The 922,746-nt window shown below is 73.3% G+C and carries 805 protein-coding genes, 7 tRNA genes, 11 pseudogenes and 2 riboswitches (2 of these 825 cut by a window edge); of the genes and pseudogenes, 494 read left to right on the top strand and 329 right to left on the bottom strand.

Features of this window, described 5'->3' with window-relative positions:
- Both ACVW07_RS11590 and ACVW07_RS11585 read left to right on the top strand, forming a co-directional pair.
- Nucleotides 1-135: the 3' portion of a helix-turn-helix transcriptional regulator gene (locus ACVW07_RS11590; RefSeq protein WP_456819394.1), read on the top strand. Its footprint begins 72 nt before the window's first position; only the last 135 of its 207 coding nucleotides appear in the window; its start codon lies beyond the left edge, outside the window; its stop codon occupies nt 133-135.
- A 10-nt stretch (nt 136-145) separates the two neighbouring features.
- On the top strand, nt 146-1,111 hold the full coding sequence (locus ACVW07_RS11585; protein WP_456819393.1) for an NAD(P)-dependent alcohol dehydrogenase: 966 nt from the start codon (nt 146-148) through the stop codon (nt 1,109-1,111).
- A 173-nt stretch (nt 1,112-1,284) separates the two neighbouring features.
- Here the strand turns inward: ACVW07_RS11585 and ACVW07_RS11580 are convergent, their stop codons facing one another.
- The 3 genes from ACVW07_RS11580 to ACVW07_RS11570 all read right to left on the bottom strand — a co-directional run bounded on the left by ACVW07_RS11580 (nt 1,285) and on the right by ACVW07_RS11570 (nt 3,408).
- Nucleotides 1,285-2,418, bottom strand: coding sequence for a lactonase family protein (locus ACVW07_RS11580; protein ID WP_456819392.1), 1,134 nt, complete (start codon nt 2,416-2,418; stop codon nt 1,285-1,287).
- Nucleotides 2,419-2,533: 115 nt separating this feature from the next.
- On the bottom strand, nt 2,534-2,773 hold the full coding sequence (locus ACVW07_RS11575) for a hypothetical protein (protein WP_456819391.1): 240 nt from the start codon (nt 2,771-2,773) through the stop codon (nt 2,534-2,536).
- Nucleotides 2,770-3,408: a sigma-70 family RNA polymerase sigma factor gene (locus ACVW07_RS11570; RefSeq protein ID WP_456819390.1), complete on the bottom strand. Its 639-nt coding sequence runs from the start codon at nt 3,406-3,408 to the stop codon at nt 2,770-2,772. Before ACVW07_RS11570 ends, ACVW07_RS11575 begins: the two co-directional genes overlap by 4 nt.
- Before the next feature lie 418 nt (nt 3,409-3,826).
- Between ACVW07_RS11570 and ACVW07_RS11565 the strand changes: the two genes are divergently transcribed.
- The gene (locus ACVW07_RS11565; RefSeq protein WP_456819389.1) at nt 3,827-4,297 is read left to right on the top strand and encodes a hypothetical protein; all 471 of its coding nucleotides are present in this window, start codon (nt 3,827-3,829) and stop codon (nt 4,295-4,297) included.
- Between the two features lie 42 nt (nt 4,298-4,339).
- Here ACVW07_RS11565 and ACVW07_RS11560 read toward each other — a convergent pair whose 3' ends face one another.
- Nucleotides 4,340-5,842 carry a hypothetical protein gene (locus ACVW07_RS11560; RefSeq protein WP_456819388.1) on the bottom strand — a complete coding sequence of 501 codons (1,503 nt, stop codon included), beginning with the start codon at nt 5,840-5,842 and terminating at the stop codon, nt 4,340-4,342.
- Nucleotides 5,843-5,935: 93 nt separating this feature from the next.
- On the bottom strand, nt 5,936-9,688 hold the full coding sequence (locus ACVW07_RS11555) for a hypothetical protein (protein WP_456819387.1): 3,753 nt from the start codon (nt 9,686-9,688) through the stop codon (nt 5,936-5,938).
- A gap of 470 nt (nt 9,689-10,158) precedes the next feature.
- Between ACVW07_RS11555 and ACVW07_RS11550 the strand changes: the two genes are divergently transcribed.
- The 3 genes from ACVW07_RS11550 to ACVW07_RS11540 all read left to right on the top strand — a co-directional run bounded on the left by ACVW07_RS11550 (nt 10,159) and on the right by ACVW07_RS11540 (nt 13,167).
- A complete protein-coding gene (locus ACVW07_RS11550; RefSeq protein ID WP_456819386.1) occupies nt 10,159-11,070 on the top strand; it encodes a Fic family protein in 912 nt (303 codons plus the stop codon).
- Between the two features lie 286 nt (nt 11,071-11,356).
- Nucleotides 11,357-11,554, top strand: a complete 198-nt coding sequence (locus tag ACVW07_RS11545) for a hypothetical protein (RefSeq protein ID WP_456819385.1) — start codon at nt 11,357-11,359, stop codon at nt 11,552-11,554.
- A gap of 515 nt (nt 11,555-12,069) precedes the next feature.
- A complete protein-coding gene (locus ACVW07_RS11540; RefSeq protein WP_456819384.1) occupies nt 12,070-13,167 on the top strand; it encodes a hypothetical protein in 1,098 nt (365 codons plus the stop codon).
- Nucleotides 13,168-13,186: 19 nt separating this feature from the next.
- Here ACVW07_RS11540 and ACVW07_RS11535 read toward each other — a convergent pair whose 3' ends face one another.
- The 3 genes from ACVW07_RS11535 to ACVW07_RS11525 all read right to left on the bottom strand — a co-directional run bounded on the left by ACVW07_RS11535 (nt 13,187) and on the right by ACVW07_RS11525 (nt 14,822).
- Nucleotides 13,187-14,008 (bottom strand): DUF7019 family protein, encoded by an 822-nt coding sequence (locus ACVW07_RS11535; RefSeq protein ID WP_456819383.1) that lies wholly within the window; start codon nt 14,006-14,008, stop codon nt 13,187-13,189.
- Nucleotides 14,009-14,103: 95 nt separating this feature from the next.
- Complete coding sequence (locus tag ACVW07_RS11530; protein WP_456819382.1) at nt 14,104-14,301, bottom strand: hypothetical protein; 198 nt, start codon at nt 14,299-14,301, stop codon at nt 14,104-14,106.
- A gap of 161 nt (nt 14,302-14,462) precedes the next feature.
- Nucleotides 14,463-14,822, bottom strand: a complete 360-nt coding sequence (locus ACVW07_RS11525) for a hypothetical protein (protein ID WP_456819381.1) — start codon at nt 14,820-14,822, stop codon at nt 14,463-14,465.
- Nucleotides 14,823-15,617: 795 nt separating this feature from the next.
- Here ACVW07_RS11525 and ACVW07_RS11520 point away from each other — a divergent pair.
- Nucleotides 15,618-15,989: a hypothetical protein gene (locus ACVW07_RS11520; RefSeq protein WP_456819380.1), complete on the top strand. Its 372-nt coding sequence runs from the start codon at nt 15,618-15,620 to the stop codon at nt 15,987-15,989.
- 268 nt (nt 15,990-16,257) lie between these two features.
- Here the strand turns inward: ACVW07_RS11520 and ACVW07_RS11515 are convergent, their stop codons facing one another.
- The 3 genes from ACVW07_RS11515 to ACVW07_RS11505 form a co-directional block, all read right to left on the bottom strand.
- The gene (locus ACVW07_RS11515; RefSeq protein ID WP_456819379.1) at nt 16,258-18,357 is read right to left on the bottom strand and encodes a GmrSD restriction endonuclease domain-containing protein; all 2,100 of its coding nucleotides are present in this window, start codon (nt 18,355-18,357) and stop codon (nt 16,258-16,260) included.
- Nucleotides 18,358-18,448: 91 nt separating this feature from the next.
- Nucleotides 18,449-21,970, bottom strand: coding sequence for an SNF2-related protein (locus ACVW07_RS11510; RefSeq protein WP_456819378.1), 3,522 nt, complete (start codon nt 21,968-21,970; stop codon nt 18,449-18,451).
- A complete protein-coding gene (locus tag ACVW07_RS11505) occupies nt 21,967-26,088 on the bottom strand; it encodes an Eco57I restriction-modification methylase domain-containing protein (RefSeq protein ID WP_456819377.1) in 4,122 nt (1,373 codons plus the stop codon). Before ACVW07_RS11505 ends, ACVW07_RS11510 begins: the two co-directional genes overlap by 4 nt.
- Before the next feature lie 1,301 nt (nt 26,089-27,389).
- Here ACVW07_RS11505 and istA (ACVW07_RS11500) point away from each other — a divergent pair.
- The 4 genes from istA (ACVW07_RS11500) to ACVW07_RS11485 all read left to right on the top strand — a co-directional run bounded on the left by istA (ACVW07_RS11500) (nt 27,390) and on the right by ACVW07_RS11485 (nt 32,231).
- A complete protein-coding gene (gene istA, locus ACVW07_RS11500) occupies nt 27,390-28,616 on the top strand; it encodes an IS21 family transposase (RefSeq protein WP_456819289.1) in 1,227 nt (408 codons plus the stop codon).
- Nucleotides 28,616-29,359, top strand: coding sequence for an IS21-like element helper ATPase IstB (gene istB, locus ACVW07_RS11495; protein ID WP_456819376.1), 744 nt, complete (start codon nt 28,616-28,618; stop codon nt 29,357-29,359). Before istA (ACVW07_RS11500) ends, istB (ACVW07_RS11495) begins: the two co-directional genes overlap by 1 nt.
- Before the next feature lie 464 nt (nt 29,360-29,823).
- Nucleotides 29,824-30,597 (top strand): site-specific integrase, encoded by a 774-nt coding sequence (locus ACVW07_RS11490; RefSeq protein ID WP_456819375.1) that lies wholly within the window; start codon nt 29,824-29,826, stop codon nt 30,595-30,597.
- The gene (locus ACVW07_RS11485) at nt 30,594-32,231 is read left to right on the top strand and encodes a hypothetical protein (protein ID WP_456819374.1); all 1,638 of its coding nucleotides are present in this window, start codon (nt 30,594-30,596) and stop codon (nt 32,229-32,231) included. Before ACVW07_RS11490 ends, ACVW07_RS11485 begins: the two co-directional genes overlap by 4 nt.
- Nucleotides 32,232-32,503: 272 nt before the next feature.
- On the opposite strand, the gene ACVW07_RS11480 is transcribed toward ACVW07_RS11485, so the two are convergent.
- Nucleotides 32,504-32,586: transfer RNA gene (locus ACVW07_RS11480), tRNA-Leu, on the bottom strand.
- A 226-nt stretch (nt 32,587-32,812) separates the two neighbouring features.
- Between ACVW07_RS11480 and ACVW07_RS11475 the strand changes: the two genes are divergently transcribed.
- The 7 genes from ACVW07_RS11475 to pknB are packed head-to-tail and all read left to right on the top strand — an operon-like array spanning nt 32,813 to nt 41,690.
- Nucleotides 32,813-33,520: an FhaA domain-containing protein gene (locus ACVW07_RS11475; protein ID WP_456819373.1), complete on the top strand. Its 708-nt coding sequence runs from the start codon at nt 32,813-32,815 to the stop codon at nt 33,518-33,520.
- 9 nt (nt 33,521-33,529) lie between these two features.
- Complete coding sequence (locus tag ACVW07_RS11470) at nt 33,530-34,063, top strand: FHA domain-containing protein FhaB/FipA (protein WP_456819372.1); 534 nt, start codon at nt 33,530-33,532, stop codon at nt 34,061-34,063.
- A gap of 3 nt (nt 34,064-34,066) precedes the next feature.
- Nucleotides 34,067-35,452 (top strand): Stp1/IreP family PP2C-type Ser/Thr phosphatase, encoded by a 1,386-nt coding sequence (locus ACVW07_RS11465; protein WP_456819371.1) that lies wholly within the window; start codon nt 34,067-34,069, stop codon nt 35,450-35,452.
- 10 nt (nt 35,453-35,462) lie between these two features.
- Complete coding sequence (locus tag ACVW07_RS11460; protein WP_456819370.1) at nt 35,463-36,908, top strand: FtsW/RodA/SpoVE family cell cycle protein; 1,446 nt, start codon at nt 35,463-35,465, stop codon at nt 36,906-36,908.
- On the top strand, nt 36,905-38,356 hold the full coding sequence (locus ACVW07_RS11455; protein WP_456819369.1) for a peptidoglycan D,D-transpeptidase FtsI family protein: 1,452 nt from the start codon (nt 36,905-36,907) through the stop codon (nt 38,354-38,356). The genes ACVW07_RS11460 and ACVW07_RS11455 overlap by 4 nt, the downstream gene beginning before the upstream one ends.
- Nucleotides 38,353-39,705, top strand: coding sequence for a serine/threonine-protein kinase (locus tag ACVW07_RS11450; RefSeq protein WP_456819368.1), 1,353 nt, complete (start codon nt 38,353-38,355; stop codon nt 39,703-39,705). Before ACVW07_RS11455 ends, ACVW07_RS11450 begins: the two co-directional genes overlap by 4 nt.
- Nucleotides 39,705-41,690, top strand: a complete 1,986-nt coding sequence (gene pknB / locus ACVW07_RS11445) for a Stk1 family PASTA domain-containing Ser/Thr kinase (RefSeq protein ID WP_456819367.1) — start codon at nt 39,705-39,707, stop codon at nt 41,688-41,690. Before ACVW07_RS11450 ends, pknB begins: the two co-directional genes overlap by 1 nt.
- Nucleotides 41,691-41,749: 59 nt before the next feature.
- Here pknB and ACVW07_RS11440 read toward each other — a convergent pair whose 3' ends face one another.
- Genes ACVW07_RS11440 through ACVW07_RS11425 form a run of 4 tightly spaced genes read right to left on the bottom strand, consistent with a single transcriptional unit; the run spans nt 41,750 to nt 44,198 of the window.
- Nucleotides 41,750-42,385 carry an aminodeoxychorismate/anthranilate synthase component II gene (locus ACVW07_RS11440; protein ID WP_456821068.1) on the bottom strand — a complete coding sequence of 212 codons (636 nt, stop codon included), beginning with the start codon at nt 42,383-42,385 and terminating at the stop codon, nt 41,750-41,752.
- 1 nt (nt 42,386) lies between these two features.
- Entirely contained in the window at nt 42,387-42,545 is a 159-nt protein-coding gene (locus tag ACVW07_RS11435; protein ID WP_456819366.1) for a hypothetical protein, read from the bottom strand.
- Nucleotides 42,546-42,594: 49 nt separating this feature from the next.
- Entirely contained in the window at nt 42,595-43,359 is a 765-nt protein-coding gene (locus tag ACVW07_RS11430; protein WP_456819365.1) for a class E sortase, read from the bottom strand.
- Entirely contained in the window at nt 43,356-44,198 is an 843-nt protein-coding gene (locus tag ACVW07_RS11425; protein ID WP_456819364.1) for a DUF881 domain-containing protein, read from the bottom strand. The genes ACVW07_RS11430 and ACVW07_RS11425 overlap by 4 nt, the downstream gene beginning before the upstream one ends.
- A 182-nt stretch (nt 44,199-44,380) precedes the next feature.
- On the opposite strand from ACVW07_RS11425, the gene ACVW07_RS11420 reads away from it, so the two are divergent.
- Nucleotides 44,381-44,629 carry a cell division protein CrgA gene (locus ACVW07_RS11420; RefSeq protein ID WP_456819363.1) on the top strand — a complete coding sequence of 83 codons (249 nt, stop codon included), beginning with the start codon at nt 44,381-44,383 and terminating at the stop codon, nt 44,627-44,629.
- 333 nt (nt 44,630-44,962) lie between these two features.
- On the opposite strand, the gene ACVW07_RS11415 is transcribed toward ACVW07_RS11420, so the two are convergent.
- Nucleotides 44,963-45,697, bottom strand: a complete 735-nt coding sequence (locus ACVW07_RS11415) for a rhomboid family intramembrane serine protease (RefSeq protein WP_456819362.1) — start codon at nt 45,695-45,697, stop codon at nt 44,963-44,965.
- A gap of 170 nt (nt 45,698-45,867) precedes the next feature.
- Nucleotides 45,868-46,407, bottom strand: a complete 540-nt coding sequence (locus ACVW07_RS11410; protein WP_456819361.1) for a peptidylprolyl isomerase — start codon at nt 46,405-46,407, stop codon at nt 45,868-45,870.
- A 245-nt stretch (nt 46,408-46,652) separates the two neighbouring features.
- Between ACVW07_RS11410 and ACVW07_RS11405 the strand changes: the two genes are divergently transcribed.
- Both ACVW07_RS11405 and ACVW07_RS11400 read left to right on the top strand, forming a co-directional pair.
- Nucleotides 46,653-47,525: a hypothetical protein gene (locus ACVW07_RS11405; RefSeq protein WP_456819360.1), complete on the top strand. Its 873-nt coding sequence runs from the start codon at nt 46,653-46,655 to the stop codon at nt 47,523-47,525.
- Between the two features lie 352 nt (nt 47,526-47,877).
- Nucleotides 47,878-51,069, top strand: a complete 3,192-nt coding sequence (locus ACVW07_RS11400) for a glycoside hydrolase family 9 protein (RefSeq protein ID WP_456819359.1) — start codon at nt 47,878-47,880, stop codon at nt 51,067-51,069.
- A gap of 91 nt (nt 51,070-51,160) precedes the next feature.
- Here ACVW07_RS11400 and ACVW07_RS11395 read toward each other — a convergent pair whose 3' ends face one another.
- From ACVW07_RS11395 to ACVW07_RS11385, 3 genes are read right to left on the bottom strand one after another with little or no spacing between them, the layout of a single operon-like run.
- A complete protein-coding gene (locus tag ACVW07_RS11395; protein WP_456819358.1) occupies nt 51,161-51,985 on the bottom strand; it encodes an ABC transporter permease in 825 nt (274 codons plus the stop codon).
- The gene (locus tag ACVW07_RS11390) at nt 51,982-52,845 is read right to left on the bottom strand and encodes an ABC transporter permease (protein WP_456819357.1); all 864 of its coding nucleotides are present in this window, start codon (nt 52,843-52,845) and stop codon (nt 51,982-51,984) included. The genes ACVW07_RS11395 and ACVW07_RS11390 overlap by 4 nt, the downstream gene beginning before the upstream one ends.
- Complete coding sequence (locus tag ACVW07_RS11385; RefSeq protein ID WP_456819356.1) at nt 52,842-53,765, bottom strand: ABC transporter ATP-binding protein; 924 nt, start codon at nt 53,763-53,765, stop codon at nt 52,842-52,844. The genes ACVW07_RS11390 and ACVW07_RS11385 overlap by 4 nt, the downstream gene beginning before the upstream one ends.
- A gap of 233 nt (nt 53,766-53,998) precedes the next feature.
- On the opposite strand from ACVW07_RS11385, the gene ACVW07_RS11380 reads away from it, so the two are divergent.
- The 3 genes from ACVW07_RS11380 (at nt 53,999) to ACVW07_RS11370 (ending at nt 60,329) form a co-directional block, all read left to right on the top strand.
- Complete coding sequence (locus ACVW07_RS11380; RefSeq protein ID WP_456819355.1) at nt 53,999-55,096, top strand: hypothetical protein; 1,098 nt, start codon at nt 53,999-54,001, stop codon at nt 55,094-55,096.
- A gap of 111 nt (nt 55,097-55,207) precedes the next feature.
- On the top strand, nt 55,208-59,605 hold the full coding sequence (locus tag ACVW07_RS11375; protein WP_456819354.1) for an FtsK/SpoIIIE domain-containing protein: 4,398 nt from the start codon (nt 55,208-55,210) through the stop codon (nt 59,603-59,605).
- A 61-nt stretch (nt 59,606-59,666) separates the two neighbouring features.
- Nucleotides 59,667-60,329: a GNAT family N-acetyltransferase gene (locus tag ACVW07_RS11370; protein WP_456819353.1), complete on the top strand. Its 663-nt coding sequence runs from the start codon at nt 59,667-59,669 to the stop codon at nt 60,327-60,329.
- A 20-nt stretch (nt 60,330-60,349) separates the two neighbouring features.
- Here the strand turns inward: ACVW07_RS11370 and ACVW07_RS11365 are convergent, their stop codons facing one another.
- The gene (locus ACVW07_RS11365; RefSeq protein ID WP_456819352.1) at nt 60,350-61,024 is read right to left on the bottom strand and encodes a TetR/AcrR family transcriptional regulator C-terminal domain-containing protein; all 675 of its coding nucleotides are present in this window, start codon (nt 61,022-61,024) and stop codon (nt 60,350-60,352) included.
- Nucleotides 61,025-61,102: 78 nt separating this feature from the next.
- Between ACVW07_RS11365 and ACVW07_RS11360 the strand changes: the two genes are divergently transcribed.
- Both ACVW07_RS11360 and ACVW07_RS11355 read left to right on the top strand, forming a co-directional pair.
- A complete protein-coding gene (locus ACVW07_RS11360; RefSeq protein ID WP_456819351.1) occupies nt 61,103-61,546 on the top strand; it encodes a DUF6326 family protein in 444 nt (147 codons plus the stop codon).
- Nucleotides 61,547-61,730: 184 nt separating this feature from the next.
- Nucleotides 61,731-63,365: a histidine kinase N-terminal 7TM domain-containing diguanylate cyclase gene (locus tag ACVW07_RS11355; RefSeq protein WP_456819350.1), complete on the top strand. Its 1,635-nt coding sequence runs from the start codon at nt 61,731-61,733 to the stop codon at nt 63,363-63,365.
- Between the two features lie 244 nt (nt 63,366-63,609).
- Here ACVW07_RS11355 and ACVW07_RS11350 read toward each other — a convergent pair whose 3' ends face one another.
- Nucleotides 63,610-65,130 (bottom strand): hypothetical protein, encoded by a 1,521-nt coding sequence (locus ACVW07_RS11350; protein ID WP_456819349.1) that lies wholly within the window; start codon nt 65,128-65,130, stop codon nt 63,610-63,612.
- A gap of 1,000 nt (nt 65,131-66,130) precedes the next feature.
- Between ACVW07_RS11350 and ACVW07_RS11345 the strand changes: the two are divergent.
- From ACVW07_RS11345 to ACVW07_RS11335, 3 genes and pseudogenes are all read left to right on the top strand, one after another.
- Nucleotides 66,131-67,903, top strand: a pseudogene (locus ACVW07_RS11345) (IS481 family transposase); the annotation flags it as partial.
- Nucleotides 67,904-67,965: 62 nt separating this feature from the next.
- Nucleotides 67,966-68,511, top strand: a complete 546-nt coding sequence (locus ACVW07_RS11340; protein ID WP_456819348.1) for a DUF2199 domain-containing protein — start codon at nt 67,966-67,968, stop codon at nt 68,509-68,511.
- 290 nt (nt 68,512-68,801) lie between these two features.
- A complete protein-coding gene (locus ACVW07_RS11335) occupies nt 68,802-69,467 on the top strand; it encodes a hypothetical protein (RefSeq protein WP_456819347.1) in 666 nt (221 codons plus the stop codon).
- A gap of 319 nt (nt 69,468-69,786) precedes the next feature.
- Here the strand turns inward: ACVW07_RS11335 and ACVW07_RS11330 are convergent, their stop codons facing one another.
- Nucleotides 69,787-70,485 (bottom strand): HAD family hydrolase, encoded by a 699-nt coding sequence (locus ACVW07_RS11330; RefSeq protein ID WP_456819346.1) that lies wholly within the window; start codon nt 70,483-70,485, stop codon nt 69,787-69,789.
- Between ACVW07_RS11330 and ACVW07_RS11325 the strand changes: the two genes are divergently transcribed.
- From ACVW07_RS11325 to ACVW07_RS11310, 4 genes are all read left to right on the top strand, one after another.
- Nucleotides 70,447-70,707 carry a hypothetical protein gene (locus tag ACVW07_RS11325; RefSeq protein ID WP_456819345.1) on the top strand — a complete coding sequence of 87 codons (261 nt, stop codon included), beginning with the start codon at nt 70,447-70,449 and terminating at the stop codon, nt 70,705-70,707. The two genes, ACVW07_RS11330 and ACVW07_RS11325, sit on opposite strands and share 39 nt — an antisense overlap.
- Nucleotides 70,707-72,242 (top strand): replication initiator, encoded by a 1,536-nt coding sequence (locus ACVW07_RS11320; protein WP_456819344.1) that lies wholly within the window; start codon nt 70,707-70,709, stop codon nt 72,240-72,242. The genes ACVW07_RS11325 and ACVW07_RS11320 overlap by 1 nt, the downstream gene beginning before the upstream one ends.
- A 31-nt stretch (nt 72,243-72,273) precedes the next feature.
- Nucleotides 72,274-72,486 carry a helix-turn-helix domain-containing protein gene (locus ACVW07_RS11315; protein WP_456819343.1) on the top strand — a complete coding sequence of 71 codons (213 nt, stop codon included), beginning with the start codon at nt 72,274-72,276 and terminating at the stop codon, nt 72,484-72,486.
- Nucleotides 72,487-72,691: 205 nt separating this feature from the next.
- Nucleotides 72,692-73,672: a site-specific integrase gene (locus ACVW07_RS11310; RefSeq protein ID WP_456819342.1), complete on the top strand. Its 981-nt coding sequence runs from the start codon at nt 72,692-72,694 to the stop codon at nt 73,670-73,672.
- Nucleotides 73,673-73,749: 77 nt separating this feature from the next.
- On the opposite strand, the gene ACVW07_RS11305 is transcribed toward ACVW07_RS11310, so the two are convergent.
- The 11 genes from ACVW07_RS11305 to dnaA form a co-directional block, all read right to left on the bottom strand.
- Nucleotides 73,750-73,825: transfer RNA gene (locus tag ACVW07_RS11305), tRNA-Ala, on the bottom strand.
- Between the two features lie 40 nt (nt 73,826-73,865).
- Nucleotides 73,866-73,985 carry a DLW-39 family protein gene (locus tag ACVW07_RS11300; protein WP_291890290.1) on the bottom strand — a complete coding sequence of 40 codons (120 nt, stop codon included), beginning with the start codon at nt 73,983-73,985 and terminating at the stop codon, nt 73,866-73,868.
- Nucleotides 73,986-74,008: 23 nt separating this feature from the next.
- Nucleotides 74,009-74,082: transfer RNA gene (locus ACVW07_RS11295), tRNA-Ile, on the bottom strand.
- Nucleotides 74,083-74,159: 77 nt separating this feature from the next.
- Nucleotides 74,160-75,191: a DUF3566 domain-containing protein gene (locus tag ACVW07_RS11290; protein ID WP_456819341.1), complete on the bottom strand. Its 1,032-nt coding sequence runs from the start codon at nt 75,189-75,191 to the stop codon at nt 74,160-74,162.
- The gene (gyrA, locus tag ACVW07_RS11285; RefSeq protein ID WP_456819340.1) at nt 75,188-77,809 is read right to left on the bottom strand and encodes a DNA gyrase subunit A; all 2,622 of its coding nucleotides are present in this window, start codon (nt 77,807-77,809) and stop codon (nt 75,188-75,190) included. Before gyrA ends, ACVW07_RS11290 begins: the two co-directional genes overlap by 4 nt.
- A 42-nt stretch (nt 77,810-77,851) precedes the next feature.
- The gene (gyrB, locus tag ACVW07_RS11280) at nt 77,852-79,909 is read right to left on the bottom strand and encodes a DNA topoisomerase (ATP-hydrolyzing) subunit B (protein WP_456819339.1); all 2,058 of its coding nucleotides are present in this window, start codon (nt 79,907-79,909) and stop codon (nt 77,852-77,854) included.
- A 196-nt stretch (nt 79,910-80,105) separates the two neighbouring features.
- Nucleotides 80,106-80,711, bottom strand: coding sequence for a DUF721 domain-containing protein (locus ACVW07_RS11275; RefSeq protein ID WP_456819338.1), 606 nt, complete (start codon nt 80,709-80,711; stop codon nt 80,106-80,108).
- Nucleotides 80,701-81,888, bottom strand: a complete 1,188-nt coding sequence (gene recF, locus ACVW07_RS11270; protein ID WP_456819337.1) for a DNA replication/repair protein RecF — start codon at nt 81,886-81,888, stop codon at nt 80,701-80,703. The genes ACVW07_RS11275 and recF overlap by 11 nt, the downstream gene beginning before the upstream one ends.
- Before the next feature lie 3 nt (nt 81,889-81,891).
- Nucleotides 81,892-82,839, bottom strand: coding sequence for a phosphogluconate dehydrogenase (NAD(+)-dependent, decarboxylating) (gene gnd, locus ACVW07_RS11265; RefSeq protein WP_456819336.1), 948 nt, complete (start codon nt 82,837-82,839; stop codon nt 81,892-81,894).
- A gap of 149 nt (nt 82,840-82,988) precedes the next feature.
- Complete coding sequence (gene dnaN / locus ACVW07_RS11260) at nt 82,989-84,119, bottom strand: DNA polymerase III subunit beta (RefSeq protein WP_456819335.1); 1,131 nt, start codon at nt 84,117-84,119, stop codon at nt 82,989-82,991.
- A gap of 804 nt (nt 84,120-84,923) precedes the next feature.
- Nucleotides 84,924-86,435, bottom strand: a complete 1,512-nt coding sequence (gene dnaA, locus ACVW07_RS11255; RefSeq protein WP_456819334.1) for a chromosomal replication initiator protein DnaA — start codon at nt 86,433-86,435, stop codon at nt 84,924-84,926.
- A gap of 408 nt (nt 86,436-86,843) precedes the next feature.
- Here dnaA and rpmH point away from each other — a divergent pair, with 408 nt between their 5' ends.
- The 9 genes and pseudogenes from rpmH to ACVW07_RS11210 all read left to right on the top strand — a co-directional run bounded on the left by rpmH (nt 86,844) and on the right by ACVW07_RS11210 (nt 98,701).
- On the top strand, nt 86,844-86,981 hold the full coding sequence (rpmH, locus tag ACVW07_RS11250; RefSeq protein ID WP_043601468.1) for a 50S ribosomal protein L34: 138 nt from the start codon (nt 86,844-86,846) through the stop codon (nt 86,979-86,981).
- A gap of 11 nt (nt 86,982-86,992) precedes the next feature.
- A complete protein-coding gene (gene rnpA / locus ACVW07_RS11245) occupies nt 86,993-87,358 on the top strand; it encodes a ribonuclease P protein component (RefSeq protein ID WP_456819333.1) in 366 nt (121 codons plus the stop codon).
- A gap of 7 nt (nt 87,359-87,365) precedes the next feature.
- Nucleotides 87,366-87,671, top strand: coding sequence for a membrane protein insertion efficiency factor YidD (yidD, locus tag ACVW07_RS11240; RefSeq protein WP_456819332.1), 306 nt, complete (start codon nt 87,366-87,368; stop codon nt 87,669-87,671).
- Nucleotides 87,672-87,707: 36 nt separating this feature from the next.
- Nucleotides 87,708-88,802: a membrane protein insertase YidC gene (gene yidC / locus ACVW07_RS11235; RefSeq protein ID WP_456819331.1), complete on the top strand. Its 1,095-nt coding sequence runs from the start codon at nt 87,708-87,710 to the stop codon at nt 88,800-88,802.
- 30 nt (nt 88,803-88,832) lie between these two features.
- Nucleotides 88,833-89,345: a Jag family protein gene (locus ACVW07_RS11230; protein WP_456819330.1), complete on the top strand. Its 513-nt coding sequence runs from the start codon at nt 88,833-88,835 to the stop codon at nt 89,343-89,345.
- Between the two features lie 2,091 nt (nt 89,346-91,436).
- Nucleotides 91,437-92,321, top strand: a pseudogene (locus tag ACVW07_RS11225) (IS5 family transposase).
- Nucleotides 92,322-94,159: 1,838 nt separating this feature from the next.
- A complete protein-coding gene (rsmG, locus tag ACVW07_RS11220) occupies nt 94,160-94,918 on the top strand; it encodes a 16S rRNA (guanine(527)-N(7))-methyltransferase RsmG (protein ID WP_456819329.1) in 759 nt (252 codons plus the stop codon).
- 1,273 nt (nt 94,919-96,191) lie between these two features.
- Nucleotides 96,192-97,412, top strand: coding sequence for a ParA family protein (locus ACVW07_RS11215; protein WP_456819328.1), 1,221 nt, complete (start codon nt 96,192-96,194; stop codon nt 97,410-97,412).
- On the top strand, nt 97,409-98,701 hold the full coding sequence (locus ACVW07_RS11210; RefSeq protein ID WP_456819327.1) for a ParB/RepB/Spo0J family partition protein: 1,293 nt from the start codon (nt 97,409-97,411) through the stop codon (nt 98,699-98,701). Before ACVW07_RS11215 ends, ACVW07_RS11210 begins: the two co-directional genes overlap by 4 nt.
- Nucleotides 98,702-99,018: 317 nt before the next feature.
- On the opposite strand, the gene ACVW07_RS11205 is transcribed toward ACVW07_RS11210, so the two are convergent.
- The 9 genes from ACVW07_RS11205 to ACVW07_RS11165 form a co-directional block, all read right to left on the bottom strand.
- A complete protein-coding gene (locus ACVW07_RS11205) occupies nt 99,019-99,969 on the bottom strand; it encodes a D-alanine--D-alanine ligase family protein (RefSeq protein WP_456819326.1) in 951 nt (316 codons plus the stop codon).
- Nucleotides 99,970-100,185: 216 nt separating this feature from the next.
- Nucleotides 100,186-101,535: an aminotransferase-like domain-containing protein gene (locus ACVW07_RS11200; RefSeq protein WP_456819325.1), complete on the bottom strand. Its 1,350-nt coding sequence runs from the start codon at nt 101,533-101,535 to the stop codon at nt 100,186-100,188.
- A gap of 72 nt (nt 101,536-101,607) precedes the next feature.
- On the bottom strand, nt 101,608-101,940 hold the full coding sequence (trxA, locus tag ACVW07_RS11195; protein WP_456819324.1) for a thioredoxin: 333 nt from the start codon (nt 101,938-101,940) through the stop codon (nt 101,608-101,610).
- A complete protein-coding gene (gene trxB / locus ACVW07_RS11190) occupies nt 101,937-102,941 on the bottom strand; it encodes a thioredoxin-disulfide reductase (RefSeq protein ID WP_456819323.1) in 1,005 nt (334 codons plus the stop codon). Before trxB ends, trxA begins: the two co-directional genes overlap by 4 nt.
- A gap of 116 nt (nt 102,942-103,057) precedes the next feature.
- Complete coding sequence (locus ACVW07_RS11185) at nt 103,058-105,136, bottom strand: hypothetical protein (protein WP_456819322.1); 2,079 nt, start codon at nt 105,134-105,136, stop codon at nt 103,058-103,060.
- A gap of 97 nt (nt 105,137-105,233) precedes the next feature.
- The gene (gene murJ, locus ACVW07_RS11180; RefSeq protein ID WP_456819321.1) at nt 105,234-106,874 is read right to left on the bottom strand and encodes a murein biosynthesis integral membrane protein MurJ; all 1,641 of its coding nucleotides are present in this window, start codon (nt 106,872-106,874) and stop codon (nt 105,234-105,236) included.
- Nucleotides 106,871-109,036, bottom strand: coding sequence for a DUF6049 family protein (locus tag ACVW07_RS11175; RefSeq protein WP_456819320.1), 2,166 nt, complete (start codon nt 109,034-109,036; stop codon nt 106,871-106,873). The genes murJ and ACVW07_RS11175 overlap by 4 nt, the downstream gene beginning before the upstream one ends.
- Nucleotides 109,033-109,587: an NUDIX hydrolase gene (locus tag ACVW07_RS11170; protein WP_456819319.1), complete on the bottom strand. Its 555-nt coding sequence runs from the start codon at nt 109,585-109,587 to the stop codon at nt 109,033-109,035. Before ACVW07_RS11170 ends, ACVW07_RS11175 begins: the two co-directional genes overlap by 4 nt.
- 55 nt (nt 109,588-109,642) lie before the next feature.
- Entirely contained in the window at nt 109,643-110,359 is a 717-nt protein-coding gene (locus ACVW07_RS11165) for a hypothetical protein (protein ID WP_456819318.1), read from the bottom strand.
- Nucleotides 110,360-110,714: 355 nt separating this feature from the next.
- On the opposite strand from ACVW07_RS11165, the gene ACVW07_RS11160 reads away from it, so the two are divergent.
- The 3 genes from ACVW07_RS11160 to ACVW07_RS11150 all read left to right on the top strand — a co-directional run bounded on the left by ACVW07_RS11160 (nt 110,715) and on the right by ACVW07_RS11150 (nt 114,398).
- Complete coding sequence (locus ACVW07_RS11160; RefSeq protein ID WP_456821067.1) at nt 110,715-112,139, top strand: CCA tRNA nucleotidyltransferase; 1,425 nt, start codon at nt 110,715-110,717, stop codon at nt 112,137-112,139.
- Between the two features lie 214 nt (nt 112,140-112,353).
- Nucleotides 112,354-112,902 (top strand): RNA polymerase sigma factor, encoded by a 549-nt coding sequence (locus tag ACVW07_RS11155; protein WP_456819317.1) that lies wholly within the window; start codon nt 112,354-112,356, stop codon nt 112,900-112,902.
- Nucleotides 112,899-114,398: a hypothetical protein gene (locus ACVW07_RS11150; RefSeq protein ID WP_456819316.1), complete on the top strand. Its 1,500-nt coding sequence runs from the start codon at nt 112,899-112,901 to the stop codon at nt 114,396-114,398. Before ACVW07_RS11155 ends, ACVW07_RS11150 begins: the two co-directional genes overlap by 4 nt.
- An 18-nt stretch (nt 114,399-114,416) precedes the next feature.
- Here ACVW07_RS11150 and ACVW07_RS11145 read toward each other — a convergent pair whose 3' ends face one another.
- Both ACVW07_RS11145 and ACVW07_RS11140 read right to left on the bottom strand, forming a co-directional pair.
- Nucleotides 114,417-116,069 carry a SpoIIE family protein phosphatase gene (locus tag ACVW07_RS11145; RefSeq protein ID WP_456819315.1) on the bottom strand — a complete coding sequence of 551 codons (1,653 nt, stop codon included), beginning with the start codon at nt 116,067-116,069 and terminating at the stop codon, nt 114,417-114,419.
- Nucleotides 116,066-117,379 (bottom strand): MFS transporter, encoded by a 1,314-nt coding sequence (locus tag ACVW07_RS11140; RefSeq protein ID WP_456819314.1) that lies wholly within the window; start codon nt 117,377-117,379, stop codon nt 116,066-116,068. The genes ACVW07_RS11145 and ACVW07_RS11140 overlap by 4 nt, the downstream gene beginning before the upstream one ends.
- Nucleotides 117,380-117,493: 114 nt before the next feature.
- Here ACVW07_RS11140 and ACVW07_RS11135 point away from each other — a divergent pair, with 114 nt between their 5' ends.
- From ACVW07_RS11135 to ACVW07_RS11120, 4 genes are all read left to right on the top strand, one after another.
- Complete coding sequence (locus ACVW07_RS11135) at nt 117,494-118,045, top strand: sigma-70 family RNA polymerase sigma factor (protein WP_456819313.1); 552 nt, start codon at nt 117,494-117,496, stop codon at nt 118,043-118,045.
- On the top strand, nt 118,035-119,477 hold the full coding sequence (locus tag ACVW07_RS11130) for a hypothetical protein (RefSeq protein WP_456819312.1): 1,443 nt from the start codon (nt 118,035-118,037) through the stop codon (nt 119,475-119,477). The genes ACVW07_RS11135 and ACVW07_RS11130 overlap by 11 nt, the downstream gene beginning before the upstream one ends.
- A 194-nt stretch (nt 119,478-119,671) precedes the next feature.
- Complete coding sequence (locus tag ACVW07_RS11125) at nt 119,672-120,217, top strand: RNA polymerase sigma factor (RefSeq protein ID WP_456819311.1); 546 nt, start codon at nt 119,672-119,674, stop codon at nt 120,215-120,217.
- Nucleotides 120,210-121,676: a hypothetical protein gene (locus tag ACVW07_RS11120; protein ID WP_456819310.1), complete on the top strand. Its 1,467-nt coding sequence runs from the start codon at nt 120,210-120,212 to the stop codon at nt 121,674-121,676. Before ACVW07_RS11125 ends, ACVW07_RS11120 begins: the two co-directional genes overlap by 8 nt.
- 115 nt (nt 121,677-121,791) lie before the next feature.
- Here ACVW07_RS11120 and ACVW07_RS11115 read toward each other — a convergent pair whose 3' ends face one another.
- Nucleotides 121,792-122,883 (bottom strand): inositol-3-phosphate synthase, encoded by a 1,092-nt coding sequence (locus ACVW07_RS11115; RefSeq protein ID WP_456819309.1) that lies wholly within the window; start codon nt 122,881-122,883, stop codon nt 121,792-121,794.
- Nucleotides 122,880-123,542, bottom strand: a complete 663-nt coding sequence (locus ACVW07_RS11110; RefSeq protein ID WP_456819308.1) for a PadR family transcriptional regulator — start codon at nt 123,540-123,542, stop codon at nt 122,880-122,882. The genes ACVW07_RS11115 and ACVW07_RS11110 overlap by 4 nt, the downstream gene beginning before the upstream one ends.
- Before the next feature lie 332 nt (nt 123,543-123,874).
- Between ACVW07_RS11110 and ACVW07_RS11105 the strand changes: the two genes are divergently transcribed.
- The 7 genes from ACVW07_RS11105 to ACVW07_RS11075 all read left to right on the top strand — a co-directional run bounded on the left by ACVW07_RS11105 (nt 123,875) and on the right by ACVW07_RS11075 (nt 129,768).
- Entirely contained in the window at nt 123,875-126,364 is a 2,490-nt protein-coding gene (locus tag ACVW07_RS11105) for a transglycosylase domain-containing protein (RefSeq protein WP_456819307.1), read from the top strand.
- A 209-nt stretch (nt 126,365-126,573) separates the two neighbouring features.
- On the top strand, nt 126,574-126,867 hold the full coding sequence (gene rpsF, locus ACVW07_RS11100) for a 30S ribosomal protein S6 (protein WP_456819306.1): 294 nt from the start codon (nt 126,574-126,576) through the stop codon (nt 126,865-126,867).
- 81 nt (nt 126,868-126,948) lie between these two features.
- Nucleotides 126,949-127,461 (top strand): single-stranded DNA-binding protein, encoded by a 513-nt coding sequence (locus ACVW07_RS11095; protein WP_456819305.1) that lies wholly within the window; start codon nt 126,949-126,951, stop codon nt 127,459-127,461.
- A gap of 77 nt (nt 127,462-127,538) precedes the next feature.
- On the top strand, nt 127,539-127,775 hold the full coding sequence (rpsR, locus tag ACVW07_RS11090; protein WP_028045854.1) for a 30S ribosomal protein S18: 237 nt from the start codon (nt 127,539-127,541) through the stop codon (nt 127,773-127,775).
- A 14-nt stretch (nt 127,776-127,789) separates the two neighbouring features.
- Nucleotides 127,790-128,239 carry a 50S ribosomal protein L9 gene (gene rplI, locus ACVW07_RS11085; RefSeq protein ID WP_456819304.1) on the top strand — a complete coding sequence of 150 codons (450 nt, stop codon included), beginning with the start codon at nt 127,790-127,792 and terminating at the stop codon, nt 128,237-128,239.
- A gap of 240 nt (nt 128,240-128,479) precedes the next feature.
- The gene (locus ACVW07_RS11080; RefSeq protein WP_456819303.1) at nt 128,480-129,097 is read left to right on the top strand and encodes a ClpP family protease; all 618 of its coding nucleotides are present in this window, start codon (nt 128,480-128,482) and stop codon (nt 129,095-129,097) included.
- Nucleotides 129,098-129,141: 44 nt separating this feature from the next.
- Nucleotides 129,142-129,768, top strand: a complete 627-nt coding sequence (locus ACVW07_RS11075; RefSeq protein ID WP_456819302.1) for a ClpP family protease — start codon at nt 129,142-129,144, stop codon at nt 129,766-129,768.
- A gap of 181 nt (nt 129,769-129,949) precedes the next feature.
- Here the strand turns inward: ACVW07_RS11075 and ACVW07_RS11070 are convergent, their stop codons facing one another.
- The 3 genes from ACVW07_RS11070 to ACVW07_RS11060 form a co-directional block, all read right to left on the bottom strand.
- On the bottom strand, nt 129,950-130,381 hold the full coding sequence (locus ACVW07_RS11070) for a helix-turn-helix domain-containing protein (RefSeq protein ID WP_456819301.1): 432 nt from the start codon (nt 130,379-130,381) through the stop codon (nt 129,950-129,952).
- Nucleotides 130,382-130,509: 128 nt separating this feature from the next.
- On the bottom strand, nt 130,510-130,995 hold the full coding sequence (locus ACVW07_RS11065; RefSeq protein WP_456819300.1) for a hypothetical protein: 486 nt from the start codon (nt 130,993-130,995) through the stop codon (nt 130,510-130,512).
- Between the two features lie 107 nt (nt 130,996-131,102).
- Nucleotides 131,103-131,489, bottom strand: coding sequence for a winged helix-turn-helix transcriptional regulator (locus ACVW07_RS11060; protein ID WP_456819299.1), 387 nt, complete (start codon nt 131,487-131,489; stop codon nt 131,103-131,105).
- Between the two features lie 116 nt (nt 131,490-131,605).
- Here ACVW07_RS11060 and ACVW07_RS11055 point away from each other — a divergent pair, with 116 nt between their 5' ends.
- Nucleotides 131,606-132,520, top strand: coding sequence for a zinc-binding dehydrogenase (locus ACVW07_RS11055; RefSeq protein ID WP_456819298.1), 915 nt, complete (start codon nt 131,606-131,608; stop codon nt 132,518-132,520).
- 64 nt (nt 132,521-132,584) lie between these two features.
- On the opposite strand, the gene ACVW07_RS11050 is transcribed toward ACVW07_RS11055, so the two are convergent.
- The 4 genes from ACVW07_RS11050 to ACVW07_RS11035 all read right to left on the bottom strand — a co-directional run bounded on the left by ACVW07_RS11050 (nt 132,585) and on the right by ACVW07_RS11035 (nt 139,857).
- Nucleotides 132,585-135,785, bottom strand: a complete 3,201-nt coding sequence (locus ACVW07_RS11050) for a beta-phosphoglucomutase family hydrolase (protein WP_456819297.1) — start codon at nt 135,783-135,785, stop codon at nt 132,585-132,587.
- A gap of 158 nt (nt 135,786-135,943) precedes the next feature.
- Nucleotides 135,944-136,174, bottom strand: a complete 231-nt coding sequence (locus tag ACVW07_RS11045; protein WP_456819296.1) for a hypothetical protein — start codon at nt 136,172-136,174, stop codon at nt 135,944-135,946.
- 519 nt (nt 136,175-136,693) lie between these two features.
- Entirely contained in the window at nt 136,694-139,165 is a 2,472-nt protein-coding gene (locus ACVW07_RS11040) for an FtsX-like permease family protein (RefSeq protein WP_456819295.1), read from the bottom strand.
- Nucleotides 139,162-139,857, bottom strand: a complete 696-nt coding sequence (locus tag ACVW07_RS11035) for an ABC transporter ATP-binding protein (RefSeq protein ID WP_456819294.1) — start codon at nt 139,855-139,857, stop codon at nt 139,162-139,164. The genes ACVW07_RS11040 and ACVW07_RS11035 overlap by 4 nt, the downstream gene beginning before the upstream one ends.
- A gap of 130 nt (nt 139,858-139,987) precedes the next feature.
- Here ACVW07_RS11035 and ACVW07_RS11030 point away from each other — a divergent pair, with 130 nt between their 5' ends.
- Nucleotides 139,988-140,602: a TetR/AcrR family transcriptional regulator gene (locus ACVW07_RS11030; protein WP_456819293.1), complete on the top strand. Its 615-nt coding sequence runs from the start codon at nt 139,988-139,990 to the stop codon at nt 140,600-140,602.
- A gap of 53 nt (nt 140,603-140,655) precedes the next feature.
- Here ACVW07_RS11030 and ACVW07_RS11025 read toward each other — a convergent pair whose 3' ends face one another.
- Nucleotides 140,656-141,999 carry an MATE family efflux transporter gene (locus ACVW07_RS11025; RefSeq protein ID WP_456819292.1) on the bottom strand — a complete coding sequence of 448 codons (1,344 nt, stop codon included), beginning with the start codon at nt 141,997-141,999 and terminating at the stop codon, nt 140,656-140,658.
- 329 nt (nt 142,000-142,328) lie between these two features.
- Here ACVW07_RS11025 and dnaB point away from each other — a divergent pair, with 329 nt between their 5' ends.
- Nucleotides 142,329-144,650 carry a replicative DNA helicase gene (dnaB, locus tag ACVW07_RS11020; protein WP_456821066.1) on the top strand — a complete coding sequence of 774 codons (2,322 nt, stop codon included), beginning with the start codon at nt 142,329-142,331 and terminating at the stop codon, nt 144,648-144,650.
- A gap of 100 nt (nt 144,651-144,750) precedes the next feature.
- Nucleotides 144,751-145,086: a hypothetical protein gene (locus ACVW07_RS11015; RefSeq protein WP_456819291.1), complete on the top strand. Its 336-nt coding sequence runs from the start codon at nt 144,751-144,753 to the stop codon at nt 145,084-145,086.
- Between the two features lie 235 nt (nt 145,087-145,321).
- Here the strand turns inward: ACVW07_RS11015 and ACVW07_RS11010 are convergent, their stop codons facing one another.
- The gene (locus tag ACVW07_RS11010; protein ID WP_456819290.1) at nt 145,322-146,233 is read right to left on the bottom strand and encodes an endonuclease domain-containing protein; all 912 of its coding nucleotides are present in this window, start codon (nt 146,231-146,233) and stop codon (nt 145,322-145,324) included.
- A 767-nt stretch (nt 146,234-147,000) separates the two neighbouring features.
- On the opposite strand from ACVW07_RS11010, the gene istA (ACVW07_RS11005) reads away from it, so the two are divergent.
- The 4 genes from istA (ACVW07_RS11005) (at nt 147,001) to ACVW07_RS10990 (ending at nt 149,781) form a co-directional block, all read left to right on the top strand.
- Nucleotides 147,001-148,227, top strand: coding sequence for an IS21 family transposase (gene istA, locus ACVW07_RS11005; protein WP_456819289.1), 1,227 nt, complete (start codon nt 147,001-147,003; stop codon nt 148,225-148,227).
- The gene (gene istB / locus ACVW07_RS11000) at nt 148,227-149,015 is read left to right on the top strand and encodes an IS21-like element helper ATPase IstB (RefSeq protein ID WP_456819288.1); all 789 of its coding nucleotides are present in this window, start codon (nt 148,227-148,229) and stop codon (nt 149,013-149,015) included. Before istA (ACVW07_RS11005) ends, istB (ACVW07_RS11000) begins: the two co-directional genes overlap by 1 nt.
- Nucleotides 149,016-149,083: 68 nt before the next feature.
- Nucleotides 149,084-149,263 (top strand): DUF7662 domain-containing protein, encoded by a 180-nt coding sequence (locus ACVW07_RS10995; protein ID WP_456819287.1) that lies wholly within the window; start codon nt 149,084-149,086, stop codon nt 149,261-149,263.
- Nucleotides 149,260-149,781, top strand: coding sequence for an AAA family ATPase (locus tag ACVW07_RS10990; protein ID WP_456819286.1), 522 nt, complete (start codon nt 149,260-149,262; stop codon nt 149,779-149,781). Before ACVW07_RS10995 ends, ACVW07_RS10990 begins: the two co-directional genes overlap by 4 nt.
- A 94-nt stretch (nt 149,782-149,875) precedes the next feature.
- Here ACVW07_RS10990 and ACVW07_RS10985 read toward each other — a convergent pair whose 3' ends face one another.
- Entirely contained in the window at nt 149,876-150,079 is a 204-nt protein-coding gene (locus tag ACVW07_RS10985; protein ID WP_456819285.1) for a hypothetical protein, read from the bottom strand.
- Between the two features lie 413 nt (nt 150,080-150,492).
- On the opposite strand from ACVW07_RS10985, the gene ACVW07_RS10980 reads away from it, so the two are divergent.
- Nucleotides 150,493-150,879 carry a hypothetical protein gene (locus ACVW07_RS10980; protein WP_456819284.1) on the top strand — a complete coding sequence of 129 codons (387 nt, stop codon included), beginning with the start codon at nt 150,493-150,495 and terminating at the stop codon, nt 150,877-150,879.
- A gap of 320 nt (nt 150,880-151,199) precedes the next feature.
- Here ACVW07_RS10980 and ACVW07_RS10975 read toward each other — a convergent pair whose 3' ends face one another.
- A complete protein-coding gene (locus tag ACVW07_RS10975; protein WP_456819283.1) occupies nt 151,200-151,799 on the bottom strand; it encodes a TetR/AcrR family transcriptional regulator in 600 nt (199 codons plus the stop codon).
- Between the two features lie 85 nt (nt 151,800-151,884).
- Here ACVW07_RS10975 and ACVW07_RS10970 point away from each other — a divergent pair, with 85 nt between their 5' ends.
- Nucleotides 151,885-152,337, top strand: a complete 453-nt coding sequence (locus ACVW07_RS10970) for an SRPBCC family protein (RefSeq protein ID WP_456819282.1) — start codon at nt 151,885-151,887, stop codon at nt 152,335-152,337.
- A 99-nt stretch (nt 152,338-152,436) separates the two neighbouring features.
- On the opposite strand, the gene ACVW07_RS10965 is transcribed toward ACVW07_RS10970, so the two are convergent.
- On the bottom strand, nt 152,437-153,402 hold the full coding sequence (locus ACVW07_RS10965) for a helix-turn-helix transcriptional regulator (protein WP_456819281.1): 966 nt from the start codon (nt 153,400-153,402) through the stop codon (nt 152,437-152,439).
- A gap of 103 nt (nt 153,403-153,505) precedes the next feature.
- Between ACVW07_RS10965 and ACVW07_RS10960 the strand changes: the two genes are divergently transcribed.
- Nucleotides 153,506-153,970 (top strand): VOC family protein, encoded by a 465-nt coding sequence (locus ACVW07_RS10960; RefSeq protein ID WP_456819280.1) that lies wholly within the window; start codon nt 153,506-153,508, stop codon nt 153,968-153,970.
- A complete protein-coding gene (locus ACVW07_RS10955; protein WP_456819279.1) occupies nt 153,967-154,116 on the top strand; it encodes a hypothetical protein in 150 nt (49 codons plus the stop codon). The genes ACVW07_RS10960 and ACVW07_RS10955 overlap by 4 nt, the downstream gene beginning before the upstream one ends.
- On the opposite strand, the gene ACVW07_RS10950 is transcribed toward ACVW07_RS10955, so the two are convergent.
- The 8 genes from ACVW07_RS10950 to ACVW07_RS10915 all read right to left on the bottom strand — a co-directional run bounded on the left by ACVW07_RS10950 (nt 154,108) and on the right by ACVW07_RS10915 (nt 160,481).
- Nucleotides 154,108-154,875 (bottom strand): DinB family protein, encoded by a 768-nt coding sequence (locus ACVW07_RS10950; RefSeq protein WP_456819278.1) that lies wholly within the window; start codon nt 154,873-154,875, stop codon nt 154,108-154,110. The two genes, ACVW07_RS10955 and ACVW07_RS10950, sit on opposite strands and share 9 nt — an antisense overlap.
- Nucleotides 154,876-155,161: 286 nt before the next feature.
- Nucleotides 155,162-155,644 carry an SRPBCC family protein gene (locus ACVW07_RS10945; protein ID WP_456819277.1) on the bottom strand — a complete coding sequence of 161 codons (483 nt, stop codon included), beginning with the start codon at nt 155,642-155,644 and terminating at the stop codon, nt 155,162-155,164.
- Nucleotides 155,641-155,964: an ArsR/SmtB family transcription factor gene (locus ACVW07_RS10940; RefSeq protein ID WP_456819276.1), complete on the bottom strand. Its 324-nt coding sequence runs from the start codon at nt 155,962-155,964 to the stop codon at nt 155,641-155,643. Before ACVW07_RS10940 ends, ACVW07_RS10945 begins: the two co-directional genes overlap by 4 nt.
- A 248-nt stretch (nt 155,965-156,212) precedes the next feature.
- Nucleotides 156,213-157,010: a hypothetical protein gene (locus ACVW07_RS10935; RefSeq protein WP_456819275.1), complete on the bottom strand. Its 798-nt coding sequence runs from the start codon at nt 157,008-157,010 to the stop codon at nt 156,213-156,215.
- Nucleotides 157,011-157,121: 111 nt separating this feature from the next.
- Nucleotides 157,122-157,571, bottom strand: coding sequence for a hypothetical protein (locus tag ACVW07_RS10930; protein ID WP_456819274.1), 450 nt, complete (start codon nt 157,569-157,571; stop codon nt 157,122-157,124).
- Nucleotides 157,572-158,228: 657 nt separating this feature from the next.
- Nucleotides 158,229-158,849, bottom strand: a complete 621-nt coding sequence (locus ACVW07_RS10925) for a hypothetical protein (protein ID WP_456819273.1) — start codon at nt 158,847-158,849, stop codon at nt 158,229-158,231.
- Nucleotides 158,846-159,430 carry a TetR/AcrR family transcriptional regulator gene (locus ACVW07_RS10920; RefSeq protein WP_456819272.1) on the bottom strand — a complete coding sequence of 195 codons (585 nt, stop codon included), beginning with the start codon at nt 159,428-159,430 and terminating at the stop codon, nt 158,846-158,848. The genes ACVW07_RS10925 and ACVW07_RS10920 overlap by 4 nt, the downstream gene beginning before the upstream one ends.
- 1 nt (nt 159,431) lies before the next feature.
- Entirely contained in the window at nt 159,432-160,481 is a 1,050-nt protein-coding gene (locus ACVW07_RS10915) for a saccharopine dehydrogenase NADP-binding domain-containing protein (RefSeq protein ID WP_456819271.1), read from the bottom strand.
- Between the two features lie 195 nt (nt 160,482-160,676).
- On the opposite strand from ACVW07_RS10915, the gene ACVW07_RS10910 reads away from it, so the two are divergent.
- Entirely contained in the window at nt 160,677-161,195 is a 519-nt protein-coding gene (locus ACVW07_RS10910; protein WP_456819270.1) for an AAA family ATPase, read from the top strand.
- 30 nt (nt 161,196-161,225) lie between these two features.
- Here the strand turns inward: ACVW07_RS10910 and ACVW07_RS10905 are convergent, their stop codons facing one another.
- The 3 genes from ACVW07_RS10905 to ACVW07_RS10895 form a co-directional block, all read right to left on the bottom strand.
- The gene (locus tag ACVW07_RS10905; RefSeq protein WP_456819269.1) at nt 161,226-161,531 is read right to left on the bottom strand and encodes a dihydrofolate reductase family protein; all 306 of its coding nucleotides are present in this window, start codon (nt 161,529-161,531) and stop codon (nt 161,226-161,228) included.
- An 88-nt stretch (nt 161,532-161,619) separates the two neighbouring features.
- Complete coding sequence (locus tag ACVW07_RS10900; RefSeq protein ID WP_456819268.1) at nt 161,620-161,952, bottom strand: hypothetical protein; 333 nt, start codon at nt 161,950-161,952, stop codon at nt 161,620-161,622.
- Between the two features lie 218 nt (nt 161,953-162,170).
- A complete protein-coding gene (locus tag ACVW07_RS10895; protein WP_456819267.1) occupies nt 162,171-162,614 on the bottom strand; it encodes a MarR family winged helix-turn-helix transcriptional regulator in 444 nt (147 codons plus the stop codon).
- A gap of 50 nt (nt 162,615-162,664) precedes the next feature.
- Between ACVW07_RS10895 and ACVW07_RS10890 the strand changes: the two genes are divergently transcribed.
- The gene (locus ACVW07_RS10890) at nt 162,665-163,435 is read left to right on the top strand and encodes an alpha/beta fold hydrolase (RefSeq protein ID WP_456819266.1); all 771 of its coding nucleotides are present in this window, start codon (nt 162,665-162,667) and stop codon (nt 163,433-163,435) included.
- Nucleotides 163,436-163,509: 74 nt separating this feature from the next.
- On the opposite strand, the gene ACVW07_RS10885 is transcribed toward ACVW07_RS10890, so the two are convergent.
- The gene (locus ACVW07_RS10885; RefSeq protein ID WP_456819265.1) at nt 163,510-164,778 is read right to left on the bottom strand and encodes an ATP-grasp domain-containing protein; all 1,269 of its coding nucleotides are present in this window, start codon (nt 164,776-164,778) and stop codon (nt 163,510-163,512) included.
- Nucleotides 164,779-165,144: 366 nt separating this feature from the next.
- Here ACVW07_RS10885 and ACVW07_RS10880 point away from each other — a divergent pair, with 366 nt between their 5' ends.
- The 13 genes and pseudogenes from ACVW07_RS10880 (at nt 165,145) to ACVW07_RS10820 (ending at nt 179,366) form a co-directional block, all read left to right on the top strand.
- On the top strand, nt 165,145-166,554 hold the full coding sequence (locus ACVW07_RS10880) for an LLM class flavin-dependent oxidoreductase (protein ID WP_456819264.1): 1,410 nt from the start codon (nt 165,145-165,147) through the stop codon (nt 166,552-166,554).
- A complete protein-coding gene (locus ACVW07_RS10875) occupies nt 166,551-167,993 on the top strand; it encodes an NtaA/DmoA family FMN-dependent monooxygenase (protein WP_456819263.1) in 1,443 nt (480 codons plus the stop codon). Before ACVW07_RS10880 ends, ACVW07_RS10875 begins: the two co-directional genes overlap by 4 nt.
- A gap of 20 nt (nt 167,994-168,013) precedes the next feature.
- Nucleotides 168,014-169,666 carry an ABC transporter substrate-binding protein gene (locus tag ACVW07_RS10870; protein ID WP_456819262.1) on the top strand — a complete coding sequence of 551 codons (1,653 nt, stop codon included), beginning with the start codon at nt 168,014-168,016 and terminating at the stop codon, nt 169,664-169,666.
- A gap of 7 nt (nt 169,667-169,673) precedes the next feature.
- Nucleotides 169,674-170,705: an ABC transporter permease gene (locus tag ACVW07_RS10865; RefSeq protein ID WP_456819261.1), complete on the top strand. Its 1,032-nt coding sequence runs from the start codon at nt 169,674-169,676 to the stop codon at nt 170,703-170,705.
- Nucleotides 170,702-171,574 (top strand): ABC transporter permease, encoded by an 873-nt coding sequence (locus ACVW07_RS10860; protein WP_456819260.1) that lies wholly within the window; start codon nt 170,702-170,704, stop codon nt 171,572-171,574. Before ACVW07_RS10865 ends, ACVW07_RS10860 begins: the two co-directional genes overlap by 4 nt.
- The gene (locus ACVW07_RS10855) at nt 171,571-173,328 is read left to right on the top strand and encodes a dipeptide ABC transporter ATP-binding protein (protein ID WP_456819259.1); all 1,758 of its coding nucleotides are present in this window, start codon (nt 171,571-171,573) and stop codon (nt 173,326-173,328) included. The genes ACVW07_RS10860 and ACVW07_RS10855 overlap by 4 nt, the downstream gene beginning before the upstream one ends.
- Nucleotides 173,325-173,603: pseudogene (locus ACVW07_RS10850) on the top strand (monooxygenase); the annotation flags it as partial. The gene ACVW07_RS10855 and the pseudogene ACVW07_RS10850, both read left to right, overlap by 4 nt.
- Nucleotides 173,604-173,727: 124 nt before the next feature.
- A complete protein-coding gene (locus ACVW07_RS10845) occupies nt 173,728-174,546 on the top strand; it encodes a hypothetical protein (RefSeq protein WP_456819258.1) in 819 nt (272 codons plus the stop codon).
- A 28-nt stretch (nt 174,547-174,574) separates the two neighbouring features.
- Nucleotides 174,575-176,014 carry an NtaA/DmoA family FMN-dependent monooxygenase gene (locus ACVW07_RS10840; RefSeq protein ID WP_456819257.1) on the top strand — a complete coding sequence of 480 codons (1,440 nt, stop codon included), beginning with the start codon at nt 174,575-174,577 and terminating at the stop codon, nt 176,012-176,014.
- Nucleotides 176,015-177,217, top strand: coding sequence for an SfnB family sulfur acquisition oxidoreductase (locus tag ACVW07_RS10835; protein WP_456819256.1), 1,203 nt, complete (start codon nt 176,015-176,017; stop codon nt 177,215-177,217).
- A gap of 16 nt (nt 177,218-177,233) precedes the next feature.
- A complete protein-coding gene (locus ACVW07_RS10830; protein WP_456819255.1) occupies nt 177,234-178,397 on the top strand; it encodes an LLM class flavin-dependent oxidoreductase in 1,164 nt (387 codons plus the stop codon).
- Nucleotides 178,394-178,900 carry a flavin reductase family protein gene (locus tag ACVW07_RS10825; RefSeq protein WP_456819254.1) on the top strand — a complete coding sequence of 169 codons (507 nt, stop codon included), beginning with the start codon at nt 178,394-178,396 and terminating at the stop codon, nt 178,898-178,900. Before ACVW07_RS10830 ends, ACVW07_RS10825 begins: the two co-directional genes overlap by 4 nt.
- Before the next feature lie 226 nt (nt 178,901-179,126).
- Nucleotides 179,127-179,366 carry a hypothetical protein gene (locus tag ACVW07_RS10820; protein ID WP_456819253.1) on the top strand — a complete coding sequence of 80 codons (240 nt, stop codon included), beginning with the start codon at nt 179,127-179,129 and terminating at the stop codon, nt 179,364-179,366.
- A gap of 69 nt (nt 179,367-179,435) precedes the next feature.
- Here the strand turns inward: ACVW07_RS10820 and ACVW07_RS10815 are convergent, their stop codons facing one another.
- Nucleotides 179,436-179,900 (bottom strand): hypothetical protein, encoded by a 465-nt coding sequence (locus ACVW07_RS10815; RefSeq protein ID WP_456819252.1) that lies wholly within the window; start codon nt 179,898-179,900, stop codon nt 179,436-179,438.
- A gap of 114 nt (nt 179,901-180,014) precedes the next feature.
- Here ACVW07_RS10815 and ACVW07_RS10810 point away from each other — a divergent pair, with 114 nt between their 5' ends.
- Nucleotides 180,015-180,512: a DUF427 domain-containing protein gene (locus tag ACVW07_RS10810; RefSeq protein WP_456819251.1), complete on the top strand. Its 498-nt coding sequence runs from the start codon at nt 180,015-180,017 to the stop codon at nt 180,510-180,512.
- Here ACVW07_RS10810 and ACVW07_RS10805 read toward each other — a convergent pair.
- Nucleotides 180,481-180,615 (bottom strand): hypothetical protein, encoded by a 135-nt coding sequence (locus ACVW07_RS10805; protein WP_456819250.1) that lies wholly within the window; start codon nt 180,613-180,615, stop codon nt 180,481-180,483. The genes ACVW07_RS10810 and ACVW07_RS10805 overlap by 32 nt on opposite strands.
- Nucleotides 180,616-180,715: 100 nt before the next feature.
- Here ACVW07_RS10805 and ACVW07_RS10800 point away from each other — a divergent pair, with 100 nt between their 5' ends.
- On the top strand, nt 180,716-181,114 hold the full coding sequence (locus ACVW07_RS10800) for a (R)-mandelonitrile lyase (protein ID WP_456819249.1): 399 nt from the start codon (nt 180,716-180,718) through the stop codon (nt 181,112-181,114).
- Nucleotides 181,115-181,140: 26 nt separating this feature from the next.
- On the opposite strand, the gene ACVW07_RS10795 is transcribed toward ACVW07_RS10800, so the two are convergent.
- A complete protein-coding gene (locus ACVW07_RS10795) occupies nt 181,141-182,361 on the bottom strand; it encodes a GAF domain-containing protein (RefSeq protein ID WP_456819248.1) in 1,221 nt (406 codons plus the stop codon).
- A 330-nt stretch (nt 182,362-182,691) separates the two neighbouring features.
- Nucleotides 182,692-183,159: a hypothetical protein gene (locus tag ACVW07_RS10790; RefSeq protein WP_456819247.1), complete on the bottom strand. Its 468-nt coding sequence runs from the start codon at nt 183,157-183,159 to the stop codon at nt 182,692-182,694.
- A gap of 89 nt (nt 183,160-183,248) precedes the next feature.
- Here ACVW07_RS10790 and ACVW07_RS10785 point away from each other — a divergent pair, with 89 nt between their 5' ends.
- The 4 genes from ACVW07_RS10785 to ACVW07_RS10770 all read left to right on the top strand — a co-directional run bounded on the left by ACVW07_RS10785 (nt 183,249) and on the right by ACVW07_RS10770 (nt 186,433).
- A complete protein-coding gene (locus tag ACVW07_RS10785) occupies nt 183,249-184,319 on the top strand; it encodes an RDD family protein (protein ID WP_456819246.1) in 1,071 nt (356 codons plus the stop codon).
- Nucleotides 184,320-184,423: 104 nt separating this feature from the next.
- A complete protein-coding gene (locus ACVW07_RS10780; RefSeq protein WP_456819245.1) occupies nt 184,424-185,308 on the top strand; it encodes a hypothetical protein in 885 nt (294 codons plus the stop codon).
- A gap of 212 nt (nt 185,309-185,520) precedes the next feature.
- Nucleotides 185,521-185,958: a hypothetical protein gene (locus ACVW07_RS10775; protein WP_456819244.1), complete on the top strand. Its 438-nt coding sequence runs from the start codon at nt 185,521-185,523 to the stop codon at nt 185,956-185,958.
- A gap of 157 nt (nt 185,959-186,115) precedes the next feature.
- Nucleotides 186,116-186,433 (top strand): hypothetical protein, encoded by a 318-nt coding sequence (locus tag ACVW07_RS10770; RefSeq protein ID WP_456819243.1) that lies wholly within the window; start codon nt 186,116-186,118, stop codon nt 186,431-186,433.
- 301 nt (nt 186,434-186,734) lie between these two features.
- Here the strand turns inward: ACVW07_RS10770 and ACVW07_RS10765 are convergent, their stop codons facing one another.
- From ACVW07_RS10765 to ACVW07_RS10750, 4 genes and pseudogenes are all read right to left on the bottom strand, one after another.
- Nucleotides 186,735-186,893: a hypothetical protein gene (locus tag ACVW07_RS10765; RefSeq protein ID WP_456821135.1), complete on the bottom strand. Its 159-nt coding sequence runs from the start codon at nt 186,891-186,893 to the stop codon at nt 186,735-186,737.
- Between the two features lie 553 nt (nt 186,894-187,446).
- A pseudogene (locus ACVW07_RS10760) lies at nt 187,447-187,902 on the bottom strand (FAD-dependent oxidoreductase); the annotation flags it as partial.
- A gap of 35 nt (nt 187,903-187,937) precedes the next feature.
- Nucleotides 187,938-188,627: a TetR/AcrR family transcriptional regulator gene (locus tag ACVW07_RS10755; RefSeq protein ID WP_456819242.1), complete on the bottom strand. Its 690-nt coding sequence runs from the start codon at nt 188,625-188,627 to the stop codon at nt 187,938-187,940.
- 199 nt (nt 188,628-188,826) lie between these two features.
- Nucleotides 188,827-190,248, bottom strand: a complete 1,422-nt coding sequence (locus tag ACVW07_RS10750) for an MDR family MFS transporter (protein WP_456819241.1) — start codon at nt 190,246-190,248, stop codon at nt 188,827-188,829.
- 68 nt (nt 190,249-190,316) lie between these two features.
- Here ACVW07_RS10750 and ACVW07_RS10745 point away from each other — a divergent pair, with 68 nt between their 5' ends.
- The 3 genes from ACVW07_RS10745 (at nt 190,317) to ACVW07_RS10735 (ending at nt 192,467) form a co-directional block, all read left to right on the top strand.
- On the top strand, nt 190,317-190,928 hold the full coding sequence (locus tag ACVW07_RS10745) for a TetR-like C-terminal domain-containing protein (protein ID WP_456819240.1): 612 nt from the start codon (nt 190,317-190,319) through the stop codon (nt 190,926-190,928).
- 65 nt (nt 190,929-190,993) lie between these two features.
- Nucleotides 190,994-191,671, top strand: coding sequence for a Type 1 glutamine amidotransferase-like domain-containing protein (locus ACVW07_RS10740; RefSeq protein ID WP_456819239.1), 678 nt, complete (start codon nt 190,994-190,996; stop codon nt 191,669-191,671).
- Between the two features lie 10 nt (nt 191,672-191,681).
- The gene (locus ACVW07_RS10735; RefSeq protein ID WP_456819238.1) at nt 191,682-192,467 is read left to right on the top strand and encodes a class I SAM-dependent methyltransferase; all 786 of its coding nucleotides are present in this window, start codon (nt 191,682-191,684) and stop codon (nt 192,465-192,467) included.
- Here the strand turns inward: ACVW07_RS10735 and ACVW07_RS10730 are convergent.
- The 5 genes from ACVW07_RS10730 to ACVW07_RS10710 are packed head-to-tail and all read right to left on the bottom strand — an operon-like array spanning nt 192,439 to nt 196,825.
- Nucleotides 192,439-193,389, bottom strand: a complete 951-nt coding sequence (locus ACVW07_RS10730; RefSeq protein ID WP_456819237.1) for a hypothetical protein — start codon at nt 193,387-193,389, stop codon at nt 192,439-192,441. The two genes, ACVW07_RS10735 and ACVW07_RS10730, sit on opposite strands and share 29 nt — an antisense overlap.
- Entirely contained in the window at nt 193,386-194,030 is a 645-nt protein-coding gene (locus ACVW07_RS10725) for an HAD family hydrolase (RefSeq protein ID WP_456819236.1), read from the bottom strand. The genes ACVW07_RS10730 and ACVW07_RS10725 overlap by 4 nt, the downstream gene beginning before the upstream one ends.
- A gap of 22 nt (nt 194,031-194,052) precedes the next feature.
- Nucleotides 194,053-194,604: a histidine phosphatase family protein gene (locus tag ACVW07_RS10720; RefSeq protein ID WP_456819235.1), complete on the bottom strand. Its 552-nt coding sequence runs from the start codon at nt 194,602-194,604 to the stop codon at nt 194,053-194,055.
- Between the two features lie 12 nt (nt 194,605-194,616).
- Nucleotides 194,617-195,144, bottom strand: a complete 528-nt coding sequence (locus ACVW07_RS10715; protein WP_456821065.1) for a PEP/pyruvate-binding domain-containing protein — start codon at nt 195,142-195,144, stop codon at nt 194,617-194,619.
- Between the two features lie 10 nt (nt 195,145-195,154).
- Nucleotides 195,155-196,825, bottom strand: coding sequence for a PEP-utilizing enzyme (locus ACVW07_RS10710; protein WP_456819234.1), 1,671 nt, complete (start codon nt 196,823-196,825; stop codon nt 195,155-195,157).
- A 435-nt stretch (nt 196,826-197,260) separates the two neighbouring features.
- On the opposite strand from ACVW07_RS10710, the gene ACVW07_RS10705 reads away from it, so the two are divergent.
- The 6 genes from ACVW07_RS10705 to cysC all read left to right on the top strand — a co-directional run bounded on the left by ACVW07_RS10705 (nt 197,261) and on the right by cysC (nt 202,189).
- Nucleotides 197,261-198,340 carry a hypothetical protein gene (locus ACVW07_RS10705; protein ID WP_456819233.1) on the top strand — a complete coding sequence of 360 codons (1,080 nt, stop codon included), beginning with the start codon at nt 197,261-197,263 and terminating at the stop codon, nt 198,338-198,340.
- Nucleotides 198,334-198,912, top strand: a complete 579-nt coding sequence (locus tag ACVW07_RS10700) for a hypothetical protein (protein WP_456819232.1) — start codon at nt 198,334-198,336, stop codon at nt 198,910-198,912. Before ACVW07_RS10705 ends, ACVW07_RS10700 begins: the two co-directional genes overlap by 7 nt.
- 95 nt (nt 198,913-199,007) lie before the next feature.
- Nucleotides 199,008-199,733: a dTMP kinase gene (gene tmk / locus ACVW07_RS10695; RefSeq protein ID WP_456819231.1), complete on the top strand. Its 726-nt coding sequence runs from the start codon at nt 199,008-199,010 to the stop codon at nt 199,731-199,733.
- Between the two features lie 23 nt (nt 199,734-199,756).
- Nucleotides 199,757-200,524: a hypothetical protein gene (locus ACVW07_RS10690; RefSeq protein WP_456819230.1), complete on the top strand. Its 768-nt coding sequence runs from the start codon at nt 199,757-199,759 to the stop codon at nt 200,522-200,524.
- Nucleotides 200,525-200,585: 61 nt separating this feature from the next.
- A complete protein-coding gene (locus ACVW07_RS10685) occupies nt 200,586-201,575 on the top strand; it encodes a phosphoribosylaminoimidazolesuccinocarboxamide synthase (protein ID WP_456819229.1) in 990 nt (329 codons plus the stop codon).
- The gene (gene cysC / locus ACVW07_RS10680; RefSeq protein ID WP_456821064.1) at nt 201,572-202,189 is read left to right on the top strand and encodes an adenylyl-sulfate kinase; all 618 of its coding nucleotides are present in this window, start codon (nt 201,572-201,574) and stop codon (nt 202,187-202,189) included. The genes ACVW07_RS10685 and cysC overlap by 4 nt, the downstream gene beginning before the upstream one ends.
- Before the next feature lie 54 nt (nt 202,190-202,243).
- Here the strand turns inward: cysC and ACVW07_RS10675 are convergent, their stop codons facing one another.
- Nucleotides 202,244-202,615, bottom strand: coding sequence for a cupin domain-containing protein (locus tag ACVW07_RS10675; RefSeq protein ID WP_456819228.1), 372 nt, complete (start codon nt 202,613-202,615; stop codon nt 202,244-202,246).
- Nucleotides 202,616-202,704: 89 nt separating this feature from the next.
- Here ACVW07_RS10675 and ACVW07_RS10670 point away from each other — a divergent pair, with 89 nt between their 5' ends.
- Nucleotides 202,705-203,196, top strand: coding sequence for a MarR family winged helix-turn-helix transcriptional regulator (locus tag ACVW07_RS10670; RefSeq protein ID WP_456819227.1), 492 nt, complete (start codon nt 202,705-202,707; stop codon nt 203,194-203,196).
- A 75-nt stretch (nt 203,197-203,271) separates the two neighbouring features.
- Here ACVW07_RS10670 and ACVW07_RS10665 read toward each other — a convergent pair whose 3' ends face one another.
- Complete coding sequence (locus ACVW07_RS10665; protein WP_456819226.1) at nt 203,272-203,892, bottom strand: hypothetical protein; 621 nt, start codon at nt 203,890-203,892, stop codon at nt 203,272-203,274.
- A gap of 352 nt (nt 203,893-204,244) precedes the next feature.
- Here ACVW07_RS10665 and ACVW07_RS10660 point away from each other — a divergent pair, with 352 nt between their 5' ends.
- Entirely contained in the window at nt 204,245-206,836 is a 2,592-nt protein-coding gene (locus ACVW07_RS10660; RefSeq protein ID WP_456819225.1) for an Ig-like domain repeat protein, read from the top strand.
- Between the two features lie 186 nt (nt 206,837-207,022).
- Here the strand turns inward: ACVW07_RS10660 and ACVW07_RS10655 are convergent, their stop codons facing one another.
- Entirely contained in the window at nt 207,023-208,084 is a 1,062-nt protein-coding gene (locus tag ACVW07_RS10655; RefSeq protein WP_456819224.1) for a hypothetical protein, read from the bottom strand.
- Between the two features lie 266 nt (nt 208,085-208,350).
- On the opposite strand from ACVW07_RS10655, the gene ACVW07_RS10650 reads away from it, so the two are divergent.
- Both ACVW07_RS10650 and ACVW07_RS10645 read left to right on the top strand, forming a co-directional pair.
- The gene (locus tag ACVW07_RS10650) at nt 208,351-211,116 is read left to right on the top strand and encodes a glycoside hydrolase family 3 N-terminal domain-containing protein (RefSeq protein WP_456819223.1); all 2,766 of its coding nucleotides are present in this window, start codon (nt 208,351-208,353) and stop codon (nt 211,114-211,116) included.
- Between the two features lie 97 nt (nt 211,117-211,213).
- Nucleotides 211,214-211,846 (top strand): VanZ family protein, encoded by a 633-nt coding sequence (locus tag ACVW07_RS10645; protein ID WP_456819222.1) that lies wholly within the window; start codon nt 211,214-211,216, stop codon nt 211,844-211,846.
- A gap of 22 nt (nt 211,847-211,868) precedes the next feature.
- Here the strand turns inward: ACVW07_RS10645 and ACVW07_RS10640 are convergent, their stop codons facing one another.
- Nucleotides 211,869-212,900: an aldo/keto reductase gene (locus ACVW07_RS10640; protein WP_456819221.1), complete on the bottom strand. Its 1,032-nt coding sequence runs from the start codon at nt 212,898-212,900 to the stop codon at nt 211,869-211,871.
- A 210-nt stretch (nt 212,901-213,110) separates the two neighbouring features.
- On the opposite strand from ACVW07_RS10640, the gene ACVW07_RS10635 reads away from it, so the two are divergent.
- Nucleotides 213,111-215,081, top strand: coding sequence for a right-handed parallel beta-helix repeat-containing protein (locus ACVW07_RS10635; RefSeq protein WP_456819220.1), 1,971 nt, complete (start codon nt 213,111-213,113; stop codon nt 215,079-215,081).
- A gap of 69 nt (nt 215,082-215,150) precedes the next feature.
- Here ACVW07_RS10635 and ACVW07_RS10630 read toward each other — a convergent pair whose 3' ends face one another.
- The 5 genes from ACVW07_RS10630 to ACVW07_RS10610 form a co-directional block, all read right to left on the bottom strand.
- On the bottom strand, nt 215,151-215,759 hold the full coding sequence (locus tag ACVW07_RS10630) for a response regulator transcription factor (protein WP_456819219.1): 609 nt from the start codon (nt 215,757-215,759) through the stop codon (nt 215,151-215,153).
- On the bottom strand, nt 215,756-216,916 hold the full coding sequence (locus ACVW07_RS10625) for a sensor histidine kinase (RefSeq protein ID WP_456819218.1): 1,161 nt from the start codon (nt 216,914-216,916) through the stop codon (nt 215,756-215,758). Before ACVW07_RS10625 ends, ACVW07_RS10630 begins: the two co-directional genes overlap by 4 nt.
- A 38-nt stretch (nt 216,917-216,954) precedes the next feature.
- Complete coding sequence (locus ACVW07_RS10620) at nt 216,955-217,704, bottom strand: ABC transporter permease (protein ID WP_456819217.1); 750 nt, start codon at nt 217,702-217,704, stop codon at nt 216,955-216,957.
- A complete protein-coding gene (locus tag ACVW07_RS10615; protein WP_456819216.1) occupies nt 217,701-218,591 on the bottom strand; it encodes an ABC transporter ATP-binding protein in 891 nt (296 codons plus the stop codon). The genes ACVW07_RS10620 and ACVW07_RS10615 overlap by 4 nt, the downstream gene beginning before the upstream one ends.
- Before the next feature lie 101 nt (nt 218,592-218,692).
- Nucleotides 218,693-219,466: an SDR family NAD(P)-dependent oxidoreductase gene (locus ACVW07_RS10610; protein ID WP_456819215.1), complete on the bottom strand. Its 774-nt coding sequence runs from the start codon at nt 219,464-219,466 to the stop codon at nt 218,693-218,695.
- A gap of 108 nt (nt 219,467-219,574) precedes the next feature.
- On the opposite strand from ACVW07_RS10610, the gene ACVW07_RS10605 reads away from it, so the two are divergent.
- Together ACVW07_RS10605 and ACVW07_RS10600 are read left to right on the top strand one after the other, a co-directional pair.
- Nucleotides 219,575-220,579 carry a PaaX family transcriptional regulator gene (locus ACVW07_RS10605; RefSeq protein ID WP_456819214.1) on the top strand — a complete coding sequence of 335 codons (1,005 nt, stop codon included), beginning with the start codon at nt 219,575-219,577 and terminating at the stop codon, nt 220,577-220,579.
- Nucleotides 220,580-220,750: 171 nt separating this feature from the next.
- Complete coding sequence (locus tag ACVW07_RS10600; RefSeq protein WP_456819213.1) at nt 220,751-222,025, top strand: cellulose binding domain-containing protein; 1,275 nt, start codon at nt 220,751-220,753, stop codon at nt 222,023-222,025.
- A 90-nt stretch (nt 222,026-222,115) separates the two neighbouring features.
- Here the strand turns inward: ACVW07_RS10600 and ACVW07_RS10595 are convergent, their stop codons facing one another.
- The 4 genes from ACVW07_RS10595 to ACVW07_RS10580 form a co-directional block, all read right to left on the bottom strand.
- The gene (locus ACVW07_RS10595) at nt 222,116-222,919 is read right to left on the bottom strand and encodes a class I SAM-dependent methyltransferase (protein WP_456819212.1); all 804 of its coding nucleotides are present in this window, start codon (nt 222,917-222,919) and stop codon (nt 222,116-222,118) included.
- 80 nt (nt 222,920-222,999) lie between these two features.
- Nucleotides 223,000-223,770 (bottom strand): signal peptidase I, encoded by a 771-nt coding sequence (gene lepB, locus ACVW07_RS10590; protein WP_456819211.1) that lies wholly within the window; start codon nt 223,768-223,770, stop codon nt 223,000-223,002.
- A 139-nt stretch (nt 223,771-223,909) separates the two neighbouring features.
- Nucleotides 223,910-224,338 (bottom strand): NAD(+)--rifampin ADP-ribosyltransferase, encoded by a 429-nt coding sequence (arr, locus tag ACVW07_RS10585; protein ID WP_456819210.1) that lies wholly within the window; start codon nt 224,336-224,338, stop codon nt 223,910-223,912.
- A 16-nt stretch (nt 224,339-224,354) separates the two neighbouring features.
- Nucleotides 224,355-224,687: a cupin domain-containing protein gene (locus tag ACVW07_RS10580; protein WP_456819209.1), complete on the bottom strand. Its 333-nt coding sequence runs from the start codon at nt 224,685-224,687 to the stop codon at nt 224,355-224,357.
- Nucleotides 224,688-225,027: 340 nt separating this feature from the next.
- On the opposite strand from ACVW07_RS10580, the gene ACVW07_RS10575 reads away from it, so the two are divergent.
- From ACVW07_RS10575 to ACVW07_RS10535, 9 genes and pseudogenes are all read left to right on the top strand, one after another.
- Nucleotides 225,028-225,120 carry a potassium-transporting ATPase subunit F gene (locus ACVW07_RS10575; protein WP_456819208.1) on the top strand — a complete coding sequence of 31 codons (93 nt, stop codon included), beginning with the start codon at nt 225,028-225,030 and terminating at the stop codon, nt 225,118-225,120.
- Nucleotides 225,117-226,781, top strand: a complete 1,665-nt coding sequence (gene kdpA / locus ACVW07_RS10570; protein WP_456819207.1) for a potassium-transporting ATPase subunit KdpA — start codon at nt 225,117-225,119, stop codon at nt 226,779-226,781. Before ACVW07_RS10575 ends, kdpA begins: the two co-directional genes overlap by 4 nt.
- Nucleotides 226,778-228,892, top strand: a complete 2,115-nt coding sequence (kdpB, locus tag ACVW07_RS10565; protein WP_456819206.1) for a potassium-transporting ATPase subunit KdpB — start codon at nt 226,778-226,780, stop codon at nt 228,890-228,892. Before kdpA ends, kdpB begins: the two co-directional genes overlap by 4 nt.
- Nucleotides 228,892-229,537 (top strand): annotated as a pseudogene (gene kdpC / locus ACVW07_RS10560) (potassium-transporting ATPase subunit KdpC). The gene kdpB and the pseudogene kdpC overlap by 1 nt, the downstream one beginning before the upstream one ends.
- Complete coding sequence (locus tag ACVW07_RS10555; protein ID WP_456819205.1) at nt 229,534-232,062, top strand: DUF4118 domain-containing protein; 2,529 nt, start codon at nt 229,534-229,536, stop codon at nt 232,060-232,062. The pseudogene kdpC and the gene ACVW07_RS10555 overlap by 4 nt, the downstream one beginning before the upstream one ends.
- Nucleotides 232,062-232,751 (top strand): response regulator, encoded by a 690-nt coding sequence (locus tag ACVW07_RS10550; RefSeq protein WP_456819204.1) that lies wholly within the window; start codon nt 232,062-232,064, stop codon nt 232,749-232,751. The genes ACVW07_RS10555 and ACVW07_RS10550 overlap by 1 nt, the downstream gene beginning before the upstream one ends.
- Before the next feature lie 133 nt (nt 232,752-232,884).
- Nucleotides 232,885-234,279 carry a TrkH family potassium uptake protein gene (locus ACVW07_RS10545; protein ID WP_456819203.1) on the top strand — a complete coding sequence of 465 codons (1,395 nt, stop codon included), beginning with the start codon at nt 232,885-232,887 and terminating at the stop codon, nt 234,277-234,279.
- Nucleotides 234,280-234,481: 202 nt separating this feature from the next.
- Nucleotides 234,482-235,033, top strand: a complete 552-nt coding sequence (locus ACVW07_RS10540; protein WP_456819202.1) for an RNA polymerase sigma factor — start codon at nt 234,482-234,484, stop codon at nt 235,031-235,033.
- Nucleotides 235,030-236,418, top strand: a complete 1,389-nt coding sequence (locus ACVW07_RS10535) for a hypothetical protein (protein ID WP_456819201.1) — start codon at nt 235,030-235,032, stop codon at nt 236,416-236,418. The genes ACVW07_RS10540 and ACVW07_RS10535 overlap by 4 nt, the downstream gene beginning before the upstream one ends.
- Here ACVW07_RS10535 and ACVW07_RS10530 read toward each other — a convergent pair.
- The 4 genes from ACVW07_RS10530 to ACVW07_RS10515 form a co-directional block, all read right to left on the bottom strand.
- The gene (locus tag ACVW07_RS10530; protein WP_456819200.1) at nt 236,415-237,197 is read right to left on the bottom strand and encodes a hypothetical protein; all 783 of its coding nucleotides are present in this window, start codon (nt 237,195-237,197) and stop codon (nt 236,415-236,417) included. The two genes, ACVW07_RS10535 and ACVW07_RS10530, sit on opposite strands and share 4 nt — an antisense overlap.
- A 191-nt stretch (nt 237,198-237,388) precedes the next feature.
- Nucleotides 237,389-239,950 carry a cutinase family protein gene (locus tag ACVW07_RS10525; protein WP_456819199.1) on the bottom strand — a complete coding sequence of 854 codons (2,562 nt, stop codon included), beginning with the start codon at nt 239,948-239,950 and terminating at the stop codon, nt 237,389-237,391.
- A 105-nt stretch (nt 239,951-240,055) separates the two neighbouring features.
- The gene (locus tag ACVW07_RS10520; RefSeq protein WP_456819198.1) at nt 240,056-240,541 is read right to left on the bottom strand and encodes a hypothetical protein; all 486 of its coding nucleotides are present in this window, start codon (nt 240,539-240,541) and stop codon (nt 240,056-240,058) included.
- 202 nt (nt 240,542-240,743) lie between these two features.
- Nucleotides 240,744-242,276, bottom strand: a complete 1,533-nt coding sequence (locus tag ACVW07_RS10515) for a M20/M25/M40 family metallo-hydrolase (protein ID WP_456819197.1) — start codon at nt 242,274-242,276, stop codon at nt 240,744-240,746.
- A 156-nt stretch (nt 242,277-242,432) separates the two neighbouring features.
- On the opposite strand from ACVW07_RS10515, the gene pdxH reads away from it, so the two are divergent.
- Nucleotides 242,433-243,101, top strand: a complete 669-nt coding sequence (gene pdxH / locus ACVW07_RS10510; RefSeq protein ID WP_456819196.1) for a pyridoxamine 5'-phosphate oxidase — start codon at nt 242,433-242,435, stop codon at nt 243,099-243,101.
- 15 nt (nt 243,102-243,116) lie between these two features.
- On the opposite strand, the gene ACVW07_RS10505 is transcribed toward pdxH, so the two are convergent.
- The gene (locus ACVW07_RS10505; protein WP_456819195.1) at nt 243,117-243,902 is read right to left on the bottom strand and encodes an alpha/beta hydrolase fold domain-containing protein; all 786 of its coding nucleotides are present in this window, start codon (nt 243,900-243,902) and stop codon (nt 243,117-243,119) included.
- 182 nt (nt 243,903-244,084) lie between these two features.
- Between ACVW07_RS10505 and ACVW07_RS10500 the strand changes: the two genes are divergently transcribed.
- Nucleotides 244,085-244,378 carry a hypothetical protein gene (locus ACVW07_RS10500; protein ID WP_456819194.1) on the top strand — a complete coding sequence of 98 codons (294 nt, stop codon included), beginning with the start codon at nt 244,085-244,087 and terminating at the stop codon, nt 244,376-244,378.
- Between the two features lie 128 nt (nt 244,379-244,506).
- Here ACVW07_RS10500 and ACVW07_RS10495 read toward each other — a convergent pair whose 3' ends face one another.
- Complete coding sequence (locus ACVW07_RS10495; protein ID WP_456819193.1) at nt 244,507-244,650, bottom strand: hypothetical protein; 144 nt, start codon at nt 244,648-244,650, stop codon at nt 244,507-244,509.
- 120 nt (nt 244,651-244,770) lie between these two features.
- Nucleotides 244,771-245,448 carry a hypothetical protein gene (locus ACVW07_RS10490; RefSeq protein ID WP_456819192.1) on the bottom strand — a complete coding sequence of 226 codons (678 nt, stop codon included), beginning with the start codon at nt 245,446-245,448 and terminating at the stop codon, nt 244,771-244,773.
- A gap of 258 nt (nt 245,449-245,706) precedes the next feature.
- Here ACVW07_RS10490 and ACVW07_RS10485 point away from each other — a divergent pair, with 258 nt between their 5' ends.
- Complete coding sequence (locus ACVW07_RS10485; RefSeq protein ID WP_456819191.1) at nt 245,707-246,294, top strand: DUF2867 domain-containing protein; 588 nt, start codon at nt 245,707-245,709, stop codon at nt 246,292-246,294.
- Between the two features lie 130 nt (nt 246,295-246,424).
- Nucleotides 246,425-247,270 (top strand): CPBP family intramembrane glutamic endopeptidase, encoded by an 846-nt coding sequence (locus tag ACVW07_RS10480; RefSeq protein WP_456821063.1) that lies wholly within the window; start codon nt 246,425-246,427, stop codon nt 247,268-247,270.
- An 8-nt stretch (nt 247,271-247,278) separates the two neighbouring features.
- Here ACVW07_RS10480 and ACVW07_RS10475 read toward each other — a convergent pair whose 3' ends face one another.
- The 3 genes from ACVW07_RS10475 to ACVW07_RS10465 all read right to left on the bottom strand — a co-directional run bounded on the left by ACVW07_RS10475 (nt 247,279) and on the right by ACVW07_RS10465 (nt 250,713).
- Nucleotides 247,279-247,641: a hypothetical protein gene (locus ACVW07_RS10475; protein WP_456819190.1), complete on the bottom strand. Its 363-nt coding sequence runs from the start codon at nt 247,639-247,641 to the stop codon at nt 247,279-247,281.
- Nucleotides 247,638-249,437, bottom strand: coding sequence for a peptidoglycan-binding protein (locus ACVW07_RS10470; protein ID WP_456819189.1), 1,800 nt, complete (start codon nt 249,435-249,437; stop codon nt 247,638-247,640). The genes ACVW07_RS10475 and ACVW07_RS10470 overlap by 4 nt, the downstream gene beginning before the upstream one ends.
- 241 nt (nt 249,438-249,678) lie before the next feature.
- Nucleotides 249,679-250,713, bottom strand: coding sequence for a hypothetical protein (locus ACVW07_RS10465; protein WP_456819188.1), 1,035 nt, complete (start codon nt 250,711-250,713; stop codon nt 249,679-249,681).
- A 133-nt stretch (nt 250,714-250,846) separates the two neighbouring features.
- Here ACVW07_RS10465 and ACVW07_RS10460 point away from each other — a divergent pair, with 133 nt between their 5' ends.
- From ACVW07_RS10460 to ACVW07_RS10430, 7 genes are all read left to right on the top strand, one after another.
- Complete coding sequence (locus tag ACVW07_RS10460) at nt 250,847-251,245, top strand: SRPBCC family protein (RefSeq protein WP_456819187.1); 399 nt, start codon at nt 250,847-250,849, stop codon at nt 251,243-251,245.
- A 121-nt stretch (nt 251,246-251,366) separates the two neighbouring features.
- The gene (locus tag ACVW07_RS10455) at nt 251,367-252,176 is read left to right on the top strand and encodes a hypothetical protein (protein ID WP_456819186.1); all 810 of its coding nucleotides are present in this window, start codon (nt 251,367-251,369) and stop codon (nt 252,174-252,176) included.
- A gap of 3 nt (nt 252,177-252,179) precedes the next feature.
- Nucleotides 252,180-253,487: a benzoate/H(+) symporter BenE family transporter gene (locus tag ACVW07_RS10450; RefSeq protein WP_456819185.1), complete on the top strand. Its 1,308-nt coding sequence runs from the start codon at nt 252,180-252,182 to the stop codon at nt 253,485-253,487.
- A gap of 129 nt (nt 253,488-253,616) precedes the next feature.
- Complete coding sequence (locus ACVW07_RS10445) at nt 253,617-253,796, top strand: hypothetical protein (protein ID WP_456819184.1); 180 nt, start codon at nt 253,617-253,619, stop codon at nt 253,794-253,796.
- 67 nt (nt 253,797-253,863) lie between these two features.
- Entirely contained in the window at nt 253,864-255,129 is a 1,266-nt protein-coding gene (locus ACVW07_RS10440; protein WP_456819183.1) for an MFS transporter, read from the top strand.
- A 36-nt stretch (nt 255,130-255,165) separates the two neighbouring features.
- Entirely contained in the window at nt 255,166-255,975 is an 810-nt protein-coding gene (locus tag ACVW07_RS10435; protein WP_456819182.1) for a methyltransferase domain-containing protein, read from the top strand.
- A 144-nt stretch (nt 255,976-256,119) separates the two neighbouring features.
- Entirely contained in the window at nt 256,120-258,384 is a 2,265-nt protein-coding gene (locus ACVW07_RS10430; RefSeq protein ID WP_456819181.1) for an MMPL family transporter, read from the top strand.
- A 38-nt stretch (nt 258,385-258,422) separates the two neighbouring features.
- Here ACVW07_RS10430 and ACVW07_RS10425 read toward each other — a convergent pair whose 3' ends face one another.
- On the bottom strand, nt 258,423-259,067 hold the full coding sequence (locus tag ACVW07_RS10425) for a response regulator (protein ID WP_456819180.1): 645 nt from the start codon (nt 259,065-259,067) through the stop codon (nt 258,423-258,425).
- A gap of 131 nt (nt 259,068-259,198) precedes the next feature.
- On the opposite strand from ACVW07_RS10425, the gene ACVW07_RS10420 reads away from it, so the two are divergent.
- Nucleotides 259,199-260,503 (top strand): sensor domain-containing protein, encoded by a 1,305-nt coding sequence (locus ACVW07_RS10420; protein ID WP_456819179.1) that lies wholly within the window; start codon nt 259,199-259,201, stop codon nt 260,501-260,503.
- A gap of 54 nt (nt 260,504-260,557) precedes the next feature.
- Here ACVW07_RS10420 and ACVW07_RS10415 read toward each other — a convergent pair whose 3' ends face one another.
- A complete protein-coding gene (locus ACVW07_RS10415) occupies nt 260,558-261,169 on the bottom strand; it encodes a class I SAM-dependent methyltransferase (RefSeq protein ID WP_456819178.1) in 612 nt (203 codons plus the stop codon).
- A gap of 130 nt (nt 261,170-261,299) precedes the next feature.
- Here ACVW07_RS10415 and ACVW07_RS10410 point away from each other — a divergent pair, with 130 nt between their 5' ends.
- The 5 genes from ACVW07_RS10410 (at nt 261,300) to ACVW07_RS10390 (ending at nt 264,032) form a co-directional block, all read left to right on the top strand.
- Nucleotides 261,300-261,662, top strand: a complete 363-nt coding sequence (locus ACVW07_RS10410) for a VOC family protein (protein WP_456819177.1) — start codon at nt 261,300-261,302, stop codon at nt 261,660-261,662.
- A gap of 132 nt (nt 261,663-261,794) precedes the next feature.
- Nucleotides 261,795-262,673, top strand: a complete 879-nt coding sequence (locus tag ACVW07_RS10405; RefSeq protein ID WP_456819176.1) for an alpha/beta fold hydrolase — start codon at nt 261,795-261,797, stop codon at nt 262,671-262,673.
- 158 nt (nt 262,674-262,831) lie between these two features.
- Entirely contained in the window at nt 262,832-263,146 is a 315-nt protein-coding gene (locus tag ACVW07_RS10400; RefSeq protein WP_456819175.1) for a DUF5808 domain-containing protein, read from the top strand.
- 108 nt (nt 263,147-263,254) lie between these two features.
- Nucleotides 263,255-263,632: a DoxX family protein gene (locus ACVW07_RS10395; protein ID WP_456819174.1), complete on the top strand. Its 378-nt coding sequence runs from the start codon at nt 263,255-263,257 to the stop codon at nt 263,630-263,632.
- A 124-nt stretch (nt 263,633-263,756) separates the two neighbouring features.
- Nucleotides 263,757-264,032, top strand: a complete 276-nt coding sequence (locus ACVW07_RS10390) for an isoamylase early set domain-containing protein (protein WP_456819173.1) — start codon at nt 263,757-263,759, stop codon at nt 264,030-264,032.
- Nucleotides 264,033-264,095: 63 nt separating this feature from the next.
- On the opposite strand, the gene ACVW07_RS10385 is transcribed toward ACVW07_RS10390, so the two are convergent.
- The 6 genes from ACVW07_RS10385 to ACVW07_RS10360 all read right to left on the bottom strand — a co-directional run bounded on the left by ACVW07_RS10385 (nt 264,096) and on the right by ACVW07_RS10360 (nt 268,135).
- Nucleotides 264,096-264,554, bottom strand: coding sequence for a hypothetical protein (locus tag ACVW07_RS10385; protein ID WP_456819172.1), 459 nt, complete (start codon nt 264,552-264,554; stop codon nt 264,096-264,098).
- Nucleotides 264,555-264,564: 10 nt separating this feature from the next.
- Nucleotides 264,565-264,693, bottom strand: a complete 129-nt coding sequence (locus tag ACVW07_RS10380; protein WP_456819171.1) for a hypothetical protein — start codon at nt 264,691-264,693, stop codon at nt 264,565-264,567.
- 70 nt (nt 264,694-264,763) lie between these two features.
- Nucleotides 264,764-265,642 (bottom strand): RNA polymerase sigma-70 factor, encoded by an 879-nt coding sequence (locus ACVW07_RS10375; RefSeq protein WP_456819170.1) that lies wholly within the window; start codon nt 265,640-265,642, stop codon nt 264,764-264,766.
- Entirely contained in the window at nt 265,639-266,259 is a 621-nt protein-coding gene (locus ACVW07_RS10370; RefSeq protein WP_456819169.1) for a carboxymuconolactone decarboxylase family protein, read from the bottom strand. The genes ACVW07_RS10375 and ACVW07_RS10370 overlap by 4 nt, the downstream gene beginning before the upstream one ends.
- Before the next feature lie 80 nt (nt 266,260-266,339).
- Nucleotides 266,340-267,488 (bottom strand): low temperature requirement protein A, encoded by a 1,149-nt coding sequence (locus ACVW07_RS10365; RefSeq protein ID WP_456819168.1) that lies wholly within the window; start codon nt 267,486-267,488, stop codon nt 266,340-266,342.
- 47 nt (nt 267,489-267,535) lie between these two features.
- On the bottom strand, nt 267,536-268,135 hold the full coding sequence (locus ACVW07_RS10360; protein WP_456819167.1) for an NADPH-dependent FMN reductase: 600 nt from the start codon (nt 268,133-268,135) through the stop codon (nt 267,536-267,538).
- Nucleotides 268,136-268,237: 102 nt separating this feature from the next.
- Between ACVW07_RS10360 and ACVW07_RS10355 the strand changes: the two genes are divergently transcribed.
- The 16 genes from ACVW07_RS10355 to ACVW07_RS10280 all read left to right on the top strand — a co-directional run bounded on the left by ACVW07_RS10355 (nt 268,238) and on the right by ACVW07_RS10280 (nt 290,674).
- Nucleotides 268,238-269,077: an MmyB family transcriptional regulator gene (locus ACVW07_RS10355; RefSeq protein WP_456819166.1), complete on the top strand. Its 840-nt coding sequence runs from the start codon at nt 268,238-268,240 to the stop codon at nt 269,075-269,077.
- A 114-nt stretch (nt 269,078-269,191) separates the two neighbouring features.
- Nucleotides 269,192-269,536, top strand: coding sequence for a DUF2200 domain-containing protein (locus ACVW07_RS10350; RefSeq protein WP_456819165.1), 345 nt, complete (start codon nt 269,192-269,194; stop codon nt 269,534-269,536).
- 813 nt (nt 269,537-270,349) lie between these two features.
- Entirely contained in the window at nt 270,350-270,835 is a 486-nt protein-coding gene (locus tag ACVW07_RS10345; RefSeq protein ID WP_456819164.1) for a hypothetical protein, read from the top strand.
- 444 nt (nt 270,836-271,279) lie between these two features.
- The gene (locus tag ACVW07_RS10340) at nt 271,280-277,981 is read left to right on the top strand and encodes a PA14 domain-containing protein (protein ID WP_456819163.1); all 6,702 of its coding nucleotides are present in this window, start codon (nt 271,280-271,282) and stop codon (nt 277,979-277,981) included.
- A gap of 4 nt (nt 277,982-277,985) precedes the next feature.
- Entirely contained in the window at nt 277,986-278,477 is a 492-nt protein-coding gene (locus ACVW07_RS10335) for a hypothetical protein (protein ID WP_456819162.1), read from the top strand.
- 772 nt (nt 278,478-279,249) lie between these two features.
- Nucleotides 279,250-279,507, top strand: a complete 258-nt coding sequence (locus ACVW07_RS10330; RefSeq protein WP_456819161.1) for a hypothetical protein — start codon at nt 279,250-279,252, stop codon at nt 279,505-279,507.
- A 243-nt stretch (nt 279,508-279,750) separates the two neighbouring features.
- Nucleotides 279,751-280,221 (top strand): hypothetical protein, encoded by a 471-nt coding sequence (locus ACVW07_RS10325; protein ID WP_456819160.1) that lies wholly within the window; start codon nt 279,751-279,753, stop codon nt 280,219-280,221.
- 236 nt (nt 280,222-280,457) lie between these two features.
- Nucleotides 280,458-280,823: a hypothetical protein gene (locus tag ACVW07_RS10320; protein WP_456819159.1), complete on the top strand. Its 366-nt coding sequence runs from the start codon at nt 280,458-280,460 to the stop codon at nt 280,821-280,823.
- A gap of 133 nt (nt 280,824-280,956) precedes the next feature.
- Nucleotides 280,957-281,187, top strand: coding sequence for a DUF2283 domain-containing protein (locus ACVW07_RS10315; RefSeq protein WP_456819158.1), 231 nt, complete (start codon nt 280,957-280,959; stop codon nt 281,185-281,187).
- A 239-nt stretch (nt 281,188-281,426) separates the two neighbouring features.
- Entirely contained in the window at nt 281,427-281,894 is a 468-nt protein-coding gene (locus ACVW07_RS10310; protein ID WP_456819157.1) for a hypothetical protein, read from the top strand.
- Between the two features lie 242 nt (nt 281,895-282,136).
- Nucleotides 282,137-282,691: a hypothetical protein gene (locus ACVW07_RS10305; protein ID WP_456819156.1), complete on the top strand. Its 555-nt coding sequence runs from the start codon at nt 282,137-282,139 to the stop codon at nt 282,689-282,691.
- Nucleotides 282,692-282,706: 15 nt separating this feature from the next.
- Nucleotides 282,707-283,777, top strand: coding sequence for a hypothetical protein (locus ACVW07_RS10300; RefSeq protein WP_456819155.1), 1,071 nt, complete (start codon nt 282,707-282,709; stop codon nt 283,775-283,777).
- 559 nt (nt 283,778-284,336) lie between these two features.
- Nucleotides 284,337-285,125 carry a hypothetical protein gene (locus ACVW07_RS10295; RefSeq protein WP_456819154.1) on the top strand — a complete coding sequence of 263 codons (789 nt, stop codon included), beginning with the start codon at nt 284,337-284,339 and terminating at the stop codon, nt 285,123-285,125.
- 134 nt (nt 285,126-285,259) lie between these two features.
- Nucleotides 285,260-286,027 (top strand): DinB family protein, encoded by a 768-nt coding sequence (locus ACVW07_RS10290; protein ID WP_456819153.1) that lies wholly within the window; start codon nt 285,260-285,262, stop codon nt 286,025-286,027.
- A 67-nt stretch (nt 286,028-286,094) separates the two neighbouring features.
- Nucleotides 286,095-286,442, top strand: a complete 348-nt coding sequence (locus ACVW07_RS10285; protein WP_456819152.1) for an HNH endonuclease — start codon at nt 286,095-286,097, stop codon at nt 286,440-286,442.
- A 548-nt stretch (nt 286,443-286,990) separates the two neighbouring features.
- Complete coding sequence (locus tag ACVW07_RS10280) at nt 286,991-290,674, top strand: glycosyl hydrolase (protein ID WP_456819151.1); 3,684 nt, start codon at nt 286,991-286,993, stop codon at nt 290,672-290,674.
- Nucleotides 290,675-290,905: 231 nt separating this feature from the next.
- Here ACVW07_RS10280 and ACVW07_RS10275 read toward each other — a convergent pair whose 3' ends face one another.
- On the bottom strand, nt 290,906-291,484 hold the full coding sequence (locus ACVW07_RS10275) for a TetR/AcrR family transcriptional regulator (protein WP_456819150.1): 579 nt from the start codon (nt 291,482-291,484) through the stop codon (nt 290,906-290,908).
- A gap of 134 nt (nt 291,485-291,618) precedes the next feature.
- On the opposite strand from ACVW07_RS10275, the gene ACVW07_RS10270 reads away from it, so the two are divergent.
- The 3 genes from ACVW07_RS10270 to ACVW07_RS10260 all read left to right on the top strand — a co-directional run bounded on the left by ACVW07_RS10270 (nt 291,619) and on the right by ACVW07_RS10260 (nt 293,856).
- A complete protein-coding gene (locus tag ACVW07_RS10270; protein ID WP_456819149.1) occupies nt 291,619-292,455 on the top strand; it encodes an alpha/beta fold hydrolase in 837 nt (278 codons plus the stop codon).
- A gap of 204 nt (nt 292,456-292,659) precedes the next feature.
- Entirely contained in the window at nt 292,660-293,136 is a 477-nt protein-coding gene (locus tag ACVW07_RS10265) for a hypothetical protein (protein WP_456819148.1), read from the top strand.
- Between the two features lie 597 nt (nt 293,137-293,733).
- Nucleotides 293,734-293,856 carry a hypothetical protein gene (locus ACVW07_RS10260; protein WP_456819147.1) on the top strand — a complete coding sequence of 41 codons (123 nt, stop codon included), beginning with the start codon at nt 293,734-293,736 and terminating at the stop codon, nt 293,854-293,856.
- 27 nt (nt 293,857-293,883) lie between these two features.
- On the opposite strand, the gene ACVW07_RS10255 is transcribed toward ACVW07_RS10260, so the two are convergent.
- Both ACVW07_RS10255 and ACVW07_RS10250 read right to left on the bottom strand, forming a co-directional pair.
- The gene (locus ACVW07_RS10255; protein WP_456819146.1) at nt 293,884-294,861 is read right to left on the bottom strand and encodes a LacI family DNA-binding transcriptional regulator; all 978 of its coding nucleotides are present in this window, start codon (nt 294,859-294,861) and stop codon (nt 293,884-293,886) included.
- Nucleotides 294,862-295,027: 166 nt separating this feature from the next.
- Nucleotides 295,028-299,122 (bottom strand): hypothetical protein, encoded by a 4,095-nt coding sequence (locus tag ACVW07_RS10250; RefSeq protein WP_456819145.1) that lies wholly within the window; start codon nt 299,120-299,122, stop codon nt 295,028-295,030.
- Nucleotides 299,123-299,443: 321 nt separating this feature from the next.
- Here ACVW07_RS10250 and ACVW07_RS10245 point away from each other — a divergent pair, with 321 nt between their 5' ends.
- Complete coding sequence (locus tag ACVW07_RS10245; protein WP_456819144.1) at nt 299,444-299,635, top strand: hypothetical protein; 192 nt, start codon at nt 299,444-299,446, stop codon at nt 299,633-299,635.
- Between the two features lie 64 nt (nt 299,636-299,699).
- Nucleotides 299,700-300,668: a squalene cyclase gene (locus ACVW07_RS10240; protein WP_456819143.1), complete on the top strand. Its 969-nt coding sequence runs from the start codon at nt 299,700-299,702 to the stop codon at nt 300,666-300,668.
- A gap of 84 nt (nt 300,669-300,752) precedes the next feature.
- Here ACVW07_RS10240 and ACVW07_RS10235 read toward each other — a convergent pair whose 3' ends face one another.
- Nucleotides 300,753-301,232: a nucleoside deaminase gene (locus ACVW07_RS10235; RefSeq protein WP_456819142.1), complete on the bottom strand. Its 480-nt coding sequence runs from the start codon at nt 301,230-301,232 to the stop codon at nt 300,753-300,755.
- A gap of 136 nt (nt 301,233-301,368) precedes the next feature.
- Between ACVW07_RS10235 and ACVW07_RS10230 the strand changes: the two genes are divergently transcribed.
- On the top strand, nt 301,369-301,905 hold the full coding sequence (locus tag ACVW07_RS10230; protein WP_456819141.1) for a dihydrofolate reductase family protein: 537 nt from the start codon (nt 301,369-301,371) through the stop codon (nt 301,903-301,905).
- A gap of 79 nt (nt 301,906-301,984) precedes the next feature.
- On the opposite strand, the gene ACVW07_RS10225 is transcribed toward ACVW07_RS10230, so the two are convergent.
- From ACVW07_RS10225 to ACVW07_RS10210, 4 genes are all read right to left on the bottom strand, one after another.
- Entirely contained in the window at nt 301,985-303,433 is a 1,449-nt protein-coding gene (locus ACVW07_RS10225; RefSeq protein ID WP_456819140.1) for a Tat pathway signal sequence domain protein, read from the bottom strand.
- Between the two features lie 318 nt (nt 303,434-303,751).
- Entirely contained in the window at nt 303,752-304,924 is a 1,173-nt protein-coding gene (locus ACVW07_RS10220) for a zinc-dependent alcohol dehydrogenase (RefSeq protein ID WP_456819139.1), read from the bottom strand.
- A 1-nt stretch (nt 304,925) separates the two neighbouring features.
- Nucleotides 304,926-305,468: an SRPBCC family protein gene (locus ACVW07_RS10215; protein ID WP_456819138.1), complete on the bottom strand. Its 543-nt coding sequence runs from the start codon at nt 305,466-305,468 to the stop codon at nt 304,926-304,928.
- A gap of 189 nt (nt 305,469-305,657) precedes the next feature.
- Entirely contained in the window at nt 305,658-306,290 is a 633-nt protein-coding gene (locus tag ACVW07_RS10210; RefSeq protein ID WP_456819137.1) for a TM2 domain-containing protein, read from the bottom strand.
- A 160-nt stretch (nt 306,291-306,450) separates the two neighbouring features.
- Between ACVW07_RS10210 and ACVW07_RS10205 the strand changes: the two genes are divergently transcribed.
- Nucleotides 306,451-307,227, top strand: coding sequence for a class I SAM-dependent methyltransferase (locus ACVW07_RS10205; RefSeq protein ID WP_456819136.1), 777 nt, complete (start codon nt 306,451-306,453; stop codon nt 307,225-307,227).
- Nucleotides 307,228-307,449: 222 nt separating this feature from the next.
- On the opposite strand, the gene ACVW07_RS10200 is transcribed toward ACVW07_RS10205, so the two are convergent.
- Entirely contained in the window at nt 307,450-309,102 is a 1,653-nt protein-coding gene (locus tag ACVW07_RS10200) for a glucuronyl esterase domain-containing protein (RefSeq protein WP_456819135.1), read from the bottom strand.
- A 212-nt stretch (nt 309,103-309,314) separates the two neighbouring features.
- On the opposite strand from ACVW07_RS10200, the gene ACVW07_RS10195 reads away from it, so the two are divergent.
- The 3 genes and pseudogenes from ACVW07_RS10195 (at nt 309,315) to ACVW07_RS10185 (ending at nt 311,742) form a co-directional block, all read left to right on the top strand.
- A complete protein-coding gene (locus tag ACVW07_RS10195) occupies nt 309,315-309,728 on the top strand; it encodes an NUDIX domain-containing protein (protein ID WP_456819134.1) in 414 nt (137 codons plus the stop codon).
- A gap of 234 nt (nt 309,729-309,962) precedes the next feature.
- Nucleotides 309,963-310,604: pseudogene (locus ACVW07_RS10190) on the top strand (alpha/beta hydrolase); the annotation flags it as partial.
- Nucleotides 310,605-310,680: 76 nt separating this feature from the next.
- Nucleotides 310,681-311,742 (top strand): alpha/beta hydrolase, encoded by a 1,062-nt coding sequence (locus tag ACVW07_RS10185; RefSeq protein WP_456819133.1) that lies wholly within the window; start codon nt 310,681-310,683, stop codon nt 311,740-311,742.
- An 82-nt stretch (nt 311,743-311,824) separates the two neighbouring features.
- Here the strand turns inward: ACVW07_RS10185 and ACVW07_RS10180 are convergent, their stop codons facing one another.
- The gene (locus tag ACVW07_RS10180) at nt 311,825-312,328 is read right to left on the bottom strand and encodes an FBP domain-containing protein (protein WP_456819132.1); all 504 of its coding nucleotides are present in this window, start codon (nt 312,326-312,328) and stop codon (nt 311,825-311,827) included.
- 288 nt (nt 312,329-312,616) lie between these two features.
- On the opposite strand from ACVW07_RS10180, the gene ACVW07_RS10175 reads away from it, so the two are divergent.
- Nucleotides 312,617-312,934: a hypothetical protein gene (locus tag ACVW07_RS10175; RefSeq protein ID WP_456819131.1), complete on the top strand. Its 318-nt coding sequence runs from the start codon at nt 312,617-312,619 to the stop codon at nt 312,932-312,934.
- Nucleotides 312,935-312,963: 29 nt separating this feature from the next.
- On the opposite strand, the gene ACVW07_RS10170 is transcribed toward ACVW07_RS10175, so the two are convergent.
- From ACVW07_RS10170 to ACVW07_RS10160, 3 genes are all read right to left on the bottom strand, one after another.
- Nucleotides 312,964-314,745: an ABC transporter ATP-binding protein gene (locus ACVW07_RS10170; protein ID WP_456819130.1), complete on the bottom strand. Its 1,782-nt coding sequence runs from the start codon at nt 314,743-314,745 to the stop codon at nt 312,964-312,966.
- Nucleotides 314,742-316,670 (bottom strand): ABC transporter ATP-binding protein, encoded by a 1,929-nt coding sequence (locus tag ACVW07_RS10165; protein WP_456819129.1) that lies wholly within the window; start codon nt 316,668-316,670, stop codon nt 314,742-314,744. Before ACVW07_RS10165 ends, ACVW07_RS10170 begins: the two co-directional genes overlap by 4 nt.
- A 132-nt stretch (nt 316,671-316,802) precedes the next feature.
- Nucleotides 316,803-317,669, bottom strand: a complete 867-nt coding sequence (locus tag ACVW07_RS10160) for an aminoglycoside phosphotransferase family protein (protein WP_456821062.1) — start codon at nt 317,667-317,669, stop codon at nt 316,803-316,805.
- 272 nt (nt 317,670-317,941) lie between these two features.
- On the opposite strand from ACVW07_RS10160, the pseudogene ACVW07_RS10155 reads away from it, so the two are divergent.
- A pseudogene (locus ACVW07_RS10155) lies at nt 317,942-319,412 on the top strand (lipase maturation factor family protein).
- 8 nt (nt 319,413-319,420) lie between these two features.
- Here the strand turns inward: ACVW07_RS10155 and ACVW07_RS10150 are convergent.
- Entirely contained in the window at nt 319,421-320,143 is a 723-nt protein-coding gene (locus tag ACVW07_RS10150) for a GNAT family N-acetyltransferase (protein ID WP_456819128.1), read from the bottom strand.
- Between the two features lie 241 nt (nt 320,144-320,384).
- Here ACVW07_RS10150 and ACVW07_RS10145 point away from each other — a divergent pair, with 241 nt between their 5' ends.
- The 4 genes from ACVW07_RS10145 to ACVW07_RS10130 all read left to right on the top strand — a co-directional run bounded on the left by ACVW07_RS10145 (nt 320,385) and on the right by ACVW07_RS10130 (nt 322,672).
- Nucleotides 320,385-321,056, top strand: a complete 672-nt coding sequence (locus ACVW07_RS10145) for an arsenate reductase/protein-tyrosine-phosphatase family protein (RefSeq protein WP_456819127.1) — start codon at nt 320,385-320,387, stop codon at nt 321,054-321,056.
- Nucleotides 321,057-321,249: 193 nt separating this feature from the next.
- Entirely contained in the window at nt 321,250-321,675 is a 426-nt protein-coding gene (locus tag ACVW07_RS10140; protein WP_456819126.1) for an arsenate reductase ArsC, read from the top strand.
- Between the two features lie 41 nt (nt 321,676-321,716).
- Nucleotides 321,717-322,163, top strand: a complete 447-nt coding sequence (locus ACVW07_RS10135) for an ArsR/SmtB family transcription factor (protein WP_456819125.1) — start codon at nt 321,717-321,719, stop codon at nt 322,161-322,163.
- Nucleotides 322,160-322,672 carry an N-acetyltransferase family protein gene (locus ACVW07_RS10130; protein ID WP_456819124.1) on the top strand — a complete coding sequence of 171 codons (513 nt, stop codon included), beginning with the start codon at nt 322,160-322,162 and terminating at the stop codon, nt 322,670-322,672. Before ACVW07_RS10135 ends, ACVW07_RS10130 begins: the two co-directional genes overlap by 4 nt.
- Here ACVW07_RS10130 and ACVW07_RS10125 read toward each other — a convergent pair.
- Nucleotides 322,662-323,942, bottom strand: a complete 1,281-nt coding sequence (locus ACVW07_RS10125; RefSeq protein ID WP_456819123.1) for a methyl-accepting chemotaxis protein — start codon at nt 323,940-323,942, stop codon at nt 322,662-322,664. The two genes, ACVW07_RS10130 and ACVW07_RS10125, sit on opposite strands and share 11 nt — an antisense overlap.
- 111 nt (nt 323,943-324,053) lie before the next feature.
- A complete protein-coding gene (gene ligD, locus ACVW07_RS10120) occupies nt 324,054-325,103 on the bottom strand; it encodes a non-homologous end-joining DNA ligase (protein WP_456819122.1) in 1,050 nt (349 codons plus the stop codon).
- Between the two features lie 53 nt (nt 325,104-325,156).
- On the opposite strand from ligD, the gene ACVW07_RS10115 reads away from it, so the two are divergent.
- The 3 genes from ACVW07_RS10115 (at nt 325,157) to ACVW07_RS10105 (ending at nt 327,132) form a co-directional block, all read left to right on the top strand.
- Nucleotides 325,157-325,450, top strand: coding sequence for a DUF1905 domain-containing protein (locus ACVW07_RS10115; RefSeq protein WP_456819121.1), 294 nt, complete (start codon nt 325,157-325,159; stop codon nt 325,448-325,450).
- Nucleotides 325,451-325,609: 159 nt separating this feature from the next.
- Nucleotides 325,610-326,668: a DMT family transporter gene (locus tag ACVW07_RS10110; RefSeq protein ID WP_456819120.1), complete on the top strand. Its 1,059-nt coding sequence runs from the start codon at nt 325,610-325,612 to the stop codon at nt 326,666-326,668.
- Between the two features lie 41 nt (nt 326,669-326,709).
- Nucleotides 326,710-327,132, top strand: a complete 423-nt coding sequence (locus ACVW07_RS10105; RefSeq protein ID WP_456819119.1) for an NUDIX domain-containing protein — start codon at nt 326,710-326,712, stop codon at nt 327,130-327,132.
- A gap of 115 nt (nt 327,133-327,247) precedes the next feature.
- Here the strand turns inward: ACVW07_RS10105 and ACVW07_RS10100 are convergent, their stop codons facing one another.
- The 4 genes from ACVW07_RS10100 to ACVW07_RS10085 all read right to left on the bottom strand — a co-directional run bounded on the left by ACVW07_RS10100 (nt 327,248) and on the right by ACVW07_RS10085 (nt 330,200).
- On the bottom strand, nt 327,248-327,529 hold the full coding sequence (locus ACVW07_RS10100) for an SHOCT domain-containing protein (RefSeq protein ID WP_456819118.1): 282 nt from the start codon (nt 327,527-327,529) through the stop codon (nt 327,248-327,250).
- 172 nt (nt 327,530-327,701) lie between these two features.
- Nucleotides 327,702-328,367, bottom strand: a complete 666-nt coding sequence (locus tag ACVW07_RS10095; RefSeq protein WP_456819117.1) for a response regulator — start codon at nt 328,365-328,367, stop codon at nt 327,702-327,704.
- Nucleotides 328,364-329,560 carry a sensor histidine kinase gene (locus tag ACVW07_RS10090; protein WP_456819116.1) on the bottom strand — a complete coding sequence of 399 codons (1,197 nt, stop codon included), beginning with the start codon at nt 329,558-329,560 and terminating at the stop codon, nt 328,364-328,366. Before ACVW07_RS10090 ends, ACVW07_RS10095 begins: the two co-directional genes overlap by 4 nt.
- Before the next feature lie 235 nt (nt 329,561-329,795).
- Nucleotides 329,796-330,200 (bottom strand): VOC family protein, encoded by a 405-nt coding sequence (locus tag ACVW07_RS10085; protein WP_456819115.1) that lies wholly within the window; start codon nt 330,198-330,200, stop codon nt 329,796-329,798.
- A gap of 61 nt (nt 330,201-330,261) precedes the next feature.
- Between ACVW07_RS10085 and ACVW07_RS10080 the strand changes: the two genes are divergently transcribed.
- Both ACVW07_RS10080 and ACVW07_RS10075 read left to right on the top strand, forming a co-directional pair.
- Entirely contained in the window at nt 330,262-331,236 is a 975-nt protein-coding gene (locus ACVW07_RS10080; RefSeq protein ID WP_456819114.1) for a helix-turn-helix transcriptional regulator, read from the top strand.
- Nucleotides 331,233-331,934, top strand: coding sequence for an alpha/beta fold hydrolase (locus ACVW07_RS10075; RefSeq protein ID WP_456819113.1), 702 nt, complete (start codon nt 331,233-331,235; stop codon nt 331,932-331,934). The genes ACVW07_RS10080 and ACVW07_RS10075 overlap by 4 nt, the downstream gene beginning before the upstream one ends.
- A gap of 161 nt (nt 331,935-332,095) precedes the next feature.
- Here the strand turns inward: ACVW07_RS10075 and ACVW07_RS10070 are convergent, their stop codons facing one another.
- The 6 genes from ACVW07_RS10070 to ACVW07_RS10045 form a co-directional block, all read right to left on the bottom strand.
- Nucleotides 332,096-332,257, bottom strand: a complete 162-nt coding sequence (locus ACVW07_RS10070; RefSeq protein WP_456819112.1) for a hypothetical protein — start codon at nt 332,255-332,257, stop codon at nt 332,096-332,098.
- A gap of 84 nt (nt 332,258-332,341) precedes the next feature.
- A complete protein-coding gene (locus tag ACVW07_RS10065) occupies nt 332,342-332,824 on the bottom strand; it encodes an N-acetyltransferase family protein (protein ID WP_456819111.1) in 483 nt (160 codons plus the stop codon).
- A 20-nt stretch (nt 332,825-332,844) separates the two neighbouring features.
- Entirely contained in the window at nt 332,845-333,630 is a 786-nt protein-coding gene (locus ACVW07_RS10060; protein ID WP_456819110.1) for a metallophosphoesterase family protein, read from the bottom strand.
- A 2-nt stretch (nt 333,631-333,632) separates the two neighbouring features.
- Nucleotides 333,633-334,280 (bottom strand): transmembrane-type terpene cyclase, encoded by a 648-nt coding sequence (locus tag ACVW07_RS10055; RefSeq protein WP_456819109.1) that lies wholly within the window; start codon nt 334,278-334,280, stop codon nt 333,633-333,635.
- A 92-nt stretch (nt 334,281-334,372) separates the two neighbouring features.
- A complete protein-coding gene (locus ACVW07_RS10050; protein ID WP_456819108.1) occupies nt 334,373-335,299 on the bottom strand; it encodes a DUF2510 domain-containing protein in 927 nt (308 codons plus the stop codon).
- Between the two features lie 141 nt (nt 335,300-335,440).
- Nucleotides 335,441-335,950 (bottom strand): hypothetical protein, encoded by a 510-nt coding sequence (locus tag ACVW07_RS10045; RefSeq protein ID WP_456819107.1) that lies wholly within the window; start codon nt 335,948-335,950, stop codon nt 335,441-335,443.
- Between the two features lie 178 nt (nt 335,951-336,128).
- On the opposite strand from ACVW07_RS10045, the gene ACVW07_RS10040 reads away from it, so the two are divergent.
- Complete coding sequence (locus ACVW07_RS10040; RefSeq protein WP_456819106.1) at nt 336,129-336,698, top strand: GNAT family N-acetyltransferase; 570 nt, start codon at nt 336,129-336,131, stop codon at nt 336,696-336,698.
- Nucleotides 336,699-336,792: 94 nt separating this feature from the next.
- Here the strand turns inward: ACVW07_RS10040 and ACVW07_RS10035 are convergent, their stop codons facing one another.
- Both ACVW07_RS10035 and ACVW07_RS10030 read right to left on the bottom strand, forming a co-directional pair.
- A complete protein-coding gene (locus tag ACVW07_RS10035) occupies nt 336,793-337,278 on the bottom strand; it encodes an N-acetyltransferase family protein (protein ID WP_456819105.1) in 486 nt (161 codons plus the stop codon).
- A 563-nt stretch (nt 337,279-337,841) separates the two neighbouring features.
- Nucleotides 337,842-338,360 (bottom strand): GNAT family N-acetyltransferase, encoded by a 519-nt coding sequence (locus ACVW07_RS10030; RefSeq protein WP_456819104.1) that lies wholly within the window; start codon nt 338,358-338,360, stop codon nt 337,842-337,844.
- A gap of 160 nt (nt 338,361-338,520) precedes the next feature.
- Here ACVW07_RS10030 and ACVW07_RS10025 point away from each other — a divergent pair, with 160 nt between their 5' ends.
- The 5 genes from ACVW07_RS10025 to ACVW07_RS10005 all read left to right on the top strand — a co-directional run bounded on the left by ACVW07_RS10025 (nt 338,521) and on the right by ACVW07_RS10005 (nt 341,511).
- The gene (locus ACVW07_RS10025) at nt 338,521-338,937 is read left to right on the top strand and encodes a DUF3224 domain-containing protein (protein WP_456819103.1); all 417 of its coding nucleotides are present in this window, start codon (nt 338,521-338,523) and stop codon (nt 338,935-338,937) included.
- Nucleotides 338,934-339,770, top strand: coding sequence for an LLM class flavin-dependent oxidoreductase (locus tag ACVW07_RS10020; protein ID WP_456819102.1), 837 nt, complete (start codon nt 338,934-338,936; stop codon nt 339,768-339,770). Before ACVW07_RS10025 ends, ACVW07_RS10020 begins: the two co-directional genes overlap by 4 nt.
- Nucleotides 339,771-339,851: 81 nt before the next feature.
- Nucleotides 339,852-340,223 carry an ArsR/SmtB family transcription factor gene (locus ACVW07_RS10015; protein ID WP_456819101.1) on the top strand — a complete coding sequence of 124 codons (372 nt, stop codon included), beginning with the start codon at nt 339,852-339,854 and terminating at the stop codon, nt 340,221-340,223.
- Nucleotides 340,220-340,690, top strand: coding sequence for an SRPBCC family protein (locus ACVW07_RS10010; protein ID WP_456819100.1), 471 nt, complete (start codon nt 340,220-340,222; stop codon nt 340,688-340,690). The genes ACVW07_RS10015 and ACVW07_RS10010 overlap by 4 nt, the downstream gene beginning before the upstream one ends.
- Nucleotides 340,691-340,737: 47 nt before the next feature.
- On the top strand, nt 340,738-341,511 hold the full coding sequence (locus tag ACVW07_RS10005; RefSeq protein ID WP_456819099.1) for a class I SAM-dependent methyltransferase: 774 nt from the start codon (nt 340,738-340,740) through the stop codon (nt 341,509-341,511).
- Between the two features lie 107 nt (nt 341,512-341,618).
- Here the strand turns inward: ACVW07_RS10005 and ACVW07_RS10000 are convergent, their stop codons facing one another.
- The 6 genes from ACVW07_RS10000 to ACVW07_RS09975 all read right to left on the bottom strand — a co-directional run bounded on the left by ACVW07_RS10000 (nt 341,619) and on the right by ACVW07_RS09975 (nt 348,934).
- A complete protein-coding gene (locus ACVW07_RS10000) occupies nt 341,619-342,053 on the bottom strand; it encodes an HIT family protein (RefSeq protein WP_456819098.1) in 435 nt (144 codons plus the stop codon).
- 170 nt (nt 342,054-342,223) lie between these two features.
- On the bottom strand, nt 342,224-342,601 hold the full coding sequence (locus ACVW07_RS09995) for a DUF5655 domain-containing protein (RefSeq protein ID WP_456819097.1): 378 nt from the start codon (nt 342,599-342,601) through the stop codon (nt 342,224-342,226).
- A gap of 134 nt (nt 342,602-342,735) precedes the next feature.
- Nucleotides 342,736-344,484, bottom strand: a complete 1,749-nt coding sequence (locus ACVW07_RS09990; protein ID WP_456819096.1) for a hypothetical protein — start codon at nt 344,482-344,484, stop codon at nt 342,736-342,738.
- 133 nt (nt 344,485-344,617) lie between these two features.
- Complete coding sequence (locus ACVW07_RS09985; protein WP_456819095.1) at nt 344,618-347,143, bottom strand: fibronectin type III domain-containing protein; 2,526 nt, start codon at nt 347,141-347,143, stop codon at nt 344,618-344,620.
- Nucleotides 347,144-347,336: 193 nt separating this feature from the next.
- Nucleotides 347,337-348,596 (bottom strand): RNA polymerase sigma factor, encoded by a 1,260-nt coding sequence (locus ACVW07_RS09980; RefSeq protein WP_456819094.1) that lies wholly within the window; start codon nt 348,594-348,596, stop codon nt 347,337-347,339.
- Nucleotides 348,593-348,934, bottom strand: coding sequence for a YciI family protein (locus ACVW07_RS09975; RefSeq protein ID WP_456819093.1), 342 nt, complete (start codon nt 348,932-348,934; stop codon nt 348,593-348,595). Before ACVW07_RS09975 ends, ACVW07_RS09980 begins: the two co-directional genes overlap by 4 nt.
- A gap of 262 nt (nt 348,935-349,196) precedes the next feature.
- On the opposite strand from ACVW07_RS09975, the gene ACVW07_RS09970 reads away from it, so the two are divergent.
- Nucleotides 349,197-352,349 (top strand): BTAD domain-containing putative transcriptional regulator, encoded by a 3,153-nt coding sequence (locus ACVW07_RS09970; protein WP_456819092.1) that lies wholly within the window; start codon nt 349,197-349,199, stop codon nt 352,347-352,349.
- Here ACVW07_RS09970 and ACVW07_RS09965 read toward each other — a convergent pair.
- The 8 genes from ACVW07_RS09965 to ACVW07_RS09930 form a co-directional block, all read right to left on the bottom strand.
- Entirely contained in the window at nt 352,276-354,327 is a 2,052-nt protein-coding gene (locus ACVW07_RS09965) for an NADase-type glycan-binding domain-containing protein (RefSeq protein ID WP_456819091.1), read from the bottom strand. The genes ACVW07_RS09970 and ACVW07_RS09965 overlap by 74 nt on opposite strands.
- Entirely contained in the window at nt 354,324-354,854 is a 531-nt protein-coding gene (locus ACVW07_RS09960; RefSeq protein WP_456821061.1) for a phage tail protein, read from the bottom strand. Before ACVW07_RS09960 ends, ACVW07_RS09965 begins: the two co-directional genes overlap by 4 nt.
- A gap of 10 nt (nt 354,855-354,864) precedes the next feature.
- On the bottom strand, nt 354,865-356,811 hold the full coding sequence (locus tag ACVW07_RS09955; protein ID WP_456819090.1) for a putative baseplate assembly protein: 1,947 nt from the start codon (nt 356,809-356,811) through the stop codon (nt 354,865-354,867).
- Between the two features lie 2 nt (nt 356,812-356,813).
- Entirely contained in the window at nt 356,814-357,227 is a 414-nt protein-coding gene (locus tag ACVW07_RS09950; protein ID WP_456819089.1) for a GPW/gp25 family protein, read from the bottom strand.
- A 12-nt stretch (nt 357,228-357,239) separates the two neighbouring features.
- Complete coding sequence (locus tag ACVW07_RS09945) at nt 357,240-359,078, bottom strand: VgrG-related protein (RefSeq protein ID WP_456819088.1); 1,839 nt, start codon at nt 359,076-359,078, stop codon at nt 357,240-357,242.
- Complete coding sequence (locus ACVW07_RS09940) at nt 359,065-359,928, bottom strand: CIS tube protein (RefSeq protein ID WP_456819087.1); 864 nt, start codon at nt 359,926-359,928, stop codon at nt 359,065-359,067. The genes ACVW07_RS09945 and ACVW07_RS09940 overlap by 14 nt, the downstream gene beginning before the upstream one ends.
- Nucleotides 359,925-360,365 (bottom strand): phage tail protein, encoded by a 441-nt coding sequence (locus tag ACVW07_RS09935; protein WP_456819086.1) that lies wholly within the window; start codon nt 360,363-360,365, stop codon nt 359,925-359,927. The genes ACVW07_RS09940 and ACVW07_RS09935 overlap by 4 nt, the downstream gene beginning before the upstream one ends.
- Before the next feature lie 70 nt (nt 360,366-360,435).
- The gene (locus tag ACVW07_RS09930) at nt 360,436-361,251 is read right to left on the bottom strand and encodes a hypothetical protein (protein ID WP_456819085.1); all 816 of its coding nucleotides are present in this window, start codon (nt 361,249-361,251) and stop codon (nt 360,436-360,438) included.
- A gap of 94 nt (nt 361,252-361,345) precedes the next feature.
- On the opposite strand from ACVW07_RS09930, the gene ACVW07_RS09925 reads away from it, so the two are divergent.
- Together ACVW07_RS09925 and ACVW07_RS09920 are read left to right on the top strand one after the other, a co-directional pair.
- Entirely contained in the window at nt 361,346-361,762 is a 417-nt protein-coding gene (locus ACVW07_RS09925; RefSeq protein WP_456819084.1) for a hypothetical protein, read from the top strand.
- A 21-nt stretch (nt 361,763-361,783) separates the two neighbouring features.
- Entirely contained in the window at nt 361,784-363,826 is a 2,043-nt protein-coding gene (locus ACVW07_RS09920; protein WP_456819083.1) for a hypothetical protein, read from the top strand.
- Nucleotides 363,827-364,420: 594 nt separating this feature from the next.
- On the opposite strand, the gene ACVW07_RS09915 is transcribed toward ACVW07_RS09920, so the two are convergent.
- The 11 genes from ACVW07_RS09915 to ACVW07_RS09865 all read right to left on the bottom strand — a co-directional run bounded on the left by ACVW07_RS09915 (nt 364,421) and on the right by ACVW07_RS09865 (nt 376,513).
- Nucleotides 364,421-364,579 (bottom strand): DUF6760 family protein, encoded by a 159-nt coding sequence (locus ACVW07_RS09915; RefSeq protein ID WP_456819082.1) that lies wholly within the window; start codon nt 364,577-364,579, stop codon nt 364,421-364,423.
- Entirely contained in the window at nt 364,576-365,034 is a 459-nt protein-coding gene (locus ACVW07_RS09910; RefSeq protein WP_456819081.1) for a hypothetical protein, read from the bottom strand. The genes ACVW07_RS09915 and ACVW07_RS09910 overlap by 4 nt, the downstream gene beginning before the upstream one ends.
- Complete coding sequence (locus ACVW07_RS09905) at nt 365,034-365,483, bottom strand: phage tail protein (protein ID WP_456819080.1); 450 nt, start codon at nt 365,481-365,483, stop codon at nt 365,034-365,036. The genes ACVW07_RS09910 and ACVW07_RS09905 overlap by 1 nt, the downstream gene beginning before the upstream one ends.
- 26 nt (nt 365,484-365,509) lie before the next feature.
- Nucleotides 365,510-367,066 (bottom strand): phage tail sheath family protein, encoded by a 1,557-nt coding sequence (locus tag ACVW07_RS09900; protein ID WP_456819079.1) that lies wholly within the window; start codon nt 367,064-367,066, stop codon nt 365,510-365,512.
- Nucleotides 367,067-367,404: 338 nt separating this feature from the next.
- Nucleotides 367,405-368,124, bottom strand: a complete 720-nt coding sequence (locus tag ACVW07_RS09895; protein WP_456819078.1) for an eCIS core domain-containing protein — start codon at nt 368,122-368,124, stop codon at nt 367,405-367,407.
- Between the two features lie 151 nt (nt 368,125-368,275).
- A complete protein-coding gene (locus ACVW07_RS09890) occupies nt 368,276-368,683 on the bottom strand; it encodes a hypothetical protein (RefSeq protein ID WP_456819077.1) in 408 nt (135 codons plus the stop codon).
- 253 nt (nt 368,684-368,936) lie between these two features.
- A complete protein-coding gene (locus tag ACVW07_RS09885; protein ID WP_456819076.1) occupies nt 368,937-369,467 on the bottom strand; it encodes an isochorismatase family protein in 531 nt (176 codons plus the stop codon).
- A 120-nt stretch (nt 369,468-369,587) separates the two neighbouring features.
- On the bottom strand, nt 369,588-370,181 hold the full coding sequence (locus ACVW07_RS09880) for a GNAT family N-acetyltransferase (RefSeq protein WP_456819075.1): 594 nt from the start codon (nt 370,179-370,181) through the stop codon (nt 369,588-369,590).
- A gap of 50 nt (nt 370,182-370,231) precedes the next feature.
- Complete coding sequence (locus ACVW07_RS09875; RefSeq protein ID WP_456819074.1) at nt 370,232-372,298, bottom strand: ATP-binding protein; 2,067 nt, start codon at nt 372,296-372,298, stop codon at nt 370,232-370,234.
- Nucleotides 372,295-372,978 carry a DUF4255 domain-containing protein gene (locus ACVW07_RS09870; RefSeq protein ID WP_456819073.1) on the bottom strand — a complete coding sequence of 228 codons (684 nt, stop codon included), beginning with the start codon at nt 372,976-372,978 and terminating at the stop codon, nt 372,295-372,297. Before ACVW07_RS09870 ends, ACVW07_RS09875 begins: the two co-directional genes overlap by 4 nt.
- Before the next feature lie 4 nt (nt 372,979-372,982).
- Nucleotides 372,983-376,513 carry a hypothetical protein gene (locus ACVW07_RS09865; protein ID WP_456819072.1) on the bottom strand — a complete coding sequence of 1,177 codons (3,531 nt, stop codon included), beginning with the start codon at nt 376,511-376,513 and terminating at the stop codon, nt 372,983-372,985.
- A gap of 323 nt (nt 376,514-376,836) precedes the next feature.
- Between ACVW07_RS09865 and ACVW07_RS09860 the strand changes: the two genes are divergently transcribed.
- Both ACVW07_RS09860 and ACVW07_RS09855 read left to right on the top strand, forming a co-directional pair.
- Nucleotides 376,837-381,933 (top strand): hypothetical protein, encoded by a 5,097-nt coding sequence (locus ACVW07_RS09860; protein ID WP_456819071.1) that lies wholly within the window; start codon nt 376,837-376,839, stop codon nt 381,931-381,933.
- A 34-nt stretch (nt 381,934-381,967) separates the two neighbouring features.
- Nucleotides 381,968-382,516 carry a HEAT repeat domain-containing protein gene (locus ACVW07_RS09855; RefSeq protein ID WP_456819070.1) on the top strand — a complete coding sequence of 183 codons (549 nt, stop codon included), beginning with the start codon at nt 381,968-381,970 and terminating at the stop codon, nt 382,514-382,516.
- A 128-nt stretch (nt 382,517-382,644) separates the two neighbouring features.
- On the opposite strand, the gene ACVW07_RS09850 is transcribed toward ACVW07_RS09855, so the two are convergent.
- Nucleotides 382,645-383,268, bottom strand: coding sequence for a response regulator transcription factor (locus ACVW07_RS09850; RefSeq protein WP_456819069.1), 624 nt, complete (start codon nt 383,266-383,268; stop codon nt 382,645-382,647).
- Between the two features lie 170 nt (nt 383,269-383,438).
- Between ACVW07_RS09850 and ACVW07_RS09845 the strand changes: the two genes are divergently transcribed.
- The 4 genes from ACVW07_RS09845 to ACVW07_RS09830 all read left to right on the top strand — a co-directional run bounded on the left by ACVW07_RS09845 (nt 383,439) and on the right by ACVW07_RS09830 (nt 387,750).
- Complete coding sequence (locus ACVW07_RS09845; protein WP_456819068.1) at nt 383,439-384,782, top strand: COG1470 family protein; 1,344 nt, start codon at nt 383,439-383,441, stop codon at nt 384,780-384,782.
- A 19-nt stretch (nt 384,783-384,801) separates the two neighbouring features.
- Nucleotides 384,802-385,113: a PAAR domain-containing protein gene (locus tag ACVW07_RS09840; protein ID WP_456821060.1), complete on the top strand. Its 312-nt coding sequence runs from the start codon at nt 384,802-384,804 to the stop codon at nt 385,111-385,113.
- Nucleotides 385,114-385,561: 448 nt separating this feature from the next.
- Nucleotides 385,562-387,583, top strand: coding sequence for a penicillin-binding transpeptidase domain-containing protein (locus ACVW07_RS09835; protein ID WP_456819067.1), 2,022 nt, complete (start codon nt 385,562-385,564; stop codon nt 387,581-387,583).
- Entirely contained in the window at nt 387,580-387,750 is a 171-nt protein-coding gene (locus tag ACVW07_RS09830; protein WP_456819066.1) for a hypothetical protein, read from the top strand. Before ACVW07_RS09835 ends, ACVW07_RS09830 begins: the two co-directional genes overlap by 4 nt.
- Nucleotides 387,751-387,755: 5 nt before the next feature.
- On the opposite strand, the gene ACVW07_RS09825 is transcribed toward ACVW07_RS09830, so the two are convergent.
- Entirely contained in the window at nt 387,756-389,738 is a 1,983-nt protein-coding gene (locus tag ACVW07_RS09825; RefSeq protein ID WP_456819065.1) for an amino acid transporter, read from the bottom strand.
- Nucleotides 389,739-390,045: 307 nt separating this feature from the next.
- Here ACVW07_RS09825 and ACVW07_RS09820 point away from each other — a divergent pair, with 307 nt between their 5' ends.
- The 6 genes from ACVW07_RS09820 (at nt 390,046) to ACVW07_RS09795 (ending at nt 396,426) form a co-directional block, all read left to right on the top strand.
- Complete coding sequence (locus ACVW07_RS09820) at nt 390,046-390,993, top strand: aldo/keto reductase (protein WP_456819064.1); 948 nt, start codon at nt 390,046-390,048, stop codon at nt 390,991-390,993.
- A 17-nt stretch (nt 390,994-391,010) separates the two neighbouring features.
- Nucleotides 391,011-391,877: an NAD-dependent epimerase/dehydratase family protein gene (locus ACVW07_RS09815; protein WP_456819063.1), complete on the top strand. Its 867-nt coding sequence runs from the start codon at nt 391,011-391,013 to the stop codon at nt 391,875-391,877.
- Between the two features lie 21 nt (nt 391,878-391,898).
- A complete protein-coding gene (locus ACVW07_RS09810) occupies nt 391,899-392,846 on the top strand; it encodes a GNAT family N-acetyltransferase (protein WP_456819062.1) in 948 nt (315 codons plus the stop codon).
- A 135-nt stretch (nt 392,847-392,981) separates the two neighbouring features.
- Nucleotides 392,982-393,596, top strand: coding sequence for a DUF6318 family protein (locus tag ACVW07_RS09805; protein ID WP_456819061.1), 615 nt, complete (start codon nt 392,982-392,984; stop codon nt 393,594-393,596).
- Between the two features lie 368 nt (nt 393,597-393,964).
- Nucleotides 393,965-395,164: a semialdehyde dehydrogenase gene (locus tag ACVW07_RS09800; RefSeq protein WP_456819060.1), complete on the top strand. Its 1,200-nt coding sequence runs from the start codon at nt 393,965-393,967 to the stop codon at nt 395,162-395,164.
- On the top strand, nt 395,161-396,426 hold the full coding sequence (locus ACVW07_RS09795) for an NAD(P)/FAD-dependent oxidoreductase (RefSeq protein WP_456819059.1): 1,266 nt from the start codon (nt 395,161-395,163) through the stop codon (nt 396,424-396,426). The genes ACVW07_RS09800 and ACVW07_RS09795 overlap by 4 nt, the downstream gene beginning before the upstream one ends.
- Before the next feature lie 71 nt (nt 396,427-396,497).
- Here the strand turns inward: ACVW07_RS09795 and ACVW07_RS09790 are convergent, their stop codons facing one another.
- A complete protein-coding gene (locus ACVW07_RS09790) occupies nt 396,498-397,484 on the bottom strand; it encodes a LacI family DNA-binding transcriptional regulator (RefSeq protein WP_456821059.1) in 987 nt (328 codons plus the stop codon).
- Between the two features lie 141 nt (nt 397,485-397,625).
- Between ACVW07_RS09790 and ACVW07_RS09785 the strand changes: the two genes are divergently transcribed.
- The 10 genes from ACVW07_RS09785 (at nt 397,626) to ACVW07_RS09740 (ending at nt 406,777) form a co-directional block, all read left to right on the top strand.
- Complete coding sequence (locus tag ACVW07_RS09785; RefSeq protein WP_456819058.1) at nt 397,626-398,939, top strand: ABC transporter substrate-binding protein; 1,314 nt, start codon at nt 397,626-397,628, stop codon at nt 398,937-398,939.
- A gap of 5 nt (nt 398,940-398,944) precedes the next feature.
- Nucleotides 398,945-399,976 (top strand): carbohydrate ABC transporter permease, encoded by a 1,032-nt coding sequence (locus ACVW07_RS09780; RefSeq protein WP_456819057.1) that lies wholly within the window; start codon nt 398,945-398,947, stop codon nt 399,974-399,976.
- Nucleotides 399,973-400,875: a carbohydrate ABC transporter permease gene (locus tag ACVW07_RS09775; protein ID WP_456819056.1), complete on the top strand. Its 903-nt coding sequence runs from the start codon at nt 399,973-399,975 to the stop codon at nt 400,873-400,875. Before ACVW07_RS09780 ends, ACVW07_RS09775 begins: the two co-directional genes overlap by 4 nt.
- Before the next feature lie 88 nt (nt 400,876-400,963).
- A complete protein-coding gene (locus tag ACVW07_RS09770; RefSeq protein ID WP_456819055.1) occupies nt 400,964-403,252 on the top strand; it encodes a beta-xylosidase/alpha-l-arabinosidase in 2,289 nt (762 codons plus the stop codon).
- Nucleotides 403,253-403,449: 197 nt separating this feature from the next.
- A complete protein-coding gene (locus ACVW07_RS09765) occupies nt 403,450-404,037 on the top strand; it encodes a 1-acyl-sn-glycerol-3-phosphate acyltransferase (protein ID WP_456819054.1) in 588 nt (195 codons plus the stop codon).
- Between the two features lie 85 nt (nt 404,038-404,122).
- Entirely contained in the window at nt 404,123-404,755 is a 633-nt protein-coding gene (locus tag ACVW07_RS09760; RefSeq protein WP_456819053.1) for a TetR/AcrR family transcriptional regulator, read from the top strand.
- Nucleotides 404,756-404,880: 125 nt separating this feature from the next.
- The gene (locus ACVW07_RS09755) at nt 404,881-405,051 is read left to right on the top strand and encodes a CsbD family protein (protein WP_456819052.1); all 171 of its coding nucleotides are present in this window, start codon (nt 404,881-404,883) and stop codon (nt 405,049-405,051) included.
- A 146-nt stretch (nt 405,052-405,197) separates the two neighbouring features.
- Nucleotides 405,198-405,716, top strand: a complete 519-nt coding sequence (locus ACVW07_RS09750) for a GyrI-like domain-containing protein (protein WP_456819051.1) — start codon at nt 405,198-405,200, stop codon at nt 405,714-405,716.
- Nucleotides 405,717-405,943: 227 nt separating this feature from the next.
- A riboswitch (cyclic di-GMP riboswitch) is annotated at nt 405,944-406,018 on the top strand.
- 16 nt (nt 406,019-406,034) lie between these two features.
- Nucleotides 406,035-406,181: a hypothetical protein gene (locus ACVW07_RS09745; RefSeq protein WP_456819050.1), complete on the top strand. Its 147-nt coding sequence runs from the start codon at nt 406,035-406,037 to the stop codon at nt 406,179-406,181.
- A gap of 218 nt (nt 406,182-406,399) precedes the next feature.
- The gene (locus ACVW07_RS09740) at nt 406,400-406,777 is read left to right on the top strand and encodes an SHOCT domain-containing protein (protein ID WP_456819049.1); all 378 of its coding nucleotides are present in this window, start codon (nt 406,400-406,402) and stop codon (nt 406,775-406,777) included.
- A gap of 74 nt (nt 406,778-406,851) precedes the next feature.
- Here the strand turns inward: ACVW07_RS09740 and ACVW07_RS09735 are convergent, their stop codons facing one another.
- Nucleotides 406,852-409,527 carry a flippase-like domain-containing protein gene (locus ACVW07_RS09735; RefSeq protein WP_456819048.1) on the bottom strand — a complete coding sequence of 892 codons (2,676 nt, stop codon included), beginning with the start codon at nt 409,525-409,527 and terminating at the stop codon, nt 406,852-406,854.
- A gap of 29 nt (nt 409,528-409,556) precedes the next feature.
- Between ACVW07_RS09735 and ACVW07_RS09730 the strand changes: the two genes are divergently transcribed.
- The 5 genes from ACVW07_RS09730 (at nt 409,557) to ACVW07_RS09710 (ending at nt 414,044) form a co-directional block, all read left to right on the top strand.
- A complete protein-coding gene (locus ACVW07_RS09730) occupies nt 409,557-409,688 on the top strand; it encodes a hypothetical protein (protein WP_456819047.1) in 132 nt (43 codons plus the stop codon).
- Between the two features lie 10 nt (nt 409,689-409,698).
- Nucleotides 409,699-410,355 carry a DUF6318 family protein gene (locus tag ACVW07_RS09725; RefSeq protein ID WP_456819046.1) on the top strand — a complete coding sequence of 219 codons (657 nt, stop codon included), beginning with the start codon at nt 409,699-409,701 and terminating at the stop codon, nt 410,353-410,355.
- A gap of 179 nt (nt 410,356-410,534) precedes the next feature.
- The gene (locus ACVW07_RS09720) at nt 410,535-411,275 is read left to right on the top strand and encodes a hypothetical protein (protein WP_456818552.1); all 741 of its coding nucleotides are present in this window, start codon (nt 410,535-410,537) and stop codon (nt 411,273-411,275) included.
- A gap of 203 nt (nt 411,276-411,478) precedes the next feature.
- A complete protein-coding gene (locus ACVW07_RS09715; RefSeq protein WP_456819045.1) occupies nt 411,479-412,066 on the top strand; it encodes an HdeD family acid-resistance protein in 588 nt (195 codons plus the stop codon).
- Between the two features lie 109 nt (nt 412,067-412,175).
- On the top strand, nt 412,176-414,044 hold the full coding sequence (locus ACVW07_RS09710) for a M48 family metallopeptidase (RefSeq protein ID WP_456819044.1): 1,869 nt from the start codon (nt 412,176-412,178) through the stop codon (nt 414,042-414,044).
- 319 nt (nt 414,045-414,363) lie between these two features.
- On the opposite strand, the gene ACVW07_RS09705 is transcribed toward ACVW07_RS09710, so the two are convergent.
- Nucleotides 414,364-415,281: a CPBP family intramembrane glutamic endopeptidase gene (locus tag ACVW07_RS09705; protein WP_456819043.1), complete on the bottom strand. Its 918-nt coding sequence runs from the start codon at nt 415,279-415,281 to the stop codon at nt 414,364-414,366.
- A gap of 302 nt (nt 415,282-415,583) precedes the next feature.
- On the opposite strand from ACVW07_RS09705, the gene ACVW07_RS09700 reads away from it, so the two are divergent.
- The 4 genes from ACVW07_RS09700 to ACVW07_RS09685 are packed head-to-tail and all read left to right on the top strand — an operon-like array spanning nt 415,584 to nt 418,247.
- Nucleotides 415,584-416,210 (top strand): hypothetical protein, encoded by a 627-nt coding sequence (locus tag ACVW07_RS09700; RefSeq protein ID WP_456819042.1) that lies wholly within the window; start codon nt 415,584-415,586, stop codon nt 416,208-416,210.
- Nucleotides 416,207-416,503, top strand: a complete 297-nt coding sequence (locus tag ACVW07_RS09695) for a transcriptional regulator (RefSeq protein WP_456819041.1) — start codon at nt 416,207-416,209, stop codon at nt 416,501-416,503. Before ACVW07_RS09700 ends, ACVW07_RS09695 begins: the two co-directional genes overlap by 4 nt.
- Nucleotides 416,500-417,459, top strand: a complete 960-nt coding sequence (locus ACVW07_RS09690) for an ABC transporter ATP-binding protein (protein ID WP_456819040.1) — start codon at nt 416,500-416,502, stop codon at nt 417,457-417,459. Before ACVW07_RS09695 ends, ACVW07_RS09690 begins: the two co-directional genes overlap by 4 nt.
- Nucleotides 417,456-418,247 (top strand): ABC transporter permease, encoded by a 792-nt coding sequence (locus ACVW07_RS09685; RefSeq protein WP_456819039.1) that lies wholly within the window; start codon nt 417,456-417,458, stop codon nt 418,245-418,247. The genes ACVW07_RS09690 and ACVW07_RS09685 overlap by 4 nt, the downstream gene beginning before the upstream one ends.
- 40 nt (nt 418,248-418,287) lie before the next feature.
- On the opposite strand, the gene ACVW07_RS09680 is transcribed toward ACVW07_RS09685, so the two are convergent.
- Genes ACVW07_RS09680 through ACVW07_RS09670 form a run of 3 tightly spaced genes read right to left on the bottom strand, consistent with a single transcriptional unit; the run spans nt 418,288 to nt 421,438 of the window.
- Nucleotides 418,288-420,825 (bottom strand): heavy metal translocating P-type ATPase, encoded by a 2,538-nt coding sequence (locus ACVW07_RS09680; RefSeq protein ID WP_456821058.1) that lies wholly within the window; start codon nt 420,823-420,825, stop codon nt 418,288-418,290.
- A 50-nt stretch (nt 420,826-420,875) separates the two neighbouring features.
- Nucleotides 420,876-421,109 (bottom strand): heavy-metal-associated domain-containing protein, encoded by a 234-nt coding sequence (locus ACVW07_RS09675; RefSeq protein WP_456819038.1) that lies wholly within the window; start codon nt 421,107-421,109, stop codon nt 420,876-420,878.
- Nucleotides 421,110-421,135: 26 nt separating this feature from the next.
- Nucleotides 421,136-421,438 carry a metal-sensitive transcriptional regulator gene (locus ACVW07_RS09670; protein ID WP_456821057.1) on the bottom strand — a complete coding sequence of 101 codons (303 nt, stop codon included), beginning with the start codon at nt 421,436-421,438 and terminating at the stop codon, nt 421,136-421,138.
- Nucleotides 421,439-421,501: 63 nt separating this feature from the next.
- Here ACVW07_RS09670 and ACVW07_RS09665 point away from each other — a divergent pair, with 63 nt between their 5' ends.
- The 3 genes from ACVW07_RS09665 (at nt 421,502) to ACVW07_RS09655 (ending at nt 423,523) form a co-directional block, all read left to right on the top strand.
- A complete protein-coding gene (locus ACVW07_RS09665; RefSeq protein ID WP_456819037.1) occupies nt 421,502-421,960 on the top strand; it encodes an RrF2 family transcriptional regulator in 459 nt (152 codons plus the stop codon).
- A 111-nt stretch (nt 421,961-422,071) separates the two neighbouring features.
- The gene (locus ACVW07_RS09660; RefSeq protein WP_456819036.1) at nt 422,072-423,055 is read left to right on the top strand and encodes a sulfite exporter TauE/SafE family protein; all 984 of its coding nucleotides are present in this window, start codon (nt 422,072-422,074) and stop codon (nt 423,053-423,055) included.
- A 234-nt stretch (nt 423,056-423,289) separates the two neighbouring features.
- A complete protein-coding gene (locus ACVW07_RS09655; RefSeq protein ID WP_456819035.1) occupies nt 423,290-423,523 on the top strand; it encodes a hypothetical protein in 234 nt (77 codons plus the stop codon).
- 136 nt (nt 423,524-423,659) lie between these two features.
- Here ACVW07_RS09655 and hemL read toward each other — a convergent pair whose 3' ends face one another.
- The 6 genes from hemL to hemE all read right to left on the bottom strand — a co-directional run bounded on the left by hemL (nt 423,660) and on the right by hemE (nt 431,497).
- Complete coding sequence (hemL, locus tag ACVW07_RS09650; protein ID WP_456819034.1) at nt 423,660-425,018, bottom strand: glutamate-1-semialdehyde 2,1-aminomutase; 1,359 nt, start codon at nt 425,016-425,018, stop codon at nt 423,660-423,662.
- A complete protein-coding gene (gene hemB, locus ACVW07_RS09645) occupies nt 425,015-426,052 on the bottom strand; it encodes a porphobilinogen synthase (protein ID WP_456821056.1) in 1,038 nt (345 codons plus the stop codon). Before hemB ends, hemL begins: the two co-directional genes overlap by 4 nt.
- Nucleotides 426,053-426,096: 44 nt before the next feature.
- On the bottom strand, nt 426,097-427,494 hold the full coding sequence (locus ACVW07_RS09640; protein WP_456819033.1) for a uroporphyrinogen-III synthase: 1,398 nt from the start codon (nt 427,492-427,494) through the stop codon (nt 426,097-426,099).
- On the bottom strand, nt 427,491-428,591 hold the full coding sequence (gene hemC / locus ACVW07_RS09635) for a hydroxymethylbilane synthase (RefSeq protein WP_456819032.1): 1,101 nt from the start codon (nt 428,589-428,591) through the stop codon (nt 427,491-427,493). The genes ACVW07_RS09640 and hemC overlap by 4 nt, the downstream gene beginning before the upstream one ends.
- A gap of 204 nt (nt 428,592-428,795) precedes the next feature.
- Nucleotides 428,796-430,427, bottom strand: coding sequence for a protoporphyrinogen/coproporphyrinogen oxidase (locus ACVW07_RS09630; RefSeq protein WP_456819031.1), 1,632 nt, complete (start codon nt 430,425-430,427; stop codon nt 428,796-428,798).
- 5 nt (nt 430,428-430,432) lie between these two features.
- A complete protein-coding gene (gene hemE / locus ACVW07_RS09625) occupies nt 430,433-431,497 on the bottom strand; it encodes a uroporphyrinogen decarboxylase (protein WP_456819030.1) in 1,065 nt (354 codons plus the stop codon).
- A 44-nt stretch (nt 431,498-431,541) separates the two neighbouring features.
- Between hemE and ACVW07_RS09620 the strand changes: the two genes are divergently transcribed.
- Entirely contained in the window at nt 431,542-432,792 is a 1,251-nt protein-coding gene (locus ACVW07_RS09620; RefSeq protein ID WP_456819029.1) for a glutamyl-tRNA reductase, read from the top strand.
- A gap of 171 nt (nt 432,793-432,963) precedes the next feature.
- On the opposite strand, the gene ACVW07_RS09615 is transcribed toward ACVW07_RS09620, so the two are convergent.
- Nucleotides 432,964-433,836: a hypothetical protein gene (locus tag ACVW07_RS09615; RefSeq protein ID WP_456819028.1), complete on the bottom strand. Its 873-nt coding sequence runs from the start codon at nt 433,834-433,836 to the stop codon at nt 432,964-432,966.
- Between the two features lie 381 nt (nt 433,837-434,217).
- Between ACVW07_RS09615 and ACVW07_RS09610 the strand changes: the two genes are divergently transcribed.
- Nucleotides 434,218-434,661: a peptidoglycan-binding domain-containing protein gene (locus ACVW07_RS09610; protein ID WP_456819027.1), complete on the top strand. Its 444-nt coding sequence runs from the start codon at nt 434,218-434,220 to the stop codon at nt 434,659-434,661.
- 15 nt (nt 434,662-434,676) lie between these two features.
- On the opposite strand, the gene purB is transcribed toward ACVW07_RS09610, so the two are convergent.
- Entirely contained in the window at nt 434,677-436,140 is a 1,464-nt protein-coding gene (gene purB, locus ACVW07_RS09605; RefSeq protein ID WP_456819026.1) for an adenylosuccinate lyase, read from the bottom strand.
- A 132-nt stretch (nt 436,141-436,272) separates the two neighbouring features.
- On the opposite strand from purB, the gene ACVW07_RS09600 reads away from it, so the two are divergent.
- From ACVW07_RS09600 to ACVW07_RS09570, 7 genes are all read left to right on the top strand, one after another.
- Nucleotides 436,273-436,980, top strand: coding sequence for a DUF4129 domain-containing protein (locus tag ACVW07_RS09600; RefSeq protein WP_456819025.1), 708 nt, complete (start codon nt 436,273-436,275; stop codon nt 436,978-436,980).
- Nucleotides 436,977-437,471 (top strand): hypothetical protein, encoded by a 495-nt coding sequence (locus ACVW07_RS09595; RefSeq protein ID WP_456819024.1) that lies wholly within the window; start codon nt 436,977-436,979, stop codon nt 437,469-437,471. The genes ACVW07_RS09600 and ACVW07_RS09595 overlap by 4 nt, the downstream gene beginning before the upstream one ends.
- Nucleotides 437,468-438,457, top strand: a complete 990-nt coding sequence (locus ACVW07_RS09590; RefSeq protein ID WP_456819023.1) for an AAA family ATPase — start codon at nt 437,468-437,470, stop codon at nt 438,455-438,457. Before ACVW07_RS09595 ends, ACVW07_RS09590 begins: the two co-directional genes overlap by 4 nt.
- Nucleotides 438,454-439,830 carry a DUF58 domain-containing protein gene (locus tag ACVW07_RS09585; RefSeq protein ID WP_456819022.1) on the top strand — a complete coding sequence of 459 codons (1,377 nt, stop codon included), beginning with the start codon at nt 438,454-438,456 and terminating at the stop codon, nt 439,828-439,830. Before ACVW07_RS09590 ends, ACVW07_RS09585 begins: the two co-directional genes overlap by 4 nt.
- Nucleotides 439,827-440,393: a hypothetical protein gene (locus ACVW07_RS09580; RefSeq protein ID WP_456819021.1), complete on the top strand. Its 567-nt coding sequence runs from the start codon at nt 439,827-439,829 to the stop codon at nt 440,391-440,393. Before ACVW07_RS09585 ends, ACVW07_RS09580 begins: the two co-directional genes overlap by 4 nt.
- A gap of 160 nt (nt 440,394-440,553) precedes the next feature.
- Nucleotides 440,554-440,814 (top strand): hypothetical protein, encoded by a 261-nt coding sequence (locus ACVW07_RS09575; protein ID WP_456819020.1) that lies wholly within the window; start codon nt 440,554-440,556, stop codon nt 440,812-440,814.
- Nucleotides 440,811-442,352, top strand: a complete 1,542-nt coding sequence (locus ACVW07_RS09570) for a hypothetical protein (RefSeq protein WP_456819019.1) — start codon at nt 440,811-440,813, stop codon at nt 442,350-442,352. Before ACVW07_RS09575 ends, ACVW07_RS09570 begins: the two co-directional genes overlap by 4 nt.
- A 41-nt stretch (nt 442,353-442,393) precedes the next feature.
- On the opposite strand, the gene ACVW07_RS09565 is transcribed toward ACVW07_RS09570, so the two are convergent.
- Nucleotides 442,394-442,774 carry a phage holin family protein gene (locus tag ACVW07_RS09565; RefSeq protein ID WP_456819018.1) on the bottom strand — a complete coding sequence of 127 codons (381 nt, stop codon included), beginning with the start codon at nt 442,772-442,774 and terminating at the stop codon, nt 442,394-442,396.
- 67 nt (nt 442,775-442,841) lie between these two features.
- Here ACVW07_RS09565 and hisC point away from each other — a divergent pair, with 67 nt between their 5' ends.
- From hisC to ACVW07_RS09545, 4 genes are all read left to right on the top strand, one after another.
- Entirely contained in the window at nt 442,842-443,909 is a 1,068-nt protein-coding gene (gene hisC, locus ACVW07_RS09560) for a histidinol-phosphate transaminase (protein ID WP_456819017.1), read from the top strand.
- Nucleotides 443,910-444,173: 264 nt separating this feature from the next.
- A complete protein-coding gene (gene pdhA / locus ACVW07_RS09555; RefSeq protein ID WP_456819016.1) occupies nt 444,174-445,334 on the top strand; it encodes a pyruvate dehydrogenase (acetyl-transferring) E1 component subunit alpha in 1,161 nt (386 codons plus the stop codon).
- Nucleotides 445,331-446,362: an alpha-ketoacid dehydrogenase subunit beta gene (locus tag ACVW07_RS09550; protein ID WP_456819015.1), complete on the top strand. Its 1,032-nt coding sequence runs from the start codon at nt 445,331-445,333 to the stop codon at nt 446,360-446,362. The genes pdhA and ACVW07_RS09550 overlap by 4 nt, the downstream gene beginning before the upstream one ends.
- Before the next feature lie 151 nt (nt 446,363-446,513).
- A complete protein-coding gene (locus ACVW07_RS09545) occupies nt 446,514-448,265 on the top strand; it encodes a dihydrolipoamide acetyltransferase family protein (RefSeq protein ID WP_456819014.1) in 1,752 nt (583 codons plus the stop codon).
- A 246-nt stretch (nt 448,266-448,511) separates the two neighbouring features.
- On the opposite strand, the gene ACVW07_RS09540 is transcribed toward ACVW07_RS09545, so the two are convergent.
- The 3 genes from ACVW07_RS09540 to ACVW07_RS09530 all read right to left on the bottom strand — a co-directional run bounded on the left by ACVW07_RS09540 (nt 448,512) and on the right by ACVW07_RS09530 (nt 451,743).
- The gene (locus ACVW07_RS09540; RefSeq protein WP_456819013.1) at nt 448,512-448,937 is read right to left on the bottom strand and encodes a hypothetical protein; all 426 of its coding nucleotides are present in this window, start codon (nt 448,935-448,937) and stop codon (nt 448,512-448,514) included.
- 3 nt (nt 448,938-448,940) lie between these two features.
- Nucleotides 448,941-449,474 carry a QcrA and Rieske domain-containing protein gene (locus ACVW07_RS09535; RefSeq protein WP_456819012.1) on the bottom strand — a complete coding sequence of 178 codons (534 nt, stop codon included), beginning with the start codon at nt 449,472-449,474 and terminating at the stop codon, nt 448,941-448,943.
- 325 nt (nt 449,475-449,799) lie between these two features.
- Nucleotides 449,800-451,743, bottom strand: coding sequence for an MDR family MFS transporter (locus ACVW07_RS09530; RefSeq protein WP_456819011.1), 1,944 nt, complete (start codon nt 451,741-451,743; stop codon nt 449,800-449,802).
- A 324-nt stretch (nt 451,744-452,067) separates the two neighbouring features.
- Here ACVW07_RS09530 and ACVW07_RS09525 point away from each other — a divergent pair, with 324 nt between their 5' ends.
- The 9 genes from ACVW07_RS09525 to ACVW07_RS09485 all read left to right on the top strand — a co-directional run bounded on the left by ACVW07_RS09525 (nt 452,068) and on the right by ACVW07_RS09485 (nt 461,930).
- The gene (locus ACVW07_RS09525; protein ID WP_456819010.1) at nt 452,068-452,745 is read left to right on the top strand and encodes a hypothetical protein; all 678 of its coding nucleotides are present in this window, start codon (nt 452,068-452,070) and stop codon (nt 452,743-452,745) included.
- A gap of 80 nt (nt 452,746-452,825) precedes the next feature.
- Nucleotides 452,826-453,029 carry a hypothetical protein gene (locus ACVW07_RS09520; protein ID WP_456819009.1) on the top strand — a complete coding sequence of 68 codons (204 nt, stop codon included), beginning with the start codon at nt 452,826-452,828 and terminating at the stop codon, nt 453,027-453,029.
- Complete coding sequence (locus tag ACVW07_RS09515; protein ID WP_456819008.1) at nt 453,026-453,727, top strand: copper resistance CopC family protein; 702 nt, start codon at nt 453,026-453,028, stop codon at nt 453,725-453,727. The genes ACVW07_RS09520 and ACVW07_RS09515 overlap by 4 nt, the downstream gene beginning before the upstream one ends.
- A 4-nt stretch (nt 453,728-453,731) precedes the next feature.
- Entirely contained in the window at nt 453,732-455,885 is a 2,154-nt protein-coding gene (locus tag ACVW07_RS09510) for a cytochrome c oxidase assembly protein (RefSeq protein ID WP_456819007.1), read from the top strand.
- Between the two features lie 557 nt (nt 455,886-456,442).
- A complete protein-coding gene (locus ACVW07_RS09505) occupies nt 456,443-457,372 on the top strand; it encodes a type IV toxin-antitoxin system AbiEi family antitoxin domain-containing protein (protein ID WP_456819006.1) in 930 nt (309 codons plus the stop codon).
- Nucleotides 457,373-457,667: 295 nt separating this feature from the next.
- The gene (locus ACVW07_RS09500) at nt 457,668-459,761 is read left to right on the top strand and encodes an alpha/beta fold hydrolase (protein ID WP_456819005.1); all 2,094 of its coding nucleotides are present in this window, start codon (nt 457,668-457,670) and stop codon (nt 459,759-459,761) included.
- A 92-nt stretch (nt 459,762-459,853) separates the two neighbouring features.
- Nucleotides 459,854-460,522, top strand: coding sequence for a DUF6458 family protein (locus tag ACVW07_RS09495; protein ID WP_456819004.1), 669 nt, complete (start codon nt 459,854-459,856; stop codon nt 460,520-460,522).
- Nucleotides 460,523-460,626: 104 nt separating this feature from the next.
- A complete protein-coding gene (locus ACVW07_RS09490; protein WP_456819003.1) occupies nt 460,627-461,664 on the top strand; it encodes a hypothetical protein in 1,038 nt (345 codons plus the stop codon).
- Between the two features lie 50 nt (nt 461,665-461,714).
- Nucleotides 461,715-461,930, top strand: a complete 216-nt coding sequence (locus ACVW07_RS09485; protein ID WP_456819002.1) for a hypothetical protein — start codon at nt 461,715-461,717, stop codon at nt 461,928-461,930.
- Between the two features lie 236 nt (nt 461,931-462,166).
- On the opposite strand, the gene ACVW07_RS09480 is transcribed toward ACVW07_RS09485, so the two are convergent.
- Nucleotides 462,167-463,573, bottom strand: coding sequence for a lytic polysaccharide monooxygenase (locus ACVW07_RS09480; protein ID WP_456819001.1), 1,407 nt, complete (start codon nt 463,571-463,573; stop codon nt 462,167-462,169).
- A gap of 269 nt (nt 463,574-463,842) precedes the next feature.
- Between ACVW07_RS09480 and ACVW07_RS09475 the strand changes: the two genes are divergently transcribed.
- Nucleotides 463,843-465,273 carry a diguanylate cyclase domain-containing protein gene (locus tag ACVW07_RS09475; RefSeq protein WP_456819000.1) on the top strand — a complete coding sequence of 477 codons (1,431 nt, stop codon included), beginning with the start codon at nt 463,843-463,845 and terminating at the stop codon, nt 465,271-465,273.
- Nucleotides 465,274-465,372: 99 nt separating this feature from the next.
- Nucleotides 465,373-466,047 (top strand): DUF2510 domain-containing protein, encoded by a 675-nt coding sequence (locus tag ACVW07_RS09470; RefSeq protein ID WP_456818999.1) that lies wholly within the window; start codon nt 465,373-465,375, stop codon nt 466,045-466,047.
- A gap of 40 nt (nt 466,048-466,087) precedes the next feature.
- Here ACVW07_RS09470 and ACVW07_RS09465 read toward each other — a convergent pair whose 3' ends face one another.
- Nucleotides 466,088-468,091, bottom strand: coding sequence for an NHL domain-containing thioredoxin family protein (locus tag ACVW07_RS09465; protein WP_456818998.1), 2,004 nt, complete (start codon nt 468,089-468,091; stop codon nt 466,088-466,090).
- Between the two features lie 112 nt (nt 468,092-468,203).
- On the opposite strand from ACVW07_RS09465, the gene ACVW07_RS09460 reads away from it, so the two are divergent.
- From ACVW07_RS09460 to ACVW07_RS09450, 3 genes are all read left to right on the top strand, one after another.
- Complete coding sequence (locus tag ACVW07_RS09460; RefSeq protein WP_456818997.1) at nt 468,204-468,635, top strand: DUF6584 family protein; 432 nt, start codon at nt 468,204-468,206, stop codon at nt 468,633-468,635.
- A gap of 82 nt (nt 468,636-468,717) precedes the next feature.
- Complete coding sequence (locus ACVW07_RS09455) at nt 468,718-469,542, top strand: patatin-like phospholipase family protein (RefSeq protein ID WP_456818996.1); 825 nt, start codon at nt 468,718-468,720, stop codon at nt 469,540-469,542.
- Nucleotides 469,539-470,609 carry a 1-acyl-sn-glycerol-3-phosphate acyltransferase gene (locus tag ACVW07_RS09450; protein ID WP_456818995.1) on the top strand — a complete coding sequence of 357 codons (1,071 nt, stop codon included), beginning with the start codon at nt 469,539-469,541 and terminating at the stop codon, nt 470,607-470,609. The genes ACVW07_RS09455 and ACVW07_RS09450 overlap by 4 nt, the downstream gene beginning before the upstream one ends.
- A gap of 139 nt (nt 470,610-470,748) precedes the next feature.
- Here the strand turns inward: ACVW07_RS09450 and ACVW07_RS09445 are convergent, their stop codons facing one another.
- From ACVW07_RS09445 to ACVW07_RS09435, 3 genes are all read right to left on the bottom strand, one after another.
- Nucleotides 470,749-471,843: a lytic polysaccharide monooxygenase gene (locus ACVW07_RS09445; RefSeq protein ID WP_456818994.1), complete on the bottom strand. Its 1,095-nt coding sequence runs from the start codon at nt 471,841-471,843 to the stop codon at nt 470,749-470,751.
- Nucleotides 471,844-472,045: 202 nt separating this feature from the next.
- Nucleotides 472,046-473,380, bottom strand: a complete 1,335-nt coding sequence (locus tag ACVW07_RS09440) for a methyltransferase (protein WP_456818993.1) — start codon at nt 473,378-473,380, stop codon at nt 472,046-472,048.
- A complete protein-coding gene (locus tag ACVW07_RS09435) occupies nt 473,377-473,982 on the bottom strand; it encodes a TetR/AcrR family transcriptional regulator (RefSeq protein WP_456818992.1) in 606 nt (201 codons plus the stop codon). The genes ACVW07_RS09440 and ACVW07_RS09435 overlap by 4 nt, the downstream gene beginning before the upstream one ends.
- A 124-nt stretch (nt 473,983-474,106) precedes the next feature.
- Between ACVW07_RS09435 and ACVW07_RS09430 the strand changes: the two genes are divergently transcribed.
- From ACVW07_RS09430 to ACVW07_RS09405, 6 genes are all read left to right on the top strand, one after another.
- The gene (locus tag ACVW07_RS09430; protein ID WP_456818991.1) at nt 474,107-475,417 is read left to right on the top strand and encodes a GAF domain-containing protein; all 1,311 of its coding nucleotides are present in this window, start codon (nt 474,107-474,109) and stop codon (nt 475,415-475,417) included.
- A 318-nt stretch (nt 475,418-475,735) separates the two neighbouring features.
- Nucleotides 475,736-477,259 carry an acetaldehyde dehydrogenase ExaC gene (gene exaC / locus ACVW07_RS09425; protein ID WP_456818990.1) on the top strand — a complete coding sequence of 508 codons (1,524 nt, stop codon included), beginning with the start codon at nt 475,736-475,738 and terminating at the stop codon, nt 477,257-477,259.
- A 124-nt stretch (nt 477,260-477,383) separates the two neighbouring features.
- A complete protein-coding gene (locus ACVW07_RS09420) occupies nt 477,384-477,773 on the top strand; it encodes a DUF779 domain-containing protein (RefSeq protein ID WP_456818989.1) in 390 nt (129 codons plus the stop codon).
- 148 nt (nt 477,774-477,921) lie between these two features.
- The gene (locus tag ACVW07_RS09415) at nt 477,922-478,461 is read left to right on the top strand and encodes a DinB family protein (RefSeq protein WP_456818988.1); all 540 of its coding nucleotides are present in this window, start codon (nt 477,922-477,924) and stop codon (nt 478,459-478,461) included.
- A gap of 76 nt (nt 478,462-478,537) precedes the next feature.
- On the top strand, nt 478,538-479,383 hold the full coding sequence (locus ACVW07_RS09410) for a phosphotransferase family protein (protein WP_456818987.1): 846 nt from the start codon (nt 478,538-478,540) through the stop codon (nt 479,381-479,383).
- 168 nt (nt 479,384-479,551) lie between these two features.
- Nucleotides 479,552-480,475, top strand: a complete 924-nt coding sequence (locus ACVW07_RS09405) for a hypothetical protein (protein ID WP_456818986.1) — start codon at nt 479,552-479,554, stop codon at nt 480,473-480,475.
- Nucleotides 480,476-480,499: 24 nt separating this feature from the next.
- Here the strand turns inward: ACVW07_RS09405 and ACVW07_RS09400 are convergent, their stop codons facing one another.
- Together ACVW07_RS09400 and ACVW07_RS09395 are read right to left on the bottom strand one after the other, a co-directional pair.
- Nucleotides 480,500-481,423, bottom strand: a complete 924-nt coding sequence (locus ACVW07_RS09400; RefSeq protein WP_456818985.1) for a transglutaminase family protein — start codon at nt 481,421-481,423, stop codon at nt 480,500-480,502.
- Nucleotides 481,420-484,041: a circularly permuted type 2 ATP-grasp protein gene (locus ACVW07_RS09395; protein WP_456818984.1), complete on the bottom strand. Its 2,622-nt coding sequence runs from the start codon at nt 484,039-484,041 to the stop codon at nt 481,420-481,422. The genes ACVW07_RS09400 and ACVW07_RS09395 overlap by 4 nt, the downstream gene beginning before the upstream one ends.
- A 213-nt stretch (nt 484,042-484,254) precedes the next feature.
- Here ACVW07_RS09395 and ACVW07_RS09390 point away from each other — a divergent pair, with 213 nt between their 5' ends.
- Nucleotides 484,255-484,629: a YybH family protein gene (locus ACVW07_RS09390; protein WP_456818983.1), complete on the top strand. Its 375-nt coding sequence runs from the start codon at nt 484,255-484,257 to the stop codon at nt 484,627-484,629.
- 155 nt (nt 484,630-484,784) lie between these two features.
- Nucleotides 484,785-484,943 carry a hypothetical protein gene (locus tag ACVW07_RS09385; RefSeq protein ID WP_456818982.1) on the top strand — a complete coding sequence of 53 codons (159 nt, stop codon included), beginning with the start codon at nt 484,785-484,787 and terminating at the stop codon, nt 484,941-484,943.
- Nucleotides 484,944-484,991: 48 nt separating this feature from the next.
- Here ACVW07_RS09385 and ACVW07_RS09380 read toward each other — a convergent pair whose 3' ends face one another.
- On the bottom strand, nt 484,992-486,371 hold the full coding sequence (locus tag ACVW07_RS09380; RefSeq protein ID WP_456818981.1) for a pyridoxal phosphate-dependent decarboxylase family protein: 1,380 nt from the start codon (nt 486,369-486,371) through the stop codon (nt 484,992-484,994).
- Between the two features lie 112 nt (nt 486,372-486,483).
- The gene (locus ACVW07_RS09375) at nt 486,484-487,170 is read right to left on the bottom strand and encodes a hypothetical protein (protein WP_456818980.1); all 687 of its coding nucleotides are present in this window, start codon (nt 487,168-487,170) and stop codon (nt 486,484-486,486) included.
- A 282-nt stretch (nt 487,171-487,452) separates the two neighbouring features.
- Between ACVW07_RS09375 and ACVW07_RS09370 the strand changes: the two genes are divergently transcribed.
- On the top strand, nt 487,453-488,637 hold the full coding sequence (locus ACVW07_RS09370; RefSeq protein ID WP_456818979.1) for an RCC1 domain-containing protein: 1,185 nt from the start codon (nt 487,453-487,455) through the stop codon (nt 488,635-488,637).
- Nucleotides 488,638-488,657: 20 nt separating this feature from the next.
- Here ACVW07_RS09370 and ACVW07_RS09365 read toward each other — a convergent pair whose 3' ends face one another.
- From ACVW07_RS09365 to ACVW07_RS09355, 3 genes are all read right to left on the bottom strand, one after another.
- Nucleotides 488,658-489,425 (bottom strand): DUF5984 family protein, encoded by a 768-nt coding sequence (locus ACVW07_RS09365; RefSeq protein ID WP_456818978.1) that lies wholly within the window; start codon nt 489,423-489,425, stop codon nt 488,658-488,660.
- Nucleotides 489,426-489,493: 68 nt separating this feature from the next.
- On the bottom strand, nt 489,494-490,006 hold the full coding sequence (locus tag ACVW07_RS09360) for a GNAT family N-acetyltransferase (protein ID WP_456818977.1): 513 nt from the start codon (nt 490,004-490,006) through the stop codon (nt 489,494-489,496).
- Nucleotides 490,003-490,269 (bottom strand): type II toxin-antitoxin system TacA family antitoxin, encoded by a 267-nt coding sequence (locus ACVW07_RS09355; RefSeq protein WP_456818976.1) that lies wholly within the window; start codon nt 490,267-490,269, stop codon nt 490,003-490,005. The genes ACVW07_RS09360 and ACVW07_RS09355 overlap by 4 nt, the downstream gene beginning before the upstream one ends.
- 292 nt (nt 490,270-490,561) lie before the next feature.
- Between ACVW07_RS09355 and ACVW07_RS09350 the strand changes: the two genes are divergently transcribed.
- Entirely contained in the window at nt 490,562-490,921 is a 360-nt protein-coding gene (locus ACVW07_RS09350; protein WP_456818975.1) for a hypothetical protein, read from the top strand.
- 18 nt (nt 490,922-490,939) lie between these two features.
- Here the strand turns inward: ACVW07_RS09350 and ACVW07_RS09345 are convergent.
- A tRNA-Gly gene (locus ACVW07_RS09345) sits at nt 490,940-491,010 on the bottom strand.
- A 124-nt stretch (nt 491,011-491,134) separates the two neighbouring features.
- On the opposite strand from ACVW07_RS09345, the gene ACVW07_RS09340 reads away from it, so the two are divergent.
- A complete protein-coding gene (locus ACVW07_RS09340) occupies nt 491,135-491,737 on the top strand; it encodes a GNAT family N-acetyltransferase (RefSeq protein ID WP_456818974.1) in 603 nt (200 codons plus the stop codon).
- Nucleotides 491,738-491,796: 59 nt separating this feature from the next.
- On the opposite strand, the gene ACVW07_RS09335 is transcribed toward ACVW07_RS09340, so the two are convergent.
- A complete protein-coding gene (locus ACVW07_RS09335) occupies nt 491,797-492,789 on the bottom strand; it encodes an aldose epimerase family protein (protein WP_456818973.1) in 993 nt (330 codons plus the stop codon).
- Nucleotides 492,790-492,818: 29 nt separating this feature from the next.
- A complete protein-coding gene (locus ACVW07_RS09330; protein ID WP_456818972.1) occupies nt 492,819-495,287 on the bottom strand; it encodes a GH36-type glycosyl hydrolase domain-containing protein in 2,469 nt (822 codons plus the stop codon).
- 304 nt (nt 495,288-495,591) lie between these two features.
- On the opposite strand from ACVW07_RS09330, the gene ACVW07_RS09325 reads away from it, so the two are divergent.
- The 4 genes from ACVW07_RS09325 (at nt 495,592) to ACVW07_RS09310 (ending at nt 499,207) form a co-directional block, all read left to right on the top strand.
- Nucleotides 495,592-496,770: a sensor histidine kinase gene (locus ACVW07_RS09325; protein ID WP_456818971.1), complete on the top strand. Its 1,179-nt coding sequence runs from the start codon at nt 495,592-495,594 to the stop codon at nt 496,768-496,770.
- On the top strand, nt 496,767-497,435 hold the full coding sequence (locus ACVW07_RS09320) for a response regulator (protein WP_456818970.1): 669 nt from the start codon (nt 496,767-496,769) through the stop codon (nt 497,433-497,435). Before ACVW07_RS09325 ends, ACVW07_RS09320 begins: the two co-directional genes overlap by 4 nt.
- A 63-nt stretch (nt 497,436-497,498) precedes the next feature.
- On the top strand, nt 497,499-498,074 hold the full coding sequence (gene dcd, locus ACVW07_RS09315) for a dCTP deaminase (protein WP_456818969.1): 576 nt from the start codon (nt 497,499-497,501) through the stop codon (nt 498,072-498,074).
- A 2-nt stretch (nt 498,075-498,076) separates the two neighbouring features.
- A complete protein-coding gene (locus tag ACVW07_RS09310; RefSeq protein WP_456818968.1) occupies nt 498,077-499,207 on the top strand; it encodes a hypothetical protein in 1,131 nt (376 codons plus the stop codon).
- A 20-nt stretch (nt 499,208-499,227) separates the two neighbouring features.
- Here ACVW07_RS09310 and ACVW07_RS09305 read toward each other — a convergent pair whose 3' ends face one another.
- The 3 genes from ACVW07_RS09305 to ACVW07_RS09295 are packed head-to-tail and all read right to left on the bottom strand — an operon-like array spanning nt 499,228 to nt 502,195.
- Nucleotides 499,228-499,833: a polysaccharide deacetylase family protein gene (locus ACVW07_RS09305; RefSeq protein WP_456818967.1), complete on the bottom strand. Its 606-nt coding sequence runs from the start codon at nt 499,831-499,833 to the stop codon at nt 499,228-499,230.
- Nucleotides 499,830-500,252: a VOC family protein gene (locus ACVW07_RS09300; RefSeq protein WP_456818966.1), complete on the bottom strand. Its 423-nt coding sequence runs from the start codon at nt 500,250-500,252 to the stop codon at nt 499,830-499,832. Before ACVW07_RS09300 ends, ACVW07_RS09305 begins: the two co-directional genes overlap by 4 nt.
- A gap of 20 nt (nt 500,253-500,272) precedes the next feature.
- A complete protein-coding gene (locus ACVW07_RS09295; RefSeq protein WP_456818965.1) occupies nt 500,273-502,195 on the bottom strand; it encodes an ABC transporter ATP-binding protein in 1,923 nt (640 codons plus the stop codon).
- Nucleotides 502,196-502,295: 100 nt separating this feature from the next.
- Between ACVW07_RS09295 and ACVW07_RS09290 the strand changes: the two genes are divergently transcribed.
- Both ACVW07_RS09290 and ACVW07_RS09285 read left to right on the top strand, forming a co-directional pair.
- Entirely contained in the window at nt 502,296-502,757 is a 462-nt protein-coding gene (locus ACVW07_RS09290; protein WP_456818964.1) for a MarR family winged helix-turn-helix transcriptional regulator, read from the top strand.
- Between the two features lie 334 nt (nt 502,758-503,091).
- Nucleotides 503,092-503,697, top strand: coding sequence for a hypothetical protein (locus ACVW07_RS09285; RefSeq protein ID WP_456818963.1), 606 nt, complete (start codon nt 503,092-503,094; stop codon nt 503,695-503,697).
- A 202-nt stretch (nt 503,698-503,899) separates the two neighbouring features.
- Here the strand turns inward: ACVW07_RS09285 and disA are convergent, their stop codons facing one another.
- Nucleotides 503,900-504,970, bottom strand: coding sequence for a DNA integrity scanning diadenylate cyclase DisA (gene disA, locus ACVW07_RS09280; RefSeq protein WP_456818962.1), 1,071 nt, complete (start codon nt 504,968-504,970; stop codon nt 503,900-503,902).
- 107 nt (nt 504,971-505,077) lie between these two features.
- On the bottom strand, nt 505,078-506,499 hold the full coding sequence (radA, locus tag ACVW07_RS09275; protein ID WP_456818961.1) for a DNA repair protein RadA: 1,422 nt from the start codon (nt 506,497-506,499) through the stop codon (nt 505,078-505,080).
- Between the two features lie 108 nt (nt 506,500-506,607).
- Here radA and ACVW07_RS09270 point away from each other — a divergent pair, with 108 nt between their 5' ends.
- Nucleotides 506,608-507,927, top strand: coding sequence for a hypothetical protein (locus ACVW07_RS09270; protein ID WP_456818960.1), 1,320 nt, complete (start codon nt 506,608-506,610; stop codon nt 507,925-507,927).
- Between the two features lie 84 nt (nt 507,928-508,011).
- Here ACVW07_RS09270 and ACVW07_RS09265 read toward each other — a convergent pair whose 3' ends face one another.
- The 6 genes from ACVW07_RS09265 to ACVW07_RS09240 all read right to left on the bottom strand — a co-directional run bounded on the left by ACVW07_RS09265 (nt 508,012) and on the right by ACVW07_RS09240 (nt 515,397).
- Nucleotides 508,012-510,189 carry a glycosyltransferase family 39 protein gene (locus ACVW07_RS09265; RefSeq protein ID WP_456818959.1) on the bottom strand — a complete coding sequence of 726 codons (2,178 nt, stop codon included), beginning with the start codon at nt 510,187-510,189 and terminating at the stop codon, nt 508,012-508,014.
- Complete coding sequence (locus ACVW07_RS09260) at nt 510,186-511,496, bottom strand: glycosyltransferase (protein WP_456818958.1); 1,311 nt, start codon at nt 511,494-511,496, stop codon at nt 510,186-510,188. Before ACVW07_RS09260 ends, ACVW07_RS09265 begins: the two co-directional genes overlap by 4 nt.
- A 69-nt stretch (nt 511,497-511,565) precedes the next feature.
- Nucleotides 511,566-511,943 carry a VOC family protein gene (locus tag ACVW07_RS09255; protein WP_456818957.1) on the bottom strand — a complete coding sequence of 126 codons (378 nt, stop codon included), beginning with the start codon at nt 511,941-511,943 and terminating at the stop codon, nt 511,566-511,568.
- Nucleotides 511,944-512,135: 192 nt separating this feature from the next.
- Complete coding sequence (locus tag ACVW07_RS09250; protein WP_456818956.1) at nt 512,136-513,935, bottom strand: ATP-binding protein; 1,800 nt, start codon at nt 513,933-513,935, stop codon at nt 512,136-512,138.
- The gene (locus ACVW07_RS09245) at nt 513,935-514,669 is read right to left on the bottom strand and encodes a response regulator transcription factor (protein ID WP_456818955.1); all 735 of its coding nucleotides are present in this window, start codon (nt 514,667-514,669) and stop codon (nt 513,935-513,937) included. Before ACVW07_RS09245 ends, ACVW07_RS09250 begins: the two co-directional genes overlap by 1 nt.
- A 62-nt stretch (nt 514,670-514,731) precedes the next feature.
- Nucleotides 514,732-515,397 (bottom strand): TetR/AcrR family transcriptional regulator, encoded by a 666-nt coding sequence (locus ACVW07_RS09240; RefSeq protein WP_456818954.1) that lies wholly within the window; start codon nt 515,395-515,397, stop codon nt 514,732-514,734.
- A 244-nt stretch (nt 515,398-515,641) separates the two neighbouring features.
- On the opposite strand from ACVW07_RS09240, the gene ACVW07_RS09235 reads away from it, so the two are divergent.
- Nucleotides 515,642-516,007, top strand: coding sequence for a PGPGW domain-containing protein (locus ACVW07_RS09235; RefSeq protein WP_456818953.1), 366 nt, complete (start codon nt 515,642-515,644; stop codon nt 516,005-516,007).
- A gap of 201 nt (nt 516,008-516,208) precedes the next feature.
- On the opposite strand, the gene ACVW07_RS09230 is transcribed toward ACVW07_RS09235, so the two are convergent.
- From ACVW07_RS09230 to ACVW07_RS09220, 3 genes are all read right to left on the bottom strand, one after another.
- On the bottom strand, nt 516,209-517,432 hold the full coding sequence (locus ACVW07_RS09230; protein WP_456821055.1) for an RNA polymerase sigma factor: 1,224 nt from the start codon (nt 517,430-517,432) through the stop codon (nt 516,209-516,211).
- Between the two features lie 46 nt (nt 517,433-517,478).
- On the bottom strand, nt 517,479-517,841 hold the full coding sequence (locus ACVW07_RS09225; protein WP_456818952.1) for a YciI family protein: 363 nt from the start codon (nt 517,839-517,841) through the stop codon (nt 517,479-517,481).
- A 91-nt stretch (nt 517,842-517,932) separates the two neighbouring features.
- The gene (locus ACVW07_RS09220) at nt 517,933-518,361 is read right to left on the bottom strand and encodes a VOC family protein (RefSeq protein WP_456818951.1); all 429 of its coding nucleotides are present in this window, start codon (nt 518,359-518,361) and stop codon (nt 517,933-517,935) included.
- A gap of 152 nt (nt 518,362-518,513) precedes the next feature.
- On the opposite strand from ACVW07_RS09220, the gene ACVW07_RS09215 reads away from it, so the two are divergent.
- Nucleotides 518,514-519,473 carry a phosphatase PAP2 family protein gene (locus tag ACVW07_RS09215; RefSeq protein WP_456818950.1) on the top strand — a complete coding sequence of 320 codons (960 nt, stop codon included), beginning with the start codon at nt 518,514-518,516 and terminating at the stop codon, nt 519,471-519,473.
- A gap of 64 nt (nt 519,474-519,537) precedes the next feature.
- The gene (gene topA / locus ACVW07_RS09210) at nt 519,538-522,252 is read left to right on the top strand and encodes a type I DNA topoisomerase (protein WP_456818949.1); all 2,715 of its coding nucleotides are present in this window, start codon (nt 519,538-519,540) and stop codon (nt 522,250-522,252) included.
- A gap of 74 nt (nt 522,253-522,326) precedes the next feature.
- Here topA and ACVW07_RS09205 read toward each other — a convergent pair whose 3' ends face one another.
- The gene (locus ACVW07_RS09205) at nt 522,327-523,640 is read right to left on the bottom strand and encodes an alpha-amylase family protein (RefSeq protein WP_456818948.1); all 1,314 of its coding nucleotides are present in this window, start codon (nt 523,638-523,640) and stop codon (nt 522,327-522,329) included.
- A 72-nt stretch (nt 523,641-523,712) separates the two neighbouring features.
- Here ACVW07_RS09205 and ACVW07_RS09200 point away from each other — a divergent pair, with 72 nt between their 5' ends.
- The 7 genes from ACVW07_RS09200 (at nt 523,713) to ACVW07_RS09170 (ending at nt 530,126) form a co-directional block, all read left to right on the top strand.
- Nucleotides 523,713-524,717, top strand: a complete 1,005-nt coding sequence (locus ACVW07_RS09200) for a Gfo/Idh/MocA family protein (protein ID WP_456818947.1) — start codon at nt 523,713-523,715, stop codon at nt 524,715-524,717.
- A 65-nt stretch (nt 524,718-524,782) separates the two neighbouring features.
- Nucleotides 524,783-525,439: a dTMP kinase gene (tmk, locus tag ACVW07_RS09195; protein WP_456818946.1), complete on the top strand. Its 657-nt coding sequence runs from the start codon at nt 524,783-524,785 to the stop codon at nt 525,437-525,439.
- The gene (locus tag ACVW07_RS09190) at nt 525,436-526,572 is read left to right on the top strand and encodes a DNA polymerase III subunit delta' (protein ID WP_456818945.1); all 1,137 of its coding nucleotides are present in this window, start codon (nt 525,436-525,438) and stop codon (nt 526,570-526,572) included. Before tmk (ACVW07_RS09195) ends, ACVW07_RS09190 begins: the two co-directional genes overlap by 4 nt.
- A 173-nt stretch (nt 526,573-526,745) precedes the next feature.
- Nucleotides 526,746-528,332, top strand: coding sequence for an alpha/beta hydrolase (locus tag ACVW07_RS09185; RefSeq protein ID WP_456818944.1), 1,587 nt, complete (start codon nt 526,746-526,748; stop codon nt 528,330-528,332).
- 70 nt (nt 528,333-528,402) lie between these two features.
- Nucleotides 528,403-528,882, top strand: a complete 480-nt coding sequence (locus ACVW07_RS09180) for a hypothetical protein (RefSeq protein WP_456818943.1) — start codon at nt 528,403-528,405, stop codon at nt 528,880-528,882.
- 87 nt (nt 528,883-528,969) lie between these two features.
- Nucleotides 528,970-529,045 (top strand) — tRNA-Thr (locus tag ACVW07_RS09175).
- A gap of 361 nt (nt 529,046-529,406) precedes the next feature.
- Nucleotides 529,407-530,126 (top strand): hypothetical protein, encoded by a 720-nt coding sequence (locus ACVW07_RS09170; RefSeq protein WP_456818942.1) that lies wholly within the window; start codon nt 529,407-529,409, stop codon nt 530,124-530,126.
- A gap of 591 nt (nt 530,127-530,717) precedes the next feature.
- Here the strand turns inward: ACVW07_RS09170 and ACVW07_RS09165 are convergent.
- The gene (locus ACVW07_RS09165) at nt 530,718-531,245 is read right to left on the bottom strand and encodes a GNAT family N-acetyltransferase (RefSeq protein WP_456818941.1); all 528 of its coding nucleotides are present in this window, start codon (nt 531,243-531,245) and stop codon (nt 530,718-530,720) included.
- Between the two features lie 279 nt (nt 531,246-531,524).
- Here ACVW07_RS09165 and ACVW07_RS09160 point away from each other — a divergent pair, with 279 nt between their 5' ends.
- Entirely contained in the window at nt 531,525-532,016 is a 492-nt protein-coding gene (locus tag ACVW07_RS09160; protein ID WP_456818940.1) for a hypothetical protein, read from the top strand.
- A gap of 116 nt (nt 532,017-532,132) precedes the next feature.
- Nucleotides 532,133-534,418, top strand: a complete 2,286-nt coding sequence (locus tag ACVW07_RS09155) for a hypothetical protein (RefSeq protein ID WP_456818939.1) — start codon at nt 532,133-532,135, stop codon at nt 534,416-534,418.
- A 34-nt stretch (nt 534,419-534,452) separates the two neighbouring features.
- Here ACVW07_RS09155 and ACVW07_RS09150 read toward each other — a convergent pair whose 3' ends face one another.
- A complete protein-coding gene (locus ACVW07_RS09150) occupies nt 534,453-534,935 on the bottom strand; it encodes a MarR family transcriptional regulator (protein ID WP_456818938.1) in 483 nt (160 codons plus the stop codon).
- A gap of 64 nt (nt 534,936-534,999) precedes the next feature.
- Between ACVW07_RS09150 and ACVW07_RS09145 the strand changes: the two genes are divergently transcribed.
- Entirely contained in the window at nt 535,000-535,665 is a 666-nt protein-coding gene (locus ACVW07_RS09145) for an NAD(P)-dependent oxidoreductase (protein WP_456818937.1), read from the top strand.
- Nucleotides 535,666-535,945: 280 nt separating this feature from the next.
- Here the strand turns inward: ACVW07_RS09145 and ACVW07_RS09140 are convergent, their stop codons facing one another.
- The 4 genes from ACVW07_RS09140 to ACVW07_RS09125 are packed head-to-tail and all read right to left on the bottom strand — an operon-like array spanning nt 535,946 to nt 541,521.
- A complete protein-coding gene (locus ACVW07_RS09140) occupies nt 535,946-536,548 on the bottom strand; it encodes an ATP-binding cassette domain-containing protein (RefSeq protein WP_456818936.1) in 603 nt (200 codons plus the stop codon).
- Nucleotides 536,545-537,342 (bottom strand): ABC transporter permease, encoded by a 798-nt coding sequence (locus ACVW07_RS09135; protein WP_456818935.1) that lies wholly within the window; start codon nt 537,340-537,342, stop codon nt 536,545-536,547. Before ACVW07_RS09135 ends, ACVW07_RS09140 begins: the two co-directional genes overlap by 4 nt.
- Nucleotides 537,311-538,366, bottom strand: coding sequence for an ABC transporter substrate-binding protein (locus ACVW07_RS09130; protein ID WP_456818934.1), 1,056 nt, complete (start codon nt 538,364-538,366; stop codon nt 537,311-537,313). Before ACVW07_RS09130 ends, ACVW07_RS09135 begins: the two co-directional genes overlap by 32 nt.
- The gene (locus ACVW07_RS09125) at nt 538,363-541,521 is read right to left on the bottom strand and encodes a [FeFe] hydrogenase, group A (RefSeq protein ID WP_456818933.1); all 3,159 of its coding nucleotides are present in this window, start codon (nt 541,519-541,521) and stop codon (nt 538,363-538,365) included. Before ACVW07_RS09125 ends, ACVW07_RS09130 begins: the two co-directional genes overlap by 4 nt.
- Before the next feature lie 355 nt (nt 541,522-541,876).
- On the opposite strand from ACVW07_RS09125, the gene ACVW07_RS09120 reads away from it, so the two are divergent.
- From ACVW07_RS09120 to ACVW07_RS09095, 6 genes are all read left to right on the top strand, one after another.
- Nucleotides 541,877-546,880, top strand: a complete 5,004-nt coding sequence (locus ACVW07_RS09120) for a 2-oxoacid:acceptor oxidoreductase family protein (RefSeq protein ID WP_456818932.1) — start codon at nt 541,877-541,879, stop codon at nt 546,878-546,880.
- The gene (locus ACVW07_RS09115) at nt 546,880-549,720 is read left to right on the top strand and encodes a sulfide/dihydroorotate dehydrogenase-like FAD/NAD-binding protein (protein ID WP_456818931.1); all 2,841 of its coding nucleotides are present in this window, start codon (nt 546,880-546,882) and stop codon (nt 549,718-549,720) included. The genes ACVW07_RS09120 and ACVW07_RS09115 overlap by 1 nt, the downstream gene beginning before the upstream one ends.
- A 90-nt stretch (nt 549,721-549,810) precedes the next feature.
- On the top strand, nt 549,811-550,173 hold the full coding sequence (locus ACVW07_RS09110) for a PadR family transcriptional regulator (protein ID WP_456818930.1): 363 nt from the start codon (nt 549,811-549,813) through the stop codon (nt 550,171-550,173).
- A complete protein-coding gene (locus ACVW07_RS09105) occupies nt 550,173-551,552 on the top strand; it encodes a permease prefix domain 1-containing protein (RefSeq protein ID WP_456818929.1) in 1,380 nt (459 codons plus the stop codon). The genes ACVW07_RS09110 and ACVW07_RS09105 overlap by 1 nt, the downstream gene beginning before the upstream one ends.
- Nucleotides 551,553-552,076: 524 nt before the next feature.
- Nucleotides 552,077-553,693, top strand: coding sequence for a vWA domain-containing protein (locus tag ACVW07_RS09100; protein WP_456818928.1), 1,617 nt, complete (start codon nt 552,077-552,079; stop codon nt 553,691-553,693).
- Between the two features lie 160 nt (nt 553,694-553,853).
- Nucleotides 553,854-554,435: a hypothetical protein gene (locus ACVW07_RS09095; RefSeq protein ID WP_456818927.1), complete on the top strand. Its 582-nt coding sequence runs from the start codon at nt 553,854-553,856 to the stop codon at nt 554,433-554,435.
- Nucleotides 554,436-554,454: 19 nt separating this feature from the next.
- Here ACVW07_RS09095 and ACVW07_RS09090 read toward each other — a convergent pair whose 3' ends face one another.
- A complete protein-coding gene (locus ACVW07_RS09090) occupies nt 554,455-554,808 on the bottom strand; it encodes a DivIVA domain-containing protein (RefSeq protein ID WP_456818926.1) in 354 nt (117 codons plus the stop codon).
- A gap of 78 nt (nt 554,809-554,886) precedes the next feature.
- Between ACVW07_RS09090 and ACVW07_RS09085 the strand changes: the two genes are divergently transcribed.
- A complete protein-coding gene (locus tag ACVW07_RS09085; protein WP_456818925.1) occupies nt 554,887-555,174 on the top strand; it encodes a hypothetical protein in 288 nt (95 codons plus the stop codon).
- Between the two features lie 29 nt (nt 555,175-555,203).
- On the opposite strand, the gene ACVW07_RS09080 is transcribed toward ACVW07_RS09085, so the two are convergent.
- The 3 genes from ACVW07_RS09080 to ACVW07_RS09070 all read right to left on the bottom strand — a co-directional run bounded on the left by ACVW07_RS09080 (nt 555,204) and on the right by ACVW07_RS09070 (nt 557,505).
- Complete coding sequence (locus ACVW07_RS09080; RefSeq protein ID WP_456818924.1) at nt 555,204-555,632, bottom strand: YdeI/OmpD-associated family protein; 429 nt, start codon at nt 555,630-555,632, stop codon at nt 555,204-555,206.
- Between the two features lie 9 nt (nt 555,633-555,641).
- Nucleotides 555,642-556,352: a DUF5701 family protein gene (locus ACVW07_RS09075; RefSeq protein ID WP_456818923.1), complete on the bottom strand. Its 711-nt coding sequence runs from the start codon at nt 556,350-556,352 to the stop codon at nt 555,642-555,644.
- A 70-nt stretch (nt 556,353-556,422) separates the two neighbouring features.
- The gene (locus tag ACVW07_RS09070; protein ID WP_456818922.1) at nt 556,423-557,505 is read right to left on the bottom strand and encodes a DUF3806 domain-containing protein; all 1,083 of its coding nucleotides are present in this window, start codon (nt 557,503-557,505) and stop codon (nt 556,423-556,425) included.
- A gap of 176 nt (nt 557,506-557,681) precedes the next feature.
- Here ACVW07_RS09070 and ACVW07_RS09065 point away from each other — a divergent pair, with 176 nt between their 5' ends.
- The 3 genes from ACVW07_RS09065 (at nt 557,682) to ACVW07_RS09055 (ending at nt 562,537) form a co-directional block, all read left to right on the top strand.
- Nucleotides 557,682-560,423, top strand: coding sequence for an AAA family ATPase (locus ACVW07_RS09065; protein ID WP_456818921.1), 2,742 nt, complete (start codon nt 557,682-557,684; stop codon nt 560,421-560,423).
- A 38-nt stretch (nt 560,424-560,461) separates the two neighbouring features.
- Entirely contained in the window at nt 560,462-561,304 is an 843-nt protein-coding gene (locus ACVW07_RS09060) for an alpha/beta hydrolase (protein WP_456818920.1), read from the top strand.
- 219 nt (nt 561,305-561,523) lie between these two features.
- The gene (locus ACVW07_RS09055; RefSeq protein ID WP_456818919.1) at nt 561,524-562,537 is read left to right on the top strand and encodes a M15 family metallopeptidase; all 1,014 of its coding nucleotides are present in this window, start codon (nt 561,524-561,526) and stop codon (nt 562,535-562,537) included.
- 73 nt (nt 562,538-562,610) lie between these two features.
- Here ACVW07_RS09055 and ACVW07_RS09050 read toward each other — a convergent pair whose 3' ends face one another.
- From ACVW07_RS09050 to ACVW07_RS09030, 5 genes and pseudogenes are all read right to left on the bottom strand, one after another.
- Nucleotides 562,611-563,036 (bottom strand): peptidoglycan-binding domain-containing protein, encoded by a 426-nt coding sequence (locus ACVW07_RS09050; RefSeq protein ID WP_456818918.1) that lies wholly within the window; start codon nt 563,034-563,036, stop codon nt 562,611-562,613.
- 147 nt (nt 563,037-563,183) lie between these two features.
- Complete coding sequence (locus tag ACVW07_RS09045) at nt 563,184-564,647, bottom strand: MFS transporter (RefSeq protein ID WP_456818917.1); 1,464 nt, start codon at nt 564,645-564,647, stop codon at nt 563,184-563,186.
- A pseudogene (locus tag ACVW07_RS09040) lies at nt 564,631-565,702 on the bottom strand (DNA polymerase domain-containing protein). The gene ACVW07_RS09045 and the pseudogene ACVW07_RS09040 overlap by 17 nt, the downstream one beginning before the upstream one ends.
- A 76-nt stretch (nt 565,703-565,778) precedes the next feature.
- Entirely contained in the window at nt 565,779-568,694 is a 2,916-nt protein-coding gene (locus tag ACVW07_RS09035; protein WP_456818916.1) for a helix-turn-helix transcriptional regulator, read from the bottom strand.
- Nucleotides 568,676-568,873: a hypothetical protein gene (locus tag ACVW07_RS09030; RefSeq protein WP_456818915.1), complete on the bottom strand. Its 198-nt coding sequence runs from the start codon at nt 568,871-568,873 to the stop codon at nt 568,676-568,678. Before ACVW07_RS09030 ends, ACVW07_RS09035 begins: the two co-directional genes overlap by 19 nt.
- A 182-nt stretch (nt 568,874-569,055) precedes the next feature.
- Between ACVW07_RS09030 and ACVW07_RS09025 the strand changes: the two genes are divergently transcribed.
- From ACVW07_RS09025 to ACVW07_RS09000, 6 genes are all read left to right on the top strand, one after another.
- The gene (locus ACVW07_RS09025) at nt 569,056-569,421 is read left to right on the top strand and encodes a VOC family protein (RefSeq protein WP_456818914.1); all 366 of its coding nucleotides are present in this window, start codon (nt 569,056-569,058) and stop codon (nt 569,419-569,421) included.
- Between the two features lie 83 nt (nt 569,422-569,504).
- Nucleotides 569,505-569,948, top strand: coding sequence for an ATP-binding protein (locus ACVW07_RS09020; protein ID WP_456818913.1), 444 nt, complete (start codon nt 569,505-569,507; stop codon nt 569,946-569,948).
- Between the two features lie 93 nt (nt 569,949-570,041).
- Nucleotides 570,042-571,532, top strand: coding sequence for a MinD/ParA family ATP-binding protein (locus tag ACVW07_RS09015; protein ID WP_456821054.1), 1,491 nt, complete (start codon nt 570,042-570,044; stop codon nt 571,530-571,532).
- 88 nt (nt 571,533-571,620) lie between these two features.
- Nucleotides 571,621-572,175: an RNA polymerase sigma factor gene (locus ACVW07_RS09010; RefSeq protein ID WP_456818912.1), complete on the top strand. Its 555-nt coding sequence runs from the start codon at nt 571,621-571,623 to the stop codon at nt 572,173-572,175.
- Nucleotides 572,176-572,365: 190 nt separating this feature from the next.
- Nucleotides 572,366-573,928, top strand: a complete 1,563-nt coding sequence (locus ACVW07_RS09005; protein WP_456818911.1) for a hypothetical protein — start codon at nt 572,366-572,368, stop codon at nt 573,926-573,928.
- A gap of 87 nt (nt 573,929-574,015) precedes the next feature.
- Entirely contained in the window at nt 574,016-574,606 is a 591-nt protein-coding gene (locus ACVW07_RS09000) for a DUF4203 domain-containing protein (protein WP_456818910.1), read from the top strand.
- A gap of 18 nt (nt 574,607-574,624) precedes the next feature.
- Here the strand turns inward: ACVW07_RS09000 and ACVW07_RS08995 are convergent, their stop codons facing one another.
- Nucleotides 574,625-576,679, bottom strand: coding sequence for a TPM domain-containing protein (locus tag ACVW07_RS08995; RefSeq protein ID WP_456818909.1), 2,055 nt, complete (start codon nt 576,677-576,679; stop codon nt 574,625-574,627).
- 358 nt (nt 576,680-577,037) lie between these two features.
- Here ACVW07_RS08995 and ACVW07_RS08990 point away from each other — a divergent pair, with 358 nt between their 5' ends.
- Together ACVW07_RS08990 and ACVW07_RS08985 are read left to right on the top strand one after the other, a co-directional pair.
- The gene (locus tag ACVW07_RS08990) at nt 577,038-577,409 is read left to right on the top strand and encodes a hypothetical protein (RefSeq protein ID WP_456818908.1); all 372 of its coding nucleotides are present in this window, start codon (nt 577,038-577,040) and stop codon (nt 577,407-577,409) included.
- Complete coding sequence (locus ACVW07_RS08985; protein ID WP_456818907.1) at nt 577,399-578,340, top strand: 5'-3' exonuclease; 942 nt, start codon at nt 577,399-577,401, stop codon at nt 578,338-578,340. Before ACVW07_RS08990 ends, ACVW07_RS08985 begins: the two co-directional genes overlap by 11 nt.
- Before the next feature lie 61 nt (nt 578,341-578,401).
- Here ACVW07_RS08985 and ACVW07_RS08980 read toward each other — a convergent pair whose 3' ends face one another.
- Nucleotides 578,402-578,923 carry a hypothetical protein gene (locus ACVW07_RS08980; protein WP_456818906.1) on the bottom strand — a complete coding sequence of 174 codons (522 nt, stop codon included), beginning with the start codon at nt 578,921-578,923 and terminating at the stop codon, nt 578,402-578,404.
- Nucleotides 578,924-578,982: 59 nt separating this feature from the next.
- Between ACVW07_RS08980 and ACVW07_RS08975 the strand changes: the two genes are divergently transcribed.
- The gene (locus ACVW07_RS08975) at nt 578,983-579,600 is read left to right on the top strand and encodes a ribonuclease H family protein (protein ID WP_456818905.1); all 618 of its coding nucleotides are present in this window, start codon (nt 578,983-578,985) and stop codon (nt 579,598-579,600) included.
- A gap of 164 nt (nt 579,601-579,764) precedes the next feature.
- Here the strand turns inward: ACVW07_RS08975 and ACVW07_RS08970 are convergent, their stop codons facing one another.
- The 3 genes from ACVW07_RS08970 to ACVW07_RS08960 form a co-directional block, all read right to left on the bottom strand.
- Nucleotides 579,765-583,919, bottom strand: a complete 4,155-nt coding sequence (locus tag ACVW07_RS08970; protein WP_456818904.1) for a S8 family serine peptidase — start codon at nt 583,917-583,919, stop codon at nt 579,765-579,767.
- Nucleotides 583,920-584,116: 197 nt separating this feature from the next.
- Nucleotides 584,117-584,809, bottom strand: coding sequence for a protein-L-isoaspartate O-methyltransferase family protein (locus ACVW07_RS08965; protein ID WP_456818903.1), 693 nt, complete (start codon nt 584,807-584,809; stop codon nt 584,117-584,119).
- An 18-nt stretch (nt 584,810-584,827) separates the two neighbouring features.
- The gene (locus ACVW07_RS08960) at nt 584,828-585,220 is read right to left on the bottom strand and encodes a hypothetical protein (RefSeq protein WP_456818902.1); all 393 of its coding nucleotides are present in this window, start codon (nt 585,218-585,220) and stop codon (nt 584,828-584,830) included.
- A 129-nt stretch (nt 585,221-585,349) separates the two neighbouring features.
- Between ACVW07_RS08960 and ACVW07_RS08955 the strand changes: the two genes are divergently transcribed.
- The 6 genes from ACVW07_RS08955 to ACVW07_RS08930 all read left to right on the top strand — a co-directional run bounded on the left by ACVW07_RS08955 (nt 585,350) and on the right by ACVW07_RS08930 (nt 594,138).
- Complete coding sequence (locus tag ACVW07_RS08955; protein ID WP_456818901.1) at nt 585,350-586,678, top strand: M15 family metallopeptidase; 1,329 nt, start codon at nt 585,350-585,352, stop codon at nt 586,676-586,678.
- A gap of 92 nt (nt 586,679-586,770) precedes the next feature.
- The gene (locus ACVW07_RS08950) at nt 586,771-587,958 is read left to right on the top strand and encodes an AAA family ATPase (protein WP_456818900.1); all 1,188 of its coding nucleotides are present in this window, start codon (nt 586,771-586,773) and stop codon (nt 587,956-587,958) included.
- A 100-nt stretch (nt 587,959-588,058) separates the two neighbouring features.
- Nucleotides 588,059-588,496 (top strand): OsmC family peroxiredoxin, encoded by a 438-nt coding sequence (locus ACVW07_RS08945; RefSeq protein ID WP_456818899.1) that lies wholly within the window; start codon nt 588,059-588,061, stop codon nt 588,494-588,496.
- A 290-nt stretch (nt 588,497-588,786) separates the two neighbouring features.
- Nucleotides 588,787-591,798: an FAD-binding and (Fe-S)-binding domain-containing protein gene (locus tag ACVW07_RS08940; protein ID WP_456818898.1), complete on the top strand. Its 3,012-nt coding sequence runs from the start codon at nt 588,787-588,789 to the stop codon at nt 591,796-591,798.
- 291 nt (nt 591,799-592,089) lie between these two features.
- Nucleotides 592,090-592,401, top strand: a complete 312-nt coding sequence (locus ACVW07_RS08935) for an MTH1187 family thiamine-binding protein (RefSeq protein ID WP_456818897.1) — start codon at nt 592,090-592,092, stop codon at nt 592,399-592,401.
- Between the two features lie 195 nt (nt 592,402-592,596).
- The gene (locus ACVW07_RS08930) at nt 592,597-594,138 is read left to right on the top strand and encodes a restriction system modified-DNA reader domain-containing protein (RefSeq protein WP_456818896.1); all 1,542 of its coding nucleotides are present in this window, start codon (nt 592,597-592,599) and stop codon (nt 594,136-594,138) included.
- A gap of 24 nt (nt 594,139-594,162) precedes the next feature.
- Here the strand turns inward: ACVW07_RS08930 and ACVW07_RS08925 are convergent, their stop codons facing one another.
- The gene (locus ACVW07_RS08925) at nt 594,163-595,122 is read right to left on the bottom strand and encodes a zinc-binding dehydrogenase (protein WP_456818895.1); all 960 of its coding nucleotides are present in this window, start codon (nt 595,120-595,122) and stop codon (nt 594,163-594,165) included.
- A 145-nt stretch (nt 595,123-595,267) separates the two neighbouring features.
- On the opposite strand from ACVW07_RS08925, the gene ACVW07_RS08920 reads away from it, so the two are divergent.
- Nucleotides 595,268-595,948: a DUF5995 family protein gene (locus tag ACVW07_RS08920; protein WP_456818894.1), complete on the top strand. Its 681-nt coding sequence runs from the start codon at nt 595,268-595,270 to the stop codon at nt 595,946-595,948.
- Nucleotides 595,949-595,960: 12 nt separating this feature from the next.
- On the opposite strand, the gene ACVW07_RS08915 is transcribed toward ACVW07_RS08920, so the two are convergent.
- The 3 genes from ACVW07_RS08915 to ACVW07_RS08905 form a co-directional block, all read right to left on the bottom strand.
- Entirely contained in the window at nt 595,961-596,842 is an 882-nt protein-coding gene (locus ACVW07_RS08915; protein ID WP_456818893.1) for a hypothetical protein, read from the bottom strand.
- 178 nt (nt 596,843-597,020) lie between these two features.
- Nucleotides 597,021-597,842 carry an endo alpha-1,4 polygalactosaminidase gene (locus ACVW07_RS08910; RefSeq protein ID WP_456818892.1) on the bottom strand — a complete coding sequence of 274 codons (822 nt, stop codon included), beginning with the start codon at nt 597,840-597,842 and terminating at the stop codon, nt 597,021-597,023.
- Between the two features lie 148 nt (nt 597,843-597,990).
- A complete protein-coding gene (locus ACVW07_RS08905; protein ID WP_456818891.1) occupies nt 597,991-598,911 on the bottom strand; it encodes a S1C family serine protease in 921 nt (306 codons plus the stop codon).
- A 187-nt stretch (nt 598,912-599,098) separates the two neighbouring features.
- Between ACVW07_RS08905 and ACVW07_RS08900 the strand changes: the two genes are divergently transcribed.
- On the top strand, nt 599,099-600,304 hold the full coding sequence (locus ACVW07_RS08900; RefSeq protein ID WP_456818890.1) for a Fic family protein: 1,206 nt from the start codon (nt 599,099-599,101) through the stop codon (nt 600,302-600,304).
- Nucleotides 600,305-600,349: 45 nt separating this feature from the next.
- Here ACVW07_RS08900 and ACVW07_RS08895 read toward each other — a convergent pair whose 3' ends face one another.
- Entirely contained in the window at nt 600,350-600,733 is a 384-nt protein-coding gene (locus ACVW07_RS08895; RefSeq protein ID WP_456818889.1) for an ATP-binding protein, read from the bottom strand.
- Between the two features lie 259 nt (nt 600,734-600,992).
- Between ACVW07_RS08895 and ACVW07_RS08890 the strand changes: the two genes are divergently transcribed.
- Complete coding sequence (locus ACVW07_RS08890; protein WP_456818888.1) at nt 600,993-603,098, top strand: SpoIIE family protein phosphatase; 2,106 nt, start codon at nt 600,993-600,995, stop codon at nt 603,096-603,098.
- A 91-nt stretch (nt 603,099-603,189) separates the two neighbouring features.
- Here the strand turns inward: ACVW07_RS08890 and ACVW07_RS08885 are convergent, their stop codons facing one another.
- The 6 genes from ACVW07_RS08885 to ACVW07_RS08860 form a co-directional block, all read right to left on the bottom strand.
- On the bottom strand, nt 603,190-604,860 hold the full coding sequence (locus tag ACVW07_RS08885) for a cation:proton antiporter domain-containing protein (protein ID WP_456818887.1): 1,671 nt from the start codon (nt 604,858-604,860) through the stop codon (nt 603,190-603,192).
- A gap of 60 nt (nt 604,861-604,920) precedes the next feature.
- Nucleotides 604,921-605,649, bottom strand: a complete 729-nt coding sequence (locus tag ACVW07_RS08880) for a maleylpyruvate isomerase N-terminal domain-containing protein (RefSeq protein ID WP_456818886.1) — start codon at nt 605,647-605,649, stop codon at nt 604,921-604,923.
- A 98-nt stretch (nt 605,650-605,747) separates the two neighbouring features.
- On the bottom strand, nt 605,748-606,041 hold the full coding sequence (locus tag ACVW07_RS08875; protein ID WP_456818885.1) for a hypothetical protein: 294 nt from the start codon (nt 606,039-606,041) through the stop codon (nt 605,748-605,750).
- Between the two features lie 83 nt (nt 606,042-606,124).
- On the bottom strand, nt 606,125-606,790 hold the full coding sequence (locus ACVW07_RS08870) for a hypothetical protein (protein WP_456818884.1): 666 nt from the start codon (nt 606,788-606,790) through the stop codon (nt 606,125-606,127).
- A gap of 344 nt (nt 606,791-607,134) precedes the next feature.
- Nucleotides 607,135-608,529, bottom strand: a complete 1,395-nt coding sequence (metX, locus tag ACVW07_RS08865) for a homoserine O-acetyltransferase MetX (RefSeq protein WP_456818883.1) — start codon at nt 608,527-608,529, stop codon at nt 607,135-607,137.
- Nucleotides 608,530-608,538: 9 nt separating this feature from the next.
- Nucleotides 608,539-609,858, bottom strand: a complete 1,320-nt coding sequence (locus ACVW07_RS08860) for a bifunctional o-acetylhomoserine/o-acetylserine sulfhydrylase (protein ID WP_456818882.1) — start codon at nt 609,856-609,858, stop codon at nt 608,539-608,541.
- 546 nt (nt 609,859-610,404) lie between these two features.
- Here ACVW07_RS08860 and ACVW07_RS08855 point away from each other — a divergent pair.
- The 3 genes from ACVW07_RS08855 (at nt 610,405) to ACVW07_RS08845 (ending at nt 613,533) form a co-directional block, all read left to right on the top strand.
- Nucleotides 610,405-611,874, top strand: a complete 1,470-nt coding sequence (locus ACVW07_RS08855) for an NlpC/P60 family protein (RefSeq protein WP_456818881.1) — start codon at nt 610,405-610,407, stop codon at nt 611,872-611,874.
- A gap of 153 nt (nt 611,875-612,027) precedes the next feature.
- The gene (locus ACVW07_RS08850; protein WP_456818880.1) at nt 612,028-612,777 is read left to right on the top strand and encodes a ZIP family metal transporter; all 750 of its coding nucleotides are present in this window, start codon (nt 612,028-612,030) and stop codon (nt 612,775-612,777) included.
- A 144-nt stretch (nt 612,778-612,921) separates the two neighbouring features.
- Entirely contained in the window at nt 612,922-613,533 is a 612-nt protein-coding gene (locus ACVW07_RS08845; RefSeq protein ID WP_456818879.1) for a DUF5709 domain-containing protein, read from the top strand.
- 214 nt (nt 613,534-613,747) lie between these two features.
- Here ACVW07_RS08845 and ACVW07_RS08840 read toward each other — a convergent pair whose 3' ends face one another.
- Entirely contained in the window at nt 613,748-614,245 is a 498-nt protein-coding gene (locus tag ACVW07_RS08840; RefSeq protein ID WP_456818878.1) for an inorganic diphosphatase, read from the bottom strand.
- 168 nt (nt 614,246-614,413) lie between these two features.
- On the opposite strand from ACVW07_RS08840, the gene dacB reads away from it, so the two are divergent.
- From dacB to ACVW07_RS08795, 9 genes and pseudogenes are all read left to right on the top strand, one after another.
- Nucleotides 614,414-615,826, top strand: a complete 1,413-nt coding sequence (gene dacB / locus ACVW07_RS08835; protein ID WP_456818877.1) for a D-alanyl-D-alanine carboxypeptidase/D-alanyl-D-alanine endopeptidase — start codon at nt 614,414-614,416, stop codon at nt 615,824-615,826.
- A 135-nt stretch (nt 615,827-615,961) separates the two neighbouring features.
- Complete coding sequence (locus tag ACVW07_RS08830) at nt 615,962-617,092, top strand: zinc-dependent metalloprotease (protein ID WP_456818876.1); 1,131 nt, start codon at nt 615,962-615,964, stop codon at nt 617,090-617,092.
- Between the two features lie 33 nt (nt 617,093-617,125).
- Entirely contained in the window at nt 617,126-618,295 is a 1,170-nt protein-coding gene (tilS, locus tag ACVW07_RS08825; protein WP_456818875.1) for a tRNA lysidine(34) synthetase TilS, read from the top strand.
- Nucleotides 618,296-618,312: 17 nt separating this feature from the next.
- Nucleotides 618,313-618,852: a hypoxanthine phosphoribosyltransferase gene (hpt, locus tag ACVW07_RS08820; protein ID WP_456818874.1), complete on the top strand. Its 540-nt coding sequence runs from the start codon at nt 618,313-618,315 to the stop codon at nt 618,850-618,852.
- 129 nt (nt 618,853-618,981) lie between these two features.
- A complete protein-coding gene (gene ftsH, locus ACVW07_RS08815; RefSeq protein WP_456818873.1) occupies nt 618,982-621,015 on the top strand; it encodes an ATP-dependent zinc metalloprotease FtsH in 2,034 nt (677 codons plus the stop codon).
- A gap of 34 nt (nt 621,016-621,049) precedes the next feature.
- On the top strand, nt 621,050-621,649 hold the full coding sequence (gene folE / locus ACVW07_RS08810; protein WP_456818872.1) for a GTP cyclohydrolase I FolE: 600 nt from the start codon (nt 621,050-621,052) through the stop codon (nt 621,647-621,649).
- 126 nt (nt 621,650-621,775) lie between these two features.
- A pseudogene (folP, locus tag ACVW07_RS08805) lies at nt 621,776-622,694 on the top strand (dihydropteroate synthase).
- Nucleotides 622,691-624,109 (top strand): 2-amino-4-hydroxy-6-hydroxymethyldihydropteridine diphosphokinase, encoded by a 1,419-nt coding sequence (folK, locus tag ACVW07_RS08800; RefSeq protein WP_456818871.1) that lies wholly within the window; start codon nt 622,691-622,693, stop codon nt 624,107-624,109. The pseudogene folP and the gene folK overlap by 4 nt, the downstream one beginning before the upstream one ends.
- Nucleotides 624,109-624,600 (top strand): DUF3180 domain-containing protein, encoded by a 492-nt coding sequence (locus ACVW07_RS08795; RefSeq protein ID WP_456818870.1) that lies wholly within the window; start codon nt 624,109-624,111, stop codon nt 624,598-624,600. Before folK ends, ACVW07_RS08795 begins: the two co-directional genes overlap by 1 nt.
- 42 nt (nt 624,601-624,642) lie before the next feature.
- Here the strand turns inward: ACVW07_RS08795 and ACVW07_RS08790 are convergent, their stop codons facing one another.
- Nucleotides 624,643-625,251 carry an HAD family hydrolase gene (locus ACVW07_RS08790; protein ID WP_456818869.1) on the bottom strand — a complete coding sequence of 203 codons (609 nt, stop codon included), beginning with the start codon at nt 625,249-625,251 and terminating at the stop codon, nt 624,643-624,645.
- 321 nt (nt 625,252-625,572) lie between these two features.
- Here ACVW07_RS08790 and ACVW07_RS08785 point away from each other — a divergent pair, with 321 nt between their 5' ends.
- The 13 genes from ACVW07_RS08785 (at nt 625,573) to ACVW07_RS08725 (ending at nt 650,662) form a co-directional block, all read left to right on the top strand.
- Nucleotides 625,573-626,094: a PH domain-containing protein gene (locus ACVW07_RS08785; protein ID WP_456818868.1), complete on the top strand. Its 522-nt coding sequence runs from the start codon at nt 625,573-625,575 to the stop codon at nt 626,092-626,094.
- Complete coding sequence (locus tag ACVW07_RS08780; protein ID WP_456818867.1) at nt 626,091-627,674, top strand: PH domain-containing protein; 1,584 nt, start codon at nt 626,091-626,093, stop codon at nt 627,672-627,674. The genes ACVW07_RS08785 and ACVW07_RS08780 overlap by 4 nt, the downstream gene beginning before the upstream one ends.
- Entirely contained in the window at nt 627,671-628,720 is a 1,050-nt protein-coding gene (locus ACVW07_RS08775; RefSeq protein WP_456818866.1) for a Rossmann-like and DUF2520 domain-containing protein, read from the top strand. Before ACVW07_RS08780 ends, ACVW07_RS08775 begins: the two co-directional genes overlap by 4 nt.
- Nucleotides 628,717-629,670, top strand: a complete 954-nt coding sequence (gene panC, locus ACVW07_RS08770; protein WP_456818865.1) for a pantoate--beta-alanine ligase — start codon at nt 628,717-628,719, stop codon at nt 629,668-629,670. Before ACVW07_RS08775 ends, panC begins: the two co-directional genes overlap by 4 nt.
- Nucleotides 629,667-630,155, top strand: coding sequence for an aspartate 1-decarboxylase (panD, locus tag ACVW07_RS08765; protein ID WP_456818864.1), 489 nt, complete (start codon nt 629,667-629,669; stop codon nt 630,153-630,155). Before panC ends, panD begins: the two co-directional genes overlap by 4 nt.
- 11 nt (nt 630,156-630,166) lie before the next feature.
- On the top strand, nt 630,167-631,987 hold the full coding sequence (locus tag ACVW07_RS08760; protein WP_456818863.1) for an L-aspartate oxidase: 1,821 nt from the start codon (nt 630,167-630,169) through the stop codon (nt 631,985-631,987).
- Between the two features lie 206 nt (nt 631,988-632,193).
- The gene (locus ACVW07_RS08755; RefSeq protein WP_456818862.1) at nt 632,194-636,792 is read left to right on the top strand and encodes an endo-1,4-beta-xylanase; all 4,599 of its coding nucleotides are present in this window, start codon (nt 632,194-632,196) and stop codon (nt 636,790-636,792) included.
- A 237-nt stretch (nt 636,793-637,029) separates the two neighbouring features.
- Nucleotides 637,030-641,607, top strand: a complete 4,578-nt coding sequence (locus ACVW07_RS08750; protein ID WP_456818861.1) for an endo-1,4-beta-xylanase — start codon at nt 637,030-637,032, stop codon at nt 641,605-641,607.
- A 302-nt stretch (nt 641,608-641,909) separates the two neighbouring features.
- A complete protein-coding gene (locus ACVW07_RS08745) occupies nt 641,910-647,201 on the top strand; it encodes an endo-1,4-beta-xylanase (protein ID WP_456818860.1) in 5,292 nt (1,763 codons plus the stop codon).
- A gap of 152 nt (nt 647,202-647,353) precedes the next feature.
- Nucleotides 647,354-648,307: a carboxylating nicotinate-nucleotide diphosphorylase gene (nadC, locus tag ACVW07_RS08740; RefSeq protein ID WP_456818859.1), complete on the top strand. Its 954-nt coding sequence runs from the start codon at nt 647,354-647,356 to the stop codon at nt 648,305-648,307.
- A gap of 311 nt (nt 648,308-648,618) precedes the next feature.
- On the top strand, nt 648,619-650,055 hold the full coding sequence (gene lysS / locus ACVW07_RS08735; protein ID WP_456821053.1) for a lysine--tRNA ligase: 1,437 nt from the start codon (nt 648,619-648,621) through the stop codon (nt 650,053-650,055).
- Nucleotides 650,056-650,065: 10 nt separating this feature from the next.
- The gene (locus ACVW07_RS08730; protein WP_456818858.1) at nt 650,066-650,254 is read left to right on the top strand and encodes a hypothetical protein; all 189 of its coding nucleotides are present in this window, start codon (nt 650,066-650,068) and stop codon (nt 650,252-650,254) included.
- 69 nt (nt 650,255-650,323) lie between these two features.
- Nucleotides 650,324-650,662, top strand: a complete 339-nt coding sequence (locus tag ACVW07_RS08725) for a histone-like nucleoid-structuring protein Lsr2 (RefSeq protein ID WP_456818857.1) — start codon at nt 650,324-650,326, stop codon at nt 650,660-650,662.
- A 261-nt stretch (nt 650,663-650,923) separates the two neighbouring features.
- On the opposite strand, the gene xylB is transcribed toward ACVW07_RS08725, so the two are convergent.
- Both xylB and xylA read right to left on the bottom strand, forming a co-directional pair.
- Nucleotides 650,924-652,354, bottom strand: coding sequence for a xylulokinase (gene xylB, locus ACVW07_RS08720; RefSeq protein ID WP_456818856.1), 1,431 nt, complete (start codon nt 652,352-652,354; stop codon nt 650,924-650,926).
- 82 nt (nt 652,355-652,436) lie between these two features.
- Complete coding sequence (gene xylA, locus ACVW07_RS08715) at nt 652,437-653,624, bottom strand: xylose isomerase (protein WP_456818855.1); 1,188 nt, start codon at nt 653,622-653,624, stop codon at nt 652,437-652,439.
- 70 nt (nt 653,625-653,694) lie between these two features.
- On the opposite strand from xylA, the gene ACVW07_RS08710 reads away from it, so the two are divergent.
- From ACVW07_RS08710 to ACVW07_RS08695, 4 genes are all read left to right on the top strand, one after another.
- Complete coding sequence (locus ACVW07_RS08710) at nt 653,695-655,056, top strand: ROK family protein (protein ID WP_456818854.1); 1,362 nt, start codon at nt 653,695-653,697, stop codon at nt 655,054-655,056.
- A gap of 162 nt (nt 655,057-655,218) precedes the next feature.
- Nucleotides 655,219-656,292, top strand: coding sequence for a lactonase family protein (locus tag ACVW07_RS08705; RefSeq protein ID WP_456818853.1), 1,074 nt, complete (start codon nt 655,219-655,221; stop codon nt 656,290-656,292).
- Nucleotides 656,293-656,438: 146 nt separating this feature from the next.
- Entirely contained in the window at nt 656,439-657,740 is a 1,302-nt protein-coding gene (locus ACVW07_RS08700; RefSeq protein WP_456821052.1) for a glycosyltransferase, read from the top strand.
- Between the two features lie 75 nt (nt 657,741-657,815).
- Complete coding sequence (locus ACVW07_RS08695) at nt 657,816-658,556, top strand: phosphoglyceromutase (protein ID WP_456818852.1); 741 nt, start codon at nt 657,816-657,818, stop codon at nt 658,554-658,556.
- Between the two features lie 38 nt (nt 658,557-658,594).
- Here the strand turns inward: ACVW07_RS08695 and ACVW07_RS08690 are convergent, their stop codons facing one another.
- Nucleotides 658,595-659,137 carry an MmcQ/YjbR family DNA-binding protein gene (locus tag ACVW07_RS08690; RefSeq protein WP_456818851.1) on the bottom strand — a complete coding sequence of 181 codons (543 nt, stop codon included), beginning with the start codon at nt 659,135-659,137 and terminating at the stop codon, nt 658,595-658,597.
- 53 nt (nt 659,138-659,190) lie between these two features.
- Complete coding sequence (phoU, locus tag ACVW07_RS08685; RefSeq protein ID WP_456818850.1) at nt 659,191-659,850, bottom strand: phosphate signaling complex protein PhoU; 660 nt, start codon at nt 659,848-659,850, stop codon at nt 659,191-659,193.
- A gap of 197 nt (nt 659,851-660,047) precedes the next feature.
- Between phoU and ACVW07_RS08680 the strand changes: the two genes are divergently transcribed.
- On the top strand, nt 660,048-662,675 hold the full coding sequence (locus tag ACVW07_RS08680; protein WP_456818849.1) for a LuxR C-terminal-related transcriptional regulator: 2,628 nt from the start codon (nt 660,048-660,050) through the stop codon (nt 662,673-662,675).
- A 73-nt stretch (nt 662,676-662,748) separates the two neighbouring features.
- Here ACVW07_RS08680 and ACVW07_RS08675 read toward each other — a convergent pair whose 3' ends face one another.
- The 3 genes from ACVW07_RS08675 to ACVW07_RS08665 form a co-directional block, all read right to left on the bottom strand.
- On the bottom strand, nt 662,749-663,618 hold the full coding sequence (locus ACVW07_RS08675) for a hypothetical protein (RefSeq protein ID WP_456818848.1): 870 nt from the start codon (nt 663,616-663,618) through the stop codon (nt 662,749-662,751).
- A complete protein-coding gene (locus ACVW07_RS08670) occupies nt 663,615-664,181 on the bottom strand; it encodes an RNA polymerase sigma factor (protein ID WP_456818847.1) in 567 nt (188 codons plus the stop codon). The genes ACVW07_RS08675 and ACVW07_RS08670 overlap by 4 nt, the downstream gene beginning before the upstream one ends.
- 175 nt (nt 664,182-664,356) lie before the next feature.
- The gene (locus tag ACVW07_RS08665; protein WP_456818846.1) at nt 664,357-664,587 is read right to left on the bottom strand and encodes a hypothetical protein; all 231 of its coding nucleotides are present in this window, start codon (nt 664,585-664,587) and stop codon (nt 664,357-664,359) included.
- A 166-nt stretch (nt 664,588-664,753) separates the two neighbouring features.
- On the opposite strand from ACVW07_RS08665, the gene ACVW07_RS08660 reads away from it, so the two are divergent.
- From ACVW07_RS08660 to pstB, 10 genes are all read left to right on the top strand, one after another.
- A complete protein-coding gene (locus ACVW07_RS08660; RefSeq protein ID WP_456818845.1) occupies nt 664,754-665,155 on the top strand; it encodes a DUF7144 family membrane protein in 402 nt (133 codons plus the stop codon).
- 21 nt (nt 665,156-665,176) lie between these two features.
- Complete coding sequence (locus ACVW07_RS08655) at nt 665,177-665,623, top strand: DUF6325 family protein (protein WP_456818844.1); 447 nt, start codon at nt 665,177-665,179, stop codon at nt 665,621-665,623.
- Nucleotides 665,624-665,633: 10 nt separating this feature from the next.
- Nucleotides 665,634-665,984, top strand: a complete 351-nt coding sequence (locus tag ACVW07_RS08650; protein WP_456818843.1) for an SHOCT domain-containing protein — start codon at nt 665,634-665,636, stop codon at nt 665,982-665,984.
- Between the two features lie 12 nt (nt 665,985-665,996).
- Entirely contained in the window at nt 665,997-666,479 is a 483-nt protein-coding gene (locus ACVW07_RS08645; protein WP_456818842.1) for a DUF1269 domain-containing protein, read from the top strand.
- A 117-nt stretch (nt 666,480-666,596) separates the two neighbouring features.
- Entirely contained in the window at nt 666,597-667,853 is a 1,257-nt protein-coding gene (locus tag ACVW07_RS08640) for a sensor histidine kinase (protein ID WP_456818841.1), read from the top strand.
- Entirely contained in the window at nt 667,850-668,575 is a 726-nt protein-coding gene (locus ACVW07_RS08635; RefSeq protein ID WP_456818840.1) for a response regulator, read from the top strand. Before ACVW07_RS08640 ends, ACVW07_RS08635 begins: the two co-directional genes overlap by 4 nt.
- Before the next feature lie 416 nt (nt 668,576-668,991).
- Nucleotides 668,992-670,101, top strand: a complete 1,110-nt coding sequence (locus ACVW07_RS08630) for an extracellular solute-binding protein (RefSeq protein ID WP_456818839.1) — start codon at nt 668,992-668,994, stop codon at nt 670,099-670,101.
- Between the two features lie 91 nt (nt 670,102-670,192).
- Entirely contained in the window at nt 670,193-671,197 is a 1,005-nt protein-coding gene (pstC, locus tag ACVW07_RS08625; protein ID WP_456818838.1) for a phosphate ABC transporter permease subunit PstC, read from the top strand.
- A gap of 1 nt (nt 671,198) precedes the next feature.
- A complete protein-coding gene (gene pstA / locus ACVW07_RS08620; protein WP_456818837.1) occupies nt 671,199-672,152 on the top strand; it encodes a phosphate ABC transporter permease PstA in 954 nt (317 codons plus the stop codon).
- Nucleotides 672,153-672,196: 44 nt separating this feature from the next.
- Nucleotides 672,197-672,976, top strand: coding sequence for a phosphate ABC transporter ATP-binding protein PstB (pstB, locus tag ACVW07_RS08615; protein ID WP_456818836.1), 780 nt, complete (start codon nt 672,197-672,199; stop codon nt 672,974-672,976).
- A gap of 124 nt (nt 672,977-673,100) precedes the next feature.
- Here pstB and ACVW07_RS08610 read toward each other — a convergent pair whose 3' ends face one another.
- Nucleotides 673,101-673,643, bottom strand: a complete 543-nt coding sequence (locus ACVW07_RS08610; protein ID WP_456818835.1) for a hypothetical protein — start codon at nt 673,641-673,643, stop codon at nt 673,101-673,103.
- Between the two features lie 316 nt (nt 673,644-673,959).
- Here ACVW07_RS08610 and ACVW07_RS08605 point away from each other — a divergent pair, with 316 nt between their 5' ends.
- The 3 genes and pseudogenes from ACVW07_RS08605 to ACVW07_RS08595 all read left to right on the top strand — a co-directional run.
- The gene (locus tag ACVW07_RS08605; protein WP_456818834.1) at nt 673,960-674,442 is read left to right on the top strand and encodes a CarD family transcriptional regulator; all 483 of its coding nucleotides are present in this window, start codon (nt 673,960-673,962) and stop codon (nt 674,440-674,442) included.
- Nucleotides 674,327-675,412: a 2-C-methyl-D-erythritol 4-phosphate cytidylyltransferase gene (gene ispD / locus ACVW07_RS08600; RefSeq protein WP_456818833.1), complete on the top strand. Its 1,086-nt coding sequence runs from the start codon at nt 674,327-674,329 to the stop codon at nt 675,410-675,412. Before ACVW07_RS08605 ends, ispD begins: the two co-directional genes overlap by 116 nt.
- Nucleotides 675,409-675,828: pseudogene (locus tag ACVW07_RS08595) on the top strand (2-C-methyl-D-erythritol 2,4-cyclodiphosphate synthase); the annotation flags it as partial. The gene ispD and the pseudogene ACVW07_RS08595, both read left to right, overlap by 4 nt.
- On the opposite strand, the gene ACVW07_RS08590 reads toward ACVW07_RS08595, so the two are convergent.
- Nucleotides 675,750-676,796 (bottom strand): EamA family transporter, encoded by a 1,047-nt coding sequence (locus ACVW07_RS08590; protein WP_456818832.1) that lies wholly within the window; start codon nt 676,794-676,796, stop codon nt 675,750-675,752. The pseudogene ACVW07_RS08595 and the gene ACVW07_RS08590 sit on opposite strands and share 79 nt — an antisense overlap.
- A 72-nt stretch (nt 676,797-676,868) precedes the next feature.
- On the opposite strand from ACVW07_RS08590, the gene ACVW07_RS08585 reads away from it, so the two are divergent.
- A complete protein-coding gene (locus ACVW07_RS08585; RefSeq protein ID WP_456818831.1) occupies nt 676,869-678,053 on the top strand; it encodes a LysR family transcriptional regulator in 1,185 nt (394 codons plus the stop codon).
- Nucleotides 678,054-678,216: 163 nt separating this feature from the next.
- On the top strand, nt 678,217-678,447 hold the full coding sequence (locus ACVW07_RS08580; RefSeq protein ID WP_456818830.1) for a hypothetical protein: 231 nt from the start codon (nt 678,217-678,219) through the stop codon (nt 678,445-678,447).
- Between the two features lie 256 nt (nt 678,448-678,703).
- On the opposite strand, the gene ACVW07_RS08575 is transcribed toward ACVW07_RS08580, so the two are convergent.
- On the bottom strand, nt 678,704-679,654 hold the full coding sequence (locus tag ACVW07_RS08575) for an NADP-dependent oxidoreductase (RefSeq protein WP_456818829.1): 951 nt from the start codon (nt 679,652-679,654) through the stop codon (nt 678,704-678,706).
- A 79-nt stretch (nt 679,655-679,733) separates the two neighbouring features.
- On the bottom strand, nt 679,734-681,095 hold the full coding sequence (locus ACVW07_RS08570; protein ID WP_456818828.1) for a D-arabinono-1,4-lactone oxidase: 1,362 nt from the start codon (nt 681,093-681,095) through the stop codon (nt 679,734-679,736).
- Nucleotides 681,096-681,245: 150 nt separating this feature from the next.
- On the opposite strand from ACVW07_RS08570, the gene ACVW07_RS08565 reads away from it, so the two are divergent.
- From ACVW07_RS08565 to rlmB, 5 genes are all read left to right on the top strand, one after another.
- Nucleotides 681,246-681,899 carry a TetR/AcrR family transcriptional regulator gene (locus ACVW07_RS08565; protein WP_456818827.1) on the top strand — a complete coding sequence of 218 codons (654 nt, stop codon included), beginning with the start codon at nt 681,246-681,248 and terminating at the stop codon, nt 681,897-681,899.
- Nucleotides 681,896-683,179, top strand: a complete 1,284-nt coding sequence (locus ACVW07_RS08560) for an MFS transporter (protein WP_456818826.1) — start codon at nt 681,896-681,898, stop codon at nt 683,177-683,179. The genes ACVW07_RS08565 and ACVW07_RS08560 overlap by 4 nt, the downstream gene beginning before the upstream one ends.
- Nucleotides 683,176-684,360, top strand: coding sequence for an alanine racemase (locus tag ACVW07_RS08555; RefSeq protein WP_456818825.1), 1,185 nt, complete (start codon nt 683,176-683,178; stop codon nt 684,358-684,360). The genes ACVW07_RS08560 and ACVW07_RS08555 overlap by 4 nt, the downstream gene beginning before the upstream one ends.
- Nucleotides 684,361-684,491: 131 nt before the next feature.
- Entirely contained in the window at nt 684,492-685,931 is a 1,440-nt protein-coding gene (gene cysS, locus ACVW07_RS08550) for a cysteine--tRNA ligase (protein WP_456818824.1), read from the top strand.
- Between the two features lie 100 nt (nt 685,932-686,031).
- Nucleotides 686,032-687,036 carry a 23S rRNA (guanosine(2251)-2'-O)-methyltransferase RlmB gene (gene rlmB / locus ACVW07_RS08545; protein ID WP_456818823.1) on the top strand — a complete coding sequence of 335 codons (1,005 nt, stop codon included), beginning with the start codon at nt 686,032-686,034 and terminating at the stop codon, nt 687,034-687,036.
- Nucleotides 687,037-687,165: 129 nt separating this feature from the next.
- Here the strand turns inward: rlmB and ACVW07_RS08540 are convergent, their stop codons facing one another.
- From ACVW07_RS08540 to ACVW07_RS08515, 6 genes are all read right to left on the bottom strand, one after another.
- Nucleotides 687,166-688,452, bottom strand: a complete 1,287-nt coding sequence (locus ACVW07_RS08540) for a DUF4032 domain-containing protein (protein ID WP_456818822.1) — start codon at nt 688,450-688,452, stop codon at nt 687,166-687,168.
- A gap of 161 nt (nt 688,453-688,613) precedes the next feature.
- The gene (locus ACVW07_RS08535; protein ID WP_456818821.1) at nt 688,614-689,741 is read right to left on the bottom strand and encodes an ABC transporter ATP-binding protein; all 1,128 of its coding nucleotides are present in this window, start codon (nt 689,739-689,741) and stop codon (nt 688,614-688,616) included.
- Nucleotides 689,742-689,892: 151 nt separating this feature from the next.
- Entirely contained in the window at nt 689,893-691,287 is a 1,395-nt protein-coding gene (locus ACVW07_RS08530) for an outer membrane protein assembly factor BamB family protein (RefSeq protein ID WP_456818820.1), read from the bottom strand.
- 72 nt (nt 691,288-691,359) lie between these two features.
- A complete protein-coding gene (locus ACVW07_RS08525) occupies nt 691,360-692,859 on the bottom strand; it encodes a hypothetical protein (RefSeq protein WP_456818819.1) in 1,500 nt (499 codons plus the stop codon).
- A gap of 39 nt (nt 692,860-692,898) precedes the next feature.
- Nucleotides 692,899-693,723, bottom strand: a complete 825-nt coding sequence (gene otsB / locus ACVW07_RS08520; RefSeq protein ID WP_456818818.1) for a trehalose-phosphatase — start codon at nt 693,721-693,723, stop codon at nt 692,899-692,901.
- Nucleotides 693,716-695,155, bottom strand: coding sequence for an alpha,alpha-trehalose-phosphate synthase (UDP-forming) (locus tag ACVW07_RS08515; protein ID WP_456818817.1), 1,440 nt, complete (start codon nt 695,153-695,155; stop codon nt 693,716-693,718). The genes otsB and ACVW07_RS08515 overlap by 8 nt, the downstream gene beginning before the upstream one ends.
- A gap of 224 nt (nt 695,156-695,379) precedes the next feature.
- On the opposite strand from ACVW07_RS08515, the gene ACVW07_RS08510 reads away from it, so the two are divergent.
- The 3 genes from ACVW07_RS08510 to ACVW07_RS08500 all read left to right on the top strand — a co-directional run bounded on the left by ACVW07_RS08510 (nt 695,380) and on the right by ACVW07_RS08500 (nt 698,802).
- Nucleotides 695,380-697,239 (top strand): serine/threonine-protein kinase, encoded by a 1,860-nt coding sequence (locus ACVW07_RS08510; protein WP_456818816.1) that lies wholly within the window; start codon nt 695,380-695,382, stop codon nt 697,237-697,239.
- A gap of 77 nt (nt 697,240-697,316) precedes the next feature.
- Nucleotides 697,317-697,838 (top strand): hypothetical protein, encoded by a 522-nt coding sequence (locus tag ACVW07_RS08505; RefSeq protein WP_456818815.1) that lies wholly within the window; start codon nt 697,317-697,319, stop codon nt 697,836-697,838.
- A gap of 49 nt (nt 697,839-697,887) precedes the next feature.
- Nucleotides 697,888-698,802, top strand: coding sequence for a DsbA family protein (locus ACVW07_RS08500; RefSeq protein ID WP_456818814.1), 915 nt, complete (start codon nt 697,888-697,890; stop codon nt 698,800-698,802).
- Between the two features lie 51 nt (nt 698,803-698,853).
- Here ACVW07_RS08500 and ACVW07_RS08495 read toward each other — a convergent pair whose 3' ends face one another.
- Nucleotides 698,854-699,903 carry a hypothetical protein gene (locus tag ACVW07_RS08495; protein WP_456818813.1) on the bottom strand — a complete coding sequence of 350 codons (1,050 nt, stop codon included), beginning with the start codon at nt 699,901-699,903 and terminating at the stop codon, nt 698,854-698,856.
- Between the two features lie 184 nt (nt 699,904-700,087).
- Between ACVW07_RS08495 and ACVW07_RS08490 the strand changes: the two genes are divergently transcribed.
- A tRNA-Thr gene (locus ACVW07_RS08490) sits at nt 700,088-700,164 on the top strand.
- Between the two features lie 238 nt (nt 700,165-700,402).
- Here ACVW07_RS08490 and ACVW07_RS08485 read toward each other — a convergent pair.
- From ACVW07_RS08485 to ACVW07_RS08465, 5 genes are read right to left on the bottom strand one after another with little or no spacing between them, the layout of a single operon-like run.
- Entirely contained in the window at nt 700,403-701,245 is an 843-nt protein-coding gene (locus ACVW07_RS08485; RefSeq protein ID WP_456818812.1) for an ABC transporter permease, read from the bottom strand.
- Nucleotides 701,246-701,247: 2 nt separating this feature from the next.
- A complete protein-coding gene (locus ACVW07_RS08480; protein ID WP_456818811.1) occupies nt 701,248-702,051 on the bottom strand; it encodes an ABC transporter ATP-binding protein in 804 nt (267 codons plus the stop codon).
- Between the two features lie 8 nt (nt 702,052-702,059).
- Entirely contained in the window at nt 702,060-703,238 is a 1,179-nt protein-coding gene (locus ACVW07_RS08475; protein ID WP_456818810.1) for an ABC transporter substrate-binding protein, read from the bottom strand.
- 55 nt (nt 703,239-703,293) lie between these two features.
- Nucleotides 703,294-703,977 (bottom strand): flavin reductase family protein, encoded by a 684-nt coding sequence (locus ACVW07_RS08470; RefSeq protein ID WP_456818809.1) that lies wholly within the window; start codon nt 703,975-703,977, stop codon nt 703,294-703,296.
- A complete protein-coding gene (locus ACVW07_RS08465; protein WP_456818808.1) occupies nt 703,970-705,052 on the bottom strand; it encodes a DUF1989 domain-containing protein in 1,083 nt (360 codons plus the stop codon). Before ACVW07_RS08465 ends, ACVW07_RS08470 begins: the two co-directional genes overlap by 8 nt.
- A gap of 86 nt (nt 705,053-705,138) precedes the next feature.
- On the opposite strand from ACVW07_RS08465, the gene ACVW07_RS08460 reads away from it, so the two are divergent.
- From ACVW07_RS08460 to ACVW07_RS08405, 12 genes are all read left to right on the top strand, one after another.
- Nucleotides 705,139-705,873, top strand: coding sequence for a GntR family transcriptional regulator (locus ACVW07_RS08460; RefSeq protein ID WP_456818807.1), 735 nt, complete (start codon nt 705,139-705,141; stop codon nt 705,871-705,873).
- Nucleotides 705,874-706,125: 252 nt separating this feature from the next.
- Entirely contained in the window at nt 706,126-707,166 is a 1,041-nt protein-coding gene (locus ACVW07_RS08455; RefSeq protein WP_456818806.1) for a glycoside hydrolase family 11 protein, read from the top strand.
- Nucleotides 707,167-707,468: 302 nt separating this feature from the next.
- Nucleotides 707,469-708,332 (top strand): hypothetical protein, encoded by an 864-nt coding sequence (locus ACVW07_RS08450; protein WP_456818805.1) that lies wholly within the window; start codon nt 707,469-707,471, stop codon nt 708,330-708,332.
- Between the two features lie 58 nt (nt 708,333-708,390).
- Nucleotides 708,391-708,666 carry a WXG100 family type VII secretion target gene (locus ACVW07_RS08445; protein WP_456818804.1) on the top strand — a complete coding sequence of 92 codons (276 nt, stop codon included), beginning with the start codon at nt 708,391-708,393 and terminating at the stop codon, nt 708,664-708,666.
- 131 nt (nt 708,667-708,797) lie between these two features.
- Complete coding sequence (locus ACVW07_RS08440; protein ID WP_456818803.1) at nt 708,798-710,033, top strand: hypothetical protein; 1,236 nt, start codon at nt 708,798-708,800, stop codon at nt 710,031-710,033.
- The gene (locus ACVW07_RS08435; protein ID WP_456818802.1) at nt 710,030-710,497 is read left to right on the top strand and encodes a hypothetical protein; all 468 of its coding nucleotides are present in this window, start codon (nt 710,030-710,032) and stop codon (nt 710,495-710,497) included. Before ACVW07_RS08440 ends, ACVW07_RS08435 begins: the two co-directional genes overlap by 4 nt.
- A 65-nt stretch (nt 710,498-710,562) precedes the next feature.
- Nucleotides 710,563-710,829 carry a hypothetical protein gene (locus ACVW07_RS08430; RefSeq protein WP_456818801.1) on the top strand — a complete coding sequence of 89 codons (267 nt, stop codon included), beginning with the start codon at nt 710,563-710,565 and terminating at the stop codon, nt 710,827-710,829.
- 105 nt (nt 710,830-710,934) lie between these two features.
- Nucleotides 710,935-715,305 carry an FtsK/SpoIIIE domain-containing protein gene (locus ACVW07_RS08425; protein ID WP_456818800.1) on the top strand — a complete coding sequence of 1,457 codons (4,371 nt, stop codon included), beginning with the start codon at nt 710,935-710,937 and terminating at the stop codon, nt 715,303-715,305.
- Complete coding sequence (locus tag ACVW07_RS08420) at nt 715,302-718,262, top strand: fibronectin type III domain-containing protein (RefSeq protein ID WP_456818799.1); 2,961 nt, start codon at nt 715,302-715,304, stop codon at nt 718,260-718,262. Before ACVW07_RS08425 ends, ACVW07_RS08420 begins: the two co-directional genes overlap by 4 nt.
- Nucleotides 718,259-719,227, top strand: coding sequence for an AAA family ATPase (locus tag ACVW07_RS08415; RefSeq protein WP_456818798.1), 969 nt, complete (start codon nt 718,259-718,261; stop codon nt 719,225-719,227). The genes ACVW07_RS08420 and ACVW07_RS08415 overlap by 4 nt, the downstream gene beginning before the upstream one ends.
- A 44-nt stretch (nt 719,228-719,271) precedes the next feature.
- Nucleotides 719,272-720,447: a DUF58 domain-containing protein gene (locus tag ACVW07_RS08410; protein ID WP_456818797.1), complete on the top strand. Its 1,176-nt coding sequence runs from the start codon at nt 719,272-719,274 to the stop codon at nt 720,445-720,447.
- 68 nt (nt 720,448-720,515) lie between these two features.
- Complete coding sequence (locus ACVW07_RS08405) at nt 720,516-722,741, top strand: transglutaminase domain-containing protein (RefSeq protein ID WP_456818796.1); 2,226 nt, start codon at nt 720,516-720,518, stop codon at nt 722,739-722,741.
- Nucleotides 722,742-722,757: 16 nt separating this feature from the next.
- Here the strand turns inward: ACVW07_RS08405 and ACVW07_RS08400 are convergent, their stop codons facing one another.
- From ACVW07_RS08400 to ACVW07_RS08380, 5 genes are all read right to left on the bottom strand, one after another.
- Nucleotides 722,758-724,443 carry a protein kinase domain-containing protein gene (locus ACVW07_RS08400; protein ID WP_456818795.1) on the bottom strand — a complete coding sequence of 562 codons (1,686 nt, stop codon included), beginning with the start codon at nt 724,441-724,443 and terminating at the stop codon, nt 722,758-722,760.
- A 49-nt stretch (nt 724,444-724,492) separates the two neighbouring features.
- On the bottom strand, nt 724,493-725,458 hold the full coding sequence (locus ACVW07_RS08395) for a hypothetical protein (RefSeq protein WP_456818794.1): 966 nt from the start codon (nt 725,456-725,458) through the stop codon (nt 724,493-724,495).
- Nucleotides 725,459-725,558: 100 nt separating this feature from the next.
- Nucleotides 725,559-726,326, bottom strand: a complete 768-nt coding sequence (locus tag ACVW07_RS08390; RefSeq protein WP_456818793.1) for a DUF4386 domain-containing protein — start codon at nt 726,324-726,326, stop codon at nt 725,559-725,561.
- A gap of 11 nt (nt 726,327-726,337) precedes the next feature.
- A complete protein-coding gene (locus ACVW07_RS08385) occupies nt 726,338-726,601 on the bottom strand; it encodes a hypothetical protein (RefSeq protein ID WP_456818792.1) in 264 nt (87 codons plus the stop codon).
- 71 nt (nt 726,602-726,672) lie between these two features.
- Complete coding sequence (locus ACVW07_RS08380; RefSeq protein ID WP_456818791.1) at nt 726,673-729,381, bottom strand: LuxR C-terminal-related transcriptional regulator; 2,709 nt, start codon at nt 729,379-729,381, stop codon at nt 726,673-726,675.
- Between the two features lie 156 nt (nt 729,382-729,537).
- Here ACVW07_RS08380 and ACVW07_RS08375 point away from each other — a divergent pair, with 156 nt between their 5' ends.
- The 3 genes from ACVW07_RS08375 (at nt 729,538) to ACVW07_RS08365 (ending at nt 731,828) form a co-directional block, all read left to right on the top strand.
- Complete coding sequence (locus ACVW07_RS08375; protein ID WP_456818790.1) at nt 729,538-729,768, top strand: hypothetical protein; 231 nt, start codon at nt 729,538-729,540, stop codon at nt 729,766-729,768.
- A 62-nt stretch (nt 729,769-729,830) separates the two neighbouring features.
- Nucleotides 729,831-730,901 carry a LacI family DNA-binding transcriptional regulator gene (locus tag ACVW07_RS08370; protein WP_456818789.1) on the top strand — a complete coding sequence of 357 codons (1,071 nt, stop codon included), beginning with the start codon at nt 729,831-729,833 and terminating at the stop codon, nt 730,899-730,901.
- A 297-nt stretch (nt 730,902-731,198) separates the two neighbouring features.
- A complete protein-coding gene (locus tag ACVW07_RS08365) occupies nt 731,199-731,828 on the top strand; it encodes a DUF5317 family protein (RefSeq protein WP_456818788.1) in 630 nt (209 codons plus the stop codon).
- A gap of 945 nt (nt 731,829-732,773) precedes the next feature.
- Here ACVW07_RS08365 and ACVW07_RS08360 read toward each other — a convergent pair.
- Nucleotides 732,774-733,223, bottom strand: coding sequence for a MarR family winged helix-turn-helix transcriptional regulator (locus tag ACVW07_RS08360; protein WP_456818787.1), 450 nt, complete (start codon nt 733,221-733,223; stop codon nt 732,774-732,776).
- Nucleotides 733,224-733,278: 55 nt separating this feature from the next.
- On the opposite strand from ACVW07_RS08360, the gene ACVW07_RS08355 reads away from it, so the two are divergent.
- Together ACVW07_RS08355 and ACVW07_RS08350 are read left to right on the top strand one after the other, a co-directional pair.
- A complete protein-coding gene (locus ACVW07_RS08355) occupies nt 733,279-733,494 on the top strand; it encodes a hypothetical protein (RefSeq protein WP_456818786.1) in 216 nt (71 codons plus the stop codon).
- Between the two features lie 234 nt (nt 733,495-733,728).
- Nucleotides 733,729-734,397, top strand: coding sequence for a hypothetical protein (locus tag ACVW07_RS08350; protein ID WP_456818785.1), 669 nt, complete (start codon nt 733,729-733,731; stop codon nt 734,395-734,397).
- Between the two features lie 69 nt (nt 734,398-734,466).
- Here the strand turns inward: ACVW07_RS08350 and ACVW07_RS08345 are convergent, their stop codons facing one another.
- The 3 genes from ACVW07_RS08345 to ACVW07_RS08335 all read right to left on the bottom strand — a co-directional run bounded on the left by ACVW07_RS08345 (nt 734,467) and on the right by ACVW07_RS08335 (nt 737,452).
- A complete protein-coding gene (locus ACVW07_RS08345; RefSeq protein ID WP_456818784.1) occupies nt 734,467-735,078 on the bottom strand; it encodes a pentapeptide repeat-containing protein in 612 nt (203 codons plus the stop codon).
- Nucleotides 735,079-735,191: 113 nt separating this feature from the next.
- A complete protein-coding gene (gene phoA, locus ACVW07_RS08340) occupies nt 735,192-736,652 on the bottom strand; it encodes an alkaline phosphatase (protein ID WP_456818783.1) in 1,461 nt (486 codons plus the stop codon).
- A gap of 128 nt (nt 736,653-736,780) precedes the next feature.
- Entirely contained in the window at nt 736,781-737,452 is a 672-nt protein-coding gene (locus ACVW07_RS08335) for a response regulator (protein WP_456818782.1), read from the bottom strand.
- Nucleotides 737,453-737,577: 125 nt separating this feature from the next.
- Here ACVW07_RS08335 and ACVW07_RS08330 point away from each other — a divergent pair, with 125 nt between their 5' ends.
- Nucleotides 737,578-738,771 (top strand): sensor histidine kinase, encoded by a 1,194-nt coding sequence (locus ACVW07_RS08330; protein WP_456818781.1) that lies wholly within the window; start codon nt 737,578-737,580, stop codon nt 738,769-738,771.
- 18 nt (nt 738,772-738,789) lie between these two features.
- Here ACVW07_RS08330 and ACVW07_RS08325 read toward each other — a convergent pair whose 3' ends face one another.
- Both ACVW07_RS08325 and ACVW07_RS08320 read right to left on the bottom strand, forming a co-directional pair.
- Nucleotides 738,790-739,605, bottom strand: a complete 816-nt coding sequence (locus tag ACVW07_RS08325; RefSeq protein WP_456818780.1) for an SGNH/GDSL hydrolase family protein — start codon at nt 739,603-739,605, stop codon at nt 738,790-738,792.
- Between the two features lie 63 nt (nt 739,606-739,668).
- Nucleotides 739,669-740,346, bottom strand: coding sequence for a uracil-DNA glycosylase (locus ACVW07_RS08320; protein ID WP_456818779.1), 678 nt, complete (start codon nt 740,344-740,346; stop codon nt 739,669-739,671).
- 141 nt (nt 740,347-740,487) lie between these two features.
- Here ACVW07_RS08320 and ACVW07_RS08315 point away from each other — a divergent pair, with 141 nt between their 5' ends.
- The 3 genes from ACVW07_RS08315 to ACVW07_RS08305 all read left to right on the top strand — a co-directional run bounded on the left by ACVW07_RS08315 (nt 740,488) and on the right by ACVW07_RS08305 (nt 741,850).
- Nucleotides 740,488-740,823, top strand: a complete 336-nt coding sequence (locus ACVW07_RS08315; protein ID WP_456818778.1) for a DUF3263 domain-containing protein — start codon at nt 740,488-740,490, stop codon at nt 740,821-740,823.
- 29 nt (nt 740,824-740,852) lie between these two features.
- The gene (locus ACVW07_RS08310) at nt 740,853-741,476 is read left to right on the top strand and encodes a LytR C-terminal domain-containing protein (RefSeq protein WP_456818777.1); all 624 of its coding nucleotides are present in this window, start codon (nt 740,853-740,855) and stop codon (nt 741,474-741,476) included.
- A 170-nt stretch (nt 741,477-741,646) separates the two neighbouring features.
- Complete coding sequence (locus tag ACVW07_RS08305; RefSeq protein ID WP_456818776.1) at nt 741,647-741,850, top strand: cold-shock protein; 204 nt, start codon at nt 741,647-741,649, stop codon at nt 741,848-741,850.
- 111 nt (nt 741,851-741,961) lie between these two features.
- Here ACVW07_RS08305 and ACVW07_RS08300 read toward each other — a convergent pair whose 3' ends face one another.
- Nucleotides 741,962-743,884, bottom strand: a complete 1,923-nt coding sequence (locus ACVW07_RS08300) for a glycoside hydrolase family 15 (RefSeq protein ID WP_456818775.1) — start codon at nt 743,882-743,884, stop codon at nt 741,962-741,964.
- 239 nt (nt 743,885-744,123) lie between these two features.
- Between ACVW07_RS08300 and groL the strand changes: the two genes are divergently transcribed.
- From groL to cpt, 11 genes are all read left to right on the top strand, one after another.
- Entirely contained in the window at nt 744,124-745,749 is a 1,626-nt protein-coding gene (groL, locus tag ACVW07_RS08295) for a chaperonin GroEL (protein WP_456818774.1), read from the top strand.
- 546 nt (nt 745,750-746,295) lie between these two features.
- Nucleotides 746,296-747,564, top strand: a complete 1,269-nt coding sequence (gene urtA / locus ACVW07_RS08290; protein ID WP_456818773.1) for an urea ABC transporter substrate-binding protein — start codon at nt 746,296-746,298, stop codon at nt 747,562-747,564.
- A gap of 134 nt (nt 747,565-747,698) precedes the next feature.
- A complete protein-coding gene (gene urtB / locus ACVW07_RS08285; protein WP_456818772.1) occupies nt 747,699-748,583 on the top strand; it encodes an urea ABC transporter permease subunit UrtB in 885 nt (294 codons plus the stop codon).
- Nucleotides 748,580-749,713, top strand: a complete 1,134-nt coding sequence (gene urtC / locus ACVW07_RS08280; RefSeq protein ID WP_456818771.1) for an urea ABC transporter permease subunit UrtC — start codon at nt 748,580-748,582, stop codon at nt 749,711-749,713. The genes urtB and urtC overlap by 4 nt, the downstream gene beginning before the upstream one ends.
- Nucleotides 749,710-750,678 (top strand): urea ABC transporter ATP-binding protein UrtD, encoded by a 969-nt coding sequence (gene urtD / locus ACVW07_RS08275; RefSeq protein ID WP_456818770.1) that lies wholly within the window; start codon nt 749,710-749,712, stop codon nt 750,676-750,678. The genes urtC and urtD overlap by 4 nt, the downstream gene beginning before the upstream one ends.
- Nucleotides 750,678-751,373 carry an urea ABC transporter ATP-binding subunit UrtE gene (gene urtE / locus ACVW07_RS08270; protein ID WP_456818769.1) on the top strand — a complete coding sequence of 232 codons (696 nt, stop codon included), beginning with the start codon at nt 750,678-750,680 and terminating at the stop codon, nt 751,371-751,373. The genes urtD and urtE overlap by 1 nt, the downstream gene beginning before the upstream one ends.
- A gap of 74 nt (nt 751,374-751,447) precedes the next feature.
- Entirely contained in the window at nt 751,448-752,194 is a 747-nt protein-coding gene (locus ACVW07_RS08265; RefSeq protein WP_456818768.1) for a GntR family transcriptional regulator, read from the top strand.
- Nucleotides 752,195-752,412: 218 nt separating this feature from the next.
- Nucleotides 752,413-756,018: an urea carboxylase gene (uca, locus tag ACVW07_RS08260; protein WP_456818767.1), complete on the top strand. Its 3,606-nt coding sequence runs from the start codon at nt 752,413-752,415 to the stop codon at nt 756,016-756,018.
- On the top strand, nt 756,015-757,715 hold the full coding sequence (atzF, locus tag ACVW07_RS08255; protein WP_456818766.1) for an allophanate hydrolase: 1,701 nt from the start codon (nt 756,015-756,017) through the stop codon (nt 757,713-757,715). Before uca ends, atzF begins: the two co-directional genes overlap by 4 nt.
- A 167-nt stretch (nt 757,716-757,882) precedes the next feature.
- Nucleotides 757,883-758,425 carry a GNAT family N-acetyltransferase gene (locus tag ACVW07_RS08250; protein WP_456818765.1) on the top strand — a complete coding sequence of 181 codons (543 nt, stop codon included), beginning with the start codon at nt 757,883-757,885 and terminating at the stop codon, nt 758,423-758,425.
- 57 nt (nt 758,426-758,482) lie between these two features.
- Entirely contained in the window at nt 758,483-759,016 is a 534-nt protein-coding gene (gene cpt / locus ACVW07_RS08245; protein WP_456818764.1) for a chloramphenicol phosphotransferase CPT, read from the top strand.
- 55 nt (nt 759,017-759,071) lie between these two features.
- Here the strand turns inward: cpt and ACVW07_RS08240 are convergent, their stop codons facing one another.
- The 5 genes from ACVW07_RS08240 to ACVW07_RS08220 all read right to left on the bottom strand — a co-directional run bounded on the left by ACVW07_RS08240 (nt 759,072) and on the right by ACVW07_RS08220 (nt 763,206).
- Nucleotides 759,072-759,347, bottom strand: a complete 276-nt coding sequence (locus tag ACVW07_RS08240; RefSeq protein ID WP_456818763.1) for a DUF4031 domain-containing protein — start codon at nt 759,345-759,347, stop codon at nt 759,072-759,074.
- Nucleotides 759,348-759,456: 109 nt separating this feature from the next.
- Entirely contained in the window at nt 759,457-759,747 is a 291-nt protein-coding gene (locus ACVW07_RS08235) for a WXG100 family type VII secretion target (protein WP_456818762.1), read from the bottom strand.
- A 250-nt stretch (nt 759,748-759,997) separates the two neighbouring features.
- A complete protein-coding gene (locus ACVW07_RS08230) occupies nt 759,998-760,798 on the bottom strand; it encodes an HD domain-containing protein (RefSeq protein ID WP_456818761.1) in 801 nt (266 codons plus the stop codon).
- Between the two features lie 45 nt (nt 760,799-760,843).
- A complete protein-coding gene (locus ACVW07_RS08225; protein ID WP_456818760.1) occupies nt 760,844-762,481 on the bottom strand; it encodes a sensor histidine kinase in 1,638 nt (545 codons plus the stop codon).
- Nucleotides 762,478-763,206, bottom strand: coding sequence for a response regulator transcription factor (locus tag ACVW07_RS08220; RefSeq protein WP_456818759.1), 729 nt, complete (start codon nt 763,204-763,206; stop codon nt 762,478-762,480). Before ACVW07_RS08220 ends, ACVW07_RS08225 begins: the two co-directional genes overlap by 4 nt.
- A 132-nt stretch (nt 763,207-763,338) precedes the next feature.
- On the opposite strand from ACVW07_RS08220, the gene ACVW07_RS08215 reads away from it, so the two are divergent.
- The 3 genes from ACVW07_RS08215 to ACVW07_RS08205 are packed head-to-tail and all read left to right on the top strand — an operon-like array spanning nt 763,339 to nt 765,640.
- Nucleotides 763,339-763,929, top strand: a complete 591-nt coding sequence (locus ACVW07_RS08215; RefSeq protein WP_456818758.1) for a TetR/AcrR family transcriptional regulator — start codon at nt 763,339-763,341, stop codon at nt 763,927-763,929.
- Nucleotides 763,930-763,949: 20 nt separating this feature from the next.
- Nucleotides 763,950-764,849 carry an alpha/beta fold hydrolase gene (locus tag ACVW07_RS08210; RefSeq protein WP_456818757.1) on the top strand — a complete coding sequence of 300 codons (900 nt, stop codon included), beginning with the start codon at nt 763,950-763,952 and terminating at the stop codon, nt 764,847-764,849.
- A gap of 50 nt (nt 764,850-764,899) precedes the next feature.
- Nucleotides 764,900-765,640 (top strand): type 1 glutamine amidotransferase, encoded by a 741-nt coding sequence (locus ACVW07_RS08205; protein WP_456818756.1) that lies wholly within the window; start codon nt 764,900-764,902, stop codon nt 765,638-765,640.
- Between the two features lie 73 nt (nt 765,641-765,713).
- On the opposite strand, the gene ACVW07_RS08200 is transcribed toward ACVW07_RS08205, so the two are convergent.
- From ACVW07_RS08200 to ACVW07_RS08175, 6 genes are all read right to left on the bottom strand, one after another.
- Nucleotides 765,714-766,502 carry a PspA/IM30 family protein gene (locus ACVW07_RS08200; RefSeq protein WP_456818755.1) on the bottom strand — a complete coding sequence of 263 codons (789 nt, stop codon included), beginning with the start codon at nt 766,500-766,502 and terminating at the stop codon, nt 765,714-765,716.
- Nucleotides 766,503-766,555: 53 nt separating this feature from the next.
- A complete protein-coding gene (locus ACVW07_RS08195; protein WP_456818754.1) occupies nt 766,556-768,568 on the bottom strand; it encodes a TPM domain-containing protein in 2,013 nt (670 codons plus the stop codon).
- 268 nt (nt 768,569-768,836) lie between these two features.
- Nucleotides 768,837-770,345 carry an Ig-like domain-containing protein gene (locus tag ACVW07_RS08190; protein WP_456818753.1) on the bottom strand — a complete coding sequence of 503 codons (1,509 nt, stop codon included), beginning with the start codon at nt 770,343-770,345 and terminating at the stop codon, nt 768,837-768,839.
- 120 nt (nt 770,346-770,465) lie between these two features.
- Nucleotides 770,466-772,130, bottom strand: coding sequence for a DNA repair helicase XPB (locus ACVW07_RS08185; RefSeq protein WP_456818752.1), 1,665 nt, complete (start codon nt 772,128-772,130; stop codon nt 770,466-770,468).
- Nucleotides 772,127-774,448 carry a helicase-associated domain-containing protein gene (locus ACVW07_RS08180; RefSeq protein ID WP_456818751.1) on the bottom strand — a complete coding sequence of 774 codons (2,322 nt, stop codon included), beginning with the start codon at nt 774,446-774,448 and terminating at the stop codon, nt 772,127-772,129. The genes ACVW07_RS08185 and ACVW07_RS08180 overlap by 4 nt, the downstream gene beginning before the upstream one ends.
- Nucleotides 774,449-774,522: 74 nt before the next feature.
- Nucleotides 774,523-774,858 carry a TraR/DksA family transcriptional regulator gene (locus ACVW07_RS08175; protein WP_456818750.1) on the bottom strand — a complete coding sequence of 112 codons (336 nt, stop codon included), beginning with the start codon at nt 774,856-774,858 and terminating at the stop codon, nt 774,523-774,525.
- A 134-nt stretch (nt 774,859-774,992) separates the two neighbouring features.
- Between ACVW07_RS08175 and ACVW07_RS08170 the strand changes: the two genes are divergently transcribed.
- From ACVW07_RS08170 to ACVW07_RS08160, 3 genes are read left to right on the top strand one after another with little or no spacing between them, the layout of a single operon-like run.
- The gene (locus ACVW07_RS08170; protein WP_456818749.1) at nt 774,993-775,373 is read left to right on the top strand and encodes a cold-shock protein; all 381 of its coding nucleotides are present in this window, start codon (nt 774,993-774,995) and stop codon (nt 775,371-775,373) included.
- A 2-nt stretch (nt 775,374-775,375) separates the two neighbouring features.
- Complete coding sequence (locus tag ACVW07_RS08165; protein ID WP_456818748.1) at nt 775,376-776,527, top strand: DUF3027 domain-containing protein; 1,152 nt, start codon at nt 775,376-775,378, stop codon at nt 776,525-776,527.
- Complete coding sequence (locus tag ACVW07_RS08160; RefSeq protein WP_456818747.1) at nt 776,524-779,574, top strand: sacsin N-terminal ATP-binding-like domain-containing protein; 3,051 nt, start codon at nt 776,524-776,526, stop codon at nt 779,572-779,574. The genes ACVW07_RS08165 and ACVW07_RS08160 overlap by 4 nt, the downstream gene beginning before the upstream one ends.
- Before the next feature lie 50 nt (nt 779,575-779,624).
- On the opposite strand, the gene ACVW07_RS08155 is transcribed toward ACVW07_RS08160, so the two are convergent.
- The 5 genes from ACVW07_RS08155 to flgN form a co-directional block, all read right to left on the bottom strand.
- On the bottom strand, nt 779,625-780,845 hold the full coding sequence (locus ACVW07_RS08155) for an EAL and HDOD domain-containing protein (protein WP_456818746.1): 1,221 nt from the start codon (nt 780,843-780,845) through the stop codon (nt 779,625-779,627).
- Nucleotides 780,846-780,931: 86 nt separating this feature from the next.
- Nucleotides 780,932-781,369 (bottom strand): flagellar assembly protein FliW, encoded by a 438-nt coding sequence (locus ACVW07_RS08150; RefSeq protein ID WP_456818745.1) that lies wholly within the window; start codon nt 781,367-781,369, stop codon nt 780,932-780,934.
- Complete coding sequence (gene flgL / locus ACVW07_RS08145) at nt 781,366-782,250, bottom strand: flagellar hook-associated protein FlgL (RefSeq protein WP_456818744.1); 885 nt, start codon at nt 782,248-782,250, stop codon at nt 781,366-781,368. The genes ACVW07_RS08150 and flgL overlap by 4 nt, the downstream gene beginning before the upstream one ends.
- Nucleotides 782,251-782,255: 5 nt before the next feature.
- A complete protein-coding gene (gene flgK, locus ACVW07_RS08140; RefSeq protein ID WP_456818743.1) occupies nt 782,256-783,698 on the bottom strand; it encodes a flagellar hook-associated protein FlgK in 1,443 nt (480 codons plus the stop codon).
- Between the two features lie 14 nt (nt 783,699-783,712).
- On the bottom strand, nt 783,713-784,192 hold the full coding sequence (gene flgN / locus ACVW07_RS08135) for a flagellar export chaperone FlgN (RefSeq protein WP_456818742.1): 480 nt from the start codon (nt 784,190-784,192) through the stop codon (nt 783,713-783,715).
- Between the two features lie 342 nt (nt 784,193-784,534).
- Here flgN and ACVW07_RS08130 point away from each other — a divergent pair, with 342 nt between their 5' ends.
- The 17 genes from ACVW07_RS08130 (at nt 784,535) to ACVW07_RS08050 (ending at nt 799,013) form a co-directional block, all read left to right on the top strand.
- Nucleotides 784,535-785,431, top strand: a complete 897-nt coding sequence (locus ACVW07_RS08130; RefSeq protein WP_456818741.1) for a sigma-70 family RNA polymerase sigma factor — start codon at nt 784,535-784,537, stop codon at nt 785,429-785,431.
- Between the two features lie 101 nt (nt 785,432-785,532).
- Nucleotides 785,533-786,366: a flagellin N-terminal helical domain-containing protein gene (locus ACVW07_RS08125; RefSeq protein WP_456818740.1), complete on the top strand. Its 834-nt coding sequence runs from the start codon at nt 785,533-785,535 to the stop codon at nt 786,364-786,366.
- Between the two features lie 180 nt (nt 786,367-786,546).
- A complete protein-coding gene (fliD, locus tag ACVW07_RS08120) occupies nt 786,547-787,890 on the top strand; it encodes a flagellar filament capping protein FliD (protein WP_456818739.1) in 1,344 nt (447 codons plus the stop codon).
- 17 nt (nt 787,891-787,907) lie between these two features.
- Nucleotides 787,908-788,351, top strand: coding sequence for a flagellar export chaperone FliS (locus tag ACVW07_RS08115; RefSeq protein WP_456818738.1), 444 nt, complete (start codon nt 787,908-787,910; stop codon nt 788,349-788,351).
- Between the two features lies 1 nt (nt 788,352).
- Nucleotides 788,353-788,706: a hypothetical protein gene (locus tag ACVW07_RS08110; protein WP_456818737.1), complete on the top strand. Its 354-nt coding sequence runs from the start codon at nt 788,353-788,355 to the stop codon at nt 788,704-788,706.
- 155 nt (nt 788,707-788,861) lie between these two features.
- Nucleotides 788,862-789,203 carry a flagellar basal body rod protein FlgB gene (locus ACVW07_RS08105; protein WP_456821051.1) on the top strand — a complete coding sequence of 114 codons (342 nt, stop codon included), beginning with the start codon at nt 788,862-788,864 and terminating at the stop codon, nt 789,201-789,203.
- A complete protein-coding gene (gene flgC / locus ACVW07_RS08100; protein WP_456818736.1) occupies nt 789,203-789,601 on the top strand; it encodes a flagellar basal body rod protein FlgC in 399 nt (132 codons plus the stop codon). The genes ACVW07_RS08105 and flgC overlap by 1 nt, the downstream gene beginning before the upstream one ends.
- On the top strand, nt 789,601-789,903 hold the full coding sequence (gene fliE, locus ACVW07_RS08095; RefSeq protein ID WP_456818735.1) for a flagellar hook-basal body complex protein FliE: 303 nt from the start codon (nt 789,601-789,603) through the stop codon (nt 789,901-789,903). Before flgC ends, fliE begins: the two co-directional genes overlap by 1 nt.
- Nucleotides 789,903-791,504: a flagellar basal-body MS-ring/collar protein FliF gene (gene fliF, locus ACVW07_RS08090; RefSeq protein ID WP_456818734.1), complete on the top strand. Its 1,602-nt coding sequence runs from the start codon at nt 789,903-789,905 to the stop codon at nt 791,502-791,504. The genes fliE and fliF overlap by 1 nt, the downstream gene beginning before the upstream one ends.
- Entirely contained in the window at nt 791,504-792,505 is a 1,002-nt protein-coding gene (gene fliG / locus ACVW07_RS08085) for a flagellar motor switch protein FliG (RefSeq protein ID WP_456818733.1), read from the top strand. Before fliF ends, fliG begins: the two co-directional genes overlap by 1 nt.
- The gene (locus ACVW07_RS08080) at nt 792,498-793,307 is read left to right on the top strand and encodes a FliH/SctL family protein (protein WP_456818732.1); all 810 of its coding nucleotides are present in this window, start codon (nt 792,498-792,500) and stop codon (nt 793,305-793,307) included. Before fliG ends, ACVW07_RS08080 begins: the two co-directional genes overlap by 8 nt.
- The gene (locus ACVW07_RS08075) at nt 793,304-794,614 is read left to right on the top strand and encodes a FliI/YscN family ATPase (RefSeq protein ID WP_456818731.1); all 1,311 of its coding nucleotides are present in this window, start codon (nt 793,304-793,306) and stop codon (nt 794,612-794,614) included. Before ACVW07_RS08080 ends, ACVW07_RS08075 begins: the two co-directional genes overlap by 4 nt.
- Nucleotides 794,611-795,045 carry a flagellar export protein FliJ gene (locus ACVW07_RS08070; protein ID WP_456818730.1) on the top strand — a complete coding sequence of 145 codons (435 nt, stop codon included), beginning with the start codon at nt 794,611-794,613 and terminating at the stop codon, nt 795,043-795,045. Before ACVW07_RS08075 ends, ACVW07_RS08070 begins: the two co-directional genes overlap by 4 nt.
- Nucleotides 795,042-795,749, top strand: a complete 708-nt coding sequence (locus ACVW07_RS08065; protein WP_456818729.1) for a C40 family peptidase — start codon at nt 795,042-795,044, stop codon at nt 795,747-795,749. Before ACVW07_RS08070 ends, ACVW07_RS08065 begins: the two co-directional genes overlap by 4 nt.
- The gene (locus ACVW07_RS08060; RefSeq protein WP_456818728.1) at nt 795,746-797,302 is read left to right on the top strand and encodes a flagellar hook-length control protein FliK; all 1,557 of its coding nucleotides are present in this window, start codon (nt 795,746-795,748) and stop codon (nt 797,300-797,302) included. Before ACVW07_RS08065 ends, ACVW07_RS08060 begins: the two co-directional genes overlap by 4 nt.
- 43 nt (nt 797,303-797,345) lie before the next feature.
- Nucleotides 797,346-797,801 carry a flagellar hook assembly protein FlgD gene (locus tag ACVW07_RS08055; protein WP_456818727.1) on the top strand — a complete coding sequence of 152 codons (456 nt, stop codon included), beginning with the start codon at nt 797,346-797,348 and terminating at the stop codon, nt 797,799-797,801.
- A gap of 33 nt (nt 797,802-797,834) precedes the next feature.
- Complete coding sequence (locus ACVW07_RS08050; RefSeq protein ID WP_456818726.1) at nt 797,835-799,013, top strand: flagellar hook protein FlgE; 1,179 nt, start codon at nt 797,835-797,837, stop codon at nt 799,011-799,013.
- 225 nt (nt 799,014-799,238) lie between these two features.
- Here ACVW07_RS08050 and ACVW07_RS08045 read toward each other — a convergent pair whose 3' ends face one another.
- Nucleotides 799,239-800,711, bottom strand: a complete 1,473-nt coding sequence (locus ACVW07_RS08045) for an outer membrane protein assembly factor BamB family protein (RefSeq protein ID WP_456818725.1) — start codon at nt 800,709-800,711, stop codon at nt 799,239-799,241.
- A gap of 194 nt (nt 800,712-800,905) precedes the next feature.
- On the bottom strand, nt 800,906-802,645 hold the full coding sequence (locus ACVW07_RS08040; RefSeq protein WP_456818724.1) for an AMP-binding protein: 1,740 nt from the start codon (nt 802,643-802,645) through the stop codon (nt 800,906-800,908).
- Nucleotides 802,646-803,271: 626 nt separating this feature from the next.
- On the opposite strand from ACVW07_RS08040, the gene ACVW07_RS08035 reads away from it, so the two are divergent.
- From ACVW07_RS08035 to ACVW07_RS07865, 35 genes and pseudogenes are all read left to right on the top strand, one after another.
- Complete coding sequence (locus tag ACVW07_RS08035) at nt 803,272-804,312, top strand: ABC transporter ATP-binding protein (protein WP_456818723.1); 1,041 nt, start codon at nt 803,272-803,274, stop codon at nt 804,310-804,312.
- Nucleotides 804,309-805,145, top strand: coding sequence for an ABC transporter permease (locus ACVW07_RS08030; protein WP_456818722.1), 837 nt, complete (start codon nt 804,309-804,311; stop codon nt 805,143-805,145). The genes ACVW07_RS08035 and ACVW07_RS08030 overlap by 4 nt, the downstream gene beginning before the upstream one ends.
- A gap of 13 nt (nt 805,146-805,158) precedes the next feature.
- Nucleotides 805,159-805,938: an ABC transporter permease gene (locus ACVW07_RS08025; RefSeq protein ID WP_456818721.1), complete on the top strand. Its 780-nt coding sequence runs from the start codon at nt 805,159-805,161 to the stop codon at nt 805,936-805,938.
- Nucleotides 805,939-806,025: 87 nt separating this feature from the next.
- A complete protein-coding gene (locus ACVW07_RS08020) occupies nt 806,026-806,919 on the top strand; it encodes a transglutaminase domain-containing protein (protein ID WP_456818720.1) in 894 nt (297 codons plus the stop codon).
- Nucleotides 806,916-808,199, top strand: coding sequence for an ANL family adenylate-forming protein (locus ACVW07_RS08015; RefSeq protein WP_456818719.1), 1,284 nt, complete (start codon nt 806,916-806,918; stop codon nt 808,197-808,199). Before ACVW07_RS08020 ends, ACVW07_RS08015 begins: the two co-directional genes overlap by 4 nt.
- Entirely contained in the window at nt 808,196-808,927 is a 732-nt protein-coding gene (locus ACVW07_RS08010; protein ID WP_456818718.1) for an SDR family NAD(P)-dependent oxidoreductase, read from the top strand. Before ACVW07_RS08015 ends, ACVW07_RS08010 begins: the two co-directional genes overlap by 4 nt.
- 57 nt (nt 808,928-808,984) lie before the next feature.
- A complete protein-coding gene (locus tag ACVW07_RS08005) occupies nt 808,985-809,242 on the top strand; it encodes an acyl carrier protein (RefSeq protein ID WP_456818717.1) in 258 nt (85 codons plus the stop codon).
- Between the two features lie 6 nt (nt 809,243-809,248).
- Complete coding sequence (locus tag ACVW07_RS08000; protein ID WP_456818716.1) at nt 809,249-810,946, top strand: condensation domain-containing protein; 1,698 nt, start codon at nt 809,249-809,251, stop codon at nt 810,944-810,946.
- Between the two features lie 63 nt (nt 810,947-811,009).
- On the top strand, nt 811,010-811,294 hold the full coding sequence (locus tag ACVW07_RS07995; RefSeq protein ID WP_456818715.1) for a phosphopantetheine-binding protein: 285 nt from the start codon (nt 811,010-811,012) through the stop codon (nt 811,292-811,294).
- Between the two features lie 353 nt (nt 811,295-811,647).
- Nucleotides 811,648-811,950 (top strand): flagellar FlbD family protein, encoded by a 303-nt coding sequence (locus ACVW07_RS07990; protein ID WP_456818714.1) that lies wholly within the window; start codon nt 811,648-811,650, stop codon nt 811,948-811,950.
- Nucleotides 811,950-812,717, top strand: a complete 768-nt coding sequence (locus tag ACVW07_RS07985; protein WP_456818713.1) for a motility protein A — start codon at nt 811,950-811,952, stop codon at nt 812,715-812,717. The genes ACVW07_RS07990 and ACVW07_RS07985 overlap by 1 nt, the downstream gene beginning before the upstream one ends.
- Nucleotides 812,714-813,628 carry an OmpA/MotB family protein gene (locus ACVW07_RS07980; protein WP_456818712.1) on the top strand — a complete coding sequence of 305 codons (915 nt, stop codon included), beginning with the start codon at nt 812,714-812,716 and terminating at the stop codon, nt 813,626-813,628. The genes ACVW07_RS07985 and ACVW07_RS07980 overlap by 4 nt, the downstream gene beginning before the upstream one ends.
- 2 nt (nt 813,629-813,630) lie before the next feature.
- Nucleotides 813,631-814,146 (top strand): flagellar basal body-associated FliL family protein, encoded by a 516-nt coding sequence (locus ACVW07_RS07975; RefSeq protein WP_456818711.1) that lies wholly within the window; start codon nt 813,631-813,633, stop codon nt 814,144-814,146.
- A 155-nt stretch (nt 814,147-814,301) separates the two neighbouring features.
- Nucleotides 814,302-815,228, top strand: coding sequence for a flagellar motor switch protein FliM (locus tag ACVW07_RS07970; protein ID WP_456818710.1), 927 nt, complete (start codon nt 814,302-814,304; stop codon nt 815,226-815,228).
- Entirely contained in the window at nt 815,225-815,926 is a 702-nt protein-coding gene (gene fliN, locus ACVW07_RS07965) for a flagellar motor switch protein FliN (RefSeq protein ID WP_456818709.1), read from the top strand. Before ACVW07_RS07970 ends, fliN begins: the two co-directional genes overlap by 4 nt.
- Nucleotides 815,926-816,399 (top strand): FliO/MopB family protein, encoded by a 474-nt coding sequence (locus tag ACVW07_RS07960; protein WP_456818708.1) that lies wholly within the window; start codon nt 815,926-815,928, stop codon nt 816,397-816,399. Before fliN ends, ACVW07_RS07960 begins: the two co-directional genes overlap by 1 nt.
- A 116-nt stretch (nt 816,400-816,515) precedes the next feature.
- Complete coding sequence (gene fliP, locus ACVW07_RS07955; protein ID WP_456821050.1) at nt 816,516-817,250, top strand: flagellar type III secretion system pore protein FliP; 735 nt, start codon at nt 816,516-816,518, stop codon at nt 817,248-817,250.
- Nucleotides 817,250-817,522, top strand: a complete 273-nt coding sequence (fliQ, locus tag ACVW07_RS07950; RefSeq protein WP_456818707.1) for a flagellar biosynthesis protein FliQ — start codon at nt 817,250-817,252, stop codon at nt 817,520-817,522. Before fliP ends, fliQ begins: the two co-directional genes overlap by 1 nt.
- A 1-nt stretch (nt 817,523) precedes the next feature.
- Nucleotides 817,524-818,294, top strand: a complete 771-nt coding sequence (locus ACVW07_RS07945; protein WP_456818706.1) for a flagellar biosynthetic protein FliR — start codon at nt 817,524-817,526, stop codon at nt 818,292-818,294.
- A complete protein-coding gene (locus ACVW07_RS07940; protein ID WP_456818705.1) occupies nt 818,291-819,595 on the top strand; it encodes an EscU/YscU/HrcU family type III secretion system export apparatus switch protein in 1,305 nt (434 codons plus the stop codon). The genes ACVW07_RS07945 and ACVW07_RS07940 overlap by 4 nt, the downstream gene beginning before the upstream one ends.
- Nucleotides 819,592-821,649, top strand: coding sequence for a flagellar biosynthesis protein FlhA (locus tag ACVW07_RS07935; RefSeq protein WP_456818704.1), 2,058 nt, complete (start codon nt 819,592-819,594; stop codon nt 821,647-821,649). The genes ACVW07_RS07940 and ACVW07_RS07935 overlap by 4 nt, the downstream gene beginning before the upstream one ends.
- Complete coding sequence (locus ACVW07_RS07930) at nt 821,627-822,853, top strand: hypothetical protein (RefSeq protein ID WP_456818703.1); 1,227 nt, start codon at nt 821,627-821,629, stop codon at nt 822,851-822,853. Before ACVW07_RS07935 ends, ACVW07_RS07930 begins: the two co-directional genes overlap by 23 nt.
- A 90-nt stretch (nt 822,854-822,943) precedes the next feature.
- Nucleotides 822,944-823,939, top strand: a complete 996-nt coding sequence (locus tag ACVW07_RS07925; RefSeq protein ID WP_456818702.1) for an SPFH domain-containing protein — start codon at nt 822,944-822,946, stop codon at nt 823,937-823,939.
- Between the two features lie 119 nt (nt 823,940-824,058).
- Complete coding sequence (gene csrA, locus ACVW07_RS07920) at nt 824,059-824,355, top strand: carbon storage regulator CsrA (protein ID WP_456818701.1); 297 nt, start codon at nt 824,059-824,061, stop codon at nt 824,353-824,355.
- Nucleotides 824,356-824,370: 15 nt separating this feature from the next.
- Nucleotides 824,371-824,640, top strand: a pseudogene (locus tag ACVW07_RS07915) (Hpt domain-containing protein); the annotation flags it as partial.
- A gap of 691 nt (nt 824,641-825,331) precedes the next feature.
- Complete coding sequence (locus ACVW07_RS07910; protein WP_456818700.1) at nt 825,332-827,035, top strand: chemotaxis protein CheA; 1,704 nt, start codon at nt 825,332-825,334, stop codon at nt 827,033-827,035.
- Nucleotides 827,035-827,454 (top strand): chemotaxis protein CheW, encoded by a 420-nt coding sequence (locus tag ACVW07_RS07905; protein ID WP_456818699.1) that lies wholly within the window; start codon nt 827,035-827,037, stop codon nt 827,452-827,454. Before ACVW07_RS07910 ends, ACVW07_RS07905 begins: the two co-directional genes overlap by 1 nt.
- Nucleotides 827,455-827,554: 100 nt before the next feature.
- On the top strand, nt 827,555-829,180 hold the full coding sequence (locus ACVW07_RS07900) for a methyl-accepting chemotaxis protein (RefSeq protein ID WP_456818698.1): 1,626 nt from the start codon (nt 827,555-827,557) through the stop codon (nt 829,178-829,180).
- Between the two features lie 89 nt (nt 829,181-829,269).
- Nucleotides 829,270-829,716, top strand: coding sequence for a hypothetical protein (locus tag ACVW07_RS07895; RefSeq protein ID WP_456818697.1), 447 nt, complete (start codon nt 829,270-829,272; stop codon nt 829,714-829,716).
- The gene (gene cheB, locus ACVW07_RS07890) at nt 829,713-830,819 is read left to right on the top strand and encodes a chemotaxis-specific protein-glutamate methyltransferase CheB (protein ID WP_456818696.1); all 1,107 of its coding nucleotides are present in this window, start codon (nt 829,713-829,715) and stop codon (nt 830,817-830,819) included. Before ACVW07_RS07895 ends, cheB begins: the two co-directional genes overlap by 4 nt.
- Complete coding sequence (locus ACVW07_RS07885) at nt 830,816-831,841, top strand: CheR family methyltransferase (RefSeq protein ID WP_456818695.1); 1,026 nt, start codon at nt 830,816-830,818, stop codon at nt 831,839-831,841. Before cheB ends, ACVW07_RS07885 begins: the two co-directional genes overlap by 4 nt.
- A complete protein-coding gene (locus ACVW07_RS07880) occupies nt 831,838-832,221 on the top strand; it encodes a response regulator (protein ID WP_456818694.1) in 384 nt (127 codons plus the stop codon). Before ACVW07_RS07885 ends, ACVW07_RS07880 begins: the two co-directional genes overlap by 4 nt.
- The gene (locus ACVW07_RS07875) at nt 832,218-832,685 is read left to right on the top strand and encodes a chemotaxis protein CheX (protein ID WP_456818693.1); all 468 of its coding nucleotides are present in this window, start codon (nt 832,218-832,220) and stop codon (nt 832,683-832,685) included. The genes ACVW07_RS07880 and ACVW07_RS07875 overlap by 4 nt, the downstream gene beginning before the upstream one ends.
- Nucleotides 832,686-832,740: 55 nt before the next feature.
- The gene (locus tag ACVW07_RS07870; RefSeq protein ID WP_456818692.1) at nt 832,741-833,103 is read left to right on the top strand and encodes a response regulator; all 363 of its coding nucleotides are present in this window, start codon (nt 832,741-832,743) and stop codon (nt 833,101-833,103) included.
- Complete coding sequence (locus ACVW07_RS07865; RefSeq protein WP_456818691.1) at nt 833,100-833,588, top strand: hypothetical protein; 489 nt, start codon at nt 833,100-833,102, stop codon at nt 833,586-833,588. Before ACVW07_RS07870 ends, ACVW07_RS07865 begins: the two co-directional genes overlap by 4 nt.
- 46 nt (nt 833,589-833,634) lie before the next feature.
- Here ACVW07_RS07865 and ACVW07_RS07860 read toward each other — a convergent pair whose 3' ends face one another.
- The 3 genes from ACVW07_RS07860 to ACVW07_RS07850 all read right to left on the bottom strand — a co-directional run bounded on the left by ACVW07_RS07860 (nt 833,635) and on the right by ACVW07_RS07850 (nt 836,142).
- Entirely contained in the window at nt 833,635-833,886 is a 252-nt protein-coding gene (locus tag ACVW07_RS07860; RefSeq protein WP_456818690.1) for a DUF2530 domain-containing protein, read from the bottom strand.
- A gap of 49 nt (nt 833,887-833,935) precedes the next feature.
- The gene (locus ACVW07_RS07855) at nt 833,936-835,411 is read right to left on the bottom strand and encodes a sugar transferase (protein WP_456818689.1); all 1,476 of its coding nucleotides are present in this window, start codon (nt 835,409-835,411) and stop codon (nt 833,936-833,938) included.
- A gap of 125 nt (nt 835,412-835,536) precedes the next feature.
- Nucleotides 835,537-836,142 (bottom strand): arsenate reductase/protein-tyrosine-phosphatase family protein, encoded by a 606-nt coding sequence (locus ACVW07_RS07850; protein ID WP_456818688.1) that lies wholly within the window; start codon nt 836,140-836,142, stop codon nt 835,537-835,539.
- A 244-nt stretch (nt 836,143-836,386) separates the two neighbouring features.
- On the opposite strand from ACVW07_RS07850, the gene ACVW07_RS07845 reads away from it, so the two are divergent.
- Complete coding sequence (locus ACVW07_RS07845; RefSeq protein WP_456818687.1) at nt 836,387-837,859, top strand: NCS2 family permease; 1,473 nt, start codon at nt 836,387-836,389, stop codon at nt 837,857-837,859.
- Here ACVW07_RS07845 and ACVW07_RS07840 read toward each other — a convergent pair.
- Entirely contained in the window at nt 837,849-838,316 is a 468-nt protein-coding gene (locus tag ACVW07_RS07840) for a VanZ family protein (RefSeq protein WP_456818686.1), read from the bottom strand. The two genes, ACVW07_RS07845 and ACVW07_RS07840, sit on opposite strands and share 11 nt — an antisense overlap.
- A gap of 64 nt (nt 838,317-838,380) precedes the next feature.
- On the opposite strand from ACVW07_RS07840, the gene ACVW07_RS07835 reads away from it, so the two are divergent.
- The 4 genes from ACVW07_RS07835 (at nt 838,381) to ACVW07_RS07820 (ending at nt 843,091) form a co-directional block, all read left to right on the top strand.
- On the top strand, nt 838,381-839,706 hold the full coding sequence (locus ACVW07_RS07835; RefSeq protein ID WP_456818685.1) for a UDP-glucose dehydrogenase family protein: 1,326 nt from the start codon (nt 838,381-838,383) through the stop codon (nt 839,704-839,706).
- Nucleotides 839,703-840,365: a CAP domain-containing protein gene (locus tag ACVW07_RS07830; protein ID WP_456818684.1), complete on the top strand. Its 663-nt coding sequence runs from the start codon at nt 839,703-839,705 to the stop codon at nt 840,363-840,365. The genes ACVW07_RS07835 and ACVW07_RS07830 overlap by 4 nt, the downstream gene beginning before the upstream one ends.
- Nucleotides 840,366-840,440: 75 nt before the next feature.
- A complete protein-coding gene (locus ACVW07_RS07825; RefSeq protein ID WP_456818683.1) occupies nt 840,441-842,324 on the top strand; it encodes a DUF4012 domain-containing protein in 1,884 nt (627 codons plus the stop codon).
- A 209-nt stretch (nt 842,325-842,533) separates the two neighbouring features.
- A complete protein-coding gene (locus ACVW07_RS07820; protein WP_456818682.1) occupies nt 842,534-843,091 on the top strand; it encodes a hypothetical protein in 558 nt (185 codons plus the stop codon).
- Between the two features lie 55 nt (nt 843,092-843,146).
- Here ACVW07_RS07820 and ACVW07_RS07815 read toward each other — a convergent pair whose 3' ends face one another.
- Complete coding sequence (locus ACVW07_RS07815) at nt 843,147-844,649, bottom strand: polysaccharide biosynthesis tyrosine autokinase (protein WP_456818681.1); 1,503 nt, start codon at nt 844,647-844,649, stop codon at nt 843,147-843,149.
- Between the two features lie 260 nt (nt 844,650-844,909).
- Here ACVW07_RS07815 and ACVW07_RS07810 point away from each other — a divergent pair, with 260 nt between their 5' ends.
- The 13 genes from ACVW07_RS07810 (at nt 844,910) to ACVW07_RS07750 (ending at nt 860,297) form a co-directional block, all read left to right on the top strand.
- Nucleotides 844,910-845,947 carry a glycosyltransferase gene (locus ACVW07_RS07810; RefSeq protein ID WP_456818680.1) on the top strand — a complete coding sequence of 346 codons (1,038 nt, stop codon included), beginning with the start codon at nt 844,910-844,912 and terminating at the stop codon, nt 845,945-845,947.
- Nucleotides 845,947-846,969 carry a glycosyltransferase family 4 protein gene (locus ACVW07_RS07805; protein WP_456818679.1) on the top strand — a complete coding sequence of 341 codons (1,023 nt, stop codon included), beginning with the start codon at nt 845,947-845,949 and terminating at the stop codon, nt 846,967-846,969. Before ACVW07_RS07810 ends, ACVW07_RS07805 begins: the two co-directional genes overlap by 1 nt.
- Complete coding sequence (locus ACVW07_RS07800; RefSeq protein WP_456818678.1) at nt 846,966-848,030, top strand: polysaccharide pyruvyl transferase family protein; 1,065 nt, start codon at nt 846,966-846,968, stop codon at nt 848,028-848,030. Before ACVW07_RS07805 ends, ACVW07_RS07800 begins: the two co-directional genes overlap by 4 nt.
- Before the next feature lie 43 nt (nt 848,031-848,073).
- A complete protein-coding gene (locus ACVW07_RS07795; RefSeq protein WP_456818677.1) occupies nt 848,074-849,150 on the top strand; it encodes a glycosyltransferase in 1,077 nt (358 codons plus the stop codon).
- Nucleotides 849,137-850,531 (top strand): hypothetical protein, encoded by a 1,395-nt coding sequence (locus ACVW07_RS07790; RefSeq protein ID WP_456818676.1) that lies wholly within the window; start codon nt 849,137-849,139, stop codon nt 850,529-850,531. The genes ACVW07_RS07795 and ACVW07_RS07790 overlap by 14 nt, the downstream gene beginning before the upstream one ends.
- On the top strand, nt 850,528-851,592 hold the full coding sequence (locus ACVW07_RS07785) for a glycosyltransferase family 4 protein (RefSeq protein ID WP_456818675.1): 1,065 nt from the start codon (nt 850,528-850,530) through the stop codon (nt 851,590-851,592). The genes ACVW07_RS07790 and ACVW07_RS07785 overlap by 4 nt, the downstream gene beginning before the upstream one ends.
- On the top strand, nt 851,589-852,689 hold the full coding sequence (locus ACVW07_RS07780; protein ID WP_456818674.1) for a glycosyltransferase family 4 protein: 1,101 nt from the start codon (nt 851,589-851,591) through the stop codon (nt 852,687-852,689). Before ACVW07_RS07785 ends, ACVW07_RS07780 begins: the two co-directional genes overlap by 4 nt.
- On the top strand, nt 852,682-854,025 hold the full coding sequence (locus tag ACVW07_RS07775; protein WP_456818673.1) for a polysaccharide pyruvyl transferase family protein: 1,344 nt from the start codon (nt 852,682-852,684) through the stop codon (nt 854,023-854,025). The genes ACVW07_RS07780 and ACVW07_RS07775 overlap by 8 nt, the downstream gene beginning before the upstream one ends.
- The gene (locus ACVW07_RS07770; protein ID WP_456818672.1) at nt 854,022-855,557 is read left to right on the top strand and encodes an oligosaccharide flippase family protein; all 1,536 of its coding nucleotides are present in this window, start codon (nt 854,022-854,024) and stop codon (nt 855,555-855,557) included. The genes ACVW07_RS07775 and ACVW07_RS07770 overlap by 4 nt, the downstream gene beginning before the upstream one ends.
- Nucleotides 855,558-855,593: 36 nt before the next feature.
- On the top strand, nt 855,594-856,016 hold the full coding sequence (locus ACVW07_RS07765; protein ID WP_456818671.1) for a MarR family winged helix-turn-helix transcriptional regulator: 423 nt from the start codon (nt 855,594-855,596) through the stop codon (nt 856,014-856,016).
- A complete protein-coding gene (locus ACVW07_RS07760) occupies nt 856,013-857,353 on the top strand; it encodes an MFS transporter (RefSeq protein WP_456818670.1) in 1,341 nt (446 codons plus the stop codon). Before ACVW07_RS07765 ends, ACVW07_RS07760 begins: the two co-directional genes overlap by 4 nt.
- A 207-nt stretch (nt 857,354-857,560) precedes the next feature.
- Nucleotides 857,561-859,432, top strand: coding sequence for a DUF4012 domain-containing protein (locus ACVW07_RS07755; RefSeq protein WP_456818669.1), 1,872 nt, complete (start codon nt 857,561-857,563; stop codon nt 859,430-859,432).
- A 121-nt stretch (nt 859,433-859,553) separates the two neighbouring features.
- Nucleotides 859,554-860,297 (top strand): hypothetical protein, encoded by a 744-nt coding sequence (locus tag ACVW07_RS07750; RefSeq protein WP_456818668.1) that lies wholly within the window; start codon nt 859,554-859,556, stop codon nt 860,295-860,297.
- A gap of 99 nt (nt 860,298-860,396) precedes the next feature.
- Here the strand turns inward: ACVW07_RS07750 and serC are convergent, their stop codons facing one another.
- Nucleotides 860,397-861,542, bottom strand: a complete 1,146-nt coding sequence (gene serC, locus ACVW07_RS07745) for a phosphoserine transaminase (protein WP_456818667.1) — start codon at nt 861,540-861,542, stop codon at nt 860,397-860,399.
- 112 nt (nt 861,543-861,654) lie between these two features.
- Between serC and ACVW07_RS07740 the strand changes: the two genes are divergently transcribed.
- The 4 genes from ACVW07_RS07740 (at nt 861,655) to ACVW07_RS07725 (ending at nt 865,703) form a co-directional block, all read left to right on the top strand.
- The gene (locus ACVW07_RS07740; protein WP_456818666.1) at nt 861,655-862,353 is read left to right on the top strand and encodes a metal-dependent transcriptional regulator; all 699 of its coding nucleotides are present in this window, start codon (nt 861,655-861,657) and stop codon (nt 862,351-862,353) included.
- A 481-nt stretch (nt 862,354-862,834) separates the two neighbouring features.
- Nucleotides 862,835-862,999: riboswitch (cyclic di-AMP (ydaO/yuaA leader) on the top strand.
- Between the two features lie 2 nt (nt 863,000-863,001).
- Nucleotides 863,002-863,781 (top strand): C40 family peptidase, encoded by a 780-nt coding sequence (locus ACVW07_RS07735; RefSeq protein WP_456818665.1) that lies wholly within the window; start codon nt 863,002-863,004, stop codon nt 863,779-863,781.
- Between the two features lie 244 nt (nt 863,782-864,025).
- Entirely contained in the window at nt 864,026-864,616 is a 591-nt protein-coding gene (locus tag ACVW07_RS07730; RefSeq protein ID WP_456818664.1) for an HNH endonuclease, read from the top strand.
- Between the two features lie 151 nt (nt 864,617-864,767).
- The gene (locus tag ACVW07_RS07725; protein WP_456818663.1) at nt 864,768-865,703 is read left to right on the top strand and encodes a universal stress protein; all 936 of its coding nucleotides are present in this window, start codon (nt 864,768-864,770) and stop codon (nt 865,701-865,703) included.
- 29 nt (nt 865,704-865,732) lie between these two features.
- Here the strand turns inward: ACVW07_RS07725 and ACVW07_RS07720 are convergent, their stop codons facing one another.
- The gene (locus tag ACVW07_RS07720; RefSeq protein ID WP_456818662.1) at nt 865,733-866,209 is read right to left on the bottom strand and encodes an Lrp/AsnC family transcriptional regulator; all 477 of its coding nucleotides are present in this window, start codon (nt 866,207-866,209) and stop codon (nt 865,733-865,735) included.
- A 375-nt stretch (nt 866,210-866,584) separates the two neighbouring features.
- Between ACVW07_RS07720 and ACVW07_RS07715 the strand changes: the two genes are divergently transcribed.
- Nucleotides 866,585-867,709, top strand: a complete 1,125-nt coding sequence (locus tag ACVW07_RS07715) for a hypothetical protein (protein WP_456818661.1) — start codon at nt 866,585-866,587, stop codon at nt 867,707-867,709.
- A 48-nt stretch (nt 867,710-867,757) separates the two neighbouring features.
- Here the strand turns inward: ACVW07_RS07715 and rocD are convergent, their stop codons facing one another.
- The 3 genes from rocD to ACVW07_RS07700 all read right to left on the bottom strand — a co-directional run bounded on the left by rocD (nt 867,758) and on the right by ACVW07_RS07700 (nt 870,513).
- Nucleotides 867,758-868,981, bottom strand: coding sequence for an ornithine--oxo-acid transaminase (gene rocD / locus ACVW07_RS07710; RefSeq protein ID WP_456818660.1), 1,224 nt, complete (start codon nt 868,979-868,981; stop codon nt 867,758-867,760).
- Nucleotides 868,982-868,992: 11 nt separating this feature from the next.
- Nucleotides 868,993-869,820, bottom strand: a complete 828-nt coding sequence (ddaH, locus tag ACVW07_RS07705; RefSeq protein WP_456818659.1) for a dimethylargininase — start codon at nt 869,818-869,820, stop codon at nt 868,993-868,995.
- Between the two features lie 222 nt (nt 869,821-870,042).
- Nucleotides 870,043-870,513, bottom strand: coding sequence for an SRPBCC family protein (locus ACVW07_RS07700; RefSeq protein ID WP_456818658.1), 471 nt, complete (start codon nt 870,511-870,513; stop codon nt 870,043-870,045).
- A gap of 83 nt (nt 870,514-870,596) precedes the next feature.
- Here ACVW07_RS07700 and ACVW07_RS07695 point away from each other — a divergent pair, with 83 nt between their 5' ends.
- Nucleotides 870,597-871,583, top strand: coding sequence for an aldo/keto reductase (locus ACVW07_RS07695; protein ID WP_456818657.1), 987 nt, complete (start codon nt 870,597-870,599; stop codon nt 871,581-871,583).
- Nucleotides 871,584-871,736: 153 nt separating this feature from the next.
- Here the strand turns inward: ACVW07_RS07695 and ACVW07_RS07690 are convergent, their stop codons facing one another.
- Together ACVW07_RS07690 and ACVW07_RS07685 are read right to left on the bottom strand one after the other, a co-directional pair.
- Nucleotides 871,737-872,507: a hypothetical protein gene (locus tag ACVW07_RS07690; RefSeq protein WP_456818656.1), complete on the bottom strand. Its 771-nt coding sequence runs from the start codon at nt 872,505-872,507 to the stop codon at nt 871,737-871,739.
- 5 nt (nt 872,508-872,512) lie between these two features.
- The gene (locus ACVW07_RS07685) at nt 872,513-872,992 is read right to left on the bottom strand and encodes an OsmC family protein (protein WP_456818655.1); all 480 of its coding nucleotides are present in this window, start codon (nt 872,990-872,992) and stop codon (nt 872,513-872,515) included.
- A 145-nt stretch (nt 872,993-873,137) separates the two neighbouring features.
- On the opposite strand from ACVW07_RS07685, the gene ACVW07_RS07680 reads away from it, so the two are divergent.
- From ACVW07_RS07680 to ACVW07_RS07660, 5 genes are all read left to right on the top strand, one after another.
- Nucleotides 873,138-873,836, top strand: a complete 699-nt coding sequence (locus tag ACVW07_RS07680) for a GNAT family N-acetyltransferase (protein WP_456818654.1) — start codon at nt 873,138-873,140, stop codon at nt 873,834-873,836.
- A gap of 154 nt (nt 873,837-873,990) precedes the next feature.
- A complete protein-coding gene (locus ACVW07_RS07675) occupies nt 873,991-874,503 on the top strand; it encodes a toxin-antitoxin system HicB family antitoxin (protein ID WP_456818653.1) in 513 nt (170 codons plus the stop codon).
- Between the two features lie 202 nt (nt 874,504-874,705).
- Nucleotides 874,706-875,545, top strand: coding sequence for a DUF4097 family beta strand repeat-containing protein (locus ACVW07_RS07670; RefSeq protein ID WP_456818652.1), 840 nt, complete (start codon nt 874,706-874,708; stop codon nt 875,543-875,545).
- Between the two features lie 38 nt (nt 875,546-875,583).
- Nucleotides 875,584-876,399: an ABC transporter ATP-binding protein gene (locus ACVW07_RS07665; RefSeq protein WP_456818651.1), complete on the top strand. Its 816-nt coding sequence runs from the start codon at nt 875,584-875,586 to the stop codon at nt 876,397-876,399.
- The gene (locus ACVW07_RS07660) at nt 876,396-877,229 is read left to right on the top strand and encodes an ABC transporter permease (RefSeq protein ID WP_456818650.1); all 834 of its coding nucleotides are present in this window, start codon (nt 876,396-876,398) and stop codon (nt 877,227-877,229) included. The genes ACVW07_RS07665 and ACVW07_RS07660 overlap by 4 nt, the downstream gene beginning before the upstream one ends.
- Nucleotides 877,230-877,232: 3 nt before the next feature.
- Here ACVW07_RS07660 and ACVW07_RS07655 read toward each other — a convergent pair whose 3' ends face one another.
- On the bottom strand, nt 877,233-877,838 hold the full coding sequence (locus ACVW07_RS07655) for a hypothetical protein (protein ID WP_456818649.1): 606 nt from the start codon (nt 877,836-877,838) through the stop codon (nt 877,233-877,235).
- A 179-nt stretch (nt 877,839-878,017) separates the two neighbouring features.
- Here ACVW07_RS07655 and ACVW07_RS07650 point away from each other — a divergent pair, with 179 nt between their 5' ends.
- On the top strand, nt 878,018-879,949 hold the full coding sequence (locus ACVW07_RS07650; protein ID WP_456818648.1) for a glycosyltransferase family 2 protein: 1,932 nt from the start codon (nt 878,018-878,020) through the stop codon (nt 879,947-879,949).
- Between the two features lie 82 nt (nt 879,950-880,031).
- Entirely contained in the window at nt 880,032-880,217 is a 186-nt protein-coding gene (locus tag ACVW07_RS07645) for a hypothetical protein (protein WP_456818647.1), read from the top strand.
- Nucleotides 880,218-880,283: 66 nt separating this feature from the next.
- On the opposite strand, the gene ACVW07_RS07640 is transcribed toward ACVW07_RS07645, so the two are convergent.
- Nucleotides 880,284-882,758, bottom strand: a complete 2,475-nt coding sequence (locus ACVW07_RS07640; protein ID WP_456818646.1) for a HelD family protein — start codon at nt 882,756-882,758, stop codon at nt 880,284-880,286.
- Nucleotides 882,759-883,070: 312 nt separating this feature from the next.
- On the opposite strand from ACVW07_RS07640, the gene ACVW07_RS07635 reads away from it, so the two are divergent.
- The 4 genes from ACVW07_RS07635 to ACVW07_RS07620 all read left to right on the top strand — a co-directional run bounded on the left by ACVW07_RS07635 (nt 883,071) and on the right by ACVW07_RS07620 (nt 886,853).
- A tRNA-Arg gene (locus ACVW07_RS07635) sits at nt 883,071-883,143 on the top strand.
- Nucleotides 883,144-883,433: 290 nt separating this feature from the next.
- Nucleotides 883,434-884,081 carry a hypothetical protein gene (locus tag ACVW07_RS07630; protein ID WP_456818645.1) on the top strand — a complete coding sequence of 216 codons (648 nt, stop codon included), beginning with the start codon at nt 883,434-883,436 and terminating at the stop codon, nt 884,079-884,081.
- Between the two features lie 346 nt (nt 884,082-884,427).
- Complete coding sequence (locus tag ACVW07_RS07625) at nt 884,428-885,333, top strand: hypothetical protein (RefSeq protein WP_456818644.1); 906 nt, start codon at nt 884,428-884,430, stop codon at nt 885,331-885,333.
- A 302-nt stretch (nt 885,334-885,635) separates the two neighbouring features.
- Nucleotides 885,636-886,853: a Fic family protein gene (locus tag ACVW07_RS07620; protein WP_456818643.1), complete on the top strand. Its 1,218-nt coding sequence runs from the start codon at nt 885,636-885,638 to the stop codon at nt 886,851-886,853.
- A gap of 160 nt (nt 886,854-887,013) precedes the next feature.
- Here ACVW07_RS07620 and ACVW07_RS07615 read toward each other — a convergent pair whose 3' ends face one another.
- Both ACVW07_RS07615 and ACVW07_RS07610 read right to left on the bottom strand, forming a co-directional pair.
- Entirely contained in the window at nt 887,014-888,177 is a 1,164-nt protein-coding gene (locus ACVW07_RS07615; protein ID WP_456818642.1) for a hypothetical protein, read from the bottom strand.
- Nucleotides 888,178-888,233: 56 nt separating this feature from the next.
- Nucleotides 888,234-888,689: a hypothetical protein gene (locus tag ACVW07_RS07610; RefSeq protein ID WP_456818641.1), complete on the bottom strand. Its 456-nt coding sequence runs from the start codon at nt 888,687-888,689 to the stop codon at nt 888,234-888,236.
- A 53-nt stretch (nt 888,690-888,742) separates the two neighbouring features.
- Here ACVW07_RS07610 and ACVW07_RS07605 point away from each other — a divergent pair, with 53 nt between their 5' ends.
- The 4 genes from ACVW07_RS07605 (at nt 888,743) to ACVW07_RS07590 (ending at nt 893,933) form a co-directional block, all read left to right on the top strand.
- Nucleotides 888,743-889,129, top strand: coding sequence for a VOC family protein (locus ACVW07_RS07605; RefSeq protein ID WP_456818640.1), 387 nt, complete (start codon nt 888,743-888,745; stop codon nt 889,127-889,129).
- Nucleotides 889,130-889,348: 219 nt separating this feature from the next.
- The gene (locus ACVW07_RS07600) at nt 889,349-890,176 is read left to right on the top strand and encodes a type IV toxin-antitoxin system AbiEi family antitoxin domain-containing protein (protein ID WP_456818639.1); all 828 of its coding nucleotides are present in this window, start codon (nt 889,349-889,351) and stop codon (nt 890,174-890,176) included.
- Nucleotides 890,177-890,584: 408 nt separating this feature from the next.
- Complete coding sequence (locus tag ACVW07_RS07595) at nt 890,585-891,538, top strand: SDR family NAD(P)-dependent oxidoreductase (protein WP_456818638.1); 954 nt, start codon at nt 890,585-890,587, stop codon at nt 891,536-891,538.
- A 256-nt stretch (nt 891,539-891,794) separates the two neighbouring features.
- Nucleotides 891,795-893,933, top strand: a complete 2,139-nt coding sequence (locus ACVW07_RS07590; RefSeq protein ID WP_456818637.1) for a DEAD/DEAH box helicase — start codon at nt 891,795-891,797, stop codon at nt 893,931-893,933.
- 172 nt (nt 893,934-894,105) lie between these two features.
- Here the strand turns inward: ACVW07_RS07590 and ACVW07_RS07585 are convergent, their stop codons facing one another.
- Both ACVW07_RS07585 and ACVW07_RS07580 read right to left on the bottom strand, forming a co-directional pair.
- A complete protein-coding gene (locus ACVW07_RS07585) occupies nt 894,106-895,005 on the bottom strand; it encodes a GNAT family N-acetyltransferase (protein ID WP_456818636.1) in 900 nt (299 codons plus the stop codon).
- A gap of 50 nt (nt 895,006-895,055) precedes the next feature.
- The gene (locus tag ACVW07_RS07580) at nt 895,056-895,652 is read right to left on the bottom strand and encodes a uridine kinase family protein (RefSeq protein WP_456818635.1); all 597 of its coding nucleotides are present in this window, start codon (nt 895,650-895,652) and stop codon (nt 895,056-895,058) included.
- Between the two features lie 149 nt (nt 895,653-895,801).
- Here ACVW07_RS07580 and ACVW07_RS07575 point away from each other — a divergent pair, with 149 nt between their 5' ends.
- From ACVW07_RS07575 to ACVW07_RS07565, 3 genes are all read left to right on the top strand, one after another.
- Entirely contained in the window at nt 895,802-897,898 is a 2,097-nt protein-coding gene (locus ACVW07_RS07575; RefSeq protein ID WP_456818634.1) for a RecQ family ATP-dependent DNA helicase, read from the top strand.
- Between the two features lie 340 nt (nt 897,899-898,238).
- Nucleotides 898,239-900,284: a D-alanyl-D-alanine carboxypeptidase family protein gene (locus ACVW07_RS07570; protein WP_456818633.1), complete on the top strand. Its 2,046-nt coding sequence runs from the start codon at nt 898,239-898,241 to the stop codon at nt 900,282-900,284.
- Nucleotides 900,285-900,619: 335 nt separating this feature from the next.
- Nucleotides 900,620-903,442: a glycoside hydrolase family 5 protein gene (locus ACVW07_RS07565; RefSeq protein ID WP_456818632.1), complete on the top strand. Its 2,823-nt coding sequence runs from the start codon at nt 900,620-900,622 to the stop codon at nt 903,440-903,442.
- Here ACVW07_RS07565 and ACVW07_RS07560 read toward each other — a convergent pair.
- Nucleotides 903,432-904,205, bottom strand: coding sequence for a class I SAM-dependent methyltransferase (locus ACVW07_RS07560; protein ID WP_456818631.1), 774 nt, complete (start codon nt 904,203-904,205; stop codon nt 903,432-903,434). The genes ACVW07_RS07565 and ACVW07_RS07560 overlap by 11 nt on opposite strands.
- Nucleotides 904,206-904,394: 189 nt before the next feature.
- Here ACVW07_RS07560 and ACVW07_RS07555 point away from each other — a divergent pair, with 189 nt between their 5' ends.
- From ACVW07_RS07555 to ACVW07_RS07540, 4 genes are all read left to right on the top strand, one after another.
- Nucleotides 904,395-905,885, top strand: coding sequence for an MATE family efflux transporter (locus ACVW07_RS07555; RefSeq protein WP_456818630.1), 1,491 nt, complete (start codon nt 904,395-904,397; stop codon nt 905,883-905,885).
- Between the two features lie 180 nt (nt 905,886-906,065).
- Nucleotides 906,066-906,470, top strand: coding sequence for a PLD nuclease N-terminal domain-containing protein (locus tag ACVW07_RS07550; RefSeq protein ID WP_456818629.1), 405 nt, complete (start codon nt 906,066-906,068; stop codon nt 906,468-906,470).
- 118 nt (nt 906,471-906,588) lie between these two features.
- Nucleotides 906,589-907,140, top strand: a complete 552-nt coding sequence (locus ACVW07_RS07545; RefSeq protein WP_456818628.1) for a sigma-70 family RNA polymerase sigma factor — start codon at nt 906,589-906,591, stop codon at nt 907,138-907,140.
- Nucleotides 907,130-908,476: a hypothetical protein gene (locus ACVW07_RS07540; protein ID WP_456818627.1), complete on the top strand. Its 1,347-nt coding sequence runs from the start codon at nt 907,130-907,132 to the stop codon at nt 908,474-908,476. The genes ACVW07_RS07545 and ACVW07_RS07540 overlap by 11 nt, the downstream gene beginning before the upstream one ends.
- Before the next feature lie 29 nt (nt 908,477-908,505).
- Here ACVW07_RS07540 and ACVW07_RS07535 read toward each other — a convergent pair whose 3' ends face one another.
- Nucleotides 908,506-909,489 (bottom strand): RNA polymerase subunit sigma-70, encoded by a 984-nt coding sequence (locus ACVW07_RS07535; RefSeq protein WP_456818626.1) that lies wholly within the window; start codon nt 909,487-909,489, stop codon nt 908,506-908,508.
- Nucleotides 909,490-909,569: 80 nt separating this feature from the next.
- Here ACVW07_RS07535 and ACVW07_RS07530 point away from each other — a divergent pair, with 80 nt between their 5' ends.
- From ACVW07_RS07530 to ACVW07_RS07505, 6 genes are all read left to right on the top strand, one after another.
- The gene (locus tag ACVW07_RS07530) at nt 909,570-909,740 is read left to right on the top strand and encodes a nuclear transport factor 2 family protein (RefSeq protein ID WP_456818625.1); all 171 of its coding nucleotides are present in this window, start codon (nt 909,570-909,572) and stop codon (nt 909,738-909,740) included.
- On the top strand, nt 909,737-909,928 hold the full coding sequence (locus tag ACVW07_RS07525) for a hypothetical protein (protein ID WP_456818624.1): 192 nt from the start codon (nt 909,737-909,739) through the stop codon (nt 909,926-909,928). Before ACVW07_RS07530 ends, ACVW07_RS07525 begins: the two co-directional genes overlap by 4 nt.
- Before the next feature lie 173 nt (nt 909,929-910,101).
- Nucleotides 910,102-910,650, top strand: a complete 549-nt coding sequence (locus tag ACVW07_RS07520; RefSeq protein ID WP_456818623.1) for an HdeD family acid-resistance protein — start codon at nt 910,102-910,104, stop codon at nt 910,648-910,650.
- 367 nt (nt 910,651-911,017) lie between these two features.
- Entirely contained in the window at nt 911,018-911,683 is a 666-nt protein-coding gene (locus ACVW07_RS07515; RefSeq protein ID WP_456818622.1) for a matrixin family metalloprotease, read from the top strand.
- An 859-nt stretch (nt 911,684-912,542) separates the two neighbouring features.
- Entirely contained in the window at nt 912,543-917,096 is a 4,554-nt protein-coding gene (locus ACVW07_RS07510) for a hypothetical protein (RefSeq protein ID WP_456821049.1), read from the top strand.
- A gap of 284 nt (nt 917,097-917,380) precedes the next feature.
- Nucleotides 917,381-917,665, top strand: a complete 285-nt coding sequence (locus tag ACVW07_RS07505) for a hypothetical protein (protein WP_456818621.1) — start codon at nt 917,381-917,383, stop codon at nt 917,663-917,665.
- Nucleotides 917,666-917,730: 65 nt separating this feature from the next.
- Here ACVW07_RS07505 and mscL read toward each other — a convergent pair whose 3' ends face one another.
- The 3 genes from mscL to ACVW07_RS07490 all read right to left on the bottom strand — a co-directional run bounded on the left by mscL (nt 917,731) and on the right by ACVW07_RS07490 (nt 919,714).
- Nucleotides 917,731-918,261 carry a large conductance mechanosensitive channel protein MscL gene (mscL, locus tag ACVW07_RS07500; RefSeq protein WP_456818620.1) on the bottom strand — a complete coding sequence of 177 codons (531 nt, stop codon included), beginning with the start codon at nt 918,259-918,261 and terminating at the stop codon, nt 917,731-917,733.
- A gap of 128 nt (nt 918,262-918,389) precedes the next feature.
- Nucleotides 918,390-919,076 (bottom strand): SAF domain-containing protein, encoded by a 687-nt coding sequence (locus tag ACVW07_RS07495; protein ID WP_456818619.1) that lies wholly within the window; start codon nt 919,074-919,076, stop codon nt 918,390-918,392.
- A gap of 287 nt (nt 919,077-919,363) precedes the next feature.
- On the bottom strand, nt 919,364-919,714 hold the full coding sequence (locus ACVW07_RS07490) for an FmdB family zinc ribbon protein (RefSeq protein ID WP_456818618.1): 351 nt from the start codon (nt 919,712-919,714) through the stop codon (nt 919,364-919,366).
- A 174-nt stretch (nt 919,715-919,888) separates the two neighbouring features.
- Between ACVW07_RS07490 and ACVW07_RS07485 the strand changes: the two genes are divergently transcribed.
- A complete protein-coding gene (locus ACVW07_RS07485) occupies nt 919,889-922,528 on the top strand; it encodes a penicillin acylase family protein (RefSeq protein WP_456818617.1) in 2,640 nt (879 codons plus the stop codon).
- A gap of 24 nt (nt 922,529-922,552) precedes the next feature.
- Here ACVW07_RS07485 and ACVW07_RS07480 read toward each other — a convergent pair whose 3' ends face one another.
- On the bottom strand, nt 922,553-922,746 hold the 3' portion of the coding sequence (locus tag ACVW07_RS07480; protein ID WP_456818616.1) for a 5-formyltetrahydrofolate cyclo-ligase. 442 nt of this gene lie beyond the right edge of the window; the window shows 194 of its 636 coding nt (coding positions 443-636); its start codon lies beyond the right edge, outside the window — the gene reads right to left on this strand; the stop codon is at nt 922,553-922,555.

Raw genomic sequence — 922,746 nt, 5'->3', positions numbered from 1 at the left:
GCTCAGGTCGGCCTGACGCGCCAGACGATCATCGCCATCGAACAGGGCCGGTACTCACCGTCGCTCGAGGTCGCCTTCCGCATCGCGCGGGTGCTCGGCGTCGGCCTCGAGGACGTCTTCCACTACCCAGGTTGAGGAGCGGGCCATGCCCGGAACTGCCACCCAGACGATGTCGGCCGTGGTCTACACCCGGTACGGCCCCCCGGACGTGCTCCACGTCGTCGACGCCCCGCGGCCGCAGCCCCTCGACGGCGAGGTGCTGGTCCGCGTGCGGGCGAGCACGGTGTCGGCAGCGATGAGCGCCGCCCGCCGCGCCGATCCGGCGTTCGCACGGCTCGCGTTCGGGCTGGTACGGCCCAAGCACACGGTGCTCGGAGGCGTGGCGGCAGGCACGCTCGCGTCCGGTGAACGGGTCGTGCTGACCACCGGCACGCGACTGGGCGCGCACGCCGAGTACGTCGTCGCCCCCCGCTCGTCGATCGTGCGGCTGCCCGACGGGGTCTCGTTCGAGCACGCGGCGGCGGTCGCCGAGGGAGGGCTCACGGCGTTGCCCTTCCTGCGCGACCACGGCCGGGTGCGGGCCGGGACCCGGCTGCTGGTGATCGGAGCGGCCGGTGGCGTGGGGTCCGCCGCCGTCCAGCTCGGCAGGCACCTGGGCGCCCGCGTCACCGGCGTGTGCGGGCCGGGGAACGTCGACCTGGTGCGCACGATCGGGGCCGACGACGTGATCGACCGGTCCACCACCGACGCGGCCGCAGCGCGCGGCGCCTACGACGTGGTGTTCGACGCCGCCGGTGTCGCCTCGTTCGGCGCCTACCGCGGCGCGCTCGTCGGCGGCGGCGTCTACATGACGACCGTGCCGTCCCTGTCCGTGCTCGCCCAGATGGCCTGGACCCGGGTCTTCGGGAGTCAGCGGGCGGTCGTCGCGTTCACCGGCCTGCGCCCGACCGCCGACCGCGTCGCGGACCTGGCGACGCTGGTCGGGCTCGTCGACGCGGGCGCCGTCCGGCCGGTCATCGACGCGACGTTCCCCCTGGCTCGCGCCCGCGAGGCGCACGCGCTGACGGACACCGGCCACAAGCGGGGCGAGGTCGTCCTCACAATGCCGTAACCCACCCGGGCGTCGGCCTGGTTCGTTGCGGACGGGCCCGCACCGCGAGCGCCCCGAAGCCGGCCCGCACACCCCGAGGACCTACGGGACCCGCCGAACGTGATCACAGCCGGGTCGGACAGGGCGCGACGGCGCGGCCGGCCCGCGAGGGGACGGCCGCGCCGCGCCGGACGTCACGACGACGCGATGCCCTCCCCACCGATCGTCCCGGGGACCACCACGGAACCCACGCTGGTCAGTGTGCCGTCGACCCCGATGGCGTAGGTGTCCACGGTCCCCTGGGCGCCGGTCTGCACGTCGAGGAACCGGCCGTCGGAGCTGACGGACGCGTCGACCGTGCCCGGGAGGGTCGGGGTGACGCCGGTGGCCGTCAGGGCGCCCGGACCGTCGATCCGGAAGCCCGAGACCGTGGCGCTGCCGGCGTTCGAGGCCCAGACGTCCGCGCCGCTAGCGGCGATCCAGCAGGTCGCGGCCTGGCCGGTCGCCTGCTCGGAGAGCACGGTCAGCGTGCCGTCGGAGCCGAGGGCGAACGTCGCGACCACGTTGGGGGCCTCAGCGACCACGACGTGGCCGAACCCGTCGAGCACCAGGCCGAACGGGACGCGGCCGGGCACCGTGGTCACGGTCGGGGTGGCCGACGGGCCGCCGAACCGGTCGAAGGTGAAGACGTCGATCGCGTTGGTCGCCGCCTTGGTCGTCACCAGCAGGGTGCGGCCGTCGGGGCCGAACGCGACCTGGCCGGGCGTGTGGGTGAACTCGGGAGTCGCCGTCGGGTCGAGGCCCAGGTCGCGGTGCCACGAGCCGACCGGGACCAGGCGGTCGCGGTGGCGGACGTAGCCCTGCACCGAGCCACCGCCGCGGGCGTTGAGCACGTAGACCCGGCCGTCGTGGACGGCAACGCTCACCGGGAAGTCGCCGCCGCTCGGCACGACCTCCCGCAGGCGCAGCTCGGTGCCGGCGACGCGGAACACGCTCAGGGTGTCGGAGCCGGCGTTGACGACGTAGAGGAGGCCGGCCGGGCGGTCGAGGACCACGGAGCCCTGCGAGGCGAGGCGGTCGACGACGGCGCCGGTCAGGGCACCGCCCGTGCCGTCCGTCGCGTAGGAGCCGGCGGCCTGCAGGGTGCCGTCGGGGGCGCGGGTCAGCACGCGGACCTCGTTCCCGGCGGCGTCGTTGGTCGGGACGTACACCACGGACTGGTGGCCTCGCCCGCCGCGCGACGATGTCGAGGCGAATGCCGGGGTGGCGGCGATGACGAGGGCGGTCGCGACAGCGACGACCGCACCGGAGCGGGTGAGACGGTGCATGAGAAGGCCTTTCACTCGTGGAGTGCTCGGACCTTCCATTCGCGTCGGGCGGGACGCGGTTCTTACCTCGCGACCTCGACGAGTTTCGCGGACGTGCCGCGCCGGGCGACGCTCCTCAGGAGTCCGTCGCGTCCGCCGCCTCAGCCACCAGGGCCCTGAGCACCCCCGCGAGGTCCTCCGCGCAGGGGCCACACTGCGACAGGTGCACCGCGACGCCGGGGTACCGCGCCCGGGCGGAGGCGGGGTCGGCGTGCGTGAGCTCGGCGTAGACCTCCAGCACGGCCATGGCCTCGTCGCACCCGACGTCGGCGGGGTCGGTGTGCAGGAAGTGCTCCACCCGCGACCAGTCCGTCATGCCGCACCTCCCTCGGTGAGCATCCCGTGCGCCACCAGTGCGGCCCGCACCTTCCGGCGCGCGTCGAACAGCGCCTTGTACACGGTGTTGCGGCTCACCCCCAGGCCCTGCGCGACGGCCTCGAGCGGCACCCCGTCCACGAGCAGGGCGACGAACACGTGCCGCTGGTGCTCGGTGAGGTCCCGCTCGACGGCCCGGGAGACCGCCCGGACCAGGTCACGCTGCACCGCGTGCTCCTCGGGTCCCAGGCCCATCCGGTCGGGCAGCCGGTCCCAGTCCACGTCCGACGACGTCGGTGCGACCCGCTGCCACTGGTGGCGCCCCACCTTGGCCGACACCTCGAACATCACGAACTTGTAGACCCACGTGGTGAACCGGCTCTCGCCGCGGAACTCCGCGAGCTTCGCCAGCACTGCGAGCATCGCGTCGCCCGCCGCCTGGACGGCCAGGTCGTCGAGCTCGGGACCGGCGACCGCCAGCTGCGCGGACCGCCGGGCCAGCTCCCGCCGGGCGACGCGCGTCATCAGCTCGTGCAGGCGCGCGAGGCAGCCGTCACGGTCGGGCGTCGCCGGCTCCAGGCAGCCGAGCCACCCCGCCGAGACAGGGTCGAGCGCCGTGCGGTCGGCAGGAGCCACCCGGGGATCGTACGTCGGAAGCGCAGGCGTGTGGCGTCGAGCCCGGAACCACGAAACTCCCGGTGAGAAGATCCTGACCGGGAGTCTCGGTACTGCTCAGGCGGTTCCTTCGGGAACCACCCCACTGTGGGTGGTTCCCGAAACTCACTGACGTCGTAGAACGCTCGCGCCCCTCGCGCTCCAGGCACACCTCGTTGCACGATCCAGGCACACCACCCACCTGGGGATGCGCAGCATGGGAGCGCAGGGTCCGAGGGTCACCGCGACCGTCCCCCGGTCGGGGCGGGCCGATGTACGACAGACTCCGCTGCGATGGCGCCGATGGACCGACCCGGTCACCTGGGAGCCGGGCGCGGGACCACCTGCGACTGCCAGGACCTCGAGCGACGAGCCATCGCTTCTCCATAAGGTTGAGCGCATGTCTTTCAACATGACCGTCGCGGTACTCCGTGACACCACCCTCGACGACGTCGGCGTCCACGATCCGGCACCCCTCTCGTTCGAGAGGGCCACGTCCGTGGAGGAGTCGCGGTTGACCGGCGCACAGCTCGGCCCCGACGCCATCCTCATCGATCCGATGTTCGGCATCCAGGTCGCGGAGCTCGCAGCCCGTCTGGGTCGACAGGCATACGCGGTGACCTTCAGTGGCGTCACCGACACGTACGTGGTCCAGGCGATCGGCCCCGTCGAGCGGCTGCTCGTGCACGCAGACCGCGAGGTGATGAACGACGAGGGTGAGCCACTGGCAGAGGAGTCGGCGCTCGTCGGCGTCGATGACCCGGAAGATGCGCACGTGGCCGTTCTCGAGGCCCTGCTGGCGATGCCCTTCGGTGACCTGTGGAAAGTGGAGTTCGTGACTCTGTCCCCGGAGCCGGTCCCCGCGCCGTAGCCGGGCACCCCCCACGACGCACCCGCGACGCGACGACCCCGCTCACCCGCCGCTCACGGAGGACACCTCGACGCGTGCACCGGAGAGGTCCGGGAACACGAACGACCGGAAGAGCTCGGTCTCGGCCGCCGCCGCGCCGCGCATCCGCAGGGCCAGGCTGACGAGGGCGTTGTCGATCATCGACAGACGGTCCCCCTCCTCGAGCCCGCCCTCGGACAGGTCGTCGACGACCCAGGCCATCGCCGAGCGGCCCTCGTACCGCTCCCGCGGCGCGAGGACGAGCTCGGCCGCGCCGATCTCTCCGAGGACGTTGAGCACGTAGCTGACCGGGAAGGCGCGGTTGACCCGGTCGGCCGGCGCGCTCAGGTCGGGGAACGAGTCGGCCATGCGGCACAGCGCCTCGTCCGGCACGAGGTCGAGATGCCCCGTCATCATGGCGAGCTCGATGATGTACGGGTACGCGTTGCCGCGCGGCGCGTAGTTCTCGCCGGGGTCCACGAGGTCCAGAGCCGCCACCACGTCGCGCATGAAGGCGTCGAGGTCGGGGATCTCCTCGTCGAGCCGCCCCAGGTTGTGCAGGGCGATCACGTAGTACTGCGCCATGTGCACGCGTGTGTTCCACGGGATCTCGCCCATCAGCTCCTTGGCCTCCGCGAGGATGTCGAACGGCCGCGTGAGGTACTCCGCCCTCCCGCAGATCGCGATGGCGTTGAGCGTCGTCAACAGCGGGTACGCCTTCAACCACGCGACCGGCATGGGCAGCGGGAGGGTCGGCCACGTGCCGATCTCGTCGGCCCGCGCCAGGTAGCGCAGGAGCTCGTCGAGGTAGTCGCGCTCCCCGTCGACGATGTGCTCCGTGTAGCCGAGCAGGCCGATGACGGACATGAGCATCCCGCCGACCCGCCCACGGAAGTACGGGCTGGGGATGCGCTCGAGCAGGTCCAGCGCCTCGACGACGTAGTTGCGCTCGGTGGTGACCAGGCGGTCGCGCAGACCGAGCTGGCCGACGGCCAGGAAGACCCCGCAGCACGCCGACGCCTTCTCGTAGTCGCCGTGGAGCCCTTGGTTCTCGTCCAGGATCCGGTCCGGCGAGATCTCGGCGAGCATGCCGAGCAGCTCGGCGGCGACGTCCGTGCTGTCGGTGCCCGACGGCATCGTCAGGCCGAGCTTCGCGACGGCGTCCACGAGGACGCACCCGGCCATGACCCGGTAGTACGGGTTCTGCACCGACCGCGCGGAGTCCATCAGCGCCACCAGGGCGCCGTCGACCCAGGAGCGGTCCCGCCCGGGCTGCTCCACGACCCTCAGCGCGACGTCCGCGAGGTCGCGGGAGAACCGCGTGTAGCCGTCCGACGGCGAGACCGTCGCGACGAGGTGGTCGAAGGTCTCGCGGACGTAACCCGCGAGGGTGGGGTCGTGGTCGATCGGGTACTGGCCGAGGCCGATCCCCCGCAGCATCCGGCTCCAGGGGGTCGCGATGATGCGGGACTCGACGGACAGGTCGCTCAGGGCCGAGACGGGCAGCGAGCGCGGGACAGGGTTCATGGGTGCGTGGTCCTTCGGGACGAGGGTTGTCGGTCGGGCGGCTGAGTGCGGTCGTCAGAAGTGCGGTCGTCAGAAGTCCGGTCGTCTGGCTGGTCAGGCCGCCTCCTCATCTGCGGAGGCTGCGTCCACGGCAGGGACCGGGAGCCCGAGGAACTCCGTCCGGGTGCCTTCGAGCATCTCGAGCGCCCAGTTCAGCCACGTGATGCCCTGGGCGTAGATCGCGACCGGTCGCCGCTGCGTCAGGGGCGTGTCCGTCAGCGACCCGTCGGTCTCGGCGAGGAAGTGGAACGGCGGCATCGCGGTGAAGTGGGTGCCCATCGTGAAGACGAAACGGGTGAGCCAGTGCGGGTCGTCACGGTGCTGTGCGGCGTCCGGGTCGTCGAGGCCGTAGACCGCACGCATCACCGGAGCGAAGTGCCCCTCCATGCCCGACGGGCCCAGCAGCGGCTCGCCCCGCTCGAGGACGTCGCGGACGCGGTACGCGCGTTGGTACGGGTTGCCGGGCCGGAACCGGACGTCGATCGTCGGCGTCCCGTCGACCGTGCCCGTCTGGAGGTCGAAGTGCTCGTGGTGCAGCTCGTCGTAGTGACCGACCGAGTTGTGCCACGGCTTGTTGTCGTACATCGGGTCGTCGCGGGTGCCGGCACCGTCGCTGCGGTAGCCGATGGCGCGCGGGTCGAGGAGCGCCAGCCCGATCGACTCGGCCGTGATGGCGCCGAGAGCCGCGTGGACGTCGGCGGGCCGCGCGCCCGACTCGATCGCCCGTTGGGCGGCGTACAACGACTCGACGTGGGCGATCTTGACGTTCTCCGTGTTGGAGTCGCCCATGACCAGCGAGTGGAACGCCGGCTCGAGCACCGCCTGGAACCGCGGGCTGCCGCGGAACGCCGCGAGGAGCGCCGTGATGTTGCGCAGCGGGCGCCCGTTCACCACGATGCGCTCCGAGTCCAGGAGCCAGGGCCCGAACGTCAGCGGTGCGGTCCGGCGGCACAGCTCGAGTCGTTGCTCGATCTTCGTGAAGTACTGCTCCTCGAGCGTCCCGCCTGGCGCCCGCTCGCGCCGGACCGTGTGCACGTCGCGGTGCAGCACCCCGAGGAGCACCTCGTACACGCGGGCGACGACCGCCGGCGGTGGGCTGGTCCGCTCGACCCACCGGCTGATCTCCTCACCCGGCACGTACGACATCTCGTAGATGAGCTCCCGGGCGGGCTCGCGGCGGTCCGCGGCCTGGTGCGCCGGGACCGGCAGCTCGCGGGAGACGATCTTCGACACCCGGGGAAACAGCCGCGTCAGCGACTCGGGCAGCGCCTGGAGGTACTCCGCCTGGCGCTGCGCCTTCGCGAACGGCGGAAGCATGACACCGGTCCCCGACGGGTCCCAGCCGGCCGTGGTGAGCGCCTCGCTGAGCACCTTGCGCACCCGCACCCCGGGGACGTCGTCCCGTTCGACGAACATCGTCATCGACTCGCTGCCGCCCGAGCCGAACCCGACGACGGTCTCACCGGGCTCGGTGTACGCGTTCACGGTGCTGGCGAGCAGCTTGCGCTGCTGGGCGTACCCCAGCACGAGTGCGCGCTCGTGCGACTGGGCCAGAGCCGCACGTTCGTCGGCGGCGTCCAGCGCGCGGTTGAGCCCCCTGCGCCACAGCTCCGCGGGGACCTGCACCGAGATCACCTGCGCCGGGTGCGCGCCCGAGTGCACCCGGAACGGCGGCATCACCGAGCCGAGCGAGATGACGAGGCACGCCGAGTTCAGCCGGACGAGCCGCTCGGGACGGTCGAGCGCGGCGTCGTCGAACACACGCGCAGTCGCCTCCGCCAGCTCGGGCCGGGTGCGCATCGGCACCCCCTCGGGCGACAGCACGGGGATCGCGGCGTCGCCGATCCGGGGCAGGAGCCTCTCCAGCTCGGCGGCCACCCGTTCCGGGTCGGGCTCGTGCTCGAGCGACAGCGCCACGAGCGGCAGGATGCTCGTCGGTGCCGCGGACCCCGCGACGGCGAGCGAGACGAGCCAGCCGGCGCGGTCACCCCCGGCGACGCTGTAGTCGGTCTGGACGACCAGGGCCGGGCGGTGGACCCGCAGCAGCTCGAACAGCGCGAGGCGGTGCGTCACGAACGCGACCGCGGCATAGGTGCTCACGCGCCCGTAGCCGGACGCCCGGAGCTGACGGCCCACGGCGGCGAGGTCGGCGTGCACGCGGTCGGCCCGCGGTTCGGCGCGGACGAGCCCGCACGCAGCCCGGACGATGTCGTCGGGTCGGGCGTCGTGCGGCTTCTCGACGTGGAACACGATCGACTCCGCGTGGCTCGGCCCGTCGAGCGAGACGAGCTCCACGCTGCCGTCGGGGTCCAGCACCTCGAGCTCGGTCACGGTGTGCCCGGGCGTCGTCGCCGCGGCGTCCAGTCGCTTCTTCACCCGGGCGCGCTGGACGAGCCGACCACCGTCGAGGTCGACGTGCTCCCGGTGGGCGAGCGTGTGCTGGAACATCTCGAGGAAGCGATGGAGCCCGGGCAGGTCGTCCCGGGGAGGACGGCTCACGACGTCGGCGGCCGCGTCGCCGAGCAGCCGCCGCGCCCAGGCCGACGTCACCGGTGACGCCGACCCGGCGAACACGCGGCGCAGCAGCTGCAGGTGGTGCGGCGCCATCGGCGTGTGCGGCGACCGGAGCTCCCCGAGCGCGCGGCGGAGTCCGTCCCCGACCTCGATCGCGCCGAGGACGGTGTCGTCGCCCGGTGTCCACGCCACGGCCGGGGAGTCCGACCCGTTCGCTGCGAGCAGCTCCACGGACCGGTTCCCGAACCCGAGCTCGAGGACGAGGTCGGGTTCGTAGTCCTTGATGGTCGCGGCGGTGCCCTCGGAGTCCATGGTCCTGTCGACCATCGCGAGCACGGCGTCACGGATCTCCTCCGCGGAGGTCAGCACCGCCCGCCGGTGGTTCGCGACGACCGGTGTGTGCGGTGCGCGGAACTCGATCCGCTGCGACGCCATCCAGCTCGACAGCGCGTCCCGGACCACGAGCATCCGCTCGGAGTGGGCCAGGAACGTCGTCGGGTCCTTGAGCTCCGTGGCCTCGACGAGGGGGTGCCGGTCGAGCCGCTGCAGGAAGCGCTCGAGGTAGCCGGCGCGGACGTACACGTTCACCTGACGCCACGAGTACCGCTTGTGGACCTCGACGTCCTTCGTGGAGACGGACAGCGCGAGGTCGGTGAGCAGCGCGGAAAGGGACTCCGGCTCGCCGACGAGCCCCACGACGTGCACGGGCTCCTCGACGGGGAACGTCCCCGCGCCGAACGCGGGCAGGTGCGCTCGCAGCTCCTGCAGGAACGGGTCCTCACCGTCGGCCACCTCGGCGTCCGGTGCGGAGGCGAGGAGCATCAACGGCGTGAACGCCTCGGCGACGCGGATGCCGTCGCCCACCGTCAGCGCTCCCGAGGCGACCGCCGCGCTCAGCACCCCGAAGCTCTCGCCCGTGAACGCCGCGAAGGAGTACCTCAGCCCTCGAGCGGCGACGTCGACCGCGAACCTGTCCGCCAGCGCGAGGTTGGCGGCGACCACGCGCGCCCCGATCAGGCCCTGCCTGCGCAGTCGGTCCGCCGGCAGCGGACCGTCGAGCAGCTCCGTCCGCGGCACCGGGTCCCGCAGGGCCGCAGCCGCCTCGTCCAGGAGCGCGAGGGTCTGCGGGTGCGCGCCGGCGACGAGCGCACCCGCCGCCCCTCGGTACGCCGCACGGCTCCCCAGGCCGGGGAAGAACCCGATGACCCGTGCCCCATCGGGGTCGACGTCCTGTGTCGCGAGCACTGGTGCTCCGACCACGGGTACCGACTCGACGACAACGCTGATGGACATGCTCACGCCCTTGATCCACAGAACAGGAGGGAACCGAGGAACCCGACGGGGGGACCCCCGCCGCGACCTCGCCGCCCAGGCTCCGATGTCCCGGGCAACCACGTGAAGAAGTAGCGGGCCGTGCCCGGCAGATACGCGCGTCGTCGGCCCGCCGTCGCCGACGACCGCGGCCGCGGTGCCCGCGCCTACCGGCTCAGGTCGACGACTCCGTGCCGCTGCACCCTCGTTCACCTGGGCCGACGCGATCGGCGCCGCGCCCTGGAGCCGCCCGGCCCGCGAGTCGTCCGATCCGTCCGATTCACCCGACGCCGCCCACACGACCCTCGAGGTCCGCGCGAGTGGGACCGCCCACGCCTGTCCACGCTGCTGCGGAACATCGAGCTACCGGCGGACTGCCCGGCGCTGCGCCTGAGCCGGCGGTGCCTAGGGCTTCGACGCGATCGAGGGGCACATACGCGCCACTTACCGAGGTGTTGACGGCAGACGAAGAGCAGCCCTCAAGCAGCGAACTCCGCGAGGTCCTGAACTACGTCTCCATGGCGGACGCCGCCTTCGCGTGGGTTGATCAAGGTCGGAGGCTTACTACCGGCATGCTGTGCGAACTTCAGTCGATCTTGGTTGCCAGGACCCGCTCGGAAGGCAGGTCATCCGGTCACGTCCGGGACATCCAAGTCGTGGTTGGGCGCCGGGATGGCGCGGCCCCTGACTTGCTTCCCGTCAAGGCGGCACGCTTCGTTCCAGCGCCACCGGGCCTGGATCTTGAGGCGAGGCTTGGAGACCTGCTCACGTGGATGGGCGCCGAAGGCCACGACGAGTTCGATCCGGTCGTGTCCGTAGCGCTTGCGCACTACCAGTTCGAAACGCTGCATCCGTTCAACGACGGCAACGGCCGCCTTGGTCGACTCCTGACCGTCCTTCACTTGCTGAAGCTCGGCGTCCTGTCTGAGCCGACACTCACAGTGTCGCCGTGGTTCGAAGCGCGGAGGTCGGAGTACTACGACCTGCTCCTCGCCGTCAGCACCGACGGTGACTGGGATGCGTTCGTGAGGTTCTTCGCGACGGGCCTGCACGCGTCCGCGACTCAGACTCACCGGAGGATGCTGGACCTGGTCGACGTGCAGCGGCAGCTCAAGGACCGCGTCCGCGACTCGCGGTTGCGCGCCGAGAGCGCTCAAACCCTTGTTGACTACGCCGTCGCCCGTCCGTCGTTCACTGTTCGGATGGTGGAGCGCGACCTTCACCTCTCCTACGCACGGGCGAACGGCCTGATCAACCAACTCATCGCCCTCGACGTCCTCGCACCCGTTGGTGGCAGCGACTACCGGCGTAGGTTCTTCTCTCCCGCGGTGTGGCGAGTGCTTGTGGGAACTGACGCGAACTGACGACCGCTGCGGCGCGGACACAGCTCCGGTACGAGGTCTCCCGATGAGAGTGCCAACGAACGACTCGTTGACGAGAACTTCAGCAAGACAGTGCTCATGATCGAGAAGTTCCCGACGAGAGTGCCGACGAACGACTCGTTGACGAGAACTTCAGCAAGACGACCTCGTCGCCGTTCGGGTCGAACCTGAGCTGACCGAACGTTCGCTCGTGCGCCGGCGGACAGGGCTGCCAATGCGATGAGCCTCCAAACGCCCGCGCTCGTCCTACGTCCGCTTCGAGGCCGACGTGCCCACACAGTTCCCTGCACGGACGCACACCCACACCGACTACGCCGCCAAGGCCAAGGCGCACCCCGTCGGCGGCGCCGGCACCCACGAACGCGTCCGCCACGACCGCATCGACGACAACGGCAAGCTCACCCTGCGGATCCACGGCCGCTGCACCCCATCGGCATCGGACGAACCCACGCCCGGGCCCCCGTGATCATGCTCATCGCCGACCTCCAGGTCCGCATCGTGCACGCCCTCACCGGCGAGCTCATCGGCGAACTCACCATCGACACCACCAGGACTACCAACCCCAACAACGCAAACAGGCCGGACCCTGAGGGTCCGGCCTGCTGCCGATGTCCTGCAACATCACACTGTAGGTGGTTCCCGAAACTCGCTGACCTCCGGGGACGCGGTACTTGGCGCGGGCTCCGGCACACCTTCATGAGGGACCCGGGCACACGGCAATTCCGAGTAGACGCCCGGTGCTTCACGATGGTGGGTGTGCCTCGCGAGCTCGTCACCGCGACAGCCTCGCCCACCCAGCCGACAGACTGGCAGCCGACCGTGCGCCTGCCTTGCACGTTCCGGATCACCTGGTACGACCGGTGATACTGCGACCCGTCCGGCGGTTACTTTGGTGAGATCGACAACGTCTGCGATGAGGGACGCGCTGCACATCACGGTTTCACAGGGGTTCGACAGCTTCGACGTACGGAGGAGAAAGGCGTGTGCAACTCGCCGTCCAAGCAGGTGACGTTGATCGAGGCCATCTCCTTGACGCGCAGCAGCGGGGATTTGCGATTGTCGGTCAACACGTTCAAACGCTTCCTCGCGGCCGGTGCTGCTCCGAAAGCGGTGGCACGAAGACATGGAGAGCCGTTGTGGGACCGCCAGGAGATCACCGAATGGTCCCGGGAGCGGCTGCAAGCTCTCCTCGAGGACGACACCCGCAGGCTCCTGCGCGCCCTTCATCGGGACGCAGCGCACCAGACGACTCCGAACCTGACGTGCATGGACCTCGACACCACGCTCCCCACTCATCACGCCATCGTGCTCGCGGAGGAACGGCTGATCCGGCTGCTGGCGGACATCCGGCGCGATCACAACGCGCAGTGCGCACGCTTGGCGCGTCTGACGACGCATAGTGACGGCAACGAGGCACCGCGTCGTTCGCGCAAGCGTTGGCCGGTTCGGCGCCGCATCTATGCTTCCGACCCGACCACTCTGGCACGCGCCGCGATCGTCCGCCTGGACAGCATGGAAGAACTCGCCCGAGCCGACCTCGGAACATGTCGTGCCTGGCTGCACAACATGCTCGGGTGGGCGGAGGCAGAGGGGGCAGCCCGCCGACGAACGGCGCTGGAAGAGCAGCAGCTCATGGACGAAGAGCGTGAGCGCGCACTAGCGCTGGACGACCTGCGGTATTACGCGTCTGGTCAGGCCTTCGCCGACGAGGACGAAGCACGACTGTCGTCCGCCCTGCGAGGGAGCGTTCGCAAAGCGTCTCTGGCTCTGGGGGGTATGGACTTCGGCTATCACTGGCGCCAGGACGATACCGACGACCTATTCAGCGGCCCTCAAAGGGCGCGGACAGGGACGTGGCGGGTGTCGTGGCTCGAGCACAGCGGGGAACTGTACGCATGGAGCCGCCTTACGGACCAGGTCGTACTCATTGGCGCCGTTCGGGCGCGCTCGTTCGAGATGATCGAGTGGCTAGGTCCACTCGAAGGGCGCCAGAGTGAACGGAATTCACTCGCGCTGGTGTTTGAGGCCTACGAGGCGCAGCGACGGGCAGGGTTCCCTGCGTTCGAGCCCGACCCCTGACCTACCTGCCCGCCCAAGCTCATCGAAATCCGAGCCACGCCCGGACGCGCGTCCACCGGCCGGCGGAGGTGTCCTTCGGAGTCTCGCCCGCCTGTGCGGGTTCCAGGACACGGTCTCGGTGCTGCTCAACGAACAGCGGCGAAGCGACGATGACCCGAACGACGGGCAGGCGTTCCTCGCCGTGTGTCGTGTAGCCGCCGTCGAGTGTTTCTTTGACGTGCTTGACCTCGGCGATCGTCCGGATGCGGTGAGCGGACGAGGTCATCCCCCACATGTGGGACACAGCCGAGAAGAAGTTCCTCGGGTCGGGATCGCTTGCCGTGACCACTTCTTCCGCGGTGGCCTTCAGGATGTCGAAGATCGTGTCCGTTCCTGAACCGGAGCGGTTCACCATGTCGGTGCCGTTCCACTGTTCCCGCAAGTGCTCGCGGGACCCAGTCAGCACGACCCAGCTAGCGACGCCCAGTTCAGTCATTGGCACTTCGAGGAACCAGGTGGCGACCAAGGTTCCGTCACTTCCCGAGTCCCGCCGCAACAGCCCATAGCGGGCCTCGCCCACCAATTCGAACCAGTCCGCATATCCCAATGTGGGGTCCGCGGGGTCGATCAGATGCGGTTCGACTGCCCGGACTGCTGCAGAGAGCTGCTGGAGAACACCGACCGCGCTCGTCAGATCCGGACCCGAGCGAACCACTTCGCGTGTGACCGTTCCCTCCAGCGACGGGCTTATGGAGGCCACGCCCCTCGATGACAGGGTTGTCTTCTCAACACTGCTGCGCTCCGCCTCGCCGGTCGCCACGAGAAAAGAGATCTTGCCCACGCTCGCGTAGTAGGGCTGCATACGGACATCGTGGCAGGCGTCACGTACGACTGGAACGGGCTCCCGTGAGACCGACTGTCACCTAACCGTGCAACAGACCCCCGCGCAAGAGCCGCTCAGTCGGGGGCTTGGAGCTCGAAGCAGCGAGCCGGCTTGCCGCGCATGAGGTTGCCGAAGCCTGCGTCGTCGATGACATGGACGTGCCGACCGGTGACTCGCGTGACCTTTTCGATGAAGACGGCCTTCTGGCTGTACCGGCGTCGCTCGTCGGCCAACGGCCCGCTCCAGAGCTGTCCGTGCACGAGGACCGTCACAGCGTTTGACTCCCCGCGCGCCGGCCGACCGCCCATCCGAACTGTGTGGGTCTGCAGGTCACGACGAACCATGTGCTCGCCGGCGACGTAGGACGTCCCCGTGTAGAGGACGACCTCTCCGCGCAGAGAGGCGATCCATCCGGTGCAGCTCCCGGCATTTGTCACGACCCAGTCACCTTTCGCGCGTCGGCATCGTTCCACGACTCATGGCTTCGGAGCAGGACCGTGATGATCTCGAGTCGAGCAGGGGCGGCTATCACCACGAGTTCCCCCCGCACGTAGCGCTTCCGCCCGGGTTCGTAGTTGTCGGCGGTCATGGCGATCTCGTGGTGTTCGCATGCGTCGACGACGTCATCGGGTGCGAATCCGCGGGCATCGATGTTGCGCTGCGCGTGCGTACTGAAGGTCCAGCCGCGCAGCGTCCTCGGGCACGCGGCGCGCATCCGGGGGGCCTCATTACGGCCGCGCACATTATTTGACGGACCACTATCGGAACCTGCTGAATATTCGTCGCGGATCATATTTGAACTCCTCTAATTACGAGTCGAGGCGCCAAGTGCGTGAGCACTTAGCGCCTCTGATATCTGATATTTTGTCTGGCCGGATCAGCCACTCGCCAATGCTTGCGGCCGACTCCGCCAGAGTGCCCCACGGCACGGCCCTCGTCAACAGGCACAGGGCCATTGGGCCCGCGCGCTCTGCTTTCAACATCGCAATTCGTCGCCTCACCGGGGTGAGGCGACGATTCCTCCACTCGATCGCTGCAGGTCAGACCGCTCCAGTCGCGCCGCCAGCCTGCTCAACTCACTTCACCCCCGCTCGGCCGGGCCCGGACGAGGCGTACCGCGCGATCCGGCTGGCCATCACCGTTCCCCAAGGTCTCGCGCCGGCTCCAGTGGGCGCTGGCGTGTCGGCGACCCGACCGAGGTCATGGACCCGTCCATCACCGAGAGCACCGAGTTCGACTGAGTGGGCCTGCGACAGCGGGAACACCTGGCCGGTCGCACACGGCAAAGCAACTTCCCGAGCCCCTGGACCGCCACATCTGGACACGAGAGCCGACGTCGCCCGAATCGACGGGCGCCCGAGCTCCCGCCACCCGACCGGACGCCGAAAGCACGACGACGGCGCCAGCCCCGCGCAGCGGCTGCGCCACGCCCATGAGCGAGCACCGCGCCGAGCGATCGGGCGCGTGACGCGAGTCGCTACTGTCGTCATGCAGCGAGAAGGGGGGCCTTGGGGTGACGAGCCCTGTGCGACCCAAGTTTCGATTGACGTGCGCCGCGTGTCGGCGCGTCATCGGTCAGCAAGCCGACGTGTACGTCATCGACGAGGAGTGGCGCCGGCGATACCCGCGGAAGATGCCGGGCGTGATCATCTGCTCGGCGTGTTCTCAGAAACATGAGGACGAGTGCAGGCTGCCCAATGGGGCCTACGTTCGCGGGCACATCCTCGTCACACCTGTTCTAGTCGCCCTCGGCTATCCAGCCAGTCGGCGCGACATAGACCTGTGGAGCCACGTGCTCTATAGCGCAACCCAACGGGCCGCGGTGCAGAACGAACCTGCGTCTGGCATCGCGCAGGGCGCGCGCGACTACCTTGCAGCGCTGATCGACGACGACCGCTTCAACGCTGCCGTTCGTGCGCGCATCGAGAATGCGTTCGCTGCAACTCCTCGTCAACACTGAGTCGCGGTCCGCCAGACCAGGTCGGGCTTGACAGAAATGTCCGCGCGGACATCAAGATGACATGGGTCCTGAGTCTGCAAGGAGTCACCGGCCGGCAGGACCACATTCGTTGACTCGGTGAAGCAATGACCGCTTCGCGTTGATCTTGTCGCGTCGGATCTCGTCACGCGCAGACTCGGCGCAGCGGGAACGCCCGGACGTGTCGGCGCACAAGATCGAGCAAGTCAGGATCGCAGTCCGCTGTCCTCAGCGGTCTAACTCGGGCCGGTCACTCTTCCCCCAACTGGAACTCGAGGGCCTGACGGACGAGGCCGATCACGTAGGCGAAGTCGGAGTCCTCGTTGAGCGCTACCTCGGTGGGTCCGTTGCCCCAGTGACCCTTGTTGCTGACGTCCCACGCCTCGCCACGCTCGTCGTGGAGCGCCTCGAGGGGGATGTTCAGGCTCAGTCGCATCCGCGCCTTCTGAGGGACGACGTCGACAAAGTTCGTCTCGGCCTTGAACGCGACGTACACCTTCATGAACTGCCTGATGATGCCAGGGTCGAGTGCCAGGACCTCGGCGGAGAACTTCTCGAAGAGGGCCCGTCGCTGCGCCGGCAGCAGGTTCGGGTGGTCCTCGATCGAGAAGTCGGAGACCTCCCGCCGCTGCTGGAGCTCCGCGACGACGTCGTTGGGCAGTTCGGGGCGTCGCCAGATCGCGACAGCCTCGTTGGCTAGACGCTCGGCACGCTTCTCGATCTCGGTCGCGTTCCACTCGGTGAGCTGCCCGAGCCCTTTGTTCAGACGAAGTGGGCTGTCTTTGAACCCGCCCTCCATATCGCGCTTGATGGCGAACGGGTGGTCCGAGTACTCCGAGTTGTAGCCGGTGAGCGTGAGATTGCCGAGAGTGTGCAGGTGTTTGGCCTGCACGTCCTGCCAGTGCTCGCCGAGAGCCCCTCGCCACTCATTCGACAGGTTCTCGTTCTGGGGAAGGATGTGCTCGATCGTGTAGTCCTCGACTGTGACAGGCTCCTTGCGGCCGGTGTTTTCGAGCAGTCGTAGCAGGTACGAGCGCCGGCGGAAGTTGTACAGATCCGCCGTGACTAGGGCGTGTCGGAACTCCGCGTCGGTGGGAAACGCGCGGTAGCTCTTCATACCGAGGAACTGTGCCTTGACACTGTCGACGTAGTGGTCCTTGCGGACCCCGGCGCTGAACCCGGCGAAAGTTTTGTTCAGAGAGTTCGTAGGGATTCGGCACACCGCACGACGGAACACATAGGACGTGACCATCTGGACGATCTCGTGGAGTTCGTCGCGGTCCAGCGTCCCGAGTTCGTAGTCGGAGTAGGCCTCGAGGAGGAACGGGAACACGACGTCGGCGCGGATCTGGTCAAGGTCCTTGAAGGCGCGGCGCAGCTTGGCGTCGGTCTCCTTGCCGAGCGCCATCGCGGCGTACCTGCGGGCGTACTGCCGGAGCTCGACGACGAGGGACTGAACGGTCTCTCCGCTCGCAGTGAAGACGGTGGCGTGGCTCTTGAAAGCCTCGTAGATGTCGTCCTGGCGGGGGATGGAACCGGTCTTCATCGTGAGGTAATGGCGGACGAACTCGTCGAACTGTGAATCGGCCGCGCCGATGAACTCCTGTTCCATCGGGCGCCAGTAGGCGGTGTACAGCTTCTCCTGCTCCTTCGGGGGCAGGTCCATGAGCACGTAGTTGCGGATCAGGTCCGCCTGCGAGAGCTTCTTGCCCGTCGAGTTCATCGCCTCGAACACGAGCTGCGGGTTGTCGACGCCACGCTCGAGCTTCACGTCGACCACGACCAACTTGTCGAGGCCCCGGCACACGACGGCCAGATCGATATTAGGGTTCGACAACTTCTGCCGGAAGAAAGCGAAGTTGTCGACGACTCGGGTCACCAGGTCAGCAGAGGGCGCGACGCCCTCGAGGATGGCGATGAGCGCGTCCTTGTCACTCTGCGACAAGATCAGCTTGAACGCCCGCTCGCCGTCCTCGTCATCGTTCAAAAGGTATCGGTTGCGGATCTTCTTAGGCGCGAACCCGTCGATCGGCTCACGTTCGTTCTCAGGCAGCCCGTCCAGTCGCTCGGCGAGCGCGGCGAGGATCAGCGTCACCGTCGTCACTCGCTGCTGGCCATCGATGATCAGGTCCGGCTCTGCCGACGTATTGGTCGACTGCCCTCGCGCGACGTAGACGATCGAACCGGTGAAGTGCGCGCCGAGCTCTGCGCTCGAGCCGGCCCGCACAATGTCAGACCAGAGCTGCTCGCACTCGGGTTCCTGCCATGAGTAGAGCCGCTGGTAGATCGGCACGATGTACTGGCTGCTCGCTTTGAGCAGCGTCAGCAGGTGCGAGTCGACTGCCTTCATCACTGCTCCTCAACGATCCGCTGGGGTGGCAGGGAGTGGACAAGCACCGGATGGCAAGTGCAATGGAGCCTTCTCAATCGTGCGTCGACCGTCATTCGGTTGCCGTCTCTCCCTTGACCGCCATCCATGCCACGAGCCGGACCTCGTGCTTCTCGACCGAGGGCAGCGGTTCGCGCGGCGGCGCCGCGATGACGCCAGCGGCGTCGAGCACCTCGGTGACCTTGGTGACCTGTTCCTCGGCGGTCCGACCCTCCGCGAGGGCACGCCGTACCGCCCTCGCGACCTTGACCGGAGGCACACTGCGAAGCCGCCGCAACAGAGCGGTTCTCGCCTCCCGGTCGAGGTACCGGCCATGTGTGCGGATCAGTTCGGTCGCGTCACGGAAGGCTGCGGGCACGTCCGGCTCGAACGCGTTGGGATCCGTCATCCCCGTCCAGGTGGCGTGGACGTCGTCACGTGCGACGGACCATGCGGCGAAGGCTCGGGCGTACACGTCCTCTGGAAGCCAACGCTCACGAACGGGCGTGACCGGATCAGCGACCCGGAGCGAGATGAGCGTGTCAGCGGAGACGAGAGGAACGCCATCGGTGCTCCGGCGGACGTTCCAGGCATCGTCAGCCGCGACGTAGCGGAACCACGGCTTCGCCTCGGTGCCAATCCGCACGCAGAACACGTACCCGTTGCCCCGAACGCCCTCACTGACGAAGCCCGCGCCGGATCCGTACGGGAGCGCGAGCACGTCGGATTTCATGGTCGCATCCACCTGCACAGCGTCGAAGAGTCGCCGCCGGTACTCCTCTCCGGAGAGCGACGCCGAGGAGCCGCCGTTGTCCAGAAGCTGCGCGAACTGGTCCATCGCGGCGGCGTCATTGAAGTTGATCTGGCGCCCTGTCACGCGGCCAGGGAGGACGTCGCCAACACCGACGGCCGCATCCGCGAGGGCGAGCTTGCGGTCGATCGTCTCTTCGAGCCGAAGCATCTCGTCGAGTCGCCGCGCCGGGAAGAAGAGCCCGAGGTGAACGTAGTCGTGCTTGGACCCGATGCGGTCGACTCGGCCGTGACGCTGCACGATCCGCATCGGATTCCACGGCAGGTCGTAGTTGATCATCTGACCGGCTTGCTGGAGGTTGACGCCTTCGGCGAGTACGTCGGTGGTCAAAAGGATGTCGAAGAGGTCCTCGTGGACGGGCTTGCCGTTGACGCGCTCGCTCGCGGTCTCTGGAGCGAAGCTACCGATCACGGTGGCGCGGCCGCCTTGGTCGACGCCCCCGGTGGCACCGCGGGCGAGCGTCCTGGCGTAGGCACCCATGATCGGCTCGGCGACTCGCCCCCGGTAGTCCGACAGGGCCGAACCTGGTGGTGCGGCGTTGATCGCGGCGACTACGGCGTCATGGACAGGGATCACCGTGTCAGCGAAGGCCGAGAAGACCACCACCTTGCGCCGGTCGCGCCCGGAGACGCCGCGAGCGTCGATCCTGCGCGCGGCCTCCGCGATGCGCGCAAGCTCGACCACGAGCGCGCCGACCTTCGACATCAGCCGGGGGTCAGCGAGGGCGACGGTATCGACGCCTGCCGCGATCGCCGCGGTGAGCTCCGTCGCCTTGCGCTCGCTCGAGGTGACAACGCCATGCGCCAGCGCGTGCAGGCGCCGCAGCAACTCGATGTCGGAGGTGACGTCGGCGGTGAGCGCGGTGAGGTGGTAGCCCGCGGCGGCTTCCGGGCGCTCGTCGACGTCGAGTGTTTCGACGAACGCGTCGAGGTCGTCGCTGTCGGACGAAGTCCAGTCCGCGAGAGCGTCGCCCTGAAGGACGTAGCCGCCGGCCAGGGCCGTGAGGAACGCCTCGTGCGAGGCGATCATGCGTTCCAGGGACGCCGTGAGCGCTTCGGGGCTCGACTCGAGACGCTTGAGCAGGCCGGAGCGGAGGAGACCGGCGTTGGTGATCTGGTACGTCGCGAGGTCGTGGTCGAGCGTGTACCAGCTCGATAGGTAGCGGGCGAGCATGAGGCGCTCTGGGTCGACGACGCGCTGCGCCCACGCGTTGGGCTGGTGCGGGTCCGTGGGGTCGTCGAGTGCCCGGACCATGGCGTCGATGAGGGCCGCGCCCTCGTCGTCGATCGGATAGTCGATCCGTCGCGGCTTCGCCTGGGGGAATCTCAGGGTGGTCAGTCTGCCGTCTGGGCCGGTGATCGTCTCGTTGGGGTAGTGCTCTTTCACGAACTTCCGAGTGCGGCGGACTGCGACCTGGTCCATCAGGTCGAACAGGTGCTCCGGGGTCAGGTTCGCCGGGTCGACGTCCTGAGCGGCGCGAATGTACTTCTTGATGGATGGGATGCCGATGCCAGCGAAGCGAGCGTCGTCCCGGATGAAGTACTTGACGAGGGTCTCTAGGTCCGCGAGGGAGTTGTTGACCGGCGTCGCGGTGAGGAGTACGACCTTCTTCGGGCTCGCCCCCGCGGCAATTACAGAATCGATCGCGGCGGAGCGCTGGGCTCCAGCGTTGCGGAGGTTGTGTGCCTCGTCGACGACAATGAGCGAGTAATCGTCCATCTTCGCCGCAAACACGGCGTCGTACGTTGACAGCGTCGGGTCGACCTGGTTGCGCACCTTCTCGTACGAGTAGATGTCGACCCACCGGGAGAACCGCGAATCGTCGAGGAACGGAGCCCACATCGAGGCGACGAGCGCCGCAGGGGCGACGATGAGTACCCGCTGCCGGTTCGCCGATGCCCGTGCTATGACCTCGCCGGCGAGGTATGTCTTGCCGAGGCCGACCTCGTCGGCGACGAGCACTCCCCCGTTTTCGTCGAGAAGTCGCTCCATCCGCGCGACGCCATCCGCCTGGAATTGCGTCAGCGCGAGAAGTGTGCGCGAGTTCGGCTCTTCCTCGGCGATCGCCGAGCCGTACAATTCCCAGAGCATGCGCAAGTAAATCGTCCACGGGGCGTGCGGGTCCCACAAGCGACCGTAGAGACCGGAAAGGTCGTAGGGCTCGGAGCGGGCCCAGTAGTGCTCAAACCACTCCGACACCTTGGCGGCAGCGTGGGTGCCGCCCATCGTGCCGAGGTTGAGCTCCGCGTTGTGGGCGAGGCCTCCGTACGTGAGGTTCGACGACCCGGCGAGCGCCGCCTGGGCTGGGCCGTCCTCGACCAGATATGTCTTCCCGTGGAGGAACCCGCGCGTGTACCGGCGCACCTCGACCCTCGCGGACCCGCTGGGGTCCATCGACTCAAGCCATCGCACCATCCGCCGCGCCTCCTGCGTCGGCGTGTAGTCGAAGCCCATCGTGTCGCGCTCGGCCTCGAGCCACGCCTGATGACGGCCGAGAGCGGCGTCACGGCGCTCGACGGCGTCGGAGTCGCCCGCATTGACCGAGCGGACCGACTCGGCGTCCGGCTCGGCACCAAGCAGGAGCCGAACTCGAGGAGCCCGCTCGAGCTCGTCGGCGATAAGAACGAACCCGGCCGGGTTGATGTACGCCGTCGCAATCGCGACCGGCGGCGCGACCACCTTGTTCTTGCGCGCCGACACGAGCAGCTCGTTGACCTTGTCAGCGACGGTCTCGTCGAAGACGCCATCCAGAGGATTGGTCGCGAAGTCAGGCAAGCCGGTCATGCCTGGGACCTCCAGGTCCGGAAGTGGGCGAGAACGGTCGTAAGGCGCGGCTGGTAGTCCCAGCCACGGTGGAACGTCGCGAAGATGTGGACGAGCTGCTCCTCCGTGAGCCCGTAGCAGAGCGCCACGAGGGCGTCTAGCTCGGCGACGAGATCGTCCTTCATTGCCGGGGACGTCACGGAGCCGACGGGGACACCGACCTCGGCGGCCCAAGGGGCGTAGCGGACGTCGACTGCGGCAAGGCGGCCTGCGATCTCGACGACGCGCGTTCGCACCGGGCTCGCATCGTCAAGGCGCGGAACGGGTGCGCCGAGGAGGATCTCAACGGTGGCATGGTTCTCGACGACGAGCCGCATGAACCAGTCAAAAACCACGGTCGAGAGCACGCCGAGTACATACGCCTCGTCGGCCGAGCTTCCGGCGCGAAAGAAGAGGTAGTAGGCCTGGTGGACTAGAGCCGTCTCCGGCGGAACGAGCGCGGCGATGCACGTTCTGGAGTCAGTTGCGCGCGCGGTGTCTCGCCACGCTATCCGAGGCCGATGGAGAGGCAGACTTTGGGGATCCTCCACAATCGCCGCGGCAAGCCCGTAGAAAGCCGACCGCTTCAACCTCGCCTGGTTGAGGCGCTTCGCGAAGAGGGCTTCTTCAACCGCCTCCGGTGACGCGCACGCGTAGGTCGATCCTGTCGCTGGGTTCCAGATGTTGAACGAGTCGCCTTTGTAGACCGGGATGGATCCAGGCGTCGCACCCGAGAACGAGAAGCGGTGTTTGTCGTCAGTAGCGTGGAACTCCCGGAGCCCTCGGACCGACAGTCGCTGATCATCGTGATCCAGACGCGGGAACCGCCTCATCTTGCGGAAGATGCCTGCCCCGGCCGCATCCGGGATCAGTGGGAACGCTGCAGAGGCCGACCAGGTGACAAACTCCGCTCCCGGCACCTCCGCCGCGGTGCCTGCCCCGGTGAGAAACTCACGCTCGCTCGCGAATGGGCCAGCGAACCGAACGATCGGCTCTCCTCCCTTCTCGATTACCGTGAGCCCGACCGTCCACTGCGGGTGGACATCCGGGAAAGCCCAGCGCTTGTTGTTGAGCAGGAAGCACACGTCAGCGAACGACCCGTGAGCCAGAACGTGGTGACGCCACTCCGCCATCGCGGTGCCCGAGTGCGCAGACCGCGGCAGAACGATCGCCGATCGGCCGCCGCTTGCGAGGAGCTGCCAGTTCCGCCAGCAGAACGCCTGGAACAGGTCCGTGTCGATCATCGATCGACCGACGTTGAGACCTGCGGAAAGGATCCTCTTCATCGCGTCCGCGCGGGCCGCCTCGGCCTCGTACTCCGCAACAAGATCGGGGCGCTCCGCACGGCGGGCCGCGATCATGGCCTCGGCGTCGGCCTGCCTCGCGCTCCGAATGCCCGGGAACCTGGCGCCCCACCACGCGTGCTCCTCGACCTTGACCTTCTCCCACGGCGGGTTGCCGAGGAGAACGTCGAAACCCGGGTTCTCGCGGACGAACACCTCGGGGAAGAGCACGGGCATGTGCGCCGGCAGAAGCGGTGCGACGATCTCAGTCGGCTCGGTCGTCTCGGTGAGACGTCGGAGCGTCGCCTCGTTGGTGATACTTGTTGTCCACTTGCCGAGCCGGACCGCGACCGCGGCGTCGAAGAGCCGTGCGATCGGCGCGGACGCCTCGCGCGCGGCCGCGAGGTGCGTGGCGGCAGCCTCCACCTCGGCCTTCGTCGCCTCAGAGGCGTTGGCGACGTCGAGCAACAGCGGGATCACCTGGTCGAGGTGCTCACGGAGCAAGGCACGGATAGCGGCCTGGTAGCCGACGTTCACCTTCGCCCTAGCCACCGGGCGCTTCGAGGTGAGAGCGAGCTTCGGCTGGGCGCCGCCGAAGAGAGCGTCCTGTGTGGGGGCGAGACCACCATCGTCGGGCGCGAAGGCTTCACGGGGCTCAACCACCAGTGTGGTCTCAGCGACCTTGGCGAGCGCGTCTACGGCCTCGTCGATGGTGCCTATGCCCGTGAGGGAGTTGGCGCAGACGAGTCCGTGGTCGAGGTTCGACATAGGCAGGCCGGGTACGAAAGTGTGGATCCACAGTGCGAGGCGAGCGAGCTCGACGGCCATGAGGTTAATGTCGATGCCGTAGATGCAGCGGCGCGCGATCTGGCGGCGAAGGAGCCTTACCTCGTCGACGTCGAGCTTGGCGACATCGTCGGTCCCGAGTGCCTCCTTGGCGACCTCGGCGAGGCGACGCAGCTCCTCGGTCACTCCGGGGACGGAGTGCTGGGTGAGGAACGTGCGCATGAGGGCCTCGATCTTGTCGATCGCGGCGACAAGGAAGTGGCCCGACCCCATGGCGAGGTCGGCGACGCGGAAGTCGAAGAAGTCGCGCGCTGCGGTCGCACCGTCGCCCGCACGGAGGTGCGCCGCGATGCCGTCCAGGTGCTTCGTTAGCGCGGGGACGATTGACCGCTCGATGAGGTGGTCGACGACGACCTTGGGCGTGAAGTACGAGCCGGTCGCCTTCCGCTCGCCCGAAGCCGAATGAAAATAGAAGCCGCCCGCTCCGACAAGCACGTCGTCGCCGTCCTTCGCGGCAACCCAGGCGCCCTTCGAGTCCTCGGTGAGGTCCTGATCCGCGTGGGACAGCGACGACTCAAGGAGGCCCTCGTAGATGGTGCCGAACTCGCGCACCGACAGAGACCGGAAGTCGACGAGGCCGTCCGTACCGTCCTCGGTGCGGTCGACGAGGAGCGAGCGCAGCGCTGGAGCGAGCACCCTGTCGGGCAGCTCGATGCTCGCGATGAGCGCACCGTCCGGCGAGCTGTCGGCACCGGACGCGAACAGCCCTCCGTTGTACGCAGGGACCTGCCATAGAGGTTGTCCTTTGTCGATCGCGAGCCAGACCTGCTCCAGGTCGCGCCAGAGGATGGCCGAGTCACCAAACTCGAGCTCACCGGCGTTGAGCAGGCGGCGCCCCTGACTCTTGAGCGAGTTGGCGTCGAAACCTTCGTTGCGGCCGGCGGGCAGCAGTCCGCGGTCCTCTGCGTACGCCTGGAAGAGGAGTCTGAAGAGGATACGGAGCGTTACTTGATACGCCGTCGACAGGCCGTCGGCGTCAAGCACGCGACCCTGCTTCGCGAGCTGGTGGGCGACCTCGACGGCGACCGGCGGGACCACCTCGCCGTAGACGCGCTCGCGGAGCCGCTTGCCGAGCGCTGTGGCATAGCGGGCGGAGTCGGCGAGGATCTGGTCTGTACTACCGGCAGTCGCGAGCGCTGCGGCGGAGAAGACGAGCGGGAGGAGGGCAGCGTGGTCGGCGTCGATCGTGGCGAGGTCGATCTCGAAGTACGTCTCTGTCTGGCCCTTGGCGCCCACTCCGACGCCGTCGCGGCCCGGGTAGAGCCGGATCTGGTCTTTGCGGATCACCACCAGCCAAGGGAGCTCCTGCTGCTGGGCGATCGCGAGACCGTAGGCGACCGGTGACCCACTCAGGCGAGCCGACTTCTGGTCGAACTGCTCGGTCGCATCAATGAGGACCGCCACGGCGCGCGGGGGGTGACCGTCGCTCCTGAGGAGAAGCGCGTTCGCGGTGTGGCGAATCGTTTGGAACCCAAGCGCCTTGATGAGGTTGGTGTCCCGCTGGGACAGAATCGCGCGGCCCGCCTCACCGAGGGTCGCCCAGTCCGACCGCGTCCTAAGACTCGTCATCACGTGGTGAGTCGCAAACAGCCCAGAATTAGTGAACCCGGGCGCAGTCGACTCGTACGCCCTGCGGAAGTTCGCGAGCCGTTCGGAAGCTAGCTCGACGTCCGGCTCGGCCAGCGCAGACTGAAGCAGCCGCCGGGCCGCCTCGACCGTCAGCTCGACGGTCGATGCCTGCGGGTCCGGGCCCAAGAGGTAAGCGGTGTCGCCGTGCGTGACCGCAACTACAAGGGTGATCTGACGACGACCCCTGCGTGCCATGTAGAGCTCTCGAAGTGCCGTCCGGGATGGGATCGCGACGGCCTCCGCTGTCGCAACCTGGAGACTGCCGAGCCCGTCAGGATCGGGCCCAAGGAACACGGCCCGTGGAGTGATCCCCGCGGCCGCCTCAGGTTGCGTCCACGACACGCACCGATCCGCATCCAACTGCACTGTCGTCGTCCCCCTCAAACGCACATGCCGGTTCGCCCCGAGAGGGCCCAACCAGGCCTATCAATCACTCAGCCTGCAGGTCCGATTCGAACCCATCCGCTCCGCCGGCGTGTGCACCCCGCCACTCCGCTCACCTGGACGTCCACGGTCGGCGTACCCGATGCCCGCAGACCCTCGTCGGCATTACGCCGTCCGCAGGCACGCCCAGATTCGCGGCGATGACATCAGCAAACGTCCATCACCGAGACATCACCGCCTTCTTTCCGCACCGCAGTCTCCGTCGGCGCCACCACGCTAGCTGGTTGCTACGGGTACAGCTGCGAAGGCTGGTTCTGAACGCTACCGCCAGGCATAATCCACCCGCTCAACCGAACCCGACCACCGTGACCCCCGGCATGGCGAAGGCCTCAACACGGACAGCTCGGGCACGAGCGCGTCAGCGACTGGGTCACGCGTTGCCAGGCCTGGGCGGCGCAGCGAGCAGCTCAGAGTCCGAGCAAGATGCCGCTTGGCACGACCCGCTGCCCAACCCGAACCTTCGGACGTGGGCACGGCAGATCGAGGACCTTAACGAGCAGCCCCCGTCTTAACGGATCTTGTTAAGTTCCGGCCGACGACGTCCGACGCGCGCTCGTCGATGCTGGCACTGCGGTCGTGTCCGGCGATCAGACAAAGACGGACGAGCTGGCGCGCGGCCTTGGAGTTGCGTGACGTCGGCGACGACGACGGCGCTCGTCCCGATGCTGTCGATCGAAGTCGGCCGAGTTTCCCTCGAGAGTGTTGGTGCGTTACGTCCAAACCTCCTGGGCCGGCCTATCGGATCGCCGCGTCGCGTCCATGGGACGCCTGCGCGATCGCGCTAGCGTGCACGTACGGCCCCGTATCGCGGTGCGGCGAGCCGAGTCGCTTCTGGGCGAGCTCGCCTGTGGCGCGGAGCAACAACTTCATAGCCCCGCCGATTTCCTGACGGTCTGACCAGCCGTGCGATGTCTCCACAGAAATTGAGAACCAATCGCACGCAGGCCAACTGAATGGAAGTAGGTGACATGAACGATCCAGGGAACTCGGTCCACGTGACCTCGGCTCGCTCCGGCCGCCCCTCTTCGCGCCCGCGCGACCTGAAGCCCCACGAGCTCGTCCGGGTGGAGATCCGCATGCCCGCCTCCGTGGCAGGGCCGCTGTTCGCGCGCGCCCGTGCCACCGGCCTGTCGGCGACGCGTGAAGACTAACCCCGTGGCGTCGGATGAACACGGACCCCCTCGGCGACGCTGAGGAGGGTGATGACCGTGGAGGACTGGGCGGAGATCCGTAGGCTGCAACGGGTCGAGGGCATGGCGATCAAGGCGATCGCCCGCAAGCTGCGAGTCTCGAGGAACGCGGTGCGGCGGGCGTTGGCTCGTGACGCGCCGCCGAAGTACGAGCGCCCGGCGAGAGGCTCGCTGGTCGACGAGGTTGAACCACTGATCCGTGGGCTGCTGGTCTCGTGCCCGACGATGCCGGCGACGGTGATCGCGCAGCGGATCGGTTGGCAGCACTCGTTGACCGTGCTCAAGGACCGGGTGCGGGTGCTGCGCCCGTACTACCTGCCGCCGGACCCGGCCACGCGCACCACCTACGAGGCTGGGGCGCGGGTGCAGTGCGACCTGTGGTTTCCACCGGTCGACGTGGCACTGGGCGCCGGGCAGGTCGGCTCACCGCCGGTGCTGGTGATGGTCGCGGGCTACTCGCGGATGACGTTCGCGATCATGCTGCCGTCACGGCTGTCACCGGACCTGATCGCCGGGCACTGGGTCCTGCTGCAGCGCATGGGCGCAGTCCCCAGGGAGTTGGTCTGGGACAACGAGGCCGCGGTCGGGTCCTGGCGGGCCGGCAAGCCGAAGCTGACTGACGACTTCGAGGCGTTCCGCGGGATGCTCGGGATCGGGGTGCATCAGTGCCGGCCGCGGGACCCGGAGGCCAAGGGCCTGGTCGAGCGGGCGAACGGCTATCTGGAGACCTCGTTCCTGCCCGGGCGCACGTTCACCGGCCCGGACGACTTCAACACCCAGCTGGTCGACTGGCTCGTCCTGGCGAACGCTCGTCAGCATCGAGCGTTGGGCTGCCGGCCGCAGGATCGCTGGCAGGTCGACCGGGCGGCGATGCTCACGCTGCCGCCGGTGGTCCCTGAGCTGGGTTGGCGCACCCGGGTCAGGTTGCCGCGCGATCACTACGTGCGCCTCGGCTCCAACGACTACTCGGTCGACCCGGTCGCGGTCGGCCGGTTCGTCGACGTCGTCGCCGACCTGCAGCAGGTCACCGTCCGGCTGGGCACCAAGGTCGTGGCGACCCATCCGCGCTGCTGGGCGCGGTGGCAGACGATCACCGACCCCGCCCACCGGCAAGCAGCGTTGGCGATGTCCGCCGCCGCTGCCGTTCGCCGCTCGGCACCCGCGCCGGTCGACGACGTCGAGCAGCGTGACCTGAGCGCCTACGACGCGGCGTTCGGCCTGACGGACGTGGCGTGATGAGCCCGGTGAAGTCCCCGGCCCGGGACGTGAGCAGCGAACTGGCCTACCTCACCCGCGCGCTGAAGGCACCGAGCTTGCGTGAGGCCGTCGACCGGCTCGCCGAACGGGCCCGGGCCGAGTCCTGGTCCCACGAAGAGTTCCTCGCCGCCTGCCTGCAACGCGAGGTCGCCGCCCGCGAGGCCCACGGCGGCGAGGGACGCATCCGGGCCGCGAGGTTCCCGTCCCGCAAGTCGTTGGAGGACTTCGACTTCGAGCACGCCCGCGGCCTGCCCCGCGACCAGATCGCCCACCTCGGAACCCTGGACTTCGTGACCGCCCGGGAGAACGTGGTGTTCCTCGGCCCACCTGGGACCGGCAAGACCCACCTCGCGACCGGGATCGCGGTCCGCGCCTGCCAAGCCGGTCACCGGGTCCTGTTCGCGACCGCCTCGCAGTGGGTCGACCGGCTCGCGACCGCGCACCACGACGGGCGCCTGCAAGACGAGCTACGCCGCCTGGGCCGCTACCCGCTGATCGTCATCGACGAGGTCGGCTACATCCCGTTCGAGCCCGAAGCTGCGAACCTGTTCTTCCAGCTCGTCTCGGCTCGCTACGAACGTGCCTCGCTGATCGTCACCTCGAACAAGCCGTTCGGACGCTGGGGCGAGGTCTTCGGCGACGACACCGTCGCCCTCAAAGGCGACTCCTACCGCCTCAAGAACCGCGACCTCGGCCGCCCACCCGCGGCCACCACCGACTGACCACACCAACGAGAGGGGTTCACTTTCGCCCGTCGACAGGGGGTTCGTTTTCAGCCGTCGTTGACACGGCCGTCCCGTGAGCGCCGTCGCCTCTGACCTCTTGGCCGCCGCCCTCGCCGACTCCGCTGGGGAATCCGTGGGCTGACCCTGCTCGGCGCAGGGCGCCGATCCCCTGACACGCGAAAGGCCGGGAGTGGCATCCCGGCCCGATCGCCTTCACAGCGGTTCCCGCCGCTGCCTCGAAGCACCACCCTGCGAGAAGAGGAGCTTTCGTGCGCCCATCTTCAGATTCCAGAACTGTCCCCGTCAACCGACACGCCCCAGAGCCCCTCTCCGTAGAGCAGGCTGTCGCGGGTTATGTCCCGAAGGCGCTGCGCCCCAGTGATTGGGCGCCCGTGGCCGACTTCGCACGGGCGGTCGCCGTGGATGTGCACCCTGCAGACGACCGCCGAGCTGTCGAAGCGATGCGGACGCTGTCTCAGTTCCTCGTGTGGGCCCACCGTGAAGGGCTGCCGCTGGACCGCGAGCAGGTGTTCACCCCGGACGTCGTCTCCCGGTACATCCAGGTCGGGTGCACGCACCTCGCCGAGGCGTCGCGGGCCACTCGCCGCTCGGACCTGCGCCGCTTCGCTGCAGCGGTCACGTCCAAGGCGCCATGGGAGCCGCCGGAGGAGCGGTTGCGGGCCAACCAGCGCATCGTTCCGTACACGCCTGCTGAGGTTGCTCGACTGCTGGAGGTCGCCGACCAGCAGCGCACCGCCGTCCAGCGCCGCCGGCTGCAGTCGTTCCTCGCGCTCGGTCTGGGTGCCGGGTTGTACCCGCGTGAAACCTGGCGGGTCTCGACCGACGACCTCGTCGAGCGGCACGGCTTCCTGTGCCTGTCCGTTCCAGGGCAGCATCCGCGAACCATCCCGATCAGCGCGCCGCACGACTACACGCTCGGGCGCATCAAGGTCGACGATCCGGGGTCGTTGATTCTGGGCTTCACCGCGGCTGACTGGGACCGTTCGCGGCTGTCCAAGCTCCTGCAGAACGTCGAGCTACCACCGGACTGCCCACCACTGCGGCTGAGCCGGCTGCGCGTGACGTGGGTAAAGGACCACCTCGAACATGGCGTGCACCTTGGCGAGCTCGCTCGGATCGCCGGCGTCGCGTCGTGGAAGATCTTCGGCCACGTGATGCCGTTCATGGCCCCGCAACCCGAGCCAGAGGTGTTCGCCTCGATGGTGCGGCGATGACGCGCCACGGCGCCGATCAGTCCCGGCCCTTGTCGTCGTCCACCGGCCTCAGCCGCATCATCTACACCCCGGTTCCCCTGACCTCCGCGCAGAAGGTCCGACGCGCTCGGGCCTGGGCCGAGAGCGACGTCGTCTCCCGGCTGGTCACGTTGCGGACGCGCACGGTCGGCCGCCCCCGCGCGTACCCTCTCGACGCCGTTGCGGCGGGGATGATGCTGCATGCTCTGGGAAGCCCGGCGGCCTTCACTCTCGCCGGCGTCACCCGCACACTGCTGTCAGCGTCGCCCAGCGAAAGGCTCGCGCTCGGCTTCCCGCCCAGGGCCGTGATCCTGTACCGGCCTGTCCTGTCTGGGTACCACGCCCTGAAAGACGCCTTGGGAGTCGGGTTCTTCGTCCCTCATAACCACGACCTGACCGCCGACCCCGAGACCGGCGAGGTCGACGAGTGCCCCGACAGATGCCACTTCGCCCCCGCGCGGGTCGACGAGGTCGCCACGGGCCTGGTCCAGGCCAGCATCCCGCCCACCTGGACGCCGCCGAGCGTCGTGGCGATCGACGGGACCGACATCGAGTCCGCCTACCGGGCGCGCACTCAAAACGCGGGGACCGACGCCGACGGTCGCCCGGCCGCCGACGGAGATGCGCGGTGGGCCAAACGCACCGGGACCGACCGGCGACCGACCGAGCTGTACTTCGGCTACGAAGCCCACATCGCGACCTACGCACCCGAACCGACAGGGGAACCGCTGCCTCAGCTGGCTGCTGGTCTGGCCCTGCGTCCGGGGGTCCGGGGCCGAGCAGGCGCTGCTCTCGGAATTCTCAACGCCTTGCCGAACGTCACCGAGGTCCTGCTCGACCGCGGCTACACCACCTCCCGCGCGGAGAACCTCGCCCGGCCACTGCGCGAGCGCGGGATCGCGGTGACCATGGACCTGCACACCAGCCAGCGCGGCGTACGCCCCGGCCCGATCACCGGGAGCCTGTGGATCGACGGCTCCCTCTACTGCGACGCGCTGCCCGAACCCCTGCGGCAGCTTGAGCCTCCCAGGATCGCGGACACCGCCACCCAGAAGGCCCGCGCCCGCGAGCTGTTCGACAAGCGCGAGGCCTACCGGTTCACCCCGCTGGCACGTCGTCGCGACGAGCGCGGCAGCCAGCGGTGGAAAGGGCCGGCCCTGGCCGGTCGCCTCCGCTGCCCGAACACCCCGGCATCGATGCGGCGGGGACGCCATCTGCCCACCGCCAGATGCGTCCGCGGTGGGACCTGCGCGTGCGGGAAGACCGTCACGGTCCGTGACACCGACCTCGAACGCGACCGCCAACCCTTGGCCTGGCAGTCCACCCGGTGGGCGTTGTCTTTCAACCGTCGCAGCCTCATCGAAGGGCTCAACGCCCAGCTCCGTTATCAGGTCCGCAACGTCAATCGTGGGTACTTCCGCGTTCCGGGGCTCGTCGCGACCACCCTGCTGATGGCCGTCACGCTGGCTGCTCACAACATCGAACGGCTCCGCGGCTGGCATTTGGCTCGGCACCGGCCGGACCCGTGGCAGGTCGAGCTCGGCGAGGAACCGTCGACCGAGCCGCTCGACCGTCACACCTGGACGCGGGGCCGGCGGCGCCCGTACCGCGGATAAGGGGCGTCTGAGCATCGCCGCCTGATCGCCTAGCCTGCGGCCGGGACGCACGACTGCTCCACTTCGCCAGCGTCAGCCTGCCTGCGAACAGGCCCAACGGCGCCGAATCGACCTCAGAAGCCCTGTCGAGCCCCCTCGGCAGGGCTTCTCCGCGTCTGCGAGCGCCTCCAGACCGGCTCATGCACCCCCAGAACCACGAAACTCCCGGCCAGAGAACCCTGACCGGGAGTTTCGGTACTGCTCAGGCGGTTCTTTCGGGAACCACCCCACTGTGCGCGAGGGGGGATTTGAACCCCCACGCCCTTTCGGACACTGGCACCTGAAGCCAGCGCGTCTGCCGTTCCGCCACTCGCGCGCGCCGCAGAACATTAGCACGACCACGGCCGCCGCCCCGACCACCGCCGGGTCGGCGGCGACCCGGCCCGACACCCGCCACGGCACCGCCGAGGTGAACACCCGCCGGTCGGGACCCGAACCCGGTCGCGACCGCCGCGTCGCAGATACCATCAAGGCGGATCGGCGCAGAACAGCTCGACCGGGCACCCCCGCCCGCCGGCGGCGCGACAGCAAGGGAGGTGGGCGTGGGCTTCCTCGACAAGTTCGAGAACGGTGTGGAACGTGCGGTCAACAACGCCTTCTCCCGGGTGTTCCGCAGCGAGCTCAAGCCGGTCGAGCTGACCAGTGCGCTCCGCCGCGAGCTCGACGACCGCGCGGCCGTGCTGGGCCGGGACCGCACCGTGGTGCCGAACGAGTTCACCATCGAGCTGTCGCCGGGGGACTACGACCAGATCGAGTCGTGGGGTGCGGAGACGCTCGCGGACGAGTTCGCGCGGGAGGTCACGGACCACGCGGCGAGCCAGCGGTACGCGTTCGTCGGCCCGGTGACGGTGTCGTTCAGCGAGGACGCCGAGCTCGAGTCGGCCCGGTTCCGGGTGCACAGCGCGACGGTGCGCGGTGCGGTGGCCCCCGCGGCGGGGACGAGCCCGACGCCCCGGCACCCGCTGCTGGTGGTGGACGACCAGCGCTACATCCTCACGGGCGAGGTCACGGTGATCGGTCGCGGCTCGGAAGCGGACATCATCGTCGACGACCCGGGCGTCTCGCGCCGGCACCTCGAGATCCGCGTGACGCCCGACGGCGTCATCGCGACGGACATGGGGTCGACGAACGGCTTGTACGTCGAGGGGCACCACGTGCCGGCGGCCACGCTGCTGGACGGGAACACCCTCATGATCGGTCGCACCCGGATCCTGTTCTGGACCGGTGGCGAGCCGGATCCGGACGAGTGACGCCGACGCATGAGTGAAGTCACCGTCACCCTGCTGCGGCTGGGGTACCTCGCGCTGCTGTGGGTGCTCGTCCTGTCGGCCATCAGCGTGCTGCGTCGCGACCTGTACGGGACGCGCATCGTGGACCGTCGTCGGGCGAACAAGCAGGTCCAGGCGCGCACGGCGGCCCCACCTGCGGCGGCCGCGGCTGCGGCGGCTGCGGCGACGTCGGACCCCCCGGTCCGGACGCCCCGGTCCGCCCGCAGCGGCTCCGGGCCGAGAAAGCTCGTCGTGACGGAGGGGCCGCTGACCGGCACGATCGTGCCGCTCGGCACGTCGGCGGTGCTGATCGGCCGGGCTCCGAGCAACACGCTCGTGCTCGACGACGACTACTCGTCGTCGAGGCATGCCCGGGTGTTCCCGCAGGACGGTCAGTGGTTCGTCGAGGACCTCGGCTCGACGAACGGGACGTACGTGGCGGACCAGCGCGTCGAGGCCGCCGTTCCGCTCCCGACCGGTACACCGGTCCGGGTGGGGCAGAGCGTGCTCGAGCTGCAGAGGTAGCCGGTGACCGTCGCCCTGAGGTACGCGGCACGGTCCGACGTGGGACTGGTGCGCTCCAACAACCAGGACTCCGCCTACGCGGGTCCGCACCTGCTGATGGTCGCCGACGGCATGGGCGGCCACGCGGGCGGTGACGTGGCGAGCTCGGTGGCGGTGGCGGCGTTCGCGCCGCTCGACGGCGAGTCGCACGGTCCCGACGACGCCCTGGACGAGCTCGAGCAGGCCCTGGAGTCGGCGCGCGACGAGATCATCGCCCGCAGCGACGCGGACCCGGACCTGTCCGGGATGGGCACCACGGTCATCGCGATCCTGCGGGCCGGCAACAAGCTCGCCATGGTGCACCTGGGCGACTCGCGCGGCTACCTGTTCCGCGACGGCGTCCTCACGCAGGTCACCACGGACCACACGTTCGTGCAGCACCTGGTGGACATCGGCCGGATCACGCCTGAGGAGGCGGAGCACCACCCGCAGCGGTCGGTGGTGATGCGCGTGCTCGGCGACTTCGACCCGGACGTCACGCCGGACCTCTCGGTGCGGGAGGCGCGTCCGGGCGACCGGTGGCTGCTGTGCTCGGACGGTCTGTCGGGCTTCGTCAGCGCGGACACCATCGAGGAGACGCTCGCGGGCATCGCGGACGTCGACGCGTGCGCGGACCGCCTGGTGCAGCTCGCGCTGCGTGCGGGCGGCGGCGACAACGTGACGGTGGTGCTCGCGGACGTCATCGAGCTCGACGACGTCGCGGACGGAGCCGGGCCGAGCACGGCCGCGACCGTCGTCGGCGCTGCGGCGACCACCCGGCACGACCCCACGAGCGCGGCGGACGGGCCGGCGGCACGGGCGGCGAGCCTCGCTGCGGCGGCCCGCGCCACGAAGCCGCCCGCGCCGGACCCGGAGGCCGACGAGCCCGAGCCCGCACCCGTCGTCGAGGTGGGTCCGGACGACGGCTACGAGGACGACGACACGCCGACCGCCCGCCGCCGGCTGCACCCCGCGATCGTGTGGGTCGGCGCCGTGGTGCTGGTGGTGGCGGTCGCCGGCCTCGGCGTCCTCTTCACGCGCACGCAGTACTACGTCGCGGCCGACGACGGTGAGGTGGTGATCCTGCGCGGCCTGCCTCAGACGCTCGGCCCCGTGGAGCTCTCGACGGTCGTCGAGCGCTCCGGTACCCAGATCGACGAGCTGCGGTCGGCCTACCTGCGGGAGCGCGTCGAGCAGACCATCCATGCCGACTCGCTGTCGGACGCCCGTGACCTCGTCACGATGCTCGAGGAGGACACGGTCGAGCCGGAGTCCACCCCCACCAGGAAGCCGACGCCCACCCCCACCCCGACACCCACCGCCGCACCGACCACGCAGGTCACCGACCAGACCGTGGTGGTCGGCCCGTGAGCCGGTCGTGATGGCGACCATCCAGCCGCACCGGGTGCGAGCCGGGCGGGGCACGGAGCTCGGCCTGCTCGTGCTCGCGCTGGCGATCAGCGTGACGGGCTACGTGCTCGTCGGGCTCGGCACCGAGGGCCGCGTCCCCGCGGACGTGGTGGGCTACAGCGTGGGCCTGACCGCGCTGAGCGTGGGCCTGCACGCCGTGCTGCGCTGGCGGGCGCCGTTCGCCGACCCGGTGATCATGCCGGTGGCCGTGGCGCTCAACGGCATCGGCCTGGCGATGATCTACCGCATCGACTTCGCGTACGCCGCGCGCGGCAAGGACCACGGGTTCGCCGAGCGCCAGCTCACGTGGACGGCCCTGTCGATCGTGCTGGCGGCGCTCGTGCTGATCCTGCTCCGCGACCACCGCACGCTGCGCCGGTACACCTACACGGCGATGGTCGTCGGTCTCGTGCTGGTGGTGATGCCGCTGGTCCCGGGCCTCGGGGTGCTGATCAACGGTGCCCGGATCTGGGTGCGGCTCGGCGGTGTCGGCCTGCAGCCGGCGGAGCTCGCCAAGATCGCGCTGGCCGTGTTCTTCGCCGGGTACCTCGTGACGCACCGCGACACGCTCGCGCTGGCGGGCCCGCGGGTGCTCGGCCTGCAGCTGCCGCGGGCCCGCGACCTGGGGCCGATCCTCATCGTGTGGGGCGCGTCGCTGGCCGTCCTCGTGCTGGAGCGTGACCTCGGCACGTCGCTGCTGTTCTTCGGGCTGTTCGTCGCGATGCTGTACCTCGCCACCGAGCGGCTGAGCTGGGTCGTCATCGGCCTGGGCCTGTTCGTCGTCGGCGCCGCCCTGGCCGCGACCGCCTTCGCGCACGTCGGCGCCCGGTTCGACGCGTGGCTGCACGCGATGGACGACGACGTGTTCGGGAAGGCCGTCGGCGGCAGCGGCCAGCTGGTCCGCGGGCTGTTCGGGCTGGCGAACGGCGGCCTGTTCGGCACGGGCCTCGGCCAGGGCCGGCCCGACCTGGTGCCGTACGCGGAGTCGGACTTCATCTACGCGTCGCTCGGCGAGGAGCTCGGCCTGACGGGCATGCTCGCGATCCTGCTCGGCTACCTCATCCTCGCGGAGCGGGGCTTCCGCACGGCGATCGGGGTGCGCGACGGCTTCGGCAAGCTGCTCGCGGGCGGCCTGTCGTTCGTCGTCGCGTTCCAGACGGTCGTCGTCGTGGGCGGGGTGACGAAGATGATCCCGCTCACCGGCCTGACCACGCCGTTCCTGGCGTACGGCGGCTCCTCCCTGGTCGCCAACTGGATCATCGTCGCGCTGCTGCTCCGGGTGTCCGACGAGGCCCGGCGCCCCGCACCCCAGGTCCGGGCCCTCACCCCTGAGATCGGCACCCCGGTCGTGGTCGGCGCCGCCGCGCCGCGTCCCGACGACGACCACCCGACCGAGCGGATCGAGGGCGTCCGGTGAACACACCGCTGCGCCGGCTCGCGTCGGTGGTGCTCGTCATGTTCGTGGCGCTGATGGTCGGCACGTCGTGGGTCCAGTACGTCCAGGCGGACTCGCTCAACGGCGACCCGCGCAACGTCCGCAACCTGTACCGCGAGTTCGGCAACGCGCGAGGGCCGATCGTGGTGGGCGGCCAGGCGATCGCGTCGAGCGCCCCCGTCGACGACGCGTTCGGGTACCAGCGCTCGTACACGGACGGCGACCTGTACTCCGCGATGACGGGCTTCTACTCCGTCGTCAACGGGCGCAGCGAGCTGGAGCTCGCCGCGAACGCCGAGCTCACCGGCCGGGGCGACCGGCTCTTCTTCTCGCGGGTGCGGGACATGCTCACGGGCCGGGCACCCGAGGGTGCCGCGGTGGAGACGACGATCGTTCCCGCGGCGCAGGCCGCCGCGCGCGAGGGCCTGGGCGACCAGGAGGGCGCCGTCGTCGCCATCGAGCCGTCCACAGGCAAGATCCTCGCGCTCGTCTCCACCCCCGGCTTCGACCCGAACGCCCTCGCGACGCACGACACCGCGGCCGCCGGCGCGGCCTACGCCCAGCTCGCCGCCGCACCGGGCAACCCCCTGCAGAGCAACGCGACGCGCGAGACGTACCCGCCGGGCTCGACGTTCAAGCTCGTGACCGCCGCCGCGGCCCTCGAGTCCGGCGCGTACACGCCCGACAGCCAGCTGCCGTCGCCGGTCGAGCTCGACCTGCCGCAGACCAGCGCGAACCTGCAGAACTTCGGCGGCGAGTCGTGCGGCGGCGAGACCGTCTCCCTCGCCGACGCGCTCCGCGTGTCGTGCAACACCGCCTTCGCCCAGCTCGGCATGAACCTCGGCGACGACGCCCTCCGCGAGCAGGCGCAGCTGTTCGGGTTCGACGACGACACGCTGCGCATCCCGATGAAGGTGGTCGAGAGCACGTTCCCGCCCGCGCTGAACGCCCCGCAGACCGCGCAGTCGGCGATCGGGCAGTTCTCCGTGCAGTCGACACCCATGCAAATCGCCATGATCTCGGCGGCGATCGCCAACAGCGGAAAGTTGATGACCCCGTACGTCGTGCAGACGGTCCGGTCTGCCGATCTGACCACTGTGCAACCGACCGAGCCGAAGCTGCTGTCGACCGCCGTGTCACCCGCCACGGCGGCGTCGTTGCGCGACATGATGGTCGGCGTGGTGCAGAGCGGCACCGGCAAGGCCGCCCAGATCCCCGGGGTGCAGGTGGCCGGCAAGACCGGCACGGCGCAGACCGGGACCGACGAGGCACCCCACGCCTGGTTCACCGCGTTCGCTCCGGCCGACGCCCCTCGCGTGGCCGTCGCCGTGCTCGTGGAGCACGGAGGCAGCCTCGGCAGCGACGCGACGGGCGGCAAGGTCGCGGCGCCGATCGCGAAGGCCGTCATCGAGGCGGTGCTGGGCCAGTGAGGACGGCACCCGGCGTGGCCCTGGAGGGCAGGTACCGGCTCGTGCGGCCCATCGCGGTCGGCGGCATGGGCGAGGTGTGGGAGGGGTTCGACGACACCCTCGCGCGGCCCGTGGCCGTCAAGGTGCTCAAGGAGGAGTTCGCCGGGGACCTCGGTTTCCTGGAGCGCTTCCGCACCGAGGCCCGCAACTCGGCGTCGCTGTCCCACGCGAACATCGCCCAGCTGTTCGACTACGGCGAGCAGGAAGGCTCCGGCTACCTCGTCATGGAGCTCGTGGTCGGCGAGCCGCTGTCCGACCTGCTCGAACGCGAGCCCGTGCTGTCGACGCGGCGGCTGCTGCCGATGCTCGCCCAGGCCTCCCGTGCGCTGCACGCTGCCCACGTCGCCGGCGTGGTCCACCGTGACGTCAAGCCGGGCAACATCCTGCTGGGCCGCGGCGGCCGCGTGAAGATCACCGACTTCGGGGTGTCGCTCGCCACCAACCAGCTCACCATGACCGCCACCGGCATGGTCATGGGCACCGCCCAGTACCTGTCGCCCGAGCAGGCGGTCGGCCGTCCTGCCACGCCGCTGTCCGACCTGTACTCGCTCGGGATCGTCGCGTACGAGGCGCTCGTCGGGCACCGGCCCTTCACCGGCCCGACGGCGGTCGACATCGCGGTGGCGCACGTGAACAGCCCGGTGCCGCCGTTGCCGCCCACGATCGACAAGCCGCTCGCCGCGCTCGTGATGCGGCTGCTGTCCAAGGAACCCTCCCGGCGCCCGTCGTCCGGCGAGGAGCTCGCGAACCTGCTCGACCAGCTCGTCCCGCGCACGCCGCCGAGCGGGGTGCCCATGCTCGTCTCGAAGGCCAGGCGTCCCCCGGACACCTTCGCGACGACGGTGACCACGCAGCGCGAGCAGCTCGCGCCTCCCCCGCCGTCGTTCCAGCCGACCCGCCGCACCCGGCGCGCCCTCGACGAGCCCCGCGCCCGGACAGGGCTCCCCCGCCCGCGCACCGACTCGGGCAGCGTCACCGCCGCCGCACGGCAGAGTGCGGCCGCGGCGGCCCGGCGGACCCATGCCGCGCTCGGCGCCGAGCCCAGTCTCGGCCGCTTCGGTCGGTTCCGGTGGCCTCTGGTCGGGCTGGTGCTGCTCATCGTGGCGCTGCTCGGCGCAGCGCTCGCTCACAGCCTCACCAAGGCGGACGGTCACGATCAGGCCGCAGTGCTGGTGGCCCTCGCAGCGCACGACCTCGGATCAAGGACCGACCAGTACCCTCTAGGCGGCACGGCCGATGGGATGATCTCGGTGAACGGTCCGGGTGCACACGCCTCCGGGACGGCAGCGACGGAAGTGAAGGACGCCTAGTGGTGGACGACGGATCACGGATCCTCGCCGGTCGGTACGAGGTCGGCGAGCTCATCGGCCGCGGTGGCATGGCCGAGGTGCACATCGGGCACGACACACGGCTCGGACGCACGGTCGCCATCAAGATCCTGCGCTCCGACCTGGCACGCGACCCCTCGTTCCAGAACCGGTTCCGCCGCGAGGCCCAGTCCGCGGCGTCGCTGAACCACCCGGCGATCGTCTCGGTCTACGACACCGGCGAGGACGTGTTCACGGAGCCGACCGGCGTCGTGGCGCACGTGCCGTTCATCGTCATGGAGTACGTCGAGGGGCACACCGTCCGCGACATCCTGCGGGACGGGCACGCGGTCCCCATCGAGGAAGCCGTCGAGATCTCGGCCGGGGTGCTGTCGGCCCTGGAGTACTCGCACCACGCGGGCATCGTGCACCGCGACATCAAGCCCGCGAACGTGATGCTCACGCCCACCGGCGCGGTCAAGGTCATGGACTTCGGCATCGCCCGCGCCGTCGCGGACTCCGCCGCGACGATGACGCAGACGCAGGCCGTCATCGGCACCGCCCAGTACCTGTCCCCCGAGCAGGCCCGCGGCGAGACCGTGGACGCCCGCTCCGACCTGTACTCCACGGGCTGCCTGCTGTTCGAGCTGCTCACGGGCCGTCCGCCGTTCACCGGCGACTCCCCCGTCGCCGTGGCCTACCAGCACGTCCGCGAGCCCGCCCCCGTGCCGAGCACGTTCGCGTCGGACGTGCCGGACTCGCTCGACCGCATCACGCTCAAGGCCCTCGCCAAGGAGCGCGACGACCGGTACTCCACGGCTGCGGAGTTCCGGTCCGACCTGGAGGCCGTCGTGCGCGGCGGCACCGTGGGTGCGCCCGCCGTCGGCGCGGCGGTCCTCGCCCCCTTGCCGAACGACGCGACGCAGGTCATGGGCCCGCCCACCACGGCCACGCAGACCCTGCCGCCGAGCACGCCGCCGTGGCAGACCACGGGCCTCGGCGCGGTCACCACCACCACGGCGATGGGCGTCGAGGACGAGGACGAGCGCAGCCGGCCGTGGCTGATGTGGGTGCTGATCGCCATCGCCGCGCTCGCCGTCGCCGGCATCGTCGCGCTGCTGATCGCCAACGGCAGGGACGACACGCCCACGACGATCGCGGTCCCGACCCTGGTCGGCCTCACGGAGGACCAGGCGAAGGCGGCGCTGACGGAGGCCGACCTCCTCTTCGTGCGCACCGAGGCGGCGGACGACAAGGTCCCCGCGGGCTCCGTCGTCTCGAGCGACCCGGCCGCCGGGACGCAGGTGGCCAAGGAGTCGAACGTCAAGGTCACCATCTCCACCGGCCCCAGCTCCACGACCGTGCCCAACGTCGCCGGCAAGTCCGTCGACGACGCCGTCGCAGCCCTCAAGGCGGCGAACCTCACGGTCGACCCCAACCAGACCCAGGACGACAACCCGGCGTACCCCGCCGGCGCGGTCACCCGGACCGAGCCGGCGGCGGACGCTCCCGCGGACGCCGGCGCGGCCGTCAAGCTGTTCGTCTCCAGCGGCAACGTCACCGTCCCGGACGTCACCGGCAAGACGCAGGCCGAGGCGACGACGATCCTCAACGACGCGACCCTGCAGGTCAACGCCACCGAGGTCGAGTCGGACGCGACCCCGGGGACCGTCGTCCAGCAGGACAAGACGCCGGGCGCCCTGGTGAAGCAGAAGTCCGCGGTGACGCTGCAGATCGCGAAGGCGAGGACGACGGCGATCGTGCCGTCCGTGGCCGGCATGAAGTACGACGAGGCCGTCCAGGCACTGGCGCAGGTCGGCCTGACGAAGGTCAACCGGATCGACGACGTGTCCGACAAGCCCGTCAACGAGGTGCTGCGCACCGACCCGTCAGCCGGCACCGAGGCGGAGTTCGACCAGCAGATCGACATCCACGTCTCGAAGGGCAACACCCCGCAGGGCAACAGCACGCAGACCGCCAAGCCGTAGGTCTCCGCCCGACGACGCGAGGCAGCACCCGTGCGGCGCACGGGTGCTGTGTCGCGCGGTCAGAGCCGCACGAGCGGGTGCAGTCCCTCCGAGCGCGCGACGGCCTTGTCGTCCCCGCAGATCTGCAGCCAGTTGGCGAGAAGCCGGTGGCCGCCCTCGGTCAGCACCGACTCGGGGTGGAACTGCACGCCGTGCAGCGGGAGGGTCCGGTGCTGCAGGCCCATGATGATGCGGCTGTGCTCGGAGGCGACGGTGGCGGTGACCACGAGCTCGTCGGACACGGTCCCGTCGACGACGGCGAGCGAGTGGTAGCGGGTGGCGGTGAACGGCACCGGGAGGTCCGCCAGCACACCCTCGCCGTGGTGCTCGATCTGGCTCGTCTTGCCGTGCATGAGCTCGGGTGCGTGCGTGACGGTGCCGCCGAACACCTCACCGAGCGCCTGGTGACCGAGGCACACCCCGAGCATCGGCGTGGCCGTCTCGGCGCAGTCGCGGATCACCTGGATGCTCTGCCCGGCCTCGGCGGGGGTGCCGGGACCCGGTGAGACGAGGACGCCGTCGAACCCGCCGCGCTCCTCCAGCGGCGGCACGGCGTCGTTGCGGACGACCACCGTCTCCGCACCGAGCTGGTCGAGGTAGCCGACGATCGTGTAGACGAACGAGTCGTAGTTGTCGATCACGAGGATCCGCGTCACGTCACTCACCCACTGTGGTCTCGTTGAACGGCATCAAGGGTGCCACGGCCGGGAACACCCAGAGGAAGCAGACGGCCAGCACGACGAATGCCGCGACGGCCAGCGTCAGCACCCGCACCGCGGCAGGGCCGGGCAGGTGGCGCCACAGCCATCCGTACATCAGCGCCACCTCCGCGATCGAACGACCCGTCGCACAACCCGTCGAGCGTTCATGATGCGCCACCGACGAGCTCGGCGGGGGTGCCGTCCGCGACGGGCGCCCAGTAGTCGAACGTGCCGTGCACGACGAACCGCTGCCGGGCGGAGAACATCGGGTGGCAGGTGGTGAGGGTGATGAGGCGCTCCGTCGGCGCCGCCCCCGGGTCGTCGGGGACGGGCGCGATCACCGAGACGTCCGACGGGGGCACGATCTCGGTCGAGGCCACGCGGTACACGTACCAGGTGTCGGCCGTCCGGACGATCAGCGGGTCGCCGACCTGCAGCTCCTGGATGCGGTTGAACGGCTTGGCGTACGTGGTCCGGTGCCCCGCCACCGCGAAGTTGCCGACGCCGCCGGGCATCGCGGTGCCCGGGTAGTGGCCCACGCCGAGCACGTCGAGCACCGTCGCCCGGTCCACACCCTCGCTCACGGGCCGTTCGGGCTCGCCGTCCCAGCGGGGCACCTGGATCGTGGCGAACGTCGTCGCGTGCGGCGGCGCCTCCATCACCGGCGGCTCGTCGCGGCGCGGCGGGGCGACGACCGGTCCCGACGCGGTGGTCGTGGGGGTCGGCACCGGCTCACGCTCGAGCTCGCGGACCACCTGCGCCTGGGCACGGTTGCCCTCCACGTCCGTCCACCACAGCTGCCACGCCAGGAACGCGAACAGCAGCACCCCGAGCGTGATGAGCAGCTCCCCGACCACGCCGAGCGTGCCGTAGACGACGTGCCCGGCCCGCGACCCGCCCTGCGGGCCGCGCGGTGTCGGATCGGTCACGGCTCGGCTCTCGGGCCGCGGGTCGTCGTGGAGGCGGGCCGCGACTCGTCGACGACGGGCGGGCGCGGGGCGGCGGTGGCCGGGATGCCCGGCAGGATCTCGACCCCTTCCGGGACGCTCGCCGCGGTGAGCTCCGTCGCCCCCGAGTAGGCGGGCAGCTCGAGCGGGTCGGAGGCGACCGTGACGGACCAGCCCAGGCCCACGTCGGCCGCGTCCCGCAGGTACGCCTGCACGGCGCCGGAGTCCGACAGCCCCTCCTTGAGCCGGGTGGGATCGCCGATCGCGCGGATCTCGTACGGCGGCGAGTAGCGCCGGCCCTGGAGGAACAGCACGTTGCCGATGCACTTGACGGCGCTCGTCGAGATCACCCGCTGGTCCATGAGCGTCATGGCCTCGGCGCCACCGGCCCACAGGGCGTTCATCACAGACTGGATGTCCTGCTGGTGGACCACGAGCACGTCCAGGCTGACGCCGGCCAGCCGCGGCGAGTCCTCGGGGGCGTCGTCGAGCTTGACGGTCAGGCCCGGGCCGGTCACCGGCGTGCTGCCCCCTTCGACCACGTAGCCGATGCCGGGCGAGCCCACGTCGTGCCCGGAGTTCTCGTCCTCCGTGAGGGTGTCGACGTCCGCGCGCAGCGCGTCCACCTGCGACGACAGGTCCTCGACCCGGTGCGCCTCCACCTGGGTCAGGTCGGCGAGGTCCTGCGGGTGGCGGTCCCCGGTGGCCCGCGCGAACTTCGCGTTCGCCGCGAAGATGGCCCCCGACAGGGCGAGGACGAGGGCGACCGACAGCGTGCCGCGGGCGACCAGACGTCGCTGGCGGTGCGGGTGCTCGGTCACGTACTGCTCCTGGTGGGCCCTCGCCGGGTGGTGGTGGCCACTACGCTAGGTCACGATGCGCCCGGCCGGTGACGCTCGTCGACACCTGGCGGGTCGTCTGTGCCGTTCCATCCGATCTGCCGATCGGCGACCGCCGCCGCTGTGCGACCGTTCGCCCACACCGCCGCTGACAGGAGCCTCACGTGCCTGAGTCGAGGTCACGCAAGAAGGCCACGTACGTCCCGCCGCCGCCGAAGTCGTCGGGCCCCAAGGTCAACCCGCCGTGGTTCGTCCCCGTGATGCTGGGGCTCATGATCCTGGGTCTGGTCTGGATCGTGGTGACGTACCTGTCGAAGTCGGCGTACCCCATCCCGGGGATCGAGCGGTGGAACCTCGCGATCGGCTTCGCGTTCATCATCGCCGGCTTCAGCATGACGACCCGCTGGCGCTGACCGCCTCTCCCCCGCGCGTCGTACGGGCCGGGCCGTCGCTGTGCGCCGGCCCGGCCTTCGGCGTGCCTGCTGCCGGCCGTGCGTCCTGTCACCCGAGGGCGAGCCGTCCCCATGGCTGTCCCCATGTGGACGAAACCGCTCTGGTCGACGCCTAGCGCCCTTGACCTGCGTGAACGCCGGCTCCGTCCCCAAGGGTGCACAAGTCTGTGGATAACTACAGCGGTGTAGTTCCACAACTGTGAGTATCGCTGGGGATCGACGGGTGGGCCGCGAATGCGTCGTCAGGAGCGATCCTCCGGCCGTGCAGTGCGCGCCGCAGTCCTGCGTGCCCGCTCAGAGCAGCCCATAGCTCGAGTACACGGAGACGGTCGCGACGAGCAGGATGCCGCCGATCACGGCGGGCGCCAGCCAGGCGGTCAGCGCCCGGCGGGCGGGCGGGGCGTACGCGTACGCGGCGCCGAGCAGCCCGCCGACCGCGAGCCCTCCGAGGTGGGCCTGCCAGGCGATGCCCGGCACCACGAAGCCGATGACCACGTTCAGCACGATCACGCCCAGGATCCCTCGGGCGTTCCCCTGCAGGCGCCGCAGGACCACGAGCACGGCGCCGAACAGCCCGAACACGGCACCGGAGGCACCGACGACGGCGGTGTACCAGGCGCCCATGGGCTCGGCCAGCAGCAGGCAGGCCACCGACCCGGCCACGGCGCTCAGCAGGTACAGCGTGAGGTAACGCGCCCGGCCCAGGGCGGTCTCCAGGAAGGGCCCGACCATCCACAGCGCGATCATGTTGGCGATGATGTGGAGATAGCCGCCGGGCGAGTGCAGGAACGCCGCCGTCAGGAACCGCCACGGCTCCTCGGCCCCGATCGCCGGGGCGAACAGCCACTGCCGGGTCCAGCCGGGCGTCACCAGCTGCAGCACGTAGCTGACCACGCAGGCGGCGATGATGCCGATCGTGACGACCGGCGGCCCCGACCTCCGCCGGCCACCGAGGGGCGTGCGACCGACCGGCGAGGACGCCGCCGCACGTGCCGCGTCGTTCACGCAGTCGACGCACTGCACGCCCACGGCGGCCTGCCGCTGGCAGTCCGGGCACACCGGCCGGCCGCACCGCTGGCAGCGCACGTACGACACCCGGTCGGGGTGTCGCGGGCAGACCGGCGGTGCGACCGGGGTCGCGGCGTTCTCGGTGATGAGGTGTTCCTCGCCAGGGTGCGGGGGGTGCCGGTGGTGAGGGCTCAGTCCTCGACGGTGACCGAGCTGATCACGACGTCGTCGACGGGCCGGTCGCCCGGGCGGGTGGGGAGCTCGGCGATGGCGTCGACGACCGCACGGCTCTCCGCGTCCGCCACCTTGCCGAAGATCGTGTGCTTGCCGGTGAGCCACGCGGTGGGGGCCACCGAGATGAAGAACTGCGAGCCGTTGGTGCCGCCGACCTTGCCCGTGGCGGGGTCGAGGCGCTTGCCGGCGTTCGCCATGGCGAGCAGGTAGGGCTCCGTGAAGCCGAGCTCGGGGTGTATCTCGTCGTCGAAGTTGTAGCCCGGGCCGCCGCGGCCGGTGCCCAGCGGGTCGCCGCCCTGGATCATGAAGTCGCGGATGACGCGGTGGAAGACGACGCCGGCGTACAGCGCGTCGGTGCGCTCCTGACCGGTGGCCGGGTCCGTCCACGGCTTGGTGCCGGTGGCGAGCCCCACGAAGTTCTCGACGGTGCGCGGCGCGTGGTTCGGGTACAGCTCGATCCGGATGTCACCGGCGGTCGTGTGCAGAGTCGCAAACATGCCGACAGTCTCGCACGCAGCCCTCCGCGGCCGGCGGGCGTCAGCCGCGGGCGAACATGCGGCACCGACCGGTTCCCGGGCGTGGCCCGCACGATCCGCCGTACCCGCCGGGCGCGCTGCAGGCTGCGAGGACCGGTGGCAGAGTGGGTGCCCAGTGCCCCGACCTGCAGCACCACCGACAGCCACCCATCTCACGACTGACCTCACCGCTGACGTGAACGACCACCGAACCGCCGGGAGTGGACATGCCCTTCACCAAAAGCCGCCCGAAGCTCGACGTGGACACCGACCAGCTCAAGGCGCAGGCCGCCGACCTCGCGGGCCACGCCAAGGAGACGGCGAGCTACGCGGCATCGAGCGCCAAGGACGCCGCCGCCAAGGCGAGCGACGCCGCCGTCCAGGCCAAGGACTGGACGACACCGAAGGTCGAGGCCTTCATCGACTGGCTCGCTCCGCGCGCGGAGCACCTGTACCGGGAGAGCCTCAAGGCAGCCGCACCGAAGGTCGAGAAGGCCGCCGAGGCGGCGACGCCCGCCATCGACTCGGCGCATGACAAGCTGGTCGACGACCTGATCCCGCGGCTGGTCTCCGTGCTGAACGACGCGGCGGTGAAGGCCGGCGCCTCGGCCGAGCACGTGGCTGACGTCGCCGCGACCAAGGCGTCCAAGAGGTCCGCCGCCATCGCGGCCGCCGTCGTCGAGGCGGCCGAGGAGAAGCGCAAGAAGCACACCGGCGCCAAGGTGTTCTGGCTGCTGACCGGCGTGGTCGCCGCCGGCGCCGCCCTCGCCGCGTGGTCGAGGTCACGCTCGCAGGTCGACCCGTGGGCCGAGCCGTGGGAGCCGTCCGAGTCGCTCGGGAGCTCCGGCCACCACACGGCCTCCGCCGTGGTGGGCGACGCGGCGGACGCCGTCGGGGAGGCGGCCGGTGCCGCCCTCGCCAAGAGCCGTGAGGCGAGCCGCAAGGCCGCCGAGAAGGTGACCGAGGTGACCGAGGACCTCACCGAGAAGGTCGCCGAGGCGAAGGACGCCGCCGCCGAGACGGCGAAGAAGGTCACGCGCCGGTCGGCGCCGAAGTCGACGACCACGCCGACCGAGGGCGAGGAGGGCCCGGCGATCTGACCGCGCGCCCGCCGACCAGCGCCGACGACCCCGGACCGCACGGTCCGGGGTCGTCGCACGTCCGGGGCGTCGCCGGGTCGCCGGGTCGCCGGGTCGCTGGGTCGCAGCGCCGCTGGGTCGCCGGGTCGCCGGGTCGCCGGGTCGCTGGGTCGCAGCGCCGCTGGGTCGCGGGGTCGCGGGATCGCCGGGCCGCGGGTCATTGGGCCGCGGGTCGCTCGAAACGATTAGGGCGTTGACCGTGTCTCGGTCCCCTGTGGACGATGCGCAGGCGCGTCGTACCGGGGCGACTGCGAGGCCGAGGTCCGGACCGGCGAGCCGTTCCTGACCGTCTCCAGCGCCGAAGAGGTCCGCCATGACCCGCCATCAACCCCCACCACGACCCGGGCGTCGGCGCACCGCCGCCCTCGCGTCGGCCACGACGCTCGCCGTCGCCGCCGGCCTGCTCGTCGCCCCGTTCGCCGGAGCCGCGCAGGCGGCCGACCCGACGTACAACTACGGCGAGGCCCTGCAGAAGTCGATGTTCTTCTACCAGGCGCAGCGCTCGGGTGACCTCCCCGACAACTTCCCCGTGAGCTGGCGCGGCGACTCCGGCCTGCAGGACGGCGCGGACGTCGGCAAGGACCTCACCGGCGGCTGGTACGACGCGGGCGACCACGTGAAGTTCGGCCTCCCGATGGCGTTCAGCACCACGATGCTCGCCTGGGGCGCGATCGCGTCGCCCACCGGCTACAGCAAGGCCGGCCAGCTCGACGAGCTCAAGGACAACCTGCGCTGGGTCGACGACTACTTCGTCAAGGCGCACACCGCGCCGAACGAGCTGTACGTGCAGGTCGGCGACGGCGAGGCCGACCACAAGTGGTGGGGCCCGGCCGAGGTCATGGCGATGGCACGGCCGTCGTACAAGATCAGCGCGTCCTGCCCCGGCTCCGACGTCGCGGCCGAGACGGCGGCCGCGCTCGCGTCGTCGGCCATCGTCCTCAAGGACGACGCGACGTACTCCGCCAAGCTCATCACCCACGCCAAGCAGCTCTACTCGTTCGCCGACACCTACCGCGGCAACTACTCGGACTGCGTCACCGCGGCCTCCGCGTACTACAAGTCGTGGTCCGGCTACCAGGACGAGCTCGTCTGGGGCGCCTACTGGCTCTACAAGGCGACCGGCGACGCGACGTACCTGGCCAAGGCCGAGGCCGAGTACGACAAGCTCGGCACCGAGAACCAGACCACGACCCACAAGTACAAGTGGACCGTCGCCTGGGACGACAAGACGTTCGGCGCGTACGCGCTGCTCGCCATGGAGACCGGCAAGCAGAAGTACATCGACGACACCAACCGGTGGCTCGACTACTGGACGGTCGGCGTGAACGGCCAGAAGGTGCCGTACTCGCCGGGCGGCCAGGCCGTCCTCGACTCGTGGGGATCGCTGCGGTACGCGGCCAACACCTCGTTCGTCGCGCTGGTCTACTCCGACTGGCAGAAGGACGCGACGCTCAAGGCCAGGTACCACGACTTCGGCGTGCGGCAGATCAACTACGCGCTCGGCGACAACCCGCGCAAGTCGTCGTACGTGGTCGGCTTCGGCGCCAACCCGCCCACCAAGCCGCACCACCGCACGGCCCACGGGTCGTGGCTCGACAGCATCGCGGACCCGGTGAACGACCGGCACGTGCTGTACGGCGCCCTGGTGGGCGGCCCGCCGTCGGCGAACGACGCGTACACGGACAGCCGGCAGGACTACACGGCCAACGAGGTCGCGACCGACTACAACGCCGGGTTCACGAGCGCGCTCGCACGGCTGAGCCAGGAGTACGGCGGCACGCCGCTGGCGACGTTCCCCGTCGCGGAGAAGCCGGACCAGGACGAGATCTTCGTCGAGGCCCAGCTGAACCAGCCCCCGAGCGGCACGTTCACCGAGGTCAAGGCGATGATCCGCAACGAGTCGGCGTTCCCCGCCCGCTCGCTGAAGAACGCCACCCTCCGGTACTGGTTCACGCTCGACTCCGGCGACTCGGCGGCCAACCTCGCCCTGTCGACGAACTACAGCGAGTGCGGCACCCAGACGGCCAAGCCCGTGCAGTCCAGCGGGAACCTCTACTACGCCGAGCTCAGCTGCGTCGGGCAGAACATCTACCCCGGCGGCCAGTCGCAGCACCGGCGTGAGCTGCAGTTCCGCGTCTCGGGCGGCACCGGGTGGAACACCGCGAACGACCCGTCGTTCGCCGGCCTCACCACCACGGGGCTCGCCAAGACGAAGGCGATCACGCTCTACGACGGCGGCAAGCTGATCTGGGGCACCGAGCCCACCGGCACGCCGACCGACACCACGGCACCGTCCGTCCCGGGCACACCGACCGCCTCGGGCATCACGTCGTCGGGGGCCGTACTCTCCTGGACCGCGTCCACCGACGCCGGCTCGGGCGTGTCCGGGTACGACGTCTACTCGGTCAACGGGACGACGCAGACCCTCGTCGGCTCCTCGACGACGCCGTCGTTCACGCTCACCGGGCTCTCGCACGCGACCGTGTACTCGTACGTGGTGAAGGCGAAGGACGGTGCCGGGAACGTCTCGGCCGCGTCCGCAGCGGGCACGTTCTCGACGCTCGAGCTCGACGCGCCGGACAGGACCGCACCGTCGGTGCCGGGCACGCCCGTGGCGTCGTCCGTCACGACGACAGGGGCGACCCTCACGTGGACCGCCTCGACCGACAACGCCGGGGGCAGCGGCCTCGCCGGGTACGACGTGTACCAGAACACCGGCGCCGAGGCGCTGGTGCTCGTCGGGTCCACGACGAGCGCGTCGTACGCGCTCACCGGTCTGACGCCGGGAACCGCGTACACGTACGCCGTGCGGGCCAAGGACGTGGCGAGCAACGTGTCGGCGTCGTCGGCGTTCGTGACGTTCACGACCGCGACGGTCCCGACGGACACCACCGCACCGTCCGTGCCGGGGACGCCCGTGGCCTCGTCGGTCAGCCAGACCGGCGCGACGCTCACGTGGACCGCGTCGACCGACAGCTCGGGCGGCAGCGGCCTCGCCGCGTACGACGTCTACCGGGTCAGCGGCACGACGCAGACCCTCGTCGGCTCACCGACCGCGGCGACGTTCGCGGTCACCGGGCTCACCGCCGGCACCTCGTACTCGTACGTGGTGCGGGCACGCGACGTGGCCGGCAACGCGTCGGCCGTCTCGTCGGCGGGGACCTTCACCACGCTGCCCGTCACCACCACGGCCGGCTGCAAGGTGACGTACTCGGCGAACAGCTGGAACTCCGGCTTCACCGGCTCCGTCAAGGTGACGAACACCGGCACCACGCCGCTCACCTGGACGCTCGGGTTCACGTTCCCGTCCGGCCAGCAGCTCACGCAGGGCTGGAGCGCCACGTGGACGCAGACGGGCACGGCCGTCAAGGCGGTCGGCCTCGCCTGGAACGCGACCCTCGCACCGGGGGCCAGCACCGACCTCGGGTTCAACGGCTCCCACTCGGGCACCAACACCAACCCGACGGCGTTCACGGTGAACGGTCAGGCCTGCACCGTCGGGTGACCTGACCTGTGAGGACGAGGGGCCCGGCGCAGCACGAGCGCCGGGCCCTTCGTCGTCCGGTCGTGCGGTCGTCCGGTCGTCCGTCGGAGCCTCAGTCGAGGAACAGGGTCCGCAGGCGGGTCGTCGTGAACGTCATCCCGAGCACCACCATGACGACGAAGTAGCCGATGTGCACGAGCATCGACGGGTCGAGCACGCCGAGCGTGAGGCCGCGCACGAGCTCGACGGCGTGCCACAGCGGCATCGCCTTGATCAGCCACTGGATCGCCTCGGGGTACACCGACAGCGGGTAGAACGTGGCGGAGAACAGGAACATCGGCAGCATCACGACGGTGATCCAGTCCATCTGCTGGAACGTCTTGAGGTAGCTCGTCACGGCCATCCCGACCGCCGCGAAGCCGAACGCCACCAGCAGCACCGCCGGCACGGCGGCCAGCGCGGACCACGCGAGGTTGAGGCCCATGACCTGCATGACGGTGAGGAAGCCCAGCGCGTACACGCCACCGCGCAGCAACGCGTAGGAGATCTCGCCGAGCGCCACGTCGAGCGGTCCGATCGAGGTGGTGAGCTGCGCCTGGTAGAGCTTGCCGTAGTGGAGCTTGAAGAACACGTTCCACGTGGAGTCGTAGACGGCGCCGTTCATCGCCGAGACGGCGAGCAGGCCCGGCGCGATGAACGCGGCGTACGACACCGTCCCGCCCGTCGGCAGCGTGAGGTCGCCGACGAAGGTGCCGAGCCCGTACCCCATCGCGACCAGGTAGAACACCGGCTCGAAGAACCCCGAGAGCACCACCATCCAGTTGCTGGACTTCGTCGCCGTGAGGCTGCGGAGCAGGATCGCGCGGGCGTTGCCGGCGTAGAGCGCGCGGACGCCACCGCTGCGGCGGCGCGTCGTCGGGGCGGTCGTCGTCGTCATCCGCGCAGCCTCCGCACGAACCCGCGCCGGGAGAGCACCCACCCGGCGGCCGCCATCACGACGAGCACCGCGAGGTGCGCCCACACGGGCCACGCGCCGGGCGGCGAGCCGTACGACAACGCCCGGCCCACCTCGCTCGCGTGCCACAGCGGGGACAGCCAGCCGATCCACTGCAGCGCCACCGGCATGGTCTCGAGCGGGTAGAAGGTGCCCGAGAACAGGAACATCGGCGTGAACACGAACCGCTGGACCATCGCGAACTGGCCCGTGTCCTCCGTGACGCTCGCGGCGTAGGCGAGCAGCGGCAGGCCGAACGCCATACCCCCCAGGGTCCCGACGAGCGGCATGAGGGCGCCGGTCCACGGGTTGCCGACCGCGTGGAACGCCACGAGGAGCAGGTAGTACGCCGCGGTGGTGAACAGCATCCGCACCAGCACCGCGAAGACGATGCCGCCCATGACCTGCTCGGGCGCCAGCGGCGACGAGTTCATGCCCCAGTACACCCGCCGCCACTTGAAGCCGGACATGATGACGTAGGTGAACTCGTTCGTCGCGATGCCGACCGCCGACGAGGCGAGCAGCGCGGGCGCGACGAACTCCAGGTAGCCCACAGGGCCGTCCGCCCCGTCGGCGACCGAGACGTCGATGAACGCCGCCAGGCCCAGGCCGATGCCGAGCAGGTAGATGAGCGGCGTGCCGAAGCCCTGCATGATGATCGACCACGCGTAGGCCCGCATGCCGCGCCACGTGTGCTCGGCGACGTACCACCAGCCCAGCCGGCGGGGGAGCACGGCCCCGGACATCGCGCGGGCGGTCGGGTCGGCCACCTCGACCTCGGGAACCGTCGGGTCCGCGCTCACTCGATCAGGCTCCGTCCCGTCAGCCGGAGGAACACGTCCTCCAGGCTGGACCGTCGCACCAGGCTCGTCGTGGGGTGCAGCCCGAGGTCCGCGACGCGCTCGAGCAGGGCCTCGCCGTCGTCCGTGTAGAGCAGCACGCGGTCCGGGAGCACCTCGATCCGGTCGGCCATGCCCTCGAGCCGCGCCGCCGCGTCCGCGTTGCGGTCCGACCCGAACCGCAGCTCGGCGACCTCCCGCGTGGCGTACTGCCGGATGAGCTGCGCCGGGGACCCCTCGGCCATGATCCGGCCGTGGTCGACGACCACCAGCCGGTCGCAGAGCTGCTCGGCCTCGTCCATGTAGTGCGTGGTCAGGACGAGGGTGGTGCCGCGCTCCTTGAGCCGGAACAGCCGGTCCCACAGGATGTGCCTGGCCTGCGGGTCGAGGCCGGTCGTCGGCTCGTCGAGCATGAGGATGCGCGGCTCGTTGATGAGCGCCCGGGCGATCGTCAGCCGCCGTTTCATACCGCCGGACAGGTCGTCGACCTTGCTGCCCGCCTTGTCCTCGAGCTGCGCGAACGCCAGCAGCTCGTCCGCCCGTGTCCCGCACAACGCCCTCGGGATGCCGAAGTAGCGGCCGTACACGATGAGGTTCTCGCGGACCTTGAGCTCCGTGTCGAGGTTGTCCTCCTGGGGGACCACACCGAGCTGCGAGCGGATCTCGGGTCCGTGGCTGTCAGGGTCGAGGCCGAGGACCGCGAGGTCTCCGCCGCTGCGGGTCGACACGGCACCGACCATCCGCATGGTCGTCGACTTGCCGGCGCCGTTGGGGCCGAGCAGCCCGAACGACTCCCCGGCGGGTACCTCGAAGTCGATGCCGTCGACCGCTGTCAGGTCGCCGAACGTCTTGGTCAGGCCGCGGGCCGCGATGACGGGGGTCACAGCCGACCAACGTAGACCGAGGCACCCACACCTGGCACCCGGATAGGCCGATCGGGTCCGAACGCCGGGGCGAACCGGGGCGATCCTCCCCGACCCCTCCCCGACCCCCTCGCGCGGCCGATCAGGAGGTCGACGTCGGTCGGCCCAGCGCCGAGGGCCGGCCCGTCCGCCGTGCGGCGGTCCCGCGGGCGAGCGGCCGGCGCTCACCAGCCGAGCCGTCCCAGGGGGCCACCATGCACCGTCCCGTCGTCACCGCGCCGCGGGTCCGCCTGCTGCGCGGAGCGGCCGCCGGTGCGTCGACGGTCGCCGCGCTGGCCGGTGTGCTGCTCACCGGCGGCCCCACGGCGGCCCAGCGGGACGTGATCCGCACCGAGCGGGTCGAGCACGTCGCGCTCGTGCACCGCGTCCGCGTGCTCGAGAAGGTCACGTCGGACGAGGCCGCCTGGAACGACCGGCAGCGCCACCGTGCCGCCGTCGCGACGGGTGCCGCCGTCCGGGCGCACCTGGCCGCCGAGCTCGCGGCCCTGCAGGTGCGGCTCGACGCCGTCCGGGTCGCGGTCGTCGGCGCGCCCGTCGAGGCCGGCCAGGAAGGACTCGTCGACGCGGCCAACGCCGCCGTGGCGTCGGCGGCCACGGTGCTCGACGCCGGCTCGCTGGTCGGTGCGCGGCCGCTCGTGGAGGTGGCCGAGGCCGCAGGCAGCAACGTGACCGCGTCCGTGCAGGCGCGAGCGGCGGCCGAGGCTGCCGCAGCCGCAGCCGCGCAGGCGGCCGCGGACCAGGCGGCAGCCGAGCAGGCCGCGGCCGCGCGAGCAGCGGCAGGCCGTGACACGGTCCACCGGCCGGCCGCCCCGCGCTCCGCGCCCCGAGACGCTGCCCCCGAGGCAGGACCGACGGGCGGCGGGTCGTCGGCCTGGGACGACGTGCAGGCGGCCGCCGCGGGCGTGGCCGGGAGCTACGGGCTCTCGGTCACCTGGGTCGGGACGACCGCGTGCGGCCAGTCCGGGTCCGTGTCCACCGGCAGCTTCTCGGTCCGTGGCTGCAGCACCACGGGCAGCTCCACGATCCAGCTCTCGTTCGGCGACGACGACCCGGGGACGTACCAGGGGTCGCGGAGCAAGCTCGTGGCCTACGTGCGGGCCGTGACGCTGCACGAGACGGCGCACCGCCTGATCGAGCGGCTCACGGGCACCATGTTCCCCGTGGCGCGCTTCGAGCCCCTGGCGGACGCCTACGCCGCGACCTACCTCGGGATGCCGGCCGGGCTGGCCTCGTACGGGTTCGGCGACGAGGACGTCGCCACGGCCGAGGCGATCCATGACGGCCGGTGGTGACGTCCGGCGCCTCGCACGTCGGCGCACGCGTGACGCTGCCGGCCGAGGCGCGGTCGACGTGACCGCACCGGCCGGCTCACGACTACCCTCACCCGGGACCTGGGAGGTCTGGTGCGCACGAGACTGACGCTGCGGCGGCCCGGTGGCGTGTCCACCGACGTCGTGGTCACCACGGATGCCGGTGCGACCATCGGCGACATCGCAGAGGCCGTCGCCCGGGTCGACGGCCTGCCGGCGACGGCGACGACGGGCGGTGTGACGCTGCTCGCGGCCCCTCCGGGCGGACGGCCGGCGCGCACCCTGCACCGCACCGAGGGAGTCGTGGAGGCCGGGCTGCAGGCCGGCTCGACGGTCGCGCTCGTGGGCGCCTCCGACCGGTTCACGGAGCCCGGCCTCGACCCCCGGCTCGCGCACGCGCGGCTGCGCGTCGAGTCGGGCCCGCAGGCGGGGCTCGAGGTGGACCTGCCGCGCGGCGTCGTTACCGTGGGCCGAGGCCCGGCGTGCGACCTGCGCCTCACGGACCAGCAGGTGTCGAAGCTGCACGCCCGCATCGTCGTCGACGACCGCATCCGGGTGGTCGACGCGGGGTCCGCGAACGGCGTGCTGATCGACAACGCCCGCGTCGACGAGGTGGTGCTCGGGCCGGACGACCGGGTGACCCTCGGCGAGACCGTGCTGTCCGTCGTGCGCCTCCGTCCCGCCGACGCCGGCGGTGACGCCGGGGCGTCCGTGCGGTTCAACCGGTCACCGCGCGTCGTCCCCACGTTCCCCGAGCGCACCGTCGAGGCCCCCGCGCCGCCGGAGCCGGCCACCCCCGGCCGGTTCCCGCTCGTGGCGCTGGCGGCACCGCTGCTCATGGGCGTCGCGCTGCTGCTGCTCGCGCCGAGCCCGCTGTCGGCGCTGTTCATCGCGCTGAGCCCGATCATCATGGTCGGCACGTGGCTCGACCGTCGGTTCAGCGAACGGCGCCGGATGCGGACCCAGACGGCGGAGTTCCGGACGGCGCTCGACGCGCTCACCGCCGAGCTCGACGCGACGCAGGCTGACGAGGTCCGAGTCCGGCTGAGCGAGACGCCGTCCACGGCCGAGGCGGTCCGGGCCGGGCTCGACCTGGCGCCGCTGCTCTGGTCGCGGCGGCCCGAGCACGACCAGTTCCTCGACGTGCGGCTCGGCATCGGGCGGGCGCCGTCGAGGACCACCCTGACGATGCCCGCGCGCGGCAGGGCGGTCACGGACCTGTGGACCGAGCTGCAGACCCTGCGCGACGCGCGCGCCTCGGTCGACGGCGTCCCGATCGTCGTGGACCTGCGCACCGCCGGTGCCCTCGGGGTGGCCGGCCACGACGGGCTCGTCGACGACCTCGCCCGTGGGGTCGTCGCGCAGCTCGTGTGCCTGCACTCGCCGTCCGAGCTCGTGGTCACGGCTGTCGTGTCCGCCCCGAGCGCCCGCCGCTGGGACTGGCTCAAGTGGATGCCGCACGTGCAGTCGCCCCACAGCCCGCTCCAGGGCCCCCACCTCGCGACCAGCCCGGCGGCCGCGAACGGCCTGGTGCAGCGCCTGGAGGAGCTCGTCGCCGCCCGCACCGCGCACGGCACCCCGCGCACCGCCCCGCTGCCCGCCGTCGTGGTGGTCGTCGAGGACGCGACGCAGGGCGACCGCGCCCGGCTCGTGCGCCTCGCGGAGGACGGGCCGGACGCCGGGGTGCACGTGCTGTGGTGCGCGGCCACCGTGGAGCAGCTGCCCGCGGTGTGCCGGGCGTTCCTCGCGGTCGACGCCGACGGGTCCACCCGGGTGGGGCTCGTCCGCGACGGCGACTGGCAGTCCGTGGCGTGCGAGGGCGTCGACGCCGTGACGGCGGACGACCTCGCCCGGCGGATGTCCGCCGTCGCCGACGCGGGCGCGCCGGTCATCGACGAGTCGGACCTGCCGCGCAGCATCGCGTTCCTCGCGCTCGCGGGCGAGGAGCTGGCCGACGACCCCGCCTCGGTCGTCGACCAGTGGCGCCAGACCGGGTCCGTGATCGACCGCACCGGGGCCACGCCCGTCCGCCGGCAGCGCGACGCCGGGCTGCGGGCGCTCGTCGGGCAGGGGTCCGCCGGGGAGTTCGTCCTCGACCTGCGTGGCCAGGGGCCGCACGCGCTGGTCGGCGGCACCACCGGTGCCGGGAAGAGCGAGTTCCTGCAGGCCTGGGTGCTGGGCCTCGCGACCGCCCACAGCCCGGACCGGATCTCGTTCCTGTTCGTCGACTACAAGGGCGGCTCGGCGTTCGCCGACTGCGTCGACCTGCCGCACTCCGTCGGCCTCGTCACCGACCTGTCCCCGCACCTCGTCCGCCGTGCGCTCACCTCCCTGCGGGCCGAGCTGCGGCACCGCGAGCACCTGCTCAACCGCAAGAAGGCCAAGGACCTGCTGACCCTGGAACGGGCGGGTGACCCCGACGCGCCGCCCGCGCTCGTGATCGTGGTCGACGAGTTCGCCGCGCTCGTCTCCGAGGTGCCGGAGTTCGTCGACGGCGTGGTGGACGTGGCACAGCGCGGCCGGTCGCTCGGCCTGCACCTCATCCTCGCGACGCAGCGCCCGGCAGGGGTCATCAAGGACAACCTGCGCGCCAACACCAACCTGCGCATCGCGTTGCGGATGGCGGACGAGCACGACTCCGAGGACGTGCTGGGCTCGGCGGTCGCCGCCAACTTCGACCCGGGCGTCCCCGGTCGCGCCGCCGTCCGCACCGGTCCCGGGCGGGTCGCGATGTTCCAGTCGGGCTACGCCGGCGGCCGCTCGACGGGTGCCCCGCCGCGTCCGTCTGTCGGCCTGGAGACGCTCGTCCTGGGCCCGGGCGACGTGTGGGACGTGCCGGTGCCCGTCGACCCGGCGACGGACGACGACGCAGGTCCCACGGACATCGCCCGCGTGGTCCGCACCGTCCGCACGGCCGCCCGCGCCCTGCGGCTGCCCGCCCCGCGCCGCCCGTGGCTGCCCGAGCTGCCCGCGGTGGTCGACCTCACGGACCTGGGCCCGCAGAGCGACGCCGCGCTCGCGTTCGGCCTGGTCGACGTGCCGGCCCGGCAGGCGCAGGACGTGCTCCGGTTCCGGCCCGACCAGGACGGCAGCCTCGCGGTCCTCGGCACCAGCGGGTCCGGCAAGTCGGCCGTCCTGCGCACGCTCGCCGTGGCGGCCGGCCTGGTCGAGGACGGGCCGGTGCACGTGTACGGCCTGGACTTCGGCTCGGGCGGCCTCAGCATGATCGCGCCGATGCCCCACGTCGGGTCCGTGGTCGACGGCTCCGACACCGAGCGCGTCTCGCGGCTGCTGCGTCGCCTGCGCGACGACGTCGACGAGCGCGCCACCCGGTTCGGCGCCGCCCGCGCCGGCAGCATCACCGAGTACCGCGCCCTCGCGGGCCGTCCCGACGAGGCGCGTGTCCTGCTGCTCCTCGACGGGCTCGCCGCGTTCCGGGAGGCCTACGAGTCGGAGCCCGGCCGTGCGCCGTCGTGGTCCGCGTTCCAGCGGATCGTCGCCGAGGGGCGCACGCTCGGCATCCACGTGGTGATGGCCGGTGAGCGGCCCGGTGCGCTGCCCACCGCGCTCGCGGGCAGCGTCTCCCGGCGGCTCGTGCTCCGGCAGGCCGACGAGTCCGCGTACGGGGTGCTCGACGTGCCGAAGGACGTGCTCGGCCCGCAGTCCCGACCGGGTCGCGCCGTCGTCGCCGGGGACACCGAGGAGGTCCAGGTGGCCGTCCCCGCGGGCAGCACCACGCCCGCCGAGCAGGCCGCGGCGATCGAGCGCCTCGCGGAGCGGATGGCCGCCCGTGGCTTCAGCCCCGCGCCCGCCGTGCGCCGGCTCGCGAGCTTCGTCGAGCTGTCCGACCTGCCCTCGTCCGTCGGCGGTCTGCCCGTCCTGGGCGTCGCCGACGACACGCTGGCACCCGTCGGCTTCGACCCGTCCGGTGTGTTCCTGCTCGCGGGGCTGCCGGGCAGCGGTCGGACCACGGTGCTGCGTGCGTTGTCCGCGTCGGTACGCAGGGCCCTGCCGGCCGTCCGGATGGTGTACGTCGGCAACCGGCGGTCGCCGGTGCACTCGATCGACGGCGTCTGGACCGACGTCGCGCTCGACCCGGAGTCCGCCGCGGTGCTCGCGAAGTCGCTGCTCCCGTCGTTGACCGAGACCGCGGTGCCGGGGTCTCAGGTGGTGGTGGTCGTCGAGACGATCACCGACTTCCTCGGCGGCCCGGCCGAGCAGCCGCTGGCCGAGGCGGTCCGCGCCGCCAAGCGCAACGGCCACCTGCTGCTCGCGGAGTCCGAGACCAGCACGTGGGGCTCCTCGTGGCCGCTGGTCGCCGACGTCCGCAACGGGCGGCGGGGCCTCGTCCTGCAGCCGGACCACCTCGACGGGGACTCGCTGTTCCGCACGCCGTTCCCGCGGATGGCCCGCGCCGAGTTCCCCGCGGGGCGCGGGGTGTACGTCGAGTCCGGGAAGCTGCGCCGGGTGCAGATCCCGGTCGCCGACTGAGGCCGTCCGCGACGCGGGATTCCGTGTGACCGGCCGGGCTCCGTCCTGACAGGCTGACCGGGTGGAACTCGCCGAGCTGTGGCCCCCCGCCGGACTGCGGGTGCAGTGGGACGACCTGGAGCTCCGGTTCCTCGACGACGAGCTGCTCCTGCGGCTCGCCGTCCTCGCAGGTGAGGGCGTCCACGCCCCGGACCTGATGCCGTTCGGGTTCCCGTGGACCAGGGGCACCCCGACCGAGGTGGCCCGCAGCGTGCTGCGCTACCAGTGGTCGGCCCGCGGGAAGGTGGAGCCCGACGACTGGCGGCTCGAGCTCGCGGTGCTCGTCGGCGGTGAGCCGGTCGGCATCCAGGGGGTGTTCGCCAGGGACTACCCGGTGACGCGGAGCGCGGAGACGGGCTCGTGGCTGGGCCGCCGCTTCCACGGCGCGGGCATCGGCACGCGCATGCGGCTCGCGATGCTGCACCTGCTGTTCGACGGTCTCGGCGCACACGAGGCGACGACGGCCGCCTTCGCGGACAACCTCGCGTCGCAGGCGGTCACCCGCAAGCTCGGCTACGTCACGGAGGGGCGCCGGGTCGTGGCGCGCGACGGTGTACCGGCCGAGTCGTTGGCGTTCTCGATGGCGCGTGAGCGGTGGCTCGCCCGGCCGTCGTCCCTGCGGCCGGACCTGACGGTGTCCGGGGCGGACGCCGTGGCCGAGCTGCTCGGCGTCGCCACGGACTGACGCCCCCTCCCCGGGCGTCCTTACCTGCGGGCGCTCCGTCGGACCCGTTCGCGCTCGAGCCCGTCGAGCACCAGGCCCAGCGTGAACTCGAACTCCGCGCGGGTGTCGCACACGCTGAGCGCCCCGTCGACCTCGTGCACCACGGACGCGGCCATGCGGGCGAGGTTCGGCATGTGCTGCGCCATCATCGCCAGGGTGGCGGGGTCGGGGGTCGAGTCGCCGCTGTCCGGCTCGAAGAGCTCCGTGCTGAAGCCGAACAGCATGGAGCCGAGCGAGTGGATCGCCCGGTGGGCGAGGTCGTCGTCGAACCCCGCCTGGGTCAGGGTGCCGACGAGCTGCTCGTAGAGCATCCATGCCGACGGCGGGGTCGTCGTCTGCGCGGCGATCAGGCCCGCGGCCCACGGGTGGCGCACCAGCACCTCGCGTGCGGCGAGGCACCGCTGGCGGACCGCGTCGACCCAGAAGTCGGCGGTGACTGCGGCGGCCGCTGCCACGACGAGGCGGGCGACCTCGTCGGCGAGGGCGGCAAGCAGGGCGTCCTTGCCGCGGACGTGGTGGTACAGCGACATGGCCTCGCAGTCGAGCTCGGCGGCGAGGCGACGCATCGTGAGGGCGCCGATCCCCTCGGTGTCGGCGACCGCGACGGCGGCGGCGACGACCCGTTCGCGGCTGAGCGCCTCGCGTACCGGTGACATGCGACCCCCTTGTGACCTGCGCATCTTACGCTGTACGTTCGCCTTACGCTGTAAGAACCCGAAGCCCCGGAGGCGCTCGTGTCCACCTTGACCACATCCTCGGCGCCGCGCGTGACACCCGCCGCGCGCGTCGGCCCTCGCACCGTCGTCTCGTCGCTGTGGCTCTTCGCCATCCTCTGTTACCTGTACTGCGACGTCCTCGGCTTCTTCGTCGCCGACGACCTCCGGGCGATCCTCGACGGCAGCGTCGGCGGCATCGCCCTCACCGAAGGGTTCCTGCTCGGCTCAGCGGTGCTCATGACCATCCCCATGGCGATGGTGCTCATCTCCCGCGTCGCACCCCACCGGGTCGCCCGCTGGGGCACCGTCGCCGCCGGCGGCGTCATGACCGTCGTCCAGGCCGGCTCGCTGTTCCTCGGCACCGACGCGACGCTGCACTACCTGTACTTCTCCGCGATCGAGATCGCGACGACCGGGTTCCTGGTCTGGTACGCCGTGCGCCGGTGGCGCGAGGACCGCTGAACGGCGCGTCGACGAGGAAGGAGCCGGCGCCGCAGCCCTCGTGAACACACCCTGCTGATCCCGACCCGAGGGTGGATACGGCGTGCGGAGCGCCGCGATCGCTTGACCCGACGGCCCGACCTGCCGATGAGAGAGGGGCGTGCCGTCGGCTCGGCGTCTCGCGAGCGACGGCGGAGGGAGAGGCGTGCCGGATCCGCACACCCTCCATGCGGTGATGGTCGGGGTCTACGCCCTGGCTCTCGTCGCCGCCCTCGCCCTGGTCGTCGGGGCATGGCTGCGCCGCCGGACCACGGTGGCCGCATGGGGACTCATGGTCGCCATGATCGGTGTCGCCGTCTGGACGGCGGCCGACCTGATCGTGCCGCTCACCGCAGCGGACCCCGGCCGCTGGGGCTCCCTGCCTGAGCTGTGCTTCTCGGTGGTGGTCGTCGGCGCGGCCATCGCCATGGCCGGTTTCTGGATGCTGGCCAGGTCGCTGTCCGACCGCGACTGGAAACCCACCCGCCGCACGTGGGCGCTCCTGGCCGTGCACCCGCTCGTCATGGTCGTCCTGATCCCGGTCAACCACGCCACGGGGATGGTGCTGAGCGTCGCGCCCCGGACCTCCGAGACGCTGTGGCCGGCGACGCACCTCGGGCCCGGCTTCTGGGCGCACACGCTGTTCAGCTATGTGGTCTTCGGCTGGGCGGGCGCCCTCGTGGTCCGCACCCTCCGCGAGGGCTCGCCGCTGCAGCGGCGACAGGCCGCCAGCCTGCTGCTGGCCGCGGCGATCCCCACGGTCCCGAACCTGATCAGCATCTTCGCGCCTCCGGGGTCGGTCCCTGAGCTGACCGCGATCGCCTTCACGATGACCGGCGCCATCGACAGCTACGCCCTCTTCCGACAGGGACTCCTGACCCTCCTCCCGGTCGCCCGCACCCTCGTCCTGGACAGGCTGAGCGACGCCGTCGTGGTTCTGGACCCGGACGGCCGGCTGCTCGACGTCAACGCCTCGGGAGAACGGCTGATCCGTGCGCTGGCACCGGACCTGCCCCAGCAGCTGGTCGGCGTGCGCGGCTCCGACGTCCTGGCCGGCCGTGGACGGCAAGGGCCGCTCGCTGACGGGACGTACGACGTGGTGCTGCCCTCCGGGAAGACCGTTCTCGACGTCCGGGTCGACCCGCTGCTGGACCGCCGTGGCAGCCTGGTGGCCCGGGTCGTGGTGGTGCGCGACGTGACCGAGGTCCACCGTCAGCGCGACGCGCTGGACCGGCTCCGTGCCGATCTCGCCGAGCAGGCCGTGCGGGACGAGCTGACCGGTCTGCACAACCGGCGGTTCCTGATCCAGGCGCTCGACCGCGCGGTCGAGCACGCCCACCTCGCCGGTGAGGACCTCTGGGCCCTGATCCTCGACATCGACCACTTCAAGTCCGTGAACGACCAGCACGGGCATCCGGTGGGCGACGACCTGCTCGCCCACATCGCCGGGGCGATCACCGCGACGTTCCGGAGCGAGGACGTCGTCGCCCGGTACGGCGGCGAGGAGTTCGTCGTCCTCCTGCCACGCGTGGACCGGACACAGGCACTCGCACGGGCCGACGCGGTCCGACGTCGATGCCAGGCGGTCTCCGTCCACTCGGAGCACGGACCTGTGTCACGCACGGTCAGCGTGGGCGCGGCGTCCCTGCACCAGGTCGCGCTCACCATGGGCGGCCTCGGAACGGCCGAAGGACTCCTCCGGGCGGCCGACTGGGCTCTCTACGCCGCCAAGCGCGAAGGTCGGGACCGGGCGGTCTCGGCGTCGGACATGGTCCCGATCACCGCCGACCGCACGGCGTGAGCGGCGGCGAGCTGAGCAGCCTGTCCTTCCCCCGCCGTGTCCTTGAAGTGCACCGGTGAGTTCCTGACGGACACCAGGCGCTCGCGGTGGGAGGACGGCGTCGGGAGCACCCGCGTCAGACAGGTGGCTCCGCGGCGCGAGCAGGCACACCACCCGAGGGCCGGCGCACGACGGCACCCGGCGGTCCGCCCTCGCCGTGCGTGACCCGACGCCTCACGAGAATCCCCGGTGCGTCGTCGGCGGCTCACCCGACAGCCGCCGTGCGTCCGTCCGGAGCCGCGCACAGGTGCGCGTGCACGAGGCCGAGGGCGGAGGCTGTGAGCACGACCCCGACCAGCACCGGCGCGAGGTGCAGCACGTCGGTGTACCCGATGACGACGTGCACGACGACCGCCGGCAGGAAGCCGGCCGCGGAGGACAGCGCGAGCGTCCACCACACCCACCGCTCTCCCGCGCGCCATCCCCACGCGCTGAGCAGCAGCACGGCCAGCCCGGCACCCAGGAGCGCACCGCCGAAGCCGGCGCGGTCGTGGGCGACGAACGGCACGAGCCGGTCGTTCACCTCGCGCAGCTCGTCCGCGCGAACGCCGAGGAACACGAGGTCGCTCGCGACGAACACGTCCGTGAGCCCCACGACGGAGATCACGATGCCGCCGGCCACGAGCCCGGCAGCCGTGGAGACCATGAGGAGCTGCCCGACGAGCGAGCGGCGGCGCGCGTCCTCGCCGGCGCCGTGCCGGACCGACCAGGCCGGCGCAGCGGGACGCCGCAGCACGGCGAGCAAGAACATCGGGAACAGGACCACCGTGACGGCCGCGTGCAGCGGCTCGACGAACCCCGTCCCGAGGAAGTACAGGAGCGTCGGGAACGCGACGAGCCCGGACACGGCGAGTGCCGTGCGCGCCCACGGCCAGCCGCGGCGCATGCCGCCCCACGCGAGCCCGACGTAGAGCACGCCGATCGCGACCATCGTGCCGGCCATCGTGATGCGGTCGTGCTGGAGGAAGGGCACGAGCCGGTCGTCGATCGCGTCGAGGTGCGCGCGATCCATGCCGAGGTACCGGCGGTCGTACCAGAGCAGCAGCGGCCCGAGTGTGATCGCACCCGCGCCGATGCCGGCGACGACCATGCCGAGCCCGACGCACAGCCCCCACACCCACGCGGGCCAGCGCCGCGGGTCGCGCCCGACGTCCCGCAGCGACGTCGGCGTCCCGGTCGGCGTCCCGGCCTCGACGACCCGCTGGAACCACCCGGGACCCGACCGCACGAGCAGCGCCGGGGTCGCGAGCACGACGCTGCCGCTCACCTGGGCGAGAATGTCGAGCGCGGCCGCGGGGTCCGGGTCGCGCAGGTGCACGTGCCCGGGGACCGGCCCCACGACGACCCGTCCGGCGACGGACGCGCATGCCAGCGCGGCGGCCTCGTCGCTCGCCCGCACGACCACGGTGCACGCGCACTTCTCGGCGGCGCGGCGCACCGTCTCGACGTCGGCGACGCCGACGGGGCCCACCTCGACGATCCCCGCCCCGAGCGCGGGGAGTGCACGCAGCGCGTCGGCGGCGTGCTCGACCGGGACGAGCGCACCGAGCCGTCCCCGCAGGTGCTCGGGCACCTCCGGTTGGTAGGACGCCCACCGCACCGCTGCGCGCCCCGGGGCCGTCGAGCCCAGCATCGCCATCGCGTGCAGCGCGGCACGGTGCGCGTGGCCGCGACCCAGGACCGCGACGAGGACGGGGCGCAGCGGGTGGTAGGTCCAGTCAGGCACGCGCCATGGTCACACAGCGGGCCACGCATCCGGCCCGACCCAGGTCCGGCCATCGTCGTTCCTGTCACCGATCACGGGTCACGACCGTGGACGGACGACCGAGCCGCTCCGACACCGACCCGCCACCCGGCGGAGCCGACTCGGACAAGCAGCCGCCCACCGAGCAGCCGCCGACCGAGCCGGTGACAGCGTCCGCTCCGAGCGAGCCGTCGCGCGCCGAAGCGCAGCCCGACGAGCCCGGCAGGCCGGGCGGACGCACCCCCGCAGAGATGCGGAGTCTGTGAACCTCGACGCTCAACTACTCGGACCGAACTCGGTGGAGCCAAGGGGACTCGAACCCCTAACCCCCTGCTTGCAAACTCAACCGGGCGGCCTCCCAGCCACGAACGTACTGGCCGTGCGTCCGTCGACGTCCACCGTCGTGCAGCGCGCCCCCGCGTCGATTGGCTCCCATTTGGGCTCCCCTCCCGCGAGTCAGCACACTTGAAGGCGCCGAACCGATAGCGGAGCACAAGAGGCCGACGGAGGCCCGGGTCAAGGGTGGCCGGAGGCCATCGCGGAGCGACGCCATCGGCGCCCTTGATGCGGGGTGGAGTCGGACGGATGCTCGGCGATCGGTGCGGAGCCGGGGGCGAGGTCATTCAGCAGCTCGGCCGGGGTGACGCGCACACGCAAGACGGCATCGAGCGAAGCAGCACGTGGGCGGTTCCGAGTAGATGCTTCGGGGCCGCCTTCGTCATGCCCGGCGCCCGGACGGGTGGGGTGCGCGCAGCGAGCTTGCGAGCGGAGCGCGGGGCCCCGCCCGGGAGGCCGACCGCGCGCGGCGGAGCCGCGCGCCTTGAGTCAGTAAGGAAAGTTCTCACGAGGCAGGTCGTCTTCGAATGTCTGATTCCGCTTGATGGGTGACAGGTTGGCTCCACTTGACGGGTGACTCGGTGCCCGCTCGCTTGGTCGTGACGATGGCGGTCACGGGTGAGGGGTCGGGCCGATGCTCGTGGAGTTGAGCGTTGTGGAGCAGCGGTATCACTCGGTGATGGAGGTCCTCGCGGGCGCCCCGGTGACCGAGGTCGCGGAGCGGTATGGCGTCTCGCGCAAGCAGGTCTACGTCTGGTTGGCCCGCTACCAGGCGGAGGGTCTGCCCGGTCTGGCGGACCGCTCGCATCGGCCGAAGGCGCATCCGTGGCGGTTGGCCGGCCCGGTCGAGGCGCGGCTGGTGGCGCTGCGGATCGAGCATCCGCGGTGGGGGCCGCGCCGGCTGGGCTACGAGCTCGCCCGGGCCGGGGTGGACCCGGTCCCGTCGCGCTCGACGATCTACCGCGCCCTGGTGCGGCGTGGGCTGGTCGTGCCGCGTTCGCGTCGTCGGCGACGGCAGGACTACGTGCGCTGGGAGCGGCCCGGGCCGATGCAGCTGTGGCAGATGGACGTGACCGGGTCGGTGCGGATGGTCGATGGCAGCGAGGCGAAGCTGATCTCCGGGATCGATGACCACTCCCGGTTCTGCGTGATCGCGACCGTCGTGACCCGCGCCACCGGGCGGGCGGTGTGTGCGGCGTTCGCAGGTGCGCTGACCGAGTTCGGGGTGCCCGAGCAGGTGCTCACGGACAACGGCCGCCAGTTCACCGGCAAGTACGGCCGGCCCCGCCCCACGGAGGTGCTGTTCGACCGGATCTGCCGCGAGAACGGGATCGAGCACCTGCTCACGAAGGTCCGTTCCCCGACCACGACGGGCAAGGTGGAGCGCTGGCACCAGACCCTGCAACGCGAACTGCTCGACGTGCACCCACCGTTCGTCGACGTGGCCGAGGCGCAGGCCGCAGTCGACGCGTGGCGGGTGGAGTACAACACCGGGCGCCCGCACCAGGCGCTGGACATGGCCACGCCCGCCGACCGGTTCACCGCTCTCCCCGGGCCGGACAGGGCGCGGCTGGAACTGTGGCTGCCGCCGACCCTGACCACGATCGACGAAGCCGACGCCGCACCGGTCGTTGTCCTCCCGGTCGAGCAGGAGGAACCGGCCTGGTCTGCGGCCGGGGCGGTCGAGCTGGAACGGGCCGTGCCGCCCTGCGGGAACGTGGCAGTCGGCGGGCAGCAGCTCTGGTTCGGGCCGCACCGCGCCGGGGAGATCATCACGTTCTGGATCGACTCGACCACCGTGCACCTCTCGTCCACAGGCACCTACCTCAAGAGCGTTCCCTCCCGGCTCTCGGACCGTGACGTGTCCCGCCTTGCGCGGGCCGGCGCCCGCCCCGCCGGACCACCACCGGCGCGCCGCCTGCCCGGGCGGATGCTTGATGGGATCGCGATCGAGGTCGACCGCACCGTCACCCCGCTCGGCGCCGTCAGCCTCGGCAACCGGCCACTGCCCGTCGGCATCGCGTTGGCTGGGCAACGCGTCACCATCCGGCTCGAGCACGACCTCGCCCACGTCCAGCTCAGCGACGGGACCATCTGGCGCACCAGCGCGTTCAGCCTGCCCGCAGCCACGCGGCGTCGACTACAAGGCGCCCGCCCCGCCGAACCGAACGTCCCGCTGCTCGCGCCGTGGCCCGTGCGGGTCGAGCGGCTCGTGTCCTGCCGCGGCAGCATCCAGGTGCTCAATCAGCGCGTCCAGGTCGGTCTGCCTCACGCCCGCAAGACGGTCACGGTCGTCGTCGAAGACACCGTGCTGCGGATCCTCGACGAGGACCAGCGCACCATCAAGGACGTGCCCCGCACCGGAGACCAGGAGGTCAAGCGCATCAAGGCCTACGGGCACCGGTCCGCTGAGCCGGCGCGCGACCGCACGATTCGGCCGGTGCGCGATGATCGGCCCATGACCGGCACGGTGGAGGATCGATGACGTCGAAGGCCTGGGCCTGCGCGAGCTGCGGCACCACCCACGAAGGCCTCGCCATGGTGTTCGGTCCGAGCGCCCCGGACCCGTGGGTCCTGGCGTCCGATGCCGAGCGCGCCCGGGGCGAGCTCAACGCTGATGCCTGTGTCCTGCCCGAGGACACCGGAATCACGAACTACTTCGTGCGCGGACACATCGAGATCCCGGTGCTCGACTCCGACGACGGCCCCTTCTGCTGGTCGGTCTGGGTCTCCCTGAGCGAGACCAGCATGCAGACCCAGGCCGAGCACTGGGACGACCCCGCACGAACAAACCTGGCGCCCATGTTCGCGTGGCTCTCCAACCAACTGCTGCCCTACGAGTCCCCCACAGCGCCGATGGCCAGTCGGATCCACACCCGTGAACCCGGCGCGGTGCCCAGGATCGAGCTCGACCCCTCGGTCGATCACCCGCTCGTCCACGAGCAACTGCACGGCATCACGCTGCACCGAGTGGCCGAGATCAACCGGGCCCTGCTGGGCGACCAGGCCGCCCCGACCACCGACTGACCGTCCGACCGTGATCGGGAGGTGACGACGCACGACAGCCCCGACGGCAGTTCCAGTCAGGGCTAGGAAGCGTCACCCATCATCTGAACCCCGACCGTCACCTATCAACTGAACCCAGACAGGCATGTGAGTGCGAGGGTGCAGCAGGCGGAGTCATGCCCCATGCCAGATCCCGTGACTGATCGGCGAGTCGGCTGTGACGCGCCGGTAGCGCAGAGACGGTTTCCCGAAGCAGCCATACCCCTCAGGTCAGCTCCGCTAGGGTCGTCCACGCCCACATGGGGCACATCATGACCGAATTGGAGAGCACCTTGCGAGTAAGTTCAATCGCCGCTGTCGTCGTTGCGGCAGTCACAGCCGCGACACTCACGGCTCTGCCCGCCAGCGCGTCCGGTCCGAGTGCAGGGGGTTCGATCACTTCACCGTCCGCTCCTGCGGAGGGCAACTACGAGGCAACGGACCCGAACGCCACTCCGGCATTCATCGCCAAGTGGGACCCGTACGTCACGCTCTCCGGAAACCGCTTCGTTATCGCTGCGCCGGATTCCGTCGTGATGGCGGACCCCGAGGGCTACGCACAGGCGGCGGACCTTGTTTCTAAGACCAACGCGAGCACCATCGTCAACCCGCTACGCAAGGCGACCTCCGGTAAGACGATCCTGGCGACCGGCTCACACGGCGGTGGCACGGTTCACTGGTGGGGCTACAGCCTCTGGCTGGACAACGTCGCCGTGACACGCCTCCAGGCCGCCCTGGCCGGCGGTGCGACCGCCGCTGGCACAGCCGCCCTGCTGACAAGCTGGACCGGAATCGGCGGCATGTCGGGTGGCGCAATCACGGCCGTGCTCGGCATCGGTGCCGGGGTGCTCACGGCGTGCAACTGGAACGGAAACGGGATCAACATTCACGCGGAGTGGTTGACGGTCTTCCCCGCGTCGTGGTGCTGGGCTCGATGAGCAAACGCGTCGCACGCATCATCCTGTGGATTGTCGCCCCGGCCACGCTCGTCGCCTCCGTGCTGACGCTCGTGTTCGCATGGGACGCTCGCCCGGTCGTTTTCGGGGCACTCATCTCCGCAGGCGCAGCGCTCGTCCTGTGGGGTCCGACGCGGACAGCGCCTTAACCTGCACGTAGACAAAGAACGGCCCTCCCCATTCGGGGGGCCGTTCTTTGTTTCTGGCGGTCCGTCTTTTAAAGACTTCTTTGTGTCGTCCTTTGTTTGATGGCGCCGTCTGCGGTTTTGGCCGGACGACGGGCCGGTGCACGCGTCGCGCTTTATCCAGGGACGAGTGCGCTAATGGTTTGGGTGAGGGCGTCAGCATGGGCGGCTTGTAGTTCTTGGCCGCGACGCGGGTTCTTTGCAAAGCCGATGGCTCGGAGTCCGGCGGCGTGGGCGACCTGGACATCCGATACGGCGTCGCCTATGAGGACCGTTTCGCCTGGAAGGGCGCCTGCAATCCGTAGTGCTTTCTGCACCATGTGGGAATTGGGCGTCATCAGGTCAGGTCGGTTCTCAGGTCTGCCGACGATGTCGCGGATGTGGCGCAGCAGGCCGAATCTGGCGAGGTAGGTCCGGGCAGCGCTCGCGGCGTTGTTCGTAACGATGACGACAGGCAAGCCCGCGTCATCGAGGGCGGCGATGAGTTCATGCGCTCCGGGTGTCGGCAGTGAGGTTCGAGCAGCCTCGACATCGGCGGCACTACAGGCAGCCTCGACGCCGGCAAGCGCGTGGGGTGCGTGGGTTCCGGCCCAACGGATGATCGCCAAGTGGTCCGACGTGGCGGCAACGTTCTCAGGCATGGCCCCGCGCAGGGCAAGTGCCTCGCGTGCTGCGTTGGCGGCGGCGAGGTTCAGCGGGGCTGGCATGAGCGGCGTCACTGGTCCGTCGAAGTCCAGCAGGACGGCGCGAGCTGACCAGAGGAGGGCGCGCGCCTCGTGGGGGATGACGGCAGCGCGCAACGGGTCCGCGCCCACTACTGGGCCGACGACGTCATCCGCACCGTCGCCGCGACCTACCCGGCACCGCCCGCTCTGCCGCTGCCCGACGACCCGGCCGCGCCCACCTCCGAGCCGGCCCCCGTCGAGGCTCCGCACGCCGCGCCCGGGGCGGGCTCGGACGCGCAGGGCGCGCGTCCGCCGTGCAAGCGCACACCACGCAAGACGACTGCTGCCGGTCAGGGTGCCGAGGTCGCCTGATGGGCGCGACCGGGGTGGCGCCAGGCGGGTTCTGGGGGCACTCCCCCGACGTCCCGCTCGACCTGGGCGACCGGGCCCCGGCCGCCGTCTCGACGATGGTCGGGCGGCTGGCGGACAAGTCCTGGACCGCGCTGGCCGACACCCTGACCGCCGTCGGGAACTGCTCGCGGCCGGTGCGGCTCGTTGGACGCGCCGACACCATCGACACGGGCACGGGTGAGGTCGTCGAGACGTTCCGGTCCGTCGACCAGCCGCTCGGGATGCTCTACAAGCCGTGCGGTAACCGCCGCGAGGAGGTGTGCGCGGCCTGCTCGCGTATCTACGCCCGCGACACCTTTGAGCTGATCTCGACGGGCCTGCATGGCGGCAAGGGCGTCCCCGAGGGCGTGCGCGGGGCCCCGCTGCTGTTCGTCACCCTCACCGCACCCTCCTTCGGACCCGTGCACTCGGTCCGCGACGGCAAGCAGCCATGCCGCCCACGTGCGCGCAGGGGTGTGTGGGAGCACGGGCGTGCGGGTACCTGCTGGGCACACCACGACCAGAACGACGCCGCCGTCGGAGCGCCGCTCTGCCCGGACTGCTACGACGTGCACTCGGCTGCGGTCTGGCAGTGGTTCGCGCCCGAGCTGTGGCGCCGGTTCACGATCGGGTTGCGCCGTCGCCTGGCCGCACACCTCGGCGTCCGTGCGGTCGACTTGGCCACACATGCGAGGGTGGAGTACGCGAAGGTTGCCGAGTTCCAAAGCCGCGGCCTGGTCCACTTCCACGCTCTCGTGCGGGTCGACGGCCCGGACGGCCCCGGCTCCCCGGCCCCAATCCCCGCGGCTGCGCTGGCCGACATCGTCGGCGAAGCGGCCAGCTCCGTCCGCTACACCGCCGACCCCGTCGACAGCGACGACGTCGTGCGGGTTCTGCGGTTTGGCGCCCAGACGGACGTGCGCGTCGTCCGCGAGGGCAGCGTGTCCGGACGCGACGTCACGGCCGAGCAGGTCGCGGCGTACTTGGCGAAGTACTCCACGAAATCCGCAGGCGCCGAGCCGAACCGCCCGCGCCCCCACCTGGCAGCGCTGTCCGGCGCATGCCGAACGCTGGCCGCTCGCGCGTTGGCGGACTGTTCGTTCGGTTGCGGGGAGCGGGTCGCAGACCGGCACCCGGTCACCTGCGGCGACTGCCGGGCCAACCCCTACGCCCTGCTCGGCCACTGGGCGCCCATGCTCGGGTTCCGCGGCCACTTCTCCACCAAGTCGCGGCGGTACTCGGTCACTCTCAGGGCGCTCCGCCGTGCCCGACGCCGGTTCCAGCGGCTTGCGGCCACCACGCACCGCAACAGCGGGGTGCTCGACACGGGCGATTTGGAGGCCCGGCTCATGGCCGACGCCGACGACCGGAGCACCCTCGTCGTCGGGTCCTGGACGTATCAGGGTTCCGGCTGGCCACGCGCCGGTGACAAGGCCCTCGCCGACGCCGCAGCCGCACGCGCCCGCGAGTACGCCCGGTGGCGAGCAGACCAACGAACGAACCGCCCGGCGCGATAGCCGGCCAAACCGCGACCCGAAGGGGGAAGGCATGACCAGGAAGGCAACACTCGCCGTCGTCGGCGAGATCGTCCTGGTGCTCTACCGGGTCGAGGAAGCGGCCCAGGCGCTACGGCTGTCGCGGTCGATCACCTACGAGCTGATCCGCTCGGGCCAACTGCGCACCGTCAAGATCGGGACACGTCGACTCGTGCCAGTGCAGGCCCTCGTCGAGTACGTCGCGTCGTTGGGCGTCGCATCGTGACCAGTACAGAACGCGAGCGTCGCGCCAAGGGGGAGCACACCGTGTTCTTCGACAAGGGGCGTGGCGTGTGGGTGGCGCAGGCCGACGTCGGGTTCAGTGCGCAAGGCAAGCGCATCCGGCCGAAGGCATCCGGGAAGACGAGCGAGGCCGCACTCGGGGCACTGCGCAAGCGAGTCCGCGAGTACGAAGCGGGCCTCGTGTTCGGGTGGGAGCGTGTCAGCGTGTCGCAGGTATCGAGCAGTGGCTCGAGCTCGGTCGGTCGACCGTTAGTGACAAGACGCGGGAGGGGAACTGGGACAGCTACCTGATCTACATCAAGCCGAAGCTCGGCGGACGACGCCTGAAAGACCTACGGCCCGACGAGGTCGACCGCTGGCTGCTCGACCTGACACCGTTCCTGTCGACGTCGAGCATCAAACAGGTGCGCTCGGTTCTGAGGCGTTCGATTGAGCGAGCGGTGCGTCGAGGCTTGGCCGAGCGCAATGTCGTCGACCTGTGCCCGCCGCCCAAGGGTCGTCCGGGTCGGCTGTCGAAGTCACTGACGCTCGAACAGGCTTCCGACGTGCTGGCCAAGACCGCGACCCACCACATGCACGTTTACATCGTTCTCTCGCTCCTGGTCGGAGTCCGCCCGGAGGAAGCCCGCGCCCTCGCCTGGGACCGCGTGCATCTCGATGTGCAGGGCACCATCCCCGCGCACATCGAGGTCTGGCGCTCAGTGCGGTTCGGTGGCGACACGAAGACACCCAGGTCCCGGCGGACGATCGCAATCTCGGGCTACGTCGCGGCCGTGCTCCAGCGGCACCGCGAACTGCAAGAAGAAGCGCGGACGGGTGCTAGGGACGGGTGGAAGGAGAACGGCCTGGTGTTCCCGTCCCAAGTCGGCAGCCTGCAGGACGCGCACAACGTCCGGCGCATGTTCCGCGACGCGCTCAAGCTCGTGCCGGGGATCATCCCCGAGGAATGGGCGCCACGGGACCTACGGCACTCGTTCGCGTCGATCCTGTCCCAGCACGGGCTCGTGATCGAGGAGATCTCACGACTCATGGGTCACTCCGGGACGGCCGTCACCGAGCTCGTCTACCGGCACGAGTTGCGCCCTGTCCTCCAGGCGGGAGCCGGCGTTATGGACGTCGTCTCTTCACAGCTAGGCACCGCTCAGCGTGACGACGATGACGTCCCGTAGGCTCCCCGATGGGCTCCCTCGCGGCTACGAAATGACAGGATCCACTGTCCCGATGCCGTATCGGTGCAGGTGGATCGTGGTGGAGCCAAGGGGACTCGAACCCCTAACCCCCTGCTTGCAAAGCAGGTGCGCTACCAATTGCGCCATGGCCCCCAGGTGCGGCGCACGGCACCGCAGCCGCCCCGCGCGGAGCTCACTCGAAGGTGTCGGTGACCTCTGCCCACAGGTCCCGCTCGTCGCGGTCCTGCACGACCTTCTGGTACACGACATAGCCGACGGCGGCGACCGCCACGAGGAGCAGGAGCTTCTTCATCGGGTTCCCCCACGGGTCGGGAGTGGGCCTAACAGGACTTGAACCTGTGACCTCTTCCTTATCAGGGAAGCGCTCTAACCGTCTGAGCTATAGGCCCGTTGCATCACTCGAAGGACCCGAGTGCGGCCGGACGAGACTACCCCAGGGCAGGCGCCGCGCCCAAACCGGTTGCGGTCACTCGTCCGTCATCGTGACATGCACACCGCCGACCAGCGCGGCGACGATGTTGTAGAGGAACGCGCCGATGGTCGACAGCGCCGTCAGCAGGAACACGTCGATGACGGCGATGAGCGTCGCGCCGGAGACGATCCGCTTGAACTCGACGTACTGCAGGATGTCGATCGGGCTCTCGGTGCCGACGATCTGCACCACCAGGTCGTTGACCTTGGTGAAGACGTGCAGGCCGTCCAGCGTCAACCACACGACCGCGGCTGCGACCACGATCATCACGCCGATCGCCACGGAGAGCAGGAACGACAGCTTCATCACGGACCACGGGTCGACCCGCGAGATGGCCAGCCGGACCCGGCGGGCGCCGCCGTTCGGGCCCGCGACGGTCGGGATGCGGCCCGTCGTGGTGCGAGGGACCGCGCCCGTGGCCGGCGCTGGACGCGCGGACGTCCGCGGGGGAGCTGCAGCGGAGGTCGCCGGAGTGGTCATGGTCGGGTCCTCGGTACGGGGTCGGGTGACCGCGGCGAACGCCGTGCTGGTGGCACCGGCAGCCTTCTTGAACCACACGGTCGCGGTGTCGACGGCGACCATGAGGGGCGACGGTTGCTCAGGGTCGTCACCCGTGGTCCCGGTCGTGCCGGGCGTGGACGACGTCGACGTGCGGTCGTCGCGGGTCGACGTCCGCGGCGGGTCGAACCCGGTGGTGGGCGGGCGTACCGGCGCTCGACCGTCGTCCGAGCGACCCTTCGTGCTCGCGCCGGAGGAGGCACCGCCCGACGTGAGACCGCCCGGCGACACGGAGCTCGAGGACGCGGAGCCGGACGACACGGAGCTCGACGACACCGAACTCGACGACACCGAGCTCGACGACGCGGGACCCGACGAGTCGGAGCCGGAGGGCGTGCCGTTCGGCGACGACGTGACCGTCCGGCCCGTGCTCGACTCCCCGCCGCGGGCGGCGGTCGACCGGCCGGCCGTCACCGGCGTCGTCGGGCGCTTGCGCGGCGGGATCGAGGGCGGGGTCGAGTCGGTCATGCGTCGTCCTCCGCAGTCGTGTCGGCGGCCTCGTCGGCCGGCGCGACGTCACCGGCGGTGGGCTCCGCGGCGTCCGACTCGTCCGGTCCTTGACCGTTCTCGCCGCCCACGGTACCCGAGGCGTCGTCGGCGAGGTGCCGCTCCGTGTTGCGCGCCACGGCGATGATCCTGTCGCCGGAGTCCGGCTTGGCGAAGATCACGCCCTGCGTCGTGCGGCCCGTGGCGTTGACCTCGGTGGTCGCGGAGCGCACGATCTTGCCGCGCTCCATGATGACGAGCACCTCGTCGTCGACGTCCGTGACCAAGGCCCCGACCAGGTCGCCGTTGGCCTCCGGCAGGTTCGCGACCTTGATGCCGAGGCCCCCACGCCCCTGCTGCCGGTAGTTCTCGACGGTGAGCGCGGTCCGCTTGGCGATGCCGCCCTGGGTCACCGTGAACAGGAACGCGTCCTCACGCACGACGTCCATCGCGAGCAGCTCGTCGTCCGCGCGGAACTTCATCCCCGTGACGCCGGACGTCGCGCGACCCATGGGCCGCAGTGACTCGTCCGACGCCGTGAACCGCACCGACTGGCCCTTGCGGGACACGAGGATCAGGTCCTGGTCGGAGTTCACCAGCCGTGCGCCGATCAGCTCGTCGGGCAGGCCGTGCTCGTCCTCGCGCAGGTTGATCGCGATCACGCCGCCCGAGCGGTTCGAGTCGTACTCGGCCAGCCTGGTCTTCTTGACCAGGCCGCGCTGCGTGGCGAGCACCAGGTGCTCGGCCTGCTCGTAGTCGCGGATGTCGAGCACCTGGGCGATCTTCTCGTCCGGCTGGAAGGCGAGCAGGTTCGCGACGTGCTGACCCTTCGCGTCGCGGCCGCCCTCGGGCAGCTCGTACGCCTTGGCCCGGTACACCCGGCCGAGGTTCGTGAAGAACAGCAGCCAGTGGTGGGTCGTCGTCACGAAGAAGTGGTCGACGAGGTCGTCCTCCCGCAGCTGGGTGCCGCGGACGCCCTTGCCGCCACGACGCTGCGCCCGGTAGTTGTCCGACCGGGTGCGCTTGGCGTAGCCGCCTCGGGTGATGGTGACGACCATCTCCTCCTCGGCGATGAGGTCCTCGATCGAGACCTCGCCGTCGAAGGGCAGGATCGTGGTGCGGCGTTCGTCGCCGTACTTGTCGACGATCTCCTTCAGCTCACCGCTGACGATGTCGCGCTGCCGCTGGTCGGACGCGAGGATCGAGTTGAACTCGACGATCTGGGTCTGCAGCTTGTCGTGGTTCTCGAGGATCTCCTGGCGCTGCAGCGCGGCCAGCCGGCGCAGCTGCAGGTTGAGGATCGCGTTCGCCTGCACCTCGTCGACATCGAGCAGCTCCATCAGGCCGGTGCGGGCCTCGTCGGCGTCGGGGGAGCGGCGGATCAGTGCGATGACCGCGTCCAGCGCGTCGAGCGCCTTGAGGTACCCGCGGTAGATGTGGATCTGCTCCTCGGCCTTGCGCAGCCGGTAGCGGGTCCGCCGCTGGATGACCTCGAGCTGGTGGGCGGTCCAGTGCCGCACGAACGCGTCGATCGACAGGGTGCGGGGGACACCGTCGACGAGCGCGAGCATGTTGGCGCCGAACGTGTCCTGCAGCTGGGTGTGCTTGTAGAGGTTGTTCAGCACGACCTTGGCGACGGCGTCGCGCTTGAGCACGATCACGAGGCGCTGACCGGTGCGGCCCGACGTCTCGTCGCGGATGTCGGCGATGCCGCTGACCCTGTTCTCGCGGACGAGGTCGGCGATCTTCTTCGCCAGCGTGTCCGGGTTCACCTGGTACGGCAGCTCGGTGACGACGAGGCAGATGCGGCCCTGGATCTCCTCGACCTGCACGACCGCGCGCATCGTGATCGAGCCGCGGCCCGTGCGGTACGCCTCGTCGATGCCGCGGTGCCCGAGGATCGTCGCGCCCGTCGGGAAGTCAGGGCCCTTGATCCGGGTGAGGAGGGCCGCGAGCAGCTCTTCCTTCGACGCCTCGGGGTGCTCCAGGTACCACTGGACGCCGTCGGCGACCTCGCGCAGGTTGTGCGGCGGGATGTTCGTCGCCATCCCGACCGCGATGCCCGCCGAGCCGTTGACCAGCAGGTTCGGGAACCGCGCCGGCAGCACGAGGGGCTCCTGCGTGCGGCCGTCGTAGTTGTCGCCGAAGTCGACCGTGTCCTCGTCGATGTCCCGCACCATCTCCATGGAGAGGGGGGCCATCTTGCACTCGGTGTACCGGGGGGCGGCGGCCGGGTCGTCGCCGGGGGAGCCGAAGTTGCCCTGGCCGGCGACCAGCGGGTACCGCAGCGACCAGTCCTGCACGAGGCGGACGAGGGCGTCGTAGATCGCCGTGTCGCCGTGCGGGTGGTACTTGCCCATGACGTCGCCGACCACGCGGCTGCACTTGGAGAACTGCCGGTCCGGCCGGTAGCCGCCGTCGTACATGGCGTACAGGACGCGGCGGTGCACCGGCTTGAGGCCGTCACGCACGTCCGGCAGGGCACGGCCGACGATGACGGACATCGCGTAGTCGAGGTACGACCGCTGCATCTCGAGCTGCAGGTCGACCTGGTCGATCCGGCCGTGCTCGATGCCGTCGTCGTTCGGGAGGTCGGTCACGTGGTTCCTTCTGTCGCCGTCGAGCTAGGGCTGTGCGTCTCCTCAGATGTCGAGGAAGCGCACGTCCTTCGCGTTGCGCTGGATGAACGAGCGACGCGACTCCACGTCCTCGCCCATGAGGACCGAGAAGATCTCGTCGGCGGCCGCTGCCTCGTCGAGCGTGACCTGCAGCAGCGTGCGGTGCTCGGGCGACATCGTGGTCTCCCACAGCTCCGAGTAGTCCATCTCGCCGAGACCCTTGTAGCGCTGGATCGCGTTCTCCTTGGGGAGCCGCTTGCCCGCGGCCTGCCCGTCGGCGATGTACGCGTCGCGCTCACGGTCCGAGTACACGTAGTCGTGGTCGGCGTTGCTCCACTTGATCCGGTACAGCGGGGGCTGCGCCAGGTACACGTGGCCCTGCGTGATGAGCTCCGGCATGTACCGGAACAGCAGGGTGAGCAGCAGGGTGCAGATGTGCTTGCCGTCGACGTCGGCGTCGGCCATCAGCACGATCTTGTGGTACCTCAGCTTCGCCAGCGTGAAGTCCTCACCGATGCCGGTGCCGAACGCCGTGATGAGCGCCTGCACCTCCTGGTTGCCCAGGGCGCGGTCGAGCCGGGCGCGCTCGACGTTGAGGATCTTCCCGCGGATCGGCAGGATCGCCTGGGTCCGCGGGTTGCGGCCACGCACCGCCGAGCCGCCGGCCGAGTCGCCCTCGACGATGAACACCTCGCACTCGGCGGGGTTGTTGCTCTGGCAGTCCTTGAGCTTGCCGGGCATGCCGCCCGACTCCAGCAGACCCTTGCGGCGGGTGGCCTCGCGCGCCTTCCGGGCCGCCATCCGGGCCTGCGCGGCCTGGAGCGACTTGCGGATGACGTCCCGCGCCTCGTTCGGGTGGGAGTCGAGCCAGTCACCGAGCTGCTCGTTGACGACCTTCTGCACGAAGCTCTTCGCCTCGGTGTTGCCGAGCTTCGTCTTCGTCTGGCCCTCGAACTGCGGCTCGCCGAGCTTGATGGAGATGACGGCCGTGAGGCCCTCGCGGATGTCGTCGCCCGTGAGGTTCTCGTCCTTCTCCTTGAGGATGCCCTTGTCGCGCGCGTACCGGTTGATCAGGCTCGTCATCGCGGCGCGGAAGCCCTCCTCGTGGGTGCCGCCCTCGGTCGTCGAGATGGTGTTGGCGAAGGTGTGCACCGACTCGGAGTACGCCGTGGTCCACTGCAGGGCGATCTCGACGGAGATGCGCCGCTCGGTGTCCTCGGACTCGACGTCGATGACCTCCGGGTGGATGACCTCCACCTTCTTGGCCGCGTTGAGGTGCTTGACGTAGTCGATGAGGCCGCCGTCGTACTTGTAGACGACCGTGCGGAACGGTGCCGGCTCGTCGGCCCCGGCCTCGTCCTCGCCCGACGCGGTGACCTCGTCCTCCGTGCCCGTGTGCGCGGGCCGCTCGTCGGTGAGCGTGATCTGCAGGCCCTTGTTGAGGAACGCGTACTGCTGGAAGCGCGACCGCAGCGTCTCGAAGTCGAACTCAACCGTCTCGAAGATCGACGGGTCCGGCCAGAAGGTCTGCGTGGTGCCCGTCTCGTCGGTCGGTCCGAGCTGCCGCAGGCCGCCGACCGGCTTGCCGCCGTCCTCGAAGTCCATCTCCCACGTGTAGCCGTCGCGCTTGACGATCGACTCCACGCGCGTGGACAGCGCGTTGACGACCGAGATGCCGACGCCGTGCAGACCACCCGACACTGCGTAGCCGCCGCCACCGAACTTGCCGCCCGCGTGCAGGATCGTCATGACGACCTCGAGGGTCGGCTTGCCCTCGGTGGGGTGGATCGCGACCGGGATGCCACGGCCGTTGTCCACCACGCTGACCCCGCCGTCGGCGCGCAGCACGACCTCGATGTGGTCGCAGTAGCCGGCGAGGGCCTCGTCGACGGAGTTGTCGACGACCTCGCTGACCAGGTGGTGGAGCCCACGTTCACCGGTGGACCCGATGTACATGCCGGGCCGCTTGCGCACGGCCTCCAGGCCCTCGAGGACCGTGATGTTGCTGGCGTCGTAGCCACCGTTGTTCGTGGCGCTGGTGGAAGGGGTCGTCTCGTCGGCGGAGCTGCTCTCGTCGGCCACGGGCGGTGGTACTCCTCAAGTTGTCACACGCGACGGAGGGCCCCGCTCGACCACTCGGAGGGCGGATCACTCCATGACGCTGGCGTTCTCGTGTCTAGACCGGCACAGACGCGCCAGGAATGACCTCCCTAGTCTACCTGCCGGACGGCCCCGAACCGGGTCTCTCCACCGGTTGCACCCGACACCGCCCTGCGGCTCACCCGTAGGTGTCCCGCACCCCTCGCCCCTGGACCTTCCTGCGGCCCTTGCCGAACCCCGGCCCCGACGGCCCGAGGACCTTCACCTCCGACACGACGCCCTCGCCCAGCTCCTCCGAGAAGCGCTGCAGCATCGTCGGCGCCGCCCACGCCAGGTGCGTCGCCCAGCTCGTCGAGCTCGCCTGCACCGTCAGCACGCCCGCCTCGAGCGACACGTACGCGCAGTGCTCCGCGACCTCGGCGCCCAGCAGCTCCGCCCACCGGTGCTGCAGCGTGCCCGACACCAGCCCCGTGCCCCAGCCGAACTGGCCGACCAGAGCGCCGAGGCTCGCGCCGACCACCTGCGGGTCGCGCGGCCCGGCGCCTGCGGTGCCAGACGTGTCGATCAGCGGGCGCCGCCGCGGGGCGTCCCCCGGACGCAGGCCCTTCGCCCGGGCCGCCTCCTTGGCCCGGTTCAGCGCGGCGGCCGCGACCTGGCGCTCCGGGACCAGGTCGACGACGTCGCGCAGGGGAGCGCCCTCGACCGGCCGGCGGCGGATCGGGGGGAGCAGGGCGTCGGAGCCGTCGTCCCACCCGTCCCGGCCCGGGTCCCGCTCAGAGGACACGGGCCACCTCGCCCGCCATCACGTCGACCCTGCCGCCGGCCAGCGGCTCCGGCACGTCCGCCGGGACCGCCGCGGTGATGAGCACCTGGCGTGCGGGCGCCACGAGCTCGGCGAGACGGTCGCGCCTGCGGGTGTCGAGCTCCGCGAACACGTCGTCGAGGATCAGTACCGGCTCACCGTCGGGTCCCCAGCCGGCCGCGGACGTGTCGTCGCTCAGGAGCACGTAGGACGCCAGCCGCAGCGCGAGCGCGTACGACCACGACTCACCGTGGCTCGCGTAGCCCTTCGCCGGCAGCCCGCCGAGCGTGAGGACCAGGTCGTCACGGTGCGGCCCGACGAGGCTCACCCCGCGCTCGATCTCCTTCGTCCGCAGCCGGCCCATCGCCTCGAGCAGCTGTGCCTCGACGAGCTCGACGCGGGCAGGAGCGGCCGCCGCTCCCTCGTCGAGCACCGCGTCCAGCGACGCCTTGTAGGTGATGACCGCCTCACCCTGACCCGAGCTCACCTGCTCGTACGCGCGCGCGACCCGCGGCGCCAGGTCGGTCACCAGGTCGCGGCGGGCGACCACCAGCTGCGCACCCGTCTGCGCGAGCTTGGTGTCCCACACGTCGAGCGTGCGCAGGTCGCCGCCGCCCCGGCCCCCGCGGATGGCGGCGCCGGCCGACTTCAGGAGCGCCGAGCGCTGCCGCAGGACCCGGTCGTAGTCGGCGACCACACCCGCGATGCGCGGAGTGATCTGCACCAGGAGGTCGTCGAGGAAACGGCGCCGGCCGTCCGGGTCGCCCTTGACGAGCGACAGGTCCTCCGGGGCGAACAGCACGGTCCGCAGGATGCCGAGCACGTCACGGGCGCGCCCGGGGGAGCCACCGTTGACGCGCGCGCGGTTCGCCTTGCCCGGTGTCACCTCGACCTCGACGAGGGTCGCGCGGGGGACGCCCGGGTCGAGCTCGCGGATCACCCGGGTGCGGACCACCGCCCTCGACGCACCGGCCCGGACCAGCGCCGCGTCGGACGGCACCCGGTGGCTGCCGAGCGTGGCGACGTAGCCGATGGCCTCGACGAGGTTCGTCTTGCCCTGCCCGTTGGGCCCGACGAGCGCCGTGACCCCGGGTTCGAGCGGCAGCTCGACCTGGGGGTACGACCGGAAGTCGGTGAGGGACAGGTGCGCGACGTACATCGGTCAGGCGGACGGAGGCACGGCCGCGCCCGGCACCGGGGTGGTGCTCGTGACGGGGCCGGTGGTCCCCGCCGGCTTCACGGCGTGACCGCCGAACTGCTGGCGGAGCGCGGCGACGGCCTTCATCGCCGGCGACTCCTCCTGGCGTGAGGCGAACCGCGCGAAGAGGGCGGCCGAGATCACCGGGGCGGGCACCGCCAGGTCGATGGCCTCGTCGACCGTCCAGCGCCCTTCGCCCGAGTCCTCGACCCAGTCGTCGATCGCGCCGAGGTCCGGGTCCTGCTCCAGCGCCTGCACGAGCAGCTCCAGGAGCCAGGACCGCACCACCGTGCCGCGGATCCAGGCCTTCATGGTCCCGTGCACGTCCGTGACCAGGTCCTTCGCGGCGAGGAGCTCGTAGCCCTCGGAGTACGACTGCATGAGGCCGTACTCGATGCCGTTGTGCACCATCTTGGCGAAGTGGCCCGCACCGACCGCACCGGCGTGGACGAACCCCTCCTCACGGGGGCCCTCGGGGCGGAGCGCGTCGAACACCGGCATGATGCGCTCGACGGTCGCGGCATCACCACCGACCATCAGCCCGTACCCGTTGTCCAGGCCCCACACGCCGCCCGAGACCCCCGCGTCGAGGAAGCCGATGCCGCGCTCGGCGAGCAGGTCGGCGTGCGGCTGGTCGTCCTGGTAGTACGAGTTGCCGCCGTCGATCACGACGTCGCCGGCGGACAGCAGGCCGGCCAGGTCGCGCACGACCGCGTCCGTGATCGCCCCCGACGGCACCATGACCCAGACCACCCGGTCGCCGGCCGGCAGCGCGTCGACGAGCGCCTCGAGCGACGGGACGTCCGTGACGTCGGGGTTCCGGTCGAAACCGGTGACCTCGACGCCGGCGGCGCGCATGCGCTGACGCATGTTGGCACCCATCTTGCCCAGACCCACCAGACCGATGTGCATGCCGTTCGCCTCTCCTCGATGACCGTCACCGTGGGGTGTCATGACACCCCACGGTCACTCTGCCCCAGCCACGGCCCGGCTGCACCGGCGCTCCGGGACGCGGCGAGAACCCGACGGGGGAGCAGTCGCAGCGCGCCCCGCCGGCCTCGTCAGCTGGCGAAACGGATGGGCACCAGCAGGTAGCGGTACTCCTGCTGGTCCTCGCCTTCGAGCGACCCCTGCCCCGTGAACTCGACGGGCTTGTTGGGGTGCGTGAACGACAGCCGCACGAAGGTCGTGTCCAGCGCGCTCAGGCCGTCCAGCAGGAACTGCGGGTTGAACGCCACCGAGATGTCGTCGCCCACCAGGGTCGCCTCGAGCGCCTCCGAGGCTTGCGCGTCGTCGCCCTGGCCGGCGTCGAGCACGACCTGCCCCTCGCTGAACGACAGGCGGATCGGGGTGTTCCGCTCCGCGACGAGGGCGACACGCTTGGCGGCGTCCGCCAGCGCCTGGGTGAGGACCACCGCGTGGATCGGCGTCTCGTCGGGGAACAGACGACGGACCGCGGGGTAGTCGCCGTCCACGAGCAGGCTCGTCGTCTGGCGGCCGCCCGCCTCGAAGCCGATCAGGTCGACGCCCGCGCCCGTCGAGAGCGCCACCGTCACCGACCCTGCGCTCCCCAGGGACTTGGCCGCGTCCGAGAGCGTCCGTGCCCTGACCAACGCGACCGTCGAGATGTCCGGGCTCGCCGGCTTCCAGGTCAGCTCGCGCAGCGCGAGCCGGTACCGGTCGGTGGCCAGCAGGGTGACCTTCTCGCCCTCGATCTCGACGCGGACGCCGGTGAGGAGCGGGAGCGTGTCGTCCCGGCTCGCCGCGACCGAGACCTGGGCGACCGCGTGCGTGAGCTCGTCACCGTCCACGGTGCCGGCCGTCGCGGGCATCGACGGGAGGTTCGGGTAGTCCTCGACGGGCATCGTGAGCAGCGTGAAACGGCTCGCGCCGCAGGTCACGATGACCTTGGTGCCCTCGAGCACCACGTCGACGGGCTTGGCGGGCAGGGCCCGCGAGATCTCCGCCAGGAGCCGGCCCGAGACGAGGACCGTGCCGGGCTCGCTCACGTCGGCGGGGATCTGCGAGCGGGCGCTGACCTCGTAGTCGAAGCTCGAGAGCTGGATGGTGCCGGTGGTGTCCGCCTCGATGCGGACACCGGCGAGCACCGGGACGGGCGGACGCGTGGGCAGGCTCCGCGCCGTCCACGTGACGGCGTCAGCGAGAACGTCACGTTCGACCCGGAACCTCATGCGTCACCTCTCGTCGTTCGGGCCTGTCCGACGGCTCCGGGCGCACGGATGCCGTGCGCTCGAACCGTGGCGATGGTTCGTCCTTCGCGACTTCGTCGTCGACCGGTGTCCGGGCGTCGGTCCGTCGGGGGACAGGCGTCAGGCGAACACTACGCGAGAGGCCCGACGCTGGGTACAGGCCTGCTCTGGTCCTGGGTTGTGCCGGCCGACGGCCGCTCGCCGGGCTCGGCCAGGTGCACAACGACGGTGTGTGGATCGACAGGAGAGAGAAGGTTCGTCGTCGTCATCGGGGTTGTGCATCGTGTGGATCACGATCGTCGCCGCAGGTCATGGGCCGATCAGCGTGTGGATGCACGGTGTGGGCGGACCGCTGCACATGGTGGACGACGGTGGACGCTCCGCGGAGGCCTCGCCGTCGTCCACCGTCCCCACCGCTGTGGTCCACATGGGGAGGGCGGTTCGTCCACCGTTGTCCACAGGTGTGTGCACAGGTGTGAACATTCGTCCCATGCATGTCTCACCTGGCTCCTGAACCTTGCGGTCAAGCGGATCGGAACGATTCGATGGTGAGAGTTGTCTCATCCGATTCGTCCGGCGGTGGCGTTGTCGGGACCCCGCGTTACCCGGACCGTGAGTGTCCGCGCAGGTCAGCGCGCTGTCGCACGGGCTTCGGCTGAGGGGACTCGGCGCTCCACCGAACGGGTGAATCCCGTCACAAGCATCCCCAGGCGCCTGTGGATACTGTGGATAACTCGTGGGGAGACATCCGGTCGGACAGGGATCGGTCCCCGGAAAACGGACGCCTCAGCCGCGGCTCTGCTGCTTGATCCGGTTGGTGAGCTCGGTGACCTGGTTGTAGATCGAGCGCCGCTCTGCCATGAGCTCGCGGATCTTGCGGTTGGCGTGCATCACGGTCGTGTGGTCGCGACCGCCGAACGCCTGGCCGATCTTCGGCAGCGACAGGTCCGTGAGCTCCCGGCACAGGTACATGGCGATCTGACGCGCCGTGACCAGCACGCGCGAGCGGCTCGAGCCGCACAGGTCCTCGATGCTGAGACCGAAGTAGGCCGCCGTCTGCCCGATGATCTGCGTCGCCGTGATCTCGGTCGTCTGGTCGTCGGTGATCAGGTCCTTGAGGACGATCTCGGCCAGCGAGAGGTCCACCTGCTGCCGGTTCAGGTTCGCGAAGGCGGTCACCCGGATCAAGGCGCCCTCGAGCTCGCGGATGTTGGTGGAGATCTTGCTCGCGATGTACTCGAGCACGTCCGGCGGCGCCTGGAGCTTCTCGCTGCCGGCCTTCTTGCGCAGGATCGCGATACGCGTCTCGAGGTCTGGCGGCTGGACGTCGGTGATGAGGCCCCACTCGAACCGGGACCGCATCCGGTCCTCGAAGCCGTTCAGCTGCTTGGGCGGGAGGTCGGACGTGATCACGACCTGCTTGTTGGCGTTGTGCAGGGTGTTGAACGTGTGGAAGAACTCCTCCATCGTCTGTTCCTTGCCCTGCAGGAACTGGATGTCGTCGATGAGGAGCACGTCGACCTCGCGGTAGCGGCGCTGGAACGCACCGGCCTTGCCCTCGGAGATCGAGTTGATGAAGTCGTTGGTGAACTCCTCCGAGTTCACGTACCGCACGCGGACGCTCGGGTAGAGGTTCTGCGCGTAGTGGCCGATGGCGTGCAGCAGGTGCGTCTTGCCCAGACCCGAGTCCCCGTAGATGAACAGCGGGTTGTACGCCTTGGCCGGCGCCTCGGCGACCGCCACGGCGGCCGCATGGGCGAACCGGTTCGAGCTGCCGATGACGAAGGTCTCGAAGAGGTACTTCGGGTTGAGCCGCGCCGGCTCCGCCTGCTGACGCCGCCCGGCACCGGGGCGGTCGCCGACCGCGGACAGCCGGCGGCTCGCCTCGAAGGTCCGGTCCCCGTCGTCGTCCGCGTCGTCGTCCGGGACGATCGTGAGCTCGGGGCGCTCGTTCGGCATCGACAGGTCGTACACGTCGGGCCGCTGGTCGACCTGGTTGGGAAGTCCACGGAGCGCTGGAGGTGCGTCCTCGACGATGTCCGGGTCCACCGTGATCGCGAACCGGGCCTCGCGCTCCAGCGCGTCGCTCAGCGCCTCCGTGACCTCGGACCGCACCCGGGTCTCGAGGTAGTCCTTGGTGAGGTCGTTGCCCACGGCAAGCAGCAGCGTGCCGTCGAGGAGGCCGAGTGGCCTGGCCAGCCGCACGAAAGCGATCTGGCGGGGGGTGATGTCAGGGCTTCCCTCAAGGGTCGACACCACGTGACCCCAGACACGGGCCAGCTCTTCGTCCTGTGACACGTCCTACCTCGGCTGTTCGGTCGCGTGGTGCTCGAGTCTCGCACGGCGGGAAGTTGTCCACACACTTGTCCACACCTGTGAGCGGCGGTTCGCCGCGTCGTGGCTGGCCACCGACGGTCTGTGTGGGGACGAGCGCTCTCCACGTTCCACAGATGTGGGCGGCGGGGACGACGACGGACGATGCTAGTCGTCGGCTCGGTCGGCGTGGAGGGCCCGAGGGGTGACGGGCTGACGCATTTGACCGGCTGCGGCGTGGCCGCGTACCGTGGTGCAGCCTTCCTGATGGCTCCTGCTGGCGCGCCCAGACGCCGCACGCATCGCTTGCGATTCCGGAGCAGTCGAGCTCGGCGACAGACCTGGCCCCGTGCGACACGCGCGAGGCCCAACCCGAAGTAGTTGGAGACTCTCGTGACCAAGCGCACGTTCCAGCCGAACAACCGGCGCCGCGCCAAGACGCACGGCTTCCGCCTGCGCATGCGCACCCGCGCGGGCCGCGCGATCCTCGCCGCGCGTCGCCGTAAGGGCCGCGCGGAGCTCTCGGCCTGACCGCACCGTCGGTGCTGCCCGCTGCGCACCGCATGCGCCGCGCTGCCGACTTCGAGCAGGCGGTGCGACGCGGTGCGCGCAGCGGACGGGACACCCTCGTGGTGCATCTGACGAACAGGACCGACCCCGGGGCTGCAGGCCCGGTGGTCGGTCTTGTCGTGTCCAAGGCGGTCGGCACGGCCGTGACACGCAACCTCGTCAAGCGACGGCTCCGGGCGCTGCTGCGCGAACGACTCGCCGTCCTCCCCGAGGACGCCGGGATCGTGGTGCGGGCGCTGCCACCCGCGGCGTCCCGTCCCTTCGCGCTGCTGGGTTCCGACCTCGACTCCGCGCTCGACGGCGCCCGTCGGCGGCACACGCGCCGATCGCAGGCCTAGTCCTCCCATGAATATCGGACGAGCGGCTCGGGCGATCGTGCGCCTGCCGGCGCAGGCGCTGCTGCTCCTGCTCCGTGGGTACCAGCGCTTCATCTCTCCGATGACCCCGCCGACCTGCCGGTTCTACCCGTCGTGCTCGCAGTACGCCGTCGTCGCCGTGACCCGTCATGGCGTGCTCTACGGCTCGTGGCTCGCCGCTCGACGACTGCTGCGCTGCCATCCCTGGAACCCGGGCGGCGTGGACGACGTTCCCCCTGCGCGGCCGCATCACCACTCGTACGGTCGCGTTGACGTGGCACCGTCAGCGCACTGATCAACGCCCCGATCCACCACAGAGGAGCTCTGCCACATGCAGTGGTTCGACGGTCTGCTCAAACCGATCATGGTTGTCGTCGCGGCGATCATGGTCTGGTTCCACCAGCTGCTCTCCGACGTGGGGCTCGACCCGGACGGCGGAGCCGCCTGGGCGCTGTCGATCGTCGGCCTGGTGATCGTCATCCGGATCCTTCTGATCCCGCTGTTCTTCAAGCAGATCAAGGCCTCGCGCGGCATGCAGATGCTCGCGCCCGAGATGCAGGCGATCCAGAAGAAGTACAAGGGGAAGAGCGACCCCGCGTCCCGTGAGGCCATGAGCCGCGAGACGATGGAGCTCTACCGCAAGCACGGGACCAACCCGTTCGCGTCCTGCCTGCCGATCCTGCTGCAGTCACCGATCTTCTTCGCGCTCTTCCGGGTGCTGAGCTCGGTCCCGTTGCTGGCCGCGGGTACGTATCACGGGGGCGACAACATCGGGCCGCTCACCCAGGAGCTGGCCGTGTCGTTCGACGACGCGACGATCTTCGGGGCTCCGCTGTCGGGGACGTTCATGCAGGCGAACGGGAACTGGCACATCCAGGTCGTGAGCGTCGTCCTCATCGTCGCCATGTCGGCGACGACGTTCCTCACGCAGCGACAGCTCACGATGAAGAACATGCCGCCCGCGGCGCTGCAGGGTCCCATGGCTCAGCAGCAGAAGGTGCTGCTCTACGTCCTGCCGCTGATCTTCGCGTTCTCCGGTGTCAACTTCCCGATCGGTGTCCTCATCTACTGGACCACGACCAACCTGTGGTCGATGGGCCAGCAGTTCTACACGATCCGCCGGATGCCCGCGCCGGGCTCGGAGGCCGAGAAGGCGCTTCTCGAGCGAAGGGCACGCAAGGCTGCCGCGCACGGGACGATCGCGGAGTCCGACGGAGCCGGTCCGCGTGCCGTGATCGTCGAGGACGCCCCGCGTCCAGGACAGCGCCAGCAGCCCAAGCGCAAGGACCGGAACAAGCCGCGGCCGGCAGGCGCCAGCCCGTCGTCCAACTCCGAGTCGTCTTCGCCCCGCCCCCCGGGGCCTGAGGACGACGGACCCGATGTTTCTGCCCCGTCGTCGAAGACGCCGACGAAGCCCAAGAAGTAAGTGCACGCGCAGCCCATGATCGGAGACTCCATGACCTCGATCTCGCCGGACGCCCCGGCCGAGTCCACCAGCACCAAGCGCCTCGAAGAAGAAGGCGAGATCGCGGCGGACTACCTCGAGGAGCTCCTCGACATCGCCGACCTCGACGGTGACATCGACATCGACATCGACCACGGACGTGCGGCCGTCGAGATCGTGTCGGAGGACCCCGCCGACCGATCGCTGCGTCGGCTCGCCGGGCGTGACGGGGAAGTGCTCGACGCGTTGCAGGAGCTCACGCGTCTCGCGGTGCAGACGAAGACGGGGGAGCGCAGTCGCCTCATGCTCGATGTCGCGGGCTACCGCGCCGCACGCCGGACCGAGCTCATCGCCGTCGCGGAGACGGCGATCGCGAAGGTTCGTGAGTCCGGAGCTCCTGTGGCCCTGGACCCGATGAACCCGTTCGAGCGGAAGGTCGTGCACGACACCGCCGCCGCAGCGGGACTCGTCAGCGACTCCGAAGGTGTGGAGCCGGCGCGGCACGTGGTGATCCGGCAGGGCTGACCGACTCCTGGATCGGACTCACGAAGGGCGGCGCACCGTGACGGTGTGCCGCCCTTCGCGTTGTGTTCCACGTGAAACGGGTGCGGCGTGGTGGCTGGCTGTGGCTGCTCGTGATGCAGCGCGGCCGACGCCGGTGCTGCGCGGGCGCGCCGAACCGTCGGCTCGTGGGCTTCCGTGGTGCTGCACGCCCGGTGCAGGTTCGCTTCGCCGGCACGGCCGTTGCCCGACGGCACATCGGTGCCGTGCCGTCACCGGAGGTTCGTGTCGGTGTTGGGGCTGAGAGTTCTGCCAGCAAGGCGGGCTCTACGTGGGTATGTGGCGGCGGTTGCCGCGAGCATCGTGCAGACCGGCGTGATCAGGAGCGGGCCTTGACGGTGTGGTGCGCTGGGCTGGCGGTGTCATGTGAGCGGTCGGGCGTGGGCAGAGCTTGCGAGGTGGCGGCGCCCCCTCGTCGGTCGGGTGACTGGCGGCGACTCTCCTGAGCCGGCTGGACTTCCAGGGCCGCCGAATAGAAGTTGCGGCACGGGCGCGGCATGTTCCACGTGAAACGGCCGACCCGTGAACGCCTTCCCGGTCCACAGCTCGTCTTGGGGTGATGCCAGGCTTCGGGCTCGGCCGGTTCGTGGTCTGGAACAGGCCGCCGTGTCGTGGACCGGTGGAGGAGCGGGTGCGCCCGGCGACCGTAGGCCGTCCGGCACGGTCGCTGCTGGCGGGTGGCGGTTCACCTGTTAGCTGGTGGCCGTGGACCCGGATCTCGGTTCGGTCCGTGTCCGGTGCAAGGAACGGCAGCTTCCGGGTTGTTTCCGTATCAGGAAGCCGAGCTCATCGCGTGTCGGAGCACGAGGGTCTTTCGCGGCTGGGGTACCGCCGGGCGGGCAGCCTCGGCGCTCCACGTGTCGGCACGGCATCTCGCGACCGAGCAGACGGTGTGGCTTGCGTCCGTGGTGAGGTGCGAGTGAGCGAGTAGGGGGGCGCGAACCATGTGCCAGCCGACGGGCCGGTGGTGGTCCGTTCAGAGCCGCCGGCGAGCGGGTCTGGGCGCCAGGGACGGCGTTCGCTCGACAGGCCCCCGGACCGTCGGCGCTCCGCAGTCTCAGGTACGAGCGTCCGTCACGGTCGGCGCCGATCGCCGTCGGAGGCTCCGGGTGCGAGTCACGCCGACGGGAGGCTCAACACAGACCGTCTGAGGGCATGCCCCGGTGAACTTCGAGATGGCGGTAGCTCCTCGGTCCCGCGCGGGTGCCGTTTCACGTGAAACCCTGCGGTCGGGTCGGTGACTGGTGATTCGGGGGCGCCCGGCGTTCCGCGGGGCGCAGCCGGGCATCGATGGCCCCTCAGCAACGGATGGGTCGCCCGTGTCGCCGTAACTAGGGTTCGGCCGAGACTGGCCGACGACGAGGCGGCGTGACGTATTGGTGTCCGCGTCGGCTCCTCGGCTGCGCGGTCTGACTCAGGTCAAGTGGGGTAGCGCCGTCCAGGGACGGGCTGCGGAAGGCGCCAGTGATCCGGTTCGCTACGGTGGCGGCCAACGGTCGGTCGACAGCTCGGTACGCGGGCTGACCGAGATCACCCCGGGGTACAGCCAGTGGGGCTTGAATCGCCACGGCGACGCGACGCGATCGTCGTGCGGGCGGGTCGGTCACGACGCTGAGTGCGGCGGTCCGTCTGTTTCACGTGAAACCCCTTTGAGGGTCGTGCGACGTGGGCCTGTCCGGCGCGATGGGTCTAGGACGTGTCTCCTTAGCGTCGCGCGAGCGGCGCGTGCGGATCGGGCGGTGCCCGAGGCGGCGCCTCATGCACGAGGATGTGCCCATGAAGCAGCGTCTGCGCGCCGAACGGGCGCTCGGGACTTCGGGCGTCTTGGGACTGTGGGTCGGTGGCGGTCTACTCACAATCGGACTCTTCAACACCTGTCTCCTCGTTGCCGGTGTCATATGCGGCGCAGCCGGTGCCGGACTCCTCGTTGCGGAGCGCCGGGTAGCCAACGCGAACATGCGTGCTCGTCTCGAGCGGAACGGACAGTCGCGCTGAGCGCGCCGGCCAGGGGGCGCCTCCCCGAGCGAGCGCGTGGATGTCGGTGATGCTGGCGGGTTGTCTCGTCGAGCCGTGTTGAACGGTGCCCAGTGGGAGCGGCGCGCGCCGCTGTTGCCTTCCAGTACGGGTCGTCAGGGGTGCCCGTTCGGTGATCATCGCCAGGCCGTGGAGGGCATCGTCTACCGGTACCGAACAGGGGTCGCGTGGCGGGATCTGCCGGCCGGGTCTCGCTCCTGGCAGACGGTGTGGAAGCGCGGCAAGCGGTTCAGCAGCGACGGGACATGGGACAACGTGCTGACCCAGCTGCTCGTTCAGGCGGACGCGGCCGGGCAGATCGACCGGGCGGTGTCCATCGACTCCACGATCAACCGCACCCGTCAGCACGCTGCGACCCTCCCGCGCACCACAGGGGGCGGGGTCGAATCACATGAATCAGGGAGCGGAGCCGGCTGACCACGCGATCGGCCGCTCTCGCTGCGGCCTGTCCACCAAGATCCACCATGCGGTGGACGGCAAGGGTCGACCACTGGTGGTGCTGGTCGGTCCAAGCCAGGGACGTGACGCCCCTCTGTGCCTGCCGGTCCTGGACTCGATCCGCGTGCTGCGGCCGGGTGCTGCCCGGCCGCGCACCCGTCCGGACTCCGTCCTTGCGGACAGGGCGTACTCGTCGCGGGTCATCCGCGCCGAGTGCGCCGCCGTGGGATCGTCGCGGTCATCCCCGAACCACGAGACCAGCAAGGCCACCGCCAGCGGCGCGGTTCACGGGGCGGTAGACCTGTGACCTATGACGCCATGGCCTACCGCGGCCGCAACGTCGTCGAACGATCCTTCAACGCGCTCGAGCATTGGCGCGCCCTGGCCACCCGGTACGACAAGCTCGCCACGGTCTATCGCGGCGGCGCGGTGCTGGCTGCGATCCTCGCCTGGCTACGCCCGACATAGGGAACACGTCCTAGGTCCATGCGCGGCCGTGGTCTACAGCCCGCCCCAACGACGGAATGGGAGCACCCGCGCGCGCCCCCATTCGTGCGCGGGTTGGTCTATCCAGCGCCGCATCCCTGGGCGCACGGCGCCGTTCGGGCGGATCGGGCTCGAGGGGGGCGGAGAGGCTCGGGTGCGCGCCGCGGGCCTCAGCAGGACTGCCCCACAGCCGTCCATGCCCCAGATCGAGTCTTGAAGATCCGTCCAGGCCTGAGCCCGCTGCAGCGACCTCCGGGCATGCCCCGTGGGGAATGCATTACGCCGGAGCGCCGGGGCCCGAGCAGAGGCCGAGGGTCCAGCCCCGCGTTGAACCCCGTGCCCGGTCTTCGCTTCGACGGATGCCGAATGCCCGGGTCGGGTTGCGTGCCACCGTTCTTGTGCCCCTCACGGGTCGCACGCTCCCGTGAAGACAGCAGTGAATCGAACGGCCGCCCACGGTTGGGGCGTGGTGGGCCGGCGCGCCGTGACGCCGTCCTGATGGACCGCTGTTCCACGTGAAACGGCCGTACGTCCAACTCGGCTCGGCGACGGCTCGGCGGTGTTCACAGTGCGATGTCGTGACGCCGGCGGGCCGACCACACGCACGCCGAGCGGATGCACCGCTGTTCCACGTGAAACGCTGGCGTATTCAACTGCGTTCGCCAGAACCGCCCGGGGTAGCGCGGGCGTGCCGCCGCGGGCGTGCACGAACCGTGGGCCGACGACGGGCGCGCCCAGACCGATGGACCACGTGTCCCGCGCGACGCAGCGGTGCATCGAACCAAGTCGGCAACAACCGGCCGGACCGAGCTCGCCGGTGCCAGCGCTTGGCCGTGGCGGGCACCGGCGGGTCGAGGGCAGGCGTGTTCAGACCGAGGCAGACCCGCTGTTCCACGCCCAACAGCAGTGCATCCAGCCCGGTGCGCTGGCGCTGGCCGTGCCGTAGCCAGGCGTGCTAGCGGTATCGGCGGGCCGACGACAGGCGCGCGGAACTCGCCTGTCCGCGCCGGCCCGCATTTGCGGGTAGCGATGTCCATAGGGGCAATTGCCGATGCCGGTACCAGGGCTTGGCAAATCAATCCGCCCCGTTCGTCGTGACAGGCGCCAGAGCACCAGCAGCCACGAGGTGACGCGGTGTCCCGCACCTGATGACGCTTCTGAGACAGTCGTGGCCAGATCGGGGTCGCCTCGTCCGTCCTGGTGGAGCTGCCGAGGACTGCGCCTTGATGGTCGCGGCGGAGTGAGCATCACCGCGACGCCGGCAGCGCGAAGTACCGCCCGGACTCTAGGCGCCGAGGCAGGCGGGCTGGGGAGTGCAATGGGACGCCCAGCATGAAGCTCGGGACGTCGCACGCGCGCGTTGATGTCGTGCGTGCGTAGAACTGCGAAGAACCGGAACGCCTCGGCAAGTTGAAAGACAGCGGCGACCTGTCGGGCGCAAGGACAAGGCGTCCGGCTACCGCCATGGTGGTCGGTTCGCATCCACACCCGCCGCGTCGAAGAAAGCTCTTGGGAAGGCGGTGTCGGCGTCGCAGGTGGCGTCCGCGCCCACGTCCGCGTGGAGGAGGTCTCGCAGCGCGACCGAAGTCGGGCGCGCCATGTCGCTCCCATCCCGGAGCCTCCGTGCGCGGCGCCGGATCCCGTTGCTGCTCCGACACGGCACCGGCGAGCCGGGAACCGATCGTGTGCGGCACCTGCCGTGCGAAGCGCCCGGTCTTCGTCGGCGCGTCGTCTCGCCGCTGTGTGCCGACGGGCAAGCCAGTCGGGGAGGCACGGTACGGTGGGGCGTCGCGCCGACCGGTGGATTGAACCCTGGGAGAGTGCGCGATCGTCACGCAGCCACGTCTTTGCAGGAAAGCGCGGTCGACGACCGGTTTCACGTGAAACGACAGGGGACAACTGTGGCAGAGGGTGACAGGGAGCCGATCGCAGACCCCGACCCTCTCGACGGCGATCCGCGCGTCGCGTCCTACTTCGGGGCTGCGTATCCGGTTGTGAAGGGCTTCCGTGACCTCCTTGTCCGTGACGGGGTGTTGCGCGGCCTCGTTGGACCGCGTGAGGTTCCGCGTCTATGGAGCCGGCACATCTTGAACTCCGCGGCCGTCGTGCCGTTCCTTCCGACGACCGGGCGGATCATCGATCTCGGCAGCGGGGCGGGACTCCCCGGCATCGTCGTCGCCGCCATGCGCCCTGAAGCTGAGGTCGTGCTCCTGGAGCCGATGGAACGGCGAACGGACTGGTTGACGGAAGTCGCGCACGAGCTGGGATTACGTAACGTCACCGTCCGACGGGGCCGCGCACAGGATGTCGAGGGCGACCTGGTCGCCGATGTGGTGACGGCCCGCGCGGTCGCCTCGCTGGACAAGCTGTATCGATGGGCGTTCCCACTGCTTCGTCCGGGCGGCACGCTCGTTGCGCTCAAGGGCGGAAAGGCAGAAGACGAGGTCAAGGCGGCGCGGCACGTCGGGCGAAAGCTCGGGGCCGGGCAGGCTGAGGTCATTGCCGCCCACACGATCGAGGGTGTGGAAGAGACTCGCGTTGTCCGTGTCGTTCTGGAGGCTGTGACGAGTGTTCGGTAGGAAGAAGCGTCGCGCGAATCCCATCCCTTCCACCACGCCTGAGCCACCACCTCTCAACGGCTCAAGCCCGACATCCACGACGGAACACGTTCCGGCACAGGGCTGGGAACGGTCGACACCCGGCTCGGGACCGACTGATGCGCGGCCCGGCGCCCTTCAGGCCGACGGTGTTTCACGTGAAACGGCGTCGTTCAACGGCGCCCAGGCCGCGAACGTCGCCGTCGAAGGAGCGCCACAGTCGGCACCCATGACCGGTCCGCCGGCGGCGATGGCATCGAGCACCGGCACCGGAGCGCCGGACCAGGCGATAGGCGCTGCCCTTCCAGATGAGGTGGCGCGCGCCGAAGTCTCCAGAGGAACGACCGGCGCCGATGTGCAGGGCGGCACACCCGACGCTCGGGTGACGACCGAAGGGCTCAACGCCGGAGCGCCGAGCGGGGCTGTGGATCCTGGAGTCCCACGGGGGCCCGCGGGTGCCGAAGGTCTGACCAGCGGAACTGCCGCGCGGCTCCCGAGCGCGGTAGGCGACGGTGGAGCTGCACGTGGGCCCGCAGATGGTGCTACTTCGGGCGCCGCGGGGCCGGCGAGCGGAGTGGAGGACGGTGGAGCTGCACGTAGGCCCGCGGGCGCCGAAGGTCCGAGCGAGGGGACAACCGCGGGAACGCGGACCAGGGGAGCCGGCGCCGAGTTTCCGCAGACCGAGGCGATGGCGCACGACGCCGAAACGTCTATCGCGGGTCCGAGCCCGCACGGCAGTGCGCAACCGACTTCGCCGACACCCGTGTCTCCCGCCGGCGCGACTCCTGTGCGCATCGCGACGGCTCTTGCCGGTGTGGATGAGTCGGTGGCTGTTTCACGTGAAACGACGCGGGGTCGCGCGAACACTGGGGCGGACCACGAGAACCGTGCCAACGGTGGGTCCGGCCCAGCCGCTGGGCCGGCGCTCGCCCGGCTGAGCGACGATAGAGCGCCAATTGTGGAGGCCGCGCTGAACTCGAGCGCTACGTCGCCGGCTCCCGTCCCGACCGATGGCAGCGCCGACGTTTCACGTGGAACGGGACCGAATGGCCTCGCCGGCCGTCCGGCAGATGGGAGCACCTCCGGGGTGCCGATGACCGACACGGTCAGCCACGTGGCGCCTCCGGCGTCAGGCGTGCCGCACACTGATGCGCCGAGCGTCCCTCATTCGGTGACCGCGGTCGGTTCAGACGCCGCCGCATCAGGCGAGACCCCGCCCGGGACAGCAATACGTGCCGCCTCAGACAACCTCGGCGTGAGCTCGCCCGAGGACACGCCCGACAGGAACGACGAGAATCTCGTGAACGACGGTGAGAACGGGCCCCCGCCCCCGACCGCAGACCCCAGCCACCTCGCGCCAACCCTCCCTTCCGACGGCGGCGCCGGCGTGCGTCGATCGACGAGACTCGACTCAGACGAAGGACGTCGCGCTGCTCTGGTCGAGAGCCTCCCGGCGGTGACGGACGACACGCCCTTGATGGCGGAGCTGCAGCAGGACGCAAGGCGCCGGATCGAGCTGCGGGGCCGGCGATTCCCGCAGCCGCAGTCCACGCGCATCATCACCGTGGCGAACCAGAAGGGTGGTGTCGGGAAGACCACGACCACCGTGAACCTCGCCGCTGCGCTCGCTCAGTCCGGTCTCAACGTGTTGGTGCTGGACAACGACCCGCAGGGGAACGCATCGACGGCACTGGGCGTCGAGCACCGCGCCGGGACACCGTCGATCTATGAGGTTCTCGTGGAGGGCGCGCCCATCGCGGAAGCCGTCCAGCAGAGTCCGGACGTCGAGAACCTCTGGTGCCTCCCGGCGACGATCGACCTCTCCGGAGCCGAGATCGAGCTCGTGTCCATGGTGGCGCGTGAGACCCGGCTCAGGAACGCCCTGGATGCGTACCTCGACTGGCGGGTGCAGAACGGGCAGGAGCCCATCGACTACGTGTTCGTCGACTGTCCGCCCAGTCTCGGCCTGCTCACCGTCAACGCATTCGTGGTCGGACGCGAAGTGCTCATCCCTATCCAGTGCGAGTACTACGCGCTCGAAGGACTGAGTCAGCTCCTCAAGACGATCCAGTTGATCCAAGCGCACCTCAACCCTGAGCTCCACGTCTCGACGATCCTGCTCACCATGTACGACGCGCGGACGAACCTCGCGCAACAGGTCGCCGGCGAGGTCCGCACGCACTTCCCGGAGCGCACCCTGAAAACCACGGTGCCGCGTTCAGTCCGGATCTCCGAGGCGCCGAGCTACGGGCAGACGGTGATGACGTACGACTCGGGATCGTCCGGCGCCCTCGCGTATCTCGAGGCGGCGCGCGAGCTGGCGGAGCGTGGCGCGGACCCGGTCGTCGACGCGAGTGTGCAGGATCCGCAACACACGTCGAGTGAGCACGGCGCGCAGCGCCCGGTCGACGAGCCCCACCCGGACGGAATCCGTATGAACGAGCCGGCCATGGCGGCCACCCAGGAGGAGCAGTGAGCGAGAAGCGGCGCGGGTTGGGACGGGGTCTCGGGGCGTTGATCCCCACCGGGCTCGACGGTCAGCGCCCGAGCGGTGCAGAACGTCCCGTCGACGTGTTCTTCCCGGACTCCCGCAAGGAGACCCAGGCGGCGACCGCCACTATCGACGGAGGTCGCCCGGACGTGCCGCAGGGTGCGGCCGCGACCACGCTCGTCGGTGAGCGCGACGTGGATGCGACGGCCCTGGTCGACGGAACGCCGCGCCCCGACGAGGCGGCGGCCGCGGGTACGACCGGATCCACGGCGAACACCGCCACGGCGGGTACCGCCACGACGCACGACGCCACGACGCACGACGCGGCGAGCACGAGCACAGCGGACGTGGTCGATGCGGCGGCTCAGAAGGGCACGGCCGCGGCCCAGGACGGCGCGGCGGCTCTTGACCATGACGCGGCCGCGTCACTGCCCGACGTGGACGGGCTGGTGCCTGTTCCCGGTGCGCGGTTCGCTGAGCTGCCGGTTGACTCGATCCGTCCGAACCCGCGCCAGCCCCGAACCGTCTTCGACGAGGACGCGCTCGACGAGCTGGTCGGATCCATCCGCGAGATCGGCGTCCTGCAGCCGATCGTCGTGCGGGCGGCTGACGACGGCTACGAGCTCATCATGGGGGAGCGGCGCTGGCGAGCCACCCAGGCGGCAGGCCTCGACACCATCCCGGCCATCATCCGGGACACCGAGGACTCGGACCTGCTGCGGGATGCGCTCCTCGAGAACCTCCATCGGTCTCAGCTCAACCCCCTCGAGGAGGCGGCGGCGTATCAGCAGCTCCTCGACGACTTCGGCTGCACCCACGAGCAGCTGGCGACCCGGATCCACCGCTCGCGGCCGCAGATCTCCAACACGCTGCGGCTGCTCAAGCTTCCGCCGCTCGTGCAGCGACGGGTGGCTGCGGGAGTGCTCTCCGCCGGCCACGCGAGGGCCCTCCTCGGCCTCAACGACGGTGCGGCGATCGAACGGTTGGCTCAGCGCATCGTGTCCGAGGGGCTGTCCGTGCGAGCCGTCGAAGAGATCGTCTCGATGGGCTTCGACGACGGCACGCCCGTACGGCGGACGCGGCCGCGGGCCGGTGACCGGAACGAGGCCCTGGACAGTCTCGCGGCACGGCTGTCCGATCGTTTCGAGACCAGGGTGAAGGTCAGCCTCGGCAAGTCACGCGGTCGGCTCACGGTGGAGTTCGCTTCGGTCCAGGACCTCAACCGCATCCTCGAGAGCCTCGCGCCTGAGGATCCCGGCTTGCTCAAGAGCTGATCACCGAGCCGAGAGGGAGCGCCTGGAATGGATCCGGGTGCTCCCTTTCGGCATGCCCGCGCTGGACGGTCCGGCGGGTGTCAGCGGGGACTGCGAGTGCCGCAAGGAGCGAGTAGGCAGGGCAGGGCCCGGAATGTGCGAGATCTCGAGGAGCGCCGGAGGTGCGAGCGGCACGTGACGTGGGGGAGGCCCGAGCAGGCGAGGTGCGGCGAGTGGCGTCCAGGGTCGTGAGGGAGCCAGGCTGAAGGGACGCGAACGTTTCGAGGATCGGTGAAGCGTTGGGCCACCACAGGGCAGACCCGGTGACCAGCTGACTCTCAGGCGCGGAGCGAGGCCATCACCAACGACCGATACAAGTCTCCAAGGTTGTGTCCGGCGGCCTCGGCGGCTTGTGGAAGCAGTGACGTCTCAGTCATCCCCGGGGCGACGTTGACCTCCAGGAACCAGACCGTGCCGTCGTCACCGACGATCAGGTCGGTCCGGGAGATGCGCTCGAGCCCGAGCGCTCGGTGCGCGGCGACGGCCACGGCCTGCACCGCAGCGGTCACCTCGTCGGAGAGCCGCGCGGGCGCGAAGTACTCCACCCGTCCGGGGTTGTACCGGGCGTCGTAGTCGTACGGGCCGTCCGTGACGATCTCGACCGCGGGCAGTGCCACGGGTCCGTTCCCGGTGTCGACGACGCTGACCGCCACCTCGGTGCCGATGGCGGCCCGTTCGACGAGAGCCGTGTCGCTGTACGAGAAGCAGTCGACCATCGCACGGGGGAGCGCGTCCGCCTGCGTGACGAGGTTGACGCCGAGCGCCGACCCGCCACGCGACGGCTTCACGACGAGGGGGAGCCCGAGGCGGTCGACGATCGCGTCGAGCACACGGTTGGCTCCGAGCTCCCGGAAGAGCGACTGGGGGAGCGTCACGAAGTCCGGAGTCGTCAGGCCGGCGCGCGCGGCGACCGTCTTCGCGATCGGCTTGCTCCACGCGACCCGGCTGGCGCGAGGGCCGGTGCCGAGAAGTCGTAGCCCGAGCAGCTGCACGACGTCGCGGACGGATCCGTCCTCACCGCTCGCGCCGTGGAGCACCGGCCAGACGAGGTCGGGTCGCAGCTGGGTGAGGGCAGGCACCAGATCGGCGTCCACGTCGTGCACGGTGACATCCACCCCCACCCCGCGGAGCGCCTCCGCGACGCGCCGCCCGGACCGGAGGGACACGTCACGCTCGTGGGACAGACCTCCGGCGAGGATCACGACGCGGGCCGAGGACGAGGTGGTCACGGTGAGGATCGCTCCGGTGTCGACGAGAGAGTGGACGAGTCATGGGACGAGCAAGAACTTCCGACCGCTGCCACGTCGACGCCGCGTGGACCACGCCCTGGACGTCGGAGCCACCGGGATCACGTCCCGGACCGCGGGATGGTGGACGAGCAGGTACGGCCGGGTATGACGGGAAGCAGACCTGATGCCCACACGGCGGCAGCGACCTCGCGCACGTCAGGCGACGTCGGGCCCGGGGGCCTGGACGACGTCCCCAGGGACGGACGAGCTGGTGCCGAACAGCTCGACGAGCTCCCGTTCCCCGGCGACGACACCGGCGAGCCGGCGCACACCCTCACGGATGCGCTCGGGAGTCGGGTAGCAGAACGACAGCCGCATGTGGTCCGCGCCGGAGCCGTCGTAGTAGAAGGCGGTCCCGGGCACGTACGCGACCCTGGCGGTGACGGCGCGCGGCAGCATGTCCTTCGCGTCGAGCCCGTCGGGGAGGCGGACCCACGTGTAGAACCCGCCGTCGGGCACGTTCCACGACGCCTCGGGCAGGTGCTCGGCGAGCGCGCCGATCATCGCGTCCCGACGCTCGCGGTACATCTCGCGGTAGCTCTTGATCTGGCCGCGCCAGTCGCACGTGGCCAGGTACGTGGAGATGGCGATCTGCGACGCGTTGGACGGGCAGAGGATCGCCGACTCGGAGGCGAGCACGAGCTTCTCGCGGACGGCGTGCGGCGCGACCACCCACCCGACGCGGTAGCCGGGCGCGAAGGTCTTCGAGAACGACCCCAGGTACAGGACGCCGTCGGAGTCCCACGAGCGCATGGCCGGACGAGGTTCGCCGTCGAACCCGAGCAGACCGTACGGGTTGTCCTCCAGGACGAGCACGCCGTAGCGGCGGGCGATCTCCAGCACGCGGGGCCGGCGTTCCACGGACAGCGACACCCCGGCGGGATTGTGGAAGTTCGGCACGGTGTAGAGGAACTTCACGGGCCGGCCGGCGGCGGCGAGCGCGGCGAGCGTCGTCTCGAGCGCCTCGGGGATGAGCCCGTGAGCGTCGATCGGCACGTGCACCACGTCTGCCTGGTAGGCCCGGAACACCCCGAGGGCGCCGACGTACGAGGGCGCCTCGGCGACGACGACGTCGCCCGGGTTGATGAAGATGCGCGTGACCAGGTCGAGCGCCTGCTGGGAGCCCGTGGTGACGACGACGTCGTCGGGGTGGGCGTCGATGCCCTCCAGCCGCATGACCTCGAGGATCTGCTCCCGGAGCACCTCGTCACCCTGACCGGAGCCGTACTGCAGCGCCTGCAGGCCGCGGGTGGCGACGACGCGCTCCGCGATCTCGCCCAGGACGTCGAGCGGGAGCCCGTCGAGGTACGGCATGCCGCCGGCGAGGGACACGACCTCGGGCCGGTTGGCGACGGCGAACAGCGCGCGGATCTCGGAGGCGCGCATGCCGTGCGTGCGGTCGGCGTAGGAGCCGAGCCACGGGTCGAGCCGGGTGCCGTGGGCGGCGGCGGAGGACGTGGGGAGATGGCCCGCCGTCTCGCGCTCGGGCCCAGGCTGATCGGTCATCCCAGCAGTGTCGCACGCCCGTCCCGCGGGAAGAGGCACCATTCTGCGGGACGGGCGTGTGCGCGGAGTGCCTCAGACGGAGGCGAGGACCTCGTCGAGCTCCTGGGCGTAGAACGTCTTGGGCCGGGCGCCGATGACGGTCTTCACGAGCTCGCCGCCCACGTAGAAGTTCAGCGTCGGGATCGAGACGACGCCGTAGTCGGCCGTGACCTGCGGGTTCTCGTCGGAGTTGAGCTTGACGATCTTGACCTTGCCCTCATAGACCCCCGCGAGCTCCTCGAGCACCGGCGCGACCATGCGGCACGGCCCGCACCACGGCGCCCAGAAGTCCACGACCACCGGGATGGGCGAGTCGAGGACCTCGGCCTGGAAGGTGGCGTCGGTGACGGCGGTCAGGGTGCTCATCGGGTGACCTCCAAGGCCTCGGTGGGGGGAACAGGGTCGACGACGTCCGCGACGGTGTCGCCCAAGGACGCCAGGAAGTGCTGGGCGTCGAGCGCCGCGGCACACCCGGACCCGGCGGCGGTGATGGCCTGCCGGTAGGTGTGGTCGACGACGTCGCCGCACGCGAACACGCCGGTGAGGTTCGTCTTCGCGGTCCGCCCGACGACCTCGATGTAGCCGTCCTCGTCGAGCGTGACCTGGCCGAGGACGAGCTCGGTGCGCGGCACGTGGCCGATCGCGACGAACACGCCGGTCGCGGGGTGCTCGCGCGTCTCGCCGGTGACCGTGTCGCGCAGCGTCACGCCGGTGACCTTGGCGTCACCGTGGATCGCGACGACCTCGGAGTTCCACGCCATCTCGATCTTCGGGTCGTTCAGGGCGCGGTCGGCCATGATCTTCGACGCGCGCAGCTGGTCGCGGCGGTGCACGAGCGTGACGCGCTTGCCGAAGCGGGTCAGGAACGTGGCCTCCTCGACGGCGGAGTCGCCGCCGCCGACCACGAGGATCTCCTGGTCGCGGAAGAAGAACCCGTCGCAGGTCGCGCACCACGAGACGCCACGCCCCGAGAGCCGCTTCTCGTCGTCCAGGCCGAGCTCGCGGTAGGCGGAGCCGGTCGACAGGATGACCGCCCGCGCCTGGAACGTGTCCCCGCCGCCCGTGACGACCGACTTCACCGGACCGTCCAGCGACAGCGACACCGCGTCGTCCCACAGCACCACGGCACCGAACTTCTCGGCCTGCTTCTGCAGGTTGTCCATGAGCTCGGGGCCCTGGATGCCGTCCGGGAAGCCGGGGAAGTTCTCGACCTCCGTGGTGTTCATCAGCGCACCGCCGGCCGTCACCGAGCCGGCGACCACCAGCGGTGCCAGCCCCGCCCGGGCGGCGTAGATGGCAGCGGTGTAACCGGCGGGACCGGACCCGACGATGATCAGGTCGCGCACGGTGCTGGTCTGGTCGCTCACGTGAGTCCTTGCGGTGGCGGGGGCCGGACGGGGTCCGGCATCGGCTGTGGCAACAACCGATCCTAGGCCCGATCTGTTCCGCGCCCGGGACGGCCACACACGGCCGGACACGTCCGTCAGGACAGCGTGATCTCCGTCAGCTCGAGCCGGAAGCCGCCGTCGGTCGCCGTGGGGAGCTGGGTGATCCACAGGACGAGCGACTGGGTGTCGGCGGCCGGGTCCAGCGTGAGCACGGTCTCCGCACCGAACGCACCGGACGCGAGCACCGGCCCGTTGGTGGGCGCCGTGGCGTCCGTGGCGCGCACCTCCACCTGACCGCCGCTGCTGTTGGAGTGCAACGTCACGGTCTTCACCGTCGCCGGCGCGGCGAGCGTGATGGCGTAGCCGACCCCCTCCTTGAGGCCGGCGAAGTCGTCGCGCTTGTACGTCTGGGTGTACCAGAACGTCGACGGGTCGCCGTCGTAGGCCTTGGCGACGTCCTCCTCGTGCTCGCCGTCGTCGTCCGACGGGTCGATGGTGATGGCCGTCGCGATGGTCGGGACGACGCCGGCGACCGGCGCGGGGGCCGGCGGTGAGGGTTCGGCCGGCGGCGGCGCGGTCTCGGCGGGGGCGGACGCCGACGGCTGAGGTGCGCTCGCGGCGTCCGCGGTGCTGGGCACCTTGGGGTCCAGCGACGAGAAGAGGGACTTGAACGCGATGATCACGCCGATGATGACGACCACGCCGACGATGCCGAGCACGAGCGCGGTCGGGTCGAAGCGTCGGCGGGTCGCCGGCGCCGGGACGTCCTCGACCGCGAACCCCTCGAAGTCGAGGGGTTCGTCGACGGGCTCCTGTGCGGCGTAGCCGGGGTAGCCGTTGGGCGGCCCGAACGCGGCCGGGGCTGACTGGTGGAGGCTGGGCGGCGCCCCGGGTGGGACCGGACCGTACGGGTTCGGGGCGACCTGGCCCCCACCGGCCGGCGCCTGCCCGAACGCCGCGGGAGCCTGGCCGTACCCGGCCGGTGGTGCGGCGCCGTACGGGGAGGGCGCCACCGGCGGCATCGGCGTGGTGGCGCCGGCCGGAGGCAGCGGGGTCGTCGGTGCAGCGTTCCCGAACGCACCGGGAGCGCCAGGCGCACCCGGACCTCCGGTCGCGTACGCGGCAGCCGCCGCGCCCGCCGCCGCGCCCGCCGGCCCGAACGCGCTCTGCCGGGTGGGTGCCGCGGGCGGCGGGGTGCCGGGCCGGTTCGCCCCGGGTGCCTGGAGCTCGTCGAAGGTCGCCCTGGCGGACTGGCGCTGCACGCGTACGGGCGCGGTCTCCTGCGAGTCGTGGTCGATCGGCTCGCGCGCCGGCTCGTCGATGACAGGCGCCGCGAGGAGCGTGGGCGGACCGTCGGCGTCGTCGGGCTGGAGGTCGCCCCACGGCTCGAGCTCGCGCACCAGCTCGCCGGGGCTGTGGGGCCCGTCGTCGTACGGACCGAGCGTCACGGCGCACAGGGTGTCGAGGTCCGCGGGAACGCTGGGCACCAGGTCGGCCGGTGGGACGGGGGAGCCGTCGCGGACGGGGGCCTGCACCGGTCCGCCGGCGGTGGGCCACGGCTGGCGCGGGTCCGCCGGCCACTGGCCGGTGAGCGCCGTGTACAGCAGACGGACGAGGCCCACGGTGTCGGCGCGGGTGGTGCTGCGCGCGTCGCCGGTCGGCTCGCCGCGCAGGGCGGCGTCGAGGGCGAGCCCGCTCACGAGCACCCGCCCGTCCGCGCTGACGTACAGCGCCGACGGCCGCAGCGCGAGGTGGTGAACGCCGCGGCGCCGGGCCACCTCGAGGGCCGACGCGGCCTCTCCGACGATCGCGCGGGCGTCGTCGGGCCGCAGCGGCCCGCGAGCGACCAGATCGGCGAGCGACGTGCCCGTGACCTGCTCCGTCACCACGTAGCCGACGCCGTCGTGGGTGCCCACGTCGAGCACCCGGAGCAACCGGGGGTCGGTGACGAGCGCGGCCCGGCGGGCGGCGTCGAGCGCGGGAGCGACCGCCCCCGACTCGAGGACGCGGACCAGCACCGGCCGGTCGAGGATCTGGTCGGTGGCCTGCCAGGCGCTCGCGCCCACCAGGTCCGACGTGAGGGGTTGCACGACCCGGTACCGGCCTGCGAGCACGGTCCCTCGTCCGACGGCCTCGTTCACCCGCACCTCCCGGCTCGACTCGTTGCGACTCACGTCCCTCGTGAAGAGGAACGGCGTGCGACCGTACCCCGTCCCGTGTCCGATCCGCCCCGGATGCCCAGGGGGAACACTGCATGCTAGACGGGCTGCCTCAGCCGCGTCCCGCCCTCAGGCGCCCGATCACCGGTCCGAGGAGCCCGTCGAGCTCCTCGACCCGCAGCACCTTGAGCCCGCCGACGTACACCGCGGACATGAGGCCGCCGACCACGGCGCACTCGACGAGCGCGGCCACGAGCCCGTCGGAGAGCGCGGCCTGCAGCACCCGGAGCGTCAGCAGGCCGACGCCGACGGCCACCACGGCGGCGAGGAGCGCGCGCGCGTGCGTGCGCACCACCCGGGGGCCGTCGACGGTGCCGAGCCGCCGTCGCAGGTGCCACTGCGCCACGAGCGCCCCGAGCAGGTAGGACGCGCTCATGGACGCGCCCGCGCCCGCCACCCAGGAGGACGGCGGCAGCAGCGCCCTGCCCAGCAGCGTGCCGCCGACGACCACCCCGGCCATCGCGAGCTGGATGGGGACCATCCCCTTGGCGTCCTCGTACGCGTAGTACGTGCGCTGGCTGAGCGACCAGGCCCCGAACGCCGGCAGGCCGACGATCATCGCGAGCACGACCCCGGAGACGGCGGGGACGGACTTCTGGTCGCTGAGGAGCACGATGCTGGTCACCGGGACGGCCAGCACGGCGATGACGGCCGCGGCGATGATCGTGAACAGCCCCACGACGCGTAGGCCGTAGGACATGCTCGCGCGGACCCCGTCGACGTCGTCATGGTGCGCCTGCTGCGAGAGCCGCGTGAACAGGGCCGTCGCGAGCGACACCGTGACGAGGGAGTGCGGCAGCATGAACACGGTGAACGCGTTGGCGTAGGCCGCCGGGCCGGCGACGACGCTCCCCGGGTCGGCCGCGTGCGGGGCGGCGACCGCGACCCGGGTGACGACCAAGAACCCGAGCTGACCGATCCCGAGGCCGACGAACGTCCAGGTGGCGACGGCGCTGGCACGGCCCAGCCCGGAGCCGCGCAGGCCCCACCGGAACCGCAGGTGCACGCCGGCGCGGCGCATCGCCGGCAGGAGGACCAGCGCCTGGGCCACCACGCCGATCGTCGCGGACCCGGCCAGCAGCGCGATCTGCGACGGCCCCCAGGCGCTCGCGTCCGTCAGGCCGCTGGTGCCGAACCCGCCGAACACCACGATGAACACGACGAAGCCCGCGATCGAGACGACGTTGTTCACGACGGGCGCCCACATGTACGGCCCGAACGAGCCGCGTGCGTTGAGGACCTGCCCGAGCAGCGCGTAGGCGCCGTAGAAGAACAGCTGCGGCAGGCACCAGTACGCGAACGTGACCGCGAGGGCCACCTGGTCCGGGCTGCCGCTCTTCGCGTAGAGGTGCACGAGCAAGGGGGCGGCGGCGGTCAGGACGAGCGTGGACCCGGCGAGGATCACGAAGCCCACGCTGAGGAGCCGGTCGACGTACTCCTGACCGGCGTCCCGGCGGTACGCGCGCACGACCTGCGGGACGAGGATCGCGTTGAGGACGCCCCCGGCGAGCAGCATGAACAGGATGTTCGGCAGCGTGTTCGCCACCTGGAAGGCGTCGGCGGCCTCGCCCGTCGAGGCGATCGCCAGGATGAGCACCTGCGCCCGGAGCAGGCCGAGCACGCGCGAGACGGCGGTGCCCGATGCCATGAGAGCGGCGCCGCGCCGCATCCCGCCGGTGGTCGTGTCGCTCATGAACGGTCCTGGGGGTCGGGGTCGTCGATCGGGCCGCCGAGCACGGGCAGCGAGAGCGAGCCGGTGCCGACGGGCTCTCTGCGTGCTCCGCGCCGGGCGCTCTGACCGCGGCGGACGGTACGCACGATGCCCAGGACCAGGCCGATGGCCAGCAGGACGCCGACGACGATGGTGCCGACGTTCTCGATGGTCGGGCTGACGCGCGCGGTGAACTGGACGGGCGGCGACACCGCGGCGCCCTCGGCCGACGTGAGCTGGGCGACCACGACGACGTCGCAGTTGGCGTTGGCCACCAGGTGCACCGGGACGGTCTTCGCACTGTTCGCGGCGACCGTCACCGGCTCGCTCGCTCCGACCTCCAGGCAGGCCTTGCGCGGCTTCACGTCGACCAGGACCGTCGCGGGGACCGGCAGGTCGTTGCGGACCGAGAACCGCACCTCGCTGGAGGCGCTGATGACCGTGACGTCGCCCTGCGGGGCGAGGAACAGGCCGGTGGTGCGGGCGTCGACGCTCGTGACCGTGGCGGCGACGAGGGCCTCACGACCGGCGGGGTCCTGTCGCCACGCGACCGACAGCGGAGCGAGGACCTGGGCGTCGACTCCCGCCAGGAGCGACTGCGGGTCGGTCGTCACGGTCGCGAACCCCAGCGCCCGCTCACGCGCCCCGGCGAGCACCTGGACCGAGGCCGGGGACAGCTCGGCGTCGTCGTGGGCCGTCGACGGCAGCACACCGCGGTCGCTGCGGGCCCCGTCGAGCAACGTCGACGCCGGTGTGACCCGGACCCACGGTGCGGCGTGGAACGCGTCGAGCATCGCGTCCAGACGGGGGAGGTCGGGAGACCAGGAGCGACCGGGGCTGATCAGCAGCGGGGGAGGTTCGCCGCCCGCGGACCGGGCGGCGACCGCGAGCTCGGCCAGGGCGCGCTGCACGGCCGTCGCGGTCGTCGACGCCGGCTCGACGAGGTCGGGTTCGACGAGCAGGTCGGTGAGCGTCGTGTCACCGACGAGCGCGGGGACCGTGCCCGACGTGCCCGTCACCTGCTGACGCGCACCGTCCGCGCCGGACAGGCCGTCCCCGCGCACGGTCCCGGACCCGACGACGAGCGCGTCGGCGTCCGCGATGTCCGTGACCGCGGCGGTCGCACGGTCGGGGCCGTCGCCGGGCGGCGCCCACAGGAGCGTGCCGTCCACCGGGAGCGTGCTCACGTCGGAGCCGGTCCGGGCGGCGAGCGTCACCAGGTCCGGCCGGTCGGCGTGCGCGGCGGCGGCGATGTCGGGGTCGGACCACGGGAGCGCCCAGACGTGGCGGTCGTCGAGCGTGCCGGTCATCGTCCTGGCCCACTCGCGGGCCTGCGTACCCGCGGACGCGGCGGCGGCCAGCAGCGCCGGGTCGACGACGGCGCCGATCTCGGGGTGCGCCGACAGCGCGTCCTGCAGGGCGGTGAGCCGGCTGTCGGGCGCGGTGGCGGCCTCGAGCCGGTCGACCGTGGCGGGGTCGGCGGCGGTGGGGGCCGGGGCCGGCTCCGTGTCCGGGGCGCCGGTGCCGCTGGTCGTCGGCTCCGCGGCAGTGAGCGACGGGGCGAGCGGCGGCCCGGTCACGGGCGCGAGCAGCGACACGTCGACGGTGGGCACGTCCCCCGAGGGCAGCCAGAGGGCGAAGGTGCGCTGCTGGTCGGTGACGCGGTTTCCGGCGGTCGCGTCCACGGCGATCCCGCGCGGCCCCCAGGTGTCCGGGAGGTCGAGCCACGGGACGTCGTCGGCGGCGAGCGTCAGCACCACCGGCGCGGACGCACCGGGCGCGAGCGGAGGCACGGGCGACGCCGACGCCTTGCGGGCCACCGCGGACCGTGACCCGCCGTCCGCCCACGTCCGGAGCTCGGACAGTGAGCCCATGCGGAACCCACCGAGCCGCAGGTTGGCACCGGGGTTCTGCACGACTTCGTCGGTGGTGTTGTGCAGGGTGGCACGGACGGTCAGGTCCGCACCGGGGCGCAGGACGGTCGGCGACACCTGGGTGATCTGCACGTCGAGAACGGCCGTGGTGGACGGGGTCGGGGACGGCGTCGCGGCTTCGGCGGGCAGGCCGGGACCGAGAGCTCCGAGCGCACCGAGCACGGCGACAGCGGCGGCCGTGACCCAGCCGCGCGCGCGGCGAGCGTTCATGCGCCGTCGACGAGGACCACGAGCGCGGCCTCGGCGAGGCGACGCTCGTTGGGATAGGCGAGCCGGTCGTGCAGGTCCACGACGGGGACCCAGGCGGCGTCCTCCGCCTCGCCGTCGGGGTCGCCCTCGACCGTCAGCGAGCCGCCGACGGCGCCGAGCAGGAAGTGGTGCACCACCTTGTGGACGCGACGGTCGTCGCCCGAGAACCAGTAGTCGATGACGCCGAGCCGGCGCAGGACCTGCCCGGTGATGCCCGTCTCCTCGGCGATCTCACGGACGGCGGCCTCCTCGGGGGTCTCGCTGCCCTCGAGGTGCCCCTTCGGCAGGCACCACTCGAGCCGCCCCGCCCGGTTGCGGCGGGCGATGACGGCGGCCTGGTACTCGCCGCCCGTCTGCCGCACCACGATGCCGCCCGCGGACGTCTCGTCGACCACCGGGAGGGCAGGGGCGGGGGGCCGCACGGGGGTGTGGCGTGGGTCGATCCGGAGCGCGTGACCGCCCGGTGGGGCTGGCACGCCCCCGGGGACGGGTGGGTGCGCCGGGCTCGACATGTCGACACTGTAACGAGTCGTCGGGAGCGTCCGTTCCCGGGGCACGCGCGTGGCCTCAGACGGCGGCGTGGTCCTGGACCTGGGACGCGGGCTCCGGGACGATCGGCTCGTCCGGCTCGGGGAAGGGCCGGCGGGTGGCCTGCAGGAGCCGCTCCAGGCGCGACTCGCCGTCGTCCTGGAAGCGGTTGGCGGACGCCAGCACGAGGCGCCAGGGCGGCGTGATGTACGAGAAGGTGAAGGCGGGCCGCAGGTCGTAGACGTGGCCGGGCTCGAGCTTGAGCCGGAGCGCCAGCTCGGGGTGCCACGTGGTCATGACGTCCGCGACCACGGCGGTCAGGCCGGACATCATCGCCTGCCAGTACGGCGACCCGCCGAACCCCTCGCCGGGGACGAGGTGCGCCTGGATGACGCGGTTCGGGGTGCCCACCTCGGGCCGGCCGGCGCGCTCGTGCACCCAGGTGGCGACCTCGTCCATGCCGGCGATCTCTGCCGGGACGCTCGGGCCCCTCAGACGGCGCAGCTCGCTCGTCAGCCAGGCACGGTGCAGCGGCAGGGACTCGACCCAGGCGTCGAAGAACTCGGTGGCCTGCTCGATCTGCTCGGCGCGGGTGCCCTCCCACTGCGGGCGGTGCAGGAAGATCGCCTTCTCGTCGCCGTCCTGGCCGTCCTCGACGGACTCGTCGATCGGACCGAGGTCCTCCTCGGCCACCTCGAACAGGAGCCGGTAGAAGGCCGCACCGAGCTGATGCAGTGGCCCGTTCGACTCTGACACGGCGGTGGTCCTTCGGATCGACAGCGCTTCCACACCAGCGAGGAAGCCGATCCGGCATCCTGAGCCCGGCCGGCCGCGAAGTCAACCAGAGTTGGACGCTTGTCCGTCTGGTGATGGAGCAGATGTCCCTCGGACGGCGCAACGGACCGGCGGCCGCCCGGGGCAGGCGCGCACATCTGGCAGGCTTGCACGAGTGCCGCCCGTCGACCCCTCCGCCCCCGCCGTGCCCGAACCGGTCGACCCCCGCCCGGTCGACCCCCAAACGGTCGACCCCCGCCCGGTCGACCGCCAAACGGTCGACCCGACGGGCGACGTCTCCGCCGCGGTCGCGGCACTGCAGAAGCGAGCGATCAGCGTGCTCGCGGGCCTCCCGTCCGACGCCGCCGAGCTCGGCGGGCTGTTCCGCGACGCCGGGCACGAGCTCGCCCTCGTCGGTGGCCCGGTGCGTGACGCGTTCCTCGGCCGGCTGAGCGCGGACCTCGACTTCACGACGTCGGCGACACCCGACGAGACGGAGGCGATCCTCGCCCGCTGGGGAGACGCCCACTGGGACATCGGCAAGGAGTTCGGCACCATCGGCGCGCGTCGCTTCGCGGGCCGGCGCGGGACGTCGTCGGACGTGGTGGTCGAGGTGACCACGTACCGCACCGACGCGTACGACCCGACGTCCCGCAAGCCGGAGGTCGTGTTCGGCGACTCGCTGGAGGGCGATCTGTCCCGCCGGGACTTCACGGTCAACTCGATGGCCGTCCGCCTGCCGGACCTCATGTTCGTCGACCCGTTCGACGGCCTGACCGACCTCGCCCGTGGCGTCCTGCGCACGCCGGTGGACCCGCGGCAGTCGTTCGACGACGACCCGCTGCGGATGATGCGCGCCGCACGGTTCGCCGCCCAGCTCGGCTTCACGGTCGACCCGGGGGCGTACGCGGCGATCCAGGACATGGCCGCGCGCATCGACATCGTCTCCGGGGAGCGGGTGCGCGACGAGCTGTCCAAGCTGCTCGTCGCCGCCCAGCCGCGGCTCGGGCTCGAGGTCCTCGTCGACACCGGCCTGGCGGACCACGTGCTGCCGGAGCTCCCCGCGCTGCGCCTGGAGATCGACGAGCACCACCGCCACAAGGACGTGTACGAGCACTCGCTCATGGTGCTGGAGCGGGCCATCTCGCTCGAGACCGGGTCCGACGGTCCGGTGCCCGGCCCCGACCTCGTGCTGCGCCTGGCCGCGCTCCTGCACGACATCGGCAAGCCCCGCACCCGCCGGTTCGAGCCGGGCGGCGGCGTGAGCTTCCACCACCACGAGATGGTCGGCGCGAAGCTCGTCGCGAAGCGGCTCAAGGAGCTGCGGTTCGACAAGGCGACCGTGCAGGCGGTGGCGCGGCTCACCGAGCTGCACCTGCGGTTCCACGGGTACGGCGAGGGCGGCTGGACCGACTCTGCGGTGCGGCGGTACGTCACGGACGCCGGTCCGCTGCTGCACCGGCTGCACCGGCTCACCCGGTCCGACTGCACCACCCGCAACCTGCGCAAGGCTGCCCGGCTGTCCGCGGCCTACGACGACCTCGAGGCGCGCATCGCCCAGCTCCAGGAGCAGGAGGAGCTCGACTCGATCCGGCCCGACCTCGACGGCACGCAGATCATGGAGATCCTCGGCCTGGCGCCCGGTCGGGAGGTGGGCGAGGCGTACCGGTTCCTGCTGGAGCACCGGATGGAGCACGGCCCGTCGACGCCCGACGAGGCGCGCGAGGTGCTGCTGCGGTGGTGGGCGGACCGCCGGCCCTGACGGCGGCCCTGACGGTGCGCCGTGATGATGCGGCCCTGAGCGTGCGCCCTGACGGCGCGCGCTGACGGTCGGCGCTGCCCGGACGGGTGACGCGTCCGCCGCACGCTCGTGCCGCCCACCGGCCCTGCCGAAGACCACCCCAACCGGACCCGGGCCCCCGTCGTTCTTCTTGGCGAGCGCGAGCGGCGGACGCTGCGCGGACGAGAGGACGACGGTGGCGGCACGGTGGGAGCACCTGCTCGAACAGGTGGTGCGCGAGCGGCACGGGCGGCTCGTCGGGTACGCGATGCTCGTCTGCGGGTCGCGTGAGGACGCGCAGGACCTCGTCCAGGAGGCGCTGATCGCCTCCTTCTCCGGCCGCGCCCGGTTCACCACGGTGGCCCAGGCCGAGCACTACGTGCGACGGGCGATCGTCACCCGCTCGATCGACGAGTCCCGGCGCCGGAGCCGCGAACGGTTCGCCGTCGAGCGGCTCGGCGCCCGGCCGGGTGTTCCCGTCGTCGTCGAGGCGGGCGGGCTGGGGGCCGACGTGCGCGCCGCTCTGCAGGCGCTCGCCCCCCGCGAGCGGGCGTGTGTGCTGCTGCGGCACGTGGACGACATGTCCGTGCGGGAGACCGCGGCCGCGCTCGGCCTGAGCGAGGGAGCCGTCAAGAGGTACACGGCCGACGGGACCGCGCGGCTCGACGCCGCGCTCGGGACCACGACCACCGACCGGGAGACCGCCAGGGTGCGGCTGCTCGACGGCATGGGAGGAGCATCATGAGCACCGACCTGAGCACCGTGCTGGGACGCGCCGTGGACGAGCTGTCCCCGGCCGGCGACCCCGGCGACGACGTCCTGGCCGGCATCCTGCGGGGGACCCGGCGACGTCGCGCGCGGCGGCACACCGTCGAGTCCGTGGTCGGGGTGGCCGCAGCCGGTGTGGTCGGCACCGCGGCGTGGGCCGGGCTGCGGCTCACCACGCCGCCGCCGGCCGTCACGCCGACGCACAGCGCGACACCGTCGGCCAGCCCCACGCCCGCCCCCAGCCCGAGCGCGTCGCCGACGCCCACGGCGGCAACCGTGGCGCCCGACGAGATCGAGGGCCTGCCGCCGACCCGGGCCCTCCCGCCCGGGCTGCTCGCGACGACCACCTCCGGGTGGGTCCTGACGACCTACCGGTCGACGTGGGCGTCGGCGGACGCGAGCGAGACGGAGCACGTCGTCGGCCACACGGTCGTCCTCGTGTCACCGACGGGTGACCGCTACCGCGTCGTCGACCTCCCCCCGGAGCAGTCCGTGACTCTCGTTCGCTGGGCCGCCGGTGCCACGACGGCCGTGGTGCTGGTGCACGGGGTCGACGAGGACGGTCAGGGCACCGGCGAGGTCACGCGGGAGGTCCTCGACCTGACGACCGGAACGCTGACCCCGGAGGACTTCGGCGACGGCGTCCACGCCGGCCGGGGCTACCCGCCCGGGTACCTCGGGCTCACGGCGGACGGTGCGGAGCTCTGGACGGTCGCGACGAGCACGGACGCGGTCACCTCCGACGTCTACCGGCGCACCGACGACGGCGCGGTCGAGATGGTCGGCGGGATGGGCACTGTCGCTCTGCTGGACCCGACGGGCCGGCGGGTGGTGACCGAGGTGTGGGGGTCGCAGGACAGGCTGGCTCTGATCGACGTCGTGCACGGGGGCTCGACCGAGCTCGACTACGGCGTCCCCGGGATGTCCTGCGACGTGGTGGGCTGGGCCGGCACGGACTCCCTGCTCGCCGTGTGCACGGACCCGACCACCGGCGACGACCTGTGGAACCGTCCGAACGCGACGCTGTTCCGGGTCGACGTGGCGGACGGGTCCGCGCACGCCACCGAGCTGACGCACCTCGCGGACGACGGGCCGGTTCCGCAGTCCTGGAGCGGTGCGACGCCGTCGGACGGCGGGGTCGTGTTCCCGATGGTCGAGCGCGGGGAGGACGCGTGCTGGTCGGGCGTGTCCAGGTGGGACGGCGACGCGCTCGTCCCGGTCCAGGGCGCGGGCAGCCACCAGGACAACGCGTTCCAGGTCACCGCGGTCGGAGGGGTCGTCCATGTCCAGGCGGCGTCCGGCTGCTCCGACGCGTCGCCCTCGGAGCTGACCGCGCACGACCTGACGTCCGGCGACTCGGTGCCGCTCGCCCCGGAGCCTGCGGCCCCCGACGACGGCGGCAGGTGGATCTCCGGGCTGGAGTCCTGGGCGGTCGCCGACGCCCGGCTCCCGGGCTCGGCGTGGTGGTGGTGACCGGCGGCCGCTGACGGCTCAGTCCCGGCGGACGACCAGGAGGCACACGTCGTCCTCCTGCTGCTCGCCGACCAGCTCGGCGACCAGCGCGTCGCGCACCTCGGTCGAGCTCATGCCGTCGGGCAGCGCGGCCAGGGCGCCGGCGAGCGCCTCGATGCCGTCCCGCAGTCCACGGTCGCGCCGCTCGACGAGGCCGTCCGTGTACATGACGAGCGTCGCGCCGGGTGGCAGGTCCACGACCTGCTCGACGACGGGCCAGCCCACGTCGGCCACCCCGATCGGCGTCCCGAGTGCGCCGTCGAGCCGGCTCACGGTGCCGCCCGGCAGGCGCAGCAGCGGCGGCGGGTGCCCGGCGCGGGCATAGCGGAGCCGGGCGCCGTCAGGCCCCGAGCGGAGCCGCGCGTAGACACACGTCGCGATGTCGGCGACGTCCAGCCCGCGCACCAGCTCGTCCGTCCGGGCGAGCACCCGTGCGGGCCCGGCACCGTCCCACGCGAACGACCGCAGCAGGGACCGCAGCTGTCCCATCGCGGCGGCGGCGGCGAGGTCGTGGCCCACCACGTCGCCGACGGCGAGACCGATCGCGCCGTCCGGGAGCGGCAGCACGTCGAACCAGTCACCTCCGACCGCGGCGAACCGGCCGGACGGCACGTACTGGGCGGCCACGTCCAGGCCGGGGATCGTGGGGATCTCGGGCAGCAGGCTGTGCTGCAGCGTGAGGGCTGCCGTCCGCTGGGCGAGGAAGAGGCGGACGTTGTCCAGCGCGAGCCCGGCCCGGCGACCCAGGTGCGCCGCCGTCACGACCGCGTCGGACGTGAAGCCGTCGGGGTCCTCGTGCACCAGGCAGAGCACCCCGATGACGCGGTCCCGCGCGCGCAACGGCACGATCAGGGCGCTGCCGAGCCCGAGCCGGACGAGCAGGTCGTGCTGCCCCCGGGAGGTCCGGCCCGGCAGCGACTCCGCGTCGATCCGGTACGGCAGGGCGACGTGGCCGGGGTCGGCAGCCAGGGCCTCCGTGACCTTCGGCGCGCGGCGCAGCCACCCGAGGTCCTGCTGGGCGAGCGCCTGCGCGTCCTCCTGTGAGGCGGCGTCACCGGCTACGACGTGGACGTGCTCGAACCGCCCCCGGTCGTCCGTCACCGCGACGAAGCCCCAGGTGGCCAGGGCCGGCACCGCGAGGTCGCCGAGCGCGTCGACCGCCGTCTCGTAGTCGAGGTGCCGCGCGAGCTCGTCGCTGACCCGCGCGAGCAGCTCGAGCCGCGTGCCCGTCTGCAGCGTGAGCTCGGCCCGTGCGTCGCTGAGGGGGTAGGAGTCGATGCGCCCGGTCACGTCCACCATCACGCCGATGCGGCGGGTGACGCTCCCGGCCTCGTCGCGGAGCGACCCCACCACGAGCTGGTTCCAGAACGCCGAGCCGTCCCGGCGGTGGTTGACCAGGACGGTCGCAGCGACCTGGTCCTGCCCGATCGCGGCGCGCAGCTCGCCGAGGGCGATCGGGTCGGTGTCCGGACCCTGCAGGAACCGGCAGTTGCGACCGATGGCCTCGTCGGCCCGGTAGCCGGTGAGACGGGTGAACGCCTCGTTGACCCAGACCACCGGGTCGTCGGGCCGGCTGGGGTCGGTGAGGCAGACGGCGACGTCCAGCGTCGCCAGCTCGGCGAGCGTCGTCATGCGGCCGCCGGTGAGTCGACGACACCGGGCCGGGCCGCCCCGCGCGACACCGCGCCGTACCCGACGGCACCGGCGGCGTACCCGAGCGCCAGCAGGAGGAACAGCACACGGGAGTAGCCGGTGTCCGGCAGCGTGAGGGCGCCCAGCGCCGCCGCCAGGACGAACGCCGCGTTGTAGAGGACGTCGTAGAGGGCGAACGCCCGGCCGCGGTACGCGTCGGCGGTGTCGCGCTGCACGATGGTGTCCACCGCGATCTTCGCGCCCTGCGCGGCCAGCCCCAGGAACCCGGCCGCGACCAGCACGGCCGCATGGGTGACCGTCAGGACGAGGACGAGCTGGCTCACGGCCGCCAGCACCAGGCACAGCACGATCCACCTGTGCGGCCCCCCCACGTGCGGCGACAGGACCGGCGTCAGCACCACCGACAGCAGGAACCCGGCGGCGGACGCACCGAGCACGCCCGCGAACGTCGCCAGCCCGGCGTCCACGTCCGTCGGGTCCGACAGCAGGTTGCGGCTGATGAGGATGCTCGCGATGAACGTGACGCCGTACAGGAACCGGTGGGTCGCCATGATGCCGAGCGCCTGCGCGGGCGTGCGGCGGTCGACGAGGTAGCGGGCGCCCTCGACCAGGCCGCGCGCCAGGTTGCCGATCGCGGCACGCAGCTGGGCCGCGTCCGCGCGCTCGTCGGGCCCCAGCCGGTCCTTGCCGAGGCGCGTGGACAGCAGTGCCGCGCACGCCATCACCCCCGACGCCACCACGAGAGCGGCGGCGTCGCGCGCGTGCCCCTCCGGGACCACGAGGCCGAGGAGGAAGCCGATGCCGCCGCCCACCAGGGCCGCTGCCGCGCCGAGCGTGGGGGTGAGGGAGTTGGCGGTGAGTAGCAGCGGCCCGTGGACGACCCGCGGCAGGGACGCCGACAGGGCGGCCAGCAGGAACCGGTTGATCGACAGGTTCACCAGCGCGAGCACATACACCGCCGGTCCGACCCCGGTCGTCACCATGAGCACCGCGATCGTCGCCGTGAGCGCCACGCGCACCAGGTTCCCGACGAACAGCACCTGCCTGCGCCGCCACCGGTCGAGCAGCACGCCCGCCCACGGGCCGACGATCGTGAACGGCAGGAGCAGCACCGCGAACGCCAGCGCCACGTCCGCCGCGGTGCTCGCCTTCTCGGGCGAGAAGAAGAACAGCGTCGCCAGCCCGACCTGGAACATGCCGTCGGCCGTCTGGCTCGTCAGGCGGACGGCGAACAGCCTGCGGAAGTCCCGCAGCGGCCACAGAGCCTTGAGGTCGGCGATCACCTGCACGTCGTCATCCTCCCACCCGCTGCCGGGATCACCGTGATGCCCTCGACATCCGCGCCGTCTCACCCCAACCGTTCCCGACGCCGATGCGTTCTACGGGTGCTGGGAGGAGGTCGGGTGGTCCGACGATGGGAGCCGATGCTCGAGCAGGTGGCGCGTGAGCGCTACCCGGTGCTCGTCGCACGGGCGATGCTGATGGTCCGTACGCGGGCCGACGCCGAGGACCTGGTCCAGGAGGCGCTGGTGTCCACGTTCGTCGCCCGCGCGCGGTTCGACTCGATCGGGCAGGCCGAGCAGTACGTCCGCCGCGCGATCGTGTCGCGGTTCGTGGACCGCACCCGCCGGCGAGGCACCGAGCGGTCCGCGTGGTCCGTCGCGGGCGTCGTGCCCGAGCAGGTCCAAGCCGGCCCTGGTGAGGACGGGCTCTCCACCGAGCTGGAGGTCGCCCTCGCCGCCCTCAGTCCCCGGCAGCGTGCCTGCGTGGTGCTGCGGCACCTCGACGACCTGTCCGTGCGGGAGACGGCCTCCGTCCTGGGTCTCAGCGAGGGCGCCGTCAAGAGGTACGTGTCCGACGGCGTCGCCGCGCTCAACTCCGCGCTCGGCAGCACCACCGCCGACCGCGAACCCGTGGTGCTGGTCCGGACCGAGGAGGTACGTCGTGACGCGTGACCTGACCGACCTGATGCACGCGGACGTGTCGTCCCGTGAACGGTCGATGGCAGGGCTGCAGCCGACCGCGGAGGCGCTCGCGGGCACCGTCCGGCGCGTCCGTCGGACCCGGGCAGTGCGGCACACGCTGCGGGCCGGTGGGATCGGGGCCGTGGCCGTGGTGCTCGTCGGGGCGTCCTGGTACGGCCTGCGCGGGCACACCACACCCGTGCCGGCGCACACGCCGACGCCGACGGTGAGCACCCCGGTCCCGACCGGGACCCCGACACCGTCGGCCAGGCCCGTGGTCCTCGACGACATCCGCGGCCTGCCGCCCACCCAGGCGATGCCGCCCGGACTGCTCGAACAGACGACGGCGGGATGGGTGCTGACCGTCTACCGGTCGACCGCTCCGCAGCCCGGCGAGTTCCAGGAGCTGCCCGGGTCCGAGACCAACACCGTCGTCCTCGTCTCCCCGGACGGCGACCGGTACCGGGTCGTCGACCTCCCCACGTCCATGTCCTTGAGCCTGCTCCGGTGGCACGCCGGCTCGACGACCGCCGTCCTCTACGTCGGGTGGGACGGTGACTACGGCTCGGGCGCGGAGGCGCGTGCCGTCCTCGACCTCACCACCGGCGAGGTCACCCCGACCGACCTCGGCCTCGGCCACTTCAACGGCGGACCGCTCTTCCACGGTGTCACCGCCGACGGCGCAGAGCTGTGGTCGACGGGCACGAGCACCGACTCGTACACCTCCGACGTGTACCGGCGCACCGACGACGGGACCCTCGAGCTGGTGGGCGGCATGGGCAGCTGGGCCGTCCTGGACCCGACAGGGCAGCGGCTGGCGACCGACTTCGACGGGCTGTCCACCCTGGCCGTCATCGACGTAGTGAACGGAGGCCGGACCGACCTCGACGTCGTTGCGCCCGAGCAGCGGTGTCAGGTGGTCAGCTGGATCCGGACCGACGCGCTGCTCGCGGTGTGCGCCGACCTCGACCTCGGTGGCGGCGGGCCCTCCGACCGGCCCCGGGACGTGTCACTGTCCCGGATCGACATCGCTGACGGCTCGGCGAACCTCACCGAGCTGAGGCGCTTCGCGGACGACGAGCCGTACCCCGACGTGTGGGGCCACGGCGCCGCGCCCCTCGTGGACGGCCGCGTGGCGCTCGTGATGAAGGAACCGGCCGGCGACGGGTGCGACGCGGGCGTGTCGATCTGGGACGGTCGAGCGCTCACCCCGCTCCAGGACGGCGGGTCCGTCAACGTCGTCGCGGTCGGCGGCTCCGTCTACGTCGAGTCTGCTCCCTCCTGCGGAGGGCTCACGCCGACCACGCTGACGGTGCACGACCTCGCCTCGGGGGCGTCGACGGTGCTCGCCCCGCCACCTGCCCCCACGGGGGACGTCCCGGCGTGGAGCACGGGCCTGTGGTCGTGGGTGCCCGCCGAGTGACCGGCGTCGAGCGGCCGGCCGCCGACGGACCGGCCGCTGCGGGGGTGTCCTGAGCTCGACCGGTCGACCCGCACCCAGCAGACCCTGACGACCGGGCCGAGATCGGTGCGCCCCCCGCACAACCTGAGGTGCGTCGACGGTCGTTCTTCTCCGACAGGCACCGTCCTTGCCTCGTGAGAAGTCCGGAGGTACGCGTGAGTCGCTGGGAACCTGTGCTCGAACAGGTGGTGCAGGAGCGCTATCCGCAGCTCGTCGCGCGGGCGTTGCTGCTGTGCTCGTCGCGGGCCGACGCGGAGGACGTCGTGCAGGACGCGCTGATCTCGACGTTCTCGGGCCGCGCGCGGTTCACCACCGTCGCCGAGGCCGAGCAGTACGTGCGGCGCGCCATCGTCTCGCGGTTCATCGACGGCACCCGGCGACGCGGACGCGAACGTGCCCTGGCGGAGCAGGTCGGCCAGACGCCGCTGGTGTCGGTCCAGCAGTCGGGCACGGTCGCCGAGCGGCTGGAGGCCGCGCTGGCGCAGCTCAGCCCTCGGCAGCGTGCCTGCGTGGTGCTGCGCTACCTGGACGACGTCCCGGTGCAGGAGACCGCGGCGCTCCTGGGTGTGAGCGAGGGCGCCGTCAAGCGGTACACCGCGGACGGCATCCGTGCCCTGAACGCCCTGCTGGGCACGCAGGCGACGGTGAACGACTACACGGTGCGGGTCGTCTCCCCGCAGAGGAGTGTGCACGGTGCGTGACCTCGCCGATCTCATGAACGACGCGCTCACGGAGCGCTCCGCCTCGCTGGGCGACCTGCCCACCGCGTCCGTCGCCGACCGGGTCCGGCGCCGGGTCCGGTTGCGCCGCGCGCGGCGGCACACCCTCGAGGCGGGCGGTGTCACCGCCGCCGTGGCGCTCCTCGGCTCGGCGACCTGGTTCGGCCTTGACGCGGCCCGGCACACGCCGTCGCCCGCGGTCAGCCCGACCGTCTCGACGCCGACCCCGTCGACCAGCCCGTCGTCGCCGGCACCGACTCCCAGCGCGACCGCCGCGCCCGTCGTGCTCGACGAGGTCCCGGGCCTGCCGCCGACCCAGGCGATGCCCCCCGGCCTGCTCGACCGGACCGGGCCGGGGTGGGTCCTGGCCGTCTACGAGCCGGAGCCGGTTGCGCCCGAGGGCGAGGACCTGCCCGTCGTGGAGCACACCGCCGTCCTTGTGTCGCCGGCGGGTGACCGCTACCGCGTGGTGGATCTCCCGCTCGACACGGAGGTGCACCTGCTCCACTGGGAAGCAGGGTCGACGACGGCCGTCGTCAGCAGGTCCCGCATGGACGACGACAGCGACGGGGACGCGCGGGCGGTGCTCGATCTGACCACAGGCACCATGACCGCGGAGGACGTCGGCATCGCCGGCTCCGACGACGGCGAGCTGTCCTACCAGGGGATGACCGCCGACGGCGCCGAGCTGTGGGCGAGCTCGATCGGCGAGGGACCGGCGGCCGACCTCTACCGACGGACCGCCGACGGAGCGGTCGACGCCGTCGGCACGATCCGCCTCACCGGCACCCTCCTCGACCCGACGGGACACTGGATGGTCACCGGCATCGAGGGCGTGCCCGACGAGTTCCAGATCGTCGACGTCGTCCACGGGGGCGACACGGCGTTCGGCTTCGGCGTGCCGGGGAAGTCGTGCGAGGTCGTCGGCTGGCTGGAGCCGGGCGCACTGCTCGTCGAGTGCTCCGACCCGCAGCAGGACAGCGACCCGGTCCCGCACCTGAGCTCGACCCTGTTCCGGGTCGACTTCGCGGGCGGTGTGCCACGGGCGACCGAGCTGAAGCGCTTCGCCGACGACGAGCCGAGTCCCGTCCCGTGGAGCGGCGCGCCGCTCGGTGACGGGCGCGCCGCCTTCTCGACGGCCGGCCGTGGCGACGACAGGTGCCAGGCAGGGGTCGACGTCTGGGACGGCCACGCGGTGGTGCCCCTGGAGGGCGGGGGGGACGCGGCGTTCGTCAACGTGGCGGTCGGCAGCGTCGTCTACGTCGAAGCCGCACCGTCGTGCGGCCCGGCGTCCCAGGCTCACCTCACGGTGCACGACCTGGCATCGGGCACGTCGATGGTGCTCGCCCCCGAGGTGGGCCCGACGGCCGACGTCGCGAAGTGGCTCCTGGGCCTGCGGACGTGGGCGGTCGCCGGAGCCCACACGCCGGTGACCTGGTGACCACCGTCGCCTGATCCGCGCTCGCCGCGCTCCTGCCGGGCGGCGGGCGCGCAGCACGCGGGAAAGCCGAAGGGCCCGACGACCGGAGTCGTCGGGCCCTTCGAGGCTCAGCGGATCAGCGCTCGACCTCGCCGCGGATGAAGGACTCGAGCTGGGCCCGGCCCGCCGTGTCCTCCATCTGGACCGGCGGGGACTTCATGAAGTAGGTCGAGGCCGACAGGATCGGGCCACCGATGCCGCGGTCCTTGGCGATCTTCGCGGCGCGCAGGGCGTCGATGATGATGCCGGCCGAGTTGGGGGAGTCCCAGACCTCGAGCTTGTACTCGAGGTTCAGGGGCACCTCGCCGAACGCGCGGCCCTCGAGGCGGACGTACGCCCACTTGCGGTCGTCGAGCCACGCCACGTAGTCCGACGGGCCGATGTGGACGTTGCGGTCCTCCTTCTTGCCACCGAGCGGGCCGGTGAGGTTGGAGGTGACGGCCTGCGTCTTGGAGAGCTTCTTGGACTCCAGGCGCTCGCGCTCGAGCATGTTCTTGAAGTCCATGTTGCCGCCGACGTTCAGCTGGTACGTGCGGTCCAGCACCACGCCGCGGTCCTCGAAGAGCTTCGCGAGCACGCGGTGCGTGATGGTCGCGCCGACCTGCGACTTGATGTCGTCGCCGACGATCGGGACGCCCGCGGCCTCGAACTTCGCGGCCCACTCGGGGTCGGACGCGATGAAGACGGGGAGCGCGTTGACGAACGCGACGTTCGCGTCGATGGCGGCCTGCGCGTAGTACTTCGCGGCGTCCTCCGACCCGACGGGCAGGTAGCAGATGAGGACGTCGACACGGGCCTCGCGCAGGGCGGCGACGATGTCGACCGGCTCGGCGTCCGACTCCTCGATGGTCTGCGTGTAGTACTTGCCGAGGCCGTCGAGCGTGTGGCCGCGCTGCACGGTCACACCGAGCGGCGGGACGTCGGCGATCTTGATGGTGTTGTTCTCCGAGGCGAGGATCGCCTCCGAGAGGTCGAAGCCGACCTTCTTGGCGTCCACGTCGAACGCGGCGACGAACTCGATGTCACGCACGTGGTAGTCACCGAACTGCACGTGCATGAGACCGGGCACGGTCCCGCTCGGGTCGGCATCGGCGTAGTAGTGCACGCCCTGGACCAGCGACGCGGCGCAGTTGCCGACGCCGACGATGGCGACGCGGATGGAGGTCATCCTCGCTCCTTCTCGGTGGTGCGCGCCGCGTCGACAGGGTCGGTCGCGGCAGCGGTGGAGTCGACAACGGCCGGATGGCCGGTGCCAGCGGGACGTGCGCGGCGGACGCCGCGCTCGTTGTCGATCAGCCCGTCGAGCCAACGGACCTCGCGCTCGACCTGTTCGAGGCCGTGGCGCTGGAGCTCGAGGGTGTACTCGTCCATGCGCTCGCGGGTGCGGGCGAAGGAGAGTCGGACGGTCTCGAGCCGCTCGGTCAGGCGCGTGCGCCGACCCTCGAGGATCCGGAGCCTGGTCTCGGCGTCGGTCTGCGCGAAGAAGGCGAACCGGACGTCGAAGTTCTCATCTTCCCAGGTGGACGGGCCGGACGACGCCAGCACCTGCTGGAGGTGCTCCTTGCCGTCGGCCGTCAGCTGGTAGACGATGCGTGCACGCTTGCTCGTCACCGTGTGAGCCGCGGGGTGGGCGGGGTCGGCAGCGGTGCCGGCGATCCACCCGCGGTCGACGAGCGACTTCAGGCACGGGTACAGCGAGCCGTAGGACAGTGCGCGGAACGAGCCGAGCACCAGGTTCAGGCGCTTGCGGAGCTCGTAGCCGTGCATCGGGGACTCGTGCAGGAGTCCGAGGATCGCCGGCTCGAGCACGTCGGAACGACCGCGCACGGGGGCACCTCCTCGAATGGTCCTGGTCTCGATGTATCAACTCGATACATCTGGAGACTATGTCGTGGCGGCGTCGCACCACAAGTCGCCCCCTCGTCGCCCCCTGGCCACCCGTGCGTCACGGCATGGACGACGTGACGGCCGCCACGTCGTCCGCGCCGAACGCGGACGCTCCCCGCACGCTCCGTGGCGATCGTGTGAAGGCTGTCCCCGTTGCCCCTCCGTGCGCCGATGCACGAACAGGCCACACCCCCATACTGGGCAGGCGGCGGACGCTTGCCCAGATTCACGGGCCCCCGTCGCGGCCGGATCGTCGTCAGGAAGGCATCGCGTTGGCAGGCACTCACCCGAGACGGGCAGCACCGGCCCGTTCACGACGGAGCACGCGCAACCGCCCCTCGTCGGCGACCCCCGGCTCGGCCGGCACGGGCGCCGCAGCCGCTGCGGGCCCCAAGCGCCGGTTCTTCGACTACCCGCGCTCCGGCTACCACGGCCTGCACCGCTGGCTGCCGTCGTGGCGCGTCTCGGTCGGCGTGCTCATCGGGATGTTCTTCCTCGGGGCGGGTGCGGCCGTCGCCGCGTACGCGTCCGTGAAGGTGCCGACGGACATCGGCGATGACGTCAAGTCGCAGACGACGACCGTCTACTACGCACCGAACCCGGACGGCACCCAGGACGTCATGGGCACGTTCTCGGTGCAGAACCGCCAGATCGTCCCCTACGCCTCGCTGCCGAAGTACGTCGGCGACGCCGTCGTGGCGGCCGAGGACCGGACGTTCTTCGACAACACCGGTGTCGACCTCAAGGGCATGGCCCGCGCGTTCTGGTACAACGTGCACAAGAGCTCCAACGCCCGGGCGCAGGGCGGGTCGACCCTGACGCAGCAGTTCGTCGAGCGCTACTACGTCGACAAGACGACGACGGACTACGTGGGCAAGGCGAAGGAAGCGATCCTCGCGGTCAAGGTCACCCAGAGCATGGACAAGACCGCCATCCTCGAGGGCTACCTCAACACCATCTACTGGGGCCGTGACGCGTACGGCATCCAGGCCGCGGCCCAGGCGTACTTCAAGAAGGACGCCAAGGACCTGACCGTGTCCGAGGCCGCGATGCTCGCCGGCATCATCCCGTCGCCCAACAACTGGGACCCGGAGAAGAGCCTCGAGAAGTCGACCGCGCGCTGGACCATCGTCATGGACTCCATGGAGGAGATCGGCGCCATCTCGCCGGCCGACCGGGCCGCGCAGAAGTTCCCGGACACGTGGGTGCCGTACCAGCGGCCCAATGCCATGGTGGGCCCGCAGGGTCTGCTCCTCCAGATGGTGCGCAACGAGCTCCAGAAGCCGCCGCTGAGCCTCAAGGACGAGGAGATCGACCGGCGGGGCTACAAGGTCGTCACCACCATCCAGAAGCCGCTCCAGGACCAGGCGGTCGCGGCCGGCGCGGGCTTCAGCGCCGGCAGCCTGGAGGGCCAGGACGGCGCGGTGCCGAACGCGCGGACGAAGGTCACGATCAGCTCGGTGGACCCGAAGACGGGCGGGATCGTGGCGCTCTACGGCGGCCCCAACGACGAGGCCGACCAGACGAACCACGCGACGTACGACAACATCCAGCCGGGCTCGACCTTCAAGCCGTTCACCCTCATCGGCGCGCTCGAGAGCGGCATCCCCCTCAGCAAGCACTACAACGGTGCGTCGCCGCAGAAGCTCAAGGGCTGGGACCCTGCGGACCCCAACGCGACCGTGCGCAACTTCGGGGCAGGCAAGGGCGAGCAGTTCGGCGACATCGACCTCGTGGACGCCACGGCCGAGTCTGTGAACACGGTGTACGCCCAGCTCAACCTGGAGATCGGAGCGGACAAGACGGTCGACGTCGCGACGAGGGCCGGCATCGTCAGGACCACGGTGCCGAACGTCCCGTCCAACGTGCTCGGGACCACGGACGCGAAGGCCCTCGACATGGTGAGCGCCTACGCGACCATCGCCAGCGGCGGCACCCGCATCCCCCCGCACATCGTCGCCTCGGTCGCCAACTCCGACGACAGCACGGCGTACCAGGCCGACACCACGGGGACGAAGGTCTTCGAGGCCGACGTCATCGCGGACACCACCTACGCCATGCAGCAGGTGGTCGAGGACGACAAGGGCACCGGTCACGACTGGATCAAGCCGCTGGGCCGTCCGATCGCGGGCAAGACCGGCACGACCAGCCTCAACAAGGCCGCCTGGTTCGTGGGGTTCACGCCGAACATCGCCACGGAGGTCTCGCTCTTCCAGTACGGCCCCGACGGCACGTCGCAGGAGTCCATCGAGGCGTTCGGCAAGGACAAGCGCGGACGTGCGATCAAGGAGATCACCGGTGCGACGTGGCCGGCGTTCGTCTGGGCGACGTACATGAAGCAGGCGTTCACGCTCCCGCAGTACTCCCAGGTGGTCGAGTTCCCGCCGCGGGCGAACGTCAACAAGGGTGGGGCGACGTCGACGGCCGTGCCGGAGGAGACGGCGACCGAGGAGCCCGTGGAGGAGGCCACCCAGCAGGCGCCGCAGACGGTCGCGGTGCCCAACGTCGACGGCAAGCTCGAGGCGGACGCCACCGCGGTGCTCGTCGGCCAGGGTCTCTCGGCGAGCGTGGTGACGGAGCCGTCGGACAGCGTGAGCGCCGGACGCGTCATCCGGGCGGACCCCAAGGTGGGCGCGCAGGTCCCGGCGGGGAGCTCCGTGACCATCGTCGTGTCCACCGGTCCGAAGCCGCAGCAGACCCAGCCGCCGCCGGCCGACCCGCCCCCGACCCCGACGCCGACCGAGGCGCCGGCGAACCCCTGACGACCGGCCACCGGCTCGCCGTCCACAGCCCGATTTCGGGGCTCGACGGCGAGCCGGTAGGCTGCGTCTTTGCTGTGCTCGCGCACGTCCGCCGCAGATCGGCGGCGTTCGCGGGGCCGCCCGGGCATCGTCCCGGTCGGTGAGCAGCGACGCACGAGAACCCTCCTGTCACGGAACGACCGTGACCGCTGAGACCAGAGGAGGTGGGTATGAGCCTGCGTCAGTACGAGATCATGATCATCCTCGATCCCGAGATCGAGGAGCGCACCGTCGCTCCGTCGCTCGACAAGTACCTGTCGGTCGTCAAGACCGACGGTGGCACCGTCGACAAGGTCGACATCTGGGGCCGCCGTCGTCTGTCGTACGACATCCAGAAGAAGTCCGAGGGCATCTACGCCGTCGTGGACTTCACCGCGACGCCCGCGACCGCCAAGGAGCTCGACCGTCAGCTCGGCCTCAACGAGGTCGTGCTGCGGACGAAGGTGCTGCGCGCCGACGCGTGACGTGTCAGTGCGTCCGCGTAGCGTGCCGCACGAACTTGATCAGACGAGCATCCGCACGCACCGAACGAACGAGGAGCTGGCATGAGCGGTGAGACCACCATCACGGTGATCGGGAACCTCACGGGGGACCCCGAGCTCCGCTTCACCCCGTCAGGGGCAGCGGTGGCCAACTTCACCGTGGCGTCGACTCCCCGCACGTTCGACCGCCAGAGCAACGAGTGGAAGGACGGCGACACGCTGTTCCTCCGCTGCTCGATCTGGCGGGAGGCGGCCGAGTCGGTCGCCGAGTCCCTCACCAAGGGCACCCGCGTCATCGTGACCGGTCGGCTCGTGCAGCGCTCCTACGAGACCCGCGAGGGTGAGAAGCGCACCGTGTACGAGCTCCAGGTCGACGAGGTCGGCCCGTCGCTGCGGTATGCCACCGCCAAGGTCACCCGGGCCCAGCGCTCGGGTGGTGGTGGCGGCTTCGGCGGCGGCGGTGGTGGTGGCGGATACAGCGGCGGTGGCGGCAACAGCGGTGGCGGCCAGCAGGACGACCCGTGGGCGACGCCCGCGGGTGGTGCCGGCGGCTACTCCGACGAGCCCCCGTTCTGATCGTCTGATCGACAACTCCAGACATCCATCCCCGGGCATGGCAACGCCCGGGGCTCCAGCAGACAAGGAGCACCACGATGGCCAAGGCCGTGGTCCGTAAGCCCAAGAAGAAGCTCAACCCGCTCAAGGCAGCGAAGATCGACGTTGTCGACTACAAGGACACTGCGCTCCTGCGCAAGTTCATCAGCGACCGTGGGAAGATCCGCGCTCGCCGGGTGACCGGTGTGTCCACGCAGGAGCAGCGCGCAATCGCCCGTGCCGTCAAGAACGCCCGCGAGATGGCACTTCTGCCGTACTCGTCGTCGGCTCGCTGAGGAAGGAGAACCTCATGAGCAAGATCATCCTGACCCACGAGGTCACCGGACTCGGTGCCCCGGGTGACGTCGTCGAGGTGAAGGACGGGTACGCCCGGAACTTCCTCATCCCGCGCAGCCTGGCCACGCCGTGGTCCAAGGGTGCCGAGAAGGACGTCACCGCGATCCGCAAGGCCCGCAAGGCCCGTGAGGTCGCCACGCTCGACGACGCGAAGGCCATCCGCGACTCGCTGCAGTCGAAGCCGGTCGTCGTCACGGCGAAGGCCGGTGACGCCGGTCGTCTGTTCGGTGCCGTCACGACCGCTGAGATCGCCGCGGCGGTCAAGGCGTCGGGCGCCCCGCAGATCGACAAGCGCAAGGTCGAGATCGGTCAGCCGATCAAGGCCCTGGGCGAGTACCAGGTGTCCGTCCGCCTCCACGCGGACGTCGCCGCGACGGTGACCGTCAAGGTCGTCGCCGCCTGACGTCAGGCACATGCACCGCGGAGGCCCCGCACCGGTTCGCCGGTGCGGGGCCTCCGTCGTCCCCGGGCCGGTGACGTCGACGGGCCCGTCCGGCGTCGCCGTGCGGTGGTGCGGCTCCCGCCGGGCGTCAGCGGGAGCGTCTGCTGTCGGCGGATCTGCGCACGGCAGACGGCGGGGTCGAGGCGCGGTGGGCGGTGGCAGCGTCGGGCGCATCAGCACGAGCACCCGACGGAGGCCACCATGATCACCGCCCGCACCGCGGCACCACCCAGCACCAGACCGTTCGACGACGACCTGTCCACCCGCCTGCTGCACCAACGGATCGTCGTGCTGGGGCAGGAGGTGGACGACGCGCTCGCGAACCCGGTGTGCGCGCAGCTCCTGCTGCTGTCCGCCGAGGACCCGCGCCGGGACATCGCCCTCTACATCAACTCACCCGGCGGCTCCGTGAGCGCGGCGCTCGCGATGTACGACACCATGCGGCTGATCCCGAACGACGTCGCGACGCTCGCGATGGGGCTGGCCGCGTCGGCGGCGCAGTTCCTGCTCAGCGGGGGGACGCCCGGCAAGCGGTTCGCGCTGCGGCACGCCCGCGTGCTCATGCACCAGCCGTCGGGCGGCATCGGCGGCACGGCGATCGACATCGCCATCCAGGCGCAGAACATGGCGCACGTGAAGCGCACGATGCAGGCGCTGATCGCCGAGCACACCGGGCAGAGCGTCGAGACCATCGAGCGCGACTCCGACCGGGACCGGTGGTTCACCGCCGACGAGGCGCGGGAGTACGGGTTCGTCGACCGGGTCGTCGACCAGCTCGACGACGTGCGGCCCGACGCGACCCGACGGGCGGGCCTGTGATGGGCGGGCCTGTGATGGGCGGGCCTGTGATGGGCGAGCCTCTGATGGGCGCGGCAACGATGGTCGGGCAGTACTCGATTCCCTACGTCGTGGAGCAGCGGCCGACGGGGGAGCGGGCGTCCGACGTGTTCTCCCGGCTGCTGTCCGACCGGATCGTGTTCCTCGGCACGGAGATCGACGACGGCGTCGCCAACGTGGTCATCGCGCAGCTGCTGCACCTTCAGTCGGAGAGCGCCGACCTGCCCATCCACGTGTACATCAACTCGCCGGGCGGTTCGATCACGGCGCTGCTCGCGGTCTACGACACCATGCAGTACGTGAAGCCCGACGTGGCGACGTTCTGCCTGGGCCAGGCGGCGTCGGCCGCGGCGGTGCTGCTCGCGGCCGGGACGCCCGGCAGCCGGCACGTGCTCGAGCACGCGCGGGTGCTGCTGCACCAGCCGTCCGGTGGCGCCGAGGGGACGGCCGCCGACCTGGAGATCCAGGCGGCGGAGATCCTGCGGCTGCGGTCGCAGGTCGAGGAGGTGCTGTCCCGGCACACGGGCCAGACGGTCGAGAAGCTGCGGGCGGACACCGGCCGAGACCTGATCCTCACGGCGCAGCAGGCCGTCGACTACGGGCTCGCTGACCGGGTGGTGACGACGCTCAAGGGGCTGCCGGTGCCGGGCTGACCACAGGTGGGCGGGCGCGCCGACACACCGACCCCGCCTGCCGGGCTGCGCGGACACACCGACCCTGCCGGCCGGGCTGCGCGGACACACCGACCCTGCCGGCCGGGCTGCGGGGACCGGGCCCTGCCTGCGGGTCGCGGGACCGGACGACCTGCTGGCCCGCTCGCGGGACGGGAGCTGGTCAGGCGGCGAGGAGCAGGACCTGGCCGGCGGGATCGGCGGTGCCTGACCGGTCGCGCCCGGTGGTGCGCTCGCGGTCCGGGGTCGACGCGAGCACGACGAGGTCGTCACGCGTCCGTGCCGTGAGGTCGACGACGACCCGCCCCTCGGCCTGCGCGAGCTCGGTGTGCGCGGCACCGACGAGGTCGACGAGCCGCATGCCGAGCGCCCGGCACACCGCGACGAGCACCTCCGACGACGCCTCCTTGCGGCCGCGCTCCACCTCGGAGAGGTACGCGACGGAGACGAGGGCGGACTCGGCGACGTCCCGGAGCGTGCGGCCCTGCTCCTCGCGCCGACGGCGCAGGATGCCGCCGACGAGCCGCCGCATCAGCGGCTCCACCGCCTGGACCGCCTGCCCCGGGCGGCGCGGCGTGCGGACGAGCTGCGTCATGGTCGCCTCCGGTCTGCGTGCACCTGTCCGCCACGCTAGCGCGGGCGCAGGCCCGTCCAGCGGGGGAGGCCTTCTGCCGACAGCGGACACCGGTGCTCGTCGTCGCCGCGCCGCCCGTCGGGTCCGTCTCACTCCGAGGCGTCGTCCCCCCACGAGCTGAACCACCACTCGTCGTCGTCGGAGAGGATGCCCGGCCCGGTCCAGCCGGCTCCCGCGGTCGCCATCGAGGTCCGAGACTCACCCACCGGTCCGGTGACGGTGATCCGGAGCTCGACCATGCCGTCCCGGGGGATCGTCGCGACGGGGGTGATGATGACGGCCGGGTTGTCCGCGGTGAGCTCGTGGATGTCGCCGTCCCGCTCCCAGCCGGTCTCCCAGGGGAAGGCGCACACGACGAGGCGCGCGCTCTCCCCGAAGGCGTAGCGGGCGGTGTCGTCGTAGTGGAAGCCGGCACCGAGGCCCGGGTCGCCCCGGACGGAGATGTGGTTGCACTCCTGCAACCCGGTCGGCATCTCGGTCGCGGCGATCCCCTGGTGCGGGGGCGTCGCGACGAGGGTGCACGCCGACAGGGCGGCGAGACACGCGGCGGCGGCGAGCACGCTCCGGTGGTCCATCGCGACACGGTGTCACCGGTCGGGCCCGGATCGGTACGGATCGGCGAGCCGCCCCCCGTTCGGCGGCGGCGGTTCACCCGGCGCCGGCGCCCGGCCGGGAGCGCGGCTCAGGGGCGCGCGTCGTACAGCTCGCGCGCGGCGTCGACCTCCTCCATGTGCGCCTGCGCCCACGTCTTGACGGCCTCGACGACGGGCATGAGCGAGCGGCCGAGCGGTGTGAGCTCGTAGTCGACGCGCACGGGCACGGACGCGGTCACGGTGCGCTCGACGATGCCGTCCCGCTCGAGGTCGCGGAGCGTCTGGGTGAGCATCTTCTGGCTGACCCCGAGGATGCGTCGTCGCAGCTCACCGTGGCGCAGGGGACCGGGCCCGAGGGCGACGAGCACGAGGCACACCCACTTGTCGGAGAGCTCGTCGAGCAGCTGCCGGGTGGGGCAGCGCGGGTCGAAGGGGTCGAACGCCGCAGGCGTCGGCGAGGTCACCAGGGTCGTCATCGGAGGCTCCTAGGGCACCGGAAGTACTGCTTAGGCACCAAAAGGTACCTACTTCCCAACAGTGACCGCAATGCTCAGGATGGGTTTGCCCCACCGAGACCACCACGGAGGAACCCATGACCGTCCTGACCATCCCCGCGTTCGGCGCCACCGAGCTCGTCGAGCGAGACCCTGCCCGCCCCGGACCCGGCGAGGTCCGCGTGCGCGTCGAGGCCGCCCCCGTCCATCCCGTCGACGCCTGGGTGCACGACGGGACCCTGGCAGGCGCCCTGCCCGGGACCCCTCCGTACACGACGGGCTGGGGCGTCGCCGGCATCGTGGACGAGGTCGGGCCCGGCGTCGTCGACCTCGCCCCGGGCGATGCCGTGCTCGGCCTGTCGGACTGGTTCGACACGTTCGTCGGCACGCACGCGTCGACCGTCGTCCTGCCCGCCCGCGCCGTCGGTCGCCGGCCCTCGACGCTCGACGCCGTGCCGGCGGCCACGCTGAGCCTCAACGCGCTGACCGCGCTGCAGGCGCTCGACCTGCTCGGGCTCGCGAGCGGCACGCTCGGGATCACCGGCGGAGCAGGTGGCGTCGGCGGGTTCGCGCTCGAGCTCGCGCGGCTGCGGGGTCTCGAGGTCGTGGCCGTCGGCCGCGAGGCGGACCGGGACTTCGTCGAGCGGACCGGGGCACATCTGGCGGTGCGCTCCGGCGACGACGTGGCGGCCGCGCTGCTCGCCGCCGGACGCCCGCTCGACGCGGTGCTCGACACCGCGGTCGTGGGCGCCCCGGCTCTCGCGGCCGTGCGGGACGGGGGCGCGTTCGTCGCCGTCACGGGGCCGGGCACCCCGCAGGCCGAGCGCGGCGTGCGGGTCGAGACGGTGCACGTGGTCGGCGACGGTGCGCAGCTCGCCGCGCTCGCCGACCTCGCGGCGGCGGGGTCGCTCAGCACGAGGGTCGCGGCGACCTACCCGCTCGCCGAGGCGGCACAGGCGTACCGCGCGGTCGCCGCCGGAGGGCTGCGCGGAGCCGTCGTGCTGGTGCCCTGACCACGGCTGTCGGGCGCACCGGTCCTGACGTCCGGGCGGTGGCAGCGGCTCCGCCGCCCGGACGTCAGGAGCTCTGCGACGACGAGCCCGAGGGAACCGGCTCACCGCCGGCCGGTGCGCCGTCGTCGCTGGTGTGGAACACACCGGTGAACGTCACGGGCGAACCGGGTGACACGGTGAACGGCTCCCCGTGGTGGGAGGCGGAGACCGGCCCGCCGCTGAGCACCGTGTACGTGACCTGGGTCGGCTGGATGTCCACCTCGAGCGACGACCCGCGGATCCGCAGCGGGAACCGCAGCCGGCGGCCGCGCGTCGGGAGCATCGGCGCGAAGCGGGTGCCGTGCCACCGGTAGCCGGCGAACCCCTGCACCAGCGCCATCCACGTGCCACCGGCGGAGGCGACGTGCACGCCGTCGCGCAGGTTCCCGGCGGTGTCGGCGACGTCGACGGCGACGGCGTCCACGAGGTACTCCTCGGCGGTCCGGTACTTGCCGACGTCGACGGCGGCGATCGCCTGGATGCACTCCGAGAGCGACGAGTCGCCGGTGGTCAGCGGGTCGTAGTACTCGAAGATGCGACGTCGCTCCTCGGGCGTGAACCGGTCGGGCAGCAGCACCGTGGCCAGCACCACGTCGGCCTGCTTGATGACCTGGTGCCGGTAGATGACGAGCGGGTGGTAGTGGAGCAGCAGCGGGTAGCGGTCCTCGGGGGTGCCCGCGAAGTCCCACAGGGGCAGCTCGAGGAAGTTCTCGTCCTGCAGGTGCACGCCGGCCTTCTCGTCGTACGGCACGAAGATCCGCTCCGCCGCGAGCCGCCACCTGCCCTCCTCGTCGTCGCGGAGCCCGACGCGCTGCACGAGCCGCTGGAAGTCCGCCGGCGACTCCGCCCGCAGGCGTGCCACGGCGTCCGCCGCCGCCTGCAGGTTCTCGGCCGCCATGACGTTCGTGTAGAGGTTGTTGTCCACGACGGTCGAGTACTCGTCGGGGCCGGTGACCTTGTGGATCACGAACTGGCCGTCGAGCCGGTCCGAGAAGAACCCGAGGTCCGCCCACATCCGGGCCGTCTCGACGAGCAGCTCCGCACCGTGCTTGAACAGGAGCTCGGTGTCGCCGGTGACCTCGACGTACTGCTCGAGCGCGTACGCGATGTCGGCGTTGATGTGGTACTGCGCAGTCCCGGCCGCGTAGTACGCCGACGCCTCCTGGCCGTTGATGGTGCGCCACGGGAACAGCGCCCCCGAGCAGCCCACCTCGGCGGCCCGGCGGCGGGCGTCGGGGAGCATCCGCACGCGGTGCATGAGCTGGCTGCGTGCCACGTCGGGCGCCGTGTGGATGAGGAACGGGAGCACGTACGCCTCGGTGTCCCAGAAGTAGTGGCCCTCGTAGCCGGTGCCGGTCAGGCCCTTCGAGGGGACCCCGTGGCCCTCGCTGCGCCACGACGCCTGCAGCAGCGCGAACTGGCTGAGGTGCAGGGCCTGCTGCGCGGCGCTCGCGCCCTCCCAGACGACCTCGCTCCGGGCCCAGAAGTCGGCGACCTCGCGCTCGTGCTCCGCGACGACGACGTCCCGCCCGGACGCCCGTGCCTGGTGCAGCGTGAGCCCGGCCCGGTCGGCCAGCTCCGCGCAGTCCTCCGCGCCGTAGTGGTAGGCGAGCCACTTCGTCAGTCCCACCGGGACACCGACCTGCGCGTCGACCTCGACGACGACGTGCGCGCGCGCCGCGTCCAGGGTGGTGCGGACGTGCGCGACGGCGGGGGCGTCCACCTCGTGGTCCATGCCGGCCGCGACGGCCAGCCCGCTGCTGTGCGTCTGGTAGGTCCGCACCACGCGCATGCCGTCGACCTGCTCCATGTCGGGCTCGAGCCCTCCGTGGTTCAGCGTGCGGCTCTGCCGCGGGTCCAGCGCGACCGCCTCGGCCGGGTCCGGGGCAGCGGGGGTCACCAGCTCGGACGCGATGAGCAGCCGGCCCGGTGCGTCGAGCGCCGTCACCTCGTACCGCAGGAGCGCGAGGTGGCGGCGGGCGAGCGACACGACCCGCTCCGTGCGGACCCGGAACCGCCTCCCGTCCCGCACCTGGTACACGACCGTGCGGGTCAGCGTCCCGCGTCGCATGTCCAGGGCCCGCTCGAACTCGTCGACCTCCGACGTCTCGCAGGTGACCGGGTCGTCGTCGACCAGCAGGCGGATCGTCGTGCCGTCGGGCACCGGCAGGATGGTCTGGCCCGTCGTCGCGAAGCCGAACGCGGCCTCCGGGTAGACGATCGGCCACGTCTCGTGGAACCCGTTGAGCAGGGTGCCGGGCGTGAACGACGGCGTGCCCTCCTCGAACGACCCGCGGATGCCCAGGTACCCGTTGGACAGGGCGAACAGCGTCTCGGTCTGCTCGACGAACGCCGGGTTGTACGACCGCTCGACGAGCCGCCACGGGTCGGCCGGGTAGTCGCCGGACGCGGCGACGATGCGGCGTGCCGCGGCCATCAGGTGGTGGCGGCGTGGCCCGCTGCGGTGCACCGCGTCATCGGTCGCGGCGAGCAGCTCGCCGAGGTCGTCGACGACGATGTCGGCGCCGTTCGCCAGCAGCTCCGCGGTGTGGCTCTCCCGGTTGACGCCGATGACGAGCCCGAAGGCCCCGGCCCGGCCTGCCGCGACGCCGGCGAGCGCGTCCTCCACGACCACGGCGCGCTCGGGCGTCACCCCGACGCGCCGGGCACCCTCCAGGAAGCCGTCCGGGGCGGGTTTGCCGGGCAGCCCCAGCTCGAGCGCCGTCTCCCCGTCGACCCGCGCGTCGAACAGGTTCGCGATCCCGGCCGCCTCGAGCACGGCCGCACAGTTGCGGCTGCTCGACACGACGGCGGTCCGCAGGCCCGCCTCGCGCAGCTCGCGGACCCACGCCACCGACCCGGGGAACGCCTCGACCCCGTTCCTGGCGATCTCGTCCTCGACGAGGATCTGCTTGCGGTTGCCGAGGCCCCACTCCGACAGCTCCTCCGGCGGCGCGTCGGGCTTCCCGGGCGGCAGCGTGATCCCGCGGGACGCCAGGAAGTCGCGTACGCCGATCTCACGGGGCTTGCCGTCGACGGCGGACGCGTAGTCGGACCGCTCGTCGAACTCGGGCAGGTCTGTCCCGTGGGCCGCATCCCACTCGGCGAGGAACTCGTCGAACATCCGCTTCCAGGCGGCGGCGTGGACGGTGCGGGTCGTGGTCAGGACGCCGTCGAGGTCGAAGAGGACCGCGTCGAAGTCACGAAGCGAGACCGGCGAGGGCATGGCGATCCTCCCGCGCCGACGCCCGCGGCCGCCTGGCTGGTCATTCAGCCAGGTCGGAGCGTCGGACGTCTCGATCGTGGGGACTCCGGCACCGTCCGTCAACAGGAACGGTGCCGGAGCCGTGCCCGCACCTGCCGGAGCCGGGTGCGACGCCCGTGCTACTCCACGACGTCGACGACGCGGGCGAAGTCGGCGTGCGCCTCGCACCACAGGTGGTCGCCGACCACCGCGACCGGGTCGCGGACGTAGGCGGTCTCGCAGGCGAGCAGCACCCGGCGCAGCGGGTTGGCGGCCTGCCGGCGGGCCAGCCGTCGCTCGGCACGCCGTCGCTCGTCGGCGGCGAGGTCCCGGCGGTGCGGGGTGAGGGAGTCGTTGACGATGCGGACCATGGGGGTCTCCTTCCGGGGAACGGGGCTGTGCGGGCGGTGGACGGGGTCGCGGGCAGAGGAGTCGAACCTCTCCGTGCGGGGCTATGAGGCCCGCGGGGCACCTGCGCCCGCGTCGTCGGGGAGACGACGAGGGCCGTCCCCCAGGTCGGGGAACGGCCCTCGGGCCTGGCGGACCAGGTCAGCTCGTGGGGGTTCTCCGGGGCGTCGCCCGCATGGCGTGGCGGGACGGCTCGCCGTGCAGGACGCGGTCGGGGGACCGGCGATCGATCGAGCAGCTCACCGTGGTCCTCCTTCCTGGGGCGTCCATGTGCGTGTGCCCGGTGAACCCTGCCCGAGGAGCGCGGATCGCGGTACTGATTTGCTGGCCGGCTCTCATCGGGCGTGCGGGTTGAGCGACCCGATGTCGAACCCGTGGATCGTCAGGTGGGCGGTGACCAGGACGAGCAGGACGGCCAGCACGGACAGGGTGATCGTCTTTCGACGGGACATGGCAGATCTCCGTTTCGGTGGGGCGGGGAGTCAGACGACCGCGAGCGCGTCGCGGACGGTGAGCAGGGAGGCGCGGCGGGCCGCACCGGCCGACGCGAGGGTCGCGCCGAGGAGCGTGAGGACGGTCCAGAGCAGGACGGGGGCGGGCACGATCGCCAGGGGCAGCGGCTGGCCGAAGGCGCTGCGGCCGAGGAAGGTGCCGAACGCCGCCGACACCGGCAGTGCGAGCACGGCCGCGACGACCAGGCCGAGGAGCCCGACGAGCACGCCCTCGGTGACCACGAGAGCGCGGACCGCCCGGTCGGTGGCGCCGACGACCTGCATGATGCCGATCTCCCGCGTCCGTTCGGTGACCGACGTGCTCAGCGCCGACGCCAGCCCGAGGAGCGCGACGAGCGCCACGAGGAGCGAGATCGCGACGAGCGCCTCGACGAGCACGAACACGTGGCCGTCGAGGGCCGAGCGCAGGTCGTCGGTGGTGAGGGCCTGCTCGACGGGGAAGCCGGCGTCGTCGAGCGCCTGCTCGACGGCCGCGAGCGTGCGACGGCGACCGGCCGGGTCGTGCGCCTCGGTGACGATGCGGACCATCCCCGCGCCCGTGATGGGCGCGGCCGCCTGCGCGACGTAGGCCGCGCCCTGCGTGCCGAAGTCCGAGACGATCCCCACCACGCGCCACCGGGTCGTGCGGCCGTCGACCGTCAGGGCGATCCTGTCGCCGACCGCCGTTCCCGGGACCTGCTGGGCGACCGCGGTGGTGTTGAGGACGACCGCGTCGGTGTCGTCGGCGAGCAGCCACCGGCCGGACCGCACGGGGAGCGTGATCAGCGGGGTGCCGGGCGGTGGCGCCATGAGCGTGAAGCTGCCGTGCCCGTCATCGGGGTAGACGCGCGAGGTGTCGATCCGACCGTCCACGGCGACGCTCGTCGGCACCCGAAACCACGCCTCGGCGTCGCGGACGCCGGGGACGGAGCGGGCGGCCGCGACGAGGGCGTCCGGCGGCGCGTCGCCGTCGAGCCGGAGCTCGGCGTCGTAGTGCCGGTTCTCGATGCCCGACCCGGCGAGCACCTCCCAGGAGCGCGCGGAGTTGAGCCCGGTCAGGAAGGCGACGCCCGCGACGGACAGCAGGCCGACGACGAGCACCAGCCGGGTAGGGCGCCGGGCCAGGCCACGGATGGCCATCACCTCGGTACGGCCGAGCCCGGGCAGGCGGCCGAGCCGGGCGCCGAGCCGTCCCACGGTGCCGGCGGGGTCGCCGCCGTGGTCGTCGATCGTCTCGCGCACGGTCCGGCGGCTGGCGCTGACCAGCGGCGGCAGGCTGACGAGCACCGGCACCGCGAGACCCGCCAGCAGGGCGGTGGCCACCACCCAGGAGGGCACCGAGGACGGCCCCATGTCGAGGTTCAGCAGGTCGCCGGCGGTCGCGGCCATCCTGCGGCCCAGCACCAGGCCGGGGTACACCCCGAGCGAGGTCGCGGTCAGTGCGATCGCCGCGGCCGTCGTCAGGTACATGCCGAGCACCTGGCCGGTGCGGGCGCCCACGGCCTTCATCGCCCCGATCTGACGGACCTGCGCGGCGAGCATCCCGCCGAGCATCGTCGCGACGAGCACCGAGCTGAGCAGCAGCGCGACCACGCCGAACACGAGCAGGACGGTGCCGACCGTGGCCATCTGCCCGTAGTGCGGGTGCCGCAGCGGCGGCGGGACGTCGATGGCGTCCACCGGGTGCCCGGAGGCCTCGAGGGCCGCGCCGACCCGCTGGGCGGTGGCCGCGACCACGGCAGGGTCGCCGCTCGGGCCGTCGCCGTCCCCGACGGCGATCTTCAGCTCGGTGAGGACCGGTCCCGTGCCGCCGAGCGTCGCCAGCGCGTCCGACGTGATCTGGCCGTACGCGGTCCGTTCCTGGGCTGCGGGCGCGACGCCCGGGTCGTGCACGGAGCCGGCGACCGTCATCGTCGTGTCGGCGCCGCCCGGCATGCGGACCTGGAGCTGGTCGCCGGTGCGGACGCCGAGGTAGGGCAGGGCGGTGCGTTCGAGGAGCACGCCGTGCGGGTCCGGGGGCCAGGTCCCCTCCTCGACGGCCGCTCGGCTGAGCCGGCGCGGGTCGTCGGGGGCGCTGACGAACAGGAGGAGCGGCTGCCACCCGCCGTCCCCGACCCGGACGCGGACCAGGACCGTGCCCCGGGCGACGGCGTCCGTCACGCCCGGCTGGGCGGTCGCTGCCGCGACGTCCTGCGCGGTGACGCCGGCGGGCACGTGCAGGGTGGCCGACGCGGGGTTGCCGGCCAGGTAGTTCGCCGTGATCTCGCGCCGCAGGATCGCCTGGGCACTGAGGAACGCCGCAACCAGGGTCACGCTGACGGCGATCGCGACGACCATGCCCAGCACGCGCAGGCGGGCGAGCCGGACGTCCCGCGCGATCTTGCGCCAGCGCGGGCGCACCGGCCGCCCGGCGGCCGAGCGGGCCGTCGGGGCACTCGCCGGGGCGCCCATCGGGGCGCTCATCGGGCTGCCGCCACGTCGGCGCGCTCGGCCGGCACGATGCGGCCGTCGGCGAGCGTGACCTGACGGTTCGCGAACCGGGACACGTCGCGCTCGTGTGTGACCATGACGATGGTCCGCCCCTCGGCGGCCAGGTCCGTGAACAGCTCGAGCACGAGGTCGCCGGTCGAGCGGTCGAGGTTGCCGGTCGGCTCGTCGGCGAGCAGGACAGGCGGGTCGTTCGCGAGCGCGCGGGCGATGGCGGCGCGCTGCTGCTGCCCGCCGGACAGGGACTGGGGGAGCTTGTCGGCCTGGTCGGCGATGCCCACCCGGTCCAGCAGGTCGGTGGCCCGGGCGCGTCGTCCGCGCGCCGGGTACGTCCCGCAGAAGTCCATGGGCAGCATCACGTTCTCCGCCACGGTCAGGGTGGGCAGGAGCTGGAAGAACTGGAAGACGAGCCCGATGGAGCGGCCCCGCCAGGACGCGAGGCGCGAACCGCGCAACAGGTCGACCCGTTCCCCGGCCACGGTGATCTCGCCGGAGGTGGGCCGGTCGATGCCGGAGAGCAGGTGGAGCAGCGTCGTCTTCCCGCTGCCGGACCGTCCGACGACGGTGACCAGCTCCCCGGGCCCGACGTCCAGGTCGGTGGGGTGCAGGGCGGTGAACCCGGAGCCGTAGGACTTGCTGACGGCGCGGACGTGGATGCGATCGCTCATGGGCTGGACTCCTGAACTCGGTGTACGTTCCTGAACACGATGTACCGTTCAGGTGACGGCGCACCATCCACAGACCTGCCGCAGGTGTCCGTTCCCGGACAGTCCCGGCCCAGCTGTACGGAGACACGCCATGGCCGACCGCCGAGTTCGACGCACCCGGGCCGCGCTCCGGGACGCCATGGGGGCGCTCATGGTCGAGAAGGGCTACGAGTCGGTCACCGTCCAGGACCTCATCGAACGCGCCGACATCGGTCGCTCGACGTTCTACTCGCACTACGCCGACAAGTCGGAGCTGCTCGATGAGATGCTCGCCGACCTGCGCACCGAGCTCGAGCGCGACCCCGGGACCGGCAGCGTGGACCGCCGGCGACCGCTGCGGTTCAGTCTCCCGATGCTCCGGCACGTTCAGGAGGAGCAGGGGACCGTGCGCGCGGTGCTGGGGCGCCGGGACGGACGGCGGGTGGCCGGTGAGATCGAGGCGATGCTGCTGCGGATGGTCGGGGCCGATCTGCGGACGCTCGCCGAAGCTGGGGACCCGCTGCGGGTGCCGCTCGACCTGGTGGCGAGCTCGGTCGTCTCGGCGTTCGTCGCGACCCTCACGTGGTGGGTGGCCGACGACTTCCGGCGCACGCCGGAGGAGATGGACCTGATGTTCCAGACGCTCGTGGCCCCCGGCGTCCGGGCGGCGATCCCCCCGCCGGCCGGCGCCGGCGACCACGGCGGACAGCGGCGCTCGCGGGCGTGATGCCCGCGGCGCAGCCCGAGCTCCGTCGGGGGACGCCGGGCCGACCACAGCCTCTACGCGCCCGTCACCATCCACGCGCTGCCGCGGGCCCGCCACCCCGTCGTGGCAGCGCGCGCGAGCATGAACACGCCCGCGAACGCCCCCCACAACCACGCCAGACCGGCCGCGCCCTCCGGGGCCCACGCCCGCACGCCGAGCGCGAACGGCACGTACACCAGCAGGGTCACCACACCGGCCCACGCCAGGAAGCGCCCGTCGCCCGCACCGATCAGCACACCGTCGAGCACGAACACCCAGCCGGCCATCGGCATCGTCACCGCCGCGACGACGAGCGCGCCGACGGCCGCATGCTGCACGTCGGCGTCGGCCGTGAAGAGCCGCACGTACCCCCAGGAGGCACCACCGACGACCAGCCCGAGCGTCGCCCCCGCTCCGACGCCCCACTGCAGAGTCCGCCGGAGCACCGCGCGCGTCCGCGCGACGTCGGCGGCGCCCAGGGCGTGCCCGACGAGCGCCTGCGCAGCGATCGCGAGGGCGTCGAGCGCGAAGGCCGCGAGCCCCCAGACGGCGTTGACCACCTGGTGGCCAGCGAGGACGACCGCGCCGAGGCCCGTCGCCACCCACACGGTGAGCAGGATCGCGGCCCGCAGCGACAGCGTCCGGACGAACAGCGGCGCACCGGCCCGGGCGTTCGCCCACAGCCCGGCCGCATGCGGTGAGATCCGCGCGCCCGCCGCCCGGGCGCCGCGGACCACGACCGCGGCGAGGACCGCACCCATCGCGAGCTGCGTGATCGCCGTGCCCAGGCCGGAGCCGGCGATCCCCAGGTGAGCGCCGTACACGAGCACCACGTTCAGCACCGCGTTCACGACCGCGCCCGCGGTCGCCACGCCGAGCGGGGTGCGGGTGTCCTGCAGCCCGCGCAGCGCTCCCGTCGACGCCAGGACCAGCAGCATGCCCGGCAGGCCGGGGGCCGACCACCGCAGGTAGGTGACGGCCTGGTCGGCGACCGCGCCGTCCGCACCCAGCGCCGTGACCAGCCACGGGGCCGTCAGCCACGTCGCGGCGCCCAGCACCGCGCCGAGGCCGAGGCCGAGCCACATGCCGTCCATGCCGACCTGCATCGCGGCGGCCCGGTCCCCCGCCCCGAGCCGTCGCGACACCGCGGCCGTCGTCGCGTAGGCGAGGAACACGCACACGCCGACGACGGTGACGAGGAGGGTCGACGCGAGCGCCAGGCCGGCCAGCGGGGCCGTGCCGAGGTGCCCGACCACGGCGGAGTCGACGAGCACGAACAAGGGCTCCGCGACGAGGGCGCCGAGGGCGGGGACGGCGAGCGCCAGTATCTGGCGGTCGACGCTGGACCGGGGATGTCCGACAGATGAAATCTCCGCCAACCTTTCTCGCGTCCACAGGCAGTGCACAGCGGATGGGCCCGGGACCGGCCCGGACGTCCACCGATCCGGGCGTCGTCCACACCGCTGTCCACGGCCTGTGGACAGTTTCGGACCTCATCCACAGGGGCACGCACAACCAGGGTGGTGCCCGTCCACAGATCCGGGCCAGGCTCCCACAGGGTCCCGCTCCAGCGTTTGGACCTCCGTCCGGCTGCCTCTAGCGTCGCGGGTGCGAGGCGTGCGGGCGTGGATGTCGGACCCCCCATGGAACATGTGTTCGACGGACGACGACGGGGGAAGCAGTGACGATCGAGGATGTCGAGTACGGGATGCCGCCCGAGGTGGGCCGTGACCCCGGACGCGACCCGGGCCGTGGCGGTCCCGCCTTCGATCGCACCCCGCCGCAGGACCTCGACGCCGAGCGCAGCGTGCTCGGCGGCATGATGATCTCGAAGGACGCGATCGCCGACGTCGTCGAGCAGCTCCGCGGCACCGACTTCTACCGCCCCGCCCACGAGGTCGTCTACGACGCGATCCTCGACCTGTACGGCCGCGGCGAGCCCGCCGACGCCATCACGGTCGCCGACGAGCTGACCAAGCGCGGCGAGATCGGCCGCATCGGCGGCGCCCCCTACCTGCACACCCTCATCTCGTCCGTCCCGACCGCCGCGAACGCGGGGTACTACGCGCGGATCGTGCGCGAGCGGGCCGTGCTCCGCAAGCTCGTCGAGGCGGGCACCCGCATCGTGCAGCTCGGGTACGGCACCGACGGCGGCGACGTCGACGACATCGTCAACAACGCCCAGGCCGAGGTGTACGCCGTCACCGAGCGTCGCACGTCCGAGGACTACCTGATCCTCGGCGACATCATCGGCGGGGCCGTCGACGAGATCGAGGCCGCCGGGCACCGCGGCGAGGGGATGATCGGGGTGCCGACCGGGTTCTCCGACCTCGACCGGCTGACCAACGGGCTGCACCCGGGGCAGATGGTGGTGCTGGCCGCCCGCCCGGCCATCGGCAAGGCCCTCGCGCTCGACACCCCGCTGGTCACGCCGACGGGCTGGACCACGATGGGCGAGGTGCAGGTCGGCGACCTGCTCCTCTCCGCTGACGGCACCCCGACCCGCGTCGTCGCCGCGACGCCGGTCATGACCGATCGGCCGTGCTACCGCGTCACGTTCGACGACGGAACGACGATCGTCGCGGACGCACAGCACCAGTGGGAGACCCGCACGCGCGCTGACCGCCGCCGCCAGGACCGAGGGTTGCCGGCCGTTCGGACCACGGAGGAGATCCACTCGACCGTGCGGTGCGCGACGGCCGACCGGCGCGCCAACCACTCGGTCGACACGGCGCAGGCCTTACGACTGCCCGAGGCGGACCTCCTCGTCGACCCGTACGTCCTGGGCGTGTGGCTCGGCGACGGCCACTCAGCCTCCGGGCGGATCACGAGCGCCGACCCGGAGATCGCGATGCGGATCGAGGGCCGCGGCACCCACAGCCGCGTGGCCCCCGAGGGTTCTGTCGCGGGTCGCATCCCCGCCGCCTACCTCCGTGCGAGCGAGGCGCAGCGGCGGGACCTGCTCTCCGGCCTGCTCGACACCGACGGCACCGTGAACCCGAGCGGGTCGGTGCAGATCGCTCTGACGAGTGAGCGGCTGGCCAACGACGTCCGCGAGCTCGTGCACTCGCTCGGGTACCGGACGGGCTGGTCGACGAAGACGGTCCGCGGGCGTTCTGCCGCGTCGTCCACCTGCTTCACGCTCACGTTCACGACGGATGACGACGTGTTCGCGCTCGAGCGCAAGCGACTCGTCCACAAGGAACGCCGCCGGGTGTCGACGCCGCGGCTCACTGAGCGCTTCATCGTGTCGGTGGAGCCCATCGAGAGCGAGCCCGTGCGTTGCGTGCAGATCGACCACGCATCGCACCTGTACCTTGCGAGCCGCTCGATGATCCCCACGCACAACTCGACGATGGGTATCGACATTGTTCGATCCGCGTCAATCAAGCACGGCATGACGTCAGTCGTGTTCTCGCTCGAGATGAGCCGCAACGAGATCACCATGCGACTGCTGTCCGCCGAGGCGCGCGTGCACCTGCAGAAGCTGCGCACCGGTCAGATGGGCGAGGACGACTGGGCGAAGATCGCCGCGACGATGGGAAAGATCTCCGAGGCGCCGCTGTTCATCGACGACTCGCCCAACATGTCGCTCATGGAGATCCGCGCCAAGTGCCGGCGGCTCAAGCAGAAGCACGACCTGAAGCTGGTGGTCATCGACTACCTCCAGCTGATGACGTCGGGCAAGCGCGTCGAGTCCCGTCAGCAGGAGGTCTCGGAGTTCTCCCGCGCGCTCAAGCTGCTGGCCAAGGAGCTCGAGGTCCCCGTCATCGCCATCTCGCAGCTGAACCGTGGTGCGGAGCAGCGGACCGACAAGCGGCCGCAGATGAGCGACCTTCGTGAATCGGGCAGCATCGAACAAGATGCCGACATTGTTATTCTTCTGCACCGCGAGGATGCGTACGAAAAGGAATCACCTCGGGCCGGTGAGGCGGATGTCATTGTCGCCAAGCACCGAAATGGCCCGACCGACACCCTCGTCGTCGCCTTTCAAGGTCATTACTCGCGGTTCGTGGACATGCAGGCGTAGTTTCATGAGTGTAGACCGGGGCCCTACATTGCACGGCCGGCCTCATGCGTTGCACACGGATTTGTGGTATATGCACTCAACCGTGGGGATTCGGGAGGCGATGCCTGGGATCTCCGGCAAGGTCGACTGGCAAGACCTGGCGCAACCGGAGCTCGACCGGATCGTGGGCCGCACTGCAGGCGCCACGCTCGCACACCGTGCCTCACGAGTGCGCAACAGCCTCGTGCACGGCAACCCCGCTGACGAACGCGTGATCGCGACGGTGCGGGACATCTCGCGCTACCGGGCGTACCAAGCCTTGGACATCGCCTTGCAGGCAGTGGCGGACGGAGTGGAGATGGTCGACGAGCTCGACCGGCGCCGCATGCTCGCGGTCATCCGCAACGCGGAGCTGAGCCGAGGCGTCTCGCTCGCTGACGGGTGGGCCACGACCTAAGGGACCGGCTTCGGCGCGTGCAGCGCCGTGTGCGCCCCGGTCCAGCACGAACCGGTCCGTGACGCGGCGATGACTTCAAGCAACTCGCCGGCGTCGTCGCATGTCGTGCCGACACGTTCACCGAGCACTTGGTGCACGTGGTCCGGCCGCGTTCGGTGTCGTCACCGACTCAGGACCATGCGCCGAGGCGACGGCACAGGACGCCGCCGTCCGGTGTGCATCCTTGGTCTTGGCGTCATGGGACTGAACTGTCGGCACCGACGGCGTGCGGCGGTGCGGCTTGGCGTGATCGCGGATTCGGGCGGCGCGCGACGGCGGCGTCGAGCAGCGCCAGCAGGTCGGGGGAGTCGGCGAGCAACGCCCTGGCCCGCGCGAGCCGCCCCGGGTCGGTGTTGCGGGGGTAGCGCAGCCCCAGATCGGAGCCTGGGGGCTGGTTGAGGTAGTCGGCGAAGATGCATCCGGTGACGTGGAGGCACGCTTCGACCTGGGTGTTGCAGTCGCGGCACAAATAGCCGCGCGCCAGCCCCGAGACGGCATCGTGGTCGACGAACACGGCCAGGCACGACTTGCAGGCTGCGCATTGCGCTCCGAACCGTTCCACGAGCGTCGCGCGAATCGGCCCCAACACGCCGACAGTGATCGGCGGCGGCCAGAACGGGGCGTGGACCGGGCAGCGCGCGATACGTTCGACCGCCGCCGGTTCCCGTGTCTCGCCGGTCAGCTTCACCGGCCACCGGACGTCCACGGAGCCGTGCGTCCACTCGGCGCTGCCTGCCGCATCGAGGGGAGGTGGCTGGATGCGGTAGTCGTGTCCGTTCGACGACCAGTGGCACCACTGGTTGTGGTGCGCGACGCCGCACGGGGAGTCCGATCCTGCCTCGAGAAGGTGAAACCGGCCGTCCGTGCCGCGAACGGCGCTCGGGTTCTTCGGATACGTGCCTTGACCAAGCCGTCCCACGGGGCACGGCTGGTCGCTGTGGCGCAATGACCGGGCTTGGGACGTCGCGGCCAGGTACCACACCAACGTCAGGCGCCGGTGCGCGGGCAGGTCGTCCCAGGCGAGCGCGGGAACTGCCACGCGTGAGCCCTGGTCCCCGAGGTCGGTCGAGGTGTGCGTGGCGATCGGCGGCACAGGGAACGGGAGCACGAGCCGAGTAGAGCAGGCTGGTCCGACACGCTAGCGATGCCGGGCTTCGAAACCGTCTGCGCGCGGGCATCGAGGTCGCGGCATTTGAGCACGTCGGCGGGGGGCGCCGATACTGCGGACCCAGCAGCAGGACCGCGACGCGCTCAGCGGCATGCTCGCCGTCGCTCGGGTCTTGGGCGAGCCTGATTCGTCCTCCTGATCCGTCTGCCGACCGCCTACTCTCGCGTCGTGGATCCTCTCGACGATCTACCCCCCGACTCTCGGCGTGAGGTCGTCGCGGCAGTCAGAGCCGCACTCGGCGTTGACACGGCCGCTGCAGAAGCCATCGTTCGCGCATCCGAGCCTCTTTGGGACGCTTCCCGCTCCGGCGAATGCTCCGCAACCCGGATGACGTGGCAAGGGTCCGCGACGCGTTCCGGATCCTGTACGAAGGGGCGCAGGCAACTGGCTGACTGGCGGGCACGGACTCCAGGCCGAGGCAACGACGGATCCGCCCGACGGCACCGGCAGCGACGGCTCTCGTCTCAGCGGGCTCAGGCTTGACGTTCTGCGCCGTCCGCCCAGCCGTGCCGTGCCAGGGTGTGGGGTGTGACCAAGTACGAGCCGTTGCGCGTCGAGCTCGAGCGTGTAGCTGCCAGTGGATTGACGTCGTTGGAGATGACGTTCGACGAGGTGGCGGCACTGGTCGACGGGTTGTGTCGGCGACGCGTGAAAACTAACCCCGTGGCGTCGGATGAACACGGACCCCCTCGGCGACGCTGAGGAGGGTGATGACCGTGGAGGACTGGGCGGAGATCCGTAGGCTGCAACGGGTCGAGGGCATGGCGATCAAGGCGATCGCCCGCAAGCTGCGAGTCTCGAGGAACGCGGTGCGGCGGGCGTTGGCTCGTGACGCGCCGCCGAAGTACGAGCGCCCGGCGAGAGGCTCGCTGGTCGACGAGGTTGAACCACTGATCCGTGGGCTGCTGGTCTCGTGCCCGACGATGCCGGCGACGGTGATCGCGCAGCGGATCGGTTGGCAGCACTCGTTGACCGTGCTCAAGGACCGGGTGCGGGTGCTGCGCCCGTACTACCTGCCGCCGGACCCGGCCACGCGCACCACCTACGAGGCTGGGGCGCGGGTGCAGTGCGACCTGTGGTTTCCACCGGTCGACGTGGCACTGGGCGCCGGGCAGGTCGGCTCACCGCCGGTGCTGGTGATGGTCGCGGGCTACTCGCGGATGACGTTCGCGATCATGCTGCCGTCACGGCTGTCACCGGACCTGATCGCCGGGCACTGGGTCCTGCTGCAGCGCATGGGCGCAGTCCCCAGGGAGTTGGTCTGGGACAACGAGGCCGCGGTCGGGTCCTGGCGGGCCGGCAAGCCGAAGCTGACTGACGACTTCGAGGCGTTCCGCGGGATGCTCGGGATCGGGGTGCATCAGTGCCGGCCGCGGGACCCGGAGGCCAAGGGCCTGGTCGAGCGGGCGAACGGCTATCTGGAGACCTCGTTCCTGCCCGGGCGCACGTTCACCGGCCCGGACGACTTCAACACCCAGCTGGTCGACTGGCTCGTCCTGGCGAACGCTCGTCAGCATCGAGCGTTGGGCTGCCGGCCGCAGGATCGCTGGCAGGTCGACCGGGCGGCGATGCTCACGCTGCCGCCGGTGGTCCCTGAGCTGGGTTGGCGCACCCGGGTCAGGTTGCCGCGCGATCACTACGTGCGCCTCGGCTCCAACGACTACTCGGTCGACCCGGTCGCGGTCGGCCGGTTCGTCGACGTCGTCGCCGACCTGCAGCAGGTCACCGTCCGGCTGGGCACCAAGGTCGTGGCGACCCATCCGCGCTGCTGGGCGCGGTGGCAGACGATCACCGACCCCGCCCACCGGCAAGCAGCGTTGGCGATGTCCGCCGCCGCTGCCGTTCGCCGCTCGGCACCCGCGCCGGTCGACGACGTCGAGCAGCGTGACCTGAGCGCCTACGACGCGGCGTTCGGCCTGACGGACGTGGCGTGATGAGCCCGGTGAAGTCCCCGGCCCGGGACGTGAGCAGCGAACTGGCCTACCTCACCCGCGCGCTGAAGGCACCGAGCTTGCGTGAGGCCGTCGACCGGCTCGCCGAACGGGCCCGGGCCGAGTCCTGGTCCCACGAAGAGTTCCTCGCCGCCTGCCTGCAACGCGAGGTCGCCGCCCGCGAGGCCCACGGCGGCGAGGGACGCATCCGGGCCGCGAGGTTTCCGTCCCGCAAGTCGTTGGAGGACTTCGACTTCGAGCACGCCCGCGGCCTGCCCCGCGACCAGATCGCCCACCTCGGAACCCTGGACTTCGTGACCGCCCGGGAGAACGTGGTGTTCCTCGGCCCACCTGGGACCGGCAAGACCCACCTCGCGACCGGGATCGCGGTCCGCGCCTGCCAAGCCGGTCACCGGGTCCTGTTCGCGACCGCCTCGCAGTGGGTCGACCGGCTCGCGACCGCGCACCACGACGGGCGCCTGCAAGACGAGCTACGCCGCCTGGGCCGCTACCCGCTGATCGTCATCGACGAGGTCGGCTACATCCCGTTCGAGCCCGAAGCTGCGAACCTGTTCTTCCAGCTCGTCTCGGCTCGCTACGAACGTGCCTCGCTGATCGTCACCTCGAACAAGCCGTTCGGACGCTGGGGCGAGGTCTTCGGCGACGACACCGTCGCCGCCGCCATGATCGACCGGCTCGTCCACCACGCCGACGTCATCGCCCTCAAAGGCGACTCCTACCGCCTCAAGAACCGCGACCTCGGCCGCCCACCCGCGGCCACCACCGACTGACCACACCAACGAGAGGGGTTCACTTTCGCCCGTCGACAGGGGGTTCGTCTTCAGCCGTCGTTGACAGGTTGCCGGCGTCGGCGTACAAGCTGCGCCAGTGGTGGTCGAACGGCTCGAAGGTCGAGGCGCGCGCATGGCGAGCCGCTGGATGGCACGTGGACGCAGTTTCGCTGGACCATCAGTGGGTGAGGCTCGAGGTGGGCCAGGTCGGTGGGACGTACGCGGCCCCCGTGAGGGTCGACGAATGATTCTCTGGCTCAACGGCCCTTTTGGTGTGGGTAAGTCGTCAACGGCAGCCGAGCTTCTCCGCCGGGAGCCTGGCGCACAGCAGTACGACCCAGAACGTCTGGGTGGGGTCCTTCAACGGACCATCGGGGTCTTCCGCCGAGGCGATTTCCAGGATCTGCGCGCATGGCGGCGCGGAACGATCCGGGGGGTCGCACGGCGAGCACGTAGCGCCTCCACCGTTGTCGTCCCGATGACTCTCCTCGCACCCGAGTACGCCGACGAGATCCTGAGCGGTCTGCGGGGGCGCGGCCTGGAGCTCCGGCACGTCACCCTCCACGGGTCGAGCGATGCGCTCCGACGGCGGATCGCGGCCGACACGGACGACCCCGGCGCCACAGACTGGCGACTTGGGCAGTTGAGCCGGTACGAAGCCGTCGCGTCGTCACTGGCCGAACGAGGGCCGGTCATCGACACCGACGCCCTCAGCTGTGACGAGGTCGCGACTGCGGTTCAGGCTTCGCTGGTCGAGCAGCACTGAATCGCCCAGAGCTCGCTGACGACGGCGCAGCGCACAGGGCCCGTGACCTCTTGGCGCGTTCCGGCGTGATGACGGGAGCGGGTGGTACGGGCCCCTACCGCCGGCGGGAACTCCCCCCACGCCCCCGCCAGCCGCCGTTCACCGGCGACGCGCCGCCGACCCCTCCCAGGTGCAGCGCGAGGAAGAACAGACCGGCAAACATCAGCGTCTGTGGGGTCAGAGCGTCTCCGACGTTCGCGTCGACGAGGTCGAGGAGCAGGGCGAGGGCGAAGATCGCGGCAGAGACGAGCGCAAGCATGAGCACTCCAAGGGAGAGGGGGACCGGCGAGACTGCCGGAGGGTCTGATGCTCTCGGTGATTCGAAAGCCCCCGGATCATGGCCCACGGTCACGACGATCGCGAGTTGGAGAGGCGCTCTGAGGGCTCGAGGGACTCAGGCGGGTCGCTCGACGGCAGCTGCCCAGAGCGTGTTCCGCCGGGCCGGACGCCGTGCAGCTCACCGCCACCCGCATCATCACCACGACGTCGACGCTCTCGTCGCCTTCTACCAGAGGGTGACCGGCGCGGCCGCCGTCCGGCTGCACCCACTGTTCGCCGAGCTGCGCACCGGGCAACGTCGTCAATCTCTTCGCGCCGGTCAGCATCGGCGCGTGCGGGCGCCGAGCTGATATCCGTGGCGGGACCGCGGGGGCTCGTCGCTACGCTCGGCCGATGCCTCCTGAGAGCTGGATCGAGCACCGCCGCCCCGGCGACCGCGAGCGCCTCGGCTGGATCCGTCCCGACGGTGGCGGCTTCGTGGCCGTCGACGCACTCGGTCGCGAGATCACGGGCACCGTCGACTGGCTCGCCGCCGAGGAGGCGCTCGAGGAGCGCGGCCTGCACTGGCTGGCCGACCTGTACCAGCTCGACCTGCCCGACGGCACCCGTCAGCGCGTCCGCATCGTCGAGGTGACGCCCGAGCGCGTCGTCGTGAAGGTCGACGACTTCGGCGCGGTGGACGTGGTGACCGCCAGCTACGTCCTGCCGTTCCCCGCCCCGGAGCGTCTCCGGCCGTTCGAGGGTGACGCCTCGACGTTCGGTCGGCTGCTCTCAGGCTGAAGCCGGGTCGGCGGCCGGCCCTCATACGGCGCTGGGTCGTACGTAGCCGCGACCCTGTCGGCCCTGCTGCACAGCGTCGACGAACGGCCACCCGCACACGGCCCGGTTCGGGTCCGGGTCTGCCGGGTCCGTCGCACGCAGCCACGCCGGCAATGCGAGGAGATCGGGGCCACCCGCAGCTCGCTGTGCTGCGCGGACCAAACCGGCTCATCACGGATGAGGGTGTAGCAAGCGTTGGCGTGGCGGTCCCGGGGTGGAGGTCGAGGACTTCCGAGGGTGTCGATCTGCGAGTTCGTGGTGGCTGAGAGCGATGTCGGGGCTCAGCGGCGTAGTGAATCCATCACGGCGGTCGCGTTGTGGCGCGCGGCGGCGACGATGTCGCCTTCGGTGAAGTCGTCACCGGCGGCTGCATAGACGGCAGCGTTGATGCTCAGCAGAGCCATGCGCAGCTGGAGGACGTTGTCGGGGCGGCCGTCTGGCAAGAGTGGGGCCAGTGCGTCGACGAGCGCTGTGAGAGCCGAGCCGATCCGATCAGCGGACTGCCCCGCTATCGCGCTCATCAGCAGCGGGTTGGCGCCGACGAATCGGATCCCGCGGAGCTTGTCGGTGGAGAAGGTGTCGACCCACCGGAGCACGGCGGCCTTCGGTAGGTCGGGTGTCCTGGGCTGGTCTGCGATCCACTCGAGAAGGGCCTCGGCCTCGTGACCCCGTTCGACGAACAGGGACCGGACGATGTCGTCCTTGCCGGCGAAGTGGTAGTAGAGGGACGCCTTCTTGATGCCCAGCGCGTCCGCGATCTCACGCATCGAGGTGGCCTGGTACCCCTGTGTCGTGAAGAGCTCGAGCGCCGCGCGTTGGATCGCACTGCGCGTCTCGGCGCCAGAGCGTCGTGCACCGACGGTGCTCTCAGGTGCGGCCACGCGTCCAGCCTACCGCACGGTAGGCTGCGGCCTACCTACCGGTAGGTAGGCCCGACCGTCCAGGTCCTGACATGTGGAGAAACAAGTGAGCCAGTACACCGTCGTCCGCGAGTACCCCTACTCGGTCGAGGAGGTGTGGAACGTCATGACCGACCCCGAGTACGTCGCACAGTGGACGACCACCGGCCAGGGTGGGCGCCCCGAGGGGTTCACGCCGGTTCCCGGCACCACCTTCCGGTTGGTCGGCAAGCCGACGATCGGCTGGGCCGGCATCGTCTACTGCGAGGTGCTCGAGGTCGACGCGCCTCGATCGATGCACTACACGTGGAAGGGCGACAAGGCGGCCGACAAGGTCACCGACGTGCGGTACCTGCTTGAAGAGACCGCCACCGGCACGCGCTTCACGTGGGAGCACACCGGCTTCACCGGTGTGGGCGGCCTCGGCATGTCGAAGCTGCTGGGACACGTCCGGCGCACGATGATGACCGGCGGCGTACCGGCTGTGCTTGCGGCGTATCGCGAGGCCCACACGGGATGACCGGTGCATGCCGCACTCTTGTGAGGACCGGGCGGTGGGACCGTTCGGGGGGACTCCTATGGTGCGAGTCGTGACGGCACCCACGGTCCTGACTGCTGATCAGGCGGCAGCGAGCAGCCGCGCGGCCGCGGCCCGGGCGAGCTGTCGCAGCTCGTCCGGGCTCTCGATGACGACGTCGCAGTCGAGCGCCGCGATGACGCCAGGGATCCAGTCGAGCCGTGTGGCGTGGATGTCGGCACGGTGCCAGGCGGGTGCGTCGTCGCCGTCGTGCTCGGGGACGGGCCGCAGGACGGCGACGCTCGGGGGAAGGTACCGGCGGATGTGCTCGCCAGGGGCCCGGATGCGAAGCACGACCCGCCACGTGTAGTCGGCTTCGGCGAAGCCGTCGACCAGACGCGAGATCGCATCGGTTCTCGCAGGCCGCTCGAAGGCGCCGGCGACTGCACGAGCAGTGCGGATGCGGTCGACCCGGAAGGTGCGCTCCGATCGTCGGGCAGCGTCGAAGGCGATCAGGTACCAGCGACCCGAGTGCTCCACCAGGTCGTAGGGCAGCACCGTTCGACGCGACGGTGCGTCCGCCGCGTCCAGATATCGCAGGTCGAGCGGTCGTCGTTGCTTGATCGCATCGGCGATCGTCAGCAGCGTGCCCGCGTCGGGGACGTCCTGGTGCGTCGGGACGTCGAGCACTGCGGTCTCCAGGAGCGAGGCGAGGCGCCGCGCGGACTCGGCCGGCAAGGATCGCCGGATCTTCGACGTGGCTGTCTGGATCGCGACGTCCGACGCGTCCGAACCGGCCCGGGCATGCACGAGGCCGAGCAGGAGGGCGACGGCCTCGTCGTCGCTGAGGATCACCGGCGGCATGCGGTAGCCGGCACGGATCCGGTATCCGCCGTAGCGCCCTCGCACCGACTCGACCGGGATCTCCAGGTCCAGCAGGTGCTGCACGTAGCGGCGCACGGTGCGCTCGTGCACCGCGAGTCGTTCGGCGAGCTCGGCGACGGTTCGGGTGTCCGCCGACTGCAGCAGCTCCAGGAGCTGCAGCACGCGCGACGTCGTCGTGGTCACGTCGCCATTGTCGCTCGATACCGGGCGGTTTCTGCCCGGTATCAGTTCTAGCGTCGACGTCAGCCTTGCATCCGCGGGGCGCGATCCCGACCGAGGAGACGCCGTGCAGCTCGCCGCCACCCGCATCATCACCGACGACGTCGACGCTCTCGTCGCCTTCTACGAGAGGGTGACCGGCGTGGCCGCCGTCCGGCTGCACCCGCTGTTCGCCGAGCTGCGCACCGAGTCGGCGACGCTGGCGATCGCGAGCTCCGCCACCGTGCCGCTGCTCGGGGAGAACGCCGCAGAGGCGAGCGCCAACCGCTCCGTCATCCTCGACTTCCTGGTGGACGACGTCGACGCGGTCCACCTCGCGTTGCACGACGTCGTGGACGTCTTCGTCAACACGCCGACGACCATGCCGTGGGGCAACCGGTCGCTCCTGTTCCGCGACCCGGACGGCAACCTCGTCAATCTCTTCGCGCCGGTCAGCGCCGATACCCGGAGACCTTCACCCCGTGGCTGGCCGACCGGTACCAGCTCGACCTGCCCGACGGCACCCGCCAGCGCGTCCGCATCGTCGAGGTGACGCCCGAGCGCGTCGTCGTGAAGGTCGACGACTTCGGCGCGGTGGACGTCGTGACCGCCAGCTACGTCCTGCCGTTCCCCGCCCCGGAGCGTCTCCGGCCGTTCGAGGGTGACGCCTCGACGTTCGGTCGGCTGCTCTCAGGCTGAGGCCGGGCCCGCGGAGCCGGCCTGGATCAGGTCGAGGTCGCGCACGGCGAACCGGTGGTGCTCCCACTCCTCCTCGAGGATGGTGTGCAGGCAGGAGCGGACGGTCTCCGGGTACTGCGGTGCGTGCGGGTTCCGGCGCTCCTCGGCCACCTGCTCCGCGGTCAGGCCCGCGAGGAAGTCGCGGACCATCGCCACCCGGTCGGCCCGGGCGCCGAGCACCTCGTCGTAGGACGGCGTCTGCGTGGTGAAGACCGAGAGGTCGACGTCGTCGGCCGCCGTGCCGACGTCCAGCTGACCGAGCGGGTGGAACGGCTGGTCGAGCCCCAGGATCGCCTTGCCCAGCCAGGTGTCCGTGGCGAGGACCAGGTGCCGCAGCGTCTGGGCGAACGTCCACTCACCGTCGACGGCGACGTCCACCGTTCCTTCCGGCATCGCCGCAGCCCGGTCCAGCGTGGCCGCCCAGGTGCGCTCGAGCACGGCCCACGCCGCGCGCAACCCGTCCGGGTCCGCCGCCCGGCGCTGCGACCGGCCGGGGAAGCGGCGGTCGAGCTCCGCCTCGACGTAGGGGAGGACGTCGACCCCGTTGACGCGGAAGTAGTCGCCATGGGGCAGCCAGGGCGCGTCGATGTCCGCGCGGGCCACCTCGACCCCGCGCATCACGACATCGGACAGGTCCGACTCGACGAACCGGGCGCCGCACAGGTTCGCGCCGACGAAGGTCGATTGCTGCAGGTCGTCGGAGCGGGTGAAGGCTGCCATGGGGGTCTCCTCGTCGGTGCGGTCCCGTCGGGTCGATTGTTCTGGCGCCCTCTGACATCGGCGACCGGGGTGTGCAGAGGCGACGGCGACGTGCTCGATCGCGAAGAGTGCCGTCGCGCGGGCACGGCCTCGGAGCAGTTCGCGAGGACGGCGCCCGAAGGGCTGTGGAGATCTCGGCCGCGGCGCCCTCCCGCACCTCGATGCACCTGGGGAGAGCTGGGCGGCGATCGGTTCCTTCCTGGGCTGAGCCTGTCCGGTCTCACCACCGGCCGCGTGCTGCGCCGTCTCAACCGACCTTCGCGAGCAGGTCCGCATACCGGGCGACGTACAGCGGCCACCCCTCCTCGTGGGCCACGCTGTCGCGGAGCTGCTGCCAGCGGGCGCCGTGGCGTTCCAGGTGACGGTGCTCGAGCTCGACTCGGGTTCGATGCGGGGACTCGGAGATGAACCGCACCTCGACCTCGCTGGTGACGTCCGGGTCTGTCTCGACCTGCCATTGCGGGCTGATGTCCCAGCTGAAGACGACCCGCTCGGGCGGGTCGAATGCGAGGATGCGCGCCCACCGGCACTCGCTGCCGTCGGCTCCGCGGTCGTAGATGTGTCCACCGACCCGCGGTTCGAGGACCGTCTGCGCGATCGGCACGCCGAGCAGGTTGTGCTCACGCGGCTTGAAGTCGCCGAAACGCTCTGTGAAGAGCGCGAACGCGCGCTCGATCGGAGCGTCGACGACGATCCCGATGGATACGGCGTCTGCCGCCTGCTGCGTCATGGTGCCTCCTGTGATGGTTGCTCTGCGATCTCCTGGTAGCTGCTCAGCGCGCGGTTCCAGAAGGTCTCCAGCTGATCGCGCAAGGCGCCCATGCCCACCGGATCCAACCGGTAGACCCGGCGCGCGCCCGCGGCCTCATCCACCACGACGCCGGCGTCTTTGAGCACCTTGAGGTGCTGAGACACTGCCGGCCGGCTGATGGGCAGCTCGGCCGCAAGCTCCCCGACGGCCCGCGGACGTTCGGCCAAGCACGCCACGATCGCGCGGCGACTGGCGTCACCCAGAACGTCCCAGCCGTCGCCTGCGTGGTAAGTCTGCACGAACGGTAAGTTACGACTTACGGAAGAGACCGTCAACCACGCGGCCACCCCGCCCGTACGGACGCCCAGCACCTCGGCCCGACCGCATCAGCCTCTGGGCGTCGAGCACACCGTGATCATGCGGTCGGCGCCACGTCCGGGGTGGATGCTGCTCGATGATGTCGGGAGCCGGACCGTCGAGGGCGAGCTCGACCAGGTGGGGCAGCTCGAGCAACCCGGCGACCGCGGCGGTTCCAGGCCGGTGGAACTCAGAAGTACCCACGGTCCTCGGCGGCCACGACGGCCGCGTCGTGAGGCTCGAACGGCCACGGCTCTCGGGCCCAGAAGCTGCGGAACCGTGCGGGGTTCCACGGAAAGAGCCCCGTCCTCTCCGGCAGCGGATCCATGTACTCGCCGATGTACTTGCCGTCCCACAGCCGACCCCGAACGCCGTACAGGGTCCACTCGGAACCGCGCCAGTCGAGCACGCGCAGCCCGACGTTGTTCGCGGCCGGCCCTACCACCCACGACCCGACGTATCCGACGTCCAGCTCCACGGTTTTCCCTGGTTCGATCCGTTCCGGCCAGGGCACGACGAAGAACTGGGTGCGCTTGTAGTAGCCGAACCGGAGCACCCCGACGCGGTAGCGCATCTCGTCCGCGTACCAGTGCGGCCGGCCTCCGTCGCCGCCGGCGTAGTAAAGGTCGTCGGGCTTCTGATCCTTGCCCACGGTCACGACCGTCCGCAGCTGCAGCAGCGGACGGTAGACAGGCGCTGAGCTGAAGTTGGACACCCGGATGGTGACCCGCCCGAGGCGATGGGGGATGAGCTCGCTCGGCCAGGACGAGCCCGTTTCCCGGGCCGCCGGGTCGGCCACCACACCGATCTCGACCATCTGGATCTGCTGCAGGAGCTCGGCGCGAGCCTCACCGGCGCGTCGAGAGCGTTCGGTGCGCAACGTCAGCACCAGTGCCAGCACAGCGATCAGGGCCGCGCAGACCGTCCCGATCGCCTCGAAGGTCGTCGGGCTCCAGTCCCACCCATGGCCGGCAAGGTCGACGTTCATGGCGTTCCCTCTCGCAGGTGTCGGTTGAGGATCGCAGCCATGCCCACGTCGGGCGGCGATCAGCTCACGTACGTCCTCGAGCCGCCGGCGCCGGCCCGGCGTCCGAGGCTCTCAGCACGTTCCTGCGATCTCGACGGACCGGATCATCCAGCGTCCTTCGTCGCCGACCTGCAGCAGTGTGATTCGGCCGAGCTCCGGCGCCCACCCGGCCTCCTCGGCTGTCTGAGGCGGCGCCCCGTCCGTCGAGCCGAGCACGACGTCCCGGTAGTCGACGCACAGGGTGGCGGTGGCGTCCTGACCGTGAACCTGCGGCGGGTCCACGTCGACGTGCAGCGTGCCGCCGAGCGTGACTCCTTGCTCCGCATTGGTCCGGACAGCTGTGGCGACGACGTCCTGGACGTCGGCCGACGTCAGCTCGACGAAGACCGGGCTGATCTGACCGGTGGTCAGGGACCGCCAGAACTCCTGGGATAGCGCGCCGCTGCAGGACAGCTGGAGAGTCAGTCCCGGATGCTTGAGGCGGGCCTGGCTGAGCGGGCCGCGTGGGCCGCGAGCGGCCACCAGTGCCTCTCGCCCAGTTCCGTCCGCGTCTGCCACACCCCGGACACGACGGGCTCGCCCGACACGGGGCGCCAGACGCTGAAGCAGGCGACCGGCGTCGGCCACGGGTAGCCGGTGGGGGGATCGAGCACCAGGTTGCGGATGTAGCCCCACGGGCGGACGACCGAGTCGAGGCCGAGCACAGCGGAGGCGAGTGCACGGGCGACGGCGTGGGGATCGGCGCCTGGCGGAACGGTCCGCGTGGGGAGATCGAGCCGATCATCGCTCTCGCGCGGCATGCAGAAGATCTCGCCGGCCCGCAGGACCATGAGCCGGACGAGACCCGTCGGCTCATCGGCGGGCGGTTCACCGAGCATCACGTCAGCGCGGCTTCCGCGCGGGAGCCATGTCGGGTCGGTCCCCGCCTGCAGGAGCACGGGCACCGCTCGGTCATGAACCCCGGAAGGGTCGGAGAGCTCTGTCACACGCCACAGCCTGCACCACAAGCATCGTCGAGGACCTGACCAGCCGGCTCTGAGGACACGGGCAGGCAGCCCCTGAGCCGGTGTGCGTGCGGCGCTACCGCGTTCGCCAGACGACCAGGGCGGCCCGCACGCGGTTGCTGACGCCGAGCCGCGCGAAGCTCCCCGAGGTGGGTGGCTGCGCCCGTCGCGCCGCTCAAGGTGCGCTGCCGGCGCGCGGCCGTGCAGCTGCAGATGTCGCTGCGTGCGACGCGGTGAGCCGGGCCCCGGCGGCGCCCGTCGCGAGCAGGCCGAGGGCCCCGAGCAGCGCGACGCCCGCGAGGAGACCTTTGGCGTGCGTCACGACGCCGAGTGCGGCGGCGACGCCGTCGAGCCGCCCCGGGTACGCGGTGACGAGCGCGACGATCCCGACGTTCTCGAGGTAGTCCGCGATCATCGCCGCGAGCGGGAGGGCGAGCAGGGCGCGGCGTCCGCGCGCAGGGACACCGAGCGACCGGCTCCCGCGGAGCATGGTGAGCGCGAGAGTCACCGCCACGACCAGCGGGAGGAGGACGTCGCCGGTGAGCGTGAACGTGAGCTGGGTGCGCCGCCCGGACGGCCCCCATGCGGTCAGGAGGTCGTCGACGCCGGTGACGGTGAGGTGGCCCGGGGTGTCGAGCGCGTTGCTCGCACCTCCGAAGTCGAGCAGCCCGTGGCCGCCGTGCACGGCGGCGAACCAGGTCGCGAAGATGTTCGCGCCGATGAGCACGACGGCGGTCAGCACCCAGGCGAGCACGACCCCCCGCCGGTCCGCGTAGCGCTCGAGACGCGCGGTCATGACGACTCCTTCCGGACGGCGGCCAGGGCCGCGGCGACGATGACCTCGTCGTGCTCGCGCTCGCCGAGCAGGTCGAAGGCCCCCGGGCGGGACAGGGTCGCGAGCACGACGGGCTGCAGCGCGACGCCGACGAGGATGGACGCGAGCAGGTTGGTCCGGCCGGCGCGGACGACCCCGGCGTCCTGCGCCTCGGTGACGATGCGCTCGACGACGTCGAGCGGGTAGACCGACCCCGCCGGCAGCCGGGGCAGGCGCTGGTGGGTCCCGAGGACCGCGAAGACGAAGGCGTCGGGCTCGGACCGGTAGGTGCTCAGCACCGTCCGCACGACGGTGGCGAGCTTCAGCTCGGGCTCGAGGTCGGCGTCGGCGATCTCGGCCAGGCGCGCGGCGTAGGAGGCGACGAACGTGCCGAACAGCTCTTGGGCGACCGCCTCCTTGGACGGGTAGTGCCGGTAGAGGGCGGACTCCGCCACGCCCGCGCGCTCGGCGATGTGCTTGATGCGGGTGCCGTCGTAGCCGCGCTCGGCGAAGCACGCGAGAGCCGCCTCGAGGATCGCGGGACGCTGGCTCGGGCGGGGCACGTCAGCTCACCGCCGCGGCCGCAGAGAGGCGGCGCACGCCTGGCACGTCGAGCACGCCGTCGGCGCCCAGGAGACGCCCGGGCGAGTGGGCCCCGGGAACGGGTGCGGCGAGGACCGCCTCGACCGCGCGCACGGCGGACTCGGCCGTGAACGCGTAGCCCTCGCCGGTCTCGAGCCAGGCCGTGAACGCCTCGCCCCCGTCCGTACGGGCGGTCACGGAGACATACCCGCGTCGGGCCGCCTCGAACGCCGGCAGGGCGGTGCGCGGGCGCGCCGCTGCCCGAGCCTGCAGCGCGCGGGAGCCCGCGGCCGCACCCAGCACGGGCGCGAGGAGCCGTGCGACGACGGGTGCGCCCGGTACGGCCACGGAGACCGTCATGTCCGGCACCCCGGTGGTGTGGTGCACGGTGCTGAGCTCGCCCACCGCGACAGGCATCACGGTGGCCACGCCGTCCGGCGTACGCACGCGCCGCGCGCCCGACCCGAGCCGGACGCGTACGAGCCGGCCGCCGCGCCGCACGAGTGCGCCCTGGGCGAGGGCCGCGAGCCGGGCGGCCTGGGTCGCGGGGCTCGTGCCGGCGGTCGCGGGGTGCAGCGTGATGTCCAGGCGCGTCGCCCCTGGCGCGAGGTCGACGACGTGGCGCGCCAGGGTGTCGGCCGCGACGCTGCCGAAGCCCGCTCCGGGGAGCACGGTCACGCCGGCTGCCACGGCCGCGGCGTCCGCCGCCAGGACGCGCTCCACCACGTCGACCTCGTTGGCGAGGTCGACGTAGTGGGCGCCGGCGTCGAGGCACGCGTCGAGGAGCGCGGCCGAGGTGCGAGCGAAGGGCCCGGCGGTGAGGAGCACGAGGCCGCCGTCTGCGGCGAGGCGCGTGAGGTTCGCGCGGTCCTCCAGGGGGACGGCGCGCCACGGCAGTCCGAGCCGCTCGGCCAGCGGGCGCAGCGTCGCGGCGGACCGCCCGGCTAGCAGCGGACGATGACCACGTCGCACCGCGGTCTCTGCGACGAGGGCGCCCGTGGTGCCCCCCGCCCCGTAGAGGATCCAGTTCATGGGGTCCGTCTCCAATGTGAGTGAACATTCACTAATATGGCGTCCGGACGCTGGCTCGTCAACTTCGCGGGTTCGGCAGTGCCGGGAGCCTCGCCGTCGGGGTCGAGTCCGGGCCGCGCGTCGGCCCGTCGACCGGCCGGGCCGAGACGGGCCGACCTGTCAGGCTCGGGCCGCACCCCCGCTACCGTCGGGCCCATGATCGTGTGGATCAACGGCACCCACGGCGCGGGCAAGACGACGGTGAGTGCGCTCCTGCAGCCGCTCCTCCCCGACTCTCGCGTGTTCGACGCCGAGAAGGTCGGCGAGACGCTCATGGACATCACGCCCGGGTTGCCCGCCACGGACAACTTCCAGCACTGGCCGCCGTGGCGCCCTCTCGTCGTGGAGACGGCCCGGCACGTGCTCGCCTACACGGGCGGCACCCTGGTGATGCCGATGACCGTCCTGGTCGAGCAGTACTGGCGCGAGATCAGTGCAGGCCTGGCCGAGCACGGCATCCCGATCAGGCACTTCGTCATCCACGCCGACCAGGACGTGCTCCGCCGACGCATCAACGAGGACGCGGTCATGGGTCCGTCCGGGTTCCGCCTCGAGTACCTCGAGCCCTATGCCGAGGCGGCGCGCACCTGGCTGCACGACGAAGCCGAGGTGGTCGACACGACGCGGCTCACGCCGGCCCAGGCAGCCCAGCGCATCGCGGAGGCCGTCGGCTGACGCTCGCTCACCGTCTGAGGTCTGCCTCCGCTACGACGTCACGACGGGTACGTAGCGGAGGAGGACGACACCCGAGCTGAAGCGACGGGACTCCACGAGGTCGAGCCCCACGGCAGGAGACCCGTCGAACAGGCGTCGCCCGTGCCCGGCGACCGCCGGGTGGACGAACAGCCGGTACTCGTCGACGACGCCGGAGCCGACGAGGTCGCGCGCAACGCTGACGCTGCCGGTCACCACCACGTCGTGCGCGCCGTCGGCGCCGGCTGGCCGGAACCAGTCGTCGGAGAGCTCCACGACGCCGTCGAGGGTCATGTTCTCGGTGACCACGAGTCGCATGGGACGTCCTTCCGTGACGTGCGTGGCGCAACCTGGCCCGCCGAGCAGAGCTCCGAGCCTCGGCTGTCATCGGGAGATCGTTCCGCAGTCAGCCTGGAGTGCGCGTGCGGCTCGCGGAAGCGGTGTGCGCTGTGGAGTGCATGTGCGCGGCGCGCGCCTCGTACGTCTCCCAGGCGACGACGAGCAGGTCTGCCCGGAGGGCCGCCACGACCTCCGTCGGCCAACCCGCCGCGGGGACGGCTGCCGAGGCCTCGGTCGACCTCGACTGCAACGGGGCGGCTGCAGGCCCCACATGCGCGGGGAAGTCGGACTCGAGGTGGGGGGACGAGGTCCATGCCGCGAGAGCGCACTCACTAATCCAGCGGTAGCTCGGCGAGAAGTGCTCGCGCAGCCAGCCGACGTCGATCGCCTCGTCACCCACTGGACCGCCTCCGCTGTGTGGCACCACTGTCGCGGGCACCGAGCTCGACCGCTCTCCGGCAGCTCTCCCGGCTTCCGTGACGGTCCGGCGGGACCGCGGTGGACGTCCCCGTTCACGGCCGCCGCGACTCTGCGAGCCCCGCTCGACCGACAACGGCTCGTCGCGGCAGCCCGTCGGGCGGCAGCCACGTGGACGGCCCGCGTCACCCATGCTGCAGGTCAGTACACCTCACTCCCGTCGCCACCGCCTCGCTCGTCGGCGGTGAGAGCAGTCAGGGACCGGATCAGGTCCTCGCGTCGTGCCTCGTCCAACGGTGCGAAGAGCTCCTGCAGCACACCGGCCGTCACCTCGTGGCCGCCGGCCAGTGCGGCGCGGCCCGAGTCGGTGAGGGTGTGGACGAGCCGGCGCCCGCGTCCCGCCGATCGCAGGATGAGCCCGCGTCCCACGAGCCGCGTGGCGAGCGTCCCGAACGCCTGGTCGCTCTGGAACGTCGCGACGGCGAGGTCGTGGCTCGACGCGTGCGGCATCCGGTCGATGGCCCGGAGGGCGTCCCACTGCACGAGGCTGACGCCCACGTCCTGAAGGGCGGCGTCCAGGGCGCGGTGGTTCCGGTACTGGGCGCGTTTGAGCGCCTGTCCGAGCGCCGCGAGGTCCGTCGTCATGCTGCTACGGTATCAACACGTTGACATCAGCATGTTGAGATAGGTGGATCATGACCAGCGTCCTCCCTGCAGATCTCCCCGTCCTCCGGGCGGGCGACCCCGCCGGACCACCCGCGTTGGTCCTCCACGGCGGTGGTGGACCTCGGACCGTCGCGCCGATCGTCGGACACCTCGCGGCGACCCAGCACGCCTTCGCACCCACGCACCCCGGCTGGGACGGAACACCCCGACCGGAGTCGGTCGCCTCCGTCGCGGACCTCGCGCACGCGTACCTCGCGTGGCTCGTCGACCACGAGGGGCGCGACGTCGTCGTGGTCGGCTCGTCGATCGGGGGCTGGATCGCCCTGGAGATGGCCGTGCGGGCCGCTGCCGACGAGCGGTACGCCGGCCTCATCGGCGCTGTCGTGGTGGTCGACACCGTGGGGGTCGTGGTCGACGGTGAGCCGATCGCCGACTTCTTCGCCCTGGACGCCCGCGGTCTCGCAGAGATCGCGTGGCACGACCCCGAGCGCGGCTTCATCGACCCGGCCCTCCTCACGGACCAGCAGCGCGCGGTGCAGCAGGCGAACGGGCGCACCATGCGCGCTGTGGCCGGCACGAGCATGAGCGACCCGACGTTGCTCGGACGACTCGGCGCGGTGGACGTCCCGACCCTCGTGGTGTGGGGTGCGAGCGACCGCGTCGTCACCCCGGCCTACGGGCGGGCGGTCGCCGCCGCTGTGCCCGGTGCGGCGTTCGTCGAGATCCCGGCGGCGGGGCACCTCCCGCACCTCGAGGAACCCGGCGCGACGTGGGCGGCGATCGACTCGTTCCTGGGCTGACCCTGTCCGTCGCAGACCCGGGCCCGGCGCGGACGGCGTCAGCACGGCCGGCGGGCCGGCGGCTGGGAGACGGCTCAGGCCGCGGTGCGGAACCAGGGCGCGCGGAGCAGGACGTCGACGTCGTTCGCGAGCGCGCCGGGATCGGTGTTCGTGAGGAGGACCGCGGCGCCGAGCCGGCCCGACGTGCCGGCGTTGCCGTCGCGGCCGACCCGGCGCACGTGCACCTCGACGTCGCTGCCGAGGCCGCGGACGACCTCGGGGGTGCCGCCCCAGCGCTGACCCGGCATGACCGGCAGCCACAGCCAGGCGCCCTGACTCCCGCTCGTGCGGTCGGGCTCCGGCACAGGCAGCCCTGCCTGGAGCCGCAGGTGCGCGACCTCGAGCTGGACGCCGGCGTGCACGCGGGCGAGCTCCGAGACGGACGCACCAGGAGCGCGCGCGGCGGTCTCCAGGACGACGAGCCGGCCGTCGGGCGTCGTCGCGAACTCCGTGTGGACCACGAACTCGCCGTCGGACCCGAGCGCGTGGACGACGCGCTCGTTCAGCTCGTGCGCCGCGACGGCCGCCGGGGTGCCGTCCGGCACCGTCCACCCACCCATCGCCCGGCCGTCGTGCACGCCGAGCAGGGGTCCCAGGTAGCGCCCTGCCTGCACGGGGCGGACGTCACCGTGGCGCACGAGCGCGTTGACGTGGCCCAGGGCCCCGTCGATGAACTCGTCGACCTGCCAGCCCGTCTCGCCGTCGTGCCGGGCCAGCCACGCGAGGACCGCCGCGGCATCGGCCAGCACCTCGACACCGCGCGAGTTCGCCTCACGGCGCGGCTTCACGACGGCGGGGAGCCCCACGGTCGAGACCACGTGGTCCGCGACGGCGCGGGAGGACGTGACGGCCGGCTCGAGGCTGAGGTACCAGGGGACGGGGACGCCGGCGGCCTCGAGCCGACGTTTCATGAGGACCTTGTCGCGGTACCCGTCGAGCCGCGCGGGGTGTCGCGCGGGCAGGCCCGTCGACGCCCGCAGCCGTGCGCACTCGGTCAGGCAGTACTCGTCGTTGCTGACGACCTCTGCGGAGCCCCCGGGCGCGGACCGCACGACGGGCTCCCACTCGTTTCGTCCGGCGTGCACGACCTCGACCGTCGCGTCGACGTCCTCGCGGAGCACGGTCGCGGTATCGGCGTCGGTGAGCACGACGACCTCGAACCGGTCGGGCGGGAACGCCTCGGCCGGGTCGGTCGTGAGGGGCTGGCGCGAGTGGAGCACGAACACGGGCCGGCGTGCGTTCGCCGTGCGGCCGCGGTCGTCCCACCGCTCGTCCGGAGTCCGCCCGGAGGGCTCACCGCTCATCGCGCCAGGATGCCGTAGCGCCGCAGCCTGCGGGGATCCGCTCCGGCGACCGGACCGACCGGTGGTCGCTGCTTGCTTTAAATCCCTACCAAACCTATCTTGTTATCCGCCGCGCCGGACACGGGTCCGCGCGTCTCGCACGGAAGGAGGTCGTCGTGAGCACCTGTCGTACCAGCTGTCGAAGCGTCGGCCTCTGTCGTGCCGTCGCTCCTTCGTGTTGCTGAAGCAGCACCCCGCGGCCTGACGCCCCACCCCGCGCTCCCGCCGGTCGGTCATCTCCGGCACGCCCCCCGCGCAGCTGCGGCCGCGTCGGCTCCCCCGCCTGGCTCGCCCCTGCCTCGTCCTGCCTACGCGAAAGACACACCCATGCCCGAGACCGCTGCGCGTCCGCTGCACTTCGCCGCATTCGTGATGAACACGACCGGCCACATCATCCAGGGCACCTGGCGTCGCCCGTCCGCTCGGCAGACGAACTTCAACGACCTCGACCACTGGGTCGACCTGGCCAGGACGCTGGAGCGCGGGAAGTTCGACGCGATCTTCTTCGCCGACGTGGTGGGCGTGTACGCGCCGTACCGGGGCGACGAGCGGCGGTACTTCGAGGCCGGCCTGCAGGTGCCCAGCAACGACCCGAGCGTGCTGGCGAGCGCGCTCGCGTACGCCACGGAGCACCTGGGGATCGCGTTCACGGCGTCGGTGCTGCAGGAGCACCCCTTCAACTTCGCGCGTCGGATCTCCACGCTCGACCACGCCGCCAAGGGCCGGATCGCCTGGAACATCGTCACCAACTACCTGCCCAACGCGTCCCGGAACTTCGGCCTCGACGGCCTGACCGGGCACGACGAGCGCTACGCGTGGGCCGACGAGTACGTCGACGTCGTCTACAAGCTGTGGGAGGGCTCATGGGACGAGGACGCCCTCCGGCAGGACCGTGAGACGGGCATCCACGCCGACTACGACAAGGTGCACCGCATCAACCACGTGGGCCCCCGCTACAAGGTCGAGGGGCCGCACCTGGTGAGCCCCAGCCCGCAGCGCACGCCGCTGCTGTTCCAGGCGGGGGCCTCCGAGGTGGGTCGCGAGTTCGCGGCGAAGAACGCCGAGGCGGTCTTCATCCAGAGCCCGACCACCGCAGCCGCGGCGCGCGACACCGCCGACATCCGGCGCCGTGCCGTCGGGCACGGCCGGCGCGCCGACGACCTCAAGTTCTTCCAGGGCCTGTCCGTGGTCGTCGGGTCGACCGAGGAGGAGGCCCGGCGGACGTCGGCCGAGCTCGACGAGTGGATCGACTGGGACGCCCAGCTCTCGCACCTCTCCGGCGCCATCCAGGTCGACTTCGGCTTCGACGACCTGGACACGCCCGTCGGCGAGATCGAGACCGAGGGCGTGCAGTCCGCGATCGGATGGATCAAGGACCTCGTGCCCGACCGCCCCGCCACGTTGCGGGACGTCGCCCGGTTCACGGCCAGCAGCACGCGGCTCGTCGGGACTCCCGAGCAGATCGCCGACCAGCTCGCCACGTGGCAGGCGGCGGGCATCGACGGCGTCAACCTCATCAACGCCGAGATCCCGGGGACGTACGAGGTCTTCGTCGACGAGGTGATCCCGGTCCTGCAGGAGCGGGGGCTCGCCCAGCGCGAGTACTCCCCGGGGACGCTGCGGAGCAAGCTGTTCGGCGAGGGCCCCCGCCTGCCCGACCGCCACCCGGCCGCGCGCTACCGCGGCGCGTTCGCCGGCGTGCCGTCCGGCCCGGACCAGTTGGCGGACGCCCGATGAGCGCGACGAAGAAGCGCCTCGTCCTCAACCTGTTCGAGATGAGCTGCGTCAGCCACATCACCCACGGCCTGTGGCGGCTGCCGGACAACAACCGGCAACGCGTCAACGACATCGAGTACTGGCTCGAGCTGGCCCGGCTGCTGGAGGACGGCGGGTTCGACGCGGTGTTCCTGGCCGACGTCGTCGGCACGTACGACACCTTCCGGGGCAGCGCCGAGACGTCGATCCGCCAGGGCCTGCAGATCCCCAACAACGACCCGGCCGTCGTCGTCCCGGCGATGGCGGCGGTCACCCGCCACCTCGGCTTCGGGATCACCTTCTCGACGACCTACGAGCCGCCGTTCGCCTGGGCCCGCCGGGCCAGCACGCTCGACCACCTCACCAAGGGCCGCGTCGGCTGGAACATCGTCACCTCCTACCTGCCCAACGCGGCGCGCAACCACGGGCTGCCCGACGAGGTCGACCACGACACCCGGTTCGCGATCGCCGACGAGTACCTCGACGTCCTCTACAAGCTGTGGGAGGGCTCGTGGGACGACGACGCGATCGTCGAGGACCGGGAGCACAACGTCTACGCGGACCCGACGAAGATCCGGGCGATCGACCACGTCGGCGCGTACTTCCAGGTGGAGGGCCCGCACCTGCCGAGCCCCAGCCGGCAGCGGACGCCGGTCCTGTTCACCGCCACCCAGTCCGAGGCGGGCCACCGGTTCGTCGGCAAGCACTCCGAGGTGGTCTTCACCGGAGCCCCGAGCGAGACCGCGCTCGCGGCGCTGGTCGCGTCGCTCAAGAACGCGGCCGTCGACGCGGGCCGCACGGCTGACGACGTCAAGGTGATCACGACGGCCGGCGTCATCGTCGGGCGCACCGAGGAGGAGGCTCGCGCCAAGCTGGCCCGGTTCCAGGAGCTCTCGGACCCCGACGGCTATCTCGCCCACGCCTCGCTGCCCTGGGACCCGACCGCCTACCCGCCCGGCACGCCGCTCTCGGAGGTGCCCGACCGGGCGCCGAGCGGCCGCGGCGGCCGGTTCCGGGACACCAGTGCGGCGCAGACCGTCGACGACGTCCTGGCCGGGTTCGGCGACCTGTCGCGGCACCCGCTGCTGGTGGTCGGCACGCCCGAGCAGGCGGCCGACGCGATCGAGCACTGGCTGGACGACGTGGGCATCGACGGCATCAACCTCCTGCAGTACCACAGCTTCGACACGGCCCGGGACTTCATCGAGCTGGTCGTCCCGGTGCTGCGCGAGCGAGGCCGCCTGCGCGAGTCGTACGACGAGGACGAGTCGCTGCGCGACCGCCTGTTCGGCCGCGGCGACCGCCTGCCCGACAACCACTACGCCACCCGGTACCGCGGAGGCGCCCACCTGCCCCGTCCCGACGGCATCTCCGACCCCCTCCCCGCCCCCTCCCCGCAGCGCGCCGAGCTCAGCGCGTGAGACCGCAGAAACGGATCACCATGTCTGTCACCCGTAGACCCCGAACGACCGTCCTCGCCGCCGGCGCCCTCCTCGCCGGGGTCGTCCTCGCCGGCTGCGGCGGCCAGGCCGGGGCCGACGAGCAGAGCACGAGCTCGGGCTCGCCCGTGCAGGGCGGCACCATCACCTACGCCCACGTCCAGGAGCCGCCCTGCATCTTCGGCGGCTGGATCCAGCAGGCCTACATCTCGCGCCAGGTGCTCGACGGCCTCGTCACCGAGGCCGAGGACGGCAGCGTGAAGCCGTGGCTGGCGACCAGCTGGGAGGCCTCGCCGGACGGGCTGACGTACACCTTCACCCTCAAGCCCGGCGTCAAGTTCACCGACGGCACCCCGCTCGACGCCGCCGCCGTCGCCGACAACTTCGACTTCTGGGAGAACCGCAAGGGCAACGGCACGGCCAAGGTCTCGATCGACCCGTACTACAAGTCCGCCGAAGCCCTCGACGCGACCCACCTCGCGATCCACCTGAACAAGCCCTACCCGCAGTTCCTGCGGCTCATCACCCAGGGCTACTTCGGCATCCAGTCGCCCACCGCGCTGAAGACGCGCACCACCGAGGAGAACTGCCGGCAGCCGATCGGCTCGGGCGCGTTCACGGTCGCGGAGTGGAACAAGGGCCAGAACGTCATCTTCAAGCGCAACCCCGACTACACCTCGTGGCCCGCGACGGCGAAGCACGAGGGGCCGGCGTACGTCGACGAGATCGACTGGAAGTTCGTCCCCGACCCGACCTCGCGGTACGCCTCCCTGACCACCGGCCAGACGGACGCCGTCTACGAGGTGCCGACGGTGCAGTGGAAGAACGCGCAGGACAAGTTCCAGACGATCCGCTACATCACGCCCGGCAAGCCCGTCTCGTTCTACATCAACACCCAGCAGGGCCCCTTCACCGACAAGCTGGTCCGGCAGGCGTTCGCGTACGGCGCCGACCGGAAGTCCGCGGTCGAGGCCGGCTTCCACGGCGTGCTGCCGTACGAGCCGAACCCGGCGGTTAGCCAGTCGACCCCCGACTACCTGGAGGGCGACCCGTACCCCTTCGACGCGAAGAAGGCCGCCAAGCTCCTCGACCAGGCGGGCTGGACGGCCTCCGAGCCCGGCGGGATGCGTGCGAAGGACGGCCAGCCGCTGACCGTCAAGCTGGTCTACGGCGCCGGCTTCATCTTCACCGAGGAGGGCGCCACGGTCCTGCAGGCGCTGCAGGAGCAGTGGAAGCAGGTCGGGTTCGACGTCAAGCTCGTGCCGGCCACCCAGGCCGAGCTGTGGGGCGGCAAGTACTCCGACCCGTCGACCTTCGACGCCACCCCGTCGTACTGGACGAGCCCGAGCCCGGCGATCCTCTGGATCGTGTGGCGGCAGTCGGACGCGAGCTACACCAACGGCAACAACCGGTCCTTCTACAACAACGCCGAGCTCACCTCGCTGATCGACACCGCCAACACCGACACGGACACCGAGCAGGCGTCCGACGAGTACAAGCAGGCGCAGAAGACGATCGAGGACGACGCCGCCGGCATCGGGCTCTACACGCAGAACACGCTCGTCGCCGTCTCGCCGAAGCTGCACGACTTCTGGCTCGAGAAGAGCCAGGGCGAGCCGATCTTCTCCGACGCCTACTTCACCAGCGTGCAGTGAGCCGGCCATGACCGCGCTGGCTCCTGACCTCGTGCCGCAGGCACCTCTCGAGGCGCCGACCGCCGCGCCGGCCCGGGCTCGCCGCCCGGGCCCGGCGGGGCGGGTCGCCCGGAAGGCCGGCGTGAAGCTGGTCTCGGCGGTGCTCGTGCTGATCGCCGCGGCCTCGGTCGCCTTCTTCGCGCAGCTCGCCGTGCCCGGCGACCGGGCCACGATCATCCTCAACCTCAAGAACGGGCGCGAGCAGACCTACACGCACGCCGAGCTCGCCTCCGTGAACCACGAGTTCGGGTTCGACCACCCGGTGCTCACGCAGTACCTGCGGTACATCGGCGGTTTCTTCCGGGGCGACCTCGGGACGTCGTACACCCAGTTCGAGCCGGTCACGAAGGTGATCGGTACGCAGATCCTGCCGAGCCTGGTGCTCACCGCCGGTGCTCTGGTCACCGCCTGGGTGATCGCGCTCGCGGTCACCCTGCTCACGGTCAAGCGCGGCCGGCGGGTGTCGGGCACGGGCGCCGCCTTCGAGGCGTTCACGGCGAGCCTGCCGCACTACTGGGTCGGCGTGATCCTGCTCGTCCTGTTCGCCGTCGAGCTGCCGATCTTCCCCGTGATCGGCGGGGACTCGGCGTGGGGGACCGTCCTGCCGGTGCTGACGCTGGCCATCCCGCTCTCGGGCTTCCTGGGGCAGGTCACCCGCGACGAGCTCGACAAGGTGCTCGACCAGCCGTTCATCACCACGGCGCGCACGCGGGGGATGGGCGACACGGCCGTGCGACTGCGGCACGGGCTGCGGCACGCCGTGCTGCCCGCCATCACGCTGTCGGGCTGGGCCATGGGTGCGCTGGTCTCCGGCGCGGTGATCGCGGAGAACATCTACGGGCGGCCCGGGATCGGGCAGGTCCTCGTCACGGCGGTCAACACGCGGGACGTCCCGACCGTGGCCGGGATCGTCGTCGTCGTGGCGGCCGTGTACGTCGTCGCGAACCTGCTCGTGGACGTGACCTACGCGATCGTCGACCCCCGGCTGCGTGCCGCATGACCGCCCTCACCGCACCGGACGTCACCACGACGGCGACGTCCGTACCGCGCCGGCGGCGTGCGCTGCCCGTCTCACCCGGCACCCTGGCCGCCGCGCTGTTCGTGGCCGTCGTCGCGGTCGCGGCGATCGCTCCCGCGCTCCTGGCGTCCACCACGCCGACGCACATCGACCTCGAGAACGCCCTCGCCACGCCGTCGGTGCAGCACCCGTTCGGCACCGACGAGGCCGGCCGCGACGTCCTCAGCCGGGTGATCTACGGCACGCGCCTGTCGCTCACGATCGGCCTGGGCGCGACCGGCGTCGCCATGACGCTGGCGGTGGGCCTCGGGCTCCTCGCCGGTCTGTCCGGCCGGTTCGTCGACACGCTCGTCTCGCGCCTGCTCGAGGTGGCCTTCGCGTTCCCCTCGCTGCTGGCGGCGCTGCTCGTCATCGCGGTCTTCGGGCCGTCGGTCACGACCGCGATCATCGCCGTGGGCGTCGGCTCGACGCCCGGCTACGCGCGGATGGTCCGGGGCCAGGTGCTCAACGTGAAGCAGGCCGGGTACATCGAGTCGGCGCACGCGCTCGGGCACAGCCGCTGGGCGGTCGTCCGGCAGCACCTGTTCCCGAACGCGATGCGGCCGCTGGTCGCGGTCGTGACCCTCGGCGTCGGCCAGTCGATCGTCTGGGCGTCGAGCCTGGCGTTCCTCGGCCTCGGCGTGCCGCCGCCCAGCCCGGAGTGGGGCGCGCTGCTCGACGCGGGGCGCAACTACATCACCACGCAGTGGTGGCTGGAGGTCCTGCCGGGCCTGGTCATCGTCCTGTTCGCCATCTCGGTGACCACCGTCGGGCGGGCCCTGCAACAGCGACTGGAAGGAGCGGCCCGATGACCACGACCGGTACCACCGAGCCCGCCGCCCCGGCGGCGGCCGCCGACGCGGAAGGCGCCGAGGACAGCGGCGCGCCGGCCGCTCAGGGCGAGACCAGGCCGGAGAGCGGGCCGGAGAGCGCGCCGGTGACGCCGCTGCTGACCGTGCAGAACCTGCGCGTCAGCTTCGGGGACCACGAGGTCGTCAAGGGCATCTCGTTCACCGCGTCGCCCGGTCGCTGCCTGGCGATCGTCGGGGAGTCGGGGTCCGGCAAGTCGGTGACGGCGCGCACGCTCGTCGGGCTGACCGGCCCGGGCTCGCGCGTCCAGGCCGACCGGATCGAGCTCGGCGGCGTCGACCTGACGCGCCGGTCGGAGCGCTCCTGGCAGGGCATCCGCGGCAAGGAGATCGGGTTCGTCCTGCAGGACGCCCTGGTCTCCCTGGACCAGCTGCGGCGGGTGGGCGACGAGGTCGCCGAGCCGCTCCGGATCCACGGCTGGGGCCCGGCGAAGGCCCGCAAGGAGCGGGTCATCGAGCTGCTCGACGCCGTCGGCGTCCCCGAGCCGGAGGTCAAGGCGCGCCAGCGTCCCTACGAGCTGTCCGGCGGCCTGCGCCAGCGTGCGCTGATCGCCAGCGCGCTGGCCCTCGACCCGCCGCTGCTCGTCGCCGACGAGCCGACCACCGCCCTCGACGTCACCATCCAGGCCCAGGTGCTGGACCTGCTCGAGGAGGCGAAGCGGCGCGGCCGCGCCCTCATCCTCATCAGCCACGACCTGTCGGTCGTCGCCCGGATCGCCGACGAGGTCGCCGTCATGCGCGGCGGTGAGGTCGTCGAGCAGGGACCCGTGGACGAGGTGCTGCACCACCCGCAGCACGAGTACACGCGGGCGCTCATCGACGCCGTCCCCTCCGAGCACACGCGCGGGCAGCGCCTGGTGAAGGCGTCCTCGGGTGCGCCGTCGACGACGCGGAGCCGTGCACGGATCGAGCGGGGCCGGCCGGTGATCGACGCGCGGCACCTCACCAAGGTCTACCGCGGTCCGGACAAGGTGGACCGGGCCGTCGTCGACGACGTGTCCTTCGAGCTCTTCGCCGGCGAGACCGTCGGCATCGTGGGCGAGTCGGGGTCCGGGAAGACGACCGCCGCCCGGCTCGTGCTCGCGCTCGTCCCGCCGACCGAGGGGCAGGTGCTGCTGCACGGCGAGCCGTGGTCGGCGCTGAAGCCGGCGGCGCGGCGGAGCAGGCGCCGGCAGATCGGCGTGATCTACCAGGACCCGCTGAGCTCGTTCGACCCGCGCTGGCCGGTGGGCCGGATCCTCGTCGACGCGATGTCCACCGGCCCGCGGCCGCCCTCGTCGCGAGCCGACGGGCAGCAGCGCGCCGTGCGGCTCCTCGAGCAGGTGGGCCTCGACGCGACTCACGCCGAGGCGGCGCCGTTGCGGCTGTCCGGCGGCCAGCGGCAGCGCGTGGCGGTCGCCCGCGCGCTCGCCCCCGAGCCCAACGTCATCGTCTGCGACGAGCCGGTCTCCGCGCTCGACGTGTCGATCCAGGCCCAGGTGCTCGACCTGCTCACCGACCTGCAGGACGAGCTGGGCGTGAGCTACCTGTTCATCTCGCACGACCTCGGCGTGATCCACCACATGAGCGACCGGATCCTCGTGATGAAGGACGGCAAGGTCGTGGAGTCGGGCACGGCGGACGAGGTGTTCGAGCGGCCCAGGGACCCGTACACCCAGCAGCTCCTCACGGCCCTCCCCAGGCTGGTGCAGGCATGACGGCCCAGACCACCGACGCGGAGCTCGACGAGCGGTTCGCCCACGTCTTCGACGAGATCGCCGTCGAGGCCACGCACCGCGAGGCCGACCGCCGGCTGCCGTTCGCGGAGGTGGAGCTGCTCCGGAACGCGGGCTTCGGCCGGCTCCGCGTCCCGCGCGAGCTCGGCGGCCTCGGCGCCACCCTGCCGCAGCTGTTCCGCCAGGTCGTCGCGCTCGCCCGTGCCGACTCCAACCTTCCCCAGCTGTGGCGGGGCCACATCGGGTTCGTCGAGTCGCGGCTGACGCACGACGACCCGGAGGTGCGCGACCGCTGGCTCCGGCGCCTCGCCGACGGCGTCATTCGTCGGCAACGCGCAGAGCGAGCAGGGCAACGGGTCCTTCTGGGAGAACGGCTCGACCGTGCGGGAGACCGGCGACGGCTGGCGGCTGGACGGGAAGAAGTTCTACTCGACGGGCAGCCTCTTCGCGGACTGGATCCACACGACCGCGACCGTCGACGCGGCGACCAGCGCGGAGGTGCTGGTCCCGACCAACGCCGACGGGGTGCGCCGGATCGACGACTGGGACGGCTTCGGCCAGCGGCTCACGGGCAGCGGCACCACCCTGTTCGAGGACGTCCGCCTCGACCGGGAGGACGTCCGGCCCTACCCGAACGGCGCCTTCGCGGGCACGACGCAGATGGCGGTCTTCCAGCTGGTCCACCTCGCCACGCTCGCGGGCATCGGCCAGGCCGCCGTGGCGGAGGCGAGCGTGTTCGTCAACCAGCGCGGGCGCAACCTGGCCAACCCCGCCCACCGGCTGCCCCAGCACGACCCGCAGGTCCAGCAGGTCGTCGGCCGGATCCGGGGCAAGTCGTTCGCTGCGACCGCCACCACGCTCGCGGCGGCCGACGCGGTGGACGCGGTCCACCGGGCGCAGCGGGCCGGCACCGTCACCGGCGCGCTCTACGCCGAGGCGGACGCGACCGTCTTCGCCGCGCAGACCCCCGTGATCGAGCTCGTCCTCGAGCTGACCGCGGAGCTCTTCGAGGTCGGTGGCGCGTCGGCGGTCACCGAACGGTTCCGGCTCGACCGGCACTGGCGCAACGCCCGCACCCTCGCGTCGCACAACCCCGCGATCTACCGCCAGACGATCGTCGGCGACCACGTCCTCAACGGCACCGCGCCCAGCGCCTGGATCCAGCGGTCGTGGGACGCCGTCCGGGAGAACCGCGCATGAGGCCGTCCACACCGACCCGGGAGCACACATGAGCAAGCGGCTCTTCTTCAACGCCTTCGTCATGAACACGACGAGCCACATCCACCACGGCCAGTGGCGCCGCCCCGACGCGCGGCAGAGCAGCTTCGAGGACCTGGAGACGTGGCTCGACCTGGCGCGGACCCTCGAGGACGCCAAGTTCGACTCCATCTTCTTCGCCGACGTGTCCGGGCTCTACGGCGACACCGACGCCGACTACTCGGTGTACGTCCGCGAAGGGCTGCAGATCCCGAGCAACGACCCGACGGTCCTCGTCGGCGCGATCGCCGCGCACACCACGGACATCGGCCTCGCCGTGACGTCGAACGTCTTCCAGCAGCACCCGACCAACTTCGCCCGCCAGATCGCCACGCTGGACCACCTCAGCAAGGGCCGGATCGCCTGGAACGTCGTCACCGGGACGCAGGGGAACGCGTACCGCAACTTCGGGTACGCCGGCCTCGAGGAGCACGACGAGCGCTACCGCTGGGCCGACGAGTACGTCGAGGTCACCTACAAGCTGTGGGAGGGCTCGTGGGACGAGGGCGCCGTCCTGCGCGACCGCGCGGGCGGCGTGCACGCCGACCCCACGAAGGTGCACAAGATCTTCCACCGGGGCGAGCGCTACCGGGTCGAAGGACCGTTCCTGTCCTCGCCGTCGCCGCAGCGCACCCCCGTGCTGTTCCAGGCGGGCTCGTCCGGGCCGGGCCGGGCGTTCGCCGCCCGCAACGCCGAGGCCGTGTTCCTCGTCGCACCGACGCGGGAGATCGCGCGCCGGCAGATCGAGGAGACGCGGGCACTCGCGGTCTCCTACGGGCGCGCGCCGCAGGACGTGACGTTCCACCAGGGGCTCAGCTTCGTGGTGGGGGACACCGAGGAGGAGGCGCGGCAGAAGTTCGAGTGGTACCAGCAGTTCGTGAGCTCGGACGGCTACACCGCCCACTTCGCGATCGTCGACCCCGACGGGCGGGTCTACCCGGCGGACACGCCGCTGCGTGAGATCCGCACCGACACGATGCGGGGCTTCCTCGAGAACCTGCAGGAGCACGTGGTCGACCGGGAGCCGACCGTCGCGGACCTCTCGATCCAGCGGCTGAAGGACACGGTCGTCGTCGGAACCCCGGAGCAGATCGCCGACGAGATCGAGCTGTGGCAGGCGGCGGGCGTCGACGGGATCAACGTCATCAACTGGGTGATCCCCGGGTCGTTCGAGGAGTTCGCCGACAAGGTGCTGCCGGTGCTGCGGGCTCGTGGCCTCGCGCAGAGCGAGTACGCGCCCGGGACCCTGCGGCGCAAGCTCTTCGGCACCGACCGGCTGCCCGGCTCGCACCCCGCCGCGGCCCAGCGCGGCGCGTTCACCGACGGCCCGCGGACGTGGGCCGAGGCGGACGCTGCGCTCGCCGCGGAGGCGGACGCACCGCTCGCCGCCGACCCGGTCGGGGTGGCCTGAATGACCGCGACGACGACCCCGCGCCTGGTCCCGGTCCTCACGCGCGACGACGCGGTGGCCGCCGCGGAGGCGCTCTCCGCCCGGCTCGCGGCGGGCGCCGCCGACCGCGACCGCGACCGAACCCTGCCGTTCCGCGAGGTCGCCGACCTCGCCGCCAGCGGGCTCCTGGCCGTGACAGTGCCGGCGGCGCTCGGCGGGGCCGACCTGCCCGCGTCCGTGCTCGCCGAGGTGATCCGGTGGATCTCCCTCGGTGACCCGAACCTCGGCCAGATCCCGCACAGCCACTTCGTGTTCGCGCGGCAGCTGCGGCTGCAGGGCACGCCGGCCCAGCAGCAGCGCCTGTTCGCGGAGGTCGCGGCCGGGAGCCTGTTCGCCAACGCCCAGAGCGAGCGGGGGACCCGGCACGTCCGGGACATCCGCACCACCCTCACCCGCGACGGCGCGGCCTGGCGGCTCGACGGCACCAAGTTCTACTGCACGGGCACGATCTTCGCCGACCGGATCCCCGTGCTGGCGCACCTCGGCGCGGACGGTCCGCTGCACCTCGCGTGGGTGCACCGTGACGCCGAGGGCGTCGAGGTGGTCGACGACTGGGAGGCGGTCGGTCAGCGCACGACCGCATCGGGGACCGTCCGGCTGACCGGCGTCGTGGTCACCGACGACGACCTCACGGACTTCGCGGCCACCTTCGACGGCCCGACGGTGTACGGCGCGTTCGCGCAGCTCCTGCACGCCGCGATCGACGCGGGCATCGCCCGGGCGGCGCTGCGGGACGCGGCGGCCTTCGTCACGACGAAGTCCCGGCCGTACCCCGACGCCGGCGTCGACCGCGCCGCGGACGACCCGCTCGTCGTGCACGCCTTCGGCGAGATGGAGCTCCAGGTGCGGGCCGCGGAGGCGCTGCTGGCGGAGGCGGGGCGCGCCGTCGACCGGGCGGACGGCGACCTCACGGAAGCCACGGCGGGCGAGGCCTCCCTCGCCGTGGCCGCCGCGCGCGCCGCGACGACGCGCGCCGCCGTCGAGGTGTCCAGCCGGCTGTTCGAGGTCGCGGGCACGCGCTCGGCGCTGGCCCACGAGTCGCTCGACCGGCACTGGCGCAACGCCCGTACCCACACGCTGCACGACCCCGCAGCGTGGAAGGTGCAGCACCTCGGCCGCTTCGCCGTCGACGGTGCACTTCCCCCGAGGCACGGACAGATCTGAGAGCGGTGACAGACCGATGAGCAAGCTCAAGTTCCACTGGTTCCTGCCCACCAACGGTGGTGACGGCCGTGCCGTCGTCGGCGGCGGTCACGGTGTCGAGGCGCAGGTCGCGAGCCGGCCGGCGAGCGTCCCGTACCTCGGCCAGATCGCGCGGTCGGCCGAGCAGCTCGGCTTCGACGCGGCGCTGACGCCGACGGGAGCCTGGTGCCAGGACGCCTGGGTGACGACCGCCATGCTCGCCCCCCTGAGCGAACGCCTGAAGTTCCTCGTGGCGTTCCGGCCCGACTCGGTGAGCCCGTTCCTCGCGGCGCAGATGGCGGGGACCTTCCAGAACCTCTCGGGCGGGCGGCTCCTGCTCAACGTCGTCACGGGCGGTGAGGACCACGAGCAGCGGATGTACGGCGACTTCCTCGACAAGGACGCCCGGTACGCCCGCGCGGACGAGTTCCTCACGATCGTCCGGCGGCTGTGGACCGGTGAGACGGTCGACTTCGTCGGCACGTACCTCTCCACCGAGAACGCCACGCTGGCGCAGATTCCGGACCCGCTGCCGCAGATCTACTTCGGCGGCTCCTCCCCGGCCGGGATCGAGGTCGCGGCCAAGCACGCCGACGTGTACCTCACGTGGGGCGAGCCGCCGGCCGCGGTCGCCGAGAAGATCGCCCGGGTCGAGCGCGCCGCCGCCGCCCACGGGCGCACGCTCACCTACGGCATCCGCCTGCACACGATCGCGCGGCCGACCTCGGCCGCCGCCTGGGCGGAGGCCGACCGGCTGCTCGAGCACATCAGCGAGGACCAGGTCCGGCGGATCCAGGACGGCCTGCGCCGCTCCGCGTCGGTGGGCCAGCAGCGGATGCTCGAGCTCAACGGGGGGAGCAAGGACGGGCTGGAGATCCATCCCGGCCTGTGGGCGGGGATCGGCCTGGTCCGCGGCGGGGCCGGCACGGCGATGGTCGGTTCCTACGGCGAGATCGCGGACCTGGTCGAGCAGTACCACGAGGTCGGCATCAGCGAGTTCGTGCTGTCGGGGTACCCGCACCTGGAGGAGTCGTACTGGTTCGGCGAAGGGGTCCTGCCGGAGCTGACCCGCCGTGGGCTCTGGGAGCACCCCGCGCCGGTGGTGTCGCGTGCCGCCGTCCCGTTCGGCAGCGTCGCCCGCCCCGCAGCGGTCGCCTCATGACGGCCGCGACGTTCCCCACGAACCAGGACCTCGACCAGGCCGTGCTGCGGCAGGCGTTCGGGGTGTTCCCGACGGGCGTCGTCTCCGTCGCCGCGGAGGTGGACGGCCACCTGATCGGGCTGGCGGCCAGCAGCTTCACCTCGGTGAGCCTCGACCCGCCCCTCGTCTCGATCAACCTGGCGAGCGCCTCCAAGACGTGGCCCGACCTGCGCCGCGCGCGACACCTCGGCCTCACGGTCCTGGCCGACCACCACGGCCCCCTGTGCCGGCAGCTCGCCGGACCGGTCGACCAGCGGTTCGACGACGTCGCCGTCACCGTGACGCCCGAGGGAGCGGTGCTCGTCGACGACGGTCTGGCGACGTTCGACTGCACGATCTACCGCGAGGTCGAGGCGGGCGACCACATCCTCGTGCTGCTCCAGCTGCACGCCGTCGCCCACACCGGCACCAGCGCCCCGCTCGTCTTCCACCGCAGCGCCTTCGGCCGGCTGGCCGCGGTCTGACCGGGGGCGGGCGACGCACCACCGGGGCGGCGGGCGTCGACCTGACCGTCTGTCCCGGGAGCACGTCGCGCGCCCGGATCCGGTACAGCACCCTGCGCCTCAGCGGGTGGCCCTCGTCGACCGTCCGTCCCGGGAGCACCGCCGCCCGGTGGCGGAGCCCGGCGAGTGCTCCGACGATGGCATCGACCTGGTTCGCAGCGGCCCGGGCACGGGAGGAAGGGCGATCATGAGCGACACATCCGAGGACTCGGGCGCCCGGGCGCAGGAAGGCGGCTACGGGTACCCGACGCTGGAGCAGGAGGTCACCCCGGAGGTGCTCGAGGCGGGTGCCGGGTCCCACCGCTCAGGCGAGTCCCCGGCAGCCGGCACCGAGGCCACCGAGCCCGCCGAGGGTGGCGACGACGGCAACGGGCCGACGCCCGGCGAGCTCGCGGAGGACCCGCCGGTGGTCGAGCCGACCGACTGAGCCGACCGGGTCGCGATCGGAGGACCGGCGTTCAGCACGGACCGCCTCCGACGGCGACCGTCGTGCCGGTCACTCCGGCTGCTCCCCGTGCTGCGCCGCCGGGCGTGCCTCGTGCCCTGGGCGTCCGCGCGTCCGTTCGCGCTCCTTGAGCTGGGCCTCGAAGACGTGCCGACGCCCGCCCATCGTCGCGTCCCGGACGGACCGCTCGGCGTCGGCGAACGTCGCGTAGTACCCGGAGTCGAACTCCTCGACGAGCTGGAAGGTCCAGCGCCCGTCGATCACGTTGCGTCCGACGACGTCGGTCCGCAACGCCTCGGCGAGGTCGGGCCGGCCCGCGGACTCGAGCTGGTCGAGCGCCTCGGCGAGCTCCTTGTCGGCCCGACCGACGAGCCGGTGGAACGCGTAGAGCATCCCGCGGGCGTGCTCGATCACCTCGAAGGCGGCGGTGACCCCTCCGACCGCCTCGACCAGCTCGTCGGAGATCCCCGCGGGGACGGTGTGGTCCTCGTCCGGACCGTCCTGCGCTGCAGTCATCGCCCCATCGTCACCCGGAACGTGCGACCTCGCGCGGACGAGGAACGACGTGGTCCTGCACGTCGAGCACCGGCGGGGCTGCGCCAGGGAGAGGGCGGACGTACCGTCGGGAGCGTGCCCAGTCCCGTGCCGGTCCGTCCCGCGCCCGGGCAGGAGTCCGTGTGGGACTACCCCCGCCCGCCGCGCGTCGAGCCCTGCACCGCCGAGGTGGTGATCGAGCTCGGCGGTGAGGTGGTCGCTCGGACGTCGTCCGCGTGGCGCGTGCTCGAGACGAGCCACCCGCCGACGTACTACCTGCCGCGCTCGGCGTTCGTCGCCGGGTCGCTGCGCCCGGCGGACGGAGCCTCCTGGTGCGAGTGGAAGGGGCGGGCGGCCTACCTCGACATCCTCGGCGGGACGGCCGTGGCGCCCGGCGCAGGGTGGACGTACCCGGAGCCGGCGGCCGGCTACGAGGTGCTCGCCGGTGCGGTCGCCGTGATGCCTGCCGCGATGGACCGCTGCACCGTCGGCGGCGAGGTCGTCCGGGCGCAGGACGGCGGCTTCTACGGCGGCTGGATCACCTCCGGCGTCGTCGGACCGTTCAAGGGCGGTCCCGGTACCTCGGGCTGGTGACGATCGGGTCGTGCAGCTCCCCGTCGAGCTGTGCGGACCACCCGGCACCGAGCGCCCGGGCGTCCACGGTGTCGAACGTGATCCCCTGCACGCTCAGCGACATGGGGCGACGCTAGCAACGGCACGGATCCGGCGGCGAGCACGTCGGCCGACGACCGCGCGGAACGGGATCACCGACGACCGAGCACGAGAGGACGACCGCCATGCGACTCACCCAGAGCGGCGGCAGGACAGCTGCCGGACCCGAGGACTGGTTCACCGGGACCGTCTACCTCGACGCGATCCGCGATCCCGACGACCAGTCCGCCGTCGGCTGCGCGCACGTCCGGTTCACGCCCGGTGCGCGCACGGCCTGGCACCGCCACCCCAGGGGGCAGACGCTGTACGTGACCGACGGCGTCGGCTGGGTCGCCACGCGAGGCGGTGAGGTCCGCGAGATCCGCCCGGGCGACGTCGTGTACATCGAACCGGGCGAAGAGCACTGGCACGGCGCCACGGCCGACCGGTTCATGGCGCACGTCGCGATCCAGGAGGCGGACGAGCACGGTCAGGTCGTCACCTGGCTGGAGCACGTCACCGACGGCGACTACCGGCGTCGCTGATCCCCTGCTCGTGATCGCGCGGCAGGTCAGCGGTTGACGTACGCGCCGAGGCCGCCGAACTCCTCGTTCGCGATGAAGACCGACCGCACGTTGAGCATCGCCTCCTCGACGTGCGTCAGGCATCCCCAGGCCGAGTCGCCCCACGAGTCCGCGAGCTTCACCTCGGCGGCCGTCGTGCACCCCGACCGGCCGCCGAGCTGGCAGTGCTGCGGATGCGGGGCTTCCGCCTGGGTCGCCGCGGCGGTCCGCATCGCCTCGGCGAGCTCGGCCGCCGCCGTGGCGCGCGCCTCCGCCTCGGACCGCAGCTGCTGCTCTGCGGCGACCGCGGCGGCGAGGGCGTCGTGGGCGGCACGCGCCTCGGCTTCTGCCGCGGCCTTCGCCTGCTCGACCTGGTGCCGGTCGAGCGCAAGGGCCGCGGTGTCGGCGAAGACGCGGGCGAGCGCGAGGTCGGCCGCCTGCGGGACGCGCGGCGTGCGGTGGTACATCGCGAAGGTGCCGAGCAGCCGGCCGTCGCGGGCCAGGATCGGCGTGGACCAGCACGCCGCCACGCCCGCCTGCTCGGCGAGCCCGCGGAAGTCCGCCCAGAACGGGTCCGTGGCGATGTCCGTCACGATGACGGTCTCCCGCCGGTACGCCGCGGTACCGCAGGAGCCGACGCCCTCACCGGTCGCGATGCCGTCGATCGCCTCGTTGTAGAAGTCGGGCAGGCTCGGCGCGGCGCCGTGGTGCAGGTGGGAGCCGTCGTCGTCCGCGAGGAGCACCGACACGAGCACGTCGTGGGGTGCCAGCTCCTCGATGCAGCGGGCCATGCCGTCCAGGACGTCGGCCAGCGGCGCCTGGCGGGCGATCTGCTCCAGCAGGGCGCGGTGCTCGGCCATGAGGTGCTGCGCGTGCTTGACCTGCGTCGTCTCGACGCCGACCACCGCGACGCCCACGATCTGCCCGCCGGTGTCGCGGCGCGCCTCGCACGTGAAGTCGAAGAACGCGGGTCGCGCGTCCGCGCCGAGACCGAGGACGACGGGGGCGTCGCGCCCGAGCGTCGCCTCACCGGTGAGGTACACCTGGTCGAGCAGCGCGGACAGGTTGGCCACGTACTGCGGGTCCACCAGCTCGGCCACGGGTGCCCCCAGGCGCGGGGCGAGGCAGCCGAGGACCGCGAAGAAGGTCGGGTTGGCGGCCTCGACCACGTGATGGGGGCCGACCAGCGACGCGAAGATCGCCATCGAGTCGCCGAACAGGTCGCGCATGTCGTCCAGGGGTGTGGAGCCTGCGCCAGCCGAAGGGTCGGCTCCCGAGGGCGAGTCCGCCTCCGGCCCCGGGTGGGACGCCTGCTGGGGCATGGAGGTCCCGCTCGCTCCGACGGACATGACGCACCTCTCTCGGATCATGATGCGCCGCGCAGCCGGCGGGCGGCGCCACGGCCTGGCGGTCCGCGGCCTGGCGATTGTGCCTCATGGCGCCCGACGGTGCCCTTGATCCGGCGGGTGACCGTGGAGTGACATCGAACGACGCTTCCCGGGCCTGCTGAGCTCGCTCCGCGAGCACGAGCCTGCTCGGACGTCCCGGGTCCGGTCCGCTCAGGTCGGGTCGGCGCCGGACAGGTCTTCGACGGCGACCGGCGTCGCTCCCTCGAAGCGGACACCGATCCCGTAGGGGTCAGCCAGGTCGAGGCTGGACTCGGCGAACCGCAGCAGCCAGGTCCCGTCCGCCCAGATCACGGCCCCGGGCTCGCTGAACGGTGCCTCCGACGCGTCCAGCGCCGAGAGCTCGGAGTCCCGCAGGCCGAAGCGTGGTTCACGCAGCCGCTGTCGCAGGTAGCCGGCGGCGAGCTGAACGAGCTCGGCGAACCGGGACACGACCGTCCCGGCGAGCGCGAGGATCACCGGTTCCGGTACCGACGCCGGGTCCATCACGAGATGGACGGCAGGGACGTCACCGGAACGCCCCTCATCCAGGACCAGCCCCCAGCAGGCGATCGCCTCGTCCGAGTCGACGCGTGAGAACGTCGCCCCGCCGGTCACGAGACGTGCTGGAAGGTCGGCCACGGGGCAAGTCAACACGGTGGCTCGTGCGCGCCCGCACTCGAGGCGTGGATCGGGCACGGGCGGGCGACGGCTCTGCCAGCATCGACGGTGTGACGGACACCGCGACGCTGCCGACGGACGTCGCCGATCCGGTCGGCGGCCCGGTGCCGGCGGCATGGGGCCGGCGCGTGGTCGCCGCGCTGCTGGACGGCGCGATCCTCTCGGGCGCGACGTGGCTGGTCCTCGGGGCCGGCGCCGTCGCGCCGTCGCTGACGCCGCACGTTCCCCTCGACCAGGGGCGGCCCGACGGTCAGGTGCACGACCCGACGTCGTGGCTCGCGAGCCCCTGGCTGGTCGCACTTGTGGTCGGCCTGCTCCTGCTGCAGGGCTGGACCGGGGCGACACCGGGCCGACGCGTGGCCGGGGTCGCCGTCCTGCGCGCCTCGGACCTGCGACCGGCGGGCTTCCTGGTGTCGGTCGTGCGGTGGGTGGCCCACCTGGTCGACGCCGTCCTCCTGGTCGGCTACCTGCGCCCGCTGTGGCAAGCGAAGCGGCAGACCTTCGCCGACTCGATCGTCGGGACGATCGTGGTCACCACCCGTGAGCCCGCCCCGCACCCGTGGTTCGCCGGTCTCCGACGGGCCCCGTCGGCCCTGAGGTCGACCGTGCTGAGCGTCGCGGCCGTCGCGGTCTGTGTGCTGGGCATCGGGTTCTCGACGACGCAGACCTCGTGGGGCGGCTCCTGGGAGTCCGCCGTCCCGTGCGTCGACGACGGCACGGTGGCCGGCGAGAGCGCCACGGCCGACGCCGCCCGAGCCGGCGGCAGCCTGGGCGAGCGGCGGTGGTGGGTGCGGCGCACGACGGACGAGGCCGTGGACACGGGCCTGCGGGTGCGATGGCTCTGGCAGGCGGTCGACGCCGAGCCGACCGACCTGCGGTTCGAGACCGAGATCCGGCGCGCCGACGGGACGACGATCGCCGAGACCCAGGACGCCGTCGTGACCGGCTGGACCAGCCCGGTGTCCCTCGACGACGCCATCATCCCGGCAGCGGACCTGACGGAGGCCGGCCCGGCGTGGACGGCGCAGACACGGCTGGTCGCGGACGGGGTCGTGGTCGGGGCGTGCACCATCGACGCCGCCGACTGGGACGCCGCCGACGTGGACCGGGCCGACCTCTGACCTGCGTCCCGCCGCCGGTCGGCGCAGGAGAGGGGGCCGGCGGGGCGGGGGGTCAGTACGGGCGGACTGCTCAGGCACGAAGGAATCCGGCCGAATGGGGGGGTATGCACAGGTGGCCTCGCACGTCCTCGGCGCACCCCCGCGCACCCCGGGCGGTCGGGCTCGTCCTGTGCGGGCTCGGGCTGGGGCTCGCGCTCGTGGGCTGTGCACCGTCCGCAGACGTGGCCGGCTCCTCGGTGCCGCGGATCGAGGCCACGGCCCCCGCGGCGGTCGACCCCCAGGCGGTCTGCAGCGACTGGCGGCTCGGCCTCGCCACGGCCGTGCCCCCCTGGTCGCCCGACGACGTGACCGCCGACGGCATCCGACAGCAGAGCCTCGCGCTCGCGGCAGGCGTCGCCGCACGGCCGGACGACTGCGCCGACTCGTGGGACGACGCCGTGGTCGAGCAGGCCCACGAGCGGCTCTGCCGGACGTGGACGACAGCGATGTACGAGGCCGTGCCCGTCTCGCAGCGTGCCGAGTCGCTCACGACGGTCGGCGTCGACGACGTCATCGCCGTGCGGACCGTCGTGGCCGAGACGGCCGACGCCCGCCCGGAGGGGTGCGCCGACGGCTGGCAGGTCGAGACCGGCCTCAAGCATGCCTGCCGCGTGTGGGACAAGGCCATGACCGAGGCGGTCGTCCACATCCAGGTCGTCACGAAGTTCCTGCCGGCAGACCAGGCCGATGCGACGAACGCCGCGGTCCGGGCCGCCTGGGCCCCGGTCGAGGCGGAGCGTCCCGCGTGGTGCGAGGACTGGTCGGAGGCCGTCCGTGGGCAGCACCTCACGCGGACGGAGGCGCCCCCGGAGCCACCACCGGCCGGTTCGACCGGCGGTGGCACGTCCGTCGATCCGCCTCGCGGCGACACCGACACGGACTCTCCGCTCAACGCCGGCTGTGGCTGGTCGTGGCGCGGCGGGTTCGGCTGCGGCGTCGGCGTCGGCTAGCCCGGGGTAGGCCGCCCGACGCGGTACGGACGGACGCCGAGCGGGTTCTGGCAGCGGAGGCCGTCGTCGCCCGGCGGGCAGACCAGCCATCGGCCCAGTCGTGATCAGCGTCACTTTGAACATGTTCAACTGCTGGGCTAGCGTTCCTGGTGTTGAACACGTTCAACTGGCCGACGACCACTCGGCTGACGTCCCTCGTCAGGAGCGATCCGATGAACGCCACCGTCATCACCTACCTCGTCTACATCGTGGTCAGCGTCGCGCTGACCATCTGGGTCGCCCGGACGCTCACGCGGAACGGAGAGATCTTCCTCGTCGACGTCTTCCACGGTGAGGCCAAGGTCGCCGCGGCGACCAACCAGCTCCTGGTCGTCGGGTTCTACCTCGTGAACCTCGGGTTCGTCGCGCTCATGCTCCGCGTGGGCCAGCCGGTCGACTCCGCCCAGCAGGCCATCGAGGCCCTGGCCTCGAAGCTCGGGGCGGTGGCGCTGCTGCTCGGCGTCTTCCACATCGCCAACGTCATCGTCCTGAGCCAGGTCCGCCGACACCGCTTCCCTGCCGCCCAGCCGCAGGGCGCCTACGACGTGACCGGGCACGGCCGGCCGTCGACGCCTCCCGCCTACCCGGGCCCGTACGCACCGCGCGCCTGAGGCCGGCGCCTTCCGCACCCGGACGTCCACGGAACCGCACGTCCCTCTCCCGCAGGTAGGGCGCAGGGTGCATGCCACCGGGTGACGGGCGGCCGTTGCGGTTGCCGAGGTCGGCGACAGGCAATAGAAACGCTCCGACTTGTTCGGAGGGAGCAACGTGACCGTGATGAAGTCGCTGTGGGCGATGGTGCAGGGCGACCCGGTGTTCATGAGACGGGTGAACGGCTGGTTGGCCGTCTTCTGGCTGATCATGATCCCGATCTCTCTCGCCGCCGGATGGCTCGACTCGGTCGTGTACGTCTCCGCGTTGTCGTTGTGGGCGCTGGTGTCGGGACACTGGTCCGCGTGGCAGGCCGCGCGCGTCGAGGTCGCCCAGCAGGCGGATGCGGAGGCGAAGGCCGCCCAGGACGTTCCGGCCGAGGTCGTCGCCGAGCTGATCGAGAAGACCACGATCGACCGCGTCGGGGCGTCCTGAGGACAGGCCGTCCGGGGAGCCCCATGCCCATCGCGGAGCAGCAGGGCGCCTCCGTCGGGGCCCAGGTGCTGCGCTCAGTCCCGACCCGACCGCTCGGCCAGAGCCTTCGCGCGTGACTCCGGAGCTCCCAGCATGAGGAGGCTCGTCAGGATCACCGCGGAGACGTCGAGCGACTGCTCGACCTGTCCGCGAAGGGCGTGGGTGCCCTCCCCGAACTCGTCCCGCCGGAGGACCCGTCCATGACGGACGGCCGCGGGCTCGCCGAGGAGATCCCGAGGACCACGGGAACACTGTTGTGGCGTCACTGCCGCGCGGGCTCGGCCGCCTCGGCGTCGAAGCCCTCGAACATCTCCACCAGGGCGCGCGGCGAGTCCTCGCTGAACATCAGGTCCAGGTTGCCCGCCGACTCACCGGCGGCATCGGCCGAACGCGGGAAGAGCGCGGTCTCGTAGGCCGCCACCGCGGCCTCCACGTCGCCCGGGTGCTCGACGACGGCCAGCGCGAGAAGGGCACCGTCGTACATCGCGAGGTTCGCCCCCTCGCCCGCGAACGGCGACATCACGTGCGCGGCGTCGCCCAGCAGGGTCACGCCGGGGACGCGCTGCCACGAGTACCCGACGGGCAGCGCGTGGATCCGCCGAGGCTGCAGCGGGCCGTCGGCGTGGGCGACCAGGCCGCGCAGCTCCTCGGACCAGCCGTCGAGCAGCGCCAGGACGCTCGCCCTCGCGGCGGGCCGCGTCCGTGAAGTCGACGGTGTCGACGAAGTCCTCGGGGACGCGCACGCCCAGGTAGAGGTGCAGGCTTCCGTCGCTCTCCTTGTGCGCGAGGATGCCGGTGCCGCCCTGGAACGCCATGAGCATGCCGCCGCCCACCACCTGGGCCTCGACCGGGTGCCGGGTGTCGGCGTCGTGCAGGTCGCCCTCGATGAACGAGATGCCGGTGTAGGTCGGCGAGGCGTCCGACACCAGGCGGCGCACCTTCGACCAGGCGCCGTCGGCACCGATGAGCAGGTCGGTGGTGATCGTCCCGCCGTCGGCGAACCGCACCTCGTGCCGCCCCGGCACGCCGTCCACCGGGCCGACGGAGGTGACCTTGGAGCCCCAGCGGATCGTGTCGGCGGGCAAGGAGTCGATCAGGAGGTCCCGCAGCCGGCCGCGGTCGACCTCCGGGCGGGTGAGCCGCCCGTCGTCCTCCTCCTCACGCAGGACGGTGCCGGTGTGGTCGAGGATGCGCAGCGCCTCGCCGCCCGGGTGCACGAGGGCGACGAAGGGCTCCCACAGGCCGGCCGCACGGACGGCCTTCTGGCCGTTGTGCTCGTGGATGTCGAGCATCCCGCCCTGGACGCGCGCGTGACGGCTCGGCTCCAGCTCGAAGACGGTGGCGGCGACGCCGTGGGCGTGCAGGACGCGGGCGGCGGTCAGGCCGCCCAGTCCGGCGCCGATGATCGCGATCGGGTGGTGCGTGCTCATGGGTGTGCTCCTCGCTGGTGACGCGGGCGGTGGGGTCAGGAGTCGGTCGGCGTAGCGGCGATGCCGTGGACCAGGGCGCGGATCGCCCACGCCTGGCGTAGCGCCGGCGTGCCGGACAGCAGTGCGTCGACGTGTGCGGCCACGTGCGGGGTTCCCACCGCGTCCGCACCACGCAGGGTGCGGCTGAGCGTGTCCAGCTGGGACCCCTGGTCGGCTGACGCGTAGATGTCGCTCCCCGCCGGGGCGCTGTGCTCGGCGGCGTGCGCGGTCACGTGCAGCAGCAGCAGGTCCAGGCCCCAGGCCGCTCGCTGGGGGGCGATGCCGCCCTCCAGCAGCAGACCCAGGACCTGGTCGTAGAGGCGCACGGCGTTCGGACCGACCGGTCGCAGGACGAGGGCCGAACGGGCCAGGCCCGGGTAGGCGAAGAGCACCTCGGAGTACTGGTCGAGCACCGACTCCAGGCGGGCCGACCAGTCGCCTGGTTCCGGCTCGATCGACGCGATCAGCTCGTCGAGGACTGCCGCGTGGAGCTCGACGGTGTTGGCGACGTAGACGTAGAGCGATGCGGGCCCGGTGTCGAGCGCCTGCGCGACGCGGCGCATCGTGGCCTTCTCCAGCCCCTCGGTGCGCATGATCCGGATGGTCTCCGCGACGATCCACTGCCGCGAGAGCGCGGGCTTCGCGGGCCGGTCGCGGCGGCTCCCTCTGGTGTTCGTGGTCGGCATGCGCGCCACCCTACACGAACATGTTCGTAACGAACATGTTCGGCGGTGGTCGGTTCTCCACGCCCGGAAGCGTGAACCCGTACCCGGAGACCGGGCCGCGTCGGTGTGGACCTCGATGCCGTGCGCGCACCTCGAGCGGGCCTGCATGGTCGCAGCGCCGAGCGCGCCGTCCGGGGCACCGGACGAGCGTCGACCCCGGTCATGGCTGCGGCGGCCGCCGGCCGGGGAGCAGGAACGACAGGGCGGCGGCCAGAGCCGTGAACCCGGTGGCCCACCAGAACGCGAGGTCGAACGCGCCGGCGAGGTCGTGCCTGTCGGTGGACCCGGCCACCGAGCTCACCAGGATCACCGCGAGGACCGCGGTGCCGAACGACCCGCCGAGCTGCTGGGCCACGCGCGTGATGATGCTCGCATGGGGCACCTCCTCACGCCGGAGGCCGAGGAAGGCGCCCGTCATGAGGGGGATGAGCACGGCGCCGAGACCGAAGCCGCGGACCAGCAGCGTCGCCATGAGCCACCAGGTGCTGGTCCTCTCGGTCGACAGCGCGAACGGGACGGTGGCGATCGTCAGGACCGCGAAGCCGGCGACCGCGACCCAGCGGCCGCCGATCGAGTCGGTCAGGCGCCCGGCCACCGTGCGGGACGCGAGAGCTCCGACGCCCTGCGGGACGAGCAGCAGCCCGGCGCCCAGCGCGTCCTCCCCGCGTACCTGCTGCCAGTACAGGGGGAGCAGGAGCATCGCGCCGTAGAGGGCGAGACCGGTCAGGAACAGCAGCGTCGTCGACATGGTCAAGGCGCGGTGCCGCAGCAGTCCGAGGTCGATGAGGGCCTGCGCCCCGCGCCGCACCGCCCACCGGGCGAAGCCGGCCAGGAGAGCGAGCCCGACGAGCAGCGGTCCGAGGACGCGCGCGTGCCCGAACCCGCCGACCGCGCCCACCTGACTCAGGCCGTAGACGACGCCCACCATGCCGGGAGCGGCGAGCAGGAGGCCGACGATGTCGAGGGGCACCCGCCGACCTGGCTCGTCGGACGGGATGAGCCCCACGGCGAGGACGAGCCCGACGACTCCCAGAGGAACGTTGACCAGGAACAGCCACTGCCACGAGAGGACGTGCAGGATGAGGCCTCCGAGCACCGGGCCGAGGATCGGTCCGAGCGCGGCGGGCAGGCTGACCGTGGCCATCAGGCGTCCCATGTTCCGACCGCGCGCCGCCTGCATGAGGATCGTGGTCATCAGCGGCATGAGCACACCGCCTCCGAGCCCCTGGACGGCACGGAAGGCGATCAGGCTGGGGGCGCTCCACGCGGTCGCGCACAGGGTCGACCCGAGCAGGAACGTGCTCAGCGCGACGATCCACAGGCGCTTGCTGCCGAGACGGCTCTGCGCCCAGCCCGTCATCGGGATCGTCACGAACATCGCGAGCAGGTAGGCGGTGCTGACCCACTGGACCGTCGACACCGGTGCGTGCAGCGAGGTACCGAGCTCGTGGAGGCCGACGCTCACGATCGTCGTGTCGAGGACGACCGTGATCCCGCCGACGATCAGCGCGGTCGCGAGCCGTTTGAGCTGGGGGTCGATCCCGGTCTCGGCGCGGCGGGCCGGGGCGGTGTCCTGGGTCATGGCGGCTCCAATAAGATGCGCTGTTGTCTCTTATTTGGACCGTACCCTGGGCTTGATAAGATGCGCAAATGCATCTTGATGAGGGCTCGACCGCATCCCGACGGCGCGGCGCGGCGCTCGAGGAGGCGCTGCTCGGTGCCGCCTGGCAGGAGCTCGTGGAACGCGGGTACGGGGCGCTGACCTTCGACTCCGTCGCCCAGCGGGCCGCGACGAGCCGTCCGGTGCTCGCCCGACGATGGGCCACCAAACCGGAGCTGGTCCGGGCCGCCGTCGCGCACGAGCTGGTGCGCCACGTGATCGAGGTGCCCGACACGGGCAACCTCCGCGACGACACGGTGGCGCTGCTGCGGGAGGCGAACGAGAAGCGCATCGCGGTCACGGCGCTGATCACGTCGTACCTGGGCGACTACTTCCTGGAGACCGGCAGCACGCCGGCCGAGCTGCGCGACTCGATCATCGGAGGGCGCCCGTCGTCGGTGGACACGATCGTGGACCGTGCGATCGCACGGGGAGAGGTGCGCGCCGACCGGCTCACGCCGCGGACGCGGACCCTCGCGTTCGACCTGCTCCGGCACGAGGCCCTCATGCGGCTCGGACCTGTTCCCGACGGCGTCATCGACGAGATCGTCGACGACATCTACCTCCCGCTGCTCGGTGCCACGGGGGGACCTGCCGGCTGACGACTCAGGCTGAGGCGGAGCCACCTGGTCGCAGAGGGCCTGGTCGGAGGCGCACCATGGCAGCCATGAAGCTCTTGCTCACGTCAGGGGGCGTCAGGAACCCCAGCATCCACGCGGCGCTCGTGCGCCTCCTCGGCAAGCCGGTCGCCGAGTGCCACGCGCTGGTCGTGCCCACCGCGCAGTGGGGCCACCCCTGGTGCGGACCGGCGTCGGTGCGCGCCCTGGTGGCCGCCGAGCCCGACTTCCAGTACTTCTCCGGCCTCGGCTGGGCATCGCTCGGCGTCCTCGAGCTCACCGCGTTGCCCACCGTCGGCGCCGAGCGCTGGGTGCCGTGGGTGCGGGAGGCCGACGTGCTGCTCGTCGACGGTGGCGACGCCACGTACCTGGCCCACTGGATGCGGGAGTCCGGGCTCGCCGACCTGCTGCCGACGCTGCCGGACACGGTGTGGGTGGGCGTCAGCGCCGGGAGCATGGTGATGACGCCACGGATCGGTGCGCACTTCGTCGAGTGGGCGTCGGCGCCCGACGACCGCACCCTGGGGGTCGTCGACTTCTCGATCTTCCCGCACCTGGACGCCTTCCCGACGAACACGATGGAGCACGCCGAGCGATGGGCTGCCGACATCGGCGGCCCGGCCTACGTGATCGACGAGGAGACGGCGATCACGGTCGTCGACGGCGCCGTCGAGGTGGTCTCCGAGGGGCAGTGGAAGCAGTTCGGGCCGGGCGTGCCGTCCCGGTAGGTTCTGCGCTGTGACGCCTACCGACGACCCTGACAGGACGACGAGCGACCCGGGGCCCGGCGGTGGGGACGCGAGCCGGCCATGGCTCACCCTCGCCCAGGACTACGAGAAGGCCCGGGGGCGGGAGGACTCGCTCGACCGGCTGGTGGAGTGGCCGGCGCAGCGCGAGCTCCTGGGTGACGTCAGCGGGCGGTCGGTGCTCGACGTCGGGTGCGGCAGCGGTGCCAAGCTCGCCGAGCTGGTGCGTGACGGCGCGGCCGGCTGCGTGGGCGTCGACGTCAGCGGCCACTTCCTGTCCGACCCGCCGCCGGGCCTGGAGCTCGTCCAGGGGGACCTGTCCCACCTGGACTCGGTGCCTGGCCTCGCCGGCCGGACGTTCGACCGGATCCTGTTCCTCCAGTCCATCGGGTACGCGCAGGACCCGGTCCGCACGTTGCGGGCGGCGCGCACCATGCTGGCCGACGACGGCTTCCTCCTGGTGACCCGGACGCACCCGATCCGGTACGCCGTCGAACGGTCGGAGCAGCAGGGCACCACCCTCGGTGAGGAGTACTTCTCCACCGTCCCCTTCACCTACTACCACAGCGACTGGAACGACCAGATCGCGCTCACGAAGCGCAGCTACACGGTCTCCGACGTGATCAACATGTTCAGCGCGGCCGGACTCTGGATCGAGAGCGCGGTCGAGCCTCAGCTCTCCGAGGACGCCCGACGGCGCTACCCGCACAAGCAGGAGTGGATGGACAAGCACCTGGGCATCCTGATGTTCACGCTCCGACCTCTTCCCGGCCGGTAGCCGGACGTCCGCCCATCACCGAGACCAGCTTCTCGACACCCGCGGGAGAGAAGGCGTCGACGTTCGCGTAGTAGATGTCGTTGGTCCGGCAGAACTCGTCCAGCAGCTCGTCGATCCGGTTGACGCGCCCGGCGAGCGCGAAGGGGTCCGAGCGGAACTGGTCCGCGACGTCCTCCTTGAGCTCCCAGTTGCTGATGGACTCCGAGAAGTACCGCAGGTTCGCCTTGGCGACGTGCGCAGGCATGGTCTCGACGACCGCCTGCCCGTCCGTCCGGTACTTCACCCAGAGGACCGCGCCGATGGGCAGCCATCCGCTGTACGGGTCGAGGCCGCTGCTGCGGTCGGGCGGCACGTAGACGTCGCGCCCACCGTCGCGGACGCGGACGTTGGACGAGACGCCGCAGACGGTGGTCCCGTTGACGAGCAGGTGCGTGTTCGCCATGAGACGCGCGCCGTGGGCACACAGGACCCTGGCCATCTCCGTCTTCCCGCCCCCGCCCCGCCCCAGGAGCAGGTAGGCCTTCCCCTCGTGGGCCACGGCCGCGCCCTTGAGGTGCAGCAGACCCGCCTCCATCGCGCAGACGGTGAGGACGTGCTTGACGATCAGGCTCCAGATGATCACCCCGGGGTCCGGGTGGGACAGCGCGATGTTCCTGTGGTCGAGGTGCTTCAGCCGCGCGGACGGTCCCACGTGGTGGCCCCGGTACAGCCCACGGCGGACCACGTTCTCGCGGTAGGTGCCGGGACCCTCGAACACCTCGTCGTCCTCGTCGCAGAGGTAGACGTTCACGATCGGGCCGGAGACGTCGGGCTCGCTCGTGACGTTGACCATCTTGGTGTCCCACGGCGACGAGGAGTGGATCTTCAGGACGGCCACCTCCAGGTCGCACCACACGACGTGCCCGAGCTCGCCGACGTTCACGAGCCGGTTCCCCGGACGATGTCGACGAGCTCGCTCAGCGTCTCGATCCGGTACCGCGCCCCTGAGAAGTCCCCGGCACGAGTGAAGTGGTTGTCCACGACCGCGCAGTCGATGCCGGCCGCGACCGCGGACCGCAGCCCGCGGGCCGAGTCCTCGACGACCAACGTCTCGGACCGGTCGGCGCCGAAGCGGGCCAGGCCGACGAGGTACGGCTCAGGGTCCGGCTTGGCGCGGGCGTAGTCCTCCCGCACGAGCACGAAGTCCATGAACCCACGGATCTGCCGCTTCTCGTGGATGAGGTCGAAGTCCGCACGCTTCGAGGTCGTCACGACGGCCAGCCGGGCATGCTGGGACAGCTCGGCGAGCACCTCGACGACGCCGTCGATCTCGATGGTCTGCGTCCGCAGGTAGTCCTGGTAGTAGTCGTTGCGCGCCCGGCGGAGCCCGTCGATCGTCTGCTCGTCGAGCCCCGCCGCCCTCGCCTGGACCCACGTGCCCAGCCCCTGGCTCATGTCGCTCAGGTACTGCTGCTTGTCCAGCACCACCCCCACGTCGGCCAGGGCCCGTTCACCGGCCAGGAAGTACCAGTGCTCGGTGTCCACGAGCACACCGTCGTGGTCGAAGAGGATGTACTTCTTCACGCCCGCTCGTCTCCCCGCTCCGTCACCCGTAGGTGAACGGCCCGCTGATGTTCTCGTTGTCCACGATCGCCGCCTCGAGGCTCATGCCACGACAGACGTGCGCGAGGATCGCGGGGCTCAGTCGCCACCCGACGGTCAGGACGGTGTGCTCCCGATGCTGCTCGGCCAGCTCGTCGAGGAAGTCCCTGACCCGTCCGGCGAAGTCCCGGAACGACTCCCCCTGGGGGAACGGCGTGTCGATGTACTCGAGATAGTCCTGCTTGCCGAGCTCGAAGCTCATCCCCGTGTACTGCGGGCCGTTGTCGATCTGCCGAAGTCGCTCGTCGACCATGATCGGGATCGACGTGCCGGCGAACAGCGTCTCGCACGTCTCCTTCTGGCGTCGGATGGAGGACGTGTAGGCGGCCGCCGACGTGCCGCTCGACCTGACCAGGCCGTCCACCACGCGGACCAGGTCCCGGGTCTGCCGCTTGAACTCCGGGCGGAGCTCCGGATCCACCGGGTCGTCCGACGTCCCGAGGATGACACGTCTCCTGGCGGCACGAAGGTGGTGGACGGTGTAGACGGTCAGCACGATCGCACCTCGCTAGTACGGCCGGACCTGGAAGATGTACAGCGTCCCGCCCCGGATGCCCCACTCGATCTGGACCCGGCGCGAGAACCGGCGCTCGAGCTCCACCGCGATCCTGGCCAGCGGCCGGAGGGCCTGCTCGACCGGCTCGGAGACGAGCTGCGGGTAGGCGCGGTACGTGGCACGGTCCTCGACGACGTCGACCTTGCTGAGGTAGGAGCCCAGCGGCGTCACGTCGCCCTGCATGAGGTGCCACAGGTCGCCGACCACGTACTCGACGAGCAGGTAGTCGAGCCCGTCGAACGTGTTGGAGCTCAGGACCACGCCTGAGAGGTCCGCCGAGACCAGCTCCTGCACGAGCACGGACATGTCACCCTCGGTCGGGCTGTACTCGCCGACCGCGTCCGCGTGCTGGGAGCCGTACACCTTCCGGGCGAGGTCGAGGATCGTCTCCGGGTCGTGGGCGTCCACGTCGACGAAGCTCTCGAAGAGCCCCGCGTAGGAGCCCTGTGCACTGTCCTCGCTCTCGTGGGACGACCGGATGACGAGCCGGTCACAGCCCAGGGCCGGCGACGGCGTCCAGGACCGTGGTCCGGACGGCGACGTCGTCGAGGTGCTTCACCGCGTGGCTCGTGATGACGAACCCGTTCGCGATCGTCGCCGAGTCCCTGATCCTCATCAGGTTGGCGGCCTTCGCGCCGACCTCCCGGACGCTGCGGCGTCTCTCGCCGGCCAGGTCGATGACGATCTCCGGCTGGGCCTCGACCGGTTCGACGGCGTCGTCCAGCCTGACCACCGTGCCGCGGTCGAAGTCGACCTCGATGTGGTCGCCCGACTCCACGTTCCCCAGCAGGCCGTCGACGCTGATCATGCTGTTGATGCCGAGCTCACGGCACAGCACCGAGGCGTGCGAGGTGTACCCGCCGTACTGGGTGAGGAGGGCGCCGAACTTCCTCAGCTTGGGCACCAGGTGGGGTCGGAGCACGTTCGTCACCACGGCGACGCCGTCGATCCCCTCGGCCGAGCGCAGGTACTCGTCGAAGCCGTGCAGGCCCGCCTCGTGCTGCTCGACCTTCAGCACCCGATACCTCGTCGACCCGGCCCCCACGAGGACGTCCCCCGACATCTCCTGCAGCGACCGGTCCCGCCCGGCGGGCACCTCGACGGACTCCGGGACGGCGTCGAGGAAGGAGACGTCGTCGCCCTTGAGCTCGAAGACGGTCAGGGTCCTGCGCCGTTCGAGCTCCGCGTCGGGGACGTGCGTCCCGGTGCGGAGGAAGTCGGCGATCTCGTCGATCCGCATGTAGTCGAAGCGGTGCTTCCCGACCGCGGCGACCAGGTCGTTGAGGAAGATGCCGCGCACCGTGACCTTGAACTCCTGGAACACCTCGCGCATCTTGATCTTCAGGTACGAGAGCTCGGACGCGCGCCGGATGAGCAGCCGCGTCGAGGGGTCCAGCCCTGCCGCGGAGGCGGCCCGCTCGCTCCACGTGTCCGCGTGGTCGTAGCGGAAGTGCAGGTTGTCGAGGAAGGCCTTCTCGGATCGGACGGTGTCGGCGGTCTGGGTCGAGAGGTGCTGCCGGACCTCGGCCTCGGTGATGCCGTTCGGGCTCCCGGAGGAGATCGTGGTGGACCGGTAGCGCTCGACGAACTCCTTGATCTCCTCGTCGACGTCGAGCCCGTCGAGGTGCCGGCGCGAGATCGCCATCATGTCGACCGTCTGCAGGTGGGTCAGCAGGTCGTTGTTGTTCGTGGCGAAGAGCGAGTCCTTGATCGACTTGGTGGCGAAGCGCGGCTCGCGGGCGAGCTCGGCGTCCACCCGGTCGAAGACCTTCGTGTAGAAGGTGTCGGTGATGACCGAGTTGTAGTACGCGATGTACTCGCGCAGGAGCTCGCAGTAGAGCTCGAACTGCGCGAGCGGCGTCTGGCCGACGAGCAGCCCGGCCGAGGCCCGCAGCCGCGCCAGGATGTCGTGGATCTGTGAGACGCAGGGGTGGTAGACCGCGTCGTCGAGCAGGAACCGGACCACGCCGTCCCGGACCCGGTCGAGCCCGTCCCGGGAGAAGTAGCCCTTGTAGTACCTGCCGGTGCCGACCGACAGGTAGTAGTCGATGTCCAGGTCGGCCATCGAGCCGCGGTACTTCTGCAGGGCCCTGACGTTGGACTCCTCGATCATGAGGGCCCAGCTGCCTTCGTCGAGGATCTCGAGCGCGGCGCCCGTCACGCGTGCGTCCCGGACGCCCGCACACCGCACCTGCGCGGCCGACGGGCCGCGCGCCAGAAGCCTGTCGCCTCGATGAGCGTCATGCGCGACATGCTGGCGGAGGCACCGACGCTCCTGGTGGGCTGTCCAAATCGTGGGAAAGCTCCCCGCTCGAGCCGCTATAGCGCTATGAGTTGTTTTGTCCGGTTCTTCACCCCGCGCCGGGCGGCTGACCTGCGCGACCTTGTCACCGAGACGAGCCCCTGACCTGGTCCGGGACGAGCTGAATCGGTTCAGCCCGGCTTGTATCGGCATCCCCGGCGAGACTATCGCGCGCTCGTACGGCAGGGTGAAGGCTCGTTCGCGAGCCGCGGCAGGCCACAGCGCCATGGAACTGACCAGCCCCCTGACCATCCCTCCGCTGTGGTCCTTCGACCGAAAGGACGGTGCGCCGCCATGACCGGGACACTGACCGGCCCTCTGCTCGACCTTCCCGACCAGACGCAGCAGGACGTCCTCCGGGAGGTCCGGTACCTGCTGGACGGCGCTCCCCGTGACGCCTCGTGCCTCCTCACGGGGTCGCTTGCCGAGGCCCTCGGCAACGAGCGGTCGGACATCGACGTCTACCTGGTCCTGCCCGACGCGGACCGGCCCAAGGGTCAGTCGACCTCCATCGGCATGCGCGGGAACCGGTACGTGGACTGTGAGTACATGGCGGTCGGCGGGCTGTCGAACCTCGCGGACCGTGCCGAGTCCGCCGCGTCCCTGGAGTCACCGCTCAGCACCAAGGAGGTCGACCGCTTCTACCGGATCGCCATCGCCTGCCGGTACCTGGTCCACCCGACGATGGCGGACCTCCTCGGTCGCTTCGAGCGTTCCCTGGCCTGCCAGGTCAGTGCCCGGCACTTCGCCCGGCTCGCCACGGTGGACGCCTGCCGGTCCGCGCTGCTCCTCGCGACCGGTGACCCACGCGGCGCGGCCCTGCGCATGCGCAGCGCCGCCCTGTCCCGCACGACGTCCGAGCTGGCTGCCGAGGGGGAGGGGTACCCGCCGACCAAGTGGGCGTTCGAGAAGGCGGCACGGCACTGGGGACGGGACAGCCCCCGGTTCGAGTCCCTGGTGAGGTCCGCCGGCTGCGGACCGGACGACGTCCTGACGGTGTGGGAGACCTTCGAGCCGCTCGTCGCCGGGACGATCGAGGCCCAGGGGCGGCACGTGCTCGGGAAGAGGTGGCGTCTCGAGCCGGGCGTGCAGCGGCTGGGCGGGTCCAGCGAGACGCTCGTGCGCGGCAGGTCGTCGATGCGCCACGTCGAGGCGCCGGCCGTCGAGCTGTGTGACCGGTTGGCTGCGGGCGAGAGCTGGGTCGAGGCGCGTCACCACGCCGCGAGCCGGCTGGGACTCGCCGAGCACGTGGTCCAGATCGGCGTCCAGCACCTGTTCGAGGCGATGCACGCCGACGGGTACGCCTCACCCGACGGCTCGGAACCCGACGGCTCGGAACCCGACGGCTCGGACGAGGAGGGTCGAACATGCTAGGGACTGAGCCGCTCGTCTCGTGGCTGCGTCACCGCAGGTACCTCAACGAGCACGAGCTGAACCTCATGGCCGTCCACTTCGACTACGAAGGGGCGCTGGCCGCGCGGCAGTACGGCCTTGCCTGGAACGCCCTGGAGCACGTCCTGCACTACTCCATCCTCATCTTCACCGCGCGCCGCGGGGCTCCGGTGGCATCCACCGGGGGGCGGGCCGAGAGCATCCGGCTGGCCCTCTCGGAGATCGCCCGGTGGAACCCCGGATGCGCGGACCGGGGTTGGGCGCTCGCGCTCCGCCCCCTCGACCTGTCCGAGGACGGCGTCCGCCAGGCGTTCGCCGACGTCACCGCGTTCGCCGTGGACGAGCTGGGCATCGACTCCGCCGCATCCCGTGCAGCGGCGACCAGAGCCTGGGCCGAGAGCGTCAACGAGATCCGCGTCGTCGGGTCCCTCGTCGGGCTGGCGAACAGCGACTCCTGGTACCTCCCGGACCCGAACGACGACCAGGGGCAGGCGACCTGGTTCGAGCAGGTGATGGGTCAGCTCGAGGCGTCGGTGTCCGAGGCCGTGCCCTGAGCACCGCAGCACACGGCGTCGCAGCCGTGTGCACCGAGACGAACCGCACTGGCGCTGCGGTCCGCAGACGACCATGCCGAGGGGAGCCGCGAACGATGCGCAAGCCGATATGGATCGTTTTCGAAGGCATCGACGGTAGTGGCAAGACCACGCAGGCGAAGCTGCTCGACGACTACCTGAACAGCCACGGGGTCAGGAGCCTCTACAAGCACGTCTTCGACACCGAGGCAGGCAGGCTCCTGCGCGGCATGTTCATCGAGAACGCGTTCAGCAACACCGTCGAGATCCTGGTCCTGTCCGCGGCGAGGCAGGCCTTCCTGGACGAGATGGCCGCGCTGGCCGACGACTACGACGTGCTGATCGTCGACAGGTTCTTCCTGTCGATCCTCGCCATGCAGGGCGTCGACGACGAGTCGGTCGAGCTGATCGAGCACCTTCGCGACAGCATCTGCGAGGAATGGCGCGACCACGTCGTCTTCCACGTGAGCACCCCGCCCGACGACTGCTCCCGCAGGTTGCAGAAGCGGTCCGCGCGGGACCGCATCGAGAAGAAGGGGGTCGACTTCCACCAGGTGGTCTTCGACCGGTACGCGACCTTGTTGAGCGACGAGCAGAACGTCCGTCACATCGACGGCGTCGGCGACGTGGAGACCATCCACCGGCGGGTCGTCGCCAGCACCTTGCGCCTGCTGGGCGCTGCCGCTGAGGACGACCCGGCGGCCGCGTCTCGGAGATCCCCGTCCACGCGCCCGTCCGACGCCGCGGCCGGGAGCACCGCCCGGGCGCACGAGATCCTGGAGGCCGCCGAATGGGTTCGGTAGATCCGGCGTCCCACGTCCTGGTGGTGTCGCTCCAGAAGAGCGGCACGAACCTGGTGGCCCGCACGATGGAGGAGGCCTTCGGATACACCTGCGTCGGCCACGGCATCCGTGACAGCTTCGACGACGTCCTCTCCCGGTTGCACGCCAAGGACTCCGGCGCGCGTGACCGCCGGTCGTTGCTCTCACAGCCTCGCTTGATGCTGGAGGTGCTCCAGGAGTACCCCGCTCCGACGTGCATGTTCCTGCACGGCCTCGAGATCGGGAGCCACCTGCTGGACTGGTGCTCGAGCGGCGAGCCTCGCATCCTGTTCAACTACCGCGACCCGCGCGACTCGCTGCTGTCGCTCGTCAACTACCTGCTCCAGCGCGCGAACGACCCCTACAGCCCGTTCGCCCGGAACATGATCTTCGCGGAGATCCTGAACGCGATGCCGAGCGCCTCGGCGCAGCTGGACTTCGCGATCAGGCACATGGGCGAGCACGTCGACAAGTACAGGCGCAACGACTGGCTGCTGTTCCACCCCGCCGTGGCCCAGGTCTCCTTCGAGGACCTCGTCGGCGCGGAGGGCGGGGGGAGCGAGGACCGGCAGCGGACGGCGGTCCGTCGCATCGGTGACTTCCTCGGGGCCGAGGCGGGCGACGAGGACGTCCGGATCTTCGACCCGACCGCCCGGACCTTCTTCCGCGGGCAGGTCGGAGCGTGGCGCGAGGTGTTCAGCGACGAGCAGGCACAGACCTTCGAGCGCCTGTACGGAGACGTCCTCCACACGTACGGCTACCCGCCGAGCTAGCCGGGCGGAACGCGCCCGCCGCACCCACCACAGCCCATCGCACCCAGGAGACGCCGGACCCATGGCACGACAGACCACCAGTGAGTCGCAGCTCGTCGACGGCTGCCTCGTCGACGCGGAGTTCCCCGAGATCCCCGGTTTCCAGCGCAACAAGGTGCGCGACTCCTACGCGCTGCCGGACCGGCGACGCCTCCTGATCGCGACCGACCGGCAGTCGGCGTTCGACCATGTCCTTGCTGCGGTCCCGTACAAGGGCCAGGTGCTCACGCAGACCGCTCGCTACTGGTTCGACCGGACCGCAGACGTCTGCCCGAACCACGTCATCTCGTACCCGGACCCCAACGTCGTCCTGGTCCGGGACCTGGAGATGCTCCCGATCGAGATCGTCGTGCGGGCCTACCTCACAGGCTCGACCAACACCAGCCTCTGGCCGATGTACGACCGGGGCGAGCGGGTGCTGTACGGCCACGAGCTCCCCGACGGGCTCAGGAAGAACCAGAAGCTGGCGACACCGATCGTGACACCGACGACGAAGCCGGCCGGCGGCGGGCACGACGAGCCGATCACCGAGGCAGAGATCCTCCAGTCCCAGCTCGTGACCACCGACCAGTGGCATCAGCTGGTGTCACGGAGCCTCGCCCTGTTCGCACGCGGGCAGGAGCTGGCGGCCGAGAAGGGGCTCATCCTCGTCGACACCAAGTACGAGTTCGGTGTGGACGAGGACGGCCAGGTGGTGGTCGCCGACGAGATCCACACCCCGGACTCCAGCAGGTTCTGGGTCGCCGACACCTACGAGGACCGGTTCGACGCAGGACAGGAGCCGGACAGCCTGGACAAGGAGTTCCTGCGCCTGTGGATCACGGGGCGGTGCGACCCGTACCGGGACGCGATCCCTCCTATCCCGACGGAGACGCTGATCGAGTTCAGCAACAAGTACATCGATCTGTTCGAGCGCCTCACCGGCCTGGAGCTCGAGCGGCCGGACCCGTCCGTGCCCGCCCGGGCACGCATCCACGCGGCACTGGCGAAGGAGCTGCCCGAGTACTTCTGACCCGTTCGCGTCCGTGGTGGACCGCCCGCCGTTCATCGAGCAGCTCCGAGGAGAAGACCGTGACGACCATATGGCTGACCGGGCTGTCAGGGGCCGGCAAGACCACGCTGGCGCACCAGCTCGTCCTGCGTCTGGGCCACCGGCCCGTCGAGCACCTGGACGGCGACGCGCTGCGGTCGTGGTTCACGGACGACCTCGGGTTCTCGCGAGCGCACCGGTCGCTGAACGTGCGACGGATCGGGCGCCTCGCTCATCTGCTCGGCAGGAACGGTGTGGTCTGCGTGGTCAGTGTCATATCTCCCTACGCGGAGGACCGGGAGTGGGTACGTGACCTGCACGAGCAGGAGGGTGTGGCCTTTCGAGAGGTGCACGTCGCGACACCCCTCGCCGTCTGCGAGGCGCGTGACCCGAAGGGCTTGTACGCGGCTGCACGGCGGGGGGACCTTCCCCTGCTGACCGGGGTCAACGACCCGTACGAGGCTCCCGCGGCGCCGTTCCACCGCACGGAGGACGGCCTGAGCGCCGCCGAGAACGCCCGAGCCCTGCTGGAGGAGCTCAGGCTCGGCGGGCTGGACCTGGACGGGGACCGCGGCATCGCGCTGCCGTCGAGCTAGTCGCCCTCCGCGGTCTGGCGTCAGCTCTGACGGGCCCGACGAGCACGGGCGTCGTCAGGCAGCCCACGGGGGAGCCATGACGTTGCCGCCGACGGTGGCCTCCATGCCGACGCTCGTGCAGGCGAGGGCCTCGGCGGGGGCGTCGGTCGTGTTCCGCAGGACCAGGGTCGCCCCGGCGGGGACGGTGAGCGCGTCGCCGGGTCCGAGCGCGACCTCGACCCCGGCGACGGTCGCGTCGAGGCGCCCGCGCTGCACGACGAAGACCTCCTCGCGGCTCATCGAGTGCGGCGGGCTGGCGGCGCCGGCCGGGGCGTCGACGTGCCAGAGGGCGAGCTCGGTCGTGCCCAGGCTCGGCGTCGCCAGCGGTCGGAACGTGAAACCGTGCAGGCGGAAGGCGCGGGCATCGGCAAGGTGCTGGACGGTCACGGTGGCTCCTGTTGGTCAAGGTGGTTGACTGTGTTCACCGTAGGACGCGCCACGCTCTCGGTCAAGGTGCTTGACGGAAAAGGACCATGATGACGACCACCCCTCCACCCACGGCCGCGCCGCACTCCGGGCTCGGCCTGCCGGAGCTGCTCCTGCTCGCCACCCGCGCGGTGTTCGAACGGACCCACGACGAGCTCGCCGCCCGCGGCGTCGCCGTCCGCCCCGCGCACGGCTACACGTTCCAGCTGCTCGCCAGCACCGGCGGGGCGTCCGGCGCCGAGGTCGCCCTGCACCTCGGCGTCACGAAGCAGGCCGCCGCGCAGCTCCTCGACGGGCTCGAGCGTGCGGGACTCGTCGAGCGCCGGGCGGACCCCCGCGACCACCGGGCGCGTCTCGCGGTCCTCACCGCCGCCGGCCGGGACGTGGTGCGGGCGGCGGGCGACGTGTGGCGCCAGGTCGAGGGCGAGGTGCGCGAGATGCTCGGGCCGGAGCGGTTCGAGGCCCTGAGCCAGGACCTGCGGCACGTCGCCGAGCACGGCGGCACGCTCGAGCCGCCGCTGCGGCTCAGGCCGGTCTGGTGACGTGCGGCCCTGGGGCTGACCGGCAAGGGTGCCGGGCCGGGCCGGGCCGGCCGGCGGGGCCGGCGGGCCGGTGGGTCAGGTCGGCGTCGGCACGGCAGGGGCGCGGAGGCCGAGCGAGCTCAGCTCGAGCGACGCGAGTGCGCGGACGACGTCGGGATCCCCGCGGCGCCACGCGTCGGCCGGGTCGTCGCTCACGCGGGCGAGCGCGCCGACGGGCTGCGTGGCGAGCGCCCGCAGCGCGAACAGGTCCAGGTCGGCGGCGGAGTCGAGGATGTGCCTGGCGGCGCGCGCGCGGCTGACGAAGCGCGCACGGGAGCGCAGCCAGGCCGCGGCGACGAGCACGATCGGGACCAGGGCGATGGTGAGCCCGAGCACCAGCGCGAGGTGGAGCGCGCCCTCCTGCACCTCGACCCCCGCGCGTGCGATCGAGTCCCCTGCGCCACCGGCCGCAGCGAAGGGCGCGCGTGCGTCGTCGCCGACGAGCGGGACGCGCGCGACGGTCTCCCCGGCGGAGGACATGCTGTCCGCCAGGGAGGACCCGGCGTCCTCCAGCGTCCGGCCCGGGGCGGCGAGCCGTCCCACGACGTCATGCACCCACAGCCCGGCCCGCGCCCAGAACACGATCCAGCCGACGACGAGGAGGTCGCCGATCACCTGGCGTGCACGGCGCCACGGGGTCTGCGCGTAGAGGGTCACCCCGACATCTTGGCGCGCGCGGCCCGGGTTGCCCGGCGGAGTGGCGATCACAGAACGGGATCCGGCACGCTCACCCCTTCGGACGACCGCGAGCAGGAGGCACTGACGAGTGGATCACCGCATCGGCGGCGCAGGTGGCGCGGCAAACGGGGGATGTCGGGCCGAGTTCGGCAATCGTGTGCGCCCGGCCCTCATGAACGGCGCCGCAGGGACCGATCCATCCGGGACGCGACGACCGGTGGGGCGCATCTCGTGGATCCGGAGCGAATGCTGCCCTGCTCACCGTCGTGAGCTCCCGGTGAGAACGGTTCGCGCGTCAGCCGCAGCACGACGTCAACCACGGAGGCCGCACGTGCCCGATCGATCCCGTCGCATGGGCGGTATCGCCCTGGTCGCCGCAGCGTCCGTGCTGCTGAGCCTCGCCGGCCCGTCAGCGGCGTCCGCCGCCGATCCGGTGACCTCGACGGTGTCGGGTGAGCTGCTGCGTGTCTCGAACGACGCGGTCCCCACGTTCCCCGGGGAGACCGTCGGCGACGGGTACCTCATCGAGACGGTCGACGGGACCCTCGTCCCCGTCGACCTGCCGGCGGCGTACGAGGACTTCGAGGCGGGCACGAGCATCGTCGCGCGGCTGTCGGAGCCCGACGCCGACGGCGTCCGGGACGTCGTCTCGGCGACGCTCACCGAGCCGGCCGTGGCCGCGACGACGACCGCACCGACGACCGCCCACCACGCCTACGTCGTGGTCGTCGACGACCCGACGGTGACCAGCGACATCACCCCGGCCCAGGCGGACGCGATGACGGCGAGCGCCGAGAGCTACTGGCTCCGCGAGGCGCGTGGCGCCATCTCGACGTTCGACACCCCCGGGTGGGCGACGCTCGCGACGACCACGAGCAGCTGCGCGATGGACAGCTCGACGTTGTGGACCAAGGGCAAGGCACTGTTCCCCGGTGTGAGCTTCGGCAGCTCGGGCAACCACCTGATCATCTTCTCGCCGTCGACCTGCGGCTACTCGTACGCCGGCATCGCGCAGGTCGGTGCGAGCCTGGCCAACGGTGGCCTGGTCCAGATCGTCGGCACGCAGTGGTCGATCGTCGCCCACGAGATCGGGCACAACCTGAGCCTCGGGCACGCCAACCTGGAGTACGTCGGCACGAGCTCGGCCGTCACGATCGGCCAATACTACGGAGCGTTCGGCCCGATGAGCGCCACCGTCGGCGGGTACCCGCCCACCACGCTGGAGGCGGCGTTCCAGGATCTGCTGACGCTGCCGGGCCGTGACTCGCACGTCGCCACGCTGGGCTGGCCGGGCCAGGCGACGACGACGACCGTGGTGCTGAGCCCGGCGTCCGGGAGCGCGGGCATCACCGCGGCGACCTTCACCGACCCCGCGGACGGTGCGCGGTACTTCGTGGAGTACCGGTCGGGCGCCGACACCGGCGCCTTCTACACGGCGCCGGGAGCCCGGCTCACTGTGAACGGGCGCACCATCTCCTACACGCCCGGCGTGCACGTGACGCGCGTCGACGGGCGGACGCTGACGACGCTCTCCACGTACGACGGTGCGGGTCTGGCGTGGGCCACGCACCAGCCGGGGGAGGCGTACATCGCCGCGTCGGGACGCTTCGCGGTGGCGGTGAGGTCGACGTCCACGTCCGACGCGACGGTCGCCATCACCCTCGCCGGCGACGGCGGCCTGCCGGGCCCGAGACCCCGCGGGTCCCTGCCCGCCACCCGGACCACCGTGACGGCTCCCGCGTGGGTCGACGTCACGACCCCCTTCACCGTCTCGGTCCGGTCGACCGCGACCGACGGCCCGCTGTCGGGCCCGGTGACGCTGCAGGTCGACGCGCTCGCCGCCGTCGTGGGGACCATGACGGACGGCCTGGCCACCTTCGCCTTCCCCGCAGGCTCCGTGGCGCGGGGCACGCACACGATGACCGGCACGTACCTGGCGTCGTCGAGCCACGGGCAGTCGGCCGGTACCGCGACCATGGCGGTCGCAGGGACCGTCGAGACGTCCACCACGAGCGTCACGTTGTCGGCCCCCACGATCGCCGCGGGCAGCTCGGCGACCGCGACCGTGAGGGTCGCCTCGCTGCGGCCGGCAGCCGGCTCCTACGAGCTCCGCGTCGACGGCGCCGCGGTCGCGACGGGAACGCTCACGGACGGCGCGGGGACGGTGAGCCTGCCGACGTCGCTCAAGGTCGGCAGCCACACCGTCGTGGCCGCGTACCTGGGCGCGCCGGACGTGCTGCCCTCCACCTCGACGTCCGTCCCGCTGACGGTGGCCAAGGGGGCGACCGTGACCCGCATCACCGCCACCGGCTTCACGCCCGGCGCGAGGCCGAAGGTCACCGTCACGGTCGCTCCGGTGTCCGGCCAGCCGCCGGCGACCGGCACGGTCGACCTCTACAAGGGGTCGGTGAAGCTGGCGAGCCTGGTGCTCGACCAGGGCACGGCGACGTGGAGCGGGTCGACGTGGGTGTCCAGCACGTACTCCCTCACCGCCACGTACCTCGGCAGCGTCGACCACGCCGCGTCCAGCGCGACGGCCGTCCTCCGCACGAGCAAGGTGGCGACCGCGGCGGCCGGGCGCGTCGTGGGGACCGGTGCGACCCGCACGTCCGGCGGCGGCACGGCTGCGACCGGCCCGGTCGCCCCTGTCGTCGCCGGCCGACCGCCGGCGACCGGCACGGTGAGCCTCAGCGCGAGCCCGTCGTCGGCGCTCCTTGCCGCGACCGGGACGGTCGGGCTGTTCGACGGCTCGGCCACGGTGGACGGTCCGGGGCTGCTCGGCGCCCGCGCCACGTGGACCGGGCCGGTCTGGGACGCCGACACGCATCCGCTGTCCGCAGGTCTGCTGACCGTGCACCACTCGGGCGACGCGAACGTGAAGCCACGAACCTGCTCGGCGACCAGCACCGTCGTCTGGTGGTGACCGTGCTCGTGGTCGTCACGGTCGAGTCCGGGCCCGCCGCCCGGCGCGGCTGGGTCGGGTGCTCGGGTGCGCCGAGGACCGCCGCCGCACAGAGTGCGGCGGACCGTCCCGCTCGGGGCTGAGCAGGACGGTCCGCCCGTCACCCTGGGTGCCGGGGACGTGACCTGTCAGGTCACGTCCCGCGACTCAGCTCGCGACGCGGAGGTAGAAGGCGACGCCCTCGTAGGTGTAGCCCGGGAGCGTCTGGACCAGTGCCACCTCGTCGGGGTTCGCCGTGTAGAAGTGGGTGCCGGACGCGGGACGGAAGAACCGGTGCATGGGCGACAGGCCGGTGCCCGGTGCGGCGGAGACCCGGCCCGCGACCCCGTCGAGGGAGTACTGCGGGAACGTCAGGACCTGGTTGTACTCCGCGGCGTTCGCCGTGTAGAAGTGCGTGCCCGCCCCCTTGAGCTGGAAGCGGTTCAGGTCCTGCAGGCTCGCACCCGACGTCCCGGGGGCCTTGATGTAGGCCACGAGGCCCTCGTACCGGTACTCGGGGTACCCGATCACCGCGTTCCGCTCGGCGACGGACGTCGAGTAGAAGTGCGTCCCCGTGCCCGGCCGGTAGAAGCGGTAGAACGGCATCTCACCCGCGGCGGGCGTGCTGTGCGGGTACTCGGCCAGGAGGACGTACGCCCACAGGCCGTACTGGGACTGCACGATCGCGATGCCCGAGTCGGTGAAGTTGGCCTGCAGGCTGCCGTCCTCCTCGAGTGCGTCCTCCACCTTCTGGAGGAACGTCCCCACGTCGGTGCTGCGCCATGAGTAGATGGCCTGGAGCCCGTCGACCGCACCGGCCGGGACCCTCGATGCGAGGTACTCGTCCGGGGCCAGCTCGGTGGAGCCGCTCGCCGCCTCCGAGCTCGCCCAGTCCCGGGCGATGGCGTCGAGCGACCCGTGACGGATGACCGGCGGGGCGCCCTGGCCGAGGCGCGCCAGGTTGAGCGTCTGGAACGCGGTCCAGTCGACGTCCGGGATCGAGAGGTCGGTCGCCGCCTCCACCGAGTCGGAGGACGACGTCGAGTCCGACGCCCCGGGCGCGAGACGTGCGGACGGGGCACCATCCGTGCCGCCGATCGGGGCGACGAGCTTGTGGAACGCCGGCGCGGGGCTGGGCGACGAGGCCGCGTCTGCGGCACTCGCGGCTCCGCTCAGAGCGATGGTCAGTGAAAGGCCGAGGGCGAGCCTGGCCAGCGTGCGGGAGCGCACAAAGTCCTCCGATGGTGTGGGGTCCCGTGTCCGTCCGGCGCACGGGGCGCGTTCACCCTAGAGGCGTAACGGTTGCGTTCACCCAGGCGAATGACGGCGTGTCGGCAGGCACGTCGAGGTAACCAGGGCGGCGGGCGGCCGGGGCCGCAGCGGAGCCTCGTCGCGCGTACGAAACGATTCCGGGCTAGTGGGACCGGGGGTCGCGGCCGGAGGATCGGCGCAGCCGCAGCCCGACGACGGGCCGAGCCTGACGAAGGAGTCGACCCATGCCCCGGTCCGCGCTGTCCGACGCAACGACCGCGCGCAGGCGGCGACGCCGGCGGGGAGTCTCGCTGGTCCTCGCGACGGTGCTCACCGCGTCCGGGATGGGCGTCGCGCTGGCCGGCTCGACCGGGACGACCCCGCCCGCGCAGGCCGCCGTCCTGCCCTACCAGGACGCGACGCTGCCCACGGCGACCCGGGTCGCCGACCTGCTCGGCCGCATGACGCTCGAGGACAAGATCGGCCAGATGACGCAGGCCGAGCGCGCGGTGGTGACCGCGTCGGACCTGACGACGTACCGGCTCGGGTCGGTCCTCTCGGGCGGCGGCTCGGCACCGTCCTCCAACACCACGACCGGCTGGGCGGACCTCTACGACGGCCTCCAGCGCGGGGCGCTCGCGACGCCCCTGCAGATCCCGATGCTGTACGGCGTCGACGCCGTGCACGGGAACAACAACGCCTACGGCGCGACGATCTTCCCGCACAACATCGGCCTCGGCGCCACGCGTGACCCGCAGCTCGTGCAGGACATCGGCCGGGCGGTCGCCGAGGAGGTGTCGGCCACGGGCGTGGACTGGACCTTCGCGCCGTGCCTGTGCACCGTCCGCGACGACCGGTGGGGGCGGACCTACGAGTCGTTCGGCGAGGACCCGGCGATCACGTCGTCGATGACGACGATCGTCACCGGCTTCCAGGGCGAGCGGCTCGGGGGGTCCGCGTCGATCCTCGCGACGGCGAAGCACTTCCTCGCCGACGGCGGCACCGCGACGGGCGACGACCAGGGCGACGCCCGGATCAGCGAGGCCGAGCTGCGGGCGATCCACCTGCCGCCGTTCAAGGCCGCCGTCGACAAGGGCGTCGGCTCGGTGATGGTGTCGTACAGCAGCTGGAACGGCGTCAAGATGCACGGCAACAAGTACCTGCTCACGGACGTGCTCAAGGGCGAGCTCGGGTTCACGGGCTTCGTGGTGTCCGACTGGGCGGCCATCGACCAGCTCGACGGCGCCAAGGGCTTCACCGCCCAGGAGGTCGCGACGTCGGTGAACGCCGGCATCGACATGGTGATGGTGCCGAACGAGTACAAGACGTTCCTCACGTACCTGAAGCAGGACGTGCAGAACGGCGCGATCCCGATCTCCCGGATCGACGACGCGGTCAGCCGCATCCTCACCAAGAAGTTCGAGCTGGGCCTGTTCGAGCGGCCCTACGCCGACCGGTCCTTCGCGTCGACGGTGGGCAGCACCGCGCACCGTGCGCTCGCCCGCACGGCGGTCGCCAGGTCACAGGTCATCCTGAAGAACTCGGGCGTCCTGCCGCTCGCGAAGACCGGCGGCAAGGTGTGCGTGGCCGGGAAGAACGCGAACGACATCGGCCGCCAGAGCGGCGGCTGGACCCTCACCTGGCAGGGCGCGAGCGGTTCGACGGTGCCGGGCACGACGATCCTGCAGGGCATCCAGCAGGTCGGCCGCACCACGACGTTCGCCGCCGACGCGAGCAACGTCGACTCGTCGTGCTCCGTGGCGGTCGCGGTGGTCGGTGAGACGCCGTACGCGGAGGGGCAGGGCGACCGGCCCGACGGCCTCTCGCTGGACTCGACCGACACCGCGGCGCTCCAGCGCATCCGGTCCTCCGGCGTCCCGACGGTCGCCGTGCTGGTCTCCGGCCGTCCCCTGGACATCTCCGGCGTGCTGCCCTGGGTCAGCGCGTTCGACGCGGCGTGGCTGCCGGGCAGCGAGGGTGCCGGTGTGGCCGACGTGCTGTTCGGCGCGGTCGCGCCGAGCGGGAAGCTGCCCGTGTCGTGGCCGGCCACCGCGACGCAGGAGCCGGTCAACGCGGGCGACGGCCAGACGCCGCTGTTCCCGCTCGGCGCCGGCCTGACCTGGCCGACCGGCGGGGGCGACGTGATCGCGCCGTCGGCGCCGACCGCGCTCGCCGTGACCGGCACGACGACCACGTCCGTGTCGCTCACCTGGACGGCGTCCACCGACGCGGTCGGCGTGAGCGGCTACGACGTGTACCGCGGCAGCACGCTCGCCGGGACCGCCACCGGGACCACCTTCACGGACACCGGGCTGACGCCGGGCACGGCGTACTCGTACACCGTCAAGGCGCGGGACGCCGCGGGCAACGTGTCGTCCGCCTCGGGCAGCGCGACCGCGACGACCGTCGCCGTACCGGTCGACGGCAGCGCGCCGACCGTCCCGACCGGCCTGACCGCCGGGTCGACGACGAGCAGCACGGTGCCCCTCACGTGGACGGCGTCGACGGACGACGTCGGCGTCGCGGGCTACGACGTCTACCGCGGCACGACCCGGGTCGCGACGACGACGACCACCTCGTACACCGACACCGGCCTGTCGGCCGGCACGGCGTACTCGTACTCGGTACGGGCGAAGGACGCCGCGGGCAACGTCTCGGCCGCGTCCGCCGCGGTGACGGCGACGACGCAGGCGGGCTCGTCGAGCACGACGGCGTGCACCGCGACCTGGCGCACCGACAACAGCTGGGGCAGCGGGTTCACGGCGACCGTCACGGTCCGGTCGACGGGCACCGCGGCGCTGCGGGGCTGGCTGGTCACGTGGACGTGGCCCGACGGCGCGCAGCTCGCGAACGGCTGGAACGCCTCCTTCTCACGCAGCGGCGGCACGCAGTCCGCGGCGAGCCTGCCCTGGAACGGCGCGCTCGCACCCTCCGCCTCCGCCGCGTTCGGCTTGCAGGGCTCCACCACGTCGGGAGCGCCGGCGCCGGTGCTGACCTGCGTGGGGAGCTGAGGCGGCCCTGATCCGCTAGCGTCGCCGTACCCCGGCGGTCGGACGCCGGCCGTGCCCGTCGTGGCCGGCGTCCGGGGTGCGAGCGAGAGGCGGGGACGTGGACAAGCTCGTCCGGCTGTACGGCGTGATGGCCGTCGTGGTGGGCGCCGCCGTCGTCGGCTGCGCCCTGCTCGTCGGCGTCGCGGGTGCGGTGGCCGTGCGGCACGGGTCGACCGGCAGGGTCGTCGTCGCGCGCGCGGCCTGCTGGGTGACGCTCGTCGTCGGGGCCGCCGTCTCGGCCTTCCTGACGCTCACGCCGGCCGGCACCGGCAGCGGCAGCTCTGTGAACCTCGTGCCGCTGAGCGTCATCTCGCGGGCGGGGGCGAGCGCGTCGAACCAGGTGCAGCTCGTCGGCAACCTGCTGCTGCTGTCGTGGCTCGGCCTCCTGCTGCCGGTGGTGTCCCGACGGGTCCGCACGGTGCTCCGGACGACGGCGGTCGTCGCCGCCGCGTCGGTCGCGATCGAGGTCGTGCAGCACTCGCTCCACCTGGGACGTTCCTCGGCGCTCGACGACGTCCTGCTCAACACGCTCGGTGGCGCGGCCGCCGCCGCGGTCGGCGTCCTCGTGCTCGCACCCCGGATGCGGCGGCTCGAGAGGGGGACGCGGCCGGGAGACGAGGACGCTGCCCGGCGGGGTCAGGACACCCCGACGAGCAGCCCGCCCACCACGGCGTCGTCGACCGCGCGGTAGCCGTACCCCGGGCGCCGGACGGTCAGCGGTCGCCCGTCAGGCCACGGTGCCGCTGTGCGACGCCGCCGACGCCGTACGGGTAGTCGTCGACGGTCGGCGCACTCGCTCCGGTGAGCCGGGTCAGCTCGTCGTCGGTGAGGTCGAGGTCTCCCGCTGCCAGGTTGTCGAGCAGCTGGTCGACCGTGCGGGCACCGAGGATCACGGACGTGACCGCGGGCCGGCCGCCGAGCCAGGCGAGCGCCACCTGCGACATCGGCACCCCGCGTGCCTGAGCCACGTCACGCACGGCATCCACCACGCGCCACGTGCGGTCCTGGGCGTTGCGCGCCTTCCAGGCCTCCATGCCCCGCTCGGGGTTCTCGCCGAGCCGCGTCGCTCCCTGCGGGGGCACGTCCCGCTCGTACTTGCCGGTGAGCCAGCCACCGCCCAGCGGGGACCAGGGGAGGAGCCCGACGCCGGCGTCCAGCGCGGCGGGCACGACCTCGTGCTCGATGTCCCGGACCAGCAGGTTGTACTGGGGCTGGAGCGTGACCGCCGCCGCCCAGCCGTGCGCCCGGGCGACGTGCACCGCCTTCGTGAGCTGCCAGCCGAGGTAGTTGGAGAAGCCGTAGTAGGAGATCTTCCCCGCACGCACGGCGTCGTCGAGGAACCGCAGGGTCTCCTCGACCGGGGTGAGGGCGTCCCACGCGTGCACCTGGTAGAGGTCGACGTGCTCGACACCGAGGCGGCGCAGCGACGCGTCGAGCGCGTCGCGCAGGTGGCGGCGGGACAGGCCGACGTCGTTCGGTCCGGGACCCGTGGGGAAGCGGCCCTTGGTCGCGACGACGAGCTGCCGGGCCTCGGTCGGATGGGCGGCGAGCCACCGGCCGACGATCTCCTCCGAGGCCCCGGCCGAGTAGACGTCCGCCGTGTCGAGGAACGTGCCGCCGTGCTCCACGAACGCGGTCAGGATGTCGCCCGAGGTCGTCTCGTCGGCCTCGGAGCCGAACGTCATCGTGCCGAGGCAGTGCGTCGAGACGACGGTGCCGCTGGGACCGAGCGTGCGGTACTGCATGGACGACCTCCTCGGGGGCGGTGCACGGGACGTGTCCGACGACATCACGACCGGTGGAGGTGCGCCACCGTGGCGGATGCTCGCCGGGGATGCCGGGCGGTCAGCCGCGCAGGTCGAGGCGCGCACCCCCGGTGTGCCGTCCGGTGGAGGCAAGATGGCCCTGCCACCGCACGACGATCCGCTACGACAGGCCCGGAAGGTCGACGCTCCATGACACCTGCACTCCACGTCGCGACCACAGGTTCCGACACCGCCGACGGGTCCGCCGAGGCGCCGTTCCGGACCATCAACAAGGCCGCCGCCCTCGCGCGGCCGGGCGACCGGGTCGTGGTCCACGCCGGGGAGTACCGCGAGTGGGTCAGGCCGCAGCGTGGCGGGGTCAGCGACCGGCGCAGGATCACCTACGAGGCCGCGCCCGGCGAGCACGTGGTCATCAAGGGGTCCGAGCAGGTCACGGGCTGGGTCCGGGAGGACGGGACCGTGTGGCGGGTCACCCTCCCGAACACGCTGTTCGGCTCGTTCAACCCGTTCGCGGAGGAGCTGGACGGGGACTGGGCTCTGTACGGGCCCGACGCCCCGCGGACGCACCTGGGCGACGTGTACCTGAACGGCAAGAGCTTCTACGAGGTCCTCGACCGCGCGGCGCTCGCGGACCCGCCGCTGCGCACCACCGTGGTCGACGACTGGACCGGCACCACGGTCGAGCTCCGTGACCCGGAGCAGACGCGGTACGTCTGGTACGCCGAGGTCGGCGCCGACGAGACGACCCTGTGGGCCAACTTCCAGGACGCCGACCCCAACGGCGCGCTCGTGGAGATCAACGTCCGGCGCTCCGTGTTCTACCCCACCGAGCACCACCTGGACTACATCACGGTGCGCGGGTTCGAGCTGGCGCACGCCGCGTGCCCGTGGACCCCTCCGACCGCCGACCAGCCCGGCCTCATCGGACCGAACTGGGCCAAGGGCTGGATCATCGAGGACAACGTCATCCACGACGCGAAGTGCTCGGCGGTCTCGTTGGGCAAGGAAGCCTCGACGGGCCAGAACTACGCCCGGTGGCGCCGGGACAAGCCGGGCTACCAGTACCAGCTCGAGTCGGTGTTCGCCGCCCGGCAGATCGGCTGGGACCGCGAGCACGTCGGCTCGCACGTGGTGCGCCGCAACACCATCTACGACTGCGGCCAGAACGGCATCGTCGGCCACCTGGGCTGCGTGTTCTCGACCATCGAGGACAACCACATCTACAACATCGCGCTCAAGCGGGAGTTCTACGGCTACGAGATCGCCGGCATCAAGCTGCACGCCGCGATCGACGTGGAGATCCGGCACAACCGCATCCACGACTGCTCGCTGGGCACGTGGCTCGACTGGCAGACCCAGGGCACCCGCGTGTCGCGGAACGTGTTCTACCGCAACAGCCGCGACCTGTTCGTCGAGGTGTCCCACGGGCCCTACCTCGTGGAGCACAACATCCTCGGGTCGCCCGCGTCCCTGGAGATCTTCAGCCAGGGCGGCGCCTTCGTGCACAACCTCGTGTGCGGGACGGTGTGGCGGCAGGCTGTCCTGGACCGTCCCACGCCGTACCACGTGCCGCACAGCACGCAGGTCGCCGGGTACGCCGCGATCGAGGGCGCCGACGACCGGTTCATCGGCAACGTGTTCCTCGGCGGCGGCGAGGAGGCGTACGCCCCGACCTCCGGCGCCGGGACGTCGGCCGGGCACGGCACGGCCGGGTACGCCGGGCACCCCGCCTCGATGGCCGAGTACCTGGCCCAGGTCCACGACCTGTGGCGCGGCGACCACGAGCGGTTCAAGGGCGTGCAGCAGCCCGTCTACCTCCGCGACAACGTCTTCGCCGGTGGGGCCGAGCCGGTACCGGGGGAGCCCGGCGCGGTCGTGCTCACCGGCGACGACGTCCACGTCGCCGTCGTCGAGGGCCCCGACGGGTGCTACCTCGAGGCCCGGCTCCCGGCCGGGTTCGACGACGCGCGGATCGCGCTCGTCACCGGGCACGACCTGGAGCGCGTGCGCTTCGCCGACGCGGAGTTCGAGGAGCGCGACGGCAGCCCCGCCGTGCTCGGCACCGACCTCGTGGGCGAGCCGAAGTCAGCGGCGTCCACGTACCCGGCCGGCCCCCTCGCGGCTCTCGCCTCCGGCGAGTCGCGGACGCGGGTGTGGTGAGCGGCGGGGACGTGACGACGAGGTGTGGCGGCTCGCGCGTAGGTCGCACGTGCGTCACTGACCCGCCGGTCAGCCGATCCAGCCCCGGTCGCGCGCGATGCGAGCCGCGTCGTGCCGGTTCGCCGCGCCGAGCTTGGTGACCGCCGCCGAGAGGTAGTTACGGACCGTCCCGGCCGACAGGGAGGCCGAGCGGGCGATCGCCTCGACCGGTGCGCCGTCCGCGGCGAGCTCGAGGACGTCGGCCTCACGGGCCGTCAGCGGATTGTCACCCCCGCTGATGGCCTCCGCGGCGAGCTGCGGGTCGACGTACCGGCCGCCGGCGTGGACCGACCGGACCACGTCGGCGAGGACCTGGGCGGACACGGTCTTGGGCAGGAAGCCCCGGACGCCGGCGGCCAGCGCCCGCTTGAGGTGGCCCGGCCGCCCGTGGCTCGTCACGATCACGCACCTGCACCCCGGGACGTCGCCGACGAGAGCCTCGGCGACGGCGATCCCGTCGAGGTCGGGCATCTGCAGGTCGAGGACGGCGACGTCGGGGCGGTGGGCGCGGCCCATCGCGACCGCCTCGCCGCCGGTCCGGGCCTGCGCCACGACCTCGAGGTCGTCCTCCAGGTCGAGCAGCGCGGCGAGCCCGGAGCGGATGAGGTTCTCGTCGTCGGCGAGGAGCACCCGGATCATGAGGCGACCGGCAGCCGCGCGACCAGCACGAAGGTGCCGGGCTCCGTCGAGACCACCACGTCACCGCCGCGTGCGGCGAGCCGCTCGCGCAGCCCGACGAGACCGGTCCCGCCGGACCCGGCGGCGCGGGCGCCGTCGTTGCCGATGGTCAGCACCGTGTCGGAGACGTCGACGGCCAGGTCGAACGTCACCGCCGTGGCGTCGCTGTGCCGCAGGATGTTGGTCGTCGCCTCGCGGACCACCCAGCCGAGCGTCGTCTGCGCGTCCTGCGGCAGCCCGCCGCCGTCACCGACGACCCGCGTCTCGATCCCGGCGGCCTGCAGGACCGACCGGGCACCCGCGAGCTCGGTGCTCAGGTCCGCAGAGCGGTACGCGCCGACCACGTCGTGGAGCTCGGCCATCGAGTCCTGCGCGGTCTGCCGGATGCGCGCCAGGAGCTCGGACCCGTCCTGACCGCGCTCGACGAGCCGCTGGGCGAGCTCGCTGTCGATCGCGACCAGGGCCAGGTTGCGGCCCAGCACGTCGTGCAGGTCCCGCGCGAACCGGAGCCGTTCCTCGGCCACCGCCAGCCGGGCCTGGACGTCGCGGCTCCGGTGCAGCTCCCACATGACGTCCAGCACCCACAGCGACAGCGCGTACGTGAGCGCCGCGGCACCGACGCAGAGCGCGTAGCCGACGCCCCAGCCGACCGTGCCCTGCAGGGCGAGCTGACCGGCGGCGAGCGTCGCGGCGGGCACGCCGACCCCGAGCGCCAACCGGGTGGAGGTCAGCAGCGGGCTCACCGCGCACGTCAGGGCCGCGCAGAACACGAGCGCCGACCCGCCGGCCGCCAGGCCGAAGGTCAGGGGGTGCAGGTCGTCGGCGAGCCCGACGCAGAGCAGCAGCCCCGCGAGCGTCAGCGCGGCGGCCGCGGCGAGCGGGAGACGCACCGGCCGCCCACCGCCCAGCCGCCGGTCGATCGCCGCGCGCAGCAGCACCACACATGCGACGGCCTGGGCGACGGAGAGGGCCAGGAGCGCCGCCCACTGCCGATCGGTCACCCCGCCCGCGTACCCGTTGATCAGCAGAAGCACGGCGGGAGCGCTCGCGGACTGGGCGTAGAGCGGCCACCGCGTGAGCTGGTCGATCCTGCGCTCGACCGGGCCGTCCTTCGTCACGGGGTCATTAGCCCGTGCCTCGCCGGCGGACGCAAGTCTCATCGACGGACCTCCCACCGGAACCACCTCCGCGCGGCCCAGCCGCCGACCCCCACCCAGCCGAGCAGGATGCCCACAGGTGCCAGGACGGGCCCGTCCGACCCGGTGAAGGCGACGTCCAGCAGGTCGACCACCGGTGTCAGGGGCCCGAACGGCGCGATGGTCTGCACCCAGTCGGGGAAGGTGTCCACCGGGATCACCAGGCCGCTGAGCAGGAGCGGGACCAGCGTGCCCGGCAGGCTCGTCACCTGCGCGAGCTCGACGGTGCGCGTGAACGCCGAGCTGACCACCGCGAGGAGCCCGAACACCGCCGTGCCGAGCACGACGGCCAGCACGGCGAGGACCACGGCGGGGAGCACGGCCGTCGGGACGTTCGACGAGGCCGTCGTCCCCGTCAGCCCCAGGGCCAGCGCGCAGGCGACGAGCGACTGGGTCCACGTGAGCGCCGTGGCCGGCAGCGCGGTCCCCAGCAGGATCTCGGCGTCCCGCAGCTCACCGGTCCGCAGCCGTGCGAGCACGTGCCCCTCGCGGCGCGCGACGATCGCGGTGACGAGGTTGTAGTAGACGCCGGACAGCAGGGAGAGGCCGACCACCGCGACCAGCAGCCCGCCCGGCCTGTTCTCGTACGTGCCCGACGACGCGAGCATCGGCACGAGCATCACCGGCACACCGACGGCGACGAGCAGGGCCAGGGGGTCCCGCCGGAGCAGCGTGCCCTCGGCGCGGGCGAGCGCACCGACGCGCGTCATGCCGCCACCCCGGCCGTGCCCTCGGCGGCGATCTCGAGGAACACCTCCTCCAGCGTCGCGGGACGGGTGCTGACCTCCAGGCCCGGCGCCCAGGCCTGCAGCAGCGCGAGCGTCCCGGTCACGTCCGTCGTGGTGACCGTGACCGTGCCCCCGACCGCCTCGACCGTCCCGTCCAACGGAGGCAGCGGCCCGAAGGCCCGGAACACGACCCGTGGGGGGTGCGCCGCGGCGACGGCCGCGGGGGTGCCCTCCTCGACCAGCACCCCGCGGTGCAGGATCACCAGCCGGTCCGCGAGCAGCTCGGCCTCGTGCAGGTGGTGCGTCGTCATCAGCACCGTGACGCCGGTGCCCAGGAGCCCGCGGACGAGCCGCCAGGTGCGTGCCCGGCTCTCCGGGTCGAGGCCCGTGGTCGGCTCGTCGAGGAACAGGACCTCCGGCCTGCCGGCGACGGCCAGCGCCAGGTCGAGCCGGCGGCGCTCGCCCCCGGAGAGCTGGCGCACCCGGACCCGCGCACGGTGACGGAGGTCCACGAGGTCGAGGAGCTCGTCGACCGGCCGGGGGTGCGTCAGCGTCCCCGCCCACATCCGCATCGTCTCGGCGACGGTGAGGCCCGGCTGCAGGCCGCCTTCCTGCAGGACCACGCCGGTGCGTGGACGCACGACGGACCGTTCACGCAGCGGGTCGTGGCCGAGCACCCGGACCGTGCCGGCCGTCGGGCGCGCGAGTCCTTCGATCACCTCCAGCGCCGAGGTCTTGCCTGCGCCGTTGGTCCCGAGCAGCGCGACGAGCTCACCGCGACGGACGCTCAGGCTCACCCCGCGGACGGCGTCGAAGCCCTGGTAGGAGCGCCAGAGGTCCGTCACCTCGATCACCGGTGTCTGTGTCATACCGTCAGCCTCGGCCCTGGTGCCGCCGGGCGTCAGTGCCCCCGCTCACCCGGCCGACGGGTGTTCCGCACGGCCGACCGGTGACAGATGTCAGGCCGGCGTCACCGCGGCAGGGACACCCCGGTCAGCTCCTCCAGCGCGGCCAGCAGGCCGGCCTGGACGGCCTCGTCCGACGCCGCCGGGTTCGCGTCGAGCTGCTCGAGGCGCTTGAGGTACGCACCGGTCACGCGGGCCGCCGGGTCGTCGGAGGTCGCCAGCCACACCTGCGTGGCGGCACCGTCGCCCACCTCGTCCCACGCGTCGGGCCCGCCGAGCTTCGTCTTGATCCAGCCCGGGTCGACGGCCGTGACCAGCACGTCCGGCCACAGCCGCGCCACCGCGAACGCCAGGACCACGTCGTAGAGCTTGGAGTCCGAGTACGCCTGCATGCCGTCCCACGCACGCGCGGTCCACTGGAGGTCGTCCAGGCGGACGTGCCCCTGCGCCTCGAGGCCCGACGTGAGGTACACCAGGCGGGCCGGGCGCGGCAGGAGGGCCGTGAGCACGTACGGGGCGACCGTGTTGACCTGGAAGATCTGCTCGAGGCCGTCCGCCGTCTCGACCCGGGACGGTGCCCCGCCGCCGATGCCGGCGTTGTGCACGACGACGTCGAACGGTCCGGCGGCCGCTGCCGCCTCGGCCAGGGCCCGGGTGTCGGCGAGGGAGGCCAGGTCGCCGGTCACGACCTCCGCCAGACCGGGCAGGGCCGCACGCAGGTCCGCGGCGCGGGAGGCGTCGCGCGCGTGCCCTACGACGTCGTGCCCGGCGTCGAGGAGCCGGCGGGCCGTCTCCAGGCCGATGCCGTCGGTGGAGCCGGTGACGAGGACGCGTGACATGGCACTCCTGGATGAGCGGGCCGACGGGGCGGCGGGGAAGGCTGGCGGCCGTTCAGGCTACCGGGACGCCACCTGGGTCGCTGGTCGCGGTACGGCTAGGTTGACGGCGTGACCAGGAAGGCCGCGGTGGACGGCGTCGACGCGCCGCGGGCGCAGTCCGGGCCGAACCCTCAGCATCTGCTCGCGACGGTGCTCGGGGAGTACCTGGACTCGTCGGACGCCGAGCTGCCGGCGGCGGCGGCGATCGCGGTGCTCGGCGAGTTCGGGATCAGCCCCACGAGCGCCCGGGCGGCGCTGTCGCGGCTGGCGCGGCGGGGCCTGGTCGCGGTGCGCGGGCGCGGGCGTGCCTCGGTGTACCACCTGACACCGCAGGCGATCGCGCGCCACCGGTCGACGATGCAGCGGTTCCTCACCTTCGGCGCGGTCCCGCAGCCGTGGAGCGGACAGTGGCTGGCGGTGTCGTACTCGCTCCCCGAGTCGCGCCAGGCGCACCGGCACGTCGTCCGCAAGACGCTGGGGTCGCTCGGTTTCGTGCGGCTGTACGACAGCGTGTGGATCAGCCCTGGCGTGGACCCGGAGCCCGTCCGGAGCGCGCTCGGCGAGCTCCTCGACACGGTCAAGGACGCCCGCTGGTCGGTGATGCACGTGCGGTTCGACGACGAGTCCGGACCGCACGGTCCGGCGGCCGCGTACGACCTCGCCGGCCTGGAGTCGGGCTACCGCTCGTTCGTCGTCGAGCACGCCGAGCTCCGCGAGGCGGTCCGCGCAGGCCGGGTCGGCGCCGCGCAGGCTCTCGTGGCGCGCACCACGGTGATGGACCGGTGGCGGCAGCTCGCGCTGGTGGACCCCGACCTGCCGGCGCACCTGCTGCCCGCCGGGTGGCCGCGGCAGGAGGCACGTGCGCTGTTCCTCGACGTCCACTCGGCCCTCGGGCCCCTCGCGCAGGCGCGGCTCGTCGAGGTGATGTCTCCGGCCTGGTCCGACGCCGCGTCGTGGGTGACCCACTTCGTGGCCGCCGACGACCCGGCCGCACCACCGCGAGGCGGGCGCGGGGCGTCGCACGGTCGCCTGGACGAGCGGACACCCGCCGGCATCGTCGTCGGAAACGATTAGGACGACATGTCGGCCGCACCCGCTTCTGGACATTTGTCGTGACTGCAGCGACGGTTGCTACGCACATGCTCGACGGTGCGTGCACGTCGTCCGGACGCCGCGGTCCGGGGGCCGAGCACTCGGGCGCAGCGCGACCGGAACGAGCACCGCCCAGCCCCGGAGGTTGCAGACATGAGACGACGATCGATCGCCCGGGCAGCGCTCACCGCAGCGCTGTCCATCGGTGCACTGGTGGGCACGGCCGCCCTCACGCCCGCCGCAGCGGCTGCCGGCGGCTCGGGCCCCTACCCCGCGGACTACACGACGTCCTCGAGCCTGGCGAACCACACCATCTACCGGCCCGTGAACCTCCCGTCCACGAAGCTCCCGATCCTGGTGTGGGGCAACGGCGCGTGCACGGCGAACGGCACGTACGCCCAGAACTTCCTGCGGGACATCGCGTCGCAGGGGATCCTCGTGATCGCCAACGGCGCCCCGAACGGCTCCGGCACCGAGTCGGCGTCCTGGCTGACCGCGGGCATCGACTGGGCGGTCGCGCAGAACTCCAACTCGCAGAGCCCGTTCTACAACAAGATCGACACCAGCGAGGTCGGGGTCGCCGGCTGGTCGTGCGGCGGCATCGAGGCGTACGCCGTCTCGTCCGACCCGCGCGTGACGACGACCGGCATCTTCAGCAGCGGCCTGCTGAACGACGCCGACGACTACCAGGTCCGCCAGCTCAACCACCCGATCATCTACGTCATCGGCGGCCCGGGCGACATCGCCTACGCGAACGCGATGGACGACTGGAGCAAACTGCCCTCGGGGCTGCCGGCGTTCATGGGCAACCTGAACGTGGGGCACGGCGGGACCTACACCGACACGAACGGCGGCGAGTTCGGCCGGGTGGCGTCGCTCTGGTTCCGGTGGCAGCTCAAGGGTGACACCGAGGCGGGTCGCGCGTTCGTCGGCTCGAGCTGCGGGCTGTGCGGGACGCAGTGGCAGGTGCAGCAGAAGAACCTGAAGCTCGAGACGACGCCGACGCCGACGCCAACCCCGACGCCCACGCCCACTCCGACCCCCACGCCCACTCCGACGCCCACGCCGAACGCCGACGCCCACTCCGACTCCCACTCCGACTCCGACCCAGACGGGCAGCGGGGCGTGCACGGCCACCTACGCGGTGGCCGACCAGTGGCCCGGCGGCTTCGTCGCGAACGTCACGGTGACGGCCCGTTCGAGCCTGAACGGCTGGAACGTCCGCCTGACCCTGCCGAGCGGCGTCACGATCGGGACCGCCTGGAACGGCGTGGCCAAGGGCACGAGCGGCACGGTCTCCGTCTCCAACGCGACGTGGAACGGCAGGCTCCAGTCCGGTCAGGGCACGAGCTTCGGGTTCCAGGGAACCGGCACGGGAGCGGGCGCCACCGTGTCGTGCGAGGCGGCCTGACAAGCTGCCACGAGTGACGCGGCGGGCCGGAGAGAGGCCGGTCCGCCGCGTCACTCCGACCTGGCCGGGCCGGCTGCGTCACGTCGGACCCGGCCAGGCCCGCTGCGTCACTCCGACCCGGCCCGCACCAGCCACACGGCGGCGTCGAGCCGGACCCCGTCGGCCACGGTGTGCTCCGCCAGGGCCGCTCGCACTGCTTCCAGCGCACGCGCCTCGGTGCCCTCGTCGGCGTCGTCCAGCACCCGACGGCCCAGCGTCCCGCTGCGGAGGAAGCTCACGGCGTCCTCAGGTGAACCTCCGAGCAGGAGCGGCGTGGTGACGGGCCGGAGCTCGATCCCGGTCCAGCCCGCGGCGCCGAGCACGGCTCGGACCCTGCGCTCGTGAGCGAGCGAGAACATGCCCGGCCCGTCGCCGTCGTCGAGGCGGGGTACGGCGACGACACGGGCGGCGGCCACCCCCGGCACGCACAGCCACGGCTGGTGCGCCGGCGACCGCCACGCCACGAACACCAGCCGTCCGCCCGGCCGGGTCGCCTGCCGGAGGCCGGCGAACGCCGCCACGGGGTCGGTGAAGAACATGAGACCGAACCGGGACAGCACCACGTCGAAGGTCGACGGTGCGAACGGGTGGACCTGAGCGTCGTCCTCCACGAACGAGACGTTCGCCGCGTCGGCGGCCCGTGCGCGGGCGGCGTCGAGCATGGTGGGAGAGACGTCGACGCCGGTGACCGTGCCGGGCCGGGCGAGGTCGGCGGCGGCGAGCGTCGTGGTGCCGTACCCGCAGCCCACGTCGAGCACGCGCTCGCCGGGGCGGATCCCGGCGGCGGACAGCAGCGCGGCCTGGAACGGCTCGTACATGCGGTCGTACCGGTCACGATGGGCGACCCAGTGCTCGGCGCCCGTCTCGTTCACGACGCTCACCTTCCCACGGCAGGCAAGGTGGTGGTCCGCAGAGCCTCGTCGACGAGCTGGATCGAGGTTCCGACCGTGGCCTACGGGTTCGGCACGTCGGTGAAGGTCTCGTCCGGGTTCGACAGCAGGCCGGCGCGCTCGAGCGGCCAGACCGTCACGAAGGCGACCCCCACGACGTTGCCGATGGGTACCGACCCACCGCCCGGTCGTCCCTGGTTGTAGCGCGAGTCGCGCGACGCCTGCCGGTTGTCGCCCATCACCCAGATGCTGTCCGGCGGCACGACGACGTCGAACGCGACCTCGCTCGGGATCGAGCCGGGCTTGAGGTACGGCTCGTCGAGCGCGATCCCGTTGACCGTGACAGGACCTCCGTCACCTGTGCTCTTGACGTGGTCCCCCGGCATGCCGATGACGCGCTTGACCAGGTGCTCCCCGGCGTCCTGCGGGTACAGGCCGACCCACGAGAGCCCCTGGTTGATCGCGGACCGGACCGGACCCGGGTCGGGCTGCGGCTGTCCCAGGAGCCAGCCGCCGGGGTCCTTGAAGACGACGATGTCGCCGCGATGCACACTGAACGGCCCTGGAGCGAGCTTGTTGACCACGATCTTGTCGTGCTCGATGAGCGTGTCCTCCATGGACGCGCTCGGGATGAAGAACGCCTGCAGGAAGAACGTCTTGACGACCAGCGACAGGACGAGCGCACCGACGAGGACGACGACCGTCTCGCGCAGCAGGGAGACGCCTCTGCTGCGCCTGGCGCTCGTGCGGCGGTCTGCACTCCGAGCTGCGGTTCCCTGATCCGCGTCGACCGTGACGGTCGGCTCCGCGATGTCGTCGGCGAGGTCGCTCATCCGCACACTGTCGCACGCTCAGCGCAACCGCCGGCAGAACCCGTCTGGGCGCGAGTGCTGGTCAGACCGCGTCCGTCCTGCGGTCGTGCAGCCGGCCGTTCGCCTGGATCCGACAACGCTGACCCGCTCCGCAACACGCTCAGTCGTCGATCTCCGCAGTCCCGAGCCGGTCGAGCTCGGCCAGGTGCTCACGCATCGCCCGGAGCTGCTCGGGCGGGTGGCCCACCCAGTCCTCCAGCTCACCGACGACCCGCACGGGCTCGCGGGTGCGGTAGGACCGGGTGGGGTTCCCGGGGAACCGCTTGTCCGTGACGTTGGGGTCGTCCTCGAGGGCGCCGGTGGGCTCGACCACGTAGATCCGCCCCCGCCCCTCGCCCTGCGCCAGCTCGGCGCCCCACGTCGCCGCGTCGAGCGTCGCGGTCACGTACACGTGGCCCGCCGTCCGGCCACCGCCGAAGTTCGAGCGGCGCCCGGGCTCGAGCAGGTCCCCGGGGCGGAGGTCGGCCTTGGTGCCGTGGAACAGCGCCCCCGACTCGTGGACCTCGAACGGTGTCGGAACGGTGGTCATCGGCGGTCGTCCCGTCTCAGGGCAGGATGCGGATCTCGGGGTGAGCGGCGGCGGGGAGCGGGAACCAGCCCAGGAACGTCACACCCTGCTCGGTGGCGTCGAACTTCGACACCACCGTGTCCGCCGGCTCGTAGAACACGTCGCCCGCCTCCAGCCTGACGACCTCGCCGTCCTCGACCTGGAAGTCCACCGACCCCGACTCGACGACCCCGAACACGGGACCGTTGTGGACGTGCGGCCCGGCGGCGACCGAGGGGGCCATGACGATGCGGCGGACCTCGACGTGCTCCAGGCGGGTGTCACCCGCGACGACGTGGTCGGCGAGCGTGGTGCGCGTCACGGGTTCCATCCCTCGCAGTGTGCCAGCGGGCCCCCGAGCGCGCGAAGCCGTCGCGGGCCTGGCCGACGGCTCCCGCCCGAAGTGCTCGCCGTCCCGGGATCCGTGGCGTCAACGATGCGCCAAAGCGCGGCTCGTCGCCGTCAAGGTGTCATCAAGAGGTCCGTCGGCACGTCGACGGGGGCGTAGACCTGCGGTCACGGCCCCGTGCGGGCCGTCGAGCGACGCCCACGGGCGGCCCCGACCGATGCCGAGAGTGCTGTGAGACAGACATGGCTGATGTGGCCTTCCTCGCGCTGACGGTGGCGTTCTTCGCCGCGGTCGCGCTCCTCGCCCGCAGGTCGGACCGGTCATGAACGGGCTCGACATCGCCGGGATCGTGGTCGCCGCCTCGCTCCTGGTGTACCTGGTCGTCCAGCTGCTGCGTGCGGACAAGGTCCGATGAGCGCCACGTGGACCGCGGTCGCCCAGGTCGCGGTCGTCGTCCTGGCCCTTGCTGCCGCCCACCGGCCGCTCGGTGACTACGTGTTCCGCACCCTGACGTCGCCCGAGCATCTCGCAGCAGAACGCTGGGGGTACCGCCTCATGCGCGTCGACCCCGACGCCGAGCAGCGCTGGAGCACCTACCTGCTCTCGCTGCTCGGGTTCTCGATGGCGTCCGTGCTGCTGCTGTTCGGGCTCGGCCGGTTGCAGGACAGGCTGCCGCTCGACATCGGGATGGCCGCCCTCGACCCTGCCGGGGCCTGGAACACCGCCGTCTCGTTCGTCACCAACACGGACTGGCAGTGGTACTCGGGTGAGGCGACCGCCGGGCACCTGTACCAGATGGCCGGCCTCGCGGTGCAGAACTTCGTGTCGGCAGCCGTCGGCATCTCGGTCGTCGCAGCGCTGGCCCGTGGGTTCGCGCGTTCCGGGACCGACGCGCGCGTCGGCAACTTCTGGGCCGACCTCGTGCGGGTGACCGTGCGGGTGCTGCTGCCGCTGGCGGTCGTCGCCGCCCTCGTCCTGGTCGCCGCCGGTGTCATCCAGAACCTGAGCGCGCACACCGCGATCCACACGCTGGCGGGCGGCACCCAGTCGGTGCTCGGCGGGCCGGTCGCGTCGCAGGAGGCCATCAAGGAGCTCGGGACGAACGGCGGCGGCTTCTTCGGCGCCAACTCGGCCCACCCCGTCGAGAACCCCGCACCGTGGACCAACGCGTTCGAGGTGGTCCTGCTGCTGCTCATCCCGTTCAGCCTCCCGCGCACGTTCGGTCGCATGGTGGGGGACCGCCGGCAGGGCTGGGCGATCCTCGCGGCGATGTCGACCCTGTGGGTCGCCGCGGTCGGACTGCTGACCTGGGCCGAGATGGCCGCCCCGGGGCTGGCACCTGCCGCCGCCGGAGGCGCGATGGAGGGCAAGGAGGTCCGGTTCGGTGAGGCCGCGTCGGCGTTGTTCGCGGCCTCCACGACGATGACCTCGACCGGCGCGGTGAACTCGATGCACGACTCGCTGACCGCCCAGGGTGGCGGCGTCGCGCTGGTCGGGATGCTCCTCGGCGAGGTCTCGCCCGGCGGTGTCGGCAGCGGCCTGTACGGGATGGTGATGCTGATCGTCGTCTCGGTGTTCCTCGCGGGGCTGATGGTCGGGCGCACGCCTGAGTACCTGGGCAAGAAGATCGGGCAGCACGAGATCACGCTCGTCGCGCTGTACGTGCTGACGATGCCCGCGGTCGTCCTGCTCGGCTCGGCCCTCGCGATCTCGGTGCCCGCGGGCCTGGCCGGTCAGCTGCAAGGTGGACCGCACGGGCTCACCGAGGTCGTGTACGCGTTCGCGTCGGCCGGGAACAACAACGGCTCCGCCTTCGCCGGCCTCGCCGTGGGCACGCCGTTCTACGAGACGACCCTCGGCCTGACGATGCTCGTCGGCCGGTTCGTGCCGATCGCGCTGGTCCTCGCGCTGGCCGGCCGGCTCGCGAGCCGGCGGAAGGTCCCCGAGGGTGCCGGCACCCTGCCGACGCACACGCCCCTGTTCGTGGGGCTGCTGGTGACCGTGACCCTCGTGGTCGTCGGCCTCACGTTCGTCCCGGTCCTGTCCCTCGGCCCCGTCGTGGAGTCCCTGTCATGACCACCGTCCTCGTCGAGAAGCCGCCGGTCAGGCCGCACAAGGTCGACGCCGTCCCGACGACGCTGTCCCCCCGGCAGCTCGCCGCCGCGGTGCCCGGTGCCGTGCGGGGCCTCGATCCGCGCCGGCTGTGGGAGTCGCCGGTCATGTTCGTCGTCGAGGTCGGCGCAGCGTTCACCACCGTGCTCGCCGTCGCCGAGCCGAGCGGGTTCGCCTGGTCGATCGCCGTCTGGCTCTGGCTCACGGTGCTGTTCGCGACGCTCGCGGAGTCCGTCGCCGAGGGCCGGGGCAAGGCGCAGGCCGCCGGACTGCGCGCGGCGCAGCGGGAGACGAGCGCCACCAAGGTGGTCGGACCGTACGACACGTCGGGCGGGCCGGCGACGACCCAGGTCCCCTCGTCGTCGCTCACGGTCGGCGACGTGGTCGTGGTGGTGGCGGGGGAGACGATCCCCGGTGACGGCGACGTGATCGAGGGCGTCGCCAGCGTCGACGAGTCGGCGATCACCGGGGAGTCCGCGCCCGTGATCCGCGAGTCCGGCGGCGACCGGTCCGCGGTCACCGGCGGCACGGTCGTGCTCTCGGACCGGATCGTCGTGCGGATCACCGCGTCGCCCGGCCAGACGTTCGTCGACCGGATGATCGCCCTCGTCGAGGGCTCGGAACGGCAGAGGACGCCGAACGAGGTCGCCCTCAACGTGCTGCTCACCACCCTGACGATCGTGTTCCTGCTCGCGGTCGTCACGTTGCAGCCGTTCGCGACGTACTCGCACGCACCTCAGGACCTGGTGATGCTCGTCGCCCTGCTGGTGTGCCTGATCCCGACCACCATCGGGGCACTGCTCTCCGCGATCGGCATCGCGGGGATGGACCGGCTCGTGCGCCGCAACGTGCTCGCGATGTCCGGCCGTGCCGTCGAGGCCGCCGGCGACGTGGACGTGCTGCTGCTCGACAAGACCGGCACGATCACGCTCGGCAACCGGCAGGCAGCGGACCTGCTCCCGGCGGCAGGCGTCGAGCCGGCGGTGCTCGCCGACGCCGCCCAGCTCTCCTCGATGGCCGACGAGACCCCCGAGGGACGATCGGTGCTCGTGCTCGTCAAGGAGCGGTTCGGGCTGCGCGGGCGCCCCGAGGGCGACCTCGCCGGCGCCGAGCTGGTCCCGTTCCAGGCCCGCACGCGGATGAGCGGGGTCGACCTTCCCGCGACCGGCGACCGACCGGCGCGACTGGTGCGCAAGGGCGCGGCCGCCGCCGTGGCGCAGTGGGTGCGGTCCACGGGCGGGCACGCCGGTGACGACGTGGCCGCGACGGTCGAGGCGGTCTCGGCGTCCGGCGGGACGCCGCTCGTCGTCGCGGAGCGGCTCGGCGACGGGCCGGCGCGTGTCCTCGGGGTCATCCATCTCAAGGACGTGGTCAAGGAGGGCATGCGCGAACGGTTCGACGCGCTGCGGGCCATGGGCATCCGCACCGTCATGGTCACGGGCGACAACCTGCTGACCGCCCGCGCGATCGGGGCGGAGGCCGGCGTCGACGACGTGCTCGCCGAGGCGACGCCGGAGGACAAGCTCGCCCTGATCCGACGGGAGCAGCAGGGCGGCCGGCTCGTCGCCATGGCGGGCGACGGCACCAACGACGCACCCGCGCTCGCGCAGGCGGACGTCGGTGTCGCGATGAACACGGGGACGACCGCGGCGAAGGAGGCCGGCAACATGGTCGACCTCGACTCGAACCCGACCAAGCTGCTCGAGATCGTCGAGATCGGCAAGCAGCTGCTCATCACGCGCGGCGCCCTGACCACGTTCTCGGTGGCGAACGACGTCGCCAAGTACTTCGCGATCCTGCCCGCCATGTTCGTCGTGGCGTTCCCGCAGCTCGACGTGCTCAACGTCATGCACCTGACCAGCCCGCAGTCCGCGATCCTGTCCGCCGTCGTGTTCAACGCGCTGGTCATCGTCGCGCTGCTCCCGCTGGCGCTGCGCGGGGTCCGCTACACCCCGGCGTCGGCGTCCGCCCTGCTGCGGCGCAACCTGCTGGTCTACGGGCTCGGCGGCGTCGTCGCCCCGTTCCTCGGGATCAAGCTCATCGACCTGCTCGTCACCGCCCTCGGGATGTCCTGATGACCACCACCACCCGCGCGCACCACTCCGCCGGATCCGACACCGTCGCCTTCGTGCGCCAGTCCTGGGCCGGGCTGCGCGTGCTGCTCGTCCTGACTGTCGTGCTCGGGCTCGGCTACCCGCTCGCGGTCACCGCGATCGCGCAGCTCGCGTTCCCGTGGCAGGCGAACGGGTCGCTGGTCGGCTCGACGGGCCGGCACGTGACCAGCCGCGACGACGCGGTGGGCTCGGTGCTCGTCGGTCAGGGCTTCGACGGCCCCGCCTGGTTCCACCCGCCGGCCGTCGGCAGCCGGCGACGGCTACGACACCCTGGCGTCGGCCGGGTCGAACCTCGGCCCGCACAACGCGGACCTCGTCGCGGCCGTCGAGGAGCGGCGCGCCGCCGTCGCGGCCGGCGAAGGCGTCGGCCCGGCTGCGGTGCCGGTCGATGCGGTGACCGCGTCGGCCTCGGGGCTCGACCCGGACATCTCGCCCGCCTACGCGCGGCTCCAGGTCGCACGCGTCGCGACGGAGCGAGGGCTCTCCGAGCGCGACGTCCAGGCGCTCGTCGACGGCGCCACGGCCGGACGTGACCTCGCGGTCCTCGGCGAACCGCGGGTGAACGTGCTGCTTCTGAACCTCGCGCTGCAGACAATGGGCACATGAACCGACCCGACGACGGCGGCAGCGAGGACCGTCCCCGTCGCGGCCGGCTGACCGTCTACCTGGGCGCCGCGCCCGGCGTCGGCAAGACCTACGCGATGCTGGACGAGGCGCACCGGCGTCAGGCCCGAGGGACGGACGTGGTGGTGGGCCTCGTCGAGGCGCACGGCCGGGCCGCCACGGCCGCGCAGCTCGACGGCCTCGAGGTGCTGCCGCGCCGGGTCCTCACCCACCGTGGGGTCGAGCTCACCGAGCTCGACGTCGACGCGGTCCTGGCGCGGGCGCCGCAGGTCGCGATGATCGACGAGCTCGCGCACACCAACGTGCCCGGCGCGGGGCACCCGAAGCGGTGGCAGGACGTGCAGGACATCCTCGCCGCCGGCATCGACGTCGTCACCACGGTGAACGTGCAGCACCTGGAGTCGCTGAACGACGACGTCGAGGCGATCACCGGCGTCAAGCAGCGCGAGACGGTTCCCGACCACGTGGTGCGCGACGCCGACCAGATCCAGCTCGTCGACCTCGCACCGGAGGCGCTGCGACGCCGGCTCGCGCACGGGAACGTCTACCGGGCCGAGCAGATCGACGCGTCCCTCACGCAGTACTTCCGGGTCGGGAACCTGACCGCGCTGCGCGAGCTCGCGCTGCTGTGGCTGGCGGACCGGGTCGACGACGCCCTCACGTCCTACCGGCGCGACCACCGGATCGAGTCACCGTGGCCGGCTCGTGAGCGGGTCGTCGTCGCCGTCACGGGCGGCCCGGAGGGGGACACCCTGCTGCGGCGTGGGGCTCGGATCGCCCAGCGGGCGGCCGGCTCCGAGCTGCTCGCCGTGCACGTGCTGGCGACCGACGGTCTGCCGAGCGCGCCCCCGGCGAGGATCGCGGAGCAGCGCATCCTGGTCGAGTCGCTCGGTGGGACGTTCCACACGGTCGTCGGCGAGGACGTCCCGACCGCGGTCGTCGACTTCGCCCGCGGCGTCAACGCCACGATGATCGTGGTCGGCGTCTCCCGGCGAAGCCGCTGGCGGGAGGCCCTGCGGGAGAGCAACGGCACCGAGGTCGCGCGGCTCGCCGGGACGATCGACGTGCACCTGGTCACCCACGAGCGTGCCCGGGCGGGAAGCCGCCGGCTCAGCCGGTCGTCGGCGCTGTCAGGTCGCCGCCGGATCGTGGGGTGGCTGATCGCCGTGGTCGGGCCGGTGCTCCTGACCGTCGTGCTGAGCGACCTGCGGGACGTCGTCAGCCTCCCGACGGAGCTCATGCTCTTCCTGGCACTCACCGTCCTGGTGGCGCTCGTGGGTGGGCTCTGGCCCGCGATCGTCTGCGCCGTCGTCGGGCTTCTGCTGCTCAACTGGTTCTTCACGGTCCCCACCGGCCACCTCACCATCTCCGAACCCGAGAACGCGCTCGCTCTCGGTGTGTTCGTCCTGGTCGCGGCAGGGGTCGCGTCCGTGGTCGACCTGGCTGCGCGGCGCACCACCGAGGCGTTCCGGGCCCGTGCCGAGGCGTCCGCGCTCGCCGCCGTCTCGCGGTCGGTCCTCTCGGCGGACGACACCGCGGCTGCTGTCGTCGCGCGACTGCGCGAGACGTTCACCCTGGAGGCCGTCGCGCTGCTCGCGAAGCGCGGGTCCGGGTGGGACGTGCTCGCGACCGACGGCGTCGATCCCGCGCTGGACCCCGAGAGAGCCCAGGTGGTGCTGGCGGTCGACGAGGAGCGGGTGCTCGCCCTGACGGGTCGTGTGCTGCCCGCGAGCGACCGCCGGGTGCTCGAGGCGTTCGCCTCCCAGGTCGGCGTCGTGCTGGAGCAGGAACGCCTTCGTGCGCAGGCCGAGCAGGCGCGCATCCTCGGGCAGGCCGACGCCACCCGCACGGCGCTGCTCGCAGCGGTCTCGCACGACCTGCGCACGCCGCTCGCCACGATCCGTGCGTCGGTCGACGGGCTCACGTCGACCGCCCTCGACCTCGACGAGGCGGACCGCGCGGCCCTGGTCGGCACCCTCGAGGAGTCCACGTCGCGGCTGGAGCGGCTCATCGACAACCTGCTGGACCTGTCCCGCCTGCAGACGGGGAGCGTGCGGCCCGTGATCCGCGCGACGAGCCTCGACGAGATCGTGCCCTTCGCGGTCGAGGGCTACCTGCCCGGCGCCGTCACGCTCGACGTCCCGGACGATCTCCCGCTCGTGCGCACGGACCCCGGGCTCCTGGAACGTGTCGTCGCCAACCTCGTGTCCAACGCGGTCCGGCACGCCCGCACCGGCAGCCCCGTGGTCGTCAACGCCGCCGTCGTGGCCGGCGACGTGGTCCTGCGGGTCGTCGACGACGGTCCCGGTGTCCCCGACGACGTGAAGACGCACATGTTCGAGGCGTTCCAGCGGCTGGGCGACACCACGGCGGGAGGTCTGGGCCTCGGCCTGGCGGTCGCCGACGGGCTCTCGACCGCCGTCGGCGCCGACCTCAGCGTCGAGGACACCCCCGGCGGAGGTCTGACGATGCTCGTCACCGTCCCGCTCGCGGAACAGGGTGTGTGATGGCGGCCGGCAACAAGATCCTCGTGGTCGACGACGAGCCCGGACTCGCGCACGCCCTGTCCATCACCCTGCGGGCCACGGGCTGGGACGTGACCACCGCCGCCGACGGGGCATCGGCGATATCGGCGGCCGCATCCCGCTCGCCGGACGTCGTGCTGCTCGACCTCGGCCTGCCTGACATGAGCGGGCTCGACGTCATCGCCGCCATCCGCGGCTGGAGCCGCGTGCCGATCGTGGTCCTGTCCGCCCGCCAGCACGGCGAGGACAAGGTCGACGCGCTCGACGCCGGAGCCGACGACTACGTGACCAAGCCGTTCGCGATGAACGAGCTGCTCGCCCGCCTGCGCGCCGCGATCCGGCGGGCGACCGTCCCGTCCGACCCGGACGACGCCGTCGTCACCGCCGGGGCCCTGACCGTCGACCTCGCCCGACGCCGCGTGCACCGCGACGGCGCCGAGGTGCGGCTCAGCCCCACCGAGTGGTCAATGCTCGAGGTCCTGGTGCGCAACCGCGGCCGGCTCGTCGGCCGCCGGCAGCTCCTCCAGGAGGTGTGGGGCCCGGGGTACTCCGAGGAGACCCACTACCTGCGCGTGTACTCCGCCCAGCTGCGCCGCAAGCTCGAGGCCGATCCCGCCCATCCGCGGCACATCATCACTCAGCCCGGCATGGGGTACATCTTCGAGCCCTGACCCGGTTCGGTCCGGGCGGACGGCGGGCCCCGGGCGCCGGTCGCGTCGGCTCCGTACGCTCGTCATGTCGTGCCGGCGCTGGTGTCGGCTCCGTGGGCCACCGGTCCACGTCCTGCGCCCGAGGTGGACCCGCATGTCCCTCAGAGCCCACCCCCCGGGTACGCCGCGGCGGCCGGTCCTCGAGGGCTTCCGCAGCCTGCGGCAGGGCGCGGTGCGGCCCCTGCAGCTGATCGTGGCCGCGTTCGCCGCGGGGATCGCGGTCGGCACGCTCGCACTGATGCTTCCCGTGGCCCGCACGGGCCCGGGAGGCGCGCCCCCGCTCGAGGCCCTCTTCACGGCGACGTCGGCCCTGTGCGTGACCGGTCTGACGGTCGTCGACACCGCGACGTACTGGTCGTCGTTCGGTCAGGTTGTCATCCTCCTCCTGATCCAGGTGGGCGGATTCGGCGTCATGACCCTGGCGTCCCTGCTCGGCCTGGTGATCTCCCGCCGGCTCGGGCTCGGCTCGCGCGTCCTGGCGGCCAGGGAGACGAAGGTCCGCGCCCTGGGCGACGTGCCGGCCGTGCTGCTCGGCGTCGCGACCATCAGCCTGACCGTCGAGGCGGTCACCGCGCTGCTCCTGACCGTGCGGTTCGCGACCGCCTACGGCAACCCGTGGCCCAGAAGCCTGTGGCTCGGACTGTTCCACTCGGTCTCGGCGTTCAACAACGCGGGCTTCGCCCTGTTCAGCGACAACCTGATCGGCTTCGCCGGCGACCCGTGGATCTGCCTGCCCGTCGCGGTCGCGGTGATCATCGGCGGGCTCGGGTTCCCCGTCGTCCTGGAGCTCCTCCGCCAGCACCGCCGTCCCGCACGGTGGAGCGTCCACACCCGGCTGACGCTCCTGATGACGGCGATCCTTCTCGTCGGTGGGACCCTGTTCGTCACGATCGCCGAGTGGGGCAACCCCGAGACGCTCGGCGCGCTGGACCCGGCCGGGAGGGCGCTCGCCGGGTTCTTCCAGGCCGTCATGCCGCGGACCGCAGGCTTCAACAGCGTGGACCCCGCAGACATGAACACCGGCACGCTCCTCGGCGTCGACGTCCTGATGTTCATCGGCGGCGGCAGCGCCGGCACCGCAGGCGGGATCAAGGTGGGGACCTTCGCCGTCCTCCTGCTCGCGATCATCGCGGAGCTGCGCGGCGACCCGGACACCGACCTGTTCGACCGGCGGCTCTCCCCGTCGACGATCCGCCAGGCGCTCTCGGTCGCGCTGCTGAGCGTCGCGGCGGTCGTCGTCTCGACGCTCGCCATCGCGATGACCAGCGCCTTCACGCTCGACCAGATCCTGTACGAGAACATCTCGGCATTCGCGACCGTCGGCCTGTCCACCGGCATCACCGCCGACCTGGTCCCCGGCCAGCAGCTCATCCTCGTCGTCCTGATGTTCGCCGGCCGGCTCGGGCCCGTGACCTTCGCGTCGGCCCTGGTGCTGCGGGAGCGGCGTCGGCTGTTCCGGCGACCGGAGGGACGCCCGCTGATCGGCTGACGCACGAGGGGCGCGGCGGCCACGGCACCACAAGCGAACCCCAGCAACGAGGACGTCTGCAGCGAAAGCTCGTTCGACGGCCGGGCCGTTGCCCCGTCCGTGCCCGGGGGACGCGTCGCGTGGGTGCGCACCTGGCGTCACCCCAACGATCCGGCCCTGTGGCGCGTTCTGGTCACAGAAGGTCGGATGAGCGGAGGCGGGCGTGGCGCACTGGAGAGCGGTCCTGGAGGAGGTGGTCCGGGACAGACGTTCGGCACTCGTGGCGTACGCGTGCCTGTTCGTCGTCGACCGGCGCGACGCCGAGGACCTCGTGCACGAGGCCGTCGTGCGCACGTTCGCACGCCCGCGGAGCGTGCCGGACCCACGTGCCGCGGAGGGGTACGTCCGCCAGGCGGTCCGGACCGCATTCCTGGACCAGACCCGCCGCCGGCGCACGAGCCAGGATGCCGCGCACCTGCTCCACGACACCTCGGCGGTGCGGGCGGCCGAGGAGGCCGCTGCGGCGTCGGTCGACGTGCGCCGGGCCCTCGCGCTCCTGTCGCCGCGCGAGCGGGCGTGCGTGGTGCTCCGGTTCTTCGACGACCTGACCGTGCCGGAGATCGCGACGTCGTTGCGGCTCAGCGACGGTGCCGTCAAGCGGTACCTCTCCGACGGGACGCGCAAGCTCCGCGCGACCCTCCAGGTTGACGGGCCCGACGACGCGCAGACGTGGGAGACCCTGCCGGTCGCAGCCCCCGAGGGGAGGCCGTCATGAGTGACGACATCAGGAACGCGCTCCACCGCTTCGCGGACGCCGAGCTGCGGGTCGCCGAAGCGGCCAGACCCGACCCCGGTGCCGAGGTCGGCGTGCTGACCCGCCGGGTGGCCCGGCGGCGGACGGTCCGGACCGGCGTGACCGCGCTCGGCGTGGTCGCGCTGGTCGGTGCCGTCGCCGTCGGCGTGCAGGCGTGGGACGGCCCGACGACCCCCCCGCCGGCGCACCCTGCACCGACGGCGACCTCGACGCCGACGGCGACGCGTTCGACGAGCCCGACGCAGGCCCCGCCGAGCCCTACCGCGACCCCCGCGGTCCCGGAGGTCGAGCCGTCGACGTTCCGAGATGCTCCTCCGATGGCGCCCGGGATGCTGGCCGCAGCCGGGGCAGGGTGGCACGTCGTCCAGTACCACCCGCTGACGCAGCAGCAGGAGGACATCCTCCCGACGACCCTCTACCTCGTCAGCCCGGAGGGCAGGGCGTATGTGGTCCCGACTCCGGAGGAGCTCTCGGGCTCGGAGCTCCTCGACTGGCTCCCGGGAACCTCGCTCGCCGTCGTACGGCACCAGAAGGACGGTCTCACGCACGTCCTCGACCTGATCACGGGGACGGCCGGGCCGTCGCTGGCGCTCTGGGGCGACGTCGTCTTCGTCGGTGACGGGTCGGACGACGTGCTCGGCTCCGGCCGGGATGCGGTCCGACGGCTCGGTCGTGACGGCTCGGTGGTCGCCGAGCTGCCGATCACCCGGACGCAGTACGGCACGTCGGCGTGGGTGGTGAGCCCGGACCGGACCCGGCTCGTGGTCAACGAGGAGAGCGGCCCGCGTGCGGTCGACACCCGCGAGTTCGCCGCGAGTCCGTTGGTGCTGCCGTACCCGGACCGGCCGGACGCCTGCCGGGCGTGGATGTGGGTGGACGACGAGCAGGTGCTGCTCCAGTGCGCCGCCGGCGGGACGGACCCGTACAACGTCGGCATCCCGTCCGAGTTCTGGGTCGCACCCACAGGCGGCGGGCCGGCCTGGCAGATCACCGGGCTGGAACCGACCCGGACCGGAGGCGTGTGGCACGTCGGCGACAGGCTCGTGGCGGGGATGTTCGGTCACACGGAGGCGACCGCGTCGTGGTTCGACGTCACCGACGGTCACGCGGAGCCGCTCGGCGCCGGGGGCGACCCGGGCCTCTGGGTCTTCGACGTCCACGAGTCCCGGCTCCTCGCGATGCTGCGGCCGTACGGGTCAGGAGCCGACACGTCATCCATCGTGTCGGTGGACCCGGTGACGGGCACGGTGCGCCCGCTCGTCGTCGGCGAGCCGTCGTACTTCACCGGGTTCGGTGCCGTCCCGGACCGGTTCGCGTTCGCACCTCAGACCGAGGGTGGTGACTAGCGGGTGCCCGTCGACCCCTCGGCCGGGGCGCGCCTGGGGCTCGGGTCCGGTGAGCCGTGGTGGGCGGCGCCCGCACCCTCGGCCGGTCGGCCGGGGATCACCGGGTAAGGGCCGTAGGGGCCTGCCGGCTCGGACGGGCGGACGTTGCCACGGCGGCGCTCTGCACCGCTCCCGGCACCGGGCCGCGACACAGGAGCGCTGCCCGGCCGGGCGTCGCCGCGCTTCGTCGCCGCCCTGCCGTGTGCGTGGAGCGACAGCACCCGGAACAGCGTCAACGGTCCCGCCACGGCGACGAGGATCACGATGGCGACGGTCGCGACGGCTTCGCCGAACGACGGGACCGTGCCGTTGAGGCCGAGCGAGAGGAACGCCACGAACAGTCCGGCGAGGACCGCGTAGGCGTAGTAGACGGTGCGCCAGACCCTCGCCCACCCGGCGAGCGGGCCCTTCGGCGGGAGCGCGGCCGCCCGCACCCGCGGCCAGAACGGCACGTGGCCGTGCTCGGCCAGCCCGCCCGCGCCGCGGTGGGCGACGTCGTACGCCTCCCGCAGGTCCGTGGCCAGGGTCGTCGGCAGGTCCACCCGGAGCTCGCGCGCGCCCAGCCGGTCGTGCACGTCGAGCCACTGCGTCATCAGCTCCAGCCGTCGCTTGCTGGACTCCAAATCCTGCCAGCCGCGGTTGCGCTCCCGACGGTCCTGCGCCCACACGGTCAGCGCCACGCCCGCCAGCCCGAGGCCACCGGCCACCAGCGAGCTGACCACGACCTCCGGGATCTCCACCGGTGCTCCTTCGTCCGAGGGCTCACGGGCGACGCGACGCGTCCTTGCCGCCGACGTCCGCCACGAAGGAACGGCTCCGTCCGGACGAGATACCACCGGCGCACGGTGCCGGTCGCCGCGCTACGGCATGGTCGAGACAGACGACGCGCCCCGGCCGCACGGGCCGGGGCGCGTCGTCCGTCATCCGGCCGTCATCGGCGTGCCAGGCGCCTCCGGCGGGTGAGGACCACCAGCGCGCCGCCGACCAGCAGCAGCAGCACCGCCGACGTCGCGGGGGCGACGACGTCCGACCCGGTCGCCGCGAGCGGTCCGGATGCGGCCGCCCGGACGGTCACCGGCGCCCAGACGGTCCGGGTCCCGACCCACACGACGATGCTGTGCGCACCGGCAAGGGTGTCCCGAGGGATCACGACACGGGCCGTGAACGCGCCCGTGGCGTCCGAGGTGGCCGACCCGATCACCACGGGGTCCGAGTACAGCCAGATGTCGAAGGCCGTCGACGGGGGCAGGCCGGAACCCGTCACCGTGAGCGAGCCGCCGGCGGAGACCACGCCGCCCGAGAGGGTGACGGTCGGGTTCGGCGCGGGCGCCGAGGGGACGGGCGCCGACGGGACCGGCGCCGAGGGGACGGGCGCCGTGGGGACGGGCGCGGGGCTGGTGGGGTCCGGGGCCGGGGTGGTCGGCCCGGTGGTCGGGCCGGGCGTCGGCCCTGTGGTCGGGCCCGTGGTCGGGCCGGGCGTCGGGTTGTCGTCCTCCGGCTCGAGGTACGCCACCCGGCGGGTGCCGACCTCGTCGTCGCTGGACATGGGCGCGATGCCGAGCTCGATCGTGCCGGTGCGGTCCAGGTCGGTGACCTCCACCTCGCGCAGCTCCGGCGCCAGCAGGCCGACGTGCACGCCGTCGACCGTCAGGCTCCAGCCCTTGCCCGGGTCGACGCCGGACGTCCAGCGGACGGTCGCGGTGCTGCCGTGCCCCTCGACGGTGACCGCGTCGGCGGGCGTCGAGGTGGGCGGCGGCGGGGTGCCGATGCTCACGGGGGCGGACACGTTCGCGACGAGTCCTTCGGCGTCGGTGACCCGCAGCTGGACGGTCCCCTCGAAGTCCGCCGGGTAGGTGTGCGACGCGACAGGTCCGCCGGCCAGCACCTCGTAGGTGCCGTCCCCGTCGAAGTCCCAGTCCCACGTGGTGATCGTCGACGTCGGGGTGTACGAGGTCGTCCCGTCGAACGTGATCTCCTCGCCGGGCCGTGCGTAGTACGAGTCGAGCGCGAGGCGCGGGACGGGGCGGGTCTCGATCCGGGTCAGGGCCTCGGACAGCGCCGCGGCGGAGTCGCCCTCGTTGACGACGACCTGTCCTGTGGTCGCCTCGGCGAGCGCCTGGTAGTAGTCGCTCTCGTAGCTCGGGACCACCGGGTACACGTTGACCGGGTCGATGGACAGGCTCAGGGCGGCGATCTGGTCGAGCGTCGACCCGTCCGTCTGGTCGGGGTCGTGGTAGTCGGCGTCGGTCAGCACGACGGCGGCCTTCGTCGCGCCGGGACGCCACGAGACGCCCTCCATCGCGACCCGCAGGGCGTGCAGGAGACCCTCCGGGGTGTCACCGCCGCCGTCGACGCTGATGCCGTCCAGCGCGGTGGTGAACCCTGCCGTGCTCTCCGAGAGGTCGGTCAGCACCCGTGCGCTGAACTCGTCCCCGGAGTCGCGGTACTCGACCAGCGCCACCCGACCACGTGACGCGGCGATGACCTGCGAGAGCCGGGCCGCGACGTCCTTGGCCTGGTCGATCTGACCCGCCATGGAGCCCGTCGAGTCGACCAGGAACACGACGTCCAGGCCCGTCGAGCCGGACTTGACGAACGGGATGCTGACGTCGACCTCGTCCGGGTCGGAGGCGGGCAGCCGGGTCTTCAGCCGCTGCACGGCCTCGTAGACGCCGGCGTCGACGTCACCGCCCTCGTTGCCGTACGTCATGTGGCCCGAGGTCGTGGCGGGGTTCTTCGCCGACCCGCACACGAAGTCCTTGTTCGCGCACCACAGGCCGGTCGAGTCCTGCCACGACGACGGCAGGTACGGCTTGCGGGCTCCGAGCGACCCGTTGTCGGTGTCGCAGTTCGGCACGGTGCGCCGCCACACGGACAGCTCCTTGCCGTGGCACGCGGGCGCGTCCCGCCACAGGAAGCTCTCGCCCTCGGGCAGGTACAGCTTGGGGTCGCCGAAGAGCGTGTTGAACACGACGTGCTGCCGCTGGTCCGCGGTGAGGCGCTCGTTGTACGTCTCGCCGACCACCTGGGCGCCCTGCGAGTAGCCGCCCAGCACGAACAGGGTCGACGGGCACGCCGCGAGCCGGCGGTCGACGTACTGCTCGAGCTCGTCGACCCCCGTGTTCACGCTCCCGCCGTACTCGAACGCCCCGCCGCCCGACACCCCGGCACCGACGGTGTTCGTGATGGAGTCCCACGACCCCGCGCCGACGGGGACCGCCGGGTACTGCTTGCCGGCGATGGAGGTGCTGCCGAGCTCGTAGTAGTGCGGTGCGAGGGAGCCGGTGAGCCGCGAGGTCAGCTCGTCGTGGAACCGGGTGGCCTCGCGGCCGCCGACGTCCTGCCCGGAGCCGCGGGCGAAGACCGCGTCCACCGTCGTGCACGCGGCGTCGTACGGGGCGACGGCCGCGGTGGCGGGAGCCATCGCGACGAGGGTGAGCAGCAGTGCTCCCACGCTCGCGGTGGCGACTGCTGCGGATCTGGGTGGACGCATCGGACCTGCTCTCGGGCACGTGGTTCGGACTCCGGTCGAATCCCGGCCCGAACGTTAGGTGCCCGATTTGCAAGAAATGCGCCGATCCGCTCGCACTTCACCCCATCACGACCGGTTCGGCGTAATCTCCACGGCCAGATGGGCGACGTCGTCGAACGTCGCGCCGTGGACGCCCGCGTGCACCGTGAACCCGTCGACGTCGGCCGAGGCGGCGCACGACGACCAGTTCCCGTTGGCGTCGGCGGGCGCCGAGCAGTCGGGCTTCTCGACGACCCAGTCCGCGTCCGGCAGGAGCGCCTCGAGGTCCACGCCGTCCTCGGCGGGGTTGGCGGCGCTGTACGTCAGCTGGGTGCTCGGGCAGGCCTGCACGCTGTAGACGCACAGGCCCAGGGGCGGCGTGGTCCGGTCCTCGCCGGTCAGCTCCCATCCGGCAGGGGGCTGCAGCGCGTCGACGACGGCGTCCATCCGCTGCACCTCGGCACGGGCGCGCACGTATGCGTTGACCGCGACGAGCGCCACGGCGAGGAGGACGACCGCCACGACGACGAGCACCACCCGGCGCGCGCGACCTCCTGACCGACCTCCGGACACGGCAGCTCCTCCTGGACGGGGCCCGACGGGCACGTCCGGTGATCATGCCGGATCGGCGGATCGGCGGATCGCCCGATCGCCGGATCGGCCGGTTGCACGATCGCCCGACTGCCGGATCACCCGATCGCCCGATCGCCGGATCGCCGGGCACACCGGCCCGAGGAGCCGGACGAGCCCGCCGCCCGTCGTGGGAGGTGCCCGCTCAGGACGCCCGCTCGAGCCCCTCCGGCTGGTCGCCGCCGTGCTTCCCGTGCCCGTGACCAGGTCCGGGACCGTGGTGACCCGTGCCGGGCCCGGAGACGCCGTTGATGGCGGAGGTGTCCCAGGCGAGGCTGTAGGTCGACGCCGCGATCGCCTTCGTCATGATGCCGAGGGCGGTCCGGTTGACGTTCGCGAGGGTGTCGCCGGCGGAGTGGTAGTTCGGGTCCTCCGTGATCCCGGCCGTGCCGCCGAACAGGGCGACCTCCTCGTCGGTCTTCACGTCGTCGGCGCCCGTGAACAGGCCGGACGCCGGGACGCCGTTGAGGATGAACGCCTGGTAGTCGGAGCGCCCGTCGAAGGCGGTGTCGACCCACGGCTGGCCCGTCGAGTCGAACCAGCCGGTCAGCACGTCCTCGGTGGCCTCCGAGCCCGGCGGCACGTCGACCGGTGCGGGGAACGTCGACTGGTCCGCGTCGTAGACGCCGATGATGTAGTTCGGCGAGCCGACCATGTCGTAGTTCAGGTACGTCGCGATGCGGTCCAGCTCGCCCGGCTGCGTGGCGAGCTCGTCGACGTACGCCGTCGACCCCTCCAGGCCGGCCTCCTCCGCACCCCACCAGGCGAAGCGCACGGTGTTGTTGTGGTGCGCGTGCGACTTCGCGAGCTGGACGGCGACCTCGAGGATCGTCGCGGACCCGGTGCCGTTGTCGTTGATCCCCGGCCCCTCCTCCACGCTGTCCAGGTGCGCGCCCAGCATCACGACGTTGTCGTCGCGACCCTGCTCCGTCTCGGCGATGACGTTGAACGACTCGACGGTCTCGACGTGGCTGCTCACGTCCAGCGTCACGTTCACCGGTCCGGCGGCGAGCGCGGTCGCGAGCGCCTGCCCGTCGGCCTGGCGCAGGCCGGCCACCGGGACGGCCACGGTGGAGCCCTCGCCGAGGGTGCCGTTCACCTGCGCGTCGGCCACGTTGTTGTAGACCACCACGCCGACGGCACCGGCGGCCTCGGCGTTGGCGGCCTTGACGGCGAACGCGCAGGTGCCGCGGCTGATCAGCGCGACCTTGCCTTCGGCGTCCACACCCGTCCACGTGTCGGGAGTGCAGCCGAGGGGGTCCGTGGGGGCGGCGAGGTCCGCGGTCACGCCGCCCGCCGGTGCGTTCGGTGAGAACTCCATCAGGTCGACCTCGTACGCGGCGGCGCCGGGCGAGTTCTCCGTCAGGGTGTTCGCGTCGACGACCTCCCGGTCGTACGAGAACGGGTCCCGCTCCGTGTGGTAACCGGCCCGGCGCAGCGTGCGCTCGACGTAGCGGGCGCTCTCCTCGTAGCCGTTCGTCAGGGCGGCCCGGTTGCCGTCGTTGCGGTCGGCGATGCGCTGCAGGGCGTCCAGGTGCGCCACGACGGCACGGGTGCTGACCTGCTGCGCGAACCGCTCCGCCGGGGTGCTGTGCCCGTGCGCCGCCGAGGGCGACGCGAGCGCTCCGACGACGGCGACGGACGAGACGAGTGCGACCAGGGTGCGACGTGCCGGCATGGATGGCCTCCTCACGCGACGGCGCGCCGTGGCCGCGCCGCGACCGGCCCCCTGCCGGCGAACCCACATCAGCACACGAGGGGGTGCCAGGGGAAGGGCCTCGTCAGGATCGGCGTAGCCTCGCCGCAGGCCGGGCGGGAACCACGAGGAGGCGGCGTGCGCAGCGAGTACACCAGCGACGGGATCGACGAGGGCGGGCTCGCGGCGACGCCGCTGCGGCAGGTCCGTGCCTGGGTGGCCGACGCGGAGGCCCGGCAGGCGGAACGCGGTGACGTCGCCGAGCCCGTCGCGCTCTCGGTCGCGACGGTCGACGCCGACGGGCGCCCCAACGTGCGCACCGTCCTGATGAGGTTCCTCGACGCGCGGGGTCCGGGGTTCGTCACCGACCTCGGGTCGGCCAAGAGCCGCGAGCTCGCCGGGAACGGCTCGGTCGCCGCCGCGCTGACCTGGGCCGCCATGCACCGTGCCGTCCGGTTCCGCGGGCGCGCCGTACCCGTGGGGCGGGACGAGATCGCGGCGTACTTCGCGACCCGGCCGTGGGGCTCGCGGATCACCGCGTGGGCGTCGGAGCAGTCCCGGCCGATCGCGGACCGCGCGGCGCTCGTCGCCGCGTACGAGAGGGTCGCCGCCCTCTACCCGGACACCGGCGCTGCCGACGACGTCCCCGTGCCGGACGGCTGGGGCGGCTGGCGGATCGACTGCGACGAGGTGGAGCTGTGGGCGGGTCGGCGGGACCGGCTCCACGACCGCCTGGTGTTCACCAAGGTCGCCGACGGCGACCTCGACACGCCCGCGGCGTGGACGGTGCACCGCCGCCAGCCGTGAGCGGCTCGCGTCGGTTCACCTCGGGTCGCCGGTCAGCTCCCGGAACGCGGTGAGGACGTCGGCCCGCCGGTCGGTCCCGGCGAACCCGTGCTCGGCACCGTCCAGCTCGACGAGCGTGCAGTCGACGCCCGCGCGCTCGCAGGCGACCGCCAGGGCGCGCGCCTCGGGCAGCAGCGAGTCCAGGGTGCCGACGACGACGACCGTGGGGGGCAGCCGTCCGGCGAGGAGGTCCAGGCGCGGGGCGTCGGCGAGGTCGGTCACCCGGGCCCACGCTCGCACGGCCCAGGCGGACAGCTCCCGGTCGGGCCCACCGGGCAGCGCGTCGTCGAAACAGGTCAGCGTCAGGTCCAGGACGGGGTTGCTGAGCAGGAGGCCGGCGAGCGGGACGGTCGACCGCGCCGCGGCCAGGGTCGCCACCGCCCCGCCGGCGGAGTCGCCGCCCAAGAACAGCCGGTCGAACCCGACGTCCGCGAGGAGCCCCAGAGCGGTGCGCGCGTCCGCCACCGAGTCGTCGAGCGAGGCCTCCGGCGCGAGCCGGTAGTCCACCGAGAGCACGACGACGCGCAGCCCCTCGGCCAGCGCGCGGCAGTAGTCGTCCTGCATGTCGAGGTCGCCGAGCACGCCGTAGCCGCCGTGCAGGAACACGAGGGCCGACCCGGTCGTCCGGTCGACCGGCGCGTAGCGGCGCATCCGGACGCCGTCGTGCGTCAGGTCGTCGACCGTCCCGGCGAGGTCCCGTCGGGGCCGTGCGGCGGCACGCTCGCGGGCGTGCTGCCGGAGCTGTTCGACGTCGATCGGCACGGGTCCATCCTCGGCGACGCGATCCGGTACGGCACGGTGCGCCGCAAGGGCCGGCCCTCGGGGATCGTCGGGTGGTCGACGTCGTCGGCCGGGTCGTTCACCTCATTCCCCGGACGGGTGCGCACAGGCCGGATACCCTCTCCGGCACCACGCCTCACACGCCGACCGTCCCGGAGCGCACAGTGCCGCAGACCACCGACCCGTCGCCGCCCGCACGCGTCCGCTCCGACCGCAGGGCGCGGTGGCTCCGCCGGTGGTTGTCGGTCGGTGGGCTCGTCACCGTCGTGGGCGCGGGCAACATCGTGGCGGCGCTCAACTGGAACGCGATCGTGCGCGGCCTGGCGGGCGAGAGCGGGACGGTGCTGGCCGACCAGGCGTCCGCCGCGTCCCAGCGCTACGCGATCGTCGGGTTCGCGCTGCTCGTGGTCGGGCAGCACATGGTGACCCGACGCGCGATGCACGACGCGGAGGCCTGACCGAGGGCCGCCGTCAGCTCGCCGGAACAAGACGAGCCGCGCACAGCAGCCGCGCTCGACGGGTCATGCCCCGCCGGTGACGTGACGGCGCGCCGCCACGACCCGCGTGGGGAGCCTGCCCCCGGCAGTCAGGCGTCGTCCACCGACTCGGGGTCCTCCTCCGGCTCGAACGTGGACGGCTCACCCGCCCCGATGCCGACCCCGCCGTGCTGGGCGAGCTCCTCCGGGTCGGTCTTCTGCTCGTCGCGCCCAGTCCCGTCGACCTCGCTCACGGTGGCCCCCTCCTCGTCGAGGTCTTCAGCGTGCGTCGCTCGCCGACATCCGGCAATCGGAGTCCGGGGGTGGCCCGCGAGCGCCGCCGGCATCAGCACGAGGCGCTCAGCACGAGGCGCTCAGCGCGGGACGCGAGGCAGGAGCACGACAGCGTCGCCGGCGCCTGCGTGCCAGATGCTCACGGGATGTCCGACACGCGGCCGGACCAGCCGCCAGGCCGCGTGCGTCGCCGTCCATGGTCCGGCGTCCGTGTCGGCCCCCTCGACCCGCACGACGGTGTCCCACGGTGGTCCGGCGGCTGCGACGACCCAACCGTCCGTCCGCGTGCCGCCCCGCGCGGTCCGCACGGTGCTCCGTTGCGCCGCCAGCCGGACGCGCGTGCGTTCGGCGAAGAGGACCTGCCCACCTGTACCCACCAGGAGGAGCACGAGCGTCAGGCGAGCGTCGACCTGCGCCTGAGCCAGCACGGCGGCGGCCATCGGCTGCCACACCGCCGTCGTCCCGGCGACGGCTGCCGTCGTCCCGCGGGGTCCGCCCAGGTCCAGCGCGATGGCGGCGACGCACGCCACGAAGAGCGGGGCCCCGAGGAGCCAGACGGCCGAGGACGGCACCTCCGACCAGGCGAGTGCGAGCGTGAGAACCAGCCCGAGGACGCCGCCGGCCGGCACGAGCCACCGGGGTCCCGGATCGAGCCGGAGCGCCGCGTCGTCCGGGACCGTGAACGTCCCCGGCCAGTCGTCGACGACGACGACGACGGCTTCGCCGTCGCGGAGGGGCTCATGACGGGACGGCGGCACACCACATCATCGGTGCCCGCGGCCGTCGGCGTGGGCGAATCGGGACTGCCGTGCGCCCTCGGCCCGTGGCTCGGTGTACCCGACGGGCGCTCCCGGGCGTCCTGCTCGTCAAGTTCCCGGCCGCCGACCGCCCTGGGGGATCACGGTGGACGTCGACCGCGGGCGTCACGCTGCTGTGACCCGCCTGAGAGGTCAGGGCGGCGGTCGGCCGGTCTCGCTAGCGTCGGAGGCACCGACCCGTCGACGAGGGGCAGTGCGATGCGGATCCCGGACACCGAGTTCACCTCCCGGCCGTGGCGGCTGCACGAGGTCGCGCCGGACTTCGAGGTCGAGGACGTGTGGGAGCTGCCGACGCCCGGAGGGCCCGACGACCTCGACCGCCTGGTGAGCAGCTTCGCGCTCGGGGACGGGTCCGTGGTCCGTGGCGGGATCGTCGGCTTCCTGTTCGCCGCGCGCTGGAAGCTCGGTGCGCTGTTCGGCTGGGACGCGCCCGGCAAGGGCATCGGCACACGTGTGACGTCGCTGCGGGAGCGGCTCCCGGACGACCTGGCCGACGGACCGCGCGGGCCCGACGCGCGGGCGCTGCCGTTCACCTCGGTCTACCAGACACACGACGAGTGGGTCGCCGAGCTCGCCAACGGCACGGTGCACGCGCTCCTGCACCTGGGGTGGGTGCCCGACGGCGCCGGCGTGTACCGCGCGCAGATGACGGCGTTGGTGCGGCCGAACGGCTGGGGCGGCCGGGCGTACATGCTGTTCATCGCCCCGTTCCGCCGGGTGGTGGTGTACCCGCGGATGCTGCGCGCGATCGGCCGCCGGTGGGAGGCCTCGGTTCCGACCGGGTAGCACGGGCGACGGACCGCCGTCCCGGTCGCGCGAGCCGCCGCGGGTCCGCAGACTGCACGGCGTGGACCGTCCCGCCTCTTCGACCGACGCATCGACCACCGCGTCGGCACACGCCCCGACCACCGGCTCGGTGCACCCGGCGACCGCCGCCCCGCCGTCGCTCGCGCTCACGCCCCGGCACGCGGCGCGGGTCCTGGCAGCGGCCCTGGTCTGCGGGTCGGCGTTGCTGCTCTTCGCCGTGCACGTGCGACCGGTCGGCTACCTCCCGCTCGTCGCGGGCGTCGTCCTGGGACTCGTCGTGGACCGCGCACTGGGCCGTGACCTCGCGCTCGTCGGGCTGGGCATCGGCATCGTCACGACGATCTCGCTGCGGGCGGACCTGTCGGACGCGGGCATGACCCGGTTCGCGCTGGCGCTCTCGGGTGCGGTGCTGGTGCCCTACGTGCTGTCGCGGTTCGTGCTCGGGCAGGACGCGATCCGGTTCCCGTTGCGCACCGGTCGCCGGTGGAGCCGCACCCAGGTCGTGTACCTGCTCGTCGTCGTGGTCCTGGCGTACCTGCTGCTGCCCTGGTACTTCCTCGGCTCGGGCGCGTACCTCAACTGGCCGGTCGTGGACACTCCGCAGGAGATCGCGCGGCTGTTCGTCGGGGTGAACGCCGTCGGCATCTGGGACGAGCTGTTCTTCGTGTGCACCGTGCTGGCGCTGCTCCGGGTGCACTTCCCGTTCCCGCTCGCGAACGTGCTGCAGGCCGTCGTGTTCGTGTCGTTCCTGTGGGAGCTCGGCTACCGGGAGTGGGGTCCGCTGCTGACGATCCCGTTCGCGCTGGTGCAGGGGTGGATCTTCCGGAGGACCGCCTCCCTGACGTACGTCGTCACGGTCCACCTGCTGTTCGACCTCGTGGTGTTCATGGTGCTCGTGCACGCGCACGACCCCGCGTTGTTCGACGTGTTCGTCACCGCGCCCGCCACCTGGTGACGCCCCGGTCAGGGTCCGGCGGCCGGCAGGAGCGTGCCGAGCAGGTCCCCGACCGCCGGCCCACAGTCCGGGTCCGCCGACCTCAGGGCCGACGCGAGCGCCCGTGCCCCCGCGACGTCGCCGGAGCCGACGAGCGCGAGCAGCGCGTTGCCGTAGCAGACGGTGCGCAGGGCCGGATGTTCCGGCACGCATCCCCGGAAGGCGTCGGCGGCCTGGCGGAAGCCGTCCGCGGCGGCGTCGAGCGCCCCGCCGTCGAAGGCGGACCGGGCGGCGTCGAACGCCTGCACCGCGACGTCGACGCAGTCGGGCAGAGGCGTCGACGTCCGCGGCACGGGCAACGGGTAGAGCACGAAGCCGGCGTGCCGGGTCATCGCCGGTGCCCCCCGCCGTCGAACCAGGTGACGAGCGAGGGCGCGTTCGTCTGCAGGTACTGCCGGTCGTTCTGCCACAGGGCGTAGGCCTCCGCGAAGAACTCCTCCGGGTGGCCGGGCCAGTTGCGGCGCGCGTACTCGGTGAGCGGCGGGACCCGGTTCGCGTTGACCACCGTGACGAAGTCGGCGAGCCGTCGTGACCCGCCGGCCGCGCCCGAGACGGCGGTCTCGTCGGCACGCCGGTCGTGGACCGTCGCGTTGGCCTGGGCCCGTGCGCGCGCCGCGACGAGCCAGGCGTCCTGCGCGGTGAGCGTCGCGGCGAAGTCGGTGAGCGCCGGGTGGGTCGGGGCGGCCCGGGCGAGGGCAGCACGGGCGGTGTCCCGCCGGGCGGCCGCCTGGGTCGCGGCCCGGTCGCGCGCCGCGTTGCGGTCCGGCGCGTCGTTGGTCGCGAGCGCCTGGATGGCGGTCGACGTGGCGTTGACCGCTGCCAGCAGACGGGCGCCCTGCTGACGCTGGGCCGGCGTCCAGCGGCGTGCCGCGGCGAACGAGGCGCGCATCGCCGGGTTGAACACGGCCACGGCGGCGTTGAGCCGCGTGATGGTCGCGTTCATCGCGCCCTGCGCCTGCATCGTCTCGAACTGCGCGTCGCGCAGCGCCTTGGTCTCCACCGCGTGCCCGGCCTCGTGGACGATGGTGTGCGCGCTCGCGGGGCCGCTGCGGGCGGCGTCCCCGACGAACGAGAGGCCGTCCCCGGCGAACGCGAGGTCGGCGATGCTCAGGGTCTCGCTGCGCGTCGCCGTCGTGGCCCCGGTGACGAGCGTCGCCGAGTGGGAGAACTTCCCGGCGAGCGCCGCGCCGGTCGCGTCGGTGAGGGTCGCCTCCCGGCGGAGCTCCACACCGGCGAGCGCCGACCGGTCCCCGGCGGGCATCGCGGAGAGCGCGGCGTGGACCTTGGCGAGCTCCTCGAGGCCCCAGACCGCGGGCGGCACCTCGGTCACCGACGCGAAGCCGAGGGCCAGCAGAGCGGTCTCCGCCGATGCGCGGTCCGTGAACGCCGGCGCCGCCGGCACGGGGCCCGTCGCGACGAGCGAGGCGACCGCGTTCCCCTGGGCGTCGATGCGCACGGTCACCCGCCCGACGGGCGCCCGGCCGGGCGGGCTCGTCGGTGCCGGGCCGATGTGCGTCTCGAGGTCGGCCTCCGTGCCCCACCGGGTCCGCTGACCCAGCTGCACCAGCACGTTCCACAGGTACAGCTCCGCCTGGCTCCCGGTGGCGACGCCCGTGACCGTCACCGTCGGACCCAGCTCGGGCGGCGTCGCGCCCTGCCGGGCGGCGACCACCGCGCGCAACGAGGCCATCGTCGTCCCCGCGGGCGGTGGCGCGATCGTGTACGCCGAGGTGTCGTACCGCAGCACGCCGCCGGCCGGCGGCGCGGTCGGGCGAGGAGCCGCCTGGCCGCTGCTGCCACCCACGTCGGTGGGGCCGTCGAGCGACGCGGCGGTGCGCGGGCCGATCACGGCGTCCGGGCTGAGCGCGTGCGTCCGCTGGTAGTGCACCGTCGCGGCCTGGGTCAGCGGTCCGAAGATGGCGTCCGTCGCCAGTGGCGGGGTCGCCCCGTGCGCGTTGAGCCGCTCCTGCGCGTGCCGGACGTCGTCGCCCGTGCTGCCGCGGCGCAGCAGGGAGGCGGTGGGGGGAGCCGTGGCGGTCGGCACCCGTGCCACGTGCGCGGCGCGCTCGTCCACCCCCGACCGCTGCACCGCCTGCACCGCGACCCGGTTCCCGGCGGTCTGCTGCACGTCAAGGAGCCGGTGACGTGCGAGCGCGTCCGCACGGTCAGGTTCGTCGACCTTCGGACGGGCGACCGGCCTGGTACGTGCGATCCTCTGGGGTTCCACCGCCACCGCCCGTCGACCGCCACCTCGACGTGGCCGTCCCATCGTGGAGCAACGCACGTCCCGCGTCGTGCCCGTGCGGGTTACCCGAACGGTCATCGACCCGGCCTGCTCGAGGTCGGTGGCGCCGTTGCCGTGCCGGGCGTCACGGGCCGATCGCCCTCGGTCTGCCCGCCGTCGTGGCGGGAGCGGTCGCCCGGCGGGCGGCGGCGGCGAGGGCACGGCTGCGGGCCTTGACCGCCCCGGGGACGGTCGCGCCGCGCGCGGGCTCCGGGTCGGGCCGGGGGCCGTCCAGGTCGACGTCCGCGGTGTCGAACGCGGCGAACACGGTCCGCACCACGTCCTCCCGCAGGCCCTCCGCCGACGTCCACCACGCCAGCGGGCCGGGGACCTCGACGCGCACGCTCGGGCGCTGGTCGCGCTCGACGAAGTCGGACCAGCGCGTGACGAGTCCCGGGTGCGCCTCGGTCGCGAGCACGCCGACGAGGCCGAGCTCCTCCAGGACGGCGCCGTAGGCGTAGGGAGGGGTCGCGTCGAGGAGCCGGTGCCGCTTGAGCTCCGACCGGGCCGCCGAGTAACGCTTCCCGTCGGGCATCCCGCGCAGCACGGTGAGCACCGCCCGCAGGGTCCAGCGGTCGTGCTCGGTAGGCACCGGCCGCGGCTGCCCGGCGAGGTGGTCGAGCCCGAGGGCGTGCTCGGGGACGGCACCGTCGATCGGCGCCCCGTTCGTGAGGCTCGACAACAGGTGGCCGGTCGTCGCGACGGCCCCGGCGGTGCGGGTGCCGCAGATGCGGCACGAGTCGCTCCCGCCGTAGCGCACCGCCTCGTGCGCGGGGAGGGTCGACGCGAGCAGGTGGCCCGTGAGCGCGGTGCGCCACCACCAGGGGGCGGACCAGAGCCCCGCGACCCAGACGTCCGCCGCGGACGGCACGTCCCATCCGCGCCCCGCCGCGTGCAGCGCCGCGACCGCGTCGTCGTGCGTGTACCGGTGCACGGCGTCGTACGGGAACCCCGCCGCGGCGAGGACCCGGGCGTCCTCCGCGGTGCCGGGCGTGACCCGCGGGACCCGGACATGGGTGTCGGGGGCGAGCTCGGTCTCCTGGCTGAGGCGCCCGAACCGGGCGACGAGCTCGGAGAGGTCGGGCTCGGGCTGGTCGGGCTTCGGGAGGTCGCTCGTCACGGGCCCGAGCGTAGGGGTCCGCCGCACACGGGTGGGTCCGGCTGCGGCCGGTGCGGTCCGGAGGGACGCCGGTCCCGGCCCGGAGGCACGGCGCCCCGGTCGCCGTGTCGGTGCCGCGTGCCACGATCGCCCGATGACGACCGGTTCCCGGCACCTGAGCGTGTTCATCGACCGGCCGGTGCCCGAGGTCTGTGCGTTCGTCTCGGACCCGGCGAACCTGCCCCGATGGGCTCCGGGGCTGGGGCGCGAGGTGGTGCAGGAGGACGGCCGCTGGTTCGTGCAGACGACGGAGGGACGGGTGCAGGTCACGTTCGCCCCGCCCAACGACTTCGGCGTCCTCGACCACGAGGTGCGGACGCCGACGGGGGAGACGGTGCACGTACCGCTGCGGGCGATCGCCGACGGGGACGGCGCCGAGGTCGTCTTCACGCTGCGACGCGCTACGTGGATGACGGACGCGGACCTGGAACGGGACGCGGCGCTGGTCAGCGCCGACCTGGCCCTGCTCAAGGCGGTGCTCGAAGCAGGCTGACGGCCGACCGCCGGGTGATCCCGCCCCCGGCCGACCGGGTGGTCCGCCGGTCCGGCGGGAGACGGCTGTGGCATGCTCGCCGATCGACGACGCCGGACGGGACGGACGACAGGGGCGGGGCGTGGAGCAGGGAACCGGTCGCGAGGACGGTGTGCCGCAAGACGGGATCGTCGACGAGCTGCTGGACACGCTGATCGCCGAGGAGCGCCACGCCACCGAGCCCGGTGAGGTGTTCAGCGTCTGGGTCGCGAAGGCGATCCGGGCGTACCCGCGGCCGGCGTACCCGCTCGAGCGGGAGTGGAACGTGTCCGTCCAGGGTCTGCTGCGTCTGGTCCCGCGCCTCCCGCGGATCGCCACGGCACCGCTCGGTCTGCTCGACCGGTTCGGCGCCGTCACGGTCGGTCCCGAACGCGTGGGGCTCGACGGCAAGGACGTCGACTGGAACCGGGTCGTGGAGGTCCGCACCGAGCCGGCGTGGACCCTGCTGTCCGCGGAGATGCTCGAGCTCGACCTCAGCGGGATCATCACCCTGATCCCGCCGGTCCCCGGCCGGCGCTGGGTGCTGCGCCGGATCAGCGAGCTGATGTTCACGCTCTACCTGGCGGCTCTTCCGCCCCTCGACGACGACCGGGACGCGACCGGCGGTGACGGGCCGGGCCTCACGGTCTTCGCCCCGGTGGTGTCGACGGTGGTGTACCGACGGATGCTCGGCCACGGCGAGGCCCGCGCGAGCGCCATGTCCGCCCTGCTGCAGGTGGCCCTGCCCGGCACGGCCGACACGATCGTGGCGACCGCCCGGGCGCACGGTGTGCCGGTCGTCGAGGTCCCGGTCGACGAGACCGACGTCGGTGCGGTCGCGCGGCGCGCGCAGGTGTGGCGCCGCTCGGCGCTCGGGATGCGCACCCAGGTGCTGGGACGCCTGGGACGCTGAGGCATGGGCATCCCGACCGACCCGACCACCGAGGACGAGGCGGAGGCGTCCGAGCCGTCGGACCGGCCGGACCCGCCGCTCGCCCCGCCTTACCCGCCTGACGCCCGACGGCCCGGGCTGCGTCATGACGTCTCGCTGTCGGCCGTCGTGGCCGGGTTCGTCGCGGTGCTCGTCTCCTACACCGGACCGTTCCTCATCGTGCTCCAGGCCGCCCGCAGCGCCGAGCTCACCACCGCGCAGACCACGTCGTGGGTGTGGGCCATCTCGGTCGGCAGCGGCCTGACATGCCTGGTCCTGTCGTGGGCCACCCGGCAGCCGGTGGTCACCGCGTGGTCGACGCCGGGGGCGGCGCTCCTCGTCGCGGCGCTCGGGGGCTACCGGTTCTCGGACGCGGTCGGCGCCTACGTCGTGGCGGCCGCGGTCGCCGTGGTGCTGGGGTTCAGCGGGGCGTTCGGCCGGCTGCTCGCGCTGCTGCCCCGCCAGCTCACGTCGGCGCTGCTCGCCGGGGTGCTGCTGCCGTTCGTGGTGGGCGCGGCGCTCGCGGTCGGCGCGTCACCCCTGGTCGCGGGCGGTGTGGTCCTCGCGTTCCTCGTCGCCCGGCGGTTCCTGCCGCGGTACGCGGTGCTGTGCGGTCTCGTCGTGGGCAGCGTGCTCGCGGCAGTGACCGGGACGGTCGGCAGCGTCGACGTGGGGCTCCAGCTCGACGGTCCGCACTGGACCACACCGACGTTCAGCCTGCCGGCGATCGTGGGCATCGGCCTGCCGCTGCTCGTCGTGACGATGGCGTCGCAGAACGCCCCGGGGCTGACGGTGCTGCGCAACGACGGCTACCTGCCCGACGACCGCGCGCTCGTCGGCTGGACGTCCGCGACCTGGCTGGTGCTGGCCCCGTTCGGCGGCCACGGCATCAACCTGGCGGCGATCACCGCGGCGATCTGCACCGGCCGGGAGTCGCACCCCGACCCGCGGCGCCGGTACGTGGCGGGGATGGCGTGCGGCCTGTTCTACCTGCTGTTCGCCGGCGTGGCGCACGGGCTGGTCGAGCTCTTCCAGGCCGTCCCGACGGCACTGGTCGCGGCCCTGGCCGGGACCGCGCTGCTCGCCTCGCTCGTCGGCTCGCTGCGGGACGCGTTCAGCGGCACCGACCACCGGGTCCACGAGGCGGCGGTCGTCACCCTGGCGGTGACCGTGTCCGGCGTCTCCGGGTGGGCCATCGCGTCACCGTTCTGGGGACTGGTGGCCGGTGCCGCGGCGTGGGCGATCGCGTCCGGCGGGCGCTCGTGGTTCCAGCGGCCGCCCGTCGAGCGCTGACCGGGATCACGGTGCGCCGCGTGCTGGGACGACGGCGCCGAGCGGCACGTGCCGCGGTCGGCCGCCTGGCCCACCTGGAGAAGGTGCGACGGAGCCTGACGCCGATCCCCAGCCACTACGGTGACACGCATGTCGACGCCCGACCTGCTCCTCGAGCGGCGCGACGACGGCTGGCGCGAGCGGGTGCCGCTGCTGTACCTGCGGCAGAACCTCGCCGTCGTGGCGCAGTTCGAGCCCGACTGGGGGGCGGCCGAGACCGTGCGCACCGTCCTGGCCCCGTTCCGGCGCTCGACCGTCCGCCGGACCTGAGGGCAGGGCCGGCGGCCGGCGCTGGTCGTCCGACGGGGACCTCGGCCCGCTCCAGTACCGTGCGCGGGTGACCCCGATCCCGGATCCCTCCTCGCTGGTGCCGGGGGTGTCGCGCCACCGCCGTCTGGTCCGCCAGTTCTGGTGGCTCGTCGGGCTCGTGTCCGTCGCCGACTTCGTGTTCGGGGCGGTGTTCGTCTTCCACATGCGCGACCGGGGCCTGCCGGCCGCGACGATCGGCGGGCTGCTGGCCGCGGCGGGTCTGGCCGCGACGCTCGTCGAGGCGCCGAGCGGCGCGTGGGGCGACCGGTTCGGTCAGCGGCAGCTGATCGTGTGGGGCCTGGTGCTGTGGGGGACCGGGCTTCTCGTGTTCGCGTTCGCCACCACGCAGGCGGCCTTCGCGACCGGACTGCTGGTGTGGACCACCGGCATCGCGCTGCACTCGGGCGCTGCGGTGTCGCTGCTGGTCAACACCCTCAACGCGAGCGGCGAGCAGCAACGGGCCGAGAGCGCCGTCCGGGCGTCGCAGGTGGTCCGGTGGGTCGCGTCCGCCGCGGGGGCCGCCTTCGTCGCGGTGTCGGGTGCCTGGCTCGACCCGCAGCACCTCATCGCCGCTGCGGGCGTCCTGCTCCTGCCGACGGCGCTCTGGGTCCGGTTGAGCTGGCCCGACGCGCGCGATGCCGGCGCGCAGCCCGTCTGGCGCTCGTTGCGTCGTGGCGTGGCGCTCGCGGTGCGCGGGGAGTCCCTCCTGGTCCTGCTCCTCGTCGTCCTGTCCAGCGCGAGCGTCGGCATCGTGATCCTCACCTGGCAGCCGGTCGCCCTGGGCGTCCTGCACCTCGCACCGTCCTCGCTGGGCATCGCGCTCTTCGCCCTGACCGCGGCGTCCGCGCTCGGGGCGTTCGCGACGAGGTGGACCAGGCACCTGCGTCCGCCGGTCCTCGCCGCCGGGCTCGTCGTGGCGCTCGACGGCCTGCTGCTCCTGACCACCGTCGGGCCGTTCGGCGCGGCCGTGGGCTTCGTGGGGGCGGAGGTGGTCATCGGGGCCGTCCTCGCCGTCATCGCGGTGTGGAGCCAGCAGATCTTCCCCGATGCGCTGCGCACGACGATGACCTCGGTGATGGGTACGGCGATGGGCGCCACCGTGGCGGCGACGAACGCCGTGGTGGGGCGCCTCTGGGAGGCGACGGGCATCGTGACGGCGGTCGCCGTGGCTGCCGGGGTGGTCGGGTCGCTCGCGTGCGTGCTGCTCGTCGTGTGCAGCGTCCGAGCCGTGCGGCTCCGGGCTGTGGTGTCCACGGTCGTCGACCCGGACCCGGATCCCGTCGCCGCACCCTGACGCCCAGTATGTTGACGTCGAGATACGTCGCCGGTCGTGGAGGTCGTCGCCATGTGGGACCCGCACCAGTACGCGCTCTTCGGGACGCACCGCGGCCGGCCGTTCGCCGACCTGGTCGCGCGGGTCGACGCACCGTCGCCGGCGCTCGTCGTGGACCTGGGCTGCGGTGACGGGCCGCTGACGCTCGGCCTCGCGCAGCGGTGGCCGGACGCGCGGATCGTCGGCATCGACTCGTCGCCGCAGATGCTGGACGCCGCACGCGCGCTCGACACCACCGGGCGCGTGGAGTGGCTGGAGGTGCGGGCCGAGGACTGGGACCCGGCCGCGCTCGGCAGCCCGGTCGACGTGCTCGTCACCAACGCGGCGCTCCAGTGGGTCCCCGGCCATCGCGCGCTGCTGCCGCGCTGGGTCGGCGCCCTCGCGCCCGGCGGCTGGTTCGCGATGCAGGTGCCGAACAACTTCGACGCCCCCTCGCACCAGCTCATGCGGGCCGCGGCCGGCCGGCACGCGCGCGCCGCGGACCTGCTCCCCGTGCTGGACCGGGCCGCCGCCGTCGCCTCCCCGGCCGAGTACCTCGGCGACCTGGCCGCCCTCGGTCTCGACACCGACGTCTGGCAGACCAGCTACCTCCACGTGCTCGACCCCGAGGGTGCGCAGCGCTCACCCGTCCTGGAGTGGGTGACCGGCACCGGCCTGCGGCCCGTGCTCGGCGTGCTGACCGACGAGGGGGAGCGGGCGGCGTTCCTCGACGACTACGTCGCCGCGCTCGACGCCGCCTACCCCCGGCAGCCGTGGGGCGTGGTGCTGGAGTTCTCGCGGATCTTCGCGGTCGGCCGCCGCCCCTGACCGACGGCGGGCGCTCGCGCCCGCGAGGCCCAGGCGGGCGAACTGGGGTGCACGCACCACTGCCCGGGAGCGGCGTGCCGCGAAGGATCGACCACGGCGGGGAGCGACGCCCCCGCGCCTGGACGATCGAACGGACGAGCACCGATGACCACACCGACCAGCCCCGCACGGACGACGCGGCGGCCACGAGGACCGCGCACCTCGCTGACGCACCGCGTCGCCGCGTGGAGCGCCACGCACCGCATGCGGGCGATCCTGCTGTGGCTCACGACGATCCTGCTCGCCGTGGCGGTCGGTGCCGTGCAGGCACCGCGCGAGGCGACGCAGGTGGAGCTCGGTGTGGGGGAGTCCGGCGAGGCGGCGCGCATCGCGGCCGGCTCCGGTCACCCGGACCCGGTGGTCGAGAACGTGCTGCTCACGGCCCGCAGCGGCGCCCTGCCCGACGACGCGGACGCGGCCGCGACGCAGGCGGCCGGCGCGCTCCGGGCGCTGCCCGGCGTCGACGAGGTGCGCGGGCCCGTGCCGTCGGAGGACTCCCCGGCACTCCTCCTTCAGGTCGTGATGCACGGCGACCCGGACACCGCCGACGAACGCGTCGGCCCGCTCCAGCGGGTGGTGGCCGACGTGCAGGAGGACCACCCGGACCTGCGGGTCGAAGAGGTGGGACCGGCGTCCATCGGGGCCGACTTCGGGCAGTGGCTGGACGCGGACCTCGCGAAGGCCACGACGATCAGCCTGCCGCTGACGCTCGTGATCCTGCTGGTCGTGTTCGGTGCGGTCGTGATGGCGGGCATCCCGGTGGTGCTGGCGATCTCGTCGGTCGCGGCCGGGCTCGGGTTGTGGGGCCTGGCGTCCCAGGTGGTGCCTGACCCGGGCATGGTGATGCACCTGATCGTCCTGGTGGGCATGGCGGTCGGTGTGGACTACTCGCTGTTCTACCTGCGCCGGTTCCGCGAGGAGCGTCGTGCGGGCCGCGGCGACGTCGACGCGATCCAGGTGGCGGCCGCCACGGCGGGCCACTCGGTCGTGGTGTCGGGCGTCGCGGTCATCCTCTCGATGGCCGGCCTGTACCTCGCGGGGGACACCGTGTTCGACGCGATGGCGACCGGGGCGATCGTCGTCGTCGCCGTCGCGCTCGTGTCGTCGCTGACGGTGCTGCCGGCGCTGCTGGCGACGTTCGGCCGGTGGGTCGACCGTCCGCGCGTGCCCGTGCTGTGGCGGCTCGGCAACGGCTCCTCACCGCGCCTGGTGCCCGCGCTGGTGCGCCCCGTGCTCGACCACCCCGTCGTCGCGGTCGCCGTGTCCGTCGCGGTCCTCGGCGCCATGGCCTCCCCGCTGACCGGCCTGTCGCTCGGGTCCACGCAGGTCGAGGACTTCCCGCGCACCCTCACGACGATGCAGGGCTACGACCGCCTCGTCGAGGCGTTCCCCGGCACCTCGGCCACGGACGTGGTCGCCGTGCGGGTCCCGCAGGGCAGCCAGGACGAGCTGGCGACCCAGGTCGAGGCGCTGGTGGGCGCCGCCGCCGCACGGCCGGCGTTGTTCGGCGGTGCCGACGAGCCCTGGTACTCCGCGGACGGCCGGACCGCGGTGGTCCAGATCCCGGTGCCGCACGGGGTCGGGTCGGCGCCGGCGCGGGAGTCGGTGCGTGTGCTCCGGGACGCGGTCGTGCCGGCGACGGTCGGCACGGTCCACGGTGCGCGGGCGGCGGTCGGCGGCGACGTGGCGACCGACCTGGACTACACGGCGAACCTGTACCGGACGCTGCCCCTCGTGGTCGGTGCCGTGCTCCTCCTGGTGTTCGTGATGATGCTCGTGGCGTACCGCTCGCTCGCCGTCGCCGTGGTCACCCTCGTGCTCGACGTGCTCTCGCTCGGTGCGGCGTTCGGCATGCTGGTGCTCGTCTTCCAGGGCACGTGGGCCGAGGGGATCCTCGGGTTCACCTCCACGGGGCACGTGGTGTCCTGGGTCCCGATGCTGCTCTTCGTCGTGCTGTGCGGGCTGTCGCTGGACTACCACGTGTTCGTGGTGAGCCGGATCCGGGAGAACCTGCTGGGCGGGATGGCGGCGAAGCCGGCGATCCGCGACGGCGTGGTCCGGACTGCCGGGGTCGTGACGAGCGCCGCGGTGGTGATGGTCGCGGTGTTCTCCGTCTTCGGGGCGCTGAGCTTCGTGGAGCTCAAGCAGATCGGCGTCGGCCTGGCGGTCGGCATCCTCATCGACGCGACGATCGTCCGGGTGGTGGCGCTGCCGGCGCTCATGCTCCTCAGCCGGCGGTTCCTGTGGTCGCCGGCCGGCCCGCCGGACCGCTCGTCGGGCCGCTCGTCGCGCCGCTCCTCGGGTGCCGTGCCGGGCGTGGCCGCCGAGCCTGCGGACCGGCCCGCACCGGTGCTGACCGGACGGCCCTGACCCCTGCGGGGCCGGCCGGGCGCGCCTCGTCGCCCCGGTCAGCCCCGCAGGTACGTGAGCACGGCCGCCACCCGCCGCGACGACGTGGCCGAGGGCGGCAGGTCGAGCTTCGCGAGGATGCTGTTGATGTGCTTCGCGACGGCCTTCTCCGTGACGACCAGCTTCTCGGCGATCACGGCGTTGCCGTCTCCCTCGGCCATGCGGGCGAGCACCTCGAGCTCGCGGGCGGTGAGCCGCTCGAGGACCCCACGCCGGGAGTCGCGGCGCAGGAGGACCGCGACGACCTCCGGGTCCATGACGGTGCCCCCTGCCTGCACGGTCCGCAGCGCCGAGACGAACTGCCGGTCGTCGAACACCCGGTCCTTGAGCAGGTACCCGACGCCGGAGTCGCCGGTGGCGAGGAGCTCCTGCACGTACAGCTGCTCGACGTACTGGGAGAGCAGCATCACGGGCAGGCCCGGTGTGCGCGTCCGGGCCGTGACGGCGGCGCGCAGCCCCTCGTCGCGGTTCGTGGGCGGCAGCCGCAGGTCGAGCAGGGCCAGGTCGGGGCGGTGCGTGTCGATCGCGTCCAGGATCTCGTCGCCGTGGGCCACGGCCGCGACGACCTCGATGTCGTGGCTGGCGAGCAGCCGGACCAGCCCGTCGCGCAGCAGGAACTGGTCCTCGGCGATCACGACTCGCATCGCACTCCTGTCCGCCGGCGCTGGTCGGCTGCGAGTGTAGCCACCGGCACCGCTTCGTCCGGGTACGGTCCGGTGTGGTCTGGGGTGCGTGCACCACTGACCGGGCGGTCGCACCACGACAGGCTCTTCCCATGACCAGCCCGCTCCTTCCTCCCGAGGTCACGATGCCGCCCGACGAGCCCCGCGCCCCGCGCGCCCGCACCTCCGTGGCGCGCAGCCTCCGCCTGGCCGTGCTCGCGCTCTGGGAGGCGGTCGTGATCCTGTGGGTCGCCGTCGCCGTGACGCTGCTCGTCGTCGGTCTCGGCATCCTGCTGGTCCCCGGCGCGCTCGACCTGGTCCGCACCGACGCGCGACGCCAGCGGCGGCTCGCGCTGGGCCTGAGCGGCGTCACCGTCAGCGAGGACTACCTGCAGCTCCCCGACGGCGGTGCGGGGACGGCCGGGGCATGGCGGCGTGCGCACGCCATGCTCGGTGACCGCGCCACGTGGACCGACCTGCTGTGGCACCTCGTCAACCCGTTCGTCGGCCTCGCCATCGCCGCGCTGCCCGCGGTCGCGGTCCTGCACGGCCTCTTCGGCGTTCTCCTGCCGGTGCTGTGGGAGCCGGTCGTCAGCACCTGGGACAACAGCTGGTACCTGTTCGTGCCGCTCACCGGCACGGCCACCGTCGCCGTGGCGGCCGCGCTCGGTGTGCTGGAGGTGGTCGGCGGCGTCCTCGTCGCGAAGCCGCTGGTGCGCCTGCACGGCCGGTGGGTGCGGTCCGTCCTGTCGCACGACTCGCGCCGGCTCCGGCGGCGCGTGGAGCACCTGGCGCAGAGCCGCACCGACGTGATGGACCACGAGGCCGACGAGCTGCGCCGCATCGAGCGGGACCTGCACGACGGCGCCCAGGCGCGGCTGGTCGCGATGGGCATGACGCTCGCCGCGGCGGAACGGCTGATGGACCACGACCCGGCGGCCGCCCGGGCGATGATGCAGGAGGCCAAGCAGACCTCGGCGGCCGCGCTGACAGAGCTGCGCGAGCTGGTCCGGGGGATCCATCCGCCGGTGCTCGCCGACCGGGGCCTGGTCGACGCGATCCGCGCACGGGCGCTCGAGTCGCCCCTGCGGGTCGAGGTCCGCTCGACCGTGGAGGGCAGGCCGCTGCCGCCGCTCGAGTCGGCCGTGTACTTCGCGGTCTCGGAGCTGCTCGCCAACGTGGGCAAGCACGCGGACGCGACGCACGTGACGATCGACGTCGCGAACGCCGACGGCATGCTGCAGGTCGCCGTCCGCGACGACGGGCGCGGTGGCGCCGACCCGGACCGCGGCACCGGGCTGCGCGGCGTCGAGCGCCGGCTCGCCGCGTTCGACGGCGTCCTCACGGTGCACAGCCCGGCCGGCGGCCCGACCACGGTGAGCCTCGCCGTGCCGTGCGCGCTCCAGGCCCGCGTCTGACGCCCGGGGTGCCGGCGGTCGGCGCCCGCCGGCCGGTCGCCGCCCGCCGGCCGGTCAGGGGCGGGTCGCCGCGACCTGCTCGACGAGGCGCCAGCGGGAGGCGGTCGACTCGGTCACGCGGAGCCCGACGTCCGGCATGAGCAGCACCGGACGGCGGCGGTGGTGCTCGCCGGCGGTCGCCGGGGTGACGGCGTCGAGCACCCGCTGGACGCCTCGGCCGAGCCGGGCCGACGACACGACGTGGTCCGCCATCAGCAGCCGGCCGCCGGGTCGGAGCACCCGGGCGAGCTCGCGCAGCACGGCCCGCTCGTCCTCCACGCAGCACATCATGAAGGTGCCGAGCACGGTGTCGAACCCGTCGTCGGGCAGGTCCAGGTGCGCCGCGTCGGCCTGGATCCGCCGGACCGTGACGCCGAGGTCCTGCGCGCGGGCCGCCGCCGCCGCGAGCATCACGCCGCTGACGTCGGCGAGCGTCAGGTCCGTGACGCCGGTCGCGTAGTACGGCAGGTTCGCGCCGGTGCCGACGCCGACCTCGAGCGTCCGGCCGGTGACGCGCTCGGCGATCCAGCGCCGTGCGGGAGCGAACAGCCGTGGTTCGAGGAACGCGGTCGTGCGGTCGTAGGTCGCCGCCTGCCCGTCCCAGTACGCCGCGCGCGTCGTGCCCATGGTGGTCCAGGCTGCCAGGGCGGGCAGGCCCCGGCGACAGCGGCCGCTCTCTCACGGGCCCGGCTGCGGCCCGATCCCGATCGCCGTGCGGTCACCGTCGGTGTGGGCGGCTAGGCCTAACCTCGCGAGCATGACGCAGACACACCACACCCTGGACTACGTCGAGATCGCGGCACCGGACCTCCCGGCCGCGCTCGACTTCTACTCGCGCGCGTTCGGCTGGACGTTCACGCACTACGGGCCCGCATACGCGGGCATCCGCTCCGCCGACGGTGACGGCGAGGTCGGCGGCCTGACGGCGCAGGGCGTGCCCGGGACGGGCGGCCCGCTCGTGATGCTCTACTCCGCCGACCTCGACGCGACGGTCGCCGCCGTGGAGGCCGCCGGCGGGACCGTCGTGAACGGCCCGTACGAGTTCCCGGGCGGTCGCCGGTTCCACTTCCATGACCCGGCCGGCAACGAGCTGGGCGTCTGGGCGGCCGCACCGGAGTAGGTCCGACCGCGCAGGACGGGCCCTCCGGAGTGCGGACGGCATGTCGTGTCGCGTGCGCCCGCTCCGACCAGGACGGTAGAGGGAGGTGCACGGCAGCACCCGCTCACCAGCACCGTCGACAAGGAGCGCACCATGACGACCCCGACCACCCGGACCCTGGACGTGCCGGGCGCCGCCCTCGTCTACGACGTCCGCGGTCCCCTCCCCACGGCGGACGGCCGACCGCCGCTCCTGCTCATCGGGCAGCCGATGGAGGCCGCGGGCTTCGAGACGCTCGCGGGACTGCTCCCCGACCGCACGGTCCTGACGTACGACCCGCGGGGCCTCGGACGCAGCGAGCGCACCGACGGCCGCACGGAGAACACCCCGCAGCAGCAGGCCGACGACCTGCACCGGCTGGTCGCGGAGGTCGGCGGGCCGGTCGACCTGCTCGGCAGCAGCGGCGGCGCGGTGACAGGCCTGGAGCTCGTGTCGACGCACCCGGAGGACGTCCGCACCTTCGTCGCGCACGAGCCGCCGGTGCTGACGGTCCTGCCCGACGCGACGCAGGCGTTCGCCGCCGAGAAGAAGGTGCAGGACGCGTACCACCGGCGTGGCTTCGGTGCGGGGATGGCGACGTTCATCGCGCTCACGTCGTGGCAGGGCGAGTTCACCGACGAGTTCGCGCGCGACGACGTCGACCCCGCGGCGTTCGGCCTGCCGACGGAGGACGACGGGAGCCGGGCGGACCCGCTGCTGTCCGGGGTGTCGAACGCGGTGACGGCCTACGAGCCGGACGTCGCGGCGCTCACGGGCGCGTCGACCCGGGTGGTGGTCGCCGCCGGGATCGAGAGCACAGGGCTGCTCACGTGGCGCACGTCCGCCGCGCTCGCGGACGCGCTCGGGCAGGACCTGACGGTGTTCCCCAGCCACCACGGCGGGTTCATGGGCGGCGACCTCGGGTACCCGGGTCAGCCCGAGGCCTTCGCGGTGCGGCTGCGCGAGGTGCTCGACGGGCCGGCGGTGGGGTAGTGCGGGAGGTGCTCGACGGCCGGCGGCCCAGTGGTGCGGCAGCGGCTCGACGGGCCGGCGGCCGGGTAGGTCGTCGAGCATGGTCGCAGCCCTCTCGCCCCGGGGCGCCCGTCGGGTGAATCATGGGGCCACCACGGGCGGCGGACGAGGGAGCAGACATGACATCGCACGGCGAGGGTCGCAACCGGTCGCAGGACCTGCCGAAGCTCATCCGACTGGTCACCCTCGGGCTCGCCGTCGTCGCGGTCGTCAAGGAGCTGCGGACGCCGCGCGACGAGCGCGAGTGGAACGGGGTGGTCGTCGGGTTCGTGCCCTACGACTTCCGGGTGCCGACGGCTGAGCGGATCATGGAGCGGATCTGGGACCCGGACGGCCCGCGGCTCGTCAACCCGCGGGTGTTCGGCGTGGGGTGGACCCTCAACGTGGGCAAGCTCGTCGGGATGATCCAGCAGCGGTTCGCGCCCGAGCGCTGACGGCGCGAGAAGGATCACCCGACGCGGGGCGGCGATCCAGGACATCCGGGACGCACCGGGCACTACCGTCGGCACGCAGGTGAAGACGACGAGTGGATGGTGCGACCGATGAACGTGCTCTTGTGGATCGTCGCGGGGTTCCTCGCGGTCGCGTTCCTGCTCACCGGGCTGCTCAAGCTCACCCGGACGCGTGAGCAGCTGGCGGAGGCGGGGCTGGGCTGGGCCCAGGACTTCGGCGCGGGCACGGTCAAGCTGATCGGCGTCCTCGAGGTGCTCGCGGCGCTCGGCCTGATCCTGCCCGCCGTGACGGGGATCGCGGAGGTGCTGGTGCCGATCGCCGCGATCGGTCTCGTGCTCGTCATGGTCGGCGCCATCAGCGTGCACGTGCGGCGCAGGGAGCCGACGCCGGTCGTCATCAACGTGGTGCTGGCGTTCCTGGCGGCGTTCCTCGCGTGGGGGCGGCTCGGTCCGTACCCGTTCTCCTGACCGACGTCCGCCCGACGCCCACACGTCACACCGTGATCATCTGATCGGTGCCCTCCCCGAAACACGAGCACGGCACGATGCCCTGGTACCAGCTGTCCGACCCAGGGAAAGTGTGGACCCGCCTGTGCTCAAGAAGTCCCGCACCGCCGCCACCTGCACGTTGACCTTCGCGCTCCCGTCCACGGCCGTCGACGGCACGGTGAGCGTGGTGGGCACCTTCAACGACTGGACGCCCGGCGCGCACCCGTTGCGCCGCCGCTCCAACGGGACGGCCAGCACGTCCGTGAAGGTCCCGGTGGGCACGACCGTGCGCTTCCGCTACCTGGGCGAGAACGGGCTCTGGTTCGACGACGCCGACGCGGACGAGATCACCGTGGACGGCTCGGTCGTGCTGGCGTGACTGCGCCCAGGGAGTGCGCCCACGAGTGCGCCCACGAGTGCGGCGCCGTGAGGGCGGACGCCGTCAGCTGCAGTAGTCGCAGACCCCCGTCCCGGGGAGCGCCATCGAGCACGTCGGGCACAGCGTGACGGGCCGGTCGTTGACGGCAGGGCGCTTGGCCGGGGTGGTGGTGGTCCGGGCGCGCGTGGTGGTGGCCCGGGCGCGAGCGGGCTTGGCGGGCGGCTCCGGCGCACGGCGTACCGGGGTGGGCTCGGTCACCTCGAAGCCGCGCTTGCGCAGGATCGCGGACGTCCCGCTCGGGCCGTTGCTGAACTCGTGGGCGGCGGCGAGCCGGCCGGTCGCGTACCGGTGGGCGACGCCGAGGATGGCCTGCGAGTCGTAGTCGCGCCCGTTGTGCTGGAGCGTGTAGTCGGCCGAGGGGATGTAGCCGTAGACCCCGAGGAAGTCCTCCTCGCCCCGGGAGTCGTACTCCGCGATCGCCTGGAGGACGTGCTGACGCGTCACTGCGGAGAACGTGGCCACGATGCCGAGCCTACGCCGCGCCCGGAGCCACGAGGTTCGCCGCAGGTCCGACCACGCCCACGACGCGGCTGCCTGCGGCGTCCGCGCCCCGGGGGGAGCTCACGTTCGAGGCGACGATCCACATCGAGAAGCTGTCCATGGCCGCTCTCGACGAGCAGGCCGCGCGGTGGAGGTTCACGGCACCGTGACCGGGCGGCGGCTCGCCGCTCTCACCGGCTGAGCGTCGTCTCCTGGTCGAGCCGGGCCAGCTTGTGCGGGTTGCGGACCGCGTAGATGCGGCTGATCCGGCCGTCCTCGACCAGCAGGCTCATCGCGGTGTCGAGCCGGCCGCGGAACTCCACCCGCCCCGCGATGCCCCCGTTCAGCCACGTCGGTCGCATCTCGAACTCACCGAACGCCTTCGCGATGGCACCGAGGAAGGTCGCGACGCGGTCGGCGCCCATGATCGGACGCCGTGCCGCCTCCACCACGCCGCCGCCGTCGGCCACGAGCACCACGTCCGGCGCGAGCACGTCGAGCAGCCCGTGCAGGTCGCCGAGCCGGACGGCGGTGAGGAACCGTTCGGCGACGGCCGCCTGCTCGGCGCGGCTGACCTGCTGCCGGGGTCGCCGGGCGTCGACGTGCTCGCGGGCGCGGTGGGCGATCTGCCTGACGGCCGACGGGGACTTGCCGAGGGCGCCCGCGATCTCGTCGTACGGGGTGTCGAACACCTCCCGCAGCACGAAGACGACCCGCTCGGTCGGGCCGAGCGTCTCGAGCACGGTGAGCATCGCGAACGAGACGCTCTCCGCGAGCTCCACGTCGTCGGCCACGTCGGGGCTCACCAGCAGCGGCTCGGGAAGCCACTCGCCGACGTAGTCCTCCCGCCGCCGGGCCAGGGTGCGCAGCCGGTTGAGCGCCAGCCGGGTCGTGATCCGCACGAGGTAGGCGCGCGTGTCACGGATCTCGGCGCGGGCGGTCGCGCCGAGGTCCGACCACCGCAGCCACGTCTCCTGGACCACGTCCTCGGCGTCGGCCGCGGACCCGAGCATCTCGTACGCGACCGTGAACAGCAGGCCGCGGTGGGTGACGAACGGGTCGCCGGTCATGCCTGGGACGCTACGCGGCCGGGCTCCGGGGCGGCCGCGCGCGCCGAGCTCGGCCGGGCGAGCGGCGGCAGGCCGCACGACGCGGCGAGGCCGTCCGACTCGATGCCCAGGGCCGTGTTGGTGCGCGAGTAGAAGTTCGCGAGGGCGATCCACGACGTCAGCTCGACCAGGGCGGGCACGCCGAGCGCGTCCCGCAGGCGGGCGCTGAGCGCGTCCGTCACGGCCGGCGGCGTCTGTGACATCGCCTCCGCGTACTCCAGGACGTCACGCTCCAGCGGCGTGAACACGTCGGACTCCCGCCACCGGGGTACCTCGCGCGCCTTTGTGACGTCGAGACCCGCGTCGTGCGCGGAGTAGTAGCCGAAGTCGAGGCACCACGAGCAGCCGAGCAGCGCCGCGACCGCCATGTGGGCGTAGGACTTGAGGCTCTCGTCGCACGCGTGCCACCTCGACGACTTCTGGCCGAGGCTGAGCGAGAACCTCAGGACGGCCCGGTTCTGCCCCAGGACCCCCAGGGACTCGGGCACCTTGCCGAGCATCCGCTTGCTGAACCACCTCAGGAGCGCCCCGTACGGGCCGGTGATCTCGACGGCGGGGATGCGGTCGGTGCTGGCCATGTCGTTCCTCCTCGTAGCCGGTGTCGACATGAAGACACCGGCCGGAGCGGATCTGTGACAGCAGCTCCCGCGAGGGGCGGTCAGGCCGCGGGTGCCACGCGCGAGGTGTCGACCGCGATCGTCGCGACGACCACGAGCCCGAGCGCCACCAGCACCACGACGGCCGGCACCAGCGGCGCCAGGGCCCCGACCAGCAGCGCCGCGGCCGCCCCGCCGGCCCGGAACCACCACGCCCCGAGCCCGAGGTAGCGGCGGTAGTCGGCGTCGCCCACGAGGTACAGGGCGACGCCGGCACCGACGAGCCACCCGGCCGCGGCCGTCGGCGGGTGCAGCGGCTCGTCGAGGGCCAGGTGCAGGCCCGCGCCGAGCAGGACCAGCCCGAACAGCATGAGGAGGTGGTCGACGTAGAACGCGCGCAGCGCCGCGGCGGTCCGGCGCCGAGGGTCGGCCGCACCGAAGGCCAGCGTCGCGCGCTCGTCGTCCCCGGAGAAGTAGCACCACCACAGGGCGGCGATGACGCCGACGACGAGGACCGCGCCCAGCACCGTCGCCGCGTCCAGCCCGTGCTCGTCGACGCCCGCCCCGACCGACACCACCGACTCGCCGAGCGCGATGATCATGAGCAGGCCGTGCCGCTCGACGAAGTGCTGCGCCACCAGGTCGAACGGGGACCGCAGGGCGATGCCGGCCGCCACGGCGATCAGCACGAGCGGAGCCAGCGACAGCACTGTGTGCGCCGGCCCGTCGACGAGCCCCGCCGCGCCGATCAGCGCCCCGATCCCGACGTTGATCGGCATCACCCGCAGCATCACGCGCGCGCTCGAGGCACCGCCGAGCGCGATGAACAGGCCGCCGTGGACGAGTGCCGCGACCACGTAGGCGGCACCGAACAGGACGCTCGACCCGGCGAGCGCGTCGGGGATCGCGAGCGACAGGACGAGGAACGCCGCCATCGCCGCGACGAACAGGAGCCGGACCGCCGTGGTGTCGGGCGTCGCCTGGTTGGTCAGCCACGCGAACCCGTCGTACAGCCACCAGACGACGACCAGCAGGAGCCCGGCCCGCCCGACCGCCGACCACCCGGGGTCGTGGGACACCGTGGTCGCGAGCTGGGCGATCGTCACGACGAACACGAGGTCGAGCAGCAGCTCGACCGTCGTCACCCGGGTGGCGCGCCGACCGTGCGACGTGCTCCGCGTGGCGTCCACCGCCGCCCCCCTGATGCGCATGCGGCGATGCTAGGGCGGCCGAACGCCCAGGTCACGAGCGTTCGCCGTCAGCCGACCGGGTACGGGGTCGCGGCCCTGGCCGTGCGCAGCGCACCGGCCCACCACGCCAGCTGGTCCAGCAGCGTCTTGGCGTACCCGGCGGTGCGGCCGTCGACCGGCTCGCCGTCCTGCCAGGACAGGAAGTAACCCGGGAACGAGAGGCCCTCCCGCAGGGTCACGGCGTGCAGCTCGGTGAACACGTTCTCCAGGTGCAGCACCGCGTGCCGGCCGCCGGCCGCACCGCCGTAGCTGACGAACGCGACCGGCTTCGCCGTCCACTGCGTGAAGTGCCAGTCGATGAGCGCCTTGAGCGACGCGGGATAGCTGTGGTTGTACTCGGGCGTCACCACGAGGAACGCGTCCGCCCGCCCGAGCCGCTCGGCCACGTCCCGCATGCCCTCCGGACGCGGGTACGTGTCTCCCGCCGCCTTCGGCGACATGGCCGGCAGGACCAGCGGCAGGTCGACGTCCGCGAGGTCGATGACGTCGACGTCGAACGCGCCGTGCTCGGCCGCCCGCTCGGCGACCCACGTCGCGACCACCGGTCCGAACCGCCCCTCCCGGACGCTCCCGATGATGACGGCCAGGGTGCTTCTCGTGGTGTCCATGACGGGGACGATGCCGGGCCTGCCGCCGGCCAGCCAGACCGTGCGCAGGCTGGCCCTGACAGGGCCAGGCTCGCCCGTCGGCCGCCCTCGTACGCTCAGGAGGTGGCCACTCCGCTGGGGGACTTCATCCGTGCGAAGCGCGACAGCATCCAGCCCGAGGTGCTGGGCCTGCCGGCGCACGACAGGCGACGAGCCCCCGGGCTGCGCCGCTCCGAGCTGGCGGCCCGCGCGGGGATCAGCGTCGAGTACCTGACCCGCCTGGAGCAGGGCCGCGACCGCAACCCGTCCCCGTCCGTCGTGGTGGCCGTGTCCGACGCGCTCGCCCTGGACGCCGCCGAGCGCGAGCACGTGCGCGCCCTCGTCAAGATGTCGGGCGGCTCGTGCATCTCCGACGGTCGGGCGCGGGGCGCCGAGCACGGGGTGCGCGCGACCGTCTCGGAGGTGCTGCGGCTCCTGGAGCCCGGCGTCGCGATCCTCACGAACCGGCTCGGCGACGTGCTGGAGTGCACCACCGGCTTCGAGCTCGTGGCCCGGGGGACCGGGATCCTCGACGGGCCGGAGCCGAACCTCACCCGGTACGTGTTCACCGACCCGCGGGCGCGGGCGACGTTCCCCGACTGGGAGCACGTCGCCGACGTGCAGGCGTTCGACCTGGTGCTGGGCCCGTCGCTCGACAGCGTCGAGCGGTTCGCCGCCGGGCTCGTGCCGGCCGCCGGGAGCCCGTTCACCACGCGGCTGCACCGGTACGTCCCGCCGCCGCAGGCGCCGATCCGGATGTGTGTGGCGTCCGGCCGGCTGCTGCTGTGGAACCGGGAGGTGCTCACGCTCCCGGGCAGCGACCACCGGCTCGTGGTGCTGCTCCCGGGCGACGAGCGGACCGCGCTGGTCCTGGACGAGATGCGGCGCGACACCGGCAGGGCCGTGCTGCACGCCGTGCGGTAGCGGCTACCGGGCCGCTACCGGGCCGCCGTCGGGTGCCAGACTGGGTGAAGACGCCCACGCTCGATGCGGCCGACGACGGAGGGGACCGGAATGGCAGCAGATCGGCTCCGCGCCATGAGCTTCGCCAGCATCTACCCGCTCTACGTGCAGAAGGTGGCACGCAAGGGCCGGAGCAAGGACGAGGTGGACGAGGTCATCACCTGGCTCACGGGCTACGACGACGCCGGGCTGGAGAAGGCCATCGCCGACGAGGTGAACCTGGAGACGTTCTTCGCCCAGGCGCCCGCCATGAACCCCCACGCGTCGCTGATCACCGGCCTGATCTGCGGGTACCGCGTGGAGGAGATCGAGGACCCCCTCATGCAGAAGATCAGGTACATGGACAAGCTGGTCGACGAGGTGGCGAGGGGCAAGAAGATGACGTCGATCCTGCGCGGGAGCACGGGGGCCGGGGTCTAGGTCGCGTCGCGGTCCGCCAGGGCTCCCGCCCGGGAATCGGCTGCGAGGGTCGTGGCGGCGACGTCCCAGGTGCGTCGTCGCCCATCTGCAGCGTGACGCCGGCGGTGGGAGTGCAGTCAAGGCACGATCGAGCAACGACTGCGGCGCTGGAGGGCCGCATGACCTGGTCTGCCCAACGCCGATGCCTCAGTCGCCAACAATGGGAGCTGGAAGCGCCTGGGTAGTCGTCACGGCAGTCCGCCCGGGCTGCAGCAGTGTGCACGGAATGCACGGCAATGATCCTGGAATGCGCGGTCGTTGCGCATACAGGGCGCCGGAAGGGCAAAAGTGGGCATGGAGGCTTGGCGAGGGGAGCCTGAGACTGTGTCTGACGAAGGCGCGGGCGACTTCGCTGGTGACTGCCGCGGGCGGTTCCGGGCCAGAACTCGTATCCGGGGCATACTGCCGTGGTGGATTCTCCGCCTCGGCATCGCGGCTCGTCCGCATCGCGACTGTGGGTGCCATGAATGGTATCTACGGGCGGATGGTGACTATCGTTGTTATCACTGTCGCAGTGGGCACCGCGAAACATCACCGTGGGTCTAGAGCAATAAAACCCTCGTAGGGCGGCAGGTTCCCGGTCGACGCCCAGACCGGCCCAACCATGCTTGGATGAGGCCTCGCTGCTGCGACGGGCGCCAAGTGCGACTGGAATCGGCAGGAGTGGATGTCCACCTGCACCACGAGCAGCTGGAAGTCCGGACACGGCACGACGCTCGGCAGCGCGTATGTCATAGACAGAAACCAGAGCCACTTCAAGCGGACGGTTGGCGGGTGCTGATGGGGCGGACACGGCCGATTTCCGCAGCCGCGGCTCTCGCGCTGGTCGTGTGCACATGTGTCGCGGGCTGCGACCCGGGTACCACGTCGAACGACATCGGGCTCGGACGGGACCCGTCCGGTCAGCTTGTTGCGCTCGTGAACATGTGTGAGTCCCCGCTGTCGAAGATCGAGGTGGGGGCCGGGTCTGATCGGAGCGCCGATGCAGCCGCTGTGATCTCGCCGGTCGATCCGATGAGCGGCGTCGTGGTCGTTCCGTTGGCGGAGCCGGGGGAGGCCTTCGAGGTCAAGAAGGGTGCCGACTTCCTCTCGGATCCCTCGGTGCCGTTCTTCATCTCGGCTGACACGAACGACGGCACCTGGGGTGACCAGGTGTTCAGCGAGCTGCCAGAGCCGGGAATGGCGCTGTTCAGCATCGGGACTACCAGCGAGCCGAGTTCTCATCCGATCGAGGAGTTCGCGGCGAACGCGCAGTGCTAGGTCATCGTTGAGCGAGGCTGCGAGGCGCGCACCAAGGCCCATCGCTTCGGGATGACCACGGCCTGCGGCAGGCGGGGTGACGGCCCCCGTGACCTGGGCCCGCCCGAGCGGCGATGCGCGGGCTGCTCCTGATCTCCGACGCGGCCGCGTGGTGGGGGACGCACGGCGGCGCCAAGCGCCAGAGACTCAGCACCGTTCTCCGCGAGGTGCACGTCCTACCGGCTGTGAGAGCGACGAGAGCGACCCGAACGGGTGACTCGCGCCCGAAATCCCCCCGTTTCGCCGTGAGTTCCCCGGGCGTCCGATATGTGCCCCGGGCACCTACCGCGGCGGTGTTCGCATGCCGGCGGCACGCGACACGTCCGACCCCTCTCGTGGGCGGAGACAGGGGTTTTCGGAATGCGGCTTCGTCGACGTTGGATCGGTGGTGCCCGGAGCGGGCTGGTGATCGCGGTCACCGCGGTGGCACTGGTGGCGACCGGGACGGTCGGGCAGGCGGCACCTCAGGTGGCGGCCGTGCGGGCCGCCGAGCCCGAGTCGGTGGCGCCGGAGGAGCTGCCGCCCCTGGTCTCGGCGGACGCGGAGAAGTTGTCCGCGCCGGTCGAAGCCGGCCAGTACGAGGTCCCGGCACCGGCGCCGACACCGGAGGCGACGCCGCTCGAGCGCAAGGCCCCGAAGCGCAGCTTCGACGAGAAGTCGTCGAAGATCGTCGGGCGCACGGAGTCGTCGACGGTGTACAAGAACACCGACGGCACCTACACGACGGCCCTGACGGCAGAGCCGTCGAACGTCCTCGCTGCCGACGGCACCTGGCAGCCCGTCTCCACGAGCGTCGGCTCGAGCGCGGACGGCGGCGGGCGGATCACGTTGCACCCGCTGTCGCCGCGGTTCGCCGCGCAGGGTGACTCGGCCGACCTGCTGCAGGTCGCCCATGGAGGTGCAGAGCTCAGCATGTCGCTGGTCGGGGCGAAGGCGAAGGCGCTGAGCCGCAAGGGTGCGTTCGCCCGCTACGCCGACGTGCTGCCCGGCGCCGACCTGCAGTACGAGGTCACCCCAGGGTCCGTGAAGGAGTCCGTTGTCCTGCAGGAGGCGCCGAAGAAGACCCAGACCTACTCCTGGCGGATCCGCGGCACCGGCTTCGGGCTGCGCGAGGGGAAGTCGGGGTCCTACGAGCTCGTGGGCCGGGACGGCGCCGTCGCGATGACCATCCCGCCGGCCGTGATGGTCGACTCCAGCGGTGAGGAGGGGAAGTCGGAGCCCTCCACCGTCAACACCCCGATGACGATCACCCGGGACCGCGACGGCTGGCTGCTCACCGTGACGCCCAGCCAGGAGTGGCTGACGGACCCGGCGCGCGTATACCCCGTGTCGATCGACCCGACCGTGGAGTCCGGGGTCGGGCCCGATCTCCTGTACTCCTACAAGTCCGACGGCACCGTCATCTCGGACGCCCGGGTGCGTATCGGCAACTCGCGCGACAACAACACGGACAAGTACTGGCGGACGGTCTTCCACTTCAACTACGAGCAGTTCTTCGGCAGGCAGGTCATCGACGCCTGGATGCACACGGTCGTCGAGGCGGGGACGGCGAACGGCTACGTCGGCCAGACCGGCTGGGCGTCGGCGTTCAGCTTCAACAGCATCGGGAACAGCCACGGTCAGGCCGTCGTGGACGACGAGGGCATCTTTGATGCGGACGCGCTCGGCGCGGCCTACGCGGGGTGGGTCAACGCCGGGACCAGCGGCGTCTACGTGTACTGCTCCGGGCACGAGATGGCCGGCCTCTACACGTACAAGTACATGCGGGTGGCGCTCTACGTCACGTCCGCCGAGTACCCGTCGACGACGGTGACGTCGCCCGCCAACGGGGCGCGGGTCCCGGTGAACCCGACCCTGACCGGGAGCTTCGCGGACCCGGCGGCGTCTGGCGCGGTCGCGCGCTACTTCCGCGTCGGCACGACGCCGAACCCGGATGCGAGCGCGGTCTACAACAGCGGCTGGCTCTCGCAGGACTCCGTCACGGTGCCGGCCGGGCTGCTCAACGAGGGGACGACGTACTACTGGAAGTCGATGGTGCACAACGCGTACAAAGGCGTCTATGGGAGGAGCACCCAGCGCGAGAGCGCGGTCTGGTCGTTCACGACCAACACGGTGCCCAAGGTCGACAAGACGAAGGTGACGTTCGACGGCCTCGCGCCGCCGGCGAGCGGCACCCAGACGATCGTCAGCACCTCCCCGGCGATCACCTGGCCGGCGGTCGCCTCCGACGGCGACGGCGCCGTCCAGTACCAGGTGAGGATCGCCACCGGCTCCGACGCGGTGAGCGGGACAGTGCTGACCTCCGGGTGGCAGACCGGCACGTCCTACCAGGTGCCCGAGGGCAGCCTGCGCGACGGCGGTGTGTACACCTGGACCGTCGAGACCAAGGACGACCTCGGTTCGGCCCGCATCCTGTGGACGGCGTCGTTCACGGTCAACCGGCGACTGGCTGAGTCGGGGCCGTCTCCCGTCGAGCAGGTCGGGCCGGTCACGGTCAACCTCGCCAACGGGAACGCCGGCCTGCGGTTCTCGTCGCCCACCGTGAACACCGTGGGCGGCCCGATGGGCCTCGCGTTCTCCTACAACTCGCAGGCCGCCCGGACCAAGGGCCTGCTCGGCCGGTACTACGCGGCCGGCTCGCCGGCGTCCTCGTTCGCCTTCGCCTCCGCCGGTGAACCGCTCATGACGCGCACCGACCCTGACCTGAACTTCGACTGGGGCGTGGGGGCTCCGGCGCCGGCCGTACCGGCCGACAACTTCGCCGTGAGATGGAGCGGCTACTTCACGCCGCCCGCCGCGGGCGACTGGACGTTCGGTGTCGTGCAGGACAACGGGGTCCGCGTGGTGCTCGACACCGACAAGACGGTGCTCGACCGCTGGTCGGACGAGAACGGCGGCGTCAACTGGGGAACTGCCCGGACCCTGACCGGCCAGACGCCGATCCGCGTCGACTACTACGAAGCCGGCGGCGGCGCGAGGCTCCAGCTGTGGGCCAAGGGCCCGGGCTACCCGAACGGTCTTGTCGTGCCGTCCTCGTGGCTGTCGCCGACGTTCGAGACGCTGCCGGCGGGCTGGTCGGCCTCGGCCGCGCTGGCGGGCGATGCGGGTGAGTACGCGTCGGCCGCCGTGGAGACCAACGCCGTCGTCGTCACGGACGTGACCGGCACCGCCCACACGTACACCAAGAAGTCCGAGGGCGGATACGCCGCCCCGGCGGGCGAGTACGGCGTGCTCGGCCTGTCGGCGAGCGGGCAGGTGAACCTGACCGAGGAGGACGGCACGGTCTACGTGTTCGGCACCAACGGCCGCCTCGAGTCGTCGACGGCCCCGGGCGACGCGAAGAAGCCGGCCACGCCGGAGGTCACCTGGCGCGGCTTCACGGGCCAGGTCCAGGCCATCACGGACCGTGCGTCCGGCAAGCAGGTCCGCATGTTCTACGGCGGCGACACCGCGCCGGAGGGCAGCGGTGCGGCATGCCCGGTGACGTCGGGCTTCGCGGCACCACCGGCGGGCATGGTCTGCCGGATCGTGTACCCGCCGGCCTCGGGCACCGGCGTCGGCGACTCGACCTACCTGCGCTACGACGCGGCCGGCCGGCTGGCCCGGATCGTCGACCCGGGTGCGGAGGTCACCGACTTCGAGTACGCCTCGTCCGGCGAGCTCACGGCGCTGCGCACGCCGCTGATCAGCGACTGGCTCGCGGCCGACACGACGCGTACCCCCTCGGACGCCAACAAGCTCCGGATCCAGTACGACGTCACCGGGGCGTCGACCAGGTCGTCCAAGGTCACCCGGATCACACTGCCTGCTGCGGACGGCGTCAGCCTGGCGGGGAGCGCCGTTTCCGGCTTCGGCTCCGACGACCAGGTCACGGTGCACGGTCCTGCGAGCACGACCTTCACGTACGCCGACGCGTCCACCACGTACGTCGACCGGACCGGCATCTCAGGTCACGCTCGGACGGTCACGTTCGACGGTGCCTGGCGTCAGCTCACCGACTCGTCGCCGAGCGGCCTGCGCTCGAGCCAGGTCTGGGACCCGGCCAAGGACCTCGTGCTGTCCTCGTCCGACCCGGCGGGTCGCACGACCACCACGATCTACGACAACCGTGACCGGGCGGTCGAGAGCTACGGGGCGGCACCGGCGACCTGCTTCGGAAGCGACCGCACGCCGAACACCGCGTGCGCCGCGTCGACCGCTCACACGTCGACCCGCTACGACGAAGGTCTGACGGGGTTGAACGTCGCGTACTACACCGGACCGCGCCTGGCCGGCCAGCCGAAGGCCATCGCCCTCGGCCTGGGCGGCGGGTCGCTGGACCGGAGCTGGAGCACACCGCCCGATGCCGGCCTCACCGAGGCGTGGGGCGCCCGCCTGACCGGCGTGATCACCTTCCCCGCGGCGGGCACCTACACGCTGACCGCGGCTTCGGACGACTCGGTGCAGGTGTGGGTCGACGACATCCGTCAGCTTGCGCCGCCGACGGCGGGCACGGTCTCGACCAGCGTGATTCGCACCGCGGCCGGCCCGGCACGCATCCGCATCGACTACGTCAACACGGCTGGAGCCGGCTCGCTGAAGGTCTCGTGGTCGGGCCCTGGCGTGGCCAGCGGCGCGGTGCCTGACACCGTGCTGTCTCCGGACTACGGGCTGGTCACGAGCACGACGGTCGCCGACGCCGTGCCCGCGACGGTGCCCGCAGGCACGCCTGCGGTGACCGCCGCCCAGGTCCCGGCACAGGTCTCGCAGGTCGGCTACGGCGCGAGCCCGTGGCTCGGCCAGCCGGTCACCACCACGGAAGACCCGGGCGGCCTCGCGCTGACGACGGCCACCACCTACGAGGCTGCCGGCGCGGGATTCCTTCGCCGCACGGGCCGCTTCCTGCCGGCCGCCACCGTGGCCGCCGTCACGGCCGGTCGGACCGTCCCGACGGTCGCGGACGACGGTCCTCGTGGTACCCGGTACGTGTACTGGGGCGACAAGGAGGCGCTCTCTGCGGCCACCTGCGGTGTGGCCGCGGGGACCAGCCAGGCGGGCCTGCTCAAGTCGGCGACCGAGCCGACGGCAGCGGACGGCACCGCGATCGTCACCTCGTTCGTCTACGACACGTGGGGTCGGGCGGTCGGGTCCAAGCGCGGCGACGCCGGGTGGACCTGCAGTGTGTTCGACGCCCGCGGGCGGGTGACCTCGGTCACCTACCCCGCTGTCGGTTCGACCCCGGCTCGGACGGTCACGAACGCGTACACGAGCAGCACCGGTGACCCGCTCACGAGCACGGTGAGCGACCCGTCGGTGACGGGCTCGCCGAACGGCGGCACCGTGACCACCGTGGTCGACCTGCTCGGCCGGGTGGTCAGTTACACGGACGTGTGGAACGTCAAGACGACGACGCTCTACGACGCGGCGGGGCGCGCGTCGACCACGAGGACGACCGACGGCGTCGCGACCTACACCGGCGTGATCTCCTATGACGGCGACAGCCGGCTCAAATCGGTCAGCGATGGCGGAAAGGTTGTCGCGACCCTCACCTACACCGGTGCGGACCTTACGGGTGTCACGTATCCGGCGGGTACGGGCAACGCCGGCAACGGCACCGGCCTGGCTGTCGGTCGTCATGCCAACGGGGCGATGTCGTCGCTGGGGTGGTCGTTCGTCGGCTCACCGGCGCTGACGGATGCGGTGGTGCGCTCGCAGTCCGGGCGGATCCTGACCGACACCGTCACCGACGGCACGGCGATGAAGAGCTCGTCGTACGGCTATGACGCTGCGGGCAGGCTCGTGGCCGCGACCATCCCGGGCCACCGGCTGACGTACTCGTTCGCCGGTACCAGTGGCTGCGGACTGAACCCGTACGCCGGCCGGGACGGCAACCGCACCGGTTCGACCGACACCCCGACAGGCGGGACGGCGACCACGGTGACGTCGTGCTTCGACTATGCCGACCGGCTCACCGCCTCGACGGTGACGAACCCGGTCACGGGTGCGTCGCCGGTGTCGGGCACCAGCCTGACCGCGGCGAACCTCATGTACGACGGGCGCGGCAACACCACGACCCTGGCCGACCAGACGCTCGTCTACGACGCGGCCAACCGGCACGTCTCGACCACGACGGGCACCGGCGCGACGGTGACCTACCTGCGCGACGGCACCGACCGGATCGTGGGCCGCACCGCGCAGGACACCAGCACCACGACGGTCAGGTACGGGTTCACCGGGTCCGGCGACAGCTCCGACCTCGTGGTCGACACGTCCAACAAGATCATCCAGCGCCAGCTCGCCCTGCCCGGCGGGGTGGTGGTCACCCTGCCGACCTCCGGGGCGGCGACCTGGTCCTACCCGAACATCCACGGCGACGTCATCGCCACAGCCGACCCGGCCGGCGCACGGACCGGCGCCGTCGTGACCTACGACCCGTTCGGGCAACCCCTCGACCCGGCCACCGGACAGATCGGCACTACCACCGCCGACGACTCCGTGGCCGACAACATGCCCACCGACGCCGACAACGCCTGGGTCGGACAACACCAGAAGCTCTACGAACACGCCGGCACCATGGCTGCCGTCGAGATGGGCGCCCGGGTCTACCTACCGGGACTTGGACGCTTCCTCTCCACGGACCCCGTTGAGGGCGGCGTCGATAATTGCTACGCCTACCCGACGGATCCGATCAATGCTTTCGACCTCGATGGCCTCAAGACGACGAAGGCGGCTTGGTACAGGCGAGCGTGGCGAGGGACCGTGAAGGGCGGCCGGTTCATCGCCAACGTGAACAATGGATCGACTACCCTCGGACTGGTCATCGCTCGCGCCTCCGGTGCCAAATGCAATTGGAACAAGCAGGAGTGGATGTATGCATGCACCGGCGCTAAGCGGTTCGGAGTCAAGGGTGGCACCACGTACGGCAGCACGTTTGTCTCGAGCAAACTTTCAAAGGATCTCGACGTCAGGGTCATGGCACATGAGGGCAAGCACTCCAACCAGTGGGCTCTCTTGGGTTCGCCGGGCATGGCATTCGGCTACCTGAATGCCTATGCCAGCCAAGGTGAGTGCAACTTCTATGAGAGACAGGCAGGATTTGCGGATGGCCACTATACCAACTGCCACTAGACGAGTGAACCGTTCGGCCGGTGCACTGTTCGTTGCCATGGCTGTTCTCGCGACTTCGGCCTGCGATCCGAGCCCTCCGGACACCGACGTCGTCCTCTCTCGGACGCTCCAGGGTCAACTGCAGTTGGTCGTGAACCTTTGCGAATACACGCTCGACTACGTCGAGATCGGCACCGGTACCGACTGGGGTCGGCGGGGCGAGATCCGCATTACGCCGACTGCCGATATGCAAGGACGGCTCGTGATCGACCTCCCAGACCCTGGCGACGCCTTCGACGTGAAAGACGCCGACGACCTCGAGGCGATGACCGCCCCGTTCTTCACCACGGTGTGGGTCGACGACGGCGAACTCGCTTCGCAGGCATTCGACGTCCTGCCTGAACCGGGCGAGATGACTTACATCTCGCCCGTGTCGGGCGATTCCGTCGTGGCGCCAGCGAGCGAGCTCGACCGGTTGCAGACCTGCAGCGAGCCGAATGGCGGGGCCGATTCATGACCGGATCGTAGGAGGTTCGGCCCCGGCCGGGGGGCGGGCGGAGCGTGTGAATCGCACTTTGGAGCAGGCGGTACGGGTTCTGGATGCTGGTGACGCTTCTCTCGGGCCTGGCGATCGTGGCGGCGGGAGAATCAGCCGGCACCACCATCGCGGTCGGATCGGGCGGCCCCTCGACCCCGCCGCCGGGCAGATCGGCACCACCACCGCCGACGACTCCGTCCGAAGAGCCCGATAAGCGCGCAGGCATCTGACGTCGACCTCAGCCACGACGCTCGGAAACAGTGTGGTGCTCGCGATGACGGTGGAGGGGAGTCCGAGCCCCGATCCGTGCTCAGTAAAATCAGCTGGGCTTATTCTTGGTGAGAGCCGAGCACTCAATCGGAGGGCGGTGCGAAAATGACGATCTTTTGGCCGGCGTTTCTGGGAGGTCTTTTGATGATTGCAGCATCCGTTCTCCTCTGGCGGAATCGATCGGCGGTGGCAGACCGGAATCGATTCGCTCAGGAGCGTGCCTTCGGTGCGGCCTCCAGCCGAACTGGTCGTGCGTCGACGGCCGAGACGATGGGACGGGTTGCCATCGGATGGGGCGCCATCGGTGCGCTCGGGATGGTGCTCTCGCTCTTTGACCTGAACTGGGGACATTAGTCGACCGGTCCCTCCGAGGTGTTGGCGCACATGGGGCCCCTGAGCCAGCAGTTGTCGCGGCGTAGCATGCACTACAGATGCACGCCTCGTAAGTGGAGCACCGATTGAAGGTCTGATCGAGAAAGGCATGGATGTGAGGGTCTTCGGGCCGGCGTTTGTTGGAGGGCTTGCACTCATTGTCATCGGCCTGGCCATGTGGCGGAAGCGCGAGGCGTACGCCAGGTTCAATCGCGAAATGCAGAACAACGTGTTTGGTTCCTTATCCACGAAAGTTCAGCGGGCCTCCACTCCGAAGCTGACGGGACGTATGGCGCTGGGTGCATGTGCGCTCGGCGCATTCATGTTCATCCTCTCCTTCTTTCCCGATCAGTGGGCGCAGGGGTAAGTCGCGGACGGCGCGCCTCAGGCGGCTGCGGCCCTGGGAACGGCGACGACGGCCGGGCGGCAGGGGCGAGGGCGAACGACCGCTATGGCGGCTTCCGTCACGCATGTCTCGTTCCCTGCGCCGTACCGGCAGCTTCCTGCAGGCGCCTGGGAGAGCCCCATCGGTTCAGGCGTGTGGACCAGGCGACACTATCGACCACGGGCGGCTCACCTCGAGCGGTTCGCGCGCTGAGGACGGAGGCCGATGCGGGAGTTCCACACTGTCGAGCAGGACAGGGTGAACAACGTTGCCGCTGCGTGCTTGGGGGTTGCGTTGACCGTCTTCATCGTGCTGCTGACGTTCCATGGGACCATCCTGTGGCTGTCGATTGCCGGGAGCGCGCTGATCGCCGGAGCCTGGATCGCGTGGGGTCCTAGGCTTGAACACTGGCTGGAGGGTGACCTCCTGTACGAACGAAAGACGAGGAGTGTGGCTTCGGCCGACATTCGCACCGTGCAGCGGATCGAATGGGTCTGGGTCCCCAGTGGAGCGAACAGGGTTGCCCTCGTGTTTCCCGGCGTCACACTGTCGATACTGATCGGCCAAACCTCATTCGCGCTTCGACAGGAGATCGGGGTCCGAATTCGAGCACAGTTCCCGACGCGAGTGTTCGATCACCGCGCAATGAGCGCATTGGGAATGGCCGGACCGGCGGACGGTACAGCCGACGCGTGAACGGGACCGCCAAGTGAGGGAAGAACACCGCGCTCCAAGGCATGACCGGACTGGCGTCCTCCGGTGCGCGCTCCTCTCGGCCGGGGCGAGAAAGGCAGCCGGCTGACTCTCGCGGCTGGGGTGACAAAGTGGAACGATCTGGGGGCAAGGTGCGGCGCAGAACGATAGGCAGCGGGCGAGTGCTGTGGTCGCCTTGGCATGCGTACAGTTGGCTTCTTGGGCTGGGGACGCTTCTCTTGGGCCTGGCAATCGTCACGGGGGGCGAATCAGCGGACACCACCATTGCGGTCGGATGCGTACTTCTGGCAGGGGGACTGTTTCTGACCGTCCGCATCCCGATGATGCGCGTGACATTGACGACGGACTCGGTCGCGATTCACGGACTGGTCAAGACAAGACGCATCAGCTGGGACGACATTGCGGACGTGACCATGGCCGATACCGCCGGCATCGTGCTGACCGCGCGCGCTCCTGCACTCACGCTCGAGGACGGTGAGCAGGTCGTGTTGTCACATCTGGCCGGATACACCACGCCCGCACGTGAGCCGCGGTCCCGTATGGCGCGCCAGCTGGACGTCCTGAGGACCCGCCTTGGGCGCTGAATCGGGCGCGTGCCTCGTGCTTCGACCGGGCAGATCGCGAAAGGAAGCGGTGATGTACGCAACCGGGAGGACCCGAGTTGTCGTGGATACGACGACGGGTCAGACCGCATCGGCCGTCAGGAGGTGACTTGCCATGTCTGACGCGGTGCGCAGGACTTGGGACAAGCGGGACGACATGGCGTATTTCCGGTGGTCTGACGAGCCGTCTGAGTTCCAGGTTCACATCCAGGACCCACGCCTGCAAGGTTCCATTGTTCTCGACTTCTCCTCAGAGAACCGCCTGATCGGAGTCGAGTTGATCAACGCTACTCTGTTGCTGGGGAAGCGGGGAATGCACGTCCTTGATGGTGCAGTGGAGCCATAGCCGCGTCGTTCCGGCGCCATTCGGGTGTTGGAAAGACGGGCGAAAGGTTGTACAGCACCTGGAAGTCAAAACCGAGGCCCGGCGAACCCGACTCGGTGGGCCTACGGCCGGTAGTCTCCCGTTCGCCGCCCGTAGGCCGGTTCGCATAGCTTGGAGGAGCGGTGCAAGGTGTTCGGTCCACGAGCAGCATTCGTAGGGCGGCGGGTACACGCGGTGTGCCCCTGACGACGAGGTCCGCCGTGACGCTCGGCGCCACTGTGGTGTTCCTCATGGGGCTCGGCGGCTGCGGCGATCCGGGGCTGCCGACGCCCGGCATTGCGCTCGTGACCGCCACGGCCGGGACCACGTCGCTCGTGAGCCAGACGTGCGACCCCGCGGCGACGCTCGAGATGAGCTCCGGGCCTGATCTTTGGTCGGATCCGGAGGTGAGGGTGAAGCTGGATGAGGCGGATACCAGCCAGGACATCAACCTGTCTGCGCTGGCCCAAAGCGGCAGATTCCTCGTCGGCGACCAGGGCGTCGTCGACCGCATCTCGGGTCCCTTCGCGGTGCGGCTGTACTCGGCGGGCGGGGCACCTGTGGGTGCCGTCGTGTTCGACGGGGCTCCGACACCGGGACACGGCCTGGTCGTTCTCCGCAACGGCGACAGCGACGCGAGCGTCGTCGACGCCGCTGACGTCGAAAGGCTGAACCGGCCCGCTTGCTAGGCATTGTTTTCGAGGGAGTCTGGGCAATCGCGTGAACAGCGCCATCGCTCTTGGCTGCTCGGGGACAGCTGAGATGCCCTTGAGTAACTCGCTGCACGCGCACGCGACGAGTCAGTCTCACCCTGTCGGATGTTTTTCGAGCGTCGTGGCGACTTTCGACGGCGGTATCAGCGCGGTGCAACGGTGAGCACCGTAGGACGTCGCCGTTCGTCGGCCGCTGGCTGCGGGACTAGGAGGTCGATGTGGCCACACAGTGGCAGCCGAAGGAATCAGATCGGCAACCGGTCGAGGGGCAGGCGCTCATCGTCGTCGCTCCCGCATTCGAGGTCACGACCTGGTGGGGCGAGGACGACAACGAAGCGGACGTGGTTGCTGTGGCGGCCGGCCGGGTCCTGACGTGGGCGACGCCGGAACAGTGTCTGACGACCGTCGAGAGCTGGGGCTGGCTGGTCGAGCCGGCTCTGGAACCGGTGCGCCTGGACGTGCGACCCGTGGCTGACTGGGTGTGTCGGCGGCGAACGACGCTGGACTTCCACGCCGCGCTCGACACGTGGAATCTCGCCACGGACGTCGCGCGTAGCGTGTGCGTGGCATGGGGGGACCGGGGCGTGCTGGCCGACGCGTGCTACGACAAGCTGCTCGTGGCGAACGTGCCGTGGCTCGTCGGACGAGACCACTACACCCCGCGCTGGAGCGTCGCTCAGGAACGCTACCTGCGTCGTCGACTCGCTTCGGCGCTCTCGCTGCTCCGCGCGCAGCTCGGCCCGGTGCCGGGCCGGCTTCCACAGCCTGCCTAGGAGAAGGGCGTCACGATGCCGTGCTCGATCGCTACCGGGTCGGAGGGCTTCTCGGTGCTCGTGATCGACCCTCCCGCGCTGTGGTGGGGGGCGATTCCCGGTTGCCGGGCCGTCGCGACCGTTCACGACCGCAATGTCGCGCACCGGATTGCTCGGCTGCTCGAGAGCGTCGAGCGGGCGGTGCAGATCGTCGTCGTCAACGAGCCCGACGCCCTCGACCAGCTGCGGCAGATTGCGGAGGGCCGAACCCCGATCACGGCGCTGGAGGTGGCTGACGAGCTGGCCGACGTCGACCGCCCTCCCGGGCTCGATCCCGACGGGCCTTACCCGCTGCGGCTGGATGACTTGTTCGACGAGCTCGACGAGGAGGTCTTGCCTCAGTCCGTGCGGGACGTTCTCCCGGCCGTCGGGCGGCAGCTCGTCGGGACGCTCGTCGAGCGCGCGACCGATCCGACGTCGCGACTTGCCGGGCTGCGGGCATGCAGCCAGCGCGTGCTCGCCCGAGCGGCACGGGCGCCGCTCGACGAGGACGACCGGGTCCGTCTCCGGCCGGACATCGACCACGAGAGGCTGATCTGCGAGCGGTGCTTGTGTCAGTACACGGTGTTCCCGGACTGCACGATCGGTCCAGGGGTCGAGCCGTTCGGCGCTCCCGCGACCCTGAGCCTGCTGTGGCACCCGGCCGGCCTGCGACTCGCCGAGAGCCGTCACGACGTCGACGAATGCCCGTGCCATGGCGAGAGCGAGGTCCTGGCGTGGGCGGATCCCGACTCACGAGTGCTCGCTGAGGTGCTCACACACCTGACGGACGTCTCCTCGGCTGGCGAGCCGCTGGACGCCCGCCTGATGGACGGCTCTGAGCTGGTCGTCGCGCTGGCGTCGGGGCGGCAGCTGGCGGTCCGACGAGGCGGCGACGGTCGCTGGGAGTACGTCTGCTGGGACGGAGACCGCGCGCACGCGCCCACCTTCACGTCGCGGGACGTCGCGGCCGACGGCGCCCTGCGCGACACGGACGGGTCGGCACCGACATCGCCGGCCCAGATCGCACGCGCCGTCCGTGCGGTGGTCGGCGAGCAGCACCCATGACGACGACGGCGCTCGTCGGCATGGGACGGGCTCCGGTGAGGGCTACACTCCGGGACCTCACCTCGGCGGCAGTGGCGATTTCGCCTCCACCTGGTGAGATCGGGCGCCGTCAACGAATCGAGTGAGAAAGTTGTGATGCACGTATTCTGGCCGGGATTCGGTATCGGGATGGTGATGACTGCGATCGGCGTTGTGACGTGATCGCGCCGCGCGTCGTCCGCCCGGTTCAACGCTGATCTCATGCGAGCAGCTGCGGCATCGCTGACGAGACGCCAGCAGCGCGCTTCTACGCCTCAGACATTCGCGCTGATTGCCGTCCTCACCGGTGCCACCGGCATCTTCGCCGTCGTTCTGTCGTTCTTTCCTGACCGGTGGGGGTAGCGCAGATCCAGGTCTGCGGCCGTCAACGGGATCGAAGACATTGGGCCGAACGCTCGCCCTTGCTCGCGAAGCCGCTCTATCGATCCGTGTCTGCCATCAAGGCCAAGATTGATATCGACATGCGAACCGCCATCACACCAAGGAAGCGCAGGTAGTGGAACCTCGAACGGCGGTTGTCGTGGCGATCTACTGCCTGGTGGCAGTGCTGATGACAGGGATCGCGATGCTCCGGGACGCCGGAGGCGAGGGTGGGAAGGTTGCGTCGATCGCCGGCTCGGTCGCTGTTCTCACCGTCGCGGGCGCGTTGCGGGTCGCACTGATCGGGCTGCACTGGATCGTGGCGGTAGAGCTCGGTTCGGCGCTCATGTTCGCGATCATTGTGGGCACCAGGCTCGATCCGATGAACGCAGTCGTCCATTGGCCGGGAGAAACGTCGCGGATGCGGCACTACAGGAGCCTCCGTCCGTCGCGTCGCGGGGCGGAGCCAGACGTGCGCCGCAAGAGCGCGGGCATTGACGCTCCTGCTCTTCGCGACGGCCGCCGTCCTGATCATCGTCACCGCGCAGGAGTAGAGACCACTGCGCAGCTCGACGATCGTGGCCTGCACCCAGCGCTGACCACCAAGGGAGACATGGTGACCAAGAAGGTGTCCCGAGGGCGCGTCGTCGGGGACCGGATGTGGGACCTCGACGGCGTCGAATGGCGCAGTCAGCTCGGTCGATGGGCCGGTGCGCAGGAAGTTGTCGACTCGCTGTCCCGTGGGAACGGTGTGTTCGTGCACGGCCTGGGCCCACCGTTCCGCCTCCTGAGCAGGCGCGAGTCGGCAGCGTACTGGCGTCACGCCGAGCGTCATTTCGAGGTTCCCGGCCAGTCCGGTGCTGAACCGGAGGGCGACGGGCTGACCTATGCGGCGCAGGTCTGGCGTGCATCGGGCAGCAGTCGGCTGGGATTCGTCGAGATGTGTTGAGGGCACCGGGTCGCACGGTGCCGGAGAGAACACCCCCGACTCGGGGCGACGGTCCGGCGGAGCGCACGATCGTGGGCCACGTCGGTGAGGTGTGCCGGGAGCCGATGTCAGACCCTGGTCCTACGTTGTTCGGCATGGACTTCGAGGACCAGCGGGGCGCGGCGGTCGAGAACGTCGACATGACGGGCTCTCGGCTCACCAGGGTGGACTTCACGGGCTCGACGTTCCGCGCGGTCGCGCTGCACGGCGTGGTGATGCGGGACGTCGAGGTCTCGAACACCACGATCGACGGGGAGATCGAGAGCCTCGTGGTCAACGGCGTCGACGTGGCGCCGCTGGTCGACGCGGAGCTGGACCGCCGGTATCCCGAGCGCCCGCTGTTCCGGCCGACCGCCGCCGACGGGTTCCGCGCGGCGTGGGCCGTGAACGAGCGGCTGTGGGCGGAGACGGTCGCGCGGGCCCGGCGGCTGCCCGAGGAGCGGCTGCACGAGTCGGTCGGCGAGGAGTGGTCCTTCGTCCAGACCCTCCGGCACCTGGCCTTCGCGTCGCAGGCGTGGGTGGGTCGTGGGGTGCTCGGCGACCCACGGCCCTGGCACCCGCTGTCGCTGCCGTGGGACCAGATGGAGCCCCGGGACGGCGTGCCGCACGACCGGGACGCGCGTCCGGGGCTGGACGAGGCCCTCGCGGTCCGGCTGCGGGCGCTGTCGCTGGTCCGGGGTGTGGTCGAGGGCCTGACGGACGAGCAGCTCGACGTCCCCGGTGAGCCTCTGGTCGGTCCGGGGTGGCCCGACGAGGGCCGGGTGCTCACCCCGCGACGGTGTCTCCGGGTGGTCCTCAACGAGGAGTGGTGGCACCGCCGGTACGCGGAGCGTGACCTGGCCGTGCTCGAGGAACACGGCTGACGGCACGGTCGCGTGTGCCCGCGCGGATCCCACGGCGTCGGCCGGGCCGTCGTTACGCTCGGGTCCCATGCCGGCCAGTACGAGTCGCACAGCGCGGTACGCGCGGCGCCGCCAGCGTCGGATGGCGGCGGTCGAGCACGACCTGACCCCGGAGCAGTGGGCGGCGCTCACGGCGGCGTGGGGCGGTTGCGCGTACTGCGGAGCGACCGGTGTGCCGATGCAGCGCGACTGCGTGCTGCCGATCTCCCGGGGCGGCCGCTACACGTTGGACAACATCGCGCCCGCCTGCGCCTCGTGCAACGCGAGCAAGTGCAACGACGAGGTCACCGGGTGGCTGCGGCGCAAGCGGCTCGACGAGCGGGCGTTCCTGGAGCGTCATGTGGAGATCCAGCGGGCGCTGCGTCCACCGGTGTGAGGGCGCGGTCGGCCCCGCGGTCGAGCGTCCGCCGGCTTCTGCGGAGCGAGGCCTGAACGGGGTCGAGCCGCGCCGAGCCCGGGTCCCAGGCCGTCGCCGACCTGGCGTTCCCGGGTGTCCGCCGGATCGGTGGCGGACGCACGATCGGGAGCGTCGACACCCCGGCCTGCACGGGAACCCTTGACATTTCCCGGTCGCCGACGTCACCCTTGTCCCCGCACCGTTGACACGAGTCAACGGTCAGGGGCCCTCAGCGCTGACGGCCCCTGACCTGGGGTGCTGCCGGTTCAAGGGCGACCTCATGGGCGCCTGGCCCTACCGGCCGCGACGCCTGGACCTCCCGTCGGCTCCACCCGACGCGCCGGAGCGGGCCGACGGTCGTGTTCCCCCACCGAGCGGACGCCGCCGCGCGCGACGCCTGCCGGAGCTGCTCGTCCGGCGTGCCCGCCAGCAGGCGTCCCCGCCGTCGCCCCTTCGTGCCTGCCGCGCTCGACATCGAGGTCGAGATCGGCCCCCGCACACCATGTCCGAGAAACGGAGATGACCGGATGTCTGCTCGACCAGAGCTCGCAGGGATCGGCGCCACGACGGCCCGCCCGGGCCCACGTCCCGCCCTCAACCGCCGCGCTGTCGTGGCGATGGTGGTGATCGGCGCCGTGCTCGCGTACCTCGTGCAGGCGGTCGTCCTGCCGGTCCCACGCGCCGCGGCCACGTCGGTCGGCTCGGGCAGCTACGCGGAGGGCACGCCGCCCGGCGGGGCCGTCCCCACCGAGTGCCCCAACACGCCGATCGCCGACCCGCGCGCCCACGTCACGTCGAGCTTCCCCGCGGGTGCGGTCCCCACGAACGACTGGTGGACGTCCCTGCTGTGGCGCAAGTTCGACTGCGCGTCGATCTCCGAGAACCTCATGGCGCACCCGCTCGCGTTCCACGCCTTCACCGACGGCCTCGGGGTGAGCTACCCGACGACGCCCTCGATCTCCGGCACGGCGACCGGCGTGAGCGAGTACCACTACACCTACGCGGAGGACTTCCGGCTCGGCATCGCCGGGCTCTCCTCGGACGGCAAGGTCGACGGCTACTCCGACTGGACCGTGAGCGAGCTGTGGAGCAACGGCAGCAGCAGCCTGCGCACCACGTTCGGGCACGGGCTGCCCTTCGTCTACGCGACGAAGACCGGCGGGAACGCCACCCTCACCGGTACGGCCGAGCCGACGGTGTGGAGCAACGGCGGCGCGGCCATCGGCTACACGATCAACGGCCACGACTACGCGGCCTTCGCGCCGACCGGTTCCACGTGGAACGTCTCCGGCAGCACCATCAGCTCGTCGCTCAACGGTGGCGCGTACTTCTCCGTCGCCGTGCTCCCGACCACCTCCGGCACCAGCACCGCGGACAAGCTGGCCGCGCTCAACGCCTACGCGCCGTACGCCCACAACCACGTCACGGGCACCAAGGTGTCGTGGTCGTACGACGAGTCCACCGCGAAGATGACGGCGACGTACTCCTTCACGACGGTGGCCAAGCAGGGCTCCGCCACCGGCACGGTGTACGCGCTGTACCCGCACCAGCGGGACCACCTCACCGGCGTGACCCTCACCGGCTACTCGTACATCTCCCCGCGCGGGCCGATGAAGGTCGTGGTCGGCGGCACGCAGTTCCAGACGGTGACCCCGTTCAACGGCGTGCTCCCGCAGCTCGCCAACACGGGCTTCGCGGCCGGGTCGGCCGACGCGTCCCAGCTCGACGGGTACGTGAAGCAGGTCGCGGGCAGCGACCCGTTCGCCGGCTTCGGTGACGACACCTACTGGACCGGCAAGGCGTTCGGGCGGGCCGCCCAGGTCGCGCAGCTGGCCAACCTCACCGGCAACACGTCCGCGCGCGACTCCCTCGTCGGCGCGATCCGGACCCGTCTGACGGACTGGATGACGGCATCGCCCGGCGAGTCGACGCGGTCGTTCTGGTACAACCCGGCCTGGGGCACGCTGATCGGCTACCCCGCGTCGTACGGCTCCGACACCGACCTCAACGACCACCACTTCCACTACGGCTACTTCGTGGTCGGCGCGGCGACGGTCGCCGAGTTCGACCCGTCGTGGGCCGCGGACTCCGCCTACGGCGGCATGGTCAACACCGTCATCAAGGACGCGGCCAACTGGGACCGCACCGACACCCGCTTCCCGTTCCTGCGCGACTTCGACATCTACGCGGGCCACGACTGGGCCGCCGGCCACGGCGCGTTCGGTGCGGGCAACAACCAGGAGTCGTCGTCCGAGGGCATGAACTTCGCCAGCGGGCTCATCCAGTGGGGCCAGGCGACGGGCAACAAGACCGTCCGTGACCTGGGCATCTACCTGTACACCACGCAGGCGTCCGCCATCGAGAACTACTGGTTCGACACCGACGACGAGGCGTTCCCGGCGGCGTTCGGGCACTCCGCGGTCGGCATGGTGTGGGGCGACGGCGGCTCGTACTCCACGTGGTTCAGCGCCGAGCCGGAGATGATCCAGGGCATCAACCTGCTGCCCAGCACCGCCGGCCACCTGTACCTGGGCTACGACCCGGCGTACATCAAGCGCAACCTCGCCGAGCTCGAACGCAACAACGGGGGCCCGGCCACGGTGTGGAAGGACATCCTCTGGGAGTTCCAGGCCCTCGCCGACGCCCCGACGGCCCTGTCGGAGTTCCGGTCGCAGTCCGACTCGTACGCGATCGAGGAGGGCGAGTCGAAGGCGCACACCTTCTACTGGCTGAAGAACCTCGCCGGTCTCGGCACGGTGGACAGGTCCGTCACCGCGAACACCCCGCTGCACGCCGTCTTCGTCAAGAACGGGGTCCGCACGTACGAGGCCGCGAACCTGAGCGGGTCGGCGATCACCGTGACCTTCTCCAACGGCGTCGCGCTGAACGTCCCCGCCCGCTCCGTCGCGAGCTCCACCGGGACCAGCGGCACGGGCGGCGGTGACACGACCGCGCCGTCGACCCCGTCGAACCTGGCGGCGTCGAGCACCACGTCGAGCTCGACGAGCCTGTCGTGGTCGGCCTCGACCGACAACGTGGGCGTCGCCGGCTACGAGGTGCTGCGGAACGGCTCGGTGGTCGCCACGGTGACCGGGACGTCGTACACGGCGACCGGCCTGTCGGCCTCCACGGCGTACACGTTCGCGGTGCGGGCGGTCGACGCGGCGGGCAACCGCTCGTCGAGCAGCAGCACGGTGCCCGTCACGACGTCGGGCGCAGCCGGGGACACGACCGCGCCGTCGACCCCCTCGGGGCTCTCGGCATCGGGCACCACGGCGAGCTCGACGAGCCTGTCGTGGTACGCGTCCACCGACGACGTGGGCGTCACCGGGTACGAGGTGCTCCGCAACGGGTCGGTGGTCGGCACGGTGACCGGCACGTCGTACGCGGCGACAGGCTTGTCGGCGTCGACCGCGTACACGTTCGCGGTGCGGGCGGTCGACGCGGCGGGCAACCGCTCGTCGAGCAGCGCCTCGGTCGCCGTCACCACGTCGGGCGCAGCCGGCGGCGGCGACACGACCGCGCCGTCGATCCCCTCGGGGCTCTGGGCGTCGGGCACCACGTCGAGCTCGACGAGCCTGTCGTGGTCGGCGTCGACCGACGACGTGGGCGTCACCGGGTACGAGGTGCTCCGCAACGGGTCGGTGGTCGGCACGGTGACCGGGACGTCCTACGCGGCGACGGGGCTGTCGGCCTCGACCGCGTACACGTTCGGGGTGCGGGCGGTCGACGCGGCGGGCAACCGCTCGTCGAGCAGCGCGACGGTGGCCGTCACCACGTCGGGCGCGTCGTCCGGCACCGGCCCCGACGCCACGTCACGGATCCAGGCCGAGGCGTACGACGGGATGTCAGGGGTCGCGAAGCAGGAGACGCAGGACGTCGGCGGCGGTGAGAACGTCGCGTGGATCGCCAACGGCGACCACCTCCGGTTCGACGACGTCGCCTTCGGCAGCACGGCGCGCACGCAGTTCAGCGCGCGCGTCGCGTCCGGGGCCGGCGGGGGAGTCAGCGGCCTGGTGGTCGTGCGGCTCGACAGCCTGACGGCCCAGCCGGTCGGGAGCTTCGCCATCGACAGCACGGGTGGCTGGCAGAGCTGGCGGACCGTCCCGACGAACATCCAGGGCGTGACCGGCACGCACACGGTGTACCTGACGTTCGAGTCCGGGCAGCCGGCCGACTACGTCAACGTCAACTGGCTGACATTCAGCTAAGGGGACCCGGCTGGTCCTGCGCCGCTACGGCGGGACCGGAAGACGCGGCAGCCAGGCGGCGGTGGACGAGCTCCACCGCCGCTTGGCGTGTTCCGCCGTGCGGGTGCCGACGCGTGCCGCCGGCGATCGCGACGGCCGTGGTGAGCCGGTGGTGTGGGCGCCGGGCGGCGCCGAGCACTCTCGGTTCGCTGGTCCCGTGGTGGACGGTGAGCAGAAGGGCCGGCGCGGCCCTCAGCGTGAGCCGAGGGCCGCGTCGACCAGGACCTCCGCGGCGCGGCGGGCCTGCACTGCGGCGTCGGGGCGCCCGGCGATCGCCGCCGTCGTCTGAGCCCCCTCGGCGAGCAGCGCGAGCTGCGCCCCGAGCGACTCGTCGGCCCCGGCCTCGACGGCGAGCCGCGCGAGGTGGTCCTGGAAGGACTGCTTGTGCTCGCGTGCCGCGGCAGCGACGGCGGGTGAGGTCGCACCGAGCTCACCGAAGGCGTTGATGAAGCCGCAGCCGCGGAAGGTGTCGTCGCGGAACCAGACCTCGAGGAAGTCGAACACGGCGAGGAGCCGCTGGCGCGGGTCGTCGAGCCCGGCGGCCGTCCGGGCCAGGCCGTCCTCCCACTGGCGGTGGCGCGACGCGAGCACGGCGAGGACGAGCTGTTCCTTGCCCGGGAACTCGGCGTAGAGGCGCTTGAGGGAGACGCCGGCGGCGGTCCGCACCTCGTCCATCCCGACCGCGGTGATGCCGCGGGCGTAGAACAGCGCCGCGGCAGCCGTGACGACCCGCTCGCGCGTGTCGGTCGTCGAACCGGTCTGGTGTGCCATGGTGCCACCGCCCCTCGCCGGGCGCCGTCACCCGAGATTCCGTGCCCGGGTGCTTGCGCCGAGAACGCTGGTTCTCTACTGTAGGCGACACCGGCGGAGAACGATCGTTCTCCCAGGACGAAGAGGGGCACGACATGGGTCGCATCACGGTCGGCACGGAGAACTCGGTCGACATCGAGCTGCACTACGAGGACAAGGGCACGGGCCAGCCCGTCGTCCTCATCCACGGCTTCCCGCTCGACGGCAACTCGTGGGAGGGCCAGACCGCGGCCCTCCTCGATGCCGGCTACCGCGTCATCACGTACGACCGCCGGGGCTTCGGCCAGTCGAGCCAGCCGTCTGTCGGTTACGACTACGACACGTTCGCGGCCGACCTCCACACGGTCCTCGAGACGCTGGACCTGCACGACGTGGTCCTCGTCGGCTTCTCGATGGGCACAGGCGAGGTGGCGCGCTACCTGGGCACCTACGGCTCGGCGCGCGTCGCCAAGGCCGCGTTCCTCGCGTCCCTCGAGCCCTTCCTCACGCAGACCGACGACAACCCGGAGGGCGCGGTCCCGGCCTCGTTCTTCGAGGGCGTCGCGGCGAGCGTCCGCGCGGACCGGTACGCCTACTTCACGGGCTTCTACCAGGACTTCTTCAACCTCGACGAGAACCTCGGCACGCGCATCAGCGAGGAGCAGGTGCGGCACGCGTGGGACGTCGCCGCGGGCTCGGGCTCGGTCGCCTCGGCCGCCGCGCCGCTCACGTGGGGCACCGACTTCCGCTCGGACATCCCCAAGATCGACGTGCCGTCCCTCATCCTGCACGGCACCGGCGACCGCATCCTGCCCGTCGACGCCACGGCCCGCCGGTTCCTCAAGGAGCTCCCGTCGGCCGAGTACGTCGAGATCGACGGTGCACCGCACGGCCTGCTGACCACCCACACCGCTGAGGTCAACGAGGCGCTGCTGGCGTTCCTCGCGGGCTGACCCGCCCGACGACGGCGGTGGCCTGACCGGGGTCGACGGTGGTCGCACACCGTCGACCCCGGTCAGATGCCACCCCTGCGGACTCGGGCAGCCGTCGCGTCGCGTTCCTGAGAATCCGCTCTGAATCACCACGATTCGGACCTGCCCGAAGGCCCTTGCCCCTAGCCTCGCAAAGGTCCGCCGGCATCTAGCGAGGAGGCTCACATGCACGCAGCTCATGCAGGTCAGCAGAGAACCACCTGGAGGAAGCGGGTCGCCACAGGGCGGGTCGCGCGGGTGGTGACGATCGGTGCCGCCGCAGTGCTGGCCATCGTGCTCGGCACGGCTCAGGCGGCGTCGGCCGGCATCACGTCCATCTCCGTGTCGGCGGTCGGATCCAAGGCGCAAGCCACCGTGGCCGGCACGACGTACGGCCCGTTGGAGGTCTCGATCTCGGTCACCGCGTGCGACACCAAGGCCGACGGGCACCACGCGGAAGGCTGGCTCAGCGTCTACAACCAGATCCATGAAGAGGTGAAGACGGTGAAGGCGAAGGCGTACGGCGGCAACGGAACCTGCGTGACGGCCAAGGCCACGGTCGCATGCGCCGACACCCACTCCCTCGTTCTCTCGACACACACCATGGAAGGTTCGGAGATACTCAGCGGGGGGCAGTACGAGAAGACCTTCGCGGGCTGCTGATATAGGCCTGGCCGGCCGGCCGGCGCGGTGCTTCGCTCGAAGGATGTGCTGGGCGTGCACGGTGCTCGACCAGCTAGCCCTGACCTCGTCCTCGAAGCATGTCCAGGCCCCGCTGCGCGCTGCGCTCGGCGGGGCCTGGACCGGCCCGACGAGTTCCGGCCCGGGAGCTCCGTCGAGGAGCTCGGTCCATGCACGCCACCTGCGTCTGGCACTGACCTGAGCGACCGCGAATCATCGATGCGCGGTTTCGCCCGCTCGCCGGCTGAGAGCATGTGCCATGCCGAATCGACTGAGCCTCCCGCGGGCGAGCTCGGAGAAGTTCGGGCTGGAGTACCGCGAGCTGGTGATCGACGGCCGTCCGCTCCGAGGGTTGCTGCAGCACGCCGACCCGCAGGACCGAGAGCTGGACGGCGCCGGTCTCGGTCCTGTCGGCGAGAACGTCTCCGTGCTCGTGCAGAACTGGCCGGTGGCGGGATACCACGGTGCCCGTGAACTGCTCGGCGAGCGGGTTCCAGAGCTTCCCGTCGGTCGCGTGCTGCTGTACGTCTGCCGGCGTGCGGGGACATCGGGGCGGGGCCGTCGAACTACATCTGGGACGTGCTCCTCTGCCCGCGGACGACCGAGGAGTACGCCGCGCTGACGTCCGCGCTCGAGGCGTTGACGAGCGAGCCGGACATCGCCGGCACGGCCGAGGCCGCGCTGGAGGCACTGAAGGGGTGAGCGACCACCGGGGCTCTGCCGGCCCGGTCAGGTGGAGTCGCGCGCGACCACGTGGAACACGTCGTCGGGCCGCACCGGCGGGTCCTCGCGGTCGTCGAGCGCCGCGAGGACCGACGCCACCAGGTAGCTCGCCTGCGCGTCGATGGCCTGCCACACCGTGGTGAGCGCGGGGGCGGCGAGGCGTGCCGCCGGGATGTCGTCGACCCCGATGACCGCCACGTCCGCCGGCACCTGCAGCCCCTCGGCCCGCAGGCCGGACAGGACGGCGAGCGCGACCTCGTCGTTGTACGCCGCCACAGCCGTCACCGGGTCGCCGCCGGAGCGCCACCGGCGGACGGCCGCGACGGCCGAGGCGACGTCGAGGTCGACGGACTGGACGACGGGGCGCGGCAGGCCGCGCCGCTCGCACTCCAGCACCACACCGGCCAGACGCCGGTCGGCGAACGCCGCGAGCCGGTCGTCCGCGGGTGCGGCGTACGCCAGGACCCGGTGGCCCCGGCCGGCGAGGTGCTCGACCTGCAGACCGCCGATGCTGGCCTGCGGGACGACGAAGGTCTCGGGGTGCGGGTCCTCGTCGAGCGCGGAGCCGACCACCTGGATGCCGGCCCGGCGCATGGCCCGTTCGTCCGTCTCGGCGAACGGCGCGAGGCCGAGCACGGCGCACGGCGTGACGGTCCGCCACAGCTCCGACAGCGGACGGTTGCTGCGGCCGTTGTGCACGAGCATCGACAGGCCGTGGTCCGCCAGCTCGGTGGTGAGGTGGTCGATCAGCGTGTCGATGACGGGGCCGACGGTCCAGTTGGGCAGGACGCACAGGACCAGGTCGCTGCGTCCTGAGCGCAGGGTCCGCGCGGCGGCGGACGGGGTGTAGCCCAGGCGCTCGGCGGTGGTCAGGACCCGGAGCCGGGTGGCCTCGGTGATGGTGACGCCGTCCTTGGAGTTGAGCACGTAGCTCACCGTCGTCCGCGAGACGCCGCTCTCCCGGGCGACGTCAGCACTCGTCACCCGCGGCACGGTTCTCCTCTTCGCGACCCAGCCCGACTCGGCACACCTTAGTGGAGCGACCGCACGCGTAGTGCGTCCGTCTGTGAACGTCTTTGCGCCGGTCAGGGCCTCGGGACGGGCATATCGGGAGGACCTCCCACCGAGGAACCGTGAGGCGTCCGGCCCGTCATGAGTGGGGCTTCTTGACGGTGTCGCTCAGCAGGGCGCTCCCGCCCCGCTTGGCGACCGGCGCGTTGGTGTTCTGGAAGCCGGTCAGGTAGCCGCTCTCGTGATGCTGGGGAACGAGGTGACCGCCTCGCTTGTCGTTCTCGCCGGCTCGGTGGTCGTTCCATCCGCGGCTGAAGGCGACGGGCACGGCGACGTGCGGCTGGCCCGTGCCCGCCGCAGTGACGCCGGCCGCGTACTCGGTGAACCCCCGTGCGGCGACCCGGCCCGCCGGCGCGGCGCCCTGGAGCTGCGCCAGGCTCGCCCGCGCGTGCGCGACACCACCCCAGTAGTCCTGGAACGCCGACGTGGCGGCCGTGTGCCCCCCGACGGGGGCGACGGCGCTGCCGTGTGCGTGGCCCTCGCCCGCCCAGTAGTCCGCGGCCCCCTCGGCACCGGCCGTGGTGGCCGGCGGCTGGGTTCCGGCCGGGCTCGTCATCGCGTGCTGGACGCCTGCGCGGTAGTCGGCGATCCCGGCGGCCTCCGCCGTGGTGGCTGGGGCCAGCACGGCGGTGTGGGCGTGCGCGCGGGCGTCGTCCACGCCGTGCCAGTAGTCGGTGCCCGCCGCGACCGCCGAGGCACCGGCACCCGCGAGGGGGATCCCGCGGGGGGCCGTCCGGACGGCGGCGAGGGCGTTGCGGTACTCGTCGAACGCCGCCCGGTCCAGCAGGCGGGCCGGGGGAGCGCTCAGGTCGCGCCGCGCCGCGGCCAGGCCCGCCGTGTACGCCACGTGACCGGTGCTCCGGACCGCCTCCGGAAGGGTGGTCGGGACGGCGTCGGGCCGCCCCGCGCGCGCCCGGGCCCCGCCCTGCGCGTGCAGGTAGCCGCCGACGAAGCCGCCGATCGTCTGGTCCGTCGCCGCGTCGGGTGCGCCGGACCCGGCGGCCATCCCGTCCGCACAGTCCTGCCAGCCGCGCGCCTGCCCGCTGCGGGCCGCGTCGACGGCGAGGCCTGCCTTCCGCTCCTCGACCCCGTCGTGGTAGTCGGCGAACCCCACGGCGCTGCCACCGCCGGCGGGCCGGGCGCCCGTGAGCGACGCGAGGCTCAGCCGTGCGGCGGCGACGCCCGCCCGGTAGGCCGCGTGCCCGGCGGCCGCGGCGGAGCTGTCCCCGGCGTACGCCGTGGCCGGCGGGTCGGTGCGGCCCAGCTCGACCCCCTGCCAGTACTGGGTCCACGCGGCGGTCGTGGCCTCGCTCGTCGCGGGTGGGGGTGCGGAGCGTGTGCCCGCCTCGGCCTTCGCGATGCCCCCCAGGTACTCGTCGAACGCCAGGCCGGCGCCCCGGGAGGCCGGCCTGGCTGCGGTCCGGTCCGCCCGCGCGGCGGCGAGGCCCGTCAGGTAGTCGGCGTGCCCGGCGCCGAGGAGCGCGTCCTGGGTGCCCGCCCCCGTCGGTGCCGGGGCCCCCTCGCGGGCGGTCGCCGCGCCCCGGCCGAACAGGAAGCCGCTCGCGTAGCCACCCTCGCCCCGGCTCGGCTTCGCGCCCGCGTCGCCCTCGGCCAGGCCCGCCGCGCAGTCCGACCAGCCGCGCGCGTGCCCGGCCCGGCCCGGGTCGGCGGCCTGACCCGCCTGTGCGCCGTCGACGCCCTGCCGGTAGTCGTCGAACCCTTCGCGCGCACCGCCGCCCACCGGAGGGGTCCCGGTGAGCGAGCCCAGGTCTTTCGCGGCCTGGTCCACACCCGTGAGGTACTCCGCGTGCCCGACGGCCCCGGCCGAGCTCGTCCCGGCGTAGGGCGTGCCCGTCCGGCTCGCGTCGACGCCCTGCCAGTACTCGGTCCAGGCGGCCGTCGTCGCCTCGCTGCCGGCGGGCGGTGGCACCGTCCGTGCGCCCGTCCGGGCCTGCGCGAGGCCGGCGAGGAACTCGTCGAACGCGAGTGCCGCCGCCCGGGGTGCCGGCTTGGCGGCGCCCCGGTCCTTGCGGGCGGCGTGCAGCCCGGCGAGGTAGTCGGTGTGGCCACCTCCGGCGATCGCGTCCTCGATGCCGGCCCCCGTCGGGGCGGCCGCACCGGCTCGCGCGGTCGCGCCACCCTTCCCGTACAGGTACCCGACGGCGAACCCGCCGTCCGTCCGGCTGGGAGGGGCCGTACCAGCCGCGCCCTCGGCGATGCCCGCCGAGCAGTCCGCCCAGCCGCGCCCGTGCCCGGCCCGCCCCGGATCGGCGGCCTGGCCGGCGCGGGCGGCCTCGACCCCGTGCCGGTAGTCGTCGAACCCCTCATGCCCGCCGCCCCCCGCGGGGAGCGCACCGGTGAGCGAGCCGAGGTCCTGCGCGGCCAGGTCGACGCCCGCGCGGTAGTCGGCCGCCGCCGCCCTCGTCACGGCGTCGGGCCCCGCGTAGGGGACCCCCGGCAGGTGCGTGCGCGCGAAGTCGGCGCCCGCCCAGTAGCTCGCCACCGTGCCGACCAGGACGAGCGTCGGGGTCGCGGGCACCGTCGCCCGGGCGTTCGCCCGCGCGAAGGCCACACCCTCGAGCACCTCGTGGTGCCCGAGGAGGCCGCCCTGCACCACCGGTGGCACCGCGGCGAGGTCGGCGAGGGTCCTCTCGGCGCCGTCCCAGTACGCCAGGTGCCCCTCCACCTGGGCCAGTCCGCCTGCCGGGGGCGCGCCTCTCGCCGACGCCCTGGCGTGCTCCACCCCGGCCCAGTAGTCGTCGTGCCCCGCCTTCTCGGCGACCTTGCCGACCGGCGGGGCCGCCTGCGGGTGGGTGCGGGCGTGCTTCACGCCCTCCCAGTACGCCGCGTGCCCCGCGATCTCCGCGCGGTTGCCGACCGGCGGTGCCGTCAGCGGCTGCAGCTTGCCCTGGGCGGCGCCGGCCCAGAACTCCTTGTGGGCGTCCACGGTGGCCTGCGGCCCCAGCGGTGGCGCCGTCAACGGGTTCGTGCGGCCGTGCTCGATGCCCTGGTCGTAGTCCTGGTAGCCCATGAGGTACCCGCGCCCGAACCGCGTGGCGGCGACCGGACCCGCCCGGGAGGCGGCCACCCCCTGGCCGTAGTGGGCGTGGCCGGCCAGGTAGACGGAGTTCCCGGCGGCGGACGCGGGCAACCCCGCCCGGGCCTCGTCCGCGCCGCGCCAGCGCTCCGCGAGGATGTGCGGACGGAACGGCGACGGCGGCGGCGCCTTGGGTTTCTTCTTCTTGCCGGACGTCTTGCCGAGGGGGAGCTCGCCGCTGAGGGTCCCGGTGTGGACGCCCTTGTAGGTGGGCAGGTGGACCCACGACGCGCCCTTGGGTACCGGGTACTCCTCGTCGAGCTTCGCCGGCTTGGTGAAGGTCAACGGGCTCGGGATCGAGATGGTCAGGGTGCCGGCCTTCCCGCCGGGCTTGGCGACGGCGCCCGCGTTCGTCACGCCGGGACCGTCGGCCACCTCCTCCCACTTCGCGAACAGCCGCGACGCGTACTTGAACGTGCTGTCGGTCGGTTTGACGCCGGTCTTGATGGCGGCGAGGCGCTTCTCGGCGGCGTACGTGGGGTCACGGGCCAGGCGCTTGTGCAGCCGCGGCGCCGAGTCGGTGCTGTAGTCGATGTGCACGTGGTACCGGAACCAGGACGACTTCGCGGCGAGCTTGACCCATCCCTCGATGGCGTTGCTGTGGTCGGTGTTCGTGGGCCGCTGCGGGAAGGCCGTCAGGTTCTGGTCCGCGTGGTCCTCGTCGGGCTTGCCGGGGCCTCCGAGCTTCGCGTTGAGCAGGTGCCCCTGGCAGTACTCCCCGTCGGCGGTCGCCGCACTGAAGAGCCGCGTGTAGTCGTACGGACCGAACCCCTCCTCGCTGCCGGGCTCCGAGCCCTTCTCGTAATCCGGGCCGACGACGGCGTCCACCTCCGTCCCCTGCTTGGTCACCGGCTCGACCGGCTTCCACTCGGCCGCGTTCACCAGGTCGCGCTGGACGGCGACGGCTCGCCCCGGCCCGGCCCCGGGCCGCTGCGCGGGCTGGACCGGCTCCGGCGCCGACCGGGCGGGTGGCGCGGCGGCTGCTCGGGACGAGTGCGCCGCGAGCAGTGCCGACACCGCGCGGTTGCCCGCCCCGCGCTGCAGGGCGACCAGCTGTACCGGGGTCGGGGAGGCCACCGACCGGGCGGGGGACGGGTCGACCGGGGACCGCGGCGCCGGCCGGTGCAGTGGCCGGTGCGGGCCTCGAGCGCGGACATCCGGGGCGGAGGTCACCGCCCGTGCCGAGGATCCCCGCCCCATGAGGCTCAGGGTCGCTCCGCGCGCGCGGCCCACGGAAGGCCCTTTCGGGCAGGATGGGACGCCCTTTCGGGCAGGGCGGCCGGCCATGGCACCGGCGTGGCGATCCCGGTCGCCCGGCGCCACCGGAGCAGCCGTCTCACGGGGAAGACCCGGCCCGGCGACAGTGTTCTGCTGACCGGGCCAGAGAGAGGTGCAGGCATGAGTGAGGTGGGCGCCACGACCGTCGACAGGGACGATCCGCGGACGATGATCGAGTTCAGCGTGCTGCTCGCCCACGGCCGGCTCGCCGGGCGGAGGTTCGCGTCGCGCGCCGACGCCGAGGCGTGGGCCCGCACCGACGAGGGCGACCAAGTCGTCGAGTACAACCTCGTGTGCGAGTGCGCCGTCTGACCGTGGAGCGGGCGCCACGCCCGAAGAGGTCGCCCCCAAGCCGGTCGTCGGTACCGTGATCGTCATGGTCGACCCCGCTCTCCTCGACTGGCTGCTCGACACCGACCCGGCCCTGCGCTGGCAGGTCGAGCGCGACCTCGCGGAGGCTCCACCGGAGGTGTGGGAGGCGACGCGAGCGAGGGTCGCCACCGAGGGGTTCGGGGCGCGGCTGCTCGCCGAGCAGGACCCGGACGGGCAGTGGGCGGGAGGAGCGTTCTTCCCGAAGGGCTTCACGGGAGAGACGCCCGACGACCCCGGGCAGCCGTGGACCGCGACCACGTGGACCCTCTGCTCGCTGCGGGAGTGGGGGGTGGACGCCGCGGCGCTCGCGGGCACGGCCGACCTGCTCGCCGCGCACAGCCGCTGGGAGTACGACGACCTGCCGTACTGGGGCGGTGAGGTCGACTGCTGCATCAACGCGTGGACGCTGGCCAACGGCGTCTGGCTCGGGGCGGACGTCTCGGGGATCGCCCGGTGGTTCGTCGAGCACCAGATGGACGAGGGCGGCTGGAACTGCGAGTGGGAGGCCGGCTCCACGCGCTCGTCGTTCCACTCCACGCTCAACTCGCTCAAGGGCATCCTCGCGTACGAGATGGCGACCGGACCCGACGAGGAGCTGCACGCCGCTCGTCGCGCGGGCGAGGAGTACCTGCTGAGCCGGCGGCTGCTGCACCGGGCGACGACGGGCGAGCTCGTCGGGCCGTGGACGACGCGGTTCACCTACCCGCCGCGCGCGGTGTTCAGCGCGCTCAACGCGACCGACTACTTCCGGGCGGCGGCCCTGCACGACGGGCTGCCGCCCGACCCCCGGCTCGCGGACGCCATCGACGTGGTCCGGTCCCGGCGGCAGCCGGACGGCAGGTGGCTGCAGGACTACCGGCTGCCCGGTCGCGTCTGGTTCGACGTCGACGTGCCGCCCGGCGAGCCGTCGCCGTGGCTGACGTTCACCGCCATCCGGGTGCTGGCCTGGTGGGACGGGGCTGAGCGCGGCTGAGGCGCCGGGTCGAGCCGCCGCGGCGACCTGCTGCCGGCCGTCTCACGGGACGGCGAGCTCGGAGGCCCGGGCCGGCGCGGTGGCTCAGCGGAGCGCGTGCTGCCGCAGCAGCGCCCGGACCTCGCTCTCGAGCGTGGGCGCCGGCCCGTCCACCGGGACGCCCGGCGCCACCACGGTGACGGGCAGCACCGCGACCGGGCCGGCCGGCACGCCCCACCCGTCGTACCAGGAGCTGATCTGGGCGGACGACGCCGCGTAGACGATGCGGCCGAGCCCCACCCACGCGTGCGCGGCCGCGCACATCGGACAGTGCTCGCCCGACGTGTAGACGGTCGCGGCCGCGCGGTCGGCCGGGCTCACGTGGCGTGCCGACCACCGGGCGATCTCGAGCTCGGGGTGCCGGGTGTGGTCACCGTCCTGCACCCGGTTCCTGTCCTCGAACAGCACGCGGCCCGACGCGTCGACCAGGACCGAGCCGTAGGGCTCGTCGCCGTCGTCCAACGCCTCGCGGGCCAGCTCGACGGCTCGGGCCAGGTGCGCCAGGTCGGTCGCGGAGAGGGTCATCGCCCCACCCTCGCACCGTCAGGTCACATCCGTGTTGCGCCTGTCAGCGCCGGTTACCACGCTGGACGGACCACCTCGTCCGGGCCCGGGCGGTCCGGTCCTCACTCCCAGCGTCCTCACACCGGAGGTGCCGCGCGTGCGCAAGGTCGTCGTGTACGAGCTGGTGTCCCTCGACGGCGTCGCGGAGAGCCCCGACGGGTTCATCGTCGACTGGGACGACGAGATGGACGCCAACCTGGCCGCCGTCATCGGGACGCAGGACGCCGTCGTCCTGGGCCGGCGCAGCTACGACGAGTGGGCGGGGTTCTGGCCGGGCAGCGAGATCGAGCCGTTCGCCACGTTCATCAACGGGGTCACGAAGTACGTGGCGACGTCGAGGCGGCTCGACCCGACGTGGGCCGGGACGACCGTCGTCGACGGCGACCTCGTGGAGCTCGTGCGGGACCTCAAGCGCGGGCCGGGGGGTGACATCGGTGTGCATGCGAGCATCTCGGTCGCCCGGACCCTGCTCGCCGCGAGCCTCGTCGACGAGCTGCGGCTGGTCATCGCCCCGGCGGTCGCCGGGAGCGGTCGCAGGCTTCTCGACGGGGTGCCGCCGACCCGGTTCGAGACGGTGGCGAGCACGACCTCACCGACCGGCCATCTTCTCGTCACCTTCCGCGTGACCGGGTAGGCGATCGGTTCCGCGTCGAGCGCGGACGGCGCGCCCGGCCGGAGCGGCTCCGGCCGGGCGCACGTGCCGTGCGGGTGGCTCAGCTGAGCCGGCGCAGCCGCAGGGGGTTGGTCCGGGTCTCCCCGAAGACGAACCACGACGTGGCCCCGACGTGCTGGACCTGGAAGTAGCCGAACCCGAACCCGGTGTCGAGGAGGCTCGACGCGGCGACGATCCCGCCGTCGGCGTCCACCCCGCCCAGGTGCTGCCCGACGCCGAGCACGTCCTGCGCGTGCTGGGCCTGGCCGAGCAGCCGGTCGGCCGCGGGCTTGTCGCCGCGCCGGCTGCGGTCCAGCAGGGCCGTGGCGAGCTGGTTGGTGCCTTCCAGCCACACGCCCTGGGGGTGCACGGTGATGCCGTTGTACTGCGCGGTCGACGTGAGGCTCGCCGTGCTGAACGTGACGCCGGAGATGGTCTCGCCGTCGGGGAGCTGGGACGTCGGGGCGTTCGCGTCGTCCGTGGTGGCGAGCGCCGACCCGGCCCAGTCGAGGGCCCCGGCGTACCGCCGCTCGCGCAGCGCGAGCCAGCTCCAGGTGGCCGTGTCGAGCGGCACGGGGAACGTGTTGATCGCGACGCCGTCGTTGGTGCCGGTCCAGAACGTGCCTGCGGCCGGGTCCCACATGCGGTCGACGAACGCGCGCGCGTGGTCGACGGCCGCGGACCACGCCCTGTCGTGCGTGAGCTCGCGGAGCATCGAGAAGAACGCGACGCAGTCGATGTTGTGCTCCGTGGAGCCGTTGGGCACCGGCACGTTCGAGCCGTTGACGCCGAACGAGAACCCTCCGAGCGGCTGCTCGGACCACGTGTTGGTGGTGATCCAGGTGCCGATGCGGACGGCGGCGTCGAGGTAGCGCCGGTCGCGGGTGCGCGCGAAGAGCTGGAGGAGCGCGATGCCGGGCCACGCCATGTCGCCCACGGCGGTGCCGAGGAACCCGAACTGCCAGCCGATGTTGGCCGAGCCGTCGGGCAGGACGAACCCGTAGGGCTGCGGGTTGCCGTCGTAGAACGTGTACGGGCCGACGTTGTACCCCTGGCGGAGGCGGCCGTCGGAGTAGCCGGGGTCGTGCTCCTGGGCGTAGATGATGCCGTCGCCGATGGTCCGGGCGGTCTGCTCGGCGGCACGGCTGCCGTCGGCGAGGAGGGCGATGACGGCGAGGGCGCTGTCGTACACGAATGCGGTGCTGAACAGACCGAGCTCGTCGGCGTAGCTCTGCGGCAGGCGGGGGCCGGTGTTGAGGGCGGGGTAGGCGTCGGTGGCGGACTGCAGGAAGGCGACGGCGGCCTTGCGGGCAGCGGCGGGGCCGCCGTGCGGGTGGCCGTGGGCGGCGAGCGGGGCGGAGGTGGGGACGCCACGGGCGGCTCCGCTGGTCACGCCTGCGGCGACGGCGGCGGCCGCACCGGTCAGGACGAGGAACGACCGCCGCGACAGCGGCGGAAGGGCGCGGGGTGACTGAGAGGTGGTGACGGGATCGATCGTGGTGTCCGGCATCGCGGGGTACCCCTCCAGGGCAGGCGAGTGGGCCGCGACGGTGCGGCCCGTGACCACCGTAGGGACGCATCGGGCACAACGGAAGATCTGGAGGTATCGGAGATGTGCGCGCGTCCAGCCGAAACGGTGACACGTGTCGATTCGCAGAGGCCATCTGTAGGTGACACGTGTCGACGGCCTGGCTCACGAGGCGTCCGGGCGCCGGGTGACGAGCTCGTGCCGGTCGCCGATGGTGGCGCCGCCGAACGCACCGGTGGCCGCCGTCAGGGGACGTGACGGCGGCCACCGGCCGGTCGGGCTCACACGCTCACGGGGTGGTCAGGGGGTGAGGACCACCTTCGTGCACTCGTCCTCCTTGTCGCGGAACGTCCGGTACGCCTCCGGCGCCTCCGCGAGCGGCAGCCGGTGCGAGATGACGAACGAGGGGTCGATGTCGCCGTCGAGGATGTGCTGCAGCAGACGATCGGTGTACCGCTGGACGTGGCACTGGCCGGTGCGGATCCGCAGCGCCCTGTTCATGACGGTGCCGAGCGGGAACTTGTCCACGAACCCGCCGTACACGCCGACGATCGAGACGACCCCGCCGCTGCGCACGTTGAGGATCGCCTCGCGCAGCGCCATGGTGCGGTCCGTCTGGGCGCGGACGGTCTGCTTCACCTTGTCGTACGCGTGCAGGGCGCCGACGTCGTGGTGCGCCTCCATCCCGACGCAGTCGATGACCGAGTCCGGGCCCCGGCCCGCCGTGAGGTCCTGCAGCACCTCCCGGACGTCGTTCTCCTCGTAGTTCAGCGGGACCGCCCCGGCGTGCTCCTGCGCGAGACGCAGGCGGTACGGGAACCGGTCGATGACGACGACCTGCTCGGCGCCGAGCAGCCGCGCGCTCGCGGCCGCCAGCAGTCCCACCGGGCCGGCCCCCCAGATCGCCACGGTGTGGCCGGGCTGGATGTCGCACATCTCGGCACCCATGTACGCCGTCGGGAAGATGTCCGAGAGGAAGAGCACCTTCTCGTCCGGGACGTCCGCCTCGATCTTCACCGGCCCGACGTCCGCGAACGGCACCCGGACGTACTCGGCCTGCCCGCCGGCGAACCCGCCGAGCATGTGCGAGTACCCGAAGATGCCGGCCGGCGAGTAGCCCATCAGCTTCTCGGCCATCCCCGCGTTCGGGTTCGAGTTCTCGCACAGCGAGTACCGCTCGGCCGCGCACTGCTCGCACGCGCCGCACGCGATGGGGAACGGGACGACCACCCGGTCACCGACCCGCACGTCGCGCACGTCCGGCCCCACGTCCACGACCTCGCCCATGAACTCGTGCCCGAGGACGTCGCCCTTCTCCATGGTGGGGATGTACCCGTCGTACATGTGCAGGTCCGAGCCGCACACCGCGGTCGACGTGATGCGGACGATCGCGTCCTTGCGGTTCAGGATCGACGGGTCCGGGACGTCGACGACCTCGAGCTTCTCCTTGCCGAGCCACACGTTCGCCTTCATGTCACTCACCCGCCCCGACGCCGACGCGCTGGCCGCCGACGGGCTGGGCGGCCCGCTGGTGCGCCTGGTCCCGGGCCTTGGTGCCCACCGGGCTGCCGTCGGACGCGACCACCTCACCGGTCTCCGCGACCTGCTTGAACCGCCGCAGGTCGTCGTGCACCTGCTGACGGGGCTGCTCGCCGAACAGCGCGGCCACCAGCTCGCCGATCTTCCCGCCGGGCGTCCGGTAGGCGAGGTCGACCCGGACCTCGGTGCCCCGGCCGGCGGGCGCCTCCGTGAAGGTGACCGTGCCCGAGTTGTCCACGTCCGCGCCCTCGACCGACGCCCAGTGCAGCAGGGTCGGACGGACGGACTCGACGATCCGTGCGTCCCACTCCACGGTGCGTCCCGCCGGTGCGGACGCCCGCCAGTGCGTGGTGCCGTCCGGCCTGACCTCGACGTCCTCCACATGGGCCATGAAGGTCGGTAACCGGGTGAGGTCCGCCCAGAGGTCGAAGACCTCCTCGATGGGCCGCCGGATCGTGATCGCCGCGTGCACGTCCATGGATGACACCTCCGAGCCGGCGGCCGGAGAATCGGGCGCCGAAGTTCGGTGCGCGGTCCGCTGCTGGGCCGTCGGGGGTGCCCCTCGCGGGGGCTCCTCGACGAGCGTGCGCGAGGGCTGCGGAGCGCGCAACCGGGCGCGGTGGCTCCTCCGAGCCGGCCGGTCGAGGCTGACGAGCCGTCCCGGCACTCAGCCCCGGAGCGGCCGCCCCCGCGCGTCCCGGGCGAACCGGCCGCGGCGCACCGAGAGGTACAGCAGCCCCTCGGCGAAGCCCCACACGCCCATCAGGACGGCCGCGAGACCGAGCGTGAAGAACCCGCCGACCACCGTGACCGCCAGCATGGTCAGCCCGCGGCGCCAGTAGCCCAGGTACATCCGGTGCAGGCCGAACGCGCCGAGGAACACCCCGAGGAGACCCGCGGCGACGCGTGACCGCTGCCACGTCCAGGGCCACGCGACGCCCGACGACGCACGCGCCTGCGTCCGCACCGGCGGCTCCGACCGCGTGCTGGGCTCCCGGGTGCGCAGCGCCTCCCTGCCCCACGTCGACAGGTGCTCCCACGGCCGCCGGGCACCGCCGTGACCCCAGGCCCCCCACAGCAGACGCCCCTGCCACGGCCACACCCACGGGTCGGACGGTCGGGCGGCCACCGGCGGCGCGTCCTGGACGTCGGGCACCGGGCCCGACGGGTACCGCAGCGTGGCGGACACGGGTGGGCCGGGGGGAGCGGGAGGTCGCGGCGGCCGGTGCGTCACCACCGGTCGCTCGAACGCCTCGTCGTCGAGGTCGAGGGTGGCGGGGCGGTCGATCGTGTCGGTCACGGGTGCTCCCGTGGGGTGCGCGCGTCGCGGGCTGCGGCGGATCGTCCGAGCGTATGCCCCCTCCCGGGCCGGGTCGATGGTCGCGCCACGTCACCTCGTCACGGTCCGAGCCCGGTGGAGGAGACACCGGTGGCCGGCCCGACTTCGGTAGCGTGCCCGGATGCGTCTCCGACAGGTCGCCTGGCGTGCGTGCTACGAGCTGCTGGCAGCGCGCGTCCGGCGGCCCGAGTGGTCCTTCATGAACTACGGGTACGCCCCTCTCGACCCCGCGAGCGCACCCGTGCCGCTCGACCCCGAGGACGAGCCCGACAGGTTCTGCATCCAGCTGTACGCGCACGTGCTCGACGACCTCGACGTGACGGGTGCCGACGTCGTCGAGGTCGGGTCCGGCCGCGGTGGCGGCGCGTCGTGGATCAGCCGGTCCCTCGGGCCGCGCTCGACGACCGGGGTGGACCTGGCGGCGTCGGCCGTCGCGCTCTCCGAGCGGGTCCGCACGGGTCCGGGCCTGCGGTTCGTCCGGGCCGACGCGCAGCACCTGCCGTTCCCGGACGCGTCGTTCGACGTGGTCGTGAACGTCGAGTCGTCGCACTGCTACCCGTCGATGGGGGCCTTCATCGCTGAGGCCCACCGCGTCCTGCGGCCGGGCGGGGCGCTCGTCTGGGCGGACCTGCGCAGCGCCGAGTCGGTGCCGGCGACCCGCGCGCACCTCACGGCGAGCGGCCTGGTGCCCGTCCGCGAGGACGACATCACCGCCGAGGTCCTGCACGCGCTCCGGCTCGACGATGCCCGCAAGGCCGAGCTCGTCCGCACCTGGATCCCGCGCCCGTTCCGGCGGGTGTTCCGCCCGTTCGCCGGCCTGGAAGGCACCCGGAACTTCGACGGGTTCGCCGACGGCAGCCTGCGTTACATGAGCGCACGCTTGGTCCGTCCGGCCTGATCCCCGTCGACGGGCACGACGCTTCTGGCGTCTCCCCGTGCTCGGGCCGACGGTGGCCTCCTGGTCCGACCCCGCGAGGACGACCGGTTCCGGGCCGCCGACCGGCCCGGACCCACGCCACCCTCGGACGGCGCTCGTCGTGAGCAAACCGTTCCCGACCACGCTGCGGTAGGCGTCGGATGCGGTGGCTCCGCCGACCGCACCCGACGCTGTCCGGTCAGGTCAGCCCGCCGTGCAGGTCGGGGTGATGCTGCCCGCGGTGCCGGTGGCCTGGAAGCCCAGCTCCGTCGCCTGCCCGGCCCCCAGCGCACCGTTGTAGGCGACGTTCGTCAGCTGGACCGCACCGCTGCTCGCGCTCCGGTTCGAGCTCCACGCCTGGGTGATCGTGGCTCCGGACGGCAGCGTGAGGCCGACGGTCCAGCCACGGATGGCGGACGAGCCGGCGGTCACGCGGACCGTGGCGACGAAGCCGCCGGTCCACTGGTTCACGGCGACGGTGGCGGTGCAGCCCCCGGCCTGCGGCGTCGGTGTGGGGGTCGGTGTCGGGGTCGGCGTCGGGGTGGGTGTCGGCGTCGGTGTCGGTGTCGGTGTGGGCGTCGGGGTGGGCGACGGCCCGTCCGTCAGCACCGGGGTCTGCCAGTCGGCCCAGTCGGACAGCCGGCCCTGGGCCTTGCTCGAGATCCGGATCGTGCCCGCGGCGCTGCCCGTCCTCAGCAGGTACTTCTGGATGTGCTGCTGCAGCGGCGTCTTCCACTCGTTGCGGATGGCGCAGTGGTTGCCGTCCGTGATGTCCGACCAGTAGGTGACGTTCTCGCCCGCGCCGAGCGCCTTGTAGACCTCCGCGCCGCCCAGGGCGGCGACCGAGGCGGACCTCGGGCCGAGGTTCGCGATGTGCGGGTTGTCCATGATGAACAGGCCGCGCGGCGCGACGAGCCCGACCACCTGGTGGGTGTCGATCGGCAGCCGGTTCGGGTTGCTCGTGAAGGTGCTGAAGGCGTCGCCGAGCCAGGGCTGCTCGCCGTACGCGCTGCTCAGGCTCTGCGCCCCCTCGCCCGGGATGCCGCGGAAGATCGGTACGCCCGCGCTGCCGGACTCGATGGGCATCGTCAGCGCGATGCGCTGGTCGAACGCCCCGGCGACGAACGCCCCCTTGCCGAAGCGGGAGCACCCGGTGACCCCCGTGGCGTCGGCCTTGAGGATCGACCCGCCCGACTGCTCGATCACGTCGATGATCCGGCTGACGCCCCATGACCAGGCCATCAGGAGGCCCGTGCTGCTCGACGAGCCGTAGAGCGAGTAGAACGCGCCCTGCTTGTTGCTGCGGCCGGTGCCCTCCTTGCCGACGGTGTACGGGTCGTAGCTGATGACTGCCGCGCCGGCCGCCTTGATGGTGGCGGTGTCGGCACCGAACCCGCCGTACACGATGACGGCGGGGAACGGCCCGCTCCCGCTCGGCAGGGACACGCTCGCCGAGAAGCTCGAGCTCTTGCCCTGGTAGGAGGTGTTCACGGTGATGCTGGACGACGACACCGTCCCGGAGACGGTCGGCTTGCCGGGCTTCTCGCCGTAGACGAACTTCTCCGCGAGCCGCTTGGTGAGCTCGCGCTGGCAGCGCCAGTCCGCCTTGGTGGTGATGCGGGAGCCGTCGAGCCGCTTGAACGGGTCGGGGAGCTCGCTGTTCGTCGCGAGCGAGCCGGCGTCTGGGAGGTTCGGGACGGCGCAGTCGGCGCCCTCGTCCTCCACGCCGGCCGTGAACGTGGCGGCGTGCGCGGTGTCGGCGCGGGAGATGTCGGCCAGTGCGGCGGCGGCGGTGAGGGCGGCGACGGCCATCACGGCGACGACGGGGCGGAGCGTGCGGTGGCCCGGGTTGATCATCAGAACCCTCCGTTGGGTGATGACGTGATGCACTGACGGCGTCGACCGAAACTCTCGGAAAATGGAGCGCTACTTCGGGACGTGTCGACGGTCAGCGCGTGTATCGATAAACGTCAATATGTGAAGCCTTTCATGTTCGGCGACCCGGACGACCGCCATGCTGTCCGGATGACACCGACGTCCGGGTCCGCGCTGACGCACGGCGGACCGTCATGACCGTGCACGTCGTCGGCGGGCTGCTCGTCGACGGCGACCGCGTGCTCCTCGGCCACCGCAGCCCGACCCGTCGCTGGTACCCCGACGTCTGGGACGTCCCCGGTGGGCACGTCGAGCCTGGTGAGCAGGTGCGGGACGCGCTCGTGCGTGAGCTCGACGAGGAGCTCGGCGTCGGCGTCGTCACCGCGCACGTGCATGAGCGGGTGCGGGTCGACGAACCGGGCGAGGACGACGTGGTCATCGACGTCTGGCTCGTCACGTCGTGGTCGGGGACGCCCGTCAACCGGTGTCCCGACGAGCACGACCAGCTCCGTTGGTTCTCCGCCGCCGAGATCCCGGTGGCCGAGCTCGCCCACCCGGCGCTCGTCGGGGTGGTCCGCTCGGCGCTGGGACCGCGACGGGGTGTGTGACCGCCGCCCGACCCGGCCGCCCCCGGTCTGTGGCCGCCGGCCCGGCCGCCCTCCTCCCGGGCTGCGGTCGCCGGCCCGGCCCGGCCGCGGACCGAGGTGCGTGCCGCATCTCCCCGGAGTCTTCACATCGCTGCCTTGTCGCGCCGTCGCGCCCTTCGGGAGGGTGAGAGCGGCCCAGGGCCGGACCGCACGCAGGGGGCGAGCGGCCGGCGGGCCCACACGCAGGGGGAACGCATGTCACGTAGAAGTCATCACGCCCGCAGCACGGCGGTCGCTGTGCTCGCGGCACTCAGCCTCGTCGGCCCCGTCGGTGCCACCGCCGCGAACGCCGCGCCGCGTGCGGACCGCACCAGCCCCTACGAGGCGGCCCGGGTCGACCGGGTACCGGCGCCCGACCCCCAGTGGTTCGACTGCAGCTCGGCGTTCGGCGACGGCGCCCAGTGCGGGACGGTCCAGCTGCCGCTCGACTACGACCGGCCGCACGACGCCACGACCGAGGTGGCGGTGCTCAAGGTCCCCGCCACGGACCCGGCCCACAAGCTCGGCTCGCTGTTCGTCAACCCGGGCGGCCCGGGAGGCTCCGGGGTCTCCATCGCCGCGGCCGCGTCCCAATTCCTCTCGCCGGAGGTGCTGGCACGGTTCGACGTGGTCGGCTTCGACCCGCGTGGCACGAACTACAGCAGCAACGTGCAGTGCTTCAAGAACCTCGGGGAGCAGGCGAACGCGCTGGGCCCCATCGCGACCACACCGTTCCCGGTCACGGAGGCCGAGACCGGTGCGTACGTCGCGTCGTCGAAGGCGTTCGGGGTCGCCTGCTCCACCGCCGGTGCCCCGCTGTCCGGGTCGATGTCCACGGCGGAGGTCGCCCGCGACATGGACGTGCTGCGCCGCACGGTCGGTGACCAGCAGCTCACCTACCTCGGCTTCTCCTACGGGAACGTACCTGGGCAACGTGTACGCCAACCTGTTCCCGGACCGGGTGCGGGCGCTGGTCATCGACGGTGTCATCGACCCGGTCGCGTGGGCGGGCACCCCGGCCAACGCGAACGTCCCGCAGACGGAACGGCTGAAGTCCGGTCCGGCCGCGTCGAGGGCCTTCACGGAGATCCTCGCCCGCTGCACCGCGGCAGGGCCGGACCTCTGCACCCTGGCCGGTCTGGGCGACCCGGCGACGGTCCACGCGGAGATCGTGGCCTCGCTCAAGGAGAAGCCGCTGACGATCACCGACGAGGCGGGTGAGCCCGTCTTCGAGCTGACGTACGCCATCCTCACCGCCCTGCTGCTCGGCGACCTGTACGCACCGGACGGCTACCAGTACGTGGACGAGGACCTGTCGACCGTGTACGCGCTGCTGCACCCGGAGAGCGCCGACCCGGCCGCCCTCGGCGCAGCCGCGGCACCGCTCGTCGCGAAGTACCGCGCACTGCAGGCGCCGGCGGAGCGCAGCGACGCCTTCGGTCTCGGCTTCCCGTACGACAACTCGCCCGAGGCGTTCCAGAGCGTGCTCTGCACCGACGGGAGGAACCCCGCCCACGCGGAGAGCTGGGTGCCGGCGGCCGCCCGTTCCGACGCTGCCGCGCCCGGGTTCGGACCGCTGTGGACGTGGGCGTCGTCCCCGTGCGCCTCGTCGACCTGGACGGTGAAGGACGAGGACGCCTACAAGGGCCCGTTCACGCACCGGACGGCCGCACCCGTGCTGGTCGTCGGCAACTACTGGGACCCGGCGACGAACTACGAGGGTGCGGTCGCGGCGTCGAACCTGCTGCCGGGCAGCCGGCTCCTGCTCAGCGACAGCTGGGGCCACACCGCCTACGGGACGTCGGCGTGCGTGACCGACGCGGTGGACCTCTACCTGCTGCAGGTCCGGACACCCGCCAAGGGCACGGTGTGCACCGGTGACGTCCAGCCGTTCACGGCGGCGCCGGGACCCGACTCGCGCTCCCGGAGCGCGGTGCCCGAGCGGTCGCTGCCGCCCGTCGTGCCGCCGCTGCCCGGCGCGCTGCCGCGGTCCTGAGGACCCCGGGCAGGGGACGCACGGCGTCCCCTGCCCGGGCCTCGGCCTCGAGGCCGGTCAGGGCCGGCTGCGGTCGGTGCGGTCAGACCTCGCGGAGGATCTCCCGGGCGAACCTCTGGGACCGCTCGCGGAGCCCGTCGATCCGCTTGAGCACCAGCCCGGCGGGGTCGTCTCCGGCCTCGACGATCCGGGGCGTGCGCCGCACGTTGGCGGAGCACTCGAACGTGGTGCAGACGAGGGTTCCGACGGTGTGGCCGTTGCGGCCGGCGGCCCCGGAGCGACGGGCGACGTACATCGACACCTCACCCGTCGCGTAGACGTCCTCGCACCACGCGCACACGGCCCGGCGCCGCGACGCGACGCCCTCGGGTGAGCGCAGGGTGATCCCGACGAGCGCGTCGTCGACGGTGAGGACCACGTACGCCCGCAGCGGCGCCTTGCGGTCCACCCACCCGAGGTAGTCCAGGCGGTCCCACCGCAGGTCGGCGAGGCCGCCGGCGTCGGTGGGGAGCGTGACCTGCGCGGCCTCGCGGCGCGAGCAGTTCACGAAGGACGAGCGGATCTGCGGCTCCGTCAACGGGTCCATGGTTCTCGGCTCTCGTGCGAGGGGGCCGGTCCGAGCACCGGGCCGGCCGCCGACGGTCGACGACAAGGCGGGGCCGGACCCGTCCGTCGTGGCCCCGGAGGGCTGCGGTCGCCGAGCGGTCCGGCCGTCCGTCGGACCACGGTAGTCACCCCGCCGTGGCGTGCGCACAGAGCGGAACCTTCCGCCTCCATGGGCGCCGGTTCTGTCCGGTTCCGCCGTCGACCCCGTTCTACGATTCGACGCCGCGCCGACAGCGGGCGCGCCCCATCGAGACGACGGACATACCCCATGAACACGGATTCCCTGACCACGACCACGCAGGACGACACGGACGAGGAGTCGTCGACCTGGACCTCCTTCGCCTGGTCCGCCCTCCTCTTCGCGATCGCGGTCGTCCCCTTCACCCCCCTGTGGGACAAGCTGGCCAACCCCGACGCCGGCCGGACCAGGAGCGGTGCACGGTCCCGCCTGCTCGCCTCCATCGGGCCGGTGCCCGTCTCGCTCGTGTTCGCCGGGCTCGGTGTGGTCCTCCTGCTCGTGGCGATCAGCCAGGTGCGCAGCAACACGAGGGACGCCGAGGCGTCGAGCGGCGACCAGGAGGGCTGACACCTCCCGGACGGGTGCTGCAGGTCCGGTCAGTCGGCGTACGCCCGGGCCTGCAGCGCCCACAGGTCGGCATACCGGCCGCCCGCGGCCAGCAGGTCGGTGTGGCTCCCCTGCTCCACGACCCGGCCGCCGTCCATGACCACGATCCGGTCGGCGAGCCGCACGGTCGACATCCGGTGCGTGACGAAGATCGTCACCCCGCCGACCGTCGCCGCGACCTCGGCCGCGGTCGCCTGGTAGGCGTCGACGAGTCGCTGCTCGGCGAGCGCGTCGAGCGCCGCGGCGGGCTCGTCGAGCGTGAGCAGCAGCGGGTCGGTGCGCATCAGGGTCCGCGCGAAGCCCACCGACTGCCACTGGCCGCCGGACAGGTCGTCGCCGTCGGCGTACCCGAGCCCGAGCACGCCGTCGAGGCCCACGCGCTCAACCGTCGCCGTTGCGCCGGCGCTCGCGGCCGCCGCGGTCACCGCCGCCTGGGAGTCCACGTCGGCCAGCCGGCCGATGCCGACGCTGTGCTGCAGCGACAGCTCCACGCGGGCGAAGTCCTGGAACAGCGCCGCGGTGCGGTCCCGCCACGCGGCGGGCGCGACGTCCCGCAGGTCCACGCTCTCCACGAGGATCCGGCCGGCCGTCGGCCGGTACAGGCCCGTGAGCAGCTTGAGCAGCGTGCTCTTGCCGGCGCCGTTCTCGCCGACGAGCGCGACGGAGGCGCCGGCCGGCAGGTGCAGGTCGACGCCGTGCAGGGTGTCGCCGTCGGCGCCCGGGTACCGGAACGTCACCCCCTCGAGCCGGATGCCGTCACCGGTCCGGGCCGGGATCTCGCCGGTCCGCGCCGGGCCCGTGTCGGCGGACACCTCGTCGTGGAACGCGACGAAGCGGCGCAGACCCGCCGCCGCACGGTGCACCGAGCCGAGCAGCTCGACGCCCGACGACATCTGCGAGCCGAGCTGCGTGGCCAGCGTGACCGTGAGGACCACGGCGCCGGCGGTGGCCCGGCCGGTGCGGGCGAGCTCGTACACCCAGAGCACCGCGGCGACGTACCCGAGCCCGAACACGAGCTGCCCGGCGGCCCGCAGCACAGCGTGGCGGCGGTCCGCACGCGCCATCGCCGTGCCGTAGACGTCGAGCAGGTCGCCTTGCCGGGCCAGCAGGAACGACGAGCCGCCGGCAAGCCGCACCTCCTTCTGGGAGGCGGGGCTCGCGGCGAGGCCGCGCAGGTAGCGGATGCCACGCGTGGTCGGTGACTGCTCCTCGCGCGCGGCCTGGAGGTACGCCTCCGCGCGGCGGCCGAGGATGACAGGGGCCACGGCCGCGACCGGCAGGGCGAGCAGCCAGGGGGACACCGCCCCGAGGACGACGGCGGTGAGCAGCACCTGGACGACGAGCGCACCGAGCTGCAGCCCGAGCTGCACGGTGGCGCGCAGCTGCATGACGTCCTGGCGGAGCAGGTCGACCCGGTCGGCGAACGCCGGGTCGTCCGCGTGGGCGAGCTCCTCCGGACCGTTGACCAGCCGCAGCAGGTCGCGGTTGAACCGCTCCTCGGTGAGCTCCGCCAGCTCGAAGTAGTAGAGGTGCGCGAAGTGGCCGAGCATCAGCTCACCGGTCAGGGCGACCGCGACGACGACGCCCCATGCCGTCGCGTCCCCCACGGCGCCCAGGGTCACGGCATCGACGAGCCGGCCTGCGCCCACGGCGACCAGCGGGGTCATGACCGCCCCGAGGAGCAGCAGACCGCCGCCGAGCAGCAGCCGCCGCCGGTCCAGCCGCCAGCCGATGGCGAACAGCCGCCCGAGGCAGAACACCACGTCCCTCATGCCTGCACCGTCCCCATCTGCTCGTCCTGCTCGTCCGGCGTGTCGGCGCCTTGTCCGGCAGGGCCGCTGAACCGGCGGGCCTGCACCTCGAACATCCGGGCGTACGTGCCGCCCAGGTGCACCAGCTCGTCGTGGCTGCCGGCTTCCGTGACCCGGCCGCCGTCGAGCACCACGATCCGGTCGGCGCGGCGCACCGAGGAGAACCGGTGCGAGATGACCAGGCTCGTGACGCCTCGGGTCAGGTCGAGGAACTGGTCGTAGAACTCGGCCTCGCCACGGGCGTCGAGCTGCGCGGTCGGCTCGTCGAGCACCAGCACCGACGCGCCGTGCCGCACCGCGAACAGCGACCGGGCGAGCGCGAGCCGCTGCCACTGGCCACCCGAGAGGTCCCGGCCGCCGGGCAGGCCGCGGGTCAGGGGCGTGTCCAGCCCGAGGGGCAGGCCGTCGAGCACGTCGCCGAGCCCGACACGGCGGACCTCGGCCTCGATGCCCGCGTCGTCGTCCCGGTGCTCGATCGCGCCCATCGCGACGTTCTCCCGCAGCGGCAGCTCGTAGCGCAGGTAGTCCTGGAACGTGATCGCGAACGTCCGCTGCCAGGCGTGCACGTCGAGGTCCCGCAGGTCGACGCCGTCGACGTCGACCGTCCCCGCGTCCGGCCGGTAGAGCCCGGTGAGGAGCTTGACGAGCGTCGTCTTGCCCGCCCCGTTCACGCCCACCAGGGCCGTCGACGTACCGACGGCCAGCTCCAGGTCGAGCCCGTCGAGCACCGGGCGGTCCGCGCGGTAGCCGAACCGGACCTCCCGCAGGCTGATCGCGCTCGTGGGCGTCACCCGGCCCTCGGAGGGAGGCGCGACGTTCCCCGCGTCGGCCTCGGCGAGCGCCTCGAACTCCAGCAGGGCCTCCCACGCGCTGCGGCCGTAGACGAGCTTCACGTCCGACTCGGGGAACATCACGCCGAACCGCGCGCACAGCACCAGTGCCTGCACCGCGACGGCCGCGGCACCCACCTGCCCGGCGGACGCCGACTGTGCCATGAGGACCAGCGCGACGACCGATCCGGCGAGCGCCACCACCGTGTACGTGACGAACGGGACGCCGTACACCCGCCGTCGCCACCGCCACAACGGGTCCAGCACGGCCCGGTTCTCGGTCGCGTACCGCTCGTCGAGCCAGTCGAGGAGGCCGAGCGTGCGGATCTCCTTCGCCGCGCGGGTGCTCGTCGCGAGCTCCCGGACGTAGGTCGCCTTGCGGCGCAGCGGCTGGAACCCGCGGATCAGCTGGCCCCAGCGGAAGAACGCCTCCGTCTGCCCTGCCCGTGCGACCAGCGCGACCACGGCCCCTGCGAGGGCGACCCACGGGTCCGCGACGACGGCGAGCACGACCACCGCTCCCACGAGCTGCGTGTACCTGGCGGTCAGCGCCAGACCGCCCTCGACGGCGGTGCCCGGGGTCAGGGTCCACTGCTCGAACGCCTCGTCCGCCTGGGCCAGCCGGTCGGCGACCTCGGGCCGCTCGAGGGTCGCGAGCTCCGCCCGCTCCAGCGCGAAGCTGGTGAACCGGGTGATGCAGGCGGCGTCGACCCGGCGGGCGACCGCCTTGGAGAGCACCAGCTGGACGGGTGCGAGCAGCTGCTGTCCGAGGAACGCGCCGATGGCGAGGACCAGCCACGGCATCGCCCCGCCGTCCGCGAGGTGCTGCAGCGCGAGGCCCGTGCCGACCATGAACACGACCGGGGCGGCGCCGGCGACGACGTGCACCGCCGTGGTGCCGACCGTGAGCGGCCACCCGGCGTACCGCGTCAGCCGGCGGAGCTGGGTGGCGGCCGTCCGGCGCTGGCGCCAGCGCTTGGCCAGCCCGCGCAGCGTGGGTCTCGCGACGTCCGCGCCCAGCCGGTCCATGTCCGCGATGCTCGCGGTGCCCGTCACGATGTCTCCTGTCCGTGGTGGTCGGTAGTGGTCCGTGGTGGTCGGCCTGCCCGGTCCGGCCGCGCGCGACATTACCGGTAAAGAAGCGCCGAGGGGGAAGTCTTTCCCGGTCTGCGAGACGGACGCCCGGCGTCAGGCCTCAGCCGTGACTTCGCGGATCACGTGCCGGGCGTTGGCCGCCAGCACCGGGTTGGTGTCCCGGTAGTACGGCAGCTGCCCGAGGGCCTGCGCCAGGGCGTGGGCACGCGCACGGGCCCACGTGACCTCGTCGACCTCGAGGTCGACGCGCAGCACGGCACGAGCAGGGGGTGGCAGCAGGTTCCAGGCGACGCGGAGGTCGAGCGCCGGGTCGCCCACGCCGACGCCCGCGAAGTCGATGAGCCCGGTCAGCCGGTCGTCGACCAGGAGCAGGTTCCCCGGGGCGACGTCACCGTGCACCCAGGTCCGGTTCCCCGTCCACTCGGCGCCCGCCAGCGCGTCGTCCCAGATCGCGGTCACCGCACGGGCGTCGATGTCGTCGACGAGGGCGGCGACGTCCCGCCGGACCTGCTCGTCACGGTCGACGAGGAACCCGCCCTTCGGCACGCCGCCGTCGACGTCGACCGCCCGCAGCGCCTGGACCAGCACGGCGAGCTCGTGGGCCAGGCGGACGGGGTCGCCGAGCCGGCCGAGGACCGGGTTGGTGCCCGGCACCCACGTGAGGACCGACCACGTCCACGGGTACCCCGCAGCGGGACGCCCCAGCGCGAGCGGCCGGGGCACGGCCACGGGCAGGAGCGGGCCGACGACGGGCAGCCAGCGGGCCTCGTGGTCCACGCCGCCCTGCGCCCAGTGGATCCGGGGCATCCGGACCGCCAGGTCGTCGCCGAGGCGGAACATCGCGTTGTCGGTGCCGCTCGACGCGACCCGGCTGACGGGCAGGCCGGCCCACCAGGGCATCTGGTCGGCCACGAGGTGCCGGACGAGGTCGGTCGGCAGGTCGAGCTCGTCGGCGTGCATCCGGGTCACGGCCGCCAGTCGAGCAGGCCGCCGGGTGCGCTGCCAACGGGATTCGCGAGGGGCCCGCGACCCTGCTGCCGGCGGCGTCCGCCGCCGGTCGGGTGGTACGCCTGATGTCGGCTGCGTCCGCCGCCGGTCCGGTGGTGCGCCTGGTGTCGGCTGCGTCCGCCGCCGCTCGGGTGGTGGGCCTGCCGCGCGGTCGGACCGGCGTCCGCTCGCGGCTCCCGTCCTGGTCGGCGACGCTGGTCCGGTCACGTGCGGGAGTGGTCGGGATGGAGTGGTTCGACGCCGAGCAGTACATCGTGGCGCGCGCAGTGGTGCAGCGCGGGGTCGCGGCCGTCTTCGTGATCGGGTTCGTGGTGGTGCTGCGGCAGTTCCGCCCCCTGCTCGGGTCGCACGGGCTGCTGCCGGTCCCCGCCTTCGTCGAGCGGGTGCCGTGGCGGCGGGCGCCGAGCCTGTTCCAGTGGCGCTACTCGGACGGGCTCGTGCTCGCCGTCTGGGTGGGTCGGGGTCGTCGTAGGGCTGGCGCTCGTCGCGGGGCTGCCGCAGCGGGGTGCGCCGTGGGTGCCGATGGTCGCGTTCCTCGTGCTGTGGGGGCTGTACCTGTCGGTCGTGAACGTGGGGCAGACGTTCTACGGGTTCGGCTGGGAGTCGCTGCTGCTGGAGGCCGGCTTCCTCGCGGCGTTCCTCGGGTCCGACGAGGTCGCACCCCCGACGACGGTCCTCGTGCTGCTCTGGTGGCTCGTGCTGCGCGTCGAGCTCGGGGCGGGGCTCATCAAGTGGCGCGGCGACCCGGCCTGGCGCGACCTCACCGCCCTCTACTACCACCACGAGACGCAGCCGATGCCCGGTCCGCTGAGCCGGCTGTTCCACCTGCTGCCCCGGCCGCTGCACCGGGTCGAGGTGGCCGCCAACCACGTGGTGCAGCTCGTCGTGCCGTGGTTCCTGTTCGTGCCGGGGACCGTCCAGGCCGTCGCCGCGGGGCTGATGGTCGTCACGCAGCTGTGGCTCGTGCTGTCCGGCAACTTCGCGTGGCTGAACTGGCTGACGATCGTCCTGGCGTTCTCGGCCGTCGACGACCGGGCGGTGTCGACGGCGCTCGGACCTCTCGGAGTCGAGGTCGCGCCGCACACCGGTGGCCGGCCCGGCTGGTTCGTCGCCGTGGTGCTCGGCGTGACGGCGGCGTGCCTGGTGCTGAGCTGGTGGCCCGCCCGGAACCTCGTCTCGCGCCACCAGCGCATGAACGTCTCCTTCAACGTGTGGCACCTCGTCAACGCGTACGGCGCGTTCGGCACCATCGGCCGGCGCCGCGCGGAGGTGGTCGTCGAGGGCACGTCGGACCCGGAGCCCGGGCCGGATGCCGCATGGGTGGAGTACGAGTTCCGCGGCAAGCCCGGGGACCCGCGGCGGCTGCCCCGGCAGCTCGCGCCGTACCACCTGCGCCTCGACTGGCTGATGTGGTTCCTGGCACTCGGGTCGTCGGTGCAGCTGCGCTGGTTCCTGCCGTTCCTGCAGCGGCTCCTGGAGGCCGACCGGCCTACCCTGCGCCTGCTCGCGCGCGACCCGTTCGGCGGCGGGCGGCCCCGGTGGGTACGGGCGCGGCTCTACCGTTACCGGTACACGACGCCGGCCGAGCGGCGGGCCACCGGCGACCGGTGGGTGCGCGAGGACGCCGGGCTGATGGTCGACGCGTTGAGCCTGGACACGTTCGCGCGAGGGACACGGCCGCGGGCGGGGCGCTGACCGGCGCGCTACGTGCCGTGCAGGTCGACCGCGACCTGGGTCCCGCGCCGGACGTAGCCGAGCCGCTCGGCCGTGAGCGTCGACGCGAGGTTCTCCGGTCGGGCGCGCCACTGTGCGACGAGCCCGGCGGCCAGTGCGTCGCGCGTGACGGACGCCGCCACCGTGCGGCCGTGACCGTGGCCACGTCGGTCGGCGGCCACGGCGACGCCGACGTGCGCGACCGCGTCGTCCCACACCTCGTACCCCGCTGCCGCCGCGGGGCGTCCCGTCCGGTCCGTGAGGACCAGCACCTCGGTCGCGTCGGCGAGGCCGCACTCGTCGCGTTCGTCGTCCGAGCACCGCAGGAGCACGTCCTCCAGACCGGCCGCGGAACCGCGCGCGATCTGGGCACCACTGTCGGCGGGGCCCGCCCCGTCGCCGGCCGTGCCGGCGTCGGCGTAGGAGAGGATGGCGCTCCCGACGAGGCTCGGGCCGTGGGCGGCGAGCGCGTGCACCAGCGCAGGGCCGTCGAGCAGGTCGCTCACGACGGACCGCACCACGTCCAGCGCCGGGGGTGGTCCGGTGACGACGATCGCCCCGTCGAGCTCGACGACCACGACGGCGGGGAAGTCGGCGGCCCGCTCCACGAACGTGGTTCCCGGGGCGTCGAACGTGGCGGGCGGTACGCGGAGGCGCGCCGCCCAGAGGCCGTGGACGGTCCGCTCGGCGGCGGTGCTCAAGCTCGGGCCCATCGGACCAGTCTCCAACCCTTGCGCACGACGTCGCCCTCCTCGGGTGCGCGATCGTCACGTCGCCGAGGACGTCGTCGCGCCTGGCGTGACGACGTCCTCAGCCCGCTCGCGGCACGCCGTGGACGTCCGCCACATGCCCACGGCATGTCCGGCGCTGTCCTCGACGGGCGGCCGGCGCCCAGGGGCAGTTCGACGCACGTCGCTTTGACGTCGCCGACACAAATCAGTGACTATTGAGTCAATGGATGCTGAGTGGAAGGCGGGGATCGCGCGGCGGGCCGCCCTGCACGCGATGCTCGGCGATCCCGGGCGGCTCGCGGTCGTGGAGCTGCTCACGCTGGGGGACCTGTCGCCGTCGGAGCTGGCGGCTGAGCTCGGCATGGCGTCCAACCTCGTGGCTCACCACATCGGGGTTCTCGTCGAGCACGGGTTCGTCTCCCGACGGCGCTCCGAGGGTGACCGTCGGCGGACGTACGTGCGGCTCGTCTCCGACCCCGCGGACCTGCCGTCCGGGCCGTCGCTGCGCCCGCACCGCGTGCTCTTCGTCTGCACCGCCAACTCGGCCCGGTCGCACCTCGCGGCCGCGATCTGGCGTCGCAGCCACGCCGTCGTCGCGGCATCCGCCGGCACCCACCCCGGTCCCGCGGTCGCACCCGGGGCGGTGGCCGCGGCAGCACGGCACGGCGTGTCGCTCGCCGGCGCCCGGCCTCGTCTCGTCGACGACGTGCGGCGCGACGGTGACCTCGTCGTGACCGTGTGCGACCGCGCCCACGAGGAGCTGGCCGGTGCCGCCGACCTGCACTGGTCGGTCGCCGACCCGGTCCGCGTGGGCGACGACGCGGCGTTCGACGCGGCCTTCGACGAGATCGCCCGACGGGTCGACGACCTCGCCCTGCACGTGACGCCCGCCTGACCTCAGTACCCGCCCGACCCGACTCCCCGCGCGACCCGACGCACGGCCCGCCCGACGCACCGCCCCGCCCGACGCACCGCCCCGCCCGACGCACCGCCCCGCCCGACGCACCGCCCCGCCCGACGCACCGCCCCGCCCGACGCACCTCGATCCCACCGATGGCCCGCCCCACGGGCCGCCTCCAGGAGACCCGATGACCACCAGCACCGACCGGCCCAGCGTCCTCTTCGTCTGCGTGCACAACGCCGGCCGCTCCCAGATGGCCGCCGGGTTCCTGTCCACGCTCTCGGGCGGCGCGGTCGAGGTCCGGTCCGCCGGCTCGGCACCGGCCGCGTCCGTCAACCCGGTCGCCGTCGCGGCGATGGCCGAGGCGGGCGTCGACATCACCTCCGAGCAGCCGAAGGTGCTCACCGCCGACGCGGTGCAGGCGTCGGACGTGGTCGTGACGATGGGCTGCGGCGACGTGTGCCCGATCTTCCCCGGCACGCGGTACGAGGACTGGGCGCTCGACGACCCGGCCGGTCAGGGCATCGACGCGGTCCGGCCCATCAGGGACGCGATCCGCGGGCGTGTGCTCACCCTGCTCGACGAGCTGGGCGTCGCCCCGGTCGGCGCATGACGATATCGACGGCGGTGAATCCCGCACCCATACTGGACCGCATGCCCCGTGAGCTCCCGCCCGCCCCGGGCCCCGGCCTCGCCCCCGTGACGGCCGGCGTCCCGGCGCCCGTCGAGGCCCCCGTCGCCGGCCCCGGCTCCGCCCCCGCCGCCTGCTGCAGCCCGGTCACCAGCGCCGTGATGAGCGACGACGACGCCGCGGCGCTCGCCCGCACGCTCAAGGCCCTCGCGGACCCGGCCCGCCTCAAGCTGCTCGCGCTCATCGCCGCGCACGACGGCGCCGAGGCGTGCGTGTGCGACCTCATCGAGCCGGTCGGGCTCAGCCAGCCGACGGTCTCCCATCACCTCAAGGTGCTCACCGAGGCCGGCCTGGTCACCCGGGAGAAGCGCGGCGTGTGGGCGTGGTTCGCCCTCGTGCCCGGTGCGCTCGACGCCCTGACCGGCCACCTCGGCTCGCACCTGCGCGCACGCGGGGGTGCTGCGGCGTGAGCGGCGTGACCGTCGTCGCGCTGGACCGCACACACTGGCCCGACGTGGAGCGCATCTACGTCGCCGGCATCGCCACCGGGCACGCCACCTTCGAGACGGACCCACCGACGTGGGACAAGTTCGACGCGGACAAGCTGCCCGGACAGCGGTTCGTCGCGCTCGACGGCGACGCCGCCGTGCTCGGCTGGGCGGCGGCCTACCGGGTCTCCGCCCGGACCGCCTACGCCGGCGTGGTCGAGCACTCGCTGTACGTCGACGCCGCCGCGCGTGGCCGGGGTGTCGGCCGGACGCTGCTCGACGAGCTCCTGGCGTCGGCGGAGCGGTCGGGCATCTGGACGGTGCAGTCGGGGGTCTTCCCGGAGAACACCGCCAGCCTCGCGTTGCACGAGGCGGCGGGGTTCCGGGTGGTCGGCACGCGCGAGCGGATCGCCCGGATGACCTACGGTCCGCTGGCGGGTCGCTGGCGTGACGTGGTGCTGCTGGAGAAGCGGCTCCAGGTCAGTACTTGAAGGTCCCGACACGGCCGCGCAGGTCGGCCGCGAGGCGGGCCAGCTCCGTGACGGACGTGCCCATCTCGACCAGCGCGTTGGAGCCCGTGGCAGCCGCCGCCGCGACGCCGGTGATGGTCGTCGCGATGTCGCCGGACCCGGAGGCGGCCTGAGCGACACCGCGGGACATCTCGTTGGTGGTCGCCGTCTGCTGCTCGATGGCCGACGCGATGCTCATCTGGAAGTCGTTGATCGAGTCGATGATCGAGGAGATCTCCGCGATCGCCTCGACGGCGCTGCCGGTGTCGGCCTGGATCGCCTCGACCCGTCGTGCGATGTCCTCGGTGGCCTTCGCGGTCTCGGACGCGAGCTCCTTGACCTCGCCGGCGACGACCGCGAAGCCCTTGCCGGCCTCGCCCGCACGCGCCGCCTCGATGGTCGCGTTGAGGGCCAGGAGGTTGGTCTGCTCCGCGATCGACGTGATGACCTTGACGACGTTGCCGATCTCCTGGCTGGACAGCCCGAGCCGCTGGACGCGCTCGTTCGTCACGGCCGCCATCTGCGTGGCCCGACCCGCGACCTTCGCCGCCTCGGACGCGCTCTGGGCGACGTCCCGGATGGCCGAGCCCATCTGCGCGGAGCCCGCGGACACGGACTGGACGTTGCGGCTGACCTGGTCGGCGGCCGCCGCGACGGCGTCGGCCTGCGTGCTGGTCTCGTCCTGGGCTGCGCCCACCTGCGCGGACGCCGCGGACAGCTCCTCCGCCGCGGCGGCGACCGTCTGCGACGTCTCGACGACGCCCTCGAGCGTCTCGCGGATCGCCTCCTGCGCCACGGTCAGCGCCTCGGCGGTCCGGCCGACCTCGTCGCCGGACAGCACCTGCGCCGTCACCGTGAAGTCGCCCCGGGACATGGCCTGCAGTGCCCGGCGGACCTCGTCGACGGAGGCGCGGATGCCACGCGTCACGCGGAACGTCAGCACGACGGCGAGCGCGAGCGCGAGGACCAGGCTCACCGCGAGCACCATGACCGCACGGTCGGCGGAGTGCTGCGACGCAGCGGTGACGCCGGCGACGAACGCCTTGTCCTGGGCGCTGATCGACCCGAGGCCGGCCACGTACGTCTCGATGCGGGTCAGGTCCGACTTCTCGCCGAGCAGCACCGAGGTGGCGAAGGCGGCGGACGCCAGGGCGAAGATCCCGGAGACCGCGAGGGTCAGCAGCATCTTCGCCTGCAGGCCCCGCCGGCCGAACCAGCCGATCGTGCTTCGCGGTGTGGTCTTGCTGCCCATGGGGTCGCCTCTCGTCGGTCGCAGTGCGCTCCCTTCCCGTTCGGCTCGAACGGCGCAGGGATGAGAGGTCCGGACCGACACGACGCGGCACGACGGGTGAAGGGGGGACCCTCAGGTCTCGCGGACCACGGCGGCCGGTCCCTTGTCGGGCCGCAGCCCGCGCCACGAGGGGTGCCGCAGCCGACCGTCCGACGTCCACTCGGTGAAGGCGACCTCGCCGACGAGCTCCGGCGCGACCCAGTGCACGTCGCGCGTCTCGGCGGCCGGCAGGCGCTCCTCGAACGGGGACGTCGGGGTCTCGATCAGGCGCAGCCGGCCGAGCAGGTCATCGAGCGCGCGGCGGGTGAACCCGGTGCCGACGGACCCCGCGGGGCGCAGCGTCCCGTGGTCGTCGTGCACGCCGAGCACGAGCGCGCCGAGCGTCTCGGCGCGTGTGCCCTTCCCGGGCCGCCACCCGACGACCACGACCTCCTGCATGCGGACGTGCTTGACCTTCCGCCAGTCGGGCGACCGGCTGCCGGGCCGGTAGCGGGCGCTGCGGCGCTTCGCGACGACCCCCTCCAGACCGTTCTCGCGGCTGGCGCTGAGCACGTCCGCGCCCGGGCCGTCGAACGCGGCAGGCGTCTGCCAGGAGCGGCCGGTCAGGCCGAGGCCGCCGAGCAGGGCGCGGCGCTCGTCGTACGGGAGGTCGACGGTGGGGCGGCCGTCGAGGTGCAGCACGTCGAACACCAGGTAGACGACGGGGACGGTCGTCGCGAGCCGGCGCGCCACGTTGACGTCCTGCACGTGCATCCGCTGCTGCAGGCGGCCGAAGTGCGGCGCGCCCCGCTCGTCGAACGTCACGAGCTCGCCGTCGAGCACCGCCTGGACCGCCCCGAGCTGCTCGCCGAGCCCCGCGACCTCCGGGTACGAGCGGGTGACGTCGAGGTCGTTGCGGGACATCAGCCGGACCTGCCCACCGGCCACGTACGCCACCGCCCGCACGCCGTCCCACTTGAGCTCGTACGCCCACTCCTCGTCGTCCTCCGGGAGCTCGCCGGGGACCGCCAGCATGGGGCGCACGAGATCGGGCAGGGGGCCGGGCATGGGCACCTGCGCGGGCGTGCGCGCCGCGTCCCGCCCGGTGCGGTGGTCGGCAGGCCGTCCTGGACGCTCAACCATGTCCTGAGTCTCCCGCCCCTCGACCGCGACGGCGACTGCGGGATGCTGGCGCCATGGACCACCAGGTGCACGGGGAGATCTGGTACTGGCGCGGTCCCTCGCCGTACCACTACGTCACCGTGCCGCCGCACCTGAGCGACGACATCCGCGCCGTCGCCCGGGACGTGACCTACGGGTGGGGGATGATCCCCGTCGTCGCGACCATCGGCGGGACCACGTGGGAGACGTCGTTGTTCGCGAAGGACGGGGTCTACGTGATCCCGGTCAAGCGCGAGGTCCGCGCCGCCGAGCAGCTGGAGGTCGGCGACGCGGTGACCGTCGGACTGACGGTTCGGCCGCGGCGGTGAGAGGCCGCCGGTGAAGGGCGGCCGGTGAAGGGCGGCCGGTGAAGGGCGGCCGGTGAGGGGCCGCCGGTGGACGTCAGCCGGTGAAGGTCTGCGGGTGGATCTGGTCCGGGGCCTGCCGGGCGGCCTGCCGCGACGGCCCGGTCGGCGACACTGGGTGCCATGACCCGTGCGTGGCAGGACCGAGGGGTGCGCGCCGCGCTGTTCTCGGCCCTGCTGTTCGGCGCGGGCACCCCGCTCGCCAAGCTGCTGCTGGGCGACGTGAGCCCGTGGATGCTGGCCGGCCTCCTGTACGTCGGATCGGGCGCCGGCTTGTGGGCCGTGCGGCTGGTGCGCCGGTCGCCGCGCGTCCGGATGGCTCGCGGTGAGGTGCCGTACCTCGCGGGTGCGGTGCTCGCGGGCGGGATCCTCGGGCCGGTGCTCCTGATGCTCGGGCTGTCGACGATGCCCGCCTCGGGGGCGTCGCTGCTGCTCAACGCCGAGGGCGTGCTGACCGCGGTGATCGCGTGGGTGGTGTTCCGGGAGAACGCCGACCGGCGGGTGGTCGCCGGCATGGGGGCGATCGTCGCGGGCGCCGTCGTGCTGAGCCTGCCCGGCAGCGTGGCGTTGGGGGGCGCCGGGGCCGCGGCGGCGATCCTCGGCGCCTGCCTGTGCTGGGCCGTCGACAACAACCTCACCCGGAGGGTGTCGCTGACCGACGCCACCTGGCTGGCGGCGGTCAAGGGCTCCGTCGCCGGACCGGTCAACGTCGCGCTGGCTCTCGTCGTCGGGTCGACGCTGCCGCCCCTCGGGCCGGCGGTCGGCGGCCTGGCCGTCGGGTTCGTGGCGTACGGGCTCAGCCTGGTCCTGTTCATCGTCGGGCTCCGGCACGTCGGGACGGCCCGCGCGGGCGCCTACTTCTCGGTCGCGCCGTTCTTCGGTGCCGCGCTCGCCGTGACGCTCGGGGACCCGGTGACCTGGCAGCTCGTGCTCGCGGGGGCGCTCATGGCCGTCGGCACGTGGCTGCACCTCACCGAGCACCACGAGCACCCGCACACCCACGAGCACCTCGTCCACGACCACTGGCACACCCACGACGAGCACCACCAGCACGAGCACGACGAGCCCGTGCCCGCCGGGACGCGGCACCGCCATGAGCACGTCCACGGCGTCCTGACGCACACGCACGCGCACTTCCCCGACGTGCACCACCGGCACGCGCACCGGCAGCACACGCACTGACCTCTCCGGTGGACGGGCCGACGGTCTGGCACCATGACCGGGTGCAGATCCGCGTCGCCGCCTACGCCGTCGTGGTCCAGGACGGCCGCATGCTCCTGCCGCACTGGTCGGAGGGCGACGGCCGGCACGGCTGGACGCTGCCCGGCGGCGGGCTGGAGCCGGGGGAGGAACCCGAGGAGGCCGTGGTCCGCGAGGTCGAGGAGGAGACCGGGTACGCCGTGCGGCTCGGCGAGCGCCTGGGGATCGACACGTTCCTGGTCTCCGGCGAGGAGCGCCTTGACCCCGGAGAGGGTGCGCTGCTCGGCGTGCGGGTCGTCTACCGCGCCGAGGTCGTCGGCGGCGAGCTCCGCGTGGAGGCCGACGGCAGCACCGACGACGTCCGCTGGTTCACGCCCGACGAGGTCGACGCGCTCGACCGCGTCGAGCTGGTCGACCTCGCCCGGGGGTGGGCCGGGCTCGTCTGAGGGACGGTGCCCCTCCGGGGCGCGCCCCGGCCGGCACACCGGCACGGCCTCGATCCGGTGGCCAGCCGCGGGGCTCCGCGTCACCTCCGAGGTGCGTCGACCGCGGACCTCGGCCTCAGCTCCGGGGCGCGTCGGCCGCGAGCAGCACCTCGAGCCGCGCCCGGTACTCGGACTCGTCGATCTCGCCGCGCGCGTACCGCTCGGCGAGGACCGCGCGGGCGCCACCCGTGCCGCGGCCGTCGCCGTCCCAGCCCGCCCAGCGGCGCCGCCGCCGGCCGCCGAGCGCGAAGAACAGGGCGATCAGTCCGAACCAGAACAGCGGGACGAACAGGAACCAGGGTCCGGGACCCCAGCCCCAGCCGTAGCCCGCGGGGTGGGACAGGACAGTGGTGAGCATGGTGACCTCCGGGGAACGGGTGCGGTCGAGGGTCGACCGCACCACCACCGTCGCGCGGGGCCCCGGTCGCCGTCGTCGTCCTGCTGGACCGTCGTGCCCGATCCGTCCGGAGCGGGCTCAGTGCGGCTCAGTGCGGCTCGGAGCGGCTCGGGGCAAGCGCGGTGCGTCGGCGTCAGACCGCCCAGCCCGGGCGGACCACCCCCGACTCGTAGGCGACGACCACCAGCTGGGCCCGGTCGCGCGCGCCCAGCTTCGTCCCCGCCCGCAGCACGTGCGTCTTGACGGTGAGCGGGCTGAGGAACAGCCGCTCGCCGATCTCGTCGTTGGACAGGCCCTCCGCGACGAGCACGAGCACCTCGCGCTCGCGCGCCGTGAGCCCTGCGAGCGCCGAGGGCTCCGGTACCTCCCTGGTCGCGCGCGCGACCGTGGCGAGCAGCCGTCGGGTGACGGTGGGGGACAGCAGCGCGTCACCGGCGGCGACCACCCGGACCGCCCGCAGCAGGTCGGCCGGCTCGGTGTCCTTGACGAGGAACCCGGAGGCTCCACCGCGGATCGCCTCGGCCACGTACTCGTCGAGCTCGAACGTGGTGACGACCACGACGCGGACGCCGGCCGCGCGCGGCTCGTCGACGATCTGCCGAGTGGCGGTGAGCCCGTCGGTGCCGGGCATGCGGATGTCCATGAGCACCACGTCGGGAAGCAGGTCGAGCGCGAGCCGGACCGCGTCGTCGCCGGTCGCGGCCTCGCCCACCACCGTCATGTCGGGCTCCGCGTCGACGAGCGCCCGGAACCCGCCGCGGACGAGCGCCTGGTCGTCCGCCAGCAGCACCCGGATCACCGCGTCACCGCCGGCGCCTCGAGGCGGACGAGGAACCCGTCCGGGCCGCTCCCGGCGGTCACGACACCGCCCACCGCCTCGGCCCGCTCCCGCATGCCGCGCAGCCCGTAGCCCTCGACGAGCTCGCCGACCGGCGGTCCGTCGTCCTGGACCTCGAGGACGACCCTGTCGCCGACCGTCAGCCTGACCTGCACCGTCGCGTCGGGGGCGTGCCGCCGCACGTTGGTGAGCGCCTCCTGGAGCGCCCGGTGCACGACGGGGGCGACGAGCCCCGGGACGGGTGCTACGAGGCCGTCGGCATGGATCGTCAGGCCGTCGGCACGAGCCCGGTCGACGAGACCTGTCAGCCCTCCGGCCGGACTGCCTGCCAGGCCGCCCGCCGGGCTGCGCGGAGCCTCACCGTCGGCGCGCAGCACGCCCAGCAGGTCGCGCACCTCGTCGAGCGCGTCGCGGCTCGCGTCGCGGATCTCGGTCAGGGCGCGTCGCGCCGCCTCCGGCTCCCGGTCCATGAGGTGCAGGCCGACGCCCGCCTGCACGGTGATGCCGGACAGGGAGTGGGCGAGCACGTCGTGCAGCTCGCGGGCGATCCGCAGCCGCTCGGCGGCGACGGCCGACTCCTCGCGCGAGAGGCGCGCGGCGCGCAGCGCCTGCATGCGCTCGCCCCGGCTCCGGGCGCCCTCGCCGAGCAGCATCGCGATCAGCAGCCCGGTGATGGTCAGCGTCGCGTAGACCGGCGAGGGACCTCCGGGCCGCGCCGCCAGGACGGCGACGGCGAGCGCGCCGGCGCTCCCGGCTCCCCACGCGAGGCGGCGCCGTCGGATGGCCCCCAGCACGACGACGACGAAGCCGAGCGGCACGACGGCCGGGCCCGGCTCGTAGCCCAGGGCCAGGTAGGCCACCGGCCCTGCGACCGCGACGCACGCACCGACGACGGCCGGCGCCCCGGGCCGGACCACGAGCACGAGCGCGGCGGGCGCCAGCAGCAGGAGCAGCACTGCGACCGCGTCGAACGGGCGGGCCGCCGGGTGCCAGGCGTTCGCACCGGCGCAGCCGACGACGGTGAACAGTCCCAGGAACGTCGCAGGAAGGGCGATCCATCCCCGCCGGGCGGCACGGCGCCACGGCGGCCCTCCCCACGGCGGCCCTCCCCACGGCGGCCCGGTCCGGGTCGCAGGCTCGGGCGTGGCGGTCATCCGTCGACCGTAGCCACGGGTGCCCGCCCGGCGCCTCATCCGACCGGAGCGTCAGCGCCGCTCCGGTCGGATCGCGCGCACCCTGGTCCCGCCGACGAGCCGACGAGCCCTGCGCCGCTCCGGTCGGATCGGGCACCCTGGTCCCGCCGACGAGCCGACGAGCCCTGCGCCGCTCCGGTCGCGTCGCGCGCCCCGGTCCGCCGACGAGCCGACGCGCCCTGCGCCGGCCCGGCCGTCAGGCCGACGCGAGCTCCTGCCAGTGCGGGTTCGTCATGACGCCGAGGACGTTGCCGAACGGGTCGACCACGGAGGCGGTGGCGAAGCCGTGCCCGCGCTCGCGGACGGGCTGGTGCACGGTGGCGCCGAGCGCGAGGAGGCGGTCGACCATGCCGGCCAGGTCGTCGACGTGCCAGTAGACGACCGCGCCGGACGGGCCACCGGACGTCGGGGCGAAGCGACGGTCGACGATGCCGAGCTCGTCCTCGTGGTCGCCGATCCGGAACTCGACGTAGCCGTCGCGGACGAAGTAGGGCGCGACGCCGAACAGGTCCGTGTACCAGGTGCTGGCGGCGGTCACGTCGTCGGCGAAGAACGAGAGCGTGGCCAGGCCGCGGAACGTGGGTGTCGTGGTGGTGTCCATGCCTTCACCCTCCACGATGAAGTGCTCACCTTCTGAGCACTTCTGATGCGACTCTGGGAGCATGCGCGCGGACCGGCTGGTGGCCACCCTCCTGCTCATGCAGTCGCGCGGCCGGGTGACCGCGGCCGAGGTCGCCCATGAGCTGGAGGTGTCCGTGGCGACGGCCCGGCGCGACCTGGAGGCGCTCTCGTCCGCCGGCGTGCCCGTGTACCCGCAGCCCGGTCGAGGTGGGGGGTGGACCCTCGTCGGGGGCGCCCGGACGGACCTGACGGGCCTGACCGCGTCGGAGGCGCAGGCCCTGTTCCTGCTCGTCGGGCCGACCTCGGGCCGGTCGGCGGCGGCCACCTCGGCCCTCCGCAAGCTCGTGCGGGCGCTGCCCGAGACGTTCCGCGCGGACGCCGAGGCCGCCGGCCGGGCGGTCGTCGTCGATGCCACGGGCTGGGGCGCGACGGCGCGGGCCAGCCCGCCGTGGGTCGACGAGCTGCAGGACGCGGTTGTCCGGCGGCGGCAGGTGACGATCACCTACGACGGCCGGTCGCGCGGCGTCAGCGACCGGACCGTCGACCCGTGGGGCCTCGTCGACAAGGGCGACGTCTGGTATCTCGTGGCGGGCACGCCGGCCGGCCGGCGCACGTTCCGGGTGGACCGGGTGCGGGCGCTCACGGTGCTCGGCACGCCGGCGGCGCGGCCCGACGGTCTCGACGTGGCGGCCGTCTGGGAGCAGGTGGTCGACGAGGTCGAGTCACGGCGTGGCCAGGTCGGCGCCACCGTGGCGGTCCCCGGGCCGCTGGTCCGGGTGCTGCGGGACCGGCTCGGGCGGCACGCGACCGTGGTCGGGGACGCCGACGACGGGCGGGTGCTGATGCGCGTCTCGTCGCACACCGCGCGGTCCGTCGCCGAGCACCTCGCCGGGTTCGGGGGCACCGTCGAGGTGCTCGGCCCGCACGAGGTCCGCGCCGAGCTCGCCGGGCTCGGGGCGGAGCTGGTGGACCGGTACGCGTCGATGTCGGAGGTCTGTCCTACGGTCGACGGATGAAGGTCATCCTGGTCCCCGGTCTGTGGCTCGACGGCGCGTCTTGGGCGGAGGTGGTGCCCGGCATCGAGGCGGCGGGCCACGAACCGGAACCGGTGACGCCGCCCGGCCTGGAGTCGCGTGACGCGGACCGGTCGGGCATCTCGCTCCAGGACCACGTGGACGCGGTCGTGGCCCGCGTCGACGCCACCGACGGGCCCGTGGTGCTGGTGGGTCACTCGGGCGGCGCGTCCGTGATCTCGGGAGCGGCCGACGCGCGTCCCGGCCGGGTGGCGCGGGCCATCTACGTCGACGCGGGTCCGGCGGGGGAGGGCGCGATCGTCAACGACGAGTTCCCCGCCGAGAACGGCGAGATCCCCCTCCCCGACCTCGGGGCGTTCGAGGAGAGCGACCTGCGAGACTTCGACGAGGCCCTGACCGCGCGTTTCCAGGCCATGGCGATCCCGTCCCCGGAGCGGGTCTCGACGGATCCGCTGCACGTGTCCGACGAGCGCAGGTACGACGTGCCGACCACGGTGGTCGCCTCGTCGATGACGGGGGACCAGCTGCGCGAGCTCGTCGCCGCCGGGCACCCCTTCGTGCGGGAGCTGTCCCGGATGAAGGACCACGAGATCGTCGACCTGCCCACGGGCCACTGGCCTCAGCTCACGAAGCCTGCGGCGCTCGCGGCGGTGATCGTCGCCGCGATCGACAGGACGTAGCGGCCCGGCGGCGTCGCGGCGGGCTCGGCGGCGGGCCGCGGCGCCCGCCGTGATGGCCCGGGCGGTCCAGTCGCGGCGGCCGCGGGTGAGACCTCGAACGCGAGCAGCGGGTGAGACCTCGAACGCGAGCAGCGGGTCAGCCCTCGAACGAGCGCAGCGGGTCAGCCCTCGAACGAGAGGAGCTGCTCCAGCAGGGCGATGTCGTGGTCGAGCGCGTGCAACGTCGCGGGGCTCAGGGGGTGCCCGTCGAGCCCGGCGCCGGACGAGCGCAGCGCGCGGAGGTCGCTGAGGGACTGCTGGTGTCGCGCGGTGACGCCGGACATCGGCCGAGCCTTTCCATCAGAGGGGCGATGCCCTCCTATCGGCCGCGCCGGCCGAACCTTCAGCCCCCCGCGGGTACCAGTTCGTCAGAGCTCGCGCAGCATCGTGTCCGACCCGCCCTCGCGGCCCACCACCACGAAGCCGTGCCGCTCGTACAGGCTCCGCGCGACGGTGTTCCCGTCCTCGACGCTCAGGCTCACCGCCGACCTCCCGGCGTCCCGCGCCCGGTCCAGGATCCCGGCGAGGAGCGCCGCCCCCACACCCCGGCCGCGCGCGCCGGGCAGGACGGCCATGCTCAGCTCGGGGACGTCGTCGGCGACGTAGCCGAACCCGGGTGCGGACGCGGGCAGGGTGCGCGCCCAGACCGCACCGAGCGCCGCACCCGCGTGGTCCACCGCCACGAGCCCGAGGTCGTCAGGGCGCTTCCAGCCGTCGAGGTAGCGGGCGGTGTGCGGGTCGGTGGTCAGCCACTCACGTGTGAACCGGGGCTCGCCCGTCCAGTTGTAGGCCTCCAGCAGCAGGTCGAGCAGCAGGTCGCGGTCGTCGTCGGTCGCGTCTCTCAGGTGCACCGGACCACCGTAGGGCGCGGTCAGGCGTCGACGTAGACCAGGCCGCGGTCGGCATGGGCCTGGCGGAACACGGCCGTGCGGAGCTCGACGGCGTACTGCGCCAGCTCGGGCATCCCGGCCGCACGGGCCACCGCGATCTCCGCCTCGACGTCGAACGGCACGCGCACCACCTGGAGGCCGAACACGTCGGACGCCGTCCCGCCCGGCACACCCTCGAGGATCACGTAGGCGGCGGTCGGCTCGTCGAGCGGGTTGCCGGCGCTGCCGACGTTCAGCAGCGTCCGGCCCTCGCGCACCTCGACGTACACGTCGTGGATGTCCCCGTACGCGACGAGGTCCGGGGGTGGGCCGTCGCCGGTGAGCTCCGTGGTGGCGAACATGCCGTCGAACTCGTCGTCGGTGTGCTGGAAGTGCACTCGCGTGTACACGCTGTGCGCCGACGCGTGGACCAGCCGGATACGCCGGCCGCTCAGGGTCAGGTGGTGCACGAGCGGCAGGCCGCGCAACCACTGCCGGTCGTCCTCGGTGAGCTCGGCGTTCCACCACCTCAGCCCGGGGCTCTCGTGGTCGGGCGGGAGGTCGGGCAGGAAGTCGTCCCAGTTGCCGCGGACCGTCACGGCGCAGCGCGCGCGGCTCAGGGCCACCGCCGCCGACCCCCGCGGCCCCTTCCCGACGACGTCCCCGAGGTTGAGGATCGTGGTGATGCCGCGGGCGTCGATGTCCCGCAGGACCGCCTCGAACGCGGTCAGGTTGCCGTGCACGTCGGACAGGACGGCGATGCGCTCGAGGCCGGGCATGACGGGCATCGTCACACCTCCGTCGGCACGGGCGACGGCCGGACCGGCTCGTGGACCAGGGCGGGCGCACGCCAGACGAGCCACAGGTACACCGCGTCGAGGACCGCGGTCAGCACGCCGAGCCCGAGGATGAACAGCGACCCGTCGACCACCCCGACGAGCACCGTGAACGCCGCCGTGCCGACGAGCTTCGCGACCGCGATGGTGCGGGACTGGCCCCGCAGGCCGCGGCGGGCCACGAACATCGCCACGAACAGCCCGGACATGAGCAGGTTCTGCAGGAACGCGGAGTAGCGGGCCGCGTCGTCCGCGCCGAACTTCTCGAGGAACAGCAGCTGCACCGCGAACGCCGTCACGAACAGGACCACGCTCCACCCGACGAACAGGCCGCGCGTGACGAACCCCGGCAGCTCACCGCGACCGAACCGGAAGAAGGTGACGACGATGACCAGGTCCGCGACCATCCAGGTGGCGTTGACGAACGTCTGCACGTCCACCGACGACAGGCTGTGGACGGTGTAGACGACCTCCCACGCGAAGTTCAGCGCCAGCGCGGCGACCGGGATCGCGTACGTCCGCTGCCGGAACCCGATGCGGATGGCCGCGACGTACACGACGGTCCAGGCGACGCCGCCGACGAGGGTGAGCAACAGGTCCATCGCGCTCCCGGGCGGCTGGGGGTGGGGCCGGGGACAGTCTCCCGGTCAGGCCGCCCTGTCCGCCACCCTGACGCGCCGCGTCATGGTGCGCGTCAGGCGCCCGATGCCCCCCGGCCGCGCAGGCCGCGCCAGAGCAGCCATCCGCCCGCACCGAGCGCCGCGCCGCGCAGGACCACCTGCACGGCCGAGGTGACGGCGATCAGCAGCCCCACCGCGAAGAACACCCAGGGGATCATCCGCATGAACACCGGCGTGGGCATGGCGGCGTGCGCCGGGTCCGCGGGGTCGTAGAACACGTCGACCGTCGAGCCGCGGGACTTGCTGCACAGGTCCGACGACGAGTAGCCCGGTGCCGTGGTGAACGTCTGCCCGTCGACGTGGTACTCCACGTCGATGCCGCAGGTCTGCGACCCGTCGGACGTGCTGCGGGACACGTTCGTCACGGTGCCGGAGGTCCGGATGCCGCCCGGGATCTCGCCCGAGGGCATCACGAGGCCGATCACCAGGGCGACACCGGCGAACACCAGTCCGACCAGCACCCCCTTGATCGCACCACCGAGGCCCGGCCGGCTGTCACCACCGGGCCCGTCGAGGCCCACGAGTCCTTCGGCGACGAGCGCGCCACCCGCGACGGTGTCGACGGTGCGCTGGTGACCGCGGTAGAAGTCCTGGCCCGCGGCCAGCACGCCCCTCTCGTTCACCGCGGCGCTGGCCTGCGTCGCCTGGCTCGTCGCCGCCGTGAGCAAGGAGCCGACGAGCGACCCGATCGCGCCGCCTGCCGTCGGGCCGGCTCCGGCGCCGAACGGCTGGCTCGGCGGGAACCCGTAGCCCGTCGGCGCGGGCCCAGGTCCGAAGCCGGGCGGCATGGTCGGCGCCGGTGCCGGCACAGGCGCGGGCGTGGGCGCCGGGGGCTGGAACGGCCGGGTGTGCGCCGTCCACGCCAGGCCGTCCCAGTAGCGCTCCTGAAGGGCGCCGGACGGGTCCGGGTAGTAGTCCGCGGGCGGCTGTGGCTGGGTCACGCGCCGAACGCTAGGCGCGCCGTCACGCAGGCGTGACGGCCACTCGGGTGGATCGCGGGTGAGTTCCGGGTGGAGTTCGCGGGACCTCGGGCCGGCGGCGTCCGTCGTGCGGCGGTTCGGGTGGTACGTGCCCCGTCCGGGTCAGTGCTGGACGACCTTGAGCAGGATCACGACCGCCCCGAAGCCGCCCGCGATCGCCGTCTCACCGAGCAGCGCCGCGCCGCGTGCCCCGGCCTTGTGGGCCGCCACCGCCGCGGACACCATCAGCAGCAGCACCGTGAACCACAGCGCGCTGATGGCGGCGTCGGACACGTCCTGACCGACCAGCCGGCCGAGCACGAACACCACGAGCGGCGGGATGCTCCCGAACAGCACCCCGAGGTTGTTGCCCAGCGCGTGCCGCAGCCGGTGGCCGGTGCTGTGGTCCGTGTCCTCGAACCGGCCGCCGATCGCGTCGGCGTACACGTGCGCCAGCCAGTAGGTGGCCGACACCAGCGCCGTCGAGATGACGACGTTCTCGCCCGTCTCGGCGTTCGCGCTCGTCACGGCCAGCACGGCGCCGGAGACCACCGCCCCGTACAGGACCTCCGCCGGACCGGTGGAGCGCATGAACTTGTCGAAGCGGTGCACGTGCCTGCGGGGGTGTCGCATGGGCCGCTCCGGGGTCGGCGGGTGGGTCGCGCCCATCGTGGCGCACGGGAAGGTCGGACGGCACCTCGGGTTGTTCCCGTCGGGCTCCGTGCCCAGCGCCGCGGGAGCCGGACCGTCCTGTGGCACCCGTCCGTCCTGGGCCTCGCACCGACCGCGCGCGCTGTGGAACCGTGTCGTCGTGCCCGCCCTCGTCGCCCCCACCCTGCCGCCCGGGACCCTGAGCGGCCGGCCCCAGCCCGAGCTCGCCGTCGACGGGCTCGTGCTGCGGCCCTGGTCCGCACAGGACGTCGACGCCGTGGTCGCCGCCTACACCGACCCCGAGATCCAGCGCTGGCACGTCCGCTCGCTGACGGACGACGAGGCCGCCGCCTGGGTCGCCGCGCGCACCGCCATGTGGGCGTCGGAGACCGGCGCGGAATGGGCGGTCACCGAGGACGGCCGGCTCGTCGGACGCACGGGGGTGAACCGCCTGAACCTGGACGGGGGCGTGGGCGGCATCGCGTACTGGGTGGTACCCGGCGCACGTGGGCGGGGTGTGGCGACCCGGGCGACGACTCTCGTCGCGACGTGGCTGCTCGATCTCGGCGTGCAGCGGCTCCAGCTCGAGCACTCGACGAGGAACGTCGCGTCCTGCCGGGTCGCCGAACGGTGCGGGTTCGGCCTGGAGGGCACCCTGCGGTCGTTCTGGCCGCAGGCGGACGGCCGGCACGACGTGCACATGCACGCTCTGCTGCACCCCGACGCGTAGGTCGAGCGGGCGGCATCGGCGTCGGGCCGCCGTCGTGCCGCGCCAGGTCGTCGGGTCCGTGAGCGCTGCGCCGGGCCCGCGCCCCCGGCCATGCTCACTCCAGGGAGGGAGCCGGTCCCGCCGTCTCGACGAGGAGCCCGACGGGCGCCGCGTAGTGCAGGTTGTCGTCGTCGCGCACGAAACCCTCCGACGCGTAGAGCGTCTGCCCGACGACGTTGTCCCGCCCGGTCTCGAGCGCCACGTACACCGCCCCGATCGCCGCCCCCTCCTCCTTCGCGGCGCGGACGAGCGCGCGACCGGCTCCGGTGCCACGCGCGCCCGGGTCGACGAACAGGTCGTTCAGCACCCAGGCGGGTGCCAGGCTCAGCGACGACCACGTCGGGAAGCACCGGGCGACCCCGACGACGGCGCCGTCCGACTCGGCGACGAGCACGACGCTGTCGTCGCCGAGGATCCGGTGGGCCAGGAACTCCCGGACCGCCTCCGGCGGGTGCTCTCGCCGGTAGAACGCGAGGTACTGCTCGAACAGCGGGGTGATCTCGTCGAGGTCGGCCGGGGTCGCGCGTCGCACGGTGGTCATGAGAGCCATCGTGCCGTCGTCGGGCCGCGCCCTTCAGCCCGTCTCAGGCGATCGGCTCGCAGGTGCAGCTCGCCCGCGGTCCGTGGGCCCGTTCCGTCGTGCGGGTTCGTTCCCTGGCGCGGTTCGGGACTCCGCAGGCCCGGAGCAGCACGCCGACGTCGTCGACGCCCGGTCTGCGGCCTCGTCGGTCCATTCCGCCGCAGCCGCCCCCGGAGGCGGCGGTGTGTCGGGAACCATGCCTAGAGTCCGGCGTATGCCCGACGAGCGCCACGTGCGCCTCCCCGACGGTCGTGCGGTCGTCGTCCACGACACCGGTGAGGCGGGGGCGCCCGCGGTGCTGTGGCATCACGGGTCCCCGCAGACCTGAGCAGGTCGGCCCGTTCTCGCCGAGCGCAGACCTCGGCGACACCAACATCGCGGTCGACAGCGGGCGTCCGGTCGAACGCGATGTTGGTGTCGACAGCCTGGGTGGCCCGGGAGGCCGGAGGCGAGGATCGGCGGCGGGTCGGACGGTGCGTCCGTTCGAGGCGGCGGCCGGCGGGCCGGCGCGTCCGGGAGAGGGGTCAGGTCGCGGTGCTCACCCAGTAGCGGCGCTTCGGCGGGCCGTCGTCACCCTGCACCACGTTCTCCAGCACGCCGCCGCAGCGCTCGATCGTGCGGGCGGACGCGACGTTGTCGTCGTCGCACGTCACCAGTGCGTTCTCGACGCCGACCGTCCGGGCGAGGGCGAGCGACTGGCGCAGGATCTCGGTCGCGTACCCGCGTCGGCGGAACGCGGGCCGGACCGCGTAGCCGATGTGGCCGCCGACACGCGCGAGGAAGTCGTTGAGCTCGTGCCGGACGGACACCCTCCCGACGATGTCGCCGTCCACGACCGCGACGGCGAAGGTGGCGGGCACCCGGCCGGGCGGCAGGTCGACGCCGTCGTGCTCGCGGGCTAGCTGCGCGAGGTAACCGGGCCAGTCGTCGCGGCGGCCGTCGAGCAGGAACTCGAAGCCCTCCGGTGCGAGCTCGTCGTGCGCGGCCCATGCCTGGGACTCGTCCTCGGGGGTCAGGGGGCGCAGCAGCAGGTCGGGGCTCATGTCGGCATGGTTCCAGCCCGCCCGCTCCGCCGCCCCTCTTTTCGGGTCCGGTGGTGCGGCTCGCAGTCGCCCGTCTCGTCGGGGACGCCGGTCGGCGCGGCGGAGGCGGCCGCCGACCCGGCGTGATGCCGGTGTCGGAGGTGGTCGGTACGGTGCCCAGGTGATCGCGGACGGGACATTCCAGGCGGACGGGTTCGGATCGGTGGCGGTCGAGGCGGACCAGGTCCCGACGGCGTTGCTGGTGGGCGTCGCGACGATGGTGAAGCAGTACGCGGGGGCCGTCGAGGGGCGGTCGACCACCTTGTTCACCTCGGCGTTCGACCCCGAGAAGGGGGTCGGCACCTACGTGGCGATGGAGTCGTTCGAGGGTGCTCTCGGCGGCGTCGGCGGCACCTTCAACTACGTCCACGCGGCCACGACCCACGGCACCGACCGGGTGGACCTCGCGTTCTCGATCGTGCCGTCGAGCGGCACGGGCGGCCTCGAGGGGATCACCGGCACCGGCTCCATGAGCGTCGACGAGGACGGCACGCACCGTGTGAGTTTCGAGTACGAGCTGCCGGGGAGGACGTCATGAGGTTCGGGTTCGTCGGGTCGTTCGGGTCCGTCGTCGAGGTCGTCGACATGGCGGTCGAGGCCGAGACGCACGGTTGGGACGGGTTCTTCACCTGGGACGGCGTCGCGCTGGACGGCATGGAGGCGTGGGACCCCTGGGCGGTGCTCGCCGCGGCGGCCGTCCGCACGTCGAAGATCCGGCTCGGTGCGCTGGTGTTCGCGCTGCCCAGGCGCCGGCCGTGGGTGTTCGCGAAGCAGGCGGTCACCGTGGACCACCTCTCCGGCGGTCGGGTGGTGCTGCCGGTCGGTCTGGGCGTGCCCGACGACCGCGCCGTGACGGGCGTGGCGGCCGAGGCCCCGGACCGTCGACGGCGTGCCGAGCTCCTCGACGAGAACCTCGCGATCCTCGAGCACGCGTTCAGCGGCGAGAAGTTCTCCTACGCCGGCACGCACCACACCATCACCGACATGCAGCTGCTGCCCCGCCCCTTGCAGCAGCCGCGCATCCCGGTGTGGGTCATCGGGTCGTTCCCGAGCGAGCGGTCCATGGGCCGGACGGTCCGCTGGGACGGCGTCGTACCGCAGCTGCGGGGCGAGCGGGCGCAGGAGTCGATGACCCCGGCGGAGGTCGCCGAGGTCGTCGCGTGGGTGCGCGCACACCGGGAGCCGGGTCCGGTGCCGTTCGAGGTGGTGGTGCAGGGCGTCCTGCCGGACGACCCGCAGGAGGCGGTGACGGTCGCGCGGGCGCTCGCGGAGGCGGGCGCCACGTGGTTCATCGAGTCGCGGTGGGACCCGAGGACGGCGACGCCGGACACCTTGAGGGAGCGGATCCGGCAAGGGCCGCCCATCCTCTGAGCGTCCGCTCGCTGCGGCATTGACGCGTAGGAAATACCCTACGTATAGTGGTCCACGTGACCATGCCCGAGCGGACCTGACGTGCCCCGCCGCACCAAGGACTCGCCCCTCGACCGGCTCGTCGGCGCCCTGGCGAACCCGACCCGCCGCGACATCCTCGACGCGCTCCTGGACCGCGAGCAGACGGTCTCCGAGCTCGCCGCCCGGTTCGACATGGCCCGCCCCAGCGTGTCGGAGCACCTCGCCGCCCTCCGGGACGGTGGCCTGGTCGACGAGCGCACGAGCGGCCGGAACCGCTACTACACCGTGACGCCCGGCCCACTGCGGGAGCTCGCCGACTGGCTCACCCCGTACGAACGGTTCTGGCGGGGCCGCATGCGCGACCTCGGCACGGTCCTGGACCAGATGCCTGACCCGATGCCCGATCAGCTCGACCACGAAGGACGACGATGACCACCGACCCCACCCTCGACGCGCCGGACGACCCCTCGACGATCACCGTCGACGCGTTCTACCCGCACGCCCCCGAGCGCGTCTGGCGCGCCCTGACCACGCCCGAGCTCATGGCGCAGTGGCTCATGCCGAACGACTTCCGCGCCGAGGTGGGCCACCGGTTCACCATGCAGGGCCGCCCGGTCGAGGCCACGAAGTTCTCCGGCATCGTCGCCAGCACCGTCCTCGCCGTCGAGCCGCCGCGGCTGCTGCGCATCTCGTGGGCCGACGCCGAGGGCGGCAACGCGATGCAGACGACGGTGACGTGGACCCTGCACCCGGAGGGCACCGGCACGCGGCTGCTCCTGGAGCAGGTCGGGTTCGACCCGGACCTCGGCGTCGACCAGCTCTCCCGCCGGTTCATGACCGCCGGTTGGCGCAGCCCGATCCTCAGCCGCCTCGGCGAGCTGCTCGACGCCGCCGCCTAGCGGTATCCGGTCGTCGTGCGCGGTTCGCGGCGGGCAGGATGACCGGCATGACCAGGACGTTCGACGAGCTCGTCGCCGAGGCCGCCGCCGCGCCGATGGAGGGCTGGGACTTCTCCTGGCTCGACGGCCGGGCCACCGAGGAGCGGCCGTCGTGGGGCTATGCCCGGACGCTCGCCGACCGGCTCGGCGGCGCGTCGGCGGTGCTCGACATCCAGACCGGCGGCGGCGAGGTGCTCGCCACGGCTCTCGCCACCACCTCCCGTCGCCCCGCGCTGGTGGTGGCGACCGAGTCGTGGCCGCCGAACGTGGCCACCGCCACGGCGCGCCTGCACCCGCTCGGCGCCGCGCTCGTCGTCGACCCGGACGAGCCCCCGCTGCCGTTCGGGGACGCGGCGTTCGACCTGGTGGTGAGCCGGCACCCCGTCACCGTCTGGTGGGACGAGATCGCCCGCGTGCTGCGCCCCGGCGGCAGCTACCTCGCGCAGCACGTCGGCCCGCACAGCGCGTTCGAGGTCGTCGAGCACTTCCTCGGGCCGCAGCCGCCCGAGACGCGGGACGTCCGGCACCCCGACCACGACGTTGCCCGCGCGACGGCGGCCGGCCTCGACGTCGTGAACCTCCAGGACGCGGAGCTGCGCATCGAGTTCCACGACATCGGCGCCGTCGTCTGGTTCCTGCGCAAGGTCATCTGGATGGTGCCGGGGTTCACCGTCGACGCGTACCTGCCGCAGCTCCACGACCTCCACGAGCGGATCGAGCAGGACGGCCCGTTCGTCGCGCACTCGACGCGGTTCCTCGTCGAGGCCCGCAAGCCGGTCTGACGGTCTGTCGCGCTGCGGCCCGTCCCTCATCGGGAGGCGGCGCGGCGAGGGTCGTGGACGGGACGCTTCACAGGTCACCGGGATCCGCGGGGTCGCGGAGCGGCGTGTCAGGGCGCGAGCAGCGCCGCCCTGATCGCCTCCGCATGGCCGTCGAGCCGGTCCCGGCCGGGTTCCGAGCCCCACCGGGCCGCGATGGTGAACCCGTCCCCGCGGAACCGGGGGATCACGTGCAGGTGCGAGTGGAAGACCTCCTGGAAGGCCGCCTCACCGTCGGCGTAGAAGAGGTTCACGCCCTCGCAGCGCAGGGGCGCCCGCCGGAGGGCTGCGGCGACCTGCCGTGCGACGGCGAACATCTCGGCCGCGAGGTCGTCGGGCAGGTCGCCGAGGTCGGGCAGGTGCGTCTTCGGGATGACGAGCACGTGGCCCTCGGTGACGGGGTCGATGTCCATGAGGGCGAGCACGGTGTCGGACTCCGACACGCGGCTCGACGGCAGCTCGCCGCGGACGATCCGGCAGAACACGCACTCGTCGGAGGTGGTCACGGCAGGATCGTGACAGACGCCCGCTGGCCCGCAGAACCGGTTTCGGGTCGCGACGCCTTCGGGGAGGGCGTGGCGGAACGGCCACGGGCCGCCCTCAGGCCGCGGCGCGCGACGTGCGCCCCGCGAGTGCCCGGTCCGGCGCGGGACCCGCTCGCCGGGACGTGCGGTGGTCAGTCCAGGTGGGCTCCCGCACCCACGGCGTACGCCTCGCGGACCCACTCGGTGAACGTGTCGTCGAGGTCGTCGGCCGACCGGACCCGGAAGTGGTTGACGAACAGCCGGTGCGTGTACGGCGCGACGTTCGTGATCCGCGGATCGGTGTCGACGGGCCGCATCAGGTCGAGGTAGCCGACGACGCCACGGTGGTCGGGCCGGGCGCCGGCGAACCCGCGCCGCGTGCCCTTGAACGTGATCGTCGTCTTGTGCACGGCCACCTCGACGGGCCCGCACGCCTCGATGAGCGCGACGACCGCCCGGTAGAGCGTCACGTGCTCGGGAGGCGCATCCCGGAGGTGGTCGTCGACGGTCCACGTGTGCGGTTCGGTCATCACCCCATCGTGGTCGCCCGCCCGGCCCCCGTCCTGCCGACGGCCGTGTGCCGCGTGCGACGCCGGACGGCCGGCGCCGGGACGGACGGCCCCGCTCCTCGACGAGGAGCGGGGCCGTCCGACCTGCGACCGTCTCAGGGGACGGCGATGCTCCGGCAGCCGACCGTCGTGTTCTGCCGGGTGTCGGTGTCGATCGCGTACAGGCAGACCTGGTGCGTGCCCGGCCCGGCCACGAACGACGTGGTGAACCCGTGCAGGTCGCCCGTGCCCGGGTACGCCCGACCGACGTCCGTACGGACGAGCGACGTGGTGAGCGCGCCGCCCCAGCGGCCGTTGACGTACACGTGCACCTCGATCGGACCTGCGGTGTCCGGGTCGAGGGCCCACCCGCCCAGCGTGACCTTGGAGTCCACCCTGCTCAGCGACTCGAAGTTCCCGAGCGGCAGCTTGTTCGCCACCGTGACGGTGCGGCAGCCGAGCGACGTGCTCGCGCTCGACGTCGTGTTGATCGCGTACGCGCAGACGTTGTGCGTGCCGGGACCGGCCGTGAACGTCGTCGAGAAGCCGTGCTTGTCACCGGTGCCGGGGTACGCGGCCGCGACGTCGGTGCGGACACCCGTCGTGCGGAGCGCACCGCCCCAGGCGCCGTTGACGTAGAGGTGCACGTCGATCGGGCCGGCCGTGTCCGGGTCGAGCGCCCACCCCGAGAACGTCACGGTCAGCCCCTTGGAGGTGAGCGCCTCGACGTTGCCGAACGGCAGGCGGTCCACCGGCGCGGTCACCGTCGCCTTGCGGCAGCCCAGGGACACGTCCACGCCGTAGCTCGGGTCCTTCGTGCGCAGGCACACCCAGTGGGGGCCGGGCGTCGCCGGGAGCGTCGCCGAGTAGCCGTGCTGGTCGCCCGTCCCCGGGTACGCCCGGCCCACGTCGGCGCGTGCCGTCGTGGTGCTGACCGTCGTGGCCAACGCGTCGTCGAGATAGACGTCGATAGCGATCGGTCCCGGGACCTGCGGGTCGAGCGCCCAACCGGCGAGCTCCAGACCACGTGAGGTGCTCGCGAGGGACTCGAAGTTGCCGAACGGGACGGTGCTGTCAGGTCCCACCTCCTTGCAGCCGAGCAGCCTCTTCGACTTGAGGTCCCTCCCCGGCAGGAGCGCCCAGACGCACGCCGAGTGGTAGCCGGGGTCGGAGGGCATCGTGTAGGTGAAGCCGTGCTGCGCGCCCATGCCGGGGTAGGCAGCCGCGACGTCGTAGCGCACCACGTCGGTGTCGACGTAGCCGCTCACGCGGGCGGACGGGAGGCCGGGGTCGTACTCGATGTACACCTTCGCCTCGTTGCGGCCCGACGGCTCCATGGCCCAGCCGCGGAAGGTGATGCCCGACCCCGACCTGCTCATCTCCTCGAAGGTGCCCACCAGCCGATCGAACAGGGGCGGGAGCGTGATGGTCGTGCAGCCCACGTTCGTCTCGTCCAGCCCGGCCGGCTCACCCGGTTCCAGCGCCGAGAAGCAGACCTCGTGCGTACCCGTGGTCGGGGTGGCGATGGACGGCCACCACTCGAAGCTGAACCCGTGCAGGTCGCCCGTCCCCGGGTAGGCAGCGCCGACGTCCGGCCGGACACCGTCCGCGAGCGAGTCGTAGACCGGCTGCAGTTCGCCGTCGATCCTGGCCGCGAAGTGGATCGGGCCGGCGACGTCCTGGTCGGCCACCCAGCCGGCGAAGCTGTACGCGTCCTGACCGGGGATCTGGGTCGCCGAGTCCAGCCAACCGACCGGGCGGTGCGGGCTCGTCGCCGCTTGCGCGGGCGCCAGCGGGAGCAGGGAGAGGGCGCCCAGCAGCGCCGCGACGACGAGGGTGCGCGGGCCACGCAGGGGTGAGCACACGAGGTGCTCCGTTCTGGCCGGTCGGCGGTGACCGCGTGAGCCGTCTCGAGATCCGGCCCGCCGGTCAGTCATCCTGGCACCTACCCGGAGGTCACGGACATGAGTGACACGTTGCGGTTGCGCATCAGAGGCGTCAGCGGACGGCGACCGTGCGGCACCCCAGGGGCTGGTTCATCGTCGGGGTGGTCGAGTCGATCGCGTAGGCGCAGACCTGGTGGGTCCCGGTGCCGGCCGTGAAGGACGTCGAGAAGCCGTGCTGGTTGCCGGTGCCCGGGTAGGCCGCGGCGACGTCGTTGCGCACCCCGGTGGTGCGGAGCGCCCCGCCCCAGCCGCCGTCGACGTAGAGGTGCACGTCGATCGGTCCGGTCGTGTCGGGGTCGAGCGCCCACCCGGAGAACGTGAGCGTCGACCCGGCGGCGGTCAGGGCTTCGAGGTTGCCCAGCGGCAGCTTGTTGGTCACCGTCACGGTCCGGCACCCCAGCGGCTGGTTCACCGTCGGGATCGCCGGGTCGATCGCGTAGGCGCAGACCTGGTGGGTCCCGGTGCCGGCCGTGAAGGACGTCGAGAAGCCGTGCTGGTTGCCGGTGCCCGGGTAGGCCGCGGCGACGTCGTTGCGCACCCCGGTGGTGCGGAGCGCCCCGCCCCAGCCGCCGTCGACGTAGAGGTGCACGTCGATCGGTCCGGTCGTGTCGGGGTCGAGCGCCCACCCGGAGAACGTGAGCGTCGACCCGGCGGCGGTCAGGGCTTCGAGGTTGCCCAGCGGCAGCTTGTTGGTCACCGTCACGGTCCGGCACCCCAGCGGCTGGTTCACCGTCGGGATCGCCGGGTCGATCGCGTAGGCGCAGACCTGGTGGGTCCCGGTGCCGGCCGTGAAGGACGTCGAGAAGCCGTGCTGGTTGCCGGTGCCCGGGTAGGCCGCGGCGACGTCGTTGCGCACCCCGGTGGTGCGGAGCGCCCCGCCCCAGCCGCCGTCGACGTAGAGGTGCACGTCGATCGGTCCGGTCGTGTCGGGGTCGAGCGCCCACCCGGACAGCGTCACCGTCGACCCGGCGGCGGTCAGTGACTCGTAGTTCCCCACCGGTGTCCGGTTGACCACCGACACCGTGCGGCACCCCAAGGAGATGCCCTCCGGGTAGTCGGGGTCGGGCGTGGTCAGGCACACCTGGTGCGAACCGGGAGTCGCCTGCACCGACCCGGAGTAGCCGTGCAGGTTGCCCGTCCCGGGGTAGACGCGCCCGACGTCCGCGCGCGTCGTGGTCGTGGTCATCGTCGCCACCAGCGCGCCGTCGAGGTGTACGTCGACGTCGACGGGACCGGCAACCTGCGGGTCGACGGCCCAGCCGGAGAGCTGGAGGTTCTGGCCCACGGCGACCAGGCTCTCGAAGTTCCCGATCGGGATCGTCGGGTCAGCGCCGACGGTGCGGCACCCCAGCGGCGCGACCGTCTCCTCGAGGTCCGACTTCCTCACCGCACCGACGCACACCCGGTGCCCCCCGGGACCCACCTTGACCGTGGAGGAGAACCCGTGCTGAGCGCCCGTGCCGGGGTAGGCCGCTGCCACGTCGCTCCGGACGACGTCCGTCGGCTGGTACGGGTGGAGGGACTCGAGCTCACCGTCGATCTCGACGACAGCCAGGACGTCGGCGCCGCCGGACGGCTCCAACGCCCAGCCGCTGAGCGTCATCGCCGGGCCGGACCGGGTCAGCGCCTCGAAGTTCCCGACCAGCGGCTGCGTCGGCTCGAACGAGATCGTCGTGCAGTCGAGCCTCGACTGGCGCCGGTATCCCGACGTGTCCACGTCCTCCGCCCAGAGGCAGAGCCGGTGCAGGCCCACGATGTTCGCGCTCGTCGCGCCCGCCCACGTGTACGAGAACCCGTGCTGGTCGCCGGTCCCCGGGTAGGCGGCACCGACGTCGGGTCGGTTGCCGTCGGCGTACACGTCGGCGATCAGCGTGGCATTGAAGTCGAGCTTGAGCAGGACGTGGATGGGGCCGGCCGTGTCGACATCGACGGCCCAACCGTCGATCCGGTATCCGCCCCCGCCCGGGATCTTGGTCGCCGACTCCAGGTTGCCGACCGGCGGAAAGGTCTCGACGCGGGTCGACACGTCCATGCGCGTGGCCGCCGACTCCTGCGTGCCGACGACGGAGCGCACGTCCACGGCGTAGGTCGTGCCCTCGAGCAGCCCTGTCACGACGACCCTCTGGTCGCTCACGCGCACATCGACGAACGGGTTCGTCTCGCCCGGCGCCCAGACGGTCACGTGGTAGCCCGTCGGCCGTGGGCCATTGATGGGCGTCGACCAGGCGACCGTGAAGCCGTGGACGTCGGCCTGGACCACCCAGGTCATTGCCGGCGGGTCCGGCTCCTCCGCCGCGAGCGGTTCCGCGGGGAGCACCTGGGGCGCCGAGGTCGGTTGCGCCTCGGTGCTGGCGTGGGCGTGGGCGGTGTCAGTCTCGTCGGCGTCCGTGACCGCGGTCGAGGAGCCGTCACCGGGCAGCCCGGTGGCGGGTACGGAAGTCATCGCCTCGCTCGGGTCCGCGGTGGAGGCTCCCGCCGGCGCCACGGGGACGAGGGTGAGCGCGCCGAGCAGCAGCGCCGTCGTGAGCGTCCGACGAGCCGTGCGGCCACGGTCCGGGCGCCAGGTGAGGGTGGTCATGGTGCTCCCGGTGGCGGCACTGCCTCCCGGACGGGACGTCGACGGGCCTGGGCGGACCGCGGAAGGGAGCCGAGTTTCTCACGCGGACGCGCCGAGCGTGGCCGGTTCGTAGGCCTTCGGACCGTCGGCGCGGGTGCGCGCCTGCCCGTGCCCGAGCCGGGGGCGTGCGGACCGGACGCGGGCCAAAACGGTCTCAGCCCTGCGGGAGCCCGTCGCGCATCCGCGTGAGGTGCGCCCGCTCCGCGGCGTTGTCCGTCCCGGCGATCGCCGCGTCGTACTCGTCGGCCGCCTCAGCCGCCCGGCCGAGCCGCCGGAGCAGGTCGGCCCGCACCGCGTGGAACACGTGGAAGCCGTCGAGCGGGAGGTCGTCGACGAGCGCGAGACCGGCCGCCGGCCCGTCCACCTCGGCGACCGCGACGGCCCGGTTGAGCTCGACGACCGGGCTCGGCGCGAGGGCGCGGAGCTGGTCGTAGAGCGCGACGACCTGCGCCCAGTCGGTCGACCCCGGGTCGCTGTGCACCGCCTGGATCGCCGCCTGCACCTGGTAAGGCCCGGGACGCCCGCGCCGCAGGCACTGCCGCACGAGCAGCCGGCCTTCGGCGAGCTCGTCGGCGTCCCACCGGTGCCGGTCCTGGTCGGCGAGCAGCACGAGCCCGCGCGCGTCGACCCGCGTGGCGCGCCGCGAGTCGACGAGCAGCATCAGGGCGAGCAGGCCGACCGCCTCGGGTTCGTCGGGCATGAGCTCGACGAGGAGCCGGCCGAGCCGGATCGCCTCCGCGCACAGGTCCTCCCGCACGAGCGCGTCCCCGGCGCCCGCCGTGTGACCGGCGGTGAACACGAGGTAGACGACGGCGAGCACGCCCGCCAGCCGGTCGGGCAGGTCGGCGTCTCCGGGTACCCGGTAGGGGATGCGCGCGTCGCGGATCTTCGCCTTCGCGCGCACGATCCGTTGCGCCATCGTCGCGTCGGGGACGAGGAACGCACGCGCGATCTCCGTCGTCGTCAGGCCGCCGAGCAGGCGCAGGGTGAGCGCCACCTGGGCGGGCTGGGCGAGCGCCGGGTGGCAGCACGTGAACAGCAGGCGGAGCCGGTCGTCGTGCACGGGTCCCACCTCCGGCGGCTCGTCACGGGCGTGCAGCAGGGCGGCCTGGGCGTACCGGTCCGCCCGGGACGACTCGCGTCGCAGGTGATCGATGGCCCGGCGACGGGCGGTCGTGACGATCCAGCCCGCCGGACTGCCCGGCACCCCGTCGGTGGGCCAGCGGCGCAGGGCGACGACGAACGCCTCCTGCACGGCCTCCTCGGCCACCCCGAGGTCGCCGAACTGCCGGGCGAGGACCGCCACGGCCCGGCCGTGCTCCGCCCGGAACACGGCCGCGACCTGCCGCTCGGCGTCCGCCGACCGGTCGGGCGACCGGTCGGGCGACCGCTCCGGCGACCCGTCCGGCGTCATGACCGGAACGGTCGCACCTCGATCGGCAGCGTCGTGGCGACCGCGAGGCGCTTGCCCCAGTCGAGGGCCACGTCGAGGTCGTCCACGTCGATGATCGTGAAGCCCCCGAGATGCTCCTTGCCCTCGGCGAACGGCCCGTCGGTCACGACGACCCGGCCGTCCTGGGCGCGCAGCACGGTCGCCGTGTCCGGCTGGTGCAGCCCGCCGGCGAACACCCACACGCCCTCGTCGCGCATCGTCCGGTCGAGCGCCTCGACGTCCTGGATGATCTGCCGGAGAAGCTCGGGGTCGGGGGTGCCGCCGGTCGGTTCCATCACGCTGAGCAGGTACTGGGCCATGTCTCCTCCTGGTGCCGTGTCCCGGGCGTCTCCCGGCGCTCACCCTCTGGACGAAGGGCGCGGGCCGGGATCGACACCGGACCGGACCAGTCTTGTGGCCGCAGGCACCACGCGCGCGATCGGGCGCGATGCGCCACGCCGGGTCCGAAACGCACATTTTCGCCCACTATGGTGTAGATCACATCCCGGCGATGCTGCCAGGATCGACCCCAGGGCACCCGCGCCGACGAGGTCGGGGGGCTCAAGGGGGTCGGAGGCTGTGATGGCGCAGGGGGGGCGTGCCGTCGTGCTGGCGAGCGCGCCACGCACGCAGTCCCGCGTGCCGGAGACCGGCGGCGTGGTGCGCCGAGCGCTGCTGCAGCGGCTCGACGAGGTCGTGACCAGCAGGTTCGGGCTCGTCGTCGGGCCGCCCGGATCGGGCAAGACGACGGTGATGGCGCAGTGGTCGCGCACCACCGGCCTGCCCGTGGTGTGGGGGCGGTGCACGCGCGCGGGCGTCGTGGTGCGGGCTCCCGGTGCGGGAGCGGCGACCTGCCTCACGCCCCAGGAGCTCGGCCGGATGCTGCTGACAGATGGGCCTGCCCGGGTGTCGGACCGGCTCGCGGGCCGTGGGACCAGCGCGTCCGGCAGTGCCGCGGACCACGTCAGTGACCGCGGCGTCGACCGCGCGACGGATCGCTCCGCGCTCCTCGTGCTCGACGACGCGCACGAGCTGATCGGCCACGCGGCAGAGCGGGACCTCGAGCAGCTCCTGCTCGACGTGCTGCCCGGGGTGCACGTGCTGGTCGGCTCGCGGGTGCGCCCGAGGTTCAACCTGGCCCGCTCGGAGATCAGCCCGCCGACCGTGCTGGCCGCTGCCGACCTGCGGCTGCGGCCGTGGGAGGTCGACCGGCTGTTCCGCGACGTGTACGACGAGCCGCTGACCTCGGAGGACGTCGAGACCGTCTCGCACGAGACGGGGGGCTGGGCCGTCGCGGTGCACCTCTTCCACCGAGCGACCGCGGGCCTGCTCCCTGCCGACCGTCGCCGTGCGGTCCGTGGCCTGCCGGTCGACTCCTGGTACGCGCACGACTACCTGACGGGCGAGATCCTCGCCGGCCTGGACCGTCCGCTCGTCGACCTCCTGCACTGGGGGTCCGCGTTCGACCGGATGACGGGCGCGCGCTGCGACGCGCTGATGGCCACGTCCGGCAGCCGTGAGTGCCTCCGCGACCTGGAGGTCCGCTGGTCGCTCGCCGCCACCGACGACGGCGTGCACTACACGCTGCCGCGCGTGCTGCGCCGCCACCTCCTCACCGTGCAGACCGAGCACCTGGGCAGCGCGGCCTCCTCGTGGCAGCGGCGGGCGGCTCGCATCCTCGAGGACGAGCGCGCCTACGTCGCCGCGTCGGAGGCGTACCGGCGGGCCGGCGACGACGAGGACGTCCACCGCCTGCAGGACCGGGTCACCGCAGCCACCACCGCCGGCCGCGGGCGGGTCGAGGCGTGGGTCGTCGGTCGCCCGGCTGCGGGCACGACGGACGCGACGGGTGCGAACGGCGCGAGGGGCGTGAACGGCGCGACGGGCGCGAACGGAACAGCGGGCACGACGGGCGCGACGGGCGCGAACGGAACAGCGGGCACGACGGGCATGACGAACGCGGCGGGCCCGGTCGGACCGCCCGCCGGGCCGGTGAGCACCTGGGAGGGCGTCGTCCGGGCGGCCACCCACCGGGACCCGGTCGCCGCGGTGCCCGCCGCGGGCGTCCTGACGGGCGCCGAGCGTGCGCTCGCCGAAGGACTGTGCCTCCTGCTCGCCGGGAACCAGCGGGCCGCCCGGGAGCCGCTGCGCCGCGCGGCCGCCGACCCCGACGGCTCCGCGGGCGTGGTGCTGGGCGCGACCCTCGTCGACGCGACCCTCACCGGGTCGTCACGCGCGTCGATGCTCACCACCGCCGACCGCGTGCACGCGGACGCCGAGCGGCGTGGGCTCACGTGGCTCGCGCGCATGGCTCACGGCGTCGTCGTCGCGCTCGACGGGACCGAGCGGGCGCGTGCGGACGTCGCCGCCCTCGTCGCGCACTGCGACCGCATCGACGACCCCTGGGGCGCGGCGCTCATCGCGTCGTGGAGCGGGCTCGTCGCGCTCAGCCAGGGCGTCGGTGACCCCGACGAGTGGGAGGCGCTCGTGCGTCGCTGGCACGCGCTGGACGCCGCTGTGCCGGCCGTGTGGGCCCGCGCCTGCTACGCGCTGACCGCCGCCGAGCACCAGCTCCCCGAGGCCGTCGAGGACGCCCGGTCCGCGGAGGCCTTCGCCCGGTCGGCGGCCGTGCCGGGGGCGCTGGCCGTGGCGTACGCGGCGCTCGCGGCCGGGGCGCAGGACGGCCCGGACTCCGGCGAGCTGGTGGCCCTCGCACGTTCCACGGCCGACGAGCACGGCGTGGACCTGCGCCGGCTGCGGCTCGGTGTGACCGGGACCAGCGTCCGGCGGCCCACCACGTCGGCACCCGGGCGGCGCGGCACTGCGCCGGCGGCGGTGGACGACGAGCGCCCGACCATGCGACTGCAGTGCCTCGGCGAGTTCCGGGTGGTCGTCGACGGCGCCCCCGTGGACCTGTCGGTGGTGCGCCCACGTGCCCGGAGCGCGCTGCGGTTCCTGGCGCTGCACGCCGGCCGGCCCGTGCACCGCGAGCAGCTCGCCGACGCGCTGTGGGGGGAGCTCGACCCGACCGCGGCGATGCACAACCTGCACGTCAGCATCTCGGCGGTGCGCCGGGCCCTGGAGCCGTCGGTCCCCACGCGGAGCAGCCGGTTCATCCTGCGCGACGGCGAGACCTACACGCTGGTGCTCGGACCGGGCGCGGTGTGCGACCACGTCGAGTTCGACCGCGCGTGCAAGGAGGCCGCGCGGGCGCGCGTGCGCGGCGACCTCGACACGGCCGCCGCCCGGTGGCGGGAGGCGCTCGACCTGTACGCCGGCAACCTGCTGCCCGAGGACGGACCGGCCGACTGGGTGGTCGGCCCACGGGACCGGGTCCGCGCGCTCGCCGCGGAGGCGGCAGCCGACCTCGCCGAGGTGGAGCTCGAGGCAGGCCGGTTCGAGTCGGCAGTGGCCGCAGCCACCCGCAGCATCGAGCTCGACGAGTGCCGCGACCACGCGTGGCGGCTGCTGGTGGCCGCCCTCACCGCGGCGGGCGACACCGCCGCCGCGCACCGCGCACACCGCGGCTACACGGCGATGCTCGACGACCTGGGTGTGCTCGACGCCCCACGCCGCACCGGCTCGGCGGCGCTCGCCGGCCGGGTCACCACGGTCGGCTCGCCGACCCCGCTGCCCCGGGGGGCCGGCGCCACCGCCGAGCTCACGTCCGCCCGCGGAACTCCACCTCCGCGATCGCCACGCTCGTCTCCGGGGTCGCCCGGTACGTCTCGCTGATCGCCAGCCGGATCCCCACCACGTCGTCGATCCCGAACGACGCGTCCTGCAGCCCGACCTTGTCCTGCAGCGGCACCTCGACGGTCTGCTGCGTCCCTGCCGAGGTGACGGCGGTCAACGTCAGCGTCTTGGGGCTCGACCCGGCGAGGAAGTCCTTCTCGACGTCCGACGAGCCGGGGATCACGAGCATGCGGGTCAGCCGGAACGGCTCCGCGAACGTGAAGTCGACGAACTGACCGACCCCGTCACCCGGCACCGCCGGGCTCCACGACAGGTTCGTCGCGCCGTCGCGGATCTTGCCGGCCTCGTGGCCGGGGGCCTCGCTCGACGCGACCTCCTGGGTCGGGTTGACCGCCACGTTCCCCTGGACCCGGTCGAGCAGCGTGATCCGTCCCCGGTCGATCTCCGGCCGGAACGCCATGACGAGCGCGACGATGGCGCCGATCGTGACGATCGCGACGACCGGCCGGGTGGGGAACCGCCGCCGGGCGCGCGGCCGGTAGCCGGCGTCAGGCCCTCGCTTCGGGTCGGGACGCCACAACCGGCTCCACCACGACCGCTGGGTCTGCACCTTCGCGTCGACGAGGCTCGTCCCGCAGCGGCGGCAGAACTTGCGGTTCGGGGTGTTGCCCGCACCGCAGCTGCCACAGATGAGGTCACCCGGGGCGGGCGGCGGCTCGTCGACGGCGACCTTCTTGGGTGCCGGGGGCGGCTTGGGCACGCCGGGGCGCACGGCGGCGGGCTGCTGCGCCGCGGGCGCCGTGGGGGCCGGCGGCGGGGGCGGCGGTGCGACCATCGCGGCGGCCGCGGCGATCCGGGCGTCAGGGGTCTGCGGCGGTGGCTGGGGAGTCGTCGGCCGGACCGGGGCCTGGCCCGGGCGGATCGCGGCCTGCCCCGGGCGGACCAGGCCCTGGACGGGGGGCTGGTCCGGACGGGTCGCAGCGGGCGCTGTGCCCGTCGCGGCGGCGGCTGTGGCGATCGCCTCGGTCTCTGCCGTCGGGCGGACGCGCTCCGTGGCCGGCGGGCGGCCGGCGGACGTGTGGCTGCCGGGCGCTGTGCGGGGTTCGGCGGCGGGTGCGGCGCTCCGTGTGTCGGTCGGTGCGGTGGTCGACGTCGCCGAGGCTGTGGCGGGAGGTACCGCCGGGGGTGTGCTGGTCGGTGCGGCGGACGGCGTCCCTGAGGCCGTCGCGGGAGGCAGCCCGGGGGACGTGGCGGACGGTATGGCGGCGGTTCCCGCAGCCGTGGCCGTGCTCGCCGCGGCGGCTGCTGTCGCTGCTGCCTGCGCGTTGCGCTCCGCCGCCGCTCGGCGAGTCTCCGGCGCCGCGTGCGGTGGTGGGGGAGCCGCCGGGCCCGAGGCCGCGGTGGGTGGCGCGTCGGCGAGCGCCACCCCGGCGGTGTCGCCGAGGTGTGAGGCGACGCGCGGGTGCGGCACGTCGCGGCCGGTGTCGGTGCCGGTCTCGGCGACCGGGTCCGGGACCGGCGGGCGGGCGGCGTCGGGCACCTGTGCGGGGGCGGTGGGTGCGGCCGCCTGGCCCAGGCCGGACTCGGCGGCGACCGTCTCGGCCGGAGCGGGTCCGGCGGCGAACCAGTCCGCGGTCGGCGGCGCGGGATGGGCCGCTCCAGCCGTCGGCTCGGTGGCGGCGGCGGCTGGAGCGGGTGCGGCACTGGCGGAGCGGGTCGGCCCCGCGACGAGCGGCTCCCCGGCGACCGGCTCGGGGGCGGGTGGCTCAGGGGCGAACGATCCGGCCAGCGGTCCTGGGGCGTGCGATTCCGCGGCGAGCGGCTCGGCGGCGAGCGGCTCCGGGGCGAGCGGCTCGGCGGCGAGCGGCTCGGCGGCGAGCGGCTCCCCGGCGAGCGGCTCGGTGCCAGCCTCGGCGGCCGGCGCGCTCGTCTCGCTCCACTCCAGGTAGGTGCCGCAGCCGCCGCAGAACAGCTCGCCTTCCTCGTTCCGGGTCCCGCACTCCGGGCACACGATCACGACGCCACCTCCTGAACCTCGAGCGTGTGCGGCACGTGGGCCGCCTTGACTGCCGCGATGACCCGTTCCACGCGACGTCTGTCCACGGGCCCTGCGGCCCGCACCACCACGGTCATCGACGGCGTCGCCGAGCCGGGCAGGTTCCCGTGCGGCGCGGGCGACCAGGCCGACCCGCCGCTGTCCGTCACCTCGACCTCGCCGTCGACGACGAGCCCCACCGCCTCCGCGACGCCCCGGGCCGTCCCTCGCCAGCGGTGCACCGCCGCCGCACGCGCCACGATGTCCCGCCGGCGCTGGGTGGTCCACGTCTGGTCGGGCTCGATGCCCACCCATCCGCACAGCCACTCGAGGAAGTCGTCGGGCGCGAGCTGCGGGTCGAGGTAGCACGCGAGCGAGTCGAGGGTGAGGAACACCGGGGCGAGCATGTCGTCGAACGCCGCCACGAACCGCTGCAGGAAGTCGTCGTCCTGCAGCACCACGGGGAGCCGCCCGGCGACCGGCACCGGCGACTCGAGCCCGTCGACCATCCCGCGCACGTCAGCTCCCCGCCACGACGCGCACCTGGTGCCGGAACGAGAAGCACAGGGCGTGCTTGTCGATGTCGATGCGCTGCACGGGGTCGCCGCGGCGGCCGGTGAGCGGGTCGGCGGCGAAGAGCTTGACGTCCTCGACGATCTCGGTGCCGGGCAGCCGCTGGAGCACCGCGTACACCTCGCCGGCCTGCACGGGCCGCCCGAAGGGCCACCCGTCGCCGTCGGGTCCGCCGCGCAGCGGGTCGAAGTACCGGTTGAGCGCGCGGACGGCCTCCGCCTCGAGCATCGGCACGGCCGCGCGCGGGCGGGGCGACAGCCGGGCCACCACGGTGACGCCCTGGTAGAAGGGCGGCTCGACGATGACGCGGGCGCCGACCGGGCGGCGCTCCTCCAGGTGCTCGGCGATGGCCGCGAGCGAGTCGGGGGACGGCACGAGGTCCTCGAACCGCAGGGCGCCCTCGGCGTCGGGCTGTGCGGCCGGCACGACGAGCACCCGGATGGCCCCGGCGTCGGCGCCGTCCCCGGCGGTCACCGCCCGCACGCGGGCCACGTCCACGGCGGCCGCACGCGCCAGGTGCTCGTAGTCCTCGGCCGTCACGGCCCGGTCGCGCACGCGCAGCGCGAGCGGACCGCGCTCCTTCGCCTCGTCGACCGTCTCGGCGGCGACGCCGCCCGCGGCGGCCCGCCGGTTCGACACCCGGTCGACGAACGGCAGCCCCCCGCGCAGCACCTGGACCGTGCCGGGGGCGACGTTGCCGTCCGGCCCTCCGCCGGTGCGGTACCGGGGCAGCCGCAGCGGTGCACCCTTGGGCGGGATCGCGCCGTACATCCGCAGCGTGCCGTCGGGCTCGCGCACGGCGGGTGCGAGCTGGAGCTCGCCGGCGGCCCGGTCCAGCACGAACACCTCGTCGTCCGGTCCGTGGCCCGCGAACGAGTCGACCTCCGTCCACTGGGCCCAGCCGGAGCCGGTGGCGACCTCGAGGATCGTCGGCGGCCCGGCGACGACCGGCCGGTGCTCCAGCGGGAACGCCTGCCCGGGCACGCCCTCGGAGAGCCCGACGACCTCGTCCCGGACCGTCTCCGCGTGCACGGCGGGCACGGTGCCGCCGATGGTGAACGCACCGGCCTCCCGGACCGTGGGGGACGCGCCGTACGTCGGGTAGCCCTCGTCCGGCTCGGTGACCCGGCACCGCAGCCACCCGGCGCGCTTGCCGCCGAGCACCGACGCGGTGTGCGTGGCCGGGACGTGCAGCACCACGTCGCCCGCGCGGTTGAGGCCGCCCGTGCCGTCGCTGTCCACGTCGCACGTGACCCAGCCGCGCCCGTCCCAGGCCTCCCACACGAGCGGCGGCCGCCGGGGGTCGACGCCGACGCCCTGGACGTTGCAGTCGAACCGCAGCGCCACCACGCACGACGGCGCGGGGTTGTCGAGGCCCAGCAGCAGCGCGTCGTCGACCTGCGGGATCTCGGCGAACACCGGGAACGAGTCGCCGGAGGCGAGCTGGTCGTCGCGGCCGACCTGGTCGCCGCCCGGTCGCTGGGTCGCCACGTGCCGCAGCGTTCGGGGCGGGATCTCCAGCGGGCGCGTGGTCGTGAACACGACCGCCTCGTCGCGCTCCGTGCGGTTCGTCGCGGCCTCCGTGCCCTCCGGGACGACGACGACCTCGTCCTGCGGTGCGGACAGCCACATGACCAGGTCGACGTTGGCGGCGCCGGCCGGGTGCAGCGTGACGCCGAGCAGCTCGAGGAACGCCACGTACAGCCGGTCGGGCACGCGGTTGAGCCGGTAGAAGAGCTCGTCGGCCATGAACGCGACGGTCTCGATGAGCGTCACGCCCGGGTCGGACACGTTGTGGTCCGTCCACTCGGGGCAGCGGCGCTGCACCATGCGCTTCGCGTCGTCCACCAGGTCCTGGAACCGGCGGTCGTCGAGGTTGGGGGAGGGCAGCACGGTCAGGCTCCCGTCAGGGGTCGTTCGTCGGGGATCGTGTAGAAGGGGAAGACGAGGTTGCGCGGGTCGTTGGTGCCGCGCACCGCGTAGTGCACGTCGATGTAGAGCAGGCCGTTGTCGACCTCGTCGAACCGGACCTGCACGTCCTGCAGCTCGATGCGCGGCTCCCACCGGTCCAGCGCGACGCGCACCGCGTAGGCGATGGCCCCGCCGGTCGTCGCGTCCGCGGGGGCGAACACGTAGTCGTGCACCGCGCACCCGAACTCGGGCCGCATCGGCCGCTCGCCGGGTGCCGTCGCGAGGATCAGCCGGATGCTCTCCTCGATCTCGCGCCCCTCCCGGGACAGCGCGATGCGCCCCGTGGCGTCCGACCGCACGGGGAACGACCACCCGGCACCGATGAACTCCTGGCCCACGACCGCCGCCCCCTAGTTGATCTTCACGAGGGCGCCGCGGATGGTGGCCATCGCACCGCCGGAGACCTCGACCTGCGCGTCGGCGGCGACCTTGACCTGCGCGCCCTTGACGTCGGTGGTGGCGGTGCCCTGCACGGTGACCTGCGGGGCCTTGATGGTGACCGACTTGGTGCCCTCGACGGACACGTCCACGCCCTTGACGCTGATGTTCCCGGTGGACGTCGTCACGGCGATGTTCTTCTGCGACTCGACCGTGGCGTCCTGCTTCGCGACGACCTTCAACGGCCCCTCGGAGAGGATCTCGATGAGCGCCTGGCTCTTCTGCACCATGCGGATCTTCTGGGCGCCGCTGTTCGTCGAGATGACGAGCTCCTCGGCGTCGGCCTTCTCGATGTGCTCCACCCGCATGCCCGTGCGGGACACGAACACCCGCTTCTCGATCTTCCCGTCGGTCCCACCGACCTGGCCCGGCTCCGGCTTGTCCTTGCCGTTGTAGAGGCCGCCCAGCACGTACGGGCGGTCCGTCTCGCCGTTCTCGAACGCGACGAGCACCTCGTCGCCGACCTCCGGGATCACGCCGGTGCCCCGCTTCGCGCCCGCACCGAGCTGCACCACCCGGGCCCAGCCGCTCTCGTACGTGTCCGAGTACATCGGCAGCTTGATCTTCACGCGGCCGAGGTTCTCCGGGTCCTTCGCGTCGGTGACGATCGCGGACATCACACCGTGCTGGCCGCGGCTGCTGCTGCCCGTCGCGCCGGCCACCGCCCCGAACAGGGACCGCTCGGAGGCACCGGCCACCGTGAACGACGTGATGTACCCGGTGTCCGCGGCGAAGTCGTGCCGCACGGCGCTCAGCGTGTACTTCCCGTCGAACGGCGCACCCATCAGACGCAGCGCGACCGCCTCGCCCGCCTTCATCCGCGGGTTGCCGTGCACCGCGCCCTCGAGCTCGGCGAACCCGGACGCGAGCCGGTCGGCGAGCGACATGGCCCTCGTCCGCACCTGGGACTGGTCGGTGAGCGTCGGAGCAGGCTCGACGAACTTGGGGCTGCCGAAGGTCTTGGCGAGCGTCACCGGGGTGACGGCGCCCACGTCGGCGCTCGACGTCTTGGCGGGGACGGTGGCGACGAGCTCCTTCTTCGTGGCGACGCTCCAGCCGCGGACCTCGACCTCGGGCACCTGGCCCGCGGCCGTCACGGTCGCGCGCAGCGACAGCAGGTTCACGCCGCGCTCCAGGACCAGCGGGTTCTCCCGGGCGCCGTCATTGCCGGCCGGGGCGGTCGTCGCGGTGGTCGGGACCGCGAAGTGCAGCTTGCCCTCGACGACGCGGACCACGGCACCGACCTTCTCCGCGAGCGACTGCAGGAAGTCCCAGTCGTTGACGTTGTCCTGCGCGACGTGCTCCAGCACGGCGCCGGACGTCACCGTCCCGACCGCGATCCCCGCACGCCCCGCGACCTTCTTGACGATGTCGCCGGGCGTCATGCTGAGGTACGCCTCCATGCGGCGGCCGCGGAACAGCCGGTGGGACTTGTCCAGCCCGCGCACCACCGTGTGGAAGCCGTCCTGGTCGAGCTCGGCCTCGACGGCGGTCACCTCGCCCTTGAGCAGCGGCACCGGACCGCCCGGACCGCTGGACTGGACGGTGATCGCCACCTCGGAGCCCACCTTGAGGTTGGCCTTGGACAGCACGATCGCCTGCTCGTCGAGGAACCGGAGCACGAACATGTCCGGCACGTTCCGGCTCGAGTCGACGACGACGCTGGACAGCAGCGGCGCGACGTCGTCGGGCAGCGCGACGCCGTCCACCTGGACGAGCGGCGTCGCGGAGTGCTCCTCACCGAACGGCATCGGCCACCTCCTGGCTGCGTTCCGGCAGGCCGGCCCTGGGGCGGTCCGCGGTGGGACCGCTCGGCAACGACGGCGGTGCGGCGACGATCGGGCCCGACCGCCGCGTCGGGTCCTTGAGGAGGTCGCTCTGCGCGGGCAGCAGCAGGCGCCGGCCGAGCCGCAGGCGCGCCGGGTCGTCGATCCCGTTCGCCGCCGCGACGGCACGCCACAGCCCCGGGTCGCCGTACTCGCGGTACGCGATCGCCGGCAGGGTGTCACCGGAGATGACGACGTGCTCCCGGTGGGGCACCTGGCCGCCCGACGTGGGGTTCGTCCTCGGCGGTGGTCCCGCGAGCTCCTCCAGCGTCACCGAGCACGTCGCGCGGATCGGCAGGCCCTCGGGGGTGAACAGCGTGTACTTCGCCGACACCGTCGACACGTACGCGAGGAAGCTCGTCAGGCCGCCCCAGCGGAACTGCACCCACGGCGGCGAGTCCTTCTGCGCGGAGTGCGACGCCGTCGTCGGCACGCAGCAGGTGAACAGCTTCTCGACGGACTTGACCACGCTGTCGTCGTGCTTCTCGGAGGCGTCGAAGAACATCTCGATGGTCAGCTTCGACGGCTGCGGGCCCTGGAACTGCGGCGGCGAGGCCCGGGTGGCCGCCTGCGTCGTCGGCCGTGTCCACTGCACGGTCTTGGTGAGCGAGAGCTCCTTCGGGTTGAACTGGAACTTGATCTCGCCCAGCGGCGCACCGGCCTTGTCGAGCGCCCCGTCCGCCGACGGCTCGTTCATCATCAGCGACGCCTTCACCAGGCTGCCGTTGCCCTTCGAGGCGGACGCCGCGTCGAAACCCACCGGTGACGGGCTCAATTCTGGCCCCCCTTCGTGAACCCGTGGTGCGCGATCTCCACGGTCTCCGTGACCACCTTCGAGTTGTCGGGCTGCATCGACGGCCCTGTCCAGCGCACCGGGACGATGCCCTCCAGCGACCACGTCGCGATGACGTCACCGTGCGTGTTCTTCGCCACGATCGACCCCGTGTGCCGCGTGAACCCTGTCGCCATCGAGGAGATCCACGTCGCGACCTTCTCGGTCGACTTGCCGAGCGGCCGCGTGAGCTTGATGTTCGGGTACTTGATGCGGACGGGGAGCTGCCACACGAGCGTGTTGTTGCCGCCCTCCTCGCGCGTCTCCATGACCACCTCGGCGCCCAGCCCTTCGCAGGACGTGAACTCGCCCAGGTCCGTCTTGTCGATCTTCACCAGGTAGCGGATGCCGACGGCGACGTCGACCTCGTCGTCCTTCATCGCGGTCCCCTCCTTGCCGGCCTCGTCGCGCACGTCCCGCTGATCGGGCTGCTCCCGCTCGTCGGGGCCGTCATACGTCGGCCCTCATCCCGCGGCGCTCGCGGTCCACCAGCAGCTGCCCGCGCATCCGGCGCAGCATCGGCGCCGTGAGCCGACGTGCGAGCTCGTCGAGGTCCGCCGCGGACGCGCTCGCGAACGGCCCACCGGCACCGGGGGCGCCCGGGGCAGCCGGTGCGGCGGCCGCGTCCGGCGTGGCGGCGGGCGGCGGGGGAGGCGGCGGCGGTGTCGCGTCGGCCCGCTGCACCGGGGCCGGCGGCTCGGGCGGCGCCGGCGGGGCGGGGGTGGGGGGCTGCACGACGTCCATCGACGCCGGTGCCTCGGAACGCTGCACGACCGCGGCGCGCTGGACGACCGACGTGGTCGACGGGCCGGGCGCAGCGACGGTGTCGACCGGCGCGACGGGACCGGCGGGGCCGAGGGTGGCGGGGATGTCGAGCGTCTGGAGCGGCAGGAGCCGGGCGGCCGGCCTGGTGGACCAGGCCGGGCCGGGCCGCACTGCCCCGAGGAGGGCGTCGCGCTGCAGGAGCGGGATCGCCGACGCGCCGGTGAGCAGAGGCGTGAGCTGCAGGGGACGGGCGGCTGCGCCGGTCAGCGGCGAACGGGCGACGGTGAGCACGTCGCGGTGGTCGGCGAGCAGGCCTCCCGGCGACGCGCGGCGGGCACCAGCGGCGGACGACCCCGGCGTCGACCCGGTCAGCAGGCGCTGCACCGGCAGACCGGCCACGTCCGGACCGACGCTCGTGGTCGGCGAGGCCGACCCGGTGCCTGCGCCCTCGCTCGTCCCGGCGCCGTCACCCGCGCCCGTGCCGACCACGGGCAGCTCCACGGCGGGCGTGGTGTGCGACCAGGCGTCCCCGGCTCCGACAGCGGGTCCCTGGTCGGCGGACCGCTGGACGACGCCCAGCTCGGGCAGGCCGTCCGTGGCCGGAGCGGAGGAGCTTGCACCGGCGGTCGTGGAGGTCGTCGGACCGGCGGTCGTCGCGCCGGGGGTCGTCGGACCGGAGGCCGTCGAGCGTGTGGTCATCGCGCTGGTGGCCGTCGCGCTGGTGGGGGTCGCGCCGGTCGTGGTCGTGCGCGAGACCACCGGGACTGTCGGCGAGACGCCGGTGGCAGGGCGGGCGACCGGGGCGGACGGCAGGGGCATCGCGGTCGGCGTGCCCGACCCCGGCAGGGGCGTACCCCTCGACGCGGACCCCGCCGGTCCGCCGGGCAGCGACGTCCCCGACGGTGAGCGACCGCCCGAGGAGGTCCCGGAGGGCGACGTCCCGGACAGCGGCGCACCGAGGCCGAGCCGGCGCTGCACGGTCGCCGGACTGCTCGGCGCACCCGCCGCCTGACCGGCCCACGACGACTCCCCCGTGGTCCGCCCGCTCGGTTCGGGCCCGCTCAGCTCTGGCCCAGGCAGTTCCGGCCCGCTCGACGCGCTCGAGGCGGGCGGGCTCACGGAGCGGCTGAGGCTCAGCGTCGGAGACGGTGCCGTCGACGCGGTGGGCCCGGCCGGTGCGTCGACGCCCGTCGTCACCGACAGGTCGGTCGGCGCCACCGGGACGTACGTGGCCGACCCGTCCGACGTGACGCCGTCGGGCACCGATCCACCCAGCCACTCCGCGGGTGCGGACCACCCGTCGGCCGACCAGTCGCCGGCCGTGCCGGACGCCCCCGAGCCTCCGGACGATGCGTCCGGACCGCTGCCCGACGACCCGCCCGCCGACCCGCTCGACCACCCGTCGACCCCCTCACCCGCACCGGGTGCGGCCGACGTGCCCGCCGGGACAGAGGAACCCGCTGCCGCCGCATCGACCCCCGACGACCCCGCCGACCCCGCCGACGACCCCGCCGACCCCAACGACGACCCCGCCTCAGACGCCGACCCCGCCGGCGCGACGAGCGGCATCGTCTCCCCGGCGAGCCGCTGGACCGCCGCCGGGTGGCCGTCCCCCGACTGTGCGCCAGCCGGTCCTGCGACCCCGGAGCCGTCGACGAGTCGCTGCGCGACGGTCACCCCGTCGCCTGCGCCGAGCGTCGGCGCCTCCCCGCCGGGCCTGCCGGGGCCGTCGACCAGCCCGCCGGTCCCGCCGAGACCAACGGTGCGGTCGACCGGACCTCCGTCGTCGACCGCGGTGTTGGTCTCGCCGGTGTCCGATCCCGACGGGACGGGGACGGTGAGCGCGGGCGACCCCTGCGACGGGGTGGGCGAGGGCTCGGTCGAGCGCGAGATCACAGGCAGGTCCGTGGCCGGCGATCCGGCGCCGTCGGACGCTCGGGACACGACCGGACCACCGGTGGCTGCCGGGCCGGTCGGACGGGTCTGGTCGCGCAGCGGTCCGGTCCCGTGGACGCCGGACGAGCCCGACGACGAAGACGGCGAAGGGCTCGATGCGGCGGGGACGGCGGGCGGCACGGCGGCCTCGACCGGGCTCGAGCCCGCGCCGGGGTCGGCGGACCGGAGGACGACCAGGTCGGGCGACGCGTTCCCCGGGCTGGTGTTCCCCGAGGTGGGGGTGCCCGAGCTGAGGGCCCCCGAGCCCGACCTGAGGGTCGTCGAGCCGGGGGTCCCCGGACTGAGGGTTCCCGAGGTGGGCGTTCCCGAGGTAGGCGTGCCCGAGGTGGGCGTGCCCGACGTGGGCGTGCCCGAGGTGGGCGTGCCCGACGTGGAGGGGACGGGGTGCGACGCGGTGGGTGCCGGCCGCTCGACCGAACGCGCGACCACGGGCGTCGCTCCGGGCATGTCGGCGGGCGCGTCGGCGGGCGAGCCGCCGCTCGCGGAACGCGCGACGACCGGGCCGAGCGACGCGCCCGGAGCACCACCGGACCCGGCGGCTCCGGTGCCGGCGACCCCGTCGTCCGCTGCGGTCGTCCCGGTCCCGGGGGTGTGGCCGGCACCGCCGTCCGGCGGCGTCGCAGGTGACGGGTTCGACGCACCGGTCCCGGCCGACGGGACGACGAGCGGAAGGCGGGCGCCGGCGCTGTCGCTGCTGCGCGCCACGACGGGCGCCGCCGCCCCCGGGACCGTGGCCGACCCGCTCGCCACGGACGATGCGCCGCTCCCGCGGGCGGAGCCGCCGGCGGCCGTCGACGGAGCGGCGGGGCCGGCGGTGCCAGCATGGCCGGCGGTGCCGGCAGAGCCGGCGAGGGGCAGGTCGGCGTCGGCGGACGGCCCGACGGCACGGGACACCACCGGCGCGGCGCTCGCGGCGGAGGTGCCCGACGAGCTGCCGGCCGAGGCACCAGCCCCCGGTCCGGACCCTGATCCGGACGGCACCGGTGCCGAGCCCGAGGCGGGCGCCCCGTCGACGGTCGAGGAACCTCCGTCCGCGGACCACCCGGTCCCTGGCACGTCGGACCCGGTGCTCGGCGGCACGGGGGCGTCGACGGAGGTCTGCACGGTCGCCGGCGCCTGAGGGGGCAGCGGCATCGACGGCTGCACGCCGACGGGCGGTGACCACCCGGGGTCGGGGTCGACGGCGACGGCCCGCAGGGGTCGGACCCCGACGGGCGGTGCGGCGAGCCGTTGCAGCGACCCGGCGCTGTCGCCGGAACCGGACCCAGAGCCGGAACCAGAGCCGAGGCCGGGGCCGGAGCCGTCGTCCGCACGCTGCACGGTCGCAGCCGCGGGTGCGGCAGGCGGCAGCAGGGACAGGTCGACGTCGGCGGACCGCTGCACGGGGGTGTGGCCGGCGCCGCCGTCCTCGGAGGCGACGACGCCGGACGGTGCCCGGGAGTCGACGACGTGCGACATCCCGGTCGTGAAGGTCAGGTCCTGACGGGTCGGCAGGTCGTGCACGAAGGCGGTGGGCCGGCTGGTCAGCGCGGTGGGATGGATGGTGCGCTGCAGCGGCGGGAGGAACGCCCAGCCGGCGCGCGACTCGGCCGGGGCAGCCGGGGCAGCGGCGGGAGGGGGAGCGGCCGCGGAACCGGCGCGACGTGCCGTCAGGCCCGCGGTGCCCTCGTCAGACCCGCTCGCCCCGTCCCCCCGCTGCCACGGCCACCGCACGTCAGCGCTCCTCGCTCATGCGCCGGTTGATCGCGGCGATCTCCCGGACGTAGCGCAGCCGCTGGGGGTGCTCGAGGTCGAGGATGTCGTCGAGCGCCCAGTGGAAGTGGTAGGCGACGTACGCGACCTCCTCGTGGATCCGCTCGGCCGCGTACGTCACGATTCCCCCAGGCGCCCACCCGAGATGTCGACCTCGAAGCGGTGCTCGCAGGACGGGCAGACCACGGCCGCCCGGGTGTGACCCTCGGCGTTGATGCGCCGGTACAGGTCCTGCAGGAACGCCACGTCGGACGCGAACATGTTCTCGACGACGCTCGACGTGATGCCCGGCAGGGTGCCGAGCGACGTGATGACCCGGCTCAGGAGCACGACCGTCGTGTAGGCGGCGTTCTCCTGGACGCGGGCGTCGTACAGCGGCAGCAGCTCGTCACGGGCCGTGGCGAGCCGCATCGTCCCGGACCGGTGCAGCACGCCGTCGCCGTCCAGGTACCCGCGGGGGAGCTGGAAGTCGAACTCGGTGCGCAGCTGGGAGCGCCGCGAGGGCGACGACGACATGACCTGCATGTCGTCGTCGACCTCGGGCTCCCCGAGCGCGACCGGGACGGTGCGTCGCATCAGGCGAACTCCATCTCGTCCCAGCAGACCGTGAAGGACTCGGACAGCGGCTCGGTGGACCCCGCCTTGAGGGTCCCGCCGAGCTCGACGTCCTTGACCCAGACGTTGCGGAAGTTCATGCGCTTGAGCATCTGGCCGTCGGACGTGTAGATGGCGACCTCGGCCGTCTTGCGGGCCGTCTTGATGTCGCCGGCGAACACGGCCTTGAGCCAGTCGGTGACGGTCGTGGAGTCCGTGAGGCCACGCTTGACCTTGAACTCACCGGCCTTCTGCCGGCCCATCATCTGGCGGGTGATGAACTTCCCGTCCTGGGCCTGCTGCTGGTAGGTCACCTTGTCGACCTCGGCCTTGAGGCCGCTGACCTCCATGACGTGCGGCACCTGGATGCCGTCGATCTTCACGCTGAACGCGTACGCGGTCGCGAGGTCGAACTGATCGGGCAGAGGCATGTCTCACCGTCCTTCGTATGAGGGCGTCACTCGGACGCGAGGCTGGTGCCGCCGGAGAACTGCGACAGCTGGAAGATGACGAACTCGGCGGGCTTCACCGGGGCCACCCCGATGCGGCAGGTGACCTGACCGGCGTCGATGGCCTCGGCGGGGTTGGTCTCGCGGTCGCACTGCACGAAGAACGCCTCGTCGGGGGTGAGCCCGAACAACGCCCCCTTGCGCCACTCGTTGACGAGGAACGCCGAGATCGTCCGGCGGATCCGCGCCCACAGGGCGTCGTCGTTCGGCTCGAACACGACCCACTGGGTACCGGTGAGGATGGTCTCCTCGAGGTAGTTGAACAGCCGCCGCACGTTGATGTAGCGCCAGGCCGGGTCGGACGACAGGGTCCGGGCCCCCCACACGCGCACCCCGCGGCCGGGGAACGTGCGGATGGCGTTGATGCCCGCCGGGTTGAGCAGCTCGTGCTCGGCCTTGGTGATCTGCGTCTGCAGGGTGATCGCCCCGCGCACCACCTCGTTCGCGGGCGCCTTGTGCACGCCGCGCTCCTGGTCGCTGCGCGCCCACACGCCGGCCATGTGGCCCGACGGCGGGACGAACTTGTTGGCGCCTGTCGACGGGTCGAAGACCTTGATGTACGGCCAGTAGAGCGTGGCGTACTTCGAGTCGTAGCCCGCGCCGTTGACCCGCCAGTCCTTGATCTGCTGCGGGCTGAGCCCGGGCGGCGGGTCGAGGATCGCGACACGGTCACCCATGAGCTCGCAGTGCGCGATGACCGCGAGCTGCACGGCCTGGAACGTCTCGAGGTCGACAGCGCCCTGCTCGAGCGCGGCGACGAGGTCCGGGACGGCCACGATGGTGACCTCGTCGATCGCCTCCAGGCCGCTGAAGCCGGTGCGGTCGGCGGCGTCGCCGATGTAGTCGTCGGCGCCGAGGTCGGACGTCTCGGGGACCTCGGGCTCGGGCGGCGGGACGGCGAGGTCGGCGTGGCCCTTGTCGGGCTTCGCGAGCGCGCTGCCGGACGCCAGCTCCTCGATCGTGACGAGCTTCGAGTCGGCGAGCTTCGTGACGACGTTGTTGTCGCCGCGCTTCGTCGTGACGTTGTCGTACGTCTCGGTGTCCTTGCCGTCGAGCTTGATGACCAGCTTGAACTGGTCGTCGGGCGGGTTCTCGCCGCCCGCGTCGGCCACCTCGACGCTGATGGACTTCGTCTTGGGCGCCCGGTCGTGGGCGACCACCCGGTACGCGCCGATCACGGCCTGCGCGCCGGCCGGCAGGGCCTTGGGCGTCGCCCGCGTGACGGGCTCGTCGGGCTCGGCGTCGCTGCCGATGCGCACGATGTACGCGTTGATCCCGCCGTTCAGGAAGTACCCGTAGACGGAGTGGGCGAGGTACGCGTCGGGCAGGAAGTCCCCGAACGTCTCGGAGAACTGGGTCCAGTTCGAGACCAGCGTGGGCTGGTTGAACGGCCCCTTGGCGGCCATGCCGACGAAGGCGGCGACGGACGTGCCGACCCCCTCGATCGGTCGCGCACCCGCCTCCACCTCCTCGACGTAGACGCCGGGCGACAGATAGGTCGGCATGTCCCCTCCTTGGGCACAGGGAGTCGTGGGATCAGAGTGCTGCCGCGGGTGCGGGCGGGGAGCGTCCCCCCGGACGCCCGCGAGGGCCGGGGTGGCTGCCCGATCGGGCGTCGGATCGTGCCCCCGTCGGAGGTGCCGACGGCCGGGCGCCGTGCCGCCGTCCAGCAGGTCGTCCGCACGGACGACCTGCGCTCGAACGCGGGGTCCGGGACCGTCCGGCGACGGGCCGATGAGGGGCCGGGAGGGGACGGCGACGGGCCTGCGAGGGTCCAGCGAATGCCCCGGACGCACGAAGGACCCGGCCGCACAGGGGTCGGCCGGGTCCTTCGCGGGTCAGGTCAGGCCTCGGCCTCCTCCTCCTTCTCCTCGCCCTCCCGCTGGACGGGGGCGCCGCCGGCCCCCTCGCCGTCCAGCTCCTCGCGCTGCACCGACGGGGCCGCGACCGCAGGGCCGGCCTCGGCCGTGGCCCGCTGGGTGGGCGCAGGCCCGGCCATCACCCGCTCGGCGTTCGCCTGGGCGGCCCGCTCGAACCGGTCGCCGGGGTCGGACACCTGGATGCCGCCCCCCGCCGGCGAGCCGTCGACGGGTCCGCTGCGCTGCTGCACCACGTGCGTGAGCTCGTGCGCGAGCGTGGTCCGCCCCGAGGTCGACGACGTGTCCACCCCGCTGCCCAGCACCACGTCCGAGCCGACGGTGTACGCGTGCGCGCCGACGGCCTTCGCGGAGTCGGAGGCCGCCGAGTCGGAGTGCACCCGCACGTCGCCGAAGTCGGCGCCGAGCCGGCTCTCCATGTCGGTGCGGGTCTCCGGGTCGAGGGCTCGCCCGCCACCCGACGACAGCACGTCCAGCACGGGCGATCGCTCCTCCTCGACGAGGCCGGCGGTCGAGGCGTTGCCCGCGGTGCGCTGCAGGAACGTCACCCCTGCGGCGCCGAGCATGTCCGGGCGCCTGTCGGCCAGGGCGCGGGCGACGGTCGGCGCCGTCCGCTCCTCGTCGACGCGTGACGCCTTGGGTCGCAGGCCGCTCTCGGCCTGTTCCTGGTGGTCGTGGCTGTGCATCGTCGGCCCCTCTCGACGGTCGTCCCTCCCGACCATGCCACTGCGCGCGCGTCCGCGACAGGTGCGGCGGGGAGGCCCGTTCGGGCACGTGCACGACCCGAACGGGCACCCGGCCTGGTCAGGGCGGCGGACGTGGAAGGACAGGTCTCGATCAGCAGCCCGCGAAGACCTTCTGGTCCCCGCCGGGAGAGCCGACGACGGTGTCGCCTTCCATGGTGTTCGACCAGAGGACGAGCTCGTGGGTGTCGGCGCACGCGACCGTGCCCGTCGCCGTCACGCACGTCCCGTTGCCGCCGTACGCCTTCGCCTTGACCGTCTTCACGGTCGCGCGGGCGCTGTTGCGGACGATGAGCCAACCTTCCGCGTGGTGCCCGTCGGCCTTGGTGTCGCAGGCGGTGACCGAAATCGAGACCTGCAACGGGCCGTACGTGGTGCCGGCCACGGTGGCGTGCGCGCTGGAGCCGTTCGTGGACGCGGAGACGGACGTGATGCCGGCGGACGCCGCCTGGGCGGTGCCGAGGACGATGGCCAGCCCCGCGGCGGCACCGATCGTCACCACCCTTGCGACTCTGCCGGTGGCGACCCGATCGCTCCAGGTGGTCCTCCGCTGCCCTGCATGAGTTCCGTGCACGTGAGCCTCCTCGTTCGATGCCGGCGGACGTTGCGAGGCTAGGAGCAGACGGCTCCGGACAGGTCCGGATCGTGGTGATTCACGGCGGATTCTCAGATTGGCGACCAGGCCGTCGCGCGCGGCCGTGCGACACCCGGCGACGAGCGATCGCCGTGGTGCATGACGACCGGCGGCCTGCCGGTCAGACCAGGCGGACGGCGTCGTGGTCCTCCACGGTGAACCGCCGGCCGGGGTAGCGCAGCCCCACGAAGTACGCGTTGGTGTGCGCGACGATCTGCTCGCCGGTCACGGGCGCCCCGGCGAACACCCCGCCCCACGTGGTGTGGCAGTCCCCGACGAGCGTCACGTCGAACCCGCGGGCGGCCGCGCTCTGGCCGAGGGTCCGGACGCAGAAGTCCGACTGGGCCCCGGCGATCACGAGGCGCGTGGCACCGAGCCCGGCGAGCAGGGCCGTCAGGTCGGTGCCCGCGAACGCGTCGCGGTAGGCCTTGCAGACGCGCGCCTCGCCGTCCAGCGGGACCAGCGGAGGGGCGAGCTGCCAGTCCTCGCCGTCGCGCGGGAAGTCCTGCTCGTCCTGCACCCACACGACCGGTGTACCGCTCGCGCGCGCCCGCGCGACGACGGCGGCGGTCCGCGCGAGGACGCCGTCGGCATCGACGCAGTCCCGGACGACACCGACCTGCAGGTCCACCACGACGAGAACGGAGCTCACGCGAGCATCCTGCCAACGTCCAGACCCTCAGGACGACAGCGACAGACCGGACGCGCCCGACGGACGGCCCGGGCCGGTCCTAGTGCGCGACGCGGGCCCGTCCGCCGAGCAGGACGCGGGTCAGGGCGCTGCGACCGACGCCCGGGACGCCCGCCACTCGTCGGCCAGCAGCGCGTAGGTCATCCCGTCGAGCCAGCCCTTGGTGCGGTGCAGCGAGTCCTGCCGGGCGTGCTCCTCGCGGCGCATGCCGACCCGCTCCATCAGCCGCCACGACGGCTCGTTGTCGGCGAAGCACAGGGCCCGCACCCGGCGCAGGCCGAGGTCCTCGAAGCAGATCCGGACCAGCTCCGCGACGGCCTCGGTGGCGTAGCCCTGGCCGCCGTGGTCGGGGTCGAGCACCCAGCCGAGCACGGCCTGCACGTGGTGCGCCCGGTCGGCGACGTCGCTCTGCGCCCAGGCGTCCTCGAGCAGCAGCATCAGGTCGCCGGCGACGCGCCCGTCGAGCTCGATCACGAGCGTGGCGGCCAGGCGGTCCGGGTCGACGAACCGCCCGGCGTAGGCGTCCCGGTCGCTGAAGTCGTGACTGAGCCACTCGTCGACGCCCGGCCGGTTGCGGATCCGCCAGGTGCTGTCGACGTCGTCGGCCGTGGCGGGCCGGATGGTCAGGCGGGCGGTGCGCACCGGCCAGGGGACGGCGCTGAGGTCCTGCGGCATGGGGCCAGTGTCGGTCCGCGGACCGTCTGCGGACGACGTGATACCGGCGGTCAGGTGCCCATCAGGGCCCAGTACGGCCCGAACTCGCTCTCCAGCGTGAGCCGCCCGAGCTTGCGGTACTCCCGGTACACGGCGGTCACGACGTGCCGCATCGCGACGGCCCCACCGTCGTCGGCCGCGAGGTAGGCGGCGGTGACCGCGGCGGACCGGATCGCGCCGCCGGCCAGCTCGAACGCCTGCCCGCAGAACGCGAGGTCCAGGTCGCCGACCCGGGGCACGCGCGACCCGAGGCACCGGTCCCACAGGGCGGCGCGCTGGCCGGCGTCGGGCACGGGGAAGTCGACGACCACGTCGAGCCGGCGGATGAACGCGTCGTCGATGTTGGCGCGCAGGTTGGTCGCCAGGATGGCGAGGCCGTCGAACGACTCCATGCGCTGGAGCAGGTAGGCGGACTCGATGTTGGCGTACCGGTCGTGCGCGTCCTTGACCTCGGAGCGGCGGCCGAACACGGCGTCGGCCTCGTCGAACAGCAGCACCGCGTTGACGCCGGCCGCACCGGCGAAGATCCGTTCGAGGTTCTTCTCGGTCTCGCCGATGTACTTGTCCACCACGGTCGCGAGGTCCACGACGTACAGCTCGAGCCCGAGGTCGTGCGCGACGACCTCGGCGGACATCGTCTTGCCGGTGCCGGAGTCGCCCGCGAACAGCGCCGAGACGCCGTGCCCCCGCCCGCCGCCGGGCCGCATCCGCCAGTCGCCGAGCACCTGCTCGCGGTGCCGCGCGCGCGTCGAGATCTCCCGCAGCGCCACGAGCACCGGCTCGGGCAGCACCAGGTCCGGCCAGCCGACGCCGGGCTCGATGCGCCGGGCGAGCCGTTCGAGCGCCGTGCCGTTCTCGGAGCGGGCCCCGACCCGCACGTGGTCCACGGTGAGGCCGCCGTCGAGCGTGGCCTGCTGGCGGGCGGCCCGTGCCGCGCGGGTGACCTGCTCGGGCCGCAGCCGGAACGGGGCGGTCGCCGCGGTGGCGTCGATCCCGTGCTCCCCGAGCGAGGACGCCCACAGCGCGTCGCGCTCCAGGACGGTGCTCGCGGGCACGTCGAACAGCAGCGGCGGCCACTCGCTCCACGCGGGGTCCCAGGTGCTGCGCCCGACGACGAGCACCGGCGGGCCCCCGTCGAGCACCTCACGCAGCGCCAGGGGCCGCTCGGTGAGCCCTTCGACGCCGGACACGACGATCCCCGCACCCGTCAGCCGGGCCTCCCGGACGGCCGTCGACCCGAGCCCGACCGGGTCGTACGCCGCCGCGAGCGCCGCCGCGTCGAGCACGAGCACGGGCCGGTCCACCGCGCGCAGCGCACGGACCCCGAGCACGCGCCCGGACCCGGTCGGCGGCTCGCGCAGGTACACCAGCCGCGCGCCGTTGCGCAGCGCACCGGCCAGCCGCGCCGGGTCGCCCCACTGCACGTCCTCGACGTCCACCAGCACCGGCGCCAGGGCCGGGTCGGGCGCGTCGTCGCCGAGCAGGTGGCCCACCACCCGGTCGGGGACCCGCAGCGGGCGGCCCGGCAGCGGGCGGTCGGGGTCCTCCAGGGTCAGCAGCCCGGCGGTGACGAGCGGACCGTGCTCGAGGCGGTGCCGGCCGGCGGCCGACCCGAGCGGCACCCCGCACAGCGCGAGCGCCACCGCGACCGACGGCCGGCGGCGGGTCACGTCGTCGTTGAGGTAGCCGAACAGCTGCTCGAACCGGGCGTCCACCTCGGGCGCCAGCGCCACGAGCAGCAGCTCCACGTCGAGCGGCTCCAGCGCGAACTCGCGGGTCAGCTCCCGCAGCCGCAGGCGCGCGCCGAGGGCCTCGGCCTGGGAGGCGAGTCCTTCGACGTCCAGCGTCCGCTGCGCCACCGCGTCGGGATCGGCCTCCGCCGGCGGCCCGGCCAGCAGCCGGTCCACCGTCTCGTCGCTGAGGTACAGCCCGCGGAACGGGTCGTCGGGCTGCGGGTCGTCCGCCCGGCGGCTCGCGACGAGCCGCCGCACGCGCTCCTCGACCACCGCGAGGCGGCCGAGCAGGTGGGCGGTGCTGGGGTCGACGCGCCTGCCGTCGTCGAGCGTCGTGCCGGTCACCGTCGTCCTCTCGCCCGGGCCACCGGGCGGCTGCTCGTGCGTGCGGCGGCCGCGTCCGGTTCTCGCGGCGGCGGCGGCTCGTGCGGGTGCACCCCGACGTCGCTCGCACCGGTGTCCGTGTCGGACAGGTCCACGAGGAGCGGGCGCTCCACCGGCGGCCCGACGTGCGCGCTGACGCTCGTCATGACCGGGGTGTCGACGACCACGTCGATCGACGGCTTGAGCTCGCCGCCCATGGCCGTCCACACGTCCGCGAAACCACGGTCCTCGGGCGGCGGCAGCCCGACGAACAACGGCACCCGCGCACCGGCGGACAGCAGCGGCTCCTCGAGCACGTGCCTCGGCAGCGAGTCGAACCGCAGGAGGTGCCGCAGCACCGAGTCGAGCAGCCGGTGCTCGTCCTCCGGCCGCTGCGTCCACGCCGTCACCAGGTAGGACAGGCGGAAGTGGCGGGGCGGTTCGAACCGGTCGACGACCCTGCCCTCCACCCGGTTCTCCAGGAACCCCCGGCTGCGGCGGCGCAGGTCCTCGCGCAGGTCGTACAGGTACACGTCGACCGTCGGCGCGTTCCGGCGCGCGGCCCAGTCCTTCGTCGGGGCGTCGAGCACGACCTCCACGTCGGTGCTGCCCACCGCCTCCCGCACGAGCGCGCGCAGCGCCTCGTCCACCTGACCGATCATCGGCTCACTTCCGGAACAGGAACGTCGGGGCGTCCACGGACGTCGGGACCACGAGCAGCGGAGCCGTCACGTCGCCGTACGCGGGGGAGGGCTGGCCGTTGCTGGCCCGCAGGTCGCGCTGCGTCAGCAAGGTGTCGCGGATGACGACGATCGACTGCGACCAGGAGCCGTCGTCGCGGGCGACGACGGGGTTGCGGACGCTGAGCAGACCCTGCGACCAGCGGAGGTTCACGGCCTCACCGGGCGGGAAGTCGTGCCCGACGGCGAACACCACCTCGCCGGGCCGGGCGACCGACGGCGCCAGCACCACGACCGGCTGGCGCACCTCGAGCGTGGCCGACGCGGTGTTGTCCGCGGGCGCCGGGTCGGGCGACGTCGTGGTCACCGTCCCCGTCGTCGTGCCGCTCTGCGGGGGCCCGGTGAACGGGAGGTTGGGGTCGAGCGTCGCGGTCAGCACCACGGACGCGCCGCCGGCGAGCGTGCCGACCGGGCAGGATCCGGCGGCGACCAGGCACGGCGACCCGCCGCCCGGCGCGACGGAGACGATCGCCGGGTATGCCGTGGTCAGCGCGACGTCCTGCACCGGCAGCGTGCCGACGTTGCGGACGGTGAACGTCACCGTCACGGGGTGCCCTCCGACGAACGCGACGGGCGACGAGCCGGCCACCGTGACGCTGACCCCGCCCGCGACACCCCCGTCCGGGACCGGGACCCCGCGCACCGTCACCGACGTCGTGTTGTTCCCGACCACCCGCTCGGGGGTGCTCGTCTGCACCAGACCGGAGATCGTCGACGCCGTCGTGCTGCTGATGCCCTGCACGGGGATGGCGAACGCCACGGTGCCGCCCGCGGCCAGCGGCCCCGTGACGGGACACGTGAGGAACGCGCCCGACTGCGTGCACCCGGGAGCGCCCGGGGACGACAGGCCGGCGGGCAGCTCGACGGTCACGGTGGCCTCGCGGACCAGCGCCGGTCCGGTGTTCGTCACCGTGGCGGTGACCGTGGCGGCCCCGCCGGTGACGGGACCCGCCGACAGCGTCAGCACGAGGTCCGTGAACGGCTGGTACGCCGGTGCGCGCTGCGGTCCGGTCAGGTCGACGACGCGGCGCAGGGTCGCGCCGTCGGGGGACACCGCCCAGATGGCGCGCAGCTTCGCCTGGCCGGCGGGCGAGCCCGAGAACGCGATCTCCCGGCCGTCGGGGGACCACTCGGGGTCGTCGGACGTCCCGACCTGCAGCCGTGTCGGCGTCGCCGTCCCGTCGGGCCCGATCCCCGTCAACGGCGCCACCGCGAGCACGCGGGTGACCTCGTCGGGGGAGAGCTCGACCACCCCGATCCCGCCGCGCGCGTCGATGGCCAGGTCCGACTCGGCCGGGATGTCGGTGACCAGGTCGGCGACCGCGATCCGCGTGCCGTCCGGCGACCAGGACGGCGACCGGCCGAACACCGCCAGGCCACCGCACCCGCACTCGGTGACGAAGAGCGGGTCCGCCTGCTGCGACTCGACGTCCACCACCCAGATCTGCGGGCCGACCGCCGGGCTCTCGCCCGACTGGCTGATCCGCGCGAACGCGAGGTGCGTGCCGTCCGGGGACCACGTGGGACCGCTGTCCCAGTGCGAGGCGTCCTCGTCGCTCATCGTCACCTGCGTCGCCTCGCCGAACGTCTCGTCGTCCCTGACGCTCACGATCCACAGGTGCGAGGGCTGGTGGCCGCCGTCGCCGTCCGACGCCGCCCGCACGAACGCGATGGTGGACCCGTCCGGCGACCACACCGGGTCGACGTCGATGTCGGCGTCGTCACGCTCGTAGTCGAACGGCACGGCGGTGAGGTCGTCGGCCCGTGCGAGGTGCAGGGCCGCGCCCGTGTCACCCTCGCCGCCGACGGGGGTGCTGAACGCGACCTGCGCGCCGTCGGGCGAGTAGTGCACGCCCGGCCCCGCCCCCGCGAACGCCTGCAGGGTGTCGCCGGACGGGAAGAACCCCTCGTCGCTCACCGTCCGCACGTCCGACCCGTCGTCCGCGACCACGTCCGTCACGTCGGGGGACACGACCTCGGAGGTGTACGCGACCTGGGCGAAGGCGAAGCCGTTGTCGTCGCGGAAGTCGGTGACCCACGTGGCGTGCGACTCCGTGACGCCCACCACGTCCACCAGCGACAGCTGGCCCGCGAACGACAGCGGCGCGTCCAGGTCCCACACCCCGACCCAGACACCGCCCACGGGGTCGTCCTGCGTCGAGGTGAACAGCAGGTCGAAATCGCTGTCGTCCGGTGACCACGCGGGCTCCGACCCCTGGACCCGGGAGTCCTCCGCCCCCGCGTACGGGTCGATGGTCGTGATCGGGTCACCGTTCGCGTCGAACAGCGGCTCGCCCTCGCCGTCGACCCGCTGCACCGGCCGGCCGTCGTCGTCCAGCTGCATGAACTGGATCGACCCGTCCGGGCGGTACTCGGTGGTCGTGTACGCCAGGACGAACGCCTCGTTCTTGCCGACCGACCGGACGTCCGGCTGCGTGCTGCCGACCGTCCCCGACGTCAGCAGGACCGGGTCGAGCGACGTGGCGCCCAGGTCGATCCGGTAGAGCCCACCGAGGGGTGCCTCCTCGGTGACCTGGGACACGATGAGGTGGCCGTCGTCCAGCCAGGTCGGCCACGTGCTGTCGACGTCCGCCGCGGTGACCGCCTCCGGTGCCGCCGCCTCGCACGAGCCCTCACCGGCAGGCGGGACCTCGGCGACCATGACGACCCATCGGCCGCTCGCGTTCGACGCGTACGCCACGTGGTGGCCGCCCGGCGAGACCACCGGGTGGACCTCCTGGGCGGCGTCGCACGTGACGCGGGTGTCCGGCGGAGGGGTGCCGCTGAACATGTCGGCGAGGTACACGTCCCCGAAGTTCGACCGGTCCGCGGGGTCCGGGAGGTTCGGGTCGCCCTCGGAGTCCTGCGTGCTCACCCAGGCGGCAAGCACCCCCTGCCTCGCGGTGGCCAGCACGTGGGCCTGGCCGTCCACCCGGTGCGACTGGCGGAGCTCGTAGTCGTCCCGGAACGAGGGGGAGCCGAAGACGGGGGGCACGGACCCGAGGGCGAGCGTGGTCGGGGAGCTCGCGGCGGACGTGGTTGCGCCGCTGTCGACCACCGGCCCGGTCCCCGTCCCGCCCGAGCCGTCGGACGTCCCACCGCCGTCGGCGAGCGGCCGCGGCGCGCCCGAGCCGTCGGACGTCCCGCCGCCGTCGGCCACGGTCGGGGCGACGGCGGCCGCGCGCGCGAGGGCGTCGGGGCGCGCGACGGGCGCGGCGGCAGCGGTCCCCCCAGCGAGCTCCGCCGCGACACCCGTGCCGCCGTTCCACGAGAGGGACAGGCTCCGGAGCTCGTCCGACGTGTCGACGAACCCTGCCCTGGGCGCGACCGCCGTCGGCACAGGGAGGGCCGCGGTGAGGGGTGCGGCAGGCACCGGTCCGGCGGAGGCAGCGCCCGCCACGGGCAGCAGGAGGACGCCGACGACCGCGCCGGCCACCCATGTGCGTACCCGTTCCACCGGCACGCCTCCTCCCGCGGGCACCCGTCGGCCCGCCCGCCCCACCGTGCCCCGGCCGAGGCGCCGGCCGGACCGGACGGCGGCCAGACGATGGGGCACCGACCGTGGCCCGAAAGGGCAGCCGGCCGAGGCGCGGCGCTCGCCTGCGCCCGGTGCGGCCCGGCCGACCGGGACGAGACCCCCGGCGTCGCCCGCTCCCGCACGCCACCCGACGGGCCGGTTGCCCTTTCGCGCGGCCCGCGATGCCTGGTCAGCCGCCCTCGGGCGCCAGACGCGTGCCGGGGACCGGCTCGACAGTGGACGGCGGAGTCCCCGGAGGTGCAGTGCCCCACTCTCACGAGCCCGCGCTGACCGACGACGCCGGCCGCGAGCGCGCCCGGCGTCCACCTGACCACGTCACCGCCGGACCCCGTCCGGCCACCGCCGAGGCGACCGACCGGGATGCGGCGGCTCGCCCGCCCGCCACCCTGTCGCGTGCCGCGGTCCAGCGGTTGCAGCACCTCGCGGGGAACCGGGCGGTGGCGCGACTGGTCCGTCCGCCGGGAGAGCGGGACGCGGGCGCGACCGCCGGTGCCTCGGAGCTGTCCGCGGGCACCGCCGCGGCCGAGGTCGGGACGACGGGCCACTCCGGCGCCGAGGTCGAGGCGGCGAACCCCTCGCCTCCCGCGCCGCCGGGAACGGGAGGCGGTGCGTCTCCCCGGGCACCGTCGGGGCCGGGGGCGCGTCCCGGTGCGGGCGGCGGAGCCTCTGCTGTCGAGCCGGTGGAGGCCGGCGCAGCAACCACCGAGGTGGCGACGCCGGGCGCGACGCACGACGCGACGCACGGCGCGGCGCACGACGGGACGGCGGCGTCCGGCACGTCGGCCGGTCCGGCGCCCACCAGGCCGACTGCGCTCCCGGGCGCCGGTTCCGCGGTGCTTCCGGCCGCCGGTTCTGCGGTGCTTCCGGCCGCCGGTTCCGCGGCGCTTCCGGCCGTCGACTCCGCGGTGCCTCCCGCCACCGACTCGGCAGTGCTCCCCGCCGCGGCCGGGTCCGCGGTGCTCCCGGCCGTCGACTCCGCGGTGGGCACGTCGACGACGGCGGGCACGTCACCGTCGGTGCCGGGCGTCGCGACCCCGCCGGGAGCGGCACCGCCCACCCTCGAGCAGCGGGAGGCGCCCCGGCCCGTCCTCGTGCCACCACCCGCCGAGGCGCGCAGTGCGGTGGCCGCCACCGGTCCGGCACCCGCTCCCGCGACGGCTCCGGAGGTGGCGGCGCAGGACCGGCCGGTCCCCCAGGCGGGGGCCGCTCCCACGGTGGAGTCGAGCGGCGGCGGCGACGACACCGGCGGTGCTCCGACCCCGGCGCCCGGTCTCGGCGACGCCGAGCTCGCGGTGCTGGACGAGAGCGTCTCGTCGGGGGGTCCCTCCACGGCGACCGAACAGGCGGGGGGCGAGGGGTCGTCGGGCGCGCCGGACGCCGCGGCCGGACCGGCGTCTGCTGCCGCGCCGTCCGCCGACGTGGCCCCGGCGGTCGAACCGGAGGCCGCCGAGGCAGGCCCGGCGGCGCAGCCGGAGGCCGCCGACGTGGGCCCGGCGCCCGAGCCGGAGGCCGCCGACGCGGGTCCTGCGGCCGAGCCGGAGACCGCCGACGCAGGTCCGGTGGCCCAGCCGGTGGCTGCCGACGCAGGTCCGGTGGCCGTCGCGAGCCCGGTGACCGGAACCGGGCCGGAGGCCGCCGACGCCGGCGGAACCGCCGCCCCCGAGGCGGCCGAGCCCGCAGGTTCGGACCAGGCCGAGACCGCCGCGGCGCAGGAGGCGGTCGGCGCGGGCGCCCAGGCGGAGGTCGACGAGGCGTCGTCGGGTGCACCGGAGCCCGCAGAGGGTGGCGGCGGGGGAGGCGGGGGCGCGGCCGTCGAGGAGCCGACCGTGGCCGCACCTCCGGACGTGTCGTCCGCACCGCCGGAGCAGGCGATGGCGATCGTCGGGTCCCTGCGGCCGACGCAGATGGCGGCGACTCTGGGCGGCGTGGAGGCGGCCGCCGGGGGAGCCGTCGCGCAGGAGCAGGCGCGGCTCGCGGCCGCCCCGCCGAAGCACACGCCGCTGGCGGGCATGACGGCTGCCGGCGCCGCGTCCGACCAGGTCCCGGCCACGGCGGCGGCCGGGACGGCGCAGGTGGCGAAGGTCGCCCCGGGAGCGGCCGTGCCGGTGCCCGCACCTGCACCGCTGCCCGCTGCCGGCCCGGCTCCGGTGGCACGGGTGGCCCCACCGCCGCTCCCGGTGGCAGCGGAGGGCGGGCTCACCGAGGAAGGTGCCCGGGACCTGGCCGCGTCGATCGACCGGATGCCGACGCGCGACCCCGGCGCCGCTCTGACGCCGGGACCGCCGCCGAGCCTCGCGCTCGCCGGTGAGGCGGATCCGGGGCAGGTCCGCGACCAGCAGGCGCACCTCGCTCAGGGCGCAGCGCACGCCCAGGCGGAGGGGGCACGGGACGCGGCCGAGCCGATGGGCGAGGACGCGGTGCGGCCCACCGTGCCGGTCGAGACGATCGAGGCCGACGTCGGCGCGCCAGGAGCCGCCGGCGGGGGTGGTCCCGCCGGTCCGGCGGCGGCCGGCGGCCCGGGCGGTGGCGGCGGCGAGGCGGCAGGGGACGACGTCGCGGTCGACGCGGTCGTCGAGGAGCAGCAGGGCCCGGCGGTGCGCGCCGCGGCGTCGGCGGGCGCTGCGCAGATGACGGCCGTCAAGCAGCAGCACGCGCAGCAGGAGACCGCGCGTCGCGACCAGGCCGGCCAGGAGGTAGCCGCGCTCGAGGCGGAGCACGCGCAGGCGGAGCAGGCCCAGCGCACCAGCCTGAGGGCGGACGTCTCGAACCAGCGGACCCAGTGGAGGGGAGAGCAGTCGACGCTCGTCGCGGGGGCGGACGCCGAGGCGCAGACCGTCACGGCGGGCGCCGCGCAGACGGTGACGGCCGAGCAGTCCCGGGCCCGGACGGAGGCCGGCCAGGCGCACGCGGCGGGCGCGCAGGAGGCGGCGCAGGCCCGCCAGGAAGGTGAGCGCGAGGCCGCGCAGCAGCGCGCCCAGGCCAGGAACGAGAGCGGCGGCGGCGGGTTCTTCGGCTGGGTCGCGTCGAAGGCGTCGGCCCTGTTCGACAAGGTGAAGGCCGGGATCTCGGCGGCGTTCGAGAAGGCCCGACAGGCGGTGCGGGCGGCCGTCGAGAAGGCGCAGCAGCTCGCCACCGCGATCATCGAGAAGGCCCGGCAGGCGGTCGTCGCGGCCATCAGGCTCGCCGGGTCCGCGCTGATGGCCATCGGCGACCGGCTCCTGGCCGCGTTCCCCGCGCTCCGTGACCGGTTCCGGAACGCGATCCGCGCGGCCGTGCAGCGTGCGGAGGCGGCCGTCAACCGGCTCGCCGAGGGCCTGAAGAACGGCGTCAAGGCCGCGCTCGGGCTCCTCGGGCGGGCCCTCACCGCGCTCATCAGCGGCCTCGAGGCCGGTCTCAAGGCTGCCGTGAGCGCCGTCGCGGCCGCCGTCAACGGCGCCATCAATGCCGCTCGTGCGGCGCTCGCGGCGATCGGTGCGTTCCTCGCGATCGCCAAGGACGTGGCCGCGAACCCGGGCGCCTGGCTGCGCAACCTCGGTGCGGCCGTCGTCGACGGCATCCGCAACCACCTGTGGAAGGCGCTGAAGACCGCCGTCAAGACGTGGTTCAACGCCAAGGTCGAGCAGGTGCTCGGGCTCGGCACGGCCGTCTGGAACCTGCTGACCAAGGGCGGCATCTCGATCGCGAAGATCGGCGCGATGGCCTGGGAGGGCATCAAGTCGGCCATCCCGCCGGCGCTCATCGGGTTGCTCGTGGAGAAGCTGGTGTCGATGATCGTGCCGGCCGCCGGCGCCGTGCTCGCGATCGTCCAGGGCCTGCAGGCCGCCTGGGGCACCGTCAGCCAGATCCTGCAGGCGATGGACAAGTTCGTCGCGTTCCTGCGGGCGGTGAAGTCCGGCCAGGGAGGTCCGGCGTTCGCGGACGTCGTCGCCGCGGCGGCGATCACCGTCGTCGACTTCGTCTCGAACTGGCTGCTCGCCCGCCTGGCGAAGGGCGCGAGCAAGGTCGCCGGGAAGATCCGCGAGATCGCCAAGAAGATCGGTGCGGCGCTGAAGAAGGTCGTGAAGCGGATCGGTGGGGCCCTCAAGAAGCTCGGCAAGAAGATCGGCGACAAGCTCAAGGCCGCCCGCGACAAGTTCAACGCGTGGCGTGAGCGCCGCCGGCAGAAGAAGGGCGGCGGCACCCAGGACGACCAGGCGAAGAAGCAGCAGCGCCTCGACAAGGCCGTGACCGCGATCAGGCCGGCGGTCGAACGGCTGCTCGCGAAGGGCGTCTCGAAGCTCCGGCTCAGGGCCCAGCTGCTGTGGTGGAAGACCCGCTACCGCCTGACCTCGCTCACCATCAGCGAGGGCACGCCGGTCCGCATCACCGCGACCGTCAACCCCAAGGCCGACGTCGCGCAGGCCGTGAAGATCGTCGGGGGCGAGCTGAGCCGCATCCTGGCCGAGGTCGGCGAGCAGCTCATGCAGGACGCCGCGGTCCGCGGGGAGGTGGAGCGCATCAACCGCGACCGTCAGGCCGGCAAGGGCATCGTCGACCGCGACACGGGCGTCCCGCCCGAGGGGCCGCGCACCGCCCAGTCGCCGGCAGCGGAGTCCGCCGCGCTCGCCGGTGTCGAGGGCGGTACGCAGCGCGCCATGGGCGAGCGGGAGCACATCGAGATGGTGCCGGGCGTCGTCGTGCCGGAGCGGCAGTCGTACAGCTCGGCGGCGGGGCACATCGAGACGGACTTCGGCGAGGGCAGCACCGGTCGCTACCTCAACCCCACCAAGCAGAAGCCGGCCAAGACGCTGCGCGACCTGCCCGACATCCTCCAGTCGCTGCGCGACGTCCGCCGCGCCGGCATCGACGACGTCCAGATGCGCGACGCGATGCTCGACATCATGGCCGGCCGGCGCCCCTCGCACGCGGCGTTCAACGGGCCGGAGGGCGAGGAGCGGCTCAGGATGCTCGCGGCCACGACCCGGCTGGTCACCACGGTCGAGCCCGGCCGGCACTCGGCGGCGCACGCGACGACGTTCATGAACCTGAGCGTCGTGGGGGAGAACGGCACCTCGCTGGAGGAGGCCGTCACGCGCGCCAACCCGATGTCGCCGACGGGCGCCGGGCAGCAGGCGCGCGCGTCACGCACACCTCCCGAGGCTCGCAAGGCGGCGGAGCAGTTCGACGCGCGCAAGCACGCCAAGCGCGAGGCCGAGGTCACCAAGGCCTACCTGTCGATGCTGATGACGACCGAGCAGCTGGTGTTCTCCAGCACGGACCAGTGCGTCAAGTGGATCCGCGAGCACTTCCGCGACCACCTGGTGGCCCGATTGCGGGGGACGATGTGGCCGGGCGGCTGACCGGGCGGCACGGGACGGACGACGAGGAGCGGTGATGGACGACGAGCGGTACCTGACGCCGCGGCGCGGTGCGTCGTGGGACGAGATCGGTGCGGCCGTCGAGAGCCTCGGCGGCGCGGTGGCCGACCCGGTGGACGAGGACACGCTGTTCGAGTGGGCCCTGCCGGGCGCGACCGTCCGGCTGTTCGACGACGTGGCCCTCCGCGTCGAGCAGCTCGCCGTGAGCGGGGTCCGCCGGGACGAGGTCGCCGACGAGCTGGCGCGCAGGGTCCCCTGCTACGCGCCGGTGGACGTCCCGGCCCTCGTCGCCGGCGCCGCCGGGACGCCCGAGCTGCGGCACGCGCTCGGGGTGCTCGGCGCCGTCGCACCGCCGACCGCGGACCCGGAGCTGCTGGGCGTGCTCCGTCGCGCGCTGACACATCCCGACCCCGAGGTCCGCGCGGCGGCCGCGCTGGCGGCCAGCGTCCCGCGCTGGCCGGAGCTGCGCGCGGACGTCGAACGCCTCACCCGGGACGACGACGAGGACGTCAGCGACCTCGCCGTCGCCGTGCTCGGCACCTTCGAGCCGCCCGCGCCGGCCTGAGGACCGCTCGCCGCGCCGGCCTGACGACCGCTCGCCGCGCCGGCCTGACGACCGCTCGCCGACCGGCCTCACGACCGCTCGCCAACCCGGCCTGACGACAGCTCGCCGTCAGGCCGGCGGCGGCAGGCTCAGATCAGCCCCTCCCGCAGGGCGTAGGCCACGGCGTGCGACCGGTTGCGCAGCTGCAGGCGCGTCGTCACGTCGTGCAGCACGTTCTTGACGGTCCGCTCGGAGTAGGCGAGCTCGCGGGCGATCTCCGAGGTGTCGAACCCGTCGGCGATGAGCCGCAGCACCTCGATCTCGCGGGACGCCAGCCCGGTGAACGTCAGCCCTCGGGGGCGGAGCACCTGCCGCTGCAGGGTGCCCACCTGGTCGAGGAGGCGGCCCAGCAGGTCCGGCGGCACGCTGCCCTCACCCGTCGCGGCACCGCAGATCACCCGGACGAGCCGGTCGGGCGTCGCCTCGCTGCGCCGGACGAGCCCGAGGACGCCCGCTTCGACGGCCGTCACCACGTCACCGTCCTCGAGCCGGCCGGCCACGAGCACCGCCTGGCTCGGGGTCTGCCTTCGGACCATCCGCACGAGTCTCAGCGCGTCCTCGTCGACCGCGTCGGCGACCACGACGGCCACCTGCGACGACGCCGCCTCGTCCGACGTGAGCACGCGCACCTCCGGCCGCGGCCGCAGCGCGCTCACCACACCCGCCTCCGAGATCGGGTCCCGCGCGCTGACCCACACCGCGACTCGTTCCATGACGTGCCCCCTGCCCCCTGTCATCCGGCCCCCCCGGATGCTCGTCCGGACAGCGTGCAGGGGCGCACTGATCGTGCAGTCAACATCGGCTCAACGGGCAGGACCGTTGCCCCATCGGCCCGTCCGCGGGACCGTCGTGCCCGGGCCCGTCGAGCCGTACGGTGCCGAGCATGACGACGACGGCAAAGCTGGACTCGGCGCGCGTGGAGCTCTCGCCCGGCACCGAGGCTGTGGTGCCGCTGCACATCCGCAACACGGGCACGACGGTCGAGGGTTACCGGATCGAGGTGCTCGGTGCGCCCGCGGCGTGGACCACGATCGAGCCTGCGGTGATCGACGGGCTCTACCCGGACACGTCCACGACGGCGACCATCCGGTTCGCGCCGCCGCGGTCGGCGACCGTGCCCGCGGGGCCCCTCGACTTCGGCATCCGGGTGGTCCCGTTCGAGCATGTCGACGAGACGGTCATCCCCGAGGGCGTCGTCGAGGTGCTGCCGTTCCTGGACACCACGGCCGAGCTGCTGCCCCGCACGTCGCACGGTCGGCGGGGCGCGAAGCACCGGGTCGCGTTCGACAACCGCGGCAACGTCCCCGTCACGGTGACCCTGATGGCGATCGACGAGCAGAACGCGCTGGACTACCGCATCCGGCCGCAGCTGCTCACCGTCGGCCCGGGGGAGGCCGCCTTCTCCGACGTGCGCGTCAAGCCCGCGCGGAGCATCTGGCGCGGCCCGGACGTGACCCACCCGTTCACGGTCACGGCCGCCGCCGAGAACACCACCCCGGTGCTGCTCGACGGCGCCCACGTGCAGACCGCGATCATCCCGAAGTGGTTCTTCAAGGCCCTCCTCGCGCTGCTGGCCCTCCTGGCCCTCCTCGCGCTGCTGTGGTTCACGCTGCTGAAGCCGACGATCGAGTCGGCCGCGAAGTCGTCCGTGGAGGACGAGGTCGCCCAGGCGAACAAGGCGGCCGCCGACGCGCAGGAGGCCGCGACCGCCGCGCAGGCGGGCTCGGCGCAGGCCGCGCAGGCGGCAGCCGCCGCGCAGGAGCAGACGGCGAAGGTGGAGGACCTCACGAAGGCCCTGCCGATCACACCGACCGAGCTGTTCACGCCGACGGTGGCGCGCCTCACCACCACGGACGTGGCGCCCGGCGCCAAGGACACCGACGAGTTCGTGGTGCCCACCGGCAGCACCCTGCGCGTCACGGACCTCGTGCTCAACAACCCGCAGGGCGACTTCGGCACCATGACGATCTCCGTGGTGCCGGCGGACGGTGGGACACCGGCGACGCTGATCGAGGTGGCGCTGGAGAACTTCCGGGACAACGACTACCACTTCCAGACGCCGATCCTGGTGCCGTCCGACGGCGCCTTCCAGATCGAGGTCGCCTGCCGGACCGTCGGCACCCCGCCGGACGGCACCCCGCCGCCGACCGCGTGCAACGAGGCGCTCGTGTTCAGCGGCACCCTGTCCACCCCGGCCCCGCCGCCGGCCGCACCGGCCGCACCGTGAGGGGCTGACCGCCGTGCCGATGGGACCGGCGCTGCGCGTGGGTGACGTGGCCCTCTGCCCGCTGATGGACGGACCGAAGCCGCACGTCGGCGGGCCGATCACGCCGGCGGCCGCGGTGATGACGGTGCTCATCGGCGGCCAGCCCGCCGCCGTGGCGAACAACATGCCCGGGTCGATCCCGTGCATCTCGCCCGCGCCGAACGGGATCGCGATGGGCAGCGTGACGGTGCTGATCGGCAACTTCCCGGCCGCCCGCCTCGCCGACCTGAGCATGCACGGCACCCCGGTCGCCCCGGGCCCGGGCTGCCCGACGGTCATCATCGGCGGCTGACCCGCCCGCCCGCCCGTCCGCCCGCGAGACCGGCACTTCCAGGCGAGACCGGCACCTCGGACTGCCGTTCTCGCCCCGGAGCGCGGGTCTCGGCCGTCCCGGCCCTCGGCGGGCGGGTCGCCCGCGCACCGCCCGCACTCCTCCCGCGTGGGGAGGAAGGGTGAAGGGTTCCTCATACCGGTCACCCGTGGCCGCGGACCCTGGCACGCTCGCCACGTGCCGTGGGCTGCCGTCCCTCGGCGGCGGAATCGGGTCGCGCTCGACGCCCCGTCGCGTCACGATGCGTTCCGCCGGCCGTGCGCGAGCAGCGCGGTCGGGTACGGACCGGCCGACGAGGGCCGAGCACTGACCGGCCGACGCGGTCGGGTACCGACCGGCCGACGAGGGCCGGGCACGAGAGGACACGATGACGTTCGCAAGCCGACGCCCTGACCGACAGGCGTGCGCCATGCCTGACGCGGCGGGAGCGGTCCTGCCGCCCCTGCCGGACCGACCGCGCCGCCCGGGGTCGAGGCGCCGGCTCGTCGCCGTGGGCGCCGTCGGTGCGCTCGTCGCGGCCGGGCTCGCCGCGTGCTCGTCGCAGCCCCCGGGACCTGAGGAGGCGGCCAAGGCCCTGGCCTCCGCCCTGAGCTCGGGCAGCTTCACGGCCGTCGAGTTCGCGGACGGCTCGGGCGACGCGGCAGCGGCCGCCGCGGCCCGGACGGAGGCCTACGAGGCGCTCGCGCCTCTCGAGCCGAAGGTCACCATGGAGTCCGCGAAGCGCCCGAAGGACGACCCGGACACTGCCACGGCCACGCTGGCGTTCAGGTGGGACATCGACGACACGGACGACGACTGGACGTACACGACGACCGCCCACCTCGCGCGCGACACGAAGGACGAGAAGGTGTGGCGGGTCGCCTGGGCGCCCGCGCTCCTCGCGCCCGACCTCGTGACGGGCGAGAAGCTCGTGACCACGCGGGTCTCGGCCGAGCGGGGCAACGTGCTCGGCGCCGGTGGCGGTGCGGTGCTCGTCGAGCCTCGCCAGGTGTGGCGGATCGGCGTCGACAAGACGCACACGGACGCCGCCGGTCAGGACGCCGCGGCCCGTGGTCTGGCCGCGGCCCTCGAGCTCGACGTCGAGGCGTACGCCGCGAAGGTGGCCGCCGCCGGGCCGAAGGCGTTCGTCGAGGCGATCACCGTCCGTGAGGGCGACCCGTCGTACGACGTGCCCGCCCTCACCGCGCTCCCGGGAGTGGGTGCGGTCGCCGACGAGCTGCCGCTGGCGCCGACCCGGGGGTTCGCCCGTCCGATCCTCGGTACGGTCGGCCCCGCGACCGCGGAGATCGTCGACAAGTCGGGGGGCGCCATCGCCGCGGGGGACCTGGCAGGTCTCAGCGGTCTGCAGCGTCAGTTCGACGCGCAGCTGCGGGGGTCGCCGGGCGTCACCGTCAGTGCCGTGTCGGCCGACGGCGCCGTGAAGCGGGAGCTGTTCGTCAAGGAGTCCGTGCCGGGCACCCCGCTGGTCACCACCCTCGACCCCACCCTGCAGCAGACCGCCGAGGACATCCTCGCGGGGGTGGGTCCGGCGAGCGCGATCGTGGCGCTGCGACCGTCGACCGGAGACGTGCTCGCCGCCGCCAGCGGTCCGGGTGGCGAGGGCATGTCCACCGCGACCCTGGGCCAGTTCGCCCCCGGCTCCACGTTCAAGGTCGCGTCCGCGCTGGCGCTGCTGCGCGGGGGGATGACGGCGGACAGCACCGTCACCTGCCCGGCGACGACCTCGGTGGACGGGCGCTCGTTCACGAACTTCCCGGGCTACCCCACCGCCAAGCTGGGGGACGTGCCGCTGCAGACGGCGTTCGCCAACTCGTGCAACACGGCGTTCATCGGGGCCCGGGACGCGGCCGACCAGAACGCGCTCATCGACGCGGCGGGCTCCCTGGGCCTCGTGCCCGACGCCGACCTCGGCTTCCCCGCGTTCCTCGGCGCGGTGCCGGCCGACTCGGACGGGACGGACCACGCCGCCTCGATGATCGGCCAGGGGCGCATCCTCGCGTCGCCGCTGGGGATGGCGACGGTCGCCGCGTCCGTCGCCGCCGGCCACACCGTCACGCCCCACCTGGTGACCCCGGCGGAGGACGTGACCGCGACGCCGTCGCCGACCGGCGACCCCGGCGACTCCGCGTCGCCGACCGTCACCCCTCGTCCCACGGTTCCGCTGACCACCGCCGAGGCGCAGACGCTCCAGAGCCTGATGCGCTCGGTGGTGACGGAGGGCGGTGCGGCCTTCCTGCAGGACGTGCCCGGGCCCGAGGTCGCGGCGAAGACCGGCACGGCCCAGTTCGGCGAGGACGGCAACCTGCAGAACCACGTCTGGATGATCGCGACCCACGGGGACCTCGCGGTCGCGGTGTTCGTCGACGTGGGCGACTACGGGTCGACGACCGCCGGACCGCTGCTCGAGCAGTTCCTGACGGCCGCCGGGTGAGCCTGGCAGGCCCCTGCGCGTCGGACGACGGCGACAGCCGGTCGCAGGACGAGCGGATGCTCGACGGCGACCGGCACCACGGTGGCGAGCGGATCGGCGCGCCGGGCGAGGGGACCACGATCCGGCCCCCGCTGTCCGTCGACTTCAACGCTGGGCAGGGCTCCTGACCCGTTCAGCCCCCGACATGGATGCCGGGTCTGCGCTCGGGGTCGGGTTCACACTCGCGGATGATCTCGCGGAGCACGGGGGCTGTGTCGCCTTGCCCGAGAAGCAGGTAGCGGAAGAGGTGTCCCAGTGGGTTGCCTTCGCTCCACTCGAGGTGGCATTGCGGCTTCACCCCGGTCGCGTCGCGCAGGGCGAGCAGGATGGCTGCGAGGGCGTTGGGGGCGGCGGGGCTTTCGGCGCGCAGGACGCGGTGCCCGTCGACGTTCAGTCCTCGCACGCGGAGGACGTCGCTGAAGGCGGACGGGTCGACGACGTCGATCTCGACGAACAGCACGTCGGCGCGACCCGGTACGGGGTTCATCCCCCGCTGTGCGGCTTCCTTCTCGGCGTACTCGGAGGCGTCGCCTGCCTGGCGCTTGTTGGCGACGAGATTGAGTGCGCCGTCGAACTCGATGGAGTCGGCGACGTACTGGCGTGCCGTCTCGTCGAACTCGATCCGGTCGGCGCGTAGCTCGGTGGTCCGCGCGACGCGCGAGACCAAGGAGATGATGATGATTCCGGCGATGAACGCCAGCGAGATGGTGATGCCGTCCGGTTGTTCCACCACGTTGGCGGCCAGTGCGTAGGAGAGCACGACGGTCAGCACCGTGTAGGCGATGGTCGGCCCCCGCCGGTGCTTGCGGGCGACCGAGATGGTCACCGCAAGGGCGCCGGAGACCATCATCGCCAGGATCCCGGTGGCGTAGGCGCCGGCCTGGGCGTTGACGTCGGCATCGAAGATGATCGTGATCAGGACGCTGACGCCGGTGTAGACCAGGACGACGGGCCGCACGGCGCGACCCCACTCCGGCGCCATCCCGTAGGAGGGGAGGTAGCGCGGCACGATGTTGATCAGTCCCGCCATGGCCGAGGCGCCTGCGAACCACAGGATCAGGATGCTGCTGATGTCGTAGGCGGTGCCGAACCCGTCCCCGAGCTGGTGGTGCGCGAGGTACGCCAGCGCACGGCCGCTCGCGGCGCCGCCGTCCTCGAACGCCGCCGGAGGGATCAGCACGGTGGTGACGAAGCTGGTCGACAGCAGGTAGACGCTCATGATCAGCGCGGCGGTGGTGAGCAGCTTGCGGGTGTTGCGCACGCGGGAGGCGAGCCGTTCTTCCGGTGTGGCACCGGATGCGGCCACGAGCGGCATCATGCTGACGCCGGTCTCGAAACCGGACAGGCCCAGAACCAGCAACGGGAACGCGATCAGTGCGGGCCCGGCGATGTCGCCGACGCCCGACCCGCCGGCGGTCAGGCGCTGCGTCCAGCCCTCGATCAGCTCCGGGTGGGCCACGATCTCCGCCACGCCGAGGACGACGACGACCGCGTTGAGCGCCAGGAAGATCGCGACGAGCGGGATGGCCACGGCGATCGCTTCGGTGAAGCCCAGGAGGAAGACGCCACCGAGGACGAGCAGCAGCACGATGGTGATCGCCACGGCGCGGCCCTGGAGGGCGTCGGGGAAGAACGGGTTCTCCAGGACGTGCACGGTCGCGTCGGCGCTGGAGAGGGTGATGGTGATGATCCACGACGTCGCGACGAACCCGAGCAGGACGAGCACCATGACCTTGCCGCGCCAGAACGGCAGCAGCCTCTCGAGCATCGCGACGGAGCCTTGTCCGTGCGGGCTCTCTTCGGCGATGCGCCGGTACATCGGGAGCATGCCCCCGAGCGTCAGGATGACGATGAGCAACGTCGCGAGCGGGGCGAGGGCTCCGGCAGCCAGCGCCGCGATGCCCGGCAGGTACGACAGGGTGGAGAAGTAGTCCACGCCGGTCAGGCACATGACCTTCCACCATGCCTGCGGTGTGGCGTCCCCCTCGCCGCTCTCGGGCCCGACGGGGTGCACCTTGTTCGCCAGCATCCACTGCCGCAGCCGGGTCGGGTGCTCCACCGCGCTCGCGGGAATCTCGACGACTGCCGGGATCGCAGACTCGCGTGCCATGTCCATGCCACTCCTACTTTTCCGTTCAGAACAAGCCTGTGGTCCCGCTACGAGCCGGGCGGCCGTCGCCGCGGCGCTCCGACGGAAGGTCGGAGCCAGACGCGGAAGCCCGCCACATCCTCACAGAGCCAGGCATCGGCCAGAGCTTTGAGCCGTGACCGGTCACGTGTGCGGGGGCAGCAACCCGATGGGGAGGGCCCCCGCCGCGCCCGCCGTGCCGCCTGAGAGGCTGCGGAGCCCGTCACGATCGGTGCCAACGTGGGGCTGGGCGGCGTGATGGGATGGGTCGACCTCGACGACGAAGGAGCTCGCGATGACGCGACCGTGGATCCGCCCTCTCGGTGGGACCGATCTCCAGGTGTCCGCCGTCTGCCTGGGCGGTGGCCCGCTCGGCAGCATGCCCCGCCTGTTCGGCCGCGACACCCCGGCGGAGGACGGCATCGCCACGGTGCTGGCGGCGCTGCACAGCCCGATCCGGTTCATCGACACGTCGAACGGGTACAGCGACGGCGAGAGCGAGCGACGCATCGGCGCGGCGCTGGCGCAGGCGGGAGGGCTCCCGGCGGACGTCGTGCTCGCGACGAAGGTGGACCCGGACGGGTCGGACTACTCGGGGGACCGCGTCCGGGCCTCCGTCCAGGAGAGCCGCGAGCGGCTGGGCCTCGACCACCTCCCGCTCGTGCACCTGCACGACCCCGAGTTCCACGACTTCGCCGAGCTGTCGGCGCCGGGCGGCGCGGTGGACGCGCTCGTCCGGCTCCGTGAGGAGGGGACGGTCGGGCGCATCGGCCTGGCGGGCGGTCGCGTGCAGGAGATCGCCAGGTACCTCGACCTCGGCGTGTTCGACGTGCTGCTGGTGCACAACCGCTGGACACTCCTCGACCGCAGCGCCGGCCCTCTCATCGAGGAGGCGCTGAGCCGAGGCATGGGTGTGCTCAACGCCGCGGTGTACGGCGGCGGCATCCTGGCCAGCCAGAGCGGCGGGCCGACGACGTACGGCTACCGGCCCGCACCGCCCGAGGTGCTCGACGCCGTGGAGCAGATGCGACGGGTGTGCGCCGCCTACGGCACGGACATCGCCACGGCCGCCCTGCAGTTCTCGGTGCGCGACGAGCGGATCTCGTCGACGATCGTCGGCATGAGCCGCCCCCAGCGGGTCGCCGAGACGGTGGACCTGGCGACCGCGCCCGTGCCGGACGCGATCTGGCCGGAGCTCGAGGCGCTGCTGCCGCCGTCGCACGCGTGGCTGGACGCCGACTGACGGCTACGGTCGGTGCCATGGGTCGCGTCGTGGTCACGGGTGGCAGCGGAAAGCTGGGCAGGGCGGTCGTCGAGCACCTCGCCGAGCACGGCTGGGACGTCGTCAACGTCGACCTCGCGCCGCCACCGCCGGGCCAGCCCGCCAGGTTCACGCTCGTGGACCTCACGGACCTGGGCCAGGTGACGGAGGCGCTCACCGGGATCGACGACCGGTACGACGGCGTCGACGCCGTGGTCCACCTGGCTGCGATCCCGGCTCCTGGCCTGCGCCCGAGCGGTGCGACGTTCGCGAACAACGTGGTCGCGACCCACCACGTGTTCAGCGCTGCCCGGCGGGCCGGCATCCGCAACGTCGTCTGGGCGTCGAGCGAGACGGTGCTGGGCCTGCCGTTCGACACGCCGCCGCCGTACGTCCCGGTCGACGAGGAGTACCCGGTCCGCCCGGAGAGCACGTACTCCCTCGGCAAGGCCGTCGAGGAGGAGATGGCCCGCCACTTCACCCGCTGGGACCCGCGGTCGAAGCTGATCGGCCTGCGGTTCTCGAACGTCATGGTCGACGAGGACTACCGGGCGTTCCCGCAGTTCACCGCGCAGGACCGGATCTGGAACCTCTGGGGATACATCGACGCGCGGGACGGCGCGCAGGCGGTGCGGCTGGCCCTGGAGAGCGACCTGACGGGGTTCGAGGCGTTCATCATCGCCGCGCCCGACACGGTGCTGGGCACCCCGTCGGCCGAGCTGGTGGCGACCCACTTCCCGGACGTCCCGGTCCGCCGCCCCATCGAGGGCCGCGAGACGCTCCTGAGCATCGACAAGGCCCGCCGCCTGCTCGGCTACGAGCCGACCCACACGTGGCGGTCCCGCCTGCCGGGCGCCCAGGTCTGACCGGCACGCGTGGAGCGCGGCGTGGGTCCGGTGCCGGAAGCGCCGCGCCGCCCCGTCGACGAGTGTCCGGCGCCGGGACCGGAGAGCCGGCCCCTCGACGTCCGCCTGGTGTGGAAGCGCTCGCCGGTGGACGACCGCCTCGTGGCCCTCGCGCGGGTGTGCCGCGCGAGGGACGGCGGGCTGCCGTTTACGGCCGACCCGGCGTGGCTCGCGCGACGCTGGGCCGGTGACTCCGTGCGCGCGGACGTCCTGGACGACAGCGGTGCGCTCGTGGGCGCTGCGGCCGTCGCCCCGGCCCCCGCGGGCGACGCGGCGACGCTCGTGGGCCTCGTCGCCCCCACGGCACGTGGCCGGGGCCTGGGCGCGCGGCTGCTCGACGCGGGCCTGGCCGAGGCGGCCCACGTCGGCGCCGCCTCGGTGGAGACGGAGGGGCTCACTGAGGACGCCCGTGCGCTGTTCGCCTCCCGCGGCCTGCGGCAGGTGTTCGCCGAGGACGTCATGAGCGTCGACCTGACCCGGACGGGCCCGCACATGCGATGGCCGGACGGTGTGGAGCTCGCCGCGTGGAGCACGCCGACCGCCGGTCGGTTCCATGCGGTGCACGAGGCCGCGTTCAAGGAGCCCGGCAGCCCGGGCCGGTCCCTGACGGAGTGGGTGCAGGCGGTCGAGGAGCCGGGCTTCCGGCCGGAGTGGTCGGTGCTGGCCCGGCTCCACGGCCGCGACGTCGGCTTCGTCACCGCCGCGGACGGGTGGATCCTGCAGGTCGGCGTCGTGCCGGAGGCGCGGGGGAAGGGGATCGGCGGCGCGCTGGTCAGCGAGTCGCTGCGCCGGATGCGCCACGACGGCGCCTCGGAGGCGTGGCTGGAGGTGGACGTCGACAACCCCGGTGCGGCAGCGCTGTACCGGCGGCTCGGGTTCGAGGAGCGGGGGCGGCGGGCACGGTTCACAGCGGTCGTGGACATGGTCTGACCGTCACGCGCTCGGTTCTGGTGGAGCGCGGGCCCCGGCGACCCGGTCCACGGTGCTGCGCCGCAGGCGCACGGTTGTCCACAGACCGCGAGATCCGCGACCCGGGACGTGTCCGCTTTCGGTAGGTTCCCCGGCATGTGGATTCGCCGGGGGCCCTTGCTGTGGACGGCGGTGGGTGTCGTCGCGCTCACCGTGGCGGGATGCACCGGCGGTCCGGCGACCGAGGGAACGACGTCTGCGGCCGCCGCGCCGACCGTCTCGAGCACCCGGTCACCCTCGACGTCGCCGACCGCGCCGGCTCCGACGGCACCTCCGGAGCGCCCGAGCGCGATGTCGGCGCCGAGTGCCGACGGTGCCGCAGCAGCGGCGGCCTACTTCGCGGCGGACCTGTACGAGTACACGTACGCAACGGGTGACGTCTCAGGATGGACCGCGCTGTCAGGTCCCGAGTGCACGTTCTGCACCGGGGTCAGCGACGACGTGGCGCGGATGTCCAGCCTCGGCCATCGAGCGAGCGACTTCTCTGTGACGGTCGCCAGCGCTACGGGGACGGAGGTCTACCCGGGCCAGTCCTACTCGGCTGACGTGAAGATCACCCAGAGCCCGTCCGAAGAGATCGACAACCTGGGATCGGTCGTCTCCAGCTCCGAGGGCGGCAGCTACTCGCTGCTGTTCGCACTTGGCTGGGACAACCAATGGGTCGTCCGGGAAGTAGACGTCCACCGTGACGACGAGGCAGCGGACGGCTGACGTGCGTCGAGCCCCTGGCCCGACCACGACACGTTCCACATCTACCAACGACCCGGCACCCGGCAGATCACCCTGACCACCACCTGGCACGGCACCTACCGCGTCGACGGCTCACCGATCTGGCGCGACGTCGACGGCACCGCCCAGACCTCCACCACCAGCCCACCGTTCGAGGTCCAAGAACGCCGATCCCACCTCGTCTCCACCCTCTGCACCGACATCCCGAAACCCGACGACTGCCGGTAGGCCGGTGCCGAACAGTCCCTTCCACCCGATACCTCCGGTATCAGGAGTCGGCTGTACGCCACCTGAGGAGTGCGACCCGCCAGGGGACGCACCCATTCGACTCCCTCGTGCCTGGAGCCACCATGAGCGCCGTCCCCTTCGCCTTCCTCGTCCATCCGCGGGCCCGGATCGCCGAGGATCTCGCGCGCGTCTGGCGCCCGCTGGGCCACCTCCCGGAGCGCTTCGTCGAGCGTGCCGTGCGCCGCCTGCCGCTGCCGCCGTTCTCGATGGCCCGCGTGCACCTGCCCGACGAGCGACCCGAGCCGGCCGGTCACGTGGTCCTGGTCCCGTTCGGGGCGCGGCACCTGCTGGACCACCCGCACGACGGTCGGGACCGGGTGAGCCGTGCGGTCGACCACGCGGTGCGGCTCGGCGCCGGCGTCGTCGGGCTGGGCGCACTGACGGCGACGGTCACCGCGGGCGGGATCACCCTCCGGGACCGGACCGACATCGGCGTCACCAACGGCAACGCGTTCACCGCGGCCGTGGTCGAGGACCAGGTGCTCGCGCTCCTCGGCGACTCGGGGCGCCGACGGGTCGCGGTGGTCGGCGCCACGGGCAGCGTCGGCACCACGCTCGTCCGCCTCCTGGCCCGGTCGCGGTCGGTCGACGAGCTCCTGCTCGTCGCCCGTGGAGCCGCGAAGCTCGACCGGCTCGCCGCGGAGATCGCCCGCCGCGTCCCGACGACCACCTCGACCGACCTACGGGACGTCCGCCGCAGCGACCTCGTCGTGCTGCTCACCGCCTCGGCGGACGCCGTGCTGCGCGCGGAGCACCTCGCCCGGGGCGCCCTCGTGCTCGACGCCACCCAGCCCCGCAACACGTCGCCCGCGCTGCTCGACGAGCGACCCGACGTGACGGTCGTGGACGGCGGCGTCGTCGCGGTCCCGGGGATGCGCCTGCGGGGCGGTGACATCGGCCTCCCGCAGGGTCACGCGTACGCGTGCTTCGCGGAGACCGCGCTCCTCGCACTGGACGGCCACCGCGGACACTTCTCGCTGGGTGTGCCGAGGCTGGAACAGGTCGACCACGTGCGGCACCTCGCCACCCGGTTCGCACGTCACGGGTTCAGCGCGGCGGCCCCGACCTCGTTCGGGCATGCCGTCCGTCCCGCCGGCCGACCCCCTGCCCGGCTCGCCGACGAGCGCACCGACTCCCGCCCCGACGAGCGCACCGACGCCCGCACCGACGCGCGCGCCGACGAGCGCACCGACCCGCGTGCCGACGCGCGCACAGACGCACACCTCGTGCCCCTCGACGATGCCGCAGTGGGCGTCCGGTGACCGGCTCGCCGGCACCCCGCCGGGTCGTCCTCCTCGGCGGCGGTTACGTGACCCTGCACGCGTACGGCGCCCTCGCACGGCGGCTGCGCCGTGACCTGCGCCGCGGGGACATCGAGGTCGTGGTGGTCAGCGCGGACGACGTGCACAACTTCCACGGCTTCACGGGTGAGGTGGCGGGGGGCCGCTTGCCGGCCGGCCTGACGCAGACCCCACTGGTCGAGGTCATGCCGCACGCCCGGGTGCTGCACGCCCGGGTCCTGCACGTCGACCTGGAGCGCCGGCTCGTCACCTACCAGCCCGTCGGCGGGCAGGAGCACGGGACTGTCGGCTACGACGCACTGGTCGTCGGCACGGGCGCCGCCGAGCCGCTCGACGCGGTTCCCGGTCTGGCGGACCGCGGCGTCACGTTACGCCGCCCGGGTGGTCTTCGGTCGCTCGTGGAGCAGGCGGCGGTCGCGGGGAACGACGGGCGTCCCGTGGTCGTGGTCGGCGGGGGACTGGCCGGCGTGGAGCTCGCCGCCGCGCTCGCGGACCGCGCCGGTCCCGGTCGTCCACCCGCCGTGGTGCTGGTGCAGGGGGACGACCGGGTGGTGCCGACGCTCCACGCCGAGCAGCCCCGGCTGGCCGAACGCTGCGTCGCGGAGCTCGCCCGACTGGCCGTCGACGTCCGCACGGGGACCCGTGTGGTCGAGGTCCGGGATCACGGCGTCACGCTGTCGGACGGGACCCGCATCCTGGCGGGGACGGTCCTGGCGACCACCGGCCAGCGCCCGGTCCCGCTGCCCGGACTGGAGCTGCTGGCCCGCGACGCGCGCGGTCGTCTCGTCACCCGGCGGGACCTGCGTGTCGCGCCCGTGTCCGGGATCTCGGGCGTCGTCTGGGCCGCCGGGGACGCGGCGGCGGTGCAGCATCCGCGCTCGGCCGTACCCGTGCCCGCGAACGCGCTGTGGGCCATCAAGGCCGGGGACCAGGTGGGCAGGAACATCGCACGCACCCTGCAGGGGAGGCCAGGGAGACCTTTCCGCTACCGTGGTCTAGGGCAGGCGGCGTCGTTCGGCACGGGTCGTGGGGTGGCCGACCTGTACGGACTACCGATCACGGGGTGGGCGGCATGGCTGATGCGCCTCGGGTTCTTCCTGCGGTTCATGCCGTCACGCTCCCGGGCGTTGCGGGTCCCGTTCGCGCTCGCGCGATCGCGTTCGGGCAGGTCACCGCGTGGTGTGCCCCATACCGTGGCGGAGCCGGCGAGGTCGGGCTCCTAGCCTCGTGTACCGCTGACCTCCCGGGCGGGCCGCACAGGTTCGTCGCGCAAGGTCGTCGCGTGACGACGAGGTCAGCGGGTGCGGGGCGGTGCGCAGGACGAGCGCTCGACGAGCGCCGTGGGCAGCCGGCTGTGCGTGCTGCGCTCCTTGCCGTCGATCAGGTCGACGAGCATGCGCAGGGCCTCGGCGCCCATCTGCTGCAGCGGCTGGCTGATCGTGGTGAGCGGCGGGGTCGCCATCGCGGACTCGGGCACGTTGTCGAACCCGATCACCGACAGGTCTTCGGGCACGCGCAGCCCGAGCGAACGGGCGACCTCCATCACCCGGATGGCGGAGAGGTCGTTCGCGGCGAACACGCCGGTGGGCGGCTCAGGCTGCGACAGCAGCTCGCGGGCGGGCTGGTCCGCGGTCTCGGGCCGGTAGCCGCCGACGAGCACGAGGTGCTCGTCCACCGTGACGCCCGCTCCCGCCATCGCGTGCCGGAAACCGGCCTCACGCAGCGTCGCGGACTCGAGATCCGGGCGGCCTCCGAGGAACCCGATGCGGCGGTGGCCGAGGCTCAGCAGGTGCTCGGTGGCGAGGACGGCACCGCCGAAGCTGTCCGCATCGACGGTCGGCAGACCCGACGGACCGGTGTGCGGGTCGACGGCCACAACGGGCACTCCGGGCACGGCCTCTACGACCGTTGGAGTGACAATGACGGCGCCGTCGATCAGCGTGCCGGACAGCCGCGAGAGGTACCGGCGCTCCCATCCGACGTCCGCTCCACCGACTCCGGCACCCGAGTAGGCGAGCAGCTCGTAGCCCGTCGGGCCGACCGCACCCGAGGCTCCTTTGAGGAGCTCGGCGCTGTACGGCTCGAACTCCGCGACGAGGATCCCGAGGACGTTCGTGCGGTAACTGCGCAGGCTACGGGCACCGAGGCTCGTCTCGTACCCGAGCTCGTCGATGACTTCCTGGACGCGGGTCAGGGTGCTCTGGGCCACGCCGTACCGACCGTTCACGACCTTCGACACGGTCGCGACGGAGACGCCGGCGATCTGGGCGACGTCGGCCATCTTCACTCGGGGGGTCGGCTCCACGTCGGCGAGCATAATGCATCAGTTCGATAACGTTCTCGATAACGTTTTTGACATGTTGGCAACGGGCTGCAAACCTTGCGGCGTCCATCCCTCTCAGTGACGACGAGGAGTTCGAAGATGAAGAGGACACCTGTCCTTGGCGCCCTGGCGCTGGGTATGAGCCTCGCCCTGCTCGGTGCATGCAGCACCGGTGGCGGCGACAACAGCAACGACGACTCGACCGGTGGCGGCGAGACGACCATCTCCTGGTGGCACAACAGCAACACCGGTGATGGCAAGACGTACTACGACCAGGTCGCGAAGGACTTCGAGGCCGAGAACCCCGGCGTGCACATCGAGGTCTCCGCGATGCAGCACGAGGACATGGTCACGAAGCTCGAGGCCGCGTTCCAGTCCGGCGACACGCCGGACATCTACATGGAGCGTGGTGGCGGCGAGCTGAAGGACCACGTCGCCGCGGGCATCACGAAGGACATCTCCGAGTCTGCGAAGGAGACCATCGACAAGATCGGCGGTTCCGTCGCCGGCTGGCAGGTGGACGGCAAGACGTACGGCCTCCCGTTCTCGGTCGGCGTCGTCGGCTTCTGGTACAACAAGGCGCTCTGGACGCAGGCCGGCATCACCGAGCCTCCCGTCACGTGGGACGACTACGCCGCCGACATCGAGAAGCTGAAGGCGACCGGAGCGACGGCCGGCTTCGAGCCGATCTCCGTCGGCGCCGGTGACAAGTGGCCGGCCGCGCACTACTGGTACTACACCGCTGTGCGCGCCTGCGCCCAGTCGGTCCTCCAGGACGCGGTCAAGACGCTCGACTTCTCGGACCCGTGCTTCGTCAAGGCTGGCGAGAACCTCCAGAAGATCCTCGACGCCACGCCGTTCAACTCCGGCTTCCTCTCCACCCCGGCCCAGACCGGTGCCACCTCCGCCTCGGGCCTCCTGGCCACGGGCAAGGTCGCGACCGAGCTCCAGGGTCACTGGGAGCCCGGCGTGATGCAGGGCCTCACCGAGGACGGCAAGGGCCTCGGCGAGAACACGGGCTGGTTCCCGTTCCCGACGTTCGCCGGCGACAAGGGTGAGCCCACCGCTGCCCTTGGTGGCGGCGACGCGTGGGCCGTGTCGAACGACGCGCCCGACGCTGCTGTCGACTTCGTGAACTACCTGCTCTCCGACAAGGTCCAGAAGGGCTTCGCGGAGCTCGACATGGGTCTGCCGACCAACCCGTCGGCGTCGCAGTACGTGAAGGACCCGGCGCTCGCCGAGCTGCTCAAGGTTCGTGACGCCGCGCCGTACGTCCAGCTCTACTTCGACACGGCGTTCGGTGCCTCCGTCGGTGGCGCGATGAACGACGCGATTGCCCTGGCCTTCGCCGGCCAGGCTTCCCCGCAGGACATCGTCGACGCCACTCAGGCGGCGGCTGACTCGGAGAAGTGATCGACGTGGCAGACGAAGCGAACGCCCGCGTGGGCGCCCCCGCCTCGCCTGCGACGTCCACCCTGGTCGAGGTCGCCGGTCGCGCTCACGCGCGGCCGGCGGCCCCGGCCTCGGGCGGACGCCGTGGGATGGGCCCGGCCGTCCGCAAGCGCCTGGAGATTCTGTTCTTCACGGCGCCCGCCTTGCTGTTGTTCCTGTTCTTCGTGGTCTGGCCCATCGTCAAGGCGGTCCAGTTCTCCGTCTACCGGTGGAAGGGCTACGGCCCGCTCATCGACTTCGTCGGGCTCAAGAACTACGTCAGCGTCCTGCAGAACGACGTCTTCATCGACGCGTTCAAGCACAACATCATCATCGCTGTCGCCTCGGTCCTCATCCAGCTCCCGCTGGGTCTCGCGATCGCGCTGCTGCTGAACCGCAAGATGAAGGGTCAGAACCAGCTTCGGACCCTCATCTTCGTGCCGTACGTGCTGGCCGAGGTCATCGCGAGCGTCATCTGGTTCCAGCTGCTCCAGCCGAAGTACGGCGTCGTGGACACGATCCTCGGCACGTTCGGGCTGCACGGTCCTGCGCAGGGATTCCTCGGTGACACGAAGTGGGCCCTGCCCACCGTGATCGTGGTCCTGACCTGGAAGTACATCGGTCTCGCGATCATCCTCTTCCTCGCCGGCCTCCAGACCGTGCCCGAGGAGCTCTACGAAGCCGCGCAGATCGACGGCGCGAGCTGGTGGCAGGTGCAGCGCCGGATCACGATCCCGCTGCTCGGCCCCACGATCCGCACCTGGGCCTTCCTGTCGATGATCGGCTCGCTGCAGCTGTTCGACATGGTCTGGATCCTCACCGGCGGTGGACCGGCCAACGCCACGAACACCATGGCGACGTTCCTCATCACCGAGGGCACGAAGCGGTCCAACTACGGCATCGCCTCCGCGGCGTCCGTGATTCTCTTCATCGTCTCGCTCGTCGCGGCGCTGCTGTACCAGCGCTTCATCCTCAGCCGGGACGTGCTGTCCGATGCCCGTGGAAGGAAGAGGCGATGAGCGCCGGAACTGTGACGCCGTCGAACCCGCAGCCCGTCGCGATGACCGCGAAGGAAGCGGGCTTCACCAAGAAGAAGACCTCCCTCGAGGGTGGCAACCCGCTCGTCTGGGCGATCGCCCTCGTGGTCATCGGCCTGACGCTCGGTCCGGTCATCTACGGCGTGCTCAGCGGCTTCCGTACCAACGGACAGCTCGCCGAGGACCCGGCGGCGTTCCCCGACCCGTGGGTGCTGAAAAACTACTTCGGCGTGCTGACCAACCCGAACTTCTGGCGGTACGCGGGCAACTCCGCGGCCATCGCCATCATCACCACGACCCTCGTGGTGGTGTTCGGGATCATGGCGGCCTACCCGCTCGCCCGGTACAAGTTCAAGGGGCGCGAGCAGATCTTCCTCATCTTCGTGATGGGCCTGCTCTTCCCGGCGACCGTCGCGATCATCCCGCTGTTCATCCTCATCACCAAGGAGCTCCACCTGGGGAACACCTGGTGGGGGGTGGCGCTCCCGCAGGCGGCGTTCGCTCTGCCGGTGACGGTCGTGATCCTGCGCCCGTTCCTGCAGGCGCTGCCGAACGAGCTGGAGGAGGCCGCGCTGCTCGACGGCGCCTCCCGCATCGGGTTCTTCTGGCGGATCCTGCTGCCGCTGTCGAAGCCCGGCATGGTCACCGTCGGCGTGCTGGCGTTCGTCGGCTCGTGGAACGCATACCTGCTCCCGCTGCTCCTGCTGCAGGACAAGATGAAGACGCTCCCCCTCGGGGTCGCGGACTTCTCCTCGGAGCACTCGTCCGACATCGCGGGAGTCTTCGCGTTCACCTCCCTGGCCATGATCCCGGCACTGATCTTCTTCCTCGCCATGCAGAAGCAGATCGTCAACGGGCTTCAGGGAGCCGTCAAGGGCTGACCCGGGACTGGCCCCTCCGTGCCGCGCGCGGCCGCTGTGTCGCGCGCGCACGTGTCCCATCAGTACGCCGTGCTTAAGGAGTCGATCCGTGACGGATCTCCAGCTTTCCCCTGACCAGGTATCGGACCGGCCCCGGTTGCTCCTCGAGCGGATGACGCTCCTGGAGAAGCTGGCCCAGCTCGTCGGGTTCTGGGAGAAGGGCGACGGTGAGACCGTCGCTCCCCTGCAGGGCGAGTTCACCGTCGAGCAGGGGCTGGACGACGCCACCGAGCACGGACTGGGCCACCTGACCCGGGTGTACGGCACGCGTCCGGTGGACGTGGTCGAGCGGGCGCGCACGCTGTGGGACCAGCAGCGCTCGCTCGTCAGGGACACCCGGCTGGGCATCCCGGCGCTCGTGCACGAGGAGTGCCTCACGGGGCTCTCGGCGTGGCGGGCGGCGACGTTCCCGACGCCGCTGGCCTGGGGTGCGTCGTTCGACCCCGAGCTCGTCACCGAGATGGGCGCCGCCATCGGCGGGTCCATGCGCCAGCTCGGTATCCACCAGGGCCTGGCCCCGGTGCTGGACGTCATCCGCGACCCGCGCTGGGGCCGGGTCGACGAGTGCATCGCCGAGGACCCGTACGTCGTGGGCACCCTCGGCACGTCGTACGTCCGCGGGCTGCAGTCGGCCGGCGTGCACGCCACGCTCAAGCACTTCGTCGGCTACTCCGCGTCGCAGTCGGGCCGCAACTTCGCGCCGGTCCACGCCGGACCCCGCGAGGTCGAGGACGTCCTGCTGGTCCCGTTCGAGATGGCTCTGCTCGACGGCGGCGCGAAGTCCGTCATGTCGTCGTACAACGAGATAGACGGCGTGCCCGTCGCGGCCGACCCGCGGATCCTCACGGGCATCCTGCGGGAGCGCTGGGGCTTCGAGGGCCCGGTCGTCGCCGACTACTTCGGTGTCGCGTTCCTGCAGATCCTGCACGGCGTGGCGGCCGACCTCGGTGAGGCGGCCGGCCTGGCCCTCGCGGCCGGTGTGGACATCGAGCTCCCGACGGGCGACGCGTTCCTGCGGCCGCTCGCCGAGGCGGTCCGCGCCGGCAAGGTCGACGAGGCGCTCGTCGACCGGGCCGTGCTCCGTGCCCTGACCCAGAAGCAGGAGCTGGGCCTGCTCGACGCGACGTTCGACGACGAGCCGCCGAGCGAGATCGACCTGGACAGCCCGCAGCACCGCCGCATCGCGGCGCGGCTCGCCGAGGAGTCCGTGGTCCTCCTGTCCAACGACGGCACCCTGCCGCTGGCCACCGGCCCGGCGACGGTGGCTGTGATCGGCCCGAACGCCGACCGTGAGGCGGCCCTGTTCGGCTGCTACTCCTTCGTCAACCACGTCCTCGCTCACCACCCCGGGGTGGAGAGCGGCATCGACGTCCCGACCGTGCGACAGGCCCTCGCGGCCGAGCTGCCCGCCGCCGAGCTGGTGTTCGCGCAGGGCTGTGCGGTGGACGACGACGACCGCAGCGGTTTCGACGAGGCCGTCCGTGCCGCCGCGGCGGCCGAGGTGGCCGTGCTCGTGGTCGGCGACCACGCGGGCCTGTTCGGCCGCGGCACCGTCGGCGAGGGCTGCGACCGCGACGACCTGGAGCTCCCGGGCGTGCAGCGGGAGCTCGTCGAGGCGGTGCTCGCCACCGGTACCCCCGTGGTCCTCGTGCTGCTCACCGGTCGACCCTACGCGGTGGACTGGGCGCTCGACCGGTGCGCCGCCGTCCTGCAGACGTTCTTCCCGGGCGAGGAGGGCGGCAACGCCGTCGCCGGCGTGCTCAGCGGGCGGGTCAACCCGTCGGGTCACCTGCCGGTCAGCATGCCCCGCTCGGCCGGTGCCCAGCCGTTCTCCTACCTGCACCCGCAGCTCGGGGGCGACGGCGACGTCACGAACCTGCGCAGCACGCCCGCCCTCCCGTTCGGGCACGGGCTGTCGTACACCACGTTCACGCACACCGACCTGACCGCAGCGGCGGAGGTGCAGTCGTCCGGGGAGCTCCGTGCCCGGGTGACGGTGACCAACACGGGTACGCGTGCCGGCGACGACGTCGTCCAGCTCTACGGGCGGGACGTCGTCGGGTCCGTCACCCGTCCGGTGGCCCAGCTCCTGGCGTACCACCGCCTCCACCTGGAGCCGGGCGAGAGCGTCGTCGTGGAGCTCACGGTCCCCACGGCGCGGCTGGCCTTCGCCGACCGCGACCTCACCCGCATCGTCGAGCCGGGGAGCCACGAGCTCTGGGTCGGGCCGTCGTGCTCGGTCCGCGAGACCGAGACCGCCGTGACCGTCGTCGGCGGGGTCCACCGGGTGACCACCGCTGACGGGCGCTGGTCCCGGGCGGAGGTCCTGCCCGTCTGACGCGGTGCCGCCCGGCAGCTTCCCGGGCGGCCGCGTCGAGCATGCGCAGGGACGCCTCCGACCGGCCGCGTCGGGCACCCTGACGCACTCCTTCGACCGGCCGCTCGTCGAGACGCCCGTCCCATGCCTCGGGCGGGTCAGCGCGTGCGAGCGGCCGAGCGGCCCGCGACGGGCTACGGTCTGGCCGTGATCGACCGATGAGCCTGCGCCGCACCGTCGCCCGCGCGTACTGGCGGGTCAGCCGCTGGACCCTGGTCACCGAGCGGGTCCCGAAGGACGGCTCGGGCGTCCTCGTCGGCGCCCCGCACACGTCGAACTGGGACTTCGTGCTGATGCTCGCGATCGGCGCCGAGGGAGACCTGTCGTTCCGCTGGCTCGGCAAGCACACCCTGTTCCGGGGCGTCGCCGGTCCGCTCATGCGGGCGCTCGGCGGCATCCCGGTGGACCGCCGGGACCCGGCCGGCCTGGTGGACGAGGTCGTCGCGCGCATCAGGGCGGGGGAGCGGTTCTACCTCGTCGTGACCCCCGAGGGGACGAGGTCCGGTGACGGTTGGAAGTCGGGCTTCTACCGCATCGCGCGGGCCTGCGACCTGCCCGTCACGCTGGGCTACGTGGACCGGACGACGAGGACGACGGGCCTCGGCCCGACCGTCCGGCTCACCGGTGACGTGCCCGCCGACATGGACGTGATCAGGGCGTTCTACGCCGACAAGGCCGGTGTGGTGCCGTCCCGGCGCACGGAGCCGCGGCTGCGCGAGGAGCGCCCGGCCGAGGGGACGGGCTGAGCGCGGGCCGGACGGTGCGCAGCCGTGCGCGTGGCGCCCGGACCGCGATCGGAACAAAGCATTCCGGTCCCATACGGTGTCACCCATGACGACGCCTCTGAGCGGCCGCCGCGCCCAGGCGGCCCGGAACGACGACCGGATCCTCGAGGCCGCCCGCGCGGTCTTCATGCGCACGCCCGAGGCGCCGGTCGCCGCCGTCGCGAAGGAGGCCGGCGTGGGTGTCGGTGCGCTGTACCGCCGGTACGCGAGCAAGGAGGCGTTGCTCGCCACCCTGTGCGCCGACGGCCTGCGCCGGTTCGTCCAGGCGGCCGACGAGGCGGAGCAGCTCGACGACCCGGCCGCGCAGCTCGACGCGTTCGTCCGGGGCGTCGTGGCGCAGGACGTGCACTCCCTGACCGTGCACCTCGCCGGCACGTTCACCCCGACACCGGAGCTCGTCGCGCTGTCCAGAGAGGCGACCAGGCGAGGCGACGCACTGTTCCGGCGGGCCCAGGACGCCGGGGCCGTGCGTGCGGACCTCGAGACGACCGACCTCGCCATGGTCTTCGAGCAGGTCACCGCGGTCCGGCTCGACGATGCCGACCGCACGGCCGTCCTGCGCGACCGGTACCTCACCCTGCTCCTCGACGCGCTGCGCCCGCAGGCCGCCACCGGGCGTCTGCCCGGCCCCGCCCCGACGGGCGCGGAGCTCGGTGCCCGGTGGGCCCCTCGCCGGTGAGCAGCCGCCGTCCGCCGGCCGGCTCCGGCACTTCCGGATGCGGTCTGCGTGGGGCCGACATAACGTCGTCGCGAAGTCATCGCGGGTCCGACAAGGCGGCCCGCACTGGTCGGAAGGTGCGACACATGGGTCTCGACGACAAGGTCTCGAACGCCGCTGAAGAGGCGAAGGGCAAGGTCAAGGAGGGCGCCGGCAAGGCGACCGGGGACGAGCGCCTCGAGGCAGAGGGCAAGGGCGACCAGGCCGCGGCGAACATCAAGCAGGCCGGCGAGGACGTCAAGGACGCGTTCAAGTAGCCCTGGCTGCCCCCCACGATCGACGACGGCCCCCGCGCACGGTGCGGGGGCCGTCGTCGTCCCCTGGTGCCGGGGCGACGGGTCGCCGTAGCGTTCGACCGGGCCGCTGCCAGGGCAGACGGCGAGCAACGTCGACAGGAGACGTCATGGACCGGGCCGTGTCCGTACCCGCGCTGGTCACGCGGCCGCAGGTGTCGTACGTCGGCATCCGTCGCCCGGTGACGATGACGACGTTCCACCTGGTGGCCGACCGCTTCCCGGACGTGTTCGCATGGCTGGACGCCCACTCGCTCGCGCCGGCCGGGCCGCCGTTCTTCCGCTACCACGTGATCGACATGGAGCGGGAGATGCTGGTGGAGGCCGGAGTGCCCGTCGACGAGCCGATCGCGGCCGTCGACGGCGACGTGACCCCGGGCGTCCTGCCCGCCGGGACGTACGCGGTGACCACGCACGTGGGGCACCCGGAGGAGCTCGTCCAGGTCACGGCGGACCTCCTGGACTACGGCGACGTGCACGGCTGGGTGTGGGACCGCCAGGACACCTCCGACGGGGACGCCTGGGGCGCCCGGCTGGAGCTCCTGCTCACCGACCCCCGTGTCGAGCCCGACATGTCGCGGTGGGAGACCCAGCTGGCGTTCCATCTCTCCACGCCGCCCGCCGGCTGACCGATCTGTTGGACGGCCGTCCGGGTGACGGCCGTCCGGGGGACGAGTTGCGGAACTTCTTCCGACACCTCCGGTCGGCATCAGGCCGAGCAGCAGGTTCGGTCATCAGCCGCATACCCGCAGAACACCGGCCATGTCCACTCCAGCGGGTGAAAGTGGACAGATGTCCGAGTTTGTGCGGTTGAACCGCTTCCGCGCGGTCTCATCTTGCTCTAATGTCGGGTCTGTCAGCGAAACGGCAAACCCTCTGCGAGGAGGGGACGCAAAGCCACGGGACCCCCAGGGTCAGCCGGGCTACCGAATAGACAGGAAGGTCTCATGGACCAGCGCGGCTACTCAGTCGACCCCACGTCGAACACCCCCTTCATCCTGCCGACGGCTCGCCTGCAGGCCTGGGCCCAGCTCGCGGCGCACCGTAGCGTCTCGGACCTGGTCCCCGCGCAGCGCGAGCACCTCGCCGCCTGACGAAGGCAGCACCACCCCGCAGCACCGCAGATCGCCGGTTCCCCGACACGGGGGGCCGGCGATCCGCATGTCGGCGCTCGGCGGCCCTGCCCCTGCAGATCGGCGCGATGCCGTGTGGTCGCCGTGCCCGGCTCCTCCGCTGCGTCCCGGCGGTTGTCGGTTAGCTTCCGAACACCGGGCTCGCCACTCGGGGCGGCTCGCAACCGAGAGAAGGTCGCATGGACAGCTTCTGGAGCTGGTTCTGGCTGCTGATCTGGTGGTTCGTCTTCCTTGCCTATCTCGTGATCCTGTTCCAGATCCTCACCGACCTGTTCCGCGACCACGCCCTCAGCGGCTGGTGGAAGGCGGTCTGGGTCGTCCTCCTCGTCGTCCTCCCGTTCGTCACCGCGCTGGTGTACATGATCGCCCGCGGCACCGGGATGGCAGATCGTCAGCTGGCGACCGTCCAGCGGGCCAAGGCCGACACGGACACCTACATCCGCTCGGCGGCCGGCATCACGCCCGCGCAGCACATCGGTGAGGCCAAGGCGCTGCTGGACGCCGGTGTGATCGACAAGACCGAGTTCGACCAGCTCAAGGCGAAAGCCCTCACCTGACACCTGCGGGATCCTCCGGGTCGGCGGCGTCCGAGGACACGTCGACCCGGGGTGTCGCGCCCGCGAGGAGCGGGCTACAGGTCCCCGCGCTTCTGCAGGTACCGCATGGCCGCCCACCCGAACGGGATGCGCAGCCAGTACGTGAGCGACCGGAACAGGAGCACCACGGAGAACGCGACGCCGGTGTTGATCCCGGTGAAGCTGGACAGCGTCGTGCCCAGCGTGAACTCGATCGCGCCCATCCCGCCGGGGGTGGGGACCATCGCCCCGGCCGTGTTCCCGGTCAGGTACACGAGCGCCACCTGTACGAGGCTCGCACTCTGGCCCAGGGCGTGCATGGCGGCCTCGAACGCGAAGATGTACCCCAGCGTCATCGACAGGTTGCCGCCGAAGGCGAGCGCGAGTCGCCACGGCTGACCGAGCACCTCGATGAGTCGCGGCCACATCTGCCGGAGCGTCGGCATCGTCTTGGCCAGCACCCACTGCCGCACCTTCGGGATGAGCAGCGACAGGGCGACGAGCGCCGCGACGATGCCGATGACGAGCAGCACCACCGGGTCGACGGGCAGCTCCGACTCCGAGGTGCCCGACAGCAGCGACAGCACGAGCAGCAGCCCGAGCGTCACGACGAACTGGCTGACCTGCACGAGGGCCACCGTCGCGGCCGAGAGGCTGGTGCTGACCCCCCGCCGCTGGAGCATCCGCAGGTTGAGCGCCGCCGGCCCGATGCCGGCCGGGGCGGCCAGCGCCACGAACGTCGCCGCCGCCTGCACGAGCGTCGCCCGCCAGAGCGACAGCTTGACGGGCGAGAACGCGACGAACGCGACCGCGGCGCCGACGAACGTCGACAGGCCGAGCAGGAAGCACAGCGCCGACCAGCGCCAGTCACCCTGCGCGAGCGCGGCCTCGATCTGCTCGACGTTGATGGTGGTGAGGATGACGAAGATCGCGACGACCGTGAGCGCGATCGTCACCACCGTGCGCGCACCGAACCGCGCCAGCTGCTGCGGCTCGACGTCCGCCTCGGGCAGGCGGGCGACCAGTTCGGAGCGGAGCTCGGCGAGCACCGGCTTGTGCGCGCGCATCTCGTCACGGGTCTCGCGGGGCAGCGTCATGGTCTGCAGCAGCGGACCGATCGCCGCGATGTCCGCGTCCGGCAGCACGGCGACCGCGGACTCCAGCGCGCGGGTCGCGCCGACGCGCAGCGCCAGGAGCGCGACGAGCTGGGTGACGTCGAGCCGACGGGCGAGGTCCGAGGACGCGACGTCGCCCTGCTCCCACCCGGTGAGCCACACGACCGGCTGCCCGACGAGGACGTCGACGAGGACCACGTCGCTCGTGAGCGCGCGGTGGGCGATCCCGGCGTCGTGCGCGAGCTGCAGCTGCGCCCAGATCTCCCGGAGCACCCGGTCGGTCAGGTGCTCCGGCGGGGTGTCGGCGAGCGGGACGGCACTGCCCGGCCGCTCCTGCACCAGCAGCATCGACTCGTCGGCCTCGGCGATGCTGAGCAGCTTCGGCGTCCGCACCCCCGCCGCCCGGGCCGCGTACGACAGGAGCGCCGCCCGTTCCGTGGCCTGCCGCAACGGCATCACCGACCGGCCTTCGAGCCCGCGCATCCGGATCGAGCGCCACAGCCGCGTCAAGGAGCCGACGACCTGCCGGTCACGGTCGATGACGACGACGTCGAGCCCGTCGCCCGCGGAGGTCGTCATCTGGTAGATGCGGTGGCTCGTCGAGCGGGTGAGCGCCCGCGCCTCGGGCTCGCCGTCCAGCTCCGGCGGCCGGGCCCCTGCCCGGACCATGCGCTCCGCCTCGGCGGTCGTCGTGTCGTCGGGCACCCTCGTGAGGCGGACCGGGTCGAAGCCCGCGCGTCGTACCCCCGCGACGAGGCTCGCACCGTACGCACGCTCGGACTGCACGCCCGACAGGTACCGGACGGCCTGACCGGCGAGCCGGCCGGCGAGCAGCGCGATGATCAGCCCGGGCAGGGACACGCGTGCGGTGATGAGCAGGACGCCGACGACGATCCACACCAGGTTCCACGACCACATGACGGTCCGGCGCCGGTCCCGCGGGCCGACGGCGGTGAGGAGGCCCGCCAGCATCGCCAGGTAGCCCGGGACCGTCAGCACCCACTCGCCGCTGCGCCGGATCGACAGGCCGTGCACCAGGTCGGTCGACCCGAGCTGCTGCACCAGCACGTACAGCAGCCAGTTCACGACGAGCGCCGCGGTCGCCGCCGCGAGCCCCTCGAGCACCTGCCGGCCGAGCCGCCGGAACGCGAGCTCGCCGAACACGAGCAGCGGGACCGCGAGGGTCACCAGGCCCTCGAGCACCTGGACCGGGATGAACAGGATGCGCTGGAGCAGCGTCGCGAAACCCTGCACGTCCTGCGCGACACCGGCGGTCGTGTGCTGCGCGTACGTCGCGAGGACCGTGACCAGCACGATGCCGACCGCCGAGACCACCATGGCGATGAGGTCGCTCGGGTGGTGGACGCGGACCGCCGGGATGTCGTCGATCCGTACGTCGTCCGTGACTGCGGGCGCTGCTCCGGTCGGCGACGCGCCGGGCGGGCTGCCGGCTGCGTGCGGACCGGCGTCGGGAAGGGCGTCTGCCGGGACGGCGGCCTCGGGCTCTGCGGGCTGGGGCTCCGCCGCCTGGGGCTCCGCGGCCTGGGCCTCTGCGGCCTCGGGCTCCGCGGCCTCGGGGTCCGAGGCCGCGCGACGGGCAGGCGTCGGCGCGGACATACCGGCGAGTCTAGGCAACGAGCCCGCAGGTGCCCGCGACCTCCGGTGCCGACCCGCTGGTGGCTGCGGCACAGGTCGTCGACGCGTCGGTGGGCCGCTCCGAGTCGTCCGTCATCCACAGGTTGGGTCGGGCCTCGTTCGGGGATGCCCGGTTCCAGTAGGTTCGCGGCCATGCCCAGCCGCCATGCACCTGTTCGACGCGTCGTCGCGATCCTCCTGTCGGGGGTGGCGTGCGCGGCTCTCGCGGGATGCACCGGCGAGGAGCCAGGGTTGCGGCCGGCGCCTTCGACGGCGGCGCCGTGGCTGACGGAGAGCGCGACGCCGACGCCGACGCCGACGTTCAGGACCCCGGCTCCGACGCCCGGGGTGCTGGCTGCGCTTCCCGACGGGGTCAAGCCGGAGCGGCCGGCTGCGCTGGACCAGGCGCCGACCCCCGAGGGTGCGATCTCGGTCCTCGAGTTCTACCTGCAGCTATTTCCTTATGCCCAGAACACCGGTGACGCCCAGGACCTTCGAGCGTTGAGTCACCCGGAGTGCGTCTTCTGCGCGAGCGTGATCGACGGGGTCGACCGCCTCACGGCAAGGAACGAGCACGCGGTAGGTGGCGGCCTCACGCTCACCGACGCCACGAGCACGGAAGTCGATCCAGGGCGGTGGTTCAGCGTCCATCTGCGGATGGCGGAAGGACCGTCGCAGGAGCTCAGTCAGTCCGGGACCCTCATCAAGGACTACCCCGGAACGCTGATGTACGACGTCGAGGCTGCTGTGGTCCACGACGGGTCCGCGTGGTCCGTGCGTGAGCTCTCGCACAAGACGGTCGATTCGTGAGGTTGCGGCGAGGAGTCGCCCGGACCGCCTGTGTCGCCGGGATCGTCGTGTCGGTACTGCTCGGGGGAACTGCCGCTCGAGCGGAACGCATCGACGGCACCGCCAGCGGCGACACCGTCAACTTGACGGCGTTCACTGCTCGGCAGGTGTATGAGGCGGCTGCGCGGCAGGATCCGGCGTTGTTGACCACCCGGTACATGCGTGCCCCGCAGTGCAACGTGCCGACCGGTGGTGCCGCGGAGCCGGGTGCGCCGGTCGGGCCGGCGCCCGTGGACGGCGGCGCGCTTCCCGCATGCGGCAGCACGAACGCGACGATCATCGTGCCGACCTGCATCGACGGTCCCGCGATCCTGCCGCTGTGGCGCCAGACCCGCGCCTCGATCACGGACTCCTGGGCGGGCCTGCCCTGGACCCTGGCGATCGGGTACTCCTGCCCCGAGGACGCCGTGCCGACCATGACCGAGGCCGACTTCCGACGCCTGCCCCTGCCACCACCGGTCCTGCGGATGGAACCCGACCAGGGCTGGGTCCTGGTCAACATCGACACCATCGTGATGACCGACCCCACCCCACAGTCCTTCCGTACCGACCTGCTCGGCTACGGCGTGGACGTCATCGCCACCCCGACCACCTTCGACTACGACTTCGGCGACGACCTGGACGGCCTGGTCACCACCAGCCCCGGCCACCCCTGGCCCCACCAGGACACCGCGCACGTCTACCAGAGCACCGGCACCCGGCAGATCACCTTGACCACGACCTGGACCGGCCGCTACCGGGTCGACGGCACCAGCATCTGGCGCGACATCACCGGCACCGCCCACACCACCATCACCGGCGCACCCTTCGACGTCCAAGAACGCCGCTCCCACCTCGTCAGCGGCCTCTGCACCGACATCCCCCAACCAGCCGACTGCTGAACCACCCACCGACCGGGCACCCGAGGCGCCGACGTGAGAGCCGCCCGCTCCCGTCGAACGACCACGGGATCGCCTCGCCGCTGCTCCGGCGCGCCTGCGGGTGTCGGTGCTGGTCCGGGCGGCTAGCGTGGCCGACGAGGAGCACCGTGGCATGCGGGTGGGTCCCGCTCGGTGCTCTGTGGGCTGACGCCCGAGGGGGTCCGATGACTGACGAGCTCGGCACCGACGTCGACGCGAAGCTGCGCGGGATCTGGTGGCTGCCGGTGGTCCGCGGGATCGTGCTGCTGGTCGTCGGCTTCCTGATGCTCGCGCACCCGTTCAACACCGCCGCCGCGCTGGTCTGGGTGTTCGGGATCTTCGCGGTCGTCGACGGGCTCCTCACGCTGGGGCAGTGGTTCTCGAACCGGCACGAGGAGGGCAGCATCTGGTGGGCCGTCCTGGGACTCGTCAGTGTCGGGTTCGGCCTGGTCGCGGTCCTCTGGGCGCCCGAGACGGCGAAGGCGATCTTCTACCTCATCGCGATCTGGGTCCTCGTCGTCGGCATCCTCGGTGTGATCGCCGCCGCGACCCTCTACCGGGCCCGCGACATCGGGTGGTTCTGGGTGCTGGCCCTCGGGCTCGTCACGTTCCTGATCGGCCTCCTGATGCTCGTCAACCCGCAGGAGACGATCGCTGTGGTCATGGTGATCTTCGGGCTCTTCGCGTTCGTGGCCGGGGTGCTGCTCGTGGTCAGCGGGTTCGCCACGCGGGCGTTCAGCCGGGCGGTGGGGCGCGGGTCGGCGGCGGTGTAGCCGCCTCCGTTCTTCACCTCCCGTTCCACCGCGCGTGGAGCACCGGGCTCAGTAGGCTCCGCGCACGATCCTCGTGCGGCCGCACGCGGGCGGGTGGCGGAGGCAGACGATGACGACGACGTTCCGGGCGGCGCTGTCGCTGCTGCTGCTGGCGGGGTTCTACGTGGTGGCGCTCGCGATGATCGCCGGGCTCGGTCTGCTCTCGGCGTTCGCCTTCCGTTCCGGCGCCGGGACCGGCGGGGCGAAGCTGGCGTTCGTCGCCCTGGCGGCGGGCATCGCCGTCGTCGCGGCTCTCGTCCAGGTGGCTCGGTCCCGGCCGCAGCCCGAGCCGGGGCTGCAGGTCTCCCGGGCGAACGCGCCGGCGCTGTGGGCGGAGCTCGACCAGCTCGCCGTCGTGGCGCAGACCCGGGTTCCCGACGAGATCCGGCTCGTCCCCGACGTGAACGCCGCGGTCTCGGAGGACGCGCGGCTGCTCGGGCTGGTCCCCGGCCGCCGCAGGCTGTACCTGGGCGTGCCGCTGGTGCAGGCGCTCGACGTGTCGCAGCTGCGGTCGGTCCTCGCGCACGAACTTGGCCACTACTCGCGCAGCCACACCCGGCTCGGACCGTTGACGTACCGCGGACGGGTGGCGATCGGGGCCACCCTGGACGCGCTGTCCGGCAACATCGTGGTCTGGGCGCTGAAGGGCTACGCCCGGCTGTACCTGCTGGTGTCCGCCTCCGTGAGCCGCCGTCAGGAGCTGGAGGCCGACGACCTGTCCGTGCGGGTCGCGGGCCGGTCGGTCGCCCAGGGGACGCTGAAGGAGCTGCCGCTCGTCGACCGCGCGTGGAGCTTCTACGGCGGCTCGTACCTCGACGCGGGGTGGGAGAACGGGCTCGCGCCGACGGCGGCAGGGTTCTTCGGCGGCTTCGGCAGCCTGCTCGCTGCCCGGGGCGACGAGCTCGCGACGATGCGGCAGGACGCGCCGCCTGCGGAGCAGTCGCGGTGGGACAGCCACCCGTCGATCGCCGCCCGGGTCGCTGCCATGGAGGGCATGCCGGACGTGGCCGTCGTGCGCGACACCCGTCCGGCCACCAGCCTCGTGCCCGGGTTCGAGAACGCCGCGGCCGCGCTCGCCGAGCAGGTCGTCGCCTTCGGCGACCGCGTCCGGCTCGACTGGGACGCGTTCACCGCGGCGTCCGTCGCGCAGGCGCAGCAGCGCACGGCGGACACGGTCTACCGCGCCGTCGCGCGCCTGACCGGGCGGCCGCGGGCGACGCTCGCCACGGTGCTGGACGTGGTCGGCGCCGGGCGGCTCGACGAGGTGGTGAGGAGCCTGGGTCTCGACCCGGCGCAGGGTCCGGACGAGGACGGCGACACGCCCGCCGGCCTCGTGCTCGGCGTCGTGGTGCGGTCCGCCGCAGTCCAGGCGGGGATCGGTCGCTGGCAGCACTCGTGGGGCGGCCCGGCCGTGCTGGTGCGCGCGGACGGGCAGCCGCTGGTGCTCGACGACGTGGTCGCGTCCCTGGCCGACCCGGGCGGGGCGCACGCGGCCCGGGCTGCGCTGCAGGCCCTCGGCATCGACGTCGAGCGTGCAGGTCAGGTCTCCGAGGTCGCGACCGCGCACGGCGGAGACGTGGTCGGCGGTCTCGCGACCGTCGACGTGGACGGGAAGCCGGCCGAGGTGCTCGTGCTCGACAACGGGCTGGTCATCGTGCCGAGCACGAAGGACACCGAGGGCGGCAAGGAGCGGCTCGCGATGCTCGCCGGCGTGTCGGCCGTCGAGCTCGCGCGGCGCTACCGGTTCGTCGCGTTCGAGGACGTGGCGACCGCCGAGGTGCTCAAGCGCACGCCGGTGAAGGCGACGTTCACCCTGCACGACGGCACGACGCTCACCCTCAAGGAGCGGTGGTCCGGCGACCGCCTGACGAAGGACAGCGACGAGGTGCTGATCGGTGCGGCCGAGTCGCTCGCCGGGCAGGCCGTGCCCGTCCGCTGATCTCCCCGGCCTGAGCTGACGGCCCCAGACCAACACGGAAGTCCACAGGCAATCGGGAGCGACACCTGTGTTGGTCTCGCCAGGGTGGCCCGGCCGGGCGGCCCCGCGGCGGCGTGGCGGCCCGGCCGGGCGGCCCCGCGGCGGCGCGGGGCGGCGAAGGGACGGCCGGCCCGGGGCGAGACCAACGCTGGTGTCCAAGAGGTGACCGGGAGCGACATCGGTGTTGGTCTCGCCGGCGCGGCGGCCGGCGCGGGGCGGGGCAGGCCGAGGACGGGCCCGGGGCGAGGGCGGAGTCCGGGATCGGGCGGTGGCGGCGCGGCTACGACAGGTGCAGGGCGTCGCGCCACTCGTCGGGGATCGACGCGTAGCCCACGAACACGACCATGTCCATGATCGTGTGCGCGACGACGAGCGGCATGACGCGCCGTCGCCGGCGGTAGTACTCGGCGAACACCAGGCCCATCACGAAGTTCCCGAAGAACGGCCCCCACCCCTGGTACAGGTGGTACGAGCCGCGCAGCAGGGCGGACGCGACGACGATCAGCGGTGTCCGCCAGCGCAGGTCCCGCAGCCGCTCCATGAGGTAACCGACGGCGATGACCTCCTCGAGCAGCGCGTTCTGGACCGCGGCGAACAGCAGGACGGGGATCGTCCACCAGGCCGAGCTCAGGGCCTCCGCCTGCACCTGGACCGTGATGCCGAGCGCGCGGCCGACCGCGTACAGGCCGAGGCCGGGGATGCCGATGACGGCGGCGAGGCCGGCCCCGACGCCGAGGTCGCGCCAGGGCCGGGTGACGTCGAGGCCGATGCGCCGGACGGCCGAGCGGCCGTTCGCGGACAGCAGGTACAGGGCGAGCGCGACAGGGATCAGCGCGAAGCCGATCTGCAGCACCTGGTAGATCAGGTCGAGCCACGGGCGGGCCGAGCGGCTGGGGTTGAGCGTGGCGGTCTGGTCGCCGAGCGGGGGGCCGGCGGTGAGGCGGTCGGCGATCGCGACCATGGCGTAGATGCCGGAACGGCCCAGCGACAGGCCGAGGACGATCCAGATCTCGGTCGTGAGGCGGCGGCGGACGGCGCGGTCGCTCGGCTGCGGCACCGCTGTGGTGGCGCCGGTCGGGAGGTCCGTCGCCGGGCCGGTCGGGCCGGCCGGGTCGCTCGGGTCGCTCGTCGTGAGGCCCGTTCCGGTGGGTCCTGACGTGGGCAGCGCGTGCTCGTGCGGAGCGCCGTCGGCCGTCATGCCGCCGAGCCTAGGACGGCCACGGGTCCGTCCGCTGGGCGAACGCGCGGCGAGCGCCGGACGAACGCCGCGCGAGCACCGGACCAGCGCCGCATCAGCGCGCGATCAGAGCCGGATCAGCGCCGGACGGGCGCCGGATCAGCGCCGGACGGGCGCCGGATCAGCGCCGGACGCGCGCCGGATCAGCGCCGGACGCGCGCCGGATCAGCGCCGGACGGGCGCCGGATCAGCGGCGGGCAGGGTCTTGCGTCGGCACGCTCTGCAAACTACTTTGTGGGACAAACCAGACGGAGGGTGGCCCGATGGACGAGCAGACCGACCCCGCGCCGGCCAGCGCGGCGGAAGCCCTCTCGATCATCAGCGCCCAACAGCGCGTCGCTCGGCAGACCGCCCCGTCCAGCGCCGTGCTCTTCGCGGTCTGGGGCGCCGCGTGGCTCGTGGGGTACGGCGGTCTGTGGCTGTCGGCGGACCGCGGCGCGGGCTCGCCGTCCGTGGCCGCCGCCGTCCTCGCGGCGGCGCTCGGCGTGGCGGCCGTGGTGGTGACGATCGTGCACGTGACCCGGCGCAGCCGGGGGATCACGGGCGAGAGCGCCCGGCAGGGTGTGCTCTACGGGTGGGCGTGGCCGATCGGGTTCCTCGCGATGACCTGGATCGTCGGCGCCCTGGGCAAGGCCGGGGCGTCCGACGAGGTGATCGGGCTCGCTGCCAACGCGACGGCCGCGCTCGTGGTCGGACTGCTCTACCTGGCCGGCGGGGCGATGTGGCGGGCCACCGGCATGTACGTGCTGGGGGCCTGGATCGCCCTCGTCGGCGCGGCGAGCGCCTTCGCCGGGCTGCCCGGCTCGTACCTGTGGCTCTCGCTCGCCGGCGGCGGAGGCATGCTCACCGCCGGGCTCGTCGAGGCGGCCCGCGCCCGGACGGTGCCGTGACCGAGCTCGACCCCGTGATCCACGCGCAGGCCCGCCTCCGGGTCGTCGCCACCCTGGCGAGCCTCGCGCGCGACGACCGCATCGCCTTCCCGCGGCTCCAGAAGCTGCTCGACATGACCGCGGGCAACCTGTCCACCCATCTGCGCCGACTCGAGGAGGCGGGGTACGTGACGATCACCAAGACCCACGAAGGACGCACACCGGCCACGTACGTGTCGCTCACGGGCGCGGGCCGGGTCGCGTTCGAGACGTATGCGGCGAGCCTGCGGACCGTGCTCGGCGGTGCGTCATGACGGTCGTCGAGCTGTCGCACGTGACCCGGACGTTCGGCGAGGTCGTCGCGCTGGACGACGTGTCGCTCACCGTCAGCGAGGGCGAGCTGGTCGGGCTCCTCGGGCCCAACGGCGCCGGGAAGACCACCCTGCTGTCGCTGGTCAGCGGCCTGCGGCGGCCCGACTCGGGGGAGGTCCGGCTGTTCGGCGGCGACCCCCGCTCGGCGGCGTCGCGGATCGGGCTCGGCACCACCCCGCAGGACACCGGCCTGCCGCCGACCCTCACCGTGGGGGAGGTCGTCGACCTCGTCGGGAGGCACTACCCGGCGCCCATGCCACGGGCCGAGGTGCTCGCGCGGTTCGGGCTCGAGGACCTCGCCCGCCGGCAGACCGGCGGGCTGTCGGGCGGCCAGCGCCGGCGGCTGGCCGTCGCGCTCGCGCTCGTCGGGCGGCCGCGCCTCGTGCTGCTCGACGAGCCCACCACCGGGCTCGACGTCGAGGCGCGGCACATCCTGTGGCAGGCGCTGCGCGACTACCACGCCGACGGCGCGACCGTGGTGCTCACCTCCCACTACCTGGAGGAGATCGAGGCGCTCGCGGACCGGGTCGTGGTGGTCGGCGGCGGACGCGTGCTGGCGGACGACTCGCTCGCCGCGGTGCTCGGGCTGGTGGGCCTGCGTCGGGTGCTGCTCACGGTGCCCGCGTCGGTCTCCCTCGACGCGCTGCCCGGGGCCGCCGTGGTGCAGGACGGCGTGCCGACCGGGGACGGCGTGCGGCGGACCGTGCTGGCGTCCGACGCCGACGCGTTCGTGCGGGCCCTCGTCCGCCAGGACGTGCCGTTCCGGGACCTCGAGATGCGGGGCGCGTCGCTCGAGGAGGCGTTCCTCACCCTGACCACGGCCGACGGCGCGACGGACCAGACCGAGGAGCCCCGGACCCGTCCCGGGGTCCAGCCCACCGAGGAGGCCGCACGATGAGCACGACCGTCACCGAGACGCCCACGGCCCGCCCGCGCCCGTTCTGGACGCTGGCCGTGGTCCATGCCCGGTTCCAGTTCGTCGAGACGATCCGCATCCCGATCGCCGTGCTCGGCAACCTGCTCTTCCCGTCGCTGGCGCTGCTGTTCTTCGTGGTCCCGCAGCGGTACGTGGCCGACGACCCGGTGGCTGCCACGGCCGCCGTCGCGCAGCTCGGCACGTTCGCGGTGATGTCGACGTCCCTGTTCTCGTTCGGGGTCGGCGTCGCCGAGGACCGCGCGCTGCCCTTCGACCCGTTCCTGCGCACCCTGCCCGCCGGTCCTGGCCCCCGGCTCGCCGGCCGGGTCATCAACGGGGTGGTGTGGTCGTTCTTCGCGCTGGTGCCGCTCGTCGTGATCGGCTGGCTCCTCACCGCCGCGACCATCACGCCGCCACGGGCGCTCGCCGCTGTCGTGATGGTGCCCGTCGTCGCCGTGCCGTTCCTGCTGCTCGGGCTCTCGATCGGGTACCGGCTCACGTCCAAGGCCGCCATCGCCGTGGTGCAGGCGACGCTGTTCCCGCTCGCCTTCGCCGGCGGGCTCTTCCTGCCGCCCGAGGCGTTCCCGGCATGGCTGGACTCCTTCTCGAAGCTCCTGCCGTCCCGGGCGGCCCGCGACCTGGCCGTCCAGGCCGTGACCGGGGAGCCCGCGTACGCCGGTGCGCTCGTCGTGATCCTGGCCTGGACCGGCCTGTTCGCGGCGATGGCCGTGGTGGCCTACCGCCGCGACGAGGGGCGCCGGTTCCACTGACCCGCGGCCTGGCACGCGGGCGGCCGGGCGCCGCGTCACGTCAGACGAAGCGGCGCAGGCGCAGCGAGTTGCCGACCACGAGGACCGACGAGAACGCCATCGCCGCACCCGCGATCATCGGGTTGAGCAGCCCGAGGGCGGCGAGCGGGATCGCCGCCACGTTGTAGGCGAACGCCCAGAACAGGTTCTGCCGGATGATCCGCAGCGTCCGGCGGGACAGCCGGATCGCCTGCGCCGCGGACCGCAGGTCGCCCCGGACGAGGGTCACGTCGGACGCCTCGATCGCGACGTCCGTGCCGGTGCCCATCGCGAGGCCGAGGTCGGCGGTCGCGAGGGCTGCGGCGTCGTTGACGCCGTCGCCGACCATCGCGACGCGCGCGCCGCCGTCGCGCAGCCGCGTGACGACCGCGACCTTGTCGGCGGGCAGCACCTGGGCGATCACGTCGTCGTCCGCGATGCCGACCTCGCGGGCGGCCGTGCGGGCCGCGCCGAGGTTGTCGCCGGTGAGCAGCACGGGCCGCAGCCCGAGGGCCCGCAGGTCGGCGACCGCGTGCGCCGACGTGGCCTTGACCGGGTCGCGCAGCACCAGCGTGCCGCGCACCGAGCCGTCCCACGCGACCATGACCGCGGTGCCGCCCTGCGCCTCGGCGGCGTCGAACGGCCCGCGCGCGTCGCTGGTTGCGACACCCTGCTCCTCCAGCCAGCCCGGACGCCCGACGAGCACGCGGCGGCCGAGCCCGACCCCGGAGTGAGCCGTGCGGACCACACCCGAGACGCCGTGACCGGCCTCGGCGCGGAAGCCGTGCACCTGGTCGGAGCCGATGACCACGCCGTCGAGGCCGACGGGCACGAGTCCGGGCTCCGGCCCGGTGCCGGCGGGGGCGGTCGCCGTGGCGCGCGCCTGCGTCGGAGCGGCGGCGGCGGCGATGGCCCGGGCGATCGGGTGCTCCGCGAGCTGCTCGACGGCGGCGGCGTACCGCAGCACGTCGTCGCGCGGCGTCCCGTCGACGGGCAGCACGTCGACGAGCGCCATGCGGCCCTCGGTGACGGTCCCGGTCTTGTCGAGCACCACGGTGTCGACGGCGCGCGTCTGCTCCAGCACCTCGGGGCCCTTGATGAGGATGCCGAGCTGCGCGCCCCGGCCCGTGCCGACCAGGAGCGCGGTGGGCGTGGCGAGACCCAGCGCGCACGGGCAGGCGATGATCAGCACGGCGACGGCGGCGGTGAACGCGGCCTGCGTGCCGTTCCCGGTCACCAGCCACGCGACGAACGTGAGGGTCGCCAGGACCAGGACCACCGGCACGAACACCGCGGAGATGCGGTCCGCGAGCCGCTGCACGGGTGCCTTGCCGGTCTGCGCGGCGGCCACCAGCCGGCCGATCTGCGCCAGCCGGGTCTCCTCGCCGACGCGCGTGGCGCGGACGACGAGCGCGCCGGAGGTGTTGATGGTGGCACCCGTGACCTCGTCGCCCGGACCGACGTCGACGGGTACCGGCTCGCCGGTCAGGAGCGACGCGTCGACCGCGCTCGTCCCGGAGACGACCACGCCGTCGGTGGCGACCTTCTCGCCGGGACGGACGGCGAACTCGTCGCCGACGCCGAGCCGGTCCACGGCAACGCGCTGCTCGGTGCGGACCCCGTCGGGGCCTGTGACCAGCAGCGCGACGTCCTTGGCGCCCAGGTCGAGCAGCGCCCGCAGGGCGTCGCCCGCCCGGCGCCGTGACCGGTGCTCGGCGTAGCGGCCGGCGAGCAGGAACGTCGTGACCACGGCCGCGACCTCGAAGTAGAGCTCGGGGACCGCCCCCTCCATGCCGGTCGCCGGCACGAGGGTCGGGGTCATGGTCATGCCGAGCTCGCCCGCGCCCCCGAACAGGAGCGCCCACAGCGACCACCCGGTGGCGGCGACGATCCCGATCGAGACGAGCGTGTCCATCGTCGACGCCCCGTGCCGGGCCGCGCGGACGGCGGCCCGGTGGAACGGCCAGGCCGCCCACCCGGCGACCGGCAGGGCCAGCGCGGCGACGGCCCACTGCCAGCCGGTGAGCTGCAGGGCCGGGACCATCGACAGCAGCAGCACCGGGACGGTCAGCACGGTCGCGACCCGGAGGCGGGCGCGCAGGTCGCTGCCGCGCGTGTCGGTGGGAGCCGACGTGTCCTCGTCGGGCGCCATCTCGTGTCCCGGTGCCATCGAGTGCCCGGACAGCGCGTGCTCGACCGGGTCCATGCCGTGGTGCCCGGCGGCCGCGTGCTCGTCTGCTGCCCGGTCGGCACCTCCGGTCGAGACCGGCACGGCAGACTGCCGGTCTGGCCCCGGGCTGCCGTTCTCGGCAGCCGTGGTGGGGAGGGCAGCGGCGGTACGGGTGGCGGCGGCCGGGCGGCGGGACGAGAGCACTGTCGCGTCGTAGCCGGCCCGGCGGACGGCGGCCACGAGGGCCTCGTCGTCCGCGAACGTGCCGTCCGCATCCGACGGCAGCAGCTCCACGTGCGCGCGCTCCAGCGCGAGGTTGACCGTGGCGGTCGCGCCCGGCACCTGGCCGAGCCGCTTCTCGACGCGCGCGACGCACGACGCGCACGTCATGCCCTCGACGGCGAGGTCGACGAGGACCGGGGTGTCCTGGGCGGGGGTGGTCACAGCAGCGACCTCCGTGGGGTGACGACATAACCGGCCTCGACGACGGCCGCCGCGACGGCGTCCTCCTGCAGCGGGGCGTCCGAGGTGATGGAGACGGTGGACGTGCCGCCCGCGACGAGGTCCACGGCGACGTCGGTGACGCCGGGGAGCTCGGACAGCTCGGTGGTCACGGCGTGCACGCAGTGCCCGCACGTCATGCCGTCGACGGAGAAGGTGGTGGTCTGGGACATCGTCGTGCTCCTCGGTTGGGTGGGTGTCAGCTGCGGACGAGTCGGGCGATGGCGTCGGCGGCCTCGCGGACCTTGGCGGCGCCCTCCTCGGGCGACTGCCGGGCGGCGTCGACGACGCAGTGGCCCAGGTGGTCCTCGACGAGGCCGATGCTCACGGCCTGCAGCGCCTTGGTGACGGCGGAGATCTGGGTGAGCACGTCGATGCAGTAGGTGTCCTCGTCGACCATCCGCGCGATGCCGCGCACCTGGCCCTCGATCCGGCGCAGCCGCTTCAGGTAGTCCTCCTTGGCCGCGTCGTAGCCCGGCACGTGCTGGTGGTCGCTCGTCATGGTCACCCCAACACGATACCCCTAGGGGGTATTCCTTCCGACCGGCGGAGGATGATGGTCGGCATGCGGGTCTCGGCGAAGGCGGACTATGCGGTGCGGGCGTGCGCAGAGCTCGCGTCGAGCGCCCACGGCGACCCCGTGCCGGCCGAGGTGCTCGCCCAGGGGCAGGACATCCCGACGAGCTTCCTGGAGCGGATCCTCGGCGACCTGCGCCGCGCCGGCATCGTCACGAGCGTCCGGGGGCGGTCCGGCGGGTACCGGCTGGCGCGCCCCGCGGACGCGGTGACCTTGGCCGAGGTCATCCGCGCCGTGGACGGCCCGCTCGTCACCGTGCGCGACGAGCGGCCGCCGAGCCTGTCGTACGACGGGTCGGCGTCGTCGCTGCTCGACGTGTGGGTCGCGCTCCGGACGTCGGTGCGGTCGGTGCTCGACGAGGTGACGTTGGCGAGCCTGGTGTCCGGCGAGCTGCCGCCCCACGTCAAGGCGCTGGCCGGGACCGTGGGGGCGTGGGACAACCCCTGAGGCGGTCCGGATGCTGAGCGACGGTCTCGTATCGTAAGACGGGACTTGTTTTAGAACCAAGGTGATCGGAATTATCGATCATTCGTCGTCCCCAGCGCCTGGTGGTCCCCCGTGCCCGCACTCGTCCTGCTCGCCCTTGTCGGGTTCGCCGCCCAGCTCGTGGACGGCAGCCTCGGCATGGCCTACGGGGTCACGTCCTCCACCCTGCTGCTGGCCGTCGGGACCAACCCGGCCGTGGCGTCCGCCAGCGTCCACCTGTCGGAGATCGGCACCACGCTGGTCTCCGGCTTCGCGCACTGGCGCTTCGGCAACGTCGACTGGAAGGTCGTCCTGCGCGTCGGCGTCCCGGGTGCGATCGGCGCCTTCCTCGGTGCGTCCGTCCTGTCGCGGCTCTCCACCGACACCGCGGCGCCGCTCATGTCGACCGTGCTGCTGGCCCTCGGCGTGTACATCCTCATCCGGTTCACGCTGTTCGGGCTGCGCAAGGACCGGCTGCACCTGCCCCTGCGCAAGCGGTTCCTCGGGCCCCTGGGCCTCGTCGCCGGGTTCGTCGACGCCACCGGAGGTGGTGGCTGGGGACCCGTCGGCACGCCCGCGCTCCTCGCCAGCGGACGGCTCGAGCCCCGCAAGGTCATCGGGTCCATCGACACCAGCGAGTTCCTCGTGGCGCTCGCCGCGAGCCTCGGGTTCCTCCTCACGCTCGGCTCGCAGGGCATCGACGTCGGCTGGGTGCTCGCCTTGCTCATCGGCGGCATCGCGGCCGCGCCTCTCGCCGCCTGGCTCGTCCGGCACCTGCCGCCCCGCATCCTCGGGTCCGCGGTCGGTGGCGTCATCGTCCTGACGAACGCCCGCACGCTCGTCCGCAGCGACGTCGTCGGCCTGAAGGGCACCCCGGCGGAGGGGCTGGTCCTCGGGGTCCTCGCCCTCGTGTGGGTGGCTGCGATCGCCTGGTCGGTGCGGGCCTACCGCGCCGAGCGCGCCGCCGAGGGTGCGACCGCCGAGGGCCTCAGCGCTGCGAACCTCGCGGCCGACCTCGGTGCGATCGACCACCGGCTGGACGACGAGCTCGCGGCCACTCCCGGCCCGACTGCCTGAACCTGCGGGGCCCGCCGCCCTCCACGGGTGACCGTCGTCGCCCGCCCGGGTGAGACGAGCCACCCGAAATGTCGCATCTGACCCCATCCTCAGCAATACTGCCTCCGGCGACCAAGGCGGACCGGTGCGTCCGGCGACCAAGGCGGCCGGGTGCGGTCCCGCACGAGGGCCGCAGGTAGTTCTGGGGACGAGCGAAGGCGACGTGTCGTCGACGGCGACGAGAGGTGGGGGCACATGGGCGTGCGCGATCCGGAGCGGCCCCGCGAGGAGCGGACGCCACGGCCAGCGGCCGGGACCTGGAACGAGCGGACCCAGCCCGTGAGTGCCGAGCAGGTCCGTGGCCAGGCGTCGGCGTTCTTCGGGCTCGCCGACCTGGTGCTCGGGCCGCCGACATGGACCCCCACACCGGCCGTACCCTTCCCGCGTCCGGCGCCCCGCACGGAGACCGATCCGCCCACGCTCGGCTGAGAGCCGGTCGGCCCGGCGCGCCGGGGCCGGTCCCAGGCTGCGGCCGGCGACGAACGCCCGCTCTCAGGCTGCGGCCGGCGACGACCGCCCCGCGGCTCCCGTCAGACGGCCCGCGACGAGCGCCCGGCGGCTGCCGTCAGACGGCCGGTGCGGACGCGGCAGCGGCGGCCCTCGCGGCGGCGGGCAGCGCGGACACGATGCGGTCCACGGCGGTGTCGTCGTGCGCGGAGGACACGAACCACGCCTCGAACGGCGACGGCGGCGCGTACACCCCGGCCTCCAGCAGCGCCCGGTGGAAGGGCGCGTACCGCCACGACTCCGTGGCCAGCACCGCCGCGTAGTCGCGTGCACCCGCGGCCCCACCGGAGCCGAAGAAGGTGCTGAACAGGTTCCCGGCCCACTGGACGGCGTGCGGCAGGCCCTCGGCGGCCAGCGCGGACGAGATCTCGGTACGGAGCTGGGAGGACACGGCGTCGATCTGCGCGTACACCGCCGCGTCCGCGAGCCGCAGCGTCGCGAGCCCTGCAGCCGTGGCCACCGGGTTCCCGGACAGCGTGCCTGCCTGGTAGACGGGGCCCACGGGCGCGAGCTGGTTCATGACGTCCCGGCGACCGCCGACGGCCGCGACCGGCAGCCCGCCACCGATGACCTTTCCGAACGTGAACAGGTCCGCGGCCCAGCCCTCGCGCAGGCCTTCGAGCCCCCACCAGCCGGAGAAACCGACCCGGAAGCCGGTGAGCACCTCGTCCTGGATCAGGAGCGCGCCGTGCTCGATGGTGATGCGGCGCAGCGCCGCGTTGAAGCCGGGCAGCGGCGGGACGACGCCCATGTTGGCGGGCGCGGCCTCGGTGACGACGGCGGCGATCCGGTCGCCGTGGGTGGCGAACGCCTGCTCGACGGCGGCCACGTCGTTGTAGGGCAGCACGATCGTCTCGGCGGCGACCGCGGCGGACACGCCCGCCGAGTCGGGCAGGCCGAGCGTCGCGACGCCGGAGCCGGCGGACGCGAGCAGCGCGTCGACGTGGCCGTGGTAGCAGCCGGCGAACTTCACGATCAGGTCGCGGCCGGTGAACGCCCGTGCGAGGCGCAGGGCGGTCATCGTGGCCTCGGTGCCCGTCGACACCAGGCGGATCTTCTCGGCGGCCGGCAGGCGGTGCCGGATCTCGGCCACGAGGTCCACCTCGGCGACGGTGGGTGCGCCGAAGCTCAGCCCGCGCCCGGCGGCGTCCTGCACCGCGGCGACGACCTCGGGGTGTGCGTGGCCGAGCAGCGCCGGACCCCAGGACCCGACGAGGTCCACGTACTCGTGCCCGTCGACGTCGGTGATGTACGCGCCGCGGCCGGAGGCGATGAACGGCGGCGTGCCGCCGACCGACCCGAACGCCCGCACCGGCGAGTTCACCCCGCCGGGGATCACGGCCTGGGCACGCGCGAACGCCTCGGCGCTCGTCGTGCCGCCGACCGTAGCCAGCTCCTCGACCCCGTACGGGCTCATCGGTTCTCCTCCGCCAGCCACCCGGCCAGCTCAGTTGCGAAGTACGTGAGGACGTGATCGGCACCGGCGCGCCGAATGCTGAGCACGGACTCCAGGATCGCCCGTTCGCGCTCGATCCACCCGTGCGCTGCAGCGGCCATGATCATGGCGTACTCACCCGAAACCTGGTAGGCGGCGACCGGAACGGTCGAGACGGCCGCGACGTCCGCGAGCACGTCCAGGTAGGACATCGCGGGCTTCACCATCACCACGTCGGCGCCCTCGGCGATGTCGATCGCCACCTCACGGGCCGCCTCCCGACGGTTCGCCGGATCCATCTGGTACGTGCGGCGGTCGCCGACCAGCGCGGACTCGACGGCGTCGCGGAACGGTCCGTAGAACGCGGACGCATACTTCGCGGCGTACGCGAGGACGGCGGTGTCGTGGAAGCCGGCGCCGTCCAGGGCGTCGCGCACGACCCCGGTCTGGCCGTCCATCATCCCGCTCAGCCCCACCAGATGGGCTCCGGCGGACGCCTGCGCGAGGGCCATCTCGGCGTACCGCACGAGCGTGGCGTCGTTGTCCACCGCGCCTGCCGGGGTGAGGACGCCGCAGTGGCCGTGGTCGGTGAACTCGTCGAGGCAGAGGTCCGCCTGGACCACGAGGGCGTCACCCACCTCGGCGATCGCGTCGGTGATCGCGACGTTGAGGATGCCGTCCGGCGCCGTGGCCTGCGACCCGACCGCGTCCCGCACGGTGGGGACGGCGAACAGCATCACGCCCCCGAGCCCGGCCTGGGCGGCCCCGGCGACCGCCTTGCGCAGGCTGTCGCGCGTGTGCTGCTCGACGCCGGGCATCGACGCGATCGGCCGTGGTTCGGTCAGCCCTTCACGGACGAACAGCGGCAGCACGAGCTGGGCAGGGTGCAGTCGGGTCTCGGCGACGAGCCGGCGCATCGCCGGCGTGGAGCGGACGCGGCGGGGACGGACCCGGCCCGGGTGCGGGGCGGCCTGCGTCCCGGGCTGCGTGCCGGGCTGTGTGCCGGGTGGCGTCACGGGCTGCGTCAGCGGGTGGGTCGCGGGCTGTGGGGTCGGGGTGCTCACGCGATCTCCTCGGGGCCGGGTGCGCCGGGCTGCTGCGGGACGGTCGGGGTGGAGCCGAGAGCAGGGAACGACGTCGCGCCTGCTCGTAGCGCCGGCCGTGCGGCGGGTGGCGAGGTCGGGGTCGGGGCGACGTCACCCGATCCGGTGACGGCCGAACGGGTGACGTCGGCGCTGACCTCCGTCGCGCCGACGCCGGTGCCGGTGCCCGTGCCGGTGGTGCTGTCGGTGTCGGTGTCGGTGCCCGTGCTGGTGCCGGTGCCCGTGCTGGTGCCGGTGCCCGTGCCGGTGCCGGTGCTGGTGCCGGTGCCCGTGCTGGTGCCGGCGGCACCGTCGCGGGCTGGTCCGGAGGTGGCTCCCGACCGGGTCTCGACGGCCTCGACCAGTGCGGCCACGAGGCCCGCCATCGTCTGGGCGGAGGCGATGGCCGCGAGCGGTAGGCCGAGCCGGGCCGTCTCCGCGGCGGTCGTCGGGCCGATCGCGACGAGCAACGTCCCGGCCGGCGGTGCGCCGAACCGGGCGGCGAGCTCACGGACGGTGCTCGCCGACGTCAGGAGCGCGGCGCGGATCTCGCCGTCCGACCACGCGGCGCGGACGTCCTCGGGCGGCGGTGGTGCCGGGACGGTCCGGTAGGCCACCACGTCGTCGACACGCCAGCCCCGGGCCCGCAGCCCGTCGGCGAGCGTCGGGCCCGCCAGGTCGCCCCGAGGGAACAGGACGCGCGGCCGCTCGTCGGGTGCGGGCCACGCGGCGACCAGCGCGGCGGCGGTGGACTCGCCGCGGGGCACCAGCTGCGGCTCCACACCGGCCTCCCGCAGGGCGCGCGCGGTGCCCGGCCCGACGGCGGCGACCTTGACCGTGCCGGCCGTCAGGAGGTCGGGCAACGAGCGCTCTGCGAGAGCGGCCCTGGCCACCAGCACCGGGACGGACGCGGCGCTCGTCACCGCGAGCCACCCGTACCAGCCGGCGCCGAGCGCCAGCAGGCCGTCGTCCAGGCCGGTGGGGTCGTCCGGGGGGATCGTCTCGACGAGGGGGACGAGCACCGCCTCGGCCCCGACTGCCGCGAGAGCCACCGCCGCCGGGCTGCTGCCCGCCACCGGTCGGGGCACGAGGACGCGCCAGCCGGCGAGCGGCCCGCGGAGCGGCCCTGAGAGCGGTTCGGCGGGCGCGCCGGCGAACGGGCCGACGGGCGGCCCGGCAGGCGCGCCGGCGAACGGGCCGGCGTGCGGCTCGGCGGGCGCGCCGGCGAACGGGCCGGCGGGCGGTTCGGCGGGCGTGCCGGCGAACGGGCCGGCGGGCGGCTCGGAGAGCGGCGGGCCCTGTGGTCCGGTGTGCGGTCCGAGGGCGGCGGTGGCCGGCGTCGGTCGCTCCTCGGGCGGGTCGGCCGGGCCGGTCATCGCGTCGCCCCGAGTTCGGCGAGGTCGGCGGCGCCGGCCTCCAGCAGCAGCTCGGCGAGGACCTCACCGAGGCGGCGGGCCGCGCGCTCCTCGGTCGCCCGGTCCGGTGTCCTGTCAGCGTCCCGCGACGGTGTCGGGCCGCCGTCCCGCGACGCTGTCGAGCCCGCGCCCTCCGACGCCGTGTGGACGGCGTGCGGCGGCTCGTCGGCCCACCGTGGCGACGAGGCGTCCCACTGCGTCACCGCCGACCGTCGCAGCGCGGCGGACCCGTCAGGTCGCACCACGACCGCGTGCAGCGTGAGCGTGCGGGCTGCGTCGTCGAGCTCGGCGAGCGCGCCGATGGGGGCGGCGCACCCGGCCTCCAGGCGTGCGAGCAGCGCCCGCTCGGCGAGGACCGCCAGACGGCTCGGGCGGTGGTCGAGCGCCCGGAGCGCACCTGCGAGCGGGCTCGACGCGTCGACGCCGGGGCCGGTGTCGCGCGTCTCGACCGCGAGAGCGCCCTGTCCGGGGGCGGGGAGCATGACGTCTGCGTCGAACACCTCCGTCACCGCGCTCAGCAGGCCGAGACGGGCGAGCCCGGCCCGGGCCAGGACGACGGCGTCGAGGTCGCCCGGCCCGCCTGCACCGGCGACCCGGCCCAGGCGGGTGCCGACGTTCCCGCGGATGTCGACGATCTCGAGGTCCGGGCGTGCGACCCGCAGCTGCGCGGCCCGCCGAGGCGACCCGGTGCCGACCCGGGCCCCCGGGGGGAGCGCGGCGAGGGTGAGGCCGTCGCGGGCACAGAGCGCGTCACGGGGGTCCTCGCGGGGCGGGACGGCGGCGAGCGCGAGCCCGGGGGGGTCGGAGGTCGGCAGGTCCTTGAGCGAGTGGACGGCGACGTCGCACCGGCCGTCGAGCAGCGCGTCCCGCAGGGCGGTGACGAACACCCCCGTCCCGCCGAGGCTGCTGAGCGAGCCGGTCAGGCGGTCACCCTCCGTGCGGATGCGGACCGTGTCGATGTGGACGTCGCCGAGGCGGGCGAGCGCGTCGGCCACGTGGCCGGTCTGCGTGAGGGCCAGTGCGCTGGCGCGCGTACCGATCCGGACGTCCTGAGGCATGTGCCCAGTCTCTCGCGACGGGCGGGGCGATGTCGAAGTCCGACGACCGCCCGGGAATTCGTCCGGAGACGACCTGACAGCCTGTCAGTAAATGCGTGCGGGCCGTCCCGCACAATGTGAGCCACGCCATTCGCGCGGTCGATGCCGACACATTGTCAGAACATTTGCCGAGAGAATGTGACGTGCGTCTCGTGGCGTGATCCGTCAGAGCAGGGAGCGCGCCGCCCGCCGGGCGTCGGGCACGACCGACGCGAGACCGTTGCCCGCGGCCCACGCCCCGCAGACGGCGAGACCCGGGACGGACGAGACCGACTCCCGGACCCGGGCGACGGCCGACTGGTGCGCCGCGCTCGGCCGGGGCAGGGCCTCGGTCCAGCGCACCACCGCGTGCCCGACGACGGCCTCCTGCCGCAACGGCAACCCCAGCAGCGTCGAGGCGTCACTCAGGGCCAGAGCGACGAGGGCGTCCTGCTCGGTGGGCAGCGCCGTGGGGTCGTCGCCCGCTCGACCGAACGAGAGCCGCACGACGTGCCGCCCCGCGCCCGCCGCCTCGGCGAGCCAGGCCCACTTGGCGGTGGCGTGGGTGAGGGCCTTGGCGCCGACGTCCGTCGCCGCCGGGGTCACCAGGACGCCGGTGCCCCGCGGGGCGGCGTCCAGGGCCGGCTCCTCGAGCACGAGCGTGACGAGCGTGACGGCGGCGCCGGCGTCGAGCAGCGCGGCGTCGTCCGGCTCGATGATCGGCTCCAGCAGGGCCGCCGCGGCCGGTGTCGCGAGCACCAGGCGCGACGTGCTGAGCCGCTGCGTCCCGCCGTCCGGCGACCGCGTCGCCACGGTGACCCGCCACCGGGCAGCGGCGACCGGTGCCGCGGGCTCCACGGGGACGTCCGGCTCCACGGGGACGTCCGGCTCCACCGGGACGACCTGCTCCACGGCGACGACCTGCGCGGACGTCCTCACCACGGCGCCGGCCCCCACCGCGTCGGCGACGAGCGCGTCGACGAGCAGGTGCATCCCGCCGGTGATCCCGAGGACGGCGCTCCCGGCCGGCGCAGCCGCGCGGACACGTGCGACGGCCCTCGCGAGAGACCCGCCCGACGAGCGCAGCGCGGCCGGCAGACCGGGCGCGACGGCGTCGACGGCCAGGTCGTCGGGGTCGGCGGCGTGCACACCGCCGACGATCGGTCGGACGAGGCGGTCCAGGACCCGTCGACCCATCCTCGCCCGTACCAGCGCGCCGAGCGTCGTCGCGCCCGCCCCGACCCGGGAGGGCAGCACCAGGTCCAGGCGTGCGCGCCACGCGCCGAGCACCCCGAGCGTGCGCCGCACGTCCGCCGCACCGGGCTCCGACGGGATGCCGAACAGGCCGGTGCGGGGCAGGGGACCGTCGCCCGACGGGAGGTGGACCCAGGAGCCGCGTGGCTGCGGTGCGCACACGAGATGGGTCAGCCCGAGCTCGTCGAGCAGGTCGGCGACGACCCCGCCCCGGGTCGCGAACGACTCGGCGCCGGCGTCCAGGGACAGGCCGGCGACCGTGTGCCCGCGGACGGCCCCGCCCGGTGCGTCGCGCCCTTCCAGCACGAGCGTGCGCAGGCCGGCGTGGGCGAGCTCCCGGGCGGCGACGAGACCGGCGACGCCACCGCCGACCACGATCGCGTCCCAGCCCGGCTCGTCGGACGCGTTGTGCTCGTCGGGCTGGTCGGACCCCTCGAACCCGTCGGACCCGTCGGGCCCGTCGGACGATGCTCCCGCGGCCGGCACGTCGTCGGAGCTGCCCGCGCCCGGCGCGGACCCGCGGGCCGACGGCGGACCGGCCGTGCCTGCGACCTGCGGGACCACGGCGGTCAGAGCGAGTGGACGAGCCGGACGATGCGGGTCAGCACGTCCGGGTCGGTCTCCGGCGGGACACCGTGCCCGAGGTTCACCACGTGGCCGGGGGCGGCCGCGCCGCGCGCGACGACGTCCCGGACGTGCGCCTCCAGCACCGGCCACGGCGCCGCGAGCAGGGCGGGGTCGATGTTGCCCTGCAGCGGCGTCGACCCGCCGAGTCGGCGGTTGGCCTCGTCGAGCGGCAGCCGGTAGTCGACCCCCACCACGTCCGCGCCGACGTCGCGCATCGCCACGAGCAGCTCGGAGGTGCCCGTCCCGAAGTGCACCGTGCGGACGTCCAGGTCGGCGATGCTCCCCAGGGCCCGGCCCGACGCGGGCGCCACGTGCGCGGTGTAGTCCGCGAGGCCGAGCGACCCGGCCCACGAGTCGAAGAGCTGCGCGGCGCTGGCCCCGGCGAGCACCTGGGCCCGCAGGAACGCGCCGGTGAGGTCCGCGGCCCACTCGGTGAGCGCGGTCCACGTCGCCGGGTCGGCGTGCATGAGCGTGCGGGCGGCGAGGTGGTCGCGCGACGGGCCGCCCTCGACGAGGTAGGCGGCGAGCGTGAACGGTGCCCCGGCGAACCCGATCAGCGGCGTCGCACCGAGGGCCGCGACGGTCAGCGCGACGCCCTCCGACACGGGCGCCAGCCGCTCGGCCGTCAGTGGGCCGAGGTCCCGCAGCCGCGTGACGTCGTCGGCCGTGCGCACCGGCGCGCTCATCACGGGACCCACACCGGGCTTGATCTCGACGTCGACCCCGGCCAGCTTGAGCGGGACCACGATGTCGGAGAAGAAGATCGCGGCGTCCACGTCGTGCCGCCGGACGGGCTGCAGCGTGATCTCGGAGGCCAGCGCGGGCGTCAGGCAGGCCTCGAGCATCGCGGTGCCGGCGCGGGCCTCCCGGTACTCCGGCAACGACCGCCCGGCCTGCCGCATGAACCACACGGGACGCCGCTCGGGACGCTCGCCGGAATAGGCACGGACGAGCGCCGAATTCGTGGTGCGGCCGTCGACGAGCGGGTGCGCGGAAGGAAGGGTCACGTCCCGATTGTGCCGGACAAATGTCGGGGTGATTCAATCGGGGCGTGGTGCTGCTGTCCCTCGTCGCCAGTCACCACGATCTCGACCTCACCGTGCTGGAGCGTCTCTCCTCGGACGTGCACGCCGTGGGTCGCGAGCTCGTGGGCGGGGCGTCCTCCGTGACGGGTGCCGTCGTCCTCGCGACGTGCAACCGCTTCGAGCTGTACCTGGACACGGACGAGCCGGCTGCCGCCCTGGGTGCCGCGGGCGCGGCGGTCGCCGCCCGGTCGGGGTACACCCGCGAGCAGGTCATGTCCCACCTGAGCCCGCTGACCGGGCCGGACGCGGCCGCTCACCTCTTCGGCGTGGCCAGCGGGCTCGAGTCGATGGTGGTGGGGGAGCGGGAGATCGCCGGACAGGTCCGCCGCGCGCTCACCACCGCCCGCCGCGACGGCACCACGACGTCGTCCCTCGAGTCGCTGTTCCAGGCCGCGTCCCGCGTCTCCCGCAAGGTGGAGGCCGCGACGGGCCTCGGGGCGACGGGCCGGTCGGTGGTGGGCGTCGCCCTCGACATCGCCGAGCAAGGGCTCCGGACGTGGCCGGAGGTCCGGTGCGTGCTGATCGGTACCGGCTCCTACGCGGGCGCGTCGCTCGCGGCCCTCAAGGCGCGTGGCTGCAGCGACATCCGGGTGTACTCGCCCAGCGGTCGCGCGGGCCAGTTCGCCGCCGCCAGGGGCGTGCGGTCCGTGCCGGCGGGCGCCGACCTGGCCGCCGAGCTGTCGGACGTGGACCTCGTCGTCGCGTGCAGCGGCGCCGCCGGTGCGGTGCTCGGCGTCGACGCGCTCGCCGCCGCCAGGACCGGCTCCGACCGGCCGCTCACCGTCGTGGACCTGGCGCTGCAGCACGACGTCGACCCGGGCGTCCGGTCGCTGCCCGGTGTCCGGCTGGTCAGCCTGCACACGGTCAGCGAGCACGCGCCTGCCGAGCACGCGGCCGTCGAGACCGCACGGGACCTGGTCTCGGACGCGGCACAGGAGTGGGAGGCCGAGCGGCGGGTCCGCGAGTGGAACCCGGCCGTCGTCGCGGAGCGCGTGCGGGTCCTGGGTGGCCTCGCGCAGCAGCTCGACGCGCGGCCTGACGACCACCGCGACGAGCGTGCCGAGCGCGCGCTGCGCCGTCGCACCCGCGCGGCCCTGCACGGGCCGACCGTCCGGGCCCGCGACGCGGCCCGGAGCGGGGACGTCGCGTCGTACGCCGAGGCCCTCGCCGAGCTCGCGGCCATCCCGGTCCCCAAGGTGGCGGTGCCGACGGCCTGACCGGCCGGCTCGACACCCGGCGTGCACGTCGAAGGGCGGGCGTCGATGTCGACGCCCGCCCTTCGACGGAACAGATGCGTGCCGGGCCTGGACGGGGGGGAGGGCCAGGCCCGGCACGCGCCTCGCGGGGTCACGACGCCGTTGGCGTGCCCCTGGCTTGGGTGGGTGCGGTCAGCTGCGTACCGCGTGGTGCTGCGGAGCGGCGGGACCGGGGGCCCACGTGTGCGGGACGACCTGGTTGGTCTGGATGTCCGTGAGCTCCGCGGCGTACACCACGGCCTCGTAGACGCCGGCCTCGACCCGGTCGAGCTGCAGGCTCTCCGCGCGGTCGATGTCGTCACCGAGGTGCGAGATGCGGGCGACGACGTAGCGCTGGGAGTCCTGCCACTGGTCGACGACCCGGACGCTCAGGCCGTTCCACCGTGCCGTCAGGTCGAGCTCGAACAGCTCGGTGACGTCCTCGCGGGCGACCCGGCGGTACCAGCGGCCCGAGGGAGCCTGGTGGAAGCCGGTCTCGGCGAGCGGGGGGTTGGCCAGGGCCATGACGACGGTGTGGCCACCGTCGACCACGTCCGCCTCGAGGTAGGCGCCGTGCCACTTGGCGACGGGTCCGACGCAGCGGGACAGGGACGCGAGCGCGGGGCGGGGGGCCCCGAGCTGCGCGACGGTCCAGCCGGTGCCGACGTCGCCGTAGCGGGCGAGCAGCGTCTGCGAGCCGTTGTCGTAGATCCGGACGAGCTCGGCGCCCGGGGGGATGCGGGAGTGCCGCAGCCACCACAACGGGAGGATGTAGCCGGGGACGTCGCGGTACTGGAGCTGGGGGGACGACTCGAACCGCAGCACGTCGATGGAGCGGTCGTACGGGCTGAACGGGGAGCCGTAGTAGCCGAGGCCGTGGACCTCGAACAGCTGGGCGGGCGTGGTCGCGAACGCGACGTCCTCTGCACGGACGACGTATCCCGCCACGCGGTCATGTCCTGCGGTGAGGATCGCCCGGGTCAGTGCGGGGGTGATCGCCTTCTGCATGAGGGTCACGATGGGCATCCTTGCGCCGTAGATCGGATGGAACCGGAGGAACCAGACGGATCGGTGCACGATTGTGCAGGGTTTTCAGGGCGTATGTCCAGGTTGCCTCACTCCTTCGAGTGAAGGCGCAGGTCACCGACTAGGAGAACGTTTTTATCGAAACGCTTCAACAACGTGCAGTGCTGCTAGGCAGTGATCCCATGACCTGCGCTTGGGCGGTCGCGGACCGTTCCGGACAGCCTATGTTGCCCTGAAATGTCCGGATAGGCCGTTCGGGGATCCGGACCTCCTCGACCGGTCCAACGAACGCGACAAATCCGGCGTGTCGGACAGCCGGCTCTGCTGAGATGTGGCAGCGCCGGCACCTGCCGGCGTACCCCGACCGCCCGAGGAGGCGATGTGTTCCGCCGTGTCATCTCAGCGTCGTTCGCACTGCTGGTCCTGGCCGGGTTCGTGACCGCTGCCGCACCCGCTGCGAACGCCGTCTCGCTCCCGACCTGCAACACCAAGTACAGGTTCGGCATCGCCACGGACTACCCGGTGTGGTGGCCGTCGAGCACCAGCGGCGACTGGGAGTACGAGTGCCTCCTGGCCCAGGGCAACGTCGGCACCGGCGTGAAGGTCCTGCAGACGGCGCTCAAGTACTGCCTCGGCTACGACCTGGGCACGTCGGGCGTCGACGGCAACTTCGGACCCCGCACGAAGTCGGCGCTGCAGTCGTTCCAGCGTTCCAATGGGCTCACCGCCGACGGCATCTACGGCCCCAACACCCTCGACCGGATGAAGATGCCGAGCGAGGTCCCGGTGTCGGGCAGCTTCTACTGCCGGGCGTTCAACCCGTGACCGGGGCCTGACCGCTCAGCGGTCCAGGTACTCCACGAGCTCGGCGGCGAGCCCGGTGTACGACGCCGGGCTCAGCTCCGAGAGCCGTGCGGTGACGTCGTCGGGCAGCCCGAGCCCGGCGACGAACCCGCGCATGTCGTCGGCGGTCAGGCGACGGCCCCGGGTGAGCTCCTTGAGCCGCTCGTAGGGGTTCTCCATGCCGGTCACCCCGGCGACCGACGCGGCGCGCATCGCGGACTGCACGGGCTCGCCGAGCACCTCCCAGTTCTCGTCGAGCTCGCGGGCCAGCAGGGCCTCGTCGACGGTGAGCGCCCGCAGGCCGCGACGGACGTTGTCGATGGCGAGCAGCGAGTGGCCGAGGGCGGGCCCGATGTTGCGCTGGGTCGTCGAGTCGGTGAGGTCGCGCTGCAGCCGGCTGGTGACGAGGGTCGACGCGAGCGTGTCGAGCAGCGCCGAGGACAGCTCGAGGTTGGCCTCGGCGTTCTCGAACCTGATCGGGTTGACCTTGTGCGGCATGGTCGACGAGCCCGTCGCGCCCGCCACCGGCACCTGGATGAAGACGCCGCGCGAGATGTACGTCCACACGTCGGTCGCGAGGTTGTGCAGCACCCGGTTGAACCGGGCGACGTCGGCGTACAGCTCGGCCTGCCAGTCGTGCGACTCGATCTGCGTGGTCAGCGGGTTCCACGTGAGGCCGAGGTGCTCCACGAAGGTGCGGCTGACCGTCGGCCAGTCCGCGCCCGGGACCGCCACCACGTGCGCGCCGTACGTCCCGGTGGCGCCGTTGAGCTTGCCCAGGTACTCGTCGGACGCGATCCGCCGGAGCTGACGACGCAGGCGGTGCGCGAGCACCGCGAGCTCCTTGCCGAGGGTCGTCGGGGTGGCGGGCTGCCCGTGCGTCAGGGCGAGCAGCGGGACCGCCGCGTGCTCGTGGGCCATCGCGGCGACCTCGTCGACCAGCGCGTGCGCCGCGGGCAGCCAGACGTCCTGCACCGCGCCGCGCACCATCAGCGCGTACGACAGGTTGTTGACGTCCTCGCTCGTGCAGGCGAAGTGCACCAGCTCGCTCACGTCCGGCAGGACCGTGCCGTCCAGCACGGAGGGCGCGTCGGCGAGGCGCTTCTTGAGGAAGTACTCGACGGCCTTCACGTCGTGCACCGTGACGCGCTCGATCTCGGCGAGCTCCGCGACCTCGTCGGGCCCGAACGCCGTCACGACGTCCCGCAGGTACCGCTCCTCCGCCGGGCTCAGCCGCGGGGCGCCGGGCACGACCGCGTGCGACGTGAGGTGGATGAGCCACTCGACCTCGACGTGGACGCGCTCGCGGTTGAGCGCCGCCTCCGACAGGTGGTCGACCAGAGGGGCGACCGCGCCGCGGTACCGCCCGTCCAGCGGGCCGAGCGCGATCGGCGGGGTGGCCTCGGCGAGACGGACCCGTGCGGGCGCGGGCGAGGAACCGGTCACGTCAGGGGAGGCCATGCGCCCATCATCCCAGAGCGCGTGCGGCCTTCGCCGCCGGGGTCCACCCCGTGCACGCCCGGTCAGTAGCCTGACGGCATGCCCGGGTCCGACGCCCGGGCGCGACCGTCCTCCAGCCCGCCGAGGAGCCCCGTGGCGCAGCCCAGCCGCCTGCCGGCCGCCGTTCTCGGCGTGGGCGCGCTCGTGGTCCTCACGGTGCTGGCCGCGGCCGGGGCGGGGCCGTGGTCGCTCGACGTGCACGAGGGCGTCCGCCCGGACCCGGGCGACCCGGCGCTCGTGGCGGAGAGCCTGTTCCCGTCCCACGCTCCGGTGACACCCACGGACACCTCCACGCCGCCGTGGGTCATGTTCGTGGTGCTCGTGCTGGTCGTGCTGACCGTCGTGGGGCTGCTGGCCGTGCTCGCCCGGTGGCTCGTCCGGCTGGTGCGGGCGCGGCTGCAGCCGGCGACCCTCGACCGCTCCCCGCCGGCCGGTGAGGCCGGTCTGGGACCCGACCACCGGGTCCCCGCCATGCAGGACGGCGTCCGCCGGGCGGTCCGGGAGCTCGACGACGAGCAGCCGCCGGGCGACGCGGTCGTCGCCGCCTGGGTCGCGCTGGAGCACGCCGCGGCGTCGGGCGGGCTGGTCCGCGACCGGGCGGAGACGGCCACGGAGTTCACCGTCGACGTGCTGGACGCGACGAACGCCGACCCGGCCGCCACTCGAGCGCTCCTCGACCTGTACCTGGCCGCCCGGTACAGCGGCCACGCGCTCACCGCCGATGACGTCGCGAGCGCCCGCCGCAGCCTCGCGACCATCGCCGAGGGGCTCGCGAGCCGGCGCCAGGAGGCACAAGGATGAGGTGGTGGGAGCGCCGCTGGCAGCCCGTGGCCACGTTCCTCGTGCTGGCCGGGATGTCGTGGGCCGGCGGCCTGCGGTCCTGGTCGCCGGTGCTCGTCGGGCTGGCGGGTGCCGCGCTCGCGGTCGTGCTGCTGCGGATCGACGCGGAGCCGGAGCCCCGGTGGGCGCGACCCGCCGCCCCCCGTCTGCACGGTGTGCGCGGCGACGTGCAGGACCTGGCCTGGACGATGGTCGGCCGGGACAAGCGGGTCGGCGAGTGGGTGCTGCGCCGGCTCCGCCTCGTCGCGACCACCCGTCTGGCGCGGCACGGCCTGCGCCTCGGCGCGGCGGAGGACGACGGGGCCGTCGAGGCGCTCGTCGGGCAGCGCGCGTTCACCACGCTCACCCGGTACTCGTCGCCCCTGCCGACCCTGCCCGACGTGCGGCACACGCTCGACGTCCTCGAAGCCCTCGGCACCGACCGACCCACGACCCCCCGGAGCACCCCATGACCGTCACCCCGCTGTCCGTCGCCGACGTCGCCGACCAGGGCAGGGCGGTCCTGGACGAGGTGGCCACGGTCGTCGTCGGGATGGGCGAACCGCTCGAGACGGCCCTCGCGGCCGTCCTCGCGGGCGGCCACGTGCTGTTCGAGGACGTGCCGGGGCTCGGCAAGACGCTCGCGGCGCGGTCGCTCGCCACCGCCCTGGGCCTGGAGTTCCGGCGGGTCCAGTGCACGCCCGACCTGCTGCCGTCCGACATCACGGGGTCGTCGGTGTTCGACCCGGCGACCACGACCTTCCAGTTCCGGCCCGGCCCCGTGTTCGCCGGGCTGCTGCTCGCCGACGAGATCAACCGGACCGCCCCGAAGACCCAGTCGGCGCTGCTGGAGGCGATGGCCGAGCGCCAGGTCACGGTCGACGGCCGCACGTACCCGCTGCCCGAGCCGTTCCACGTGGTCGCCACGTCGAACCCCGTGGAGTACGAGGGCACGTACCCGCTGCCCGAGGCGCAGCTGGACCGCTTCATGGTGCGCCTGGCCGTCGGGTACCCGGGTCGTGACGGGGAGGTCGACGTGCTGTCCCGGCGGCTCGGCCGGCGCCAGGAGGGCGCGACCGTGCGGACCGTCGTGGACGCCCGCACGCTGCTGGCGATGCAGGCCGGCGTCGAGGCGGTCGACGTGGACGCCGACATCCTGCGGTACTGCGTGGACCTGGCGGCGGCCACCCGCGCCGAGGACGCGGTGGAGATCGGGGCCTCGCCGCGCGGGTCGCAGGCGCTCGTGCTCGTCGCCCGCGCCCGCGCCGTGCTGCACGGGCATGACTTCGTGACACCGGAGGACGTCAAGGCCGTGGCCGTGCCCGCGCTCGCGCACCGGCTGTCCCTCACCCCGCAGGCGTGGGCCGCGGGCCTCGTGCCGCAGCGTCTCGTCGAGGACATGCTGCGCCGGGTCCCCGGCCCGACGACGACCCGGCGGACCGTCGCGGACGCCGTGTGAGCGCCCGGTGGCCGCGGACCCGGGCGTCGGCCGGGTCGATCGCCGTAGGGGCGCTGCTGCTCGTGGGTGGTGCGCTCACAGGTCGCGCGGACGTCGCCGTGCTCGGCGCCGCGCCGCTGGTGGCGGGGGTGTGGGACTGGCGTCGGCGGCCCACCGCCGACGTGGTGGTGCGGCTCGCCGGGGCCGACGGCGTGCCGGAGCCGGGGCGCATGGAGTCGGTGGTCGAGGTGGTGGCGCCCGACGGCGTGCCCGGTGTGCTCGTCGGGCTGCGCCGCGGCGGGCGCGAGCTCGCGGAGGTGCTCGTGGCGGTGCGCGGTCCCGAGCCCGGCGCGGCTGCGACCGCGCCCCCTCCCGAGGCCGTGTCCCCTCTCGACCCTGTGCCGTCCCCTGCCACCGGGGTCTCGACCCGGCGGCTGCGCGTCGTCGTGCGGACGGTGCGGACCGGCGTGCTGGAGGTCGCCACCGTGGACGCCCAAGGAGTCGGTCCGGGTGGCGCGAGCGTCTCCGTCCCGACGCCGCCCGTCACGCGGGGGACCGTGGTGCTGCCGGCCCGTCGGGCGCTCGGAGCCGTCCCGCTCCCGCACCGGCTGCGCGGGCTCACGGGCGCGCACGAGTCCCGCCGGCCCGGCGAGGGCGGCGGCCTGCGCGACGTGCACCCGTTCACCCCCGGCGACCGGCTGCGACGTGTGGACTGGCGTGTCACCGCCCGGCGCTCGCCGGACCTGCGGGAGCTGTACGTGCGCCGGGAGCACGCGCTCGCCGAGGCGGTCGTGATGCTGGTGCTCGACTCGCGGGACGACGTCGGCCCCGACCCCCTCACGTGGCGCGGGTCCGTCCCGCCGCGGGCGCAGGACCCGACGTCCCTGGACCTCGCGCGCGGTGCGGCCGCGTCCGTCGCCGAGACCTACCTGGGCCAGGGCGACCGGGTCGGGCTCGACGACCTGGGCGTGCGACGGCGCCCGCTGCCTCCCGGCGGCGGACGGCGCCAGCTCGACCGGATCCGGCACGCGCTCGCCGTGACCCAGCCGCAGGGCGAGCCTGCCGTGCGGCGGCGAGCCCCACGGCTGCCGTCCGGCGCGCTCGTGCTGGTGTTCTCGACGTTCCTCGACGACGAGGCCGCCCTCGCAGCCGCGCAGTGGCGCCACCTGGGCCACCGGGTCGTCGCCGTCGACGTGCTGCCGACCCTGCACGTGGGGCACCTCGGCGACCGTGAGCGGATCGCGGTGCGCCTGATCGGCCTCGCGCGTGAGGACAGGCTCGCCGACCTGGCCGAGCGGGACGTCGAGGTGGTGACCTGGGGGAACGCGCCGGAGGTCGCGCTCGCGACGCTCGCGCGGCAGGCCCGGCGACGGGCCGGGGCGGGGTCCCGATGAGGCTCCCGTCGCGCGGTACCGGGGCGCCGGAGATCGAGGTCCGGCTCGGTCGATGCGTCTCCGCGCTGGCCCTGTGCGTCGCGCTCGGCGTGCTCGGCTGCCTGCTCGTGGGCGTCGCGTTCTCGAGCACCGGGACGCCGCCGGCTCCCGGGGTCCTCGTCGGTTTCGTGGCGCTCGCGGTGGCGACGGCGATCCGGCCCCGTGCGGTGCTTCCCGGGCTGCTCGTGGGCCTCGTCGGGCTGCGTGTGCTGCTCACCGGGCCGCCACCGTTGCTCGCACTGATGGCGCTCGTCCTCCTCGTGCACCTCGTGCTGTGGTGCGCCGCCGTGGCCGCGCGGACGTCGGCCCGGGCGCGGGTGGAGGTGGCCGTCCTCGGCGCCATGCTCGGGGATGTCGCCTGGGTGCAGGTCGGGGCGCAGGTGCTCACCGTCGGTGCGGTCCTCGTGTCGGGCGCGTCGCTGGCGGGTGGGGACGTGCTGCGGGTGGTGGCGATCGTCGGGGCGATGCTGGCCGCCGGGCTGGTGCGGTCGCCACCCGCCACCGCGTGGTGGCAGCGGCGGTAGGCCGACCGGTGCCGGTGCCGGTGCCGGTGTGCGTGTCGGTGCCGGTGCCGCGGTAGGCAGGCCCGTCGGGGCGTCCACAGCCCCCGTGCCCGGGTGTGCACGCGCCGGGCGGTGGCGGACCGCGGCCGGCCCACCCGCGGCTCGCCCTAGCGTCCGGGTCATGCAGCGCACAGGTCCTCACCTCGCGCGTGCGCTCGACGACGTCGAGGCCGCACGGCGGGCTCTCGCGCTCGCGCAGCAGGTGCCCTGGGTCTCCGCGGCTGCCGACGGGTACCGCGCGGTCCTCGCCGACGCGTCGGCCCGGACCGCCGCCGTCCGGTCGGGCGTCGAGGCCGCCGTGCTGCCGGTGGCCGCCCTCGACCTGGCTGCCCTCGACCTGGCGGTCGGCCATGGCGCGGTCCCTGGCGGGTGGGAGTGGTGACGCTCGGCCCGGACGTCGGGTCGGGGTTCACGGTCGCGGGCGGCCGGGGCCCGACCGTCGCGGACCTCGACGACCTCACGCACGCGGTCACGGCCCTGGAGACCGCTGTCCGGCGGCTCGACCAGGCGTCCGACGCGCTGGCCGTCGCCCAAGACGCCGCCGTGGCCCGGCTCCTCGACCGCCCGGCCGAGGCGCACGCCGCCATGGGCGCGCTGACCGCCGCCCGCACCGGCGCCGCGTCACCGGCACGGGCCGCCGACGACCTGCGGGAGGTCGCCCGACGGCTCCGTCAGGTCGTGGAGGGATACGACCGCGCCGAGTCGTGGGTGCACCGGCTGATGCGGTCGGCGCTGGAGGCGGCGGCCGCGGACGCCGGGTCGACGTGGTTCCTCACCGGCTCCTTCGCGCTTCCCGTGCTCGCCGGTGGTGCGGTCGCGACGGCCGACGGCGTCGCGCTGCACGGGCTGACCGCCGCACTCCGGGAGAAGGACCCCGGCGCCATGCTCCGCGCGCTGCGCCGGGACCTCGAGGACGCGCCCGGACGGCTGCTCGCCGACGGCAGGGCCGAGCTCGCCCTCGACGTGCTCGCCCAGTACCTGGTGGGGATCGGCCGGCGGCTCGGACTCCCCGCGGAGCACGCCGTACCCGTCGTGGCACGGCTCGTCGCGGGCCACCTCCCCGACGCCGGCCCCACGGTGGTGCTTCCCCGGCACCACCCGTCGCAGCTCGACGCCCCGCGGGACGCCGCCGACCTGCTCCGGAACGTCGCCCGCTCCTACGGTCCGGGGTCTGCCTCCAGCGCACCGGGGACGCCCGACGGCGCGATCACCATCCAGCGCCTCGACCACCCCGACGGTGCCCGGAGCTGGGCCGTCGAGATCCCGGGCACCGAGACGTGGGACCTCGACGCCGACGTCCCGACCGACCTGACCACCAACCTGCGCCTGATGGCGGGCCTCCCGGACGACATGTCCGGCGCCGTGATCGAGGCCATGCGCCAGGCCGGCATCCCGCCCGACGAGCCCGTCGTGCTGGCGGGGCACAGCCAGGGCGGCATGGTCGCGGTGAAGGTCGCCGCCCTGTCAGTGGGCCTCTTCGACCTCCGCGCGGTGGTCACCGCCGGGTCGCCGGACCTCCCGACGACGGTGCCGTCCGGGGTCCCGACCCTGCACGTCCGGCACCGCCAGGACGTGGTGCCCCTGACGGACGGCGAGCCCGACGACGCCTCGGACCGCGTCGTGGTGCTCGAACGCCGGCTTCCGGCCACCGACGCACGAGGGGAGCCGAGCCTCGTCGAGGCCCACGCCGTCGGCACCTACGTCGAGACCGTCGTCGCGGCCCGTTCGGCGGCGGCGACCAGCCCCGCGCTCCGTGCGTTCGACGACGCGCTCGCCGAGGTGCTCGGCCCCGACGGCACCACCGCCGTCACCCTGCAGTACCAGGCGACGCGGGACCCGGAGCTCGTCCGGACCGACCCCGCCACCGGCCTTCCCCGACCGGCCACCCTCGGGCCGGCGCTCGCCGGAGGCCGGCCATGAGCGGCCAGGATCCGAGGACCGGACCGTGGGGAACGGACCGGTCAGTCCTGGCTCTCGGGGATGAGGACGGACAGCACGAAGCTGACGACCGAGATGATCAGCCCGCCGAGCACAGCGGTGCCGAAGCTGTCGATGCGCAGCCCCCAGGACGTCAGCCCGGTGATCCATGCGGTGAGCATGAGCATCAGCGCGTTCACGACCAGCGTGAACAGGCCGAGCGTGAGGATGTACAGCGGGATCGACAGGAACGACACGATCGGCTTGACGATCGCGTTGACGAGCCCGAACACGAGGGCGATGAGCGCGATGATGCCCGCCGTCTCCCAGCTCGAGTCGCCGCCGACGACCTCGAGCCCGGACAGGACGAGCGTCGCGAGCCAGATCGCGACACCGTTGATGAGCACGCGGAGCACGAAGGGCATGGCGCGATCCTGCCATGCGCGCCGGTCCCGCCACGGTCGGGCCGCACCGGGATGGCATGCTGTGCCGGTGAGCCGCGTCCCCCTCCGCAGGGCCTTCGCCGACCTCCCGCCGTACGTCCCCGGTGCTCGCGTCCCGGTCGGGGCCGCCGCGTACAAGCTCTCGTCGAACGAGAACCCGTACCCGCCGCTGCCCTCCGTGGTCGCTGCCGTCGCGGACGCCGCGGTCGACATCAACCGCTACCCGGACATGTACGCCACGGAGCTGACGGAGGCCGTCGCCGCGTCGCTGCTCGTGCCGCCGGAGTCCGTCGTGACCGGGTGTGGCTCGGTCGCGGTGCTCGGGCACGTGCTGCAGGCGGTGTGCGAGAGCGGTGACGAGGTCGTCATGCCCTGGCGCTCGTTCGAGGCGTACCCGATCGCGGTCACGCTCGCCGGCGCGGTGGGCGTCCCGGTCCCCGTCGGGGCCGACGGGCGTCTGGACCTGCGGGCGCTCGCGGCCGCCGTGACGCCGCGGACCCGCGCGGTGCTGGTGTGCACCCCGAACAACCCGACGGGCCCGGCCGTGCACGCGGACGAGCTCGCCGAGCTCCTCGCCGCCGTCCCCAAGGACGTGCTCGTGGTGCTCGACGAGGCCTATGTCGAGTTCGTCCGCGACCCGCAGGCGGCCGACGGGCTCGCGCTGTACGCGGAGCACCCCAACGTGGTGCTGCTGCGCACGTTCTCCAAGGCCTACGGGCTGGCCGGTCTGCGGGTCGGGTACGCCGTCGCACGGCCGCGGCTCGCGGCGGGGATCCGGATGGCGTCGACGCCGTTCGGTGTCTCCCACGTCGCGCAGCTCGCCGCGCTCGCGTCGCTGCGGGCCACCGGGGAGCTGATGGCGCGCGTCGACAAGCTCGTGGTCGAGCGGACCCGTCTGCTCGACGGGTTGCGTGCTCAGGGCTGGACCGTGCCGGACAGCCAGGCGAACTTCGTGTGGCTCCCGCTCGGGGACCAGTCGTCGGCGTTCGCGGAGCGCACGGCCCGCGCCGGGGTGCTGGTGCGCCCGTTCGCCGGGGACGGGGTCCGGGTCAGCGCCGGCGAGCGGGAGGCCACCGACCTGCTGCTCGAGGTCACGGCGGAGTCCTCTCCGCGCTGACCTGGGCAGATGCCCAGGACCAAGGTCCGATGCGGTCCGGGCACGGCCTGGTAGGCCTCGGCCGACGGTTCCCGAGGGCCTGTAGGGACCCCACAACCCGCTCCGGCGAGCCTTGTGCGTCGACTTCTGGAGGAACCTACGGTCGCGTAGCCTACGCTGACGTAGGTTCGCCCCCCAGGCCTCCGACGAGAGCGTCCGTGGGGGGAGCCACCGACCGGCACCACCCGGAGCGGCCCCCGCCGCGGCACGCGAAGGAGACCACGCGTGGGCATCACCGGCCCCCAGACAGGCGACCCGCTCACCGGCGACGGGCTCGTGCAGCTGCTCACCCCCGAGGGCGTACGCACGCCCCACCCCACCTACGACGCACAGGTCGCCCACCTCGACGCGGAGGCGCTGCGCGGCCTGTACCGCGACATGGTGCTCGTCCGGCGGTTCGACACCGAGGCGACCGCGCTGCAGCGACAGGGCGAGCTGGCCCTGTTCGCCCAGTGCCTCGGCCAGGAGGCGGCGCAGATCGGCTCCGGCCGGGCGCTCGCCGCGCAGGACCACGTGTTCCCGAGCTACCGCGAGCACGGCGTCGCCCACACGCGCGGCGTCGACCTCGCGGACGTCCTCCGGCTGTTCCGCGGCGTCGACCACGGCGGCTGGGACCCGGTGGCCCACGGCTTCCACCTCTACACGCTCGTGATCGGCTCGCACACGCTGCACGCCACCGGGTACGCGATGGGCCTGCAGCGCGACGGCTCGGTGGGCACGGGCGACCCCGGCCGCGACGCCGCCGTCGTCACCTACTTCGGCGACGGCGCCACGTCGCAGGGGGACGTCAGCGAGGCGCTCGTGTTCGCCGCCGTGAACAACGCGCCGGTGGTGTTCTTCTGCCAGAACAACCAGTGGGCCATCTCGGAGCCGACGAGCAAGCAGTCCCGGGTCCCGCTGGCCGACCGCGGGCCTGGGTTCGGCGTCCCCTCGGTGCGGGTCGACGGGAACGACGTCCTCGCGACGTACGCCGTCACCGCCGAGGCGCTGGAGCGGGCGCGGTCCGGCGGGGGCCCGACGTTCATCGAGGCCTACACCTACCGGATGGGTGCGCACACCACGTCCGACGACCCGTCCCGGTACCGCTCCTCGGCCGAGGAGGAGTCCTGGCGCCTGCGGGACCCGATCGACCGGCTGCGCACCCATCTCGAGGAGCGCGGCGACCTGCCGGACGCCTTCGTGGAGGAGCTCGCCGCCGAGGGGAACGCGCTCGGCGAGCGCATCCGCGCCACCGTGCGGGCGATGGGCCACCCGTCGCCCGCGTCGATGTTCGAGCACGTCTACGCCAGCCCGCACTCGGTCGTCGAGGGGGAGCGCGTGTGGTTCGAGCAGTACGAGGCGTCGTTCGCCGACGGCGCCCGCGCCGGAGAGGGGAGCCAGCGGTGAGCACCACGACCGACACCGTCCGCTCGACGGACCAGACCCCCGGCGGCGTCCAGCGCCTGACGTTCGCCAAGGCCATCAACCTCGGCCTGCGGCGCGCGCTCGAACAGGACGCCAAGGTCCTCCTCATGGGCGAGGACATCGGCAGGCTCGGCGGCGTGTTCCGGGTGACCGACGGGCTGCAGAAGGACTTCGGCGCGGACCGCGTCGTCGACACCCCGCTGGCCGAGTCGGGCATCGTCGGCACGGCGATCGGGCTCGGGCTGCGCGGCTACCGGCCGGTCTGCGAGATCCAGTTCGACGGGTTCATCTTCCCGGCCTTCGACCAGATCACGACACAGCTGTCGAAGATGCACTACCGCTCCCGCGGCCGGCTCACGGTCCCCGTCGTCATCCGCGTGCCGTACGGCGGCGGCATCGGGGCGGTCGAGCACCACAGCGAGTCGCCCGAGGCGCTGTTCGCGCACACGGCCGGGCTGCGGGTGGTGAGCCCGTCGAGCCCCGCCGAGGCGTACTCGATGATCCAGCAGGCGATCACCTCGCCCGACCCCGTGCTGTTCTTCGAGCCGAAGGGCCGCTACTGGGAGAAGGGCGACGTCGACCTCGACGCCGCACCGGCCGGGCAGCTGCTCGACAAGGCCCGCATCGTGCGGGCCGGTACGGACGTCACGCTCGTCGCGTACGGCCCGACGGTGCAGACCGCGCTCAAGGCCGCGGACACTGCGGCCCAGGAGGGCACGAGCATCGAGGTGGTGGACCTGCGCGCCCTGTCCCCGCTGGACACCGCGACCGTCGCCGAGTCCGTCCGCAAGACGGGTCGCTGCGTCGTGGTCCACGAGGCGCCCGTGCTCTACGGGTCCGGTGCCGAGGTGGCCGCCCGGATCACCGAGGAGTGCTTCTTCCACCTGCAGGCCCCCGTGCTGCGCGTCGGCGGGTTCCACGCGCCGTACCCGGTCGCCAAGATCGAGCACGACTACCTTCCCGGGCTCGACCGGGTCCTCGACGCCGTCGACCGCTCACTCGCGTTCTGACGGCTCCTGCGTCGCCTCGCCACCACGCCCGGCGAGGCGACGCAGCCCACCCGCGACGCGCCGACCGACCGACAGCTGACCCGCCGACCGCTGACCCACCGCCGACCGACCGCTGACCGACCCAGCCCGCAACGGCCGAGGAGACCACACCGTGCCGACGTACCTGCAGTTCCCGCTCCCGGACGCCGGCGAGGGCCTGACCGAGGCCGAGATCGTCGCGTGGCACGTCGCGGTCGGGGACACCGTCGAGGTCAACCAGACGATCGTCGAGATCGAGACCGCCAAGTCCCTCGTGGACCTGCCGTGCCCCTGGGCGGGCGTCGTGAGCGCGATCCTCGTCGAGCCCGGCCAGACGGTGGACGTGGGCACGCCCATCATCGAGATCGACACCGATCCCGCCGGGTCCGACCCCGCACCCGTCGCTCCGGCGCACGGAGCACGGGATGCGGCGGATGTGGCGGGCGCGTCCGACGGGGTGGACGGCGCGACCGACGCGTCCGTGGCGCGCTCTGCGCACGGCGGCGCCATCGAGCACGGGCACCGCGGCGACGGCCGGCGGCACGAGGGCGTGGAGCCCGGCGGCGCCGACGAGATCGAGGCGGCCCGCGCGAGCACCGCGGCGTCGGCACCGGCGGCACCCGATGGAGCGGGCGGAGCGGGCGGAGCCGCGGGAGCGGGCGGACCCGCGGGAGCGGGCGGACCCGCGGGAGCGGGCGGACGCGACGGAGCGGACGGACGCGACGGAGCGGACGGACCCGGTGCAACCGCCGCACCCGGCGGGACGCGGGAGTCGGTGCTCGTCGGGTACGGGCTCGCGGAGCCGGGCGCAGGGCGCCGCCCGCGGGCGACGGGGGCCGCCGGGCCGGTGGCCGTCGCGCCGGTCGGTGCTCCCACGAGGGCAGCGACGGCCGTACCGACGGCCGTACCGACGAGCACAGCGAAGGCCGCACCGGCGAGCGCACCGGCGGGCGCTCAGCCGACCAGGACGGCGTCGACCCGCCACGCGCTCGCCAAGCCCCCGGTGCGCAAGCTCGCCCGCGAGCTCGGCGTCGATCTGGACTCGCTCACCCCCACCGGCCCCGGGGGCATCGTCACCCGCGAGGACGTGCTCGAGCGTGCCTCCCAGGCAGAGGCCCGCACGCTGGCGACGTACCCCGGCGACGACCTGCCGTGGCTCGCGACCGGCACCGTCTCGAGCGACGGCCGCCAGACGAGGGTCCCGGTGAAGTCGGTCCGCAAGCGGACGGCGGAGGCGATGGTGACGAGCGCGTTCACGGCGCCGCACGTCACCGTGTTCCAGACCATCGACGTGACGCGCACCATGAAGCTCGTGGAGCGGCTGCGCGCGGACCGGGAGTTCGCCGACGTCCGGGTCACGCCGCTGCTCATCGCGGCCAAGGCCCTGATCCTGGCCGTCCGGCGCCACCCCGACGTCAACGCGAGCTGGGACGACGCCGCGCAGGAGATCGTCTACAAGCACTACGTGAACCTCGGGATCGCCGCCGCCACGCCGCGAGGGCTCGTGGTGCCCAACGTCAAGGACGCCCATCGGCTCGGCCTGCTGGACCTGGCGAAGGGCATCGCGGAGCTCACGGGCACCGCCCGCGCCGGCCGCACCAGCCCGGCGGACATGGCGGACGGCACCATCACGATCACCAACGTCGGGGTGTTCGGCATCGACACCGGTACCCCGATCCTCAACCCGGGCGAGGCAGCGATCCTCGCGTTCGGCGCCATCCGGCTGCAGCCGTGGGTGCACAAGGGAAAGGTCAAGCCGCGGCACGTCACGCAGCTCGCGCTGAGCTTCGACCACCGCCTCGTCGACGGCGAGCTCGGGTCGCGCGTGCTCGCGGACGTGGCGGCCACTCTCGCCGACCCGGCCCAGGGGCTCGTCTGGGGCTGAGCACCGGGTCCGGCGCTGAGAACCGAGTCCAGCGGGGAGCACCGAGTCCAGCGGGAGCACGGAGTCCGGCCATGGGCACCGGGTCCGACGCGGAGCACCGAGTCCGGCGCTGGAACCGAGTCCGGCGCTGAGCACCGCGTCCGGCGGCTGACCTCCTGGTCCGGCGGAGGGAACCCGGTCCGGCTGAGCACCGGGCCGCCCGTCGGGCACGCAGCCGGACCGGCGGCTCGCGGTCGCGCGAGCTGGTCAGCCGCGGGCGGGTCGCTCCACGACCAGGCCGACGACGCCGAGCGCGACCGCACCTGCCTCGGAGACGGCGGAGAGCCACACCGGGATGCCGGACCACCGCTCGTGCACCTGGAAGAACCCGCTCGGCGTCGTCGAGATGATGAACGCGGTGAGCGTCGCCAGGCCGAACCCGATCGAGCCGACCAGCGGCAGCCAGTGCCGCCACACCAGCAGCAGGATGCCGAGCACGATGCCGCCGATCCCGTTCAGCAGGAACGCCGGACCCACCACGGACAACGACTTCATGCCGCCGGCCCACAGGTCGAGGTGGACGACGGCGGAGAGCATCACGCAGGCAGCCGCCAGGCCGCGGACCACGTCGGACAGGGCCGTCGGGCCGGTGTGCCACGTGGACGCGGTGCGTGCCGCGGTCGACGTCGCCATGGGTCAGGCCTTCCCCGCGAGGACCGCGCCGTCAACGACGTGCACGTCGAAGTGCGGCAGCGGTGAGGGTGCGGGGCCGCCGGTGTTCTTGCCCTCGAGGTCGAACGTCGAGCCGTGGCACGGGCACGCCAGGTGGTCGTCGTCGGGGGCGACCGTGCAGCCCTGGTGCGTGCAGATCGCCGACAGGCCGACGACCGTGCCGGCCTCCGGCTGGGTGAGCAGGATCGGCTTGCCGTCCGCGTCCTGAGCCGCCAGGGCGCCGCCCACGGGGATGTCCGCGAGCTGGGCGAGCGACCCGTCCGCGGCGGGCGATCCCGTCGTGCCGCCGTCCGCACCGGACGAGCTGCCGGACGACTCGTCGGAGGGCCCGCTGCAGGCTGCCAGCACGCCGGCGGCGGCGACCCCGACGGCCGCGACGCCCGCGCGGACGAGGACCTGACGGCGGTCGAGGCAGCCGGCGCAGTCGTGCGGGCCGGACGGATGGTGCGCAGGATCGGCGGGACGGGTGTCGCTCGGCGCGGTCTCGGTCAGGGACATGTCGGCCTCCTCAGGACGGCACGCGCCGTCACAGGGAGAAACGACGCGCACCCGGCCGAGGTTCACCTCGGGCCGGCGGGGCGGCGGGCCGGCGGGGCGGCCGAGCGGCCAGGAAGTCGCGCGGCCGGGCCGGACAGGCGGGCGCGCAGGCGGGCGCGCAGGCGGGCGGGCGGGCAGGTGAGCGGCCGGGCGCGCAGGCGGGCGGGCGGGCGGGCAGGTGAGCGGCCGGGCGCGCAGGCGGGCGGGCAGGTGAGCGGCCGGGCGCGCAGCCGGGCGCGCAGGCGTGCGGGTGGGCAGGTGAGCGGTCGTGCGGGAGGGCCGGGCGTCAGTCCGTCGCGTCGCGCGACCCGGTGCGGGCCACCGCGTCCTGGTCGGCGTTCAGCGCGGCCACGCCGCCGACGGCCGTGGCCGCCGCCGGCACGGCGGGACCGGCGGCCGTCGCCGCGGCCGCCGAGACAGCAGGGCCGGCAGGGTCGGCCGATCCGGCAGGGTCGGCTGGTGGGGCAGGGGAGACACGGTCGGCAGGTCCGGCAGCGTCGCCACGGTCGGCAGGTCCGGCAGGTCCGGCAGCGGACGCCGCGGCGTCCTCGGCGTCCGCCGCAGCACGGCCCTGGATGCCCGAGACGTTGCGGAGCGGCAGCTCGGGCAGCAGGAGCGTCAGGGCGATCCCCACGACCATGACGCACGAGGCGATGAGGAGCACCAGGTCGACCGAGTCGGAGAAGCCGTCGAAGAACGGCCTCGCGAGCCGCGGGTCGAGGTTGTTGATGAACGACGAGTCGTCGAGCGACGGCAGCGCGCCACCCGGGCCGCCCTGGAGCATCTGCAGCACCGGCGCGTTCGCCGGGTCGGCCTGGACGGCCGGGTCCGCGACGGCGGCCTGGAAGGCGGGCGTCCCGGCAAGGCGCTCGAACGCCCGCTGGATGTTGTCGCCGACCGTGGAGAACAGGATCGAGAGGAACACGGCCGTGCCGAGCGTGCCGCCCATCTGCCGAAAGAACAGGGACGACGACGTCGCGACACCCATGTCCCGGACGGGCACGGCGTTCTGCACGGCGAGCACCAGCGGCTGCATCGTGAAGCCGAGCCCGAGGCCGAACAGCACCGAGATGCCGAAGATGGCCGCGAACGTGGAGTCGGTGCGGAGCTGCGCGAACAGCAGCGCACCGACGGCCATGAACGTGGTGCCGATCACCGGGAACGCCTTGTACCGGCCGGTGCGGGACGTCGTCTGGCCCGCGATGATCGACCCGGACATGATCCCGACGGTGAACGGGATGAGCGTCAGCCCGGCCTGCGTCGGCGACTGGCCCTTGACGATCTGCAGGTAGAGCGGCAGCGTCGCGAGGCCGCCGAACATGCCGAGACCGATGATCGTGTTGGCTCCCGCGCCCACGGCGAACGTGCGGTTGCGGAACAGGTGCAGCGGCAGGATCGCGTCGCCCTTGGCGTACCGCTCGGCGAGCAGGAACAGCACGATCCCGAGGACGCCGACGACGTAGCAGCCGACGGACCGGGTCGACGTCCAGCCCCACAGCCGGCCCTGCTCGGCGACGAGCAGGAGCGGCACGAGCGCCACGACGAGCGCGACCGCGCCCGGCCAGTCGATGCGGTGCTCGACCTTGCGCAGCGGCGGCAGGTGCAGCACCCGGGCGATGACGATGATCGCGAGGATGCCGATCGGCACGTTGATGAGGAACACCCACCGCCAGCCGTCGATCCCGAGGATCGTCTCGGCCCCCGCGAAGAACCCGCCGATCACCGGGCCCAGCACGGACGACGTGCCGAACACGGCGAGGAAGTACGCCTGGTAGCGGGCGCGCTCCCGCGGGGCGACGAGGTCCCCGAGGATCGTGATGGCCAGCGCCATGAGGCCACCGGCGCCCAGCCCCTGGATGCCGCGGTAGATCGCGAGCTGGTACATGGAGTCGGCGGTGCCGGACAGCAGCGAGCCGACGACGAACAGCGAGATCGCCAGCATGTAGAACGGCTTGCGGCCGTAGACGTCCGACAGCTTGCCGTACAGCGGCGTGGAGATCGTGGCCGTGAGCAGGTACGCGGTGGTGACCCAGGCCTGCAGCGACAGCCCATGGAGGTCGTCGCCGATGGTCCGGATGGACGTCGCGACGACGGTCTGGTCGAGCGCCGCGAGGAACATCCCGATCATCAGGCCACCGAGGATCGTGAGGATCTCGCGGTGCGTCGGCGGCGTGAAGGTGGCCGCCGGATCGTCGGGGCGGGTGACCGTGGGGCTGCTCTGCTGCGACATGGGCCTTCTCGTTCGGGGTGCAACGGGCGCGGTGCGGGGATGCGGCCTGGGATGCGGCGCGCGATGCGGCACCGTGTGAGCCTTGCGGCGAACCCGCAGGTCACCGATGCCGCCGAGGGCGACGTCCGGTGTCGACGCTACGGGACGGTTCCCGCTGACGCAGCATCATTCCTGAGTGGACCGCCCGGTGTCTGCCCTATGCAGAGGTCGGTGGGGTGTTCCCCGTCACGGGCACCGCACGGTCGTCGGGCGGTCGTGCGGTCGGCCGGTGCCGAATCGCTTCACCCGCCAGGGCCGCAGGCAGCCGACGACTACCGTGTCGGGGTGCCCTCGCCGACCACCGGAGCGTTGCGCCTCGCGCGCGCGACGATGGTCGCCCTCGTCGTCGTGGCGCTCGCCTCGCTCGCTCACGTCCTGGGCGGCGGGGAGCTGCCGCCGGTCGCCGTGCTGGTGGCGCTGACCGCCCTCGTGCTCTCCTGCACGGCCGTGCTCGCCGGGCGCCGGCTGCGCCCCGACGTGGCGCTCGTGGTCCTCGGTGCCGGTCAGCTCGTCCTGCACCGGGCGTTCGACGCGTTCGCGACCACGACGTGCAGCCCTCCGGCGGTCGCCCCCGGGGGGCACGCGCACCACGCCGACCACGCCGCGAGCCTCGCGCAGGCCGCCGTGACGTGCACCGCGACGGTCGCGCACGGGCCGGCAGCCGGCCCCGACCCCGGCGGCGCGGTGCTCGGCGGCACCGTTCTGGGCGCGTCAGTCATGCTCGTGACACACGTGGTCGCGACGGTGGTCGCCGCGCTCGTCGTCGCCGGCGCCGACCGTGCGCTCGCGTGGCTCGTCGTCTGGCTGCGCTCCGTGGCCCTGACCACCGCGACGACGCCGTCCGTCCCCGCCCTCGCGGCGCTCCCGGTCGCGGTTGCGGCGGTCACGCTCGCTCCGCAGGCCTGGCGCGGCGCCGTGCCCCGCCGGGGTCCGCCCGCCTGGCACACGCCCGCCGCCCCCTGACGCGCGCCCTTTTCAGGTCGTCGTGCCCGGGCGGCGTCGGCGCGCCCGACGACGCCCCGCCGACCTCTCGAAGGACGACCATGTCTCCGTCACACCATGCCCGTACGACCAGGCCCGTCCCGGGGCCGGCCACCACCGCCAGGACCGGGTCGCCGACCGGCGCCACCACGGCCGAGCCCTCCGACGACCTCGGTCGCGGGCTCGGTGCCTCGGGGCTCGCGCTCGGCCTCGTCGCGCTCGTCGTCGCGCTCGTCTCCGCCGGCCGCCGGGGTGGTGCCGCGTGACCCGGCCGCTCCGGGTGGCCGCCGTCCTCCTGCTGTGGGGGGCGGCGCTGCTCGCCGGCGCGACCGGCGCGCAGGCCCACGACGCGCTGGTGGGGACCAACCCGGCCGACGGCTCCTCGGTCGAGGTGCCGCCGCACCACGTGACGCTGACCTTCTCGTCGCCCGCGGTGGCCCTGGGCACCGAGGTGGTCGTCACCGGCCCGGACGGCACGGTCGCGAGCACGGGCCCCGCCGAGCTCGTGGACGACGACGTGAACCAGTACCTGCTCGAACGGCTACCGAAGGGCGTCTACACCGTGCAGTGGCGCGTCACGTCGGAGGACGGGCACCCGGTGACGGGCACCTTCTCGTTCACGGCGGAGAACGCGATCGGGCTGCCGCCGGACGCGACGGCCGTCCCGGAAGCCGGCGACCCTCCTGCCGGCACGCAGGCGACCGACGCCGCCGATGCCGCCGCGACCGCCGCTGCGACCGCGACACCGACCGGCGGGCTTACGCCGGCCGCCGTCGCCGCCCCGTCGCCCGACGACCAGGCCGTCTCGCCGGGTGTGCTGGTCGGCGTCGGTGCGGTACTGCTCGTCGCCGGCGGGATCGTCGCGTGGCTCCTGCTGCGGCGACCTGCAGTGGACGCCCTCGACGCCGCGGACGCCGGGGCGGGGTCCGCGGGACGAGCGCCCGGTCCGGACGACCTACCCTGATCCGATGAGCACGGGCGGTCGGACGGCGACGGAGACCCCCGCCGTCGTCCGCGCACCGGGGCCGTGGCGGGTCGCCGCCCTCGCCGTGGGCGCGGCCGTCGCCGCGGTGCTCGGCGTCGCGTTCTCGGGTGCCGTCCTGCCCACGCTCGTCACCGATCCCGGGGCGCTCGTCCGGTGGGGTCTGCCCGTCACGGCGAGCCTGGCCGAGCTCGCCGGCGCGGTGACCCTCGGGGCGCTCGTCCTCGCGGTCGGTGTGCTGCCGCGCATCGACGCGGTGTCCCGGGCGGCGCGACGACCGGCTCGGGCGCGACCGGACGGCGTGGGTACCGCAGTCGGCGCCGCGTACCCACGCAGCACGGTCGTCGCCGCGGCAGCCGCCGGCACGTGGACCGTGCTGTCGATCGCGCACCTGGTGCTCACCTACGCGAGCGTCGCCGGGCGCACCCTGGACACCCCGTCGTTCGGGCAGGAGCTCGGGGTCTTCGTCACGCAGATCGACCTCGGGCGGACGCTGCTGCTCGTCACGACGGTCGCGGCCGTCGTCACCGCGCTGTCCCTCGTCGTCGCGACGCCGACCGGTGCGGCGTGGACCGGTGTCGTCGTCCTGGCAGCCCTCTGGCAGCAGGCCCAGCTCGGGCACGCCGCCGGGGCGAGCGGGCACGACATCGCGACGTCGTCGATGGTCGTGCACCTCGTCGGCGCGGCCGTGTGGATCGGCGGACTGGCGGCGCTCGCGGTGCTGGTGCGCAGGATCGGGACCGACCTGTCGGCGTCCGTCGCGCGGTACTCGGTGGTCGCCGGCTGGTGCTTCGTGGCCATCGCCGTGTCCGGCCTGGTCAACGGCCTGCTCCGGGTCGACACGTGGGCGGACCTGACCACGGCGTACGGCGTGCTGCTGCTCGTCAAGGTCGCGCTGTTCGGGGTGCTGGGCCTGCTCGGCCTGGCGCACCGCCGGTCGGTCGTGCCGCGGCTCGCGGGCGGAGCCGACCCGTCGACGGGCGGCGGGCCGCTGTTCTGGCGGCTCGTGCTCGTGGAGCTGGCCGTCATGGGCGCGGTGTCCGGCGTCGCCGTCGCCCTGGGGGAGACCGCGCCGCCGGTGGCGGAGACGATCCCGCCTGACCCGTCGCCCGCCTACCAGCTCACGGGTCACCCGCTGCCTCCCGAGCCGACGATGCTGCGCTGGCTCACCGAGTGGCGATGGGACCTCGTCCTGGCCTTCGCGGCCGGTGCCGGTCTGGTCGTCTACTGGCGGTGGGTGCTGCGGCTGCGCCGCCGTGGCGACACGTGGCCGTGGGCGCGGGCCGCGTCGTGGACCGTCGGCATGGCGCTGTTCGCCTGGGCGACGAACGGCGGCCCGAACCTCTACGGCCACGTCCTGTTCAGTGCGCACATGCTGCAGCACATGGTGCTCGCGATGGTGGTGCCGATCTTCGTCGCCCTGTCCGCCCCGGTGACGCTGGCCCTGCGCGCGCTCCCGGTACGCGCCACGCGGCTGCGCGACGACGATTCCCGCGGCCCGCGCGAGTGGATCCTCGTGCTCGTGCACAGCCGGGTCGGCACGTTCCTGGCGCACCCCGTCGTCGCGGCCGCGAACTTCGTCGTGTCGATGGTGCTCTTCTACTACACCGGTCTGTTCGAGTGGTCGCTGCGCAGCCCCGTCGGGCACCTCGCGATGGTCGTGCACTTCACCGCCGTCGGGTACCTGTTCGTCAACGCGCTCGTCGGCATCGACCCCGGGCCCCGACGCCTGGCCTATCCGCAGCGGCTGCTGCTGCTGTTCGCGACGATGGCGTTCCACGCGTTCTTCGGCGTCTCGCTCGTCACCGGCGACGTGCTTCTCGTGGCCGACTGGTTCGGCCTGATGGGCCGCCCGTGGGGGCCGTCGGCGATCGGCGACCAGCAGGCCGGTGGCGCCGTCACCTGGGGGATCGGCGAGATCCCCACGCTCGCCCTCGCGATCGGCGTCGCCGTCGCGTGGTCCAGGGACGACGAGCGGACCGCCCGCCGCCGCGACCGCAAGGTGGACCGCGAGGGCGACCTGGAGCTCGACGAGTACAACGTCATGCTCGCCGGCCTCGCCGCCCAGGACACCGGCCCCACGGCCACGCCACCCCAGGACACGCCGACCGCCCCTCGCCGGACGCCCGACCACCACTGACGCCCGAGCCGTCGCTGACGGTGGGGCCACCGCTGACCGCCGGGCCGCCGCTGACGGTGGGGCCGCCGCTGACCGCCGGGCCGCCGCTGACGGTGGGGCCGCCGCTGACGGTGGGGCCGCCGCTGACGGCCGGGCCGTTCGTGGGCCCCGGCCCGGTGAGACCAACATCCGCGTCTATGGACCGTCGGCGATCGACCGCCACGTTGGTCTCGACTCACGTCGGCGAGCGGTCGCACGTTGGTCTCGACTCACGTCGGCGAGCGGTCGCACGTTGGTCTCGACTCACGTCGGCGAGCGGTCGCACGTTGGTCTCGACTCACGTCGGCGAGCGGTCGCACGTTGGTCTCGACTCACGTCGGCGAGCGGTCGCACGTTGGTCTCGACTCACGTCGGCGAGCGGTCGCACGTTGGTCTCGACTCACGTCGGCGAGCGGTCGAGGGCGGGAGCGGTGAACAGGGCGGCGGTGAGGCGTCCACAGAGGCGGTCCGCGGCTGCGGTGTCCACCGGTCAGCGCCCGGGGGTCATTGCAGGAGCCGTCCGTGCGGTCGGGTGGCGTGTGCCCGCTCGACGACGACCCCCGCTGTCGCTGCTGGTCCTGGCCCGCCGCCAGGGCGGTCTCGTCTCGGCGACCCAGTGCGACGCGGAAGGGGTCGGCATCGGTGTCCGCCGACGACTCGTCAGCACCGGAGCATGGGATTGCCCGACCCGCGGCGTCTACGACCCGGAGCCCCGTGCACGACGGCCGCTCGACGACCTCCGCCAGCGGAGCGCCTGGCTCGGGCTGCTCGCCTACGGCCCGGACGCGATCGCTGTCGGACAGTGCGCACTGGCCCTGCACGGTGTGGCCGGGCTACCGAGCCGGATCACTCCGGAGGTGGCGCTGCCCGCCGGACGCTGGGGGCGTCCGAGGGACGGCATGCGTGTGCGGTGCTTCGACCTGGGGACGGTGCACCGCGTGGGTGCGGGCCGGGTCACCTCGATGCTGTCGGCGCTGGTGCAGGCGGTGCCGGAGCTCCCGCGGCACAACGCGGTGGCGGTTCTCGACGACGTGAGCCGTCGCGGCCGGCTCGGCCCGGGCGGGCTCGACGAGCTACGACGGGCAGTCGACGGGCGGCGCCGCGCGGTGCGCGTCCGGCCATGGTGGCAGCTCGTCGACGCCCGCGCGGAGTCTCCGCTCGAGACGTTCGCGCGGCTGCAGTGCCACGATGCCGGCATTCCGCCTGACGACCTCCAGGTGGAGATCCGGTCGGACGACGGCGCCTTCGTCGGCCGGGGCGACCTGGGCTGGCGGCTGCGAGGGGGTCGGTGGCTGCTCGCCGAGATGGACGGCCGCGACGTGCACGAGGCTCCGGCCGCGCTCCTGCACGACCGTCGCCGTCAGAACGCCCTGCTCGCGACGGGCCGCGTCGACGTCCTGCGATTCACTTCCGTCGACGTCACCGCGAGGACGGTCGCGCCCACCATCCGCTCCTTCCTCACGCACTGACATGCGTCAGCGTCGGCGAGACCACCATCGCGGTGGACCAGGGGTCCCGGGTCGACCGCATTGTTGGGCTCGCCGCAGACCCGGCCCGTCTCGGGCGGCCGGCCCCGCCGGCGCCACCCACGAGACCACCATCGCGGTGGATCAGGGGCCCCGGGTCGACCGCATTGTTGGGCTCGCCGCAGACCCGGCCCGTCCCGGGCGGGCGGTCCCGCCGGCGTCACCCACGAGACCACCATCGCGGGACGGGCCATCCGTCACCTGACGGCGACGGCGACCACCGTGATGGGATGGAGCGGTGAGCGACGACGCGACGAGCACGCCCTTCCACGACCTCGACGAGTACGTGGCGATCCCGCGTCTGTCCGGGCTCGTGCTGTCCCCCGACGGTGCACGTCTGGTCACTGCGGTGGCCACTCTCGACAGTGCGAGGACCAGGTACGTCACGGCGCTGTGGGAGGTGGACCCGGCCGGTGAGAGGCCCGCGAGGCGTCTGACCCGTAGCGCGAAGGGCGAGGCCAGCGCGGCGTTCACCCCTGCCGGCGACCTGCTGTTCACCAGTGTCCGGCCCGACCCGGACGTCACGGAGCCCGACGACGAGCCGCGCCCGGCCCTGTGGCTGCTCCCCGCCGACGGCGCCGAGGCCCGGGTGGTGGCCGCCCGGACGGCGGGTGTCGGCGGTGTCCGGGTGGCACGGGACGCGCCGGTGCTGCTGGTCGCCTCCGACGTGCTGCCGTCGGCCACGGACGCCGAGTCCGACGAGAGGCTCCGCAAGGAGCGCAAGGACAAGAAGGTGGGGGCCGTCCTGCACGACTCGTACCCGGTGCGGTACTGGGACCACGACCTGGGCCCGGACAGCCCGCACCTGTTCACGGCAGCGCTCGACGCGGACGTCGTCACGCCGCTCGCCGGGACCACGGACCCTCGCCTCACGCTGCACGACGCGACTCCCGACGCCCGCAAGGCCCTGGTCGAGCAACGGGCCGCGATCAGCCCCGACGGGCGCACGCTCGTCACCGGCTGGACGCTCCCGCTCGCTCGCGGCGACCAGCGTGCCCGCCTGGTCGCCGTCGACGTCGCGTCGGGGGACCGGCGCACGCTCGTGGACGACGAGGCGGCCGACGTGGGAGGCCCGGTCGTCAGCCCGGACGGTCGGTGGGTGGCCTACACCCGGGAGACGACCTCGACGCCGCACGAGGCACCCCGCGTGGAGCTGTACGTGGTGCCCCTCGCCGGCGGTGAGCGGAGGCGGCTCGGGGAGGGCTGGGACCGCTGGCCGCACGACCCGGTGTGGCTGCCGGACTCGGCGTCGCTGCTCGTGGTCGCGGACGACGAGGGCCGGGCGCCGGTGTTCCTGGTCGATGTGGGCGACGGGTCGGTCACGCGCGTGACCAGCGACGACGCGACGTTCACCGACGTCCAGGTGGCCCCTGACGGCCGGACGGCCTACGCGCTGCGGACGTCGTACCTCGCGCCGTCGCAGCCGGTGCGGATCGACCTTGCCCGGGCGGCAGAGGTGGGCGCGCCGGTGCCCGCGACGCCGTTGGTGTCGCCGGCCGCGGACCTGGAGCTCCCCGGGGCGCTGACGGAGGTCGAGACGATGGTGCAGGACGGTCGTCGGGTGCGTGCCTGGCTCGCCCTCCCGCACGGCGCCGGCCCGCAGGAGAGGGCACCGCTCCTGCTCTGGATCCACGGCGGCCCGCTGGGCTCGTGGAACGCGTGGTCGTGGCGGTGGAACCCGTGGAACCTCGTCGCGCAGGGGTACGCGGTGCTGCTGCCCGACCCGGCCCTGTCGACCGGCTACGGCCAGGAGTTCATCCAGGTCGGCTGGGGCGCGTGGGGTGCGGCGCCGTACACGGACCTCATGGCGATCGCGGACGTCGCGCAGGCGCGGGACGACGTGGACGAGACCCGCACCGCGGCGATGGGCGGCTCGTTCGGCGGGTACATGGCGAACTGGGTGGCGGGCCACACCGACCGGTTCAGGGCCGTCGTCACGCACGCGAGCCTGTGGGCGCTCGACCAGTTCGGCCCGACGACGGACGGCGCGTACTACTGGACCCGCGAGATGACCGAGCAGATGGCGCTCGAGAACTCGCCGCACCGGTTCGTCGAGCGCATCGTCACGCCGATGCTGGTGGTGCACGGCGACAAGGACTACCGCGTGCCGATCGGCGAGGGTCTGCGGCTCTGGTACGAGCTCCTGGCGAGGTCCGGGCTGCCCGCCGACGAGGAGGGCCGCACGCCGCACCGGTTCCTGTACTTCCCCGACGAGAACCACTGGGTGCTGAGCCCGCAGAACGCGGTCGTCTGGTACCGGACGGTCGAGGCGTTCCTCGCCGAGCACGTGCTCGGCGACCCCTCCACGGGTTACCCCGAGGTGCTCGGCTGAGCCGTTCAAGATGCGGGTGGGCACTACTCCGGTAAGACTGCGCTGTCAAGAGTCGGACGGTCCCCCCGTTCGGCCCCACGGAAGGAGCCAGCATGGGTATCGGAGGCGGCATCGCCCTCATCGTGATCGGCGCGATCCTGGCGTTCGGTGTGCGGGACAGCGTCGACGCGATCGACCTGACGACGATCGGCTACATCTGCATGGGCGCCGGTGCCCTCGCGCTGATCCTGTCGATCATCATCAACGCCCAGCGCAGCAACACGTCCCACCGCGAGGTCATCGACCAGCGGGTCGCTCCGGCCGCGGTGCCGGCCACCCCGCAGACGCCGCAGACGCCGCAGACCCCGCAGGCGCCTGTGGCGGCTGCGCCGGTCCAGCAGGTCCCGGTCCAGCAGAACCCCGCCGCAGGCCCCGCCCGCGGTCTGACGGGCTCGCTGCCCGCGAGCGCCCCGATGGTTCCCCCGACCACCGGGGCGCTCGTGCGTCCGGGGCCGGCTCGCCGGCCCACCAGCGCGCCGCCGCGGCTGTACCCGACGTCTCCCTCCAGCGCATCGAGCAGCTGGGTCACGGCCCGGACGTGGTCGGCGCGGCGCACCCCCGCCGCGTCGTCGCCCGGGTGCAGGCCCGGCAGGGTCACGGCACGCGGTCGAGGCCCGCGGCCGCCGGCGGCCACACCACGTCCTCCCAGGCCCACGCACCGAGCCGGAACCCCGGGACCAGCACCACCTGCGTCATGCCCCCACTCTCCCGCGGACCACTGACATCTCACCGACACGTCCCGGACAGGCCCGCGCGTGTCGGTGTCGCACGGCAGACTTGCCCGCGACCGGGAGTATCCGGTCAGGAAGAAGCAGGGGGCGAACGGATGGACAAGAACAAGGCGCGCGAGATCAAGGCCCAGGCCTTGGACTACTCGCGCGAGCTCGTCGAGCGGTCGGTGCGACCGTCGGAGCTGCGTGGGGCGGACAGCGCCCACCAGCACGGTCCCGTGCTCGCCCTCGGTCTGGCACCGCAGCCGGACGGCTCGTACGCGCTGGCGGTGCGCTACCGCCTCGGGCTGCCGAGCGTGCGCAGCATCGCCCGCAAGGTCGCCGAGCAGGTGGGTCCGACGGTGGACGTGCGCCGCACGGGTCGCATCCGCACGCTCGCCGAGGCCGGTGTGATCGACGGCGACGGAGCCGGCCGGGTCCGCCCGCGGCCGCCGGTCATCACCGCACGGTCGCTCGGCGAGACGGGTCGCGTGCGGCCCCTGCGGCCCGGGGTGTCGATCGCGCACGGCGCCGTCAGCGCCGGCACGCTCGGCGCGTTCGTCCTCGTCGACGGGGCGGTGCACGCCCTGTCGAACTACCACGTGCTGTCCGGCACGCCCAGGGCGGCGATCGGCGACGCCGTGGTCCAGCCCGGCCCGGCCGACGGGGGGCGGGCGCCGCGCGACCGGGTGGGCGTCCTCGCACGGCGCGTCGACCTGAAGCCCGACTCGACCGCGACGGTGGACGCCGCGATCGCGCTGCTCGACGACCAGGAGGTCGACCCGACCTACCCGGTGGGCCGGATCAGCACCACGGCGGTCGCGGTCGGCGGCGAGATCGTCGAGAAGATCGGTCGGACCACGGCGGTGACGCGGGGCCGCGTGTCGGCGATCGAGGTCGACGACGTCGTGGTCGGGTACGGCCGCCTGCTCGGCGAGCTGAGCTTCGACGACCAGATCGAGGTGGAAGGTCTGGGCGCGGATCCGTTCTCCCGCGGTGGCGACTCGGGGTCTCTCGTCTACCGTGAGGACGGTGTTGCCCTCGGGCTGCTCTTTGCCGGTTCGGAGACCGGGGGCGACAATGGGGCAGGGTTGACCTACCTCAACCCGATCGATGCCGTGCTCGACGCCTTCGGCGCCACCTTGGTCCCCTGAGTCCCGCGGGCCCGTGGCGCGGGCCTCGGGACGGCGGGAGGCGGTGCACCATGGCGGATCTCGCGCAGGCGCGCGCGGCGAAAGAGCAGTTGCGCGCGGCCCTGGACGGGAGGTCCGACGTACGAGGCATCGGGATCACTGCGTCCAACGACGGCTACCGCCTCCAGGTGAACCTGGAGAGCGGATCGGTCGACGGCGTCCCGCACCACGTCGACGGCGTCGACGTCCGTGTCCGCGTGGTGGGTGCCATCCACGCGAGCGCCTAGCGCCGTCCGCGCGACGGCCTCGAGCCGTCGGTCGTCCTCGGACGCCGACCGTCCACTGGTCGGTCGTCCAGGTGTCCGTCCACCGGTCGTCGTGCGCGTCGGCCGTCCGCCGTCGTCCGTCGTCCGTCATCCGTGCGTCGAGCCGGGGTGTAGACGACCCCGGGGCCCGGTCGCCGCCGCGACCGAGCCCCGAGTGTGCGTGATCCGGGCCGTCAGCCCGTCAGCCCGTCAGCCCGTCAGACGAGCGTGCACGCCGTGCCGTTGAGCGTGACCCCCGTCGGTGCTGCCGGGGTGCCGGTGCCCTGGAAGCCGAAGGCCACCGAGCCGTGGTGCGCGATCGTGGAGTTCCAGGCGGCGTTCTTCGCGGACGCCGTGGTGCCCGACTGGGTGGTGACGCTGTTCCAGCCCTGCGTGACCTTCTCGCCGTTCGTGAACGTCCACTTCAGCTCCCAGCCGCTGATCGCGCTCATGGAGTCGTTCGACACGCTGACCTGGCCGACGAAGCCGCCCGACCAGGCGTTCGACACGTCGAACTTCACCTGGCAGCCACCGGAGGTCGCCGCGCCCGAGCTGAAGGTCAGCGTCGGGGAGGCCGCCGAGACGTTCCCGATGGGGTCGCTCGCGGTGACGTAGACCGAGTACTGCGTGCTCGGTGTCAGCCCCGACAGCATGGCCGCGTTGGTCGTCGTGGTGGCGAGGACCGCGTTGGTGGTGGCGTCGCGGACCTGGTACTTGGCGATCCCGTAGAGGTCGGTGGAGGCCTCCCACGTCAGGCTGGCGGTGGAGCCGCCCGCGGAGGCGAGCACCGGCTTGCCGGGTGTCGTGGGGGGCGTGACGTCGGGCGTCGGGCCGGTCCGCGTGGGGGTCGGCGTCGGCTCGCTCGTCGTGGTGGGCGTCGGCGTCGGCGTGGGGGTGGCCGTGGCGGTCGGCGTCGGCGTCGGCGTCACCGACCCGCCCGTGAACGTGACGTCGGCGCAGTTGTAGAACGCCTCCGGGCTGTCGGTCCGCTCCCAGATCGAGTAGATGATGTGCCGGCCGGACTTGTTCGGCAGCTTCGCGCTCCAGTAGTACTCGGGGCCCGCCGGTCCGCCCTGCCGGATGGGCGGGTTGAGGACCTTGTCGAAGTAGGCGGGCTCGAGGTCGTCCCAGCCGAGCGACTTGGTCTGGTCCCAGCCGTCCTTGGTGATGTACTGCGTGAACGACCCGGGGTGCGGCACGACGGCCGCGTACTGGAACGTGATCGTCGACCCGGACTGCAGCGTGGTGGTCGGCCAGCCCGAGGCGTTCGTGTTGAACGAGTCGAACTTGGTGTCGGGCCCGCAGAGCTTGCCGTCGGGGATGTCGTGGTGCTGACCGGCCGCGAAGCTCCGCAGGTCGCCGAACCAGTTGTAGAACGGGTAGTTGCTGACCGCGAGCGCGTCCTTGCAGCGCTGGTTGGTCGGCAGGACGTTGCCGGCCTGCCCGGCGGCCGCACCGCCCGCCAGACCGTCCTGGTAGCAGGCGTACGTGCGGGTCTGCGGGAACGTGAGGCCTCCGTGGGCCTCGGCGCCGGTGGCGGGCAGCGCGACGACGAGTGCCGCCGCCAGCCCGGCGATCGCTGCGCCGACGATCCCTCGTCGGCGAAGGGCGTGCGTGGTGGACATGGGGCTCTCCCTGGTCGGAAGGCGGCGGTGTCGCCGCGCAGAGGACTGCTGAGCACCATGCGCGAGGTTCGGCGGGGTCCTGGCGCGACGGTGCGCAGTGCCCGGGACGGGCCAAGGTTGGCGATGGGCCGAACGGGGGACAAGGGTCCGAACCGTTTCGGCTCCGCGGTGCTGCTGCGACGCTCGCCGAGGGCCCGCGAGGGCCGATCTCATCGACCTCTCACGTCGCGGGGTCGTCGGCTGTCAGCCCGAGGGTCGATGATGGGCCCGTGACACGCCGGGCCGCCGAGGGGACACGCAAGGACCAGGGGTCCGGTGCGTCGCTCGGTGGCGTCCGGGGGCTCGCCCTCGCGGCCCATCGCCTGGACCGCTGCCGCACGCTGGAGGACGTCGCCCAGGTCACCGCGGCGACGGCGGTCGAGGTGCTCGCGGCCCGTGGCGCGGCGTTCTGCCGCATCGAGCAGGACACGTGCCGCGTGCAGGTCGTGGTGCCCGCCCCGCCGGAGGCGCGGATCCGCTGGCTGAACCGCACGTCCTACCGGGCCGACGACCGCCCGGCGCTGCGCTCCCTGATCCGAGACCGGGTCGGCTGGGTGGCGCACGCCGTCACTGTCGACGGCACGCCCACGGTCCCCGGCGACCCCGAGGCGGGCGACGAGGTCGAGGTGCGGATGCTCCACGAGATCGGTGCGTCGTCCGGGATGGCCGTGCCGCTGGTGGTCAACGGCGCCGTGTGGGGTCAGATCTTCGCGAGCCGCGACCTCGGGACGCCGCCGTTCCAGGTCGAGGACGTCGCCCGGGCAGAGGTCCTCGCGGCGCTCGTGGCGGGTGCCGTCGCGCGTGTGGACCTCGAGGCGCAGGTGCAGCACCTCGTCGCCGACGACCCGCTGACCGGTCTGGTGAACCGGCGCGTCGCGGACACGTCCGCCGAGGCCGCGCTCGAGTCGGGGTCGGAGACGTGCATCGTGATGTGCGACGTCGACGGCCTCAAGCGCGTCAACGACCAGCTCGGGCACGAGACCGGCGACGACCTGCTGCGCTCCGTCGCCGACGTGCTGCGCCGGGCCGCCGAGGCGCTGCCCGGCGCGACCGCCGCCCGGATCGGCGGCGACGAGTTCTGCCTCGTCACGGTCGGCCGGCGTCGCTCCGAGGTCGCCGAGGTCATGGCGGCCACGATCGCCGAGTTCCCCCTGCCGCACGGCGCTGCCATCTCCTACGGCCTGGCGTCGACGGCCGTGACGGGCGCGGTCTCGGCGCGTCACCTGTTCCGGCAGGCGGACATGGCGCAGTACCGGGCGAAGCGGGCGCGGGCCCGAGCGCGCCGCGCGGCCGCCCCGGCGACGGCGGACCCTGCCGTCACGGCCGAGCGCGTCGTCGTCGCGGGCTCCGCGGCGATCGTCGCGGCCCAGTCGGGCATCGTGCCGCGGCTCTGCGCGCTCGCGGCGGCCGCGACCGAGACGCTCGGCGGGTCGGCGTGGGCCGTGCTGATGCGTCGGGCCGGTGCGCCGGACGACGAGGCACCCGCCGCGGTCGCCCGGGGCGGCGGACCGGCGGAGGTCGGTGCGGAGTCCTTCACCACCGTCGTGGGGTACGGGCACTGGGTCGTGGAGGTCGGGATCTCCGGCACCGCGGCGACCGGCGAGGTGGTCGACACGTCGCTCGACGCGCTCGTCGCGGTGGCGGTCCTCGGCGCGGGCTGACCACGCCCGTCACCTCCCGCCCGCGGGCGGTGTGCGGCGTCCGGGTGAAGCGCGCCCCGAGTGCGTCCCGTCCTGACGCCGAAATGCGAGCATCCTGCCATGACGCACGTTCCGACCCCGGCCGGCTGGTACCCCGACGGCGCCACCGTCGGCGTGCTGCGGTGGTTCGACGGCGCCGGCTGGACCGAGCACACCACGCCGGACCGTGCCGCGGTCGCCGTCCCGGCCGGTGCCCGGCCGGCAGAGGCGTGGCAGACCGGTGGCGGCGCCGCCGCTCCTGGTGCGTACTCGACGGCAGCGGTGCGCGCGGCGAGCGGCGCGTGGGACGCGTCCGGTGAGCCCGTTGTCCGCCGGTCCGGCGGCTTCGGTCAGGTGCCCGTCCGTGTCGGTGATTCGCTCAACCTCGCGGACCGTGTCACGCAGAACCCCGAGTACCAGCGCCACCGCCTCGACGAGGCGAACGGCACCCGCGGGCGTGCGGTCCTGGAGCTCGGGGCCGCCATCCTGGTCCTTCTCGTGGTGGGGGCGGTCTGCCTGGCGCTGGGAGGGCCGGGCACGCTCTGGTACCTCGGCGCCCTGGCCGCCGTCGTGCTCGTGGGCCGGGCGGCCCGCGACTACCGGAACGCCCTCTTCCGCGGCGCGGCGGACCTGACGGTCCCGGCGAAGGTCGCGGCGATGATCCTGCTGGTGGTCGCGCTGGCCGTGTTCGTCTCCGGGCCCGTGCGGACCGTGACCCAGGTGTCGCACGCGGTCGGCGGGACGACCGACCGGTAGCCACGCCGCGGCCGCGTGCCACCCGTCCGGCGGACGCGCCTCAGCCGTGCAGCGTCAGCGTCAGCTCGGCCGGGCCTCCCGGGACGACGCGCACGGGCACGCCCCAGTCCTGGGCGTTCAGGTGGCACGCCGGGTACTCGACCGCGGGATCGTCGTCGCAGCTCGCGGCGTGGGCGGTGACGTGCAGCACGCCCTCGGTGACGTCCGGGTCGAGGCGCAGGGTGCGGTGCAGGGCGATGCCGTCGCCGGCGCCGTCGAGCAGGAGCTCGGGCGGGGTCGACGAGACCTGCAGCCGGGTCGACGGGCCGAACCGCGCGTCCAGCTTCTGCCCGGCGGCCGGGGTGAACACGACGTCGAGCGCGACCGTCCCGGCGGCGAGCTCGGTGACCGGCCGCTGCGTGCGGTGCGCGCCGCCGTCCACCACGCGCCCCGCGCCGACCCCGTCCGCGAGCGGGACGCGCGTGAGGCGGTGGGCCGCGGACTCGACGACGAGCAGCACGAGCCCGTCGTCACCGGCGAGGACCACGAGCCCGCTCGGCTCGGCCAGGTCCGTGGCGAGGGTGGTCAGCTCGCCTGGTCCGCCGTCGGCGGCGCCGACGTAGCGGCGCACGGCCCCGTTGTACGTGTCGGCGACCGCGACCGACCCGTCGGGCAGCACGGCGACGCCCAGCGGGTGCTGCATGCGTGCATCGTCGGCAGGGCCGTCGCGGTGGCCGAAGTCGAACAGCCCTTCGCCGACCGCGGTGTGCACCGCCCGGGCGGCCGGGTCCAGCCACCGGAGCGCGGACGTCTCGGAGTCCGCGACCCACACGCGCTGGTCGGCGTCGACGGCCAGCCCTGACGGCTGGGCGAACCACGCCTCCGCGACCGGGCCGTCGAGCAGCCCCTCGTTCTGCGTCCCGGCGAGCGGGGCGACGGACCGCCCGTCGAAGGCCCACAACGTGTGGTTCCCGGCCATCGCGACCACGAACGCCCCGATCGCCGGCGACCAGACCACGTCCCACGGCGACGAGAGCTTCTGTCGACGCGGGTCGGCCGGCGGTGCGACGTCGGCGGCACCCGGCGGGGTCGGGACGGCGACCGGCGACCCGAGGCCGCCGACGTCGTCACCCGGCAGGCCGACGACCGGCTCGCTCGCGAGGACCTCGTCGGGCTCGTCGTCCCAGCCGAGCACGTTGTCCACGGCGCCGACCATGTACTGGTCGCCCGTCCCCGCGACCGTCGTCACCGTCCCGTCGGCGAGCCGCACGCCACGCAGGGCGTGGTTCACGGTGTCGGCGACGAGCACGTCGTAGCCCAGCACCCCGCGCAGCTCGTCAGGCACGAGGCACAGGCCGTTCGGCTCGGCGAAGGACGCGTCGGCCGGGCCGCCGTCGTCGAACCCGCGCTCGCCCGAACCGATCCGCCGCACGAGGGTGGACCCGTCCGCCTCCAGCTCGACGAGGCTGTGGTGGCCGGCGTCCGCGACGAGCAGGTGCCCGCCGGGGAGCGGGACCGCCTTCGCGGGGAAGCGGAGCGTGCCCGACGACGGCGCGGGCGGCACGTACGGCCCGTCGCCGCGGTGCAGCGTGCCCTTCGCCTCGTGCTCGGCGACCAGGTCCCGGACCAGCACCTCGACGTTGTGCCGGTGCCCCTCCCCGGCCATCTGCGCGACGACGTAGCCCTCGGGGTCGATCACCACGAGCGTCGGCCACGCCCGGGCCGTGTACGCCGACCACGTGACGAGCTGCGGGTCGTCGAGCACCGGGTGGTGCACCTCGTACCGCTCGACGGCGGCGGCCAGCGCCACCGGGTCCGCCTCGTGCGCGAACTTGGGGGAGTGCACCCCGACGACCACCAGCACGTCGCGGTGCTGCTCCTCGAGGTCGCGCAGCTCGTCGAGGACGTGCAGGCAGTTGATGCAGCAGAAGGTCCAGAAGTCGAGGAGCACGATCTTGCCGCGCAGCTCGGCGAGCGCGACGTCGCGCCCTCCGGTGTTGAGCCAGCCGCGACCGACGAGCTCGGAGGCGCGGGTACGAGGAAGGCGACCGGGTGCAACGCTCACCACCACAGTGTCGGGTACGCAGGCGACCGGCGAGGAGCGCTGCCTGGAGAGCCGTTGCGGCGACCGAGCGTGATCCGCCGTGAGGCCGACCACGTCGGTCCATACTCGTGCCGTGAAGGGCCTGGAGCGCGCCGAGGGCGACCTGGCGCGCGGAGACGTGCGGCAGGCGCGGGACCGCCTCAGGGGCCTGCTCAACACGTACCCGCACGACCTCGACGTCCGGCGGCTCCTCGCCGAGGCGCACCGGCGGGACGGGCAGCTTCCCGAGGCGGGCCGCTGGGGATATCTCGTGGGTCCGGACGCGAGCGACCAGGAACGCGACGCCTTCGAGCGTCACTCCGCGTTCGGGTGGAGCGGCCGTATCTCGGAGGCCCGGCTGAGAGCGTTGCTCCGGTGCGACGATCTCGTGGTGATCGCGGACGGGTCGGGTCGCGACCTCCTGCGCAGCCTCCCGGACAAGCGGCATCCGCAGCGCCAGGACGGCCTCGTCGGCGCCGCACTCCGGCGGATCGCTGCCCGGAGGGCACGCGCCACGTATCGGTGAGGCGGTGGGCGTGCGGCAGCACGCTTCGGCGCGGCGGCGCGGGGATGTGCCGCGCAGGGGGCGGTGTGTCACGATCCGTGAGGTGACGGTCGGATACGTTCTCGGCGGTGGCGGGGTGCGCGGCGCCGTGCAGGTCGGGATGCTGCAGGCGCTGTTCGAGGCGGGTGTGCGCCCGGACACGGTGGTGGGCACGTCGATCGGGGCGATCAACGGGGCGGCGCTCGCCAAGGACCCGACGCCCGCGGTCGTCGACCGGCTCGTCGAGGCGTGGGCCTCGCCCGCGGCGGCGGCGATCTACGGCGACTCGTGGGCCAAGCAGCTGCACCGTCTGGCGAAGTCCCGCACGCACCTGAACTCTCCGGCGCCGCTGCGCGCGCTGCTCGTCGACATGCTCGGGGAGGGGACCACGTTCGACGAGCTCGCCGTCCCCCTGGCCGTCGCGGCGGCCGGCATCGAGAGCGCCGCCGAGCGCTGGTTCGACAGCGGTCCCGTCATCGAGGCGGTGCTGGCGTCGTCGTCCGTGCCCGGGATCCTGCCGCCCACCCTGATCGACGGCGAGCACTACGTGGACGGGGGGATCGTGAACTCCATCCCGCTGGGTGAGGCGGTGACCCGCGGTGCGACGACGGTGTACGTGCTGCAGGTCGGCCGCATCGAGGAGTCGCTGAGCGCGCCGGGCAAGCCGTCCGAGGTGGCCCGGATCAGCTTCGAGATCGCGCGCCGGCACCGGTTCACGCGGGAGATCGGGCTGGTGCCCGCGGGGGTCACGGTGCACGTGCTGCCCAGCGGCGGCCCAGGCAAAGGTGACGAGAAGCTGGGCTCCTACCGTCGGATGGATGCCACGCGGGCGCGGATCGAACGGGCCTATGCCGCGTCGACGGCCTACCTCGGGAGCGTGCGCACGTGAGCTGGCGGCTGCCGCCCCGGTGGGTGCGGCGCGTGGTCCTGGCACCGGCGATCGTGCTGCTGGCCCTGGTCCTGCTGCCCACGAGCCTCCTGCTCGTGCTGTTCCTGCTCGGGGCGGTCACGTGGCTCCTGCCCGGACGGCTGCGCGGCCCGCGGATCGCGTGGATCGCGAGCTTCTACATCCTGTGGGACGCCGCCGTGCTGGTCGCCGCGTTCTGCCTGTGGGTGGCGTCGGGGTTCGGCGCGTTCCTGCAGCGGCCGGCATTCCGGCACGCGCACTACCGGCTCGCGAACCGGATGCTCCAGGTCCTGTTCTGGCAGGTCCGGTGGACCCTGCGCCTGGACATCGAGGTGGTCGACGCGGACCTCGGTGTGGTGCTGACCGGCACCCCGGTCGTCGTCGCGAGCCGGCACGCCGGGCCCGGCGACTCGTTCATCCTCGTGCACTCGCTGCTCAGCTGGTTCGACCGCGAACCGCGCATCGTGCTCAAGGACACGCTCCAGTGGGACCCGGCGATCGACGTGCTGCTCAACCGGCTCCCGGCGCAGTTCGTCACGCCGCGGGGGAGCCGCCGGCCCGGTGCAGCGGGCGGGGCCGATGCCGTGGGCCGGCTGGCGCGGGACCTCGGGCCGCGTGACGCGCTGCTGATCTTCCCCGAGGGCGGGAACGTCACGCCGCGACGTCGGCTCGCCCGCATCGAGTCGCTGCGCAAGGCCGGGCGGCACCGCCTCGCGGCCGACGCCGCGCAGATGCGCAACGTCATGGCGCCGCACTTCGGCGGCATCCTGTCCGCGCTCGACGAGGCACCGCAGGCCGGCGTCGTGTTCGTCGCGCACACCGGCCTCGACCGCCTGGTCACCGCCGCCGACATCTGGCGCGAGCTGCCGATGGACAAGCGCATCGTCATGAAGGGCTGGTCCGTGCCGCCCGACGAGGTGCCGCGTGAACGGGCCGCCCAGGAGGAGTGGCTGTTCGCGTCATGGCTGCGGATCGACGAGTGGATCTCCACCTACGAGCGGCCGGGCGCCGGTCCCGAGCCCGAACCCGTCGTGACGCCGCCCGTCTGACACGCCGATCTGAGACGCCGGTCTGACACGCCGGGTCGGGCACGCCTGTCCGGCACCCCCGCCTGACATTCGCCTCCGACACGCCCGGAGGGCCGCCCGCGACAGCGAGCGGCCCTCCGGTCCGAGGTGCGTCAGTGTGTCAGGCCGCGCTGCAGGTCGCCGTCAGGCCCGACGTGGACCCGGTCCCCTGGAAGCCGGCGCTGGTGGTGCCGCCCGCCGCGAGCTTGCCGTTCCAGGCCGCGTTGGTGATGGCGTTGGTGCCCGAGAGCACCCCGTTCCAGGCCTGGGTGATGGTGGCGCCGCCGACGGTCACCTTCCACGCGGTGACGGCCTTGGAGCCGGCCGTGACGGAGACGTCAGCGACGTAGCCGCCGTTCCAGCTGTTCGCCACCTTCACGGTCGCCGAGCAGGTGCCGCTGCCGGTCGGCTGCGGGGTCGGCGTCGGCGTGACGGTCGGCGTGACCGTCGGGGTAGGCGTCGGCGTCGGCGTCACGGTCGGCGTGACCGTGGGCGTGGGCGTCGGGGTCGACGTGGCCGTCGGCGTCGGGCTCGGCGTGGTGGTGCCACCGATGTTCACGTCGCTGCACAGGAAGTACGTCTGGTCCTGGTGGCTGGCCTGCCAGATCGTGTAGATGATCGCCCGGCCCGAGTGGCCCGAGGGGATCGTCACGTCGGTCTGGTAGTCACCGGTGGTGGGGTAGGAGCCGGTCGTCTTGATCAGCTCGAGGTCGTCCCAGCCGAGCGCCTCCGTGGTCGGGTCGAAGCCCGCCTTCGTCACGTAGATCTTGATCCAGTCCGACCCGTGCTTCGCGCTGTCGCTGAGCGTGAGGTGGAAGTTCGACGAGATGTTCTTCATCGTCCAGGCACCGGGCGTGTCGAGGTAGCTGTAGCGCGGGTCCGCCTTCGGGCCGCCCGAGCAGAGCTTGCCGTCGGGGATGTTCTCCTCGAACTTGCCCGCCAGACCGTTGATGTACAGGCCGTTCCAGTTCCACATGTCGTCCGGGTTCGCCTTGAACGCGCCGTAGCACATGGGGTCCTGGGTCACGATGTCGCCCTGGTACCACTTGTCGCCGTTGCCCCACCGCTCCCAGCAGCCGTAGTTGCGGGTGGGCGGGTCGGTGACGGACCCGTGCGCGGAAGCAGGCGCGGCGGCGACCGAGACGGCCACGAGGGGGGCGATCACCGCCAGTGGGATCGCGAGCGCGATCCTGCGGAAGCGTGTGCGTAGGGACATGGAGGTCTCCAGTCGGTCGAGGGTCGGCCCGTGTCGTCGCTGGCCCGGGGCGTGGTGCACGCCCCCGCGGAACCACAGTGAGTCGCACCCCGGTCGTGCCCCGCCGGACGCGTGCAGGTACACGGTGGGGTGACGTGGTGCGGGTGACTACCGCGCAAACCGTTTAGGAAGAAGGTTTCGACACCTGGACGTCAGTGCGTGATCAGCGTCTGACCAGCACGTAGATCCGCGGGTGGTGGCCCTTGGCGAACACCCGGACCGTCTCCCGCTGGGTCCACAGGGCGTCGGCCTCGCGCAGGCTGCGCTCCATCACGGCGATCTCGTGCGTGAGGACCACGAGCGTCCCCCCGTCCCGCGTGAGGTGGTGCGCGGCACGCAGCAACCCGCCGTGCACGGCGGCGGCCGTGGCGTGCGACCCGTGCAGCGTGCCCCACGGCGGGTCGGCGTAGACGACGTCGAACGGTCCGCCGGGCAGCCCGTCGAGCTGCAGGACGTCCGCCTCGACGAGGGTCGCGCGGCGGGTGAGCGACGCGGCGTCGAGGTTGGCCGCGGCGGCGGCGAGGGCGTCCGGCGCGTGGTCCACCCCGACGGCCGCCGTCGTGGGGCCGGCCAGCAGCCGTTCGACGAGCAGCGTGCCCGACCCGCACATGAGGTTGAGCACCCGGTCGTTCGCCGACACGCCGCCGAGCCGGACCATCGCGGCGGCGATCGTCGCGTTGGCGGCGCCCGGGTAGTCGGTGACCCGCCACGTCCGCGCCGACAGCGGCCGGGGCCCGATCCGCACGAGCACGTCCCAGCCGGGGTCCGCGCCGTCCCGCCCGCGAGCACCGGAGCCGCCGGGGTCGCGCCTGCCACCCGTGCCGCCGGTGCCACCCGACCGGCCCGCGCGACCCGTGCCGCCCGACGCGCCAGTGCCGCCCGACGCGCCAGTGCCGCCCGACCCGCCGGCGCCGCCCGACCCGCCGGTGCCGCGGCGGACGCGCACGACGAGCTGGCCGTCCTCCTGGTCGTGCTGCAGCCCGGTGGCGGCCCGGAGCTCGTCGGCCAGGCGCGAGAACACCGCCGAGCCGCTGCCGGCGGCCTCGAACCGGAACGACGACGAGCCGCCCGCCCGCAGCGAGTCGTACACGGCGCCCACGATCCGGGTGAGGTGGTCGCCGCTGGTCAGCGACCGGGGGCGCGGCACGTCGAAGTGCAGCGACACGAACGCGGCCACCGCGGTGCGCAGTCGCAGGACGTCGGTGAGCGGACCGGCGTGCCGCAGCACGAGGGCGTCCTCGCGGCCCGGGACGGGTGTCGGGGGCCGCGTCGGGGCGAGGACCTCGGTCACCTCGTCGGCGAGCACGTCGGCGAGACCGGGCAGGAACGTGAGCTCGACGGTCGTCGCCCGGGGGCCGGCCGGTGCCGGCGCGCCCGATCGGCCGGATGTGCGACGGGGGTCGTCTCCCCGCGGGCGGCCGCCCGTGGAGCGACGGCCGGACGGGCCCGCCGGGCGGCCGGGACGGTGGTCGGAACGCCCCTGCCGACCACCGCTCACGCGGGGACGGGGGTGGCGGCGCCGACCGCCCGCAGCACGAACTCCTCGGTCTGGGCGATGGCGCGCTCGCGGGCAGGACCGTCCTCGGCGACGCCGCGACCGGACAGGCACGCGTTGACGAGCGGGACGGTCACGTCGAGGTCCTGCTCGGGGAAGGCGCCCGTGCGGACGCCGGCGGCGAGGATCTGCCGCAGCAGCTGCTCCACCACCACGACGTGCTCGCGGACCCGGGCCTGCGTGCCCCGGGACAGCACGCTGCGCAGCTCGGGGCCGGGGGCGACGTGGTAGACGCGCTTGAGCTGCGCCTGGGCGCGGACGTAGGCGCGCAGCTGCTCGACGGGGTCGTCGATGTCGTCGAGGGCGCGCTGCAGGGTCGCCGCGTACTGCTCGGTCTCGTGCGTGATGAACCCGAGCAGCAGCGCTTCCTTGTCGGGGAAGTGGTTGTACACCGCCGTGCGGCCGACGCCTGCGGCGTGGGCGATGTCGGCCAGGGTGATGGCGTCGAACCCCTGCTCGGCCATGAGGGTGGACAGCGCCGCGAAGAGCTTCTGGCGCGTCTGCTCCCGGTGCTCGTGCAGCGACCCGCCGATGATCTTGGGCATGATGACATGGTCGCACGTTCTGTCAGAAAATCCGACCGGCGAAACTGGTCGCGTGTTCGTATGCTCGACGAACCGGGGGGAAACCATCAGGATGTGCTCGACGAAGCGGTCGGGAGGATGCGCGATGGTCGACGCCGTGCGCGCCGCGCACGAACGGTTCGTGAACACGGGACGTGCCCCCGGGCGGCATGTGCGCCGCCTCGTCGTGGACTCCTGGCAGCGCAGCGCCCGCAGCGGCGTGGACCCCGAGGTCGTCGCCGCACCGGTGGACATGGTGGGACGGGCCCTCAGCGGCTACCGCCGTCAGCATGCCCTCGCAGGCGCGATGCCCGTCGTCCGCGACCTGCTGGTGCTGCCCGGTGCCGACGCGGGATGGGTCACCGCGCTCACGGACGACGTCGGACGGATGCTCTGGGTCGAGGGCGACCCGGACGTGCGCCGCCGGGTCGAGGGCGTCGGGTTCGTGGAAGGGGCGGTGTGGCGCGAGGACTGCGCCGGCACCAACGCCCTCGGGACGGCCCTGGTCACCGACCGGCCCGTGCAGGTGGTCGGCACGGAGCACTTCGCGCGCCGGGTGCAGCCGTGGAACTGTGCCGCGGCACCCGTGCACGGGCCGTCCGGTCAGGTGCTGGGCGTGCTCGACGTGACGGGCGGGTCGGTCGTGGCGTCCGCGCTCGCCATGTCGCTGGTCCGTGCGACCGTCGCCGCCGTCGAGGCCGAGCTCGCCCGTGCCGCCGGCTCCTCCCGGGACGAGCGCCCGGGACAGCTCACGGCAGGCACCGCCCGGCGTGCGGCCGCCGGTGGACCCCCGAACGAGACGCGGACCATGCCGCCGACGGTGCCGCTCGCCGGGCCGGCCGCCCGGCTGCGCGTGCTCGGGTCCGGGGAGCCCGTGCTGCGGCTCGCCGGTGCGCCCGTGCGGCTCAGCCTGCGGCACGCCGAGATCCTCCTCCTGCTCGCACGGCACCCGGCCGGGCTCTCGGCCGACGAGCTCGCGGTGCTCCTCAGCGCGCACGACCTGTCCGACGTCACGGTGCGCGCCGAGGTGTCGCGGCTGCGCCGGTCCGTCGGCCCGCTCATGTCCGCCTCGAGGCCGTACCGCCTCACCGCGCCCGTGCCGACGGACGCGGACCTCGTGCGGTCGCTGATCGACGCCGGCGACACGTCGGGCGCGCTCGCCTCCTACCCCGGGCCCGTGCTGGCGAGGTCCGTGGCGCCCGGCGTGGAGCGGCTGCGCGACGAGCTCACCGCGGACGTCCGGGCCGCGGTGCTGTCCAGCCGGTCCCCCGACGTGGTGAGCCGGTGGCTCGCGTCCGACGAGGGCGCCGACGACTGGCAGGCGTGGGAGCACCTCGCGTGGCTGTCGCCGCGAGGCACCCCGGCCCACGCGCGGGCGCTCGGACGGCTCGACCTCCTGACGCGCCGGCTGAGCTGACGCGCCGGCTGAGCTGACGCGCCGGCTGAGCTGACGCGCCGGCTGAGCTGACGCGCCGGCTGAGGTGGCGCGGTCGGCCCTGCCGGCGGACCGGTCGGCGCCGGCCCTCCGGTCGGCGCGTCGGCACCATGCTCACGGAGGCCGGCCAGGCGGTAGGTGCCGGGTTCGCCCGCATATCGGGTGAAATGGTCCGGACGCGCCCTGCAACGGTTCTGCAACGTCCACCGCCCTACCGTGCGACCAGCACGCGGCAACGCCGCCGCGTAGCTCGGGCGCCGTGCCACGAGCGAGGCGCCCGCGAGCCACCCAGGAGGGGCGATGACCGTCTACGACGCACCCGGCGGCCCCGGCAGCCTGGCCTCGTTCCGCGACCGCTACGACCACTGGATCGGCGGCGAGTACGTCGCCCCGTCGGCCGGGCTCTACTTCGAGGACCCGAGCCCGGTGAACGGCCGCACGTTCACTGAGGTCGCCCGCGGCGACGCCGACGACATCGAGCGAGCCCTCGACGCCGCGCACGGCGCCGCCCGGTCCTGGGGGAGGACCTCCGCCACGGAGCGGGCCGTGATCCTCAACAAGATCGCCGACCGGATCGAGGCGAACCTCGAGTCGCTCGCGGTCGCCGAGTGCTGGGAGAACGGCAAGCCGATCCGCGAGATCATCGCCGCGGACCTCCCGCTGGCCGTCGACCACTTCCGCTACTTCGCGGGCGCGATCCGGGCGCAGGAGGGGTCGATCTCGCAGATCGACGAGGACACGGTCGCCTACCACTTCCACGAGCCGCTGGGCGTGGTGGGCCAGATCATCCCGTGGAACTTCCCGATCCTCATGGCCGTGTGGAAGCTCGCCCCGGCGCTGGCCGCGGGCAACTGCGTGGTGCTCAAGCCCGCCGAGCAGACGCCCGTCTCGATCCTCGTCCTGATGGAGCTCATCGCGGACCTGCTGCCGCCCGGGGTGCTCAACGTCGTCAACGGGTTCGGCGTGGAGGCCGGCAAGCCGCTGGCGTCGTCGTCCCGGATCCGCAAGATCGCGTTCACCGGCGAGACCACCACGGGCCGGCTGATCATGCAGTACGCCTCGCAGAACATCATCCCGGTCACCCTGGAGCTCGGCGGCAAGTCGCCGAACCTGTTCTTCGAGGACGTGGCCCGCGAGAAGGACGACTTCTACGACAAGGCCCTCGAGGGCTTCGTGATGTTCGCCTTCAACCAGGGCGAGGTCTGCACCTGCCCGTCACGCGCGCTGGTCCAGGAGTCGATCTACGAGGACTTCATGACCGACGCGATCGCCCGCACCCAGGCCGCGACGCAGGGCAACCCGCTGGACACCGAGACGATGGTCGGCGCGCAGGCGTCCAACGACCAGCTCGAGAAGATCCTGTCGTACATCGAGATCGGCAAGGAGGAGGGCGCGAAGATCCTCGCCGGTGGTGAGCGCGCCCACCTCGACGGCGACCTGGCGGACGGGTACTACGTGACGCCGACGATCTTCGAGGGCAAGAACTCCATGCGGATCTTCCAGGAGGAGATCTTCGGCCCGGTGGTCGCGGTGACGAGCTTCTCCGACTACTCGGACGCGATCCACACCGCCAACGACACGCTCTACGGCCTCGGTGCCGGCGTGTGGTCCCGCGAGGCGGCGATCCAGTACCGCGCCGGGCGCGACATCCAGGCCGGCCGGGTGTGGACCAACTGCTACCACGCGTACCCGGCCGCGGCGGCGTTCGGCGGGTACAAGGGCTCGGGCGTGGGCCGGGAGAACCACAAGATGATGCTCGACCACTACCAGCAGACCAAGAACCTGCTCGTGTCGTACTCCGGCAAGGCGATGGGGTACTTCTGACGGGTCGTGGGGCCGGACGTCCATCGGGGGACGGGCTGTCCGGGAGGGTTCGACCGGGTGGGGCGAGGAGGGGACGCCCCACCCGGTCGGACCGGGCCCTGCTCTCAGGACGGAGGTCGGGACCATGGACGTGCCGGACCGGGTCGCGGTCACGGACGCCGCGGCGGACCTCCTGCGGCGCCTGCGGGAGCGGCACGGCGAGCTGATGTTCCACCAGTCGGGGGGCTGCTGCGACGGGTCGTCGCCGATGTGCTTCCCGGCGGGGGAGCTCCTCACGGGGGACGTCGACGAGCACCTCGGCGACCTCGACCTCGGCGACGGCTTCCTCGTCCCGGTGTGGATGACGAAGGCGCAGTACGAGTACTGGAAGCACACGCACCTGACGATCGACGTGGTGCCCGGCCGCGGTGCCGGGTTCTCGCTCGAGGCACCCGAGGGAGTGCGGTTCCTGCTGCGCTCCCGGCTCCTGACCGACGAGGAGTACCTGGCGCTGCAGGACGCGGGCGTGCTCTGACGGGCCCGTCCGAGCAGGCTCGTCCGACCGGGCCGTCCGTCTGAGCCGTTTGACCGGCCCGTCCGCCGTGCGCCGACGGCGGGAGATCGACGGTCGACGGCGGTGGGCACGTCTGTCGCCCGGTGGATTCTTTGTCTAGCGTGCGGGCATGACCAGCGAGACTCCCGCCACCGACATCGAGCCCGACACCAAGGACTGGACCTGGGTGCTGTCCCAGCGGTGCCCCGAGTGCGGCTTCACGGCCGCGGACGTGGACCCCGGCGCGATCGGCGGCACGGTCCGCGACCTCACGCCGCGGTGGGTCTCGGCGCTGCACCGCGAGGACGCGCGCGACCGGCCCGCGCCCGGCACGTGGAGCACGCTGGAGTACGGCGCGCACGTGCGTGACGTGCTGCGGGTGTTCGACGAGCGGCTGCGGCTGCTGGTCGAGGAGGAGGACCCGCTGTTCGCCAACTGGGACCAGGACGCCACGGCGCTCGAGGACCGGTACGACCTGCAGGACCCGCGGGTCGTCGCCGACGAGCTCGTGGACGCCTCGGAGGTGATCGCGGACCGGTTCGACGCGGTCGGGCACGACCAGTGGGAGCGCCCCGGCCGTCGGTCCAACGGGTCGGTGTTCACGGTCCGCACGCTCGGCCAGTACTTCCTGCACGACGTGGTCCACCACCTGCACGACGTGCAGGCCTGAGGTCCGAGCGGGCCACGGCGGCGGTGGACGCGCTCGACACTGTGCGTCCGGCGGACCGTGGGGCAGCATCGAGCTCATGGCGTCGCTCGAGCAGGCCGAGCTGCGGGCCTTCCTCGGTACGCACCACGGTGCGGACGTCGACCTGACCCCGCTGGGCCTCGGGTCGTTCTGTCGCGCGTTCCGCTATCGCGTGGGCACGCAGGTGCTGGTCGCCCGCCTCGCGGACGAGCCGACGAGGTTCCTGCGCGACCGCGAGGTCTGGACGCGCTGGGGGCGTACGGTCCGCACTCCCGAGCTGCTCGACGTGCTCACCCTGGCCACCGGGGCAACCGTCGCGGTCAGCAGCGACGCCGGCGCGCCGCACGACGGGGACCTGCCCCCGGCGGTCACCACCGAGGTGCTCGGCGCCATCCATTCCGCTGACGTGTCCGACGTGCCCGGATTCGGCCTGCTCCACCCCACGGGCGCACCGCACCGGACGTGGGCGGAGGCACTGCGGGCACTTCTGACGGCACCGCCTGCCGACCTGCCTGCCTGGTGGGACCCGGAGCTCGTCGCCCGCCTGCACGACCGCCTCCACAGCCACCTCGTCGACGACCTCGACGTGCCACGGACGTTGCTGTACATGGACCTCCACGCAGGCAACGTGCTCGTCGACGAGGCAGGCGTCCGGCGCGTCGTCGACTGGGGCGAGGCCTGGCTGGGTGATCCTCTGCTGGACTGGACCCTGCTCGGCCGGCTCGAGGCAGGAGCGGCCAGGCTCCTGCCGCCCGCTGCGCGGCGCGGCCCTGCCGACCACGCCCGCCTGGACCTGCTGCGCGTCTGGTTCGCCCTCGACTCCTTGGCGTGGGCGGCCAGATACGGTGCGTCCGAACGCACGGTCCGGGCAGCCCTGCAGCACGCAGCGCGGCGCGTCGGCTGAGCACCGGTTCCGCGTCGCCGGACGTTGTCCACAGGGTTCGTCCACACCCGTGTGCGGAGCGGGTGAAGCCTGTGGATGACCGCTGTCACCGCAGGTCATCAGCGACTCGCCGGACGCCACGCCGGGCCGAAACATGCCCGCATCAATCCGTGTGTACCGTCCGCGGCCATGAACCTGGCTGACGTCGCGTTGCCGCAGGGGCTCGCCGACCGGCACGTGCTCGTGGTGCCGCACGGGACGGACGTCCTCGCGCTCGCCGCCGCCTGGTTCCCGGACGCCGCGTGGTCCCGGCTCCCGGTCCGGGCCGCTGCGGGCGGGCGGATGACCGGCGCCCGGTTCCGCGGCATGGCCGCCCAGCCCGCGGCCGCCGCGGCAGGCCTGCTCGGGATCGACGCCGTCGCCGCCCTCGAAGGGCCCGTCCCCCTCGACCCGGGCACCGCCCGGGTGCTCGGCCTCGGCCAGCGTGACGTCGACGCCTACGCCCTCGTGCCCACCGACCCCCGCGTCCCGATCCACGGCGCCGCGCTCGACCTCGTCACCGGCTGGCTCGTTGCCGCCGCGCGTCGCGCCGGTGGCGCGATCCTGCCGGCGGACCGGAGCCGGACCGTCCTGCCGGATCCCGGTGCGGCCGTCGACCTGACCGTGTGGTCCGCCGTGCCGATGTCCGCGCACGAGGTCGTCCCGCTGGTCCGCCCGGCGCTGCACGGCGCCCGGATCGGCGCGGGTGAGGTGCCGAGCCAGGCCCAGGCCGCCGAGGGGACGTTCTCCATCACGGCGGTGTTCGAGTACGACGGCGCGGTCTCGGTGCGCGGTGCCCGGTCGGTCGACGTGCCGATGGTGCTGTCGACGCTCGACTGGCGCGAGTACGGGCCGTGGGCCTACCACGTGGTGTGGCAGCCGACCTCGCCCGAGGAGCTGACGATGGACCAGCCCTCCCCGCTGCACGTGATCGCCCGCCAGCGGGTCAGCCCGGGGATCGCCCGGGCGGCCGCGGCGCTGTGGCGGGCGGCCGGGGGTGCTGTCGTGGACAGCGGCGGCTTCCTCGTGCCGCCCGAGGAGCTGCGCGAGCGGGCGTCGAACATCGCGCTGTGACCGGGCGGGTCTCGGGGCCCGCCGTCAGTCGAAGGGGACCGACCCGGCAGGCACGAGGTCCACGGAGACCGTCGGGTGCGCCCCCGGGCCCTCCGTGAAGATCACGCCCCGCAGCGGCGGTACGTCGCCGTAGTCACGACCCCACCCGAGCAGCACGTACCGGTCGTCGACGAGCTGGTCGTTCGTCGGGTCGCACTCGACCCAGCCGGCGCCCGGCAGCCAGGCGGAGACCCACGCGTGCGACGCGTCGGCGCCCCTCAGCTTCTCCCGCCCGGCCGGCGGCCGGGTCTCGATGTACCCGCTGGTGTACCGGGCCGGCAGCCCGTGCAGCCGCAGCGCGGCGATCATGAGGTGCGCGAAGTCCTGGCACACCCCGGCGCCCTGTGCCAGCAGCTGGGTCTGGGTGGTGTGCACGGTGGTGGACCCCGACCGGTACGTGAGCTCGGTCCGGATGCGGTGCACGAGGTCGACGAGGACGGCGGCGAGCGGCCTGCCCGGGGTGAAGGTCGGCGCGGCCCAGGCGCGGACCTCGTCGCCGAGGCGGACGTGCGCGGACGGCAGCACCGCCTCGCGCAGCCCCACGAGCGCCCGGTCGTCGACGGCCGCCACCTCCAGCGCACCCTCGGCGACGGCGCGCGCGACGTCCTCCCAGGGCACCGTCGGCAGGGTGTCCGGGTCGGGCGCCACGCGCGAGACCTCCACCGAGGACCGGGACGTCACGACGAGCCTCGTGTGCGGGGTGGTGACCCCGAAGAACGTGGTCCGGTTGCCGAAGTAGTCCACGAACGTCGCGGTGTCGGCGGGCTCGGGATCCACCTCGACCGCGGTCGCGTGCACGGTCTGCCCGGGCAGGTCGCGCGGCGTGGTCGTGGTCCGGCCGTAGGAGTCCGTGACGGGCTGCCGGTACTCGTACGTGGTCCGGTGCACGAGGTCGTAGGAGCGGCTCATCCGTCCCACGCGTCCTCGAGCGGGCGGCTCGGCACCGGCCGGACGAAGTGCACGCGCTCGACCTCGTCGGAGGCCGACCGCAGGCGCCACAGGATCGAGTCCAGCGTCTCGGCGAGGCGCGTGCGTCGCCCGTCGTCGGACATGGTCGACGCGGCGACGACCGGGTCGAGCTCCACGAGCAGGTCGACCACGTCGGACAGCAGGTGCTGGGGCGCCCGACCGGGGACGGCCGCCAGGTCCTCCTGCAGCCGCGCCACCTGGTACGTCAGCGACCGGGGGTTCGACGGGTCGAGCAGGAGCAGGTCGAGCGCCTCGGCCACGCCGCCGTCGGACTGGTACCGCCGGCGGAACGTGATGGCCGACTCCTGGGTGAGCAGCACGGACTCGACGACGAGCCGCTCCACCCCCCGGGGCCGCCGGTCCACCAGCGTGGCGAGCAGGCTCTCGACGAGGTGCTGCGCCCGCTCCACGCGCCGTCCGGCGTCGAGGAACTGCCACCCGACGTCCCGGACCAGCCCTTCCGCGCTGATCCCCGCCACGGCGAGCAGCCCTTCGAGCACGCGGTCGAGCGCGGGGCGCAGGCCGACGGTGACGGTCTGGGCGTCGGTGGCGCCCCCCAGGTCGAGCCGGTCGCCCGACCTCGACCGGGTCCGGGACCGGCTGCGCTCGTCGCGCAGGGCCCGCTCGATGCGCGCGAGCGGGATGAAGGTGTCGGTCGAGAGCTGGTCGCGCACGGCCGCCGCGGCGCTCGCGAGCCGGCGCACCGACCGGGCGACGGTCCCCGGCGTCGCCGGGTCGAGGACGAGCGCCCGGAACGCCGGGGTGCCGTCGCTCGCGGTACGCGGGTGGTCCCCGAACAGCGACGCGTGGTGCTCGTCCCGGTCCGGGCGCTCGGGGTCCACGTCGGTCGTGAGCGCCTCGATGAGCACCGTCAGCGCACGGCCGCCGACGGTGGCAGGGCGCCGGTGGAAGTCGTCCCAGCGGTCCACGACGACGCGCAGCACCCGCACCTGGTCCTCGGCGCGCTCGGCGTACCGGCCCATCCAGTACAGGTTCTCGGCGGTCCGTGGGGAGATGCCGGTGGCGGGCCGACGCGTGCTCACGAGCGTGACCGGCGTCTCGTCGGGCGGCGTGGGCGCCTCGGCGTCGGTGTGGGCCGCGAGCACCCACACGTCCTTGGCGGTCGCGCCCGTCGCCGACGAGACGACGTGGTCGTCCGCGACCCGCGCCAGCCCACCGGCCATCACGGTGTACGACGAGCCGCGCGCCACGGCGTAGGTGCGGAGCACGGCCGCCCGTGGACCGGAGCCCGGGGTCGGGGTCGGGGCCGGCTGCTCGCTGCCGAGGCTCACGGTGGCGTCGTCGACGACCGGTCCGGCCGGGCCGAGCGCCTCCTGGCCGACCCACGCCCAGGGCTCCGTCTCGATGGTGGCGGCGAGCTCCTCGCGCTCCCGGCGGCTCAGCGTCCAGCCCAGCACCGCGCCCGCACCCGTCCCCCGGGTGGTCGGGATGAGCACGAGGTCCGACATCCGGGTGAGCACGTGCTGCCGGGACGTGTCGTCGCCGCACCACCACGTCGGCGCGGACGGGAGTGCGAGGTCCTGGTCCAGCACCGTCCGCGCCAGCCGCGGCAGGTACGGCAGGAGCGCCGGGCTCTCCAGCACGGACGATCCCAGCGGGTTGACGATGCTGACGTTGCCGTGGCGGACCGCCCGCACCAGCCCGGGGACGCCGAGCCGGGAGCCGGTCCGCAGGTCCAGCGGGTCGCACCACTCGGCGTCGACGCGGCGCAGGATCACGTCGACGCGCTCGAGCCCGTCGAGCCCTCGCATCCAGACGCGGCCCTCGCGCACCACGAGGTCCGTCCCCTCGACGAGCGGCAGGCCGAGCATCGAGGCGAGGTATGCCTGGTCGAACGCCGTCTCCGACGCCGGTCCGGACGTCAGCAGGACCACGTGCGGCTGCTCCACCCCGCCGGGCGCGACGTCCCGCAGCGCGAGACGCACCGCCTGGAAGAACGGCCCGAGCCGCTGGATGGGCGCCTGCCGGTACACGCCGGCCATCACCTGGGCGACGACGCGCCGGTCCTCCATCGCGTACCCCGCGCCGGACGGTGCCTGCGTGCGGTCACCGACCGCGCACCACGCGCCGTCGGTGTCCCGCACCAGGTCGGTGGCCGTCAGCACGAGCTCACGGCCGCCCGGCATCCGCAGGCCGTCGACCGCCCGCAAAAAGCCGGGATGGCTGAGCACGGCGGTCGGGGGGAGCAGCTCGTCCGTGAGCAGCCGGCGGGCGCCGTACACGTCCTGCAGCACCGCGTCGAGCAGCTCCGCGCGCTGCACGAGGGCGACGTCGAGGCGCAGCCACTCGGGCTCGTCGACGATCACCGGCGTCGGGTCGAGGAGCCACGGGCGCGCGCCGTCGGGCTCGTCCGTGCCGTACGTGACGCCGTGCTCGGCGAGCAGCAGGTCGGTGGCGTCGCGGGCGCGTGCGAGGTCGGCGGGCGTCGGCTCGTCCGCCGGGTCGGTGAGCCAGGACCAGTCCGGTGCGTGCACGGGCCCGGCGTCGGCCGGCGACGCGTCCGCACGCGGCCGGGGCGACGAGAGCAGGTCGGTCACACGGGAGAGTGTGGCTCATGACACGCGCGGGCGCGCAGGTCGGCGCGCTGGACGGCCTGCTCGTCCGTACCGGGTGCCGCGGACGCGCCGGCGGGTGCGACCGACGCACGGGTGCCGTCGGATGCCGTGTCCGGGCGGCCGGGCCACACTCGGACGCGGACGGCCCCTCCGCGCGGAGCACGGGCCGACGAGGCGACGAGCCGGAGGTGCGAGATGGACCGCAGCGCGGTCATGGCCTGGGTGGCCGAGTACGAGCGTTCGTGGCGTGAGCAGGACACCGACGCCGTCGGCCGCCTCTTCGCCGACGACGCGTGCTACCTGCGCAGCCCGTACGACGAGCCGCCGCTGCAGGGTCTGGCGGCGATCCGGGACTTCTGGGTCGACGACACGCCCTTCGAGATGACGGCGTCGCCGGTCGCCGTCGAAGGCCACTCCGCCGTGGTCCGCGTCGAGGTCCGCTACGGCGGCGAGCGGCCGCAGGAGTACCGCGACCTGTGGGTGATCGACTTCGGTGCCGACGGTCGTGCCGTGCGCTTCGAGGAGTGGGCGTACTGGCCGGCGAAGCCGTACACGCAGTCGCCGGAGTGAGACGCGCCCGGCGGGGCCGTCCGCGGGTGGGGGCAACCGAGCAGGTCACAGCGTTGCGGCCGTCGGTGTCCGAATCCGTCGTGCACGAATGACTTACCAGGGTGCCGGGCGGCCGATGTAAGAGGACGGATGGCCGCAGACCGAGGAGGCACCCCGTGGACACCAGCAGCACCCTCACCGCAGACGCCGTCGAGGCGGCGTTCACGTCGGCGAACCCGTTCCTCGGCGAGACCGAGACGCTCGTCGTCGCCGGCCACGTCATGTCCGGGCAGCGGCCCCTCAACGAGGTGCCCACCCAGCGCTCGCACGGCTGAGGTCGGCCCGCACGGCACCCTCCGGCACCGACCTGCGAGGAACGGCGGTCAGGCCGTCGCCGTGACCGCCCGGCGGACCGCGTCCAGCGTGGCCGCCACCTCGTCGGGACCCGTGGCCCAGTTGCTCACGGAGAACCGCACCACGTCCCGCCCGCGCCACCGCGACGGGTAGGCGAAGGCGACGCCCTCGTCGCGCAGCGCCGCCGACACCGCGGCCGTCGTCGCGTCTTCGGTGAACGCCACGCACACCTGGGTGTAGACGACGTCGTTGACCACCTCGGCGCCGGGCACGTCGGCGAGCCCGCGCGCGAGAGCCGCCGCACCGTCGGCGAGCCGGTCGACCAGTGCCGCGACGCCGTCGCGCCCCAGCCAGGCGAGCACCGCCCAGACCGGCACCCCGCGGGACCGGCGCGACATCTCGGGGGCCATGTCGTGCGGGTCGCTCGCCCCCTCCGCGGCCACCAGGTAGGCGGCCCGCAGGCCGAGCGCGGTGCGGGCGTCCTGCGGCGACGCGACGATGGCGACCCCGCAGTCGTACGGCACGTTGAGCGTCTTGTGCGCGTCCGTCGCCCACGAGTCGGCCCGCTCGTACCCGTCCATGAGGTGCCGCAGGCGCGGCGACGCGGCGGCCCACAGCCCGAACGCCCCGTCCACGTGCACCCAGGCACCGGCCTCGTGCGCGACGGCGGCGGCCGCGCCGACGTCGTCGAACGCGCCCGAGTGCACGTTGCCCGCCTGCAGGCAGACGATCGTCGGCCCGCCACCCGCGGCCAGCTCGTCGGCGAGCGCGTCCACGACGATGCGCCCCTGCTCGTCGGCGGGCACGATCGTGGCGGCGCCCAGTCCGAGGTACCGCAGCGCAAGGTCCACCGACCCGTGCCGCTCCGCGCCCGCGAGCACCCGGACCCGCGGCGCGCCGGCCAGCCCGTCCGCGTTCACGTCCCAGCCGGCCTTCGCGAGCACGTGCTCGCGGCCCGCTGCCAGTCCGACGAAGTTCGCCGTCGTCGCGCCCGTCACGAACCCGACCCCCGAGTGCGCGGGCAGCCCCAGCAGGTCCAGGAGCCACTCGGCGGCGAGGTCCTCGACGGCCGTGGTGCTCGGGCTCGAGTACCGCATGCCGCCGTTCTGGTCCCAGGCGCCGGTCAGCCAGTCCGCCGCGAGCGCCACCGGGTACGTGCCGCCGATCACCCACCCGTAGAACCGGGGCGACTGGCTGGCGAGCAGGCCCGGCTCCACGGCGTCCGCGAGCCGCTCGACGATCTCGCGCGCGTCCTGCCCCGACCGGGGGAGCTCCCGGCCGAGGGCGTCCTTCACCGCCTCCCCGTCGGTCCCGGGCGGGATCGGCCGTTCGGGCAGCTGGTCGAGCCAGCCGAGGCCCCGGTGCAGGGCGGCCGCGAGGGGGTCCCGGTAGTCGTCGCGGGGGGTCATGGGGCGCCGTCGCCCGGGCCGGGGTGCATGTCTCGGAGTGTTGTCGCGTGCCGGACGCCCGTCAACGCGCCCCGACCAGGGGCCGGCCGAGCTGCGTCGACGGCCGCGGCCGTCAGCCGGCGGTCGCGTCGGCGAGGGTGCGCCAGGCCGCCGGCACGGTCTCCACGTCCGCACGCGGTGGGAGCATCGCGCGGCACGTGGCGACGGCGTCGACGAGCATCGCGACCAGGTCCGCGTCGCACGACGGGCCCATGGCAACGGAGGCGAGCGCCACGTCGACGACACCGCGCGGCAGGTCGCGCGTCCGCCGGGGGCGGCCCATCTCCCTGGTGAACCGCTCCGCCCACCTGGCGTCCATCGGCACCCGGGCGAGCGCGTCGACCGTCGTCCGGCGGCGCTTCCCGGGCGGGCGACCGTCGGACGGCTCGAGGAGCCGGTCGATCGTGATGAGCGCCACCGCCAGCACCTTGGCGTCCTCGGCGCGGGCGACGGGCAGGGCGTGCCGGGCGGCGACGTCGGCGATCTCCAGGGCCCAGGCCGGGTCGTCGCTCGTGGTGCCGACGAGGTCCGGCACGAGGCGGGTCAGGCCGGCGCGGCCGCCGTCGTCGACGAGGTCGTTCACCGACCGCGCGAGATGCGCCAGCAGCGGGTGGGTGCAGGTGGGGTGGTCGCTCCAGCGCTCGCCCGCGAGCACGCTCGTCCACTCCATCAGGCAGCCACCCTGCTCGGGGCGCCGGTGCCGACCTGGCCGCAGCTCGGGCAGGGCGTCGGGAATGCTGGGTGCGGGACGGGTGCGCATGGTGACCTCCGACCGGTGATCGGGCCAGTGTCCGTCCGTGGCGCGCCGAGAGCAACGGGTACGTGCGGACGGGTCGCCGGTCCGTCCGCCGGGCCACGGACCGCAGCCCCGGGCCGGCCGTCCTCGTCGGCACCGACCGCGTGGTCGGTGCCGGTCCGCCCGGACAGCCGGACCTAAGCGTTTCCGCAGGTCGCGGACCGATGTGCGCGCCGACGGGGACCCCTACGGTGGGCCGTGCGGTGAGGCCCGGCACGCGCGTCCACCCCCGGCACAGGAGGCCCGATGTCCCACCGGTCAGGAGCGGATCGTCCCCGCTGGCATCGAGTGTCGGCCCGGCTCGCCGCCGTCGCCTCGGTGCTCGCCGCGACCGTCGCCGCGGTCGTCGCGACGCCCGGCCCCGCCTGGGCGGCGAGCACCTGGCTCCAGGTGAGCGCCAACAACGAGCACACCTGCGCCGTCCGCAGCGACCACGCCCTGTTCTGCTGGGGCCACGGAGTCTCCGGCGAGCTCGGTGTGGGGTCCAGCTCCTACGAGCCGACCCCCCGGCAGGTGGGGACCCAGGCGAACTGGGCCTCGGTCAGCACAGGCGCGTACTACACCTGCGCCCTCAAGACCGACGGCACCCGCTACTGCTGGGGCCAGAACGTCAGCGGCCAGCTCGGCATCGGCGACAACACCGCCCGCCGGTCCCCGATCCGGTGGGTCGGCGAGGGGGCCTGGCTCCAGATCGCCACCAGCGCCGACCACAGCTGCGCGGTGAAGGACGACCACCGCCTCTTCTGCTGGGGTGCCAACGCCTACGGCCAGCTCGGGGTCGGTGACACCGGGGACCGCAACCTGCCGACGCAGGTCGGCAGCCAGGCCAACTGGTCCTCCGTGACCGTCGGCTACTACCACTCCTGCGCGCTCAAGACCGACGGCACCCGTTACTGCTGGGGCCGCAACCACCTCGGTCAGCTCGGCCTCAACGGCTCGTCGAACCGCTCGGCCCCCATCCGGATCGTCGGGGAGCCCCCCTGGTCGTCGATCTCCGCGGGCTCGGACATGACCTGCGCCGTCCGGACCGACAGCTACCTCTTCTGCTGGGGCGACAACTCGACCGGCGGGCTCGGCACCGGGGACCACACCGGGCGCACGCTCCCGACCGCGGTCGGCACGAACCTGCTGTGGGGATCGGTCAGCGTGGGCGACGACGTGCACGGCCCCACCTGCGCCCTCACCACCGTCGGCTCGCGCTACTGCTGGGGCTACGGCCTCAGCGGCGGCATCGGGAACGGGCAGCAGAACAACACCTCCACCCCGACCAGGCTCGCGGGAGAGGGCCCCTGGAACCAGGTGGCCGCCGGGGCCGCCTACGCCTGCGGCATCGACACCAGCAGCCTGCTGTACTGCTGGGGCTACAACGCCGCGTCCCAGCTCGCCCAGCCCGACGGGAACGTCCGCGTGTACCCGACCCTGGTGTCCTGACGTCTCAGGGTGCTGCACCGTCAGTCGTCGACGACGGGCCACGACGAGATCGTCGCCACCCCGGCGCGGACCTGGGCCCAGTCGACGTGACGCGTGGCTGCCAGACCTTCGGCGAGCCACCGGCTGCGCTGTGCGTGCTCGGCGCGAAGGCCCTGCACGTCCAGCGCGATGCCCGGGGGCGGTCCCGTGCGTTCCAGTGCGGTCACGCGCTCCTCCATCGCCGCATGGAGGCGGCGGTCGACGTCCGCGACGGCATCGAAGAGCTCCTGTGTCGGCAGCGTGACGTCGAGCCGCGCCGGTCCCTCGAACATCTCCCGGCTGGCCACGGTCGCCTGCTGGCGGAGCGTCACCACGTCCATGCCCTCGACGACGTGTCGCCAGCTCGTCAGGACCGGCGCCGCTGTCAGGTACCCGAGGTCCATCCTGTGGTTGCCCTCCAGCCGGAAGGCGGCCTCGACCGCGGCCTCTGCCGCGTCATCGAGGGAGGCCTCCGGGAACTCGCGGCGCGGGAACGTGCCGTCGACGAACGGCACGAGGTCGTCGGGCACCGGCTCGCGCCACGCGGCGCGCAACTGAAGCAGATCCTCCCAGAAGCGGGCGACGTAGTAGTCCGGGTACGGCCGCGCCAGGTCCCAGCGGCGGACGGCCCCGTCGCGGTACCGCAGGAGCTCGCGGCCCTGCACGTCGATCCAGTACCAGCCGTCGGTGAGCGCGAACCAGTGCCACATCGTCTCATCGGCGCCCCACGGCGCCACGTCCGCCACCGGGCGGAGCTCGAACTGGAACATCGGTCCTCACGTGACGGTAGGAGATCGGTGCGGAGACCTGCGTGTCCGGTCGACCTCGGGTGCAGTGGCTACTGGGTCTCGTCGAATCCGATGGCGCGGCGGACGGACGCGAGCTTCGCGAACATCCGCTGGCTGCCGGCGACGGCCTGGACGTCGTGGCGGGCGTAGAAGTCGCGCGCACGCTCGTCGATCGGGTCGACGACGACCAGCCGCCCGGCGGCATAGCGCGCGGCCCAGCAGATGTGGGTGAGCGCGTCGAGCAGCAGCTCGGATCCGAGCCCCTGCCTCTGCAGTGACCGGTCGAGAGCGAGGCGCGCCAACAGGTACGCCGGGACGACGGCGTTGCCACCGGCCAGACCGCCCGTCACGTCGCTCCGGACGACCTGCGTGGCCGAGGTCGCGTGGTAGGCGAGCACCACCGGGGAGGTGATCTCGGTCCAGACGTGGACGGCGGCGGTGCCCTGCTCCTGTGCGCGGAGCGCCGATCGCCGGAGCCAGTCGTCCATCGAGTCGTTGCCGCAGTCGAACTCCGACAGGTCGTGCGCTGAGGTCAGCCGCTGCGAGTGCAGCAGGTCACTCACGCCTTGAACCGCCGAGGGCGCTCGGCCGCGCGACGCAGCACCGGCATAGGTGTGGGGTGGTCGAGCGACGCCATCAGGGCGTCGAACTGCGCAGCAGGCATCAGCGTCACGTCGGCCCGGGCCACGAGCGCCTCCGCGCGGTCACGTGCGGCGTCGACGACGAACTGGGACGTGCTGGTGTGCGCGAGGTCAGCACCGCGACGGATGAGGTCCCCGGTCGCGGCGTCGGTGCGTACCTCGATGCGATCGGTCTTTGAAGGCATGGCTCCATCGTACGGCGGTTGTACGGAATCCGGTGAGCCTTCGGGGGCCGTGCGGATTGCGGCCGGGATCTCTGTGCTTCGATCGCGGTGGGCCTTGGCTCGGCACGGCGTCCTGGTCAGGGCCGCGCGGCGTTGTGTCGAGCCCCGCGGCCGTTCGTCCACCGACAGTCCTGGTGAGTGACAGCGTCGCGACTGTGAAATCAGATCCCTCGTCCCCGACTACGCGGAACGTGCCCGTGCGGGCCGAGAGCTGGCGACCGCGCCCGACCTTGCGCGAGCCTCGGGCGCACTCATGTCGCTCCTGCTCGGCCAGGACAACACGTGGGTCATCTGCGCCACGGCTGAGGCACTGCTGGCTCGGCACGACCGCGACGGCCTCGCGTTGGTGCTGCGAGCCGCAGCCCGTGCCGAGGACCCCGAGATCGAGGACCACCTGAACTCGGAGTTCTCGGGGTTGGCGTTCCGGCAGACTCCGGAAGTGGTCCGTGATCGGTGCGTGGACCTGCTCGACGGCGCAGACGAGCGTCCAGTCGACGCCACGTGGGACTGCCAGGCGCATGGCCAGCCAGCGACCGCGCTGCACCTGCTCGGCACGGGGGCTTGTGGTGTGTCTCTCCAGAGCGACGCCAGTCGGGCCCAAAACGCACTCTGAACTGTGGTGCAGCCGGGGAGCGGGTGACGGGAATCGAACCCGCGCTATCAGCTTGGGAAGCTGATGTTCTGCCATTGAACTACACCCGCATGCCGATCCCAGAGGCACGAGGTGCCCTGGTCGGCCCCGACAGCATACCCGGCACCGCGCACCCGGCGAAGCCGGTACCGAGATCGCGGTGGCCTGTCCGGGACGATGTGCCAACCTCGATCCATGCCTGCAGCGCTCCGCCCGTTCCACCCGTCCGACCTGGGCGCGATCTACCGGATCTGCCTGCTCACGGGGGCGGCCGGCGGCGATGCGACGGCCCTGTACCGCAATCCCGACCTGCTGCCGCACCTGTATGCCGGCGCCTACCCCGTGGCGGACCCGGGCCTCACGTTCGTCGTCGTCGACGAGCTCGGGGTGGTCGGGTACGTCGTCGCCACGGCGGACACGTTCGGGTTCGAGCAGTGGCTCGACGAGCACTGGTGGCCGACCCTGCGGACGCAGCACCCACGCATCGACGACCCCGGCGACGGCACCGAGGACCACGTGCTCATCGACCGGATCCACGACTGGTCGCCCACCGACGACGCCCTGTACGACACGCACCCGGCGCACATGCACATCGACCTGCTGCCCCGGGCGCAGGGCCGGGGGTGGGGCCGCCGTCTCATCGAGACCTTGTCGGCCGCGTTGCGCGAGCGTGGCGTGACCGGCCTGCACCTGGGCGTGGACGCCCGCAACACCGGCGCGATCGCGTTCTACGAGCGCGTCGGCTTCCGGCGTGCCCGCACCCACGACTGGGGCGCCACCCTGACCCTCGACCTCTGACGGACGGGATCCGGCCCGGCGGTGGGGTCCTGGTCGGTCAAGAGGAAGGTGTGCAGGCGTCAGGCCCGGACGGTCATCGTGAACGCGCCCGACTGCTCCTCGCCCGGCTCCAGGACGAACACGCCCGTCCCGGGCACGCCGTGCGCGTGCAGGGCGAAGCCGCCGTTCACGTTCGTCACCGGCTCCAGCGCGAAGTGCGACCGGCGGCGGGGCGCGTAGATGACGAGGTGCGAGTAGATCGGGTCGGCGTGCACGTCGACGTCCACGCCGGCGTCCTCGTAGGCGACACGGATCGGTGCGCCCGGGTCCCAGCCGGTGAGCACGTCGTCGACGAACTTGGCCCCGAGCGGGCGTCCGTCGCGGAAGTCCGCCCGTGCCGGGATCTCGCCCGCGGGGCCGTGGGCCATGGCGTCGACGAGCGAGTAGCCGCGCCGCAGGGGCACCTCGAGGAGAGGGTTGCCGGGCTCCGACGGGGCCGTCGAGCCGACCGGCAGCAGGGAGCGCTGCAGGTAGGGGTGGTGCCCGAACCCGGCGGGGAACGGCTCGCGGTCGATGTTGCGCAGCGACGTGCCGACGGTCAGGCGGTTGCCGGTCACCGCGTACGTGATCCGGGCGCGGAACTTCCAGGGGAAGTTGATGCCGACCAGCTCGGACGTGTCGAGCTCGAGGACCATGCGGTCGTCGGCCCGCTCCACGACGTCCCAGGCATGGTTGCGGGAGGCGCCGTGGATGGCGGTGCCGTCGGCGCCGTTGCGCTGCAGCTGCCAGGTCCGCCCCGCGAACGCGAGCAGGCCGTCGCGGATGCGGTTGGACCACGGAACCATCGGGAAGCTGGCGCACTTCTCGGCCTCGCCCAGCCCGGTCCGCCGGGTGGGCCGCAGCAGGTCGCGCCACAGCCCGTCGGGCGTGAGGATGCGACCTGCCGCGATGGCCGCGCCGGTCCCGGGCACCACGTCGAGCTCCCACGACGAGCTGCGCAGCGTCAGCACGCGCTCCTGCGCCCCGCGGGCGGCGAGGAAGGGAAGCGCTTCGACATCCTGGAGAGCAGTCATGACCGGCGACCTCGTCCGACCCCGGAGGGTCAGACGGTGACCTCGACGCGCACGGTCGAGCCGGCGGGCGCGTAGGGGACGTGGTTGCCCTCGACGGCATTGCCGTCGACCGTCAGCGACCCGCGGGCGCCACGGGCGCCCGAGTTGGTCACGTGGATCTCGTACGTGGCCCCACGAGCCACGCGCGTGACCGTGAACGACGGGACGTCCGGGCCGATCTGCGGGTCGACGACGAGGCCGTCGTAGTCCGGCCGGACGCCGAGCAGGTACTGGGACACCGCGACGAAGTTCCACGCCGCCGTGCCGGTCAGCCACGAGTTCTTGGCCTCGCCGGCGCGCGACGCCTCCTTGCCCGCGATCATCTGCGCGTACACGTACGGCTCGAGCTTGTGCGTGTCGGAGATCTCCTCGCGGTACGCCGGGGTGATCCGCTTGTAGTAGTCGAACGCGCGGTCACCGCGGCCCACGACGGTCTCGCCGATGATGACCCACGGGTTGTTGTGGCAGAAGATGCCGCCGTTCTCCTTGTACCCGGGCGGGTACGTGGAGACCTCGCCGAGCTCGATCTGGTACGTCGTGTACGCCGGGTACTGGAGCACCAGGCCGTGCGGCGTGCCGAGCATCTCGCCCACCGAGTCGAGCGCCTTGATCGCGGGGGCCTCGAGGTCGTCGTGCCCGCTGCCCACGCCGATGCCGGCCATGGTCGCGAAGCCCTGCGGCTCGATCCAGATCTTGCCCTCGGGCTTGGCGTCGGTGCCGACGGGGTTGCCGTAGTAGTCGTACGCGCGCAGGAACCACTCGCCGTCCCAGCCGTGCTCGAGGACGGCCTGGCGGACCTCGTCGACGTACTTGCGGGCCTGCACCGCCACGTCGTCGAGGCCACGCCGCGACGCGAGCTCGGCGTACTCGGCGCCGTACAGGACGAACTGCGCGGCGATGAAGACGGACTCCGCGGCGCCGCCCGACTGGTTCTCGGTGGTCTGGAAGGACTCGCCCGGGGTCGTCGAGAAGCAGTTCAGGTTGAGGCAGTCGTTCCAGTCGGCGCGGCCGATGAGCGGCAGGCCGTGCGGGCCACGGTTGTCGACCGTGAACTGGAAGGAGCGCGTGAGGTGCTCGAACAGCGAGACCTCGGAGCCGGGCTCGTTGTCGAACGGCACCTGCTCGTCGAGGATCGAGAAGTCGCCCGTCTCCTTGATGTACGCCGCCACGCCGGCGATGAGCCACAGCGGGTCGTCGTTGAAGCCGGAGCCGATGTCGTTGTTCCCGCGCTTCGTCAGCGGCTGGTACTGGTGGTACGCGGAGCCGTCGGCGAACTGGGTCGACGCGATGTCGATGATCCGCTCGCGCGCCCGCTCGGGGATGAGGTGCACGAAGCCGAGCAGGTCCTGGTTGGAGTCGCGGAAGCCCATCCCGCGGCCGATGCCCGTCTCGAAGAACGACGCCGACCGGGACATGTTGAACGTGACCATGCACTGGTACTGGTTCCAGATGTTGACCATCCGGTCGAGCTTCTCGTCGTCCGACGTCACCGAGTACGTCGAGAGCAGGTTCGTCCAGTAGGCGCGGAGCGCCTCGAACGCCGCGTCCGTCTGCTCGGTCGTCGCGAACCGGCCCAGCAGCGCGTGCGCCGGGGCCTTGTTGATGACCTGGTGGGCGTCGTCGGCCCACTTCTCGTCGTCCGGGTTCTCGATGTACCCCAGGACGTACGTGAGGGAGCGCGACTCGCCCGGCTCGAGCGTGACGTTCACCGAGTGCGAGCCGATCGGGTACCAGCCCGAGGCCACCGAGTTCGACGACACCCCGGCGCGCGGCACGGCCGCCTCGCCCAGGCCGTTGTACGCCCCGACGAACGTGTCGCGGTCGGTGTCGAAGCCGTCGGCCTGCGTGTTCACGCCGTACACGGCGTAGTGGTCGCGGCGCTCGCGGTACTCGGTCTTGTGGTAGATCGCGGAACCGTGCGGCGACTCCTGCTCGACCTCGACCTCGCCGATCGACAGGTTGCGCTGGTAGTTCGTCTGGTCGTCCTGCGCGTTCCACAGGCAGAACTCGGCGAACGAGAACAGCGTGACCGTCTTGGCGGCGTCCGAGGTGTTGGTCAGCGTGACCTTCTGCACCTCGGCGTTCTCACCGAGCGGCACGAAGTAGAGCGTCTCGACGGACAGGCCGCCGCGCTCACCCGTGATCCGCGAGTAGCCGAGGCCGTGCCGGGCCTCGAAGTGGTCGAGCTCGGCCTTGACCGGCAGCCACGACGGGGTCCACACGTCGCCGCCGTCGTGCACGTAGAAGTAGCGGCCGCCCGCGTCGGCGGGGATGTTGTTGTAGCGGTACCGCGTGAGGCGGCGCATCTTGGCGTCGCGGTAGAACGAGTAGCCGCCGGCCTGGTGCGAGACGAGGGAGAAGAACTGCTCGTTGCCGAGGTAGTTGATCCACGGGTAGGGCGTGTGGGGCGTCGTGATGACGTACTCGCGTGCGTCGTCGTCGAAGTGGCCGAACCGCATGGACTTGCCTCTCGAGTGCTCGGAATGCCAGCGCCGGGACCCCGCGTACGCGCGCGTCGGCACTGCTGCCGGCCACGCGCCTGGGGCCGACGCGACTTGTGGTCGTGCGAGAGCGCTCCCACGCGTTCTCACGGAGAGAGCATAGCCGCCGCTCCGGCCGGACGGAACGGTCACGGGCGCCCGGGGAACGGGCGGGAGGTCCACCGGCGACGCCCTGGTCGGGGCTGACACCGGGCCCGCACGCCGCTCCCACCCCCTCCCAAGGTCGGTCGACCCGGTCGCCCGGCGTTCCTAGGCTCGCCCCATGAGGCCGACCAGCACCGCGTGCCCACCCGGACAGGCGACCCGGGTGTCGCTCGCGAGCGTCGCCCCGGCGCTCGTGGGGCTCGCGCTCCTCACCGGCCTCGCCACGTGGACGGCCGTGACGCAGGGAGCGTCGTCGGTCCCCGCGGGGGTGGACGTCGCCGCCGGGGTGCTGTCGCTCGGCACGCTTCTCCTGGTCCGCGACCGACCGCTGCTCGCGGGCCTGCTGCTCGGCGCGCTGGCGGCGCTCAGCCCGGCGGCCACGCCGTCGGCGACCGCCGGCACGCTCGCCGCAGGGCGGCTGCACCCCGTGCGGGTCGCCTGGCCGGTGGCTGCCGCGAGCATCGTGGGGCACGCCGTGCAGGGCCTGTGGCGGCCGCCGGGGATGCCGATGGGCTGGTGGCTGCTCTGCGACGTCTCCGTGAACGCGGCGCTCCTCGGCTGGGGCGCCTACGCCCGCACCCGCGCCGAGCTGGTCGCGGCCTGGCGGGAGCGGGCCGTGCGCGCCGAGCGGGAGCAGGGCCGGCGGGTCGAGGAGGCCCGGCTCGCCGAGCGCACCCGGATCGCCCGGGAGATGCACGACACCCTCGCGCACCGGCTCTCCCTGCTCGCCACGACCGCGGGGGCGCTCGAGTACCGGCCGGACCTCACGCCGGCGCAGGTCGCGCAGGCGGCCGGGGTGGTGCGCGCCAGCGCGGGGGAGGCGCTCGTCGAGCTGCGCGAGGTCATCGGCGTGCTGCGGTCCGGGCCCGACGAGCTGCGGCCCGTCCCCGGCGTCGGCGACCTCCTCGGGCTCGTGGAGCAGTCCCGGCAGGCAGGCACGGACGTGTCGCTGACCGCGCCCGACGAGCTCGACCTGCCGCCGGCCGTCGGTCTCGCGGTGTACCGGGCGTGCCAGGAGGGCCTGACGAACGCGCGGCGGCACGCCCCGGGCAGCCACGTGCGGATCGACGTCACACGGTCGGTCGACTCGGTCGAGGTGCGGGTCGCGGACCGGGGCGGCCGCCGGGTCAGGCAGGTGGACCAGCAGGACGACCGGCAGGGTGACCGTCGGGGTGACGGGTCCGGGACCGGGCTCGTCGGGCTCGCCGAGCGTGTCGAGCTGCTCGGCGGTCACCTGGACGCGGGGCACACGGACGACGGGTTCGTGCTCACCGCGTCGGTCCCGGTGCCCCGATGACCGGCACGGCCACCGGCCCGACTGTCCGGGTGGTGCTGGTGGACGACGACCCGCTGGTCCGGGCCGGGCTCGCCCTGATGCTCGACGGTGCGGACGGCATCGCGGTCGTCGGGCAGGCCGCCGACGGAGATCAGGTGCCCGGCGTCCTCGACGCGCACACGGCGGACGTGGTGCTCATGGACCTGCGGATGCCCGGGGTCGACGGCATCACGGCGACCCGGGCGGTGCGCGCCCGGCCGAGACCGCCCGCCGTCGTCGTGCTCACCACCTTCGACACGGGCGACGAGATCGACGGGGCCATGGCCGCCGGGGCCAGCGGGTACCTGCTCAAGGACACGCCGCCGGCGCGCATCGTCGAGGCGGTGCACGCGGCCGCCGCGGGGGAGCCGGTCCTCTCGCCGCGGGTCGCCCGGCGGCTCATGGACACCACCGCGCGGACGGGCGGTGCCCGCGAGGACGCGCGGGCCGTGCTCGGTCGGCTCACCGCGCGGGAGCGGGACGTGGTCCTCGCCATCGGTCGGGGCTCGTCGAACGCGGAGGTCGGCCGCGACCTGTATCTCACGGTGCCGACCGTCAAGTCTCACGTGTCGAGCATCCTGCTCAAGCTCGGGCTCGAGAACCGGACGCAGATCGCGCTGCTCGTCCGGGACGCGGAGCTGCTGTGAGCGACGGTCTTGTCCCTCGTCGAGGGGCAGACCCCGCCCGGACCGACCGACTACCTTTACCCCGTGCTGCTCTCCGACCGTGACATCAGGGCCGAGCTCGACTCGGGTCGTGTGGCTCTCGAGCCCTACGACCCGGGGATGATCCAGCCCTCCAGCATCGACGTGCGGCTCGACCGGTACTTCCGGCTGTTCGACAACCACAAGTACCCGGTGATCGACCCGTCGATCGACCAGCCGGAGCTCACGCGGCTCGTCGAGGTCGAGTCGGGCGAGGCGTTCGTACTGCACCCCGGGGAGTTCGTGCTCGGCTCCACCTACGAGCAGGTCTCGCTGCCCGACGACGTGGCGGCGCGTCTCGAGGGCAAGTCGTCCCTCGGGCGGCTGGGCCTCCTCACGCACTCGACGGCGGGGTTCGTCGACCCCGGGTTCTCCGGGCACGTGACGCTCGAGCTCTCCAACGTGGCGACGCTGCCGATCCTGCTGTGGCCGGGCATGAAGATCGGTCAGATGTGCTTCTTCCGGCTGTCGTCGGCCGCGGAGCAGCCCTACGGCGCCGCGGGCTACGGCTCCCGGTACCAGGGGCAGCGAGGCCCCACGGCCTCCCGGTCCTGGCAGAACTTCCACCGCACCGAGGTGTGAGCGTGACGATCCCGCGACTGGTCGCCTCCGACCCCCAGCTGCGCAGCCGCCATCTCCTCGCCCTGCCCGAGGGGATCGACTCCGACGAGGTCGAGACGCTCGCCCTGAGCCGCTTCGGCACGGCCCGGTGGGAGGAGCCCGCGGACGAGGTGCCGCCGTCCCGCGGGATCGTGCGGCCCATGACGGCGGCGTTCGGCATCCGGAGCGTCAGTCCGACGGCGCCGGCCCTGCGGCTGGCGCGCCTGTCCAAGCTCCGCGGACCGTACCGGGTCGAGGCGGAGGACTGCGTCAGCCTGGGTCTGCCGCGGTCGACGGTCGTGGTCTACGACCTCGACTGCCCGCGTGAGCGGGGCCGGCCGCCGTACGCGGGCGGTGACCGGGACGGTCTGAAGCGTGCGTTCCCCGACGGCATGCCGGTGCGCGAGGAGGAGCGGGTGGTGCAGTGGCTCGTCGCCGCCGCGCGCCGGCTCGGCGGTGCGGTGCGCATCGGGGAGTCGGGTGCGGTCCTCACGCCCGACATCGACGCCGCCATCGACCTCACACTCCTCGCGGACCGCTGGCTCGAGCCCGACCACGCCCTCGCGGTCGTCCAGTCCGTCGTCTCGCGCGCGCGGCTCTCCGAGGCGAGCTCGTCGTGGTCCGGGCCCATGGCCGGTGCCGGCCGCGCGTCCGAGGGGGTGCCGTCGTACCTGCCGGAAGCCGGCGGTCGCGGCCTGCGCACCGCGCTCGATCGGCACGGCGTGGCCGACGAGCACGAGCGGGCCCGGCTCGACGCGGAGGCGGCGGCGTTCGACGAGCTCATGCTGGCGGCGCCCCCGGCCCCCGAGTCGTACGGCGTGCTCGTGGACCTCGGGGTGGACGGGATCATCAGCGTCGAGGCGTACTTCGAGGCGGAGGTGCCGCCGCTGATGCGGGCCCTGCCGTGGACCGCGAGCGGTGTCGTCGCCTACCGCGTGCACTGGGAGCCGCTGCTCGTCGAGGAGCTCGAGGCGGAGAAGCCGTCGTTCGAGCACCGCGTCGCCCGGGGTCGAGCCTCTCCCCAGGTGCAGGCGGTCGCCCGCGCGCTGCACGCTGTCCTCGGCGGGGAGATCGCCGACGAGGCCGACTTCCTGGTGGACCCCGCGGACCTGTAGGCGCTCCGGACGGGCGACGGTCAGGGCAGGTCGAACTCCCACCCGCGCGAGCGCATCTCGGGGATGAAGCGGTCGACGGCCTCGACCGTCGCAGTCCGGTCCCCGCCGCCGTCATGCAGCAGGATCACCGCACCCGGCTCGGCGCCGGCGACGAGCCGTTCGTAGAGCGCGTCGGCGGTCTGCGGCTCCCAGTCGGCGACGTGGAACCGGCAGTCGACCCGGCGCATCCCCAGGTCGTGCGCGACCTGCCGCGAGTCGCCCCAACGCAGGTACGGGGCACGGAAGTACGGGATGGGTGTGCCAGGAGCGGCGGCCTCGACGGCGGCGTTCGTCGCTCGCAGGTCCGCCTCGACGCGGTGGGCCGGCCAGGTCTCCAGGTCGTCGTGGTGCATCGTGTGGTTGCCCAGGACATGTCCGAGCGCGGCGGTCTCCCGCACGATCTCGGGGTGCTCGGCGACCTCTGCGCCGCACACGAAGAACACGGCGGTGACGGAGTGCCGGCCCAGGACACGGAGCAGTGCAGGTGTGTTCTCGGGGTGCGGTCCGTCGTCGAACGTGAGGCTCAGCGTGCGGCCGGGCGAGCGGGCGTCGCGGACCAGGTCGTCGTCGCTCGTGGCGGTCGTCATGCCGAGGGCGCCGCGCCGGCCGAGCCGCCGGTGGGGTCGAGCGACGACGGGTCGCCGGGCGCGGCCGGGCGGGGGTTCGGGCGGACGACGCACCACTCGTTGCCCTCCGGGTCCTGCAGGACCTGGAACGTGCCCGGACCGTCGGCGTGCACCGGGCCGAGGCGGGTCGCGCCGAGCGCCTCCGCCTGGCGGGTCGCGATCTCGACGTCGTCGACGAGCACGTCGAGGTGCAGCCGGTTCTTCACGACCTTGCCTTCCGGCACACGCTGGAACGACAGCTGCGTCCAGCCCGGCGGGTAGAGGTAGTGCCAGTCGTCGTCGCGGGTCTGCGGCTCGCCGCCGAGCACGCCCGCCCAGAACCGGGCGAGCAGGCCCGGGTCGGCGCAGTCGATGACGACCTCGTCGATGGTTCCGATCATCTCCGGAGCGTAGAGCCTGGTCAGAGGAGCGCGGGCTGGCCGGCCGGCTCGTCGTGCTCCCGGAACTGGGTCCGGTACAGCTCGGCATAGAGGCCGTCGCGGGCCAGCAGCTCGGCGTGGGTCCCCTGCTCGACGACGCGGCCGTGCGCCACGACGACGATCGCGTCCGCCTGCCGCACCGTGGAGAGCCGGTGCGCGATGACGAGCGACGTGCGGCCGTGCAGGGCCTCGTCGAGGGCGGCCTGGACGGCGGACTCCGACTCGGAGTCGAGGTGGGCGGTCGCCTCGTCGAGGACCACGACATCGGGCGCCTTGAGGAGCAGCCGCGCGATCGCCAGCCGCTGGCGCTCACCGCCGGACAGCCGGTAGCCGCGGTCGCCGACCACGGTGTCGAGGCCGTCGGGCAGCGTCTCGACGAGGTCCCACACGTGCGCCTGGCGCAGGGCGTGCTCGAGCTCGTCGTCCGTGGCGTCCGGGCGTGCGAAGCGCAGGTTGCCCGCGATGGTGTCGTGGAACAGGTGAGCCTCCTGGCTGACCACGCCCACGGTCGCGCGCAGCGACTCGAAGGTCACGTCGCGCAGGTCCTGGCCGGCGATGCGGACCGTGCCGCCGGTCGGGTCGTACATGCGGCTGACCAGCTGGGAGATCGTCGTCTTGCCGGCGCCCGACGGGCCGACGAGCGCGACCATCTGCCCGGCGGGCACGGTGAACGCGACCTCCGCGAGGGTGTCGTGCGGGACGTCGTGCCGCAGCGCGGCGACCGACTCCAGGGACGCGAGCGACACGTCGTCGGCGCCCGGGTAGCGGAACGTCACGGCGTCGAGCTCGACCGACGCACCGGCGACCCGCACCGCGTCGCGCAGGTCGGTCGCGGCGGGCTGCTCGGCCACCATGGGCTCGAGGTCGAGCACCTCGAGCACCCGTTCGAAGCTCACGAGCGCGGTCATTACGTCGACCTGCACGTTGGACAGGCTGGTCAGCGGCCCGTACAGGCGGCCGAGATACGCGGCCATCGCGACGACCACCCCGACGGTGAGCTCGCCCTGGATCGCCATGACACCGCCGACACCGTAGATGATCGCGATCGCGACCGACGCCAGCGTCGTGAGGCCGACCCGGAACCACGTGGACAGCAGCGCGCGCCGCACGCCGATGTCCCGCACCCGTCCGGCCTGGGCGGCATACGCGGCGGACTCACGGGCCGGGTCGCCGAACACCTTCACCAGGTGCGCGCCCGCCACGTTGAACCGCTCGTTCATGGTCTGCGCGGCGTCGGCGTTGAGGTCGTAGCTCTCCCGGGTGATCGCGGCCATCCGCGTGCCGAACCAGCGTGCCGGCAGCACGAACGCCGGGAGCAGCACGAGCGACATGGCGGTGAGCTGCCAGGACATCGAGAACATCGCGGCCAGCACGAACACGACGGTGAGCCCGTTGCTGACGGTGTTCTGCAGGGTCGACGTGAACGCCTGCTGGGCGCCGAGCACGTCACCGTTGAGCCGCTGCACGAGCGCGCCAGTGCGGGACCGGCTGAAGAACGCGAGCGGCATGCGCTGCACGTGGTCGAACACGGCGGTGCGGAGGTCGAGGATGAGGCCTTCGCCGACCTGGGACGACACCCAGCGGTCGGCGACCGACAGGCCCGCGCTGAGCACGGCGAGGGCGACCACGACCGCGGCGATGCCGATGACGAGCCGTTCGTCGGAGTTCGCGATCCCGTCGTCGATCAGGGTGCGGAAGAGCATCGGGGTGACGGCCCCGGCCGCCGCCTCCAGGGCGATCAACAGGAGGAACACGGCCAGACGGCCTCGGTACGGGCGCGCGAACGTGAGGATGCGGCGCAGGGTGGTCCGGGTCAGCCTGTGCTCGCGGACCGTGCGGTCCGAGAAGAAGCCACGCATCGTGGGGGCGCCGCCGCGACCGGGGGCGGGGTGGTTCATGCTCATGGGTGGCCTCCGTCCGTGCAGGACCGCGGAGCGCGGCCCAGGCCGATGCTGAGGTTAACTCACTATGTGCTTGGCTCACAACTGGGTTACGCTCACGGCCGTGACCACGCACGACGACGACCCCGGCGAGTTCCTCGAGCTCCTCTACGCCGTCGTCCGTGGTCTGCACCGCGACGCCGCCCACGCCGGCTCCCCGCTCGGCACGACCCCCGGCCAGGTGCGGCTGCTGCGGACGCTGTCCCGCTGCGACGGCCCCCGCCGGCTCGGCGAGCTCGCCGCCGCCCTCGACGTGGCGCCCCGGTCCGTCACCTCGAAGGTCGACCAGGCGGAGGTGGACGGCTGGGTCCGCAGGGTCGACGACCCGCACGACCGCCGCGCCACCCTGGTGGAGCTCACCGAGAACGGGCGTGCCGTGCTCGACCAGATCGCCTCCCGCCGGCAGAGCGGCGCCGCCGAACGGCTCGCTCGGCTCGACGCCCACGAGCGGGCGCTGCTGCTGGACATGCTGCGGCGGATGGGCGGCGAACCGCGACCCGAGCGACCCGATCCGGGGCAGGGCTGACCGGCTCTCGGGGTGTCGTTCCCACCGACCGGCTGCCCTGATGGGAACTGCGCGGTGCCGACCGGCTCCTGCGGTGGGCGCTGCGGGGCCTGACCGGCTCGCGTGATGGGCGCTGCGGGGCTCCGGTCTTGCCTGATGGGCGCTGCGTGGCCCGACCGGCCTCGCGTGATGGGCGCTGCGTGGCCCGACCGGCCTCGCGTGGTGGGCGCTGCGTGGCCTGACCGGCGGCCTCCGGTATGGTCCGCGCGTCGAGCCGACGCGCCTGTGGCCGCCGCCCTAGGGTGGTCGCGCGTCGACGGAGACGGGTGGACGGATCGCGGCGGACGGGGGACCGATGAGCCAGGCACGACCGGGGCGGCGGCTGCCCGCTCGCGTCTACTGGGTGCGCCGGTTCGTGGTGCTCGGCATCCCCCTGCTGATCGTGCTCGCCGTCGTGTGGCTCGTCGCCGGCCGGGGCGCAGGTGGGGACACGCCCGCCGCCGCCGCACCGGCGACGGTGACCGCCGAGCCGACGCCGACCAAGACGCCCGCCAGGGAGACGGGCGGCGTACCGACGTGCTCGGCCGACCACCTCGCGCTCTCCGTCGTCGCAGCCGCCGAGTCGTTCCCCGCGGGCGTGAGCCCGATGTTCGCCGTGACGATCACGAACACCGGCAGCGAACCGTGCCTCGTCGACGCCGGCGACGCCCACCGGGAGATCGTCATCACCTCCGGTGACGACCGCGTCTGGTCGAACCAGGACTGTGTCGCCCACGGCACCGAGACCCGCGCGCTGCTCCTGCCCGCCGGCGGCGCCGACGCCCAGCAGCTCGCGTGGAACCGAATCCGGTCCGCCGTGGGCTGCCCGGACGAGCTTCCGGCGCCCGCCGCCGGGACCTACTCGGCGGCGTTCACGCTCGCGGGGGCTGCCGCCCCGCCCGTCGTGTTCGGCCTGGGCTGAGCGCAGTCACGGCAGCTGGCGCGACCACGGAAGCCGCGCGATCGCACAGGTCGGCGGCATCACGGAGCTGGCGCGATCACGAAACCGGCGCGGTCGCGGAAGCCGGCGGGATCGCGGAAGCCGGCGGACCCCGAAAGCTGGTGTGATCACGAAGGCCGCAGGGACAGCCGGGAGCCGGGCGCGTCTGAGCCGGAGCGCCGGGTCAGACGTAGCGTTCGAGGATGCTCGACTCCGCGAGCCGGGACAGTCCCTCGCGGACGGCGCGCGCCCGCTGCTCGCCGACGCCGTCCACCGCCATGAGGTCCTCGATGCCGGCCGCGAGCAGCTTCTGCAGGCCGCCGAAGTGGGCGACGAGGCGGTCCACGATGGTGCCCGGGAGGCGGGGAACCTTCGACAGCAGGCGGTACCCGCGAGGGCCGGCGGCTGCGTCGAGCGTGTCACCGCCGCCCGGGAGGCCCAGGACGCGGGCGATGTGCGCCATGTCGAGCAGCTCGGTCGAGTCGAGCTCGACGAGCGCGGCGAGGACCTGGTCCACGTCGCGGCGGGTCGTGTCGAGGTAGTCGCGGATGACGAGCGCGCGGTCGGAGCCCAGGCCGCCCACCAGCTCGTCGAGCTGCAGGGTGAGGAGGCGGCCGTCCGTCCCGAGCTCGACGACGTAGCCCTCGATCTCCTCGGAGATGCGGCGCACCATCTCGAGCCGCTGCACGACGGCGCACACGTCCCGGACGGTGACGAGGTCCTCGATCTCGAGCGCCGACAGGGTGCCGCTGACCTCGTCGAGCCGCGACTTGTACCGCTCGAGGGTGGCGAGGGCCTGGTTGGCTCGCGACAGGATGGTGGTCGAGTCCTCCAGCACGTACCGCTGGCTGCCCACGTAGAGGGCGATGATCCGCATCGACGCGGACACCGAGATCACCGGGAAGCCGGTCTGCTTAGCGACCCGCTCCGCGGTGCGGTGCCGGGTGCCCGACTCGGACGTCTCGATCGTGACGTCGGGCAGCAGCTGCACGGCGGCTCGCACGATCCGGTCACCGTCGACCACGACGGCACCGTCCATCTTGGCCAGCTCGCGCAGCCGGGTGGCGGAGAAGCCCACGTCGAGCACGAAGCCGCCGGAGCAGATCCCCTCCACCGTCGGGTCGAACCCGAGCACGATGAGGGCGCCTGTGCGCCCCCGCAGGATCCGCTCCAAGCCGTCGCGAAGCTCGCCGCCGGGCGCGACGGCGGCAAGGGTGGACCTCAGGAGGTCGTCGGGGACGTGCAAGTGCGGCACGGTTGCATGGTAACGAGCGCTGTCCAGCGAGTTGTTCGCGACCCGCGCGTGCACGGCGGTCAGTTTGGCCGGCGCGCTGGTCAGAGCGGTGCTCAGCGCCGCCGCACTCACATTCCCACCGCGCCGACGGCCTGCGCCAGGTCCGATGCCGTGACGACGTCGATCCCCTCCGGTGTGGTGAACCCGTCGAGCGCGCCGGCCGGGACGATCGCGCGCGTGAAGCCCAGACGGGCTGCCTCGGCGAGCCGCCGACCCACCCCCGACACGGTCCGGATCTCGCCGGCGAGACCGACCTCGCCGATCGCGACGAGCCCGCGGGGCAGGGCCACGTTCTCGCGCGAGCTCACCGCGGCCAGTGCCAGCGCCAGGTCGGCGGCGGGTTCCACGACGCGCGCACCTCCGACCGTCGACACATAGACGTCCTGGTCGGCGAGCCGGGCGCCGAGCCGACGCTGCAGCACCGCCAGCACCATCGCGAGCCGGCTGGAGTCGATGCCGCTCGTGGTCCGGCGCGGGTTCGGCACCGCGCTCGGCGCCACGAGGGCCTGCACCTCGGTGGCGAGCGGCCGGCGACCTTCGAGCGTCACCGTGAGGCACGTGCCGGGTACCGGCTGCTGCGCCTGCGACACGAACAGGCCGCTGGGGTCCGCGATCCCGACGATGCCGCGCTCCGACAGGTCGAAGCAGCCGACCTCGTCCGTCGGGCCGTACCGGTTCTTCGTCGCGCGCAGCATCCGCAGCCGCGAGTGCCGCTCGCCCTCGAACTGGCAGACCACGTCGACCAGGTGCTCGAGCGTGCGCGGACCCGCCACCGAGCCGTCCTTGGTCACGTGCCCGACGAGGACCACCGGCATGTCGCGCGACTTGGCCGCGGCGATGACGGCCGCAGTGACCTCACGGACCTGTGCGACACCGCCGGCCGTGCCGTCGATCGACGCCGACGCGATCGTCTGCACCGAGTCGATGACCAGCAGCTCCGGTTGCACCTGCTCGACGTGGCCGAGCACGGTGGCGAGATCGGTCTCGTCGGCGAGCAGCAGGCGCGGGTCCAGCGCCTGGATGCGCCCCGCCCGCAGCCGGACCTGGGCGGCGGACTCCTCGCCCGTCACGTAGAGGACCCGACGCCCGGTCCGGGCGGCGCGGGCCGCGACGTCGAGCAGCAGGGTGGACTTGCCGACACCCGGCTCGCCGGCGAGCAGCACCACCGCACCCGGCACGATCCCGCCACCCAGCACGCGGTCGAGCTCCTCCACGCCCGTGGGTCGAGCCCGGGCCGTCTCCACGTCGATCTCGTCGATCGGCCGCGCCGGGGCCCTCGTCGGTGCGGTCGCCACCGTCCGCGGTGCGCCCCCACCGGGACCTGCGTCCTCCGCCACCGTGCCCCACGCCTGGCACTCGCCGCACCGACCGACCCACTTGGTCGCGGTCCAGCCACACTCCGAGCAGCGGAACGGGGGGCGGGCCGTGCGATCGGCACGCTTGACGGTCGTCGAGGTCACGCGCCGCACGCTAGCCGCTGGGTCCGACATGCCCGGGCACCCCGGCCCTGGCCGCGTGCCGAGCCTCGGACGCGGCGCGCTCGGTAGGCTGCGGCCGTCCGGCGCTCGTCGGGCGCACGAAGCCAAGGGGGAGCCCCGATGACCGACACCGGCCAGCCCGGACCCGATCCGGCGCAGCGGGGGACGCGTCCCGCATGGGCGTCGACCGGTGCCGAGGCAGCGGCGTCACCCGAGACCCCGCCCGAGCCGGGTGCTCCCGAGGCGGGTGCTGACGCGGCACACGCTGGGGCCGCTCAGCCCGGTCCTGCTCAGTCCGCTCCCTCGCCCTACCTCGGGTACCGGGCCGGGCCCGCACCCACGCCGGCCGCGGAGCGCACGCCGACCGTGGCCTCGCCCGCGCCCGCGCCGGGGTGGAGCCCGCCGGCATCGCCGACGCCCCTCGCGCCGGCCGCCACGCCTCTGGCCCGGCGCGGCGAGCCGACCCCCGCCCCTGAGCCGACCCCCGCCACGGAGCAGGTGCCCGGCTCGCAGCCCGCGCCGCCCGCACAGGCCACGCCGGCAGCACCGGCCGCACGGCCGGGGTCGGCTGCGCCCCCCACGCTCATCACCACACCGGTCGCGCAGCCGGTGCCGCCGGCGCAGCCGACACCACCGGCGGAGCCCCCGGTGCTCGTCGCGCCCGACCAGATCAGGTACGCGTCGCGGCCGTCCGGGCGGACCGTCGAGAACAGCTTCGGACCCGCCGCACGGCCACCCCTGTCGTCGGTGTCGGGCGACGCGCCGTCTGCGTCGGGCGGCGGTGAGGTGCCCCGGGGTGACGCGAAGCCGCGTCCGCGCTGGCTGCTTCCCGCGGCGATCGGGGTCGCCGTGCTTGTCGTCATCGGCGTGGTCGGCGGCATCCTCGCGTCCCGGGACACCGGTGGCGACGACGCGCCGCCGCCGGTCGCGACCACCGTCCTGCTCCCGTCGCCGACGCCGTCGGTCGAGCCGGTCGCCCGCGCGGCGACCACCGCGTTCGCGGCCGCGCTGCCCACGTCGGTCCTGCAGTACGCGCTGGCCACGTCGGAGCCGTACCCCGACTGGCAGGCCGCCGGGGCCATCGAGGCGTACACCGAGACGTACTCCGACGGCGGCTCGGGCACCGTGAGCGTGCAGGTGGGGCAGTGGGAGTCCGCCGACGAAGCCGCCGCGTACGCGGCCACGCTGGTCGCCGCGCTGCCGACGGCGGCGGCAGCACCCGCGCCGACAGGCACGGCCTCCGCGTCCGCCGCCGCCAGCGCCCCGTCACTCCCGCAGAGCGGCGACGTGACGGCCGGCGGGCAGAAGGCCGGCACCTACACGATCGTCGACGCCGGTGACGGAACCGGTGTCGCCGTGTGGACCAACGGGACGGTCGTGATCCGGGTGGTCGCCCCGGTCGACGAGGTCGTCGACGTGTACTCGGCCTTCCCGCTCTGACCGTCGTCGCCGGACGGCTCCCGGTCGGACCGGCCCGAGGGCCCGACCGCTGACGTCGGCCGGGCGCTCGGGGATGCCGTCGGGTCACGTGCCGGGCGAGCTCGACGGGCCGCCGCTCAGGTCGTACAGCGTGGTGCCGTCGACGGTCCGGGCCGTGAAGCTCTCCTGCACCCAGGCGGTGATCTGCGACGACGTGCTGGTGGCGCCGTCCCTGGCGCCCAACCCCCCGCCGCCGATGAACCAGTGGATCCGACCGTCGGCGACGAGCTGCTGGAACTCGGCGAGGGTGGGCGACGGGTCCGAGCCGTTGAAGCCACCGACCGGCATGACCGACCGCTCGGTGGCCAGCTGGTAGCCGGCGGCGTTCTGCGAGCCGACCGCCGCGGCGACCCAGGTGTAGTCCTCGGCGTCCTCGAGCAGAAGGCTCTGCACCTGCGTGCTGACGGTGGCGCCCTCGAGGAGGCCGCCCATGCCACCCGTGCCGCCGCCGGGTGCCTGCCCCGTCGGCCGCCCCCCGTGGGGGACCTGGCCGTTGGGGACCTGGCCGTCGGGCATCTGCCCGTCGGGGACCTGCCCGTTGGGGATCTGCCCGTTCGGGACCTGGCCGTTGGGGACCTGGCCGTTGGGGACCTGGCCGACCTGACTGCCGTCCTGCGGCGCGGGCATGGGGCCGGTCCGGCCGTGCGGGCCGCCCCCGCCGGGTCCCCCCATGCCACTGACGGTCGGGCCTGCCGCCACGATCGATCCCGTGTGGGCCGTGGAGACGGTCTGGACGGTGTATGCCGCCGGGCCGGCGAGGCCACCGGCCAGTGCGAGGAACGCCCCCGCCCGGAGCACCGACGGTCCGGTGTAGTGCCCGACGACGAGCAGGGTGGCGCCACCGATGCCCGCGGCGAGGGCGAGCCAGCGCAGCCACGGCAGCCAGTCCGGTGAGCGTCCGAGGAGGGTGAAGGCCCAGCCGACGGTCGCCAGGGTGACGCCGGCGAGCACCGCCAGCGCCCAGAGCTCACCCCGACGCGCCCACAGCCCCCACGCCCCGATGCCGACCAGCGCGGCGACGGCCGGAGCCAGCACGACGGTGTAGTAGGCGTGGAAGATTCCCGCCATGAACGAGAACGTCAGGCCCGTGACCAGCAGCCACGACAACCACACGACGATCTGGGCGCGCCCGCCGTCGGTCCGCGGGAGTCGGCGACGCAGCCAGAGCGCGACGGCACCGAGCACGAGCGCGGCAGGGACCAACCAGGCGATCTGGCCGCCGACCTCCGACAGGAACAACCGGGTGAGGCCGGTCGATCCCCACTGCATGGCACCGCCACCGGCACCCGGTCCGCCGCCGCCGACGGACCCGGTCTCGTCACCGGTGAGCCGGCCCAGGCCGTTGTACCCGAAGGTCAGCTCGAGGAAGGAGTCACCTTGGGAGCCGCCGACGTAGGGGCGGGCCGACGCCGGCACGAGCTCCACGAGCAGCACCCACCACCCGCCCGCCACGAGCATCGCGAGGACGGCGAGGAGCCCGTCGCGGACGCGCCGACCGAGCGAGACGGGAGCGGCCCAGAGGAACGCGAGCGCGAGGCCGGGCAGCACCAGGAAGGCCTGGAGCTGCTTCGTGAGGAACGCGAGCCCCACGAGTGCGCCGGCGAGCAGCATCCAGCGGGTGGTCCGCGGGCCGTCGACCGCACGCATCGTCGCCCACACAGCCCCCACGAGGAGGAGCACCAGCAGCGCGTCCGGGTTGTTGAACCGGAACATCAGAGCTGCCACGGGCGTGAGTGCGAACACCACGCCGGTGAGCAGTGCGGCTTGCGCAGAGAACCGGCGTCGGACGCTCGACCAGAGCACGCCGACGGTCGCGACGCCCATCAGGGCCTGCGGGAGGAGCAGCGACCACGACGACAGCCCGAACAGCCGCACGGACAGCGACATGACCCACAAGGAGGCCGGGGGCTTGTCGACCGTGATCGAGGCCGCCGCGTCCGAGGCGCCGTACAGGAACGCGGTCCACGACTCGGAGCCGGCCTGCGCCGCAGCCGAGTAGAACGAGTTGGCGTACCCGGAGGCCGCGAGGTCCCAGATGTAGAGCAGCGCGGTCACGAGCAGCAGCGCGACGAGCGCGGGGCGTTCCCAGCGGGTGCGGGTCGCCGGGTCGCTCCCTCCACCCGAGGCGTCCGAGGGCGGGGCGTCGGAGCGGCCGTGTGGTGGGACGTCGGGCGACGTGCCGGTGTCGGTGAGCCCGGTCGGGGATGCGGTCGTGCTGGTCATCGGAGGGTCCCTTCGGACGGTGCCGTCGGATCGGCGCAGGCGGGAGTGGTGCTGTGGCGGAAGACCCAGCCGCGCAGCAGGACGAAGCGCAGGACGGTCGCCGCGAGGTTCGCGACCACAAGGACGGCGAGCTCGGCGGCTCGCGACGCCCCGGGGGCGAGGGCGTGCAGGGCGGCGAGCGAGCCGGCCGTCACGACCCACGCGAGAGCGAGGACGGCCAGGCCCTGTGCCTGGTGCCGAAGCGCGCCGGACGCGCCGCGCACGCCGAACGTGAGGCGCCGGTTCGCGGCGGTGTTCCCGACGGCCGTGAGCACGAGCGAGACGACGTTCGCGGCCTGCGGTCCGAGCGGGCCGGCCAGCAGCAGGTAGAGCAGCGCGTAGGCGACCGTCGAGGCCACGCCGACCGTGGCGAAGCGGACGAGCTGGTGGAGCAGCAGACTGTGCCCCGCCATCGACGCCCGGGAGTCCCCCACGAGCGGGAGGTGCTCGCGGACGGACGTGAGCGGCAGGCGTCCAGCAGCCAGGTCCCGGCCCACGCGGACGATCCCGCGCACGTCCGCCATCGCGGTCGAGACGATGTCGACGCGCGAGTCCGGGTCGTCCACCCAGTCGACGGGCACCTCGTGGATGCGCAGCCCCGCCTTCTCGGCGAGCACCAGCAGCTCGGTGTCGAAGAACCAGCCGTGGTCCGCGACGAGCGGCAGCAGGTACTGCGCGGCGTCGGCACGGATCGCCTTGAAGCCGCACTGGGCGTCGGAGAACCGGGTGGCCAGCGTGCCGCGGAGCAGCAGGTTGTAGCACCGGGAGATGACCTCGCGGCGCGGACCCCGCACCACGCGGGACGTGCGGCTGAGCCGCGTGCCGATCGCCAGGTGCGAGTGGCCGGAGACCAGCGGCGCGACGAGGGGCAGCAGGGCGGAGAGGTCCGTCGAGAGGTCCACGTCCATGTAGGCGAGCACCTGGGCGTCCGAGCCCAGCCATGCGGTGTGCAGCGCGCGGCCACGGCCCTTCACGTCCAGGTGCACCACCGAGACACCGTCGAGCTCGTCCGCCAGGCGCCGGGCGCTGGCCAGTGTGCCGTCGGTGGACGCGTTGTCGGCGATCGTCAGCCGGGCGGGGTAGGGGAACTCGGTATCCAGGAAGCGGCGGGCGGCGCGGACGGCCCGCTCGAGGCCGGCCTCCTCGTCGTGCACCGGGATGACCAGGTCCAGCACCGGGCCGGACGGCAGGTGAGGGGGCGGGCTGTCGGACGGCTGCGCTGCGCCCGTCGGCCCGGGCTGCGGGTCGCGTGTCGTCGTGGTGTCCATGCCTCGACGATGGGCGGCTCGCCTCGCGGGCCACTTGGCCTGCGCTGTGCGCCGTCTGTGAGGTCGTGGTCAGGCGTCGATGACCGACAGCACGTTCCCGGCCGGGTCGGTGAACCAGGCGATGAGCGGGCCGCCGCCCCGGAACACGAAGTCGTCATCCGTCTGCACAGGGGTGCCCTCGTAGCGCTCGAACTCGACGCCCCGCCCGCGCAGCTCGGCGACGGCGGCAGGGACGTCGGACACGGGGAAGTTGAGGATCGTGAACGACGCCGGCGCGTGCGCGTCGCCCTTCGGGTAGACGATGACGTCCCGCCCGCCCGCCAGGTGCAGGGTGAGCATGCCGTTCGACTCGGTCACGTCGAGGCCGAGCATGTCACCGTAGAACCGCTGCGCGGCCGGGACGTCGTCCACGGAGAACCCGCTGAACGCGTTGCTGAGGTCGAGCATGTCCGCTCCTTCGCCGTGGCCCGTCGCCCCAGCCTGAACCGACCCCGCCGACGTTGCGACCCGAGGGACGACGGGCGACGAGACCAACGTCGCGGTCGACCGGAGCGCTGGCGTCGACCGCGATGTCGGTGTCGTGCTGGATCAGTGCCGGTGCCGGCCCGTGCCGGTGCCCGTGGCGATGCCGGGTGGGCGTCAGGTGCGGATGGGGGCGCGTTCGACGAGACCTTTCGACGCCGCGGAGGCGGTCCTTGCAGTTCCGGGTGCCGCCGCCGAAGCCGGGTCGGTTGCCGACGAGGCGCGGTCGGGTGCTGCCGAAGCCGGGTCGGCTGGCGACGAGGCTCGGTCCGCTGCCGACGCGGTGCGGTCGGGTGCCGACGAGGCTGGTTCGGCTGACGGACGGGTGGTCGGCTGCCGGCCGGACGAGGCATGCGGGAGCCGCACGGTGAACGTGGTCCCGGTCCCGGTCCCGGTCTGGGTCTCGGTCTCGGTCTCGGCGCCGGTGGCGCAGGCCACGTCGAGCGTCCCGCCGTGGGCGGTCACGACGGCGTGCGCGATGGCGAGACCGAGCCCCGTCGACCCGCCGTTGCGCACGCGCGAGGCCTCCCCGCGCGCGAACCGGTCGAACACGCGGGCCCTCAGGTCCGGCGGGATCCCGGGCCCGTCGTCGACGACCTGCACGACGACGTCGTCGCGGGACCGCCGCACCCGCACGGTCACGGTGGTGCCGGCGGGGGTGTGCACCCGGGCGTTGGACACGAGGTTGGCCAGGACCTGCCGCAGCCGGTCCTCGTCGCCCGTCACGACGAGGTCGGGGCCGTCGTCGGGGGCGGGCAGGTCGAGGTTCCACCGGTGGTCGGGCCCTGCGGCGTGCGCGTCCGTGACGGCGTCGATCGCGAGGACCGCGACGTCCACGTCGTCGGCCGCCAGCGGCCGTCCCGCGTCGAGGCGCGCGAGCAGCAGCATGTCCTCGACGAGCCCGGTCATCCGCTCCGACTCCGACTCGACCCGGCTCATGGCCTGCAGGGCGCTCGCGGGCACGTCGTCGGGCAGCCGCCGGACGAGCTCGGCGTACCCGCGGATCGACGCGAGCGGCGTGCGAAGCTCGTGGGACGCGTCGGCGACGAACTGCCGGACCTGCGACTCGGACTCCTGGCGGGCGGCCAGGGCGGACTCGACGTGCCTCAGGAGGCGGTTGAGCGCGGCGCCCACCTGGCCGACCTCGGTGGCGGGGTCGGTGTCCCGTGCGTCGACGCGGTCGGCGAGCACCACCTCGCCGCGGTCGAGGGGCAGCCCGGCGACGCGGGTGGCGGTGCCGGCGACCCGGTCGAGGGGCCGCAGCTCGCGCCGGACGAGCAACGTGCCGGCCGCGGCGGCGGCGAGCAGCGCGAACATCGCGACGAGCACCTCGACGACGACGTACTGGGTGACGGTGCCTGTCACGGCGTCGGTGGGCAGGGCGGTCGCGACCACGTCGCCGCTCCCGGTCTCGACCGCGACGGCCCGGAAGGCGCCGAGCCCGTCGAGCGTGACGTCGCGGGGCAGCCCGTCATGGGGCAGCGCCAGCAGCGTCGTCGTCACGGCGGGGCCGAGCGGCGCCTGCAGGTGCCCGGAGTCGTCGACGTAGCTGGACCGGACCGTCGACGCGTCGGCCGGCACGAACACGTTCACCGTGCCGATCGCCTGGCCGAGCATCAGGCCGCCCGGCGGAGCTGCACGCGGCAGGTCATCGGGTGCGGCGGACCCGCCCTCGGCGGAGGTCCCGCCGTCCACGAGGGTCCCGGGACGGTCGGGGGCCCGCTCGGCCCGCATGTTGGCGGCGGCGAGCTGGGAGTCGATCTGGGCCAGGAGCGACCCGCGCAGCGCCAGGGTCGTGACCGTCCCCATCACGGCGGCGACGACGGCCACGAGGGAGACCAGCACGACGACGAGCCGCCGGCGCAGCGTCCAGCGGCTGCGCCCGCGGCTCGTGGTCGCCGGGCGGGCGGAGGTCATCAGGCCGGCTTGAGCACGTACCCGACGCCCCGCAGGGTGTGCAGCATGGGCGTGCGGCCCTTGTCGATCTTGCGGCGCAGGTAGGAGACGTACAGCTCGACGATGTTCGCCTGGCCGCCGAAGTCGTACTGCCAGACACGGTCGAGGATCTGCGCCTTGGACAGCACGCGCTTGGGGTTGCGCATGAAGTACCGCAGGAGCTCGAACTCGGTGGCGGTGAGGTGGATGTCGTCGCCGCCGCGGGACACCTCGTGGCTGTCCTCGTCCATCCGCAGGTCGCCGACGGTGAGCACGGCCTCGTCGCGGGTGGACACGGCGCCGGAGCGGCGGAGCAGCGCGCGCAGGCGGGCGACGACCTCCTCCAGGCTGAACGGTTTGGTGACGTAGTCGTCGCCGCCGGCGGTCAGGCCGGCGATGCGGTCCTCGACGGCGTCCTTCGCGGTGAGGAACAGGATGGGGACCTCGGGGTGGGTGGCCCGCACCCGGTGCAGGACCTCGAGCCCGGTGAGGTCGGGGAGCATGACGTCGAGGACGATGACGTCGGGGTCCACGGCGCGGACCTGGCGGAGGGCGGCGTGGCCGGTGAGCGCGTGCTCCACCTTCCAGCCCTCGTACCGCAGGGCCGTGGACAGGAGCTCGGCCAGGGTCGGCTCGTCGTCGACCACCAGTGCACGGACGGGTGAGCCGTCGGCACGCGTCAGCGCGTGCGGTCGGCGGAGGGTCGTCGTCGTCATGCCACGAGCGTCGTCCCGGTCCCTGAGGTATGCCTGGGCCGTTCCTGGGAAAGTGCTGTTAGTCAGACCAGGGGGCGCGGGCGGTCGGCGCCAGCGAGCGCCGACGACAGGATGGCCTCGATCGCGAACGCGGTGGCCTCGGGCAGGTCGACGGAGTCGTCGAGCAACCACTGGACCTGCAGCCCGTCCATGACGCCGATGATGGCGGACGCGGCGCGCGCGGCGAGCTCGTCGCTGACCGGCGGTCCGCCCACCTCCTGGACGGCGGCGGCGATCTCACCGCGCAGGATCGTGAACCGGTCGAGGACCCAGTCGCGCGCCGGGTGGTCGTCGGTGACGGACTCGCCGGTCAGCACGGTGTAGCCCTGGACGATGCCGCGGCGCTCGACGTTCGCCCGTGCGGTCCGCACCAGGTGGCGGAACAGCTCGGCGCCGCCGGGGATGTGCTGGTGCTCGAGGTGGCGGACGTCGTCCTGGTCGCGCCACTCGAGCACCTCGACGAGCAGGGCCTCCTTGGAACCGAAGTGGTGCAGCACCCCGGCGTGCGTGATGCCGACCTGCTCGGCGACCTCGGCGAGCGAGCCGTTCTTGTAGCCCTTGGTGCCGAAGGTGTGGGCGGCGGCGCGCAGGATCTCGGCGCGCCGTTCCGTCGTGGCTGCGCGGGGCCGTCGCCGGGTCCGGGCAGGAGCGGCAGGTGTGGGAGCGCTCTCGCCCAACTCGTCGTCCATGGCCGAAACCTTACTGGCGTCCCCGACGTGCTCCCGGGAGAGCACGTCAGCACGGGGGAGCAAGCGCGCTGGGACGGACCGGAGGGACCGACGTCCGGCGGGGCGGGGAGGTCCCCGACGACGGCGGGCTTCCGGGTCGCCGCGTACGCTTCACGGGACCGGTCGACGACCGTCGCCCGGAACGGTAGGCGGCGCGCCGTTCGTCGTCCGGCAGACCGCGCAGCACGCCGAGGGAGGCCGACCCGTGAGCCATGACTCCGTCCAGGACGAGATCGACGCCGGCGGGTCGGCGGACAACCGGCTCCGCCGCGCTCTCGAGACGTGGCACCGCAAGCTCGACAGCGTGCCCGGCGGGAGGGCCGCCTACAAGGTCGTCGTGGCCGTCGTCGGGTCGGTCACCGTGCTCGTGGGCATCGCGCTGCTGGTCCTCCCCGGGCCGGGATGGCTCGTGATCTTCCTGGGCCTCGGCATCCTCAGCACCGAGTTCGACGCGGCCAGGCGGCTCACGGACCGGCTCCGGGCGGTCGTGCTGCGGGGCTGGGCCTGGCTCAAGGCGCGTCGGCGCCCGTCGTCCCGGCCGGCACCGGCGGAGCCCACGAGCACGGACTGAGCCGACGGCACCGCGCCCGGCGAGGCCGGGCCCGGCCAGGCCAGGCCCGGCGAGGCCCGGCCCGAGAGCATCCGGCGAAGCCTGACCGGCGAGCGTCCGGCGAGGCCTGACGCGCCAGCGTCCGGGAAGGCCTGACGGGCGAGCGTCCGGCGAGGCCCGGCGCGCCACCGTCCGGCGAGGCCCGACGGGCGAGCCCCGGCGTCAGTGGTGGCCGCCCAGGCGAGCCGCCCGGGCGTCGAGGTAGCGCTGCTCCGGCAGGCTGGTGGTGAGCCGAGCGGCCACCCGGTAGGCGGACCGCGCGGCCGGCAGGTCACCGGCCAGCTCCAGCAGGTGGGCGCGGACCGCCGCGAGGCGGTGGTGACCGGCCGTGCGGTCGTCGTGGTCGAGCGGTTCCAGCAGGTCCAGCCCCGCCTGCGGACCGTCCACCATCGCGACCGCGACGGCCTGGTTCAGGGTCACCATCGGCCCGGGCGCCACGTGGGCCAGGACCCGGTACAGCGCGACGACCTGCGGCCAGTCGGTGTCCTGCGCGCTCGGTGCCTCGGCATGCACCGCGGCGATGGCGGCCTGCAGCAGGTACGGCCCGGCGGCGTGCCGGGCGAGGGCGGCCGTCACGAGCGCGACCCCCTCGTCGAGCTGCGCCCGGTCCCACCGCGTCCGGTCCTGCTCCGCGAGCGGCACGAGCCCGCCGGTGCGGTCGGTGCGGGCCGGCCGGTGGGCGTCGGTGAGGAGCATGAGCGCGAGCAGCCCGGTGACCTCGCCGTCGTCGGGCAGCAGGGTGTGCAGCATGCGGCCGAGGCGGATCGCCTCGGCGGTGAGGTCGGTGCGCAGCAGCGAGGCTCCGGCGGACGAGGTGTATCCCTCGGTGAACACGAGGTAGAGGACCTGCAGCACCGTGTCGAGGCGCTCCGCCCGTTCGGCCGTCGGTGGCTCGACGAAGCGCCCGCCCGCGGCCCGGACCTTCTGCTTGGCCCGGCTGATGCGCTGGGCCATCGTCGCCTCCGGCACCAGGTAGGCCGCCGCGATCTCGGCGGTGGTCAGGCCACCGACCGCGCGCAGCGTGAGCGCCACCTGGGACGGCGGGGTGAGCGCCGGGTGACAGCACAGGAACAGCAGGGTGAGCGTGTCGTCCTCGCCCGGCACCGGACCCGGCTCCCGCGGGTCGAGTGCGACGACCGCCACCTCACGCGTGCGGCGCGCGCTGTCGGACCGCCAGGCGTCCGTCAGCCGGCGGCCGGCGACGGTCAGCAGCCAGGCGTGCGGACTGTCCGGGACGCCGTCGCGGGGCCACTGGGTCGCCGCCGCGAGGAGCGCGTCCTGCACGGCGTCCTCGCACGCGTCGAACTGGCCGTGCCGCCGGACGAGGACCCCCAGCACCTGGGGACCCGTCGTCCGGAGCACGGCCTCGACCTCCGGATCGAGCATCGTCACGACCCGTCCCGGACCTGCCCGCCACGGTGCCGCACCGGCATCACATCTCCGCGCCGGAGTCCTGCATCACCGCGCGGACCTCGATGGCGCCGCCGAACCGGGTGTCGGGCCAGCGCAGCGCGATCTCCTCGGCTCGCGCCTGGTCGCAGTCGAGGGCCACGTAGCCCGCGAACTGCTCCTTGCTCTCCTGGAACGGGCCGTCGGTGAGCACGGCCCGGCCGCCCACGCCCCGCGACGTCCGGGCGGTGGACGGGGCCGCGAGCGCCTGCCCGCCGATGAGCTCGCCGGCCTGCTCCAGCTCGGACATGAGCTCGCCGACCTCACCGAACAGCGCTTCGCGGTCGGCGTCGGACAGCTCCTCGACGAAGCCGGGACGGTTGTAGATGAGCAGCATGTACTTCATGGCGTCGATCCTCGCTCCTCGGCGCCCCGGGTGGGCGCTCTGTCGGCAGGGGGTCGGAGCCGACCGACGGATCTCGACATCCGCCGGACCGTCAGGCCCCGAACCGTCCCCGCGCCTCGACCGGGATGAGCGGCCGGTCGGCCCGCGCGCGGATCTGCTGCACCGCCCACGAGTTCCCGTCCGGGTCGGCGAACCCGAAGAACGTCCCGCCGTCCCGCTCGTCGAACACCGTGATCTCCGAGGCCTCGACGCCGCGGGAGAGGAGCTCCGCACGAGCCGCCTCGGCGTCGGGCACCACCAGCTGCAGCCCGTGCAGGCTGCCCGGCGGCATCTGGTTCTGCGAGGGCAGCGACCCGATCACGATGGAGCAGCCCGAGCCCCGTGGGGTGAGCTGAGCGACGTGCATGTGCTCGTTGGTCGTCTCGTGGTCGAGGTCGAACCCGACCTGGTCCCGGTAGAAGGCGATCGACGCGTCGAGATCGCTCACCGGCACGATCACGACCTCGAGTGTCCAGTCCACGGTGCTCCTCCGTCGCGGCTCCCGTCGCTCGCCGAGGCCCGTGGCGGGCGACGCGTCCGGTGGTCGTCACTATGGCAGCAGGGTCGGACATCGGCCCAGCGCCGGCCGGACCACGTGACGGATCGGGGGCCCGGGTGACCTACCGTGTTCCGGTGAGCAGCGCCCCGGTGGTCCGTGCGCCGTCGCCCGCGCCGAGCCGACCGGCCCGCCCGCGTGGCGCGGTCGTCGCCGCCTGCCTCGGGGTCGCCGCCGCGTCGGCCGTCGGTGTGTGGTGGCTGTGGCGCGTGTTCGTGAACACCCGCGCGGGACAGCTCGTCGAGACCGCCGCGTACGACGGCGCGGAGTACGGCCAGACGCAGCTGTGGAAGGTCGCGGAGGACGTGCTCGACGTGGTGTCCGTGGGCTTCATCGCCGCGGTGCTGATCGCGGCGATGCTGATCGCGGTGCTCCGGCGGCGCTGGGAGCTCGCCCTGCAGGTCGCGGTCCTGATGATCGGCGCGAACGTCACCACCCGGGTGCTCAAGAACGAGGTGTTCGAGCGGCCCGAGCTCGGCGGCCACGGCCAGTACGGCAACACGCTGCCCAGCGGGCACACCACCGCGGCCGCGTCGATCTCCGCCGCCCTCCTGCTCGTGGTGCCTCCGCGCGTGCGCCCGTGGGCGGCGCTCGTCGGCGCGGCGTACACGACCCTCACGGGCGTCTCGACCCTCATCGGTCAGTGGCACCGGCCGTCGGACGTCGTCGCCGCGATCCTGGTGGTGCTCGGCTGGACGGCGCTGACGTGCGCGATGATCGCGCTGCGCCCGGTCGCGACGGCGACGGCGACGGGCGCGGTCCGCCGCGTCGACGCCGGTCAGGCGCCTCCGACGCCGCGGGCGATGCGCGGCGTGATCGCAGTGCTCGTCGTCGTCGGGATCGGCGCCGGGGCGTCGGCCGCCGTCGCGCTCTCGCACTCCTGGCACGACGTGGAGGACCTCACGTCCCGGGCCGACGAGGTCACGGCGTACCTTGGCGGGGCGGCGGGAACTCTCATGGCGTCGTGCCTGGCGTTCGCGGTCATGCTGGTCCTGAGGCAGGCGGCGGCGGCCCGGACGCTTGACGACAGGACGTAGAGTCCGCAGCGGTGCAGTTCGAGCGGGTCGTCACGGCCCGCGTGTCGGTAGGAAGGCCAGACGAATGTCGGCAGGTCGCAAGCTCGTGATCGTGGAGTCGCCCGCCAAGGCCCGCACGATCGCCGGGTACCTCGGCGAGGGGTACGACGTCGAGGCGAGCGTGGGCCACATCCGCGACCTGCCACAGCCCTCGGAGCTCCCCGCCGAGATGAAGAAGGGCCCGTTCGGCAAGTTCGCGGTCGACGTGGACAACGGCTTCGCGCCGTACTACGTCGTCGACTCGGACAAGAAGAAGAAGGTCAGCGAGCTCAAGAAGCTCCTGAAGGACTCCGACGAGCTCTACCTCGCCACCGACGAGGACCGCGAGGGCGAGGCCATCGCCTGGCACCTGCTCCAGGAGCTCAAGCCCAAGGTCCCCGTGAAGCGCATGGTGTTCCACGAGATCACCCCGGAGGCGATCCGCCGGGCCCTGACCAGCACGCGCGAGCTCGACGACCGGCTCGTGGACGCCCAGGAGACGCGGCGCATCCTCGACCGGCTCTACGGCTACGAGGTCAGCCCGGTGCTGTGGCGCAAGGTCCGCCAGGGGCTGTCGGCCGGCCGGGTGCAGTCCGTCGCGACGCGGCTGGTCGTGGAGCGCGAGCGGGAGCGGATGGCGTTCGTCGCCGCCGACTACTGGGACGTCACCGGCACGTTCGCGGTGCAGGACGCCTCCGAGCCGGCGTTCCCGGCCCGTCTGACGCAGCTCGACGGGCGCCGGGTCGCGACCGGCCGCGACTTCGACGACCGTGGGGTGCTGCGCGGCGCCGACGTGGCGCACCTCGACGAGGCCGGTGCGACGGCCCTCGTGGCAGGGCTCGACGGCGCCGCGTGGTCGGTCCGCAGCCTGGAGACCAAGCCGTACACGCGCCGCCCGGCGGCCCCGTTCACGACGTCGACGCTCCAGCAGGAGGCGTCCCGCAAGCTGCGGATGTCCGCCCGGCAGACCATGCGCACGGCGCAGGGCCTGTACGAGAACGGCTACATCACCTACATGCGTACGGACTCGCCCGCGCTGTCGTCGCAGGCGGTCGACGCGGCCCGCCGCCAGGCCGGCGAGCTCTACGGCGCCGACTACGTCCCGGCGAAGCCCCGGGTGTACACGTCCAAGGCGAAGGGCGCCCAGGAGGCGCACGAGGCCATCCGCCCCGCCGGCGACCACTTCCGCACGCCCGCCCAGGTGGCCAAGGAGCTGTCGGGCGACCAGTTCAAGCTGTACGAGCTGATCTGGAAGCGCACGGTCGCCTCGCAGATGGAGGACGCCCGCGGGCAGACCGCCTCGGTGCGGCTCGGCGCGGTGTCGTCGACCGGCGCCGACGCCGTGTTCTCCGCGTCCGGCACGGTCATCACCTTCCGCGGGTTCCTCGCCGCGTACGAGGAGGGCCGCGACGTCGAGCGCTACGACGCCGCCGACGGGCCCGCGGCCGAGGAGAAGGGCGAGGCCCGGCTGCCGAAGATGGCCGAGGGCGACGAGCTGACGGCCCGCGACGTCAGCGCCGACGGCCACCGCACGTCGCCGCCGCCGCGCTTCACGGAGGCGAGCCTCGTCAAGGCGCTCGAGGAGCGCGGCATCGGCCGCCCGTCCACCTACGCCGCGACCATCTCGGTGATCCTCGACCGCGGGTACGTCTCGCAGCGTGGCCAGGCCCTCGTGCCGACGTGGTTGGCCTTCGCGGTCACCCGGCTGCTGGAGGAGAACTTCGACCGGCTCGTCGACTACGACTTCACCGCGTCGATGGAGGAGGACCTCGACCTCATCGCGTCCGGCGAGAAGGACCGCGTCGACTGGCTCACGCACTTCTACTTCGGCGCGGACGCCGACACGGACGGACTGCGGGACCTCGTGGCGAACCTGGGCGAGATCGACGCCCGCGAGGTCAACTCCATCGACATCGGCGACGGCATCACGCTGCGCGTCGGCCGGTACGGCCCGTACCTCGAGGACCCGGCGGTGCTCGCCGACGACGGCACCCCGCGGCGTGCGTCCGTGCCCGACGAGCTGGCGCCCGACGAGCTGACCGTCGCCAAGGCGCGCGAGCTCCTCGAGACGCAGCCCGAGGGCGACCTGGTGCTCGGCGAGGACCCGACGACGGGCACGACCATCGTCGCGAAGAACGGTCGCTACGGCCCGTACGTGACGGAGCTGCTGCCCGAGCCCACGATCGACGAGTCGCTGTCGGCCGCGGCGAAGAAGCGGGCCCTGGCCGCCGCCCCCAAGCCGCGCACGGGGTCCCTGTTCAAGTCGATGACGCTCCAGACCGTCACCCTCGACGACGCGCTGCGCCTGCTGTCGCTGCCGCGCGTGGTGGGTGTCGACCCGGAGTCCGGCGCCGAGATCACCGCGCAGAACGGCCGCTACGGCCCGTACCTCAAGAAGGGCACCGACTCGCGCACGCTCGCGTCCGAGGAGGCGCTGTTCACGACGACGCTCGACGAGGCGCTCGCCATCTACGCGCAGCCCAAGCGCGGACGCGGTGCGACCGCGGCGCCGCCGCTGCGCGAGCTCGGCGACGACCCGACGTCCGAGAGGCCCATCGTCGTCAAGGAGGGCCGGTTCGGCGCCTACGTCACGGACGGCGTCACCAACAGGACCCTGCCGCGGGAGCTCACGCCCGAGACGATCACGCGGGAGCAGGCCGTCGAGCTGCTCGCCGAGAAGCGGCTGTCGGCGCCGGCGAAGAAGAAGGCCCCCGCCCGCCGCCCGGCAGCACCGAGGGCCAAGGCCGCCGCGAAGAAGTAGTCCGACGACCGTGTGGGTGCCGTTGCCGTAGCCCGTCGTGCGGGTGTCGTTGTCGTAGCCGTCATGCGTGGGCGTCAGCCGGGTCCGAGCACCGCCCACGCCCGTCCCGGCACGCGGAGGCGACCGCCGTCGAGCGTCGCCGTCCCCGCGAGGACTCCCGGCGACCCGCCGACCACCTCGCCGGGCAGGTCCAGCCCCCACGGCTCGTCGGCCGCGAGGTTGAGCACCACCAGGAGCCGGTCGTCGCCCGCGGCCGTCTCGTACAGCAGGTGCTCGTTGGTGAGCTCGATCGTGCGGGTCCGGGCCCGGTGCAGCCACGGGTGCCGCCGGCGCAGGCCCACGAGGTCCTGGTGCAGCCGGTACGCCCACCACCCGTCGGGCGGGAGGCCGGCGGGGGTCGGGGGGAACACCGGGCGGATCGCGTCGTCCCCGCCGGCCCGTTCCTCCTTGACGGCCCGGAACGCCTGCTCGTCGCCCGCGTAGACCGCCGGGGTGCCGCCGACGGTGAGCAGCACGACGAGCGCGTGGCCGAGCAGGCCGTCGTCGTCGAGCTGCGAGGCGATCCGGGTGACGTCGTGGTTCCCGACGAACGTGTACGGCACGAACGCGTCGAGGAAGCCGCTGTGCCGGTCCAGCGACCAGGCGAGCTCCCACCAGTTGCGCGTGGTGACCGCGCTCCAGACCGCCTTCCACAGCTCGTACTGCGTCACGGAGTCCATGCCGGAGCGGGAGACCACGTCGGCGTAGTCGCCGTGGATGACCTCGCCGACGACGTACACGCCGGGGTGCGCCGCCCGCACGCGTGCGAGGACCGGTGACCAGAACTCCGGTGGCACGGCGTACGCGGCGTCGAGGCGCCACCCGTCGGCGCCGGCGTCGAGCCAGTGGATCATCGCGTCGGCCACGAGGTCCGCGACGGCCGGGCTGCCGTGGTCCAGGGCGACGAGGTCGTGGTGGCCCTCGAAGTCGTCCCAGTCCACGGACCCGTCGGGCGTGCGCCGCAGCCGGAACAGCGCCTGCTCCGGGCCGCCGGCCAGGGCCGCCTCGAACAGCGGGTGGGCACGGCCCACGTGGTGGAACACCCCGTCGAGCAGCACCCGCAGCCCGCGGGCGTGCGCGGCCCCGACGAGCGCGTCGAAGTCCGCCCGGTCGCCCAGCCGCGGGTCGATGCGCAGGTGGTCCACGGTGTCGTACCCGTGCGTGCTCGACGCGAACACCGGCCCGAGCGCGATCCCGTTCGCCCCGAGGTCGACCACGTAGTCGAGCCAGTCGACGAGGTGCGCCAACCGGTGCTGCACCGCGGTGTCGTCGCCGGCGGTGCCCTCCGCCCCGACGAACCCCAGGGGGTACACGTGCCACCAGACGACGTGCTCGACCCACCCGCTCATCGCTGCCGCTCCCGCCGCCCAGTTCGTCACACGCTACTTGCCGGTGGGCCCGGGGCCGGTAGGTTCGTCGCCATGGCTCGCACCGAGGACCCGCGCACCGCTCCACCGATCCGCTGGGGCATCATCGGCGCCGGTGGCATCGCTGCCCAGTTCGCGTCCGCCGTCAACCAGCACACCCGCGCGCAGCTCGTCGCCGTGGGCTCGCGCAACCGGGACCGTGCCACGCGGTTCGCGACGGCGCACGGCATCCCGACGACGCACACGGGCTACCGCGAGCTCGTCGAGGACCCGCAGGTCGACGCCGTCTACGTGGCGACCCCGCACTCGGAGCACCGCGAGCACGCGCTCCTCGCCATCAAGGCCGGCAAGCACGTGCTCGTCGAGAAGGCGTTCGCCCGCAACGTCGCCGAGGCGGAGCAGATCTTCGACGCCGCGCGTGCGGCGAACGTGTTCGTCATGGAGGCGATGTGGACGCGGTTCCTGCCGCACGTCGCCGCGCTGCACCAGGTGGTCGACGCCGGCGAGATCGGCGAGGTCGTCAGCATCGCCGCCGACCACGGCCAGGCGTTCCCGTTCGACCCGAAGAGCCGGCTGTTCGACCCGGCCCTCGCCGGTGGCGCGCTGCTCGACCTCGGCGTGTACCCGGTGTCGTGGGCGCACGACTTCCTCGGGGTGCCCGACGAGGTGCACGCGTTCGGGCGGCTGACCCCGACGGGGGTCGACGGGCAGATCTCGATCGGTCTGGGGTACGGGGAGCGCGCGCAGGCCACGCTCACCACGACGCTCTGGGCCAAGACGCCGACGACGGCCTCGATCTCCGGGACGGAGGGACGCATCACGGTGGCGTCGGAGTTCTACCGGCCGACGTCGTTCCGGCTGGAGCGGCTCGACGGCCGCGTCTGGACCTTCGACCAGCCCTCCCGCCAGGGCCTGCAGTACGAGGCCGCCGAGGTGGCCCGACGGGTCGCCGCGGGGGACGTCGAGAGCCCGCGCATGACGTGGCAGCACACGCTCGACGTGATGCGGACGATGGACGACATCCGCGCACAGGTCGGGGTGGTCTACCCGGGCGAGTGAGCGGGCTGCCCGGGCCTCGCGGCGCCCCGCCGGACCTGTCCGTGGCGCGGACTACCCTGGCGCACGTGACCTCCGAGCTGCCCGGCCTGTTCGTGTCCTTCGAGGGCGGCGACGGCGCCGGCAAGTCCACCCAGGCGCGGCTGCTCGGCGAGTGGCTCACGGGTCTGGGCCGCGAGGTCGTGCTGACCCGCGAGCCGGGCGGCACCGAGCTCGGGCAGCTGCTGCGGGACGCCGTGCTGCACGGCGACCACGTCGACGCCCGCACGGAGGCGCTGCTCTACGCCACGGACCGCGCGCACCACGTGGCCTCCGTCGTCCGTCCGGCGCTCGAGCGCGGGGCGGTCGTCGTCACGGACCGGTACCTCGACTCGTCGGTGGCGTACCAGGGCAGCGGCCGGGACCTCGGGGCGGACGAGGTCGAGCGGCTGTCGCTCTGGGCCACCGACGGTCTCCTTCCCGCGCTGACGGTCCTCCTCGACCTCGACCCGGTGACCGGGAGGTCCCGGCTGACCGGCGACCCGGACCGGTTGGAGCGTGCGGGCGACGAGTTCCACCGGCGGACCCGGCAGGCGTTCCTGGACCGTGCGGCGGCCGACCCGGCGCGCTGGCTCGTGCTCGACGCCACGCGCCCGCTCGACGAGCTCGCGGTGCTGATCCGTGCACGGGTGGCGGAGCTCGCCGGGCTCGACGAGACCGCAGCCGCGACGCTGGGCGCCGGATGAGCGTCTGGGACGAGGTCGTCGGCCAGGAACCGGCCGTCGAGGCGCTCCGCACGGCGGTCGTCGACCCGGCGGCCATGACCCACGCCTGGCTGCTCACCGGTCCGCCCGGCTCCGGCCGCTCGAACGCCGCCCGGGCCTTCGCGGCGGCCCTGCAGTGCGAGCGCCAGGGCTGCGGCGCGTGCCACGACTGCACCACGACCCTGGACGGCACCCACCCGGACGTCATGGTCGTCGCGACGGAGGGCGTGGTGATCCGGGCCGACACGGTCCGGCCGCTGATCCAGCTCGCGCAGCGGACGCCCTCACAGGGCCGGTGGCGCGTGATCATCGTCGAGGACGCCGACCGCCTCAACGACACGAGCGGCAACGCGCTGCTCAAGGCCATCGAGGAGCCCGCGTACCGCACGGTGTGGGTGCTCTGCGCGCCGAGCCCGCAGGACGTGCTCGTCACCCTGCGGTCACGCAGCCGCTCCGTGGCGCTGCGGGTGCCGCCCGCCGACGCCGTCGCGGCGCTGCTCGTGTCCCGCGACGGCATCGACCCCGCGGTCGCCGAGATCGCCGCCCGGGCCGCGCAGAGCCATGTCGGGATCGCCCGGCGGCTCGCCCGGGACCCCGAGGCACGTGCGCGCCGGTCCGCCGTGCTCGGCCTCGCGGCCGGCATCCGCGGTGTCGGTGACGCCGTGCTGGCCGCCGGCGCGCTCGTCGAGACGGCGCAGGCGGACGCGAAGGCGGCGACCGAGCAGCGGGACGCCGAGGAGAAGAACGCGCTGCTCCGGACGATGGGCGCCGAGGGCGCGACCACCCTGCCGCCCGCGTTGCGGTCGCAGCTCCGCCAGCTCGAGGAGGAGCAGAAGCGGCGTGCCACCCGGGCGCAGCGCGACGTGCTGGACCGGGCGATGGTGGACCTGCTGTCGCTGTACCGGGACGTGCTCGTGGTGCAGCTCGGCGCGGGTGTCGAGCTGGTGAACCTGGAGCACGCGGACGCGGTGCACTCGCTCGCCGGGTCGTCGACGGCGGAGCAGACGCTGCGGCGCATGGACGCGGTCGGGCAGGCCCGCACCCGCCTCGCGGGCAACGTCGCCCCGCTGCTGGCCGTCGAGGCGATGGCCGTGGCGCTGCGGCCGCAGGGCTGACGCCTGTGTGGGCTGACGCCGACGTGGGCTGACGCCTGTGTGGGCTGGCGCCGACGAGGGTTGACGCCGACGCCGGCGCCCGGTCGCGCCGATGCCGCGGCGGACCTGTGAAGGTCGCCCGGGTGGTCGAACCAGCGGCACGTCGTCCCAGGTTCGCCGACTACCGTGGCGGGGTGCCCCTCGACAGCCCGCGCCGACTCTCCCCTGCTGCCGACGCCCGCCCGTCGTCGAGCGGGGCGATGCGCCGATCAGCACCGCAGACGCTCGCGGCGCTGGTGGTCGCGGCGCTCGTGCTCGTCGGCTGCGCCCCCGCCAAGCACCAGGCCGACGTCCCGACCGGGAGCCCGAGCTCCGCGGCCGCGCCGACGGCCGACCTGGCGAAGTTCTACGACCAGCTGCTCGAGTGGACCAGCTGCGACACGGGGGAGTGCGCGACGCTGACCGTGCCGGTCGACTACGCGGACCCGACGGGTGCCACCATCTCGCTGGCGCTCGCGCGCCAGAAGGCGACGGGCGGCGAGCGGATCGGGTCGCTGCTCATCAACCCGGGTGGCCCTGGCGTGTCCGGCATCGACTCCCTCGCGGGCCTGGCCCAGCGCATCGGGGCGGACGTGCGCGAGCGGTACGACATCGTGGCGTTCGACCCGCGGGGTGTGCAGCGCTCCGAGCCGGTGCGCTGCGCGGACGGCCCGGAGCTCGACCAGCTGTTCGCGTTCGACCCGGACTACTCCACCGACGCCGGCATCCAGCACGTGATCGACGTCTACGGCGACTTCGGCAAGGAGTGCTCCAACCGCTCCGGCCCGCTGCTCGGCCACGTCGACACGGAGAGCGCCGCGCGCGACATGGACGTGATGCGCGCCGCTCTCGGCGACGACCAGCTGCACTACCTCGGGTACTCCTACGGCACGCAGCTCGGTGCCACCTATGCGGCGATCTTCCCGGACAAGGTCGGCCGCGTGGTGCTCGACGGCGCGCTCGACCCGACGCTCACCCCGGGCGAGGTCTCGAAGGGCCAGGCCATCGGCATCGAGAGCGCCCTGCGGGCGTACGTGACGGACTGCCAGAGCGGCAAGGGCTGCCCGCTCACCGGCGACGTCGACCACGGCCTCGCCCAGATCCGGAAGCTGTTCGACGAGGCCCGGTCCAACCCCCTGCCCACCGGCACGGACCGCGAGCTCACGCAGTCGCTCGCGTTCTACGGCGTCGCCGTCACCCTCTACTCGAAGTCGCTGTGGCCGCTGCTCACGCAGGCGCTCAAGCCGGCCCTCCAGGACGGCAACGGTGCGAGCCTGCTGAAGCTCGCCGACTCGTACTTCGACCGCCAGGAGGACGGCACGTACTCGTCGAACGCGAACGAGGCGTTCTTCGCCGTGCACTGCGCGGACGGCCGGGACAGCGCGGACTTCGACGACATGCGGGCACAGGCCGCCGACATCGAGGCCGCCGCCCCGACCGTGGGCTCGTTCCTCACGTTCGGCGGCACCACCTGCGCGCAGTGGCCCACCCCGGCCGTCGCCCCGCTGCCGTCGTACGCCGCCGAAGGGGCTGCGCCGATCCTGGTCATCGGCACGACGAACGACCCGGCCACCCCGTACGTGTGGGCCGAGAAGCTCGCGGAGACCCTGTCGTCGGGTGAGCTCCTGACCTTCGAGGGCGAGGGGCACACCGCGTACGGCGCGTCCAACGACTGCATCGGCGACGCGGTCGACGCCTACTTCCTGTCGGGCACGATGCCGCCGGAGGGCACCCGCTGCTGACCCGTCGGCGGGCGTAGGCGGCTCGCGGTCTCCGGTTGCCGGATGTCCCGGTCGGCGTCAGCGTGGCCCGATGGGAACCTTCAGCATCGGCTCTGACTCCTCGCGACGTCGCGCCCGCGGCGGGCTCGTCCTGCGCTCGGCGCTGCTCGGGTGGGCAGCGGGAGCCCGCTCGACGTTCGGCGTCGTCGCGCCGACCCTCAGCCTCGCGCCCCGGCGGACCGTCGTCGTCGGTGCGGTCGCCACCGCCCTGGGGGAGGTCGTCGGTGACAAGCTCCCCGTCGCCCCCAGCCGGCTGGACCACCACGGGCCCGAGCTCCGGGCGCTCTCCGGCGCCGTCGGTGCCGTGGTGCTCGCCCGCCGCGAGGGCGCCCGCCTCTACCGGCCGGCGGTCGCCGGCGCCGTCGGGGGCTTCGCCGGCTCCTACGTCGGCGCGGCGTGGCGGCGATGGGCCGCCGGACGGATGCCGGACTGGCAGGCGGCACTCGCCGAGGACGCCGTGGCGATCAGTGCCGCGTTCCTCGCCACCCGGTCCCGGCGGGTCGTGGTCTGACGCCGTCATCGGCCCTCGCTTTGGAGAGCGGGCGTGGTGCCGGGTACAGTGGGCGCGCTCGCCGAGGTCCTTGCGGATCCCGACGACGCCGCCTTAGCTCAGTCGGCAGAGCGTCTCACTCGTAATGAGAAGGTCAAGAGTTCGATTCTCTTAGGCGGCTCCACCCGAAACCCTCGTCTGACCAGGCCTGACGGTCTGGGACGGCGGGGGTTTCGTGCTTGCAATTCATCCGATGCAGCATCCCGCGTACCGCGGGCCTCCGTTGAGGCGGTTGAGGCCTCACGGTCGGCCTCTGTCCCGAGGAAGTGCATGTAGCGGTTCCGCGGGTGCAAGCGTCAAGAGATCTCCAGTAGGCCGTGGACCTGGCGCCATCCTTCCAACCGGGGCCGGAGCGGCGAAGGGGGGGGCGCCGTCCGGCACTACGCTGCGGCCGGGCGTCGCGTCGCCACGAGGGCTGCGTCGCGTCCCGGAGAAGCGGGGTTGCTGTGCGCCGGATGCTCCGCAGGGCGTTCCTCGAACTCCCGATGGCGATCTATGCCGACGCGGACACCGGGACTTTCGCGTCCCGGGTCCGGATGACGTCCGGGCTGGCGGCGGCGGTGGGCGTGCCCGCGCTTGTCGGGGCAGGTATCGCGGCGGCGCTCGGTGGCGACGTCCCAGACGGCGCCACCGTGGGGGCATTCGTCGGGCTGGGCGCCGCGCTCTCCTTCCTCATCCTCACCTTGAGCATCGTGGCCGGGTCAGGGATGTGGGCGATGGCAGAGTCGAAGTACGACCGGGCGGCCGAAGGCCGACGGGTCAGCGTCGACCGTCGCGCGGCACCCGTCCTCGTCGTCATCGCGACGTTCGCCGGCATCGTCGGCGGGTTCGTCACGGTGACCACGGGTGTCATGGCCTTGCAGGAGCTGCCGTTTCGAGGGGACCGGGCGAGCGCGACCGGGACCGTGGTGGCCTGGGAGGACCGCAACCGGGGGCGCGGGCCGGACCGAGTCTTCCTCATGGAGTACGAGGTGGACGGCGCGCTGCGCACCGGCGAGCTGGCGATCGAAGACTCGGACCTCACCATCGACTCCGAGATCGGCGACCAGACCCGGGTCGAGTACAGCGTGGACTCCCCAGACCGCATCCGGAGCGGGGGCGAGGCAGAGTCGGCACGGTCCACGCTTCCCGTGCTCGGCGCGGTGGGCGTCGGCCTGCTTGTCGTCGCGCTGGCTGCAGGAGTGATCGGGCGACGTCTCCCATGAGGTCGTGAAGTCTCGAGCATCGGATCGCGCACCCCACCGCGGGTATTTCCGCCGCAGCGCCGCGACGACCTGCCCGGGGCGGGGTCCAACTGGACCTGCGGTTGTCCGGCCATTGCTCTGCACGGCGATCGCGACGCAGCGCCGCCAGCCAAACCGTTCGTCGATGCTTTCGGTCGTTCGGTCGCTCTGATGCTACGGACAGGAAGAAGCCGTGGGCGGCCGTCTGGCACGCTTTCTTCCGTGGACCAGGCGGGACGAGCTCAGCGGGAGGCATACCCGTGTCTGTGCTGTGGCCGGAGCGTCGGGCGAGTTCGCGCGCCGCAGGCTGACGAGCCGCTCGAACCTGGCTGGAGACCGATCGATGAGTCGGACCGGTTCGAGCGGCGGTCGTCGCTCTTCCGTCGCATTCGGTGGCCGGCGGACCTGACCACTCTCTACTGGTGGGTGCCGAGATAGATCGGTCGCGCGTGATGCACCCTGGCCCGGTGCATCCCGACCTGGCGGGCGAACTGGACGCGGTCCTAGGGACGGCCCGGTGCGTCGTGTGGACAGGGTTGCGGACCGGAGCTGCCGCTGAGCCACCACCATCCCTCAGGCGCGTGCGATGTGGCCGTAGACGAACATGTCCTTGTGCTCGTTCCCAACCAGCTCCCACCCGCGCAACAGTCCCTCGCGCTCGTACCCGCACGCCTCTGCCGCACGCCACGACCCGGTGTTCCACGGCTCGACGAAGAGCTGAACCCGATGAAGGCCCTCCAGCGAGAGCGCCCACGTGGTCAGCGTTGCCAGCGCATCACGGGCGTAGCCGCGGCGACGGTGCTGGGGCGCGACCCAGTACCCGATCGTGGCCCGGCCATGATGGGCCTCACGGGTCCACAAGCCGATCTGCCCCACGCCCGTCCCGCTCACGCGGTCCGCGATGGCGAACGAGTAGCCGGCGCCTTCCTCGAGGCGGTCACGCTGTCTCTCGATGTACGCGGTGACCGCTTCCGCGTCGCCGTCAGCCGGGACGGTCGTGATGAGCGGGATCAGCGCGTCGGAGACGACGGAAGCGACAAGGTCCTGATCTGCAACATCGAAGGGGCGGAGCTCGACGTGGGCTCCCTGCAGTCGCGGCATCGTGGTTGGCAACACCCGCACATGGTTCCCGGATCACCGCAGATCAGCAACCAATCAGGGAACGGCCGAGAGGTCGCCCGACCTCAACCGTAGAGGCGCACGGCCGTCACGTCTGTGAACAGCGGGGCAGCGGAGGTGGTCGCGCGAGGATGAAGTTTCGGACTCGCTGGGTCACACCTGGTCCATGGGGAGGACGGATGACATCCTGATTGAGGGTCTGGACACGCAGGTTGCCGCTGGCGCCTCGACCTACGGGGGAGGGGCTTCACGATGGAACCGGTGTCGTTCGTGCTGGCCGCGTTGGCGGCGGGGGTGTCTGCAGGGGCCACGGCGGGGGCGACCGAAGCGGTGAAGTCCGCGGTGGTCGACGCCTACAAGGGTTTGAAGAGCGTGCTGAAGCGCGTGTTCGCCGGCAACGAGCAGGCCGGTGCGGCCTTGACGCTGTATGAGTCGAAGCCCACGGAGCCGGCGTTCGTGGCCGCACTGACGGATCACCTGAGCACGGTCGCGACCGACCCGGACGTGAAGGCCGCCGCGAAGCGCGTCCTCGACGCGGCGGGCCCGGCGGCGCTGGGACCAGGATCGGTGGCGGCGACGGTGCTGCAGATCCACGCCGAGTCGGGTGGCGTCGCCGCGGCCGTGATCCACGGTCCGGTCACCGCCGGGTACACACCTCCGCCGGGACCGGCGGGCCCGGGTTCGACGGGTCCTGGTGGGCCCGGTGCGGCGGACCCCGCTGCGGACACGAGGAGCGGGCCGGGCCCTCGCTGACCGGGGCGGACGGCGGGCAGGCCGCACCCGGAGATCCAGCCGCGAGCCACTCGCCCCCTGCCCTCACCGCTGAGGCAGCACCTGCAGCCGGTCGGCGCGCTGTCGCCGGCACCCTGGTGGAGCCTCCCGAGGCGACGGGCGATGACGGCGCACCCGGGAATTTCGCCACCCATGGTGGAGTCGCTGCGACGAGGATCGACACGGTCAACAACAACCCGACGTTCGTCTCCCTGTCCCTGAACGACGCCGTGCTGCGGCTGGTGCGCCCGGGGGCGGAGGACCGTGCGCGGGCGCGGACCCTTCGTGAGCTGGCACGGCGGGTGCGGTCGGAGCGGGCGGCGTTCATCTCCCAGGCGCTCGGGGTCGACCGGGGCGAGCCCGCCGAGGTGCGGTTCGCCAACCCCGACCCGGTCTCGAGCGGAGCGGTGGCCGACCTTCTGGTGCGGTGGTACCCGGTGGACGGCGGACCAGCGGGCGCGACCTCGCAGGTTGCCGACTTCTATCGTCACGAGACCGAAGGGCGGCTGGCCGTGCTGGGCGCGCCTGGCTCCGGCAAGACGGTGCTGCTCTCGCTCCTGGTGCACGATCTGATCGCCGCGCTGCCCGGGTACGCGGACCCGAGAAGCGTGGCCGACGCCGGCGACGGCGGCTGGGTGGTACCGGTGCTGATGTCCCTGCCCACCTGCGACCTGGGCGATGTCGGCGCGACACCGGCCTCGGTTCTCGCCGAGCAGATGGACAGGTGGATCGCGGGGTCTCTGGCGGCGGACTACCAGATCCCGGTCAAGACGGCGGTGGGGCTGCTGGCAGACGGGCACATCCTGCCTGTGCTGGACGGGCTGGACGAGATGGACTCACCCTCGAGCGCCGGTGACGAGCCGGGCGCATCGCGGACCGTGCGCCCGCGGGCGGCGGCGGCGGTCAAGGCGCTCAACCACGACCGCACCCGGCCGGTGGTTCTCGCCTGCCGCAACCTCGACTACGCCGACCTGGTCCGCGCCGCGGACGACGGGGTGCCGAACGGTCCCCACCCGCCGATCGTCGGGCACGCCCGGCACGTCACCCTGCAGCCCATGACCGCCGACGAGGTCGCCGACTACCTCGCCCGGCGGTTCACGACCGCCCAGCGATCCACAGCTCCTCGAGGTACGACCTCGAGCCCCACCGTGCTCGGCCCCGCCGAGGCGGGCTCCTCGGCCGCCGCCGGCGTGAGCGGCACCGGTCCGGCGCTGGGGCCCGTGCTGGAGGATCGGTGGCGGCCGGTGGTGGACGCGATCCGCAGCGGGCACCCGCTCTCGGGGGTGCTCGCGAGCCCGTTGCAGCTGTTCCTCGTCGTGACCGCCTACGCGCACCGCGACACCCGACCGGCCGTCCTGCTGGAGCTGTCGCCTGAACAGGTCCGGGACAACCTGTTCGGCAGTCTGGTCCCGGCCGTCGTCAGGTATGACGAGCATGCCGCCGGACAGGGCTGGACGGCTCAACAGGTCCGTGCCTGGCTGAGCCAGATCGCCGAGCACCAGTCGCGGCAGGCAGCTCGGGGACGGTCCCTGGTCGACATCCACCTGCCCGACCTCTGGCGGATCAGTGGCCGTCTGTTCCCTCGCCTCGTCCCCGCGCTCGCCGTGTTCCTTCTCGTCATTCCCGTCGCGGTGTCGAGCGCCGCTTTCGGAGGCTGGTTCGGTGGTGTCTCCGGCGCGGCGCTGGTGGCCTGCGCCGTGGTGTTCGGAGTGGGGGTGTGGGACGAGTCCGCGCCACTGAGCCGTGCGGACCTGAGCAGCCTGCGGACCCGGGCGGGGCGCCGAAAGCTGGTCCAGCGGCTTGCCGCCAACGTGCCGTGGGGCTCGGCGGCCGCCCTGGGGTTCGGGCTGCTCACCGGGTTGGCGTTCGAGCCGGCGGTCGGCCTGGTCGCCGGGACGACCATCGGCGTGACGCTCTGGCTCGGGTTCACACTGCAGGAATGGATGCAGGTCAGCGTCGAGTACGCCCCGTCCTCGGCAACGCTGGTCCGGCAGTGTCTCAGCTACAGCGTCCTCACGGCTGTGATCTGGATGTGGGGACTGGCGCTGACGGTCGGCCTCATCGGCTCGCTGGCCGGCGGTCAGCCCGTCGGATCGTCCGGCTCGCTGACCTCCGGGTTGTCGACCGCGTCGAGCATCGGGATCGCCGTCGCACTGGCCATCGGCCGCGGCGCGGTGTGGCTCCGCTACGGACTGGGTGTCCGCTCCGCGGCACACCAGCGGCGGCTGCCCCGGCGGCCGGCACTCTTCCTCGACTGGTGCGTGACGGCCGGACTGATGCGGATGGCCGGGTCGAGCATCCAGTTCCGGCACCGCGAGTTCCAGCACTGGCTCACCGCCACCGCGGCGGTCTCCCCGGACGCCCTGGAGGCGGACCCGACCTGACTCGGGGGAGGGCTTCCGCCGGCGTCGTGCGCCCTCAGCCCTCGGCGAGCTCTCCCGTCGCTGCTGCGCCGGCCTCCCGTGCCCGGCTCAGGAAGTCCGCGATCACCGTCAGCTCGGCCTCCGAGTACCCGCCGAGCAGCTGTTCCATCGACGTGGTCATCCCGGAGTACAGCCGGTAGATCTCCGCGCCACGCTCCGTGACCGCGCGCACGACGATCGCGCGCCGGTCCTGGGCGGACCTCTCGCGCACGATCCAGCCGGCCCGTTCGAGCCGGTCGAGCACGCCGGTCATGGTCGCGGGGTGCAGGCCGGCCGTCCGGGCCAGGGCGGAGGCGCTGAGCGGCCCGTGCCGGGTGATGAGGTCGAGACAGTCGAGGTCCACGTCGCGCAGGTCGAGCCGCTGCCCGACCTGGTGGTTGAGCAGGGCGAGCTGGATGCTCAGCTCGCGCATGGACTCCCGGACGGCCACCGTGAGCCGGCGCTTGCGCCGACGGTCGTCAGATTCTTCGGAGTTCATATGGTACGGTTTCCATATCTTCTGGGACTCTGACCAGACCGTACACCGACAGGGGAACTACCACATGAGGCTCACCCTCGTCGCCGCCACCGGCGGCATCGGCCGGCAGCTGCTCGACCAGGCCGAGCGCGCCGGGCACGACGTGACGGTCGTCGTCCGCGATCCCGGCCGCCTGCGCCCGACCGCCGCCCGCGTCGTCGTCGCCGACCTGAGCGACGAGGCGGCGGACCTCGTCCACGCCGTCGCCGGTGCCGACGCCGTGCTGTCCGCGCTCGGCGCGCGGACGCGGTCCGACGAGGGGGTCGCGACCCTCGGCACCCGCACCATCGTCCGCGCCATGCGGACGGCCGGCGCGCACCGGCTCGTCGTCGTCAGCGCCGCGCCCATCGGCACCGTCCCGTCGCCCGCCGTCCCGCACCCGCCGAAGCATGACGCCGGGGACGGGTTCCTCATGCGTCACCTGCTCGGCGGCATCCCGAAGAGGCTGTTCAAGGACCACTACGCCGACCTCGCGGCGATGGAGGACGTGGTGCGTGCCAGCGGCCTCGACTGGACGATCGCCCGCCCGCCCAGGCTGACGGACAGGGCGCCGACCGGTGACTACCGGACCGCACTGGACCGGAACGTCCGGGGCGGCCTGTCGATCTCACGCGCCGACGTGGCGCACCTGATGCTGCGGGTGCTGGACCAGCCGGAGACGGTCGGGCACACCGTGGGCGCCGCGCACTGACCGGTGCGCGGTACGCGGCCGTGGAGCGTGGCGGGTCCGTCCCGCGGATCGACCAGCACGGCGGCGACGGGCCCACCCCGGATCCGGTCGACGTCTTCGCCCGTGCTCCCGGGTCGTGGTCCTCGGTGTGGTTGTCCTGCCTGGAGCCGCGAGGGTCTGGGGGACGGCGCGGCGGCCCGTCACCGTCGTGGAGGGGTGGGCGTGATGGCGCCCTGTGGGTGTGCGGCGCCATCTGGCCTCCACCGGTGACGCGCTCGTCGAGCGGTACGGCTGAGACCCGTCACTCGTCCGCTGCGACGCTCCCCGTGACGTGCGAGAGGTCCACCACCGTCGCGCCGAGCCGGGTGGCCTCGTCCTCGTCGTGGGTGATGAGCACGAGCGTGCGCCCGGCACAGGCCTCTGCCACCCGGGCCAGCACCTGGTCACGGGCGGCCACGTCGATCCCCGTGAACGGCTCGTCGAGGACCACGAGGTCGGCCTCGGCGAGCAGGGCCCGCGCGATGGCGACCCGCCGTCGCTGCCCTCCCGACAGGTCGCGCACCGGGCGGCCGAGCGCGTCGGCCCTCAGCCCCAGCGCGTGCAGCTCGGTGGCCACGTCGGCGGCACGCACGTCGCGCGGGAGCACGAGTCGCACGTTGGCCACGGCGTCCAGGTGCTCGCACAGCCGGTCCTCCTGGAAGGCGGCCGCGCGCCGCCCACCCAGCCCCCGCACGGTGCCGGCGTCCGGCTCGACGAGGCCGAGCAGGACGCGGCCCAAGGTGGTCTTGCCGCAGCCGTTCGGTCCCATCACCGCCACCACGCCGTCGTCGGGCAGGTCGAGGTCGACGGCGTCCAGGACGGTGCGCCCACCGAGGTGCACCGTCAGCCCACGGACCGTGATCATGGGGCGCCTCCCGTGCGTGCGGAGGGAGCCCTGCGCAGGACCGTGGCCACGACCCGCTCGGCGACGAAGCTGAGGGTGACCACCACACCGGTCCACACGAACAGGTCGGCGCTCTCGAGCAGCACCTTGGCGTCGTACAGCCGCTCGCCGACGCTGCCGGCCGGCAGCCCGATCACCTCGGCGGCGATGCCGCTCTTCCAGGCCAGCCCGATACCGACCTGGCACGCGGCCGCGAAGAACGGCAGGACTGCGGGGATGTCGACCGCGGGGAGCCGGCGCAGGAGCGGGATGTCGAAGACCGCGGCCACCTCGAGCATCGCCGGATCGCGCTGTCGGACGCCCTCGAGGACCCCGGCGAAGGTCACCGGCAGCACCATCAGGGCGCTGATGACGACCGCCAGGTGGCTGCTGTCCACCCAGATCAGCACCAGGATGATGAAGCTCACGACGGGGGCGGCGCGGATGGCCCCGACCAGCGGCGAGACGAGCGCATCGACCACCCGCCACTGCGCCGCACCGACGGCGAGCAGCGCGCCGGCTGCGGTGCCGAGGGCGAAGCCCGCCAGTATCCGCACGAGCGACGAGGCGACCGTGGTCCAGAACGGCGCGGTGGCGGCGAGCTCCGCCAGCCGGGAGCCGACCTCAGCGGGCGCCGGCAGCAGCAGGCGCTGCCCGACGGCGAGCGCGGCGAGGTACCAGGCGGCGAGCCAGAACCCGGCGACCAGGAGGACCCTGGCCGCAGGGGGGAGGCGGCGGTCGGCCTCAGCCGTCCGCGCGGTAGTAGAAGTCGTCACCGGGCAGGGCTCCTCCCACCGAGGCCGGGTCCGCGGCGTACAGGACGCTGAGGTACCCGCTCAGGGCTGCCTGCATGGCCGCCCCGTCGATGTAGGTGATGTGCGAGCCGGGGATGGCGGCCGTCGCGATCGGAGCAGCAGGGACGATCCCGGCTGCCGCGATCAGTGCGCCCGCCTCGTCGGCACGGTCGTTGGTGAACCGTGTCGAGGCGGCGTAGTCCGCCAGGAACTCGTCGAGCGCGGCCTTGTGCTCGGCGGCGAACGCACGGCGGACCACCACGACCCCGGTCACGAGCTGCGAGTCGGGCGAGACCGTGGCCCACTCGTCGGTGAGGTCGAGGGCCGCGCGTGCGCCGGGGACCTGGGTGGTGACGACCGTGACGAACGGCTGCGGGAGGACGGCGACCGCGCCCGGCTCGGCCGCCAGGTGGGCGGCGACCTCGGTCGGTTCGCTCAGGTACTCGACCTTGAGGTCCGTGGCGGGATCGAGGCCGTTCGCGACGAGCAGGTGCTCGAGGACGTACTGCGGGGACGCACCCTTGCCACTGGTGTAGAGGGTGCGCCCGCGCAGGTCGGTGAGCGCGTGGACGGTCGTGCCGACCTCCACCACCTGCAGGACCCCGAGCGTGTTGATCGCCGCGACCTGCACGGCGCCCGACGACTTCGCGGCCAGCACCGCCGCCAGGTTGGACGGGACCATCGCGACGTCGACGTCGCCGTGCAGCACCTTCGGGACGACCTCATCGGGTGTCCCGTACACGGTGACCTGGTAGTCGTGGCGTGCCCGGCCGGCCGTGGCGTCGTCCATCAGGCCGACGAGGCCCATCGTGGTCGGGCCCTTGAGCGAGGCGATGCGGAAGGTCGTGCGCTCGGCGGCGACCGGTGTCGGCGCGCTCGTCGGGCTCGCGCTCGGCGTCCCGCTCGCAGCGGGCTGCGAGCCCGCGGTCGTGCTCGATGCGCAGCCCGCGAGCAGCGCGGCGACGGCGACCGAGGCGGCCAGCGCGCGGCCGAGCCGGCGGCTCACAGCGCACCCTGCGTGGTGGCGTCCTGCGCGGCCGGGCGGAACGGCGCGTACGAGGTGTGCAGCAGGTCGTGCGCCAGCGGCGAGTTCGGTTCTCCGTAGAAGTCGTCGTACAGCCGCAGGACGTCCGGGTTCTCCTGCGAGAGCCGCATCGGCGCCGTGCGGTCGATCTGCACGAGCACCTTCTGCCGCTCGCGGGTCTCGCCGGTGTCCCGCGGCACGGGGTGGCCCGCGCCGTTGATGCAGCCGCCCGGGCAGGCCATGACCTCGATGAGGTCGTAGCCGACGTCCTCGCCGTCGCGGATCCGGCGGGCCAGCGCGTCGACGTTGTTCAGGCCGCTGATCACGGCCACCCGCACGGTCGTGTCGCCGGCGGTGACCGTCGCCTCCTTGACGCCCTGCAGCCCGCGCACCTCGTGCACGTCGAGGTCGACGGGTGGTGCGCCGGTCAGCTTCTCGACGGCCATCCGCAGCGCGGCCTCGGCGACGCCGCCCGACGCGCCGAACAGCATGCCCGCGCCGGTGACCCGCGCGTACGGCTCGTCGAACTCCGACGGGACGATGTCCTCGGGGCGCAGGTGCAGCATCTCGATCATCTCGATGAACTCCGTGGTGGTGAGCACGGCGTCCACGTCCCGCACGCCGTCCGGGGCGAACTCCGGCCGGGCGGCCTCGTACTTCTTCGCCATGCACGGCACGATCGAGACGGTGTAGAGCTTCTCGAGCGGGATCCCCTGGCGCTGCGCGAAGTGGTTCTTCACGGTCGCGCCCATCATCTGCTGCGGCGACTTGCAGCTGGACAGGTGCGGGATCAGCTCGGGGAACCGGCGCTCGACGAGGTTGACCCAGCCGGGACAGCAGGACGTGAACTGCGGCAGGCGTTCGCCGGTGCCGACGCGCCCCAGGAACTCGGTGGTCTCCTCGAGGATCGTGAGGTCGGCCGCGAAGGTGAAGTCGAACACCTTGTCGAACCCGACCGCGCGCATGAGGCCGGCCGTGTAGGCGCCGGCGGCCTGGGGGGTCAGGTCGTAGTAGTCGGCGATGACGCTCCGGACCGCCGGGGCGACGAAGCCGACGACGACCTTCTCGGGGTCGTGCATCGCCGAGAACACCCCGCCGCGCTCCCGCACGTAGTCCAGCGCGCCGCAAGGACAGGCGCGCACGCACTGGCCGCACGAGACGCAGTCGGTCAGGCCGAGCGGCAGGTCGTTGCGCGTGCCGACCGTCAGGCGCCCGTCCGCGAACTGGTAGGCCAGCACGCCGACGCCCTCGACCTGTGCGCACGCCGCGACGCAGAGCCCGCAGGAGATGCACTTGTTGTCGTCGCGGACGATGAACGGGTGGTCCTGCGTGATCGGCGTGTACGGCCGCACATGCAGCGTGGGTGCGAACTCGACGTGGTGCGCGCTCGCAGCGTCCCGCAGGTCGCAACGGTTCTGCTTGGAGCACCCGCACTCGAGGCACCGGGCCGCCTCGGCCCGGGCCTGCACCTCCGTCAGCCCGAGCTCGACCTCCACGAAGCTGTCGGTCCGCTCGCCCGGAGGCAGCGCCGGCATCACCGCGCGACGGGCGCGCGGCGTCAGCTCGAACTCGTCCCGCGGCAGGTCCTCGAGCGTGCCACGGCTGCACGTGTAGTCCTCGTGCGACGGGCGGACGGCGCCCTCGCGGACGTACTCGTCCATGGCCTGCGCGGCGCGACGCCCGGCGGCGACGGCCGCGATCACGGTCGCAGGGCCGGTCACGCAGTCGCCGCCGGCGAACACGTTCTGCTCCGAGCTCTGCATGGTGGAGCCGTCGATGTCGACGTCGCCCCACTCGTTCAGGCGCACCGGCACGTCGTCCCACAGGAAGCCGGTGTCCGTCGTCTGGCCGATCGCGCCGATCACGGTGTCCGCGTCGATGACGAAGTCGGAGCCCTCGACCATCACGGGACGGCGGCGGCCGGAGCGGTCCGGCTCGCCGAGGACCATCTGCGCGCAGTGCACGTGGAGGCGGCCGCCGGCGGACGTGATCGCGGTCGGAGCGGTCAGGAACACCATCTCGATGCCCTCGTGCAGCGCCTCCTCGATCTCCAGCGCCTCGGCGGGCATCTCGTCACGGGTGCGCCGGTAGACCAGCTTGACGTCCTTCGCGCCCTTGCGCAGCGCGGTCCGGACGCAGTCGATCGCGGTGTTCCCGCCGCCGATCACGACGACGGAGTCGCCCACCGGGTCGTCGACACCCTGGACGACACCACGCAGGTAGTCGATGCCGAGGTGGACGTTCGGGAGGTGCTCGCCGTCGAGCTTCAGCGGGGACGCGCGCCACGAGCCGACTGCCAGGTAGACGGCGTCGTACTGCTGGCGCATCTCGTCGAGCCGCAGGTGGGTGCCCAGTGCCTTGCCGGTGACGATCTCGACGCCGATGGCCTGCATGAAGGCGATCTCCTCGTCGAGCGTCGCCTTGGGCAGGCGGTACTCGGGGATGCCGTAGCGCATCATGCCGCCCGGCTTGTCCTCCTTCTCGAACACCGTGACCCGGTGCCCGGCGATCGCGGCGTAGTACGCCGCGGCCAGCCCCGACGGGCCGGCGCCGACGACCGCGAGGTGCTTGCCGCTCGGGTCGGCGAGGCGCGGCGTCCACGGCTCCTCCTGCGCCCGGTCCCAGTCGGCGACGAACCGCTTGACGTGGTTGATGGCGACGGGCTCGTCCACGAGGTTGCGGCGGCACTCGGACTCGCAGGGGTGGGGACACACCCGACCGCAGGCCGACGGGAACGGGTTGCGGTCCTTGATGACCCGGATCGCGGCGGCGAAGTTCCCGGTGGCGACGTGGTTGAGGTACGTCTGGACGTCGATGTTGGCCGGACACGTCTGCACGCAGGGCGCGACGCAGTCCGCGTTGTGGTCGCACAGCAGCTGCTCCAGGCGCACCTTGCGGTAGTCCGCCAGGCGCGGCGTGCTGGTGGTGACGACCATGCCCTCGGAGACCGGCGTGATGCACGCCTTCACGTCGCGCCTGGAGCTGCCGTCGCCGACCTCGACGACGCACAGCCCGCAGTTCCCGTTCGCCCGCTCCAGCCGGCTGTCGTGGCACAGCGAGGGGACGTCGACGCCCTCCGCCTGCAACGCCGTGAGGAGCGTCTCGCCCTCGCGGAGCTCGAGCTTGCGTCCGTCCACCGTGACAGGGACGCCTCGCGGACTCACCACCTCGTGCACGGGAACCTCCGACGGTCCGTGGCCAGGCGCGGGCGGTCACGGATCCGGGGGACGGACCGCGACAGCGTCGAACGCCTTCATTGGCCCTCGTCGCCGAAGGTAGGCCCGCCGGAAGGCGGCAACTAGGACCTCCGGCCTAGATGATCCCGTCCGGCGTGCCTAATCTCACAAATACCCAGCTGGACCTGTGAGGACTCGCAACGAAGCCCCTCGTCAGCCGTCCGACCTGCGGGGACGTCGTCGTCGCCGTGTGCCGGCGCCGTCATGGAGCCGGTCCGCACGATCCAGTCCACTCCCTGCCCTCGGGACGCGCACAGTGACTGCTGATCAGCCCAAGTTCCCCGGCCTCCCGGACGTCATCAACGGGAACGGCGCCGTGGCGCACGTGATGAAGCACGTGTGCGGCGGGGTCATCGGGTACCCCATCACCCCCTCGACCGAGATCGTCGAGACGTTCGAGGCGGCCCGTGCCGAGGGCCAGCTGAACGTCTGGGGGAAGCACCCGTTCTTCGTCGAGGCGGAGGGCGAGCACTCGGCGCAGAGCGGAGCACTGGGCGCGTCGCTCACCGGCGGCAGCTTCGTCTCCAACGCCTCCTCGAGCCAGGGCATCCTCTACGCCCTCGAGTCGCACTACGTCACCGTGGGCAAGAAGATCGGCGGCTTCGTCCTCCAGGTCGCGGCCCGTGTGGTGAGCAAGCACTCGCTCAACGTCATGGCGGGGCACGACGACATCTACGCGCTGCTCCCGGCGGGCTACACCATCCTCTTCGGTTCCAACCCCCAGGAGGCCGCCGACCTCGCCGCGATCGCGTACCGGACGTCGTCCCTCTCGCTCATCCCCGTCGCCAACACCTTCGACGGCTTCGCCACCAGCCACGTGATGAGCGAGGTGCTGCTGCCCGAGCCCGAGCTCCTCAAGGAGTACCTCGGCGACCCGGCCGCGCGCATCGCCGCCCCGACCGTCGCCCAGGAGATCCTGTTCGGTGCCAAGGGCCGCGTGTTCCAGCTGGGCCGGTACCTCGACCGTCACGCCGCGGACCTCGCGCCCGACGACCTCGCCGCGCTGCGCGCCCACCTGACCGCGACCGCGGAGAAGGTCGAGGCCGACGACGCCGGCGACCTTGTCGCCGAGACGGCGGTGTGGGTGCCCGCGGACCTGCAGGCGCAGTGGCGCCGCGCATGGGTGAACGCCTGGTCCAAGGGCACGCGCCAGCTGGTGCCGGCGCTCGTCGACCCGCACAACCCCGGCCTCACCGGCCCGGTGCAGAACCAGCCGGACTTCCAGGCCGGGGCGGTGGACCACCGGACGCACTTCGTCTCGGCGGTGCCGTCGCTGGCGCGCCAGGCGATGGCCGAGTACGCCGCGCTCACCGGTCGCGAGTACTCGCCGGTCATGGCCTACGACTGCGACGACGCCGACTACGTCATGGTCGGCCTGGGGTCGATCACCGACGACGTCCGCGCCGTGCTGCCCTACCTGCGGGCCCAGGGGCTCAAGGTCGGCGTCGTCTCCGTCAAGATGCTGCAGCCGTTCCCGGAGGCCGAGCTGGTCGCGGCGCTGAGGAACGCCCAGGCCGTCACGGTCCTCGAGCGGTCCGACGACACCGCGCTGACGCGCCTTGTGACGCAGGCGCTGTTCCGGGCCCGTGCGAACGCGTCCACCCCGTCGTCCGCGCCCGAGTTCCCCGGCATCCCTGCGCTGGCCGCGAGCCCGCGTCTCACGACGGCGATCTTCGGTCTCGGCGGCCACGACGTGCAGCCGCGGCACCTCGTCGCGGCATTCAGGAACATGGTGGCACCGACCGGCTCACCGCTGGTCTACCTCGGCTCGCAGTTCTTCAGCGACGGCGCGTCGGGCGAGCTCGCCGGGATCCAGGAGCGGCTGCGTGCCGCCTACCCGGAGACGGAGCTCATGGCGCTCACCACCGAGCCGAACCCGCAGGTGCTGCCGGAGGACGCGCTGCGGATCCGGTTCCACTCGGTCGGTGGCTACGGCACCATCGCCACCGGCAAGCTCCTGACCGACATCCTCGCCGGGGTGCTCGGCATGTACTCGAAGTCGGCGCCCAAGTACGGCTCCGAGAAGAGCGGCGCGGCGACGAACTTCTACATCACCCTGTCGCCGGAGCCGGTGCTGCTCACCAACGCCGAGCTCGAGGACGTCGAGGTCGTGGTGTCCCCGGACCACAAGGCGTTCGTCCACACCAACCCGCTCAAGGGCCTGGCGGTCGGTGGCACGTTCATCATGCAGTCGGACCTGGCGCCGGTCGACGTGTGGCGCAGCCTGCCGGCGCACGCGCGACGGACCATCCGCGACAGGAAGATCACCTTCCTCGTGATGGACGCCTTCCGGGTCGCCAAGAGGCACGCACCGACGCCCGAGCTCGAGACCCGCATGATGGGCATCGCGTTCATCGGCGCCGTCGTCGGCCGGGTCGACCGCATCTCCCAGGGAGCCACGCGTGACGCGATCCTCGAGAAGGTGCGCCACGAGCTGACGAAGAAGTTCGGCCGCAAGGGCGACACGGTGGTCAGCTCGAACATGGCCGTCATCACCGACGCCATCGCGGCGGTCAGCCCCATCGACTACGAGGCCGAGGAGCTCGTCGCCGTGGAGGCCGAGCCGGCCGCCGCGCGCACGCGCGCCCGGACCGTGGCGTTGTCCGCGTCGATGTGCCCGGTCGCGGCGGAGCCGCGTGCCTCGGCACTCTTCGACCCGGCCTACTACGAGGACCTGGCCGCCCGTCCGTTCCGCGAGGGCACCGTCGGCGAGTCGCCGGTGCTCCCCGGCGCCGGCCTGTTCATGCCGGTCGCCACAGGCCTCCACAAGGACAAGGGCATCTTCCGGCGCACCGTGCCCGTGTTCGACCCGACCGCCTGCACCGGCTGCCTGGAGTGCGGCATCGCCTGCCCCGACGCGGCGATCCCGAACACCCTGCACGAGATCCACGACCTCGTGCTCTCGGCCATCGGCCAGGTGGACGCCCCCGAGCCGCAGCGCGAGGCGCTCCGCGCGGTGGCCTGGACCTGGTCGGAGCGGATCCGTCAGGAGCTCCGGGCGGACACCGGCGCGACGTCCCTCGCGTCGGTCGCCGCGACGGCGGTACCGGACGCGGACGAACGGGCGGTCGCGCGGTACGCCGACGCGGTCGTCGAGGCGATCGCCGCCTTCCCGGTCGCGCGGACGCGTCCGTTCTTCGACGCGACGGAGAAGCAGACGCCGGGCACCGGGGCGCTGTTCTCCGCCGTCGTGGACCCGTGGAAGTGCACCGGCTGTCTGCAGTGTGTCGACGTCTGCGGGCCGCACGCGCTCACCGTGGCGGAGCAGGACGAGAGCCTGGTCGACATGCTCGAGCAGCGGTTCGAGACCATGGCCGCGTTGCCCAACACCCCGAAGCGGTTCGTCGCCGACGCCGTGACGCCCGACGGTGACGTCAAGCGGATGGTCCTCGACCACGCGAGCTACTACGCGATGGTCGGCGGCCACGGCGGCTGCCGCGGCTGCGGCGAGGTCACCGCGATCCGCCTGATCACCGCGCTGTCGCGGGCCCTCGGCCAGGAGCGCAAGCGGGCGCACATCGCGGAGCTCGAGAGCACGATCGAGCAGCTCGCGGTGAAGCTGGGCACCGTCGAGGACGCCGGCCGTCGCCAGCACCTCGGCGCGCTCGTGGCTGATCTCGACAAGGCGCTGTACCTCTACGAGGGCGGCCCCACCGGCAACGGCCCGGCGCCGACGGTCATCGCGAACTCGACCGGCTGCTCGTCCGTCTACGCGTCGACGATGCCCTTCCAGCCGTACCTCGACCCGTGGGTCAACAGCCTGTTCCAGGACGCCCAGCCGCTGGCGGTGGGCATCTACGAAGGCCTCGCCGCGCAGCTCGTCCCGGAGGTCCGGGCGCTGCGCGACGCGAGGCTCGAGCTGGCCGACGCCTACGAGGAGGCGGTCCACGGCAAGGCGGGCACGACGCTCACCTGGCACGAGCTCACGGCCGAGGAGCTGGCGCTCCTGCCGAACGTCCTGACCATCGGCGGCGACGGCGCGACCTACGACATCGGCTTCGGCGCCCTGTCGCGCGTGCTGACCGGCGGCACTCCGATCAAGGCGCTCGTGCTCGACACCGGCGGCTACTCGAACACCGGCGGCCAGGCGTCGACGGCGTCGCTGACCGGCCACGACGCCGACCTCGCCCGTCACGGCAAGGCCCACGCGGGCAAGCGTGAGGTGCGCAAGGAGCTGGGCCTCATCGCGGCGTTCCACCCGAACGTCTTCGTCGCCACCACGGCCACCGCGCTGCACGGGCACTTCCTGGCCGCCGCCATGAGCATGCTCGAGTTCGGCGAGGGCACGGCCGTCATGGAGGTCTACGCCCCCTGCGGCACGGAGAACGGGATCCCCGAGGACCTCTCGAACCGTCGCTCGCGGCTCGCTGTCGAGAGCCGGGTCAGCCCGCTGTTCGTGCACGACCCGCGCAAGGGCAGCACGCTGCCCGAGCGGTTCGACCTCGACGGCAACCCGGACGTCGACGCGCTGTGGAGCACGTCGACGCTCGAGCACGTCGACGAGAGCGGGAACCTGCAGCTTCTGCAGGCGCCGCTGACGCCGGCCGAGTTCGCGCTCGGCGAGGTCCGCTTCGCGAAGCAGTTCAGGAAGGTCCAGGGCGCCGACGAGGCGAACCTGGTCCCGATCGCCGAGCTCGTCGAGCTGCCCGACGAGCAGCGGGCCGGCAAGGTTCCGTTCGTCTACGCGACGGACGCCGACAAGCGCCTCATCAAGGTCGCGTGCTCGTCGGCCGTCGTGGCGCTCGTCGAGGACCGCAAGCACCACTGGCAGACGCTGCAGTTCCTCGCCGGGCTCGGCGTGGCGCGGCTGTCCGCGGAGCACAGGGCGGAGGTCGCCGACATCATGGCCCAGTACCAGGCGGCGACGACGGCCCGCGAGACCTCGCTCGACGAGATCGCGGCGGCGATGGCGGAGCTCGCCTCGTCCTCGGCCGCACCGCCGAGCATGCCGGCGTTCTCCTTCGGCGGCGGCGTGCTCGGGGGAGTGGCTGCGGCCGCCGCGCCGGCGCCGGACGCGACGACGGCGGCGGACCGGCCGATCTGGCTGGACCCGGCCGACGAGGCGAGGTGCAACGACTGCGGCACCTGCTACCAGGAGCTCCCGGCGCTGTTCGAGAAGGCGACGATCATCGTCGACGGGGAAGCACGGGTGGTCGGCCACATGAAGGAAGGCGCGCTCGACGGCTTCGAGGTCACGCCGGACATCGCCCGACGGATCGCCCGGGTCAAGGCCAACTGCGACGCGGAGTCGATCCACTGATGAGCGACAAGGCCGCATCCGACACGCCCGCACGCCCGGCCGGCCAGGACGACGTCCTGCGATGGGTCGGGGCACGCCACGCCCTCGACGCGACGCGGCAGGAGGTGGAGGCTCTCGACGCGACGCGCGGGGTCTCGACCTTCCGCAACCAGCTCGACCTGCTCGAGCGCCGGCTCGTCGCCGACCCGCGCGCCTTCCGCGACCTGTTCATCGCGGACGGCATGGCAGCCGTCGCCTGGGAGTTCCGGCAGCCCGAGCTCAGCCGCGATTTCGTCCTGCGCCTGTGGGACATGCTCCTGCGGGACGACGACGTGTCGACCGTGCTCATGCGGTTCGTCTGGGACCTGCCGCTCGGCAGGAAGCGCCTCCTCGTCAAGGCGATCGACGCCCACCTGTCCGACCGCTACCCGATGTTCCACGGCCTCTCGAAGGACTGGCCGGCGGGCAGCACCATCCCGCCGTACGTCCGTGAGGCCGACGAGCGCGCCGAGGACTTCGGCCTGGTCAGCAAGGGCTACCTCGGCTACATGGACCTCGGGTTCACCCGGCGGGACATCGACCTGATCGTGTGGCTCGAGGCGATCCGCGACAAGCAGTGCGCCGACGCGCCCTGCGAGCTCGGTGTGTTCCTCGAAGCCCACAGGCCGCCGACGTTCGGCTGCCCGGTGAAGATCCACGTCCCCGTGATGATGGAGCTCATCGGTACCGGGCGGTTCCAGGAGGCGCTCGAGCTGCTCCACTCGTGCAACCCGCTGCCGAACGTCACCGGTCGCGTGTGCCCGCAAGAGCTGCAGTGCCAGGCAGCATGCCTCCACAAGACGTCGATGCAGATCGGTCAGCTCGAGTGGTTCCTGCCGGAGCGCGACAAGCTCGTCAACCCGGACGGCGACGCGGCGCGGTTCGCCTCGTACCCGAACCCGTGGGCCATGGCCGCCAGGCCGCCGGTGGCGATCGTGGGGTCCGGTCCGTCCGGCCTCATCAACGCCTACCTCCTGGCGGCCGAGGGCTTCCCGGTCACCGTGTTCGAGGCGTTCCACGAGCTGGGCGGCGTGCTCCGCTACGGCATCCCCGAGTTCCGTCTGCCGAACGAGCTCATCGACGACGTCGTGCGCAAGATCCGCCTGCTCGGTGGCCGCTTCGTGACGAACTTCGTCGTCGGCAAGACGGCGACGCTGCAGGACCTGCGCGACGCGGGCTTCTGGAAGATCTTCGTCGGCACCGGCGCGGGCCTTCCGATGTTCATGAACGTGCCGGGCGAGCACCTGCTCAACGTCATGTCGGCGAACGAGTTCCTCACGCGCGTCAACCTCATGCACGCCAACCGCGAGGACCAGGAGACGCCGCTGCCGTTCGTGCAGGGGAAGAAGGTCCTGGTCATCGGCGGCGGCAACACCGCGATGGACGCGGCCCGCACGTCGCGTCGCCTCGGCGGCGACGTGACGATCGTCTACCGGCGCACCCAGGCCGAGATGCCCGCCCGTGTCGAGGAGCTCCACCACGCGCTCGAGGAGGGCATCCACCTGCTCCCGCTGCGAGGGCCGTCGGAGTTCCTCGGCGACCTGAGCACCGGGTTCGTCAAGGCGGCGACGCTCGACATCATGGAGCTCGGCGAGCCGGACGCGTCCGGCCGTCGTCGCCCGATGTCGACCGGTGCGACCGAGCAGATCGGGGCCGACCTGGTGATCATGGCGCTCGGCAACTCGTCGAACCCGCTGATCAAGGACTCCGAGCCGCGCATCGACGTGTCCAGGTGGGGGACGCTCAACCTCGCTGCGGCGGGGTCCCAGGAGACCACCCTCGAGGGCGTCTACTCGGGCGGTGACGCCACCCGCGGCGGGTCCACCGCGATCAACGCGGCCGGCGACGGCCAGGCGGCGGCGCGCGAGATCATCGGTGGCGTCGACGTGCCGTCCGGTGACGTCAAGCGGATGGTCAAGGCCGCCAGGACGTACACCGACCTCGCGGCCTCCGACGCGGTGATCCTCGCCAAGCGGAACCTCTCGCCGGGCATCGAGGAGCTCGTCGTCCGGGCGCCGGTCGTCGCGAGGTCGGCGCGGGCGGGCCAGTTCGTTCGGGTGCACACCCGGGAGGGCGGCGAGCTCATCCCGCTCACCCTCGCGGACTGGGACGCGGAGGCGGGCACCGTCTGCCTCGTCGTGCAGGCCGTGGGCGTCAGCTCGATCGAGATGAACGCGATGATGCCGGGCGACGTCCTCGCGGGCATCGCGGGCCCCCTCGGCCGGCCGTCGGAGCTCCACCGCTACGCGGACGACGAGACCGTCGTGTTCACCGCGGGCGGGCTGGGCCTGCCCCCGGTGTACCCGATCCTGCGCGAGCACCTGCGGCTGGGGAACCACGTCACGCTCGTCGCCGGGTTCCGGACCCAGGACCTGATGTTCTGGACGGCCGACGGGGAACGGGTCGCGGACCTCCAGGCGGAGTTCGGCGACCGGCTCGAGGTGGTCTGCACCACGAACGACGGCTCGTACGGCGTCCAGGGCTTCGTCACGAAGCCGCTCCAGGAGATGCTCGAGGCCGGCCGGAAGATCGCCGAGGTCGTCACCATCGGCCCGCCGATGATGATGCGCGGCGTCTCCGACCTCACCGAGCCGTACGGCGTCCGCACGGTCGCGTCGCTGAACTCGATCATGGTCGACGCGACGGGCATGTGCGGTGCGTGCATGGTGCCGGTGGTGATCGACGGGCAGCTGGTCCGCAAGCACGCGTGCATCGACGGGCCCGAGATCGACTCGCACCTCATCGACTGGGACAAGTTCCTGCCGCGGTTCGGCCTGTTCAAGGCCCAGGAGGAGGCGGCCCGGGTCCGGCACGGCCTGTAGGCCTCGCGCCCGTCGGCGTGCTCTTGGCGAGTTGCCATACCTAGAGCCGCTAGGGTTTGATACCTAGCACATCAAGGTAGAGGAGACGTCGTGCGCATCGACAAGGACCTGGTGGCTGCCTCCGCGACACCGCTCGTGCTCGGGATCCTCGCCGACGGTGACCTCTACGGGTACGCGATCCTCAAACGCGTCGGCGAGCTCTCCGGCGGTCGCATGCAGTGGACCGACGGCATGCTCTACCCGCTCCTGCACCGGCTCGAACGGCTCGGTCATGTCTCGTCGTCGTGGGGCACGTCCGAGGCCGGCCGGCGCCGCAAGCACTACGCCATCACCCCGACCGGCCGGGCGGCGCTCGCCGAACGGCACGCGCAGTGGAGTGTGGTCGCCGACGCGCTCCGGCAGGTCTGGGAGTCGGCGCCGCGGCCCGTCGCCGTCGTGGAGGGGTGGGCGTGATGGCGCACGACGACGAGCTCGAGGCCCAGGTCGACCGGTGGCGCGGCTACGTGCACCGGCGTCAGGTCATCTCGTCGGCCGACGTCGACGAGCTCGAGGACCACCTGCGGGGCCAGGTGGCCGACCTGCGCGCGACCGGGCTCGACGACGACGAGGCGTTCCTGGTCGCGATCAAGCGCCTCGGCGACATGGACGCCGTCTCCCGCGAGTACGCCCGTGAGCACTCGGAGCGGCTGTGGAAGCAGCTCGCGCTCGTCCCCGACAGCACGGCCGACACCCCCGGCGCACCCCGCACACCCGGCTCGCCGGCGCCGCGGTGGCGCGAGCTCTCCGTCGTGATCGCGCTCGCGGCCGGCGCGGGCGTGGCCGTACGGGCCGGGGTCGCCTGGTTCGGCGACGACGAGGTCGGGTTCGTGCGCAACGTCGGCCTGCTCGTCCTGCCGTTCCTGGCCGCGTACCTCGGGTGGAAGCGCCAGGTCGGCACACGGACCGTGGCGGCGGTCGCCGTGCCGTTCGTCGTCCTCGCCGTCGTGCTCAACCTGTACCCCTTCGTTCCCGAGGGCTCGACCGAGCTGCTGGCGATCCTCCACGCACCCGTCGTCCTGTGGCTGCTGGTGGGGCTCGCGTACGTCGCCGAGTCCTGGCGCTCCGACGGCCGGCGCATGGACTTCGTGCGGTTCACGGGCGAGCTCGCGATCTACTACACGCTGCTCGCGATCGGTGGCGGCGTGCTCCTCGGCCTCACCGCCGGGGCGCTGCAGCTCGTCGGCGTCGACCCCGGTCCCGTGATCGCCACCTGGGTGATGCCGTTCGCCGTCCCGGGCGCCCTCATCGTGGCGGCCTGGCTCGTCGAGGCCAAGCAGGACGTCGTCGAGAACATCGCGCCCGTGCTGACCCGGATCTTCACGCCGCTGACCATCGTCATGCTCGCCGCCGTCCTGGTGGCGCTCGCGGTGTCCGGGGGCTTCGTCGAGGTGAACCGCGACCTGCTCATCCTGATGGACGCGATCCTCGTGCTCGTCCTCGCGCTGCTCGTCTACTCCATCTCGGCCCGCGACCCGCTCAGCCCACCCGCGCTCGCCGACTGGCTCCAGCTCGTCATGGTCGGTGCGGCGCTCACGGTCGACGCCGTGATGCTGACCGCGATGCTCACCCGGATCGCGCAGTTCGGCACCAGCCCCAACAAGATCGCCGCGCTCGGTCTCAACCTGCTGCTGCTCGTGCACCTCGGGGTGTCGGCGTGGCGGAGCGCCCGGTTCCTGCGCGGTCGCGGGACGTTCTCGGCGCTGGAGCGCTGGCAGACGCGGTACCTGCCGGTCTACGCCGCCTGGGCCGTCGTCGTCGTGGTCGTGTTCCCGCCGCTGTTCTCGTTCGTCTGACGCGGTCGGCCGCGCGCACCGCTGAGCTGCCGAGATCCAGGCGGGTGACGGCCGGGCGAGATCCGACGGTGTCGCCACGCCACGCGATTCACCCGAATGGCCGCCGCCGCCGGCCGAACAGGGTTGACGGCACGACGCCAGATTTCGCGCGCGATCTGGCCCGCGCGCACATCAATGCCCGGCGGAACATTGTGGACGGGACGTGGTCGTGAATTCCGGACGCCGTGGTCACGACCGTTCTCGACAGGTTGGTCGGCCCCGTGCTCCAGGGCTGACCCCGGGCCGGGCGGTCCCGTCCGAGACACGAGGGCGCGTTGACGTGCTCGCTCGTACGGGTGACGGCTCTGACGGCGGTAGATTGCGGTCGCCGTGCTGAGCTCGCCGCCCGCCGTCCACATTGTCGCGTGACGCACGGGGTAATTCGTTACCGTGTTACCCGACCGCGACATTCGTGTGACCGCGCCGTGCTGGTCCGCGTCCGCACCGGCCGCCACGCTTCAGTCCTCGAACAATGGAGGCAACTGATGCGCGGTTCATCATTGATGGGCGCCCTGCTCGCCGCGAGGCGGCGCGCTCGTCCGAGCTCTCGTACCAGGAAGCCGACCAGCGCGGTCGCTGCTGTCGCGGTCGTCGCCGTGGTGGGCGTGCTCGGCGCCTGCAGCAGCTCCGGCAGCTCGTCCGACACCGAGTACGGGCCGGACACCTCCTACGACGGCTCCTCGGAGCCAGAGGCGCCGCGCCGGCCGCCGGTGGACGGCCAGGAGGAGTACGACGACTCCCCGGCGCAGACCTTCCAGGACGTGACGACCAGCCCGTTGTCGACGTTCGCGTCGGACGTGGACACCGCGTCGTACAGCAACCTGCGCCGGCAGCTGAACCAGGGCGTCGCGCCGGAGGGTGTGCGCATCGAGGAGCTGGTCAACTACTTCGACTACGACTACCCGGTCCCCGGGCCGGGCGCGGAGGACCCGTTCACCGTCACGACGCAGGTCGCGGACGCGCCGTGGGCGCCGGACCACCAGCTGGCGATGATCGGCGTGCAGGCCACGACCGAGAAGGCCACGAGCCGTGGCAACAACATCGTGTTCCTGCTCGACGTGTCCGGCTCGATGGACGAGCCGAACAAGCTGCCGCTGCTCGCCGACTCGTTCGCCCTGCTGGTCGACCAGCTCGACGAGGACGACACCGTCTCGATCGTGACCTACGCCGGCAGGCAGGAGGTGCTCGCCGACTCCGTGCCGGGCGACGAGCACGGCGAGCTGGTGCGGATCCTGCGCGAGCTGCGGGCAGGTGGGTCGACCGGTGGTGCAGCGGGCCTGGAGACCGCGTACGAGCTCGCGGCGAAGAACTTCGTCGAGGGTGGCAACAACCGGGTCGTCCTGGCGACCGACGGCGACTTCAACGTCGGCCCGTCCAGCCCCGACCAGCTCACGGCCCTGATCGAGGAGCAGGCCCGATCAGGGGTCTACGTCTCGGTGCTCGGCTTCGGGATGGGCAACCTCAAGGACGACACGATGGAGGCCATCGCCGACCACGGCAACGGCAACTACGCCTACATCGACACCCTCGACGAGGCGCACAAGGTCCTGGTGGACGAGTTCGACTCGACGATGTTCGTCGTCGCGCAGGACCTCAAGGTCCAGGTCGAGTTCAACCCCGCCACGGTGGCCCGGTACCGGCTGCTGGGCTACGACAACCGCCGCCTCGCGGAGCAGGAGTTCGACGACGACGCCAAGGACGCCGGCGACGTCGGCGCCGGCCACGAGGTCACCGCGTTCTACGAGCTGGTCCCCGCCGGGGGCCGGGCGCGGGACGACCTGGACTACCAGGACGTCGACGAGGGGCGCTCCAGCGACTTCCTGACCGTGCACGTGCGCTACAAGCGCCCGGGCGCCGACAGCAGCACCGAGGTCGCGTTCCCGGCGCGCGCCGACGCCTACACCACGGAGCCCACGTCCGACTTCAGGTTCGCGTCCGCCGTCGCGGAGTTCGGCCTCGCGGCGACCCGCTCGCCGGACGCCGAGGACGCCGACGCCGGCCGGGCACGCGAGCGCGCCCGAGCCGCGCTGGGCGTGGACCCCTACGGTCTGCGCTCGGAGTTCGTCGGCCTGGTGGACCGGTACCTGGAGCTGGCGGACTGACCGCTCAGCCCGACGTGCCTCCTGACGAGGTCCCCGGCGGCTCGGCCTGCGAGCCGTGAGCCGGCGGGGACCGCCAGACCTCCGGGGTTGTCCTCGAGGACGCGCGGCTGGTCGCGCAGGGCGACCGCTGCGGCACCCGGGACCTGCGATCCTTGCCCGCATGCGACCGCCCTCGTACCTCCTGACCTCGGTGGCGGGGGTCCTCACCCTGGCCGCCCTTGCCGCCCTTGCCGCCTGCACCGCCTCGCCGTCGCCGTCCTCGACCTCGGTCCCGGCCCGGTCGAGCGCGGCGCCGGCCGTCCCCATGACGGCCACAGCCACTGCCACTGCCACGGCGACCGCCGACGCGGCCGGGTCCGGTGCGGACACGGCACCGCTGGACGTCACGGCCTTCCGGTCCGACTCGACGACCTGCGAGTTCGACGCACCGGACTCGGGCACTGCCGGAGTCGGCTGCCAGATGCTCGCGGACTACACGTACGCGATCCCCGACGCGTGGCTCGACTACGGCATCGCGTGCTCGGACATCTCGCTCGGCTACCAGGACGCGATCGGCCGGCTCGGCTGCGCGAGCGACGTGTCGTACCAGGAGGCGACGGACACCGATCCCCTCCCGGCCGGGACCGTGGTGGCACACGGCGGGATCGTGTGCACCCTGCTGCGTGTCGGGGTGTCGTGCACCAACGAGGTGGGCGGCATCGCGACCATCACACCCGAACGGTTCGTGGCGGCGACCGACTGACACAGGGTGGACCGGTGGCTCAGCCGCCGAAGAATCGCCGCCAGCCCGACGGCCTCGCCTCGAGGAACCCGGACACGGGACCACCGGGCGGCTGTCCCACACCGGGCGCGGTCCCGCCGAGGGTCTCCCGCACCCGGTCCAGCAACGCGTCGACCTCGGTCATGTCGTAGCCCTCCCGGAACTTCGTCAGCTGGAACCGGAGCCCGTCGACGTCCGCGACGGTCACCGCGCCGCCGAGGGCGGACCCGGCCTCGCGGGCCCGCAGGGTGGCGACGACCCGGTCGAGGAAGTCGTCGACCTCGTCCTGGTCGTAGCCCTCGCGGAACTTCGTCGCGGAGAACGTGGCGGACAGGACCTGGTGGGCGGTGAGCACGCCCACATCCTGCCGGGTCGGCTGACGGGTCCGTGGGCGTACGACGGGTGATGGCGCCCTCGGGGGTACCGTGGCGCGGTGCCGTCCTACCGGGTCAGCGCCGCGGTGGGGCTGCTGCAGCCTGGGGTCGCGGCCCCCGACGTGCTCCCCGAGGCCGTCGAGACAGCGCGGGCCGTCGTCACCGTCGAGGCGTTCGACGTCGCGGTCGTGCGGGGTCAGGCACGGGTGACCGTGCGGTTCGAGGCGGACGGCGACCAGTCCGCCCGCAGCGCCGGGTGGGCGGTGCTGGCGCGGCTGGACGAGCTGGCCGACATCAGCGGGCGCTCGGTCACCCGCCGCTACGGCAACCGCTGGTACAAGGTCTGACCCGTCAGGACTGGTACGAGGTCTGACCGTCAGGACAGGTCCGCGACCGCCTTGTCGATGCGGCGCTGCCGGGTCTCGGGGGTCTTCGCGGCCCCGATCGGCTCCACGATCGCGCGCTGCCGGCTGTACGACAGCGCGTCGAACGCGGCGCGCGCGGGCCCGGCGAGGGCGGCGGCGAGGTCGTCGGGCACCGGGACGGTGCGGGGCTCGTCGTCGACCTCCAGGTCGACCTCGACCTCCTGGCCGCCCTCGACCCCGGCCGCCGTGCGGTTCTCCGCGCTCAGGGCGACGAGGTTCTGGCCGTTGTACGGCGCGACGGAGCTCCGGTACGAGTGGCCGTTGAGCGTCACGACCACGGGCACCCGCTTGCCGCGGCCGAGCGCCGCGACCACGTCGTCGGGGACCGGGATGCCGGTGGCGGTCTTGCCGGCGAGCAGGATCGTGGTCCGGAATCGCATGTGGGCAGCCTAGGCCGCGGTCGTCCGGCCGGCGGCGGAGGCGGCACCGAGCCACGTGTGCGGGTTGCGGTCCCAGCACCACCCGAGCTTCGCGCGGCGCTCGCTGATCCACACGGCCGGCACCCGCTGGTTCGTGCCCGTGCGGGAGCCCATCAGCGAGAAGCACTTGTTCGGGCGCAGCAGGTCGGGCCGGACGACCGCGAGCGCGACGCCCTCGTCGATCGTCAGCGGGGTGCGGCCCCGGCTCGTGACCGTGGCGAGCGCGTCCTCGGGCCGGACGTTGCAGAGCTCCGACCCGGTGTCCACGTCGACCAGCAGGTACGGCTGCTCAGGGACGTGGAGGCCGTTCAGCGGCCGGTAGGTGGGCGCCTCGTCGCGGTCGATGACGGACACGCCGTGGCGGGCGCCGCGACGCATCGCCGGGGCGGTGTCGTTGACGTCGAGACCGGGCACGACGAGCACGAACGCCGCGCCGTCCCCCGGCACCGCCGGGCAGGCGTCCGTCGCCGGTGCGACGGCCACGAGCGGTGCGAGCCGAGCCCGGAGCTCGTCCTCCGTGACGTCGAGCAGGCCGGCGAAGCCCAGCTCGACGTATGCCGTGACCTGCCGGTCGAGCTCGTCCCGGGGGTCGGCGGCGGGATCGAACGCGGTCGCCGCCGCCGAACCGGGCGACGCGACGGTGGCCAGCAGCGGGTCGACGGGGGTGACGGGAATGCCCACGGGTGCTCCCAGGTGTCGGAACGAGGTGACCTGGTTCAACGGGTGGCGGCCGGCGGCGGTTCCCTGCCGCTCAGAGCAGCGGCGCGCCGTTCCCGAGGACGAGCGGCTCCCCGACCGCGCGCGCCGGGCGGGCGCGGCCCGCTCCTGCCGGCCGGGCGGGGGAGAACCGGATCGCGACGCGCAGGCTGGGGCGGCGGGCGTCGCACGCCTCGACGAGCACCGCGGGCGAGCCGTCGTCGGGCACGGTGCCGACCCAGGCGACCGCCGCGCACGAGGCGCCGGACCCCCGCACCCACGCGCGGGCGGCGGTGGTGTCGTCGAACTCCTCGATGTCGGCCCGGCCGCCCGACTCGACCACGGCGAACGGGCGGACCGCGGACGGCCCGGTGGCCACGACGGCATCGAGGAGGCGCTCGAGCGCCCGCAGCGCGAGGTCCTGCACCGACGGCGACGGCGGGTACGGCAGGTCGGTCGGCGTGCGGGGCGACGCGACGTGGGCCCCTGACGCGGCCCTCGCTGCCGGTACCCCGGTCCCCGTCCCTGTCTCCGTCCTCGACTCGGTCCCGGTCCCGGTCCCTGTCTCCGTCCCGGCCCCGCTCCCGGCCCCGCTCCCGGCCCCCGCCCCCGTCCCGGACTCGGTCCCGGTCTCGGACGTGGACCCTGACTCCGACTCGGACGACGCGCGAGGCGTGGGCAACGTCGGGGTCTCGGCCTGCTCGGCGAGGTGGGCGGCGGCGGCCGTGACGTACCCGGCGCCCCACGCGGGCGCGCACCCGGTGTCCCACCGGGCCCGGACGTCGTCGAGCGGGAGGACCGCGGCGTGGCCGGACGACGAGACGACGGCGGGCGTCGGCCCGGCGCCGGCGGTACGCATCATCCAGCGCGCCCCCCGTGCGCCACCGACCACGAGGTCACCCAGCGCGACACCGAGGGCGGCGACCATGCCCTCGGGGACCGGCGCACCGCTGAGCGCCCAGGACGCGTGCACCTGGTGCACGAACGCGCCGACGGCGTCGGCCGACCACGTGTCGATCCCGCTGCTGCGGATGTGGGCGCGCAGACCGTCGAGGTGCTGTCGCTCGTTGTCGGTCAGCGCGCGCATCCCGGTCGTCGCGGTGCCGGGCGCGGACAGCGTCGGGCGGACGTCGCTCATGAGCAGCGGATCGGCGCCCGGCGGCCTGCGCTTGAGGTGCGGGCGCCGCGTTCCACCGGATGGCGGGTGCCGATGTGGGGAGGTGGGCGCAGGGGCACGCGGGAGCGTGGCCGCCGCGGTACCTGAGGGGGCCTGACCTGCGGGCACGCTGTTGTGCAGGGGCACCGGCGAGGCGCATGATCGGCCCCGTGGCGGCCGCGCGGCTCGTGGGCAGGACCGACGAGACGTCGACGGTGCTCGCGGTGGTCTCGGGACTGCCCGTGACCGGGGACGCGCTGGTGCTCCACGGCCGGCCCGGCGTCGGCAAGTCGGCGCTCCTGCAGGTCGCCGGCGAGGACGCGGTGCGGCGCGGCCTGCTGACGCTCGGCTGCACCGGGGTGCCGACCGAGACGCGGATGCCGTACGCGGCCCTGCACCAGCTCCTGCGGCCCGTGCTCGCCGGTGCGCTCGTGCTCCCCGAGGCGTCCCGGCGCGTGCTGGACGCCGCGTTCACGCCGACCGACGAGGCCGCCCCGGACCCGTTCCGGCTGGTGCTCGCGATCGTCGAGCTGCTCACGTCCGCCGCGGGCGACAACGGTGCGGTGCTCCTCGTCGACGACCTGCACTGGGTCGACCCGTCGTCCGCCGAGGTCCTGCTGGCCCTGGCCCGCCGCGCGCCCGACGAGCAGCTGGCCCTGCTCGCGACGCTCGTCGACCACCCGGCCGGCGTCGTCACCGTCGACGCGGTGGCCGGCGCGGGCATCGGCACCCTCGAGGTCCTGCCCCTGTGCCCCGCCGACGCCCAGGACCTGCTCGACCGGACCGGAGCCGACCTCGACCCGCACGCCCGGTCGCTCGTCCTCGACGCGTCGGCCGGACACCCGCTGGCGCTCGTCGAGCTCCCCGTGGCGGCCCGGGCCCACGTGGGACCGCTGCCCGAGCGGGCCTCGGAGCTGCCGCTGACCACCCGCCTGGAGCGCACGTTCGCGCGTCGGCTCGTCGACCTGTCGGCGCGGACGCGTGCGTCCGTGCTGCTCAGCGCGCTGCACGACCCGGGGGCGGCGTCGCTCCCGGCGCCGCCCGACCTGCAGCAGGCCGTCGAGTGCGGGCTCCTGGAGCTCGACCGCGGCACGGTGCGCTTCCGGCACCCGCTCGCGCGGGCGGCGGTCGTCGCGCAGGCGACGGACGACGAACGCGCCGCGGCGCACCGGACCCTGGCGGCGGCGCTCGCGGACACCGATCCCGACCGGGCCCTGTGGCACCGGGCGGCCGCCGCGACCGGCCCGGACCCGGCCCTCGCGCAGGAGCTGCACGAGACGGGCCGGACCGCGGTCCGCCGGGGGTTCGCCGACGTCGCGCTGGCGGCGTTCGAGCGCGCCGCCGAGCTGCACCTCGACGCGACGAGCCGCGCCCACGCCCACCTCGACGCCGCCGAGGCCGCCCACCTGCTGGGCCGGCGCAGCCTCCTCGACGTGCACCTCGACGCCGCCGCTCGCGACGCGGCGGACCCGCTGACCACCGCACGGCTGTCCTGGCTCGAGGAGTCCCTGCGGGACACCGGGTGGACCGGCGGCGAGCGGCTCCCGGCGTTCCTGAGGTTCGCGGAGCAGCTCGCCACGACCGGCCAGGACGAGATCGCGCTCGACGTGCTCGAGTCGGTCGCGCTGCGGGCCTACTGGTCGCTGCCGCCGCAGCGCGTGCGCGACCAGGTGGTCGACCTGGCCCGGCGGCTGCGGGTCCCGGCGGGCGAGCCGCGGCGCCTCGCCGTCCTCGCCTACGTGGATCCCGACGGCAGCGGCGGCGAGGTGCTGGCCGCGCTCGACGCGTACGTGCCGACGTCCGCCTCGGGGCCCCGCGACCTCACCTTGCTCGCCACCGTCGCGACCGCGGTCGGCGCGTACGACCGCGCGCTCGACCTGTACGCCGCCGCCGAGCCGATGGTCCGCGCACGGGGCAGGGTGGGACTGCTCACGGAGGTGCTCACCGGCTACGGCTGGGCCGCCGTCCACGCGGGCCGTGGGCGCCGAGCCGCCGTGCTCGCCGACGAGGCCGTCCGCCTCACGGCGGCGTCGTCGAAGGCGCGCTGGGACGCCGTCGCGCGGCTCGCGGGTGCCGCCGCGGCAGGCGTGCTGGGCCACGAGGACGATGCGCTCGCCGCCGTCGCGGAGGCCGAGGCGCAGCTCGTGCCGATGGGTGCGACGACGCTGCTCTCCCTCGCACAGGTGGCCCGTGGTCTCGCCGTGCTCGGCTCACGGCGGCCCGGCGAGGCGTTCGACCACCTGCGACGGGTGTTCGACCCGTCGGACGTGGCGTTCCACCCGCAGACCCGCACCTTCGTGGTGCTCGACCTCGCCGAGGCTGCCGTGCACGCCGGTCGTCAGGCCGAGGCGGCGGCCCTCGTCGCGGACCTGCCGGACCTGCACGCGCGCACCGGTTCGCCGGCGCTCCGCGTGGGGCTGGCTGCCGCGGCGCCGCTGCTCGCCGACCGCGACGCCGCCGAGCCGCTGTTCGCCGCCGCGTTCGCGACCGACCTGTCCGCCTGGCCGTTCCACCGGGCACGGCTGCTCCTCGCGCACGGGTCCTGGCTTCGTCGTCGTCGGAAGGTGGTCGAGGCGCGCAGCCGGCTGCGGGTCGCGGCCGAGCAGCTCGACGCGCTCGGGGCGTCCGCCTGGGCGGAGCGCGCCCGGGAGGAGCTGCGTGCGTCGGGCGAGACCGTCCGCAGGCGGGTCACCGACGTGCTCGACGTCCTCACGCCGCAGGAACGGCAGGTCGCACAGCTCGCCGCCGCCGGGCTGTCGAACCGCGAGATCGGGGACCGGCTCTACCTGTCCAGCCGCACCGTCAGCACCCACCTGTACCGGCTCTTCCCGAAGCTCGGGGTGACCTCCCGGCACGAGCTCGCCCGCCTCGGGTCGCTGGCGGAGCCCTACGTCAGCTGACGGATGCCACGGCCCTCACCTGCGCCGACGCTATACGCATGCCCCTCAGCGAGCACGAGCAGGCCGAGGTCGACCGGGTCAACGCCACCGCCCTGCAGCCCGTGGCGTTTGTCCACGGGCTCTGGCTCCTGCCGAGCAGCTGGGACCGCTGGCGGACCTGGTTCGAGGCGGCGGGCTTCGCGACGATCGCGCCCAGCTGGCCCGACGACCCCGCCACCGTCTCGGAGGCGAACGCGGCCCCCGAGGTGTTCGCGGGCAAGGGCGTCGGGGACATCGCCGACCACGTGCAGGCCGTGCTGGAGCGGCTGACCATCAGGCCCGTGGTCGTCGGGCACTCGTTCGGTGGCCTGCTCACGCAGATCATGGCCGGCCGCGGCCTGTCGGTCGCGTCTGTCGCGATCGACCCGGCACCCTTCCGGGGCGTCCTGCCGCTGCCCGTCTCGGCCCTGCGGTCCGCGTCGCCCGTCCTCGGCAACCCGGCCAACCGGCACCGTGCCGTGCCGTTGACCTACGAGCAGTTCCGGTACGCCTTCGCCAACGTGCTCGACGAGGTCGAGGCGAAGGACCTCTACGACACCTACGCGGTGCCCGGCTCGGGCGAGCCGATCTTCCAGGCCGCCGCCGCGAACTTCAACCCGTGGAGCGAGGCCAAGGTCAACAGCAGGAGCCCGGACCGGGGACCGCTGCTCATCCTGTCCGGGCAGCACGACCACACCGTGCCGTGGGCCATCGCGAACGCGGCGTTCAAGCGCCAGCGGCGCAACGAGGGCGTCACCGAGATCGTCGAGATCGCCGGCCGCGGGCACTCGCTGACCATCGACTCGGGCTGGGAGGAGGTGGCCCAGGCGACGCTCGACTTCGTGCGGCGATTCGCGGGCTGAGACCACCGGGACGGCGCGTTCGGGGGGATGTCGCCGAACCGGGCCGGGACCGGCCTGCACCGAGGGGGCACGACCGACGGTGCGGGCTGGTGCGGACGACCGACCGCCGCCGGGTGTTCAGAGGTGTGCACCCGGCGGCGGCGGTTAGCCTGACGGAGGACGCCGTGCCCGTCTGGGCGCGGGTCGCACCGTGCCCCACCGGCACCTCCGGGAGAGGTGATGGTCCACCGCGTCGTCGCTGCCGCCGCCGCCGTCGTCCTCGTCGGTGGTGCCGTCACGGGAGGCGCGTGGCTCCGGGCCGATCGCGCCGAGCAGGCGGCGGACGCGCACACCGCCGCCGAGGCCAGGGTGGCCGAGGTCTCGACGGCAGCCGCCGGCGATGCGTCGATGCGCGTCGTCCACGACGCGACCGCCATGCGGGCGGGCTCGCTCGGCGCGCAGAGCTCGGCGGCCGACGCGCTCGCTGTCGCTCTTGCGGAGGGTGGTCGGGTGCTCGCGGCGACCGACGGGGCGGTGGCCGACGACGCGACCCGGCGGGTGCTCGCCGACGGGCTGGCGGCGGCGCAGGCGTCGACCGGCGCACCGCCGTTGACCGTCCGGGCCACGGTGGCACGCCTCGGTGCGGCGACCGCTGCCGTGACGGCGTCGCACGACGCCTGGGCGCAGCAGCAGGCAGCGGCCCCGAAGCGGCCCTCGTCCGCCGCGCCGACGGCCGGTCCGGCCGCTGCGCCGACCACCGGGCCGACGACCGCACCGTCGTGCGCGACCACGTATACGGGGCCGCCGTTCTACACGTCGCCCGCCACGGAGGGCGGCGACGGCTCGAACGGCAGGCTGCCCCCGTCGGAGCTCACCGCCGTCTCCTGGGACGTCGACCCGCACGGCACGCCGTACTACCTGCGGACGGCCGCCGCCGCGGCGCTCGAACGGCTCGACGCCGCGTTCGTCACCGCGTTCGGCCACCACCTCGACCTCGACCTGACCTACCGCGACCTGGACACCCAGGTCGCCATGCGGGAGGCCCTCGGGTCCGTCGCCGCCGTGCCTGGGACCTCGTCGCACGGCACGGGTCTCGCGCTCGACGTGCCCGAGCTCCCCTGCGAGTACGGGTACGGGACGCCGCAGCGCGACTGGCTGGTGGCCCACGGGCCGTCGTACGGGTGGCGGGTGCCGTCCTGGGCGACGCAGGGCGGCTCGAACCCGGAGTACTGGCACTTCGAGTACACCGGGTGACGAGCCGCCCCGCTCTCGCCGGGTCAGGCCGCGCGACCCGCCGCCCGGACCCGGTGCCGGTTCGCGGCCGAGGTCACCACACGTGGCAGGAGAAGCTCCCGGACACCGGCACCTCGCTCGAGAACTTCATCGCCTGCATGGTGTTGGGGCCGTAGATCCCGTCGGCGCTGAGCCCCTTGGACCGCTGGAACGACACCAGGGCCGTCTTCGTGGCCGGGCCGAAGTTCCCGTCGACCCCGGCTCCGCCGAGGCTGTAGCCGTGGCAGTACTTCAGCGCCGTCTGCAGGGCCTTCACGCCGTTGCCGACGTTGCCCTGGGCCAGGTAGCACTCAGTGTCGCGGCTGCCCCACGGCATGACGATCGGGTGGTCGGTGGCGATGCCGACCTTGTACATGGTCGTGCACGTCACGCCCTCGGCGGATCCGGCGGTACCGGTCGCGGTGATCACGCCGGCGGCGATGACCAGGGCGCACACGCCTGAGATGAGCTGGCGTCGCATGGGGGACTCCTTCGTACGAGGGGACGACGGGGGCGGGAGCCCCGTCCGGGGCAGGCCGGCGGTTCGAGCGTCGTGTCTAGCACTCGCAGGCGTCCGACACGCCCGATTTGGGCAGATCTGCTGGGCGAGGCGCCTGCGGGCACGCGGTCAGCGCGGTGGGACCGCGTCCGCGCTGCTCGGCACGGTGAACCACGAGACCAGCCCGCCGCCCACGAGCAGGCCCGCGCAGACGAGCAGAGCGACCTGGTAGGCCGGACCCAGCGTCGCCGGGTCCGTCAGCGACGAGCCCACCCCGGCGACGAGCGGCAGCACGGCGACGGCGAGGAGACCGGCGATCCGGGCGACGGCGTTGTTCACACCGCTCGCCACTCCTGCCAGACGGTCCGGCGCGGCCGCGAGCGCCGTGGTGGTGAGGGGCGCGACCGTCGCGGACAGCCCGAGCCCGAACACCAGCACGCCGGGCAGCACGTCCGTGACGTAGGGGGCGTCCGCGCCGACCGTCGAAAGCATCGCGGCGCCCACCGCGCAGACGAGCGGCCCGACGGTCATGGGGAGCCGTGGCCCGATCCGGTGGCCGAGCATCCCCGCCCGTGGCGAGAGCACGAGCATGAGGGCGGTCACGGGCAGGGGGGCGATGCCCGACGCGAGCGGCGAGTACCCGGACACCACCTGCAGGGTGACGACGAGGAAGAAGAAGAGACCGGAGATCGCCGCGTAGACCAGCAGGGTCGCCGCGTTCGTGCCGGCGAACGGCCGCCAGCGGAACAGGGCCGGCGGGAGCAGGGGAGCGGCGGCCCGGGACTCGACGAGCACGAACGCGACGAGCGCGAGCACGCCGCCCACCAGCGTGGTCACGACGACCGCGTCCGGGGCGCCCGCCGAGGTCCACGCGGTGAAGCCGTAGGTCAGCCCGGCGAGGCCGAGCGCGCCGAGCACCGTGCTCGCGACGTCCAGCCGCCTGGCCGCCCCGGCGTCGGCGCTCTCGGGCACGTGCCGCAGCGTGACGGCGACGACGAGCGCGGCGAGCGGCAGGTTGATGCCGAACACCCACCGCCACGAGGCGAGCTGCACGATCCACCCGCCCAGGAACGGCGCCACGGCACCGGCGATGCCGCCCAGCCCGGACCACGCCCCGATCGCCCGGCCGCGGTCCTCGCCCGAGAACGTGGACTGGAGGATCGCGAGCGACCCCGGCGTCAGCAGCGCCCCGCCGACGCCCTGCAGCGCCCGCGCGGCGACGAGCAGGCCGACGGTCGGTGCGAGGGCGCAGCCGAGGGACGCGACGGCGAACCACACGACCCCGACGAGGAACACCCGGCGTCGGCCGAAGCGGTCCCCGAGCGAGCCGCCGAGCAGCAGGAACGCCGCGAGCGTCAGCGCGTAGGCGTTGACCGTCCACTGCAGGTCGGCCGTGTCCGCGTCGAGGTCCTCGGCGATGCTCGGCAGGGCGATCGTGACGACGGTGGCGTCGATGAACGCGAGCGCCGAGCCGAGCACGGTGGCGAGCAGCACCCAGCGTCCGCGCGGGGCGGAGTAGGTGACGGCCTCGGCCGCCCGACCCGCCTCGTGACGGCGCCGGTCGGGGGGTGGTGGGTCAGCGGGGCCGGTCACGGTCCTTGCTCGGCTGCACCCGTTTCGGCTCGCCCGGCATCTTCGGGTACTCGGGCGGGTAGGGCAGGTCGCCCTGGCCGTCCTCGGCCTCCTGACGCTCGGCCAGCTCGAGCAGCGACTCCAGCGAGTACCGGGGGGCGGCGTGCGCCACGAGCGGGGCGAACAGGTCGCCGACCTCGGCGAACCGCGCGGGCATGGTGAGGACGTCGAAGTCGTCGGGGTGCACCTCGCCGACCTCGTCCCAGCGCAGCGGCGCCGACACGGTGGCGCGGGGGTTGGTGCGGATCGAGTAGGCGGAGGCGATGGTGCGGTCGCGGGCCATCTGGTTGTAGTCGACGAAGATCTTGCGCCCGCGCTCCTCCTTCCACCACTTCATCGTGACCTGGTCCGGCAGCCGCCGTTCGAGCTCGCGGCCGAACGCGATGGTGGCCCGCCGTGCGTCGACGAACGACCAGCGCGGCTCGACCGGGACGAAGACGTGGATGCCCCGGCCGCCGGACGTCTTGGGAGTGCCTTCCATGCCGTGCTCGGCGAGCAGCTCGCGCACGTGCGGGGCCACCCGGGCCGCGTCGGAGAAGTCGGTGCCGGGCTGCGGGTCGAGGTCGATCCGCAGCTGGTCCGGGCTGTCCACGTCCTCGCCGAGCACCGGCCAGGGGTGGAACGTCAGGGTGCCGAGGTTCGCGGCCCACGCGACGACGGCGAGCTCGCTGGGCGCCACCTCGTCGGCCGTCCGGCCGCTCGGGAACGCGATGCGCGCCGTCTTCACGTACTCGGGAGCGCCCTGCGGGACGCGCTTCTGGTAGAACGCGTCGCCCGAGGAGTCCGCGCGGGTGGCGAGCCTGGCGCCCTCGAAGACGCCCTTGGGCCACCGTTCGAGCGTGGTCGGCCTGTCGAGCAACGCGCCCAGGATGCCGTCCCCGACGGACACGAAGTAGCTCACGACGTCGAGCTTCGTGATCCCTCGCTCGGGGAAGTACACCTTGTCGGGGCTGCTCACGCGGACGGTGCGTCCACCGGACCTCGAGCTCGACGGCGGGGGTGGCGGACGGCGACATGCAGCCAACGTAGGGCAGCGCACCGACACCCGCCCAGCGCCCTGGACGCCGGTCCGTGCCGTGGGTCCGGAGCGGGTCAGTCCGTGCCGATCAGCCCGCGCCGGTGGGCGACCGAGACCGCCTCGGCCCGCCCGGACACCCCCAGCTTGGCGAGCAGGTTCGAGACGTGCACCGACACCGTCTTCCCGGAGATGAACAGCTTCTCGCCGATCTGCCGGTTGGACAGCCCGTGCGCGACGAGCTCGAGCACCTCGGCCTCCCGTGCGGTGAGCAGCCCCGTCCCGCCGGCGCGCACCCCGGGCAGGTCGAGCCGCCCGCGCCGGGCCAGCCCGCGCACGGCCGTCGCCAGGGGGACGGCACCCATCTCGTCGGCCTCCGCGAGCGCCGCCGCAGCCTCGTCCAGCGCGAGCTCCCGCGACCCCTGCTCCAGCAGCGACTCCGCGAGCCGCCACCGCGTGCGCGCCTGCTCGTAGCGGTACCCGTAGGAGAACTCCGCCAGCGCCGCACGCCACAGCCCGGGGTCGTGGCTGCCGGTGAGGCGGGCGTGCTCGGCGTGCGCCCGGGCGAGCCAGCCGCGGCCCTCGGGGCCGAGGGCACCGCCGCGGGGTCGGCCGATGTCGGCGGTCCGCACCGCCCGGGCGAGGAGCTGCTCCCCGAGCTGGAGCCGAGGGGTCACGTCCTTGCCGGCCAGGCGCTCCTGGGCGGCGGCGTCAGCCAGCGCGGCGAGGCCCAGCGCGCACAGCCAGATGCCGCCGAGGAAGGCGTCGGTCCAGATGGTGGCGACGTGGTCGACGACGCGCTGCAGGAGCGCAACGGCCTCGTCGGGCTCGCCCCGCCACGTGAGCGCGTCCACGGTCGTCCCGCCGCCGACGAGCGCGACGTAGCCGTCCAGGCCCCACGCGCGCTCGAGGGCCCGGCCCTGCTCGACGGCGTCCTCGTCACCGCGGGCCACCGCCGAGTACAGGGCCGTGGCCTGCAGCGTCGCTGCCATCTCGTCCGGCACCACCCCCCGGGTGGGCACGGGTGCGAGGTCGCCCGAGACGTACCGGAACAGGTGGCCGAACACCACGAGCTGCACGCCGTAGGGACTCCAGGCCGTGCCGGTCTCGCGCGCACGGACGGCCCCGGCGTCGAGGATCCGGATCGACCCGGCGATCTCCCCCGCGTAGTAGTGGTGGCTGGCGAGGTTGAACGTGCTGCGCAGCTCGCCGGCGACGTCTCCCGCGGCCCTGGCGCGGTCCAGGGCGTCGGCGAGCAGCCGGGCGGCCCGGTCGGCGTCGTGCACGACGAGCACCGCGAGCGAGGTCAGGGCGTCCGACTCCGCGTCGGCGGCCCCGATCGCCTTGGCCATGTCGGCCGCCTCCGTCGCCGCCTGGGTCGCCTCGTCGGCGAGGTCCGAGCTGAGCGCGGCGTGCGCGTACGTCGCCAGCGCCCGCGCCCGGCTCGGGGAGGGCGAGGCGGGGAGCTCGTCGAGTGCGCGCTGCGCCTGGTGGAGCGCGTCGTGCACGTCGTCCAGGCTGAGCAGGTGGCGCGCCAGGCCGGTGCGGAGCGTGGCGCGCCGCTCGCTGCCCGCGGGTGCCTCCTGCATCGCGGCACGCGACAGCTGCACGGCCCGGTCCAGCTGCCCCGCCAGGCTCGCGGCCTCGGCGGCTGCGGCCAGCACGTCCACGTGCGGGTCCGCGAGGAGCTCTCCCGCGTCCTGCACCCCGTCCCACAGGCGCAGGACCACCTCGAGGTGCCGGAGCTCCTCGACGGGCGCGAGCATCTGCCGGGCCTGCGTCGCGGCGGCCCGCGACGCCCGCAGCGCGGTGGGGAGGTCGGGGACCCGCACGGCATGGAACGCGAGCTGTGCGGACGAGCCGAGCGCCGGGTCGGCCGCGAGGGCCGCGAGGTACGCACGGTGCAGCGAGGACTGCTCGCCGGGCAGCAGCTCGGTGTAGACGGCCTCCGCGAGCAGCGCGTGCCGGAACGCGATCTGCCCGTCCTCCCCGCCGAGCACGTGGTGCGCGACCGCGTCCCGCAGCGCCGCGTCCACGTCCCCGGGGTCCGCGAGCAGCGGGTCGCCCGCGGCCGCCGCGGCGGCGCGCAGCAGCGGCTCGGAGACCCGGCGGCCCGCGACGGACGCCACGCCCACGAGCCGTTGCACCGCCGGCTCGAGCACCTCCAGACGACTGCGCAGCACGTCGGCGAGCGACCAGGGCAGCGCGTCGCCGTCGTTGCTCGCCGCCAGGAGCTCCTCGGCGAAGTACGCGTTGCCGTCCGAGCGGTCCTGCACACGGTGCAGGACGCCCTCCGGGACAGGGCCGCCCGTGACGGCCGTGGTGAAGTCGCGCAGCTCGTCGGGCGTGAACGGGTGCAGGTCCATCCGGGTCACGCGCGGGTGCCGCGCCAGCTCCCCGGCGACGGCCCGCCACGGGTGCCGCCGGTGCAGGTCGTCCGTGCGGTACGTGGCGACCACGAGCACGTGCTGGTCACGCAGGCGTGCGACGAGAAACCGCAGCACGTCGCGGCTCGACGCGTCCGCCCAGTGCAGGTCCTCCAGCACGAGCAGCAGCGGGTGCCCCGGGCGGCCGACGGCACCGAGCACCTCGGTAAGCCCGTCGAACAGCTGCAGGCGGCCCGTGCGGTCGTCCCCGCCGTCCTCGTCGGGCCCGCCACCCGGCAGCAGGCGGCCGAGGACGGGCCGGTCCCGGACCACCGCGCCGACCGCCTCCGGGTCGACCTCACGGAGCCGGGCGAGGGCCTCCGAGAACGGCAGGTACGGCAGGCCGATCTCCCCGAGGTCCACGCAGTGCGCGACGGCGACCCGCGCGCCGGCCGCGGTCGCGAGCCCCGCGACGTGCTGGACCAGCCGCGTCTTGCCGACGCCGGCGTCCGCCGCCAGCAGGACGAGGCCGGGCACACCACGGCCGGCGCGGTCCAGGCCGTCCATGAGCTCGGAGACCTGGCCTGCGCGCGCGACGAACGGCGTGCTCATCGGGCCACGTGCCATGCCCCCGATCCTCGCAGCAGCCACCCACGCACGGGGCCCTCGGACGACGTCAGGGCGCTCGGGCGGTTGCCGGTGCGCGGACGACGGGCACGCTTCGGCCGCCGCTGCGCCGCGCGCCGCAGCTCCTCGCGGTGGAACGTGACCTGTGCCTCGAGCGCGGGTCCCCAGATGTCGGTCATGGTGGTGCTCCTCGTGGCGTCGGGCGTTCTTCCGTCGACCACGAACCTCCTCGTGAGGCGGGGGTGCGCGGATCGGTCGACCGACGGGTCCTGGCCGGTCCTGCGGACCGGGTGCGGCCTGAGGTACCTCAGACGACGGTCGGGGGGTGTGCCGCCGCAGGTCGGGGTGCACGATGAGCGCCATGGGCCTCGTGCAGGTCGCGCAGCGCGCGACGGACCTCGACCGGGCGGCCGCCTTCTACGCGGACCTGCTGGGGAGGGCGCCGACCGCCCGGTTCGACCCGCCCGGCCTGCTGTTCTTCGACCTGGACGGCGTGCGGCTGCTGCTCGACGTCAACGCCCCGTCCGCCCTGCTCTACCTGCGGGTCGACGACGTCGCGGCGACCGTCTCGCGGCTGCGCGAGCGCGGGGTCGTCGTCGAGTCGGAGCCGCACGTGATCTTCAGCCATCAGGACGACACCCTCGGGCCGGCCGGGACCGACGAGTGGCACGCGTTCGTGCGGGACAGCGAGGGCAACCTCGTGGGGCTCGTGGCGCAGACGCGCTGAGCGGCCCTGCTCGGGCACCGTTCACCCGCACGTGTCCGTGGTCCCGCCCGGCGGGCTCGCCCGGACTCGGGCACCCTGGACGAGTGGGTGACGTCCGGGACCTCAGGAGTGCGGCGAGCGCGCGTCGGCGCGACGCGCACGTGATCGACGACGAGCTCGTGGTGGCCGCCCAGCGGTCGGCGCCGCGCACGGTGCGGCACTGGGTGATGCGGGCCGTCGCGGAGGCGGGCGTGGGAGGGATGTCCAACCAGGTCGTCGAGCTGCTGACCGGCGAGCTCGTCTCCAACGCGGTGCTGCACGGGCCTGCCGGCGGGGCGGTCCACGTGCGCGTCCGGATCGACCGCGCGGACGTCCGCGTGGACGTGACCGACGAGGGCGGCGGAGCCCCGCAGGCAGGTCATCCGGAGCCCACCGCGCCGAGCGGACGAGGGCTCGCGCTCGTCGAGGCGCTGTCCTCCGACTGGGGGACGCACGTCGTGCCCGGCGGCAAGACGGTGTGGTTCGAGGTGCACGGCGAGGAGGAGTAGCCGAGCCGTCGAGCGTCTGGCCTGCGGCTCCGCCATGCGCGCCTAGGCTGGGCAGCGTAGTTTCTGGTCGTGCGACCGAGGAGCGACGTGACGATGATCGACGGTACCGACGAACGCGGCAGGGCCACCCCAGCGCGGGTGCCGGAGATCACCGCCGAGGTGCGCGACGACGGTACCGGTGAGATCTCGGTCGACGGGGTCGTCGAGCGGGTGCAGCTGGCGACCCTCGCGGAGGCCGGCGCGGCGATCACCGCCCGCGTGGCCGAGCTGGCCGGCGAGACAGGCCGGCCGCTGCCCGTCAAGGTGCGGGACCCCGACGGGGTCTGGTCGCTGCTGATCCACCCGGACGGCGTCGTGGACGAGGCTCCGGACGAGGACGCGGACGGCACGCCCGGCGAGGTCACGGCGACGGGCGCAGCCGCGACCGCCGCCGTCACGGACCCGGCGCCGTCACCGGTGGCCACGCCTCCGACGACCCCCGCGCCGACACCCCCCCTGACCGCGGCCGCGACGACGGCCGCGCCCCCGACGGCGGCCGCAGCACCGTCGGCCCCGACCCCGACCCCGACCGCGAGCCCCACCGCGAGCTCGCCGGCGAGCGCCGCCGCCGTCCGGACCCGCGGCGGCGACAAGGCCCGGGAGACCGCCCCCCTGCCCACGCTCGACGACCTGCTCGCCGCCCGTCACCCGGTGTCCGGCGGCCCGGCGGAGCACGGCTGGCGCGCCGGCGTCCGACGGGTGACGTTCGGGGCGATCGCCCCCGGCCCGGGTCGCGTGGAGCAGCGCCGCCGGGTGGCGTCGGCGTCGGTGCGCCGCACGCTCGACGGACCCAAGACGGTCGTGGTCATCAACCCCAAGGGCGGCGCGCACAAGACGACCGCGACGATGCTGCTCGCCGCGACGTTCGGGCTGCAGCGCGGCGGCTACACGCTCGCGTGGGACAACAACGAGACGCGGGGCACGCTCGGCTGGCGCTCGTCGCACACCGACCACACCAACACCGCCGTCGACCTGCTCAGCGCGCTGCCGCGCCTGTCGGCCCGGGGGACCGTGCGGATCGGCGACCTCGACCAGTACGTCCGCACCCAGCCGACCGAGCAGTTCGACGTGCTGGCGTCCGACGAGAGCTCGGCGTCGATCTCCAGCGTCGACGCGGCGTCGTTCCGGTCGCTGCACACCGTGCTCTCGCAGTTCTACCGGGTGCTCGTCATCGACACGGGCAACAACATGCGCGCCTCCAACTGGCAGGCGGCCGTCGCCCTCGCCGACCAGATCGTGGTGGTCTCGACGATCCGGGAGGACACCGCCCAGTCCGCCGCGTGGGCGCTCGACTCCCTGCGCGCGTCGGGCCGTGAGGAGGCCGTCCGCAAGGCGGTCACCGTGCTGTCGGCGCCCGAGCCGAAGGTGGACAAGGACCTGCGCGGGCGGCTGCGCTCGCACTTCGGGGCCCTCACCCGGGCGGTGATCGAGGTCCCGCACGACAGGTCGCTGGTGTCCGGCGGGCCGATCGACTACGACACGCTGCACCCCCGTACCCGGGACGCCTGGCTCAAGGTCACCGCGGTGGTCGCCGAGGGGTTGTAGAAGCGTCGTCGGGTGCGTGCAAGAACCGCGGGTCACGGCACACAGTGCGGGTGTAGGCCTTCGACGACCGCCACCACCTGGGAGCACCGTGCAGCCGCGGACACCGAGCACACCCGACAGCCGGGAGGACGACGCCGTCGTCCCTGCCGTCGACCATGGTGAGCCGCACGACGCCGCCTGGTTCGACCGGGTCGTCACCGAGCACTCCGGGGCGGTGTTCCGGTTCGTCGCCCGACGGTGCGCGCGCGACGACGCCGAGGACCTGACGGCCGACGTCCTCACCGTCGCGTGGCGGCGCCGCGACGACGTGCCCGACGGTGCCGAGCTGCCCTGGCTCTACCGGACCGCAGGGTTCGTCGTCGCGAACCACCGCCGCAAGCACCGCGCCGTGCCGGTGGCGACCGTCCCCGACGAGCCGGACGACGACGACCCCGTGCTCCGGGCGGTGCGCGACGAGCAGGTCCGCGAGGTGCTCGCCGTCCTCGGCCCGCGCGACCGCCAGATCCTGCTGCTCAACGCCTGGGAGGGCCTCACCGGCGAGGCCCTCGCCCAGGTGCTGGGCATCGGTCGCGGGGGAGCGGACGCCGCCCTGAGCCGCGCCCGGGCCCGCCTCCGCGACGCGTGGGCCGCCCAGGACGCCTGACGCGCGCCGCCCAGCACCTCGTCCTCACCCCGAGCGCGGCACGTCGGGACGAGACCGGCACTGTGGCCCGCCGTCCTCGGCTCGACGTCACGGTCTCGGCGCACGAGGTGGACGCCCGTGGGGACCGTGCAAGGGCGGGCGGGGTCGGGACACAGACAGGGCAGGACGATCGACGCCCCGGGAGGACACCATGAACGACGCGCACACCCCAGCACCGTCCGACGGCGACGACCCGGCATTCGCCCGGTTGCGGGCCGCGGACCCGGCGGCGGGCGCGGAGCCGGACCTCGCCCGCGTGCGGTCTGCGCTGGCCGGCGTGACCGGGTCGGCCGCGGCCGGCGCCGGAGGGGCCACTGACGCGACGGGGGCGACGCAGGCCGCGACGGCCGCGACTGCCGCGACTGCCGCGGCGGCCGCGGAGCCCGTGGGGGCGGCGCAGGCCGCCGCGGCGCACGGTGACGACGCCCCGGTCGTCGAGGAGATCACCGTCGACGAGCTCGCCGCCGCGCGGGCCAGGCGCCGCCCGGCTCGGTGGCTGCAGGTCGCGGCGGCCGTCGCGGGGATCGCGGCCATCGGCAGCGCGGGGTACCTGGTGGGCACGGCGCGGGCGGACACGACCCAGACGGCAGGGACGGCGGAGCCGGCCATCGCGCCCGCCGGTCCCGTGGGCGCGCCGGAGGGGGCGCAGGACTCGGCGGCGGTGGGGTCAGCACCCTTCGCCGCCACCGACAAGGCGTCGGCCTGGTACGGCGGGCGGACGGTGTTCTCCTCCAGGGGGCTGTCGGACGAGGGTGCGTCGGGGAAGGCGTGGGCGCTCGACGCCGCGAGCGTCTACTCGGCGGCGACCGTCGGGCACCTGGCCGAGGTCCTGCAGGTGCCGGGCGAGCCGGTGCAGCAGTACGGGACGTGGATCGTCGGGCCGCAGGACGGCTCGGGACCGTCCGTGTCGCTGGCGGCCGACGGCGCGGCGAGCGTGACGTACTACGACCCGACGCGGGACCCGTGGTCGTGCGTGCGCTCGGCGCCGGACGAGATCCAGAAGCTCGACCCGGAGCAGGGGGACGGGAACGAGGGCAGCGCCGGCAGCGCCGTCGCACCCGTCGCGCCCCCCGTGGACGTCCCGAGCCCGTGCGCGGCCGGCACGGCGTCGGCACCCGGTGCGGACGACGCGAAGGCGCAGGCCCGGGACCTGCTGAGCGCGCTGGGCCTGGACCCGGCGGGGTACGAGCTCGAGGTCGTCGACCCCGGCACGTCCCAGGCGGCGAGCGTGTCCGCCTACCAGGTCGTCGACGGCGCCCGCACGGGAATGACCTGGAGCTTCACGGTCCTCGCCGACGGCGTCCAGTCGATGTGGGGCTCGCTCGCGCCGCTGGTCGACCTCGGCTCGTACGACGTGGTGAGCCCCGCCGAGGCCGTCGAGCGGCTGGGGGACGCGCGGTTCGGGTTCTCGTCCGGCGGCGTGATGCCTCTCGCGATGACCGCCCGCGGGGCGGCGGAGGGCGCCATGAGCGACATGATGCCGGCACCCGAGACGACGCCGACGGTCCCGGCCACCCCGACGGCCGGGGCTCGGTTGGGCTGGCCCGTGCAGGAGGTCGAGATCACCTCCGCACGGCTCGGGGTCGCACCGGCCACGCTGCCCGGCGGGGCGTCGGTGCTGGTGCCGACGTACGAGCTGTCGTCGGCGGACGGGTCGACCTGGAGCGTCATCGCGGTGGTGGACGACCGGCTGGACTTCTCCCCGGCGGGATGACGGGCCGCCAGAACCCGGCGGCCCCGCTGGTGGTGCGGGCGGGCCCGTGACCCCTAGCCTGGGCACGAGCCCGGGAAAGGGGCGACGATGACCGGTGCCGTGGTGCTGCTGGTGGGACTTCTGCTCTGCTTCTACGGCATCCGGTCGGTGAACCTGGCGCTGCTGGCGTCGGGGTTCGCCCTCGGCTATCTCGTCGCCGACGCCGTCGGCGCGACGGGGTGGACGGCGGTGCTCGTCGGCCTCGGCTCGGCGCTGCTCGCCTGGGTCCTCGTCACGCTCGTCTTCCGGTTCGCGACGTTCGTGGTCGGCTTCGTGACGGGCGCCGTCATCGGTGCCAAGTTCTGGTCCGCCCTGCACAACCCGCAGACGAGCGTGCTGCTCGGCGTGGTGCTGGTCGCCGCCGTCGCGTTCCTGAGCGCGTTCCTCGCCGAGAGGTACGCCAAGCGGATGCTCCTGTGGCTCACCGCGCTCGGCGGAGCGAGCATCATCCTGTCCGGCCTGGGCATCATCTGGCCCGCCGCGTTCGGGTTCCTGCGTCACCCCGACGACGGTGCCGAGCAGACCCTCATGCTGGTGGTCTGGCTCGTGGTCGCCGGGCTCGGCTGGACCGTGCAGCGCAGCCTGTTCCGCAAGCAGCTCGGTCTGCCGCCGGAGGAGGCGAAGGCCGCTGCCGCCTGACGGGCGCAGGCTCGGAGGCTAGAACCGGCCGCCCCCGCCGCGCCTGCTGCGGCCGCTGCTGCTGCTCGACGAACGACCGCCGGAGGACGACGAGGACCGGGACGACGACGACCGGGACGAGGACGAGGACCGGGACCACGACGAGCCGGAGCTGCTGCGTGGCGAGCCGCCGCGGTAGCCGCCCGGGCTGCCGAACAGCTCCGTCGAGAACAGCTCGCCGGACCCGGCGAAGAAGCCGGACCGTGAGTCCTCCTGGTCAGACCAGCCCCGGCTCAGCGCGTCCGCCTCGGCGACGTCCGCCCGTGCCGCCTCCAGCGCGGCCGCGGCGAGCGCCTTCGCGGCCTCGACGGCCGCCAGGGCACCGACGGGGTCCGTGACGGGCCACTCGGCGGCGGCCAGGGCCTGCCGCCGCGCCTCGGACAGGCGGGTGCGCGCAGTGGTCCAGATGGCCGCCCGGTGCGCCGAGATCGTGCTGTCGGCGGACTCGAGCTGGACCGCGAGCTCCGCGCGCGCGACCGGGAGGCGCGCGACCGCGCGGGCGGCCGCGGCCTCGGCGTCCCGCAGCGGCTGCAGGAGCTGGTCGAGCGCGGTCTCGGCCGACCGCACGTCGGCCAGCGCCGCCAGCGGGTCCGCCACGGCCGACGCCGACCGGCCGCGCGTGAGGGTGGCGCTCGCCCGGTCTGCGGCCTGCCGGACGGCGGCGTCGGCCCCGGCTAGCCGGGCGGCGTCCGCGAGATCCGCGTCGAGGTCCGCACCCGCCTGCGCGAGCCGGTCGGGCGCGGCGGCCAGCTCGCGGGCGGCCGCGTCGACCGCGTCCAGCAGCGCGCCGGCCCGGGTGAGCGCCTCGGACGCCTCCTGCACGGCGGCGACGGCCGCGGGGCGGTCGGTGTCGAGGGTGCTCGCTCCGCGTGAGGCCGCCTGCCGGGCGCGGACCAGCGCCGCGCGCGCGTCCTCGACGTTGGGCGTGATCGTCGTCAGCGCGCTCGGCGCGTACCGCGAGACCAGGCCCGCGAACGTGCCCGCGGCGGTCCCGATGCGGGCGTCGACCGCGGTGGCGGCCTGCTCGACGTCCGCGAGGAGCTGCGGTGCCCGCGCGTGCAGGTCCCGCAGCCGGTCGAAGTCGGCGGTCTGCGCGTCGAGGAGCGCGTCCACGCCCGCGCAGGTGTCGAGGATCTGGGTGAGGAGCGCCCGACGCCCGGCCACGCTCTCCGGCTCGGCGTCGTCGAGCCGCTGCCGGGCGGCGAACGCACCGGCGAGCCCGGTGCGCGCGTGCTCGAGGGCGGCGGCGAACGGTGCGGTCACCGTGGAGCCGAGCTCGGCCTCCGCGAAGCCGAGCTCCTGGGCGCTGCTGGTGACGGCCTCGTCGACCGCGACGAGCACGGAGCTCGCTCTGCCGTCCAGCGCGGCGAGCTCCTCGCGCTCCTCGCGCAGCACCCGACGGCGCCGGAGCAGCCTGCCCCCGAACACGGGCACGAGGACGAGGAGCGCGATCCCGGCGACGACTGCCCCGACGACGCCCCACGGCACCGAGGCCGTCCCGTCGCCGGCCGGCCCTGCGTCGGTCTCCGCCGCTGCCGCCTCGTACCCGGTCGCCGCCGCGGTCGCGGCAGCCGCCCAGTCGTCGTCCCGCAGCGCGGGCTCGATGCGGTCGGCCTCGACGTCGCCGAGCTGGTCGTCGGTCAGCGGGCTGTCCTGGTCCACGGACACCCGGTACTGCCGGTCGTCGACGGCGACGGCGAGCAGGATGTCGTCGCGTCCCAGTCCCGAGCGGACCGCGGTGTCGTCGGCCCAGTCCGCGGCGGGCATCCCGTCGAACGTCGGGACGTAGACCACGAAGAGCTGGTACCGGGTGCGGTCCGCGAGGCCGTCGAGCGCCGCCGTGACCGCCTCGACGTCGGTCGGCGAGAGGACGCCGGCGTGGTCGGTGACCTCGCCGGCCAGCGTCGCAGGCGGCTCCGCCGAGGCGCCGGCGGCACCAGCGAGCACGGCGACCAGCGCGAGTGCCACCGGGGCGAGCGCACGGGTGCCCGCACGAGTGACCGTGCGGGCAACGGTGCGGGCGAGCGTGGGCATCGTGCCTCCGAGGGTGGCGGCCTTGCGGGACCGGTGCCCGCTCCCCGACGACCGCGGTCCTCGGGCGGAACGGGCCGCGCACGGAAGGTTACCGACTCGTTCGCTCGGCGAGCCGGTGCCGGCGCGATCTTCCCCCGACCGCCGCACTCCCGAGGTCTGACGGCGCGCCGTAGGCGGGCAGCTCGGCCTGCGGCGGGCCGGTGCGGCGCTCGGCCAGGGCGCGATGCGGCGGCTGTCCGGCCCCGGTGCTGCGGTGCGTCGGTGGCGGCTGACAGACTCCCCGCATGACCGCCGGCCGACTCCTGCTGCTCGACAGCGCCTCCGTGTACTTCGGCGCCTTCGGCGGCGGGTTCACGACGTGAGCGTGCTCGTGCATTGGTGCGAAGCGTCGCCCTACGGCCCCTCACTGGAATTCCTGTGCCAGGCGGCGGACATGGGTGTCGTGAGGGCGTTCGCGAAGCAGGCGGAGGCCATGACGGAACCGACGAAGGGTGACCGCGTCAACAGTCGTCACCCACTGGCGGCAATCGCGGAACGTCATCCGGGCGAGCTGCTGTGGCGGCCCTTGCCCCCTGACGACGTCAATCCGTATCCGGATCCGGAGTCTCCCGAGTGGGAGATCGGCGCGCAGGGCGCGCGCGACTTCCGGGCCGCGGACGTGCTTCGCTACAACTCGACCTACAAGGCTGCCCAAGAGCGGCGCCGAGAGCGGAGGCGTCATGGGCGCTAAGAGCGAGAAGTTGCTTTTACTTGACACCGCCTCCCTCTACTTCCGAGCGTTCTTCGGGGTGCCCGACTCCGTGAAGGCACCGGACGGCACCCCGGTCAACGCGGTGCGCGGGCTGCTCGACATGATCGCCAGGCTCGTCGTCGACCGGCGACCGACGAGGCTCGTGGCGTGCTGGGACGACGACTGGCGGCCGGCGTTCCGGGTGTCCGCCATCCCGTCGTACAAGGAGCACCGCCTGGCGGCGGGCAGCACCACCGTCGAGGAGGTGCCGGACCTGCTGCGGCCGCAGGTGCCGATCATCGTCGAGGTGCTCGCGGCGCTCGGCATCGCCCGGGTGGGGGTGCCCGGGTACGAGGCGGACGACGTGATCGGCACGTTCGTCGCGCGGGAGCGCCAGGGTGCCCGCGACGCCGTCGACGTGGTGACGGGGGACCGCGACCTGTTCCAGCTCGTCGACGACGAGCACCGCGTGCGGGTGCTGTACACGGTGCGGGGGATCAAGGACCTCGAGGTCGTCGACCAGGCCCGGCTCGCGGAGCGGTACGCGGTGTCGTCGGGCGCGGGGTACGCGGACATGGCGGCGCTGCGGGGCGACCCCAGCGACGGGCTGCCGGGCGTGCCGGGGATCGGGGAGAAGACGGCCGCCGCGCTCGTGCACCGGTACGGGTCGCTCGACGGCATCCTCGCGGCCCGGGACGCGGGTGACCCGGGCCTGACGGCGACGCAGCGGCGCAGGCTCCTGGAGTCGGCGGACTACCTGGCGGTCGCGCCGCTCGTGGTGCGCGTGGCGCACGACGCCGCGGTGGGGGAGGTCGACGACCGGCTCCCGCACGTGGTCGCGGACGCGGAGAGGCTCGTCGCGCTCGCGGAGCGCTGGGGCCTGTCGTCGAGCGTGAAGCGTGTGGTGGACGCGCTCGCCGACGCCCCCTGACGAGCAGGGCACCGGCGCCCGACGGTCGGGCGGGGGCAGGCTGCGCGTGCCGCTGGACCGGTCAGCCCTTGACGAACACCTGGGGACCGGCTTGCCGCCAGCCGTCCGCGGCGGTCGGGGCGGGGCCGCCGTCCGTCACGAGCTTGAGGTCGGTGCCGGTGAACGTCATGCCGGCCACCGCGTGGGCGCACCCGAGGCCGGGCAGGGCACCGTCGACGACGGTCACGACGCACAGGTCGCCGGCAGTGTTCACCGCGGCGTACTGGCTGCCGCTGGGGGTGTCGGCGAGGAACCGCGTGGTCGACGCGTGCAGCCCGAGGCCCACGAGGTCGTCGGCGGCCAGCGTGTCGACCGGCCGTTGCGGCGCGGCGAACACGTCGAGGAGCGTGACGGCGTCGACCGGCTCGGCGGTCGTCGGGCCCGTCTGCAGGGCGCGCGACCACAGGAGACCGGTGGCGACCAGGGCCACGGCGGCCAGCAGCACGAGTGCCGTCAGCCAGGCCGGGTGCCGGCGGCTGGTGCCCACGTCACGGAATCCGCTGAACGTCTCTCCGAAGAGGTCGACGTCGTCGATCGTCGTCATGCCTCCATATCGGCCTGTCCTGCGGGCGACATGAGCCCTGCAGGGCACAATGTCTCCCCGTGATCACGGTCAGCACGGACGGCTCCTGCCTGCGCAACCCCGGCGGGGCGATCGGCTGGGCGTGGGCGAACCACGACGGCACCCACGCGAGCGGCGGCGTCGCGTCCGGCACGAACCAGGTCGCGGAGCTGATGGCGGTGCTCGAGGCGATCACGGCGCACCCGGGTGACGAGCCGCTGACCATCGAGGCCGACTCCCAGTACGCCATCAAGTGCGCGTCCGAGTGGGTGCGCGGCTGGAAGCGCAAGGGCTGGCGCACGGCGTCCGGCGGACCCGTGCAGAACCTCGCCCTCGTGCAGGCGATCGACAGGGCCATCGCCGAGCGGACGGGCCCCGTGTCGTTCACGTGGGTGCGCGGGCACCAGGGCGACCGGTTCAACGAGCGGGCCGACGAGCTCGCCGGCATCGCCGCCCGGGAGATGCGCGACGGGCGTGTGAGCCCCCCGAACGCGGCGCCCACCGAGGTCCGGCCGGCCGTCCCAGCCGCCGTGCCGGCAGCGGCCGTGCCCGCAGCCGCCGTGCCCGCAACCGCACCCGACCCGGCCGTCGGCACCGCCCGGGCACCGGGACGCGCAGCCCGTCCTGCCCGTGTCCTCGTGGAGGACACACTCTTCTGACCCGTCGCCGTCACCGTCCCCGGCAGCTCCTGCGCGGCGGGCCGTCGACGCGACGCACGACGAAGGGCCCGGGAACGACCACGGCCGCCGCAGCTCCTCCGGACGAGGTGCTGCGGCGACCGTGAGACCCGGCGTTCCGGGCCCTCGTCGTCGGACAGGTGGTGCTACTGCACCTTCAACGTGCGGCCCATCGCGCCCGGGTAGTGGTTCGGGTCGCCCGAGTAGATCGCGGTGAGCACCGTCGTCGAGTGCACGGCGGGGAGCGTCAGCGTCGCCACCCCGTCGTGCAGCGGCACGGTACCGACGACCCGGATGCCGAGCAGCACGCGCACGCTGCCGGTGGGCGCCGGTGCACCCGTGGAGTCGCCGGTCACCTTGACGGTCACCACCGGCCGGGAGCCCGCAGCCACGGTCCACGACGGCGTCGAGAGGACGACGTGCGAGGTGGCCTTGGAGATCCGCAGCGACGCGGTGCCCTGCGAGCCGGCCACGTCGGCCGTGCCGGGGAACACCGCGGTGAGGTGGTGCGTGCCGGTCGCGAGCGTGCGCGGCAGGGCGACGACCGCCGTGCCGCTCAGGCCCGTCACGGTGAGCGTTCCCGTGGCCACCACGGTGCTGCCCTCACGGATCTCCACCGCTCCGGCCGGAGCCGCCGTCGCCCCCTTGACCGTGACCGTCGCCGAGACGGCGGTCCCGTAGGTCACGGAGGTGCGGGACAGCCGCAGCTTCGTGGTCGACGTCGACTTCGCCACGTCGATCGTGACCACGTTCGACGTCGACCCGAGATACCACGGGCTGTCGGGCGTGAACACCGCGCTGAGCGTGTGCGAGCCGCCGCCGAGCTCCACCTTGGTGGTGGCCTGGCCCTTCTTCACCGGGACGGTCGCGAGCTCGGTGGTGCCGTCGAGGAAGGTCACGCTGCCGGTCGCCTCCGACGGGGTGACGGTCGCGGTGAGCGTGAGCTTCTTGCCGACGGCCGGTGTGCCGGAGACGTCGAGCATCGTCGACGTCTCGGTCGCCACCGGCACGGTGACGTCCACGACCTGGGCCCGGGTGCCCGGGTCGGCGTTCGCGTGCTGGAACACCAGCAGCTTGCCGTCGGCGGCACCGGCGCCCTTGTGCACCGGGATCGCGGTGTCGCCGCTGCCCAGCGTGGAGAACGTGCCCTGGATGTCGTTCTCGAACCAGAACGGCGGCGCGTACGGGTCGACCGTGAAGTCGTCGGCCTGGTCGAGGACGTTGCTCGGGTCCTCGGCGTAGCCGGAGAACGTCCACGTGTGGATCGTGGGCGTGGAGCCCTCCGGGAAGAGCCCGACCGGGATCGGCGCGACGAGCACGCTGTTGTCGAAGATGCCGGACTCGACGTCGCCCGCGAACTCGTTGACGAGCTCGGTGGCCAGCGTCTTGCCGGTGTCGTAGTCGAACGTCGCCGCGACGGTGATGTCCTCCGAGTCGGACAGCTTCTGCACGACGGTCTCGAGGTCGTAGGCGCCGTCGCCGTCCACGTCGATGTCGATCACCGGCAGGAACGTGCTGTTCGACGAGCCGCCGCCCGCCAGGGACGCCCAGTTGCCGTCCGTCGCGATGCCGATGCCCAGCAGGCCGTCCGCGGGGTCGCCGCCTCCGGCCGCCACCTGGGGTGCCGTCGACGCCCACCCGACGAACCGGATGTCACCGGACTTGCGGACGGACTCCGACGTCTGGAGCCCCGGCGAGTCCTCGAGCTTGGGGCTCGTGGCGCCGAGGATGAGCGGCGTGGTCAGCGAGTACCAGCCGCCGGCCGCGACGCCCGTGCCGTCGAGCTCGAGCGGTGCCGTGTCGTCGGACGGGTCCGTGAACTCGACCGCACCGGCGTGCAGGTCGCTCACGAGCCGCGGTGCCGCGTGCACCGGGACGCGCAGCTCCTGCGAGCCGGACGTGAGGACGAGCCTCCCGGCGACCTCCGCGACGTACTCGCGGGGGACGCCGCTCTGCACGGCCTCCGACGTCGGGTCGAGGTCGCGCTGCAGGTTCGCCGGGTCGGCCGTGAGCGTGAGCGTGACGAGCTGGGTCCGTCCCGCGGCGAGCGTGAAGCTGGCCGGGGTGGCGGTGATCGACGCGCCGCCCGCCGTGGTGGCGGTGGTGACCGACGTGGTGAACCGCTGGCTGGCCGTGCCGTAGTTCTTCACGGTGACGGTCTTCTTCTGCACCACCGGGGTGGTGCCGACGTCGACCACGCCGAACGACACGGACGTGAGGCGCGGGCTCTCCGAGTTGAACGCGACGACGTTCGTGGAGACGGCGTCGAGGGCGTCGACGCGGCCGGAGCCGACGCGCTGCGGGCCGTACACGTCACCGGTCTGGTTCGGCCCGGTGAACACGTCGTGCGTGGCGGTGTTGACCACGGCCGCCTTCACCTCGACCTGGTCCCAGGACGGGTGCGCCGACCGGACCAGCGCCGCGACGCCCGCCACGAGCGGCGTGGCCATCGACGTGCCGGACAGCTTGTTCGGCTCGTTCCCGGTGCCGGAGGCCGCGGAGAAGATCTCCGTGCCCGGCGCCGCGACGTCGACCTTGCTCCACCCCAGCGACCCGTGCACGCCGCGCGACGAGCTCGGGTTGAGGGCGTCACCGGTGACGCTCTCGACGACCGCGCCCGCGAGCGACGGGCCGATGTGCACCGTGAGGGTGCCGGCCTCGATCTCGGGCAGCAGCGCGTCGGTGACCGGCGCGGTCATCTGGGCGCCGGGGATGGTGGCGTTGCCGGCGATGCCCGCGGGGAACACGGTGCTCTCGGTGGGCAGGAGCACGCCGACGGCACCGGCCGCGGCCGCGTTGTTGAACCGGGTCGCCGACCCGCACGCGCGTGTGGAGTCGTTGTCGTCCCACCAGAGGTAGGCGATCTTGCCGGCGACCGCGGCAGCCTGCGTCGCGGTGAACGCGGTGCAGCCGGAGAACCGCGCCCCGACGAAGGCGACGGGAGCGGTGACGTCGGGCCCGCCGTAGTTCACCGAGTTCTGCCCGGCGTGCAGGCCGAGCAGCGACGGGTCCGCCGCGGCCGTCACCTCGATGCCGTCGTGGGTCTGCGGGTCGCCGACCGAGTTGGCGACGGTGATCGCGGACTGCGCGTTGCCGGGGCTGCCGCCGATGTCGGTGACGTCGCCCGCGTTGCCCGAGGCGACCGCGACGGCGGTGCCGAGCGTGCTGAGCTGGTCGATGAGCAGGTTGTCCGGGTCGTCGGCGGGGGAGCCGTCGCTGCCCAGCGACAGGTTGAGGATGTCGAGCCGGTCGCTGAAGTCACCGTCGCCGTTCGGGTCCGCGGCGCGGTCGAGGGCCATCGCCGTCAGGTTGGTGGACCCGCCGATGTCGCCGAACACCTTGAGCGAGTACAGCTGGGCGCCCGGTGCCATGCCGGGCCCGACCTGCCAGTCGGAGACGTCCGTCAGGCTGCTGTAGTCCCCGCGGAACGTCGTGCCGTCGGGCAGCACCCCGAAGCCGGTGGCCGTGCCGGAGACGTGGGTGCCGTGGCCGCTGTTGCCGGAGAGGTAGACCGCGTCGATGGGGTTCTCGTCCGGGGCGGGCACCGTGGTGGATCCCGGCTCGTCGCCGCTCGCGTCGTAGAGGGGGCCGGCGAAGTCGTAGCCGCCGATGAACTTCGTCGGGTCGAACAACCCGGGCTGGACCGGGTCGGACCCGTCCTCGCCGTATGCCTGCTGGTACGCCTCGACCGTGCCGGGGCCGCCGAAGTCGGCGTGCGTGTAGTCGAGCCCGGTGTCGATGACGCCGATCCGGACGCCCTCACCGGTGACGCCGGTGTCCTGCCAGGTCGCGAGCGCCCGGACGAACTCGGCGCTGTGCGCGTTGGTCGCCTTCTTCGGGACGACGCGGTACACGGCGACGACGTCGGGCGACGCGGCGAGCTCCTGCACCTGCGCGGCGTCGCCCGTGACGAGCGTGCCTGCGACGAGGTTGGTGGTGGTGCCGATGCGCTTCGGCTCGGCCGACTCCGCGGACGCTGCGGTGAGCTCCTGCGGGACCACGTCGGCGGCGAGCGCCTCGGCGTCCTGCGCCGCGTCCTGGACCGCGGCAGGGCTGCCCCCCGCGGCGGTCACCTCGGTGCCGGACTTCGCGTCGAGCTGCACGAACGCCGTGATGTCGCCCTTCGCGGTGGCGACGTCGTTCGACAGCTTCGCGACGACGGCGGGGTCGAGCTTCGCCGAGCTGCCGGCCTGGGGGCCGTCCGACGGTGGCGCACCGGACGCCGCCTGCACACCGACGAACGCGGTACTCACGGACAGGGCGACTGCGGTGACGGCGGCAAGCAGTGGACGACGTGACATGGGCACATCCCGGGCTCGTGCGGATCGGCAGGCACCGGTGTCACAGGTCACATACACACAGCACCTCGTGCACCGTACTGACCAGTTACACCATTCGTCACCTCTTGGGCAGATCACGGTATGGACCCATCTGACCACCACCGCGTCCGCCGAGGTCAGGGCGCTGGTCGGCCACCGCCGGCGCCGGCCGTCCGCGATCAGCGCAGCGGCACGAAGGAGTACGACCCGTGCGTGGTGTCGTCGAGGTCGTCACCGCGCCGGACCACGAGGTGCATCGTGGACCCGACCGGGATCACGAGGCGTCCGCTGTCCCCGAGCTGGTCGACGAGCTCGGGCGGCATGCGCCGGGCGGCGGCGGACACCAGGATCCGGTCCCACCCGCCCTCGACCGGCCGCCCGAGGACGCCGGGCCGTGCCTCCTCGACGACCGCCCACGGCATCGCGCAGGCGGCGACGTTCTGCGCGCCCCAGGCGGCCAGCTCCGGGTCGAGCTCGATGCCGAGCACGCGACCTGTCGGTCCGACGAGCCTCCCGAGCAGCGCGGTGGTCCAGCCGGACCCGGCACCCACGTCGAGGACCCGGGCGCCGACCGGCACCTCGAGCAGACGCAGCATCGCCGCGACCGTGCTCGGCTGTGAGCTGGTCTGGCCGTGCCACAGGGGCAGCGGGTGGTCCTCGGCCGCGTGCGCCCGCACGGCCGCGGGGAGGAACCCTGTCCGGTCGAGCGTCCGCATGGCCGCTGCGACGTCGTCGGCGCGGCCGGGGTCGCGACGGCGCTCAGCGCCGAGGTCGCCGCCGAGGTCGCCGCCGCGCTCACCGCCCCGCTCACTGCCGCGCTCACTGCCGCGCTCACGGCCGGCATCGCGGTCGGGACCGGCGCCGTCGCCCATCTGCCGAGCCTAGGCCGGTCAGTGGGCGGTGACGGCGTCCGAGGGCGTCGACGCCGGCACGGCCGGGGTGGGCAGGGTGCCCGACGTGGCGGCGGCGGTCAGGGCGGGGCCGGTGCGGGCCACGTCGGCGGCGGCGACGGCCGGTACGAACTTCGGCTTGCGCCCGGGGCGCCCCTTCGCACGGCGGTCCTCGATGCCCTCGAGGGTGGTCGCACGCCAGACGGCACCTCCGTTGAGACGGCCGTCGGGACGGGGGAGCCACGGCACGTTCCGCGAGAGCCACACCCGGATCGTCGCGTGCTCGACGCCGAGCCGGGCGGCGAGCCGTCCGATGTCGTAGAGGTCGTCGAGGGCGTGCTGGAGCGTCGGGACGGGGGGATCCGACGCGGGGGGATCCGAAGCAGGAGGCACGGCCCGCATCCTAGCCGCGCGAACCTATGAATTCTGTAACGGCTGCGTGACGTGACGCGCACAAATCCTCCCCCTGGCCTCACCAGCCTCATTGCTGGACGCTCGTCCGACTCGCATAATGTGTTACGCATGAGTGACAGATTGCCGAACCTCAGGCGTCGGTCCGAGGGCGGCAAGCACGTCGCTTCGACGGCACAACGCCCCAGCCTCGCTGTGCTCCTGCCCAGCGGTGGGAGCGCGCCCGCGCGCCTCGCCCAGGGGGCGGTGGTCGCTGCACTGGCGGTGGGGCTGTGTGCGTCGATGGGCCAGGCTGCGTCCCGCGACGCCGCCGCCGCGACCGCCGACGCCACCACGCACGTCGCGGCGTCGGCCGTCCGGGAGGCGCGCATCGGGGCGGTCACCGTCGCCGGCGATGCCGTCGAGGTCGCCCAGGCCGCGCACCAGGAGGGCACCGAGGCGGCGGTGGATCCCGCCGCGCTCGCCGAGCTGGACCAGGCGACCGCGCACCTCCACGAGCTCATCGAGCAGGCCGAGCACGCCGCCGACGAGACCGTGCCGGCGCAGGCCGCGTCGCCCGCCGCCGATGCCGCCGGGCCCGAGAACGACGCCCAGCAGGACGCCGACCGGCACGCCGACCCGGCGGGCGAGGCCGACAGCAAGGCCGTCCCGGCGGTGCCGTCCGCGACGGTCGCCGCGCTCACCGCCGAGGCCGCCACGGCCGCGGCCCCCGCCGCCGGTGCCGCCGCCCCCGACCCCGCACCTGCGGACGCCACGGCCCCCGCTGCCGGCCCCGCCGCCGCCGACGCCGCGGCGTCGACGCTGGCCGTGCCGCCGAGCAAGGGGCCCGAGGACAGCACCACAGCGAAGATCCGCGTGGCCGTCGCCAAGGTCGCGACCCTCACCACCCAGATCCACCAGACCGCCGAGGCCAACCGGGCCGCTCAGGCGGCCGCCGCGGCGCAGGCCGCTGCCGACGCCGCGGCGACGCAGGCCGCTGCCGACGCCGCCGCCGCGCAGGCCGCCGCCGAGGCCCAGCGGGCCGCGTGGAAGGCCTCGCTGCTCGGGTACGGCAACGGCCGCATCCCGGCCGAGGCCCTGTGCGGCGTCTCCTTCGACTCGGCCGTGCAGCTGCGCTGCGACGCCGCCGAGTCGCTCGAGGCCCTCAACGCGTCCTACGTGTCCGCCTTCGGCGAGAACCTCACGATCTCCGACTCCTACCGGTCCTACAGCGGCCAGATCGCGTGCCGCCGGACCAAGGGCAGCCTGTGCGCGACGCCCGGCACGTCGAACCACGGCAGCGGAGTGGCGCTCGACCTCGGCGGCGGCATCCAGACGTTCGGCACCCCGCAGCACCGCTGGATGGCCGAGCACGGCGGAGAGCAGTCGTGGGTGCACCCGGCCTGGGCCGAGCCCCGCGGTGGAAAGCCCGAGGCATGGCACTGGGAGTACGTGGGCTGAACGCCCGGCGGTGCTCCGGTCGACCCGCCCGGCACCACGCCAGATGTGTCCGGTTGGTCCTTTGCGGCGGTCGCGGCAATACGATCGGGCGCATGAGCACCTCGGCCGAGCCGGGGCGGACCGGTCCGCTGGTGGGCCGGGCCGCCGAGCTCGACGACCTCGACGACCTGCTCTCCACCGCCGCCGGCGGTGACGGGGGGACCGTCCTGCTCGAGGGTGAGGCGGGGATCGGCAAGACGAGCCTCGTCGAGGCCCTCGCCTCCAGCGCCCGGCTCCTCGACGTGGAGATGCGGACCGCGCGCGCGTCGTCGATGCGGTCGGCGTCGTTCGCGCTGCTGGCGGACGCGCTGCTCGCGGACTCCCGGATCGGCCGGGGCGGTGGTGCGCGCGGCCCCGTCGAGGGCGAGCTCACCGACCTCATGGAGGCCCTGCACGGTGAGCCGGCGTCGGCCTGGGGCTCGTCGGCGTCGTCGGCCCGCCGGGAGCGTGCCGTGGAGCTGTTCGCGGCGATGCTGCGCCGCCGCGGGGACGCCCGACCGTGGGTGCTGGTGCTCGAGGACGTGCACCTCGCCGACGACGCGTCGCTCGACGTGCTGCTGCGTCTCGCCCGCGAAGGAGCGGTGCCGCGCGCGCTCGTCGTGCTCACGCTGCGTCCCGTCCCGTACCGCCCCGCGCTGGCCCCGGTGATCGCCGCGTGGACCCGTGCGGGCGCCCGGTACGTGGAGCTGCGTCCCCTGTCGTCGTCGGCGGTGGTCGAGCTGGGGGAGCGCCTCGCCGGCGGTGCGCTCGGCCCGTCGCTGCGCGGCACCCTGTCGATGACGGGCGGCAACCCGCGGCTCGTCGCCGACGTGGTGCGTACCGCCCAGGCAGCACAGGCGCTCTCGTCCGGCGGCGGCGTGCTGGACACGAACGACAGCGGCTGGCTCGAGCCGCTGTCCACGCTGGTCCGGTCCCGGCTCGACTACCTCGGGCCCGAGGTGCTGGAGCTCCTGCGGCAGGCGTCCGTGCTCGGCGCGTCCTTCGTGGTGTCCGATCTCGCGTCGCTGGTGGGCGAGCCGGTCCCCGACTGCTGGCGGACCCTGCGGCACGGCCTCGCCGCGGGCGTGGTGCGCGCCCGGGGCGACCGCCTCGTGTTCCGCCACGAGCTCGTGCGCGCCGCGCTGTACGAGGGTCTCGACCCGGCCCGCCGCCGCGCCCTGCACGCCCGTGCGGCGTGGGCGCTGCGTGAGGCGGGCGCCCCCGTCGAGATCGTCTCCGGCCACCTGGAGCGCGCGCGCTGACGTCGTCCGCCTCCTACGGTGGCCCAGGGGTCGGGGAGCGGCCCCGCTGCACCGACACCGGATCCACCTGCATCGACCCGCATCGACACGAGGAGCACGCATGCCCACGCGTACCGCACGCACCGCCTGGACCGGGAACCTCACGGAGGGCACCGGCAAGGTCGACCTGGTCAGCTCGGGCGCCGGCTCGTACGAGGTGTCCTTCCCCAAGCGCGCGGCCGAGGAAGCCGGCGGCACGACGAGCCCGGAGGAGCTGATCGGCGCGGCGCACTCGTCGTGCTTCGCGATGCAGCTCTCGGCCGTGATCGCCGAGGCCGGTGGCACGCCGGTGTCGCTCGACGTGACGGCCGACGTCACGCTGCGCCCCGACCCGGCCGGCGGGTTCCGCATCTCGGGGATCGCACTCACGGTCCGTGGACAGGTGGAAGGGCTGGACGCCGACGGGTTCGTGCAGGCGGCCGAGAACGCGAAGCGCTCCTGCCCGGTCAGCAAGGCCCTGACCGGCACGGAGATCACCTTGGACGCCGCGCTCGCCTGACCGGGTCCGCGTCCGGCCCCTCGCCGGCTCACGTCGGTGGCTGCCGGGGCCGGGCGTCGGGCCGCAGCCGGGGCCTGCGTCCGGTCGCAACCGCGTCGCGTCCGGCCGCGGGCCCGGTCGCCCCGCCTTCGCTGACGACGTCGTCCTGTCCGGCGCGACGAAGTCTTCAGCGAACCGCCTGGCGGGCGCCGGTCGGCGTCGGGCCCCGGCCCCGGAGCGTCCACCCGCAGCCGTGTCCACGAGGCGGGGCACCGGGCCGTGCCGGGGCCGGGCGGTGGGACACTGCACCCGTGGCCGCCCCGACCGACACCACCGCCTCGCCTGCCGGCCCCTCGCCGTCGAGCGACGTCCGCCCCGACGACGTCGTCCGGTCGCTGCGCTCGGCGATGCGCGGCGCGGTCGACGACTCGACCCGTCGACGCGCCGAGTACTCGACCGACGCGTCGAACTACCGGGTGGTGCCCCAGGTCGTCGCCTTCCCCCAGGACCCGGACGACGTGCTCGCCGCCCTGTCGGTGGTGCGCGAGCTCGGTGTGCCGCTGACGAGCCGCGGCGGTGGCACGTCGGTCGCGGGCAACGCCGTCGGGACGGGGGTCGTGCTCGACTTCTCGCGGCACGTGAACCGGATCCTCGACATCGACCCTGAGCAGCGCACGGCACGCGTCGAGCCGGGCGTGGTCATGGCCGCCCTGCAGAAGGCCGCCGCACCGCACGGCCTCCGGTTCGGGCCGGACCCGTCCACGCAGGCCCGCGCGACGCTCGGCGGGATGATCGGCAACAACGCGTGCGGGCCCCGGGCCGTCGCGTACGGGCGGACGGCCGACAACGTGCTGGAGCTCGACGTGGTGGACGGCACGGGCCGCCGGTTCACCGCGGGGCGCGGCTCGCTCGACGCGGTGCCGGGGCTCGACGCGCTGGTCCGCTCCCACCTCGACGTGATCCGCACCGAGCTGGGCCGGTTCGGCCGCCAGGTGTCCGGGTACTCGCTGGAGCACCTGCTGCCCGAGAACGGCGTCGACCTCGCAAAGGCGCTCGTCGGCACCGAGGGGACGGTCGGCACGCTGCTCGGCGCGACGGTCCGGCTCGTGCCCGTGTCGGCCGCGCCGGTGCTCGTGGTGCTCGGCTACCCGGACATGCCGACGGCCGCCGACGCCGTCCCCGCGCTGCTCGCGCACGCGCCGCTGGCCATCGAGGGCATGGACTCGCGGCTCGTCGACGTGGTGCGACGCGTCCGCGGTGCCGCGGCGGTCCCCCCGCTGCCCGAGGGTGCCGGCTGGCTGATGGTCGAGGTGGGCGGTGACACGCTCGAGGAGGCGCTCGCCCGGGCGCAGGCGCTCGCCGCGTCGTCCGGCACGTCCGCCGTCGGCGTGTTCCCGCCGGGACCGCAGGCGGCGGCGATGTGGCGCATCCGGGAGGACGGCGCCGGCCTCGGCGGCCGCACGCCGTCGGGTGAGCAGGCGTGGCCCGGTTTCGAGGACTCGGCGGTGCCGCCCGAACGGCTCGGCGCGTACCTGCGTGAGCTCGAGGCGCTGATGGCCGACCACGGCGTGGACGGGCTCGCGTACGGGCACTTCGGCGACGGCTGCGTGCACCTGCGGCTCGACGTGCCGCTCGAGCGGTCCGGGGACCCCCTGCGGGCGTTCATGACGGACGCCGCCCACCTCGTCGCGTCGCACGGCGGGTCGCTGTCGGGCGAGCACGGCGACGGCCGGGCCCGCTCGGAGCTCCTGCCCGTGATGTACAGCGAGCGGGCGATCGGCCTGTTCGGCGCGTTCAAGGACCTGCTCGACCCGCGCGACCTGCTCAACCCGGGCGTGCTGGTCCGCCCCCGGCCGATCGACGCGGACCTGCGCCGACCGCACGCCCGACCCCTGCTCGCGACGACCGGTTTCGCGTTCCCGCACGACGCGGGCGACCTCACCACGGCCGTGCACCGCTGCGTCGGGGTCGGCAAGTGCCGGGCCGACACCAGCGCCGCCGGCGGCTTCATGTGCCCGTCGTACCTCGCGACGAAGGACGAGAAGGACTCGACCCGCGGCCGGGCCCGGGTGCTGCAGGAGATGGCGAACGGGACGCTCGTCTCGCGCGGCTGGTCCTCGCCCGAGGTCCACGAGGCGCTCGACCTCTGCCTGTCCTGCAAGGCCTGCTCGTCGGACTGCCCCGCGGGCGTCGACATGGCGCAGTACAAGTCCGAGGTGCTGCACCGCACCTACCGTGGGCGGCTGCGCCCGGTGAGCCACTACGCGCTGGGATGGCTGCCCCGGTGGACCCGTCTCGTCACCGCCGTGCCGGGTGTCGCCGGCCTGGTGAACGGAGCGCTGCGCGTGCGGCCCCTGGCCCGCGCCGTGCTCGCGGCGGCCGGGATCGACACCCGCCGGCAGATGGTCACCTTCGCGACGCAGCCCTTCCGCGCCTGGGTGCGGCGCGAGGGTGCAGGGCAGGTGACGCGGACGTCCGGCCGCAGCCGGGCGGGCGCGCGTCCCGCGTCGGCGGAAAGGTCGGGCACGTCGGGCGCGTCCGCCTCGGCGGGCGGAGCCGGCGCACGGCCGCAGGTGCTGCTGTGGACCGACTCGTTCAGCGACACGCTCGCGCCGACGGTTCCCCGGGCCGCCGTGCAGGTGCTGCGCGACGCCGGCTACGAGGTCCTGGTGCCCGACCACGACGCCTGCTGCGGCCTCACCTGGATCAGCACCGGCCAGCTGGACGGCGCCCGGCACCAGCTCAGCCACCTGCTCGACGTGCTGGGCCCGTTCGCCGTGAACGGCATCCCGATCGTCGGCCTCGAGCCGTCGTGCACCGCCGTGCTGCGTTCCGACCTGCTCGACCTGCTGCCCGACGACCCCCGCGCCGTCGCGGTCGCCCGCGAGACCCGCACGCTCGCCGAGCTCCTCACCGCCCCGACCCCGATCGGACCCGGCGACCGCTGGCAGGTCCCGGACCTGTCCGACGTCACCGCGGTCGTGCAGCCGCACTGCCACCACTACTCCGTGATGACGTGGACGGCCGACCGCACCCTGCTGACGGAGGCCGGTGCGACGTTCTCCGCGCTCGCGGGATGCTGCGGCCTGGCCGGGAACTTCGGCATGGAGAAGGGGCACTACGACGTGTCGGTGGCCGTCGCCGAGAACCAGCTCCTGCCGGCGCTGCGCGCCGCCGCGCCCGGAGACGTGTACCTGGCGGACGGGTACTCGTGCCGGACCCAGGCCGACCAGCTCGCGGGCGTGCAGGGCATCCACCTCGCCGAGCTGCTCGCCTCGCGGCTGCCCGCGACGGCCGGCCGCGATCAGGCGGTCGACGCGTAGTCCGTCACGACGGAGCACTCCTGGTCGTCGGTCCCCTGCAGCTCGCGGTCGACGGCGGCAGCCCAAGAGGGGCGATCACCGGCAGTTCAAGGACGGCCGACGCGAGCGCCCGGGACGCCGTTGTCCGCGGGCGCTGCGCCAGCCGTCCTCGCTCCACGTGAGCGTAGGACGCACCACCGACGCGGCCGGTCGGTCCATGGTCACGATCCGGCGACGAGATGGTCACGGTGCGGATCGGCCGGGCGGTGGACGCGGTTGGACACGGGCCGGCCTCCCGACCAGCATGGGCGCATGCTCGTCGCCTTCTCCGTCGCCCCCCTCGGTTCGGGGGAGTCCGTCACGCAGGCCGTGGCGGACGCCGTCCGCATCGTCCGCGAGTCCGGTCTGCCGAACCGCACCGACGCGATGTTCACCACGATCGAGGGCGAGTGGGACGAGGTGATGGACGTCGTGAAGCGCGCGACGGAGGCCGTCGGCCGCGACGGCCACCGCGTGAGCCTGGTGCTCAAGGCCGACATCCGGCCGGGCCGCATGGGCGAGCTGACCGGCAAGGTGGAGCGCGTCGAGGCCGCACTGGCCGACGCGCCGGACCACGAGGCCTGACGAGCGGTCCCGCCCGTGGTCATGCCCGCGCGAGCGCCGGTGTGAGCAAGGACCGGTGCACCACCCGAACGACGGGCTGACGCACCGGGCTCGCTGTGGGACCCTGTGCTCGCGAGACGTGTCCGGACGGGGGGCACGAGAGCGACCAACGAGGGACGTGTCCGTCTGGACGCGCGCCCAGGAAGGCCGGGAACGATGCCCATCTTCGAGCTCGACGAGGGTCGTCCCCGCCTCGTCCAGCCGATGCAGCCACTGGCCGGCTCCTTCGGCCAGGAGTGCGCCTCGCTCCTCACGCACCACCTCGCCGCCGTCGCCGGCGAGCCCCTGTTCGCCGTGCGGTTCCGGACGGGCGCATCCGACCACGCCGACCTGCCCGAGCTGCTCGCGCTCGACGCGACGGGCCGGGCCGTGGTCGTCGAGGTCGTGCAGGTCGTGGACGACGACGCCATCGTCACGGCGCTCCGCCATGCCGGCATCGCCTCCCGGATGACCAGCACCGACTTCGCCCGGGCGTACCACGTGGACCCGGGCCGGTTCGCCGTCGACTTCGCGGGGTTCCGCGAGCAGGTCGCGTTCGGCACGCACACCAGCCGCCGCGAGGGCGTGCGCCTCATCGTCCTGTGCTCGGAGGTCGCGGCGGAGGCCGGTGACACGCTCGGCTTCCTGCGCGGACCCGGCCGGCACGTCGACGTGCTCCAGGTCGGTGTCGTGCGGGGCGTCGACGACCGTCGGCTCCTCGACGTCTCGCCCCTGGCGACCCACGAGGGCGTCCGCCGTCCCGTCGAGCCCACCGCGCTGCGGCTGGTCCGGTCCAGCGAGGCGTTCGCGACGGCCATGGCGTACCAGCCCGAGCGGGACAGCCACCTGCCGACCACCAACCCCCGCAAGGCGCTCACCGGCGAGCTGCGCGCCGTCACCCCGCCGCAGGCACGTCCCGGCCCGCCCGCCCCGACGCCGCTCGCCCGTCGTTCGTCCGCGACCGAGCCCACCCCGCTCCCGTTCGGCTCCTCCGGCCAGGGCGCCGGGGACGGCCGGGACGAGGACGACCCCACCGGCGACGGTGCGGAGCCGAAGGACGACTCGAGGAACCAGCCGCCGCGGACCCCGTGGTCGGCCGCCCCGGCGGACGCCCACGACCACACCGACCCGGCAGGGCTGCCCCCCGTCACCACGCTGCCCTCCGTCCCGGCGCCGGGCACCTCCCGGACGGTGCCGTCGAAGTCCACTGCCCGACCGTCGTCGGCGACGTTCCGCCCGGCACCGGCGACGCTGACCCCGATCGCGGGTCTGCGGGCCGCGGCCGACGACCGCGTCCGTCCGCGGCCCGGACAGGCGGACGAGCTCGCGGGCCCGGGCGGCCCTCGCCCGTTCGTCGCACCGGTCGGCGACCACGGACCGGCCTCGACACCGGCGACCGGCACGTCGCCCGCGGATGCCGCCCAGCCGCCGACGCGGCCCGAGCCGCTCGTCCCGCTCCCCGAGCTGGCGACGCTCGCCAAGAGCCGCCGGGCGGTCACCACGCTCGTCTGGTTGCGCGAGCGCCGCGGTCAGCGGTTCGTCGCGACGCTGCGCCCGGACGGGCTGCTCCAGCTGTCCAACGGCCGGACGTTCGCCGACCCGGACGCCGCCGCGACCTCGGCCGCCGACTCGGAGAGCACGCTCGACGGCTGGCGTGCCTGGCGCCTCGGCGACGGCGGGCCCACCCTGGCCGAGGCCGCCGGCGTCACCCACCGCTGACGTTCCCGCCCGGTTCGGCAGGGGTCAGACCTCCAGCACGACCTTGCCGAGCTGGCTCCCGTCCGCCAGGCGCGCGAGGGCGTCGCGGGCGCCAGCGAGCGGGTGGGTCGAGTCGACGAGCGGGCGGACGCCGGTGCGGGCGAGGAACGCCAGCAGGTGCGTCAGGTCGTCCCGCGATCCCATCGTGGTGCCGACGACGGTGACCTCCTGGAAGAAGATCTTCGTCAGCTCGGCGGGCGCGGGGTCGCCGGACGTGATGCCCGCGACCGCGATCGTGCCCCCCGGTCGCACGGACCGGACCGAGTGCGTCCAGGTGGCCCTGCCGACGCTCTCGAGCACCAGGTCGACGGGCGCGATCCGGGTGCCGGGCTCGACGGCCTGCGCGGCGCCGAGCCGCAGCGCGTGCTCCCGACGGGCCTCGTCGCGGCCGGTCACGACCATCTCGAGTCCTGCCGCCGTGCCGAGGAGCACCGCCGCGGTGGCGAGCCCGCCGCCGGCGCCCTGCACCAGCACGCGCTGCCCGGGCGTCGCGCGACCGGTCGTGAACAGCATCCGGTAGGCGGTCAGCCACGCCGTCGGCAGGCACGCGGCCTCGACGAACGACAGCTCCGCCGGCTTGTCGACGAGGTTCCACGTCGGCACCGCGACCTGCTCGGCGAGCGTCCCGGGGTAGCGCTCGGACAGCAACGAGCGGGGCTCGTCGGGCCCCACACCGTGCCCGCTCGCGCCGCCGACGACCGCGTGCACCACGACCTCCCGGCCGTCGGCGGTGACCCCGGCGGCGTCCGTGCCGAGGATCATCGGCAGCTGCTCCTGACGGATCCCCACGCCGCGCAGCGTCCACAGGTCGTGGTGGTTGAGCGCCGCCGCGCGCACGTCCACCACCGACCAGTGCTCCCGCGGCTCGGGGGCCGGGCGGTCGCCGACCACCAGTCCGGACAGCGGGTCGGTGGACGAGACTCCGGCGGCGTAGGCGGCGATCACCCGGCCACGGTAGCCACCCGTGCGCCGTGGCGTCGTGCACGAGGTGCGCGGCGTCGTGCACCACGTGCCGAGCCCGGTGCGTCGCCGTGTCCGTGGCGCGATGCGGCGTGCTCCTGGAGGGCAGGGCGACCGGAGGGACTGACGGATGAGCGGGTCGGGCGGGATCGGGCAGGTGGTCGCGACGATGGACGACATGCGGGACGGCTGGCCCGCGGACGACGGCGTCGGGGTGTTCCTCGACCTGTACCGGCGGGTCACGGTGCTCGTCGGGCAGCGGGTCACCGGCACGACGTTCCGTGACCCGGCGTTCGTCGAGGACCTCGACGTGCGGTTCGCGGGGCTGTTCCTCGACGTCCCCCGCGACGTCGCCGCCCACCGGAGGGTGTCGAGGGCGTGGGCGCCGCTCGTCGAGCGCCGTGCGGTCCACGGCGTCCTGCCGATCCAGTTCGCGATGGCCGGGATGAACGCCCACATCAACCACGACCTCGCCCTTGCCCTCGTCGCGACCTGTGCGGCCCGAGGCACCGGCCCCGACGACCACGACGTGCGCGCCGACTTCGAGCAGGTGAACTCGGTGCTCGCGGAGGTGGTCCGGCCGATCCGGCAGTCGTTCCTCGACCAGCACGTGGTGCAGGTCGGCGCGCCCCTGTCGCCGGTCGCGGACCTCGTCTCGAACTTCTCGATCGACAAGGCCCGCGACGCGGCGTGGGTGTCCGCGATGCTGCTCTGGCAGGTGCGGGACATCCCCTTCCTGGTGTCCGCGGCCCGGGACACGCTCGCCCGGACGGTCGGGCTGGTGGGGCGTCAGCTGCTCACCGTCCTGTGAGCAGGCTCGCTTTCAGGCGCAGCCGATCTGCTGGGTGGAGAACGCCACGTCGTCGAGCCACAGGTCGAACTGCGCCGGCGTGGTCCCGCCCTGGTAGAGCTGCCAGCCGACCTTGACCTCCTGGAAGTCCGGGAAGACGAACGGCACGTCCGCCCCGCCCGCAGTCTGGGTGTCGACCGTGAGGTCCTCCTGGAGGTCGCCGTCGATCCAGACCTTGACCAGGTTGTCCGACGCGTCGAGCTGCCACTCCACGCACTGCCACCGGTCGGCGACCGCGGGCGCCGACTGCTGCCAGCTCGTCCAGTCGCCCGTCGGGCCGCCGTCGGACCCGACGCCCCAGAAGACGCCCGGCACCGTCGGCGCGTACTGGCCCCCGACCGGCCGGACCACCCCGGCGCCCTGCCCGGAGGCCTCGACGAGCGTGAAGTGCGCCCAGTCGGGGGCCGACGGGAACTCGTCCACCCGCAGCCGGATCCTGCCGTAGAAGCTGTTGTCCGGAGGGTCCACCGGGATCACCATGAACGCCCGGCCGTTGTCGGCGGTGTGCACGTGCAGCGCCTTGGCGGCGGGTCCCCGACCCGGCGCGCGGGCAGGCTCCACCGTCAGGGTGCCGTTGCGGGTGTCGACACCCCACCGCATGCTCGCGGCCCCGCCGGCAGGGAGCCGGTCGAAGTCCTCGCAGAACAGCAGGGTGCGGTCGGCGCACACCGTGCGCTGGACGGGGCCCGGGCCCGGGCCGGGGTGGCCGCGGTCGCTCCCGGCACTGGCCCCGGCGGCACCGAGGCTCAGGGCCGCCGCGGCGACCGCCGCGGCGGCCGCGGTGACGACCCGTCGTCCCCGCCGCGCCGGTGCGCGTCCCGGTGTCGTGGTCCGGTGTGCGTCTTGCTGCGTCATGCAAGCTCCCCCTGCTCGTTGCGGACCCGCGACGGCGACGCTGTGCGACGTCGGGGGCGTGGACGTCCGCGCAGCCTAGGAAGGCGTCGGGCCGCCGCGGAACCGTGGATGCGCGAACGGGCACGACTTGTTCGATTAAGCCCGGCCCGAGGACGCGACGCGGTGGCCGGCAGGACCGTCAGCAGGACGTGTAGACGTACCCGCGTCGGCCCTTGGCCACGACGTCGCGGTCGCGGTAGATCACGCTCGTCGTGGCTCCTCGTGCGTCGCACGCCTCGGCGAAGTTGGCCGTGCCCCCGTTGTCGGTGTACTCGATCTCGTACACCCGCGCGCCGTAGACCGACGTGAAGTCGTCGCACTCGTCGTAGACCTGGCACTCCTCGACGATCGCGAAGTCGAACCCGATCGCCGTGCCGCGCGACGTGAGGTCGGCGTCGTTCTTCTGCGCGATCGCCAGGCCGTCCGCGTGCGCCCGCGCCGCCAGCAGCCTGGCGAACGCGACGTTGTTCTGCGTGGTCAGGCGCTTGGAGCTGCGGCTGTAGCTGTCGAGGTTGTCCGGCTCGACCGCGTCGTAGCCGCGGGCCTTGCAGCCGTCGATCCAGCCGCCGACGATCGCCAGCAGCCGGGTGCGCTTCGCCGCCGTCGACGTGTCCAGCAGCATCTCGTCCCACGCGCTGTCCACCACGTACGTGCCGTTCGCCTTCTTCAGCAGCAGGTCGTCGTGGTTCGTCTTCCACCAGGCCGCGTCGCCGGGCTGGGTCTGGAACGCGTTGACGTAGCAGACGTTGTACCTGCCGGCAGCGGGCGCCTCCAGCCGGTCACGGTCGACGATCGCAACGGTCGACGCCGGGGTGTACGCACCGCCGATCTGGTAGTCGAGCTGCCCGTCGGCCGGCGGCAGCTGGGCGGCCGGCGCCGCGACGGTGGGCGTGCCGACGCCGACGACGAGGGCCGTACCGGCCAGGACGGCGACGGCAAGGCGCCGCACGAGGGTGATCATCGACGATCCTCCGAAGGGTTGCGGCGCCTCTCGACGGCCGGCGAACGTCCAGCGCTCGGACCGAGCGTCCAGGCCGCGTGAGCGGCTTGGAGGAGTCTCTCGTAGTCGGTGGCCGTCCGTGGTCGGAAAAGGGGACCGGCCCTGCACCTCACGTCGAGGTCAGCTCGCGCGGCCAGGCCAGGACGTCCACGAGGGCGCCGTTGCGCCACACGGTGATCTCGATGCGCCGGTCGATCGCGTCCTCGACCATGAGCCGCTGCACGGCCGTCGCCGTCACGACGCGGTTGCCGTCGAGGGACACGACGACATCCCCACGACGCAGCCCCGCGACCTCGGCGGCGCTGCCGGGCGACACCTCGACCACCTGGAGCCCGGTGCGGGAGCCCATCCTCGCGGCGAGCTCGGGGGAGAGCGTGACCTGCGTCCCCGCGATGCCCAGCCACGCCCTGCGGACCCGGCCGCGGGTCATGAGCGCGTCGATGAGCTGCCTCGTGGTCGCGTTGACCGGCACGGCGAGCCCCACACCGATCCCCGCCAGGGCCGTGTTCACGCCGACCATCCGCCCGGCGCCGTCGGCGAGCACCCCGCCGCTGTTGCCGGGGTTGAGCGCGGCGTCCGTCTGGATCACCTCGTCGACCACCCGCCCGGAGGAGGTGGGCAGGGAGCGACCCAGGGCCGAGACGATGCCCGCGGTGACGCTGCCCGCGAGGCCGAGCGGGTTGCCGAGCGCGATGACGAGCTGACCGACCCGCAGCCCTGCGGCGTCCCCGAGCGGCACCGGTGGCGGCACGTCGTCGCGGGCACGCAGGACCGCCAGGTCGGACAGGGGATCGGTGCCGACCACGTCGGCGTCGACCACGGTGCCGTCGCCGAACGCCGCCTCGACGCTGCGCGCCCCGGCCACCACGTGAGCGCTCGTGAGGAGGTGCCGGTCGGCCGTGATGACGCTCGCGCTGCCCGCACCGCGGCCTCGCGCTGTGGTGACCGACAGGCTCGCCACACTCGGCAGCACCGCGGCGGCCACGCCGGACACGGTGCGGGAGTAGGCGTCGAGCACGTCGTCGTCCATGCCCTGGTGCAGCGCCGCGCGGCCGTCCGACGATGCCCGCGTTCGCTGGAGGCGAGCAGCCAGAGGGAACGGCCGACACCGTAAAGTGAGGTCCGCCGCCGTCCGACCTCAGTTTATGTGTGAGCGCTCGTGTAAACTGAGGTCCGGTGCCCATGGACCTCAACGTTCGACGTGTGGAGGCAGGACGATGAGCCCCTTCGTCGCGCAGACCTGGACGCCGGTCGCGACCGACGGCGTCCCTCGTCGCTCCACGCGCTCGGGCGAGTACCAGGCGTACGTCCCTCACCTGCTGACCGGTCGCCCCATCACCCTGCAGCCCCGGACCCGCGCGCTCACCGACGAGGCGGACGCCGCCGCACGGGTCGCGGTCGCCGCCGTGCGCCACGCAGGCCTCGGGCAGCTCGGAGACCTGCTCGTGCGGTCGGAAGCATCGGCCTCGTCGCTCATCGAGGGCTACGAACCCAGCGCGAGGTCGGTCGCCGTCGCCGACTTCGTGCGTCACGGTCGCGACGCCGCCGTCACGGTCGCACGCAACCTGCACGCCGTGCGGGCGTCGCTGGAACGGTCGACGGATCAGACCGTCTCCCTCGTGGACGACGTCTGCAGCCTGCACACAGGCATTGCACCAGCCTCGGCCGGACTGCGGCGTGAGCCGGTCTGGATCGGCGGTCGCACACCCCTGGAGGCGCACTACAACGCACCCCCGCACGACCACGTGCGTGCGCTGCTCGACGACCTCGACGCGTATCTCGCCTCGCACCCGCACGCCCCGGTGGTCGCTGCGGCGCTCGCCCACGCCCAGTTCGAGACGATCCACCCGTTCACCGACGGCAACGGACGCGCCGGTCGGGTGCTCCTGGGCATGGTCCTGTCCCGAGACGGGCTCACGCCCGGCGTCGCACTCCCCGTCAGCACCGAGCTCTTCCGAGACCGCGAGCGCTACTACGCCGCGCTGGACGCCTACCGGCGGGGCGACGACGACGGGATCGTCGCCGTCGTCGCCGATGCCGTCAGCGTGGCCGCCGAGGAGTCGGTCCGCCTCTCCCACGAGGTCGGTGCCTGGCAGCAGCGGCAGGTCGACGCGCTCGACGCCCATCTGGCGGCCCGGTCGGCGTCCGGTCGCGTCCGGCACGGCACCGCCCATCGGATCGTCGCGGCCCTTCCCCGTGCGCCGGTCACGGACGTCGCCGCAGCCGTCGCCGCCCACCGTGTCACCGACAATGCCGCGCGGGCTGCGCTCGAGACGCTCGCCGAGGCCGGTGTGCTCCGTCGGGACCGGACGTCCGACCGCACCCGGACGCTCTACGTGGCGGCCGGCCTGCTCGAGCTCGTCTCCACGCCGCTGCCTGTTCGTCTCCGTGGCGGCGACGTCGGTGGCCGGGTCGCTCTCTGACGTTGACCGTCACGGGGTGTCGACGTCTCGACCGAGCGGGCTCGGCTACGCGCCGACGTCCAGCGCGACCTGGAACCACACGGTCTTGCCTGCGGGACCGTGAGCGCGCACGCCCCAGGAGTGCGCCATCCGCTCCACCAGGTGCATCCCGCGTCCCCCGAGGCCCGCAGGGCCGACCTCCAGCACCACCGGGGGAGCGGGGTTGTGGTCGCGGACCGCGACGACGAGCAGCCGCTCCTCGCACGTGGCGGTCACCTCGATGGCGTCCCGCACCGCCCCGTACTTGACCGCGTTGGTGACCACCTCGCTGACGAGCAGCTCCGCCCGCGAGGTGGCTGCCGGTGTGGCGCCGCACTCGCGCGCGATCGCCACGACCCAGTGCCGGCAGTGCCTGGCGGCGGCCGGCGACGGCGCGACCCGCAGAACCATGCCGTGCGCTCCCGTCCACGTTCGACAGCCCGTTCCGGCCGCCCAGGCCGAACCCCGAGGATCGATCCTTGCGGCGAACGGCAAGACTGCCATGTCCCGCGCGCCGGCGCCGCCTGCTGCCCACGGACGCGTTGCCGGCGTGCGCGGTTCCGGCTGCGGGCTGGAGGGCGCCCGCTACCATTCGCGACGAGAGCGGACGTCAGGAGTCGGGCATTCGCGACGCGAGCGGACATCAGGGGCCGTGCGACGGAGGTGGACGGTGCATCACGGTCACGTGGACGAGAACTCGCGCGCCGCGACGGCCGACGGGCAGGCGCCCGACCCCGGCGGGATCCTGACCGAGGCGCGCGTCGGCACCTGGTCCTGGGACGCCGGACGAGGCGAGGTCGTCCTCGATGCGGGCGCCGCGCGCCTGCTCGGTCACCGCGGCAGCCTCGTCGTGCCGGCGCACACGGTCGTCGCCCTGCTGGAGGCCGAGGACCTGGTCGGCGTGCGTGGCTCGGTGCTGCGCGTCGCCCAGTCCGGGACCGAGCTCGACGTCGAGTTCCGGGTGGCGGCGACCGACGGGCAGACCCGCTGGGTGCAGGCGCACGGCCGACTGGTCGCCGACGCCGGCGGGGAACCGGTGCGGGCAGCGGGGGTGCTGTTCGACTCGAGCGGCCAGCACGCCACCCCGCAGGTCACCCGCCTGCTGGAGGCGATGCCGGCAGCGATGTTCTTGATGGACGCCGAGTGGCGGTTCAGCTATGTCAACACCGCCGCGGAGGCCCTGCTCGGCGCGACCCGGGCGGAGCTCCTCGGCCAGCGTCTGTGGCAGCGCTACCCCATGACCATCGGCACCGACTTCGAGCGGTACTACCGCGCGGCGGTCGCGACCGGTGAGCCGGTGACGTTCGAGGCACCCGGCCCCACGAAGGGCGACACGGTCTTCGAGGTCCGCGCCTGGCCCGGCTCGGACGGGCTGGCGGTGTACTTCCAGGACGTCAGCGCCCGCCGCCAGGCCCAGCTGCTCGACGCCCGCGAGGCGCGGCGCGCGGCCGTTCTGGCCGAGGTCACGTCCCAGCTGGCCGAGGTCCTCGACACCGAGCAGGGCCTGGCGCGCCTGGCGCGGCTGCTCGTCCCCGAGCTGGCGGACTGGTGTGTGGTGACGTCCGTGGACGAGCACGACACGGGCCGCTCGCGCCTGGTCCAGGACGTCGCCTGCGCCCACACCGACCCCGACGCCCTGCCTCTGGTGGAGCGGTACGTCAAGGCCCGTGGCGAGGCCGCCGTCGACAACCCCCACGTCAGGCGCGCGCTGCAGTCCGGGGAGGTCATGGCCGTGCCCGCCGGCTCCGCCGGGGCCATCGGTGCCGACCTGCCGCCCGGGGAGGCGCGCGACCTCCTCGCCCGGCTCGCGCCGGACAGCGGGCTGCTGTTCGGCCTGCGCGGACGCGGGCGCACCACCGGCCTGGTCACCATGTTCAACTCCGCCGCCCGCGGCGGCATCAGCCCCGAGGACCTGACGCTCGCCCAGGAGATCTCCACCCGCGTCGGCCTGGCGCTCGACAACATCCGCCTCTACCACCAGCAGCGCCGTCTCGCCGAAGGCCTGCAGCTGTCCCTGCTCAGCGCACCCGCGCACCCCGCGCACGTCCAGGTCGCCGTCCGTTACGTGCCTGCCGCCGAGGCCGCTCACGTCGGCGGCGACTGGTACGACGCCTTCATGCAGGCCGACGGGCACGCCGTGCTCGTCATCGGCGACGTCGTCGGCCACGACCTGCGTGCGACCGCCGCCATGGGTCAGCTGCGCTCCAAGCTGCGCGCCGTCGCCGTGGCCACCGGCGCCGCGCCCGGCGACCTGCTGACCCGTGTCGACCAGACCCTGCGCACCCTCAACTCGCGCGCGATCGCCACCGTCGTCGTCGCGCAGATCGAGCCGCACGCCGCCGGCACCACCACCGGCCCGGCCACGATCCGCTGGTCCAACGCCGGTCACCCCCCGCCCATGCTCCTGGCTCCTGACGGGGCCGTCACCACGGTGGAGACCGTCCGCGCCGACCTTCTGCTCGGTGTGCAGCCCGACACCGACCGACAGCAGTCCACCCTGGCCCTCGCCGAGGGCGCGACCCTGCTCCTGTACACCGACGGCCTCGTCGAGAGCCGCACCCAGCCGCTCCAGCCCGGCCTCGACCGCCTGCGCACCACCCTCGCCCCTCTCGCCGAGCTCGAGCTCGAGTCGCTCTGCGACCAGCTCCTGGCGGCGATGCTGCCGCCCCGCCCGGAGGACGACGTCGCGATCCTCGCCATCCGCCTGCGCCCCCCGACCGACGGCTCAGGACATCACCCCGTCGGGCCGTCGCCGACGCCGTGGTCCGAGGCGTAGCTTCCGGCCGGGTCGGGCCGCCGGTCGAGCGGCTCCAGGACGTCCAGACGGTCCCCGGACACGGCTGGCTGGTTCGAGCGGGAGCCGACCGTCAAGCGGGCTCCGCCCGCCGGTCCAGCGGTTCGAGCACGTCCAGCCCGTCACCTGGCAGGGCGGGCGGGTGCACCGGGGACGGCCCGCTGCGCCCGCGCATGAGCACCTCGGCCGCGTGGTCGGCGAGGGCGAACCCCGCGGACCCGTACAGGTGGAACACGGCGTCGGCGCCCTTGCGCTGCAGCTCGGCCACGTCGTCGTCGTACCGGGCGACGGCGGCGACCTTGCCCGCGAACCCGGCGGCCTGCAGCCGGGTCAGGGCGATGAGGTTGGCCTTGTGGAACGGCATCGCGAGGACGGCGACCTTGACGTGGCCGGCGCGCTTCACGCGCATCCAGAACTCCAGGTCGGTCGCGTCGGCGCGCACCACGGAGTAGCCCTCGTCCTCGAGCGCGGCCACGCGGGTGCGGTCGTGCTCGACGCCGACGACGTTCAGGCCGTACTCGTCGCGCAGCCGCGAGTAGGTGGCGGCGCCGACCCGGCCGAGGCCGAGCACGAGCGCGTCGGCGTCGCCGATGTCGACGAGCCGGTCGTCGGGGTGCAGCCGGTCCTTGTCGCGTGCGGGGAGCAGCCGGGACAGCCGCGACGCGAGCTCGACGCCGCGCCGGTTGACGATCGCGGACAGGCCGAAGCTGAACGCGACGGCCAGCGAGGTCACGACGACCCACTGGTCGTCGAGCAGGCCGCTGGTCGCCCCGACAGCGACCACGATGATCCCGAACTCGGAGAAGTTCGCCAGCACCAGCCCGGCGAGGAACGACGTCCGGCGTCGTAGGTGCATCATCCACAGGACCACCGAGTACGCGGCCACCTGGAAGGGCAGCAGCAGCAGGAGGAGCACCGCCAGCCCGATCTCCACGGCGTGCGGCGTCCCGTGCAGCCCGATCTGCACGAAGAACGCGACGAGCATGAGGTCCTTGAACGTCATGAGCGACCGCGACAGCTCTCCGGCCTGCGGGTGCGAGGCGAGCAGCACGCCGACGACGAGCGCACCCACGTCGCCGTCGATGCCGACGAGCTCGAACAGCCCGAACCCGAGGACGACGGCGACGAAGACGCCGAACAGGGCCTGGAGCTCGCCGTGGCCGACTCGGTCCCAGACCCGGTACAGCACCCACCGGCCCGGCACCAGCAGCACGAGCAGCAGCGCCCACGCGCTGGGCGGCTCGCCGCTGGAGAGCGTCAGGAAGATGACGGCGGCGACGTCCTGCATGACGAGCACGCCGACGGCGATGCGGCCGTAGAGCGACGTGGTGTCGGAGCGGTCGTCGAGGACCTTGACCACGAAGACGGTCGACGAGAACGACAGGGCGAACCCGACGAGCGCAAGCGCACCGAGCGACTCCCCGGCGACGAACCCGAAGCCGATCACGGCGAGCAGGCCGAGGAAGCCGAGCGCGATCGCGACGCTCACCGCGAGGTGGATGGCGGTGGTCAGCCAGATCTCCCGGCGCAGCAGCGTGCGGACGTCGAGCTTGAGCCCGATGGCGAACAGCAGCAGGACGACGCCGAAGTTCGCGATCGGCTCCAGGTACGGCAGCTCCGGCGCGCCGCCGGCACCCAACGCGAACCCGGCGGCGAGGAAGCCCACGAGGGGAGGCAGCCGCAGCAGCACCGCGAGGAGACCGCCGACCAGGGCGGCCCCCAGGTACAGGGCTGCTACGGCCATGAGGGTCCTCTCGCGTCGGTGCGGCGCTGAGGTCCTATCTTGCCCGCTCCGGGAGCGGATTCAGAGGACGGGCAGCATCCGCCCGAGGTCCGGGACGGCGTCCGACGTGTACTGCGGGTGCAGCGCCTCGGCGAGCACGTCCACGTCGTACGGCACCCGCCCGGCCGCGAGCCGGACCCACGCGCGCGCGTCGGCGACCTCCAGGCTCCAGCCGCCGCGGGCGACGACGACGTCGAGCAGCACCTGCGCGACGAGCGCGAGCGCGCCCGGGTCGACGGGGTCCGGCCCGGTGCCGGTGCCGCGGGCCCGCTTCACGGAGCGGGCGAGGTCGTCGGCGTGCACCACGAGCTCGACGACCCGCGACGTCGTCATCGTGCTGAGCAGGACCGGGCCGCGGCGGCCCTGCACCACGAGGTCATCGGGGCCGAGCTCGTCGAGCCGCGCGAACGCCGCGGCAGCCCGGGCGTCCACCTCGCCGAGCGGGTCGGCGGCGATCTCGACGGCGAGCTCCCGGGTGGTCTGCGCGATGTCCTGCGCCCGGCCGGCGTACGTGCCGACGTACTCGCCGAGCGAGAGCGGCACGGTGTCCGGCGGCAGCGGCACGCAGACGGCCAGCGCCTCCATGGCCCGGCCGAGGTGTGCGACGAGCTCGGTGACGGTCCAACCGTCCAGCACGGACGACGAGCCGCCGACCTGGTCGTCCACCATCTCGCCGACCCACGAGCGCAGCCGCTCCCACTGGGTGTGCAGGGCCGCAGAAGCTTCAGGGACGTCAGGACTCGATGCCATGGCGCCATCCTGCCGTGCTGGGGGCGTCGTCGGCTCTGCTGTCTGAGGCTGTGCCGTGCGCGGCATCGTCAGCGACACCGCGCACGGCACAGAGGTCGTCAGCAGACGACGGAGCCGTTCGTGATGCTGGCGGCGGACAGGGACCAGGACCCCGAGGTGAAGCCCTGCGTCACGTGGTAGCCGCCCGTGGCCCACTGGCTCGACCGGGAGGCGCCCGACACCGAGCTCGTGATGTAGTGCGTGGTGAAGCCGCTCGTGGTCGAGACGAGGCGGGCGTTGTAGGAGCAGCTGTAGCTGCCGGAGCGGCTCGCCGCCTCGGCGCCAGTGGCACCGGCCAGGGCGAGCCCGCCCGCGAGGACGACGGCCGCGGTGGTGGTCAGGATGCGCTTCACATGGATCTCCATCTGTCGTGCGTCCGCGCGGGTGCGCGACGCGGTGTTCCTCGGGTGGCCCGAGGAGTTCGGTGGCCCTTCGGTCAGCTTCCCCAAAGGAGGTCGGCGGGCGGGTTCGGAGGGCAGGCGCCCAGGAGGTCGGCCGACGGCTCGGGGATCTCCATGTACGGGTTCCATCGCACGCCGTTCCAGCTGGCGAGGAACGCTTGCTCCGAGGGTGGAGTTCCGACATGCGTCTCGCCGTGCTGCGCGAGACAGTCGACGAGCGTCACGGTGAGGTACCGGTAGGCGACGAGCTTCTGCTCGTCGGTCATCCGGGACTCGTCCTGCGCCGGGTCGAGCGGGTACCTCGCATCGCAGGTGTAGGTCGCCAGCCGGAAGTCGTCCTCTTGGTCGTCGCCGTAGCTGCTGTCGACGCCGGTCCCATCGGCGGTGAGCCGCACGTCGGTGAAGCCTTCTGCCTTCAGGCAGTCCACCTGGGTGCTGGGCCACTCGTCGGTCGAGACGAGCCTGACCACGCCGACAAGGGGCGGGTCGACCAGGCCGAGCTTCTTTGCGATCACCGCGAGGTCCGCCTCGACAGCCGACCTGGTCTCGGCGTCCAAGGTCACGGCGGACGCCGGGCTCGACGCCGGGCTCGACGCCGGGCCCGACGTCGGGGCTGAGTTCCCGGAGCAAGCGGCGACACCGGCGGCGGTGAGGAAGCCGACCAGCAGCGCGGTCGCGCAGCGGGATGAGAGCGCTCCCATCGGCCTCTCCTTCGGGGCGTCGGTCGGACGTGCTTGTGGCCTACGGCGGGTTCACCGTCCGGCTGCCGTGGACCATAATCCCGCTCGGATCAAGTCCGCAACGTTGGACGCATGACCAACTTTCCAGCTCCTGATCTGCAGCGTCATCACGAGCGCCACCCGCCTGTCGCGCACTAAATGACTGTCCGAAAGTGCCGACGAACGGCTCGGGCGATGGCAGTATGTGGCCGCGCCGGGCGGACGCCGAGGGCCCGCCGCGACTGGGCAACGGCTGTGCGGCTTGGCGACCGCAGGAGGCAAGCGAATCCTTGGGGCGGCGAGCCCGGCGATGTCGGACGGGAGGCTCAGTGCTCCCGGACGGTCTCCGCAAGGAACTCCGACACGAACCGGCCCACCTGGTCCTCCTCGATGAGGAAGCCGTCGTGCCCGTAGTCCGAGTGGATGGTCCGCACCGGCCCTGCGCCGGGGATGCCGGCGGCGATCCGCTCCGACTGGGCGGGCGGGAACAGCCGGTCGGAGTCGACGGCGACCACGAGCGCGCGGGCGGTGACCTGCGCGAGGGCCGCCGCGACGCCGCCGCGGTCCCGGCCGAGGTCGTGCGTGATCATCGTGCGGGTCAGCGCGACGTACGTGTTGGCGTCGAACCGCCGCGTCAGCTTGTCCCCGTGGTGGTCGAGGTACGACTGCACAGCGAACCGGCCACCCTCCAGCGGGTCCTCGCCGCCCTGCGGGATGCGCCCGAAGCGCTGGTCGAGCTCGAGCGCGCTGCGGTACGTCTGGTGCGCGATCTGCCGGGCGAGGGCGAGCCCGGCGTGCGGGCCGGTGCCGTCGGGGGCGTCGTAGTAGTCACCCGCGCGGTAGCCCGGGTCGGCGAGGATCGCGGCGAGCTGGGTGTGGAAGCCCGCGATCTGGTCGCCGGACGTCTGGGCGGCGGTCGCGATCGCGGCGATGGCCTCGACGCGCTCCGGGGCGGACGCGGCCCACTCGAGCACGCGCAGGCCGCCCATCGAGGCGCCGATGACGAGGGCCCACGAGTCGATGCCGAGCAGGTCGGCGAGGCGGATCTCGGCGGCGACCTGGTCGCGGACGGTGAGCAGCGGGAAACGGCCGCCCCACGGACGGCCGTCGGGCGCGGGGGAGGACGGGCCGGTGGAACCCTGACAGCCGCCGAGCACGTTGGGGGCGACGACGAACCACTCGCCGGTGTCGATCGGCGCGCCCTGGCCCACCATCGAGGACCACCAGCCGGGCGTCGGGTGACCCGGTCCGGCGTCGCCCGTGACGTGCGAGTCACCGGTCAGCGCGTGCAGGACGAGGACGGCGTTGGAGCCGTCCTCGTTCAACGTCCCCCAGGTCTCGTACGCGAGCCGGACGGCGGGCAGCCGCCCGCCGGACTCGAGGGCGAAGGGGCCGAGGTCCGCGAACTTCCGACGGCCCACGGGGTCGCCCTCGCGCCACGCGGCGGACGCGGGGACCGGGGGACGCTCGGGGAGCGGCACACGGCTGGACAGCGTCCGGGCGTGTGCCCGGTGGGGGGCGAACGTGAACGTCTCGTCGGTCACGAGACCCCAATCTACGGGCCGGGGGCTGGGGGCTCCGGGCGGGGCGGTGGGGGCGACGGGGGTGATCTCACCGGTCGGGACAGGGGTCGGACGGTCGCCGCCGTCCTCCTCGAGGCGGCCCGGACCGTGCGAGGGGTCCGGTTCCGGGCGCGAGGAGGACGGCGGCGAGGTCGTCATGAGCGTGGCTCAGGCGCCCTTGGCGGCGCGGAACCCGGCGTCGAGGTCCGCGAGGATGTCGTCGATGTGCTCGATGCCGACGGCGAGCCGCACGAGGCCGGGCGTGACGCCGGACAGGGCCTGCTCCTCGGGCGTCAGCTGGCTGTGGGTCGTCGACGCCGGGTGGATGACGAGCGAGCGCACGTCGCCGATGTTCGCGACGTTCGAGTGCAGCTCCAGGGCCGACACGAACGCCTGGCCGGCCTCGGTGCCGCCGTCGATCTCGAACGCCAGCACCGCACCGGCACCGCGCGGCGCGTACTTGAGCTGTGCGGCGTGCCACGGGCTCGACTCGAGGCCGGCGTAGTGCACGGAGAGCACGTCGTCGCGCGCCTCCAGCCACTGCGCCACCTTCTGCGCGTTCTCGACGTGCCGCTCGACCCGCAGCGACAGCGTCTCGATGCCCTGCGCGATGAGGAACGCGTTGAAGGGCGAGATGGCCGCACCGAGGTCGCGCAGGAGCTGCACGCGGGCCTTGAGGATGAAGGAGAGGTTGACGCCGAACAGGCCGCCGACGCCGAGGTCGCGGGCGAACACGAGCCCGTTGTACGAGGGGTCGGGGGTGTTGTAGTTGGGGAAGCGGTCCGGGTACTGGGCGTAGTCGAACGTGCCGCCGTCGACGATGACGCCGCCGATCGCCGAGCCGTGACCGCCGAGGTACTTCGTCGCGGAGTGGACCACGACGTCGGCTCCCCACTGCAGCGGGTTGATGAGGTACGGCGTCGCGACGGTGTTGTCGACGATCAGCGGGACGCCGTGGTCGTGCGCCACGCCCGCGACGAGCTCGATGTCGAGGATGTCGGACTTCGGGTTGGGGATGGTCTCCGCGAAGAACAGCTTGGTGTTCGGGCGGATCGCGTCCCTCCACGCCTGCGCGTCGTGCGGGTCGGTGACGAACGTCGTCTGGATGCCCAGCTTCGGCAGCGTGTAGTGCAGCAGGTTGTACGTGCCGCCGTAGAGGGACGGGCTCGCGACGATGTGGTCGCCCGCCTCCGCGACGTTGAGGATCGCGAACGTCTCGGCCGCCTGACCCGACGCCACGACGAGCGCGCCGACGCCGCCCTCGAGGTTCGCGATCCGGTTCTCGACGACCTCCGTGGTCGGGTTGCCGATGCGCGTGTAGATCGGGCCGAGCTCCTTGAGCGCGAACCGGTCGGCCGCCTGTTTCGCGGAGTCGAAGACGTAGGACGTCGTCTGGTAGATCGGCAGGGCCCGGGCGCCGGTGGCCGGGTCGGGAGCCTGTCCTGCGTGGATCTGGCGGGTCTCGAAGCTCCAGCTCTCGTTGCTCATGGTGTGCTCCTCAGCGGTGGGTCTCGGACGACGGGATCCGCGGGGAGCTCGGGCAGCCGACGTCCGTCCCGCGGAGGGAAAGGGAGTGGCGCACGGATCGAGCCGGGGCTCGGGCGGGGTGGGTCACCGTCGTCGGGACGAGGGCGACCGGCCCGCGGGCACAGCCGAGCGTGCGCTGGTCAGCGACACATTCGGCGGGACATGTCGACGAGAGTAGGCAGGCCGTCCCTCCTGATGAAACGGCCGTCTCAGATAGTGAGCACCCTGTCTCAGGATCCGCCTGCCACCGCCTCGGTGGCGGTCCGTGCAGGCGGGGCTGCGTGGCTGCCGAGAAGGGTTCGGCAGGGCGTGCGATTCGCCCTCCCGCCGCAGGCGGCACGGGCAAACGGGTGATCCGCACCGGATCCTGTCCACTTCCTCCCGAACCACACTGGTGTGACTCATGTGACGGGTGTGACTGCTGTTCACTTCTGGGAAACACACAGGTAGCGTCACGAACGGAGCGGCCCCCGCCGGGCGCTCCCCGGGTCGTGGAGGGCCCACCGGATGACGCAGCGCAGCGCCACGAGCGGCAGGCCCGACGAGCACCGTCGCCGGTCCGTGCTGCGCCAGGCGGGCCGCCGCACCCTCACCGCCCTGGCGGTCGTGGTCCTCGCCGGGGGAGTGCTCGCTGCACCGTCCTGGGCCAGCCCCAGCGCGCCGACCGACAAGGACGTCCGGGACGCCCAGCGCGCGGTGACCCGCGCCGCGAGCTCCGTCGCCGAGATGGAGATCCGGCTCGCGGAGCTCAGCGTGCAGGCCGACGCGGCCGAGCTCGCCGTCCAGCAGGCCGGCGAGACGTACACGCAGGCGCTCGCCGACGCCGACGCCGCCGACGTCGCCGCCCAGGACGCCGCCGACCGGTCCGCGCAGGCCGACGCCAACGCCGAGACCGCCCGCCGCACCCTCGTCGCGATGGCCCGCGAGATGGCCCGCTCCGGCGGCTCGACCGAGGGACTGCAGGCGGTGCTCTCGGCCGACGGGTTCGAGGACGTCGCCCGACGCAGCTCCGCCCTCGAGCACGTGACGGGCAAGGCGGACGAGGCCGTGCAGGGCTACCGGGCCTCCCAGCTCGTCGCCACCACGTTCGCCGAGCGCGCCAGGACCGCCGCGGACCAGGCCGCCGCCGCCCGGCAGGCCGCCCAGGACGCCCTGACCACTGCGGAGCAGACCCAGCAGGCCAGCGCCGACGCCCTCGCCGCCGGTGCGGCGGAGCGCGACCAGCTCATCGACCGGCTGGCTGCCGCCCGGCAGACCAGTGCGGAGGTCGAGCGGGCCCGCCAGGAGCAGGTGGAGGCGGAGAACCGGGCCCGGGCCGAGGCGGCCGCCAAGGCCGCTGCCCTCGCCGCCAAGCCCACGCCGCCGCAGCCGGCACGCCCGTCGACGGCGCCCGCAGGCACGCCCCCCGGCACTCCCGCAGGCACTCCCGCAGGCACCCCCGCCGGCAGTCCGGCTCAGCCGTCCGGTGGCGCGCCTGCGTCAGGTGCCCCGGTCGCACCACCGCCCGCGCCGGTCGTCCCCCCGCCGGCGCCCGTCGTCCCCCAGCCCGTGCCGGTCGCGCCCCCGGCCGTGCCGCCGGGGCTCGGCGCCGGCTCGTCGCGCGGCAGCGCCGGCCAGGGTCAGGCGGCCGTCGACTGGGGCCGGACCAAGGTCGGGATCATGTACCAGTGGGGCGGGACCGGCAATCCCGGCTACGACTGCTCCGGCCTGACGATGCAGGCGTGGCGCGCGGCGGGGGTCAACCTCAGCCGGACGTCCCGCGACCAGTACAAGCAGGTGCTCAAGATCAGGTACGACGAGCTGCGCGCCGGTGACCTGGTGTTCTGGTCGACGAACCCGAACGACGCCAACGCGATCTACCACGTGGCCATGTGGGCGGGGAACGGACAGGTCCTCGAGGCACCGAGCGAGGGCAGGCCGGTCCGGGTGGCGGCGATGCGCTGGGGCAACGTCATGCCCTTCGCCGGCCGCCCGTAGTCCCGCCTCACGCCGCCGCCGGTCCGCTTCGTCGACGGCGCCTGCCGCAGGAAGGACCTCTCCGGGCACCCGGCAGGTGCGTGCGATTGCTGGTCACCGCACGGGCTGCAAGGGTGGCTCGTCGCCGTCGGACCCGGCGGAGCGGAGGTCGTCGTGCCGGTGTGGGCCCAGGCAGGGCTGTGGGGTCTCGTCGCCGGGGCCGCGCTGGTGCTCGGAGCACTCGTGGGCTGGTGGCTGCGGGTCCCGCAGCGGGTGGTCGCCGGGATCATGGCCTTCGGTGCGGGCGTGCTGATCTCGGCCCTCGCGTTCGACCTGGTCGACGAGGCGGAGCGCACGGGCGGGCTCGCCGCCACCGTGGTCGGGTTCCTGGCCGGTGCGCTCGCGTACGTCGGCGCCAACGTGGCCCTGTCCCGCCGCGGCGCCCGGCACCGCAAACGCTCGCAGGACCAGCAGCCGGGGGCGGACGAGAGCGGCAGCGGAGCCGCCATCGCCATCGGCGCCCTGCTCGACGGCGTGCCGGAGTCGGTGGTGCTCGGCCTCTCGGTGCTCGGCGGTGCAGGCGTCGGCGTGCCCGTCCTCGCGGCCATCGTGATCTCGAACGTGCCGGAAGGGCTGTCGAGCGCGTCCGGCATGCGCCAGGCCGGCCGCAGCCCGGTGTACGTGTTCGGCGTGTGGGGCGGCATCGCGGTCGCGAGCGGCCTCGCTGCGCTCCTCGGCGTGCTCCTCCTGCAGGACGCGCCCGCGCAGGTGGTCGCCGCGATCACCGCGGTCGCCGCCGGCGCGATCCTCGTGATGGTGGCCGACACGATGATCCCGGAGGCGTTCGAACGGACGCACCTCTACGCCGGGCTCATCGCGACCGTCGGCTTCCTGCTGGCGTTCACCATCGAGCGCGGTACCTGACCGGCGGTCAGCTGCTCGAGCGGCCGACAGCACCTGCGCCCGACCGGTGGCGGAACGTCCCACTGCCGGGGCGCGACGGGTCAGCCTCGGCCGGCGCGGGCGCGACGCCTCGCCGGGCCGGGGGCCCGATGTCATGGTGAGGGCATGACTGACGAGACACCGGCGACGAGCACGGACCCGGCCCTCGGCTCCGAGGGCGACTCCAACCAGCTCCCCGGCGAGGACACGCTGGCGGAGCCCACCGACGACACGATGCTGGAGGACGGCTACTCGCCGCCGGACCATCCGCGGCCCAACCGCTCCGGTGAGACCGCCTGGGAGCAGGCGGTCGGCGAGACCCTGACCCAGCGGCTGGAGGAAGAGGAGCCCGAGGTCTGGGACGACGTCGCACCGGCCGACCCGAACCTCACCCCCGACGGGGCGGGTCAGCTGGTCGAGGACGACGACGCCGTCGCGGCCGGCGGCACCGACGCGTTCGCGTTCGAGACCGGCTCGACCGCCGGCACGGTCAGCGCCGAGGAGGCCGCCATCCATGTGATCGACGAGGAGGCCGTGGTCCTCGACCAGCTCGAGCTCGCCGACCTCGGTGACGAGACGTTCGAGGACGAGGACCCGCGGGACGACCAGGACGTCCTCGTCGACGACGCTGCCGAGGGCGTCGACGGCGCGACCGACCGTGACGTCGTGGGCGACCTGGGGCTCACGGACGACCCGCTGAGCACCGACCGGCAGTACCTGGCGCGCGACGACGCCTGACCGGCCGCAGACCGGGCCGACCGGGCCGATCCGACCGACCGGACTGACCCGACCGACCGGGCCGATCCGGCCGACCGGACTGACCTGACCGACCGGGGACCACCCGGCCGACCGGGGACCACCCGGCCGACCGCCAGGAGCCTCAGGCCCGGTCGTCGGGCGCACGACGAAGGCCGCCGCTCCCGTTCCCGGGAGCGGCGGCCTTCGTGAGGCGTCAGTGCGCGTAGTAGCCGGTGTCGATGGCCCGCTGGCGCGACCGCTCGATCTCCGCCTCGGCCTCGGCGCGGCCCACCCAGTGGGCGCCCTCCACCGACTTGCCGGGCTCCAGGTCCTTGTAGACCTCGAAGAAGTGCTGGATCTCGAGCCGGTGGAAGTCCGACACGTCGTCGATGTCCTGCCGCCACGCGGCGCGCTGGTCGCCGGTCGGCACGCACAGGACCTTGTCGTCGCCGCCCGCCTCGTCGCGCATGCGGAACATGCCGAGCGCGCGGGCGCGGATGAGGCAGCCCGGGAACGTGGGCTCCTCGAGGAGCACGAGCGCGTCGAGCGGGTCACCGTCCTCGCCGAGCGTGCCGTCGATGAATCCGTAGTCGTCGGGGTAGCGCGTGGAGGTGAAGAGCATGCGGTCGAGCCGGATGCGGCCCGTCGCGTGGTCCACCTCGTACTTGTTGCGCTGACCCTTGGGGATCTCGATCGTGACGTCGAACTCCACAGCACTCCTTCGCACCACGTCCGCGCCCGCGAGACGGGCCGGTGGACCGGCGACGTTGTGTCGTCGTGAACGGCGCGCCGGGGAGTCAGGGCGCCCATTGTCTCGGACAGTAGTCTGACGCACCGCGAGGGGATCGTCCCCTCGGCCCCCCGACCGGATTGGGTGACGATGAACACAGCGGCGCGCGCCACGGGCATCGCCGCGCTCGTCCTGGTCCTCACCGCCGGGGCGTACGTCACGGCGGACGCGCACGACGTGGTGCCCGGTCCGCTGACGTTGGCGCCGACGGTCGCACCGGCCGCGCCGTTCCCGAGCGCACCCGGGGCGGTCACCCCCACGGACCCGGCCGCGGCGCTCCCCGCCCTGGACCCGCAGGCGCCCCTGCCGGCGTCCCCGGTCGTGCAGGGCATGGTCGACCGCCTGGTCGGCGACCCGCGTCTCGGCACGAGCGTGGGCGTCGTGGTCGCGGACCAGGTCACGGGTGAGGTCGTGGCGTCGCACGTGCCGGACCAGGGCCGCACGCCCGCGTCGACCGCGAAGCTCGTGACCGCCGTCGCCGCCCTCAGCACCCTCGGCGCCGACGTGACGATGCCGACCCGTACCGTCCGGGGTGCTCCCGACGAGGTCGTGCTGGTCGGGGGCGGCGACATGATGCTCGCCGCCGGCGAGGGCGACCCGGACGCGACCGTGGGTCACGCCGGGCTCGCGGACCTCGCCGCCCAGACGGCCAAGGGGCTCCAGCTCGCGGGCGTCGCGTCGGTGCGGCTGACGTTCGACGACTCCCTCTTCACGGGCCCGGCGATCAACCCGACGTGGAACCCGTCGGACGTCGCCGTCGGGTACGTCGCCCCGGTCACCGCGCTCGCCGTGGACACCGCCAAGATGAAGGACGGCGAGTACCCGCCACGGTGGCCCGACCCGTCCCTGGCCGCGGCGAAGACGTTCGCGCAGCGGCTGACGGAGGCGGGCATCGCCGTGACCGGCGCGCCCACCCGCGGCACCGCCCCGGAGGGCGCACAGCAGCTGGGCGAGGTCCGCTCGGCGCCGCTCGACCAGGTCGTGCACCACTTCCTCGACGAGTCCGACAACACCATCACCGAGGTCGTGTCCCGGCTCGTCGCGATCCACGAAGGGCTCCCGGCGAGCTCCGAGGGCGGTGCCCAGGCCGTGCTGCACGTGGCGCAGGTGCTGGGCGTGGACACCACAGGTGCCCACCTGTCCGACGCGTCCGGCCTCGGGGCGGGCTCGGTCCTCCCGCCCGACCTGCTGCTCGGCCTGCTGCGGCTCACCGCGGACCCCGCGCACCCGGCGCTGCGCGACGTGGCGACCGGCATGCCGATCGCGGGTCTCACCGGCACCCTGGCCGACCGGTACACCACGTCTCCCGCGCGCGGGCAGATCCGGGCGAAGACGGGCAGCCTGCCGCACGTCACGGCGCTGGCCGGGACCGTGCTCGACGTCGACGGCCGGCAGCTCGTGTTCGTCGTCCTCGCCGACGCCACGCCCGACGGCGGCCAGTGGGCACCGCGCCAGCTGATCGACGAGTTCGCGGCGTCGCTCGCGGCCTGCGGCTGCCGCTGACCTGCCGCACGCCGGCCGCACCGGCGGCACGGCAGCCCGACCGACGGACCGCGTCCACGAGCCCGGCGCCCGCGCTCCGTTGCGCCCACGGCGGACGACGGACCGCCTCGCCCACCGCCCGGTTACCGTGGCCCGATGGAGCACCTGGACGGATCGCCCGAAGGATCCCCCGAAGGATCGCCCGACGGACCGGTCGACTGGCCCGCGGCGGCCCGGATCGCCGGCCGGCTCGCGCAGCCAGGCCCGCGGGCGTCCCGCGACGAGCTCACCGCGCTGGTCGCGGAGCTGCGCGTGGCCGCGCGGCGAGCAGGAGGGCACGCGTCGCAGATCACGGGACTGACGGCGCTGGACGGCACGTCGCCCGACGAGATCTCCCGGGTGCTCGTCGTCGACCGTGCCCGCTGGGCGCAGGCCAACACGGAGATGTTCGCCGAGATGACCGGCCCGCTCGGCACCCGTTCGGACGGCACCCCGGTGCGGATCCCCCCGGGAGCGCGGTCCGCCGCCGCCGTGCAGGTCGGCGGGGTGCTCGCGCTCCTCGCCGGCAGGGTCCTCGGTCAGTTCGACCCGTTCACACCGTCCGCCGACGGCCGCGGCCGGCTGCTGCTGGTCGCGCCGAACGTGCTGCACCTCGAGCGCACCCTGGGCCTCGACCCGTCGGACTTCCGGCTCTGGGTGTCCCTGCACGAGCAGACCCACGCGTTGCAGTTCGCGGCCGCCCCGTGGCTGGCCACCCGGCTGCGTGAGCGTGCGGCCGACCTCGTGGGGGACCTGTCCGACGCGCTGCCCGGGGTCGACGGCTCCCGCGGCGACGCCGGCCCGAAGCTCGCCGACCTGGTGCAGGTGCTCAGCCGCGCCGTGTTCGGCCCCGAGGGATCCGTCAGCGTCCTGGACCTGCTCGGTCCGGGGCAGCGCGAGGTGTTCGAGGAGATCGGCGCGGTGATGGCGCTGCTCGAGGGGCACGCGGACGTCGCCATGGACGAGGTCGGACCGGGCGTGGTGCCGAGCCTGACGGAGATCCGCCGCAAGTTCGAGGCGAAGCGGGACCAGGGAGCGAGCTCCACGGGTTCGGAGCGGCTGCTCCGCAAGCTGCTCGGGCTGGACGTGAAGCTCGCGCAGTACCGCGACGGCGCGAAGTTCGTCCGCGCGGTCCGCAAGGACGTGGGGCTCGACGGCTTCAACGCGGTGTTCGCGGCACCGGAGAACCTGCCGACGGCGCGGGAGATCGCCGACCCCCGGGCGTGGACGCGCCGGGTGCACGGCTGACGTGCCGTCTCCCGACGCGCGCGGCGGGCACCGGTGAGCGGCCCGCACCCGAGCGTCGCGGCCGTCAGGTCGGCGGTGACGGCCGTCGTCGCCGACCTGCCTGACGGCGCCCTCGTGCTGGTCGCCTGCTCGGGCGGACCGGACTCGCTGGCGCTCGCGGCAGGTCTGGCGTTCGTCGCGGAACGGTCGCGCAGGGCCGCGGGCGCCGCGGTGGCCCACGCGGGCCACCCGACGGGTGCCGTGCCCGCCGGCCTGCCGCCGGTGCGGGCCGGTGCCGTGGTCGTCGACCACGGCCTGCAGCCCGGCTCGGCCTCGGCCGCTGCCGCAGCGGCCGAGGTGTGCCGCAGTCTGGGCCTCGACCCCGTGCTCGTGGTCCCGGTGCAGGTGACCGGGCCGGGCGGGCCCGAGGCGGCTGCCCGGGGCGCCCGATACGCGGCTCTCGAGCAGGCGGCGGCGACGACCGGCGCGGCCGCCGTGCTGCTCGGCCACACGCTCGACGACCAGGCGGAGACGGTCCTGCTCGGTCTCGCCCGCGGGTCGGGCGCCCGCTCGCTCGCGGGCATGCCGGCCGCACGCGGGCTGCTCCGGCGGCCTCTGCTGGGCCTGCGCCGCACGGACACGGTCGCCGTCTGCGACGCGCTGCACCTCGACCCCTGGCACGACCCGACGAACGCCGCCGGCCATCCTGCGGCCGGCGCTCGCGCGCAGGTCCGGGACCGGGTGCTGCCGGCGATGGAGGACGTGCTGGGCCCGGGCGTCGCGGCGGCGCTGGCGCGCACGGCCGAACAGCTCCGGGAGGACGCGGACGCGCTCGACGCGCTCGCCGCCGCGCTCGTCCGGGACGCGTCGCGCGTCGCGGCCGGCCAGGTCGCAGGGCCGCCCGCGCTAACGATCGCCGAGTCGACCGTGGGCCACGCCGCTGAGCCCGTCGAGCTCGACTGCGCCACGCTGGCCGCGGCCCCGGCCGCCGTGCGCCGACGGGCCCTGCGGAGCGCGGCCGTCGCCGCCGGCTGCCCGGCTGGTGCCCTGCGCCGCACGCACGTGCTCGCGCTCGACGCGCTGGTCGTCGGGTGGCGGGGACAGGGGCCTACGGCGCTGCCGGGAGGGCGGGTCGGCCGCCGCGCGTATGGCAGGCTTGCGCTGGGTCCTGGCCGCGAGGCGGCCCGGGACGACGAGCATCTCGGCGAGCTACAGGAGCGGTGACGGTGGACCCTGCGACGATGGGCGACGACCTCGAGCGGGTGCTCCTCACCGAGGCCCAGCTGCACGCCCGGCTCGACGAGATCGCGGCCCAGATCGACATCGACTACGCCGGCATGGACCTGTTGCTGGTGGGCGTCCTCAAGGGGGCCGTCATGGTGATGGCGGACCTCGCGCGGCGGCTGAACCACTCCGTGCAGATGGACTGGATGGCCGTGTCGTCCTACGGGTCGGGCACCAAGTCGTCGGGCGTGGTGCGGATCCTCAAGGACCTCGACGCCGATCTCACCGGCCGGCACGTGATCATCGTCGAGGACATCATCGACTCCGGTCTGACGCTGTCGTGGCTGCTGTCGAACCTGCGCTCGCGCGGCCCCGCGACGGTCGAGATCGCGACGATGCTGCGCAAGCCGGGCGCCTCCAAGGTCGACGTCGACGTCCGCTACGTCGGTTTCGACATCCCGAACGAGTTCGTCGTCGGGTACGGCCTGGACTACGCCGAGAAGTACCGGAACCTGCCGTTCGTCGGCACGCTGGCCCCCCACGTCTACGGTTCGTGACGCCCCCCGCCCGTGCGCGGGCGGGCTCTGCCCTCGGTGAACAACGTCGGGAACCGCAAGGAACACCGTGTAACTTCGAGGCCAGAAAGCCCTGCGACCGGAGGATGAGGGGCCTGGCCCCGACCGCCCATGAACCTCAAGCGTCTTGTCCGTGGTCCGTTCCTGTGGATCGCCGTCGCCGTCGTGCTCCTGTGGATCGGGGCGAGCGTGCTGACCTCCCCGAAGATCAGCCACATCGACACGTCCGACGGCCTCGAGCTCCTCGCCGGCGGCAAGGTCGAGCAGGCCAAGATCACCGAGGGCGAGCAGCGGGTCGACCTGACGCTCGCGGACGACTTCGTCAAGAACGACGACAACTACGGCAAGCTCGTCCAGTTCAACTACGTGGTGCCGCAGGGTGAGTCGGTCGTCGAGGCCGTCGCCGCCGCCGACCCGCCGAAGGGCTTCGACTCGTCGGTGCCGCAGACGGCCTGGTGGTCGAGCCTGCTGAGCCTGGTGCTCCCGTTCATCATCATCCTGGGCATCTTCTGGTTCCTCATGTCGTCCATGCAGGGCGGCGGCTCGCGCGTCATGAGCTTCGGCAAGTCGCGCGCCAAGCTGGTGAGCAAGGAGTCCCCGCAGGTCACGTTCGCGGACGTCGCGGGTGTGGACGAGGCGGTCGAGGAGCTCCAGGAGATCAAGGAGTTCCTCTCGGAGCCGGCCAAGTTCCAGGCCGTGGGCGCGAAGATCCCCAAGGGCGTGCTGCTGTACGGGCCTCCTGGCACGGGCAAGACGCTCATCGCCCGCGCGGTCGCCGGCGAGGCGGGCGTCCCGTTCTACTCCATCTCCGGGTCGGACTTCGTCGAGATGTTCGTCGGCGTCGGCGCGAGCCGAGTCCGTGACCTGTTCGAGCAGGCGAAGCAGAACGCGCCGGCCATCATCTTCGTCGACGAGATCGACGCCGTCGGCCGTCACCGTGGCGCCGGCCTGGGCGGCGGGCACGACGAGCGCGAGCAGACGCTCAACCAGATGCTCGTCGAGATGGACGGGTTCGACGTCAAGACCAACGTCATCATGATCGCGGCGACCAACCGTCCCGACATCCTCGACCCCGCGCTGCTGCGTCCCGGGCGCTTCGACCGCCAGGTCGCGGTGGAGCCGCCTGACCTCAAGGGCCGCGAGAAGATCCTGGCCGTCCACGCGCAGGGCAAGCCGATGGCGCCGCACGTGGATCTCACGGGTGTCGCCCGCCGCACGCCCGGCTTCACGGGCGCGGACCTGGCGAACGTGCTGAACGAGGCCGCGCTGCTGACCGCACGCATGAACGGGTCGATCATCGACGACCACATGCTCGACGAGGCCATCGACCGTGTGGTCGCCGGCCCGCAGAAGCGCACGCGCGTCATGAACATCAAGGAGCAGAAGATCACCGCGTACCACGAGGGCGGCCACGCCCTGGTGGCGGCGGCCCTGCGGTACACCGACCCGGTGACGAAGGTGACGATCCTGCCCCGCGGCCGGGCCCTCGGCTACACGATGGTCATGCCGACCGAGGACAAGTACTCGACCACCCGCAACGAGCTGCTCGACACCCTCGCGTACGCGATGGGCGGCCGGGTCGCCGAGGAGCTGGTGTTCCACGACCCCACCACGGGGGCGAGCAACGACATCGAGAAGGCGACCGCCACGGCGCGCAAGATGGTCACGCAGTTCGGCATGAGCAGCCGGCTCGGCGCCATCCGGTTCGGCCAGGCGGACGGCGAGGTGTTCCTCGGCCGGGACGTCGGCCACCAGCGCGACTACTCGGAGGACATCGCCGGGTCCATCGACCTCGAGGTGCGGGCGCTCATCGAGCACGCGCACGACGAGGCGTGGGAGATCCTCGTCGAGTACCGGGACGTGCTGGACCACCTGGTGCTCGAGCTGCTCGAGAAGGAGACGCTCAACGCCAAGCAGCTGGCCGAGATCTTCGAGCCGATCACCAAGCGCCCGCCGCGCCAGGTGTGGCTGTCGAGCGACCAGCGGAACGTCTCCGAGCGGCCGCCCGTGCAGACTCCCGCCGAGAAGGCTGCGAGCAACGGCCACGCGGTGATCCCCGAGGACGAGGCCGCGGAGGCGTTCGGCCACCCGACGGAGCAGACCGTGCAGGTGCCGCCGTCGCAGACCCCGGACGCGAGGGGCTGATCACGTGACGAGCACCGACGGTCATCGGACGTCCGTGGATCCGGTGACCTTCACCGGCCGTGCCGTCGCGCAGTACGACCCGGCACGCGTCGAGGCTGCCGTTCGCGAGCTCCTGATCGCCGTCGGCGAGAACCCGGACCGGGAAGGGCTCAAGGAGACACCGGCCCGCGTCGCGAGGTCGTACAAGGAGATCTTCGCGGGGTTGTACCAGGCGCCGGAGGACGTCCTCACCACGACGTTCGACATCGGGCACGAGGAGATGGTGCTGGTCAAGGACATCGAGGTGTACTCCACCTGCGAGCACCACCTCGTGCCCTTCCACGGCGTCGCGCACGTCGGCTACATTCCGGGTGCCGACGGCCGGATCACCGGGCTGAGCAAGCTCGCGCGGCTGGTCGACGTGTACGCCCGCCGGCCGCAGGTGCAGGAGCGGCTCACCTCGCAGATCGCCGACGCGCTGGTCGCGGGCCTGGCGCCGCGCGGCGTGCTGGTCGTCGTCGAGTGCGAGCACCTGTGCATGTCGATGCGCGGCGTGCGCAAGCCGGGTTCGAGGACGGTGACCTCGGCGGTCCGCGGTCAGATGCGCGACGTGGCGACGCGGGCCGAGGCGATGAGCCTCGTGCTGGGCCGTTGACGGGCGCACCGGAGACGGCGCGCACGCCCTAGGCTCGGCACCGTGATCCCCAGCGACGCCGTCGCACCGCCGGCCGGTCCGGCAGCGCTGCCTGTCTCGTTGCGCGCACCCGGACGGACGCTGGTCATGGGCGTCGTCAACGTCACGCCCGACTCGTTCTCGGACGGCGGCCGCTGGTTCGCTCCCGACGCCGCCGTCGCGCACGGGCTGGAGCTGCTGGCGCAGGGCGCCGACCTCCTCGACGTCGGTGGGGAGTCCACCCGCCCCGGCGCCCGGCGTGTGCCGGTCGAGGACGAGCTCACGCGGGTGATCCCCGTGGTCGCCCGGCTGACGGCCGCCGGCGCGGCGGTGAGCGTCGACACCACCCGTGCGCTCGTCGCGCACGCTGCCGTGGACGCCGGGGCGGTGCTGGTCAACGACGTGTCGGGCGGGCTGGCCGACGAGGCGATGGCCGGTGTGGTGGCGCGGACCGGTGCCGCCTACGTGGCGATGCACTGGCGCGGCCACGCGGGACGTCATGGACGAGCTCGACGACTACGACGACGTGGTGGTCGACGTGCGCCGCGAGCTCGCCGCACGGGTGGCCGCGCTGCGTGCCGCAGGGGTGCGCGACGAGCAGGTGGTGCTCGACCCCGGCCTCGGGTTCGCCAAGCCGGGAGCGAGCAACTGGCCGCTCCTGGCCCGGCTCCCCGAGCTGGTCGCCGACGGTTTCCCCGTGCTCGTCGGCGCGAGCCGCAAGCGCTTCCTCGGGCACCTGCTCGCCCGCCCCGACGGGGCGCCGGCGCCACCGCTCGCGCGGGACCGCGCCACCGCAGCCGTCACCGCCCTGGCGGCCGGCGCGGGCGCCTGGTGCGTGCGCGTCCACGAGGTGGCAGGCTCGGCCGACGCCGTGCGGGTCGCGGCGGCATGGCGTGCTGCCGGCAGGGACACCACTGCGGGCGCCGGCACGCGAGGAACAGGCGTCGACGGCGACGCGCGGGACGCACCGGACGACGACGAGATGCCCGTCGACGAGGACGCGACGACAGGACGGAGCTGGACGTGACGGTGCACGACGAGGCGCGGGGGATCGCGTTCGACGCGAGTGGTCGCCGGCTGGACCAGATCCGGCTGAGCGGCATCGCCGCGACCGGCTACCACGGCGTGTTCGAGCACGAGCGCCGCGACGGCCAGACGTTCGTCGCCGACGTCGTCGTGCACCTCGACACCCGGCGGGCGGCCGCGGGCGACGACCTCGCGCACACGCTGCACTACGGCGAGCTCGCGCAGCAGGTCGCGGACGTCCTCGCGGGCGACCCCGTGGACCTCATCGAGACGGTCGCCGAGCGGATCGCCGCGACGGTGCTGGCCGCGGGGATCGTGCAGGCCGTCGACGTCGCCGTGCACAAGCCGCAGGCACCCATCCCGGTCCCCTTCGGCGACGTGGTGGTCGCGATCCACCGGGACCGCGCGAAGCTCCCCGCGGCCGAGCCGTACGTGGCCCGCCCGGCCGCCAGCACCGCCTCCCGGCCGGTCTCGACGTCGACGGCGTCGTTCCCTGTCGCCCAGGGTGCGGCGCCGGCGGTCGCCGGCCCAGGCCCCGGCTCCACCCCGCCCGACGGTGGCGCCCTGGCGCCCTCCGGTCCCGTGACCGTCACCTCGGCCGCTGCGGACGTCCTGACCGGCGGGTCCACGGACGCGGCGGCAGGCGGCGCGGCGGGCGGAGCCGCTGCCCTGGGAGCCGGGACCGCAGCCGCAGCCGGCGCGGTCGGCACCGGACCCGCGGTCAGCCCGTGGTCGGTGCCGCCGCCCGCACAGATCGGGGCTGGCCCGGACGCCTTCGACGACGTCGTCGAGGGCGAGGTCCTCACCGACTCCCTCGACGAACCGCCGACCGCTCCGGTCGACGTGGTGCTCGCCGTGGGCGCGAACATCGGCGCGGCGCAGGACACCTTGCGCCAGGCGGTCTCCGACCTCGCCGGGACGCCGGGCCTGGAGGTGGTCGACGTGTCGCCGCTCGCCCGGACCTCACCGGTCGGCGGACCGGACCAGCCCGACTTCCTGAACGCGGTCGTGCTCGCCCGCACCACGCTGTCCCCGCGTGACCTGCTGCGTGCCACGCAGGCCGTCGAGCGGGAGCACGGCCGGGAGCGGCACGAGCACTGGGGCCCGCGGACGCTCGACGTCGACATCGTCGTCTACGGCACGGTGCTCGCGACGTCCGACGACCTCGAGCTGCCGCATCCCCGGGCCCACGAGCGGGCCTTCGTGCTCGAGCCGTGGGCGCAGGTGGACCCGCACGCCGTGCTGCCGGGACTCGGCGGCGGCCCGGTGGCGGCGCTGGCCGCGACGGCCCCCGACCGCGACGGCGTCCGGTGGCTGGCGCTCGACTGGCTGACCGCCGCCGTGCCCGCCGCGAACCCTGCCCCGGCCGCCGGCGGGGAGCAGCCGGATCCCGGGCCTCCGGCTCCCGCCCCGTGATGCAGCGCACCCGCTGGCAGACGCTCCTTCTCATCGCCGTCGCGGTGGCGGCCGCCACGTGGGCGGTCTTCGGTGCCCTCCTGCGCCGAGGTGCCACCCTCCCCACGGTGCCGGTCCTCGTGGTCGTCGTGGAGGTGGTCATCGCCGGCACGGTGTTCGCGCTCGGGTGGGCGGTCCGGCAGTTCCTGCAGGGCAAGCGACCGTCGCTGGATCCCCTGCGCGCGGCCCGCACCGCCATGCTGGCGAAGGCCGCCTGCTACACGGGTGCGCTGCTGCTGGGCTGGTACGCGGGCCAGCTGCTCGCGGTCCTGGGGTGGCTCGAGATCCCCGCGAACGGCCAGCGGGCGCTCGCCGCGGGCATCGCTGCCGCGGGTGCGCTGCTGCTCGCCGTCGTCGGGCTGGTCGTCGAGGCCTTCTGCAGGATCCCGCCGCCCTCGGACGACGCTCCCGTGCCGCAGCAGGACGTCAGCCCGGACCCCAGCACGCTCTGACCCGCCGCGTCCAGATCTGGCGGCTCGGCGCCGGGCCGGACGCTAGGGGCGGGCTCCCAGGTGGACGGCGCGCAGCGGGCGGACGTCGACCGCGTCCATCCCCGCCGCCGCCGCGGCGTCGAGCCCTTCGCTGCTGTCCTCCAGCACGAGGCAGGCGCGGGGCGGGAGACCGAGGCGGTCCGCGGCGAGCAGGAAGATCTCCGGGGACGGCTTGCCCGCCGACACGTCGTCGCGGGTGACGACGACGTCGAGCAGCGGTCGCAGGCCCAGCGCGTCGATGGTCGGCAGGACGGTCGCCCGCTGGCCGCCGGTGGCGAGCGCCGACCGGTGCGTCCCCCGGGTCGCTCGGAGCAGGTCCGCGACCGGTGCGATCTCACGCACCTCGTGGGTTCGTCGCAGGTACGCCTCGTTGCGGGCGCCCGTCACGGCCTCGACGTCCAGGTCCGCCCCGGTGAGCTCCGCGAGCAGCAGGACGAGCTCGCCCGTCGACACACCCGTGCGGGCGTCGAACCATGCCTGGTCGAGCGGCACGCCCGCGGGGGCGAGGGCGTCGGCCAGCGCCCGGAAGTTGACCGCCTGGCTGTCGACGAGCGTCCCGTCGTGGTCGACGAGCAGAGCTCGGTGCCGCTCGGACGGCCCGAGATCGGCCACCGTCCGCGCCACGGTCCGTGTGGCCGTCCGAGCCGCTGTCCGAGCCGCTGTTCGTGCCGCCGTCGGAGCAGCCGTTCGTGCCGTACCTGGTCCTGCCGTGCCCGTCACCACGCCGCCTCTGCCTCGCGCCCGCCTCCGACCCCGCCGGGCTGTCCCGCCGGGCTGTTACGCCGGCTGTCCGCCCAGGCCCGCACCGCCCGCCGGACGGTGCGCGGTGACCACCCTAGGACTCCTCCTGTGCCACGCCGCGCCGCTGCTCACGACGGGGCCGCTGCTCACGACAGGGCAGGCGGAACCCGGCCCGGTGCGAGGATGTGTCCCATGACCTCTGACGCCACGGTGCCGACGGTTGACGGCCTGCGCGACCCGTTCGCCCCGCTCGACGTCGCGTGGACCCCGGTGTCGACACGGCTCGCCCGCGCACGGCTGACGTTGCTGGTCCTGTGGTTCGGGCCGCTCGTCCTGGCGGGGGTCGCGGTCGCGGTGGTGACGGGCGAGCCGTGGGTGTGGCTGTGGCCGGGCGTCCTGGCGGCGCTCGCGGTGTGGCAGGCGTGGCTGATCCCGCGGCAGGTGCGGGCGATGGCGTACGCCGAGCGGGCGGACGACCTGTTGATCCGCCGGGGCATCCTGTACCGCAGCCTCGTCGTGGTGCCGTACGGGCGGATGCAGTACGTCGACGTGACGGCAGGGCCGCTGGCGCGACGGTTCCGCATCGCGTCGGTGCAGCTGCACACGGCGTCGCCCGGCACGGGCGCGTCGATCGAGGGGCTGCCGCCGCAGGAGGCGGCCCGGCTGCGCGACCGGCTCGCGTCCCGCGGTGAGTCGCGGCTGGCGGGCCTGTGAGCCGCAGCACCCCGCAGGAGGGGGACCAGGACCTCGTGGACGAGAGCGTGCCGGCCGGTGCGTGGCGCCGCATGCACCCGGTCACGCCCGCCCTCAAGGGGTGGAAGATCTTCGTGGGCGTGCTGCTGGTCGTCGGCTACCAGGTCACCGACAACCTGCAGCAGGCGTCGGACCTGCTGGAGGGCCGTGGGTGGCTCATCGTCGTGGGCGTCCTGGCGCTGGTCGCGGTCGTCGGGTTCGGGTACTCCGCGGCCGCGTGGCGGATGACGCGGTTCGCCGTGACCGACGACGCGGTGCACCTGCGGACCGGGATCCTGTTCCGACAGCAGCGGCAGGCGCGTCTGGACCGCCTGCAGGCGGTCGACGTGGTGCAGCCGCTGCTGGCCCGGCTCGTCGGGCTGTCGGAGCTCAAGCTGGAGGTGGCCGGCGGCACCGGGTCCGCCGTGTCCCTCGCATTCCTCCGGGAGGGCGACGCCGACGCGCTCCGTGCCGAGCTGCTCGCCCTGGCCGCAGGTCTGCGCCGGCCCGCCGCGGCACCGGCACCGGGTGCGGCGACGCCCGACGCCTCGTCGGACCTGCAGCCCGGTGCCGGGCCGGCCGTCGCGCCGCCCGTCGCGTTCGAGGCTGCGCCCGAGCACCAGGTGTACGAGGTGCCCATGGTCCGGCTCGTGCTCAGCACCATCCAGTCCTCGGCGACCGTGGCCCTGGTCGTCGCGGTGACGGTCGCCGTGGTGACCGCCGTGATCTCCCGGCAGGTCGGGGCGGCGTTCTTCGTGATCCCGATGCTGTTCGGCATCGGCGGCTTCCTGTGGTCGCGCATCAACCAGGGGGCGAGCTTCCGGGCGGCCACGTCGCCCGACGGGATCCGTCTGCGGCACGGGTTCACCGAGTCCCGCGCGCAGACGGTGCCGCCCGGCCGGGTGCAGGCCATCCGGATCAGCCAGGGGCTGTGGTGGCGCTGGTCGGGATGGTGGCGCGTCGAGATCAACGTGGCCGGGTACGGGGTCGGCAAGCAGCAGCTGCAGGACACGGTGCTGCACCCGGTCGCCACGCAGGACGAGGTCATGACGGCGGTGTGGCTCGTGCTGCCGGACCTGGGCGTCGGCGACGTGCGACCGGTGTACGACGCGGCCCTGACGGGTACGGGCGACGACGGGGGGTTCACGTCCGCGCCGCGCGCCGCCCGCTGGGTGGACCCGGTGGGCTGGCGTCGGCACGGCGTGCTCGTCACGCAGCGCGCGCTCATCACCCGGTCGGGCCGGCTGCGGCGGCAGGTCGACATCGTGCCGCACGAGCGGACGCAGTCGCTCGGGCTCCAGGAGGGACCGCTGCAGCGCCGGCTCGGCCTGGCGTCGTTCGTGGTGCACTCGACCCCCGGGCCGGTGCGGCCCGCCGTGGCGCACCTCGCCGCCGCGACGGCCGCCGCGCTGCTCGACGAGCAGGCGGAGCGGGCGCGCACGGCCCGTGCCGAGGACCGGTCCGAGCTGTGGATGCGGCAGTCCGTCGACGTGGTGCCGCCGGCCGCCGCAGGTCCGGCGGCCCCGACTGTCACCGCCGCGCCCGGGGACCCGACAGCGTGAGCCCGGCGCAGGTCCCGGGCGGTCCGTCCGCCCGCCCGGGGCGCCTCGGTGTGGGTGTGGTGGGTGCGGGCCGGGTCGGTGCGGTGCTCGGCAGCGCCCTGCGCGGCGCAGGGCACCCGGTGGTCGCGCTGAGCGCGGTCTCCGAGGCGTCCCGGGAGCGTGCCGAGGCGCTCCTGCCGGGCGTGCCGGTGCTGGACGTCCCGGAGGTGGTCCGGCGCGCGGAGCTGGTGCTGCTCGCGGTGCCCGACGACTCGCTCGCGAGCCTCGTCGCCGGCCTCGCCGAGGTGGGCGCGTGGCAGGCCGGGCAGATCGTGGTGCACACGTCCGGCCGGTTCGGCACGGACGTGCTGGCCCCGGCCAGGCCCGCGGGGGTCATCCCGCTCGCGGTGCACCCGGCGATGACGTTCACGGGCACGTCGCTCGACCTGGCCCGCCTCGCCGGCTGCTCGTTCGCGGTGACGGGACCGGCGCCCGTGCTGCCGATCGGGCAGGCCCTCGTCGTCGAGATCGGCGGGGAGCCGGTGGTGCTGTCGGAGACGGCGAGGGGGCTCTACCACGCGGCCCTGGCGCACGGCGCGAACCACCTGGTGGTGCTCGTCGCCCAGGCCGCCGCCGCCCTGGCGGCCGCGGGGGTGGAGGACCCGGGACGCATGCTGGCGCCACTGCTGGAGGCCGCGCTCGACGGCGCGCTCCGCGCCGAGCAGCCGGGGGACGCCGGTGAGCGCGGGCCGGGCGCGATCACCGCGCTCACCGGGCCCGTGCGTCGCGGCGACGCGGGGACGGTGCGGGAGCACGCCGAGGCGTTGACCACGTTCGCCGCCGCGAGCGGGGCGGTGGACGTGCCCGCGGGGTACCGTGCCCTGGCGCGCTCGGCCACGCAGCGCGCGCTCGCGGCGGGGCTGATCGTCCCGGCGCAGGCCACGGAGCTGCTGGACGCGGTCGCGGGCATGCCCGGCGGCCCGGGATCGTTGCAGCCAGAGGACGACCCCGGCCACCAGCCACCCGGGGTGGACGACGGGCCGGCCGGCCCGCAGGAGGATGCATGACCGACATGCCGACGCTCGTCCGCACGCGCGACGAGCTCGCGGCCGTGCTGCGGGCGGACGACGCCCGTGCCCGCGAGCAGCGGACGGGCACCCGCCGGTACCGGCGGGCCGTCGTGATGACGATGGGCGCCCTGCACCAAGGCCACCTGTCGCTCGTCGAGCAGGCGAGGGCGCTCGCGGACACCGTGGTGGTGACGATCTTCGTCAACCCCCTGCAGTTCGCACCGACCGAGGACCTGTCGCGCTACCCCCGGGACCTGGACGGCGACGTGCGGCTGCTCACGGCGCCGGGACTGCTGCGCGCGGGGGACGCGGTGTTCGCGCCGACGCCGGACGTCGTCTATCCCGACGGCGACCCCGTGGTGCGGGTCTCGGCGGGGTCGATCGGGGACGTACTCGAGGGGGCCGCCAGGCCGGGGCACCTCGACGGCGTGCTCACGGTCGTGGCCAAGCTGATGCACCTGACCCGTCCGGACGTGGCGCTGTTCGGCGAGAAGGACGCGCAGCAGCTCGCGGCCGTCCGCCGGATGGTGCGGGACCTGGACGTGCCGGTGGACGTGGTCGGTGCGCCGCTGGTGCGGGACGCCGACGGGTTGGCGCTGTCGAGCCGCAACGCGTACCTCACGCCCGACGAGCGCGCCCGCGCCCTGGGCCTGTCCCACGCGCTGCGGGCGGCGCTCGACCGTGCGGCATCGGGCGCCGACGCGCACGACGTCCGTGCCGCGGCCGGCGCCGAGCTCGCCGCGTCGGGGGTCGACGCGGTCGACTACGTGGCGCTCGTCGACCCGGCCACCTTCGAGGACGTGCCGGACGGCGCGGTGGGCGACGTGCTCCTGCTGCTCGCCGCGCGCGTCGGGTCGACCCGCCTGATCGACAACACCGCACTCACGCTGACGCCACGGGTGACCGGCGTCGGCGCCGGCACCGCCTCGGAAGGAGCCCGCGCATGACGACCCTGCAGCGGACCATGATGACCGGCAAGATCCATCGCGCCACGGTGACCCAGGCGGACCTGCACTACGTCGGGTCGATCACCGTCGACGCGGACCTGCTCGCGGCGGCGGACCTGCTGCCCGGCCAGCAGGTCGACGTGGTCGACGTGACGAACGGCGCCCGGCTGACCACGTACGCGATCGCGGGCGCGGCCGGGTCGGGGCAGGTCTGCATCAACGGGGCCGCGGCGCACCTGGTGCACCCCGGGGACCTCGTCATCCTGATCGCGTACGGCGTGATGTCGGACGCGGAGGCCCGGACGTACTCGCCGCACGTGGTGCTCGTCGACGGCCGCAACCGCATCGTCGGGCTGTGCGACGACCCCGGCCAGGTTCCCGACGAGTGGACCGAGCGGTCCGGCCTGAGGTCGAGCGGCGTGCCGTTCGCGGAGGGCAGGGACCTCGTCGAGCACCCCCACGACCTGCACCTGCAGCAGCGGTGACGGCCGCGCGGATGACGACGGCGGTGCTGCGCGACCCGGCGCTCACGGCGGTGCTTCCCCCGGCCGGCCCGACGACCGGCCCGACGACCGGCCCGACGACCGGCCCGACGGCAGGCCCGACGGCAGGCCTGACGACCCGGCTGGCGACCCGCCTGGCCGCCCCGGAGCCGGGCTGGACCGTCGAGGCGGACGCGGTGGTGGTGGGCTCGGGGATCGCCGGGCTCACGGCGGCCCTGGAGCTGCGCACCCGCGTGCCCCGTGTCCTGCTCGTCACCAAGGACGCGCTGGTCTCGGGGTCCACGGTGTGGGCGCAGGGCGGCATCGCCGCGGCGCTCGACCCGACGGACTCTCCCGAGGCGCACCTGCAGGACACGCTCGTCGCCGGTGTCGGGCTCTGCGACCCCCGGGCCGTCGAGGTGCTCGTCACGGAGGGTCCGGCACGGGTGCGGGAGCTGGTGGCGCGCGGTGCGCGGTTCGACCGGGCGCCCGACGGCGCGATCTCGCTGACCCGTGAGGGCGGCCACCACGCGGACCGGATCGCCCACGCAGGAGGCGACGCGACGGGCGCGGAGATCTCCCGCGCGCTCGTGGCGCAGATCGAGGCGGTGCGCGACGACCCGGGCATCGAGGTCATCGAGCACGCGCTCGTGCTCGACGTGCTCACCGGGCCGCCCGGCCCCGACGGGCGCCCCGGTGCCGCGTGCGGCGTGACGCTGCACGTGATCGGCGAGGGGCAGCGCGACGGTGTCGGTGCGGCGCTCGGCCGGGCGGTGGTGCTCGCGACGGGCGGCATCGGCCAGGTGTTCCGCTCGTCCACGAACCCGGCGCAGGCCACCGGCGACGGCATCGCCGCGGCGCTGCGCGCGGGGGCGACGCTCGGGGACGTGGAGTTCGTGCAGTTCCACCCCACCGTCCTGTGGGCGGGGTCGGGCGCGCGGGGCCAGCTCACCCTGGTTTCGGAGGCCGTCCGCGGCGAGGGCGCGATCCTGCTCGACACGGACGGCGTGCGGTTCATGCCGGCGGTGCACCCGATGGCGGAGCTCGCGCCCCGGGACGTCGTCGCGCACGCGATCGTGCGTCAGCTGGCCGCCACCGGCGCGGAGCACGTGTGGCTCGACGCGCGCCACCTGGGCGCCGACTTCCTGCGCAAGCGGTTCCCCACGATCCACGAGCGGCTGCTCGACCACGGCATCGACCTCACGACCGACCTGGTCCCGGTGGCACCGGCGCAGCACTACCACTCGGGCGGCGTCGTGACCGACCTGGTCGGCCGCTCGTCGCTGCGGGGCCTGTACGCGGTCGGCGAGGTGGCGTGCACCGGGGTGCACGGCGCGAACCGGCTCGCGTCGAACTCGCTGCTCGAGGGCCTGGTGTTCGCGACCAGGGCGGCCCGGCACATCGCGTCGCAGGTGCAGGGCGGCGTGCTGCGTCAGTCCGAGCCCGTGCAGCGACCCGGTGACGAGGCGCTCGTGGCGGCGGCGTCCCGGGCCCGGGTGCAGCGGATCGCGTCCGACGGCCCCGGCGTGCTGCGGTCCGGAGAGGGCCTGGCGCGGGCGCGGGCGGCGCTGGCCGCGGTGCCGACGGACGCCCACGAGCGGCTCGACGACGGCCGGCTGCTCGCCGTCCCGCAGGTCGCGGAGTGGGAGACCACCAACGTGCACGCCGTCGCGACGGTCCTCACGGCCACGGCGCTCACCCGGGAGGAGAGCCGTGGCGGGCACGCGCGGTCCGACTTCCCCGCGACCGATCCGCGTTGGCAGGTGCGGCTGGAGGTGGCGCTCGAGGGCGACGGGACGGTGGCGACCCGGCGCTCGGAGTCGACGCTGCGGTGACCCGCTCCGGCCCTGGCGCGAGATGCGCCCGGGCCGTCCGGCGCGGCAGACGGGTGAATTTGGGCCGGGGTGGGTCGGCGCTCAGGCGCCGCCGATAGTTCACGGCCCAGGATCCGTGAAGTTTCGGGGGAAACGCCCATTGCGGACGATCCGCCCGGTGCGTACCTTGGGGACGCCTCGCCCAGATCTGCGCAAAGGAGCGTCGGATGAAACGACCTCGTATCCTCGAAACTATCGGAGTAGGTGTCTCAGCCGCCGCGCTGGTCATCGCGCCGATCGCCGGTGTTGCCCTCGCGGCCCCCGCCGCGGCGGCCGACACCGTCGTTCTCAGCAACGACTTCGAGGGTGCGTCCGTCGCTCCTTGGGGTCCGCGCGGTCCCGTGACCCTCGCGGTCACGGCAGCCGACGCCCACGCCGGTGCCCAGAGCCTCTCGGTATCCGGCCGCACGGCCGACTGGCACGGCGCCGCCACGAGCGTGGCCAGCCTGCTGGCGGAGGGCACCCCCTACACGGTGTCGGCGTGGGTGAAGCTCGCCCCCGGCACCACCGGCTCGTCCGGCATGCACTTCACGGTGCAGGAGACCTCCGCCGCGGGTGACGCGTACACCTGGGTCGGGTCGCCCGCCGCCACCACGGCGGACGGCTGGACCCAGATCACCGGCACCTACACCAAGCCCGCCGGCCTCACGGCGGCGACCCTCTACGTCGAGGCGGCCAACATCGGCTCGACGCCCCCGAACTACCTGGTGGACGACGTGCTCGTCACCGGTACGGACGTGCCCCCGGTCGACCCGAGCGTGGTCCCGGGCGGAGCGGTCGACCCGGTCCTGACGCCGTCCGTCGCGGCTCGCGGCACCGGCAACGTCGCGGCGCTCACGTTCGACGACGGCCCCAACGGCGCCACGACGACCGCGCTGCTCGACTACCTGAAGCTCAACGGCCTGCACGCCACGTTCTGCGTCATCGGCCAGAACATCCAGGCGGAGGGCGGCGCGGACATCCTCAAGCGGATCGTCGCCGACGGGCACACGCTGTGCAACCACTCCATCGACTACGCCGACATGGGCAGCCTCACGCTCGAGCAGGCGCAGGACCGGATGAAGCAGAACCTCGGCATCATCCGCGACGCGCTCGGTGACCCGAACGCCCCCGTGCCCTTCTTCCGGGCGCCCAACGGCAGCTGGGGCTCCAACATCGCCGCGGCCGCCGTGTCGCTCGGCATGCAGCCGCTCGGCGTCACGAACACGATCTCCGACTGGGAGACGCAGGACGTCGACACCCTCACGGCCAACCTGCGCACCGCGATGAAGGCCGGCCAGATCGTCCTCACGCACGACGGCGGCGGCGACCGCACCGGCACGCTCACCGCGGTCAAGACCGTGGTGGACGAGCGCCTGGCGGCGGGCTGGACGTTCAGCCTCCCGGTCGGCGGCCCGGCGGACGACGGCGGCTCGACCGGCGTCTCCACCCTGACGAACGACTTCGAGACCGACCTCGGCGCCTGGGGCGCTCGCGGCGACGGCACCAACCCGGTGATCAGCCTCAGCACCACCGAGCACCACGGTGGCGCGCAGTCCGCGAGCGTCGCGGACCGCACCCAGGGCTGGCACGGCCTCGGCGCGTCGGTGACGGGCATCTTCACCACGGGCCGCACCTACAACATCTCCGCGTGGGTCAAGCTCGCCGACAGCGAGACCGACCCGGCCGACATCCGTCTGAGCATCCAGCGGGACAACGCGGGCACCTCGTCCTACGACACGGTCGCCACGGCGACGGGTGTGACGTCGGGCGCGTGGGTCCAGATCAGCACGTCGTACACGATGGCGGCCGCGGAGACGGCGCTGCTGTACTTCGAAAGCGCGTCGGGCACGCCGTCGTTCCTCGTCGACGACGTGGTCGTCACCGGGAACTCCGCGCCGCCGGTCCAGACGGACATCCCGTCGCTCCAGGACACCGTGCCGTGGCCCCTCGGTGTCGCGATCGACAGCCGCGAGACCACCGGTGCCGGCGAGCAGCTGGTGAGCAAGCACTACAACCAGCTCACGCCCGAGAACGACATGAAGCCCGAGGAGATCCAGCCGACCGAGGGCACGTTCACGTTCGGTGACGCCGACGCGCTCGTCGACTACGCGATCGCCCACGGCACCCGGGTGCACGGCCACACGCTCGTGTGGCACAGCCAGACGCCGGCGTGGTTCTTCGAGCACACCGACGGCACGCCGCTCACGAACAGCGCGGACGACCAGGCCCTGCTGCTCCAGCGCATGAAGACGCACATCGACACGGTCGCCGACCACTTCCGCGAGAAGTACGGCGAGTACGGCACGGCGGGCAACCCCATCGTGTCGTTCGACGTGGTCAACGAGGTCATTGACGAGAGCCAGGACGACGGCATGCGCCGGAGCCCCTGGTACAACGTGCTCGGCGCCGGCTTCGTGAACAAGGCGTTCGAGTACGCGAGCGACGCGTTCAACGGCGGCGACACCACGGACCCCGCGGTGAAGCTGTTCATCAACGACTACAACACCGAGCAGCCGGCCAAGCGCCAGGCGATGTTCACGCTCCTGCAGGACCTGATCGCCCACGACGTCCCGGTGGACGGCATCGGCAACCAGTTCCACCTGAGCATGTCCACGTCGATCGCCAGCCTCAAGGCGACGCTCGACCTGTTCGGCACGCTCCCGCTGCTGCAGAACGTCAGCGAGCTTGACGTGGCTGTCGACGGGGCGATCACCCAGAACAAGCTGGTGCAGCAGGGCTACTACTACCAGAACCTGTTCGACCTGCTCCGGCAGTACCCCGACCTGTTCGCGGTGACGATCTGGGGTCCGTACGACTCCCGGTCGTGGCGCAGCGAGGGTGCGCCGCTGCCGTTCAACGGCGACCTCCAGGCCAAGCCGGCCTTCTGGGGCATCGCCGACGGGTCGCAGCTGCCGACGCTGACGTTGACGGCGCTGGCGCACGCCGGTGACCCGGTGGGCACGGATGCGCACGACTGGTCGCTCCTGCCGAACACGCAGGTCGGGACGGGCGGCTCGGGCTTCCAGGTCCGCTGGTCGGCCGATCACCTGACGGCCTACGTGCATGTCGATGACGCCACGAACGACGGCGCCGGTGACAAGGTCGCGCTGTTCACGGCGGGCGGTTCGGCCGTCACGGTGGACCGCACGGGTGCCGGCGGCACGGTCGCGGAGGTCGAGGGTGGTTACGACGTCGTCGCGACGATCCCGGCCACGGGTCTGGCGCAGGGTGGCACCGCGCAGTTCGACGTCCGGATCACCGACGGTGGCACGGGTGCGAGCGTGTCGTGGAACGACCTGACGCATCACCAGGAGGACGGTGCGCGTCTGGGTGCGCTCGACCTGGTGGAGGCCGTGGGTTACCTCGCGGTCCCGCAGGTGGAGACGGCTCCGACGGTCGACGGTGACATCGACGCCGTGTGGGCGGACGCGCCGGTGGTCAGCACCGACACGCTCGTCGAGGGTGCGGCCGAGGGTGCCAAGGCGAAGGTCCGGGCGCTGTGGACCGACGACGCGCTGCACCTGCTGTACGAGGTGAGCGACCCGACGCTCGACGCGACGTCGAGCAACGCCTGGGAGCAGGACTCGGTCGAGACGTTCCTCGACCCGGTCAACGCGAAGAACGGCTCGTACCTGCCGAACGACGGCCAGTACCGGGTCAACTTCGAGAACTTCCAGTCCGTGAGCGGGGACCTGACCGTGATCGGGGACCGGTTGACGAGCGCGACCAAGGTCGTCGACGGCGGGTACGTCGTGGAGGAGAGCATCGCGTTCGGTCACACCGCGGCCGTGGGCGACCTCACGGGCGTCGACTTCCAGGTCAACGACGGCACGGCCGGGGTCCGCACGGCGGTCCACTCGTGGACCGACCCGACGGGCCGCTCGTACCAGAACACCACCCGCTGGGGTGTCGCCGAGCTGGTCGGGCCGCTGGCCCCGCCGGTGGCGGCGCCGCAGATCACCCAGCAGCCGCAGTCGGTGTCCGGCGCGTTCGGCTCGGAGGCCACCCTCACGGCCGCCGCGTCCGGTCAGCCGGAGCCGACGGTGCAGTGGCAGGTCCTCACGGACGGCTGGCTGTGGACGCACAAGTGGAAGGACGTGGCGGGGGCGACAAGCCCGAGCCTGACGGTCCCGCTGGACGCCAAGCACGACGGGGCGACCTACCGGGCGGTGTTCACCAACTCCGAGGGGTCGGCGACCACCGACAAGGCGACGGTCACCGTGGCGAAGGCCAAGCCGGTCGTCACCACGCAGCCGCAGTCGGTCAGCGGTGCGGTCGGCTCCACCGTGAAGCTCACGGCGGCCGCGTCCGGCTACCCCGTGCCGACCGTGCGGTGGGAGCAGAGCTCCGGCGGCTCGTCGCACTGGCGGCCGGTCGGCACCGGCAGCACCACGCTGTCGGTCAAGGTGAGCGGCAAGCCTGACGGCGACCAGTACCGCGCGGTCTTCACCAACAAGCTCGGCTCGGCCACCAGCCAGGTGGCGACCGTGACGGTGGCGACCTCCGCTCCGGCGATCACGTCGCAGCCCAAGGACGTGACCGTGAAGGTGAAGGCGACCGCGAAGTTCACGGTCGGCGTCAGCGGGTACCCGGAGCCGAAGGTGCAGTGGTACCAGCAGGCGAAGGGCTCCACGACGTGGACCAAGGTCCCCGGCGCCACGAGCACCACGCTGAGCGTCGTCGCTCAGGCCAACGCCGACGGCACGCACTACCGGGCCGTGGCGACCAGCACGGCCGGGACGGCGACATCGGCGACCGTCACCCTGCGGGTCATCCGCAGCTGACGTCACCCACCGCTGCGCCCCCGGATCCCTCGCGGATCCGGGGGCGCAGTGGTGCCTTCACCCGTTCGCTCGCGCCCGATGTGGTGCGTGAGGGTGTCGCGAACGAGCGAATCCTGGTGAGATTCCGGGGCATATGTCGAAAGTGTCGGTCGAGGATCGATCCGATCGCACACGTTCCACGAGGGCGCGCCTTACCTTTGCGCGGATATCTGTCCGAGCGCGCGCGAGGGAGCGTCCATGAGACCACCAAGATTGATCGAAACTATCGCGACGGCGGTGGCGGCGTTCGCTGTCGTCGCTGTCCCGATCATCGGCGCCGCCCAGAGCGCCACCGCCGCGAACACCGTTGTTGTCGTCTCGTCGGTGGACTTCGAGGACGGCACGAAGGGCACGTGGTCGCAGTCGGGTAACCCGACGTACGGGTTCGTGGCTGACGGCTCCAAGGTGCTGAGCGTGTCGAACCGGGTCAACTCGTGGGACACGATCTCGTCCCCGACGGGTCTGTTGGAGGCCGGCACGGAGTACACGCTGTCGATGCGGGTCAAGCTCGCCTCTGGTGCTGCGGCGACCCAGGCGCACTTCACGGCTGCTGACGGCAGCTACTCGTGGATCGCGCCGACCCCGGTCAACGCGGCCGGTTGGACGACGGTCACCGGCAAGTACACGCTCCCGGCGGGTGCGGCGGCTGCCACGACGAAGGTCTCGGTCGAGGTCGACGCGGTCGGTGGCGTGCTGCCGTCGTTCTTCGTCGACGACATCCTCATCACCAAGCCCGCCCCGGCGCCCGTGACCCCGACGGTGACCACGGTCTCGTCGGTGGACTTCGAGGACGGCACGAAGGGCACCTGGTCGCAGTCGGGTAACCCGACGTACGGGTTCGTGGCTGACGGCTCCAAGGTGCTGAGCGTCTCGAACCGGGTCAACTCGTGGGACACGATCTCGTCCCCGACGGGTCTGTTGGAGGCCGGCACGGAGTACACGCTGTCGATGCGGGTCAAGCTCGCCTCTGGTGCTGCGGCGACCCAGGCGCACTTCACGGCCGCTGACGGCAGCTACTCGTGGATCGCGCCGACCCCGGTCAACGCCGCCGGTTGGACGACGGTCACCGGCAAGTACACGCTCCCGGCGGGTGCGGCGGCCGCCACCACGAAGGTCTCGGTCGAGGTCGACGCGGTCGGTGGCGTGCTGCCGTCGTTCTTCGTCGACGACATCCTCATCACCAAGCCCGCCCCGGCGCCCGTGACCCCGACGGTGACCACGGTCTCGTCGGTGGACTTCGAGGACGGCACGAAGGGCACGTGGTCGCAGTCGGGTAACCCGACGTACGGGTACGTGGCTGACGGCTCCAAGGTGCTGAGCGTGTCGAACCGGGTCAACTCGTGGGACACGATCTCGTCCCCGACGGGTCTGTTCGAGGCCGGCACGGAGTACACGCTGTCGATGCGGGTCAAGCTCGCCTCCGGTGCTGCGGCGACCCAGGCGCACTTCACGGCTGCTGACGGCAGCTACTCGTGGATCGCGCCGACCCCGGTCAACGCGGCCGGTTGGACGACGGTCACCGGCAAGTACACGCTCCCGGCGGGTGCGGCGGCTGCCACGACGAAGGTCTCGGTCGAGGTCGACGCGGTCGGTGGCGTGCTGCCGTCGTTCTTCGTCGACGACATCCTCATCACCAAGCCCGCCGCACCGGTGACCCCGCCGGCGGGCTCGGGCACGATCGGCGACGTGGTCGTCGACGCCGGCTTCGAGTCCGGCCTGGAGGGCTGGTATGGCCGCGACGACGGTCACGGCGCCCCGACCACGGCGACCACGACGACTGACAAGCACACGGGCGCGCAGTCGGCGCTCGTGAGCAACCGCGTCTCGCAGGGCCAGGGCCTCGCGCACGACACGGCGGGCATCCTGGTCGGCGGGAACCGGTACGACCTGTCGGCGTACATCAAGTTCGCCGCGGGCCAGACGCCCGGCGAGGTCGTGCTCAGCTACCGGGCCGACAACTCCTACGGCAACCTGCTGCACTTCGAGAACATGTCGAACTCGGCGTGGGTGCACGTCACGGGCCAGTTCGTGGCCCCGGCGAAGGTGGACCAGCTCTACTTCGAGACGGTCTGGGCCAACGGCGCGGCGGGGAACACCTCGGCGTACATGATGGACGACATCACGCTCACGGTGACGGAGCCCCTCGCCATCGAGCAGGGCCTCACGCCGATCAAGGACACGACGGCCTTCGCCGTGGGTGCCGCACTCGGCTCCACCACGAAGCCGTACACCGACCTCCTGATCAAGCACTTCGACCAGGTGACGCCCGAGAACACCATGAAGCCGGAGTCCTGGTACGGCCCTGACCACACGTTCGTCACGACGAACTCGGGTGCTGACGACCTCATGACGTTCGCGCAGGCGAACGGCACGAAGGTCTACGGCCACGTGCTCGTGTGGCACGGCCAGACGCCGGACTGGTTCTTCCAGAAGGCGGACGGCAGCTACCTCACCAGCAGCTCTGCGGACCAGCAGGTGATGAAGGACCGCATGAAGGCGCACATCGACAACGTCGCGAAGTACCTCAGCGACAAGCACGGCGACTTCGGCAGCTCCACCAACCCGCTGTACGCGTTCGACGTGGTCAACGAGACCGTGTCCGACAAGGCCGACACCCCGGACGGACTGCGCAACAGCCACTGGCACGACATCCTCGGTGAGCAGTTCATCGACCTGTCGTTCCAGTACGCCAACGAGGCGTTCAACAGCACCTACGCCGCGGCGGGCACGACCCACCCGGTCACGCTCTTCATCAACGACTACAACACCGAGCTGCCCGACAAGCAGAAGCGGTACCACGCCCTGATCGAGCGTCTGCTCGCCCGGCACGTGCCGCTGGACGGCGTGGGCCACCAGTTCCACGTCAGCATGTCGCTGCCGGTCTCGGCACTCGGTGAGACGCTGGCCACCTTCGGCGCCCTGCCCCTGAAGCAGGCGGTCACGGAGCTCGACGTCACCACCGGCACGCCGGTGACCGAGGCCAAGCTCGTGGACCAGGGCTACTACTACAAGTCGGCGTTCAACGCGTTCCGCGCATTCCACGCCAGGACCGGGAAGCTCTTCTCGGCCACGGTGTGGGGGCTCACCGACAACCTGAGCTGGCGCAACACCGAGGGGGCACCGCTCCTGTTCGGCGACGACTTCAAGGCCAAGCCGGCCTACTACGGCGTCGTCGACGGGTCGCAGCTGCCGACGCTGACGCTGACGGCGCTGGCGCACGCCGGTGACCCGGTGGGTACGGATGCGCACGACTGGTCGCTCCTGCCGAACACGCAGGTCGGGACGGGTGGTTCGGGCTTCCAGGTCCGCTGGTCGGCCGATCACCTGACGGCCTACGTGCATGTCGATGACGCCAACAACGACGGCGCCGGCGACAAGGTCGCGCTGTTCACGGCGGGCGGTTCGGCCGTCACGGTGGACCGCACGGGTGCGGGCGGCACGGTCGCGGAGGTCGAGGGTGGTTACGACGTCGTCGCGACGATCCCGGCCACCGGTCTGGCGCAGGGTGGCACCGCGCAGTTCGACGTCCGGATCACCGACGGTGGCACGGGTGCGAGCGTGTCGTGGAACGACCTGACGCATCACCAGGAGGACGGTGCGCGTCTGGGTGCGCTCGACCTGGTGGAGGCCGTGGGTTACCTCGCGGTCCCGCAGGTGGAGACGGCTCCGACGGTCGACGGTGACGTCGACGCCGTGTGGGCGGACGCGCCGGTGGTCAGCACCGACACGCTCGTCGAGGGTGCGGCCGAGGGTGCCAAGGCGAAGGTCCGGGCGCTGTGGACCGACGACGCGCTGCACCTGCTGTACGAGGTGAGCGACCCGACGCTCGACGCGACGTCGAGCAACGCCTGGGAGCAGGACTCGGTCGAGACGTTCCTCGACCCGGTCAACGCGAAGAACGGCTCGTACCTGCCGAACGACGGCCAGTACCGGGTCAACTTCGAGAACTTCCAGTCCGTGAGCGGGGACCTGACCGTGATCGGGGACCGGTTGACGAGCGCGACCAAGGTCGTCGACGGCGGGTACGTCGTGGAGGAGAGCATCGCGTTCGGTCGCACCGCGGCCGTGGGCGACCTGACCGGCGTCGACTTCCAGGTCAACGACGGCACGGCCGGGGTCCGCACGGCGGTCCACTCGTGGACCGACCCGACGGGCCGCTCGTACCAGAACACCACCCGCTGGGGTGTCGCCGAGCTGGTCGGGCCGCTGGCCCCGCCGGTCGCGGCGCCGCAGATCACCCAGCAGCCGCAGTCGGTCAGCGGTGCGGTCGCTTCGACCGTGAAGCTCACGGCGGCCGCGTCCGGCTACCCCGTGCCGACCGTGCGGTGGGAGGAGCGCTCCGGCGCCTCGTCGCACTGGCGGCCGGTCGGCACCGACAGCACCACGCTGTCGGTCAAGGTGAGCGGCAAGCCTGACGGTGACCAGTACCGCGCCGTCTTCACCAACAAGTTGGGCTCGGCCACCAGCCAGGTGGCGACCGTGACGGTGGCGACCTCGGCACCGGCGATCACGTCGCAGCCCAAGGACGCCAGCGTCAAGGCGAAGGCGACCGCGAAGTTCACGGTCGGCGTGAGCGGTTCCCCGGAGCCGGCGGTGCAGTGGTACCAGCAGGCGAAGGGCTCGACGACGTGGACCAAGGTCCCCGGCGGCACGAGCACGACGCTGAGCGTCGTCGCTCAGACGAGCATCGACGGCACTCAGTACCGGGCCCTGGCGACCAGCACGGCCGGGACGGCGACGTCCGAGGCGGCCACCCTGGTGGTCGTTCGCAGCTGACGTCACCCCCTCTGCGCCCCCGGGTCCCTCGCGGATCCGGGGGCGCAGTCGTGTTCGGGCCCGGCCGGCCGTCGCAGCCCGTGCACTGCGGGGTGAAAGCAGTTTCGCCCGTGCGGCTCCGCCGGCCGGCGATCGGCGTGGAAGGTGGGGATTTGCAGTCCGAGCGAACCGGACGAACAGCGCGATCCGCCCGATAATTTCGATAACGATTGCGACGCCACCCGATCGGCCTATGCCGAGGGCTTCCTGGACGCACGTATGGTTGCGCGGTTACCAGTCACATTGCGGCAAGGGAGCGGTCGATGAGACGGCCTAGACATATCGAAACTATCGGGGCAGGGCTCGTCGCCCTGGGCGTCGTTGCCGTACCCCTCGCGGGCATCCTCCCCGCGGCGAGCGCTGCGCCGACCGTCGTGGCGTCCCTGGACTTCGAGTCCTGCGGGCTCGGCACGTGGCGGCAGAGCGGCAACCCCGCGTACGCCGTCACGGTGGACGGCGGGGGTGGCCATGCGCTGAGCATCAGCGGTCGCCCCCACGGGTACGACTCGATCACCTCGCCGCTCGGCGTGTTCCAGGCCGGCGGGACCTACACGCTGTCCGCGCGCGTGAAGACGGCCCCCGGGTCGCCCGACGTCCCGGCCCGCTTCACGACGGCGGGCACCTACACGCCCATCGGCGTGCAGACCGCGGTCGCCGACACCTGGACGACGCTGACCACGGACCTCACGATCGACGGTGCGGGTGCGCCCGCCTCGGTGACGGTCGAGGCCGGATCGTGGGACGGCACGACGAGCCTGCCGGACTTCCAGGTCGACGACCTCACGATCGTCGACAAGGCGACCGGCCTGGCCGTGTCGTCCACGAACTTCGAGGACTGCTCGACCTGGTGGCCGAGCGGCAGCGCGAACCTGAGCGTCCCCACGGTCGACGGCAGCAAGGTCCTCTCGGTCGCGAACACCACGCACGACTACGAGGGCATCCAGACGCCCGGTGGCGTGGGTGCCCCCCTCGTGGCGGGCACGACCTACGACTTCTCGATGCGCGCGCGCCTCGGAGACGGCATGCCCGGCTCCGCGACCCTCGCGTTCAAGAGCAAGCCCGGATACGCCGGGCTCGGCTCGGGCACCATCGCCGCCGGCGGCTGGACGACGATCACCGGCACGTGGGCGGTCCCGAGCGGCACAGTCGACCCGCAGGTGTACCTCAGCGCAGCGCCGGCCGGTGACACGACCGGTGGGCCCTTCGCGCCGTTCACCTACCTCGTCGACGACCTGGTGATCACCGAGCACGCGAGCGCGCCGACGACCCCGCCGGCGCCGACCGGCACCCCCACGACGCTCCTCGCGAACGACTTCGAGTCGACGACGGCACCGTGGGCCGGACGTGGCGGCGCGACCGTCGCCCTCACCCCCGACGCGCACACCGGCACGAAGAGCATGCTCGTGACCGGCCGCACGGCCAACTGGAACGGGGCGCAGACCGACGTCGCCGGCCTGGTCACGCCCGAGGCCGCGAACACGGTGGACGCCTGGGTCAAGCTCGCCCCGGGCGAGGCGGACACCACGGTGAAGATGACCGTGAACCAGAAGCCCGCCAACAGCTACGACCAGGTCACCGCCCCCGTCACCGTCACCTCGGGCGCATGGGTGCACATCACGGGCTCCTACACGCTGCACGCGGGCACCACCGGGGCGGACCTCTACTTCGAGGCGGGGGGCGCCACCACGAAGTTCCTGGTGGACGACTTCTCCCTCGTCGGCCTGCCCCTGCCCCCCGCGGGCCCCGGCATCACGATCCCCGCTGGGTTCGTCCCGGGCGGTGCGGTCAACCCCGTCACCACGCCGGTCACGCAGGCCCAGGGCACGGGCAACGTCGCGGCTCTGACGTTCGACGACGGCCCGAACACCGTCAACACGCCGGTGCTGCTCGACTACCTCAAGGCCCACAACCTGCACGCCACGTTCTGCGTCATCGGCCAGAACATCCAGGCGCCCGGTGCTGCGGCCGTGCTCCAGCGGATCGTCGCGGAGGGGCACACCCTCTGCAACCACTCCATCGACTACAACGGGATGGAGACGCTCACCGCCCAGCAGGCCGCCGACAAGATGATGGCGAACCTCACCATCATCCGGAACGCGCTCGGTGACCCGAACGCCCAGGTGCCGTTCTTCCGTGCGCCCAACGGTGCGTGGGGCAACACGAACGCCGCGGCCGTCGCGCTCGGCATGCAGCCGCTCGAGGTCACGAACCTCATCAGCGACTGGAGCACGCAGGACGTCCCGACGCTGACCGCCAACCTGCGGACGTCGATGAAGGCCGGTCAGGTCGTCCTCGTGCACGACGGTGGCGGCTCGAGCCCTGACTACCGCAACGGCTCGATCGCTGCCGTGCAGACGGTCGTCGACGAGCGTCTGGCCGCCGGCTGGACGTTCAGCCTCCCGGTGGGTGCGGTCGCCTCGCAGCCTGCCGCCCCGCAGCAGGTCGGTGACGTGGTCATCAACACCGGCTTCGAGAGCGGACTCGAGGGCTGGTACGGCCGCGACGACGGCCACGGTGCGCCGACCGTCGCGACCACCACCGCGGACAAGAACGCGGGCGCGCAGTCGGCGCTCGTCAGCGACCGCGTCTCGCAGGGCCAGGGCCTCGCGCACGACGCGGCGGGCGTGGTCGTCCCCGGGAACCGCTACGAGCTGTCGGCGTACATCAAGTTCGCCGCAGGCCAGACGCCCGGCGAGGTCGTGCTGAGCTACCGGGCCGACAACAGCTACGGCAACCTGCTGCACTTCGAGCCGATGTCGAACTCGGAGTGGGTGCACGTCACGGGCAAGTTCGTCGCCCCGGCGAAGGTCGACCAGCTCTACTTCGAGACGGTCTGGGCCAACGGCGCGGCGGGGAACACCTCGGCGTACATGATGGACGACGTCACCCTCACGGTGACGGAGCCCCTCGCCATCGAGCAGGGCATCACGCCGATCAAGGACACGACGGCCTTCGCCGTGGGTGCCGCGCTCGGCTCGGTCTCGAGCCCGTACACCGACCTCCTAGTCAAGCACTTCGACCAGGTGACGCCCGAGAACACCATGAAGCCGGAGTCCTGGTACGGCCCTGACAAGACGTTCGTCACGACGAACTCCGGTGCCGACGACCTCATGACGTTCGCGCAGGCGAACGGCACGAAGGTCTACGGCCACGTGCTCGTGTGGCACGGCCAGACGCCGGACTGGTTCTTCCAGAAGGCGGACGGCAGCTTCCTCACCAGCGACCCGGCGGACCAGCAGGTCCTCAAGGACCGCATGAAGGCGCACATCGACAACGTCGCGAAGTACCTCAGCGACAAGTACGGCGACTTCGGCAGCTCCACCAACCCGCTGTACGCGTTCGACGTGGTCAACGAGACCGTGTCCGACACGAGCACCGGCACGCCGGACGGCCTGCGCAACAGCCACTGGCACGACATCCTCGGTGAGCAGTTCATCGACCTGGCGTTCCAGTACGCGAACGAGGCGTTCAACAGCACCTACGCCGCGGCGGGCAAGGCCCACCCGGTGACGCTGTTCATCAACGACTACAACAGCGAGCTTCCCGGCAAGCAGAAGCGGTACCACGACCTGATCGAGCGTCTGCTCGCCCGGGACGTGCCGCTGGACGGCGTGGGCCACCAGTTCCACGTCAGCATGTCGCTGCCGGTCGCGGCCCTCGGTGACACGCTCACCGCGTTCGGCGACCTGCCGGTGAAGCAGGCCATCACCGAGCTCGACGTCACCACCGGCACGCCGGTGACCGAGGCCAAGCTCGTGGACCAGGGCTACTACTACAAGTCGGCGTTCAACGCGTTCCGCGCGTTCCACACCAAGACCGGGAAGCTCTTCTCGGCCACGGTGTGGGGGCTCACCGACAACCTGAGCTGGCGCAACACCGCGGGAGCACCGCTCCTGTTCGGCGACGAGCTCAAGGCCAAGCCGGCCTACTACGGCGTCGTCGACGCCGACCTCCCGGCACCCGTGCGGACGGCGAACGTCTTCCAGGGCGATGTCGCCGTGAAGGCCGGCGCCACGGACATGGTCACGTGGTCGCAGCTTCCGCTGCACGTCATCGAGGGCGGCACGGCGTTCCAGCTCCGCTGGGAGGCCGACCACCTGACCGCGTACGTCACGGTCGACGACGCCACGAGCAACGCGTCCGACGGCGTGGAGCTCACGCTCGACGGCAACACCTACACCGTCAACCGCGACGGCTCGGGCGACCTCCCGGCCGCCGTCTCGGACACCGGGGACGGGTACGCGCTCGTCGTGCACCTGCCGCTCGTCAGCGCGACCGAGGGCGACACGGCGTCGTTCGACGTGGCGGTCACGGACGGCACCACCACGACCGGCTGGAACAAGCCCGGGACGTTGGGCACCCTGACGTTCATCGAGCCGCTGTCGTACACGGAGGTCGTCCAGGCCTCCTCGGTGCCGGCGGTCGACGGTGACGAGGACGCCCTGTGGGCGGACGCCGGCACGGTCACCACGTCGAAGGTCACCGGCGGCTCCGCCACCGGTGCGATGGCGCAGGTCAAGACGCTGTGGAAGGGCGACACGCTGTTCGTCTACGCCACGGTGGAGGACTCCACGTACAACGTCCAGGCAGCCGACGGCTCGCCGTGGCTGGCGGACTCGCTGGAGATCTTCGTCGACCCGGGCAACGCGAAGAACGACTCGTACCGCTACGACGACACCCAGATCCGCATCACCGGGAACAACAAGGTGTCGGTCGGCAAGGGTGACGAGGGCTACCAGAAGGCCAACGTCACCAGCGCGACGCGCCGGACGACGTCCGGCTACGTGGTGGAGGCCGCGATCGGCCTGCACGACAACGGCGGGCTCGGGACGTTCCAGGGCCTGGACTTCCAGGTCAACGACGCCACGGGTGACGCGGTGCGCTCGTCGGTCCACGGCTGGGCCGAGCCGACCGGCACGGGCTACCAGACGACGGAGCGGTGGGGTGTCGGCCAGCTGGTCGCCGCCGTGCCGACCCCGTCGCCGACCGCGACGCCGACGGCGACGCCGACTGCGACGCCGACGGCGACGCCGACCGCGACGCCGACGACCACGCCGAACCCGACGCACTCGCCGAGCCCGACGACCACGCCGAGCCCGACGCAGTCGCCGACCACCACGCCCGGCCAGCCGGGTGCGGACGGTGTGACGCTGGCCATCCAGGGTGGCGCCACGTCGGTCAAGGCCGGCAGCGACGTGACCCTGGTCGCGAAGAACCTGCAGCCCAACGAGCCGGTCGAGGTCTGGATCCACTCGACGCCGGTCCTGCTGGCCCGGGGTGTCGCGACGGCTGCGGGCACGTACACGGTGACCGTGCAGATCCCGACGGCCCTGCCGCCGGGTCAGCACACCATCGAGATCCGCGGGCTCACGTCCGGCAGCTCGACCTCCATCCCGATCACGATCACGGCGGCAGGTGGCACGCTCGCGGCCACCGGTGCGCAGGTCGCCGGGATGCTGGCGCTGGCCGTGGGGCTGCTCGGGGCCGGTGTGGCCCTGGTGCTGTACCGCCGTGGCGGGATCACGGCCCGGCACGCCGGGCAGGTGCGGCGCTGACGGCGCGGTAGACGACGAGGCGGTTGTGGGCCGCCTCTGAGGGACCGGCACAGCCGGTCGGCCTGACGGCCACGAGGGGCCCAGGGAGTGGCGAGATCCGCTCCCTGGGCCCCTCGGTCGTCCCCGGCGCGGGGCGCGTTACGGTGACGGGCGTGACCTCGTCCCCCGCCCCGGACCGCTCCTCGACGACCGGTGGGACCACGGGCCCGGGCCCGCTCGACCCGGGCACGCTCGACCCCGGCTGGCTCGCGAGGACCGTGGCGACGGCCCTCGACGAGGACCTGGGCGCAGCACCGGGCAGGGACGTGACGACTCAGGCGACGATCCCGCCGGACGCCCGGGGCACGGCGGCGCTCGTCGCCCGGGCCGACGGCGTCGTCGCCGGGCTCGTCGTCGTCCCAGAGGTGCTCCGCCAGGTCGCCGACCGGCTCGGCCTGCCCGTAGTCGCGTACCGGGTGCTCGTCGAGGACGGCTCCGCTGTGGTCCGTGGCGACGTGCTCGCCGAGCTGTCCGGCCCGGTGCAGGTCGTGCTCGTCGCGGAGCGCACGCTGCTCAACCTGGCGTCGCGCGCGTCGGGCGTCGCCACGCACACCCGGCGGTGGGCCCAGGCGCTGGAGGGTACGGGCGCCCTCGTGCTGGACACGCGCAAGACCACCCCGGGCCTGCGGGCCCTGGAGAAGTACGCCGTCCGGTGCGGCGGCGGAACCAACAAGCGCATGGGCTTGTACGACGTCGCCATGATCAAGGACAACCATGTCGTCGCCGCCGGGTCCGTCGCTGCCGCGGTGCACGCGGTACGCAGCCGGTTCCCGGACGTGGCGATCCAGGTCGAGGCGGACACGCTCGACCAGGCCCTCGAGGCCGTCGCCGCCGGCGCACGCTTCCTGCTGCTCGACAACATGCCGACGCCGCTGCTCACCGAGGTCGTCGCGGCGGTCCGGGCGGGGGAGGTCACGACCGGGCGGGTCGAGCTCGAGGCGACCGGGAACCTCACGCTCGACCGGGCCCGGGAGGTCGCGTCGACGGGCGTCGACTTCCTGTCGGTGGGCGGCCTGACGCACTCGTCGCCCATCCTCGACCTGGCGCTCGACCTCCAGCCCGTCTGACGGCCCGTCGGGCGGCGGCCCGCCTGACGGCTCGTCTGGCGGCGCCCCGCCTGAGGGCCCGTCTGACGGCCCGTCTGACGGCTCGTCTGACGGCCTGTCTGACGGTTCCCCTGACGGCCGGCGCTGCGGGATCCGGCTCGACGCACCGGTGCTGACCGCCCGCGGTGACGGGAGGGACGGCAGCAACGCGCCGGTAGAATCGCCCGGTGAGCGAGACGCCGGACGCCCCCGAGACAGGCTCGAAGCTGGTCGACGACACGGTCGACGACACCCCCGAGCAGATCCGCGTCCGCCAGGAGAAGCGCGCCCGCATGCTCGCCGACGGCGTCGAGGCGTACCCGGTGGGCGTGCCGCGCACGCACACGATCGCCGAGGTCCGCGGGGCGCACCCCGACCTCGAGCCCGGGACCGAGACGGACGACGTCGTCGGCGTCGCGGGTCGCGTCGTGTTCCTGCGCAACACGGGCAAGCTCTGCTTCGCGACGCTGCAGGACGGCGAGGGCAACCGCCTCCAGGCGATGCTCAGCCTGGCAGAGGTGGGCGAGGAGCGGCTGACCGCCTTCAAGGCGGACGTCGACCTCGGTGACCACCTGTTCGTGCACGGCCGCGTCATCGCGTCACGCCGCGGCGAGCTGTCGGTGTTCGCCGACGCGTGGCAGCTGGCCGCGAAGGCGATCCGGCCGCTGCCGAACCTGTACGAGGGCACCGAGCTGTCCGAGGAGGCGCGCGTCCGTCAGCGGTACGTCGACCTCATCGTCAGCCAGCGCGCCCGGGACATGGTGCGACTGCGGGCGGCCGTGCTGCGGTCCGTCCGCGAGAACCTGCACCGCCGGTCGTACATCGAGGTCGAGACGCCGATGCTGCAGGTCCGCCCCGAGGGAGCGGCGGCACGCCAGTTCGAGACGCACATGAACGCGTTCGACATCCCGCTGTTCCTGCGGATCGCTCCCGAGCTGTTCCTCAAGCGCGCGGCCGTCGGCGGCGTCGAGCGCGTCTTCGAGATCAACCGCAACTTCCGCAACGAGGGCGTCGACGCGACCCACTCGCCGGAGTTCGCGATGCTGGAGGCGTACGAGGCCTACGGCGACTACGACACGATGGCGGCGCTCACGCAGGACCTGGTGCAGACGGCGGCGCTCGAGGCGCTCGGCACCACGGTCGTGACGCTCGGGGACGGCTCCGAGTACGACCTCGGGGGCGAGTGGACGCACCTGCCCATGTACGACTCCCTGTCCGACGCGCTCGGCGACGAGATCACGCACGACACCCCGGACGCCACGCTGCTCCTGCTGCTCGAGAAGGCCGAGATCGAGCTCGCCCCCGCCCAGCGCAACCACGGCAAGATGGTCGAGGAGCTCTGGGAGCACCACGTCGGCCACGCATTGGTCGCACCCACGTTCGTGCGTGATTTCCCGGTGGAGACGTCACCGTTGACCCGGGACCACCGCACCAAGCGCGGTCTCGTCGAGAAATGGGACCTGTACGTGCGGGGCATGGAGCTCGCCACTGCCTACTCGGAGCTCGTCGACCCCGTGGTGCAGCGTCAACGCTTCGAGGCGCAGGCCGCCCTTGCGGCCCGTGGCGACGACGAGGCCATGCGCATCGATGAGGACTTTCTCACGGCGATGGAGCACGCGATGCCGCCGTCGGGCGGGATGGGCATGGGAATCGACCGGTTGCTCATCGCGCTCACGGGCCGCGGCATCCGCGACACGATCCTGTTCCCGCTCGTGAAGCCGCTGGGCTGAGGGAATCGGTATGGAAACCCTGCTCACGGCCCTGGCGGCGATCATCCCGTCGGTCGGCGTCGGCTTCCTGTTCTGGCTCGCGATCCGTGCGCTGGTGAATGCCGACCGGACCGAGCGGCAGGCTTTGGCCAGAATGGATGCCGCGGAACGTGCCGCGGAAGTCGCGGCCAAGAATGGCGAATCTCCCACGAGCGTTTGACGCTGCATTACTCGGGATGCGATGCTGCACTCGACCCGCATTTCGCACATCGCATCCCCGGAGTGAACAATGGCGCAGAAGACCGTCGTGACCCTTGTTGACGACATCGACGGCGGAACGGCAGACGAGACTGTCACGTTCGGTGTCGACGGCGTCACCTATGAGATCGACCTCACCACCGCTCACGCGGCCGAGCTGCGCGACGCATTCGCGTCGTGGGTGGCCAACGCCCGCAAGGTCGGGGGCCGGAGCTCGTCCACCCGCTCGGCGGGTGCCACCCGCAACCGGCGCGCCGCCAGTGGCGACGCGCAGGCGGTCCGCGAGTGGGCCAAGGCGAACGGGCACCACGTGTCGGAGCGCGGCCGCATCTCGGCGGAGGTCAAGGCCGCCTACGACGCGGCGCACTGAGCGCTGAGCACTGAGCGCATACCGCCGAGCACCGCTGAGCACGAACGGCTGGTCGGACGTCTGAGGATGAACGGCTGAGCACGGACCGCTGAGCACGTCCGGGACCCCCGCCCGGCCGGACGACGCACGAGAGCCCGGCACCCTGGTGAAGCCAGGGTGCCGGGCTCTCGACTGTCCGCGCACCGGGGTGTGCCGGAGGCGGACGGACCGGCGCCGGCCGGGTGGAGCCCTCCGGCGCCGGTCCGTTGAGGGCGGGACCGCTCAGAGCGGCCGTGCGGCCGTGAGGTCCCGCACCGCCGCGTACTGCTCACGCACGCGGGTCACGGGGTCGCCCGAGTACCGCTCCGCGGTCGTCGCGGCGCTCCACGACGGCGGCTGCGCGGCGCCGGACAGCACCCACGCCGCCTGCCGCGCGGCACCGTCGGCGACGTACTCGCCGGGCGTCGGGACCAGCACGTCGAGCCCGAGCACCGACGGGGCGATCCGCCGCACGGCCTCGGACTGTGCGCCACCGCCGATGAGGAACAGCCGCTCGACGGCGACCCCCTGCGCGCGCAGCGCGTCGATGCCGTCGGCCAGGCCGCACAGCATGCCCTCCACGGCGGCCCGGGCGAGGTGCGCGGGCGTCGTGTTGCTGAGCCGCACGCCGTGCAGGGCGCCGGTCGCGTCGGGCTTGTTGGGGGTGCGCTCGCCCTCCAGGTACGGGACGAGCACGAGGCCGTCGGCGCCCGCGGGGGCCGAGAGCGCCAGCGCGGACAGACCGGCGTGGTCGGTGCCCAGCAGACGGGCTGCCGCGTCGAGCACGCGCGACGCGTTGAGCGTGCAGGCCAGGGGCAGGAACGCGCCGCTCGCGTCGGCGAAGCCGGTGACCATCCCGGTGCCGTCGGCCGTCACGGTGGGGGCCACGGCCGAGACGACGCCGGACGTGCCGATCGACACGGCGACGTCGCCCGGGCCGAGACCGAGCGCGAGCGCGGCGGCGGCGTTGTCGCCGGCACCGGGGCCGAGGACGGGCTTGAGCGCGCCGACGGCGGACCGGGGTCCTGCGTCGGACGGGCCGAGCACCACGGGCAGGGCGGCGGAGTGTCCGAGCGCGAGCTCCAGCAGGTCGTGGCGGTACTCACCGGTGGCGGGCGACCAGTAACCGGTGCCGGACGCGTCGGACCGGTCCGTGACGAGGGCGTCCAGCCCGGTCGAGCCGGACCCGGGACCGTGGCCGGCGAGCCGCCATGTCAGCCAGTCGTGGGGGAGGGCCACCGCGGCGACCCGGGCGGCGTTCTCGGGCTCGGCGTCGCGCAGCCAGCGCAGCTTGGTGATGGTGAGGGACGCGACGAGGACCGACCCGACGGCGTCGGCCCAGGCCTGCGGGCCGCCGAGCTCGTCGATGAGCTCCAGGGCGGCCGGCGCGGAGCGGGTGTCGTTCCACAGCAGCGCGTCGCGGACCACCTCGCCGGTCTCGTCGAGCGTGACCATGCCGTGCTGCTGGCCGCCGACGGAGATGGCCTCGACGTCGTCGAGGCCTCCCGCGTCGGCGATCGCGGTCTGGAGCGCGTCCCACCAGTGCGACGGGGCGACGGACGTGCCGTCGGGGTGCGAGGCGCGACCGCTGCGCACGAGGGCGCCGGTGTCGGCGTCGCGGACGACGACCTTGCAGGACTGCGTGGACGAGTCCACGCCGGCGACGAGGGCCATGACGTTCCTTCGGTGGCAGATGGGGAACCGGCCGGGCCCGTTGCGGAGACGGGCCCGGCCGGCGAGGGGAAGACGGCTGAGGTCAGCGGGCTCCGAGGGCGTGCTCGAGAGCGAGCTGGTTCAGGCGGACGAAGCCGAAGCCGCGCGCACCGACCGCGTCGACGTCGAGGTCCTCGTACGCCGAGCGGTCGGCGAGCAGGTCAGCGAGCGTCTCGCCCTCGGCGAGCGTCGGCTGCGCGAGCTCGAGCACACCCGACTCCTCGAGCGCCGCCTGCACCTCGGGGTCGGCGCGGAAGGCCTGCGCGCGCTCCTTGAGCAGGATGTACGTCGCCATGTTGGCCGCGGCCGAGTCCCAGACACCCTGGAAGTCCTCGGTGCGCGACGGCTTGTAGTCGAAGTGGCGCGGGCCGTCGTAGCGGGGACCGCCGGCGGGGAAGCCGTTCTCGACGAGGTCGACCGTGGCGAACGCCGAGAACAGGTCGCCGTGACCGAACACCAGGTCCTGGTCGTACTTGATGGACCGCTGGCCGTTGAGGTCGATGTGGAAGAGCTTCTCGGCCCACAGCGCCTGGGCGAGGCCCGACGTGTAGTTCAGGCCGGCCATCTGCTCGTGCCCGGTCTCCGGGTTCAGGCCGACGATGTCGCCGTGCTCGAGCTTGGCGATGAAGCCCAGGGCGTGGCCGACCGTCGGGAGCAGGATGTCGCCGCGGGGCTCGTTGGGCTTGGGCTCGATCGCGATGCGCAGGCCGTAGCCCTTCTCCTTGATGTACGCGGCGACGGTGTCGATGCCCTCGGCGTAGCGGTCGTGCGCGGCGTTGAGGTCCTTGGCCGAGTCGTACTCGGCGCCCTCGCGCCCGCCCCACATGACGAACGTGTCGGCGCCGAGCTCGGCGGCGAGGTCGACGTTGCGGATGATCTTGCGCAGGCCGTAGCGGCGCACGCGGCGGTCGTTCGAGGTGAACGCGCCGTCCTTGAAGATCGGGTGGCTGAACGTGTTGGTGGTGACCATCTCGACCGTGATGCCGGTCTCGGCGAGCGCCTTCTTGAAGGACTCGAGGATGCGGTCACGCTCGGCGGCGTCGGAACCGAAGGGCACGACGTCGTCGTCGTGGAACGTCACGTGCGACGCGCCGAGCTCGGCGAGCTTGTGCACGGACTCGACCGGGTCGAGCCAGGAGCGGGTCGCGGAACCGAACTGGTCCTGCGCGTTCCATCCCACGGTCCACAGGCCGAAGGAGAACTTGTCGTCACGGGTGGGCTTGCGGACCATCGTCAGACCTCTCAGCGTCGAGATTTGTTGTGTGGCTGAACTTATGCGCGATCGCCGCTAGGGTCAAGCCATGAGGACGACTGCCGCTCGACAGGGGAGCCTGCGCGAGCACAATCTGGGCATCGTCCTGCGTGAGGTCCTCGACGCCGCTGCGACGGGTGCACCACCACCGTCCCGCGCCGACGTCGCGTCCGCGACCGGACTGGCGCGCGCGACCGTCTCGGCGCTCGTCGACCGGCTCGTCGTGTCCGGCCTCGTCGCCGAGCTGGAGCCCGTGCCGACCCTGCGCGCCGGCCGGCCTGCCGTGCCGCTCGCCGCCCCGTCCGGCACGCTCGCAGCGCTCGGGGCGGAGCTGAACGTCGACTACCTGGGCGTCCGCGTGGTCGACCTCGCCCGTGTCGTGCTCGTCGAGCGCGTGGTGCACGGGGACTTCCGGGGCAGCGACCCGGCGGCCGTGCTCGCGGAGCTCGGCGCGCTGGTGGACGAGGCGGTGAGCGCGCTGCCCGGGCCGGGAGCCGGTGCGGGAGCGGAGGCGCCCGACGGGCGAGGTACGGGCGCGTCGGACGAGGCCGGTGCGGGCGCGTCGGACCAGGACGGTGCGGGCGCAACGGACGAGGTCGGTGCGGCTGGGCCGGACCGGATGGGCGCCGGCGCACCTGGCGGCCCTGCGGTCCGGCTCGCGGGCGTCGCCCTCGCACTGCCCGGTCTTGTGGACCGCGTCGCAGGCACGCTGCTGCTGGCCCCGAACCTCGGCTGGCGCGAGGTCGACGTCGCCGGCCTGCTCTCCCGCTCCTCCGCCGTCCTGCGGGACCTGCCGCTGCAGCTCGCCAACGAGGCCGACCTCGCCGCTCGTGCGGAGGCGGACCTGCGCCGCGCCGCCGGCCCCCCGAGCTTCGTGTACGTCTCCGGCGAGATCGGCATCGGTGCGGCGCTCGTGCTGGACGGCGAGATCTTCGCCGGGCGCCACGGCTGGGCCGGCGAGCTCGGGCACACGGTCGTGGCCGGTGGGCGCACGCTCGAACAGGTCGCCGGGCAGGACGCGATGCTGCGTGCCGCGGGTCTCGACCGGCGAGCCGGCGTCGAGCCGTTGCTCGCCGCGGCCCGTGCGGGGGAGCCCGACGCGCACGCCGCGCTCGCGGCCGCGGGCACGGCCCTCGGCGTCGCGCTCGCCAACGTCGTCAACCTCGTCGACGTCGGGCACGTCGTGCTCGGTGGCACGTACGCGCGGCTCGCCGACCACCTCCGCGGACCGGTCCTCGCCGCCCTGTCGAACCGCGTCCTCGCCGCGCCGTGGGCGCTGCCGTCCGTGGACGTGGCGCGCGCCGGGGACCTCGCGGCGATGACCGGGGGAGCGCTCGCCGTGCTGGGGCAGGTGGTCGCCGAGCCGGCCGCGTGGCTGGTCGACGCGGAGGTCGCCGCGGCGGCGCCCTGAGCGGGAGCGACGTCGAGGCCGGTCACCCGCAGGTGCCGCTCCACGCCCGGCGACGTCGATGTGCCGACCGTCGAGACCCGCTCGCGGTCGGCGTGCCTGCCGTGGCTCACGTCCCCGTCACGACGGGCCGTGGACCGCCACCCCGCCGTAGGCTCGGGGACCGTGACCGCGCAGCCCGAGAACCTCCGCCCGCTCTGGATCGGCACGTACCCGGCGGCGGGGGCCGGTACCCCGGCAGGCCTCGGTGAAGGCATCTGGCGGGTGGGCCTGGACCCGGCCACGGGAGCCCTCCTGGACGCGCGCCTCGTCGCCGAGACCCCGGCGCCGTCCTTCCTCGTCGCGCACCCCACCGCTCCGGTGCTGTACGCCGTCGGCGAGCAGCACGACGGCTCGGTCACCTCGTTCGACGTGGTCGGCGACAGCCTGCGGCCCCGCGTCACGGTCGCGTCCGGCGGTGCGGACCCGTGCCACCTGCTGCTCGACCACGACGCCCGGACGCTGCTCGTCGCGAACTACAGCTCCGGCACGCTGGGCGTCCTCCCGCTGGACGCCGAGGGCCGGTTCGACGACGAGGTGCTCGCCGCCGGCGGCCCTGCCCAGGTCCTCGGCCACACGGGTGCCGGGCCGCACCAGGAGCGGCAGGAGGCGCCGCACGCGCACTTCGTGGCGACGGCTCCCGGGGGCCACCACGTCCTCGTCGTCGACCTCGGGACCGACGAGGTGCGGCGGTACTCGCGGGACCTCGAGTCCGGGCTGCTCACCGAGGACGGGGTCGCGGTCAAGCTGCCCCCCGGCACCGGGCCGCGGCACCTCGCGTTCGGGGCCGACGGGAGCCGCGCCTACGTGGCGGGTGAGCTCGACTCGTCGGTGCACGTCCTGGCCTGGGACGGGCCGACGGCCCGCGGCGAGGTCGTGCAGACGCTCCCCGCGGCGTCCACCGGCGACCCGGACCGCCGGCTCCCGGCGCACGTGCTGATCGACGGGGACCGGCTGCTCGTCGGCGTGCGCGGGCCGGACGTCGTCGCGACCTTCTGGGTGGACGACGACGGGCTGCTGCGCCCGGACGACGAGCACGCGCTGCCGGGAAGCTGGCCGCGGCACCACGTGGTCGTCGACGGCTGGACGGTCGTCGCGCAGCAGGAGGACGGCGGGCTCGTGGTGCTCGATGCCGGCGGGGCGCGGGTCGGCTCGGCCGCGGTGCCCTCCCCGGCGTGCGTGGTGGTCGGCCGCGGCTGACGGGCACCGCCCCGCGCACCGCTGCTGACGGGCACCGCCCCGCACACCGCGGCGACGGGCGCCTGACACGGGATGCGGGAGAATGGGCGCAGACCCGCCCGCCCCCAGGAGCTCCCGTGACCTTCGACCATCCCCCGCGCGTCGCCATGCTCTCGGTGCACACCTCGCCGCTGGAGCAGCCCGGCACCGGTGACGCGGGTGGCATGAACGTGTACGTGCTCGAGCTGTCCCGAGCGCTCGCCGCCCGCGGCGCGCGCGTCGAGATCTTCACGCGTGCCGTCTCCTCCGACGTGCCCGAGACGGTGGTGCTGCCCGGCACCGACAGGACAGGGCGGGACCTGACGCACGACGAGTCCCGCGACGTGCTCCTGGCCGCCGCGGTGGAGCCCGGCGTGACGCCGCCGGTGCTGGTGCACCACGTGCCCGCGGGCCCGTTCGAACGGCTCGACAAGAACGACCTCCCGGGTGTCCTCTGCGGCATGGCTGCCGGCGTGCTGCGGTCCGAGGCGGCCCGCCGACCGGGCTGGTACGACGTGGTGCACTCGCACTACTGGCTGTCCGGCCAGGTCGGCCGGGTCGCCGCCGACCGCTGGGAGGTGCCGCTCGTGCACACCGCCCACACCCTGGCCCGCGTGAAGAACGCGTCCCTCGCGCCCGGTGACACGCCCGAGCCGCACGGCCGCGTGCTCGGCGAGGAGCAGGTGGTCGCCGAGGCGGACGCCCTCGTGGCCAGCACCCCGTGCGAGGCGCACGAGCTCGTCGACCTGTACGGCGCCGACCCGTCCCGCGTGCACATCGTCGAGCCCGGCGTGGACCTCGACCGGTTCGCGCCCGTCTCGCCCGCCGCGCGCGTCGAGGCCCGACGCGCCCTCGGCCTCCCCGTCGACCGCGACGTCGTCCTGTTCGCCGGCCGTGTCCAGGCGCTCAAGGCCCCCGACGTGCTGGTGCGTGCCCTCGGCGTGCTGCGTGCCACCGGGCGTCCCGTCCCGCTGCTCGTCGTGCTCGGCGGACCGTCCGGCCGGTCGACCTCGGTCCGGGAGCTGCAGGCGCTCGCGTCCGTCACGGGTGTCTCCGACGACGTCCTGGTCCGCCCGCCCGCCGACCGCGACACGTTGGCGACGTGGTACCACGCGGCCGACGTGGTCGCGATGCCGTCCCGGAGCGAGTCCTTCGGGCTGGTCGCCGCGGAGGCGCAGGCCAGCGGCGTGCCCGTCGTCGCCGCGGCCGTCGGCGGGCTCCGCTCGATCGTCGACGACGGCGTGTCGGGCCGGCTCGTCCAGGGGCACGACCCCGCGGTCTGGGCGGACGTGCTGTGCGACGTGCTCGCCGACCGGTCGGTGCTCGCGACGATGTCCGGCGGCGCCCGGCGGCTGGCCGAGCGCTTCGGCTGGGGCACCACCGCGGACCAGCTGCTCAAGGTGTACGGCATCGCCGCCGAGGGTCGCTGAACTGGTGTCCCGGTCCGGCCGCACCAGCGACGGACGTCCCGGACACCCCCGCCGGTGCTACGGCAGGATGGCCCCATGACCTACACCCTCGTGCTGCTCCGCCACGGCGAGAGCGAGTGGAACGCCAAGAACCTGTTCACCGGCTGGGTGGACGTGCCCTTGTCCGAGAAGGGCGTCGAGGAGGCGAAGCGCGGTGGCACGCTGCTCACCGACGCCGGCGTGCTGCCGGACGTCGTGCACACGTCGCTCCTGCGCCGCGCGATCACCACGGCGAACCTCGCTCTCGACGCCGCGGACCGCCACTGGATCCCCGTGAAGCGCAGCTGGCGCCTGAACGAGCGCCACTACGGCGCCCTGCAGGGCAAGGACAAGAAGCAGACGCTCGACGAGTACGGCGAGGAGCAGTTCATGCTCTGGCGCCGCTCGTACGACGTGCCGCCGCCGGACATCGCGCCCGGCTCGGAGTTCTCGCAGGACGCGGACCCGCGGTACGCCGGTGAGCCGATCCCGCTCGCCGAGGCGCTCGCGCAGGTCCTCGACCGTGCGCTGCCGTACTGGGAGTCGGACATCGTCCCCGACCTGCGGACCGGCAAGGTCGTGCTCGTCGCCGCGCACGGCAACTCGATCCGCGCCCTGGTCAAGCACCTCGACGACGTGGACGACGCGACGATCGCCGGCATCAACATCCCGACCGGCATCCCGCTGCTCTACACGCTCGACGAGGAGACCCTCAAGCCGACCAACCGGGGCGGCACGTACCTCGACCCGGCGGCGGCCGAGGAGGCCATCAAGGCGGTCGCGAACCAGGGTCGCTGACCGACCTTGCGCTGACCCACCGCGTGCCGACGCGCCGGTCACCCCTCGGGTGGCCGGCGCGTCGGCGTCCCGGCGGCGGACGCCGCACCGGACCGCGGATCGGACGCCGCACCCGACCGCGCATCGGGCCGTGAGCCGGACGCCGCATCGGACCGCGCATCGGACCGTGAGCCGGACGCCGAGTCGAACGCCGCGATCGCGGCTCGCGTGGCGGACATCCGCCAGCCGGCCTCGACGATCTCGGCCAGCTCGTCCCAGTCCGGGGAGTGCGCCGCGTCGAGGTGCGCCGCGACCCAGCCGAACCGGCCCATGTACGGCGCGACGAAGTACCGCTCGGGGTCGCGCGCCACGATCGCCTGCTGCTCGTGCCGGTCCGCCTTGCACCACAGCGCGAGCCTGCCGTCGGCGTGGTGGTCGGGCAGGAGCCACGCGAACCGCTTGCCGCGCGTGAAGAACCCGGTGTTGCCGTACTCGTCGACGTCGGCCGTGGTCCCCGGCAGGCGCTCGACGACCGCCCCGAGCCGGCGCCGGGCCTCGGCGACGTCGGCGTCGCCCCATCCGAGCACGCGTCCTTCGCCCATCGACCCACGGTAGCGACCGGCACCGACGTGGACCGGCGCGCGCGAGCCGCTCGTCAGGACGCGGAGATCTCCTCGCCCACGGCCCCGGTGACCAGGTACACGACGCGGCGTGCGACGCTGACGCCGTGGTCGCCGAACCGCTCGTAGTAGCGGCCCACGAGCGTGACGTCGACGGTCTCCTGCGGGGTTCCCGTCCAGGAGCCGCCGAGCAGGGCCGTGAACGTGTCCTCGTGCAGCTCGTCGAGCAGGTCGTCGTCCTGCTCGATGCTCTCGGCGATCGCGAGGTCGCGGTTGCTCAGCAGCGTGGTGAGGCGGCGTGCGACGCGGACCGCGGCGTCGTGCATCTCCGCGAACGCGCCCGACAGCGAGTGCGGCACGGCGTGCCGGGGGTACCGTCCGCGGGCCACCTGGGCGACGTGCCGCGCGAGGTCGCCCATCCGCTCCAGCGAGGCGCTCATGCGCAGCGCGGACACGACGATCCGCAGGTCGGTCGCCACCGGCGCCTGCTGTGCGAGCAGCAGCACGCAGCGCTCGTCGAGGTCGCGCTCGAGGGCGTCGATCTCGAGGTCTCCGGCGATGACCCGCTCGGCGAGGGCCAGGTCTCCCGTGAGGAGCGCGACACCCGCATCGGTGATCGCCCGCTCGACGCGGCTCGCCAAGGTGACCAGGTCGTCGCCCAGCTGGGTCAGCTCGGCGTCGAAGATGTCCCGCATGTGATCCTCTCCCTCGCGGCGGAGTGCCGCGCGGTCGCCAGGCTGGCACCGACAGGTGAACGGCCGGGCGCGCCCAGGTGAACGCACGGAGGCTGTTGGGCACCGCAGCTGTGTGCGAGCTGCGCCGTGCCTCCGGACGACGGGGCGTGTCTCCCTCATCGTGCGCGCCCGTCCGGATTGCCCGTTACGTTCGGGACGTGAGCAGCCAGAGCGCGCTCGTGGGCGCGCCGGGGGTCAAGGTGGCGGTCCCCGCCCTCGGACGGTTCGTCGTGCCGCGCCCGGACCGTGTCGAGGAGCTGGATGCGCTGGTCGCGGCGCACCGGGTGACGCTCGTGGTCGCGCCGGCAGGGTTCGGCAAGTCGACGCTGCTGGCGTCGTGGGCCGCGGCGGCCCCGGGCCGGACGGTCGCGTGGCTCGCGCTCGACGCGTCCGACAACGACCCCGTCCGCCTCGTCCACGGCCTCGCCGGTGCCGTCGCGGTCGCGGTCCCCGGCCCTGCCGGGCGAGCCGGCGTGGCACGACCGGCCGCGCGGACGGTGGACGAGCTGCTCGTGGCGCTCGACAGCACGCCGGACGGTCTGGTGGTCGTCGTGGACGACGTGCACGAGCTCGACGCGGAGGTGGCCAGGCAGGTGCTCGGCAGGCTCGTCCGGTACGCGCCCCCCGGTCTGCGCCTGGTGCTGGCGAGCCGGTACGACCCGCCCCTCCCGCTGCACCGGCTCCGGCTGGCGGGCGAGCTCGGCGAGGTCCGGGAGCGGACCCTGGCCTTCGACGGCGAGGAGGTGGCTCGGCTCGCGTCGTCCTCCGGCGTGGTGCTCAGCGCGGGTGAGGCCGGCGAGCTGCGGAGCCTGACCGGCGGCTGGCCGGTCGCGGTACGGATGTCGCTGATGTCGCTCGCGGCGGACGCCGACCCGGGCGCCCGGGTGCGACGGATGCCGGCCCTTACGGTGCCGGTCGCGGACTACCTGGTGGACGAGGTCCTCGCCGGGCTCCCTGCGGCGCTCGCGGAGTTCGTGCTGCGGGCCACGGTCGACGACGTGATGGACCCGGTGCTCGCCGAACGGCTGGTGGCCGGCGGTGCGCGCCTGCTCGACGAGTGCGTGGCCCGAGGCCTGTTCCTCACACGCACGGTCCCCCTGCCGGGCCGAGGGTCGGGAGCCGGGCCGGCCGGGCCCGAGCCGGCCGGCCCCGTGTACCGCTGGCACGCCCTCTTCGCCGCCCAGTGCCGGGTGCTGCTCGGCCGCCGCGACCCGGACCTCCTGGCGGCGACGCACCGGGCGGTCGCCGAGCACCGTCGCTCCTCCGACTGGGTGTCCGCCGTCCGGCACGCGTCCGCTGCCGGGGACGACGCGCTCGCCGCGGACCTCCTGCACGGGCACTGGGCGGACCTGCTCGTCGAGGGCGACACGGCACTGCTGCGCAGGCTGCTCGCGCAGCTGCCCGCCACGCTCGCGCGGGACTCGGGTGTCCTGCTCGCGACGGCCGCGGCCGACGTGCAGGACGGCCGGGGCGACCTGGTCGCGCTCGCGCACGCTCGCCGGGCCGCCCAGGGTGCGTGGTCGGACGCCGACGAGCTGGTGGGCCGGCTCCTCGGGCCCGCCCTGTCGTCCGCCGGCCAGGTGGCACCGGCCGTCGCCTGGGCGGCCCCTGCGCTGGGCCGGCCTGGTGTCGACCCCGCGACCCGGGCGTTCGGCCTGTACCTGGTGGGCCGGGTGGAGGCACAGGTCGACGACGACTCCCGCCGGGCACGCGAGCACCTCACCGAGGGTGCCACGGTGGCGCTGGCCCACGGCCTGCCCGCGATCGCGGCCGGCTGCCGGGCGGAGCAGAGCCTGCTGCTCGCCGACGACGGCGAGGTCGCCCGGGCCGACGACGCGGCGGAGCGCGTGCTCGACCAGGGCGCCGAAGCCGGCTGGACGCGGACGAGCGCGCTCGCGTCGGCGCACCTCGCCCGGGGCCTCGCGGCGTTCTGGCAGGACCGGCTCGTGGACGCGCGCTCCCACCTGGCGGCGGCCGCGGCGGGTGCGGGCCGGCAGCGCCCGGAGGTCGCCGTGCGGGCGGCCGCGGTGCTGGCCCTGGTGTGCCTGGCCGAGGACGACGGTGCTGGCTTCGCCCGGGCGCGCGCCGCCGCGGGGGAGGACCCGCGGTGGCGTGCGCTGCCGCCGTTCGCGGACGTGCTCGCGGTCGTCGACACGGTCGCACACGTGCGGCACGGCGACCTGGCCGCCGGGCTGCGGACCGTCCACGCGGTCGCCGCGGATGCCACGCACCCCCTCGCCGTCGTGTGGGAGGCGGAGACGGAACGGCGGGCCGGCCACCCCCTGGCGGCCGACCGCACCCTGGACCGGCTCGCGTCGGTCCGGGTCCGCGCCCACGTCGAGGTGTCGGCGGCCCTCACGCGGGCGCTCCTGCGGTCGGCGGAACAGGACGACGTCGCCGCGCACCGCAGCCTCGAGCACGCGCTCGCCGTCGCCGCACCGGACGGCCTGCGCCGGCCCTTCGTCGACCGCGCCGACGACCTGTACGCCCTGCTCGTTGCGCACCTGGCGTGGGGCAGCGCCCACGAGGAGCTCGCGGCCGGCTTCCTCGCGGCCCGACCTCCCAGCCGGACGTCCCGCGGTGCGGTCGGTGCGTGGGAGCTCACCGCCCGGGAGCACGAGGTGCTCGTGCGGCTGCGCTCCACGATGACCACCACGGAGATCGGCGCCGCGCTGTTCGTCTCGACGAACACCGTGAAGACGCACCAGCGGTCCATCTACCGCAAGCTCGGCGTCGCCGGCCGCCGGGAGGCCGTGCGGCTGGCTGCCGAGCAGGGCCTCATGTAGCCGGAGACCTCCCGGCCCGGGGCGCGCGGTCGGAGCAGCCCGGTCTGAGCCGCCCGGCACGCGTGCCGGGCGTTCAGAGGGTCAGCCGGCTGGTCGCCGTCGTGCCGTCGCGGTAGGTCACCTCGACGTCCACCCCGTTCGACAGGTCGGTGAGCTCGTCGCCCGGGAACCAGAGCGCGAACTGCCCCAGGTTGACCGTGGCGACCACGTCCCCGTGGGTCCGGCTGTGGTAGACGACGCCGACGACGTCGGCGCCCGCAGCGCCGGCGGCCGTCGAGATGTCGCCGGCACCCATGGTGCCCGCACCGAGGGACGTCGCGAACACCTCACGAGGCCCGGGAGGGACGTAGCCGGTCGGGGTTCCGATCGAGCCGATCGAGCCCTGCGCGAAGAACGGTGCGCTGTCGTCGGTGATGCACGTCGCCGTGAACCCGTCCGAGCCCGTCAGCACCACGGTGGTCCACACCCCGCGGGTCTCGGCGATCGCTGTCTGCGCGCCGTCGAGCTCGTCCCCGAAGTCGTCGCCGCCGACGCTGCCGTCCTTCAGGTTCGCGCGGCAGTCGGCGGCCGCCTCCGGCCGTTGCTCTGCAGGGACACCGGTCGGGACGGCCGTCCACGTGGCGAAGGCCGGGTCACCACCTCTGACGGCCGGCATCGCCACCATCCCCGCGGCGACCGCGGTCACGAGGCCGCCGACCAGTGCGACGCGCCGGGTCGTCCACCGGACCGTGCGCACGGGGGTGGTCGCGGGTCGGGGTGTCGCCGGGGCCGGGGCCGGGGCCGGGGCGGTTCGGGGCGTCGCGTGCAGGCACGGCCCGGCGGCCGGGTCGGTGGCGAGGATCGCCCGGAGGTCGGCGCGGGCCCGCGCGCCCATGGGGTCGACATGGCGGTCGGCCGGGTCCAGCGAGCGCAGGGCGGCGTCGATGGCGTCGGTGCGGTTCATGGTGCGGTGGTCCTCTCCGGGATGCCGGTCGCTCGTGCGGCCTGCACGGGCGGGTGGTCGAGGTGGAGCCGGAGCGCTCGGCGAGCGCGGCTGAGCCGCAGCCGGAACGCCACCGGCGAGATGCCGAGCACGGCGGCGGCCTGCGGCGCGCCGAGCTGCTCGAACGCCGCGAGGGCGAGGACCTCCTGATGACGGGGTGCGAGCCGCTGCCACGCCCTGCCGAGGTCGACCCGGCTCACGACCTCCTCCGTGCCCGCGTCGACGGAGCAGGACGTCCGGGCGTCGGCGAGGCGCACAGTCAGGGCACGGCGACGCTGCTCTCCCCGGTCGTCGTTCAGCAGCAGGTTCCGGGCGATCCCGAACACCCACGCACGCGCGTCACCGAGCTGAGGCGGCAGCTCGTCGAGCCGACGCCACACGACGAGGAAGGCGTCGGCGGTCACGTCGTCGGCATGGTCCGGACGTGCCCGGCGCTGCACGAACCTCAGGAGGTCCGGGTACACCGACTCGTACAACGACCTGAAGATGTGCTCCCGGTCAGCAGGGCACGGTGCTTCGCTCATACCCCCCACCTGTCCACCAGCGGGCTCGGTGTGTCACCGCCGGCACGGACGGTCGCCGAGTCACGGGTCGGACCGCGCAGGCTCGACGGATCCCGGATCCCGGATCCCGGTTCCCGGTTCCCGGCTCCCGGACGCCGGACGCCGGACGCCCGACGCCGGGCGGTGCGGCGGGGCCTCAGCCGGCCTCGTCCTCGACGTCCGGCACCACGTGCAGCTCCGTGATGTCGAGCCCCAGGTCGTGCAGCAGCGCGACGAGCCCGGTGAGCGCCGCCTTGTCGGGCACCCGGCAGGACAGCACGGTCCCGGCGTCCGTCGGCGTCTCCACGATGTCGGCGAAGTCGTGCAGCCGCGCGTCCCGCAGGTCCGCCCCCCGCGGGCTGCCGTCGATCCGGATGTGGTAGAGCACCTGACCAGCGTCCGTCGGCCCGGGGGCGACCGCCTCACGCGCGCGGGGTGAGATCGCCGCTGCGGCCTCACCCCGTGCGGGTGAGGCACGCACCCGCACGCGGGGGAACAGTGGAGCCACGGCAGGGAGCACCCGGCCGGGTGGCGAGCACGTGACGGAGGCCGGCATGGCGCGCACGGTGACTGGTTGGGTCGGCTGGGTCTGGTTCGCGGCGTTCGGTCTGCTCACGGTGGGCCTGTTCAACCTCGTCTCCGGTCTGGTGGCGGTCTTCTCCTCGCAGCACGTGCTCGCGTGGACCGGCGACGGCGTCGCGGTCGTCGACGTGTCGACGTGGGGCTGGGTGCACCTGGTGCTCGGTCTCCTGCTGGTCGTCGCCGGGTTCGCCCTGTTCGGCGGGAGCGGCTGGGCCCGGTACCTCGCCGTGGTCGTCGTGGTGCTCAACATGGTCGCCCAGTTCGTGTCCCTGCCGAGCACCCCGTGGTGGTCGTTCGTCGTCATCGTGCTCGACGTGGTGATCCTGTGGGCGCTGATCGTCCACGGCGCCGAGGTCGAGCGCAGCCTGTCCTGAGAACACCGGAGGAGCACAGTCATGGCTGAAGTGTTCGGACCCGTCGACCTCTACGCGATCGGCTTTCCCGAGGACCGGGTGCCGGACCGGGTACGGGACGAGCTGATCGGGCTCATCGCGTCGGACGCCGTCCGCATGGTCGACCTGGTGGTCGTCCGCAAGTCGCTCGACGGCGACATCCGTGTCATCGAGGTCGAGGACTTCGGTGACGAGCTCCAGATCACCGGCCTCGAGCTGCCCGGCGCCGGGTTGACCGGCGGTGAGGACCTCGACGACATCGGCGCGGGCGTCCCGCCGGGCGGCTCGGCGCTCGTCGCGGTCGTCGAGCACGTGTGGGCCCGCGGGTTCGTCGGGGCCGCGCGCGAGGCGGGCGCCGTCATCCTGGCCACCGAGCGGATCCCCGCCGAGGTCGTCAACGCGCTCGCCGAGCTCGCCGAGCTCGACGAGGCCACCACCGAGCAGCACTGAGGAGATCGCCATGCCACCACTTCGCCGGATGGGCCGCCCCGGACTCATCGGGACCGCCGCCCGTACCGCCGTCATCGCCGGCACCGCCTCGGCCACCGTGGGGGCGGTGAACCGCCACCAGGCCAACAAGCAGGCCGACTCGTACGAGCAGCAGCAGTACGAGGCGCAGCAGCAGCAGGCCGCGCTCGACGAGGCGGCCCGACAGGCGGTCGCCCAGGCCCAGTACGCCGCCCCGCCCGCCCCCGCCCCGGCGGCGGAGGACCCGCTCATCGCGAAGCTCAAGCAGCTCGCCGACCTGCACGCGGCGGGCGTGCTCGACGACGCCGAGTTCGCGGGCGCCAAGGCCAAGCTGCTCGGCTGAGAGGAGACGACGATGACGACGTTCACCGCTTGGAAGTTCGACACCCCGGACGGCGCCCAGCACGCCGCCGACGCGCTCAAGAGCGCGGAGGAGGACCGCCTGGTCAAGGTCATCGACCGCGCGGTCATCTCGTGGCCGGAGGGCGCGGCCCGGCCCGACATGCAGCACGTCAACGAGGACAAGCGACGCGGCACCGGGTGGGGGGCCTTCTGGGGGTTCCTGTTCGGCACGCTGTTCTTCGTCCCGCTGCTCGGTGCGGCCGCCGGCGCCGCGCTCGGCGCAGGCAGCAAGGCGGTCGCCGCGCTGGGCCTGAACGCGGACCAGCTGGAGACCATCCGCCAGCAGGTGACGCCGGGCACCTCCATGCTGTGCGCGGTCACCACGGACGGGGACCTCGACCGCATGGGCGAGCGGTTCCACGGCCTGCACTCGACGCTCGTGGCGACCAACCTCACGGAAGCCGAGAAGTCGCTCCTGTTCGAGACCTTCGGCTGAGCCGCTGGTCACGAGGGACGTGTGCCCCGGTGAACGGTCGATGAACGCTCGTCGACGGCCTCGCGCAGGCGCCGGTCACCGCCCGGGGCACACGTCCCTGCGGCTTACTGTGGGCCTGTGGACGGGTACGACGGCTTCGCGCTGCTGATCGCCGGTGCGCTCGGCGTGCTCGTCGGCGTCGGCTCCATCTGGGCGTTCCAATGGAGCGACCGGATTCAGCGGCACGCGCCGGACACGCCCGCGCCCGCGGTCGACGACGGGGTGGTGCGCACTCTGGCGGTGCTGCGTTCTGCGGCCGTGGTGCTCGACGAGCACGACGCGGTGGTCCGGGCGAGCGCACCCGCGCACGCCCTCGGTCTGGTCCGGGACGGCCGCATCGCACCTGCCGCCATCCGCGACCTCGTCGCGCAGGTCCGCCGCGACGGCGTGATCCGCGACGAGGAGCTCGAGGTCCCGCGCGGGCCGGTCGGTCCGGGCGTGCTGCTCGTGCAGGTCCGCGTCGCGCAGGTCAGCGAGCGGCACCTGCTGGTGCTCGCCGAGGACCAGACGCAGGCCCGCCGGCTCGAGGCCATCCGCCGGGACTTCGTGGTGAACGTCTCGCACGAGCTCAAGACGCCCGTCGGGGCCATCTCCCTGCTCGCCGAGACGATCGAGGACGCGGCGGACGACCCGACGGCCGTGCGCAGGTTCGCGGTCCGGATGCAGTCGGAGGCCATCCGGCTCTCCGCGCTCGTGCACGAGATCATCGAGCTGTCCAGGCTCCAGGTCGCGGGCGCTCTCGGGCAGCCGGCGATCGTGGAGGTCGACGACGTGGTGTCCGAGGCCGTCGACCGGGCCCGAACCACGGCCGACGCGAAGCACGTGCGCCTCGACATCGGTGGTCAGCAGGGCACCCGGGTGTTCGGCAACCGGGACCTGCTGGTCACCGCGGTGCGCAACCTGCTCGACAACGCGGTCGCCTACTCCGGCGAGGCGGCGCACGTCGGCGTGGGCGTCCAGGTGCGCGACGGCCTGGTCGAGATCGCCGTGGTCGACAACGGCATCGGCATCTCGTCCGACGAGCAGGAGCGCGTGTTCGAGCGGTTCTACCGCGTCGACCCGGCACGGGCCCGCGCCACCGGAGGCACGGGCCTCGGCCTGTCGATCGTCAAGCACGTCGCCGCCGACCACGGCGGGGACGTCACCGTGTGGTCGCAGCCCGGCCGCGGATCGACGTTCACCCTGCGCCTGCCGCGCGCGGAGGTCGGTGACGGTGCGCCCGCCGCTGCCCTGGTCGGGACCAGCACGGCACCGCCGCCGAGCGTCCTGAACCTGCCCAGCACCGTCGACACCCCGGACGAAGGAGCCCCCACCGTGCGCCGGAGCGCCTCATGACCCGCATCCTCGTCGTCGAGGACGAGGACTCGTACCGCGACCCCCTCACGTACCAGCTGGAGCGTGAGGGCTTCGAGGTGCTGACCGCCGCCTCGGGCCCGGAGGCGCTCGAGCAGTTCGACGCGCACGGTGCCGACCTGGTGCTGCTGGACCTCATGCTGCCCGGCCTGCCCGGCACCGAGGTGTGCCGCCGGCTGCGCCTCACGAGCGACGTCCCGGTCATCATGCTGACGGCCAAGGACGACGAGATCGACAAGGTCGTGGGCCTGGAGCTCGGCGCGGACGACTACGTCACCAAGCCGTACTCGTCCCGCGAGCTGCTCGCCCGGGTACGGGCCGTGCTGCGCCGCCGCGAGGTGCCCGTCGCCGCGGGCGTTCCGGCCGGTACGGGCGCGTCCACCGAACCGGACGACGGCGAGGTGCTCGTCGCCGGCTCGGTGCGGATGGACGTCGAGCGGCACACCGTGCACGTGCGGGGCGAGCTCGCCGCCTTCCCGCTCAAGGAGTTCGAGCTGCTGGAGCTGCTGCTGCGCAACGCCGGCCGGGTCCTCACGCGCGGCCAGCTCATCGACCGCATCTGGGGCTCGGACTACGTCGGCGACACGAAGACGCTCGACGTCCACGTCAAGCGGGTCCGCGCCAAGATCGAGGTCGACCCCGCCACCCCGGTGCTGCTGGTGACAGTGCGAGGCCTCGGCTACAAGCTGACCGCGGAGGACTGAGCCGGAGCCCCGTGGAGGGTGGGGGCCGCCCTGGCGGCACGCGCCCGGAGCGGGGCGCAGGCTCGGGCCGACCAGAGGGGGAGTGGACTGAGCCGGAGCCCCGTGGAGGGTGGGGGCCGCCCTGGCGGCACGCGCCCGGAGCGGGGCGCAGGCTCGGGCCGACCGGAGGGGGAGTGGACTGAGCCGGAGCCCCGTGGAGGGTGGGGGCCGCCCTGGCGGCACGGGCCCGGGGCGGGGCGCAGGCTCGGGCCGACCGCGGAGCCAGGTGTCCGAGCCGCTTCCCGGACAACTGTCCGGACTCGTCGGCCAGCGTTCACCCCGGGTTCACCTCGCACCGCCCGACCGGTCACGTGCAGTTCCTACCTTCGGCCATGCCGCGCACGCCCCGGTGCGCATGATCGACAGGACGGACCACAGTGAAGCTTCCCCTCCTCGGCCGCATCGGGTCGGTGGCCCTTGTGGGCACCCTCTCCTTCGCGCTGTCGGCGTGCGGTTCCGACAACCCGACCGACGCCCCGGCAGCCACCGGGTCGGACGCCGCTGTCTCGACCCTCGGCGGCACGCTGAACGGCGGCGGCTCGAGCGCGCAGGAGAAGGCGCAGCAGGCCTGGGTCGCCGGTTTCCAGACGGCGAACCCCGACGTCACCGTCAACTACACGACCACCGACTCGGGTGCCGGCCGCAAGGGCTTCCTCGACTCCTCGCTCGACTACGCGGGCTCGGACAGCGCGCTGAACGAGGAGGAGCTCGCGTCGTCGACGGAGCGCTGCTTCGGCGGCTCGGGGATCGACCTGCCCGTCTACATCAGCCCGATCGCGGTCGCGTTCAACATCGACGGCGTCAAGGAGCTGAACCTCTCGGCCGACGTCGTCGCGAAGATCTTCAACGGCACGATCACCACGTGGGACGACGCGGCCGTCACGGCGCTCAACCCGGGCGCGAAGCTCTCCGGTCCCATCACGGTCGTGCACCGCTCCGACGACTCGGGCACGTCCAAGAACTTCCAGGACTACCTGTCCAAGACGGCGCCGAGCGTGTGGACGTACGAGGTCTCGAACACCTGGCCGGTGCAGGTCGGTCAGGGCGCCAACGGGACGTCGGGGGTCGTCCAGACGATCCAGGCCGCACCCGGCACGATCGGCTACGCCGACGCGTCGGCCGTCGGCTCGCTCGGCAAGGTCTCGCTCGGTGTCGGGACCGACTTCGTGGCCCCGACGGCGGACGCCGCCGCCAAGACGGTGGCCGTCTCGCCCCGTGACGACGCCCGCGGCGAGGGCGACGTCGTGGTCAAGGTCGACCGGACCACGACCGAGCCCGGCGCCTACCCGGCCATCCTGGTGTCCTACCTCGTGGTCTGCAGCACCTACGACAGCCAGGACAAGGTCGACCTGGTCAAGGGCTACGCGACGTACGCCGCGGGCGAGGAGGGTCAGTCGCAGGCCGCGACCGCCGCCGGCTCCGCGCCGATCCCCGACGCGCTCCGCACGGACGTCCTCGCCTCGATCGACGCGATCACCACCAAGTAGTCGCGCGAACCGTCGTCGTCCGGTGGTCCGCGGGCCGCCTGCCTGGGGGCCACCGGGCGACGCACCACCACTGCCCGACAGGAGAAATCTGTTGGCTTCACCCACGACAGCGACGACCCCCCCGGTCACGCCCGTCCGCACGCCCCCGCGCCGGTCACGACCCGCCGACCGCGGGTTCGACCGCGGCTTCCGGTACGTGGCGGTCTGGTCCGGGATCCTGATCCTCGCGGTGCTCGCCTCGGTCGCCATCTTCCTGCTCGTGGAGGCGATGCCGGCGCTGACCCACCCCGACCTCGCCTCGGAGATCGCGTGGATCCCGGAGGGCGGCGACCTCTGGTCGGTGGTCGGACCGCTGATCTTCGGCACGATCCTCGCCGCGATCGTCTCGCTGGTCATCGCCGTACCGATCGCCGTGGGGATCGCGCTGTTCATCTCGCACTACGCTCCGCGCCGCATGGCCGACGCGCTCGGCTACCTCGTGGACCTGCTCGCGGCCATCCCGTCGGTGGTGTTCGGCCTGTGGGGCGTGCTCGTGCTGGCGCCGAAGGTGCAGCCGGTCTGGCAGCTCCTGGTGGACTGGTTCGGCTGGATCCCCTTGTTCGCGGGTGACGACCACGGCAACGCGTCGAACCCGCCCCGCGTGCTGATGACCACCTCGATCGTGCTCGCCGTGATGATCCTGCCGATCATCACGGCCGTGAGCCGCGAGGTGTTCCTGCAGACCCCCCGGTTGCACGAGGAGGCCGCCCTCGCCCTCGGGGCGACCCGCTGGGAGCTCATCCGCATGGCGGTCCTGCCGTTCGGGCGCTCCGGGGTCACGTCCGCCGCGATGCTCGGCCTCGGCCGTGCGCTCGGCGAGACGATGGCGGTCCTCATGATCCTGTCGCCCGGGCTGCTCTACTCGTTCAAGCTCCTCGTCGCGAGCCAGCAGCAGACGATCGCGGCGAACATCGCCGCCCGCTTCAACGACGCGAACGACATCGGCCGCTCGACGCTGATCGCGACGGGCCTCGCACTCTTCGTCATCACGCTGCTCGTCAATCTGGCCGCCCGGGCGATCGTCGCGCGGCGCAAGGACTTCTCGGGAGCGAACTGACGTGGCCCTCACCGACACCCTCTCGACCGACGCGTCCGCCCTGCGCACCGCGCTGACGCAGGTCGACCCGGCGCGCCGCCGCAAGGACCGCGTCATGCGCGCGCTCGTCTACGCCGCGTTCGTCGTCGCGATGATCCCGCTGGTCTCGCTGATCTGGAGCGTGCTGGCCAACGGCCTCGAGCGCTTCGACCTGTACTTCCTCACGCACTCCATGCGCAACGTGTACGGCGGCATGGACGCCGGCGGCATCTACCACGCGCTGCTCGGCACGGTCCTCATCACCGGCCTCGCCGCGATCATCTCCGTGCCGATCGGCATCCTCACGGCGGTGTACCTCGTCGAGTACGGGTCCGGCCGGCTCGCCCGGTCCGTGACGTTCTTCGTCGACGTGATGACGGGGATCCCGTCGATCGTCGCGGGCCTGTTCGCGTTCTCGCTGTTCTACCTCGTCGTCGGACCGGACTCGCGCAGCGGCGTGGTCGGTGCCGTGGCGCTGTCGGTGCTCATGATCCCGATCGTGATCCGCTCGACCGAGGAGATGCTGCGCCTCGTCCCGAACGAGCTGCGTGAGGCGTCGCTGGCGCTCGGCGTCCCGAAGTGGCTGACGATCATCCGCGTGGTGCTGCGGACCGCCGTCGCGGGCATCACGACGGGCGTGATGATCGCGATCGCGCGCGTGATCGGCGAGACGGCGCCGCTCCTCATCACGGTCGGCGCGACCGACTCGATCAACCGCGACGTGTTCGAGGGCAACATGATGACGTTGCCCGTGTACGTCTACCGGCAGTACGCAGCGGGCCTCGTGCCCTGTGCGCCCGGCGACGAGGCGTGCATCCCGACGATCAACTACGACCGGGCCTGGAGCGCGGCGCTCGTGCTGATCCTGGTCGTCATGCTGCTCAACCTCGTGGCGCGCGGCGTGAGCCGCTGGTTCGCACCCAAGACCCGGGCATGAGCCCGCGACACCGGCCCCCGGGCCGGTCGACAAGGAGAACGACCATGGCACAGCGCATCGACGTCAAGGACCTGAACATCTACTACGGCGACTTCCTCGCCGTGGCGGGCGTGGGGATGTCCGTCGACCCGCGGTCAGTGACCGCGTTCATCGGCCCGTCCGGCTGCGGCAAGTCGACGTTCCTGCGGACGCTGAACCGCATGCACGAGGTGATCCCGGGCGCACGGGTCCAGGGCACCGTCGAGATCGACGGCATCGACCTGTACGCCGCCGACGTGGACCCCGTGGCGGTCCGCCGGCAGGTCGGCATGGTGTTCCAGCGCCCCAACCCGTTCCCGACGATGTCCATCGCCGACAACGTGCTCGCGGGCATCCGGCTGAACAACAAGCGGATCTCGAAGGGCGACGCCGAGGAGGCCGTCGAGACGTCGCTGCGCAGCGCGAACCTGTGGAACGAGGTCAAGGACCGGCTGAACCGCCCGGGTTCCGGCCTCTCCGGCGGCCAACAGCAGCGCCTGTGCATCGCGCGAGCCATCGCCGTGAAGCCGCAGGTGCTCCTCATGGACGAGCCGTGCTCCGCCCTCGACCCGATCTCGACGCTGGCCATCGAGGACCTCGTCGCCGAGCTGAAGTCCGAGTACACGATCGTGATCGTCACCCACAACATGCAGCAGGCCGCCCGCGTCTCCGACCGGACCGCGTTCTTCAACCTCGCGGCGACCGGTCAGCCCGGCCGCCTGGTGGAGATCGACGACACGTCGACGATCTTCTCCTCGCCGCGCGAGCAGGCCACCGAGGACTACATCTCGGGCCGCTTCGGCTGACCGTCCCGCCTGCGGGGCGCCCGGGCCGGGGGGGCTCGGGCGCCGTACACCACGGAGCGGCGGGACCCACCACTGGGTGCGGTCCTGCCGCTCCGTCGTACCAGGTGCCGCCGCCCTCAGGCGGTCAGGAGCTCGCGGACGGCGTGGGGGTCGGCGTCGCGCTCGTCGTCGGGAGCTGTGTCGGCACGGCGGACGAGTACTCGGGAAGCGAGCCGTCGAGCACCGGGACGTCGAGCGTGGTCGAGCCACCGCTGCCGGTCCTCACGGTCAGCGGGGCCACGGCGCCCGGCTCGACCTCGACGGCTGTGATCACGACGTCCACGTGGCCGTCCTCGTCGGAACCGTCGAGGAGCACCGTCTCCTTCGGCCCGAGCGGCACCGTGGTGGGTTCGGCGTCGCCGAAGGTCAGCGTGACGACCTGGTCCTCGTCACCGTCGTTGACCAGCGCACCCTCGAGCCGCCCGACCTCGCCCTTGCCCTCGCTGAGCACCAGGAGGTTGGAGCCGCGGACGTCGCCCAGCACGAAGCGCACCCCGTCGGACGCGCTGTACTGGTTCTCCGTGGTCATCGGGTTGGTGGCCGAGCAGCCGGCGAGGACCACCCCGACGACGGCGGCGCCGCCGGTGAGGGCCAGGAGGCGGCGGGTGCGGGGGCGGAGCGAGGTCACGGTGACTCCTCGGGGCGTCGGGCGCGCCGCGGGGCGCGGGTCCGGTCGCGGACGATTCGCGGACGATCGGTCGGTCCGTGACGCGATGCGCCACGTCCGCGGCAAGCGTAGCCGCCCCCGGGGGTGTGGGCAGACGCGGCACCACGCTATCGGGACGGACGCCCAGGTGGCCCGGCCTTTGGTCCGGGCCTCGCCGGACCTGGACCTGACACGATCGTGTTGCACCTCCCTGACCTGCGGCGATGGCCGCCGCGCGGCGGCGAAGAGCAAATTTCGGCGTGATAAGATAGTCCTCTGCGAAAGGGGACACCTGCAGATGACTTTCACTGTTGGGGAGACCGTTGTCTACCCGCACCACGGTGCGGCATTGATCGAAGAGATCAAGACCAGGACCATCCGCGGAGAGGACAAGATCTACCTCAAGCTCAAGGTCGCTCAGGGGGACCTGACCATCGAGGTGCCGGCGGAGAACGTCGATCTCGTGGGTGTGCGTGACGTCGTGGGGCAGGAAGGCCTCGAGAAGGTGTTCGACGTCCTGCGCGCGCCCTACACCGAGGAGCCGACCAACTGGTCGCGCCGGTACAAGGCGAACCTCGAGAAGCTCGCCTCCGGTGATGTCATCAAGGTCGCCGAGGTCGTCCGTGACCTGTCGCGTCGTGACGCCGACCGCGGCCTGTCCGCCGGTGAGAAGCGCATGCTCGCCAAGGCCCGTCAGATTCTCGTCTCCGAGCTCGCCCTGGCGGAGCACACCGAGGAGGCCAAGGCCGAGGCGATCCTCGACGAGGTCCTCGCGTCCTGACACGCCTGCGCCCCAGGTGAGCCTCGCCGCCGTCCTGACCGCCGCCGGGAGCGGGTCCCGGCTCGGTCACGCACTTCCGAAAGCCCTCGTTCCGTTGGCGGGGGAACCGCTCGTCCGGCACGCTGCACGTCGCCTTCTGGCGGCGCGCGGCTCCGACGGGCAGCACGTCGAGATCCTGGTGGTCACGGCTCCCGCGGACCATGTCGCGCACGTCGAACGCAGCCTCACCGGGCTCGCGGGCGGCGTGCGCGTGGTCGTCGTGGCGGGAGGAGCGACCCGGCAGGCGTCCGTCGCGGCGGCGCTGTCCGCGCTGTCGGCGCTCGAGGGGCAGGCCGGCGAGGCGTTCGACGTGGTGCTGGTGCACGACGCGGCGCGGCCGCTGGCCCCCGAGTCGCTCGTCGGGCGAGTGATCGACGCCGTCCGGTCCGGGCGGTCCGCCGTCGTCCCGGGGCTCCCCGTCACGGACACGATCAAGCAGGTCGAGCCAGCAGAGGGCGACGGGGCCGCAGCCGGACCGCGCGCGGGACGCGTCGTGGCGACCGTCGCCCGTGAGCAGCTCCGCGCCGTCCAGACGCCGCAGGGATTCCGGCTGGACGTGCTGCGAGCGGCGCATGTGCACGCCGCGGCGCAGGCGCACGACGAGGCGCTCGCGGCGACCGACGACGCGGGCCTCGTCGAACGGCTCGGCGGCACGGTGTGGGTCGTGGACGGGGACGAGCAGGCCGCGAAGATCACGACGGCACGCGACCTCGCCGTCGCCGAGCTGTTGCTCGCCACCGCTCAGACCCCCGACCCTGCCACCGCTCTCACGCCAGACCCTGCCACCGCTCTCATGCCCGGCCTCGCCACCGCTCTCATGCCCGACCTCGCCACCGCGCTCGCCCCCGACCTCACCTCCGGCCCTGCAGCCGACGGGCTCGCGGGATCGCGCGACCCGCGGCGCCGGCTGACGACTCCGGAGGACGGATGACCGCCTTGCCGCGCACCGGCATCGGGATCGACGTGCACGCCTACGATCCCGACCCCCCACCGGGAGCGGTGCTGCACCTCGCCGGGCTCGCCTGGCCCGGGGAGCGGCCGCTCGCGGGACACTCCGACGCCGACGTCGCCGCGCACGCCGCAGCGGACGCTCTGCTGTCGGCCGCGGGCCTTGGCGACCTCGGGTCCAACTTCGGCACGTCCGAGCCGCAGTGGGCCGGGGCGGCCGGGGCGGCGCTGCTCGCGGAGGCTGCACGCCGGGTGCGGTCGGCGGGGTTCGACGTCGGGAACGTCGCGGTCCAGGTGATCGGCAACCGGCCGCGGGTCGGTCAGCGGCGGGCGGAGGCCGAGGCCGCGCTCTCGGCGGCCGCCGGCGCCCCCGTGAGCGTCTCGGCGACGACCACGGACGGGCTCGGGCTCACGGGACGCTCGGAGGGCGTCGCCGCTGTCGCGACGGCGCTCGTCGTGCCGTCGTCGGACGCCTGAGCCCCGCGCCGACGGCGCGTCGAGCCCAGCAGCACGCCCGCGACCACCAGAGCACCCCAGGCGAGCTCAGCAGCCGACGTCCTCTCGTGCAGCAGGAGCCACGAGGCGGCGATCCCGACCACGGGGACGAGCATCGAGAACGGTGCGACGGTGCTGGACGGGTGGCGGCCCATCAGGACCGTCCACAGCCCTGCGCCGCCGACGTAGGCCACGAGCACCGTGAACGCCAGCCCGCCGAGCGCCAGCAGGCCGGTCGGCGTCGTGAGGCCGTGGAGCGAGGCGGCGATCTGCGCGGGGCCTTCGACCGTCAGCGACAGGACCGCCAGGGGCACGACCGGCACGACGGACATCCACAGCATCAGCCGGAACGCCTCGCCCGGTGCCGACTGCATCGCGAGGCGGTTGCCCAGGTTGCCGACCGCCCAGCCCAGGCCGCCGCACAAGGTGAGGACCACCGGCAGCAGCGTGGCGCCCCCCTCGAGTCCTGCGCGGTGCACGGCGATGCCGCCCAGTCCGGCGACGGCGACCGCGACGCCGAGCGCCTGCCTTCCCGTGACCCGTTCGCGGAGGAACGCGGCGGCGAGCAGGACGGTGAACGGCGCCGAGGACTGCAGCACGAGCGACGCGAGCCCGGTCGGCATGCCGGTGTCCATCGCGAGGTACAGGAACACGAACTGCAGCACCCCGAAGCCGAGGCCGTACACCAGCACCCAGCGCCACGGGGCCGACGGTCGGCGGACCCAGAGCAGGGCGGGCACCGCGACGAGCCCGAACCGCAGCGTCACGAGGAAGAACGGTGGGAACTGCTGCAGGGAGAGGTGGATCGCCGGGAAGTTGAGACCCCAGGCGACCGCGACGAGGACGGCGAGGAGACGGTCGCGTGCGGACATGGACCGAGACTGCCCTGGACCAGAACTTCAACACCATCGAAATGTTCTCGAACGTTCTTGTAGCGTCGCTGCATGGATGTGCGCTCGCTGGACGTGCTGCGGACCGTCGGCTCGCAGGGCGGCGTGACGGCTGCGGCGCGCACGCTGCACCTCACGCCGTCGGCGGTGTCCCAGCAGGTCGCGGCGCTGCAGCGTGAGGTCGGCGTCCCGCTCACCGAGCGCGTCGGACGCGGGTTGCGGCTCACCGCCGCAGGTGAGGCGCTCGCGCATGCGGCGGTCGACGTCGCCGTCGCGCTCGAGCGGGCCCGCGCGGCCTGCGACGCCTTCCTCGAACGCCCGACCGGCACCGTGCGGGTGTCGTGGTTCCAGAGCGGCGCGCAGCTGCTCCTCCCGGGGCTGCTGACGCGGGTGGCGGCGCTCGACGGGGTCACCCTGGAGGCCGTCGACGCGGACGTCGCGCAGGACGACTTCGTGGCGCTCACCGACGACATCGACATCGTCGTCGCGCACCGCCCCGATCCGGGCGCGCCCTGGGCGCCACGCCGCGGCGTGGGCGCCGTCCGGGTGGTGCCGCTGCTGCGCGAGCCGCTCGACGTCGCCGTCCCCGTGGGCCACCCCGTCGCCGACCGGGAGTCGGTGCGACCGGCGGACCTCGTCGACGTCCCGTGGATCACCGTGCGCGAGGGATTCCCCGTCGCCGCGGTGCTCGACGCCATCGCCGGCCGGTCCGGGAGCGCGCCCCGGATCGTCCACCGGTTCAACGACTTCCACGTCATCGAGGCGCTCGTCGCGGCGGGTCACGGCGTGTCGCTGCTGCCCCGGTACACGTTCGGTGGCAGCCCTCGGGTGCGGCTGGTGCCCCTGGCCGAGGTCCGGGCGGGGCGCCGCGTCGACGCGCTGCTGCGCCCCGACCGCGCGGAGCGGCTCGTGGTGCGCCGCGTGCTCGACGAGCTCCGCACGCTCGCCGCCGGCATCGGAGGGGAAGGGGTGCCGCGCGGCGTGCTGGGCGAGGACCAGCGGGAGCGGGTGTCGGGCGGCGTGCTGGGCGAGGACGAGCGGGAGCGGGTGTCGGGCGGTGCGTTGGGCGAGGACCAGCGGGTGTCGGGCGGCGTGCTGGGCGAGGTGGAGCGGGAGCGGGTGTCGGGCGGTGTGCTGGGCGAGGACCAGCGGGTGTCGGGCGGCGTGCAGGGCGAGGCCTCGAGAGACCGGCTTCGGGACGGCGGGCCGGAGGGGAGCAGCGCGACGGCCAGTGGCTGACACCGTCGTGCGGCCGGACGGGAAGTGCCGACGGTCGCGGCGGTCGGTCGGGCTCGTGCGCCGCGCGGCGACGGCTCGGAGGCGGCGACGGGGTTCGACCAGCGGGCGAGATGTCACGGGCAACGACTTTCGTCCCGTTCGGGTGCACGGTACGGTCCTGGACGTGACCCAGCCGTCCGGAGCCCCGGAACCGCCTGCGCCCCCTTCGCGGGGGGCGTTCTCGCGGGACGCGTCGGCGCCGCTCGCGGCCCGGGTGCCGGCGGCTGCCCGGGTGCGGCTGCGGGTGAGGATCCCGCTCGAGGTGCTCGAGGCGACGCACGCAGGGCTTCAGGGCGTCGACGACCACCACCGACCACCTCCGTCCGACGAGCCCGCTCCGCCTCTGCCGATCTGACTGCCGCACGCCGAGCCGGCCGCCGGACGTCGAGCAGGACGCCGGTGCGGCTGCCGCACGCCGACCGGGCTGCCGCACGCCGACCGGGCTGCCGCACGCCGACCGGGCTGCCGCACGCCGACCGGGCTGCCGCACGTCGAGCCACCTACCGCGGTCAGTGCGGCCGCCGGAAGCCGACCCGGCTCCCGGAAGCCGGACAGGCTGGCGCGCCCCTCGCCGGCGCCGGCGTTGTCGTCCCGCGCACCTTCGCGGCAGCTCAGGGGACGAGCACGAGCTTTCCTCGGGCGTGCCCCGCCCGGCTGTCCCGGTGGGCGTCCGCGGCGTCCTCCAGCGGATAGGTGCGGGCGACGCGGACGTCGAGCGTCCCGTCGGCGGCGAGCTCGGCGAGCTGCGCCCGGGCCGCCTCGCGCACGGCGGTCCCCGGATCGCCACCAGGACCGCCGCCGAGTGCGCGGACACCGAGGTCGGCGGCGCGTCCGAAGCCGGCGATCGTCGCGATGCGCGACCTGTCGGCGACCAGGGCGACGGAGGTGTCGAGGGCCTCGTCCGACCCGACCGTGTCGATGGCCACCGTGAGCGGTCCCGTGTCCTGGGCGACGTCACGCAGACGGTCGACCAGTCCGTCGCCGTAGGCCACGGGGATCGCGCCGAGCTCGCGCAGGTCGTCGTGGGTCTCGGGCGAGGCCGTCGCGACGACGCGGGCGCCGCGCAGCACCGCGAGCTGGACGGCCATCCTGCCGACGGCGCCGGAGCCGCCGTGGACGAGCACGACGTCACCGTCGTGGGTGCCCGTCGCCGAGAGGGTGTGCACCGCCGTCGCGCCGGTGAGCAGCAGGCCCGACGCCGCCGCCCAGGTGAGGCTCGCCGGTCGTCGGCAGGTGACCTGCTCGGAGACCTCCAGCCGGTCCGCGTACCCGCCGGAGACGCGCCAAGCGATGACCTCGTCGCCCGGGGACAGCCAGCGGACCGACGGACCGACGGCGCTCACCACGCCCGCGATCTCGTAGCCGAGCCGCAGGGGGAGCCGCGAGGGGTCGTTGCCGGGGCCCTCGGAGTACTGCTTCCAGTCGATGGGGTTCACGGCCGCGGACCGGACCTCGACGATGACGTTGCCGGGTCCGGGCTCGCCCGCGTCGACCTCGATGGTGCGGAGGACCTCCGGTCCTCCGAATGCTGTCGCGACCACTGCCCTGCTGCGAAGTGCCACCGGCACAGACTGCACCGGTCACCCGTTCACCGCCAGAGTGTGCCGATTCTGTCCGTCAGCCTCACCCGTACGAGTGAACTCAGGCGACGGCCTCGGGGACGCGCTGGTGTCCCTCGACGGGTCCGAGCACCCGGTCGAGGTACGGGTTGGTGAACATGCCCTCGGGGTCGGCCTGGGTGCGCACCCGCTGGGCCTCGGTGAACCGCGGGTACACGAGCGCGAGCCGCTCGGCGTCGAGCCAGTGGAGCTTGCCCCAGTGCGGACGGCCCTCGACCTGCGCGACGATCCGCTCGACCGCCGAGAAGTAGCGCGTGAACGGCAGGCGCACGTACTGGTGCACGGCGACGTAGGCGGTCTCGCGGCCGTGGGCCGTGGAGAGCCACAGGTCGTCCGGGGCGGCGAAGCGGACCTCGACGGGGAAGGGCACCCGCTCGCCCGACGCCTCGATCCACCGGTCGATCTCGTGCAGCACGCCGACGAGCTCCGCGCGGGGAACGGCGTACTCCATCTCGCGGAACTTCACCCGGCGCGGCGAGACGAACACCTCGGCGGAGGGCGCCGTGTACCGGCGTGGGCTCAGGGCGCGGGCGCTCAGACCGTTGATGGTGGGGGTCGCCGGCGGCACGAGGGTGGCGATGCGGTTCGCCACCGAGAAGACGCCGTTGGACAGGAGCTCGTCATCGACCCATGAGCGCACCGGGTTCAGACGCTGCCGCACGTCGTCGTGGACGCGGTTGTTGCGCTTGGTCAGGGCCCGCCGGGTGTGCGGGAACCAGTAGAACTCGAAGTGGTCGTTGGCGTCGACGAGCTCGTCCAGGCCGTCGAGCACGTCCTCGAGCGCCCACGGCTCCTCGCGTGCCTCGAGCAGGAACGCGGGGACGACCTCCAGGGTCACGGCCGCGAGCAGGCCCACGCTGCCCAGTCCCAGGCGGGCGAGCTCGAAGAGCTCGGGGTGCTGGGTGGGCGAGACCTCGACGACGTCACCGGCTGCCGTGACGATCCGTGCGGCGACCACCTGGGTGGCCAGGCCGCCGAGCTGGGCGCCCGTGCCGTGCGTGCCGGTCGAGATGGCACCCGCGATCGACTGCTTGTCGATGTCGCCGAGGTTGCGCATGGCGAGGCCGTGCTCCGCGAGGAGGGCGTTGAGCGCGCCGAGCCGGATGCCGGCGCCGACCGTCACGTGGGTGGACCCGTCGGGCTGGGGCGCGACACGCTCGAGCGCGTGTACCGCGTCGAGGACCACCTGGACGCCGTCCGTGACCGCCGCGGGGGTGAAAGAGTGCCCGCCGCCGACCGCTCGGACCCGCAGACCGTCGATACCGGCGCGCCGCACGGTCGAGACCATGTCGTCCAGATTGCGCGGATATGCGACGCTTCGCGGTGTTGCGTGCGCGGTGCGGGCCCAGTTGTGCCACGGGGCGGTGGCGGGCTGTGGTCCCATGGAACCAGGGTCGTCCTGGTCGGTTGTCCAAGTCAAGTGTGCATGGTCCTTGACTATCGTCATGACTGCCAGTGAAATGTGGCGTGGGGATGGGCGGTCCCGCGCGCCGGCCGGTGTCGGCGGGGTCGTGACCACAGGGAGGGGACCGGCATGAATCGCTTGCCCGTGGCCGAGAGGCGCGAGCAGCTCATCGAGGCTGCGCTCGCAGTCGCGAGTCGCGACGGCATCGACGCCGCCACCGTCAGGGCCATCGCGGCCGAGGCGGGCGTGTCGCTGGGTGTCGTGCACTACTGCTTCCAGGACAAGGACGAGCTGCTGCGTGCGATGGCGCACGCCATCACGTCGCAGAATCTCGCGCGGAGTCTCGGCGACCTGCCCGAGCACGCGGACGTCGACACGGTCGTCGACGGGGTCATCGACGCCCTGTGGACGGGCATCAGCGAGTCCCGGGGACCTCAGCTGCTGTCGTACGAGCTGACCACGAGCTCGCTGCGGCACGCCGAGCTCAACCAGGTCGCCATCGAGCAGTACCGCGGGCAGTGGTCCGCCGCCGAGCAAGTGCTCGAGCTCATCGAGCGGACCGCGCAGATCGGCTGGAGGGTCCCGCGCTCGCAGGTCGCCCGAGCGATCGTCGCGGTGATCGACGGCTACTCGCTCGCGTGGCTCGTGGACGCCGACGGCGAGCAGGCACGCGCCGGCCTGCACGGGTTCGGCCAGTACCTGCGGACGCTGGCCGTGCCGGTCGCGCTCGAGCCCGACGAGGACCACGCCTCGGTCGGCGCGCCCGACGGCGCCACCGCGTGACGACGAACCCCTCGACGCACGTCCGCACGAGTGTCACCTCCGCGCAGCGACGCGCTCGGGTGGCGGCGTCGGCGGGCTTCGCGACGCAGGGGTTCGTGTTCGCGATGGTCCTCACGAGCCTCACCTCGTTCAAGGACCGGTACGGCATCGACGACCTCACCATCGCGGTCGTCATCCTCGGTGTCTGCGTCATGGCGGGCGTCGGGACGTTCGCCGCCGACCGGGTCGCCCGGACCGCCGGCGGCAGCCGGGCCGTGCTGACCACGGGCCTCGTGGTCGTCGCCGCGGCCGTCGTGGTCGTCTCGACCGCACCGGCGTTCGCAGTCCTCGCCCTCGGCTTCGCGGCGTACGGGGCCGGGCTCGGCATGGTCGACGCCGGGACCAACATGCAGGCCGTCGCCATCCAGCGGGACTACGGCCGGTCGCTGCTGACCGGGTTCTACGCCGCGTGGTCCGCCGGCGGCATCCTCGGCACGGTCGCGATCGCGGTGTCCACCGACCGGGTCTCGACCGACCCCGTCGCCGTGGTGCTGCTGTCGGGCAGCGTCGTCGCCGTGGCGGTGGCCGTGCTGGTGGCGGTCCGTGGCCGCCGGGACCAGGTGCCGCCGCGCGTCGAGGGCGTCGCCGTGGTGCCGCCGGTCGACGCCGCGCAGCCCGCCGTGGCGGAGGCGGCGCCCGGTGCACCGCACATCCCGTGGGGCCCGCTGCTCGTGCTGGGGCTGGCCGTCGTCGCGTACTACGTCAACGACCAGGCCATCTCGACGTGGAGCCCGATCTTCATGGACGAGGTGCTGCACACCACCGGCACCATCACGAAGGTCGGCTACGCCGCCTACCTCGCCATGACGCTCGTGTCGAGACTCGCAGGCGACCCGTGCGTGCGCCGCTGGGGCCGCGGTCGGGTGGTCAGGGTCGCCGCGTTCGTCGGCTCGGCCGGCCTCCTGCTGGTGCTCACCAGCCGTGCCCCCGAGCAGGCCGTCGCGGGCTTCGCGGTCGCGGGCGCCGGGCTGGGGCTCATCGCCCCGCTGTGCTTCTCCGCCGCCGAGTCGCTCGCGCCGGGGCACGCCGACGCCGTCATCGCCCGGCTCAACGGGTTCAACTACGTGGGGGCCGTGCTCGGCGGCGTGTTCGTGGGCGTGCTCGGCAGCGCGTCCAACCTGCGCTGGGGCTTCGCCGTCCCCGCGGTGCTCGTCCTCGCCGTCGCGGTGCTCGCCGGCCGGTTCGACACGCTGTACCCCGACCGGACGTCGACCGCAGCCGTCCCGGGGGAGCGGGCATGAGCCGCACCATCGGCGGCCGGCTCGACGAGGCGACACGCCACCTGCCGGCCCCGCTCGCCGTCGTGGACCTGGACGCGCTCGACGCGAATGCCGCCGACCTGGTCCGGCGTGCGCAGGGCGTCCCCGTGCGCGTCGCCAGCAAGTCGGTGCGCGTCCGGCACGTGCTCGACGAGGTGCTCGCACGGCCAGGGTTCGCGGGTGTCATGGCCTACTCCCTGCGGGAGGCGCTGTGGCTGGTCGGTGCGGGCGTCGACGACGTGCTCATGGGCTACCCCACCGTGGACACCGGGGCTCTCGACGAGCTCGCCGCCGATCCGCGTGCCGCCGCGGCCGTGACCCTCATGGTCGACGACGTCGCCCAGGTGGAGCTCGCCGGGCAGGCCGCCGCGGCCCACGGTGCGCGCATCCGGGTGTGCCTCGACATCGACGCCTCGCTGCGGCTGCGCCTGGGTCCGTTCGGGGCCCATCTCGGAGTCCGCCGGTCGCCGGTCCACAGCCCGGCGGACGCCGCGGCCCTGGCGCTGGCGGTCACCTGCCGGGACGGGCTCGAGGTCCGGGGTGTCATGTTCTACGAGGCGCAGGTGGCCGGGCTGCCCGACAGCAGCGCTGCGGTGCGTGCCGTGAAGCGGTTCTCGATCTCCGACCTCGCCACCCGCCGCCGGGCGGTCGTCGACGCCGTCCAGGACGCGGTCGGCCACCCGCTGCCCCTGGTCAACTCGGGCGGGTCCGGCTCCGTCGGGTCCAGCGTGTCCGACCCGACCGTCACCGAGGTCACCGCCGGCTCCGGCCTGTTCGTTCCGACCCTGTTCGACGGCTACCGCTCGTTCGAGCCCCGACCCGCCGCGTTCTTCGGCCTGGACGTGGTGCGGGTGCCCGCGCCCGGGTACGCCACCGCGTTCGGCGGCGGCTACGTCGCGTCCGGTCCGGCGGCCAGGACCAGGCTCCCGCGGCCGGTGTGGCCCGAGGGCCTCGCGCTGACCGGCCGCGAGGGTGCGGGCGAGGTGCAGACCCCGCTGCGGCTCGGAGCGGGCACCGACCTGCGGGTCGGTGACCGGGTGTGGTTCCGGCACGCGAAGGCCGGCGAGGTCATGGAACGGTTCGGGTCCGTCCACCTGGTCCGGGGCGATCACGTGGAGGCGACGGTGCCGACCTACCGCGGCGAGGGCCGCACCTTCGGCTGACGGCCGTCAGGGCGCGGGCGGGCCGGCTCGGTGCCTGTGCCGCGTGATCGTGCTGATCGTCGGGACGCCCGGCAGTGCTGGGATCCGTTCTTGAGGCGTGGTGCACGCGGTGGTCCCGGTAGCCTGTCGGCGTGACCCTCCGCCTGTTCGACTCCGCGACCCGCACGGTGCGCGACTTCGTCCCGCTCGTCGCGGGCGAGGTCGGTATCTACCTGTGCGGCGCGACCGTCCAGGCGCCCCCTCACATCGGCCACCTCCGGTCGGGGATCGCCTTCGACGTGCTCGTGCGCTGGCTGCGCCGCACGGGCCACCGGGTCACGCTCGTCCGCAACGTCACGGACATCGACGACAAGATCCTGCGCAAGGCCGACGAGGCCGGCGAGCCGTGGTGGGCGTGGGCGATGGCCAACGAGCGTGCGTTCACTGCCGCCTACGAGTCCCTCGGCGTGCTGCCCCCCTCCTACGAGCCGCGGGCGACCGGGCACATCCCCGCGATGGTCGACCTGATGGAACGGCTGATCTCCCGCGGCCACGCGTATGCCGCGGACACCGGCGACGTCTACTTCGACGTCCGGTCGTTCGGCGAGTACGGCGCGCTGACGAACCAGCGGGTCGACGACATGGTGCCCGCGCCGGACGAACCGCCCGAGGGCGACGACAAGCGGGACTCCCGCGACTTCGCCCTCTGGAAGGCCGTGAAGCCGTCCGAGCCGATCACCGCCTCCTGGGACACCCCGTTCGGCAGAGGGCGCCCGGGGTGGCACCTCGAGTGCTCCGCGATGGCGCACCGGTACCTGGGCGAGACGTTCGACATCCACGGCGGCGGCCTGGACCTGCGGTTCCCGCACCACGAGAACGAGCAGGCGCAGTCGCGCGCCGTCGGGTACGGGTTCGCGCAGTACTGGCTGCACAACGGCTGGGTCACGCAGGGCGGCGCCAAGATGAGCAAGTCGCTCGGCAACGGGCTGCTCGTCGACGTCGTGCTGCAGCAGGTGCGGCCGGCCGTGCTCCGGTACGCCATGACCGCCGTGCAGTACCGGTCGATGCTCGAGTGGACCGACGACACCCTCCGCGAGGCCGAGGCCACGTGGGACAGGCTCGCCGGGTTCGTCGAGCGGGCCGCCGAGAAGGTGGGGGCGGCGGACGACGACGAGGTCGCCAAGGCCGACCTGCCCGACGCGTTCGTGCACGCGATGGACGACGACCTCAACGTGCCTGCCGCCCTCGCGGTGGTCCACGAGCACCTGCGCAGCGGGAACTCGGCGCTCGCGTCGGGCGACCTGAGCACGGCGCGTGCCGACATGGTCGCGCTGCGCGCGATGCTGGACGTGCTGGGGCTCGACCCGGCCGGCCGGCAGTGGCGCGGCACCGGCGGTGACGCCCGGTACGCGCGTGCGCTGCACGCCGTCGTGGCCGGCGAGCTCGAGGCCCGGGCGCAGGCCCGGGCCGCCCGCGACTTCGCGACGTCCGACGCGATCCGGGACCGGCTCGCTGCCGCCGGCGTCGTCGTCGAGGACTCCCCGGCCGGCGCCCGCTGGTCGCTCGCCTCCCAGGGCCCCGAGCAGGGCTGACACCCACCACCAGGACCCCGGACCGCCAGGCGCGGTCCGACGACACAGGACGCACGGACCGCGGCACGCGGGTGCGTACCCACCAGACATTGGAGCAGTGATGGCCGGCAACTCCCAGCGCCGCGGCGCGACCCGCAAGGCGGGGTCGAAGAAGGGCGCGACCGCGGGGACGGGCGGCAAGAACCGCCGCTCGCTCGAGGGCCGGGGGCCGACCCCGAAGGCCGAGGACCGCGAGTACCACCCCGCCGCCAAGGCCAAGGCGGCGGCGGAGCGCCGGGCGGCGACGTCGCGCGGCACGTCCGGCCGTCCGTCGGCCTCCGCGTCGCGCAGCGCGGCCGGGTCGCGGGGTGGTCGCAAGAGTGCCACGCACGAGATCGTCTCGGGCCGCAACTCCGTGGTCGAGGCGCTGCGCGCCGGTATCCCGGTGTCCACGGTGTACATCGCGTCGAAGCTGGAGGCCGACGAGCGCACGCGGGAGATCATCAGCACCGCCGCCGACGCCCGGTACCCGCTGCTCGAGGTCAGCCGCGCGGAGCTCGACCGGCTCACCGACGGGTCCGTGCACCAGGGCGTCGCCATCCAGGTGCCGCCCTACGCCTACGCGGACGAGGACGACCTGCTCGACGCCGCGGAGGAGTCCGACCGCCCCGTCCTCGTCGTCGCGCTCGACGGCGTGACCGACCCGCGCAACCTTGGCGCCGTGCTGCGCTCCGCCGGGGCGTTCGGCGCCCACGGGGTGCTCGTGCCCGAGCGCCGGGCGGCGGGCGTGACCGCGTCGGCGTGGAAGGTGTCCGCCGGTGCGGCGGCCCGCGTGCCGGTCGCCCGCGTGACGAACCTCGTGCGGACCCTGCAGGCCTACAAGCAGGCCGGGGTGTTCGTGGTCGGGCTGGACGGCGACGGCGACACCGGGATCGGGGAGCTGCCGTTCGCGACCGACCCGCTCGTCCTCGTGGTCGGCTCGGAGGGCAAGGGGCTGTCCCGGCTGGTGCGCGAGCAGTGCGACGCGATCGCGTCCATCCCGATCGCGTCGGCCGTCGAGTCGCTCAACGCCGGGGTCGCCGCGGGCATCGCGTTGTACGAGGTGTCCCGCACGCGCGCGTCCTGACGATCGTCTCCGGCCGGCCCGTGCTGAGCCGACCGGCCCGTGCTGAACCGGCCGGCCCGTGCTGAACCGACCGGTCCTGCTGAGCCGACCGGTCCGTGCTGACGAGCGCGGAGCGGTCGGCGCGCACCGTCACCCGAGGAGCTGGTCGCCCTCCACGCGGGGCAGCGCCTCGGTGTCCCGCAGGTCACCGGCCTGGACGCCGAGGATGGACTGCTCGTCGGGCCGCTGGGGCAGGATGTGCTGCACGTAGCTCGTGACCGTCTCCTGCATCGGCACGTCGCGGTTCTGCTGCTGCGACAGGTACCACCGGTGGTCGAGGAGCTCGTGGAAGATCTGCGCCGGTTCGAGCTTCTTGCGCAGGTCCTTCGGCACACCGCGGACGGCGGGCTCGAACACCTCGGTCAGCCAGTCGTGGGCGACGAACGACTCGTCCTCGCGCTGCCGGTCGGTCGCGGCACGGTACTCGTCGAGGTCGTTCAGCAGGCGGCGGGCCTGGTTCTCCTGCACGTCGAGCCCGGTGAGCCGCATGAGCCGGCGCGAGTGGTGGCCGGCGTCGACGACCTTCGGCTGGATGAGCACGGTGGTGCCGCCCACGTCGGTGGTGATGTCGAGCTCGCCCACGTCGAAGCCGAGGTCGTTGAGCCGGTCGATGCGCGCCTGGACCCGCCACCGTTCGCCGTAGCCGAACGACTCCGTCTCCGTGAGCGCACGCCACAGGTCGCGGTACCGCTCGGCGAGCGCGTCGCCGATGGCGACCGCGTCGACGTCCTCCTCGAGGAACTCACCGGCCTGCAGGTCCATGAGCTCGCCGATGATGTTCACCCGCGCGACCTCGAGGTCGTAGTCACGCTGGCCGGGCGACAGCTTGTCGTGCAGGTCGCCCGTCTCGGCGTCCACGAGGTACGCGGCGAACGTCTCGGCGTCCCTGCGGAACAGGGTGTTGGAGAGCGACACGTCGCCCCAGTAGAACCCGGCGAGGTGCAGCCGGACGAGGAGCACCGCGAGGGCGTCGATCAGGCGGGTGGCCGTGTCGGGCCGCAGCGACTGGCTGAACAGCGCGCGGTAGGGCAACGAGAACTGCAGGTGCTCGGTGATGAGCACGGCCTCCAGGGGCTCGCCGTCCGGGTCGCGGCGACCCGTGATGACCCCGACGGGCTCCACGCTCGGCACGTCGAGCCGGGAGAGCTGGCGCAGGAGCTCGTACTCCCGGTACGCGACGGTCTCGCCGATCTCCTTGACCGCGATGACCCGGCCCGACATGCGTGCGAACCGCACGATGTGCCGCGAGATACCGCGGGGGAGCGCTGCCAGCGTCTCGGCAGGCCAGTCCTCCAGCGGGACGTGCCAGGGCAGGTCGAGCAGCGCCGGATCGGGCGAGGCGGCCGTGATCTGGAGCCGCTGCGGGTCGGTGCTCATGGGTCGATTCTCGCAGGCGATGCCCACACCGCTCGGGAGCGGGTCGCACGACGTGGGCCGGGTGCACCTTGGAGGGTTTCCACACGGTACGCCGAAGGGCGGGCCCGGTAGGAGAACCGGACCCGCCCTTCGGGCGATGCGTTCTGGTGAGGCAGGGGACGTCAGGCGTCGATGCGCACGCCGGAGCCCGCGTGGAACAGGTGCTGCTCGCCCACGCGGATCTTCACCCAGATCGTGTCGCCCTTGCCGGGGACCTGGCGGGGGTCGACGCGGACGATGACCTGGGCGTCGCCGGCGCCGGAGTGCACCGAGGAGGCCTGGCCGAACTCGTTGGTCAGCGAGCCGTAGACGAACGCGTCGGAGCCGAGCTCCTCGACGATGTTGACGATGACCGGGAACGCGTCGGCCGTGCCCTCGGGCACGACGTCGAGCGACTCCGGGCGGAAGCCGACCGTGATGTGGTTCTTGTCGGCGTCGGTGAGCGACGCGATGACGTTGCGCGGCACGGCGACCCGGGCACGGCCCAGGTTGGCGTAGCCCTCGAGCACCGGGAACGTACCGATGTTCATGGCGGGCGAGCCGATGAAGCCGGCGACGAACACGTTGGCCGGGGTGTCGTACATGTCGCGCGGCGTGCCGACCTGCTGGAGGAGACCGTCCTTGAGGACCGCGATGCGGTCGCCCATGGTGAGGGCCTCGGTCTGGTCGTGCGTGACGTAGACGGTGGTGACACCGAGACGACGCTGCAGCGACGCGATCTGCGTACGGGTCTGGACGCGGAGCTTGGCGTCGAGGTTCGACAGCGGCTCGTCCATGAGGAAGACCTGCGGCTGGCGCACGATGGCGCGGCCCATGGCGACACGCTGACGCTGGCCACCCGAGAGGGCCTTCGGCTTGCGGTCGAGGTACTGGGAGAGGTCGAGGATCTTGGCAGCCTCCTCGACGCGCTGACGGATCTCCGCCTTCGGCGTGCCGGCGATCTTGAGCGCGAAGCCCATGTTGTCGGCGACCGTCATGTGCGGGTACAGCGCGTAGTTCTGGAAGACCATCGCGATGTCGCGGTCCTTCGGCTGGACGTCCGTGACGTCCCGGTCGCCGATGAGGATGCGGCCTGCGTTGACGTCCTCGAGGCCCGCCAGCATGCGGAGCGAGGTCGACTTGCCACAGCCCGAGGGGCCGACGAGGACGAGGAACTCGCCGTCCTCGATGTGCAGGTTGAGCGCGTCCACTGCGGGGCGCTCCGTGCCCGGGTACACCCGGGTGGCGTTGTCGAACGTAACCGTAGCCATGGTTGCAGTTCCCTTCACCGGCAGGTACGTGCCGGACGATCCGTTGTGAAGAGTGTCAGAAATGTCTTCGCTGACACGGACCGAGGGCGGCGCAAGCCCTCGCCGGTCCGCCGTCATCATGCCACACAGGACCCGGCCCACCACCGTGAGGTCACCCGATCACCCAGGAGCTCTCACCGACGTCGAGGCGGAGCAGGCCGTGCCACGGGGCCAGGAACGGCGGGCCCGCCGACCCGCCGGCACGTGCCAGGTCGCCGACGTCCGACCTCCAGAGTGCGCGGCCGGTGCGGCGGTCGAGCGCGACGACGGTGAGGTTCGGGCCCGACGTCGCCAGGACCTGGTCGTCGTCGACCGTGACGGCGGTCGCAGCGGCGAACCGGACGTGCCATCGGAGGGTGCCATCGGCCGCGTCGTAGGCGCGGACCTCGTCCCCGCCCACGGTGTAGAGGGCGCCGTCGCGCACGGCCGCCGCTCCGACCGTCACGTCACGGTCGGTCCAGAGGTCGGCGCCGGTACGGGTGTCCCGCGCGACCAGCCCGCGGCCGCTCAGGTCGAGGGCGTACAGGTCGACGGACGGGGCGCTGCCGTCGTCCGGCTCCGTGGCGACCGGCAGGCCGTGCAGAGGCACCTCGGCGCGGTCGAGCAGGACCGTGTCCCGCGAGCCGTCGGTGTCGCCGTCGGTCACCAGGGCCGGGACGCCGTGACGGGTCACGTCGACCCAGCCCTGCCCCAGCTCGCGGTCGGCCAGCACCGTGCCGTCGGCCCGGACAACCCACCCGTGGCCGTGGTCGGTCAACGCGACCCATCCGTCCCCGCCGATGAGGTCTGCCGGTCGCGCGAGCGACCCGTCCGAGCCGTCGGGCAGCGGGACCCGTGGGGTTGTCGTCACCCACTCGGTGGCCCCCGTCGCGCCGTACGCGGTGAGGGTCCAGCCGACCGCCGAACCGTCGGAGTCGCCGTGCGCGAGCACCACGAGGTCGTCGACCGTGGTCCAGGGTGCGCCCAGCACGGGCCACGTCCCGACCGGCGCCCCGCTGGGGAGGTCGACCACGACGACCCGCGCACTCCCGGAGTCGTGGTTGCCGGCCACGCACGCGGCTCTTGTGGGGGTGCCGTCGGGGCCGTCGAGCTCGGCGCACCCCGCTCCGTCCGCGTCGAAGGGCGCGTCGACGGGGACCTGCCACAGCGGCGCCCCCGTCGCAGGGTCGAGGCCGACGACCTGGGCGCGCCCGTCGTCGCCTGGCGTCACGCCGACGAGCGTCGACCCGACCCGGACGGGCCCGGCGGCGGCCCCGGCCCCGGCGATGCGCCAGCGGACGGACAGGGAGCGTTCCGGCGCCGGGACCGGGTGCACGGCCCGCGGTCCCTCCTCGGCATGCTGCGCGCGCGCACCGACCGCGGCCTGCACCATGAGCAGGGCCACGAGGACGGCCACGGCGGCCGCGGCGATCCGACGCCACGACGGACGTCCGGCGTCCGTGCGGGCCGCTGGTGAGCCGGCGTCCGGAGCGCCGGTCTCGACGAGGTCGACGTCGTGCATCTCCATCCGCGCGACGCTAGCTCACCGGGCGGCCCGGCCGTCGGGCGTGGGCCGGCCCGGCAGCCGTCGGCCCGTCGCTCAGCCGAGCACCGCGACGGTGCCGTCGGTCAGCGTCACGTACAGGCGGGGCAAGCGGGGCGAGACGACGAGCTGCTGCCCGGACCAGGTCGCGCTGTCGGAGACCGTCGGGAGGACGTCGGTCCGCCACAGCAGCCGGCCGTCCGTCACCGAGTAGCCCTCGGCGCTCAGCCCCGGCCCTCGCGTCACGACGGCGCGCCCGTCGGTGGCGAGCTCGTCGACCGGGTGGTCGAGGTCGACCCCCCACAGGGACCGCCCGGTCGCGGCGTCGATCGCCCGCAGCCCGTCCGAGGTGCCGACGAACACGCGACCGTCCAGGAGCAGCGCCGACGTGGCCCGGACCGGCACCCGCCACACGCGGGTGCCGGTGCCACCGTCGCGCGCCTCGAGGTGCGTGATGCCGGCGGCCGACTGCGCGGCGAAGAGCACGAGGTCCGGTACCGAGCCGTCGTCGACCGAGAGCCACAGCGGCACCGTCGACGTCTGCACCCAGCTGCCGTCGTCGCGCAGGAGCGCGCTGCTCGCGCCCTGGTCGCCGTACGTGGACCGCACCAGCGCGCCGGACCGGGTGAGCTGCACCCAGGAGTCGTCGTCGAGCGGCACCGACCGGCGCAGGGTGCCGTCCGTGCCGAGCTCCCACGCATGGCGGTCGGCGACGAGCAGCACACGGTCGTCGCGCGCGTCGAGCGACGCGGCGCGCGAGCCGTCGTGCGGCCCGTCCCGCCGGCCGACGGCGCCGACCGGCGGGGTCGTGTAGGTCCAGGTCCGCCGGCCGGTCGCGCCGTCGGTGGCCGTGACCGTCCACCGCACCTGGCCGGCGTCGCCGGTCCAGTCGGTGCTGCCGTCGAGCCTGGCAGGGACCGCCGTGACGATGTCGCGGCCCGCGGCCGTCAGGCCCGCGCGGCCGGGCAGCGTGGTGGTGCGCACGAGCCGCCCGTCGGCGGGGTCGAGCACCCACACCGTCATGTCGGGGGTCACCGACGCCGTGCCCGGCTGCTGCGCGACGCACACCGCGAGGTCGCCGAGGGGCGAGCACGTCGTCCAGGTCTCGGGCGTGCCGCCGTCCGCCTGCATCAGGGGAGTGGCGAGGTGCACGGAGGTGGCCCACCGGTGCTCGCCCGTCGCCGGGTCGAGGCCCCACAGCTCCAGGGTGCCCGGGTCCGTCTCGGCGACGCCCACGAGCGTCCCGTCCACGACCGTGCCGCCCTGCAGCACCTGCCGCTCCGCGAGGTCGCCGCGCCAGCGGACCTCCAGACCGTCGTCCACCGGGCTCAGCACGCCCGGGACCCGGGCGAGCGCGCCCAGCCGCGTGCGCTCGCGCGCGTCGAGCGCCGTCTGCGTCCCGACGAGGACGACGGCGAGGCCCAGCCCGACGACCGCGAGGCGGCGGGCGTTCCTGCGCAGCCAGGGACGTCCGGGGGGCGCGGCCGACGGTGGCGCGGCTCCCGGTCCGAGGCCGTCGGGCTCGGCGAGCTCGACGGCCAGCATCCGGCCGGACATGCCGTCACCGTAACCCCGCAGGCGCCCCTGCTCAGCCGGTCAGGCGCCGAGCTCGTCGGCCAGGGCGCTGAGCGCCGCGACGAGGCCGTCAGGGTCCTCGACCCGGAACCGCGCCCGGGTGGTGCCTGCGCCGACCTTGACGGTCACGTCGCTCGCGCCGAGCGCGTCGAACGCGTGCTCGTCGGTCACGTCGTCGCCCGCGAACAGCACGACGGGCGCGCCCAGCTCGTCCCGGAGGGCGGTCATCGCCTCGCCCTTGCTCGCACGCAGGACGGAGATCTCGACGACATCCTTGCCGTGCAGCACCCCTGTGCCGAGCCGTCCGCCCAGCTCGACCGCCTCCGCCTCCGCGGGCTCGGCGACCTCCCGCGGGGCGAGCCGGGTGTGCACGACGACGGCCGTCGGCTTCGACTCGACCCACACGCCGTCGCGTCCCCGGGCGACCTGGGCGGCCGCCGCACCGAGCTCCGCGAGCCGGTCCGCCTGCTCGTCGGTGAGCTGCACGACGTCCCGGTCCAGCCCGAAGCGCGTGACCCGGGCCCGTTCGGCGCCGTGGCTGCCGACCAGGAACGTCCCCGGCGGGACCTCGGCGAGGGCGTGCAGCTGGCTCATCGCCCGCCCGGACACGAGGGCGAGCGCGACGCCGTCCATCGCGGCGAACCGGGCCAGCGCCGCGACGCCCCCAGGCAGGATGCGCGAGCGCGTCGGGTCGTCCTGCAACGGTGCCAGCGTGCCGTCGAAGTCCAGCGCGACGAGGAGCGGCCGCGCGGCACCGTCGGCAGCCACCTCGGCGAGGGCCGCCCGCAGCGCGTCGTCGCCGGCCGGCTCGTGCGCGGCCCCGTCGGAGTTCCCCCGCTCAGACATGGTCGGACCTGGACGGGACGGCCGTGAGCACCGCGAGGAACTCCTGGGACCAGGCCACCACGTCGTGCCCCAGGACCCGGCGACGCAGCCGGCGCATCCGTTTGCGGGCCTCCCGGGGGTCGATGTGCACGGCGTACGTGATGGCGTCCTTCATGCCGTCGATGTCGTGCGGGTTGACCAGGATCGCGCCGTTCAGCTCGTCCGCCGCACCCGTGAACTCGGACAGGACGAGCGCGCCCCGGTCGTCCGAGCGGGCCGCGACGTACTCCTTCGCGACGAGGTTCATGCCGTCGCGCAGGGCCGTCACCAGCATCACGTCCGCCGCGAGGTACAGGGCCGCCATCTCGTCCATCGGGTACGACTGGTGCAGGTACTGCACGGGCGCGTGGCCGACCTGCCCGTAGTCGCCGTTGATCCGGCCCACCAGGAGCTCGACGTCGTCGCGGAGCTGCTGGTAGGCGCCCACGTTCTCCCGGCTCGGGCTGGCGACCTGCACCAGGGTCGTGGTGCTCGGCGACAGCCGTCCCTCCTCCAGGAGCTCGCCGTACGCCTTGACCCGGTGCCGGATGCCCTTGGTGTAGTCGAGCCGGTCGACGCCGAGCAGGAGCACCTCCGGGTCGCCGAGCTCGTGCCGGATCTGCTCGGCCCGCTCCTGGACCGCCGGCGTGCGGGCCAGCTCGTCGAACGCGCCGGAGTCGATGGAGATCGGGAACGCCGCGGCGCGCACGTGCCGGTCCACCCGGCCGTCCTTCATCAGCGTGACGATCTGGCCGCGCGTCGTCTCGTCGGTGAGCCGCCGCACCACCCGCACGAAGTTGGAGGCATCCCCGGCGCGCTGGAACCCGACGAGGTCCGCGCCCAGCAGGCCCTCGACCACCTGCCGTCGCCACGGCAGCTGCGTGAAGATCTCCAGCGGGGGGAACGGGATGTGGTGGAAGTAGCCGATCCGCAGGTCGGGGCGCAGCTCCCGGAGGAAGCGGGGGACCAGCTGCAGCTGGTAGTCGTGCACCCACACGGTCGCGCCCTTGGCCGCCTGGTCCGCGGCGGCCTGCGCGAAGCGCCGGTTGACCCGCTGGTAGGCCTCCCACCACTGGCGGTGGAACTGCGGCGGCGCGATGACGTCGTGGTACAGCGGCCACAGCGTGTCGTTGGAGAAGCCCTCGTAGTACCGGGCCACGTCGTCCTCGCTGAGGGTGACCGGGACCAGCTGGGTGCCGTCGACCTCGAACGGGTCGAGCTCGAGGTCCGGGGCCCCGCCCCAGCCGACCCACGCCCCGTCGGCCTGGGCCATCACGGGGGCGAGCGCCGTCACGAGGCCGCCCGGCGAGCGGCTCCAGGTCGGCTCGCCGTCCTCCCCGAGGGCGACGTCCACGGGTAGTCGGTTGGCGACGACGAGCAGGTCGTAGCCGCCGGCGGCCACGTCAGAGCGCAACAGGATCAACTCCTCGAAGGGTGTGCACCGACCCTATCGAGGGGCCCTGACCTGCGCCGCCGGGCGGGCGCACGTCACACCGGGCCGGTCGTGGGCCCCGGCCGTCCGCGGCGGGCGCGCCGGTGTGCCGGGGTGCGTCGCCGTCCGGCGAGGGGCGCGCCGCCCGGCGGGTGAACCCGCGCGGCGCAGCCGCCGGCTCTGCGGCCGACGGCTAACGTGCGCTCATGGAGCGGATCGGTCTGACACCGGGATCGGAGATCGGTGGGTACACCATCGTCGCGCCGCTCGGCTCGGGCGGCATGGGGACGGTGTACCGCGCGGTCGACGGTGGCGGTACGCCGGTCGCGCTCAAGCTGCTGCACCCGCACGTCGGCACCGACGCCGCGGTCCGTGACCGCCTCCGCCGCGAGGTGCACGCCCTGCAGAAGCTCCACCACCCCGCGGTCGCCGCGATCCTCGACGCGGAGGCCGACTCCACGGAGGCGTTCCTCGTCACCGAGCTGGTCGCCGGGGACACCCTCGAGGAGCACGTGCGGGAGCGCGGCACGTTCGACCCCGACGACCTCCTCGAGCTCGCCGAGGGGCTGCGGGCGGCGCTCGAGGCCGTGCACGGTGCCGGGGTGGTGCACCGCGACCTCAAGCCGTCGAACGTGCTGGTCACCGACGACGGTCCCGTGCTCATCGACTTCGGCATCGCCCAGGCCGCCGACGACGCGCGGGTGACCTCGACGGGGCTCGTCATCGGGACCCCCGGCTACATCGCCCCGGAGCTGCTCGAGGGCCAGGACCCGTCGCCCGCGACCGACTTCTGGGGCTGGGCCGCCGTCCTCGTGTTCGCCGCCACCGGACGCGCGCCGTTCGGCAGCCGCCCGCTCGAGGCCGTGCTCGCCCGCGCGCGGGCCGGCGAGGTCGACGTGGCCGGTCTCGGGCCGCTCACCTCCGCCGCGCTGCAGGGGGCGCTCCGGGGCGACCCGTCCGGACGGACCGCACCCGACGACGTGGTGGCCGCGCTCACCGTGGTCGCCGCGGAGGGCGACCTCGCCCCCGACGTGGTGGCCACGACGGAGCTCGACGCGGGCGAGCCGGCCGGCAGCGCGGGCCTGGCTGCCGGCGCGGCCGCGGCTGCGGGGGCGCCCGCAGGCACCGGTGCGGGCGCCGGTGCGGGGACCGTCGCGCTTGCCGGGGCCGCAGCGGGCGTCGGGACCGCCACCCGGCCCGGGACGGCCGCAGCCCCGGCGTTCGACGGCTCGGCAGGCACGACGACGCTCGTCGCGCACGACGGCCTCACACGCACGTTCGACCCCGACGCGGTCCCCGGACCGGCCGGGCCGCACGAGCCGGCGCCGGGCCCGTGGACCGAGGACGACCTCGACGACGGCGGTGCCGAGCAGGAGTACGACCCCGAGGGCGTCGACTGGATCCAGGACGACCTCGACGCCTCCGAGGTGCACCAGCCCGAAGGCTCCGGCTACGTCCGGCCTCCGGCACGGCGCCGGTGGGGCACCCTGCTCGCCCTGGCGCTGCTCGTGCTGCTCGCCGGCAGCCTCTATCCGGGGATCACGGTGGTCCTGGTGGGTGTGCTGGTCCTGCTGGAGCGGACCTTCGGCTGGGCCGTCGAGTCGATGCACAGCCGTCGCGAGCGTGCCGGCGTGCGCCGTTCCGACGTGCCGGTGACCCTGGCGGCGACGCCGTGGCATCTGCTCCGGTCCGCCGTCGGCCTGGTCCCATCTCTCCTCGTCGCCGGGAGCGTCGTGGTGATCGTCGTCGGGATGCTGTGGTGGCTGCTGGACTCGGAGCGGTGGACGATCGACGGCGCGGCGTCCGGCGAGGTGCCGCACGGCGTGTCGGCGGCCCTCGTGGTCGGGGGGCTGGTGCTGCTCGGCACGCTGCTGGTGTGGTTCGGGCCGCTGTCGGGGATGACGCGGACGGGGGCCAGGCGGGCGCTCGCGGTCGTGGCGCCCGGACGGCGGGGGGCGCTCGTTGCGGTCGTGGTCGTGCTGATCGCCTGCACGGTCCTGTTCGTCCTGCTGCGCCAGGGCCAGCCGATCCTCTGGACGCCGCTGCCCACACCGACGATGCCCTGACCTGGCCCTCCGGCCGCCCGGCAAGGCGGCGTCGGGACCTGGCCCGGGAGCACAGCCTGTGGCCCTACCCTGAGCGCATGCGCACGCGACGGGGCCTGGTGGCGACCGGGCTCCCGCGCGCCATCGGCAGGGTCCCGCACCCCGTCCTCACCGCTCTGGCGGTCGCGCTCGGCCCGGTGGCCGGGCTGGCGGTCGCGGCGCAGGGCCGGGTGCTCCTGCACCAGTGCCTGCCCGCCGGCGGGATCGGCCCGTGGGGCGTCGGCCTGACCGTGCTGCGCGACGCGTCGGAGTGCCCCGAGGGCAGCTATGCGCTGGGTGCCGCCGCGAGCGGTGCGGTGGTGCTGCTCAGCGTCGCCGTCCCGCTGCTGGTGGCCCACGTGGTCGCCGCTGCGCTGGGCGTGGGCCTGTCCGCCGCGGTGCGGGGTGCGGTGCGCGCGATCCCCGCGTTCCTGCGGACCCTCGTCCGCGGTGCCGTCGAGGCACCGGCAGCCGTGGCGGTGCGGCTCGCCCCTGCAGCGGTCGCCGGTGCTCCGGTCCGGCCGCACGCCGCGCTCCTCGTGCTCCACCTCCCGGTGCGGGGTCCTCCGGCCGTCGTGTGACCTCACCACGACAGCCCACCGCACGGACCGCACCGACCAGGAGAACGTCATGCCCACGAACGACCCCCGTCCCACCAAGTCAGAGCGTCGCGACGAAGCCCGCGCCAAGGCGCTCGCGATGCGCAAGGAGCAGGAGCGCAAGGCGAAGCGCAACCGGCTGATCGCGATCATCGGCCTCAGCGTCGCCGTGGTCGCGCTCGTCGCCGTCGCCTTCTTCATCATCAAGCAGGACCGCGACACCGCTGCCGCGAACTCGACGGTCGCGTACGGCAACGGAGGCGACAACGTGAAGCCGCCGTCGCTCGACGACGTCACCGGTCCCGCCCCCGCCAACGACAGCGGTGCGATCCCCGTCGGCAAGGACGGGGTCGGCAAGGCCGGCGACGACGACGTGCTCGTGAAGGTCTACTTCGACTTCATGTGCCCGTACTGCGGACAGTTCGACCAGGTGAACCACCAGGCGCTCGACGACATCGTCGCCGGCGGCGGCGTGACCGTCGACTACCACCCGCTGGCGTTCCTCGACCACGCGTCGCAGGGCACGTTCTACTCGACGAGGGCCGCCAACGCGGCCGCCGTCGTGGCCGACCAGGACCCCGAGCACTTCTCCGCGTTCGTCACCGCGCTGTACGCCAACCAGCCGGCGGAGAACAGCAAGGGCCTGACCGACGACAAGATCAAGGAGATCGCTACCGACGCCGGCGTGCCCGCCGACGTCGCCGCGACGTTCACCGACACGGTCGACGGCACCTTCGAGACGTCGGGCGGCGGCAGCGAGGACGGCACCTGGCGGACGTTCGCACCGTGGGTCGCCGCGACCACGAACAAGGCGACGACCGACCTGCCGAAGCTCTCGACGCCGACGATCCTCATCGACGACGAGCCGTTCGAGGACTGGACGACGGAGGGCGCACTCCAGGCCGCCGTCGAGACCGCCAAGGCCGCGAAGACCGCGAAGGGCTGACCTCCCGGCCGAGGGGTGGCCGGTCGGGCCACCCCTCGGTCGTGACGGACGTCAGGGGAGCACGTAGTACGCGATGCCCTCGTAGTTCCAGTCGTGGTCGACGGTGCGCAGGTGCTCGGACTCCATCGGGTCGGCGGTGTAGAAGTGCTTGCCGAACCGGGGGCTCCAGAACCGGTAGAGCGGGATCGACGCCAGCGTCTTCTCGGCGTAGGCGCAGTAGGCGACGCCCTCGTAGCTCCACCTGCGGTCGTGGGCGATCAGCGAGTCCTTCTCGGCCTCGTTCTGGGTGTAGAAGTGCGACTGGACCACGGGCGACCAGAACCGGTGGACGGGCCGGCCCTCGGGGCAGGTGGAGCCGGCCTTGGCGATCGCGTTGAAGGCGGGTCCCTCGAAGTGCCAGCTCCCGCGACTCTCCATGAGCCCCGACGCCTCTGCCTCGTCCGTCGTGAAGAAGTGGGCGTTCGCGAGGTCCGGGCTGTAGAACCGGTAGACGGCGACCTGGGGATTCGTCGTCGGTGCGATGTCGGGTCCCGCGTCCATCGGTGCGGGGTAGAACTGGCGCGTAGGCCGGAGCTCGGGCGCCGGCGCCCAGTCGGCGAAGGGCCAGGAGCCCTCCGGAACGGGAACGAGGAGCTCCACGAAGAAGGCGGCCTCGGCCGGCGAGCCGATGCAGCTCGCGGGGACCGTCACGGTGATCGTGTTGACACCGACCGTGTGGTCCGCCGGGCACGTGGGCGTGGTGGGGTGGTCGTTTCCGGTGACCTGCCAGGTGCCGGAGTCGTTCGTCAGCTGGTAGGACTCGCTGTGGCCGCGGTTCGTCTCGATGCCGATCCACGCGTGCGGGTCGGCGGCGAGCGGGTCTGCCGCCGTGGCGCGGGTCCAGATCGTCACCGTGAGGCTGGTCGCGGTGAGCGTCGCGCGGTACGACGTGATGTCGTAGGCCGGCGGCACGTCCGGCTCGCCGATCGAGTCCCCGTAGGTGTTGGTGTCGGCGGCGGCCGGCGCAGTCGCCGCCAGTCCGAGCCCTGCGGCGAGCGCGAGCACGGTCAGCGCAGCCTGCGCGGGGGATCGGCCGAACCTGCGGGAAGCCGAGCGTGCCATGAAGGTGGTCCTGTCGGTCGTGGAGCGTGGGAGCGCAACGCTAGGACCTCGGACTCTGCCGTGTCCGGGAAACGGTGGACGGGGTCCTGGCGTCGACCACGTGACCGCTCGACCACCGGGTGGACACGGCGCGCGCCTGCGTTCGGATGAGCGCCCGCGCATCTCGTATCCTTGGTCGTCGCCTGCCTCCTTAGCTCAGTCGGCCAGAGCACCTGTCTTGTAAACAGGGGGTCGTCGGTTCGAATCCGACAGGGGGCTCCACGTCCGACCTGGACGACCGCCGCCTTGAAGCCCTTCCGAGGGGTAGCTGGGTAGGAGTCCTGGACCATCGGTGTCCGCATCCCGAGAGACCTCGTCCCGACGACGGGCCAGGGCTGCGGCATGACCCACGCGAAGAACTCAGGGGCGCGCTCGACGGGCCGGGTCTCGACGGCAAGCCTCGTGATGTCGTCGTCGATCCGCTCACCTCGACCCGGATGCCGCTCCCCGCGACCGCCGGCTAGCGGGTCTCGCGGGTCGCGTCGTACCAGGAGCCGGCCGCGCGCTTGCCGAGCCATCCGAACGCCCCGAACACCAGGACCCCGAAGAGCGACGCGACGATGATCGCGGCGAACAGCTGTGGCGACTGGACCTGCGCCTGGTACCGGCTGATCAGGGCGCCGATCCCCGGCGCGCCCTGCCGGAAGAAGAAGTCACCGACGATCGCGCCCACCACGGCGAGGCCGGCCGCGATGCGCATCCCCGCGAACACGGCCGGCACGGCGGCCGGGAGCTCGAGCTTGGTGAGGACGACGAAGCGGCTCGCCCGGTGCAGGCGGAACAGGTCGCGCGACCGGGCCTCGACGGACTGCAGGCCGAAGAGCGTGTTCGACACGACGGGGAACAGCGCGATCATCACGCACACGACGACCCGTGCGAAGAACCCGAAGCCGAACCAGAAGCCGACCAGGGGGACGAGCGCGAGGACCGGGATGCACTGGAGCATGACGGCATACGGGAACAGCGAGCGTTCGACCCACCGCGCCTGCGCCATGGCGATCGCCCAGCAGACGCCCATCAGGATCGCGACCGCGAGACCGGTCATGGCCACGAGCGCCGTGCGCTCCAGGGCCTGCAGGATCTCCTGGCGCACCTGGGCGTCGAGGAAGCCCTCGATCAGGACCTCGTGCGGAGGGGGCATCAGGAAGCGTCGGTCGGCGTCGAGGAGCCCGTAGCTGACGAGGTACCAGGCACCGGTCGCGACGGCGAGGACGGCGAGCGGCGGCCAGACCTGGTGCAGCACCCTCTTTGCGGTGGACGGCCGGGCCCGGGGTGGCGCCTCGGGACGGACGGCTGTGGTCACGGTCACCCGGCGTACCCCGTTCTGAGTGCGGCATTGATGCGTTCGGTGAGGGCTGTGAACTCGGGTCGGAACCGGATGCCGGGACCCCGGTCGAGGCCGAAGGGCACGTCGACCACGTCGACGATGCGTCCGGGGCTCCCGGACATCACCACGACGCGGGTCGACATGTAGATCGCCTCCCGGACCGAGTGGGTGACGAAGAGACCGGCGAACAGGCGGTCCGCGAAGAGGGCGAGCACCTCGTCGTTGAGCCGCTCCCGGGTGAGCTCGTCGAGCGCGCCGAACGGCTCGTCGAACAGGAAGAGGTCGGGCTCCAGGGTGAGGGACCGGGCAAGCGACACCCGCATCCGCATGCCCCCGGAGAGCTGGTGCGGCAGGTAGTCGCGATAGTCCGTCAGACCGACGGTCTCCAACGCGTCCAGGGCGTTCGCCCGCCGGGCTCTCCCCAGCTGGCCGTCGAGCTCGAGGAACAGCTCGACGTTCTTGAGCACGGACCGCCACGGCAGCAGGTTCGCGTCCTGGAAGACGAACCCGGCGCGCTGCGCGTCGACGACCGCGGAACCGGCCGTCGGTGAGGCCAGCCCGGAGGCGATGCCGAGGAGCGTGCTCTTGCCGCACCCGGACGGCCCGACGACGGAGACGAACTCCCCGCGGCGGACGGTCAGGTCGACGCCACGAACGGCCTCGGCCCCACCGGGGTAGGTCATGCCTACCCCGGTGAAGTCGAGCATCGCGGCGCCCGGCGACCGGGCGCCGGGTGCCGTACCCGGTGCGGCGCCCGGTGCCGAGTCGCTCTGATGGTTCACGGTGGTGCTCACTCGCTGTCCGGCAGTCCGATGGTGGTGTCGAGGAACTCGTTGGTGAACAGGTCCGTGGCGGTCAGGCCGTCAGCCGGTCCGGTCCCGTTCGCGGTCACGATCGGGCCGGCGAGGTCGAGGATCTTCTGGACGCGGGCCTCGTCGAAGTCGCCCAGCGTGGCGTTGTCACCGTTGCTCACCAGCCCGAGCTCGAGCTGCTTCACCGTGGAGTGCTCCGCCTGGCCGGCGGGGTAGACCCAACCTGTCGCGAACTTCTCGACGGCCTCGGTGATCAGGGCGTTCGTGTCGTCCGGGTCGGCGAAGAAGTCGACGGTGGACTGCTGGACGACGGGCACGAGCTTCTTCAGGCAGTCCGCCTCGGCCGTGACGTCCTCGGTCCGGGCGGAGAGGGCGACGGCATAGAGCGGGTACCCGGCGTCGGCGATGAGCTGGTAGGCGACCGGCTTCGCCCACTCGTCGAGCTCGTTCTCGTAGACGTAGGGCTCGACGGTGGCGAAACCCTGCTGGCCGTCCGCCCCACCTGCCGCGACGAAGTTGCCCGGGGTGCCGTCGTAGCTGCCGTCGATCTGCGCCTCGTCCAGGATCCCGGCACCGACCAGGTAGTCCATCCAGGTGGCGCCGTCGAAGTAGCGGACCTTGGCACCGGTCGCTCCGAGGTCGGCGATCGTCTTCACGTCGGGGTAGGTCTCCGGGTCCCACATGATCATCCAGGGCGCCTTCTCGAAGCTCGCCATGACCGCGGTCGTCGGCATCTTCGCGGAGCTGGCGATGGCCTCGTCCGTGTTGACCCAGCCGAGCAGGATGTCCTTGTCGGTGTACATCTGGGCCGGGACCCCGGTGAAGCCGATGGCGGGACCACCGGACCGGATCTCCACGTCGACGCCCGTCCACTCACCCGAGGCGAACAGCGGTCCACGGACCACCTTCGCGTCCGCGTCGATCGTGGCGTCCGGACCGAGCAGGCCGTACAGGCCGCCCATCTCCGACTCGGGGTTCCAGTCGGTCTGGATGACGACGTTGCTGGGGCACACGTCTGAGAGGTCGACGGCTCCGATGCTGAGCGCGCCGGTCGACGGCGTCGACGGGTCCGCCGCGTCGGTGCTGCCGCAGGCGGTGACGGCCAGGCAGACGGACCCGAGAACCAGGGCTGAGCGGGTGGCGCGGTGGGGCAACATGTGTCTCCTCGGGGGGGATTGTCCAACAGGGGCGGGGCGCTTCGGGGGCAGTTGGTCAGATCTCGTCGATCTCGGTGACGCGACCTGGGTGGCCCGCGTCCTCGGTGGCGAGGGAGAAGCGGTCTCGGGTGGTCGTGTAGAAGCTGGCGCCGAACCGGCCGACCGGGAAGTACTCCTGCAGCCGCACGCGCCAGGTCTCGGTGTCGACGAGTCCGGCCCGCGCGTGCAGCCGACGGATGCGGCCGAAGTAGATGTGCCGGCTCGCGGTGGCCATGCTCTCGGCGAGGGTGCACTCGAAGGCGACGGGGGCCTCGGCGATCCGCGGGCAGCCGACGAGCCGGCTGGGCAGCGCGGTGAGCCCCACGGTTGCGAGCTCGTCGACGTGTGCCGGGAAGCGCGTCGAGCAGCCATCCATCTGTCGGGCGATCGGCTCGTCGACGAGGTGCACGACGAACTCTCCGGACGCCTCGATGTTGGCGACGGTGTCCTTCTGCTCGCCTCCGTCCAGGCGGTTCACGCTGATCATGACCAGCGGCGGGTCCTCACCCACCATGGCGAACATGCTGAAGGGCGCGGCGTTCACGACGCCGTCCGGGCTCACCGTGGTGACCAGCGCGATCGGCCGGGGCACGATCAGGCTCGCCATGAGCTTGTACCGCTCGTAGGCGCCGAGGCGGTCGAAGTCCACGAGCGTGGACGACGGTCGGGTCAGCGGCCGCCCGACGACGGAGTCATGCATGGCTGGCCACCCACCAGGACATGACGATGTCGCGCAGTGCGTCGCCGTCGTCCTTGTACAGGTCGTCGCGCCTGACCCGCGCGAACGACAGCGCGTCGGCCTCGTCGAGCACGACCTCGAGCTCGATCGTGCGCAGCGGCGTCCGTGGAAACGCAGCGACGAACGAGGGGTCCCGCACCAGGGCGCGCGCGGTCCGGATGTGCGGCTGACGGAACTGGGCGGGCGTGCGCTGGCTGTCGTACTGCAGCAGCTCCGGGACGGCGGCGATCTCGGCCTCGGTCGCGGTGAGGACCTGGACCAGCACGGGACCCATCGAGTAGTTGCTCGTGCTCATGATGTCGTTCCCGCAGATGTTCGGGACCGCGAGGACGTCGACCAGCGCCAGCAGCTCGACGTGGCTCCCCGCCGCGCTCATCTGCCGGACGATCTCGGGCATCCCGTCGGTGACCCTCGTGGCCATGAACAGGTTGAACGAGTCGTGGACGTCGTCGGGGGTGAGCCCGTACTCGCGCTGGGCCTCCGCCTGCATGTCGGCGCAGTTCGTGTGCTCGGCGAAGCCGTGCATCGACTCGTACATGGTCGCGCTGCATCGAGGGAACATCGTGTCGTTGATGCGTGCCGTGTCGGTCTGGAGGTACATCAGGGCCCGCTCCCGCGGCGGTGCGGACCAGAGGAAGTCGCCCTTGCTCGGGTTGATCCCGTGCAGCGTGCGTGTCCGGCCGACGTGCATGAACTCGCGGTAGTCGTGCAGGTTGAAGACGTTGAGGTCGACGCACTGGCCGCCCTCGATCTGTTCGACCCGGAGGATCTGGCCGGCCTCGAGCTCGAGGGCCTTGCCGGTGCCGGGCTCGAGGACCCGCTCGGTCACCACCGTCCGGACGGGGGTGGGCGCAGCCTCGGCGTACCACGCCCAGCGACGGCCGCTCGGGCGCGGATGGGGCCGCCGGACGACGCCGTTCGCGGTCTCACGGAGCGCCAGGCCGGCGAGCTCGGCACGGCCGGGCGCGACGCCGGCGTCGACCGAGGCGTCGAGGAGCTCGACCTGCTGGTCGGTGAGGCGGACCAGAATCTTCACGAAGGACCCTCCTGTTCTGTATACGGATTGATTCAACTCGGTATACAGAACGGATGGGTTGCGCATGCGTAAGAGTCGTGTTTCGCGTGAGTTACGAGCTCAGCGAGCTCGACTTCTCGTATACGGTGATCCACGTGACTGCCGAGCGACCTGCGGATCGAGCACACCTCGCCTTCCTCAGCCTGCGCTCCGCCATCGTCGAGGCCGCGCTGCCCCCGGGCACCCGTCTTCCCGAGGACGTGATCGCCGCCCAGTACGGCGTCAGCCGTACGCTCGTGCGCTCCACGCTCGCCCGCCTGACGGCCGCGGGCCTCGTGACGACCGGGGTGGCGAAGTCCGCCATGGTGGCGAACCCGTCGATCGACGAGGCCAAGGCGACCTTCGAGGTGAGGCGGTGCCTGGAGCGCGAGGCCGTCCGCCTGGCGTCAGGCCGGATGGCGCCGGAGGAGGTCGAGCGCCTCCGGGCCCACGTCCACCAGGAGGCCGCCGCCGCTGATGCCGGCGACGCACGGGTGTCAGGCCGGCTCGGCGCCGAGTTCCACCTGCTGCTCGGAGAGCTGTGCCGCAACGAGCTGCTCGACCGCTACCTCAGCGAGGTCGTCTGGCGGTGTGCCCTGATCCTGTCCGTCCACGGCCACGTCCACGACCAGCGCCGCTCGATCGACGAGCACCGCCGGCTCATCGACCTGCTCGCGGCCGGGTCCGCTGACGAGGCCGGATCGCTGGTCGACGCCCACGTGTCCGCCGTCGAGGACCGAGCGCTGGCGGCACGGGAGGCGCCGCAGAAGCTCGACCTCGTCGAGGTGCTCAGCCGCTACTGACTGGATCGCACCGATCTGGTGCGGCGCCGTCGGTCCGAGCCCGGCAGGCGCTCCACGTGTGGTCGTCGCCGTGGGCGCGGGCGACGAGTCGGGCCACCGGTCGGGTCTCCGCGTCCGGCGCGGCGGATCCGCCCTCCGACCGTTACGTAAACAATTCATCGTTGTACAAGCGGGTGCGGGACTCGCCAGACTCTGCCGGTGCACGCTCTAGGCGTGTGCTATCGCAGTCTCACCCGCAAAGAGAGGTGCAGCATGACCGAAACTTTCGTCAGTCGAGGGCGCGCAAAGAGGCCCCTTCGTCTGGCAACGAAGCTCCTGAGCCTGGGCACGGCGGCGCTCGTGGCCGGTGGCATCGCGCTCGCCGCCCCGGCGCAGGCTGCTGACCAGACCATCACGAACAACAGCACCGGCACGAACAACGGGTGGTACTACTCGTTCTGGAAGGACACCGGCAACGTCCAGTTCACGCTGGGCGACGGGGGCAACTATCGCTCGTCGTGGAGCGGCATCAACAACTGGGTCGGCGGCAAGGGCTGGGCCACGGGCGGCCGCAAGACGGTCAACTACTCCGGCTCGTTCAACCCCGGCGGGAACTCCTACCTCGCGCTCTACGGGTGGACGCGTAACCCGCTGGTCGAGTACTACATCGTCGACAACTGGGGCACCTACCGCCCGACCGGCACCTACATGGGTCAGGTCAACAGCGACGGCGGCACGTACGACATCTACCGCACCCAGCGCGTCAACCAGCCGTCCATCGACGGCACCCAGACGTTCTACCAGTACTGGTCGGTGCGGACGTCCAAGCGGACCGGCGGCACCATCACGACCGGCAACCACTTCGACGCCTGGGCCTCGCACGGCATGAACCTCGGCAACCACAGCTACATGATCATGGCCACCGAGGGCTACCAGTCGTCCGGCTCGTCCAACATCACCGTGAGCGAGGGCTCGTCCAACGGCGGCAACACCGGCGGCGGCAGCACGGGTGGCGGCAGCACGGGTGGCGGCAGCACGGGTGGCGGCAGCACCGGCGGCGGCAGCTGCACCGCGACCGCGACGAAGGCCGAGGAGTGGGGCGACCGCTTCAACGTGACCTACGCGGTCTCGGGTGCGTCCAACTGGAGCGTCACGGTGTACCCGAACAGCGGGCAGTCGATCCAGAGCTCGTGGGGCGCGTCCCGCAACGGGAACACGTTCACCGGGTCCGGCAGCAGCACGTTCGGAGTCACGTACTACAAGGGTTCGCAGAACCTGAACTGGGTCCCGTGGGGCATCTGCTCGCCTCGCTGACCTGACAGCACGCACACCGGGCCGCCCGTCGGAGCACGTTCCGACGGGCGGCCCTCGCGCGTCCACGGGGGGTCCACCGCGCGACCCCGGCCCACCGGCTCGACGAGCTCTCTGCCACACTGACGCCCGCGGCGGCCGGGTGACGAACCCGGGCCGACCGTGACGATCGGTGCCTGCCGCGGGGCGGCGGGCGCGACCGTCGCGACAGGGGGCGGGCCGAGTCCCGCGGCGGTGAGGAGGGGGCCGACGATGCACGACCTGGACGAGCAGCCGCTCGACGCTGTGCCGTCGGGGAGGTGCACGTGCTGCGGGTGACGCTGCGCGGAGCCGGGGTGCCGACGGTCGTGCTGGGGTCCGGCGAGACGCTCCTGGTCGGCCGGGACCCGCACGCGGCGCTGCCCGACGTGGACGCCGACACGGCGCTGCGCACCACCGCGCTCACCCTTCCCCGCGCGGCGCCGCACGTGTCCCGGGTCGTCGGCGAGATCGTGGTCGGCGAGGAGGTGGTGCGGCTGCGCTGGCGCGGTTCCACCGAGGCGCAGCTCTCCAGTCTGTTCGACGCCCCGGGCGGTGCGCGCCGGGTCGCGCTCGTCGACGGCATGGCCGCCCTGCTCGACGAGGGCGAGAACCACGTGCTGCTGCTGCGCGGCCGCCAGTCCGGCCCCGGGGCGTTCACCGACCTCGTGCTCGTCGTCGACGTGGCCGTGCCCGCCGTCCCCGACGCCGCGCCCGCCTGGCTGCCGGAGCACGACCCGGACGGGGCCGTCACCGCGCCCGCCCCGCGGCTGGAGCGGTGGTCCCGCGAGTGGTACGTCGCGCTCGCCCTGGCCGAGCCGTGGCTCGCCGGCGCCGACGACTACCCACGTCCCGCGTCGAACCGCGAGATCTACGAGCGGGTGCTCGCGTGGCGCGGTCACGCCTGGAACCTCGAGCGCGCCCAGCGGGTGGACGACGCGATCCGCGTGATCGCCCGGATGGCGTTCGGCCCCGCCGACGACCCGTTCGCCCAGAAGGGCAGGCGGGTGCAGAACGTCCGGTTCGCGGTCGGTCGACGCGCGGCCGAGGTCCGCCTCGTCACCGCCGACGACGTGGCCGTCGTGGAGGCCGCCCGGTCCCGGGGCGAAGGGCTCAACCCGGAACGTTCCACCCCCGACGCGCTGTCCTGACCACGTCCCGTCCTCCTAGCGTCACGGCCACCGGCCACGACGACCCCAGGAGACCGCGATGTACGACAAGAGCACCTTCCACGGCATCGACCCCCAGCACAGCCGCCAGCAGGCCCGCGCGATGCGGACCGGTGCGGGTGAGCTCGACAGCATCGTCGGGCAGATCGGCTCGATGCTGAGCAGCGTCGCCTGGTCGGGTCCCGGCGCCGAGCGGTTCCTCGGCGAGTGGGACGGTGCGCTGCGCCCCGAGCTCCGGGCCGCCGCCGAGAACATCCGCACGAACTCCGTCGAGCTCGACCGGCGCGCCCAGCTGCAGGAGGACGCGAGCCGCTGACCTCGGCCGGCCACGGGGCGGAACCTTCCACCCCGCCCGTGCTGGCCGTGGCGCAGGCCCGCTCCCTAGCGTCGGCCACGAACCCCGACCCACCCCGCCGGACGTACCCGGCCAACAGCAGGAGGCACCCGATGACCCAGCTCCAGAGCGGCTCGTTCCGCGGGTCGGACGTCGACGGACTCGACCGGGTCGTGCACAAGATGAACCACGCGGCCGACTTCGCCGACGACGTCGTGAAGGTGCTCAAGGGCCTCGCGACCGCACTGGACGCGATGTCCTGGACCGGCTGGGCGGCCGCGTTCGCCCGGTACCTGCGGGCGGTCGTCATCCCGTGGGTGCGGACCGTCGCGCACTACCTGCGCGGCTTCGCCAAGGTCCTGGCGCTCATCTCGCACACGCAGAAGGACGCCAGCTCCGACCGCCCGACCGTGCACATCCCCGAGTCGGCGTTCCACCCGGTCGTCCTGCCCTCGACGTCCACCGTCGACGCCCCGGTGCTCGCCGCACCCGAGACGGGTGTGGCGCCCTCGGTGCCGGGCGGCACCGCCGCGGGAGCCGGCGCGCAGGTCGCCGCGCCCGCGTCGATCGGCCCGGTCACCGTGCAGGACCACGGCGCGGCGGGCGGCGGTGCCGACGTCGCCGCACCCACGACGCCGGACGTCCGCACGGGCAACGCCGGTGCTGCCACGGGAGCCGGCAGCGCCGGGGTGTCGGCCGGGTCGATCGCGGCCGGGCTGGTGCGCGACCCAGGCTCGGCCGCCGCCGTCGTCGGTGGTGTCGTCGGTGGGGCGGTCGGGCACGCGCTCGGCGGTGGCGAGCTGGGCGCGCGTGTCGGTGCGGCGGTGGCCGACGAGGTCGCCGGCCGGATCGGCAGCGGCGCGGGCGCCGGCACGGCCGGAGGCTCGGGGGTCGGGCCGGGCGTCGGGTCGGGCGTCGGGTCGGGTGGCGGGTCGGGCGTCGGGCCGGGTGGCGGCACAGGTGGCGGGTCGGGTGGCGGCTCGCTCGCGCCGGCAGCCCCCGAGGTCGGCACCCCCGCGACCGGCACGCCCGCGAGCGCGCCGTCGCCCGTCGACGCAGGTGCGGTCCCCGGAGACCCACCCGTGTCGACGATCCCCGTCGGCCTCGGCGGGGCGATCGTGGACGGGCCCGGCGCGGTGGCGATCCCCGCCTTCGAGGGCGGCACCCGCGGCACGGGCGCGCCCGTCGCGCTGGCGGCCGCGCCGCTCGGTCTGGCCGCCCTCGGCGCCTCCGCGCTGGGTGCGCTCCGGGCCCGCAAGGACGACGACGGTGACGGCACCGACACGCCGGACGGCACCCTCACGCACATCGAGACCGACCTCGCGATCGACGGGCGGCCGGCCCGATGAGCGTTGTCGAGCACCCCGGACCGCTCCTGCCGGGCGGGCCGCGGCTCGTCCTCGACGTGCCGGACGGCTGGCACGTGGCTCCCGCACCGCGGGCGATCGCCGTCGCCCGGCCCGCGACCGACCTGCCGGGCTTCGTGCCGAACCTCACCGTCGCCGCCGACCTCGTGCCGGCCGGCACGACGCCGGTCCAGGTGCTCGACGCGATGCTCGCGCAGTACCCCGGGACGCGCGGTCACGCCGACGGCACCGCCGGGAGCGTGCTGCTGACCAGGGAGCACGGCAGCGGTCCGGTGCGCCAACGGGTCGACGTGCTCGTCGACCCCACCCCGCTGCCGGGGGGCCACCAGCACGCCGTGACGGTCGTGTCGAGCTGGTCCGACACCACCCCCGCCGCCCTGCGCGACTCGCTCGCCGAGGCGCACACCTCCGTCCGGCTCGGCTCCGCCGACCCGGTCCCGGCCTGAGCGACCGATCGCCAGGCCACCTGACTGCACGGGTACCCGCCCGAGCACCATCGAAGGAGAGACAGATGAGCAACGTCCTCGGCATGGACATCGCCGCCGCCCGTGACCTCGTGCGGCTCATGAACGTCGACGCGGACTCGATCACGCAGATCACGAGCCGCCTCACGCAGCAGCTGCAGGCGACGCCGTGGTACGGCCCCGACGCCCAGCGGTTCAACGCCGACTGGAGCGGCCAGTACGTCCCGGCGCTGCACCGCGTCGTCGAGGCGCTGCACGCCAACGCCGCAGCACTCGGCCAGCAGGCCGACGACCAGGAGACGGCCTCCTCCTGACCCGGCCGGTGGTCCGCGCCCGCACCCGCGGACGCGGACCACCGACCGTCCGCCCTCGACGATCCACCCCGACGATCCACCCTGACGATCCGCGGAGCACCGACCATGTGGCGCCTCACCCTCCAGCCGACCCGCGAGAGCGGGCTGCGCCCCGTCGACGTCGAGGTCGTCGCGCGCCCCGACGCGCGCGTCGCCGATTTGGCCCGTGCGCTCGCGGCACACCTCGGCGCCGGCTCCGGCACGCTGCTGGCGCCCACCACCGACGGGACGCCGTGGCCTGCCGGCCTGCCGCTCGTGCAGGCGCCGCTGAGCACCGGCGCGGTGGTCCCGGTCGCGTCCGTGCCGGCCTCCTGGCTCGACCGCCCCGGAGGGCGCCGGCCGGTCCGCGCCCGCGTCCGCGTCGTGGCAGGACCGGACGCCGGCCGCGAGATCGACGTCGAGCAGGACGCGTTCACCGTCGGACGAGGCGCGTCCGCGACGGTCCGGCTGACGGACCCGCTGGTGTCCCGCGTGCACGCGCGCATCCTGCTCACGGGCGGTGTCGTGGTGAGCGACGAGGGCTCCGCGCACGGCACGCGCGTCGCCGGCAAGCACGTGCTCCGGGCCCGGCCGGTCGGCTGGGGCGAGCGTGTCGAGGTGGGCCGGACCACGTTCGAGGTCCACCGCGGTGACGCCGAACCGCTGCCCGCCGACGTCGGCGTGGTGCGTCCGCCCCGGTTCGGCGCGCGGCTGGAGCCCGCGGTGCTGGAGGTCCCCGCGCCGCCGGCGGCGCCGCGTCCCGTGCCGATGCCCTGGCCGATGATGCTCATGCCGGTCGTCCTGGGCGGCGCGATGTTCGCGATGAACCGCAGCCCGTTCTCGCTGGTGTTCATGCTCGGGTTCCCCACGATGATGGCCGTCCAGCACGTCGTGGCCCGCCGGCAGCAGCGCGCGGAGCACGACGCCCAGCTGCGGGCGTGGCGGGTCGACCTCGACGACGTGGCCGGCCGCCTCGACGCGGCGGCGGCCGTGCAGCGCGAGCGCGCGGACCAGGACGAACCCGATCTCGTGACCGTGCGCGAACGGGTCGCCGGGCGGCACCCCGGCACGTGGGCGCGACGCCTCGACGACGCCGACTTCCTGCACGTGCGCGTCGGCCGCGGACCTCGCCCGGCCCTCGTCACCGGCTCGGTGGCGCGCGGGGGCGACCGGGTGCAGCGCGACCTGGCCGTCCAGGAGCTGGAGACGCGGTCCGTGCTGCCGCTCCACCCCGTCCCGCTCGTCCTCGGCGGGCACCGGGTCGTCGCCGTGACGTGCGCCGACCGTGACCGCGCCGACGCCGCCGTGCGTGCGCTGCTCGTCCGTCTCGCCACCGCACACTCACCGACCGACGTGACCGTCGCGGCCGTCCTGGGTCCCGACAGCGCGCACGTGGAGACGTGGCTGCGGTGGCTGCCGCACACCGCCAACCGCGTGGCCGGTCTCCCGCCGGTGGCCGTCGGCGCGACCGACGGCGCCGGCCTGCTCGACTCCCTGGTGGCGGGGGACGGGGCGCGCGGCCACGTCGTGTGCCTCGTCGACGAGGGCGCGGGCGTCCCGCGGCGAGCCGTGGAGGCCGCCGCGGAGGCCGGCGCCGAGCGGGGGCTGCACCTGGTGTGGGTCGGCCGCGACGCCGACCGGGTGCCGTCCGCCACCGACGTCCTGCTCGACCTCGACGCGGGGCTCGTGCGCCGTCGCGACCGGGGTGGCGACGACGCCGTCGTCGAGGCGGACGAGCTGGACCTCGCGGCCGCCTGGCAGACCGCGCGCACGCTCACGGCGTTCCGGGACGAGGCCGCGGTGGTGCCGCCCGACTCCGCGCTGCCCGGCTCCGTGCGGCTGCCGGAGCTGGGCTCCGACCTGCAGGACCCCGACGACGCGTCCGCCGTCGTCGGCCGGTGGGCGTCGTCGACCGGGCTGCGTGCGCAGCTCGGCGCGGGCCCCGACGGCGTCGTCACCGTGGACCTGCGCGAGGACGGGCCGCACGGGCTCGTCGCGGGGACCACCGGCTCCGGCAAGTCCGAGCTGCTGCAGACCCTGCTGTGCTCGCTCGCCACGAACAACCCGCCGTCGCGCATCACGTTCCTGCTCGTCGACTACAAGGGCGGCGCGGCGTTCCGTGAGTGTGCCGACCTGCCGCACACCGTCGGCTACATCACCGACCTGACGCCCGCGCTCGCGCAGCGGGCCCTCGTGTCGCTGCGTGCCGAGCTCACGTGGCGCGAGCACCTGCTGGCCGAGCACGGCGCCAAGGACCTCGTCGCGCTGGAGCGACTGCGTCCCGACGTCGCGCCGCCGAGCATGCTCATCTGCGTCGACGAGTTCGCCGCGCTGCTCGCCGAGGTGCCCGAGTTCGTCGACGGCGTCGTCGACGTGGCGCAGCGCGGCCGGTCGCTGGGCATGCACCTGCTGCTCGCCACCCAGCGCCCGGCCGGTGTCGTCACGCCCCAGATCAAGGCGAACACCGACCTGCGGATCGCGCTGCGGATGGCGTCCACCGACGACTCGACCGACGTCGTCGAGGCACCCGACGCCGCGCACCTGTCGCGCCGCACCCCCGGCCGGGCGTGGCTGCGGCGCACGGGGCACGGCACGCGCGAGCTCGTGCAGGTCGCGTGGGTGGGAGCGCACGAACCGGTGCTCGACGAGACGGCGGCCGTGCAGGTCCGGGCGTTCTCCGCGCGCTCGGACGGCACCGCGACGGGCAGGGCGGGCCGCGTGCACGAGCGCTCCGACCTCGAGCGCCTCGTGCTCACCGTCGGCGAGGCGTTCGTGCGGTCGGGCCACGCCGCCCCCAAGCGCCCCTGGCTGCCCGCGCTCCCGGACGAGGTCGTGCTCGCCGGGGGTGCGCCCGGTGCGCTGCTGCTCGGTGCGGACGCCGGCGACGAGGCGGCCGTGCCGGGCGTGGCCGACGACGTGCACGTGTGCGTCCCCACGCCCGGCGCACTGGCCGTCGGGATCGCCGACATCCCCGGCGAGCAGGCGCAGCGTCCCCTGCTCGTGGACTACGCGCGTGCCGGGCACCTGCTCGTGCACGGCGCGTCGGGCAGCGGCAAGACCGAGCTCCTGCGGACCGTCGCGGTCGCCGCGACGCTCGCGCACGACCACGCACCCGCCCTCGTGTACGGGATCGACGCCGCGGGCGGCGGCCTGACGGCGGTGGAGGTGCTGCCGTCCGTCGGCTCGGTCGTCGTCGAGCAGCAGCCCGAACGCGTCACCCGCCTGCTGCGGATGCTGCACCGCACCCTCACGGAACGGAACGCGCTCCTGGCGCGGCACGGCGCCGCCGACGTCGATGCGCTCGCCGCCACGGGCGTCGTCCTGCCGCGGGTGCACGTGCTGGTGGACAACCTTCCGCAGCTCGTCGAGCACCTCGAGGGCGGCGGTCCGCTGCGCCGCGGCCACGTCGACCACCTGCTCGCGGTCCTCCAGGACGGCCGGCGCTGCGGCGTGCACGTCACGGCGACGACCCCGCGCCGCACGGGCCTGCCGTCGGCGCTCGCGGCCGCGTTCGGCCAGCGGCTCGTGCTGCGGATGGCGACGGTCGACGACTACCAGGTGCTCGGCGTCCCGCAGTCCGTGCTCGACGACCGCACACCGGCGGGCCGCGGCCTGCTCGGGCGGACCGAGGTGCAGGTGGCGACGGTCGGTGGCGCGGGCAGCCCGCGGCAGGCGGCGCTGCTGCGCGCGGTGGCCGCACGGGAGGCGGAGCGGTACGCCGCGCAGCCCCCGGTGACGGTGCCCGCGATGCCCACCCGGGTGCCTGTCGACCTCGTCCCGGCGCCGGTGCGCGACGACGTGTGCCTGGGCGTCGACGGCGACCTCGCGACGGGCGTCGTCCTGCCGCTCCTGGGGGGCCCGCTGCTGGTCCTCGGCCGGGGCGGCTCGGGGCGGACGTCGTTCCTCCTCGGCCTCGCCGAGGTGTCCGCACGGGCGACCCACCCGCCCGACGCCGTGCACCTGGTGGGGCCGCGCGCGGCGCCGGCTTCCGGCGTCGACGTCGTCGCGAGCGAGCCCGCAGCGGTCCTGGAACTGCTCGACGGGCTGCTGGGCGGGCCCGTCCCGCCGGACGGCGGCTGGCGCGTGCTGCTCGTCGACGACGCGCACGAGTGGGAACGGGGCTGGGAACGCGGAGGTGACGAGCGCAGGCTCGTCGAGCTCCTGGCGCGTGTCGTCGACAGTGCCGCGACGCTCCGCCTCGCCGTCGTGGTCGCCGCCGACCCCGACGAGGCCCGGGCGCGCCAGCACGTCGCCGGTCCCGTCTCGGCCGCCCGTCGGGCCCGGCGCGCCGTCCTGCTCTCGCCCGAGCTGGCGGACGGCTCCCTCGTCGGCGCCACGATCCCCATGCACACCCACGAGCCGTCCTCGGGCGTCGGACGCGGCCTTCTGGTCAGTGCCGGATCTGTCCGAGTTGTCCAGGTACTATCTGCGCCAGTCGACCGGGAGGCCGTCCGTTGAGCCGTTCGTCCACCACGCCGCAGGCCGGGCGCTCCCTGAGGCGATGGCTCACAGGCGGTGACCGGGGCTACACCGAGACCGGGGTCGCCATCCTCGGCGCGTCGCTCGTGCTGGGCGCGGCGCTCGGTTCCGGGGCCGCGAGCTCTGTCGTCACGATGTCCGACGGCGTCACGTGGCTGACCGACGACCAGACCGGGCAGCTCGTCCAGGTCAACCCCGGCACCGGCCGGGCGGAGCGGCGGCTGACGGTCGCCGGCGCGGGTGCCGACCTGGAGGTCAGCCAGCAGGACGGTCATCTCGTCGTCGGTGACGGGCGGACGGGCACGGTCACGAGCATCGACCTCGCCACGCTGCTGACGGGCGGGCAGCGGCGGTCCGACGAGCGCATGCGGGTGCTCGTCGGCGGCGGCCAGGCGTACCTCGTCACGCCCTCGACGGGCGTCGTCCGCGCGGTCGACGCGCTGACGCTGCGTGACCTCGGTGCGCCGTACCGGGTCGGTGCGGAGCTCGTCGACGTCGTCGTCGACCGCAGCGGCACGGTGTGGGCCGTCACGTCGGCCGGGCGGCTGCTGTCCCTGACGTGGCGTCCGCGCGACCGCGCCTTCGAGACGGGCGAGAGCACCGTGCGCGGGGGCGGACCCGGGACCCGGCTGCTGCCGCACGACCACGGGGTCACGGTGTTCGCGCCGGACGGGGGAGCGGTGCTGCAGGTCGGAGCGGGCCGGGACCTCTCGGTCGCGGTGCCGCACCTCGACGGGACGGTCCTGCCCGCCGACGGGTCACCGACGAACCTGGCACCCGCCGGCCTGCCGGACAGCTCGACGGTGGTGCTGCTCGCCGGTGACCGGATCCGAGAGATCCGCGTCGGCGCGCTCGGCTGCGAGCGTCCGGGTCGGCCCGCCGTGTTTGCCGGCCTCGTCTATGTGCCGTGCGAGGGTGCGGGCCGCGTGATCGTGCTGCGGCCCGACGGTGCCCGGGCGCGACCGGACATCGTGGTGCCCGGTGGCCGGGACCCGCGCCTGCTCGTCGACGACGGCCACCTCGTGGTGCAGACCGAGGACGGCGGTCGAGCGGTCATGGTCGAGACCGACGGCACCACCCGGGTGATCGACACCGGCCGCGGCCAGGTCGCGGTGCACGACCCGAACGACCCGTCCACGGGTCCAGCGGCCGCGCGGGCTCCGGGCCGGGACCAGCACCCCGGCGGGAGCGGCGACGGCGAGCCCGGACGTGACGGAGGAGCGCCCGACGAGGCGCCGCAGGCCCCGGGCAGCGACGCGCCCGAGCCGTCCCTACCGGACGTGCCGCTGCCCTTGCCGCACCTCCCCGGTGGGACGTCGGGCGAGCCGCTGGCGCCCACCACCGGGGACCGTGCCGAGACGGAAGCACCGGACGTGTCCGCGAGCCCGCGTCCGGCGGCGTCGCCGTCCGGCGGGCAGTCCCGGTCGTCGTCCGCGTCGCCGTCCCCGTCGCCGTCCGCCCCGGCCGTCGGACGCCCGTCCGCGGTGACCGTGCGGCTGGGACCGCTGCAGTCGAACGGGATCACCGACGCGACCGTCACGTGGCGCGCCGGCTCGCCCCGGCCGGACCGGCACGTCGTGCGCGCCTCCGCCGGGGGGGCGGCGCCCGTCACGGTCGCGGGCGACGCGACGACCGCCACCCTGGCAGGGCTCACGTGCGCCACGTCGCTGCTCGTCACGGTCGAGGCGGTCACCGACGACGGACGGTCCGCGTCCGCCGAGTCGGCGGTGGTGAAGACCGACGAGTGCCCGGAACGGGCGCCGAACGCACCGACGGGCGTGTCCGCGACCGCCCACGCCGACGGCTCGGTGACGGTGTCGTGGACCGCGACCCGCGGCGACGTCGACTCGTACCTCGTCGGGCCCCTGGGCGGCTCGACGACGACGGCCGCCGGCACCGCGACGTCGATCGTGCTGCGCTCGCTGCCACCGGGTGACGGTGTGCGGTTCGTCGTCCAGGCGGTCCGTGGGGGCCAGTCGTCGTCGTCCTTGCCGTCGGCGCCGATCACCGTCCCGGGCCCCCCGGGCGCCACCGACCTGGGGCCGTCCAACTTCCTCGCGTCCTACTACCAGATCGCGGGCGGCCGGGACGACGTGCAGGTCACGCTGGCCTGGACGGTGCCGGACGACGGAGGCTCGCCGCTGACCGGGTACCTCGTGACCTGGTCGGCCGCCGGCGGCGTGTCGGGGTCGGTGTCGACGACCGGGACGTCCTACGTGATCCGGGAGCGGTGCACCGGGGAGCCGCTGTGCACCAGCGGCGGCCCGTTCACCATGAACGTCACGCCGCGCAACGCTCTCGGCGACGGTCCGACGACGAGCGCGACGGTGGACATCCGCCCGGCCCCGCCGGTCTGGTGGCCCCAGGACGGCGACGAGGTTGTCGAGCACATCGACGTCAAGGTGCCGGGCCAGTACGAGCCCGCCTTCGAGATGAGCGCGCGACTGGCCCCGCCCCAGAGCTGGGTGGACCACACCGGCGGCTGCACGATCGAGGTCACGCGGTCCGACGGTCCGCAGACCTCCGAGCCGATCGGCTGCGCCGCCACCGAGTACTCCCTCGGCTTCTTCACCTCCGTCGGGTCGGTGACCGTGACCGTGTACGCGGAAGACGTGGACGGGGTCCGCGTCGCGTCCGCACCCGCGACCGCGCCGGTGCCGTCACGCCGGACCTGGCCGCTGTGCGACCCGGACACCGACGTGTGCCAGGCCTCTGCCGTCGGCGCCGACGTCGTGGTGGTGCCGATCCCGTGGACGCCCCGGCTCCCGCAGGGCGACGAGCGGCCCCCGCTGGTCGCCGGTGGCGCCGGTCTCGTGCTCGTCGCCGGGGCGCTGCGGTTCGCGCGGCTGCGCGCCGCGCGGGCCGACGGCTCCTGGTCCCGTTCCCGCACCCGGTCCCGTTCCCGGGCCCGTCTCGCCGAAAAGAGCTCCGAATGACCGACCTCACCAGCACCGTCGCGGACTTCCGGGTGCTGCACGACCGGGTGGTCGACGCCGTGGAGCTCGCCGTCCACGGCAAGCGGCCGGTCGTCGAGCTCGTCGTCGCCGCGCTGTTCAGCGGCGGGCACGTGCTGCTGGAGGACGTGCCCGGCACCGGCAAGACGACCCTGGCTCGGGCCGTCGCGGCGGCGTTCGGCGGCTCGTCGCGACGCATCCAGTTCACGCCCGACCTGCTGCCGGCCGACGTGACCGGCACGACGGTGCTCGACCCCGCGCACGGCTACGTCCGCTTCCGGCCGGGCCCGGTCTTCACGCACGTGCTGCTCGCCGACGAGATCAACCGCGCGGCCGCGAAGACCCAGTCCGCGCTGCTGGAGGTGATGGCCGAGCGGACGGTCACCGTCAACGGCGTCACGCACGAGGTGCCGCACCCGTTCCTCGTCGTCGCCACGCAGAACCCCGTCGACCTCGACGGCACGTACCGGCTTCCGGAGGCCCAGCTCGACCGGTTCCTCGTGCGGGTGGCGCTCGGCCATCCCGACGCGGAGCACGAGGTCGCGGTCCTGCGCCCGGGGTCGACGGCCGGGGACATCACCGCGGTGCCCGCGGTGACCGACCCGGACGAGGTCGGCGCCGCCATCCGCGGGCTGCAGGCCGTGCACGTCGCCGACCCGCTGCTGCGGTACGTGCGCGCGATCGGCGAGTCGACCAGGCGCGACCCGCGCGTCCGGCTGGGCGCGAGCACGCGGGCGCTGCGCGGGCTCGTCAGCGCGGGGCAGGTGCAGGCTGCCGCCCAGGGCCGGCACTACGTCGTGCCCAGCGACGTGCAGCGCGTCGTGCACGCGGTGCTCGAGCACCGGCTGATGCTGACGCGCGAGGCGATGCTCGAGGGCGTGCGTGCCGCGGACGTCGTCGCCACGGCGGTCGAGGCCGTCGAGGTGCCGCGTCCGGTGGCGGTCTGAGTCGCCCCGTGAGGCTGCGACGGTTGCACCCCACGGCCCGTGGCGTGGGTCTCACGCTCGTCGGGCTGGTCGCCCTGGGGCTCGGGCTGCTGGCGGGATACCCCGGCCTCGTGGCGCTCGGGGTCGCCGCGGTCGGGCTCGTCGTCGCGGCGACGGTCGCGCTCGTGGCCCCGGCCCCGCTCGACGTCACGCACCGGCTCCTCGCGACGAGCACGCCGCGTCGAGGGCGTGCCGTCGCCCACCTCGAGCTGCGGAACGCGTCCCGGTGGATGCCCCTCGTGGTGGCAGGCGTCGAGCAGGTCGCCGGCCGGGACGTCGCGCTGGTGCCGCGGCGGCTGACCCCCGGGGAGTCCGGTGACGTGGAGGTGACGGTGCCGACCGACCGCCGTGGGCTCGTCACGGTGGGGCCGTTCGTCCTCGAACGTCGCGCGCCCGCCGACCTCGTGCGCTCCCGGGACCTGCTGGGCGGGTCGTCGACGCTGCGGGTGACGCCCCGGGTGCTCGCCGTCGACGGGCCACCCCTGGGCCGCCGGCGCGGGCACGAGGGCGGCTCTGCGCGCGTCGAGCGCGGCGGCACCGACCTGGTGGGGATGCGCGAGTACGTGCCGGGTGACGACCTGCGACGGGTGCACTGGGCCGGTAGCGCACGGGCGGGCGTCCCGATGGTGCGGGACGACGCCGACCCGGCCGAGGCGCACCTGACCGTGCTGCTCGACGACCGGTCGGCCGCCTACCCCGTCGAGCCCGCGGACGACGGTTTCGAGGAGGCGGTCGACGTGGCCGCGTCGCTCGTGCGGGCCTGCGTCGACGCCGGCGTCCCGGTGCGCTGCGTCACCGCGTCGGGGTCGGTGGACCTCGATCTGCCGGCGGGTCCCCCGGGCGGCGACGGGCCGTCGTGGGGGGCCGGCCGGTCGCTCGATGCGCTCACGCTCGCCGCCACGACGGGGGCGCCGACCGACCCGCTGGAGACGTCGCCGGTCGCTCTCGCGCCGCTGTCGGCGGCCGGGCCCGCAGCGATCGACGTGCTCGCCGTCGTGACCGGCACGGGCGCGGCCCTCGCGCCGCTGCTGCTGGCGGGGCGTGGGGCTGCGACGACCGTCGTGCTGGTCGTCGACCCCGCACCCGACCGGGTGCTCGGCACCGCGGAGGCCGCCGTGGTCGTGCGCGGGCCACGTGCGGAGGACCTGCTGCGCGGCTGGGACCTGGTGGCTGCGGGATGACGGCGACGACGAGGCCGGCCGACCGGTCGACGGGGTCGTCGACGCGCTCCGTCCCGCCGGGACCCGGCGTGGCGCTCACCCTGTGGGCGGCGTCGCTGCTGCTGGTGGCGAGCGTGCCGCTCGCGCAGGCGTTCACGTCGCCCGCCGTGCTGCTGCCCGTCGGCGGCGTGGTGCTCGCCGTCCTCGGCGTCGTGGCTCTCGCGCGCCGCTGGCGCATCCCGGACGCGGCCGTCGCCGTCGCCGTCGTGGCGTGCGCGCTCGTCGCCGCGACGGCCATGGCCCGCACGACCGCGGCGGCACCGCTCGTCGACGCCGGGTCCTGGCGGAGGACCACGGGCGCGGGGCAGGTCCTCGGGCCGGTCGCGGACACGGTGGCCCGGCTGCTCACCGCGCCGCGACCCGCGGCACCTGCTCTGGCGCTGCCGGTCGTCCTGCTCGCGACGGTCGTCGCCCTCGGGGTCGCGCTCGCTCTCGGCCGCGGCGCGTCCGCCCGGGTCGCCCCGCTCGTCGGTGCGTGCGTGCTGTACGGCGCCGCGCTGCTGCTGACCGCAGGAACGGCCGACCGCGGCCCGGTGGGCGTCGGCCTCGTCGCACTGAGCGTCGCCGGCTGGCTCCTGCTCGACGGCGACGCGCTGGTGGCCGAGCGTGGCCAGCCCCTGCTGGGGCGCGCGCTGCCGGCCCACCGGGCGCGGTGGCGTGCGAGCGGGGTGACCGGGCTCGTCCTGGTGGCGCTGGTCTCGACGGCGGGTCTCGCGAGCGGTGCCGCGGTCACGGGCGCCGCGTTCGAGCCGCGCGTGCACGTCGTGCCGCCGCAGGTCCCCGTCGACGCGGTGCACCCGCTCAGCGAGGTCTCCCGCTGGCAGTCCGACGCCGACGCGACGGTCCTGCGGGTCGGCGGCACCCATCCGGGCTACCTGACGTGGGTGGCGCTGCCCGACTTCGACGGCACCGGCTGGTCGGCCGACCTCCGTCTGCGGGAGCTCGGCTCGGTCGTCGAGCCGTCGCTCGCGCCGGGTGCGGTGCGTGGCAGGGTCGATGTCGAGGTGCAGCTCGTCGGGCTCGCCGGCCCGTCCGGGTCGCCCGGCACGTGGCTGCCGTCCGTGGGGGACGCGAGCGCGACGACCGTGCCGGGTGCGCTGACGGACGTCGACACCGGGGTCCTGGCCGCTCCCGCCACCGCCGACGGGCGCCTCCCCGCAGGGCTGTCCTACCGGGTGAGAGCGACGGTGGACCTGCCGGAGGCCACCCGCGCCGCGCGGGCCGGGGTTCCCGCTGGTCCGGAGGTCGAGCGCTACCTGCGGGTCGACGGGCTGCCGTCCGACGTGCGGGCGTACGCGCAGGACGCGGTCGCCGGTGCGCGGTCCCGGCTCGACCAGGCGGACCGCCTCGCCGAGGCGGTCCGGGGCGAGCGGGCGCTCGCCGCCGACGCCGTGAGCGGGTCGTCCTACGCGCGGTTGCGGGAGTTCCTGTTCGCCGATGCCTCGGCCGGCGGGCAGGTGGGGACCACCGAACAGTTCGCGGGTGCGTTCGCGGTGCTCGCACGGGCCGTCGGCCTTCCGGCGCGGGTGGTCGTCGGGTTCCGGGTGCCGGGTGGTGCCGCCGCCGACGGCCCGCTGCGCGACGTGCACGGCGAGGACGTGCGGGCCTGGGCGGAGGTGTACCTCGCCGGCACGGGCTGGGTGCGGTTCGATCCGGCGCCCGACGCCGCGAGCGCGGCAGGGCTCCCTGCACCGGCGCGCGAGCTCGCGCCCGAGCCCGTGCAGGAACCGGCGTCGGACGCCGCCCCGTCCGACGGGCTCGGGTCCGGCGCGTCGCCGGGCTCGGAGGACGGCGACGAGACCGGGCAGGTGCCGTGGGGCCTCGTGGCGCTCGTCGTGACCGCCATGGTGATGGCCGGGCTCGTCGTGGTCCTGGCGGCGGCCGGGCTGGCCAGGCTCGCGCATCGTCGCCGGCTGCGCGGGTCGGGGGTGGTCGGGGCCTGGCAGCACGCCGCCGAGGCGCTCGCATTGCGGGTCGGCCGGGCGGAGGCCACCCACACCGCCGAGCTGCTCGCCGCCCGGATCGAGCACCTGGCCGGGGTACCCGCCCGACCGCTCGCGGACGCGGCCCAGCAGGCGGCGTTCGGACGGACCACGCTCGTCGAGCTGCCGGACGGCGGCGTCGACGGCCAGGCGTGGCGGGCGGCGCTCGACGTGGAGCGTCGGCTGCGCGCGGGTGTGCCGTGGCACCGCCGCGCCGCCTGGTGGGTCGGCCCGGCACCATGGCACCTCCGCCGCGCGCGCGGGCGCGGGTGACGACGGCCGCGGGCCGCTAGCGCTGCACGCAGGCCTCGGGCGAGACCCCGCGGTGCTCCACGTCGTCGACGGCGATCGCCAGCACCTGGACGCACATCGCTGCTGCCTGGGGGTCGACCCCTTCGACGGTGTACCCGGTGACACCGGCAGCCAGCTGCGCCAGCGCCCGCGGGCCGGGCACGGCGTACGGGTCGACGACCACGAACTGCACGGCGCCGCCGGTCGGGTCCGACCAGCTCACGTCGAGGCTCGTGCCCTGGTCGACGGCCACCACGTCCGTCGGCGCGATCGCGGGATCGGACGTCGCGGCGAGGTCCGGAGCGGGGGCGCTCGCCCCGGCGGCCGTCGCGTCCTGGCTCGGCACGATCGCGGCGGTCGGTGGTGCGCTCGGCCCCGTCGCGGTCGTGGCCTGCCGCTGGCTCGACGCCCACAGCGTGACGCCCAGACCCACGGCGCTGCCGACGAGGAGCGCCCCGCCGACGAAGCCGGCGACCCGCACCCATCCCGCGGGCCCGCCGCGGTCCACGTCGGGCTCGCCCGCGGGGCGCGCCGTCCCGGCCGCCTCCGGGTGCAGGCCCGTGGCCTCGTCGTCGTCCGGGACGACGGGCGGGGGAGCCAGCAGCGACAGTGCCGAGGGGGCGAGGACGTGGTCGTCCTCCGGCTGGACGGGCGGCAGCTCGACCCCGCGCAGCGCGCCGGCCGCGGTGCGGTCCGGCGCCGGAACGTCGGGTGTCAGGACGGGGACGGGCGTGTCGGTGCCGGGTGGCACAGCGGCCGGCGGGCCCGGTTCCCCCGTCGACGGGGCGGCGGCGGCCGGCCCGGGCGTCCACGACCGCGTCTCGGTGGGGAGCGCGACCAGGGCGGCGTGCACGTCGTCCGCGGACGGGTACCGGTCCTCGCGGGCCGGGGCGAGGCACCGGTCGAGGATCGCCCGCAGGCCGTCAGGGACGTCCGCGCGGTCCAGCGGTCGACGCTCTCCCGTCCGGACCCTGCGCAGGTACCCGAGCGCGGTGTCGTCGCCCGGGTCGGGCGAGGCGAACGGCACGCGGCCGTCGAGCAGGGTGTGCAGCGTCGAGCCGAGCGACCAGACGTCGTCGGCAGGCACGGGCTCCAGCCCGTCGAGCACCTGCGGCGACGCGTGCCGGTAGCTGAACCGCTCGAGCGAGGCCGTGTGCCCCGCGTCGGCCATGCGGGCGATCCCGAAGTCCGTCAGCACGTACGACGTGGGCAGCAGCAGCACGTTCTGCGGCTTCACGTCCCGGTGCAGCACGCCCTGCCGGTGCGCGAACGCGAGCGCGTCGGCCACGTCCGTCCCCGCGGCGACCACCTCGGCGACGGGCAGCGGGCCGTGCGCGCGCAGCCGGTCGTGCAGCGACCCGAGGTCGTGGAAGTCCATGACGAGGCACGGGTGGCCCTGCGCGGTGGTGCCCGTGTCGAGGACGGTGACGATGTGCGGGTGCTGGCGGCCGAGGCGCACCGTCAGCTCGAGCTCGCGCGCGAACCGCGCGACGGTCGCCGGATCCGTCTCGAGCAGCACCTTGACGGCGACGTCCCGGTGCAGCGCCGCCTGCCGCGCGCGGTACACGACGCTGTCGCCACCTCGGGCGACCTCGCGGAGGTCGGTGTAGCCGGGCAGACCGAGGTCGACGGTGGGCGGGGCGGTCCGGGTCGGTGCGGGCGCCCACAGCTCGTCGTCGTCCATCGCTCCTCGTCCTCGGGTGTCCGGCACGTCCGCGCACCCGCGAGCGAGACTACTGGGGCGGGCCGACGGTGCCGCTGCCCGACCGGGTGACACCGTCCCACAGCCCCTGTGCGGCGAGCCCGACCTCCTCGCCGGCGGTCACGAGCAGCGCACCCGGCGTGTTGAGCATGCCCCAGGCGCCGCCCACCTCGAAGGCGCCGTCCATCCGCGCGGAGAACCGGTCGCCGAACGCGGTGCCCTGCATCGCGTCGTTCATGGTCGTGCCCGCCGCGGTCCCGACGTCCCACGAGGCGCCGAGGGCGGTGCTCGCGAGGCCGAGCCCGGGGACGAACCCACCGGCGCCGAGCACCGCGGAGACGGCGTTGTTGACGGTCCCGTGCAGGTCGCCCGTCGTGTGCGCGCGGTACACCCCGTACACGTTCGAGGCGACACCGAGCGCGGCGGCGCCCTGGAGCACACCGCCGACGGCGGGACCGATGTGCGCGCCCTGCATGATGCCGTGCGCCCGGTCGAGCACGCGGTACGACGCCTCCCGCGTGATGTTCGTCCAGCGCGACGCGGCGCCGGCCATCAGCACCGCGTCGGTGGCGTTGGTCGCCCGCCCGATCCACTTCAAGGCGGTGTCGGCGATGTCGTGCGCGAGGTCGACGTCGGCTCGGACCTCCTTCCACGTCCGGCCGGCGGCGCCGGTCGTCGGCGCGGCGCCGGACGCGCCGGTCGTCGCCGCGGAGCCGGACCCGCCGGACACACCGCTCCCGTGGTCCTGCTCCGCCGCTTCGTCGAGCAGTCGGCGCGCGGCCCCCTCCAGGCTGACCGCACAGGTCAACAGCGAGCGCGCGTGCTCCGTGCGCCACTGCTCCCGCGTGCGGTCGGCGTCCGCCCCTCGCCACACGACCGCGTCGAGGTCCCGCCCCGTCCGCTGCGCGCAGGCGGTCAGCGTCTGTGCGGCGTCGTGCAGCGCGACCGCCTGCGTGCGCAGCGCGTCGGTGTCGGCCCCGTGCAACCCGGTGCTCATGGAAGCCCCTCCTGTCGTTCGCTCCGCGCCGAGCCTCCCCGAGCACCGCACGATGCGTCGAGCGGCGCCGGGGTGGAACGTTCCGGCGCGTGCCCTGCGGTCAGCGCGACCGTCCCGCGGACGCGGCGAGGGCGTGGTCGTCGGACGGCGACCCGGTCGTGGGCGTGGCGCTGGCGGCGGAGTCGATCGCCGCGGTGATGGGCGAGGGCCGGAAGCCCTTGACGACGAGGTACACGCCGAGGGACAGCTCCCAGATCGCGATCGGGAGCACGAGCAGCCCCCAGATCGGGGAGTCGCTGCCGGCGAACATCTGCGCGCTGCTCGCGACGACGAGCGGCGGCGCCCCGACCAGACCCAGCGTCGGGAGGGCCCTCGGCACGAGGCGCGACCGGTACAGCAGCGTGCCGAGCAGCAGCGCGTTGAACGCCGGGAGGTACGCCTGCCCCATCCGGAACCAGTCGTGCAGGGCGACGAGCGCCTGGCCGGTGACGTCGGCTGCCGGGCCGACGCCGGACTGCCGCAGCGTCACCACGGAGAACAGGGCGACGACGCCGCCGACGATGGTCGCGGCCTCGAGGATCCGCGTGCCGACGAAGCCGAGCGCCAGAGCGCCGTCCTGCCGTCTGACCACCGGGTACAGCACGACGGCGGTGCCGATGCAGGCGAGCGCCACGACCAGCTCGAGCACGCCGCCCAGGATCACGGGGCCGTCGGGTCCCAGTCCGGAGACGTAGCCGGGCTCGTGCACCGGCGCGTACAGCGCCAGGGTCGGGATCGAGACGAACGTGAGCAGGTAGAGCGCTCCGGCGACGAGAGCGGTCCGGCGTGTGGAGGTCATCGGGGTGCGGGGGCGGTCGGTGCTGGGCATGGCGGTTCTCCTCAGAGGGTCTGGCGCGGTGCGGGAACGACAGCGTGGGACGGGCCGGTGGTCGGGATGACCGAGACCAGCGGCAGGCCGAGGTCGCGCAGCTTCTGGAGCAGGCCGTGGAGCGCGGCCTGGTCGACGACGGGACCCTGGATGACCGTGACGCCGTCGCGGGTGTCGCTGAGCGTCATGCCCTCGAACCAGGTGCCCCATCGCGCGTCCAGACGACCCTGGACGCGGATCTCGTAGCACCCGGGTGCCTGCTCGTCCGTCGGCATGCCCGGAACGTACGGGCGGACCTGGTGAGCGCGGATCACCACACCTGGTGATCTGTGGTGGTGAACCCGCGTCAGGGCAGCAGATGGAGCTCGCGGGCGCGCCGGACCGCGGCCCGGCGGCTGGTCACGCCGAGCTTGGCGTAGACGGCCTTGGTGTGGCTGCGCACGGTGTGGAGCGAGACGACGAGCTCGCGAGCGATGCCGGGGCCGTCGAGGTCGCCGCCGAGCAGTCGCAGCACGTCGAGCTCGCGCGGGCTCAGGGGGTCGACCAGGCTCGGGCCCGCCTCGGGGGTGGAGCTGGTGCTCAGGGCGTCCAGCAGCCGGCGGACGTACGCGCCGTGCGGGGACACGGCCTGCAGCAGGGCGGTCAGGCGGGGGCCTTCGTCGACGAAGACCCGGACGTAGCCCTCGGGCTCGGCGAGTGCGAGCGCGCGTCGCAGTGACGTCACCGCTCCCGGGAGGTCGCCGCCTGCCTGGGCGGCGAGCGCCTGGAGCATCAGGATCTCGATGAGGCTGCCGGTCCTCCCGCCGCCCTCGGCCGCCGGGGCGAGCCGGCCGAGCAGCGCACCGGCCAGGTCGAGGGCATGGGCACGGTGCTCGGCCGTGGGCTCGGTCGCGTGCTCGGCCGCGTGCTCGGCCAGGAGCAGCCGCGCGAGCGTGACGTGCTCGAACTCGCGCAGGTACGTGAGCTCGTCGTCGGCCGTGAGGCCGCGGTCCCGTGCCCAGCCTCGCGCCGTGGAGAGGTCGCCCTGCGCGATGCGGACCCGTGCACGCCACGCGGCGACCGGCTGCGTGTCCGGGAACATGTCGCCGACGTACGCGGCCTGCGCCTCGTCGAGCAGCCGGAGCGCGCCGGCCAGGTCGCCCTCGGCGATGCGGACCCGCGCCGATGCGACCCCCCACCGGTGCCGGTTCTGTGGCAGGGCTGCCGGGGCGCCGAGGTCCTGGCTGGTCCGCAGATGGCTGCGGGCGGCCTCGAGGTCGTCACGCTCGCGCAGCAGCACGCTGAGTCCGACGTGCATGTCCGCGGCGCCTCGCAGCGGCGGCGGACCGTGCTGCGTCGCGATCCGCAGCCCTTTCTCGTACGCGCCCGCGGCGTCGCGGAGACGACCCTGCGTGGCCCGGATGTCGCCGAGCGCGATGCAGCCGCCGAGGACGTCGGCTTGGTGACCGGCCGTCTCCAGGGCGGCCACGGACTCGACCCACCAGCGGTGACCTGCGTCGAGGTCGCCGAGGCTCCAGTACGCGAGCCCGAGCAGCCCGGCAGCGGCGCCCCGCTCGAGCGGGACCTCGTCGCCGACCACCTCGAGCACGCGCCGTGCGTGGGCGATCGTCCCGGCGACGTCCCCGTGGACGGTCGCCTGTGCCGCACGGAAGAGGGCAGCCCCGGCCCGGACCGTGCGCAGGAGCTCGGGGTCCGCTGCTCGCGCGTCGGCTCCGGCCAGCCAGTCCTCGGCGTCGCGCAGGTGCTTCTCGACGCCGTCGAGCTCGCCGTGCTGGAGGCGGACGCCCGCGGCGGCGAGCGTGAGGACGGGGCGGGCGCGGACGGTGTCGTCGGGCAGGGCGTCGAGCGCGCGGCGGAGGGTGGCCTCCCGGCGTTCCTGGCGCATCGCCGGGAGAGCCACCTCGAGCAGGTCGGCGGCGCGCCCGAAGTCCCGGGCGGCGAGGGCGTGCCGCAGCGCTTCGGGCTGGTCGTCGTGCTGCTCGCACCAGTCGCTCGCGCGCCGGTGCAGCGTGGCGACGCGATCGGGCTCCTCGGCGAGGAGGTGTGCCTGCAGCACGTCGGCGAACAGGTGGTGATACCGGTACCACCGGCGGCGGTCGTCGAGCGGGACGAGGAACAGGTTCGCCCGCTCGAGGGACTCGAGCGTGGCGATGCCGTCGTCCTGGCCGGTGACGGCGTCGCACAGGGGACCGGTCAGCCGGCTCAGGACCGAGGTCTGCAGCAGGAAGGCGCGGACGTGCGCGGGCTGGCGTTGCAGGACCTCCTCGACGAGGTAGTCGACGACGTAGCGGTCGTCCCCGGCGAACCCCGCGATGAACCCGGTGGCGTCGTCGCGGCCCTGGAGCGAGAGCGCGGCGAGCTGGAGGGCGGCGATCCAGCCCTCGGTGCGGCCCTCGAGGGCGGCGACGTCGGCAGGGGTGAGGGTCAGGTCCATGACGTCGTCGAGGTAGGCGCCGGCCTCGTCGAGCGTGAAGCGCAGGTCGGCGGCGCGGACCTCGACGAGCTGGCCGCGGGCGCGGAGCCGGGCCAGCGGCAGCGGCGGGTCGGCGCGGGTCGCGACCACGACGTGGACCTGCGACGGGAGGTGGTCGAGGAGGAAGGCGAGCCCCTCGTGCAGCTCGGGCGTCTCGATGACGTGGTAGTCGTCGAGCACCAGGACCAGGTCTCCGGGCAGGGCGTCCAGGTCGTTGACGAGCGTGGCCAGGACGGTGTCGACCGGAGCCTGGCCGGACGCGAGGAGTGCCTGTGCCTGCGCGCCGACGCCGGGTGCGGCCCTCTGCAGGGAGGCGACGACGTAGGTCCAGAACACGGCAGGGTCGTTGTCCCGGGCGTCGAGCGCCAGCCAGGCGACGGACCGGCCCGACGGCGGGTCGGTCGGAGGGTCGGTCAGCCAGGCGGTGAGCAGGGTCGTCTTGCCGAACCCGGCGGGGGCCGAGACGAGCGTGAGAGCAGCTTCCCAGCCTGGAGCGAGGCGTTCGATCAGGCGTGACCGTGCGACCTCCGCGCGGCGCCGCCGGGGGAGGTGCAGCTTGGTCGCGAGCAGCGGGCCAGCCATGACCATCTCCTCGGTCGGTGTCCGGGCCACCGACTGATGGTGCCAGAGTCTCGAGCCTCGCCCGTGTACCGACGCGGAGCGAGGACCGCCATCTCTTGACCGGTACAGAAGGCGGGGTTACTGTAGCGGTACAGAAACACCGAGAGGAGACGCACGATGGACCCGATGCCGATCAGCGTGCTGATGTCCCGCAAGGCGACGCTACGTCACGTGCACAGCGCCGAGCCCGATGCCCCCGTCGTCGAGCCACGGGCCCGCCGGGAGCGCCGCCCGCGCGCCGTGCGCACCCGAGGTGCCCTCGCCGCGATGCTCCGGCGCGCGGCAGAGGCCATCACACCCCCGCCGGTGTGCGGGGACGGCCGCCGAGAGGTCGGGCACGCAGCATGACGGCCGCCACGCACCTCGCGGACGCCTACCCTGGCTCGTATGGCACGAGCGAGGATGGCGCCGTGGGGCGTGTGACGCTGCAGACGATCGCGGACCAGGTCGGCGTGAGCCGGATGACGGTCTCGAACGCCTTCTCCCGGCCCGACCAGCTGTCCGCCGAGCTGCGGGCCACGATCCTGCAGGCGGCCGACGAGCTGGGCTACGTCGGCCCGGACCCGTCGGCCCGGAGCCTCGCGCGCGGGACCACGGGAGCAGTGGGCGTCCTCCTCACCGAGTCGGTGGGCTCCGCGTTCCGGGACCCCATCGCGGCGGCGTTCTTCGGCTCGGTCGCACAGGAGCTCGCACCGACGGGGCTCGCCCTGGCCCTGCTCCCGTCGGTCGAGTCGCCGGACCGCATCCCGGCGCGCGACATCCCGATGGACGGCGCGCTCGTGTACTCGTGCGCCGGTGACATGGCGCCCATCAACTGGCTGGTCAAGCGCAAGCTGCCGCTGGTGTTCGTCGACCAGGCGCCGCTGCCCGGCTCGTCGAGCGTGCTGCTCGACGACCGTGTGGGGGCGAGGGCCGCCGCGCAGCACCTGCTCGACCTCGGCCATCGCCGCATCGGCATCCTCACCATCGCCAACGACCGGCCCGCGGGGATCGCCCCGGACCCTGCGACGGCCGGGGTCGGCTACGTGTCCCGCGAACGTGTGGAGGGCTGGATGAGCGCCCTCGGTCCGGCGGGCGCCGACGTCACCGTGGTGCACCTGCCCGACAACACCGAGGCGAACGCCGAGCTCGGCACGCGCACGCTGCTCGCGCTCGACGACCGGCCCACCGCCATCCTGTGCTTCTCGGACCTGATCGCCTGGACCGCCGAACGCGTGGCCCGGGGGCTCGGCGTGCGGGTCCCCGAGGACCTGTCCGTGGTCGGGTACGACGACAGCCCGATCGCGCGACGGGCGCAGCCCGCGCTCACCACCGTGCGGCAGGACCTGGAGGCCAAGGGCCGGGCCGCGGCCACGGCCCTCACGCGCGCCATCGCCCGGTCCCGCGGGGACACGAGCGTCGGGGAAGGGCCCGACGCGGTCCTCGTGCCGACCGAGCTCGTGGTCCGCGACAGCACCGGCCCGGTCCCGACCCGGGTGTAGCGGCGCGCCGGACGGCACCCGTGCCGGCCCTGCACGCGTCCCGACCGTCTCTCGACGTCGCCCTCTGGACCGGTCGGGCCTGGATGCCTGCGTCCCGACCGTCCCTCGACGTCGCCGTCGACGTGTCGGCCCTGCCTGCCTGCGTCCCGGCCGTCCCTCGACGTCGCCGTCGACCCCGGGCTCGGCAGCGCCCCCCGCGTGCAGCAGCGGCGCGTCTCGTGAGATGCCCGTTGTGGGTGCATATGGGCGATTGATACCGTTTTGCTCCTGCCCGGGAACCGATCCACGGAGGCCGCGATGCTCGCGTTGCTGCTGATCCTCCCGGCGGTGGCGGCACTGGCGATCGTGCTGCGCCGTGACGGTCTCACGTCGCTCTCTCGCGTCCGGGTCCGCGGTGCGCCGTGGGCGGCGGCCGGCGCGGCCGTCCAGGCGGTACGCAGCGCACACCCCGACTGGGCCGCCGGCGTCCTGGATGCTGCGGGCGGCGCACTCGTGCCGCTCGCGCTCGGCGGGTGCGCCGTCGGGTTCGCTGCCGCCAACGCTCGTGCGGCCCGCGGCGCGGTGCGCGTCGCGCTCTCCCTCGCCGCGACGGGCGCCCTGGCCAACGCACTCGCGACCGCGCTCAACGGCGGCATGCCGTTCTCCGTCCCCGCGGCGCGGTCCGTCGGCCTCGACGTCACCGGGGCCCCGGGGCACGTGCCGCTCGACGCGTCGACGCTCGTCGTGCCGCTGGCGGACCTGGTCCCGGTCCCCGGCGTGGCGATCGTGTTCAGCGCGGGCGACGTCCTGCTGTGGGTGGGTCTCGCTGCCGCACTCGTCCTGGTCGCCGCTCGCCCCACAGCTCCCGGCGTCCCCGCCGGGGTGCACGAACCCGTCCCGGTCGCGGTCTGCGCTGCGACACCCGTCGTCACGAGGAGCACACCATGAAGAGGCCCGCCGTCACCCGCGTCTATGTGGTCCTGTCGAGCATCGCCGTCACCGCTGCCGCGGTGTACGCGTTCTCCGCACCGTTCCCCATGACCAACTGACCGTCGCCGCAGCAGCGGGCAAGCCGTCGCGTCGCCCGTCACGAGGACGGACCATCTCGTCCCGCCGCTGGCCGGCCTGGTCTCGGTGCCCGGGGTGGCGATGGTGTTCAGCGCCGGTGACGTCCTGCTGTGGGGGTCTCGCCGCCGCACTCGTCCTGGTCGCCGCTCGCCCCACGGCTCCCGGCGTTCGCGCCGGGGTGCACGAACCCGTCCCGGTCGCGGTCTGCGCTGCGACACCCGTCGTCACGAGGAGCACACCATGAAGAGGCCCGCCGTCACCCGCGTCTATGTCGTCCTGTCGAGCATTGCCGTCACCGCTGCCGCGGTGTACGCATTCTCCGCGCCGTTCCACCAGACCAACTGACTAACGCCGGGTAGGACCGTGCCGTCGCGACGCCCGTCACGACGACGGACCTCCCGCCCACAGCTCCCGGCGTCCGTGCCGGGTCGCACCACGCCATGCCCGTCGCGGCTGCCGCTGCGACACCACTCGTCACGAGGAGCACACGTTGAAGAGGTCCGCTGTCACCCGCGTCTACGTCGCCCTGTCGAGCATCGCCGTCACCGCTGCCGCGGTGTACGCGTTCTCCGCGCCGTTCCACATCACCAACTGACCATCGCCGCTGCGGCGCCGGTCACGAGGACGGACCGCGCCTGACCGGGTGGTGCGGCGCAGCGACGTCGCACCACCCGGCCACGGGGCCGGCGGCCCCGGCAGGCGAAGGCGGACAGCGGCGGCGAGGCCGGGCGCTGCGAGCGGGTCGCGGTCCACCCCGCCCACGCGGGCGGCGTGACGGTCGCAGGCGCGACGATCAGTCGGTCGCCACCCCGCACGCCGCGACGATCAGTCGGTCGCCGCCCCGCACGCCGCGACGAGGAGCTCGGCCGCGCGCCGGATCTCGTCGATCTGAACGGGATCCAGCCCGAGCCGCTCGACCATCGTCGTCGGGATGCCGACCGCCGAGGAGCGCAGGTCCCGGCCGGTGTCGGTGAGCACGATGGCGAGCGCGCGCTCGTCGTCCGGGTCCCGCTCCCGCCGGACCAGCCGCATGGTCTCCAGGCGGCGGACCAGGGGAGACGTCGTCGCCGGCTCGAGGTGCAGCAGCGCAGCGAGCTCCTTGAGCGAGAGCCGGCCGTACTGCCACAGCGCGAGCATCGCGAGGTACTGCGGGTGCGTGAGGCCGAGCGGTGCGAGCAGCGGGCGGTAGAAGCCGACCAGGCTGCGCGCCGCGGCGGAGACGGTCAGGCAGACCTGGGCCTCGACGGCGAGGGGGTCGGCCACGGTATCGCTCATGGCCAGAGAATACGTCGTGGGCGTATAGTGAGTGCACTAACGATCTGGAGGACGCATGGCCGAGCGGCGGCGCAAGGACCTCACCGAGTGGCTCCTGACCTACCTGGGACCGGCTCAGATCAGCCCGGTGCGCGCCCCGGGGAGGGCGCGCACCGACGACGAGCGCGAGAGGGACCATCGCCTGCGGGTCGAGTTCGAGCGGGTTGCCGGTCCTGGCGGGCGGTCGTTCCTCGTCGAGCGTCCGGCGGGCCGGACCGACACCGGCGCCTAGGTCGACGCCGCGGCGCCCCCGCAGGTGCACCGGTGCGGCCGCATCGAAGCGGATCTCCCGAGCCGCGCCTCATGGTGTGCATGGACGCGTGATCGGGAGCCGACGGAACGGGACGTGCGTCCCGCCGTCCGAGTGAGGCCTGCCCGATGGTGGTGGAACCGCCGCTAGAGTGTGCGCCCGCCCGCCCAGGAGCGGCGTGGGCCGAGCCGGCCGCCGAGTGACGGGACGCCACGCGTGCGCATCAACCCACCGCCGGGCTGGCCGGTCGAGCCGGGATGGGAACCGCCGAGGGGCTGGCAGCCCGACCCGTCCTGGCCACGGCCGCCGATCGGGTGGCGGACATGGATCCCCGACGACCCGGACGTCGTGGTCCGGCGGGAGCGGGTTCGTGCGGTCGTCGTGCTCGGCGTCGGAGAGGTCCTCACGCTGGCCGGTGCGCTGAGCGCCGCCGTCGCCGCCCTCCGCGGTGAGGCGCAGGCCGGCTGGGTCGCGCTCGCCCTGCTCGGCGTGCTGGTGGCGGTGATCGGTGTCCGGATGCTCCGTGCAGCCCGCCGGGAGGGCGTTCCTGGACCTGGCCCCCGCCTGCGGTGGGCGCTCGTGGCCGCGACGGTGGCAGCCGTGGCACTCGATGCCGGCGCCGGCGCGGTCGTCGTGCAGACGGCGCGGCTCTCCCCGACAGAGGGCACGTGCGCGCGCGTCGACGCGGAACAGCTCGTGCACCTCGTGCTGTGCACCGCGCCGCACGACGTCGTCGTGGAGCGTCCCGTCGCCGACCCGGCGGAGTGCGCGCAGGGCATCGCGGCCTGGTTCCCGGGCGAGTGGTACGCCCTCTACGAGGACGCGTGGGTGTGCCTCCTGGACCCACACCTGACCGCGCCCGACGGGACGCTCGTCGAGGGCTGATCCCGCCGGCTCGCAGCACGACCAGGGCCGGTCTGCCGAGAGCACCCGCGGCACGGAGGGAGACACACCTCAGTCGACGCGGACGTCCAGGCCCATCGCCTCGACGATCACCACGGCCTGCGGAAGGGTGATGACCGCCCGGCGCAGCTCGACCGTCGACAGGTCGATGCCGACCAGGTCGCTGCCCCGCAGGTCGCAGCCCGTGAGGTCCGCGCGGTGCAGCGTCGCGGCGGCCAGGTCGCAGTCCCGCACCGTCGACCCCGCGAGCTTGACGCCGGTCAGGTCGGCCTCGTTCAGGCGGACTCCCCGGAACGTCGCGGAGCGGAGATCGGCGGCCGGCAGCTCGACGAACGACCAGTTCCCGCCGTCGACGCGCATGATCTCGAACGTGCACCGGTCGAACACGCTGCCGATGAGCTTGCAGCGCTCCAGCCGGGTGTCGAAGAACGTGACGCCGTTGAAGGTGCAGTTGCTGAACGCCGTGTCGACGTGGACGGACGCGTTGAGCTTGACGTTGCGGAACGTGCAGCCGTCGAACACCGCGCCGGTGGTCCGCACCTCGGTCATGTCGACGTCGACGAACGCCACCTGCTCGAACGTCTGGCCAGACAGCTCCCGGGCGTACCAGTCCTCGCCACGGACCGTCGAGGTGGTCAAGGGGGTGGCGCCGCCGTCAGCCACGGCGGTCCTCGTCGATGGTCATCCGGACATCCTGGCGTACCGGGCCGACACGGGCGCCCGAGCGGACGACGGCCCCGGGGAGGTCCGGGGCCGTCGTCCGCAGGTCGGGAAGGTCACCGGTCGTGGTGCGGCGGCCCCGGTGCCGGAGCAGGAGCGGGCGCCGGGGCGTCCGGGTCGAGCCGGAGCGCGTCCCGGATCGTGAAGAACAGGTCCGTCTGGTCGGTGAGGCCGACCACGTTCGCCGCCCGCGGGCCGTACGCGGCGATCCGCACCTGCGTGCCGGTGTGGTCCTGGGAGCCGCCGGTGTCGGCGGTGCCGTACGCCACGGTCATCGGCTTGCCGTCAGCCGTGAGCAGTGTCCGCGTGAGGCCGGGCGTCAGGGTGTTCGGGTACACGATCTGGCTGGAGTGGCCGTGGTCCGCGGTGACGACGACCAGGGTGTGGCCGTCCTTCGTCGCGAAGTCGAGCGCCGCCTGCACGGCCTCGTCGAGGTCCACGGTCTCGCCGATCTGACCGCACGGGTCCGCCGCGTGGTCCCGCTTGTCGATGCTCGCGCCCTCCACCTGCAGGAAGAAGCCTTTGCGTCCCTTGCCGGCGGTCAGCAGCGAGATCGCCTTCGTCGTCATCGCCGTGAGCGTGGGCGTCGTCGCGGTGTACGCCGGGTTCGGCGTGCAGGTCACGGGCGCCTCGGTCCCGCCGGTGTGCGTGGCAGGCGGCCCCACCCAGCGGACCGGGAGGTTGCCGGGGGCGAACAGGCCGAGGAGGGGCGCACCCTGGTCGGCCTGCGCGACCGCATCCAGGCCTGCCGCGTCCGTCACCACCTGGTACCCGCGGTCCTTCGCCTGCTCCAGCAGGCTCTTGCCCGCCCACGCGCCCGCGACCGCCTGCTCACCGAACGACGTGGCGCCGCCGCCCAGCGTCACGTCGGCCCGCGCCGAGATCAGCTGCTCGGTGATCGAGCCCGGTCCACCGTTCTGGAGGGCGTTCGTCGGGCACTTCGCCGTGGTGACCGTCGGGGCGTAGCAGGACCGGTCCGTCACGTGGGCCACCTGGACCGCCGGGGTGGCGTCCTGCAGCTCGGCGGTGCTGACGTCGCCGGTGCGCAGGCCGTTCGCGCGGGCGATCTCGAGGAGCGTGCGCTGCGGCGTGCCGTGCACGTCCACGGAGATCGCACCGTTGTACGTCTTGGTGCCGGTCGCCCAGCCCGAGCCGGACGCGGCCGAGTCGGTCACGTAGTCGGGCTTGCCGTCGACCTTGTCCAGCGCGTACGTCGTGTACTGCCCGGTGAGCGGGAGCGCGTCGATCCCGGGGAACCGGCCGGCGGCGCCGTACTGGTAGTTGCGGGCGAGCGTGATCTCCGAGTCGCCCATGCCGTCCCCGATGAACAGGATGACGTTGCGCGCCGGGCCGCCCTTGATCGCGTCCCTGACGGCGGACGTCTGGTCGCCGGTGAGACGTCGGGCCGCGCCGTTGCCGCTGACGTCCGACGTCGTGGCCCAGGCGGTCGCACCGCCGAGCACGAATGCGACAGCGGTCACCGCCGCCGTGAGCGGACCGGCAGCTCGTGTCCTCATGGGTGGTCCTTTCGAGGTTCGTCCCCTGGTGCGACGGACGCCGCGGCAGGAGTCGACAGGGTGAAAGTGACCGCCGGGTGAGGGCAGAGCGAGGACGGGGCGAGGTCGGGAGGAACAGGACGCGACGGTCAGGCCGCGGGGCCCGTCTCCTCGAGGAGCCGGAGCGCGGCGCTGACGCGCGGGTTGCGTCCCGGGTCGGTGTCGATGCCGAGGGTCGCGTACATCGCGTTGACGTGGTTCTGCACCGACTTCTCGGTGATGCCCAGGCGTGACCCGATGCCGGCGTTGGACAGCCCCGCGGCCAGCAGGCGCAGCACGTCGTACTGCCGGTCGGTGAGCCGTGCGACGGCCGACCCGGCCCGGGGCGTCATCCGTGCGAGCAGGGCCGGGTCCAGCACCGTCTCGCCGACTGCCGCGGCGCGCACGGCTGTGACCAGGACCTCCTCGCTCGTCGAGGACGTCTTGGACAGGTAGCCCCACCCGGCGGCCACGTCCCGGGGCAGGTCGAGGAGCAGGTCCATCGCGTCGTGCGCCGACAGCAGCAGGATGCCGAGGTCGGGCTGCGCCCGCCGCAGCGTCACACCGAGCGCGATGCCGTTCCCGTCCGGCAGGTCGATGTCGAGGACGGCCACGTCGGCGGCCCCGGGACGCAGCACGCGCGTCGCCTCCGTGACGGTCCCGACCGCGGCGACGACGCGGAGTCCCGGCGTCTCGTCGAGCGTCCGCTCCAGCATGGAGCGGAACAGCGGCTGGTCTTCGACCACGGCGACGCGCACCGGGACCGGGCGGGGATCAGTCATCGTCGCCAGTATCGTCTGCGCCGTGGCGCCCTGCGTGCGGCACGCCACGGATCGCGGGTGGTCGGAACGCCTCCCGCGCCGGTCGTCCGTCCGGGCGACGCCACCGAGACGGACGGGTGACCACGATGACGACGAGCCGGGGAGCGGCGGTGCCGAGCCGGACCGTCGAGCCGGCCGTCGTCCACGCGCTGCGGGTCGCCGACGCCCGCAACGACCGTCTGGTGCTGCTGCGCCTCACGGTCCTCGTGGCCACCGGCTACGCGGTCGCTGCGTCCCTGCAGAGCGCCTACGTCTACTCCCGGCTCATCCCGGGGTGGGACGCCGTCACGATCTGGCAGCGGCTCGGCGCGAACGCCGCAGCGGTGACGGCTCTCGCCCTCACCCTCGTCGGTCTGCGCGCCTGGCGGGCGACGAAGGTCTGGCAGATGCTGCTCGCGGTGGTCGGCGCCTCGGTGGTGGCGAGCGGGACGAGGCTGTTCGTCCAGGTCGCGCTCGACGCCTCCACCCTTCCCGACCTCGACACGCGCCAGGCCGAGCTGGCCAGCGGCTTCGCCATCGCCGTCATCTCCTCCGCGATCGGGTATTCCGGCCTCGTCTCCCGCCGGAGCTCGCGGGCGAGGACCCGGACGGCCGAGCGCGACGCGGTGCACGTGGAGCTGGCGGTGCAGGCGCTCGAGCAGGAGGAGATCCGCGTCCGGCGCGAGGTCGCGGAGGGCCTGCACGGGACGCTCCAGCAGAAGCTCGTGCTCGTCGACGCCCGCCTCGCCTCCGTCCTGTCGCGCGTCGGCAGCGGGCTCGACGACGCCGACCGCGACGCCCTGGAGTGGGTGCGTGCCGAGCTCGACCAGGCCCGGCAGATCGACGTGCGCGAGATGAGCCGCCTGCTGTACCCGGACCGGTTGGAGCTCGGGCTGGTCCCGGCCGTCCGAGCGCTCCTCGGCCGCCTGCCCTCGAGCATCGCGACGCGGCTCGAGGTCAGCGACGCGGTGCGGGAGGTCGACGACCCCGGCGGCAGCCGCCTCACGGTGTCCGAGCGACTGCTCGCCGTCCGCGTCGTCGAGGAGGGCGTCACCAACGCGCTCAAGCACGGCCCCGCGTCGAGCGTCCGCGTCGACCTCGCGCTCGACGGCCGGCGGCTGCTCGTCGCGGTCGAGAACGACGGCGAGCTGTACGACCCGGCGTCGGCCGGCGCCGCGTCGGGCACCGAGCGGCTGCGGCAACGGCTCTCGCTCGTCGGCGGCAGCATGGAGCTGGGGCCTGGCCCCGTGCGAGGCGCGCGCCTCGAGGCACGCATGCCGCTGGGTGGGCACGGCGACTGACGTCGCCCACCGGCCGCGCTACTCCACGGGGCTGAGGTGGGGCCGCTTCGGCACCCGCAGGTCGCCGGACGAGCGCTTGCGCAGCCGGCGCGTCGCCCACGGGTACACGTGGTCGCGGAACCACTGCGCGTCCTCACGGGCCTTGTCCATCCGCGGGAGCGGCGGCAACGGGGTCAGCGGGTCGTCCCACGCGGGGTCGTCCGGCTCCAGGCCGAGCCCCACGAGCGCGGCCTGCGCGACCCGCGCGTGGCCCTCGGTGGTCAGGTGGATGCGATCCTCGGACCACATCCGCCCGTCCCGCAGCGACCGCATGCCCCACAGGTCGAGGACGTACGCCCCCTGGCGGCGCGCCATCGACCAGACGTGGGAGTTGTAGAGGCCGACGCGGCTGCGGGTGGTGCGGATGAGCGGGCTGTCGCCGGCGTCCGCCCCCGTCGCGAGCAGCACGTCGGCGCCGGTGGCACGCACGCGCGCGACCGCCACCTCGAGGTTGCGGGCGAGCCGGTCGATGTCGGTGGCGGGGCGCAGCATGTCGTTGTACCCGCCGATGAGGCTCACGAGATCCGGCTCCAGAGCCAGCGCGGGGTTGAGCTGCTCGGCGAGGATCGGGCGCAGAAGACGGCCGCGGATCGCGAGGTTGGCGTACTCGAGAGGGGCCTGGCCGGCCTCGACGCGACGGGACGAGATCCGCGACGCGATGACGTCGGCCCACCCTCGCTGGGGAGCGTCCTGGCCGTCCGGCCCGTCCCAGAGCCCCTCGGTGAACGAGTCGCCGACGGCGACATAGCGGGACCAGCGGGGCGCGGGGAGGGGCGTGCCGTTCACGCTCGCCATTGTGCCCCCGGCGGCGTCGGACGGACGTCGGCGCACGGCGAGCGCCGAGCGGCGCGGCGGTCGTCAGGGCAGGCGCCAGTCGACCGGCGCTGCGCCCTGCGCCTCCAGCAGCCGGTTCACCTGCGAGAACGGCCGGGACCCGAAGAACCCCCGGCTGGCGGAGAGCGGCGACGGGTGCACGCTCTCGACGGTCGCCACCGACCCGAGCGCCGGCTTGAGCGCCTGCGCGTCGCGCCCCCACAGCACAGCGACGAGCGGGCCACCACGCTCGACCAGCGCCGCGACGGCCCGGTCGGTGACGGCCTCCCAGCCGCGGCGACGGTGCGAGGCGGGGGCGCCGGGCCGGACGGTGAGGACCCGGTTGAGCAGCATCACGCCCTGCTCCGCCCACGGGGACAGGTCGCCCGACGACGGCGCGGGAACGCCCACGTCGGTGACCAGCTCGCGGAAGATGTTGTCCAGCGAGCGCGGCAGCGGCCGCACGTCGGGCTGCACGGAGAACGACAGCCCCATCGGGTGGCCGGGGGTCGGGTAGGGGTCCTGCCCGACGACCAGCACCCGCACGTCCGCCATCGGCCGCGCGAAGGCCCGGAGCACCGCATGGCCGGCCGGCAGGTAGCTGTGCCCGGCCGCGACCTCCTCGCGCAGGAACTGCCCGGCAGCCCGGATCTGCGGCTCGGCGGGGGCCAGGGCCCGTGCCCAGTCGGGCGCGACGAGGGAGTCGAGGGGGGCCGGATCCACGCGGTGAGGCTACCGCGCACGCCGCGGGCAGGGCCGGGCCGGGCGGCTTCGTCCGACGCTCGGCGGGCCGAATGACACTGCTGTCATTACGGCCGTACGATGGCCGCCGTCGGCCACCCGACGCCCGCCCGAGGAGGACCCATGGACGCCGCATCGACGATGACGGTCGAGACAGCCACCGTCGGCACTCTCGGCCCCTCCGGCACTGTCGGCCCGTCCGGCGCTGCCGGCCTGTCGGAGCGGGACGAGCAGATCCTCGCGTTCGAGCGGCAGTGGTGGAAGTACGCGGGCGCGAAGGAGCAGGCCATCCGGGAGCTGTTCGACATGTCGGCCACCCGGTACTACCAGGTCGTGAACGCGCTGATCGACGACCCCGCCGCGCTCGCCCACGACCCGATGCTCGTCAAGCGGCTGCGCCGCATGCGCTCGTCGCGCCAGCGGGCTCGTACCGCGCGTCGGCTCGGAGCCGACGCCTGACGCCTCCGGGAGCGGCTAGCCTGTCGGCCGTGAGCAAGGCCGACTACCCCTATCCGGACGACGAGTTCGACCGCGCCGCGGATGCCGACCCGGACATCCCCCGCGGCGTCCACCGGGCACCCCGCAGCGCGTGGAGCCGCTGGTGGCCCTTCGTCGTGGTCGTCGTGCTGGCACCGCTGCTCGCCTTCGGCGCCGTCACCGTCTGGGGCCTGGTCAACGACAGCTCGATGACCGGCACGGACGACTCCGGAGCCACGGTCCCCGACGACGCGGCGACGAGCGACCCGGGCGACGGTGCGCAGGCGCCGGCCGAGGGAGCGGAGACCGGCACCCCGGAGCCCCCTGCGCAGACGGAGCCGCCGACGCCGACACCGGTCCTCACCACCCCGGTCACCGTCCTGAACGGCGCTTCGATCAAGAACCTGGCCGGGACCCAGGCCGACAAGCTCACCGCGGTGGGCTTCACCGCCGTCGACACCGGCAACACCACCGGGGCGCGCCCCGGCGAGAACACGGTCTTCTACAAGAGCGAGGACCTGAAGGACACCGCCACGATGGTCGGGCAGACGCTCGGCATCACCACCGTGACCATGTCCGCGGCCCAGGCCGGCGACGGCATCACGGTGGTGCTCGTCAGCAATCCGTCCGCCTGATCAGCACCGGGACCCGCGCAACCCCGCACGCCGGCTGCTCGTGCGTCGACCGGGACCGACCGGCGACGCGCCGCATCTAGACCCTGGTCGCGCGGCCCCTGCGCCCACTAGGCTCGCCGCACCGGGGCGCCGGCGGAGCGCACCGCGCACCGAACGGCGAGGAGTACGGCATGGCCCAGGGCACCGTGAAGTGGTTCAACGGCGAGAAGGGGTACGGCTTCATCACCCCCTCCGACGGTGGACAGGACCTCTTCGTGCATTTCAGCGCCATCCAGGTGGACGGCTACCGGACCCTCGAAGAAGGCCAGCAGGTCGACTTCGAGGTCGGGCAGGGCACCAAGGGCCCGCAGGCCGAGCAGGTCCGGCCCGTCTGACACCCCGGGTCGAGACGCCGGTGACGGCGCCCCGGCCACCGACCTGAGCACATCCCGACGAGGGCCCCCCACCGACCAGTGCGGGGCCCTCGCCATGCCGGCCGTGCGGGGTCAGCCTGGTGGCAGTGCGGTCGACGCCAAGCGGTCGTCCCGGCGGTCCAGGGCGTCGATCGCGAGGAGCGTGCAGGCAGCGCTCCACGCGAGCGGTGCGACAGCCGCCGGGGAGCCGTCCGCCAGCACCTTCTCCGGGATCGAGCCTGTGGCGGTCCGGTGCCCGTCGAGGAAGTCGAGCCAGCCGTGCGCGCGGGACACGTCGCCGGACTCGGCGGCCAGCCAGGCGTACAGCGACGTCTGGGGGGTCCAGGACACGCCGTCGTCGCGCCAACCGGCACCGGGGGCGAGCCCGCTCGCCGGGCGGAGCATCGTGGGGGCGGACTCCCTCCATGCGGTGCGCGCCCCGGGGGGAGGCACGCGCAGGAAGGGTGGCAGGAGGAAGGCCGTCGCCGCGTCCCGGTGCCCGCCCGCGGCGTACCGGGCGTACCCGGTCGGGGCGAACGCGCGGACGAGCTCGAGCCGGGAGCGTCCCGCTGCTTCGGAGGCGGCCTGCGCCAGCGCGACATCGCCCGTGAGCGGCAGGACGACCGCCGCCTGCTGCAGGCCGGCGACGATCGGTGCGGCGGTGCCGAGAGTGAGCTCCTGCTCGGGCGTCTCCCAGTAGTCGGCGGAGGCGGGCGGAAGGCCCGTCTCCGCGACGAGCCGCAGCGCGTGCTCCGTCGACCGGACGACGAGGGGCCGCAGCCGAGCGGCGGCGCTGCGACGCTGGCCGGGGTCGGGGACCTCGGCCAGCACCAGGCCCGCCGCCCACACGGCCCAGCCCGTGCCGTCGACCTGCACGCCACGGTCGTCGGGCGGGCCGGACCCGTCCGGCTCGTACCGCGCCTGGAACGAGCCGTCCGGCGCCTGCACGCGGTCGAGGAAGCCGAGGACCTCCAGGGCGTCGTCGACGTGCCCCGTGCGGGCGAGGGCCACCGCGACGAAGGCGGAGTCCCGCGGCCACACGTACCTCCAGTGCTCCGACCACCCGGCGACGGCCGCACCGCCGGGCAGGTCGAGCGTGTCCAGGTCCAGCAGCGCGGCCCGGGCCATGTCCTCGTACGGGCCGCCGGACCCCGGCACCGTCCCGTGCGCGAGCCAGGCGCGCTGCGCGGCCGCCTGCGCCGCCGCCGCCGTCCGGGACGTACCCGGGGACGCGGCGGTCCTGGGCAGGCCGCCGAGCGCGTCGACCAGCGTCACCGCGGCGGGGTCGAGCACGTGCGTGCCGGTGAAGAACGGCGCAGCCCGGCCCGGCGCGACCTCGGCGCGCCGCCCGCCGGCGGTGACCGTCACACCTTCCTGGTACAGGTCGATGTGCGCGTACGTCGGCAGCCGGGCCGGAGCCGGCTCGGCTGCCGGGACGCGGTCGACCGGGTGCTGGGGGACGAGAGCGGCGCCGAGCAGGATGACGACGGACAGGGCGGTCACCCGCTGGACGATCGTGCGCCGCGTCGGACGGGACGAGGTGGGAGGTGTCCTGGGGCCGTGCGGCCCTGAAGCGGCGTGCTGGTCCCGGGGGAGCGGGTGTGCGGCGGGGGACCGCGGGGTGGCCCCGGCGGCTGCGGCGTCCGTCGGCCTGCCCGCCGATCCGTCGGCGGCGTTGCCGGCCCAGCTTCCCGCCGCGTTGCCGGCTGAGCTTCCGGCCGCGTTGCCGGCCCGGCTTCCGGCCGCGTTGCCGGTCGAGCCTCCGGTCGCGTTGCCGGTCGAGCTTCCGGCCGCGGTGCCGGCCCAGCTTCCCGCCGCGTTGCCGGTCGAGCTTCCGGCCGCGGTGCTGGTCGAGCCGTCTGCCGAGGCCGCGAGCCGCCCGTCCGGTTCGCCGTCGTCTCCGTCCGCGCGCGGCGCGTCCTCGGGTGCCGAGCGCTCCAGCACGAGGACGGCAGGCGCGACCGGGACGACAGCGGTCGGGGCCTCGTCGTCGACCACGGCGGCGTGATCCTGCACACGGGCACCCTAGCCCGCGCCCGTAGACGGGTGTCCAGGAGGTGCGTCATGGGCGAACGCGCCTTGCACTCTCGGGGGTCGAGTGCTAACCATGTGTCTTAGCACTCTCCGGTGGAGAGTGACAGAACCACCGGCCGCCCGGTGAGGCCCGTCAGCTGCGGGACATGACCGCAGCAGGCAGGCCGTCCGTCGCGGGCACCACGCGGCCACCCCACGAACCAGTGAAGGATCACAGCCCCATGGCCAAGATCATTGCCTTCAACGAGGAGGCCCGCCGCGGCATCGAGCGGGGTCTCAACATCCTCGCCGACACCGTCAAGGTCACGCTCGGCCCGAAGGGTCGCAACGTCGTCCTGGACAAGAAGTGGGGCGCCCCCACGATCACGAACGACGGCGTCTCCATCGCCAAGGAGATCGACCTCGAGGACCCGTTCGAGAAGATCGGCGCCGAGCTCGTCAAGGAGGTCGCCAAGAAGACCGACGACGTCGCCGGTGACGGCACGACGACGGCGACCGTCCTCGCCCAGGCGCTCGTCCGCGAGGGCCTGCGCAACGTGGCCGCGGGTGCGAACCCGATCGCGCTGAAGAAGGGCATCGAGAAGGCCGTCGAGGCCGTCACCGCCCAGCTCCTCCTGCAGGCCAAGGACATCGAGACCAAGGAGGAGATCGCCGCCACGGCCGCCATCTCCGCCGGTGACACCGCGATCGGCGAGCTCATCGCCGAGGCCCTCGACAAGGTGGGCAAGGAAGGCGTCATCACCGTCGAGGAGTCCAGCGCGCTGGGCCTCGAGCTCGAGCTCACCGAGGGCATGCGCTTCGACAAGGGCTACCTGTCGGCGTACTTCGTGACCGACCCCGAGCGTCAGGAGGCCGTCCTCGAGGACGCGTACGTCCTGCTCGTCGAGGGCAAGATCTCGAACGTCAAGGACTTCCTCCCGCTGCTGGAGAAGGTCATCCAGGCCGGCAAGCCGCTGTTCGTCGTCGCCGAGGACGTGGAGGGCGAGGCCCTCCCGACGCTCGTCGTGAACAAGATCCGTGGCACGTTCAAGTCGGTCGCCGTCAAGGCCCCCGGCTTCGGCGACCGCCGCAAGGCGATGCTGCAGGACATGGCCATCCTCACGGGCGGCCAGGTCGTCTCCGAGACCGTCGGTCTCAAGCTGGAGAACGTCGGCCTCGAGGTCCTCGGCACGGCGCGCAAGATCGTCGTCACCAAGGACGAGACCACGATCGTCGAGGGCGCCGGCGAGGCGTCGCAGATCGCCGGTCGCGTGAACCAGATCCGCGCCGAGATCGAGAACTCGGACTCGGACTACGACCGCGAGAAGCTGCAGGAGCGCCTCGCCAAGCTCGCCGGCGGCGTCGCCGTCATCAAGGCGGGTGCGGCCACCGAGGTGGAGCTCAAGGAGCGCAAGCACCGCATCGAGGACGCCGTCCGCAACGCGAAGGCCGCCGTCGAGGAGGGCATCGTCGCCGGTGGTGGCGTCGCCCTCATCCAGGCCGGCAAGCTCGCGTTCGAGAAGCTCGACCTCGAGGGTGACGAGGCCACCGGTGCCGCGATCGTGAAGCTCGCAATCGAGGCCCCGCTCAAGCAGATCGCCATCAACGCCGGTCTCGAGGGCGGCGTCGTCGCCGAGAAGGTCCGCAACCTCCCGACGGGTCACGGCCTCAACGCCGCGACCAACACGTACGAGGACCTGCTGGCCGCGGGCGTCAACGACCCGGTGAAGGTCACGCGCTCCGCCCTGCAGAACGCGGCGTCCATCGCCGCGCTCTTCCTCACCACGGAGGCCGTCGTGGCCGACAAGCCCGAGAAGTCGGCCCCGGCCGGCGGCGGTGGCGGCGAGGACTTCGGCGGCGGCTTCTGATCCGCTGATCGGTCCGCGGCCCTCAAGGGCCGCACCGCACGACGGCGACCTGCGGGTCGCTGAGCCTGACGGCGACCCGAGCGGTCGCTGAGCCTGACGGCGACCCGAGCGGTCGCTGAGCCTGACGGCGACCCGAGCGGTCGCTGAGCACGGTCCGACGGGCCGGTCACCTCCGGGTGGCCGGCCCGTCGTCGTTCCTCGACGTACGCCGCGCACGGCCGCCGGTCCCCTTTCCACCACCCGTTTCGTCGGCCGCATGTCCCAGGGGACGTGCGGCCGACGAAGAGGATGGGAGCGGGAGCCGCGCCCGGCGAAGGGCGGTGCGGCGGTGGGGGCGTGACCGGATCGGGATGTGCGGGAAACAGAGCGTTTACGCCGCGTCACCCCTGGCGGAAACACCCGGTCCCTAGCGTCGTCGGACATGGGCACAGGGATGTATACAGCGCGGGACACAGCGCGGTGTCGCGTCGCTTCCCAGCCGCCCGGTCCGGTTCCGCCCCTGAGTCCTCCGAGTCCCCCGGGGGTCCCCAGCGAAAGGCTCCTCCCTTGACCAGACCTCTCCTGCGCGCGCTCGCCGTCCCGGCAGCCGCGGCGCTCGCTCTGTCCCTCACGGCGTGCGGTGCCCGCACCGCCGACGAGCCGGAGGCGGACGGCACCGGTTCGGCGTCGGGTGCCTCGGCCTCGTGCGTCGACACGTCCGGCGACTCGATCAAGATCGGGTTCCTCAACTCGCTCTCCGGCACCATGGCGATCTCCGAGCAGACGGTGCGCGACAGCCTCGACATGGCGGCCGAGGAGATCAACGACGCCGGCGGCGTGCTCGGCAAGAAGCTCGAGGTGGTGGCCGAGGACGGCGCGTCCGAGCCGACGGTGTTCGCGGAGAAGGCCGAGAAGCTCATCTCGTCCGACTGTGTCGCGGCGGTGTTCGGCGGGTGGACCTCCTCGTCCCGCAAGGCGATGCTGCCCGTGTTCGAGGCGAAGGACTCGCTGCTGTTCTACCCGGTGCAGTACGAGGGCCTCGAGGCGTCGAAGAACATCTTCTACACCGGCGCGACGACGAACCAGCAGATCATCCCGGCCATGGAATACCTCAAGGAGCAGGGCAAGAAGAAGGTGTTCCTCGTCGGGTCGGACTACGTGTTCCCCCGCACGGCGAACAAGGAGATCGTCGCCTGGGCCAAGGCGAACGACGTCGAGATCGTCGGCGAGGAGTACGCGCCGCTCGGGTACACGGACTTCTCGACGATCGTCACGAAGCTCAAGGGCTCGGGCGCGGACGCGGTGTTCAACACGCTGAACGGTGACTCGAACGTGGCGTTCTTCAAGGAGTACAAGAACGTCGGCCTCGCCGCGGAGACGCTGCCGGTGGTCTCCGTGTCGATCGCGGAGGAGGAGGTCGGCGGCATCGGCGTCGACAACGTGGTGGGCCAGCTCACGGCGTGGAACTACTACCAGACGGTCGACAGCCCGGCGAACACGAAGTTCGTGGCGGCGTTCAAGGCGAAGTACGGCGCCGACCGCGTGACCAGCGACCCGATGGAGGCCGCGTACACGTCGCTGTACCTGTGGAAGGGCATGGTGGAGAAGGCGAAGTCGTTCGACGTCGCGGCTATCCAGGACGCGGCGGGCGGCGTGAGCTTCGACGCCCCCGAGGGCACGGTCACCGTCAACGGCGAGAACCACCACATCGCCAAGACGGCCCTCATCGGGAAGATCGGCCCGGACGGGCTCATCCACACGGAGTGGTCGTCGGGCGAGCCCGTCGAGCCGGACCCGTTCCTCGAGGGCTACGACTGGGCCGAGGGCCTGTCCTGACCTCCTGATCGCGGTGGCCCGGCTCTCCCTGCGTGGCGCCGGGTCACCGCCCTCCCACTCCGCCCGCCCCGCTGAGCACGTCGTCACGTGACGACGGGCGCGGCGGAGCGGCCCGCACGGAAGGACGGCCGAGGATGGATGCCCTCGTCTCACAGCTGTTCGCCGGGCTCAGTCTCGGGTCGGTGCTGCTGCTCGCGGCGCTCGGTCTCGCGCTGACGTTCGGTCAGATGGGCGTCATCAACATGGCACACGGCGAGTTCATGATGGCGGGCGCGTACACGGCGTACGTGGTCCAGGGGATCATCGCGGACGCCGGGGTGTCCTTGCTGGTCAGCCTCGTGGTCGGGTTCCTGGTCGGCGGCCTGCTGGGCCTGCTGCTGGAGGTCACGCTGATCTCCCGGATGTACCGGCGGCCGCTCGACACGCTGCTCGTGACGTTCGGCGTCGCGCTCGTGCTGCAGCAGGCGGCCAGGGACGTCTTCGGCGCCCCGAACGTGGACGTGCGGGCACCGGCCTGGCTGTCCGGCGCCGTCCAGGTGCTCGGGGTGGGCGTGCCGAGGACCCGGTTGTTCATCCTCGCTCTGGCGGCCCTGTGCCTCGCGGCCCTGGCCCTGGTGCTCAAGCTGACCCCCCTCGGCCGGCGGATCCGGGCGACGGTGCAGAACCGCGACCTCGCCGAGACGTCGGGCATCAGCACCCGCGCCACCGACCGGCTCACGTTCTTCGTCGGCTCGGGCGTCGCGGGCATCGCCGGGGTGGCGCTCACGCTGCTCGGGTCGGTCGGCCCGACGCTCGGCACCAACTACATCGTCGACGCGTTCCTCGTGGTGGTCATCGGCGGCATCGGGCAGCTCAAGGGCGCGGCGATCGCGGCCCTGGCGCTCGGGCTGCTGCAGGCCTCGTTCGAGTACTCGACGACCGCGTCCATCGCGAAGGTCCTCGTGTTCGTGGTCATCGTCGCCTTCCTGCAGGTCAGACCGCAGGGTCTGGTCTCCGTCCGGTCGCGGAGCCTCGCGTGAGCGCCCGGCTGCGCCTGTGGGGCGGGTTGGCCGTCGCCGCCGTCGCCCTGTTCGTCGTCGCCCCCGGCCTGCTGTCGGACTTCCGGCTCAACCTGCTCGCGAAGTTCCTCTGCCTCGCCATGGTCGCGGTCGGGATCGGGCTGGCGTGGGGTCGCGGTGGGATGCTGACGCTCGGCCAGGGCGTGTTCTTCGGCCTCGGCGGCTACATGATGGCGATGCACCTCAAGCTCGCCGACGCCGGCCCCGGCGGGGTCCCCGACTTCATGCTGCTGTACGGGGACGGCACCGTGCCGGCCTGGTGGGAGCCGTTCCGCGACCCGGTGTTCACGGTCGTCGCGATCCTCCTGGTCCCCGCGGGCATCGCCACGCTGCTCGGCCTCGCGGTCTTCAAGCGGCGGGTGCGCGGCGCGTACTTCGCGATCCTGTCGCAGGCGCTCGCGGCGGCGTTCGCGATCCTGCTGGTGGGCCAGCAGAAGGTCACCGGCGGCACGAACGGCCTGAACGGGTTCACCAGCTTCTTCGGCTTCACACTGGCCGACCCGGTGAACAAGCGGATGCTCTACTTCATCGCCGCCGCGGTGCTGCTCGTGATGGTCCTCGCCACGCGTCTGCTGATGCGCTCGCGGTGGGGCGAGCTGCTCGTCGCCGTCCGCGACCAGGAGAACCGGGTCCGGTTCCTCGGCTACGACCCCGCGGCGGTCAAGGTCGTCGCCTACGCGACGGCGGCCTGCTTCGCGGCGATCGGTGGCGCGCTGTTCACGCCGATCGTCGGGATCATCTCGCCGGCGGACGTCGGCGTGGTGCCGTCCATCGTGTTCCTCGTGGGCGTCGCGATCGGCGGCCGGGCCACGCTGCTCGGCCCGGTGCTCGGCGCCGTCGCGGTGTCCTGGGCGGAGACGAGCCTCTCGGAGTCGTTCCCGTCGTTCTGGACCTACTTCCAGGGCGCCCTGTTCATCGGCGTCGTCGCGTTCCTGCCGAACGGGCTCGCCACGCTGGGTCAGGTGTGGCGGCGGCGACGGGTCGCGTCGGGGCCTCCGGCTGACGGACCCGCCTCGTCTGACGGCGGCACGCCGCACAGCGACGACGAGGTGCACCTGCCTGTCGAGTCCGCGCACGGGAGGACCGCATGAGCGACGACGTGACGACCCCGGCCGCCCTGATGGGCGAGGGCACCCTCGACCCCCAGGCGCTCGAGGCGGTCATCGCCGCCCCCGAGTCGCGGTTCCGGCACGACTACCTGGAGATCCGCGACCTGCGCGTGGTGTTCGACGGCTTCGTGGCCGTCGACGGCGTGGACCTCACGGTGACGCAGGGCGACCTGCGCTTCCTCATCGGCCCCAACGGCGCCGGCAAGACGACCATCGTCGACGCCATCACGGGCCTGGCACCGGCCACGGGCTCGGTGCGGTTCGGCGGCGTGGAGCTCGTCGGCCGTGCGTCGCACCGGATCGCCCGGGCCGGCGTGGGCCGCACCTTCCAGACGGCGTCGGTGTTCGACGAGCTCAGCGTGCTGCAGAACCTCGACATCGCCGCCGGCTCGGGCCGTGGTGCGTGGTCGCTCATGCGCCGTCGCCGGACGGTGCCGGAGACGGTCGACGCCGCCCTCGAGACCGTGGGCCTCACGCACCTGCGTGACGTGGCGGCCGGCGTGCTCGCGCACGGCCAGAAGCAGTGGCTGGAGATCGGGATGCTGCTCGTGCAGGACGCCCGGCTGCTGCTGCTCGACGAGCCGGTCGCGGGGATGAGCCAGGCCGAGCGCGAGGAGACCGGGCAGTTGCTGCAGCGGATCGGCGAGCAGCGCACCGTGGTCGTCGTGGAGCACGACATGGAGTTCCTGCGCTCGTTCGCGTCCTCCGTCACCGTGCTGCACCAGGGCCGGGTGCTCAGCGAGGGGACCGTCGCCCAGGTCCAGGCCGACCCTCGGGTGGTGGAGGTGTACCTCGGCCGGTCCGCCGGGGCACGCGGGACGGCCGCCGACCCGGCCCCGACCGGCGCCCGCCCGGCCGCCGACCCGGCCGCCGACCGGCCCGCGACGGAACCGGCCGCCGACCCGATCACAGCCGAACCGGCCGCACCGACGACGGGAGACGAGTGATGCTGGAGCTCACGGGCGTGCACGTCGGGTACGGGCGCACCTCGGTGGTCCACGGGGTCGACGTGACGGTGGACGACGGTGGCGTGACCGCCGTGATGGGCCACAACGGTGCGGGCAAGACGACGCTCCTGCGTGCAGCAGTGGGCCTGCTGCCTGTGCGCAGCGGCCGCGTGACGCTCGGCGGCGAGGACGTGACGAGGCTGCGGCCGCACCAGCGGGTGCGCCGCGGCCTCGCCTACGTGCCGCAGGGGCAGCAGGCGTTCGGGCAGCTCACCGCCCGGGAGAACCTCCAGCTCGTGGCGGACGGCGCGGGAGCGGCGGCGGCGAGGCGGATGGACGACGCGCTCGACCTCTTCCCGGCGCTGCGCGAGCTGCTCGGCCGCCGGGCCGGCCTGCTCTCGGGCGGTCAGCGGCAGCAGCTCGCGATCGCCCGCGCCCTGCTCACCGGTCCGCGGGTGCTGATCCTCGACGAGCCCACCGAGGGCATCCAGCCGTCCGTGGTCCAGGAGATCGAGGACGCCATCGGGACCTTGACGCGCGCGGGCGGGCTCGCGGTCCTCCTCGTCGAGCAGCACGTCGGGTTCGCGCTCGCGGCGGCGGGGCGGTACTACGTGCTGGAGTCGGGACGGGTGACGCGGAACGGTGCGGGTGGGGCCGACCAGGAGGCGGACGTCCGGGCGGCCATGGCGTTGTGAGCGCGTGACCGGTGTGGCCGGACCGGCTCCCGCGTCCGCGGGTGCCGACAAGGGGAGGGCTACAGTTCGTGGGCATGAGCACCGGTCGGACGGGACGGTTGTCCGGGGTCGGGCAGCACGCGGGCGCGGGCCCGGACGGGGACGTGGCCGAGACCCGCTCGCTGCGGGAGGTCGTCTACGAGCGGCTGCGCGACCAGATCCTCAACGGCCGTATCTCGCCGCGCGAGCGGCTCACCGAGCCCAAGCTCGGCAAGGCGTTCGACGTGTCACGCACGCCGGTGCGCGAGGCGTTGTCGCGGCTGCTGTCGGACGGGCTCGTGGAGCGGACGGACTTCGGGTACGCGGTCGTCGTGCCGAGCCTGGAGGACCTGCGCAACCTGTACGAGCTGCGGATCACGCTGGAGCTGCGCGGCATCGCGCGGGCCATCGAGAACCCTGAGGTCCGGCACGAGGAGGCGCTGCTGCGCTCCGAGCTGGAGACGTGGGCGGAGCTGCGCGACGCGCCGCCCGAGCCGGACGCCAGCTTCGTGCTGTTCGACGAGGGGTTCCACCAGGTGCTGTCCCGGTCGTCCGGGAACACGCAGCTCACCGAGGCGCTGGTCACCGTCAACCAGAAGATCCGCGCGGTGCGCATGCACGACTTCGTCGAGGCGGACCGCATCACCGCCACCATCGACGAGCACATCGAGATCCTCACGCTGGTCCTCGCGCGCGAGCTCCCGGCGGCCCTGACCGCTCTGCACAAGCACGTCGGTGAGTCGCTGGAGGTCGTCATGGAGCGCGCGACGGCGGCCATGACCCGGATGGCGCTCGCGGGCTGACGCGCCGTCAGGCCCGCGTCGGGCCCACCCGCTCGTCGGCCGGTGCCCATCGACACCTCGTCGCGGAACCGACGGGCATGGAACGTCGCGGCGTGGGGACGGCTGCTGCGTAACGCAGCGTTTACCGCACCAGCCCGGACGGGAAACACGCCCTCCGTACGGTGCCGGATACCGAGGTGTATACACCCGGCGCCGCTCTCCACCCCGGGGGATCCACCGTGTTCGACACCCTGCTCGTCGCCAACCGTGGCGAGATCGCCGTCCGCATCCTGCGCACCGCCCGGTCCATGGGTCTGAAGACGGTCGCCGTGTACTCCGACGCGGACGCCGCCGCCCCGCACGTGCGGCTCGCGGACGTCGCCGTCCGGCTCGGACCCGCCCCGGCCGTCGAGAGCTACCTGCGCTCCGACCTGGTGCTGCAGGCGGCGGCCGAGACCGGGGCGGGAGCGATCCACCCCGGCTACGGGTTCCTCTCCGAGAACGCGGCGTTCGCGGGGCACGTCGAGGCGGCCGGGCTGGCGTTCGTCGGGCCGACGCCCGCGCACCTGTCGGTGTTCGGGGACAAGCACCAGGCCAGGCAGGCGGCGCTCGCCGCCGACGTCCCGCTCGTGCCGGGCTCGGGACTGCTCGCGTCCGTCGAGGAGGCGCTCGAGGCCGCCGAGGTGGTCGGCTACCCGGTCATGGTCAAGGCCGTCGGCGGTGGGGGCGGCATCGGCATGCAGGCCTGCTCCGACCCCGCCGAGCTGGTGGTCGCCTTCGAGAAGGTGCAGCGCGTCGCGGCCGCGTCGTTCGGCAGCAGCGGCACCTTCCTGGAACGGTTCGTCGCGCGGGCACGCCATCTGGAGGTGCAGGTGTTCGGGGACGGCGCGGGCCGGGTCGTCAGCCTGGGCGACCGGGACTGCTCGCTCCAGCGGCGCAACCAGAAGGTCGTCGAGGAGGCCCCGGCGCCCGCGCTGCCCGACGAGGTCCGCGCGCAGCTCCAGGAGTCGGCCCGGGCGCTCACCGCGTCGGTCGGCTACCGGTCGGCCGGGACCGTCGAGTACGTGTACGACGTGGACCGGGGCGAGGCGTCGTTCCTCGAGGTCAACACCCGCCTGCAGGTCGAGCACCCCGTCACCGAGCTCGTCACTGGGGTGGACCTCGTCGAGTGGATGCTCCGGCTGGCCCAGGGCGACGCGTCCTTCTTCGACGACCTCCCCGCGTCCGGGCCGCCCGTGCGTGGGCACGCCGTCGAGGTGCGCGTGTACGCCGAGGACCCCCGCAAGGACTACCGGCCGAGCGCCGGGCTGCTGACCGAGGTCGTCTACCCGGCGGACGCCCGGGTGGACGCGTGGGCGGAGACCGGGCAGGAGGTCACGAGCCACTACGACCCGATGCTCGCGAAGGTCATCACGCACGGCCCCAACCGCCCCGCGGCGTTCGCGGCGTCCGCAGCCGCGCTCGACGACACTCGCATCTCCGGCATCGCGACCAACCTGCCGCTGCTGCGCACGATCGTCGGGCTGGGCACCGTGCTGGACGCGACGCACACCACGGGCACGCTCGCCGGCGTCGTCGACGACGAGCCGTACGTCGACGTGCTGCGGCCCGGCGTCATGACCACGGTCCAGGACTGGCCGGGCCGGCTCGGTCACTGGGACGTCGGCATCTCCCCGTCGGGCCCGATGGACGACCTGTCGTTCCGGCTCGGCAACCGCGCGCTCGGCAACCCCGAGGGCGTGCCGGGCCTGGAGTGCACGCTGACCGGGCCGCGGCTGCGGTTCAGCCACGAGACGGTCGTCTGCGTCACCGGCGCCGACGCGCCCGTGACGGTCGACGGCGAGCCGGTGCCGCAGTGGGAGCCGGTCGTGGTTCCCGCGGGCGGTGTGCTCGACGTGGGCGCCCCGTCCGACGCCGGCCTGCGGACGTACGTGCTGGTCGCTGGCGGCCTCGACGTGCCGCTGTACCTCGGCTCGGCGTCGACGTTCTCGCTCGGCGGGTTCGGGGGGTACACGGGCCGCGCGCTGGTTCTCGGCGACACGCTCGTGCCCGGGACGGCGCCGACCGGGCCCATGGCGATCGTGCCCTCCGCCGACCGCCCCGAGCTCGTGCACGACTGGGAGATCGCGGTCGCCGAGGGACCCCAGCCGGCGCCGACGTACTTCACGCCCGGAGACATGGCGATGCTGTACTCCTCGACCTGGCAGGTGCAGACGCACGCCAACCGCACCGGTATCCGGCTCACCGGGCCGAAGCCGCAGTGGGCCCGGCCCGACGGCGGCGAGGCGGGCCTGCACCCGTCGAACCTGCACGACAACCCGTACTCGGTCGGTGCGCTCAACGTCTCCGGCGACACCCCGATCCTGCTCGGGCCGGACGGCCCGAGCCTCGGCGGGTTCGCCTGCCCGGTGACCGTGGTGGTGGGGCACCGCTGGAAGATGGGACAGATCCGGCCCGGCGACACCGTGCGGCTGGTGCCGGTGCCGGCGACGACCGCGGACGCCCTGCGCTCGTCGGACGCGCTCCGCGCGCTCGCCTCGGTCCCCGCCTCCCTGCCGATCGGGCCGGACGGCGACGACGGGGTGCTGGCGGCGATCCCCGGCGACGCCGACCGGCCCGACGTCGTCTACCTGCGCGGTGCCGACGACAACGTGCTCGTGGAGTACGGACCGATGGTGCTCGACCTCGGTCTGCGCATGCGGGTGCACGCCCTCGGCGAGGCGCTGCGTGCCCGCGGTCTGCCCGGGGTCGTCGACATCACGCCGGGCGTCCGGTCGCTGCACGTGCACGTCGACCCGGTGCACCTCTCCGTCAGCGCCCTCGTGGACGTGCTCGTGGAGATCGAGGCCGCGCTGCCCGCCACCGCGGACCTCGTGGTCCCGTCGCGCCGGATCCACCTGCCGCTGTCGTTCGACGACCCCGTCATCGGCGAGGCCGTCGCCCGGTACCAGGCGGGCGTGCGGCCGAGCGCGCCGTGGCTCCCGTCGAACATCGAGTTCGTCCGCCGGGTCAACGGCCTGAGCTCGACGGACGACGTGCTCCGCACCATGACGTCGGCCGAGTACCTGGTGCTCGGCCTCGGCGACGTGTACCTCGGCGCGCCGCTCGCCGTCCCGCTCGACCCCCGGCACCGGCTCATGACCACGAAGTACAACCCTGCCCGCACCTGGACCGCGTCCGACACGGTCGGCCTCGGCGGCCAGTACCTGTGCGTGTACGGCATGGACTCGCCCGGCGGGTACCAGCTCGTCGGGCGGACCGTGCCCATCTGGTCCGGGCACCGGCAGCGCGGGGTGTTCGAACCGGGGAAGCCCTGGCTCCTGCGGTTCTTCGACCGCATCGTCTGGCACCCGGTGGCGGCGGCCGAGCTGCTGACGCAACGGGAGGCGTTCGCCGCGGGACGGCTCGACGTCGAGGTGGAGCACGGCACGTTCTCCTACCGGGACCACCTCGCGCTCCTCGCCGAGCACGCCGACGACATCGCGGCCTTCCAGGCGACGCAGGCCGCCGCCTTCGCGGCCGAGCGGTCGGCCTGGGAGCTGGCCGGCGAGCTGTCCGCACCCGCGGACGAGCCGGTCGACGAGGCGGTCGCGCTGCCCGTCGAGATCGAGCTGCCCGACGGCAGCGTGCTCGTCGAGGCGCCCATGGTGGGAAGCGTGTGGCGCGTCGAGGTGCAGGTGGGCGACGTGGTCGCGGACGGCGACCTGCTCGTCGCGCTGGAGGCGATGAAGCTCGAGCTCGGGGTGGTCGCGCCGGCGGCCGGGACCGTGCTGAGCGTGCTCGTCGAACCAGGCCAGCACGTCGCTCCCGGCACGCCTCTCGCGATCGTGGCGGTGGGTGCATGACCCTGCTCACCATGGAGACGGCTGTCGAGCGGGTGCGCGCTGCCTACGCACGGATCGCGGAGGTGGACCGGCCCGAGGTGTGGATCAGCCTCGTGCCGGCGGCGGAGGCCCTGGCGGCGGCTGCGCTCGTCGACGCGGCCGTGGCCGCCGGGGCGTCGTTGCCGCTCGCGGGGACCACGCTGGCGGTGAAGGACAACATCGACGTCGCCGGGCTCCCCACGACGGCGGCCTGCCCGTCGTTCGCGGCCGGGCCTGCGCCCGCGTCGGCGCCCGCCGTGCAGCGGCTGGTCGACGCCGGTGCCGTCGTGATCGGCAAGACGAACCTCGACCAGTTCGCCACGGGCCTCGTCGGTACCCGCTCCCCGTACGGCGCAGTCCGGCACGCGACCCTTCCCGACCGGGTCTCGGGCGGGTCCAGCTCCGGGTCGGCCGTCGCCGTCGCGCTGGGCATCGCCGACATCGGTCTCGGCACCGACACCGCGGGCTCAGGGCGCGTCCCGGCGGCGTTCGGCGGGATCGTCGGCATCAAGACGACCGTCGGGCTCGTGCCGACGGCCGGCGTCGTCCCCGCGTGCCGGTCGTACGACGTCGTCACCACGTTCACGCGAGGGCTCGACCTCGGGGTCCTCGCCTCGCGGCTCATGGCCCAGGACGGGGCGCGGACGTGGCCGGTCGACGTGCGCCTCGGTCTGCGGGCCGCCCCCGTGGTGGCGGTCCCGCGCGCCGCCGACCTCGCGCCCCTGTCCCCGGGGTGGCGCGCGGCGTTCGCGTCGGCGGTCAGCGCCGTCGAGGCGACGGGCGCCTCGGTCCGCGTGGTCGACGTGTCACCGATGCTCGACGCCGCGCGGCTCCTGTACGACGGCGCCATCCTCGCCGAGCGGTACGAGGCGGTGGGCCCCTTCCTCGCGGGCGAGCCCTCCGGCGCCGACCCGACGGTCGCCTCGATCATCCTGGCGGGCCGCGCCATCACGGCCGCCGACTACGTCACGGACCGGGCCCGGCTGGACGACGCCCGCGTCGCCGCCCTCGCGGCACTCGACGGGTGCGACGTCCTGCTGCTCCCCACGACGACGGAGCACCCGACCATCGCCGCCGTGCAGGCCGACCCGGTCGGCATCAACCGGCGGCTCGGCACGTACACGAACTTCGTCAACCTGCTCGACCTGGCGGCCGTCGCCGTTCCTGCCGGAGAGGCCGACGGGGGACCGTTCGGCGTGACGGTCGTGTCCCGGGCGTTCGACGACCAGCTCGCCGTCGACCTCGCCGCCCGGCTGCTGGCGACGGACGGCGACCCGCTCCTCGTCGACGGCGGCGTGGACGTGCTCGTGGTCGGCGCGCACCTGCGGGGCCAGCCGCTGAACGGCGAGCTCGAGGCACTCGGCGGCCGGTTCGTGGCGTCGGTCCGCACCTCCGACGCCTACCGTCTCGTCGCGCTCGACACCGTCCCGCGCAAACCCGGGCTCGTCCGGGTCGGCCCGGGCGGAGGTGCGCCGATCGCGGGGGAGGTGTGGCGGCTGTCGGCGGGTGCGCTCGGCCGGTTCCTTGCCGCGCTGCCTGCGCCGATGAGTCTCGGCCAGGCCGAGCTCTCCGACGGCACCTGGGTGGTGGGCTTCGGGTGCACGGCCGAGTCCGGGGCCGCCGGCACCGACGTCACCGAGTCGGGCGGCTGGGTGGAGGCGCTCCGCAGGGGCCACTGACCGGCGACGCTTGCCGAACCGTGCGACGGTCGGCGCCCGGCGGCGCCGCGAGGACCGGCGGCGCCGCGAGGACCAGCGGCGCCGCGAGGGCCGGCGGCGCCGCGAGGACCGGCGGCGCCGCGAGGACCGGCGGCGCCGTGAGGACCGGCGAGCGCTACGGTCGTCCGGTGCTTCCTGGTGCGACGACCCGCCTGCGCTTTCGCGAGATGACGCACGACGACCTCGACGCGATGGCGGCACTGCTGGGGGACCCGCGGGTCATGACCTACTACCCGGCCCCGAAGACGACGCAGGAGGCGGCCGGCTGGATCTCCTGGAACCTCGACAACTACGCCCGGTACGGGTACGGGCTGTGGATCGTCGAGACGCACGCCGGTGAGTTCGTCGGGGACTGCGGCCTGACCTGGCAGCCCCTGGGCGGCACCACCCGCCTGGAGGTCGGGTACCACGTGCGACACGAGCTCCAGTGTCGCGGGTACGCCACCGAGGCTGCCGCCGCCTGCCGGGACCTCGCTCGCGACTCCCTCGGGGCGACCGAGCTCGTCGCGATCATCCATCCCCGCAACGAGGCCTCACGACGCGTCGCGTCGAAGCTCGGAATGACCCACCTCACCGACGACGTCGTCCCGAAGGGCGGTGTCCGCACGGTCATGGGCATGCGGCTCGCCGCTCCCGCGCCGGCGGCAGACGTCGTCGACGGTCCCGCCTGACGCCCGCGTGCTCCGGGCACCAGGGGAGACCGTGGCGACGGCCTCTACGGTGACCCGGTGACGACTCAGGTGATCGTGCTCAACGGTGGGTCCAGCTCGGGCAAGTCCGGGATCCTGCGGTGCCTGCAGTCGGTGCTGCCCGACCAGTGGCTCGCCGCTGCTGTCGACTCGTTGGTCGACGCGATGCCTGCCCGGATGCGGACGTCCGACGGCGGGATCGAGTTCGCGAGCGACGGCGGCGTCCATGTCGGCGCCGAGTTCCGGACGCTTCAGGCCGCGTGGATGCAGGGGGTCGCGGCGATGGCTCGTGCAGGTGCGCGGGTCGTCATCGACGACGTCTTCCTCGGAGGCGCGAGGACCCAGGCCGAGTGGCGCGCGGTCCTCGACGGGTTGGACGTGCTCTGGGTCGGCGTCCGCTGCGAGAGCGGGGACGCCGAGGGGCGTGAGATCGCCCGCGGCGACCGTGTGCACGGCATGGCGGCGCTCCAGGCCCACCTGGTGCACGACGGGGTCTGCTACGACGTCGAGGTCGACACCACGCACACGGAGGCCCTCGACTGCGCACGGGCCATCGCCGCCCACCTCACCTGACCGGCCGGACGTCAGGCCCGACGGCGCCGTGCGATGGCTGTCGGTCGCTGGTCGCTCAGTGCCGGCGGGTGCGGTCCCGGGCCGGGATGCGCAGACCCGACGCGCGCAGCCGCCGGATCAGCTCGCCTGCGCTGACAGGAACCGCGCCGAGCGCGACGAGCTCGTCGACCCGGGCGTCGGGTACGTCGTAGTGGTCGAGGTCGAACGCCCTCTCGGGCAGCCCTGCCCGGGCCGCGAACGCGTGCAGCTCCTCGACGGAGGAGTCGCTGACCAGGTGCGCCCAGTGCCGACCGTGCCGGGGCCACAGCGGGGGATCGACGAGCACGGTCACCGCCCGAGCGTATGCCGCCCGGCGGTGGACGAATGCCGCACCGACGCCTGCCGGTCGTGACCTGCGCGCGACCGCCCGGCCGGGAAGCGGTGGGCTCCGGGGCCGGGTCTCACACGGTGAACAGCCGCGACGCCTGCGACTCGGCCTCGGCGTAGGTCCGGGCGGCAGCGTGCATGGCGGTGCTGATGGACTGGAGTGACTGGTCCATCCGGGTCTCGGTGGCGGACCAGTCCGTGAGGACCCCGGCGAAGGCCGTCGCCGCGCCGCCGCGCCAGGTGCCCTGGAGCTCGGCCAGCTGGCGGTGCATCGCGGACACCTCGGCGCGGATCGACGCCGCGCGCGCCTGCACCCCGGCCGCGGCCTGTGCGACCTGGGCGCTGTCGACCTCGAACCTCGTCATGACGGACCTCCGTGACTCGTCGGCGACGCGTCCTGCGAGCCGCGCCGGTGTTCCGCCGAACGTAGGCCGGGGCGCGAGCCCTCGTCCGGCCGGATCGACGGGCTGAGGTTTGGCCGTCGCCGACGGTGGGGCTGTGGGCGGTTCGCCGCGGCCAGCGCGACGCCGACCGACCGGCCGCACCGCGGGCGGCAACCGCCTCCCGGCGGCGGTCCCGGCAGTCAGGACGCGCTCGCGTCGCCCGGCCGGGGGGTCAGGACCGCGTCGCGTCGCCCGTGCTCGAGGCGGCCGCGGCCCGGGCCGTCGCGTCGTCGGTCGCCCCGTTGAGCGCCTGCTCTGGCTCGACGGCCGCCAGCTTCTCGGCGTTCAGCTTCGCCAGCTCCTTCTCGAGCCGCTGGAGCTCCGCGGACACGTTCTGCCGGGCCGGCTCCTCCCACGCGGCGCCGAGCGGGCTGGAGAACAGCGACGGCCGGGCGAGCAGCTTGTGCAGGATCCGCACGCGCGCCCGCACGTAGTCCTCGATGGGCAGGTGGGCGTACTCGGCGCGCACGTCGTGCAGGTAGGCCTTGTAGCGCTGCGGCTCGGCGGCGAGCATCGCCAGGTCGGCGTCGCAGAGCACGGCGCAGTCGAAGTCCGTGGGGTCGGGCGAGTGCCTGACGAGGGCCACCACGAGGTCGTGCACGCGGTTCGCGCGCCGCTCGCTGACACCGAGCTTGGTCAGCTCCTCGTGCGCCAGGCGCGCGCTGGCGATCTCGTCCTCCCCGCCGCGGTTGGCGTACGACTTCGCGTCGGCGGAGTCGAAGATCGCGCCGTGGTACCAGGCGGCCAGCCGCACGAGGTCGGGCTCGTGGGTCTCCTCGACCAGCTCGTCGACGCGGACCAGCACGTCGACCAGGTGCTTGAGGTTGTGGAAGTCGCGGCCGGGGGACGACCAGCGGTCGATCAGCGCCTGACCGGCGTCGCGGATCTCCTCGACGCCTGCGGTCGCACCAGCGCCCAGGACGCTGCGCTGGTAGGCGGACAACAACCACTGTGGTGCGTCATGGACGCCCATGGATGACAGCCTCACGACGGTGACTAGGACGCGTCATCGTAGCCCTCAGGTGGACGCTGCGTTGCTCGAACCGGACACGTGAACGGGTAGCGCGACACGGACGGTCGTCCCGCCCCCGGGTGTCTGCGCGAGGCCGACCGTGCCGCCGTGGGACTCGACGATCGCAGCGACGATCGCCATGCCCAGACCGGCCCCGCCCGAGTCCCGGCCCCGCGCCGCGTCGATCCGGTAGAACCGTTCGAAGACCCGGGCGGCGTGGTCGGGGTCGATCCCGGGCCCGTGGTCGCGGACCTCCACGACACCGGTCGAGGTGCCTGCCGGACCGGGCACCACGCCGATCGCGATCTCCACCGGGGTGCCCGCGGGGGTGTGCTGGACCACGTTCCCCAGCAGGTTGGCGAGCACCTGCCGCAGTCGCGGCTCCTCGCCGACCACCAGCACGGGTCCGGTGGTCGCCCCCGCCGTGAGCGGCTCGAGCCGGGTGCTGCGCGACGGGTCCAGGGCGTGCAGGTCGCTGACGGCGTCGGCGGCCAGCACGGTGAGGTCCACGGGGTCGTGGCGCAGGGGCCGGTTCTCGTCGAGCCGCGCGAGCGCCAGCAGGTCCTCCACGAGCCCACCCATGCGGGTCGCGGAGTCCTCGATGCGCCGCATGGTGTCGTCCACCTGGGGCTTCTCGGTGAGCGCGCCCATCCGGTAGAGCTCGCCGTACCCGCGGATCGTCGCCAGCGGCGTCCGCAGCTCGTGGGACGCGTCCGCGACGAACCGGCGCATCCGGGCCTCCGACGCGGTCCGGGCGCCGAACGCCTGCTCGATCTGCGCGAGCATCCCGTTGAGCGCGGCACCGAGCCGCCCCACCTCGGTGCTCTCGGGGGCGGTCGCGACGCGGCGGGACAGGTCGCCGGCGGCGATCGCGGCAGCCGTCGACTCGATCTCACGCAGCGGCCTGAGGGACCGGCGCACGGCCCAGCCGCCCACCATGGCGCCGATCACGACGATGCCGACGCCGCTCAGCACGAGTGCCAGCGCCATCCGGCGGACCGTGTCCTCGACGCCCTCGAGCGGGAGCGCGATCGCGACGGTGCCGACGACGTGGTTGCTCGACTCGTTCGGGTAGACCGGGTACATGACCATGCGCCACAGGGAGCCGGCTTCGTCCGACCCGGTCGTGAACGGCTCACCCGAACGGTCGATGACCTCGTCGATGGACAGGTCCGGCACGTCCGGGGTGCCGTACTCCCGTGTCACGGTGCCCCGGAGGACGACGGTCGAGACGCCGGAGGAGTCCGTGTACACGACGTAGTAGTCGCTGGGCACCGTCGCGAGGCCCGTGTTCCGCGGGCTGAACGGGTTGAAGGCGTCGTTGGCGAACGCCTTGCCCTCGGTCACGAGCTTGCTGTCCACCTGCTCCACGAGGGTCCGCCGCAGCAGCGTGGCGCTGGCCGTCCCGGCGAGCACCAGCCCGACGGCGAGCAGCACCGTGGTGATCCCGACCAGGCGCGCGACGAGCGGGACGCCCGCCCACCGTGTCCGGACGCGGCGGGCAGCACCGGGACGCGGCGACCTCGTCGGTGACGTCGTCGGGCGGGCGGCGCTGAGCGGAGGGACGTCGGGCGCGCCGGCGGCCGGCGGACCCGTCGGCGGCGCGGTGCCGGGACGGGACGCCGGCGCAGGCGTGCTGGTCACGGGGTCTCGCGCAGCAGGTAACCGACGCCGCGCTTGGTGTGGATGAGCGGCTCGAGCCGGTTGCCGTCGGCGTCGTCGAGCTGGTCCACCTTGCGACGCAGGTAGGAGATGTAGGACTCGACGATGTTCGCGTCGCCGCCCCAGTCGTACTGCCACACGTGGTCGAGGATCTGCGACTTCGACAGCACCCGGCCGGGGTTGAGCATGAGGTAGCGCAGGAGCTTGAACTCCGTCGGCGACAGGTCGACGCGCTGGCCGGCGCGCGTGACCTCGTGACTGTCCTCGTCGAGCTCCAGGTCGGCGTACCGCAGCACGCTCGCCTCGAGGTCCAGGCCCTGGCCGGTCCGCCGCAGGATGGCACGGATGCGCGCGACGACCTCCTCGAGGCTGAACGGCTTCGTCACGTAGTCGTCGCCGCCGACCGTGAGGCCCTGCACCTTGTCGGCCGTGTCGTCGCGCGCCGTGAGGAACAGGACCGGCACGTGCTGGCCCTTCTCGCGCAGCCGCCTGGTCACGGTGAAGCCGTCCATGTCGGGCAGCATCACGTCGAGCACCACGAGGTCCGGCTCGACGTCCCTGGCCAGCCGCAGCGCCGACCCGCCGTCGGCGGCGGCGTGCACCTCGAAGCCCGCGAAGCGCAGCGACGTCGAGAGGAGCTCGCGGATGTTCGGCTCGTCGTCGACGACGAGCAGGCACGCCTCGGGCGTGGCGGGGACGGACGTCATCCCTCCAGTGTGCCCACGCAGCCTGGACACCGCCTGAGAGAAGCCTGCGAGGCGGCGCGGCGCGCACCGGGGCAGCATGCCGCCGCTCGGCTGAATCTCGACCGCTTCGCACGATCGTGCTAATTTCGACCGGTGAGCAAGGGCGAGGTGACCCGGCAGTCGGTGATCGACCGTGCCGTCGAGATCGCCGGCCGGCTCGGCGTCGCGGGCCTGACCATCGGCTCGCTGGCATCCGCCTCGGACCTGTCCAAGAGCGGCCTGTACGCGCACTTCCGCTCCAAGGAGGCGTTGCAGCTCGCCGTGCTGAGCCGCGCGCGCGAGCGGTTCGTCGACCAGGTGATCCGGCCCGCGCTCGGGTCGCCTCGCGGCGAGCCCCGCGTCCGCACGCTGTTCGAGTGCTGGCTGGTGGCGTCGACCGCCGGCAGCGCCGGCTGCCTGTTCGTGTCCGCCGCCACCGAGTTCGACGATCAGCCGGGTCCGGTGCGGGATCAGGTGGTCCGCGACCACTGGGACCTCGTGGAGTCGCTCGCCCAGGTGTACCGGTCGGGCGTCAAGGAGGGGGCGTTCCGTGAGGACCTGGCGCCCGAGCAGTTCGCGCACGACCTGCACGGGCTGATGCTCGCGCACTTCCACGCGTTCCGGCTCCTCGAGGACGCGGCCGCCGAGACCCGCACGCGATTCGCGTTCGAGCGGCTCATGAAGTCGCTCCACCCTGACCACTGACCTCCCAGAAGGAGCGCACCATGGCCGAGATGTCCGCCGAAAAAAGCACGACCGTTCGTTCCTATAGGTTCGGCGTGCCGCCCGCCCTCCGTGCGGCCGTGCGCGCGGTCGACCCGTGGGCACCGGACCTGATGGCACGGGCGGCGCTGCGCCTGTGGTGCCGGCCGCCCCACGCCACCGGGAGGCAGACCGTCGCCGGCGGCAGGACCTGGACGCTGCCGTTCGGGCGGTCCGAGATCGCGGGCCAGACGTGGGGCGAGGACGGCCCGACGGTCGTCCTCGTGCACGGCTGGGGAGGCCATCGCGCACAGCTCGCGGCGCCGCTCGTCGAACCGCTCGTCGCCGCCGGCCTGCGCGTCGTGGCGTACGACGCGCCCAGTCACGGCGCCTCCGGCCCGGGAGCGCTCGGCCGCGGCCGGTCGACGCTGCCCGAGCTCGCGTCCGCGCTCGACGCCGTCGTCACCGCGCAGACCATCGAGCACGGGCCGGTCCGCGCCGTCGTCGGGCACTCGCTCGGGGCCGCCGCGAGCGCCCTCGCGGTCCTCGACGGCACCGCGACCGAGCGGCTCGTGCTCATCACCCCGCTCGCGCAGCCGTTGTCGTACGTCACCGAGTTCGCGGCCGCGCTGGGCCTCGGCGGCACGAGCCGGCACCGGCTCGTCGTGCGGATGGAAGGGCTCGTCGGGCGCCGGCTGTCCACCCTGGACGTGCCCGTGCGCGCCGCGAACGCCCCGGGCCCGCTCCCGCCCGCCCTCGTGCTGAGCGACCTGGCCGACAAGGAGGCCGACCACCAGGACGGCCCGCGCATCGCCCGCGCCTGGCCGGGCGCCGAGCTCGTGGTCAGCGACGGGCTCGGCCACCGGCGGATCCTGCGGGACGGGGAGACGGTCAAGCGGGTCGTCGCCTACGTGGGGGAATGAGATCCCCGAACTGTTCTGAGCGGGCGTCCAAACCGGTACCGTGCTGCCTCGTGACCGATGCAACCACCCCCGTGCTGACCGTCGTCCAGCTCGACGCCGGTGTGTCGCTGGACCGATTCGCGGACTGGCTCGACGGCGTCGACGTCCGGCTCGTGCGCGCCGACCTCGGCGAGAGCGCCGGTGCCGCGGACGCGCTGGACGGCCTGCTCGTGCTCGGCGGCCAGATGTCCGCCACGTCCGACCATCCCGGCGTCGCCGAGACACGCGCCCTGCTCGCCGCCGCCGTCGGCGCCGGGGTGCCCACGCTGGGCATCTGCCTCGGTGCGCAGCTCCTCGCCGTCGCGACCGGCGGGCGCGTGCACGTCGCGGCCCCTCCCGGGCGAGAGTCCGGCGTCATCGAGGTGCACTGGCGCCCGGAGGCGGTCGGCGACGCGCTCGTCGGCGGACTCGTCGACGTGGACCTGCCCGAGGAGCGCCGCAGCACGCGCCTGCCGAGCATGCACGCCGACGCGATCGTCGACCTCCCCCGCACCGCCACCTGGCTGGCGCACTCGCGGGCCTACCCCTACCAGGCCTTCCGTGTCGGTCCGGCGTGGGGCGTGCAGTTCCACCCCGAGGCGTCGCCCGAGACGCTGCACGCGTGGGCGGCGCTGCACGACGACGTCGACACCGCGGCCGTGGACGCCGCGGCGGCGCAGCACGACGAGGTGGTCGCGGGCGCCGGTCGGGCGCTCGCCCGTGCGTTCGCGGGCATCGTGGTCGCGCGCGCCGCGGAGCGCACCCCCGCCTGACCACGCGCGAACGGCCGCGGCCGGCGCCCCTCGACGGGGTCGCCGGCCGCGGCCGTCTGCGTGCCAGGGACAGTCAGGCGTCGCGCGGGGCGTCCTGCGGGGCCTCGATCTGGGCCGTCACCGGGGTGGTCCCGAGCTGGGTGGGGGCGCTGCCGGACTTCAGCGCGAGGAGCCGGGCCTCGACCTCCAGCTGCTCGCCGGACATCTCGAGCTCGGCGAACTGCGCGTCCAGGGAGGACGACGCGAGCTCCGCCTGACCCATCGCCAGCGCCTCCTCGCGGCGCACCTTCTCCTCGAAGCGGGCGATCTCGCTCGTCGGGTCCAGCACGTTGATCGAGCTGATCGCGGTCTGCACGGTCTGCTGCGCCTGGGCCGACTTCTGCCGGGCGACGAGCGTGTCGCGGCGCGACTTGAGCTGGCCGAGCTTGTCCTTCATCTGCGACAGGCCGGTCTTGAGCTTCTCGACGGTCTCCCGCTGCGACGCGATGAGCGGCTCGGCGTCACGGACCTCGCCCTCGGCGGTGATCTGCTTGCCGAGCGCCACCTTGGCCAGGTTGTCGAAGCGGTCGGCCTTGACGGCGTCCCCCGCCGAGCGGGCCTGGTCCGCGGCGGTGGACGCGGCGAGCGCCTTCTGGCCCCACTCGCGGGCCGCCCGGACGTCCTCGTTGTAGTCCTGCTCGGCGAGACGCAGGTTGCCGATGGTCTGCGCGATGGCCTTCTCGGCCTCGGCGATCGAGCCGGTGTAGTCGCGGACGAGCTGGTCCAGCATCTTCTGCGGGTCCTCCGCCTGGTCGATCAGCGCGTTGATGTTCGCGCGGGTCAGCTGCGTGATGCGGCCGAAGATGCTCTGCTTCTCGGTCATCGTGTCGTGCCTCTCGTCGTCCGTGCTGTCTGTTGCAGTCGATGTGCAGGGGTTCAGAACCCGCCGCCGAACCCGCCGTCGCCGAAGCCACCGCCGCCGCCGTCGCCGCCTCCGCCGCCCCAGCCGCCGCCTCCGCCGTCGCCCCAGCCGCCGCCGTGATGGCCGCCGCCGAAGCCGCCGCCCCCGCGCAGGATCGAGTCGAGCAGGATCCCGCCGAGCACCATCCCGCCGACGCCGCCGAACTGGTCGCCGCCACGCCGACCGCCGACCCCGGCGAAGTCCTGCTGGTGGTCGACGTCGGCCTGCGCGAGCTGCTGCGCCTCGACGGCGAGCTCCTGGGCGCGCCGCGCGGACTCGAGCGCCTGCTCCGGGGCCCGGCCGCGCTCGTCGAGGGCGCGGGTGCGCAGCCGTTCGGCCTCCGCGAGCCTCGTGCGCGCCTCCGGGCCGACCGCCCCGCGACGGGTCGCGACGAAGTCGCTCGTCGCCCGCAGCGTGGAGTCGAGCCGGCCCATGAGGTCGTCGAGCAGCCCGAGCGCGCGCCGGGCGCGCTCGTCGGACTCGCGCAGGGGGGCGAGGGCGGCATCGAGCGCGAGCTCGGCGTCGGTGATGGTGCGGAGCGCCGCCAGCGGGTCGCCGGTGCCGGCGCGGGCCGTCCGTGCCGTCTCGATCGCGGCGTGCGCGTTCACGGCCGGGCCGGCCACGTCCTGGCTCTGCGGGGCGAGGCGCCGCACGTCGGCGAGGTCGGACGAGATCGACGCGACGGCGGCGTCGAGCCGCGGACCGATCGTCGCGAGGTCGGCACCGGCCCGGTCGACGGCGTCGAGCAGCGTGGTGACCTGGCCGAGCGCCTCCTCGGTGGCACGGGCGTAGCCGACGGCGGTCCCGCGCTCGTCACGCGCGGCCGCCTCACGGCCCTTCGCGATGGTCGAGATGATCTCGTCGAGCAGCAGGCGGGCCTGGTCGGGGTTGTGGGTGACCGACGCCAGGGCGCTCGGCGGGTACTGGGCGGCGAGCGTGGCGATCGAGGCGCGTGCCGGCTCGACGCGGGCCTGCAGCGCCGCGGCCGTGTGCTCGTGCGCGTCCAGCGCCTCGCCGACGCCGGCCTGCAGGTCGCGCAGCCGGTCGAAGCCGGCCTTCTGCGCCTCGAGGTCCGCGGCGACCTGCTGGCACTGCCGCAGGATGCGCGTGGCCGTCTCGCGGACCTGCGGCTCCGAGTCGGGGATGTCGTCGTCGAGCGTCTGGCGCAGCCGGAACGCCTCGGTGACGCGCTGCTTGGCGCTCGCGAGCACCGCCTCGAACTCCTTCGTCGCGCTCGGCCCGAACTGCGCCTGGGCGAAGCCGAGCTCCTGCTCGGAGGTCCGCAGGGCGTCGTCGATGGCGACGAGCGCGGTCGACGAGCGGCGGTCGAGCTCGGCGGTCGGGAGCATCGTGAGCTCGTCGGCCTGCTGCGCCGGACCGGTGCTCTGCGGGGCGGCGGCGACCTGCTGCCGGCGCGAGCGGCCACGCACCCACGCGACCAGCAGGAACAGACCGATCGCCACCAGGCCGATGACCAGGAGCGCGCCGAACCAGGAACCGCCCGACGAGCCGCCGCCGGTCGCTTCCTCGCGGAGGGTGTCCGCCACCGCGACCGCCGCACCGGCCCAGTCGTCGTCGCGAAGCGGGTCCTCGGCGGCGACGTACGCCTGCTGGACCTGGTCGAAGGACAGCTCGCCGGTGGACTCCGGGACGAGCGCGTACCGACGGGCTTCCGTCGCGACCGCGAGGACGAAGTCTCCGCTGCCCAGCCCGGACGCCGCGGCCGTCTCCCGGGCCCACGCCTTGGGGTCGGCACCGCCGAAGTCCGCCACGTAGACGACGTAGAGCTGGTACGGCGTCTCGTCGGCGAGCTGGTCGAGCGCGGCCTGGACCTCGCCCTCCTGCCCGTCGAGGGCACCCACCGGGTCGGTGATCTCGCCGGTGAGCGCCTGCGGCTCGGCCGCCGACGCCGCGCTGCCTCCGACCAGCAGGAACAGGCCCAGGAGGGCAGGGACGAGGAGCGACGGGCCACGACGACGGGGGAGCACCCGATGATCCTTCCGGAGCGATGTACCGGTCGCAACGACGGATGTCACCTGCGGGTTCCCGGGCCCGACGCGTGCCGGTCGTCCGCCGGGACACCGGGATGCCGGGATCCCGGGACGCCGGGACGCCGGGACGCCGGGACCCCGGGACTCTCCGAGACGCCGCGACGGGCACGGGCGGGTCCGGTCGCCGCTCCGCCCGGGCCGGGCCGGGACGACGACGGCCGGCCCGACCCGAAAGTCGGACCGGCCGTCGGTCGGGTGCAGGAGGTCAGCCCTGTGCGCGCCTCCGTGCGACGACGAGGCCACCGCCGAGGGCGAGCGCCAGGAGCGCCACCGCGACGAGCGACCCGGTCTGCGCACCCGTGGCTGCGAGCGTCGCGGTCCCCGTGGCGGCAGGGGTCGGCGTCCCCGGGGCGGCCGCGGCGGTCACGGTCACCGGGAGCTCCGCCCAGACGCCGCTCGTGCCGCCGGTGGCCAGGACGTGGTGGGCCCCGGCCGGCACACCCGCCGGGAGGGTGACGACCAGGCGGGCGACGCCCTGCGCGTCGGCGACGGCGGTGCCGAGGAGCACCGGGTCGGAGTGCAGGTAGAACGCCACCGTCTCGCCCGGGGTGTAGCCGTGCGCCTCCAGCGTCGTCGGCGCACCGACGACGACGTCGGCCGGTGCGGACAGCGTGCCCGTCGGCGCCTCGGTGGCGCGCGTCGGCTCACCGGAGACGACGAGGGCGACCGTGGCCTGCGACGCCTTCAGGCTGTCCGACTCGGGGGTCGAGACGGTCAGGGTGTGCGTGCCGGGGGCCAGCACGGGGAGCGTGACCTCGGCGCGGTCCGCGGCTGCGGACCGGCCGACCTGGGCGAGCACCGTCGAGCCCTCGCGGACCGTCACGGTCGTGTCCTGGCGGACCGGGCTGTGGAACAGGACGCGGAAGCGGGCGGGCGTGCCGACGGCCGTCGTCACGGTCGCGGGCGTCTCGACGAGCGGGTCGCCCTTCTCGGCGGGAACGGGCACGGGCGGCTCGTCGGGCTCGCCCCCCGGGACGGTGACGGGGACGACCAGGTAGATCACGTCGTGCGCCTGGTGGGCCCCCAGGTACTGGGAGTCGCCCGAGTAGCTGGCCGACATGACGTGGCGGCCGGGGGTGACGGCGGGCAGGTGGACCACGGCCGACCCGTCCTGCAGCTCCACGGGCTCGCTGGTGTAGGGGACGTCACCGTCGAACTCGAACACGGAGACGGTCCCGGTGGGGACCGGCCCGCTGCCCGTCACGTGCAGCGTGTACTCGGGGGTCGCGCCAGGCAGCGCCGACTCCGTGCCGGTCATCGTCATCCGCGGCCGCCCCTTGGCGGGGATGCCGGGGCTGAGAGGGCCGGTGACGGTGACGGTGCGGGTCAACGAGCTCGGTGAGTACAGGTCGTCGCCCGAGTACTGGAACGTGAGCTCGTGGTCGCCGACCAGGAGGTCGTTCGGCACGAACCACACCGCACCGAACTCGTCCAGGGGCGTGGTCGTGACGGAGCCCGTGACGTCGTCCGTCACCGCGATCGAGCCGGTGGCGTATCGCTGGCCGGCCGGGCGCAGGACGTAGACGGCGTGACCGTCGTCGCCGCCCTGGGCCACCGGGCTGGCCCAGCTGGAGCCCAACGAGCTCGTCACGGGGGCGACGGCGGCGGTGGCGGTGGTGGCGGTGGCGGCTGCGGTCGCCGTGACCAGCAGCACCGCGGCACCCGCCGCGGCGAGCGCGCGGCGGAGCCGCCCGGTGTGGAGGGATGTCGACACGAGGGTCCTTCTTCGAGGGGACGAGTCGTGGTCCCATCGGGACGAGCGGCCCGCACCTGAGCCCGTTCGCCCGACCGGACCCCTGTGGGGGGCGTCACAGGTCGGCGAACGGGTGACAGGTCAGTCCCGCTCGAGCTCGTCCGTCGGGGCCAGCAGGTCCTCGGCGTCGACGATCGTGTAGGCGTACCCCTGCTCGGCGAGGAACCGCTGCCGGTGGGCGGCGAAGTCCTGGTCGACGGTGTCCCGGGACACGACGGTGTAGAAGTGCGCCGTCTTGCCGTCGGACTTGGGCCGCATGATCCGGCCGAGCCGCTGCGCCTCCTCCTGACGGGACCCGAACGACCCCGACACCTGGATGGCGACCGACGCCTCGGGCAGGTCGATCGAGAAGTTCGCGACCTTGCTGACGACGAGCTTGTGGATCTCGCCGCTCCGGAACGCGTCGAACAGCCGCTGCCGCTCGCTCACCCGCGTCTCGCCGGTGATGAGGTCGGCGTCGAGGTGCTCGGCGAGCTCGTGGAGCTGGTCGAGGTACTGGCCGATCACGAGCACCTGGTCACCGGTGTGCTGGGCCACGAGGTGCTCGACCACGCGGTTCTTGCCCCTGGCCGTCGCGGCGAGGCGGTACTTGTCCTCGGGCTCGGCGGTCGCGTAGGCCATCCGCTCGGCGTCGGGCAGCGTGAGCCGGACCTCGACGCAGTCGGCGGGCGCGATGTAGCCCTGGGCCTCGATGTCCTTCCAGGGGGCGTCGAACCGCTTGGGGCCGATGAGGCTGAACACCTCGTCCTCGCGGCCGTCCTCCCGGACGAGGGTGGCGGTCAGGCCGAGGCGGCGGCGTGCCTGCAGGTCGGCGGTCATGCGGAAGATGGGGGCCGGCAGCAGGTGCACCTCGTCGTACACGACGAGGCCCCAGTCGCGGGCGTCGAGCAGCTCCAGGTGCGTGTAGACGCCCTTCCGCTTCGTCGTCAGCACCTGGTAGGTCGCGATCGTGACCGGGCGGATCTCCTTGCGGGCACCGGAGTACTCGCCGATCTCGTCCTCGGTCAGCGTGGTGCGCTTCACCAGCTCGTCGCGCCACTGGCGGGCGCTGACGGTGTTCGTCACGAGGATGAGCGTGGTCGTCCCCGAGCGGGCCATCGACGCGGCCCCGACGATCGTCTTGCCGGCCCCGCAGGGGAGCACCACGACCCCGGACCCGCCGTGCCAGAACCCGTCGACCGCCTGCTGCTGGTACGGCCGCAGGTGCCAGCCGTCCTGCACCAGGTCGATCTGGTGGGCCTCGCCGTTCACGTATCCGGCGAGGTCCTCGGCGGGCCAGCCGAGCTTGAGCAGCACCTGCTTGAGGTGGCCGCGCTCGGACGGGTGCACCACCACGTCCGTGGCGTCGAGCCGGGCGCCCAGCAGCCCGGCGGTCCGCCGCGAGCGGATCACCTCGGCGAGCACCGCGGGGTCGAGGGAGTGCAGCACGAGCCCGTGCACCGGGTCCTGCACGAGCTGCAGCCGGCCGTAGCGGGACATCGTGTCGGCGACGTCGACCAGCAGGGCGTGCGGCACCGGGTAGCGCGAGTACGCGAGGAGCACGTCGACGACCTGCTCCGCGTCGTGACCGGCCGCCCGCGCGTTCCACAGGCCCAGCGGCGTGAGGCGGTAGGTGTGCACGTGCTCGGGGGCCCGCTCCAGCTCCGCGAACGGTGCGATGGCCCGCCGGCAGGCCTCGGCCTGGTCGTGGTCCACCTCGAGCAGCAGCGTCTTGTCGCTCTGCACGATCAACGGGCCGTTCGTCACGGGCTCTCCTCTTCTCGGGTGACCGACGCGATGCGGTGCACGGCGATGGTCAGCTCCGCCTCACGGGCAGGGTCGACGGCGCGCACACGACCGCCCTCGACGAGGACGGGACGCAGCAGCCGCTTCTCCGTGAGCCCCTGCGGACCCACCAGCTCCACCCACACCGGGGTGCGCTCGGCGGCGGCCTCGCGCAGCAGCACCAACGCCCCGGCGGGGTCGGCTGTTCCGCTGCCCGCCCGCTGCGGCTGGCGCCCGGGCGCCACCGGCGTCGGCACCGCGGGCACCTGGTCCTCGTCGGCGCGCCGCAGCCGGGGGACGAGCGCCGCCAGCCGCTCCGTGGGCTGGGCCTCCTGCGGCCCGACGACGGCGGCCGCGTCGGCCGCCCTGCGTCGCGCCGCGGCCGCACCCCGCCGCCCGACGCGGCGCACCTCCGGCATCAGGTGCAGCACCTGCCCGTCCGGCCCTTCCGCGACCGGTGCCAGGCCCGCCGCGCGGAGCGCCTCGACGAGCTCGCGGGTGCCGGCCTGGGCGACGAGGACCGTCGGAGCGAGCGCCACGAGGCCGAGGCCGGTGAACCGGGCGTCCTCGACGAGCCCGGCGAGCAGCGCGGGGTCGTCGGCCCGCAGGTAGCTCGACGCCGAGCCCGCCCGGAGCCGTCCGTGCCGGCGCGCCGCGTCACGCACCAGGTACTCCAGCGGCTGCGGGACGGCTCCCCGGGAGTGCTCGGCCAGCTCGGCGAGCAGGGCGTCGGCCGTGGAGCCCGCGTCGAGCGCGGCCCGCACGGAGTCCGCGGTGAAGCGCACCGTCACCGCGCCGCCGCGGGACTCGACCCGGGCGGTGCGGTCGAGCAGGTCCTCCAGGGCGGCGGACGGGCGCCCCGGGACGATGCCTGTGAGGTCGCCCTGCAGAAGCACCTCGTCGACGGCGGCGGGCAGGGCCGCGCCGAGCGCCTCCGCGGGGTCGCCGCCCGTGATCAGCGCCCGGCCCGCGTCGGACAGCGCGCCGGCGCCCAGCACGCCCAGCCGGCCGGCCTCCAGCAGCACCGCGTCGACCGCGTTGAGGGGCGGCACCGACCGCGGCGTGCGCCACCGCAGGACGTCCAGCACCTGCGCAGCGGTGAGCGCCGTCCCGGGGGCGACCTCCGCGAGCGCCCCGAGCACCGTCGCGCGCAGCCGCGGGGCCCAGGCCCGGACGAGCTCGGGGTCGAGGGCCCCCCGCAGGGCGCCGCGCTCGTCGCGGGTACCCACCAGCCAGGCCGCTCGCGGCGACGTCAGCCACGTGCGGGCCAGCGCGGCCCAGCGGCCGGCGAGGTCGAGGCTCCACCAGTCGTCGACCGCGACCGTCGGCACGAACGACGGGACCTCCTCGCCGTCGTCGGCGACGAACCCGGCGGCGCCGGCCAGCTCGACGACGAACGCCGCCTCGCCCTCGTCGAGCTCCAGCGCCGCTGCCGTCCGCTTGAGCTCCCGGACCCCGAGGCCCCCCGCCCGCAGCACCGGCGGGGGCGACTGCTCCCACGAGCGCGTCAGCCGGGCGACGAGACGGGCGACCCGCTCCCCGGCGGAGGCGGACTCCGCGGCGACCAGCGCCGGGGGCCGGACGGCGGCCTCGGTCGGCACGGGAGGGGCCGCCGCGGGCCGCCGGTGGGTGCGGCCGTCACGCAGCGCGAGCGCGACGGCCCGAGGCAGCAGCACGTGGCGGTTGTCGCCCGGCACCAGCAGCCCGCGCCGGACCAGCCACGAGACGGCGGTCGCGCTGGGGCTGCCGGGTGACGGCGACAGGCCGACCGGCGGCCCCCACGTCAGGGCGTCGAGCACCTGCCGGGCGCCCGCCGGTGCCTCGTCGAGCAGCGCACGCACCACGTCGGGGTCCGTCGGCGGGTGCACGGCGCGGTGGTGGTCGACCGGGGCGAGACCCGCCGGGTACGGGCCGAGCGCCTCCGGCAGCCCGGGCGACGGGTGCAGCGGGGCGTCCGGCGAGGGCTCCTCCGGGAACACGAGCGCACGGGCCTGCGCCGAGCGCAACGCCTGCTCGACGGCCGCCGCCCCCACCGGGTCGTCGACGCCCGCCACCGCCCGTACCAGCTGTGCGGACGAGACCGGTCCGGACTCGTCGAGCGCGACCACCGCCTCCAGGACCTGGAGCACGCCCGCGTCGACGGACGCGAGCGCCCGGTCCAGGCTGGACCGGCTCGTCGCCCGCACCGCCAGGGAGGACAGCGTGGACGGCGCGGGGGCGGCGAGGTCCGGGCGCAGCCGCAGCAGCGCGACGAGCTCGTCGTCGCTGCGTGCGCGCAGGTACCCGGTGAACGTGGCCATCCGCACCACGATACGTGGCCGGTCCGGGGGCACGGCTACGGCCACGTGCCCAGCACCCGCGCCCGCGCTGGGCCTCAGGCGCAGGCGACGCACCTCGTGGCGGTCGGACGTGCCTCCAGACGGGCCGGCGGGATGCGGCCGCCGCAGCGCGCGCACGTGCCGTAGGTCCCGGCCTCCAGCCGCTCCAGCGCCGCGTCCACCTCGGCGAGCCGGCGGCCGGCGTCCCGGGCCAGCGCGTCGACCTGGGCCCGCTCGAAGGCGATGGTCGCGCCCTCCGGGTCGTGCTCGTCGTCCGCGTTGCTGTCCCGGGACGCGTCGACGACCGCGGCGTGCTCACGCCGCAGCGCGGCGAGTCGCTCCAGCGTCCCGGAGCGCAGGGCCAGCAGCCGGGTCAGTGCGTCGTCCGTCATCGACCGTCCTCAGCACCGGGACGCCGTCGCTCGCCCCGGGGTCCGTCCCAGCCCGGCGGCGCGCTTCGCGGCCGGTGCGCCCGGTAACCTGGAGCGTAGGACGTCCTTTACTTCTCTCACGACAGGGGTCTGCCGTGCCCACCGGCAAGGTCAAGTGGTTCGACACCGAGCGCGGCTTCGGTTTCATCGCCGGCGACGACGGCGGTGAGGTGTTCCTGCACGCGTCGGCGCTCCCCGAGGGCGTCGCCCCGAAGCCCGGCACCAAGGTGGACTTCGGCGTCGCCGACGGCCGCCGCGGCCCGCAGGCGCTGTCCGTCAAGATCCTGGACCCGCTGCCGTCGGTCGCGAAGGCCACCCGCAAGCCGGCCGACGACTTCGCCGTCATCATCGAGGACCTGATCAAGGTGCTCGACAAGGTCGGCAACGACCTGCGCCGCGGCCGCTACCCCGAGAAGGCCCGGGCCACGCAGTACGCGACGCTGCTGCGCGCGGTCGCCGACGACCTCGAGGCCTGACCATGGCTGCTGCGACGAAGGACGCCGTCCTGCGGTCGGCCGTGGACCTCGCGCGCGAGGTCGCCGTCGGCATCGCCGAGGACCCGGCGGACGTCGGCGAGTACCTCGGCCTGGCGGTCGAGGGGGAGCGCCTCGTCTCCCACCGTTTCGCCTGCACAGCGCGCGGCTACCGCGGCTGGGAGTGGACCGTCACGGTCGCGCGGGTGCCCCGCGGGCGGACCGCGACGGTGTGCGAGGCGGAGCTGCTGCCCGGCGAGGACGCGATCCTCGGCAAGGCCTGGGTCCCGTGGGCGGAGCGGTTGCAGCCCGGCGACATCGGCCCGGGGGACGTGCTGCCGTTCCGGCCGGACGACCCGCGGCTCGAACCCGGCTGGACGCCGTCGGGGGACCCGGAGCTCGACGAGGTCGCCATCGAGGAGCTCGCGCTCGCCCGGGTGCGGGTGCTCTCGCCGCAGGGCCGTGACGAGGCCGCCGAGCGGTGGTACCGCGGGTCCCACGGCCCGACGACGGCCGGTGCGCTCGCGTCGAGCGCCGCGTGCTACTCGTGCGGGTTCCTCGTGCCGCTGCAGGGGTCCCTCGGCACGGTCTTCGGCGTCTGTGCCAACGAGTGGTCGCCCGACGACGGCCGCGTCGTCAGCCTCGACCACGGGTGCGGGGCGCACTCCGAGACCGACGCGGGAGTGCTGCCCAGCGAGTGGCCGGCACCGGCGCCGCTGATCGACGAGATGCTGGTGGAGTCCGTCGACCGCGGTGAACCGCGCGGCAGGCGTGACCGGGCGGCGGCCGCCGCCGCGGCGGTCGCGCGGGACCTGCCGACCGGGGATGCGCCGGTCGCGGAGCTGGCGACGGAGGACGTGCCGGTCGAGGACGCGCCGGTCGAGGACGCGCCGGTCGCGGAGTTGGCGACGGAGGACGTGCCGGCCGAGGACGCGCCGGTCGAGGACGCGCCGGTCGCGGAGCTGGCGACGGAGGACGTGCCGGCCGAGGACGCGCCGGTCGAGGACGCGCCGGTCGGGGACGCGCCGGTCGCGGAGCTGGCGACGGAGGACCTGCCGGTGGGGGAGCGCCCGGCCCAGGATGCGCCGGCCGACGAGGCCCGGGCCGACGACGGGGCCGCCGACGGCCCTGCGACCGAGCCCGCCCCGGAGCAGTGACCCCCGACGCCTTCGGCACGGCGGCCCTGCGGGCCGCCGTGCTGCGGGCGTGGCGCGCCTCGCCGGCACGGCTGCGCGAGGACGCCAACACCGAGGAGGACCACGCCCGCGGGTACTACCGCGACCGGGTGCTCGTGGAGCTCGCGCAGAACGCGGCCGACGCCGCGGCGCGGACGGCGGTGCCGGGCAGGCTGCTGCTGCGGCTGGTGCACGCGGACGACGGCACGGTGCTCGTCGCGGCGAACACGGGCGCGCCGCTGGACGCCGAGGGGGTCGCGTCGCTGGCGTCGATGCGGGCGTCCTCGAAGCGGGCGGACGGGCGCAACCGGACCGTCGGCCGGTTCGGGGTGGGTTTCGCGGCGGTGCGGGCGGTGGCCGACGAGGTGTCGGTGCTGTCGACGACCGGCGGGGTGCGGTTCTCCGTCGCGGACACCGCCGAGCTGCTGGCGCAGGCGTCGGCGGACGTGCCGGCGCTCGCGGACGAGGTGCGCCGCCGGGACGGTCAGCTGCCCGCGCTGCGGCTGCCGCTCCCCGCCGACGGCCGGCCTCCCGCCGGCTACGACACGGCCGTGGTGCTGCGGCTGCGGGACGAGGTGGCCGCCGACGAGGTCCGGGGGCTGCTGCGGGACGTGGGCGACCCGTTGCTGCTCGGCCTGCCGGCGCTCGTCGAGATCCTCGTCGAGGACGTCACCTCCGACGCCCCGCCCCGACGGCTCGCGGACGTGGAGCAGCGCTGGGTCGTCGCCTCGGACGAGGGTGAGCTGCCGCTCGCGCTGCTCGCGGACCGGCCGGTGGAGGAGCGGTCCGCGCGGGACTGGCGGGTGGCCTGGGCGCTGCCGCGGCACGGCACCGACCCCGCCACGCGCGTGGTGCACGCGCCGACGCCCACGGACGAGCCGAGCAGCGTCCCGGCGCTCCTGGTCGCGACCCTCCCGCTCGACCCGACGCGCCGGCACGTCGCGGCCGGCCCGCTCACCGATGCGCTGCTCGACCACGCCGCCGACGTCTACGCCCGGCTCGCGACGGACGTGGCCGCCTCCGGTGGCGACGCCCTGGCGCTCGTCCCGACGGGTCTGGCGGCCGGGCCGCTCGACGGCGACCTGCGCACCCGGCTCGTCGACCGGCTCGCCCGCACACCGCTGCTGCGCCCCGCCGACGACCCGGACGACGACGGCGCCGACGGGCTCGTCGCGCCTGGCAACGCCGTGGCGCTGGTCGGTCCCGCCGGGCACGACGACCGGGCGCTCGCGGCCCTCGGCCGGCGCCTGGCCGGCCTGGTGCGCCTGCCTGCCGGCCGCGACGCGCAGGCACGCACGCTGGGCGTCGAGCTGCGCCCGCTCGCCGACGCCGTCGAGGACCTCCCGGGCGTGCTGGACGGCGACTGGCGTGACCTCTACGACGCGCTGACCGGGCTCGCCGCCGACCCCCAGGCCCGTGAGGCGCTCGGCGCGCTGCCGGTGCCGCTCGCCGACGGCCGCGTGGTCCGCGGCGCACGCGGCACGCTGGTGCTGCCCGGCGACCTGGCAGGCCGCCTGGGGCCGGAGGCGCTGCGCACGCTCGGCCGGTGGGGCGTCCGCGTCGTCGACCCGGACGCCGAGCACCCGGTGCTGCTGCGGCTCGGTGCCGAGGAGGCCGACGCCGCGGGGGTGCTCGCGCAGCCGGCGGTCCGGCAGGCGGTGCTGGCCCAGGCGGACGACGACGACCTGGTGACGGCGGACGAGGTGACCGAGGCGGTCCTGGCCGTCGTCGCGGCTGTCGTCGCGGCGGGGGCCCCTGACGACGACGCGCCGCCCCCGCCGTGGCTCGGCCTGCTCACGCTCGACGCGGCGGACGGCGAGCCCACCCCGGCGGACGGTCTCGTGGTCCCCGGCTCGGTGGCGTCGCGGCTGCTGGACGACCGCGTGATGACGCCCGTCGCGGTCGCCGTCCTCGAGCGGTGGGACGAGCGGACGCTCACGGCGGTCGGGGTCCGCGCCGACCTGGTGCTCGTGCGGGTCCACGACGTGCTGGCCGACCCGCTCGCGGTCGACCCGGACGCGTCGGACGACGCGGGGCTGGCCGCCCGGTCGCTCGACGGCTGGGAGGAGTACCTCGCGCATCTGGCGGGCCGGCTCGGTGGCGGCGCCTACCTCAGCGAGGTGACCGCGGTCGCGGACCTCGACGCGGTCGCCGACGGTGCCTGGTCGGACGTGCTCGCACGGGTCGCCGCGGTGCCCCGGCTGCGGCGCGCGCTCGTCGAGCCGGTGCGGGGCGAGTCCGGCGGGACGGCGCAGTCGTACTCGGCCTGGTGGCTCCGGGACAGGTCGGGCCTCGGGCTCGACGGCCCGTTCGGGATCGGCGGGGCGGTGGCCGGGGTCCTTCCTCCGGCACCGGACGCGCTCGCGGGCCTCGACGTGGGCGTGCAGCGTGCGCTGGGCGGGGTCGTGTCGTTCGACGAGCTCGACGGGGACGGCTGGAGCGTCCTCCTGGCCGGCTGGGGACCCGCCGGTCTGCCGGTCGCCCCCGACGTCGCGGTCGCGGTCTGGTCGGCGATGGCGCCCGACCGGCCGCCCGAGTTCGTGCCGGCGATCGTCGGGCCCGGCCGTGTGGCGCTCACCCATGCCGAGGATGCCGCCGTGGCCGGTGCGCCGATGTGGTGCCAGCGGACGGACGTGGCGGCGGTCGTCCCCGCGGCGGACCCGCGCACGGTGGCCGACCTGCTCGACCTGCCGCTCGTCGAGGAGCTCGCCGACGGCGTGGTCGGCGGCGACGCGGGCGAGACGGTCGACGTGCCGTCCGCGGTGCTGGCCGTGCTGCCCGGCGCGCCGGCGACGTGGCAGGAGCACGAGGACCTTCTCGTGGACGGCACGCCGGTGCAGTGGTGGGTCGAGGGGGATCGGGCCGGTGCGGTCGTGCACGCCGTGCACGTCGAGGGGCTGGCCGCCGGTCTGGCCCAGGCGGCCGGCCGGTGGGCCGACCGGCACGTCGTCGAGCTCCTGCTCGGCGACCCGGACCGGGCGGCGTCGATCGCGCTCGACCCGGCGTGGCGGGCTCCGCAGCAGAGCTGACGGCGACCGCCCGGCCCGCCCGACAGGCGTCGGGCCGCGGCCGAGTGGGGTCAGGCGCCCGCAGGTGTCGCGAGGGCGGTGGCCGTCGCGAGGGCCTCGGGGATGGCCGCGAGGTGGGTGTGGGCGACCTCGATGGGCTCGAAGCCCGCCGCGACGACGCCCGCGGTGTCGTTCTCCTCGTGCGCGAGGACGGCGGCCAGCACCGGGCCCAGCGGACCGGTCTGGTCCCGCAGGGCGTCGGCGATGGCGGCCGAGACGCCGGAGCGCTCGATGATCGACTCGACGTTGACCTGCAGGTGCGACGCGACCGCCGACAGCATGCCCACGGTGTAGCCGGCGTCCGAGTTGGTGAGCCGCGCGACGGTGAGCGCGCGGGTCAGGACCGACCACAGGGGAGCGATGGTGGGGGACTGCGCGTCGACGACCGACGCCATCGCGAGCGCGAACAGCTGGCGCGGGCCGACCAGGACCACGGCCTGCCGCACGGAGTCGACGTGCCGGCGCACGCCTGTCGCGCTGGAGTTCACGAGGTGCAGCACCCGCATGGTGAGCTCGGGGTCCACACCGATGACGCGGACCACGGCGTCCTGGTCCGGGTACTCGGCACTGAGCAGCCGGACGAGCTCGAGGCACTGGACCTGTCCCGCGGACAGCGGCCGGTCGGGGGCCTCGGCCCGGCGCCGCTCGAACATGGGTCCCTGGAGCAGCTCCGCGCCGGTCGCCAGCGCCTGGTCGATCCGCTCACGGTTGTCGGCGCGCTCCGCGATGACGGTCGCACCCGCGCCCATGGCGCGCTCGACGATGTCGGCCAGGTCGTCGCCCGCGCGCACCACGTCGACCTTGACGTAGTCGGCGAGGTTGAGCAGCCGGTCGTGCCGGGCGGAGCCGGTGTACTCGCCGATCGCGAGCCCGTAGCCGCCCATCTTGAGCGTCGCGAGACGGTCGTAGGCGTCCGGGCGCAGCGACAGCGCGGCGGGGATCTCGAGCACCAGGCCGTTGCCGGCGTACGGGATGTCGCCCTCGTCGAGGAAGATGCGCCGGGTGGCGCGCAGCAGCAGGAGCTTGTCGCCCGTCAGCAGGTCCGGGTCGAGGATCGTGTACTGGGCGTCGATGAGGTGGTCCGCGCGGTCCGGCGGCTCCTCGGTCCCGTCGGCGGCGAGTACGACGCCGCGGACCGCGTACCCGAAGACGGAGCGGTCCGGGTGCACGACCGGCTGGCGGTGGATGACCGCGGCGCCGACGCGTGTGGTCGGTTCGTCCAGTGCAGGCATGGTGCTCCCCAGATGGCGGTGACTTCTGTCCTTCACCATCGGCAGCGTCAGCGCTCCGATGAGAAGAAGACGGCGGGAACGCCCGGTCAGCCGACCGGTGCGCGCAGGGGCCAGTCCTCGTCGAGGACCGACTGGACGGCGCGACCCGTGCGGCGGTCCACGAGGACCGGCGCGAGCAGGTTGGCGGTGGGTGCCGAGTCGCCCGTCCCGGGGTGCACCACGACGAGGAGGACCACGTCCGCAGGGTCGGTGTGCTCGCCCAGCGAGGACGCGTCGACGACCGGCTGGTAGTCCGGGAAGTACAGCGTGGGGCTGACGACGAACAGGCGCACCTCGCGCGCCGACTCGTCGCCGTCCGGGACGGAGCGCAGCGCGAACAGCGTGGCGGCGTCGTCGAGGGCGTCGAGGGCGTAGTGCGTGCGGCCGGGCAGCCCGGGGATCGGCTCGACGAGGTGCAGGTCTGCCGGCACGTCGCATGTGCTGCCGGCGACGGCGACGCGGACGGTCTCGGGTGCGAGGTTCATCGGAGGAAGTCCATCAGACTCGGCTGCAGGACTTTGGCCGCCGCGCCGAGCGCGCCCTGATATGCGACCTCCTGCATCTGCAGCCCGAGGATCGTCTGGGCGAGGTCGATGTCCTCGATGCCGGACAGCTGGGCCTGGGTGGTGAGCTGGCTGCCGGTGATGTTGCTCAGCGCGGTGGACATCTGGTTCTGCCGGGCGCCGACCGCGGCGACCTCGGTGAGCATGGACTCCATGCGGTCGTCGATCGCGGCGAGGTGCTGCGTCGGGTTGCCGCCGGCGCGGAGCGTGGCCGAGAGCTTGTCGAGCAGGGCGAACACCGAGCCGGCTCCGTCGCCGAACACGGCCGAGCCGTCCGCGTCGACGCGGACGGTCGTCGCCTCGCTCACGCGGCGCTCGACGGTGCTCCCGGCCGAGCCGCTCCACGCGTAGGTCGACTTGTCGAACGCGGTGCTGGCGTTCGACGTGCCGGCGAACACCGAGCGACCGACGTAGGTGGTGTTGGCCTGGTCGACCATCATGTCGCGGATGCCGTCGATCTCGGACGCGAGCGCGTCCCGCGAGGTCTGGCCCATGCTCCCGTTGCCACCCTGGACGGTGAGGTCGCGCGCCCGGCGCAGCGAGCCGAGCGACGCGACGATCGCGGAGTCGACCGTGGTGAGCCACGAGTCGCCGTCGCTGGCGTTGCGGGCGTACTGCGTGAGGGCACGGTCGTCGCCGCGCAGCCGCAGGATGTCGGAGGCGCCGGCGGGGTCGTCGGAGGGGACGTTGATCTTCTTCCCGCTCGACATCTGCGCCTGGAGCTTCGCCATCGTCGAGAGGTTGCCCTGCAGGTTGGCCAGCGTCTGGCGCTGGACTGTCTGGTGGGTGACGCGGGGGATCATGGTGACTACCTTCCGACCAGGCCGGTGCGGTTGATGAGGGTGTCGAGCATCTCGTCGACGGCGGACATGACGCGCGCGGCGCCCTCGTAGGCGCGCTGGAACGCGAGCATGTTGACGGTCTCCTCGTCGGTGTCGACGCTGGTGGCCGCGAGCTGCTGCTGCTGTGCGGTGGCGCGGGCGGCCTCGGCGACGTTGGCCCGGGAGCCGGCGCTGGCGGTGCGGACGCCGAGCTCGACGACGGTCGCGCTCCAGGTCGCGTCGGGGCCGGCGGTGGAGGTGCCGAGCCTGGCCAGGAGGTCGCCGACCGAGCCGTCGAGCGCGCCCGAGCCGGGAGCGGCGACGGCGAGGTCGGCCGGGTCGGTGATCGCGACCTTCATGCCCATGGCCGGCGAGCGGCCGGCCGTGAACGTGAAGACGTCCGTGCCGGCGGCGCCCGCGACGGTGACACCGGTCTTGTGCAGGGTGTTCACCTGCGTGGCGATGGTCGTCGCGAGGGCGTCGTACCGGGCGGCGGCCTCCGTGAGGATGCCGCCGGTGCCCGTCTTGTCGGGCGGGGCGAGGACCGACAGGAGACCGGCGACCCGGCCGCCGTCGAGACCCACCTGCTGTGTGGGGCGCTCGGCCCAGACGATGCTGACGGGCTGGCCGGGCGTCGAGCTGTCACCCGTCGCCTGGGAGAACACCTGTGCGCCGGTGATCGCGACGGGATGGGGACGGGCGCCGCTCACGAGCGCGTTCCCGGCCACCAGGACGTCGACCTGCCCGTCGGGACGCACGGACGTGGTCGCGCCGACGAGCGAGGAGAGCCGCGTGACGAGCAGGTCGCGCTGGTCGGCGAGCTCGTGGGCGGTGGCGCCCGAGTTGGTGATCCCGAGGATCCGCTCGTTCAGGTCGGCCACCTCCCCTGCCGCCGTGTTGACCTCGTCGACGAGCGCGGACGTGGTGGTGCGGGCCTGCGTCCACTGCGTCTGCGCGGAGGAGTACAGGGTCTGGATGCGGTCGGCGACCGCCTTGGAGTTCTCGAGGAGCACGGCGCGCGCCGAGCCCTTGTCGGGGGTGTTGCTCACGTCGCCCCAGGCGCCCCACATGGCCGACAGCTGTGAGGACAGCCCGTCGGTGCTGGGCTCGCCCACGCTCGCCTCGAGGGTCACGTACGCCTCGGCGCGGGCCTGCAGGTAGCTGGTGCCGCCGGTCTGGGTGCGCAGCCGGGCGTCGATGAACCTGTCACCGAGCCGCTCGATGCCGGACACGCGGGTGCCCTCGCCGGTGCCGCCCGGCACGGCGAACATCGACGGGAGCTGCGCCGCGGGCAGGGACGACAGGGTCGCCCGCTGGCGCGTGTAGCCGACGGTGTTGGAGTTGGCCACGTTCTGGCCGGAGACCTCGAGGGCCTGGCGCTGGGCGATCAGGGAGCTCAGCGCGGTGCTGAGGCCGGAGAAGGTGCTCATGGGGGACGGGCTCCTCAGAAGGTGCGGTCGACGAGCTGCGCGACGCGCTCGGAGGGGGTGGACTGGCCGGTGACGTCGTAGGTGCTGACGTCCTGCAGCGACGCGAGCGTCTCCTGCGTGGCGCGGTGGGACATGGCGAGCAGCTCGCGGTTGCCGTCGGCGAGCTGGCCGATCTCGGCGCTCAGGGTGGCGAACGCGTGCCGGTGGGCGCGCAGCAGCTCGTCCCACGGGGCGGGGGCGTGCTCGGCGAGCAGGGCGAGGGGAGAGCCCGGCAGCAGACCGAGCTCCTGTGCGGCGGTGTCGGCGGCGATGGCGCGGCCGAGCTCGGCGCTGCGGATCTCGTCCAGCACCGTCTCGACCTCGCGGGTCGCGTGGGAGAGCCAGCGCGAGCGTCCGCTCGTCAGGATCATCTGCTCCTCCTCGAGCTTGAACAGCAGCAGCTCGAGCAGGTTCCTCTGGTGCCACAGCACCTCGGAGAGCCCGTTGAGGGGCATGGGGGGTCCTCCCAGTCCGGCGGTTCACGCCTGGTGGCTCGGTGGCCGGTGGCGCGTATGACTGAGGTATCGGCGTGGTGCGCCGGTTCATGACGAATTCCTGGAGGATCGTCCGCCGGACGGACCCTCGAACCGCTTCCGGGCGCTGTCTGCGGATGGGACCGTTTCCACCCGCCGGGCACCTCATGTGATCTGCGTCACACTTCCTGCCTGGGTGCCAGCACCCAGGCAGCCATTTCACAATTTCGCACCGGTTTGCCTACCAGGCCCACGGTGCTGCGCGAAATCGACACACCGACGGGCCTCAAGGCCGAGTCCTGGACGACCGACCGACTGAGAGTGATGAGCCACACTGAGACGCCCGAGACGCCCGAGCAGCTGGTCCTCCAGAACCTCCCGCTTGTCGGCTATGCCGTCAGCGAGCTGCTGCACCGCGTGCCCCCGACGGTCTCCCGCGACGAGCTCGCCTCGGCCGGCAGCCTCGCCCTCGTCCTCGCGTCACGCGCCTACGACCCGTCGACCGGCGTGCCGTTCGCGCGCTACGCCTCGCTGCGTATCCGCGGCGCGCTCGTCGACGAGCTGCGCTCCATGGACTGGGCGTCGCGGGGTGCGCGGCACCGTGTCCGGGAGCTCACCCAGACCACCGAGCGGCTCACCGCGACGCTCAAGCGCCGCCCCACGCGCGAGGAGCTGGCGGACGCGCTCGGCACCGACGTGCGCACCGTCGACGCCGCCGCCCGCGACGCCGAGCGCCGCGTCCTGTCCATGGACGCGACCGAGGGCGTCGGTGCCACGATGGTCGCCGAGCCCGGCGCCGGCCCGGAGGAGGCACTGCTCATCGGCGAGCAGCACCGCTGGCTCGGTGCCGCCGTGCAGTCCCTTCCCGAGCGGCTGCGCGTCGTGGTCGAGGGCATCTTCCTGCACGACCGCACCGTCGCCGAGATCGCCGACGAGCTCGGTGTCACGCAGTCCCGCATCAGCCAGCTGCGCACCGAGGCCCTCGGCCTGCTGCGCGACGGCATGAACGCCGGCCTCGACCCCGACCTCGTCAGCGCGCCCGAGCGGCCGGACGGTGTCGCCGAGCGTCGCCGTCAGAGCTACTTCGCGGCCGTGGCCGCCCGTGCCGCCCTCGCGACCGCCGTACCGGCGTCCGCCCGCCTGTCCGGTGTCCCGACGCAGCGCAGCACCGTCGCTGCGGCCGACGACGCCCGCACGCCGGTTGTCACCCGGACGGCCTGAAAAACTCGTCGCAGAAATCCTCACAGCCCGTCGGCGCTGCCGATAGGAGGGTCAAGCCCACGGATGGGCGGCTTTGACCCTACACATGGAGGAGAACGACGATGGGTCTCTCGATCAACCAGAACATTGCGGCCACCAACGCGTACCGCAACCTGAGCAACACGCAGAACGACCTCAGCAAGTCGCTGGAGAAGCTCTCGTCCGGCTTCCGCATCAACCGCGCTGCGGACGACGCGGCCGGCCTGGCGATCTCCGAGGGCCTGCGCTCGCAGATCGGTGGCCTCAAGGTCGCCGTCCGCAACGCCCAGGACGGCATCTCCGTCGTCCAGACCGCTGAGGGTGCGCTCACCGAGTCGCACGCCATCCTGCAGCGCATGCGTGACCTCGTGGTCCAGGCCGGCAACTCCGGCTCGGTCGACTCCAACGCGAAGGCCGCCATCCAGACCGAGGTCGACCAGCTCAACTCCGAGCTGACCCGCATCTCGGACACCACGCAGTTCAACGGCCAGAAGCTGCTCGACGGCTCCTACAACGGCACCGTCGGCACGTTCCAGGTCGGCGCCAACGGCGGCGAGACGATCTCCGTCACGGCCATCAGCGACCAGGACGCGACCGGCCTCGGCACGGACGCCGTCGACGTCACGGGCACCTCGTACGACCCGACGACGGACCTCGGCCTCATCGACACCGCGATCAAGTCGGTCTCCACCACCCGTGGCGACCTCGGTGCCGTGCAGAACCGTCTCGACCACACGGTCAAGAACCTGAACGTCGCCGTGGAGAACCTGTCCGCGTCGGAGTCCCGCATCCGCGACACCGACATGGCGTCCGAGATGGTGTCGTTCACGCGCTCGCAGATCCTGTCGCAGGCCGGCACGGCGATGCTCGCGCAGGCCAACCAGATCCCCCAGGGCGTTCTCCAGCTCCTGCGCTGATCTGACCGGTGACTCACCCCTGATCGGGGTGGCCACCACCTAGTACGCCGGTGGCGGGCGGCCCACAAGCCGCCCGCCACCGGCGCACCACCTGCACGACCACCCGCACCACCAGGGCCCGACCGGCCCACGCACCACTACCCGGGTCCACGACCCGACGACGAGCAGGAGCGATCGCGCATGGCCACGTTCGGCATCGACGGGCTGGCTTCCGGCCTCGACACCACGAGCATGATCAACCAGCTCATGCAGATCGAGTCCACGCCGCAGACGCTGCTCAAGAGCAAGCAGACCGCGACCACCAACCTCGCGACCGCGCTGCAGACGCTCAACACGAAGGTCGCGTCGCTCAAGGACGCGGCCACCAAGGCCGCGACAGCGACGTCGTGGAGCGCCACCAAGGCCACCGCCTCCGCGGAGTCCGTCACCGCGACGACGACGACCGCGAGCACCCCCACCGAGCTGACGTTCCGCGTCGACGCGCTCGCCGCGAGCCAGGTCTCGCTCGCCGACTACTCGAAGCTGCCCGCCGCGGGCAGCCCGCTCACCTTCCGCGCCGGCGACGGCACGATCACCGAGGTGACCGTCGGTGCCGACGCCGCCGCGACGGCCCGCGCCATCTCGGCGTCCGGCGCCGGCATCAACGCCGTCGCCGTGACCGTCGGCGGCACGACCCGGCTGCAGCTCACGTCGACCGCGAGCGGTGCCGCCCACTCCTTCACCGCCTACGCCGGGACCAAGGACGAGGTGGCGGCCGACAGCGCGCCGGCGGTGCCGCTCGTCGAGACCCGTGCAGCCTCGGACGCGAAGCTCACGCTGTGGGCCGGTTCCGCTGCCGAGCAGCCGGTCTCCTCGTCGAGCAACACGTTCTCGAACGTGCTCTCCGGCACGTCCATCACGGTCTCGAAGGTCGAGGCAGACCCGGTCACGCTCACCGTCTCGCGCGACGCAGCGGCCGTCACGTCCCTCGCATCCGGCCTCGTCGGCGGCCTCAGCGTCGTCCTCGGCGAGATCACGTCGCGCACCGCGAAGACGACGACGACTGGCTCGGACGGCCGCACGGTCGTCACGGGCGGCCTGTTCTCCGGCGACTCCGGCATCCGCGGGCTGCAGCAGCAGCTCCAGTCGGCGGTGTCGTACCCGGTCGACGGGACGTCGCCCTCGGCCGTCGGCATCGTGATCGGCCGGGACGGCGCGTTCACGTTCGACGAGAAGAAGTTCGCCGCGGCGCTCGCGGCCGACCCGGACAAGGTGCAGAAGGTCGTCTCGGCCCTCGCGCAGCGCGCCGCCGACGTCGCGAAGTCCGCGTCGGACCCGGTCGACGGCACGCTCACCAACCAGATCTCCGGCAAGCAGAAGGCCGCACGCGAGCTCGGCGGCCAGATCGACGCCTGGGACACCCGCCTCGAGGTGCGCCGACAGGGCCTGGAGGCGACCTACTCGGCGCTCGAGGTGTCGCTCTCGGGCCTCCACTCGCAGTCGAACTGGCTCGCAGGCCAGCTCTCGTCGCTCCCCAAGTACTGACCGGAAAGGAGACCACCATGACGGACATCCGCTCGCGCTACATGACCGACGCCGTCGCCACGGTCGGTCCCGCACGCCTCCTGACGATGCTGTACGACCGCATGCTCGTCGACGTCGACCGTGCGGTCGAGGCGCTCGTCGCCGGTGACGTGGTCGTCGGCCGCGGCCACCTGCAGCACGCGCAGGAGATCGTCGCCGAGCTCATGGTCAGCCTCGACGAGGGTGCCTGGGCGAGCGGCACGCAGCTCATGTCGATCTACAAGTTCCTGTTCACGGAGCTGATCGACGCGGCCACCCACGGCGACGTGGACAAGGCGCGCGCGTGCCGGGGTCTCGTCGCACCTCTCGCGGAGGCGTGGCACGAGGCCGCCCGTAGCCTCTCGGCCGCCGACGTCCCGACACAGCCGTCCGCACCCGCCGCCGAGACCGCCACGTCGGTCGGCCTGCTCGGCGTCGGCTGACATGACCACCGATCTGGCGCGGCCGGCGGGCAACGACGCCCGCTGGCTCGACGCCTGGGCGGCGGCGCTCGACGCGTTGGAGCTCGACGTCGTCGCGGCGGAGGACCTGCTCCGCACCGCACACCTCACCAGCGTCCAGGACGTGGCGGTCGCCAGCGCGTGGCACCCACCGACGACGCTCGGCCCGCTGCCGGCCGCCCTGCACGTGCGGGCGTCCGCGGTCCTCGAACGCCAGCTCGACGTCGCCCGGCGCACCGCCGAGGCGCTGGCCTACTCCCGCCGGCACCTCGCGGCGGCCGACCTGGCCCGCCCGCGGCCCCTCGAGGCCCCCGTCTACGTGGATGAGCAGGCCTGACGCAGCCCCTGCGTCACGCGGCCACGAAAAGTTCGTCCCAACCTCTCATGCCTGGGGGCCCGCCTCCGATGGGAAGCATGAGCACGGATCGCTCGCGCAGCAGGCCACGGATCGGCCGACTTCTTCCTCTTCCGTGAGGTGTGCCTGTCATGGGCTTGTTCGACTCCGTGGCGTCCGTCGCGCTCAACAGCGCGCTCGACGGCCTCGCGCTGCGCCAGCGGGTGATCGCCGACAACGTCGCGAACATCCAGACCCCGGGCTACCACGCCCGCCGCGTCCAGTTCGAGGACGCCCTGACGAAGGCGGTCAGGCACGGTGACGGCGCCGCACAGGCGACCACCGCCCGGTCGCTCGAGCCGACCCGCGAGGACGGCAACAACGTCAACCTCGACAGCGAGACGCTGCTCAACGTCGACACCAACCTGCGCTACCAGCTGGCGACGCAGGCCGCGTCCGCGCAGTTCTCCACCCTGCGCGCAGCGATGAGGACCTCCTGATGACCATCTTCGGCGCGATCGGGATCGCGAGCACCGGGCTCACGGTGCACCGCAAGTGGCTCGACGCGGTGAGCGACAACCTCGCCAACGTCAGCACCGTCCGGGCGACCTCCGAGGAGGCGTTCAAGCAGAAGTACGTGATCGCCGCGGAGAGCGCCGGCGAGAACCAGGGCGTCCAGGTCGCCGGGACCCTCGAGGGCAGCGGCGAGGGCCGCCTCGTCTTCGAGCCCGACCACCCGCTGGCCGACGAGCAGGGGTACGTGCGTTACCCCGACATCGACATGGCCAGCCAGATGACCCAGCTGATGATGGCGCAGCGCGGCTACCAGGCGAACGCCGCGGTGGTCGACCGTGCCAAAGAGACCTACCAGGCCGCACTGCAGATCGGACGCTCCTGATGACCTTCGCCGTCGCCCCCGTCCAGGCCGCCTCGGCCGTGACCCCGGGCCTGCCCACCGCGCCCGTCGCCGACCCCACGTCCGGTGACCGCTTCGCCTCCGTGCTGAACGGCGTCGACAGCCTCCAGCAGCTCCAGTCCACGTCGAACGACCTGGCCGTCAAGGCGGTCACCGGTGACCTCGACGACGTGCACGACTACACGATCGCCGCCGCCGAGGCGTCCACCGCGATCGAGCTGACCTCCGCCGTGCGGAACAAGGCCGTCGAGGCGTTCAACGAGATCATGCGGATGCAGGCCTGATGCCCCCCCAGCTCCAGGCGGCCCTCGAGAAGGCCACCACCGCGATCAAGGCGTTCACCGTCGCCCAGCGCACGCTCGCCGTCATCGGCGTGGCCGTCGTGGTGCTCGGCGGGTTCGCGCTGTCCAGCTGGATGGCACGCCCCACGCTGAGCCCCCTGTTCACCGGCCTGTCCGGCTCCGACGCGAGCGCCGTCGTGGACCAGCTCACGTCCGACGGCGTCAAGTACGAGCTCGCCGACGGCGGGTCCACCGTGCTCGTGCCCGCCGACGCCCTGTACTCGGAGCGCATCAAGCTCGCCGCCGCCGGTCTGCCGACCAACGCGGACGGTGGCGGCTACTCGCTGCTCGACGACATGCCGATGACGTCGTCCGAGTTCCAGCAGCAGAAGACGTACCAGCGGGCGATGGAGGGCGAGCTCGCCAAGACCATCTCCGCGATCGACGGTGTCGAGGCCGCGACCGTCAAGCTCGCGATCCCCGAGGAGAGCGTGTTCGTCTCCGAGAAGTCCGACCCCACCGCGTCGGTGTTCGTCCGGACCAAGCCGGGCGTGGCGCTGTCGCTGGACCAGGTCCAGGCCGTCGTCCACCTCGTGTCCGCCGGCATCGACGGCATGAAGCCGACCGACGTCGCCGTCGTCGACTCCACCGGCGAGGTCCTCTCGGCCGTGGGCACCGGCACCACCGGCGGCGTCGCCGGCCAGGAGGCCAGCGACTACGAGGTCCGCGTGCAGGGTGCCGTCCAGGCCCTCCTCGACCGCGTCGTCGGTCCGGGCAAGTCCGCCGTGACCGTCACCGCGCAGGTCGACCAGTCGCAGAAGGACACCACCGTCGAGCAGTTCTCGGCGACCCCCGACACGCCCCCGCTCTCGTCGTCCACCACGTCCGAGGAGTACAGCGGCAGCGGCTCCACCGGCGCCGCCGGCGTGCTCGGACCGGACAACATCGCCGTCCCCGGCGGTGGCGCGGGCACCGACGGCTCGTACAAGTCCACCACCGAGGACAAGACGAACGCCGTCAACAAGAGCACCGAGGTCACGCACGCCGGGCCGGGGGCGATCGAGCGGCAGTCCGTCGCCGTCGTCATCGACGCGAAGGCCGCCGCCCCGCTCGACATGACGGCACTGCGTGCCACGATCGCCGCCGCGGCGGGCATCGACGCGACCCGCGGCGACACCGTCGCGGTCCAGGCCGCCCCGTTCGACGCGACCCAGGCCACCGCCGCCCAGGACGCTCTTGCGGCCGCCGACAAGCTGGCCCAGACCAAGCGCCAGGACGAGCTCGTCAAGCAGGCGGCGATCGGCGCCGCGGTGCTGCTGCTCCTGCTCTCGATCGCCGTGGCCATGGCCCGCCGGTCCCGCCGGGCCCGTCGCACCGCGCTCGACCTGGGCGAGCTGCCCGTGCTCGGTGAGGGTGGCCGTCGGGGCATCGAGGGCATCGACCTCGACGCCCTGCCCGAGCTGCCGCCAGGTCCGCTGCACGACGAGGACAGCCTGATCACCCGCAAGCGTGCGGAGATCTCCGCGCTGGCCGACGACCAGCCCGCCGAGGTCGCCGACCTGCTGCGCGGCTGGCTCGCACCCTCCGGCCCGGGGCGGCGCTGATGGCCACGCTCACCGGCACCCAGAAGGCCGCGATGCTCCTGCTCCAGCTGGGGCGCGAGCGGGCCGCCCGCGTCATGTCGCAGCTCGACGTCAACGAGATCGAAGAGCTCACCGCCGAGATCATGCGGCTCGAGCGGGTCGACCAGGGCATGGCCGACGAGGTCCTCGAGGAGTTCTACGAGGTCTCCGTCATCGGACCCGGCGTCAACGGCGGTCTCGGTCTCGCGGAGCACCTGCTCGTCGCGTCGCTCGGTGCCGAGCAGGCCGGGCACATGCTCGAGCGCCTCCAGACGAGCCTCGCCGGCCAGCCGTTCGAGTTCCTGCAGCAGGCCGACGCCCGTCAGGTCGTCTCCCTGCTGAGCAGCGAGCACCCGCAGGCGATCGCCCTGGTGCTCGCGCACCTGCGGCCCGACCACGCGTCGCAGATCCTCGCGGGCTTCGACCCCGAGCTGCAGGCGGACGTCGCGCACCGGATCGCGATCATGGAGCGCGCCAACCCGGACGTCGTGAGCGTCATCGCCGACCAGCTCCAGCGCAAGGCGTCGACCGTGCTCGCCCCGCGCGAGCTCGCCGCCGTCGGTGGTGTGCAGCCGCTCGTCGAGATCATCAACCGCGCCGACCCCGGCACCGAGAAGGCGATCCTCGAAGGCCTCGAGGCCCGGGACGTGGAGCTCGCCGAGGAGGTGCGCAGCCGGATGTTCGTGTTCGGCGACATCGTGCTCCTCGAGGACCGCGCCATGCAGCTCGTGCTGCGGCAGGTCGAGACGGCCCAGCTGTCCGTCGCCCTCAAGGGCGTCAGCGAGGGCGTCCGGGACACCGTCATGCGGAACCTGTCGGAGCGGGCGCGCGAGAACCTGGTCGAGGAGATCGACCTGCTCGGGCCCGTGCGCCTGTCGCTCGTCGAGGACGCGCGTGCCTCGATCGTGCAGGTCATCCGCCGGCTCGAGGAGAGCGGTCAGATCCTGATCCGTCGCGAGGGAGAGGACGAGTTCGTTGCCTGAGTCCTTCGTGCCGCACGCCCACCCGGCCGCCGCGCCCACCCGGGCGCGGTTCCGGCCGTCCGAGATGGCCGCCGGCGCCCTGCCCACGCAGTTCCGCCCGAACGCCGCCGACGAGGCGCCGCCCACGGTCGTGGCCTTCCAGCCCGCGCCGATCGGCGGGACCCGCGCGGTCGACCGTGCCGCCAGCGAGGCAGCGCGCGCCGAGGGCTTCGCCGCCGGCTTCGCGGCCGGTGCCCGCGAGGCCGCCCGGGTCGCCGAGCAGCACGCCCGGGAGGCGCTCGCCGCCCGGCTCGCCCGGGAGTCCGACGCGGCTGCGGAGACCACCCGCGCGCTCGACGTGCTCGCGAGCTCCGCGGCCGCCGCGCGCTCGCGCACCGAGCCCGTCGTCGCGGACCTGCAGGACCGTCTCCAGCGTGCCGCGCTGGAGCTCGCCGAGGCGCTGCTCGGCGCCGAGCTCGCCGACCACGACAGGTCCGCCCGTGCTGCGCTGGCCCGCGCGCTGCGGCACGCCGACGGCATCGAGGACGTGACCGTGCGGCTGCACCCGAGCGACCTCGCCGCGCTGCGGGCAGGCGCCGCGGACGTGCCGCGGGACGGCGTCGTCCTCGTCGCGGACCCGACCCTGGTCCCCGGTGACGCGGTCGCCGAGCACGCGGACGGCTACCTCGACGCCCGGCTGACCACTGCGGTGGCCCGGGCGCGCAAGGCTCTCGGTGGCGCGCACGACGGGGTGCACGCTGCCGGGACCGACACGTCGGCCTCCACGCCCGAGGCCGCACCCCAGCAGGGGGCCGCCCGGTGACGGCCGTCCTCACCGACTGGGACCGCGCGCTGGCCGCGACGGCCCCCGAGGTCGTCGGCACGGTCAAGGCCGTCGTCGGCCTCACCGTCGAGGTCCTCGGTACGGGCGCCGCCGTGGGCGAGCTCGTCCGCATCGGCGACGACGTGCTCGCGGAGGTCGTCGCCACCGACGGCCCGACGGCCCGGTGCATGCCGCTCGGCCCGACCGTCGGCCTCCGGGCAGGCATGCCGGTCCGTCCGCTGCGTGAGGCGCTCTCCGTGCCCGTCGGCACCGGGCTGCTCGGCCGGGTGCTCGACGGCCTGGGCCGTCCGATCGACGGCCGCGGGCCGCTGCGCGCGGACGCCTGGGTGCCGGTCGCCGGCAGCGCGCCGCACCCGCTCGAGCGGAGCCGGGTCGACACGCCGCTCGACCTCGGCGTGCGCGTGCTCGACACCCTCGTCACCGTGGGCCGGGGCCAGCGTCTCGGCCTGTTCGCCGGGTCCGGCGTCGGCAAGTCCAGCCTGCTGTCGATGATCGCGCGCGGCACGGACGCCGAGGTGTCCGTCATCGCGCTCGTCGGCGAGCGTGGCCGTGAGGTCCGGGAGTTCCTCGAGGACGACCTCGGCCCCGAAGGGCTCGCCCGGTCGGTCGTCGTCGTCGCGACGTCCGACCAGCCGCCGCTCGTGCGCCTGCGCTCGGCGTTCGTCGCGACCCGGATCGCCGAGCACCTGCGCGACACCGGGGCGCACGCCGTGCTGATGATGGACTCGCTCACCCGCGTCGCGATGGCGCAGCGCGAGATCGGCCTCTCCGTCGGCGAGCCGCCCGCGACCCGCGGGTACCCGCCGAGCACGTTCGCGCTGCTCGCCCAGCTCCTGGAGCGCGCGGGCACCGGCGCGACCGGCTCGGTCACCGGCCTGTACACCGTCCTCGTGGACGGCGACGACCACAACGAGCCCATCGCCGACGCGGCGCGCTCCATCCTGGACGGGCACGTGGTCCTGGACCGCCGGCTCGCCGTCGCGGGCCACTTCCCGTCCGTGGACGCGCTCGCCTCCATCAGCCGTGTCGCCGGACGCGTCACGAGCGCCGAGCAGCGCGACGTGGCCCGCCGGCTCCGGACCGTCATGGCGGCCCGCCGCCAGGCGCAGGACCTGCTCGACGTCGGTGCCTACGTCGCCGGCTCCAACCCCCTCGTCGACGCCGCCGTCACCCACGGCCGCGCGATCGACGCGTTCCTGCAGCAGGGCATGGACGACGTGGTGCCCGCCGACCAGGCATGGGCCCACCTCACCGCGCTGGTCGGCGCGCTCGGGGACGTCTCATGAACCGCCGCTTCCCGCTCGCCGGGCTGCTCCGCGTCCGCACCATGGCCGAGGACCGTGCCGCCGCCGAGCTCGCGTCGGCGCGCCGGGACGAGCGGGCCGCGGCCGGCCTCGCCCGGTCCACGCAGGACCGGCTGGGGGAGTCCCACATGCCGACGGTCGCCGAGGGACGCGCGTTCCAGGCCGCCGTCGCGAGCCGCGTCGCCCTCGCGTCGATGCTCGTGGAGCACCGTGCCACCGCGGTCGCCGCGCAGGAGGAGACCGATCGCCGCACCGAGGTGTGGACCGACGCCCGGCGCCACGTCCGGGCGATCGAGCGCCTCGAGGAGCGGCACGACGACATGGTCCGGGTGGAGGACGCCCGTGCCGAGCAGCTGGTGCTCGACGAGGTCGCCGGACGGCGGGCCGCCGGGCAAAGGAGGACAGACGCATGAGTACCGACGGGATCCAGGCCGTGCAGGCCCGCATGGCCGAGCTGCGCGCGCTCGTCAGCGCCCCCGTGGCGAGCACGGCGGTCGCGGCACCGGCGGGCACCGCCTCGACGTCCACCGACTTCGCGACGACCCTCGCCGCGCTGACGGACGCCGAGCCGTCGCCCTCGCAGGGGGCGACCGGCCAGTCGCTGCTCGCCGCGGCCGAGAAGTACATCGGCACGCCGTACGTGTGGGGTGGCGAGTCGCTCGACGAGGGCGGCCTGGACTGCTCCGGCCTGGTGCTGCGGTCGCTGGCGGACGTCGGGGTGAACGACGTGCCGCGCGTGGCCCGTGACCAGATGTCGCTCGGCACCGCCGTGCCGTCGCTCGACCAGGCGCTCCCGGGTGACCTCCTCGTGTTCGGCGGAGGCACGCACATCGCGATCTACGAGGGGGACGGGAAGATGATCGACGCACCCAAGCCGGGTGGGAAGGTGGGCATCCGCGACGTGTGGGCGACCCCCACCGCGATCCGCCGGATCCTCCCGCAGGAGTCCGCGGGCCCCGACCTGGCCGCACAGGTCCGGTCCGTCGTCGGCTCGTCGGCCGGCGCGTCCTCGGCGACGCAGCGGGCGCAGCTCAACATGCTCGCGTCGCTCGGCACGAACCTCGGCGGCGCAGGCGCCGGCGCCGGTGCGTACGGCACGACGGCGGCGGCCTCGTGAGCGGCGCCGCCCTCGCCGTGGCGCGACCGGGTGCCCCGGCGCAGCGCACGAGCCCCGACCACCGGCCCGACCCCGCCGCGGGCGACGCGTTCGCCCGCGCGCTCGGTGCCGCACACGACGGCGACCCGCGACCTGACCGGCTCGCGTCCGGCCCGGCGCGGCGGGACGTCGCCGACCGCACCGACCGCGCCGACCGCACGGCGGACCGGGCCGGCAGGGCCGATCGCACGGACCGGGCCGCCCGCGCGGCGGACCGGGCCGCCCGCACCGCGGACCGCGCCGACCGCACGGCGGACCGCGCCGATCGCACGGCGGACCGCGCCGATCGCACCGCGGACCGCGCAGACCAGGCCGACCGCACCGTGGACCGGGCCGACGCCGACCGCTCGGCGACGACGGTCCGCGACTCGTCCGACGTCCCCGGCTCCGGCGCGCCGGGCACCGAGGGCGCCGGTACGTCGGCCACCCCCGCCGCGTCGGACGCGGCTGGTACCGCCGCCTCGACGGTGACGTCGACGATGACCGAGGCCGCGGCGTTCGCCATGCTCGTGGTGTCCCCGGGCACCGCCACCGCGGCGGCCACGGCGACCACGCCCGCCGCCCCGACCGCATCCGCCGACGAGCTCGCGTCGGTCGGCGGCACGACGGTCGCCGGCCCGGCCGCGGGATCCCGGACCGCCGAGGCGGCAGGTACGCCCGCCGAGCCGGCGGTGCCGGTGGGGGAAGCTCCGGCCTCCTCCGCGTCGGTCGCCACGGCGTCCGTCCCCTCGACGTCGGCCCCCACGGCGTCGGCCCCCACGGCGTCGGCCGCCTCCGCGTCGGCCGGAACCGCCGCGGCACCCACCGCCGCGGAGCCGGCAGGACCTGCCGTCGCAGCCACAGGACCGCAGGACCGTGCCCACGGGACGCACGGAACGACCTCCGTCCCCGCCGGTGCGGCCGCCGGTGCGACCTCGACCGACCCGCAGGCCGCACCTGCCGCGACCTCGATGCCGGACGCGGTGCCCACGGTGCCGTCGTCCGCACCGGGCGCAGCCTCCACGGCCTCCGTGCTCCCGGCGCTCCCGGCGCTTCCCGCCACGCCGGTCAGCCCGGCGACGGCACCCGCCGCCCCGGCGGCAGCGGCACCCGCCGCGGCGCCGACGCCCGCGCCGCTCGCCGAGCAGCTCGGTGCACGGCTCACGCAGCTCACCGGCCTGTCGCACGGCCGGCACGTGCTCACCGTCCCGGTCGACCCGGAGCACTTCGGTCCGGTGCGGGTCGTCGCCCACATCGGGCCGGAGGCAGTCCGGGTCGAGCTCGTCGGCGGCACCGACGCCGCGCGTGAGGCTCTGCGCGGGTCGTTGGCCGACCTGCGGCGCGACCTGGCGTCGAGCGGCGTGCAGGTCGACGTCGGCGGCGGCAGCGAGCCGGGCGGCCGCGACCGGCAGCCCGGCGGCACCTCGTCGGGCGGACCAGCGCCCGGGCCACGCAGCGAGCGCGCCGCCGCGCCGGCCCTCGTCCCGGTCCACGGCCCGCCGGGTCGCAGCACCGGCCTGGAGCTCGACCTGTGACCCGCACCCCCACCCCCACACCGACGCCCACCACGGAGGCATCATGAGCATCGACGTCTCGTTCCTCGGCGGCACGGGTGCCGCAGGAGCGACCGGCACGAACGGGAGCACCCCGTCCAAGGACCTCGACAAGCAGGCGTTCCTGGATCTGCTCGTCGCGCAGCTGCGCAACCAGGACCCGAGCAGCCCCATGGACTCCTCGCAGCTCATGCAGCAGACCACGCAGCTGTCCGTGATGGAGAGCCTCGTGCAGCTGTCCAAGACGCAGAGCGAGTCGTTCGCGCTGCAGATGCGGACCTCCGCCGCCGAGCTCGTCGGGCAGCAGGTCACCTGGACCGACGCCGACGGCGCCGACCACACGGGTGTGGCGTCCGCGGTCTCCTACGCCGGCCCCGTGCCCATGGTGAAGATCGGTGACGAGGACGTCAGCCTCGACTCCGTCTCCGCCGTGACCGCCCCGGTGACCGACCCCGTCACCGCCCCCGCCTCCTCCGCCTGATCCTCTGCTCGACCACCCGAAGGGAACCCCCTCATGCTTCGTTCGCTCTTCTCCGGCATCAGCGGTCTGCGCAGCCACCAGACCATGCTCGACGTGACCGGCAACAACATCGCCAACGTCAACACCACCGGCTTCAAGTCGTCGCAGACCCAGTTCCAGGACACCCTCAGCCAGGTGGTCCAGAACGCGGGCGCGCCGCAGGCCGGCACCGGTGGCACGAACCCGGCGCAGGTCGGCCTCGGCGTGCGCGTCGCGGGCATCACCACGAACTTCACGCAGGGCGCCTCGCAGATGACCGGGCGCAGCACCGACATGATGATCCAGGGCGACGGCTTCTTCGTGGTCCGCAAGGGCCCCGAGACGTACTACACGCGCGCCGGGTCGTTCGACTTCGACTCGACCGGTCAGATGGTCCTCCCGGGCGAGGGCGCCCTGGTGCAGGGCTGGGCGGCCGTCAACGGCGTCGTCGACACCAACGGGCCGCTCAGCGACCTGCGCGTGCCCGCCGGTGCGCTCATGGCCGCCGTCGCCACGACGTCCGCGACGTACGAGGGCAACCTCGACGCGGCGGCCGCGGACGGCACGATCCTCAACCGCACGATCGACATCTACGACGCCACGGGCGCGCCCCGCGAGCTGGAGCTCACGTTCACGAAGACCGCGGGCGTCTGGTCGGTCGAGGGCGTCGACGGTGCCACGACCACGGGCCCCCAGGCCATGACGTTCGCCGCGAACGGTGCGCTCACCACGCCGACGACGCTGGCGGTGGGCGGTACGACCGTCGACATCTCCGCTCTCACCGGCTTCTCCGGTCTCGACACCGTCAAGGCCAAGACGCAGGACGGCCAGGCGGCGGGCACGCTGCTGTCGTTCGCGCTCGGTGCCGACGGCACGATCACGGGTGCGTTCAGCAACGGCCTCAAGCAGACCGTCGGCAAGCTCGCCCTCGGCTCGTTCACCAACCCGGCGGGCCTGGAGAAGGCCGGTGGCTCCCTGTTCCGCACCGGCGTGAACTCGGGCGACGCCCAGGTCGGCGCGGCCGGCACCGGTGGCCGCGGCTCGCTCGCGGGCGGCGCCCTCGAGATGTCGAACGTGGACCTGTCCAGCGAGTTCACCAGCCTGATCATCGCCCAGCGCGGTTTCCAGGCGAACAGCCGCGTGATCACCACGTCGGACGAGGTGCTGCAGGAGCTCGTCAACCTCAAGCGCTGACCCACGGCCGTCCACGCGGCTCTGCGACGACGAGCCCGACCTCCCCGCGAACACCGGGAGGTCGGGCTCGCGTCATGTCCGGGAGCCGCCGCGCACGCGTGGGCGACGGCCGGCGGCCACGGTCCGCCGCGGCCGCCGGCCACGTCCGGCGTCGCGGTCCGGCCGGAGCGGGCCGGCCGGAGCGGGCCGGCCGGAGCGGGCCGGCCGGAGCGGGCCGGTGCGCGCTCAGTCCAGCAGCACCGCCGCGCCGCCGGACTCGGTCGCCATCAGGTGCCGGCCCCACGGGTTCACGTCCACGACGCCCTCCGGGTACGGCGCCCGGAACATCTCCTGGCCGCTGGCCGGGTCGTACGCGACGACCGCGGCCCTCGCGTCGGGGCCGGTTTGCTCGTACGCGACGAGCACGTGCCGCCCGTCGGTCATGAGGTTGCCCGGAGCGAGCCCGGGCTCGCCCGCGGTGCGCCACAGCACGTGGCCGGACCGGCCGTCGATCGCGACCACGCCGTGGCCGCACGAGACCAGCACGCGGCCTCGCAGCACGAGCGCGAACGAGGGTGCCTCGACGTCGGCCGACCATCGGCTGCCGTCCGCGCCGGCGCCGCGGACGGTCCGGTCGTCGGCGGTCAGCGCGGTGCCGGGGACGCTCCCGTCGTCGACCGTCACGTAGAGCGGGCTGCCGTGGACGACGAGGTCGCCCTCCGGGTTCCCGTCGGGGGCCACGAACGTCGAGCGGATGGACCCGGCGGCGCCCTCCGTGCTGACGGCCAGGCGGCCGGTGCGCGGGTCGTACCGGATACCCCCGGCCTCCGAGCCGGGGTCGAGGAGGTCGCCGCGGACGCGCTTCCCGTCGGTCGACAGCAGGACGGTCGCACGGTCGGGCGGCACGAACGCGACCAGGTCGCCGGACCGCAGCAGGGACACGCCCTGGAACCCGGCCCTCTGTGCGTCGGCGGTCGGCGTGACGGGCTGCTCGTAGGTCCAGCGCTCGGCGCCCGTCAGCATGTCGTACCCGGTGACGGCCGCGGTGCGGTCCGCGAGCCACCCGACGGTCACGAGCCCGCCCGGCAGCAGGGCCATGGCCTCGCCGGACGGCACGGGCCACCGGGTCTCGACGGACCCGTCAGCCGCCGACAGCACCACGACGGAGACGCTGGTGGTCGGCACCGGCTCGAGCTTGCCGTTCTCCGAGGCCACGCTGCCCCCGTCGGCGACGAGGCAGACGACCCGGGTGGCCGACAGGGGGTCCGCGGCGGGGGGCGCATCCGTGGCGCAGTCGCTCGTGGACCAGACGTGGCCGGCGTCCGCGAGCCTCGGGTCCGCGGGGAGGAGCGACGCCGTCCACCCGGCACCGGCGGCCCCGACCCAGCGGAAGCTCAGCGACCCGTCGTGCTCACGCCGCAGCGTCCCGCCCCGGGTGGGGGCCGGGTCCTCGATCTCGTCGTCCGGGACATGCCGGCCCACGGTGAGCGTCCCGTCGACCGGGGCCAGCACGCCGGGGACGCCGGTCAACCGCGCCACCGCCGCGTCCTCCCGCGACGTCGACACCCACTGGTTCAGGCCCACGGCCACCACGGCGACCGCCGCACCGGCGACGAGCCAGCGGCGCGGGACGCGCAGCCGGGTGGGCCTGCCGGCGGGCGCGGGTGCCAGGTCGTCCTCGACGAGCTCGACGTCTCGCAGCTCCTCGTGTCGCGACATGCCCGGACCCTACCGGCGCCCCTGCACGTGCCGTGGCACGTCTTCAGCCGGTCGCGGATCCGGTCCGCCGTGAGCTCGCCGAACGACTCGGCGCAGTCACCGGCGACGAGGGCGGACGTCGCCCTCCACCTCGGCGAGCCTCTCCGTGCCCGCGGCGTCGGGGAGCCGGGCGGGCTCACCCGGCAACGTCCTCGTCATGACCGGTCGTCCTTGCGCGTCGAGTGCCACAGCCCGGGCAGGCCCGTGAGCGTGGTGGCGTGGCCGCGCTTCAGCTTGCCGCTGCTGGTGAGGGGGAGCGTCCCGCTCTCGACGAGCCGGACGGACGTCACCGTCAGCCCTCCCTCGCGGGACACGGCGCCGACGATGCGCCGACCGATCAGCTCGAACGACTCGGGCGACGGGACGTCGTCACCGCGCAGCTCGGCGGCGACGACGACGCCCCGCGGGGCGCGGACGGGGTCGCCGTCGTCGTCGGGCGCGACCATGACGCGGCCTGCGCGGACCCTGGGGTCTGCCCGCTGGGCGATGTCCTCGAGGTCGTTCATGTAGTAGTTCTCGCCGTTCACCTGGAACCTCTCGTGGCTGCGCCCGACCAGGTAGAGCTCGCCGCGGTGCAGGAAGCCCAGGTCGCCCGTGCGCCGCCCGACGACCCCCGCGACCGTCACGGACTCCTCGCCGAGGACCACCTGCGGGCCGGCGACGTGGACCTCCCCGACCGCGAGCTCGGGTGCGGCGTCGGTGCCGTCGGGCGTCAGGACCGTGACGGTGGTCCCCGGCAGCGGGGCACCGCACGAGACGACGCTCACGGAGCCGGGACGCTCCGCGTCCGTGACCTCGACCGTGTCACGAGCCAGTGCCGCGCGGTCCACCCACAGCGCGGCCGGGGGGTCACCGACGGCGCACGTGGTGACGGTCAGGGTCGCCTCGGCCATCCCGTACGACGGGGCGAACGCGTCGAACCTGAAGCCCGCGGGCCCGAAGACCTCGGCGAACCGCTCCATGGTGCGGGCGCGGACCAGCTCGCCCGCGACCCGGGCGACTCTCAGGCGGGACAGGTCCAGGTCGTCGGTCAGGGCCGCCTTGCGCGCGCACAGGGCGTAGCCGAAGTCCGGCGCGGACGTGTGGGTCGCGCGGAACCGGGTGAGAGCCACGGGCCAGACCGCGGGTCGGGCGACGAAGCGGTCGGGGCGCAGCACGACCGAGTCGTAGCCGCCGTGCAGCGGTCGCAGCACGGAGGTGACGAGTCCCATGTCGTGGTGCAGCGGGACCCAGTTGACGGAGACGGACTCCTGGCTCTCCTGGTAGACGTCCGCCGCCTGGCGCAGGTGCCGGACGGCCTGCTCGACGTCGACGGCGATCCGTTTCGGGCGGCCGACCGTGCCCGACGTGTACTGCCAGTACTCGCCCTCGACGGGGAGCGGGCCGGGGGTCCCGGCGGTGGGTGTGGTCGGGCGCGGGCCGGTCCGCGGCTCCACCGTGCAGACCTCGGCGGGGATGCCGACCTCCTGGACGAGCTCGCGCATCGGGCCGGTGCGTGCGGGCGTCACCGCCACGACCGCACCCGGGCAGGCCGCGAGGATCGACTCGACGCGACGGCGGTTGCGTGGGTGTCCCGTCAAGGGGTCCGGGACCGGCACGGGGCACGCTCCGGCGAGGAGGGCGCCGAAGAACGCCGTCACGAACGCCAGCGGGTCGTCGGTCGGCACCAGGACGGCGACGCGAGACGACCCTGACGCGAGCGCGGGTGCGCTCCGCAGCGTCTCCGCGACGTCGTGGCTGCCCCGCCAGACCTCGGCGTACGTGAGACGTCGCACGTCGTCCCCGTCGACGGCGACGTACCCGTGGAGCTCGTCGTCGGACCGTGCCTCGAGCAGGTCGAACAGGGTGGTCGCGGGGAGGGCGGAGGCACGGTCGGGCGGGGGCACGGGCGTCACGCGGCCTCGGCGAACGGCTCGGACAATGGGAGCACCTCATTCCAACCACGAACACGGGGGCATTCGGGACATTCCCGGGCGGGGTGCCGGGAATTGTTTGCGGAATATCGTCAACGACACGAGCTCAATGGCTCGACGCTGCGCCGGAGCGGGCTCTCGACGCAAGGTTCGGCCGTCGAAAGTATCGAGCAACGTGCCTGGCGGCGGCGTCCACAGTAGCGAGCGGCCCGCAGCTCCGCAGGAGTTGCGCTCGAGGTCTCATGATCCGGACGTCTCGACACGTTCCGGGGTCGCGGTCGCCGTCCCGACGCCCGCGGGCGCGGCTCGGGTGGCCGGGTGCGCCGGCCCGTCGCCGGGTCCGGCACGGGGCGGTCAGGGTGCCGCCACCTCCGGACGGCCACCTCCGGCGGCACCGGGCACGGGCCGGGAGGCAGCCTGGCGGCGCGGAGCTCCCCGTTGCGCGAAGGTTTCCGACCCTCGCCCCGTCGCTCGTGGCCGCGAGCCGCGGGACGGCTCGGTCCGCGCCGGACCAGGAGTCCTCCGCCGCCCCCCAGGAGGCGCGCGGTTCGTCCGTCCCGAATGTGACTCCCTGGCGAGGATCGCCCGGGTCTGCCAGCATCTGCACCGTGAAGCTGATCGAGGCAGAGGATCTGCGAAAGACATTTCGCCGCCCGGACAAGAAGCCAGGGCTGAAGGGCTCCGTGCGCCATCTGTTCGAGCGGAAGTTCACGGACAAGGTCGCTGTCGACGGTGTCGACCTCGCGGTCGAGTCCGGGGAGGCGGTCGCTTATGTCGGTCCGAACGGGGCGGGCAAGTCCACCACGGTCAAGCTGCTGTCGGGGATCCTGGTGCCCACGTCCGGCCAGGTCCGGGTGGACGGGCTCGTGCCCCACCAGAACCGGATCGAGAACGCCCGCCGGATCGGGGTGGTGTTCGGCCAGCGGACCCAGCTCTGGTGGGACCTTCCCATCCGGGACTCCCTCGAGCTCCTGCGGGACATGCACGGCCTGGGACGCGTCGAGTACGAGGCCACGCTCGAGCGGCTCGTCACCACCCTCGGCATCGAGGACATCCTGCCGTCGACCGCGCGCCGGCTGTCCCTCGGGCAGCGCATGCGTGCCGACCTCGCCGCCGCGCTCATCCACAGCCCCCGGATCGTGTACCTCGACGAGCCGACGATCGGCCTCGACATCGAGGTGAAGGACCGGCTGCGCGCCTTCGTCCGCGAGCTCGTCGCCGAGGGCACCACCGTGATGCTCACGACGCACGACCTCGGCGACATCGAGGACATCTGCAAGCGCCTGGTCATCATCGACAAGGGCCGGATCGTGCACGACGGCGATCTGCGCGACGTGATGGAGACGTACGCCCGGGAACGCACCATGCACTTCACGCTCGCGCGCGTGCCGTCGTCGTTGTCGCTCGTCGAGGCTCGGCTGCCGGGCGCCCAGGTCGCCGACGGTCGCGGCGGGCTCGAGCTCTCGGTGACGTTCGACCCGTCCGGCGTGACGGCCGGCGAGGTGCTCAGCGCCGTGCAGCAGGAGGTCGAGGTCCTCGACATCCGGATCGACGAGCCGGCCATCGAGGACGTCGTCCGTAAGGTCTACGCCGGCCGCCTGGTCGCGCCCACCGGCACGACGCGGGTCCGGGACGAGGGGGCGACATGAGCACGCTGACCTTCGTCGCGCCGCGGCGTCACGGCATCCGCGGGGCGACCCGCGCGTACTCCGCCATGGCCCGAGCCGCGTTCCGCAGCCTGGTCGCGTACCAGACCAGCTTCGTCTTCGGCCTCCTCGCCACCGCCGTCTCGGCCCTCGCGATGCTCTACCTCTGGCGGTCGGTCCTCGCTGCGGGGGCGCAGTCGGGCTTCAGCTGGCCGGAGATGAAGAGCTACCTGCTCGTCGCGTTCGTCGCGGGCTCGCTCGTCTCGAGCTACGTCGACTACCGGATGGCCGGACGCATCCGGCAGGGCGACGTGGCGATCGACCTCGTGCGTCCCGTGGGCTACCAGGCGTCGCGGTTCGCCGAGGCCGTCGGCTTCGGCGTCTACGAGCTCGCCACCGCGCTGGCGGTCGCGGCGTGCGCCGCGGCGTTCTTCGGCGGGATGTCCGCGCCGGCCGAGGACGTGCGGTGGCTGTTCGTGGTCTCGGCGGTGCTCGTGCTGCCGCTGCGGTTCGGGATCGTCTACATGAGCGCGCTCGTGGTCTTCTGGACGAGGAACTACATCGGCGTCCAGGCGGCGCGCATCGGCCTGGTGACCCTCTTCTCGGGCGCGCTGGTCCCGCTCGCGTTCTTCCCCGAGTGGCTCCAGCGGGTGGCGTCGCTCCTCCCGTTCGCCGGCATGGCGTCCACCCCCGCCCTGCTCTACGTCGGCCACCTGTCGGGGACCGACGCGGTCGTGGCGGTCGCGGTCCAGGCGGCCTGGGCCGTCGGGCTGTGGCTCCTCGGCCGCGCGCTGTGGGGTGCCGCGACCCGGAAGCTGACGGTGCACGGTGGGTGAGCTCAGGAGGTCCGTGTGGCTCTACCGACGGTGCCTCGGCGCCCACCTGCGCTCCACCCTGGAGTACGAGGCCGACTTCTGGATCATGTCGGTCGCGGCCGTCGTCACGCAGGGCGTCGGTGTGGTCTTCCTCTGGGCGATCTTCCGCAACGTGCCGGAGATCAACGGCTGGGAGTTCTGGGACGTCGTGCTGATCTACGCGCTCGTGGCACTCACCGAGGGGGTGGCGGTCCTGTTCGGCCAGGGAATCTGGACTCTCGCGGCGACCGTCAACCTCGGCAACCTCGACGCCCTGCTGGTGCGGCCGTTCTCGCCGCTCCTGCAGGTCCTCAGCTCGCAGATCGGGATGAACGGGCTGGGCAACGTCGTCCTCGGGTCTGCGCTCCTCGTGGGCGCGGTCAGGAACGTCGACGTCGAGTGGACGCCGCAGCTCGTCGGCCTGGGTGTCGTGCTGCTCGTCTGCGCGTCGCTCGTCAAGGTGGGCCTGAACATCGTGACCAACTGCGCGGCGTTCTGGCTCAAGACACCGTGGTCGATGTTCGCGTTCGCGATGCACAGCGTCGGTGAGCTGGCCCGGTTCCCCATCACCATCTACGGCCCGCTCGTCAAGATCGGCCTGACGTTCGTGCTTCCGTACGCGTTCATGAGCTACTTCCCGGCCACGGCCGTCCTGTCCACGTCGAACACGTCGTGGGTCGGCTGGCTCACCCCGCTCGTCGCGGCGTACTGCCTCGTCGCCGGCGTCCGGGTGTTCCGCAAGGGGATGGCCCGGTACGAGAGCTCCGGCAGCTAGCGCGCGACCGACGACCCCGCCCGGACGTCCCCCCGTCAATCCGGGCCCCGAAGAACGGACCGCCGTCGGCGGACCAGAAAGGTCGGCATGAGCCTCATCGACGCCTTCGAGCGCATCACCCCGAGCCCCCCGGGGTACCAGGTATGGATCGACGAGAGCCGGGCCCGCGGGATCCTGCACTGCGGTGAGGACGAGCTGCGCGACCTGCAGGAGGCCGGGCTGGCGACGTCGGGCGACCTCGTCGAGCGGTACGACGTGTGGAACCTCGGCTTCGCCGAGGGTGCGCAGCGCAGCCGCGGCGAGCGGGAGATGCTCTTCTTCAACCGGCTCCTGCGGTCCTACGGCTCGGACTGGATCTCGCCGTACCAGTACGAGATGACGGCGACGACGCTGTGCCCGCGCGGCGCGCTGTGCGAGTCGACGGGATGGCCCGACCCGGACATCCCCGGTGCGACCTGGACGGACCGCCAGGCCGGAGGCGGGGAGGCGCAGTGGCGCGGCTCGATCACGATGCAGGGGCGCGCCGGCGAGGTCGTCAGCCCGGTGGTGCGGGCGCTGTGGGACGAGCTGCTCGAGACGTACGGGTTCCAGTTCACCACCTCCGCCCTCGCTGCCGAGACGGAGCTGACGCGGCAGCGCCGGGTCGGTGACTGCGCGGCGCTGTCGAAGGTCCTCGCCCTCGACCTGCGGTCGGCAGGGCTCGACGCACACGTCAGGTCCGGCTACATCTTCGGCGGTGCGCGCACGCGCTGGCACCGCTGGGTGGAGGTCGTCGACGAGGACGGGGCGACCAAGGCGCTCGACTCGGCGATGGCGATGATCGCCGACACGTTCTTCACGCCGCAGTACAAGGCGTTCTGCTTCGGCTCGCGGCTCAACCGGATCATCCCGCTGGACGACGTCGAGCAGTTCTACGTCTCGCACGAGTGCGGGTCCGAGGTCCACCGGACCTACGTCGACGTGCGGCTGAGGCCGGCGTGACGGCGGTCGAGCAGGACCCGAAGCCCGTCACGGCTCCGGTGCTCCTCGGCGGTACCCCGCCCGCGCTGTCCCGGCGCGAGCTCGAGGAGGACGTCTTCGGGCTCCGTCGTCGGGTCCCCGCGGGTGCCACCGCTGTCGTCGACGCACGGCACGCCGCCCTCGTGACGGCCGCCGTCGCCGCGCTCGACGGATGGGCGTCCGGCGTGCACCTGGTCTCCGGCGTCTCACCCCGTCCGACCGGCGACGCCGTGCTGCTCGACGACGCCGACGCCGTCGTCCCGGCCACGCCTGCGCCGTCCCCCCGGATCGGCGACCCCCGCACCCCCACGCGGTGGCGCTTGTACTCGTCGGGCACCACCGGCGAGCCGCGGGCCACCGACCACCTCCTGGCCTCGCTCGCGTCGTCCGCACGTGCGCCGGGCGCGGTGCCGGGGGACGCGAGCGCCCGCCCCCGGCGATGGGGGCTGCTCTACCGACCGACCCGCATGGCGGGGCTGCAGCTCATCCTGCAGGCGTGGTTCGGCGGCGACGAGCTCGTCGACGCGACACACGTCGACGGGATCGACGCCCAGGTCGCCTGGCTCGCCGAGCAGGGGGTCGACGCCATCTCGGCGACCCCGACGCACTGGCGGCGCATCCTGCAGGCGCCGTCGTCGTCGGCGCTCCGCCTCCGCCAGGTCACGCTCGGCGGGGAGATCGCGACGCAGCCGCTCCTCGACGCCCTGCGGGCGGCGTTCGGCGCGCGCACCACGCACGTCTACGCCTCGACCGAGGCCGGGGCGACGTTCTCCGTGAGCGACGGGCGCGAGGGCTTCCCCGCCGGCTACCTCGACGAGGGCCCTGCCGGGACGGCCCTGCGGGTCCGCGACGGCGAGCTCCAGGTCCGGGCGGGAGGGTCCAGCGCCGCCGACGCCGACGGCTTCGTCCGGACGGACGACCTCGTCGAGGTCCGGGGGGACCGCGTGCACTTCCTCGGCAGGGGGTCGGGGCTCGTCAACGTCGCCGGCGAGAAGGTGGCGCCCGAGCAGGTCGAGGACGTGCTGAGAGGGCACCCCGCGGTCCACGACGCGCTGGTGCGTCCGCTGCGCAGCTCGTTCACGGGGTCGTTGCTGACGGCCCAGGTCGTGCTCGCCCCCGGGGCGGCCCCGGACGTGGCGGTCCTGCACTCGGAGCTCCGGGCGCTCGTCCTGGACGAGCTCACCCGGTACCACGTCCCCGCACGCATCGACGTGGTGCCCGAGCTCCCCGTCGCCCGTACAGGAAAGGTGCAGCGCACATGAGCCACGAATCCGGGCCGGACGCCCCTCGCGTCCTCGTGACGGGGACGAGCAGTGGGCTGGGGCTCGCCGTCGCCCGGCGCCTGGTCGCCGACGGGTACGCGGTCGTGGGCGTCTCGCGGCGCGAGGTCGACCCGGCTCAGGTCGGGGAGACGTACGACCACGTCCGCGCCGACCTGAGCGATCTCGACGGCCTGCCGACGCTCGTCCGCCGGCTCGTCGAGCAGTTCGGCGTCCCGTACGCCCTGGTCAACAACGCCGCAGGCGCGGTCGACGGGCTGCTCCCGATGATGCCTGACCAGCGGATCCGGAGCGCGCTCGACCTCGACCTCGTCTCGCCCGTGCTCCTCGCCAAGCACGTCGTGCGCCCGATGATCTCCGAGCGGCGGGGACGGATCGTCAATGTGACGTCGATCGTCGCGTCGACCGGCTTCCGTGGCCTGTCGGTCTACAGTGCGGCCAAGGCGGGGCTGGAGGGTTTCAGCAGGTCGCTCGCGCGTGACGTCGGGGGCCGCGGGGTCACCGTGAACTGTGTCGCCCCGGGCTTCCTGGACACGGCGATGACCGAGACGATCGGGGACCGCAACCTCGAACGGATCCGCGCGCGCAGCCCGTTGGGGCGCTTCGTCACGCTCGACGAGGTCGCGGGAGCGGTCGCCTACTACCTTTCCGACGTGGCAGCGGGCGTGACCGGGACCGTCCTGACAGTGGACGCCGGCTCGACCGCCTGACCCCGTGAGACCGGCCGCACCATCCGTGCGGGAACAGACGCAGGAGAGAGGTTCACCATGTTCGACGCCGAGCAGATCAAGCAGACCGTCGTCGGGGAGATGTCCCGGCTGCTCGTGGAGGAGGGCAGCGGCCACGGCACCATCACCGACTCGGACGGCCTGATGGACATGGGCCTCGACAGCCTCGCCTTCGCGGTCCTCATCACCCGCCTCGAGACCTCCCTGGGCTACGACCCGTTCATGGCGATCGAGCAGGGTGCGCCGCCGCGTACGGTCGGCGAGCTCGTCGACTTCTACGTCGCGCACCAGGAGTAGCCCGCCGTGCCCACCGCAGCACGGGTCGATCCGCCGGTCGGGGTCCGGACCGCCACCCTCACCGTGCCCTTCGAGCACGGTGAGGACGCTCGCGCCCCGCTGACGTGGGGACAGCAGCGGGTCGCCGGGCTGGAGCGGGACCTGCACCCCGACCACGCGACGCTCACGATCCGGTTCGCGGTCCGTCTGCGTGACGGCGCCACCACCACGCAGGTCGAGGCCGCGCTGCGCGCGACCCTCGAGGCGTGCGAGTCGCTGCGGACCCTCGTCCGGACCGATGCGGAGCCGCCGTACCAGCACGTGCTCGCGGCCGGTGAGCTCGTCGTGCCCGTCGTCGAGGTGCCGGGCGACGTCGAGGCGGTCGACGCCGGCGCCGAGGTGCTGGCCGGGGAGCTCGCGTCCCGACCGTTCGCGGACGGCGAGCTGCCGCTGCGGGTCTGCGTCGTCACGTCCGGCGGCACACCGCACGCGCTGGCCGTCGCCGCGAGCCACGTCGCCGCCGACTACTTCGGGGCGGGGTGGTTGCAGTGGCACCTGCGCGACGTGCTCGCGCGGAGGTTCGGCAGGTCGTACCAGGCCCACGCGGTGGCCGACCCGCGCCAGCCGCGCCACCTCAGCGAGTGGGAGAACGGCGAACAGGGCCGCGCGACCGCGGAACGTTCGGTGACCCGGCACTCGGCGACCTACCGTGAGATGCCACAGACCATGGTGCCCCGGCTGCCGCACGAGCCGCTCGCGCCCCGGTTCCGCTACCTGGAGCTCACCACGCGTCGCGGGAACTGGTCGCTGGCGCACCTCGGCACACGCCACGGGGTCAGCGAGACGGCGGTGCTGTACGGGCTCCTGTCGCTGCTGCTGGCGCGCGTCGGCGGGCTCAGCCGCTCGCACCTGCAGGTCTGCGTCTCGAACCGGGCCGACCGCCGGTTCGCCTCCACCGTCGCGCCGCTCACCCAGGACGTCCCGACCTGGATCGACGTCGCCGGGACCAGCTTCGACGACCTGCTGCGTCGCTCCGCGGGCGTGATGCTGGCGGCGGTGAAGGACGGCCGGTTCCCGCCGAGCGAGATGGAGCGCGCCCGCGTCGAGACGGAGCGACGTCGCGGCACGGCGCTCGACCTGTCGTTCTGGTTGAACAGCCGGCTCGGTGGTGCGGCGCCACGGGCGTCGGCGCCCACCCCCGCCGAGCTCACGCACCTGCAGGACGAGTCGCACGTGCGGGAGGTCGGTGGCGACCCCCGGAGCACGAGCACCCTGTTCGTCTACGCCGACCGTGCCGACGGCGTGCTCCAGATCCGGGTGCTCGTCGACACCGCGTACGTCACCGTCGACGAGGCACGGGCCTGGCTGCGCGCCGTGGACGACCTGCTGTGCACGGCCGCGGCAGACCCGGACGACGACATCGCCTCCCTCGCGGCACGCTGCGGCCTGCATGCTCCGCCGCGGGACGGGACGTGGGCGTTCGTCGACCACAGCTGGGTCCACCTGCCCACCGCGGCGTCGTGCCTGCGTCGCCTGCTGCCCGCGGGCCGGGCCGACCTCGAGGTGGGCGAAGGCCCCGGCGGCGCCGTCCTCGTCGGTGTGGTCGACGATCTCGCCCTCCTCGACGAGGCGGCGCGGCGCGCGGACGCGGCGACGGCGTACCGCGGGACGAAGGCGGCGATGTTTCCTCACCGGTTCCGCGCCCGGACGACCCACCCGGGCTGACCGGCACCCGCACCTCGCGGTCGGGACACCTCCCGACCGCGCCCCTGGAAAGGAGAGCGACACATGGCGAGCGACACGGGCCTGATCATCCGGAGGGTCGCCCGGATCCTCCGGGTGGACACGGTGAGCCTGTCCGACAACTTCTTCGACCTGGGCGGTGACTCGCTGGCCGCCCTCGAGCTGGCCGACGTCCTGTCCGAGGCGACCGGCCGAGAGGTGGACCTCCAGCGCGTGCTGGGCGCCGCCACGTTCGGTGACCTGCTCCGTGACCTGCAGCTGGACCCGCCGGGGAACCCCGCCGACGGCGGGACTGCCGGACGGGTGGAGGTGGGCGGGCTCCTCGACTGAGCGTGCCCCGCGGCACCGTGCTCCGGTCGGGAGCGCGAGCCGCGCGCCCGCGTCCGGTCCGTGCGGGCGGACGCGGGCGCACGGGCCGTTCCCCGCCGACGTGGACCGTCGCGACGAGCTGCACGGTCTCGTGCTCCGCCGGCGTGTCCATGGCCCGGCCGGCGTCCGTCCTCGACCCGGACCGGCCGGCGAGCCGTCCTGCGGCCGCCGAGTCACCCCCTGCGGACGCGCCTGTGCCGGCGGGTTCCCTCATCGCCGGGGCGTCCCGGCCGATCAGAGGGTCACAGGGCCCACGGACGGGCCCGGCGGGTACGCACCGCAGCAGGCACCAGGTGACCAGGGACGGTAACGCCGTGATAGTCGTGACGCGCCTCAACGGAGGACAGATCGGGGTGAACCCCGACCTGGTCCAACGCATCGACAGTGCCCCGGACACGATCCTGAGCTTGATCGACGGGACCAAGTACATCGTCGTCGAGTCGATGGACGAGGTGATCGCCCGGATCAACGAGCACCGGGCCGCCATCCTCGCCCGTGCGCGCGAGATCCAGTCGTCGCCCCACATCGAGCTCGTGCCCGACCTGCCCGACGACGCCGACGACCCCGGTGCCGCGCCCCTCGCGCCCGCGGTCCCGTTCCGACCCAGGAGCATCTGATGGACCCCGCTGGACTGATCGGCCTCGGCGTCGCGTTCGCGGCCATCTTCGGTGCGATGTTCATCGAGGGCACCGACCCCATGGCCCTCCTCCTGCCCGCGCCGCTGCTGCTGGTGTGGGGCGGGACGATCGGCGTCGGCCTCGCCGGCCACACGCTGCGCGACGTGAAGGGCGCGTTCGCTGCGGTGCCACGCGCGCTGCGCGCGTCCGTGCCGGACCCGTCGGACACCGTCGACACCCTCATCGACCTGGCGGACCGCGCCCGGCGCGAGGGCCTGCTCGCGCTCGAGGACGCCGCCCGGAACATCCCGGACATGTTCCTGCGCGGCGGGCTGCAGGCGGCGATCGACGGCACGGACCCCGAGGACCTGCGCACCATCCTCGAGGACCGCATCGCGACGAAGCGCGCCCGCGACCGCATGCACTCCAAGTACTTCCAGGACATGGGCGGCTACGCGCCGACCATCGGCATCATCGGCACCGTCATGTCGCTCGTCCACGTGCTGGAGAACCTTTCCGAGCCCGCCGCGCTCGGCCACTCCATCGCCGCCGCGTTCGTCGCGACGCTGTGGGGCATCATGTCCGCGAACACGGTCTGGCTGCCGTTGTCGGCGCGGATCCGTCGGATCTCCGACCTCGAGTGCACCCAGATGGAGATGACCCTCGAGGGGCTGCTCGCGGTGCAGGCCGGGGCCAACCCCCGCCTCGTCGGAGAGCGGCTGCGCAGCCTCCTGGCCGACCAGCCGGCGGCGAAGGCCGCCGCGTGAGCGGCGGCGGCGGCGGGCGTCCCCGCGGACGCCGGCAGCCCCCGGAGGAGGACCACGTCAACCACGAGCGGTGGCTGATCAGCTACTCCGACATGATCACCGTGCTCATGGCGCTGTTCATCGTGCTGTTCGCCATCAGCCAGGTCGACCAGGAGAAGTACATCGCGCTGCGCGACTCGCTGTCGGCGGGCTTCATGGACACCACGACGTCGCCCTCGGTGCTGGACGGCACGGCGGGCAACCTCGACGGCCGCAGCGTGCACCAGGAGGACACGCCGGCGGCGGGCACCGCCGGGATGGTGAACGCCGAGGACGGTCTCGGGATGCAGGCGGCCGACCCCACGGTGCCCCAGACGATCACCCCCGAGAGCATGCTCGACCCCGCGGTCCTCGCGGCCGCCCAGGCGGAGGCCGCCCACCTGGAGCAGGTCCGCGACGCCATCGCGGCGTCGCTCCAGCAGTACGGCCTCGACGGCTACGTGAAGTTCCGCATCGACGAGCGTGGCCTCGTGATGGGGCTCGTCGCGGACGACGTGTTCTTCGCGCCGGCGCGCGCGGAGCTCACCGAGACCGCGGTCCGGGTGCTGGACGTGGCCTCCCCGGTCATCGTCGGGCTCGGCGAGAACGTGTCCGTCGAGGGTCACGCGAACAACATCCCGGTGTCGGGTCGTTACCCCACCAACTGGGAGCTGTCCGCCGACCGCGCGACGCAGGTGCTGCGGCACCTCGTCGAGGCGAACGGCATGCCGGGCGGCCGCATCATGGCCGTCGGCTTCGGCGACACGCGTCCGCTCGTCGCCGGCGACTCGCCCGAGGCGTTGGCGGCCAACCGCCGCGTCGACCTCGTCATCCTCAGCGGTGCGCCCGAGCAGGTGCGTGCCCTCATCCCCGCACTGACGGCAGGAGCGTAGCCATGCCCATCGAGCAGAGAGTCATCTCGGGCCCGAAGATCGGGGCCAAGATCGGCGGGGGCGGCGCGTCCGTGCCGAACCCCACGCCCGAACCGGAGCCCACCAAGAAGGGCCGGCTCAAGCTGCGGGTGCGCAAGCGCGTGCTCGTCGCCGGCGGCGTCGTGCTGCTGCTGGCCGGCGGTGCGGGGTACTGGTTCCTCGGCCGTGGCGGCACACCCGTCGTCGAGGCCCCCGTGCCCGGCGCGGTCGTCACCGTGGAGCCGGTGAGCCTCAACCTCGCGGACGGCCACTACCTGCGGATCGGCTTCGGCCTGCAGCTCACCGAGGACACCCTCGAGGCCCCGGACACGGCCCGCGCGCTGGACATCGCGATCGCGCTGTACTCCGGCCGCACCGTCGCGGAGATCTCCGACCCGGCCACCCGGGCGGCCCTCAAGACCGAGCTGGTCAAGCAGCTCACCGAGCAGTACGACGGCGAGGTGATGGACGTCTACCTGACGAACTTCGTCACGCAGTAGGCCGGCACGACGCCGGCGATCCGGGGCGCCATGGAGGGCGCCGCACCGCTCCGCCACCCCACGACCACGTGGGGAGACCGACCCAGGACGGGTCGGCGCGGAGATTTGTCCCGGGGGATGCTCATATCCCTCGCGCGCCCGCCGATAGGCGAGTTGTGACCACGCACCAGGGGACCTCGAGGCGCATCCGCAGCACGGAGCCGGAACCGTACGACTTCCGGCGGCCGCTCACACTGGCCCGCGAGCACGCGCGCCACCTCGAGATGGCGTTCCAGCGGGTGGCCCGCCAGTTCGGCACCCAGCTCACCGCGCGCCTCCGGGTGGTCAGCCAGGTCACGTTCGACGACATCACGCTGCGCACGTACGACGAGTACATCGGCCAGCTGCCCGCGCCGACCGCGATGGTCCTGTGCACGATCGACCAGAACAAGCAGACCGCGGTCGTGCAGATGCCCGTCGGTGCGATGCTCGTGTGGATCGACTACCTGTTCGGTGGGAGCGGCCGCGGCGACGACCGTGAGGGCCGCGAGCTCACCGAGATCGAGTGGACGCTGGTCAAGGACCTGCTCGCGCACGCGCTGGGCGACCTGGAGTACGCGTTCGCCGGCATCACGTCGCTCGCTGTGGACGTGCGCAACGTGCAGTACAACCCCCAGTTCGTGCAGGCGGTCGCCGCGCAGGAGACCGTGCTCGTCGCCGGCTTCACGCTGCGCGTGGGGGAGCGCGAGGAGGCCATGACGTTCATGGTCCCCTCCGACCTGCTGCTCGGCGCGCTGCGTGCGTCCGAGGGCGCCAACACCCGGTCGGACGAGGAGAAGCGCGTCGCCGCGCTGGCCCACGACGACCTCGAGCGGTCCGTCCAGGACGTCCCCGTGGACGTCGCCGTGCGGTTCGCCCCCGTCGTCGTGCACCCCCGCGACGTCGTGCACCTCGCCGTCGGCGACGTGCTGCCCCTGTCCCACCCGTCGACCCAGCCGCTGGACGTGGTCGTCGACGGGGTCGTGCTCGCCCGGGCCGCCGCAGGCAGCCACGGGTCCCGGCTCGCCGCCCAGGTCGTCACCGTCGAGGAGATCCCCGCATGACCATCGCCACCACCACCCTGGGCAAGGCCGCCGCCGACGCCGCCGCCACGCTCGTCCCGACCAACGTGCCGCTCGTCGCGGTGCCCGCGTCGTTCGCGGACGTCCCGGCCGACGCGACCGCGATGGTCGCCTCGTTCGTCGGCTCGCCCAGCGCCGAGCTGGCCATCGTCGCCGACGCCGCCGTGGCGGACGCCGTCTCCGCCGCCATGGACTCCGGCACGCCGCTCGCCCCCGTGGACGCGCTGCGCCCGGCACTGGAGGCCGCCGCCCGCGCGCTCGGCTCCGGGGTGCTGGAGACGGTGCGTCCCGAGCCCGTGACGAAGGTGCTCGCCGACGACACCGAGGTCTATGCCCTGATGGCCGGCGACGTCACCGCCGCCTGGTTCGCCGTCCGCGTCCGCGGCTCCCGCGTCACCACGCCGACCACGTCGCGGGTGCCCACGCCGCGCGCCAACCTGCGGATGCTCTACGACGTCGAGATGACGCTCACCGCGGAGATCGGCCGCACGCGGCTGCCCGTCCGCCAGGTGCTCGAGCTCGCGCCCGGTGCCGTGCTGGAGCTCGACCGCACCGCCGGCAGCCCTGCGGACGTCATGGTCAACGGCCGGCTCGTCGCCCGCGGCGAGGTCGTCGTGGTCGACGAGGTCTACGGAATCCGCGTCACCGAGATCGTCTCCGGCGGAGAGCAGGTGGGCTGATGTCGGGGCTCATGCTGGCGCTCCGCGTCCTGCTGTCCCTCGCCTGCGTCATCGCCCTGATCTGGTACGTGGGCCGACGCTGGGGCGGCCAGAGCCGCTCGGCCGGCACCTCCCGTGAGGCCAACGTCCAGGTGGTCGGCCGCCAGTCGATGGGCCGTCACGCGGGCGTCGCCGTGGTCGCCGTCGGCTCGCGCCGGCTGCTGATCGGGTACGGCGAGCAGCAGGTCAACCTGCTGACCGAGCTGGCACCGGTCGTCGAGATCCAGCCGGCCCCGACGGTGCCCAAGTCGCCGACGGTGCCCAAGACACCGAAGGTCGCGACCAAGCCGGCCCTGCCCGAGCAGCGCTCGGGCGAGCTGCCCGCAGGGGTCGTCGACAGCCTCCGGGCCACGCCGCTGCAGGGCTCGGTCCTGTCACCCGCCACCTGGCGGCAGGCCGTGCGCTCCCTGCAGGACAGGACGGTGCGCCGGTGACGGCCGCCCGCACGGAGCGCCTGCCGCTGCTCCGCTCCCTCGCCAGCTCGTCGCTGGTCCGCCGCGCGCTGGTCGTCGTCGCGCTGGTCACCGTCGGCCTCGTGACGAGCGCCGCGATGGCGTCCGCCGCCCCGACGGACCCCACCGCGCCGACCGCACCGGTGGCCCCGGCGACCGGTGACACCGTGTCCGTCGCCGTCAACGGCGTCAACGGCACCCCGAGCAGCTCGATCGTGGTGCTCCTCGGCATCACGCTGCTGTCCGTCGCGCCGGCCCTGCTGCTCATGACGACGAGCTTCACCAAGATCTTCGTGGTCCTGTCGTTCACCCGGAACGCGCTCGGCCTGCAGGGCGTGCCGCCCAACCAGGTGCTCGCCGGTCTCGCGCTGTTCCTCAGCCTGTTCGTGATGGCGCCGGTGGTCAGCGAGGTCAACAGCGACGGCATCCAGCCCTACCTGAACGGGGAGATCACGTTCTCCCAGGCCGTGGAGACGGGCGGTGACCCGCTGCGCGAGTTCATGCTCGACCACACGCGCGACCAGGACCTCGCCCTGCTGACCCGCGCCGCGCACCAGGAGAACCCGGAGACCCACGAGGACGTGTCGTTCGCGACCCTCGTGCCCGCGTTCCTGCTCAGCGAGCTGCGGTCGGCGTTCATCATGGGCTTCGTCGTCTTCGTGCCGTTCCTCGTGATCGACCTGGTGGTCTCGGCGTCCTTGATGTCGATGGGCATGATGATGCTGCCGCCCGTGATGATCTCCCTGCCGTTCAAGCTGCTGCTGTTCGTGCTGGTGGACGGCTGGGGCCTGGTCGTCACGTCGCTCATCGGCTCCTACGCGGGCGGTGGCTGATGGACACCGCAGCCGTCCTGGACGTCGGCGTCGACGCCCTGATCCTCGCCGCCAAGCTCGCCGCCCCCGTGCTCGTCACGGCCCTCGTGGTCGGGTTCGCGGTCTCGCTCGTCCAGTCGGTGACGCAGATCCAGGAGGTCACCCTCAGCTTCGTGCCGAAGGCCATCGCCGTCGCGATCGCCCTCGTCGTGTCGGGGCACTGGATGATCTCGCAGCTCGTGGCGTTCACGAACGACCTGTTCGAGCGCATCCCGACGCTGATCGGGGGCTGACATGGACCCGATCGCGATGACGCTGCCCGTCGACCTGGTGCAGACCACGATGCTCGCGGGCGTCAGGATCGCGGCGTTCCTCGCGATCGCGCCGCCGTTCAACGCGCGCGCCGTGCCGGCGACGGTGAAGGTGATGCTCGCGCTCGGGCTCGCGCTGGCGGTCGGGCCGCGGCTGGCGCCGCTGCCGTCGGACACGACCGGCATGTTCTTCGGTGCCCTCGTGGGGCAGGCGGTGATCGGTGCGGGCCTCGGCTTCCTCGTGTTCCTGGTGTTCTCGGCGGTGCAGTCGGCCGGTGGCCTCATCGACATGTTCGGCGGCTTCCAGGTCGCCACCGCGTACGACCCGATGAGCCAGACGAGCGGCGCCCAGTTCAGCCGGCTCTACCAGATGACGGCCCTCGTGCTGCTGTTCGTGAGCGACGGCTACCAGGTGGTGCTCGCCGGGCTGGTCCGCACGTTCGACGCCCTGCCGCTCGACGTGCTGATGAACCCGGCCGCGCTCGCGTCGATGCTCACCACGGGCCTCACTCAGCTGATGGTCTCGGCCCTGCAGATCGCCGGCCCGCTCGTGATCGTCCTGTTCCTCGCCGACGTCGGCCTCGGCCTGCTGACGCGCGTGGCGCCCGCGCTCAACGCGTTCGCGCTCGGGTTCCCGCTCAAGATCTTGCTCTCCCTGGCGTTCGGGTCGTTCGCGTTCCTCGCGCTGCCCGGCGTCCTGCACGCCCTCACGGGCCGGTCGGTCGAGCAGATGCTGGGGGTGGTGCTGCCATGAGCAGCGACGGACAGGACAGGACCCAGAAGGCCACCCCCCAGCGCATGCGGGAGGTGCACCGCAAGGGCAAGCTCGGCCGCTCGCAGGACATCTCCTCGTGGGTGGGCCTGGGGGCCGCCGCGCTGATGCTCCCGATGGTGCTGACACGCGGCAAGGCCGCGGCCCTCGACCAGCTCGCCGAGGTGCGGGCCGTCGCGAGGAACCCGACGCCCGAGGGTGCCGTGACGGTGCTCGGCGACGCGCTCGGGTCCGTGCTGAGCACGCTGGCGCCGCTGTTCGTCGTGCTCGTCGGGGTCACGCTCGCGATCGGCATGGCGCAGGGCGGCTACCGGCCGCGGCGGCTCACGCTGCACGTCGACCACTTCAAGCTCGGCGGCGCCGTCAAGCGTCTCGTCGGCATGCAGACGTGGTGGCAGGCCGCCAAGACGGTGCTCAAGACGGCCGTCGTGGCGCTGGTGCTGCTCACCGCGATCCAGGCGCTGGTCCCGACGCTCCTCGCGTCCGGGACGCTGCCGCTGTCGCACCTGCTGGGCACCGCGTCGTCGGGCACCGCGAACCTGCTGCGCCTCGGCATCGGGGCCGGCGTGGTCCTGGCGCTCGCGGACGTCGTCGTCGTCATGAAGCGCAACCGCAAGCAGACCCGCATGACGTTGCGCGAGGTCAAGGACGAGCACAAGCGGACGGAGGGGGACCCGATGCTCAAGGGAGCGATCCGGGCCAAGCAGCTGTCGATCAGCCGCAACCGGATGATGGCCGAGGTGGCGAAGGCCGACGTCGTGCTGGTCAACCCGACGCACGTCGCCGTCGCGCTGCGCTACGAGCCCGGCACCGGTGCTCCGCGCGTCGTCGCGAAGGGTGCCGGCGCGGTCGCCGCCAAGATCCGCGCCGAGGCGTCCGAGCACCGTGTGCCGATGGTCGAGGACGTGCCGCTGGCCCGAGCCCTGCACTCCGCGTGCGAGCTGGGCCAGGAGGTCCCGTCCCACCTGTTCACCGCCGTCGCGCGCGTGCTCGCGTTCGTCATGTCCCTGCGCCGCCGCGGCATGGCCGCCGGCCAGCACCGCACGCCGGGCGGTTCCACGCTCTCGACCGACGACACCGCCGACCACAAGGCGCTGGCCCGCGCCGCCCGCGCGGCCCGCCGGCCCCGTCCCACCGCGCAGGCCCGTCCGACCACAGAGCCCCGTCCGACCACAGAGCCCCGTCCGGCCGCAGAGCCCGGGCCCGCCGCCACGACCCGTCCGACCACTGAGCCCGGCACGGCCACCGCGCCCGGCCCGACGTCGCAGGAGACCACCCGATGAAGTCCCGCAACATCGCCCCCATGGTCGTGCCCGCCGGCGTCGTCGGCATCGTGCTGCTGCTCGTGGTGCCGCTGCCCGCGCCGCTGCTCGACGTGCTCATCGCCGTCAACATCACGGCGTCGCTCGTCATCCTGCTCACCTCGATGTACGTGAAGCGGCCGCTCGACTTCTCGATCTTCCCGTCGCTGATCCTGGTGTTCACGCTGTTCCGGCTCGGGCTCAACGTCGCGTCGACCCGCCTGGTGCTGCGCGACGGGTTCGCGGGGGAGGTGATCGACGCGTTCGGCCACTTCGTGGTGGGCGGCTCCCTGGTCATCGGGCTGGTGATCTTCCTGATCCTCGTGGTCATCCAGTTCGCGGTCATCACGAACGGTGCCGGCCGTGTCGCCGAGGTCGGGGCCCGGTTCACGCTCGACGCGATGCCCGGCAAGCAGATGGCCATCGACGCCGACCTCAACAGCGGCCTCATCGACGAGGACACCGCGCGGCAGCGTCGCGCGGACGTGGCCGCCGAGGCCGACTTCTACGGTGCGATGGACGGTGGCTCGAAGTTCGTCAAGGGCGACGCGATGGCCGGCATCATCATCACGGTCATCAACCTCGTGGGCGGCTTCGTCATCGGCATGGTGCAGATGGGCATGTCCGCGGGCGACGCCCTGCAGCGGTTCAGCCTGCTGACCATCGGCGACGGTCTCGTCACGCAGATCCCCGCGCTCCTGCTGTCGGTGTCCACCGGCATCGTCGTGACCCGCGCGACCGCCTCGGGCGACCTGGGCACGGCCGCCGCGAAGCAGCTCATGCAGTCCCGCACGGCCCTGCTGATCGCGGGCGGCGGCGCCGTCGCGCTGGCCCTCCTGCCGGGCATGCCGAAGCTCCCGTTCCTGCTCGTCGGCTGCGGCCTGATCTTCGCCGCGCAGCGCGCCAAGGCCACCCAGGCCAAGGAGGCCGCCGCCGCGGAGAAGGCCGCACTGCCGTCGCCCACGGCGCAGCCGGCGGACACCCCCGAGCAGCTCATCGAGCAGATGCGCGTGCACACCCTGGAGATCCTGCTGGCCCCCGACCTGGTGGACCTGGTGGGCGCCGGTCCCGACGCCGACCTGCTCGCACGGGTCCGCGGCCTGCGCCGCAAGACGGCCCTCGAGCTCGGCATCGTCGTGCCGCCCGTCCGGACCCGCGACAGCGTCGACCTGCCGCGTTCCACGTACGTCGTGAAGATCGCCGGGGTCGAGGTCGGCCGCGGCGAGGCGCCCGGCGGCCGGATGCTCGCGCTCGGCGACGACCTCTCCGCGCTGCCCGGCACCGCCGTGCACGAGCCCGTGTTCGGACTGCCCGGCAAGTGGGTGCCGGCCGAGCTGCGGCACGCCGCCGAGATGTCCGGCGCGACGGTCGTCGACCGCGTGTCCGTGCTCATCACCCACCTCGGCGCCATGATCACGCAGAACGCCGCCCGCCTGCTCGGCCGGGAGGACGTGCGCGTGCTCACGGAGTCGGTCAAGCGCGTCAACCCGTCGGTCGTCGAGGAGCTGGTCCCGTCGCTGCTGAGCCTCGGCGAGGTGCAGCGCGTGCTGCAGGGGCTGCTCGCCGAGGAGGTGCCGATCCGCGACCTGGGCCGCATCTACGAGGCGCTCGCGCTGCGTGCCCGGGTGTCCACCGAGCCGGAGGGCCTCGTCGAGGCCGCCCGTGCGGCGCTCGGCCCCGCGCTCGCGTCGTCGTTCGTCCAGGACGGCACGGTCCGCGTGCTCACCCTGGACCCGTCGCTCGAGCAGTCGCTCGTCGAGTCCCTGCGTCCCGGCGACGGCGGCTCGCACCTGCTCGTCGACCCGCACCGGCTGGAGACGATGCTGGGGCAGCTCCGCGCCGCCACCGCCACCGCCGAGTCCGACGGCCGCGCCGTCGTGCTCGTGTGCGCGCCGGCGATCCGCCCGGCGCTGCACCGGCTCGTCGCGCTCGGCCTGCCCCGCCTGCCCGTCCTGTCCTACGCCGAGGTGACCGGCGCCGGCGTGTCCGTCGAGACGGTGGGGGTGGTGCGCGGTGAACACGCGATTGCTGCTTGAGGGAGCTGACCTCGCCGAGCTGATGGCGCACGTGCGCAAGGAGCTCGGCCCGACCGCCCGCATCGTCCGGGCCGAGCGCATCCGGTCCGGCGGTCTCGGTGGCTTCTTCGCGCGTGAGCGCTACGAGATCACCGTCGACGTGCCGGCCGAGCCGATCCCGAAGCCGCGCGCCACGCTGCGCCCCGTGCCCGCAGGCGGGATGGCCGCGCTGCTGGCGGCCGCGGACGAGGCCGACGCCGGGCTCGACGGTTCTCCGCAGGTCGTCGACCGCTCGGAGCTGCCCGCCGGGCGGCTGCCGAACCGGTCCGAGTTCGCCGCCGTCCTGGAGAAGGTCAGCGGCCTGGTCGACGGCGACGTCCCCGAGCTGCCCGAGGGCGACGAGCGGGCCGTCATGGTCGCGACCGCCGGGACGGCGATGCCGTCGGTGACGGCCGAGGCCGTCGCCGCGCTGGTGTCGAGGTCCGTGGCACCGGAGGCCGAGCCGACGACCCCGCCGGCCCTGCTGACCGTCGTGCCCGACCCGCGGCCGCACGAGGAGCACGACGGGTCCGACGACGACCTGCGCGAGGCCCTGGCCGACATCGGCGTCCCGCAGCGCCTCCTGGCGGGCCCGGCCACGACGCTGTCGAGCGTGCTCGCCGACGTCCCGACCGCCCCGCCCCTGCCGCGTGCACCGGGCTCGGTGCTGGTCGTCATCGGCACGGACGACGACGCCGACGCCGTGGCCGCGCTGATCGCCGAGCGCCTGCGACTGGCCCCCGACGCCGTGCGGACGGCGGGCGGTCCCCGCCCTCGCACCGCCGGCCGCCCGCGCGGCGGCGCCCGGATGGCGAGCGCCGAGCAGGTCGCGGCGTGGCGTGCCGGGGCCGCCACGGCCGACCACCCGTGGGTCGTCGCCGTGGCCGTCGGACCCGAGCCGGAGGACCGCGTCGCCGCCTCCGCCCTGGTCCGGGCGTGCGAGGCCGACCAGGTGTGGGCCGTCGTCGACGCCCGGACCCGCACGGCCGACGCCCGCCGCTGGATCCGCTCGGTCACGTCGTCGGCCGACGCCGTCGCGATGCGCGGCCTGCTCGACACCGCGGAGCCGGGCGCCGCCCTGGCCCTCGGCATCCCGGTGGCCTGGATCGACGGCGTCCCGGCGTCGCCCGTCGCCTGGGCCGCCGCCCTGAGCCAGGCCCTGGGCGACTCGGCCCGCTGGGACTGACCCCGCCGGACCGCCGTCGTCAGGCGACGGCCCCGCCGTCGCCTGACGGATCGTCCGTCGGTGGCACCTGGTGATGCCACCATGTACCCCGTGCCCGGCCTCTTCGTCCTGTCCTTGGTCCTCCTGCTCGTCGCGGTCGTGGCCGCAGCGGCCCGGCTCGCCACCGGTCGCCGACCGGCACCCGCGCCCGGAGCGGAGCCGGCCGAGGACGACCGCCCGAAGGCGCGGGCCACGTCCCCGGCCGGCCCGACGAACCGGCAGGTCACCGGCTGGGTGAGCGTCACCGCCCTCGTCCTGGCCGTCGTGACCCTGTTCTTCAGCGCCGCGACGATCGTGTCCACCAAGAACGTCGGCATCGAGACCAGCTTCGGACGACCGGTCGGCAGCCTGTCCAACGGGTTCCACCTCATCCAGCCCTGGAACAAGGTCACCGAGATGGACGCCGCCATCCAGACCGACAACCACGTGAAGGGCAGCGACGGCTTCGACTGCATCACGGTGCGCATCGCGCACCAGGCGACCGCGTGCGTCGACACCTCGATCCGGTGGCGCATCGAGGAGCAGGCCGCCGACGCCCTGTTCCGCGACTACCGCGACTTCGACAACGTCCGCGACAGCCTCGTGACGCGCGACCTCAACGCCGCACTCAACGCCGTCTTCGAGTCGTACGACCCGCTCGCCATCGACAAGGACGGCAACTCCACCTCACCCGGGCTCGCGGACCTGTCGAGCGACGTCGTGGACCGGATCCGTGACCAGATCGGTGACGAGATCAACGTCCTGTCGGTGATCATCCCCGTCGTCCACTACGACGAGAACACCCAGGGCAAGGTCAACGCGTTGCTCGCCCAGGTCGCGCAGACCCGCATCGCCGAGCAGTCCGTCATCACCGCGGAGCAGCAGGCCCTGGCCAACCAGACGCTCGCCGAGTCGGTCTCCCACGACCCGAACGTGCTGGTCTCCAAGTGCATGGACCTGCTCAACGAGATGGTGTCCAAGGGGCAGGCGATCCCGATCGGGTTCAGCTGCTGGCCCGGCGGTGGGTCGGCCGTCGTCGTGCCCGGGGTCACGCCGCCGACCTCCTGAGCGGGCAGGCGCCTCGATCGGCGCACGACCTCGCGGCCAGGACCACGTGGACCGGCGGAACAGGTCACCGGTCGCGTGCCGAGCAGGAGGTCGCCCGGGTGCCGGGGTAGGGTCGCCGCATGCTCGTGCTCAGCAGACGCGTCGGAGAGCGCCTCGTCATCGGGGACGACATCGTCGTGACCGTCATCGAGGTCCGGAGTGACGGCGTGAAGCTGGGCATCGACGCCCCTCGACACGTGCGCGTGCACCGCGCCGAGGTCCTCGACGCGGTCACGGCCGCCAACGTGGACGCGGTCGCGGCGGACGACAGCACGGCCGCCGCGCTGCGCAAGCTGGTCCCCGCCACGCCGGCGCCGCCCGCCTCACCCGCACAGCCCACGCCGGACCCCTCATCGGGGGCTTCACCCGACCGATGAGGTGGGGTACCGAAGGTGTGCCGCTCGCCCTTCGGCGGGGAGGCATGCGTGGAGGACATCGACGAGATCGTCCGTGAGTTCCTGGTCGAGAGCCATGAGAACCTCGACCAGCTGGACCGCGACCTCGTGGCGCTGGAGGAGACTCCGGGCGCCCGGAACCTGCTGAGCAGCGTTTTCAGGACGATCCACACCATCAAGGGCACGAGCGGCTTCCTCGCGTTCGGCAACCTCGAGCGGCTCACCCATGTGGGGGAGAACCTGCTCGTCGAGCTGCGCGACGGCAAGCGGTCCATGGACCACGCGACCACCGACGTGCTGTTGCGGATGGTCGACACCGTCCGGGCGCTGCTCGCGGTCATCGAGCGCGACGGGTCCGAGGCCGGCGTCGACGTCGACGGGGCCATCGCGGCCATCGTCGCCGTGCAGGAGGGCAAGGTCGGCGAGGTCCCGCACCCGCGCGAGATCCCCGCGGCCGAGGTCGCCCCGAAGCCTGCGCCGGTCGAGCCGGAGCCGGTCGAGCCGGCGCCCGCCCTCGCCGACCCGGCCGAGCCGGCACCTGCCGAGCCGCCACCTGCTGAGCCGGCACCTGCCGAGCCCGAGCCGGTCGAGGCGGCGCCCGTCGTCGTCGCCGCCGCGCCCGTCGAGCCCGGCGCGGAGCCGGCAGCCGCACTCGTCGAGCCCGCACCCGAGCCGACGGCAGCGAAGCCCGCGGCCACGGCCAAGGCGCCCCGCGGGAAGATCGCCAAGCGCACGGCGCCGCCGGTCGCTGCAGCCCCGGCCCCACCGGTCGCCACCGCGCCCGAGAGCGGCCCCGGCGCCCGACCCGGCGTCGACCCCGTTCTCGCTGTCCGCCCCCTGGCCCGCACCGCCGGCCGGCGGCGCGGGCGCAGCGACCGAGGCGGCCGCCGCACACCCGGTCACCGCGCTGGTACCGGCCGTCGAGCACGCCCCCGTCAAGAGGATGCCGGCGCCCCCGATGGAGGAGGTCTCCGGCCTCCGCACCGCGGCGGAGTCCTCGATCCGCGTGGACGTCGGTCTGCTGGACCAGCTGATGCGACAGGTCGGCGAGCTGGTGCTCGCCCGGAACCGGCTGAGCCGGCTCGCGGGTGCGGCGCAGGACGCGGACCTGGTCCGGTCGGCGCAGCAGCTCAACCTCATCGCCTCCGAGCTGCAGGAGGGCGTCATGCGCACGCGCATGCAGCCCATCGAGCACGTGTGGTCGAAGATGCCTCGCGTGGTCCGCGACCTCGCGGCGGCGTGCGGCCGTGAGGTCCGCCTGGAGCTGTCGGGCGGCGACACCGAGCTGGACCGTGGTCTGCTGGAGGCGGTCAAGGACCCGCTGACGCACCTGGTCCGCAACGCCGTGGACCACGGCATCGAGTCGCCGGCGGACCGGGTCGGCAAGGGCAAGCCCGCGCAGGGCGTGCTGGAGCTGCGCGCGTCGCACGCCGGCGGCCAGGTGGTCGTCGAGGTACGGGACGACGGTGCCGGCATCGACCCGGCGAAGGTCGCCGCCAAGGCGGTGTCGAAGGGTCTGCGGACCCAGGAGCAGGTCTCGGGCATGAGCACGGGCGACCTGCTCAACCTGCTGTTCCTGCCGGGCTTCTCGACGGCGGAGGCCGTGACGAACGTCTCCGGCCGCGGCGTCGGCATGGACGTGGTCCGGACCCGGGTCGAGGGCATCGGCGGCACGGTGGACGTCGAGTCCACGATCGGCGTCGGCACGGTGTGGCGGCTGCGGATCCCGCTGACCCTCGCGATCCTGCCGTCGCTGTCCGTGGAGTGCGCCGGCGACGTGTACGCGGTGCCGCAGGTGCACGTGCTCGAGCTCGTGGCGCTCGACGCGCAGCGGTCCGAGTCGGCCATCGAGTACGTCCACTCCGCCCCGGTGTACCGGCTGCGCGGCGAGCTGCTGCAGCTCGTGTCGCTGACCGAGGTCCTGGGCCTGGGGCGCGGCGAGGTGCTGGAGAACGCGAACGGCGTGATCGTCGTGGTCGGCGCCGACGACAACCGGTTCGGGCTGCTCGTCGACCGGGTGCTCACCACGGAGGAGATCGTGGTGACGCCGCTCGCGGCGCAGCTCAAGAACATCGGCATCTACTCGGGCACCACGGTGCTCGGCGACGGTGACGTGGCGCTGATCCTCGACGTCCAGGCCATCGCCCGGCGCACCCTGCTCGACGTCGAGCGCGGCGCCAGCGGCTCCGTGCTCAGCGCGGCGCAGGCCGCGGCGGCGACGAAGGCCGAGGCGGAGCAGCTGCTCGTCGCCGGGATCGGCGACGACCGCCGGGTCGCGCTCCCGCTGGCGTCGGTGGCGCGTCTGGAGCACGTGCGCTCCGACCAGGTCGAGCTGGTGGGGGACCGCGAGGTCATCCAGTACCGCGGCACGATCCTGCCGCTGGCCCGGCTCGACCGGCTGCTCGGCGCCCGGGCGGAGGCGAGCGACGAGATGCTCCTCGTCGTCTACACCCGCGGTGCGCGCAGCGTCGGCCTGGTGGTCGAGGAGATCGTCGACATCGTCGAGGACCAGGTGGACCACCACTCGGAGATCGACGACCGCGGACTCGTCGGCTCGACGGTCATCAACGGCCGGGTCACCGAGCTCCTCGACGTGCGTGCCGCGGTGCTCGCCGCCGACGACCAGTTCTACGACGAGACCGACGAGCGCGAGGTGGCCTGATGGCCCGGTACGTGACCTTCACCGTGGCGGACGGCCTGTACGGCGTCGACGTGCTGCGGGTCCAGGAGGCCCTGCGGGGGCACGAGCGCACGCGCGTGCCGCTCGCCCCGAAGGGCATCGCCGGCCTCGTGAACCTGCGTGGCCAGGTGGTCCTCACGGTCGACCTGCGCCCACGCCTGGGCCTGCCCGAGCTGGGCGAGGACGCCGACCCGATGATGGTCGTCGTCCAGGTGGCGGGGGAGCCCGTGAGCCTGCTCGTCGACCAGATCGGCGACGTCGTGGACGTCTCACCGGACCGCGTCGAGAGCCCGCCCGACACCCTCGACCCGGACCTGCGCAGCCTCATCCGTGCCGCGTGCACGCTCGACGACCGGCTCCTGCTGGTCCTCGACGTCGACGAGGCGGCGGCGGCCGCGTGATGCCTGCCCCCCGATCGCCCGGCGCGATCACTCATACCTGCGTGTCGACGACCGATCGGAACGTCGACGGCGACGACCAGCCCTACCGAGGAGCCCCCCGATGAGCAAGACCTCCCGCGAGAGCGGCGGCGGAAGCCGGTTCGGCTTTTTCGCGAGCCTGGGCGTCCAGACCAAGATCCTGGCCCTGCTCGGGCTCATGGCCCTCGTCGCCGCCGGCTCCGGTGCCTTCGCCTACGTCTCCCTGAACCGCGCGTCGCAGGACGTCAAGCAGCTCGCGTGGATCCAGACGGACGTGTCCGGCCTGCGCGACGAGATCGACAACCGCCAGCTGGACGCCCGGCTGATCGTCACCCAGCTCGCCGCGATCGACGACGACACCCTCGAGCAGACCTGGGTCGCGAAGCAGCGCGAGAACGACGACGCGATGTCGGCGGCCATGAAGGCCTACGGCAAGACGGAGGCCGCGAAGGGCTCGTTCGCGTGGACGTCGTTCGTCGCGAACTACGAGACGTGGCTCAAGCTCCGTGACAAGTCGCTCGTGCCGCTGGCGCTCGACGACGACACGACGGCGTACAACGTCAACGTCCGCAACCTCAGCGAGCCGGCCGTCGAGCTGTTCAGCAAGAACATCGACGACGTGCAGAAGGAGACCAACGAGAGCGTGACGGCCGTCGCGGCCGCCGCCACGGCCCGCGCCACACAGGCGGGCCTGATCCTCGCCGGCAGCCTCCTCGTGGGCCTCGTGGTCGCCCTGTTCCTGGGTATCAAGATGTCGGGCAGCATCCGCAACTCGGTGTGGGGCGTGTGCCGCGCGCTGAACGCGATGGCGATCGGCGACTTCACCATGAACGTGCCCAGCACGTCCCGCGACGAGATGGGCCAGATGGCCGATGCGCTCGCCAAGGCGCAGCGCGGTGTCCGCCAGACCCTCAAGGGCGTCGCCAAGACGGCCGAGGACGTCGCCGCGGCTGCCGAGCAGCTGGCCGCCTCGTCGAGCCAGGTCTCCTCCGGGTCGGACGAGACCAGCGTGCAGGCCGGCGTCGTCGCCGCAGCTGCCGAGCAGGTGTCCCGCAACGTGCAGGCGGTCGCCGCCGGCGCCGAGGAGATGGGCGCCTCCATCCGCGAGATCGCCCAGAACGCGACCGAGGCGGCGAAGGTCGCCCAGGCCGCGACAGGTGCCGCGTCCAGCGCGAACGACTCGGTCTCCCGGCTCGGCTCGTCCAGCCAGGAGATCGGCAAGGTCGTCAAGCTCATCACGTCGATCGCGGAGCAGACGAACCTGCTCGCGCTCAACGCGACGATCGAGGCGGCGCGTGCCGGCGAGGCCGGCAAGGGCTTCGCGGTCGTCGCCGGTGAGGTCAAGGAGCTCGCGTCGGAGACGGCCCGCGCCACCGAGGACATCGCCCGCCGCGTCGAGGCCATCCAGCAGGACACCACGGGCGCCGTCGCGGCGATCGGGGAGATCGGCTCGATCATCGCCTCGATCAACGACTACCAGCTCACGATCGCCTCGGCGGTCGAGGAGCAGACGGCGACCACGAACGAGATGTCGCGCGGTGTCATCGAGGCCGCGACGGGCTCGGGCGAGATCGCGACGAACATCACGGGCGTCGCCACCTCGGCGGCGACCAGCTCGCAGGTCCTCACGCAGATGGGGGACTCGGTCGCCGAGCTCGCCCGGATGTCGAACGACCTCCGCGAGCGCGTCGCGTCGTTCACCTACTAGTCCTGCCCCCCCGGGGGCGCCGCGAGGCGCCCTCGGAGCACGACGTCACCGCGGGTCATGGACGACCTGGCGGATCGAAGGAGACACGGATGTCACGACGAGAGGCATGGGCGGTGACGTCGGTCGCGGTCGCTGAGGCGGCTGCGTCCGCGGGCCACCAGGGCGGGGGAGCCATGTCGCAGGAGGCGTCGACGCAGCTCGCGTCCACGCAGCTCGTCGGGATGTCGCTGTCGAGCAGTGCCGGACCGCACGACCGTGCGGACGGAGAGGGCCCCACGGACCGCCGCACGCCGGCGGGCTCGGAGGCCCGGACGGACAACGCGGGGGACGACCCCGGGACTCAGGTGGCTCAGGTGCGGGCGAAGCTCGATGACGGCGCGGACGCGCTCGTCGTCGGTGCCGTGGACGACGCGGTGCTGACGGAGGTGCTCGCGATGGTGCGCGCCCTCGACGCGCCCGTCGACGCGCCTGTCGTCCCGTCCGTCCTCCCGTGCGCCCTCGCGACCGTCCGCACACCGCCGGGCGGCCGGGCATGATGCCGATCCGGGTGCTGGTGGTGGACGACTCCGTCGTGGTGCGACGCATCGTCAGCGACGTGCTGTCCGCCGACCCGCGCATCGACGTGGTCGGCTGGGCGCCCAACGGTCGCCTGGCGCAGGCCAAGGTCGAGCAGCTGCGACCGGACCTGGTGACGATGGACGTCGAGATGCCGGAGATGGACGGCATCGGCGCTGTCCGGGCCCTGCGCGCCGCCGGCCACCACATGCCGGTCATCATGTTCTCCACGCTCACGGAGCGAGGCGCCGCGGCCACGCTGGACGCGCTCGCCGCGGGCGCCACGGACTACGTGACGAAGCCGACCGGCATGGGCAGCGTCCGCGAAGGGCTGGCACAGGTCGCCAAGGACCTGGTGCCGCGCATCCTCGCCCTCGTGCCCCGCGAGGTCGTCGCGGGCGTCCCGTCCGACCCGCCGGCGCCGCGTGCGAAGCGTCCCGCGCTCGTGGTCCGCCACGACGCGACCAGGCACGGCGTCAAGCTCGTGCTGGTCGGTGCCTCGACCGGCGGGCCCGACGCGCTGTCCCGGATGCTCAGCGCGCTGACCGCCCCTCCGCCGGTGCCGGTGCTGGTCGTCCAGCACATGCCGCCCGTGTTCACGCGGCAGCTCGCCGCCCGGCTGGACCGTCTCGGTCCGGCGCGGGTGCACGAGGCCGTCGCCGACGAGGAGCTGCTGCCCGGGCACGTGTACGTCGCCCCCGGCGACCACCACCTGGTGGTGGACACCCACACCGGGGTCCTGCGGGTCGGCCTGTCCGACGAGGCCCCGATCAACTTCTGCCGACCCTCGGTGGACGCCCTGTTCCGCTCGGCGGTCCGCGCGGTCCGCGGCGAGCTCCTGGCCGTGGTCCTCACGGGCATGGGCGCCGACGGCCGGACCGGGTGCGAGGACGTGGTGCAGGCAGGGGGCACGGTCATGGTGCAGGACGAGGCGACCAGCGTCGTCTGGGGGATGCCCGGGGCTGTCGCGATCGCCGGTCTCGCCCACCAGGTGCTGCCGATGGCGGAGATCCCCGGCGCGGTGGAGTCCGTGCTCGAGCACGCCGGGTCCACGGGCACGGCCGGGAGGGGTGCGTCCCGATGAGCCTGTCACCCGACGTGTTCACCTACGTCGCCGAGCTCGTGCAGCGCCGCGCCGGCATCCAGCTCGACGCCGGCAAGGAGTACCTCGTCGAGGGTCGGCTGCAGCCGCTCGCGAAGGTCGCCGGCCACCAGCGCGTCGACTCCTACGTCCGCGCCCTGCGCGTGTCCGAGACGCCGTCGTTCGTCCAGGCCGTCGTCGAGGCGCTCACCACGAACGAGACGTCGTTCTTCCGCGACGGCAGCCCGTTCCGGCTGCTCAGCGACCACATCGTGCCCGCGCTGAAGGGCCCGGACGGGTCGCTGCCGCGGCTGCGGGTGTGGTCGGCGGCGTGCTCGACGGGCCAGGAGCCCTACTCGATCGCCATGACCCTGGCGGACTGCCTCGGGCCGGAGACAGCCGTGGAGATCGTCGCCAGCGACCTCAACGCAGCGGTCCTGGAGCGGGCCGGCGCGGGCGAGTACTCGCGGATCGAGGCGAACCGCGGCCTGCCGTCGGCGATGCTCGTGCGGCACTTCGAGTCCGACGGCAGCCACTGGCGGGTCCGTGAGCCGCTGCGCCGCCAGATCACGTTCCTGCGCCACAACCTCCTGGACCCGCCGGCGTTCGGCGGCCAGTTCGACGTGGTGTTCCTGCGCAACGTCCTCATCTACTTCGACCTCCCGGTCAAGCGCCAGGTGCTGGGCCACGTGCTCGGTGCCATGCGTCCCGGCGGGTTCCTCGTGCTGGGCGCGGCCGAGACCACGATCGGTCTCGACGACGTCTGGCAACGGGTCCCGGTCGACCGTGGAGCTCTGTACCGCGCCGCCCCCCGAACGCCGACCTGGGCGCTCCCCACGAGCCCGACCGCCGCGTCGTCGCCCGTGGCCGTCCCGGCCGCCCGCGGCCCCCTCACCGGGGTCGTACCGCGGACGGCGCCGCCCGGCGTCGTCCCGCACGCCCGTCCCGCCTATCCACCGACCGGGGCGCCCACAGCCCCGGCCGTCCGCACCGCCACCGCCCCTGTCAGAGGAGAGACCCGATGAGAGCACTCGTGGTCGACGACTCGCGCACGATGCGCCGGATCGTCGCCGGGATCCTGGAACGGCAGGGCTTCGAGGTCCTGCAAGCCGAGCACGGAGAGGAGGCCCTCACCGTGCTGGCGGACGACGACCAGTTCGAGCTCCTGTGCATCGACTGGAACATGCCGGTCATGGACGGGCTCGAGCTCGTCGCCGCGGTCCGCAAGCAGCGGCAGTGGCGCAACATCACGATGATGATGGTCACGACCGAGGCCGAGCAGTCCCAGATCGTGCGAGCCCTCGCGGCAGGCGCGCACGAGTACCTGATCAAGCCGTTCACCGCCGAGGAGCTCCGAGCCAAGCTCGAGCTGCTCGGACTCGTTCCAGTGAAGGAGCTCGCATGAGTGCAGAGGTCGAGGTCGACCAGGTCCTGGTCATCGCACGAGACATCTTCTCGTCGATGATCGATGGTGAAGCCGGGTTCCTGGAGGCGTGGGTGGGCGAGCCCCCCGTGCTCGTGGACCCCGTCGTGGCATGGGTGGACCTGCGTGGTCCGTGGTCCGGTCGGGCCGCGCTGCGCACCGAGACGCCCACCGCGCACGACCTGTCGCGGGCGCTGCTCGGCCTCCCGGCCGACGAGGAGGTGTCCCACGCGGACCTCGCCGACGCCGTCGGTGAGCTCGCGAACGTGGTCGGTGGCAACGTCAAGGCGCTCCTCCCGGAGGGTGGCAAGCTCGGCCTTCCCGAGGTCGCCGCCGACCTGCCGCTGACCGCCGACGCCGTGCTCATGCACGGGGTGGCGCTCGCCTGGCGCGGACGCCCGCTCGTCGTCGAGATCTGGGCGTTCCCGACGCTCGACCAGCCGTGACCCGCATGTCGGCCGTCGCCGGTGCGACGGCCTGCCCCGATGGAAGGAGCACCGCATGATTCGCGTCCTCGTGACCGATGACAGCCGCGTGATGCGCCAGATCGTGATCCGCACGTTGCGCCAGGCCGGGTACGACTGGGACGTCCGTGAGGCGTCCGACGGTGCCGAGGCGCTCGCAGCGGTCCGCGCCGACGAGCCCGACGTGGTGCTGTCCGACTGGAACATGCCCAACATGAACGGCATCGAGCTGCTCAACGCGCTCCGTGCGGAGGGTTTCGAGACCCCGTTCGGGTTCGTCACGTCGGAGAGCTCGCCGGAGATGCGCTCGACCGCCGAGGCGGCCGGGGCACTCTTCCTCGTCTCGAAGCCCTTCACCCCGGAGTCCTTCCGGGAGGTCATCGAGCCGGTGCTCGCATGAGCGCCGACACCCCGCTGGCCGCGGCGAAGGACGTCAAGGACCTGCTCAACAGCCTCGTCGGCCGTGAGGTCGAGGTGTACGCGACGGGCAAGATGCAGGAGCCGACCGCCGGCGACGGCGACCTCGTCGGCGTCTACGTCGACAACCACATGGCGCTGAGCGGGCTCGTGCTGCTCGACGTGCCGCTCGCGGCGTACCTCGGGGCGGCCCTGGGACTCGTGCCGGTGAAGCTGGCCCAGCAGGCGGCGCACCACGGCGGTCTGCCGGCCAACCTGCTGGAGAACGCCAGCGAGGTGCTCAACGTCATGTCGGCGTTCTTCAACGCCGAGGGTGCGCCGCACGTCCGGCTCGACACCGTGTACGAGCCCGGGCACCCGCTGCCCGCGGACGTCGCGAGGTGGGTCAGCGCGTTCGTGCCGCGGACCGACCTCGACGTGGACGTCGCGGGCTACGGCCGGGGCGGGTTCTCGCTGCTCGTGGTCTGAGGGCGGCCTGGTCGGGCGGCCCTCAGCCCACGAACAGGTGGACGGTTCAGTCCGACGGGCCCGTGCCGGCGGCGGCCGTGGCGCCGTGCCGCCGTGCCCAGTCCCAGCCGAACATGCCGGTCACGAGGCCGGCGACGCACACCCAGGTGAGCATCCACGAGACCGCCCCGACGAGGGCGAGCAGCGTCGACACGCCCAGGGCCACGAGCCACACCGCGCTGCCGACGAGCATGACCCGGCCCAGGTCCACCGGCACGGGGGCGGGTGGGGTCCGCAGGGCGAGGGAGCGCAGGGCCACCCTGGGAGGCTACGCCACGCACCCGGACGGCTCCCGGCGACCAGGGCGGTCAGTACGCACCCTGACCGGCGAGCACGGCACGCGCCGTCCGCATCAGGATCACGAGGTCGCCGAAGAGCGTCCAGTTCTCCACGTAGTAGACGTCCTTGCGGATGGACTCGTCGGGGCTGAGCTCGGACCGCCCGGACACCTGCCAGAGCCCGGTGAGGCCGGGCTTGACGAGCAGCCGGCGGTGCGCGGCGCGGTCGTACAGCGCGACCTCGCTGGCGACCTGCGGTCGTGGGCCGACGAGGCTCATGGACCCGCCCAGCACGTTGAGCAGCTGGGGCAGCTCGTCCAGCGAGTAGCGGCGCAGGAACCGTCCGACGCGGGTGACCCGCGGGTCGTCCCGCCGCTTGTAGAACAGCCCGGGCCGGCCGTCCGCCATGACCTCGTCCACGTGCAGCTCGGCGTCCGCGACCATGGTGCGGAACTTGAGCATCCGGAACGTCGTGCCCGCCCGGCCGATGCGGGTCTGCGTGTAGAGCACGGAGCCGGTGCTCGAGGCGGCGACCGCGGCGGCGACGACGAGCAGCACGGGTGCCAGCAGCAGGGTGAGGACGAGCGCTCCGCACCAGTCGGCGACGGACTTCACGACGTACCGGGGGCCGACGAACCGCGGCGGGTCCACCTGCATGAGGGGGAGGCCCGCGACCGGCGTCACGTGGATCCGCGGACCCGCGATGTCGGTGAGCGCGCCCGCCACGAGCAGGTCGGTGTCCGACTGCTCCAGGTCCCACCCGAGCTGGCGGACCACGGCCGCGGTGAGCTCGTCCGACCCGGTCACGGCGACCGCCTGGGCGCCGACGGCGGTCGCGCTCCGGGCGGCGCTCGCGAGGTTGCCCACCACGGGGACACCGAGCAGCTGCTCGCCCCGGTCTCGCGTCCCGCCCGGCACGCAGACACCGACCACCCCGAGGCTGCGTGACGTGTCCGCGGCGACCTCGCGGATCAGGCTCTCGGCGTGCTCGCGCTGGCCGACCACGAGCACGGGCGTGCGGCACTCGCCACGACCGCGCCGTGCCCGCAGCCACCGTCGTGACACGGCTCGCTCCAGGAGCAGCAGCGTGAGGCCCAGCGGGAACGCGATCGCGAGGAACGCCCGGCCGACGTCCATCTTGGCGAGGTACGCGACGATCGCCACGACCGCGAACAGCCGCCACGTGGCGGTGAACACCGCGGTGTACTCGCCGGAGCCGAGCGTCAGGACGCGGCGGTCCCACACGTGGGCGGCCGCGAGCGAGACGAACCAGACCACCACCAGCGCCATGGACACCGCGAGGTAGGTCGGCGAGTAGGAGCCGGCGACGGCGCGGTCGTCGGCACCGAACCGGACCAGGTAGGCGGCGACCACGGCGACCGTGATCGCGAGGGCGTCGGCCGCGCGCAGCCTCCGCACGTAGCCCGGCAGCCAGGCGCGACCGGCGTCGGCACCCTGTGAAGGCCCTTTGCTGGACGTTCTGCGGACGCTCTCGATCTCGACCACGGGCCCCCCGAACCGTTGTCTGCCTCGGACCGCCGCCGGCGGGCGTCACGCGCTCGGCGGGATCTGTCAGAGCACCGACGATCCCCGATGCCGTCGGGTCGCGCAAGAGCGGACCGTGACTGCAGTCACCGGCGCACTGCCGCGACGACGGCCTCCACGGCGGGAGCCATCTGGGCGAAGCTCCGGCGGTAGGCGGCATCCCCCCGGCCGAACGGGTCGGGGACGTCGTCGTGGGCCGGGAGGGTCGGCACGAGGCCGCGCCGGGAGGCGACGAGGGGCACGAGCGCGCGCAGCCGGTCGGCGGTCGTGGCCCCTGCCCCGGGCAGCTCGGCGGGCTCCACGAGCGAGGAAAGCCGGGCCAGCTCGCGCAGCGTGAACGCGCGTCGGACCGCTGCGGGGTGCAGCTCCACGACGGCGGACCGGTGGTCCCGGGTCAGTGCGACGACGATGTCGGCGCGCTGCACCATCGCCGACGACAGCTGGCGGGCCTGGAACCCGTCCGGGTCCAGCCCGGCGGAGCCGACGAGCGCGGCCATCTCGGGCGTCATCGGCGCCCCGACCATGGCCGCGGTGCCGGCGCTCGCCACCTCGATCGCGGGTGCGAGGGACCCCCGTGGCCGCTTGCCGCGGTACGCGGCGCCGAGCCCGGCGGCGAGCAGGCGCTCGACCGCGGGGGAGCGGCACACGTTGCCCGTGCACACGACGAGCACGCGGAAAGGATCGGGGTTCACGGGGACCATGATGCCGAGAACGTGACGACGGTGGTGTGCCGCTGTGACGGACCCCACCCCGGTGTGCGCCCTCCCGGGGCCCGGTTGGGCCGATCGGGTGGCGGTGCCACCCGTTCAGCCCAGCCGCAGGTCAGTGCGCGTCTCGCCCCGCGGGACGGGCGTCGCCGTACCGCATGTGTCGGGCATGTTGCGGCACGCCGTGGAGGGGGTAGGTGAAGGTGCTGTGTCTCCTACACTTCGCCGCATGGCCTCGACCCCCAGCCCTCGCGGCACCGCGCAGGCCGAACGCACTGCGCCCCCGAAGAACGCTGTCGACCGCTACTTCAAGATCACCGAGCGCGGCTCGACCATCGGCACCGAGGTCCGTGGCGGACTGGTGACCTTCTTCACGATGAGCTACATCATCGTGCTCAACCCGATCATCCTCGGCGGCGTCAAGGACGGCACCGGGAACACCCTCGCCGACTTCGCGACGATCGCCGCCACCACCGCGCTCGTCGCCGGTGTGCTCACGATCCTCATGGGCGTCGTCGCGAACTTCCCGCTCGCGCTCGCCACCGGGCTCGGCCTCAACGCCGTCGTCGCGTTCTCGATCGCCGCCCTGCCGGACATGTCGTGGCAGGACGCCATGGGCATCGTGGTGATGGAAGGACTGATCATCCTCGGCCTGGTGCTCACCGGGTTCCGCCAGGCCGTGTTCAACGCGGTCCCGCTCGAGATCAAGACGGCGATCAGCGTGGGCATCGGCCTGTTCATCGCGTTCATCGGCCTGGTCGACGCCGGGTTCGTGCGCGTCCCGCCCGGTGGCGGCACCCCCGTGGAGCTGGGCATCAACGGCTCGCTGTCCACCTGGCCCGTCCTCGTGTTCGTGCTCGGCCTGCTCGCGATGATCGTGCTCATCGTCAAGAAGGTCCGCGGCGCGATCCTCCTGTCGATCATCGGCACGACGATCCTCGCGATCATCGTCGAGGCGATCGCGTCCGTCGGCTCCAAGGTCGACAACCCGGGCGGCTGGTCCCTGAACGTCCCGGCCGTGCCCGACTCGGTGGTCGCGACCCCGGACTTCGGCCTCCTCGGGCACTTCTCGCTGTTCGGCTCGATCCCGAAGCTCGGCGTCGTCGCCGTCGTCCTGCTGGTGTTCTCGCTGCTCCTCGCGGACTTCTTCGACACCATGGGCACGATGGTCGCCGTCGGCGGCGAGGCCGGCCTGCTCGACGAGAACGGCAACCCGCCGCAGGTCCAGCGCATCCTCGTGGTCGACTCGATCGCCGCCGCTGCGGGCGGTGCCGCGGGCATCTCGTCGAACACCAGCTACATCGAGTCCGCGTCCGGCGTCGGCGACGGTGCCCGCACCGGGTTCGCGTCCGTCGTCACGGGCATCGCGTTCCTGCTCGCGACGTTCCTCGCCCCGCTCGTCGAGATCATCCCGTCGGAGGCGGCCGCCCCGGCGCTCGTCGTGGTCGGCTACCTCATGGTCACGCAGGTGCTCGGCATCGACTGGAAGGACCCGGAGGTCGCCATCCCGGCGTTCCTCGCGATCGTCCTGATGCCGTTCACGTACTCGATCACGGCCGGCATCGGCGCGGGCGTCATCACGTACGTGGTGATCAAGGCGTTCACCGGCAAGATCCGCGAGGTCCACGTGCTGATGTGGGTCGTCGCGGCGCTCTTCGCGCTCTACTTCGTGCGCGGACCGATCCAGGCCCTCATCGGCTGACGTCCGCCGCGCCCGCCGGCGCCGGGTCCTCCTGCCGGGGGACCCGGCCCGCCGCACGGTGGGCCCACCAGCGCAGTCCGGCGAGGCCGAGCGCGGCCCCCAGCGTGTTCATCACCACGTCCTGGACGGTCGGCACCCGGGTGGGAAGGAAGGCGAGCTGCGCGAGCTCGATGGCCGTCGAGGTGGCGCAGCCGAGCAGCACGACCACCCACGACCGCCGGACGAGCAGGCCGACGAGCACCCCGAACGGCACGAACATCAGCACGTTGCTCACGGCCTCGACGCCCGCGTAGGTGACCGGCAGACCACGGTCGGACAGCCACGAGAGGACCGTCCGGACCACATCGAGCGTGTCGCCGTAGGCGTCCGTCGGCCACAGGGTGACGCGCGCCACGAGCAGCAGGTACACCGCCAGCGCACCGACCGTTTTTCGCCTCTTCGGCGGTCCCACGACCATGCGGCACACCGTACGTTAGGGGCGCTGGGTCATTCGTCCGGCATTCGACCACTCTGGGGGGAACGTGCGCATCTCGGTCATCGGCTGCGGGTATCTCGGTGCCGTGCACGCTGCGTGCATGGCGCAGCTGGGCCACGAGGTCGTCGGGATCGACGTCGACGCCCGCAAGGTCGAGCTCCTCGAGGCGGGCGAGGCGCCGTTCTACGAGCCGGGGCTGCCCGAGCTGCTCACCGAGGCGCGGGCCACGGGCCGGCTCCGCTTCACCACCGACATGGCGCAGGCGGCCACGGCGGACGCCCACTTCCTGTGCGTCGGCACCCCGCAGGTCCACGGCGAGTTCCGCGCGGACCTCTCCTACGTCGAGCAGGCGTTCGCCGCCCTGCGGCCGTACCTCAAGGCCGGCGACGTGGTGGCCGGCAAGTCCACGGTCCCCGTCGGCACGGCCGAGGCGCTCGCAGGTCGGCTCGACGGCACGGACGCCGTCCTGGTGTGGAACCCCGAGTTCCTCCGGGAGGGTTTCGCCGTCAAGGACACGCTGCACCCGGACCGGCTCGTCTACGGCCTGCCCACGGACAGCGACGGCGCACCGACCCCCGAGGGCGTGGCCGCGCGCGAGGTCCTCGACGCCGTGTACGCCGTCCCGCTCGCGGAGGGCACGCCGCTCGTCGTCACGGACTACGCCACGGCGCAGCTGGTCAAGGTCGCCGCGAACTCGTTCCTGGCCACGAAGATCTCCTTCATCAACGCGATGGCCGAGCTGTGCGAGGCGACGGGGGCCGACGTGACCCGCCTCGCCGACGCCATCGGGCACGACGCGCGCATCGGACGCCGGTTCCTCAATGCGGGCCTCGGGTTCGGGGGCGGCTGCCTGCCCAAGGACATCCGTGCGTTCATGGCCCGGGCGGGCGAGCTCGGCGTCAGCGACGCCCTCGGCTTCCTGCGGGAGGTCGACTCGATCAACATGCGCCGCCGGGTGCGGATGGTCGACCTGGCCCGCGAGGTGTGCCACGGCTCGATCGTCGGCCGCCGCGTCGCGGTGCTCGGCGCCGCGTTCAAGCCCGACAGCGACGACGTGCGGGACTCGCCGGCCCTGTCGGTGGCCGCGCAGATGCAGCTCCAGGGGGCGCACGTCACAGTCACGGACCCGCAGGGCATCCGCAACGCGCGTGCCAAGTGGCCGGACCTGCGGTTCGCCGAGACGGCCCTCGAGGCCGCCGTCGACGCCGACGTGGTGCTGCTCGCCACCGAGTGGGACGAGTACCGGGCACTCGAGCCCGACAAGCTCGCCGACGTCGTCGCCCACCGCCGCATCCTCGACGGTCGCAACGTCCTCGACCCGCAGGAGTGGCGCGCCGCCGGCTGGACGTACCGGGCTCTCGGACGGCCGTGACCCGAGGCCGGCCCGTCGGTGCCCCGGCGGGCGCGGCGCGCACGGGGTGGGCCCTGGTGGTCGCCGGGATGCTGCTCGCCGGCGTCTGTGTGGCGCTGCTCGTCCGGCAGGCCGGTGGTGACGGTCCCGCGACGATCCAGATGCCGCCGGCCACGCGTGCGGCGACGCCGGCCCCCACGTCCCCGCCGGCCGGCGCGGCTCCGAGCGGGGCGCCGGAGACGGCCGAGCCGCCGCCGGCCGCGGCGGCCGATCCCGGCGCGGCCGATCCCGACGCACGCTGGTCGGCGGACGTCGACCCCGCCGGATACGCGCGGGCGCTGGTCGTCGGCACCAACGACGCCCGGGCCGCCGCAGGGCTCCCGGCGCTCAGCTGGTCGGACTGCGCCGCCGACCAGGCCGTCGACCGCGCGCGTGCCCTGGTGGGCCGCGAGCTCGCGCACGCCGACCTCGAGCCGGTGATCGACGGGTGCGCGTCCTCGAAGGCCGCCGAGAACCTCAGCCGCGGCGCCGGCACGGCGCGCGCCGTCGTCGGGCTGTGGCTCGACTCCCCGGGCCACCGGGCGAACCTGCTGGCGCCGGACCTCGACCGGGTCGGTGTCGGCTGCGCCCGCGACGGCGACACCCTCGTCTGCTCCCAGGTGTTCCTCGGTCACGCGTGACCGGCCACCTGGCCTGACTGACCTCCCCGCACCGCCGTGGTTAGCATCGCACTACGCGACAGACGGGGGCCTGACGTGACAGATCCGCGGTGGGGTGAGCGCTGGTCGTCGGTGGAGGTGCCGGCTCGGCCGCCGCGGCACCCGGACGCCGAGGTGCGGCGCAGCCGGGCACGTCGGAGGGCGACCGGCCGACGCGTCCTGCGGTGGTCCGTCGCCGGCGCGGCCGCGGTGGTGGTGCTCGTGGTGGTGTGCGCCGCCTGGGTGGGGCTCGACGCGCTGACCGCGCGCGAGCACCTGCAGGCGTCGGCGGACGACGTGGTGGCCCTGCGCGCGCAGGTCGAGGCGGGCGAGGACGAGCGGGCCGCCTCGACGGTGCGCGACCTGCAGCAGCACGCCGCCGCGGCCCGCGACGCGACCAGCGGGACGCAGTGGGCGGTCGCCGGCGCGTTGCCCTGGATCGGCCCCGACGTGCGCGCCGTGCGGGTGGTCGGCGAGGTGGTGGACGACCTCGCGACGACGGCGCTGCCCGCGCTGGTCGACGCGACCGGCGTGATCGACCCGACGACGCTCGCGCCGGTCGACGGTCGCATGGACCTGCAGCCCATGATCGACGTGGCACCACGGGTGGTCGCCGCCGACGTCGCCGTCACGGCCGCGAAGGGCCGTCTCGCCGGCATCGACTCGGCGCGCCTCCTGCCGCTCGTCGCCGGGCCCGTCGCACAGCTCAGGTCCCAGGTCGCCGACATGGCCACCACGACGGCGACCGCGTCCCGAGCCGTCCGGCTGCTGCCGCCCATGCTCGGCGCCGACGGCCCCCGGCGGTACCTGCTGCTCGTCCAGAACAACGCCGAGCCGCGCTCGACCGGCGGCATCCCCGGAACCGTCCTGTTGCTCACCGCGCAGGACGGGCGCGTCGAGATCGCCGACGAGCGGGCCGGCAGCGCCCTCGGCGGGCTGCCCGAGCCGGCCCTGACGCCCACCGAGGGCGAGGCCGCACTGTTCGGGCCCCATGTCGGCGAGTCGATGCTGGACGTGACGCTGACGCCGGACTTTCCGCGCACCGGGCAGCTCGCCCGGGCGATCTGGCAGCAGAAGGTGGGCGGCGACGTCGACGGAGTCCTGTCCGTCGACCCCGGGGCGCTCGCGAACGTGCTGGCTGCGACGGGGCCCGTGTCGCTCGCCGACGGGCGCACGCTCAGCGCCGACAACGCCGAACAGCTCCTGCTCCACCAGATCTACCTCGACACCGACGACACCGCGGCACAGGACGCGTTCTTCTCGTCCGCGGCCCGCACCGTGCTCGACGCCCTGACGGCAGGCGCCGGGGGCTCGGCCAGGCTGGTCGACGCGCTCGCGGAGGCGGCCCGCGACGGGCGGCTGAACGTGTGGTCCGCCCAGCCCGCGGAGCAGCGCCTGCTCGCCGGCACCGTGCTGGCGGGCGAGCTGGCGGGCCGGCGCGGCGACTCCCCGGTGGTCGGGGTGTACCTGGAGGACGCGAACGCCGACAAGATGGGCTACTTCCTGCGGCCGGCGATCACGCTGGAGCAGACGGACTGCCGCCCGGACGGGTCGCAGGTGATGCAGCTGGGGCTCACGCTGACGTCCACCGCGCCGGCGGACGCCGCCGGGCTGCCCGACTACCTCACCGGCCGGGCGGCCGGCATTGCACCGCCGGGGGAGATCTGGACCAACGTGCTCGTGTACTCGCCGGCCGGGGGGAGCGTCGTGTCGCACGAGGTGAGCTCGGGCAAGCCGGGCCTGTTCTCCCAGCTCCACGACGGGCTGGCCGTGGCGGCGCGGACGGTGAAGCTGGCGCCCGGCGACTCGTTCACGCTGGACGTCGAGATCGCGTCCGGGCCCGGCCAGCCTGGGGTGCCGGTGGTCCGGTCGACGCCCACCGTCCTGGGCGCCGCACCCGTCGTCACGGCGACCCGGTGCGGGGATCCGTCCACATCGTGAACACCCGCCGCTGACCCGCCGACAAGCCCTCCGAGGGCGTCCGCGCAGGGTGTGGTCGCGCGGCCGGCGCGTCGCGTCCTCGGTCGTCCGGTCGCTCCGGCGCCGGGATCGTCGGAGGTGTGCGCATCCGGAGCCTCTCGCTATCGTGGGAAAACTGGCATCGCGCAGCGGGCTCCTCGCTCGTCGCACGCGCACCTGGGGGGGTTGCCATGAGGGGACGTCTGATCGCGACCGCTGCCACCGCAGCGGCCCTGGCCCTGGCCCCGGCGGCCGGGGTGTCGGCGGCCTACCCGCCCACGGTGATCACCTGCACGCTCAACATCGTGATCACGCAGCAGGGCATCATCTTCACGATCACGTGCGAGGGGTTCCTGCCGGGGGCGACCGGCCTGCTCACCATCGCGTCGCGCAACCCGGCCACGCCCGACGGTGCGATCCAGATCAGCGGCCGGGTGTCGTCGCAGATCAGGGCAGACGCCCAGGGGACCGCGACCGCGAACGTCACGCTCACCGCGCCCGGCGTGTACGACGTGTCGGTCACGGAGGGCGGCGTGACGACGACCCAGACGGTCGTCGTGCCCGTCACAGGCACCGGTGCCGCGGCGGGCGGACTGTCCTCGAGGACGTCCGCGGCCGCCGGGACGGCAGCGGGCGGTCTCTCCGCCACCGGCGGCGACGTGCTGCCGCTCGCGACAGGCGCGGCCGCGGTGCTCCTCGTCGGGACCGGAGCGGTGGTCGTCGCGCGGCAACGCCGCCGTGCCACCTGAGCGACCGGGCCTGGACGACCGAGCTCCGGGCAACCGCACCGGGCGAGGTGGGGCGTCACGCCTCCCTGTGGTGCGGCTCGGCCGGCCGGCCCATCTTCTCTCCCGGCCATGCGTGCACGGCGGTGGGGACCCCCTCCCGGGCGTGCCGCGGCGCCGCCGCGGGACCGGCCGCCGGTGCCGCGTCCGGGGACGTCGACGGCCCCGAGGCCTGCGGTCGGTCGGCCGGGTAGTAGTCGTAGTACGGGTACCGGTCGCCCTGCCGCGTGGTCCTGTTCATGACGATGCCGAGCACCCGCGCGCCCACCGACCCGAGCGACCCCAGGGCCTCCGCCAGCTGGTGCCGGGTGACGGTCCCCGACCCGACCGTGACGAGGGCGCCGCCGGCGAGCTTCGCGAGGATCGCCCCGTCGGTGACGGGCAGGAGCGGAGCGGTGTCGACGAGCACCACGTCGTAGCGCCCCGCGAGCTCCTTGAGCACGGTCGACATGGCCTGCGACCCCAGCAGCTCGCTGGGGTTCGGCGGCACCTGCCCGGCAGGGAGCACGTCGAGACAGTCGTTGCCCCACGGCTGCATGACGTCCTCGAGGTCCGCCCGGCCGATGAGCACCGTGGTCAGCCCGACGCTCCCCTCCATGCCGAGGTACGACGCGATGCTCGGCCGCCGCAGGTCGGCGTCGACCAGCGCGACGCGCGTGCCGGCGTCCGCGAGCGTGATCGCGAGGTTGATCGCCGTCGTCGACTTGCCCTCCGCGGGGATCGCGGACACCAGCACCATCGCCCGCGACCGTTCACCCGCGTCGAGGAACTGCAGGTTCGTCCGGAGCCGCCGGAACGCCTCGGCGCGGGGGCTCTGCGGGCTGCCCTGCACCACGAGCGGGCTCTGCTCGGCCGTGCCGTCGAGCGGGATCGAGCCGATCACCGACGAGTCCGTGACCTTGCGCAGGTCCTCCTCGGTGCGGACCTTGGTGTCGAGCAGCTCGCGCGCCACCGCGCCGGCGACGCCGAGGGCCAGGCCCAGCATCAGCCCGACCACCAGGTTGGCCTTCGGGTTGGGGGAGCTCGGCGTGGTCGGCACCCCCGCCTCCGCCACGGTGGAGACGCGGATCGGGTCGGCGCCCTCCGTCGGGGACAGGTCGGCGACGGCCTTCGCCAGCTGCGCTGCCACGGCGTCCGCGATCGCCGCGGCCTGTTCCGGGACGGGGTCGGTGGCGGAGATCGCGATGATCACCGTGTTCTGCGGCACCGTGACGGCCAGGTTCGCCGCCAGCGTCCCGGGGCCGACGTCGAGGCCGAGGTCGTCGATCACCGGGTCGAGCACCGTCGGCATCGTGGCGAGCTGGGCGAACGACCGCACCTGGTTCTGCGAGTACGTGGAGCCCTGGACGAGGTCGCCGACCGTCTCGCCGGACCGCACGGACACGAACGCCTTGGTCGTCGCCGTGTAGAGCGGGGTGGCGGTCACCGTGACGGCCACCGCCAGGACCAGCCCGAGGGCGGTGAGGACGGCGATCGTCGGCCATCTCTTGCGCAGGATCGCGACGTACTGGTGCAGCTCCACCCGGTAGCTCCCGCCTGCCGCGGCCGAACCCGACCGTGCCCCCAAGGTCGGTTCATGCTCTCACGGCCGCTCCGGACCGTCCCGGGAGGGCGACGCCGTCCCCTGTGTCGCCCGGCGGCGCCGGAAGCTAGCCTGACCGGAGGATCGCGCTGGTACAGGGGGAACAGAGCGATGGGGGCCCTGATGTCGGACGTCGAGCGTGCCGTGCCGTCCTGGCGGGCGCACGGACCCGGACCGCGGGCCCGGGGTGCAGGCCGCTAGTGCGGGTCCTGCACGTGGTCGAGTGCTACGAGGCGGGCGTCGGGCGCGCCGTCGACACCCTCGCGCGTGCCACGCCGGAGATCGAGCACCACCTGCTGTTCGCGGGCTCGCAGCGCCCGCGGTCCGGGGACTGGGCCTCCGCGGTCCGGATGGCGGACGGCCTGCGGCGGCGGGTCCGTCAGGTCGCCGACCGGGTCGACGCCGTCGGGCCGGACGTGGTGCACGCCCACTCGTCGTGGGCCGGCGTGTACGTCCGCGCCCGTCGCGTCGGCACGCCGGTCGTGTACCAGCCGCACGGGTTCGGCTTCGTCGCGCCGGCGCTCCGCGCACCGGAGCGTGCCGCGCGGTGGGGGGTCGAGGCCGCGCTCGCCCGGCGCACCGGCGTGGTCGCGGTGGTGAGCGAGTCCGAGGCGGACGCCGCACGGACGCTCGGTGGCCGCGTCCGGGTGGCCCGCCTGCCGAACGCGCCGCTGGTGGACGTGCGCGACGAGTCCGAGCCGCGGACGCCGGCACGGCAGGTCGCCACCATCGGCCGCATCACCGCGCAGAAGCGTCCCGACCTGTTCCGGGAGGTCGCGCGACGCTGCGCGCACCTCGGCGCGCAGTTCGTGTGGATCGGGGACGGCGACCGGCGGGGACGCCAGGACCTCGAGGACGCCGGCGTGCGGGTGACGGGCTGGCTGGACGGCCGGCTGGTGCAGGGCGAGCTGGACCGGACAGCGGTGTACCTGCACACGGCCGACTACGAGGGCTTCCCGGTCAGTGTCCTCGACGCCGCGGCGCGCCGGGTGCCGCTGGCGCTGCGGGACATCCCGGCGTTCGCCTCGAGCGGCCTCCCGGTCGTCCCCGAGGCGCGGCTGGCCGCGCAGGTCGGCACCCTGCTGGACGACGAGGCCGCGGCCCGGTCGACGGTCGACGCCGGCAGGCGGCTCGTCGAGCGGATGAACAGGGGCGCGGTCGCCGGCTGCGCCCGGGCCGTGTACGCGTCGGTCCCGCAGGGCGTGGTGCGCGCCAGGGTCCGGACGAGGTGGGCGTGATGCGCGTCCTGATGCCGGCCCGGATCCTCGACAGGCACGTCGGCGGCAACACCACGTACAGCCGGCACCTCGCCGACGGCCTCACGTCCCGCGGTGTGACCGTGGGTCGCATCCGCGCCGGCCGGTGGGCCGCGGCCACCGCGCTGCTCGAGACGGTCGCCGGCCTCACCCGGCACGACGACGGCACGGTGCTGCACTACACCGCCGACTCCGGTCCTCTGCTCGCCACCCGCAGCCCGTGCGTGGTCACCATCCACGGTGTCGCGAGCCGCTGGGTGCCCGGGGTGCGCTCGCCCACGGCGGAACGCGTCTGGCGCACCAGGGTCGCGGCGGCCGCCCGGCACGCGGACCGCGTCATCACCGTGTCGTCGTCCAGCGCACGGGACGTCGTCGATGTGTTCGGCGTGCCGGAGGACAAGGTGGTCGTCGTCCCGCACGGCATCGACCCTCCCGCGGCCGACCTCGGTGCCGGGGGCGGCGGCGGACCGGCGCGCGGTCCCTACGCGCTCTACGTCGGCAACATCGAGCCCCGCAAGAACGTGGCGAACCTGGTGCGCGCGTTCGACGACCCCCGCCTCCGCCGCGCGGGCGTCCGCCTCGTCGTCGCCGGCCGGCCGGCCTGGGGCTACCAGGAGGCGCTGCGCGAGATCGCGGCGTCCGACCGGGTCGACCACCTGGGGTTCGTCAGCGACGCGGACCGGACAGCGCTCGTGCGCGGCTGCGAGCTGTTCGTGTTCCCCAGCAGGTACGAGGGCTTCGGGTTCCCGGTGCTCGAGGCGATGGCGCTCGGCGCCCCTGTCGTCACCTCACGCAACGGGGCGCTCGCCGAGATCGCCGGTCCGGCGCGGATCCTGGAGTCCCTCGGTCCGGACGGGATCGCCGACGGCGTGCTCGACGCGCTCGCCGACCAGAGCTGGCGGGACCGGGCCGCGACCGACGGGCCCCGGTGGGCCGGGCGGTTCAGCTGGGACGCGAGCGTCGGCCGGCACGTCGACGTGTACCGGGCGGTGCTCGCCGGATGAAGGTCCTCGTCCTGCACGCCTACAGCCGCGAGAACGCGGGTGACGGGCTGCTCGTCGACGCGACCCTGGACCTCGTCCGGGAGGCGTTCGGGGCGGACGTCGAGGTCACCGTCGCGGCGTCGCGGCCGGACTCGTTCCGCGCCGCAGGCATCGCCGCGGTGGGCTCCCGGCCGTCGCTGCGCGGGTACGACCGGGACTACCGCCGGGTGCTCGCCGACCCGGGCGCGTTCGACGTGCTGGTGGGCGTCGGAGGCGGGTACCTGCGCGCCGGCCGGCCGCGCGAGCTGGTCACGGCCGCGCTGGTGCACGGGCCGCAGCTGTGGACCGCGGCCGCCCGTCGCGGCCCGGTCGTCTACCTGCCGCAGAGCGTCGGCCCGCTGCGCTTCGGCACCCGCCGGGCGGTGGTGCGACGGCTGGGCCGGGTCGGCGAGCTCATGGTCCGCGACGACCGCTCGCTCCGGGAGGTCGCCGACGCCCGTCCCGTCCGGTGCCCCGACCTCGCCCTGTCGACGGGCGCGTTCGTCCCGCACCACGACCAGCGGGTCGACCCGGTGCCGGTCGTGTCGGTGCGCGCCGTCCACGGCCGGGTCCCGGCGGCGGTCCGTCGCCTGGCCCGGGACGTGGGGATCCACGACGGCTACGTGCAGAGCCGGGTGGGCGCCAACGACGACACGGCGGCGACGGCGCAGACGGCGCCGCGCCGGGTCCTCGCGGCCGACGAGCTCATGGACGCCGGAGCCGGCCCGCGCCGTGTCGTCGTCGCCATGCGGCTGCACGCCGCCCTGATGGCCCTGCAGGCCGGCCACCTGGTGGTCCACCTCGCCTACGAGCGCAAGGGCTTCGGCGCGTTCCACGACCTCGGGCTGCCCGAGTACGTGCACAACGCGTTCCGCTGCGACCCGCACGAGGTGCGGCGGCAGCTGGGCCGCCTCACGGCCGACGCGGACGCCCGGCGGCGCTACGACGACGCCGTCGCCGCCGGGTCGGACGCGGCACGGCAGGACCGGGCCCGGATCGTCGCGCGCCTGCGGGCCTCGGTCGCCGAGGCGCACGCCCGATGAGCGGGACGGTGCGCTCGCTCCCCGGCCGCGGCGGGGTGGCGCGATGAGGATCGTGCTGGCGAGCCATGCCGTCGAGGGCTCCTACCTGCGCGTGGGCAGCCACCACTACGCGCGGGAGCTGACGCTGCGCGGGCACGAGGTCCTGCACGTGTCCACCGCCTGGTCGCCGCTCCAAGGTGTCGGTGGCCGGGCGGACGCGGAACGTGCGGCGGCGGCCCGGCGCGGCTGGTGGGTCGACGAGCACGGCACCACGCACCTGGTGCCCCGGGCGGCCGTCCCGATGCGGTTGGGCGGCGGGACGGCGGCGACGTGCCGGCGGATCGAGGCCCGCGGCCTGGGACGACCCGACGTGCTCGTGGTGGACCAGCCCCTGTTCGCCCCCGTCGCCCGGCGGCTGGGTGCGCGGGGGCTCGTGTACCGGCCGACGGACGTGCACGTGGGCGGGCTCGCCCGGCGTCGCGAGCGGTGGCTCGTGGAGCACGCGGACGCCGTCGTCGCGACGTCCGGGCCGGTGCTCGAGTCGCTGGACCCCGTCCCGGCCGCCACGCCACGCGTCGTCGTGGAGAACGGGGTCGAGTTCGCCCGCTTCTGCGCGCCCGACGAGGTCGCCCGGCGCGCCGGCATCGTCTACGTGGGTGCGGTCGACGAACGCTTCGACTGGGAGCTCGTGACGACCGTGGCGCGGGCGTTCCCCACGGTCCCCACCACGATCGCCGGCCCGGTCACCCGAGCGCCCGGGCCCGGACTGCCCCCGTCGGTCTCGGTGCTGGACAGGGTGCCGTACGCCGAGGTGCAGCCCGTGCTGGCCCGCGCCCAGGTCGGCCTCATCCCGTTGACCGGGCACGCCCGCAACGCCGGCCGGAGCCCGATGAAGTACTACGAGTACCTGGCCAGCGGCCTGTACGTCGTGGCGTCCCGGACGCCCTCGCTGGCCGAGCGGGCCACCCCCGGGACGTGGCTCTACGGCAGCCCGGAGGAGGCCGTCCACCACGTCGGCGAGGCGCTGGACGCCCCGGGCGCGAACGCCGCGGGCCGCGAGAGCGCCCGCGCGCAGGACTGGTCGGCGAAGGCGGCGCAGCTCCTCGCCGTGCTGGAGGAGGTGGCCGGTGGCCGTGCCTGAGCGGACCCCCGTCCCCGACGGTCGCCGGCCCCGGGCGGTCGAGCTCCGGGTCGAGCTCGCGTGGTGGCTGCACCCCGTCGTCCCCGTCGCGATCTTCGGCGTCGGGCTGGCGACCTGGGTGCTGTCCGCGAGCGACGCGTCGTTCGACTCCTGGGCCGTCCCGCGGGTGTTCGCCGCGGCGCACTACCGGATCACGCTCGTCGGGGCGTTCGCCATGATGCTCGGATCGCTCCTGCCCGCGCTGCGGACCTGGGGCCGCCGGTCGGCGACGCTCCGCCTCACCGCCGGACAGGTCGCGGCCCTCCAGCGCGTCGAGCGTGCGATGTTCGTCCTCGTCGTGCTGGCGTACACGGTGTGGGTCGGCAGCGCCGTCCGGGGCGGGGCGAGCGCCGAGATGGTCCGGGCGGTGCTCGACACCGAACGGGGCGCCGTGTCCTCGCTCAAGGACGTGAGCTCGCCCATCGCGGGCATCACCACGCTCACGCAGCTCGCTCCGGTGATGGTGTGCGTCTCGGTGCTGCTGCGCCGCGCCCGGTGCGTCGCGCACCCGTCGTACCTGTGGGTCGTCGCGGCGCTCACGGTGGCGCGGGCGCTGCTGTACGGGGAGCGGCTGGCGCTCATCGAGATCGCCGTGCCCGCGGTGCTGGTGCTCTGCCTCATCCCGTCCGGCCTGCGTCCGCGGACCCGCGCGGCGGTGCGGGCGCTGCCGCTCCTGGGGCCGCCGCTGCTCTGGGCGGTGTTCGCCGCCTTCGAGTACTCGCGCAGCTGGGCCGCCCGACGGGACGGGTCCTCCGGAGCGTTCGGGCCCTACGTGACCGACCGGCTGCTGGGCTACTACGCGACGTCGGTGAACAACGGTGCCCTGTACTTCGAGGCGGTCCGTGGCCAGAGCCACCTCGCGCTGTACCCGTTCCAGGGGCTGTGGGAGTTCCCCCTGGTGGGACGGGCCGTCGGCGCGGTCCTGGGCACGCCCGTGATCGGCGACCTCGGCGTCGGGACGTGGTGGCAGGCGGTCCTGGTCCAGTACTCGAACCCGGAGTTCGTCAACACCGGCACGTTCCTGGTGCTCGCCGCGGACCTGGGGATCGGCGGCATGGTCCTGTACGCCGGGCTCGTCGGTGCGCTGTGGGGCGCCGTCTACGCGGCCGTGTCCCGGGGCAGCCTGGGCGCGCTCGTGGCGTACAGCTGCGGGTTCGTGGGTCTGCTCGAGTCGGCGCGGATCCTGTACTTCGCCCAGGGGCGCTTCCTCGTCACGGGGGCAGGCGTGCTCTGGCTCGCGCACGCGGTGGCGCGGGCCCGCGAGGGCACGACGGGCCCCGACGACCTGCCGGCCGCCTGCCAGGCCCCGGCGGACGCCGCCGGGGAGCCGGTGCCGGGATGAGGCTCGCCATGATGACGCCGAGCTTCTCCGACAACTCGCTCGGGCGGACCTACTGCCTGTGGCTCCTGGCGCACTCGCTGGGATGGCAGACCACCGTCCTGTCCTCCGAGGGCTCGGCGGTCTGGGGTCCGCTGCGGGGGACGCCGTTCGCCGCGCGCTGCGCCGTCGGTGCCGACCCGGAGGCCGTCCGGGCGCTCGTGCACCGGTCGGACCTGGTCGTCGCCGTGAAGCCGCTGCCCACGTCGTTCGGTGTCGCGATCGACCTGTGCCGCACGCTCGACCGACCCCTGCTGCTCGACATCGACGACGCGCACCTGGAGCACGCGCTCTCCTGGCGGCGCCCCGCCCGGCGCATCGGCCGGGCGGTGCTGCGGCCCCGCCGGGCGGCCGAGCTCGTCCGGCTCCGCCGCGCGGCCGCCGGGGTGCCCACCACGGCCGGGAACCCGGTGCTCGCCCGGCGGTGGGGCGGTGACGTGGTTCCCCACGTCCGGCCGGACACCGGCCCCGGCGCGCCGCACCGGCCGAGCGCGCCGGTCGTCGCGTTCGTCGGCACCGACCAGCCCCACAAGGGTGTCGACCTGCTGCGGAGCGCCGTCGAACGCAGCCAGCAGCACGGCTACCGGCTCGTGGTGACCGACCGGCCGCCCGCCGACGCCCGGCCCTGGGAGGAGTGGATCGGCCCCACCTCGCTCGAGGACGGGCTCGAGGTCGCCCGCACCAGCGACGTGGTCGCCGCGCCCAGCCGGGACACCCCGTTCTCGCGCGGCCAGGTGCCCGTCAAGCTGGTGGACGGGATGATGCTCGGCCGTGCCGTCGTCGCGTCCGACCTGCCCGGGGCGCGCTGGGCGACCGACGGCACCGGGATCCTCGTCCGGCCCGGCTCGGTCGACGCGCTCGTCGACGCGCTGGCCGCGCTCGTCGACCCGGCGGCCCGGGGTGCGCTCGGCGTGCGGGCCCGTGACCGGGCGGTCGCGCTCTTCGGCGTGGCCGCGGTCGCACCGACGTTCGAGCGGGCGTGCCTGCGGGCGGCCGCAGGGGTCGGCCACAGGGGGCCGCGGTGACCCTCGCGATCACGTTCGTGCTGCCCGGCTTCCGGTCGACCGTCTCGGGCGGGTACCGGGTGGTGCTCGAGTACGCCGACCGGCTCGCGCGCAGACGGCACGACGTCCGCGTCGTCATGCCGTCGCCAGGGCTGCAGTTCCGCGGGGCGCGTCGCGTGGTCGACCCGCGTGCCGTCCGTGAGCGTCTGGTGCGGCGGCGGCACGGGACCGGCATCCCGTGGATCGACCTGCACGACGGGGTGCGGGTGCTGGTGCCGCACCGCGCCGATCCGGACGACCTGCCGACGGCGGACGTCACCGTGGCCACGGCGTGGCACACCGCCCCCTACGTCGCGCGCCGGCCGGCCCGGGCCGGTGCGGGCGCCTACCTGATCCAGCACCACGAGACGTGGGACGGGGACGCGCGCGAGGTCGACCGGACCTGGCGGCTGCCGCTCTCGAAGGTCGTCATCTCCCGCTGGCTCGTGGAGCTGGCCGGAGAGCTCGACCCGACGTCGGAGGTGGCGTACGTCCCGAACGGGATCGACCTCGACACGTTCCGGGTCCGGGTCCCCATCGAGGGCCGGGACCCGCACCGGGTCGGGATGCTGGTGCACCCCGCGCGGTGGAAGGCGACCGACGTCGGCCTGGCCGCGCTCGAGGAGGCCCGGCGGTCGGTCCCCGGGCTGAGCGCCTGCCTCTACGGCCGGTGGCCGCGGCCCGCGGGCCTGCCCGGGTGGGTCGAGTACCGGGAGCGGCTCGGCGGGGACGCCCTCGTCGACTACTTCAACGAGCTCGCCGTCTACCTGCACCCGAGCCTCGCCGAGGGGTGGCCGCTGCCCCCGGCGGAGGCCATGGCCTGCGGCGTGGCGGTCGTCGCCGCGGACAACCCGGGCGTGCTCGACTACGCGGTGCCCGGCCGGACGGCGCGCGTGGTCCCGCGGGGGGACAGCAGCGCGATGGCCTCGGCGGCGGTCGCCCTCGCCACCGACGTGGACGCCCGGGTGGCGCTGGCGCGGCGCGGCCAGGCGGCGATCGCCGCCTACACGTGGGACCGCGCGGTCGACGCCCTCGAGGAGCACCTGCTCGCGCTCGCGGCCGGAGGGACCGGTGTGTGACGCCCCGGCCCCCGCGCTCCGGGTGTTCGCGCCCGGTGCCTACACGTGGGGCAACAAGGGCGACGCCCTCCTGGTCCAGGCGCACATCGAGTGGCTGCGATCCACGATGGGTGCGTCCACGGTCGCGCTCACGTCATACACGCCTCTCGTCGACGCCGAGCAGCTCGACGTTCCCGTGCTCCCGATGCTGCTGGACCCGACCTCGACGCTCGCGCGGGGGAGCGCACGGGTCGCCGGGAGATCGCCGGTGCTCCGGCGGGGTCTGACGGCGTACCGGCTCGCGTCCACCCGGGTCGTGGAGGTGGCGGTCCGCTGGTGGGCCCGGCTGTACCTGCGACGACCGGCGCTCGCCTGCCGGCTGGTGCCCGCGAAGGTGCGGTCGCTGGCGGAGGCCGTCACGTCGGCCGACCTGACCGTCACGGTGCCCGGCGGCTACCTCATGGCGCCCCGCGAGGCGGACGACACGTGGCTGTTCCACCTGCCGACCCTCGTCCTCGCCGACGCCCTCGGCAGTCCCGTCGTGCTCGGGCCGTGCTCGGTGGGGCCTTTCGCCGGGCGCCACCTGGGGGCGGCCCGTCGCTTCCTGCGGCTGCCCCGGCTCGTGCTCGTCAGGGAGGCGCGCAGTGCGGCCACGCTGCGCGAGCTCGGTGTGGAGCCGGCCCGGATCCGGGCGATGCCCGACCTCGGCTTCGCCTCCGCGCCCGGCCCGCTCTCCGAGCTCGGCGCGGCCGAGCTGGGTCGCGTCGAGGCGCTCGGCCGGGACGGCACCGGCCTGGTGGGCGTCTCGGTGCGCCAGCACACCTTCCCCGGCTCGGCGGCGCCCGCCCGTGACATGGAGACCTATCTCGCCGCGGTCCTCGGCGCGGTGGCGGACCTGCACGCCCACGAGGGCGCGGCGGTCGTCGTCGTCCCGCAGACCACGATGGACGGCCCGGTCAGCCTCCGGCTCGCGCGTGACCTCGCCCGCGCCGGGGTGCCCCACCTCGTCGTCGACCCGGGGGTCTCGCCCGCCGACCTGAGCAGGATCTACGCCCGTCTCGACCTCCTGGTGGGCACCCGGATGCACGCCAACATCCTGGCGATCTGCGCGGGCACGCCCGTCGTGGCGATCGCGTACCAGCCGAAGACGGCGGGGATCCTCGAGGAGCTCGGGCTCGCGGACTGGTGGCTCCCCATCGAGGAGCTGGCGGACGGGCGGCTGCTGCGGCAGGTGCGCACCGCCTGGGCGGAGCGGCGGGCCCGGGGCCACGTCGCGACCCGGCGGGCGGCCGACGCGGCCCGCCGGGTCCGTGCCGCGGGCGCCGAGGTCGCCGCTCTCGCCCGGAGCGCGCCGTGACGCCCGGCGTCGCGCGGACGTCGTCGCTCGGCCGGAACATCGCGTCGACGTACGCCACGCAGATCGTCACGGCCCTGGGACAGCTCGTCCTGTTCCCGGTCGTCGCCGGGGCCGTCGGCACGGACGCGTACGGGCTCTACCTGCTGGCGACGTCGATCGTCATCCTGGCGGCCCAGGACCTCGGCATGGCGGGAGCCACCTCGCGCTACGTCGCCGAGGCGGTCGCCCGCCGGGACGTCGCGGCGCTGCGCTCGGTGGTGGCGACGAGCTCGGCGTTCTTCGCCGTGCTGGCCGTGGCCGGTGCGGGGGTCGTCGCCCTCGCCTACGTGGTGCTGCGCCCCGTGGTGGACATCCCGCCGGACCTGGCCACCACCGCCCGCGGGCTGGCCGTGCTGGCGGCGCTGCAGGTCGTCGCGGCGAGCGCGACCACCCTCAACCGCTTCGTCCTCACGGGCGGGGGGCGCCTCGACCTCGCGAACGGCACGGCCGTGGTCGCCATGGTGCTGCGGGTGGTGGTGACCCTCGTCGTGCTGCGGTTCACCGACGACATCCTCGTGGTCGCCTGCGCCGACACCGTGCTCATGGCGGTCACGGTCGCCGTCCTGTGGCTCGTCCGGCGCGCGGCCGTACCGGAGGCGCGGGCCCGGCTGCGGGAGGCGAGCGTCGCCCGGCTGCGGTCGATGTCGAGGCTCACGCTCGACCTCCTCGTCGTCGGGCTGGCGGGGCTGGTCATCATGCAGTCGGGGACGTTGCTCGTCTCGGCGCTGCTGCCCATCGCGGCGGTGACGGTGTTCGGGGCAGGGTTCCGGATCTACCGGCTGTGCAAGGACGTCACGAACGCGCTCGGGACGGCCGTCCTCCCGCACGCCACGGCGGCCTACGTGCAGGGCGACGGCGACGGCGTGCGGCGGCTGTACGTGTCGGCCTCCCGGCGGGCGAACGTGCTGGCGATCTGCATCGCCGGCCCGCTCGTCTGCTACGCCCAGGCGTTCCTCGCGTGGTGGCTGGGTCCCGGCTGGGACGAGTCCGCGACGGTCGCCGTGATCCTGATCGTGTCCCTGCTCGCGAACAACAACCATCTGGTCGCGCTGCCGGTCCTGGCGGCCCAGGGCGACGTCCGGTCGTACGCACGGCTGCACGTGCTGTGGGCGCTGTCGAGCGTCGGCCTCGGGCTGGTGCTCACGCCGCGGCTCGGCGTGGTCGGCACGGCCGTCGCGATCGCGGCTCCGGTGGTGCTGCTGGAGCCCGTGTACACGGGGATCGCGCTCCGGCGGCTCGGCCTGCGCTGGGGGGTGCTCGCTCGCGAGAACCTGGTCCGTTCGTTCGGGACCGGCGTCCCGGCGATCGCGCTCGGCGCCGCCGTGGCCCACGCCTGGGCGCCGACGGGCATCGTGGGCATCGCGCTCGGGTCGGTGGTGTGGGTGGTGCTCTACGCCGGGCTCTACTGGTGGCTGGGCGCGACCCCCGGTGACCGGGAGCTGCTGACGCGGGCGGCCCGGCGGTCGGCACGTCCCCGGAGCGCCACGCGCTGACCTTACTTACGCAAGGTAATGAGTTATGCTCATGACATGCCTCCCGTCCACACCCTCTCCGGAGAGCTCCGCGTCGCCCTCGGCCAGGCCGCGCGCCGCATCCGTCAGCAGCGTGGCGAGGCCGGCCTCACGGACCCGCAGTACAACGTGCTGCTCTGGCTGACGAAGAAGGGCCCGCTCGCGCCGGGCCAGCTCGCCGACATCGAGCGGATCCAGCCGCCGAGCATGACGCGCACCGTCAACGGCCTGGTCGAGCTCGGCCTCGTGCGCAAGGCCGAGCACCCCACCGACGGCCGGCAGGTCGTCGTGAGCCTCACCGAGGCCGGCGTCGCCGAGGTCGCGGAGACGCGCCGCCGCCGCGACGCCTGGCTCACGCGGCGGCTCGAGGAGATGACTCCCGACGAGCGACAGGTCCTCACGGACGCCGTCGAGCTGCTCCGGAGGATCGCCCAGTCGTGAGCACGTTCGACAGCCTGAGGTTCCGCAACTACCGGCTCTGGTTCGCCGGCGCCCTGGTGGCCAACATCGGCACCTGGATGCAGCGCGTCGCCCAGGACTGGCTGGTGCTCACGCAGCTCACGGACAGCTCCGGCGTCGCCGTCGGGATCACGACCGCGCTGCAGTTCGCGCCGGTCCTCGTCCTGTCCCCGTGGGCCGGGCTGCTCGCCGACCGGATGGACCGCCGCAAGCTCCTCATGGCGACGCAGGGCGGGATGGGCCTGCTCGCCGCCGGTCTCGGCGCGCTGGTGCTGTCCGGGCGTGCCGAGCTCTGGCACGTGTACGTGTTCGCGGCCCTGCTGGGCTGTGTCGCGGCCGTCGACGGGCCCGTGCGGCAGACGTTCGTCGCCGAGCTCGTCCCGGGGGCCAGGCTCTCCAACGCCGTCGGCCTCAACAGCGCGTCGTTCAACGCTGCCCGGCTCATCGGCCCCGGAGCGGCCGGCCTGCTCATCGCCGCCGTCGGCACCGGCTGGGTGTTCCTGATCAACGCGGTGTCGTTCGCGGCCACGATCCTCTCGCTGACCCGGATGCGGACCTCCGAGCTGCACCGCATGCCCACCGCGACCCGCGGGACGGGGCAGCTCCGCGAGGGACTCGCGTACGTGCGGGGCCGCAGCGACATCGTCGTGATCATGGTCGTCGTCGGGGTCGTGTCGACGTTCGGCCTCAACTTCCAGCTGACCAGCGCGATGATGGCGCGCACCGAGTTCGGCAAGGGCGCGGGGGAGTACGGGATCCTCGGCTCGATCCTCGCCATCGGGTCGCTCACCGGCGCACTGCTCGCCGCTCGCCGGGAACGGCCGCGGGTCCGGCTCGTCATCGGCGCGGCCTTCGGGTTCGGCCTCGCGACGGGCGTCATGGCCCTCATGCCGACCTACGTGTCGTTCGCGGTCGCGTGCGTCCCGGTGGGGCTGGCCTCGCTCACGATGATGACGGCGGCGAACGCGACGATCCAGATGAGCACCGACCCGGCCGTCCGCGGGCGCGTCATGTCGCTCTACATGATGGTGTTCCTCGGCGCGACGCCCATCGGCTCGCCGATCGTCGGCTGGATCGGTGAGACGTTCGGAGCCCGCTGGTCCATCGGCGTCGGCTCGATCTCCGCGCTCCTCGTCGCGAGCGGCGCGACGCTCTGGGTGCGCCGGAACTGGCACGTGCGCGTGCGGTACCACGTCGTCGCCCGGCCCCACCTCGAGGTGTACCGGCAGGAGCCGGCGGCGGACGGGGTTCCCGCGCCGAGGGGGTCGCGGGAGCTGTCGGGGGCCCGGGACGCGGCCGACGCGCAGACGGCGGCCTGACCACCGGGCCGGCCGGGCTCACGGCGCTGACCGAGCCGGCCGGGCCGGCGGCGCCGACCAGGCCGGCGGCGCCGACGGGGCCGACCAGGCAGGCCCAGCCGACCGGGCTCGCGGCGCCGACCGAGGCGGCCGGGCCGGTACGGCGGTCCGGGTGAACTCCACCGGTTGCCGTATCGACCCTTCTGCCCGACATGTGAGGATCGCCCGGTGGGTGCTCAGGGCGAGGGGACCGGTCCGGTGGTGGTCGAGGAGGGTCGACCAGGAGCGGACGACGGCACCCTTGCCGGGGGAGGGCTGGACGGGGTCGCCGACGCGTCCCCGCCGCTCCGCGGCAGGTGGCTCGGCAGGGTCGTCCTCGTCGTCGCGCTCGTGCTGCTGGCGGTGCTGCTCGCCGGCGGCTGGCTGGCGTTCCGCGGGTACCAGGCCACGGCGGCGCTGCGCGACGCCAAGGCGGTCGTCGCGGACGTGCAGCGCGGTGTCGACGACCGTGACCCCGACCGCCTGGCCGCCGACCTGACTGCCGCGCAGCACGCCACCGCCCGCGCGCGTGCCGCGTCGCACGACCCCGTGTGGCGTGCCGCCGAGCACCTGCCGAGGCTCGGCCCGCAGCTCGCCGCGGTACGGACCCTGTCGGCAGCGCTCGACGACGTGACGCACCGGGCGCTCCCCGCGGCCGCCGACCTCAGTGTCCTCGTCGGCGGCTCGGGCCTGCGGGATGTCGACGGACGCGTGGACCTCGCCCCGCTGGCCGCCGCCGCGCCGGCCCTCGCGGACGCCGCGGTCGTCGCCCGGTCCGCCCAGGCGCGCGTCGACGGCATCGAGACCGACGAGCTCGTCGGCCCCCTCCTCGACCCCGTGGACAGTGCCCAGGACGCGCTCGCCCGGCTCTCGGGCGCCCTCGGCGGGGGCGCACAGGCCGCGGCGCTGCTGCCGCCGATGCTGGGCGCCGACGGGCCGCGCAGCTACCTGGTGGTGGCGCTCAACTCGGCCGAGCTGCGCAGCGCCGGCGGGATCGTGGGCAGCCTCGTGGTGGTGCACGCCGACCACGGCGTCCTGACGATCGGCACCCAGCTCTCCACGAACGACCTGCGCGGCCTGCCGGAGCCTGTGCTGCCGCTCACCGACGGTGAGCTGGTGACTGCCGGTCCCGGCCTGGGCCGCAACGTGCAGAACGCCGTGCAGACGCCGGACTTCCCCCGGTCCGCGCAGCTCCTCGCCGCCCGGTGGAAGGTCAGCGTGGGCGAGGACGTCGACGGCGTGGTCGCCACCGACCCCGTGGCCGTGGCGGGGCTGCTCAAGGTGCTCGGCCCGGTGACGGTCCCGGACGGCGGCGCGGGCACGCGGCTCACCGCCGACACCCTGATCCCTGCCGTGCTGCACGACGCCTATCTGCGCTTCCCCGAGGGGCTGGACAGCGACCGCTTCTTTACCTCGGTCGCGGCGACCATCTTCGGCACGCTCACCACGACGTCCTTCGACACGCTGGCCCTCGCGCAGGCGGCCGCCGAGCAGGGGCGCGACGGCCGGATCCGGATCTGGTCCGCGCACCCCGACGAGCAGGCCCGGCTGGCGGCCGTCCCGCTCGGTGCGGCGTTCCTCAGCGGAGGGTTCGGCGACGCGGCCGGCGTGTTCCTCAACGACGCGACCATGGGCAAGCTCGACTACTACCTGCGCAGCACCGTCACGGTGGAGGACCTGCGGTGCACGGGACCCGACCCGTCGGCGACCGTCCGGCTGGACCTGGCCTACGACCCGCCCGCGGACATCACCTCGGCACCGGCCTACGTGCTCGGCCACTCGCCCGCCGTCGCACCGGGATGGGTCGGTTCGACCGTCAGCGTCTTCGGGCCGGCAGGTGCAGGGAGCGTGCCGGTGCGGCTCGACGAGAACACCTTCGTCTCGGGCGCCTCGGCACAGGTCGAGGGGCGCGAGGTGCAGGTCGTGCCGTCGCTGCTGCCGCCCGGGGGTCGGCAGACCTACCGGTTCGACGTCCCGGTCCGGGACGGCCGGGTCGAGGTGTGGACCACCCCGACGACGACGTCGCCGGGGTTCGTCAGGGCATCCTGCCCGTCGCGCTGAACCCGTCCGGGTGAACCCCGGGGCGGGGTCCGAAATCACCCGTTCTGCCCCTGTCTGATTACCCGTCGCAGGGGGAGCATGGGGGCAAATCGGATATTCGGTCCTCTGCAGGGAGAACGTCATGAGCAAGATCCTGAGGGCGTGCGTCGTGGCGACCGTGGCCGCAGTCGTCGCGCTCGGTGCACCCGGGGTCGCGTTCGCGGCCGGCCCTCCCGTGCACAGCGCCACGCCGGCCCCGTCGCCCACGGCCACCCAGCCGAAGGACGGCTGCCTGGGCGACACGGACGACTACGGCGTGCCGCTCCCGTGTCTCCTGAGCGTCTCGGCGGCCTCGATCTGCAACGACGACGTGGAGCAGCTCCAGTACGCCGTCCACGAGGAGGGCGTCCCCGAGCCTCTCGCGAGCACCGTGAACCTCACGTTCACGGGTCCCGGGGGCAACACCGTGACGCTGAGCGGTCTCCCCATGAGCGGGACGGTCGAGTGGCCGGCCGCGGTCGTGGACGCGCTGCGCTCGATCGTGCAGCTGAGGTTCCAGGTGGGGCCCACGGCGTCGGTCTCCGCGGCGGCGGCGCCTCCCGAGGTCGCCTGCCACGAGGTCCCGCCCGTGGACCCGACCCCGAGCCCGACCCCGACGCCGACGTCCACCCCGTCGCCCTCCAGCAGCGAGGTCCTGTCCTCGACGCCGAGCGCCACCCACGCAGGTAACGTCGTCGCCGCCACGCCTGCGTCCGCCGAGGTCCTCTCCGCGACCGGCAGCAACGCCGCGCCGCTGCTCGTCGGTGCGGTGCTCCTGGTGACCGTCGGCGGGCTCACCCTCGCCTTCGTCGCCCGCCGCCGCCGCTCGGCCGGACCGGCAGCCTGACCGCCGGACGGTCCCGGCCCGCTCGTCACGACGCCCGCCCCGTGGGTCACGGGGCGGGCGTCGTCGTCCTGACGGGACCCGGAGGCCTGCAGGTCGCGGTCAGACGAGACGGTCGACGATGTGGTCGATGCAGGCGGTGAGCGCGAGCACGTCCTCGGGGTCGACCGCCGGGTACATCGCGATGCGCAGCTGGTTGCGGCCGAGCTTGCGGTAGGGCTCGACGTCGACGACGCCGTGCGCCCGCAGGACGGCGGCGACGGTGGCCGCCTCGATCTCCGGGGACAGGTCGATCGTGCCGACCACCGACGAGCGCGCCTCCGGGTCCGCGACGAAGGGCGTCGCCCAGTCGCGCGCCTCCGCCCAGCCGTACAGGTGCCCGGCGGACGTCGCGGTGCGGGCCGTCGCCCAGGCGATGCCGCCCTGGGCAAGGATCCAGTCGACCTGCTCGGCGAGCAGCCACAGGGTCGCGATGGCCGGGGTGTTGAGCGTCTGGTCCAGGCGGGAGCTGGTCACCGCCGTGGTCAGCGAGAGGGTCTCGGGCACCCACCGGCCCGACGCCTCGACCCGCGCGGCACGCTCGACCGCCGCAGGCGACAGGAAGGTGAGCCAGAGCCCGCCGTCGGAGGCGAACGACTTCTGCGGGGCGAAGTAGTAGGCGTCGGTCTGCGCCAGGTCGACGGCGAGGCCGCCGGCCGCGGACGTCCCGTCCACCACGATGAGCGCGCCCTGCTCGCGCGAGCCTGCGACGCGCCGCACGGGGGCGACGACGCCGGTGGACGTCTCGTTGTGCGCCCAGGCGTAGACGTCGACCCCGTCGGCGTGCGGCGGGACCACGGCCTGGCCGGGAGGTGCCGTGGTCACGACCGGCTCGGCGAGGAACGGTGCGCGGGACGCGGCCGCAGCGAACTTCGCACCGAACTCGCCGAACGCGGCGTGCGCGCTGCGCTGCTCGACGAGGCACAGGGTGGCGACGTCCCAGAACGCGGTCGAGCCGCCGTTGCCGAGCACCACCTCGTAGCCGTCGGGTGCGCCGACGAGCTCCGCCAGGCCGGCACGGACCCGCCCGACCAGGGCACGCACCGGGGCCTGTCGGTGCGACGTCCCCATGAGCGCGGCGCCCCGTCCCGCGAGGGACGCGAGCTGCTCCGCGCGCACCTTGGAGGGGCCGGAGCCGAACCGGCCGTCCCGGGGCAGCAGGTGCGCGGGGATCGTCAGGGCGGGGGGCGTGTCGTGAGCGTCGGGCACCGCCCGAGAATAGGCCGTCGCGGCTCCGGCGCGTCGGTCCGACCAACTAGCCTGTGCACAGCGCAGGGCCCGCGATGCCGGGCCGTGCAGAACAGACGCGGGAGGCAGTGCGGTGAGCGACCTGATCGACACGACGGAGATGTACCTCAAGACGATCTACGAGCTCACCGAGGAGGGCCGCACGCCGCTGCGCGCCCGGATCGCCGAGCGGCTCGGCCACTCGGGCCCCACGGTGTCGCAGACGGTGGCCCGGATGGAGCGTGACGGTCTCGTGGTCGTGACGGGGGACCGTCATCTCGAGCTGACGGACGCCGGCTACGCCAAGGCGGTGCGCGTCATGCGCAAGCACCGCCTCGCGGAGCGCCTGCTCACGGACGTCATCGGCCTCGAGTGGCCGTACGTGCACGAGGAGGCCTGCCGCTGGGAGCACGTGATGAGCGAGCGCGTCGAGAAGCGGCTCGCCGCGCTCCTCGACCACCCGCACTTCGACCCCTACGGCAACCCCATCCCCGGGCTGGCGGAGATCGGCGAGGACGTCACCCGCGTCGGCTTCCTCGACGGGGTCACGCCGCTCACGTCGTACGACGGCACCAACGGTGCAGGCTCCCGTGCCGTGGTGGCCCGGATCGCGGAGCCGCTGCAGGTCGACGTCGAGCTGCTGGCCCGGCTCGCGGAGGCCGGCGTACGGCCCGGCCGCGAGATCGCCATCGAGCGTGCGGCCGGGATCGTCACGGTCGGGGCGCCGGGCTCGGAGACCGTCCTCGACCTGCCCGAGGACGTCGCGCGGCACATCTTCGTCGGCGCCCCCTGACCTGTCGCGCGACGGGCCGCCTGCAGCGGGGTGGCCTTGCTCCGCGACGGACCGCCTGCCTGCAGGACGGCCGTGCTGCGCGCGACGGGCTGCGCCCGACGGGCTGCGCGCGACGGACCGCTTGCCTGCCTGCCTGCCGAGGCTCCTCGGGCCCGTCCTCGCGACCGTGCGCCCGGGTGTCGACCGAGCCCCTGGCGTCGTGTGCGGCGTGACCAGCGTGCGACCGTCCGATGACGCCCGCATACCGGACGCGGGCGACGTCGTCGGCATGTCCGATCGTGCCCGGATGCCCGCGCTCCCACGCGCGTGACGTGCATCTCTGCAGGTCAGCGGTGTCCGACCAGGACGTGCGTCCAGTTCCACCCGGTGAGTTCGTGATCGGAACGTGACAATGGCGGGAAGGGTCCTGTACGTTCGACCTGCTTCCCCGGAACCCTCCTCTGGAGAAGCCCTCGAGCGGAACGCCTAGCCCTGCCGCCGTTTCGAGGTTCCGCACGAACCGCCGGCAGGGGCGGGGGACCCAAGTTTGGGCACCGGAAACGGTGTCCTTGGGGTGAAGTCGCGGTGACAGCTCTACCGTCACAGCGGCCGGGTGTTCTCCCACCCGAACCCGACAGCTCACCTCGCAGGCGACAGGAGAGGCACCACGTGACCGTGAGCACCACTCGCGCCCGCCATCGCGCAGCGCGTCGACCCTCGACGCCCCTGACCGAGCTTGCCTCGGCCGCATCGGAGCAGATGGGGACCGTCGGCCGCCGTACCGCCGTCGTCGCCGCTTCCTCGGGCCTCGTCGTGACGATGCTGAGCGTCCCGGCGAACGCCACCGCCCATTCCGACGAGGCCGCCGGGTCCCTCAACGCCGTGGACACCGCGGCGCTGACCGCGTCCGCGCGTGCCGTGCTCAACACGTCGCCCGTCGTCACAGCGCCCGCTGAGGCTGCGTGGACGTTCGACGCCCCGGCCGTGACCGCCGTCAAGCCGGTCGAGGTCAAGGTGACGCGCGCGGCCACCGCCGCCGCCTCGCGCAGCACGGCTCGCGCCGCCGCTGCCGCCACCACGTCGACCGTCGTCAACGCCCCGATCCCGCAGTCGGTCTCCGGCAACGCGGTGCTCGAGATCGCCGCCCGCTACGTCGGTACGCCGTACGTCTCGGGTGGCTCGACGCCGGACGGCTTCGACTGCTCGGGCTTCGTCTCGTACGTCTACGCGCAGCTCGGCATCGACCTGCCGCGCACGTCGTCGGGCATCAAGGCTGCCGGCACGATCATCTCCCGTGAGGACGCGCAGCCCGGCGACCTCATCTGGAGCCCCGGCCACATCTCCATCTACGCCGGCGGCGACGAGCAGATCGACTCGCCCCGCCCGGGCAAGACGGTCCAGTTCCGCACCATCTGGCAGAGCTCCCCGGTGTTCATCCGGATCGGCTGACGCCAGCGCCGCCGGCTCCGAACAGCCGGCCGGTCGACTCGAGGCCCCGACGACGTCACCGTCGTCGGGGCCTCGTCGTCTGCCCGGAGCGTTTGCCGCCCCTGAGCGGGGCGAGTCGGCCGGGCGGGTGAGGTCCGGGCCACGTGCCCGGATCTCCCTGGGTGCCGCCCAGGTCGACGCGTACGCTGGTCGCGCACCACGCTGTTGCACGCTCCGCCGGGCCGTCAGCCAGCCGGTCCGACCCATGAGGTGGGAGTCCGCCGTGCTGACCGAGCCAACGACAACCCCGACGCCAACGACAACCCCGACCGCCGCGCGGGCCTCCGCGCCCCTCATCGCGTCGGGGGCCCGGACGCTGCTCCTCAACGCGAGCATGGAACCGCTGTGCATCGTGAGCCTGCGACGGGCCGTGTCCCTCGTGATGACCGAGAAGGCGACCGTGCTGGAGACCGACGGCCGCGTGCTGCACTCCGAGCACGTGTCCGTCCCCCTCCCGGTGGTGCTGTGCCTCACGCGGTACGTGCACGTGCCGATGCGTCACCCGGTCCCCCCGACCCGCCGGACCGTGCTGCAGCGGGACAGCCACCGTTGCGCCTACTGCGGCGGCGGGGCGGACACGGTGGACCACGTCCACCCGCGGTCGCGCGGCGGGCGGCACGAGTGGACCAACGTCGTGGCGGCCTGCATGCGGTGCAACCACCGCAAGGCCGACCGGCTGCTGCACGAGATCGGCTGGTCCCTGTCGTTCACGCCCCGGGCTCCCCGGTGGACGGTCATGTTCGCCGCGGGTGCCGCCAAGAGCGAGCCGCTCTGGTCGGCGTACGTGCCCGCCTGACCCCCGGCGTGAGCGGTCCCACGGTGTGACCTGCGCGCGGACGTGCTGCCCGGACGGGTGCGCCGCGAGGTCCGGAAGGGCCACACTGGTCCCGGCGGCAGCCGGAGCCGGCGGACACGCGGTGCGCGGCGACGAGCACGGAGGGGTCCACATGGTGCGGGACGACGTGGTGCTCGTGGGCCTCGACGGCTCGGCGGCGAGCCTGCACGCGCTCGACTGGGCGACCGCGACCGCACACGTGCACGGCTGGGGCCTGCGCCTGGTCTGCTCCTACGCGCTGCCGTCGTTCACCGCGGCATCCCTGGACGGTGGGTACGCCGCGCTCGACGACACGGCGATCCAGCAGGGGGCCAAGGCCGTGCTGGCCGAGGCCCTGGAGCGGGTGGCGGACAGCGCGGTTCCCGCCACGGCCAAGGTGATGACCGGTGACGCTGCGGGCGTGCTGGTGGAGCTGTCCCGGGACGTCAGGATGGCCGTCGTCGGCACCCGGGGTCGCGGCGGGTTCGCGGACCGGCTCCTCGGCACGGTGTCGTCGGCGCTCCCCGCCCACGCGTACTGCCCGACCGTCGTCGTCCCCCTGCGGGAGCACGGGCACGCCCTCCCGGACGACGCGGCGCTGCCGCCGATCCGACCGGTCCGGCGCATCGTCGTGGGCGTGGACGGGTCTCCGCGGGCCGAGCAGGCGCTGCGGTACGCGATCGCCGAGGCCGAGATCTGGGGTGCGGAGGTGACGGCCGTGGCGGGCGTCCCGCTGGGATCGCTCACGGGCATGCTGGCGTGGCTGCCGGACGCCGTGGACCACGAGCAGGTGCTCCGCGACATGGCCGAGGGGCTCGACGTCGTCGTCGACCGCGCCCTCGTCGGCCACCCGGACGTCGTCGTCAAGCGGCACGCGCTGGACGGCGGCGGCGCCGAGCTCCTCACGGAGTTCTCGGTGGCCACCGACATCATCGTCGTCGGGTCACGGGGGCGTGGCGGGTTCGCCGGCCTGCTGCTCGGCTCGACGAGCCAGGCGGTGCTGCACCACTCCGAGTGCCCGGTGCTCGTCGTGACGCACCGGTGCGCGCAGGAGGAGCCGCCGGCGTAGCGCGCCCCCGCAACGGGTCGTCGACGGGCTCAGTCGTCCACGGCGCCGCCCGGCACCTCCGGTCGCCGGACCAGGGCGGACAGCACCACCGTCGACCGGGTGCGGGACACGAACGGCTCGGCCGCGAGGCGCTCGACGACGCGCTCGAGGTGCCGCATGTCCCGCGCGCGGACCTGCACCATCAGGTCGACGTCGCCGGTCACCGTGCTGGCGGCGACCACCTCGGGGTACTGCTCGACGGCGTCACGCATGGTGGCCGGGCTGGTGGAGCCGTGGCAGAACAGCTCGACGAAGGCCTCCGTGTGCCAGCCCATGGCCCCGGGGTCGAGCCGCACCGTGAACCCCCGGATGACGCCGCGCTCGCGCAACCGGTCGACCCGCCGCTTGACGGCGGGCGCGGACAGCGAGACCCGCGTCCCGACCTGCGCGAACGTGGCCCTGGCATCGGTGGCGAGGACCCGCAGGATCGCGGTGTCGAGCGGGTCGAGGGCGGCGGTGTCGGGCACGGGACACATCATCGCGCGCGGGGCGGGCATGCGCGGGTGTGAGCGGCGTCATGTCCGTTCGACTGGACAGGTGCAGGGGTTGCCTCGATTCTGGCAAAGACCCGCAGAGGACACGAGAGGGCTCAAGTCGGACGTCGGAGTGCTCAAGCCTGACCTGAGATGCACCGATATCACTGGCCGGAGCACCTCCGTCACGTCGGCGGCAGGGTTCACGTTCGTCGGGGAGGCAACGTGGTCAAGGACGCAGATCGGTCGTTGAGCAGGATCCCGCGGCAGCACCCACGACCTCCGGGTGACGGGGCGGGAGGACAGCCGGGTGCGGCGCCGGCGCGTGTCGTCGACGGCCCGCCCAGCGCGCCGCCCCACGCCGCCGGGGTGCCCACGCCCCTTCCGCCCGTCGAGACCGGGAGCGCGCCAGCCGCGCCGCCGGTCTCGCCGCGTGAGGAGACCGGACGCCGCACGCCGACGATCCCGACGCAGCGGGTGCACCAGGAGGCCGCGCCCGCGCCCGCGCCCGTGCGCCGGCGCAAGGTGCCGGTCGCCGTGGCGGGCGCCGTCGCGTTCGCGCTCGTCGCCACCGGATCGGCCACCTGGGGCATCCAGCGTGACCGCGCCCAGGCTGCCGAGGAGGCCGCGCAGGCGCACACCCGGGTCGACGAGGTCGTCGCGGCGCAGGGCGTCGACGCCGCCGCTGCCCGCACCGCCGGCCGGCACGCGTCGGTCGTCGTCTACGACGCGGGCCGCGCGCAGGTCAAAGCCGCCGCGCAGGCTGCCCTCGCGCACGCCGCCGCCACGCTGGCAGCGACCCCGAACGCGGGTGACGCGCCGCGGGCCGCGCTGCAGGGTGCGTCCGACGCCCTCACGAAGGCGGTCGCCGACGCGCACCTGTCGCCCGCCGCCCTGCGCGCCGTGACCGCCGGGCTCGCCGCACCCGATGCGGCCGCCGCGCAGGCGCAGGCCGCGTGGCAGGCCGCCGAGGACGCGCGGATCGCCGCCGAGCAGGCGGCTGCCGCCCAGGCCGCCGCCCAGGCCGCCGCCGCGGCGAGGAGCAGCAAGCCACGGACCTCGACCTCGACCCCGAGGACGCGCACGGCCCCGACCGGTGGCTCCGCCGCGCCCGTCGAGGAACCGGCGGAGCCCTCCGGCGGTGCCGGGACGGTGTTCTCGGCCGGCTCCGTCGGTGCCGCGCTGAACAGCTTCCGGGCGTCCCAGGGCCTCGGCGCGCTGGCCATCGTGTCGTCGGGCGCGCGGGTCTCGCACGCCCAGCAGATGGCGGCGTCGAACAGCATCTACCACAGCGGTGCGACCCCGGAGATCGTGGGCCGGGTCAGCGGTCCGAGCTCGTCGGCGATGATCGACGCCTACGCGAACTCCGGGAGCCACCGCGCGATCATGGTGGGCGACTACTCCACGGCCTACATCGGGGCCGTCACGGCGCCGTGCACCATGGGCGGCGTCTCGTACGGCGAGTGCCTGTACACGGCGATCACCTTCGGCTGACCGGGCGCCCTGGCGGGAGGGACACGGCCCGAGCGCCGGCGCCGTCTCTTATGCCAGGGCGTCCGTGAGCCGGTCGACGGCCAGGTCGAGCTCCTCGTCGCTCATGGTCAGCGGCGGCGCGAGCCGCAGCGTGCGGCCGTGCGTGTCCTTGGCGAGCACCCCGCGGGCGAGCATCCGCTCGCACAGCTCGCGCCCCGTCGACGGCCCGCCGGGTCGGGCCGGGTCGACGTCGAGCCCGGCCCACAGACCGACGCGCCGCACCGAGCGGAGCATGCCGGCTGCGACCAGGCCGTCGAGCCGGCCCCCGAGGTGCACCCCGAGCACGCGGGCGCGGGCCTGCGGCTCGCCGGTGTCGAGCAGGTCGACCACCGCGAGGCCGACGGCGCACGCCAACGGGTTGCCGCCGAACGTGGAGCCGTGGGTGCCCGGTGTGAGGACGCCGAGCACGTCCGCGCGCCCGACGACCGCCGAGACGGGCACGATCCCGCCGCCGAGCGCCTTGCCGAGCGTCACCAGGTCCGGCCGCACGCCCCACAGCTCGCAGGCGAGCGTCGTGCCCGTGCGGCCGAGGCCGGACTGGACCTCGTCCGCGACGAGCAGCACGTCGGCCCGGGTGCAGGCGGCGCGGACGGCCGGCAGGTAGTCGTCGGGCGGGACGACGACGCCCTGCTCGCCCTGCACGGGCTCGAGGAGCACCGCGACGGTGGTCTCGTCGATCGCGGCCTCGACGGCGGCGGCGTCGCCGTACGGGACGCGCCGGAACCCCGGCGTGAAGGGCCCGAAGCCGGTGCGTGCGTCGGGGTCGGACGAGAACGAGACGATGGTCGTCGTGCGCCCGTGGAAGTTGCCGTCGGCGACCACGATCGTGGCCCGCCCGTCGGGTACGCCCTTGACGTCGTAGCCCCACTTGCGGGCCGCCTTGATCGCCGTCTCGACCGCCTCGGCGCCCGTGTTCATCGGGAGCACCATCGGCTCGCCCGCCACCAGCGGCCCGACGAGGTCGGCCAGCGCCGACGCGAACGGCAGCAGGAGGTCGTGGTCGAACGCCCGCGACGTGAGCGTGAGCCGGTCCAGCTGGGTGTGCGCCGCCGCGACGAGCGCCGGGTGCCGGTGGCCGAAGTTGAGTGCCGAGTACGCCGACAGGAGGTCGAGGTAGCGGTGCCCGTGGGTGTCGGTGACCCACGAGCCCAGCCCTTCGGTCACGGTCACGGGCAGGGGGTGGTAGTTGTGTGCCAGGACGCTGGTGAGCGGCTCGTTCTGCACCGCGGTCATGTCTGCTTCCCTCAGGTCGTGCGGATCTCGAGCGTGCAGCACTTGGCGCCGCCGCCGCCCTTGAGCAGCTCGCTCGTGTCCACGGGGATCGGGGTGTAGCCGCGCTCGCGCAGGGCGGCGGCCAGGTCGGTGGCGCCGGGAGCGACGACCACGTGAGCGCCGTCGGAGACGGCGTTGAGACCGAGCGACCGCGCGTCCTGCTCGGTGGCGAGGACCGCGTCCGGGAACAGCTGGTGCAGGACGGCCCGGGAGCCGGCCGAGAACGCGGGCGGGTAGTAGGCGACCTGCGGGTGGGCCGGGTCGCTCGACAGGACGGCCAGCGCGGTGTCGAGGTGGTAGTAGTCCGGGTCCACCAGCTCGAGCGAGACGACGGGCCGGCCGAACAGCTCCTGCGCCTCCGCATGGGCGGCCCGGTCGGTGCGGAAGCCGGTACCGGCGAGGATCAGGTCACCGACGGTGAGCAGGTCGCCCTCGCCCTCGTTGGTCTCGGCGGCCGTGTGCGTGACGTAGCCGCGGTCGGCGAACCACTTCTGGTAGGCGGGTCCCTCGGGGGCGCGCTCCGGGTAGCGGAACCGGGCGGAGTAGACGACCCCGTCCACCATCGTGGCGCCGTTGGCCGCGTACACCATGTCCGGCAGCCCGGGGATCGGGTCGATCGTCTCGACGGTGTGGCCGAGGTCGAGGTAGGTGTCCCGCAGGGTGCGCCACTGCCGGACGGCGAGCTCGGCGTCGGTGAACCGGGTCTTGTCCATCCACGGGTTGATCTCGTAGGACACGGTGTAGTGGACGGGCTCGCACATCAGGTAGTGGCGGTCCGTGCGGCCGGGGGCGGCGGTCATCGGGCTCCTCGGTGGTCCTCGTGGCGTGCTCGGTCGACGGCGTGCCCGCTCCGTGGGGAGCCGGCGCAGGCTCCCGTCGGTGCGTGAGCGGCCCGCCCCGGCACGAGTGGCGGCGGTCGTGTTCGAGCGTACGAGACAGCCAGGCACGCGTCCGTGCACCTGCAGTTGTGCGTCTGGGCGCGATCCGTTGCGCAGAAGAGGCTATTCGCGACGATCCGTTGTTCAGCCTGTGTGGCCGGCGCGGAGCTCGGCTGCGACCTTCCGCAACGCCCACGCGGTCATCGCCTGCACGAAGGGACCCACCACGGCGGCGCCGAGAGCCTGCGGCACGGACCCGCCCAGGTGCACGTCCTCCACCCAGGTGACCTCCGACGACGCCGGACCGGCGGCCGTGATCTCGATCCGTGCCTCGCCCCGCAGCACCCGGCCGACCTTGACGTACGTCGCGACCCCCGTCCGGCCGGGCGCCGGCACGTCGTACCGGGCGATGCGCATCCTGTCCACGAGCCCACGCCCGCCGCCGCGCGCGAACGGCCCCGAGACGGCCACGATCCTGGTCCCGAGGGCAGGCGGCCCGTCGGTCTCGACCCGGGTGAACGGGATCCATCGCTCGTGGTGCCGGACGTCGGTGAGCAGCTCCCACGCCTCGTCGGCGGGCAGCGGCAGGGTGCGGGTGACGCGGACCTCGCTCATCGGACCTCCGGTGCGGACGCGCGGGCGGCGGCAGGGCGGACGGTCGGGAGGTGACCGGCCCCGACCACGGTAGCGTCGGCGGCATGGAGTCACGGGTGCTGGGCAGGACGGGTCGGCAGGTCGGGGTCGTGGGACTGGGCTGCTGGCAGCTCGGCGGCGACTGGGGGTCGGTGGGCGACGAGACGGCGCTCGAGGTCCTGCGGGCCGCGGTCGACGCGGGCGTCACGTTCCTCGACACGGCCGACGTGTACGGCGACGGCCGGTCCGAGCGCCTCGTGGGCCGCTTCCTCGCGGAGCACGGCGGTGACGGGATCACGGTCGCGACGAAGATGGGGCGCCGCGCCGACCCGCACGTGCCCGAGGCCTACACGCTCGACGCGTACCGGGAGTGGACCGACCGGTCCCGCACCAACCTCGGCGTCGACACCCTCGACCTCGTGCAGCTGCACTGCCCGCCGACGGCCGTCTACTCGAGCGACGCGACCTACGAGGACCTCGACACGCTCGTCTCCGACGGGCGCGTCGCCGCCTACGGGGTCTCCGTCGAGACGGTCGACGAAGCACTCACCGCGATCGCCCGGCCGCACGTCGCGACCGTCCAGATCATCCTCAACGTCTTCCGCCGCAAGCCGCTCGAGGCCGTCCTCCCGGCGGCTGCCGCGGCCGGCGTGGGCATCGTGGCGCGCGTCCCGCTGGCGTCCGGGCTGCTGTCGGGCAAGTACGACGAGCACACCCGGTTCGCCGCCGACGACCACCGCACCTACAACCGGCACGGCGAGGCGTTCGACGTCGGCGAGACGTTCGCCGGCGTGCCGTTCGACGTCGGGGTCGCCGCCGCCCAGGAGGTCTCGTCGCTCACGCCGACCGGGGCCAGCACCGCCCAGCTCGCGCTGCGGTGGATCGTCGACCAGCCCGGCGTGTCCGTCGTCATCCCCGGCGCCCGCAACGCGGAGCAGGCGCGCGCCAACGCCGCCGCGGCGGACCTCGCGCCGCTCGACGAGGACACGCTCGACGCCCTGGCCGGCGTGTACGACGAGCTCGTCCGGGAGCACGTGCACGCCCGCTGGTGAGCGGCCGGCCGCCGACGTGGCGCCGGGCGACCGCGTCGCCGGGCAACCGCCCAGCCGATGCGGCGCCGACCGACCGCGTCGCCGACCGGTCGATCAGACCTCGCCGGGCGGTCCGTTCGCCGACCGGTCGGTCAGGCCTCGCCGACCGGTCGGTCAGGCCTCGCCGGGCGGCGGGCTCTGCTCGGGGACGGCCGACGTGCGCCTCGACGTGAGCGAGCGCAGCCTCGACGGGCCCTTGGGCGGCGGCAGGATCGTGTGCGTCTCGGACGGCCCGACCTCGATGACGCGCGGGAAGGTCGCCGGGGGAGGGCCGAAGGACGCGCGGGCGCCGCGGATCACCGTGCGGCCCAGCGAGCGGGCACCCGTGATCCCCACGACGATGCCGATGCCGTAGGGGATCAGCCGGCCGACTGCCACGCCGGTCTGCTTGGCGACCTGCGTGCGGACCATCTTCCGGGTGAGGGTGCTGTTGACCTTCTTCACGGTGGCGAGCGGCATCCGGGTGAGGAGCACGCGTGCGACGCTCGCACCGTTGAACTCCACGGTGTCGCGCACGGCGGCGGCGCCGGACTCGCCGAGGATGGTCGACAGCAGCAGCGCCGTGCGCCGGTCGGCGTCCTCGACCTCGATGCCGTGCACGCTCGCGACGGCGAGCGCGAAGGCGGCCGACGCCCCGAAGAACGTCGCGACGTCGCTGGCGGTCAGCGCCACCGCCACGCCCGTGCCGACGGCGGGTGCGGCGGCGGCTGCCCCGACGGCTCCGCCCGCGCCCTGGACGACGAGCAGGTACTCCTTCTCCAGGAGCTTGACGAGCTGCTCCGGGGTGGCCTCCGGGTTGCGGCGGCGCAGCTGGGCGACGTGCTGGTGGATGGTCGCCGAGGGGATGGTCACGGCCTTCGCGAGGGCGGCGTCGAGGAACGGCATCGGCGTCAGCGCTCCCCGGCCACCGTCAGCGTCACCGCGGCGCCCGCCTGGAGCGTGCGCCCGACGGTGCAGTGCTGGTCGACGGCGCGGTGGATGACCGTGAGGATCCGCTCACGTGCGGCCGGGTCCAGCCCGGACAGGTCCACGTCCATGGTCTCGGCGAACGCGGGGTAGCGGTCGGCGTCGACGTCGCTCATGCCGCTCACGCTGATCGTCACCTGCACGTCGTCGCCGAGCCGGTGGGCGAGCGCGGAGTCGGACGAGAGGCCGCTGCACGCGGCGAGGGCGATCTTGAGGAGCTCGCCCGGGCTGAACGCGCCCTCCTCGCCGACCGAGCCGATGAGCACCTCGGCGCCGCGTGAGCTGCGTCCGGTGTACCGGCGCTTGCCCGTGCGCTCGACCCACAGGCTGGTGTCGCCGGCGTTGGTGGTCACGTCGGGAACGGTCGCCGGGGCCGGCTCTGTGGCGGTGTCGTCCGTCGTCATCGGACGATCCTCGCACGGGGTCGCGAGGGTCGCGCGAGACGCGTCGCGACCGCGTGGACCGCCCGGTCCCGCCAGGTCCCGCCGGTTCCCGCCGTTCGCGGGGGCGGCGCACGGCCGGCTGTCGGGGCGGCCTAGACTCGCGGCCGTGCATCCGGACCTGCCCCTCGACGAGGCGCTCGACAACCCCGTCTGGCACTCGTTGACGGGCGCGCACGCGTCCCTCGCGGAGGGCGCGGGCGGTGCGCGGCGATACCGTCCGGCCGTCTCGCCGTTCGTCGCGCTGCGCGATCCGGCCGACCCGGCCTCGTGGGCGGACCTGGTCGCGCTCGTCGGACCGGGGCAGCAGGTGCCGATCGCGGCCGCGCCCGACGAGCTCCCGGACGGCTGGGTCCGGAGCTGGTCGTTGCCGGGCGTGCAGATGGTCGCCGCCGCCTCGCTGGTGGGAGCGCCCGACGAGGAGAGCGTGGTGCTCGGGGCCGGCGACGTGCCGGACATGCTGGCGCTGACAGGCCGCACCGAGCCGGGGCCCTTCGCCGCGGAGACGTACCGCACGGGCACGTACCGCGGCATCCGCCGTGACGGGCGGCTCGTCGCGATGGCGGGGGAGCGGCTGCGGCCCGGCGGTGCGACGGAGATCAGCGCGGTGTGCACCGACGCCGACGTGCGTGGCCGAGGTCTGGCGTCGCGCCTGGTGCTGGCCGTGGCGCACGGGATCCGGGCCAGGGGCGAGGTGCCGTTCCTGCACGCCGCGGCGCACAACGAGCGCGCGATCCGGCTGTACCTCGCTCTGGGGTTCGAGCTGCGGAAGCGCGTGGTGTTCGCGATGGTGAACACGCCTGGTTGAGCTCACCGTCGGCGGAGCCCGTTGGGTGATGGTGTCGCCAGCCGTCGCCCTGACCTGCTGTTTCACTCTCGGTGCTCTCGCGTGACACCACTCTGAATGACAGGTGGTGTCATGTCTCTTGCCATGACACCACCGATGGTGTCATAGTGGCGTCATGGACCTGACGCGATATGTCGACGAGCTGCAGCACCAGCTCGCCACCGCCGCCGGTGCGGGCGGGGACGAGGCGCGTGAGCTCGCCGAGCGCCTGACGGCGCCCCTCGACTCGGCCGTCCGTCTCGTCCTGCTCGACGCGCTCTCGACGGCAGCCGACGAGATCACCGGCGAGCTCGCTCCCGGCTCCGTCGACGTCCGCCTCCGGGGCCGCGAGCCGGAGTTCGTCGTCACCCTCGCACCGACCGCGGCGTTCGAGGACGCCGCACCCCAGACCGTCGAGCCGTCGCGGCCGGCGGTGCCGGACCCCGACGACGTCTCCACGTCCCGCACCACGCTCCGGCTCCCCGACCAGCTCAAGGCGCAGGTCGAGAGCGCTGCGGCACGTGAGGGCGTGTCCGTCAACACCTGGCTCGTGCGCGCGGTCGCCGCTGCTCTCCTACCGGCGGAACCGTCGCGGACGCCGCCACGTGCCGCCAGCACCTCCGGCCGCCTGACCGGCTGGGTGCGCTGACCGCTCCGCCTGTCCCCGTCGCCGGTCCCCGTCGCCGGTCCCCATCGCCGGTCCACATCGCCGGTCCACGTCGCCGGTCCACATGGCCCGTCCACATCGTCGGTCCACATCACCGGTCCACATCGCCGGTCCGCCGGTCCATGCCGTCGGTCCGTCACGACGCCCCTCCACCCGGGGCCCGCCCAGAACCCGAGGAGTCACCGTGCCTGCCTTTGCGACCCCAGAACCGATCACCGTCACCGTCGATCTCGCCGCCTCGTCGGTCAACCTGGTCGCGAGCGACCGCGCCGACACCGTGGTCACCGTCGCTCCGAACGACCCCGGCAAGTCGGGCGACGTCAAGGCCGCCGACGAGGTGCGCGTCGAGTTCCACGACGGCACGCTCACCGTCGGCACGACCGCCCGGTGGCGGTACCTCACCAAGTCCTCTGTGCAGGTGACGATCGAGCTGCCGGCGGGGTCCGCGGTGCGGGGCAGCGCTCTGGGCCCGCTGTTCGCGCAGGGCCGCCTGGGGGCGTGCCAGTTCACGAGCAGGGCCGGCGACATCCGGGTCGACGAGGCCAGCCGGCTCGACGTGCGTGCCACGGCGGGCTCTGTCGTCGTCGGCCGGGTCACCGGCACCGCCGACATCGTGGTGAGCGCCGGTGGCGTGCGGGTCCGCGAGCTCGGCGGGGACGCCACCGTCAAGTGCACCAACGGCTACACGGAGATCGGTGAGACGGCCGGCACCCTGCGCGTCCACGGCGCCCACGGGGCCATCACGATCCACCGGTCCTCCGGTGACACCACAGCCAGGTCCGCCCACGCCGACATCCGGGTCGAGCAGGCCGTCAGCGGCAAGGTCCAGCTCGAGAACGCGTACGGCGGGATCGAGGTCGGGGTGCCCGAGGGCACGGCCGCCTGGGTCGACGCCAGCTCTCAGCACGGCACGGTCCGCAACCTCCTCACGGGTGCCACCGGCCCGGAGGAGAACGACCGGACCGTCGAGGTGCGCGCCAGCACCAGCTACAGCGACGTCGTCGTCCGCCGTCCGCAGGCCTGAGACCCGACACCCGCGCGACCACCTCCGAAGGAGCAGCCATGACCGCCACCGCCCACGGGCCCGCGATCGAGATCGCCGGCCTGCACAAGACCTACCGCTCGAGGTCCGGCGACCAGCTCGTGCTCGACGGCGTCGACCTCGTGGTCCCCGCCGGCACCGTCACGGCGCTGCTGGGACCGAACGGCGCCGGCAAGACCACGACCGTCGGCATCCTGTCGACGCTCCTCGGGGCCGACGCCGGCACCGTCCGGGTCGCCGGTCACGACCTCCACCGCGAGCCGGACGCCGTGCGGGCGTCCATCGGGGTGACCGGGCAGATCACGGCGGTCGACGAGCTCCTCACCGGGACGGAGAACCTGCGGCTCATGGCCGACCTCCACCACCTCGGCCGCGTGCCCGGGCGCCGGCGGACGCAGGAGCTCCTCCAGCGGTTCGGTCTCGCGGACGCGGCCGGCAAGCCCGTGGCGACCTACTCGGGCGGCATGAAGCGCAAGCTCGACCTCGCGATGACGCTCGTGGGAGCACCCTCGGTCGTCTTCCTCGACGAACCGACCACAGGCCTCGACCCACGCAGCCGGCGCGCGCTGTGGGAGGAGGTGCGGGCCCTCGTGGCGAGCGGCACCACGATCCTGCTCACCACGCAGTACCTCGACGAGGCCGACCAGCTGGCCGACTCGGTCGCCGTGCTCCACGGCGGCCGGATCGTCGCGGAGGGCACCCCCGCCGAGCTCAAGGCCGTGCACGACGCCGGTTCGCTCGACGACGTGTTCCTCGCGCTGACCGAGCCGCTGACCCAGCCGTCCGACGAGCCGGAGCCCGACACCGACACGCAGAAGAAGGAGGACGTCCGATGACCGCCCTGACCGCCACCGCGCCCGCCGCCGTCGTACGCCACCGCCCGGCCGCCGACGTCGCCACGATGTTCCGCCGCAACCTCCTGCGCGCGGTGCGCTACCCGGGCCTGACCATGTTCATGGTCGGCGGCCCGCTCGTGATGCTCGTGCTGTTCGTGTACGTCTTCGGCGGTGCACTGGGCGTGGGCGTCGCGCCGGGCGTCGCCCCCGGGGCGGACGGCCGGGCGGCGTACCTGGAGTTCGTGACACCCACCCTGCTCGTCCTGACCATCGTCGGCGCGGGGCAGTCCGTGGCCATCAGTGCCGCGATGGACGCCGCGGGAGGGATCATGGCGCGGTTCAAGACCATGGCGATCTCGCCCGGCTCCGTGCTCTCGGGACAGGTGCTCGGCACGCTCGTGCAGGGCCTGCTCGCGCTCGTCCTGGTGATGGGCGCCGCGTTCGCGATGGGCTACCGGCCCGCCGCCGACGCGCTCGACTGGCTCGCGCTGCTCGGCATCGTCGTCCTGCTGGCACTGGCCCTGGCGTGGCTGTGCGTCGCGATGGGGCTGAACGCGAAGAGCGTGGAGACGGCGAGCAACGCGCCGATGATCCTGCTGCTCCTGCCCTTCCTGGGCAGCGGGTTCGTGCCGGTGGAGACCATGCCGACGCCGGTGCAGTGGTTCGCGGAGCACCAGCCGTTCACGCCGATCATCGACACCGTGCGAGGCCTGCTGTCCGGCAGCGTGGCGGGCTCCACCGCGTCGCTGGCCGTCGCCTGGTGCGTGGTGCTCGGTGTGGTCGGGTACGCCTGGGCCCGGTCGCTCTTCCGCCGCGAGCGGCGGATCTGAGGGCTACGCGTTCGGGACGGGTGCCTGGTCGAACGAGATGGAGGCGATGATCGCCTCCATCTCGTCGAAGTACCGGGCGTCGTCCACGGGGTGCAGGTACCCGAACGCGTAGGTGTAGCCGTCGTGGTCCACGAGCCAGTCCGTGAGCCGCGGCGGCGTCCCTTCGCCGAACGCCCGGTCCACCCGGGTCACCTCTCCGAACGGCGCCTCGACCAGCGTCGCGTTGGTGCTCACCTGCACGCCGTCGCCGATCTGGAGCTCCTCGGTGCCGAGGTGGTCGGCCACCGAGCGGCGTGCCCCCTCCTCGACGGGACCGAAGCACACCCACAGGGTGAAGTGCTCGCGGTCGAGCCGCACCAGGTAGGTGTCGTCGCCGGGGAGGTCCCGGTCGTACTGCGGTGCGGGAGACGTCATGGTGAACCCCGGGCAGTCCGTGAGGTCCGCGTGCAAGGTGTGCGGCATGGCGACGGACGGGTCGGCGACGAGCTGCTCCACCGGCCAGGTCCCGGGGTCGACGGGCGCGTCGCGCGGCCACAGCATGGCGCCGACGGCCACGCCCGTCACGAGCAGCGTGGCCGTGGCGGTGGCGAACAGGGTGACGCGGCGCATCAGGGGTTTCCTCCGTCGGATCGGCGTCGAGCCTAGGCACGCGCGGTCGTGGACGGACCGGCTCGCCGGTCGGCTCACCCGTTCGGACGCCCGCCGGGCCGTCGTCGCCCGTCCCGGGCAGGGCCAAGGCGGCGTGGATAGGCTGCGATCGACCTGGCCAGCGACGGGAGGTGCGGGGAATGCCCCTGTGGCTCGTGCTGCTGCTGGCCGGGTCCGTGCTCGCGGTGCTGGGGTTCGCCGGGGTGGGCGCAGTCCTCCTGTGGGTCGGGGCAGCCGTCGTCGTGAGCGGGGTGGTGCTCGCGCTCCGGAGCGTGGCCGTCGCTCGGCGCGGACCTCCCCGCACCCGCACGTCCGCCGGCTCGCGGCTGAGCTGGCAGCGGCGGACCACCCGCCTGGGCTGGGTCGTGCTCGGGCTCTCGGTGCTCTCCGTGGCGCTGCTCGTGACAGCGGTCTGGATGGTGGAGAGCGGGCGGCCACGGGTGGTCCCCGGCACCCCGCAACGCGCCGTCGAGGCGATCGCGGTGCTGCCGCTCGGCGTCGAGGTGGCCGTGCCGCGTCCGGCGGTCGTGCTCGGGCTGGGTCTGGCGCTCGCCGCGTTCGTGGCGGCCATGGCCGCGCTGGAAGCCGCGACGGCGGTGCGGGTCCTGAGCCGCGGCCGAGGGCTGGAGCAGCCCGTCGCCCGTGACGAGGCGCGGCTCGGCCGGAGGGTCCTCGGTCCTGCGGTGACCCGGGCCCTCGAGCTCGACGGGCCGCCGCAGTGGCCGGTGACGGCGATCCCCGCCGAGGCCGACGTCGAAGGGCTGGTGCTGCGGTGCACGGTGCTCGTCCCGGCGCACGACGAGGAAGCCATCCTCGCCCAGACGCTCGCGTCGTTGGAGCACCAGACCCGCCCGCCGGACCGCGTCCTCGTCGTCGCCGACAACTGCACGGACGGCACCGTGCGGATCGCCCAGGAGCGCGGCGTCGAGGTGGTCGAGACCGTCGGCAACACACAGCACAAGGCCGGCGCGCTGAACCAGGTGCTCGCGCGGCTCCTGCCCGCGGCAGGCGTCGAGGACGTGTTCCTGGTGATGGACGCCGACTCCACGATCGGGCCGGACTTCTTGAGTGCCGCCGTCGGCCTGCTGGAGGAGGACCGGGACCTGATGGCGGTCGGTGGGCTGTTCTCGGGCGAGGAGGGTGCACGGATCCTCGGCCAGATGCAGCGCAACGAGTTCTTCCGGTACCAGCGCGTCATCGACCGGCGGGAGGGGCGCCTGTTCGTGCTCACGGGCACCGCGTCCCTGTTCCGCGGCTACGCGCTGCGCGCGGTCGCCGAGGCGCGCGGCAGCCTCGTCCCGGGAGTGGCCGGTGGCGTGTACGACACCTCGGCGATGACCGAGGACAACGAGCTCACGCTCGCGCTCAAGTCGTTGGGTGCGGGTCTGACGTCGCCGCCGCAGTGCCGGGTCACCACGGAGGTCATGCCGAGCTGGCGGGACCTGTGGCGGCAGCGCCTGCGCTGGCAGCGCGGTGCCCTGGAGAACGTCGGTGCCTACGGCTTCACGCGCACCACGGCGCGGTACTGGTGGCAGCAGCTCTCGCTCGGGTACGGCGTCGTCGCGCTCAACTCCTACCTGCTGCTCGTGACGATCTCGCTGCTGGCGTCGGACGCGATCCGCTGGTCGCCGGTGTGGGCGGCGATCGGCGCGATCTTCGTGCTCGAGCGGGTCGTCACCGCGTGGGCGGCCGGGTGGCGAGGCAGGGCAGTGGCGCTCCCGCTGGTCTTCGAGCTCGGGTACGCGCTCGTCCTGCAGGCCACGTTCGTCGCATCGCTGGTGCAGATCGGGAGGCGCCAGAAGGCCGGCTGGAACTACGTCCCGCGGGAGGTGGTTGCCGGGGCCGCGCTGCCGGCACTGGCGGGCGTCGCGCTGGTCGGCGGCTGGAGCCCGCTGCCCGCCACGGTGCTGGAGTCCGGGTTCGTCGAGGCGCTGAGCCTGTTCGTCGCCGTCAACACCCTCGTGTTCGCGACCCTGAGCGTGTTCCAGATGTTGCCGCCGATCCACCGGACCGCCCGCCGCCTGCAGCGGCGGGTCGCGGGACGGCAGAGACAGGCGGCATCCGTGCCTTGACCTGCACCCTGCCGGGGGTCGACGGTGTCAGGGGTATCGCCCCTGGTCACGGGGGTCGTCGGCTCGACATGAGGGAGCACGCATGACGAAGGGCTCGGAGGCCGGCGGCGCCGGAGGTGGGGCCGTCTACGGTCTCGGCTTCATCGGTGCCGCCGTGTACTACTTCCAGCAGGCCGACACGTTCTGGCTGTTCGCGCTCGCGATCCCGAAGGCGTTCGTCTGGCCGGCCATCGTGGCCTACGAGCTGCTGAAGAGCTTCTACGGGTAGGAGCCCCGGTGGCCGGCGCGGGAGGAGCGCCCCCGGCGTCGACCGAGTCTCCCGCCCGGACCCGGGTCAGCCGCGGCGCCGGCCGAACCACCCGGTCCGTCGAGGCGGGGTCGGCTGCCCGGCCCCCTGCTGAGGGCTCGGCGCCGCCACGGTCTCCTGGGCGATGGGCGTCGCGACGGTGTCCTGGCGGACCGGCGCCGCCACGGTCTCCCGGGGGACCAGCGGCGCGGGCGGACCGTCGTGCCACTGTCCCGCGGCTGTCGGCACGCCACCACCGGTCGCGTCGAAGGGCATCGGCTCGTGACGGTACACGTCGAGGGTGCTCGTCGCCCGTGTCACGGCCACGTAGAGCAGGCGTGCGCCGAGCCCGGGCGACCCGGCCGAGCCCACCATGTGCGACGGCTCCACGAGGACGACGTGGTCGAACTCCAGGCCCTTCGCCTCGGCGGGGCCGAGGAGCGTGACGCCGGCGTGCTCGCAGCGTGCACGGTCGTCGGCCGAGATCGCCTCGAGCACCTCGGGTGAGCCGACGAGGAGGGTCAGCCCGGACCCGGCCCGACGGACCGCGGTGTCGCACGCCACCCGCAGCACGTTCTCGCTGGGCAGCACGTGGAGGTCCGCGAGCGCGTCGGGCAGCTCACGCACCGCCACCCCGCCGGCCACCCCCGTCCCGGTGTGCGGGAGGATCGCGTTGGCGACCTGCAGGATCCGGGCCGGCACCCGGTAGCCGAGGCGCAGCTCGGCGACGACCGGCTCCGGCGAGCCCGGCAGGGCGTACGACGCGATCTCGTCCCAGCCCGAGTGCTCGTAGGGTCCGGTGGCCTGTGCAAGATCGCCGAGCAGGGTGACGCCTCCACCCGGGGCGAGGCGTCTGCCCAGCATCCGGAGCTGCATCGGCGTGAGGTCCTGCGCCTCGTCGACGGCGATGTGGCCCCACGTGCGAGAGCCGGTGTCCTCGCCGAGGAGCGCGGCGAGCTCGTCCAGGAGCGGCACGTCGCCCGTCGACCACGCCACCCGTCGCCTGCGCGTGGGTGCCTCCCGGTCCCATTCGTCGTCCACCCAGTCCCAGAGCGCCCGGACCTCGGGTGCGCCGAGGACACCGGTCGACGCGCGCAGCAGGGCCCCGCTCGACGACCACAGGTCCGTGAGCACGGCGACCGCACCGGTCACGGGCGCGATCTGGTCGACGAGGGCCTGGACGGCGGGCAGGCCGGTGAGCGCTGCGACCGGGTCGGGGACCGCGCTGTACCGCACCCGCTCCGCCCCACCCACGGCCTCGATGACCTGCGCGCTCAGCGCCGCCACGACGCGGCTGAGCACGAGCGCGCGCCTCGACGCCATGCGGGGAGGCGACTGCCGGACCTCGTCGACGATCGCGTGGAGGGCGCTGCGCGACAGCCGCAGGCGCTCGCCGCCGAGCTGTGCCGTCCACGGCCGGTCCGGGACGGCGATCCGCTCGTCGAGGGCCGCACGGAGCACCGCCGCCATCCGCGCGTCACCCTTGACCCGCGCGACCTCCGCCGACTCGTCGGGCCCGACGGCCGCGACCCCGCTGAGGCCGAGGACGGTCGACTGGTCCACGGACGCCGAGCCGAGACCGGGCAGGACGCGGGCGACGTACTCCAGGAAGCGCGGGCTCGGCCCGACGAGCAGGGTCCCGGCCCGCTCGAGACGGCTCTCCCGCACGAGGAGCATCGACAGGCGGTGCAGCGCGACGGCCGTCTTGCCCGTCCCGGGGGCGCCCTGCACGACGAGGACGCCGGTGCCGGGCCGCTCCATGAGCTCGTACTGCTCGGCCTGGATCGTCGCGACGATGTCGCGCATCGTGTGCTCCCGGCCGCGGGCGAGAGCGGCGAGCAACGGGTCGTCGACCTGGCCGGCCATCACCGGGCCGGACGCCGCGGCCTGCTCGACCGGGACGGTGTCGCGCGTCGAGCGGACGGGCGGCGGTGTCGGGCGGGACCGGGCGGCGCGGGGTGCCCGGGCCGGCGCCGGCGCCGGTACCAACTCCGTCCGGCCGGCTGTCCGTCCGGCTTTCCGTCCGGCTGTCCGTCCGTCGGTCTTTCCCTCGTCGCTCGCCCGGGGCTGCGGGAGCGTGCCGAGGACCTCGTCGGAGTAGGACTCGACCGTCCGGTCCCCGAGCACGAACCTGCGCCGGAGCACCACGCCGTGCGTGGCGCCGGGCCGGGCGGTGTAGAACGGCTTCGCCGCCGGCACCTGCCAGTTCACGACCGCGATCCCGTCGACCACGTGCTCGTGCGACCGGGGGCGTCCTCCCACGTCCCGCACCAGCCGTCGCCCGACGTAGATCGCCTCGCCGGCCTCGTCATCGATACGCCCGACGTAGTGCTCCCCGTCGTGCGAGTGGGCCTCCGCATCGGCCGCGCGCCGTCGCCGCATCTCGGCGATTGCGTTCTCGGCGAACCGGTCGGCCCCCGCCGTCGTCGGCGCGTCGCGCCCGGCCCGGTCGGCGTCGACCTGCAGACGTACGGCGCCGTCGACGTACGCGTACCAGCTCCGCTCGGCGTCCAGCTCGTTCACGGCCACTCCGTCCCCGTCGGTCGACCTACACGATCGGCAGGGCGACGCCGCACGTGAGGGCCGGTGACCGGTCGGCGTGCGGGTCACGCCTCGGTCCGTCGTGCGCGGCCGCCCCGGTGCGCTCGTCGGGACATCGTCGACGGAGGTCACCTGCTGGGTGGGGTACCGCCGGCATACCGGTGCCGCGCCCCGGGTACGCTGGGCACCGCCCTGGATCCCTGTGCCAGGGCAACCGGCCACGCACGAGTGTGGGTCGACGACCGCGAGCGGCCTCCACGCCGATCTGTCGACCACGGTTCGTGTGCATGCCACGCGCCTGTAGCTCAGGGGATAGAGCACCGCTCTCCTAAAGCGGGTGTCGGCAGTTCGAATCTGCCCAGGCGCACAGTGTGTTGGTGCAGGTCAGCGCTATCCGGCGTGCGACTGGTGGGGTGCTCGCGACCGTAATGTCCGGTTCGTGGTCAGCATGTGGTCAGCAGTCCCGGTCGACGCTCTTCACACAATCAATCGCTCGTCGACCGCTCCTCCCGTCTCGCGAATCGAAGCGGAGCCCCGACGGGATCGAGATCCGCCATCACCAGGACACGGCGAACGCAATCGGCCTTCCCGACGGGCGCCGTCAACTCGAACTGCCTGAGACCCTCCACGCACCTTGAGGACCGGACGGAGTGCGGTATGGCAAGCAAGCGTGATTTGCCGACGAGCCTCAGAGCTCGCCGCGTGGCCTCTGCCATCGCTTGCGTCTGCGTCTTCGGAATCCTCCTTGCCGGAGGCGTGCTCTGGAGCGTGCTCGTGTCGGACCGGGGCAAGCGCGATCTGGCACACGAGCTGGCGTCGAGCGGTGTGGCAAGCACCGTCGTCAGTCTCGAGGAGGGCGAGTCGACGAACGCAGTGATCGATGTCGGTGGTGACAAGGTCGCGGTCGACCTCGTGGTGATCTATGGCGCGACTCCGAAGGCCGGGACGCCGGTCCTGTACCGGCTGGGTGACCCAACCGCCGTGATGACTGCCGAGGACGTCGACGCGTTCGTCAACGACGATCTCGAGGGCGGCGTGGGTTTCGCCGCCCTCTGCCTCGCGCCTGCAGTCCTAGCCCTCCTGGCGTGGTTGATCGCGGGACGCCCGAAATGGTGGCGGATCGTCGATAGAGACTGGGTGCCCATGGGTGCGATTGGCGAGGACTTTGGTCCCGCCACCGGATCTGGTCCAGCGCCTGTGAGTGCCGCTGCTGATTCCGACGAAACTGACGGGGCGTCGCCTGACCTCCGCATCCGTGACGACTCACGGCAGCGACCGACCGACGACAGCAATGCGGTGGGTTGAGCCCGGGTCGTGACTGGGCGCGAGCGGCACTGGTGGCCGTCTTGAGCGCTTGGCCACATTCGGTTCGTGTGACTGACTAGAAGCCGGACTGTGGCCGCATCTGCTGTCCGGTGCGGTGTTTGTTGGGGCCTCCTCGTCAGCATGCGGTCAGCCGTTCCCCGAGGACGGGCTCACACCACCAGATCCGCTCGCCGATGCGGATCTGGCAACTCTCCTAGCGGTCGCTGGGGACCTAGACGTGCCGATGGCGGTGTCGGGAACAGGATCCGACGTTCAACGTCCATTGCCGGCAGCGAAGCCGCGGAGGCGGGAGCAGCATCAGCTGACGCCGGACGATGATGTACGGGTGGTGGAAGCACACGGCGATGACGTCCAGCGCCTGCCAAGCACGCTGCGTGCCGCGCGCGCGGTCCGTGTGTTCGCCGCCGGGTGCCTGCACTACGACCCGCCAGGGCTGGACCGCATCTTGAGCGAGGAGCCCGTCCTGGTGCTCAACGAGCTGCAGCAAGTCGCAGTGCTTGCCCAGCTGCTCACCATCGAGTCCGTCATGGACGGCATGTGCATGTGCGCGGGCGACGCGACGCTCGAGTTCCTGGATGGCGACGGGCGCAGGCTGGCCGCGGTCGGGCTTCATCACGGCCGGCGCGTGCGCTGGTCGGGCTGGAGCGGCGACGCAGAGCTGAAGGACGGCTCCGCTCTGTTGCAATGGCTGGCGTCGTACGGCGTCGCGGGACCGCTGGAGGACAAGACACGCGCTGCGGTTCAACGCGACGTCGCGCTCGCCCAGCAAGAGGCATGGAAGGACCGCGTGCCCGCGTGTGTCCGGCCGCTTGCTGACGAGATGGTCGCCGCCGGGCCTCAAGACCGAGGAGTCGCCGACGAGGTCTCCGCGCAGATGCGGGTCGCATACCCGGACGACGTTCAGCGCTGCCGGGCTCTCCTCGTATGGTTCAGCGCTGGAACCGCAGCCAACACCGGATACCCGACCTACGAGGACTTCCCCGGCACCATCGTCAAGTCGATGCCCATCAACGTCGTCCTAGCAGCGCTCGATGGTGAGCCGGAGGGCTCACCCGTCTGGGCTGGAGGACTGCGACACATCGCGGGCTGGAAGTCGCGCGCTGACCATGAGATACGGCAAGTTCGCGCGGCTGTCTGGGACCGTCTGTTGGAACTTGCTCGCGCCGCTGGCGACGCTGACAAGCGGCAACGCATCGAGCGCAAGCACGCGGAGTTCCGACCGCCGGCGTAGTGGCGAGAAACTCTCGTGCTCCACGTCGTGGCTCAGCAGCGCGGCTGTCACTCACGCCAAATCGGCATGGCATGCATGTATTTCTGCAGGCCGACGCGTCCATCGCGACTTCCGGTCGAACTCCTGAAGCGGATGCCGGCAGTTCGAGGCGCACAGTGGGTTGGCGTACGTCACCCCACCGAGTTCCTCGTCCATGCCGCGCAAGCGGTGGAGCTACGGCGTCCCCCACATCCTGGATGCCGGACGCGCGTGTTGAAGCCTCTCCTGTTAGCCTTCAACAACCAGAAGGGTGTTGAAGGCTCATGAGCGACGGTTCGGCGATCGACGAAGCGCGGGCCGGCCGTGGATGGCCCGCGCTCGGCGGCGAGCCACGCGCCTGGACCTCCCACCTCGACGACGTGCGCCTGTCGATCTGGGAACGTCAACGCATCTCGCGCCCGTACTCGGCATCGGTGCTGCCCCCGATCGCAGACCGGACGCCCGAGGTAGCCGTCGCGGTCCAGGCGGTGGTCGACGAGGCGACCTCGGACGTCGCCCGCTTCGACGGTGAGGTCGCCGCAATGCCGGTACCGATGCCGGCCGTCCTCCTGCGCACCGAGTCCGCCTCGAGCTCGCAGATCGAGCACCTCACGAGCAACGCACGAAACCTTGCTCTGGCAAGTCTGGGGATCGGCGGCAAGCAGAACGCGGATCTCGTCGCAGCAAACGTGCGCGCCATGAACGAGGCGCTGGCTGTCGGCGACGACGTCACGCCTGAGTCGATCCTGGCGATCCACCACGCACTGCTGTGCGAGTCCGACCCCGACGTCGCCGGCACCTGGCGGACCGAGCAGGTCTGGGTCGGACGCTCGGCCGTCAGCCCGCACGGCGCCGACTTCGTGCCACCGCACCACGATCGAGTACGGGCCGCGATCGACGACCTCGTGGCGTTCGCCGCCCGTGACGACATCCCGACCCTTGTGCACGCAGCGCTCGTCCATGCCCAGTTCGAGACGGTGCACCCTTTCGTCGACGGGAACGGCCGCTCCGGCCGCGTCGTCCTCCACCAGGTGCTGCGCCGGCGAGGGCTGACCCGACACACGACGGTGCCGGTGTCGGCGGGGCTGCTCCGCGATCCGGAGCGGTACTTCCGCGCCCTGACCAGCTATCGGGACGGAGAGATCGATGCGATCGTCGAGCAGGTCGCCCATGCGGCCATGGCCGCAACGCTCAACGGTCGACACCTGGCTCGCGACGTCATGGACCTCCGATCGGCATGGCGAGAGGCGATCCGGGCTCGGGCGGACTCGGCAGCGTGGAAGCTGGCCGACGCACTGTTCGCCCAGCCGGTCGTCAACGCGGAGTACGTCGCGACCAGTCTGCAGACATCCGACCGTGGTGCGCGCAACGCCATCGAGGTGCTCGAACGCGCCGAGGTCCTGCACGCCGCCACGTCAGCCCGGCGGAACCAGGTCTGGCAAGCGCCGACGGTCCTCGCGGCGATGGACGCATTCGCGGCGCGGGCGGGCCGTCGGGCGTGACCCCCGATCACACGCCGACAGCCTGGCCGAGTCTGTTCAGGCACACACGGTGTTGTTCCAGATCAGCGTGATGTCGGGCGCGACCGGTGTGGGTCGCGACCGCGATGTCCGGTTCGTGGTCACGAAGCGCCGCGGCGGACGTCGGATGCCCTGCATGGGGTCAGATGATCGGCCGGATCGCCGTCGCTTCGCCGGCCGCCGTCGTCAAGAAGGCCTTCGCGTAGATCTCCAGCGCTGCCGCCTGCGCGCCTTCCATGTCGTGCGCGAGCGCTGCCGACTGGGCTTCACGCTGTTCGGGGGACCAGTCCGGCGCCGGGTCAGGTCCGGGACGGACGACGACATCGAACTCGAATTCGGTCCGGATGATCGGCCCGTAGGTGCAGACGGCGGACGGGCACCAGAGATCCAGCACGCCGGAGCCGTCGTCGATCGCGACGCGGTTGCCTGCGCCAGAGCCGGCGAGGCTCGTGACGACGGCTCGCACGGTCCCCTCCGACACGGCGCCGGTGGCGGCTTGCCGGAGCAGCTCGGAGATCGTCGTCGTGGCGCCCCGGAGCCGTCTCGTCTCGGGCGTCAGCCCGTCAGCGAGCAACCAGTGCTCCGGCCATGCCAGGACGTCCTCGTCGAGCTCTCGGTCGTGCCCGAAGTGGCGAAGCGGCTGCGCGGCTGAGAGGCGCACGCTCAGCGCGTCGTCCCACCGGTTGTCGGGATCGAACTCGATCCAGGAGTGCGTCTCGAGCTGATGATGAACGAATTCGCCCAGCTCGATCATCGTGGCCAGCAGGTCGACGAGCGCTGACAGGGTGGGGAAGAGCACGTAGTACGGCGAGCCGGCGTAGGCCCAGCGGAACACGGTCCCGCCACTTCCCCGGCCGTCCTCCAGCTCGACGAAGAGGAACCCGTGGCTCTCGTACGCGACGGGAAAGAGAAGGCGTGGCGTCATGCCGGGGAACTCGTCGCGATGCGACTTCCAGCAGTGCAGCGCGAACGCGGCGTCGGTCGGATGCGGGTACGGGCCGACGCTGATCGATGCCGGGTCGACGCGCTGCCAGAATCTCTCGAGCTCCTGGGGCAGGCGGAGCGGGGCGATCTCGGCGCGAATCTCCGCGAGGAGTGCGTCGACGTCCTTCGCCGGACGGATCGGGGGAAGGCCCTGCTTCTTGTACGCAGTTTCCAGGCGGTCCAGGGCGTGGTCGATCCCCTGCGGTGGCGTGCTCACTCTGGAGACGTCGGCGCGCGGGGCGGCCGAGTTGAGGCAGAAGCTCAGCGCAGGCGCCTCCTCGCCGAGCCCACGGACCGTCGTCGCCGTGAGCACGCGCTCCACGTGCGTCGCCGCGCTCACTTCGATCCGGAGGCCACCAGGTGCCCTGCCACGCGCGGTCACGCGAGGAAGTCGCCCCAGCGAACATCCCCCTCCATGAGCAACAGACCGCGCCCGTCCTCGCTGCGGTACTCGGAGATGCTGCCGCGAGACTTCTTCGTCCGTCGGATGTTCGGACGGCCCAGGGCGACCATCGCAGCGACGTCGGCCTCGTCGAACCACCTGAGTCCGCAATAGCCGCCGCACCCGCACGGGTCCCATGCGACCTGAGCGCCTGCGGCCGCAGCATGGAAGGCGTCGGCCGACGAGATCTCGCCAGCCGCTCTGGTGTAGAGGTGTCCGCCGGGTGCCACCAGCCTGCCGTCGGTGTAGAGACCCGGCTCGTCAGGCTCGGAGCTGGTGGCCGCCGGCGTGGCCTTCACCGCGTCCACGATGTCGCGGAACGAGGGCTGCCGGCGCCGCGTGACCATGGCCCAGTATCCCCATGCCGGTGTCACCCAGCTGCTCGATCGCATCGGAGCAGTCGATCGGGCGCTACTGTCGCGACGACACCGACCCGGGAGGCGCCGTGCTTCTGCACCATGTCCAGGTCTCGATGCCGCCCGGCGGCGAGGACGCCGCCCGCCGCTTCTGGGCTGACGGGCTGGGGATGACGGAGGTCGCCAAGCCTTCGGCCCTCGCCGGTCGGGGAGGCTGCTGGTTCCGGTCGTTCGACGGCGACGTGGTGAGCGCGGAGATCCACGTCGGCGCGGAGGACGGCTTCGTGCCCGCAGCGAAGGCGCACCCCGCGCTCGTCGTCCCGTCGGTCACGGACCTGGACGCGCTCGGCGCGCGCCTCACGAGCCTCGGCTACGACGTGTCGTGGGCGGAGCGTGACACGTTCGACGGCTACCTGCGGTTCCATTGCCGCGACGGCTCCGGCAACAGGGTCGAGATGCTTGCACCACGGCCCTGAGGCGCACTGCTGGGCAGGTCCGACCCGACGTCGCCGGTACGCGGCGGACCGAGCGGGCGGCCTCGCCGCTCTGATCGGTTGTACGCGTCTGGTCGGTGAGCGGTCTCGTCGGCGAAGCATCGTGTCGACGACGAGTTCAGCGAAGTGTTTGCAGGACAACCCCTGCCCGGGTACGTTCTGCAAACAAGGTTGGCGAATCGTGTAGCGAAGGTCTCAGTGATGGATGTCTACCTGACTGCTGAGAGACGTGAGGAACTCAGGCGCGCCCGCAAGCTGGCGTTCGATGCGGCAGCGATCCTGGACGAGCTCGGGGAGCTGCCCGGCGCGAACGAGCTGGCCACTGCCCAGAGGAAGCTTGCTGAGCACCTTCGCGATCTTGAGACAGTCGACGGCCCTGTTCGAAGCCTCAGGATGCCGAACGATCGGAGACTGCGGGAGGCGATCCAGCGAGGTCCGCTGGGTGCGATCGATGCAAGCGCACTTGCGAACCACTATGCGAACCCTCGCAAGGCGCTTGCGGACGCGGCTGCGGACGGGCGCCTGTACCGCGTCGCCCGTGGCATCTACATGCCGAGGCCGCGGACCGCGACCGAACAGTGGAAGCCGACCGTCGAGTCGGCTGCCGCTGCCGTCGGGGCGCTCACGATGGCGCAGCCCACGCCGCTCATGGGAATGACGGCCGCCAGGATGCACAAAGCACTTCCGCGCGCAATCTCACGCGCTTGGGTAGCGTCACCACGCACGCACCGCCCCATGGAGTTGAGCGACGGTGGCCTCGTGTCTTTCGTCATGCGCCGAAACCTGGATGCTCTGGACGTTGAAATGATGGAGACGGAGCTGGGCCCGGTGCAGGTGACGACCATCGAGCAGACGATTGTGGACCTGATGCGCGCCCTGGGACTAGGAGGCTTGGAGAGCGAGCGCAGGGAGGTCGTCCTCGCGCTCGCGGACCAGACCCATCCTGGGAGGCTGCATCGACTCGTCAAGAAAGACAAAGGAAACAATGCAGCGTTCAAGCGCTTCTTGGACCTTCTGAATGAGTCTTGACCCAGACGAGCTTGCATCGGTTGCCGAACGATTCGGTGTAGCTGAAGAACAGGTTCAGCGGGACCATGCCATCGCATCTGCTCGCCGCACCTGCCAGAAATGCCGCTCACCGATCGTGGTTCGACGACGCGGCCGGCCGCTGGTGCGCATCCGAGCCGGCGGCGCGTGGGACATGCTCAGGACCGCCGACCGCACGTAGCCGCCGCGCCTCGGAGCGCGTCATGCCGAGCCGCTGCCGTCGAGGTCATGCACCCCTGGAAGGATGTGCCCCGTGCCGATGCCCGCGCCGCCAGGAGTACCGACGTCGCTACCTGACGTCGTAGTCCCTGGGCGTCGCGGTCCGGTCCTCGTGTCCGACAGGTCGGGCGGCCGCGTGACCCCGGCGCTGGAGCGGGCGGTGCTCGGACGATGAACCGCCCAGCGGGGGAGCGTCGCGCGACGGGTCCGATCCTCCTCACCGGTGCCACGGGCGGCCTCGGTCAGGAGACCGCACTCGCTCTGGCTCGGAGCGGGCACCCACTGATCCTCGCTGTCCGCGACGTCGACCGCGGCGAGGAGCAGTCAGCCGCCCTGCGGGACTCCTTCCCGGGGGTCGACGTCTCGGTGCGCCGCGCGGACCTCGCCGACCTGTCGAGCGTCCGGGCGCTCGCGGACGAGCTGGTCAGCGGGAAGATCTTTCCCCGCACGATCGTCTGCAACGCCGGGCTACAGGTGGTCGACGGGATCCAGCGGTCCCTCGACGGCTTCGAGCTCACGATGGCGGCGAACGTCCTGGGCCACGTCGCCCTTCTCGCGCCGCTGCTGGAGCACCTGGGTCCGGGCTCGCGTGTCGTCACCGTCGGCAGCGAGACGCATCGCGGCGGCCTGAAGGCCTTCGGCTTCCCGGCCGCGACGTGGCCCGGCATGCCGGCGCTCCTGGACCCGCCGCCCGGTGCGCCGACCGGGTCGAGGGCAGGGCGGGTGCGCTACTCGACGTCGAAGCTGGCGTGCATCGCGCTCGCGTACGAGATCGACCGGCGGTGGCGGGACCGCGGCGTGCGCGCGGTGAGCTTCGACCCTGGGCTGATGCCGGCGACGGGCCTGGCCCGGGAGTACCCGGCGGCGGTCCGAGCGGTGTACTCCCGCCTCACCCCGATGCTCGTCCGGCTGCCCGGAGCGAGACGGGTGAGCGAGTCCGCCGACGACCTGGCGTGGCTCGCGAGCTCCCCCGAGGCAGAGCCGCTCATGGGGGCGTACGTGGGTGGACGCCGCGCCCGGAAGAGCTCGGCCCTGAGCTACGCCGACGGGCTCGGTGCGGAGATCTGGGACACCTGCCTCGCGGCGGCGCGGCGCAGCCGGAGCGGGCCGGGGCGCCGGCGGTAGGCTCTGCTCGTCGGCGATCGACCACCCACGACCGTGCTGACGGCGGTTTCACGGATTCACCTCGGGTGTCGTGTCACCATCGGCGTGCGAGAAGCGCAGGCGGCGTCGTCCGCTCGGTGGCCCGGGGCGCCTCGTTCGAGCGCGCCGGCCCCTGGCGCGCGGTGCGGACTCGTTGCCCGAGCCCGCCCGGTCGCGGCGCGCCCACAGCAGGGCGAGGTGCGCCGTGGTTCCGGTGCGGATCGACGAAGGAGGACATGTGGCACGACCAGGCCAACGCGGGTCCGGTCGCGCGCGCACCGCGACCGGCGACCAGCGTCGCCGCCCCCCGCGTCCCGAGCAGGGGATCATCCCGGTGCTCGCCGAGGTCGCCCGCGAGGTCGACGGTGCCGTGCGGCGGCCTCCGACGCGCCCGGCGGTCCGGACGAAGTTCCAGGTCGTGGCGCTGCTGGTGCGCGAGGAGCGGGCCCGGGTGATGGCCGACGGCGGCCTGACGACGTCGCGACGCACCGAGCAGCTCAAACGGCTCGACGGGGTGGCGACGATGCTCGCCCGGATCGCCGCGCGGGACACGTCGTTGCTGCAGCTGCTCGCCGACGACGCCCGGGTCTCGGACGCGGCGCGCGCCTACAAGGCGACGCTGATGCGCGCCGGCGGGCTCGAGCCCCCCGAGGAGCCCGCTCCCGCCGCACCGGCCCCGCCGGTGGCCGCCGCCTCGACGCGCGTCGTGCCCCGGTCCGTGATCTCCCGCCAGCTCGCGAACCCCTTCCTGGCCCCCGACTTCGAGGCCGCGGCCGAGCGGACCGCTGCGCGGGCGCGCCGGCTGGCCGGCTGGGAGCTGCTGGACCCGCTGTTCCGGTCCTTCGAGGAGGCTGCCACCGGCCGGCCGGCCTGCATGCCGCTGCCCGAGGCGCGGTCGGTCCCCCTTCCCGCGGGCCGGGAGCTGATGCCGCACCAGTCCCAGGTCGTGGCAGCGACCATCCGGGGCCACCGCACGTTCCTGCTCGCCGACGAGCCGGGGCTCGGCAAGACGGCTCAGGCGCTGCTGGCGGCCCAGGCCGCCAACGCCTACCCGCTGCTCGTCGTGGTGCCCAACGTGGTGAAGACCAACTGGGCGCACGAGGTCGGTATGTGGACGCCGTTCCGCCAGGCCACGGTGGTCCACGGCGACGGCGACAAGGTCGACGCCTTCGCGGACGTCGTGATCGTGAACTACGAGCTGCTGGACCGGCACGTCGGGTGGCTCGGTGACCTCGGCTTCCGCGGCATGGTCGTCGACGAGGCGCACTTCATCAAGAACAAGACCTCGCAGCGCTCCCAGCACGTCCTGTCGCTCTCCGAGCGGATCCGCTCCCGGGTCGCCAAGCCCCTGCTGATGGCGCTCACCGGCACCCCGCTGATCAACGACATCGAGGACTTCCGGGCCATCTGGCAGTTCCTCGGCTGGATCGACGACGAGAAGCCCCTCGGACCGTTGATGACCGCCCTCGAGGAGACCGGGCTCACCCCGGCGGACCCCGGGTTCTACGCCGCCGCACGGGACGCCGTGATCGGCATGGGCATCGTGCGTCGGCGCAAGGTCGACGTGGTCGCCGACATCCCCGCCCGCCGGGTGGCCGACCTGCCCGTCGAGCTCGACGGGGCTGTGGGGCGCTCGATCCGAGCCGCCGAGGCCGCGCTCGCCCGCCAGATGGTCGGCCGCTACCGGTCCGCCCTGGAGATGCGCGGGACGCCCGTCGAGGGCATCGACCACGACCTCGTCCGTCGCGTGGCGGCGGCGGAGCTCAAGGACTCGAGCTCGAAGGCCGGTGGCGAGAACGTGTTCTCGATGGTCCGCCGGATCGGCCAGGCCAAGGCCGGGCTGGCCGCCGACTACGCCGCGCAGCTGGCCCGCAACGTCGGCAAGGTCGTGTTCTTCGCCAAGCACGTCGACGTCATGGACCAGGCCGAGCAGACCTTCGCCGACCGTGGCATCAAGTACGCCTCGATCCGCGGCGAGCAGACGACGAGGACGCGCAACAAGAACATCGCCGCGTTCGTCGACGACCCCTCCGTGTCGATCGCGGTGTGCTCCCTGATGGCCGCCGGTGTGGGACTGAACCTCCAGGTCGCCTCCAACCTGGTGCTCGCCGAGCTGTCCTGGACGGACGCCGAGCAGACCCAGGCCATCGACCGGATCCACCGGATCGGCCAGGACGAGCCCGTCACCGCCTGGCGGATCATCGCCGCGCAGACCATCGACGCGAAGATCGCCGAGCTCATCGACAGCAAGTCGGCCCTCGCCGCTCGCGCGCTGGACGGCGTGGCCGACGAGGACGGCGCGTCGTCGACGGACGTGCAGCTGGAGGCCCTGGTCGGGCTGCTGACCGACGCGCTGGCCGCCGAGGGTCTGGGCTGAGCGACGACCGCTCGGCTCGTCGGCAGCCGACCGTCACCCCCGGACGCCCCTGCCACCCCCGCGACCCGCGCCACCTGGGCGACGCGCGCGCCGCGCGAGCCGCGGCGCGGCGCCACTCGCGCGACCCGCTCGAGCCCAACATGAGCGTCGACCCGCGCACCCGGGTCGACGCTCATGTTGGGCTCGTGGCCCGCCCTCGGGCGTCGAGGGCGTCCCGGTACAGGTCGCGCACCTCGGGGCAGGGGCGGAAGCCGGCCGACACGTAGGCCGCGACGCCTCCGACGTTGGCGCTGGGTGTGCAGACGATCGCGCTCGACGAGCCCAGCTCGCGCAGCGCGGCCGCGCCTGCGCGGGTGATCGCCCTGCCGTAGCCGTGACCGCGGTGCTCCCGGTGCACACCCATCGGCTCGAGCAGCCCGGGCCTCCCGGGACCGGCCGACCACACCGTCACCACCGCTACGGCATCGTCGTGGTCGTCGTACGCGACGAGGCTGCGTGCGTCGGCGTGCGCCGGACCCTCCGCCATCGCGTGCCACCGGGCGGCGGTGGACGTCGAGCCGTCGAAGGAGGCCCGGATGACGTCCGACCAGTCGTGGGCCCGCTCCGGCCCGACGAGCTCGATGCGCACGCCCGGCTCGTCCACGGGAGCCGTGAGGTCCCGGCGCAGAGGGGTCCAGGGCTCGTCCGGTCGCCAGCCGGCGTCTGCCAGGAGGTCCCGGAGCAGTGCGTCGGCGGGTGCCTCGACGGCGACCCTCCCGGTGGGAAGTACACCGCGGTCCGGATCGGTCAGGTCGTCGACGAGCTGCCGGGCGACGTCCTCGTCCCGCCGCGCCCCGGGCGCGACCGTCAGCCGGAGCAGGGTCGGTCCGTCCAGCAGCCCGAGGGTGACCACCTGGCCGTCCCGGCTCCACGTGCGGACCGCTGCGGCGGTCGCTGCCGCACCGAACCGCCAGAACCAGCCCAGGTCTCCCGGGTGCAGCTGCATCGCCGCACCCTCGTGCTGCCACTCGCGCAGCGCCGTCGCGGCCGTCCGCAGACCGTCGGCGCCCGGCTCGCCCAGCACGATCGTCATCCGCCGATCTGACCATGGCCCGCGGCGGGGACGAAGCGCAAAAGAGCTCGTCAGCCGCTCCGTACCACCACGTCGGCCGCCTCCCGTGGCGCGGTCCGTGCGACGTAGGCGTCCTCGGCCGCTATCCAGCGCTCGATCCAGTGGTCCGGGTTCTCACCGCGGTCGTGCTGCCGCTGCCGGCGCACCTGCGCGCTCGCCTCGACGTAGACCTTGACGTCGACGAGGTCCCGCAGCTGCGGGCGCAGCGTGTAGACGCCCTCGACGACGACGACGTCCGGCATGGGCATCTCCACCCAGCCGCCCATCGCCGCGTGACCCCAGTCGTACCGCTGGTACCGCAGCACGGGCTCACCCCGGGCGACGGGTCGGAGCACCTCGCGCCTGAGCCGCTCCCAGTCGAAGTACTCCTCGGCTCCCTGCTCGGCGTCGAGGAGCCTCCGGGCGGCGTCCGGCATGTCCCGGTAGAAGTCGTCGCCCTCCACCACGACCGAGCGGGGCACGCAGGCGACGAGGTGGCGGGCCAGGCGGGACTTGCCCGCGCCGCCCTGGCCGTCGATCCCGACCAGCACGGGCGACCTGCCGGACCGCCGGATCAGGTCGGCCAGCAGGGGGAGGGCGTCCACGGGGTCGGGGTACGTCGAGGTCATGGCGGGCCATTCTGCAGGCCGACGCGCTCCGGCGCAGCGGTCGGGCGGGACGGGCGGCGGCTTGCGTGGTCCGGTGACAGGACCCGCCGCGATCGACCTGTCGACGGCCGCGGCCCCGACGTGTCACCGGGCGCTGGCAGGCTGTGCGGGTGCCCGACCCTTTCCGTGAGCCCACCCCCGCCGCCGCTCTGACCGTGCTCCGCCGGCTCGTCGGCAACCCCGAGGCCCAGTTCCACGACGGGCAGCTCGAGGCGATCGAGGCCCTCGTCGACGAGCGGCGGCGCGCGCTCGTCGTGCAGCGCACCGGGTGGGGCAAGTCGGCCGTGTACTTCGTCGCGACGATGCTGCTGCGGGGGCGCGGCGCCGGCCCGACGGTGCTGGTCTCGCCGCTGCTGGCCCTGATGCGCGACCAGGTCGCCGCCGCCGAGCGGGCCGGGGTGCGCGCCGTCGCGATCAACTCGACGAACGCGCACGAGTGGGACGACCTCCTCGCGGCGCTCGCGGCGGACGAGGTGGACGTCCTGCTCGTCTCGCCGGAGCGGCTCAACAACCCGTCGTTCCGGGAGGACCAGCTCCCGACGCTCGTGCGCCGGCTCGGGATGCTCGTGGTCGACGAGGCGCACTGCATCAGCGACTGGGGCCACGACTTCCGCCCCGACTACCGCCGGCTGCGGGACCTCATCGCGGTGATGCCGGCGGGCGTCCCGGTGCTGGCGACGACCGCCACGGCGAACCAGCGCGTGGTCGCCGACGTCGCGGAGCAGCTCGGCACGGGCGGCGGCGACGTGCTCACCATCCGTGGGCCGCTGGCCCGTGCGTCGCTGCGGCTCGGCGTGCTGCGGCTGCCCGACGCGAGGACGCGCCTCGCCTGGCTGCTCAGCCACCTCGGCGACCTGCCGGGCTCCGGGATCATCTACACGCTCACCGTGTCCGCCGCCGAGGACACCGCGCGCCTGCTGCGGGACGCCGGCCACGACGTCCGCGCGTACACCGGCCAGACCGACCCCGCCGACCGCGAGGCCGCCGAGGGCGCCCTCAAGCGCAACGAGGTGAAGGCCCTCGTCGCCACGAGCGCGCTCGGCATGGGGTTCGACAAGCCGGACCTCGGGTTCGTGCTGCACCTCGGCGCCCCGTCGTCGCCCGTCGCCTACTACCAGCAGGTGGGGCGTGCCGGCCGTGCGACGGCGAGCGCCGACGTGCTGCTGCTGCCCGGGCCGGAGGACCCGGACATCTGGAGGTACTTCGCGACGGCGTCGATGCCGAGCCAGGAGCGGGCCGAGCGCGTCATTGCCGAGCTGTCCGGCGCGCCGCTGTCCACACCCGCGCTCGAGGCCCGCGTCGACATCCGCCGGACGCCGCTGGAGCTGCTGCTCAAGGTGCTCGACGTCGACGGTGCGGTGCGCCGGGTCAAGGGCGGCTGGGTCGCGACCGGGCAGCCGTGGACGTACGACGCCGACCGCTACGAGCGGATCGCGGCGGCACGCCTCGCGGAGCAGCAGCACATGCTCGAGTACGAGCGCACGGACGGCTGCCGGATGGAGTTCCTGCAGCGCAGCCTCGACGACGACACGGCGACGGCGTGCGGCCGGTGCGACTCGTGCTCGGGCACCTGGTACCCGGTCGACGTCGTCGCGGCTGCCACGGAGTCCGCCGGGCGGGCGCTCGACCGCGTCGGCGTCCCGGTCGAGCCGCGCGCGCAGTGGCCCGTCGGGGCCGACCGGATCGGCGTGCGGGGCCGCATCCCTGCCGAGGAACGGATGCTCGAGGGGCGCGCGCTCGCACGCCTCACCGACCTGGGATGGGGCAACACCCTGCGTGAGGTGTTCGCCGCGGGGACGCCCGACGCCCCGGTCACGAGGGCGGTGCTCGACGGCTGCGTGCGGGTCCTCGCGCAGTGGGGGTGGGAGGAGCGGCCGACCGCGGTCGTCGCCCTGCCGTCACGGCGCAGGCCATTGCTCGTCGACTCCCTGGCCCGCGGCATCGCCGACGTCGGCCGCCTGCCCTACGCCGGCGCGCTCGCGCTGCGGGACGGTGGTCCGACCGGGGAGAGCGGCGGTAGCAGCGCCTTCCGGCTCGCGGGCGTGTGGCAGCGGTTCGACGCGGCCCATCTGACGCTCCCGCCCGGGCCGGTGCTGCTCGTGGACGACCTCGTGGACAGCCGGTGGACGATCACCGTCGCGTCCCGGGAGCTGCGACTGGCCGGTGCGCCCGCGGTGCTGCCGTTCGTGCTGGCGCTCCGCGGCTGACCGGACGGCTGCCCGGCCGGGGGTCGCCGCCGTCGGCACGGCAGTCCGGGTGACTCTGCGGGCAGGTGGTATCTGGCAGGGCCCGGACGTTCCATTCGTCCTGTCGGTGTCCTCGGCTCACCCACCGTTCACGTCTGCCCGGCCGTGCCCCGCGTGCATAGGGCCACGGCCGTGGCGGGCGTGGGGACGGGGGTCGGCCGTGGCCCGATCGGGTAGCCCATCCGGGGTCGCACTCGGGCGGGCCCGATGAGATGGTCGGCTGACGACGCACCGCGGAGAGGGACCAGTGCTCGTATCTCGACGGAAGAAACAGGGCGCGCGTCGCGCGCGCCCTGTGCCTGTGCGGGCGATCCATGAGTCGGTCGCGGTCCGCTCCGTCGCCGTCGCGGTGATGGGCCTCCTGATCGCGGCCCCTGTCGCGCTGTCAGCGCCGGCGGTCGTCGCGCCGGCAGGGCCGGTTGCCGTGTCGCCGGTGCAGGAGCGCACGGCCGCCCACCTGGCGGCCGCCCACCTGGCGGCGGTGCAGAAAGGTGTCCCGCCCGAGGTGAACCCGTTCGCCGCGCACCAGGCGCTCGTGCGGCTCCATGACCGTCTCGAGGCCGTGGAGGCGGCCACCGCGACGCTCGTGGGTCATCCGCTGGCCCCACCGGAGCCGGTCCAGAAGCTGCGCGCCACCCGACGCGTCGGGCCCGGCGTGCTGCCTCGTGCCGACATCGTTCCCGCCGCCGCGCAGACCCGGCCCGAGGCGGAGCCGCCCGAGGCGGAGCCGCCCGAGGTGGCGCCGTCCGACGTGCGGCCGCCGCGGGTCACGCCGCCCCGGGTCCCGCCGCGGCAGGTCGCGCCGCCGCGGGTCACGCCGCCGCTGTTCGCGCCGCCGCTGTTCGCGCCGCCGCGGGTCGCGCCGCCGCGGGTCGCGCCGCCGCGGGTCGCGCCGCCGCGGGTCGCACCGCCGCGGGTCGCACCGCCGCGGGTCGCGCCGCCGCGGGTCGCACCGCCGCAGTTCGCGCCGCCGCAGGTCGCGCCGCCCGAGGTGGAGGCGCCCGAGGTGGGGGCGCCCGCGGTGGAGGCGCCCGAGGTGGGGGCGCCCGCGGAGTGGACCCGAGCCCCGGAACAGCTCCCGCCGCGCGTCGAGGACGCTCGCGAGGAGGTCGTCGTCGGCGACCTGAGCACCGCGATCCGCGCGGTGGACGGCGTCGAGTCCGACGTCCTGCTCGTCGCCACGGACCTCGCGGACGGCTCGGCGCAGAGCGCCGCCCTGGCCCGTCAGCTGGTCCTCGCCGACCCGCACGTCGCCGCGCTCGACGGCGCCGTCGCGGCCGCGCACGCCGCTGCCGACGGCCGCGACGTCGTCACCGCCGCGACGGCCGCGGTCCAGGCGCGCGAGGCCGCCGCCGGTGTGACGAGTGCCGCCGAACAGGCTGCGGCGAGCGCCGACGAGGCGCTCAGGGCCGCCATCGCGCGCGCGGAGCTCCAGGCGCACTCGACCGACGGGTACACCAACGGCAACATCCCCCTCGAGGTGCTCTGCCCGGTCGAGTTCGTTCCGCGCCACCGTCTGCGCTGCGACGCGGCCGAGGCCGTCGCGCGGATGAACGTGGCGTACCGCCAGGCATTCGGGCATGACATCGTGATCACCGACTCCTACCGCACCTTCGAGGGCCAGGTGCGCACCAAGGCGGCGAAGGGGTCGCTCGCCGCGACGCCCGGCACCTCCAACCACGGGTGGGGTCTCGCGATCGACCTGGGCGACGGCATGGGCAGCTACCGCTCGCCGCAGTACGCCTGGCTCACGGCCAACGCCGTCCTCTTCGGATGGCACCACCCCTCGTACATGGACGAGGGGGGCCGCGGCCCTCACGAGCCGTGGCACTGGGAGTTCGGCACGGTCGACGACCGTGGCACCGGGACGTCCGTGCCGATCCTGGTGAACGGCGAGCCGAACGCCGCGACTCCGGTGGCCCCGGCGGAACCGGTCGCCACCGTCCCGACCCCGACTCCTACCCCCACACCGACCCCCACCCCGACGCCGACGCCCCAGCCCACGGGGACGGCTTCGGCGTCCCCGACCCCGAAGCCGACAGGGACGGCGACGGCAGGGCCGACACCGAGCCCGTCCGCCTCGCCGACGGGCTCGGAGAGCCCCGAGCCGAGCCCGACCGGGTCGACGGGCGCGACGCCCACCGAGTCCGCGACCCAGTCACCGGCCGAGTCACCGACTCAGGAACCGACCGAGGCGGCGGCCGGGTCACCGAGCTCACCGACAGACTCACCGACGGACTCCTTGACGAACTCGTCGACGGGGCCCGCCAGCGACGCCCCGACGGGGACCACCGAGGAACACACGAGGGACCCGGCCGGGGGCGAGCCCTCCTTGTCGACGGGCTGAGCCCTCCCGGCATGCCAGGACGGCCGGTCGGTCCGGCACGCGGTGCCGCGACGCCGGTCCGACCTCGCCGCCGTGCCGGGACGGCCGGTCGGTCCGGCACGCCCTGCGGTGACGGTCGGTCGGTCCGGGACGCCGTGCGGTGAGGGTCGGTCGGTCCGGCCCGCCGTCCGGGGACGCCCGGTCGGCCCGGCGTTGAGCCGTTGGAGGGGATGCCCTGGTGTTCCGGCGTGCACCGGTTACGCTTCCCGATCACCATGCCCGCTCAGACGACGTCGTCTCCGCCCCGGTGGCACACCCGCCTCCTTCGTCCTCACCTCCGTGCGTCCGCTGCCGCTGTGGCGGTCGTCCTCGCGGCAGTGGTGGCGCTCGCCGTGGCGGACCCCTCGGGTCTGCTCGCACCGGTCGGCGGCCGCGGTGTCCCGTTGCTCGGCACCGGCGGCGCCTACCGGTGGGCTCCGTTGCTCGTCGGCCTGCCGGTGCTGCTGGCGGGCACGGCGGTCCCCGTGGCCGTCGTCGTCCGCGCCGGCGGCCGGCGGGTCTTCGTGACCGTGTGGGTCGCGGCCGTCGGTGCCGGCGCCCTGGCCGCTGCTCTCACCGGCGTCGTCGCCGCGCTGCCGACGGTCGGCGCGCACCTGTCGCTCGGCTCGGTCCTGCGCTTCGCCTTCGCGACGAGCGGGTTCGCAGGGCTCAAGCTCCTGGTGGTGGGTCCCCTCGCCGGTGCGGCCGCAGCCCTGGCCGTGCGGGTGGGCCCGCGGAGCGAGGCCGGCACCCGTGGCCACGGCGACGCGGCGACTGCTGCCCACCGCGACGCGGCTACCTCTGCCCACGGAGACGCGGCGACCGCCGGCACCGGCGAGGCGGCGTCCGCCGGCACCGGCGAGGCGGCGTCCGCTGCCCACGACGACGCCGCTACCGCTGCCCACGACGACGCCGCTACCGCTGCCCACGACGACGCCGCTACCGCTGCCCACGACGACGCCGCTACCGCTGCCCACGGCGACGCCCTCGACGGCCTGCCGGACGAGGTCGACGCACCCCGTCCGAGGGACGGTGCGGCGTTCCCGGTCGCCGTCATGTTCGTGGTGGTGGCCCTCGCCGCCGTGGGGTTCGCGGGCACCACGTGGCGTGGCGGGCCGGTCGGCTACGCGTTCGCGGGTCCGCTCGTCGCACCGACGGCCGCCGCGGGCGTGCTCGGCATCGTCGCCGGGACGCTCCTGTTCGTCGGGGTCTTCGCGTGGACGGTCAGGGCGGCGCTGGGCCGGCTGACCGTCGGGGCCGGCCAGGTGGCGGTCCTGGTGTGGCTGGGCGCGGTCGTCGCCGGGGTGTGCCTCGGGGTCGTCGACGCCGTCGTCGCCGCACTGCCGGGTGCGGCACCCGTCGCGGACGCCGGCCCGGACAGCTGGTGGGCGGCCACGGCGTTCGTCGCCCTCGCCACCGGCATCGGCTACGGCGTCGCTGTCGGCCTTCTCGCGGCGGCCGTCACGGGCCTGGCATGGCGGTCGCGGGACCGGCTGCTGCCGCGCGCGCCGCACCCGCGGTCACGGCGGCTCGTCGGGGCCGGGCTCGCCGTGCTGCTCCTGGCGCTCCCGTTCGTCACCGGGGCACCGGCCTCGGCCGGACCGGCGCAGACGGCGGCACCGTCGCACACGGACGGACCGTCGCAGACCGCCGAGCCGTCCACGGGTGCCGCGCCGTCGGACGCCCTGTCGGACGCCCCGTCGGACGGCATGGAGCGGCTGCAGGTACTCCCGGCGCGGGAGCCCGGCGGCGCGCCGGTGATCGGTGACGCGACCGGCCGACAGGTGCTGCTGCGCGGCGTCAACGTGAACCAGCTGGTCGACTACTACCTCAGGGACCCTGCCGTCCCCGCGACGCAGCCGCTCACGGACGAGGACTTCGAGCAGATCGCCGCGATGGGCTTCAACGTGGTCCGTCTCGGCATGTCGTGGTCCCGGCTGGAACCCGCCCGCGGCGTCCTCGACGAGGACTACCTGCGAGAGGTCCGGCGGGCGGTGACGGCGGCGCGGGCGAACGGCGTCTACGTGGTGCTGGACATGCACGAGGACGCCTGGGGCAACGCGATCGCCCGGCCCGACGAGCGGTGCGGCGGGGGCACGTCGCCCACCACCGGCTGGGACGGGGCCCCGGAGTGGGCCACGATCACCGACGGTGCGCGGCACTGCCAGTTCATGGCCCGCGACCTCGCACCGGCCGTCGCCACGGCGTTCAGCAACCTCTACACCGACCGCGACGGGATCCAGACCGAGCTCGTGCGGACGTGGGCGTGGGTCGCGCGGGCCTTCGCCGACGAGCCCGCGGTCGCCGGGTACGACCTGCTCAACGAGCCTGGCATCGGTGCGAACCCGCCGATCAGCTCGGGCCTGCTGCTCGGGCGGTACTACGACGCGGCGATCGACGCGATCCGCGACGCCGAGACGCAGGCCGGTGGTTTCCCGCACCTCGCCGTCTTCGAGCCGAGCGTGCTGTGGTCCGGCCTGGCGTTCGACGTGACCCCGCCGCCCGGCTTCACGCAGGACGAGCAGCTCGTGTTCGCGCCGCACCCGTACAGCGAGTCGATCTCGATGGACCAGAGCCTCGGCTTCACGCTCGCGTCCATCGAGCGCAACCTGGCCGTCTCGTCGAGGGCGGCAGCGTCCTACGGTGCCGCGCTGTGGACGGGGGAGTGGGGCTGGTTCGGCGACCCGGACGTCGACGGTGCGAAGGTGCAGCGCTTCGTCGCCGCCCAGGACCGGCTCGGCATCGGCGGCGCGTTCTGGGTGTGGCGGCAGGGCTGCGGCTCGCCGGAGACCGGGTCCGACGCGACGTCGTCCGGCAATCTCGTGTCCGTCGACTGCGCCACCGGGCAGCTGACAGGACCGCCCGCGGGCTTCGCGAAGCCCCTGAGCCGGGCCTACCCGCGCGCCTTCCCCGGCCGGCTCGACTCCTTGACGTCAGGCGTGAGCGGACGGGACCTCGAGCTCGCCGCCACCGTCGAGTCGGACGACGTGGGCTGCGGGATCGACGTGTGGGTGCCCGGTGAGGCGTTCCCGCAGGTCCGGACGACGGGCGTCGGGAGTGCGACGACCACCAAGGTGCCGGGCGGGTGGCGGGTCAGCGGGTGCGCGGACGGCAGCTACACGGTGTCGGTCACGTCGTAGCGCGCGTCGCGACCCAGAGCTCCTCGGCCGGCCACCGGCGCGCCCAGTCCGCGGAGACGATCTCGTAGAACGCGTGGTCCTCGCGGCCGGCCGGGGCGTAGATCTCGTGCATCGCCTCCACCACGAACCCGGACCAGCGCAGCAGCCGCACCCAGTCGCCGTGCGAGGGGTGGAACTCGACCCCACCGCCGGGCCACTGCACCTCGTACGCCTCGCGCTGGCCGCGCAGCAGCCGTGCCCCGGCCACGCCCTCGTCGGCCGGTACGCACAGCGCGGACAGGTGGCTGTTGGTGAGGAACACGAGCCGGCCGCCCGGCCGCAGCAGGCGCGCCGCCTCGGGCAGCCAGCGCTCGGGGTCGCACCAGGCGGCTGCTCCGTGCTCGCTCACCACGAGGTCCGCGCACCCGGCTGCCAGCGGGACCTGCTGCGCGTCGCCCTGGACCAAGGGGAACGCGGGGCCCAGCCGTCGCTGCAGCCGCAGCGCCGTCGCCAGCTGCTCGCCGGACAGGTCGACGGCGACCGTGCGCGCTCCCGCGCGGGTGAGCCAGGCGGAGACGTAGGCGGTGCCGGCGGCCAGCTCCACCACGTCGAGCCCGCGGACGTCGCCCAGGACCCCGAGGTCTCGCTCCGGCACCGCGAACAGGCCCCACACGAACTCGGGACGGACCCAGAGCTCCTCGGCCGCTGCGTCGGTGAAGCGCTCGTTCATGACCGCCCACAGCGCCCGGTTCAGCGCGGTCTCGGTGGATCTGCCGTCGGGCACACGCCGACTGTAGGCCCGGGCGCGAAGGGGCGGCCGGACGCGGCGCGGCGAGGGACGAGGACCGTCGACGGTCAGCCGTCAAAACACGTCGCCGGCGGCCGATCGTATCGATACGATCGCAGGACGACGCGACGGTCTCCTCGGCCGCCGCGGACGTCCCCACCTGTCCCTCCGGTCCCGGAGTCCGCTGTGCCCAAGATCCTCACCGCCGGCCGCCCCTGGCGCGTCATCGTGCTGTTCGCCGTGCCGCTTCTCGTCGGCAACGTCGTCCAGCAGCTCTACCAGGCCGCCGACGCCCTCGTCGTCGGCCGCGTGCTCGGCGTCGACGCGCTCGCTGCCGTCGGTGCGACCGGCAGCCTGCTGTTCCTGCTCCTCGGCTTCGCGTGGGGCCTGACGTCGGGCTTCGGCATCCCGACGGCGCAGGCGTTCGGCGCGGGCGACGACCACGCGGTACGGCGGTCCGTCGCTGCCGGGACGCTGCTGTCGGCGGTGACGAGCGTGCTGCTCACCGTGGGTGCGCCCCTGCTCGCGGGCCCGGCGCTGCGGCTCCTGCAGACGCCCGAGGAGCTGCTGCCGCAGGCGACGACGTTCGCGGTGGTCAGCCTGCTCGGCGCCAGCACCATCGTGTTCTTCAACTACCTCGCGGCGATCATCCGGGCCATCGGCGACTCGCGCACCCCGCTGGTGTTCCTCACGGTCAGCTGCGTGCTCAACGTGGTGCTCGTGGTCGGGACGGTCGCGGTCCTCGGCACCGGTGTCGCCGGTGCCGCCCTGTCGACGGTGGTCGCGCAGGCCGCCTCCGTGGTGCTGTGCCTCGCGTACGTTCGCCGCCGCGTCCCCGTGCTGCACGTGCACCGGGACGACTGGCGGGTCAGCCGTGCCGACCTCGGCCGCCACCTGCGCCTCGGCCTGCCGATGGGGTTCCAGGCGTCGATCATCGCGATCGGCACCCTCGCCGTGCAGGTCCGCCTCAACGACCTCGGCGCGGACGCGGTCGCCGCGTGGACCACCGCCGTCCGGGTCGACGGGCTCGCCGTGTTCGTGCTCGCGTCCCTCGGCATCGCGGTGTCCACCTTCGTCGCGCAGAACCTCGGCGGCGGCCGCCCGGACCGCGTCCGGACCGGGGTCGTGCAGGGCTCGGCCATCTCCGTCGTGGTCGCGGTGGTGCTCGGCGTGGTGGTCGTCGTCGGCGGGCCGGCGATCGTCGGGCAGTTCGTCGGCGAGGGGGAGCAGCACGTCGTCGACATGGCCGCGCACTACCTGCACGTCAACGGGGTCCTGTACACGGTGCTCGGCGTGCTGTTCGTGCTCCGCGGTGCGCTGCAGGGTCTCGGCCACACCGTGGTCCCCACGGCGACGGGGGTGATCGAGCTCGCGTGCCGGCTGGTCGCGGCGGGCGTGCTCGGCGCCGCGTTCGGGTTCGACGGAGTGATCTGGGGCAACCCGCTCGCGTGGGTCGGTGCCGTGGTGCTGCTGGTGCCCGCGTACGTGTCCGCCTCGCGGCGGCTGCGCGTGGTCGGTGGTGTCACACCCGTGGCGGCTGCCCCCGGTACGGGACCGTCGGGCGGACCGCCTGCGACGGAGGCCCTGCTCCCCGAGGTGCTCCCGGCGCCCCACCCGGCACCGGAGCAGGTCGTCGGGCCGGCCACGGCGTCGCAGGGGGAGCAGGCAGGCAGGTAGCGGCCGGAGCCGTGAGGCGGGATGCCGCCCGGACCCCGACGTCCGGGACGGCACGGGCGGCGGGCGCGTCCGCCCAGGTGAAGCGCCCCCGAACCACGGACGGGACCACCTCGGCGCCGCTAGCCTTCCGGGCGGTACCCCGTCGCCGACCTGCCCGGGGCAGAGCCCTGAGGAGTCGCCGTGGTCCGCTACCTGCCGTTCCTGCTCGAGATGGGGATGCTCGTCTACTGCCTCATCGACTGCGTGCAGACGGACTCCGCCAGCGTCCGGAACCTGCCGAAGATCACCTGGGTCTTCCTCATCGTCATCCTGCCGATCGTCGGGGGCATCGCCTGGCTCGTCGCGGGCCGCCCCGAGCGGCCGGCGCGCCGGGTGCCCTGGCCGTCGACGGCCACAGCCGGGTTTCCGGAGTACGAGCGCCCGCGCCGCACGAGCCCCGACGACGACCCGGAGTTCCTCGCCGGGATGCGCAAGTCGGACCGGGACCACGAGGAGATGCTCAAGACCTGGGAGGCGCAGCTGCGCGAGCGGGAGCAGCGGCTCGCCGCTCCGGAGGACGAGAAGGAACCCCGCGCCGAGGGCTGAACGGGGTCAGCACGCTCCTCGTGCCGACCAGCGACGCGGCACACAGCACCACCCCAACGCCGAAGGCCTCGGCTTCCGTTGTCGATACGACAGGCCGGTACGCGGAAGAGGAGCACGGGTGGGCAGCTGGGAGCCGATGCTGGAGCGGGTGGTGCACGAGCGCTACCCGCGGCTGGTCACGCACGCGATGCTCGTCGCGGGCTCCGCGACCGACGCGCAGGACCTGGTGCAGGAGGCGTTGATCTCGACGTTCTCGGGCCGGGCCCGGTTCCGGTCGGTGGAGCAGGCCGAGGCCTACGTGCGCCGGGCGATCGTGTCGCGGGCGATCGACGAGTCGCGGCGCCGCGCGACCGAGTCGCGTACCTCCCAGCGGGTCGCCGGGCTGCCGGTCCCGCCGGTGGTCGTCGAGGAGCGCGGTCCGGGCGCGGACATGCTGCGGGCGCTGGCCACGCTCAGCCCCCGGGAGCGGGCCTGCGTGGTGCTGCGCCAGCTCGACGACCTGTCCGTCGCGGAGACCGCGGCGCAGCTCGGGCTCAGCGAGGGAGCCGTCAAGCGGTACACCGCCGACGGGATCGCGCGGCTCAACGCCGTGCTCGGGAGCACCGCCTCCACCGCCGAGCGGATGAACGTCCAGCAGGTCGACACCCAGGAGGTGCGTCATGGCAAGTGACCTCGATGGCCTGCTGGCACGGGCGGCGGGCGACCTCGAGCGGGCGGTCCCGGCACTGCCGGACGCCGCGCTGGGTCGCGTGCGCACCCGGGTGAGGCGCCGCCGCGTCCGGCGGCACGCCGTGGAGTCCGTGGCCGGCGTCGCGGGGGTCGCGGCCGTCGGGACGATCGCGTGGCTGGGTGCGGTGCGGGCGGCTCCCGCACCCGCGGAGAGCCCGACCATGACGGCGACGACGAGCCCGACCGAGACGCCGACACCCACGCCGACCCCGACGCCGTCCTCCTCGCCGACCTCGGACGTGGCTCCACCGACCGCGCCCGAGGACGACGAGGCGGGGATCGCGAAGGTGATGTCGCCGACGACGGGCGAGACGTGGCAGAAGCCCGTCGAGGACCCCGCCATGGCGCTCCGGCTCACGGGCTACGACGACCAGCGTGCGTTCCTCGTCGGTCACCGCGGCGACGCCTCGATCTACGCGCTGGCCCAAGACGATTCCCTGTCGAGGAGTGTCGAGGGCCTCTACGAGGTCGTGGGCGACCAGGTCACCCTCATCGAGTGCCCGGCGTCGGCGGACCGGTGCTCGTCGTTCTACGAGCCCGACCTGGCGGGCAGAGGGATCGCGGTCGACCGCACCACGCACTACGACTCGCTGACGGTGCCGACGGCGATCCGGGTGTCCGCGACGTTCGGCGTGACCCTGACGTTCGCGCTGGAGAGTGGTTGGGACAGCGTCTATGGGCACGCGCTGCTCCTGGTCGACCCCGACGTCGAGCCACGCACGCTGCGACAGCTGGGCGGGGGGAGGCTCGTCGAGCTACGGATGCCGGCCGCGGGGGTGGTGCCAGGGCTCACACCGATCCTCTACGCGTACGTCACGCCGGCGGGCGGCGCGTACAGGGTTGCCCCCGGCGACGTCGCGATGGCCGATCCCGCCGCGTTCCAGTGGGACGACGGCATGGTGCGCCCGGCGGGCTGGGAGGGCATGGGCGCGACGGCTCCCGGTGCCCGTCAGTGCGGCTGGTCGGACCTGGCGATCGAGTCCGGCCACGTCGACACCGACTGGCGCCCGGCGGGCACGGCGCGGGACGGCCGGCGCATCTATGTCCCCGTGCCGGGCGGAAACGCCGTCTCGCACGCGGTGTTCGTGCACGAGCGTGACGCCAGCTGGGGGCAGCCGGAAGGCGCCGAGGACATGGTGTACGGCGCGGAGATGTACCCGCTCACCGAGGAGCAGTTCCTCGACCAGCACTCGCTGTATGCCGTGCAGGGCCCCGACGGCGAGTGGCTGCTCGGCCTCCGGGCGGACGCCGCAGCCACCGTCTACGAGTGCGCCTGACCGGACGAGGAGCGCCCGCGGCCGTGGGATCACCGCCGCGGGCAGGACCCGTCGAAGCGGGGCAGCAGGCCGTCGTCGAGGAACCGCGTCGCTGACCGGAGCAGCCCGGACCCGCTCGTCAGGACGTACACCCCGGCAGGCAGCCCGTCGCCGTCGGGTCCGGTCGTGGACCCCACGAACGCGATCTGACCGTTCGCCCGCACCTCGGTGAGCATGAGCCGGCGGCCCGTGCGCCACCCGGCGGCGGCCCGCAGGAAGTCTCCGACGGACTCCCGCCCTCGGTACACGTGCGGCAGCGGCGGCATGGCGAGCCACCCGTCGTCGGCCAGCAGGGCGACGACCCCGTCGACGTCCCCCGACTCGAGCGCACGGGCGAAGCGGTGCGCCACGAGCGGGTCGACGTCGGGCTCGACGCGCGGTGCGTCGTGCCGGGCGAGCGTGGCGCGACCGCGCTGCAGCAGCCCTTTGACGACCGTGGGCGTCGTGCCGAGCATCGTCGCGATCTCCGACCCCGGGTACCCGAGCACGTCGCCCAGCACGACGGCGGCCACCTGCCGCCGCGGCAGCCGCTGCAGCGCCGCGACGAAGGCCAGGGCGATCGACTCGGTCGCGTCGTACCGGGCGGCAGGCCCCTGCGCGAGCGGCTCGGTGGGCAGCCAGACGTCCGGGTAGGGCTGCAGCCACGGGACGTCGGCGACCCGGTCGGGCGGCGGTGCGTCGAACGGCAGGACCACCTCGCGGGGCCGGCGGCGACCGGTGCGCAGCACGTTGAGGCACCGGTGGGTCGCGATCGAGTACAGCCACGTCCGCAACGACGCCCGTCCGGCGAACTCCGGCAGCCCGCGCCAGGCGGCCACGAGGACGTCCTGGAGGGCGTCGTCGGCGTCGTCGAGCGACCCGAGCATCCGGTAGCAGTGCACGTGCAGCTCGCGCAGGTGCGGTCCGACGAGCGCGGTGAACGCGTCGTCGTCGCCCGCACGGGCGGCGTCGAGCTCGGCGTTCGACGTCGTCATGCCCACGGACCGTACGAGATCGTTCCGACACGCGCACCACCGGTGTCGGTACGGGGGTCGGACCGACCCCAGGAGGAACCATGACCAGTCCCGCGCTGCAGACCGCCCTCGCCTACCACCGTGCCTGGAGCAGCCACGACGTCGACGCCGCGATGGCGCTCGTCGCCCCCGACGTCGTGTGCGACGCCCCCGCCGGCACCCTCGTGGGGCGCGACCGTTCCGCGCGTTCATGGGCCCGTTCGCGGCGATGACCACCCGCACCGAGGTGCTCGCCGCGTTCGGGGACGACGAGACGGCCGTCCTGCTCTACGACACCGGCTCGACACTCGTGGCGCACGCACCGGGGGCGGAGCGGGTGCACGTGGTGGACGGGCGGATCACGCGCATGACGATCGTGTTCGACCGGCTCCCGTTCGTCGAGGCTCGGGCCGCCGGGTGACCCGCACTGTCCGTTCCCGCACGATCTGCGCAGGTCCACGTCGTGCCGCCGACCGTGCGCCCGCCGCGACGCTAGGGTCGCGACTGACGGGCGCCGACAGGTTCCTGACCTGGGGCCGCAGCGCACCGTGCACCGCCGGACCTGGGCGCGCTGCCCGAGGGGATGTGGGTGTCATGACCTCCACCATGGTCATCGAGAGGCGACACACAGGCTGGGACGTCGTGTTCGGCCTCGTGCTGATGGTCGTCGGGATCCTGCTGCTCGGGGACGTCGCCTTCGCGACGAAGCTCTCCGTGTGGTTCATCGCGTGGACCACGCTCATCGCGGGCACGTTGCTGCTCGTCGGTGCCCTGCTGCGGATCCGCTCCGGCGGGGCCATCTGGGCGGCCGTCGGCGGGGCCATCCTGTTCGTGATCGGCCTCTTCATGCTGCGCAACCCCACCATCGGCGCCCTCACGCTGACCCTCCTCGCCGGCGCGCTGTTCCTCACCGGCGGCCTGGTCCGGCTCGTCATGGCGTTCCAGGCCGACCAGCACAGGGTGCTGCTCGCCATCGGTGGGCTGATCTCGGTCGGCCTCGGGATCTGGGTCCTCGTCGACCCGCAGGCCGCCACGTTGTCGCTGCTCGGGATCCTACTGGGGGTGCAGATCCTGCTCGACGGGCTGATGCTCGCCACCCTCGGCCGGTTGCGGATCCGGACCGCGGCGACCGCGAAGGCCTGACACCCGGCACAGGGCCGACACCCGGCGCACGGCTGACACCCTCGCGGGGCTCACACCCGGCGCGGGGCTCACACCCGGCGCGGGGCTCACACCCGGCGCGGGGCTCACACCCGGCGCAAGGCCGACACCCGGCGCAGGGCCGACACCCGGCGCAGGGCCGACACCCGGCGCTGGGCGCCGTCCCCCGCCGCGCCGTTTCCGCCCTACCTGTCCCGGTCCGCGCGTCCCGACCCACCCGTCCGGCCGATCAAGTGCGACCGGCGCGTAGCCGATCCCTCCCGTCTACGACGGCGAGGGGTGGCACGTGCGCGAGCTCTGGAGACCGCCGCGCGCTCGCTCGCGCGCGCGGCGCCCGGTCGTGGGCGCCATGCTCGGAGCCGTCCTGGCGGTCGCCGGGAGCCTGGGTACCGCTCTGCCGCCCGACGAGCCGGACCCGCCCACGCCGAGCACGACTGCCGCCCCGTACGCGCTGCTCCACGTCGACGAGCACGGGCACGTCGCCCGGTGGAACCCCTGCGCGACGATCCGGGTCCGGGTGAACCACGCCGACCCGCGGGCACCGCGCGACGCGGAGACGCTCGTCACCGCCGCGCTCACGCGGCTCGAGGTGGCCTCGGGTCTGCACTTCGAGCTGGTCGGGGAGACGACGTTCATGCCCTACGCGGGCACCGGGCTGCGCCAGCCCGACGCCGACCTGGTGATCGCGTGGACCGACGCGGCGACGGTGCCCGCGCTCGCCGGTGACGTCGCGGGACAGGGCGGCGCCATGTGGACCACGACCAGGGCGGCCTCGCGGATCTGGCACGCGCACCTGGTGCTGGACGTCGAGGACCCGCTGACGCCCGGGTTCACGCGAGGGCGGTCGGTGGGTGGGGCACTGCTGCACGAGCTCGGCCACACCGTCGGCCTGACCCACGTCGACGACCCGAGGCAGGTCATGGCGACCGGCCTGGGAGACCAGTCCGTCCCCCGGTACCAGGCGGGTGACGTGGCGGGCCTCCGCCGCGTGGGCGCGGCTGCCGGCTGCCTCTGACCGGTGGGCGGGCGGTTGCCGGCTGCCTGTGACGGGCGAGCGGGCGGTTGCCTGTGACGGGCGAGCGGGCAGTTGCCGGCTGCCTGTGACGGCCGAGCGAGCGGTTGCCGGCTGCCTCTGACCGGCGATCGAGCGGCGGGAGGCCGGTCCGCGGTCCGGGCCCGTCGTGCCTGCGTACACGGGCATGCCGGACATCCCGGCGGCGGTCTGCCCGTGTCCGCACGGCGGGCCGCGCCCGTTCGTGTGAATCACCCTGGACGCTTGGCTTGGACGTTTGACCAGAAGCCGTCCCGTGCCCCACACTCGTACTCGACGGTGCGCATCGCCTGCCCCCTGCGCGGTGCGCACCGTTTCTACTTCCGAGAGCGGGACGGATCCTCGAGATCCGTCCCGCTCTTGCGTTTCCAGGGACGCCCGGGGCCCGGGACGTCGTACCGAGCGACCACCGCGCCGCCGGCGGAGGCGCGTGATCGTCCGTTCCCACGCCTGTTCCCACAGCGATCACCACGGTCGGCCGCTCTGGTCGGTCCGGTGCCGTGGGAGAAGTCGTGCAACCCGGCGCGCCACGCCGGCGCGCTCCTATGGGCCGGTTACCGTTCGCAGGGTGATCGTCCCCGCGCGCGCCTCCGGCACGGGACCCGACCTGGCTCCCGCGACCGAGACGACCCCCACGACCGACCCGACCGACGACGAGCGGGTGGTCGCGCTCGTCGCGCCACCGTCGTCCTCGGAGGTCCTCGAGGGGGCGATCGCCGCGTGGCGTGCCGCGCTCGTCGAGGCCGCGGGTGGCTCGACCCTCGTCGACGTCGAGCTCCTCGGGGAGGCGGCGCTCGACCTCACCGCCGCGCACCCGTCCGGCATGGCTCAGCTGTTCGCCGGCCGGGCCACCCGCCTGTCCAACCTGGTGCGGGAGGGGTCCGCGCTGTCGACGGCACGGCGCCGTGCCCGGGCGGTCGGTGCCCGCGCCGGCGTCTACGCCCACCGGTACGGCATCGCGCCGACGTCGCTGGCGATCGGTGTGGCCACGTGGACCGAACGCACCACGCCGTTCGTCGCCGCGGACGACATGGCAGCCCTCGCCTCGGTGACCCGGCAGGCCCGCCGCCCCGACGAGGCGGGCACCGGACGGCCCGCCCCCCGGACCGTGCGCGCGCCCGTCCTGCTGCGACCCGTCACGCTGCGGGCCCGCGGCACCGGGGAGGCGGACTACGAGCTCGCCCTCGAGCCGTCGCTCGAGGTCAACCCCGTGCTCGCCCGCGCCCTGCGGAGCAAGGGCGCGCTCCTCGACCCCGCCGCCGTCGCCCGGGGAGCGTTCACCGGGGCGGGCTTCGACCCGCGCGGCGCCCTGCAGCGGCTCGCGTCGCTCGGCGAGGCGGTCCTGGAGGACTTCACGCTCACCGAGCGCGTGGTCGTGGGGACGTTCGTGCACCCCGGCCAGGTGCTCGTCGACGACCTCGACAACCTCACGGGGACCCTCGGCCACCATGAGCTCGTCGCCGCCCTCGCCGGGGTCGAGGAGCAGCGTGACGCGCTGCGCCGCAGACTCCCACCGCCCGTGACCGGCGACCGGGACCCCGGCGTGGAGCGGGGGGTGGGCGACCTCGACCCCGCCCAGCAGCACGTCCTGGACGTGATCTCCACCGGCACACACCTGTTCGTCGACGCCCCGGCGGGCTCCGACGTGACGGGCACGCTGGCTGCCGTCGTCGCCGACGCCGCGGCCTCCGGCCGCACGGTGCTCTACGTGCCCGGTCACCGCCGCGCCGCCGCCGCCCTGTGCCACCGGCTCGACGCGCTGGGCCTGAGCGACCTGGTGCTCGACGTCGCGCCCGACGCGGGCTGGCGCAGCGCCGCCGCGCGTCGGCTGCTGGGCGCCATGACCCTCGAGGCTCCGGAGGTCGACGTCGACGCGGTGCACACGCTCCGCGCCCGGCTCGTCGGCCACCGGGAGCGGCTGCGCGGGTACGTCGACTCCCTGCACGTCCCGCGCGAGCCGTGGCGGGTGTCCGCCTACGACGCCCTGCAGCAGCTCGCGCGGCTGACGTCGACGCGTCCCGCACCGAAGACGACCGTCCGGCTCAGCCCGGACGTCGCGCGCGTGCTCGTCGAGGAGCGACGCGCGGAGCTGGCCGCCGATCTGGTCCGCGCCGGCGAGCTCGGCGCGTTCAAGGTCCGGCCGTCGGACACCCCGTGGTACGGCGCCGACCTGCGCACCCCCGCGGACGCGGCCGTGGTCGTGCACCGGCTCGACCGCCTGCTCGACAGCTCCCTGCCTGCGCTCGTGGAACGCACCACTCAGGTCGCCGCTGAGACGGGTCTGACGCAGGCGACGTCGCTCGCGCAGTGGACCGAGCAGCTGCGCATGCTCGACGGGGTGCGCGCTGCGCTCGACGACTTCCTGCCCATCGTGTTCGAGCGCACCGCCGCGGACCTGGTCGCCGCGACCGCCACCCCGCAGTGGCGCGAGGACCGCGGCGTCGCGATGGGCTACTGGCTGCGTCGGCGCCTCCGCAAGCAGGCCAAGGACATGGTGCGTCCCGGCCGGCCCGTCGCCGACCTGCACACGGCGCTGCTGGAGGTGCAGGCCCAGCGCGAGGTGTGGCAGGCCCACTGTCCCGCCGGTGGCTGGCCCCGGCTGCCCGACGCGCTCGAGCAGATCGAGGAGGAGCACCGCGCCCTCGTGGTCGACGTCGAGTCCCTCGAGGAGATCCTCGCGGGCACCCCCGCCGGCGCCGGCCTCGCCCAACTGCCGTTCGCCGTCCTCACCGAGCGGCTGACCCGGCTCCGCGCCGACACCAGTGCCCTCGACACGCTGCCCCTGCGCACCGGCCTGTTGCACCGGCTGCGTGGCGCAGGCCTCGGACCGCTCGTCGACGACCTCGCGAACCGCCGCGTCGACGCCGCCCTCACCCCGGCCGAGCTCGACCTGGCCTGGTGGAGCACCGTCATCGAGCAGATCCTCACCGCCGACCCGTCACTCACGGGATACGACGGCACCGCCCTCGGGGACCTGTCGGCCCAGTACGCCGCCCTGGACCGCCAGCACGTCGCGTCCCTGTCCGGACCGGTGCGCGCCGCGGTCGTCGGCCACGTGTCCGCGACGCTGCGCGAGCACCGCGAGCAGGCCGAGTCGCTGTTCGCCGAGCTCGTCGAGGAGCGGCTGACGTCGCTGCGGGACACGTTCGCCCGGCACCCCGACGTCGCCCGCCGCCTGCGGCCCGTGGTCGCCGCCAGCCCGATGCTGGTGCCGCAGGTGCTGCCCGCGACGCGCACGGTCGACCTGGTGGTCCTCGACTCCGCCGGGCAGCTGTCCGTCGAGATGGCACTCGCCGCCATCGCCCGCGGCCGGCAGGTCGTCGTGGTCGGCGACGCCCGTTGCGCCTCCGGCACCGCGATCCGGGACCTCGCCGAGGTGCTGCCGACGGTCGCCCTGCGGGCGGGGGCGTCCCGGCGTGACCCGTACCTCACGGCGTTCCTGGCCGCCCACGGCTACGCCGGGGTGCTCGTCCCGACACCCCTGCCGCAGAACACGCCGCTCGTCCGGCTCGACGTCGTCGACGGCACCGGGATGCCCGACGCCTCGGGCACGGTCGCGTCGACCCGTGCCGAGGTCGAGCACGTCGTCGAGCTCGTGCTCAACCACGCCGTCCTGCGTCCCGAGGAGTCGCTCGCTGTCGTCACCCCGTCGCCGGCGCACGCCGAGGCGGTTCGGGAGGCCGTGCTGTCGGAGGTCCGCGGCAACCCGGCCGTCGCCGCGTTCTTCGACTCCGGCCGCTCCGAGCCGTTCGCCGTCACGGACCTCGCCGGCGTCTCCGGGCTGCGGCGCGAGGCGATCATCCTGTCGCTCGGCTTCGGCCGCACCCCGCACCGCCGTGTGCTGCACACCTTCGGGCCGATCAACGAGCCGGGCGGCGACGCCCTGCTGCTCGACACCCTGGGGGCCAGCCGGCACCGGCTCGTCGTCGTCGCGTGCTTCGGGGCCGACGATCTCGACCCCGAGCGCATGCGCGGCGCCGGACCACGCCTGCTGCGCGACCTGCTCGACTTCGCCGGCCGGCGCGGTGCCGGGGAGAGCGGCGAGGACCTGGTCGCTGTGGCGGCCGACGCCGAGCCCGAGCACGCCGGGCCCGGGACCGACGACCGTGCCCGGCCTGTGGCGGACGCCGTCCCGCTCACCGTCCGCACGGTCGCGTCACCGGCGTCCGAGGGTGCACCGCTGCGCGTCTCGACCGGGGTCGTCCCCGTGGTCGGCCGGCGCACGGGCGCGAGCCCTGTCGTGCGTGTGGCCACCGGCGTGACCCCCGTCGTTGCTGCCCCTGCGCCGGCCGCCGCGGTACCGGTCGACGAGCCCGATCGTCTGCTCCTCGACCTCGCCGAGCGCCTCTGGCGCCACGGACTGGTCGTCGAGGTCGACCACGGCATCCCGGGCGGCACGCGCATCCCGATGGTCGTCGGTCACCCCGACGCCCCCGGGGAGCTGCTCGTCGCGGTCCTGACCGACGACGAGGCCTACGTCGCCGAGCCGTCCATCCGGGTCCGTGAGCGGCTCATGGCCGACCGGCTGGAAAGGCTGGGATGGTCGGTGGTCCGCGTCTGGTCGGCGGCGGCGTTCCTCGACCCGCAGGCGGAGGTCGACCGCATCCGGCGTGCCGTGCACGCCCGCGTCCCCGCTCCTGTCGCCCCCCGGACCGCGCCGCTGGTGCTGGGGGTCCCGGACGCGGTCGTCGACTCGGACGAGCACGAGGTGCTGCCCGCCGCGACCGGTGCGGGCCGCACGGTCGTGCCCGCCGCACCTGCGGTCGCGTCCAACGGGCCCGAGCGCGTGCCGACGGAGCCCGACGGGGCTGCGACAGGGCCCGAGGGGGCTGCGACAGGGCCCGAGGGGGCTGCGACAGGGCCCGAGGGTGCGCCCGCTCGGCCTGAGTCGGGCGCACCGGCTCGGCCTGCGTCGGGCACACCGGCGGACGGTGCGTCGACGGCGGCGTCATCCCCGTCGTCCGAGCAGACCGACGACCATGGCGGCTCCGGCGCGCTCACGACCGTCGGCAGCCGTGCGGAGACCGGTTCGGCCGAACGGGCCGACGCCGACGAGAGCTCCGACGCCACCGGACGCGCCAACGACCACCAGCCCGCCGGCGCGGCCGTGGAGCAGGACCCACCTGCGCCGCTGCATGCCGTGCAGCTCTCGCTCGCGGTCCCGACCCGTCCTCGCCCCGACGTCCGCAGCGGGCTGCCGATCGGTGCCTACAGCGACGACCAGCTCGACGAGCTGGTCGCGTGGCTGATCTCGGACGGCGAGGAGCGCACGCGCGACCAGCTCGGGGCGGCGCTCCGCAAGGAGCTGGGCATCACCCGCCGCTCCTACCGCGTCGACACGGCGGTCCGCTCGGCGATCACGCGCGCCCTGCGCTGACCGTGCGCGGCACGTCCCGGCGTGCCTAGAACGGCGTGCCTAGAACGGCGTGCCTAGAACGGCGCGCCGACGAGGGCGTCCCGACAACGGCGCGCGGACGAGAGCGTCCTGACAACGGCGCGCCGACGAGAGCGTCCCGACAACGGCGCGCCGACGAGAGCGTCCCGACGGGGGCGTGCCGACAATGGCGCGGCGACGAGGGCGTGCCGACGAGGGCGCGCCTGCGGGCATGCGCGACCGCAGGGCTCGACCGGACGAAGCAGCCCGGGTGGGATCATCGACGCATGAGCTCGCAGCCCGGTGCCGACCGCCCCTCCGGCAGGTCGCCACGTCGCGCGGTGCGCCGATCGGGCACCGTGGGGACCGACGACGCCGCGCTCGTCTCGACGTTGCCGGCGTTCCCGACCGACGATCCGTCACCGCCGGCCGCCGTCCTGCCAGGGGCGCCGGCCGATCCGGTCAGCCCGGCGACCGCTGTCCGCAGCGCCGACGACTCGGACGTCGGGTGGGGAGGCGGCGGCGACACGAACGACGACCGCCTCCATCAGGACAAGCCGCCCCACTGGTGAGAGCCGGCCCTCCCCGTCGAGGTGGACGCGCCACCGACGGTCCGGGCGCCGGGTGACCGAGGTGATCAGGCACGCGGCGCCGGCGACGGCGGTGCGGGAGGTGCGCTCGGCCGGGTCGGGTCCGTCGCGTCGTTGAGCACCGCAGGTGTCGCCCGCGCGGCCAGCAGATCGCGGATCTCCTGCAGCAGCAGGATGTTCTCGGCGGGCGCCGCAGGCTCGGCCTCCTCCCCGCGCTTGCGCCGTGCGGCGAGGGAGTTGAGGGGGATGACGACGAGGAAGTAGATCGCCGCGGCGGTCACGAGGAACCGGATCAGCGCGTCGAGGACCAGCCCAGGGGAGAAGTTCGCGTCGTTGATCGTGAAGTGCCCGACCTCCGCCAGGCTCGCCTCGCCGAAGATCGCGGCGATGAGCGGGGTGATGAGGCCGGCGTTGATGGCCGTGACGACCGCCGTGAAGGCGGCGCCGATCGCCACCGCGACCGCCAGCTCCACGGCGTTCCCGCGTGAGATGAAGTCCTTGAAACCCTGGAACACCTTGGGCACTCCGGAGAGCCGCTCACCGGCCCCTCGCAGTCCGTTGGTGATCGTGTCCGTCACGTCGTCCCCTCACTGGTCGGCCGGCGGTCGGAACCGTGCGCGCGGGGCTGCGCGCCCGACCGGCCGGATCGTCGGTGCGCCGATCATCCGGCACCCTGCCGGGCCCCGGCAACGTCGCCGCACGCCGCTCACGGGACCACGACCGGCGACAGCAGCGCGGACGCGGCGGCGCCGGCGAGCGCAGTCGCCTCGTCGGGCGAGACGGCGAGCAGGACGGGGGGCGGCTCGGCCTGCCCCGCGCCGCCGAGCAGCCCGGAACCGTCCGTGCCGCCACCCGCGGCGGCCGGCACGGGGAGCACGAGCGCCCGGACGGCGACCGTCCCGTCGACGGCACCCTCGGGTGTCGCCGCGACGACGTCCACCCGCAGCCCCGGCCGCAGCAGACCGGCGACGGCGGGGTCGGCGAACCGGACGGCGGCGACGACCGTGCCGGTGGGCCCGTGCACGTCGTCGGGCACGAGGACGCCTGCCACCACCGGGAGGCCCGTCGCGAGCGGCACGGCGGTCGACGAGCCGACGACGTCCGACGGCCGCCGGTACGACCGGGCCGGTGCGACGGCCGTGGGGAGGCGCCGGACCTCGACGTCGGCCGCGGCCAGCGGGGTCCCGGCGTCGACGTCGTGCGCCGCGACCACGACGGGGACGGTCGCGGGCGGGGTCGGGCTCACCGCGCCGACCGCCGCCGCCGCCGCGACACCGAGGCAGAGTGCGACCGCGGCGAACCGGCCCCGCCACAGCGCTGCCCGCCAGGCGACCGACAGCGGTGCCCGTCGGACGGGCAGCGGGGGTGGTGGCGACGGGCGGTCACGGGGCATGCGTGGACGCTAGGGGCCGCGATCCGGCCGTCCGGCAGGGTGACTCGTCTGCGGGGAGCGGGACCGTGTGGCGACGGGCTGTGGACGCGTCACCGTGCGGCGACCGCCGGCCGGACGCTCCGTCAGCGCCGCGCACTCCGCCGGGCGGGCACCCCGTCAGCGCCGCGCATTCCGCCGGCCGGCACGCCGGGCGGCGGCCACTCCGTCCGCCGCGCACTCCGCCGGCAGGGCGCTCGGTCACGCAGGCGAGCAACCGACCACGTCGGGGCTCGCGGCGGACCGGAGGGTCAGGCGGAGGCGGCAGGCTTCGCCGCAGCGCCGGACGAGCCCGAGGACGACGAGGCAGCGGCAGCCACGGGCGCGCTCGACGAGGAGGACGACTCGGACGACGTGCTCGACGAGGACGACGACTCGCCGGACGTCGAGGCCGGGATCGACGAGCTCTTCTTCGAGCCCGAGCCCGAGCGCGCGTCGTTCCGGTAGAACCCGGAACCCTTGAACACGACGCCCACGGAGGAGAACACCTTGCGCAGGCGTCCCTCGCACTCCGGGCAGACGGAGAGGGAGTCGTCGCTGAACGACTGCTGGATCTCGAAGGCGTGGCCGCACGCCGTGCACGCGTAGGCGTAGGTGGGCACTGAGGTCTCCTGACACTCTTCCTGCTGGTCGGGCCGTCGGAGCCTGGGGGAGGCGCCTGGCACTCGCATCGTCCGAGTGCCAATCCTAACCGGTGCACCGGGTGAGACATTCCGTGAGCGGGCCCACGCACGTCCGGCCACGGCCCGCCAGGTCCGCCCAGTACCCTCCGAAGCGTGCCTCGTCGTCGCCTCGTCCGCCTGTCCGTCGTCGGGATCGCCGGCCTGCTGGTCCTCGCGCTGGTCGCGACAGCGGTCGCGGCGATCGTCGTCGTCCGCCGCCCCCTGCCGGAGGTCTCCGGAGAGGTCACGATCCCCGGGCTCGAGGACACGGTGACCGTCACGCGTGACGAGCGCGGCGTCCCGACGATCACGGCGACCACCTCGGAGGACCTGTTCCGCGCGCAGGGGTACGTGACCGCCCAGGACAGGTTCTTCGAGATGGACTACCGCCGGCACGTGACGGCTGGCCGGCTCTCGGAGCTGGTGGGGGAGAACGACGACGCGCTGGACGCCGACAAGGTGATCCGCACCTTCGGCTGGCGGCGGGTCGCGGAGCAGGAGTGGCGGCTCGTCGACCAGCGCACGCGCGACGCGCTGCAGGCGTACGCGGACGGCGTCAACGCCTACCTCGGCCGGCGGGACCTCTCGCAGATCGCCGTCGAGTACACGGTGCTCGGGCTGCAGGTGGACACGCACCAGCCCGAGAAGTGGGACCCGGTCGACTCCCTGGCGTGGCTGAAGGCGCTCGCCTGGGACCTGCGCGCCAACTACGACGACGAGCTGGACCGCGCGGTGACCTACGCCTCCGTCCAGGACGTGGCCCGCGTCGACCAGCTGTTCCCGCCGTACCCCCAGGACCTGAACCGGCCGATCCTCGCTGCGGGCGACGTGGCAGCCTCCGCACAGCCGACGGCGGCGCACGCGGGCCTCGACCTCGCGGACGACGACCTGCAGCAGGCGCTGACGTCCGCGCAGCGTGCGCTCGACGCCGTGCCGCACCTCGTCGGCGACGGCGCGGGCCTCGGTTCCAACTCCTGGGCCGTGTCGGGCGAGCACACGGCGTCCGGGAAGCCGATCCTCGCGAACGACCCGCACCTCGGCATCTCGGCCCCCGGGATCTGGGCACAGGTGGGGCTGCGCTGTGCGCGCGTCACCCCGGACTGCCCGTACGACGTGGCGGGGTTCGCGAACGCCGGCATGCCCGGCGTCGTCATCGGGCACGACGCGCACCTGGCGTGGGGTCTGACGAACCTGGGTGCGGACGTCACGGACTTCTTCCTGGAGCGGGTCGACGGCGGGCGGACCGTGGTCGACCGCGGCACGGCCCCGGTCCGGCAGCACGAGGAGACGATCAAGGTCAACGGGGGAGACCCGGTGCGGATCACCGTCCGCGAGACGGTGCACGGCCCCATCGTGTCCGACGTCCTCGATCTCGCCGACGTCGCCCGCGCCCCGACCGCGGGCGGGACCACGCAGTTCGAGGTGGCGCTGTCGTGGACCGCCCTGACGCCGGGCCGCACGGCGGACGCGCTGCTCGCGATGAACACCGCGCGGGACGCGTCCGACGTCGCGGCGGCCGCCGCCCTGCTCGACGTGCCCGCGCAGAACATCGTGTTCGCGACGACGGACGGCCACATCGGCTACCAGGCTCCCGGCCGCATCCCGGTCAGGAACCAGGTGTCGGGCAGCGTCGTGCCGTCCGACGGGTCGTGGCCGCGGCCGGGCTGGGACAGCGCGTACGACTGGCAGGGTTTCGTCGACCCCGCCGCGATGCCCCACACGCTCGATCCGGCGGACGGGGTGCTCGTCGCGGCGAACCAGGCGGTCACGCCCGCCGGCGTCGGCCCGTTCCTCACGGGTGACTGGGACTACGGATACCGCGCGCAGCGCATCCGCGACGAGCTGACGCGGCTCGTCGGGTCGGGGCACAAGCTCACGGTCGGGGACATGAGCTCCCTGCAGATGGACCAGCGCAACCCGTACGCGGAGGTGCTGGTGCCCACCCTGCTGGGGCTCGACATCTCCACCGCGTCGGACGACGACGGCCAGGAGCGGTCACGCACGGGGGACCTGGGCTCGAACGACGGCTCCGCCGCGGCGGCGTACGACGACGACGGGCAGGAGCTCCTGCGCACCTGGGACCTGCGCTCGACGGCCGACTCCGCGGCCGCCGCCTACTTCTCTGCGGTGTGGGCGACCGTGCTGCGGCTGGCCTTCGCGGACGACCTGCCCGAGGATCACGCGCCGACGGGGAACTCCCGGTGGCTCGAGGTGGTCCGGCGGCTGCTCGACGACCCGTCCTCGCCGTGGTGGGACGACCGGTCGACGCCCGGCGTCGTCGAGGGGCGGGACCAGGTGCTGAGCCGTGCGATGGTCTCCGCCCGGCGGCAGCTCACGCAGCAGCTCGGCCGGCAGGCGGCCGACTGGCGCTGGGGACAGCTGCACGTCGCGGCGCCGAAGCACGCGGTCCTGGGCGGCGACTCGCTGCCGTGGGTCGTGCGGCGGCTCGTCAACCCGACGCCGATCGAGGTCGGCGGCGGCTCGTCGATCGTCGACGCGACGTCGTGGGACGCGAGCTCCGGCTCGTACGAGGTGACGTCGGGACCCTCGATGCGGATGGTCGTGGACCTCGGCGACCTGGACTCGTCGACGTGGGTGAACCTCACCGGCGCCTCCGGGCATCCGGCGAGCGTGCACTACACCGACCAGTTCGACGCGTGGGCGCACGGCGGCACGTTCCCGTGGCCGTTCACCCCCGCGGCGACCGGGGCGGACGCGACGGACCGGCTGACGCTGGCCCCGCCGACCTCCTGAGCCGGCGCGGGGACGGCGGCCGGGTCAGCCGATCGGTTCCCACCCGTCGGGCGTCGCGACGACGTCGATGAGCCGGTCGTGCCGCTCCCGGGGCAGCGGCCGGGTCGTCGCGTCGTACACCTCCTCGGGGAACACCACGCCGACCACGAGCACGCCCTCACGCGCGTGCTCCAGGGCCCGGTCGTACCACCCGCCACCCTGACCGAGCCGAGCCCCGG

The sequence above is a fragment of the Cellulomonas sp. URHB0016 genome (genome assembly GCF_054057935.1).
This window is presented reverse-complemented; position numbering and strand designations above follow the sequence as displayed.

Excerpts from the sequence above, each read along its gene's own strand:
- ACVW07_RS11585 (WP_456819393.1), top strand. The coding sequence starts at position 146 with ATGCCCGGAACTGCCACCCAGACGATGTCGGCCGTGGTCTACACCCGG.
- ACVW07_RS11580 (WP_456819392.1), bottom strand. The coding sequence starts at position 2,418 with ATGCACCGTCTCACCCGCTCCGGTGCGGTCGTCGCTGTCGCGACCGCC.
- ACVW07_RS11575 (WP_456819391.1), bottom strand. The coding sequence starts at position 2,773 with ATGACGGACTGGTCGCGGGTGGAGCACTTCCTGCACACCGACCCCGCC.
- ACVW07_RS11565 (WP_456819389.1), top strand. The coding sequence starts at position 3,827 with ATGTCTTTCAACATGACCGTCGCGGTACTCCGTGACACCACCCTCGAC.
- ACVW07_RS11560 (WP_456819388.1), bottom strand. The coding sequence starts at position 5,842 with ATGAACCCTGTCCCGCGCTCGCTGCCCGTCTCGGCCCTGAGCGACCTG.
- ACVW07_RS11555 (WP_456819387.1), bottom strand. The coding sequence starts at position 9,688 with ATGTCCATCAGCGTTGTCGTCGAGTCGGTACCCGTGGTCGGAGCACCA.
- ACVW07_RS11535 (WP_456819383.1), bottom strand. The coding sequence starts at position 14,008 with ATGCAGCCCTACTACGCGAGCGTGGGCAAGATCTCTTTTCTCGTGGCG.
- ACVW07_RS11525 (WP_456819381.1), bottom strand. The coding sequence starts at position 14,822 with ATGATCCGCGACGAATATTCAGCAGGTTCCGATAGTGGTCCGTCAAAT.
- ACVW07_RS11515 (WP_456819379.1), bottom strand. The coding sequence starts at position 18,357 with ATGAAGGCAGTCGACTCGCACCTGCTGACGCTGCTCAAAGCGAGCAGC.
- ACVW07_RS11510 (WP_456819378.1), bottom strand. The coding sequence starts at position 21,970 with ATGACCGGCTTGCCTGACTTCGCGACCAATCCTCTGGATGGCGTCTTC.
- istB (WP_456819376.1), top strand. The coding sequence starts at position 28,616 with ATGAGCCCGGTGAAGTCCCCGGCCCGGGACGTGAGCAGCGAACTGGCC.
- ACVW07_RS11490 (WP_456819375.1), top strand. The coding sequence starts at position 29,824 with ATGCGGACGCTGTCTCAGTTCCTCGTGTGGGCCCACCGTGAAGGGCTG.
- ACVW07_RS11485 (WP_456819374.1), top strand. The coding sequence starts at position 30,594 with ATGACGCGCCACGGCGCCGATCAGTCCCGGCCCTTGTCGTCGTCCACC.
- ACVW07_RS11470 (WP_456819372.1), top strand. The coding sequence starts at position 33,530 with ATGAGTGAAGTCACCGTCACCCTGCTGCGGCTGGGGTACCTCGCGCTG.
- ACVW07_RS11460 (WP_456819370.1), top strand. The coding sequence starts at position 35,463 with ATGGCGACCATCCAGCCGCACCGGGTGCGAGCCGGGCGGGGCACGGAG.
- ACVW07_RS11435 (WP_456819366.1), bottom strand. The coding sequence starts at position 42,545 with ATGTACGGATGGCTGTGGCGCCACCTGCCCGGCCCTGCCGCGGTGCGG.
- ACVW07_RS11410 (WP_456819361.1), bottom strand. The coding sequence starts at position 46,407 with ATGTTTGCGACTCTGCACACGACCGCCGGTGACATCCGGATCGAGCTG.
- ACVW07_RS11405 (WP_456819360.1), top strand. The coding sequence starts at position 46,653 with ATGCCCTTCACCAAAAGCCGCCCGAAGCTCGACGTGGACACCGACCAG.
- ACVW07_RS11400 (WP_456819359.1), top strand. The coding sequence starts at position 47,878 with ATGACCCGCCATCAACCCCCACCACGACCCGGGCGTCGGCGCACCGCC.
- ACVW07_RS11395 (WP_456819358.1), bottom strand. The coding sequence starts at position 51,985 with ATGACGACGACGACCGCCCCGACGACGCGCCGCCGCAGCGGTGGCGTC.
- ACVW07_RS11380 (WP_456819355.1), top strand. The coding sequence starts at position 53,999 with ATGCACCGTCCCGTCGTCACCGCGCCGCGGGTCCGCCTGCTGCGCGGA.
- ACVW07_RS11365 (WP_456819352.1), bottom strand. The coding sequence starts at position 61,024 with ATGTCACCGGTACGCGAGGCGCTCAGCCGCGAACGGGTCGTCGCCGCC.
- ACVW07_RS11340 (WP_456819348.1), top strand. The coding sequence starts at position 67,966 with ATGACGTCGAAGGCCTGGGCCTGCGCGAGCTGCGGCACCACCCACGAA.
- ACVW07_RS11335 (WP_456819347.1), top strand. The coding sequence starts at position 68,802 with ATGACCGAATTGGAGAGCACCTTGCGAGTAAGTTCAATCGCCGCTGTC.
- ACVW07_RS11320 (WP_456819344.1), top strand. The coding sequence starts at position 70,707 with ATGGGCGCGACCGGGGTGGCGCCAGGCGGGTTCTGGGGGCACTCCCCC.
- ACVW07_RS11315 (WP_456819343.1), top strand. The coding sequence starts at position 72,274 with ATGACCAGGAAGGCAACACTCGCCGTCGTCGGCGAGATCGTCCTGGTG.
- ACVW07_RS11300 (WP_291890290.1), bottom strand. The coding sequence starts at position 73,985 with ATGAAGAAGCTCCTGCTCCTCGTGGCGGTCGCCGCCGTCGGCTATGTC.
- ACVW07_RS11290 (WP_456819341.1), bottom strand. The coding sequence starts at position 75,191 with ATGACCGACTCGACCCCGCCCTCGATCCCGCCGCGCAAGCGCCCGACG.
- recF (WP_456819337.1), bottom strand. The coding sequence starts at position 81,888 with ATGTACGTCGCGCACCTGTCCCTCACCGACTTCCGGTCGTACCCCCAG.
- gnd (WP_456819336.1), bottom strand. The coding sequence starts at position 82,839 with ATGCACATCGGTCTGGTGGGTCTGGGCAAGATGGGTGCCAACATGCGT.
- dnaN (WP_456819335.1), bottom strand. The coding sequence starts at position 84,119 with ATGAGGTTCCGGGTCGAACGTGACGTTCTCGCTGACGCCGTCACGTGG.
- yidD (WP_456819332.1), top strand. The coding sequence starts at position 87,366 with ATGAATATCGGACGAGCGGCTCGGGCGATCGTGCGCCTGCCGGCGCAG.
- yidC (WP_456819331.1), top strand. The coding sequence starts at position 87,708 with ATGCAGTGGTTCGACGGTCTGCTCAAACCGATCATGGTTGTCGTCGCG.
- ACVW07_RS11230 (WP_456819330.1), top strand. The coding sequence starts at position 88,833 with ATGACCTCGATCTCGCCGGACGCCCCGGCCGAGTCCACCAGCACCAAG.
- ACVW07_RS11200 (WP_456819325.1), bottom strand. The coding sequence starts at position 101,535 with ATGACCGATCAGCCTGGGCCCGAGCGCGAGACGGCGGGCCATCTCCCC.
- trxA (WP_456819324.1), bottom strand. The coding sequence starts at position 101,940 with ATGAGCACCCTGACCGCCGTCACCGACGCCACCTTCCAGGCCGAGGTC.
- murJ (WP_456819321.1), bottom strand. The coding sequence starts at position 106,874 with ATGAGCGACACGACCACCGGCGGGATGCGGCGCGGCGCCGCTCTCATG.
- ACVW07_RS11175 (WP_456819320.1), bottom strand. The coding sequence starts at position 109,036 with ATGAACGCTCGCCGCGCGCGCGGCTGGGTCACGGCCGCCGCTGTCGCC.
- ACVW07_RS11170 (WP_456819319.1), bottom strand. The coding sequence starts at position 109,587 with ATGTCGAGCCCGGCGCACCCACCCGTCCCCGGGGGCGTGCCAGCCCCA.
- ACVW07_RS11150 (WP_456819316.1), top strand. The coding sequence starts at position 112,899 with ATGAGCACCGACCTGAGCACCGTGCTGGGACGCGCCGTGGACGAGCTG.
- ACVW07_RS11145 (WP_456819315.1), bottom strand. The coding sequence starts at position 116,069 with ATGACGACGCTCGCCGAGCTGGCGACGCTGGACGTCGCCGTCTGCCTC.
- ACVW07_RS11115 (WP_456819309.1), bottom strand. The coding sequence starts at position 122,883 with ATGACCTCCATCCGCGTCGCCATCGTCGGCGTCGGCAACTGCGCCGCG.
- rpsF (WP_456819306.1), top strand. The coding sequence starts at position 126,574 with ATGAGCCTGCGTCAGTACGAGATCATGATCATCCTCGATCCCGAGATC.
- ACVW07_RS11095 (WP_456819305.1), top strand. The coding sequence starts at position 126,949 with ATGAGCGGTGAGACCACCATCACGGTGATCGGGAACCTCACGGGGGAC.
- rpsR (WP_028045854.1), top strand. The coding sequence starts at position 127,539 with ATGGCCAAGGCCGTGGTCCGTAAGCCCAAGAAGAAGCTCAACCCGCTC.
- rplI (WP_456819304.1), top strand. The coding sequence starts at position 127,790 with ATGAGCAAGATCATCCTGACCCACGAGGTCACCGGACTCGGTGCCCCG.
- ACVW07_RS11080 (WP_456819303.1), top strand. The coding sequence starts at position 128,480 with ATGATCACCGCCCGCACCGCGGCACCACCCAGCACCAGACCGTTCGAC.
- ACVW07_RS11075 (WP_456819302.1), top strand. The coding sequence starts at position 129,142 with ATGGGCGCGGCAACGATGGTCGGGCAGTACTCGATTCCCTACGTCGTG.
- ACVW07_RS11070 (WP_456819301.1), bottom strand. The coding sequence starts at position 130,381 with ATGACGCAGCTCGTCCGCACGCCGCGCCGCCCGGGGCAGGCGGTCCAG.
- ACVW07_RS11065 (WP_456819300.1), bottom strand. The coding sequence starts at position 130,995 with ATGGACCACCGGAGCGTGCTCGCCGCCGCCGCGTGTCTCGCCGCCCTG.
- ACVW07_RS11060 (WP_456819299.1), bottom strand. The coding sequence starts at position 131,489 with ATGACGACCCTGGTGACCTCGCCGACGCCTGCGGCGTTCGACCCCTTC.
- ACVW07_RS11055 (WP_456819298.1), top strand. The coding sequence starts at position 131,606 with ATGACCGTCCTGACCATCCCCGCGTTCGGCGCCACCGAGCTCGTCGAG.
- ACVW07_RS11050 (WP_456819297.1), bottom strand. The coding sequence starts at position 135,785 with ATGCCCTCGCCGGTCTCGCTTCGTGACTTCGACGCGGTCCTCTTCGAC.
- ACVW07_RS11045 (WP_456819296.1), bottom strand. The coding sequence starts at position 136,174 with ATGGTCCGCATCGTCAACGACTCCCTCACCCCGCACCGCCGGGACCTC.
- ACVW07_RS11040 (WP_456819295.1), bottom strand. The coding sequence starts at position 139,165 with ATGAGCGCCCCGATGGGCGCCCCGGCGAGTGCCCCGACGGCCCGCTCG.
- ACVW07_RS11035 (WP_456819294.1), bottom strand. The coding sequence starts at position 139,857 with ATGAGCGATCGCATCCACGTCCGCGCCGTCAGCAAGTCCTACGGCTCC.
- ACVW07_RS11030 (WP_456819293.1), top strand. The coding sequence starts at position 139,988 with ATGGCCGACCGCCGAGTTCGACGCACCCGGGCCGCGCTCCGGGACGCC.
- dnaB (WP_456821066.1), top strand. The coding sequence starts at position 142,329 with ATGCCGCCCGAGGTGGGCCGTGACCCCGGACGCGACCCGGGCCGTGGC.
- ACVW07_RS11015 (WP_456819291.1), top strand. The coding sequence starts at position 144,751 with ATGCCTGGGATCTCCGGCAAGGTCGACTGGCAAGACCTGGCGCAACCG.
- istB (WP_456819288.1), top strand. The coding sequence starts at position 148,227 with ATGAGCCCGGTGAAGTCCCCGGCCCGGGACGTGAGCAGCGAACTGGCC.
- ACVW07_RS10990 (WP_456819286.1), top strand. The coding sequence starts at position 149,260 with ATGATTCTCTGGCTCAACGGCCCTTTTGGTGTGGGTAAGTCGTCAACG.
- ACVW07_RS10985 (WP_456819285.1), bottom strand. The coding sequence starts at position 150,079 with ATGCTTGCGCTCGTCTCTGCCGCGATCTTCGCCCTCGCCCTGCTCCTC.
- ACVW07_RS10980 (WP_456819284.1), top strand. The coding sequence starts at position 150,493 with ATGCCTCCTGAGAGCTGGATCGAGCACCGCCGCCCCGGCGACCGCGAG.
- ACVW07_RS10950 (WP_456819278.1), bottom strand. The coding sequence starts at position 154,875 with ATGGCAGCCTTCACCCGCTCCGACGACCTGCAGCAATCGACCTTCGTC.
- ACVW07_RS10945 (WP_456819277.1), bottom strand. The coding sequence starts at position 155,644 with ATGACGCAGCAGGCGGCAGACGCCGTATCCATCGGGATCGTCGTCGAC.
- ACVW07_RS10935 (WP_456819275.1), bottom strand. The coding sequence starts at position 157,010 with ATGAACGTCGACCTTGCCGGCCATGGGTGGGACTGGAGCCCGACGACC.
- ACVW07_RS10925 (WP_456819273.1), bottom strand. The coding sequence starts at position 158,849 with ATGACCGCGCGTCTCGAGCGCTACGCGGACCGGCGGGGGGTCGTGCTC.
- ACVW07_RS10915 (WP_456819271.1), bottom strand. The coding sequence starts at position 160,481 with ATGAACTGGATCCTCTACGGGGCGGGGGGCACCACGGGCGCCCTCGTC.
- ACVW07_RS10910 (WP_456819270.1), top strand. The coding sequence starts at position 160,677 with ATGATCGTGTGGATCAACGGCACCCACGGCGCGGGCAAGACGACGGTG.
- ACVW07_RS10905 (WP_456819269.1), bottom strand. The coding sequence starts at position 161,531 with ATGCGACTCGTGGTCACCGAGAACATGACCCTCGACGGCGTCGTGGAG.
- ACVW07_RS10895 (WP_456819267.1), bottom strand. The coding sequence starts at position 162,614 with ATGACGACGGACCTCGCGGCGCTCGGACAGGCGCTCAAACGCGCCCAG.
- ACVW07_RS10890 (WP_456819266.1), top strand. The coding sequence starts at position 162,665 with ATGACCAGCGTCCTCCCTGCAGATCTCCCCGTCCTCCGGGCGGGCGAC.
- ACVW07_RS10885 (WP_456819265.1), bottom strand. The coding sequence starts at position 164,778 with ATGAGCGGTGAGCCCTCCGGGCGGACTCCGGACGAGCGGTGGGACGAC.
- ACVW07_RS10880 (WP_456819264.1), top strand. The coding sequence starts at position 165,145 with ATGCCCGAGACCGCTGCGCGTCCGCTGCACTTCGCCGCATTCGTGATG.
- ACVW07_RS10875 (WP_456819263.1), top strand. The coding sequence starts at position 166,551 with ATGAGCGCGACGAAGAAGCGCCTCGTCCTCAACCTGTTCGAGATGAGC.
- ACVW07_RS10870 (WP_456819262.1), top strand. The coding sequence starts at position 168,014 with ATGTCTGTCACCCGTAGACCCCGAACGACCGTCCTCGCCGCCGGCGCC.
- ACVW07_RS10865 (WP_456819261.1), top strand. The coding sequence starts at position 169,674 with ATGACCGCGCTGGCTCCTGACCTCGTGCCGCAGGCACCTCTCGAGGCG.
- ACVW07_RS10860 (WP_456819260.1), top strand. The coding sequence starts at position 170,702 with ATGACCGCCCTCACCGCACCGGACGTCACCACGACGGCGACGTCCGTA.
- ACVW07_RS10855 (WP_456819259.1), top strand. The coding sequence starts at position 171,571 with ATGACCACGACCGGTACCACCGAGCCCGCCGCCCCGGCGGCGGCCGCC.
- ACVW07_RS10840 (WP_456819257.1), top strand. The coding sequence starts at position 174,575 with ATGAGCAAGCGGCTCTTCTTCAACGCCTTCGTCATGAACACGACGAGC.
- ACVW07_RS10835 (WP_456819256.1), top strand. The coding sequence starts at position 176,015 with ATGACCGCGACGACGACCCCGCGCCTGGTCCCGGTCCTCACGCGCGAC.
- ACVW07_RS10830 (WP_456819255.1), top strand. The coding sequence starts at position 177,234 with ATGAGCAAGCTCAAGTTCCACTGGTTCCTGCCCACCAACGGTGGTGAC.
- ACVW07_RS10825 (WP_456819254.1), top strand. The coding sequence starts at position 178,394 with ATGACGGCCGCGACGTTCCCCACGAACCAGGACCTCGACCAGGCCGTG.
- ACVW07_RS10820 (WP_456819253.1), top strand. The coding sequence starts at position 179,127 with ATGAGCGACACATCCGAGGACTCGGGCGCCCGGGCGCAGGAAGGCGGC.
- ACVW07_RS10815 (WP_456819252.1), bottom strand. The coding sequence starts at position 179,900 with ATGACTGCAGCGCAGGACGGTCCGGACGAGGACCACACCGTCCCCGCG.
- ACVW07_RS10805 (WP_456819250.1), bottom strand. The coding sequence starts at position 180,615 with ATGTCGCTGAGCGTGCAGGGGATCACGTTCGACACCGTGGACGCCCGG.
- ACVW07_RS10800 (WP_456819249.1), top strand. The coding sequence starts at position 180,716 with ATGCGACTCACCCAGAGCGGCGGCAGGACAGCTGCCGGACCCGAGGAC.
- ACVW07_RS10795 (WP_456819248.1), bottom strand. The coding sequence starts at position 182,361 with ATGCGCGACCTGTTCGGCGACTCGATGGCGATCTTCGCGTCGCTGGTC.
- ACVW07_RS10780 (WP_456819245.1), top strand. The coding sequence starts at position 184,424 with ATGCACAGGTGGCCTCGCACGTCCTCGGCGCACCCCCGCGCACCCCGG.
- ACVW07_RS10775 (WP_456819244.1), top strand. The coding sequence starts at position 185,521 with ATGAACGCCACCGTCATCACCTACCTCGTCTACATCGTGGTCAGCGTC.
- ACVW07_RS10755 (WP_456819242.1), bottom strand. The coding sequence starts at position 188,627 with ATGCCGACCACGAACACCAGAGGGAGCCGCCGCGACCGGCCCGCGAAG.
- ACVW07_RS10750 (WP_456819241.1), bottom strand. The coding sequence starts at position 190,248 with ATGACCCAGGACACCGCCCCGGCCCGCCGCGCCGAGACCGGGATCGAC.
- ACVW07_RS10745 (WP_456819240.1), top strand. The coding sequence starts at position 190,317 with ATGCATCTTGATGAGGGCTCGACCGCATCCCGACGGCGCGGCGCGGCG.
- ACVW07_RS10740 (WP_456819239.1), top strand. The coding sequence starts at position 190,994 with ATGAAGCTCTTGCTCACGTCAGGGGGCGTCAGGAACCCCAGCATCCAC.
- ACVW07_RS10705 (WP_456819233.1), top strand. The coding sequence starts at position 197,261 with ATGACCGGGACACTGACCGGCCCTCTGCTCGACCTTCCCGACCAGACG.
- ACVW07_RS10700 (WP_456819232.1), top strand. The coding sequence starts at position 198,334 with ATGCTAGGGACTGAGCCGCTCGTCTCGTGGCTGCGTCACCGCAGGTAC.
- tmk (WP_456819231.1), top strand. The coding sequence starts at position 199,008 with ATGCGCAAGCCGATATGGATCGTTTTCGAAGGCATCGACGGTAGTGGC.
- ACVW07_RS10685 (WP_456819229.1), top strand. The coding sequence starts at position 200,586 with ATGGCACGACAGACCACCAGTGAGTCGCAGCTCGTCGACGGCTGCCTC.
- ACVW07_RS10670 (WP_456819227.1), top strand. The coding sequence starts at position 202,705 with ATGACGACCACCCCTCCACCCACGGCCGCGCCGCACTCCGGGCTCGGC.
- ACVW07_RS10650 (WP_456819223.1), top strand. The coding sequence starts at position 208,351 with ATGCCCCGGTCCGCGCTGTCCGACGCAACGACCGCGCGCAGGCGGCGA.
- ACVW07_RS10640 (WP_456819221.1), bottom strand. The coding sequence starts at position 212,900 with ATGCAGTACCGCACGCTCGGTCCCAGCGGCACCGTCGTCTCGACGCAC.
- ACVW07_RS10635 (WP_456819220.1), top strand. The coding sequence starts at position 213,111 with ATGACACCTGCACTCCACGTCGCGACCACAGGTTCCGACACCGCCGAC.
- ACVW07_RS10630 (WP_456819219.1), bottom strand. The coding sequence starts at position 215,759 with ATGATCCGGGTGCTCCTCGCCGACGACGAGAACCTCATCCGCTCCGGG.
- ACVW07_RS10620 (WP_456819217.1), bottom strand. The coding sequence starts at position 217,704 with ATGACGCGCGTCGGTGCGCTCGCCCGCGCCGAGGGCACGCTGCTCCGG.
- ACVW07_RS10615 (WP_456819216.1), bottom strand. The coding sequence starts at position 218,591 with ATGACACAGACACCGGTGATCGAGGTGACGGACCTCTGGCGCTCCTAC.
- ACVW07_RS10610 (WP_456819215.1), bottom strand. The coding sequence starts at position 219,466 with ATGTCACGCGTCCTCGTCACCGGCTCCACCGACGGCATCGGCCTGGAG.
- ACVW07_RS10600 (WP_456819213.1), top strand. The coding sequence starts at position 220,751 with ATGAGACGACGATCGATCGCCCGGGCAGCGCTCACCGCAGCGCTGTCC.
- lepB (WP_456819211.1), bottom strand. The coding sequence starts at position 223,770 with ATGAGCGACCTCGCCGACGACATCGCGGAGCCGACCGTCACGGTCGAC.
- arr (WP_456819210.1), bottom strand. The coding sequence starts at position 224,338 with ATGACCACCGTTCCGACACCGTTCGAGGTCCACGAGTCGGGGGCGCTG.
- ACVW07_RS10580 (WP_456819209.1), bottom strand. The coding sequence starts at position 224,687 with ATGGAACCCGTGACGCGCACCACGCTCGCCGACCACGTCGTCGCGGGT.
- ACVW07_RS10575 (WP_456819208.1), top strand. The coding sequence starts at position 225,028 with ATGAACGGGCTCGACATCGCCGGGATCGTGGTCGCCGCCTCGCTCCTG.
- kdpA (WP_456819207.1), top strand. The coding sequence starts at position 225,117 with ATGAGCGCCACGTGGACCGCGGTCGCCCAGGTCGCGGTCGTCGTCCTG.
- kdpB (WP_456819206.1), top strand. The coding sequence starts at position 226,778 with ATGACCACCGTCCTCGTCGAGAAGCCGCCGGTCAGGCCGCACAAGGTC.
- ACVW07_RS10555 (WP_456819205.1), top strand. The coding sequence starts at position 229,534 with ATGAACCGACCCGACGACGGCGGCAGCGAGGACCGTCCCCGTCGCGGC.
- ACVW07_RS10550 (WP_456819204.1), top strand. The coding sequence starts at position 232,062 with ATGGCGGCCGGCAACAAGATCCTCGTGGTCGACGACGAGCCCGGACTC.
- ACVW07_RS10545 (WP_456819203.1), top strand. The coding sequence starts at position 232,885 with ATGTCCCTCAGAGCCCACCCCCCGGGTACGCCGCGGCGGCCGGTCCTC.
- ACVW07_RS10535 (WP_456819201.1), top strand. The coding sequence starts at position 235,030 with ATGAGTGACGACATCAGGAACGCGCTCCACCGCTTCGCGGACGCCGAG.
- ACVW07_RS10525 (WP_456819199.1), bottom strand. The coding sequence starts at position 239,950 with ATGCGTCCACCCAGATCCGCAGCAGTCGCCACCGCGAGCGTGGGAGCA.
- ACVW07_RS10515 (WP_456819197.1), bottom strand. The coding sequence starts at position 242,276 with ATGCCGGCACGTCGCACCCTGGTCGCACTCGTCTCGTCCGTCGCCGTC.
- ACVW07_RS10485 (WP_456819191.1), top strand. The coding sequence starts at position 245,707 with ATGCGGATCCCGGACACCGAGTTCACCTCCCGGCCGTGGCGGCTGCAC.
- ACVW07_RS10475 (WP_456819190.1), bottom strand. The coding sequence starts at position 247,641 with ATGACCCGGCACGCCGGCTTCGTGCTCTACCCGTTGCCCGTGCCGCGG.
- ACVW07_RS10460 (WP_456819187.1), top strand. The coding sequence starts at position 250,847 with ATGACGACCGGTTCCCGGCACCTGAGCGTGTTCATCGACCGGCCGGTG.
- ACVW07_RS10450 (WP_456819185.1), top strand. The coding sequence starts at position 252,180 with ATGGGCATCCCGACCGACCCGACCACCGAGGACGAGGCGGAGGCGTCC.
- ACVW07_RS10445 (WP_456819184.1), top strand. The coding sequence starts at position 253,617 with ATGTCGACGCCCGACCTGCTCCTCGAGCGGCGCGACGACGGCTGGCGC.
- ACVW07_RS10430 (WP_456819181.1), top strand. The coding sequence starts at position 256,120 with ATGACCACACCGACCAGCCCCGCACGGACGACGCGGCGGCCACGAGGA.
- ACVW07_RS10425 (WP_456819180.1), bottom strand. The coding sequence starts at position 259,067 with ATGCGAGTCGTGATCGCCGAGGACCAGTTCCTGCTGCGCGACGGGCTG.
- ACVW07_RS10420 (WP_456819179.1), top strand. The coding sequence starts at position 259,199 with ATGACCAGCCCGCTCCTTCCTCCCGAGGTCACGATGCCGCCCGACGAG.
- ACVW07_RS10415 (WP_456819178.1), bottom strand. The coding sequence starts at position 261,169 with ATGGGCACGACGCGCGCGGCGTACTGGGACGGGCAGGCGGCGACCTAC.
- ACVW07_RS10410 (WP_456819177.1), top strand. The coding sequence starts at position 261,300 with ATGACGCAGACACACCACACCCTGGACTACGTCGAGATCGCGGCACCG.
- ACVW07_RS10405 (WP_456819176.1), top strand. The coding sequence starts at position 261,795 with ATGACGACCCCGACCACCCGGACCCTGGACGTGCCGGGCGCCGCCCTC.
- ACVW07_RS10400 (WP_456819175.1), top strand. The coding sequence starts at position 262,832 with ATGACATCGCACGGCGAGGGTCGCAACCGGTCGCAGGACCTGCCGAAG.
- ACVW07_RS10395 (WP_456819174.1), top strand. The coding sequence starts at position 263,255 with ATGAACGTGCTCTTGTGGATCGTCGCGGGGTTCCTCGCGGTCGCGTTC.
- ACVW07_RS10380 (WP_456819171.1), bottom strand. The coding sequence starts at position 264,693 with ATGGACAGCTTCTCGATGTGGATCGTCGCCTCGAACGTGAGCTCCCCC.
- ACVW07_RS10375 (WP_456819170.1), bottom strand. The coding sequence starts at position 265,642 with ATGACCGGCGACCCGTTCGTCACCCACCGCGGCCTGCTGTTCACGGTC.
- ACVW07_RS10370 (WP_456819169.1), bottom strand. The coding sequence starts at position 266,259 with ATGGCCAGCACCGACCGCATCCCCGCCGTCGAGATCACCGGCCCGTAC.
- ACVW07_RS10365 (WP_456819168.1), bottom strand. The coding sequence starts at position 267,488 with ATGCGCATCAGGGGGGCGGCGGTGGACGCCACGCGGAGCACGTCGCAC.
- ACVW07_RS10360 (WP_456819167.1), bottom strand. The coding sequence starts at position 268,135 with ATGGACACCACGAGAAGCACCCTGGCCGTCATCATCGGGAGCGTCCGG.
- ACVW07_RS10350 (WP_456819165.1), top strand. The coding sequence starts at position 269,192 with ATGAGCTTCGCCAGCATCTACCCGCTCTACGTGCAGAAGGTGGCACGC.
- ACVW07_RS10330 (WP_456819161.1), top strand. The coding sequence starts at position 279,250 with ATGGATGTGAGGGTCTTCGGGCCGGCGTTTGTTGGAGGGCTTGCACTC.
- ACVW07_RS10325 (WP_456819160.1), top strand. The coding sequence starts at position 279,751 with ATGCGGGAGTTCCACACTGTCGAGCAGGACAGGGTGAACAACGTTGCC.
- ACVW07_RS10315 (WP_456819158.1), top strand. The coding sequence starts at position 280,957 with ATGTCTGACGCGGTGCGCAGGACTTGGGACAAGCGGGACGACATGGCG.
- ACVW07_RS10300 (WP_456819155.1), top strand. The coding sequence starts at position 282,707 with ATGCCGTGCTCGATCGCTACCGGGTCGGAGGGCTTCTCGGTGCTCGTG.
- ACVW07_RS10290 (WP_456819153.1), top strand. The coding sequence starts at position 285,260 with ATGGACTTCGAGGACCAGCGGGGCGCGGCGGTCGAGAACGTCGACATG.
- ACVW07_RS10285 (WP_456819152.1), top strand. The coding sequence starts at position 286,095 with ATGCCGGCCAGTACGAGTCGCACAGCGCGGTACGCGCGGCGCCGCCAG.
- ACVW07_RS10280 (WP_456819151.1), top strand. The coding sequence starts at position 286,991 with ATGTCTGCTCGACCAGAGCTCGCAGGGATCGGCGCCACGACGGCCCGC.
- ACVW07_RS10275 (WP_456819150.1), bottom strand. The coding sequence starts at position 291,484 with ATGGCACACCAGACCGGTTCGACGACCGACACGCGCGAGCGGGTCGTC.
- ACVW07_RS10270 (WP_456819149.1), top strand. The coding sequence starts at position 291,619 with ATGGGTCGCATCACGGTCGGCACGGAGAACTCGGTCGACATCGAGCTG.
- ACVW07_RS10265 (WP_456819148.1), top strand. The coding sequence starts at position 292,660 with ATGCACGCAGCTCATGCAGGTCAGCAGAGAACCACCTGGAGGAAGCGG.
- ACVW07_RS10245 (WP_456819144.1), top strand. The coding sequence starts at position 299,444 with ATGAGTGAGGTGGGCGCCACGACCGTCGACAGGGACGATCCGCGGACG.
- ACVW07_RS10240 (WP_456819143.1), top strand. The coding sequence starts at position 299,700 with ATGGTCGACCCCGCTCTCCTCGACTGGCTGCTCGACACCGACCCGGCC.
- ACVW07_RS10235 (WP_456819142.1), bottom strand. The coding sequence starts at position 301,232 with ATGACCCTCTCCGCGACCGACCTGGCGCACCTGGCCCGAGCCGTCGAG.
- ACVW07_RS10225 (WP_456819140.1), bottom strand. The coding sequence starts at position 303,433 with ATGCCGGACACCACGATCGATCCCGTCACCACCTCTCAGTCACCCCGC.
- ACVW07_RS10220 (WP_456819139.1), bottom strand. The coding sequence starts at position 304,924 with ATGAAGGCGAACGTGTGGCTCGGCAAGGAGAAGCTCGAGGTCGTCGAC.
- ACVW07_RS10215 (WP_456819138.1), bottom strand. The coding sequence starts at position 305,468 with ATGGACGTGCACGCGGCGATCACGATCCGGCGGCCCATCGAGGAGGTC.
- ACVW07_RS10205 (WP_456819136.1), top strand. The coding sequence starts at position 306,451 with ATGCGTCTCCGACAGGTCGCCTGGCGTGCGTGCTACGAGCTGCTGGCA.
- ACVW07_RS10200 (WP_456819135.1), bottom strand. The coding sequence starts at position 309,102 with ATGATCAACCCGGGCCACCGCACGCTCCGCCCCGTCGTCGCCGTGATG.
- ACVW07_RS10195 (WP_456819134.1), top strand. The coding sequence starts at position 309,315 with ATGACCGTGCACGTCGTCGGCGGGCTGCTCGTCGACGGCGACCGCGTG.
- ACVW07_RS10180 (WP_456819132.1), bottom strand. The coding sequence starts at position 312,328 with ATGGACCCGTTGACGGAGCCGCAGATCCGCTCGTCCTTCGTGAACTGC.
- ACVW07_RS10175 (WP_456819131.1), top strand. The coding sequence starts at position 312,617 with ATGAACACGGATTCCCTGACCACGACCACGCAGGACGACACGGACGAG.
- ACVW07_RS10170 (WP_456819130.1), bottom strand. The coding sequence starts at position 314,745 with ATGAGGGACGTGGTGTTCTGCCTCGGGCGGCTGTTCGCCATCGGCTGG.
- ACVW07_RS10160 (WP_456821062.1), bottom strand. The coding sequence starts at position 317,669 with ATGCACGCCGACGAGCTCGACCTGCCGACCGACCTCGTCCGGCACCTC.
- ACVW07_RS10150 (WP_456819128.1), bottom strand. The coding sequence starts at position 320,143 with ATGGGCCCGAGCTTGAGCACCGCCGCCGAGCGGACCGTCCACGGCCTC.
- ACVW07_RS10145 (WP_456819127.1), top strand. The coding sequence starts at position 320,385 with ATGGATGCTGAGTGGAAGGCGGGGATCGCGCGGCGGGCCGCCCTGCAC.
- ACVW07_RS10140 (WP_456819126.1), top strand. The coding sequence starts at position 321,250 with ATGACCACCAGCACCGACCGGCCCAGCGTCCTCTTCGTCTGCGTGCAC.
- ACVW07_RS10135 (WP_456819125.1), top strand. The coding sequence starts at position 321,717 with ATGCCCCGTGAGCTCCCGCCCGCCCCGGGCCCCGGCCTCGCCCCCGTG.
- ACVW07_RS10125 (WP_456819123.1), bottom strand. The coding sequence starts at position 323,942 with ATGGGCAGCAAGACCACACCGCGAAGCACGATCGGCTGGTTCGGCCGG.
- ligD (WP_456819122.1), bottom strand. The coding sequence starts at position 325,103 with ATGGTTGAGCGTCCAGGACGGCCTGCCGACCACCGCACCGGGCGGGAC.
- ACVW07_RS10115 (WP_456819121.1), top strand. The coding sequence starts at position 325,157 with ATGGACCACCAGGTGCACGGGGAGATCTGGTACTGGCGCGGTCCCTCG.
- ACVW07_RS10110 (WP_456819120.1), top strand. The coding sequence starts at position 325,610 with ATGACCCGTGCGTGGCAGGACCGAGGGGTGCGCGCCGCGCTGTTCTCG.
- ACVW07_RS10100 (WP_456819118.1), bottom strand. The coding sequence starts at position 327,529 with ATGCTCACCACTGTCCTGTCCCACCCCGCGGGCTACGGCTGGGGCTGG.
- ACVW07_RS10090 (WP_456819116.1), bottom strand. The coding sequence starts at position 329,560 with ATGACCGCCACGCCCGAGCCTGCGACCCGGACCGGGCCGCCGTGGGGA.
- ACVW07_RS10085 (WP_456819115.1), bottom strand. The coding sequence starts at position 330,200 with ATGGACACCACCACGACACCCACGTTCCGCGGCCTGGCCACGCTCTCG.
- ACVW07_RS10080 (WP_456819114.1), top strand. The coding sequence starts at position 330,262 with ATGCGCGCGGACCGGCTGGTGGCCACCCTCCTGCTCATGCAGTCGCGC.
- ACVW07_RS10075 (WP_456819113.1), top strand. The coding sequence starts at position 331,233 with ATGAAGGTCATCCTGGTCCCCGGTCTGTGGCTCGACGGCGCGTCTTGG.
- ACVW07_RS10070 (WP_456819112.1), bottom strand. The coding sequence starts at position 332,257 with ATGTCCGGCGTCACCGCGCGACACCAGCAGTCCCTCAGCGACCTCCGC.
- ACVW07_RS10060 (WP_456819110.1), bottom strand. The coding sequence starts at position 333,630 with ATGCCCGTCATGCCCGGCCTCGAGCGCATCGCCGTCCTGTCCGACGTG.
- ACVW07_RS10055 (WP_456819109.1), bottom strand. The coding sequence starts at position 334,280 with ATGGACCTGTTGCTCACCCTCGTCGGCGGCGTCGCCTGGACCGTCGTG.
- ACVW07_RS10045 (WP_456819107.1), bottom strand. The coding sequence starts at position 335,950 with ATGCGACACCCCCGCAGGCACGTGCACCGCTTCGACAAGTTCATGCGC.
- ACVW07_RS10035 (WP_456819105.1), bottom strand. The coding sequence starts at position 337,278 with ATGACCACCGTGCGACGCGCGACCCCGGCCGACCTCGACGAGATCACC.
- ACVW07_RS10030 (WP_456819104.1), bottom strand. The coding sequence starts at position 338,360 with ATGAGCCCCGACCTGCTGCTGCGCCCCCTGACCCCCGAGGACGAGTCC.
- ACVW07_RS10020 (WP_456819102.1), top strand. The coding sequence starts at position 338,934 with ATGAGGTTCGGGTTCGTCGGGTCGTTCGGGTCCGTCGTCGAGGTCGTC.
- ACVW07_RS10010 (WP_456819100.1), top strand. The coding sequence starts at position 340,220 with ATGACCACCGACCCCACCCTCGACGCGCCGGACGACCCCTCGACGATC.
- ACVW07_RS10005 (WP_456819099.1), top strand. The coding sequence starts at position 340,738 with ATGACCAGGACGTTCGACGAGCTCGTCGCCGAGGCCGCCGCCGCGCCG.
- ACVW07_RS09995 (WP_456819097.1), bottom strand. The coding sequence starts at position 342,601 with ATGACCGAACCGCACACGTGGACCGTCGACGACCACCTCCGGGATGCG.
- ACVW07_RS09985 (WP_456819095.1), bottom strand. The coding sequence starts at position 347,143 with ATGACCACCCTCACCTGGCGCCCGGACCGTGGCCGCACGGCTCGTCGG.
- ACVW07_RS09980 (WP_456819094.1), bottom strand. The coding sequence starts at position 348,596 with ATGACGCCGGACGGGTCGCCGGAGCGGTCGCCCGACCGGTCGCCCGAC.
- ACVW07_RS09975 (WP_456819093.1), bottom strand. The coding sequence starts at position 348,934 with ATGGCCCAGTACCTGCTCAGCGTGATGGAACCGACCGGCGGCACCCCC.
- ACVW07_RS09970 (WP_456819092.1), top strand. The coding sequence starts at position 349,197 with ATGGCGCAGGGGGGGCGTGCCGTCGTGCTGGCGAGCGCGCCACGCACG.
- ACVW07_RS09960 (WP_456821061.1), bottom strand. The coding sequence starts at position 354,854 with ATGGTCGACGGGCTCGAGTCGCCGGTGCCGGTCGCCGGGCGGCTCCCC.
- ACVW07_RS09945 (WP_456819088.1), bottom strand. The coding sequence starts at position 359,078 with ATGCCGTTCGGTGAGGAGCACTCCGCGACGCCGCTCGTCCAGGTGGAC.
- ACVW07_RS09935 (WP_456819086.1), bottom strand. The coding sequence starts at position 360,365 with ATGAAGGACGACGAGGTCGACGTCGCCGTCGGCATCCGCTACCTGGTG.
- ACVW07_RS09910 (WP_456819081.1), bottom strand. The coding sequence starts at position 365,034 with ATGCGACGCACCGTCCCGGTCGCGCTCGGGGAGCCCGAGGTCGACGAC.
- ACVW07_RS09905 (WP_456819080.1), bottom strand. The coding sequence starts at position 365,483 with ATGCCTCTGCCCGATCAGTTCGACCTCGCGACCGCGTACGCGTTCAGC.
- ACVW07_RS09900 (WP_456819079.1), bottom strand. The coding sequence starts at position 367,066 with ATGCCGACCTATCTGTCGCCCGGCGTCTACGTCGAGGAGGTGGAGGCG.
- ACVW07_RS09895 (WP_456819078.1), bottom strand. The coding sequence starts at position 368,124 with ATGCACAGCCACGACCACCAGGAACAGGCCGAGAGCGGCCTGCGACCC.
- ACVW07_RS09880 (WP_456819075.1), bottom strand. The coding sequence starts at position 370,181 with ATGCCGCAGGACCTCAGCGCCGTCCCCTGGCCGGTGCGCACCGCCCGC.
- ACVW07_RS09870 (WP_456819073.1), bottom strand. The coding sequence starts at position 372,978 with ATGATCGGTCAGGTGGACGAGGCGCTGCGCGCGCTCGTGCGGGAGGCG.
- ACVW07_RS09855 (WP_456819070.1), top strand. The coding sequence starts at position 381,968 with ATGGACGACGAGCGGTACCTGACGCCGCGGCGCGGTGCGTCGTGGGAC.
- ACVW07_RS09850 (WP_456819069.1), bottom strand. The coding sequence starts at position 383,268 with ATGGAACGAGTCGCGGTGTGGGTCAGCGCGCGGGACCCGATCTCGGAG.
- ACVW07_RS09845 (WP_456819068.1), top strand. The coding sequence starts at position 383,439 with ATGACGACGACGGCAAAGCTGGACTCGGCGCGCGTGGAGCTCTCGCCC.
- ACVW07_RS09840 (WP_456821060.1), top strand. The coding sequence starts at position 384,802 with ATGGGACCGGCGCTGCGCGTGGGTGACGTGGCCCTCTGCCCGCTGATG.
- ACVW07_RS09835 (WP_456819067.1), top strand. The coding sequence starts at position 385,562 with ATGCCTGACGCGGCGGGAGCGGTCCTGCCGCCCCTGCCGGACCGACCG.
- ACVW07_RS09825 (WP_456819065.1), bottom strand. The coding sequence starts at position 389,738 with ATGGACATGGCACGCGAGTCTGCGATCCCGGCAGTCGTCGAGATTCCC.
- ACVW07_RS09820 (WP_456819064.1), top strand. The coding sequence starts at position 390,046 with ATGACGCGACCGTGGATCCGCCCTCTCGGTGGGACCGATCTCCAGGTG.
- ACVW07_RS09815 (WP_456819063.1), top strand. The coding sequence starts at position 391,011 with ATGGGTCGCGTCGTGGTCACGGGTGGCAGCGGAAAGCTGGGCAGGGCG.
- ACVW07_RS09805 (WP_456819061.1), top strand. The coding sequence starts at position 392,982 with ATGTGGATTCGCCGGGGGCCCTTGCTGTGGACGGCGGTGGGTGTCGTC.
- ACVW07_RS09800 (WP_456819060.1), top strand. The coding sequence starts at position 393,965 with ATGAGCGCCGTCCCCTTCGCCTTCCTCGTCCATCCGCGGGCCCGGATC.
- ACVW07_RS09790 (WP_456821059.1), bottom strand. The coding sequence starts at position 397,484 with ATGGCCGACGTCGCCCAGATCGCCGGCGTCTCCGTCGCGACCGTGTCG.
- ACVW07_RS09785 (WP_456819058.1), top strand. The coding sequence starts at position 397,626 with ATGAAGAGGACACCTGTCCTTGGCGCCCTGGCGCTGGGTATGAGCCTC.
- ACVW07_RS09775 (WP_456819056.1), top strand. The coding sequence starts at position 399,973 with ATGAGCGCCGGAACTGTGACGCCGTCGAACCCGCAGCCCGTCGCGATG.
- ACVW07_RS09765 (WP_456819054.1), top strand. The coding sequence starts at position 403,450 with ATGAGCCTGCGCCGCACCGTCGCCCGCGCGTACTGGCGGGTCAGCCGC.
- ACVW07_RS09760 (WP_456819053.1), top strand. The coding sequence starts at position 404,123 with ATGACGACGCCTCTGAGCGGCCGCCGCGCCCAGGCGGCCCGGAACGAC.
- ACVW07_RS09755 (WP_456819052.1), top strand. The coding sequence starts at position 404,881 with ATGGGTCTCGACGACAAGGTCTCGAACGCCGCTGAAGAGGCGAAGGGC.
- ACVW07_RS09750 (WP_456819051.1), top strand. The coding sequence starts at position 405,198 with ATGGACCGGGCCGTGTCCGTACCCGCGCTGGTCACGCGGCCGCAGGTG.
- ACVW07_RS09745 (WP_456819050.1), top strand. The coding sequence starts at position 406,035 with ATGGACCAGCGCGGCTACTCAGTCGACCCCACGTCGAACACCCCCTTC.
- ACVW07_RS09740 (WP_456819049.1), top strand. The coding sequence starts at position 406,400 with ATGGACAGCTTCTGGAGCTGGTTCTGGCTGCTGATCTGGTGGTTCGTC.
- ACVW07_RS09735 (WP_456819048.1), bottom strand. The coding sequence starts at position 409,527 with ATGTCCGCGCCGACGCCTGCCCGTCGCGCGGCCTCGGACCCCGAGGCC.
- ACVW07_RS09725 (WP_456819046.1), top strand. The coding sequence starts at position 409,699 with ATGCCCAGCCGCCATGCACCTGTTCGACGCGTCGTCGCGATCCTCCTG.
- ACVW07_RS09715 (WP_456819045.1), top strand. The coding sequence starts at position 411,479 with ATGACTGACGAGCTCGGCACCGACGTCGACGCGAAGCTGCGCGGGATC.
- ACVW07_RS09710 (WP_456819044.1), top strand. The coding sequence starts at position 412,176 with ATGACGACGACGTTCCGGGCGGCGCTGTCGCTGCTGCTGCTGGCGGGG.
- ACVW07_RS09705 (WP_456819043.1), bottom strand. The coding sequence starts at position 415,281 with ATGACGGCCGACGGCGCTCCGCACGAGCACGCGCTGCCCACGTCAGGA.
- ACVW07_RS09700 (WP_456819042.1), top strand. The coding sequence starts at position 415,584 with ATGGACGAGCAGACCGACCCCGCGCCGGCCAGCGCGGCGGAAGCCCTC.
- ACVW07_RS09690 (WP_456819040.1), top strand. The coding sequence starts at position 416,500 with ATGACGGTCGTCGAGCTGTCGCACGTGACCCGGACGTTCGGCGAGGTC.
- ACVW07_RS09685 (WP_456819039.1), top strand. The coding sequence starts at position 417,456 with ATGAGCACGACCGTCACCGAGACGCCCACGGCCCGCCCGCGCCCGTTC.
- ACVW07_RS09680 (WP_456821058.1), bottom strand. The coding sequence starts at position 420,825 with ATGACGTGCGCGTCGTGCGTCGCGCGCGTCGAGAAGCGGCTCGGCCAG.
- ACVW07_RS09675 (WP_456819038.1), bottom strand. The coding sequence starts at position 421,109 with ATGTCCCAGACCACCACCTTCTCCGTCGACGGCATGACGTGCGGGCAC.
- ACVW07_RS09670 (WP_456821057.1), bottom strand. The coding sequence starts at position 421,438 with ATGACGAGCGACCACCAGCACGTGCCGGGCTACGACGCGGCCAAGGAG.
- ACVW07_RS09665 (WP_456819037.1), top strand. The coding sequence starts at position 421,502 with ATGCGGGTCTCGGCGAAGGCGGACTATGCGGTGCGGGCGTGCGCAGAG.
- ACVW07_RS09655 (WP_456819035.1), top strand. The coding sequence starts at position 423,290 with ATGGGCGTGCGCGATCCGGAGCGGCCCCGCGAGGAGCGGACGCCACGG.
- hemL (WP_456819034.1), bottom strand. The coding sequence starts at position 425,018 with ATGAGCCCGTACGGGGTCGAGGAGCTGGCTACGGTCGGCGGCACGACG.
- ACVW07_RS09640 (WP_456819033.1), bottom strand. The coding sequence starts at position 427,494 with ATGACCGGCCCGGCCGACCCGCCCGAGGAGCGACCGACGCCGGCCACC.
- hemC (WP_456819032.1), bottom strand. The coding sequence starts at position 428,591 with ATGCCTCAGGACGTCCGGATCGGTACGCGCGCCAGCGCACTGGCCCTC.
- ACVW07_RS09615 (WP_456819028.1), bottom strand. The coding sequence starts at position 433,836 with ATGCCCATCGTGACCCTCATGCAGAAGGCGATCACCCCCGCACTGACC.
- purB (WP_456819026.1), bottom strand. The coding sequence starts at position 436,140 with ATGGCCTCCCCTGACGTGACCGGTTCCTCGCCCGCGCCCGCACGGGTC.
- ACVW07_RS09595 (WP_456819024.1), top strand. The coding sequence starts at position 436,977 with ATGAGGTGGTGGGAGCGCCGCTGGCAGCCCGTGGCCACGTTCCTCGTG.
- ACVW07_RS09590 (WP_456819023.1), top strand. The coding sequence starts at position 437,468 with ATGACCGTCACCCCGCTGTCCGTCGCCGACGTCGCCGACCAGGGCAGG.
- ACVW07_RS09580 (WP_456819021.1), top strand. The coding sequence starts at position 439,827 with ATGAGGCTCCCGTCGCGCGGTACCGGGGCGCCGGAGATCGAGGTCCGG.
- ACVW07_RS09575 (WP_456819020.1), top strand. The coding sequence starts at position 440,554 with ATGCAGCGCACAGGTCCTCACCTCGCGCGTGCGCTCGACGACGTCGAG.
- ACVW07_RS09565 (WP_456819018.1), bottom strand. The coding sequence starts at position 442,774 with ATGCCCTTCGTGCTCCGCGTGCTCATCAACGGTGTCGCGATCTGGCTC.
- ACVW07_RS09540 (WP_456819013.1), bottom strand. The coding sequence starts at position 448,937 with ATGGCGACGTCGACCGCGGCACGCACCGCGTCCACGTGGCACACCGGC.
- ACVW07_RS09535 (WP_456819012.1), bottom strand. The coding sequence starts at position 449,474 with ATGTCCCTGACCGAGACCGCGCCGAGCGACACCCGTCCCGCCGATCCT.
- ACVW07_RS09530 (WP_456819011.1), bottom strand. The coding sequence starts at position 451,743 with ATGTCGCAGCAGAGCAGCCCCACGGTCACCCGCCCCGACGATCCGGCG.
- ACVW07_RS09520 (WP_456819009.1), top strand. The coding sequence starts at position 452,826 with ATGTCTCCGTCACACCATGCCCGTACGACCAGGCCCGTCCCGGGGCCG.
- ACVW07_RS09510 (WP_456819007.1), top strand. The coding sequence starts at position 453,732 with ATGAGCACGGGCGGTCGGACGGCGACGGAGACCCCCGCCGTCGTCCGC.
- ACVW07_RS09495 (WP_456819004.1), top strand. The coding sequence starts at position 459,854 with ATGGGTATCGGAGGCGGCATCGCCCTCATCGTGATCGGCGCGATCCTG.
- ACVW07_RS09490 (WP_456819003.1), top strand. The coding sequence starts at position 460,627 with ATGGACAAGAACAAGGCGCGCGAGATCAAGGCCCAGGCCTTGGACTAC.
- ACVW07_RS09485 (WP_456819002.1), top strand. The coding sequence starts at position 461,715 with ATGGCGGATCTCGCGCAGGCGCGCGCGGCGAAAGAGCAGTTGCGCGCG.
- ACVW07_RS09480 (WP_456819001.1), bottom strand. The coding sequence starts at position 463,573 with ATGTCCACCACGCACGCCCTTCGCCGACGAGGGATCGTCGGCGCAGCG.
- ACVW07_RS09470 (WP_456818999.1), top strand. The coding sequence starts at position 465,373 with ATGACGCACGTTCCGACCCCGGCCGGCTGGTACCCCGACGGCGCCACC.
- ACVW07_RS09445 (WP_456818994.1), bottom strand. The coding sequence starts at position 471,843 with ATGTCCCTACGCACACGCTTCCGCAGGATCGCGCTCGCGATCCCACTG.
- ACVW07_RS09435 (WP_456818992.1), bottom strand. The coding sequence starts at position 473,982 with ATGCCCAAGATCATCGGCGGGTCGCTGCACGAGCACCGGGAGCAGACG.
- ACVW07_RS09430 (WP_456818991.1), top strand. The coding sequence starts at position 474,107 with ATGGTCGACGCCGTGCGCGCCGCGCACGAACGGTTCGTGAACACGGGA.
- exaC (WP_456818990.1), top strand. The coding sequence starts at position 475,736 with ATGACCGTCTACGACGCACCCGGCGGCCCCGGCAGCCTGGCCTCGTTC.
- ACVW07_RS09420 (WP_456818989.1), top strand. The coding sequence starts at position 477,384 with ATGGACGTGCCGGACCGGGTCGCGGTCACGGACGCCGCGGCGGACCTC.
- ACVW07_RS09415 (WP_456818988.1), top strand. The coding sequence starts at position 477,922 with ATGACCAGCGAGACTCCCGCCACCGACATCGAGCCCGACACCAAGGAC.
- ACVW07_RS09410 (WP_456818987.1), top strand. The coding sequence starts at position 478,538 with ATGGCGTCGCTCGAGCAGGCCGAGCTGCGGGCCTTCCTCGGTACGCAC.
- ACVW07_RS09405 (WP_456818986.1), top strand. The coding sequence starts at position 479,552 with ATGAACCTGGCTGACGTCGCGTTGCCGCAGGGGCTCGCCGACCGGCAC.
- ACVW07_RS09400 (WP_456818985.1), bottom strand. The coding sequence starts at position 481,423 with ATGAGCCGCTCCTACGACCTCGTGCACCGGACCACGTACGAGTACCGG.
- ACVW07_RS09390 (WP_456818983.1), top strand. The coding sequence starts at position 484,255 with ATGGACCGCAGCGCGGTCATGGCCTGGGTGGCCGAGTACGAGCGTTCG.
- ACVW07_RS09380 (WP_456818981.1), bottom strand. The coding sequence starts at position 486,371 with ATGACCCCCCGCGACGACTACCGGGACCCCCTCGCGGCCGCCCTGCAC.
- ACVW07_RS09375 (WP_456818980.1), bottom strand. The coding sequence starts at position 487,170 with ATGCGCACCCGTCCCGCACCCAGCATTCCCGACGCCCTGCCCGAGCTG.
- ACVW07_RS09370 (WP_456818979.1), top strand. The coding sequence starts at position 487,453 with ATGTCCCACCGGTCAGGAGCGGATCGTCCCCGCTGGCATCGAGTGTCG.
- ACVW07_RS09365 (WP_456818978.1), bottom strand. The coding sequence starts at position 489,425 with ATGTTCCAGTTCGAGCTCCGCCCGGTGGCGGACGTGGCGCCGTGGGGC.
- ACVW07_RS09355 (WP_456818976.1), bottom strand. The coding sequence starts at position 490,269 with ATGCCTTCAAAGACCGATCGCATCGAGGTACGCACCGACGCCGCGACC.
- ACVW07_RS09350 (WP_456818975.1), top strand. The coding sequence starts at position 490,562 with ATGTCGCTCCTGCTCGGCCAGGACAACACGTGGGTCATCTGCGCCACG.
- ACVW07_RS09340 (WP_456818974.1), top strand. The coding sequence starts at position 491,135 with ATGCCTGCAGCGCTCCGCCCGTTCCACCCGTCCGACCTGGGCGCGATC.
- ACVW07_RS09335 (WP_456818973.1), bottom strand. The coding sequence starts at position 492,789 with ATGACTGCTCTCCAGGATGTCGAAGCGCTTCCCTTCCTCGCCGCCCGC.
- ACVW07_RS09330 (WP_456818972.1), bottom strand. The coding sequence starts at position 495,287 with ATGCGGTTCGGCCACTTCGACGACGACGCACGCGAGTACGTCATCACG.
- ACVW07_RS09325 (WP_456818971.1), top strand. The coding sequence starts at position 495,592 with ATGAGGCCGACCAGCACCGCGTGCCCACCCGGACAGGCGACCCGGGTG.
- ACVW07_RS09320 (WP_456818970.1), top strand. The coding sequence starts at position 496,767 with ATGACCGGCACGGCCACCGGCCCGACTGTCCGGGTGGTGCTGGTGGAC.
- ACVW07_RS09305 (WP_456818967.1), bottom strand. The coding sequence starts at position 499,833 with ATGACGACCGCCACGAGCGACGACGACCTGGTCCGCGACGCCCGCTCG.
- ACVW07_RS09300 (WP_456818966.1), bottom strand. The coding sequence starts at position 500,252 with ATGATCGGAACCATCGACGAGGTCGTCATCGACTGCGCCGACCCGGGC.
- ACVW07_RS09295 (WP_456818965.1), bottom strand. The coding sequence starts at position 502,195 with ATGAGCATGAACCACCCCGCCCCCGGTCGCGGCGGCGCCCCCACGATG.
- ACVW07_RS09285 (WP_456818963.1), top strand. The coding sequence starts at position 503,092 with ATGAGCCAGGCACGACCGGGGCGGCGGCTGCCCGCTCGCGTCTACTGG.
- radA (WP_456818961.1), bottom strand. The coding sequence starts at position 506,499 with ATGTCGGACCCAGCGGCTAGCGTGCGGCGCGTGACCTCGACGACCGTC.
- ACVW07_RS09270 (WP_456818960.1), top strand. The coding sequence starts at position 506,608 with ATGACCGACACCGGCCAGCCCGGACCCGATCCGGCGCAGCGGGGGACG.
- ACVW07_RS09265 (WP_456818959.1), bottom strand. The coding sequence starts at position 510,189 with ATGACCAGCACGACCGCATCCCCGACCGGGCTCACCGACACCGGCACG.
- ACVW07_RS09260 (WP_456818958.1), bottom strand. The coding sequence starts at position 511,496 with ATGGACACCACGACGACACGCGACCCGCAGCCCGGGCCGACGGGCGCA.
- ACVW07_RS09255 (WP_456818957.1), bottom strand. The coding sequence starts at position 511,943 with ATGCTCGACCTCAGCAACGCGTTCAGCGGGTTCTCCGTGGACGACGTC.
- ACVW07_RS09250 (WP_456818956.1), bottom strand. The coding sequence starts at position 513,935 with ATGACCTCCGCCCGCCCGGCGACCACGAGCCGCGGGCGCAGCCGCTGG.
- ACVW07_RS09245 (WP_456818955.1), bottom strand. The coding sequence starts at position 514,669 with ATGACGACGACGACCCTCCGCCGACCGCACGCGCTGACGCGTGCCGAC.
- ACVW07_RS09240 (WP_456818954.1), bottom strand. The coding sequence starts at position 515,397 with ATGGACGACGAGTTGGGCGAGAGCGCTCCCACACCTGCCGCTCCTGCC.
- ACVW07_RS09230 (WP_456821055.1), bottom strand. The coding sequence starts at position 517,432 with ATGCTCGATCCGGAGGTCGAGGCCGTGCTCCGGACGACGGGTCCCCAG.
- ACVW07_RS09225 (WP_456818952.1), bottom strand. The coding sequence starts at position 517,841 with ATGAAGTACATGCTGCTCATCTACAACCGTCCCGGCTTCGTCGAGGAG.
- topA (WP_456818949.1), top strand. The coding sequence starts at position 519,538 with ATGTCGGCAGGTCGCAAGCTCGTGATCGTGGAGTCGCCCGCCAAGGCC.
- ACVW07_RS09205 (WP_456818948.1), bottom strand. The coding sequence starts at position 523,640 with ATGAGCGGGTGGGTCGAGCACGTCGTCTGGTGGCACGTGTACCCCCTG.
- ACVW07_RS09200 (WP_456818947.1), top strand. The coding sequence starts at position 523,713 with ATGGCTCGCACCGAGGACCCGCGCACCGCTCCACCGATCCGCTGGGGC.
- ACVW07_RS09190 (WP_456818945.1), top strand. The coding sequence starts at position 525,436 with ATGAGCGTCTGGGACGAGGTCGTCGGCCAGGAACCGGCCGTCGAGGCG.
- ACVW07_RS09180 (WP_456818943.1), top strand. The coding sequence starts at position 528,403 with ATGGGAACCTTCAGCATCGGCTCTGACTCCTCGCGACGTCGCGCCCGC.
- ACVW07_RS09170 (WP_456818942.1), top strand. The coding sequence starts at position 529,407 with ATGGCGATCTATGCCGACGCGGACACCGGGACTTTCGCGTCCCGGGTC.
- ACVW07_RS09165 (WP_456818941.1), bottom strand. The coding sequence starts at position 531,245 with ATGCCGCGACTGCAGGGAGCCCACGTCGAGCTCCGCCCCTTCGATGTT.
- ACVW07_RS09150 (WP_456818938.1), bottom strand. The coding sequence starts at position 534,935 with ATGAACTCCGAAGAATCTGACGACCGTCGGCGCAAGCGCCGGCTCACG.
- ACVW07_RS09145 (WP_456818937.1), top strand. The coding sequence starts at position 535,000 with ATGAGGCTCACCCTCGTCGCCGCCACCGGCGGCATCGGCCGGCAGCTG.
- ACVW07_RS09140 (WP_456818936.1), bottom strand. The coding sequence starts at position 536,548 with ATGATCACGGTCCGTGGGCTGACGGTGCACCTCGGTGGGCGCACCGTC.
- ACVW07_RS09115 (WP_456818931.1), top strand. The coding sequence starts at position 546,880 with ATGAGCGACAAGGCCGCATCCGACACGCCCGCACGCCCGGCCGGCCAG.
- ACVW07_RS09105 (WP_456818929.1), top strand. The coding sequence starts at position 550,173 with ATGGCGCACGACGACGAGCTCGAGGCCCAGGTCGACCGGTGGCGCGGC.
- ACVW07_RS09100 (WP_456818928.1), top strand. The coding sequence starts at position 552,077 with ATGCGCGGTTCATCATTGATGGGCGCCCTGCTCGCCGCGAGGCGGCGC.
- ACVW07_RS09095 (WP_456818927.1), top strand. The coding sequence starts at position 553,854 with ATGCGACCGCCCTCGTACCTCCTGACCTCGGTGGCGGGGGTCCTCACC.
- ACVW07_RS09080 (WP_456818924.1), bottom strand. The coding sequence starts at position 555,632 with ATGCGATTCCGGACCACGATCCTGCTCGCCGGCAAGACCGCCACCGGC.
- ACVW07_RS09070 (WP_456818922.1), bottom strand. The coding sequence starts at position 557,505 with ATGAGCGACGTCCGCCCGACGCTGTCCGCGCCCGGCACCGCGACGACC.
- ACVW07_RS09065 (WP_456818921.1), top strand. The coding sequence starts at position 557,682 with ATGATCGGCCCCGTGGCGGCCGCGCGGCTCGTGGGCAGGACCGACGAG.
- ACVW07_RS09060 (WP_456818920.1), top strand. The coding sequence starts at position 560,462 with ATGCCCCTCAGCGAGCACGAGCAGGCCGAGGTCGACCGGGTCAACGCC.
- ACVW07_RS09055 (WP_456818919.1), top strand. The coding sequence starts at position 561,524 with ATGGTCCACCGCGTCGTCGCTGCCGCCGCCGCCGTCGTCCTCGTCGGT.
- ACVW07_RS09050 (WP_456818918.1), bottom strand. The coding sequence starts at position 563,036 with ATGCGACGCCAGCTCATCTCAGGCGTGTGCGCCCTGGTCATCGCCGCC.
- ACVW07_RS09035 (WP_456818916.1), bottom strand. The coding sequence starts at position 568,694 with ATGGCACGTGGCCCGATGAGCACGCCGTTCGTCGCGCGCGCAGGCCAG.
- ACVW07_RS09030 (WP_456818915.1), bottom strand. The coding sequence starts at position 568,873 with ATGACCGACATCTGGGGACCCGCGCTCGAGGCACAGGTCACGTTCCAC.
- ACVW07_RS09025 (WP_456818914.1), top strand. The coding sequence starts at position 569,056 with ATGGGCCTCGTGCAGGTCGCGCAGCGCGCGACGGACCTCGACCGGGCG.
- ACVW07_RS09015 (WP_456821054.1), top strand. The coding sequence starts at position 570,042 with ATGATCGACGGTACCGACGAACGCGGCAGGGCCACCCCAGCGCGGGTG.
- ACVW07_RS09005 (WP_456818911.1), top strand. The coding sequence starts at position 572,366 with ATGAACGACGCGCACACCCCAGCACCGTCCGACGGCGACGACCCGGCA.
- ACVW07_RS09000 (WP_456818910.1), top strand. The coding sequence starts at position 574,016 with ATGACCGGTGCCGTGGTGCTGCTGGTGGGACTTCTGCTCTGCTTCTAC.
- ACVW07_RS08995 (WP_456818909.1), bottom strand. The coding sequence starts at position 576,679 with ATGCCCACGCTCGCCCGCACCGTTGCCCGCACGGTCACTCGTGCGGGC.
- ACVW07_RS08985 (WP_456818907.1), top strand. The coding sequence starts at position 577,399 with ATGGGCGCTAAGAGCGAGAAGTTGCTTTTACTTGACACCGCCTCCCTC.
- ACVW07_RS08980 (WP_456818906.1), bottom strand. The coding sequence starts at position 578,923 with ATGACGACGATCGACGACGTCGACCTCTTCGGAGAGACGTTCAGCGGA.
- ACVW07_RS08970 (WP_456818904.1), bottom strand. The coding sequence starts at position 583,919 with ATGTCACGTCGTCCACTGCTTGCCGCCGTCACCGCAGTCGCCCTGTCC.
- ACVW07_RS08965 (WP_456818903.1), bottom strand. The coding sequence starts at position 584,809 with ATGGGCGACGGCGCCGGTCCCGACCGCGATGCCGGCCGTGAGCGCGGC.
- ACVW07_RS08955 (WP_456818901.1), top strand. The coding sequence starts at position 585,350 with ATGAGTGACAGATTGCCGAACCTCAGGCGTCGGTCCGAGGGCGGCAAG.
- ACVW07_RS08950 (WP_456818900.1), top strand. The coding sequence starts at position 586,771 with ATGAGCACCTCGGCCGAGCCGGGGCGGACCGGTCCGCTGGTGGGCCGG.
- ACVW07_RS08945 (WP_456818899.1), top strand. The coding sequence starts at position 588,059 with ATGCCCACGCGTACCGCACGCACCGCCTGGACCGGGAACCTCACGGAG.
- ACVW07_RS08935 (WP_456818897.1), top strand. The coding sequence starts at position 592,090 with ATGCTCGTCGCCTTCTCCGTCGCCCCCCTCGGTTCGGGGGAGTCCGTC.
- ACVW07_RS08930 (WP_456818896.1), top strand. The coding sequence starts at position 592,597 with ATGCCCATCTTCGAGCTCGACGAGGGTCGTCCCCGCCTCGTCCAGCCG.
- ACVW07_RS08920 (WP_456818894.1), top strand. The coding sequence starts at position 595,268 with ATGAGCGGGTCGGGCGGGATCGGGCAGGTGGTCGCGACGATGGACGAC.
- ACVW07_RS08915 (WP_456818893.1), bottom strand. The coding sequence starts at position 596,842 with ATGACGCAGCAAGACGCACACCGGACCACGACACCGGGACGCGCACCG.
- ACVW07_RS08910 (WP_456818892.1), bottom strand. The coding sequence starts at position 597,842 with ATGATCACCCTCGTGCGGCGCCTTGCCGTCGCCGTCCTGGCCGGTACG.
- ACVW07_RS08905 (WP_456818891.1), bottom strand. The coding sequence starts at position 598,911 with ATGGACGACGACGTGCTCGACGCCTACTCCCGCACCGTGTCCGGCGTG.
- ACVW07_RS08900 (WP_456818890.1), top strand. The coding sequence starts at position 599,099 with ATGAGCCCCTTCGTCGCGCAGACCTGGACGCCGGTCGCGACCGACGGC.
- ACVW07_RS08895 (WP_456818889.1), bottom strand. The coding sequence starts at position 600,733 with ATGGTTCTGCGGGTCGCGCCGTCGCCGGCCGCCGCCAGGCACTGCCGG.
- ACVW07_RS08885 (WP_456818887.1), bottom strand. The coding sequence starts at position 604,860 with ATGGCCGTAGCAGCCCTGTACCTGGGGGCCGCCCTGGTCGGCGGTCTC.
- ACVW07_RS08880 (WP_456818886.1), bottom strand. The coding sequence starts at position 605,649 with ATGGCATCGAGTCCTGACGTCCCTGAAGCTTCTGCGGCCCTGCACACC.
- ACVW07_RS08870 (WP_456818884.1), bottom strand. The coding sequence starts at position 606,790 with ATGGGAGCGCTCTCATCCCGCTGCGCGACCGCGCTGCTGGTCGGCTTC.
- metX (WP_456818883.1), bottom strand. The coding sequence starts at position 608,529 with ATGACGACCTCGCCGCCGTCCTCCTCGCGCCCGGAACCGGACCCCTCG.
- ACVW07_RS08860 (WP_456818882.1), bottom strand. The coding sequence starts at position 609,858 with ATGAGCAACGAGAGCTGGAGCTTCGAGACCCGCCAGATCCACGCAGGA.
- ACVW07_RS08855 (WP_456818881.1), top strand. The coding sequence starts at position 610,405 with ATGACGCAGCGCAGCGCCACGAGCGGCAGGCCCGACGAGCACCGTCGC.
- ACVW07_RS08845 (WP_456818879.1), top strand. The coding sequence starts at position 612,922 with ATGACTGACGAGACACCGGCGACGAGCACGGACCCGGCCCTCGGCTCC.
- dacB (WP_456818877.1), top strand. The coding sequence starts at position 614,414 with ATGAACACAGCGGCGCGCGCCACGGGCATCGCCGCGCTCGTCCTGGTC.
- ACVW07_RS08830 (WP_456818876.1), top strand. The coding sequence starts at position 615,962 with ATGGAGCACCTGGACGGATCGCCCGAAGGATCCCCCGAAGGATCGCCC.
- hpt (WP_456818874.1), top strand. The coding sequence starts at position 618,313 with ATGGGCGACGACCTCGAGCGGGTGCTCCTCACCGAGGCCCAGCTGCAC.
- ftsH (WP_456818873.1), top strand. The coding sequence starts at position 618,982 with ATGAACCTCAAGCGTCTTGTCCGTGGTCCGTTCCTGTGGATCGCCGTC.
- ACVW07_RS08795 (WP_456818870.1), top strand. The coding sequence starts at position 624,109 with ATGCAGCGCACCCGCTGGCAGACGCTCCTTCTCATCGCCGTCGCGGTG.
- ACVW07_RS08785 (WP_456818868.1), top strand. The coding sequence starts at position 625,573 with ATGACCTCTGACGCCACGGTGCCGACGGTTGACGGCCTGCGCGACCCG.
- panC (WP_456818865.1), top strand. The coding sequence starts at position 628,717 with ATGACCGACATGCCGACGCTCGTCCGCACGCGCGACGAGCTCGCGGCC.
- panD (WP_456818864.1), top strand. The coding sequence starts at position 629,667 with ATGACGACCCTGCAGCGGACCATGATGACCGGCAAGATCCATCGCGCC.
- ACVW07_RS08760 (WP_456818863.1), top strand. The coding sequence starts at position 630,167 with ATGACGACGGCGGTGCTGCGCGACCCGGCGCTCACGGCGGTGCTTCCC.
- ACVW07_RS08755 (WP_456818862.1), top strand. The coding sequence starts at position 632,194 with ATGAAACGACCTCGTATCCTCGAAACTATCGGAGTAGGTGTCTCAGCC.
- ACVW07_RS08750 (WP_456818861.1), top strand. The coding sequence starts at position 637,030 with ATGAGACCACCAAGATTGATCGAAACTATCGCGACGGCGGTGGCGGCG.
- ACVW07_RS08745 (WP_456818860.1), top strand. The coding sequence starts at position 641,910 with ATGAGACGGCCTAGACATATCGAAACTATCGGGGCAGGGCTCGTCGCC.
- lysS (WP_456821053.1), top strand. The coding sequence starts at position 648,619 with ATGCTCGCCGACGGCGTCGAGGCGTACCCGGTGGGCGTGCCGCGCACG.
- ACVW07_RS08730 (WP_456818858.1), top strand. The coding sequence starts at position 650,066 with ATGGAAACCCTGCTCACGGCCCTGGCGGCGATCATCCCGTCGGTCGGC.
- ACVW07_RS08725 (WP_456818857.1), top strand. The coding sequence starts at position 650,324 with ATGGCGCAGAAGACCGTCGTGACCCTTGTTGACGACATCGACGGCGGA.
- xylB (WP_456818856.1), bottom strand. The coding sequence starts at position 652,354 with ATGGCCCTCGTCGCCGGCGTGGACTCGTCCACGCAGTCCTGCAAGGTC.
- xylA (WP_456818855.1), bottom strand. The coding sequence starts at position 653,624 with ATGGTCCGCAAGCCCACCCGTGACGACAAGTTCTCCTTCGGCCTGTGG.
- ACVW07_RS08710 (WP_456818854.1), top strand. The coding sequence starts at position 653,695 with ATGAGGACGACTGCCGCTCGACAGGGGAGCCTGCGCGAGCACAATCTG.
- ACVW07_RS08700 (WP_456821052.1), top strand. The coding sequence starts at position 656,439 with ATGCTCTCGGTGCACACCTCGCCGCTGGAGCAGCCCGGCACCGGTGAC.
- ACVW07_RS08695 (WP_456818852.1), top strand. The coding sequence starts at position 657,816 with ATGACCTACACCCTCGTGCTGCTCCGCCACGGCGAGAGCGAGTGGAAC.
- ACVW07_RS08690 (WP_456818851.1), bottom strand. The coding sequence starts at position 659,137 with ATGGGCGAAGGACGCGTGCTCGGATGGGGCGACGCCGACGTCGCCGAG.
- phoU (WP_456818850.1), bottom strand. The coding sequence starts at position 659,850 with ATGCGGGACATCTTCGACGCCGAGCTGACCCAGCTGGGCGACGACCTG.
- ACVW07_RS08675 (WP_456818848.1), bottom strand. The coding sequence starts at position 663,618 with ATGAACCGCACCGACGCCATCGACGCCGCCCTGCGCTCGCTGGACCCG.
- ACVW07_RS08670 (WP_456818847.1), bottom strand. The coding sequence starts at position 664,181 with ATGAGCGAAGCACCGTGCCCTGCTGACCGGGAGCACATCTTCAGGTCG.
- ACVW07_RS08660 (WP_456818845.1), top strand. The coding sequence starts at position 664,754 with ATGGCGCGCACGGTGACTGGTTGGGTCGGCTGGGTCTGGTTCGCGGCG.
- ACVW07_RS08655 (WP_456818844.1), top strand. The coding sequence starts at position 665,177 with ATGGCTGAAGTGTTCGGACCCGTCGACCTCTACGCGATCGGCTTTCCC.
- ACVW07_RS08650 (WP_456818843.1), top strand. The coding sequence starts at position 665,634 with ATGCCACCACTTCGCCGGATGGGCCGCCCCGGACTCATCGGGACCGCC.
- ACVW07_RS08645 (WP_456818842.1), top strand. The coding sequence starts at position 665,997 with ATGACGACGTTCACCGCTTGGAAGTTCGACACCCCGGACGGCGCCCAG.
- ACVW07_RS08635 (WP_456818840.1), top strand. The coding sequence starts at position 667,850 with ATGACCCGCATCCTCGTCGTCGAGGACGAGGACTCGTACCGCGACCCC.
- pstB (WP_456818836.1), top strand. The coding sequence starts at position 672,197 with ATGGCACAGCGCATCGACGTCAAGGACCTGAACATCTACTACGGCGAC.
- ACVW07_RS08605 (WP_456818834.1), top strand. The coding sequence starts at position 673,960 with ATGACTTTCACTGTTGGGGAGACCGTTGTCTACCCGCACCACGGTGCG.
- ACVW07_RS08590 (WP_456818832.1), bottom strand. The coding sequence starts at position 676,796 with ATGTCCGCACGCGACCGTCTCCTCGCCGTCCTCGTCGCGGTCGCCTGG.
- ACVW07_RS08585 (WP_456818831.1), top strand. The coding sequence starts at position 676,869 with ATGGATGTGCGCTCGCTGGACGTGCTGCGGACCGTCGGCTCGCAGGGC.
- ACVW07_RS08570 (WP_456818828.1), bottom strand. The coding sequence starts at position 681,095 with ATGGGACCACAGCCCGCCACCGCCCCGTGGCACAACTGGGCCCGCACC.
- ACVW07_RS08565 (WP_456818827.1), top strand. The coding sequence starts at position 681,246 with ATGAATCGCTTGCCCGTGGCCGAGAGGCGCGAGCAGCTCATCGAGGCT.
- ACVW07_RS08555 (WP_456818825.1), top strand. The coding sequence starts at position 683,176 with ATGAGCCGCACCATCGGCGGCCGGCTCGACGAGGCGACACGCCACCTG.
- rlmB (WP_456818823.1), top strand. The coding sequence starts at position 686,032 with ATGGCCGGCAACTCCCAGCGCCGCGGCGCGACCCGCAAGGCGGGGTCG.
- ACVW07_RS08540 (WP_456818822.1), bottom strand. The coding sequence starts at position 688,452 with ATGAGCACCGACCCGCAGCGGCTCCAGATCACGGCCGCCTCGCCCGAT.
- ACVW07_RS08535 (WP_456818821.1), bottom strand. The coding sequence starts at position 689,741 with ATGGCTACGGTTACGTTCGACAACGCCACCCGGGTGTACCCGGGCACG.
- ACVW07_RS08530 (WP_456818820.1), bottom strand. The coding sequence starts at position 691,287 with ATGGAGATGCACGACGTCGACCTCGTCGAGACCGGCGCTCCGGACGCC.
- ACVW07_RS08525 (WP_456818819.1), bottom strand. The coding sequence starts at position 692,859 with ATGTCCGGCCGGATGCTGGCCGTCGAGCTCGCCGAGCCCGACGGCCTC.
- otsB (WP_456818818.1), bottom strand. The coding sequence starts at position 693,723 with ATGTCTGAGCGGGGGAACTCCGACGGGGCCGCGCACGAGCCGGCCGGC.
- ACVW07_RS08510 (WP_456818816.1), top strand. The coding sequence starts at position 695,380 with ATGGAGCGGATCGGTCTGACACCGGGATCGGAGATCGGTGGGTACACC.
- ACVW07_RS08505 (WP_456818815.1), top strand. The coding sequence starts at position 697,317 with ATGCGCACGCGACGGGGCCTGGTGGCGACCGGGCTCCCGCGCGCCATC.
- ACVW07_RS08500 (WP_456818814.1), top strand. The coding sequence starts at position 697,888 with ATGCCCACGAACGACCCCCGTCCCACCAAGTCAGAGCGTCGCGACGAA.
- ACVW07_RS08495 (WP_456818813.1), bottom strand. The coding sequence starts at position 699,903 with ATGGCACGCTCGGCTTCCCGCAGGTTCGGCCGATCCCCCGCGCAGGCT.
- ACVW07_RS08475 (WP_456818810.1), bottom strand. The coding sequence starts at position 703,238 with ATGTTGCCCCACCGCGCCACCCGCTCAGCCCTGGTTCTCGGGTCCGTC.
- ACVW07_RS08470 (WP_456818809.1), bottom strand. The coding sequence starts at position 703,977 with ATGCATGACTCCGTCGTCGGGCGGCCGCTGACCCGACCGTCGTCCACG.
- ACVW07_RS08455 (WP_456818806.1), top strand. The coding sequence starts at position 706,126 with ATGACCGAAACTTTCGTCAGTCGAGGGCGCGCAAAGAGGCCCCTTCGT.
- ACVW07_RS08445 (WP_456818804.1), top strand. The coding sequence starts at position 708,391 with ATGTACGACAAGAGCACCTTCCACGGCATCGACCCCCAGCACAGCCGC.
- ACVW07_RS08440 (WP_456818803.1), top strand. The coding sequence starts at position 708,798 with ATGACCCAGCTCCAGAGCGGCTCGTTCCGCGGGTCGGACGTCGACGGA.
- ACVW07_RS08435 (WP_456818802.1), top strand. The coding sequence starts at position 710,030 with ATGAGCGTTGTCGAGCACCCCGGACCGCTCCTGCCGGGCGGGCCGCGG.
- ACVW07_RS08430 (WP_456818801.1), top strand. The coding sequence starts at position 710,563 with ATGAGCAACGTCCTCGGCATGGACATCGCCGCCGCCCGTGACCTCGTG.
- ACVW07_RS08425 (WP_456818800.1), top strand. The coding sequence starts at position 710,935 with ATGTGGCGCCTCACCCTCCAGCCGACCCGCGAGAGCGGGCTGCGCCCC.
- ACVW07_RS08415 (WP_456818798.1), top strand. The coding sequence starts at position 718,259 with ATGACCGACCTCACCAGCACCGTCGCGGACTTCCGGGTGCTGCACGAC.
- ACVW07_RS08400 (WP_456818795.1), bottom strand. The coding sequence starts at position 724,443 with ATGGACGACGACGAGCTGTGGGCGCCCGCACCGACCCGGACCGCCCCG.
- ACVW07_RS08395 (WP_456818794.1), bottom strand. The coding sequence starts at position 725,458 with ATGAGCACCGGGTTGCACGGGGCCGACACCGACGCGCTGCGCACGCAG.
- ACVW07_RS08390 (WP_456818793.1), bottom strand. The coding sequence starts at position 726,326 with ATGCCCAGCACCGACCGCCCCCGCACCCCGATGACCTCCACACGCCGG.
- ACVW07_RS08385 (WP_456818792.1), bottom strand. The coding sequence starts at position 726,601 with ATGCCGACGGACGAGCAGGCACCCGGGTGCTACGAGATCCGCGTCCAG.
- ACVW07_RS08380 (WP_456818791.1), bottom strand. The coding sequence starts at position 729,381 with ATGGCTGGCCCGCTGCTCGCGACCAAGCTGCACCTCCCCCGGCGGCGC.
- ACVW07_RS08375 (WP_456818790.1), top strand. The coding sequence starts at position 729,538 with ATGGACCCGATGCCGATCAGCGTGCTGATGTCCCGCAAGGCGACGCTA.
- ACVW07_RS08365 (WP_456818788.1), top strand. The coding sequence starts at position 731,199 with ATGCTCGCGTTGCTGCTGATCCTCCCGGCGGTGGCGGCACTGGCGATC.
- ACVW07_RS08360 (WP_456818787.1), bottom strand. The coding sequence starts at position 733,223 with ATGAGCGATACCGTGGCCGACCCCCTCGCCGTCGAGGCCCAGGTCTGC.
- ACVW07_RS08355 (WP_456818786.1), top strand. The coding sequence starts at position 733,279 with ATGGCCGAGCGGCGGCGCAAGGACCTCACCGAGTGGCTCCTGACCTAC.
- phoA (WP_456818783.1), bottom strand. The coding sequence starts at position 736,652 with ATGAGGACACGAGCTGCCGGTCCGCTCACGGCGGCGGTGACCGCTGTC.
- ACVW07_RS08335 (WP_456818782.1), bottom strand. The coding sequence starts at position 737,452 with ATGACTGATCCCCGCCCGGTCCCGGTGCGCGTCGCCGTGGTCGAAGAC.
- ACVW07_RS08330 (WP_456818781.1), top strand. The coding sequence starts at position 737,578 with ATGACGACGAGCCGGGGAGCGGCGGTGCCGAGCCGGACCGTCGAGCCG.
- ACVW07_RS08325 (WP_456818780.1), bottom strand. The coding sequence starts at position 739,605 with ATGGCGAGCGTGAACGGCACGCCCCTCCCCGCGCCCCGCTGGTCCCGC.
- ACVW07_RS08315 (WP_456818778.1), top strand. The coding sequence starts at position 740,488 with ATGGACGCCGCATCGACGATGACGGTCGAGACAGCCACCGTCGGCACT.
- ACVW07_RS08305 (WP_456818776.1), top strand. The coding sequence starts at position 741,647 with ATGGCCCAGGGCACCGTGAAGTGGTTCAACGGCGAGAAGGGGTACGGC.
- groL (WP_456818774.1), top strand. The coding sequence starts at position 744,124 with ATGGCCAAGATCATTGCCTTCAACGAGGAGGCCCGCCGCGGCATCGAG.
- urtB (WP_456818772.1), top strand. The coding sequence starts at position 747,699 with ATGGATGCCCTCGTCTCACAGCTGTTCGCCGGGCTCAGTCTCGGGTCG.
- urtD (WP_456818770.1), top strand. The coding sequence starts at position 749,710 with ATGAGCGACGACGTGACGACCCCGGCCGCCCTGATGGGCGAGGGCACC.
- urtE (WP_456818769.1), top strand. The coding sequence starts at position 750,678 with ATGCTGGAGCTCACGGGCGTGCACGTCGGGTACGGGCGCACCTCGGTG.
- ACVW07_RS08265 (WP_456818768.1), top strand. The coding sequence starts at position 751,448 with ATGAGCACCGGTCGGACGGGACGGTTGTCCGGGGTCGGGCAGCACGCG.
- atzF (WP_456818766.1), top strand. The coding sequence starts at position 756,015 with ATGACCCTGCTCACCATGGAGACGGCTGTCGAGCGGGTGCGCGCTGCC.
- ACVW07_RS08235 (WP_456818762.1), bottom strand. The coding sequence starts at position 759,747 with ATGACGAGGTTCGAGGTCGACAGCGCCCAGGTCGCACAGGCCGCGGCC.
- ACVW07_RS08230 (WP_456818761.1), bottom strand. The coding sequence starts at position 760,798 with ATGGGCGTCCATGACGCACCACAGTGGTTGTTGTCCGCCTACCAGCGC.
- ACVW07_RS08220 (WP_456818759.1), bottom strand. The coding sequence starts at position 763,206 with ATGACGTCCGTCCCCGCCACGCCCGAGGCGTGCCTGCTCGTCGTCGAC.
- ACVW07_RS08210 (WP_456818757.1), top strand. The coding sequence starts at position 763,950 with ATGGCCGAGATGTCCGCCGAAAAAAGCACGACCGTTCGTTCCTATAGG.
- ACVW07_RS08200 (WP_456818755.1), bottom strand. The coding sequence starts at position 766,502 with ATGACCGAGAAGCAGAGCATCTTCGGCCGCATCACGCAGCTGACCCGC.
- ACVW07_RS08180 (WP_456818751.1), bottom strand. The coding sequence starts at position 774,448 with ATGGCCACGTTCACCGGGTACCTGCGCGCACGCAGCGACGACGAGCTC.
- ACVW07_RS08175 (WP_456818750.1), bottom strand. The coding sequence starts at position 774,858 with ATGACGGACGACGCACTGACCCGGCTGCTGGCCCTGCGCTCCGGGACG.
- ACVW07_RS08165 (WP_456818748.1), top strand. The coding sequence starts at position 775,376 with ATGGCTGCTGCGACGAAGGACGCCGTCCTGCGGTCGGCCGTGGACCTC.
- ACVW07_RS08155 (WP_456818746.1), bottom strand. The coding sequence starts at position 780,845 with ATGCCTGCACTGGACGAACCGACCACACGCGTCGGCGCCGCGGTCATC.
- ACVW07_RS08150 (WP_456818745.1), bottom strand. The coding sequence starts at position 781,369 with ATGAACCTCGCACCCGAGACCGTCCGCGTCGCCGTCGCCGGCAGCACA.
- flgL (WP_456818744.1), bottom strand. The coding sequence starts at position 782,250 with ATGATCCCCCGCGTCACCCACCAGACAGTCCAGCGCCAGACGCTGGCC.
- flgK (WP_456818743.1), bottom strand. The coding sequence starts at position 783,698 with ATGAGCACCTTCTCCGGCCTCAGCACCGCGCTGAGCTCCCTGATCGCC.
- flgN (WP_456818742.1), bottom strand. The coding sequence starts at position 784,192 with ATGCCCCTCAACGGGCTCTCCGAGGTGCTGTGGCACCAGAGGAACCTG.
- ACVW07_RS08130 (WP_456818741.1), top strand. The coding sequence starts at position 784,535 with ATGAGCCACACTGAGACGCCCGAGACGCCCGAGCAGCTGGTCCTCCAG.
- ACVW07_RS08125 (WP_456818740.1), top strand. The coding sequence starts at position 785,533 with ATGGGTCTCTCGATCAACCAGAACATTGCGGCCACCAACGCGTACCGC.
- fliD (WP_456818739.1), top strand. The coding sequence starts at position 786,547 with ATGGCCACGTTCGGCATCGACGGGCTGGCTTCCGGCCTCGACACCACG.
- ACVW07_RS08115 (WP_456818738.1), top strand. The coding sequence starts at position 787,908 with ATGACGGACATCCGCTCGCGCTACATGACCGACGCCGTCGCCACGGTC.
- ACVW07_RS08110 (WP_456818737.1), top strand. The coding sequence starts at position 788,353 with ATGACCACCGATCTGGCGCGGCCGGCGGGCAACGACGCCCGCTGGCTC.
- flgC (WP_456818736.1), top strand. The coding sequence starts at position 789,203 with ATGACCATCTTCGGCGCGATCGGGATCGCGAGCACCGGGCTCACGGTG.
- fliE (WP_456818735.1), top strand. The coding sequence starts at position 789,601 with ATGACCTTCGCCGTCGCCCCCGTCCAGGCCGCCTCGGCCGTGACCCCG.
- fliF (WP_456818734.1), top strand. The coding sequence starts at position 789,903 with ATGCCCCCCCAGCTCCAGGCGGCCCTCGAGAAGGCCACCACCGCGATC.
- fliG (WP_456818733.1), top strand. The coding sequence starts at position 791,504 with ATGGCCACGCTCACCGGCACCCAGAAGGCCGCGATGCTCCTGCTCCAG.
- ACVW07_RS08070 (WP_456818730.1), top strand. The coding sequence starts at position 794,611 with ATGAACCGCCGCTTCCCGCTCGCCGGGCTGCTCCGCGTCCGCACCATG.
- ACVW07_RS08065 (WP_456818729.1), top strand. The coding sequence starts at position 795,042 with ATGAGTACCGACGGGATCCAGGCCGTGCAGGCCCGCATGGCCGAGCTG.
- ACVW07_RS08055 (WP_456818727.1), top strand. The coding sequence starts at position 797,346 with ATGAGCATCGACGTCTCGTTCCTCGGCGGCACGGGTGCCGCAGGAGCG.
- ACVW07_RS08050 (WP_456818726.1), top strand. The coding sequence starts at position 797,835 with ATGCTTCGTTCGCTCTTCTCCGGCATCAGCGGTCTGCGCAGCCACCAG.
- ACVW07_RS08045 (WP_456818725.1), bottom strand. The coding sequence starts at position 800,711 with ATGTCGCGACACGAGGAGCTGCGAGACGTCGAGCTCGTCGAGGACGAC.
- ACVW07_RS08030 (WP_456818722.1), top strand. The coding sequence starts at position 804,309 with ATGAGCACGCTGACCTTCGTCGCGCCGCGGCGTCACGGCATCCGCGGG.
- ACVW07_RS08020 (WP_456818720.1), top strand. The coding sequence starts at position 806,026 with ATGAGCCTCATCGACGCCTTCGAGCGCATCACCCCGAGCCCCCCGGGG.
- ACVW07_RS08010 (WP_456818718.1), top strand. The coding sequence starts at position 808,196 with ATGAGCCACGAATCCGGGCCGGACGCCCCTCGCGTCCTCGTGACGGGG.
- ACVW07_RS08005 (WP_456818717.1), top strand. The coding sequence starts at position 808,985 with ATGTTCGACGCCGAGCAGATCAAGCAGACCGTCGTCGGGGAGATGTCC.
- ACVW07_RS07995 (WP_456818715.1), top strand. The coding sequence starts at position 811,010 with ATGGCGAGCGACACGGGCCTGATCATCCGGAGGGTCGCCCGGATCCTC.
- ACVW07_RS07985 (WP_456818713.1), top strand. The coding sequence starts at position 811,950 with ATGGACCCCGCTGGACTGATCGGCCTCGGCGTCGCGTTCGCGGCCATC.
- ACVW07_RS07975 (WP_456818711.1), top strand. The coding sequence starts at position 813,631 with ATGCCCATCGAGCAGAGAGTCATCTCGGGCCCGAAGATCGGGGCCAAG.
- fliN (WP_456818709.1), top strand. The coding sequence starts at position 815,225 with ATGACCATCGCCACCACCACCCTGGGCAAGGCCGCCGCCGACGCCGCC.
- ACVW07_RS07960 (WP_456818708.1), top strand. The coding sequence starts at position 815,926 with ATGTCGGGGCTCATGCTGGCGCTCCGCGTCCTGCTGTCCCTCGCCTGC.
- fliP (WP_456821050.1), top strand. The coding sequence starts at position 816,516 with ATGGCGTCCGCCGCCCCGACGGACCCCACCGCGCCGACCGCACCGGTG.
- fliQ (WP_456818707.1), top strand. The coding sequence starts at position 817,250 with ATGGACACCGCAGCCGTCCTGGACGTCGGCGTCGACGCCCTGATCCTC.
- ACVW07_RS07945 (WP_456818706.1), top strand. The coding sequence starts at position 817,524 with ATGGACCCGATCGCGATGACGCTGCCCGTCGACCTGGTGCAGACCACG.
- ACVW07_RS07940 (WP_456818705.1), top strand. The coding sequence starts at position 818,291 with ATGAGCAGCGACGGACAGGACAGGACCCAGAAGGCCACCCCCCAGCGC.
- ACVW07_RS07935 (WP_456818704.1), top strand. The coding sequence starts at position 819,592 with ATGAAGTCCCGCAACATCGCCCCCATGGTCGTGCCCGCCGGCGTCGTC.
- csrA (WP_456818701.1), top strand. The coding sequence starts at position 824,059 with ATGCTCGTGCTCAGCAGACGCGTCGGAGAGCGCCTCGTCATCGGGGAC.
- ACVW07_RS07910 (WP_456818700.1), top strand. The coding sequence starts at position 825,332 with ATGGAGGAGGTCTCCGGCCTCCGCACCGCGGCGGAGTCCTCGATCCGC.
- ACVW07_RS07905 (WP_456818699.1), top strand. The coding sequence starts at position 827,035 with ATGGCCCGGTACGTGACCTTCACCGTGGCGGACGGCCTGTACGGCGTC.
- ACVW07_RS07900 (WP_456818698.1), top strand. The coding sequence starts at position 827,555 with ATGAGCAAGACCTCCCGCGAGAGCGGCGGCGGAAGCCGGTTCGGCTTT.
- ACVW07_RS07895 (WP_456818697.1), top strand. The coding sequence starts at position 829,270 with ATGTCACGACGAGAGGCATGGGCGGTGACGTCGGTCGCGGTCGCTGAG.
- cheB (WP_456818696.1), top strand. The coding sequence starts at position 829,713 with ATGATGCCGATCCGGGTGCTGGTGGTGGACGACTCCGTCGTGGTGCGA.
- ACVW07_RS07885 (WP_456818695.1), top strand. The coding sequence starts at position 830,816 with ATGAGCCTGTCACCCGACGTGTTCACCTACGTCGCCGAGCTCGTGCAG.
- ACVW07_RS07880 (WP_456818694.1), top strand. The coding sequence starts at position 831,838 with ATGAGAGCACTCGTGGTCGACGACTCGCGCACGATGCGCCGGATCGTC.
- ACVW07_RS07875 (WP_456818693.1), top strand. The coding sequence starts at position 832,218 with ATGAGTGCAGAGGTCGAGGTCGACCAGGTCCTGGTCATCGCACGAGAC.
- ACVW07_RS07870 (WP_456818692.1), top strand. The coding sequence starts at position 832,741 with ATGATTCGCGTCCTCGTGACCGATGACAGCCGCGTGATGCGCCAGATC.
- ACVW07_RS07865 (WP_456818691.1), top strand. The coding sequence starts at position 833,100 with ATGAGCGCCGACACCCCGCTGGCCGCGGCGAAGGACGTCAAGGACCTG.
- ACVW07_RS07845 (WP_456818687.1), top strand. The coding sequence starts at position 836,387 with ATGGCCTCGACCCCCAGCCCTCGCGGCACCGCGCAGGCCGAACGCACT.
- ACVW07_RS07840 (WP_456818686.1), bottom strand. The coding sequence starts at position 838,316 with ATGGTCGTGGGACCGCCGAAGAGGCGAAAAACGGTCGGTGCGCTGGCG.
- ACVW07_RS07820 (WP_456818682.1), top strand. The coding sequence starts at position 842,534 with ATGAGGGGACGTCTGATCGCGACCGCTGCCACCGCAGCGGCCCTGGCC.
- ACVW07_RS07805 (WP_456818679.1), top strand. The coding sequence starts at position 845,947 with ATGCGCGTCCTGATGCCGGCCCGGATCCTCGACAGGCACGTCGGCGGC.
- ACVW07_RS07800 (WP_456818678.1), top strand. The coding sequence starts at position 846,966 with ATGAAGGTCCTCGTCCTGCACGCCTACAGCCGCGAGAACGCGGGTGAC.
- ACVW07_RS07795 (WP_456818677.1), top strand. The coding sequence starts at position 848,074 with ATGAGGATCGTGCTGGCGAGCCATGCCGTCGAGGGCTCCTACCTGCGC.
- ACVW07_RS07785 (WP_456818675.1), top strand. The coding sequence starts at position 850,528 with ATGAGGCTCGCCATGATGACGCCGAGCTTCTCCGACAACTCGCTCGGG.
- ACVW07_RS07765 (WP_456818671.1), top strand. The coding sequence starts at position 855,594 with ATGCCTCCCGTCCACACCCTCTCCGGAGAGCTCCGCGTCGCCCTCGGC.
- ACVW07_RS07750 (WP_456818668.1), top strand. The coding sequence starts at position 859,554 with ATGAGCAAGATCCTGAGGGCGTGCGTCGTGGCGACCGTGGCCGCAGTC.
- ACVW07_RS07730 (WP_456818664.1), top strand. The coding sequence starts at position 864,026 with ATGAGGTGGGAGTCCGCCGTGCTGACCGAGCCAACGACAACCCCGACG.
- ACVW07_RS07725 (WP_456818663.1), top strand. The coding sequence starts at position 864,768 with ATGGTGCGGGACGACGTGGTGCTCGTGGGCCTCGACGGCTCGGCGGCG.
- rocD (WP_456818660.1), bottom strand. The coding sequence starts at position 868,981 with ATGACCGCGGTGCAGAACGAGCCGCTCACCAGCGTCCTGGCACACAAC.
- ddaH (WP_456818659.1), bottom strand. The coding sequence starts at position 869,820 with ATGACCGCCGCCCCCGGCCGCACGGACCGCCACTACCTGATGTGCGAG.
- ACVW07_RS07700 (WP_456818658.1), bottom strand. The coding sequence starts at position 870,513 with ATGAGCGAGGTCCGCGTCACCCGCACCCTGCCGCTGCCCGCCGACGAG.
- ACVW07_RS07695 (WP_456818657.1), top strand. The coding sequence starts at position 870,597 with ATGGAGTCACGGGTGCTGGGCAGGACGGGTCGGCAGGTCGGGGTCGTG.
- ACVW07_RS07690 (WP_456818656.1), bottom strand. The coding sequence starts at position 872,507 with ATGCCGTTCCTCGACGCCGCCCTCGCGAAGGCCGTGACCATCCCCTCG.
- ACVW07_RS07685 (WP_456818655.1), bottom strand. The coding sequence starts at position 872,992 with ATGACGACGGACGACACCGCCACAGAGCCGGCCCCGGCGACCGTTCCC.
- ACVW07_RS07675 (WP_456818653.1), top strand. The coding sequence starts at position 873,991 with ATGGACCTGACGCGATATGTCGACGAGCTGCAGCACCAGCTCGCCACC.
- ACVW07_RS07665 (WP_456818651.1), top strand. The coding sequence starts at position 875,584 with ATGACCGCCACCGCCCACGGGCCCGCGATCGAGATCGCCGGCCTGCAC.
- ACVW07_RS07660 (WP_456818650.1), top strand. The coding sequence starts at position 876,396 with ATGACCGCCCTGACCGCCACCGCGCCCGCCGCCGTCGTACGCCACCGC.
- ACVW07_RS07655 (WP_456818649.1), bottom strand. The coding sequence starts at position 877,838 with ATGCGCCGCGTCACCCTGTTCGCCACCGCCACGGCCACGCTGCTCGTG.
- ACVW07_RS07650 (WP_456818648.1), top strand. The coding sequence starts at position 878,018 with ATGCCCCTGTGGCTCGTGCTGCTGCTGGCCGGGTCCGTGCTCGCGGTG.
- ACVW07_RS07645 (WP_456818647.1), top strand. The coding sequence starts at position 880,032 with ATGACGAAGGGCTCGGAGGCCGGCGGCGCCGGAGGTGGGGCCGTCTAC.
- ACVW07_RS07630 (WP_456818645.1), top strand. The coding sequence starts at position 883,434 with ATGGCAAGCAAGCGTGATTTGCCGACGAGCCTCAGAGCTCGCCGCGTG.
- ACVW07_RS07620 (WP_456818643.1), top strand. The coding sequence starts at position 885,636 with ATGAGCGACGGTTCGGCGATCGACGAAGCGCGGGCCGGCCGTGGATGG.
- ACVW07_RS07610 (WP_456818641.1), bottom strand. The coding sequence starts at position 888,689 with ATGCGATCGAGCAGCTGGGTGACACCGGCATGGGGATACTGGGCCATG.
- ACVW07_RS07600 (WP_456818639.1), top strand. The coding sequence starts at position 889,349 with ATGGATGTCTACCTGACTGCTGAGAGACGTGAGGAACTCAGGCGCGCC.
- ACVW07_RS07595 (WP_456818638.1), top strand. The coding sequence starts at position 890,585 with ATGAACCGCCCAGCGGGGGAGCGTCGCGCGACGGGTCCGATCCTCCTC.
- ACVW07_RS07585 (WP_456818636.1), bottom strand. The coding sequence starts at position 895,005 with ATGACGATCGTGCTGGGCGAGCCGGGCGCCGACGGTCTGCGGACGGCC.
- ACVW07_RS07580 (WP_456818635.1), bottom strand. The coding sequence starts at position 895,652 with ATGACCTCGACGTACCCCGACCCCGTGGACGCCCTCCCCCTGCTGGCC.
- ACVW07_RS07540 (WP_456818627.1), top strand. The coding sequence starts at position 907,130 with ATGGCAAGTGACCTCGATGGCCTGCTGGCACGGGCGGCGGGCGACCTC.
- ACVW07_RS07535 (WP_456818626.1), bottom strand. The coding sequence starts at position 909,489 with ATGACGACGTCGAACGCCGAGCTCGACGCCGCCCGTGCGGGCGACGAC.
- ACVW07_RS07530 (WP_456818625.1), top strand. The coding sequence starts at position 909,570 with ATGACCAGTCCCGCGCTGCAGACCGCCCTCGCCTACCACCGTGCCTGG.
- ACVW07_RS07525 (WP_456818624.1), top strand. The coding sequence starts at position 909,737 with ATGACCACCCGCACCGAGGTGCTCGCCGCGTTCGGGGACGACGAGACG.
- ACVW07_RS07520 (WP_456818623.1), top strand. The coding sequence starts at position 910,102 with ATGACCTCCACCATGGTCATCGAGAGGCGACACACAGGCTGGGACGTC.
- ACVW07_RS07515 (WP_456818622.1), top strand. The coding sequence starts at position 911,018 with ATGCTCGGAGCCGTCCTGGCGGTCGCCGGGAGCCTGGGTACCGCTCTG.
- ACVW07_RS07510 (WP_456821049.1), top strand. The coding sequence starts at position 912,543 with ATGGCTCAGCTGTTCGCCGGCCGGGCCACCCGCCTGTCCAACCTGGTG.
- ACVW07_RS07505 (WP_456818621.1), top strand. The coding sequence starts at position 917,381 with ATGAGCTCGCAGCCCGGTGCCGACCGCCCCTCCGGCAGGTCGCCACGT.
- ACVW07_RS07495 (WP_456818619.1), bottom strand. The coding sequence starts at position 919,076 with ATGCCCCGTGACCGCCCGTCGCCACCACCCCCGCTGCCCGTCCGACGG.